848 protein-coding genes, 23 tRNA genes, 4 rRNA genes and 6 pseudogenes (1 of these 881 only partly in view) are annotated in these 905422 nt (G+C 63.9%); 339 read left to right on the forward strand and 542 right to left on the reverse strand.

Features of this window, described 5'->3' with window-relative positions:
• Together G4G71_RS19540 and G4G71_RS19545 are read left to right on the forward strand one after the other, a co-directional pair.
• On the forward strand, positions 1-733 hold the final stretch of the coding sequence (locus G4G71_RS19540; protein WP_169939613.1) for an ABC transporter permease. The gene continues 1769 nt to the left of window position 1, outside the view; 733 of the gene's 2502 nt are visible here — the last part of the coding sequence; the start codon falls outside the window, past its left edge; its stop codon occupies positions 731-733.
• 41 nt (positions 734-774) lie between these two features.
• A pseudogene (locus tag G4G71_RS19545) lies at positions 775-942 on the forward strand (transcription elongation factor GreB); the annotation flags it as partial.
• 98 nt (positions 943-1040) lie between these two features.
• Here the strand turns inward: G4G71_RS19545 and greB (G4G71_RS19550) are convergent.
• Positions 1041-1508 carry a transcription elongation factor GreB gene (greB, locus tag G4G71_RS19550; protein WP_169939614.1) on the reverse strand — a complete coding sequence of 156 codons (468 nt, stop codon included), beginning with the start codon at positions 1506-1508 and terminating at the stop codon, positions 1041-1043.
• 37 nt (positions 1509-1545) lie between these two features.
• Complete coding sequence (locus tag G4G71_RS19555) at positions 1546-2046, reverse strand: hypothetical protein (protein WP_169939615.1); 501 nt, start codon at positions 2044-2046, stop codon at positions 1546-1548.
• Positions 2047-2237: 191 nt separating this feature from the next.
• Here G4G71_RS19555 and G4G71_RS19560 point away from each other — a divergent pair, with 191 nt between their 5' ends.
• Genes G4G71_RS19560 through G4G71_RS19570 form a run of 3 tightly spaced genes read left to right on the forward strand, consistent with a single transcriptional unit; the run spans position 2238 to position 3486 of the window.
• The gene (locus tag G4G71_RS19560) at positions 2238-2732 is read left to right on the forward strand and encodes a hypothetical protein (RefSeq protein ID WP_169939616.1); all 495 of its coding nucleotides are present in this window, start codon (positions 2238-2240) and stop codon (positions 2730-2732) included.
• On the forward strand, positions 2729-3136 hold the full coding sequence (locus G4G71_RS19565; protein WP_169939617.1) for a DUF6957 family protein: 408 nt from the start codon (positions 2729-2731) through the stop codon (positions 3134-3136). The genes G4G71_RS19560 and G4G71_RS19565 overlap by 4 nt, the downstream gene beginning before the upstream one ends.
• Positions 3137-3138: 2 nt before the next feature.
• Positions 3139-3486 (forward strand): helix-turn-helix domain-containing protein, encoded by a 348-nt coding sequence (locus G4G71_RS19570; protein WP_169939618.1) that lies wholly within the window; start codon positions 3139-3141, stop codon positions 3484-3486.
• 306 nt (positions 3487-3792) lie between these two features.
• On the opposite strand, the gene G4G71_RS19575 is transcribed toward G4G71_RS19570, so the two are convergent.
• From G4G71_RS19575 to G4G71_RS19655, 17 genes are all read right to left on the reverse strand, one after another.
• The gene (locus G4G71_RS19575) at positions 3793-5949 is read right to left on the reverse strand and encodes a hypothetical protein (protein ID WP_169939619.1); all 2157 of its coding nucleotides are present in this window, start codon (positions 5947-5949) and stop codon (positions 3793-3795) included.
• On the reverse strand, positions 5946-7130 hold the full coding sequence (locus G4G71_RS19580) for a hypothetical protein (RefSeq protein ID WP_169939620.1): 1185 nt from the start codon (positions 7128-7130) through the stop codon (positions 5946-5948). The genes G4G71_RS19575 and G4G71_RS19580 overlap by 4 nt, the downstream gene beginning before the upstream one ends.
• Before the next feature lie 63 nt (positions 7131-7193).
• Positions 7194-8417 carry a hypothetical protein gene (locus G4G71_RS19585; RefSeq protein ID WP_169939621.1) on the reverse strand — a complete coding sequence of 408 codons (1224 nt, stop codon included), beginning with the start codon at positions 8415-8417 and terminating at the stop codon, positions 7194-7196.
• A 164-nt stretch (positions 8418-8581) separates the two neighbouring features.
• A complete protein-coding gene (locus tag G4G71_RS19590) occupies positions 8582-10249 on the reverse strand; it encodes a DUF6119 family protein (protein WP_169939622.1) in 1668 nt (555 codons plus the stop codon).
• Positions 10250-10411: 162 nt separating this feature from the next.
• A complete protein-coding gene (locus tag G4G71_RS19595) occupies positions 10412-11194 on the reverse strand; it encodes a cyclase family protein (RefSeq protein ID WP_169939623.1) in 783 nt (260 codons plus the stop codon).
• Positions 11181-12179, reverse strand: a complete 999-nt coding sequence (locus tag G4G71_RS19600) for an NAD-dependent epimerase/dehydratase family protein (protein WP_169939624.1) — start codon at positions 12177-12179, stop codon at positions 11181-11183. The genes G4G71_RS19595 and G4G71_RS19600 overlap by 14 nt, the downstream gene beginning before the upstream one ends.
• The gene (locus tag G4G71_RS19605; RefSeq protein WP_169939625.1) at positions 12170-13162 is read right to left on the reverse strand and encodes a fumarylacetoacetate hydrolase family protein; all 993 of its coding nucleotides are present in this window, start codon (positions 13160-13162) and stop codon (positions 12170-12172) included. The genes G4G71_RS19600 and G4G71_RS19605 overlap by 10 nt, the downstream gene beginning before the upstream one ends.
• A complete protein-coding gene (locus G4G71_RS19610) occupies positions 13159-13731 on the reverse strand; it encodes a cupin domain-containing protein (protein ID WP_169939626.1) in 573 nt (190 codons plus the stop codon). Before G4G71_RS19610 ends, G4G71_RS19605 begins: the two co-directional genes overlap by 4 nt.
• Before the next feature lie 11 nt (positions 13732-13742).
• Positions 13743-14516 carry an SDR family NAD(P)-dependent oxidoreductase gene (locus G4G71_RS19615; protein ID WP_169939627.1) on the reverse strand — a complete coding sequence of 258 codons (774 nt, stop codon included), beginning with the start codon at positions 14514-14516 and terminating at the stop codon, positions 13743-13745.
• Positions 14513-15703 (reverse strand): MFS transporter, encoded by a 1191-nt coding sequence (locus tag G4G71_RS19620; protein ID WP_169939628.1) that lies wholly within the window; start codon positions 15701-15703, stop codon positions 14513-14515. The genes G4G71_RS19615 and G4G71_RS19620 overlap by 4 nt, the downstream gene beginning before the upstream one ends.
• A gap of 150 nt (positions 15704-15853) precedes the next feature.
• On the reverse strand, positions 15854-18325 hold the full coding sequence (locus G4G71_RS19625) for an efflux RND transporter permease subunit (RefSeq protein ID WP_169939629.1): 2472 nt from the start codon (positions 18323-18325) through the stop codon (positions 15854-15856).
• Positions 18326-18328: 3 nt separating this feature from the next.
• The gene (locus tag G4G71_RS19630) at positions 18329-19387 is read right to left on the reverse strand and encodes a WD40/YVTN/BNR-like repeat-containing protein (RefSeq protein ID WP_169939630.1); all 1059 of its coding nucleotides are present in this window, start codon (positions 19385-19387) and stop codon (positions 18329-18331) included.
• Positions 19388-19449: 62 nt separating this feature from the next.
• Entirely contained in the window at positions 19450-20817 is a 1368-nt protein-coding gene (locus G4G71_RS19635; RefSeq protein ID WP_169939631.1) for a DUF1329 domain-containing protein, read from the reverse strand.
• A 14-nt stretch (positions 20818-20831) separates the two neighbouring features.
• A complete protein-coding gene (locus G4G71_RS19640; protein ID WP_169939632.1) occupies positions 20832-22514 on the reverse strand; it encodes a DUF1302 domain-containing protein in 1683 nt (560 codons plus the stop codon).
• Positions 22515-22598: 84 nt separating this feature from the next.
• Positions 22599-23720 (reverse strand): FAD-dependent oxidoreductase, encoded by a 1122-nt coding sequence (locus tag G4G71_RS19645; protein ID WP_169939633.1) that lies wholly within the window; start codon positions 23718-23720, stop codon positions 22599-22601.
• A 98-nt stretch (positions 23721-23818) separates the two neighbouring features.
• The gene (locus G4G71_RS19650) at positions 23819-24217 is read right to left on the reverse strand and encodes a Rieske (2Fe-2S) protein (protein ID WP_169939634.1); all 399 of its coding nucleotides are present in this window, start codon (positions 24215-24217) and stop codon (positions 23819-23821) included.
• Positions 24218-24220: 3 nt separating this feature from the next.
• Positions 24221-25162 (reverse strand): VOC family protein, encoded by a 942-nt coding sequence (locus G4G71_RS19655; RefSeq protein WP_169939635.1) that lies wholly within the window; start codon positions 25160-25162, stop codon positions 24221-24223.
• Between the two features lie 272 nt (positions 25163-25434).
• Here G4G71_RS19655 and G4G71_RS19660 point away from each other — a divergent pair, with 272 nt between their 5' ends.
• Together G4G71_RS19660 and G4G71_RS19665 are read left to right on the forward strand one after the other, a co-directional pair.
• Positions 25435-26379 carry a LysR family transcriptional regulator gene (locus G4G71_RS19660; protein WP_169939636.1) on the forward strand — a complete coding sequence of 315 codons (945 nt, stop codon included), beginning with the start codon at positions 25435-25437 and terminating at the stop codon, positions 26377-26379.
• A 232-nt stretch (positions 26380-26611) separates the two neighbouring features.
• Positions 26612-27769 (forward strand): alpha/beta hydrolase family protein, encoded by a 1158-nt coding sequence (locus G4G71_RS19665; RefSeq protein WP_169939637.1) that lies wholly within the window; start codon positions 26612-26614, stop codon positions 27767-27769.
• Positions 27770-27811: 42 nt separating this feature from the next.
• Here the strand turns inward: G4G71_RS19665 and G4G71_RS19670 are convergent, their stop codons facing one another.
• From G4G71_RS19670 to G4G71_RS19690, 5 genes are all read right to left on the reverse strand, one after another.
• Positions 27812-29089 carry an OprD family porin gene (locus tag G4G71_RS19670; RefSeq protein WP_169939638.1) on the reverse strand — a complete coding sequence of 426 codons (1278 nt, stop codon included), beginning with the start codon at positions 29087-29089 and terminating at the stop codon, positions 27812-27814.
• A gap of 34 nt (positions 29090-29123) precedes the next feature.
• Positions 29124-30458 carry an MFS transporter gene (locus G4G71_RS19675; protein WP_169939639.1) on the reverse strand — a complete coding sequence of 445 codons (1335 nt, stop codon included), beginning with the start codon at positions 30456-30458 and terminating at the stop codon, positions 29124-29126.
• A gap of 192 nt (positions 30459-30650) precedes the next feature.
• Complete coding sequence (fdhA, locus tag G4G71_RS19680) at positions 30651-31850, reverse strand: formaldehyde dehydrogenase, glutathione-independent (RefSeq protein ID WP_169939640.1); 1200 nt, start codon at positions 31848-31850, stop codon at positions 30651-30653.
• A gap of 79 nt (positions 31851-31929) precedes the next feature.
• Entirely contained in the window at positions 31930-33006 is a 1077-nt protein-coding gene (locus G4G71_RS19685; RefSeq protein WP_169939641.1) for an aromatic ring-hydroxylating oxygenase subunit alpha, read from the reverse strand.
• Between the two features lie 36 nt (positions 33007-33042).
• Complete coding sequence (locus tag G4G71_RS19690) at positions 33043-33996, reverse strand: PDR/VanB family oxidoreductase (RefSeq protein ID WP_169939642.1); 954 nt, start codon at positions 33994-33996, stop codon at positions 33043-33045.
• Positions 33997-34089: 93 nt separating this feature from the next.
• Here G4G71_RS19690 and G4G71_RS19695 point away from each other — a divergent pair, with 93 nt between their 5' ends.
• The 8 genes from G4G71_RS19695 to G4G71_RS19735 all read left to right on the forward strand — a co-directional run bounded on the left by G4G71_RS19695 (position 34090) and on the right by G4G71_RS19735 (position 48232).
• Positions 34090-34734 carry a MarR family winged helix-turn-helix transcriptional regulator gene (locus G4G71_RS19695; protein ID WP_338110195.1) on the forward strand — a complete coding sequence of 215 codons (645 nt, stop codon included), beginning with the start codon at positions 34090-34092 and terminating at the stop codon, positions 34732-34734.
• A gap of 79 nt (positions 34735-34813) precedes the next feature.
• Positions 34814-35970 (forward strand): IS3 family transposase gene (locus tag G4G71_RS19705; RefSeq protein ID WP_420825948.1). Its coding sequence is split into 2 segments (ribosomal slippage): positions 34814-35074 and positions 35077-35970, totalling 1155 coding nucleotides; the frame shifts between segments, so codons are not numbered across the junction.
• An 86-nt stretch (positions 35971-36056) separates the two neighbouring features.
• Positions 36057-36602 (forward strand): ankyrin repeat domain-containing protein, encoded by a 546-nt coding sequence (locus G4G71_RS19710; RefSeq protein ID WP_169939644.1) that lies wholly within the window; start codon positions 36057-36059, stop codon positions 36600-36602.
• A gap of 261 nt (positions 36603-36863) precedes the next feature.
• Positions 36864-43535 (forward strand): DUF3320 domain-containing protein, encoded by a 6672-nt coding sequence (locus G4G71_RS19715; RefSeq protein ID WP_169939645.1) that lies wholly within the window; start codon positions 36864-36866, stop codon positions 43533-43535.
• A gap of 104 nt (positions 43536-43639) precedes the next feature.
• The gene (locus tag G4G71_RS19720; protein ID WP_169939646.1) at positions 43640-44734 is read left to right on the forward strand and encodes a DUF4236 domain-containing protein; all 1095 of its coding nucleotides are present in this window, start codon (positions 43640-43642) and stop codon (positions 44732-44734) included.
• A 108-nt stretch (positions 44735-44842) separates the two neighbouring features.
• The gene (locus G4G71_RS19725) at positions 44843-46807 is read left to right on the forward strand and encodes a hypothetical protein (protein ID WP_169939647.1); all 1965 of its coding nucleotides are present in this window, start codon (positions 44843-44845) and stop codon (positions 46805-46807) included.
• A 219-nt stretch (positions 46808-47026) separates the two neighbouring features.
• Positions 47027-47695, forward strand: a complete 669-nt coding sequence (locus tag G4G71_RS19730; protein WP_169939648.1) for a competence protein CoiA — start codon at positions 47027-47029, stop codon at positions 47693-47695.
• A 117-nt stretch (positions 47696-47812) separates the two neighbouring features.
• Positions 47813-48232 carry a hypothetical protein gene (locus G4G71_RS19735; RefSeq protein ID WP_169939649.1) on the forward strand — a complete coding sequence of 140 codons (420 nt, stop codon included), beginning with the start codon at positions 47813-47815 and terminating at the stop codon, positions 48230-48232.
• Between the two features lie 160 nt (positions 48233-48392).
• On the opposite strand, the gene G4G71_RS19740 is transcribed toward G4G71_RS19735, so the two are convergent.
• The gene (locus G4G71_RS19740; RefSeq protein WP_169939650.1) at positions 48393-48626 is read right to left on the reverse strand and encodes a hypothetical protein; all 234 of its coding nucleotides are present in this window, start codon (positions 48624-48626) and stop codon (positions 48393-48395) included.
• A 173-nt stretch (positions 48627-48799) separates the two neighbouring features.
• Between G4G71_RS19740 and G4G71_RS19745 the strand changes: the two genes are divergently transcribed.
• Positions 48800-49294 carry a ProQ/FinO family protein gene (locus G4G71_RS19745; protein ID WP_169939651.1) on the forward strand — a complete coding sequence of 165 codons (495 nt, stop codon included), beginning with the start codon at positions 48800-48802 and terminating at the stop codon, positions 49292-49294.
• A gap of 441 nt (positions 49295-49735) precedes the next feature.
• The gene (locus tag G4G71_RS19750) at positions 49736-50734 is read left to right on the forward strand and encodes an ATPase (protein WP_169939652.1); all 999 of its coding nucleotides are present in this window, start codon (positions 49736-49738) and stop codon (positions 50732-50734) included.
• A 160-nt stretch (positions 50735-50894) separates the two neighbouring features.
• Here the strand turns inward: G4G71_RS19750 and G4G71_RS19755 are convergent, their stop codons facing one another.
• Both G4G71_RS19755 and G4G71_RS19760 read right to left on the reverse strand, forming a co-directional pair.
• Positions 50895-51137 carry a hypothetical protein gene (locus G4G71_RS19755; protein ID WP_169939653.1) on the reverse strand — a complete coding sequence of 81 codons (243 nt, stop codon included), beginning with the start codon at positions 51135-51137 and terminating at the stop codon, positions 50895-50897.
• Between the two features lie 584 nt (positions 51138-51721).
• Positions 51722-52441 carry a hypothetical protein gene (locus G4G71_RS19760; protein ID WP_169939654.1) on the reverse strand — a complete coding sequence of 240 codons (720 nt, stop codon included), beginning with the start codon at positions 52439-52441 and terminating at the stop codon, positions 51722-51724.
• Positions 52442-52935: 494 nt separating this feature from the next.
• Here G4G71_RS19760 and G4G71_RS19765 point away from each other — a divergent pair, with 494 nt between their 5' ends.
• Complete coding sequence (locus G4G71_RS19765; protein WP_169939655.1) at positions 52936-55758, forward strand: UvrD-helicase domain-containing protein; 2823 nt, start codon at positions 52936-52938, stop codon at positions 55756-55758.
• A gap of 48 nt (positions 55759-55806) precedes the next feature.
• Here the strand turns inward: G4G71_RS19765 and G4G71_RS19770 are convergent, their stop codons facing one another.
• Positions 55807-56595: an NYN domain-containing protein gene (locus tag G4G71_RS19770; RefSeq protein WP_169939656.1), complete on the reverse strand. Its 789-nt coding sequence runs from the start codon at positions 56593-56595 to the stop codon at positions 55807-55809.
• Between the two features lie 126 nt (positions 56596-56721).
• Here G4G71_RS19770 and G4G71_RS19775 point away from each other — a divergent pair, with 126 nt between their 5' ends.
• The gene (locus G4G71_RS19775; protein ID WP_169939657.1) at positions 56722-57114 is read left to right on the forward strand and encodes an avidin-fold protein; all 393 of its coding nucleotides are present in this window, start codon (positions 56722-56724) and stop codon (positions 57112-57114) included.
• A gap of 53 nt (positions 57115-57167) precedes the next feature.
• On the opposite strand, the gene G4G71_RS19780 is transcribed toward G4G71_RS19775, so the two are convergent.
• The 3 genes from G4G71_RS19780 to G4G71_RS19790 all read right to left on the reverse strand — a co-directional run bounded on the left by G4G71_RS19780 (position 57168) and on the right by G4G71_RS19790 (position 58888).
• Positions 57168-57533 carry a histone-like nucleoid-structuring protein, MvaT/MvaU family gene (locus G4G71_RS19780; RefSeq protein WP_169939658.1) on the reverse strand — a complete coding sequence of 122 codons (366 nt, stop codon included), beginning with the start codon at positions 57531-57533 and terminating at the stop codon, positions 57168-57170.
• 131 nt (positions 57534-57664) lie between these two features.
• Entirely contained in the window at positions 57665-58231 is a 567-nt protein-coding gene (locus tag G4G71_RS19785) for a hypothetical protein (protein ID WP_169939659.1), read from the reverse strand.
• 12 nt (positions 58232-58243) lie between these two features.
• A complete protein-coding gene (locus G4G71_RS19790; protein WP_169939660.1) occupies positions 58244-58888 on the reverse strand; it encodes a BRCT domain-containing protein in 645 nt (214 codons plus the stop codon).
• Between the two features lie 126 nt (positions 58889-59014).
• Here G4G71_RS19790 and G4G71_RS30265 point away from each other — a divergent pair, with 126 nt between their 5' ends.
• Positions 59015-59170, forward strand: coding sequence for a nucleotide-binding domain-containing protein (locus G4G71_RS30265; RefSeq protein WP_169939661.1), 156 nt, complete (start codon positions 59015-59017; stop codon positions 59168-59170).
• Between the two features lie 240 nt (positions 59171-59410).
• On the opposite strand, the gene gmtX is transcribed toward G4G71_RS30265, so the two are convergent.
• From gmtX to gmtY, 3 genes are read right to left on the reverse strand one after another with little or no spacing between them, the layout of a single operon-like run.
• The gene (gene gmtX / locus G4G71_RS19800; protein ID WP_169939662.1) at positions 59411-59995 is read right to left on the reverse strand and encodes a gamma-mobile-trio protein GmtX; all 585 of its coding nucleotides are present in this window, start codon (positions 59993-59995) and stop codon (positions 59411-59413) included.
• A 14-nt stretch (positions 59996-60009) separates the two neighbouring features.
• Positions 60010-64812 (reverse strand): gamma-mobile-trio integrase GmtZ, encoded by a 4803-nt coding sequence (gmtZ, locus tag G4G71_RS19805; protein ID WP_169939663.1) that lies wholly within the window; start codon positions 64810-64812, stop codon positions 60010-60012.
• Entirely contained in the window at positions 64809-66167 is a 1359-nt protein-coding gene (gene gmtY / locus G4G71_RS19810) for a gamma-mobile-trio recombinase GmtY (RefSeq protein WP_169939664.1), read from the reverse strand. Before gmtY ends, gmtZ begins: the two co-directional genes overlap by 4 nt.
• Positions 66168-66295: 128 nt before the next feature.
• Between gmtY and greB (G4G71_RS19815) the strand changes: the two are divergent.
• Positions 66296-66625: pseudogene (gene greB, locus G4G71_RS19815) on the forward strand (transcription elongation factor GreB); the annotation flags it as partial.
• A gap of 109 nt (positions 66626-66734) precedes the next feature.
• On the opposite strand, the gene G4G71_RS19820 reads toward greB (G4G71_RS19815), so the two are convergent.
• Complete coding sequence (locus tag G4G71_RS19820) at positions 66735-67055, reverse strand: hypothetical protein (protein WP_054909696.1); 321 nt, start codon at positions 67053-67055, stop codon at positions 66735-66737.
• Positions 67056-67236: 181 nt separating this feature from the next.
• On the opposite strand from G4G71_RS19820, the gene thpR reads away from it, so the two are divergent.
• On the forward strand, positions 67237-67755 hold the full coding sequence (thpR, locus tag G4G71_RS19825; protein ID WP_169939665.1) for an RNA 2',3'-cyclic phosphodiesterase: 519 nt from the start codon (positions 67237-67239) through the stop codon (positions 67753-67755).
• Here the strand turns inward: thpR and G4G71_RS19830 are convergent.
• Positions 67741-68658 carry a LysR family transcriptional regulator gene (locus tag G4G71_RS19830; protein ID WP_240964817.1) on the reverse strand — a complete coding sequence of 306 codons (918 nt, stop codon included), beginning with the start codon at positions 68656-68658 and terminating at the stop codon, positions 67741-67743. The two genes, thpR and G4G71_RS19830, sit on opposite strands and share 15 nt — an antisense overlap.
• Before the next feature lie 75 nt (positions 68659-68733).
• On the opposite strand from G4G71_RS19830, the gene G4G71_RS19835 reads away from it, so the two are divergent.
• Positions 68734-69762 carry a YeiH family protein gene (locus G4G71_RS19835; RefSeq protein ID WP_169939666.1) on the forward strand — a complete coding sequence of 343 codons (1029 nt, stop codon included), beginning with the start codon at positions 68734-68736 and terminating at the stop codon, positions 69760-69762.
• 67 nt (positions 69763-69829) lie between these two features.
• Here the strand turns inward: G4G71_RS19835 and G4G71_RS19840 are convergent, their stop codons facing one another.
• Both G4G71_RS19840 and G4G71_RS19845 read right to left on the reverse strand, forming a co-directional pair.
• Positions 69830-70264, reverse strand: coding sequence for a DoxX family protein (locus G4G71_RS19840; RefSeq protein ID WP_017517576.1), 435 nt, complete (start codon positions 70262-70264; stop codon positions 69830-69832).
• A 142-nt stretch (positions 70265-70406) separates the two neighbouring features.
• On the reverse strand, positions 70407-71831 hold the full coding sequence (locus G4G71_RS19845; RefSeq protein ID WP_169939667.1) for an MltF family protein: 1425 nt from the start codon (positions 71829-71831) through the stop codon (positions 70407-70409).
• Between the two features lie 224 nt (positions 71832-72055).
• Between G4G71_RS19845 and G4G71_RS19850 the strand changes: the two genes are divergently transcribed.
• The 5 genes from G4G71_RS19850 to G4G71_RS19870 all read left to right on the forward strand — a co-directional run bounded on the left by G4G71_RS19850 (position 72056) and on the right by G4G71_RS19870 (position 77116).
• Positions 72056-72856, forward strand: a complete 801-nt coding sequence (locus G4G71_RS19850) for a TatD family hydrolase (RefSeq protein ID WP_169939668.1) — start codon at positions 72056-72058, stop codon at positions 72854-72856.
• Positions 72857-72993: 137 nt separating this feature from the next.
• A complete protein-coding gene (locus tag G4G71_RS19855) occupies positions 72994-74472 on the forward strand; it encodes a methyl-accepting chemotaxis protein (RefSeq protein WP_169939669.1) in 1479 nt (492 codons plus the stop codon).
• Between the two features lie 115 nt (positions 74473-74587).
• Positions 74588-74947: an Mpo1-like protein gene (locus G4G71_RS19860; protein WP_169939670.1), complete on the forward strand. Its 360-nt coding sequence runs from the start codon at positions 74588-74590 to the stop codon at positions 74945-74947.
• A 187-nt stretch (positions 74948-75134) separates the two neighbouring features.
• Positions 75135-75539 carry a putative pterin-binding protein gene (locus tag G4G71_RS19865; protein ID WP_169939671.1) on the forward strand — a complete coding sequence of 135 codons (405 nt, stop codon included), beginning with the start codon at positions 75135-75137 and terminating at the stop codon, positions 75537-75539.
• The gene (locus G4G71_RS19870; protein ID WP_420826024.1) at positions 75539-77116 is read left to right on the forward strand and encodes a GGDEF domain-containing protein; all 1578 of its coding nucleotides are present in this window, start codon (positions 75539-75541) and stop codon (positions 77114-77116) included. The genes G4G71_RS19865 and G4G71_RS19870 overlap by 1 nt, the downstream gene beginning before the upstream one ends.
• Positions 77117-77126: 10 nt before the next feature.
• Here the strand turns inward: G4G71_RS19870 and G4G71_RS19875 are convergent, their stop codons facing one another.
• From G4G71_RS19875 to G4G71_RS19900, 6 genes are all read right to left on the reverse strand, one after another.
• Entirely contained in the window at positions 77127-77927 is an 801-nt protein-coding gene (locus G4G71_RS19875) for an acyl-CoA thioesterase (RefSeq protein ID WP_169939673.1), read from the reverse strand.
• A 112-nt stretch (positions 77928-78039) separates the two neighbouring features.
• Positions 78040-78810 (reverse strand): CHAD domain-containing protein, encoded by a 771-nt coding sequence (locus tag G4G71_RS19880; RefSeq protein WP_169939674.1) that lies wholly within the window; start codon positions 78808-78810, stop codon positions 78040-78042.
• Positions 78811-78879: 69 nt separating this feature from the next.
• Positions 78880-80895, reverse strand: a complete 2016-nt coding sequence (locus G4G71_RS19885; protein WP_169939675.1) for a transglutaminase TgpA family protein — start codon at positions 80893-80895, stop codon at positions 78880-78882.
• Complete coding sequence (locus G4G71_RS19890) at positions 80892-81845, reverse strand: DUF58 domain-containing protein (protein ID WP_169939676.1); 954 nt, start codon at positions 81843-81845, stop codon at positions 80892-80894. Before G4G71_RS19890 ends, G4G71_RS19885 begins: the two co-directional genes overlap by 4 nt.
• A 10-nt stretch (positions 81846-81855) precedes the next feature.
• Positions 81856-82773, reverse strand: a complete 918-nt coding sequence (locus G4G71_RS19895) for an AAA family ATPase (protein ID WP_169939677.1) — start codon at positions 82771-82773, stop codon at positions 81856-81858.
• Between the two features lie 99 nt (positions 82774-82872).
• Complete coding sequence (locus tag G4G71_RS19900) at positions 82873-83733, reverse strand: LysR family transcriptional regulator (RefSeq protein WP_169939678.1); 861 nt, start codon at positions 83731-83733, stop codon at positions 82873-82875.
• A 122-nt stretch (positions 83734-83855) separates the two neighbouring features.
• On the opposite strand from G4G71_RS19900, the gene G4G71_RS19905 reads away from it, so the two are divergent.
• A complete protein-coding gene (locus G4G71_RS19905; RefSeq protein WP_169939679.1) occupies positions 83856-84305 on the forward strand; it encodes a multidrug/biocide efflux PACE transporter in 450 nt (149 codons plus the stop codon).
• A gap of 150 nt (positions 84306-84455) precedes the next feature.
• Here G4G71_RS19905 and pyrF read toward each other — a convergent pair whose 3' ends face one another.
• The 3 genes from pyrF to G4G71_RS19920 form a co-directional block, all read right to left on the reverse strand.
• Positions 84456-85154 carry an orotidine-5'-phosphate decarboxylase gene (gene pyrF / locus G4G71_RS19910; RefSeq protein WP_024764511.1) on the reverse strand — a complete coding sequence of 233 codons (699 nt, stop codon included), beginning with the start codon at positions 85152-85154 and terminating at the stop codon, positions 84456-84458.
• 100 nt (positions 85155-85254) lie between these two features.
• Positions 85255-86178, reverse strand: coding sequence for a response regulator (locus tag G4G71_RS19915; RefSeq protein WP_169939680.1), 924 nt, complete (start codon positions 86176-86178; stop codon positions 85255-85257).
• A 2-nt stretch (positions 86179-86180) separates the two neighbouring features.
• Positions 86181-87482, reverse strand: a complete 1302-nt coding sequence (locus tag G4G71_RS19920; protein WP_169939681.1) for a sensor histidine kinase — start codon at positions 87480-87482, stop codon at positions 86181-86183.
• 316 nt (positions 87483-87798) lie between these two features.
• Here G4G71_RS19920 and eat point away from each other — a divergent pair, with 316 nt between their 5' ends.
• From eat to G4G71_RS19945, 5 genes are all read left to right on the forward strand, one after another.
• Entirely contained in the window at positions 87799-89163 is a 1365-nt protein-coding gene (gene eat, locus G4G71_RS19925) for an ethanolamine permease (protein ID WP_169939682.1), read from the forward strand.
• Positions 89164-89217: 54 nt separating this feature from the next.
• Entirely contained in the window at positions 89218-90591 is a 1374-nt protein-coding gene (locus G4G71_RS19930; protein ID WP_169939683.1) for an ethanolamine ammonia-lyase subunit EutB, read from the forward strand.
• A gap of 12 nt (positions 90592-90603) precedes the next feature.
• The gene (gene eutC, locus G4G71_RS19935) at positions 90604-91377 is read left to right on the forward strand and encodes an ethanolamine ammonia-lyase subunit EutC (protein WP_169939684.1); all 774 of its coding nucleotides are present in this window, start codon (positions 90604-90606) and stop codon (positions 91375-91377) included.
• Between the two features lie 47 nt (positions 91378-91424).
• The gene (locus tag G4G71_RS19940) at positions 91425-91595 is read left to right on the forward strand and encodes a DUF2897 family protein (RefSeq protein WP_064979833.1); all 171 of its coding nucleotides are present in this window, start codon (positions 91425-91427) and stop codon (positions 91593-91595) included.
• 100 nt (positions 91596-91695) lie between these two features.
• Positions 91696-92460, forward strand: coding sequence for a CPBP family intramembrane glutamic endopeptidase (locus G4G71_RS19945; RefSeq protein WP_169939685.1), 765 nt, complete (start codon positions 91696-91698; stop codon positions 92458-92460).
• Positions 92461-92549: 89 nt separating this feature from the next.
• On the opposite strand, the gene G4G71_RS19950 is transcribed toward G4G71_RS19945, so the two are convergent.
• On the reverse strand, positions 92550-93170 hold the full coding sequence (locus G4G71_RS19950; RefSeq protein WP_205896244.1) for a TetR/AcrR family transcriptional regulator: 621 nt from the start codon (positions 93168-93170) through the stop codon (positions 92550-92552).
• Positions 93171-93389: 219 nt separating this feature from the next.
• On the opposite strand from G4G71_RS19950, the gene G4G71_RS19955 reads away from it, so the two are divergent.
• The 8 genes from G4G71_RS19955 to G4G71_RS19990 all read left to right on the forward strand — a co-directional run bounded on the left by G4G71_RS19955 (position 93390) and on the right by G4G71_RS19990 (position 105336).
• Positions 93390-95180 carry an acyclic terpene utilization AtuA family protein gene (locus tag G4G71_RS19955; protein ID WP_169939686.1) on the forward strand — a complete coding sequence of 597 codons (1791 nt, stop codon included), beginning with the start codon at positions 93390-93392 and terminating at the stop codon, positions 95178-95180.
• A gap of 199 nt (positions 95181-95379) precedes the next feature.
• On the forward strand, positions 95380-96255 hold the full coding sequence (locus G4G71_RS19960; protein WP_169939687.1) for an SDR family oxidoreductase: 876 nt from the start codon (positions 95380-95382) through the stop codon (positions 96253-96255).
• Between the two features lie 3 nt (positions 96256-96258).
• Positions 96259-97875, forward strand: coding sequence for a geranyl-CoA carboxylase subunit beta (gene atuC, locus G4G71_RS19965; RefSeq protein ID WP_169939688.1), 1617 nt, complete (start codon positions 96259-96261; stop codon positions 97873-97875).
• Between the two features lie 191 nt (positions 97876-98066).
• Positions 98067-99227 carry a citronellyl-CoA dehydrogenase gene (gene atuD / locus G4G71_RS19970; RefSeq protein WP_169939689.1) on the forward strand — a complete coding sequence of 387 codons (1161 nt, stop codon included), beginning with the start codon at positions 98067-98069 and terminating at the stop codon, positions 99225-99227.
• Between the two features lie 126 nt (positions 99228-99353).
• Positions 99354-100151 carry an isohexenylglutaconyl-CoA hydratase gene (gene atuE, locus G4G71_RS19975; protein ID WP_169939690.1) on the forward strand — a complete coding sequence of 266 codons (798 nt, stop codon included), beginning with the start codon at positions 99354-99356 and terminating at the stop codon, positions 100149-100151.
• Positions 100152-100219: 68 nt separating this feature from the next.
• The gene (atuF, locus tag G4G71_RS19980; protein WP_169939691.1) at positions 100220-102208 is read left to right on the forward strand and encodes a geranyl-CoA carboxylase subunit apha; all 1989 of its coding nucleotides are present in this window, start codon (positions 100220-100222) and stop codon (positions 102206-102208) included.
• A gap of 142 nt (positions 102209-102350) precedes the next feature.
• Positions 102351-103187 carry an SDR family oxidoreductase gene (locus tag G4G71_RS19985; RefSeq protein WP_169939692.1) on the forward strand — a complete coding sequence of 279 codons (837 nt, stop codon included), beginning with the start codon at positions 102351-102353 and terminating at the stop codon, positions 103185-103187.
• 331 nt (positions 103188-103518) lie between these two features.
• Positions 103519-105336 (forward strand): long-chain-acyl-CoA synthetase, encoded by a 1818-nt coding sequence (locus G4G71_RS19990; RefSeq protein WP_169939693.1) that lies wholly within the window; start codon positions 103519-103521, stop codon positions 105334-105336.
• A 137-nt stretch (positions 105337-105473) separates the two neighbouring features.
• Here the strand turns inward: G4G71_RS19990 and G4G71_RS19995 are convergent, their stop codons facing one another.
• The 8 genes from G4G71_RS19995 to G4G71_RS20030 all read right to left on the reverse strand — a co-directional run bounded on the left by G4G71_RS19995 (position 105474) and on the right by G4G71_RS20030 (position 112081).
• Complete coding sequence (locus G4G71_RS19995; RefSeq protein WP_169939694.1) at positions 105474-106034, reverse strand: hypothetical protein; 561 nt, start codon at positions 106032-106034, stop codon at positions 105474-105476.
• Positions 106035-106160: 126 nt separating this feature from the next.
• A complete protein-coding gene (locus G4G71_RS20000; RefSeq protein ID WP_169939695.1) occupies positions 106161-106868 on the reverse strand; it encodes a hypothetical protein in 708 nt (235 codons plus the stop codon).
• Positions 106865-107458 carry an RNA polymerase sigma factor gene (locus G4G71_RS20005; protein WP_169939696.1) on the reverse strand — a complete coding sequence of 198 codons (594 nt, stop codon included), beginning with the start codon at positions 107456-107458 and terminating at the stop codon, positions 106865-106867. The genes G4G71_RS20000 and G4G71_RS20005 overlap by 4 nt, the downstream gene beginning before the upstream one ends.
• A gap of 281 nt (positions 107459-107739) precedes the next feature.
• Entirely contained in the window at positions 107740-109179 is a 1440-nt protein-coding gene (locus tag G4G71_RS20010) for an aminotransferase-like domain-containing protein (RefSeq protein WP_045212506.1), read from the reverse strand.
• Positions 109180-109282: 103 nt separating this feature from the next.
• Positions 109283-109918 carry a response regulator gene (locus tag G4G71_RS20015; RefSeq protein WP_169939697.1) on the reverse strand — a complete coding sequence of 212 codons (636 nt, stop codon included), beginning with the start codon at positions 109916-109918 and terminating at the stop codon, positions 109283-109285.
• A gap of 153 nt (positions 109919-110071) precedes the next feature.
• Positions 110072-110884: an OmpA family protein gene (locus G4G71_RS20020; RefSeq protein ID WP_169939698.1), complete on the reverse strand. Its 813-nt coding sequence runs from the start codon at positions 110882-110884 to the stop codon at positions 110072-110074.
• Entirely contained in the window at positions 110881-111225 is a 345-nt protein-coding gene (locus G4G71_RS20025; RefSeq protein WP_054909726.1) for a DUF4398 domain-containing protein, read from the reverse strand. The genes G4G71_RS20020 and G4G71_RS20025 overlap by 4 nt, the downstream gene beginning before the upstream one ends.
• Positions 111226-111253: 28 nt before the next feature.
• Positions 111254-112081, reverse strand: coding sequence for a substrate-binding periplasmic protein (locus tag G4G71_RS20030; RefSeq protein ID WP_169939699.1), 828 nt, complete (start codon positions 112079-112081; stop codon positions 111254-111256).
• Between the two features lie 97 nt (positions 112082-112178).
• On the opposite strand from G4G71_RS20030, the gene G4G71_RS20035 reads away from it, so the two are divergent.
• Positions 112179-113129 (forward strand): alpha/beta fold hydrolase, encoded by a 951-nt coding sequence (locus tag G4G71_RS20035; protein WP_169939700.1) that lies wholly within the window; start codon positions 112179-112181, stop codon positions 113127-113129.
• A gap of 55 nt (positions 113130-113184) precedes the next feature.
• Here the strand turns inward: G4G71_RS20035 and fabV are convergent, their stop codons facing one another.
• The 3 genes from fabV to G4G71_RS20050 form a co-directional block, all read right to left on the reverse strand.
• A complete protein-coding gene (fabV, locus tag G4G71_RS20040; RefSeq protein ID WP_169939701.1) occupies positions 113185-114381 on the reverse strand; it encodes an enoyl-ACP reductase FabV in 1197 nt (398 codons plus the stop codon).
• A 214-nt stretch (positions 114382-114595) separates the two neighbouring features.
• Complete coding sequence (locus tag G4G71_RS20045) at positions 114596-115525, reverse strand: electron transfer flavoprotein subunit alpha/FixB family protein (protein ID WP_169939702.1); 930 nt, start codon at positions 115523-115525, stop codon at positions 114596-114598.
• Entirely contained in the window at positions 115525-116274 is a 750-nt protein-coding gene (locus tag G4G71_RS20050) for an electron transfer flavoprotein subunit beta/FixA family protein (protein ID WP_026078867.1), read from the reverse strand. The genes G4G71_RS20045 and G4G71_RS20050 overlap by 1 nt, the downstream gene beginning before the upstream one ends.
• A 343-nt stretch (positions 116275-116617) precedes the next feature.
• On the opposite strand from G4G71_RS20050, the gene G4G71_RS20055 reads away from it, so the two are divergent.
• Positions 116618-118273, forward strand: coding sequence for an electron transfer flavoprotein-ubiquinone oxidoreductase (locus tag G4G71_RS20055; RefSeq protein WP_240964819.1), 1656 nt, complete (start codon positions 116618-116620; stop codon positions 118271-118273).
• A 107-nt stretch (positions 118274-118380) separates the two neighbouring features.
• Here the strand turns inward: G4G71_RS20055 and G4G71_RS20060 are convergent, their stop codons facing one another.
• The 5 genes from G4G71_RS20060 to G4G71_RS20080 form a co-directional block, all read right to left on the reverse strand.
• Positions 118381-118959: a DUF1285 domain-containing protein gene (locus G4G71_RS20060; RefSeq protein ID WP_169939704.1), complete on the reverse strand. Its 579-nt coding sequence runs from the start codon at positions 118957-118959 to the stop codon at positions 118381-118383.
• The gene (locus G4G71_RS20065) at positions 118956-119567 is read right to left on the reverse strand and encodes a DUF4823 domain-containing protein (RefSeq protein WP_169939705.1); all 612 of its coding nucleotides are present in this window, start codon (positions 119565-119567) and stop codon (positions 118956-118958) included. The genes G4G71_RS20060 and G4G71_RS20065 overlap by 4 nt, the downstream gene beginning before the upstream one ends.
• A 64-nt stretch (positions 119568-119631) precedes the next feature.
• Positions 119632-120525, reverse strand: a complete 894-nt coding sequence (locus tag G4G71_RS20070; protein ID WP_169939706.1) for a radical SAM protein — start codon at positions 120523-120525, stop codon at positions 119632-119634.
• Positions 120526-120551: 26 nt separating this feature from the next.
• On the reverse strand, positions 120552-121520 hold the full coding sequence (locus tag G4G71_RS20075; RefSeq protein WP_169939707.1) for a GTP 3',8-cyclase MoaA: 969 nt from the start codon (positions 121518-121520) through the stop codon (positions 120552-120554).
• Positions 121521-121614: 94 nt separating this feature from the next.
• The gene (locus G4G71_RS20080) at positions 121615-122253 is read right to left on the reverse strand and encodes a TetR/AcrR family transcriptional regulator (RefSeq protein WP_045211585.1); all 639 of its coding nucleotides are present in this window, start codon (positions 122251-122253) and stop codon (positions 121615-121617) included.
• Positions 122254-122337: 84 nt separating this feature from the next.
• On the opposite strand from G4G71_RS20080, the gene G4G71_RS20085 reads away from it, so the two are divergent.
• On the forward strand, positions 122338-123471 hold the full coding sequence (locus G4G71_RS20085) for an aminotransferase class V-fold PLP-dependent enzyme (protein WP_169939708.1): 1134 nt from the start codon (positions 122338-122340) through the stop codon (positions 123469-123471).
• 264 nt (positions 123472-123735) lie between these two features.
• Here G4G71_RS20085 and G4G71_RS20090 read toward each other — a convergent pair whose 3' ends face one another.
• The 13 genes from G4G71_RS20090 to G4G71_RS20150 all read right to left on the reverse strand — a co-directional run bounded on the left by G4G71_RS20090 (position 123736) and on the right by G4G71_RS20150 (position 133876).
• Positions 123736-124512, reverse strand: a complete 777-nt coding sequence (locus G4G71_RS20090) for a TatD family hydrolase (RefSeq protein ID WP_169939709.1) — start codon at positions 124510-124512, stop codon at positions 123736-123738.
• A gap of 88 nt (positions 124513-124600) precedes the next feature.
• Positions 124601-124957, reverse strand: coding sequence for a PilZ domain-containing protein (locus G4G71_RS20095; protein WP_024764484.1), 357 nt, complete (start codon positions 124955-124957; stop codon positions 124601-124603).
• 36 nt (positions 124958-124993) lie between these two features.
• Entirely contained in the window at positions 124994-125980 is a 987-nt protein-coding gene (locus G4G71_RS20100) for a DNA polymerase III subunit delta' (protein WP_169939710.1), read from the reverse strand.
• Positions 125973-126605 (reverse strand): dTMP kinase, encoded by a 633-nt coding sequence (tmk, locus tag G4G71_RS20105; protein WP_169939711.1) that lies wholly within the window; start codon positions 126603-126605, stop codon positions 125973-125975. The genes G4G71_RS20100 and tmk overlap by 8 nt, the downstream gene beginning before the upstream one ends.
• Positions 126606-126630: 25 nt before the next feature.
• Entirely contained in the window at positions 126631-127725 is a 1095-nt protein-coding gene (gene mltG / locus G4G71_RS20110) for an endolytic transglycosylase MltG (protein ID WP_169942733.1), read from the reverse strand.
• Between the two features lie 6 nt (positions 127726-127731).
• Positions 127732-128547, reverse strand: a complete 816-nt coding sequence (pabC, locus tag G4G71_RS20115; protein ID WP_169939712.1) for an aminodeoxychorismate lyase — start codon at positions 128545-128547, stop codon at positions 127732-127734.
• Positions 128547-129791, reverse strand: a complete 1245-nt coding sequence (gene fabF, locus G4G71_RS20120; protein WP_169939713.1) for a beta-ketoacyl-ACP synthase II — start codon at positions 129789-129791, stop codon at positions 128547-128549. The genes pabC and fabF overlap by 1 nt, the downstream gene beginning before the upstream one ends.
• A gap of 118 nt (positions 129792-129909) precedes the next feature.
• Positions 129910-130146 (reverse strand): acyl carrier protein, encoded by a 237-nt coding sequence (acpP, locus tag G4G71_RS20125; protein ID WP_015477931.1) that lies wholly within the window; start codon positions 130144-130146, stop codon positions 129910-129912.
• A gap of 191 nt (positions 130147-130337) precedes the next feature.
• Entirely contained in the window at positions 130338-131081 is a 744-nt protein-coding gene (gene fabG / locus G4G71_RS20130) for a 3-oxoacyl-ACP reductase FabG (protein ID WP_037014455.1), read from the reverse strand.
• A gap of 14 nt (positions 131082-131095) precedes the next feature.
• Positions 131096-132034: an ACP S-malonyltransferase gene (fabD, locus tag G4G71_RS20135; protein ID WP_169939714.1), complete on the reverse strand. Its 939-nt coding sequence runs from the start codon at positions 132032-132034 to the stop codon at positions 131096-131098.
• A gap of 104 nt (positions 132035-132138) precedes the next feature.
• A complete protein-coding gene (gene plsX, locus G4G71_RS20140; RefSeq protein ID WP_169939715.1) occupies positions 132139-133146 on the reverse strand; it encodes a phosphate acyltransferase PlsX in 1008 nt (335 codons plus the stop codon).
• 3 nt (positions 133147-133149) lie between these two features.
• Entirely contained in the window at positions 133150-133332 is a 183-nt protein-coding gene (gene rpmF, locus G4G71_RS20145; protein WP_009621425.1) for a 50S ribosomal protein L32, read from the reverse strand.
• Positions 133333-133345: 13 nt separating this feature from the next.
• Complete coding sequence (locus G4G71_RS20150) at positions 133346-133876, reverse strand: YceD family protein (protein WP_169939716.1); 531 nt, start codon at positions 133874-133876, stop codon at positions 133346-133348.
• A gap of 112 nt (positions 133877-133988) precedes the next feature.
• Between G4G71_RS20150 and G4G71_RS20155 the strand changes: the two genes are divergently transcribed.
• Positions 133989-134567: a Maf family protein gene (locus G4G71_RS20155; protein WP_169939717.1), complete on the forward strand. Its 579-nt coding sequence runs from the start codon at positions 133989-133991 to the stop codon at positions 134565-134567.
• An 84-nt stretch (positions 134568-134651) separates the two neighbouring features.
• Here G4G71_RS20155 and G4G71_RS20160 read toward each other — a convergent pair whose 3' ends face one another.
• From G4G71_RS20160 to rluC, 3 genes are read right to left on the reverse strand one after another with little or no spacing between them, the layout of a single operon-like run.
• Entirely contained in the window at positions 134652-135647 is a 996-nt protein-coding gene (locus tag G4G71_RS20160; protein ID WP_169939718.1) for a S49 family peptidase, read from the reverse strand.
• Positions 135647-136333 carry an HAD-IIIA family hydrolase gene (locus G4G71_RS20165; RefSeq protein ID WP_169939719.1) on the reverse strand — a complete coding sequence of 229 codons (687 nt, stop codon included), beginning with the start codon at positions 136331-136333 and terminating at the stop codon, positions 135647-135649. The genes G4G71_RS20160 and G4G71_RS20165 overlap by 1 nt, the downstream gene beginning before the upstream one ends.
• Positions 136326-137282 carry a 23S rRNA pseudouridine(955/2504/2580) synthase RluC gene (gene rluC / locus G4G71_RS20170; protein WP_169939720.1) on the reverse strand — a complete coding sequence of 319 codons (957 nt, stop codon included), beginning with the start codon at positions 137280-137282 and terminating at the stop codon, positions 136326-136328. The genes G4G71_RS20165 and rluC overlap by 8 nt, the downstream gene beginning before the upstream one ends.
• A gap of 590 nt (positions 137283-137872) precedes the next feature.
• Between rluC and rne the strand changes: the two genes are divergently transcribed.
• Positions 137873-141061: a ribonuclease E gene (gene rne / locus G4G71_RS20175; RefSeq protein ID WP_169939721.1), complete on the forward strand. Its 3189-nt coding sequence runs from the start codon at positions 137873-137875 to the stop codon at positions 141059-141061.
• A 331-nt stretch (positions 141062-141392) separates the two neighbouring features.
• On the opposite strand, the gene murB is transcribed toward rne, so the two are convergent.
• From murB to G4G71_RS20215, 8 genes are all read right to left on the reverse strand, one after another.
• Positions 141393-142412, reverse strand: coding sequence for a UDP-N-acetylmuramate dehydrogenase (murB, locus tag G4G71_RS20180; RefSeq protein WP_169939722.1), 1020 nt, complete (start codon positions 142410-142412; stop codon positions 141393-141395).
• A complete protein-coding gene (locus G4G71_RS20185; RefSeq protein WP_169939723.1) occupies positions 142409-142873 on the reverse strand; it encodes a low molecular weight protein-tyrosine-phosphatase in 465 nt (154 codons plus the stop codon). Before G4G71_RS20185 ends, murB begins: the two co-directional genes overlap by 4 nt.
• Positions 142873-143637: a 3-deoxy-manno-octulosonate cytidylyltransferase gene (gene kdsB / locus G4G71_RS20190; protein ID WP_065084902.1), complete on the reverse strand. Its 765-nt coding sequence runs from the start codon at positions 143635-143637 to the stop codon at positions 142873-142875. Before kdsB ends, G4G71_RS20185 begins: the two co-directional genes overlap by 1 nt.
• A 4-nt stretch (positions 143638-143641) precedes the next feature.
• Positions 143642-143827, reverse strand: coding sequence for a Trm112 family protein (locus G4G71_RS20195; RefSeq protein ID WP_009621404.1), 186 nt, complete (start codon positions 143825-143827; stop codon positions 143642-143644).
• Positions 143828-143885: 58 nt separating this feature from the next.
• Entirely contained in the window at positions 143886-144884 is a 999-nt protein-coding gene (gene lpxK / locus G4G71_RS20200; protein ID WP_169939724.1) for a tetraacyldisaccharide 4'-kinase, read from the reverse strand.
• Positions 144884-145333 (reverse strand): ExbD/TolR family protein, encoded by a 450-nt coding sequence (locus tag G4G71_RS20205; protein ID WP_045211644.1) that lies wholly within the window; start codon positions 145331-145333, stop codon positions 144884-144886. Before G4G71_RS20205 ends, lpxK begins: the two co-directional genes overlap by 1 nt.
• Positions 145330-145965, reverse strand: coding sequence for a MotA/TolQ/ExbB proton channel family protein (locus tag G4G71_RS20210; RefSeq protein ID WP_017519262.1), 636 nt, complete (start codon positions 145963-145965; stop codon positions 145330-145332). Before G4G71_RS20210 ends, G4G71_RS20205 begins: the two co-directional genes overlap by 4 nt.
• A 71-nt stretch (positions 145966-146036) precedes the next feature.
• Positions 146037-148247: a DNA internalization-related competence protein ComEC/Rec2 gene (locus G4G71_RS20215; protein ID WP_169942735.1), complete on the reverse strand. Its 2211-nt coding sequence runs from the start codon at positions 148245-148247 to the stop codon at positions 146037-146039.
• A 162-nt stretch (positions 148248-148409) separates the two neighbouring features.
• Between G4G71_RS20215 and G4G71_RS20220 the strand changes: the two genes are divergently transcribed.
• Complete coding sequence (locus G4G71_RS20220; RefSeq protein ID WP_169939725.1) at positions 148410-148940, forward strand: DUF2062 domain-containing protein; 531 nt, start codon at positions 148410-148412, stop codon at positions 148938-148940.
• A gap of 148 nt (positions 148941-149088) precedes the next feature.
• Here the strand turns inward: G4G71_RS20220 and G4G71_RS20225 are convergent, their stop codons facing one another.
• The 3 genes from G4G71_RS20225 to G4G71_RS20235 are packed head-to-tail and all read right to left on the reverse strand — an operon-like array spanning position 149089 to position 152283.
• Entirely contained in the window at positions 149089-150336 is a 1248-nt protein-coding gene (locus G4G71_RS20225; RefSeq protein WP_169939726.1) for a lipoprotein-releasing ABC transporter permease subunit, read from the reverse strand.
• Between the two features lie 11 nt (positions 150337-150347).
• On the reverse strand, positions 150348-151037 hold the full coding sequence (gene lolD / locus G4G71_RS20230) for a lipoprotein-releasing ABC transporter ATP-binding protein LolD (RefSeq protein ID WP_024766679.1): 690 nt from the start codon (positions 151035-151037) through the stop codon (positions 150348-150350).
• Positions 151030-152283, reverse strand: coding sequence for a lipoprotein-releasing ABC transporter permease subunit (locus G4G71_RS20235; protein ID WP_045211653.1), 1254 nt, complete (start codon positions 152281-152283; stop codon positions 151030-151032). The genes lolD and G4G71_RS20235 overlap by 8 nt, the downstream gene beginning before the upstream one ends.
• A 124-nt stretch (positions 152284-152407) precedes the next feature.
• Between G4G71_RS20235 and G4G71_RS20240 the strand changes: the two genes are divergently transcribed.
• From G4G71_RS20240 to G4G71_RS20250, 3 genes are read left to right on the forward strand one after another with little or no spacing between them, the layout of a single operon-like run.
• On the forward strand, positions 152408-152983 hold the full coding sequence (locus G4G71_RS20240; RefSeq protein ID WP_169939727.1) for a PilZ domain-containing protein: 576 nt from the start codon (positions 152408-152410) through the stop codon (positions 152981-152983).
• A 14-nt stretch (positions 152984-152997) separates the two neighbouring features.
• Entirely contained in the window at positions 152998-153312 is a 315-nt protein-coding gene (locus G4G71_RS20245) for a phosphodiesterase (RefSeq protein ID WP_169942737.1), read from the forward strand.
• Entirely contained in the window at positions 153309-154031 is a 723-nt protein-coding gene (locus tag G4G71_RS20250; protein WP_024766683.1) for a glycerophosphodiester phosphodiesterase, read from the forward strand. The genes G4G71_RS20245 and G4G71_RS20250 overlap by 4 nt, the downstream gene beginning before the upstream one ends.
• Before the next feature lie 42 nt (positions 154032-154073).
• On the opposite strand, the gene sthA is transcribed toward G4G71_RS20250, so the two are convergent.
• The 4 genes and pseudogenes from sthA to G4G71_RS20270 form a co-directional block, all read right to left on the reverse strand.
• Entirely contained in the window at positions 154074-155468 is a 1395-nt protein-coding gene (gene sthA / locus G4G71_RS20255; RefSeq protein WP_169939728.1) for a Si-specific NAD(P)(+) transhydrogenase, read from the reverse strand.
• A 210-nt stretch (positions 155469-155678) separates the two neighbouring features.
• Entirely contained in the window at positions 155679-156698 is a 1020-nt protein-coding gene (locus G4G71_RS20260; RefSeq protein ID WP_169939729.1) for an FAD:protein FMN transferase, read from the reverse strand.
• Between the two features lie 163 nt (positions 156699-156861).
• Positions 156862-158220: pseudogene (locus tag G4G71_RS20265) on the reverse strand (amino acid permease); the annotation flags it as partial.
• A 108-nt stretch (positions 158221-158328) separates the two neighbouring features.
• Positions 158329-159795, reverse strand: coding sequence for a glyceraldehyde-3-phosphate dehydrogenase (locus G4G71_RS20270; protein WP_169939730.1), 1467 nt, complete (start codon positions 159793-159795; stop codon positions 158329-158331).
• A gap of 140 nt (positions 159796-159935) precedes the next feature.
• On the opposite strand from G4G71_RS20270, the gene mfd reads away from it, so the two are divergent.
• Positions 159936-163400: a transcription-repair coupling factor gene (mfd, locus tag G4G71_RS20275; protein ID WP_169939731.1), complete on the forward strand. Its 3465-nt coding sequence runs from the start codon at positions 159936-159938 to the stop codon at positions 163398-163400.
• A 12-nt stretch (positions 163401-163412) separates the two neighbouring features.
• The gene (locus G4G71_RS20280; protein WP_169939732.1) at positions 163413-164072 is read left to right on the forward strand and encodes a CsiV family protein; all 660 of its coding nucleotides are present in this window, start codon (positions 163413-163415) and stop codon (positions 164070-164072) included.
• A 136-nt stretch (positions 164073-164208) separates the two neighbouring features.
• Here G4G71_RS20280 and G4G71_RS20285 read toward each other — a convergent pair whose 3' ends face one another.
• From G4G71_RS20285 to G4G71_RS20300, 4 genes are read right to left on the reverse strand one after another with little or no spacing between them, the layout of a single operon-like run.
• Positions 164209-164946: an S-methyl-5'-thioinosine phosphorylase gene (locus G4G71_RS20285; RefSeq protein WP_169939733.1), complete on the reverse strand. Its 738-nt coding sequence runs from the start codon at positions 164944-164946 to the stop codon at positions 164209-164211.
• A 9-nt stretch (positions 164947-164955) separates the two neighbouring features.
• Entirely contained in the window at positions 164956-165954 is a 999-nt protein-coding gene (nagZ, locus tag G4G71_RS20290) for a beta-N-acetylhexosaminidase (RefSeq protein WP_169939734.1), read from the reverse strand.
• Between the two features lie 11 nt (positions 165955-165965).
• Entirely contained in the window at positions 165966-166490 is a 525-nt protein-coding gene (locus G4G71_RS20295) for a L,D-transpeptidase (protein ID WP_169939735.1), read from the reverse strand.
• A gap of 57 nt (positions 166491-166547) precedes the next feature.
• Positions 166548-167264, reverse strand: coding sequence for a TetR/AcrR family transcriptional regulator (locus tag G4G71_RS20300; RefSeq protein WP_169939736.1), 717 nt, complete (start codon positions 167262-167264; stop codon positions 166548-166550).
• A gap of 251 nt (positions 167265-167515) precedes the next feature.
• Between G4G71_RS20300 and lexA the strand changes: the two genes are divergently transcribed.
• Together lexA and sulA are read left to right on the forward strand one after the other, a co-directional pair.
• Positions 167516-168130, forward strand: a complete 615-nt coding sequence (gene lexA / locus G4G71_RS20305; RefSeq protein ID WP_026079098.1) for a transcriptional repressor LexA — start codon at positions 167516-167518, stop codon at positions 168128-168130.
• A gap of 13 nt (positions 168131-168143) precedes the next feature.
• Positions 168144-168617: an SOS-induced cell division inhibitor SulA gene (sulA, locus tag G4G71_RS20310; RefSeq protein WP_169939737.1), complete on the forward strand. Its 474-nt coding sequence runs from the start codon at positions 168144-168146 to the stop codon at positions 168615-168617.
• A gap of 44 nt (positions 168618-168661) precedes the next feature.
• Here the strand turns inward: sulA and G4G71_RS20315 are convergent, their stop codons facing one another.
• The 6 genes from G4G71_RS20315 to fadB form a co-directional block, all read right to left on the reverse strand.
• Positions 168662-168901, reverse strand: a complete 240-nt coding sequence (locus G4G71_RS20315; RefSeq protein WP_169939738.1) for a hypothetical protein — start codon at positions 168899-168901, stop codon at positions 168662-168664.
• A gap of 107 nt (positions 168902-169008) precedes the next feature.
• Positions 169009-169530: a DUF6586 family protein gene (locus tag G4G71_RS20320; protein WP_169939739.1), complete on the reverse strand. Its 522-nt coding sequence runs from the start codon at positions 169528-169530 to the stop codon at positions 169009-169011.
• Between the two features lie 67 nt (positions 169531-169597).
• Complete coding sequence (gene topA, locus G4G71_RS20325) at positions 169598-172204, reverse strand: type I DNA topoisomerase (RefSeq protein ID WP_169939740.1); 2607 nt, start codon at positions 172202-172204, stop codon at positions 169598-169600.
• A 92-nt stretch (positions 172205-172296) separates the two neighbouring features.
• Positions 172297-172560, reverse strand: a complete 264-nt coding sequence (locus G4G71_RS20330) for a DUF1653 domain-containing protein (protein WP_054910438.1) — start codon at positions 172558-172560, stop codon at positions 172297-172299.
• A gap of 123 nt (positions 172561-172683) precedes the next feature.
• Positions 172684-173859, reverse strand: coding sequence for an acetyl-CoA C-acyltransferase FadA (gene fadA / locus G4G71_RS20335; protein WP_169939741.1), 1176 nt, complete (start codon positions 173857-173859; stop codon positions 172684-172686).
• Between the two features lie 30 nt (positions 173860-173889).
• Positions 173890-176037, reverse strand: a complete 2148-nt coding sequence (fadB, locus tag G4G71_RS20340) for a fatty acid oxidation complex subunit alpha FadB (protein ID WP_169939742.1) — start codon at positions 176035-176037, stop codon at positions 173890-173892.
• 475 nt (positions 176038-176512) lie between these two features.
• Here fadB and G4G71_RS20345 point away from each other — a divergent pair, with 475 nt between their 5' ends.
• The gene (locus G4G71_RS20345) at positions 176513-177319 is read left to right on the forward strand and encodes a hypothetical protein (protein WP_169939743.1); all 807 of its coding nucleotides are present in this window, start codon (positions 176513-176515) and stop codon (positions 177317-177319) included.
• Positions 177320-177346: 27 nt separating this feature from the next.
• Here the strand turns inward: G4G71_RS20345 and G4G71_RS20350 are convergent, their stop codons facing one another.
• Complete coding sequence (locus tag G4G71_RS20350; protein WP_169939744.1) at positions 177347-177781, reverse strand: hypothetical protein; 435 nt, start codon at positions 177779-177781, stop codon at positions 177347-177349.
• 81 nt (positions 177782-177862) lie between these two features.
• Here G4G71_RS20350 and G4G71_RS20355 point away from each other — a divergent pair, with 81 nt between their 5' ends.
• Positions 177863-178303, forward strand: coding sequence for a universal stress protein (locus G4G71_RS20355; protein WP_024766849.1), 441 nt, complete (start codon positions 177863-177865; stop codon positions 178301-178303).
• A 44-nt stretch (positions 178304-178347) separates the two neighbouring features.
• On the opposite strand, the gene G4G71_RS20360 is transcribed toward G4G71_RS20355, so the two are convergent.
• Together G4G71_RS20360 and G4G71_RS20365 are read right to left on the reverse strand one after the other, a co-directional pair.
• Complete coding sequence (locus tag G4G71_RS20360) at positions 178348-179034, reverse strand: DUF6901 family protein (protein ID WP_169939745.1); 687 nt, start codon at positions 179032-179034, stop codon at positions 178348-178350.
• A gap of 62 nt (positions 179035-179096) precedes the next feature.
• Positions 179097-181007 carry an ATP-binding cassette domain-containing protein gene (locus G4G71_RS20365; protein WP_169939746.1) on the reverse strand — a complete coding sequence of 637 codons (1911 nt, stop codon included), beginning with the start codon at positions 181005-181007 and terminating at the stop codon, positions 179097-179099.
• A 207-nt stretch (positions 181008-181214) separates the two neighbouring features.
• Here G4G71_RS20365 and G4G71_RS20370 point away from each other — a divergent pair, with 207 nt between their 5' ends.
• Together G4G71_RS20370 and G4G71_RS20375 are read left to right on the forward strand one after the other, a co-directional pair.
• The gene (locus G4G71_RS20370) at positions 181215-183140 is read left to right on the forward strand and encodes a transglycosylase SLT domain-containing protein (RefSeq protein ID WP_169939747.1); all 1926 of its coding nucleotides are present in this window, start codon (positions 181215-181217) and stop codon (positions 183138-183140) included.
• Positions 183141-183203: 63 nt separating this feature from the next.
• The gene (locus tag G4G71_RS20375) at positions 183204-183584 is read left to right on the forward strand and encodes a lysozyme inhibitor LprI family protein (RefSeq protein ID WP_169939748.1); all 381 of its coding nucleotides are present in this window, start codon (positions 183204-183206) and stop codon (positions 183582-183584) included.
• Positions 183585-183757: 173 nt separating this feature from the next.
• Here G4G71_RS20375 and G4G71_RS20380 read toward each other — a convergent pair whose 3' ends face one another.
• The 6 genes from G4G71_RS20380 to G4G71_RS20405 all read right to left on the reverse strand — a co-directional run bounded on the left by G4G71_RS20380 (position 183758) and on the right by G4G71_RS20405 (position 191560).
• Positions 183758-184567: an MOSC domain-containing protein gene (locus G4G71_RS20380; protein WP_169939749.1), complete on the reverse strand. Its 810-nt coding sequence runs from the start codon at positions 184565-184567 to the stop codon at positions 183758-183760.
• A gap of 162 nt (positions 184568-184729) precedes the next feature.
• Entirely contained in the window at positions 184730-185659 is a 930-nt protein-coding gene (locus G4G71_RS20385; RefSeq protein ID WP_169939750.1) for a chemotaxis protein CheV, read from the reverse strand.
• Between the two features lie 113 nt (positions 185660-185772).
• Complete coding sequence (gene yegS, locus G4G71_RS20390; RefSeq protein WP_169939751.1) at positions 185773-186696, reverse strand: lipid kinase YegS; 924 nt, start codon at positions 186694-186696, stop codon at positions 185773-185775.
• Between the two features lie 102 nt (positions 186697-186798).
• Positions 186799-188358, reverse strand: a complete 1560-nt coding sequence (locus G4G71_RS20395; RefSeq protein WP_169939752.1) for an FGGY-family carbohydrate kinase — start codon at positions 188356-188358, stop codon at positions 186799-186801.
• 24 nt (positions 188359-188382) lie between these two features.
• Positions 188383-189960 (reverse strand): glycerol-3-phosphate dehydrogenase/oxidase, encoded by a 1578-nt coding sequence (locus tag G4G71_RS20400; protein ID WP_169939753.1) that lies wholly within the window; start codon positions 189958-189960, stop codon positions 188383-188385.
• Positions 189961-189964: 4 nt separating this feature from the next.
• Positions 189965-191560, reverse strand: coding sequence for an FAD-binding oxidoreductase (locus G4G71_RS20405; RefSeq protein WP_169939754.1), 1596 nt, complete (start codon positions 191558-191560; stop codon positions 189965-189967).
• A 157-nt stretch (positions 191561-191717) separates the two neighbouring features.
• Between G4G71_RS20405 and gliR the strand changes: the two genes are divergently transcribed.
• Entirely contained in the window at positions 191718-192746 is a 1029-nt protein-coding gene (gene gliR, locus G4G71_RS20410) for an AraC family transcriptional regulator GliR (protein WP_169939755.1), read from the forward strand.
• A gap of 157 nt (positions 192747-192903) precedes the next feature.
• Here the strand turns inward: gliR and G4G71_RS20415 are convergent, their stop codons facing one another.
• On the reverse strand, positions 192904-194118 hold the full coding sequence (locus tag G4G71_RS20415; protein WP_169939756.1) for a molybdopterin molybdotransferase MoeA: 1215 nt from the start codon (positions 194116-194118) through the stop codon (positions 192904-192906).
• Positions 194115-194654, reverse strand: coding sequence for a molybdenum cofactor biosynthesis protein B (moaB, locus tag G4G71_RS20420; protein ID WP_169939757.1), 540 nt, complete (start codon positions 194652-194654; stop codon positions 194115-194117). Before moaB ends, G4G71_RS20415 begins: the two co-directional genes overlap by 4 nt.
• A gap of 70 nt (positions 194655-194724) precedes the next feature.
• Here moaB and mobA point away from each other — a divergent pair, with 70 nt between their 5' ends.
• The 3 genes from mobA (at position 194725) to G4G71_RS20435 (ending at position 195836) form a co-directional block, all read left to right on the forward strand.
• Positions 194725-195312, forward strand: a complete 588-nt coding sequence (gene mobA, locus G4G71_RS20425) for a molybdenum cofactor guanylyltransferase MobA (protein ID WP_169939758.1) — start codon at positions 194725-194727, stop codon at positions 195310-195312.
• Between the two features lie 91 nt (positions 195313-195403).
• Positions 195404-195625, forward strand: a complete 222-nt coding sequence (locus G4G71_RS20430) for a YgdI/YgdR family lipoprotein (protein ID WP_017519306.1) — start codon at positions 195404-195406, stop codon at positions 195623-195625.
• A gap of 134 nt (positions 195626-195759) precedes the next feature.
• A tRNA-Pro gene (locus G4G71_RS20435) sits at positions 195760-195836 on the forward strand.
• Between the two features lie 114 nt (positions 195837-195950).
• Here the strand turns inward: G4G71_RS20435 and G4G71_RS20440 are convergent.
• From G4G71_RS20440 to G4G71_RS20450, 3 genes are read right to left on the reverse strand one after another with little or no spacing between them, the layout of a single operon-like run.
• Positions 195951-196826 carry an NAD(P)-dependent oxidoreductase gene (locus tag G4G71_RS20440; protein WP_169939759.1) on the reverse strand — a complete coding sequence of 292 codons (876 nt, stop codon included), beginning with the start codon at positions 196824-196826 and terminating at the stop codon, positions 195951-195953.
• Between the two features lie 52 nt (positions 196827-196878).
• Positions 196879-197118, reverse strand: coding sequence for a glutaredoxin family protein (locus G4G71_RS20445; protein WP_054910456.1), 240 nt, complete (start codon positions 197116-197118; stop codon positions 196879-196881).
• A gap of 28 nt (positions 197119-197146) precedes the next feature.
• Positions 197147-197704, reverse strand: a complete 558-nt coding sequence (locus G4G71_RS20450) for a TetR/AcrR family transcriptional regulator (RefSeq protein WP_169939761.1) — start codon at positions 197702-197704, stop codon at positions 197147-197149.
• A gap of 177 nt (positions 197705-197881) precedes the next feature.
• Between G4G71_RS20450 and G4G71_RS20455 the strand changes: the two genes are divergently transcribed.
• From G4G71_RS20455 to G4G71_RS20465, 3 genes are all read left to right on the forward strand, one after another.
• Positions 197882-198478 (forward strand): glutathione S-transferase family protein, encoded by a 597-nt coding sequence (locus tag G4G71_RS20455; protein WP_169939762.1) that lies wholly within the window; start codon positions 197882-197884, stop codon positions 198476-198478.
• Between the two features lie 60 nt (positions 198479-198538).
• The gene (locus G4G71_RS20460; RefSeq protein ID WP_169939763.1) at positions 198539-199405 is read left to right on the forward strand and encodes an MBL fold metallo-hydrolase; all 867 of its coding nucleotides are present in this window, start codon (positions 198539-198541) and stop codon (positions 199403-199405) included.
• Positions 199406-199580: 175 nt separating this feature from the next.
• The gene (locus tag G4G71_RS20465; RefSeq protein WP_169939764.1) at positions 199581-200852 is read left to right on the forward strand and encodes an OprD family porin; all 1272 of its coding nucleotides are present in this window, start codon (positions 199581-199583) and stop codon (positions 200850-200852) included.
• A gap of 137 nt (positions 200853-200989) precedes the next feature.
• Here G4G71_RS20465 and G4G71_RS20470 read toward each other — a convergent pair whose 3' ends face one another.
• Positions 200990-202198 (reverse strand): ammonium transporter, encoded by a 1209-nt coding sequence (locus tag G4G71_RS20470; protein WP_169939765.1) that lies wholly within the window; start codon positions 202196-202198, stop codon positions 200990-200992.
• A gap of 404 nt (positions 202199-202602) precedes the next feature.
• Between G4G71_RS20470 and G4G71_RS20475 the strand changes: the two genes are divergently transcribed.
• From G4G71_RS20475 to G4G71_RS20495, 5 genes are all read left to right on the forward strand, one after another.
• Positions 202603-202920, forward strand: a complete 318-nt coding sequence (locus tag G4G71_RS20475; protein WP_045211754.1) for an ElaB/YgaM/YqjD family protein — start codon at positions 202603-202605, stop codon at positions 202918-202920.
• A 15-nt stretch (positions 202921-202935) separates the two neighbouring features.
• The gene (locus G4G71_RS20480; protein ID WP_089285716.1) at positions 202936-203316 is read left to right on the forward strand and encodes a phage holin family protein; all 381 of its coding nucleotides are present in this window, start codon (positions 202936-202938) and stop codon (positions 203314-203316) included.
• On the forward strand, positions 203313-203657 hold the full coding sequence (locus tag G4G71_RS20485; protein WP_169939766.1) for a hypothetical protein: 345 nt from the start codon (positions 203313-203315) through the stop codon (positions 203655-203657). The genes G4G71_RS20480 and G4G71_RS20485 overlap by 4 nt, the downstream gene beginning before the upstream one ends.
• Before the next feature lie 82 nt (positions 203658-203739).
• Entirely contained in the window at positions 203740-204906 is a 1167-nt protein-coding gene (locus tag G4G71_RS20490) for an EAL domain-containing protein (protein WP_169939767.1), read from the forward strand.
• A 69-nt stretch (positions 204907-204975) separates the two neighbouring features.
• The gene (locus G4G71_RS20495) at positions 204976-206307 is read left to right on the forward strand and encodes a deoxyguanosinetriphosphate triphosphohydrolase (RefSeq protein WP_169939768.1); all 1332 of its coding nucleotides are present in this window, start codon (positions 204976-204978) and stop codon (positions 206305-206307) included.
• A 14-nt stretch (positions 206308-206321) separates the two neighbouring features.
• Here G4G71_RS20495 and G4G71_RS20500 read toward each other — a convergent pair whose 3' ends face one another.
• Together G4G71_RS20500 and G4G71_RS20505 are read right to left on the reverse strand one after the other, a co-directional pair.
• Positions 206322-209882 carry a transporter substrate-binding domain-containing protein gene (locus G4G71_RS20500; RefSeq protein WP_240964820.1) on the reverse strand — a complete coding sequence of 1187 codons (3561 nt, stop codon included), beginning with the start codon at positions 209880-209882 and terminating at the stop codon, positions 206322-206324.
• 92 nt (positions 209883-209974) lie between these two features.
• A complete protein-coding gene (locus G4G71_RS20505) occupies positions 209975-210601 on the reverse strand; it encodes a response regulator transcription factor (RefSeq protein ID WP_024765082.1) in 627 nt (208 codons plus the stop codon).
• Positions 210602-211430: 829 nt separating this feature from the next.
• Here G4G71_RS20505 and G4G71_RS20510 point away from each other — a divergent pair.
• Entirely contained in the window at positions 211431-211847 is a 417-nt protein-coding gene (locus G4G71_RS20510) for a response regulator (protein WP_169939770.1), read from the forward strand.
• Here the strand turns inward: G4G71_RS20510 and G4G71_RS20515 are convergent.
• Positions 211828-212175: a YggL 50S ribosome-binding family protein gene (locus G4G71_RS20515; protein WP_169939771.1), complete on the reverse strand. Its 348-nt coding sequence runs from the start codon at positions 212173-212175 to the stop codon at positions 211828-211830. The two genes, G4G71_RS20510 and G4G71_RS20515, sit on opposite strands and share 20 nt — an antisense overlap.
• Before the next feature lie 254 nt (positions 212176-212429).
• Here G4G71_RS20515 and dacB point away from each other — a divergent pair, with 254 nt between their 5' ends.
• The gene (gene dacB / locus G4G71_RS20520; RefSeq protein ID WP_024765085.1) at positions 212430-213866 is read left to right on the forward strand and encodes a D-alanyl-D-alanine carboxypeptidase/D-alanyl-D-alanine endopeptidase; all 1437 of its coding nucleotides are present in this window, start codon (positions 212430-212432) and stop codon (positions 213864-213866) included.
• 39 nt (positions 213867-213905) lie between these two features.
• On the opposite strand, the gene G4G71_RS20525 is transcribed toward dacB, so the two are convergent.
• Together G4G71_RS20525 and rlmKL are read right to left on the reverse strand one after the other, a co-directional pair.
• On the reverse strand, positions 213906-216317 hold the full coding sequence (locus G4G71_RS20525) for a sensor domain-containing diguanylate cyclase (RefSeq protein WP_169939772.1): 2412 nt from the start codon (positions 216315-216317) through the stop codon (positions 213906-213908).
• 102 nt (positions 216318-216419) lie between these two features.
• Positions 216420-218603, reverse strand: a complete 2184-nt coding sequence (gene rlmKL / locus G4G71_RS20530) for a bifunctional 23S rRNA (guanine(2069)-N(7))-methyltransferase RlmK/23S rRNA (guanine(2445)-N(2))-methyltransferase RlmL (protein ID WP_169939773.1) — start codon at positions 218601-218603, stop codon at positions 216420-216422.
• A gap of 474 nt (positions 218604-219077) precedes the next feature.
• Between rlmKL and rmf the strand changes: the two genes are divergently transcribed.
• Positions 219078-219296 (forward strand): ribosome modulation factor, encoded by a 219-nt coding sequence (gene rmf, locus G4G71_RS20535; protein WP_081519407.1) that lies wholly within the window; start codon positions 219078-219080, stop codon positions 219294-219296.
• Between the two features lie 103 nt (positions 219297-219399).
• On the opposite strand, the gene G4G71_RS20540 is transcribed toward rmf, so the two are convergent.
• Together G4G71_RS20540 and G4G71_RS20545 are read right to left on the reverse strand one after the other, a co-directional pair.
• Entirely contained in the window at positions 219400-220425 is a 1026-nt protein-coding gene (locus G4G71_RS20540) for a quinone-dependent dihydroorotate dehydrogenase (RefSeq protein WP_169939774.1), read from the reverse strand.
• Between the two features lie 53 nt (positions 220426-220478).
• The gene (locus G4G71_RS20545) at positions 220479-220700 is read right to left on the reverse strand and encodes a DUF2835 domain-containing protein (RefSeq protein ID WP_169939775.1); all 222 of its coding nucleotides are present in this window, start codon (positions 220698-220700) and stop codon (positions 220479-220481) included.
• Between the two features lie 149 nt (positions 220701-220849).
• Here G4G71_RS20545 and G4G71_RS20550 point away from each other — a divergent pair, with 149 nt between their 5' ends.
• The gene (locus G4G71_RS20550) at positions 220850-221731 is read left to right on the forward strand and encodes a DUF6685 family protein (protein ID WP_169939776.1); all 882 of its coding nucleotides are present in this window, start codon (positions 220850-220852) and stop codon (positions 221729-221731) included.
• A gap of 9 nt (positions 221732-221740) precedes the next feature.
• Here G4G71_RS20550 and G4G71_RS20555 read toward each other — a convergent pair whose 3' ends face one another.
• Entirely contained in the window at positions 221741-222154 is a 414-nt protein-coding gene (locus G4G71_RS20555) for a helix-turn-helix domain-containing protein (RefSeq protein WP_240964821.1), read from the reverse strand.
• 121 nt (positions 222155-222275) lie between these two features.
• Between G4G71_RS20555 and G4G71_RS20560 the strand changes: the two genes are divergently transcribed.
• Positions 222276-222488 carry a MerR family transcriptional regulator gene (locus G4G71_RS20560; protein ID WP_169939777.1) on the forward strand — a complete coding sequence of 71 codons (213 nt, stop codon included), beginning with the start codon at positions 222276-222278 and terminating at the stop codon, positions 222486-222488.
• On the opposite strand, the gene G4G71_RS20565 is transcribed toward G4G71_RS20560, so the two are convergent.
• Positions 222479-223009, reverse strand: a complete 531-nt coding sequence (locus tag G4G71_RS20565; protein ID WP_169939778.1) for a hypothetical protein — start codon at positions 223007-223009, stop codon at positions 222479-222481. The two genes, G4G71_RS20560 and G4G71_RS20565, sit on opposite strands and share 10 nt — an antisense overlap.
• A 199-nt stretch (positions 223010-223208) precedes the next feature.
• Here G4G71_RS20565 and G4G71_RS20570 point away from each other — a divergent pair, with 199 nt between their 5' ends.
• Positions 223209-223424, forward strand: coding sequence for a hypothetical protein (locus tag G4G71_RS20570; protein ID WP_054909201.1), 216 nt, complete (start codon positions 223209-223211; stop codon positions 223422-223424).
• Positions 223425-223790: 366 nt separating this feature from the next.
• On the opposite strand, the gene G4G71_RS20575 is transcribed toward G4G71_RS20570, so the two are convergent.
• The gene (locus tag G4G71_RS20575) at positions 223791-228653 is read right to left on the reverse strand and encodes an NAD-glutamate dehydrogenase (RefSeq protein WP_169939779.1); all 4863 of its coding nucleotides are present in this window, start codon (positions 228651-228653) and stop codon (positions 223791-223793) included.
• 304 nt (positions 228654-228957) lie between these two features.
• Here G4G71_RS20575 and G4G71_RS20580 point away from each other — a divergent pair, with 304 nt between their 5' ends.
• The 8 genes from G4G71_RS20580 (at position 228958) to G4G71_RS20615 (ending at position 237856) form a co-directional block, all read left to right on the forward strand.
• Complete coding sequence (locus G4G71_RS20580) at positions 228958-229830, forward strand: DUF1353 domain-containing protein (RefSeq protein WP_169939780.1); 873 nt, start codon at positions 228958-228960, stop codon at positions 229828-229830.
• 61 nt (positions 229831-229891) lie between these two features.
• Positions 229892-230851 (forward strand): AAA family ATPase, encoded by a 960-nt coding sequence (locus tag G4G71_RS20585; RefSeq protein ID WP_038803712.1) that lies wholly within the window; start codon positions 229892-229894, stop codon positions 230849-230851.
• A gap of 1 nt (position 230852) precedes the next feature.
• Positions 230853-231797, forward strand: a complete 945-nt coding sequence (locus G4G71_RS20590; RefSeq protein ID WP_169939781.1) for a DUF58 domain-containing protein — start codon at positions 230853-230855, stop codon at positions 231795-231797.
• Positions 231794-232291: a DUF4381 domain-containing protein gene (locus tag G4G71_RS20595; protein WP_169939782.1), complete on the forward strand. Its 498-nt coding sequence runs from the start codon at positions 231794-231796 to the stop codon at positions 232289-232291. Before G4G71_RS20590 ends, G4G71_RS20595 begins: the two co-directional genes overlap by 4 nt.
• Entirely contained in the window at positions 232284-233318 is a 1035-nt protein-coding gene (locus G4G71_RS20600; RefSeq protein WP_169939783.1) for a vWA domain-containing protein, read from the forward strand. Before G4G71_RS20595 ends, G4G71_RS20600 begins: the two co-directional genes overlap by 8 nt.
• Complete coding sequence (locus G4G71_RS20605; RefSeq protein WP_169939784.1) at positions 233315-235075, forward strand: VWA domain-containing protein; 1761 nt, start codon at positions 233315-233317, stop codon at positions 235073-235075. The genes G4G71_RS20600 and G4G71_RS20605 overlap by 4 nt, the downstream gene beginning before the upstream one ends.
• Positions 235072-236718: a BatD family protein gene (locus tag G4G71_RS20610; protein ID WP_169939785.1), complete on the forward strand. Its 1647-nt coding sequence runs from the start codon at positions 235072-235074 to the stop codon at positions 236716-236718. Before G4G71_RS20605 ends, G4G71_RS20610 begins: the two co-directional genes overlap by 4 nt.
• A gap of 37 nt (positions 236719-236755) precedes the next feature.
• Positions 236756-237856, forward strand: a complete 1101-nt coding sequence (locus tag G4G71_RS20615; protein ID WP_169939786.1) for an alpha/beta hydrolase fold domain-containing protein — start codon at positions 236756-236758, stop codon at positions 237854-237856.
• Positions 237857-237950: 94 nt separating this feature from the next.
• Here the strand turns inward: G4G71_RS20615 and G4G71_RS20620 are convergent, their stop codons facing one another.
• On the reverse strand, positions 237951-238367 hold the full coding sequence (locus G4G71_RS20620) for a carboxymuconolactone decarboxylase family protein (RefSeq protein WP_169939787.1): 417 nt from the start codon (positions 238365-238367) through the stop codon (positions 237951-237953).
• A 113-nt stretch (positions 238368-238480) separates the two neighbouring features.
• Here G4G71_RS20620 and G4G71_RS20625 point away from each other — a divergent pair, with 113 nt between their 5' ends.
• Positions 238481-239287 carry a cyclase family protein gene (locus G4G71_RS20625; protein ID WP_169939788.1) on the forward strand — a complete coding sequence of 269 codons (807 nt, stop codon included), beginning with the start codon at positions 238481-238483 and terminating at the stop codon, positions 239285-239287.
• A 135-nt stretch (positions 239288-239422) separates the two neighbouring features.
• Here the strand turns inward: G4G71_RS20625 and G4G71_RS20630 are convergent, their stop codons facing one another.
• The 10 genes from G4G71_RS20630 to G4G71_RS20675 form a co-directional block, all read right to left on the reverse strand.
• On the reverse strand, positions 239423-241804 hold the full coding sequence (locus G4G71_RS20630; RefSeq protein WP_169939789.1) for an efflux RND transporter permease subunit: 2382 nt from the start codon (positions 241802-241804) through the stop codon (positions 239423-239425).
• A gap of 14 nt (positions 241805-241818) precedes the next feature.
• Positions 241819-242901: a YCF48-related protein gene (locus G4G71_RS20635; RefSeq protein WP_169939790.1), complete on the reverse strand. Its 1083-nt coding sequence runs from the start codon at positions 242899-242901 to the stop codon at positions 241819-241821.
• Between the two features lie 421 nt (positions 242902-243322).
• The gene (locus tag G4G71_RS20640) at positions 243323-244690 is read right to left on the reverse strand and encodes a DUF1329 domain-containing protein (RefSeq protein ID WP_169939791.1); all 1368 of its coding nucleotides are present in this window, start codon (positions 244688-244690) and stop codon (positions 243323-243325) included.
• A gap of 63 nt (positions 244691-244753) precedes the next feature.
• Entirely contained in the window at positions 244754-246721 is a 1968-nt protein-coding gene (locus G4G71_RS20645) for a DUF1302 domain-containing protein (protein ID WP_169939792.1), read from the reverse strand.
• A 480-nt stretch (positions 246722-247201) separates the two neighbouring features.
• Positions 247202-249874 (reverse strand): aminopeptidase N, encoded by a 2673-nt coding sequence (pepN, locus tag G4G71_RS20650; RefSeq protein ID WP_169939793.1) that lies wholly within the window; start codon positions 249872-249874, stop codon positions 247202-247204.
• A gap of 149 nt (positions 249875-250023) precedes the next feature.
• Positions 250024-250851, reverse strand: a complete 828-nt coding sequence (locus G4G71_RS20655; RefSeq protein WP_205896245.1) for a DUF2797 domain-containing protein — start codon at positions 250849-250851, stop codon at positions 250024-250026.
• A complete protein-coding gene (locus G4G71_RS20660) occupies positions 250851-251111 on the reverse strand; it encodes a YeaC family protein (RefSeq protein ID WP_024765109.1) in 261 nt (86 codons plus the stop codon). Before G4G71_RS20660 ends, G4G71_RS20655 begins: the two co-directional genes overlap by 1 nt.
• Before the next feature lie 292 nt (positions 251112-251403).
• On the reverse strand, positions 251404-252252 hold the full coding sequence (locus tag G4G71_RS20665; RefSeq protein ID WP_420826025.1) for a rhomboid family intramembrane serine protease: 849 nt from the start codon (positions 252250-252252) through the stop codon (positions 251404-251406).
• Positions 252253-252266: 14 nt separating this feature from the next.
• Positions 252267-253247, reverse strand: coding sequence for a metallophosphoesterase (locus tag G4G71_RS20670; RefSeq protein ID WP_169939795.1), 981 nt, complete (start codon positions 253245-253247; stop codon positions 252267-252269).
• Positions 253247-254134, reverse strand: a complete 888-nt coding sequence (locus tag G4G71_RS20675) for an NAD(+) kinase (RefSeq protein WP_017519352.1) — start codon at positions 254132-254134, stop codon at positions 253247-253249. The genes G4G71_RS20670 and G4G71_RS20675 overlap by 1 nt, the downstream gene beginning before the upstream one ends.
• A 102-nt stretch (positions 254135-254236) precedes the next feature.
• Between G4G71_RS20675 and G4G71_RS20680 the strand changes: the two genes are divergently transcribed.
• Positions 254237-255175, forward strand: coding sequence for a DUF1853 family protein (locus tag G4G71_RS20680; protein WP_169939796.1), 939 nt, complete (start codon positions 254237-254239; stop codon positions 255173-255175).
• On the opposite strand, the gene G4G71_RS20685 is transcribed toward G4G71_RS20680, so the two are convergent.
• The 3 genes from G4G71_RS20685 to G4G71_RS20695 all read right to left on the reverse strand — a co-directional run bounded on the left by G4G71_RS20685 (position 255163) and on the right by G4G71_RS20695 (position 259882).
• Positions 255163-256107, reverse strand: coding sequence for a 1-aminocyclopropane-1-carboxylate deaminase/D-cysteine desulfhydrase (locus tag G4G71_RS20685; protein ID WP_169939797.1), 945 nt, complete (start codon positions 256105-256107; stop codon positions 255163-255165). The genes G4G71_RS20680 and G4G71_RS20685 overlap by 13 nt on opposite strands.
• Positions 256108-256117: 10 nt before the next feature.
• Positions 256118-257578 (reverse strand): coiled-coil domain-containing protein, encoded by a 1461-nt coding sequence (locus G4G71_RS20690; protein WP_169939798.1) that lies wholly within the window; start codon positions 257576-257578, stop codon positions 256118-256120.
• A 270-nt stretch (positions 257579-257848) separates the two neighbouring features.
• Positions 257849-259882 carry an NADPH-dependent 2,4-dienoyl-CoA reductase gene (locus G4G71_RS20695; RefSeq protein WP_169939799.1) on the reverse strand — a complete coding sequence of 678 codons (2034 nt, stop codon included), beginning with the start codon at positions 259880-259882 and terminating at the stop codon, positions 257849-257851.
• Between the two features lie 210 nt (positions 259883-260092).
• Between G4G71_RS20695 and G4G71_RS20700 the strand changes: the two genes are divergently transcribed.
• Both G4G71_RS20700 and G4G71_RS20705 read left to right on the forward strand, forming a co-directional pair.
• On the forward strand, positions 260093-261211 hold the full coding sequence (locus G4G71_RS20700; RefSeq protein ID WP_169939800.1) for a carbon-nitrogen hydrolase family protein: 1119 nt from the start codon (positions 260093-260095) through the stop codon (positions 261209-261211).
• A complete protein-coding gene (locus G4G71_RS20705) occupies positions 261208-262245 on the forward strand; it encodes an AraC family transcriptional regulator (RefSeq protein WP_169939801.1) in 1038 nt (345 codons plus the stop codon). The genes G4G71_RS20700 and G4G71_RS20705 overlap by 4 nt, the downstream gene beginning before the upstream one ends.
• 252 nt (positions 262246-262497) lie before the next feature.
• Here G4G71_RS20705 and G4G71_RS20710 read toward each other — a convergent pair.
• From G4G71_RS20710 to leuC, 20 genes are all read right to left on the reverse strand, one after another.
• Positions 262498-262574 (reverse strand) — tRNA-Asp (locus G4G71_RS20710).
• A gap of 96 nt (positions 262575-262670) precedes the next feature.
• Positions 262671-262747 (reverse strand) — tRNA-Asp (locus G4G71_RS20715).
• A 15-nt stretch (positions 262748-262762) separates the two neighbouring features.
• Positions 262763-262838, reverse strand: a tRNA-Val gene (locus G4G71_RS20720).
• A 272-nt stretch (positions 262839-263110) separates the two neighbouring features.
• A complete protein-coding gene (locus tag G4G71_RS20725; RefSeq protein ID WP_267919113.1) occupies positions 263111-263872 on the reverse strand; it encodes an SDR family oxidoreductase in 762 nt (253 codons plus the stop codon).
• Positions 263873-263874: 2 nt separating this feature from the next.
• Positions 263875-265086 carry an O-succinylhomoserine sulfhydrylase gene (locus G4G71_RS20730; RefSeq protein ID WP_054909176.1) on the reverse strand — a complete coding sequence of 404 codons (1212 nt, stop codon included), beginning with the start codon at positions 265084-265086 and terminating at the stop codon, positions 263875-263877.
• Positions 265087-265097: 11 nt separating this feature from the next.
• Positions 265098-266603, reverse strand: a complete 1506-nt coding sequence (purF, locus tag G4G71_RS20735; protein WP_169939803.1) for an amidophosphoribosyltransferase — start codon at positions 266601-266603, stop codon at positions 265098-265100.
• Positions 266604-266709: 106 nt separating this feature from the next.
• On the reverse strand, positions 266710-267252 hold the full coding sequence (locus G4G71_RS20740; protein WP_169939805.1) for a CvpA family protein: 543 nt from the start codon (positions 267250-267252) through the stop codon (positions 266710-266712).
• Positions 267253-267356: 104 nt separating this feature from the next.
• Positions 267357-268025 (reverse strand): SPOR domain-containing protein, encoded by a 669-nt coding sequence (locus tag G4G71_RS20745; protein ID WP_169939807.1) that lies wholly within the window; start codon positions 268023-268025, stop codon positions 267357-267359.
• Between the two features lie 22 nt (positions 268026-268047).
• Positions 268048-269328 (reverse strand): bifunctional tetrahydrofolate synthase/dihydrofolate synthase, encoded by a 1281-nt coding sequence (gene folC, locus G4G71_RS20750; protein WP_169939810.1) that lies wholly within the window; start codon positions 269326-269328, stop codon positions 268048-268050.
• The gene (gene accD, locus G4G71_RS20755) at positions 269325-270200 is read right to left on the reverse strand and encodes an acetyl-CoA carboxylase, carboxyltransferase subunit beta (protein ID WP_054909172.1); all 876 of its coding nucleotides are present in this window, start codon (positions 270198-270200) and stop codon (positions 269325-269327) included. Before accD ends, folC begins: the two co-directional genes overlap by 4 nt.
• Before the next feature lie 239 nt (positions 270201-270439).
• Positions 270440-271063: a phosphoribosylanthranilate isomerase gene (locus G4G71_RS20760; protein WP_169939812.1), complete on the reverse strand. Its 624-nt coding sequence runs from the start codon at positions 271061-271063 to the stop codon at positions 270440-270442.
• Positions 271064-271120: 57 nt separating this feature from the next.
• A complete protein-coding gene (truA, locus tag G4G71_RS20765; RefSeq protein WP_169939814.1) occupies positions 271121-271978 on the reverse strand; it encodes a tRNA pseudouridine(38-40) synthase TruA in 858 nt (285 codons plus the stop codon).
• Between the two features lie 19 nt (positions 271979-271997).
• Complete coding sequence (locus G4G71_RS20770) at positions 271998-274880, reverse strand: motility hub landmark protein FimV (protein WP_169939816.1); 2883 nt, start codon at positions 274878-274880, stop codon at positions 271998-272000.
• Positions 274881-275047: 167 nt separating this feature from the next.
• Entirely contained in the window at positions 275048-276058 is a 1011-nt protein-coding gene (locus G4G71_RS20775; RefSeq protein ID WP_169939818.1) for an aspartate-semialdehyde dehydrogenase, read from the reverse strand.
• Positions 276059-276152: 94 nt separating this feature from the next.
• Complete coding sequence (locus G4G71_RS20780) at positions 276153-277322, reverse strand: type IV pilus assembly protein FimV (RefSeq protein WP_240964822.1); 1170 nt, start codon at positions 277320-277322, stop codon at positions 276153-276155.
• A gap of 275 nt (positions 277323-277597) precedes the next feature.
• Positions 277598-278710 (reverse strand): aspartate-semialdehyde dehydrogenase, encoded by a 1113-nt coding sequence (gene asd, locus G4G71_RS20785; protein WP_169939820.1) that lies wholly within the window; start codon positions 278708-278710, stop codon positions 277598-277600.
• An 80-nt stretch (positions 278711-278790) separates the two neighbouring features.
• Positions 278791-279873 carry a 3-isopropylmalate dehydrogenase gene (leuB, locus tag G4G71_RS20790; protein ID WP_024766915.1) on the reverse strand — a complete coding sequence of 361 codons (1083 nt, stop codon included), beginning with the start codon at positions 279871-279873 and terminating at the stop codon, positions 278791-278793.
• A gap of 87 nt (positions 279874-279960) precedes the next feature.
• Positions 279961-280725: a class I SAM-dependent methyltransferase gene (locus G4G71_RS20795; RefSeq protein WP_169939822.1), complete on the reverse strand. Its 765-nt coding sequence runs from the start codon at positions 280723-280725 to the stop codon at positions 279961-279963.
• A 35-nt stretch (positions 280726-280760) separates the two neighbouring features.
• Positions 280761-281405, reverse strand: coding sequence for a 3-isopropylmalate dehydratase small subunit (leuD, locus tag G4G71_RS20800; RefSeq protein ID WP_169939824.1), 645 nt, complete (start codon positions 281403-281405; stop codon positions 280761-280763).
• 11 nt (positions 281406-281416) lie between these two features.
• On the reverse strand, positions 281417-282844 hold the full coding sequence (gene leuC, locus G4G71_RS20805) for a 3-isopropylmalate dehydratase large subunit (protein WP_169939825.1): 1428 nt from the start codon (positions 282842-282844) through the stop codon (positions 281417-281419).
• A gap of 166 nt (positions 282845-283010) precedes the next feature.
• On the opposite strand from leuC, the gene G4G71_RS20810 reads away from it, so the two are divergent.
• Positions 283011-283904, forward strand: a complete 894-nt coding sequence (locus G4G71_RS20810; protein ID WP_024766911.1) for a LysR family transcriptional regulator — start codon at positions 283011-283013, stop codon at positions 283902-283904.
• Positions 283905-284016: 112 nt separating this feature from the next.
• Positions 284017-286890 carry a sensor domain-containing protein gene (locus G4G71_RS20815; RefSeq protein ID WP_169939826.1) on the forward strand — a complete coding sequence of 958 codons (2874 nt, stop codon included), beginning with the start codon at positions 284017-284019 and terminating at the stop codon, positions 286888-286890.
• 6 nt (positions 286891-286896) lie between these two features.
• Here the strand turns inward: G4G71_RS20815 and G4G71_RS20820 are convergent, their stop codons facing one another.
• Positions 286897-287520, reverse strand: a complete 624-nt coding sequence (locus tag G4G71_RS20820) for a helix-turn-helix domain-containing protein (protein WP_169939827.1) — start codon at positions 287518-287520, stop codon at positions 286897-286899.
• Between the two features lie 111 nt (positions 287521-287631).
• Here G4G71_RS20820 and G4G71_RS20825 point away from each other — a divergent pair, with 111 nt between their 5' ends.
• From G4G71_RS20825 to G4G71_RS20835, 3 genes are read left to right on the forward strand one after another with little or no spacing between them, the layout of a single operon-like run.
• Positions 287632-288744 (forward strand): NAD(P)/FAD-dependent oxidoreductase, encoded by a 1113-nt coding sequence (locus G4G71_RS20825; RefSeq protein ID WP_169939828.1) that lies wholly within the window; start codon positions 287632-287634, stop codon positions 288742-288744.
• 21 nt (positions 288745-288765) lie between these two features.
• Positions 288766-289140 (forward strand): RidA family protein, encoded by a 375-nt coding sequence (locus G4G71_RS20830; RefSeq protein WP_045211910.1) that lies wholly within the window; start codon positions 288766-288768, stop codon positions 289138-289140.
• A 59-nt stretch (positions 289141-289199) separates the two neighbouring features.
• On the forward strand, positions 289200-290261 hold the full coding sequence (locus G4G71_RS20835; RefSeq protein ID WP_169939829.1) for a YkvI family membrane protein: 1062 nt from the start codon (positions 289200-289202) through the stop codon (positions 290259-290261).
• A gap of 84 nt (positions 290262-290345) precedes the next feature.
• Here the strand turns inward: G4G71_RS20835 and G4G71_RS20840 are convergent, their stop codons facing one another.
• Complete coding sequence (locus G4G71_RS20840; RefSeq protein WP_024766905.1) at positions 290346-290792, reverse strand: Hsp20 family protein; 447 nt, start codon at positions 290790-290792, stop codon at positions 290346-290348.
• A gap of 147 nt (positions 290793-290939) precedes the next feature.
• Here G4G71_RS20840 and G4G71_RS20845 point away from each other — a divergent pair, with 147 nt between their 5' ends.
• Positions 290940-291686 carry an SDR family oxidoreductase gene (locus G4G71_RS20845; RefSeq protein ID WP_169939830.1) on the forward strand — a complete coding sequence of 249 codons (747 nt, stop codon included), beginning with the start codon at positions 290940-290942 and terminating at the stop codon, positions 291684-291686.
• A gap of 116 nt (positions 291687-291802) precedes the next feature.
• Here the strand turns inward: G4G71_RS20845 and G4G71_RS20850 are convergent, their stop codons facing one another.
• The 11 genes from G4G71_RS20850 to G4G71_RS20900 all read right to left on the reverse strand — a co-directional run bounded on the left by G4G71_RS20850 (position 291803) and on the right by G4G71_RS20900 (position 298873).
• Positions 291803-292762 (reverse strand): tRNA dihydrouridine synthase, encoded by a 960-nt coding sequence (locus tag G4G71_RS20850; RefSeq protein ID WP_169939831.1) that lies wholly within the window; start codon positions 292760-292762, stop codon positions 291803-291805.
• A gap of 76 nt (positions 292763-292838) precedes the next feature.
• Positions 292839-293294: an acyl-CoA thioesterase gene (locus G4G71_RS20855; protein WP_054909158.1), complete on the reverse strand. Its 456-nt coding sequence runs from the start codon at positions 293292-293294 to the stop codon at positions 292839-292841.
• Entirely contained in the window at positions 293291-293941 is a 651-nt protein-coding gene (locus tag G4G71_RS20860; RefSeq protein ID WP_169939832.1) for a bifunctional 4-hydroxy-2-oxoglutarate aldolase/2-dehydro-3-deoxy-phosphogluconate aldolase, read from the reverse strand. Before G4G71_RS20860 ends, G4G71_RS20855 begins: the two co-directional genes overlap by 4 nt.
• Before the next feature lie 166 nt (positions 293942-294107).
• Positions 294108-294947, reverse strand: coding sequence for an alpha/beta fold hydrolase (locus G4G71_RS20865; protein ID WP_169939834.1), 840 nt, complete (start codon positions 294945-294947; stop codon positions 294108-294110).
• Positions 294948-294961: 14 nt separating this feature from the next.
• Entirely contained in the window at positions 294962-295501 is a 540-nt protein-coding gene (locus tag G4G71_RS20870) for a TetR/AcrR family transcriptional regulator (protein ID WP_169939836.1), read from the reverse strand.
• A gap of 166 nt (positions 295502-295667) precedes the next feature.
• Positions 295668-295743 (reverse strand) — tRNA-Glu (locus tag G4G71_RS20875).
• Between the two features lie 58 nt (positions 295744-295801).
• Positions 295802-295877: transfer RNA gene (locus G4G71_RS20880), tRNA-Ala, on the reverse strand.
• Between the two features lie 44 nt (positions 295878-295921).
• Positions 295922-295997: transfer RNA gene (locus tag G4G71_RS20885), tRNA-Glu, on the reverse strand.
• Positions 295998-296049: 52 nt separating this feature from the next.
• A tRNA-Ala gene (locus G4G71_RS20890) sits at positions 296050-296125 on the reverse strand.
• 281 nt (positions 296126-296406) lie between these two features.
• Positions 296407-297891 (reverse strand): glutamate--tRNA ligase, encoded by a 1485-nt coding sequence (gene gltX / locus G4G71_RS20895; RefSeq protein ID WP_169939838.1) that lies wholly within the window; start codon positions 297889-297891, stop codon positions 296407-296409.
• Positions 297892-297952: 61 nt separating this feature from the next.
• A complete protein-coding gene (locus tag G4G71_RS20900; RefSeq protein WP_169939840.1) occupies positions 297953-298873 on the reverse strand; it encodes a LysR family transcriptional regulator in 921 nt (306 codons plus the stop codon).
• Positions 298874-298982: 109 nt separating this feature from the next.
• On the opposite strand from G4G71_RS20900, the gene G4G71_RS20905 reads away from it, so the two are divergent.
• Together G4G71_RS20905 and G4G71_RS20910 are read left to right on the forward strand one after the other, a co-directional pair.
• Entirely contained in the window at positions 298983-300017 is a 1035-nt protein-coding gene (locus G4G71_RS20905) for an HlyD family secretion protein (protein WP_054909153.1), read from the forward strand.
• Entirely contained in the window at positions 300007-301566 is a 1560-nt protein-coding gene (locus G4G71_RS20910) for an MDR family MFS transporter (protein ID WP_064979860.1), read from the forward strand. The genes G4G71_RS20905 and G4G71_RS20910 overlap by 11 nt, the downstream gene beginning before the upstream one ends.
• A gap of 111 nt (positions 301567-301677) precedes the next feature.
• Here G4G71_RS20910 and uvrB read toward each other — a convergent pair whose 3' ends face one another.
• Positions 301678-303693 (reverse strand): excinuclease ABC subunit UvrB, encoded by a 2016-nt coding sequence (gene uvrB, locus G4G71_RS20915; RefSeq protein ID WP_169939842.1) that lies wholly within the window; start codon positions 303691-303693, stop codon positions 301678-301680.
• Between the two features lie 183 nt (positions 303694-303876).
• Between uvrB and G4G71_RS20920 the strand changes: the two genes are divergently transcribed.
• Together G4G71_RS20920 and G4G71_RS20925 are read left to right on the forward strand one after the other, a co-directional pair.
• Positions 303877-305073: an amino acid aminotransferase gene (locus G4G71_RS20920; protein ID WP_169939844.1), complete on the forward strand. Its 1197-nt coding sequence runs from the start codon at positions 303877-303879 to the stop codon at positions 305071-305073.
• Positions 305074-305141: 68 nt separating this feature from the next.
• Positions 305142-305217 (forward strand) — tRNA-Asn (locus tag G4G71_RS20925).
• Between the two features lie 248 nt (positions 305218-305465).
• Here G4G71_RS20925 and G4G71_RS20930 read toward each other — a convergent pair.
• From G4G71_RS20930 to G4G71_RS20970, 9 genes are all read right to left on the reverse strand, one after another.
• Positions 305466-305813 (reverse strand): ComEA family DNA-binding protein, encoded by a 348-nt coding sequence (locus G4G71_RS20930; protein WP_169939846.1) that lies wholly within the window; start codon positions 305811-305813, stop codon positions 305466-305468.
• A 196-nt stretch (positions 305814-306009) separates the two neighbouring features.
• The gene (locus G4G71_RS20935; RefSeq protein WP_169939848.1) at positions 306010-307998 is read right to left on the reverse strand and encodes a polysaccharide biosynthesis protein; all 1989 of its coding nucleotides are present in this window, start codon (positions 307996-307998) and stop codon (positions 306010-306012) included.
• Between the two features lie 70 nt (positions 307999-308068).
• Complete coding sequence (locus G4G71_RS20940; protein WP_169939850.1) at positions 308069-309094, reverse strand: MraY family glycosyltransferase; 1026 nt, start codon at positions 309092-309094, stop codon at positions 308069-308071.
• Positions 309091-310053: a UDP-glucose 4-epimerase family protein gene (locus G4G71_RS20945; protein WP_169939852.1), complete on the reverse strand. Its 963-nt coding sequence runs from the start codon at positions 310051-310053 to the stop codon at positions 309091-309093. Before G4G71_RS20945 ends, G4G71_RS20940 begins: the two co-directional genes overlap by 4 nt.
• Before the next feature lie 55 nt (positions 310054-310108).
• Positions 310109-311260, reverse strand: a complete 1152-nt coding sequence (locus G4G71_RS20950) for a tetratricopeptide repeat protein (protein WP_169939853.1) — start codon at positions 311258-311260, stop codon at positions 310109-310111.
• Positions 311253-311558: a lipopolysaccharide assembly protein LapA domain-containing protein gene (locus G4G71_RS20955; RefSeq protein ID WP_169939854.1), complete on the reverse strand. Its 306-nt coding sequence runs from the start codon at positions 311556-311558 to the stop codon at positions 311253-311255. Before G4G71_RS20955 ends, G4G71_RS20950 begins: the two co-directional genes overlap by 8 nt.
• Before the next feature lie 33 nt (positions 311559-311591).
• On the reverse strand, positions 311592-311876 hold the full coding sequence (ihfB, locus tag G4G71_RS20960; RefSeq protein ID WP_015478091.1) for an integration host factor subunit beta: 285 nt from the start codon (positions 311874-311876) through the stop codon (positions 311592-311594).
• 197 nt (positions 311877-312073) lie between these two features.
• Positions 312074-312673 (reverse strand): FMN-dependent NADH-azoreductase, encoded by a 600-nt coding sequence (locus tag G4G71_RS20965; protein WP_169939856.1) that lies wholly within the window; start codon positions 312671-312673, stop codon positions 312074-312076.
• A 147-nt stretch (positions 312674-312820) separates the two neighbouring features.
• Positions 312821-313135 carry a hypothetical protein gene (locus G4G71_RS20970; protein ID WP_024765971.1) on the reverse strand — a complete coding sequence of 105 codons (315 nt, stop codon included), beginning with the start codon at positions 313133-313135 and terminating at the stop codon, positions 312821-312823.
• Between the two features lie 55 nt (positions 313136-313190).
• Between G4G71_RS20970 and G4G71_RS20975 the strand changes: the two genes are divergently transcribed.
• The 4 genes from G4G71_RS20975 to G4G71_RS20990 all read left to right on the forward strand — a co-directional run bounded on the left by G4G71_RS20975 (position 313191) and on the right by G4G71_RS20990 (position 317436).
• Positions 313191-314117 (forward strand): PA3225 family LysR-type transcriptional regulator, encoded by a 927-nt coding sequence (locus G4G71_RS20975; RefSeq protein ID WP_024765970.1) that lies wholly within the window; start codon positions 313191-313193, stop codon positions 314115-314117.
• Between the two features lie 30 nt (positions 314118-314147).
• Complete coding sequence (locus tag G4G71_RS20980) at positions 314148-314939, forward strand: alpha/beta fold hydrolase (RefSeq protein ID WP_169939858.1); 792 nt, start codon at positions 314148-314150, stop codon at positions 314937-314939.
• 28 nt (positions 314940-314967) lie between these two features.
• The gene (locus tag G4G71_RS20985; protein ID WP_240964967.1) at positions 314968-315528 is read left to right on the forward strand and encodes a peptidylprolyl isomerase; all 561 of its coding nucleotides are present in this window, start codon (positions 314968-314970) and stop codon (positions 315526-315528) included.
• A gap of 75 nt (positions 315529-315603) precedes the next feature.
• Complete coding sequence (locus tag G4G71_RS20990; RefSeq protein ID WP_169939862.1) at positions 315604-317436, forward strand: ABC transporter ATP-binding protein; 1833 nt, start codon at positions 315604-315606, stop codon at positions 317434-317436.
• A gap of 227 nt (positions 317437-317663) precedes the next feature.
• Here the strand turns inward: G4G71_RS20990 and G4G71_RS20995 are convergent, their stop codons facing one another.
• The 3 genes from G4G71_RS20995 to zwf are packed head-to-tail and all read right to left on the reverse strand — an operon-like array spanning position 317664 to position 320501.
• Positions 317664-318311 carry a bifunctional 4-hydroxy-2-oxoglutarate aldolase/2-dehydro-3-deoxy-phosphogluconate aldolase gene (locus G4G71_RS20995; protein ID WP_169939864.1) on the reverse strand — a complete coding sequence of 216 codons (648 nt, stop codon included), beginning with the start codon at positions 318309-318311 and terminating at the stop codon, positions 317664-317666.
• A gap of 17 nt (positions 318312-318328) precedes the next feature.
• Positions 318329-319045 (reverse strand): 6-phosphogluconolactonase, encoded by a 717-nt coding sequence (gene pgl / locus G4G71_RS21000; RefSeq protein ID WP_169939866.1) that lies wholly within the window; start codon positions 319043-319045, stop codon positions 318329-318331.
• Positions 319032-320501: a glucose-6-phosphate dehydrogenase gene (gene zwf, locus G4G71_RS21005; protein ID WP_169939868.1), complete on the reverse strand. Its 1470-nt coding sequence runs from the start codon at positions 320499-320501 to the stop codon at positions 319032-319034. The genes pgl and zwf overlap by 14 nt, the downstream gene beginning before the upstream one ends.
• 186 nt (positions 320502-320687) lie before the next feature.
• Between zwf and G4G71_RS21010 the strand changes: the two genes are divergently transcribed.
• A complete protein-coding gene (locus G4G71_RS21010) occupies positions 320688-321545 on the forward strand; it encodes a MurR/RpiR family transcriptional regulator (RefSeq protein WP_169939871.1) in 858 nt (285 codons plus the stop codon).
• A gap of 110 nt (positions 321546-321655) precedes the next feature.
• Here the strand turns inward: G4G71_RS21010 and def are convergent, their stop codons facing one another.
• A complete protein-coding gene (gene def, locus G4G71_RS21015) occupies positions 321656-322195 on the reverse strand; it encodes a peptide deformylase (protein ID WP_169942743.1) in 540 nt (179 codons plus the stop codon).
• Between the two features lie 220 nt (positions 322196-322415).
• Between def and G4G71_RS21020 the strand changes: the two genes are divergently transcribed.
• The 3 genes from G4G71_RS21020 to G4G71_RS21030 all read left to right on the forward strand — a co-directional run bounded on the left by G4G71_RS21020 (position 322416) and on the right by G4G71_RS21030 (position 325060).
• The gene (locus G4G71_RS21020) at positions 322416-322970 is read left to right on the forward strand and encodes a magnesium transporter (protein WP_169939873.1); all 555 of its coding nucleotides are present in this window, start codon (positions 322416-322418) and stop codon (positions 322968-322970) included.
• Between the two features lie 189 nt (positions 322971-323159).
• Entirely contained in the window at positions 323160-324590 is a 1431-nt protein-coding gene (gene arcD, locus G4G71_RS21025; RefSeq protein WP_169939875.1) for an arginine-ornithine antiporter, read from the forward strand.
• A 56-nt stretch (positions 324591-324646) separates the two neighbouring features.
• Positions 324647-325060: a DUF5064 family protein gene (locus G4G71_RS21030; RefSeq protein WP_169939877.1), complete on the forward strand. Its 414-nt coding sequence runs from the start codon at positions 324647-324649 to the stop codon at positions 325058-325060.
• Between the two features lie 4 nt (positions 325061-325064).
• On the opposite strand, the gene G4G71_RS21035 is transcribed toward G4G71_RS21030, so the two are convergent.
• Both G4G71_RS21035 and G4G71_RS21040 read right to left on the reverse strand, forming a co-directional pair.
• Complete coding sequence (locus G4G71_RS21035; RefSeq protein WP_024765959.1) at positions 325065-325901, reverse strand: CvfB family protein; 837 nt, start codon at positions 325899-325901, stop codon at positions 325065-325067.
• A 171-nt stretch (positions 325902-326072) separates the two neighbouring features.
• The gene (locus G4G71_RS21040) at positions 326073-327845 is read right to left on the reverse strand and encodes an ABC transporter transmembrane domain-containing protein (RefSeq protein WP_169939879.1); all 1773 of its coding nucleotides are present in this window, start codon (positions 327843-327845) and stop codon (positions 326073-326075) included.
• Positions 327846-328002: 157 nt separating this feature from the next.
• Here G4G71_RS21040 and G4G71_RS21045 point away from each other — a divergent pair, with 157 nt between their 5' ends.
• The 3 genes from G4G71_RS21045 to G4G71_RS21055 all read left to right on the forward strand — a co-directional run bounded on the left by G4G71_RS21045 (position 328003) and on the right by G4G71_RS21055 (position 330151).
• On the forward strand, positions 328003-328203 hold the full coding sequence (locus G4G71_RS21045) for a hypothetical protein (RefSeq protein ID WP_024765957.1): 201 nt from the start codon (positions 328003-328005) through the stop codon (positions 328201-328203).
• A gap of 184 nt (positions 328204-328387) precedes the next feature.
• Entirely contained in the window at positions 328388-329488 is a 1101-nt protein-coding gene (locus G4G71_RS21050; RefSeq protein WP_169939881.1) for an AI-2E family transporter, read from the forward strand.
• Positions 329489-329542: 54 nt separating this feature from the next.
• Positions 329543-330151 carry a DUF4893 domain-containing protein gene (locus G4G71_RS21055; RefSeq protein ID WP_169939883.1) on the forward strand — a complete coding sequence of 203 codons (609 nt, stop codon included), beginning with the start codon at positions 329543-329545 and terminating at the stop codon, positions 330149-330151.
• A 22-nt stretch (positions 330152-330173) separates the two neighbouring features.
• Here the strand turns inward: G4G71_RS21055 and G4G71_RS21060 are convergent, their stop codons facing one another.
• Complete coding sequence (locus G4G71_RS21060) at positions 330174-330797, reverse strand: hypothetical protein (RefSeq protein WP_169939885.1); 624 nt, start codon at positions 330795-330797, stop codon at positions 330174-330176.
• 104 nt (positions 330798-330901) lie between these two features.
• On the opposite strand from G4G71_RS21060, the gene G4G71_RS21065 reads away from it, so the two are divergent.
• On the forward strand, positions 330902-331624 hold the full coding sequence (locus G4G71_RS21065) for an RNA pseudouridine synthase (protein WP_054907310.1): 723 nt from the start codon (positions 330902-330904) through the stop codon (positions 331622-331624).
• Between the two features lie 491 nt (positions 331625-332115).
• On the forward strand, positions 332116-332382 hold the full coding sequence (locus tag G4G71_RS21070) for a hypothetical protein (protein ID WP_169939887.1): 267 nt from the start codon (positions 332116-332118) through the stop codon (positions 332380-332382).
• Positions 332383-332401: 19 nt separating this feature from the next.
• Here the strand turns inward: G4G71_RS21070 and G4G71_RS21075 are convergent, their stop codons facing one another.
• The 3 genes from G4G71_RS21075 to G4G71_RS21085 all read right to left on the reverse strand — a co-directional run bounded on the left by G4G71_RS21075 (position 332402) and on the right by G4G71_RS21085 (position 335917).
• Complete coding sequence (locus tag G4G71_RS21075; RefSeq protein ID WP_169939889.1) at positions 332402-333226, reverse strand: enoyl-CoA hydratase/isomerase family protein; 825 nt, start codon at positions 333224-333226, stop codon at positions 332402-332404.
• A gap of 83 nt (positions 333227-333309) precedes the next feature.
• A complete protein-coding gene (locus G4G71_RS21080; protein WP_169939891.1) occupies positions 333310-335124 on the reverse strand; it encodes a monovalent cation:proton antiporter-2 (CPA2) family protein in 1815 nt (604 codons plus the stop codon).
• 58 nt (positions 335125-335182) lie between these two features.
• Entirely contained in the window at positions 335183-335917 is a 735-nt protein-coding gene (locus G4G71_RS21085; RefSeq protein ID WP_240964823.1) for a lipoate--protein ligase family protein, read from the reverse strand.
• 264 nt (positions 335918-336181) lie between these two features.
• Between G4G71_RS21085 and G4G71_RS21090 the strand changes: the two genes are divergently transcribed.
• Positions 336182-337384: a GGDEF domain-containing protein gene (locus tag G4G71_RS21090; RefSeq protein ID WP_169939895.1), complete on the forward strand. Its 1203-nt coding sequence runs from the start codon at positions 336182-336184 to the stop codon at positions 337382-337384.
• A gap of 166 nt (positions 337385-337550) precedes the next feature.
• Here G4G71_RS21090 and G4G71_RS21095 read toward each other — a convergent pair whose 3' ends face one another.
• From G4G71_RS21095 to ccmA, 10 genes are all read right to left on the reverse strand, one after another.
• Entirely contained in the window at positions 337551-337955 is a 405-nt protein-coding gene (locus tag G4G71_RS21095; protein WP_169939897.1) for a hypothetical protein, read from the reverse strand.
• Between the two features lie 23 nt (positions 337956-337978).
• The gene (gene ccmI / locus G4G71_RS21100) at positions 337979-339190 is read right to left on the reverse strand and encodes a c-type cytochrome biogenesis protein CcmI (protein WP_169939899.1); all 1212 of its coding nucleotides are present in this window, start codon (positions 339188-339190) and stop codon (positions 337979-337981) included.
• Entirely contained in the window at positions 339187-339657 is a 471-nt protein-coding gene (locus G4G71_RS21105; RefSeq protein ID WP_169939901.1) for a cytochrome c-type biogenesis protein, read from the reverse strand. The genes ccmI and G4G71_RS21105 overlap by 4 nt, the downstream gene beginning before the upstream one ends.
• On the reverse strand, positions 339654-340196 hold the full coding sequence (gene dsbE, locus G4G71_RS21110) for a thiol:disulfide interchange protein DsbE (protein WP_017520316.1): 543 nt from the start codon (positions 340194-340196) through the stop codon (positions 339654-339656). The genes G4G71_RS21105 and dsbE overlap by 4 nt, the downstream gene beginning before the upstream one ends.
• Positions 340197-340198: 2 nt before the next feature.
• Positions 340199-342172: a heme lyase CcmF/NrfE family subunit gene (locus G4G71_RS21115; RefSeq protein WP_169939903.1), complete on the reverse strand. Its 1974-nt coding sequence runs from the start codon at positions 342170-342172 to the stop codon at positions 340199-340201.
• Position 342173: 1 nt separating this feature from the next.
• Positions 342174-342659 carry a cytochrome c maturation protein CcmE gene (gene ccmE / locus G4G71_RS21120; RefSeq protein WP_045212029.1) on the reverse strand — a complete coding sequence of 162 codons (486 nt, stop codon included), beginning with the start codon at positions 342657-342659 and terminating at the stop codon, positions 342174-342176.
• A complete protein-coding gene (ccmD, locus tag G4G71_RS21125) occupies positions 342656-342832 on the reverse strand; it encodes a heme exporter protein CcmD (protein WP_169939905.1) in 177 nt (58 codons plus the stop codon). Before ccmD ends, ccmE begins: the two co-directional genes overlap by 4 nt.
• Positions 342829-343575, reverse strand: coding sequence for a heme ABC transporter permease (locus G4G71_RS21130; RefSeq protein WP_169939907.1), 747 nt, complete (start codon positions 343573-343575; stop codon positions 342829-342831). Before G4G71_RS21130 ends, ccmD begins: the two co-directional genes overlap by 4 nt.
• Positions 343576-343640: 65 nt before the next feature.
• Entirely contained in the window at positions 343641-344312 is a 672-nt protein-coding gene (gene ccmB, locus G4G71_RS21135) for a heme exporter protein CcmB (RefSeq protein WP_054907301.1), read from the reverse strand.
• A complete protein-coding gene (ccmA, locus tag G4G71_RS21140) occupies positions 344309-344962 on the reverse strand; it encodes a cytochrome c biogenesis heme-transporting ATPase CcmA (protein WP_169939909.1) in 654 nt (217 codons plus the stop codon). Before ccmA ends, ccmB begins: the two co-directional genes overlap by 4 nt.
• A gap of 260 nt (positions 344963-345222) precedes the next feature.
• Between ccmA and fliK the strand changes: the two genes are divergently transcribed.
• Entirely contained in the window at positions 345223-346833 is a 1611-nt protein-coding gene (fliK, locus tag G4G71_RS21145) for a flagellar hook-length control protein FliK (RefSeq protein ID WP_169939911.1), read from the forward strand.
• On the forward strand, positions 346830-347171 hold the full coding sequence (locus G4G71_RS21150; protein WP_169939913.1) for an EscU/YscU/HrcU family type III secretion system export apparatus switch protein: 342 nt from the start codon (positions 346830-346832) through the stop codon (positions 347169-347171). The genes fliK and G4G71_RS21150 overlap by 4 nt, the downstream gene beginning before the upstream one ends.
• Before the next feature lie 6 nt (positions 347172-347177).
• Here the strand turns inward: G4G71_RS21150 and G4G71_RS21155 are convergent, their stop codons facing one another.
• The 30 genes from G4G71_RS21155 to G4G71_RS21300 form a co-directional block, all read right to left on the reverse strand.
• A complete protein-coding gene (locus G4G71_RS21155) occupies positions 347178-347675 on the reverse strand; it encodes a hypothetical protein (protein ID WP_240964824.1) in 498 nt (165 codons plus the stop codon).
• Positions 347676-347840: 165 nt separating this feature from the next.
• The gene (locus G4G71_RS21160) at positions 347841-348248 is read right to left on the reverse strand and encodes a DUF2802 domain-containing protein (RefSeq protein ID WP_169939915.1); all 408 of its coding nucleotides are present in this window, start codon (positions 348246-348248) and stop codon (positions 347841-347843) included.
• Between the two features lies 1 nt (position 348249).
• Positions 348250-348729 (reverse strand): chemotaxis protein CheW, encoded by a 480-nt coding sequence (locus tag G4G71_RS21165; protein WP_015476565.1) that lies wholly within the window; start codon positions 348727-348729, stop codon positions 348250-348252.
• Positions 348730-348800: 71 nt separating this feature from the next.
• Positions 348801-349745 carry a CheW domain-containing protein gene (locus G4G71_RS21170; RefSeq protein WP_169939917.1) on the reverse strand — a complete coding sequence of 315 codons (945 nt, stop codon included), beginning with the start codon at positions 349743-349745 and terminating at the stop codon, positions 348801-348803.
• Between the two features lie 97 nt (positions 349746-349842).
• A complete protein-coding gene (locus G4G71_RS21175) occupies positions 349843-350631 on the reverse strand; it encodes a ParA family protein (RefSeq protein WP_169939919.1) in 789 nt (262 codons plus the stop codon).
• Positions 350632-350683: 52 nt separating this feature from the next.
• Positions 350684-351568: a flagellar motor protein MotD gene (gene motD, locus G4G71_RS21180; protein ID WP_024765934.1), complete on the reverse strand. Its 885-nt coding sequence runs from the start codon at positions 351566-351568 to the stop codon at positions 350684-350686.
• 16 nt (positions 351569-351584) lie between these two features.
• Positions 351585-352325, reverse strand: coding sequence for a flagellar motor protein (locus G4G71_RS21185; RefSeq protein WP_054907293.1), 741 nt, complete (start codon positions 352323-352325; stop codon positions 351585-351587).
• Positions 352325-353440, reverse strand: coding sequence for a protein-glutamate methylesterase/protein-glutamine glutaminase (locus tag G4G71_RS21190; RefSeq protein ID WP_169939921.1), 1116 nt, complete (start codon positions 353438-353440; stop codon positions 352325-352327). Before G4G71_RS21190 ends, G4G71_RS21185 begins: the two co-directional genes overlap by 1 nt.
• A gap of 62 nt (positions 353441-353502) precedes the next feature.
• Positions 353503-355716 (reverse strand): chemotaxis protein CheA, encoded by a 2214-nt coding sequence (locus G4G71_RS21195; RefSeq protein WP_169939923.1) that lies wholly within the window; start codon positions 355714-355716, stop codon positions 353503-353505.
• Between the two features lie 31 nt (positions 355717-355747).
• Positions 355748-356530, reverse strand: a complete 783-nt coding sequence (locus G4G71_RS21200; protein ID WP_169939925.1) for a protein phosphatase CheZ — start codon at positions 356528-356530, stop codon at positions 355748-355750.
• A 19-nt stretch (positions 356531-356549) separates the two neighbouring features.
• The gene (locus tag G4G71_RS21205; RefSeq protein ID WP_085988857.1) at positions 356550-356924 is read right to left on the reverse strand and encodes a chemotaxis response regulator CheY; all 375 of its coding nucleotides are present in this window, start codon (positions 356922-356924) and stop codon (positions 356550-356552) included.
• Between the two features lie 197 nt (positions 356925-357121).
• The gene (fliA, locus tag G4G71_RS21210) at positions 357122-357871 is read right to left on the reverse strand and encodes an RNA polymerase sigma factor FliA (protein ID WP_024764971.1); all 750 of its coding nucleotides are present in this window, start codon (positions 357869-357871) and stop codon (positions 357122-357124) included.
• Positions 357868-358695 carry a flagellar synthesis regulator FleN gene (gene fleN / locus G4G71_RS21215; RefSeq protein ID WP_017520297.1) on the reverse strand — a complete coding sequence of 276 codons (828 nt, stop codon included), beginning with the start codon at positions 358693-358695 and terminating at the stop codon, positions 357868-357870. Before fleN ends, fliA begins: the two co-directional genes overlap by 4 nt.
• Positions 358696-358859: 164 nt before the next feature.
• Entirely contained in the window at positions 358860-360170 is a 1311-nt protein-coding gene (gene flhF, locus G4G71_RS21220; protein WP_169939927.1) for a flagellar biosynthesis GTPase FlhF, read from the reverse strand.
• 15 nt (positions 360171-360185) lie between these two features.
• The gene (gene flhA / locus G4G71_RS21225; RefSeq protein WP_169939929.1) at positions 360186-362309 is read right to left on the reverse strand and encodes a flagellar biosynthesis protein FlhA; all 2124 of its coding nucleotides are present in this window, start codon (positions 362307-362309) and stop codon (positions 360186-360188) included.
• Between the two features lie 141 nt (positions 362310-362450).
• Positions 362451-363725, reverse strand: a complete 1275-nt coding sequence (locus tag G4G71_RS21230; RefSeq protein WP_169939931.1) for a TPM domain-containing protein — start codon at positions 363723-363725, stop codon at positions 362451-362453.
• Positions 363725-364084 carry a hypothetical protein gene (locus G4G71_RS21235; protein ID WP_169939933.1) on the reverse strand — a complete coding sequence of 120 codons (360 nt, stop codon included), beginning with the start codon at positions 364082-364084 and terminating at the stop codon, positions 363725-363727. Before G4G71_RS21235 ends, G4G71_RS21230 begins: the two co-directional genes overlap by 1 nt.
• Before the next feature lie 81 nt (positions 364085-364165).
• Positions 364166-365377, reverse strand: coding sequence for a TPM domain-containing protein (locus G4G71_RS21240; RefSeq protein WP_169939935.1), 1212 nt, complete (start codon positions 365375-365377; stop codon positions 364166-364168).
• 104 nt (positions 365378-365481) lie between these two features.
• A complete protein-coding gene (gene flhB / locus G4G71_RS21245; protein WP_169939937.1) occupies positions 365482-366618 on the reverse strand; it encodes a flagellar biosynthesis protein FlhB in 1137 nt (378 codons plus the stop codon).
• The gene (gene fliR / locus G4G71_RS21250; RefSeq protein ID WP_024764964.1) at positions 366618-367394 is read right to left on the reverse strand and encodes a flagellar biosynthetic protein FliR; all 777 of its coding nucleotides are present in this window, start codon (positions 367392-367394) and stop codon (positions 366618-366620) included. Before fliR ends, flhB begins: the two co-directional genes overlap by 1 nt.
• On the reverse strand, positions 367394-367663 hold the full coding sequence (gene fliQ, locus G4G71_RS21255; RefSeq protein WP_054907285.1) for a flagellar biosynthesis protein FliQ: 270 nt from the start codon (positions 367661-367663) through the stop codon (positions 367394-367396). The genes fliR and fliQ overlap by 1 nt, the downstream gene beginning before the upstream one ends.
• Positions 367664-367829: 166 nt before the next feature.
• Positions 367830-368540, reverse strand: coding sequence for a flagellar type III secretion system pore protein FliP (gene fliP, locus G4G71_RS21260; protein ID WP_156160422.1), 711 nt, complete (start codon positions 368538-368540; stop codon positions 367830-367832).
• 77 nt (positions 368541-368617) lie between these two features.
• On the reverse strand, positions 368618-369097 hold the full coding sequence (gene fliO / locus G4G71_RS21265; protein ID WP_169939938.1) for a flagellar biosynthetic protein FliO: 480 nt from the start codon (positions 369095-369097) through the stop codon (positions 368618-368620).
• Between the two features lies 1 nt (position 369098).
• Positions 369099-369566, reverse strand: coding sequence for a flagellar motor switch protein FliN (gene fliN, locus G4G71_RS21270; protein WP_138215080.1), 468 nt, complete (start codon positions 369564-369566; stop codon positions 369099-369101).
• 22 nt (positions 369567-369588) lie between these two features.
• Complete coding sequence (gene fliM / locus G4G71_RS21275) at positions 369589-370560, reverse strand: flagellar motor switch protein FliM (RefSeq protein ID WP_045212074.1); 972 nt, start codon at positions 370558-370560, stop codon at positions 369589-369591.
• Positions 370561-370569: 9 nt separating this feature from the next.
• Positions 370570-371088, reverse strand: coding sequence for a flagellar basal body-associated protein FliL (gene fliL / locus G4G71_RS21280; RefSeq protein WP_169939939.1), 519 nt, complete (start codon positions 371086-371088; stop codon positions 370570-370572).
• 355 nt (positions 371089-371443) lie between these two features.
• Positions 371444-372748, reverse strand: coding sequence for a flagellar hook-length control protein FliK (locus tag G4G71_RS21285; RefSeq protein WP_169939940.1), 1305 nt, complete (start codon positions 372746-372748; stop codon positions 371444-371446).
• 66 nt (positions 372749-372814) lie between these two features.
• Entirely contained in the window at positions 372815-373156 is a 342-nt protein-coding gene (locus G4G71_RS21290; RefSeq protein WP_169939941.1) for an Hpt domain-containing protein, read from the reverse strand.
• Between the two features lie 54 nt (positions 373157-373210).
• Entirely contained in the window at positions 373211-374908 is a 1698-nt protein-coding gene (locus G4G71_RS21295; protein WP_169939942.1) for a SpoIIE family protein phosphatase, read from the reverse strand.
• Positions 374909-374936: 28 nt separating this feature from the next.
• On the reverse strand, positions 374937-375242 hold the full coding sequence (locus G4G71_RS21300) for an STAS domain-containing protein (protein ID WP_054907280.1): 306 nt from the start codon (positions 375240-375242) through the stop codon (positions 374937-374939).
• Positions 375243-375491: 249 nt separating this feature from the next.
• Between G4G71_RS21300 and G4G71_RS21305 the strand changes: the two genes are divergently transcribed.
• The 3 genes from G4G71_RS21305 (at position 375492) to G4G71_RS21315 (ending at position 377986) form a co-directional block, all read left to right on the forward strand.
• Positions 375492-376208 (forward strand): TorF family putative porin, encoded by a 717-nt coding sequence (locus tag G4G71_RS21305; protein WP_169939943.1) that lies wholly within the window; start codon positions 375492-375494, stop codon positions 376206-376208.
• 304 nt (positions 376209-376512) lie between these two features.
• The gene (locus tag G4G71_RS21310; RefSeq protein ID WP_169939944.1) at positions 376513-377316 is read left to right on the forward strand and encodes an AraC family transcriptional regulator; all 804 of its coding nucleotides are present in this window, start codon (positions 376513-376515) and stop codon (positions 377314-377316) included.
• A gap of 49 nt (positions 377317-377365) precedes the next feature.
• Positions 377366-377986, forward strand: a complete 621-nt coding sequence (locus G4G71_RS21315; RefSeq protein WP_169939946.1) for a LysE family translocator — start codon at positions 377366-377368, stop codon at positions 377984-377986.
• On the opposite strand, the gene G4G71_RS21320 is transcribed toward G4G71_RS21315, so the two are convergent.
• From G4G71_RS21320 to G4G71_RS21395, 16 genes are all read right to left on the reverse strand, one after another.
• Complete coding sequence (locus tag G4G71_RS21320) at positions 377983-378636, reverse strand: DUF1345 domain-containing protein (protein WP_169939948.1); 654 nt, start codon at positions 378634-378636, stop codon at positions 377983-377985. The two genes, G4G71_RS21315 and G4G71_RS21320, sit on opposite strands and share 4 nt — an antisense overlap.
• Positions 378624-379460 carry an aminoglycoside phosphotransferase family protein gene (locus tag G4G71_RS21325; RefSeq protein ID WP_169939950.1) on the reverse strand — a complete coding sequence of 279 codons (837 nt, stop codon included), beginning with the start codon at positions 379458-379460 and terminating at the stop codon, positions 378624-378626. The genes G4G71_RS21320 and G4G71_RS21325 overlap by 13 nt, the downstream gene beginning before the upstream one ends.
• Before the next feature lie 65 nt (positions 379461-379525).
• Complete coding sequence (gene fliJ / locus G4G71_RS21330; RefSeq protein WP_169939952.1) at positions 379526-379969, reverse strand: flagellar export protein FliJ; 444 nt, start codon at positions 379967-379969, stop codon at positions 379526-379528.
• A 136-nt stretch (positions 379970-380105) separates the two neighbouring features.
• Complete coding sequence (fliI, locus tag G4G71_RS21335; protein WP_024764939.1) at positions 380106-381461, reverse strand: flagellar protein export ATPase FliI; 1356 nt, start codon at positions 381459-381461, stop codon at positions 380106-380108.
• Complete coding sequence (gene fliH / locus G4G71_RS21340; protein WP_169939953.1) at positions 381451-382239, reverse strand: flagellar assembly protein FliH; 789 nt, start codon at positions 382237-382239, stop codon at positions 381451-381453. The genes fliI and fliH overlap by 11 nt, the downstream gene beginning before the upstream one ends.
• 1 nt (position 382240) lies before the next feature.
• Positions 382241-383257, reverse strand: coding sequence for a flagellar motor switch protein FliG (fliG, locus tag G4G71_RS21345; protein ID WP_017520274.1), 1017 nt, complete (start codon positions 383255-383257; stop codon positions 382241-382243).
• A complete protein-coding gene (fliF, locus tag G4G71_RS21350; RefSeq protein WP_169939954.1) occupies positions 383250-385040 on the reverse strand; it encodes a flagellar basal-body MS-ring/collar protein FliF in 1791 nt (596 codons plus the stop codon). Before fliF ends, fliG begins: the two co-directional genes overlap by 8 nt.
• Before the next feature lie 19 nt (positions 385041-385059).
• Positions 385060-385392 carry a flagellar hook-basal body complex protein FliE gene (gene fliE, locus G4G71_RS21355; RefSeq protein ID WP_024764936.1) on the reverse strand — a complete coding sequence of 111 codons (333 nt, stop codon included), beginning with the start codon at positions 385390-385392 and terminating at the stop codon, positions 385060-385062.
• Positions 385393-385727: 335 nt separating this feature from the next.
• Positions 385728-387143 carry a sigma-54-dependent response regulator transcription factor FleR gene (gene fleR, locus G4G71_RS21360; protein WP_169939955.1) on the reverse strand — a complete coding sequence of 472 codons (1416 nt, stop codon included), beginning with the start codon at positions 387141-387143 and terminating at the stop codon, positions 385728-385730.
• A gap of 5 nt (positions 387144-387148) precedes the next feature.
• Positions 387149-388369 (reverse strand): sensor histidine kinase, encoded by a 1221-nt coding sequence (locus tag G4G71_RS21365; RefSeq protein WP_169939956.1) that lies wholly within the window; start codon positions 388367-388369, stop codon positions 387149-387151.
• Positions 388370-388491: 122 nt separating this feature from the next.
• Positions 388492-389967 carry a sigma-54 dependent transcriptional regulator gene (locus G4G71_RS21370; RefSeq protein ID WP_054907273.1) on the reverse strand — a complete coding sequence of 492 codons (1476 nt, stop codon included), beginning with the start codon at positions 389965-389967 and terminating at the stop codon, positions 388492-388494.
• Positions 389968-390236: 269 nt separating this feature from the next.
• Complete coding sequence (gene fliT, locus G4G71_RS21375; RefSeq protein WP_169939957.1) at positions 390237-390533, reverse strand: flagellar protein FliT; 297 nt, start codon at positions 390531-390533, stop codon at positions 390237-390239.
• 26 nt (positions 390534-390559) lie between these two features.
• Positions 390560-390940 (reverse strand): flagellar export chaperone FliS, encoded by a 381-nt coding sequence (gene fliS, locus G4G71_RS21380; protein WP_169939959.1) that lies wholly within the window; start codon positions 390938-390940, stop codon positions 390560-390562.
• A gap of 137 nt (positions 390941-391077) precedes the next feature.
• Positions 391078-392484 (reverse strand): flagellar filament capping protein FliD, encoded by a 1407-nt coding sequence (gene fliD, locus G4G71_RS21385; protein WP_169939961.1) that lies wholly within the window; start codon positions 392482-392484, stop codon positions 391078-391080.
• Between the two features lie 106 nt (positions 392485-392590).
• A complete protein-coding gene (locus G4G71_RS21390) occupies positions 392591-392932 on the reverse strand; it encodes a flagellar protein FlaG (protein ID WP_169939963.1) in 342 nt (113 codons plus the stop codon).
• 79 nt (positions 392933-393011) lie between these two features.
• The gene (locus G4G71_RS21395; RefSeq protein ID WP_169939965.1) at positions 393012-394157 is read right to left on the reverse strand and encodes a flagellin N-terminal helical domain-containing protein; all 1146 of its coding nucleotides are present in this window, start codon (positions 394155-394157) and stop codon (positions 393012-393014) included.
• Positions 394158-394366: 209 nt separating this feature from the next.
• On the opposite strand from G4G71_RS21395, the gene G4G71_RS21400 reads away from it, so the two are divergent.
• Both G4G71_RS21400 and G4G71_RS21405 read left to right on the forward strand, forming a co-directional pair.
• Positions 394367-396004, forward strand: a complete 1638-nt coding sequence (locus G4G71_RS21400; protein ID WP_169939967.1) for a tetratricopeptide repeat protein — start codon at positions 394367-394369, stop codon at positions 396002-396004.
• A 91-nt stretch (positions 396005-396095) separates the two neighbouring features.
• Positions 396096-397682 carry a methyltransferase domain-containing protein gene (locus G4G71_RS21405; protein ID WP_169939969.1) on the forward strand — a complete coding sequence of 529 codons (1587 nt, stop codon included), beginning with the start codon at positions 396096-396098 and terminating at the stop codon, positions 397680-397682.
• Positions 397683-397982: 300 nt separating this feature from the next.
• Here G4G71_RS21405 and G4G71_RS21410 read toward each other — a convergent pair whose 3' ends face one another.
• The 13 genes from G4G71_RS21410 to G4G71_RS21470 all read right to left on the reverse strand — a co-directional run bounded on the left by G4G71_RS21410 (position 397983) and on the right by G4G71_RS21470 (position 411465).
• On the reverse strand, positions 397983-398633 hold the full coding sequence (locus tag G4G71_RS21410) for a class I SAM-dependent methyltransferase (protein ID WP_169939971.1): 651 nt from the start codon (positions 398631-398633) through the stop codon (positions 397983-397985).
• 50 nt (positions 398634-398683) lie between these two features.
• The gene (locus G4G71_RS21415) at positions 398684-400279 is read right to left on the reverse strand and encodes a flagellar hook-associated protein 3 (RefSeq protein WP_240964825.1); all 1596 of its coding nucleotides are present in this window, start codon (positions 400277-400279) and stop codon (positions 398684-398686) included.
• Between the two features lie 10 nt (positions 400280-400289).
• Positions 400290-402287 carry a flagellar hook-associated protein FlgK gene (gene flgK / locus G4G71_RS21420; RefSeq protein ID WP_169939973.1) on the reverse strand — a complete coding sequence of 666 codons (1998 nt, stop codon included), beginning with the start codon at positions 402285-402287 and terminating at the stop codon, positions 400290-400292.
• A 34-nt stretch (positions 402288-402321) separates the two neighbouring features.
• Positions 402322-403569 (reverse strand): flagellar assembly peptidoglycan hydrolase FlgJ, encoded by a 1248-nt coding sequence (flgJ, locus tag G4G71_RS21425; protein WP_169939975.1) that lies wholly within the window; start codon positions 403567-403569, stop codon positions 402322-402324.
• Positions 403570-403579: 10 nt separating this feature from the next.
• On the reverse strand, positions 403580-404668 hold the full coding sequence (locus G4G71_RS21430; protein ID WP_401033756.1) for a flagellar basal body P-ring protein FlgI: 1089 nt from the start codon (positions 404666-404668) through the stop codon (positions 403580-403582).
• 68 nt (positions 404669-404736) lie between these two features.
• The gene (gene flgH, locus G4G71_RS21435; protein WP_169939979.1) at positions 404737-405429 is read right to left on the reverse strand and encodes a flagellar basal body L-ring protein FlgH; all 693 of its coding nucleotides are present in this window, start codon (positions 405427-405429) and stop codon (positions 404737-404739) included.
• Between the two features lie 250 nt (positions 405430-405679).
• Positions 405680-406465: a flagellar basal-body rod protein FlgG gene (gene flgG / locus G4G71_RS21440; protein ID WP_024764918.1), complete on the reverse strand. Its 786-nt coding sequence runs from the start codon at positions 406463-406465 to the stop codon at positions 405680-405682.
• 56 nt (positions 406466-406521) lie between these two features.
• On the reverse strand, positions 406522-407265 hold the full coding sequence (gene flgF / locus G4G71_RS21445; protein WP_169939981.1) for a flagellar basal-body rod protein FlgF: 744 nt from the start codon (positions 407263-407265) through the stop codon (positions 406522-406524).
• Between the two features lie 221 nt (positions 407266-407486).
• On the reverse strand, positions 407487-408794 hold the full coding sequence (gene flgE, locus G4G71_RS21450) for a flagellar hook protein FlgE (protein ID WP_169939983.1): 1308 nt from the start codon (positions 408792-408794) through the stop codon (positions 407487-407489).
• Positions 408795-408821: 27 nt separating this feature from the next.
• The gene (flgD, locus tag G4G71_RS21455; RefSeq protein WP_169939985.1) at positions 408822-409520 is read right to left on the reverse strand and encodes a flagellar hook assembly protein FlgD; all 699 of its coding nucleotides are present in this window, start codon (positions 409518-409520) and stop codon (positions 408822-408824) included.
• 16 nt (positions 409521-409536) lie between these two features.
• On the reverse strand, positions 409537-409983 hold the full coding sequence (gene flgC, locus G4G71_RS21460) for a flagellar basal body rod protein FlgC (protein WP_024764914.1): 447 nt from the start codon (positions 409981-409983) through the stop codon (positions 409537-409539).
• A gap of 2 nt (positions 409984-409985) precedes the next feature.
• Positions 409986-410393 carry a flagellar basal body rod protein FlgB gene (gene flgB / locus G4G71_RS21465; RefSeq protein ID WP_024764913.1) on the reverse strand — a complete coding sequence of 136 codons (408 nt, stop codon included), beginning with the start codon at positions 410391-410393 and terminating at the stop codon, positions 409986-409988.
• Between the two features lie 220 nt (positions 410394-410613).
• Positions 410614-411465 carry a LysR family transcriptional regulator gene (locus G4G71_RS21470; RefSeq protein ID WP_054907260.1) on the reverse strand — a complete coding sequence of 284 codons (852 nt, stop codon included), beginning with the start codon at positions 411463-411465 and terminating at the stop codon, positions 410614-410616.
• 254 nt (positions 411466-411719) lie between these two features.
• Between G4G71_RS21470 and wecB the strand changes: the two genes are divergently transcribed.
• The 5 genes from wecB to G4G71_RS21495 all read left to right on the forward strand — a co-directional run bounded on the left by wecB (position 411720) and on the right by G4G71_RS21495 (position 420263).
• Positions 411720-412874, forward strand: coding sequence for a non-hydrolyzing UDP-N-acetylglucosamine 2-epimerase (wecB, locus tag G4G71_RS21475; protein WP_169939987.1), 1155 nt, complete (start codon positions 411720-411722; stop codon positions 412872-412874).
• A complete protein-coding gene (gene nfrB / locus G4G71_RS21480) occupies positions 412871-415045 on the forward strand; it encodes a cyclic di-3',5'-guanylate-activated glycosyltransferase NfrB (protein ID WP_169939989.1) in 2175 nt (724 codons plus the stop codon). Before wecB ends, nfrB begins: the two co-directional genes overlap by 4 nt.
• On the forward strand, positions 415042-418224 hold the full coding sequence (locus G4G71_RS21485; protein ID WP_169939991.1) for an NfrA family protein: 3183 nt from the start codon (positions 415042-415044) through the stop codon (positions 418222-418224). Before nfrB ends, G4G71_RS21485 begins: the two co-directional genes overlap by 4 nt.
• A complete protein-coding gene (locus G4G71_RS21490) occupies positions 418224-419099 on the forward strand; it encodes a DUF4434 family protein (RefSeq protein WP_169939993.1) in 876 nt (291 codons plus the stop codon). Before G4G71_RS21485 ends, G4G71_RS21490 begins: the two co-directional genes overlap by 1 nt.
• A 96-nt stretch (positions 419100-419195) precedes the next feature.
• Positions 419196-420263 (forward strand): GGDEF domain-containing protein, encoded by a 1068-nt coding sequence (locus tag G4G71_RS21495; protein WP_169939995.1) that lies wholly within the window; start codon positions 419196-419198, stop codon positions 420261-420263.
• A 40-nt stretch (positions 420264-420303) separates the two neighbouring features.
• Here the strand turns inward: G4G71_RS21495 and G4G71_RS21500 are convergent.
• A tRNA-Arg gene (locus G4G71_RS21500) sits at positions 420304-420380 on the reverse strand.
• Between the two features lie 92 nt (positions 420381-420472).
• On the opposite strand from G4G71_RS21500, the gene G4G71_RS21505 reads away from it, so the two are divergent.
• Positions 420473-420949 (forward strand): GNAT family N-acetyltransferase, encoded by a 477-nt coding sequence (locus tag G4G71_RS21505; RefSeq protein WP_169939997.1) that lies wholly within the window; start codon positions 420473-420475, stop codon positions 420947-420949.
• Between the two features lie 2 nt (positions 420950-420951).
• Here the strand turns inward: G4G71_RS21505 and phnN are convergent, their stop codons facing one another.
• The gene (gene phnN / locus G4G71_RS21510) at positions 420952-421515 is read right to left on the reverse strand and encodes a phosphonate metabolism protein/1,5-bisphosphokinase (PRPP-forming) PhnN (RefSeq protein WP_169939999.1); all 564 of its coding nucleotides are present in this window, start codon (positions 421513-421515) and stop codon (positions 420952-420954) included.
• 487 nt (positions 421516-422002) lie between these two features.
• Between phnN and amrZ the strand changes: the two genes are divergently transcribed.
• The gene (gene amrZ / locus G4G71_RS21515; protein WP_024764908.1) at positions 422003-422335 is read left to right on the forward strand and encodes a transcriptional regulator AmrZ; all 333 of its coding nucleotides are present in this window, start codon (positions 422003-422005) and stop codon (positions 422333-422335) included.
• A gap of 128 nt (positions 422336-422463) precedes the next feature.
• On the opposite strand, the gene mgtE is transcribed toward amrZ, so the two are convergent.
• Positions 422464-423906: a magnesium transporter gene (gene mgtE, locus G4G71_RS21520; RefSeq protein WP_054907250.1), complete on the reverse strand. Its 1443-nt coding sequence runs from the start codon at positions 423904-423906 to the stop codon at positions 422464-422466.
• Between the two features lie 322 nt (positions 423907-424228).
• On the opposite strand from mgtE, the gene bamE reads away from it, so the two are divergent.
• Positions 424229-424753, forward strand: coding sequence for an outer membrane protein assembly factor BamE domain-containing protein (bamE, locus tag G4G71_RS21525; RefSeq protein WP_169940001.1), 525 nt, complete (start codon positions 424229-424231; stop codon positions 424751-424753).
• Between the two features lie 66 nt (positions 424754-424819).
• Here bamE and G4G71_RS21530 read toward each other — a convergent pair.
• The 25 genes from G4G71_RS21530 to G4G71_RS21650 form a co-directional block, all read right to left on the reverse strand.
• Positions 424820-424896 (reverse strand) — tRNA-Arg (locus G4G71_RS21530).
• Positions 424897-424994: 98 nt separating this feature from the next.
• Positions 424995-425071: transfer RNA gene (locus G4G71_RS21535), tRNA-Arg, on the reverse strand.
• Positions 425072-425180: 109 nt separating this feature from the next.
• Positions 425181-425271, reverse strand: a tRNA-Ser gene (locus G4G71_RS21540).
• Between the two features lie 60 nt (positions 425272-425331).
• Positions 425332-425517 (reverse strand): carbon storage regulator CsrA, encoded by a 186-nt coding sequence (gene csrA, locus G4G71_RS21545; protein WP_003085981.1) that lies wholly within the window; start codon positions 425515-425517, stop codon positions 425332-425334.
• A gap of 186 nt (positions 425518-425703) precedes the next feature.
• The gene (locus G4G71_RS21550) at positions 425704-426939 is read right to left on the reverse strand and encodes an aspartate kinase (protein ID WP_169940003.1); all 1236 of its coding nucleotides are present in this window, start codon (positions 426937-426939) and stop codon (positions 425704-425706) included.
• 101 nt (positions 426940-427040) lie between these two features.
• Positions 427041-429665, reverse strand: coding sequence for an alanine--tRNA ligase (alaS, locus tag G4G71_RS21555; RefSeq protein ID WP_169940005.1), 2625 nt, complete (start codon positions 429663-429665; stop codon positions 427041-427043).
• Between the two features lie 121 nt (positions 429666-429786).
• Positions 429787-430791: a low-specificity L-threonine aldolase gene (gene ltaE, locus G4G71_RS21560; protein WP_169940007.1), complete on the reverse strand. Its 1005-nt coding sequence runs from the start codon at positions 430789-430791 to the stop codon at positions 429787-429789.
• Between the two features lie 300 nt (positions 430792-431091).
• Positions 431092-432084, reverse strand: coding sequence for a succinylglutamate desuccinylase (gene astE, locus G4G71_RS21565; protein WP_169940009.1), 993 nt, complete (start codon positions 432082-432084; stop codon positions 431092-431094).
• Positions 432085-432134: 50 nt separating this feature from the next.
• Complete coding sequence (locus tag G4G71_RS21570) at positions 432135-432416, reverse strand: hypothetical protein (RefSeq protein ID WP_054907334.1); 282 nt, start codon at positions 432414-432416, stop codon at positions 432135-432137.
• 9 nt (positions 432417-432425) lie between these two features.
• Complete coding sequence (gene astB, locus G4G71_RS21575) at positions 432426-433772, reverse strand: N-succinylarginine dihydrolase (protein ID WP_169940011.1); 1347 nt, start codon at positions 433770-433772, stop codon at positions 432426-432428.
• A complete protein-coding gene (gene astD / locus G4G71_RS21580; protein ID WP_169940013.1) occupies positions 433772-435238 on the reverse strand; it encodes a succinylglutamate-semialdehyde dehydrogenase in 1467 nt (488 codons plus the stop codon). Before astD ends, astB begins: the two co-directional genes overlap by 1 nt.
• A 25-nt stretch (positions 435239-435263) precedes the next feature.
• Positions 435264-436283 (reverse strand): arginine N-succinyltransferase, encoded by a 1020-nt coding sequence (gene astA / locus G4G71_RS21585; RefSeq protein WP_169940015.1) that lies wholly within the window; start codon positions 436281-436283, stop codon positions 435264-435266.
• An 11-nt stretch (positions 436284-436294) separates the two neighbouring features.
• Positions 436295-437311: an arginine/ornithine succinyltransferase subunit alpha gene (aruF, locus tag G4G71_RS21590; RefSeq protein WP_169940017.1), complete on the reverse strand. Its 1017-nt coding sequence runs from the start codon at positions 437309-437311 to the stop codon at positions 436295-436297.
• Positions 437312-437463: 152 nt separating this feature from the next.
• Positions 437464-438684: an aspartate aminotransferase family protein gene (locus G4G71_RS21595; RefSeq protein ID WP_169940019.1), complete on the reverse strand. Its 1221-nt coding sequence runs from the start codon at positions 438682-438684 to the stop codon at positions 437464-437466.
• Positions 438685-439026: 342 nt separating this feature from the next.
• The gene (argR, locus tag G4G71_RS21600) at positions 439027-440010 is read right to left on the reverse strand and encodes a transcriptional regulator ArgR (RefSeq protein ID WP_169940021.1); all 984 of its coding nucleotides are present in this window, start codon (positions 440008-440010) and stop codon (positions 439027-439029) included.
• A 37-nt stretch (positions 440011-440047) separates the two neighbouring features.
• Positions 440048-440812, reverse strand: a complete 765-nt coding sequence (aotP, locus tag G4G71_RS21605; protein WP_024766334.1) for an arginine/ornithine transport ATP-binding protein AotP — start codon at positions 440810-440812, stop codon at positions 440048-440050.
• A 17-nt stretch (positions 440813-440829) separates the two neighbouring features.
• The gene (locus tag G4G71_RS21610) at positions 440830-441942 is read right to left on the reverse strand and encodes a succinylglutamate desuccinylase/aspartoacylase family protein (RefSeq protein WP_169940023.1); all 1113 of its coding nucleotides are present in this window, start codon (positions 441940-441942) and stop codon (positions 440830-440832) included.
• 10 nt (positions 441943-441952) lie between these two features.
• A complete protein-coding gene (locus G4G71_RS21615) occupies positions 441953-442651 on the reverse strand; it encodes an ABC transporter permease (RefSeq protein ID WP_169940025.1) in 699 nt (232 codons plus the stop codon).
• Between the two features lie 16 nt (positions 442652-442667).
• Positions 442668-443357 carry an ABC transporter permease gene (locus G4G71_RS21620; RefSeq protein WP_054907238.1) on the reverse strand — a complete coding sequence of 230 codons (690 nt, stop codon included), beginning with the start codon at positions 443355-443357 and terminating at the stop codon, positions 442668-442670.
• A gap of 140 nt (positions 443358-443497) precedes the next feature.
• A complete protein-coding gene (locus tag G4G71_RS21625; protein WP_169940027.1) occupies positions 443498-444277 on the reverse strand; it encodes an ABC transporter substrate-binding protein in 780 nt (259 codons plus the stop codon).
• A 571-nt stretch (positions 444278-444848) separates the two neighbouring features.
• Complete coding sequence (gene acs / locus G4G71_RS21630; protein WP_169940029.1) at positions 444849-446804, reverse strand: acetate--CoA ligase; 1956 nt, start codon at positions 446802-446804, stop codon at positions 444849-444851.
• 150 nt (positions 446805-446954) lie between these two features.
• A complete protein-coding gene (gene dctM / locus G4G71_RS21635; RefSeq protein ID WP_037016050.1) occupies positions 446955-448235 on the reverse strand; it encodes a C4-dicarboxylate TRAP transporter large permease protein DctM in 1281 nt (426 codons plus the stop codon).
• Positions 448232-448870: a TRAP transporter small permease gene (locus tag G4G71_RS21640; protein ID WP_169940031.1), complete on the reverse strand. Its 639-nt coding sequence runs from the start codon at positions 448868-448870 to the stop codon at positions 448232-448234. Before G4G71_RS21640 ends, dctM begins: the two co-directional genes overlap by 4 nt.
• Before the next feature lie 45 nt (positions 448871-448915).
• Positions 448916-449959: a TRAP transporter substrate-binding protein gene (locus G4G71_RS21645; protein WP_169940033.1), complete on the reverse strand. Its 1044-nt coding sequence runs from the start codon at positions 449957-449959 to the stop codon at positions 448916-448918.
• Positions 449960-450176: 217 nt separating this feature from the next.
• Positions 450177-451124 (reverse strand): LysR family transcriptional regulator, encoded by a 948-nt coding sequence (locus G4G71_RS21650; protein WP_169940035.1) that lies wholly within the window; start codon positions 451122-451124, stop codon positions 450177-450179.
• A 343-nt stretch (positions 451125-451467) separates the two neighbouring features.
• Between G4G71_RS21650 and G4G71_RS21655 the strand changes: the two genes are divergently transcribed.
• Entirely contained in the window at positions 451468-453615 is a 2148-nt protein-coding gene (locus G4G71_RS21655) for an FUSC family protein (protein WP_169940037.1), read from the forward strand.
• Between the two features lie 462 nt (positions 453616-454077).
• On the forward strand, positions 454078-454341 hold the full coding sequence (locus G4G71_RS21660) for a DUF2790 domain-containing protein (protein WP_024766324.1): 264 nt from the start codon (positions 454078-454080) through the stop codon (positions 454339-454341).
• A 58-nt stretch (positions 454342-454399) separates the two neighbouring features.
• On the opposite strand, the gene G4G71_RS21665 is transcribed toward G4G71_RS21660, so the two are convergent.
• Entirely contained in the window at positions 454400-455695 is a 1296-nt protein-coding gene (locus tag G4G71_RS21665) for a phospholipase C/P1 nuclease family protein (RefSeq protein ID WP_169940039.1), read from the reverse strand.
• Between the two features lie 220 nt (positions 455696-455915).
• On the opposite strand from G4G71_RS21665, the gene G4G71_RS21670 reads away from it, so the two are divergent.
• Positions 455916-457580 carry an MFS transporter gene (locus tag G4G71_RS21670; RefSeq protein WP_169940041.1) on the forward strand — a complete coding sequence of 555 codons (1665 nt, stop codon included), beginning with the start codon at positions 455916-455918 and terminating at the stop codon, positions 457578-457580.
• 58 nt (positions 457581-457638) lie between these two features.
• Here G4G71_RS21670 and G4G71_RS21675 read toward each other — a convergent pair whose 3' ends face one another.
• Positions 457639-458976, reverse strand: coding sequence for a DEAD/DEAH box helicase (locus tag G4G71_RS21675; protein ID WP_169942748.1), 1338 nt, complete (start codon positions 458974-458976; stop codon positions 457639-457641).
• Positions 458977-459119: 143 nt separating this feature from the next.
• Between G4G71_RS21675 and G4G71_RS21680 the strand changes: the two genes are divergently transcribed.
• From G4G71_RS21680 to G4G71_RS21690, 3 genes are all read left to right on the forward strand, one after another.
• A complete protein-coding gene (locus G4G71_RS21680; protein WP_420825949.1) occupies positions 459120-459692 on the forward strand; it encodes a dihydrofolate reductase family protein in 573 nt (190 codons plus the stop codon).
• Entirely contained in the window at positions 459689-460093 is a 405-nt protein-coding gene (locus G4G71_RS21685; protein WP_169940045.1) for an NUDIX hydrolase, read from the forward strand. Before G4G71_RS21680 ends, G4G71_RS21685 begins: the two co-directional genes overlap by 4 nt.
• Positions 460094-460484: 391 nt before the next feature.
• Positions 460485-461042 (forward strand): C40 family peptidase, encoded by a 558-nt coding sequence (locus tag G4G71_RS21690; protein ID WP_420825950.1) that lies wholly within the window; start codon positions 460485-460487, stop codon positions 461040-461042.
• 55 nt (positions 461043-461097) lie between these two features.
• Here G4G71_RS21690 and rarD read toward each other — a convergent pair whose 3' ends face one another.
• The 11 genes from rarD to mtnA form a co-directional block, all read right to left on the reverse strand.
• Positions 461098-461994 carry an EamA family transporter RarD gene (rarD, locus tag G4G71_RS21695; protein WP_169940049.1) on the reverse strand — a complete coding sequence of 299 codons (897 nt, stop codon included), beginning with the start codon at positions 461992-461994 and terminating at the stop codon, positions 461098-461100.
• Positions 461991-462860, reverse strand: coding sequence for a carboxylate/amino acid/amine transporter (locus G4G71_RS21700; protein ID WP_169940051.1), 870 nt, complete (start codon positions 462858-462860; stop codon positions 461991-461993). Before G4G71_RS21700 ends, rarD begins: the two co-directional genes overlap by 4 nt.
• Before the next feature lie 140 nt (positions 462861-463000).
• On the reverse strand, positions 463001-464683 hold the full coding sequence (gene rpsA / locus G4G71_RS21705; protein WP_045210085.1) for a 30S ribosomal protein S1: 1683 nt from the start codon (positions 464681-464683) through the stop codon (positions 463001-463003).
• 386 nt (positions 464684-465069) lie between these two features.
• Positions 465070-465759: a (d)CMP kinase gene (cmk, locus tag G4G71_RS21710; RefSeq protein WP_024767051.1), complete on the reverse strand. Its 690-nt coding sequence runs from the start codon at positions 465757-465759 to the stop codon at positions 465070-465072.
• Positions 465759-467978: a bifunctional prephenate dehydrogenase/3-phosphoshikimate 1-carboxyvinyltransferase gene (locus G4G71_RS21715; RefSeq protein ID WP_169940053.1), complete on the reverse strand. Its 2220-nt coding sequence runs from the start codon at positions 467976-467978 to the stop codon at positions 465759-465761. Before G4G71_RS21715 ends, cmk begins: the two co-directional genes overlap by 1 nt.
• Complete coding sequence (gene hisC, locus G4G71_RS21720) at positions 467971-469083, reverse strand: histidinol-phosphate transaminase (protein WP_169940055.1); 1113 nt, start codon at positions 469081-469083, stop codon at positions 467971-467973. Before hisC ends, G4G71_RS21715 begins: the two co-directional genes overlap by 8 nt.
• Positions 469073-469708 carry an adenylyl-sulfate kinase gene (gene cysC / locus G4G71_RS21725; RefSeq protein WP_169940057.1) on the reverse strand — a complete coding sequence of 212 codons (636 nt, stop codon included), beginning with the start codon at positions 469706-469708 and terminating at the stop codon, positions 469073-469075. The genes hisC and cysC overlap by 11 nt, the downstream gene beginning before the upstream one ends.
• 1 nt (position 469709) lies before the next feature.
• The gene (pheA, locus tag G4G71_RS21730) at positions 469710-470807 is read right to left on the reverse strand and encodes a prephenate dehydratase (protein WP_054907219.1); all 1098 of its coding nucleotides are present in this window, start codon (positions 470805-470807) and stop codon (positions 469710-469712) included.
• Positions 470807-471892: a 3-phosphoserine/phosphohydroxythreonine transaminase gene (serC, locus tag G4G71_RS21735; RefSeq protein WP_169940059.1), complete on the reverse strand. Its 1086-nt coding sequence runs from the start codon at positions 471890-471892 to the stop codon at positions 470807-470809. Before serC ends, pheA begins: the two co-directional genes overlap by 1 nt.
• Before the next feature lie 14 nt (positions 471893-471906).
• Positions 471907-474696 (reverse strand): DNA gyrase subunit A, encoded by a 2790-nt coding sequence (gene gyrA, locus G4G71_RS21740; protein ID WP_169940061.1) that lies wholly within the window; start codon positions 474694-474696, stop codon positions 471907-471909.
• Positions 474697-474929: 233 nt separating this feature from the next.
• Complete coding sequence (gene mtnA / locus G4G71_RS21745) at positions 474930-476006, reverse strand: S-methyl-5-thioribose-1-phosphate isomerase (RefSeq protein WP_169940064.1); 1077 nt, start codon at positions 476004-476006, stop codon at positions 474930-474932.
• A gap of 154 nt (positions 476007-476160) precedes the next feature.
• Here mtnA and G4G71_RS21750 point away from each other — a divergent pair, with 154 nt between their 5' ends.
• From G4G71_RS21750 to G4G71_RS21770, 5 genes are all read left to right on the forward strand, one after another.
• Positions 476161-477489: a TRZ/ATZ family hydrolase gene (locus tag G4G71_RS21750; protein ID WP_169940066.1), complete on the forward strand. Its 1329-nt coding sequence runs from the start codon at positions 476161-476163 to the stop codon at positions 477487-477489.
• Positions 477490-477821: 332 nt separating this feature from the next.
• Positions 477822-478520 carry a bifunctional 2-polyprenyl-6-hydroxyphenol methylase/3-demethylubiquinol 3-O-methyltransferase UbiG gene (ubiG, locus tag G4G71_RS21755; protein WP_169940068.1) on the forward strand — a complete coding sequence of 233 codons (699 nt, stop codon included), beginning with the start codon at positions 477822-477824 and terminating at the stop codon, positions 478518-478520.
• Complete coding sequence (gene mupP / locus G4G71_RS21760; protein ID WP_169940070.1) at positions 478517-479194, forward strand: N-acetylmuramic acid 6-phosphate phosphatase MupP; 678 nt, start codon at positions 478517-478519, stop codon at positions 479192-479194. The genes ubiG and mupP overlap by 4 nt, the downstream gene beginning before the upstream one ends.
• Positions 479195-479247: 53 nt before the next feature.
• Positions 479248-479991, forward strand: a complete 744-nt coding sequence (locus G4G71_RS21765; protein ID WP_169940072.1) for a YciK family oxidoreductase — start codon at positions 479248-479250, stop codon at positions 479989-479991.
• A gap of 267 nt (positions 479992-480258) precedes the next feature.
• Entirely contained in the window at positions 480259-481185 is a 927-nt protein-coding gene (locus tag G4G71_RS21770; protein WP_054907333.1) for a GGDEF domain-containing protein, read from the forward strand.
• Between the two features lie 166 nt (positions 481186-481351).
• Here the strand turns inward: G4G71_RS21770 and rluB are convergent, their stop codons facing one another.
• Positions 481352-482809, reverse strand: a complete 1458-nt coding sequence (gene rluB / locus G4G71_RS21775; RefSeq protein WP_169940074.1) for a 23S rRNA pseudouridine(2605) synthase RluB — start codon at positions 482807-482809, stop codon at positions 481352-481354.
• A 120-nt stretch (positions 482810-482929) separates the two neighbouring features.
• Between rluB and G4G71_RS21780 the strand changes: the two genes are divergently transcribed.
• From G4G71_RS21780 to G4G71_RS21795, 4 genes are all read left to right on the forward strand, one after another.
• Positions 482930-483364, forward strand: coding sequence for an NUDIX hydrolase (locus G4G71_RS21780; protein WP_054907211.1), 435 nt, complete (start codon positions 482930-482932; stop codon positions 483362-483364).
• 149 nt (positions 483365-483513) lie between these two features.
• The gene (ccoN, locus tag G4G71_RS21785; RefSeq protein WP_169940076.1) at positions 483514-484941 is read left to right on the forward strand and encodes a cytochrome-c oxidase, cbb3-type subunit I; all 1428 of its coding nucleotides are present in this window, start codon (positions 483514-483516) and stop codon (positions 484939-484941) included.
• 1 nt (position 484942) lies between these two features.
• Complete coding sequence (locus G4G71_RS21790) at positions 484943-485173, forward strand: cbb3-type cytochrome c oxidase subunit 3 (RefSeq protein ID WP_169940078.1); 231 nt, start codon at positions 484943-484945, stop codon at positions 485171-485173.
• Positions 485174-485432: 259 nt separating this feature from the next.
• Positions 485433-485699 (forward strand): DUF2790 domain-containing protein, encoded by a 267-nt coding sequence (locus G4G71_RS21795; protein WP_024766463.1) that lies wholly within the window; start codon positions 485433-485435, stop codon positions 485697-485699.
• Positions 485700-485804: 105 nt separating this feature from the next.
• Here G4G71_RS21795 and G4G71_RS21800 read toward each other — a convergent pair whose 3' ends face one another.
• The 4 genes from G4G71_RS21800 to G4G71_RS21815 form a co-directional block, all read right to left on the reverse strand.
• Positions 485805-486329 carry a DUF2937 family protein gene (locus G4G71_RS21800; protein WP_169940080.1) on the reverse strand — a complete coding sequence of 175 codons (525 nt, stop codon included), beginning with the start codon at positions 486327-486329 and terminating at the stop codon, positions 485805-485807.
• 90 nt (positions 486330-486419) lie between these two features.
• Positions 486420-487193 (reverse strand): class II glutamine amidotransferase, encoded by a 774-nt coding sequence (locus tag G4G71_RS21805; protein ID WP_169940082.1) that lies wholly within the window; start codon positions 487191-487193, stop codon positions 486420-486422.
• Positions 487194-487196: 3 nt separating this feature from the next.
• Positions 487197-487643, reverse strand: a complete 447-nt coding sequence (locus G4G71_RS21810; protein ID WP_169940084.1) for an HIT family protein — start codon at positions 487641-487643, stop codon at positions 487197-487199.
• 64 nt (positions 487644-487707) lie between these two features.
• Positions 487708-488178, reverse strand: a complete 471-nt coding sequence (locus G4G71_RS21815; RefSeq protein WP_024766459.1) for a hypothetical protein — start codon at positions 488176-488178, stop codon at positions 487708-487710.
• 103 nt (positions 488179-488281) lie between these two features.
• On the opposite strand from G4G71_RS21815, the gene G4G71_RS21820 reads away from it, so the two are divergent.
• Positions 488282-490342 carry a S9 family peptidase gene (locus tag G4G71_RS21820; protein WP_169940086.1) on the forward strand — a complete coding sequence of 687 codons (2061 nt, stop codon included), beginning with the start codon at positions 488282-488284 and terminating at the stop codon, positions 490340-490342.
• On the forward strand, positions 490342-490689 hold the full coding sequence (locus G4G71_RS21825) for a CPCC family cysteine-rich protein (protein ID WP_169940088.1): 348 nt from the start codon (positions 490342-490344) through the stop codon (positions 490687-490689). The genes G4G71_RS21820 and G4G71_RS21825 overlap by 1 nt, the downstream gene beginning before the upstream one ends.
• A 1-nt stretch (position 490690) precedes the next feature.
• On the opposite strand, the gene G4G71_RS21830 is transcribed toward G4G71_RS21825, so the two are convergent.
• Positions 490691-491140, reverse strand: coding sequence for a YcgN family cysteine cluster protein (locus G4G71_RS21830; RefSeq protein ID WP_169940090.1), 450 nt, complete (start codon positions 491138-491140; stop codon positions 490691-490693).
• 258 nt (positions 491141-491398) lie between these two features.
• On the opposite strand from G4G71_RS21830, the gene G4G71_RS21835 reads away from it, so the two are divergent.
• On the forward strand, positions 491399-491992 hold the full coding sequence (locus tag G4G71_RS21835) for a nitroreductase family protein (protein WP_054907202.1): 594 nt from the start codon (positions 491399-491401) through the stop codon (positions 491990-491992).
• Positions 491993-492039: 47 nt separating this feature from the next.
• Here G4G71_RS21835 and G4G71_RS21840 read toward each other — a convergent pair whose 3' ends face one another.
• The 4 genes from G4G71_RS21840 to rnd form a co-directional block, all read right to left on the reverse strand.
• A complete protein-coding gene (locus tag G4G71_RS21840) occupies positions 492040-492981 on the reverse strand; it encodes an IS481 family transposase (protein WP_169940092.1) in 942 nt (313 codons plus the stop codon).
• 204 nt (positions 492982-493185) lie between these two features.
• The gene (locus G4G71_RS21845; RefSeq protein ID WP_169940094.1) at positions 493186-494118 is read right to left on the reverse strand and encodes a D-2-hydroxyacid dehydrogenase; all 933 of its coding nucleotides are present in this window, start codon (positions 494116-494118) and stop codon (positions 493186-493188) included.
• Positions 494119-494368: 250 nt separating this feature from the next.
• Positions 494369-494662 (reverse strand): YcgL domain-containing protein, encoded by a 294-nt coding sequence (locus G4G71_RS21850; RefSeq protein ID WP_024766453.1) that lies wholly within the window; start codon positions 494660-494662, stop codon positions 494369-494371.
• Positions 494663-494695: 33 nt separating this feature from the next.
• A complete protein-coding gene (gene rnd / locus G4G71_RS21855; protein ID WP_169940096.1) occupies positions 494696-495829 on the reverse strand; it encodes a ribonuclease D in 1134 nt (377 codons plus the stop codon).
• A gap of 139 nt (positions 495830-495968) precedes the next feature.
• Here rnd and G4G71_RS21860 point away from each other — a divergent pair, with 139 nt between their 5' ends.
• Positions 495969-497030: an SMP-30/gluconolactonase/LRE family protein gene (locus G4G71_RS21860; protein WP_169940098.1), complete on the forward strand. Its 1062-nt coding sequence runs from the start codon at positions 495969-495971 to the stop codon at positions 497028-497030.
• Between the two features lie 22 nt (positions 497031-497052).
• On the opposite strand, the gene G4G71_RS21865 is transcribed toward G4G71_RS21860, so the two are convergent.
• Positions 497053-497847 carry a lysophospholipid acyltransferase family protein gene (locus tag G4G71_RS21865; RefSeq protein WP_169940100.1) on the reverse strand — a complete coding sequence of 265 codons (795 nt, stop codon included), beginning with the start codon at positions 497845-497847 and terminating at the stop codon, positions 497053-497055.
• A gap of 80 nt (positions 497848-497927) precedes the next feature.
• On the opposite strand from G4G71_RS21865, the gene G4G71_RS21870 reads away from it, so the two are divergent.
• The 4 genes from G4G71_RS21870 (at position 497928) to G4G71_RS21885 (ending at position 501673) form a co-directional block, all read left to right on the forward strand.
• Positions 497928-498782, forward strand: coding sequence for a sulfurtransferase (locus G4G71_RS21870; RefSeq protein WP_169940102.1), 855 nt, complete (start codon positions 497928-497930; stop codon positions 498780-498782).
• A 116-nt stretch (positions 498783-498898) separates the two neighbouring features.
• Positions 498899-499552 (forward strand): tetratricopeptide repeat protein, encoded by a 654-nt coding sequence (locus tag G4G71_RS21875; protein WP_169940123.1) that lies wholly within the window; start codon positions 498899-498901, stop codon positions 499550-499552.
• 182 nt (positions 499553-499734) lie between these two features.
• Positions 499735-500214 carry a hypothetical protein gene (locus tag G4G71_RS21880; RefSeq protein WP_169940125.1) on the forward strand — a complete coding sequence of 160 codons (480 nt, stop codon included), beginning with the start codon at positions 499735-499737 and terminating at the stop codon, positions 500212-500214.
• Between the two features lie 181 nt (positions 500215-500395).
• Positions 500396-501673, forward strand: coding sequence for an outer membrane protein transport protein (locus G4G71_RS21885; protein WP_169940127.1), 1278 nt, complete (start codon positions 500396-500398; stop codon positions 501671-501673).
• Between the two features lie 165 nt (positions 501674-501838).
• On the opposite strand, the gene G4G71_RS21890 is transcribed toward G4G71_RS21885, so the two are convergent.
• The gene (locus tag G4G71_RS21890) at positions 501839-502408 is read right to left on the reverse strand and encodes a MarR family winged helix-turn-helix transcriptional regulator (RefSeq protein WP_169940129.1); all 570 of its coding nucleotides are present in this window, start codon (positions 502406-502408) and stop codon (positions 501839-501841) included.
• A 114-nt stretch (positions 502409-502522) separates the two neighbouring features.
• On the opposite strand from G4G71_RS21890, the gene G4G71_RS21895 reads away from it, so the two are divergent.
• On the forward strand, positions 502523-502747 hold the full coding sequence (locus G4G71_RS21895; RefSeq protein ID WP_169940131.1) for a glutaredoxin family protein: 225 nt from the start codon (positions 502523-502525) through the stop codon (positions 502745-502747).
• Positions 502748-502758: 11 nt separating this feature from the next.
• The gene (locus G4G71_RS21900) at positions 502759-503037 is read left to right on the forward strand and encodes a Rho-binding antiterminator (protein WP_169940133.1); all 279 of its coding nucleotides are present in this window, start codon (positions 502759-502761) and stop codon (positions 503035-503037) included.
• Between the two features lie 18 nt (positions 503038-503055).
• Here the strand turns inward: G4G71_RS21900 and G4G71_RS21905 are convergent, their stop codons facing one another.
• A complete protein-coding gene (locus G4G71_RS21905; protein WP_169940135.1) occupies positions 503056-503595 on the reverse strand; it encodes a DUF2058 domain-containing protein in 540 nt (179 codons plus the stop codon).
• 161 nt (positions 503596-503756) lie between these two features.
• Between G4G71_RS21905 and G4G71_RS21910 the strand changes: the two genes are divergently transcribed.
• Positions 503757-504689 (forward strand): aspartyl/asparaginyl beta-hydroxylase domain-containing protein, encoded by a 933-nt coding sequence (locus tag G4G71_RS21910; RefSeq protein WP_169940137.1) that lies wholly within the window; start codon positions 503757-503759, stop codon positions 504687-504689.
• 183 nt (positions 504690-504872) lie between these two features.
• Here G4G71_RS21910 and mazG read toward each other — a convergent pair whose 3' ends face one another.
• From mazG to G4G71_RS21940, 6 genes are all read right to left on the reverse strand, one after another.
• The gene (gene mazG / locus G4G71_RS21915; protein WP_169940139.1) at positions 504873-505706 is read right to left on the reverse strand and encodes a nucleoside triphosphate pyrophosphohydrolase; all 834 of its coding nucleotides are present in this window, start codon (positions 505704-505706) and stop codon (positions 504873-504875) included.
• Positions 505699-507957, reverse strand: a complete 2259-nt coding sequence (gene relA / locus G4G71_RS21920) for a GTP diphosphokinase (protein ID WP_169940141.1) — start codon at positions 507955-507957, stop codon at positions 505699-505701. The genes mazG and relA overlap by 8 nt, the downstream gene beginning before the upstream one ends.
• A 92-nt stretch (positions 507958-508049) precedes the next feature.
• The gene (gene rlmD, locus G4G71_RS21925) at positions 508050-509420 is read right to left on the reverse strand and encodes a 23S rRNA (uracil(1939)-C(5))-methyltransferase RlmD (protein WP_169940152.1); all 1371 of its coding nucleotides are present in this window, start codon (positions 509418-509420) and stop codon (positions 508050-508052) included.
• A gap of 1 nt (position 509421) precedes the next feature.
• Positions 509422-510321 (reverse strand): cysteine synthase CysM, encoded by a 900-nt coding sequence (cysM, locus tag G4G71_RS21930; RefSeq protein WP_169940154.1) that lies wholly within the window; start codon positions 510319-510321, stop codon positions 509422-509424.
• A gap of 102 nt (positions 510322-510423) precedes the next feature.
• Positions 510424-511770, reverse strand: a complete 1347-nt coding sequence (locus G4G71_RS21935) for a HAMP domain-containing sensor histidine kinase (RefSeq protein WP_169940156.1) — start codon at positions 511768-511770, stop codon at positions 510424-510426.
• A gap of 1 nt (position 511771) precedes the next feature.
• The gene (locus G4G71_RS21940) at positions 511772-512482 is read right to left on the reverse strand and encodes a response regulator transcription factor (RefSeq protein WP_169940158.1); all 711 of its coding nucleotides are present in this window, start codon (positions 512480-512482) and stop codon (positions 511772-511774) included.
• Positions 512483-512609: 127 nt separating this feature from the next.
• Here G4G71_RS21940 and G4G71_RS21945 point away from each other — a divergent pair, with 127 nt between their 5' ends.
• The 4 genes from G4G71_RS21945 to G4G71_RS21960 all read left to right on the forward strand — a co-directional run bounded on the left by G4G71_RS21945 (position 512610) and on the right by G4G71_RS21960 (position 517285).
• Positions 512610-515381 (forward strand): response regulator, encoded by a 2772-nt coding sequence (locus tag G4G71_RS21945; protein ID WP_169940160.1) that lies wholly within the window; start codon positions 512610-512612, stop codon positions 515379-515381.
• Between the two features lie 16 nt (positions 515382-515397).
• Positions 515398-516387, forward strand: a complete 990-nt coding sequence (locus tag G4G71_RS21950; protein WP_169940162.1) for a 2-hydroxyacid dehydrogenase — start codon at positions 515398-515400, stop codon at positions 516385-516387.
• A 62-nt stretch (positions 516388-516449) separates the two neighbouring features.
• Entirely contained in the window at positions 516450-516890 is a 441-nt protein-coding gene (locus G4G71_RS21955) for a hypothetical protein (protein WP_169940164.1), read from the forward strand.
• The gene (locus G4G71_RS21960) at positions 516887-517285 is read left to right on the forward strand and encodes an META domain-containing protein (protein ID WP_169940166.1); all 399 of its coding nucleotides are present in this window, start codon (positions 516887-516889) and stop codon (positions 517283-517285) included. Before G4G71_RS21955 ends, G4G71_RS21960 begins: the two co-directional genes overlap by 4 nt.
• Before the next feature lie 17 nt (positions 517286-517302).
• On the opposite strand, the gene dinB is transcribed toward G4G71_RS21960, so the two are convergent.
• Positions 517303-518301, reverse strand: coding sequence for a DNA polymerase IV (gene dinB / locus G4G71_RS21965; RefSeq protein WP_240964968.1), 999 nt, complete (start codon positions 518299-518301; stop codon positions 517303-517305).
• Positions 518302-518590: 289 nt separating this feature from the next.
• Between dinB and G4G71_RS21970 the strand changes: the two genes are divergently transcribed.
• From G4G71_RS21970 to G4G71_RS21995, 6 genes are all read left to right on the forward strand, one after another.
• Positions 518591-518667 (forward strand) — tRNA-Met (locus G4G71_RS21970).
• A gap of 115 nt (positions 518668-518782) precedes the next feature.
• Positions 518783-518859: transfer RNA gene (locus G4G71_RS21975), tRNA-Met, on the forward strand.
• A 116-nt stretch (positions 518860-518975) separates the two neighbouring features.
• Positions 518976-519052: transfer RNA gene (locus G4G71_RS21980), tRNA-Met, on the forward strand.
• A 161-nt stretch (positions 519053-519213) separates the two neighbouring features.
• The gene (mprF, locus tag G4G71_RS21985; RefSeq protein ID WP_169940179.1) at positions 519214-521847 is read left to right on the forward strand and encodes a bifunctional lysylphosphatidylglycerol flippase/synthetase MprF; all 2634 of its coding nucleotides are present in this window, start codon (positions 519214-519216) and stop codon (positions 521845-521847) included.
• A gap of 1 nt (position 521848) precedes the next feature.
• Positions 521849-523123 carry a virulence factor family protein gene (locus G4G71_RS21990; protein WP_169940181.1) on the forward strand — a complete coding sequence of 425 codons (1275 nt, stop codon included), beginning with the start codon at positions 521849-521851 and terminating at the stop codon, positions 523121-523123.
• 142 nt (positions 523124-523265) lie between these two features.
• A complete protein-coding gene (locus tag G4G71_RS21995; RefSeq protein WP_169940183.1) occupies positions 523266-523829 on the forward strand; it encodes a cytochrome b in 564 nt (187 codons plus the stop codon).
• 140 nt (positions 523830-523969) lie between these two features.
• Here G4G71_RS21995 and G4G71_RS22000 read toward each other — a convergent pair whose 3' ends face one another.
• Positions 523970-525103, reverse strand: a complete 1134-nt coding sequence (locus tag G4G71_RS22000) for a GNAT family N-acetyltransferase (RefSeq protein ID WP_169940185.1) — start codon at positions 525101-525103, stop codon at positions 523970-523972.
• A gap of 214 nt (positions 525104-525317) precedes the next feature.
• Between G4G71_RS22000 and G4G71_RS22005 the strand changes: the two genes are divergently transcribed.
• Positions 525318-525566, forward strand: a complete 249-nt coding sequence (locus tag G4G71_RS22005; RefSeq protein ID WP_024766130.1) for a hypothetical protein — start codon at positions 525318-525320, stop codon at positions 525564-525566.
• 3 nt (positions 525567-525569) lie between these two features.
• Here G4G71_RS22005 and G4G71_RS22010 read toward each other — a convergent pair whose 3' ends face one another.
• Both G4G71_RS22010 and G4G71_RS22015 read right to left on the reverse strand, forming a co-directional pair.
• Positions 525570-526613 carry a glycosyltransferase family 4 protein gene (locus G4G71_RS22010; protein ID WP_169940187.1) on the reverse strand — a complete coding sequence of 348 codons (1044 nt, stop codon included), beginning with the start codon at positions 526611-526613 and terminating at the stop codon, positions 525570-525572.
• Positions 526610-527419 carry a UDP-2,3-diacylglucosamine diphosphatase gene (locus G4G71_RS22015; protein WP_024766131.1) on the reverse strand — a complete coding sequence of 270 codons (810 nt, stop codon included), beginning with the start codon at positions 527417-527419 and terminating at the stop codon, positions 526610-526612. The genes G4G71_RS22010 and G4G71_RS22015 overlap by 4 nt, the downstream gene beginning before the upstream one ends.
• 138 nt (positions 527420-527557) lie before the next feature.
• Between G4G71_RS22015 and G4G71_RS22020 the strand changes: the two genes are divergently transcribed.
• The 3 genes from G4G71_RS22020 to G4G71_RS22030 all read left to right on the forward strand — a co-directional run bounded on the left by G4G71_RS22020 (position 527558) and on the right by G4G71_RS22030 (position 529692).
• Positions 527558-528322 carry an AraC family transcriptional regulator gene (locus tag G4G71_RS22020; protein WP_169940189.1) on the forward strand — a complete coding sequence of 255 codons (765 nt, stop codon included), beginning with the start codon at positions 527558-527560 and terminating at the stop codon, positions 528320-528322.
• Between the two features lie 74 nt (positions 528323-528396).
• Entirely contained in the window at positions 528397-528738 is a 342-nt protein-coding gene (locus G4G71_RS22025) for a tRNA-binding protein (RefSeq protein ID WP_169940191.1), read from the forward strand.
• 87 nt (positions 528739-528825) lie between these two features.
• Positions 528826-529692, forward strand: coding sequence for a DMT family transporter (locus G4G71_RS22030; protein WP_169940193.1), 867 nt, complete (start codon positions 528826-528828; stop codon positions 529690-529692).
• A gap of 380 nt (positions 529693-530072) precedes the next feature.
• On the opposite strand, the gene rfaD is transcribed toward G4G71_RS22030, so the two are convergent.
• Both rfaD and G4G71_RS22040 read right to left on the reverse strand, forming a co-directional pair.
• On the reverse strand, positions 530073-531065 hold the full coding sequence (rfaD, locus tag G4G71_RS22035) for an ADP-glyceromanno-heptose 6-epimerase (protein WP_169940195.1): 993 nt from the start codon (positions 531063-531065) through the stop codon (positions 530073-530075).
• Between the two features lie 123 nt (positions 531066-531188).
• Positions 531189-531473, reverse strand: coding sequence for an Rdx family protein (locus tag G4G71_RS22040; protein ID WP_169940197.1), 285 nt, complete (start codon positions 531471-531473; stop codon positions 531189-531191).
• 70 nt (positions 531474-531543) lie between these two features.
• Between G4G71_RS22040 and G4G71_RS22045 the strand changes: the two genes are divergently transcribed.
• Positions 531544-533730, forward strand: a complete 2187-nt coding sequence (locus G4G71_RS22045) for a patatin-like phospholipase family protein (RefSeq protein WP_169940199.1) — start codon at positions 531544-531546, stop codon at positions 533728-533730.
• Positions 533731-533934: 204 nt separating this feature from the next.
• Here the strand turns inward: G4G71_RS22045 and G4G71_RS22050 are convergent, their stop codons facing one another.
• From G4G71_RS22050 to recQ, 6 genes are all read right to left on the reverse strand, one after another.
• Positions 533935-536052: a FimV/HubP family polar landmark protein gene (locus tag G4G71_RS22050; RefSeq protein ID WP_240964827.1), complete on the reverse strand. Its 2118-nt coding sequence runs from the start codon at positions 536050-536052 to the stop codon at positions 533935-533937.
• Between the two features lie 387 nt (positions 536053-536439).
• Positions 536440-536874, reverse strand: coding sequence for a transcriptional regulator SlyA (gene slyA, locus G4G71_RS22055; RefSeq protein ID WP_169940203.1), 435 nt, complete (start codon positions 536872-536874; stop codon positions 536440-536442).
• Between the two features lie 119 nt (positions 536875-536993).
• Positions 536994-538010 carry a DUF2804 domain-containing protein gene (locus tag G4G71_RS22060; protein WP_169940205.1) on the reverse strand — a complete coding sequence of 339 codons (1017 nt, stop codon included), beginning with the start codon at positions 538008-538010 and terminating at the stop codon, positions 536994-536996.
• A gap of 97 nt (positions 538011-538107) precedes the next feature.
• Positions 538108-539304, reverse strand: coding sequence for a GGDEF domain-containing protein (locus G4G71_RS22065; protein ID WP_169940207.1), 1197 nt, complete (start codon positions 539302-539304; stop codon positions 538108-538110).
• A 67-nt stretch (positions 539305-539371) separates the two neighbouring features.
• Positions 539372-539644 carry a hypothetical protein gene (locus G4G71_RS22070; RefSeq protein WP_169940209.1) on the reverse strand — a complete coding sequence of 91 codons (273 nt, stop codon included), beginning with the start codon at positions 539642-539644 and terminating at the stop codon, positions 539372-539374.
• A 103-nt stretch (positions 539645-539747) separates the two neighbouring features.
• Positions 539748-541892: a DNA helicase RecQ gene (gene recQ / locus G4G71_RS22075; RefSeq protein WP_169940211.1), complete on the reverse strand. Its 2145-nt coding sequence runs from the start codon at positions 541890-541892 to the stop codon at positions 539748-539750.
• 196 nt (positions 541893-542088) lie between these two features.
• Here recQ and G4G71_RS22080 point away from each other — a divergent pair, with 196 nt between their 5' ends.
• Both G4G71_RS22080 and G4G71_RS22085 read left to right on the forward strand, forming a co-directional pair.
• The gene (locus tag G4G71_RS22080) at positions 542089-542676 is read left to right on the forward strand and encodes a UPF0149 family protein (RefSeq protein ID WP_169940213.1); all 588 of its coding nucleotides are present in this window, start codon (positions 542089-542091) and stop codon (positions 542674-542676) included.
• A 51-nt stretch (positions 542677-542727) separates the two neighbouring features.
• The gene (locus G4G71_RS22085) at positions 542728-543126 is read left to right on the forward strand and encodes a YbaN family protein (protein ID WP_169940215.1); all 399 of its coding nucleotides are present in this window, start codon (positions 542728-542730) and stop codon (positions 543124-543126) included.
• Positions 543127-543291: 165 nt separating this feature from the next.
• On the opposite strand, the gene G4G71_RS22090 is transcribed toward G4G71_RS22085, so the two are convergent.
• The 4 genes from G4G71_RS22090 to G4G71_RS22105 are packed head-to-tail and all read right to left on the reverse strand — an operon-like array spanning position 543292 to position 549695.
• On the reverse strand, positions 543292-544683 hold the full coding sequence (locus G4G71_RS22090; protein ID WP_240964969.1) for a heavy metal sensor histidine kinase: 1392 nt from the start codon (positions 544681-544683) through the stop codon (positions 543292-543294).
• Positions 544684-544715: 32 nt separating this feature from the next.
• A complete protein-coding gene (locus tag G4G71_RS22095; RefSeq protein ID WP_024766145.1) occupies positions 544716-545408 on the reverse strand; it encodes a heavy metal response regulator transcription factor in 693 nt (230 codons plus the stop codon).
• A gap of 49 nt (positions 545409-545457) precedes the next feature.
• Positions 545458-548553 (reverse strand): multidrug efflux RND transporter permease subunit, encoded by a 3096-nt coding sequence (locus G4G71_RS22100; RefSeq protein ID WP_169940219.1) that lies wholly within the window; start codon positions 548551-548553, stop codon positions 545458-545460.
• Positions 548550-549695 (reverse strand): efflux RND transporter periplasmic adaptor subunit, encoded by a 1146-nt coding sequence (locus G4G71_RS22105; RefSeq protein ID WP_065085952.1) that lies wholly within the window; start codon positions 549693-549695, stop codon positions 548550-548552. The genes G4G71_RS22100 and G4G71_RS22105 overlap by 4 nt, the downstream gene beginning before the upstream one ends.
• Before the next feature lie 207 nt (positions 549696-549902).
• On the opposite strand from G4G71_RS22105, the gene lapG reads away from it, so the two are divergent.
• Positions 549903-550604, forward strand: a complete 702-nt coding sequence (gene lapG, locus G4G71_RS22110; protein WP_169940221.1) for a cysteine protease LapG — start codon at positions 549903-549905, stop codon at positions 550602-550604.
• A gap of 11 nt (positions 550605-550615) precedes the next feature.
• Positions 550616-552571 (forward strand): cyclic di-GMP receptor LapD, encoded by a 1956-nt coding sequence (gene lapD, locus G4G71_RS22115; protein ID WP_169940223.1) that lies wholly within the window; start codon positions 550616-550618, stop codon positions 552569-552571.
• 447 nt (positions 552572-553018) lie between these two features.
• On the opposite strand, the gene pap is transcribed toward lapD, so the two are convergent.
• Positions 553019-554524, reverse strand: coding sequence for a polyphosphate:AMP phosphotransferase (gene pap / locus G4G71_RS22120; RefSeq protein ID WP_169940225.1), 1506 nt, complete (start codon positions 554522-554524; stop codon positions 553019-553021).
• Between the two features lie 109 nt (positions 554525-554633).
• Between pap and mnmC the strand changes: the two genes are divergently transcribed.
• Entirely contained in the window at positions 554634-556601 is a 1968-nt protein-coding gene (gene mnmC, locus G4G71_RS22125) for a bifunctional tRNA (5-methylaminomethyl-2-thiouridine)(34)-methyltransferase MnmC2/FAD-dependent 5-carboxymethylaminomethyl-2-thiouridine(34) oxidoreductase MnmC1 (RefSeq protein WP_169940227.1), read from the forward strand.
• Between the two features lie 55 nt (positions 556602-556656).
• Positions 556657-557406 (forward strand): sulfite exporter TauE/SafE family protein, encoded by a 750-nt coding sequence (locus G4G71_RS22130; protein ID WP_169940229.1) that lies wholly within the window; start codon positions 556657-556659, stop codon positions 557404-557406.
• Positions 557407-557409: 3 nt separating this feature from the next.
• Here the strand turns inward: G4G71_RS22130 and G4G71_RS22135 are convergent, their stop codons facing one another.
• The 4 genes from G4G71_RS22135 to G4G71_RS22150 form a co-directional block, all read right to left on the reverse strand.
• Positions 557410-557898, reverse strand: a complete 489-nt coding sequence (locus G4G71_RS22135; RefSeq protein ID WP_169940231.1) for a MarR family winged helix-turn-helix transcriptional regulator — start codon at positions 557896-557898, stop codon at positions 557410-557412.
• Positions 557899-558224: 326 nt separating this feature from the next.
• Positions 558225-558698: a hypothetical protein gene (locus G4G71_RS22140; protein ID WP_169940233.1), complete on the reverse strand. Its 474-nt coding sequence runs from the start codon at positions 558696-558698 to the stop codon at positions 558225-558227.
• A 329-nt stretch (positions 558699-559027) separates the two neighbouring features.
• Positions 559028-559561: a hypothetical protein gene (locus G4G71_RS22145; RefSeq protein WP_169940235.1), complete on the reverse strand. Its 534-nt coding sequence runs from the start codon at positions 559559-559561 to the stop codon at positions 559028-559030.
• On the reverse strand, positions 559561-559989 hold the full coding sequence (locus G4G71_RS22150; RefSeq protein ID WP_169940237.1) for a lysozyme: 429 nt from the start codon (positions 559987-559989) through the stop codon (positions 559561-559563). The genes G4G71_RS22145 and G4G71_RS22150 overlap by 1 nt, the downstream gene beginning before the upstream one ends.
• 45 nt (positions 559990-560034) lie before the next feature.
• On the opposite strand from G4G71_RS22150, the gene G4G71_RS22155 reads away from it, so the two are divergent.
• Positions 560035-560736, forward strand: a complete 702-nt coding sequence (locus tag G4G71_RS22155) for an SGNH/GDSL hydrolase family protein (RefSeq protein WP_169940239.1) — start codon at positions 560035-560037, stop codon at positions 560734-560736.
• On the opposite strand, the gene G4G71_RS22160 is transcribed toward G4G71_RS22155, so the two are convergent.
• From G4G71_RS22160 to G4G71_RS22335, 36 genes are all read right to left on the reverse strand, one after another.
• Positions 560737-561633: a hypothetical protein gene (locus G4G71_RS22160; RefSeq protein ID WP_205896246.1), complete on the reverse strand. Its 897-nt coding sequence runs from the start codon at positions 561631-561633 to the stop codon at positions 560737-560739.
• A 222-nt stretch (positions 561634-561855) separates the two neighbouring features.
• A complete protein-coding gene (locus G4G71_RS22165) occupies positions 561856-563997 on the reverse strand; it encodes a hypothetical protein (protein ID WP_169940241.1) in 2142 nt (713 codons plus the stop codon).
• Positions 563994-565214, reverse strand: coding sequence for a hypothetical protein (locus tag G4G71_RS22170; protein ID WP_169940243.1), 1221 nt, complete (start codon positions 565212-565214; stop codon positions 563994-563996). The genes G4G71_RS22165 and G4G71_RS22170 overlap by 4 nt, the downstream gene beginning before the upstream one ends.
• Positions 565214-565750 carry a hypothetical protein gene (locus tag G4G71_RS22175; protein ID WP_169940245.1) on the reverse strand — a complete coding sequence of 179 codons (537 nt, stop codon included), beginning with the start codon at positions 565748-565750 and terminating at the stop codon, positions 565214-565216. The genes G4G71_RS22170 and G4G71_RS22175 overlap by 1 nt, the downstream gene beginning before the upstream one ends.
• Positions 565750-566709, reverse strand: a complete 960-nt coding sequence (locus tag G4G71_RS22180; RefSeq protein ID WP_169940247.1) for a hypothetical protein — start codon at positions 566707-566709, stop codon at positions 565750-565752. The genes G4G71_RS22175 and G4G71_RS22180 overlap by 1 nt, the downstream gene beginning before the upstream one ends.
• The gene (locus tag G4G71_RS22185) at positions 566706-567113 is read right to left on the reverse strand and encodes a hypothetical protein (protein ID WP_169940249.1); all 408 of its coding nucleotides are present in this window, start codon (positions 567111-567113) and stop codon (positions 566706-566708) included. The genes G4G71_RS22180 and G4G71_RS22185 overlap by 4 nt, the downstream gene beginning before the upstream one ends.
• Entirely contained in the window at positions 567113-567406 is a 294-nt protein-coding gene (locus G4G71_RS22190; protein WP_169940251.1) for a hypothetical protein, read from the reverse strand. Before G4G71_RS22190 ends, G4G71_RS22185 begins: the two co-directional genes overlap by 1 nt.
• A gap of 5 nt (positions 567407-567411) precedes the next feature.
• Entirely contained in the window at positions 567412-569547 is a 2136-nt protein-coding gene (locus G4G71_RS22195) for a phage head spike fiber domain-containing protein (protein WP_169940253.1), read from the reverse strand.
• A complete protein-coding gene (locus G4G71_RS22200) occupies positions 569544-570149 on the reverse strand; it encodes a phage adaptor protein (protein WP_169940255.1) in 606 nt (201 codons plus the stop codon). Before G4G71_RS22200 ends, G4G71_RS22195 begins: the two co-directional genes overlap by 4 nt.
• Positions 570146-570439, reverse strand: coding sequence for a hypothetical protein (locus G4G71_RS22205; protein ID WP_169940257.1), 294 nt, complete (start codon positions 570437-570439; stop codon positions 570146-570148). The genes G4G71_RS22200 and G4G71_RS22205 overlap by 4 nt, the downstream gene beginning before the upstream one ends.
• Positions 570439-570753, reverse strand: coding sequence for a hypothetical protein (locus tag G4G71_RS22210; RefSeq protein WP_169940258.1), 315 nt, complete (start codon positions 570751-570753; stop codon positions 570439-570441). Before G4G71_RS22210 ends, G4G71_RS22205 begins: the two co-directional genes overlap by 1 nt.
• Positions 570754-570793: 40 nt before the next feature.
• On the reverse strand, positions 570794-571216 hold the full coding sequence (locus G4G71_RS22215; protein WP_169940261.1) for a hypothetical protein: 423 nt from the start codon (positions 571214-571216) through the stop codon (positions 570794-570796).
• A gap of 58 nt (positions 571217-571274) precedes the next feature.
• Positions 571275-572198 carry a DUF5309 domain-containing protein gene (locus tag G4G71_RS22220; RefSeq protein WP_169940263.1) on the reverse strand — a complete coding sequence of 308 codons (924 nt, stop codon included), beginning with the start codon at positions 572196-572198 and terminating at the stop codon, positions 571275-571277.
• Positions 572199-572213: 15 nt separating this feature from the next.
• The gene (locus G4G71_RS22225; protein ID WP_240964828.1) at positions 572214-573200 is read right to left on the reverse strand and encodes a hypothetical protein; all 987 of its coding nucleotides are present in this window, start codon (positions 573198-573200) and stop codon (positions 572214-572216) included.
• Positions 573201-573254: 54 nt separating this feature from the next.
• Positions 573255-573545 carry a hypothetical protein gene (locus tag G4G71_RS22230; RefSeq protein WP_169940264.1) on the reverse strand — a complete coding sequence of 97 codons (291 nt, stop codon included), beginning with the start codon at positions 573543-573545 and terminating at the stop codon, positions 573255-573257.
• Complete coding sequence (locus tag G4G71_RS22235) at positions 573532-575802, reverse strand: portal protein (RefSeq protein WP_169940265.1); 2271 nt, start codon at positions 575800-575802, stop codon at positions 573532-573534. Before G4G71_RS22235 ends, G4G71_RS22230 begins: the two co-directional genes overlap by 14 nt.
• Before the next feature lie 7 nt (positions 575803-575809).
• Positions 575810-577069 carry a PBSX family phage terminase large subunit gene (locus G4G71_RS22240; RefSeq protein ID WP_169940266.1) on the reverse strand — a complete coding sequence of 420 codons (1260 nt, stop codon included), beginning with the start codon at positions 577067-577069 and terminating at the stop codon, positions 575810-575812.
• Entirely contained in the window at positions 577066-577524 is a 459-nt protein-coding gene (locus tag G4G71_RS22245; RefSeq protein WP_169940267.1) for a terminase small subunit-like protein, read from the reverse strand. Before G4G71_RS22245 ends, G4G71_RS22240 begins: the two co-directional genes overlap by 4 nt.
• A 157-nt stretch (positions 577525-577681) precedes the next feature.
• A complete protein-coding gene (locus G4G71_RS22250) occupies positions 577682-577900 on the reverse strand; it encodes an HP1 family phage holin (RefSeq protein ID WP_205896247.1) in 219 nt (72 codons plus the stop codon).
• A gap of 184 nt (positions 577901-578084) precedes the next feature.
• Positions 578085-578456 carry an antiterminator Q family protein gene (locus G4G71_RS22255; RefSeq protein WP_169940268.1) on the reverse strand — a complete coding sequence of 124 codons (372 nt, stop codon included), beginning with the start codon at positions 578454-578456 and terminating at the stop codon, positions 578085-578087.
• Positions 578453-579586, reverse strand: coding sequence for an oxidoreductase (locus G4G71_RS22260; RefSeq protein ID WP_169940269.1), 1134 nt, complete (start codon positions 579584-579586; stop codon positions 578453-578455). Before G4G71_RS22260 ends, G4G71_RS22255 begins: the two co-directional genes overlap by 4 nt.
• Positions 579586-579762 carry a hypothetical protein gene (locus tag G4G71_RS22265; protein ID WP_169940270.1) on the reverse strand — a complete coding sequence of 59 codons (177 nt, stop codon included), beginning with the start codon at positions 579760-579762 and terminating at the stop codon, positions 579586-579588. Before G4G71_RS22265 ends, G4G71_RS22260 begins: the two co-directional genes overlap by 1 nt.
• A complete protein-coding gene (locus G4G71_RS22270) occupies positions 579762-580145 on the reverse strand; it encodes a putative PDDEXK endonuclease (RefSeq protein WP_169940271.1) in 384 nt (127 codons plus the stop codon). The genes G4G71_RS22265 and G4G71_RS22270 overlap by 1 nt, the downstream gene beginning before the upstream one ends.
• A 199-nt stretch (positions 580146-580344) precedes the next feature.
• Positions 580345-580560: a hypothetical protein gene (locus G4G71_RS22275; protein WP_169940273.1), complete on the reverse strand. Its 216-nt coding sequence runs from the start codon at positions 580558-580560 to the stop codon at positions 580345-580347.
• Positions 580557-580790 (reverse strand): hypothetical protein, encoded by a 234-nt coding sequence (locus tag G4G71_RS22280; protein WP_169940275.1) that lies wholly within the window; start codon positions 580788-580790, stop codon positions 580557-580559. The genes G4G71_RS22275 and G4G71_RS22280 overlap by 4 nt, the downstream gene beginning before the upstream one ends.
• Positions 580787-581026 carry a hypothetical protein gene (locus tag G4G71_RS22285; protein ID WP_169940277.1) on the reverse strand — a complete coding sequence of 80 codons (240 nt, stop codon included), beginning with the start codon at positions 581024-581026 and terminating at the stop codon, positions 580787-580789. Before G4G71_RS22285 ends, G4G71_RS22280 begins: the two co-directional genes overlap by 4 nt.
• Entirely contained in the window at positions 581023-581346 is a 324-nt protein-coding gene (locus G4G71_RS22290; RefSeq protein WP_169937587.1) for a hypothetical protein, read from the reverse strand. The genes G4G71_RS22285 and G4G71_RS22290 overlap by 4 nt, the downstream gene beginning before the upstream one ends.
• Positions 581343-581651: a hypothetical protein gene (locus G4G71_RS22295; protein WP_169937585.1), complete on the reverse strand. Its 309-nt coding sequence runs from the start codon at positions 581649-581651 to the stop codon at positions 581343-581345. Before G4G71_RS22295 ends, G4G71_RS22290 begins: the two co-directional genes overlap by 4 nt.
• Positions 581648-582046, reverse strand: coding sequence for a hypothetical protein (locus G4G71_RS22300; RefSeq protein ID WP_169937583.1), 399 nt, complete (start codon positions 582044-582046; stop codon positions 581648-581650). Before G4G71_RS22300 ends, G4G71_RS22295 begins: the two co-directional genes overlap by 4 nt.
• Positions 582043-582444, reverse strand: coding sequence for a recombination protein NinB (locus tag G4G71_RS22305; RefSeq protein WP_169937581.1), 402 nt, complete (start codon positions 582442-582444; stop codon positions 582043-582045). The genes G4G71_RS22300 and G4G71_RS22305 overlap by 4 nt, the downstream gene beginning before the upstream one ends.
• Positions 582437-582637, reverse strand: a complete 201-nt coding sequence (locus tag G4G71_RS22310) for a TraR/DksA C4-type zinc finger protein (protein WP_169937579.1) — start codon at positions 582635-582637, stop codon at positions 582437-582439. The genes G4G71_RS22305 and G4G71_RS22310 overlap by 8 nt, the downstream gene beginning before the upstream one ends.
• 113 nt (positions 582638-582750) lie before the next feature.
• Positions 582751-582978 carry a hypothetical protein gene (locus G4G71_RS22315; RefSeq protein ID WP_169940279.1) on the reverse strand — a complete coding sequence of 76 codons (228 nt, stop codon included), beginning with the start codon at positions 582976-582978 and terminating at the stop codon, positions 582751-582753.
• A complete protein-coding gene (locus G4G71_RS22320) occupies positions 582975-583781 on the reverse strand; it encodes an ATP-binding protein (protein ID WP_169940281.1) in 807 nt (268 codons plus the stop codon). The genes G4G71_RS22315 and G4G71_RS22320 overlap by 4 nt, the downstream gene beginning before the upstream one ends.
• Positions 583771-584571 carry a phage replication protein gene (locus G4G71_RS22325; protein WP_169940283.1) on the reverse strand — a complete coding sequence of 267 codons (801 nt, stop codon included), beginning with the start codon at positions 584569-584571 and terminating at the stop codon, positions 583771-583773. Before G4G71_RS22325 ends, G4G71_RS22320 begins: the two co-directional genes overlap by 11 nt.
• A gap of 290 nt (positions 584572-584861) precedes the next feature.
• A complete protein-coding gene (locus G4G71_RS22330; RefSeq protein WP_169940285.1) occupies positions 584862-585050 on the reverse strand; it encodes a hypothetical protein in 189 nt (62 codons plus the stop codon).
• 12 nt (positions 585051-585062) lie between these two features.
• Positions 585063-585260, reverse strand: coding sequence for a hypothetical protein (locus tag G4G71_RS22335; protein WP_169940287.1), 198 nt, complete (start codon positions 585258-585260; stop codon positions 585063-585065).
• A gap of 91 nt (positions 585261-585351) precedes the next feature.
• On the opposite strand from G4G71_RS22335, the gene G4G71_RS22340 reads away from it, so the two are divergent.
• The 28 genes from G4G71_RS22340 to G4G71_RS22475 all read left to right on the forward strand — a co-directional run bounded on the left by G4G71_RS22340 (position 585352) and on the right by G4G71_RS22475 (position 598990).
• Positions 585352-586026, forward strand: a complete 675-nt coding sequence (locus G4G71_RS22340; RefSeq protein ID WP_240964829.1) for a LexA family protein — start codon at positions 585352-585354, stop codon at positions 586024-586026.
• Positions 586027-586052: 26 nt separating this feature from the next.
• A complete protein-coding gene (locus G4G71_RS22345) occupies positions 586053-586559 on the forward strand; it encodes a hypothetical protein (RefSeq protein WP_169940291.1) in 507 nt (168 codons plus the stop codon).
• A gap of 396 nt (positions 586560-586955) precedes the next feature.
• Positions 586956-587432, forward strand: a complete 477-nt coding sequence (locus tag G4G71_RS30270; protein ID WP_420826026.1) for an HNH endonuclease signature motif containing protein — start codon at positions 586956-586958, stop codon at positions 587430-587432.
• Between the two features lie 31 nt (positions 587433-587463).
• Positions 587464-587634 carry a hypothetical protein gene (locus G4G71_RS22355; RefSeq protein ID WP_169937558.1) on the forward strand — a complete coding sequence of 57 codons (171 nt, stop codon included), beginning with the start codon at positions 587464-587466 and terminating at the stop codon, positions 587632-587634.
• An 11-nt stretch (positions 587635-587645) separates the two neighbouring features.
• Positions 587646-587915, forward strand: a complete 270-nt coding sequence (locus G4G71_RS22360) for a hypothetical protein (protein WP_169934896.1) — start codon at positions 587646-587648, stop codon at positions 587913-587915.
• Between the two features lie 33 nt (positions 587916-587948).
• Entirely contained in the window at positions 587949-588191 is a 243-nt protein-coding gene (locus G4G71_RS22365) for a hypothetical protein (protein ID WP_169937556.1), read from the forward strand.
• A gap of 258 nt (positions 588192-588449) precedes the next feature.
• Positions 588450-588674, forward strand: a complete 225-nt coding sequence (locus G4G71_RS22370) for a hypothetical protein (RefSeq protein ID WP_169937554.1) — start codon at positions 588450-588452, stop codon at positions 588672-588674.
• Positions 588671-589063 (forward strand): hypothetical protein, encoded by a 393-nt coding sequence (locus tag G4G71_RS22375; protein WP_169937552.1) that lies wholly within the window; start codon positions 588671-588673, stop codon positions 589061-589063. Before G4G71_RS22370 ends, G4G71_RS22375 begins: the two co-directional genes overlap by 4 nt.
• Complete coding sequence (locus tag G4G71_RS22380; RefSeq protein ID WP_169937550.1) at positions 589060-589398, forward strand: hypothetical protein; 339 nt, start codon at positions 589060-589062, stop codon at positions 589396-589398. Before G4G71_RS22375 ends, G4G71_RS22380 begins: the two co-directional genes overlap by 4 nt.
• A 324-nt stretch (positions 589399-589722) precedes the next feature.
• Positions 589723-589947, forward strand: a complete 225-nt coding sequence (locus G4G71_RS22385; protein ID WP_169937548.1) for a hypothetical protein — start codon at positions 589723-589725, stop codon at positions 589945-589947.
• A complete protein-coding gene (locus tag G4G71_RS22390; protein WP_169937546.1) occupies positions 589944-590087 on the forward strand; it encodes a hypothetical protein in 144 nt (47 codons plus the stop codon). Before G4G71_RS22385 ends, G4G71_RS22390 begins: the two co-directional genes overlap by 4 nt.
• A 165-nt stretch (positions 590088-590252) precedes the next feature.
• Positions 590253-590663: a hypothetical protein gene (locus tag G4G71_RS22395; RefSeq protein WP_169937543.1), complete on the forward strand. Its 411-nt coding sequence runs from the start codon at positions 590253-590255 to the stop codon at positions 590661-590663.
• Positions 590664-590714: 51 nt separating this feature from the next.
• Positions 590715-591635: a recombinase RecT gene (locus tag G4G71_RS22400; protein WP_169937541.1), complete on the forward strand. Its 921-nt coding sequence runs from the start codon at positions 590715-590717 to the stop codon at positions 591633-591635.
• On the forward strand, positions 591619-592245 hold the full coding sequence (locus tag G4G71_RS22405; protein ID WP_169937538.1) for a lambda exonuclease family protein: 627 nt from the start codon (positions 591619-591621) through the stop codon (positions 592243-592245). The genes G4G71_RS22400 and G4G71_RS22405 overlap by 17 nt, the downstream gene beginning before the upstream one ends.
• Entirely contained in the window at positions 592242-592592 is a 351-nt protein-coding gene (locus tag G4G71_RS22410; protein ID WP_169937536.1) for a LytTR family DNA-binding domain-containing protein, read from the forward strand. The genes G4G71_RS22405 and G4G71_RS22410 overlap by 4 nt, the downstream gene beginning before the upstream one ends.
• Before the next feature lie 61 nt (positions 592593-592653).
• Positions 592654-593139, forward strand: a complete 486-nt coding sequence (locus tag G4G71_RS22415; protein WP_169937534.1) for a hypothetical protein — start codon at positions 592654-592656, stop codon at positions 593137-593139.
• Positions 593120-593299, forward strand: coding sequence for a hypothetical protein (locus tag G4G71_RS22420; RefSeq protein ID WP_169937531.1), 180 nt, complete (start codon positions 593120-593122; stop codon positions 593297-593299). Before G4G71_RS22415 ends, G4G71_RS22420 begins: the two co-directional genes overlap by 20 nt.
• A complete protein-coding gene (locus tag G4G71_RS22425) occupies positions 593296-593523 on the forward strand; it encodes a hypothetical protein (RefSeq protein ID WP_169937529.1) in 228 nt (75 codons plus the stop codon). Before G4G71_RS22420 ends, G4G71_RS22425 begins: the two co-directional genes overlap by 4 nt.
• Entirely contained in the window at positions 593520-593816 is a 297-nt protein-coding gene (locus G4G71_RS22430) for a phage tail assembly protein (RefSeq protein ID WP_169937527.1), read from the forward strand. The genes G4G71_RS22425 and G4G71_RS22430 overlap by 4 nt, the downstream gene beginning before the upstream one ends.
• Positions 593813-595093 (forward strand): hypothetical protein, encoded by a 1281-nt coding sequence (locus tag G4G71_RS22435; RefSeq protein WP_169937525.1) that lies wholly within the window; start codon positions 593813-593815, stop codon positions 595091-595093. The genes G4G71_RS22430 and G4G71_RS22435 overlap by 4 nt, the downstream gene beginning before the upstream one ends.
• Complete coding sequence (locus G4G71_RS29905; protein ID WP_205896248.1) at positions 595086-595712, forward strand: hypothetical protein; 627 nt, start codon at positions 595086-595088, stop codon at positions 595710-595712. Before G4G71_RS22435 ends, G4G71_RS29905 begins: the two co-directional genes overlap by 8 nt.
• A gap of 129 nt (positions 595713-595841) precedes the next feature.
• Entirely contained in the window at positions 595842-596117 is a 276-nt protein-coding gene (locus tag G4G71_RS22445; RefSeq protein WP_169937523.1) for a phiTE_015 family protein, read from the forward strand.
• A gap of 2 nt (positions 596118-596119) precedes the next feature.
• Positions 596120-596323, forward strand: coding sequence for a winged helix-turn-helix domain-containing protein (locus tag G4G71_RS22450; protein ID WP_169937521.1), 204 nt, complete (start codon positions 596120-596122; stop codon positions 596321-596323).
• A complete protein-coding gene (locus G4G71_RS22455; RefSeq protein WP_169937519.1) occupies positions 596320-596793 on the forward strand; it encodes an ead/Ea22-like family protein in 474 nt (157 codons plus the stop codon). Before G4G71_RS22450 ends, G4G71_RS22455 begins: the two co-directional genes overlap by 4 nt.
• Positions 596790-597278, forward strand: coding sequence for a DNA N-6-adenine-methyltransferase (locus G4G71_RS22460; protein WP_169937517.1), 489 nt, complete (start codon positions 596790-596792; stop codon positions 597276-597278). The genes G4G71_RS22455 and G4G71_RS22460 overlap by 4 nt, the downstream gene beginning before the upstream one ends.
• 47 nt (positions 597279-597325) lie before the next feature.
• A complete protein-coding gene (locus G4G71_RS22465) occupies positions 597326-597574 on the forward strand; it encodes a hypothetical protein (protein ID WP_169940293.1) in 249 nt (82 codons plus the stop codon).
• A gap of 112 nt (positions 597575-597686) precedes the next feature.
• Positions 597687-598007, forward strand: a complete 321-nt coding sequence (locus tag G4G71_RS30275; RefSeq protein WP_169940295.1) for a helix-turn-helix domain-containing protein — start codon at positions 597687-597689, stop codon at positions 598005-598007.
• A complete protein-coding gene (locus G4G71_RS22475) occupies positions 597893-598990 on the forward strand; it encodes a tyrosine-type recombinase/integrase (RefSeq protein WP_169940297.1) in 1098 nt (365 codons plus the stop codon). The genes G4G71_RS30275 and G4G71_RS22475 overlap by 115 nt, the downstream gene beginning before the upstream one ends.
• 9 nt (positions 598991-598999) lie before the next feature.
• Here the strand turns inward: G4G71_RS22475 and G4G71_RS22480 are convergent.
• The 3 genes from G4G71_RS22480 to G4G71_RS22490 form a co-directional block, all read right to left on the reverse strand.
• Positions 599000-599084: transfer RNA gene (locus G4G71_RS22480), tRNA-Leu, on the reverse strand.
• A gap of 52 nt (positions 599085-599136) precedes the next feature.
• Positions 599137-599212, reverse strand: a tRNA-His gene (locus tag G4G71_RS22485).
• Between the two features lie 31 nt (positions 599213-599243).
• Positions 599244-599320 (reverse strand) — tRNA-Arg (locus G4G71_RS22490).
• A 263-nt stretch (positions 599321-599583) separates the two neighbouring features.
• Between G4G71_RS22490 and folD the strand changes: the two genes are divergently transcribed.
• Positions 599584-600438, forward strand: a complete 855-nt coding sequence (gene folD / locus G4G71_RS22495; protein ID WP_169940299.1) for a bifunctional methylenetetrahydrofolate dehydrogenase/methenyltetrahydrofolate cyclohydrolase FolD — start codon at positions 599584-599586, stop codon at positions 600436-600438.
• 63 nt (positions 600439-600501) lie between these two features.
• On the opposite strand, the gene cysS is transcribed toward folD, so the two are convergent.
• Positions 600502-601890 carry a cysteine--tRNA ligase gene (gene cysS / locus G4G71_RS22500; RefSeq protein WP_169940301.1) on the reverse strand — a complete coding sequence of 463 codons (1389 nt, stop codon included), beginning with the start codon at positions 601888-601890 and terminating at the stop codon, positions 600502-600504.
• Positions 601891-601893: 3 nt separating this feature from the next.
• A complete protein-coding gene (locus G4G71_RS22505; RefSeq protein ID WP_169942756.1) occupies positions 601894-603576 on the reverse strand; it encodes a glutamine--tRNA ligase/YqeY domain fusion protein in 1683 nt (560 codons plus the stop codon).
• A gap of 121 nt (positions 603577-603697) precedes the next feature.
• On the opposite strand from G4G71_RS22505, the gene G4G71_RS22510 reads away from it, so the two are divergent.
• The 3 genes from G4G71_RS22510 to G4G71_RS22520 all read left to right on the forward strand — a co-directional run bounded on the left by G4G71_RS22510 (position 603698) and on the right by G4G71_RS22520 (position 606386).
• Positions 603698-604204, forward strand: a complete 507-nt coding sequence (locus tag G4G71_RS22510; RefSeq protein WP_024765728.1) for a peptidylprolyl isomerase — start codon at positions 603698-603700, stop codon at positions 604202-604204.
• Between the two features lie 4 nt (positions 604205-604208).
• Entirely contained in the window at positions 604209-604931 is a 723-nt protein-coding gene (lpxH, locus tag G4G71_RS22515) for a UDP-2,3-diacylglucosamine diphosphatase (RefSeq protein WP_169940303.1), read from the forward strand.
• A 123-nt stretch (positions 604932-605054) separates the two neighbouring features.
• Positions 605055-606386 carry an SPFH domain-containing protein gene (locus G4G71_RS22520; protein ID WP_169940305.1) on the forward strand — a complete coding sequence of 444 codons (1332 nt, stop codon included), beginning with the start codon at positions 605055-605057 and terminating at the stop codon, positions 606384-606386.
• Positions 606387-606529: 143 nt separating this feature from the next.
• Here the strand turns inward: G4G71_RS22520 and G4G71_RS22525 are convergent, their stop codons facing one another.
• Complete coding sequence (locus G4G71_RS22525) at positions 606530-607141, reverse strand: MiaE family protein (RefSeq protein WP_065084157.1); 612 nt, start codon at positions 607139-607141, stop codon at positions 606530-606532.
• 180 nt (positions 607142-607321) lie between these two features.
• Between G4G71_RS22525 and G4G71_RS22530 the strand changes: the two genes are divergently transcribed.
• Positions 607322-608185 carry a universal stress protein gene (locus G4G71_RS22530; protein ID WP_169940307.1) on the forward strand — a complete coding sequence of 288 codons (864 nt, stop codon included), beginning with the start codon at positions 607322-607324 and terminating at the stop codon, positions 608183-608185.
• Positions 608186-608331: 146 nt separating this feature from the next.
• Here the strand turns inward: G4G71_RS22530 and G4G71_RS22535 are convergent, their stop codons facing one another.
• Positions 608332-608808 (reverse strand): DUF1289 domain-containing protein, encoded by a 477-nt coding sequence (locus tag G4G71_RS22535; RefSeq protein ID WP_169940309.1) that lies wholly within the window; start codon positions 608806-608808, stop codon positions 608332-608334.
• 382 nt (positions 608809-609190) lie between these two features.
• On the opposite strand from G4G71_RS22535, the gene acnB reads away from it, so the two are divergent.
• The 11 genes from acnB to cobA all read left to right on the forward strand — a co-directional run bounded on the left by acnB (position 609191) and on the right by cobA (position 625436).
• Positions 609191-611800 (forward strand): bifunctional aconitate hydratase 2/2-methylisocitrate dehydratase, encoded by a 2610-nt coding sequence (gene acnB / locus G4G71_RS22540; protein WP_169940311.1) that lies wholly within the window; start codon positions 609191-609193, stop codon positions 611798-611800.
• 406 nt (positions 611801-612206) lie between these two features.
• Positions 612207-613409: a CmpA/NrtA family ABC transporter substrate-binding protein gene (locus G4G71_RS22545; RefSeq protein ID WP_169940313.1), complete on the forward strand. Its 1203-nt coding sequence runs from the start codon at positions 612207-612209 to the stop codon at positions 613407-613409.
• 2 nt (positions 613410-613411) lie between these two features.
• On the forward strand, positions 613412-613990 hold the full coding sequence (locus tag G4G71_RS22550) for an ANTAR domain-containing response regulator (RefSeq protein WP_169940315.1): 579 nt from the start codon (positions 613412-613414) through the stop codon (positions 613988-613990).
• 238 nt (positions 613991-614228) lie between these two features.
• Positions 614229-614921 carry a polysaccharide lyase family 7 protein gene (locus tag G4G71_RS22555; protein ID WP_169940317.1) on the forward strand — a complete coding sequence of 231 codons (693 nt, stop codon included), beginning with the start codon at positions 614229-614231 and terminating at the stop codon, positions 614919-614921.
• 98 nt (positions 614922-615019) lie between these two features.
• Complete coding sequence (locus G4G71_RS22560; RefSeq protein WP_169940319.1) at positions 615020-615448, forward strand: thioesterase family protein; 429 nt, start codon at positions 615020-615022, stop codon at positions 615446-615448.
• Between the two features lie 319 nt (positions 615449-615767).
• Positions 615768-616979, forward strand: a complete 1212-nt coding sequence (locus G4G71_RS22565; RefSeq protein WP_169940321.1) for a nitrate/nitrite transporter — start codon at positions 615768-615770, stop codon at positions 616977-616979.
• A gap of 152 nt (positions 616980-617131) precedes the next feature.
• On the forward strand, positions 617132-618802 hold the full coding sequence (locus tag G4G71_RS22570; protein WP_169940323.1) for a bifunctional protein-serine/threonine kinase/phosphatase: 1671 nt from the start codon (positions 617132-617134) through the stop codon (positions 618800-618802).
• Between the two features lie 273 nt (positions 618803-619075).
• Complete coding sequence (gene nirB / locus G4G71_RS22575) at positions 619076-621526, forward strand: nitrite reductase large subunit NirB (protein WP_169940325.1); 2451 nt, start codon at positions 619076-619078, stop codon at positions 621524-621526.
• A gap of 56 nt (positions 621527-621582) precedes the next feature.
• The gene (nirD, locus tag G4G71_RS22580) at positions 621583-621912 is read left to right on the forward strand and encodes a nitrite reductase small subunit NirD (RefSeq protein WP_169940327.1); all 330 of its coding nucleotides are present in this window, start codon (positions 621583-621585) and stop codon (positions 621910-621912) included.
• A gap of 35 nt (positions 621913-621947) precedes the next feature.
• Positions 621948-624662 (forward strand): nitrate reductase, encoded by a 2715-nt coding sequence (locus tag G4G71_RS22585; protein ID WP_169940329.1) that lies wholly within the window; start codon positions 621948-621950, stop codon positions 624660-624662.
• 36 nt (positions 624663-624698) lie between these two features.
• Positions 624699-625436 (forward strand): uroporphyrinogen-III C-methyltransferase, encoded by a 738-nt coding sequence (gene cobA / locus G4G71_RS22590; protein WP_169940331.1) that lies wholly within the window; start codon positions 624699-624701, stop codon positions 625434-625436.
• Positions 625437-625503: 67 nt separating this feature from the next.
• Here the strand turns inward: cobA and G4G71_RS22595 are convergent, their stop codons facing one another.
• The 8 genes from G4G71_RS22595 to ppsA all read right to left on the reverse strand — a co-directional run bounded on the left by G4G71_RS22595 (position 625504) and on the right by ppsA (position 633560).
• Positions 625504-626562, reverse strand: a complete 1059-nt coding sequence (locus tag G4G71_RS22595) for an OmpA family protein (protein ID WP_045208524.1) — start codon at positions 626560-626562, stop codon at positions 625504-625506.
• A 108-nt stretch (positions 626563-626670) separates the two neighbouring features.
• On the reverse strand, positions 626671-627261 hold the full coding sequence (gene sigX / locus G4G71_RS22600) for an RNA polymerase sigma factor SigX (protein WP_169940333.1): 591 nt from the start codon (positions 627259-627261) through the stop codon (positions 626671-626673).
• Between the two features lie 73 nt (positions 627262-627334).
• The gene (locus G4G71_RS22605) at positions 627335-628159 is read right to left on the reverse strand and encodes a mechanosensitive ion channel family protein (protein ID WP_169940334.1); all 825 of its coding nucleotides are present in this window, start codon (positions 628157-628159) and stop codon (positions 627335-627337) included.
• Positions 628160-628161: 2 nt separating this feature from the next.
• A complete protein-coding gene (locus tag G4G71_RS22610) occupies positions 628162-628410 on the reverse strand; it encodes a hypothetical protein (protein WP_037010426.1) in 249 nt (82 codons plus the stop codon).
• Positions 628411-628464: 54 nt separating this feature from the next.
• On the reverse strand, positions 628465-629463 hold the full coding sequence (locus tag G4G71_RS22615; RefSeq protein ID WP_169940337.1) for a zinc transporter ZntB: 999 nt from the start codon (positions 629461-629463) through the stop codon (positions 628465-628467).
• A gap of 102 nt (positions 629464-629565) precedes the next feature.
• Entirely contained in the window at positions 629566-630054 is a 489-nt protein-coding gene (rraA, locus tag G4G71_RS22620; RefSeq protein ID WP_024765711.1) for a ribonuclease E activity regulator RraA, read from the reverse strand.
• A gap of 96 nt (positions 630055-630150) precedes the next feature.
• Positions 630151-631125, reverse strand: coding sequence for an alpha/beta fold hydrolase (locus tag G4G71_RS22625; RefSeq protein WP_169940339.1), 975 nt, complete (start codon positions 631123-631125; stop codon positions 630151-630153).
• Between the two features lie 65 nt (positions 631126-631190).
• Positions 631191-633560 carry a phosphoenolpyruvate synthase gene (ppsA, locus tag G4G71_RS22630; RefSeq protein ID WP_054907752.1) on the reverse strand — a complete coding sequence of 790 codons (2370 nt, stop codon included), beginning with the start codon at positions 633558-633560 and terminating at the stop codon, positions 631191-631193.
• A 166-nt stretch (positions 633561-633726) separates the two neighbouring features.
• Between ppsA and ppsR the strand changes: the two genes are divergently transcribed.
• From ppsR to G4G71_RS22660, 6 genes are all read left to right on the forward strand, one after another.
• A complete protein-coding gene (gene ppsR / locus G4G71_RS22635; RefSeq protein WP_017516884.1) occupies positions 633727-634545 on the forward strand; it encodes a posphoenolpyruvate synthetase regulatory kinase/phosphorylase PpsR in 819 nt (272 codons plus the stop codon).
• Between the two features lie 163 nt (positions 634546-634708).
• Positions 634709-636352: a DUF3300 domain-containing protein gene (locus G4G71_RS22640; protein ID WP_169940341.1), complete on the forward strand. Its 1644-nt coding sequence runs from the start codon at positions 634709-634711 to the stop codon at positions 636350-636352.
• A 10-nt stretch (positions 636353-636362) separates the two neighbouring features.
• On the forward strand, positions 636363-637256 hold the full coding sequence (locus G4G71_RS22645) for a DUF2950 domain-containing protein (RefSeq protein WP_169940342.1): 894 nt from the start codon (positions 636363-636365) through the stop codon (positions 637254-637256).
• 283 nt (positions 637257-637539) lie between these two features.
• Positions 637540-638082: a retropepsin-like aspartic peptidase RloA gene (rloA, locus tag G4G71_RS22650; RefSeq protein WP_024765709.1), complete on the forward strand. Its 543-nt coding sequence runs from the start codon at positions 637540-637542 to the stop codon at positions 638080-638082.
• A 4-nt stretch (positions 638083-638086) separates the two neighbouring features.
• Entirely contained in the window at positions 638087-639622 is a 1536-nt protein-coding gene (gene rloB, locus G4G71_RS22655) for an osmotic stress tolerance membrane protein RloB (RefSeq protein ID WP_169940344.1), read from the forward strand.
• A 3-nt stretch (positions 639623-639625) separates the two neighbouring features.
• Positions 639626-640612, forward strand: a complete 987-nt coding sequence (locus G4G71_RS22660) for an alpha-L-glutamate ligase-like protein (protein ID WP_024765708.1) — start codon at positions 639626-639628, stop codon at positions 640610-640612.
• Between the two features lie 210 nt (positions 640613-640822).
• Here G4G71_RS22660 and G4G71_RS22665 read toward each other — a convergent pair whose 3' ends face one another.
• The 7 genes from G4G71_RS22665 to G4G71_RS22695 form a co-directional block, all read right to left on the reverse strand.
• Complete coding sequence (locus G4G71_RS22665) at positions 640823-642004, reverse strand: MalM family protein (protein ID WP_169940345.1); 1182 nt, start codon at positions 642002-642004, stop codon at positions 640823-640825.
• A gap of 10 nt (positions 642005-642014) precedes the next feature.
• Entirely contained in the window at positions 642015-643613 is a 1599-nt protein-coding gene (locus G4G71_RS22670; RefSeq protein ID WP_024765706.1) for an outer membrane protein transport protein, read from the reverse strand.
• Between the two features lie 18 nt (positions 643614-643631).
• Positions 643632-644636, reverse strand: coding sequence for a transporter (locus G4G71_RS22675; RefSeq protein ID WP_169940347.1), 1005 nt, complete (start codon positions 644634-644636; stop codon positions 643632-643634).
• Positions 644637-644684: 48 nt separating this feature from the next.
• On the reverse strand, positions 644685-645446 hold the full coding sequence (locus G4G71_RS22680; RefSeq protein ID WP_024765704.1) for a C39 family peptidase: 762 nt from the start codon (positions 645444-645446) through the stop codon (positions 644685-644687).
• 78 nt (positions 645447-645524) lie between these two features.
• Positions 645525-645980 (reverse strand): DUF6160 family protein, encoded by a 456-nt coding sequence (locus G4G71_RS22685; protein ID WP_037010433.1) that lies wholly within the window; start codon positions 645978-645980, stop codon positions 645525-645527.
• A gap of 231 nt (positions 645981-646211) precedes the next feature.
• Positions 646212-648935: a winged helix-turn-helix domain-containing protein gene (locus G4G71_RS22690; RefSeq protein WP_169940349.1), complete on the reverse strand. Its 2724-nt coding sequence runs from the start codon at positions 648933-648935 to the stop codon at positions 646212-646214.
• 1 nt (position 648936) lies between these two features.
• Entirely contained in the window at positions 648937-651645 is a 2709-nt protein-coding gene (locus G4G71_RS22695; protein ID WP_169940351.1) for a winged helix-turn-helix domain-containing protein, read from the reverse strand.
• A gap of 163 nt (positions 651646-651808) precedes the next feature.
• Here G4G71_RS22695 and pabB point away from each other — a divergent pair, with 163 nt between their 5' ends.
• Entirely contained in the window at positions 651809-653152 is a 1344-nt protein-coding gene (gene pabB / locus G4G71_RS22700) for an aminodeoxychorismate synthase component I (RefSeq protein WP_169940353.1), read from the forward strand.
• A gap of 159 nt (positions 653153-653311) precedes the next feature.
• Here the strand turns inward: pabB and thrH are convergent, their stop codons facing one another.
• Positions 653312-653929, reverse strand: coding sequence for a bifunctional phosphoserine phosphatase/homoserine phosphotransferase ThrH (gene thrH / locus G4G71_RS22705; RefSeq protein ID WP_024765701.1), 618 nt, complete (start codon positions 653927-653929; stop codon positions 653312-653314).
• A 189-nt stretch (positions 653930-654118) separates the two neighbouring features.
• Between thrH and G4G71_RS22710 the strand changes: the two genes are divergently transcribed.
• Together G4G71_RS22710 and G4G71_RS22715 are read left to right on the forward strand one after the other, a co-directional pair.
• The gene (locus tag G4G71_RS22710) at positions 654119-654853 is read left to right on the forward strand and encodes a phosphoadenylyl-sulfate reductase (protein WP_169940355.1); all 735 of its coding nucleotides are present in this window, start codon (positions 654119-654121) and stop codon (positions 654851-654853) included.
• An 85-nt stretch (positions 654854-654938) separates the two neighbouring features.
• Positions 654939-655283, forward strand: coding sequence for a hypothetical protein (locus G4G71_RS22715; RefSeq protein ID WP_081520589.1), 345 nt, complete (start codon positions 654939-654941; stop codon positions 655281-655283).
• Between the two features lie 164 nt (positions 655284-655447).
• Here G4G71_RS22715 and cysB read toward each other — a convergent pair whose 3' ends face one another.
• The 5 genes from cysB to G4G71_RS22740 all read right to left on the reverse strand — a co-directional run bounded on the left by cysB (position 655448) and on the right by G4G71_RS22740 (position 659434).
• Positions 655448-656422 carry an HTH-type transcriptional regulator CysB gene (cysB, locus tag G4G71_RS22720; RefSeq protein WP_024765699.1) on the reverse strand — a complete coding sequence of 325 codons (975 nt, stop codon included), beginning with the start codon at positions 656420-656422 and terminating at the stop codon, positions 655448-655450.
• A 167-nt stretch (positions 656423-656589) separates the two neighbouring features.
• Positions 656590-657075: a universal stress protein gene (locus tag G4G71_RS22725; RefSeq protein WP_054908490.1), complete on the reverse strand. Its 486-nt coding sequence runs from the start codon at positions 657073-657075 to the stop codon at positions 656590-656592.
• Positions 657076-657171: 96 nt separating this feature from the next.
• Entirely contained in the window at positions 657172-658083 is a 912-nt protein-coding gene (locus G4G71_RS22730) for a 5'-nucleotidase (RefSeq protein ID WP_054908489.1), read from the reverse strand.
• Positions 658084-658100: 17 nt separating this feature from the next.
• Positions 658101-659048, reverse strand: a complete 948-nt coding sequence (locus G4G71_RS22735; protein WP_169940357.1) for a putative 2-dehydropantoate 2-reductase — start codon at positions 659046-659048, stop codon at positions 658101-658103.
• Positions 659048-659434 (reverse strand): thioredoxin family protein, encoded by a 387-nt coding sequence (locus G4G71_RS22740; RefSeq protein ID WP_169940359.1) that lies wholly within the window; start codon positions 659432-659434, stop codon positions 659048-659050. The genes G4G71_RS22735 and G4G71_RS22740 overlap by 1 nt, the downstream gene beginning before the upstream one ends.
• Between G4G71_RS22740 and G4G71_RS22745 the strand changes: the two genes are divergently transcribed.
• Positions 659433-659852, forward strand: coding sequence for a PilZ domain-containing protein (locus G4G71_RS22745; RefSeq protein ID WP_169940361.1), 420 nt, complete (start codon positions 659433-659435; stop codon positions 659850-659852). The two genes, G4G71_RS22740 and G4G71_RS22745, sit on opposite strands and share 2 nt — an antisense overlap.
• Positions 659853-660032: 180 nt before the next feature.
• The gene (locus G4G71_RS22750; RefSeq protein ID WP_169940363.1) at positions 660033-661109 is read left to right on the forward strand and encodes a 3-deoxy-7-phosphoheptulonate synthase; all 1077 of its coding nucleotides are present in this window, start codon (positions 660033-660035) and stop codon (positions 661107-661109) included.
• A 234-nt stretch (positions 661110-661343) separates the two neighbouring features.
• Here G4G71_RS22750 and G4G71_RS22755 read toward each other — a convergent pair whose 3' ends face one another.
• Complete coding sequence (locus tag G4G71_RS22755; protein WP_024765462.1) at positions 661344-661628, reverse strand: GNAT family N-acetyltransferase; 285 nt, start codon at positions 661626-661628, stop codon at positions 661344-661346.
• A gap of 22 nt (positions 661629-661650) precedes the next feature.
• Positions 661651-662925, reverse strand: a complete 1275-nt coding sequence (locus G4G71_RS22760) for a hypothetical protein (RefSeq protein WP_169940365.1) — start codon at positions 662923-662925, stop codon at positions 661651-661653.
• Positions 662926-663162: 237 nt separating this feature from the next.
• Here G4G71_RS22760 and G4G71_RS22765 point away from each other — a divergent pair, with 237 nt between their 5' ends.
• The 4 genes from G4G71_RS22765 to G4G71_RS22780 all read left to right on the forward strand — a co-directional run bounded on the left by G4G71_RS22765 (position 663163) and on the right by G4G71_RS22780 (position 665793).
• On the forward strand, positions 663163-663852 hold the full coding sequence (locus tag G4G71_RS22765; protein WP_138525139.1) for a crotonase/enoyl-CoA hydratase family protein: 690 nt from the start codon (positions 663163-663165) through the stop codon (positions 663850-663852).
• A gap of 157 nt (positions 663853-664009) precedes the next feature.
• Entirely contained in the window at positions 664010-664201 is a 192-nt protein-coding gene (locus G4G71_RS22770; protein WP_169940367.1) for a hypothetical protein, read from the forward strand.
• 306 nt (positions 664202-664507) lie between these two features.
• The gene (locus tag G4G71_RS22775) at positions 664508-664729 is read left to right on the forward strand and encodes a hypothetical protein (RefSeq protein ID WP_169940369.1); all 222 of its coding nucleotides are present in this window, start codon (positions 664508-664510) and stop codon (positions 664727-664729) included.
• A 92-nt stretch (positions 664730-664821) separates the two neighbouring features.
• Positions 664822-665793, forward strand: coding sequence for a magnesium and cobalt transport protein CorA (locus tag G4G71_RS22780; protein WP_169940370.1), 972 nt, complete (start codon positions 664822-664824; stop codon positions 665791-665793).
• A 140-nt stretch (positions 665794-665933) separates the two neighbouring features.
• Here G4G71_RS22780 and G4G71_RS22785 read toward each other — a convergent pair whose 3' ends face one another.
• The 4 genes from G4G71_RS22785 to G4G71_RS22800 form a co-directional block, all read right to left on the reverse strand.
• Positions 665934-666686, reverse strand: a complete 753-nt coding sequence (locus G4G71_RS22785) for an amidotransferase (protein ID WP_169940372.1) — start codon at positions 666684-666686, stop codon at positions 665934-665936.
• A 203-nt stretch (positions 666687-666889) separates the two neighbouring features.
• Positions 666890-667444 (reverse strand): cysteine hydrolase family protein, encoded by a 555-nt coding sequence (locus G4G71_RS22790; RefSeq protein WP_169940374.1) that lies wholly within the window; start codon positions 667442-667444, stop codon positions 666890-666892.
• A gap of 174 nt (positions 667445-667618) precedes the next feature.
• Positions 667619-669763 (reverse strand): 3-hydroxyacyl-CoA dehydrogenase NAD-binding domain-containing protein, encoded by a 2145-nt coding sequence (locus G4G71_RS22795; protein WP_169940376.1) that lies wholly within the window; start codon positions 669761-669763, stop codon positions 667619-667621.
• A gap of 161 nt (positions 669764-669924) precedes the next feature.
• On the reverse strand, positions 669925-671130 hold the full coding sequence (locus G4G71_RS22800) for an acetyl-CoA C-acetyltransferase (protein ID WP_169940378.1): 1206 nt from the start codon (positions 671128-671130) through the stop codon (positions 669925-669927).
• A gap of 690 nt (positions 671131-671820) precedes the next feature.
• Here G4G71_RS22800 and G4G71_RS22805 point away from each other — a divergent pair.
• Positions 671821-672624, forward strand: a complete 804-nt coding sequence (locus tag G4G71_RS22805) for a cytochrome c (RefSeq protein ID WP_169940380.1) — start codon at positions 671821-671823, stop codon at positions 672622-672624.
• A gap of 248 nt (positions 672625-672872) precedes the next feature.
• Here the strand turns inward: G4G71_RS22805 and G4G71_RS22810 are convergent, their stop codons facing one another.
• The 4 genes from G4G71_RS22810 to G4G71_RS22825 form a co-directional block, all read right to left on the reverse strand.
• On the reverse strand, positions 672873-673607 hold the full coding sequence (locus tag G4G71_RS22810) for a proteasome-type protease (RefSeq protein ID WP_169940382.1): 735 nt from the start codon (positions 673605-673607) through the stop codon (positions 672873-672875).
• Positions 673608-673685: 78 nt separating this feature from the next.
• The gene (locus G4G71_RS22815) at positions 673686-674495 is read right to left on the reverse strand and encodes a transglutaminase family protein (protein WP_169940384.1); all 810 of its coding nucleotides are present in this window, start codon (positions 674493-674495) and stop codon (positions 673686-673688) included.
• Positions 674492-675442, reverse strand: a complete 951-nt coding sequence (locus G4G71_RS22820) for an alpha-E domain-containing protein (protein ID WP_169940386.1) — start codon at positions 675440-675442, stop codon at positions 674492-674494. Before G4G71_RS22820 ends, G4G71_RS22815 begins: the two co-directional genes overlap by 4 nt.
• A 4-nt stretch (positions 675443-675446) precedes the next feature.
• Positions 675447-676859, reverse strand: coding sequence for a circularly permuted type 2 ATP-grasp protein (locus G4G71_RS22825; protein ID WP_169940389.1), 1413 nt, complete (start codon positions 676857-676859; stop codon positions 675447-675449).
• A 351-nt stretch (positions 676860-677210) separates the two neighbouring features.
• On the opposite strand from G4G71_RS22825, the gene ydcS reads away from it, so the two are divergent.
• The 5 genes from ydcS to G4G71_RS22850 all read left to right on the forward strand — a co-directional run bounded on the left by ydcS (position 677211) and on the right by G4G71_RS22850 (position 682972).
• Positions 677211-678383 (forward strand): putative ABC transporter substrate-binding protein YdcS, encoded by a 1173-nt coding sequence (gene ydcS / locus G4G71_RS22830; protein ID WP_169940391.1) that lies wholly within the window; start codon positions 677211-677213, stop codon positions 678381-678383.
• 281 nt (positions 678384-678664) lie between these two features.
• On the forward strand, positions 678665-679684 hold the full coding sequence (locus G4G71_RS22835) for an ABC transporter ATP-binding protein (RefSeq protein ID WP_024765450.1): 1020 nt from the start codon (positions 678665-678667) through the stop codon (positions 679682-679684).
• Entirely contained in the window at positions 679681-680583 is a 903-nt protein-coding gene (locus tag G4G71_RS22840) for an ABC transporter permease (RefSeq protein WP_169940393.1), read from the forward strand. Before G4G71_RS22835 ends, G4G71_RS22840 begins: the two co-directional genes overlap by 4 nt.
• Positions 680573-681394: an ABC transporter permease gene (locus tag G4G71_RS22845; RefSeq protein ID WP_169940395.1), complete on the forward strand. Its 822-nt coding sequence runs from the start codon at positions 680573-680575 to the stop codon at positions 681392-681394. The genes G4G71_RS22840 and G4G71_RS22845 overlap by 11 nt, the downstream gene beginning before the upstream one ends.
• Before the next feature lie 153 nt (positions 681395-681547).
• Positions 681548-682972 (forward strand): gamma-aminobutyraldehyde dehydrogenase, encoded by a 1425-nt coding sequence (locus G4G71_RS22850; RefSeq protein WP_169940397.1) that lies wholly within the window; start codon positions 681548-681550, stop codon positions 682970-682972.
• 197 nt (positions 682973-683169) lie between these two features.
• Here G4G71_RS22850 and G4G71_RS22855 read toward each other — a convergent pair whose 3' ends face one another.
• The 6 genes from G4G71_RS22855 to G4G71_RS22880 form a co-directional block, all read right to left on the reverse strand.
• The gene (locus G4G71_RS22855) at positions 683170-683874 is read right to left on the reverse strand and encodes a type 1 glutamine amidotransferase (RefSeq protein WP_169940399.1); all 705 of its coding nucleotides are present in this window, start codon (positions 683872-683874) and stop codon (positions 683170-683172) included.
• Positions 683875-684061: 187 nt separating this feature from the next.
• Entirely contained in the window at positions 684062-684400 is a 339-nt protein-coding gene (locus G4G71_RS22860) for a ribonuclease E inhibitor RraB (RefSeq protein ID WP_024765445.1), read from the reverse strand.
• Between the two features lie 277 nt (positions 684401-684677).
• Positions 684678-685361 carry a VIT1/CCC1 transporter family protein gene (locus G4G71_RS22865; protein WP_169940401.1) on the reverse strand — a complete coding sequence of 228 codons (684 nt, stop codon included), beginning with the start codon at positions 685359-685361 and terminating at the stop codon, positions 684678-684680.
• Positions 685362-685394: 33 nt separating this feature from the next.
• Positions 685395-686156: an SDR family oxidoreductase gene (locus G4G71_RS22870; RefSeq protein ID WP_169940402.1), complete on the reverse strand. Its 762-nt coding sequence runs from the start codon at positions 686154-686156 to the stop codon at positions 685395-685397.
• The gene (locus tag G4G71_RS22875) at positions 686153-687100 is read right to left on the reverse strand and encodes an alpha/beta hydrolase (RefSeq protein ID WP_169940404.1); all 948 of its coding nucleotides are present in this window, start codon (positions 687098-687100) and stop codon (positions 686153-686155) included. The genes G4G71_RS22870 and G4G71_RS22875 overlap by 4 nt, the downstream gene beginning before the upstream one ends.
• Positions 687084-688559 (reverse strand): flavin-containing monooxygenase, encoded by a 1476-nt coding sequence (locus G4G71_RS22880; protein WP_169940406.1) that lies wholly within the window; start codon positions 688557-688559, stop codon positions 687084-687086. Before G4G71_RS22880 ends, G4G71_RS22875 begins: the two co-directional genes overlap by 17 nt.
• A gap of 156 nt (positions 688560-688715) precedes the next feature.
• On the opposite strand from G4G71_RS22880, the gene G4G71_RS22885 reads away from it, so the two are divergent.
• Positions 688716-689732: an AraC family transcriptional regulator gene (locus tag G4G71_RS22885; RefSeq protein WP_169940408.1), complete on the forward strand. Its 1017-nt coding sequence runs from the start codon at positions 688716-688718 to the stop codon at positions 689730-689732.
• A 20-nt stretch (positions 689733-689752) separates the two neighbouring features.
• Here G4G71_RS22885 and G4G71_RS22890 read toward each other — a convergent pair whose 3' ends face one another.
• The 3 genes from G4G71_RS22890 to speE all read right to left on the reverse strand — a co-directional run bounded on the left by G4G71_RS22890 (position 689753) and on the right by speE (position 694038).
• A complete protein-coding gene (locus G4G71_RS22890; protein ID WP_169940410.1) occupies positions 689753-690538 on the reverse strand; it encodes a sulfite exporter TauE/SafE family protein in 786 nt (261 codons plus the stop codon).
• A gap of 268 nt (positions 690539-690806) precedes the next feature.
• A complete protein-coding gene (locus tag G4G71_RS22895; protein WP_169940412.1) occupies positions 690807-692885 on the reverse strand; it encodes an LTA synthase family protein in 2079 nt (692 codons plus the stop codon).
• Positions 692886-693177: 292 nt separating this feature from the next.
• Positions 693178-694038: a polyamine aminopropyltransferase gene (gene speE / locus G4G71_RS22900; protein ID WP_169940414.1), complete on the reverse strand. Its 861-nt coding sequence runs from the start codon at positions 694036-694038 to the stop codon at positions 693178-693180.
• Between the two features lie 178 nt (positions 694039-694216).
• Between speE and G4G71_RS22905 the strand changes: the two genes are divergently transcribed.
• Together G4G71_RS22905 and G4G71_RS22910 are read left to right on the forward strand one after the other, a co-directional pair.
• Entirely contained in the window at positions 694217-695122 is a 906-nt protein-coding gene (locus G4G71_RS22905; protein WP_169940416.1) for a DNA-3-methyladenine glycosylase family protein, read from the forward strand.
• Positions 695123-695124: 2 nt separating this feature from the next.
• On the forward strand, positions 695125-695601 hold the full coding sequence (locus G4G71_RS22910; protein WP_169940418.1) for a methylated-DNA--[protein]-cysteine S-methyltransferase: 477 nt from the start codon (positions 695125-695127) through the stop codon (positions 695599-695601).
• Positions 695602-695610: 9 nt separating this feature from the next.
• On the opposite strand, the gene G4G71_RS22915 is transcribed toward G4G71_RS22910, so the two are convergent.
• Together G4G71_RS22915 and G4G71_RS22920 are read right to left on the reverse strand one after the other, a co-directional pair.
• On the reverse strand, positions 695611-696147 hold the full coding sequence (locus tag G4G71_RS22915) for a methylated-DNA--[protein]-cysteine S-methyltransferase (protein WP_169940420.1): 537 nt from the start codon (positions 696145-696147) through the stop codon (positions 695611-695613).
• 24 nt (positions 696148-696171) lie between these two features.
• Positions 696172-696750 carry a TetR/AcrR family transcriptional regulator gene (locus G4G71_RS22920; protein ID WP_169940422.1) on the reverse strand — a complete coding sequence of 193 codons (579 nt, stop codon included), beginning with the start codon at positions 696748-696750 and terminating at the stop codon, positions 696172-696174.
• Between the two features lie 67 nt (positions 696751-696817).
• Between G4G71_RS22920 and G4G71_RS22925 the strand changes: the two genes are divergently transcribed.
• Complete coding sequence (locus tag G4G71_RS22925; RefSeq protein WP_169940424.1) at positions 696818-697345, forward strand: dihydrofolate reductase family protein; 528 nt, start codon at positions 696818-696820, stop codon at positions 697343-697345.
• Between the two features lie 75 nt (positions 697346-697420).
• Here the strand turns inward: G4G71_RS22925 and G4G71_RS22930 are convergent, their stop codons facing one another.
• The 6 genes from G4G71_RS22930 to aroC all read right to left on the reverse strand — a co-directional run bounded on the left by G4G71_RS22930 (position 697421) and on the right by aroC (position 702067).
• Positions 697421-697612 (reverse strand): PLDc N-terminal domain-containing protein, encoded by a 192-nt coding sequence (locus G4G71_RS22930; protein ID WP_024765432.1) that lies wholly within the window; start codon positions 697610-697612, stop codon positions 697421-697423.
• 86 nt (positions 697613-697698) lie between these two features.
• The gene (mtnC, locus tag G4G71_RS22935) at positions 697699-698382 is read right to left on the reverse strand and encodes an acireductone synthase (RefSeq protein WP_169940426.1); all 684 of its coding nucleotides are present in this window, start codon (positions 698380-698382) and stop codon (positions 697699-697701) included.
• A 174-nt stretch (positions 698383-698556) separates the two neighbouring features.
• On the reverse strand, positions 698557-699102 hold the full coding sequence (locus tag G4G71_RS22940) for a 1,2-dihydroxy-3-keto-5-methylthiopentene dioxygenase (protein ID WP_169940428.1): 546 nt from the start codon (positions 699100-699102) through the stop codon (positions 698557-698559).
• 47 nt (positions 699103-699149) lie between these two features.
• A complete protein-coding gene (locus G4G71_RS22945; protein ID WP_169940430.1) occupies positions 699150-699776 on the reverse strand; it encodes a methylthioribulose 1-phosphate dehydratase in 627 nt (208 codons plus the stop codon).
• Entirely contained in the window at positions 699760-700920 is a 1161-nt protein-coding gene (locus G4G71_RS22950) for an MFS transporter (protein WP_169940432.1), read from the reverse strand. The genes G4G71_RS22945 and G4G71_RS22950 overlap by 17 nt, the downstream gene beginning before the upstream one ends.
• 55 nt (positions 700921-700975) lie before the next feature.
• Entirely contained in the window at positions 700976-702067 is a 1092-nt protein-coding gene (gene aroC / locus G4G71_RS22955; RefSeq protein ID WP_169940434.1) for a chorismate synthase, read from the reverse strand.
• A gap of 122 nt (positions 702068-702189) precedes the next feature.
• Between aroC and G4G71_RS22960 the strand changes: the two genes are divergently transcribed.
• A complete protein-coding gene (locus tag G4G71_RS22960) occupies positions 702190-703221 on the forward strand; it encodes an alpha/beta hydrolase (RefSeq protein ID WP_169940436.1) in 1032 nt (343 codons plus the stop codon).
• Between the two features lie 49 nt (positions 703222-703270).
• The gene (locus G4G71_RS22965; RefSeq protein ID WP_169940438.1) at positions 703271-704053 is read left to right on the forward strand and encodes a hypothetical protein; all 783 of its coding nucleotides are present in this window, start codon (positions 703271-703273) and stop codon (positions 704051-704053) included.
• A gap of 217 nt (positions 704054-704270) precedes the next feature.
• On the opposite strand, the gene prmB is transcribed toward G4G71_RS22965, so the two are convergent.
• Positions 704271-705185 carry a 50S ribosomal protein L3 N(5)-glutamine methyltransferase gene (gene prmB, locus G4G71_RS22970; protein ID WP_169940440.1) on the reverse strand — a complete coding sequence of 305 codons (915 nt, stop codon included), beginning with the start codon at positions 705183-705185 and terminating at the stop codon, positions 704271-704273.
• A gap of 180 nt (positions 705186-705365) precedes the next feature.
• On the opposite strand from prmB, the gene G4G71_RS22975 reads away from it, so the two are divergent.
• From G4G71_RS22975 to folE, 4 genes are all read left to right on the forward strand, one after another.
• Positions 705366-705962, forward strand: coding sequence for a cysteine hydrolase family protein (locus tag G4G71_RS22975; protein WP_024765423.1), 597 nt, complete (start codon positions 705366-705368; stop codon positions 705960-705962).
• A gap of 173 nt (positions 705963-706135) precedes the next feature.
• Entirely contained in the window at positions 706136-706456 is a 321-nt protein-coding gene (locus G4G71_RS22980; protein WP_045208670.1) for a hypothetical protein, read from the forward strand.
• A 70-nt stretch (positions 706457-706526) separates the two neighbouring features.
• Entirely contained in the window at positions 706527-707084 is a 558-nt protein-coding gene (locus G4G71_RS22985) for a Smr/MutS family protein (protein ID WP_169940442.1), read from the forward strand.
• Positions 707085-707216: 132 nt separating this feature from the next.
• Positions 707217-707762: a GTP cyclohydrolase I FolE gene (gene folE, locus G4G71_RS22990; RefSeq protein WP_024765420.1), complete on the forward strand. Its 546-nt coding sequence runs from the start codon at positions 707217-707219 to the stop codon at positions 707760-707762.
• A 62-nt stretch (positions 707763-707824) separates the two neighbouring features.
• Here folE and G4G71_RS22995 read toward each other — a convergent pair whose 3' ends face one another.
• From G4G71_RS22995 to G4G71_RS23010, 4 genes are all read right to left on the reverse strand, one after another.
• Positions 707825-708673, reverse strand: coding sequence for a cache domain-containing protein (locus G4G71_RS22995; RefSeq protein WP_169940444.1), 849 nt, complete (start codon positions 708671-708673; stop codon positions 707825-707827).
• A gap of 97 nt (positions 708674-708770) precedes the next feature.
• Positions 708771-709232, reverse strand: a complete 462-nt coding sequence (locus G4G71_RS23000; RefSeq protein WP_054908446.1) for a bacteriohemerythrin — start codon at positions 709230-709232, stop codon at positions 708771-708773.
• A gap of 365 nt (positions 709233-709597) precedes the next feature.
• A complete protein-coding gene (locus tag G4G71_RS23005; protein WP_169940446.1) occupies positions 709598-710200 on the reverse strand; it encodes a glutathione S-transferase family protein in 603 nt (200 codons plus the stop codon).
• A 10-nt stretch (positions 710201-710210) separates the two neighbouring features.
• Positions 710211-711368, reverse strand: coding sequence for an aminotransferase-like domain-containing protein (locus G4G71_RS23010; protein WP_169940448.1), 1158 nt, complete (start codon positions 711366-711368; stop codon positions 710211-710213).
• An 82-nt stretch (positions 711369-711450) separates the two neighbouring features.
• On the opposite strand from G4G71_RS23010, the gene G4G71_RS23015 reads away from it, so the two are divergent.
• Complete coding sequence (locus G4G71_RS23015; protein WP_169940450.1) at positions 711451-711891, forward strand: MarR family winged helix-turn-helix transcriptional regulator; 441 nt, start codon at positions 711451-711453, stop codon at positions 711889-711891.
• Here the strand turns inward: G4G71_RS23015 and G4G71_RS23020 are convergent.
• Entirely contained in the window at positions 711888-712529 is a 642-nt protein-coding gene (locus G4G71_RS23020) for a hypothetical protein (protein WP_169940452.1), read from the reverse strand. The genes G4G71_RS23015 and G4G71_RS23020 overlap by 4 nt on opposite strands.
• 273 nt (positions 712530-712802) lie before the next feature.
• Here G4G71_RS23020 and G4G71_RS23025 point away from each other — a divergent pair, with 273 nt between their 5' ends.
• The 3 genes from G4G71_RS23025 to G4G71_RS23035 are packed head-to-tail and all read left to right on the forward strand — an operon-like array spanning position 712803 to position 715827.
• The gene (locus G4G71_RS23025; RefSeq protein ID WP_169940454.1) at positions 712803-713405 is read left to right on the forward strand and encodes a LysE family translocator; all 603 of its coding nucleotides are present in this window, start codon (positions 712803-712805) and stop codon (positions 713403-713405) included.
• An 11-nt stretch (positions 713406-713416) separates the two neighbouring features.
• On the forward strand, positions 713417-714616 hold the full coding sequence (locus G4G71_RS23030; protein WP_169940456.1) for a benzoate/H(+) symporter BenE family transporter: 1200 nt from the start codon (positions 713417-713419) through the stop codon (positions 714614-714616).
• Between the two features lie 47 nt (positions 714617-714663).
• The gene (locus tag G4G71_RS23035; protein WP_169940458.1) at positions 714664-715827 is read left to right on the forward strand and encodes an AAA family ATPase; all 1164 of its coding nucleotides are present in this window, start codon (positions 714664-714666) and stop codon (positions 715825-715827) included.
• 151 nt (positions 715828-715978) lie between these two features.
• Here G4G71_RS23035 and G4G71_RS23040 read toward each other — a convergent pair whose 3' ends face one another.
• Both G4G71_RS23040 and G4G71_RS23045 read right to left on the reverse strand, forming a co-directional pair.
• Positions 715979-716869 carry a bile acid:sodium symporter family protein gene (locus G4G71_RS23040; RefSeq protein WP_169940460.1) on the reverse strand — a complete coding sequence of 297 codons (891 nt, stop codon included), beginning with the start codon at positions 716867-716869 and terminating at the stop codon, positions 715979-715981.
• 331 nt (positions 716870-717200) lie between these two features.
• Complete coding sequence (locus G4G71_RS23045; protein WP_169940462.1) at positions 717201-717962, reverse strand: SDR family oxidoreductase; 762 nt, start codon at positions 717960-717962, stop codon at positions 717201-717203.
• A gap of 227 nt (positions 717963-718189) precedes the next feature.
• Between G4G71_RS23045 and G4G71_RS23050 the strand changes: the two genes are divergently transcribed.
• Together G4G71_RS23050 and G4G71_RS23055 are read left to right on the forward strand one after the other, a co-directional pair.
• The gene (locus G4G71_RS23050) at positions 718190-719194 is read left to right on the forward strand and encodes an NADP-dependent oxidoreductase (RefSeq protein WP_169940464.1); all 1005 of its coding nucleotides are present in this window, start codon (positions 718190-718192) and stop codon (positions 719192-719194) included.
• 462 nt (positions 719195-719656) lie between these two features.
• Positions 719657-721405 carry a SulP family inorganic anion transporter gene (locus G4G71_RS23055; RefSeq protein WP_169940466.1) on the forward strand — a complete coding sequence of 583 codons (1749 nt, stop codon included), beginning with the start codon at positions 719657-719659 and terminating at the stop codon, positions 721403-721405.
• On the opposite strand, the gene G4G71_RS30280 is transcribed toward G4G71_RS23055, so the two are convergent.
• Together G4G71_RS30280 and G4G71_RS30285 are read right to left on the reverse strand one after the other, a co-directional pair.
• Complete coding sequence (locus G4G71_RS30280; protein WP_420826027.1) at positions 721373-722254, reverse strand: methyl-accepting chemotaxis protein; 882 nt, start codon at positions 722252-722254, stop codon at positions 721373-721375. The genes G4G71_RS23055 and G4G71_RS30280 overlap by 33 nt on opposite strands.
• 24 nt (positions 722255-722278) lie before the next feature.
• Positions 722279-723349, reverse strand: a pseudogene (locus tag G4G71_RS30285) (HAMP domain-containing protein); the annotation flags it as partial.
• 259 nt (positions 723350-723608) lie between these two features.
• On the opposite strand from G4G71_RS30285, the gene G4G71_RS23065 reads away from it, so the two are divergent.
• Complete coding sequence (locus tag G4G71_RS23065; protein ID WP_169940470.1) at positions 723609-723983, forward strand: hypothetical protein; 375 nt, start codon at positions 723609-723611, stop codon at positions 723981-723983.
• Positions 723984-724007: 24 nt separating this feature from the next.
• On the opposite strand, the gene G4G71_RS23070 is transcribed toward G4G71_RS23065, so the two are convergent.
• Together G4G71_RS23070 and G4G71_RS23075 are read right to left on the reverse strand one after the other, a co-directional pair.
• The gene (locus G4G71_RS23070; RefSeq protein ID WP_169940472.1) at positions 724008-724616 is read right to left on the reverse strand and encodes a flavin reductase family protein; all 609 of its coding nucleotides are present in this window, start codon (positions 724614-724616) and stop codon (positions 724008-724010) included.
• Positions 724617-724680: 64 nt separating this feature from the next.
• A complete protein-coding gene (locus G4G71_RS23075) occupies positions 724681-724959 on the reverse strand; it encodes a hypothetical protein (RefSeq protein WP_024767322.1) in 279 nt (92 codons plus the stop codon).
• 150 nt (positions 724960-725109) lie between these two features.
• On the opposite strand from G4G71_RS23075, the gene G4G71_RS23080 reads away from it, so the two are divergent.
• Positions 725110-725457 carry a GFA family protein gene (locus G4G71_RS23080; protein ID WP_054908434.1) on the forward strand — a complete coding sequence of 116 codons (348 nt, stop codon included), beginning with the start codon at positions 725110-725112 and terminating at the stop codon, positions 725455-725457.
• A 145-nt stretch (positions 725458-725602) separates the two neighbouring features.
• Here G4G71_RS23080 and mnmH read toward each other — a convergent pair whose 3' ends face one another.
• Positions 725603-726703, reverse strand: a complete 1101-nt coding sequence (mnmH, locus tag G4G71_RS23085; RefSeq protein ID WP_169940474.1) for a tRNA 2-selenouridine(34) synthase MnmH — start codon at positions 726701-726703, stop codon at positions 725603-725605.
• Complete coding sequence (selD, locus tag G4G71_RS23090) at positions 726703-727737, reverse strand: selenide, water dikinase SelD (RefSeq protein WP_169940476.1); 1035 nt, start codon at positions 727735-727737, stop codon at positions 726703-726705. Before selD ends, mnmH begins: the two co-directional genes overlap by 1 nt.
• A 107-nt stretch (positions 727738-727844) precedes the next feature.
• On the opposite strand from selD, the gene G4G71_RS23095 reads away from it, so the two are divergent.
• Entirely contained in the window at positions 727845-728882 is a 1038-nt protein-coding gene (locus tag G4G71_RS23095) for a patatin-like phospholipase family protein (protein WP_169940478.1), read from the forward strand.
• 440 nt (positions 728883-729322) lie between these two features.
• On the opposite strand, the gene G4G71_RS23100 is transcribed toward G4G71_RS23095, so the two are convergent.
• From G4G71_RS23100 to kdpF, 6 genes are all read right to left on the reverse strand, one after another.
• Positions 729323-730015, reverse strand: coding sequence for a response regulator (locus tag G4G71_RS23100; RefSeq protein WP_169942758.1), 693 nt, complete (start codon positions 730013-730015; stop codon positions 729323-729325).
• A gap of 43 nt (positions 730016-730058) precedes the next feature.
• Positions 730059-732716: a sensor histidine kinase gene (locus tag G4G71_RS23105; RefSeq protein WP_169940480.1), complete on the reverse strand. Its 2658-nt coding sequence runs from the start codon at positions 732714-732716 to the stop codon at positions 730059-730061.
• Positions 732717-732881: 165 nt separating this feature from the next.
• A complete protein-coding gene (kdpC, locus tag G4G71_RS23110; protein WP_169940482.1) occupies positions 732882-733430 on the reverse strand; it encodes a potassium-transporting ATPase subunit KdpC in 549 nt (182 codons plus the stop codon).
• Positions 733431-733619: 189 nt separating this feature from the next.
• The gene (gene kdpB / locus G4G71_RS23115; protein WP_169940484.1) at positions 733620-735680 is read right to left on the reverse strand and encodes a potassium-transporting ATPase subunit KdpB; all 2061 of its coding nucleotides are present in this window, start codon (positions 735678-735680) and stop codon (positions 733620-733622) included.
• 12 nt (positions 735681-735692) lie between these two features.
• Positions 735693-737387, reverse strand: a complete 1695-nt coding sequence (gene kdpA, locus G4G71_RS23120; RefSeq protein WP_169940486.1) for a potassium-transporting ATPase subunit KdpA — start codon at positions 737385-737387, stop codon at positions 735693-735695.
• Between the two features lie 8 nt (positions 737388-737395).
• On the reverse strand, positions 737396-737485 hold the full coding sequence (gene kdpF, locus G4G71_RS23125; protein WP_009618573.1) for a K(+)-transporting ATPase subunit F: 90 nt from the start codon (positions 737483-737485) through the stop codon (positions 737396-737398).
• A gap of 321 nt (positions 737486-737806) precedes the next feature.
• Here kdpF and G4G71_RS23130 point away from each other — a divergent pair, with 321 nt between their 5' ends.
• The 5 genes from G4G71_RS23130 (at position 737807) to G4G71_RS23150 (ending at position 742652) form a co-directional block, all read left to right on the forward strand.
• Positions 737807-738562 carry a response regulator gene (locus tag G4G71_RS23130; protein WP_169940488.1) on the forward strand — a complete coding sequence of 252 codons (756 nt, stop codon included), beginning with the start codon at positions 737807-737809 and terminating at the stop codon, positions 738560-738562.
• Entirely contained in the window at positions 738543-739649 is a 1107-nt protein-coding gene (locus G4G71_RS23135; RefSeq protein WP_169940489.1) for a sensor histidine kinase, read from the forward strand. The genes G4G71_RS23130 and G4G71_RS23135 overlap by 20 nt, the downstream gene beginning before the upstream one ends.
• A gap of 108 nt (positions 739650-739757) precedes the next feature.
• Entirely contained in the window at positions 739758-740543 is a 786-nt protein-coding gene (gene xopAW / locus G4G71_RS23140) for an EF-hand domain-containing protein (RefSeq protein WP_169940491.1), read from the forward strand.
• Between the two features lie 127 nt (positions 740544-740670).
• Positions 740671-741318: a FadR/GntR family transcriptional regulator gene (locus G4G71_RS23145; RefSeq protein ID WP_169940493.1), complete on the forward strand. Its 648-nt coding sequence runs from the start codon at positions 740671-740673 to the stop codon at positions 741316-741318.
• A 53-nt stretch (positions 741319-741371) separates the two neighbouring features.
• On the forward strand, positions 741372-742652 hold the full coding sequence (locus G4G71_RS23150; protein ID WP_169940495.1) for a CynX/NimT family MFS transporter: 1281 nt from the start codon (positions 741372-741374) through the stop codon (positions 742650-742652).
• A gap of 192 nt (positions 742653-742844) precedes the next feature.
• Here G4G71_RS23150 and G4G71_RS23155 read toward each other — a convergent pair whose 3' ends face one another.
• The 11 genes from G4G71_RS23155 to G4G71_RS23205 all read right to left on the reverse strand — a co-directional run bounded on the left by G4G71_RS23155 (position 742845) and on the right by G4G71_RS23205 (position 752867).
• Positions 742845-743900 carry an AI-2E family transporter gene (locus G4G71_RS23155; protein ID WP_169940497.1) on the reverse strand — a complete coding sequence of 352 codons (1056 nt, stop codon included), beginning with the start codon at positions 743898-743900 and terminating at the stop codon, positions 742845-742847.
• A 62-nt stretch (positions 743901-743962) separates the two neighbouring features.
• Positions 743963-744850, reverse strand: a complete 888-nt coding sequence (locus G4G71_RS23160; RefSeq protein ID WP_169940499.1) for a DUF4892 domain-containing protein — start codon at positions 744848-744850, stop codon at positions 743963-743965.
• Between the two features lie 81 nt (positions 744851-744931).
• Positions 744932-745795, reverse strand: a complete 864-nt coding sequence (locus G4G71_RS23165) for an alpha/beta hydrolase (protein ID WP_065327588.1) — start codon at positions 745793-745795, stop codon at positions 744932-744934.
• Between the two features lie 9 nt (positions 745796-745804).
• Positions 745805-746605, reverse strand: a complete 801-nt coding sequence (locus G4G71_RS23170; RefSeq protein ID WP_054908420.1) for an alpha/beta fold hydrolase — start codon at positions 746603-746605, stop codon at positions 745805-745807.
• 238 nt (positions 746606-746843) lie between these two features.
• The gene (locus tag G4G71_RS23175) at positions 746844-747491 is read right to left on the reverse strand and encodes a LysE family translocator (protein WP_169940501.1); all 648 of its coding nucleotides are present in this window, start codon (positions 747489-747491) and stop codon (positions 746844-746846) included.
• A 43-nt stretch (positions 747492-747534) separates the two neighbouring features.
• On the reverse strand, positions 747535-748338 hold the full coding sequence (locus tag G4G71_RS23180) for an AraC family transcriptional regulator (RefSeq protein WP_169940503.1): 804 nt from the start codon (positions 748336-748338) through the stop codon (positions 747535-747537).
• A gap of 306 nt (positions 748339-748644) precedes the next feature.
• Positions 748645-749070 (reverse strand): hotdog fold thioesterase, encoded by a 426-nt coding sequence (locus tag G4G71_RS23185; protein WP_169940505.1) that lies wholly within the window; start codon positions 749068-749070, stop codon positions 748645-748647.
• Positions 749071-749090: 20 nt separating this feature from the next.
• A complete protein-coding gene (locus tag G4G71_RS23190) occupies positions 749091-750758 on the reverse strand; it encodes an AMP-binding protein (protein ID WP_169940507.1) in 1668 nt (555 codons plus the stop codon).
• 256 nt (positions 750759-751014) lie between these two features.
• A complete protein-coding gene (gene sixA / locus G4G71_RS23195) occupies positions 751015-751479 on the reverse strand; it encodes a phosphohistidine phosphatase SixA (protein ID WP_169940509.1) in 465 nt (154 codons plus the stop codon).
• On the reverse strand, positions 751476-751832 hold the full coding sequence (locus G4G71_RS23200; protein WP_169940511.1) for a DUF4389 domain-containing protein: 357 nt from the start codon (positions 751830-751832) through the stop codon (positions 751476-751478). Before G4G71_RS23200 ends, sixA begins: the two co-directional genes overlap by 4 nt.
• 12 nt (positions 751833-751844) lie before the next feature.
• Positions 751845-752867 (reverse strand): NAD(P)H-dependent glycerol-3-phosphate dehydrogenase, encoded by a 1023-nt coding sequence (locus tag G4G71_RS23205; RefSeq protein ID WP_169940513.1) that lies wholly within the window; start codon positions 752865-752867, stop codon positions 751845-751847.
• Positions 752868-753049: 182 nt separating this feature from the next.
• On the opposite strand from G4G71_RS23205, the gene G4G71_RS23210 reads away from it, so the two are divergent.
• The 6 genes from G4G71_RS23210 (at position 753050) to G4G71_RS23235 (ending at position 760663) form a co-directional block, all read left to right on the forward strand.
• Positions 753050-755158, forward strand: a complete 2109-nt coding sequence (locus G4G71_RS23210) for a TonB-dependent receptor plug domain-containing protein (protein WP_169940515.1) — start codon at positions 753050-753052, stop codon at positions 755156-755158.
• 1 nt (position 755159) lies between these two features.
• Positions 755160-756080: an ABC transporter substrate-binding protein gene (locus tag G4G71_RS23215; protein ID WP_169940517.1), complete on the forward strand. Its 921-nt coding sequence runs from the start codon at positions 755160-755162 to the stop codon at positions 756078-756080.
• Positions 756077-757993 (forward strand): ATP-binding protein, encoded by a 1917-nt coding sequence (locus G4G71_RS23220; RefSeq protein WP_169940519.1) that lies wholly within the window; start codon positions 756077-756079, stop codon positions 757991-757993. The genes G4G71_RS23215 and G4G71_RS23220 overlap by 4 nt, the downstream gene beginning before the upstream one ends.
• Positions 757994-758224: 231 nt before the next feature.
• On the forward strand, positions 758225-758740 hold the full coding sequence (gene fabA / locus G4G71_RS23225) for a 3-hydroxyacyl-[acyl-carrier-protein] dehydratase FabA (protein ID WP_017517389.1): 516 nt from the start codon (positions 758225-758227) through the stop codon (positions 758738-758740).
• Positions 758741-758750: 10 nt separating this feature from the next.
• Positions 758751-759968, forward strand: a complete 1218-nt coding sequence (gene fabB / locus G4G71_RS23230; protein ID WP_169940521.1) for a beta-ketoacyl-ACP synthase I — start codon at positions 758751-758753, stop codon at positions 759966-759968.
• A gap of 119 nt (positions 759969-760087) precedes the next feature.
• Positions 760088-760663, forward strand: coding sequence for a GNAT family N-acetyltransferase (locus G4G71_RS23235; RefSeq protein WP_338110201.1), 576 nt, complete (start codon positions 760088-760090; stop codon positions 760661-760663).
• 2 nt (positions 760664-760665) lie between these two features.
• Here G4G71_RS23235 and rrf (G4G71_RS23240) read toward each other — a convergent pair.
• From rrf (G4G71_RS23240) to G4G71_RS23265, 6 genes are all read right to left on the reverse strand, one after another.
• A 5S ribosomal RNA gene (rrf, locus tag G4G71_RS23240) occupies positions 760666-760781 on the reverse strand.
• A gap of 105 nt (positions 760782-760886) precedes the next feature.
• Positions 760887-761002: ribosomal RNA gene (gene rrf, locus G4G71_RS23245) — 5S ribosomal RNA — on the reverse strand.
• Positions 761003-761136: 134 nt separating this feature from the next.
• Positions 761137-764028, reverse strand: a 23S ribosomal RNA gene (locus G4G71_RS23250).
• 229 nt (positions 764029-764257) lie between these two features.
• Positions 764258-764333 (reverse strand) — tRNA-Ala (locus G4G71_RS23255).
• Between the two features lie 27 nt (positions 764334-764360).
• Positions 764361-764437 (reverse strand) — tRNA-Ile (locus tag G4G71_RS23260).
• 64 nt (positions 764438-764501) lie between these two features.
• Positions 764502-766038: ribosomal RNA gene (locus tag G4G71_RS23265) — 16S ribosomal RNA — on the reverse strand.
• The 16S, 23S and 5S rRNA genes sit together here with 2 tRNA genes alongside, the layout of an rRNA operon.
• A 1018-nt stretch (positions 766039-767056) precedes the next feature.
• On the opposite strand from G4G71_RS23265, the gene G4G71_RS23270 reads away from it, so the two are divergent.
• Positions 767057-767551 carry a BRO-N domain-containing protein gene (locus G4G71_RS23270; protein WP_169940523.1) on the forward strand — a complete coding sequence of 165 codons (495 nt, stop codon included), beginning with the start codon at positions 767057-767059 and terminating at the stop codon, positions 767549-767551.
• Positions 767552-767616: 65 nt separating this feature from the next.
• On the opposite strand, the gene G4G71_RS23275 is transcribed toward G4G71_RS23270, so the two are convergent.
• The 10 genes from G4G71_RS23275 to G4G71_RS23320 all read right to left on the reverse strand — a co-directional run bounded on the left by G4G71_RS23275 (position 767617) and on the right by G4G71_RS23320 (position 776130).
• Positions 767617-767693: transfer RNA gene (locus G4G71_RS23275), tRNA-Pro, on the reverse strand.
• Positions 767694-767778: 85 nt separating this feature from the next.
• Positions 767779-768135, reverse strand: a complete 357-nt coding sequence (locus tag G4G71_RS23280) for a MerR family transcriptional regulator (protein WP_169940525.1) — start codon at positions 768133-768135, stop codon at positions 767779-767781.
• On the reverse strand, positions 768116-768418 hold the full coding sequence (ihfA, locus tag G4G71_RS23285; protein ID WP_003090661.1) for an integration host factor subunit alpha: 303 nt from the start codon (positions 768416-768418) through the stop codon (positions 768116-768118). The genes G4G71_RS23280 and ihfA overlap by 20 nt, the downstream gene beginning before the upstream one ends.
• A gap of 3 nt (positions 768419-768421) precedes the next feature.
• Positions 768422-770800, reverse strand: coding sequence for a phenylalanine--tRNA ligase subunit beta (pheT, locus tag G4G71_RS23290; RefSeq protein WP_169940527.1), 2379 nt, complete (start codon positions 770798-770800; stop codon positions 768422-768424).
• Between the two features lie 34 nt (positions 770801-770834).
• On the reverse strand, positions 770835-771851 hold the full coding sequence (gene pheS / locus G4G71_RS23295) for a phenylalanine--tRNA ligase subunit alpha (RefSeq protein WP_169940529.1): 1017 nt from the start codon (positions 771849-771851) through the stop codon (positions 770835-770837).
• 97 nt (positions 771852-771948) lie between these two features.
• A complete protein-coding gene (gene rplT / locus G4G71_RS23300) occupies positions 771949-772305 on the reverse strand; it encodes a 50S ribosomal protein L20 (RefSeq protein ID WP_003099086.1) in 357 nt (118 codons plus the stop codon).
• 21 nt (positions 772306-772326) lie between these two features.
• The gene (gene rpmI, locus G4G71_RS23305; RefSeq protein ID WP_017516491.1) at positions 772327-772521 is read right to left on the reverse strand and encodes a 50S ribosomal protein L35; all 195 of its coding nucleotides are present in this window, start codon (positions 772519-772521) and stop codon (positions 772327-772329) included.
• Positions 772522-772581: 60 nt separating this feature from the next.
• Positions 772582-773133, reverse strand: coding sequence for a translation initiation factor IF-3 (gene infC, locus G4G71_RS23310; protein WP_169942760.1), 552 nt, complete (start codon positions 773131-773133; stop codon positions 772582-772584).
• On the reverse strand, positions 773133-775055 hold the full coding sequence (gene thrS / locus G4G71_RS23315; RefSeq protein ID WP_169940531.1) for a threonine--tRNA ligase: 1923 nt from the start codon (positions 775053-775055) through the stop codon (positions 773133-773135). The genes infC and thrS overlap by 1 nt, the downstream gene beginning before the upstream one ends.
• 241 nt (positions 775056-775296) lie before the next feature.
• On the reverse strand, positions 775297-776130 hold the full coding sequence (locus tag G4G71_RS23320) for an alpha/beta fold hydrolase (RefSeq protein ID WP_169940533.1): 834 nt from the start codon (positions 776128-776130) through the stop codon (positions 775297-775299).
• A 256-nt stretch (positions 776131-776386) separates the two neighbouring features.
• Between G4G71_RS23320 and G4G71_RS23325 the strand changes: the two genes are divergently transcribed.
• Together G4G71_RS23325 and G4G71_RS23330 are read left to right on the forward strand one after the other, a co-directional pair.
• The gene (locus G4G71_RS23325; RefSeq protein WP_024763161.1) at positions 776387-776740 is read left to right on the forward strand and encodes a histone-like nucleoid-structuring protein, MvaT/MvaU family; all 354 of its coding nucleotides are present in this window, start codon (positions 776387-776389) and stop codon (positions 776738-776740) included.
• A gap of 443 nt (positions 776741-777183) precedes the next feature.
• Positions 777184-777408, forward strand: coding sequence for a hypothetical protein (locus G4G71_RS23330; protein WP_017516486.1), 225 nt, complete (start codon positions 777184-777186; stop codon positions 777406-777408).
• 69 nt (positions 777409-777477) lie between these two features.
• On the opposite strand, the gene G4G71_RS23335 is transcribed toward G4G71_RS23330, so the two are convergent.
• Both G4G71_RS23335 and G4G71_RS23340 read right to left on the reverse strand, forming a co-directional pair.
• A complete protein-coding gene (locus tag G4G71_RS23335) occupies positions 777478-777999 on the reverse strand; it encodes a DUF4946 domain-containing protein (RefSeq protein ID WP_169940535.1) in 522 nt (173 codons plus the stop codon).
• A 137-nt stretch (positions 778000-778136) separates the two neighbouring features.
• Positions 778137-778213: transfer RNA gene (locus G4G71_RS23340), tRNA-Val, on the reverse strand.
• Positions 778214-778399: 186 nt separating this feature from the next.
• Between G4G71_RS23340 and G4G71_RS23345 the strand changes: the two genes are divergently transcribed.
• Entirely contained in the window at positions 778400-779683 is a 1284-nt protein-coding gene (locus tag G4G71_RS23345) for an NAD(P)/FAD-dependent oxidoreductase (RefSeq protein WP_045217794.1), read from the forward strand.
• A 34-nt stretch (positions 779684-779717) separates the two neighbouring features.
• Here the strand turns inward: G4G71_RS23345 and G4G71_RS23350 are convergent, their stop codons facing one another.
• The 5 genes from G4G71_RS23350 to moaA form a co-directional block, all read right to left on the reverse strand.
• On the reverse strand, positions 779718-780695 hold the full coding sequence (locus tag G4G71_RS23350) for a formate/nitrite transporter family protein (RefSeq protein WP_169940537.1): 978 nt from the start codon (positions 780693-780695) through the stop codon (positions 779718-779720).
• 81 nt (positions 780696-780776) lie between these two features.
• The gene (locus tag G4G71_RS23355) at positions 780777-781262 is read right to left on the reverse strand and encodes a hypothetical protein (protein WP_169940539.1); all 486 of its coding nucleotides are present in this window, start codon (positions 781260-781262) and stop codon (positions 780777-780779) included.
• The gene (locus tag G4G71_RS23360; protein WP_169940540.1) at positions 781259-781594 is read right to left on the reverse strand and encodes a low molecular weight protein tyrosine phosphatase family protein; all 336 of its coding nucleotides are present in this window, start codon (positions 781592-781594) and stop codon (positions 781259-781261) included. The genes G4G71_RS23355 and G4G71_RS23360 overlap by 4 nt, the downstream gene beginning before the upstream one ends.
• Positions 781595-781653: 59 nt before the next feature.
• A complete protein-coding gene (locus G4G71_RS23365) occupies positions 781654-782484 on the reverse strand; it encodes a substrate-binding periplasmic protein (RefSeq protein ID WP_169940542.1) in 831 nt (276 codons plus the stop codon).
• A 66-nt stretch (positions 782485-782550) separates the two neighbouring features.
• On the reverse strand, positions 782551-783546 hold the full coding sequence (gene moaA, locus G4G71_RS23370; protein WP_169940544.1) for a GTP 3',8-cyclase MoaA: 996 nt from the start codon (positions 783544-783546) through the stop codon (positions 782551-782553).
• A 193-nt stretch (positions 783547-783739) separates the two neighbouring features.
• Between moaA and G4G71_RS23375 the strand changes: the two genes are divergently transcribed.
• Positions 783740-784393 carry a TetR/AcrR family transcriptional regulator gene (locus tag G4G71_RS23375; RefSeq protein WP_054911136.1) on the forward strand — a complete coding sequence of 218 codons (654 nt, stop codon included), beginning with the start codon at positions 783740-783742 and terminating at the stop codon, positions 784391-784393.
• 197 nt (positions 784394-784590) lie between these two features.
• Here the strand turns inward: G4G71_RS23375 and G4G71_RS23380 are convergent, their stop codons facing one another.
• Positions 784591-785022, reverse strand: a complete 432-nt coding sequence (locus G4G71_RS23380) for a GlcG/HbpS family heme-binding protein (RefSeq protein WP_024763153.1) — start codon at positions 785020-785022, stop codon at positions 784591-784593.
• Between the two features lie 338 nt (positions 785023-785360).
• On the opposite strand from G4G71_RS23380, the gene gcl reads away from it, so the two are divergent.
• The 11 genes from gcl to G4G71_RS23435 all read left to right on the forward strand — a co-directional run bounded on the left by gcl (position 785361) and on the right by G4G71_RS23435 (position 799623).
• Positions 785361-787136, forward strand: coding sequence for a glyoxylate carboligase (gene gcl, locus G4G71_RS23385; protein WP_169940546.1), 1776 nt, complete (start codon positions 785361-785363; stop codon positions 787134-787136).
• A 130-nt stretch (positions 787137-787266) separates the two neighbouring features.
• Positions 787267-788049, forward strand: coding sequence for a hydroxypyruvate isomerase (gene hyi / locus G4G71_RS23390; protein WP_169940548.1), 783 nt, complete (start codon positions 787267-787269; stop codon positions 788047-788049).
• A 69-nt stretch (positions 788050-788118) separates the two neighbouring features.
• Positions 788119-789009 (forward strand): 2-hydroxy-3-oxopropionate reductase, encoded by an 891-nt coding sequence (locus G4G71_RS23395; RefSeq protein ID WP_169940550.1) that lies wholly within the window; start codon positions 788119-788121, stop codon positions 789007-789009.
• A 324-nt stretch (positions 789010-789333) separates the two neighbouring features.
• Positions 789334-790605, forward strand: coding sequence for a glycerate kinase type-2 family protein (locus G4G71_RS23400; protein WP_169940552.1), 1272 nt, complete (start codon positions 789334-789336; stop codon positions 790603-790605).
• Positions 790602-792032 (forward strand): pyruvate kinase, encoded by a 1431-nt coding sequence (gene pyk / locus G4G71_RS23405; RefSeq protein WP_054911140.1) that lies wholly within the window; start codon positions 790602-790604, stop codon positions 792030-792032. Before G4G71_RS23400 ends, pyk begins: the two co-directional genes overlap by 4 nt.
• 438 nt (positions 792033-792470) lie before the next feature.
• Positions 792471-793385: an urea transporter gene (locus G4G71_RS23410; RefSeq protein ID WP_169940554.1), complete on the forward strand. Its 915-nt coding sequence runs from the start codon at positions 792471-792473 to the stop codon at positions 793383-793385.
• Positions 793386-793418: 33 nt separating this feature from the next.
• Positions 793419-794255, forward strand: a complete 837-nt coding sequence (gene dapF, locus G4G71_RS23415) for a diaminopimelate epimerase (protein WP_169940556.1) — start codon at positions 793419-793421, stop codon at positions 794253-794255.
• Positions 794256-794460: 205 nt separating this feature from the next.
• The gene (sstT, locus tag G4G71_RS23420) at positions 794461-795705 is read left to right on the forward strand and encodes a serine/threonine transporter SstT (protein ID WP_169940558.1); all 1245 of its coding nucleotides are present in this window, start codon (positions 794461-794463) and stop codon (positions 795703-795705) included.
• 76 nt (positions 795706-795781) lie between these two features.
• The gene (locus G4G71_RS23425) at positions 795782-796633 is read left to right on the forward strand and encodes an ion transporter (RefSeq protein ID WP_169940560.1); all 852 of its coding nucleotides are present in this window, start codon (positions 795782-795784) and stop codon (positions 796631-796633) included.
• A gap of 147 nt (positions 796634-796780) precedes the next feature.
• Entirely contained in the window at positions 796781-798436 is a 1656-nt protein-coding gene (locus tag G4G71_RS23430) for a mucoidy inhibitor MuiA family protein (protein WP_277352226.1), read from the forward strand.
• 188 nt (positions 798437-798624) lie between these two features.
• Positions 798625-799623, forward strand: coding sequence for a sulfate ABC transporter substrate-binding protein (locus G4G71_RS23435; RefSeq protein ID WP_169940562.1), 999 nt, complete (start codon positions 798625-798627; stop codon positions 799621-799623).
• 269 nt (positions 799624-799892) lie between these two features.
• Here G4G71_RS23435 and G4G71_RS23440 read toward each other — a convergent pair whose 3' ends face one another.
• Positions 799893-800996, reverse strand: coding sequence for a DmpA family aminopeptidase (locus tag G4G71_RS23440; RefSeq protein WP_169940564.1), 1104 nt, complete (start codon positions 800994-800996; stop codon positions 799893-799895).
• Positions 800997-801024: 28 nt separating this feature from the next.
• Positions 801025-802389, reverse strand: coding sequence for an APC family permease (locus G4G71_RS23445; RefSeq protein ID WP_169940566.1), 1365 nt, complete (start codon positions 802387-802389; stop codon positions 801025-801027).
• A 209-nt stretch (positions 802390-802598) separates the two neighbouring features.
• Here G4G71_RS23445 and G4G71_RS23450 point away from each other — a divergent pair, with 209 nt between their 5' ends.
• The 3 genes from G4G71_RS23450 to G4G71_RS23460 all read left to right on the forward strand — a co-directional run bounded on the left by G4G71_RS23450 (position 802599) and on the right by G4G71_RS23460 (position 805685).
• A complete protein-coding gene (locus G4G71_RS23450) occupies positions 802599-803402 on the forward strand; it encodes a helix-turn-helix transcriptional regulator (protein WP_024763140.1) in 804 nt (267 codons plus the stop codon).
• Between the two features lie 167 nt (positions 803403-803569).
• Positions 803570-804154, forward strand: a complete 585-nt coding sequence (locus tag G4G71_RS23455) for an HD domain-containing protein (RefSeq protein WP_169940567.1) — start codon at positions 803570-803572, stop codon at positions 804152-804154.
• A 139-nt stretch (positions 804155-804293) separates the two neighbouring features.
• Positions 804294-805685, forward strand: coding sequence for an adenylate/guanylate cyclase domain-containing protein (locus G4G71_RS23460; protein WP_169940570.1), 1392 nt, complete (start codon positions 804294-804296; stop codon positions 805683-805685).
• A gap of 355 nt (positions 805686-806040) precedes the next feature.
• On the opposite strand, the gene G4G71_RS23465 is transcribed toward G4G71_RS23460, so the two are convergent.
• Positions 806041-807342, reverse strand: a complete 1302-nt coding sequence (locus tag G4G71_RS23465; protein WP_138526068.1) for a dicarboxylate/amino acid:cation symporter — start codon at positions 807340-807342, stop codon at positions 806041-806043.
• A gap of 363 nt (positions 807343-807705) precedes the next feature.
• Here G4G71_RS23465 and G4G71_RS23470 point away from each other — a divergent pair, with 363 nt between their 5' ends.
• The gene (locus G4G71_RS23470; RefSeq protein WP_169940572.1) at positions 807706-808707 is read left to right on the forward strand and encodes an AraC family transcriptional regulator; all 1002 of its coding nucleotides are present in this window, start codon (positions 807706-807708) and stop codon (positions 808705-808707) included.
• A gap of 123 nt (positions 808708-808830) precedes the next feature.
• Here G4G71_RS23470 and G4G71_RS23475 read toward each other — a convergent pair whose 3' ends face one another.
• The 3 genes from G4G71_RS23475 to G4G71_RS23485 are packed head-to-tail and all read right to left on the reverse strand — an operon-like array spanning position 808831 to position 811516.
• On the reverse strand, positions 808831-810174 hold the full coding sequence (locus G4G71_RS23475) for an ATP-binding protein (protein WP_169940574.1): 1344 nt from the start codon (positions 810172-810174) through the stop codon (positions 808831-808833).
• On the reverse strand, positions 810171-810848 hold the full coding sequence (locus G4G71_RS23480; protein ID WP_169940576.1) for a response regulator: 678 nt from the start codon (positions 810846-810848) through the stop codon (positions 810171-810173). The genes G4G71_RS23475 and G4G71_RS23480 overlap by 4 nt, the downstream gene beginning before the upstream one ends.
• Before the next feature lie 56 nt (positions 810849-810904).
• The gene (locus G4G71_RS23485; RefSeq protein WP_169940578.1) at positions 810905-811516 is read right to left on the reverse strand and encodes an outer membrane beta-barrel protein; all 612 of its coding nucleotides are present in this window, start codon (positions 811514-811516) and stop codon (positions 810905-810907) included.
• A 198-nt stretch (positions 811517-811714) separates the two neighbouring features.
• On the opposite strand from G4G71_RS23485, the gene napE reads away from it, so the two are divergent.
• From napE to G4G71_RS23515, 6 genes are read left to right on the forward strand one after another with little or no spacing between them, the layout of a single operon-like run.
• Positions 811715-811882 (forward strand): periplasmic nitrate reductase, NapE protein, encoded by a 168-nt coding sequence (gene napE, locus G4G71_RS23490; protein WP_169940580.1) that lies wholly within the window; start codon positions 811715-811717, stop codon positions 811880-811882.
• 10 nt (positions 811883-811892) lie between these two features.
• Complete coding sequence (gene napF, locus G4G71_RS23495; protein WP_169940581.1) at positions 811893-812375, forward strand: ferredoxin-type protein NapF; 483 nt, start codon at positions 811893-811895, stop codon at positions 812373-812375.
• Between the two features lie 7 nt (positions 812376-812382).
• Entirely contained in the window at positions 812383-812685 is a 303-nt protein-coding gene (locus G4G71_RS23500; protein ID WP_169942765.1) for a chaperone NapD, read from the forward strand.
• Positions 812682-815186: a nitrate reductase catalytic subunit NapA gene (gene napA / locus G4G71_RS23505; protein WP_169940583.1), complete on the forward strand. Its 2505-nt coding sequence runs from the start codon at positions 812682-812684 to the stop codon at positions 815184-815186. The genes G4G71_RS23500 and napA overlap by 4 nt, the downstream gene beginning before the upstream one ends.
• A gap of 10 nt (positions 815187-815196) precedes the next feature.
• The gene (locus tag G4G71_RS23510) at positions 815197-815715 is read left to right on the forward strand and encodes a nitrate reductase cytochrome c-type subunit (protein WP_169940585.1); all 519 of its coding nucleotides are present in this window, start codon (positions 815197-815199) and stop codon (positions 815713-815715) included.
• Positions 815716-815724: 9 nt separating this feature from the next.
• Entirely contained in the window at positions 815725-816324 is a 600-nt protein-coding gene (locus tag G4G71_RS23515; protein WP_169940587.1) for a cytochrome c3 family protein, read from the forward strand.
• A 439-nt stretch (positions 816325-816763) separates the two neighbouring features.
• Here the strand turns inward: G4G71_RS23515 and G4G71_RS23520 are convergent, their stop codons facing one another.
• Together G4G71_RS23520 and G4G71_RS23525 are read right to left on the reverse strand one after the other, a co-directional pair.
• Positions 816764-817972, reverse strand: a complete 1209-nt coding sequence (locus tag G4G71_RS23520; protein ID WP_169940589.1) for a lytic murein transglycosylase — start codon at positions 817970-817972, stop codon at positions 816764-816766.
• Positions 817969-818640 carry a polysaccharide lyase family 7 protein gene (locus tag G4G71_RS23525; RefSeq protein ID WP_024763127.1) on the reverse strand — a complete coding sequence of 224 codons (672 nt, stop codon included), beginning with the start codon at positions 818638-818640 and terminating at the stop codon, positions 817969-817971. The genes G4G71_RS23520 and G4G71_RS23525 overlap by 4 nt, the downstream gene beginning before the upstream one ends.
• A gap of 182 nt (positions 818641-818822) precedes the next feature.
• Here G4G71_RS23525 and G4G71_RS23530 point away from each other — a divergent pair, with 182 nt between their 5' ends.
• The 3 genes from G4G71_RS23530 (at position 818823) to G4G71_RS23540 (ending at position 822179) form a co-directional block, all read left to right on the forward strand.
• Positions 818823-819623: a dienelactone hydrolase family protein gene (locus G4G71_RS23530; protein ID WP_169940591.1), complete on the forward strand. Its 801-nt coding sequence runs from the start codon at positions 818823-818825 to the stop codon at positions 819621-819623.
• A 239-nt stretch (positions 819624-819862) separates the two neighbouring features.
• A complete protein-coding gene (locus G4G71_RS23535; RefSeq protein ID WP_169940593.1) occupies positions 819863-820585 on the forward strand; it encodes a 4'-phosphopantetheinyl transferase family protein in 723 nt (240 codons plus the stop codon).
• Between the two features lie 220 nt (positions 820586-820805).
• Complete coding sequence (locus G4G71_RS23540; RefSeq protein WP_169940594.1) at positions 820806-822179, forward strand: OprD family porin; 1374 nt, start codon at positions 820806-820808, stop codon at positions 822177-822179.
• 154 nt (positions 822180-822333) lie between these two features.
• On the opposite strand, the gene modC is transcribed toward G4G71_RS23540, so the two are convergent.
• Genes modC through modA form a run of 3 tightly spaced genes read right to left on the reverse strand, consistent with a single transcriptional unit; the run spans position 822334 to position 824900 of the window.
• Positions 822334-823437 carry a molybdenum ABC transporter ATP-binding protein gene (gene modC, locus G4G71_RS23545; protein ID WP_169940596.1) on the reverse strand — a complete coding sequence of 368 codons (1104 nt, stop codon included), beginning with the start codon at positions 823435-823437 and terminating at the stop codon, positions 822334-822336.
• Between the two features lie 7 nt (positions 823438-823444).
• Positions 823445-824125: a molybdate ABC transporter permease subunit gene (gene modB, locus G4G71_RS23550; protein WP_037017928.1), complete on the reverse strand. Its 681-nt coding sequence runs from the start codon at positions 824123-824125 to the stop codon at positions 823445-823447.
• A gap of 19 nt (positions 824126-824144) precedes the next feature.
• Positions 824145-824900, reverse strand: a complete 756-nt coding sequence (gene modA / locus G4G71_RS23555; RefSeq protein WP_064979703.1) for a molybdate ABC transporter substrate-binding protein — start codon at positions 824898-824900, stop codon at positions 824145-824147.
• A 127-nt stretch (positions 824901-825027) separates the two neighbouring features.
• On the opposite strand from modA, the gene G4G71_RS23560 reads away from it, so the two are divergent.
• On the forward strand, positions 825028-825456 hold the full coding sequence (locus G4G71_RS23560) for a TOBE domain-containing protein (protein WP_169940598.1): 429 nt from the start codon (positions 825028-825030) through the stop codon (positions 825454-825456).
• Positions 825457-825673: 217 nt separating this feature from the next.
• Here the strand turns inward: G4G71_RS23560 and G4G71_RS23565 are convergent, their stop codons facing one another.
• The 3 genes from G4G71_RS23565 to G4G71_RS23575 form a co-directional block, all read right to left on the reverse strand.
• Entirely contained in the window at positions 825674-827299 is a 1626-nt protein-coding gene (locus G4G71_RS23565; protein ID WP_205896249.1) for an ATP-binding protein, read from the reverse strand.
• A 226-nt stretch (positions 827300-827525) separates the two neighbouring features.
• Positions 827526-828080: a GNAT family N-acetyltransferase gene (locus tag G4G71_RS23570; protein WP_169940600.1), complete on the reverse strand. Its 555-nt coding sequence runs from the start codon at positions 828078-828080 to the stop codon at positions 827526-827528.
• A gap of 3 nt (positions 828081-828083) precedes the next feature.
• Positions 828084-828788: a response regulator gene (locus tag G4G71_RS23575; protein ID WP_169940602.1), complete on the reverse strand. Its 705-nt coding sequence runs from the start codon at positions 828786-828788 to the stop codon at positions 828084-828086.
• 783 nt (positions 828789-829571) lie between these two features.
• Between G4G71_RS23575 and G4G71_RS23580 the strand changes: the two genes are divergently transcribed.
• The 5 genes from G4G71_RS23580 to G4G71_RS30065 all read left to right on the forward strand — a co-directional run bounded on the left by G4G71_RS23580 (position 829572) and on the right by G4G71_RS30065 (position 837553).
• Positions 829572-832460, forward strand: a complete 2889-nt coding sequence (locus G4G71_RS23580; protein WP_054909345.1) for a ribonucleoside-diphosphate reductase subunit alpha — start codon at positions 829572-829574, stop codon at positions 832458-832460.
• Positions 832461-832755: 295 nt separating this feature from the next.
• Positions 832756-834003 (forward strand): ribonucleotide-diphosphate reductase subunit beta, encoded by a 1248-nt coding sequence (locus G4G71_RS23585; RefSeq protein ID WP_045217833.1) that lies wholly within the window; start codon positions 832756-832758, stop codon positions 834001-834003.
• Between the two features lie 128 nt (positions 834004-834131).
• Positions 834132-836108: an NACHT domain-containing protein gene (locus G4G71_RS23590; protein WP_169940603.1), complete on the forward strand. Its 1977-nt coding sequence runs from the start codon at positions 834132-834134 to the stop codon at positions 836106-836108.
• Positions 836109-836324: 216 nt separating this feature from the next.
• Positions 836325-836795 (forward strand): BRO-N domain-containing protein, encoded by a 471-nt coding sequence (locus tag G4G71_RS23595; protein WP_169940605.1) that lies wholly within the window; start codon positions 836325-836327, stop codon positions 836793-836795.
• A gap of 596 nt (positions 836796-837391) precedes the next feature.
• Complete coding sequence (locus G4G71_RS30065) at positions 837392-837553, forward strand: hypothetical protein (RefSeq protein ID WP_169934899.1); 162 nt, start codon at positions 837392-837394, stop codon at positions 837551-837553.
• A gap of 434 nt (positions 837554-837987) precedes the next feature.
• On the opposite strand, the gene ycaC is transcribed toward G4G71_RS30065, so the two are convergent.
• The gene (gene ycaC, locus G4G71_RS23605; RefSeq protein WP_045214256.1) at positions 837988-838617 is read right to left on the reverse strand and encodes an isochorismate family cysteine hydrolase YcaC; all 630 of its coding nucleotides are present in this window, start codon (positions 838615-838617) and stop codon (positions 837988-837990) included.
• Positions 838618-838976: 359 nt separating this feature from the next.
• Between ycaC and G4G71_RS23610 the strand changes: the two genes are divergently transcribed.
• Positions 838977-839198, forward strand: a complete 222-nt coding sequence (locus G4G71_RS23610; RefSeq protein ID WP_169940607.1) for a DUF1654 domain-containing protein — start codon at positions 838977-838979, stop codon at positions 839196-839198.
• A gap of 91 nt (positions 839199-839289) precedes the next feature.
• On the forward strand, positions 839290-840348 hold the full coding sequence (locus G4G71_RS23615; protein ID WP_169940609.1) for a hypothetical protein: 1059 nt from the start codon (positions 839290-839292) through the stop codon (positions 840346-840348).
• A gap of 38 nt (positions 840349-840386) precedes the next feature.
• On the opposite strand, the gene G4G71_RS23620 is transcribed toward G4G71_RS23615, so the two are convergent.
• Positions 840387-840710: a hypothetical protein gene (locus G4G71_RS23620; protein WP_037014990.1), complete on the reverse strand. Its 324-nt coding sequence runs from the start codon at positions 840708-840710 to the stop codon at positions 840387-840389.
• A gap of 292 nt (positions 840711-841002) precedes the next feature.
• Here G4G71_RS23620 and G4G71_RS23625 point away from each other — a divergent pair, with 292 nt between their 5' ends.
• From G4G71_RS23625 to G4G71_RS23635, 3 genes are all read left to right on the forward strand, one after another.
• Entirely contained in the window at positions 841003-841887 is an 885-nt protein-coding gene (locus G4G71_RS23625) for a LysR family transcriptional regulator (RefSeq protein ID WP_169940611.1), read from the forward strand.
• A gap of 187 nt (positions 841888-842074) precedes the next feature.
• Positions 842075-842911: a bifunctional allantoicase/(S)-ureidoglycine aminohydrolase gene (locus G4G71_RS23630; protein ID WP_024763113.1), complete on the forward strand. Its 837-nt coding sequence runs from the start codon at positions 842075-842077 to the stop codon at positions 842909-842911.
• Positions 842912-843094: 183 nt separating this feature from the next.
• Positions 843095-843616, forward strand: a complete 522-nt coding sequence (locus G4G71_RS23635; protein ID WP_169940613.1) for a hypothetical protein — start codon at positions 843095-843097, stop codon at positions 843614-843616.
• A 4-nt stretch (positions 843617-843620) separates the two neighbouring features.
• Here the strand turns inward: G4G71_RS23635 and G4G71_RS23640 are convergent, their stop codons facing one another.
• On the reverse strand, positions 843621-844469 hold the full coding sequence (locus G4G71_RS23640; protein WP_169940615.1) for a CAP domain-containing protein: 849 nt from the start codon (positions 844467-844469) through the stop codon (positions 843621-843623).
• A gap of 240 nt (positions 844470-844709) precedes the next feature.
• Here G4G71_RS23640 and G4G71_RS23645 point away from each other — a divergent pair, with 240 nt between their 5' ends.
• Positions 844710-846152, forward strand: a complete 1443-nt coding sequence (locus G4G71_RS23645; protein ID WP_169940617.1) for a sensor domain-containing diguanylate cyclase — start codon at positions 844710-844712, stop codon at positions 846150-846152.
• Between the two features lie 7 nt (positions 846153-846159).
• On the opposite strand, the gene G4G71_RS23650 is transcribed toward G4G71_RS23645, so the two are convergent.
• The gene (locus G4G71_RS23650; protein WP_169940619.1) at positions 846160-846453 is read right to left on the reverse strand and encodes a putative quinol monooxygenase; all 294 of its coding nucleotides are present in this window, start codon (positions 846451-846453) and stop codon (positions 846160-846162) included.
• Between the two features lie 169 nt (positions 846454-846622).
• Between G4G71_RS23650 and mdaB the strand changes: the two genes are divergently transcribed.
• Both mdaB and G4G71_RS23660 read left to right on the forward strand, forming a co-directional pair.
• Positions 846623-847207, forward strand: coding sequence for an NADPH:quinone oxidoreductase MdaB (gene mdaB / locus G4G71_RS23655; RefSeq protein WP_169940621.1), 585 nt, complete (start codon positions 846623-846625; stop codon positions 847205-847207).
• 300 nt (positions 847208-847507) lie between these two features.
• A complete protein-coding gene (locus tag G4G71_RS23660) occupies positions 847508-847789 on the forward strand; it encodes a peptidylprolyl isomerase (RefSeq protein WP_024763107.1) in 282 nt (93 codons plus the stop codon).
• Positions 847790-847847: 58 nt separating this feature from the next.
• Here G4G71_RS23660 and G4G71_RS23665 read toward each other — a convergent pair whose 3' ends face one another.
• Positions 847848-848474 (reverse strand): LysE family translocator, encoded by a 627-nt coding sequence (locus G4G71_RS23665; protein WP_054909355.1) that lies wholly within the window; start codon positions 848472-848474, stop codon positions 847848-847850.
• 203 nt (positions 848475-848677) lie between these two features.
• Positions 848678-849337 (reverse strand): response regulator, encoded by a 660-nt coding sequence (locus G4G71_RS23670; RefSeq protein ID WP_024763105.1) that lies wholly within the window; start codon positions 849335-849337, stop codon positions 848678-848680.
• 27 nt (positions 849338-849364) lie between these two features.
• Between G4G71_RS23670 and G4G71_RS23675 the strand changes: the two genes are divergently transcribed.
• The 4 genes and pseudogenes from G4G71_RS23675 (at position 849365) to G4G71_RS23685 (ending at position 853802) form a co-directional block, all read left to right on the forward strand.
• Positions 849365-851119 carry a hybrid sensor histidine kinase/response regulator gene (locus G4G71_RS23675; RefSeq protein ID WP_169940623.1) on the forward strand — a complete coding sequence of 585 codons (1755 nt, stop codon included), beginning with the start codon at positions 849365-849367 and terminating at the stop codon, positions 851117-851119.
• Between the two features lie 226 nt (positions 851120-851345).
• A pseudogene (locus G4G71_RS30290) lies at positions 851346-851984 on the forward strand (PAS domain-containing protein); the annotation flags it as partial.
• Positions 851985-852131: 147 nt separating this feature from the next.
• Positions 852132-852572: pseudogene (locus tag G4G71_RS30295) on the forward strand (methyl-accepting chemotaxis protein); the annotation flags it as partial.
• A gap of 114 nt (positions 852573-852686) precedes the next feature.
• Positions 852687-853802, forward strand: coding sequence for a PilT/PilU family type 4a pilus ATPase (locus G4G71_RS23685; RefSeq protein ID WP_169940627.1), 1116 nt, complete (start codon positions 852687-852689; stop codon positions 853800-853802).
• 135 nt (positions 853803-853937) lie between these two features.
• On the opposite strand, the gene G4G71_RS23690 is transcribed toward G4G71_RS23685, so the two are convergent.
• Positions 853938-855167, reverse strand: a complete 1230-nt coding sequence (locus G4G71_RS23690; RefSeq protein ID WP_169940629.1) for an SGNH/GDSL hydrolase family protein — start codon at positions 855165-855167, stop codon at positions 853938-853940.
• 106 nt (positions 855168-855273) lie between these two features.
• On the opposite strand from G4G71_RS23690, the gene G4G71_RS23695 reads away from it, so the two are divergent.
• Complete coding sequence (locus tag G4G71_RS23695) at positions 855274-856182, forward strand: LysR family transcriptional regulator (RefSeq protein ID WP_169940631.1); 909 nt, start codon at positions 855274-855276, stop codon at positions 856180-856182.
• Positions 856183-856293: 111 nt separating this feature from the next.
• Positions 856294-856845 carry a hypothetical protein gene (locus G4G71_RS23700; protein WP_169940632.1) on the forward strand — a complete coding sequence of 184 codons (552 nt, stop codon included), beginning with the start codon at positions 856294-856296 and terminating at the stop codon, positions 856843-856845.
• On the opposite strand, the gene G4G71_RS23705 is transcribed toward G4G71_RS23700, so the two are convergent.
• Both G4G71_RS23705 and G4G71_RS23710 read right to left on the reverse strand, forming a co-directional pair.
• Positions 856842-857747 carry a YihY/virulence factor BrkB family protein gene (locus tag G4G71_RS23705; protein WP_169940634.1) on the reverse strand — a complete coding sequence of 302 codons (906 nt, stop codon included), beginning with the start codon at positions 857745-857747 and terminating at the stop codon, positions 856842-856844. The genes G4G71_RS23700 and G4G71_RS23705 overlap by 4 nt on opposite strands.
• Positions 857748-857901: 154 nt before the next feature.
• Positions 857902-858336 (reverse strand): PGDYG domain-containing protein, encoded by a 435-nt coding sequence (locus G4G71_RS23710; RefSeq protein ID WP_169940636.1) that lies wholly within the window; start codon positions 858334-858336, stop codon positions 857902-857904.
• Positions 858337-858552: 216 nt separating this feature from the next.
• On the opposite strand from G4G71_RS23710, the gene G4G71_RS23715 reads away from it, so the two are divergent.
• From G4G71_RS23715 to G4G71_RS30070, 3 genes are all read left to right on the forward strand, one after another.
• Positions 858553-858990, forward strand: coding sequence for a hypothetical protein (locus G4G71_RS23715; protein WP_037014703.1), 438 nt, complete (start codon positions 858553-858555; stop codon positions 858988-858990).
• 21 nt (positions 858991-859011) lie between these two features.
• Positions 859012-859200, forward strand: coding sequence for a hypothetical protein (locus G4G71_RS23720; RefSeq protein ID WP_024766409.1), 189 nt, complete (start codon positions 859012-859014; stop codon positions 859198-859200).
• A gap of 73 nt (positions 859201-859273) precedes the next feature.
• On the forward strand, positions 859274-859402 hold the full coding sequence (locus G4G71_RS30070; protein WP_017516671.1) for a hypothetical protein: 129 nt from the start codon (positions 859274-859276) through the stop codon (positions 859400-859402).
• A 110-nt stretch (positions 859403-859512) separates the two neighbouring features.
• On the opposite strand, the gene G4G71_RS23725 is transcribed toward G4G71_RS30070, so the two are convergent.
• The 11 genes from G4G71_RS23725 to edd form a co-directional block, all read right to left on the reverse strand.
• Positions 859513-860349, reverse strand: coding sequence for a D-hexose-6-phosphate mutarotase (locus G4G71_RS23725; RefSeq protein ID WP_024766410.1), 837 nt, complete (start codon positions 860347-860349; stop codon positions 859513-859515).
• Positions 860350-860691: 342 nt separating this feature from the next.
• Positions 860692-862050, reverse strand: a complete 1359-nt coding sequence (locus G4G71_RS23730) for a carbohydrate porin (RefSeq protein WP_169940638.1) — start codon at positions 862048-862050, stop codon at positions 860692-860694.
• 72 nt (positions 862051-862122) lie between these two features.
• Positions 862123-863283, reverse strand: a complete 1161-nt coding sequence (locus G4G71_RS23735; protein ID WP_169940640.1) for an ABC transporter ATP-binding protein — start codon at positions 863281-863283, stop codon at positions 862123-862125.
• A gap of 12 nt (positions 863284-863295) precedes the next feature.
• On the reverse strand, positions 863296-864141 hold the full coding sequence (locus G4G71_RS23740; RefSeq protein WP_151186408.1) for a carbohydrate ABC transporter permease: 846 nt from the start codon (positions 864139-864141) through the stop codon (positions 863296-863298).
• Positions 864134-865060 (reverse strand): carbohydrate ABC transporter permease, encoded by a 927-nt coding sequence (locus G4G71_RS23745; RefSeq protein ID WP_169940642.1) that lies wholly within the window; start codon positions 865058-865060, stop codon positions 864134-864136. The genes G4G71_RS23740 and G4G71_RS23745 overlap by 8 nt, the downstream gene beginning before the upstream one ends.
• Before the next feature lie 102 nt (positions 865061-865162).
• Positions 865163-866425 carry an ABC transporter substrate-binding protein gene (locus G4G71_RS23750; RefSeq protein ID WP_169940644.1) on the reverse strand — a complete coding sequence of 421 codons (1263 nt, stop codon included), beginning with the start codon at positions 866423-866425 and terminating at the stop codon, positions 865163-865165.
• A gap of 347 nt (positions 866426-866772) precedes the next feature.
• The gene (locus tag G4G71_RS23755; RefSeq protein ID WP_169940646.1) at positions 866773-867138 is read right to left on the reverse strand and encodes an endonuclease domain-containing protein; all 366 of its coding nucleotides are present in this window, start codon (positions 867136-867138) and stop codon (positions 866773-866775) included.
• 265 nt (positions 867139-867403) lie between these two features.
• Positions 867404-868852, reverse strand: a complete 1449-nt coding sequence (locus G4G71_RS23760) for an ATP-binding protein (protein ID WP_169940648.1) — start codon at positions 868850-868852, stop codon at positions 867404-867406.
• The gene (locus G4G71_RS23765) at positions 868845-869579 is read right to left on the reverse strand and encodes a response regulator (protein ID WP_054909369.1); all 735 of its coding nucleotides are present in this window, start codon (positions 869577-869579) and stop codon (positions 868845-868847) included. The genes G4G71_RS23760 and G4G71_RS23765 overlap by 8 nt, the downstream gene beginning before the upstream one ends.
• Positions 869580-869622: 43 nt before the next feature.
• Positions 869623-870621: a glucokinase gene (locus tag G4G71_RS23770; protein WP_169940650.1), complete on the reverse strand. Its 999-nt coding sequence runs from the start codon at positions 870619-870621 to the stop codon at positions 869623-869625.
• 122 nt (positions 870622-870743) lie between these two features.
• Positions 870744-872570 carry a phosphogluconate dehydratase gene (edd, locus tag G4G71_RS23775; RefSeq protein WP_169940652.1) on the reverse strand — a complete coding sequence of 609 codons (1827 nt, stop codon included), beginning with the start codon at positions 872568-872570 and terminating at the stop codon, positions 870744-870746.
• A gap of 128 nt (positions 872571-872698) precedes the next feature.
• On the opposite strand from edd, the gene gap reads away from it, so the two are divergent.
• Positions 872699-873703, forward strand: coding sequence for a type I glyceraldehyde-3-phosphate dehydrogenase (gene gap / locus G4G71_RS23780; RefSeq protein ID WP_169940654.1), 1005 nt, complete (start codon positions 872699-872701; stop codon positions 873701-873703).
• Between the two features lie 98 nt (positions 873704-873801).
• Here gap and G4G71_RS23785 read toward each other — a convergent pair whose 3' ends face one another.
• Positions 873802-873984: a DUF1289 domain-containing protein gene (locus G4G71_RS23785; protein ID WP_024766417.1), complete on the reverse strand. Its 183-nt coding sequence runs from the start codon at positions 873982-873984 to the stop codon at positions 873802-873804.
• 166 nt (positions 873985-874150) lie between these two features.
• Here G4G71_RS23785 and G4G71_RS23790 point away from each other — a divergent pair, with 166 nt between their 5' ends.
• A complete protein-coding gene (locus tag G4G71_RS23790) occupies positions 874151-874930 on the forward strand; it encodes a hypothetical protein (protein WP_169940656.1) in 780 nt (259 codons plus the stop codon).
• Between the two features lie 61 nt (positions 874931-874991).
• Here G4G71_RS23790 and bglX read toward each other — a convergent pair whose 3' ends face one another.
• The 6 genes from bglX to G4G71_RS23820 all read right to left on the reverse strand — a co-directional run bounded on the left by bglX (position 874992) and on the right by G4G71_RS23820 (position 882600).
• Positions 874992-877289: a beta-glucosidase BglX gene (bglX, locus tag G4G71_RS23795; protein WP_240964970.1), complete on the reverse strand. Its 2298-nt coding sequence runs from the start codon at positions 877287-877289 to the stop codon at positions 874992-874994.
• Positions 877290-877494: 205 nt separating this feature from the next.
• Positions 877495-878523 carry an SMC-Scp complex subunit ScpB gene (gene scpB / locus G4G71_RS23800; protein WP_169940660.1) on the reverse strand — a complete coding sequence of 343 codons (1029 nt, stop codon included), beginning with the start codon at positions 878521-878523 and terminating at the stop codon, positions 877495-877497.
• 84 nt (positions 878524-878607) lie between these two features.
• Positions 878608-879495 carry a segregation and condensation protein A gene (locus G4G71_RS23805; RefSeq protein WP_420826028.1) on the reverse strand — a complete coding sequence of 296 codons (888 nt, stop codon included), beginning with the start codon at positions 879493-879495 and terminating at the stop codon, positions 878608-878610.
• A gap of 328 nt (positions 879496-879823) precedes the next feature.
• The gene (locus G4G71_RS23810) at positions 879824-880999 is read right to left on the reverse strand and encodes a tryptophan--tRNA ligase (protein WP_420826029.1); all 1176 of its coding nucleotides are present in this window, start codon (positions 880997-880999) and stop codon (positions 879824-879826) included.
• A gap of 99 nt (positions 881000-881098) precedes the next feature.
• Positions 881099-881728, reverse strand: coding sequence for an L-threonylcarbamoyladenylate synthase (locus tag G4G71_RS23815; protein ID WP_169940666.1), 630 nt, complete (start codon positions 881726-881728; stop codon positions 881099-881101).
• Entirely contained in the window at positions 881725-882600 is an 876-nt protein-coding gene (locus G4G71_RS23820; protein ID WP_169940668.1) for a PHP domain-containing protein, read from the reverse strand. The genes G4G71_RS23815 and G4G71_RS23820 overlap by 4 nt, the downstream gene beginning before the upstream one ends.
• A 167-nt stretch (positions 882601-882767) precedes the next feature.
• On the opposite strand from G4G71_RS23820, the gene G4G71_RS23825 reads away from it, so the two are divergent.
• The 7 genes from G4G71_RS23825 (at position 882768) to G4G71_RS23855 (ending at position 887474) form a co-directional block, all read left to right on the forward strand.
• The gene (locus tag G4G71_RS23825) at positions 882768-883361 is read left to right on the forward strand and encodes a septation protein A (protein WP_205896250.1); all 594 of its coding nucleotides are present in this window, start codon (positions 882768-882770) and stop codon (positions 883359-883361) included.
• A 1-nt stretch (position 883362) separates the two neighbouring features.
• The gene (locus tag G4G71_RS23830; protein ID WP_169940672.1) at positions 883363-883662 is read left to right on the forward strand and encodes a YciI family protein; all 300 of its coding nucleotides are present in this window, start codon (positions 883363-883365) and stop codon (positions 883660-883662) included.
• A gap of 102 nt (positions 883663-883764) precedes the next feature.
• The gene (locus G4G71_RS23835; RefSeq protein WP_169940674.1) at positions 883765-884223 is read left to right on the forward strand and encodes an SH3 domain-containing protein; all 459 of its coding nucleotides are present in this window, start codon (positions 883765-883767) and stop codon (positions 884221-884223) included.
• A 13-nt stretch (positions 884224-884236) separates the two neighbouring features.
• Positions 884237-884914 carry a response regulator transcription factor gene (locus G4G71_RS23840; RefSeq protein ID WP_169940676.1) on the forward strand — a complete coding sequence of 226 codons (678 nt, stop codon included), beginning with the start codon at positions 884237-884239 and terminating at the stop codon, positions 884912-884914.
• Positions 884915-885083: 169 nt separating this feature from the next.
• The gene (locus G4G71_RS23845; RefSeq protein WP_024766429.1) at positions 885084-885539 is read left to right on the forward strand and encodes a Spy/CpxP family protein refolding chaperone; all 456 of its coding nucleotides are present in this window, start codon (positions 885084-885086) and stop codon (positions 885537-885539) included.
• A gap of 91 nt (positions 885540-885630) precedes the next feature.
• Positions 885631-886968 (forward strand): sensor histidine kinase, encoded by a 1338-nt coding sequence (locus tag G4G71_RS23850; RefSeq protein WP_169940678.1) that lies wholly within the window; start codon positions 885631-885633, stop codon positions 886966-886968.
• Between the two features lie 26 nt (positions 886969-886994).
• Positions 886995-887474, forward strand: coding sequence for a hypothetical protein (locus G4G71_RS23855; RefSeq protein ID WP_169940680.1), 480 nt, complete (start codon positions 886995-886997; stop codon positions 887472-887474).
• Here G4G71_RS23855 and G4G71_RS23860 read toward each other — a convergent pair.
• Positions 887455-888015, reverse strand: a complete 561-nt coding sequence (locus G4G71_RS23860) for an NAD(P)H nitroreductase (protein ID WP_169940682.1) — start codon at positions 888013-888015, stop codon at positions 887455-887457. The genes G4G71_RS23855 and G4G71_RS23860 overlap by 20 nt on opposite strands.
• A gap of 179 nt (positions 888016-888194) precedes the next feature.
• Here G4G71_RS23860 and G4G71_RS23865 point away from each other — a divergent pair, with 179 nt between their 5' ends.
• Positions 888195-889649 (forward strand): TrkH family potassium uptake protein, encoded by a 1455-nt coding sequence (locus G4G71_RS23865; RefSeq protein WP_169940684.1) that lies wholly within the window; start codon positions 888195-888197, stop codon positions 889647-889649.
• A 206-nt stretch (positions 889650-889855) separates the two neighbouring features.
• On the opposite strand, the gene G4G71_RS23870 is transcribed toward G4G71_RS23865, so the two are convergent.
• Positions 889856-890854 carry an AraC family transcriptional regulator gene (locus G4G71_RS23870; RefSeq protein ID WP_054909384.1) on the reverse strand — a complete coding sequence of 333 codons (999 nt, stop codon included), beginning with the start codon at positions 890852-890854 and terminating at the stop codon, positions 889856-889858.
• 144 nt (positions 890855-890998) lie between these two features.
• Between G4G71_RS23870 and G4G71_RS23875 the strand changes: the two genes are divergently transcribed.
• On the forward strand, positions 890999-891316 hold the full coding sequence (locus G4G71_RS23875; protein WP_045210136.1) for an Mpo1-like protein: 318 nt from the start codon (positions 890999-891001) through the stop codon (positions 891314-891316).
• A gap of 22 nt (positions 891317-891338) precedes the next feature.
• Here the strand turns inward: G4G71_RS23875 and G4G71_RS23880 are convergent, their stop codons facing one another.
• Together G4G71_RS23880 and G4G71_RS23885 are read right to left on the reverse strand one after the other, a co-directional pair.
• On the reverse strand, positions 891339-892859 hold the full coding sequence (locus G4G71_RS23880; protein WP_169940686.1) for a glycosyltransferase family 39 protein: 1521 nt from the start codon (positions 892857-892859) through the stop codon (positions 891339-891341).
• Between the two features lie 57 nt (positions 892860-892916).
• The gene (locus G4G71_RS23885; protein ID WP_169940688.1) at positions 892917-897233 is read right to left on the reverse strand and encodes a DEAD/DEAH box helicase; all 4317 of its coding nucleotides are present in this window, start codon (positions 897231-897233) and stop codon (positions 892917-892919) included.
• Between the two features lie 112 nt (positions 897234-897345).
• Between G4G71_RS23885 and G4G71_RS23890 the strand changes: the two genes are divergently transcribed.
• Positions 897346-897714 carry a hypothetical protein gene (locus G4G71_RS23890; RefSeq protein ID WP_169940690.1) on the forward strand — a complete coding sequence of 123 codons (369 nt, stop codon included), beginning with the start codon at positions 897346-897348 and terminating at the stop codon, positions 897712-897714.
• A gap of 79 nt (positions 897715-897793) precedes the next feature.
• On the opposite strand, the gene cheR is transcribed toward G4G71_RS23890, so the two are convergent.
• Positions 897794-898615, reverse strand: coding sequence for a protein-glutamate O-methyltransferase CheR (gene cheR / locus G4G71_RS23895; protein WP_024764333.1), 822 nt, complete (start codon positions 898613-898615; stop codon positions 897794-897796).
• A 121-nt stretch (positions 898616-898736) separates the two neighbouring features.
• On the reverse strand, positions 898737-899675 hold the full coding sequence (locus G4G71_RS23900) for a chemotaxis protein CheV (RefSeq protein ID WP_037011045.1): 939 nt from the start codon (positions 899673-899675) through the stop codon (positions 898737-898739).
• Positions 899676-899742: 67 nt separating this feature from the next.
• Between G4G71_RS23900 and flgA the strand changes: the two genes are divergently transcribed.
• The 4 genes from flgA to G4G71_RS23920 all read left to right on the forward strand — a co-directional run bounded on the left by flgA (position 899743) and on the right by G4G71_RS23920 (position 902317).
• Positions 899743-900501, forward strand: coding sequence for a flagellar basal body P-ring formation chaperone FlgA (gene flgA, locus G4G71_RS23905; protein WP_420825952.1), 759 nt, complete (start codon positions 899743-899745; stop codon positions 900499-900501).
• Positions 900502-900642: 141 nt separating this feature from the next.
• The gene (flgM, locus tag G4G71_RS23910) at positions 900643-900957 is read left to right on the forward strand and encodes a flagellar biosynthesis anti-sigma factor FlgM (protein ID WP_024764336.1); all 315 of its coding nucleotides are present in this window, start codon (positions 900643-900645) and stop codon (positions 900955-900957) included.
• Positions 900958-901000: 43 nt separating this feature from the next.
• Positions 901001-901462, forward strand: coding sequence for a flagella synthesis protein FlgN (locus tag G4G71_RS23915; protein WP_054909388.1), 462 nt, complete (start codon positions 901001-901003; stop codon positions 901460-901462).
• Positions 901463-901567: 105 nt separating this feature from the next.
• Positions 901568-902317: a flagellar brake protein gene (locus G4G71_RS23920; protein ID WP_054909389.1), complete on the forward strand. Its 750-nt coding sequence runs from the start codon at positions 901568-901570 to the stop codon at positions 902315-902317.
• A gap of 43 nt (positions 902318-902360) precedes the next feature.
• On the opposite strand, the gene G4G71_RS23925 is transcribed toward G4G71_RS23920, so the two are convergent.
• Complete coding sequence (locus G4G71_RS23925; protein ID WP_054909390.1) at positions 902361-903701, reverse strand: MFS transporter; 1341 nt, start codon at positions 903699-903701, stop codon at positions 902361-902363.
• A gap of 274 nt (positions 903702-903975) precedes the next feature.
• Positions 903976-905214, reverse strand: coding sequence for a glutamine synthetase family protein (locus tag G4G71_RS23930; protein WP_169942771.1), 1239 nt, complete (start codon positions 905212-905214; stop codon positions 903976-903978).
• Positions 905215-905422 lie beyond the last annotated feature (208 nt).

Raw genomic sequence — 905422 nt, forward strand, 5'->3', positions numbered from 1 at the left:
GTGGGCGGCAGGCGAGAAGAGCGAACTGCCGGGCGTCTCGGTGGAAGAAAAGCTCGCCGGCAACCTCGGCCTGAAGGTCGGCGACCACCTGAGTTTCACCGTCGCCGGGCAGACCCGCGAGGCACAGATCCGCAGCCTGCGTTCGGTGAAGTGGGACAACTTCCAGCCCAACTTCTTCATGGTCTTCGAGCCGGGCATCCTGACCGACCTGCCGGTGACCTACCTGACCAGCTTCTATCTGCCGGCCAGCCAGGAGCGCCAGCTGATCGAACTGGCCCGCGCCTACCCCACCGTCACTCTGCTGCCGGTGGACGCGCTGCTTGCGCAGCTGCGCAGCATCCTCGACCAGGTGACGCTGGCCGTGGAGTACGTGCTGGTATTCGTCCTTGCCGCCGGCTTCGTGGTGCTGTTCGCCGGGCTGCAGGCGACGCTCGACGAGCGCCTGCGCCAGGGTGCGCTGCTGCGCGCCCTGGGTGCCGAACGCAGCCTGCTGATGCGCACGCGGCGCAGCGAGTTCGCCCTGCTCGGCGCGGTCAGCGGCCTGCTGGCGGCATTGGGCTGCGAGCTGATCAGCTACCTGCTCTACCGGCTGGTGTTCGACCTGCCGTGGAGCCCGCATCCCTGGTTGCTGGCACTGCCGCTACTGGGGGCGCTGCTGGTGGGGGGCGCCGGGCTGCTGGGGACGCGCCGCGCGCTCAACGTGAGCCCGTTGCGCCTGCTGCGCGAGAGCTGATCGGGTAGACTCGCCCGATCACTTTTGCCGCCCTGGATGCCATGAGCCGCTATCGCCCGCCCCGCCCTGCCGGTACCCCGCTGATCACCCCCGAAGGTGAAGCCCGCCTGCGCGCCGAACTGCACGAACTGTGGAACGTGCGCCGCCCGCAGGTGACCCAGTCGGTCAGTGAGGCCGCCGCGCAAGGTGATCGCTCGGAGAACGCCGAGCGCAGTCAAGAACCCCATACTACATACTACTTCTGGCGGCACCCGCTAATCATGCACGCCTCAAAATAGTATGCGTACTCTAGAGGCCATACTATTCCCTAGTACGTAATTTCGTTCACCCACCACAAAATCTCACCTGATGGGGTCGGCACAATAGCCTCGTCTCCTACCTCTTTCTTCAGAAGCGCGCGTGCCATCGGCGAGTCGATCGAGATGTAGTCGTTCCGACCGTAGATCTCGTCGTAGCCCACGATCCTGAATTTCTTGATCTCGCCTGCCTCGTTCTCAACCTCGACCCAGGCTCCAAAGAAGACCTTTCCCTCCTGCTCGGGGGAGTACTCAATCACCCTCACGTCCTCAAGGCGCTTGCGTAGGTATCGCACCCGGCGATCAATCTCGCGAAGCAGCTTCTTGTTGTACTGGTAGTCGGCGTTCTCCGAGCGGTCACCGAGCGATGCAGCCCAGGTGACCTTCTTGGTCGTGTCAGGGCGTTTCTCGCGCCAGAGGTAGTCGAGCTCCTTTTTGAGAGCTTCGTGCCCTTCCTTCGTAATGATGTTGGTGCTCACGAAGAGATACCCCGTGTGATTCCTATACGGCCAGTTGCTAGACAGTCCCCAGGGTACCCTTGCTGGGCTCAGCAGGAGTTGCACCCTCGACGTCAGAAGCGCCCTGCTTCTTAGAAGAAGAACGCGCGCCTGGCTTCTTGGCTGGTGCCTTGGTGGCTGAAGTCTTCTTCAGCTTGCCTCTCTTATTTAGCCACTGCACGGCGTCAGCAACATCCTCTGCGCGATTACGCGCGTCCTTACCTACCCCTTCGCTTAGCGGCAAAGATGCAAGCCTCGTCACGTCGTTCTGGAGGCCCTCAATGAGGTCGTCAAATCCAACGTCCTCCATCTCGGTGTACATAGCTGCAACCAGAGTCAGCGGATGCAGACCTAGCACAGCGGCCATGCCACCGATTGTGTCGAGTGCGGCTAGCTTCTTACCGCGCTCAACGACAGACGCATAAGACAAGCTGACGACAGGCAGAAAGACCTGCTGAGGAATCCCCTGGATCAATCGAAGCCGACGCAGGCCCAGGCCGAATGCCTCTTTCTCGTTCATCTGATCACCCTCCTCAAAAACGAGGATGAAGACAGAATCAAATCCATCGCACCAGAATCTAAAACACCTCGCGCTTTAGCACCAATTACTCAAGAACATGGTGCCTTAGAAAATTTGCCTGTATTGTTCTGCTCTAAGCCCCGTACCACGCGGGTTTGACAATTTATAGCCTATGTTTCGGAGAGGCTCATATGTTTAAAACTCACGAAAGCATGTCCGTGCCAATCCTGAGCACTTTCAGCCATGAGCACAGCTTTTGGGCGATGGTTGAGCGCGATACGAAGACTCCCTGGTTCCACGTAACGCTGCGATTTCGGTCGGATGGCCACCTTGTGAGCAGGATCTACATGCCCGACACAGTTCAACTGCTGATGCAGCTTTTGGAGGGTGACACCGACTCGCTGTATGTCGAAGAGCTCCAGATCGTCACGCCAACCAAGGTGAACCAAAAGGGTCGGTGGCGGATGGATCCGCTGGCTCAGATCGAGCTCGCATTGGGAAGCGACGACGACGAGATCTTCATCTACACGACGGAGGATGGTCAGGTGTATGTCGATCCTCCTCAGAGCAAGCGATTCGACCATGCGATTGCTCAGCGCACGATGCTGTACTCCCTTGCCGAAGCGAAGAAGCTGGCGTCAGTAGCGTCTCTCCCCTCTCCGAAAAACAAAGGTGCTGACAAATGACCATCCCTGACGGTCTGTCCAAAATCAGCTCGATCATCTATGGCGATGGCACTCCTATGACCGGATGTCAGCTCAGCGATGAGGAGGCTATGCAGTGGGTTCGAGAACGCTACTCGAACATGGAGTACTGCCTAGTGCGCGAGTGGTGTTGGCTGGATATCGACGTTTCTGATGAAGCCCGGGATGGACTGAAGAAGCGGGCCTTGCAGCCCGTGGTTGTGTACGCGAACAACGTTGTTTACGACAGCAGGCGTCGGTGGGACACCGGCTCCTGGGTTAAGACCTCGCTCCTGCATCGATACGACGAGGGCGGAGCGTTCATGACGTTTAACAGCGTTTACGTGCTCCTAGGCGAAGGGACGCGTCAGACCACAACGCCTGAAGCTCTCAGAAGCCTCATTTAGCAATGAAGAAGCTTCGTACAGTGAAGGATCGAGCAGCGTTCTACGACGATCTGATTTCGAAGCTCTCCATAGGCGCTCCGGTCGATTTCGGGGCGACTGTCAGATTGCTGCGCAAAAAAGTGACGGGGATGAACCAGGAGGAGTTCGCGCTAGCGTGCAGGATCGATGTGGTCACACTGAAGAGGCTAGAGCGCAACCTGATGTCTCCTGACCTGGAGATGCTCGGAGACATCCTATACATCTTCGGGCTTCAGCTGACCATCATTCGGCAGGATCGTAACGCCTGGAGGTGGTCAGCCGTAGATCAGGAATTTATCAGGCGCCACACGCTAAAGAAGAAGGCTGAGTGATCCTGGCAATGGGCAAACGCGCTGGAAGATAAATGCGTAGCCCGCTCTTCGAGCGCGAAGTAAGCGAGCTCTGATTTGCCCGGGCCAAACCGCCTGAAGAACAGCCGCTTCGATAAAGTTAGCCACCGATGGCTATACCACGGAATAAATCTTCCAAGACCAGAACGATTTTCATTACCGAGAGAGGAACTGGCCGATTTCTTTAATCTCCAATAGCACTCAATCCAGCTGTACCCACCAGGCTGCTGCCCAACAGTCTGGTAGGTATTTTCACATTGGATATCGATGGTGCAACACCGTAAAGTGCTATGCCAACGACGCAATTCGATTCAGCAGAAAACGTACATCTGCAGGCAGCACGACATCTCTAAATTCATTAACTATGTCGCCCAAATTGGCTTTGGTGACTTGTAGGCGCTCAGACCACAATGCCATCAAGAACTCCAACGCAGCCTCGCCTTGATCCTCTTCACAGCTACGTATTACCGAAACCAGGACATCAGTCATTTTCTGACTAAAGTCACTGTCTATCGAGTAGTTCAACTCGATCGGCGAAGCTGCCCTCAAGAGACACGCTTGAATTACACCATCGTTGTATCTATCAAAGCACGCAGGACTAATAACTGTGGAGTGATAGATACTTGAGAGGCCATCCTCATCTGTCTTTGACCTTAAGTCATGTAGAATTGACTGAATTGTCCAGTAAACATCTGCCTGGCTAGCATCCACATCTGCCAACTGCAACTCTGACCAAAATGCAAATGTACTTCTTAATCTAAGTGCAGATCCTACGCTAGTTTTTAAGAATAGATCATTCGAGCCCTCTGCTCCTGCGGCAAGAGCCTCGAGCCTTTCATTTAAAGAAGTTGGTAATATCTCAGTTTGCCCGGATAGCTGATCATCAGCGAATTGGCTAAGCAGCCTTCTCTCAACATCCCATGCAGTTTCAGTAATAGATGCAATTCGGGGCATTGGGCACTCGTGCAGAACTATCAATGTGTGCCCACCGAGCTGCAGATCCTTACGCAACTGATCCAGCACTTCACGACTCTGAAGCTTCGAGAATCCAACGAGGTAGAGGATAGAGGAAGACTTAGCAATGCAGCGTAAGCGGCGAGAAGCATCCAATAGCTTTCGACCTGACGTAATGGCTCCCGCGACCACAACGACCGAAGCTGACTCACTAAGAGACTCAGGCGATACATCGGCAATACTACACCAGTCCACCCCATCTTCGCCGACAACCCCCATCAATTCTCCCATAAGGGCCTTCGATCCGGGATCATCTAGCGAAATCACGCGCCCAACATCATGGGAGAAATGCTTATTTACTACGCGCTTGAATTCATTCTTAAACGTGTCAGGCGCAGTCCCAAGAAACCCCTCGACATCTATATAGAAGTGCTCCTTAGAGTCAACACCCACATCTGAAACCTGGCTCCACTTCAACAGCCCCTTTACGGCAAAGTCCTTGAAGAACTCAGCACGATCTTTCGAAAAGTCCTTCTTCTTTATTACCAACTGACTATGACTTGGAGTTTCAGGTAGAAACTGGTCGCCCACAATCTTGATTAACCTCGAACCACGAGCACAATGCGAGCACTCCTCAGCCTTAGAAGACGAAACATCAGGAGGAATAGCACCAGTCACATTGTAAATACCAACCTGATCAGGCCCGAGCCTACTATAAAAAAGAGTAACGACCTGCTCATTCGTGAAATTTTTTGCATCCAATATCTTGGAAGCCAGACCACCACTTGTGGTTGCGGAAATCAACACTAAACTTTCTGGACTTTCAACAAAGTCATAGTCTTGATTCACTGCAGCATACGACTCATAACTCTCCACTAACGGCAGCCAGCCAACGTAGCGCTCAGACATTAGAACCGCCACACATACAAGATAAGAGATAGACGAGGTATCTACATAAATTCTTGTCGGACGAGAAGCAAGCAAAGGGAGTAGCGCTATCGCCAGGAAAGAAACCTCCTCACTCGCCACTAGCAAATTAGAAGCTCGTATGAAAGCATTACAATGATCAGAGGATGGCTTCAAAAAGTGGAAATTCGAAGTCGCAGATATCAAACCCTGCCTTCGCTTAAATACACTGAGCACTCCAGCATCGAGAATGGCTTGCTTCAGGGAAGTCGCAAGCGGAGCATCGGTTTGACAATACAATAACTCCCCGGACGCAGTAAAGAAAATCGGCTTTAGCTTCTCCGCGGGCTCACCAACAAATGAGTTAAACTCACTCGAAAAAGAAGAATCGCCCAGCAAATCGAGCAGATCGCTCTTTTTACGTTCAGAGCCAAGTACGTAAACCATGCACGGAAGCAGGTTAGTCTCGACATCTGATTTTACGGCCTTGATAATTTGATCTGCATTTACATCTGTCAAACACGACAGCAACAGAGCCGGCCTGGAATTACCGCAAGGAAAGCGAAATGCAAAACATTGGCTCATTGTTTTGCCTCCAGCGGTATCAATAGTGTAACTGAAGCCCCAGCTACAGGTTGCATCGAGGTTATCTGCGTTTGCGCCGGTGACTCTGTCACCCAATCGAAGAACTCACAAGGATCATCAGACACGTAAGGTTGTGCAACAAAATCTCTATACAGCGACAGCCGGCCACTACGAACCCGGATAAAACCTTTCAGTTTGGTCAAACGATCCATTACAACGGGTAAGCCATGCCCTTTACTGCTGCTCTCCGTAGAAGTCTGTCGAGCAGTGAAGCACTTCTTCAATATTAGATACTCATGACCTACGTCACCATCATTGAATGACTCAGACTTATCCGTACACCAGCGCTTATAATAACCATAGCCCGAGTCAACGATACTAATCTCAATAAACCGCCCCCTGTCCGCCAACCCTTCAAAGGATTTTAAATACAGAGAAAGACCCCGTTCATCGTGAGTCCGTTTATCCATCGCAGACTTCGACAGGTTTATTCCATTGGTGTAGATAACCCTCTGACCAGGCTTAATCCACTCGGTGCGAGGCGCAGATCTTGACCCGTGCTCGTGGCTATTCATGAAAAGCTCGAAGAACATCCTTCCTAGATGCGCCGTGCTATCTTGAGATAGGCGCTTAGCCCCGCCCATCACATCAATAGACCGCTCCACCATAGAGCAAATAACTGTTTCTATCTGAGCCATTTGCCTTGGCTGAGGCTTTTCATTTTTTGGGTGTATATAAAAATTCTTATCAAATCCTTTGGTACTATGATCAACAAAAGAAAACCAACATAGCGGCCCACGCTGCTGGCCAAACTTACTCTTACCTTGCTCCGCAACGACCTTACTCGCCGCCTCGTTTATTTGGGGACGCAAATCTATCGAACCTGCCGAATCACTGATTATTTGACCCCACATAGATGCGCACAGCCTATGCGGCTTACTTACTGAATCCCTAACCTGTTCCTCAGAACTTTGGCTTTTACCACCAACAACAAGCTGCCTATTTCTCCTCAGTCGGCCCCACGTATTTACCGCCTGGATTGCAGCAGCAATACCACCAAAGTGTGAATTATTGCTTTCCATCGGCAGATACAAAGGCTCCTCTGGATTGCCCCCGTCAAGCTTAGACATGAATTCTTCACAACTATCAATTGTCAAATCCGTGGGGAAACTCAACGCCATATTTACCTCGTAAAATTTCTTGAGATAGCTCGCTTGAGCATCGTCTGACAAACCCAATAAATTTCAATCTCGTATTGAGCATTGTGGTAGCGCCCCAATGACCTCGTCGAGCGTTGAGCGGTCTTTGTCGAGATGACGCACTCCAATCCATGTCAGCGCGATCTGGTTATCTCCGATTCGGACAGTGTCGCTGACTCCCAGTAGCCTAAGGATCTCCAGCCCCCTTACCTCGTCAACCTCCATATTGTCGTCTGGCAGAGGCTCCCAGTTCTTCAATGCTTCCTCTGCCTCCTGGTGCGTCTCATAGAGGTCGAGAGTGCGAACCCACCAGTAGTCGTCGTACTCATGAATGACATCCGGGCAACCGTCCGAGAAGATCGCAAACACTCGGCGGGTAGAAAGGGCTTCGACGTCAGGATGGTTGTCTCCGCGCCTTAGAATCCAGGCACCATTTGGCCCACGAGCACTGAGATGCGGAACCAACACCAGCTGAAACGTGGTTGCATCGCCCTCGAAGCAACTCACCTCAAGGTGGGGGCGTCCGAGGCGAACTATCGCTCCCCCGCAACGCATCTCTGAATTGGAGTCTCGTGACCACTCTCCCCAAGGCTCTTTCTCCTTCATCAGTCGGCAAAGAGGCGCCATGAGCTCCTGAGATTTCTTACCGAGATTTATGAATTGACGCCTTTCCGACTCTGGCATTTCTTCATCCCGAAGAGGCTCGAGGATCTCGCCCTCGAAGGAGACAAACTCACTCTTAAGGACACCCCGCTGAATAAGCTCAGCGACCTCGACCATCTCTCCGCCGTAGCAGCGCAGTTGCTCGCCACGCAGTGGAACGCAGTCTGTCTCGCGGGCAGCCCGGCCGGCAGTTGGATCAATCTGAATGGAGTCGAGTGCTCCCTTCCAATCGCATCCCTTACCAGACCAAACCAGAACAGCATCTGGAAACGCCACCCCTGAAGAGTTCTCACCTGGTGAGCCGCGGTAATAACGCACCAAGGGAAGCGTGCCAAAGAAGCCCCTGGTGATCACCCTATCGCTCGGAACCCAGCCATCTCGGGAGCTGTAATCCATCACGAGATCGAGATCACCGCACTCCAAAGCACCGCGTGCATACGATCCGACGACCCAGATCGATGACACTGCGATAGTTGGAGACTGCTTCCCCCCTAGCGGATCGACATGCTCGACCACTCGCTCGGAAACCTCATCCAACCTGGAGCAAATTCGCTCGAGCTTTTTCCTAAACGATGCCCTTGGGTACCGCTTCTCTGTAGCGACCATGTTCATCCTTTGAACAATGCATGGGTTGAGGTAGCTGTCGCGGTGCAGCGCGATGAGTTGGCTAAGAAGCGCTTTCGTCGGTAGAACGTTTCTTGAGTTTCAGAATGAAGCTACCCGCTTCCTCCTCAATCTCAAGCACATCGCCCAGGCTCCACCCCATCTGCTTACTCGTCGACTTCTTGCGCAGCGACCTCACCAGCAGGCTTCTGAATAATCTCCAGCGCCATAGGGAGATCGAGCTGCTCGAGGCGATCCGCTGCGGCTTGTAGGCTGACTTTACTGAAAAACGGTATGCCTATGCTGCCGTCCTTATAGGGCTTGCGCATGATCCCATAGACAACGGTGTACTCTGCACGAGCGACTCTCCCATGGATAGCTGGTAGCAGGGGCAGCGAGCCTGGGCGACGTTGATTCACCTCCCTCCGCAGCTTCTTCCTGAACTCCGAATCGCTGACCAATGCCTCCGCGCTGACGATGCCTTGCGCCCAGAGGTGACTAATCGGCCCAGAAGAGTGGCCATCTTTTAGATGGATGAACTCCTTCGCCTCCGACAGGAAATCGCAAGGTTCAATGTTCGCATTCCTCACACCGCCTGGGTTGATCTTCACCTGATCCAGGCAGAGCAGATCAGGGCGAGTCTCCTCCAAGTGGGCGATCAGCTCCCGCTCGTTGTTACAGGTAGTTGGCCCGATGATCACGACCTTAGGAATCTGCTCGTACCGCGCCTCAATCTGCTCCTTGAAACTCTGCTCGATACGGTACCAATTGCCGGAGAAGAGGACGTAGCTGCTCTCCTGACCGCTATCCTCCAAGGTCGTCTCGAATGTGAAGCACTGGTAAACCTTCCAGCCCACGTTGAAGGTCTCAGAGGTTCCTGTCTTGGCTTTGATGTAGTGCTTTTCGCGAACCTCATCAATCCCACCCCTGAAGTCGCAGCGATTCAACTCCGCCACGTAGTCTTCGATGGAAAGACTGTGGAACGTAGCGCCACTGCCGCCAAAGCCGTTGTAGTGAAGGAGGCAGCCCTCTTCGTAATCCACCACTTCGGGAGGCGCCATATGCAAGTCGCTTTCACCGCCGGCGCGAAGAGTCTGCAGGGCCTCAAAAAGACGATCGTTCAGAACCTGAATCGTGTCGTTGTCCCTGACCGACTGCATATTGTCGACCCAAGCGAAGTCTTCCTTGTAGGCTTCGGAGACGTAGGCATCGAGGATCTCTTCGCACTTGTCCTGCAAGCCAACTGAGCTGACCCGGCAAGTGATAGAGAGACTGTCACGACCGGCCAGGAACTTCGCGAAGTCGCTATTGGAGGGAGTTCCTCCAGCAACGCGGGCCAGGTCGCGAAGCATGTCGACACCAAAGTCTTGGATGTCGCTGTCCTTGCTTGCCTGCACACGTTTCTGAAAAGTGACCGCATCTGGGGTGGCCAAATCGAGTGTTCGGATGCCGTCTCGCGGAACCGAATTCAGAGTCACTTTGAGACCAAAATGGCGCTCGAAGGCTTCCTCATCGAGCGCAATATGAATGTGCCCAAAACAGATCGCCATTGTGCGGCCACGTACTGGGAGAACTAAAACAGCCCCTGCCCCGCTGGAGATGATTTCATCGGGGTGTTCCACCATGTGCTCTTCAATAAAGGGAAGCCACGACGGGGGCTTTGTATAGAGCTGGCCTACAAACAGCAACGCGTCGTCAATGCTCGTCCAGCTGTACTGTCGAATCGAGCCCTTCCCACCATCAGGTGCGTAGGCGATCTTGAGAACAGAATCTGGCGCCCGCCCCTCCTTCAAAAGGCGTACGGAAAGCGTCCTTGTCGTCTCCTGGTTGGGCATCGCGTCTCTCCATGAGCAAAACACGTCCTACCAACACGCTAACCGAGTATAGCCATCCTCCAAACCGGCAGACTTTGCCTTATAGCCCGCCAACAGCAACTCGCACAGCTGGGTTGCTATACGTGGGAGGAAGGCTCGGTTCTATTAACCGAGCCGACCGACTCACTCAAACAAGGCCACGGCGCGCACGAACCCTGCGGAAGCGTGACGGATCTTGTAAGGGAAGCACGATACCCAGAACCCACTGGCAGGAAGCTGGTCGAGGTTTGCCAGTTTTTCCATCTGTCCGTAACCGATATCGCGACCGGCCTTGTGCCCTTCCCAAATGATCGACGCATCACCTGATTCAGCGAATCGCTCACGCGTGTATTTGAAGGGCGCGTCCCAGCTCCAGGCGTCGGTACCGACAACTCGTACTCCACGCTCCAGCAGATAGAGAGTCGCTTCGCGCCCCATTCCTACGCCAGCATCAAGGTAGCCGGGTTGCCCAAAGAGGCTGCCGGCTCGCGTGTTGATCATCACGATTTCCAGTGGTTTGAGCTCGTGACCGATGCGCTGCAACTCCGCTTCTACCTCAGCGGCAGTCACTACATGGCCGTCGGGGAACCCCCGGAAATCCAGCTTTACACCAGGTTGAAGGCACCACTCCAGCGGCAGCTCATCAATACCAAATGCAGGCTTACCGCCGTCAGTGGTGGAGGCGTAGTGCCAAGGCGCATCCATGTGGGTTCCACTGTGCGTGGTGATGGAAAGGCGCTCAGCCGCCCAGGACTCATCACCCGGCAGATCTTCCTTGCGAAGACCAGGGAACATCGCAGCCATCTCTGGCCAGCCTTCCTGGTGATCCATGTAATCGATCTTGGGCAACAGCGGCGGCGGATCCGTGTACGGATTGTTGTCGAGAGAAACCGACAGATCGAGCATGCGGCACTTACTGAGATTCATTGGTAGCAACTCCTGTCTTGGAGGTGGTCGAGCGACTGCGACGGGGGGCGGCTGGTAGTGAGTTCCGCAACAGGGCCGCGGCGGAGCCGTCATGACAGAAACCGATAGCCCGGGCTCGAGGCGTTCTAAGTTGCGGTTGACGACCGAACAAGCCTTCCAACTGAGCGTCAGGCTTGAATTCAATCTGCTCTCCATTGGCCTCGCCGAAGCGCACAGCCAACGCATCTAGAAGCTGAGCGATCGAAAGCTGCAGCACCGGAAGCTGCCAGACTCGTTCTTCCGTCAGATTCTTGAGCTCAGCTGCATGCAGAAGGTTGTCCACGCAGCATCGCGCAGACATCCACCACGCCGTTGCCTGAGGCGAAACAGGACAGGCGTAGGCATCTCCTGCGGCATATGCATGCATCAGGTCGCTCATGAACGCCGACTTCAATCCGTTTGGCTCTCGCGGACGGGCGACAATGCCAGGAAGCCGAAGCGCACGACCATCGACCTCTCCCCTCCTGGCCAAGTCCTCAATAGCGATTTCGATCATGCGCTTGTGAGCAGCATAAGAAAGCTGCGGGCGTGAGGGCTGACACTCATCCATACGGGCAGGGAGCTCTCCGCCATACACGGCGACACTGCTCGCATAAACCAAAACAGGCGGTCGATCGCTGCTCCGCAATTGATGCAGCAGCTCAAGGCTGGCCTGGAGGTTCACTTGATAACCTAGCTCGTAGTTAGCCTCAGCTGCCCCGCCAGGGATGCTCACCAAGTGGAACACTACATCAACGCCATCAGCGAGTGCCCGACGTAGCAAGGCAGGATCGGTGACACTGCCGTAATGGCGACGCAGTCGAGAGTCATCGGGAAAGCCGTCCAGCTTTTGGTCAAGAAGCAATAGAGCATCGATCTTGCGCCCTCGAATCACTCCTTGGCTGAGCAAGCGCGAGACGAGTTCACGACCGACAAACCCATTGGCGCCGGTGACCATCACGCGCATGGCCAGCCTCCTTGCACCACACGCTGATCAATGGCTCCAAAGAGTACTTCTCCCTGCGGGCCGCGGGCCTCCATGCGCACTCTGTCGCCAAAGCGCATGAAGCCAGTGGTGGGGGCACCATCAGCAATGGTCTCGATTGCGCGTCGTTCGGCGATGCATGCAGACCCTACGGAACGATCGGCGTTTGACACAGTTCCCGAGCCAATCATTGTTCCAGCGCTCAGTTTGCGAGTCAGGGCAGCATGAGCAATCAGCTGATGGAAGCCGAAGTGCATAGCACCACCATGCGGGTGACCAAACCACTCCCCGTTCCACTCGACGTTCAACGGGAGATGTACCCTTCCCCCTCGCCAGGCTTCCCCCAGTTCATCAGGGGTGACTGCTACTGGAGCAAAGCTGCTGGATGGCTTAGCTTGAAGGAAGCCAAAGCCAGTCCTCATCTCACGTGGCGCGAGCGCTCGCAGACTTACATCATTGAGTTGCAGCACAAGACGTACATGCCCCAGTGCTTCTTCTGCCGGGCAGCCCATGGGAACCTCATCCAAAAGGACAGCAAACTCCCCTTCGAAATCGATGCCATGGGCTTCGGTTGGAAGCGGGATGTCTGCGCGAGGGCCGATGAAATCGTCGCCAGCTCCCTGGTAGATCAGCGGCGTGCTCTCGATGCCCTCAATGGGCTCCAGGTTGAATGCTTTCTGCATTAGCTCCCCGTGGCTAAGGAAGCACGAACCGTCCAACCATTGCCAGGCACGAGGTAGTGGAGCCGCAAGTCGATCAATCGATAGAGCAAAGGCACCAGCGACCTCCCCTGCGTTCAGACGCCGGTAAAGATTCTCAAGATCGGCTTCTACAAGATCCCAGCTATCAAGCGCGGCCTGTAGAGTGGCAGCAATGCCGCTGGCATCGACTGCGTATTGGAGATTGCGGGAAACTACGAGCAGGCAACCATCGTGACTTCCATCATTCAGCGTAGCGAGCTTCATGGCAGCAACTCCTTCAGGTCAGGTGCGTAACGTCCGTCAAGCAGGATGAACACCATCCGAGCCATTTCCTCGGTACGGTTACTCCAGGCATGGTTAGTTCCGCGCTGGACAACAATGTCACCCCGTTTTAGATGCACCTCTTCCTCATCAAGCACGAGCCAGACCTCGCCTTCGGTCACGATGCCGTAATCGAGCGTTTCGGTGCGGTGCATGAGTTTGTGCTTCGAGTCCGTCTTGCCCGTACCGGCGTGCGACTCACCAATTTCTGCAAATGCTGCTGCAGCATCCTCAGCGCTGACTTGGTTCTGAACGCTGTCTGGCGGAATGTCGACCACCCGAATCACACTTCCCAAATGCCCAGGGCTCAGCTGCAGCGGCTGGGAAGTCGGATCATCTGCGTTATCCAAAGGAGCTGGCGAGGTGGGGCTATTCCAAACCTCATAAAAGATGGTTCCCGGGATGGCTTTGAGTGGGAAGTTATTTGGGGTAGCACCGCTGCTCGCGGTCACTGCCTGGCCTTTCGAGTCATGGCCAGTAACTACGCGTTTGAAGGTGGGAAGCTGCTGCATGTTGTCTCCTATCAATTGCCATCGCCGATGGTGGTACCGCCATCAACAATGATGTTCTGTCCGCTAATGAATGCGCCTCCTGGGGCCGCGAGCAGGACGGCCAAAGCAGCCACCTCCTCCGGGCAGCCGAAACGACGCAGCGGTGTAAGCGCTATTCGACGCTTTACGATTTCAGGGTTGTCTGTGAGGGGGCGTGCGAACTCGGTTTCAATGACGCCGGGACTAATTGCGTTCACGCGGATGTTGCTAGGCCCCCACTCGACAGCCAGATTGCGGGCGAGCTGGGCGAGGCCGGCTTTTGAGATTCCATATAGCCCTAGCGCTTTGTTCCCGCGCCCCCCAGCGATACTCGACATCAGAACAACGCTGCCACCGCCCTGCTCTGCCATTGCAGGCAACAGCCGATTCGTGAGCCACACTGTGCTTCGCAAATTCACAGTAAAAGTGAGTTCCCACTCTTCATCAGTAGCGGTGGTTAGCGGGCCCATGTGGGGCGCTACGCCGGCGTTACAGACCAAAATGTCGATATGCCCAAACAGCTCCAGCGATCCGTTTGCGAGGTCTGCAACTGACTGCTCATAACGTAGATCTGCTGCCAGCGAGTGAGCCTTGATGCCTTCACTCGCCAAACTCGCAGCTACCTCTCTACACGCGTCGGCGTCCTCGCTGCTGATGATGACTTCTGCTCCGGCGCGGCCCAGTTCCCGAGCAACCGCGAGGCCGATGCCACGAGTTGCGCCAGTAACCAGGGCAGTTTTCCCAGAGAGAGAAAACAGATCGCTCATGCGGCACCTGGTGCGAAAGACTTTTGGCTTCGGCGCAAAAGAACAAAACAAATGGGGGCCAGTACGAGCTGTGCAATTGCGAACTGCAGAAGTGCCATTGGCAGACCTGCGTGATCTCCGCCTGTGAGGGCTAAGACAATCAGAGGGCTTAGAAACTCACCTGCAAAAATTGCGGCGGTAAAGCCCCCTGTCGCACGACCCCGTTGGGTGAAGTCGACCTCTTGCATCACTTGGGTAATCAGCGTCGGCAACAGCAGGCCAACACCAATCCCGTTGACCAAGACGGCCACCACCATCAAAGCCTGGTCTCCTGCCTGACTCATCAGCACCCCGCCTACACCTGCTATCGCAAATCCGATTGCCAGAAGACGTGGAGTGGAAAGCCCAGAAAGGATGTGGAAGACCAAAGCACCGGCCAACACGCCAAGCTGGTTCGCCCCCATCGTGATACCAATTTGCTGCGGGGCATCCACATGGATCAGGTTGAGCAGGTAACCCGCTTGCACCGGCACAATGAAAAGACTGGCACCTGCGAGCAAACTCAGTAGGTAGAGCGGGAGCAACGATGCCCATGGGAAATTCGATGTTTCAGGAATGGAGTGCGCTGCTTTAGCTTCTGCAGGCTCCCACAACAGTTTTGCCATAAGGGGAAGGCAAATAAGCCCCACGGCGTAAACCATAAACGGAGCACGCCAACCTGCCTCCCCTAACGACCCTCCAACTGCCATGAACAAGGCCGCAGAAAGGGAGCTGGCAACCATTTGAAGCGCGAACAAACGCTCGCGTCGCTCACCCTCAAAATAATCGCCTATCAGGGTGGTGCAGCAAGTCATGATCCCTGCCTCGGCGAGCCCAAGACCCGCACGACTGGCCACTATCAGTGGCAAGGAGTCGAGCACCAATGGCAACGTTCCGCAGATCGTATAGATCAGCATGCTGATCAGAAGCAGAGCCCTGCGTCCGAATCGGTCAACTAATGCACCGGCAATAGGAGCCACGAGTGCGATCATCAAAGCCGGAATGGTCAGCGCAACGGGAACAAGCACTGTTGCACCAGGCGAGTCTAAGAAATGAGCCTGCAGGCGAGGCAGTACCGGAGCGATTAATACTGCACCGAGTACCGGCAGGCAGCTGCCAAAAAGCAGCAAAAGAGATTGAGCTGTCCCCGCCTTGCGCTCATTGCTCATGGCGCACCTCCTCCGGCAAGCAGACACAAGCACCAAAACAGGCAAGACCATTAGCTAGTTCGTTAAAAAAAGCGGGCAGCAGGCAGGTGAAGCGGGCCATTTAGATGTCCTCGTTTTTGTCGTTATGTTGCGGACGTTCTGCCCCCTGGATTACGCCAGGGGAGCAGCTGCGTGGGACTTACAGCAATTGCGGTCGTGGTGAACCTCTTCGAGGTTGTGCGGCACAGAGGCGGTAGCTGCCGTTGTTTCGACAGCACGTCTGGGAAGGAGGAAATAAGCCAATGCCGGCAGCAGAACCAAGGCGCCAACCATGTTCCAGACGAACATGAAGGCCAGCAGAACGCCCATGTCCGCCTGGAACTTAATGGGAGAGAAGATCCAGGTACCAACCCCAATTGCGAGGGTCACGCCGGTGAGCATCACTACCTTTCCGGTGAAAAGCAGAGCTCGGTAATAAGCCTCGGATAGACTCGCCCCTTGGCGCAGTTGGGCCAGAACGATGCTCATCACATAGAGGGCATAGTCGACGCCAATACCCACCCCTAGAGCGATCACCGGGAGCGTCGCAACCTTTACTCCCATCCCTAAAGCGACCATCAAGGCTTCGCAAAGAATCGAAGTGAGCACGAGCGGAAGTACAGCGCAGAGCACTGCACGCCAGGAGCGGAAGGTTACTAGGCACAGCAGAATTACCGCCCCATAGACCCACCACAGCATGTCGCGGTTGGCCTGCTTCACGACAATGTTGGTGGCTGCCTCGATACCGGCGCTACCTGCAGCTAGCAGGAATTTAGCGTGCTCGGTGTCATTAGCTGTCGCGAATCCCTCAACACTTTCGACGACCCGAGTAAGAGTGTCGGCCTTGTGATCTTTGAGATAGGCGTAGAGGGTCAACAGACTGCAGTCATCGTTATAGAGACCACGCGGCGCTCCGGCTGTAACCATGTTCAGAGTCGCCTGGTTGTTTACCAACTCGTACCACTTGGGGTTGCCTTCAGAAAGGCCGACCAGAACTCGACGATTCAGCAACGCCAAAGAGTTGGTCGAATCAACACCCTCCAAACCACGGAGCTGCCAGTCAAGATCGTCTACACGTTTCAGCGTGCTGTAGGCTGAGCATTCACCTGCCGGCGTTTTCACCATTACGGCAAACACGTCACTGCTTGCTCCGTAGTGCTGAGTGATGAAGCCGTTGTCACGGTTGTAGCGAGAGTCCGGACGAAGCTCAGGTGCGCCGGCATCCAGATCGCCAACCTTCAGTTTGAGACTGACGGCGTACCCACCAGCAGCCATGAGAGCTGCCACGATCACGCATACAGTGGCCCAGCGCTTGCGGGTGAACAGATCAAGGAAACGCCAAACTGCATGCTTCTCTTCGCCGCTAGCTTCAGCCTCTTCAGCGCGAAGGCTGCGGCGAGCAGCTCGCTGGCTCACACCGACATAGGAAAGCAGTACCGGGAGCAAGATGAGGTTGGTGAAGATGAGGACTGCAACGCCCAGACTGGCGATCACTGCCAGATCCTGAATAACCTGGATCTTGATGATCATCAGCACCGCAAAGCCAACGGCATCGCACAGCAGAGCGGTCAGGCCTGCAAGGAACAGTCGACGGAAAGTGAAACGTGCGGCAACCAGGCGATGCATGCCACGTCCGACGTCCTGCATGATGCCGTTCATCTTCTGGGCGCCATGGCTCATTCCGATCGCAAACACCAGGAACGGAACCAGGACGGAGTACGGATCAAGCTCGTATCCAAGCAACGGCAGCAGGCCGAGCTGCCAGATCACCGCGACAAGTGAGCAAGTCACTACTAGGAAGGTGCTGCGCACACAGCGGGTGTACCAGTACAGCACCGCAGCAGTGATGGCGATGGCAGCCGCGAAGAAGATCAGGATTTGCTTCAGGCCATCAATCAGATCGCCAACAACCTTCGCAAAACCGGTGATGTGGATCTCAACACCTTGCGCTTGATAGGTGGCTCGTACCTTCTCGAGCTCATGTGCGAAGACGGTGTAATCAAGCGGCTGACCGTCGGGAGTTCGCTCCAGCAACGGTACATAAACGATTGTGGAGCGCTGATCGAACGCCACCAACTGACCAATCTCGTTGGAACGTTCCACGTTTCGTTTCAGGGCCTCGAGACTAGCAGCACCGCCATCATAGCCATCGGGAATCACCGGGCCGCCTTCCAACCCTTCTTCCGTTACTCCTGTCCAGCGAGTGGAAGGAGTCCACAGGGACTTCATTGCAGCACGGTCGACACCCGGCAGCAGATAAACCTCATCGTTGATCTGCTGCAGGGTGTGCAGGTAATTCTTGTCGTAAATGCTGCCGCTCGGGTTTGCCACGGCAATTCGCACCGCATTTCCCAAGCCCGCCAGCTCCTGGCGATGCTCCAGGTAATTGACGATGAATGGATGCTCACGGGGAATCATCTTCTCGAAACTGGCATTGAGCGTAAGGCGCGTCGCTTGCCAGCCAAGGAGCAAGGTCGCCGCAAGACACAGCAGAAGAACCAGGGCGCGATGGTTGAACAGAGCACGCTCAAGCACGGAGCCTGAAGTGCTGTCGAAATTGTCGAGACTACCGGTGGACGGCGTCGGGGAGGTCTGTACTTGCATGGCTCAGTCCGCGGTCTTGGTATTGGAGGAAGGTGCCAGTCGACGGGCGCCGGCCATACCAACGGCAACTAATGCGCCGTCGGCAGCTTGGGTGGCAGCCGCCAAGGGGAGCCCATCGGATACGGGGACTGGCTGGAGGCGAATATCGGTAAGCCCGCTTCGCAGGAGCATGCCGGCCTGATTGACCAGGAACAGGTGATCGCCAACAACACGAATTGCGTTGAGAGAAGCCGGGATCGGGTTTTCGACAGGCTGGAATGTGGCGCCACTATCGACAGACGAGAAAAGCTTGCCTCGCAGCCCTCCCACCAACACACGGCGATCCGGCAAGATGGCAGCAGCAAAGTAGCTGCCCTCATAAGGCCCCTCGACTGAGTCGAATTTCAGGCCGCCGTCGGACGAATGCAGCAGTAGTCCCTGCTCCCCAGCAATGATGATCTCGTCGCCACTGCGAGCCATCGCATAGAGATGAAGACCTCTGGGATTGGGTACTTCACCCATCCACGACCGCCAGGTTTTTCCTCCGTCCTCGGTAATCATCGCCAAGCCATATGCCCCGAGAACGACACCACGTAGCGCATCGACGAAGTTCACGACCAACAGAGGCTTGTCGGCGCCGTCTGCAGTAAGTCGTTGGGCAGCAGCTATTCGACCAGAGTCCCCAGATGCCTGTGCAGCCTTCAACTCCAGAGCGGCCGCCTGCTTCCCATCAAGCTGCAAATGCCAGCTTTCGCCGCCGTCACTACTGTGAAGAACGACACCGGAATGACCGACAGCCCAGCCATCCTTTGCATCGACGAATTGCACGCTGGTCAGAGTGGCACTAACTGGGCTCGCAGCCTGGCGCCATTGCTGGCCACCATCATCAGATAGCAGCACCACCCCGCGTTCGCCGACAGCCACCAGCCGTGAACCGGCTTGACTGATATCCAAAAGCACTGCCTGCAGGGACTGAGCCCCAAGCACAGCAGGCTGGGAGAGGACATCCATCGTATCCGCCGCCCAGGCAGGCGACAGGGTGCAACTTGCTGCCAGCAGCAAGCCGGAGACTATCTTCTTCATCGCACGCAACCTTTCTTTGTTCTTATGTAAAGCAGGTGGGGCTCACGCCCCACCGAGATCGATCAACGAACGCCTTCGCCAGCCATTGCATCGGCGGTAAACACCGAATCCTTGTACGGCGGAACGATGCGGTATTGCTCGCTCTTGCCAGCAAAGACGTCGCCTACGAACCAAGCCCCAGAGAGCAGGTCGTAGAAGCCAGTGGTGAGCGACGCAGTACCCGGCAGGTCGGGCAGAACAACGGGCGAAGTCCAAAGGACTTTTGCGAGCTGACCGCGGGCGTCGTAACGGTCACCCAGGACTGCAGTCCAGGTGTCCTCGTCGAGGTAGTAGGTGCTTTTCGGCATTACGTGTCGCGCACCACTTTTCAGCGTGGCCTCAACCACCCACACACGGTGTAGTTCCCAGCGAACAGCGTCAGCCTTCATGTGGTGCGAATCGAGCAGAGCTTCCGGACTAGCAGCAGTGAACACGCGGTTGGAGTTGTAGGGGATGTACATCTCCTTCTTACCCACCAGCTTCCAGTCGAAACGATCAATACGGCCGTTGAAGACGTAGAGTTCGTCGAAGCTCATTACGCCAGCGGTCGCAGGTGTCGGCGTATCACAGCAAGCGTTGGGCAGACGACGCACCCGACGCTGCCCCGGCAGATAAGTCCAGGCAGCAGTCTTCTCAGCATTGAGGTTTTCAAGACCGGTAATGCCTTCGCCGGCGCGCAGCGGCGGGCCATCGTTGGTCATACGGATCGACCAGAACACACCCTTGTCGCTATTGAAGTTCGGGAGGTACCAGGGCATTTGCAGATCTGCGCGGGAGTCGTTGGTAAGCACATGCTTGCCATCCGCAGTGGTGAGGTACTGGGTGAAGCTCGCGTGCCAGGACGCGCCGCGCCACCGCAGAAGGTGGTTCCAGATCGCCTCTGCGCCGTTTTGCGGAATCGGGAACGGAATGCCGCCAGCAGCACCTTCCGGCATCGCGCCACCAGGGCCCTCTACCAGCTTGCCGCTGGTCGCGTTGGCGAAGGTCGCGTCGTACACCGCCTGGGGCGCAGCGGCGCTACGATGCGTCGGATACACAACGACCTTGTAGCTGCCCGGGTACTTTTTCAGCATGGCTTGCGTGCCAGCAGACAGCTTGTCAGCGTACTGAGCCATGTTCTGAGCTGTGATGGTCAGAACTGCCTGATCAGCTGCGTACGGATCACTACGCTTCCCACCATCCTTGTAGGAGGGGTCTGCCTGGGTTAGGCCACCCTTCCATTCGGGAATGCTGCCGTCCGCGTTTCCGGCTCGTTCGGCGCCAAACGGGGTAAGCGTCGATTTCAACTTGGCGGCTTCATCAGCCGATACGGCTCCCATCGCTCCGTGTGCAAAGAACAGCGAGGCGCTCAAGGCAGTGAGCAGGGAAACAAACTTCTTGTTGTGTTTCATCGAAGGTTCCTCGGTCAGAACGTACGGCTGACGGTGAAGGCGATGAAGTCGCGGTCTTTGAGCGACTGTTCGAAGGTGTAGTGGTTGTCTGCGTCCAGGAAGGTGTTCTCCGGGCCGTAGTAGTGCGTGTAGGTCAGGCCCAGGTTCCAGGTATTCAGGTAGTTACCCTTCAGGCCGATGTTGATATCGCCGCCGTGATCGGCGCCAAAACCTGTACCCAGTGCCTCGGAGGCGCCATTGGTGTAGCTGGCACCGATCGGTACGGACAGATCCAGGCCCGGCAGGAACTGGCGGTACATGGGCTCGTAAACCAAGCGCAGGCTGGTAGCGTCGCGATCTGCATTCGGGTCGAGAGCATCATGGTTCTTGCTAACGCTCATGACTCGGTTCCAAGCGATCTCACCCAGGAAATTGGCTTCCGGTGCGATGAAGCTCGGCTCAAGGCTCGACAGCCACGACAGGTTCGCGTGCAGAGTGCGACCAGTCGCGTAAACAGGGTCATCGTCGTTGTTGATCGCTTCACCCGGAGCCAAAGCGTGCTGGCTGGTAGATGCCAACGGCTGGTTCCAACGAGTGGAAAGCTCACCTGCAACGTTGAAATTACCCAGAGTGGTAGAGAAGCTCGCCCCGAGAGCCTCGATCCCCTCCGGGTAAACCCAGTAGTACTCACCCGCCTTACCAGTCATAGGATTAAGGTGCGCGAAGTCCGGGCGAACATTCAGCTGCGGGTTCTTGTCGTGGAAGCGGATGGCGTAGACGCCCCAATCCACGGTCTCAGTCCGCCAACGAACCTGCAGACCACCTTGACCGGAGTCCTTCGCCTCTTTGTCGTTGCCGTGATAGAACGCCAACGGTTGAGCACCTGGGAACAGCGGTGCACCGATGAACATGCGTTCGTTGCCATCGCCAAAGGTGTCCGAGGTGGAGAAGTAGCTACCGGCGGCCGGCAGGCGGTTAGCTTCCCACTCGAACTGGTAGTAGGCGGCGACCGAGACGTCAGGGGTGATCTGCAGCTGCCCAGAGATCTGCTGTACCGGACGAATGAGTTCTTTGAACTGGGTGTTCGGTACAGACAGGCCTTTGACCACGTCGATCGGGGCCATACCGCCGGCGATGCCGTTCATGCCATAGAAGAGACTTTCCCCCCATTGCATTGCGTACTGCCCAACGCGACCCGAAGCTTGCATGTCGCCAATGTCGGTCTTGCCGAAAATGAAGGCATCCAGCAGCTCACCTTTTCGACCATGCAAGGTACGGGTGTCATCGGTGAACTCGTCGTAGTCCACGGAGTAGCTGTTGGCGCGTGAAGGGTCGTTGTTGTCAGTGCCCTTGTTATAAACGTCGTCGTACCATGCTGCACCGCTCAGACGGGCGCCTACGTTGTTGTAGGTGATGTCCAGCTCGGAAAGCAGATCCAGACGATTGGAAATCAGGCCCTTATCGAAGTTGCGGTCACCGTCGTCCTGGTTGAGAGCAGTTTGCCCCTCAGTCAGTTTGTCGCTCTGATCTTTTGTGCGCCAAGCAGCGCTGTACTTCAGAGTGTTATCCCAGCGGGCGCGAAGATCAGGATTCCCAGTGTCGAATTCGAAAGCATGGGCGTCAGGCACCCCGGCGGTTATAGCCAGGATCGAGATAGCGAAAGCCAGAGGCTTGAGCGGCGGCAACGGCCGCGCGGGTGCACGCTTGCTAGACAGCATTTAAGTCACCTCAATTATTGTTTTTGTAAGTCAGTGTTGGCTTGCAATCAGGCGCGCCCACGCACGGCGCGCCTGATGGGTTACTCAGATGGGGCGGGCGGTGAGCTCCAGCATTTGCTTGACCAGAGCAATGCGGTCGAAATGGCGGTCTTGCTCCATTTCTTTTTCGCCGGCAAACAGAGACTTCTGACTGATGAACCGGCAGCGCTCGAAGCGTCGATCCATGAAGCGCTGCAGTTGCTCAGCCACGGTGCCGCCAGCAGTCAGCTCTTCACTCAGGACAACCGCATCCTCAATTGCCATACCAGCGCCCTGCCCCAGGTGCGGAGTAGTGGCATGCGCCGCATCGCCAATCAGGAGCACGCGCCCCTGATGCCAAGGCTCATCGACGAAAACTGCTTCAAGCGGTTTGTAGACAACTTGGGAGTTGTCCGTAATTTGCTCGCGCAACTGACCGATCAGGCCACCAAAGCCAGCAAGACGCTTGCGAAGCTCGGCAGCAAGCGAGCTTTCATCCATCCAGGGATTGCCTGGCTCGTGAGAGGTGGTGAAGAGGTACATCAGGTCATCTGCCAGAGGAACGAGACCGGCATTGCCGGACGGGCCCTGATAGTTGGCCAGGTGATCGATCTCTGCAGGACGAGGGAAGTTGTAGCGCCAAACCGATTGACCAGTGAAACGCGGCTGGTACTTGTCGCCGAAAAGCAGGCTACGTACTTTCGAGAACAGACCATCAGCCCCAACCACGAGCGAGTAACGAGCCTGACTGCCATCACTGAACACTACGTCAACGCCGTCAGCGTCCTGCTCAAAGCTCTCAATGGAGGTACCAAGTCGTACTTGGGTACCCAGCTCAATAGCCGTCTCACTGAGCACCTTATGTAGGGCACGGCGCGAGATACCGACGTTGGCAGGATAATCGGGGCCGGCAAGGCGCTGACCGGGGATGCGAACGAGCGGCACGCCGTCAGTGGTGTAGATGCCAACGTCCTCGAACGCGTAGGCAGCGTCAAGGTAGGCATCTAGCAGGCCCAGCTTGGCCATTTCGCGAACGACGTTGCTCTGCTGGATGATGCCTACGCCGTAGACAGTCCACTCAGTCTTGAGCTCGACCAGATCGACCTCAATACCTTTACGGCGCAAGGCGATGGCGGCACACAGACCACCGATGCCACCACCGACGACAAGTACTTTTTCAGTATTCATGGCGTTACTCACACGTGTTGTTCTTGTTCTCCGCATCCTGGTTAGACGCGGCCGTTATTCGTGCCTAGGTTGAGTTTCTAGAGCACAGTGGGATTTGACTAATCGAGTCCTCGGATGCGACCTATCGCGCTGCGCGATACCTCAATGGCATTGCCGGTTTCATCGAGACAAAGAACGAGCACCCCGCCCTCACACTTGAACTCCAGCGCCGTCAGCGACTCCCCAAGGCAGGGCCCGAAAACACACTTACCGGTGTCCGGCAGGAACTGAGCGCCATGTGCGTAACAGATGACTCGCTGCCCATCGGCCGATAGGAATCGATCCTTTCGATACTCGAGGCGCACATCGAGGTGGGGACAGCTATTGCGGTAGACCCGCACCTCACCTCGATGCATAAGTGCAAACAGGGTGTCTCGGCCTCTTCCGAATGGATCGAAGCCGAGCGCCTCGCCCTCCTTCAAACGATCAAGAGGACAAAGCGATACACCGCGCTTCACGACTTAGCCCTGCTTGGGCGGCGGGCCACCCGGGGCCCATTTCTCGCGAGAGGTGAAGAGGAACAACTGGGAGTTGTCTGCGGACATCGGAGCCTGACGAGCAGCCCAGGCATCGTCGTGCTTGTCCATGTCGGCGTCATACTCGATATGGCAGCCCAAGGGGCTGTTGAAATACCAGAACCAGTTGGAACCGAAGAGGTGGCGGCCAGGGCCCCAGAAGCTAGTCCAGCCCTTCTCCTGGAAGCGAGTGCCGGCAAGTAGCACTTCGGTACCGCTCCCCATATGGAAGGTGAAGTGTTCGCAGCCCTTCATGTGCGGCGGGGTCTGAATCATGAACAGGCAGTGATGATCGTCCATGCCTTTTGCACGCATGAACGGGCCGACGCCGACAAAGCTGTCGGTAGTTACGAAGCCCAGGCGATCACGGTAGAAAGCCTCCCCCTTCGCGACATCGGGAACGAAATACACGACGTGGGAAAGCGTGCGTGGCAGGGCTTTCATAGTCGGAGTAATGCCCGGCTGGTTTACGGGGCGCTGCGGTGCTGTACCAGGAGCATTGGTTAGATCAGCGGGAGCATCGAAGTGGCGACGCCACGAAACTTGGAAAGCAATCGCAAACCCAAGATCGTCGACGGTGTGAAGTGCACCATTCGAGTCACGACGCACTTCGCGATCTCTGCTCAGCTCATCTTCGATGGCGGCGAGGTCGGCAGCGCTGGCGACGCCGTAAATGGTCTCACGCAGAGACGGCGCCGGGCCGATTGCTGGCGGGAGTTCCGCATCATCAGGGCGACGAATGATGATGGCCGAACCATCTAAGGCTTCAAAATGGCCGCCGTTTTCGTCCAGCTGGACAGTCGACAGCCCGTAATCACGAAGGCAATCAGCGCAGGCTTGCAGGTCATCGACGCCAAATACCAAGGCATCAAGGCCAAGAATGTTCATGGCTACCACTCCATTGAAATTATGATCCGGCGGCGTAGCCGGTGGTGGTGTCGTTGCGGTAGGCATGCCGCTCGACTGGAGCGGAGATTGCTTTGGAGAGGTAGGGGTGACTAATCGCGAGTCAGGATGGCAGCTATCCAGAAACGCGATACATGGCTTGAAACAAGCCGAGACGGGGGTTTCCGACGATTAGGGCGGTTAATCCCTTGACGTATCGAGAATGCCGCACGAAGGTATCGCAAAAATAACTACAAGAACCGAGATGCATCGCCATGCGTTTTCATCATCTGGATCTGAACCTTCTGGTAGCCCTCGACGTGCTATTGGAAGAACAGAACATCACCCGTGCTGCCGAACGTCTTCACATGACCCAGTCCGCCACTAGCGGAGTGCTGGGCCGGCTCCGAAAGTATTTTGAGGATGACCTGCTCGTTCAAGTTGGCAGGTCAATGCAACCTACCCCTTACGCACTGGAGCTCGCTGGCCCCGTGCGAGAGGTGCTGTTGACCATACGCTCCTCCATCACTGCAAAGCCCGTGTTCGATCCTGCGTCGAGCAAGCGCCATTTCCGCCTGATCGCCTCTGACTATCTGATCAGCGTTCTTTTTTCTCAGGTGATCCAGCGCATTCACAAAGAAGCGCCAGGTATCACCTTCGAAATGCATCCACCTGGTGAACAGGCGGTGGAAATGACACTGCGGGGTGAGGTCGACCTCATGTTCGTTCCTGAGCGCTATCTCATAGAGGGACACCCTTCTCAACTGCTTTTCGAGGAGGAGCACGTCTGTGTTGTATGGAAGGGAAATACGGCTGTCGGAGACACTCTGACGCTGGAGCAGTACATGGATATGGGCCACATCTCAGTCGCGTTCGGCCGCTCTAGGCAGTTGAGCATTGAGGATTGGTTCATGAGCCAGTACGGATTCAAGCGCCGTCTTGAGGTCATCACCAACGACTTCAACACGCTACCGCAGCTATTGGTCGGCACGCATCGCATCGCAACCATGCACCGCCGTCTGGCGGAGCTGTACGCCCAATACCTGCCCCTCCGAATCCTTCCTGCACCAGTGAAAATTCCCGTTATGCGTGAGAGCATGCAATGGCATCGCAGCATGGACGGTGACCCTATGCATCGATGGTTAAGGGAGAAAGTTAGCGAGTTCATCCGCTCGCTCGACCAAGCCAGTGAGCAATCGAAGGAAGCGAAAGCCTCCTGAGTCACCCAACGATCTACTTCTCGGAAACGCGCCATCTTCAATAGATGGCGCACCCACCTATTCAACATCTCTAGCGCTGGCTCTCACACGGAGCATCGCGTTTCACGATACCTCGCATCCCTAGACGCGATTGGCCAAAACTGACTGCTCTGAATAACGTCCTGACCTGATCGTGCCCGGCGTGCCTGAAGTTTCCGGGTTCACTTTCCGACCGCATAAGGACAACAAGAACATGTTCCGTTACTTCCCTACCAACTACGTTTGGAACCTGTCGGTGGATCTCGCCATCGAGATGGGTGCTCGCATGGGCGAAATCGAAGAGATGTGCGCCCCCCTGCAAGAAGCAGCCAAACAGCCCGATGCCGCCGGTACTGCTGCTTTCCGTGAAACCTGGGCCAAAATGGCCGATAAGCTCTGTGGGCTCGCTGAAGAGGATGAGTCTGCAGGCCGCCTGCTTTCCGCGGGAGAGAAGTACAGTCGCGCCGCCACGTATTATCTAACCTGCGAGCGCCTCCAGGCTCACGGCGCTCCCGGTCGTGAGGCCCTGTACCAACGCTTCCTGGATACCTTCGCTCGAGGCATAAAGCTGTCGAAAGAGAATTGCGAGCGAGTCGAAATCCCGTACGAAGGCAAAGTGATCTCCGGTCTCTACGTCCGCGCCGAAGGCGTTGAGGGGGCTGCCCCGCTGCTGGTTCAGGTAAATGGCCTGGACTCTACTAAGGAGATGAAATACCGCGTCGGCCTGCCGGCCTGGTTGGCCAAGCGGGGCGTATCCTCTCTCATCATCGATCAGCCTGGCACAGGTGAAGCCCTACGACTGCACGGGCTGACCGCTCGTTACGACAGCGAGCACTGGGCAAGTCGTGTGGTCGATTGGCTGGAAACCCGTTCCGGGGTGGACGCAAAACGTATCGGCATGGAAGGTGTTTCGCTGGGTGGTTACTACTGCCCCCGCGCGGTCGCTTTTGAGCCTCGATTTGCCTGCGGTGTAGTGTGGGGCGCTAACCACGATTGGCGTGATGTCCAGAAGCGTCGCCTCGAGAAAGAAGGCAGCTTCCCTGTACCGCACTACTGGGCGCACGTTTGCTGGGTGTGGGGCGCGAAGAACATTGATGACTTCATGCGGATTTCGGAGAACGTGCATCTGGACGGCGTCCTCGACCGCATCAAGGTTCCGTTCCTGGTCACCCATGGCGAGAAGGACTCGCAGATTCCGCTCAAGTGGGCGCACCGTACCTTCGAACAATTGGTGAACAGCCCGAAGCGCGAACTGAAAATCTTCACAGATCGCGAAGGTGGCGTTCAGCACTCCAGCTTCGACAACAGCATCAATGCCGGCCAATTCATTGCCGACTGGGTTGCCGAAACTCTCGGCGGTCATACCGCATGAGTTCAGGCTCTGCCTGCGCCATGTGCGGGCAGAGCCTACCGCTCACCAGACCTTGATCGTGTAATCCACGTTTATCCGCGTCTCGTTGTCGCTTCGGAAGGTCGAGGCCGCTCCTTGTTGGTTTCTGTAGAAAGCCTCTCGCACCCGAAATGCTAAGCCCTTGGCGGGCCCGGATTGGATGACGTATGCCAGTTCGAAATCTTTGGTCGACTCAGTGAGATCACTGCCGCCCAGCGCTGGCAGGTCAATGCTGTCGCCGTGCAGGTAACGCATCATACCTGTAAGACCGGGAACCCCCGCCGCAGCAAAGTCATAGTCATACCGAACAGCCCACGTACGCTCTTTCGGGTTCACGAAATCCGCACTCATGGTTCCGTCACTTAGTACCACCGGTTCACCGCCTGCAATGTAGGGAAATGCTGTATCCCCAAATTGCCGCATGTAACCGACGCCCAGGCTGTGGCCACCCCAGAGATAACTGAACATTCCGCCGACATTGAGATTATCGACCTTCCCGCCTCTGGCCTGACCATCATCGCGGCTGTTGAATACGCGAATGTCTGACTTCAGCTTTCCGTCCCCAAGCGGCAGCGTGTGAAGCACCCCAAGGAAATCCTGGGTGTAGATGTCACGGAGCTCTGCATGGAAAAGTCGCAAGGTCAGATTGTCAGACCAGCGATAATCACCTCCGTAGAAATCAAACCGCTCAGATGTCGCGCCGGGCCGGAATCGACCGTTGGGAGCTGCCAATCCGATCGGCTGATAGTCTGTCGAATCGCGCAGGTTGACCCTATCCATGCGGCCGACGTGTGCCGTAAGGCCGTCAATGTCATCGGAGATCATGTAGGCCCCGCGGAAGGACTGCGGGAGTAGCCGTGCGGGGCTCGCATTAATGATGGGCAACGCGGGGAACTGAGTTCCCACTGAAAGCTTGGTCTTCGAGATCTTTCCCTTCAGTGCCAAGCCCAGTTCGGAGTACTCGTCTCTAGCTTCTCGCGTCACCGGATTGTACGAAAGCAATTGGGTGCCAGTCCGGTCGGGAGATGAGTCGAGCTTGAGGCCCAGCATTCCGATGGCGTCAAGACCAATACCGATCGTACCTTCAGTGAAGCCCGAATTTGCTCTGACGATGAATCCCTGGGCCCACTCCCTGGCGGCTGAATAGGGCGTTTCGCCCTTGTAATCCCGATCCAGGTAAAAGTTGCGGGCGGTGAGAGTTAGGCTGCTGTCCTCTACGAATCCCGCGCTAGCTCCTTGCGGAAGCAAAACAAAGAGCGCCCCCAGGCCAAAAAGCCCGAGGCTAAAAAACTGATTGCTCATAGGTGTCACCTTATTGTTTTTATGGGTGAACGAATCAAGCTGCAGGTTTGAGGGCGACGTGCGGCGTTGCTTGAGTTTTCATAAGCCAGACGATGACTGCCGCGACGACAAAGGCGGTGGCGAACAACAGGTAGAGATCCGCAGGACTCCAGCTGGCATCGATTAACCGGCCCGCAACTAACGGAGAGAGAATTGCCCCCGCGCGGCCCATGCCGATGCCCCAGCCCAACGCTGTGACGCGTTGCTCAGGGCCGTAAATGCTTGGGGTCAGCGCATACAACCCCGCTACACATCCATTCACCAGCACGCCGATCATGAGCACAAGACCAAAGGCTACGCTGAGGTTTGAAGTGAAATGAACGAACGCGGCGAGGAAGAGAGCATTAAGAATCAGATAACTCATCAGCACTCGCGACAGGCGATACCGGGCCGCGAGCAGGCCAATCAGGGAAGTCCCAACAATACCCCCCACATTGAGAAGTACACCTCCGGTGATCCCTTGCTGGTTCGACAGGCCTGCAGTGACCAGAAGCTTCGGCGTCCAGCTCATGACGAAGTAAAAGCCGAACATCACCAGGAAGAAGCCAGCCCATACCAACAGTGTTGGTCGCAGAAGCTCTTTCGAAAACAATCCGGCAAACGTCTGGCGTAGCGAGGACTGGTTGCCCTGCTCCACCCTAGGCATGTCTGAGATCTGCTCAATGCCAACTCGGCTCAAAAGTTGGTTAATGCGAGCCAAGGCATTTTTAGGCTGACGCACAACGAGGTAGGCGATGGATTCAGGGAGCAGGAAGAACATCACTGGCAGCGTGAGCAGCGTCGCCACACCTCCGTAGAGGAAGACGGAGCGCCATCCCATATGCGGAATTATCTGAGCAGCAATTACGCCACCGACGGTTGCTCCCAGCGCATATGCAGTCGACTGCAGACTGATCGCAAGGCTTCTCCATTTACTGTTGGCGTATTCACCGGCGATAACGTAGCTGCTGGCCAGCACACCGCCAATTCCCAATCCTGTCAGCAGCCTCAATGCACCGAGCATCGTCACAGAGGTCGATTGCGATGACAGAAGCATCCCGATACCTGCGATCGAAATGCAGAGCAAAATCAGCGGACGGCGTCCAAATCTGTCTGCCCAAGGTGCAATGAAAAGTGATCCGAGCGCCATGCCGATCAGACCAGCGCTGAGTAGATAGCCGAGCTCTATGCCGCTAAGCCCCCATTCACTCGATACGGATGCCGCGGTGAAAGCCATCACCAGCACATCGAAGCCATCAAGCATGTTAATGAGGAAACAGAGGGAGATGACCACCCACTGGAATTTGCCCATGTCCTTCTGATCAAGCTGAACGTTGATCGACTGGCTCATTTGATGGCCCCCAAGTCACTGCTTGAGGTTTTTCGGAGACGACCGTAGCCGCCCTGCTAAGGAGGGAGCGTGAGATTTTCATCGGAAACCTTTTTGTTTTTGTTATGCGTGCAACGCAAGGGCTTGGCCAAATGGGCCAAGCACTGACAAGCTGCCACCCCGTGGCAAAGAGGCGGCAGCCGGTGTGCTAGGTCAAGCGGCGCGGAACAGGTTGTGCGGGTCGATGACGAATTTCTTCGGTACGCCGGCATCGAATTCGCCGTAGCCTTTCGGCGCATCGTCGAGGGTGATGACTTCCACCCCGACGATGTCGGCGATCTTGATGCGATCCCACATGATCGCCTGCATCAGCTGGCGGTTGTACTTCATCACCGGGGTCTGGCCGGTGTGGAAGCTGTGCGACTTGGCCCAGCCCAGTCCGAAGCGGATGCTCAGCGAGCCCTGCTTGGCAGCCGCGTCCACCGCGCCCGGATCCTCGGTAACGTACAGGCCTGGAATGCCGATCTTGCCGGCAACCCGCACCACGCCCATCAGCGAGTTCAGCACCGTGGCCGGTGCTTCGTGCTGCGAGCCCGAGTGGCCGTGGCCGCGAGCCTCGAAGCCCACAGCGTCGACCGCGCAATCCACTTCCGGTTCGCCCAGTAGATCAGCGATCTGCTCGTGCAGCGGGGTGTCTTTGGACAGGTCGGCGATCTCAAAGCCCTGCGCCTTGGCATGGGCAAGGCGGGTCGGGTTGACGTCACCGACGATTACCACCGCGGCGCCCAACAGGCGGGCGGAGGCTGCGGCGGCGAGACCAACAGGGCCTGCTCCGGCGATGTAGACGGTGCTACCTGGGCCAACGCCGGCAGTTACCGCACCGTGGTAACCGGTGGGCAGGATGTCGGAGAGACAGGTCAGATCGCGGATCTTCTCCATAGCTGCGTCGCGGTTGGGCAGGCGCAGCAGGTTGAAGTCGGCGTAGGGAACCATAACGTACTCCGCCTGGCCGCCGACCCAGCCGCCCATGTCAACGTAGCCATAAGCACCGCCGGCGCGAGCCGGGTTGACCGTCAGGCAGACGCCGGTGTGCTGCTCCTTGCAGGTGCGGCAGTGGCCACAGGCGACGTTGAACGGCACGGAGACCAGGTCGCCGATCTTCATGGTTTCCACGCCGCGGCCGATCTCCACCACCTCGCCGGTGATCTCATGGCCCAACACCAATCCTTCCGGAGCGGTGGTACGGCCACGCACCATGTGCTGGTCAGAGCCGCAGATGTTGGTGGAGACCACGCGCAGGATCACCCCGTGATCGATCTGCTTGCCCTGCGGATCCTGCATTTTCGGATAAGGGATATTCTGCACTTCGACCTTGCCAGGGCCGAGATAAACCACACCACGATTTCCAGACATATGTCCTCCATCTATGCGCCGTTGGCGCCCTGTGAGATGTGTTGCGAGGAGGCTGTTGTGGTCGCCTCCTGGTTGACCATCAAGATTCTTGGCGCAGTTGCTCAATGATCTTGCGAGCCCGGTTGGCGCCGACGTCGACATGGATATCGATCATCGGCCCAACCCCGAACTCGACCATGTTTTGGTACTGAGCTTCGATGACGACCTTGTCTTCATCGAAGGTCATCGCGGTCTGTTCGACGACCTTCGCCTTGATCTCTTCGTGATTGCTCTTCGGGTTGGTTGCGATAGTCCAGAAGTAGTGACTGGTGTTTTCAGTCTCAGGAGTTACGCCGTGGAAGCCCCGCATGTGGAAGCCGCCACGAGCAGGATCATCAAGCGAGTCAGTGCCGGCATCGACCGCACCAGTCCAAATACGGAGGTGGGTGACGTGGAACTCAATTTCTTGCCAACGATCGACATTGCCCTTAAAGGGATAGGCCGCCGTATAGGTGGGCGGTGGTACCGAGTCCGGCATGTGGCGAACGACCCGCACCGTTTTGTCATCGCTCTCAACGCGCATCTGAGCGTTCATGTGGATGCTGGCGTTCCCGCCAATGGTGCGCAGATGCACGTATCCCAGATGGCTCAGATCAAGAAGGTTGTCGTGGATGAGCTGGTAGGGAGCGTCGTAGTGATAGACGTCCCCCTCGTAAAGATACTCGCCGCTAGTGTGGACATCGTAGGCCGGCGGTTCGCAGGTCGGTTCTTTATGATCCGCACTGCCGAACCAGATCCAGAGGATCTGATCGCGCTCGCGAACGTGGTAGGTAGGAACTTTGGCTTTCGTCGGAACCTTGGCCTGTCCTGGCACTTCCAGGCATTGCCCGGCGCCGTTAAACAGCAGGCCGTGGTAACCACAGCGAATGCCCTGCCCCTCAAGCGTGCCGTGCGACAGCGGCAGAGCTCGGTGGCAGCAACGATCTTCGAGAGCTGCGGGTTGACCATCAGCAGTACGGAACAGCACGACCGGCTTGCCGAGCAAGGTTCTGCCTACCGGCTTGTCTTTCAGCTCCCAGGCAAATCCTGCGACATACCACTGGTTCAGCGGGAATTTTGGCAGCTCTGCAGGAGCACCAACCTCATATGCGAGCGACTGAGCTTGCGATGTACTCATAGCGATCTCCAGCTATCAGGAAGTTCTTGTTAGGAATCACAGATCCAGGACTAAGCGAGGACTGCGGGAGCGGGAACAGCACGGTGTAAAACTGTCGTTCCGCGCATGCTCTGCGGCGTTCATGTACTGATCGCGATGCTCTGGTTCGCCTGCCAGAACTCGCGTAATACAAGCTCCACAGATGCCCTGTTCGCAGGAGCTCTCGATCTCAATGTCGTGCTCCAGCAACACTTCCAGAACGGTCTTTTGCGCAGGAACCTCAATCACGCGGCCAGAGCGCGAGAGCTCGATTTCGAAGGGCTGATCACCTTCAAGCACCTGCGGGGGCGCAGCGAAATCCTCGCGATGGATTTGCTCATCAGTCCATCCGGCTGCCTTCGCCGTGGATTGAATGTGCGACATGAAGCCCGACGGCCCGCAAACGTAGAGCTGATCACCCTGCCGCGGCGTTGCAAGGATCTGCGCAGCGTCCAGACGCTGTTCAACCGGGCCGTTGTCGACGTGAAGAAAAAGATGCGGCGCGAAGGGAATGTCACTAAGAAGATCGAGGAACGCCAGTCGCTCAATCGAACGACCACAGTAATGGAGTTCGAAGTTCTTCCGTGCCACGAGAAGTGTGTGAGCCATAGCCAGGATAGGCGTGATGCCGATGCCGCCGGCAAATAACACATAGCGCTCGCCACTCAGATCCAAATCGAACAGGTTGCGGGGAAGACCGATGGTCAGACTGGAGCCTTCCACGACATCAGCGTGCATGCCTTTGGAACCACCTCGGGACGCCGGTTCGTTGAGCACCGCTATCACGTACCGACCCCGCTCTTGCGGCGAATTGCACAGCGAGTACTGCCGAATGACACCTGGAGCGACATGAACATCGACATGCGAACCTGCTGAGAAAGCGGGCAGCTCCGAACCGTTGGCTGCTGTCAATTCGAAGCTGCAGACGCCTTCCGCTTCAGCGGTTTTCCGAGAGACACAAACTTTGAGCATGAGCGTAACCCCACCGCAGATTTGCAGTGTTTGAAAGCAAATGGACGTTCAGCCGGGTTCGCCAGCAGGGTGCCGGATTACCGGGAGAATGGAGTGAGCGTTGAGATCAGAGAGGGGGAGATAGGACTAGGCAAGACATGGCACGGCACCTCTATTTTTATTGTCGTGTCGCGAGCGCTTATGATGCGGTCGCGGAATCTTTGTGTGATTCTCATCCTAAGCATTTTAGTTGCGATGTCAACCAATTCGACCGCCGAGCAGGAACCGTTCGTCATGCGAGACACCCCTTTGAACCTGGATCGGTACGTACCAGCGCTACTCACGTTCCTGACCAACAAGATGTCCAGCGGCGCATCAGCGTGCTACCGCAAGCACTTCAGCATCGGGATTGTGGAATGGCGCCTGTTGGCTTTGCTTGCCGTTGAAAACCACATCAGCGCCAATCGAATGGTGCAGGTTATTGGCCTAGACAAGAGTGCTGTCAGCCGAGCGCTGCAGGTTCTCGAACGTGATGGGCATGTAGTGACCGAGGTCGATGCAAAAGACGCGCGTCGTTATACCGTCGCCCTTACGACGTCGGGACGAAAGCTACATGACCGTGTGCTGGTGACTGCGCTGGAACGCGAACGGCTTCTTCTGGCAGCACTTGACGATGATGAGGTCGATACGCTGATCGACTTCCTACATCGTATGAGCGGGCAGCTAGACGCGATGAATGCGGTGGAGCCAGAAGAGTAAAGGCTGCGGTCAGTTTGGTCTGTCCCGGGCTGAGTGGACACTGACTTAAGGTGGATAATGTCCACCGCAAGGAGTGTTCATGACCCAGACCAGACGACGTTTTCCCGAATCCTTCAAACGCGAGGCGGTAGACCAGGTACTTGCCGGCACGCCGCTTCGTCATGTGGCCGAGACGCTCGGCATCGCTGAAAGCCTGCTGGGCAAATGGAAGCGCCAGTACGAGCAGCAAGGTGACGATGCCTTTCCGGGCAACGGCAAGCAGCGTGGTGAGAGCGCGGAGTTGCGTCGTCTACGCCAGCAACTGGCTCAGGTCACCATGGAGCGCGATGTTTTAAAAAAGGCGCTCGCCATCTTCTCGCAGCCCACGAAGTGAAGTTCCGCGCCATCGAGGCGTTGGCTGGTCGCTATCCCGTAGCGCCAATGTGCCGGCTGCTGCGGGTATCCCGCAGCGGCTTCTATGCCTGGCAGCAGCGGCCACCTTCGGCGAGAGAGATGGCGAATCGGCGTCTGAGCAAGGAGATCCGCACCATTCACCACGAGGTGAATGGGATCTATGGCCATCGCCGAATCAAGGCCGAGTTGGCGGCTATGGGGCATGCTTGTGGTCGACACCGGGTTGCTCGACTGATGCGCGAAGCCGGTCTGCGCGTTCGCTCGCGCAAGCGCTGGCGGCTGGTTTCCAGCAGTCGTCATGCTCTGCCGATTGCCCCGAACCACCTGGATCGCCAGTTCGCCTCGGATCGCGCCAATCGACACTGGGTCTCGGACATGACCTACGTGCGGACGGCCCAAGGTTGGCTGTATCTGGCAGTCGTGCTCGATCTCTATTCACGAGCAGTCGTCGGTTGGGCGATGCACCACCGCATGCAGCAGGCCTTGGTACACGCCGCCCTGGAGATGGCCATTGCACGCCGACAGCCGAAAGAAGAAGTGCTGCTGCACTCGGATCGAGGCAGCCAATACTGCGCGTACGACTACCAGGCCTTACTTCGACGACATCGAATCGTGCCCAGCCATTCACGTCCCGGGAACTGCTGGGACAACGCCGCGATGGAGAGTTTCTTCCGTTCGCTGAAGGCTGAGCGGGTGTACCTGACGCGCTATGCCAGCTACCACGAGGCGAAAACTGACCTGTTCGACTACATCCGCTTTTACAATCACCGTCGCCGCCACTCGACGCTGGGCTATCTCAGCCCGATGGAGTTTGAGCGGCGCTATGCGAGCAGTAACTCTTAACTACCTGTCCACCAGCTCCGGGACAGACCAACGTCGCCCTCTGCCGACAAACCTCGTCCATCCAACCCCTCTGAAGGAGTAGCGCTGTGAGCGGATTAGCCAATCGTATTGAAGCCGCCTATCAAGAGGCCAAGAGCGGCCGCTGGAAGGACGTCATGGCCCTTTGGGCAGATGCCCCGGCAGTTGCTCGGCGCTGCAGTCGCTTTCAGAAAGAAACATCCGGCTGGACGTTCCTACATCAGGCTGCCTACTTCGGGCACGAGAAGGCGTGCCTAGAGTTGATTCGCCTTGGGGCAGCCGTGTCAGCACTTTCTGTAACCAGAGAGAGCCCTGCCGAGGTTGCAGCAAAACACGGCCATTCGAATATCGTGGCCCTACTCCGCAGAGCACATGTCGACGAAGAATCACTATGGTCAGCCCCGAGCGATCCGGACGTGCTCCCGAGTAGCCATGCGTGGAATGATGCGACTGAGCGTCGAGCTGCCGAAAATCTCTACGTTGCATATGCCGGCGGGACGCTCGAGATCCTCAGAGGATCAAGGTATTACGTTGACGCATTCGAGCGCGTACTGGTGGGCTGGCACGGCACATACGACCCACCGTATGGGATGGATGACATGCCACTTATTTGAGCAGCACCTGTTCAACCCATCACGTTTGCCCAGATGCTCGCTCAGCGCAATTCGCTTTCTCTGAGTTATTCCTCTATTTCCGATTTACCTAACTAGATCGCCTTAGCAATACAGCTCGTCAACTCGACACATTGGCCACTCGCCATCATAAGTGTCAGCCGATAGGATGACGCGATGCATGGAAGCGCGCGCCGGGGACTATCCGGCTCGAGAGTCTTCCGACACCTAGCCGTTTGGCTAGGTTTGGACAAGGAGATCGGCATGAATGACGACGTTATCGAGCAGCCGGATAGTGCGCTGCCTCAAGACTCACAGGCCACCGTCCAGGCAGTTGAGTCTGCCCCAATAAAGACAGTTCGCATTCAGGCCACGCTGGTCGGAAAGCTGAACCTGGCCGACTTCCAGAACTCGGTACCGGTGATCCGAGAGCTGCGCCTGGTCAACGATACTGATCAGAAATACAGCGGCCTTGAACTCAAGCTTCTCTCCGACCCGATCGTCTTCAAGACCAAGACTTGGCATATCGATTCGCTAGCCCCAGGTACATTTCTCCCCATACCCGGGCTCGACCTGCAAATCGACGGCGCAATGCTCGCAAAGCTGACAGAAGCTGAGAGTGCATCCGTCACCTTTCTCCTGACAGCAAAGGGCAACGGCGATGATTCCCTGCAAGAGGTTTCCCGCCTTGAGCTTGATCTAGAACTCCTACCGCGCAATCAATGGGGCGGCCTTTCGCATATCCCCGACATGACGGCGGCATTTGTGCAGCCCAATGAGATGGCGGTAGAGCGCTTGTTGAAGAAAGCCGCTGAATTGCTGCGATCGCAGGACAAGAACCCTGCACTCAATGGATACGCCGGAGGGTCAGCACACGCGTGGGAAATCGCCTCTGCAATCTGGGCTGCTGTCGCCGCTCTTAAGCTTGACTACGCACTCCCCCCCTCCAGCTTTGAGCAGTTTGGCCAGAAGGTACGTAGCCCTAGCCATATCCTGGAGAGTGGGTTGGCGACGTGCTTTGATCTGTCATTGCTGTTCTGCGCAGCGCTGGAGCAAGCAGGCCTTAACCCTCTTCTGATTTTCACACGTGGGCACGCGTTTGCAGGCTTCTGGCTCAAGGCCGAGGAGTTCTCAAACAGCACCGTCGATGACATTACCGCTCTACGCAAACGCATCAAGCTCAATGAGCTGAAACTGTTTGAGACCACGCTGATTACTCAGCCAAGCGTCCCGCCGCTTTCTTACGCAATAGAACGTGGCACCCAGCATCTGGCTGAAGGCCAGGAACGAGACTTCGAGCTTGCCCTAGACATCCGACGTGCACGCCTGCAACGGATCAAGCCCCTGGCTAGCGCGGAGGCAACTCCTGCACTCGCCAGCCAAGCACAGGAGCAGAGCCTGGTCGAGCCGGAGCTTCTCATCGACTTGCCTCCTGACCTACCTGATGAGGCTCCGGTCGAAGTCGATATCGCCTCGCTGGATCCGAAAGATCGCCTCGCACGTTGGCAGAGAAAGCTCCTCGATCTGTCGCTGCGTAACAACCTTCTCAACTTCAAAGCAGGGAAGAAAGCAGTTCGGCTAGAAGCCCCAGATGCAGCAGCTCTGGAGGACATCCTCGCCAGCGGGAAGCAGTTGAAGCTACACACGCGTCCAGACCTGATGGATGGTGCTGATCCGCGTGACCAAGCTTTGCATGAAGAGCGTGAACGCGAAGACCTCCGGCGTCAGCATGCTCTGGATGCGCTCAAGCGTAATGAAGTGTTCGTAGGACTACCTGTTACGGAGCTCGACGCACGCCTCACCGAACTCTATCGAGGAGCGCGAACAAATCTGCAGGAAGGCGGTTCCAATACTCTCTTCCTGGCACTGGGCTTCCTGACTTGGACACGAGAGGACAAGGAGAGCCAGCGCTACCGAGCTCCATTGATTCTTGTACCGGTAACGCTTGAGCGAAAGAGCGCTCGTGCGGGCTTCACGCTGGTTATCCATGACGACGAACCGCGCTTTAACCCAACTCTGCAGGAGATGCTCCGCCAAGACTTCGAGCTAAATCTTGGCATAGGTGAAGGCGAGCTCCCGAAAGACGAGTCCGGTCTCGATGTCGCACTCATATGGAAAACGGTTCGCCAAGCAGTTAAGGACATCAAGGGCTGGGAAGTCAGCGAGGACGTCGTGCTTTCGATGTTCTCGTTTGCGAAGTACCTGATGTGGAAAGATCTCTCGGAGCGCTCTGAGGCCCTCCGCCAGAGCCCAGTGGTCAAGCACCTGCTGGATACCCCCCGCGACGCATTCGAGGGCGGTAGTAGCGGCACGTTCCCGGAAGAGCGAAAGCTCGACTCTCAGTACAGCCCGCAACAAGTTTTCTGCCCGCTCCCTTCCGACTCTTCGCAGCTGTCTGCAGTACTGTCGGCGGCGCAAGGTCGAGACTTCGTGCTGATCGGGCCGCCAGGTACCGGTAAAAGCCAGACGATCGTGAACATGATTGCCCAGTTCATTGCGCAACAGAAACGCGTGCTGTTCGTCTCGGAAAAGATCGCAGCCCTGGACGTTGTGTATCGGCGCCTACGGGAAGTGGGCCTGGGTGAGTTTTGCCTTGAAGTCCACTCGAACAAGTCAAAGAAAACCGAAGTCCTTTCGCAATTGCACTCCGCGTGGGAAGCCCGCGGCACAGCGGATGCAACGACCTGGCAGGTTGAGGCCCAACGCCTGCAGGGGCATCGCGAAGTTCTGAATCGCTACGTAGAGCGGCTCCACGAGCGGTACCCCAATGGGTACACGATCTATAACGCTATCGGCGTGGTGAGCACGAATCAGGATATAGCCCCGATCAACCTTGCCTGGACATCGCATACACAGCACCAAACCGCTGATTTGCTCGAAATGCGGGAGATCGCTGACCGTTTGGAAGTGAACGCCCAGGCGGTAGGTTTTAACTCCCTAAGCCAACACCCTCTCCAACTTATTGGAAACAACGACTGGTCGCCCACCTGGCAGCACCAAGTCGTAGACGCAGCCCGCGAGCTGGGGCCTGCCATTCGCGTAGCGCAAAACGCCGCTGAACGCTATTCAACAGCGTCCGGCCTACCGACGTTGTCGGTCAATGCAAGAACGCTAAAAGGGCTTGCCGGCCTGGCAAAGATCCTTCCCTTCGCCGCAGGGCAAAACTGGAGCTTCGTCCTGCGTCCGGATGCACGGGCAATTGGTCAGCGACTGGAGGCCGGTCTCAAACTTGTTGAACAGCACCGTGCTCTCAATCAGGCACTACCTGCGTGCTGGACGGCTAGCACAATCGAAGATTGCCAACGGGGGCTCAGCCTGCTCGCACGGCATCTGGAGCTTAAATCTAGGCTTCCACAGCCTTGGCCGATAGCGACAATGATTCAGCTGAACCAAGGTCTAGAGGTGTTCAGCGAGCTCGATCGTGTCACTCAAGCTCTTTCGGTCGGCTACTCCGAAGCAATTGAGGCCCTGGATGTGCGAGCTTTGCTGAGTGAATGGGAGCAAGCCGGCAAATCATTCTGGCCGAAGTCCTGGCTCACCCAACGCAGAATTCGAGCACAAGTCGCAAGCACCCAAACATCGCCTTCTACCGCAGCTGTTACCGATGAGCTTCAGCGCTGGATAGAGATACGTGAGCTTCGGGCTCGTCTGGACGCACTTGAGCCGGGCCAGCACTCCAGCGCCATTTGGAAGGGTTCGAAGACCGATCCCGCACTTCTCGCCGTGGTCATGCGCCTGCAGGCAGCACTTGCAGGCTCAGTCGAAGGCCGCCCATGGTCTGACCAGGGTTTTGAACTCATCACCCAAGGCCATGCTGGAGTAGCCCTGAAAGAAGCTCTAGAGCAGATGCGAGAAGTGCGTACTGTTGAAGCCGACATCTCCGGCTTAGGACAGCTCAGCACTGCCACGGGAACACTTTGGGACGGCCTGGAGACACAGTCCAAGACACTAGCAGCGGCCTTGACGTTCCAGCGCGCACGACGAGCCGTCCCGCAGGAAGGAAGTCTGGAGGACGAACATGAGCTCGTCGCTAATGGATCTTGCGGAGAGTCACTTCTCGGCGAGCTGAAGACACTCCGCCAGCGCGAAGCAGTTGAGCGGGAGTTGAGCGATCTGGTGGATTTGCGCGAGCAGACTGCCGGCCTTTGGCTGGGATTACATACGAAGGAAGAGGCTGTTTCTCGTGTGCTCAAATTCCACGCCCACTTGGCTGGAGCTATTTCGGCCCTTGTCCAAACACCAGAGCATGTTGAAGGGGTTAAATCAGCACTCAGCCGCCTGCTTGGCGACGCTAATGCCCTGCTAGAACCAGAAGGACAGCTGGCTCGAGCAGGAACAGAGCTGCTGGAATCGTTAAGTAAGTACAGCACCCAGGTGCAGAAGCTCGTCGACGCTGGGCAGTTCCTCGACGCTGACGCAGCAAGTTTTGCGGAGCAAGAGCTCAACCAACAACACCTGCAGTGTGAGCAGCTGGTGCAATCCGCCAACGGCCTGCATGCTTGGTGCGCATGGAAAAAAGCATGCGATGAAGCAACTGCACTGGGCTTGCTTCCTCTAGTCGAAGCCCTGAGAGCCGGTCACGTATTGCAAGGATCGGTACGCAAGACCTTTGAGACGAACTATGCCCACTGGTGGTTGAATACGGCCGTTGATAATGAGGCGGTCATACGCACGTTCGTTAGCGTCGAGCACGAGCAGCGGATCCGTGACTTCCGCGAGCTCGACGATCGTTTCAACTCCCTCACTCGAGACCTGCTACGTGCCCGCCTTTGCGCCGAATTGCCCACTCAAGACTCGGTAAGCAAGAGCTCGGAATGGGGCGTATTGCGACATGAGATCACGAAGAAAACGCGCCACCTTCCTCTACGTGAGTTGATGTCGAAAATCCCCGACGCTCTGACCAAGCTAACCCCATGCTTGTTGATGAGCCCGCTCTCCATTGCCCAGTACTTGGCTGCAAACTCGAGCGTCTTCGACGTAGTGATCTTCGATGAGGCTTCGCAGATTCCGGTATGGGATGCGATTGGCGCAATCGCCCGCGGCAAGCAGGTGGTGATGGTTGGCGACCCCAAACAACTTCCGCCAACTTCTTTCTTCGACCGAGCGGAGTCTACTCAGGATGATGCTGATGTCGAGGCTGACCTCGAGAGCATTTTGGATGAGTGCATCAGCGCCAATTTACCGATTAGAAATTTGAACTGGCACTACCGTAGCCGGCACGAGAGCCTGATCGCGTTCTCGAACCAGAGGTACTACGACTCCAAGCTGGTGACGTTCCCCTCCCCTGTTACCAACGATCGTGCTGTCAGCCTTCACGTCGTCAATGGGGTGTACGAGAAAGGCTCCGCGCGTACTAACCCGGCAGAAGCTAAAGCGCTAGTCAACGACTTGCTGGGCCGACTGCGCAGCCCTGGATTCCGCGAGAGCAAGCTGACGATTGGCGTTGTGACTTTCAACGGCGAGCAACAGAAGCTGATCGAGGATCTGCTCGACACTGAGCGTAGAAAAGATCCCACACTCGAAAGCTACTTCTCGGAGAGCGAGCTAGAGCCCGTCTTCGTGAAGAATCTGGAAAGCGTTCAGGGTGACGAACGGGACATCATGTACTTCTCGATCACCTATGGCCCTGACGCCGCAGGAAACGTCGCAATGAACTTCGGCCCGCTCAATCGAACTGGCGGAGAGCGCAGGCTCAACGTTGCTGTCACACGGGCCCGTCATGAACTGCGAGTATTCAGTACTCTCCGTGCTGAGAAAATCGATCTCGCCCGTACTCAGGCGCTCGGCGTTCGCGACCTCAAACACTTCCTTGAATTTGCCGACCGCGGCGCCCGGGCACTCGCAGAGATCGATACTGGAAGCTTGGGTGGTCACGACAGCCCGTTCGAGGAGGCCGTTGCAAACTCCTTGCGCCTCAAAGGGTGGCAAGTTGTCACTCAGGTCGGCGTGTCCTCGTTCCGAATTGACCTGGCCGTCGTCGATCCCGACGCTCCTGGTAGATACCTCGCTGGCGTGGAGTGCGATGGAGCTACCTACCACCGCAGCGCTACAGCTCGTGATCGGGACAAGCTGCGTGAGCAGGTACTCAGAGGACTGGGGTGGGAGATTCTTCGCATCTGGTCGACAGACTGGTGGATTGACGCTCTAGGGACGGCTCAGAAAATCCACGAGCGTCTTGAGGCACTCTTAGTCGACAGCAGGCAGCAACGTGCAGCACGTGAAGTTCAAGAGCAGCTCGCTGCCATCGCCGCAGCAAGTGAGATTTCGAGCAACGACAACGTCATTGAGCTCCACAGTGGAAAGCCTGAACCTGAGGAGTTGGAGTCCTCTCCCACAGCCCACTCCGATTCTTCTCAAGAAGAAGATGAACTTCCAAGCTTGCGCTATGCACGCTCGGATAATGACTCGACTCGCTCATCGACAGCCTTCGCCTCCTATCGTGAAAGCGACCCGCTAAGCGCAGTTGAGGGTGTCGATCCTGACGCCTTCCTCGAAACAAGCTACGACGCTGTCCTGGGCATGATGATCAGGCACGTGATCGAAGAAGAGGGCCCGATCCTCGACTCCACGCTCGCGCGCCGGATAGCCCGCGTGCATGGGTGGACTCGGACGGGTTCTCGCATTCGCGATCGAATCGTGAGCGTCGCAGATCGCGAATACAGCAAGGTTGAAGAGGACGCAGGGCAATTCTATTGGCCCCGCCGCTTACCGAACCGCGAAGCCATCGCGTATCGGCAGCCGGCAGACGCAGACAACATCCGCCCAATCGATGAGATCTGTAGCCTCGAGCTCCTCGCACTGGCGCGCTCGTTCGCAGATCAAAGCCTCGTGGGTGATGACTTGGTTTACGCCATGGCCCGCGAGCTAGGAGTGAGCAAAGTATCTGCATCAACCAGAGCGCGGATCCAAAGCGAGATCGACAAGCTGTTCACCTAAGCAACCTCTCGATCGGATGAGGCACTGCGTTGCCTCCCTAATGAAGACCATGCGGTGGAGGGAGGCTTCACCGCAAGCAACCAGTCGCCAGGCCCGGAGGGAACATGGGTTTGTATGTTCGAAAGTCAGTACGAGTTGGCCCGTTCAAATTCAACCTGTCGAAATCCGGAATCGGCGTCTCTGCCGGCATCAAAGGACTTCGAGTTGGCACAGGCCCGAGGGGCAACTACATCCATATGGGCCGCGGAGGGCTTTACTACCGACAGACCCTGTCCCCCTCAGCACCCGCTGCTACGCGGACAAAACCAACGCGCCTTCCAGCACCAGAACTCATAGAGCCCAGATCAACCACACATGCGCCACTACAGGAAATTGAAAGTGGCGAAATCGGGCTAATGGTGGACTCCTCGTCTCAAGCGCTCGTCGACGAGCTCAATGCCAAGCGCAAACGCTTTCGCCTCTGGCCCCTCGCTGCCGCGCTGACGGTTGGCGTGTACATCCTCCTAGCCAATAAGCAGCTCCCGCCCTGGGCTGGCCTCACCGCTCTAATCGTTGGAGGACTGCTAACAGTAGCGACCTATTACTGGGATCTACTGCGAAAGACGACAGTGATGCTCTATGACATTGAGTCGGAATACGCCAACTTCGTCGAGCAACTACACGCTGCTTTTGACGGGGTACGAAGCTGTCGGGCCACCTGGCATCTACAGGCCAAAGGGAAGGTACTGGACAGCAAGTATCACGCCGGCGCCAGTCACTTGGTAACCAGGGGCTCCATAGCTCTGACACTTAAGAACCCACCTTTTGTGAAGACAAACGTCGCCACGCCAAGCATTCCTGTAGGTCGCCAGACGCTCTACTTCTTCCCCGATAAGGTGCTTGTTTTCGAACCCAATGGCGTGGGCGCCGTGTCCTATGAAAACCTGCGAGTGGACATCTCAACTACCAATTTCATCGAGGACGGGGCCGTTCCAAAGGACTCCGAGATCGTCAGCACTACCTGGAAATTTGTGAACAAGAAAGGTGGGCCAGACAAACGCTTCAAGAACAACCGCAAACTGCCAGTAGTCCGCTACGAGGAGGTTCAGTTCTCCAGCGATACGGGTCTGTTTGAGCGCATCCAGATCTCCTGCGTAGGACGCGCCTTGGGACTGGCACAAGCCATCCGAACCATTGGAAATGTAAAGGCAGTGCGCTAGCGGGCGCCCAGTCCTGAAAAATCCTACCGACAGAGGCTTCGGACGGCGCTACCTACAACCCAATGCCGATCGCCTCTGCCTTCCCCAACGCTTACGAAAGGATTCGCGATGCGCGCACTACTACTGGTGGTTGGACTAGCTGCGTCTCTTCCCTCGCTTGCTACAGAGTTGACTTGGTCGGTAGAGAACGGCTTTCCCCTCTTTAGAGGAACGGAGGCATTCAAAAAAATCAAAGCCGCGTGGTCGCCAGGCATGTCGGCCGCTCAATTTCTCGCATCACAGGACGCAACAAGCCTTAGGGCATTGCTGCCAAAGACCTCCGAGACCCTGTGGAACCCTGCTACCGGGTTATACGAGAAGGCAGCTCTATTCAGGCGAAAGCACACGATCATCCCCGTAGTAAGCGGGGTGCCGCTCGGTGCTAAATGCACCTGGTTCGTCGACGGAAAGCAGTACGGAAAATCTGCCCCATGTGAAGACGAATTCAAGATCGACCTGCCCGAATCAGTGAAGATCAAGCTTACGGTTGTGCCCTCTGAGGGGGACGAAGGAAAAGCCGATGTTTTCATCAGAACCCGTACCATCCTTGCGTTCGGGGACTCTTTCGCTAGTGGCGAGGGTAACCCCGATAGAGCAGCGGTCGGCACAGATGCTTCAACTCAAGGACTTGAGAAAGGCAGCGAGATCCTGAGCTCTCGCAACATGGCTGGTTGGCGTTTCTCGAGCGGAGCAGACTGGTGGGACACTACCTGTCACCGCTCACTTCTCTCCTGGCAGTCTCTGTATGCGATGAAGATCGCGGTTTCTGAGCCGCACATGGTTGTCAGATTCGCGTCCTTCAGCTGTTCGGGTGCAGAGGCCTACGACGGCTTCTTCCGCGCTCAAATCAACCCTCCTGCAGATGACATTTCCAAGCGCGTGCGGATCTGGGACAGTCGCGATGGAGGTAACTATCTGGAGCTCACCCCAAGAGTCGCGGGCCAACCGCCTGAAGAGGCCGAACTCGACAAAAAAGCCCTCAACAAGTCACAGCTGAACGCTGCCATCCACCTTTTGTGTCCCGAGACACCTCATCGTGGTGGGACAGTGAAGTACCGAAACGAGGTCACAGCGCTCGGTAGCCGCAAATACTACGGAGCTGTAAAGGTCGACGCTTGCAGCAAAGCCCTACAGCCTGTCGACGAGGTTTTGATGGCTTTCGGTGGCAATGATGTTGGTTTCGCCGGGGTAGTGACTTGGGGACTGGTACCTAAGTCGATCTACCGAAGTGATTGGTCAGATTCGAGCAACGTGCTCTTGAAGGTCGCAGGAGAATCCAACGATGCCGCCAAGCTCGGGTGGCTAACGATCTTGCGAGGAGTTCTAAACGTCATTAACCCAAAGGACGGAGCCAGAGCCTCTCAGGAAAACATGTCGAATCTCTACTCTGATATTGGCCAAACCCTAGAAAAGAACCTCGGCATCTCAAGCTCAAAAGTCAAAGTCATGCTCTATCCCAATCCCCTTCAGTCACCGCTGCCAAAGCTCTGCGGAAAACGCTTGGACATGGGGAATGTTGCCATGACAGAGCGAGTGGTGAAGCAGTCAGGCTTCTCCAGGGCGTTCCATGCTCGCGCCAAGTACTTCATGTTCCTGATTGATCCGGAGGACGCGCGATACATTGAGAATAGCTTCATAGCCCCGTTGAGAGCCGACCAACAGCGAGCGATCAATGCACTGCAATGGGGAACGATTGACTCTCAGCCTGCCTTCGCAGGGCGATCACTCTGCTCTGTTAGCCCCGAGTGCGAGACGCTAGGGAACTGCTCGGTTGACGACAGGTTTGCGTGGACAAGTAACTCCCCCCTCGCCTCCCCGTCGATGACTCCACTGGGTAGCTTTGCAGAATGGAACGCTCACTCGAGTACCCGAGTTCGCTCACTGAGAACGGGCAACGACGCATTCATGACACAGGTGCGATTCAACCCCAAAAACAGAGCAATTTTGCCGGACTGGTTTAATGGATCAGTGCATCCAACCTCCAGCGTTCATGCAGCAATCGCTGACCTGATTGAATACCCAAAACCCGAGTGATTCGAGCCGCGCACCATTTGATCGGCATTGTGCGAGCAGATCTTGGCTCCTCACATCGCTACTGCCCGTACCCTCTGCCCCCGCAGAGGGTATAGAGCCAAGTGAGCGCATCGGGGGTGAGCACTTTTGCCGATTTCAGCTATCAGGGTCACGAGCGCATCTGCTTAGCTAAGGGACGCTAAGCAATCCGCCGAGCTCCACTCTGCCTCAGAGGCCTCAATGAAGTACGCCAATGTCAATGGTGTCCGCACACCTCCCAACCCTAAGCTACGCGGTATCTGCCAACTCTGCGGCTCGGAGGTAATTGCAAAGTGTGGCAAGTATGTTTCTTGGCATTGGTCGCACCGGTCAAAGGCTAATTGCGATCCCTGGTGGGAAACAGAAACCGCTTGGCATCGCGAATGGAAAGAACGCTTTCCTGAAAGCTGGCAAGAAGTCTCCCTAAAAGACGCCCTCACCGGCGAACGACACATAGCCGATGTACGTACCAAGCACGGCGTGGTGGTGGAGTTTCAGCATTCGAGTATCCATCCAGAGGAAGTCCAATCCAGAGAGTCGTTCTATAAACGGATTGTCTGGGTGGTGGATGGAGCAAGAAGCGAGTCAGACAGAACCTTCTTCTTTATGGGACTCAACAAACCCAGTATTGACGGTTACGCATCATTCGAGTGGATCGGACGAGGAAAGCTTTTCAATCGTTGGCATACCACGAAGCCAGTCTTCATTGATTTTGGTAATGAGCATGGCTTTTGGCGGGTATTGAAGTTCAATCCGTCAACCAAGCGCGGGGTAGTGAAGATCGTTGACAGATCAGTCTTTTGTGCGGAGCTAAGCAACGGAGTCACCGACTTTAGCAATGGCGGTGGGCCTGCAAGCCATCCGTCATAGCACACTCGCTAAAAATGAGACTATGATTGACCGACAATATGGCATGGATAACACTCCTAAAGATTCGGAATAGTTACCTCGCCCTCTCTATCATTAACTTACATGAACTGATAACACATGACAGCTCCTCACTCGACGTCCAAGCGCCCAATTCCATTCGAGCTGGAGGAGGACTATCTGGATCCACCGCCTGAAGGATTCAATCAAGCGGATATCGAGCACATCTGGTGGACTGTATCGTCTCGGATGAGCAAGAAGCAGATTAGGGCTTGGCTGGTTCAAACGATGGACGCTAAGTCCAACGGCCATAGATTCAAGGGATTCCTCTATTCATCCATTGCCGATGAGAAAGGCCGAGGGCGATATCCGCGAGGCATCGTGACTGTGTTGAGGCAGGTACTGCGCCACCGTCGCTTAATGCCTGCTGATCACCGCCGAGAAGCGAGCCTCATCGAGATGGAGGTATGGCATTTCTTATCTACTGCTGCACTGGCACTCTGCCCTAATGAGGCATTGCCAGCGCATCTGCGCACCTGACTAGAAAACGCCTACACATTCTGCTGAAACGAAAAGCTCGCTGGAACGCAGTGCTTCAAGGCTTCACGACGTAGACGAGTATCAGCGAGGCAGCCAGGCTGCCGCGCATTCGGAGTAGATGAGCAGTGGCAATGGACGACACGCCGCATCGGGATGCTCTCTATTTCATGTCCTTTTCCACCTTAAAGCCGTCACGCATCCAGACAAACAGCCGGTAAAGCAACGCGGGTAGGCAGGATAGAACCGCAGAACCCACGACAAAGAAGAGCCAGCCTTGCACTGAAAGGTTTGCATATCCGTGTGAGGAAACCGCCGCAAAAATCACCCAGCCGGCGATCAATAGGACTTCCAGCACAAGGCAGACTCTCCGAACTCCCTCTGGCAATTTTTTCACTTGCTATCCTCGTCTTTGGCTTCAAGATTGGTCGCTAACGCAGCGGTCGGTGAGATCCGGAAATTTCAGCAATCTATGAAAGCAGCGAGTTTTTTAGCCAGGTTTAGATGATCTCTGGAGCTGCATGGAATACTCTCCCCCTCGCAACCAACTTCGAAGCTGTGAATTGAACGATGAGTTTTGAGCAACTAGCTGGGCTACGCGACCGCCTTCGGGCTGAAAAAGAGCAAGCAAAGACTGAAAGCACAATGCCTCTCAAACGGAGGCCATTCCCACAGGCAAAGTCTCGAGGCAAGGATCCCGCAGTTGAGGCAATATGGCGATTGCAGAAGCAGTTTCCATTAGCCTTCCCTGCCAACCCCAACCCGAAGGTTCCACTTAAAGAAGGCATTCTTAAAGATGCTGAGCAACACCTGAAGGAGCTCAGAATCACTGCCGACCAACTCAAGCTGGGCATTGCTGCCTGGTGCCGGGGGACGAGGTATTGGGCCAGCATGGTGGAAAATGCCCCGCGGCTCGACTTGAATGGTCAACCCGCCGGCACAGTGACCGCGGCTCAAGCACAGTACGCAAAGCAGCAGGCTTTGCGGCAACGCAGCGAAGAACGTCGAAAACGTGCGCAGTCGAAAGCCCAGGCGTCCGCTCCCTCCGTCGAAACCACAGCATGATGCGATGGAACCTAGTTATCGCCCCTCTTCAGCAGAGGCGATAACGTTCCCCTAATCTCCGCTAGACCGCGGTCAGCATCGAAGTCACTGGCACTGCGTCCCGGGGGAATGGGTGATACTGCAATTCCCCTTCAAATTGGACTTCGAAATGGGCGTCAACGCTCACCTGGCAGCAGAGCAGAACAGCCAGAACCCGGAAGCAAAGGTGCTTTTTCATGCAGAACTCCTGATGGTTGGTGTACATCCAGTACACCCGATCGCGAATCTACTGTGCCCCCCAATCCGCCCCTCTGAAGGGTACAGATAGACGCTAGTTTGCCGCGCACAGGCAGCCAAAGGATCTTCGGTTGCCTCATGTGACGCCCGAGAAAAGCCATCAGAACCTTGTTGCCTGAGGTACCGAGCACGGCATAATCCAAGCTCGTTTGGATCAGGAAATCCGTGCTGATGTCGATTAAAACGCCTATCACACGTGCCTACTGTGTACAGCTGGACGAGGTGCTTTCCATCTCCGAAGCTCGAAGGGCCTTTTTCTCAACTCCAGAACCTCGGCGGCGCTTCGACTTCCTTTGCTCGAGTGAGGCCTGCAGGCGACCTGGTATCGAGGCGAAGATCACAGCTGTCAATTACGACAGAAAGCCAAGCGACACCTACAAGGCGGCTCACTTTCGGGAGAACCCTAGCTACAGGCACGCGGCTGAATGCGATTGGATCTTCGATGATGAGGACGAAGGGCCAGATGGCAGGTTGCCCGGTGAATCAGAAATCGAAGCCGATCGACGTCATGCGAAGCGAAAGTTGCATGATTACATCGACACCTTTGATCCGACTGTAGAGCAGACAGCTTCTCGCAAATCACCAGCCGAACTTGGTGGAGAAGCCAGAGACGGTACCGAAAAGAACCTTCGCACAAGCGCCGGTCAGGCGACGAAGCAATCTAGGAACCATCGCACCAGCAGCCTAGAACGCCTAGTGGAATGCTACAGACATGCCCGGCAAGAGCTCTCAGAGGACGAGTTCAAGGCCATGAGACTGTGCGTGGTCGGTGAGGGTGAAATGCCGCTTTCGCAGTTCTTCAGGAAAGTCTCTTTCGCGAAGCTCGGCGCCCACAATCGAGTTCTCCACGGCGGAGCTCGCTTTGATCGCTGGTTCGGAGCTGGCTTCCGACTACGGTTCATCGACTGGTTGGATAAGAAGCCGGTTTTTCTCTACGTATCCAAAGAGCAAATGAACGAGTACCGCTTCAGAAACTACCTGGACGGGATTTTGCGAGATGAGGAAGCTGACTACTTCCGTGTTTTCGCCATTGGGGAGCTTGCTCTGTCGACTAGCGGGAAAAGCATTGACCTGAAGGTCACCGACCTCCGGCGGTTGGTTGTGATTCCAGGCCAAAAGGCTTCCGCCCCCGAGAAACAGACTCAATCAGATCAAAGGGAATAAGCTGCCAGTCCAAAAGCTCGCACTGTTCCGGCGTAGCCGGGCTAACCGCAACGCTAAAGCTCACAGATCAGAGAAACTATCGGGGCCTATCAGGGGTAAATTTATAGGGACTAACTTCCGTTTCTATCCGGATAAGGTGTACGACCTGTTCGGAGTCTAGTCACCAACGATCAGGCATTTTTCCTTCTCTCACGAGCACATCCCAAACCTCTTCCAATGTGGCATCGATCCGCTCATCGAGTAACCAACCACCATCTGCTGTGTGCCTTACCCAAGTTGTGCCCACCCCCCAAAGGATGCCGTGCTCCTCGTCGCCACTCAGAATGATGTCTGCAACGATCGCGGCCCAAGCGGAGGCTGCAGGCGAAAACGGGTTGAAGCGAGGCTGATCTAGTGAGTCCACGCAGCTACTCCTATCGGTTCCAAATCAACGTAGAGAACGCCGGAGCTTGCGCTGCGAAATGGGCTGCCATCCTCGACACGCCGGATGCTTCTCGCAAGCCATGAAGGGGCGTCGAGGCTTGCCAGTAAGTGTCTTGTCATGGACTTTCATCGGCCCGCCGCAAGTCAGACAAACATCCGCAGCATAACGCGCAACTTGACGAGATTGCTGCTGGGGCAGGCGAGGGGGTAGCGCCTTGGAAGATGCCGTTGGAGCGACGGGTTTCCGGCGAAGCTTTCCTACGAGCCAGAAGAGCCCAATGGCGCCAAGAACGAACAAAATAACAAAGCCGCCGCTCCCGGAGCGCCCCCTGCCCCCCCGGCGTGAACGCCAGCCTCGACCTCCCCTGCCGCCCCTTGCGAGTGCAGTGTCTGTGACAACACATGCGCAGGCGATGAATAGCGCGCGGCGAGTGAACTTTCTTTTTTCCATATCCCTTCCTTGGAGCCGCAAGCCAACGGAGCAATCAAATGCTAAACCACGTGAATGCTATTCACCGATTGCTCTCGCCGCAGGGCCTTTGAGAGCAGAAGCAAACATCGAAACTAGGACTCAATCGCCCGTGAGGGCCAGTGCCAGAAATCCGTGCTGCGATGGCTAATAACAGAGCCATGGGGGTGCTTCCTAACCTCATAGGTCTTCGGAATCTCCGCCCCGTTCCCTCCGTTCTTGAAGTAGTCGCGAACAGAGAAAAGGGCCGATCTCCTAAGGAAATTCCATTCACTCTGCAGAGCCACTTGGCGCTCGCGCTTTGCCCTGGCCATGCCCTTTTTCTGCCCGGCAGCTAGTGCCTCAGCACTTGGCACCCTATCGCACTCGTAGATGAAGTCGATGCTTCCAATCATCCACTTCGCTTCCCTTTCGGCACGCCAGCTGTAGCTCACACGTACGGTCAGCTTTTGGCTGAAGAAAGTGGGTTTGTCGACCATATCGTCCACAGTGAAGAGCATTGAGTCGTGCTCTTCCTCTTCCACAACTCTCCTCCTCTCCTCAACGGCATGGATGAGGTTCCTTCCCGCGCGAAGGAGGGAATCCATAGTCCGGTCACGCTTCGTGGGTGACTTCGCCTGTCTGTGCTCAAGCAGAGCTCGTTCGAATGCATGAAGATTTGTACCGACAAACTGGCCGCACTCAGTTAGCCCCAAACCATGCAGCTGGCCTGACTGCCCTGAGTGAACGAGATTGTCGACTTGCTTGCGAAGCTCCGTCATATTCAGCGCTTTAAGCGCCTCTCGCTCGAAGCGAGAAGTATTGATCTCTCCCATCCACTGTCTTCCTTGCGTTCCCTGGTAATGGTTGCAAGACCGCGCACGTGACGCCTCAAGCGAGAGCACTCCACAGGCTGTATCCAACCTTAGGATTATGCGGCGCTGGCGAGACGCTGTCGCTTCCACCCGATCACCTTACCGATCGCTCCCATACTTCTCCTTCTAAAGCGGAAAGCAACTTTCGCCTCCCTCCACTTCCTGGCTGTTATGCGCTTTGAGTCGGCGATGAGTTCGAACGTGAGCAGCTCTAACTCGCCAATGACGGGGAACAGGGCCTTGCGACCTCAGAGTCAGAGATGCTGAGCATGCATGCAGGTCGCCATTCGTAAATCCCCCCGTTCGGCCATAGCACTAACTCGCGCCATACCGCAAAAGGCTGACGCGACTGATGCCATCACCGTTAGAATTCGAAAGTGCATTGGGTTACAAAGGCTCTGGGGCGGACTTTTTACCTGCTCCAAATCGACCAGGCGTAAGGTCGATGACGACCCATGGAGACCGGTTTGGAAACGGAATGCAGCTGGACACCCACGAGATTTGGCAGGCTTTTTACAAACTCTCCCAAGTGGGAAATTCGCCTGATCGGCGAGCGTTTGGAGCTTCTGATCTCAGGAAGGACTATCTCCCTTCAGATCGATGGCGCCGCTCCTGTCAAGATCAAACGAGGGTGGCTCTGGGCCTCCATAAGCTACGCAGACGGCCGAGTCAGTGGGCTGCCAAAATCAGCAGTGAAGCAGTTAAACCAAGTCATTTCAGGCGTGGTTGATGCTCAGAAAGAGCGGGCACAGCAGGACAGAGCCGCAATCTTCACCAATACCTTCACGTTGATTCGAGGTTGGCTTGTCTCGGTCTCGAAGCAGATTGTGCAGGCCAAAGCAGAGAAGCGCTGGATCACGTCCGAGCAGCAGGATCAACTGACGCAACTGCGCCCCCTTGTCCCAATGACGAGTCCGCAACTGGACAAGCTGCTGCTGGATGTTGACCTGCAGCAGCGCACGAACACCAAGCCAGAAGAGGTTCAGCAGGCACTGCAGTATTGGCGTGCCAACTGGCAAAAGACTTGGGCAACGATCAACGAGAAGCACACTGTCCAGGAGCTGGCTGACAATCAGTTCTTGCTTGGAAACGTTGAGCGGAAACCGCTAACCGAAGAGCAGGCTCGCGCAGTCATATGCTTCGACAACCGCGTTCAGGTCGTCGCCTCCGCCGGCTCAGGAAAAACATCCGTGATGGTGGCCAAAGCTGCATACGCCATTCAACGAGGCTTCGCGCGCCCTGAAGAGATTGTGATGCTGGCCTTCAACAAGGATGCAGCAGAAGAACTTGCCGAACGAGCAAAGCGATCATTCGAGCGAGTTGGGATGGCAGGCGCTGCAGTGAGTGCGCAGACCTTCCACAAGCTCGGCCTGGACATTATCGGTGCGGTCACTAAGAAGAAGCCCAGCGTTCCCGATTGGGCCATCGAACAGAAGCAATCAATCGAAGTGCTATCCGACATCGTCGATAGGTTGAAGGACTCCTCGCCGGAATTTCGAATCCGCTGGGACTTGTTCCGATTAGTCTTCGGCCGTGACCTGCCATCGTTCCGGAATCGAAAAGACCAATCCTCTCCAGGCTCAGACACCAGCGATCGCACCTATACACTCCGTGGCGAATATGTCCGTAGCGTCGAGGAATGCATGATCGCCAATTGGCTCTTCTACAACGGGGTCAACTACGTCTATGAACCTCGCTACGAGCACGATACTGCGACCGAAACGCACCGTCAGTACCACCCAGATTTCTACTACCCCGAATTAGCCCTATACCACGAGCACTTTGCCCTGGACGGGAACGGGCAACCGCCTTCGGATTTCAAAAACTACCTTGAAGGCGTTAGGTGGAAGAGAGAGCAGCATGCAGTGCGCGGCACCAGCATGATCGAGACAACGTCCTTCCAGCTGCAGCAAAACACCTGGATCGAGCACCTGACGACGGAGTTAACGAAACGCGGAGTAGTTCTGGATCCAAACCCCGACCGCCCGATTCCTGCCAACGGCCAAGCGCCGATTGCCCATCAAACCCTTCTTCAACTGCTCCGCACCTTCATCACTCACACGAAGAGCAATTGCCTGACGGCAACAGACCTCTCAAAACGAATTGATCTTCTAGATAGAGACGCCTTCAAGCACCGCTATAGGATGTTCCTCGACATCCTCCTCCCGGTACTCGCAGCGTGGAACAAGAAGCTCTCTGACGACAAAGGTATCGACTTTGAGGACATGCTGAATCTGGCAGCCCAATACATTGAAGAGGGACGCTATCGCCCGCCCTATCGCCTAGTAATGGCAGATGAGTTTCAGGACGCTTCACGGGCTCGCGCCCGCCTCTGTCAGGCCCTAGTCAAAGCACCTGGCCGCTTCTTCTTTGCGGTGGGAGACGATTGGCAATCGATCAACCGCTTCGCCGGCGCCGATGTTTCGGTTATGACGAGCTTCAAGGAGCGATTTGGCTCTGGGCAGATACTGAGGCTCGAAAAGACGTTCCGCTGCCCTCAAGGTATTTGCGATGTCTCGAGTCAGTTCGTGAGCAAGAACCCGGCACAGCTGAAAAAACAGGTTCAGTCAGTCACTCCAGCTGTAGGCCCTACGCTGCAGGCTTATCAGGTTAAGACGCGCGACGAGACGAAAGAAGCAATCGCTACCTATCTCGCGTCGCTAGTTAAAGGGCTTCAGGATGGGTCGGTTCCTTCCAAGCCAGACGAGAAGATCAAGGTCTACGTACTGGGTCGATACAACCAAGACAGAAGGTATATTCCAGACAACTGGGCAACAGAATTTGGCCGGTACATAGATCTGTCCTTCCTCAGCATCCACCGATCAAAGGGGGCAGAGGCTGACTATGTAATTCTGCCGGCCATGGTTAGCACCAAGCGAAGCTATAGCTTCCCTAGCACCATTGCGGACGATCCAATTATGTCCTTAGCCATGCCAGGCGGAGAGACCTACCCCTTTGGAGAAGAACGGCGGCTGTTCTACGTCGCCCTTACCCGAGCGAAGCGATCAGTCGCCATGTTCACAGTGAAGAACCAGGTCTCTGTCTTCTTGAAGGAGCTTGTGAAAGACGGCGCAGTGAAGGTGATAGACCCTGAGGAGGGGCAGCCACAGCGACAGGCCTGTCCCGCTTGCAAGGTCGGCGAGATCGTAAAAAAGACCAGCAAATACGGGGACTTCTTAGCTTGCTCGAACTATCCAGCCTGCGAGTACAAGCCACCCAAGCGCGCCTCCGCGCCGAGGAAGACGACCTATAGGCGGTATCCGAAGCGAACCTTCTAGCCCAATTCGACCGCTTGCCGTGGGCTCCCTGCAGACATCCCCAAAAGGCTAGCTAGTTGTCGCCTCGGGCTCTTCGCTTAAGGGCTCGGACTTGGGTGCAAGCATCACCGAGTAGTGACCGCCTGGTTCCTGGATCGAGACCAACAGATCGTAGGTCTTGATCATGTCCAAGAGACCAGAGTGGCCATATGTTTTGGGCGAGAAAGCGGAGTCAGTTCGCTTCAAGTAATTGCCCAGAGAGCCCATCGACACCTTCCCATCGCTCGTATTGCTGGCCATCAGAGACACAGCTTCGACGACGAAGCGAGGCCTGAGCTTCACAGGAGATTTTGGCGGTTCGGCCTTCTTCGGCGCAGAGACGGCCACAGCATCGTTTGACGCATCCTGAGCTAGCTCCGGGCGGCTCCACTCGGAAAAGTGATCACTCGCGTTCCGGAGCGCAGCCGGAGTCTTTGACTCGCCAACAATGCAGACGACAGCCCCACGCTCTCTCAGCTTGCGGCACAGATAGGCAAAGTCCGAATCACTCGTAACTAAGCAGAACGTATCAGCACGCTCATCAAAGAGCGCTTCCATTGCATCAAGAGCAAGCGCGATGTCCGCGGTGTTCTTCCCCGCAGCATACTGATACTGCAGACACGGCGTGAACGCTTGTCGAACGAGAGCATCTTGCCAGCGATTGCCAAGCGTTGCGTGATTGCCATATCCACGGCGGAGCACCACACGCCCATACTGAGCTGCTACACGCAAAGCGTGTTCGAGTATGTCCGGAGAAACGTTATCGCAATCCACTAGCACCGCAACGCGCGAGTCAGCCTCTGAGTGGCCAGAATTCATCCCTGTCTCCTGAGTTAAATAACGCGAAGAACACCTGTCCTCATCCTGGAACTGAACCATACAGATGAGCCCATATCAACTCATCAAGAGCCCCCTCGATCATCATAAGCCCCTAGGTTAGGATCAGTGACCAATCGCTCCGGAGCCATTCCTATGGAGTGCCAGTTTCCTCAAGTTCGCGAACGCTTGAATGGTCGACGATTCGTACTAGCCCACCTCAGCCCTCAGTCTACTGAAGAGCAAGCTGTGTTCAGTTTCTCTGTTGAGGGCGACGAGATTTGGGGGTCGTTCCGCGGCGGGAAAATTGGAAATGGTAACGTGTATGGCAAGGCCAGAGGCCCAGACTCCCTGGAGCTTCTTTACCATTGCACAACCATTGATGGCGAAGAGCTTGCCGGCTGGTCTAGAGGTAAGGTGAAAGCTACCCCCTCAGGAGAAACCATTCTTTACATGGCATGGGGCTGGCTTTCGGCAGTAACGGGAGGTGAGGAACCAACCTACATCGAGCTCAACCATTAGCAGTTTGTTGAGCTCGTAGGGCAATAAAAAAGGCCGCTTTCGCGGCCTTTCGGTTACTTCTGAAGCCACGACTCGACTTTATCTGCGCCGTACTTCTCTTTCCAGGCTTTGAGAATTTTGTGGTTCCCACCTTTCGTCTCAACCACCTCACCAGTCTCAGCGTTCTTGTAGACCTTCAGAGCACGGGTTTTACGGGGGGCAGCTGCGCGGGCGCCACGACGACCATTCGATGCGGCAGACGGATCAAGGATCGCGACCACATCGTTGAGGCTCTTATCATAATCTTTCATGAGTTTCGTGAGCTTCTCTTCGAACTCAAGCTCTTTCTTCAGAGCACCATCGTGCTTCAGCGATTCAAGGTAGGCAATTTGGTCAGCCAGAGCCTTCTCTGCTGCACGGAACTCGGCGATTTTCGACATTTCTGGACACCAATATTGAATGTGTTATGAGTTTTTTAATTTAAGCACAAATTGTCAATTTACCTCAAATGTATTTCATTTAAAGTCATGTCAATCGACGGGCTCACTTCACGCACAAAATTGATGCCCATCTACGTTGATAGAGACTTAACGGCCTGTCTGAAAGGCTCAGGCGCTCTAACAGAAAATCGAGCATTGCCAGGCGCGGCCCTATTGAGATGAATGGTGATACCGGTGCTACGAAGCTGCTGTAACAAGGCTTCCGTGTCACCCACATCCTGCAGCAAAAGCTCAATGCACTCATCTTTACCGCTTGAGAGAACATGAGACCCTTCGTCAGATTTTCGCTCAGGAAACTCAAAGAGCAGAGCCATACACCCTGCCCCACCTGCCAAGTACATCACCGCATTGAAGCAGTTCAGTACAAGGTTGAATATCTCACCACGGCTAATCGGGCCAGTTCGCGATAAGAACTCTAGAATGGCAAAGCCTGAGCTGATGACGATCGCCCCAGCTGCGACAGTTAAGGCTCCAAAAATGATGCCCCAGGTTAGTCTTCGTGCCGCTGGTGCAAACGCGCTCATCCTCCCGGCAGCCCATGAACGGAAATTCGATCGCTTCTCTTCTCCGCCAGAGCCGTACGCCCAAAGGGCCGCCACCACGGCGGTCAGTGTTGCAAAGCTACCCCAGTCCGACATGCGGTCACTCCCTTAGCCGAATAGCGCCCTCTGCCAATGCTGTTCACTAATGATCGCTAAGAGCGCTCCACGCTCTCTCAGCTCGACAGCTTTTTTAATTTTTGTACCGTAGGTACTGTGCAGCCATTGTTCATTGCCGATCTCACCGACCACTAGGTAGTGGATCTTCTTGCTAACCCCTGGAGCGATCTCCCCACCTCTCTCCAGCACCATGGCTTCACAATTTTTCCTGGGCCCATAAGCCATCACACCGGTGAAAAGGAAAACCTTCCCTGCCCAGACCAGCTCCGGTGGCGGATCGTTAAGTGGCAAACCGTTAGGGCGGACGAAACTGTTGTCGCTCGCCATAGGCTTAGCCACCGTCAAGCCGGCGAATGAGCGAAGCATCTCTAGGAGCTCTTGCGACTCCTCAGCATCAAGCACGCCGTCAGCTAGCATGTCGTTGAGGCGGCGATAAAGCAGATTGATCACGGGATCGTCGAGATGCGCCAGGTTCGTGACAATCCAGTTCTGCAGGAACTCAGCCTCGCCCTGATTGATATGGCCATCAGCTGTCAGCCCAGCAGCCAAGCCAACCAACGCATCTGCAGATCTCCGATCGATGCGGGTCTCGTGATAGAAACGGCTCCCCTCAAACTCTCTGTGCAAATCAACCATTGGTTCCCTCCTTTTAAAATGCCCAAACGGAGCATTCATGCGGCGCCGTTAGAAAACAATCTATCAACCAATTCTTAAATTGGAACAACAATCCTTCCACGCGCAACGGCTGCAGCTGCCAAGAAATTGCGAGGCAACTTTGAAGGAGTCGAGTCCTCCAAAAGCAATCTGCAGTGGAGCGAGAATGCCTTATATCCAGGCTCTCACACGATGCAGTGCTTCATCGTCAAGCATGGCGAGTGTGTAGCGAAGAGCGAGCCCTTTGTTGTCAACATCGCATAGCTTTAACGCGCCCCGCCGCGGCCTGAGGCTCACCAGGCTGCGGAAGGGGCTGGTGTCTCGCTGAAGCCATTGCGTTGGGCTCGATGCGGCGCCCTAAGAGCAACCATCGATAGCTTTGCCGACGGTTGCGTGGGCATAGGGTTCCTTGAGGGTTCACACCGTCGGCGGCTAGCTCTCCAGGAGATGGAAGGGCAATCTGCGGTAGTCCGCGCTGCCTTCCCCCAAACGCCGCGCGACGCTTTAGAGGTGCTTGAGAGCCTTCTCAAGGGCTGCAATCGTTCCAGGCTTGAACACCCGCGTACCGCCTGCATCGAGAACGTCGCCTCTATCACCCTTTTTAAAATTCCACTTTCTCATGAAGTCCTCCGAAAGAAGGTATTCCAAGGCACGCCGCTCGACGTCATCCAACTTAAAAGCTGCCCGCGCGCTCTTGCGAGCATCGACGTAGATCTCCAAATTTGGCGGCACTACCTCCTTGATCACTCGACGCGCTTCTGCCAGCTCAGCAACCAGCATATTCACCAGAAGCTTGTGCCGAGCGCTTGGCAACTCATCAATCCATGCATCAGCCTTCGTTGACCTACGCACCTTCTTCTTCGGCGGATGCGCAGTTGCAAAAGACTCGATCAATGCTCGATAGGGCGCGCCAGTTGCGTTTCGAATACTCTGCGCCTTCGGAACTCCTCTACCCGCCCCCAAGCGAGCCACGGTCGCGAAGCTGAAATCTGAACTATCTCGAGCGACCTGTTCCTCGCACACCACGTAAATAGCATCCAGGGTCGCATGGGTTCGGGCAGTCCCAGTGGACTTAAGGTGCTCAAGCATGGCCTTAGGATCCATTAGAGGAGTTCCCCTTCAAGCGCCCGCTGAGCATCGCCCGCAATCAAACGATGACCGCGTCCAAGAATCTCTGCGATATCCTTAGGCTCAATCCGTTCGTGTTCTGCCAAGTCCGCCAACATCAACTTACCCTCAATCAACGCATCGACCTTTGACCACGATTTAACACGCGACAGAAAGAGTTTCGTCAACTGGTTTCCCAAAACCAGCTGCTGCTCCTTATCAAGTGTAAACATCTTTGGCGTCATGTGATTGAGTTCAATCATTTTATCAAGCATTTGTGAGCGCGTAGGAAGGGCAAGCGCCGCTGATGCAGACTCGTATATTTCCGCATTTTCGCAAACCTCACTAAGCAAATGAAATCTCGATGACTCCTCAAATGCAACTTCCAACTCATGCCCGCTTTGAATAATTAACTGAGGAAGGTTGTTGTTCTCCTCTGTCGAAACCTGTTCATTCATCACAGCTTGGCTCTGATTAATCAACCGAGTCACTGCCTGGAGATCACAGAGATAAAGGTCTGCTTTTTTAGAAGCACTCTCAATTTCGGACTTCAGCTTACGACACTTCATTTCGAGAGTTGCACGCTCAGAAGCATCAAACTTATTTCCAGACTTTTCAGCATCATATTGAGCATCGTCCAGATCATCGATAGCTTGAGAAATACCATCAATCTTCTCATTCAGCCCTTCAATATGCTCAAACTGAATTGACGTCTGAAGAGAAATCTCATTCGCTAGCGACAACAAACCGCCAATAAACACAGGCCCCGTAACGAAATGGCGACAGCGGATACAGTTCTGCATACCAAGATGCCCGCCATTGATAGGCTCGCGCACCCGGGTTGATTTGATCTCAGGGCCGCCATCTTCGCAGCGTGTACCTGCGAACGGGCAAAATCCGTAATCGCGAAAGAGGAGGCTTCCAGGCAAAGCAGTCCCAGTAAACCTCTGGATAGCCTGCTCATTATTGTGGATCAGCTCACTCCTAAGCTCTTCGATCCTGTTCTGCTCCAGCATCTGAATTGCAGCATAAACCTTATTCGAAAGGGCCCTCTTCTCGCCCTCAGCAAACCTCACCCTTAACCCTTCTGCATTAAGCTTTACATAGTAAATCGACATGACGATATTGCTATGCCCCGCAATCTTCATCACGATTTCAATCGGAAGACCAAACTCCATTATGTATGCAGTGATAAGACTCACCCGCATACTGTGCGGAGTATATTTCGTATCGTAAGATGTAACAGCTCTTGGATTACCCCGACACTCGGCAAGTGCAATCCCCGTCGGCTGACTATGATATAGAGCAATGGCCAAGCGACACTTCAGCCGAAGACTGTAAACGCCGCACTCCTCTCCACCAAAATCACGAAACAAAAAGCAATTAGCTCCCTTCCTCTTCAACTGAGCCTTATTCAGCTCAGTATTAACACACTCAATCCACGGCATAACCCTCTTAATAGGGTTGTACTTGGCTTGCCAGTCCCGAAAGCGAATCATCCAGATCGCTAGCTTCTCTGGCATCCAAGCAACGTCATACCCCTCACCGCGCGATGCCGTCTTGTTTGAGGTAAATTGCATTCCAATACCATCGGGGAACTTCTTAACGAATCCTTGGCTTTTCGTCATACCTGCAAGCGGAGAGTCATTACGCACCCACACGATCTTACCATCAACCACCTTCGGAATTTCATCATCCGCCTCCCCCGAATCATTGTAAGCGAGCTGGCGCCCACGAGCGGGAACGGAAGCAAGCGCAAGCGTATGCATCCAAAATCCCGGATACCACATCTTGGTTCTTCCAGCCTCTTCCTTGTATACGCAATCAGGATCACTTTTATCAATAAGTGAAGGGTGCACCTCGAACCAGTCCGCATCATATTCATGCAAATGCGCTAAATCCGCGAAGCTGCGTGCATCATCGGGAACCATCCAGTTATTTAGTGCTTGAACATACTGGTAGGCCAGCGCAGGCTTATTGGTTTCTCCTGCCTTACTACTAGAATCTTCACCATCATAAGAAAAGCTAATAAAAGGATTAACAGCACCTGGCACAAGAACAACTTCGCCAGTCTCCTCATCCTCAAGCGTAAGTTTTTCTCGCAAGATGAATTCCGAAAACTCCTTAACCGACGAGAGAATGTTTTGTGCGTTTCCGCCGGGCACACTATAGAGAAACTCCGAAAACAGACTCAAATCAATTCTCTGCGCCGTGTAAAACACAAGCGGACTATATCCAAAATCGTATTTCTGAATAAAGTCTCGAACAAACCTACACAGATTTGTCTCTTTAGTAGGCCGAGATCGCGTTACTTCAAGAAATTCGCTGAGATAATTAGCCCAAGACAAATACGGCGCACGGATGAATCCAACTCGGAACGGCTCTGCCTTACCGGTAAACTCATACCAACTCTTCCACTGTTCCTTGTAAACGGTAGCCGGGTCACGAGGGATCCTAGGATCCTTTCTGTCTATGGCAAACTGCTTATACATGAGCTCGCCCGTTACACCGCCATCTATGACAAGAAAGCGCAATTCATCATAACTATAGGGACGGGGAATATCGCAAAGATCGTACCAATCAACCCATTCTCCGCTGAAAACTCTGTCAGGGTTTGCAGGCAGGCAAGGATAATCTTTATACCTTTCGCGATAGTCTTTGCTATTTTTGATTTTAAGAACTTTTACTGCATATTTGACATCTGCCAAATTCTCGACTTTAGACGGCAAGAGAAAGTCTTCCCACCCCAGCCATTCCTTCCCGTAATAAACGGGAGCAAGACTAGGCAGGCGAGAATCTTGGCACTGCAAGATCCTGTAATCACTATAAGAGAAAACGCCCAATCGGCGCGCGACAGCACCAGCTTCTCGGTAGCTGTATTTTCCCACAAGTCCAAAAAAAACACCCCAAGTTCTCCATTCGCTCTTATAAGTGAACTCTGGTCTCGCAGGCAACTTTGGATCAGCTTTGTAGCCCGCCTTATATGCAGCCGCAGATGTAAAACCTAGCTTCTGCGCGGCTTCGCTTGCCTCTGCTAGAGTGGAATACTTTTCTTCCGCGCCAATGAAGTGCGAAAAACCCTTCCATTCACTGGGATATATCTTTGCTGGATATGCAGGTAATCGCCCATCTTCGCGAAAGCGAGTCCTGTACTCAGTATACGTCTTAATCCCCAGTTGCTTCGCTGCAGCACTAGCCGAAGAAAGAGATTCGTAAAACCTGGGAGGCAGCTCGAGAAAACTACTCCAACCAGCCCATTGACTCTTAAACGCAACCGCAGGATTCAAGGGAAGCATATTATCTAGCTTACAAGCTTTCAAATACTCTGCACTTGAACGAGCACCTAGCTCAATAGCCCGAAGAGAGGCCTCCTTTAAACTATAAGGATTTATCCGCCTAGACCCTTTAAGATAATCCGACCAACTCCTCCAATCATTGAAATAACACTCCTTAGGATTGTCCGGCAATCGCGGATCAAACCTTTTGCAATTCTTCGCGTATTCGTAATGGTTCTTGAAATTAAACTTCTGAGCAGCTTCACGCGCCACAGCATAGGTCGCATATTCTCCCTCAAGCAATTCAGCACCGAGAAAGTCATCCCACCCACGCCAAAATTCTTTATAGTACTTTTCAGGAGATAACGGAAATCTGCTATCCATCGCGACCGTTACTAAGTAAGCATCACGAGTTGATACTGAAACCCTGCGAATAACTGCCCTAGCATCTTCGTAGCTAGGAAAATAGCCCGCTTTCGCTACTGATTCGCTTATTCCAAGAAATTCTTCCCAACCGCCCCAGGAATCTTTGTATTCGACCGCAGGCTCTAAGGGAAGTCTTAAATCTAACCGGCAGTGCGCTACATAATCAGCCCTCGACTTTATACCTATCTTCTTGGCCGCTTTAGAAGCGGAGCTGATGTCTTCATATGTAACTGGCACTTCCACGAAAAGAAATACGCGCCAGCTCTCCCACTCATTCGAATATACATAATCCGGATGAGATGGCAACCTCGGATCCTGTTTATATTTATTATCATATTCAAGTACCGATGAGATACCTAAGGCCTTAGCTGCACTGGACGCCTCGGTCAATGAGGCGTAGAAGCGGCTTTCCCCTGTACCTAAGAAGTCACGAAAGTCTTTCCACTCTTTTTTGTAAAGACTCCAAGGTTTATAAGGAAGGCGCGAATCCTCTTTGTATCGAGACTCGTATTCCTCCCTGGTCTTTATTTTCAGGCGTCTAGCAGACTCTGATGCCTCAGCTAGGGTTTCATAGGGCTGCGGCTTCTTAACACCACTTAGAAAGTCCCCGTAACCATTCCATTCACTTTTGTACAAGCGCTCCGGATGGCACGGCAAGTACGGATCTTCAGAGTACCGCTTTTTGTACTCGGCCTTAGTACGCACACCAAGACTTCTTGCAGATTTTGCTGCCTCTTCGAAAGTCTTGTAATCCACTTTACGAGGTACTCCAAAAAATTCTGGATACCCTATCCAATCTGCTCGATAGAATTGATCGGGAGCAGCAGGCAAGAGCGGATCCTCTCGATAACGAGACTGATACTCACTGATCGTTTTGATATTGAGGAGCCTAACCGCTACCGCAGCCTCTTTAAGCGACGGATAAAATGATTTCCCCAGGAAATCCAATTCACCTCTCCACTCTGTATAATAACTGTAAGGACGAGGCGGGAGCATCGGATCTTCGTGGCGGCGGCGGGTATACTCTTTCAACGTACGAATTGACAGCTTCCTAACCACTCGGGAAGCTTCACTAAAAGTGTAGTAGCGTCCTTTCACAAACCGTACTCCTTTACTTTCTTGTCCATCTTCTCTCGAACATCCTTATGAGTTGGCTGCGTATATGCCAAATGTGCCTCAAGAGTTCTATGACGCATCATCTTTTGAATCTCAACACCCGAGAACCCGTGGGCACTCAATCGATAGCCGTACGCATGACGATGCCCATGTTCGGTTGTCCCCAAATTCTTGGCATGCTCCAAACCAATACGATTCACAGCGTCTTTGTGAATACGCTGGAAATTCTTAATTGTTTCCGGCTGCCCCAAGGAATTGGTGAACGCATAGGGGTGGTCTAGGTATTCAGGTTCAACACGCTGATGTATCAGATACTTCTGGTACGCATGCAGAAACTCAGTTGCCTTAGCAGGAGGAAAGAATTCAACTTTAAAGAATTTCTCACTACTACTAAGGACTGGAGCTTTCCAGCCAGCATGTAGCCGCTCGCTTTTCAAGTACTCAGTTCGAGGAACTCGATGGAAACGTTGCGCAAGGTATTCCTTACGCGACGAATAGCCCTCCTCCGGAGATGCACCCTCAGATGGGTGGTAGATCCGCACGATCGCCTCAAGGCGTTCCGGGTCGATATCAATATCGGTCAGGTAGAGCTGAAAGGCTTCGCTCTTGCGGATACCGCCATAGTGCATTAGCAGTGTCAGAGCCCTGCCTTTCCAGTCAGTCCGCTTGTCGCGGTCAGGATCCCACTTGTTATTCGCCCGAATGAAGCCTTCGTCCAACAGCTTGAGGATATTGTCCTCCGGAAACCTCTTCACCTCCTCCACATCTAAGGGAGCCGCACCAACTCGAGCGATCGTGCGAGCGTAGCGAGTACGTTTCCGCGCCTCTTTGGCCCCTGGCAGGTGATTGAGAAAAACTCGCTCGTGCTTGTGGAGATATGCACACCAGTTCAAGCGTTGCTCGGCGTTCGTTGCGAGACGAAATGGGTTCACAGGTTGTGCGTTGTACTCAACCTTCTGTGAGCGCCAGTCGGTGTACTCGGTGATTAGATAGACAAGATTGTCAGCGTCCTCCGCGGTTCGAGAACGCCAATAGAGGCCAGAAGGATCCTCAAGAGTTGCAGGATTGATGGTGCCTGCACGTAAAGCAGCATCGAAGCTCCGGAGCAGCTCCGTGGTCGTACCAAACACGCCTTCGTTTGCATTGATGTACTTGAGCAGAAGCATGACTGCGAACGCCGACCGCTCCCTCCACGACTGCCCTTTGCTGGCCTTCTCCGCCAAGTAGCGAAGATGCGACATCAGCAAACCATTCTCGGTCAAAAGCGCAGGAAGCCGTAGCTCGCGCCCCGTGTTGTCCTCTCTGTACCTTGCCTTGACCTTCAGAACGTAAGCCATCAACGCCTCTAGAAATAGTACGCTCCTAGAGATACTACGCAGATAGCCTAAGCCCTGTGAAGCCCTATTTTAACGGTATACGGATGGCATACTCTATTAAATAGTATGTTTTATGTATGGGGTGATAATACACCTACGGCAAGAAGATGCTGCGGGAGATCGACAGCCGCGTGCGTTTCCTGCGCAAGCGCCTGGAAAACTGCAAGGTGGTCAGCGAGCGCCCGGCAAATCCGAACAAGGTCTACTTCGGCGCCTGGGTCACACTGGAAGACGAGGACGGCGAACAGGCCCGCTACCGCATCGTCGGCCCGGACGAACTGGACCTGCGCAACAACCACATCAGCATCGACTCGCCGCTGGCCCGCGCCCTGGTGGGCAAGGAGCTGGACGCCGAGGTGATGGTGCACAGCCCCTCCGGCGAGAAGCTCTGGTTCGTGGTGGAAATCGAGTACCCCTGAACGCACAAGACTCCCGTAGGAGCGAGCTTGCTCGCGAACCCGCCCAGCACTGGAGCTGCCGGGAAATCCGTTCGCGAGCAAGCTCGCTCCTGCAGGCTTAACCTGGAGCTCAGAGCGACGGCGGGCGCCGAGTGATCAGACCCTGGCGGGCGACGCGGGTCAGCTCGTGGATGGCCGACTCCAGCTGCTCGGCCACCGGCGACTGGACCACCGCGAAGTCAAAGCTGTCGGACGGGAAGCGCGCGAGATCGGCAAAGGTTTCAGCGAATTGGATCAGGAAGGTACGCGAGCCGTTCCAGCGCTTGGGCCAGCCATCGAGGTAACGGACGAGAGTGGGCTGGTGATTGCCGCCCAGGAGAATCTTCGGATTGCGGCGTACCAGGCCCGTGGTGATCGGGGCCAGGCGTACATGCGGGTTGGGACAGGTCATGGTGTCACGTCTCCGCCTCAGGGGTCCTGCTGGACGCGGCGAGAGGCACACCGAACCAGCGCTTTAGCGGTATTTCGATGTCAGCCATCGCTGCATCCGCGCCCCGCAAGTTGCTACTTAAATCGGCGCTGTGCGGCATCCTAGAGAAGCCCCGGCAAAGCTGTCAAGGAGACTTCAGTCGATGACCACGCCACCCCTGCGGCTGTTCTTCGCCCTGCCCTGCCTGGCGCCGCTGGCAGCGCAAATCTGCGCCTGGCGCGATGGCCTGCACCTGGACGGCCAACCCGTTGCCCAGGCCAATCTGCACCTGACCCTGGCTTTTCTCGGCTCCGTCCCGCGCGGCCGCAAGGCGGAATTGCGTGCCATCGGCGAACGTCTGCCGAGCCAGGGCTTCAACCTGAAACTGGACCACATCGCCCGCTGGAGCAATGGCATCCTGCACCTGGCGCCGAGCACCGTGCCGCCCGCCCTGCATGAGCTGGTGCATGCATTGCGCGAAGAGTTGCGAACAGGCGGATTCGAAGTCGAGCACCGCCCCTTCCATCCCCACATCACCCTCGCGCGCCACGCCCACCAGACACCGGCTGCCACAGCGTCGTTTCTGCTACCGGCCCAGGCCGTGGCGCTGTTCAGCTCGGAGAACAGCCCCACCGGCGTGCGCTACCGCGCCATCGGCGAGTGGCCGCTAGATAGCGTCTGATCGAGCTGCCCAGTCCTGGGCGTAATCGAGGAAGCGTCGCAGGCCAGCCGTGGGGTACTTGTCGATGTGCAGCGCACGGAAGAAGGTGCGCCGCAGCGGCCCCAGCGGATTATCCAACTGCACCAGCTCGCCGCGCGCGAGCTCCGCCTGTACGACACGCTGCGACAGGCAACCGATGCCGAAACCGCTCGCTACCAACTGCTTGATCGCCTCGGCGTTGCTTACCTCCAGGGGCGCATTGACGCTGCCCAGGCGCGGCAACACCTGCTGTTCGAATGTCACCCGCGTGCCCGAACCGGATTCCCGCAGCACCCAGCGCGCCGCCGCCAGATCCGGCAGGGTGACGCACTCGGCCGCCGCCAGGGGGTGATCCGGCGCCACCACCAAAAGCAGCTCGTCCGCCATCCAGGGCGTCAGCTGTATCTGCGGATGCTGGATCGGCGCCTCGATAAAGGCCACGTCCAACCTGAACTCGGCCAGCGCCTCGATCACCCCTCCGCTGTTGGCGACCTGCAGCTCCAGGCGACTCTCGGGCAATTCGCCGAGAAAGCCGGCCATCACCTGCGGCAGCAGGTAGCCGCCAATGCTGCGGCTGGCACCGAGGCTAAGTTGCACCGGCGCCGATTCGAACAGGCTCTCCAGCTCGGCACTCTGCGCCAACAGCGCACTGGCCTTGGGATAGAAGGCGCGGCCGTTGTCGTTCAACGCCAGGCGCTTGCCGCTGCGGTCGAACAGGCGCGTGCCGAGTGCACGCTCCAGCTCCTGCAACGCCTGGCTGGCGGCGGACTGCGACAGAGCGATGCGTGCCGCGGCCTGGGTGACATTGCCCAGTTCGGCAATCGCGGTGAAGGTCGCCAACTGGCGAAGGGTGATGCGCGGGCCCATATCGATAAAACCGGTCATCCCAATAAGAACAATCCTTTTTTACACTAAGCAGTGCGGCGGCACCATGGCTTCACCTTACACAAGGAGTCATCCATGAACGCCCTTCGCCGCACGCCGTACCTCCTCCCTGGCGCCCTGCTCTGCCTGGCCATCGCCTTTGGCTCCCGCCAGCTGATGGAGATTCCCGCGCTGCAGCACCTGGGGCTGGGCAGCCTGACCCTGGCCATCCTGATTGGCCTGCTGGCCGGCAACCTGGGCCTGGCCCGTTTCGGCAGCATCCGCCCCGGCATCGACCTCTCTCGCCAGCAACTGCTGCGCCTGGGCGTGGTGCTCTATGGCCTGCGCCTGACCTTCCAGGACATCGCCGCCCTCGGCCCGGCAGCATTGATCATCGACGTGCTGATGGTCGCCAGCACCCTGACTGTCGCCTGGTGGATCGGCGAACGCTGGCTCAAGCTGCCGCGCGAGAGCGCCCTGCTGATCGGCGCCGGCAGCGCCATCTGTGGAGCCGCTGCGGTCATGGCGAGCAGCCCGGTACTCAAGGCGCGTGCCGAGCACACCGCCGTCGCAGTAGCCACCGTGGTGCTCTTCGGCACCCTGGCGATGCTGCTGCATCCGCTGATCTACGCCGCACTGCCCAATCTGTTCGGCAGCGAGCAGGCCTTCGGCGTGTTCACCGGCTCGACCATCCATGAAGTCGCCCAGGTGGTTGCCGCCGGCCGCGCCATGGACCCGGCCGCCGCCGACGCCGCGCTGATCAGCAAGATGTTGCGAGTCCTGCTGCTGGCCCCGGCCCTGCTGATCCTCGGCCGCGTCGGTTGCGCCGAAGCCGCCGAGCCGGGCGCGCGCCGCAAACTGCACATTCCCGGTTTCGCCGTGTTCTTCCTGCTGGTGACCGGCCTGCGTTCGCTGGGCTGGGTGCCGGAAAGCTGGCTGGCGCCGCTGCAGCAACTGGATGACGTGATGCTCGGCATGGCAATGGCCGCCCTGGGCCTGGCCACCCGCCTGGGCGACCTGCGCAAGGAAGGCCCCAAGCCGCTGCTGCTGGGCGCCGGGCTGTTCGCCTTCCTGCTGGTGGGCGGCGGCCTGATCAACGGCGGCGTACAGTACCTGTTCCACTGATTCACGCAGGCAAACAAAAAGGGCGGGCACCTTGGGTGCCCGCCCTTTTTCGTTATCGCGTCGGCGATCAGCTGGACAGCTTGCGGTCCAGCGAGAACGGGCCGGCGCCGCTGATCAGCAGCGCGACGCTGATCATGATCAGGGTGAAGGCGTATTCGAAGCCGTTCGCGGTGATGAAGAAGCCGTTGGCCAGGTGCACGCTGAACACCGCGACCAGCATGGCGACGATCAGCGGGATGCTCGCCAGGCGCACCAGCAGGCCGAGGACCAGGGCCAGGCCGCCGAAGAATTCGGCGCTGCCGGCCAGGGCAGCCATCAGGTAGCCAGGAGTCACGCCGAGGGATTCCAGCCAGCCCGCCATGCCTTGCAGACCCGGGCCACCGAAGGCGCCGAAGAGCTTCTGCGAGCCGTGAGCCATGAAGGTCAGGCCGGTGGTGATGCGCAGGACAGCGATGCCGGCGCCAGCGTTGGTGGTCAGAATGGATTTGATCAGCGAGTTCATGGTGCGTCCTTGTGCGAGCTCTAGTGGGAGCGAAGGGTTGCGTAGGAAGTAGGTGACAACCGTGGTTGCTTGGCGACCAATATAACCAGTTTTTACGATATCAAAAGCGCAAAATCGCGCTTATAACTATCGAACAAACTGATTACTTCTTGATTGCCGCCACGCTCTCACGTGGCTCGAGGCCATCACGTTCCCGCTGATATGCAAGATAGTACTTGTTGACGCTACTGACGTAGTTCACCACGCCCATGCCCAACTGCTCGGCCGCCACGCGCTCGACCTGGAAGAACCACTGGTTGGGGTTCAGGCCCTGGCGCTTGGCCTCCGCACGCAGGCTTTGCACCCGCTCGGGACCGGCGTTGTAGGCAGCCAGAACGAAGGCCATGCGGTCCCGTTCATTGATGCGCGGGCTGGAGAAGAACCGCTTGCGCAGCATGGCCATGTAACGGCTGGCTGCCTGCACGTTGTTCTCCTTCTGGTGCACGGTATCCACGCCCACAGCGCGGGCCGCCGCCGGGGTGATCTGCATCAGCCCGGTAGCGCCGCCAGCGCCGCGCGCACTGGCATTGAGATTGGATTCCTTGAAGCCCACGGCGGCCAGGGCCAGCCAGTCGACCTTGCTCTGCTCGCCGTAGCGTTGCAGGGTCGGGCGCACGGCTTCCAGGCGCTTGCGGTCGGGAACCAGCAACGGGTTGCGCACCTGGTAGGCGCGGCGGTACAGGCGCTGGAAGGCCGCGTCCTGGTCCGCCGGGGCGCGATAGTCCTTGAGGAAGCGGTTGACGCTGGCACGCAGCATCGGCGCGTCGCGGCGAACGTACCAGGCCATCGGCTCGCTGTTGTCCAGCACCAGGTGGCGGTCGACACGCAGCTTGGTGAAGACCTTGCTCCAGCGTTCGGCGATGGGCTGCTCGACCACGGTGTAATTGAAGATGCCGGCCTGGACCATCTCCAGCACGTCTTCCACCGCCAGGGAGGAATCGGTCCACTCCAGCACCAGCGGCGCCATGCGCTTCTGCGCCAGGCGCTCGTTGACCTTGCGAACGGCCTCGCCGGCGGCGCTGCCGGCTGGCAGGGTGATGGTGCGGCCGGCCAGTTGCTCCAGGCGCACGAACTTGCGATTGCCCTGCTTGGTCACCAGCACCAGCGGCACATCGGCCTTCCACGGCAGGCTGGGGCTGACGTTCTGGCCATCGCGGGCCAGCAGGACTTCCCCGGGCGCGACCAGATCGCCTTCACCGCGCTGCAGCGCGCCGAGCAATTGATCCTTGGCCTTGGGAATGAACTTGATGGTGAGCGGCTTGCGCCCCGGGGCGCTGTCGTTGAGGTATTGCTCGAAGGCGCGCAGGCGACGGTATTCGACGCCAATGGGTTCGCCCTTGATCTCGCCGGAGCTGTTGCGGCTCTGGTTGACCAGAACCCGTAGGGTGCCGCCGGAGCGAATCGTGGCGAGGTCGCGGGCGTCGGTGCTTTCCTGCTCCCAGTTTTCCGGCTGGGCCGTCAGGCGCGCGGCCGCCGGCAGTGGCGTCAGGGCCACGAGGCACAGCAGTAGCAACAACAGTCGGGTCATCCAGCTCTCCAGGGGCTCGCACTCGGCGGCGGGCCGATTAGAGTGCGGTTTCGGTCGGGGGTTCCCGACCGCCAAGGGCGCGCAAGATTCTCACAGGAGGGGCTCATTACCAACCCGAAACTTCCGATATATCTTCGGAATAATCCGCAACCTGTTGTTTTTGAAGAATTTTCGTCTGGAAAGAGCGTTTTGCTATGCTCCGCATCCGGACAAAGGGAACAAAAATGCAACTGATCGACATCGGCGTCAACCTCACCCATCCAAGCTTCGAGCCGGAACGTGAAGCGGTCCTCGCTCGCGCGATCGAGGCCGGCGTCGCCCAGATGGTGCTCACGGGGACCAGCCTGTCCGACAGCGAACAGGCCCTGGACCTGTGCCGGCAACTGGACGAAGAACAGCGTCTTTACTGCACCGCCGGTGTCCATCCCCATGAAGCCAGCCACTGGGACAGCGGCAGCGCCAGGGTGCTGCGCGGCCTGCTGGCGGAGGACCGGGTAAAGGCCGTCGGCGAATGCGGCCTGGACTTCAACCGCGACTTTTCGCCGCGCCCGCAGCAGGAAAAGGCTTTCGAAGAACAGCTGGGCCTCGCCGTGGAACTGCAACTGCCGGTATTCATCCACGAGCGCGATGCCGGAGAGCGCCTGCTGGCGATCCTCAAGGACTTCCGCGACCGGCTCCCTGCGGCCGTAGTGCATTGCTTCACCGGCGAGCGCCGCACGCTTTATTCCTACCTCGACCTCGACCTGCACATCGGCATCACCGGCTGGATCTGCGACGAGCGCCGCGGCACCCATCTGCAGGAACTGGTGCGGGAAATTCCCGAAGGCCGGCTGATGCTGGAAAGCGACGCACCTTATCTGTTGCCGCGCACGCTGCGGCCCAAGCCGAAGAACGGCCGGAACCAGCCGGCCTACCTGCCCGAAGTGCTGACCTGCGTGGCCCAGCACCGTGGCGAGAGCGCAGAGCGCGTCGCTGCCCATACCACCGAGTGCGCACGACGCTTCTTTGACCTCCCGGAAATTTGAACCGGCTCTCAAGAATGCCCTTCCTCGGCCGATAAGTCGGGAGCGGAAGGTGGCTTGATTCCCATCAATGGCCACCTTCATCCCTTTTCACGACAATAATGGCGCCCTGCCACTATTCGACCGACAAGAAGACATCTATGGCCGCCTGGATCCGCGATATTTCCCTCAAGTACAAATTCTGGGCCGTCAACGCGGTCGCCTTCGTCACCACCCTGCTGCTGGTGCTGTTCGCCATGCACCAGGAACTCGATGGGCGCATCCAGCAGGCACGCCAGGGTGCCGAAGCCCAGGCCCAGATGCTCAAGGGCTGGCCGGCGGGCTCGGCGCTGCCGACTTCGCCGAACCTCGTCAGCTTCGCCAGCGGCAGCGCACCGCAGATCGCCGGTGTTGACGGCTCGGCCCTCGCCCGCGCCAGCGGCTGGGTGGACCTGCAGGGTGCGCAGAACCGTAACGGCGCGCTGGCCGGAGCCTACGTGCAGGACATTGGCAATGGCCAGCGCGTCGCCGTGCTCGCCCCCGGCGCCGACTTCTGGAGCGTCTTCGAGGATCGCGCCCTGCCCTTCGCCGGCGCCGTGCTGGTGCTGATGCTGGCCCTGCTGGCCGCCTCGCAATTGCTGATCCGCTTCATCCTCACGCACCTGCTGACCCTGCGCGACGTGATGCTGCACGTGGAAAAGAGCGGCGACCTGTCTGCCCGCGTGCCGCTGGAAAGCCGCGACGAAGTCGGTCAGATGGCCACTGCCTTCAACGCCATGCAGGCCGGCTACCAGCGCGTGGTCGGCACCGTTGCCCAGGCCGCCGGGCGCCTCGACGAGGGCGCACGCACCCTCGCCAACAGCATGGGCCAGGTGCGCCAGGGCATGCTCGGCCAACAGAGCGAGACCGACCAGGCCGCCACCGCCATCAACGAGATGTCCACCACCGTCCACCACATCGCCCAGCACGCCGCCGATACCCGCGACCAGTCGCAGGAGGCCGATCGCCTCGCCGGCAATGGCCAGCAGGTCGTCGGCCGCGTTGGCCAGTCCATTGCCGGGCTGTCCCAGGGCGTGCAGCAGACCGCCGAGATGATCCAGCAACTGGCCCAGGACAGTCACAAGATCAGCAGCGTGGTCAGCGTGATTCATGGCATCGCCGAACAGACCAACCTGCTCGCCCTCAACGCGGCCATCGAGGCCGCCCGCGCCGGCGAGATGGGCCGCGGTTTCGCCGTGGTGGCCGATGAAGTGCGCAACCTCGCCAAGCGCGTGCAGGACTCCACCGATGAGATCACCCAGATGATCAATGCGCTGCAGTCCGGCACCCGTGACGCCGTGGAATTCATGCAGGAAAGCTCGATCAAGGCCGATGGCTGCGTCGAGGAAGCCCGTGAAGCCGGCGAAGCCCTGGCGGCGATCGCTTCGGCGGTGGCGCTGATGCGCGAGAGCAATACCCAGATCGCCGTGGCCGCCGAGCAGCAGAGCCAGGTCGCCGAGGAAATGACCCGCTCGGTCGTCGGCATCCGCGACGTTACCGAGCACACCGTGCAGCAGACCGTGGACTCGGCCGGCACCAGCCACCAGTTGGCGAATCTCGCCGGCGAACTCAGCCGCGCCATCGGCCAATTGCGCCTGTAATTCCTATCGCCCGCATAGCCTGCGTCCATTGGCGCGGGCTTCGGGGCAGCACCTAGACTGCTGATATTCCGCCCGCCTGCGCTCAGCCGGGCTTTTCAGTCTCGGGAGCACCCATATGGGCAAACGTCATCCCAACCTCCTGGCCTGGCAGTGGCAGGGCTACGCCGCCAACCACCGCAACCCGACCAACCTCGCGCTGCACATCATCGCCGTGCCGCTGTTCATCCTCGGCGCCCTGACCCTGCTCAGCGGGCTGTTCGGCCTGAGCCTGTCGTCGATCCTGCTGGGGGTGATCGGCATGGTCGCCTCGCTGGCCATTCAGGGCCGCGGGCACAAGCTTGAAGAGCAGGCGCCCGAACCCTTTACGGACCGCAAGGACGCCATCAGCCGCCTGCTGGTCGAGCAGTTCGTCACCTTCCCGCGCTTCGTCCTGAGCGGCGCCTGGTGGCGCGCCTGGCGCAATCGCCGGCGCTGAACCTGCCATAACAACAGGGCGCGGCATTCCGGCCATTCAAGTACCGGGTAGGTTCGCCGATATAATCGTCGAGATTTCGTCACGAGCTGTTGAGATGTCAGCTTTTCGCCATTTTATTGGCATTTTTACCTGCCTGTTTATTGTCACGACCGTGCACTCAGCCCCGCAGCCGGCGGCCGAGCGCACTGTGCTGACCATTGCAGTGAAAGGCCAGCCGCAACTCCAGCGCCACTACAGCCTGCGCGAGCTTGAAGCGCTGCCGCAGAGCGAGCGGCGCTCGATGCTCCCGGACGAAACCCAGGTCCATGACTGGCAAGGCGTGCGCCTGAGCACCCTGCTCGCCGGCTTCGAACGCGGCGACGCCCAGCGCCTGCGGGTCGAGGCACTCAACGACTATTCGGCGCTGATTCCATTGAGCGACCTCGACGCCTTCGACCCGATCCTCGCCTACCGCCGCGACGGCCAATCCATCGGTATCGCCGAGCGCGGCCCGCTGTTCGTCATCTACCCGATGCTCGATCACCCGGAGTTGCGGACCCAGGTCTATTTCAACCGCACCGTCTGGCAGGTAAGCCGCATTACCCTGGAGTGATCGCCGTGCCCCCGCAACTTCCCAGGCGGCGCTATCGCCGCCTGACCGTCATCATCCTCAGCGGCCTGATCGCGGCGCTGACCGCCGGCGCCGGCGCCGCACTGCTGATGGTGCACCAGCACGTACGCCAGTTGGCACACCCCGATGCCCACAGCGAGCTGTGGCAGGCCTACCAGCTGCGCGCCGAGCTGGAGCGCTCGTTGAACAGCGCCCGGCAGGTACTCGCCGGGGAGAGCGACAGCGATGCCCTGGCAACACGCGTCGAAGTGCTCGCCAGCCTCCTGCCGCCGCTGCGCCATACGCCCGTCTATGGCTACCTGGTCGTACCTCGTCCGGAAGTGCAGGCGACCCTGGAGAAGATCCAGCGCCTGAGTGACGCCTGGCTCAAGCGCGCGCCCTGGGGTCAGCCGCAGGCCGCGAAGCTGCTGGCCGGCGAGATGCTGCGCGAGCTGCCGCCCCTGCTCGAACCCACGCACGAACTGGTAGTAGTCACCAATATCGCCCTGACCAATTACATGGACGCCGAGCGCCTGGACCTGCAGCGCGCCTTCAACCTGCTGGCCTGGGTGCTTTTCGGCCTCGGCCTGTGCAGTGTGCTGCTGGCCTTGCGGGTGATCGCCAATTCGCGGCGCAAGCTCCTGCTCACCCAGCGCCTGCATGACCTCAACCAGTCGCTGGAGCAGCGCGTCGAGCAGCGCACCCTGGAATTGAGCGAACGCAAGTCGCTGCTGCGCTACATCCTCGACACCAGCCCCAGCGACGTGGCGCTGCTCAGCGACGAAGACTCCCGCGCCCACTACGTCAGCCCGCGCCTGTTGCAGCGCACCGGCATCCGCCCGCACGAGCCCTTCACCCTGCATCGGCTGTTCGACGATCCCGACGAGGAAGCACGCTTCCGCCAGTCCCTGGCCGACAACGGCCAGCTCGACAGCTGGGAAACCCGCCTGGCGGGCAACCCGGCCTACTGGGCCATCGTCTGGGCACGGAAGATGGAAATAGACGGCCGGCCCGCCTCGCTGGTGTGGAGCTTCGACATCAACCAGCGCAAGACCATGGAGCAGGAACTGCGCCTGCTGGCCACCACCGATCCGCTGACCGGCCTGCAGAACCGCCATGCCTTCGTCAAACGTGGCGTTGCCCTGCTCAAGAGCGCACAGCGCTACGACCGCCAGTGCTCGGCGCTGATGCTCGACATCGACTTCTTCAAGCCGATCAACGATACCCACGGCCACGCCTTCGGAGATGCAGTGCTTCAAGCCGTGGCGAAGGAGCTGACGCACGGGTTGCGCGAAGTGGACCTGCTCGGCCGCCTGGGTGGCGAGGAGTTCGCCGCGATCCTTCCCGAAACCGACCTGCCGCAGGCGCTGCAGGTCGCCGAGCGGGTGCGCAACAGCGTGCAGGCGCTGTCCTTCACCAGCGAAGACGGCAGCCGCGTGCGCCTCACCCTGAGTATCGGCGTGGCGGCGCGTCGCGAAGGCGAACTGCGCCTGGAAGACCTGCTCGCTCGCGCCGACCGGGCGCTCTACCGGGCCAAGGCCGGCGGCCGCAACCGCACGGAGACCGCACCCGGCGCTTAGCGGGGCAGCCCTAGCCGAAGATGGTCACCGTCTGCCGGCCGATCGCCAGGAGCTGGCCATCGGCCGACCAGGTCTGGGCCGCGATGTGCCCGTAACCGTCGCGGGCATGCTCGATGGTCGCCAGGTACTGGCACCAGCCATTGGCCGGCATCGAGGGCAGCGGCTGGACGAACTCCACGGTCCAGGTCAGCGAGCTGGAAGGCGCTGGCGATTTCAGATGCGGCAGGTTGGCTGGCGGCCAGGCGTCGATCAGCGCCAGCAGGTGGCTGATCTCCATCGGCTCCTCGCCCACGTCGTCGCCGCGGAAGCGCATCCAGCCTCCCATCTCGCGCTCGCGACTGGCCGAGAACGGCATGTGCCCGACCGCCCAGCGCATGGCGATGTTCTGGGTGAAGGCCGGCATCAGCTTGCGAATGTACGGCAGCTCCTGGCAGTCCTCGACGGCGTTGAAGACCGGTGGCGGCAGGCCATCCATCTGCACGGTGGATTCGCGTCCCACACCGAAGCTGCCTTGCGCCAGCAGTACCACCTGCCCGTTCTGCACCGCGCGGCAGAACACCTGGCTGACCGACTTGCCCTCGCGCAGGACCTCCGCCTCGAAGCTCACCGGCACCTCCACCTCGATGGGACCGACGAAAGTGATCGCCAGCGAGCGCACCGGGCGCCCGGCCTCGGCCACCGACGCCATGGCCTCATAGGCCAGCGCCGCCACCAGGCCTCCGAAACTCGCACGGCCCTGCGCCCAGTTGGCGGGGATGACAATGGACAGCGGTGCGGCACGCACCGCCCGGAGCATTTCGCTGAAGGACATGATCGGACTTCCCTGAGGCTTCTGGAGAATGGCAGCTGGTGGCGATCTTAGGGGCACCGGCGGTCCCGGCAAACCATCCAAAGCCTTGTCCCTTGCAGGAAATGCCCTGTCATCAATGAGCCCTATGCAGCGCTTTCTGCAGGGCCTCCAGGCTCTCATCGGCGAGGCGTTCGGCGAGGTCGTGGCGGGCGTTCCAGTGCGGCTGCAAGGGCATCAGGTCGAGTTCGCGCTCGCTGCGGATCAGCCACTGCTCGTAGTCATGCCAGTCGCCCAGCGCCGATTGCGCGTCCTTCAGCGGCGCCAGCAGGCGTTGCGGCACGGCGGACTCCTTCGGATAGGCCTCCAGCGAATAGCGCACCCGCTTGATCAGCAGGCGCAGGCGATGACGGTCATGGGCCGGGTCTTTCAGCGCCTCGCGAAGCTTCTGCCACTCCTTCGCCAGGCGCTTCTCCACCTTGCCCTGCAGCCCCTTGAGCACGCCGTGGCGCTCGGAGGTGCGCCACAACTGTGGCCAGCCATCCAGGCGCATCATCAGGCGCTCCCACTGCGGGCTGGCAAGCAGCGTGGCGTAGCCGGAGATCAGCGCCGGGCGTCGCAGAGCCGCGGCACGGTCGTAGCCTTCGGCCTCAAGAACCGGCAGCAGCACTTCGAGATCGCGCAGCGGGCCACTGAGCCGGCCCATGTCGCCCAGGGCCTGCTCCAGTTCATCGATACCCGGCATGCCGCGCACCGGGTGCAGCAGGCTGCGCAGCCGGCGCACGGCGATGCGCAGGTCATGCAGCGCTTCGGGATCGGACTCGGCCTTCAGGCGGGAGGACGCGGAGAACAACGCGACCTCCTGCTCGATCAGATGGCTTACCAGGTAATCGCAGAAGGAGGTCACGGCAGGCTCCACTCCAGAGGGTGAAATATCAGGTTAGCCCCCACCGGCACAGCGGCAAGGGCCGCGATGTCACGTTCCGTTCCTGCGCGCAGACCACAAGCGCCAGGGCAGTTCGCGTCGCAGGCGCGCCAGGTGCGCGCGCAATTCGGCCGGTGCCGTGGCAGCTCCGCCATAGCGCTGCGCTTCGAAGGCTTCCAGGTAGCTGCGGATCGCCTGGGCATGGGCCGGGAGGACTTTGCTCGCGCGCCGGCAGAAATCCCGCGCGCCCTCCCCCGGCTCGCGATGCACCCCCAGGGGAGCGAGCATCCTTTCGAAGCGCTGGAAGCTCTGCAACTGGAGATCGGTGGAACGCCGCCAGGGCTTGAACAGCACCAGAGCCAGCACAGCCAGCAACAGCGCGCCGCCGCCCACCAGCAGGGCGCCGATCCATTGCCGGTCCAGCCCGCCGAACCAGTTCTTCAACATGTCGCCCTGCTGTTCGGCCTGGTAACCCAGCACCCAGCGCTGCCAGCCGTAGTTGACGTCGTCCCAGGCCATGCGCAGTTGGTTGAGGAGCGCGAAGTTCCGGTAGCGCAGGGGCGAAAACGGATCAGCCTCGAGGAAGCTGCCTTCCTGGCTCATGGCCGCCTCCAACCCTTGCTCGATCCGCTCGGGCGATACGGCGCCCGTGGGATCAACGCGCGTCCATCCGCGGCCCTGCTGCCAGTACTCCACCCAGGCGTGGGCATCGAACTGGCGGATCGCCAGGTAATTGCCCGACGCGCTGGCCTCGCCCCCCTGGTAGCCGGTGACCACACGAGCCGGAATCCCCGCCGCGCGCAGGACGAAGGTCATGGCACCGGCATAGTGCTCGCAGAAGCCGGCCCGGGTGTCGAACAGGAAACCGTCGATGCGCTCCGCGCCAACATCCGGCGGGCGGAGCGTGTAGCGGAACGGCTGTTCGCGGAAGTGCCGGAGCATCGCCTGCACCAGCTCGGCCGGCTGTGGGTAGCGTTCGCGCAGTTGTCGCGCCCAGGAGCGGGCCCGGGGATTGCCACCCTGCGGCAAGGCAAGGTTGATCCGCTGTGCGCGGGCGGCGTCGTCCGGCTCCAGCAGAGCGTCCGGCCAGGAGGTGGCGCGGTAGAGCAGCCCCTGGCGTACCGGCAGGCGCCGTTCCAGGTGGAAGTCGCTCATCATCCGCGCATCGCCCAGACTGGTCTGCGCCACATCCAGGGTGAACAGCCACGACCGACCGTTGGGCTCCATGATCACCTGGTACTGCAAGGGCTGCCCCTGCCGCTGCCATTGCGGCGCATGATCTCCACGCTGGAGCGCCGCGCTCCAACGCGCGCCGTCGAAGCGCTCCAGGGTCAAGGCGCGCCAGTACAGTTGCGAGCGGGGCGGCGGGCTGCCGTCGAAGCTCACCCGAAAGGCCAGCGCAGGAGACTGGCTCAGGTCCACCATGTCGCCGGGCGCCATGCTGTCACTCAGCCCGGTCATGGATTTGTCGCCCGGCACTGGCAGCGACCACAGCGGCCCCATGCGCGGGAACAGCAGGAACAGCAGCAGCATCAACGGCAAGGCTTGCAGCAGCAGGCCGCCGGCCAGGCGCAAGGTGACCATCGGGCGCACGGCGAAACTGCTCTGCTGCAGGCCGATGGCCGCCGCCAGCAGCGCCAGCACCGGCAGCAGGCTGAAGGCAGCGGCGAGGATGTCGTCCTGGAACAGGTAACTGGTGGTGACTGCGAAGAACCCCAGCAGGATCAGCACCCAGGCATCGCGGCGGGTCTTGAGCTCCACCAGCTTGACCACGAAGGCCGAGATCAGCAGCACCACGCCGGCATCCAGGCCGATCAGCGAGCCGCGGGAAAACCACACGCCCAACCCGGCCACCGCCACCAGCGCCAGCTTGGCGATGCCACTGGGGTAGTTGGCGCGCATGCGGAACACCTGGATGCGCCAGGCCGCGCACCCCAGCCAGAGGGCGACGATCCACAGCGGCAGGTGTTCCAGGTGCGGAATGATCACCACCGCCTGAGCCACCAGCAGCCAGGTCAGGGCCACCCGTGGAATGGGCTGGGCGGAAGTGGCGGTCGCACTGCTCATCGCTTCGTCCCGTACAACGCCAGAGCGCGCAGGCAGGCATCGCGATGGGCATCATCCAGGCCGACCGCCAGTTGCGCATCCGGCAGGCGCAGGCCGAAAGGCTGCTGACGCAGCGTGAGCTGCAGGACCCAGAAGCACAGCCGGGACAGACGCCCCTCGGTGTCGCCGCCCAGGCTGTCGAACTCCAGCCAGACATTGCGCCCGGCCAGCGCAGAGAAATCCTTCACCAGCAGACCCTGGCCACGGGAGTAGGCCTTCCAGTGCAAGCGCCGGCGCGAGTCGCCCGGCTGGTAGGGGCGCAGCCCCTGGTAATCATCGACGCCGCGCCCGCTGGGCCGCACGCCCTCCTCGTCGTTCTCCGCCGCCCCGCTTTCCAGCGGCAGGTCGCCGGGCTGCGGATGCGGGTAGACCAGCACCGACTGGTCCAGGTCGACCCAGCTCCAGGCGACCAGCAAGCCCAGCGGGAAGCGACTCTCCACCCGCAAGCGACCAGGGCGCAACCAGCCACGGCGCTCGGCTGGCACGCTCAGCAGCAGCTCTTCGGCGCGGTCCGCCGTAACATCGGCGAACTGCATGCGCTCGGCCTCCCAACCCAGGCCGATGGCCTGCCGGTTGCGCCCTTCGCCTTCCAGGCGCACTCGGAAAGCTGCCTGCTCGCCGACGAACACTGGCTGCGCGCCCAGCGCCGTCAGGCGCAGGCCGCCCAGGTTGCGGTAGGTGTGGAGGATGGCGACGATGAACAGCGACAACAGCAGGAAGGTCAGGCCATAGGCCAGGCTGTTCTGGTAGTTGATCGCGGTCAGCAGCATCAGCAACAGCGCGACGCCGAACGCCAGACCCTGCCGGGTAGGGATGATGAAGATGCGCCGCTGATTGAGTTGCAGCGAAGGTGCCGGCGGAATTCGCCGGGCTATCCAGCTCTGCCACAACGGCCTGACCCTGACGAGCATGGCGTGCCCCTCAGAGAGCCGGGACTTCGCGCAACAGCCACTGCACCAACGCACCGCCACCGTGCCCGGCCGGGTCGGCCTGGTCGCGCAGGCGGTGGCCGGCCACCGAGGGCAGCACGGCCTGTACGTCCTCCGGGATCACGTAGTCGCGCCCGGCCAGCAACGCCCAGGCGCGAGCCGCCGCCAGCAGTGCCAGACTGCCGCGCGGTGACAGGCCCAGGGCAAAGGCCGGCTGGGTGCGCGTGGCTTCCACCAGACGCAGCACGTAGTCCACCAGCGCATCGCTGGCGCGCACCGCCAGCACTTCGCCCTGCAGCGCCTGCAGTTCCTGCGGGTCGAGCATCGGCTCCAGGCGCGGCAGCAGGTCGCGGCGAGCTTCGCCCAGCAACAAAGCCTTCTCGGCGGCGCGGCCGGGGTAGCCCAGGGACAGGCGCATGAGGAAGCGGTCGAGCTGGGATTCGGGCAAAGCAAAGGTGCCGCCCTGGGTTACCGGGTTCTGCGTGGCGATGACGAAGAAGGGTTCGGGTAGCGGGCGGGTCGCGCCTTCGATGGTCACCTGCCCTTCCTCCATGGCCTCGAGCAGCGCGCTCTGGCTCTTGGGGGTGGCGCGGTTTATCTCGTCGGCCAGCACCAGTTCGGAGAAGATCGGCCCGGGGTGGAAGACGAACTGCCCGCTGTCCTTGTCGAACACCGAAGTGCCCAGCACATCGCCGGGCAGCAGGTCGGAAGTGAACTGGATACGCTGGAACCCCAGGCCCAGCACGCGCGCCAGGGCATGGCTGAGGGTGGTCTTGCCCATGCCGGGCAAGTCTTCGATGAGGAGGTGACCGCGCGCCAGCAGGCAGGTCAGGGCCAACCGCACTTGCACCTCCTTGCCGAGCAGGACCTGGTCGACTGCCTTCAGACAATTCTCCAGCTTGGCGTGCATCCTGACCTCTCTTCCCCGGAAAACTCCGATCCTACTGGTCCCGGCCGGAGCATCAAAGGCCTCGACACATTTAGTCCGCAATCTGTGACCCAGAGCGCCTCAGCGCCCCAGCAGGCGCTCTGCCAGCCAACTCGCGGCTGGCCCCAAGCGACGCTGTCGCGACCAGATCACGTCCACCGCCACCCGACGCGGCCAGCCGGCGACCTTCAGCTCCTGCATACGCCCGCCGGCGAAGCGTCCTACCATCCAGCTGGGCAATTCGATCCAGCCAAAGCCCAGCACTGCCATGTCCAGCAGCAGCAGGTAGTTCGGTGCGCTCCAGCAGCGCCCGCCCAGCATCGGCGCGGCGTCGTCCAGGTAGGTATTCAGGCGCAACGCGCGGTAGGCCAGCAGGTCCTCGCGCTCCACGTGTTCGCGGCCAGCCAGCGGGTGGTCGCGGCTGACGAACAGGCCGAACTCGGCCTGTTCGCTCAAGGTCGCCGAGCTGATATCCGGCGCGTAATCCTTTTGGGCGGCAAGCAGCCCCAGGCTGGCGCGCCCCTGCACGACCAGATCGAGCACATCACTGTCCTCGGCGATCAGCCACTCGAACTCCAGGTCCGGGTAGCGCGCATCGATCTCCGCCAGCCGCGCCTCGAATTCGGCGGACTGATAGGTGTCCGACATCGCCAGGGTCACCCGCGATTCCAGCCCCCCAACGAGTTGATGGGCGAGCTGGCCGAGGCGGTCGTTGGCCATCAGCACTTCCTCCACCCGCCCAAGCAGCGCGTGGCCGGCTTCGGTCAGTTGCGGCTGACGGCTGCTGCGGTCGAACAGGGTCAGCCCGAGGTCGATCTCCAACCGCGCGATGGCCTCGCTGACAGTGGACTGGCTCTTGCCCAGCTTGCGCGCGGCGGCGCTGAACGAGCCCAGGCATGCGGCCTCGGCGAAGGCCTGCAGGGATTCGGGAGAATATTGCATCGAGCGATACCTCTACCATCGGTTAAGCCGATGGTATCCAACTTATATCCAGCCGGTCGACCGATGATAATGGCGCCAGACCGACGGAGTCGGCCTGCCACTGCCTTATCTGGAGAAACCCCATGAGCCCGACTAAAACCCTGAAGGAACGGATGTTCCACGCCGGCCTTTTCGAACTGCTGGCGGTCGTCATCTGCGCGCCGACCCTGGCCTGGCTGATGGACAAACCCCTGGGCCACATGGGCGCCATGACCCTGATGTTCTCGGCCATTGCCACCGTGTGGAACATGCTGTTCAACGCCGCCTTCGACCGTGCGCAGAATCGCATGGGCTTCAGCCGTACCCTGTCGGTGCGCGTGCTGCACGCCTCGCTGTTCGAGCTCGGCCTGATCGTCCTGCTGGTGCCGCTGGCCGCCTGGTGGCTGTCGGTGAGCCTGCTGGAAGCCTTCATCCTCGACATCGGCCTGGTGCTGTTCTTCCTGCCCTACGCGCTGGTGTTCAACTGGGTGTACGACGTTGTGCGCGAGCGGCTGATCAATCGCGCGCAAACCACCGCTCAAGCGCACAGCTGAAACCTGTAGGAGCGAGCTTGCTCGCGAACCGCCCAGCTCATGTGCTGCCGGCAGATTTGTTCGCGAGCAAGGACTGGGCGTACCACTCGCTCCTACGAAAAGCAAAAAAGCCCGCAGCGATGCGGGCTTTTTCATGCCTGGAGAAAGGCGTCAGGCCAGGCTGGCAGCGATCTCGGCGAGTGCCTTGGCCGGGTCGGCGGCCTGGCTGATCGGGCGGCCGATCACCAGGTAGTCGGAGCCGTTGTCCAGCGCCTGGCGCGGGGTGAGGATGCGGCGTTGGTCGTCCTGGGCGCTGCCGGCCGGGCGGATGCCGGGGGTGACCAGTTGCAGTGCCGGGTGCGCGGCCTTCAGCGCCGGCGCTTCCTGGGCGGAGCAGACCAGGCCGTCCATGCCGGCCTTCTGCGCCAGCGCAGCCAGGCGAAGTACCTGCTCCTGCGGCTCGACGTCCAGGCCGATGCCTGCCAGGTCCTCGCGCTCCATGCTGGTCAGCACGGTCACGCCGATCAGCAGCGGCGACGGGCCATTGAAGGCGTCCAGGGTCTCGCGACAGGCACTCATCATGCGCAGGCCGCCGGAGCAGTGCACGTTGACCATCCACACGCCCATTTCCGCGGCGGCGCGCACGGCCATCGCGGTGGTGTTGGGGATGTCGTGGAACTTCAGGTCGAGGAAGACTTCGAAGCCGCGGCTGTTCAGAGTCTCGACGATACCGGCGGCACAACTGGTGAACAGCTCCTTGCCCACCTTCACCCGGCACAGCTTCGGATCGAGCTGGTCAGCCAGCGCCAGCGCGGCTTCGCGGGTGGGGAAATCCAGGGCGACGATGATCGGGGTCTGGCAGGCGGACATGGGCTCTCTCGCGGGTATCGAAAAAATCGGCGCGCATTGTCGCAGAAACGCGCCGACTTCCGTAGCCCGCCCGGCAGGAATGCTCCGTCGCCGACGGCGATCAGGCACTCAGCCGCTCGCGCAGGCGGCCGAGCATGCCCAGCAGGCTGCCCACTTTTTCCCGCTCACGATCCTCGCGAGGCACCTCGGCGATGCGCGCGACTTTCTGCTCCGGCTGGGCGCGCCAGAGCAGCGCCTGCTCGGCGGCGGCCTTCAGGCCCTTCTCGAACAGGCCGCGGCGGATCGGCTTGGGCAGGTAGCGGAAGATCTGCGCCTGATTGATCAGCGCCAGGAGGTCCTGGGTGTCGCGGAACGGCGTGACGACGATGCTCAGCAGGCGCGGATGAGCCTGGGCCAGGGACTTGAGCAGCGGCGCGATGTCCTCGCCGGCCAGCTTGAGGTCACTGACCAGAATATCGATGGGTTCGCTGTTCAGTCGCACGATGGCCTCGGCGAGGTTACGCGCGCGGTGCAGTTGGTGGGTACCGGCGCTGCAGAACTCGCCGACACAGGCCAGGGTCTCGGCATCTTCGTCCAGCAGCAGCACGTTGAGCGGCGCAACGACGCGGCTGATCGCCTTGGTATCGATGGGCTCGGCCGGCGCCTGGCGCTGGGCGATCTCGGCCGCCTGGCGCAGGGTGAAGGCCATTTCCTGCGGGTCCCAGGGCTTGGTCAGGTAGCGGAAGATACCGCCGCTGTTGAGCGCATCCACCGCGGCGTCGAGGTCCGAGTAACCGGTGAGCAGGATGCGCAGGGTGTCCGGGGCGAATTCCTGGGCCTGGGCGAGCAACTCCGCGCCGGTCATCTGCGGCATGCGCTGGTCGCTGACGAGAATATCGATGCGCTCCTCGCGCAGGCGCTGCAGGGCCTTGTGCGGATCGGTTTCCACCAGCACGTCGTAGTGACGGCGGAACTGCATCGCAAGGCTGCGCAGGATGCGTTCCTCGTCGTCGACGAAGAGGATGCGGACAGGCTGCTGACTCATGTTCAGGCGCTCCGTTTCAGTTCGCTGGCCTGCTGGATCGGCAGGCTGATGAGGAATCGCGTGCCGCGTCCGGGTTCGGACGCCACGCGGATGCGGCCGCCGTGGTCCTGGACGATCTTGTAGCTGATCGACAGGCCCAGGCCCGTGCCCTGCCCCACCGGCTTGGTGGTGAAGAAGGGGTCGAAGATGCGCGCGCGCACCTCCTCGTCCATGCCCTTGCCGTTGTCCTGCACCGAGAGGTGCACATGGGTTTCGTCCGCCCAGGATTTCACCTGGATCAGGCCGAACTTCTCCATGGCCTGGGCGGCGTTGGTCAGCAGGTTGAGCAGCACCTGGTTGATCTGGCTGGCGGCGCAGGCAACCTTGGGCAGCGCGCCCAGTTGGGTGGCAACCTCGGCCTTTTCCTTGATGCTGTTGCGGGCGATCAGCAGCGCGCTGCGCACGCAGTCGTTGAGATCGACCTCTTCGCTGCGAGCGCGGTCCAGGCGGGCGAAGTCCTTCAGGCCGCCGACCAGCTCGCCGATCTGCGCCAGGCCGAAATCGGTGTCGCCGAACAGCTGGTCGAGATCGCCCACCAGTTGTTCCAGCGCCGCTTCATCGCGGGCCTGTTCGAAGGCTGAGCGGGCGCGAGCCAGTTGCTCGGGGTCGCAGGCCGGGTCGTCCAGGCATTCGTTGAACAGGGTCTGGGCTTCGGTAAGGCCGAGCAGTGGAACCAGTAACTCGCGCAGCAGCGCGACGTTGTTCTTCACATAGCCCAGCGGCGTGTTCAGCTCGTGGGCGACGCCGGCGACCATCTGGCCGAGAGAGGCCATCTTCTCCGACTGCACCAGCTGCGCCTGGGATTCGCGCAGGTCCTGCAGCGTCTTGTTGAGCACGCGGTTGCGCTGGGCGACGCGCTGCTCCATGGCTTTCAGCAGATCGAGCACCGTGCCCAGGCCGAGGTAGCGTCCCTGCTCGTCCACCAGGACGAAGTCCTCGGTGATCGGGTAACTCAGTTGGGCGGTGACCTGTTGCGAGGCTTCTTCGAGGCTCAGGTCGGCGCGCACCTTCAATGGCTGCGCATTCATCACATCGCTGGCCGGGCGGCGGCCCCAGAGGTCGCGGCCGAAGCGCTGCATGAAGATGTCCTGCAGGCTGTTGCGGCTGACCAGTCCCAGCGGCAGCCCGGCCTCGTCCACCACGGGCAGCGAGAGGAAGGCGCGGTGCTCGGCATCGAGGAAGCGATCGGCGACATCGCTGATGCTCAACTCCGGGGCCAAGGGCACTACCTGGCGCAACAGCTCGTGCAGGGCGCGGGTGGTCATCGGCGAATCTCCGGTCGCTGGAATGGGCGCCAGTAGACCAGCGGCAGATTGCCATCCTGTGACAGCCGTCGCGGCTCCGCGAAGCGTCACGCCGCGGTCATCGCCGTGCAACAAGCGCCGCCCAGCGCACCTGAACGAATCGCCACGCACCTGATCGATGCACGCAATGTGCCGCGAATGTTCACGAAACGACGCGAAACCACGCTTTGCGACCTGATCTCCGGGCATGGCACGGCCACTGCACGAATCAGCGGGTCGTGTTTTTCATCCTCGTTCGGACTTTCTCTTCTCTGGCTTTCTCTTCAGGAGACGTCGCATGAGCACGCAACTCAAACCCACCCTCGGCACCCTGCACCTGTGGGGCATCGCCGTGGGCCTGGTGATTTCCGGTGAGTACTTCGGCTGGAGCTATGGCTGGGGCGTGGCCGGCACTCTCGGCTTCCTCGTCACCACGCTGTTGGTCGCAACCATGTACACCTGCTTCATCTTCAGCTTCACCGAGCTGACCACGGCGATTCCTCACGCCGGCGGGCCCTTCGCCTACAGCCGCCGCGCCTTTGGCGAAAAAGGCGGACTGGTGGCGGGCCTCGCCACGCTGATCGAGTTCGTCTTCGCCCCGCCGGCCATCGCCATGGCCATCGGCGCCTACCTCAACGTGCAGTTCCCGTCCCTCGATCCGAAGCACGCGGCGGTTGGCGCGTACCTGATCTTCATGACCCTGAATATCCTCGGCGTCAGCATCGCGGCGACCTTCGAGCTGATCGTCACCATTCTCGCAGTGGGCGAGTTGCTGGTGTTCATGGGCGTGGTCGCGCCAGGCTTCAGCTTCAGCAACTTCGTGCTCAATGGCTGGGCCGGCTCCGACAGCTTCGGCGGCGCGGCGATCAGCGGCATCTTCGCGGCGATTCCCTTCGCCATCTGGTTCTTCCTCGCCATCGAGGGCGCAGCCATGGCCGCCGAGGAAGCCAAGGACCCGAAACGCACCATTCCCAAGGCCTACGTCAGCGGCATCCTGACCCTGGTGGTACTGGCCATCGGCGTGATGCTGTTCGCCGGCGGCGCGGGCGACTGGAAGGCCCTGTCGGGCATCAACGACCCACTGCCACAGGCGATGAAGATGGTGGTCGGCGAGAACTCCGGCTGGCTGCACATGCTGGTGTGGATCGGCCTGTTCGGCCTGGTCGCCAGCTTCCACGGCATCATCCTCGGTTACTCGCGGCAGTTCTTCGCCCTGGCGCGCGCCGGCTACCTGCCTCGCGGGCTGGCCAAGCTGTCGCGCTTCCAGACCCCGCACCGGGCAATCATCGCCGGTGGCCTGGTAGGCATCGCGGCGATCTACAGCGACGGCCTGATCGCCCTGCAGGGCATGAGCCTGACCGCAGCGATGATCACCATGAGCGTGTTCGGCGCCATCGTCATGTACATCATGAGCATGCTCAGCCTGTTCAAGCTGCGCCGCAGCGAGCCGCACCTGGAACGCAGCTTCCGCGCGCCGGGCTTCCCCGTGGTGCCGGGCATCGCCCTGGCGCTGGCCGTGCTGTGCCTGGCGGCGATGATCTGGTTCAACCTGCAGATCGCCGGGATCTTCCTGGCCTTCATGGCAGCGGGCTTCGTCTACTTCCAGCTCACCGCCGCCCATCGCGCCAGCGCCCCGGCGGACGCTATGCTGACGGGAGCCTGATCGCCATCCGCGCCCTGCCTTCGCGGCGGTGCGCGGGATAACCGGGACGCTCGCATGATCTACCAGACCACCGTTGGCAACCTGACCTACCGCTTTGCCGACCTGAAGACGCTGCTCGCCAAGGCCAGCCCGGCGCGCTCCGGTGACTCGCTGGCGGGCCTTGCCGCGGACAGCTACGAAGAACGCATGGCGGCGAAGATCGCCCTCGCCGACGTGCCGCTCAAGCGCTTCCTCGACGAAGCGCTGATCCCCTACGAAGCGGACGAAGTCACCCGGCTGATCATCGACAGCCACGATGCCGCCGCCTTCGCGCCCATCAGCCACCTCACCGTCGGCGACTTCCGCGACTGGCTGCTGCTGGACAGCACCGACAGCGCCACGCTGGCCGCCACGGCCCGCGGCATCACGCCGGAGATGGCCGCCGCGGTGAGCAAGCTGATGCGCAACCAGGACCTGATCCTGGCGGCGAAGAAGTGCCACGTGATCACCCGCTTCCGCAACACCATCGGCCTGCCCGGCCACCTTTCGGTGCGCCTGCAGCCCAACCACCCCACGGACGACGTGCGCGGCATCGCCGCGAGCATGCTCGACGGCCTGCTCTACGGCTCCGGCGATGCGGTGGTGGGCATCAACCCGGCGAGCGACTCGCAAGCTACCCTGATGCAGCTGTGGCGGATGATGGACGAGCTGCGCCAGCGCTTCGAGATTCCCCTGCAGAGCTGCGTGCTCACCCACGTCACCTCGCAGATCCAAGCCATCGAGGCCGGCGCGCCGATCGACCTGGTGTTCCAGTCCATCGCCGGCACGCAAAAGACCAACGAGAGCTTCGGCATCGACCTCGCCCTGCTGCGCGAGGCCCACGAGGCGGCGCTGTCGCTGGGGCGCGGCACCCTGGGCGACAACGCCATGTACTTCGAGACCGGCCAGGGCAGCGCGCTGTCGGCTGGCGGCCACCATGGCGTCGACCAGCAGACCTGCGAGGCCCGCGCCTATGCCGTGGCCCGCGAGTTCCGCCCGCTGCTGACCAACACCGTGGTCGGCTTCATCGGCCCGGAATACCTCTACGACGGCAAGCAGATCATCCGCGCGGGGCTGGAGGATCACTTCTGCGCCAAGCTTCTGGGAGTGCCGATGGGTTGCGATGTCTGCTACACCAACCACGCCGAGGCCGACCAGGACGACATGGACAACCTGCTGACCCTGCTGGGTGCGGCGGGCGTCACTTTCATCATGGGCATCCCCGGCGCCGACGACATCATGCTCAATTACCAGAGCACCTCTTTCCACGATGCCCTCTACCTGCGCAGCACCCTGGGCCTGAAGCGCGCGCCGGAGTTCGACGCCTGGCTAGCGAAGATGGCGATCACCGAAGCCTCGGGGCAGCTGCGACCGATCGGGCGTGGCCACGATCTGCTGCGGGCATTCTGAGGAGAAACCAGCATGGACCTGATCCAGAACGACCCCTGGGACGAACTGCGCGCGCACACCTCCGCGCGCATCGCACTGGGCCGCGTCGGCTCCAGCCTGCCAACCCGCGAAGTGCTCAAGTTCGGCCTGGCCCACGCCCAGGCGCGCGATGCGGTGCATCACCCGCTGGATTTCGAGGCGCTGCAGCAGTCACTGGCGCAGGAGGGCTTTCGCGTGCTCCGCGCTCGCAGCGAAGCACCGGATCGCCAGACCTACCTGCTGCGCCCGGACCTAGGCCGCGCGCTGCACCCGGACAGCCAATGGCAGCTCAAGGGCGAACACGCGGCGGAACTGGTGATCGTGATCGCCGATGGCCTCTCCTCTTTCGCCGTTCAACAGCACGCGCTGCCGCTGCTGAGCGCCCTGCGCGAGCGCTTCGCCACTGATTGGCAGCACACGCCCGTGGTGCTCGCCGAACAGGGCCGCGTTGCCATCGGCGACGGCATCGGCGAGGCGCTGGGGGCGAAGCTCGCCCTGGTGCTGATCGGCGAACGTCCGGGCTTGAGTTCGCCAGACAGCCTGGGCCTCTACCTCACCTGGCAGCCGCGTGTGGGCCGCATGGACAGCGAACGCAACTGCATCTCCAACGTGCGCCCACAGGGTTTGCCCTACGCCCAGGCCGCCCACAAGCTCGCCCACCTGCTGCAACAGTCGCTGCGCCTGCGCGTCAGCGGCGTAAAACTCAAGGACGACAGCGATCTTCCCGAAGCGATCGGTCTGAACCCGCGCACGCCTGACAAGGTCTGAATCACAGCGTATCGTGATATTCCACTGCCACTGTCGGAGACGGGACCATGCCCTGGTATGCCTGGTTGATCATTGCCCTAGCCCTGGGCTCCATCGTCGGCGCGCTGATGATGCTGCGCGATACGGCGAAAAAGCTCCCGCTCACTCAGGAGCAGCTCAAGCGCATCCACGAGCGAAACGCCGAAATGGATGCCAAGGAAGCCGAAGACAAACGGTGAGAATCGCCTAACTGACTGACGTCTCAGTCAAAAACTGGCCATAACGATGGTCAGCAGCAGTCGAAATTGCCTAGACTCGCCTCCTTCGATGGAGGAAAGAATGCCCAGGAAACTCCTGCCGCTGCTGCCAGTCGTGTTGTTGCTCTGCGGTTTTGCGCTCGGATTCGTCCAGCCAGTGGGGTTGCTGATCGGCGCGTTCTACGTCGCCTGGACTCTCTGCGGCGAGACCCGCCTGCCCCGCTTGCTGTGGTGGCTGGTCTGTCTCGTACTCAGTATCGCCCTCGCCGCACACCTGTTGCCGGGCACTACCTCGTGGACGCTCTGGCCAGTGCGCCAGCTCAGCCCCGACGCTCCCGTCTACGCCCTGCACCTGTCCTGGGACAAGGCCCTGGTCGGTGCGACCCTGCTCGCCTGGTGGCTGCGCCGCGAGCCGGTGCCCGAGGAAAAGCGCTCGCCGGACTTCGCCGCCATCGTCATCGTCACAACACTGTTCGCCGTGCCCCTGGTGGCAGTTGCCGGCGGCCTGGTGGTGTGGAACCCGAAATGGCCGCCGGGCTTCTGGCTGTGGATGGTGGTCAACATCTGCGTGATCTCGCTGACCGAGGAAGCTTTCTTCCGCGGCCTGCTGCAGAGCGAACTGGTGCGTCGGTTCGGCGCCTTTGCCGGGGTGACTGTCGCCAGCGTGCTGTTCGGCATGGTGCACTGGCCGATCAACCCGTTGTTTGCCGTGGTGGCCGGTGTCGCCGGCCTGGGCTATGGCCTGGCCTTCCACTTCAGCGGCCGGCTGGCGGTGCCCGTGCTGCTGCACGCGGCGGTGAACTGCCTGCACCTGCTGCTGTTCAGTTATCCGTTGCGGATTATCTAAGCCAGTAGCAGTCATGTAGGAGCGAGCTTGCTCGCGAACCCACCCCGCTGCGGAGTCAGTTCGCGAGCAAGCTCGCTCCTACAAGAGCATCAGTCGCGCATCACCAGCAGCAACGCCTGCTCGGCCAACTCGTCCAGCGTCAGGCTGCCCTCGGGGCGGAACCAGGTGATGGACCAGGACAACGCCCCGGTGAGGAAGCGCCGCAGGATGAACGGGTCGGCCTGAGTGAACCCGGCCACGCGCGCCTCTTCCAGTACTTCCAGCCACATCTGCTCGTAGATGTCGCGCAGGCTGAGGATGTAGGCCTGGCCTTCTTCCGACAGCGAGCGCCATTCGTAGACCAGCACCGCCATCGCCTCGCCGGTGCCGCCGGTGATCGACTGCAGCTCGCAGCGGATCAGCGCCAGCAGGCGCTCGCGCAGGGTCGTGGCATCGGCCAGGGCGGCCCGCATCAGGGCGGTGTTGTAGAGGATGGTTTCCTCCATCACCGAGCGCAGGATTTCGTCCTTGCTCTTGAAGTGATGGAAGATGCTGCCGGACTGGATGCCGACCGCGCCGGCCAGATCGCGCACCGTGGTGCGCTCGTAGCCCTTGCTGCGGAACAGGTGCGCGGCGGTCTGCAGCAACTTGCCACGGGCGCTCTCCGGGTCGGTGATCTGCCCGGTCCCGACCAGCTCCAGCATGACTTCGCGGGCTTTGCGGTCATCCACGCTTTCTCTCCCCATTGGTCCCATCTGGCCACCTTGCTCAGGGCAATTCATCGAATCACACCGCAAGTGCTTGTGTTGTCTGACGAAATGTAAGCCCGCGAGTGCCAACCAAGCAAGCGCTTGGCCATCCAATGGTTGGGGTTGCCATCGACCCGGGGCTTTTCAACCAAGCGCTTGCTTGGTAATGTCGACCCATCACTCAGCGTCACGGGCAGAACAATGACTAGAACCGTACGTATCGGCTGCGCCTCCGCCTTCTGGGGCGACACCTCCACCGCCGCCGCCCAACTGGTACGCGGCGCGCAGCTGGATTACCTGGTGTTCGACTACCTCGCCGAGATCACCATGTCGATCATGGCCGGCGCGCGCCTGAAGAACCCCGAGGCAGGCTACGCCACCGATTTCATCGAAGTGATGACACCGCTGCTGGCCGACATCGCTTCGAAGAAGGTGCGCGTGATCAGCAACGCCGGCGGAGTCAACCCACAGGCCTGCGCCAGCGCCCTGTCCGCCGCCTGCGAGAAGGCCGGCGTGGCGCTGAAGATCGCCGTGGTGCACGGCGACAACCTGCAGCCGCGCCTGGGCGAACTGGCCAAGGCCGGCATCCGCGAGATGTTCAGCGATGCACCGATGCCGCCGATGTGCGTGTCGGTCAACGCCTACCTCGGCGCTCCCGGCATCGTCCAGGCGCTGGAGGCCGGCGCCGATATCGTCATCACCGGCCGCGTGGTGGACAGCGCGGTGGTCAGCGCCGCCCTGGTGCACGAATTCGGCTGGGCCTGGAACGACTACGACAAGCTGGCCCAGGCCGCGCTGGCCGGGCACATCATCGAATGCGGCGCGCAGTGCACCGGCGGCAACTTCACCGATTGGGAAAGCGTGCCGGACTACGAGCACATCGGCTTCCCCATCGTCGAAGTCCAGGCCGGCGGCGAATTCGTCGTCACCAAGCCGCAGGGCACCGGCGGGCTGGTCACGCCACTGTCGGTGGGCGAGCAGATGCTCTACGAGATCGGCGACCCGCGCGCCTACCTGCTGCCCGACGTGATCTGCGATTTCACCCAGGTCCAGTTGGCCCAGGTTAGCGAGAACCGCGTGACTGTCAGCGGCGCACGCGGCCTGCCGCCGACCGGCCAGTACAAGGTCAGCGCCACCTACCCGGACGGCTTCCGCTGCACCGCCAGTTGCCTGATCGCCGGCATCGACGCGGTGAAGAAGGCCGAGCGGGTCAGCCAGGCGATCATCGCCAAGACCGAGGAAATCCTCATGGAACGCGGCTGGGGCCCGTACCGCGAGGTCAGCGTCGAATTGCTCGGCAGCGAGGCCACCTACGGCCCCCACGGGCGCCGCGGCGACAGCCGCGAAATCGTGTTGAAGCTCGCCGTACGCCATAGCCGCAAGGAAGCCCTGGTGCTGTTCTCCCGCGAGATCGCCCAGGCCGCCACCGGCATGGCGCCGGGCCTGACCGGCATCGTCGGCGGCCGCCCGACCGTGTACCCGGTGATCCGCCTGTTCTCCTTCCTGATCGACAAGAGCGCCTGCGAGTTGGCCGTGGAGATCGACGGCGAGCGCCAGCCAGTCGCCCTGCCCGCCATCGACCACTTTGACCCGGCCGCGCTGGCCGACGACATTCCCGTGCCGGCCGCCAAAGGCCCGGCGCAGGCCAGCGTGCCCCTGGTGAAGCTGGCCGTGGCGCGCTCCGGCGACAAGGGCAACCACAGCAACATCGGCGTGATGGCGCGCCGGCCCGAATACCTGCCGTGGATCGCCGAGGCGCTGAGCGAAGGCGCCGTGGCCGAATGGATGCAGCACGTGCTCGACCCGCAGGTCGGCCGCGTCAGCCGCTGGCACCTACCGGGCAGCCACAGCCTGAACTTCCTGCTGGAGAACGCCCTGGGCGGCGGCGGTGTCGCCAGCCTGCGCATCGACCCGCAGGGCAAGGCCTTCGCCCAGCAGTTGCTGGAATTCCCGGTGGCTGTGCCGCAAGCCATCGCCGATCAATTCCTGTAGGAGCGAGCTTGCTCGCGAACCCAGCCCCGCAGCGGAGCCTGTTCGCGAGCAAGCTCGCTCCTACGAAGAGCACGCACGACGAACGATTGAGCAGAAACGTAGGGCGCATAACGCCAGCAGCGTTATCCGCCAATCGCAAACGGCGGATGAAGCGTTCCGCGTCATTCGCCCTACGGAATACCTCGGAGTCAGAACAACAATGAGCTACGACTCGATCTTCAAACCCGGCCTGTTCACCGGCCAGACCATCATCGTCACCGGCGGCGGCAGCGGCATCGGTCGCTGCACCGCCCATGAGCTGGCGGCCCTCGGCGCCCACGTGGTGCTAGTCGGGCGCAAGGCCGAGAAGCTGGAGAAGACCGCCGGCGAGATCATCGAGGACGGCGGCAGCGCCAGCTGGCACAGCTGCGACATCCGCGACGAGGAAGCGGTCAAGGCGCTGGTGGCGCAGGTCATCGCCGAGCGCGGGCCGATCCATCACCTGGTCAACAACGCCGGCGGCCAGTACCCCGCGTCGCTGGCCTCGATCAACCTGAAGGGCTTCGAGGCCGTGGTGCGCACCAACCTCGTCGGCGGTTTCCTGATGGCCCGCGAAGTCTTCAACCAGAGCCTGAGCAAGACCGGCGGCAGCATCGTCAACATGCTCGCCGACATGTGGGGCGGCATGCCCGGCATGGGCCACTCCGGCGCCGCCCGCGCAGGCATGGAGAACTTCACCAAGACCGCCGCCATCGAGTGGGGCCACGCCGGCGTGCGGGTCAACGCCGTGGCACCGGGCTGGGTCGCTTCCAGCGGCATGGACACCTACGAAGGCGCATTCAAGGCGGTAATCCCGACCCTGCGCGAGCACGTACCGCTCAAGCGCATCGGCACCGAGTCGGAAGTCGCCGCCGCCATCGTCTTCCTGCTCTCCCCCGGCGCGGCCTTCATCAGCGGCAATACCATCCGCATCGATGGCGCCGCCAGCCAGGGCAGCCGCGCCTTCCCGCTGTCCAAGGTGAAGCCGGGGCAAAGCCGTTCCTACAACGGTTTCCACCGTGCCTATCTTCCCGATGTGCTGAAGGATCAGGAGTAAGCCATGCCGGTGATCCAGTCGGAAATCGACGCCCAGGGCGAAGACTTCGCCCGCAACCGCGAGGCCATGCTGGCCGCCGTGACGAGCTTCCGCGAGGTCGAACAGAAGGTGCTCGACAAGGCCGCCGAGGCCAAACCCAAGTTCGACAAGCGCGGCCAGTTGCTGCCGCGCGAACGCCTGAACCTGCTGCTGGATGCCGGTGCGCCGTTCCTCGAGATCGGTTCGCTGGCCGGCTACAAGCTGCATGACGACAAGGACGGCACCCAGGCCGGCGGCGGCATCATCTCCGGCATCGGCTATATCGCCGGGGTGCGCTGCCTGGTCACCGCCAGCAACAGCGCGATCAAGGGCGGCACCATCTCCCCCACCGGGCTGAAGAAGACCCTGCGCCTGCAGCAGATCGCCTTCGAGAACAAGCTGCCGGTGGTGGCGCTGACCGAGAGCGGCGGCGCCAACCTGAACTACGCGGCGGACATCTTCGTCGAGGGCGCGCGCGGCTTCGCCAACCAGGCACGCATGTCGGCGGCGGGCATTCCGCAGGTCACCGTGGTGCACGGCTCGTCCACCGCTGGCGGTGCCTACCAGCCAGGCCTGTCGGACTACGTGGTGGTAGTGCGCGGCAAGGCCAAGATGTTCCTCGCCGGCCCGCCGCTGCTGAAAGCCGCCACCGGCGAGATCGCCACCGATGAAGAATTGGGTGGCGCCGAACTGCACGCCCAGGTCGCCGGCACCGCCGAATACCTGGCGGAGAACGACGCCGACGGCGTGCGCCTCGCCCGCGAGATTCTCGCCTCCTTGCCGTGGAATGCGCAGCTGCCGGCTCGCCCGAAACAGGTGTGGGAGGAGCCGCTGTACCCGGCGCAGGAACTGCTCGGCGTGGTCCCGGCGGATGCGAAGAAGCCCTACGACGTGCGCGAAATCATCGCGCGCATCGCCGACGGCTCGCGCTTCCTCGACTTCAAGAACGAGTTCGACAGCCAGACCGTCTGCGGCCACCTGCACATCGAGGGCCACGCCTGCGGCCTGATCGGCAATAACGGCCCGATCACCCCGCAGGGTGCGGCCAAGGCGGCGCAGTTCATCCAGCTGTGCGAGCAGAGCAACACGCCGATCCTGTTCCTGCACAACACCACCGGTTTCATGGTCGGCACTGAGTCCGAGCGCCTGGGCGTGATCAAGCACGGCTCGAAGATGATCCAGGCGGTGGCCAACGCCACGGTGCCCAAACTCACGCTGGTCGTCGGCGGCTCCTACGGGGCCGGCAACTACGCCATGTGCGGCCGCGGGCTGGACCCGCGCTTCATCTTCGCCTGGCCCAACAGCCGCACCGCCGTGATGGGCGGCGCCCAAGCCGGCAAGGTGCTGCGCATCGTCACCGAGGAAAAGCACGCCAAGGAGGGCAAGGAAGCCGACCCGAAGATGCTCGACATGCTCGAACAGATGACCGCGCAGAAACTCGACGCCCAGTCCACCGCGCTCTACGGCACGGCGAGCCTTTGGGACGACGGGCTGATCGACCCGCGCGATACCCGCGCGCTGCTCGGCTATCTGCTGGATATCTGTGCGGAGGCGGCCGTGCGGCCGCTGAAGGGTAATAGTTTTGGGGTAGCGAGGTTCTGATCGGGAATTGGGAGAGTGGGCAAAAGCCCCTCTCCCCCCGCCCTCTCCCGCAAGCGGGAGAGGGAGCCAAAGCGACCCGGCGTAATGCGAACCGTCCAGCCACTCCGGACAGCCCCCTCTCCCTTCAGGGAGAGGGTTGGGGAGAGGGCCAGAGGCGGGAAACCAGACCAGGCATCAGGAGAACAACAACAATGATCTTCACCCAGGAACACGAAGAACTCCGCCGCACCGTGCGCAACTTCGTCGAACGCGAGATCAACCCTTACGTCGACGAGTGGGAAAAAGCCGGTCGCTTCCCGATCCACGAGGTCTTCAAGAAAGCCGGCGACCTGGGCCTGCTGGGCATCTCCAAGCCGGAGAAATTCGGCGGCATGGGCCTGGACTACAGCTACTCGGTAGTCGCCGCCGAGGAGTTCGGCACCATCCACTGCGGCGGCGTGCCGATGGCCCTGGGCGTACAGACCGACATGTGCACCCCGGCCCTGGCGCGCTTCGGCTCCGATGAGCTGCGCGAGGAATTCCTCCGTCCGGCCATCGCCGGCGAGATGGTCGGCTGCATCGGCGTGTCCGAAGTGGGCGCCGGTTCCGACGTTGCCGGGCTGAAGACCACCGCGCGCAAGGATGGCGATGACTACGTCATCAACGGCAGCAAGATGTGGATCACCAACTCGCCGTCCGCCGACTTCATCTGCCTGCTGGCCAACACCTCCGACGACAAGCCCCACGTCAACAAGTCGCTGATCATGGTGCCGATGAAGTCCAAGGGCATCAGCATCAGCCCGCACCTGGACAAGCTCGGCATGCGCAGCTCGGAGACCGCCCAGGTGTTCTTCGACGACGTGCGCGTGCCGCAGCGCAACCGCATCGGCGCCGAGGGTTCGGGCTTCATGATGCAGATGCTGCAATTCCAGGAGGAGCGCCTGTTCGGCGCCGCCAGCGGAATCAAGGGCATGGAGTACTGCGTCAACGCCACCATCGACTACTGCAAGGAACGCAAGACCTTCGGCCAGGCACTGATCGACAACCAGGTCATCCACTTCCGCATGGCCGAGCTGATGACCGAGATCGAATGCCTGCGCGCCCTCACCTACCAGGCCACCGAGCAGTACATCCGCGGCAAGGACGTCACCCGCCTGGCCTCCATGGCCAAGCTCAAGGTCGGCCGGCTGTCCCGCGAGGTCACCGACGCCTGCCTGCAGTACTGGGGCGGCCAGGGCTTCATGTGGGAGAACCCGATCGCCCGCGCTTACCGCGACACCCGCCTGGTCTCCATCGGCGGCGGCGCGGACGAAATCATGCTGGGCATCATCTGCAAGCTGATGGGCACCCTGCCGGGCAAGAAGAAGGGCTAAGGGCCTGGGCCCTTTGTAGGAGCGAGCTTGCTCGCGAACGCTGTTTCGCTTGGCACCCCGGTGCCATGCGGTTCGCGAGCAAGCTCGCTCCTACGAAAAGACGACGAATCGACGAGGAATTGCGGCATGAGTGAACTGCCGAACTGCGAAACCCTGCTGCTGGAACGTGAAGGCGGCGTACTGCACGTCACCCTCAATCGCCCGGACAGCCGCAACGCCATGAGCCTGGCGATGGTCAGCGAACTGCGTGCCGTGCTCGCCGCGGTGCGCGACGACCGCGCGGTGCGCGCCATTGTCCTGCGCGGCGCCGGCGGGCACTTCTGCGCTGGCGGCGACATCAAGGACATGGCCGGCGCCCGCGCCGCCGGTCCCGATGCCTATGCCGCGCTGAACCGCGCCTTCGGCGGCCTGCTGGAAGAAGCCCAGGCACAACCGCAGGTGCTGGTCGCTGCGCTGGAAGGTGCGGTGCTCGGCGGTGGCTTCGGCCTGGCCTGCGTCTCGGACATCGCCATCGCGGCGGCCGACGCGCAGTTCGGCCTGCCGGAAACCAGCCTCGGCATCCTGCCGGCACAGATTGCACCCTTCGTGGTGAAACGCATCGGCCTGACCCAGGCCCGCCGCCTGGCCCTGACCGCCGCGCGCTTCGATGGCCGTGAGGCGCTGCGCCTCGGGCTCGTGCATCACTGCCCCGAAAACGCTGAAAACCTCGGCGAGCAACTGGCGGAAACCCTTGACCAGGTCCGTCGCTGCGCGCCGGGCGCCAATGCCGCCACCAAGGCACTGCTGCTGGCCACCGAGACCGAAGCCCTCGGCCCGTTGCTGGACGGCGCCGCCCGCCAGTTTGCCGACGCGGTGACCGGCGCGGAAGGCGCCGAAGGCACCATGGCCTTCGTGCAGAAACGCAAACCGAACTGGGCGCAGTGACCCAACGCGCACACCGAACAACCCCCTCTCCCTTCTGGGTGAGGGCTGGGGAGAGGGAAACAGCCAGCATGCCCAGCTTCGACAAGATCCTGATTGCCAACCGCGGCGAGATCGCCTGCCGGGTGATCCGCACCGCCCAAGACCTGGGCTACCGGACCGTGGCCGTGTACAGCGAGGCCGACGCCAACGCCCGCCACGTGCAGTTGGCCGACGAAGCCGTATGCATCGGCCCGGCGCCGGTCGGCCAGTCCTACCTGAAACCCGAGGCGATCCTCGACGCCGCGAAACGCACCGGCGCCGGCGCCGTCCACCCCGGCTACGGCTTCCTCTCGGAGAACGCCGACTTCGCCCGCGCCTGCGAGGCTGCCGGCATCGTCTTCATCGGTCCGGGCGTGGAAGCCATCCACCTGATGGGCAGCAAGCGCCTGTCGAAGATCGCCATGCTCGAAGCCGGTGTGCCCTGCATTCCCGGCTACGAAGGCGCCGAGCAGGATGACGCCACGCTGACCCGTGAAGCGCAGCGCATCGGCTACCCGCTGATGATCAAGGCCAGCGCCGGCGGTGGCGGGCGCGGCATGCGCCTGGTGACGCGCAGCGAGGACCTCGCCGAGCAACTGCGCACGGCGCGCTCGGAAGCGCAGAACGCCTTCGGCAGCGGCGAGCTGATTCTGGAGAAAGCCGTGGTGCAGCCGCGCCACGTGGAAATCCAGGTATTCGGCGACAGCCACGGCCATATCGTCTATCTCGGCGAGCGCGACTGTTCGGTGCAGCGCCGCCACCAGAAGGTCATCGAGGAAGCGCCTTGCCCGGTGCTGACCGAGGACCTGCGCGCCGCCATGGGCAGCGCTGCGGTGAAGGCCGCCGCGTCGGTGAACTACCTGGGCGCCGGCACCGTGGAGTTCCTGCTGGATGCAAGCGGTGCCTTCTACTTCCTGGAAATGAACACCCGCCTGCAGGTCGAGCACCCGGTCACCGAACTGGTCACCGGCCAGGACCTAGTGGCCTGGCAGATTCGCGTCGCCGAGGGCCATCCGCTGCCGCTGACCCAGGAGCAGATCCAGCTCAAGGGCCATGCCATCGAGGTGCGCCTGTACGCTGAGGATGCTGGCAACGGTTTCCTCCCGCAGACCGGCCAGGTGCTGCGCTGGACGCCGCCGCAGCTGGACGGCATCCGTATCGACCACGGCCTGCGCGAAGGCCAGCCGGTAACGCCGTTCTACGATCCGATGCTGGCCAAGGTCATTGCCTACGGCGCCACCCGCGACGAGGCCCGGCGCAAGCTGGTGCGCGCCGTCGAGGATTGCGTGCTACTGGGCGTGACCGGCAACCAGCGCTTCCTCGCCAACCTGCTCAGGCACCCGGAATTCGCCGCCGGCAAAGCCACCACGGCGTTCATCGGCGAGCAATTCGCCGGCGACCCGAGCCTGGCCCCGCGCCAGCCGCAGCCGCTGGAACTGGCCTGCGCCGCCGCCCTGCTCTATCAGGCTTCGGCCAGCGACCGCGCGCACCAGCCGGGGCTGTCCGGCTGGCGTAGCGCGGGCAGCGCGCCCTGGCGTTTTGCGCTCAAGCATGGCGAGGAGAGATTCGTCGTCGAGCTGGAAGTCCGCGAACACGGCACCCAGCCGACGCTGCTGGCCCGCATCGGTGAATCCGACATCAAGTTGCGCCTGCTCGGCGAGGAGAACGGTGACGCAATCCTGGAAGCCGACGGTGTTCGCCGCCGCCTGCCCTTCCACCGCGACGGCGCGCGCCTCTGGCTGTATGGCGCGGACGGCAACCTGGAATTGCTGGACATCACTCACGAGCCCGTCAGCGCGGCTGGCGGCGCAGGCTCCGGTACGGTGAAGGCACCGATGGATGGCGCCATCGTCGACGTACTGGTGAGCGAAGGTACGCGAGTCAGCAAGGGCCAGCTGCTGCTGGTGCTGGAAGCGATGAAGATGGAACACCCGCTCAAGGCCGGCGTCGATGGCGTGATCCGTCGCGTGCAGGTGAGCAAGGGCGAGCAGGTGAAATCACGGCAGTTGCTGGTGGAAGTGGAGGCCGAAGACGCCTGAAGCGCTTTTCGCTTTTCGTAGGAGCGAGCTTGCTCGCGAACAAACCCCGCTGCGGGGCTCAGGTTCGCGAGCAAGCTCGCTCCTACAGGTTCCAACTAGCAATTCCGTCAGAACAAGACCACAAGAACACGGAGCCCCAACCATGTCCCTTTCTACTAACAGCCTGGCCGGCAAAACCCTCTTCATCACCGGCGCCAGCCGTGGCATCGGCCGCGAAATCGCCCTGCGCGCCGCCCGCGATGGCGCCAACATCATCATCGCCGCCAAGAGCGCCGAGCCCCACCCGAAACTCGAAGGCACCATCTTCAGCGTCGCCGCGGAAGTCGAAGCCGCTGGCGGCAAGGCACTGGCCCTACAACTGGACGTGCGCGACGAGAACGCCGCGCGCGAGGCCATGGCCAAGGCCGCCGAGCATTTCGGCGGGATCGACGCCGTGGTGAACAACGCCGGCGCCATCAAACTGGTGGGCGTGGAGCGCCTGGAGCCCAAGCGCTTCGACCTGATGTATCAGATCAACACTCGCGCCGTGATGGTCTGCAGCCAGGCCGCGCTGCCCTACCTGAAGCAGAGCAAGGGCCACATCCTCAGCCTGTCGCCGCCGATCAACCTGGCCGGCAAGTGGTTCGCTCAGCACGGCCCCTACACCGTCACCAAGTACGGCATGAGCATGCTTACCCTCGGCATGCACGAGGAGTTCAAGAAGTACGGCATCAGCGTCAACGCGCTGTGGCCGAAAACCATGATCGCCACCGCCGCCATCGAGTTCGAGCTGGGCAGCCGCGACGCCTTCAAGCGTGCGCGCACTCCCGCGATCATGGCGGACGCCGCCTACGCCATCCTCTCCAGCAGCGAGCGCAGCATCAGCGGTCGGCTGCTGATCGACGAGGACATCCTGCGCGAACAGGGCCAGAGCGACTTCGAGCAGTACCGCTTCGACCCGAACGGCGGCAGCCTGGTACCCGACCTGTTCCTCGACTGAGCCCAGTCACGGACCTCTTCGTAGGGCGCATGACGCGGAAAGCGTTATGCGCCGTTCACTCCCCACGGACTGACGGCGAATAACCGCAAGCGGTTATTCGCCCTGCGGCGCTCTCTCCTGGCATCGTTCGCGGCGTTTACCAATCGACACAATCCCGCCCTGGCCGTCCGGCCATCGCTCTCTAGACTGCGATGAACGCCTAGCCGATGCGTTTGCCGATCTGCCCTGCGCCACGCGCGCAACAGCCATAGGCGCACGTCGGACGACGACCTAGAGTCGCTCGCTAGCGTCTGCACGCCACAGACAACAATGACAATAAGGGCACGCGTCAATGAGCCACGCCGATATCATCACCCCGACCCGCTTCCTCGCCCACCTGCCGGCCACCCTCGGCCGCGTGCCGCGCATGCTCCGCGGGCTCTACTACACCGGCATCCGCAACCGCGAGAAGAACCTGTCCCTGGGCTGGGCCCTGGAGCGCGCCGCGCGCCTCTATCCGGACAGCCCGGCGCTGATCGACGAACGCCGGCGCCTGTCCTACGCCTTGTTCAACGGCTGGGCCAACCGCCTGGCGCGGGCCTTCCAGGCCGAAGGCGTGCAACACGGCAGCGTGGTGGCGGTGATGCTGGAGAATCGCGCCGAATTGATGGTGGTACTCGCTGCCCTGGCCAAGCTCGGCGCCATCGGCGCGCTAGTCAACACCACCCAGCGCGGCCAGGTGCTCAGTCACAGCCTCAACCTGGTCAAGCCCAGCCATTTCGTGGTCGGCGAAGAGTTGCGCGAAGCCTTCGAGGACGTCCGCCCGGCCCTGGAGAACAGCGGCGGTCGCTGCTACTGGATCGCCGATGGCGATGAAGCGGCACAAGCGCCCGCGGGCTGGCAAAGCCTCATGCGCCTCGCGCAGGAACAGGACTCGAACAACCTCACCGAAACCGCCAAGGTGCGCCTGAAGGACGCCTGCTTCTACATCTACACCTCCGGCACCACCGGCCTGCCCAAAGCCTCGATCATGAGCCACGGCAAGTGGATCAAGGCCTACGGCGGCTTCGGCCATTCGGGCCTGGCGCTGACCAACAGCGACGTGCTTTACCTGACGCTGCCCTGCTACCACAACAATGCCGTGACCGTGTGCTGGAGCGCCGTACTGGCCGGCGGCGCGGCCATCGCCCTGCGCCGCAAGTTTTCCGCCAGTTCGTTCTGGAAAGACGTCCAGACCTACCAGGCCACCTGCTTCGGCTATATCGGCGAACTCTGTCGCTACCTGCTCAACCAGCCCGAGTGCGCGGAAGAGCGCGGCAATACCCTGACCTGCATGATCGGCAATGGCCTGCGCCCCTCGATCTGGAACGAGTTCAAGGAACGCTTCGGCATCGAGCGGATCACCGAGTTCTATGCCTCCAGCGAAGGCAATATCGGCTTCACCAATGTGTTCAACTTCGACAATACGGTGGGCTTCTCCCCGGCAACCTACGCCATCGTCCGCTACGACCTGGAAAACGACCAGCCGGTGCGGGGCGCCAAGGGGTTCATGGAAAAGGTCGACAAGGGCGAAGCCGGCCTGCTGATCAGCGAGATCAGCGACAAGTGGCCGTTCGACGGCTACACCGACCCGGCCAAGAGCGAGGCGGTGATCTACCGCAACGTGTTCAAGGAAGGCGACACCTGGTTCAACACCGGCGACCTGATGCGCGACATCGGCTTCAAGCACACCCAGTTCGTCGATCGCCTGGGCGACACCTTCCGCTGGAAAGGCGAGAACGTCTCCACCACCGAGGTGGAAAACGCCCTGGGCGCCTTCCCCGGCGTAGAGGACGCAGTGGTTTACGGCGTGGAGATCCCCGGCACCAACGGCCGCTGCGGCATGGCGGCACTGCGCCTGGCCGACGGCGTCAGCCTGGATGCGACAGAGCTGGCGGCCCACCTGGACCGCGAGCTACCGGCTTACGCCGTGCCACTGTTCCTGCGCTTGCTGGCCCAGGTGGAGACCACCGGGACCTTCAAGTACAAGAAGACCGACCTCAAGCGCAACGCCTACGACCCCTCAGCCGTGACCGAGGCACTGTTCGTGCGGCTGCCGGGGGAGACTGACTATCGGACGCTGGATGGCGCGCTGTTCGAAGCGATTCGCGGCGGCGCTCACCGTTTCTAAGGGCTGCCATAACGAACTGCTTCGCGAGCTCTCCCCTCTCTCCCGTCCTGGCTGCGCACTCCGTTCGGACGGGAGAGGGGAAAACGCAGGCACGGCATCGCACAAGAAAAGGTCGTTCCCGGAGGGAAATCGACCGATCAGTTGCGGAACTTGAACTGCAACTCGGCGCCACGGATGTCCGAGTGCCAACTGTCGTCGTTGGGTTCGCGCTCGTTGGGCTCGCGCTGGATCAGCCGGCCACCGACCTCGAAGGGGCTCTGTCCGGCTTTTTCGCCGAACATCGGCGGCAGAATCGGCTTCTCGTCAATCACGGTGATCGAATCGTCCGGCTCCAACTGATGGACCAGGTCCCTGGGCAGACGCAGGTCCAGCTTCACCGTCGGCAGCGGCTGCTTGACCACCGGATCAACCGGCTTCTTCACCTGCGCCGGCGTCTTCGAGGGCGCCTTGGCCTCAGGCTTGATGGCGGCCTCGACCGCGGCAGACTTGGGCGACGCCACGGCCTTGGCGGCGGCAGGCTTGGCCTCTTCCTCGCGCGGCTGCTCGGCGGCAGGTTCCGGCGCAGGCGTGCTGGCAGGCGCAGTCACAGCTGGGGCAACAGCCGGGGCCGGGGCCACAGCCTTATCCTTGTGCTCATCGCCGCAGGCAGCGAGCAGCAGGGACAGACTGGCGACAACGAGGATTCGAGACTTCTTCATGGAGCGGACCGTCAGAAAAACCGCGCAATGCTGGCGCGAGTTGCCTTGCGGAGCAAGAGTCTTGCCATGACAAACCGTTACGTCATGCAGTCTGACAGACGCAGGCTGAACCCGGCCTGTCATTGATCAAGGGTTGTCAGGTAATTCCTTCAGAGCCTTGTCGATGTCCAGGCCGGGGAAACGCTGCCGGAGGCTCTCACGCACTTGTTCAGCCTCTTCCTTCCGCCCCTCGCCTTGCAAGTCGCGCAGATGCAGCAGACTGGTACGCGGCTCGTCGGCGCCCTCGGCGAATGCCTGGAGCTTCCCTTCGGCCGATACGCCTGACTGCGCCTGTGCGTCGACAGATTCGCGGACTTCATCCCTTGCTGCTGCAGCCGCCATTTTCTTGCTTATCGGCGCAGGCTTGGCGAGCTCCTGGATCGTTGCCCCGGCAGCGGCACTATCCATCTGCGGCGCGGCCATCCTCGGATCCACCACAGAGGGCGCAGCGGCTGGAGCCGCCGGCGGCGCCATGGCCGGTGCAGGCGCTGGCGCACGCATCATTGCCGGGGATACCGGCGCGTCAAAGCGCTCTGGCGCCTCTTCAAAGGTCCGCAAGGTCAGGCTCAGGCCGATGCCCAGGGTCGCCAGACCAGCCACGGCAACGCCCCAGCGCTGGCGGCTGCCGGCGCCCAGCAACCACTGTTGCAGGCGCTGGGCGAAACTCGCGGGCTTCTCCTGCACGGCGGCGCGAGCGGCGGCCAGGATGCGCGCGTCCAACTGCGCCGACGGCTGCGCTTCGCTATGCCGACGGTAGTGTTCGAGCAGCTCCTGCTCGTGCGGATCGCGGTTCATGGGTTCACCTCCTCGGCCACCGACGGATCGGACAACAACCGACGCAGTTTCTGCATCGCATAGCGAAGTCGGCTCTTCACGGTTTCCGCCGGAGTCTTCGTGAGCTCGGCAATTTCATTCAATTCCAGATCGCCATGGGTACGCAGCAGGAACACTTCGCGCTGCTCCACCGGCAAAGACTCCAGTGCGCCCTGCAGGCGCTGCTGGTCGCGGGCAAGGCTCAGCTCACGTTCGGGGTCGGTGCTTTCGCCGCTCAATGCATCGCCATGCAATTGTTCGTCGAAGCTTTCCTGGCGCCCCAGGTGCCGACTCAGCTTGCGCCAATGGTCGATCAGGCGGTTGCGGCCGATCTGGTACAGCCAGGTCTTGAAGCTGGCCGCGCCCAGAGGCTGGCTATCGCTGCGGATCAGGCTCAGCCAGGTTTCCTGGAACACTTCCTCGGCCTGGGCATTGTCGCCGCACAGGCCGCAGAGGAAGCGGAACAGGCCTAGGCGATGACGAGCGTAAAGCTCGCCGAACGCTTCGGCGTCGCCTTGTCGGTAACGCCGCAGCAGTGCGACGTCGTTTTCATCCGTGAGGGGTCTCTTCAACTCTCTCGATCCGTAGCGTTGCGGGTGGTGGCTGGCTTCTCGCCAGCGACCGAGTATCGCCGATGGCGCAGGCACGGGTGTAATGCAGTGGTCATCCGGCAGCGTGGCGATCGGCACGGCGGCGGTCTCGTCGAGGGTTTCAACTTGCTTGGACGAGACAATGCGGGAAAACGGGTTAACCGTAGATAAGCATTTACGTAGGAGCGGACTCTGTCCGCGATGGTATCCGGCGCGCGGCGGACCTATCGCGGACAGAGTCCGCTCCTACGCATGCCGGGCAATTACGCAGCGATCAGTTCTTCCTGGCACAGCTGGCAGGCCAGCATGCCGAGGGTCATGATCGCCCGCTCCGCCTCGCGGTCCCACGGGATACCGCAGGTCAGGCGCAGGCAGTTGTTGAACTGCTCGGTGTTACTGAAGATCAGCCCCGGGGCAATGCTGATGCCCTGCTCCAGCGCGCGCACGTGCAGCTCTTTGGTGTTGACCTTGGCCGGCAGGCTGACCCAGAGGATGAAGCCGCCCTTGGGCCGGGTCATCTGCGTGCCTTCGGGGAAGTACTGCTGCACCGCCAGCTGATAGGCGGTCATGTTCTTGCGGTACTCCTGGCGGATGTAGCGCAGGTGCCGGTCGTAGCCGCCGTTCTCCAGGTACGCCGCCACGCCCATCTGGGTGACGGTGCAAGCCGAATGCGTGGTGAAGGTCTGCAGGCGACGGATTTCCTCTTGGTAGCGCTCGGTGATGATCCAGCCGATACGAACGCCGGGAGAAATCGTCTTGGAGAAGCTCGAGCAGTACACCACGCGGCCGTCACGATCGTGGGCCTTGAGTGCCTTGGTCTGGCCCTGGTCGAACATCAGCTCGCCGTAGATATCGTCCTCGATCACCCCGATGTTGTGCTCGGCGGTGAGCTTGAGCAGTGCCTTCTGGCGATCCTCGGGGATGGTGCCTCCCAGCGGGTTGCTCAGGCGCGCGGTCAGCACCAGCGCCTTGATCGGCCACTGGTTGGCCGCCAGCTGCAAGGCTTCCAGGCTGATGCCGGTCAGCGGGTCGCTGGGGATCTCGATGACCTTGAGCCCGAGGATATCGGCCAATTGCAGCAAGCCGTAGTAGCTCGGCGACTCGGTGGCGATCAGGTCGCCCGGCCGGGTCATCACGCGCAAGGCCATGTGGATGGCGTCCACGCAACCATGGGTGATGGTCACCTGGGTCGGGTCGACCACCACGCCGGCGTCACGCATGCGGATCGCCACCTGACGGCGCAACGGCTCGTAGCCGGGGCTGAACATGTAGCTGAAGGCACGCGGGCTGGAGAAGCGGGTGACCTTGGCCAATTGCTGGTGCAGCGCACGCACCGGGAGGTAATCCACGTGCGGCACGGCGGCGCCCAGAGGGAACACGCCTTCGCGGCGCGCCTCGGCGAGCACCTGGTTGATGATGCTGCTGCGGGTGACCAGCCCCGGCCGCTCCACACGGGCGATGTCCGGCGTCGAGGCAGTCAGCGCCGGCGTGCGGTGCACGTAGAAGCCGGATTGCGGGCGCGCGCGGATCAGCCCCTGATCTTCGAGGGTGGCATAGGCCTGAAGCACCGTGGCGTGGCTGACGTTGAGCTGGGTGCTCAACTTGCGCACGGACGGCACGCGCTCGCCCGGCTGGTAGACACCACGACGGATGTCTTCCGCCAGTTGCTGGGCGATGCGCTGGTAGAGCAGCAGATTGGACATGACGGCCATCCCTCGGTCATTGAACCGAAACAGTAGCCAAAAAGTGAAAACTGTTCCAGAACAGTCGTCAGCATTCCGTCCGATACAGTTGCGCCCTCTGCGCTCAGATCTCCCCGAGCCAGTCCAGCAACCCTGCCACCACCAGTTGCGCATCGGTGGTCAGGCCGAGCTTCTGCATGGCGTTGCGCTTGTGGGTACTGATGGTGGAGACGCTGCGATTGGTCCGTTCGGCGATCTCGCCCACCGTGGCGCCATGGGCCAGCCGGCGGATGATGTCGACTTCCGTAGGGCTCAGCGGTTTGCCGGTGTGGCGCGGCGGCCGCAGCATCGGGTCGATGTAGGTCTCGCCCTTGCGGATACGCGCGAAGGCTTCATCCAGCAAGTGCAGCGGATTGCGCTTGCAGACGTAACCCACGGCGCCGCATTTAACTGCCGCGGTGGCCAACAGCGGCGCACCCATCACCGAATAGACCAGTACAGGTACATCCGGATGATGGCGCTGCAGCCATTCGATCAGGTGCACGCCGTCACGCCCGCGGGCGCCGGGCAGCGCCAGCTCGACGATGGCGAGGTCGACCTCGGGATGGGCAGTGAGGACATCCAGCAGGCTGTCGGTGTCGCTGACGAAGGCTTTCACCTGCGCCAGTTCGCGCTCCAGCAGATAGCGCTCAAGGCCCCAACCGATCATCGGTTGCGGGTCCGCCACGATTACATTGAAAAGCTTCTTTTCCGATGACATCACATTCTCTCGTTTACAGCTCCCCTGAGGGGATTAGTCGCACCCGGCTATTTTCGCCAAGCTGCCACTCGAAAGATTTCGAGATGCCCCTGATGAAAAACCCCGGAGCCGAGGCTTCCGGGGTTTTCCTGTGACGGGATATTGCGAGTCGGATCAGCGCTCGGCGCCGAGCTGGCCCTTCTCGTCGGAGAAGACGATCTCCACCCGGCGGTTCTGCGCGCGCCCCAGCGACGAGGCGTTGTCCGAGATCGGATAGGCCTCGCCATAGCCTTGTACCTGGACTCGCTTCTGGTCCACGCCCAGGTCGGTCAGCGCATCCGCCACGGCCTGCGCACGATCCTTCGACAGCTGCAGATTCTGCTCGCGGTCGCCTTCGGCGTCGGTATAGCCCTCGATGCGGATGATCCGCCGCGGGTTGAGCTGGAGGAACTGCACCACCTTGAGCACAGTGCGGTTGGCCGCGGGCTTCAGGTCGGCTTCGCCGCTGTCGAACAGCACGTCCCCCAGGGTCAGCACCAGGCCGCGCTCGGTTTCGTTGGTCGCCAGGCTGACCATCTGCTGCTCCAGCCACTTGCTCTGCTCCTGCACGTTGAGCAGGCGCGCTTCGCGCATCGCCAGTTGCAGGCGTTCGCGTTCCATCTGCTGCTTGGCCAGGCGCTCCTGGTTCAACGCCAGGTTGCTGTGCTCGCGGGCGATCTCGCTGTAGCGCTGGCTGAGGTAGGAGTACTGCAGCACGTCGTCGCTGCTGCCCCAGTAGTTGGACAGGCGCTCGGCACGGGCCAGCGACTCGCCGGCACGGATCACGTCCTTGGGCGCACTGCGCAGCACGGCGGAGTCTTCCTTCACCGCCTGGAACTGCAGGCGCGCCTGTTCCAGGGACTTCTCGCTGAGCTGGCTGTTGGCGCAGCCGGCCAGCAGAACGGCACTCGACAGTGCGGCAAGACGCAACAGTTGCAGGGAAGTCATTGCACTTCTCCCAACTGTTTGCGCAGGCGGTTGATGCTCTTGCCCTGTTCGGCCAACTGCTCGGCGCTCTTGCGCGTCAGCTCCTTGGCCTCGGACAGGCGGGCATCGAGCTCGGCCTGTTCGGCCAGTTGCCGGGCCTTCTTGTTCGAGCCGACCGCCAGGGCACCCTTGGCGGCCTGGTACTTGTCCTCGGCGAGCTTGAGTTCGGCCACGTCATCGGTCGCACCCACGGCCTTGGCCTGTTCCAGCGCCTGTTCGGTCAGGCGCATCTGCTCGTTGGGTGCCGGGTCGTTCGTCGCACAGCCGGCCACTGCAAACAAAGCCAGGCCGGCGACCATCATCCGTCGATTGATCACGAAATCTATTGTCCTACTCGGTGGGAGTGCTGGCAGGCTGCAGTTGCTGGGCCTTCCAGCGGGCCAGATTGTCCTGCAGCAGGCGCTGCGGGACTCCGGCGGCCGTCAATTCTGTCATTTTTTTCGCCAGTTGTCCGCGCAGCCACGGGTCGTTGCAAGCCGAGTTGTGCGCGACGGTCAGGTACAGACCTTCGCTGGAGATCGGCGGTTCCAGCGGCTGCAGGTCATCGGCCATGCCGAGGGTATCGGCGACCGCGAGGCCGGGATAGTGCTCGTAGATCACATAATCCGAGCGTTTGAGCAGCAGCTTCTGGAACGCCTGGGTCAGGCTGGGTACTTCCTCCAGCGTCAATTGCTCCTTGGCGAAAGTGTCGAAATCCGGGCCGAAGCTGTTGTTCACCAGGGTTCCGCCCTTCAGCCCCTTCAGATCGTCACGGCCGCTGTAGGCCGCGACGGCATCCTTGCGCATCCAGACGACGTTGTCGGTGGTGAGAAAAGCCGGATGGATATAATCCATGGTCTCCAGGCGCTCCGGCGTGAGGAATGCGCCGGCGATCAGGTCGACGCGACCCAGTCGCGCCTCCTCCTGTGCACGAGCCCAGGAACCGGTATAGATCACCCGGATATTCACCCCGACCGCCTTGCCGATCTGCTCCAGAAGGTCGGCGTTGGCGCCGATCAGGCGTTCCGGTTGCGCCGGGTCGCGCCACAGATAAGGCGGGTACTCCGGGTTACCCGTGGCCACCAGGCGCTCGCACTTGCCAGCCGCGGCACCGGCCAGGGGCATGGAGAAAGTCACCAGCAACAGCACCGCACGGATCATCGTGAAGCAATCGGGCATCGGTAGTCTCGCTCGCCAGAAGAAAGAACGGCCCTGCTTAGAGCCGCAAAATGCTAGCGTAAAGCACACCGACCTGATTTGGTAATAAGGACTTCTCATGAAGAAAGCCCTTCTGGCCCTGCTCCTGGCGATAGCCGTTGCCGCCGGCGTGCTCTACGCCTTCCCCTCCACCCTGCTGGCAACCGCGCAGTACGTCGAAAGCGCTCGCGCACGGCTGTCAGCCAACAGCCTGCAGGTCGACAACCTGGACATCGCCTATTACGAGGGCGGCCCAGAGAAGGCCCAGACCATCCTGCTGATCCACGGCTTCGGCGCCGACAAGAGCAACTGGCCGCGCTTCGCCCGCTTCCTCACCCAGGATTACCACGTCATCGCCGTCGACCTGCCAGGCTTCGGCGACAGCAGCAAACCGCAGAACATCAGCTACGACGTCGGCACCCAGGCGGAGCGCCTGGCCGACTTCATGCGCGAGCAGGGCATCGGCCGATTCCACGTGGTGGGAAACTCCATGGGCGGGCACATCGCCGCGCTGCTGGCCGCGCGACATCCGCAGGAGGTGTTGTCGGTCGGCCTGTTCGACAACGCAGGAATCATGGCGCCGCACCAGAGCGAACTGTTCGAGCGCCTGCTCAAGGGCGGCGACAATCCGCTGGTGTTGCGCAGGGTGGAAGATTTCCCCGCCCTGCTCGACTTCGTCTTCGTGCAGAAGCCACCGCTGCCGTCGCGCCTGCGGGACTACCTGGCAGAACGCTCGCTGGAGCGCAGCGAGTTCAACGGCATGGTCTTCCAGCAGTTGCGTGAACGCTATATCCCACTGGAACCGGAGCTGCCGAAGATCACCGCGCCAACCCTGCTGCTGTGGGGCGATCGCGACCGCGTACTGGACGTTTCCAGCATCGAGGTGATGAAACTGCTGCTGAAGAAACCCAGTGTCGCCATCCTGCGCGATTGTGGCCACGTGCCGATGATCGAGCGCCCCGAGGAAACCGCTCGCCTTTACCTGGACTTCCTCAAGCAGAGCCACGGGCCGGTCACCGCGGCGAACTGATCGCCGGCGACAAACAAAAACGGCGCCCTCGGGCGCCGTTTCTGCTGGTGCGAACTCAGAGCTGGATCAGATTCGGAATCTGCACGTCCGGATTGACGTCCTGCTCGTAGTCCACGCCGGCGATCTCGAAGCCGAAGAGACGCAGGAACTCGGACTTGTAGCCGGTGAAGTCGGTCAGTTGGTACAGGTTCTCGTTGGTCACCTTGTTCCACAGATCCTTCACGGTGTCCTGCACGTCCGGCTGCAGTTCCTTGTAGTCGGCGCGCAGGCGGCCGTCGGCGTCCAGGTGCGGCTCGGCGCCGTACAGGCTCTCGCGGAACAGGCCGTCGACCTGCTCGATGCAGCCTTCGTGGGTGCCCTTCTCCTTCATCACCTTGAACAGCAGCGACAGGTACAGCGGCATCATCGGGATGGCCGAGCTGGCCTGGGTGACCACGGCTTTCAGCACGGAAACACGGGCGTCGCCGCCGGTGACGGCCAGCTTCTCGCGAATGCCCAGGACTTTCTGGTCCAGATCCTTCTTGGCGGCGCCGATGGAGCCGTTCCAGTACAGATCATGGGTGATCTCTTCGCCCAGGTAGGTGAAGGCGGTGGTCTTGGCGCCGTCGGCCAGCACACCGGCTTCCTGCAGCGCGTCGATCCACATCTGCCAGTCTTCACCACCCATCACGGCCACGGTGTTGGCGATCTCGGCCTCGGTGGCCGGCTCCATCACGCTTTCCTTGATCACTTCCTTGTCGGTGTCCAGACCACGGAAGTTGACGCTCTTGCCGACCGGCTTGAGCACGGAGTTGAAGACCTCGCCGGTCTTGGGATGGGTACGGCGCGGCGCGGCCAGGCTGTAGACCACCAGGTCGACCTTGCCCAGGTCCTGCTTGATGGTTTCGATGGTGACTTTCTTCACTTCATCGGAGAAGGCGTCGCCGTTGATACTGCGCGCATACAGGCCCTTGGCCTTGGCGAACTTCTCGAAGGCAGCCGAGTTGTACCAGCCGGCGGTGCCCGCCTTGGTCTCGCTGCCGGGGCGCTCGAAGAACACGCCCAGGGTGTCGGCGCCGGCGCCAAAGGCGGCGCTGATGCGCGCGGCCAGGCCGTAGCCGGTGGAGGAACCGATGACCAGGACCTTCTTCGGACCGTTGGCGATGGCACCGTGCGCCTCGACGTACTCGATCTGTTCCTTGACGTTGGCTTCACAGCCGGTCGGGTGGGTAGTGACGCAGATGAAGCCACGCACGCGCGGTTTGATGATCATGAAAACCTCGGTAGCCAGGTGTCGATTGAACACATTCAGGAACTGGAGACGTCGCGCATTGTAGATGAGACACCTTCGCCCGTGGACTTCTGCGCAAAGATTCGTGACCAATGGGTCATCAGTGCAGCGAAACGACCATTTCCCGAGGAAAATCAGGGACCTGAAATGAAAGAACCCGCCACGGGGGCGGGTTCCTTCACTGAGCGAAAAAGGCTTAGACGGCCTTTTCCAGCTCCGGTACGGCTTCGAACAGGTCGGCGACCAGGCCGTAGTCGGCGACCTGGAAGATCGGCGCCTCTTCGTCCTTGTTGATCGCAACGATCACTTTCGAATCCTTCATGCCCGCCAGGTGCTGGATGGCGCCGGAGATACCAACGGCCACGTACAGCTGCGGAGCAACGATCTTGCCGGTCTGGCCGACCTGCATGTCGTTCGGCACGAAGCCGGCGTCGACCGCGGCGCGGGAAGCACCGACGGCAGCGCCCAGCTTGTCGGCCAGGGAGTAAAGGATGCTGAAGTTGTCGCCATTGCCCATGCCGCGGCCGCCGGATACGACGATCTTGGCAGCGGTCAGTTCCGGACGGTCGGACTTGGCCAGCTCTTCGCCAACGAAGGCGGACTTGCCGGCATCGGCCGGGCCGGAAACAGCTTCAACAGCGGCGGAACCACCTTCGGCAGCAACGGCGTCGAAGCCGGTGCCGCGCACGGTGATCACTTTCACTGCAGCCGAGGACTGCACGGTAGCGATGGCGTTACCGGCATAGATCGGGCGCTTGAAGGTGTCGGCGCTGACGACTTCGATGATCTCGGAGATCTGGTCGACGTCCAGCAGGGCGGCAACGCGCGGCAGGAAGTTCTTGCCGTTGGTGGTGGCCGGAGCCAGCACGTGGCTGTAACCCTTGCCAAGCTCAGCGATCAGCGGAGCAACGTTCTCCGGCAGCTGGTGAGCGTAGGCGGCATTGTCGGCGACCAGCACCTTGGAAACGCCTGCGATCTTGGCAGCGGCTTCAGCCACGCCACCGACGTTCTGGCCAGCGACCAGGACAGCGATGTCACCACCGATCTTCTGCGCGGCAGCGACAGTATTCAGAGTGGCAGCGCCCAGTGCGCCGTTGTTGTGCTCAGCGATTACCAGGATAGCCATCAGATTACTTTCGCCTCGTTCTTCAGTTTCTCGACCAGTTCAGCAACGGACTTGACCTTGATGCCAGCGCTACGGGCAGCCGGAGCTTCGACTTTCACGGTCTTCACGGTGGAAGCGGTGGAAACGCCCAGGGCGTCCGGGGTCACCACGTCCAGCGGCTTCTTCTTCGCTTTCATGATGTTGGGCAGCGACGCGTAGCGCGGCTCGTTCAGGCGCAGGTCGGTGGTGACGATTGCCGGCAGGTTCAGGGCAACGGTCTGCAGGCCGCCGTCGATTTCACGGGTGACGTTGACCTTGTCACCAGCGACTTCGACCTTGGAGGCGAAGGTGCCTTGCGCGTAGCCGGTCAGCGCGGCCAGCATCTGGCCGGTCTGGTTGTTGTCGCTGTCGATGGCCTGCTTGCCGAGGATGACCAGCTGCGGCTGCTCTTTGTCGACCAGGGCTTTCAGCGACTTGGCGATGGCCAGGGAGCTCAGTTCTTCGTTGGTTTCAACGAGGATGGCGCGATCAGCACCCAGAGCCAGCGCGGTACGCAGTTGCTCCTGGGCAGCGGTCGGGCCGACGGAGACCGCAACGATCTCGGTGACGACGCCTTTCTCTTTAAGGCGTACGGCCTCTTCCACGGCGATTTCGCAGAAGGGGTTCATGGACATCTTGACGTTGGCGAGATCGACGCCGGAGTTGTCCGCCTTGACGCGGACCTTGACGTTATAGTCAACCACTCGTTTGACAGCTACAAGAACCTTCATGGATTCCTCGTTTTTCTCCGGTGAATAGGAATGTCGCCAGACAGGCCTGGCCGGTAGTGCACGCCATCTGCGACTACATCCAGCGCAACGCGACCGCAAAACCGCAGGTATCTTGACCGCATCGACCGGGCGGGTCAATACACGAAAATACCCCTTTATAAGCCGCGGACCCCGATTCTATCAGGGTTACGCGCGATTCAAACAAACGTTTGTATTGCCCTCGATAAAGGGTTTAGATATAGCAACAGGTCTAGCTATAATGCGCCCCGCTCTTACTGGGTGGGGGCACGCCCATCCCAATACCTACAAAATGCCCAGAGCCTTGATTCAGGAGAGATCGATAGTGGAACGCGAATTTATGGAATTCGACGTCGTCATCGTCGGCGCCGGCCCTGCCGGTCTGTCCGCCGCTTGCCGACTGAAACAGAAGGCCGCCGACGCCGGTCAGGAAATCAGCGTCTGTGTGGTCGAGAAGGGTTCCGAAGTGGGCGCCCACATCCTCTCGGGCGCCGTGTTCGAGCCCCGCGCGCTGAACGAGCTGTTCCCCAACTGGAAGGAACTCGAAGCGCCGCTGAACACCCCCGTCAAGCGCGACGACATCTATGTGCTGAAGAGCCCGGAAGCGGCGGCCAAGGTGCCGAACTTCTTCGTGCCCAAGACCATGCACAACGAAGGCAACTACATCATCTCCCTGGGCAACCTGTGCCGCTGGCTGGCCCAGCAGGCCGAAGGCCTGGGCGTCGAGATCTACCCGGGCTTCGCCGCCCAGGAAGCGCTGATCGACGAGAATGGCGTGGTGCGCGGCATTGTCACCGGTGACCTGGGCGTCGACCGCGAAGGCAATCCGAAAGAGGGTTACTACACCCCGGGCATGGAACTGCGCGCCAAGTACACCCTGTTCGCCGAAGGCTGCCGTGGCCACATCGGCAAACAGCTGATCAAGAAGTACAAGCTCGACAGCGAAGCCGACGCCCAGCACTACGGTATCGGCATCAAGGAAATCTGGGACATCGACCCGGCCAAGCACGAGCAGGGCCTGGTGGTGCACACCGCTGGCTGGCCGCTGAACGACGACAACCCGGGCGGCTCCTTCCTCTATCACCTGGAGAACAACCAGGTAGTAGTGGGCCTGATCATCGACCTGTCCTACACCAACCCGCACCTGTCGCCGTTCGACGAGTTCCAGCGCTACAAGCACCACCCGGTGATCAAGCAGTACCTGGAAGGCGGCAAGCGCGTGGCCTACGGCGCTCGCGCCATCTGCAAGGGCGGCCTGAACTCGCTGCCGAAGATGGTCTTCCCGGGCGGCGCACTGATCGGCTGCGACCTGGGCACCCTGAACTTCGCCAAGATCAAGGGCAGCCACACCGCAATGAAGTCCGGCATGCTGGCCGCCGACTCGGTTGCCGAAGCCCTGTTCGCCGGCCGCGAAGGCGGTGACGAGCTGACCAACTACGTCGATGCCTTCAAGGGCAGCTGGCTGTACGACGAGCTGTTCAGCAGCCGCAACTTCGGCCCGGCGATGCACAAGTTCGGCGCCATCGGTGGCGGTGCGTTCAACTTCATCGACCAGAACATCTTCGGCGGCAAGCTTCCGTTCACCCTGCACGATACGACCCCGGACTACGCGACCCTGAAGAAGGCCAGCGAAGCGCCGAAGATCGATTATCCGAAGCCGGACGGCAAACTCAGCTTCGACAAGCTGTCCTCGGTGTTCCTGTCCAACACCAACCACGAGGAAGACCAGCCGATCCACCTGAAGCTGACCGACCCGAGCATCCCGGTTGGCAAGAACCTGCCGCTCTACGACGAGCCTGCGCAGCGTTACTGCCCGGCGGGCGTGTACGAAGTGGTGAGCAACGACGACGGCAGCAAGCGCTTCCAGATCAACGCGCAGAACTGCGTACACTGCAAGACCTGCGACATCAAGGACCCGGCCCAGAACATCACCTGGGTGGCCCCGGAAGGCACCGGCGGTCCGAACTACCCCAACATGTAAGGCGTTGGCGGTATCGAAAAAGGCTCCCTCGGGAGCCTTTTTCTTTGCAAGCTAAGTACTTGTAGCGATGAAGAACGGGGACTACTGGCCGCATTCAGACCCACCGGTCACGGCTGCGGTGCAATAGGGAAGAACTCCCCGGAACTCCACACTCCCAGCCACTCGATACCGTCGATCTCGCGGGGAACCGCCAGCTCGACCAACTGGTAGAAGACGTTGCGGTGGATCAGCGCCTCCAGGTTCACCCGCACCAGTACATAGGGTGACGGCTCCTGGGTCTGCGGATCGAGCTCCACGCGGATCGGATGCGCGGCGTCGGCCACCACCTCATCCTCGACATTGGTGGTGAAGCGCAACACCTGCTGTTCGCCCTCCCCTTCGACGGCCAGGGTAATGGCGACGAATGGCGCGTCATCGACAGTGATCCCGCACTTCTCCACCGGAGTGATCAGGAAATAGTCGTCGCCATCGCGGCGGATGATGGTGGAGAACAGCCGCACCATCGGCTTGCGGCCGATCGGCGTGCCCAGGTAATACCAGGTGCCGTCGCGAGCGATGCGCATGTCGATATCGCCGCAGCAATCCGGGTTCCACAGATGCACCGGCGGCAGCCCCTTGTCCTTGCTGGCGGGAATCTGCGCCAGCAGGTTGCCGGCCCGGTCCGATTGAGTCTGTGGATCAGTCATTGGTACTCCTCTCGCGTCTTCACCCCCAGCAGGCTGCGGGCATAGTCTTCCAGCGGCCGCCCGATCAGGTCCTCGGGGCTGGTATCATAGAATGTCAGAAAACCGCCGCGACTGCGGATAGTCGCACTGTCTACCAGATAGCGGTTGTCGGTCTCGATCAGCATCACCTGGATCACGCTACGGTCGCGGCCCACCGCGTTGTCGGTGTCCTCATATTCCTCGTAGGTGCCGACATTGTCCTCCCCACGGGCAAAGCGGGTATACAACAGATAATTGGCACCCGCCGCGCGCGCTTCCTGCATCGCACCCTCCAGCCCCAGCGGGCTCTTCGCCCGACGCACCAGCGGGAAGTACTGCACGAAGCCTTTGAACGCCTCCTCCGCCACCACGTTGGGCCGTGCATAAGGATGGCCGGGCGGCACGAACGGGCCCTGGGCGATATAGATGAAGGAGTCCTGCTGCAGGCGCCAGTTCGAGGTGCGGCGGGTCTGGCTGTGATCGAGGAAGCCCGAATCACGCAGGTAGTAGTCGGTGCCATCGGCCAGGTCACTGGGATTCATGCAGCCGCCCAGGCTGGCGAAGGCAAGGATCAACATCAGGTAGCGCATGGGAAATCTCCGGAGCCGGCGACGAAAAACCGGCATTCGGACAAGCAATGCAGCTTCCGCGCCATCACAGGCCGCGCTGCCATTCCTGGCGCAGATGCGCACGCTGAGGCTGCTCGATGGCCTGGCGAACCTGGGCGAGCAGCTTCGCCTTGTCCGCCCCCAGCGTGCCCTTGAGTACCAGATAGTTGGAGGCGTGATCGCTGCGGAACACCGTGTCGCGCAGCTCCAGCACGCTTAGCAGGCGCTCGACTTCGACGAACAGCTCGGCCTGGGACAACGGCCGGAAATCGGGGAAGCCTGCGCGGTAGCGCTCCTCGCCGGTCGGGAAGCTCACCACCAGGGTGGAGAGAAACTCCGGCTGCGCTTCGTTCATCAGGCGCGCCGAGTTGTCGGCGTGCTGGGCGCTCAGGGTGCTGCCGCCCAGGCCGTTGAGGACCATTACCGAGCGCTTGATCCCCGCCTCGCCCAGCTTCTGCAATGCATCCAGCGTCGAGGCGTAGGTCTCGCCCTTGTTCACCCGCGCAAGCACCTCGTCGTCGCCGGACTCGGCACCTACGTATGCCATACGCAGGCCGGCGTCCGCCAATTCCTTCAGCTCCTCCACCGACTTTTTGCGCAGGTTGCGCGGCAGGCAGTAGCTGGAGACACGGTCCACCTCGGGCAGGTACTCGCGGATCGCTCGGAGGATATTGAGCAGGCGCCGCGTCGGCAACACCAGCGCATCGCCATCGGCGAGGAACACCCGCTGGACGATCAGGCGCTCGCCACAGCGGCGAATCTCCTCCAGCACCTCGGCCTCGTCGCGGGCGCGGAATTTCTTCTGCGGCTGGGTATACATCTCGCAGAAGCCGCACTGGTTCCAGGAACAGCCGTTGGTGACGGGAAGAATGAGCGAGTGTGCTTCGCTCGGCGGCCGGAACACCGGCTCGATGTAGGAAATGGGGAATTCGTTGGGCATGGGCTAATCAGGTCTTGAGGGCGATCTCAGCCGCCGATGATCTTCATGATGGTGGCGCCGCCGGAGAAGGCGACTTCCTGCTTGTCCGCCAGGGCACTCACCAGCAACCGCTGCAAGGCGGGAAGCGCCTGGTGGCGCGGTTTGTCCAGCAGGTCGCCGACGTAATGGCGGTTGCTCGACGACAGGCAGCCGTGCAGCCAGCCGGTGGAGGACAGTCGCAGACGCGAGCAGGTCCGACAGAACGGCACGCTTTCATTGGCGATCACACCGAAATAGCCCTGCCCCGGCACTTCATAACGAATGGCCGTGGCATCCACCGGCGCATCGGCCTGGATATAGGGATGACGCTCGCCGATCAGTTCCAGCAGCTCCTGCAAGCTGACGAACTGCTGGCGGAAGCCGTTCGGGTCGTGGGCCAGGTGGCCCATACGCATCAGCTCGATGAAGCGCAGCTCGAAGCCGTGCTCCAGGCAGTAGTCCAGCAGCGGCAGGACCTGGTCGAGGTTCTGTCCACGCAGCGGGACCATGTTGAGCTTGATCTTCAGGCCCGCAGCGCGGGCCTCGTCGAGCCCCTTGAGCACCGTGGCCAGGTCGCCGCCACGGGCAATGCGCCGGAAGGCATCGGCATCCAGAGTATCGAGGGAAACGTTGAGGCGGCGGATGCCGCAATCCAGCAGCAGCGGCAGTTTCTTCGACAGCAGTTGGCCGTTGGTGGTGATGGCGATGTCCTGCAGCCCGAGACGGCTGACGCCATGCAGGAAGGTATCAAGCTTCGGGCTGACCAACGGTTCGCCACCGGTGACGCGCAGACGCTCGATGCCAGCGGACTCGATCAGGTAGGCGACCCCGCGCACCAGGGATTCCGCCGACAGCTCGTCCTGCGCCGCGACCAGACGCTTGCCGTCCGGCACGCAATAAGTGCAGGCGTAGTTGCAGGCGGCGGTCAGGCTCACGCGAAGATTGCGGAAGCGCCTGCCCTGGCGGTCGACGATCATGCTCGGCTCCGGTGGCGATCACTCATGCAAGTATATCCCCACCGGCGCCGGGAGCCCTGTCGCAACCACGACGATGAATCGCGCGAATGGCGACTCAGGCGGCCGGCGTATCGCCGTCGCGCTTGCGCTTGTTGCCCATGCGCACGCCGATGTCCATGAGGAACTGGAAGAAGCCTTCCTGATCCTCCAGTACTTCGCGCCAGAACGGCGAGTGGTACAGCGCCACAGCGCCATGCACCAGCGCCCAGGCCGCGCAGTAGTGGAAATAGGCCGGCACGTCTTCCAGCTTGCCCGCCGCGATGCGTTCCTTGATCAGCTGACTCAGGCGCTCAAAGTTGGATTCGCGGATCTTGTGCAGCTCCTCGACCATCTCCGGGACCTGGCTGGTCTTCACCACCTTTTCTTCCAGGCGGTCGAACAGGCGATAGCGCTGCGGGTCGCGCATGCGGAACTCGAAGTAGGCGCGCGACAGGCGCTCCTTGTCGCGGGCGACGTCTTCGGAGTGGAACAGGTCGGCCAGATCGCGCTCGTAGTCCAGCATCAGGCGCAGGTAGATCTCCGCCTTGGACTTGAAGTGCTTGTAGATGGTGCCTTTGCCGATACCCACGGCATCGGCGATCATTTCGACCGTGACACTGTCTTCGCCCTGTTCGAGGAACAGCTTGAGGGCGGTGTCGAGGATTTCCTGTTCGCGACGACGGAATTCGCGAACCTTGCGCGGCTCTTTCTGCATAAAAAGACTGTTCGGTCAAAAATAGTCAAAATTCGAAGCCGCGTATTATGCCTATTCAGCGCCAAATTGCACGGATCATCCGACATGATTAGCTTTTCTTCCGAGTTTCCCCAACAACCCGGCCTGCGCTACCTGAACCACGCCGCAGTCGCGCCCTGGCCCAAGCGCGCCGCAGACGCCGTCGCGGCGTTTGCCCAGGAGAACATCCTGCTGGGTGCCCGCGACTATCCGCGCTGGCTGACCATCGAGAAGCGCCTGCGCGAGCGCCTGATGCGCCTGGTGAATGCGCGGACCACCGGTGATATCGCCCTGGTGAAGAACACTTCCGAGGCGTTGTCCTTCGTCGCCTTCGGCCTGGACTGGCGCGCTGGCGACCAGGTGGTGATCAGCGATCAGGAATTCCCCTCCAACCGGGTCGTCTGGGAAGCACTCAAACCGCGCGGGGTGGAAGTCATCCAGGTGAGCCTGGACGGCGATGATCCCGAAGGCGACCTGCTGGCCGCCTGCACACCGCGCACGCGCCTGCTGTCGATCAGCGCTGTGCAGTACGCCAGCGGCCTGCGCATGGACCTGGAGCGCCTCGGGGCCGGCTGCCGCCAGCGCGGCGTGCTGTATTGCATCGACGCCATCCAGCAACTGGGCGCCCTGCCCTTCGACGTGCAGGCCTACGACTGCGCCTTCGCCATGGCCGATGGGCACAAATGGATGCTCGGCCCGGAGGGCCTGGGCGTGTTCTATTGCCGCGCTGCCGAACGCGAGCAACTGGCGCTGCAGGAATACGGCTGGCACATGCTGGAAAACGCCGGCAACTACGACCTGGCCGACTGGCAGCCGGCGCGCAGTGCTCGCCGCTTCGAGTGCGGCAGCCCGAACATGCTCGGCGCCGTGGCACTGGACGCCAGCCTTGGCCTGCTGGAAGAGGTCGGCATGGCGGCGGTGGGTGAACTGGTGCAGGCGCGCGTCCAGCAACTGCACGACGGCCTGGGCCGCCTCTCCGGTGCCTCGCTGCACAGCCCGGCAGAGCCGACTCGCCGCGCTGGCATCCTGACTTTCAGCCTGGCCGGTTGGGACAATACCGGTCTGCTGGAGCGTTTGCGCGCGGAGCAGGTGGTGTGCATCCAGCGCGGCGCCGGCATCCGCTTCTCGCCGCACTTCTACACCAGCGAAGCGGTCATCGAGGAGACCCTGGCGCTGATCGGGGCTTTGGCGGGGCAGTAACGCAGGCGCGGCCGAGAAAGCTGCTCAGCCCGGTGTGATGTATTCCAAATCCGTTTAAAAAACACCGGCACCCCTGTGGCAAGCGCGGCATCTTGACCAATACTTGTAGATACCGGCGCGCGGCATCTCCCCCCAAGTGCTCCGCCGGTGAAGGTACCGAGGATCGCGTACCTTATTGTTAAACTCCTAATGGTCTTGACCCGGATTCATCCCCCAGAACCCGGGTTTTTTTTGCGCGCGGGAAAGCTGTCCGCGCACAGACCATCAGCAGGCGAGCGGGAACAGCCGGCGGAAATTGGCCGTGGTCTGCTCGGCCAGCATTTCGAAACTTACCCCACGCAAGACGGCCAGGTACTCGGCCACCTCGCGCACATATTCGGGGAGGTTCGGCTTGCCGCGATGGGGCACCGGCGCGAGATAGGGTGAATCGGTTTCCACTAGCAGGCGATCCACGGGCACCTGGCGCGCCACTTCGCGCAGTTGCTCGGCATTGCGGAAGGTGACGATGCCCGACAGCGAGATGTAGAAGCCGATATCCAGCGCCGCCTTGGCCATCTCCCAGTCTTCGGTGAAGCAGTGCAGCACACCGGCCTGCGGCAGCGCCGCCTCGCGCAGCAACGCCAGGGTATCGGCGCGCGCCTCGCGGGTATGCACGATGACCGGTTTGCCGGTCACCTTGGCGGCCTCAAGGTGCAGGCGGAAGGCTTCCTGCTGCAGTTCGGCGGCCTCCGGCTCGTAGTGATAGTCCAGGCCGGTCTCGCCGATGGCTACCACGCGCGGATGGTTCAACTCGCCCAGCAGCCAGTCCAGCGCCGGTGCGGCGCCCGGCTCCAGGTCAAGCGGGTGGACGCCCACCGAGCAATGCACGTCGGCGTAGCGATCCGCCAGATCCTTCACCGCCCTGGCATTGTCCGCGCTCACACCGATGCACAGGAACTGGCTGACACCGCGCGCACGGGCAGCGTCCAGCGCGGCATCCAGCGATCCGTCGTGGGCGGCGAGATCGAGACGATCGAGGTGGCAGTGGGAATCGACCAGCATGAAAACCTTCTCCGAAAAATGACGAAGCGCCCCTCGGGGCGCTTCGTGTTTGCAGCCTGTACAAGCTGCCATTCTCGCATGGTATGAGCTACATGGTATGGGTCGGGCGATCCGACTTCAGCGCGCCAGCGAGATAGGTTTCGATCTTGTTGCGCGCGGTGTTGTCGCCGTCGTTGAACTGCACGCCAATGCCGGCAGCACGGTTACCCTGCGCGCCACGAGGGGTAATCCAGACCACCTTGCCGGCGACCGGGATCTTCTCCGGCTCGTCCATCAGGTTGAGCAGCATGAAGACCTCATCACCCAGCTTGTAGGTCTTGTTGGTCGGAATGAACAGCCCACCGTTGCGGATGAACGGCATGTAGGCGGCATACAGCACGGATTTGTCCTTGATGGTCAGGGACAGGATTCCGTTACGCGGACCCAGATTTGGTGGCAAGCTCATTCAGCTGTCCTGGCAGATTTTTCCGATGGCCGGATTCTAGCCCGGCCCGGGCAGACTTGCCCACTGTACGAGCAAGGCTTCGAGAAGCAAGGCACGGTTGAGGTTGGCTTTATTGAGGACTTTCTGCCGTTGCAGCAGCAACCAGTCCTGCATTGCCAGCACCTTGGGTTGTGTCGACTTCTCGGCGAGATACTGCACGACCTTGCGCATGTCGGTCAGGCCCAGGCCCTCTTCGTCCCGAGCCAGCTGGTAACGCAGGATCAGCAGCGACCAGTCGCAGAACCAGTCGAACAATAGTGGCAAAGGTACAGCATTCCAGCTTTCGGCCAGCTGACCTGGGGCAACCTGCTGCTTGAGCAGCTTCTTCACCCCTTCGACCACTTGTGCGCGCTGCTCGCGCACGCCTTGGCCCTGCAGTCGCAGCGCGGTCAGCGGTGAACCGCCAGCGAGCACCAGCAACTCGTCCAACGCCTCCACCGGCTCGGCCGGGAGGGCGCCCTCCAGCCAGGCACGGGCCTGCTCGGCAGAAGGCTGCGGGCAGGCCTGCTGTACACAGCGGCTCTTGATGGTCGGCAACAGCCGGCTGGGCTGGTGGCTGATAAGCAGCAGCACGGTATCGCCGGAAGGCTCTTCCAGGCTTTTCAGCAGGGCGTTGGCGGCATTCAGGTTCATTGCCTCGGCCGGCTCCAGCAGCACCACCTTGCGCCCGCCCAACTGCGCGGTCTGCACCACGAAGCCCACCAGTTCGCGAACCTGATCGACCCGAATGGGCTTCTCCGGCTCCTCCGGTTCCAGCAGGAAGAAATCCGGGTGCGTGCCGGCGGCAAGCAACTGGCAGGCCTTGCACTGGCCGCACGCCTTGCCGGCCGCGGGCCGCTGGCACAGCAGGAAGTGCACCAGATTCTCCGCCAGCACACGCTTGCCGATACCGGCCGGCCCGTGCAGCAGATAGGCATGGGCATGGCGCGGGCGGCTGCTGAGCTGCTGCCAGAGGCCCTGCTGCCAGGGATAGATGTCAGCCATTGAGGCGCTCCAGCAGGATCGGCAGCAGGCCATCCAGGTCGCGCTGCACCTCGGGCAGCGTCTGCGCCGCATCGAGGATGTGATAGCGCGCAGGCTCGGCGCGGGCGCGATCCAGATAGGTATTGCGCACTGCCTCGAAGAAGGCGCGCCCCTCCTGCTCGAAGCGGTCCAGGCGGCCACGGGCAGCCGCGCGGGACAGGCCGATTTCCACCGGCAGGTCGAACACCAGGGTCAGGTCCGGGCGCAGGCTGCCCTGGACGAAGCTTTCCAACTGGGCGATGCGCTCCACCGGCAGACCACGACCGCCGCCCTGATAGGCATAGGTGGCGTCCGTGAAGCGATCGCAGAGCACTACAGCGCCACGCTCCAGGGCCGGACGGATGACCTCGGCGATGTGCTGGGCGCGGGCGGCAAAGACCAGCAGCAGCTCGGTATCCACTGCCATCATTTCATCGCTCGGGTCCAGCAGCAGCTCGCGGATGCGCTCGGCCAGCGGCGTACCGCCGGGCTCGCGGGTCAGCTGGACCTCGATGCCGCATTCGCGCAGGCGCTCGGCCAGGTACTCGCGATTGGTGCTCTTGCCCGCGCCTTCGGGGCCTTCCAGGGTGATGAACAGGCCGGTCACTCGGCTCACTCCTTGTGTTGTCGGGCTACTGCGCTGCAGGGGTATCTGCGGCGGGAGCGTCTTCGTCCGGCGTCTGCGCCGGCGACGGAACGGGCGCCGGGCTGGAACGGTAGTCGGCGCGGCGCTTGATCTGGAATTCCTGGACGGCCTTGTTGTGATCGTCGAGGTTGTCGGAGAAGGTGTGACTACCATCGCCACGGGCGACGAAGTACAGGCTCTGTCCCGGCACCGGGTTCAGCGCAGCGTGGATCGCCTCGCGTCCGGGCAGCGCGATGGGCGTCGGCGGCAGGCCGGCGACCACATAGGTGTTGTAGGGCGTTGGCGTGCGCAGGTCGGCCCGAGTGATCTTGCCGGCGTAGCGCTCGCCCATGCCGTAGATGACGGTCGGGTCGGTCTGCAACAGCATGTTCTTCTGCAGGCGGCGCACGAAAACGCCGGCGATCTGGCCGCGCTCCTGAGGTACGCCGGTTTCCTTCTCCACCAGCGAGGCCATGATCAGCGCCTGGTACGAGTCCTTGTAGGGCAGGTCCTCGCCGCGCTTGTCCCACTCCTCGGCGAGAATGGTCTCCATGCGCTGGTAGGCGTGCTTGAGGATATCGACGTCCTTGGTGCCACGGACAAAGCGGTAGGTGTCGGGGAAGAAGCGGCCTTCCGGGAACACGCCGGGCTTACCGAGCTTCGCCATGACTTCGGCATCACTCACGCCATTGAGAGTCTGGTCCAGCTTGGGCTGGCGGGTGAGCAATTCGCGGACCTGATGGAAGTTCCAGCCCTCGACCAGGGTCAGGCCGTACTGCACGACGTCGCCCTCACGCCACAGATCGAGCAACTGAGCGGCAGTCATGCCGGGCGTCAGGCGGTATTCACCGCTGTGCAGCGCCTCGCCCGCCAGGTTGAAGCGCCAGTACAGACGTAGCCAGAAGCCGCCGTGCAGGACGTCCTCGTCCTCCAGGCGGGTCAGCAGACGACCGGGGGTGGCGCCGCTGGGAGCATCCAGCAGGCGCTCTTCGGTGAGCTGGAGCGGCTGCTGCAGCGCACGCTGCTGCTCCCAGGCCGCCAGGCCCAGCATGAGCCCGGCCAGCAGCAGGCCGCCTTCCAGCAGCACCAGCAATTTGCGCATCACGTATCAGGAATCCAGAAGTTCGCGGAGTTGGCCCTGCAGTTTACGGGTCAGGGGCCCGACCGGCCAAGTGAACTCGGCCACGCCGAGCACCGGCCAGATACCGTAGAGACTGTTGCAGAGAAAGACCTCGTCGGCGCCCGCCAGTTCGCCGTGCTCGATGTCGCGCACGATGACCGACAGGCCCAGGCTACGGGCGCGCTCGATGATCTCGGCACGCATGACCCCAGCAACGCCGCAGCGGCCCAGCTCGGCGGTGATCAGCTCGCCCCGCTTCACCAGGAACAGGTTGCTGAACACGCCTTCGACGACGCGCCCGGAAACATCGCGCATCAATCCTTCGGCGAAAGCCGGATCGCTCCATTCGGCGCGAGCCAGGACCTGCTCCAGGCGATTGAGGTGCTTGAGACCGGCCAGCAGTGGCTGCTCGGCCAGGCGGGTGGCGCAGGAGAAGAGCCTTACGCCCTCCTCTCGGTTCTTCGCCGGGTAAGCCGGCGCGGGCGAGGCCAGCAACAGTCGGCGCACCTGGGCGTCGGCCTGCGGCCCGTAGCCGCGCGCACCTTCGCCGCGGGTCAGCATCAGCTTGGCGACACCATCACCGAGCAGGGCGGAGAAACGCAGGATTTCATCTTCGACGAGATCGATCGAAACCGGCAGGGACAGGCGCCTGACGCCCTCCTCCAGCCTCGCCCGATGACGCGCCAGCAGGCGCGGGCGGCCTGCGGACACGCGGATGGTCTCGAACAGCCCGTCGCCGTAGGCCAGTCCGCGATCACGCGCGGACAGTACCTCGGCGTTCTGGCCGTCGATCCAGCTCAGCATCAGCCGTGGAACCGGCGGAACACCAGGGAACCGTTGGTGCCACCGAAGCCGAAGGAGTTGGACAGGGCAACGTCGATCGGACGCTCCTTGGCCTGGTGGGCGACCAGGTCGAGGTCGCAGCCTTCGCTCGGGTTGTCCAGGTTGATGGTCGGCGGAGCCACCTGATCACGCAGCGCGAGCACGCAGAAGATCGCCTCGACCGCCCCGGCAGCACCCAGCAGGTGGCCGGTCATGGACTTGGTGGAACTCATCGACAGCTTGTAGGCGTGGTCGCCGAAGATCGATTTCACCGCGGAGATCTCCGCGATATCACCGGCCGGCGTCGAGGTGCCGTGGGCGTTGATGTAGTCGACCTGCTCGGGGTTCAGGCCAGCATCGCGCAGTGCGGCTTTCATGCAGCGCGCAGCGCCCGCGCCATCTTCCGGCGGAGCGGTCATGTGGAAGGCGTCGCCGCTCATGCCGAAACCGACGATTTCCGCGTAGATGCGAGCGCCACGAGCCTTGGCGTGTTCCAGCTCTTCCAGCACCAGGGAGCCTGCGCCGTCGGAGAGCACGAAGCCGTCGCGATCCTGGTCCCACGGACGGCTGGCCTTGGTCGGCTCGTCGTTGCGGGTGGACAGCGCACGGGCGGCACCGAAGCCGCCCAGGCCAAGACCACAAGCGGCCATTTCGGACCCGCCGGCGACCATCACGTCAGCGTCGCCGTAAGCGATGTTGCGCGCGGCCATACCGATATTGTGGGTGCCGGTAGTGCAGGCGGTGGTGATGGCGTAGTTGGGGCCCTGCAGACCGAGGTTGATCGACAGGAACCCGGAAACCATGTTGATGACCGAACCGGGCACGAAGAACGGCGAGATGCGCCGCGGGCCCTGCTCGAACAGCGAGCGACAGGTGTTTTCGATGTTGGTCAGACCGCCGATGCCCGAACCGATGGCAACGCCGATGCGCTCCCGGTTGGCGTCGGTGACTTCCAGGCCGGAATCGCGCACCGCCTGGTAGCTGGCGGCCAGGCCATACTGGATGAACAGGTCGAGTTTGCGAGCTTCCTTGGCGGACATGTATTGCTCGACGTCGAACCCTTTCACCGAGCCGCCAAAACGGGTGGCAAAGGCGGACAGGTCCATGTGTTCGATCGGGGCGATACCGCTGCGCCCGGCGAGAATGCCTTCCCAACTGCTCGGCACATCCACACCCAGGGGCGACAACATACCCATGCCAGTGATGACTACGCGTCTACGCGACACTGTGACTTCCTCTCATGTGTTTCACGGCAATAACGCCGGCAGAAGCCGGCGTTAAAGAAAAGCCGCACGCCTTTGCAGGCCGTGCGGCTTCTTTCGTCGGGGAACCGACGACTACGTCTTATGCCTGGTGGGCAACGATGTAGTCGATGGCTTCCTGAACGGTGGTGATCTTTTCGGCTTGCTCGTCGGGGATTTCGGTCTCGAATTCCTCTTCCAGAGCCATCACCAGCTCAACGGTGTCAAGGGAGTCGGCGCCCAGGTCTTCGACGAAGGAAGCGCTGTTGGTGACTTCTTCTTCCTTAACGCCGAGTTGCTCAGCAACGATCTTCTTGACGCGTTCTTCGATGGTGCTCATACCTTGTTTTCACTCCTATGGACAATCCGTACAGCTGGGCTGCGGGTAAGTGTATAGAAAGGGATTTCTGCATTTCAAGCTGAACGCTGACGCCCCTTCCGGCAATCCAGATGCTCTGTCTATTCCAGCGTCACGACGCTTGGAGAATTTTAGACAGCGCATATGACATCGCCACGAAGGAACTCGTCACATCAGCTCATGTACATTCCGCCATTCACCGGTACCGTGGCACCCGTTACATAAGCTGCGCCCTCGGAAGCGAGGAATGCTACCACTTTGGCGATCTCTTCGGCTTGTCCCAGTCGACCCAGCGGAATCTGACCGAGCAGCGCTTCACGTTGGGCTTCCGGCAACTCGCGGGTCATGTCGGTGTCGATGAAGCCCGGAGCGACCGCGTTGACAGTGATAGCACGGGAACCGACTTCACGCGCCAGAGCACGGGTGAAGCCTTCCAGGCCGGCCTTGGCCGCCGCGTAGTTGGTCTGCCCGGCATTACCCATGGCACCGACGACCGAGCCGATATTGATGATGCGACCCCAGCGCGCCTTGGTCATGCCGCGCAGCACGGCTTTCGACAGACGGTAGAGGCTGTTGAGGTTGGTATTGACCACATCGAACCACTCATCGTCTTTCATCCGCATCAACAGATTATCGCGGGTGATGCCTGCGTTATTGACGACGATAGCCGGTGCGCCGGACTCTTTCTGGATAGCCTCGACCACGGCGGTGACGGACTCGTCATTGGACACATCGAGCACCATGCCGGAGCCCTGGATACCGTTCTCCTTGAGGTACTCGGAAATCTTCTGCGCGCCGGACTCGCTGGTGGCAGTGCCGACCACGGTGGCGCCCATGCGGCCCAGTTCCAGAGCGATGGCCTGGCCGATACCACGGCTCGCGCCGGTAACCAGGGCAACCTTACCTTGCAGACTCATGCCTTATCTCCTGTTCAAGCCAGAGCCGCGCGGGCCGCGCCAAAGGCGTCCGCGGAATCCAGGTTGTGGGTGGTCACGCCCTTGGCGCAACGCTTGTTCAAACCAGCCAGCACCTTGCCCGGACCGCACTCGACAAGGTCAGTGACGCCCTTCTCGGCCAGCAACTGGACGCTCTCGACCCAGCGTACCGGGCTGTACAACTGCGCCAGCAGGTCGCGCTTGAGCGAAGCCAGGTCAGCTGGAACCTGGGCGGTGACGTTCTGCACCAGGGCAATCTGCGGCATCTGCCACTGAACGGCCTCGACAGCCTCGGCGAAACGCTCGGCGGCCGGACGCATCAGCTCGCAGTGCGACGGCACGCTGACCGGCAGCGCCACGGCGCGCTTGGCACCACGAGCCTTGCAAGCTTCGATGGCACGCTCGACGGCCTTGGCCGCACCGGCGATCACCACCTGACCCGGCGCGTTGAAATTCACGGCACTGACCACTTCGCCCTGAGCAGCTTCGGCGCAGGCAGCGAGCACATCAGCGTCTTCCAGGCCGAGAATGGCAGCCATGCCGCCGGTACCGGCGGGAACAGCTTCCTGCATCAATTGGCCACGGCGCTCGACCAGCTTCACTGCGTCGGCGAAGGCCAGGCTGCCAGCAGCGACCAGAGCGGAATATTCGCCCAGGCTATGGCCGGCAACATAAGCCGGCTGCACGCCGCCTTCGGCCAGCCACAGACGCCAGAGGGCGATGGAGGCCGTAAGGATCGCGGGCTGGGTCTTGTCGGTCTGGTTCAGGCGCTCTTCAGGGCCCTCCTGGACCAGGGCCCAGAGGTCATAACCCAGCGCAGCGGAGGCTTCGGCGAAGGTTTCGCGCACGATGGCGTGCTGGGCGCCCAGTTCGGCAAGCATGCCGAGCGACTGCGAACCTTGACCGGGGAATACGAAGGCGAGGGATGCGGACATTGCAACAGGTCCCTTTTGTCTATGTCGTCAAATGGATAGCGCCGGCGAGAGCCTGGCGCATTGAACTGACAGTTGGATGACGGCCTGACGACCGCGGTCACACATTAGAGCAGATGTTCCAATCGGCCATGCAGCCGCTGGGGCAGATTCTCGCGAACTTCCAGCAGCGCGCGACGCAAGGCGCTCTGGATGCCCTCTTCTTTCGCACTGCCGTGACTCTTCACCACGATACCCTGCAAACCCAGGAAACTCGCACCATTGTGCTGGGACGGCGTCAGGTCGCCCCGCAGGCGGCGCAGGAAAGGCATCGCCATCAAACCGACCGCCTTGGCCGGCAGACTGGAGTTGAACAGCTCTTCCAGGCGGGCCGCGACCATCGCCGCCAGGCCTTCGCTGGACTTGAGCAGGATATTGCCGACGAAGCCGTCGCAGACCACCACATCAGCCAACCCGCGATACAGGCCATCGCCTTCGATGTAGCCGATGTAGTTCACGCCGCGCGCCTGCTGCAGAAGGCTGGCCGCCAGCTTCACCTGCTGGTTGCCCTTGATGTCTTCGGTGCCGACATTCAGCAGCGCGACCCTGGGGTTGCTCTTGCCCAACGCTTCCGCCGCCACGGCGCCCATGACGGCGAACTGGTAGAGGTGCTCGGCGCTGCAGTCGACGTTGGCGCCCAAATCGAGCAGATGGCAGTGACCGGTCTGCGTCGGCACTGCAGTCACCATCGCCGGGCGGTCGATGCCGGGCAAGGTCTTGAGCAGATAGCGGGACAGCGCCATCAGCGCACCGGTATTGCCGGCACTGACGCAGGCATGGGCCTTGCCATCCCGAACCAGTTCAAGGGCAACACGCATGGAGGAGTCGGGCTTGCCACGCAACGCCTGTGACGGACGCTCGTCCATCGTGACGATTTCGCTGGCGTGATGGATGTGAAGACGCTGGCGCTCGGCCGAGGGCAGGCCGCGCAGATGTTCTTCTATCAGATGAGCTTGGCCGACAAGGACCAGCTGGAGGGAAGCATACTCGGCCAGAAAGGAAATGCAGGCCGGAACAATGCAGTGGGGACCGTAGTCCCCACCCATTGCATCAATCGCGATGATTGGTGCGGACAAAGATTACTCGTCAGAGCCTTTGTCTACGACCTTGCGGCCGCGATAGAAACCGTCCGGGGAGACGTGGTGGCGCAGGTGGACTTCACCGGTGCTCTTTTCCACGGACAGAGCGTTCGCGTCCAGGGCATCGTGCGAACGACGCATGTCACGAGCGGAACGGGATTTTTTGTTCTGCTGAACAGCCATGATTGATTAACTCCTAAACGTTTGGGTCACGCTTCAACTGCGCCAGTACGCTGAACGGATTTGGCCGTTCTTCGACGTTCTCGCTCGGTTCGGGCGCTGTAGCGTATCCCACCGGCTGCTGGCAATCCTCAGGGTCATGGACCGGCACGATGGGCAAGGCGAGCAGCAACTCGTCCTCGGCCAGCGAGGTCAGGTCGATGGGGTCATCCCCCACCTCCAATGCATCGTAGCCACTGGGCAGATCATCGATCGACTTGCCTTCCGGAATGATGACGTAATCATACGCACCACCCACATGGAAGTTGGCCGGTTCGAGACAGCGCTGGCATACCATGCTCACCTCGCCATTGAGCTCGACGTGCATGACCGCCAGTTTCTGCTGATCACGGAAGAAGGAAAACTTCGCATGAACATCGCCATCACTGCTGGTCAGTTGCTCGCTGAGACGTGCCATCTTGGCAATCGGCAGCACACCCTCGAGGGTGGCGGCGCGCTCTACCAATTTGCGCGGATCAACGTGAGGTGGTATCGGTCCATTCAACATAAGCGCGCCATTATAGGGATGCACCCGAAGCTGTCAAAGGAAATTAGCCATAAACCGCTGTATGGACAGACCTTTTCGCTAGAATCGCGGCGACGCACCGAAGGAGTTATCCATGCTACCCCTTATCCTGGCTTCCAGCTCGCCCTATCGCCGCGAACTGCTGCAGCGCCTGCGCCTGCCGTTCGAATGCGCCAGCCCCGACATCGACGAAACACCGCTGCCAGGCGAAAGCGCCGAGCAACTGGTGCGCCGACTGGCGGAAAGCAAGGCGCGCACTCTCGCCCAGCGATACCCCAACCACCTGATCATCGGCTCGGACCAGGCCGCCGTAAATGGCAGCAGGATACTCGGCAAGCCCCACACCATCGAACGCGCCACCGAACAACTGAAAGACGCCAGCGGCAAGAGCGTGAGCTTCCTCACCGGCCTCTGCCTGCTGAACAGCCAGAGCGGCGAGGCGCAAGTCGACTGCGTGCCATTCACCGTGCACTTCCGCGACCTCGACGAAGCACGCATCCGCCGCTACCTCGAGGCCGAGCAACCTTTCGACTGCGCCGGCAGCTTCAAGGCCGAAGGCCTGGGCGTCAGCCTGTTCCGCACCACCGAAGGCGAGGACGCCACCAGCCTGATCGGCCTGCCGCTGATCCGCCTGGTGGACATGCTGCTCGCCGAACAGGTACCCGTGCCCTGAAAAAGAAAGCCTGACCCGCAATGTCTGAAACGAAAAGGCCCGGCAAACGCCAGGCCTTTTCCTTCCTTATATAAGGAAGAACACTCAGCGCAGCGCTGGCCCCTGGAAGCCCATCCACATGGCCATCCGCTCGGCGACACTGGCACCAAGCTTCTTGGTGAAGCGATCGAAGGCGGTTTCCTGGACGGTATAGTCCACGATTTCCTTCTCCTTGATGACTTCGCGCGCCACGTAGCTTGAGCTGCCCAGGCCATCGATCAGCCCCAACTGCAGCGCCTGCTCACCGGACCAGATGAGGCCGGAGAACAGCTCCGGGTGCTCCTTGTCCTTCAGGCGGTCGCCACGACCTTTCTTCACGCTATCAATGAACTGCTTGTGCGTGACGTCCAGCACCTGTTGCCAGAAGGCGGTTTCATCCGCTTTCGGCGGCTGGAACGGATCGAGGAAGGCCTTGTGCTCACCGGAGGTATAGATTCGACGATCCACACCCAGCTTCTCCATGGCGCCAACAAAGCCGAAAGTGGCTGCCGTCACGCCAATGGAACCGACCAGGCTGGCCTTGTCCGCATAGATCTGATCGGCAGCACTGGCAATGTAGTAAGCACCGGACGCCCCCAGATCACTGATGACGGCGTAGACCTTGATATCCGGATGCTCACCACGCAGGCGCTTGATTTCATCGTAGATATAGCCGGACTGTACCGGGCTGCCGCCCGGGCTATTGATGCGCAGGACGATGCCCTTGGTGCCGGCATCCTCGAACGCCGAGCGCAGCGCGCCAACGATGTTGTCGGCACTGGCCGCCTCGTTGTCGGCGATCATGCCTTTCACTTCGATCAGCGCGGTATGGCTGGCGCTGCGCGAGGCGGACTTGGACAGGCCACTGAAGGGACTGAACAATGCCAGCGCGCCAAACAGGTAAACAAAAGTCAGCAACTTGAAAAAGATGCCCCAGCGGCGCGACCGGCGCTGCTCCTGGACACCGGCCAGCACGGCCTTCTCCAGCAGCTTCCAGCTCTTGTCGTCGCTCGCCGTGGTTTGTGCAGCCTTGCTATCGTCCGCCTTCCATTCATCCGACATCAGTTGCCTACCTCGAACACTGGTTTGACCGAACGCCCGGCGAGCCAGGCGCGCAATTCATTGAAATGATTCACTTCCAGCGCCGGAGCATACTCCCGAAGGACCTCCAGCGACTGAGCACCATAGCCCACCGCCACCGAATCCATGCCGGCTCGGCGCGCCATTTCCAGATCGAAGGGCGAATCGCCCACCATCAGCGCGTCACGGGCATCGACCCGGCAATGCTCGAGAATTTCATGCAGCATGCGCGGATCCGGCTTGCTCGCCGACTCGTCGGCGGCGCGGGTGATATCGAAGAAGTCCGTCCACCCCTGCCCCGCCAGCACACGATCCAGCCCACGGCGGTTCTTGCCGGTGGCGACCGCCAACTGGTAGCCCGCGCTCCGAAACTCAGCCATCGCCTCGGCCACACCGGGGAACAACGGCGAAGGCTGCACTTCCAGACTCAAATAGTGATCACCGTAGTCCCGGCGGAAACGATCCAGCGGCTCGCCTTCTTCGACCTCGGGATACAGCGTCTGAATAGCCTCCGGCAGCCCAAGACCGATGATGCCCTTGATCGCCGCCTCGCTACGCACCGGAAGACCGGAACCTACCGCCGCCACCCGCATCGCCTCGACGATACGGCCGATGGAGTCCACCAGCGTGCCATCCCAATCGAAGATCAGCAGGGAATACTCACGCATCCAGACGCTCCACGGTACGCAGCCAGATATCGTCCACCGGCGCCTCCAACTCCAGCACCGAGCCGTCAGGCATCGGCACTCGCAGGAACGCGGAATGCAGGAACAGGCGCTTGCCACCCAGCTCGCGGATCTCGCGGGAGAAATCCTCATCGCCGTACTTGGGGTCGCCGGCAATGGAATGGCCGGCATGCTTGGCATGCACACGGATCTGGTGGGTACGACCGGTAATCGGGCGCGCCTCCACCAACGTGGCAAAGTCACCGAAGCGGCGCAGCACCTTGAACTCGGTCAGCGCCTCCTTGCCTTCCGGGTTCACTTCCACCACGCGCTCGCCGGAGCGCAGGTTGTTCTTCAGCAGCGGCACGGCGATCTGCTTCTTCGCCACCGGCCAGTTGCCGCGCACCAGGGCGTGGTAGCGCTTGTCCACAATGCGCTCGCCGCGCAGGGCGTCGTGCAGGTGACGCAGCATGCTGCGCTTCTTGGCGATCATCAGCAGGCCGGACGTATCGCGATCCAGGCGATGCACCAGCTCCAGGTCCTTGCACTCCGGACGCAGCTGACGGAACGCCTCGATGACCCCGTAATTCAGCCCACTGCCGCCGTGCACGGCGATACCGGTGGGCTTGTTCACCACGATCAGCGCCTTGTCTTCGAAGACAATGGCAGCCTCCAGACGCTCCAGCAGCCCCTGCGCCAGCGGCACCGGCTCGTCGCGCTCGGCCAGGCGCAGCGGCGGGACGCGTATCACATCACCGGCCTGCAGCTTGTACTCAGGCTTGATGCGGCCCTTGTTGACCCGCACCTCACCCTTGCGAAGGATGCGGTAGATCAGGGTCTTGGGCACGCCCTTGAGCTGGGTGCGGAGGAAATTGTCGATTCGTTGGCCGGCATACTCCGGCGCGACTTCAAGCAGCTGGACGCCGGAAGTCGGAGGGGCGGGATTAGTCATCCGAATATAATAACAATTTTTCATTCAATTGAAGCACTTAATCATTGCTGCTATATTCGGGAGGCCGCCAAAAGTGGCCAGGCCTGCGGATGATCGCGTAATCGCCATCCCCAACCGCCTGCAAACACATTGAAAGGACACCAGGCAGTCCCCGGAAGCGTTGCAACGGCCCGAGCGATTCTCGCGCCGACAGCGCCTCGAAACCCAGGCCTTGAGACATGACCACGGCAACCAAGGTCGCCGTGATAAAAGCCAACCCCGCTCCCGGATTCAGCGAGTGGCACCCGGCTCTTAGGGAAATGTGCAGGGCGGAGATGCTCAACTGTCGGATTGCGTTGCGTTCATGCCTTGAACGCATGCCTTGAACGTAGACGCACTTATCGTCCGCATCTGACAGTCAATTCCTCCTCCTGATGAGTGCTTGTTCTTACACAACAAGCAGGAAACGTAGTCGCGGCACAGCAGATCTATCCTGCTGCCGCTGGACACTGGAATGGTCCGCCATTCCTGAGTACGTGCCTTAGCACCGACCGTGAGAGTCGTGTGTGCCGATCGCCGTTTCCGGTGGCCCCGGAAACCATTGGTACTACATGAAAAGAATGCTGATCAACGCGACTCAACCCGAAGAGTTGCGTGTAGCGCTGGTAGACGGCCAACGCCTGTTCGACCTGGACATCGAGTCCGGCGCGCGCGAACAGAAGAAGGCCAACATCTACAAAGGCCGCATTACCCGCATCGAGCCGAGCCTCGAGGCTGCATTCGTCGACTTCGGCGCCGAACGCCACGGCTTCCTCCCCCTCAAAGAAATCTCCCGCGAATACTTCAAGAAGAACCCCGAAGGCCGCATCAACATCAAGGACGTCCTGAGCGAAGGCCAGGAAGTCATCGTCCAGGTCGAGAAAGAAGAACGTGGCAACAAGGGCGCTGCCCTGACCACCTTCATCAGCCTCGCCGGCCGCTACCTGGTGCTCATGCCCAACAACCCGCGCGCTGGCGGCATCTCCCGCCGCATCGAGGGTGAAGAGCGCAACGAACTGCGCGAAGCCCTGAACGGCCTGACCGTTCCCGGCGACATGGGCCTGATCGTCCGCACCGCGGGCCTGGGCCGCAGCTCCGAAGAGCTGCAATGGGACCTGGACTACCTGCTGCAACTGTGGGGCGCCATCAAGGAAGCCTCCGGTGAGCGCAGCGGCCCGTTCCTGATCTATCAGGAAAGCAACGTCATCATCCGCGCCATCCGCGACTACCTGCGCCAGGACATCGGCGAAGTGCTGATCGACAGCATCGAAGCCCAGGAAGAAGCCCTGAACTTCATCCAGCAGGTCATGCCGCAGTATGCGAGCAAGGTGAAGCTGTACCAGGACAGCGTTCCGCTGTTCAATCGCTTCCAGATCGAGAGCCAGATCGAAACCGCCTTCCAGCGCGAAGTGAAGCTGCCGTCGGGTGGCTCCATCGTCATCGATCCGACCGAAGCCCTGGTGTCCATCGACATCAACTCGGCGCGCGCCACCAAAGGCGGCGACATCGAGGAAACCGCCCTGCAGACCAACCTGGAAGCGGCCGAGGAAATCGCCCGCCAGCTGCGTCTGCGTGACATCGGCGGCCTGATCGTCATCGACTTCATCGACATGACCCCGGCGAAGAACCAGCGCGCCGTGGAAGAACGCGTCCGCGAAGCCCTGGAAGCCGACCGTGCCCGCGTCCAGGTCGGCCGCATCTCGCGCTTCGGCCTGCTGGAAATGTCCCGCCAGCGCCTGCGTCCGTCCCTGGGCGAGACCAGCGGCATCGTCTGCCCGCGTTGCAACGGCCAGGGCATCATCCGCGACGTCGAGTCCCTGTCGCTGGCCATCCTGCGCCTGATCGAGGAAGAAGCCCTGAAGGACCGCACCGCCGAAGTTCGTGCGCGCGTGCCGTTCCAGGTTGCCGCCTTCCTGCTCAACGAGAAGCGCAACGCCATCACCAAGATCGAGCTGCGTACCCGTGCGCGCATCTTCATCCTGCCGGACGACCACCTGGAAACTCCGCACTTCGAAGTCCAGCGCCTGCGCGACGACAACCCCGAACTGCTGTCCGGCCACGCCAGCTACGAGATGGCCCCGGAAGAGCACGAGGAAGTCCAGCCGGTCAGCGCCACCCGCACCCTGGTTCGCCAGGAAGCCGCGGTGAAGACCGTTTCCCCGCAGACCCCTGCCCCGCAGCAGACCGCTGCCGAAGCACCAGTTGCCGAAGCGACCAAACCCATGCCTGAGCCGAGCCTGTTCCAGGGCCTGGTGAAGTCGCTGGTGGGACTGTTCGCCGGCAGCAAGCCGGAGCCGACCCCGGTTGTCGCCGAGAAGCCCGCCACCGAGCGTAGCGAAGGCCAGGGCGAACGCCGCAACGGCCGCCAGCAGAACCGTCGCCGTGACGGTCGTGACGGCGGTCGCCGTGATGACGAGCGCAAAGAGCGTGGTCGTCGCGAAGAGCGTGGCGAGCGCGCCGAACGCCCGGCCCGCGAGGAGCGTCAGCCGCGCGAAGAACGTGCAGATCGCCAACCCCGCGAGGAGCGTCAGCCGCGCGAGGAGCGTGCCGAGCGTCAACCGCGCGAGGAACGCCAGCCGCGTGAAGAGCGCGCCGAACGTCAACCGCGCGAAGAGCGTCAGCCGCGCGAAGACCGCGCCGAACGCCAGCCGCGCGAGGAGCGTCAACCCCGCGAGGAGCGTGGTGAGCGCACCGAGCGTCAACCGCGTGAAGAGCGCCAGCCGCGCGAAGAGCGTCAGCCCCGCGGCGAGCGTGGCGAGCGCGCCGAGCGTCAGCCCCGTGAAGAGCGTCAGCCGCGCGAAGACCGTCAGGCTCGCGATGCCGCCGCCCTGGAAGCTGAAGAGCTGCCGAACGAGGAGCTGCTGGATCAACAGGACGACGAAGGCTCGGACGACGAGCGTCCGCGTCGCCGTTCCCGTGGCCAGCGCCGCCGCAGCAACCGCCGCGAGCGCCAGCGTGAAGCCGGAGTGGATGGTGCTGAAGGTGAAGTGAGTGGCGTCGAAGGCACTGCCGAGCAGGCTGCTTCTGACACGCCGTCGCCCGCCGCCATGGTCGCTGCCGCCGCTACCGCCGTCGCCGTAGCCGAAGCTGCTGGCGAGCAGGAGCAACCGGCTGCCGAAGCCCAGGTCGAGACCGTTGCGGTCGAGTCCGGCGTCGTCGAGGCCGTTCGCACCGAGAGCGCTCTGGAGCAGACCATCGAGTTCCTGGCCAAGCCGGCCGATCAGGCAGCCGAGTCGGTCGAAACCACCCACGAAACCATTGAAGTGCTTGCTACCGAGCCGACCATTGCAGAAGAAGCGCCGACCCCGGCAGCTGAAGCTGTGATCGAAGCTGTCGCCCAACCGGTCGAAGAGCCCAAGGCAGAAGCTCCGGCCGCTGCCGAAGAAGCCCCGGCTGCTGCTCCGGCGCCTGTCGAAGAGGCCGTTCCGGCCAACGCTACCGGCCGTGCTTCCAACGACCCGCGCGAGCGCCGTCGTCAGGAGCGCCTGGCCCGCGAAGCCGCCGCTGCTGCAGCTGCTGCCCCGCAGGTCGAGCAGGTTCCGGCTGTCGAAGCGGTGATCGAGGAAGCTGCCGTCGTCGAAGCTGAAGTCGTGGCCGAACCGGCTGCCGACGTCACTGCCGAGACCGTTGTGGCCGAGGCGGTGAATGAAGCCGAAGCGCAATCCGTGGAGCAGGCCGAGCCGGCTGCCGAACAGGTTGAAGGCGACAAGGCCGAGAAGACCGAGGAAGAAGGCACCGTGGTTGAGAAACACCACAGCTGATAGCTTCCGAGCATGAAAAAGGGGATGCCTAGGCATCCCCTTTTTTTGTGCCGGAGGCAGGTTCGCGAGCAAGCTCGCTCCTACAGTGGTGCCTCACACTCATCCTCGAACGAAACTGCTCTTCGTAGGAGCGAGCTTGCTCGCGACCCCCTTGATGCGGTGTTCGCCGGAAATCGATCGCGGACGGAGTCCGCTCCTACGCTCAGACCGAATCCGCAGCTCGGGGCAAATTGCGAGCAAGCTCGCTCCTGCAAAGCGCCACCCTCATTTGCGCTGGGGAACAGGCACAAAAAAGGGATGCCGAAGCATCCCTTTTCCATCTGAAGCAATCTCAGTAGAGATTCGGCTCCATCTCCAGGGCCACGCCGAAACGCTGCTGGATGTCATCCCGGATACGCAGCGCCAGGTCATGCAGCTGCGAACCGGTAGCGCCGCCGTAGTTGACCAGCACCAGTGCCTGCTGGGCGTGCACGCCGGCAGCACCGTCGCGGAAGCCCTTCCAGCCGGCCTTGTCGATCAACCAGCCAGCCGCCAGCTTCACCTGGCCGTCTCCCTGCGGGTAGGCCACCAGGTCACTGAAGCGCTGGTGCAGCTCGTCCGCCCGGTCAGCCGAGACCACGGGGTTCTTGAAGAAGCTGCCGGCATTGCCCAGCACGGCCGGGTCCGGGAGCTTTTCGCGACGAATCGCGCATATCACCCGCGAGACATCGACCGCCGTCGGCGCGGTCACGCCCTCTTCCGCCAAGCGCTGGCGCACAGGACCGTAATCCAGGTGCAGTTTTGCCACACGGCTCAAGGCGAAGCGCACGCGCAGGATCAGCCAGCGACCGGGCTCGCGCTTGAAGCGACTTTCGCGGTAGGCGAAGGCACAGTCCTCCAGGTCGAACTCGCGCAGCTCGCCCGTCTGGCGGTCCAGCGCGGTCAGGCCGGCGAACACATCCTTGATCTCCACACCATAGGCGCCGATGTTCTGCATGGGCGCGGCGCCCACGGTACCCGGAATCAGGCTGAGGTTTTCCAGCCCAGCGAAGCCCTGGGACAAGCTCCAGCGCACGAAGTCGTCCCACACCTCGCCGGCTTCCGCCTCGACCACCACACGCTCGTCATCATCACTGAGGACGCGAACGCCGCGGGAAGCCATGCGTAGCGCCAGTGCCTCGACGTCGCGGGTCAGCAGCAGGTTGCTGCCGCCACCTATCACCAACAGCGGCAGCCCCTTCTGCGCAGCAGCGGCAATACCTTCGCGCACTTCGGTGTCGTCGTGGGCCTGGGCAAACCAGCGTGCCGCGACCTCGACACCGAAGGTGTTGTAGGGCTTGAGGGAAATGCGTTCTTGCAGTTGCAGCGTCACAGGCGTCCCTTCACTTCCGTCAGCAGGCCGTCGCAGGCCCTTTCCACCAGGTCCAGCACCTGCTCGAAACCATCCTCACCGCCGTAGTACGGATCGGGGACTTCGTCGATTTCCAGCTCGTAGCGGGCCAGGAACAGGTCCAATTCGGCCTTGCCGCTGCTGCCGCGCAGTCGCTTCAGGTCACGCAGGTTTGCGTTGTCCATGGCCAGGACCAGGTCGTAGCGGGAGAAATCCGCCGCACTGACCTGCCGCGCCCGCAGGCCCGACAGGTCATAGCCACGGCGCAGCGCCGCGACACGGGTGCGCGCATCCGGCGCCTTGCCGACATGCCAGTCGCCGGTGCCGGCCGAATCGATCTCCACCCGATCCACAAGGCCCGCTTCGCGGACCTTGTGGCGGAACACGCCTTCGGCAGTGGGAGAGCGGCAGATATTGCCCAGGCAGACGAACAGGACCTTCATCAGGCCCCCAGGATGCGCCGCACGCGCTCCAGGTCTTCCGGGGTATCGACGCCGGCCTGCGGCGCTTCCAGGGCGTCCGCCACATGAATGCGTACGCCATGCCAGAGCGCCCGCAGCTGTTCCAGGCATTCGGTGTCTTCGAGCCAGCACGGACCCCAGGCCACGAAATCACGCAGGAAGCGCGCGCGGTAGGCGTAGATGCCGATGTGGCGGCGGTACGGCACATTGGCCGGCAGCGACTCGCGATCCACGGCGAAGGCATCGCGCGCCCAGGGCAGCGTGGCGCGGCTGAAGGTCAGTGCGAGGCCGTTCTTGTCGCTGACCACCTTGACGATGTTCGGGTTGAACAGCGCGGCCGGATCATGGATTTCCTCGCACAGGGTGGCGATGCCCGCCTCCGGATGCGCCGCAAGATTGGCCGCCACTTGATCGATGATCGACGGCGGCACGAGCGGCTCGTCGCCCTGCACATTGACTACGATGGCGTCGTCGGCCAGGCCCAGCGCGTCCGCCACTTCCGCCAGGCGGTCGGTGCCGGAGTTGTGGTCGGCGCGGGTCAGCACCACCTGGGCGCCGAAGCCCTGGCAGGCATCGAAGATGCGCTGGTCATCGGTGGCGACCACCACCTGGGTGGCCGAGCTTTTGCCGGCCTGCGCCCAGACGTGCTGGATCATCGGCTTGCCGGCGATGTCCTGCAGCGGCTTGCCGGGCAGGCGGGTGGAGGCGTAGCGCGCGGGGATGACGACGGTATAGGCCTGGCTCATGGGATTACTTGTCCAGACGCTCGTCGACGTTCAGGGTACGCGCCTCGCCTTCGAGCATCACCGGGATGCCGTCGCGCACCGGGTAGGCCAGGCCGTCGGCCTTGCAAATCAGCTCGGACTTGTCGTCGGTGAGCTTGAGCGGGCCCTTGCACAGCGGACAGGCGAGGATATCGAGGAGTTTCGGGTCCATGGTGCGTTCCTTGAGCTTGAAAGGATTGAAAGCTGGCGGCGCAGGTTACGACGGCGAATCAGCGGGCGACCAGGCGCTCGAGCTGGGCGTCGAACCAGGCGACGAAGGCCGGCGAGGGCTGCGCTTCGACGGCGAGGTACCACCAGTCGGGCGCGGCGAAGGACCGGCATTTCACCGCATCCTTCTCGGTCATGACCAGCGGCAGTTCCGGCGTGAAGCGCAGCTGCTCGGCGGTAAAGGCCGCATGGTCGGGGAAGGGATGCGGAATCGGCCGCCAGTTTAGCGCCTCGAGCGTCGTGAAGAAACGCTGCGGGTTGCCGATGCCGGCCAGGGCATGGAGTGCCTGACCGGCGGGGAAATGCTCGACGCCACGGCGTTCGCCGCTGGCCAGGTTGATCAGGGCAGATGGTCGCAGGGCGAAGGAGAAGGCGCCCGGCGGGTCGCTGGGCGCGCCGTTGTACAGCACGGCGTCAGCCTCACCCAGGCGCTCGGCCGGCTCGCGCAGCGGTCCGGCGGGCAGGCAACGACCGTTACCCAGGCCGCGCGCAGCGTCGATCAGCACCAATTCCAGGTCACGGGCCAGGCGGTAATGCTGCAGGCCGTCGTCGCAGAGGATCAGGTCCAGCGGTTCTTCGGCCAGCAGCGCGCGCACGGCACTGGAGCGGTCAGGGTCGATCATCAGAGGCACGCCGCAACGGCGCACTATCATCAGCGGCTCGTCGCCCGCCTCCGCTGCCGACTGCTCGGCGCGCACGCGCCAGGGTGTCTGCGGCGGTTTGGCGCCGTAGCCGCGGCTGACCACGCCGACCTTCAGCCCGCGGGCGCGGCAGTGCTCGATCAGCCAGAGGATCATCGGCGTCTTGCCGGTGCCGCCGACGGTGATGTTGCCGACCACGATGATCGGCACCGGCGCGCGGTAGGCCGGCTTGGCGCCGGAGAGGAAGTCCTGCCGGCGGCCGCGGGCGACGCGCCGGTAGAGCAGTTCGAGCGGCCTGAGCAGGGCAAGGGCCGGGTGGCCCTTGTACCAGGCGTCGAGCAGGCGATCGGAGAACGCCATCAGGGGGTCTTCTTGTCCGCCCGGGACTCGATGGTGGTGATGCGCAGGTGGGTGAAGCCCAGCTTGCCGGCGGCATCCATCGCGGTGACCACGGACTGGTAATCCACCTTGCCGTCGGCGGTGATCACCACCGGCAGGCTGTTGTCGCCGGCGGATTCACGCTGCATGGCGTTCATCAGGTTTTCCAGGTCGTCGCGCGCCAGGCTCTGGCCGTTGAGCGCGTAGTGACCTTCGAGGCTGATGGAGATTTCCAGCTGCTTGATCTCGGTGGCTTCGGGCGGCGTGCCGCTGACCGCCTCAGGCAGTTCGACCTTGAGCTGCGACGGCTTGGTGAACGAGGTGGCGACCACGAAGAACAGCAGCAGCACGAAGATCACGTCGATCAGCGACGCCAGGTTGATGAAGACGTCCTCGCGGGCCGCTCCGCCCGCTCTGCGGCGGAATTTCACGCTTTGCCTTCCTCGACGAAGTCGACTTCGCGGTCGCCCTGGGTCACTTCCACCAGCTTGATGGCTTCCTGCTCCATGGCGATGACCAACTCATCGACGCGGCGCAGCAGGTAACGGTGGAAGAACACTGCCGGGATCGCCACGATCAGGCCGGCCGCAGTGGTGATCAGGGCCTTGGAGATACCGCCGGCAAGCATAGGCGCGTTGGCCATGCCGTCGCCCATGAAGGCGCTGAAGATCTGGATCATGCCGAACACGGTACCCAGCAGGCCGAGCAGCGGCGCCATGGCGGCGATGGTGCCCAGGGCGTTGAGGTAGCGTTCCAGTTCGTGGATCACCCGGGACGCGGCCTCCTCGATGCACTCCTTCATGATTTCGCGGCCGTGCTTGGAATTGGCCAGGCCGGCGGCGAGGATTTCACCCAGCGGGGAAGACGCGCGCAGGTCCTTCAGGGCCTGGCTGTTCATCTTCTTGTCCTTGATCTGCTTCCACACCTGGCCGAGCAACTGCGGCGGGGCCACGCGGCTCAAGCGCAGGGTCCAGAGACGTTCGGCGACGATCGCCATGGCAGCGACGGAGCTCAGCAAGATCGGCAGCATCATCCAGCCGCCAGCTTTGACCAGTTCCCACACAGTGGTGAATCCCCTGAAAAAAAGTGGCGCCACTCTAGCACAGGGGCCGTGGCGAGCCGACCGCCCGAGGGTCAATTTTCCTGCCAGAAATGTGCGCCTTCCCGCACTCCCCCAAGCTCGCCATGGGCACCGAGGGTCAGGACCAGCGCGCCCCGCTCCGCCGTATCCTGAATCCGGATACCCAGCGCGCGAAAGCGCTCGACGACCGACGGATGCGGGTGCCCGTAGGGGTTGTTGGCGCCGCGGGACATGATCGCCGTGGACGGTCGGATCGCTCGCAGGAAGGCCGGCCCGGAGGAGCTGCGGCTGCCGTGGTGCCCGGCCAGCAACCAATCGACGTGTTCATCCGGATGCGCCGCCAGCCAAGCCAGTTCGGCGGATTGCGGCAGGTCGCCAGTGAGCAGGATGCGCTCACCATTGGCTTCGATTTCCAGCGCGCAGGAGCGGTCGTTGCTTTCCCTGGCGCCTGCCCACGCCCAACTGGAGAGGTGAACGTCATCGACCGTCCATTCCTCGATTCGGCAGGGTTGCGCCTGCAGCTCTGGCGCCAGCCTTTCCGGCTCGCCACTGATGACCTGCGCAGGCCGGAGCGAACGCTTCACCGCGACCGCGCCGCCGGCATGGTCATTGTCCGCATGGCTGAGCATCAGCAGATCGAGCCTGCCAACGCCGAGACTGCGCAAGGTCGGCACCACCACTCGCTCGCCGATATCGAAATCACCGTTGCGCGCCCCGGTGTCGTAGAGCCAGGCCTGGCTGCGCGTACGGATCAACACCGAGAGCCCCTGCCCAACGTCCAGCACACGGACTTCAGCCATGCCCGGCGCGGGTAGCGGAATGGTCGGCCAGAACACCGGCAGGAACATCGCGAGCCCCAACGCGCGCAATGGCAAGCCGGCCGGCGCCAGTAGCAGAAGCGCGCCAAGCATCGCCATCACCAGCGTCCAGGCCGGCGCCGCCACCGGCTGCCAGGCGGGTGCCAGTTCGGCCATCCAGCCCAACAGGCGGAACAGCCACTCCAGCAGGCCGCCGGACACCCACAGCAGCGCCTCCCCCAGGACGGGAACTCCCAGCACCAGACTGCCCAACAGGGCGAGTGGAACCACGACCAGCTCCACCCAGGGCACGGCAATCAGGTTCGCGGCGACTCCGGAAATGCTCAGCGGCAGGCCCAGCGCGATGGACGCCGGCAACAGCCCGATCGCCATCAGCCACTGCGCGCGCAGCCAGGTGCGCCAGGCCGTCCAGCGCCCCAGGCGGCCGGAGAAGCCGAAGATCAGCAAGGCCACCGCCGCATAGGACAACCAGAACCCCGGCAGCAACACCACCAGCGGCTCGGCCAGCAGTACTGCCAGCAAGGCGCCGAGCAATGGCGTCCACAGGCCGCGATGGCGATAACGCAGGCGCCACAGCAGGACGATGGAGACCATCACGCACGCGCGCTGCAACGGCACTTCGAAGCCCGCCATCAGGCTATACGCCCAGGCGCCGCCGGCAGCCAACAGGCAGGCGCAGGACAACCAGGGCAGACGGGATGGCCAGCAGCCCAGGCGCGCCAGCCCCGCCACGACGGCGTAGAGCAGGCCCGCCAGCAGGGAAATGTGCGAACCGGAAATCACCATCAGGTGCAGGGTTCCGGTGTCCTGCAGGACCTGCCAGTCCGCCGTGGTCAACCCGGAAGCGTCGCCCAGCACCAGCGCAGCAAGCGCACCGGAGCGACCCTGGGCGTCCACCGCCAGCAAACGTTGTCGCCAGGCCTCACGCCAGGCGCGCGGGCCACTGGAGACTTCCAGGCGCTGGCCATCCTTTACGCTGCCGGTGGCGCCGATACGCTGGGCAGTGAGCCAGGCCTCGTAGTCGAAGCCCGCCCCATTGGCCATGCCATGGGGACGCTTGAGCTTCACCGCCAGCCGCCAGCGTTCGCCGCCCTCCACCGGCGGGCCGCCGAACCAGGACAGGCGCAGTGTTGCCGGAACCTGCGCGCGAGGGCTCGAAGCCTCGGAGAGCACGAAGCGCAGTGAAGGCCCCGAACGATCCGGCAAGCCCTCTACCCTGCCCTCCAGCCACAGCGTGCGACCGTCCAGCTCTGGCGTCAGCCGGTCATCCAGCGCCCACTGCGCCGATTGGCAGGCCCAGGCGAAGCCGAGCAGGAACAGCCCGATGAAATAACCGCGGGTGAACAACAGAGGTAACGCGGACAGCGCGAGAAGCAGCAGCACCCAACCGGATGGAAGCGCCGGCAGCCAGCGCAGCGCCAGCAGCCCCAGGGCCAGAGCGAACATCCCTGCAAGAGGCAACGACTTTATCCCCCAGCGCCACCGAGGCCACGCACGACCACCGATCCGACAGGCCGGCGGCGGTTACACACGGACATAGTTGGCAACGAATGACTGTCACCTAGCTAGGCATAATGTGGCGTCGTCCGTCTGCCAGAGATTTCCCTCATGCCGCGCCGAATCTTCAAGCGCTACATGCCGGATCCGGAGAGCATCAGGAACCACAAGGGCCTGCGCTTTCTCGGACCGCTGATCCAGTCGCCCAACCTCTGGCACCTGAATCGCCGCTCCGTGTCCCGCGCCATGGGCATGGGGCTGTTCGCCGCGTTCATCCCGATACCGCTGCAGATGCTGCTGGCCGCCTCGCTGGCCGTCTGGGTGCGGGCCAACCTGCCGATCTCGGTCGGGCTCGTCTGGCTGACGAACCCGATCACCATGCCGCCGGTGTTCTACTGCACCTACAAGATGGGCGCCTGGGTCATGGGCATCCCGGCACGCGCCCTGCCCGAGCATCTGACCTGGGAATGGATCAGCGGCGAGTTGTCGCTGCTCTGGCAGCCCTTCCTGCTGGGCTCGGTGATCTGCGGCATCCTGGTCGGCCTCCTCGGTTACCTGCTCACCGAGGGTTACTGGCGCTGGTGGATCGGCCGCAGTTGGCGGCGGCGTCGGGCGTTGCGCAATGTGCAGCGCGGGCTTTAGGCATTTTCTTGCAGGAGCGAGCTTGCTCGCGAACCGCCCAAGCTCCGCAGCCGCCGACAGGTTTGTTCGCGAGCAAGCTCGCTCCTACTGGGTGATCCCTGAAACGAAGAAGCCGCCTCGAGAGGCGGCTTTTTCGTGGGCCGGTGAATCACTCGTAGCGCAGTGATTCCGCCGGCTGGGTCGAGGCCGCGCGCCAGGCCGGGTAAAGCGTGGCGAGGAAGCTCATCGACAGCGCCGCGACGCAGATCAGCACGATGTCGCTGATCTGCGGGTCGGACGGCAGGTAGTTGATGAAGTAGATGTCCGAATTGAACACATGGGTGCCGGCGATACGCTCCAGGGTCGAGACGATGGCGGTGACGTTGTACGCCGCCAGCACGCCCAGCACGCAGCCAATGACAGTGCCGATCAGGCCGATCACCGTGCCCTGCACCATGAAGATAGCCATGATCTGCTTCGGCGTGGCGCCCAGGGTGCGCAGGATGGCGATATCCGCGCGCTTGTCGGCCACGACCATGATCAGCGTAGCGATGATGTTGAAGGCAGCGACCGCGACGATCAGCAACAGCAGCAGGCCGATCATGGTCTTTTCCATCTTCATCGCGCTGAACAGGCTGCCCTGGGTGTGGGTCCAGTCCACCGAGCGGTAGCCCTCGCCCAATTGCTTGGCGATGGCCGCGCCGACTTCCGGCGCCTGGAACAGGTCCTTCAGGGCGATGCGCACGCTCTGTACCTGGCCCGGTTGCCAGCGCATCAGGCTCGCCGCGTCATCCACGTGGATCAGCGCCAGAGTGCTGTCCAGCTCGGCGCCGACCTTGAAGATGCCGACCACGTTCAGGCGTTGCATGCGCGGGGTGATGCCGCCGGGCGCCGTGCTCGGCTCCGGCACGATCAGCAGCAGGCTGTCGCCGACATTGACGTGGAAGCGCCGCGCGGTGATCTCGCCGATGACAACGCCGAACTCGGTGGCCTTGAGGTCGTCCAGGCTGCCCCGGACCATGTGCTGGCCGATGATCGACACCTGGGTTTCCAGCGCCGGGTCGACGCCGTCCACCTCGATGGGCTGCATCATCCCCTTATAGGAGAGCATGCCGTCGACCTCGGTGTAGGGCACCGCGCCGACGATCTTCGGGTTCTGCTTCGCCACCTCGGCCACACGCTGCCAGTCGTCCAGCGGGCCGCTGGTCTTCTGCAGCACGGCGTGGGGGACCATGCCGAGGATCCGCGAGCGCATTTCCTTCTGGAAGCCGTTCATCACAGAGAGCACCACGATCATCGCCAACACGCCCAGGGCGAGGCCGATCATCGAGGTCAAGGAAATGAACGAGATGTAGTGGTTGCGCCGCTTGGCCCGGGTGTAGCGGGTGCCGATGAAGACGGACAGGGGTCTGAACATTCCGGTATCCCTCAGGCGGCGACCAGCCGACCCTCCTCCAGGCGCAGCACACGGTCCATCTGCTGGGCGAGGTGAGTGTCGTGGGTCACCACCAGGAAGGCGGTGCGCAGGGACTGCGACAGCTCCAGCATCAGCTCCTGGATACCGTGGGCGGTGTGCTGGTCGAGGTTGCCGGTGGGCTCGTCGAGCAGCACCAGTTTCGGCGTGTTGACCAGGGCGCGGGCGATGGCCACGCGCTGGCGTTCACCACCGGAAAGCTCCGACGGCTTGTGGCTCAGGCGATGCCCCAGGCCCACGCGCTCCAGCAATGCCGTGGCGCGCTGACGTGCCTCGGGGATCGGCGTCTTGCCGATCAGCAGCGGCATGCAGACGTTCTCCAGCGCGGTGAACTCCGGCAGCAGGTGGTGGAACTGGTAGACGAAGCCCAGCGCGCGATTGCGCAGCAGGCCGCGCTGCTTCTCGTTCAGCGCCGACAGCTGCTCGCCAGCCAGCCAGACGCTGCCGGTGCTGGGCGTATCGAGGCCGCCGAGCATATTCAGCAGGGTGCTCTTGCCCGAGCCGGAGCTACCGACGATGGCCACACGCTCGCCGGGCAGCAGTTCCAGTTGCACGTTGGACAGCACTTCGACCGACTGCGGGCCTTCCTCGTAACGCTTGCCGAGGTCGCGGCAGCTCAGGACGGCCTGATCGTTGTTACTCATAACGCAATGCCTCCGCGGGCTGGGTGCGCGCCGCACGCCAGGCCGGATACAGGGTGGCGAAGAAACTCAGGATCAGCGCGGCGCTGCACACCAGGATCACGTCCTCGCTCATCAGCTGCGAGGGCAGGTAATCGATGAAATAGACGTCCGCGTTGAGGAATTTGTGGCCCAGCAGGCGCTCCAGCAGGGCGATGGCCGAGCTGACGTTGAGCGCCGCGAGGATGCCCAGCACGCCGCCGATGAAGGTGCCGATGACGCCGATCACCGTGCCCTGGACCATGAAGGTCGCCATGATCTGCCCCGGCGTGGCGCCCAGGGTGCGCAGGATGGCGATGTCGGCCTTCTTGTCGGTGACAACCATGACCAGGGTGGAAATGATGTTGAACGCGGCGACCGCGACGATCAGCAGCAACAGCAGGCCGATCATGGATTTCTCCATGCGGATCGCCTGGTACAGGTTGCCGTGGCTGCGGGTCCAGTCGCGGGCGAAGTAGTCGTTGCCCTTCAGGGTGCGGGCGATTTCCCAGGCGGTGCGCGGTGCCTGGAACAGGTCGTCGAGCTTCAGGCGCAGGCCTTCGACCTGGCCTTCCTTGAGGCGGCGCATGCGCGCGGCGTCGTCGATGTGGACCATGGCGACGTAGCCGTCCAGCTCGCCGGCGCCGACGTGGAAGGTGCCGACCACGGTGAAGCGCTTCATGCGCGGGAACATGCCCGCCGGCGTGACCGAGACTTCCGGAGCGATGAAGGTGACTTTGTCGCCCAGCTTCACCCCGAGGTTCTTCGCCGCCTTGTCGCCGATCAGGATGCCGAACTCGCCGGGCTTGAGGCTCTGCAGCGAACCTTCCTGGAAGAACTGGTCGATGATCGAGACCTTGCTCTCCTCGTTCGGGTCGACGGCGTTGATCAGCACCTTCTGTACTGTGCCGCCGGCGCTGAGCAGGCCCTGCATCTGGATGAAGGGCGCGACTTCCAGCACGTTGGGGTGCTGCGTCTTGATCTGCCCGGCGATGCCTTGCCAGTCGGAAATCGGCTGGTAGGACTCGACCGTGGCGTGGGGCACCATGCCCAGCACGCGGGTACGCATCTCATGGTCGAAACCGTTCATCACGGACAGAACCACGATCATCACCACCACGCCCAGCGCGAGTCCGATCATCGAGGTGAGCGAAATGAAGGAAACGAAGTGGCTGCGGCGTTTGGCGCGTGTGTAGCGCGTTCCGATGTAGACGGAAAGTGGTCTGAACATGAGGGGCCGATTGAGAAGATGAAGAGTGCGTCGAGCGTCAGATCCTTCTGGCGTGCGACTTCCGTGTGGCGAGGCCGGGCAGGCGGCTTTACACTCAGACCATCACTGCCGCCGTGGGTTCGCCATGTCCACTCCAGACGCGGATAACCGCCGCGAATACTATCGTATTGAAGATACGCTCGCATTGGAATTTCGCCCGCTGCGCGAGGACGAAATCCAGTCGCAAGAAGTGCTTCAGGATGATTCCGCGCTGTTCAATCTGCTCAGCGACCTGCACCTGGCCGACTTCGAGTCACAGCACCTGCTGCGGCATATTCACGAACGCGACCGCCCCCTGGCCAGCTACCTCAAGGTGATGAACAAGCGCATCGACCTGATCGCCCAGGCGCTCACCCAGAGCCTGCTCAGCGAGATCGGCCCGGCGCGCAAGGTGACACTGTCCGAAGGCGGAATCAATTTCCGCGACGCCCAGCCGCTCCCGGTCGGCCAGGACCTGGCGCTGAAGATCGTCCTGCTGCCCCACGGCCTGGGCCTGCTATTGCGCGCCAAGGTCACTCATTGCCAACAGCAGGCCGAGGGCGACTACGAAATCGGCACCGAATTCGAGATGCTCGGCGACGCCCCGCGCCAGTTGCTGGCCCGTCACATCCTCCAGCGCCAGGCACTGGAGCGCCGGCAGGCCAAGGCCCGCGAAGAATGAACAAACGCATCTGCTTGCGCCACCTGCTGCTCCTGTTGAGCCTTGTCACCCCGCTGCCACTGCTGGCCGATACTATCGAGATACCCGTGGGCGACCAGGGCGATCCGCATATCGTGCTGCCGACCCGCGGCGAGAGCCAGAAGGCCGTGCTGGAGCGCTTCGGCCTGCCGGACGAGGAACACCCGGCGGTAGGTAAGCCACCGATCACCCGCTGGGACTACCGCGAATTCAGCGTCTATTTCGAGAGCGGGGTGGTGGTCGATGCCGTCCGCCAGCACCGCTCCCAGTACCTCAAGGACCTTTCACCGACTCCCAAGGAGCCCCAGTGACTCTGATCTATGGCCATCGCGGCGCCAAAGGCGAAGCACCGGAAAACACCCTGAACAGCTTCCTGCACTGCCTGGAACATGGCGTGAAGCGTTGCGAGCTGGACCTGCACCTGTCCCGCGACGGCGAGCTGATGGTCATCCACGACCCGACGCTCAAGCGCACTACCGGTCGCCGCGGCAAGGTCTCCGAGCAACTGGCGGATGACCTGGTGACCATGGACGCTCGCGAAGGTGGCCCCGGCTGGTTGCGCCCCTGCCCTATCCCGCGCCTGGCGGAGTTGTTCGAGCGTTGCGAGTTCGAACACTGGCAGCTGGAAGTCAAAAGCGCGTCGAAGGATCGTGCCAGCCGCACGGTACAAGCGATCCACCAGTTGGTGGGCCGTTTCGGTCTGCGCGACCGGATTACCGTGACATCGAGCTCGCGCACGGTGCTGCGCGCGCTGGAGGAACTGGCGCCGGACCTGTCACGCGGACTGGTGGCCGAATACGCCTGGCTCGACCCACTGAAGGTCGCCGCGCACTACGGCTGCGATCTGCTGGCGCTGAACTGGATGCTGTGCACCCCGGAGCGCCTGCTGAAAGCGCAGAAGCAGGGGCTGCATGTGTCGGTCTGGACGGTCAACGAGCCGGCCCTGATGCGCCGGCTCGCCGATTTTGGCGTGGATAGCCTGATCACAGACTTTCCCGGTTTGGCCACTGCCACGATCGGGAATCGCTGAGCAGGTTCCCCCCGACCGGCTCAGGCCGCCGGCCGGGGTATTTCAAAAAATCCGGTTCAGGCCGTCGAACGCCGCTACGCGATAGGCTTCGGCCATGGTCGGATAGTTGAAGGTGGTGTTGACGAAGTACTTCAGGGTGTTCAGCTCGCCCGGCTGGTTCATGATCGCCTGGCCGATGTGGACGATCTCCGAGGCTTGGTCGCCGAAGCAATGCACGCCGAGGATTTCCAGCGTCTCGCGGTGGAACAGGATCTTCAGCATGCCCACCGGCTCGTTGGAGATCTGCGCGCGGGCCATGCCCTTGAAGAAGGCCTTGCCTACCTCGTAGGGAATCTTCGCAACCGTCAGCTCCTGCTCGTTCTTGCCGATGGAGCTGATCTCCGGAATGGTGTAGATGCCGGTCGGCACGTCGTTCACGAAGCGCCAGCCATCGTGCTCGACGATGTTGCCGGCGGCCGAGCGGCCCTGGTCGTAGGCGGCGCTGGCCAGGCTCGGCCAGCCGATCACGTCGCCCGCGGCATAGATGTTCGACACCGAGGTACGGTAGTTCTCGTCCGTCTCGATCTGGCCGCGGCTGTTGACCTTGATGCCGATGTTCTCCAGACCCAGGCGATCGGTGTTGCCGGTACGGCCGTTGCACCACAGCAGGGCGTCGGCCTTGATCTTCTTGCCGGACTTCAGGTGCAGGATCACCCCGTTGTCCAGGCCTTCCACGCGTTCGTAATCCTCGTTGTGACGGATCAGCACGTTGTTGTTGCGCAGATGATAGCTCAGCGCATCGGAGATTTCGTCGTCGAGGAAGCTCAGCAACTGGTCGCGGGTGTCGATCAGATCCACCAGCACGCCCAGGCCGCTGAAGATCGAGGCGTACTCGCAGCCGATCACGCCGGCTCCGTAGATGATCAGGCGGCGCGGGGTATGGCTCAGGGACAGGATGGTGTCACTGTCGTAGACGCGCGGGTGGTTGAAGTTGATGTCCGACGGGCGATACGGGCGCGAGCCGGTGGCGATGACGAACTGGTCGGCCACCAGGCGCTCCACGGCGCCGCTGGGGGTGACGACTTCGACGGTGCGTTCATCGACGAAGCTGGCGGTGCCATTGAACATGTCGATGCGGTTGCGCGCGTAGTAGCCGGTGCGCGAGGACACCTGCTTGGATATCACCCGCTCGGCGCTTTTCAGCACGTCCGGGAAGGAGAACCAGCGCGGCTCGCCGATCTGGCGGAACATCGGGTTGGTGTTGAACTCGATGATCTGCTTCACCGAGTGACGCAGTGCCTTGGACGGGATGGTGCCCAGGTGCGTGCAGTTGCCGCCGACCACGCGACGGCTGTCCACCACCGCCAGCTTGCGCCCGTACTTGGAGGCGTTCATTGCCGCCCCCTCGCCTGCCGGGCCCGTGCCGAGAATCACCACGTCGTAGTTGTAGACAGCCATGCGTACTCCTTCAGAACAGGCCGGGACGCCCGCTTGGCGCTCCCGGCGAAGCCCCGGCACCACATGCGCCGAGGCGGATCGAAATCATTGGCGCAGCTTAGCCCTGCGGCAAAAGGCTGCACATTAGCGGTTGGTCGGCAGGTAGGCGAATTTTGCCGTCACTACATGCCTTGACCAGACTGCGGGCCGCCATCATGCCCGCCGAAGCTTTCATTCAGGCGACGGGAACAGCGCTTCGAAGCGCGTCGTCGCTCGGGTCACGAAGCCCTTGCCCTGGCGCACGATGAAGAACGCGGCGAGCCCATTGCGCTCGGCAAAGGTATAGCCCTCCTCCGGCCCCAGTACCATCAGCAGGGTCGACAGGCCATCGGCGCGCAGGGCCTGCGCTTCCGCCACCGTCACCGCCGCCAGGGCATGCCTGACCGGCGCGCCGGTGCGCGGGTCGAAGGTGTGCGAATAGCGCTGTCCGCCCTCTTCGAAATAATTGCGGTAGTCGCCGGAGGTGGAAAGGCCGATGCCATCCAGCGCCACCGAGCGCTCCACCTGCCGTTCGCGGTCGCCGCTGGGCACTTCCAGGGCAATGCGCCAGGGCGTGCCATCGGGCTTGTGGCCCACTGCCTTGAGCTCCCCGGTGATCTCCACCAGGTAATCCGTCAGGCCCATCTCGGCCAGACGAGCGCTGACCTGATCCACCGCATAACCGGCGACGATGCTGTCGAAGTCCAACTGCGCATCGACGTCCTTGCACAGCTGATCGCCATTCAGCCGCAGATGCTGGTGGCCGACACGGGCGCGTTCACGCTCCAGCGCGGCGGCATCGGGCACCTTCTCACTGCGCGACTGCGGGCCGAAGCCCCAGAGGTTCATCAGCGGTTCGACGGTGAGGTCGAAGGCGCCGCCACTCTGCCGGGAAAGCTGCTCGCCGTAGTGCCAGAGCTTGAGCATGTCCGCCGGCAAGGCCATGCAGGCGCCGGCCGGCAAGGCATTGAAGCGAGAGATCACGGAATCGTCGCGGTAGGTGGAGAACTGCTCGTCCAGGCCCGCCAGGATGGCATCGACCTCGGTCTTGAGCTTCGTCGCGTCCGGAGACTTGCCGGTGGGCACGAATTGCACCGTGTAGCTGCTGCCCATGGTCGGGCCGCCGAAGCGCTCGACGGATTTCCCGCAGCCGCTCAGGGCCGACAGAACCAGCACGATCAACAGGCTTGCACGGAACACGGGTCTCTCCATCAGCCGCCAGGCGCGCGGCGCCGGGCATTCTACCGCAAGCGCCCGGCGCCACTGTTTCCGCTCTGGCAAAGGTGCATTACCAAAAGAAAACGGGAGCCGAAGCTCCCGTTTCTCAACCGGTTCAGGCGTCAGCCTTGGCCGGGGATTTGCGCTTGAACAGGAAGTAGCAGGCGCCCATCAGCACGATCCACACCGGGATCGCGTACACCGACACGTCGATGCCCGGGATCTGCAACATGATGCCCAGGATGAACACCACGAAGGCCAGGCACAGCCAGTTGCCGAAGGGATACCACAGCGCGCGGAAGAACGGCTGCACGCCCTTGGCGACCATGGCCTTGCGGAACTTCATGTGGGCCAGGCTGATCATCGCCCAGTTGATCACCAGCGCAGCGACTACCAGGGACATCAGCAGCTCCAGCGCCTGGTGCGGGATCACGTAGTTGACCACCACGCAAGCCAGGGTGATGAAAGCCGAGACGCCAATCGCCAGCAGCGGCACACCACGGTCGTCGACCTTGGCGAAGGCGCGCGGGGCGTCGCCCTGCTCGGCCAGGCCGTAGAGCATGCGGCTGTTGCAGTACACGCAGCTGTTGTAGACCGACAGCGCGGCAGTGAGCACCACGAAGTTCAGGATATTGGCAGCGTACTCGCTACCCAGCAGCGAGAAGACCTTCACGAACGGACTGCCGCTGTAGGGATCGCCGGCACTGTTGATGCTCTGCAGCAGAGCATCCCAGGGGTACAGCGAGAGCAGCACGGCCAGGGCGCCGATGTAGAAGATCAGGATGCGGTAGATGACCTGGTTGATCGCCTTGGGGATTACCTTCTTCGGCTCGGAGGCCTCGGCGGCAGTAATGCCGACCAGCTCCAGCCCCCCGAAGGAGAACATGATGATCGCCAGGACCATGATCAGGCCCTTCCAGCCGTTGGGGAAGAAGCCGCCGTGAGCCCACAGGTTGCTCACCGAGGCCTGCGGGCCGCCGGTGCCGCTGACCAGCAGCCAGACGCCGAGCAGGATCATGCCGATGATGGCGACGACCTTGATGATCGCGAACCAGAACTCGGTCTCGCCGAAGGCCTTCACGTTGAACAGGTTGATGGCGTTGATCAGCACGAAGAACACCGCCGCCGTCGCCCAGGTCGGGAAGTCCGGCCACCAGAACTGGATGTACTTGCCGACTGCGGTCAGCTCCGACATGCCCACCAGGATGTACAGCACCCAGTAGTTCCAGCCCGACATGAAGCCGGCAAAACCGCCCCAGTACTTGTGCGCGAAGTGGCTGAAGGAACCGGCGACAGGCTCCTCGACGATCATCTCGCCGAGCTGGCGCATGATCAGGAAGGCGATGAAGCCGCCGATGGCGTAGCCGAGGATCATCGACGGGCCGGCGGATTGCAGGACGCCGGCCGAGCCCAGGAACAGGCCGGTACCGATGGCGCCGCCGAGGGCGATCAGCTGGATGTGGCGGTTCTTCAGACCGCGCTTCAGCTCGCCTTCGTGCAGATGTTGTCCATCCATTTGAAGTCTTTCCGGTTGCAGGAGTTGGCAGATTTTATCGTTGGAATGGTGGAGCCAGTAACGAAAAACGGGAGCCCGAGAGCTCCCGTTTCCCTTATACCGCCTGGATCAGCGCGGGAAAGCCGGCGGGTTCACGCCAGCCATGTCTTCCATCACGCGGACGACCTGGCAGCTGTAGCCGAACTCGTTGTCGTACCACACGTAGAGGACGACGCGGTTGTCGTTGGCGATGGTCGCTTCGGCATCGACGACGCCCGCGTGGCGGGAGCCGACGAAGTCGGTGGAAACCACTTCCTGGGAAGCGACGAAATCGATCTGCTTCTGCAGGTCCGAGTGCATGGCCATCTGGCGCAGGTACTCGTTGATCTCTTCGCGGTTGGTGGCCTTTTCCAGGTTCAGGTTCAGGATCGCCATGGAGACGTTCGGCGTCGGAACGCGGATGGCGTTGCCGGTCAGCTTGCCTTTCAGAACCGGCAGAGCCTTGGCGGCAGCGGTCGCAGCGCCAGTCTCGGTGATCACCATGTTCAGCGGCGCGGCGCGGCCACGACGGCTGCCCTTGTGGAAGTTGTCGATCAGGTTCTGGTCGTTGGTGAACGAGTGAACGGTTTCGACGTGGCCGTTGACGATGCCGTACTGGTCGTTGACGGCTTTGAGCACCGGCACGATGGCGTTGGTGGTGCAGGAAGCGGCGGAAACGATCTTGTCGTCAGCGGTGATATCGCCATGGTTGATGCCATGCACGACGTTCTTCAGCGCGCCCTTGCCCGGAGCGGTGAGGATCACGCGATCGATACCCGGGCACTTCAGGTGCTGGCCCAGGCCTTCCGCGTCACGCCATTTGCCGGTGTTGTCGACCAGCAGGGCTTTCTTGATGCCGTACTGGGTGTAGTCGATCGACGCCGGGTCGTTGGAGTAGATCACCTGGATCAGGTTGCCGTTGGCAGTGATGGTGTTGTGCTCTTCGTCGATGGTGATGGTGCCATCGAACGGGCCATGCACGGAGTCGCGACGCAGCAGGCTGGCGCGCTTGACCAGGTCGTTCTCGGCGCCCTTGCGGACGACGATGGCGCGCAGGCGCAGGCCGTCGCCACCACCGGTCTTCTCGATGAGGATGCGTGCGAGCAGGCGGCCGATACGACCGAAGCCGTACAGGACGACGTCGGTGCCTTCGCGAGCGCCGCCGTTCTGCTTGCCGACCACGTCAGCCAGCTCGTCCTTGGTGAACTGTTCGATGCTGCGACCGTTACCTTCGGCCTTGAACTTGGCAACCATCTTGCCCAGGTCTACCGAAGCGGCGCCCAGCTTGAGCTCGCTCATCGCCTTGAGGATCGGGAAAGTGTCGTGAACCGACAGCCCGCCTTCTTCGGCCAGGCGGTGACGGGCGAAACGGTGCGCTTTGAGAATCGCGATCACCGAACGGTTGATCAGGCCACGGCCGTAGATCGAGGTCACCACGTTGTTGTTACGGTAGAGTTGGCCGATCAGCGGAATCATGGCTTCCGCGAGGGCTTCACGATCGATCCACTCACCGAGACACTGGTCGGGCTTCTGGGTCACGGGCAATACCTTCCACATGTAGGAGAAGAAAAAAGGGGCTACATTATGACGGTGTGAACCTTCTCCGGCAATCCGCGACCGTCGCATGACTGACATCCGTCAATCGGGATAGTTACAATCCGGCCGGTCAAATTCCTCGACCGGAGCCACGAACGCCCGTGTCCGTATTGCGCATTCCTACATTGCCGACCGCAGCCGGCAAACAATCCTGGGGCAACCTCCCCGGGGCCGCCCTGAGCCTGGCCATCGCTGAAGCGGCCGGCCCAGCCAAACGTTTCACCCTGTTGCTGACCGCCGACAGCCAGAGCGCCGAGCGCCTGGAGCAGGAGTTGCGCTTCTTCGCGCCAGACCTGCCGGTACTGCAGCTGCCCGACTGGGAAACCCTGCCGTACGACGTGTTCTCGCCGCACCAGGACATCATTTCCCAGCGCGTCGCCGCCCTTTATCAGTTGCCCGAACTGCGCCGCGGCGTGCTGGTGGTGCCCATCACCACCGCCCTGCACCGCCTGGCGCCGGCCAAGTTCCTGCTGGGCAGCAGCCTGGTGCTGGACGTCGGCCAGAAGCTCGACGTCGAGCAGATGCGCAGCCGCTTCGAGGCTGCCGGCTATCGCTGCGTGGATACCGTCTACGAACACGGCGAGTTCGCCGTGCGCGGTGCGCTGATCGACCTGTTCCCCATGGGCAGCGAACTGCCTTACCGAATCGACCTGTTCGACGACGAAATCGAGACGCTTCGTACCTTCGATCCGGAAACCCAGCGCTCCATCGACAAGGTGGAGAGCATTCGCCTGCTGCCGGCGCGCGAGTTCCCGCTGCGCAAGGAAGCGGTGACCGGCTTCCGCGGCCGCTTCCGCGAGCGCTTCGATGTCGACTACCGCCGCTGCCCGATCTACCAGGACCTGGCCAGCGGCCTGACACCTGCCGGCATCGAGTACTACATCCCGCTGTTCTTCGAAGATGGCGAGACATCGACGCTGTTCGACTACCTGCCGCAGGACACCCAGGTGTTCTCCCTGCCGGGCATCGAGACCGCCGCCGAGCAGTTCTGGACCGACGTGCGCAACCGCTACGAAGACCGTCGCTACGACCCGGAGCGCCCGCTGCTGCCGCCCGCTGAAGTCTTCCTGCCGGTGGAAGACTGCTTTGCCCGCCTGAAGAACTGGCCACGCGTAGTGGTCAGCCCCGAGCCGATCGAGACCGGCGTCGGCCGCGAGCGCTTCCCCGCCGAGGCGCTGCCGGAACTGGCCATCGAGGCCAAAGCCACCGAGCCACTGGCGCGACTGCGCCAGTTCATCGAGCAGTTCGACGGGCGCATCCTCTTCACCGCCGAATCAGCCGGCCGTCGTGAAGTGATGCTGGAATTGCTGGCGCGACTGAAGCTGCGCCCAGTGGAAGTAGAAGGCTGGCCGGGCTTCCTGGCGCACAAGGATCGCCTGGCGATCACCATCGCGCCGATGGACGAAGGCCTCCTGCTGGACGCCGACCAGGGCCAGCCTGGCATAGCCCTGGTGGCCGAGAGCCCGCTGTTCGGCCAGCGCGTCATGCAGCGCCGGCGCCGCGAGAAGGCTCGCGACGGTGGCGAGAACGTCATCAAGAACCTGACCGAGCTGCGCGAAGGCGCACCGGTGGTGCACATCGACCACGGGGTCGGCCGCTACATAGGGCTGATCACCCTGGAGATCGACGGCCAGAACGCCGAATTCCTCGCCCTGCAATACGCCGACGAAGCCAAGCTCTACGTGCCGGTGGCCAACCTGCACCTGATCGCCCGCTACACCGGCAGCGACGACGCCCTGGCGCCGCTGCACAAGCTGGGTTCGGAAACCTGGCAGAAGGCCAAGCGCAAGGCCGCCGAACAGGTCCGCGACGTCGCCGCCGAACTGCTGGACATCTATGCCCGCCGCGCCGCGCGCAAAGGCTACGCATTCAAGGACCCGCAGGTCGACTACGCCACCTTCTCCGCCGGCTTCCCCTTCGAGGAAACCCCGGACCAGCAGACCGCCATCGAAGCCGTGGTCGCCGACATGCTCTCGGAGAAGCCGATGGACCGCCTGGTCTGCGGCGACGTGGGCTTCGGCAAGACCGAAGTGGCGATGCGCGCGGCCTTCGTCGCAGTGCACAGCGGCAAGCAGGTCGCCGTGCTGGTGCCCACCACCCTCCTCGCTCAGCAGCACTACAACAGCTTCCGTGACCGCTTCGCCGACTGGCCGGTGACGGTCGAGGTAATGAGCCGCTTCAAGTCCGCCAAGGAAGTCGAGGGCGCGATAGCGCAGTTGGCAGAAGGCAAGGTCGACATCGTCATCGGCACCCACAAGCTGCTGCAGGACGATGTGAAGTTCAAGAACCTCGGCCTGGTCATCATCGACGAGGAACACCGCTTCGGTGTGCGCCAGAAGGAGCAGCTCAAGGCGCTGCGCAGCGAGGTGGACATCCTCACCCTCACCGCCACGCCGATCCCGCGCACGCTCAACATGGCGGTCGCCGGCATGCGCGACCTGTCGATCATCGCCACGCCGCCGGCGCGCCGTCTCTCCGTGCGCACCTTCGTCATGGAAGAACAGAAGTCGGTGATCAAGGAAGCCCTGCTGCGCGAACTGCTGCGCGGCGGCCAGGTGTACTTCCTGCACAACGAAGTGAAGACCATCGAGAAGTGCGCCCGCGACCTGGCGGAGCTGGTTCCTGAGGCACGCATCGGCATCGGCCACGGGCAGATGAACGAACGCGATCTGGAAAGGGTGATGAGCGACTTCTACCACAAGCGCTTCAACGTGCTGGTGGCCTCGACCATCATCGAGACCGGCATCGACGTGCCGAGCGCCAACACCATCCTCATCGAGCGCGCCGACAAGTTCGGCCTGGCCCAGTTGCACCAGCTGCGCGGACGCGTCGGCCGCAGCCACCACCAGGCCTACGCCTACCTGCTCACTCCGCCGCGAAAGCAGATGACCCCGGACGCCGAGAAGCGCCTGGAAGCCATCGCCAACGCCCAGGACCTGGGCGCCGGCTTCGTGCTGGCCACCCATGACCTGGAAATCCGCGGCGCCGGCGAGCTGCTCGGCGACGGCCAGAGCGGGCAGATCCAGGCAGTGGGCTTCACCCTCTACATGGAAATGCTCGAACGCGCGGTGAAGGCCATCCGCAAAGGTGAGCAGCCGAATCTCGAGCAGCCGCTGGGCGGCGGCCCGGACATCAACCTGCGCGTACCGGCGCTGATTCCGGAAGACTACCTGCCGGACGTCCACGCCCGCCTGATCCTCTACAAGCGCATCGCCAACGCCGCCGACGAAGACGGCCTGCGCGAACTGCAGGTGGAAATGATCGACCGATTCGGCCTGCTGCCGGAGCCGGCGAAGAACCTGATCCGTCTGACTTTGCTGAAACTGCAGGCGGAAAAGCTCGGGATCGTGAAGGTAGATGCCGGCCCCCAGGGAGGCCGGGTAGAATTCGCCACCGATACCTGCGTCGACCCGCTGGTGCTGATCAAGATGATCCAGAGCCAGCCCAATCGGTACAAATTCGAAGGGGCCACCCTCTTCAAATTCCAGGTGCCCATGGAGCGCCCGGAAGAACGATTCAATACGCTGGAAGCGCTGCTCGAGCGCCTCACGCCACAGACTCACTAAGGAACCCTGTGCATGCGCCTGTTCCAACCCTTGCTGCTGTCGCTGGCGCTTCTCTCGCCAGCCGCTTTCGCCGAGCCTTACCAGGTGGAGCTGATCCTCTTCCAGCAGTCCGGCGACGCCGTGTTCGCCAGCCGCCCTGCGCCCGACGACTGGGCCAAGGGCGCGCAACCGCCGGGCCCGGACAGCTCGCGCCCCACCGCGATGGACGCTCAGGTCGCCAAGCTCAAGCAGAACGAAGGCTTCCAGGTGCTGATGCACAAGGCCTGGCGCCAGGAGATCGATGCCAACCCGGTGAAGGTTTCCCTGACCGAAGGCGCCCAACATGACGGCCACTTCCCGGTGGAAGGTACTGTCACGCTCAGCCAGCAACGCTTCGTGAATACCCAGACCGACTTCTGGATCAACCAGTTCGGCCAGGACGGCCTGCTCGCCGCCAGCCAGCACATGGTCCAGGAAGCCAGCCTGAAGAACAGCGTACTGACCTACCTCGACCACCCGAGCCTGGGCATGCTGATCAAGGTCACCCCGCTCAACGCCAAGCCGGCCTCCGCTCCGCCGCCGGGCATGGAAGACGAGGCACCGACCGGCCCGGACGCGCCGCAGCAGCCGGCGCCGGCCGCTCCGGCAGACGGTGGCTTCGACGCCCCGCCACCGGCCCAGCCCGCGCAATAACGAAAAAGCCCGGCAATCTGCCGGGCTTTTTATTTTGCTCTTCGTAGGAGCGAGCTTGCTCGCGAACCCGCAAGGCGCGGTGCCAAGCGGTTCGCGAGCAAGAACTAGGCGCCCCCCTCGCTCCTACAGTATTGGCTCAGCTCACCAGCACGCGCCCCAGCACCTCGCGCACCTTGCCGATGCCTTCGTGCAGCGCCTGCTCGATCTCAGCCATCGTGATGATGCCGCTGGACTTGCCCGCCGCCGGGTTCACCACCAGCGACAGGCAGGCATACGGCAGATCCAGCTCACGTGCCAGCGCGGCTTCGGGCATACCGGTCATGCCGACGATGTCGCAGCCGTCGCGCTCCAGCTTGGCGATCTCCGCCACGGTTTCCAGGCGCGGTCCCTGAGTAGCCGCGTAGACACCATGGCTGCTGTACGCATGACCCAATGCCTGCAGTGCAGCGATCAGCTTCTGGCGCAGCGGCTCGTCGTAGGGATGGCTGAAGTCGATGTGGGTGACATGGTCGATGTCACCGGCAAAATAGGTGTGCTCACGGCCCCAGGTGTAATCGACGATCTGGTGCGGCACACACAGGTGACCACTCCCCATCGCAGCATGGATGCCGCCCACGGCGTTTACCGCGAGGATGGCCTCGGCGCCGGCCTGCTGCAGGGCCCAAAGGTTGGCGCGGTAGTTCACCTGGTGCGGCGGGAAACGATGCGGGTGTCCGTGGCGAGCCAGGAACAATACTTCGCGACCGGCGAACTCACCACGCTGGATGGCCGCCGAGGGCGCGCCGTAGGGCGTATCCAGCTCGATGGCGTCCTTCAGGGTCAACCCTTCCAGCTGGGTCAGGCCAGTGCCGCCGATGATGGCGTAAACAGTCATGGCAAATCCTTAATCGATCAGTTGTGCGGCGCGCAGCTCGCCGACGGCTTGTTGCCAACGCGGCAGCTGCTTGTATTCGATGCCCGGCCAGGCTTTGGCACGCATACGCCCAAGGCGCTGCGGTGCAGTGACCTTCATGCGCTGCAGGGCACTGAGGGCCAGCTCCGCGGAGGCGCGGTCATTGCACACCAGCCCCATGTCGCAGCCGGCAGTCAGCGCGGCCTCGATGCGGTTGGCGGCATCGCCGACCACATGGGCGCCGGCCATGGACAGGTCGTCACTGAAGATCACCCCGTCGAAGCCCAGCTCGCCGCGCAGGATGTCCTGCAGCCAGCGGCGGGAGAAGCCGGCCGGATTCGGATCGACCTGCGGGTAGATCACGTGGGCCGGCATCAGCGCATCCAGCTCGCCGGAAAGACGCTGGAACGGCACCAGGTCCACGGCGCGGATCTGCTCCAGCGTGCGCTCGTCCTCGGGAATCCCCACATGGGAATCGACTTCCGCCCAACCGTGGCCGGGGAAGTGCTTACCGGTAGAGGCCATGCCGGCGGCGCGCATACCACGGATGAACGCACCAGCCAGCGCAACGGCACGCTCCGGATTGCCTTCGAAGGCGCGGCTGCCGACGACGGCGCTGCGCTGATGGTCCAGATCCAGTACCGGAGCGAAGCTCAGGTCGAGCCCCACCGCCAGCACCTCGGTCGCCATCAGCCAGCCGCACTGCTCGGCCAGCCGTTCGGCATTGGCGTTATCGGCGATGGCACGCATTGCCGGCAGGCGCAGGAAGCCCTGGCGCAGGCGCTGCACGCGGCCACCTTCCTGGTCCACGGCGAGCAGCAAATCGGGGCGCACCGCGCGGATGGCGGCCATCAACTCGCGCACCTGGCGCGGCGACTCGATGTTGCGGGCGAAGATGATCAGGCCGCCGACTTCCGGCTGGCGCAGGATCTGGCGGTCCTCGGCGGTGAGCCAGGTGCCGCCGATGTCGAGCATCAGTGAGCCTTGCATGTACATTCCTTTCAATTCAATTGCGCCACACGCCACTCGGGGCAGGCGGCTTCTTCGATTCGGGCCGAGCAATGGAGGGGAACCCTGGGGAAGAGTTCCAGCAGGTCGTCGTTACGCAGGCGGACACAGCCATGGGACAGCGGCGTGCCCATGGGCTCGCAGTCCGGCGTACCGTGCAGGTAGATGTAGCGGCGGAAGGTATCGACCTTGCCCAACCGGTTGCGCCCCGGCTCGCAGCCGCTGAGCCAGAGGATGCGCGAGAGTATCCAGTCGCGGCCGGGAAACGCCTCGTGAAGCTCGGCCGTCCAGGTCTCGCCAGTCCAGCGGCGCCCTTTCAGCACAGCACCTTTGGGCAGCCCGTCGCCAATGCGAGCGCGAATCTGGTGCAAGCCGCGCGGCGTACAGCCGGAACCGTTGCGCTCCCCCGCGCCATGGGCCGCGGTGGAGACTGGCATGCGCAAGACCAGGCGCCCCGCGGCAAAGCCGTAGAGCATCTGGTCAGCAAGGGAGATATGGAGAAGATCGAGATCAGCCATGGCCGGCTACTGTAGCCGATCAGGCCGATACAGCCCAGCGCAAGGCCGGGCCCTGGATCAAACCTTGGCGGGTGCCGGTGCGGTGCTGGATTTGGTGCGCGGCTTGAGCTGGGCGCCAGCCAGCGAAGGATCGCTGACACCGCTGTCGGCGCGCATCCCGGCGGCCAGGAACGGCACCATCAGGCGCATCACCTGCTCGATCGAAGTGTTCACGCCGAAATCGTTCTCGGCCATGGCGCGCAACGCCTTGATGCCGGACATGCTGAACACCGCCGTACCCAGCATGAAGTGCACGCGCCAGAAGAGCTCCAGCGGCGGCAGACGCGGCGCGGACTCGTTCACCAGCAGCATATAGCGACGGAAAACCTTGCCGTAGACCTCTTCGAGGTACTTGCGCAGGTGCCCCTGGCTCTGGCTGAACGCCAGGCCCAGCAGGCGCATGAATATGGACAGGTCATTGCCGCTGCGCGGCTTGACGGCCATGGCCTGGATCACGAGCAGTTCGAGCAGCTCTTCCAGCGTGGCACGCGGCGCATCGGGCTTGGCCTGGCGGCGATCCAGTTCCTTCTCGAGGCTGGCGCAGAACGGGCCGAGGAAGCGCGAGAAGACCGCCTGGATCAGCGCCTTCTTCGAGCCGAAGTGATAGTTCACCGCCGCGAGGTTCACCCCCGCCTTGCTGGTGATCAGACGCAAGGAGGTTTCGGCGAAGCCTTTCTCCGCGAACAGCTGTTCCGCAGCATCCAGGATGCGTTCGACGGTTTCCGACTGGGCCATGGCTACTCCGCCTGACAAACACTTGTTTGAAACATACGTTTCAGCGTCTTCTATTGTCAAGCAAAGTGCGATGGATTGTTACCAATATCATGGCAATGCGACGAGAGACCTTATGTACAGCAAGACGCTTGCCAGCGTCCAAAGGTTACATGCACGAACGTTCCACCGACAGCCGCGCCCAATAAAAGCATTGCCAGCCGGCCATCACTGTATATAATTCCAGCAACTGTATAAAAAGCCAGAGTATGGACATGCTGAAGCTCACGCCGCGCCAAGCCGAGATCCTCGCCTTCATCAAACGCTGCCTGGAAGCCAACGGCTACCCGCCCACCCGCGCAGAGATCGCCCAGGAACTCGGCTTCAAATCGCCCAACGCCGCCGAGGAGCACCTGAAAGCCCTCGCCCGCAAAGGCGCCATCGAGATGACCCCGGGCGCCTCCCGCGGCATCCGCATCCCCGGCTTTGAGCCCAAGGCCGCCGCCAATGACGACGAATTGCCGATCATCGGCCGCGTCGCTGCCGGCGCGCCGATCCTCGCCGAGCAGAACGTCGACGACACCTGCCGGATCAACCCCACCTTCTTCAATCCTCCAGCGGACTACCTGCTGCGTGTACGCGGCCAGAGCATGAAGGACGTCGGCATCATGGATGGCGACCTGCTCGCCGTGCATGTCACCCGCGAGGCGCGCAACGGCCAGATCGTGGTCGCCCGCCTGGGTGAAGAGGTCACGGTGAAGCGCTTCAAGCGCGAGGGAAGCAAGGTCTGGCTGCTCGCCGAGAACCCGGAGTTCGCCCCCATCGAGGTGGACCTCAAGGAACAGGAACTGGTCATCGAAGGCTTGAGCGTCGGCGTGATCCGTCGCTGAACAGGAGACAACCATGCAGTACCCGCAGCCACAAAACCTGCCGCAACTCCCGCTGTTCCAGGAAGCACTCTGGGCGAGCGGTACTGCTCCCCTGCTCCCTGAACTACTGGAAGACGAGCCGGTTGCCGACGATAGCGCCTTCAGCGAGATTGCCCTGCGCGGGCTGCCCGGCCAGTGCCTGACGCTGCTGGCGCCGATGCTTCGTGGACTCAGCGAGGAAAGCGATTCCCGCTGGCTGACACTGATCGCCGCGCCGTCCAGCCTGACACCGGACTGGCTGCGCAAGGCCGGCCTGAACCGCGAACGCATCCTCCTGCTGCCTGCCCGCGATCAGGCCGCAGCACAGGCACTGGCCTGCGAAGCGCTGCGCCTGGGCAACAGCCATACGGTGGTGAGCTGGCTGAATCTCAGCGAAAACGCGCGCAGGCAGCTTTCCCGCGCCGCCGTTGCCGGCCAGGCGCAGAGCCTGAATATTCGCCTGGGATGATCTGAACAAGAAGCCTCGCCGCGAGCGCGGTGAGGCGGCAGAACTCAGTGCAGGACGCGCGGACCTTCGTCTTCCATGCCCATGTCGCCACCTTCGGCAAGACGACCAGCCATCTGCACACCAACATTGAACATCGCCTTGGCGATCTCGATGTGCTGGCCCTGCAGGAAGCCCTTGGCATCGGCGGAGAACTCCAAGGTCACCAGCGCCTCCTCATCATCCGCACGACGTAGCACAATGCGCCCGTCAGGCAGCTCGACAATTTCCAGAAATGAGGTTGGCATAGCGAAGTTCTCCACAGCAGAACGCGTAGTGTAACAGCCACATCCGCTACGCCCTAGCCAAAGCGCGCATGGGCCGACCAGAAGGCCAGCACAGTGTGAAGCGGGAATCAGAGCTCGGTGAGCGAAGCGCGGAAACGCAGCACCAGGTCCTTCAGGGCTTTGCGCCAGGCTTCCAGCTCTTCATTACCCAGTTCGTCCGGCGTCTCGTCGTCGACATTCACCGCCTGGATCAGCGGCTGGGTCGGATCGACCTTGGCTTTCTTCGGCTCGCTCGGGGGCTGGAACAGCGCAGCATAGGCGGCCAGCAGGCGACCCAGCCAGGCTTCGGGCGATTGCGCCAGCTCGACCATTTCGGCCAGCTCCGGGCTTGGAGCGGCGGCCAGCACCTCGGCATTCAGCAGCATATCGACGCGCGGCGCACCGGCCTGGGGCAGGCGGTAGTAGCCGGCGATCTCATGGGCCACGCCCAGCACGGCACCATAGAGATGGAACAGCGCCGATTCGCGCTCGGCCTGAATGCGCGCCTGGGCATTCATCGCACGCGCCGTTTCGGCGCTGCGCCAGGCTTCCAGGGCAAGGCCGGCGAAGAACAGCTTCTGGTTGGTGCGGGTATAGAGTTCGTTCGCCATGACCGGGCCCTCTGCAGTCGACTTCGGCAGTATAAGCACGCCCCACCTCAGCGGGGCGCGCCTTCCATCAGCGCTTGTCCTCGACCTTCCACTTGCCGCCGTCGAAGAACGCGCGCCAGCCGGTGGGCTTGCCATCGACCTCGGACTGCACGTACTGCTCCTTGGTCTTGCGGCTGAAGCGGATCACCGCCGGGCGTCCATCCGGGTCTTTTGCCGGCGCGGCGAGCAGGAAGTGGTACTTCGGATCCAGCTCTTCCTTGTGTGGAATCAGCTCGGCCACCAGCGGAGCACGGGTCTCGCGGTTCTTCGGGAACTGGCTGGCGGCCAGGAACAGGCCGGAAGCGCCGTCACGCAGTACGTAGATGTCGTCCACCTTCTCGCACTTGAGTTCCGGCATGCGGATGGCGTCCATCTTCGGCGGTGCGGGCTCGCCGCTCTTCAGCAGCTTGCGGGTGTTCTTGCAGGTCGGATTGGTGCAACCGAAGAACTTGCCGAAGCGGCCGGTCTTGAGTTGCATCTCGCTGCCGCACTTGTCGCATTCGAGGCTCGGACCTTCGTAGCCCTTGATGCGGTACTGGCCCTCTTCGATCTCGTAGCCGGCGCAATCGGGGTTGTTACCACAGATGTGCAGCTTGCGCTTCTCGTCGACCAGGTAGGCATCCATCGCGGTGCTGCAGATAGGGCAACGGTGTTTGCCACGCAGCACGCGGGACTCGGATTCGCCCTCGTCATCCGCGGCGATCTCGTCGCCCGGAATCAGGTTGACGGTCGCCTTGCAGCGCTCTTTCGGCGGCAGGCTGTAACCCGAGCAGCCGAGGAACACGCCGGTGGAGGCGGTACGGATCATCATCGGCCGGCCGCACTCGCGGCAGGGGATGTCGGTCAGCGTCGGCTGGTTGGCGCGCATGCCGTCGTTGGAGGCTTCGGCCAGGTCGAGCTTCTTGCGGAAGTCGCCGTAGAACTCGTCCAGCACATTTTTCCAGTCACGCTCGCCCTGGGCCACGTCATCGAGGTTCTCTTCCATGCCGGCGGTGAAGCCGTAGTCCATCAGGTTGGAGAAGCTCTCGTTGAGGCGGTCGGTGACGATGTCGCCCATCTTTTCCGCGTAGAAGCGGCGGTTGTGGGTGGTGACGTAGCCCCGCTCCTGGATGGTGGAGATGATCGCCGCGTAGGTGGACGGGCGGCCGATGCCGCGCTTTTCCAGCTCCTTGACCAGGCTGGCTTCGGAGAAGCGCGCCGGCGGCTTGGTGAAGTGCTGGCTCGGATCGAGCTTGAGCAGCTTCATCGCGTCACCTTGGGTCATGACCGGCAGAACATCGTCCTCGCCCGGCTTGCTCTGCTGCGGCAGAACCTTGGTGTAGCCATCGAACTTGAGGATGCGGCCCTTGGCACGCAGCTCGAAGTCACCGGCTGCCACGCTGACAGTGGTGGACAGGTACTCGGCCGGCGGCATCTGGCAGGCCACGAACTGGCGCCAGATCAGGTCGTAAAGGCGCTCGGCGTCCCGCTCCATGCCCGACAACTGGGTCGGACGCAGGTTGACGTCGGAAGGACGAATCGCTTCGTGCGCTTCCTGGGCACCTTCCTTGCTGGAATAGAAATTCGGCTTTGCCGGCAGGTATTTCTTGCCGAACTCGCTGTCGATGAAGCCGCGCACCATGTCGATGGCGTCGGCCGACAGGTTGGTCGAGTCGGTACGCATATAGGTGATGTAGCCGGCTTCGTAGAGACGCTGGGCCATCATCATGGTCTTCTTCACACCAAAGCCCAGGCGATTGCTCGCGGCCTGCTGCAGGGTGGAAGTGATGAACGGGGCCGAGGGCTTGCTGGAGGTCGGCTTGTCCTCGCGCTTGGCGATGCTGTAGCTGGAAGCCTTGAGCTTCTCCAGGGCGGCCATGGCCTGCGCTTCATTGAGCGGCTTGAAGGCTTCGCCCTTCTCGCGCACCACTTCGAAGCGGACCTTGTCGTTCTTCGGCGTGCCGAGGTCGGCATGGACTTCCCAGTACTCTTCCGGGACGAAGGCGCGGATCTCGCGCTCACGCTCGACTACCAGCTTCACCGCCACCGACTGCACGCGGCCGGCCGACAGGCCGCGGGCGATCTTGGCCCACAGCAGCGGCGAGACCATGTAGCCCACCACCCGATCTAGGAAGCGGCGCGCCTGCTGGGCATTCACGCGATTGATATCCAGCTCGCCGGGCTGGGAGAAGGCCTCTTGAATGGCTTTCTTGGTGATTTCGTTGAAGACCACGCGCTTGTAGCGCGAGTCGTCGCCGCCGATAGCCTCGCGCAGGTGCCAGGCAATGGCCTCCCCTTCGCGGTCCAAGTCAGTTGCGAGATAGATGGTGTCGGCGTCCTTGGCCAGGCGGCGCAGTTCCTCGATCACCTTTTCCTTGCCGGGCAGGATCTCGTACTTGGCCTTCCAGCCGTGCTCCGGGTCGACACCCATGCGGGTGACGAGCTGGCGCTTGGCCTTCTCCTTCGGCGACAGGGCCGGCGCTTCGGAAGCGGTCTTGCGCGCTTTCGCCGCAGGCTCCTTCGACGCGGACGAGCCGCTGGTGGGCAGGTCGCGGATGTGGCCGATGCTCGACTTCACCACGTACTGGTTGCCCAGGTACTTGTTGATGGTCTTGGCCTTGGCCGGTGATTCCACGATGACCAGCGATTTACCCATGGATCGGAAGATTCCTGCGTCGAAAAGATGAATTTACAAGGAGGGAGGCGCTTGGAGCGGCACCGCTATATATAGTGGCGGTCGCGCCAAGGTCAAGCTTGGGTTTCGCCGGACGGGCCGGTCTGAAGACCCAACGGATCGTCTTCGGCGCTGATCAGAGCGAATCGCGGAACCTTCTCGCCATTCACTTCCACCGCCTCGGTGAACATGCTCAGCGGGCGCACCCAGAGGCCGAATTCGCCATAAAGCGCCTGGTAGATCACCAGGTCTTCCTCGGTCTCCGAATGCCGGGCGACGCCGAGCACGCGGTACTGCTGTCCCTTGTAGTGTCGATACAATCCGGGCTGCAAGTGCATGTCGGTTCTCCCTCCGCCGGCCAAAAGGCGGCGATTGTGCTGATTGCGCGGCTGCCGGGCAATCCCCACCCGACAAAAACGAAAGCCGGGGCACAAGGCCCCGGCTCGTCCATCCGCGAAAGCTTAGACGCGTTCGAAGACGGTGGTGATGCCCTGACCGAGGCCCACACACATGGTGGACACGCCCAGAGTACCGCCGTTCTGCTTCATCACGTTCAGCAGGGTGCCGGAGATACGCGCACCGGAGCAGCCGAACGGGTGACCCAGGGCGATGGCGCCGCCGTGCAGGTTGACCTTCTCGTCCATCTTGTCGAGCACCTTGAGGTCCTTCAGCACCGGCAGGGCCTGTGCGGCGAAGGCTTCGTTGAGCTCGAAGAAGTCGATATCGTTGATGGTCAGGCCGGCGCGCTTGAGCGCCTTGTTGGTCGACGGAACCGGACCGTAGCCCATGATCGCCGGATCAACGCCCGCCACGGCCATGGCACGAACCACGGCCATCGGCTGCACACCCAGGTCCTGGGCGCGCTGGGCGCTCATGACGATCATGCAGGAAGCGCCGTCGGTGATCTGCGAGGAAGTACCCGCAGTCACGGTACCGCCTTTGGGGTTGAACGCCGGTTTCAGGGCGGCCAGGCTTTCCAGGGTGGTTTCCGGACGGATGGTTTCGTCGAAGTCGAAGATCTTCAGGAAGCCGTTCTCGTCGTAGCCTTCCATCGGGATGATTTCGTCTTTGAACTTGCCTTCCTGGGTCGCTTTCCAGGCCAGTTGGTGCGAACGCACGCCGAACTTGTCCTGCGCCTCGCGGGTGATGCCGTGCATCTTGCCCAGCATCTCGGCGGTCAGGCCCATCATGCCCGACGCCTTGGCGGCGTACAGGGACATGTGCGGGTTCGGATCGACGCCGTGCATCATGCCGACGTGGCCCATGTGCTCCACGCCGCCGATGACGAAGACGTCACCGTTGCCGGTCTGGATCGCCTGCACGGCAGTGTGCAGGGCGCTCATGGACGAGCCGCACAGGCGGCTGACGGTCTGGCCGGCGCTGGTGTGCGGGATCTGGGTCATCAGCGACGCCATGCGCGCGATGTTCCAGCCCTGCTCCAGGGTCTGGTTCACGCAGCCCCAGATCACGTCCTCGACTTCCGCCGGGTCGATCTTCGGGTTGCGCTCCAGGAGCTTGCTGATCAGGTGCGCGGACATGTTCTCCGCGCGGGTATTGCGGTGCATGCCACCCTTCGAACGGCCCATCGGGGTGCGGCCGAAGTCGACAATGACGGCGTCTCTCGGATTCAGGCTCATAAATTCACTCTCGCTCTATTCGTTGCGCACTCAACCGAAGAACTTCTGGCCGTTCTTGGCCATTTCACGCAGCTTCGCGGTCGGGTGGTACAGCGCACCCAGGTCGGCGTACTTGTCGGCCAGTGCGACGAATTCGGCCACACCGATGGAGTCGATGTAACGCAGGGCACCGCCCCGGAAGGGAGGGAAGCCGATGCCGTAGATCAGGCCCATGTCGGCCTCGGCAGCGGTCTCGACGATGCCGTCTTCCAGGCAGCGCACGGTTTCCAGGCACAGCGGGATCATCATGTAGTTGATGATGTCCTCGTCGCTCAGCTCACGCTGTTCGGTGACGATGGACTTCAGCAGCTCATAAGCCTGCGGGTCGGTGACTTTCTTCGGCTTGCCGCGCTTGTCGGTCTCGTAGGCGTAGAAGCCCTTGCCGTTCTTCTGGCCCAGGCGGTTGGCGTCGTACATCACGTCGACGGCAGTCTTGCCTTCCACGGCCATGCGGTCCGGGAAGCCTTCAGCCATCACGTCACGGCCGTGGTGGCCGGTGTCGATGCCGACCACGTCGGACAGGTAAGCCGGGCCCATGGGCCAGCCGAACTTCTCCATGATCTTGTCGATACGTACGAAGTCCACACCGAAGCCCAGCAGCTTGGAGAAGCCGCCGAAGTACGGGAACAGCACGCGGTTGACCAGGAAGCCGGGGCAGTCATTCACCACGATGGGGTTCTTGCCCATCTTCTTGGCGTAGGCCACGGTGGTGGCGACAGCGACGTCGCTGGACTTCTCGCCACGGATGACTTCGACCAGGGGCATCATGTGCACCGGGTTGAAGAAGTGCATGCCGACGAAGTTTTCCGGACGCTTGAGCGCCTTGGCCAGCAGGTTGATGGAGATGGTGGAGGTGTTCGACGCGAGGATCGCATCATCCTTCACCACGCCTTCAACTTCAGCCAGAACGATCTGCTTGACCTTCGGATTCTCGACCACAGCTTCGACGACGATGTCGACGTTGCCGAAGTCGCCGTAGGACATGGTCGGGCGAATGGCGTTCAGGGCCTCGGCCATCTTGGCCGGGGTCATACGGCCTTTTTCGACGCGCTTGCCGAGCAGCTTCGAGGCCTCGTTCAGACCCATCTGGATACCCTCTTCGCGGATATCCTTCATCAGGATCGGAGTGCCCTTGGAAGCGGACTGGTAGGCGATGCCGCCACCCATGATGCCGGCGCCGAGTACGGCGGCCAGTTTCACGTCCTTGGCGATCTCGTCGTACTGCTTGGCCTTCTTCTTCAGGTCCTGGTCGTTCAGGAACAGGCCGATCAGGCTCTGCGCAACCGAAGTCTTGGCCAGCTTCACGAAGCCCTGGGCTTCGATTTCGAGCGCTTTGTCACGACCGAAGTTGGCGGCTTTCTGGATCGACTTGATCGCTTCGACCGGAGCCGGGTAGTTCGGGCCGGCCTGGCCAGCAACGAAGCCCTTGGCGGTCTCGAAGGCCATCATCTGCTCGATGGCGTTCAGCTTGAGCTTTTCCAGCTTCGGCTGACGGCGGGCCTTGTGGTCCAGCTCGCCGGCGATGGCGCGCTTGACCAGGTCCAGAGCGGCGGCTTGCAGCTGCTCGGGAGCCACGACGGCATCGACGGCGCCGACTTTCAGCGCGTCTTCAGCCTTGTTTTCCTTGCCCGAGGCAATCCACTCGACCGCGTTGTCGCAGCCGATGATGCGCGGCAGGCGAACGGTACCGCCGAAGCCCGGGTAGATACCCAGCTTCACTTCCGGCAGGCCGACCTTGGCGGTGGCGCTCATGACACGGAAGTCGGCAGCCAGGCACATTTCCAGACCGCCGCCCAGGGCGATGCCGTTGATCGCGGCTACGGTCGGAACATTCAGGTCTTCGAAGTCACTGAAGATCTTGTTGGCTTCGAGGTTGCCGGCCAGCAGCTCTTCGTCAGGCAGCTTGAAGTTGTCGACGAACTCGGTGATGTCGGCGCCGACGATGAACACGCCTTTGCCGCTGGTCACGATCACGCCCTTGACGGACGCATCGGCCTTGATGGTATCGACTGCTTGGCGCAGTTCATTCAGGGTGAGTCGGTTGAACTTGTTGACGGACTCGCCCTTGAGGTCGAAATTCAGTTCGACGATGCCGCTCTCAAGAGCCTTAACCGTGATGGCTTTACCTTGGTAAATCATCAACTGATCTCCACGCTAGGGAAGCTTGAAATCACACGTCGGACACCGTGTATCGGGACGGCCCGGCAGTCGCCGAGGATAGTCCCAAAGCTTGCGGCACACCCGCCAACGCGATAGCCGGGGCGTTCTGATCAAGTCACTGCACGGGGCAAACGCTCGATTCATACGCCCGTTTGATTTGGGTGCGCCCACCTTCTAGGAAAAGCCAAGGCTTGTCAATCAGCGAGACGCAACAGTCGCAAAGCGGCCGGGGCGTCTGGGCCGGAGCATTCAGCGCAGTCCTGACACCCCATTCATCACGCCTATCATGACAATTGCTACCTGGCACCACCGTCCCGACAGCCACTGTTCAAACCCCATGGCCCGCGCTAGAGTCGGGCGCAATGGCGATCTGCCTCCTGCCAACGCTGGCGGACGCCTGGAACCTGTGCAAAACAAAACAACAAGAAGCCCATGGCTCCAAGGAGTTGGAACGATGTCCAGCCGTCCGCTCGTGCGTCTGCTGTCCGCGCTCGCGCTCACCGCCCTGCCCCTCATCGCTGCCGCCGACACCGCCAGCGACCTGCTCAACGTCCACCAGACGCGCCTGGCCGCCCAGCGCAGCCTCGGTGATTTTTTCATGTTCAACGCGATGGAAGGCGACCAGAAGTACGCCAAGATGGTCGAGGCCTCGGCGCAGACCGCGACCGACGCCCTGGGCAAGCTGGGAGAAATGCCCGGCAACGAATCGAAGAAGCTCAGTAGCGAGTTGCAGGATGAATGGAAAGCCTACGCGACTCAGTTGCACACCCTCACCGGTGCACTGGACAAGAGCGGCTACACCGACCTGCAACCGGTGGCCGACCTCGCCGCACAGAACCGCAAGCTGCTGGACACCGCCGAGCAGCTCTACGCGAAGATCCAGGAAGAAAGCGGCAGCAAGGTCCCGCCGCTGACCCAGCAGACCCGCGAGCAGAGCCTGCTGATGCAGGACATCGCGGTGGACTACGCCTCGCGCAATGCTTCGGTAGGCGCCAGCTTCTTCGGCGGCGGCGAAGAGCGTCCGCTGGACGACCTGGCCAACCGCTTCGCGATCAACCTGGTGAAACTGCAACAGGCGCCGCAGACCACGCCTGAGATCGGCCAGGAGCTGCGCGGCGTGGCGATCAAGTGGCGCTACATCGAGAAATCGCTGCAGAACTACAACCAGAACAGCGTGCCTTTCCTGATCAACAAGTACTCCGACCGCATCATCGAAGACCTGGAGAAAGTCTCAGGCCTCTATGCCGCGCAGCAGAGCTGATCGCTTCAGGGATGCTGCTCGAGGGCTTCAGGCTTGCTGCTTAAGGAAGGCAGCGACTCGCTCGAGGTCGCTGCTGTCGCCCCGCTCGCCCCAGTACAGCGCGAGGAACTGGGGCGTCGCCTCGACCATGTAGACGTCCTTCGGCAGGCTGGCGAGCGCCTGGGCCAGCTCGGCGGGGGCGCTCGCCTCGCGCCAGCGGTCCAGCCAGACGCCCGGCTCGCTCTGCCAGTAGCACCAGACATCGCGGTTCCTGCCGCGCGCGCGGTGGTACTGAGCGCACTGGCGCGGTGGCTGCCGTTCCAGCCAGTGCGGCCACTCCTGCTGCGCCATCTGCATGGCCAGGCCCAGGCGCCGCGCCTGCAGGCGAAGGTCCATCTGCCCGCGCTGGCCGCGCGAGGGAATCAGCCAGGTCAGGGGGCTGAGCACCAATGCGATAAGAAGAATTACCATCCATGTGGTCATATCGGTTATACCGGTCAAACAGGTCAAGCACGGCCTTTAGGGCCATACTGATAATTATCGAGTCCCCCGGAGGAGACGCTCATGCCCTACCAACACATTCTGGTCGCCGTCGACCTTACCGAAGAATGCGATCCGGTGATGAAGCGGGCGGTCGCGCTGGCCAAGGCAAACGATGCCCGGCTCTCGGCGGTGCATGTGGTCGAGCCCATGGCCATGGCCTTCGGTGGTGACGTGCCGATGGACCTGTCGATGCTGCAACAGCAGCAGTTCGACCAGGCCAAGGAACGCCTGCACCAGTTCACCCTTACCTACGCCGAAATCACCAGCTCCCAGTGCCACCTGGTCTACGGCCAGCCGCGCCAGGAAATCCACCGCCTCGCCGATGAGCAGGACTGTGACCTGATCGTCGTCGGTAGCCATGGCCGCCACGGCCTCGCCCTGCTGCTGGGTTCCACCGCCAACGATGTGCTGCACGGCGCACCTTGCGACGTTCTCGCCGTACGCCTGCAGAAAACCAGCTGAGCCAACTCGAGTGAAACAGTGGGCCCTGCGGGGCCCGCTTCGTTTCAGGCGCCGAGCATATCCCCGCTCATCAGCAGCGGGCGCACCTTCTGCAACTGCGCCTCCAGCGAATAACTCATGCTCGACGCCATGGAGAAGAAGCTGAGGAAAGCTTTCAGGTTCGAGTCGCCCTCGCAGGTCTCGTGAATCCGCTGCCAGAACGCCTGGTTCACCAGCTGCAGCTGCTGGAACTGTTTCACCAACCCCTTCAGTTCCCAGTCCGCATGCCGCCCTTCACGGAAGTTGAAGTACTGCCGCATCAGGTACAGCGACACCGCGCGCAGGATGAACTCCTGGTTACTGGCGAACGGCAAGTGCTGCTGCGCCATCGGCTTGAGCCGGCCCAGCAGCGGGCAGGCGCTGGTGGCCATGATCACGCCAAGCAGTGCGCGCAGCCCCTCTTCCAACCCCGCGTGCTTGATGTACTCGCGCTCCGGTGTGCGGACCTGCACCGAAACCTTCTTGAAGGCCGGCAAACCACGGAAGTCCTCGATCACTCGGTGCAGGTCCACCGCCGCCGGGCAATGGCTGTGCTGCGCCGGGTTCAGCGGGCAGTTGCTGCAGCGGTTGTTCTCCAGGCGCGTCCAGCGTGGCGTCTGGGCGGCTATCTGCGGCTCGTACTGGCGCTCCAGCTCTATGCGGTAACTGAACTCGTGCTCATCATCCAGGGTGATGCGGTACTCGATTGCCATTCGGCCATCCCTAACAGTCTTTGATCAGCGATACGCACGGGCACATCGCCAGACCGAACGGATCACTCTTCCAGTTCAGCCCAGCGCTCGATCAGCCGGTCCAGATCTTCCTGCAGGGTACCGAGGCGCGCGAGAGCGGCCTGGGCTTCGTCCTGCGGGCGCTGGTAGAAGTCCGGTGACGCGGTTTCTTCCTGCAGCGCGGCCATTTCCGCCTCCAGGGCCTCGATCTGCCCGGGAATGGCTTCCAGTTCGCGCTGCAGCTTGTAGCTCAGTTTCTTCTTTGGCGCGGCTTCCACCGACGCACTGGCAACCACCGGCTGCTCGGCAACGGGGGCAGCAGCGGGCTTGTCACCCTTCTCTTCACCTACGCCGAGCAACTTGGGCGAGCCGCCCTGGCGCAGCCAGTCCTGGTAGCCGCCGACGAATTCGCGCACGCGACCTTCGCCTTCGAACACCAGGGTGCTGGTGACCACGTTGTCGAGGAAGGCCCGGTCGTGGCTGACCATCAGCACGGTGCCGTCGAAGGTCAGCAGTACTTCTTCGAGCAGCTCCAGGGTTTCCACGTCCAGGTCGTTGGTCGGTTCGTCCAGCACCAGCAGGTTGGCCGGCTTGCTGAACAGCTTCGCCAGCAACAGGCGTGCCCGCTCGCCACCCGAGAGCGCCTTCACCGGGGTACGGGCGCGCTGCGGGGAGAACAGGAAGTCGCCCAGGTAGCTGAGGACGTGGCGATTCTGCCCGTTGATCGTGATGAATTCGCGACCTTCGGCAATGTTGTCGATGACGGTCTTTTCCGGCTCCAGCTGGTGACGCAACTGGTCGAAATAAGCCACTTCCAGTCGGGTGCCTTCCTTGACGCTGCCGGAAGTCGGCTGCAGGTCGCCCAGCAGCAGCTTGAGCAGGGTGGTCTTGCCGGTGCCGTTGGCGCCCAGCAGGCCGATGCGGTCGCCGCGCTGCAGCACCAGGGAGAAATCACGAATCAGCGCCGGGCCGCCCGGGTGAGCGAAGCCGGCGTTCTCGACAACGATGACCTGCTTGCCGGACTTCTCCGCAGTCTCCAGCTGGAAACTGGCCTTGCCCTGGCGCTCACGGCGATCGGCACGCTCGTTGCGCATCGCCTTCAGCGCTCGCACACGGCCTTCGTTACGGGTACGACGGGCCTTGATGCCCTGGCGAATCCACACTTCCTCCTGGGCCAGGCGCTTGTCGAACAGCGCATTGGCGGCCTCTTCCGCGGCCAACTCCTGCTCTTTATGCACGAGGAAGCTGGCGTAGTCGCCGTTCCAGTCGATCAGGTGGCCGCGATCCAGTTCGAGGATGCGGGTGGCCACGGCCTGCAGGAAGGCACGGTCGTGGGTGATGAACAGCACGGCGCCGGGGAAGTCGGCCAGGGCATTTTCCAGCCAGGCGATGGCACCGATGTCCAGGTGGTTGGTCGGCTCGTCCAGCAGCAGCAGATCGGGCTCGGCCACCAGCGCCTGGGCCAGCAGCACGCGACGGCGCCAGCCACCGGAGAGCTCGGCGAGGGTCTTGTCGGCCGGCAGTTGCAGGCGCGTCAGGGTGGTGTCCACCAGTTGCCCCAGGCGCCAGCCGTCGCGAGCCTCCAGCTCCTGCTGGACGCGCGCCAGCTTGTTCAGGTCGTCCTCGTTCTCGATGTGCATGCTCAGGTGGTGATAGCGCGCCAGCAGCTCGCCCACTTCAGCCAGTCCTTCAGCGACCACGTCGTAGACGGTACGGTCATCGGCTCGCGGCAGCTCCTGCGGCAGCTCACCGATCTTCAGCGCCGGGGCGCGCCAGATGTCGCCGTCGTCGGGCTTCTGCTCGCCCTTGACCAGCTTGAGCATGCTCGACTTGCCGGTACCGTTGCGGCCAATGACGCACACCCGCTCACCCCGGGCGATCTGCCAGGACACCTTATCCAGCAGCGGAGTGGTGCCAAAGGCGAGGGACACGTCGGTGAACTTGAGCAGGGTCATTGGGTATCTCCACAAACAGGGCGCGCAGTTTAAGGGAAAGCGCGGAAAAGTCAGAGGGTCGCGCACAAACTCGCGCGGCGAGACAGGCGTCTGCCTTTGCGCGATGCATCCGTGGTGGCGCTTTCGCCGCCCTCGCGCAACAGGCTAAGCTACGGGGCAGCGGGCGCGCGCCATCCAGCGCCCACCGATCATCTTCCCGGAAGAGCCATGCGCGGTCGCCTTTTCTCACTGTTCTCCTGCCTGATCCTCAGCCTGTCCGCTTCGACAGCCAACGCAGCGTCCCTGCCCCAGCAGCGCCAGATGTACGACGAGGCGCAGAAGGCACTGGCGCGCAATGACAGCGGCCCGTATTTCCGCTACCAGTCGGCACTGGCCGATTATCCGCTGCAGCCGTACCTGGCCTATGACGAGCTGACCAACCGTCTGAAAAGCGCCAGCAACGCCGAGATCGAGCGCTTCATCGAGCAGCACGGCGACCTGCCGCAGATCAACTGGCTGAAGCTGCGCTGGATGCGCCAACTGGCCGATCGGGGCGACTGGAGCACCTTCGTCCGCTACTACGATCCGAAGATGAACTTCACCGAGCTGGACTGCCTCTACGGCCAGTACCAGCTCGGCCACGGCAACAAGGCCGAGGGTTATGCCACCGCCGAGAAGCTCTGGCTGGTCGGCAAGCCGCAGCCCGACGCTTGCGACACTACCTTCGCCATGTGGCAGGCTGATGGCCAGCTCACCGAAGAGAAGGTCTGGAAGCGCCTGAAGCTGGCAGCCGAGAAAGGCAACTACAGCCTCGCCACCGTGCTCTCCAAGCGCCTGCCGACCCTCGGCAGCCAGGGCGCGCTGATGGTTAATGTCGCGCAGAACCCTGCGCAGCTGAGCCAGACCACCCGCTTCGGTGCCCGCGACCATGCCACCGCCGACGTCGTCGGCCTCGGCCTGCGCCGCCTGGCCAAACAGGACCCGGAAAAAGCCATCACCCTGCTGGACTACTACAGCTCGGTACTACCCTTCTCCAGCGACGAGAAGGTCTCCATCGCCCGCGAGATAGGCCTGAGCCTGGCGCGGCGCTACGACCCGCGCGCCCTGCCGATGATGGTCAAGTACGACCCGCAGCTGCGCGACGACACCGTCACCGAATGGCGCCTGCGCCTGCTGCTGCGCCTGGGCCGCTGGGAAGAAGCCTACGAGCTGACGCGCGCGCTGCCGCCGTCGCTGGCCGAAACCAACCGCTGGAAGTACTGGCAGGCGCGCTCGCTGCAACTGGCGCAACCACAGAACAAGCAGGCCATCAGCCTGTACCAGCCGGTGGCCGGCGAGCGTGATTTCTACGGTTTCCTCGCCGCCGACCGGATCAACGCCCCGTATCAACTGAACAACCGCCCCGTGGCGCCGGATGCCGGCACAATGCAGCGCGTGCGCAACGCGCCGAGCACCCGCCGCGCTCTGGAGTTCTACGCCCGCGGCGAGATCATCAACGCCCGCCGTGAGTGGTATCACGCTGCCCGCCACCTGAGTCACGACGAGCTGCTGGCCCAGGCCAAGATCGCCTATGACATGCAGTGGTACTTCCCGGCGATCCGCGCGATCAGCCAGGCCAAGTACTGGGACGACCTGGATATCCGCTTCCCCATGGCCTACCGCAACACCCTGGTACGCGAGGCGCGCAACCGCGGCCTGCATTCGAGCTGGGTGTTCGCCATCACCCGCCAGGAAAGCGCCTTCATGTCCGATGCGCGCTCCGGCGTCGGCGCCACCGGCCTTATGCAGCTGATGCCGGCCACCGCCAAGGAAACCTCGCGCAAGTTCGGCATCCCGCTGGCCTCGCCGCAGCAACTGATAGTGCCGGATGTGAACATCCAGCTCGGCGCCGCCTACCTGAGCCAGGTTCACGGCCAGTTCAACGGCAACCGCGTGCTCGCCACCGCCGCCTACAACGCCGGCCCCGGCCGCGTGCGGCAATGGCTGAAGGATGCGCGCCACCTGGCCTTCGATGTCTGGGTGGAGACCATTCCGTTCGACGAGACCCGTTCCTACGTGCAAAACGTACTGTCCTACGCGGTGATCTACGGACAGAAACTCAACGCGCCACAGCCCATCGTCGACTGGCACGAACGCTTCTTCGACGAGCTCTGATCCATCCACCGCCCGGCACTCGCCGGGCGGCTTTCATCCCCTCAAGGAAAAAAGGAAATTTCCATGCGCAAGACCGTTCTCTCCCTCTCCATGCTTGCCGCAGGCCTGCTCAGCGCCGACCTGGCCCTCGCCGCCTGCGAGAAGCCGCGCAACGCCTTCGACAGCGTGTACTGCCTGAGCACCGAATACGCCCAGGTCGACCGCGAGCTGAACAATGAATTCGGCACCCTGCGCAAGATGCTCAACGACGGCCAGAAGGCTGCTCTGAAGAAGAGCCAGATCGCCTGGATCAAGGATCGCGATGCCCAGTGCAGCTACGAGCGCGACGGCGGTTACTTCGTCAACCTGCAGTGCGCCGTGAACAAGACCAACGAGCGCCTGGCCGTGCTGCGCGAGCGTGAGCGCGAGTGCCAGAGCACCGGTTGCGTCGACAGCAAGCTGTAAGGCGCTGATGGCGAACAACCGTGAAGGTTGTTCGCCCTGCGGTTACCTGAGGGATCGAGCTTGCTCGCGAACAGATTTTCCGGCGGCACAGGCGTCAGGCGGGTTCGCTAGCAAGCTCGCTCCAACAAGTTGGCGCCTGGCGCACAACCCCACGCGTGATTTGCCTATGCGCCCTACTCCAGAACTTCCACTTCCATACCCTCGCGCAGCGTTCCGCTGTTCAGGGCGATCAGGTTCTGGCCGAACAGCGCCTCGCCATTGACGTTGCGATAGTCCAGCAGGGTCGCCAGCGGCTCACGGGCGGCATCGCGCTCGCCGGTATGCGGGTCGATGGTGGTGAGGATGCAGCGCGAGCAGGGCTTGGCCACCTTGAAGGTGACGTCGCCGATGCGGACGCGCTTCCAGCCGTCTTCCGCGAACGGCTCGGCGCCGGTCACCACCAGATTCGGGCGGAAGCGCAGCATCTCCAGCGGGCGACCAACCTTCGCCGACAGGTCGTCCAGCGAACCCTGGCCGATCAGCAGCAGCGGGAAGCCATCGGCAAAGTGCACGTGCTCGCCAGGCTCGGCGTAGGCGGTGTCCACCTGCCGCGCGCGCTGCTCGGGCATCTGCACCAGGCGCACATCACGCTCGAGGAATGCGCTCAGCCACTGCGCGGCGGCGTCGCCGGCATCCGGCACCTGCAGCATGTCGCGCCAGATCAGCACGCCACGCAGGTTGTCATCGCGTCCCGGCACTTGCACCAGCAGGTCGTCCATGCCCGGTGCACGCAGGCGCAACGCCTGGAAATCGTCCTGCCAGCGCGCCTCGATACGGCCCATCTGGGGCAGCAGGCGCTGGGTGAGGAAGCGCCCGTTGGCGGAGTCGACCACCATCCAGCGTCGATCCCCTTCCAGGCCCAGGGCGTCCAGGCGAACGGACTCCAGGGGCTCGTAGGCAGTGGATTTGACCGGGTAGCGGTAGAGCTCGCTGAGCGTGTACATCGGAGGCTTCCTTTCGTGCAGGCGAAAGCGACCTTATACGGTGTGGAACGGGCGTCTAGCAATGGCAACGAACTTGTAGGAGCGAGCTTGCTCGCGAACGCTTTTTTCCGGAGGCAACGGCATCAGGCGGTTCGCGAGCAAGCTCGCTCCTACGAAAAGCAGCTACGCGGGTACTTTCTGCAGGCGGCGGCGTACCACTTCCACCAACTGGTCCGGCTGGAACTTGGAGAGGAAGTCGTCGCAGCCGACCTTCTTGACCATGGCGTCGTTGAAGCTGCCCGACAGCGAGGTGTGCAGCACCACGTAGAGGTCACGCAGGCGCGGGTCGTTGCGGATCTCGGTGGTCAGCCGGTAGCCGTCCATTTCCGGCATCTCGGCGTCGGTGAAGATCATCAGCAGCTTCTCTTCCATATCCAGGCCTTCATCGGCCCAGCGCTTGAGTTGCTGCAGCGCGCGCAGGCCGTCGGTCGCCACATGCAGGCGCAGGCCGAGCTGGCCAAGGGTATCGCGCAGCTGGGAGATGGCGACACTGGAGTCATCCACTACCAGCACTTCGCGGCCACGGGTCTGGCTGAGCAGCAAGTCGTCCAAGCGGTCGCTGGAGACGCGGGTATTCATCGGCACGATCTCGGCCAGCACCTTCTCCACGTCGATGATCTCCACCAGGCGGTCTTCCACCTTGGTGATCGCGGTCAGGTAATGCTGGCGGCCGGCGCCACCGGGCGGCGGCTGGATCGACTCCCAGTTGAGGTTGAGGATGCGCTCCACCCCGCCCACCAGGAACGCCTGCACCGAACGGTTGTACTCGGTGACGATGATGGTGCTGTTGGCATCCGGGGTCAGCGCGCGCATGCCGATGGCGCGTGATAGGTCGATCACCGGCAGGGTCTGGCCGCGCAGGTTGATCACCCCGCAGATCATCGGGTGGCGCTGCGGGATCAGCGTCAGGCGCGGCAGCTGCAGGACTTCCTGCACCTTGAACACGTTGATCGCGAACTGCTGCCGCCCGGCGAGGCGGAAGACCAGGATTTCCAGGCGGTTCTCGCCTACCAGTTGGGTGCGTTGATCGACAGTGTCGAGAATACCGGCCATGCCTGCTCCAGATTCGGAATGAGTCGTGCGGGAGAGCTATCGGCCGTATCGGCGCCAACAAGATACTGGCCGTGCGCCATCATGCACGACTTGTCCGGTCCGGACCAGCGCGATCAGCCTTGTTCGGCAGCGAGCCGCCCAGTGGGCGAGAGCAGCGGCGAGTCTGCCGGCAGGTGCATGGCGAGCGCTGCCGGGCGCACCTCGAAACGCAGCTTGCGACCTTCCAGCGGCTCGCCGTCGAGATTGACATCCAGGCCCTCGCGGGCTTCCACCTCGACCCAGGGCAGGCGCGCCCGGACGAAGACGTCCTGGGTGCCGAACCCGCTGCTGCCCAGCAGCGCGCCCAGCGTACCGACCATGTCCTGCGGGGTAGGCAGGATGCTCACGTCCAGCAACCCGTCATCCGCCGTGGCCTGCGGGCAGAGCACATGTCCGCCGCCGGCCTGTCGGCCATTGCCGATGCCCAGGGCGAGGAATTCGCCCTCCCACTCGAAATCCGGCCCGGTAAAGCGCCCCTGGGCCGCATGGACTTCAGAAAAGCGCGTCAGACCGGTCAGCAGGTAGGCTGCGCCGCCGAGCAGCTTCTTCAAGTCTTCCGGGGTGTTGGCGGTGACCTTCGAACCGAAGCCACCCGTGGCCATGTTCAGGAAGAACTGCCCGTCGACCTCCCCCAGGTCGATGGGACGCGGCGGCACGTCCAGCAAGGCCAGCGCGGCCGCGGGCTCGAGCGGCACGCCGGCCGCGCGGGCGAAGTCGTTGGCGGTGCCCAGCGGCAGGATGGCCAGGCTGGCCTTGCCGCCGGCCTGGACCAGCGCCTCGGCGACGTCGCGCACGGTGCCGTCGCCACCGCCGGCGATCAGCGTGGTGTATCCCGCCGCCAAGCCCTCCTCCACCAGGCGCCTGGCGTCACCACTCTCCCAGGTCACCCGCACGTCCAAGGCACGCCCCGCTTCGCGCGTGGCCAGCACGGCGGCGCGCACTTCGTCGTTGGCGGCTTGCTTGCCGTGCAGGATCAGCAGGGCCCTGGGCTGGGTCATGGTCGGCTTCCTCGCGAGTAGTCCATTGAGCGTCAACTAATGGACCCAGAGTAGCGCGGGAAAATTTCCTCGCTTTTTATCACTGAATCAGGAATGGGCAGCTCAGGCCGGGTAGCCGGTGATCTCCCGAATGCTCTGGTACAGCGGCTTGAGCTGCTTGTACATGCGCTGGTAGACCTCGTTGTAGAGCCGCTCGTAGGTCCGCTGCGCCTCGGGGCGCGGGTGGAAGACGTCACCCACGCGGGTCATGGCGGCGATGGCGCTGGCGAAGTCCGGATAAAGCTTCAGCCCCACCGCGCAATCGATGGCCGCACCCAGGCCGGAAGCTTCGTAGACGTGCGGGCGCTCCGCCGGCAGGCCGAAGATGTCAGCGGTGAGCTGCATCGCTGCGTCGCTCTGCGAACCACCGCCAGCCACGCGCAGGCGCTGGATGCGGGTGCCGGAGCGCTTCTCGATGCGCTCCTTGCCCTGGCGCAGCGCGTAGGCAAGGCCTTCGAGGATGGCGCGGTAGATGTGCGCGCGGGTGTGCACGTCGCCGAAGCCAATGATCGAGCCCTTGGCCTCCAGGCCCGGCTCGCGGATGCCCGGCGTCCAGTAGGGTTGCAGCATCAGGCCCATGGAGCCGGCGGGCACGCTGTTGACCAGTTCGTCGAAGAGTTTCTCCGGTTCGATGCCCAGCTCCTCGGCACGCTGCATCTCGCGCAGGCCGAACTCGCGCTTGAACCAGCTGACCATCCAGAAGCCGCGGTAGATCATCACCTCGGTGTTGTAGTGATCGGGAATCGCCGCCGGGTACGGCGGGATCAGCGGGATGGTTTCCAGGTAGCGCGAACGAGTGGTGTTGATGGTCGCGGTGGTGCCGTAGGACAGGCACGCCACGGTCGGGTCGATGGCGCCCGCGCCGAGTACTTCGCAGGCCTTGTCGGCGCCAGCGGCGATCAGCGGCAGGCCTTCGGGAATACCCGTCAGGCGACTGGCCTCGGCGGTGATCTCGCCCAGTTTCTCACCGGGCTTGTACAGCTCCGGCAATTGCTCGGGGCGCACGTCGATCGCCTGCCACTTCCAGTCCCGCGGCGCGGCCCAGGCGAGCTTCTTGTAGTCGAACGGCAGGTAGGCAACGCTGCAGGCCACCGAGTCCACGTAGCGCCCGCACAGGCGCTGGGTGAGAAAGCCCGAGAGCAGCAGCAGCTTGTGGGTGCGCTGGTGGATGTCCGGCTGCTGCTGGGCCACCCAGTTCGCTTCGGCCTGGGTGCGGAAGTAGTCCACGGCGCCCTGCGCGCCCACCAGCTTGAACAGCCAACCCCAGGGCCCCTTGATCGGGTCGCCCAGCTCCGCGCGGCGCTGGTCCAGCCAGATGATCGCCGGGCGCAGGGCCTGGCCGGCTTCGTCGACATGGATCACCGTGCCGCGCTGGGTAGTCAGCGACACGCCACGGATGCGGCTGCGGTCGATGTCGACGCTGGCCCATAGGCGCTTGCACGCCTCTCCCAGCTGCTCCCAGTAATAGTCCGGGTGCTGCTCGGCCCAACCGGGCTGCGAGGAGAAATACGCTTCCAGCTCGACCTTGCCCTTACCCACCAGGTTGCCCTGGAGGTCGAAGAGCAGCGCGCGCACGCTCTGAGTGCCGTTGTCGATGGCCAGCAGATAGTTGTTGTTATTCATTGGGCTCTTGTCATGGAGACTCAGTCAGTGCGGAAGGCTGTAGCAGCGACGCCACAACGCCAGGTAGTCCTGTTCTTCGCGTTTCCAGCGCGCGTCGTCCCAGCCCAGGCGTGGCTGGCACAGCGCGCGAATTCTTGGCAGCTCGTGGGCGCCACCGTCGGCCAGGAGCAGGCCGATACGGGTGCGGCGCAGCAGCAGGTCATCCAGGTGCAGCACCAGTTCGCCTTCCGCCGCCCAGGCCAGCTCGGCCCAGAGTGAATCGGTGTGGCCGATGCATTCGCTGCCCACGGTTTTCAGTACCCGCGCCAGCTCCGGCAGCGCACGGCCATGGCGACCGCGCAGGCGGATTTGCTGGGGCGGGGTCAGACCCGGCAAGGCGATCAGTTCAACCGACTCGAAGACTTGCTCGCCAGCCGCTTCCAGCGGGCGCTCCAGCATTGGCGCACAGGCGGCGAGCACCTCCAGCGCCAACAGGCGGAAGGTGGTGAGCTTGCCGCCGGCCAGTGTCACGCAGCCGGGCTCGACCCACAGCGCATGCTCGCGCTTCTCGTCCGACGGCTTGAGCGACGGAGCACCATCACTGACCACCGGGCGCACGCCGGCCCAGGTGGAACGCACGTCACCGGCAGTGATCTGCGCGGACGGGAATTGCTGTGCGCAAGCCGCCAGCAGGTAATCCACTTCTTCGCGGCTGATGGCAGCGTCGTCGTCCAGCGTTTCGCGGTGATCGAGGTCGGTGGTGCCGACCACGGTCGCGCCTTCCCAGGGGAAGACAAAGACCGGACGCTTGTCCTGCCCGTGCATGAAGCTGAAGGCATGGGCGACAGGCAGGCGCCACGCCGGCAGCAGCAGGTGGCTGCCACGCAGCGGGCGGATGTGCTCGCTGCCATGCTTCTGCCGCAGCGCATCGGCCCAGGCGCCGGTGGCCAGCGCGACGGCGCGGCTGCGGAAGATGAAGCGTTCACCACTCTCGCTGTCCTCGGCGATCAGTCCCTGAACTCGACCGTCGCGGCGATCCAGTTCAATCACCTTCAAACCATTCAACGCTTCGCCGCCCTCGGCCCGTGCTTCGCCGAGTACGCGCATGACCAGGCGCGCGTCATCGGTCACTGCATCCTGGAAGCGGGTGCCGCCCAGCAGGCGATCTTCCTTCAGGCCCGGCGCCAGGTAGCGCAATTCCTCCAGGCGATGGAACAGATGGTTACGTCGCCCCGCCAGCGCGTCGTACAGCGACAGCAGGGTGCCGAACACCCGCGGGCCGGGGAAGCCGCCCTGGTAGTGCGGCATGATGAAGCTCAGCGGATCGACCAGCCCCGGTGCCTCACCCAGCAGGCGCTGGCGCTCGCGCACCGAGTCGCGGGTCAGGCCGAACTGGCCCTTGGCGATGTAGCGCAGGCCGCCGTGGACCATCTTCGAGGAGCGGCTGGAAGTGCCCCAGGCGAAATCGCGCTGCTCGACCAGCAGGCAGCGCCAACCGCGCCGTGCCGCTTCGCGCAGGATGCCGGCGCCGGTGATGCCGCCGCCGACCACGATCAGGTCCCAGTCGCGCGCCGCCAGCTCCGGCAGCGCCTGCGCGCGCCAGGCTGCGTTCCAGGCAGGCATGGGCTCAGTCCTGCAACAGGGTGCCGGGGTTCAGCCGGCCGGACGGATCGAAATGCCTGGCCAGCGACTTGATCGCCGCCATGCCCAGCGGGCCCTTCTCCACCGGCAGGTAGGGCGCGTGATCCTTGCCCACGCCGTGCTGGTGGCTGATGGTGCCGCGGTTCTGGGCGATGGTCTGGCTGGCGGCATGCTTGAGCTTGCGCCAGCGCTCGTGTGTCTCCGCATAGCTGCCAGCCGGGCGGAACACGTAGGTGGTGTAGATGCTCGAACCCTCACCGTAGACGTGCGACAGGTGGGTGAACACATGCACACGCTCGCCCTCGGCGGCCAGGCCTTCGCGCAGGCTGGCTTCGATGCGGTTCAGCAGGTTGTCGACGTTGGACCAGTCGGTAGCGGTTTCCAGGGTGTCGACTACGTAGCCGTTCTCCCACAGCGCCTCGCGCAGGTAGGGGAAGCGGAAACGGTTCTGCGCCCACTTCTTGCCCAGCAGGGTGCCGGTGAATACGCCACCGAAGCCCTTCAGAAGCCGCCGCGCGGCGCGCAGCGAAGTCGCGTTCTGCGCGCGATCACCGGTGACGCCGAAGGTCAGCATGCACTTGCCCTCGGCCGCGCCGCGCAGCTTCAGGTAGCGCTCCAGCCAGGCGATCTGCCCCGGATGGCCGGCCAGGGCCAATTGAGTCGTGGTCTCGATGGCATTGGACAGGCGCAGCATGGACAGCGGCACGCGCGCCTGCACCAGGGTGCGGATACCTTCCAGCGCCTGCTCCCATGAAGGCAGGAACACCGCGTAGAAGCGCTCATCGTCGGCGATGCGCGTGACCCGTACCCTCACCGACGAGAGAATGCCGAAGCGGCCTTCGGAACCCATCACCACCTCGCGCAGGTCAGGGCCTGCGGAGGATGCCGGGAAGGTCGGGATCTCAAGACTTCCCGCGAAGGTTTCCAGGGTGCCGCCAGCGAACAACTGCTCGATGCGACCGTAGCGCAGCGATTGCTGGCCACTGGAGCGGCTGGCAACCCAGCCACCGAGGGTGGAAAGCTCCCAGGACTGAGGGAAGTGACCCAGGGTATAGCCACGGGCGCGCAGCTGGCTTTCCACCTGCGGGCCGTTGGCGCCGGGGCCGAAGGTGGCGATCAGGCTCTGCTCGTCCAGCTCCAGCAGGCGGTTCATGTGCTCCAGGGAAACGGTGAGCACCGCCTTGTCGGACGCCGGCGGGTTGATGTGGCCGGCCACCGAGGTGCCGCCGCCGTACGGGATCACCAGGCAGTCCCAGATCTCGGCGAACTTCAGCAGCTCGCGGATCTGCTCGGCAGTCTGCGGGTAGGCCACGCCATCGGGGAACACGCCGAACTCGCCTTCGCGCATCGCCAGCCAGTCCGGCAGGCTCTGGCCTCGGGCGTGCAGCAGGCGGTCGCGGGCTTCGCGCACCACCAGCGGATGCTCGGGCAGGCGCGAGGCCGGCACCTTGGCCAGTACCTGCTCCAGCGAGGCGTCCGGGAGCGTCAGGCCAGGGCCAACCAGCTCGGCGAGAAAACCGCGTCCGTTGTCGGGCAGTTCCACTACCGTCGTTTCTTCACCCCAGCCGTTCCAGCGTCGCATGCCCGCTCCTTTTCAATAGGGTCTTTGTCTGCAATTTCGATTGCTATTTCGGTGCCGCTTGATGGCTGCCTATACTAGCCAGCCGCCCTGCCCTGTCACTGTCGGATCAAGACAGGCGCAGTTGCCGATCGAGACACCCAGAACAAGAACTCACGCCATGCATTCCCTCGGCTACACATCCGTCCCTGCACTGCTGAAGTACCTGCGCCACGCCGAGTCTCTCGGTATGGACCTGGACGTCGCCCTCAAGGCCGCGGGCCTGGAGCGTTCGCAACTGAGCGACAACAGCCAGCGCCTGCCCAGCGAGGCCCACGAGCGCCTGCTGCAGCACCTGTGCGCGCATTCCGGCGACCCGCTGTTCGGTCTGCACTCCGCACGCTTCGTGCAGCCAGGCTCGTGGAGCGTGCTGGGCTACATCACCATGAACTGCGCCAACCTGGGCGAAGCCATGGGCCGCATCATTCCCTACGAGAAGCTGGTCGGCGACATGGGCGTCAGCCGCCTGGAACCGGGTGCGGATCACATCAAGCTGATCTGGAACTGCCGCCACGAGGCCGTGCAGATCCGTCGGCACATGGTGGAGAACGTGCTGGCGTCCTGGCTGCTCTACGCGCGCTGGATCGCCGACACCAATGGTTCACCGCAGGAAGTCTGGTTCGAACACGCGCAGCCCGAGGGCGCCGACGTCGCCGAATACGGGCAGTTGTTCGGCTGCCCGGTGCGTTTCGAGCAACCCTTCAGCGCCCTGCTGGTGCCCCTGCAGTTGCTCAGCTACCCGTTGCGCCAGGCCGACGCCAATCTGCTGCGCACCCTGGAAGAGCACGCCCTGGCGCTGATGGCCGAGCTGGACGACGACGAGCCGCTGCCGCTGCGGGTGAAGAACGCCCTGCGCCTGCTGCTCAAGGATGGCCTGCCGCGCAAGGAGCGCGTCGCCGAGCGCTTTGAGATGACCGTGCGAACCCTGCAACGCCACCTGCAGCAAGCCGGTACCAGCTACCAGCAGATCCTCGACGAACTGCGCCAGGAACTGGCCGAGCACTACCTGGTGCACAGCGACCTGCCGATCCAGGACATCGCCCAGTACCTGGGCTTCACCGAGTCACGCTCGTTCCACCGCAGCTTCAAGGGCTGGACGGACCAGACGCCGGGCGAGTATCGCCAGCAGCATAAAAAAACGCCGGTCTGAGACCGGCGTTTTTCATGGAGCGGGCGTCACCCCTTGCGCGTACTGGGCGGGCCTGTTTTGCGTAGGAGCGGACTCCGTCCGCGATCGACTGATCCACACGCCGGGCTCATCCACAGAGCGGTCGACAGGACATCTCGGACGGAGTCCGCTCCCACGTTCAGTCGAGGAGTTCACTGAACGGAATGAAGGTCAGCCAATCACCCTCGGCCACCGTCGCCCCTTCGCGTACCTCCGCCAACCCTTCCGCCCAGGCCGCACTGCGCAGCACGCCGGAACTCTGGTTGGCATAGGGCACCGCCCGGCCACCCTCCAGACGCGCGCGCAGGTATTCGCGGCGATTGCCCGGCTTGGTCCAGCTGAACCCGGCGGGCACCTGCAGGCGCAGCGGCTCGACCTTCTGCATGCCGAGGCGGCGCATCAGGTAAGGCCGCGCGAGCAGGGCGAAAGTCACCAGGGTAGATGCAGGGTTACCCGGCAGTCCGATCACCGGCACGCCTTGGTAGTGGCCGACGGTCAGCGGCTTGCCCGGCTTGATGGCCAGCTTCCACAGCGCCAGTTCGCCCGCTTCGCGCAGGGCCGCACCGAGGAAGTCCGCCTCGCCGACGGACACGCCACCAGTGGAGAGAATCAAGTCCACCTTCGACAGCCCGGCCAGTGCGGCGCGGGTGCATTCGAGGTCATCGGGCAGGATGCCGGCGTCCACCACGTCGCAACCGAAGCGCAGCAACCAGGTGCGCAACAGATGGCGGTTGCTGTTGTAGATCTGCCCCAGCGCCAGCGGCTGGCCCGGTTCGACCAGTTCATCGCCGGTGGACAGCAGCGCAACGCGCGGACGGCGGCGCACCTTCAGTTCGGCATGACCCAACGAGGCGGCGAGGCCGATTTCGATCGGCCCAAGGCGCGTGCCGGCTGGGAGCACACAGTCGCCCTTGCGGGTTTCCTGGCCCTGCGGGCGCACGTGCTGGCCGACCTTGAGCGCTTCGAGGAAGCGTACGCGACCGTCCGCAAGCACTTCGACGTTTTCCTGCATCTCGACGCAATCGGCGCCTTCAGGCACCGGCGCGCCGGTGAAGATGCGCACGCAGGTGCCCGGTTGCAGCGGTTCACCGGCCTGACCGGCGAATATCTTCTGGCTTACCGGCAGTGCTTCGCCCCGCCAGTCGGCCAGGCGCAGCGCGTAGCCGTCCATGGCACTGTTCGGCCAGGGCGGCAGGTCCAGGCCGGCCAGCAGCGGCTCGGCCAGCACGCGGCCGTCGGCGTCGGCCAACGGCAGGGTTTCGTACTCGGAGATCGGAGACTGTTCGGCCAGCGCCAACAGGCGCGCCAGTGCGTCCTCGACCGGCAGCAGGCCGGGCTTGTCGCAGCAGCTCATCCGCGGCTCTCGCAGGGCGCCGCCTTCTTCAGGTGCGGCACGAAGTTGCAGGGACGATGACTGGCGTCCAGTTGCTCGCCGAGGATGCCATCCCAGGCAGTGCGGCAGGCGTTGGTGGAGCCCGGCAGGCAGCAGACCAGGGTGCCGTTGGACAGACCCGCCAGCGCGCGGGACTGCACGGTGGAGGTGCCGATGTCGGCCACGGAAATCTGCCGGAACAGCTCGCCGAAACCGTCCACCACCTTGTCCAGCAGGCAGGTCACGGCTTCCGGGGTGCTGTCGCGGCCGGTGAAGCCGGTACCGCCAGTGATCAGCACGACCTGCACCTCGTCCTCGGCGATCCAGGTCGCGACCTGGGCGCGGATGCGATAGAGGTCATCCTTGAGCAGTACGCGAGCGGCGAGGTTGTGGCCGGCGGCCTTCAGGCGGTCGACAAAGAGCTGGCCGGAGGTGTCGCTTTCCAGGGTGCGGGTGTCGCTGACGGTAAGGACGGCGATGTTCAGCGGGACGAATGGCTGCTCGGCCTTGTGGCTCATGATGAGGGCCCTTGCTTGTGAGGTTGGAATGCGCGGTGTTATATCACAGGCCCGCCCTGGAGACCCTGACATGCCACAAGCCCCGCTACCCCGCTGTTCCGTCCTGATTCTCGCCGGAGGACGCGGCCAGCGCATGGGTGGCCAGGACAAAGGCCTGCTGGACTGGCAGGGCAAGCCGCTGGTGAGCTACGCCGCTGCCCTCGCCCGACCGTACAGCGACGACCTGATCATTTCCTGCAACCGCAACGCGGACGTTTACACGGGCTACGCCGACCGCCTGGTGCAGGACGACAGTCCGGACTTCCCCGGCCCGCTGGCCGGCATTCGCGCAGGCCTCGTTGCGGCGCGGCACTCGCACCTGCTGGTGCTGCCCTGCGATGCGCCGCTGCTGGACGCCGAGCTGCTGGAGCGCCTGCTGCGCGCATCGACTGAAGCACCGGACGTCGTGCACATGCTGCGCTGCGGCACGCAGTGGGAGCCGCTGTTCAGCATCATTCCGGTGGCGATGCGCGAACTGATAGAACAGGCTTGGCACCAGGGCGACCGCAGCCCGCGCCATGTGTTCTCGAACCTGGGGTTGCAGGCAGTGGATTGCCCGGCGAACGACCCGCGGCTGGCCAATCTCAACACGCCAGAGCTGCTCTATCACGCACGATAGCGACGTATTCGAAAATTTTCCGGGAACTATGCCAAGAAGCACCCTGTCAGACTTTTCGTACCTTTATGTTCGCTCATCAGGAGATTCACTAATGAACAAACGGATGCTTCCCGCCTTCCTGCTCGCCCTGGGCTTCGGAGTGCTCGCTGGTTGCTCCACTCCGTCGGTCATCACCCTGAACGATGGTCGCGAGATTCAGTCGGTCGACAAACCCAAGTACGACGAAGAATCCGGCTTCTATGAGTTCGAACAGCTGGATGGCAAAACCGCCCGCGTGAACAAGGATCAGGTACGGACCGTCAAGGACCTCTGATTCTCCCGGCGGTGAAAACGCCCCGCAGCCCCTGACCGGTCTGCGGGGCGTTCGCGTTTTACCGGGGGGCGAAAAATATTTTTCGCTAACCCCTTGTGCGTCAAAAGTTTTTCGGTAGAATGCGCGCCATCAAACGGAGCGTAGCGCAGCTTGGTAGCGCGTCTCGTTCGGGACGAGAAGGTCGCTGGTTCGAATCCAGTCGCTCCGACCAAATCCCGAAAAACCCGCCTGACGGCGGGTTTTTTATTGCCTGCGATTTTTCATGCAGATCAATCTTCAGGCACAAAAAAGCCCGTCCAGCCGGACGGGCTTTTTCATGGGCGAATCAGAGCTGCCCGGACTTGCGCAGCGCCACCTGCGATAGCGCGCTCCAGTCCAGATCGCCATCGCCGTGGGCAATGGCTTCCAGCAGGTTGTCACGCAGGACGCTGGCGAACGGCAGCGGCACGCGCTGCTCCTGCCCGGCCGACAGCGCCAGCCCCACATCCTTGAGGCCCAGCACCAGGCGGAACGCCGCCGGATCGAAGCGCTGCTCGGCGATCAGGGCGCCGTAGTTGCGGTACACCGGCGCGTTGAACAGCGTGTTGCCCATGATCTCCATGAACTCACCCGGCGCCACCCCGTAGGTCTTCACCAGCGCAGTACTCTCCCCCATCGCCTCGATGGCGCTGGCAATCATGAAATTGCCGGCGATTTTCACCGCAACGGCGCGCAAAGGGTCGTCGCCCAGCGGCCAGGTCTTCTGTCCCAGCACATCGAGGACCGGCTGCGCCTTGGCGATAGCCGCCTCGGGGCCGGCGACCAGGATGTTCAGCTTGCCGGCGGCGGCGACGTCGGTGCGACCAAACACCGGCGCAGCAACGAACTCGACGCCCTGTTCACGGTGCAGCTCCACCAACTCGGTGACAAGGGCGGTGGACAGCGTAGCCATGCTCAGGTGCACCAGCCCGGCCTTGGCCGAGGCCAGGGCGCCGCTGTCCAGCAGCACGGCACGGGTGGAGGTGTCGTCGGCCAGCATGGAAATCACCAGCTCGACGTCGAAAGCCTGCACAGGCGTGGTCGCGGCAACGGCACCCAGCGCCACCAGGGGCTCGGCAGCAGCTGGCGAACGGTTCCAGACGACGACCTGGTGGCCGGCCTTGATGAGGTTTGCAGCCATGGCAGCACCCATGCCGCCCAATCCGAGAAATCCGATCTTCATTGCAATGCGCCTCGCATCAGTTGATTGAGGAGAGGAAAAGCCGCCAAAGGCATCAGCGGCGGAGGAAAGTGGCGACCTGTTCGGCGTCGAAGGGCCAGTTCAGCTCGGCGCCGGAATCGCAGCGGCGCAGCACGGGAATGCTCAAGCCATATTGCTCGACCCATTCCTCGCGATCGGCGATGTCCACCAGCTCGACCAGCAGGCCGTGTTCGACAAAGGGCATCAGCACGGCTTCGGCCACTTCGCAGAGATGGCAGCCGAGGGTGCCGAAGAGTTGGCATTCCGGGGGCATGTGAGACTTCAGGGTTGGCGGCATGGGTTCAGACTCCGGCGTGCTTGAGCAAGGTATCGGCCATGGCGCGGGCTTCTCGCCCTTGCTGCGCCGGGCCCTGCATATGCGCCATCACCAGCACGCCCTCGAGCAGGTATTGCAGTTGGCGGGCCAGAGCCTCCGGCTCCGCAGCACCAAGGCGCATCAATTGGGCTGCGAAGAAGCGGCCGAGGAAAGCCTTGTGCTCAGCGGCCTGCTGGTGGATGGGGTGTTCGCGGTTGTGGAATTCGCCCGCGGCGTGGATGAAGGCGCAGCCGCAGAAGTCCGGGCTGTCGAGCACCTCCTGCAGGCCGTCGAAGATCGCCAGGATCGACTCGCGCGGCGCGAGGATGCGTACGGCCACCTCCATACGCTCGACCATGCGGGCGTGGCGCTCCTCCAGCGCCGCCATGATCAGGTCGTCCTTGGACTTGAAATGCTTGTAAAGCGTCATCTTCGCCACGCCCGACTCGGCAAGGATGCGGTCGATCCCGGTGGCGTGGTAGCCCTCGCGGTAAAACAGGTCCTGGGCGGTGGTGAGCAGCAGCTCGCGTTTGCTGGATGCCATGGCATTACCTCCTGACCGGACATTATGCGCGAGGCGCGGCGCCCATGGGGAGCCGGAGCGTTGCAGGGAGCGGCCGCGCAGGTGCCGATGGGTGACGGTCATTTCGCTTGAACTATACAGACCTGTCTGTCTAATATCTATGCCGTCGTCCCCACAACAATGCACAGGGCTCTCGCCATGAAACTCCACGACGTCGCGCTTTCCGGTAACTGCTACAAGGTTCGTCTGTTCCTCGGGCTCATCGGCCACAAGGCTGAGCTGGTGCCGGTGGACCTGCAGGGCGGCGCGCACAAGCGCCCGGCCTTCCTGGCGATCAATCCGCGTGGCCAGGTGCCAGCGCTGGAAGACGGCGAACTCCGCCTGGGCGACTCCCACGCCATCCTGGCCTACCTCGCACGGCAGTACGGCGAGCCGCACTGGTCCCCCCAGGACGCCATGACTCAGGGGCGAATCGCCAACTGGCTGAGCTTCTCGGCCAACGAGGTGCAGCACGGCCTGGCCCTGGCACGGGTGATCCAGCTGTTCAAGCGCCCCGGCGACCTGGCCACGGCGCAGGCCAAGGGCCGCCATGCGCTGGAACTGCTGGACGCGACGCTGGCCGACCACCGCTGGCTGGCGCAGACGGAGAAGCCGAGCATCGCCGACATTGCCGTCTACCCCTACGTCGCCCTGGCGCCGGAAGGCGGGCTCGAGCCATCCGGCTATCCCTATGTGCAGGACTGGCTGGCCCGCGTGCGCGCCCTGGCCGGCTACGTCGCACAGCCCGCCCTCTGAATCTGCGCGCCGCCCCGAACCTGGCGGCGCCCTTCTCCGCTCCACGAAAAGGAAAGTTCGATGCGTCTGCCATCCCTGCTGCTGGCCGGGCTGTTCGCCCTCGCCTGCCTGAACAGCCAGGCCGCCGACCTGCGCTTCTCGCTGATCCGCACGTCCGGCGTAACCACCCTGGATGCATTCACCGTGGCCGGCGGCGACTGGACACAGAAGGTCCCGCTCAACCACACCGCAGTATTGATCCAGCACCACGCCGCGACCCTGCTGTTCGATACCGGGCTGGGCAGCCAGGCGGACGCGCAGTTCAAGCAGGACATGCCCTGGTGGGACAAGCCGCTGTTCCAGTACGAAGGCCTGAAACCGGCGCGCGAGCAGTTGCAGGGCAGCGGCATCCGCATCGACCGGATCATTCTCTCCCATGCCCACTGGGATCACGCCTCCGGCCTGTCCGACTTCCCGGATGTGCCGGTCTGGGCGACCTACGAGGAAATCAACTACGCCCACATCGCCCAGCCTCCGGCGGTATTCCCGAGCCAGTTCCGCCATCCGGTGAAATGGGTACCGTTCCAGTTCGAATCCGGCCCCTTCCTGGCCTACGACCGCAGCCTCGACCTGTTCGGCGACGGCAGCCTGGTGCTGGTACCGATGCACGGCCATACCCCCGGCGCGGTCGGCCTGTTCATCACCCTCGACGACGGTCGGCGCTTCTTCTTCAGCGGCGATACTACCTGGCGCCTGTCCGGCTTCACCGGCCCCCGCGAGAAATTCTGGGTCAGCCGCAGACTGGTAGACAGCAACCGCGAGCAGACCCTGGCCGAAGTGGCCCGCGTCCACGAATTGATGCTTGCCTATCCAATGCTGACCGTGGTGCCCGCCCACGACGCTCAGGTGCAGGACAAACTCGGCTACTACCCCCACTGGATTCAGTGAAAGCCACGCCAGCCGCCGCTCAGCGCTTCAATAGCCAGCTCACTAATCAGCGACTAAGGTCTAAGAGTCGTCAACATTCGGTAATGATTTAGTAGGTAGGCTGTAACAGATCGACATGCCGGCCCGATCCACCGGTATCACCGAACTGCCCCAAGCGCTCGAGGAGACAATAACAATGAGCAAGACCCCGATCGCCCGTGCCGTGGCTTTGTCCACGCTGGGTACCAGCTTTATCCTTCCGACACTCGCCCACGCTGACTTCATCAAGGACAGCAAAGCCACCGTCGAACTGCGCAACTTCTACTTCAACCGCGACTTCCGCCAGGACAGCCCGGCCCCTGCCCAGAACAAGGCCGAGGAATGGGCCCAGGGCTTCATCCTCAAATACGAATCCGGCTACACCGACGGCACCATCGGCGTCGGCGTCGATGCCCTGGGCACCCTGGGCCTGAAACTCGATTCCTCGCCTGACCGCAGCGGTACCGGCCTGCTGCAGCGCTCGCGCAGCGATGGCCGCGCCGAAGACAGCTACGGCGACCTGGGCATCACCGCCAAGCTGCGCGCGTCCAAGAGCACCCTGAAGGCCGGCACCCTGCTGCCGAAGATGCCGGTGGTGCAGTACAACGACACCCGCCTGCTGCCGCAGACCTTCAGCGGCTTCGCCCTGAACTCCGCGGAACTCGACGGCCTGACCGTCGATGGCGGCCGCCTCTACCAGGTGAACCAGCGCGACTCCTCCGACTACGAGGACATGACCATCACCGGTGGCGGCAAGCGCAACATCAAGCTGGGCGATGCCACCACGAGCAACAAGTTCCTGTTCGGCGGCCTCACCTACAAGTGGACCGACAGCCTCAGCACCAGCTACCACTACGGCGGCCTGGAAGACATCTACAAGCAGCACTACCTGGGCCTGATCCACGTATTGCCGATCGCCGACAAGCAGTCGCTGAAGTCCGACATCCGCTGGGCCAAGTCCGATGACGACGGCGGCAGCAACGTCGACAACAAGGCGCTCAACGCCATGTTCACCTATGCCCTGGGCTACCACGCCTTCGGCCTCGGTTACCAGAAGATGAGCGGCGACACCGGCTTCGCCTACATCAACGGTACCGACCCCTACCTGGTGAACTACATCCAGATCGGCGACTTCGCCAACAAGGACGAGAAATCCTGGCAGGCGCGCTACGACTACAACTTCGCCGGCCTCGGCATCCCCGGCCTGACCTTCATGACTCGCTACGTGAAGGGCGACAACATCGACCTGATCACCACCGACGGCGAAGGCAAGGAATGGGAACGCGACACCGACATCGCCTACGTCTTCCAGGACGGCCCGCTGAAGAACCTGGGCGTGAAGTGGCGTAACGCGACCATGCGCACCAACTACACCAACGATTACGACGAAAACCGTCTGATCGTCAGCTACACCATGCCGCTCTGGTAACCCTAGCGGCATGACGAAAAGCCCGGCAGATGCCGGGCTTTTTCTTGCTCTTTTGTAGGAGCTAGCTTGCTCGCGAACCTCTCTACCGCCACTCCGGCGCGAAGCGTTCGCGAGCAAGCTAGCTCCTACAATCTCCTTCAGTCCTGGCTGAGCGCCCCGATCTTGTGGATCGACAGGTCGGCACCGTAGTACTCCTCCTCCTTCGTCAGGCGAATCCCCACTGCCGACTTCACCAGGCCGTACACCAGCAGACCACCGGCGAAGGCCACGACGACTCCCAGCAATGTGCCGATCGCCTGGCTGGCAAGACTCACACCGCCCAAGCCGCCGAGCGCCTGCTGCCCGAAGATCCCGCAGGCGATGCCGCCCCAGGCGCCGCACAAACCGTGCAGCGGCCAGACACCGAGCACGTCGTCGATCTTCCAGCGCACCTGGGTCGCGGTAAATGCCCAGACGAACAGCGCGCCCGCCACCATCCCAGTGGCCAGGGCGCCTATGGGGTGCATCAGGTCGGAACCGGCACAGACTGCGACCAGCCCGGCCAGCGGGCCGTTGTGCAGGAAGCCCGGATCGTTGCGGCCAACCAGCAGCGACGCCACCGTGCCGCCGACCATCGCCAGCAGTGAGTTCACCGCCACCAGGCCGCTGGCGCCGGCCAGCGACTGAGCGCTCATCACGTTGAAGCCGAACCAGCCAACGATGAGAATCCAGGAGCCCGCCGCCAGGAATGGAATGTTCGACGGCGCGAAGGCCACCAGGCGCCCTTCGCGATAACGGCCGTTGCGCTGCCCCAGCAGGACCACCGCCGCCAGCGCCAGCCAGCCGCCAAAGGCGTGCACCACCACGGAACCGGCAAAATCATGGAAGGCCGCACCGAACTCGGCCTTGAGCCAGTCCTGGAAGCCGAAGTTGCCGTTCCAGATCAACCCTTCGAAGAAGGGATAGACGAAGGCGACGATCAGCGCGGTCGCCATCAGCTGCGGGCCGAACTTTGCCCGCTCGGCGATGCCGCCCGAGATGATCGCGGGAATCGCTGCAGCGAAGGTCAGCAGGAAAAAGAACTTCACCAGCGCGTAGCCGTTTTCGTGCGTCAGCTGCGCCGCCGGCTGTAGAAAGGTCACGCCATAGGCGATCCAGTAGCCGACGAAGAAGTAGGCCAGGGCAGAAATAGCGAAGTCCGAGAGAATTTTCGACAACGCATTGACCTGGTTCTTCAGGCGCACCGTGCCAACTTCCAGGAAGGCGAAGCCCGCATGCATGGCCAGCACCATGACCGCGCCCATCAGGAGGAACAGTGTGTTGGAGCCGTGGACCAGCGTGTCTACGGCACTATTGAGGTTTTCCATCGCTACAGGCAGCCCCGGAGGTCAAGGGGAAAGCACCAAAACAGCTCGCGGCGACCCCGCGCCGCACCACACTGAAGCAGTGATGCACCGCAGAAGAGCCGAGCGCTGAACCAGATTGGCCCACAGGCCATCCGACCAGCTTCGCAATTTCCTGTACTTCCTTATGTTTTTCAGTGATTTGAGCTCAGTTTCCGCGCCGTTCAAGGCACCGGAAACGCCCCGCCGTGGGGCGCTCGGCTCTCCATGCGCACCAGAGAAATGCAAGCGTCATACCACCCGCCAGACCATCAACAGCTAGGCTTCATCTCGCACGCAAGAGCGGCCCCGTGGTGAATTTATGAGAAACTTTCCTCCGCCCCCGGGGCTCGAAAACTAGGAACCTCAACCCGCACAAGGAGCATCACATGCCTCGCAAGACCGCAGTGAACGCCGCCAAGGATGAACTCCTGGCCGAATTCCAAGCCCTCGTCAGCGACACCGAGAAACTCCTGCAGAGCTCTGCCGACCTGGCCGGCGCCGAAGCCGACCAGATGCGCGCGCAGATCCACGAGAGCCTCAAGCGTGCCCGCGATGCCATCTACTCCACCAAGGACTCCGTGCGCGACCAGGGCAAGGCCGCCGTGGACGCCACCGAAGACTACGTCGGTGATCACCCCTGGCAGGCCGTGGGTATCGCCGCCGGTGTCGGCTTCCTCCTCGGCTTGCTGGTCAGCCGGCGCTGACCGATGAGCGACGGAATGGACGCCGGGCCGAAGTCCTCGGCCAACTCTCCTTCCCTGCGGCGCTTCGGCGCCGCAGCCCTCGGGCTGCTGCACGGCCACGTCGAACTGTTGGGCATCGAGCTGCAGGAGCAGAAGACCCGTACCGTGCAGATGCTCCTGATGGCCGGCCTCGCACTGGTCTTCGCCTTGCTCCTGCTGGTTGCGCTGTCGGTGCTGGTGTTGATTGTCTTCTGGGACAGCTATCGCCTGCAGGCCGCCATCGGCCTGTGCCTCTTCTATGTCGGCGGCAGCCTGCTCTGCGCTTGGCGCCTGCACCTGTTGGTCACCGACGAAGGCTCGCCCTTCAGTGCCACCCTCGATGAACTGGCCCGCGACCGGGAGCGCCTGTTGCCATGAGCGAAATGCCGGACGCCCGCAACCTGACCCGGGCCGAACTGCGCAAGGCCATCGTCCGTCTGCGCCTGGAAATGCAACGCCAGCAGCTTCGTCAGGAAGGTGAATTGCTGCTGCAACCCCTGAAACAGGCTCGCCATGTCGGCCAGAGCTTACGCGGTGGCCTGGGCAGCAATATCCCGCTGTGGGGCGCCGGCGGCGCCGCAGCCCTGGCACTGCTGTTCGGCCGCAAGCGCCGCTGGATACGGCTGCTGCGCCTGGGGATCGCCCTGGCGCCAGTCATCCTGCAGATGCGCAGGAAGCCCGACCATCAGGACCCTCCCGCGCCGTCGACGCACCTCTGACGTCCATACTGGCCACATTCTTGCAAAGTGACATGGAGCAGCGCTCCAGCGCTTTCCTGTCACGCCACTAAGGATGTGTCCCTTGATCGACGGGCAACCCATCGCCTGCTTCCAGCCCTTCATCGACACCGCGACCGGCCTGATCGCCGGTGTCGAGGCGCTGGGGCGGTTGCGCCAGGACAACGGTGACCTGCAATCGGTCGGCCCGCTGTTCTTCAACCCGCGAGTCGGCCTCGCCGAACTGCGCCGCCTCGACCGGCAGATCCGCGATGCCGCCCTCGCCCGCATCCATGAGGCGCCCAAGGACTGGTTCCTCAGCCTGAACATCTCGCCGCGCTGGATCAGCCGCCTGCGCCCGAACCAGCCACTGCCCAGCCTCAAGCAACTGCAACAGCAGGGCGTACCGCCCGAACGCGTGGTCTTCGAGATCACCGAGCTGGGCGGTGCCCACCAGCGTCTGCCCGAAGTGGTGGCGCGCTATCGCGACGCCGGTGCGCGCATTGCCATCGACGACTTCGGTGCCGGTTACTCGCAGTTGGATCGCGTGCTGGCGCTGCAACCGGACATTCTCAAGCTGGACATGCGCCTGTTCCAGGAGGCAGCACGCGGCGGCCCCAGCGGCGAGGTAGTCAAAGCCCTGGCGCAGATGGCCGAGAAGACCGGCTGCTGGATCATCGCCGAAGGCGTGGAAACCGAAGAGGAAATGGACTTCGCCCTGGAGTGCGGTGCGCGCTATGTGCAGGGCTACCTGTTCGCCAAGCCTGCGTTGGAGTTTCCCGCCAGCGACGCCTTCCGCGATGCCTTTGCCCAGCGCCGCGACCACTACGTGATTCGCAAGCTGCAGGAGCGCGCCAACCTCATCCAGCTGCGGCAACAACTCTCCGAGCTGATGAACATGCTGCGCCCCTGGGCCGAAGGCGGCGCCATGCTCAGCAGCCTGCCACCGGCGCCGGAGTCCTTCAGCCGCCTGCTGCGCATCTACCAGTGCGACCGCCACGGCACCCAGACCTCGCCAAACCTTGAGTGGAACGGCCTGTTCTGGAAGGAAAACCGCCGCTACCTGGGACACAACTGGTCCTGGCGCCCGTACTTCTACCAACTGCTCGCAGAGGGCTGGGAAGAACGCCGCCTGACACTGTCCAACACCTACCGCGACGCCACCACCAACCAATACTGCATGACTGCCGGGCAATTCATCGACCAGGGCCGACGGCTTCTACTCATCGACATCGACGCCGAAGGTCTCTAGCGCCACGATTGAGATTGCCGGCACGAACGGCTAGCGTTGCCGGTAACTCTCTCGATTGCGGAATGACGAATGGACTGGCACACCCTGCTCCCCCGAGAACGCCTCGGCAAACCGGTGCACAGCAGCGCCGAACTCGGCCGCAGCGCCTTCCACAAGGACCACGACCGCATCATCTTCTCCGGCGCCTTCCGCCGCCTGGGGCGCAAGACCCAGGTGCACCCGGTATCGAGCAACGACCATATCCATACCCGTCTGACCCACTCTCTGGAAGTGGCCTGCGTCGGCCGCTCACTGGGCATGCGGGTCGGTGAAATCCTCCGCGACCGTCTGCCGGAATGGTGCGACCCGGGTGACATGGGCGTCATAGTGCAGTCCGCATGCCTGGCCCACGACATCGGCAACCCGCCCTTCGGCCATTCCGGCGAGGATGCCATCCGCCACTGGTTCCAGCAGGCCGCCGGGCGCGGCTGGCTGGATGGCATGAGCGAAGAGGAAAGCTCCGACTTCCTGAACTTCGAAGGCAACGCCCAGGGCTTCCGCGTCCTCACGCAGCTCGAATACCACCAGTTCGACGGTGGAACTCGCCTGACTTACGCCACCCTCGGTACCTACCTGAAGTACCCCTGGACGGCACGCCACGCCGACTCCCTCGGCTACAAGAAGCACAAGTTCGGCTGCTACCGCAGCGAACTGCCGCTGCTGGAGCAGATCACCCAAAAGCTCGGCATGCCGCAATTGGAGGACGAACGCTGGGCGCGCCACCCGCTGGTCTATCTGATGGAGGCGGCCGACGACATCTGCTATGGCCTGATCGACCTGGAAGACGGCCTGGAAATGGAGTTGCTCGACTACGCGGAAGTCGAATCGCTGCTGCTCGACCTGGTGGGAGATGACCTGCCGGAAACCTACCGCCAGCTTGGCCCGAAGGACTCACGCCGGCGCAAGCTCGCCATCCTGCGCGGCAAGGCTATCGAGCACCTGACCAACGCTGCCGCACGAGCCTTCGTCGAACAGGAACCGGCTCTGCTCGCCGGCACCCTGCAAGGCGATCTGGTGGAGCACATGCATGGCCCCGCCAAGCGCTGTGTGCAGCGGGCCAAGGGCATGGCGCGGGAAAAGATCTTCCAGGACAAGCGCAAGACGCTGCACGAGATCGGCGCCTACACCACCCTCGAAATCCTGCTGAACTCCTTCTGCGGTGCAGCGCTTGAGCAGTACGGCCGGAGTACGCCGTCATTCAAGAACCAGCGCATCCTTGATCTGCTCGGCCACAACGCGCCGGACCCGGATTGGACACTCTATCGCGCGTTCCTTCGGGTCATCGACTTCATCGCCGGGATGACCGACAGCTACGCCACAGAGATGGCTCGCGAGATGACCGGCCGCTCCAGCCCCAGCTGAAGCGGCGGCACTGACTAGGCGGCCAGCGTACGCAGCTGCGCCAGCAAATCGTCCTGCAAGGCCGCCATCGCTTGTTCCACCGCCAATGCCCGGTTGCGCAACTCGTTGCTGCCCAGACCATCCTTGCAGCCGCCTTCAAGCTGGCCGCACAACTCCTGAAGCGCGTTCGCGTTGACCAGGCGTGCCGCGCCCTTCATGCGGTGGGCAAGGTCCGCCAGTTGCTTCCAGTCACCCGCTTCCCAGAGTGGCCGGACCTGGTCGATATCCAGCCGGTTACTGCTGTGCAACTCCTCCAGCAAACGGCGAATCAGGCCGGGGTCACCGCCGGTCATCTCCCGCAGGGACTTCAGGTCAACTCCATCGGCTCGCTTGCCCTGCGCGACCCTTGGCCGCTCATCGGCAGCGGTGATCTTCGGTACCGCTTCCAACCGCACCCGCAAATTGTCCAGGCCAATGGGCTTGAACAGGCAATCGTCCATCCCGGCGCGTCGACAGTTCTCGACCTCGTCCGGCTGGGCATTGGCGGTGAAACCGAAGATCACGCAGGGCTCGGCCTCCATCTCCGCTTCCAGTTCGCGAATTCTGCGCGCCAGGCCATAGCCGTTAAGAACGGGCATATTGCAGTCGGTGATGACCAGATCGAAATCACCCGGGTGCCATGCCTGAAGCGCCAGCGAACCATCGGAGGCCACCTCGACCCGATGCCCCAGGTGCTCCAGCTGCTGGGTCAACAACATCCGGTTGGCAGCGTGGTCGTCGACCACCAGCACCTTCAGCGAATGCACAGACCTCAGCACATCCGAAGCCGGACGCACCTCGCCTTCGGGAAGGCTCTCGAGAGTCTGTAGCAACAGCCGTACGGTGACCGTCGTCCCTTCGCCGGGGCGGCTCTCCATACGTACCGTCCCGCCCATCATTTCCGCCAACTTGCGACAGATTGTCAGGCCCAGCCCGGTACCGCCACGACTTGAATGGCTGCTGCGGGCAACCTGGCTGAAGGGCTCGAACAACTGCCGCTGATCCTCTTCGGAAATCCCGATACCGCTGTCCTTCACGCTGACTTCGAGGGACAGGCGCTCACCAGCGACCCGCTCCCCGGAAACGTGGATTCGCACGTGGCCAACATCGGTGAACTTGATGGCATTGCTGACCAGGTTGGAAAGGATCTGCTTGAACCGCAGCGGATCGATGAGCACGTCACAGGCGGCGTCCGCCTCGATTTCCAGCCGCAGCTCCAGCGCCTTCTGCCGGGCCAGCCCGTCGAACACCCGGGCCACGGACTCCACCAGCTCGCGCAGGTGCGCACGCTCGGGCAGGAGGGTCAGGCGACCGGACTCGATCTTGGCCACGTCGAGAATGTCGCCGATCAACGTCAGCAGCGAGTGTGCTGAGTCATAGGCCACTTCCACCGGTTCGCGTTCCCAGTGGCCCTGGTCGGCGCGAGTCAGCGCCAGCTCCAGCATTCCGATCACCGCGTTCATAGGAGTACGGATCTCATGGCTCATGGTCGCCAGGAAGGTACTTTTCGCCCGGTTGGCTTCCTCGGCCTGCTCCTTGGCTGCTTCCAACTGGTGGTGCAGGCGCTCGCGCTCGGTGACATCGATCCAGCCGGTCACCACGCCGGAAAGCTCACCCCCAGGCCCATGGTATGGCGTGGCCCAGTAATGGATTTCACGGACATTGCCGCAAATCTGCAGCATCAGATCGGAGGCCACCTTGCCATCCTGCTCCATGGCCTGCTGATGAATCAGCTGGAGCGTGGCTGCGTCCTGTGCATCCAGCCACGAGCAATCGAAAACTCGGGTGCCGCCAACCGTTTCGTGGGACATACCGGTCTCCGTCAGGAATCCGATATTGCAGGTGACCAGACGCCCTTCACGGTCCCGCACGGCCACCGGCTGGGGAATACCATCGATCAGGGCACGCTTGAATGCGAGCCGGTAATTGAGCTCGCGCTCGGAGTCCTGTCGGTGCCGGACCTTCAACCACAAGCGCCAGTTCCACAGCAACAGCAGGAGCAGCAACAGTGTTGCGGCCCACGCGAGCTGGATGAATTGCGTGCGATAGCCTTGCCAGACGCTGTCCGGCTTTTCCGTGCTGGCGGACCAGCGGGTAACGATGTTGCTCATGTCCTCGGGGGAAATGGCGAGGATCGCCTTGTTCAGAATACCGAGGAGTTCGGGGTCGGTCTGGGAGACAGCCAGGGAGAACTGCCCCGGCTCCCGGTCGAGGGCAAGTGCCACCCGCAGCTCCGGGTAATAGCGAGCGATCAGGTAATTGGCGGAAGACAGCAGATGAATTCCTGCATCGACCTTGCCTTCGCTGATCATCGACAGATCATCGACGTTGTTCTCGACCTCAATCAGTTTGGCCTGCGGATGATGCATACGCAGAAAATCGGCGATGACCGAGCCCTTTGGAACCGCGATTCGACGCCCGTCCAGATCACTCAGCGAGTGCAGCCAGTCGCTCTTTCCGGACACCACGACCACGAAGGAGGCGGCCATATAGGGTCGAGTGAAGCCGAGCCACTCCTCACGCTGAGCCGTCGGTGTCAACGCTGCGATGATGTCTGCCTTGCCCGTTTTCACCTGTTCCAGCATCGCCGTGACGCTGGGCTGGGGGCGCACCTCGAAATCCAGGCCAGTGCGGCTCTGGACGAGGTCCAGTACATCCGCGGCAATGCCGCGGAACTGCGCCTGGGCATCGAAGAATGAGACGGGAGCCAGAGCCTGATCCACAACCACCACCGGGCGAGGATGACGATCAAGCCAGCGCTGCTCCCGGGGAGTGAGGATGAGTCGCTGATTGACGATCGAGAACGCCCCGCCCGGACTCCAGCGCCGCTGGATTGCGCTCTTCGTCTGGCGTGGAATGGCGGCCAGGGTGTGGTTGATAATGTCCAATAGCTCATGCGCCGAGGCGGTGACGGCGAAGCTGAATCCCAGGCCGTCGAAGCCAGCGAAATTCAGCGGCTTGAGGTTCGCCATGTACCCCTGGCTGATCAGATACTGGGCGCTGAAGGCATCCCCGACGTAAAAGTCCGCCTGACCGAAGGCGACCGCCTCCAGGGCCCGACGCACCGACTGGTAGCTCTGGATGGTGGTCCCGGAAAGGTATTTGTCGCGCTCATCCGCGGAGAAGTAGTCGCTGACTACGGCAATGCGCTTTCCCACCAGCTGCGCGGCACTCTCCAGGCGTACGCCCTCCGGGCCGATAACCACAGGCTGATTGGAAAAATAGGGTTGCGTCAGGGTGACTTCGGGGCGCATTGCCTCGTAACGGGTGGAACGACTGAGCATGTCGATATCGCCCCGGTCCAGCGCCTTCAGGGCTGTGGCGCGATCCGCATAACGGCGTACCTCAATGTGGACATTGAGCGCGTCCGCAATGACTCCGGTGAAGTCTGCGGTGATGCCTTCGAGATCCGTGCCACTGGCCATGATGTCGAAGGGTGCGTAGTCCGGCGAGGTCACGCCGAGACGCAGCGTGCGCTTGTCCCTGAGCCATTGCCAGTCGGAATCGTTCAACTTCACCTTGACCGGCTCGTCCGTCGAACGAGCCAGCAGGTTCATTGCGGTCCAATCGTGCTGCTCCGCGACTACCCATCCGCAACAGATGAATAACAACACACTGACGAGCAAGCGGAAGCGGTACATCAAACACCTCAGACCAGCGCGTTCCGCTTGGCAAACTCGATCAGATCGACCAAGGAATGAGCATTGAGCTTCAACAGCAGTCGGGTCTTGTAGGTGCTGACCGTCTTGTTGCTGATGAACATCTGCTCGGAGATTTCCTTGTTCGAATATCCGTTGGCCAGGTACTGGAGAACAGCCATCTCACGGTCGGAAAGGCGCTGGATGAGCTCCTGGTCATCCATCTGCCCGCTGTTGCGGCGGGTCTGGCGAACGGCGGTGCTGGGGAAGTAGTTGTAGCCGGCAACCACGGCGTTGACCGCGCTGATCAGCTCCGCCAGGCCACCCTGCTTGCAGACGAAACCCGAAGCACCGGCCTGCATGCAGCGCATGGCGAACAACGAAGCGCTCTGCCCCGTCAGCACTAGGACCTTGAGCGGAAGCTCGAAGGCGGAGATCCGGCTGATCACCTCCAGGCCATCGAGTCGGGGAATGCCGATATCCAGAACGACGAGATCGGGGATCAGATCCTTGACAAGCGAAAGCGCATCCACGCCGTTGTCGGTCTCCCCGACGATGACGTGGCCTTCCTTTTCCAGCAGCACGCGCATTGCCATACGAATGACCGGGTGATCATCGACAATAAGAACTTTGCTCATCAAGCTTCCTCCCACGGACCCATCGAAATTAATATTTGTCCGTAAGATATATGCCAAGCCTGTTCTGTCGAGATTAACCACCCTCATTATTCATCATTAGAGGACTTTCCTACGTAACATCTAAATAATTCCTACAAGAATCCCTCACCCCTCCCTTATCCGCTCCCCTTCCGCAAGAATATTCTGACACCACACAGGAGATAATCTGACTTCGAGTCCTGATAAACCTCGGCACTATCTCCGCATACTCCATCTAGCTGGTTGCTGGTATGCATTCTTCCTTGTTTGCGGGTAACAATGGACAGCCTTCTCCACCATGCTGGCGTGCAGGGCGCGAAAAATTGATCGAAGATCTCTGCATCGGCCTTTCCGGACCCAGAGGGACAGTCGATTCCACGACCTGTGCGGCAGTAAGTGCCAGGCCTCAACCCAATCCATCATGGAGGTCTCCACGGCAAAGCCTGTTGGCTATCGTTTTCACCCGCCAAGCGCCGGACACTGAATAAAACCTGGCACTTCCTACAAGAATTGGAACCCATCCAGAACAGTGCAACAGATAATATCTTGACTAATCGAAGACCAGCCTAACTGGGCAACAAGCGCGCCTCAATCAGCACAACTTCAGATATAAATTCATAAAAAATCAATCTGAACTTTCGACCAGGGCACATACCATCAATCATATCAAGAAAAACCTTAAAACCTTCACACACACATCCAGACACATACTAAAAGTTCAACAAGAACATTACTCAGGCTTCAACGTCTTCCCCTGGAGAACCTTCAGCAAAGTTCATCAACTGCATCCAGAGTGTTCAAGGAGCGCATCGTGCAGGACAACAAACTCAGCATCCTCGTAGTCGAAGATCATCCCTTCCAGTTAATCGCCACCCAGATGCAATTGAACCGCCTGGGCTTCTTCAGATTGACTCCTGCACTGGACGCCACGGAAGCGCGCGAAGCGTGCGCACGTCGCAGCGCGCCATTCGACCTGCTGCTCTGCGACATCAACCTGCCGGACGTCAATGGAATCGACCTGGCCTGCGAACTAGCCAACGCAGGCACGATTCTCCACGCAGTCCTGTTCAGTGGCCGCGACGAAGAGGAGTTGCAGGCGCAGCTAAAGAGGCTCAGGGCACGCGGACTCCCCATCCTGGCCTGCCTGCCGAAACCTCTCGACCAATGGAAGCTGATGCAAGTCCTGGAAGCGGACGAGAGCCTCAAGCTCAACGAGCGGGCGGATTGACCGGTTGGTCCGGGTACCAGGCATCGATCAACGGGCTGACGGTGAACTCCGCCAACTCAGGCTGCTGCTTCAACCAGCCCTCGACCAGCTCGCGCTGCTCGTTGCTCACCGAGCCACGCCGAGCCAGACAGATGAAGCCGTACTCATCGCACCCACTGTAGACAAGGTCATTGGGCTCCACAGCGCCAGCGGCGAAGCGCTTCATGAAATCGCCGATTGAGCCCTCGCCTTTCCCCTCGCGGTACTTGAAGCTCAATTCGAAACCGAGCTCCTGGAACTCATCGACACACAACTTCTTGCGTAAACGACGGGAACGATGGGTGGCCATCTGAATCTCTCCTCATGAGGGCTTCGTCACTCGATGAACAAGTGTGCCTGAACCAAATACACAACTTGCGCCAGGACAGTCACGCGGTATCTCGTCGAGACGACCGGCGCTCGAAGGCCTGCGCATACTGGAACGGCTTGCGGCATAATGTGCCGCATCTCCCAGTCCAACAGGGAGTACTTCAACTGTAGTGTTGCGCTTCATCTTTTCATTTTATCAAGTCAATGCCCGACCACTGGGATGTCATCTTTTCTATGTTCAAGTCTCTGCGCGTCCTCGCTCTCGCTACATTGCTGCCCTTCGCCTTACCGGCCGTTGCCCAGATCAACACCACCCTGCCCGAGCGCGTACAGAAGGCGCTGAGAGCCAGCAAGCTCACCGATGATGCTCTCTCGCTGGTGATGATTCCGCTCGAAGGCCCCGGTAACGCCACTTATTTCAACTCCGACGTCTCGGTGAACCCGGCGTCAACCATGAAGCTGTTCACCACCTATGCAGCACTGGAGATGCTCGGCCCGACCTATCAATGGCAGACCGAGTTCTATACCGACGGCCAGCTCAAGGATGGTGTGCTGAACGGCAATCTGTATCTCAAGGGCGGCGGCGATCCGAAGCTGAACCTGGAGAAACTCTGGTTGATGATGCGCGACCTTCGCGCCAACGGCGTGCTCAAGGTCACCGGCGACCTGGTGCTGGACCGCAGCTATTTCAACATTCCGCAGTTGCCGGTGTTCAATGACGACGGCGGCGACGACAACAAGCCGTTCCTGGTCGGCCCCGACTCGCTGATGGTCAACCTGAAAAGCGTGCGTCTGGTAATCCGCACCGAGGGCAGCAAAGCCACCGTGCTGATGGACCCGCCGCTGGCGAATGTGCGCATCGACAACCAGATTCAGGTGAGCAAGGCTGCCGCCTGCCCGGCCTGGCCGAAGCTGCGTTTCAACCCGGTGACCCAGTTCGACGGCACCTCGCTGGTCGCCACCGGGCAGATTCCGCAAGGCTGCAGCGCACAGACCTACATGTCCCTTCTCGAACACCCCGCCTACACCGCCGGTGCCGTGCGCGGCATCTGGCAGGAACTGGGCGGCAGCATCCTCGGCAAGGACCGTGAAGGCGCGGTACCGAAGAACGCCACCCTGGTGGCCCGCGCCATGTCGCCGGACGTCGTGGAAATCATCCGCGACATCAACAAGTTCAGTAACAACACCATGGCCCGCCAGCTGTTCCTCTCGGTCGGTCGCCAGTACCGCAACGGCGCCGACGCAGACGACGCCCAGGCCGCGCAGCGGGTGATCCGCCAGTGGCTGGCGCGCAAGGGCATTACCGCGAGCCACCTGGTGATGGAGAACGGTTCCGGCCTGTCCCGCGACGAGCGCGTCAGCGCTCGCGAGATGGCTGCCATGCTGCAAGCCGCGTGGCACAGCCCCTACGCTGCCGAGTACATCTCCTCGCTGCCGATCGTGGCGAAGGACGGCACCATGCGCAAACGCCTGCGCGGCACGCCCATGGCCGGCGAGGCCCACGTGAAGACCGGCACCCTGAACACCGTACGCGCACTTGCCGGCTTCAGCCGCGATGCCAACGGCCGTACCTGGGTGGTGGTGGCAATCCTAAACAGCAACCGCCCCTGGGGCGCCTCGTCGATCCTAGACCAGGTGCTGCTGGACCTCTACAGCAGCACCAAGCACTGATCCAACGCAAACCCCGGCCAACAGGCCGGGGTTTTCGCATCAGGCTTCGACCTTCTCCAGACGGTCGCGCCCCAGGCGCTTGGCGCGATAGACCGCACGGTCCACCTTGCGCATCAGATCATCGGCGCTTTCCCCAGGGCACCAGGAGGCAACGCCGAAACTCGCGGTGACCACGCCCACTCCCTCCATCGGCTGACCACGCAGTGCCTGCCACAGCGCCTCGGCCAGTTGCCAGGCCTGCTCCGTGGTGCTGCCCGGACAGAGCACCACCAACTCCTCGCCTCCCAGGCGACAGAACACATCCACCTTGCGCAGGCGCTGGGAAATGCGCTGGCACAAGGTCACCAGCACGATATCCCCCGCCTCGTGGCCAAAGCGGTCGTTGATATTCTTGAAGTGGTCGATGTCGAACATCACCAGCGACAGCGGCTCGCTGCTGCGCGAGCAGCGCGCCATGGCCTGGTCCAGTTGCTCCTTGAAATAACGGCGATTGTGGATGCCGGTGAGCGCATCGGTGACCGAAAGGCGCCGCAGCTCCAGCTCCGCTTCCTTGCGCCGGGTGATGTCGGTGGCGATGCCCAGGTAACCGGTGGTGCTGCCAGACGAATCGCGGACCCCGGTGATGATCAGATTGATCTTCAGTTGCCGGCCATCTCGACGCACGCAGGTCCATTCGTGCTCCTCGTGCCCCTCGCCGACCAATGCTCCGACCACTTCGAAGCCGCGAATCTCACGGCCGAGGATGCTCGACAGATCCTGCGCGCGACGGCGGATTTCGTCCTTGACGAAGACGTTCTCCGGCACCGGCCTCCCGATCACCTCCTGGGCGCTGTAGCCGAACATGCGTTCGGCCCCCACGTTGAAGCTGCGCACGAACCCGCGCAGGTCGGTCGACACGATGGCAACCTGGGTCGCCGCATCGAGCAGGCCGTGCAGACGGCTGTTCACCTCGCCCAGCTCCAGCTCGGCGGCCTTGCGCGAACTGATGTCGGTCTGGGTGCCGATCATGCGTCGCGGCGCGCCGTCGTTGTCGCGCTCCACCACCTGCCCGCGATCGAGCACCCAGAGCCAGCGCCCACTCTTGCAACGCAACCGATGTTCGCTCTGGTAGAGCGAAGTCTCGCCGCGAAGATGCCGGCGCAACGCCTCGCAACGTGCGACCTTGTCATCCGGATGGACGCGACTCAGGCTTTCGTCGGTCGTGGTGCCCACCTCGCTGTCGCGGTAGCCAAGCATCGCTTTCCAGGCGTGGGAGTAGAAGACGCTGCCGCTATCCAGGCTCCAGTCCCATACGCCATGACCGGCACTGTCCATGGCGAAATGCAGGCGCGCCTGGTTCTCCTGCAGCTCCAGCTGGTTGGCGCGCAGTTCGGCCGTGCGCTCTCCCACCAGTTGCAGCGCCCGCTGACGCTGGCCCAGCAGGATCAGGACATAACCGGCGAGCAACAGTGAGGTCAGCCCGCCCGCGAAGATCACCCACAGCTGAGGATGCCCCTGGTTGCGGCGCAGAAAGTCGCTGGATGGCTCGACGCGCACCAGATAGTCGCGACCAGCGAATGCCAGGTGGCGCTCGGCCACCAACCCTGCCGTCTGGTCGGGGGACACCGGGCTTCGATACAGGGGGACATCCGGGCGCAGGTCGCCGGCATCGCGCAATGTCAGGGCCAGTTGCTCCTCGCGCCCTTCCGCGCCTTGCTCGATGAGCAGCCGGTAACTGATGGCCGCCAGCAGGATGCCCTGGATTCCGACCCGGGTTTCCGCCGTTGGGCTGGGCGTCACGCTGGTCCGGTAGAAGGGGGCTGCCAACAGCACCCCGGTGGAATCGGCCGGCGGCGCGCCGGGCAGGACCACCGGGATAGAGGCCGCAACGGCGCGCGTCTTCACTACGCGCCGGGCCAGCTCGCGCCCTGGCAATGTCGAGTTGAGATCCAGGCCCAGCGGCATTTCCTCCAGATACTCGGAGGCGCCATAAAGGACGGGGAAGTAATAGTCCCGAACCTGCGCGGGAATAGGCTGCCCCTGCAGGTCGAGCTCGAACAGCATGTAATCGAGCATCCCGGCAGCATGAGCGCGGGCCTCGAAAGCCTCCCGGTCGTGCTGCGCCACATGGGGCAGCCAGGCATAGCCGAGGGTGTCGCCCAGCAGGGGACTGACGAAATGCTCGAACTCCTCCCTGGAGACCGACCTGGAATTTTCGAAGAAGCGCTGGATCGACTCCAGCTCACTCTGCTGCAGCGTGAACCGCTCGCGGACCCGATCGATCCGCTCATTGGCGGCCAGGGAGAACTGCTGCTCGAGGGCTACACGGGCGTTACGCCAGACATTCCAGCCCAGCAGGGCGGTCAGCAGCAGACCTGCCGCCAGCACCAGGCCGGCGGCGCGCAGAGCCTTCTTCTGGCTGACGACTCCCTGAGCAACGGGCAACTGCTCGTAGGCCGGCAACTGAGTCATGTGGAATCCCGGTCTCAGGGTTTACTCAGTTTTTATAGCAGCCGATGGCCATTTGCCCAGGGCCCGCGCGACGCACGGCCCCTGCCGCGCGCCGTTGGGACTTCAACGGACGATGATGCGCCAGGCGCGGTGGATCTTGCTGTTGCGGGCAAAATCCTGGTCCAGCGTCTGGGCGCTGATATCCTCGACCTGGTAACGCGCCGACAACCCTTCGTCCAACTCGAACTTGCGGAAGTTGTTGGAGAAGTACAGCACCCCACCCTTGGCCAGCCGCGCCATGGCCAGGTCGATCAGTTCGACATGGTCACGCTGCACGTCGAACACCCCTTCCATGCGCTTGGAGTTGGAGAAGGTCGGCGGGTCGATGAAGACCAGGTCGTACTCGCCGCGGTCTTCGCGCAGCCATTCCATCACGTCGCTCTGCACCAGGCGCTGCTTGTCGGAGAAGCCGTTGAGCGACAGGTTGCGCCGTGCCCAGTCCAGGTAAGTCTTGGACAGGTCGACGCTGGTGGTACTGCGTGCATCGCCCTTGGCCGCATGCACGGTGGCCGTGGCGGTGTAGCAGAACAGGTTGAGGAAGCGCTTGCCCGCGGCCTCGCGCTGGATGCGCAGACGGATCGGGCGGTGGTCGAGGAACAGACCGGTGTCGAGGTAGTCGGTCAGGTTGACCAGCAGCTTCACGCCGCCCTCTTCCACTTCCATGAAACGGCCTTCGGCATTCTGCCGCTCGTACTGCTTCTTGCCGGCCTGGCGCTCGCGACGCTTGATCACGATGCGCTCGGTGGGAATGCCCAGGGCTTGTGGCAGCGCCGCCAGTGCATCGAGCAGGCGGGTCTGGGCCTTCTCCGGGTCGATGGACTTGGGTGCCGCGTACTCCTGCACGTGCGCCCAGTCACGGTAGAGGTCCACTGCCAGGGCGTACTCAGGCATGTCGGCGTCATACACCCGGTAGCACTCGATCTTTTCCTTGCGCGCCCACTTGCCCAGCGCCTTGACGTTCTTCTGCAGGCGGTTGGCGAACATCTGCCCGCCCTCGCTCAGGCGAGCCTGCTCGATCACCGCGGCGCCCTGAACCGGTGACGCTTCGCTGCGCTCGCCCCGCTCGCCGGTCACGAACTGGCGCGGCTCCACGTCGAGCATGATCAGCTTGCACGGCAGCGCCCCGTTGAAGAACGCGTACTGCTTGTGGCTGCGGATACCCATGCGCTTACCCAGCTCCGGCGCACCGGTGAACACCCCGGCACTCCAGCCCAGGCAGCTCTGGCGAAGCCGTTCGCCCAGATGCTGGTAGAGATACAGCAGGCTGGCCTCATCCCCCAGGCGCTCGCCGTAGGGCGGGTTGCAGATGATCAGGCCCTTCTGGCCCTTGTCCGGACGCGGCTCGAAGGTCGCCAGCTCGCCCTGATAGATCTTTATCCACTCGGCCAGTCCCGAGCGCTCGATGTTGTTGCGCGCCGGCTGGATCAGGCGGGGATCGGCTTCATAGCCACGAATCCACAGCGGGGTCTTCGCCAGGCCGACTTCGGCGCGCTGCTGGGCCTCGTCGATCAGCATCTTCCAGATCGCCGGCACATGGCCCAGCCAATTGCTGAAACCCCAGCGCTCGCGCTTAAGGTTCGGCGCCACATCAGCGGCAATCAGGCCGGCCTCGATGAGGAAGGTACCGACGCCGCACATAGGGTCGGACAGTGCGCCGCCTTCAGCGGCGATCTTCGGCCAACCGGCGCGGATCAGCACCGCTGCGGCGAGGTTTTCCTTCAGCGGCGCGGCGCCTTGCTGCAGGCGGTAGCCGCGCTGGTGCAGGCTGTGGCCGGAGAGGTCCAGCGACAGTACCGCCTGGCCACGATCCAGGTGCAGGTGCACGCGGATATCCGGATTGACCTTGTCCACCGTCGGGCGCTTGCCGAACTCGGCGCGCAGGTTATCGACGATGGCGTCCTTGACCTTCAGCGCACCGAAGTGGGTGTTGTCGATGCCCGAGCCCTTGCCGCTGAACTCCACCGCCAGGCTGCCATCGGCCTCCAGGTGGTCACTCCAGGACACGGCGTTGACGCCCAGGTAGAGGTCTTCGGCATTGCTCACCGGGAAGCGCGACAGCACCAGCAGCACACGGTTGGCCAGGCGCGACCAGAGACACAGACGGTAGGCCGTCTCCAGGTCGCCCTTGCCGCGAATGGCCGAAACCTGGGCGCGCGCCTCGGTCAGCCCGAGAGCCTGGGCTTCCTCCAGCAACAGGCCATCGAGCCCTTTCGGGCAGGTGAGGAAGAGATCGTGCAAATCCGCCATGCAAATAGTTCCTGGGCCGCAGCCCTTTCAGCAAAGCCGCTTACGGCCTTGTCGGCCACCTTTTTATTCGACCAAGGTGACCCGTGTATTCATTTTCAGGGATGGACCGGCGAACCGGCCTGCGGCCTCGCGTCGCAGAAAGTCATCCCACTCGTCGGAACGAGAGATGGTCTCAATTAGACACACATTCCTCTTGATCCTCGGCAAGCTCCCGCCCCTGGGGGGTTATGCCGTACTGGCATTTTGCAAACCGGGCGAACCTTATGGCTTGAACCCATAAGAGTTACGTCCTTATGACAAATTGGTCATTCACAGCCCCGGAACCTTTCGATAGAACTCGGGGTAATCCTTCACCGCAATGGTGTCGGGCGGGGCGCGTCACGCCGGCAATGCGCCCCATTTGGCGGAACATTCCGCCCGGCCTCCCTGGGGGGCCAACGGGACATAACAGTCAACAAGTGAGGGCTACACCCTATGAGAAGACTTAAGCGTGATCCGTTGGAAAGAGCCTTTTTGCGCGGTTATCAGCACGGCATTACTGGAAAATCTCGCGACCTCTGTCCGTTTACCCATCCCACCACCCGGCAATCCTGGCTCAACGGCTGGCGTGAGGGCCGCGGCGACAACTGGGATGGTTTGACCGGCGCCGCCGGTATTCAACGAGTGAACCAATTGCAGCACGCAACAGGCTGAATCCAGGGTCACCCACGACTTCCCCAAGCCGCCCCATCCGGGCGGAAAAGGGCGCAAGCCCAAGGGCTCCGAAAGGAGCCCTACTTATTTCTGCTACCTGTCCTTACGCCCGCCTGGCCGCCGCAATGGCGTCCACCGCTTCGCGAATCAGCGCCGGGCCCTTGTAGATGAAGCCGGAATAGATCTGCACCAGGCTCGCCCCCGCGGCGATCTTCTCCGCAGCATGTGCGCCTTCGGTAATACCGCCGGCAGCAATGATCGGCAGGCGACCACCCAGTTCACCAGCCAGCACCTTGACGATGTGCGTGCTCTTCTCGCGCACCGGAGCGCCCGACAGGCCACCCGCCTCGTTGCCGAACGGCAGGTGCTCGACGCCTTCGCGGCCCAGGGTGGTGTTGGTAGCGATTACCGCGTCCATACCCGACTCGATCAGCGCGGCGGCGACCATCGCAGTCTCCTCGTCACTCATGTCAGGAGCGATCTTGATTGCCAGGGGCACGCGGCGGCCATGCTGCACGGCCAGGTCCTCCTGGCGCAGGCGCAGCGCCTCGAGGAGCTGCTTGAGCGAATCGCCGAACTGCAGGCTGCGCAGGCCGGGGGTGTTCGGCGAGCTGACGTTGACCGTGACGTAGCTGGCGTGGGCGTAGACCTTGTCCAGGCAGATCAGGTAGTCGTCCACCGCGCGCTCGACTGGAGTGTCGAAGTTCTTGCCAATGTTGATGCCCAGCACGCCCTTGTACTTCGCCGCCTTGACCCGCTCGATCAGGTGATCGACGCCATGGTTGTTGAAGCCCATGCGGTTGATGATCGCGGTGGCTTGCGGCAGGCGGAAGATGCGCGGCTTGGGGTTGCCCGGCTGCGGACGCGGGGTAACGGTGCCGATCTCGACGAAACCGAAGCCCAGCTGGGCGAAGCCATCGATGGCATCGCCGTTCTTGTCCAGGCCGGCCGCCAGCCCCACGGGGTTGGCAAACTCCAGGCCCATCACCTTCACCGGCAGGCTCCTGGGCGCCTGCGTCAGCAGGCCATTGAGGCCCAGGCGGCCACCGGCACCGATCAGGTCGATGGACAATTCATGGGAGGTTTCCGGGGAGAGCTTGAACAGGAGCTCGCGGGCCAGGCTGTACATGGTCGGGCATCGGTCGGCAAAATGGGGCGCTATTATAGCCAGCCTGCCCTCGCTCAGGCGAGGCGACGCAGCGCCAGCAGCCGCCCGGAATCATCGAATTCCAGCTCGAAGCTACCGTGCACTCCGGAGTGAGTGACGAATGGACGCAGGTGATGAGCAGGCAGGTTGACCTGCCGGCCATCGCGGCTACGTACCTGCACCCGGTTGGCATACCCGCGATAGAGCGCCTGCAGCCGGTCCGCCGACAGAGAAATATCCAGCACAACGCAAGCCATGGAGGCCTCCCGGAAGTGAAGGAAAGAATTTTGCCACAACGCATGCGCCCAACGGCGCCAGGGTTTTCTATGCTTAGGGCAACACGCCGCGCATCCGGCCCGGCGCTTCCTGCACTGACCAGTCGGCCATCGGGAGTCTTGCGTCGTCCATGAGTCAACCACCTCGCCCCCGCAGCGTGACCAGTCGGCTGGCTGCCCTTGCCCAACGCCTGGGCATCGGCAACGCCGATGGACGGAACATCGTCGAACGCAGCCGGAGCCTGTCCCTGCCCTTCGAACCGCTACCCGACTGGCCCGCCGGCCTCGGCTGGCAGTCCGGGCCGCCACTGTACCGGCTGATCGACCTGCCGCGCGGAGCGCTCTCCGGTCCCGTGCAGGAAGACAAGGCGCGCATCCATGCCGTACTCAAGCGCCTGGTGAGCAGCCACCACGAGGAACATCCCGCAGTCGACATGCGCAGCATCGACGGCCTGTGCTGCCGCGGCCTCATCGACAGCCCGCTTGCAGGGCTGGAGGAGCTTTCCAACTGCGAGCAGTGCCGCAAGGTGCGCATCATCAGCTACAACGATTTCACCAAGGTGCTGGGCGTGGCCCTGCCCGGTTTCGAGCGCAAGGCGCAACTGCAGTTACGCAGTGCAGGCTGGCACGGCGAGCGTCTGTTCTGGGACGACGACAATCACCCCTGCGAACTGGCCAACGCGGTGGTCTATGCCCGCCGCCGCGGGCTGGAGATCGTCCTGCCCGCGCGAATCCAGCGCTTCGCGTTGCAGGCTGCTGTCCTGGATGAACTACAGCGCGACTTCCACATGCTGGCCATGCCGTCCAGGGCCTGGAGCGACGCGGCCTTCATGGAGTTGCTGCTGGAAACCGGCATGCCCTACGCGCGCTTCGGCCTGTTCAACTCGGAAACCCCGGAGAGCCTCCTGTTGCCCAGGGACAATCCGGCGTCGGATGCCTTCGGCCAAGGACTGCAGGAGGCCGGAGCACAGGACGTGATCACGTACCTGCGCAACGTCGGCAGCAAAGGCTGACCCTCGGCGTCACACCTCGGGTGCATCCTCGCGGAGCTGGCGCTCCTCCTCGTCCAGGCTTTCCAGCATCGCGTGATGCCTGGCCTGCCATTCTTCGAGACTGAGACCCGCCGTCGCCAACAGTTGCGGATTGCGCTTCACCAGGTAGACCGCTGCCCGCTGCGCGGAGTCTTCCACCTTCCAGCTCACCTCGGCCGGATCGATCGGCCCTTCATAGGTGATCCAGCGACTGAAATCCGGGTACACGCTGCAGACCTTCTGGAAGTCCAGGTCCCGCATGCGCTGGTTGCCGTACTCGATGTTCTCCACATCCTTGGCCTTCATTCCGACCGTTTCGGCGAAGGCGCGGCGCGACTGCCCTGTCAGCGAGCGCAGTGCCCGTAGTCTCTCTCCTGCGGTGAACAGGAAACGTTTCTTTATCATGTGTCGTCCATCTCCGAGACTGCGAAGGCCTCGAAAAACACCCCAACTACTAGGATAAATTGGCTATCCAGACCGAGGCGCAAGCCCGTGGATCAAGGGGCATGATGGTGCGGGACACGAGATGAAGCAGGGAAGAGGATTCACCCCGGACTTGCTCGCGGGTGGCTATTACGTGACGCCGCAGCGCTTTGCACAGCTGATCGGCCTGGGCGATCGCCAAGCCATTGTGCAACGCTGGATCGAGCAGGGAGACCTGCCCTCGCGCTGCATCGGCGGCCAGACCCTGGTGGACCTGGCCGCCCTGCTCCTGATGACCCAGCCGGATCAGTCCTGATCCGCTTCCTGGGCGGCCTGCAACGCTGGCATGGCGGGAATGCCGATTTCCACGCAGAGTGCCATGACGCGCTCAAGGTCGTTTCGATACACCAGCACGCACTGCAGTTCGGTATCCAGCGGCTCGCTGAAGTCCACCAGCACGTACCCGCCCTTTTCCGGGTACAGCGCGCCGAGCTGGGTCTGGATGCGATTCAGCGCGGCAAGCGGCTCGGCCTTGCGCAATTGCTTGGCCTGCAGCACGAAATTGACGCTGGGGTCGAAGGAGGCGCGGATCTCACCGAACAGCTCCTCGTAGCTGTCGCCCATGAACAGCACGATTTCCGGCAGGCTGCCGACCACGACCCATTCGCCCAGGGGAATGGGGAAGCTGTCGTCGTAGTTGATGTCTGCATTGGCCGCGAGGAAGGCGGCCGGATCGGCATAGGCCTGCGAGGCCTCGTCGGCGATCTGCTGGATCTCTTCCTCCGCCAGGCAGCCGGAGCTGATCAGCGTAAGGAGTTCGACGAGTTGCGCTTTCATGAGGGAGTCCTGAAGAGAGATGAACAGCCGGAAAGCATATCTGCATTCGCCGTAAAACACCGCAGGTAGGGAACTTTCCGTCAGACAAAAGCGTCCGAAGTTGCCAGAAACGATACCCACTATCGAACGGGATGATTTCTGCTCACCTCGAGCGGTTGATAGCCTGACAACCATCCCGAACCAGCCTGCGTGTGAATCCATGAACCGTGCCCTCGCCCTTCTCTCCCTGACCCTGCCCCTGTGGCTGGTGGGTTGCGCCAGTCAGCCCGCGCCGCAGCAGGAGCCCTACAGCAACGAACAGGTGAAGTCCTTCGCGCTGAAGATGCTGGGGACCAGCAACATGTCCGATGAGCTGTACGCCAAGTACCGCCGGGCTCTGACCGAGCCGCACGAGGATGGGCGGAGCGGAAGCTGATTTTGCATTGATCCTGTTTCTGACTGCCCCTAGAGGCGCTCCTGCAGGCCAGCGCTGTCGGCCTTGCTTTCTGCTCTTCTGATTGGGCGTGTCTGCGCTGCCTTGGCGTGCGCGCAGACTCCGTCTTTCTTCCCTTCGGCCGGCCTGCTTTGCCAAGCCCCGCAACGTAGGCCAAGGCCTCGCCACTCCGTCTGAACTGTTCGCGAGCAAGCTCGCTCCTACAATCCAGCTGAGCAGCGCTCCTGGCAGGAGCGAGCTTGCTCGCGAACATGCCCCGTCTCTGTGCTGGCTGGCCTGTCGATCACGGTAAAAAAAGCCCCGCACTTGGCGGGGCTGGAGCATCAAAAGGTCAATCAGGCTTGAGCATCACACAGGGCACACGCCCTGCTGGTTGCTCTGCGCCAGGTCGAGCAGCTCGCGGTTGGCCACGGCGTACATGGCGTAGTCAGTGCTGGTGGAAGCACGCAGCTCGACGAGCATGGCGCGCCATCTGGCGACCATCGGGGCGTGCTGTTCCAGCCAGAGCGCCACGCGCGCATCGATTTCCGCCGGGCCGTCTTGCATCTGCAGCACCGAGACGGTGATTGCCCGCTGCTGCCAGTCCAGGTCGTCGCGGAAGGCCTCGCGGGCCAGCGCCTGCCAGTTGTTCTCCACCGGCAGGGAGCTGAGCTGCTGCAGGTACCAGGTCAGTTCCAGCTCGCTGCCCAGGGCGAAGTAGGCGCGCGCCACGTCGGCCGGGTCGCGGCCGGTGACGTCGGCTGCCTCGACAATCGGCAGCAGGGTGTAGAGGTGGCTGGTGCCGGCGACCATGCGTGCCAGCAGCTCCGGCACACCGGCGTCGACATAAGCCTGGTAACGCGCCTGCCACAGCTCGCGCGTCGGGCCTTCGAGCAGCTCGTTGAGCTTCAGGCCAAGCGCGGCGATGCGCGGACCGAAATGCGCCACGTCACGGGCAGCATCCTGTTCGTTGCGGCGGCTGCGCAGGAACCAGCGCGTTGCGCGGCGGCCCAGGCGCATCAGTTCGTCCATCAGGGTGAGTTGCACTTCCGCCGGCACCTGGTAGTCCAGCGCCTCGATCTGGCGGAACCAGTGCGGCAGGTGGAACACATCGCGCACGATCACATAGGCACCCGCCACATTCGCCGGCGTCATGCCGGTGGACTCCTTCAGGCGCTGCACGAAGGTAATGCCCATGTGGTTGATCAGGTCGTTGGCGATCTGCGTGCTGACGATCTCGCGCTTCAGGCGGTGCCGGCGCATGGCCGGACCGAAGGTGTCGACCAGGGTCTGCGGGAAGGCCGTCTCCATGTCGCGGGTCAGGTAGTCGTCGTCCGGCACCAGCGAGCCCAGCAACTGCTCCTTCAGATCGATCTTGCTGTAGGAGATCAGCACGGACAGTTCTGCGCGAGTCAGGCCCTGTCCTGCGGCGATACGCTCAGCCAGCGTGTCGTCGGTTGGCAGGAATTCCAGCGCGCGGTCCAGCTTGCCACGGCTTTCCAGGTCGCTCATCAGGCGCTTGTACTCGGCGATGCGCTCGCGGGCACGGCGCTCAGCCAGGGACAGCGCCTGGGTCTGCTTGTAGTTGTTGCCCAGCACCAGATCGGACACCTGGTCGGTCATTTCCGCCAGCAGCTTGTTGCGCTGCTTGCTGGTCATGTCCCCGGCGGTCACCACTTCGTTGAGCAGGATCTTGATGTTCACCTCGTGGTCGGAGCAATCCACGCCACCGGCGTTGTCGATGAAGTCGGTGTTGCACGCGCCGCCATTGAGGCCGAATTCGACCCGCGCCAGTTGCGTCATGCCGAGGTTGCCGCCCTCGCCCACCACTTTCACCCGCAGGTCGCAGCCGTCCACGCGCAGGCCATCGTTGGCCTTGTCGCCGACGTCGGCATGGGTTTCATCGCTGGATTTCACGTAGGTGCCGATGCCGCCGTTCCACAGCAGGTCCACCGGCGCCTTGAGCAGCGCGTGGATCAGCTCGGTGGGGGTCAGGCGCTCGGCGTCGATGTCGAAGCGCGCGCGCACTTCCGGCGTCAGGGTGATGCTCTTGGCGCTGCGCAGGAAGATGCCGCCGCCGGCGGAGATCAGCGAGGCATCGTAGTCGGCCCAGCTGGAGCGCGGCAGGTTGAACAGCCGCTGGCGCTCGGCGAAGCTCGCCGCCGGGTCCGGATTGGGGTCGAGGAAGATGTGCATATGGTTGAAGGCCGCGACCATCTGCAGCTTGTCCGACATCAGCAAACCGTTGCCGAACACGTCGCCGGCCATGTCGCCGATGCCGATGACGGTGACGCTGTCCTTCTGCACATCGATGCCGCGTTCGCGGAAGTGGCGCTGCACCGAAACCCAGCCGCCACGGGCGGTGATGCCCATGCCCTTGTGGTCGTAGCCGGCAGAGCCGCCGGAGGCAAAGGCGTCGCCGAGCCAGAAGTTGTAGTCGGCGGAGATGCCGTTGGCGATATCGGAGAAGGTCGCGGTGCCCTTGTCCGCCGCCACCACCAGGTAGGGGTCGTCCGGGTCGTGGCGCACCACGTTGGCCGGCGGCACGACGTTGCCTTCCTTCAGGTTGTCGGTGATGTCCAGCAGGCCGGAGATGAAGATGCGGTAGCAGGCGATGGCCTCGGCCTGGATCTCATCGCGCGAACCGCCCAGCGGCAGGCGGCGCGGGATGAAGCCGCCCTTGGCGCCGGTGGGCACGATGACCGCGTTCTTCACCTGCTGCGCCTTCACCAGGCCCAGCACTTCGGTGCGGTAGTCCTCCTCGCGGTCGGACCAGCGCAGGCCGCCACGGGCCACGTCGCCGAAGCGCAGGTGCACGCCTTCCACCCGCGGGCAGTAGACGAAGATTTCAAACTTCGGCGTGGGGCGCGGGATTTCCGGAATGGCCTTGGGATTGAACTTGAAGCTGAAGTAGCTCTTGTTCTGCCCGGCAGCGTCGGGCTGGTAGAAGTTGGTGCGCAGGGTCGCCTTGATCAGGTCGAGGTAGCGCCGCAGGATGCGGTCCTCGTTGAGCACCTGGACGTTGTCCAGGGCCGCGAGAATCGCCTGCTCCAGCTTCTGCTGCTTGTCTTCCAGGTCCTCGGCGGTGAGCTTGCGGGCCAGGTAGAAACGGGTCTTGAACAGGCGCACCAGTTCGCGGGCGATGTCCACGTGGGCGTTCAGTGCGCTGGCGATGTAGCCCAGGTCGAAGCCCAGGCGAATCTGCTTGAGATAGCGCGCGTAAGCGCGCAGCAGGGCCACGTCGCGCCACGGCAGGCCGGCGGTCAGCACCAGGCGGTTGAAGGCATCGTTCTCGGCATCGCCGTTGACGATGTGGACGAAGGCGTCCTGCAGGGTCTCGTTGAGCTCCTGGATGTTGACGTCCAGGCCCTCGGCGTAGGTGAAGGCGAAGTCGTGGATCCAGTACTCGCGGCCGTTGATGTGGCGCAGGCGGTAGGGGAACTCACCGAGCACGCGCAGGCCGAGGTTCTCCAGGATCGGCAGGACGTCCGACAGGGCCAATGGCGTGTCGGCGTGGTAGAGCTTGCAGTGCAGCTGTTGCTCGCCCTGGGCCAGCGGCTGGTAGAAGCTCATTACCAGCGGGCGGCTGTCGCCCAGGCTGGACAGGTGCTGCAGGTCCACCACGGCGAAGTGCGGGGCGAAGCGCTCGCGGTAGCCGGCCGGGAAGCCTTTGGGGAAGTCCTCCAGCAGGTTGTTGCCCTGCCCTTCGCCGAAGTTCTCCAGCACCAGCGTGGCGTAGTCGTCCTGCCAGGAGCGGCAGGCCTGGATGGCTTCCTGCTCCAGCTGGGCGGCGTCGACGTCGATGCGGTTCTTCGGGTCGACGCGCAGGATGAACTGCACGCGGGCCAGGGTGGATTCGGAGAAGAAGGTCCAGAACTCGCAGTCGCTGGCCTTCAGGCGCTCCATCAGCACCTGCTGGATCTTCATCCGCGTTTCGGTGGAGTAGATGTCGCGCGGCACGTAGGCCAGGCAGTAAGCGAAGCGGCCGTACGGGTCCTTGCGCAGGAACAGGCGGATCTTGTTGCGTTCCTGAATCTGCACGATGGACATGGCAGTGGCGTAGAGCTCGTCCACCGGGGTCTGGAACAGGTCGTCGCGGGGCAGCACTTCGAGAATCTGCGCCAGTTCCTTGCCCAGGTGCGCCTTGCTGTCGAAGCCGGAGTTCTTCAGGACGGCGGCGACCTTGCCGCGGATGAACGGGATGTCGAACACGCTCTCGGCGTAGACCGCCGAGGTGTACAGGCCGAGGAAGCGGAACTCGCGGACGACCTTGCCCTTGGCGTCGATCTCGCGGATCGATACGTAGTCCGGGTAGGCCGGGCGGTGCACGCGGCTGGGCTGGGAGGCCTTGGCGAAGGACAGCAGCACCGGCTCGCGCAGGTAGGCCACCGCGTAGTCCTCGATGTGCAGGTCTTCCTTGTTAAGGCCGGCGCGCAGCAGTTTGGTCAGGCCGAGGAAAGCCTTGTCGTCGTACACCAGGTGGCCGCCATCGGCCTCCTCCTGCACGGTGAATTCTTCATAGCCGAGGAAGGTGAAGTGGTTGTCCAGCAGCCATTCGAGGAAGGCACGCACTTCGGCGGTCTCTTCCGCACGGGCCTTGACCTTGGACTTGCCCAGCCAGGCCAGCAATTCCTCGGCCTTGCTGCGCATGGCCGGGAAGTCGGCGACCGCCAGGCGGACTTCGCCGAGCACTTCCAGCAGGGCCTTCTCCAGGGTGCGCAATTCGCCGGTCTGGGAGACGCGGTCGATCTCCAGGTACATCAGCGATTCCTGGTGCACGTCCTTGCCGGTGCTGTTCTTGGGCAGAATCTCCAGCAACTCGCCCTTGGCATTGCGGCGCACGCTGAGCACGTTGGTCTGCAGGGTGTGGATGCTGTAGCCGCGGCGGTTCAGCTCCATGCGCACCGAGTCGACCAGGAACGGCTGGTCCGGGTGCAGCACCTGCACGGCGGTGTGGGTCGACTGCCAGCCGTGCTTTTCATAGTCGGGGTTGTACACCGCCACTTCCGGCTGGGCGGGGTCGAAGCGTTCCAACAGGCGCCAGGAAGACAAGGTGCAGCCGACCAGATCGGACAGCCTGCGCTGGGTCAATTCGTCGAGGGAGATGAAGCCGAAGAACTGCTCGGCGAACAGGGCTACTTGTGGCAGACCCTTGTCGTCGACGTGCTGCGCCAGGGCCGCTTTCAGTTGTTGCTGGAAGTCGGCTTTGCTGGCTGCGGTGAAGAACGCCATGTTGTTACTCCGCTGGGCTCGAATTATTGGATTGAGCGTAGAACGCATATCGTCTTGTGTCGGGCCACAGGTATAGCCGGGCAGTGTGACCCTCGATTGACAGCCCCGACCGGGCGGTCACCGATCCCACCGAGCTTATCGGGACTGGGCCGCCGCTGGCTTACGGGGCTGCGACATATTCGTTCAACGGCATGCAGCCGCCATGCTCTGGGGAAACGACAGAATTTGCGGCACGATCGTTCCGCAACTGCCCGAGGAAATATCAAAGCGCTATCATGGCGGTCCCTCGCCTGGAACGGACGCCATGCAACGCCACCCTCCCCTGCGCCGCCCGCTGCTGCGCCACCTGGACAACCTGCTGGTCACCCTGCTGGGCGCGGCGCTGCTCGTGGCGGCCTGGCTATTCCTCGACGAAGCCGTGCGGCCGCTGCTGATCGGCGCGGTCCCGGTCTATCTCGGCGTGCTGCTGCCGCGCATCGTCGGCCGGGGCGAACGCCTGCGCCGGGTGCAGGCTGCGCGGGAACGCTCGGTGGACGAGTGGGGTTTCTGCAGCCGCGACCGCAACGGCCCATGGATCAACTACATCGATTTCCCGCTGGTCCGCGAAGATCCGCTGTTCAGGGGCCGCTACTTCTATAGCGAATGGCTGGTGGTGCACGACGGGCGCATCGTCATCAACCCCGGCCCTGCCCATGTCGACCTGAGCACCGGCACCGTGAGCTACGACTTCGGCTGCACCCGCACCTATGCCTGGGACGGCTGCTCGCCGAAAGTGCCGTTCTTCTGGATGGCGACGCTTGGCACGCCGGACTGGTGGGAGCACCTGGAAAGCGTGCAGTGCCTGCGCCACGGCCAGCAGCAGGAGCGCGTGATGTTCTGGCCGGTGGCGCACCACGCCAGCCTGGTACATGACGCGCTCTATCAGTTCCTCAACGTCGCCCCGGTGACCAAGGCCGAGGCAGACGAACTGTTCCACCGCATGTTGCTGGACGCCGGCATGCCGCGCCTGGTGGCCTGGGTCTACCGTTTCGCAGTGGTCCACGGCGGCGCGCGCGACATGCGCCGCCAGCTCAACCCCAATACTTCCCTGCGCCTGCTGACCCCGCTGCCCGGCGGCCGGGCAACTCAGGAACCACTAGCGCCGCACAAGGCTCGAAGCGCAGCGCTGCAAGAGTGACGGCCGATGCAGTAAAGTAGGCGGCCCGACAGCCCCACCCTTCGTCCAGGAAATCCACGCGATGGAACATCGTGAGTCGCTCCTTGCACTGCGCCAGTATCTCTCCAGCCAGATCCTCGGCCAGGAAAAGCTCATCGAGCGGCTGCTCATCGCCCTGATCGCCGACGGCCACCTGCTGGTGGAGGGCGCGCCGGGCCTGGCCAAGACCAAGGCGATCAAGGACCTGGCCGAAGGCCTGGAGGCCGAATTCCACCGCATCCAGTTCACCCCCGACCTGCTCCCGGCGGACATCACCGGCACCGAGATCTATCGGCCGGAGAACGGCAGCTTCGTGTTCCAGCAGGGGCCGATCTTCCACCACCTGGTGCTGGCCGACGAAATCAACCGGGCGCCGGCCAAGGTGCAGTCCGCCCTGCTCGAAGCCATGGCCGAGCGCCAGGTCAGCGTGGGCCGCAGCACTTACGACCTGCCACCGCTGTTCCTGGTGATGGCCACGCAGAACCCCATCGAGCAGGAAGGCACCTACCCGCTGCCCGAGGCCCAGCTCGACCGTTTCCTGATGCACGTGAAGATCGGTTATCCGGAAGCTTCCGTTGAGCGCCGCATCCTCCAGCAGGCCCGCGGCGAAGCGCTGAATGGCGAGACCAAGCCCGAGCGCCGGGTCACCCAGGAAGCCATCTTCGCCGCGCGCCACGAAATCCTCGGCCTGTACATGGCCGACGCCGTGGAGGAATACCTGGTGCAACTGATCATGGCCACGCGCACCCCGGCCAAGTACGACGCCGAACTGGCCGAATGGCTGTCCTACGGCGCCAGCCCGCGGGGCTCCATTGCGCTGGACCGTTGCGCGCGTGCCCACGCCTGGCTGGCTGGCCGCGACTTCGTCAGCCCTGAAGACATCCAGGCGATGCTTTTCGATGTGCTGCGCCACCGCCTGATCCTCACCTTCGAGGCGGAAGCCGCCGGGATCGACCAGGACCGCGTGGTCCAGCGCATCCTCGACGTGGTCGCCGTCGCCTGACATGCACAATGTCCTGGCGCCCGGCGTCGCGGTTTCCCTCGGCGAGCTGATCGAGATTCGTCACCGCCTGCACGAAGTCCAGCTGTTCTCCACGCCCTCGCGACGCAGCCCGCTGATCGGCCTGCACCATTCGCGCCTGCGCGGCCGTGGCGTGGACTTCGACCAGGTGCGCGTTTACCAGGCCGGCGACGACGTCCGGACCATCGACTGGCGCGTCACCGCGCGCAGCCAGGAGCCGCACACCAAACTGTTCCATGAGGAGCGCGAGCGCCCGGTGTACGTCCTGGTGGAACAGAGCGCGCGGATGTTCTTCGGCTCCGGGCAATCGTTCAAATCCGTGCTCGCCGCCCGCGCCGCGGCCTTCGTCGGCTGGGCCGCGCTGGCGCACAACGACCGTATCGGCGGGCTGGTCTTCACCGACAGCGAATGCCACGAGATCAAGCCGCGGCGCAGTAAACAGAGCCTGCTGCAGTTGTTCAACCTGATCGTGCGCGCCAACAACGCCCTGCTCGCCGGCTCCAACCTCAGCCACAATGGCGACGGCTTCGGCATGGCCCTGCGCCGCGCCCGCGAGGTGCTGCGCCCTGGCAGTCTGGTCATGGTGATGTGCGACGAGCGCGCGCTCAGCGACGTGGCCGAGCAGCAATTGTCCCTGCTGGCGCGGCACACCGACCTGGTGATGCTGCCGGTATCCGACCCGCTCGACCATGCTCTGCCCGCCGCCGGGTTGTTGAGATTCGCAGAAGGACAGGCACAGCTGGAACTGGACACCCACATCGACGAGCAACGCCTGGCTTACCGCGCCCTTGGCGAGGCCCGCCGCGAGCGCTGGCAGCGCCTTGCACTGCGCCTTGGCGTGCCGCTGCTGCCGCTGACCACCCAGGAAGAACTGGTGGAGCAGCTGCGCAACCTGCTGGAACAGCATCAGCCGGGTTATGCCAAATGAATCCCCTCGACCAACTGCAACCGCTGATCGAACCGGCGACAGTGCCCTGGTGGCCCCCGGCGCCAGGCTGGTGGCTGCTCGCCGCTCTCCTGCCCCTGCTGCTCTGGCTGCTGTGGCGCAATCGCCAGCGCTGGCTGCCCAGGCGCAAGGCCAAGGTGGTCACAGAAGCCCCGCTGGACCCGCTGCGCGAAGCCGCCCTGGAAGAACTCAAGCGCCTGCCGCGCCCCTATGACCGCGCGCCGGCCGGGCCCTGGCTGCAATCGCTCAATGGCCTGCTCAAACGCCTGTCGCGCGCCCGCTGGCCGGACAGCCACAGCCATACCCTGAGCGGCCGTGCCTGGCTGGCCTTCCTCGACACCCGTTGCCCGGCCGCCGGCCTGACCCGCTGGATGATCCTGGTGGAAGGCGGCTACCGCGCCGAGTGCAAGCTGGACGACAAGGCCATCGACGGCCTTGCCGCCGCCGTGGAAACCTGGGTGCGCAAGCATGTTTGAGTTCGCCTGGCCGTGGGTATTCCTGCTCGCCCCGCTGCCCTGGGTGATGCGCTTCATCCTGCCGCCGGCTGACAATGGCGAGGCGGCGCTCAAGGTCAGCTTCCTCAAGGAACTCGAAGGACTCGCCGGCCGCCGTGCCCGTGCGCGCCTGCCGGCCTGGCGCCAGCAGGCGCCCTTCGCCCTGCTCTGGCTCTGCCTGCTGCTGGCCGCGGCGCGCCCGCAGTGGGTCGGCGAGCCACTGCCGATCCCCGCCACCGGTCGCGACCTGCTGGTGGCGGTGGATGTCTCCGGTTCTATGGATTACGCCGACATGACCTGGGACGGCGCGGAAGTCAGCCGCCTGCATGCTGTGCAGAAACTGTTCGGTGATTTCATCGAAGGTCGCCGGGGTGACCGCGTCGGGCTGATCCTGTTCGGCACTCGCGCCTACCTGCAGGCGCCACTGACCTTCGACCGCCACACCGTGCGCATCTGGCTGGACGAAGCGCTGATCGGCATCGCCGGCAAGGACACTGCCCTGGGCGATGCCATCGGCCTGGCGGTCAAGCGCCTGCGCCAGCGCCCGGCCGAGAGCCGCGTGCTGGTGCTGATCACCGATGGCGCCAACACCGCCGGCGAGATATCCCCGCAGACCGCCGCGCGCCTGGCCGCCGAGGAACACGTGAAGGTCTACACCATCGGCATCGGCGCCGATCCCAAGCAGGGCGGCGTCGCCGGACTGTTCGGTCTCAACCCGGGGCTGGACCTGGACGAGCCGGCGCTCAAGGCCATTGCCGAAAGCACCGGCGGCGAGTACTTCCGCGCACGCAACGGCGAAGAGCTGCAACGTATCTCCGACAGCCTCGACCAGCTCGAGCCGGTGGAACAGAAGCCGACCCAGGCACGCCCGGCCATCGCGCTGTACCGCTGGCCGCTGCTGCTGGCCCTGCTGATCAGCGCAGCGCTGGTGGTGGGCACGCTGTGGCCGCCCGAGGACTGGCGCTGGCCGGCCTGGATGGCGCGCCTGCAGAAGGAGCGCCAGCCATGAGCAACCTTTGGCCGCACCTGCTGCACCCGCTGTGGCTGATCCTGCTGCCGCCGCTCGGCTGGCTGCTGTGGAAGCTCTGGCACCGTGAGCGCCGCGCCGGCCGCTGGCAGTTGCTGCTGCCCCAGGCCTTCCACCCCTGGCTGCTGGCCGGCGGCAACGGCCGTCACGAACGCCGCCCGTGGATCTACCTGGGCGTCGCCTGGCTGCTGGCGGTGCTTGCCCTGCTCGGCCCGAGCTGGCAGCAGGTGGAGCAACCGACAATGGAGCGCAGCGACCCGCTGGTGGTGGTGCTGGAGCTCACCCCACAGATGCTCGCCACCGACCTCAAGCCGACGCGCCTGGAACAGGCCCGGCGCAAGCTGCTCGACCTCCTGCAGGCGCGCAGCGACGCGCAGACCGCCATCGTCGTCTACGCCGGCAGCGCCCACACGCTCGTGCCGCTGTCCAATGACCTGGCTACCGCACGCAATCTCATCGATGCTCTCAAGCCCTCGATCATGCCCGAACCGGGCGAGCGCGCCGATCTTGCCGTGGCCCAGGCTCGCCGCCTGCTGGACAACGGCGCCGAGGGCAACGGCCGTATCCTGCTGATCACCAGCGCGCTGGACGCCCGTGAACGCCAAGGCATCCGCCAGGCACTCAAGGGCAAGGGCAAGGACCTGCTGCTGCTCGCCGTCGGCACACCCGGCGGCGCACCCATCGCCCAGGAAGACGGCACCTTCCTCAAGGACGACCAGGGCAACATCCTGGTGCCGCGCCTGGACGAAGGTTCCCTGCGCGTCTTCGCCACCGACATGGGCGGCCGCTTCCAGCGCCTGCGCGCCAGCAGCGGCGACCTGCGCTCCCTTGGTCTGCTGGACAGTACCCAGGGCCTGCAGGTGAGCGAAGAAGATGCCCTGCTACGCCTGCAGCGCTGGGCCGACCAGGGCTACTGGCTGCTGTTGCCCCTGCTCCTGCTCGCCGCCTGCGCCGGGCGGCGCGGCTGGCTGTTCAGCCTGCCGCTGTTGCTGCCGCTGCTCTGGGCGCCGCCGCAGGACGCCAATGCCTTCGAGCTGAACGATCTCTGGCTGCGCCCCGACCAGCAGGGCCAGCGCCTGCTCGACGCCGGCAAGCCGGCCGAGGCAGCCGAGCACTTCGCTGACTTCCGCTGGAAGGGTCTGGCCCTGTATCGCGCCGGCGATTATGTCGACGCCGCACAGGCCTTCGCCCAGGGCGACGAGGCCGCCGACCACTACAACCGCGGCAACGCCCTGGCGAAACAGAACGAGCTGGAAGCCGCGATCGACGCCTACGACCAGGCACTTGAGCGCAACCCCGACCTGGAGGCCGCCAAGCGCAACAAAGCCCTTCTCGAAGACCTGTTGCGCCAACGCAAGGACAATCCGCCCGGCGACGGCACCGACCAGCCCCCCGAAGAGAACCACGACGCCGGGCAGAGCAGCGACCCCCAGGCCGCCCAGCCGCAGGACCAGCAGCACGAGGAAGACAACGCCAGCGAGCGTGACTCGCAACCGGCGCCGGCGGCGAAGAACCCATCGCAGGAAGCCGACAAACCCACCGCCAGCCAGGCCGACAAGCCCGACGGCGACGTTCGCGAAGATCAGGAAACCAACCCGGAAGATGCCGGTCCACTGGGAGACGAGCGCCGTCAGGCCCTGGAACAGTGGCTGCGGCAGATTCCCGACGATCCGTCCGAACTGTTGCGCCGCAAGTTCTGGTACCAGCAACAGCAGCAGCGCCAGGAACCCAACCCATGAAAAGGCTGATCTGCCTGACCCTGCTGTGCCTCGCCGCCTTCCGCGCCGAGGCCAGCTTCACCGCCAGCGTCGACCGTGCGCGCCTGAACCAGGGCGAGAGCGTCGAGCTGACGCTAGAGTCCGATGACCCGACGCTGTTCGGCAAACCCGACCTGAAACCGCTGGACGAGCACTTCGTGGTCCTGGGCACCCGCCAGGTCAACCGCCTCACCACGCTCAACGGCAAGGCCCAGGCCACCACGCGCTGGATCATCACCCTGCAGCCACGCAGCGAAGGCAAGGTGGAAATCCCGCCGATCCACCTGGGCGGCAACGCCAGCGAGCCGATCAGCCTCGATGTGCTCAAGGCCGAAGACAGCGCCGAGGGACAGAAGCTCGCGCCGGTGTTCATCGACGCCAGTGTCGATCGCGAGGAAAGCTGGGTGCAGGCCCAGGTCATCCTCACCCTGCGCATCTACCACTCGGTGTCGCTGTACGACGACAGCAGCCTCAGCCCGCTGCGCATGAACGACGCCCGCGTCGAACAACTGGGCGAGCCGCGCACCTACGAGAAGGACATCAACGGCGTTCGCCATGGTGTGATCGAAGTGCGCTACGCGATCTTCCCGCAGAAGAGCGGCACCCTGGATATCCCCGGCCAGACCTTCAAGGCCACGCAGGTGGCCCAGCGCCGCAACGACGATGACTACAACCCGTTCGGCCCGCAGCCGGGCAAGCAGGTGCTGGTTACCTCGCCGAGCATTCCGCTGCAGATCGACCCCAAGCCCGCCGACTACCCGAAGGACGCACCCTGGCTGCCGGCACGCTCGCTCAGCCTGAGCGAGACCTGGAGCCCGCAGCCCGAGGAAGCCAAGGCCGGCGAATCGCTGACCCGTAACATCATGCTGCGCGTGGATGGCCTGTCCGGCGCCCAGTTGCCGCCGCTGCCGGTCACCCTGCCCGAAGGCCTGCGCCATTACCCGGACCAGCCGCAGCTGGCCAACGAAAGCAGTGACCAGGGCATGATCGGCAGCCGCGAGGAACGCGAAGCGCTGATCGCCGACAAGGCCGGCCCGGTCGAGCTGCCGCCGGTGGAAGTGGTCTGGTGGAATACCCAGGAGCGCCGGGTCGAGCGCACCAGCCTGCCGGCGCGCACGCTGCAAGTCGCCGCCAATGCGCAACTGGAAGAACACACCGAGGCCCCCGCTGCCCCCAGCGAAGCAGCAGTCAGCGACATGCTGCTCTGGCCCTGGCAGCTCGCGTGCGCACTGCTCAGCCTGACCACCCTGCTCGGCTTTGGCCTGTGGTGGCGCGCCCGCAGCCAGCCGGCGGTCATTCGCGTGGCGCAGGCCGGCCCGAGTACCCGCACGCTGCTCGATGAACTGCGCCGCGCCTGCCAGGCCAACGACTCCCATGCCACCCGCCAGGCGCTGGACGCCTGGGCCCGGCAACAACCGGAAACCCTGGCCGACATGGCAGCGCGCTTCGTGCCGTTGTCCGATGCGCTGGATGGCCTCAACGGTGCGCTCTACAGCGACAGCGAAGGCGGACGCAACTGGCAGGGCGAAGACCTCTGGCGCGCCATCCGCACCCTTCCCGGTGCCGACCCGGACGCACCGCCGGCGCCGGAGGCCAGCAGCCTGCCGCCGCTCTATCCACGCTGACGGCTATGCTGGTGGCATCCCCGCCAGAGGTGCGTCCATGCCCGCCCACCGGCTGATTCCGGCGCTGGCCGCCGGCCTGCTGCTGATCTGCAACCTCCTCGCGGCCGGCCCGTTGAAGGCAGCCGAGGCCCTGCCACCGACCCAGCCGTTGCAGGGCCCCGGCGGCTCGCACTATGCCCATGCCGACGTGCGCCAGTGGCACTTCTCGGCCGATGACAACGAATACTGGGTGTTCACTCCGGAGCGCCCAGCCCCCGCCAGCGCGCCGGTGGTGGTCTTCACCCACGGCTGGAGCGTCATGCAGCCGGACCTCTACCGCGCCTGGATCGAGCACATCGTCCGGCGTGGCGCCATTCTCATCTACCCGCGCTACCAGGCGACGCTGAAGACGCCAGCGGCGGAGTTCCTGCCCAACGCAGCCGACTCCGTGCGCCGCGCCATCGCCGATCTGCAGGCGGGCAAGCTGGGAGTGAAGCCGGAGCTGGAGCACGTCGCCTACGTCGGCCATTCGGCAGGCGGCCTGATCGCCAGCGGGCTCGCCGCCTCCTGGCAACGGCTGGGCATTCCGCAGCCGCGAGCGCTCATGGCGGTTGAGCCGGGCAAGAGCAGTGGTCCGCGCTGGCGGCAGGTCCCGCTGGAGCCGCTGGCGAACATTCTCGCCGGTACCTTGCTGTTGGCAGTGTGCGGCGACGAGGACGAGCGTGTCGCCTGCGATGACGCGCAGCGCATCTATGCGGAAAGCACCCAGATCGAGCCCCGCAACAAGGACCTGCTCCTGCTGCGCAGCGACCGCCACGGCAGCCCGCCGCTGCTGGCCAACCACGCAGCGCCGACCGCACCGCGCTTCGATCCGCGCTACCCGCCCAGCGACTCTTCCAGCTGGTTGCTCAACCGCGTGCAGGAGCGTGTGAAGCAGCGTCTGAAACAAGGGCAACCCTCGGCGCACAATGCCCTGGCGACCGATGCGATGGACTGGTTCGGGCCGTGGAAGCTGTTCGATGCACTGTGCGATGCAGCCTTCTACGGCCAGGACCGCGATTACGCGCTGGGTGGTGGGCCGGCGCAGCTGTCCATGGGGCGCTGGAGCGACGGGACGCCAGTGAAGGCGATGCAGCGGTTGTCGGCACCAGCCCCCTGAGCATCCGGCGCCGGCCCGGGTTCGCGAGCAAGCTCGCTCCTACAGGGACGCGCCGGTGCGTTTTTTGTAGGAGCGAGCTTGCTCGCGAACAGTCTCAACCGCCGCTGTGCTCCATCACCGCCCCCTTGAACACATCGTCCAGCGGCACCTGGTAGCCGATTGCAAGACGGTTGGTCTCGTTGGCCATGGCCACCACAGCCATCAGCTCGCCGAGCATGGCATCGTCCATCCCCGCCTTGCGCGCCGCCGCGCCGTGGGAGCCGATGCAGTAGTTGCAGTTGTTGGTGACGCTCACGGCGACGTAGATCAGCTCCTTTACCAGCGGGTCCAACTGCCCCGGCCCCATGACTTGCTTGAGGCTTTCCCAGGTGCGCTTGAGGGTCTGCGGGTGGTTGGCCAGGGCCTTCCAGAAGTTGTTCACCCAGTCGATCCTGCGGGTCGCCATGATGTCGTCGTAGACAGCGCGGACTTCAGGGCTGGCGTCGGCGTACTCGATCAGTTGGAAGGACATGATTACCCCTACAAGTTTTGGAATAAGAAAAGCAGAATTCAGAATTGGATGATTGGACAAGCGATGGAGAAAGATAAGGCGTTCCCTCCCATCCCCGTCAAGGAATCAGACCCATGCAACGCCGCCCCGCCCTGCTCTTCGCCGTCGCCCTGCTACCGTTTCTCGTCCAGTCGGCTCAGGCCGCCCAGCCGGGCCTGTGGGATACCTACGCCAGCCTCAAGCAGCACGACTGGGTCGACCTGACCCACGCGTTCGACAGCAATACACCGCACTGGAAAGGCTTCGAGCCCATGGGTCGCAAGACGCTCTACACCGTGGACAAGGACGGTTTCCAGGTGGAGCTGTACAGCCACGTTGGCCAGTGGGGCACCCACGTCGACCCGCCGGTGCACTTCCACAAGGGCCTGCGCAGCGTCGATCAACTCGACGTGAAGGAGCAGTTCCTGCCGCTGGTGGTGTTCGATATCCACGAGCAGGTGGCGAAGAATCCCGACTACGTACTGACCCTGGCCGATGTGAAGGCCTGGGAAGCCAGGCATGGTGCGGTACCGGAAGGCTCCTTCGCGGCGTTGCGTACCGACTGGTCCCGGCGCTGGCCGGACCAGGCGAAGATGCAGAACCAGGACGCCAAGGGTGTCGCGCACTATCCGGGCTGGAGCAAGGAGGCGCTGGTGTACCTCTACGAGACGCGCAAGATCACCGCGTCCGGCCACGAGACCACCGACACCGATCCGGGTATCGCCACCAGCAAGGACGACTACTCGCTGGAGTCGTACATCCTGGGCACCAACCACTACCAGATCGAACTGCTCTCCAACCTCGACAAGGTGCCTGAGGCCGGCGCGCTGGCGGTGGTGAGTTTCCCGAAGATTGCCGAGGGCACGGGCTTCCCGGCGCGGGTGTTTGCCATCCTGCCGTAATCCGTCCTGCCTGTAGGAGCGAGCTTGCTCGCGAACAGCCTCGTCGCGGGAGTTGATTCGCGAGCAAGCTCGCTCCTACGAAGAGCATAAAAAAAAGCGGCCCGAGGGCCGCGTTTTTTATTGCTCGAGCGTCGATCAGTGAACCAGGATCGAAGCCTTCTTCTGACGCACCTTCTCCGGATTGATCAGGAAGCGTGCCAGCGCCGGCAGCAGCCAGAGGGCGCCGAACATGTTCCAGAGGAGCATGAAGGTCAGCATCAGGCCCATGTCAGCCTGGAACTTGATCGCCGAGAAGATCCAGGTGGCGACGCCGATGGCCAGGCAAAGGCCGGTGAACAGCACCGCTTTACCGGTGGACTTCAGGGTCTCGTAGTAGGCTTCCTGCAGGGACAGGCCCTGGCGCAGGAAAGACTCCAGGCGGGTGTAGATGTAGATGCCGTAGTCCACGCCGATACCCACGCCCAGTGCAATCACCGGCAGGGTCGCTACCTTCACGCCGATGCCCAGGGTGGCCATCAGCGCGTTGCCCAGCACCGAGGTGAGGATCAGCGGCAGCACGATGCACAGGGTCGCGGCGAAGGAACGGAAGGTGATCAGGCACATCAGCGCAACGCAGATGTACACCAGGATCAGGATGGTCAGTTCCGAGTGTTTGATCACGTCGTTGGTGGCGGCCTCGATACCGGCGTTACCGGCGGCGAGCTTGAACTTCAGGTCATCCTTCTCGTTGGCCTTGGCGAATTCCTGAACGACAGCCACGGCGCGATCGAGGGTCTCGGCCTTGTGGTCGTTGAGGAACACCAGCAGGGGCGCCAGCGAGCAGTTGCTGTTGAACAGGCCTTCGGCGCGGCTGATGGAGTTGTTCAGCACGTCCTGGTTGCGCGACAGCGACTCCCACTTCAGGTTGCCTTCGTTCATGCCCTTGATCATCTGCTTGGAGACGGTGACCAGGGAAATGGCCGACTGCACGCCCTGGGTGTTCTCCAGGCGCCAGGCCAGCTCGTCGATGGCGGACAGGGTCTTGTGGGTGGAACAGCCTTCGGCCTCGGACGCCACCATCACCACCAGCACGTCGGAGCTGGTCGAGTAGTTGCGGATGATGAAGTCGTTGTCCAGGTTGTAGCGCGAGTCCGGACGCAGCTCCGGTGCGCCCTGGTCGAGGTCGCCGATCTTCAGGTGATGCCCCTGCCACATGCCGCCGGCGAACATCGCCAGGGCGATGACCACGGAGATCGGCGCCACGGACGGGCTGGCGAAGTTGGACAGCGCGCGCCAGAAGGGATGGTCGCGCACGGCGTCTTCCTTGCTGCGCTGCACCGCCTTCTTGCTGATGCCGATGTAGGAGATGGCGACCGGCAGCAGGATCAGGTTGGTGAACACGATCACCGCCACGCCGATGGACGCGCCGATGGCCAGCTCGCGGATCACGCCGATGTCGATCACCAGCAGGGTGATGAAGCCGACGGCGTCCGCGAGGATGGCGATCATGCCCGGCAGGAACAGCTGGCGGAAGGTGCGGCGGGCGGCCAGCAGCGGGGTTTCCGCGTCACTGGACTGCAGGGCGATACCGTTGATCTTCTGCACGCCGTGGGAAATACCGATGGCGAAGATCAGGAACGGCACCAGCATCGAGTACGGGTCCAGCCCGAAGCCGATGATGTGCAGCAGGCCCAGTTGCCAGATCACCGCCACCAGGGTGGTGGACAGCACGGCGATGGTGGAGCGCACGCACTTGGTGAACCACAGCAGCAGCACCAGGGTGATGACGAAGCAGATGCCGAAGAAGCCGACCACCATCAGCAGGCCGTCGATCAGGTCACCGACCTTCTTGGCGAAGCCGGTGATGTGGATCTTCACGTTGGGGTTCTGCAGCTGGTACTTGTCGCGGATCTTCTCTTCCAGCTCATGGGAGAACTGGCGGTAGTCTAGCTTCATCAGCTTGCCCTGGTCCTTCGGGTCCGGGTAGACCTCCAGCAGCGGCACGTCGACGATGCTCGACTTGAAGTTGTTGGCCACCAGGCGGCCGATCTGGCCGGACTTGAGCACGTTGTTGCGCAGCAGGTCCAGGGCCTTGGCGGAACCGTCGTAGGTCTGCGGGATCACTTCGCCGCCGGCGAAGCCTTCCTCGGTCACTTCGGTCCAGCGTACGCTCGGGCTCCACAGCGACTTCATGCCGGAGCGGTCGACGCCCGGGATGTAGAACACCTCGTCATGGATCTGCCGCAGCGTCTCCATGTACTCCTTGGTGAAGATGTCGCCGTTCACCGCTTCCACCGAGATGCGCACGGTGTTGCCGAGGTTGGCCAGGTCGTTGCGGTGCTCCAGCATGTTCTGGATGAACGGATGCTGCAGCGGGATCATCTTCTCGAAGCTGGTGGACGGGCGAACTTGCGTGGCCGACCAGCCGAGGAAGATGGTCACCAGCAGGCACGTGATGATCACGAACGGCCGGTGGGTGAAGATGATGCGTTCCAGGAAAGTCGCCTTGTCCTGTTGATGCTTGTTCAGAGCGTTCATTGCGGCTCCCCGGCTTATTGTTGTTCTGTCAGCTCGGCGCCGGTCGCCGAAGCCAGGTGGATACCGCCCTGGCCGACCAGCACCAGGTTGCCATTGCCGGCCGCGCTCACGCCCGCGAGGGACAGGCGATCCGGACGGTTGACGACGCTGAAGCTGACGCCGTCGTCCTTGCTCTCCAGCACGCTGCCGCCGTGGCCGACGACGACGATGGTGCCGTCATCGAGCAGGCTGCCTTCGGAGAGGCCGAACTCCAGCTCGCCGCCGTTGGCGGTGGGCAGGCTGACCTGTTGCCAGGTGCTGCCGAAATCGGTGGAGCGGAACAGGTGGCCACGCAGGCCATAGGCGAGGACGGTGCCTGCCTGGGTGGTGCCGGTGGCGCCGAACAACGAACCCTCGTAGGGGCCCTGGAGTTTTTCCCAGGTCTCGCCCCAGTCCTTGGAGCGGAACATGCTGCCCGCCTCGCCGACCACGAACAGGCCGGAATCCTTCACCGCCGTGATGGCGTTGAGGTGGTACTGGTCTTCGTTGTCCAGGCGATCGCTGACGTCTTCCCAGCTCTTGCCGCCATCGGTGGTTTCCAGCAGCGCGCCATAGGCGCCCACGGCCACACCGTGGTTCTCGTCCTGGAACCAGATATCCAGCAGCGGCGCTTCGCGCTTGAGGTCCTCGAACTGGCGCACCCAGGTGGTGCCGCCATCGGTGGTGGCCAGGACCTGGGCGTCATGGCCGACGGCCCAGCCCTTCTTGTCGTTGACGAAGAACACCGAGGTCAGCAGCTGGCGGGTCGGCACGGTGGCCTGGGTCCAGCTCTTGCCGGCGTCGTCGGAATAGAGGATGTGCCCGTGGTCCCCCACCGCGACTAGCCGCTTGCCGGCATGGGCGATGCTCAGCAGCAGGCTGCTGGAGGCCTTGGCGGACATGATCGAGTTGGCATCGCTGGCGGCATCCGTTGCGGCAACGGCATGCAGCGGAGCCAGGGACATCATCAGGAAGGAAAACGCGCCGAGCAGGGAAATCGACTTGCGCGACATCGGGAAGGAGCTTCGCACTCCCGATACGGGCTGCTCGCTCGAAGTGCGCCACAGGGGCTCACGCATATGCCTTTACCTCTTTTTCTTATGCAGGCGGTATGTAGTTTGGAGCTATATAGCCAGCCTTTTCCGAGGCTGACAATTAACGGCACGTTATCTTTTGTTAAGCCCGGAGCGCCTCACTCGAAAGGATGAGTGCATTTGGCCACCTCATCCGAAAGGCGCGCTGCTGGGGGCTTCCAGCGGGTGGAGCGGTAACACTTTTACTCCCTCACGCTTTCACGCAGGCATAAAAAAGCCCCGCCAAGGCGGGGCTCTTCCTGTAGGAGCGAGCTTGCTCGCGAACCCGCCCAGCCCCAGCGCTGCCGGTTGATGCGTTCGCGAGCAAGGACTGGGCGTCCCCCTCGGTCCTACAGGTCCTGGCGTTTTTTCTGTCACCAATGAAAAAACCCGCCGAAGGGCGGGCTCTTTCAGGCATGACACGAACTCAACGAGTGCCGCGGCGACGCAGTGCGGACGGGCTGAAGTAAGAGTCGTCCGGTACGGCCTGACTGAAGTCGATGGTGGTCGGCTCTTCGTTGTCCAGGTTCTGTACGTGGTAGCGACGGGCCTGCAGGTCGTGGAAGGTATCCAGAGCGGTCCAGGTGGTGGGCAGCTCGTAGTAGTTCTTCAGGTAGGCCAGCGACACGCGCCACAGCTCACCACGGCCGTCGTACTGATCCACTTCGGCGGCGCCCCAGCTGTCTTCGTCCAGGAACAGCACGCGCTTGGAGTAGATGTGGCGCGAGCCCGGCTTCAGGGTGCCCTCGACGACCCACACGCGGTGCAGTTCATAGCGGGTGTATTTCGGGTTCAGGTGGCTGGGGGTCAGCAGATCCTTGTACTTAACCTCAGGGCTGGAAACCTTGTAGTTGTTGTACGGGATGTACATTTCCTTCTTGCCGATCAGCTTCCAGTCGTAGCGATCCGGCGAGCCGTTGAACATGTCGGTGTCGTCGGCGGTACGCAGGCCGTCGGCAGCAGCGATCGGCGTGTCGTAGGCCAGGTTCGGCGCACGACGCACGCGGCGCTGGCCGGCGTTGTAGCCCCAGGCCTGACGCGGCTCCTTGACCTGATCGAGGGTCTCGTGGACCAGTGCGGCACCGCCGGCCAGGCGAGCCGGGCTCTTGGTGAACGACAGGTAGTAGAACAGCAGGTTGTTCAGGTTCGAGAAGCTGTTGCCCTGGATGTAGTACTTGAACAGCGCTTCCTGCTGCGAGGTCACCAGCGAGTAGTCGCCGTTGCGCTGCACCGCCACTTCGGAGGCGCGACGCACGATGTAGGTACCACGGTAGCGGGCGATGTGGTTCCACACCGCTTCCACACCGCTCTGCGGGATCGGGAACGGCACGCCGCCAAAGGCATCGACGAAACCGTTGCCGCCCTCGGCCAGCTTGGCGCTGGTGGCGTTCTTCAGGGTGTTGCCATAGACCCACTGCGGCGCCGAACCACTGCGGCGGCTCGGGTACACCGGCATCTGGAAGGTGTCTGGGTAGGTGGCGAACAGAGCCAGGGTGCCGGGGGTCAGGTTGGCCTTGTACTGGTCCAGGTTCGCCTTGGTGATGGTGTACAGCGGCTTGTCGGCAGCGAACGGGTCGATATGGTGCTGGCCCGGTTTGTAGCCGGCCGGGGCCTGGGTGATGCCGCCGGTCCAGGCGGGAATGGTGCCGGCGGCGTTGCCGGCCTTCTCCGCGCCCATCGGGGTCAGGGTCGATTGCAGCTTGGCCGCATCCTGCGGGGAAACCGCCGCCAGGGCGCTGCCGGCGGACAGGGCCAGGGCCACTGCGGCGCCGACCAGGGTACGCATGTTGCGCATGTTGCTTCTCCGTGAGGCGCGTGCGGCGGGTACTACTGAATCCCGCCGCACGCTTGTCGTTATTTAGAAGGAGTACTTGACGTTGAAGCCGACGTTGTCGCGGTCGCGGCCGGCGTTGTTCTGCCCGGCGCCGTAGAACTCGGTGTACTGCAGTTCCGCTTCCAGGGCGTTCAGGTAGGTCGCCTTGACGCCCAGGGTGTAGGCCTTGCGGCCTTCGATGAAGTTGCCGGTCTGGTAGGAGTTGCCTTCGAAGTCGTCCTTGTAGACGGCATAGGGCGAGACGTTCACGCCGGCAAACACGTCGTTCCAGGTACCCGAGAGCAGCAGGGTGTAGCCGTAGGCGTTCTTGTTCACCTGATCATCACGGTCGTAGCCGGAGATGTAGGCGCCGTTGCCACGGCCGGAGTAGTAGCGGGTGCTGCCGTCATACGCGGTGTACTGCAGATCGCTGCCGCGCAGGTGTTCGGAAGCCAGTTCCGCCACGCCCATCAGCGAGTCGAAGGACAGCGACGGGCCGAAGTTGTAGATGGTGCCCAGCGAGGTGTTGAAGGCCTCGACGCGCTCGTAGTTGTGGATCTGGTCGCGAATCGAGACGTCACCACCACCGATGTTCACAGTCTTGCCGCTGGCCAGCGCCGGGGCCTGGACCAGCAGGTCGCCGAGCAGGTCGTTGGTGGTGGCGATGCCGATCGGCAGGTTCGGGCGGTAGGCCAGCTCACCGAACACCGAGGCGTCGCCTACGGTGGTGTTGAAGCTGAAGCCGTACATGCGGATGTTTTCCACATATTCACGGCGGGCGTTGACCTGGTTGGCGACGTCCACGGAGGTCGCGCCGTTCACCAGGCTCAGCACCTGGCCGGCCAGGGCGTTGCCGCTGCCTGCGGCGCTCACCAGCTGGTCGTAGGAGGTGAAGCCACCGACGCCGGCGAGCTGGTCGAGATCCACGCCAGCGTAGTCGCTGTTCAGGTCGGCGTAGATGGTCGGCTCTTTGGAGTGGTAGTTGACGAAGTAGAAGCCGAACTCGGTGGAGTTCAGTTCTTCAGCCACGTAGTGGAAGGCCACACCGAACTGACCATCGTTCTTGGCGTTGATGTCCTTGCCGACGTTGGCGACTTTGAACACACCGTTGGAATCCAGGTACTGGGTACCCTGCAGACCGCCTACGTGGGCAGCGGACAGTTGCGGGTAGAGGCTCTGGAACAGCGGATTGGAAAGCGCGCCGACCGTGGTGTAGGCAGTGTTGCCGCCATCGGCGAACAGGTCGGTCTCGGAGAAGAAGGTGCCGACCGGGTCGATGCGGGTCTCTTTCCAGTTCCACTGGTAGAAGGTGTCCATCGACAGGTTGTCGGTCAGGCCGATGTTGAAGCTCACGGCTTCGACAGGCATCAGCACTTCCTTCAGCTCGGAGCCCGGCAGGCGGAATTTGGCGGCGTCCACCGGGTTGGTGGTGTTCACACCACCACGGTAAAAGATGCCCTCGCCCCAGTTGAATACCTGGCGGCCCAAACGCGCGGTCAGCGGGTGATCGGCCACGTCCCAGTTGCCGTAGACGTAGGCATCGAGGATCTCGGCGCGGTTGCCGGAAGCATCGCGGGTCTCGCTGGTGAAGCGGTCGCTGTTCGGATAGGTCTGGCTCGGCTGCGCCGGATGGTTGTTGTCGTAGTAGTCGTTGCGCTTGTCCATGATCTGGGTGTCATAGAAAGCCGAGCCGCGTACGAACAGGCCGTAGTTCTTGTAAGTCGCTTCCAGGTCGGAAGTGATCTTGTACACCTCGGAAACCAGGCCAGTGTTGAAGTTGCGGTTGCCGTCGTTACCGTTGATGTCGTTGTTGGTCTTGTCCTGGCCCTGCACGCGCCACAGCGCGCCGTAGGACACGGTGCTGTCCAGCGAGCCGGTGACTTCGTTGTCGAGGAAGCTGAACTCGACCGCCGCTGCCTGGGCAGACATCAGCAGGGGCAGGATGCCGGCCAGGGCGAAACCGGCACGAGCAGGCGCATAACGCAAGACGGGCTTGCGAACTGGGATTTCCATTAGGACTCACTCCATGGACTGATCATTCTTTAGCGGCGCCGCCAGTGCGCGGTACGCCTTGTCAGCCGTTATTCCACGGCCTTGTTGTCGTCGATCTGAAGGAAACTCCCCCAAGGTGCTCGACACGCCCCCCGACCCAATGGCCAGGCAAAGGCTAAGCGGGGTCCGCAGTGCAACCCCGGTGCCAAGAGCACCAATAACCGGATTCTGCTTACAAAAAATAAAGATTCAGCGCGCTACTTTTTGTGACTGGTCATTCACTGATCAAATCCGGTGGCCGATTGCGCCATTCGCCGCCCCTGATGGCGCAATCCGCCCCTGAAGGCGCGACGCAGACACTTCGAGCTTTTTGCCTCAATACCGCAAAGCGATAAGAGCGATATCGATTAATTTCGATAGGTAACAAAAAGGTGTTACCAACAAATGTTGGTAACACCTTTTCGACCAGTGCCGGTGCCCGGATCGGGCTCGGCGGAGGGATCAGGCGAGGCTTTTGCTCACCACTTCGTACACATCGCTGGACAGCTCGCCGGACGCCAGAATGCGCTCCAGTTCTGCCTTCATCAGCGCCTGGCGCTCAGGCGCGTATTTGCGCCAGCGGGTCAGCGGCGTCAGCAGGCGCGAGGCGATCTGCGGATTGAGCGCGTTGAGGGTGATGATCTGGTCCGCGAGGAAGCGGTAGCCGGCGCCATCTGCACGGTGGAAGTTGATCGCGTTCTGGTTGGCGAAGGCGCCGATCAGGGCGCGGATCTTGTTCGGGTTCTTCAGTGTGAAGGCCGGATGGCTCATCAGAGCCTGTACGCGCTCCAGCCCGCCCGGCAGGGTGCAGCCGGCCTGGACGCTGAACCACTGATCCATCACCAGCGGGTCATCCTTGAAGTAGTCGGCGAACATCGCCAGCGCCTCGGCCTTCTCCTTGTCGAAGGAAGAGTTGACCAGCACCGCGAGCGCGGTCAGGCGCTCGGTCATGTTGTCGCAATCCTTGTACTGCTCCTGGCAGGCGGCGAGCACTTCGGCCTTGCCGCTCTGGATCAGGTAGGACAGCGCAATGTTCTGCAGGCTGCGGCGGGCAATGTGCGAAGCCTCGGCTACGTAGGCGGTCTCGCGGGACTGCTTGCGGTTGACCTGGTAACGCTCCCACAGCTGTTCGTGCAGCGCCGTGCCGATCTCCTGGCGGGCGAACTCACGGGCCGCGTGGATCGCCTCGACATCAGCCACTTCGCTGATCTCGGTGAGGTAGGCCTCGCTGGGCAGCGAGAGCATCTCGGCGACCATGGCCTGGTCCAGGCCGGTGTCCAGCAGCAGGGTGCGGAAGGCGGTGATCAGACGTTGGTCGAGCACCAGCTTCTCGCCACGCTGATGCTGGCCGATCAATTCCTGCAGAACCTGCACGGACAACTGCTGGCCGGCTTCCCAGCGATTGAAGCCGTCCTCATCAAACTGCATGAGGAACATCAGCTGGTCGCGGTCGTAGGGGAAGCTCAGCTTCACCGGCGCGGAGAAACCACGCAGCAGCGACGGCAACGGCTTCTCGGCGAGGCCGACGAAGGTGAAGGACTGTTCGGCCTCGGTGACCTGCAGCACACGGTCGCTGCCATGGGCGTGTTCTTCGCCCTTGAGGCGCAGCGACAAGGCGTTGCCCAGCTTGTCGATCAGGCCCATCTGCACCGGGATGACGAAGGGCAGCTTCTCGCTCTGCCCCGGCGTCGCCGGGCAGCTCTGGCGGAAGGTCAGGGTGTAGCTCTGCGCGGCAGCGTCATAGCTCTCCTCCACCGCCAGGCGCGGAGTACCGGACTGGCTGTACCAGCGCTTGAACTGGGTCAGGTCGACGCCGTTGGCGTCTTCCATGGCCTTGACGAAATCGTCGCAGGTCACGGCCTGGCCGTCGTGGCGCTCGAAGTACAGGTCGGTGCCCTTGCGGAAGCCATCGGCGCCCAGCAGGGTGTGGATCATGCGGACGACTTCCGAACCCTTCTCGTAGACGGTCAGGGTGTAGAAGTTGGAAATCTCGATGAAGGAATCCGGGCGCACCGGGTGCGCCATCGGGCCGGCGTCCTCGGCGAACTGGTTGGTGCGCAGGAAGGCCACGTCCTCGACGCGCTTGACGGTGCGCGAGTTCATGTCGGCGGAGAACTCGCTGTCGCGGAACACGGTGAAGCCTTCCTTGAGCGACAGCTGGAACCAGTCGCGGCAGGTCACGCGGTTGCCCGACCAGTTGTGGAAGTACTCGTGGGCAACCACGCCTTCGACGCGCTGGTGCGCGGCGTCGGTGGCTGTCTCGGCCTTGGCCAGCACGCAGCTGGAGTTGAAGATGTTGAGGCCCTTGTTCTCCATGGCGCCCATGTTGAAGTCGTTCACCGCGACGATCATGAAGATGTCCAGGTCGTACTCGCGACCGTAGACCTTCTCGTCCCAGCGCATGGAGTTCTTCAGGCTGTCCATGGCGTGCTGGCACTTGTCGATGTTCTCCGGCTCGACATAGATGCGCAGGGTGACTTCGCGCTCGCTCAGGGTGGTGAACTGGTCTTCCACGCACCAGAGGTCACCGGCGACCAGGGCGAACAGGTAGGCCGGCTTCTTGAACGGGTCCTGCCAGGTCGCCCAGTGACGGCCGCCCTCTTCCGAGCCGCTGGCCACCGGATTGCCGTTGGAGAGGAGCACCGGGTACTGGTGTTGCTCGGCCGACAGGGTGGTGGTGAAGCTGCTCATCACGTCCGGGCGGTCGAGGTAGTAGGTGATCTTGCGGAAGCCCTCGGCCTCGCACTGGGTGCAGAACATCTTGCCGGACTTGTACAGGCCTTCCAGCGCGGTGTTGCTTTCCGGGTGGATGCGCACGGTGCTGTCGACGGTGAAGGTCGTCGCCGTCGGCTGCAGGGTCAGGTGGTTCTCATCGAGCTGGTACTGGCCGGCTTCAAGGGCCTGGTCATCCAGCGCCACCGACAGCAGCTCCAGCTGCTGGCCGTCGAGCACCAGGGGCGGCAGGCCGTCGCCCGGAGCGCCGGCCGCACGATCCGGGTTGCGGCGCATCACCAGCTGGGCGTGGACCAGGGTGTGGTCCTCGTACAGCTCGAAGGTCAGGTTGGTCTCGTCGATCAGGTACTCGGGCGCCTGATAATCCTTGAGGTAGATGACTTTCGGTTGCTCGGTACGCATGGCTTTTGGCCCCTTGGCAGGCGGCCGGCGCGGTGGGCCGGCCGGAGGAATCTGGTACTGACTCTAGCGAGCTAGAGCGAAGCGGGCGAGTCGCGCACGCATCTATCCGTAGATGCTTGCCAACAGCCGGAAATTCAATGCAGGTGCGATCAGGCGCTGATGGCCAGCTGGTACGCGGTGAACTTGCGCACGTTGATCACGCCGGTATCGAAGATCAGGTACTGGCCCTTGATACCCTGCAGGGTACCCTCGACCACCGGCGTCTTGTCCAGATCGAAGCTGGTGATCTTGGCCAGGTAGGCTTCCACCGGGTAACTGATCTCGATGGGTTCCATGTCGATCACCGGCTGGATCGCCTGCAGGCCGAAGCGCTGTTGCAGGGCAACGATGCCCTCGGCGCAGGCGTCGAATATCTGTTCGCGAATCGCCACCAGGTCCAGTGGCTCGGCCTCGCCCTTGAGCAGCGCGCGCCAGTTGGTGCGGTCGGTGACCTGGCTGCGCAGCAGGTCTTCGACGAAACCGGACTGCTGGCGGGTCGCCACGCGCATGATCGGCAGCGCCTGGCGCGCGCCCTGGTCGATCCAGCGCGTCGGCACCTGGGTGGCGCGGGTGATACCCACCTTCGCTCCCGAGGAGTTGGCCAGGTAGACCACGTGGTCGGTCATGCAGAAACGCTCGCCCCATTCCGGGTCCCGGCAGGAGCCGTCCTCGAAGTGGCACTTCTCCGGGCTCATGATGCAGCTGTCGCATTGCGCCAACTTGGTGAAGCACGGGTAGCAGTAGCCCTGGGCGAAGCTTTTCTTGGTCTTGCGGCCGCAGTGGCTGCAGAAGATTTCGCCCAGGTATTCCAGGCGCACCGTCCTGCCGATCAGCGGGTTGACCGGGACCTGCGTCTCGCCCAAGCGGAAGGCGTACTGCACAGGGTTTTCCAGGCGCGCCGACATCTTGTCCAGGGCGCCACGTCCAATCTCTTGCATCAGTGCAGGGAGTTGGAGGAGAAGATCATGTTCGGGATCGGCTCAGCGTGGGAGGCGCATTCCTGCGGGCCCATGTAGCCGGTGCGCTGGTCCTCGGGCAGGTTGTCCATCTCCCAGGCGATCATGGCCTGCAGCGACAGCTCCTTCTGCTCCTGGGACAGCTTGCGGCCGTCCGGCCACTTGCCGATTTCCACGGCCAGCTTGAGGCTCTCGTAGATTTCGGGGGTGATGTTCTGGATCATTTCGGCGAAGGACGACATGGGCCGGCTCCTGCAGGGGAAAAACGAAGCGGGCATTCTACCGGGCGAAAGCCTCGCGCGCACGAACGCCGGTCAATCGGTTGCGGCAATGCCTCATGCGCTATTGCCTGGCTGCCTCGACGCGAAGCCTGCCCCTCTCCCCCCGCCCTCTCCCTGAAGGGAGAGGGAGCTATCCGTGCCGGCTGACGCAATGGTTTAAACCTGCATCGAACCAGTCCCCTCTCCCTTCAGGGAGAGGGTTAGGGAGAGGGCGTTCGCCGGTACGAGTTTCCAGATGCAGGCAGCGGCACAGTCAGGCCACGCGACGACGCGCCAGCATTCCACCGATCAAGCCGCTCAGGCAACCTGCCACCAACCCGCCCACATGCGCCCCATTGGCGATGGAGCCGAAGCCGAGCAGGTCGATCACGCCCGAGAGGCACACCAGCAGCCAGATCAGCATCATCGCCACCACGCCCTTGGGCAGGTTGTAGGCCGGCGTCGGCGCCATGCGCTGGAATATCCAGCAGTGTCCGAGCAACCCGTAGAGCACGCCGGACAGCCCGCCGAACAGGCTCGGGCCACTGACGCCGTACTGCACGACGTTGGAGATCAGGCCAAAGCCCAGGCTCAGCCCCAGCAACAGCCACGGCCCCTGGCGGTATTCGATGCGCCGCCCCAGCTCCCAGTACCACATGGCGTTCATCGCCAGGTGCAGCCAGCCGAAGTGGATCAGCATGGGAGTGAACAGGCGCCACCATTGCCCCTGCGCCAGCGAGTCGGACAGCGGATAGAACAGCGCGCGATCCTCGCCGACCAGCTGGAAGTTCTGGAAGGTGAACCAGCGCAGCGTCTCCGGCGAGGTACCCAGCAGGGTGACAGCCGCAACCACGAAGGTCACCAGCAACACCGCCGCCGTCATCCGGCTCATCTTCAGCTGCTGCACGAACCCCGGCCCGCGGCGCTGGGGCTCGGCCTGCACGGTGAATTCCGGGTCACCCTGCGGGTAGCGCTGGTAGAGGCTGCGGACCTGCTCGGCCAACTGCGAATTGGGCACCCAGAGCACCTGTTCGCCGGCCTCCTCACTGACCCGGAACGGCACGTTCAGTCGGCGCAGCAGGCCAACGAACTCCCCCAGATCGACTGCCGCCGGCAACCGCATCGCTTCAATGGCACTCACTCATCGCCCTCCGGACGCTTGACGTCCACCCACACGAACTTGTTGCGGTCCAGCCGCGTTTCCTCGTCCAGCCGGTAGGCCGCGAGCTTGCCGTACATCACCGCGCTGTAGTCCAGGCAGGCGAGGTTCGGGCGGATCGGTGCCGGCGTACCACGCCGCCAGTAGTGGCCGACGAACAGCAGCGGCTCGTCGGCGCCGTAGGTCAGCAGGCGCGACTTCTGCTCCTCGCTCAGGCGTTCGCTGGCCACTTCGTCGGGCAGCGCGTCGGGCTGGAACACGATGTCGCCGTAGGTCTCCGGCGCACGGTCCTCTTCCCAGAACTTGGTGCGGAAAGCCGAGCGGGTGAAGCCGTCGCTGCCAGTCAGGGTCATGCCGTTGGGCAGGCGCATGTCGGTGCCGCGCAGCAGGCGGTCACAGGCCTGCTGGGCAAAGCTGCCGGGCTCGGCACTGGCCTGGAGGAAGGCTTCGTCGATGCGCCCGCTGGAGAACTGCTGGCGCAGCGTGTCAATCACGTCGTGATCCCAGCAGGCGTGGACCATGCGGAAGCGCCCGGCATCGAGGAACAGCGGCATCTCCTGGAACCAGCCGAGGAAGTCGCGCCAGTCCGCCGGGTGGCCCTCGAACTGTTCCAGCGTCTCCTTGATCAGCCGGGCGTGGCGCGGCGTATGCTCGCGCACGTACTGCCGACCGCTGCCTGGCGCGGCGGGTGTGGACCAGCCGAGGGCGTTGAACTCGTGGTTGCCCATGATGCACAGCGCCTCGCCGGCGGCGACCATGTCGTGCACCCGGTGCAGCGCCTCGCGGATGCGCGGGCCGCGGTCGATGATGTCACCGAGGAACAGCGCCTGCCGCCGCGCATGTCGCCAGACGCCACCCTGGGCGCGATAGCCGAGGCGCTCCAGCAGGTGATCGAGGGTGTGCGCGCAGCCGTGGATATCGCCGATCAGGTCATAGCCGCGTGCCGGGTCGAGTTCCATCACTCGCTGCTCCCCAGGCGGCTGCCCCAGCCCAGCTTGGTCCGGCAGACCTCGTAGTAGTTGTGGTCGATGGGATGGATCAGGCGCAGCTTCTGCGGCTTCTTGCTCACCGTGACGGTGTCGCCCGGTGCGCAGGTGAAGTGGTTCTGCCCATCACAGGAAACCTGCGGGTAGATCTGCATGTTCGGCGAGACGACGATCTTCAGCTCGCTGTTGCCGTCCACCACGATGGGCCGGCTCGACAGCATGTGCGGGTACATCGGCACGACCACGATGGCATCCAGCTTGGGATGCATGATCGGCCCGCCGGCGGACAGCGCGTAGGCGGTGGAGCCGGTCGGGGTGGCGACGATCAGGCCGTCGGCCTTCTGGCTGCAGACGAACTGGCCGTCGATGTACAGCTCGAACTCGATCATCCGCGTGGATTTGCCGGGGTGCAGCACCACGTCGTTCAGCGCGTCGCCCTGGCCGATGGACTCGCCATGTCGGCGCACCAGCGCATCGAGCAGGAAGCGGCTCTCGACTATGTACTGGCCGCCAAGCACTTCGGCGACCTTGGTCTCCAGTTCGTCGGGGCGGATATCCGTGAGGAAGCCCAGGCTGCCGCGGTTGATTCCCAGCACCGGCACCTTGTGCCGGGCCAGGGCGCGCGCAGCGCCGAGCATGCTGCCGTCGCCGCCGACCACTATCACCAGGTCGCAGATCTCGCCCATGATCTTCCGCGAGCAGGTCTGCAGGCCGTGGCCCGGCAGGACCTCGGCGATGGTGTCCTCGAGGATCACATGCAGGTGGCGCTCGGTGAGGAACTTCTTCAGCCGACGGATGGTTTCCAGGACCTGGGTGCTGCCCAGGCGGCCGATGATGCCGATATTGCGAAAGGGTTCCATGGGACTCCGGACGGCGTTGCGGGTACTCGAATGCCGGAATTATGGGCGAAAGGCTCAGGCAGCGGCAAACCGCAGCGCGGGCATAACGGCTAGGCTTGGGGCATGACCGACTTCACCGCCCTGCTCGACGAGCTGCTGATCGACCTGCGCCAGCCGCAGGTCCGCGACCTCGCCTGGACGCTGCTGTCCCCGCCCCTGCTGCAACCCGGCAGCCCTGCCCTGCGCCATCCGATCAGCGCCAGTCGCTGGCACGCGCAGCCCTGGCTGCTGGCCGACTGGCTGCGCAGCCAGGAACGCTTGCCGGGCGAACTGCTGGCCCAGCTCGAAGCCGCGCCGCACCAGCGCCTGGGACGCTACTACGAACGCCTCTGGCAGTTCGCCCTGGAACGCGCACCGGATCTGCGCCTGCTCGCCGCCAACCTGCCGGTGCGCGACAACGGCCAGACCCTGGGCGAGCTCGACCTGCTGGTGGAAGACGACGCCGGGCTGCATCACCTGGAACTGGCCATCAAGCTCTACCTCGGCCCCAGCGACGACGGCCCCGACTCCTGGCTCGGGCCGGGGGCCGAGGACCACCTGCTGCGCAAGATCGAGCACTTCTACCAGCACCAATTGCCACTCTCGGCCACCGCGCAAGGGCTGGCCGTGGTCCGCGAGCACAGCGACGCCATACCATCTCCCGGCCTCTGGCTGGGCGGCTACCTGTTCTACTCCTGGCCCACGCCCTGCCCGCCGCCCGCCGGCGCCAGTGACAACCACCAGCGTGGTCGCTGGCTGCACCGACGCGCCTGGCCGGCCTACCAGGCCCAGGACCCGCAGGGTTGGCAGGCGTTGTCGCGCAAGGGCTGGCTCTCCCCGGCCGCCGAGGACGAATGCTGGAGCGCCGAGCGCTTCGCCGCCTGGCTGGAGGAGTTGCCGGAAGACGGCTTCCCGCAAATGCTGGTGCGCATGGAGTTCCGCGAAGGGCGCTGGCGGGAGCAGGAGCGCCTGTTCCTGGTGGGTGACCGCTGGCCGCGGGTGCACAGCGGTTATTCGCGCTGAGTGGCCAGCGCCGTCAGCTTATCGTCCAGCGCTCGACGCCCCTGCAAACCACCGCTGTGGACAGCGACGATACGAGCACCACGATCAATGCGCCCCGCTGCAATCTCATCGTGCAGCGCCAGCAGCAGCTTGCCGGTGTACAGCGGTTCCAGCGGTACGCCGCACTCGGCCTCGGTCGCGAGAATGAAGCGCGCCAGCGTCGCGTCGATCCGTGCAAAACCACCACGGCTGGCGTCGACCAGACGGTAACCGGCATCGGGTACACCGCACGCTCTCAACAGCTCAGGCACCTGCGTTTCGACGCCATGCCCCGGCGGCACCGCCAGGGCACCAACCACGCAATGCTCGCCCTGCTCGCCGAGCACAAGGCCGGCCAGGGTCGTGCCAGTACCACAGGCAACCCAGAGCTGCTGATAGTCCTTCCAGCCCAGGTCGCCGAGCTGCTGGCGAATCACCCCGACCAGGGGTGAGCAACCCTGTGCGCCGGGGAGACCGCCGCCGCCCTCGCCTACCGCGAGCAACTGGGGATAGCGCTCGCGCCAGGGCGTCCAGAAATCGGCTGCGTGGCGCCGGCGATAACCGCCGTAGCCGAGCCAGTGGAGCTGCATGCCGAGCTGGCGCAGGTCTGCCACCGTCGGGTTGTCCTGCTCTTCGCCGCGCAGCAATCCCACGGTTTGGAAACCGAATCGTGCACCCGCCGCCGCGACCGCGTGGAGGTGATTGGAATGGGCGCCGCCCAGGGTGATCACACCGTTCAGGCCGAGATCGGCGGCCTGCTGGAGGTAAGGCGCGAGCTTGAACCACTTGTTGCCGGAGACCAGCGAATCCACCAGATCCAGGCGCAACAACGCCAGCTCGACGCCAGCGCGATCCAGCCATTCCAGGCGAATGCGTTGCAGCGGTGCTTTCGGGCGCCAGTCGGGAAACAGCAAGGCGCCCCGGTCAGCCGTTGGTGACGCTGCGCAGACGGCCGGCGGTCTTGTGCCGGGAGCAGCAGTTGCTGTCGCCTTCGACGAAGCGGCCGGGGGTTTCCACGCGGTCGATGGGCATGGCGCAGCGCTCGCCGTTGGACAGCCGTCCTTCACAGGCGGGTTGCTGGTAATGGGCGAGCCAGCTGCGGTACTGGTCTTCGGCGACGAAGCACTTGGCAGCGGCATAGGCCATGGGGTTTTCCTGGTAACGGGCGACATCCTGCAGCGACAGGGTCAGATGACCGGCGCCCGGATGGTACACCACGAAGATCACCCCCAAGCCGGCCAGGCGCTCCAGCACCGAGCCGTCTACCGCCTTGGCCGACAGTGCGTCGAGCTCCAGGCGCAGGCCTTCGGCGCCCTGCTGCAGCTGCGTGGCAACCTGGCGCAGCTGGGCGGTTTCCTCGCGCAGTTGCTCGGCTTCCTGGCGCAGTTGCTGATTCTCCTGCTGCAGCTGCTGGTCAAGCTCGTTGCGGTAGCCCAACTCGACATCGCGGACGGAAATCTGCTCCTTGTAGCGAGCCTCCAGGCTGGCCATGCGGGCGCGGGACTCTTCCTCGATCTGCAGGCGCAGTTGCTCCAGCTCGTCGCGGCCGCTCTGTTCGATATGGCGAAGCTGCGCAGTCAGCTCCTCGCGGCCACGCTGGAAACCGTTGGCCTGGCCATCCAGTTCGCGGCGCAGGCCGGCATTGATCTCTTCCTCGCGCTTGAGGCCTTCGCGCAGGGCGGCGAGTTCGGCTTGCAACACCTTGACCTGCTCCTGCGCACCGAGCTTCAGGCGGCTGAGCTCCTGCTCGTGCTGCTGGCTGACCTGCGACAGGCGGGCCTCATGCTGGCCAAGCAGCTCAGCGGTCTTCTGCTGGTGTTCCTCGAGCATCGCACGGGCCAGCTTCTCGGCCTCTTCGCGGGACTCTTCGGCGGGCGCATACCACTGGTGCTCGTCGGCCATCTGCAGGCGCGCCAGCTCCACGGCGGCCGGTTCTTCCTCAACCAGCACGCCAAGGTTGTTGCGCTTGATCGATTCCCGCAGTTGCACCAGATGATTCTGGCTCGCGTCCAGGTTCGGGTCCCACAGATGCATCTGATGCCAGGACACCGGGCACTGGCTGCGGCAGGCCAGGCGAATGGGACCAGCGCCCATGTCGGGGCCACGGCCTGCGCGGTCGGCGAGATTGCGCAGCGGCAGGTTCCAGCCGCGGTCGGCCTCGCCCTTCTCGTCGAAGTCCAGATAGAAGAACACCACTGCCTTGACCAGCAGGCGCGGGTTGATCAGCACATAGGCGAGCTGCATCTGCTGATCGGCGTACTCCGGCATCTGCACGACGTTGTCGAGCAGCGCCTCGAATTCGGGATAGAGCATCTCCTTGCAGACGCCACGGTCATTGAAGAAGACCACGGCTTCCACCATTTGAGGCTTCTTCTGCATGCTCATCGATTGACCTCTGGGCCGGTGCGGGAGGAAATCTGGAAAGGAGCTGTCAGAAATACAGCCCACAAACAGCGGGAAAATCCCGACATTCGGGCAAGTCTAGGGGAATTAATGTCGCAGGCAATGTGACTGGGTTGGCACCCGACCCGGCGGTCAGGCCGGGCGGTTAACTGGCTGGATAATTCTGTGACGCGGTTGGATTTCCGGAGCGATATCCGGGCCCGGAAGGGAACTTTTCCGGGCCCGGCTTTGCGACGTGGAACTCAGATCGAATCAGATCTCGGCGGCGAGGCGCGAGCCCTGGTTGATCGCGCGCTTGGCATCCAGCTCGGCGGCCACATCGGCACCGCCGATCAGGTGCACGCTCTGGCCGGCAGCAACCAGGCCGTCATGCAGCTCGCGCAGCGGGTCCTGGCCGGCGCAGACAACCACGGTGTCCACCGGCAGCACCTGCGGCTCGCCGCCGGCGATGCTGATGTGCAGGCCGTCGTTGTCGACCTTGAGGTACTCGACGCTATTGAGCATCTGCACCTGCTTGTTCTTCAGCCCGGTACGGTGGATCCAGCCGGTAGTCTTGCCCAGGCCGTCGCCGACCTTGGACTTCTTGCGCTGCAGCAGGAACACCTGGCGCGCTGCTGCGTGCGGGTGCGCCTGGATGCCGGCGATGCCGCCACGGGCTTCCAGGTTCTCGTCGATGCCCCACTCCTGCCAGAAGGCATGACGGTCCAGGCTGGTGGATTCGCCGGCATGGGTGATGTATTCGGAGACGTCGAAGCCGATGCCGCCGGCGCCGATCACCGCGGCTGTCCTGCCGACCGGCTTGCGCTCGAGGATGGCATCCAGGTAGCTGATCACCTTGGCATTCTCGATGCCCGGAATCGCCGGGGTGCGAGGCACGATGCCGGTGGCCAGGATGATCTCGTCGAAGCCGCCCTTGACCAGATCATCGACACTGACGCGGGTATTCAGGCGCAGATCGACGCCGGTGGTTTCCACCTTGCGCTTGAAGTAGCGCAGGGTCTCGTAGAACTCCTCCTTGCCCGGCACGCGCTTGGCGACGTTGAACTGGCCACCGATCTCGCCGGCGCCGTCGAACAGGGTCACTTCATGGCCACGCTCGGCCGCCACGGTAGCGGCAGACAGGCCAGCGGGGCCGGCGCCCACCACGGCGATCTTCTTCACGTGGGTAGTCGGGATGTAGTTCAGCTCGGTCTCGTGGCAGGCACGCGGGTTCACCAGGCAGCTGGTCAGCTTGCCGCCGAAGGTGTGGTCCAGGCACGCCTGGTTGCAGCCGATGCAGGTATTGATCTCGTCGGCGCGGCCTTCGGCAGCCTTGTTGACGAAGTCCGGGTCGGCGAGGAACGGACGGGCCATGGAGACCATGTCGGCATCGCCTTCGGCCAGTACCTGCTCAGCCACTTCCGGGGTGTTGATGCGGTTGGTGGTGACCAGCGGGATGCCGATCTCGCCGCGCAGCTTGGCGGTGACCTTGGTGAAGGCCGCGCGCGGCACCTTGGTGGCGATGGTCGGGATACGTGCTTCGTGCCAGCCGATGCCGGTGTTGATGATGGTCGCGCCAGCCTTCTCGATGGCCTTGGCCAGCAGGACGATCTCGTCCCAGGTGCTGCCGCCTTCCACCAGGTCGAGCATTGACAGGCGATAGATGATGATGAAGTTCGGGCCGACGGCCTCGCGCACGCGGCGGACGATTTCCACCGGCAGGCGCATGCGGTTCTCGTAGCTGCCACCCCAACGGTCGGTGCGGTGGTTGGTGTGGGCGGCGAGGAACTGGTTGATGAAGTAACCTTCCGAACCCATGATCTCGACGCCGTCATAGCCGGCCACCTGGGCCAGGCTCGAGCAATTGACGAAGTCGGCGATCTGCTTCTCGATGCCCTCTTCATCCAGCTCGCGCGGCTTGAACGGGTTGATCGGCGCCTGAATGGCGCTGGGCGCGACGGACTTGGGGCTGTAGGCGTAGCGGCCGGCGTGGAGGATCTGCATGCAGATCTTGCCGCCCGCCTCGTGCACGGCCTGGGTCACGATCTTGTGCTTCTCGGCTTCTTCCGGCGTGCTCAGCTTGGCTGCACCGGAATAGACGCCACCTTCCTCGTTCGGGCCGATGCCGCCGGTGACCATCAGGCCGACGCCCCCGCGGGCGCGCTCGGCGAAGTAGGCCGCCATGCGCTCGAAGCCCTGGGGCTTTTCTTCCAGGCCGGTGTGCATGGAACCCATCAGGGTGCGGTTGCGCAGGGTGGTAAAGCCCAGGTCCAGCGGCGCGAGCAGGTGCGGATAAGTGGCGGTCATGGTTCCTCCGGCATTCACGATGATGCCGCGCCCTCAGCCTGCGGAACGGCGAGGCATGGGGCGCGGTCGGTATGGGGCAGACTTTAGGCAGCGCACACCCGCTGCTCAATGATCGAAAATGACAAGTTACTGACCAAAGATGACACGCCGTCTTGGCAACGCCCGGCGCAGCCCCTACCCTGTGGTGCACCCCATGAGTACCCGTCCTTTATGCGCAAGCTGATCTTCCTCGTTCTGGTCGTCCTCTTCGCCGGTTATGCCGGCTGGGCGGAGCGTCGCCCGGTGGGCCATTACCTGTCCGACCTGCGCAGTCAGGTGGTACTCAATCAGGGCCAGCCGTCCGAGCGCGGCAACCTGCTGGGCGTGCAACCGGAACTGTTCACCCAGGACTACCAGAGTGCCGAACGCCTGCGTCTGAAATTCCACGCCTACCTGGCCAAGGCCCGCGACGAGGGGCTGATCAACCCGCGTACCGTCGTGGTGTTCCCCGAGCACATCGGCACCTGGCTGGTAGCCGCTGGCGAGAAGCCCGAGGTCTACCAGACCGAGCACCTGACCGAGGCCATGGAATGGATGGCCGCCAGCAACCCGCTGAAACTGGCGCGCGGCTGGCTCGGCGCCAAGGGCGATGACCGCACGGCCGACGCCCTGTTCCGCATGAAGGCGGTGGACATGGCGCATGACTACCAGACACTGTTTGGCGGGCTGGCCAAGGAGTTCGGCGTGACCATCGTCGCCGGGTCCATCGTGCTGCCCAACCCGCGCATCGTCGAAGGGCAGATCCGTACCGGCAACGGCCGCCTCTACAACGTCAGCCAGGTCTTCGGCAGCGACGGCCTGCCGCTGGGCAAGCCGCAGCGTAAACTCTTCCCCATCGACGACGAGAAAGGCTTCACCCGCGGCGGTGATCCCGACGACCTGCAGGTCCTGCAGACCCCGGCCGGGCGCCTGGGCGTGCTGGTCTGCGCCGACAGCTGGTTCCCGGCGAGCTACGAGGCGCTAGCGACGAACAAGCCCGATATCGTTGCCGTGCCGGCTTTCCTCACTGGCAATGGCAACTGGAGCAAGCCCTGGAAGGGCTACAACGGCGCGCCGACACCGAGCGATGTGACGCTCAAGCCTGGCGAACTGACCGAAGGCCAAGCCTGGGAACGCCTGGCCCTGGCCGGCCGCCTCGGCGAAAGCGGCGCCCATGCCGGCATCACCGTGTTCATGCGCGGCCACTTGTGGGACCTGGGCAGCGACGGCCGCAGCCTGGTGGTCAGCGGCGACAGCCACACCCTGGCGCCCGACGGGCCCGGCGCGCGCCTGATCAACCTCTGGCTATGAGCCGCCCGACGATGCGGCTGGGCGACCTGTCGGTGGGCTTTGTCCACAGCCTCGCCGACGCCCTCGCGGAAAGCGGTATAGCGCCGCAGCCACTGCTTCAACAATACGGGCTGGACGCCGCACGCCTGGGCGAACCGGGAGCACGCCTGTCGATCCCGCGCTACATGCGCCTGGGCCATGCGGCCATCCAGCAGAGCGGCAACCCCGCCCTCGGCCTGCGCATGGGTCAACTGAGCCGACCGAGCCAGAGCGGCCTTGCCGGTGTCACCGCCGCGCAAGCGCCCAATCTGCGTGCGGCGGCCCGCGCGCTGATCTGCTTCGAGCCGCTGTACGCACAGAACTACCGCGGCCAGAGCAGCTTCATCGAGGACGCCAGCGGCGCCTGGCTGCGCTTCTACTCCATCAGCCCGTACAACGCCTACAACCGCTTCGTGGTGGATTCGGTGCTGGCCGGCTGGGTGAGCATGCTCGGCAGCATCGGCGCGCAGCCGCTGCGCCCGGAGAAGATCGAGATCGAGTATCCGGCGCCCGCCTGGGCCCCGCGCTTCGAGGAGATGCTGGGTTGCCCGGTGGAGTTCGGTGCGGCGCACAACCAGTTGCGCCTGGACCTGTCGACCCTGGCACGCGGCAACCCGGACCACTGCCCGAGCACCTGGCGGCAGCTGCTGGAAATCTGCGAGAAGGAGCTTGAACAACAGACTCGAACACGCAGCCTGCGCGAGCGCGTCGCCCAGTTGCTGGGGCCGATGCTCAACGGACGCGAGCCGGACCTGGAGGAAGTCGCCGCCCGCCTGAAGCTGCCGACCTGGACGCTACGCCGCAAGCTGGCGGAGGAAGGCACGCAGTTCCGCAGCATCCTCAACGACACCCGTCGCGACCTCGCGATGATCTACATCCGCGACACCGACCTGGCTTTCGGCGAAATCGCCTACCTGCTCGGCTTCGCCTCCGCGGAGGCCTTCCAGCGCGCCTTCAAGCGCTGGAGCGGGCAAACGCCGGGAGAGTTCCGCCGCGCCCAGCGCCACAGCGCCTGATCACATCTCCGTGGCGTCGTCGGCCGGCTCCGGCAGATCCTGTTCCACGGCATGCAGCTCCAGCAGTTCTTCCTGATAGTCGTCCATTGGCTTTTCTCCTGACCGTTCGATCCGGTTTTAGCAAAGACCACGGGAAAAAAGCTAGACGCCAAAGGTGAACGACCTGTGACAGCGTCTTACAGGACAACGTCAGGACTTTTCGGACAGAAACGAAAAAGCCCTCAGGTATCGCTACCTGAGGGCTTTCGAATATGGCGCAGCGGACGGGACTCGAACCCGCGACCCCCGGCGTGACAGGCCGGTATTCTAACCGACTGAACTACCGCTGCGTGTCGGTTGGACTTTCGTCCGGTACAGCAACCTCCTTGCGCCTGGAGTGAATCACTCGACAAGCCGATTCGGGGTAGGAACCAAGGAGGGGGAAATGGCGCAGCGGACGGGACTCGAACCCGCGACCCCCGGCGTGACAGGCCGGTATTCTAACCGACTGAACTACCGCTGCGCGTAACTGCGAGAGTGGTGGGTGATGACGGGATCGAACCGCCGACCCTCTGCTTGTAAGGCAGATGCTCTCCCGGCTGAGCTAATCACCCTTCGTCTCGAAGTGGGGCGCATTCTACAGCCGACGAATCCTAAGTCAATGCCCTGATTGAACTTTTTTTCATTTTCCGGAAAAAAAGTTCGGCGTGCGGTTCGCGACCTCGGTGCGACTCCAGGTTCGTGCGCAAGCTCGCTCCTACAAGAGCGCTCGCGAGGTTGACCCTGTAGGAGCGGGCTTGCTCGCGAACAGCCCTCGCTCGGAGTCGGAGAGCCACAAAAGAAAAAGGGCGACCCGCGGGCCGCCCTCCTCTTCCACACCCGACACTCAGTCGAGGTAGATCATCTTGCGCGTCATGCCGCCGTCGATCACCAGCTCCTGGCCGGTAACGAAACCGGCATCGCCATTGACCAGCCAGGACACTGCCGCAGCGATGTCTTCCACCGTACCGACGCGGCCGACCAGATGCTGATCATGGTCCAGCTCGGTCAGAGGCTCGGCTTCGCGCTCGCGCAGGTCGCGAGCGTCGATCCAGCCGGGGGAAATCGCGTTGACGCGAATCTCCGGACCCAGGCTGCTGGCCAGGGCGTGGGTCAGCGACAGCAACCCGCCCTTGCTCGCCGCATAGGCCTCGGAATTCGGCTCGGACTGGTGCGCGCGGGTGGAAGCGATGTTAACGATGACACCGCTGTGCCCACGCAGATAGGGCGCACAGTGCTTGGCCAGCAGCATCGGCCCCGTGAGATTCACCGCCAGCGTGCGGTTCCACTCGTTCAGGCCCAGGCTTTCGAGCGCCGTATTATGTGGCCGCGCGATAGCGGCATTGCTCACCAGCGCGTCGAGACGACCGAACTGGCCGATCAACTCGGCCACCGCTGCTGCAACCTGCCCTTCATTGGCCACGTCCAGGGCGATGAAGCTGGCGCGCTCGCCGAGCGCTGCGGCCACTTTCGGCCCGCGCTCACGATCGATATCCGCCAGCACCACCTGCCAGCCCTCGGCGACCAGCCAGGCGGCGATGCCCAGGCCGATGCCGTGCGCCGCCCCGGTGACCAGGACGACACGCCCGTTGCCGAGGATGTCAGCCATGCTCACAGTGCCGCCAGGCCTCGCGCCAGATCGGCCTTGATGTCGTCGACATCCTCCAGGCCAACGGCAACGCGGATCAGGTTGTCGCGGATGCCGGCGTTCTCGCGCTCGGCCGGCGAAAGGCGACCGTGGGAGGTGGTAGCCGGGTGGGCGATGGTGGTCTTGGTGTCGCCCAGGTTGGTGGTGATGGAGATCATTCGGGTAGCGTCGATGCAGCGCCACGCCGCGTCCTTGCCACCTTTCACCTCGAAGCTCACCACCGCGCCGAAGCCCTTCTGCTGACGCTTGGCCAGCTCATGCTGCGGATGACTGGGCAGGCCGGAGTAGTAGACGCGCTCGACGCCCGGCTGTTGCTCCAGCCATTCGGCGACTTGCTGGGCCGAGGCACTGTGGGCCTGCATGCGCACACGCAGTGTTTCCAGGCCCTTGATGAAGATCCAGGCGTTGAACGGGCTGAGGGTCGGGCCGGCGGTGCGCAGGAAACCGACGACGGGCTCCATCTGCGCGCGGCGACCAGCCACCACGCCGCCCATGGTGCGGCCCTGGCCGTCGATGTACTTGGTCGCCGAATGGATCACCACATCCGCGCCCAGCTTCAGCGGCTGCTGCAGCGCCGGGGTGCAGAAGCAGTTGTCCACCGCCAGCAGCGCGCCCTTGGCATGGGCGATCTCGGCCAGCGCCGCGATGTCCACCAGCTCGGCCAGCGGATTGGACGGAGATTCGACGAAGAACAGCTTGGTGTTCGGCTTGCAGGCCGCTTCCCAGGCTTTCAGATCGCTCAGCGGCGGGTAGTCGACCTCGATGCCGAAGCGCTTGAAGTACTTCTCGAACAGGCTGATGGTCGAACCGAACACGCTGCGCGAGACCAGCACGTGGTCGCCGGCGCTGCACAGGCTCATCACCAGGGAAAGGATGGCCGACATCCCAGTTGACGTGGCCACCGCCTGCTCGGCGCCTTCCAGCGCGGCAATGCGCTCCTCGAAGGTACGCACCGTCGGGTTGGTGTAGCGCGAATAGACGTTGCCGGGTACTTCGCCGGCAAAACGCGCCGCCGCATCGGCGGCGCTGCGAAACACGTAGCTGGAGGTGGTGAACAGGCCTTCGCCATGCTCGCCTTCCGGGGTGCGACGTTGGCCAGCACGTACCGCCAGAGTGTCGAAACCGACGCCCTCGAGATCGCTGTCCAGCCGGCCGGCTTCCCAATCCTGAGCCATGCCTGCTCTCCTTAGTCGTTATAGAGATCGATGATGGCGCTGACGGCCGCGACCTTGGTCTTGGTCACGTCGTTGCGCGCCTGCTCGATCTTGTTCAGATAGGCTTCGTCGACGTCGCCAGTGACGTATTCACCGTTGAACACGGCGCAGTCGAAGTGCTCGATCTTGATCTTGCCGCCCTCGGTCGACTCGATCAGGTCCGGCAGGTCCTGATACACCAGCCAATCGGCGCCGATCAGCTCGCCGACTTCCTCGGTGCTGCGGTTGTGCGCGATCAGTTCGTGAGCGCTCGGCATGTCGATGCCGTAGACGTTGGGGTAGCGTACGGCGGGAGCGGCGGAGCAGAAGTAGACGTTCTTCGCGCCGGCCTCGCGGGCCATCTGGATGATCTGCTTGCAGGTGGTGCCGCGCACGATGGAGTCGTCCACCAGCATCACGTTCTTGCCGCGGAATTCCAGCTCGATGGCGTTGAGCTTCTGGCGTACCGATTTCTTGCGCGCGGCCTGGCCGGGCATGATGAAGGTACGGCCGATGTAGCGGTTCTTCACGAAGCCTTCGCGGAACTTCACGCCCAGGCGGTTGGCCAACTCCAGCGCGGCGGTGCGGCTGGTGTCCGGGATCGGGATGACCACGTCGATATCGTGGTCCGGACGCTCGCGGAGGATCTTGTCGGCCAGCTTCTCGCCCATGCGCAGGCGCGCCTTGTAGACCGAGATGCCGTCGATGATGGAGTCCGGACGCGCCAGGTAGACGTGCTCGAAGATGCACGGCGAGTACTGCGGGTTGGCCGCGCACTGGCGGGTATAGAGCTTGCCTTCCTCGGTGATGTACACCGCTTCGCCCGGCGCGAGATCGCGGATCAGGGTGAAGCCGAGGACATCCAGCGCCACGCTTTCCGACGCAATCATGTATTCCACGCCGTTTTCGGTGTGGCGCTGGCCGAAGACGATCGGGCGGATGGCATGGGGATCGCGGAAACCGACGATGCCGTGGCCGGTAATCATCGCCACTACGGCATAGCCGCCGACACAACGGGCATGCACGCCGGCAACGGCAGCGAAGACGTCTTCCTCGGTTGGCTGCAGCTTGTTGCGTACCGCCAGCTCATGGGCGAACACGTTGAGCAGCACTTCCGAGTCGGAGTTGGTGTTCACGTGGCGCAGGTCGGATTCGTAGATTTCCTTGGCCAACTGCTCGACGTTGGTCAGGTTGCCGTTGTGCGCCAGGGTGATGCCGTACGGCGAGTTGACGTAGAACGGCTGGGCCTCGGCGGAACTGGAGCTCCCCGCGGTGGGGTAGCGCACGTGGCCGATGCCGATCTTGCCGACCAGGCGCTGCATGTGGCGCTGCTGGAAGACGTCACGGACCAGGCCGTTGTCCTTGCGCAGGTACAGACGGTCGTCCTGACAGGTGACGATCCCCGCAGCGTCCTGGCCACGATGCTGGAGAACGGTGAGGGCGTCATACAGCGCCTGATTGACGTTCGACTTGCCCACGATACCGACGATGCCACACATGCGACGCAACCCCTAGTTGGTGTTCAGGCTAAAACAATTCCGTATTCGGCAGTATCCACCGGACCTGCCATGGCGGCGACGGCTACCCGTCGCCTCTGCCCGCCCGTCATTGGGCCGGCAGCAAAGACCCCACTCCGGACGGCGGAGTGATGGTCACGCCGGACATCCACTGCCCGGCGAAAGTCAGGATGAAGTTCTTCGACCAGTCGGCGACCATCAGGAAATGCGGCATCAGCACCGATTGCTGCCACCACGGGTCCTGTTGCACCGGCGCAAGACTCAGCAGGCCGACGACCAGAACAACCAGCAGGACGCCACGGGCGCCACCGAAGACCATGCCCAGCACACGGTCGGTGCCGGACATGCCGGTCACCCGCACCAGCTCGCTGATGAGAAAATTGACGAGTGCGCCCAGCAACAGCGTGACGACGAAAAGAAGAGCGCAAGCAGCGATGACGCGCCCCGAGGGCAGCTGAATATAGGGTGCGAGATGCTCGGCCAGCGCGCCGCCGAACATCCAGGCGACCGCACCGGCTACGATCCAGGTGACCAGCGACAGGGCTTCCTTGACGAAACCACGGCTCAAGCTGATCAGGCTGGAAATGACGATGATGCCGATCATCGTCCAATCGACCCAGGTAAATGCCACGTTGCGGCCCAGAAACGGAAAGGCCCCGCATTTTAGCAGAGGCCTTCGATTTAGAAGAGCCCCAGTTTGCCATGGGGCTGATTGAGAGAAGCTAACGAACCAACTCAGCCACGCTCAGGCTGGAAACGCACCACGAAGCCATTGAGCTTCTGCTGCTTGCCGAGCTGATCGCGCAGGCGGTCCGCCTCGGCACGCTCGACCACGGGACCGACGAACACCCGGTTCATACCATCGAAGCTGCGCACGTAGGCGTTATAGCCCTGGCTGCGCAGGGACTTCTGCAGTTCGTCGGCGCGGGCGCGGTTAGACAGGCTGGCCAGCTGTACCGACCAGCTCACCGGCAGGTTGTTGCTGTCCAGGCGCTGGGCCGGCTGTTGCGCCGGCGCGGCCGGAGTGGCACTGGCCTGGGCAGGCTGCTGAGCGGGCGCAGCAGGTTTGGGCGCAACTGGCTGCGGAGCCGGAGCCTTCGGCTGAGCGGGCTGGGACTGCTGGACTGGCAAGCTGGCTATTGGTGCGGAAGGCGCCGGCGCAGCAGCCGTCTCGGCAGGCGGAACACCATTGTCGGCGTCTTCGGCCTGCGGCTCGGGAACCTCGGTGGGCTGCACCTCGACCGTCGGCATGGCCGGCGGCTTGGGCATTACCGGCGCCTCGACCACGACCTGGCGTACTTCATCCTCGCGGGAGAACAGCATCGGCAGGAAGATCACCGCCAGCGCCAGCAGCACCAGCGCTCCGACTACCCGCTGCTTGAGCCCCTTATCGAGCAACGCCATGCAACAACTCCCCTTTGGTCTCTTATTGAGCAGCCTTGGCGAGCCACTCCAGGGCATCCGCCACGCTGTAGAACGAACCAAACACCAGAATCTCGTCATCGGTGCTTGCTGCATCGCACTGCGCTACCAGCGCCGCGGCGATATCGCCATGGCAACTGACCTGCGCCCCGCGCCCCTGCAGTGCTGCCTCCAGCTCCTGCGCCGGACGGCTGCGACCGGTGGGCAACGGTGCGACGGCCCAATCCTGCACCAAGCCGAGCACGGGTTCCAGTACGCCGTCGAGATCCTTGTCCGCCAGCAGGCCGAATACCGCGTGGCGCACGCCCTTGGGCGGCGCCGCACGCAGGCGGCTGGCCAGGTATTGCGAGGCGTGCGGATTATGCCCGACGTCGAGCAACAAGTGGCGCTCTTCGCCATGCCATTGCACGGTGCGCCGATCCAGGCGCCCGGTGACCCGGGTACGCAGCAGCGCGGCGGCCAGGGAGTCGGGCTGCCACGGCAGGTCCAGCAAGGCATAGACCTGCAGGGCCAGCGCCGCGTTCTCCATCGGCAGGTCGAGCTGCGGCAGGTTGTGCAGGCTCAGCGCTTCACCCGAAGCGGAGCGGCCACGCCAGTGCCAATCGCCCTCACCCATCGCCAGGTCGAAATCGCGACCACGAAGGACCAGCGGCGAGCCCAGCTGGCGAGCCTGCTCCAGGATCGGTGCCGGTGGCTCCAGGTCGCCACACACGGCGGGCTTGCCGGCGCGGAAGATGCCGGCCTTCTCGAAGGCCACGCTTTCGCGGGTGTCGCCCAGCCAGTCGGCATGGTCGATGCCGATGCTGGTGACCACGGCGACGTCGGAATCGATCAGGTTGACCGCATCCAGGCGGCCGCCCAGGCCAACTTCCAGGACCACGGCATCGAGGTTGGCGCGCTCGAACAGCCAGAAGGCCGCGAGAGTGCCCATCTCGAAGTAGGTCAGGGAGATTTCACCGCGCGCCGCCTCGACGGCGGCGAAGGCTTCGCACAGCGCTTCATCGCTGGCTTCGGCACCATCGATGAGCACGCGTTCGTTGTAACGCAGCAGGTGTGGCGAGCTGTACACACCGACCCGCTGGCCCTGCTCGCCGAGCATGGCGGCGAGAAAGGCGCAGGTGGAACCCTTGCCGTTGGTGCCGGTGACGGTCACCACGCGGGGCGCAGGGCGCCCCAGGCCAAGCCGGCCGGCTACTTCACGGGAGCGATCCAGCCCCATGTCGATCGCCGTGGGGTGGAGTTGTTCGAGGTAGCTGAGCCAGTCGGCAAGGGTACGTTGGGTCATCCTGCGAGTGCGGTACTTGGAGTGTGGGTGAACTTGGCGAGCACCTTGGCCAGGCGCGGACGCAGCTCGGCACGGTGAACGATCATGTCGATGGCGCCGTGCTCCAGCAGGAACTCGCTGCGCTGGAAGCCTTCGGGCAGCTTCTCGCGTACGGTCTGCTCGATCACGCGCGGGCCGGCAAAGCCGATCAGGGCACGCGGCTCGCCGACGATCACGTCGCCGAGCATCGCCAGGCTGGCGGAAACACCGCCGTAAACCGGGTCGGTCAGCACGGAGATGAACGGGATGCCCTCTTCGCGCAGGCGGGCCAGCGCAGCGGAGGTCTTGGCCATCTGCATCAGGGAGATCAGCGCTTCCTGCATGCGCGCGCCACCCGACGCGGAGAAGCAGATCATCGGGCAGCGGTTTTCCAGTGCGTAGTTGGCAGCGCGCACGAAGCGCTCCCCGACGACGGAACCCATGGAGCCACCCATGAAGGAGAACTCGAAGGCACTGACCACCACCGGCATGCCCATCAGCTTGCCGCTCATGGAGATCAGCGCGTCCTTCTCGCCGGTATCCTTCTGCGCGGCGGTCAGGCGGTCCTTGTACTTTTTGCTGTCGCGGAATTTCAGGCGGTCCACCGGCTCCAGCTCGGCGCCCAGCTCCTCGCGACCTTCCTCATCGAGGAAGATGTCGATGCGCGCACGCGCGCCGATACGCATGTGGTGATCGCATTTGGGGCAGACATCGAGGGTCTTTTCCAGCTCCGGACGGTACAGCACCGCTTCGCAGGACGGGCACTTGTGCCACAGGCCTTCCGGCACCGAGCTCTTCTTAGCCTCGGAACGCATGATGGAAGGGATCAGCTTGTCTACCAGCCAGTTGCTCATGCTTACATCTCCAGTGCAGGGGCGCGGTGCGATGGACTACGCCTGCCCCTGAGCAAATTCATCGTCGCGGTACCGACCTGAAGGCCGGAACCCCTCGCAAACAAAGGCGCCGCCCGGGGCGTCGCCATGAATACACCACTGGGTCGCCGACGGCAGCCGCCAGCGAGTCCCAACGCTGCCGTGCAGCGATTGGGTAGTGGACGGCGGCGGGCCGCTCGTCGTCACATGAAGATTCCGCGTCAAGCCACCGACCGACACTGGGCGATGAAATCGCGGATCTTCTGCGCATCCTTGATGCCCTTGCTCGCCTCCACCCCGCCGCTCACATCCACGGCGTATGGCCGTACCTGGGCGATGGCCTCGGCCACGTTGGCTACCGTCAGGCCACCTGCCAGGATCAGTGGGCGCTGAACATCCTTCGGCACCAGGGACCAGTCGAAAGCCTGCCCGGTTCCACCAGGGATGCCCTCCACGTAGGTATCGAGGAGGAAACCACTGGCCTGTGGATAGGTCGCGATCTGCGCCGCCACGTCATCACCCGGCTTCACGCGCAGGGCCTTGAGGTAACGCTTGTGCCAGCCGGAGCAGGCTTCGGGCGTTTCGTCGCCGTGGAACTGCAGGACATCCAACGGCACCGCATCGAGGATTTCCCCCAGCTCACAACGAGTGGCGTCGACGAACAGGCCGACGGTGCTGACAAAGGGCGGCAACGCGGCAACGATTGCCCTGGCCTGCTGGATGCTTACCGCGCGCGGGCTCCTGGCGTAGAACACCAGGCCGATGGCGTCGGCACCCGCCTCGGCGGCTGCCAGGGCATCCTCGACTCGGGTAATACCGCAGATTTTGATGCGAACGGCAGACAAGATGCAGCAACCTTCAGGCAAGTGATCGATCGATGGTAGCAAATGACCCAGGCAACGTCAGCCAACGACATCCGGCAAACTTGAAAGGAAATGTGGCCCCAGGTAGCGCTCGGGCAACACGAACTCTTCCGGGTATTCCACACTCACCAGGTACAGTCCGTAAGGATGCGCGGTGATGCCGCTAGCGCGCCGGTCGCGCGCAGCCAGTGCCTCGGCTGCCCACTCCACCGGGCGCTCGCCGGCGCCAATGGTCATCAGCATGCCGGCAAAATTACGCACCATGTGATGCAGGAAGGCGTTGGCGCGGACATCCAGCACGATGAGGCGCCCGTGCTCGATCACCTCCAGGTGATGCACGGTCTTGATCGCCGACTTGGCCTGACACTGCACCGCGCGGAACGAGGTGAAGTCATGGGTGCCGACCAGCGCCTTGGCCGCTTCGCGCATGAGCGAGACATCCAGCGGACGGTGGTTCCAGGTGACCTCCTCGGCCATGTGCGCCGGGCGGATCTGGTCGTTGTAGATCACATAGCGGTAGCGCCGCGCCATGGCGGTGAAGCGCGCATGGAAATGTGCCGGCATCACCTTGGCCCAGGTCACGCTGATATCGTTGGGCAGGTTGGCATTGGTGCCCATGACCCAGGCGATGAGCGAGCGCTCGGCGGTGGTATCGAAATGCACCACCTGCCCGCTCGCGTGCACCAGCGCATCGGTACGGCCTGCGCACATCAGGGAAACCGGGTGATCAGCCACCCGGGACAGAGCTTTTTCCAGCGCGCCCTGCACGGTCGGCACACCGTTTTCCTGGCGCTGCCAACCGCGATATCGCGAGCCTTTGAATTCGACGCCCAGGGCAATCCTGGAAACGCCAACGGCGGCCGATTCGGCCGCCGCTGAGGGTACTGCTTCAATCATCTATCTGGAGCCTTCCGGCTCAGGCGATACGCCCGAGCAGTTCGCGAGCTTCCTGCTGCTGGTTGTCGTTACCCTCGGTGATGACTTCATCGAGGATGTCGCGGGCGCCTTCGGTGTCGCCCATGTCGATGTAGGCACGTGCCAGGTCGAGCTTGGTGGCCGCTTCGTCGGCACCGGAGAGGAAGTCGAAATCGTCTTCGTCATCGGCATCCTCGCCCGGCAGGTCGAGGTCGCTGGCGGCGAAGCTGTCTTCGACCAGCGGCGCGGCAACGGGAGCTTGCGGCTCGTCGTTGTGCGACGACAGGCGATCCAGCTCGGCGCTGACCTCGTCCAGTTGTGCGGCGAAACTGTCGTCGGCCTTGGCCGGTGCCGGCTCGTCGTCCGCCAGGGACAGGTCGAAATCGTCCGGCAGGTCGTCGGCCTGCGGCGCCTTGCTGTCGATATCCAGGCTGAACTCCTCGGGGCTCACGCCGGACAGCGAAGCGGTGTCGTCGTCCAGGCCCAGCAGGAAGTCGTCTTCCGCCGATGCCAGGGTAGCGTGGGTGTCTTTCTCCAGATCCTTGTCCAGGTCCAGGGAGAAGTCGCCCAGATCGTCCGCCAGCGACGGAGCCTCGACCTTGGCAGCCGACTCTTCCGGCAGGTCCAGGTCGAAGGCGAAGTCGTCCTCGGCCTTGGCGCTCGGCGCCTCGGCCGGCGAACCGCCCAGGCTCAGGTCGTCATCCAGGTCGAAACTGCCGAAGGACAGATCGTCGTTCTGCTGGGCGGCCGGAGCGGCAGGCTTGTCTTCGCCCAGGTCAAGGTCGTCCAGCGCCAGGTCGAAGGCATCGTCCAGGTCGCCATGGGGCTGCGCAGCAGGCTCCGCGGCGGCAGCCGGGGAATCGATGCTGAAGTCGTCCAGGCTGAATCCGTCGAGTTCATCGTCGGAAGCCGCTGCCGCTGCGGCCAGGCCGCCACCCACTGCTGCCAGGGTTACCATGCCCGGGTAGCGGGATTTCAGTTGTTCGACCTGCGGTTCGGCGCCACCGATCTCGCGCAGCTCGTTTTCCTGACGGGCGAAGCCTTCGCGGTCACCGATCTCGGCATAGACCTCCATCAGCTTCAGGCGCAGGTCGGCACGCTGCGGCTCGTCGTAGATGGCGCCCTGCAGCAGTTCGGCAGCCTGGTTGAAGCGGCCGTAGGCGATGTAGATATCCGCCTCGCCCAGCGCATCGCTGGTCTGCGCGGCAACGCGCTCGGGCGCAGCTTGCGCCGGGGCAGCAACTTCGGCGGCCTGCGGCACGTCGAGGGTATCCAGCTCGCTGCCGGCGAGGGCCAGGTCATCGTCCAGGTGCGGCTCGTCGTCACCGGCGTAGGCAGCGAGGCTTTCCTGCTCCTTGGCCGCGCGGCGACGGGAAATGATCATCAGCAGGACCAGCAGGGCCAGCAGTGCGCTGCCGGCAATGGCACCCAACCAAATCGGATTGGCGAGGATCTCGTCGACGATGCTGGCCTGAGCCTGCTCGACCGGCGCAGCCACTGGAGCAGGCGCCGGCTTGGGCTTCTGCGCCTCCGGCGCAGGTGCAGGGGCGACCGGAGCGGGCGTCGGTGCGGGTTGCGGCTGCACTTCGGCGGCCGGGGCCGGCGGGGTGCCCGCATCGCCAGCGGGAGCCGGGGCGACCGGTTGTTCAGCGACCGCCGGAGCCGGCGGAGTGGCGGGCTGAGCAGCCGGTTCGGCGCCCGGCACCGGAGCCGGCACGACAGCGGCGCCGTTGGCGGCAGCCTTGTCGTTGCCCAATTCGTTCTGCAGCTTCGCCAGTTGCGCATCCTTCAGCGCAATCAGCTTCTGCAGCTTGTCCATCTGGCTCTGCAGGTCGGTCATGCGACTGCTCAGCTCGTCATTCTCGCGACGGGTGCTGTCCAGGCTTTCCTTGGTGACGGCCAGCTTGTCGGCGACGGCCTGACCATCCTTGCTGCCCTTGTCGCCACCCTTGGCCTTGCCGTTCTCACCGGAGAGCAGGCGCAGGCTGTCCTTGGTCTCGGCCTGGGCCGGAGCGTTACCGGCGTTGGCGCGGGGAGTGGCGTCCAGCTGGCGAGCGCCGCCGGTGGGCAGGCTGCGGCCTTCACGCCAGGCGGTGTATTGCTGTTTTACTTCAGTTTCGGCAGTCGGCTGGGTGCGCGACTTGATCTGCTCGGCGTCAGGCAGACGCAGCACCTGGCCACTCTTCAGGCGGTTGATGTTGCCGCCCAGGAAGGCGTCGGGGTTGAGGTCCTGGATCGCCAGCATGGTCTGCTGGACGGAGACACTGCCATCCGGGCGCGCACGGGCGGCGATTTCCCAGAGGGTGTCATTCTTTCCGGTGCGGTATTCGTTGCCTTCCAGGCGGCGCGACGGCGCGGGTGCCGCAGCGGGGCGCGGAGCTGCTGCAGCAGCCGGACGCGGTGCCGCAGTGGCGGACGGGCGCACCACCGGTGCGGGGACGGCCATCGGCGCGCGCGGCACGGCGGCGGCGGTCTGCGGAGAATACAGCGGCGGGTCCAGCAGCACGGTGTATTCGCGCAGCAGTCGACCATTGGGCCAGAGCACTTCCACGAGGAAGTTCAGGTAGGGTTCCTGCACCGGCCGGTCGGAGGTCACGCGAATGACACTCTTGCCGTTGGGCTTGACGATGGGGGTGAACTTCAGTCCGGTCAGGAAGTACTGACGGTCGACGCCGGCCTTGTTGAAGTCTTCCGGCGAAGCCAGCTTCGGGATCACCTCGGCCGCGGACAGGTCACGAACTTCGACCAGCTCGATTTCGGCATCCAGCGGCTGGTTCAGCGCCGAACGCAGGTGGATGTCTCCCAACCCCAGCGCATGCGCCATGCCCGAGGTCAGTGCCGAAGCAGCTGCGATTGCCTGCACCAGTTTGCGAAGCCGGACCATATAGTAATCCCTTGTTTTAATAGCTTTTTTCTGGATTAGAACAACGTCTATCGGGCGCCGCTGCCCACTACACCGGCCGTTTTCACGGCAGTGCTTCCCCTGTCAGCGACGTTCCCGGCCAGTATTGCCAAGCTAGAATACTTCTTCAAATATTCGGTAAGTATCTTTTACAGATAGTGTTTTATCAACAATTCGCCCAAGTTCACAGCATTTAGGGCTGCGCCTTTTCTCACATTATCTGACGCAATCCACAAATTCAGTTCGCACGAATCTGTCAGACCGGTCCGTAGGCGACCGACGTAAACCGTATCCTGCCCCTGCGCATCGCCGATGACAGTCGGGTAATCGTCTTCCACCAGCTCAATGCCGTCAGCCGCCTCGAGAGCTGCGCTGACGTCGGGCAGGGAAACCGGTGCCGCAGTCTTGATGGTCAGCATCAGGGCATCACCGAAGAAAACCGGGGCCACGCTGCAGGTCACGCTCAGGCCATGCTCCAGCTCGGGGAACAGCCTTGCGAGCTCCGCTGCGATGCGACGCTCCACCGCGGAATGGCCCTGCTCGTCGACACCACCCAACTGCGCGAGCATGTTGAAGGCGAACTGGCGATCCACCAGGCGCGGCTCCAGCGGGCGCGCATTGAGCAGCTCGGCAGTCTGCCGCGCCAGCTCCTGTACCCCCTCGCGCCCCAGCGCAGAGGCGGACAGGCAGGCAGCCACATTGACCTGGCGAAGCTCCAGCACGCCGCGCAGCGCGGCGAGCACCTCGGCCACCTCGGCGGCGGGCGCTGCCGGTGCCGCAATCAGGGCGGGGAGCTGCAGGGTTTCGATGGCATCGCCATTCACACAGGCCTGGGCCAGCAGTGCGGCGGCATTGTTCAGCGCGGCACCACTGAGGTCGATCACGCTGCAGCCAGCCTCGCTGGCGCGGGCGGCGCAGTCGGCGGCAGCTTCGGCGCCCACGGAGAGGAAGGCCAGGCGCACCTTGGCGAAGTCGAAGTCATCGAGCTTGCCGACCCGGATGTTGCGCCCACGGAAGCCTATCGACTTGCCGGCGGATTCACCGCTGGCCAGCAGATACAGGTTGGCGACGGGGAAGTCGCGCTCTTCCAGCAGTTCGACCAAAGCCTCGCCAACGAGTCCTGTGGCGCCAACTACGGCGATGTCGAGTGTTTCAGGCATCGGGGTCTCACAATCGGTGGGAAAAGTAGCGCAGCACTTTACTGCCCCCACCGGCGGCGAAGCAATCGAGCGCCCCGCCGCCTATCGCCGCAGCTCAGGGGCGCGGCTCGCCCCCGGCGGCCTGAGCGGTCAACCCTGCGGATGCCTGGGCGACCTCGCCTGCCGCTGCCTGGGGATTGCCCGCTGGCGAGGCGGCCTGGGCCTTGGCGCGATCCTGCTCGGCCAGTCGCGCGATCAGGCCGGCGATCTGCGAGTCCTTCAGCTCGATCAACTTGTTCAACTTCTGGGTCTGGCTTTCCAGGTCGGAAATCCGACTGCGCAGCTCCTCACCCTCGCGGCGTGCGCTGTCCAGGCCTTCCTGGGCAACGGCCAACTGCTCGGCCTCTACCTTGCCTTTATCTTTACCCGGCTGACCGGAGACCAGGCGCAGGTTGTCGCGCTCTTCGGCTTTCGCCGGCGCGCTGCCAGCTTCCGCCTTGTGGGTCGCGTCCAGCTGGCGCTCCTGCTGCACCAGTTGCGGATTGCGCTTGGCCTTCCACTGCGAATTCTGGGTTTCCACGTGGGCCACTGCCTGGGCATGGCTCTGCTCGCGAACCTGCTGTTCGCTGGGCAGACGCAGCACCTGGCCGACCTTCAGGCGATTGATGTTGCCGTCGACGAAGGCAGCGGGGTTCATCCGCTGCATCGCCGCCATGGTCTGCATGACCGAAACGCTGCCGGACGGGCGATTGCGCGAGGCGATGTCCCACAGCGCGTCGTTGCGCTGGATGCGATAGCGGTCAGCCGGCGCATTGGCCACAGAAGGCGCCAGCGGTTGCGCTTGCGGCGCGCGGACGGCAGCAACCGGCGCAATGGCCGGCGGCGTCACAGGGCTGGCTACATAGGACGGCGGGTCCAGCAGCAGCGTGAATTCGCGCACCAGGCGCCCCTGCGGCCACACGACCTGCAGGACAAAGTTCACGTACGGCTCGCGAATCGGCCTGTTCGAGCTGACATGAATGACGCCACGGCCGTTCCTGCCGATATCAGGGGTGAATTTCAGCCCGCTGGTAACCACGTTGCGGTCCACCCCGAGGCGCTCGAAGTCCTCGGCCGAGGCCAGGCTCACCACGACGTCTTCGGAGCTCATGTCAGCCGCGCCGCGCAGATCGATATTGGCCGAGAGGTTCTGCCCCAGCGCCGCCCGCGAGGAAATGTCGCCCAGCTCAAGGGCGCCCGCCATGCCCGGCAGGAAAGCCGCCGCCACCGCCGTTGCCAACCACAATCTGTGTAACCGAGCCATCCTCTCCCCCGCTGCTTGCTTGCCGTCGGCCGGCGCGAAAAGGCGCACCAGAACCTGTCCCCATGGACGGGCTGCGAGGATAGCGACTGGTTCCCGGTGGCTTTTGCGGGTGCGTCACAGAAACTGGCGCCAAAGAGCCGGCAGTGACACGGGCTGGCGTTTTTGTGCGGCGGTTCACCTACACAAGGGGAACTTCTCGTGCTCCGGAAAGCACAACGCCGGCACAGGGCCGGCGTCGTGAGGTCACGCAGAGCGGATCAACGCTCGAGCAGGATACGCAGCATGCGGCGCAGCGGCTCGGCGGCGCCCCACAGCAGCTGGTCGCCGACGGTGAAGGCACCGATGTACTGCGAGCCCATGTTGAGCTTGCGCAGACGCCCCACCGGAACGCTCAGGGTGCCGGTAACGGCCGCCGGAGTCAGTTCGCGCATGCTGATCTCGCGCTGGTTGGGGATCAGTTTCACCCAGGGATTGTGCTGGCTGATCATGCCTTCGATGTCCGCGATGGGCACATCCTTGTTCAGCTTGATGGTCAGCGCCTGGCTGTGGCAGCGCATGGCGCCGATGCGCACGCAGATGCCGTCGACCGGGATCGGGTTCTTGAAGCGACCGAGGATCTTGTTGGTTTCCGCCTGGCCTTTCCACTCTTCGCGGCTCTGGCCGTTGGGCAGTTCCTTGTCGATCCACGGGATCAGGCTGCCGGCCAGCGGAGCGCCGAAGTTCTCGGTCGGCATGGAGTCGCTGCGGATGGCCTCGGCGACCTTGCGGTCGATGTCGAGGATGGCGCTGGACGGGTTGGCCAGGTCATCGGCGACGGAGGCGTTGATGGCGCCCATCTGCTTGATCAGCTCGCGCATGTTCTGCGCGCCGGCGCCGGAGGCCGCCTGGTAGGTCATGGCGCTCATCCACTCGACCAGACCGGCTTCGAACAGGCCGCCCAGGGCCATCAGCATCAGGCTGACGGTGCAGTTGCCGCCGATGTAGTTCTTGGTGCCGGCGTCCAGCGAGTTGTCGATGACCTTGCGGTTAACCGGGTCGAGGACGATGACCGCGTCATCCTGCATGCGCAGGCTGGAAGCGGCGTCGATCCAGTAGCCCTGCCAGCCGGCTTCGCGCAGCTTGGGGAAGACTTCGCTGGTGTAGTCGCCGCCCTGGCAGGTCAGGATGACGTCGAGGGTTTTCAGTTCCTCGATGCTGTAGGCGTCCTTGAGGGGGGCAATGTCCTTGCCAATGGACGGGCCTTCGCCACCCACGTTGGAGGTGGTGAAGAACACCGGCTCGATCAGGTCGAAGTCCCGCTCTTCCAGCATCCGCTGCATGAGCACCGAACCCACCATGCCACGCCAACCGATCAGACCTACACGCTTCATCGCTACTACACCTTCAAATATTTAGAGGGCCGTCGTTCCCGCTTTCCTACGAGCGCGCGGGAACGAGCGAGCCGGACAGATTACAGATTCCGCAGAGCCGCGACTACCGCATCGCCCATTTCGCGGGTACCGACCTTGGTGCAGCCTTCGGACCAGATGTCACCGGTACGCAGGCCCTGGTCCAGGACCAGGCTCACGGCCTTCTCGATAGCGTCGGCGGCGGCGCCTTCGTTGAAGGTGTAACGCAGCATCATCGAGACCGAGAGGATGGTCGCCAGCGGGTTGGCGATGCCCTTGCCGGCGATGTCCGGCGCGGAACCGTGGCAAGGCTCGTACATGCCCTTGTTGTTCGAATCCAGCGAGGCAGAAGGCAGCATGCCGATGGAGCCGGTGAGCATGGAAGCCTCATCCGACAGGATGTCGCCGAACATGTTGTCGGTCACCATCACGTCGAACTGCTTGGGCGCACGGACCAGTTGCATCGCAGCGTTGTCGACGTACATGTGCGACAGCTCGATGTCCGGGTAGTCCTTGGCGACTTCCTCGACCACTTCGCGCCACAGCTGGCTGGAAGCCAGGACGTTGGCCTTGTCCACCGAGCACAGCTTCTTGTTGCGCACGCGGGCCATGTCGAAGCCGACGCGGGCGATACGGCGGATCTCGCTTTCGCTGTACGGCAGGGTGTCGTACGCCTGGCGCTCGCCGTTCTCCAACACGCGCTGCTCGCGCGGTTGGCCGAAGTAGATGCCGCCGGTCAGCTCGCGGACGATAAGGATGTCCAGGCCGGCGACCACTTCGGGCTTCAGGCTGGAAGCATCGGCCAGTTGCGGGTAGAGGATGGCCGGGCGCAGGTTGCCGAACAGGCCCAGTTGCGAACGGATCTTCAGCAGGCCGCGCTCGGGGCGGATGTCACGCTCGATCTTGTCCCATTTCGGGCCGCCCACGGCGCCCAGCAGGACGGCGTCAGAGTTGCGCGCACGCTCCAGGGTCTCGTCGGCCAACGGTACGCCGTGCTTGTCGATGGCGGCGCCGCCGATCACGTCTTCGGTCAGCTCGAAGCCCAGGGCGAACTTGTCGTTGGCCAGCTCCAGCACCTTGACCGCTTCGGCCATGATTTCCGGGCCGATACCGTCGCCGGGGAGAACCAGAATCTGTTTGCTCATCTCTCTGCTCACTTTATAAAAGTCGCTTGGCAAAAAACGTAACGCTCCGGGCGGCTCGCGCCACCCGGAGCGGTCAAAAAGCTGAAATCAGCGCTCGGCCCAGAGCACCAGCACGTCGGTGCTGAAAGAGCCCTCGGCGTCAATCTCGAAATACTCGCGCACCTCGTCGCCCATCGAAAGCTGCAGGGCACGAATGGCCTGGCGCATCACTTCGGGCGTACGCATGCGCTCGACCCAGGAAGTGAACTCCAGGCGCAGGCGCTGCCGCTTCTGCGCAGTCACGGCGAGCCCCGCCTCTCCCACTAAGCGCGCCCACTCCGACGGCGAGTAGTCACGCACGTGGCTGGTGTCGCGCAGGACCTCGACAGTCTGCAGATAGGTATCCAGCAGAGGCAAGCCCGGCGCCGCGACGTCGATGAAGCAGGCCACGCCGCCCGGCTTGAGCACCCGGCGCACTTCGCGCAGCGCCTGGCCGACATCCCGCCAGTGGTGCGCGGAATAGCGGCTGAAAACGAAGTCGAACTCGCCCTCTTCGAACGGCAGCTGCTCGGCGGCGCCACAGCGCGTGGAGATGTTGCCCAGGCCGCGCTCGGCGGCGGCCGAAGCCACCACGTCGAGCATCTGCTGGGACAGGTCGTAAGCCACCACCTCGCCAGCCAGCGGCGCGACGTTGAAGCTGACGTGCCCTGCCCCGCAGCCCAGGTCCAGCACACGCGCACCGGTGGTCGCCGACAGTCGCTCACGCAGCTGGGCGAATTCCTCGCCCTGTGCGTGGACGGCACTGGTCAGGTAAGCGTTGGCCTGGGCGCCGAACTGGCGCTGGACCACTTGCTCATGGCGACTCTGGGTCATGACTGTCTCCTTGGCTTGCGGTTGCTGCGGCGCCATCAGGCGTCGCGGAACAACCAGGGTTGCTGCTGTTTATAGCCACCTTCGAAACTGCGGATGGCGTCGGCGTCCTGCAGGGTCAGGCCGATGTCGTCCAGGCCGTTGAGCAGGCAATGCTTGCGGAACGCGTCCACTTCGAAGCTGTACTGCTTGCCATCCGGACGGGTCACGGTCTGCGCGGCGAGGTCGACGGTCAGCTGGTAACCCTCGGTGGATTCGCACTGGGCGAAGAGCTCGTCCACTTCTTCATCCTTCAGAATGATCGGCAGCAGGCCGTTCTTGAAGCTGTTGTTGAAGAAGATGTCGGCGAAGCTCGGCGCGATCACGGTGCGGAAGCCGTACTCATCCAGCGCCCACGGGGCGTGCTCACGGGAAGAGCCACAACCGAAGTTCTCACGGGCCAGCAGCACGCTGGCGCCCTGGAAGCGCGGGAAGTTGAGGACGAAGTCCTTGTTGATCGGACGCTTGGAGTTGTCCTGGTTCGGCTGGCCGACGTCCAGGTAGCGCCACTCGTCGAACAGGTTCGGGCCGAAGCCGGTGCGCTTGATCGACTTGAGGAATTGCTTGGGAATGATCTGGTCGGTGTCGACGTTGGCGCGGTCGAGCGGCGCAACGAGACCGGTGTGCTGGGTAAAGGCTTTCATGTTCGGTCTCCTCAGGCCTGCATCAATTCACGTACGTCGATGAAACGGCCGGTCACCGCGGCGGCGGCAGCCATTGCCGGGCTCACCAGGTGGGTACGACCACCGGCGCCCTGGCGGCCTTCGAAGTTACGGTTCGAAGTGGAAGCGCAATGCTCGCCACTTTCCAGGCGGTCCGGGTTCATCGCCAGGCACATGGAGCAGCCCGGTTCACGCCATTCGAAGCCGGCTTCGATGAAGATCTTGTCCAGGCCTTCCTGTTCGGCCTGGGCTTTCACCAGACCCGAGCCCGGTACGACCAGCGCCTGCTTCACGGTCGAAGCGACCTTGCGGCCCTTGGCCACGGCGGCGGCGGCGCGCAGGTCTTCGATGCGCGAGTTGGTGCAGGAGCCGATGAACACGCGGTCCAGCTGGATATCGGTGATCGCCTGGTTGGCGTTCAGGCCCATGTACTTGAGGGCGCGGGTGATGGAGTCGCGCTTGACCGCATCCGCCTCAGCAGCCGGGTCCGGCACGTTCTGGTCGACGGCCAGGACCATCTCGGGCGAGGTACCCCAGCTGACCTGCGGCTTGATGTCCTCGGCACGCAGCTCGACGATGGTGTCGAAGTGCGCATCGGCGTCGGAAACCAGGTCGCCCCAGGCTTCCACGGCCTTGTTCCAGTCACCACCCTGCGGCGAGAACGGACGGCCCTTCACGTACTCGATGGTCTTCTCGTCGCACGCCACCATGCCGACGCGAGCGCCCGCCTCGATGGACATGTTGCAGATGGTCATGCGGCCTTCCATGGACAGGTCGCGGATGGCGCTGCCGGCGAATTCCAGCGCGTGGCCGTTGCCGCCGGCGGTGCCAATCTTGCCGATCACTGCGAGGACGATGTCCTTGGCGGTCACGCCGAAGGGCAATTTGCCTTCCACGCGAACCTGCATGTTCTTCATCTTCTTGGCGACCAGGCACTGGGTGGCGAGCACGTGCTCCACCTCGGAGGTGCCGATGCCGTGGGCCAGCGCGCCAAAGGCGCCGTGGGTCGAGGTATGCGAGTCGCCGCAGACCACGGTCATGCCCGGCAGGGTCGCGCCCTGCTCCGGGCCGACCACGTGGACGATGCCCTGGCGGACGTCGTTCATCTTGAATTCGAGGATGCCGAAGTCATCGCAGTTCTCGTCCAGGGTCTGGACCTGGATGCGCGACACCTCGTCGGCGATGGCCTGGAGGCCGCCCTTGCGCTCGGCCTGGGTGGTCGGCACGTTGTGGTCCGGAGTCGCGATGTTCGCGTCGATACGCCACGGCTTGCGGCCGGCCAGGCGCAGGCCTTCGAAGGCCTGCGGGGAAGTCACTTCGTGAAGGATGTGGCGGTCGATGTAGATGAGCGACGAACCATCGTCACGGCGCTTCACCTCGTGCATTTCCCAGAGTTTGTCGTAGAGCGTCTTGCCGGCCATCAGAGAGTCCTCATCAGCGTCTTTCTATGCCCCTAGGGCTTGTGGGGATGATGCTATGGCTTGTAATCAAATAACTCAAATTCATATTTTTTATCCAAAGGATTCCCACGAGGAATACGGTGCGTTATAAAAGTCGGGCGCCGCATCCAGAGCGCAGGGAGTCGACATGGACCTGACCAGCCTCAACACCTTCCTCGCCATCGCCGAGTCGGGCAGCTTCTCCGAAGCCGGCGAGCGCCTTCACCTGACGCAGCCAGCCATCAGCAAGCGCATCGCGGCCCTGGAGAACCAGTTGGGGGTGCGCCTGTTCGACCGCGTCGGCCGTGAAGTTACGCTCACCGAGTCCGGCCGCGCCCTGCTGCCACGCGCCTACCAGATCCTCAATGTGCTCGACGATACCCGCCGCGCCCTGACCAATCTCAACGGCGAAGTAAGCGGCCGACTGGTCCTGGCCACCAGCCACCACATCGGCCTACATCGCCTGCCGCCGCTGCTGCGCGCCTTCACCAAGGCCCATCCGCAGGTGGCGCTGGATATCCAGTTCTGCGACTCGGAAGTGGCCTACGAGGAGATTCTCCATGGCCGCGCCGAACTGGCCGTGATCACCCTGGCGCCGGAAACCGCCGAGCCGGTGCGCGCCGTGCCGGTCTGGGACGACCCGCTGGACTTCGTCGCCGCCCCCGAGCACCCGCTGTCGGTGCAGGGCCCGGTATTCCTCGCCGACGTGGCGCGGCACCCGGCGGTATTCCCCGGCGGCAACACCTTCACCCACCACATCGTGCGGCGCATGTTCGAAGCCGAGGGCCTGACGCCGAACATCGGCATGAGCACCAACTACATGGAGACCATCAAGATGATGGTCTCCATCGGCCTGGCCTGGAGCGTACTGCCACGTACGATGCTGGATGACAGCGTCGTACGACTGCCGCTGCAGGACATCCAGCTCAGCCGCCAGCTCGGCTATATCCTGCATACCGAGCGCACCCTGTCCAACGCCGCGCGGGCCTTCATGCGCCTGCTCGACGCCCAGGCGGCGGGGCTTGCACCTGTCGCGGCCTAACCTCTATTGTTCTGACAGAATTAGAAGAAGGGGCCCGAATGCCCGTCCGCACGCCACCATGCGTTAGCCGGCCCCACTTGGCCGGTACCGCCAGTTGCCGGGGAAGCGCCGCATGAGCCGCGCTCCGCGCACGCCCCCGTTCGCTACCAATGGCCAGGACCAGTTCGCCAAAGCCTTTCACACCGCGCCCGACGCCATGGTCATCACCGACCGGGACAGCGGAAAACTCCTCGAACTCAACGCCAGTTTCGTCGACCACTTCGGCTGGAGCCGTGAAGAAGCGCTCGGCCGCACCTCGGTGCAGCTCGGCCTGTGGCGCAGCCTCGACGAGCGCCAGCGGATGCTCGACAGGATCGCCGCCGAGCAACAGCTCGACGGCTTCGAAGTCACCCTGCTGACCCGTACCGGCGAAGTCCGCAGTGCCCGCGTCTATGGCTGCCAGATCGAGCTGGACGAGCATCCCTGCCTGGTCCTGACCGTACGCGACATCACCCGCGTGCGTGCCCAGGAGCAGGCCCTGCGCGACAGCCAGGAGCGCCTCGACCTGGCGCTGGACTCCGCACAACTGGGGATCTGGGACTGGCATATCCCCAGCGGCCTGCTCTACGGCTCCGCCCGCGCCGCTGTTCTGCACGAATTGCCTGACCGGGATTTCCACGGGCCCTTCGGCGAATTCTTCGCCTGCGTCGACAAGACCGACCGCGCGCGCATGCGCCAGGCCTACGCCCGCCTCGCGCGCGGCCCGGAGAACGACTACCAGTTCACGTACCGCGCCCAGCTCGACTCCGGCGAAGTTCGCTACCTGGAGAGCCGCGCCCGCCTCTACCGCAATGCCAGCGGCAAGCCGCTACGCATGGCCGGCACCCTGCTCGACATCACCGAGCGGGTGCTCCGCGAGCGCAGCCTGCAAGCCTCGGAAGAGAAGTTCGCCAGTCTGTTCCAGGGCAGCCCGGACCCGATCTGCGTGTCCAGGGTGCGCGACGGCGAATTCGTGGAAGTGAACCCCAGCTTCTGCAGCACTTTCGGCTGGCTCGCCGAGGACATCATCGGCCGCTCGTCCCACCAGGTTGCCTTCTGGGCCGATCATCACCAGCGCTCGCGCCTGTTCGAGCAACTGATGCGCGACCACGCGCTGCAGAACGTCGAAGTGCAGTTCCTCACCCGCGAAGGCCAGACCATCACCTGCATGGTCGCCAGCCGGCTGATCTGGGTCGACCGCCAGCTGTGCATCCTCTCCAGCTTCCGCGACGTCACCCGGCGGCTGCAGGCCGAGGCCGCGCTCAAGGCCAGCCAGGAGAAGTTCGCCAAGGCGTTCCACTCCAGCCCCGACGCCATTACCATCACCGAACGCGAGACAGGCCGCTACATCGAGGTCAATGAAGGCTTCCACCGCCTCACCGGCTACCGCACCGACGAGGTGATCGGGCAGACCGCCCTGGGTATCAATATCTGGGCCGACCCGGACGAGCGCCTGAACATGATCGCCGCGCTCAACCGCGACGGCTTCGTCCACCACCTGGAAATGCGTGGCCGCCACCGTGACGGCACGATCAAGACGGTCGACGTGTCGGTGGAGCCGATCGAACTGGGCGGCGTGAACTGCCTGCTGCTCACCGCCCGCGACACCAGCGAGCTTCGCGAGGCCGAGGCGCGCATCCAGCACCTCGCCTACCACGACGCCCTGACCGACCTGCCCAACCGCGCCCTGCTGATGGATCGCCTCAAGCAGCAGATCGCCCTGCTGCAGCGCCACAGCCTGCGCGGCGCGCTGCTGTTCCTCGACCTCGACCACTTCAAGCACATCAACGATTCCCTCGGCCACTCCGTCGGCGACTCCATCCTGCAGATGGTCACTGCGCGCCTGGAAGCCAGCGTGCGCCAGGAGGACACCGTGGCCCGCCTGGGCGGCGACGAGTTCGTGGTGCTGATCACCGGTATCGAAGGCAGTCGCCTGGAAACGTCCCAGCAGGTGCGCCAACTGGCGGAAAAACTGCGCGACCTGCTGGCCGAACCGATGCTGCTCGACGGCCACCGCCTGCAGATCACCCCGAGCATCGGCATCGCGTTGATCCCCGACGACGGCGCGACCCCGGACGACCTGCTCAAGCGCGCCGACATCGCCATGTACCGAGCCAAGGACGCCGGCCGCAATACCGTGCAGCTGTTCCACGAGTCCATGCAGCAGGCGGCCAGCGAGCGCCTGCGCCTGGAAAACGGCCTGCGCATGGCCCTCGCCCGGCGTGAATTCAACCTGCACTACCAGCCGCAGGTGGACACCCGCGATTCACGCATCGTCGGCGCCGAAGCGTTGCTGCGCTGGCGTCACCCGACTCTCGGCCCACAATCGCCGGCCAGTTTCATCCGCGTACTGGAGGACAGCGGGCTGATCGTCGAGGTCGGCCAGTGGGTCATCGAGGAAGCCTGCCGTACCGGCGCACAGCTGCTCGCCGAGGGTCGCATCGACATCGAGAATTTCAGCCTGAGCGTGAACATCAGCCCGCGGCAGTTCCGCCAGAGCGATTTCGTCGAGCGCCTGCTGGCGCTGCTGCACAAGACCAGGCTGCCGCCCAGCCTGCTCAAGCTGGAGATCACCGAGAGCATCGTGATCCAGCAACTGGACGACACCATCGCGCGCATGGAGCGCCTGCGCGAGGCCGGCGTGCGATTTGCCATGGATGACTTCGGCACCGGCTACTCATCGCTCACCTACCTCAAGCGCCTGCCGGTGGACAGCCTGAAGATCGACCAGAGCTTCGTGCGCGACGCGCCCAACGACAGCAACGATGCGGAAATCGTCCGCGCCATCATCGCCATGGGCCACAGCCTCGGCCTGGAACTGGTGGCCGAAGGGGTGGAAACCCCGGAGCAGCTGGCGCTGCTGGCCGAGCAGGGTTGCCACCTGTACCAGGGCTACCTGTTCAGCCGCCCGGTACCGCTGGAGGAGTTCATCGCGCTGCTGCCCGGTCGCGAGCAACAGGCGACCTGAAGCCCGCTACTCGGCGGGCCGCGACTCCGACATCACCACCATCACCTGCGCCTCGTCGGCCTCACCATCGTTGAGATAGAGATGGCCGATGCTGCTGTCGAAATAGGCCGTCTCGCGCAGGCCGATGCTCACCGACTCGCCCGTCTCGAACTGGATCCGCACGCGGCCGGCCACCACCATGGCGAACTCCTGACCGGGATGGCGAACGTAGTCGTCGAACTCGCCGACCTCGCGGGCAAAGATGCGCGCGTACAGCGGCGTCATATTGCGCTGTGGGAAATCGCCGGCAATCGGGTAGTACTCGTAGCCCCCAGTGTCGTAGCCGGCAGCATCGTCGACGCGAGTCTTCACGAAAGTCTTAAGACCTGCCAGGACGCCGACGGGCGGCAGCGGGCGGAACAACTGAGCGATATCCACCTGCAGCGCGCGGGCGGCGGCGGCCAGCTTGTCGTAGCTCACCGCGACCTGCGCCAGCTCCATCTTCGACAAGGTGGAAACCGCTACGCCAGACAGGTCGGAGAGCTGTTTCAGGGTCAGCTTCTGCTGCTTGCGAACCGCCCGCAGGCGCGCTCCGACTTCATCTCGATCCAGCTGCTGGGGTTTGGGTAGTGCTTGGGCGGTTTCGCTCATGGGACTTCTCGTGAGGGGGCCGACGAAAGTTTACCGGGCCTTGCCTTTGTCGCAAAAATTCTCATATCTTAGATTTCTCACATACGAGAAAATCTGCAGAAGGCCCTGGCAGTGAGCCATTTCGATTTCGTCATCATCGGCGCCGGCATTGCCGGAGCCTCCCTCGCCTACCACCTGAGCGAGACGCACAAGGTGCTGGTACTGGAACGCGAAGAGCAGCCCGGCTACCACTCCACCGGGCGTTCGGCCGCCATGTTCATGGAGGCCTACGGCACGCCGCAGATCCAGGCGCTTACCCGTGCCAGCCGCGCCTTCTACGAGAATCCGCCGGCAGGTTTCAGCGAGCACCCGATCCTCACCCCGCGCGGCTGCCTGTACGTCGGCGGCCCCGAGCACATCGAGCTGCTGAACCAGGCCGAAGCCACGCCCGGCGTGCAGCGCATCAGCACCGAAGAGGCGCTGGAGTTCCTTCCCTGCCTTCGCGCGGACGCCATCATCGGCGCGCTCTACGAGCCCGACGCCCGCGATCTCGACGTCCACGCCCTGCACCAGGGCTATCTGCGCGCGCTGCGCCAGCGTGGCGGCGAATTGCGCTGCAACCGCGAGTTACTCTCAGCTCGATACGCCAATGGCCGCTGGGCGCTGGAACTCAGCCATGGCGAAGTCATACAGGCCGCGCAACTGGTCAACGCCGCTGGCGCCTGGGCCGATCACCTGGCCAAGCGCTGCGGCATCCGCCCGATCGGCCTGCAACCCTGCCGCCGTACCGCCTTTACCTTCCCGGCGCCCGACGGCGTGGATATCAGCCAGTGGCCGACGGTGATCGGCATCGACGAGAGCTTCTACTTCAAGCCCGATGCCGGCCAACTGCTCGGCTCCCCCGCCAACGCCGACCCGGTGGAAGCGCAGGACGTGCAGCCCGAAGAATTGGACATCGCCATCGGTGTGCACCACATCGAGGAGCACACAACCCTGGCGATCCGTCGGCCGAACCACAGCTGGGCCGGCCTGCGCTCCTTCGTCGCCGACGGCGACCTGGTGATTGGCGCGGATGCGCAGAACCCGGCGTTCTTCTGGCTGGCCGCCCAGGGTGGTTACGGCATCCAGTCCGCCGACGGCGTTTCGCGCCTGGCCCAGTCACTCCTGCTCGGCCAGCCGCTCCCCGAATCCCTGCGCCAGGAAGGCGTCGATCCCCAGCGCCTGACCCCGGCGCGCCTGCGTTGAATTCCCCCCGGAGACTTACCCATGAGCGATATCCAGCGTTACCCCAGCACCCTGCCCTTCCCCTTCTCCCGCGCGGTGAAAGCCGGCGGCTTCCTGTTCCTCTCCGGCCAGGTGCCGATGACTGCCGACGGCCAGGTGGTGAAAGGCGATATCCAGACCCAGACCGAAGCGGTGATGACCCGCATCGCCGAGAGCCTGGAAGCCTGCGGCGCGAACTTCTCCCAGGTGGTGAAAGCCACCGTGTGGCTGTCGGACATGTCCCACTTCGCCGGTTTCAACGAAGTCTACAAGCGCTACTTCGACCAGGGCCTGCCGGTGCGCTCCTGCGTGGCATCCGCCCTGGCGCTGGGCGTGGACGTCGAGGTTGAAATCCAGGCCTACGTCGGCCAGGCGTAAGCCCTTTTGCGGTCCGGCGCTGAGCCGGGCCGCCCCATAACAACAACAGAGTCTCGATCATGAAAACCAGTCTCAAGCTCGGCGGTGCGTACATCGGCCTGGTGGTGGGCGTCGGCTTCGCCTCGGGCCAGGAGATCCTCCAGTTCTTCGGCGGCTTCGGCATCATGGGCCTGGCCGGCGCAGTGGTAGCGCTGGCGCTGTTCGCCTTCCTGCTGATGAACCTCTACCAGATCGGCAGCCGCCTGCAGACCCAGTCGCACAAGGAAGCCATGGAGTTCATCTGTGGCAAGCCGCTGGGCCGTGTCGTCGACCTGATGCTGACCTTCTTCCTGTTCGGCACCATGGTGGTGATGTTCGCCGGGGCGAACTCGTCCTTCGAGCAGCAACTGGGAATCGGTCACTCCATCGGCGGGATCGTCCTCGGCGTGCTGACCATCATCACCGTGTGCATGGGCCTGAAGCGGGTGATCACCCTGATGAGCCTGATCACCCCGGTACTGATGATCATCGTCGCAATCATCGCCATCTACGCGCTGACGCACATCCAGAAGCCGCTGGCGGAGCTGGAGCAGATCGCCCTGGCGGTGCCGCACCCGGCGCCCAACTGGCTGCTCGGCGCGCTGCTCTACGTCTCCTACAACGTCGCCGCCACCGCGGCCGCCGTGGTGGTGATGGGGGGCAGCGTGGCGAACCTGCGCACTGCCGCGCTGGGCGGCGTGTTCGGTGGTATCGGCGTCGGCGTGCTGATCCTCGCCATGGCGCTGGTCATGCTGGTGCAGATCGACGTGATCGGCGGCAGCGCCATTCCCACCCTGCTGCTGAGCAACAACATCGCGCCCTGGTTCGGCGACGTGATGCTCGCCCTGCTGCTGGTGAAGCTGTACTGCACCACCAGCGGTTTCGCCTACACCCTGGCCGCCCGCTGCGCCGCCTACGGCGTGCCATTCCGCGTGGCAACCGTGGTCGCGGTGGTGCTCGCCTTCATCGCCAGCCAGGTCGGCTTCGTCAGGCTGGTGGGGCTGGTCTACCCGGCCATGGGCTACCTGGGCTTCGTGTTGATGGCGGCCATCGTCATCGCCTGGTGGCGCAATCGCTCGGCGCCGCTGGGGCAGAACGCCTGATCGAGGCACCAACGAAAACGCCCGTCTCTTGCGAGACGGGCGTTTTGCTTTGCGGCTACGACCCGACTAGCGCCGGGGCGTTGCTCAGCCTTCGATGGCCGGGCGCTGGCCGTTGATGGCGATCCGCTTGGGCTTGGCTTCTTCCGGAACGATACGCACCAGCTCAACGCTGAGCAGGCCGTTCTTCAGCGACGCACCCTGAACCTCGATATGGTCGGCGAGGCGGAACGACAGCTTGAAGGCGCGCTGGGCGATGCCCTGGTGCAGGTAGGTGACGCTCTCGGAAGCCTTTTCGCGCTTGCCGCCGTTGACGGTCAGCACACCGCGCTCCACTTGCAGCTCCAGGTCTTCCTCCTGCAGGCCGGCAGCGGCGATGACGATGCGGTACTGGTCGTCACCATGCTTCTCGACGTTGTAGGGCGGGTAGGAACTGCCGCTTTCACTGCGCAGGGCGGATTCGAACAGATCGTTGAAGCGATCGAAGCCGACGGACTGGCGGAACAGCGGGGCGAGGGAAAGGACGTTACTCATTGCGAATCTCCTGAAAATTTCAGCAAGGTATGATCGGGAGCCTGACTTCAGAACTCCGGTGCGGGACCCGTCTTCGGCCTCCCGCAGGAACATAGATTGGGCTGCTCGAATCCATTTCAAGCCCCCTTCGCCACAGGAAGATTTTCCATGGACAAGGTCATGCTGATCACCGGCGCCAGTCGCGGTATCGGCGCCGCCACCGCGCTGCTCGCCGCCGAGCGCGGCTACGTCGTAGCGATCAACTATCGTCGCGAGCGCGAGGCCGCCGAGGCGCTGGTGGCACAAATCACAGGGGCCGGTGGCAAGGCACTCGCCTTCGCCGCTGACGTGGCGGACGAGAGCGATGTGCTGCACCTGTTCCGGGAAGTGGACGAAGCCTTCGGCCGCCTCGACGTGCTGGTGAACAACGCCGGCATCCTGGAGCGCCAGATGCGCCTGGAGGACATGGACGTAGTGCGCCTGCAGCGGGTATTCGCGGTGAATGTCACCGGCACCTTCCTCTGCTGCCGCGAGGCGATCAAACGCATGGCGCGCAAGCACGGCGGCAACGGCGGCAGCATCGTCAACGTCTCATCCATGGCCTCGCGCCTGGGTTCGCCCAACGAGTACATCGACTACGCCGCCGCCAAGGGCGCCGTGGACAGCCTGACCATCGGCCTGGCCAAGGAAGTGGCGGCTGAAGGCATCCGCGTGAATGCCGTGCGACCTGGGCTTATCAAGACCGAAATCCATGCCAGTGGCGGCGAACCCGGGCGCGTGGAGCGCCTGCAAGCGGCGATTCCGCTGGGGCGTGGCGGTGAGGCTGAGGAAGTGGCGCGGGCGATCCTGTTCCTCGCCTCGGACGAATCCAGTTATTCCACCGGCAGTTTCGTCGACGTCAGCGGCGGGCGCTGATTCGGTGTAATCGTGGCGCACGCTTTTGCAGTAGCGAGCTTGCTCGCGAACCGCCCAACACCGATGTGTTGGGAGGAACCGCGTTCGCGAGCAAGCTCGCTCCTACGAAGAGCAGATCAGGCGGCTGCTTCGATCTCGACCTGCAGCATCCGGTCCAGCACTTCGCAATCATGCTCGCGGCGCACCTGGGCAAACAGCTCAACGGCCTCGGGATAACTGCGGGTAAGCATCCCCAGCCACTGCTTCAGGCGCCCCGGCGCATAGCGCGGTGCCAGCTTGCGCCGGGCCTGGCGCCAGAAGTCGTCGAGCAGTACGCGCACTTCCGACCAGGGCATCGGCACCACCTCGCGGCCGTCGCGCCAAGCGGCGATCTGCCGAGCGAGATCGGGGCGTGAAACCAGCCCTCGGCCGAGCATGATGTCCGCCACACCGCTGATGGAGCGGCAGCGATGGTAATCCTCCAGGGTCCAAACTTCGCCATTGGCGAACACCGGCACCTTCACCGCGTCCGCTACTTTCGCCACCCACTCCCAATGCGCGGGCGGCTTATAGCCGTCGGCCTTGGTCCGCGCGTGCACCACCACATGAGCGGAACCGGCGTCGGCCAGGGCGCGCGCGCAGTCGATCGCACCGTCCGGGCTGTCGTAGCCCAGGCGCATCTTCGAGGTCACGGGGATGTGCGCCGGCACCGCGCGGCGCACGGCTTCGATGATGCTGAACATCAGCTCGGGTTCTTTCAGCAATACTGCACCGCCACGAGAGCGATTCACCGTCTTGGCCGGGCAGCCGAAGTTCAGGTCGATCACCGGCGCACCCAGTTCGCAGGCCTGCACGGCGTTCTCCGCCAGCAGCTGCGGGTCGGAGCCGAGCAGTTGCACGCGCATCGGCACGCCGGCGCGCGTCTTGCTGCCGTGCGCCAGTTCCGGGGCGAGCGCCAGGAAGGACGACGGCGGCAGCAGTCGGTCATTGATGCGGATGAATTCGGTGACGCACCAGTCGATGCCGCCGACGCGGGTCAGCACATCGCGGAGGATGTCATCTACCAGCCCCTCCATCGGGGCCAGGGCGATCTGCACGGGGGAATCTCGGGCTATGGCGAAGGCCGCGGATTGTAGGGAATGCGCCGCGCCGGGAAAAGCGCGGCGCGACGGATCACGCGCCGGCGGCCACGGTGTCCGGGGAGAGCAGAGCGCGGCCGTAACCTTCGATGAACTCCGCCGGCATGCGCTTGGGTTTGCCGGTGGACAACTCGATACAGACGAAGGTGGTTTGCGCGCGCAGCAGGGTCAGGGCATCCGCCGGGCGCACCAACTGGAAATAGCGGGTCATCTTCAGACGCTGGTCCGACTCGACGATCCAGGTCGCCAACTGCAACTGATCACCTTCGTAGGCGGCAGCCAGGTAGTCCACTTCGTGGCGGACCACGGCCATGGCACGGTCCAGCCGGCGATACTCGGCCAGGTCCAGCCCGAGCTTCTGCGAATGCCGCCAGGCGCAGCGCTCCAGCCAGCTGACATACACCGCGTTATTGGCGTGGCCGAGGCCGTCAATGTCCTCGGACTTGACCTCGATATCGATGACGAACGGATCGGGTAACCGCCAACTCATGAAGCATGCTCCAGGCTTGCAGCCAGCGCGCGCGCCTCGCTGGCCAATTGGGTGATCTGATCCCAGGCGCGGGCGCGTACCAGGCTGGGCGGTGCGATCCAGGTGCCACCGACGCAGGCGACGTTGGGCAGGCGCAACACGTTGAGCAGGTTTTCCTGGGTGATGCCGCCGGTCGGGCAGAAGCGGATGCCGGCGAACGGTGCCTTGAGGCTCTTGAGCATTTTGATCGCGGCATTGCCGTCGGCGGGGAAGAGCTTCAGCGAGCGATAGCCGTACTCCAGCGCTACCAGCACTTCCGAAGGCGTCATCACACCCGGCAGGAATGGCAGCTTCGCATCGTCGGCGGCGGCTACCAGGCGCGGCGTGCAGCCGGGGCTGACGGCGAACTGGGCGCCGGCATCGCGGGCTTCCTGGAACTGCTCGGTGTGGATCAGGGTGCCGGCACCGATGATCATCTCCGGCAGCTCGCGGCGGATCTCCGCGACCGCATCCAGCGCCTGCGGCGTGCGCAGGGTCACTTCCAGCACCCGCACACCACCGTCATACAGTGCACGGGCCAGATCGGCGGCCAGCGCCACATCGTCGATCACCAGCACCGGCATGACAGGGCGAGCCTTCTGCAGTACCCAATCCAGCGACAGATTCATGCATTCCCCCATCGACCACCCGCGTGCGCAAGACCTCGCGCCCAGGCCGGGGCGGCCGGAAATGCCCGAAAGTCTACGCCAGCGCGCCGGGCCTGACGACCCGCAAGGGGCCATCAAGAAACGAAAACGGCGGCCTGTAGCCGCCGTCATCACCTGGGTGAATGACTCAGGAAACCAGGGCCAGGGGCAGTGGCTCCTCGACCGCTTCCAGCAACTCGAGGATCGCGTCGATGACGGCTGCGTCCGCCATCACACGGTGATGTCCACCAGCGGGCAGGCGCAGCAGCCGGCTTTGCGGCCAGGCTTCATGGATGGCCGCCGCCTCGCTCACGCGCACGTAGCGATCATCCTCGGCGTGAACTACCAGGCCAGGAAAGTCCAGCTGATAGCGCGCCACATCCAGCTGTCTGGCGGCGATCCCCGCGCGGCTTTCGATCATCCGGATGAAGCGCGAGCGCGCTACCGGCGGCAAGCCGACGACTTTGGAGAAACCCCGCAGGACGCCGAGCACATTGCTGGGCGCACCGATGGTGACCAGCGTTTCGGTACGCAAGCCCATCTGGGTGGCCAGCAAGGCGCTGGCGCCGCCCATGGAATGGCCGATCACCGCGCGCAGCGGAGGCAGCTCGCCAGCCGCCTCAAGGAGCGCACGGGCGAACAGCACGATATCCGCTTCCTGGCCGGGCGAGCGCCCATGCCCCGGCCCATCCAGGGCGATCACGCCGTAACCGGCGCCCACCAGATTCTCGATCAGGGTGGCGAACTGGGTGGGTCGCCCTTCCCAACCGTGCATCAGCAACACGGCCGGCCCTTCTCCCCAGCGCAACGCGGACAAACCAAAGCGCAGGGTCACGCGCTCCGAGCTGGCCAGCAGCGGCAGCTCCCAGTCACGCGGCGCATGTTCATTAGGCGTCACGAACAGCTGACGCATGCGCCCCGCCGCCCATTGCGGCGCCACGCGCCCCAGGGTGGCATTGATGCCTCGAACCCAGCTCAGACTGCTCATTTTCCCGTACCTCCTCAGATCACCGCTTTCTTCGCGGCACGCAGGACGCGATCGGACAGGTCGCCGTCACCCAGGGCCCGGGCCAGCGCCAATCCACCAATCATCAGGGCCATGTCGCTGAGCACCGTGTCGATCTCTTCAGGACGCCCGGCCAACGCCGCGACCATCAATTCCACGTGCTCTTCCAGGGTCTGACGGAAGGCATCCGGCAGGTTGGCCACCTCGTTGAGCGAACTGGGAATCGGGCACCCCTCCTCCTCGGTGTCGCGATGCTTGCGCGATAGGTAGAACTGCGCCGTCAGCGCACGGCGCTCGGCGAAGCTCAGTTTCGGATCGAAGCGCTTGAGCCCTTCACGACGCTTGGCGAGCAGCTCGCGGAAGGCTTCCAGCATGAGCGCATCCTTGCTCTCGAAGTGCGAATAAAAGCCGCCCACCGTCAGCCCCGCCGCCGACATCACCTCGCCCACGCTCGGGCCGACCGGGCCGCGCTGCAGCAGCGCGCTGGTGGCAGCAGACAGGATGCGTTCGCGGGTCTGGGCTTTCTTGTCGCTCATGGCGGGCCTCCGGCTAAAATATTATGGATAGAATATTATTCTCATAATAAAAATCGGCAAGCAGAAGTTGCGACCGCCGGTCGGGAGAATTTTTTTGGAGAGGGATAAAAACAAAAGGGCCACTGAAAGTCTCAGTGGCCCTATAGGCATCGCAGAGCGATAAAAATGGCGTCCCCTAGGGGACTCGAACCCCTGTTACCGCCGTGAAAGGGCGGTGTCCTAGGCCACTAGACGAAGGGGACATATCCTTCGAAGAAACCCACCAGGCGGTGGATTCTGGCTTCATCCCGTATGGGAATTTGGTGGAGCTAGACGGGATCGAACCGTCGACCTCTTGCATGCCATGCAAGCGCTCTCCCAGCTGAGCTATAGCCCCAGATGACTCTGGCTGACGACGCGGACGCATCGTCGCTGGAATAGTGGCGTCCCCTAGGGGACTCGAACCCCTGTTACCGCCGTGAAAGGGCGGTGTCCTAGGCCACTAGACGAAGGGGACGCAAAACCTTCGATTTCAGCTCCGTTCGGACAAACGAAGCTTACTGGTAATTTGGTGGAGCTAGACGGGATCGAACCGTCGACCTCTTGCATGCCATGCAAGCGCTCTCCCAGCTGAGCTATAGCCCCAAAGTACCGCTGGATCTACCGTTCCGCTTCGCCCTGTCAGTTCAGTTCGTCGCTGGAACGGGGCGCATCTTAGGGGCGAGGCGAACCCCTGTCAACAACATTTTTTCAGATTTCTTATTTTTTTCTCCCACAGAACAATCACTTAAGTGACCATCGCGGTTTCCGGCCGGCGAAATCCGCGGCTCGCCTGCCCTCCTCCGGCGCGTCCGCAGCCACCGCCGCCAGCATGAAAAAGGCCAGACGCTTCGCAGCGCCCGGCCTTTTTCAGTGTAGGAAAGAACTCAGGAGCCGATGGCGTCGCGAATCTTTTCCCACTCCTTGGCTTCTTTCTTCGACGCACCGCCCAGCAGTTCCAGCGCCTGGCGCAGGCGATAGCGCGACAGGTCGGCACCGAGGATTTCCATGGCGTCGAGCACCGACACCGAACTGGCGTGACCGGTGATCGCCGGGAACATCAGCGGCATCACATCACGTAGCTTGAGGCCCAGGTGCTCGGCCACGGCCTGGATGGTCGCGGTGATGCGGTCCTTCTCCCACTGGCGCAGCGCTTCGAGCTTCCACAGGACCAGTTGCAGCACCTGGCGAACCTGAGTGGCATCGAGTTTCTTGTGCTCGAACAGCTTGGCGTCCAGCTGCACGCCGCCGCTGAAGAAGAAACCGGCCAGCGGAGCGATCTGGCTGAAATTCTCCACGCGGCCTTGCACGTGCGGGGCGATCTTCATCAGGTACTCGGGGTTGAGTGCCCACTTCTGCACTTCCTTCGCGAAGTCCTCGACGGACAGCTCGCGGATCCACTGGCCGTTCAGCCAGGAGAGCTTCTCGATGTCGAAGATCGGCCCGCCCAGCGACACGCGGGACAGGTCGAAGTGCTCGATCATCTCCGCCAGGCTGAACTTCTCGCGCTCGTCGGGCATGGACCAGCCCATGCGGCCAAGGTAGTTCAGCAGCGCCTGGGGCAGCAGGCCCATGCGCTCGTAGAAGGTGATGGAAGTGGGGTTCTTGCGCTTGGACAGCTTGCTCTTGTCCGGGTTGCGCAGCAGCGGCATGTAGCACAGCACCGGCTGCTCCCAGCCGAAGTACTCGTACAGCTTGATCAGCTTGGGCGCCGAGGGCAGCCACTCTTCGCCGCGCAGGACGTGGGTGATGCCCATCAGGTGGTCGTCGACCACGTTGGCGAGGAAGTAGGTGGGCAGGCCGTCGGCCTTCATCAGCACCTGCATGTCCATGCGGTCCCACGGGATTTCCACGTCGCCACGGAGCATGTCCGGCACCACGCAGACGCCCTCGGTCGGCACCTTCATGCGCACCACATGGGATTCGCCAGCGGCGATGCGCTTGGCCGACTCCTCCTTCGGGATGTGCATGCAATGGCCGTCGTAGCGCGGGGTTTCCTTACGCGCCTGCTGCTCGGCACGCAGCGCGTCGAGACGCTCGGAAGAGCAGAAGCAGGGGAAGGCATGGCCCTTCTCGACCAGCTCGTCGCTGTACTGCTTATAGATGGCACCACGTTCGCTCTGCCGATACGGGCCGTGCGGGCCGCCGACGTCCGGGCCCTCGTCCCACTCGATACCCAGCCAGCGCAGTGCGTCGAAGATCTGCTGTTCCGACTCGCGGGTCGAGCGCACCTGGTCGGTGTCCTCGATACGCAGGATGAACTGACCGCCGTGCTGGCGGGCGAAGCAGAGGTTGAACAGCGCGATATACGCGGTGCCGACGTGCGGGTCACCGGTGGGAGACGGCGCGATACGGGTGCGGACTGTGGTCATGAAGGCTCTCGTGTGAAGCAATTCTTCGTGTGAAGCGGCGACAGCGCGCGACGGCGCGCGCTCATGGGTGCGATGGTATCAGGCGGGCCGCCTTCGGCTCCAGCCAGCGACCGGGATCGATAGGCAGGTTATTGATCAGGAAGTCGAGGAAGGCCTTCACCTTCATCGCCTGGAAACGCCGCGACGGGTAGACCGCGTAGAGCTCACCCACCGGCAGCTGAATGTGTGGCAGCACCCGGACCAGGCGGCCGCTGGCCAGTTCTTCGTCAACGATGAGTTCCGGCAGCGAGGCGATTCCGGCCCCCGCCAGCACTGTCTCGCGGGCAAAGGTGATGTTGTTGCACGAAAGCACCCGGTGGCACGGCACGGTCTCCCCGCGCAGCGGCCAGTAGCGCTGGGAATCGGCCTGCAACAATACCGCGCGGTGGCCGGCCAGCTCCTCGACGGTCTCGGGCCGGCCGTGCAGTTCCAGGTAGTCCGGGCTGGCGCACAGGCAGCGGTTGGTGGTGAGCATGCGCCGGGCGATCAGGGTCGAATCTTCCGGCTGGCCGACCATGATGACGATATCCACACCCTCCTCCAGTGGATCCACGTTGCGCGAGGTCAGCTCGACCTCGGCGGTGATCTGCGGATACAGGTTCATGAAATCACCCAGCACCTTGGCCAGGTACATCTGGCCGAACTCGATGGGCGCGCTGATCCGCAACAATCCCGAGGGCGCCTGCTGCAACTGCATCACCGCCTGCTCGGCCTCGGCGAAGTCATGCATGATCTGTCGGCAACGGTCGTAGTAGGCCTGGCCCACTTCGGTCAGGCGCAGCTTTCGGGTGGTGCGGTTGATCAGCCGCACGCCCAGGCGCTCTTCCAGCAGCGCGATACGCCGGCTCACCGTCGATTTCTGCATGCCCAGGCTTTGCGCGGCCTGGGTGAAACTGTGCAGCTCCACGACGCGGGTGAAGATCAGCGCATCATCCAGCCCCATGATTGTTCCCTATAAGCAACAAAGTTTCCGAAGTGTAGCGGCTACGTGCCGCCACGGAACACTGTTACATTGGCAAACATTTTTTGGCCAACCAAACGCTCGTTTACCTATGCCCGCACAATTACAACGCCGCCTGACCGTGTTCTTCGTCATCCTCGCCGTGGTCGCCCTCGCCTTCCTGGCGCGCTGGTACTTCATCGGCCGCTTCGTCGAGACCACCGACAACGCTTACGTGCAGGGCGAGATCACCCGCATTGCCAGCCAGCTCGGCGCCCGCGTCGACGAGGTGCTGGTGCAGGACAACCAGCACGTGGAGAAAGGCCAGTTGCTGGTGAAACTGGAAGCCGCTGACTTCCAGCTCGCGCTGGACCGCGCCAAGGCCACCCTGGCCACCCGCGAAGCGGAACTGGAGCAGGCGCGCAGCAAGCTCAAGGGCCAGACCAGCATGATCGCGGCCAGCGCGGCCGACGTGAACGCCAGCCAGGCCACCCTCGGCCGCACCGAAGTCGATCTCGGCCGCGCCCAGGCGCTGCGCAAGCCCGGCTATGTGTCGGAAGAGCGCGTCACTACCCTGGCCGCCGACTCCAACGTCGCGCGCTCCCAGGTGGCCAAGGCCCAGGCTGATCTGCAGGCCCAGCGCGTACAGCGCGAAACCCTGGGTACCGACATCCAGCGGCTGCAGGCGCAGATCGAGAGCGCCCGCGCCGACATCACCCAGGCCGAGATCAACCTCGCCCGCACCGAGATCCACGCGCCGGTCAGCGGCCTGGTCGGCCAGCGCGGCGCCCGCGTCGGCCAATACGTACAGGTCGGCAGCCAGTTGCTGTCGCTGGTGCCGGACGACGGCATCTGGGTCCAGGCCAACTTCAAGGAAACCCAGATCGGCAAGATGCGCCCCGGCCAGACCACCCGACTGGTGTTCGACTCCTTCCCCGACACTCCCATCGAAGGCCAGGTGCAGAGCCTGTTCGCCGCCTCCGGCGCACAGTTCAGCCTGCTGCCACCGGACAACGCCACCGGCAACTTCACCAAGGTGGTGCAGCGCATTCCGGTCAAGATCACCTTCGCCGACGACAACCCGCTCAAGGGCCTGATCCGCCCGGGCATGTCCGTCGAGGCCGAGGTCGAGCTGCGTGTCCGCTGATGCCCTGGTGCGGCCGGTCGGGGAACCGACCCGCCGCGACTGGATCGCCGTGTTCAGCGCCATGCTCGGCGCGTTCATGGCGGTCCTCGACATCCAGATCACCAACTCCTCGCTGAAGGATATCCAGGGCGCGCTGGCCGCCACCCTGGAGGAAGGCTCGTGGATTTCCACCTCCTATCTGGTGGCGGAAATCATCATGATCCCGCTCACCGCCTGGCTGGTTCAGCTGCTCTCGGCGCGCCGGCTGGCCTGGATGATCTCCGTCGGCTTCCTGTTCTCCTCGCTGCTCTGCTCGTTCGCCTGGAACCTGGAGAGCATGATCGTGTTCCGTGCCATGCAGGGCTTCACTGGCGGCGCACTGATTCCCCTGGCGTTCACTCTGGCGCTGATCAAGCTGCCGGAGCACCACCGCCCCAAGGGCATGGCCCTGTTCGCCATCACCGCCACCTTCGCGCCCTCCATCGGGCCGACCCTGGGCGGCTGGCTGACCGAGAACTTCGGCTGGGAGTACATCTTCTACATCAACATTCCGCCGGGCCTGCTGATGATCGCCGGGCTGCTCTACGGCCTGGAGAAGAAGCCGCCGCACTGGGAACTGCTGAAAAGCACCGACTACGCCGGCATCGTCACCATGGCCATCGGCCTGGGCTGCCTGCAGGTGTTCCTGGAAGAAGGCCACCGAAAGGATTGGCTGGAATCGAACCTGATCGTCAGCCTGGGCAGCATCGCCCTGGTCAGCCTGATCCTCTTCGTGATCCTGCAGACCTCGCGGCCCAACCCGCTGATCAACCTGGGCATCCTGCGCAACCGTAACTTCGGCCTGTCGAGCATTTCCAGCATCGGCCTGGGGATGGGGCTGTACGGCTCGATCTACGTGCTGCCGCTGTATCTCGCACAGATCCAGGGCTACAACGCCATGCAGATCGGCGAGGTGATCATGTGGATGGGTGTGCCCCAGCTGTTCCTCATCCCGCTGATACCCAAGCTGATGAAGATCATCGAGCCGCGCCTGCTGTGCGCCGTGGGTTTTGGCCTGTTCGGCATGGCGAGCTTCTTCTCCGGCGTGCTCAACCCGGACTTCGCCGGCCCGCAGTTCAACCAGATCCAGCTGTTGCGCGCCCTCGGCCAACCGATGGTGATGGTCACCATCTCGCTGATCGCCACCGTCTACCTGCAACCGCAGGACGCAGGTTCGGCCTCCAGCCTGTTCAACATCCTGCGCAACCTGGGCGGCGCCATCGGCATCGCGCTGCTGGCGACGCTGCTGGATAGCCGCGCCAAGGTCTATTACGACTACCTGCGCGAAGCGGTGGTGCCGGTGAACGGCGCTGTGGATGAGCGCCTGGCGCAGCTGACTTCGCAGCTGGGGACACAGCAGGCGGCGCTGGGCAAGATCAGCGAGATTGTCCACCAGCAGGCGGCGATCATGGCCTACAACGACGCCTTCCATGCCATAGGCATCGTGCTGGCAGTCAGCATGGTGGCGGTGTTGCTGACGCGCCCGCTGCCGGCGGGCGTGGGTTCTGGAGCTGCGGCCGGGGCGCATTGAGCCCACTATCCTTCCAGACACTGTAGGAGCGAGCTTGCTCGCGAACGCTCAATCAGCCGGCCACACCGGCATCAGGCAGTTCGTGAGCAAGCTCGCTCCTACATAAACCGCTCAGCCCATCGATACGATGCGGTCGCGCAACTTGCCTATCTCGTCGCGCACACCGGCCGCGGCCTCGAACTCCAGGTCGCGGGCCAACTGGTACATGCGCTCTTCCAGCTGCTTGATACGCTTGCCGATCTCCTCCGGCGTACGCGGCTCGTTGTCGTAGCGGCCGCTCTCCTCCGCCACTTTCGCCAAGCTGCGGCGCTTGCCCTTGGCGCCCGGCACCACGGCCCCTTCGAGGATGTCCTTGATATCCTTGGTGACGCCCTTGGGCACGATGCCGTTCGCTTCGTTGAAGGCCACCTGCTTGGTGCGCCGGCGCTCGGTCTCGTTGATCGCCCGCTGCATCGAGCCGGTGATGTTGTCGGCGTAGAGGATCGCCTTGCCGTGCAGGTTCCGCGCGGCGCGGCCGATGGTCTGGATCAGCGAGCGCTCGGAACGCAGGAAGCCCTCCTTGTCCGCATCGAGGATGGCCACCAGCGCCACTTCGGGCATGTCCAGGCCCTCACGCAGCAGGTTGATGCCCACCAGTACGTCGAACTTGCCCAGGCGCAGGTCGCGGATGATTTCCACCCGCTCCACGGTGTCGATGTCCGAGTGCAGGTAACGCACGCGCACGTCGTGGTCGCCCAGGTAGTCGGTCAGGTCCTCGGCCATGCGCTTGGTCAGGGTGGTGACCAGTACGCGCTGATCCAGCGCCACGCGCTTGCCGATCTCCGAGAGCAGGTCGTCCACCTGGGTGGTCGCCGGGCGGATTTCCACTTCCGGGTCGACCAGGCCGGTGGGGCGCACCACCTGCTCGATCACGCGACCGGCGTGCTGTTCTTCATACGGGCCGGGCGTCGCCGAGACGAAGATGGTCTGCGGGCTGATCGCCTCCCACTCCTCGAAGCGCAGCGGCCGGTTGTCCAGCGCCGAGGGCAGGCGGAAGCCGTACTCCACCAGGGTTTCCTTGCGCGAGCGGTCGCCCTTGTACATCGCGCCGACCTGGGGAACGCTGACGTGGGATTCGTCGATCACCAGCAGCGAGTTGGCCGGCAGGTAGTCGTAGAGGGTCGGCGGCGGCTCGCCGGGACCACGGCCGGAGAGATAGCGCGAGTAGTTCTCGATGCCGTTGCAATAGCCCAGCTCGAGGATCATCTCCAGGTCAAAGCGGGTGCGCTGCTCCAGGCGCTGGGCCTCCACCAGCTTGTTGTTGGTGCGCAGGTAATCCAGGCGCTGCTTGAGTTCGGCCTTGATGTGCTCCACCGCCTCGAGCAGCGTCTCCCGCGGGGTGACGTAGTGGCTCTTGGGGTAGAAGGTGAAGCGCGGCAGCTTGGTGAGCACCTCGCCAGTGAGCGGATCGAAGGCGGCGATGTTCTCCACTTCATCGTCGAACAGCTCGACACGGATCGCCTCCAGGTCCGATTCCGCCGGGAAGATGTCGATCACATCGCCACGCACGCGGAAGGTGGCGCGGGCGAAGTCCATGTCATTGCGCGTGTATTGCAGGCTGGTCAGGCGACGCAGCAGCTCGCGCTGGTCCATCTTGTCGCCGCGATCCAGGTGAAGGACCATTTTCAGGTAGGACGCCGGATCGCCCAGACCATAGATCGACGACACGGTACAGACGATGATCGCGTCCTCGCGCTCCAGCAGCGCCTTGGTCGCTGACAACCGCATCTGCTCGATGTGGTCGTTGATCGAGGAATCCTTCTCGATGTAGGTGTCCGAGGACGGCACGTAGGCCTCGGGCTGGTAATAGTCGTAGTAGGAGACGAAGTACTCCACCGCATTGTTCGGGAAGAAGGTCTTGAACTCGCCGTACAACTGCGCGGCCAGGGTCTTGTTCGGCGCCAGGACCATGGTCGGGCGCTGTACCTGGGCAATGACGTTGGCGATGCTGAAGGTCTTGCCGGAACCGGTCACCCCCAACAGCGTCTGGTGCGACAGGCCCGCTTCCAACCCTTCAACCATCTGTCGGATGGCTTCTGGCTGATCGCCAGCGGGCTTGAAGCGCGAATCCAGCTGGAATAACGACATGGGAACCTCGCTTTGACGTGTGACGCTTCGGTCGCCAAAGCGTCATACCAGTCGAAAAGCATGCGCGACAACTCGCCGCCTGCCATAGAGGCCTATATACTACCGGCCCGTCGACGCATCCCCCAGCGCCGTGTGTGGGGGAATGCAATTGCATTTCACTCCCGCCTTAGAGCTGCTGCCAAAATGAGTCTGTTCTCCGCTGTCGAAATGGCCCCCCGTGACCCGATCCTGGGCCTGAACGAAGCTTTCAACGCCGATACCCGTCCGGGCAAGATCAACCTGGGCGTGGGCGTGTATTACAACGAGGAAGGCCGTCTCCCGTTGCTGCGCGCCGTCCAGGCCGCGGAGAAGGCCCGCATCGAGGCTCACGCCCCGCGCGGCTACCTGCCGATCGAAGGCATCGCTGCCTACGATTCGGGCGTACAGAAGCTGCTGTTCGGCGCTGATTCCGAGCTGCTGACCGAAGGCCGCGTGGTCACCACCCAGGCCGTCGGCGGTACCGGCGCGCTGAAAACCGGTGCCGACTTCCTCAAGCGCCTGCTGCCCAACGCCACCGTTGCCATCAGCGACCCGAGCTGGGAAAACCACCGCGCGCTGTTCGAAGCCGCTGGTTTCCCGGTGCAGAACTACCGTTACTACGACGCCGCCACCCATGGTGTGAACCGCGCCGGCCTGCTGGAAGACCTCAACGCCCTGCCCTCGCAGTCCATCGTTGTCCTGCACGCCTGCTGCCACAACCCGACTGGCGTCGACCTGACCATGGACGACTGGAAACAGGTTCTGGACGTTCTGAAAGCCAAGGGCCACGTGCCGTTCCTGGACATCGCCTACCAGGGCTTCGGCGACGGCATCGACGAAGACGCCTCCGCTGTGCGCCTGTTCGCCCAGTCCGGCCTGAACTTCTTCGTCTCCAGCTCCTTCTCCAAATCGTTCTCGCTGTACGGCGAGCGCGTTGGCGCCCTGTCGGTCGTGACTGATAGCCGCGAGGAATCCGCTCGTGTCCTGTCCCAGGTCAAGCGCGTGATCCGCACCAACTACTCCAACCCGCCGACCCACGGCGCCAGCGTCGTCGCTTCCGTGCTGAACAGCCCGGAGCTGCGTGCAGTATGGGAAGAAGAACTGGGCGAGATGCGCACCCGCATTCGCGCCATGCGTGAAGCCATGGTTGCCCAACTGGCTGCCCAGGGTGCCAAGCGCGACTTCGGCTTCGTTGCCCAGCAGCGCGGCATGTTCTCCTACTCCGGCCTGACCGCCGAGCAGGTGGAGCGCCTGAAGAATGAGTTCGGCATCTACGCCGTCGGTACCGGCCGTATCTGCGTTGCCGCATTGAACAACGGCAACCTGGACACCGTCACCCGCGCCATCGTCCAGGTGCTGTAAAAAATCAGGGGAAGTCGTCGGCATGATGTTGACTTCCCCTTCTTAATCAGTAAGATACGCACCGTTGTTCCGCGATAGCTCAGTCGGTAGAGCAAATGACTGTTAATCATTGGGTCCCTGGTTCGAGTCCAGGTCGCGGAGCCAAATTCAAAGCCCTCGGCACAAGCCGGGGGCTTTTTTATTGGGCGCTGGACTCTCTCCAGGGACAGCGTCCCAGGTGATGCCCCCTTCGGGGCCGCGCTGAAGCGCGTTCGGCTGACGCCGTCGAGTCCAGGTCGCGGAGCCAAATTCGAAGCCCTCGGCACACGCCGGGGGCTTTTTCTTTGGATTCGAAAAAGTCCCCAATGAAAAAGCCGGTCGACGACCGGCCTTTTCATTCCAACGGGCAAAGCTCAGAGCGAAATCTTGTCGCGATTCTTGTCCAGCGTCCCCTTGCCGATGCCCTTCACTTCGAGCAATTGATCGACCGTGGTGAACGGCCCGTTGGTTGTGCGGTAGTCCACGATGGCCTGGGCTTTCACCTTGCCGATACCTTTCAGGGAATGCTGCAACTCTTCAGCCGATGCGGTGTTGATATTCACCGCCGCCACCTGGGCAACAGGTGCCTTTTCGGTTGAAGCCGTGGTTTCGGCTGCGGGTTTTACGGCTGGAGCCCCATTGGTGGCCGCCAGAGCGGCGCCACCGAACGAGAGGCCCGCCAACAGAATCAGACTTGCAACGGAAAGCAGACTCTTCTTCATGGATCGTTCCTTGATGCAACAGGTTTCGAGGCAGGCGCGATTGCGCCGCCTGGAAAACATATCGCCAGGAACACCGGTGAAAACGCCGGTTTAGAGAGTCGGCGGCAGATTCCGGCGCCGCCGACAGCTCACCAAGAAAGGACTGACATGACTCGCAGACGCAGCAGCGGCGCTGTCTGCTAGGTAGCACCCCGACTCATGGCTCCATCCGCCGCTGCTGATGGATCAGGTCGACGATCTCGCCTTCGGGGCAATAGCCGCTGACGGTCTCCCGCAGCAATTGCCGCACACGTGCGTAATTGCCCTGGTCTACCGCCTTGAGCAGATCAGCCAGGACGAGCTTGAATCCCTCCCAGTGCATCAACTCCTCGTTGGCCTTCATGATCATCGGATGTTCGGTGGCGCTGACGTTGTCGCCGATCAGCAGCTCCTCGTAGAGCTTTTCGCCGGGCCGAAGGCCGCTGAACTCGATGGAAATGTCACCGTGGGGATTGCGCTCGGAGCGGACGCTCAGGCCGGACAGGTGGATCATCCGCTCGGCCAGCTCGAGAATCTTCACCGGCTGCCCCATGTCCAGCACGAAGACGTCACCGCCACGGCCCATGGAGCCCGCCTGGATCACCAGCTGGGCCGCCTCCGGGATCGTCATGAAGTAGCGGGTGATGCCCGGATGGGTCACGGTGACCGGCCCGCCGCGCTTGATCTGCTCGCGGAACAGCGGAATGACCGAACCGGAGGACCCCAGCACGTTGCCGAAGCGAACCATGGTGAACCGGGTCTTGTTGACCTGATGCACGCCGGACTTGTCGCCGAACAGCACCGGTGCGGATTCCTGACTCAAGGCCTGCAGAATCATCTCCGCCAGGCGCTTGGTGCTGCCCATCACGTTGGTCGGGCGCACTGCCTTGTCGGTGGAAATCAGCACGAAGTGCTCGACGCCGGCCTGCACCGCCACCTGGGCGGTGTGCAAGGTGCCCATCACATTATTCAGTACGCCTTCGGAGATATTGTGCTCGACGATGGGCACATGCTTGTACGCCGCGGCGTGATAGACCGTCGCGACCTTCCAGGTGCGCATGACATCGAGCAGGCGCTCAGCGCTGCGCACGGAGCCGAGGATCGGAACCAGTTGCACCGCGAGGGACTCACGCTTGACGCGGTTCTCCAGCTCCTGGTGCACCCGGTAAAGGTTGTATTCGCTGTGCTCGAACAGCACCAGCACGGTAGGCGACGAACCCAGGATCTGCCGGCAAAGCTCCGAGCCGATGGAGCCGCCCGCGCCGGTGACCATCACCACTTCGCCGCGGATACAGTGCTCGAACAATTCCTTGCGCGGCTCGACCGGGTCACGCCCGAGCAGGTCGGCGATGTCCACTTCCTGAATGTCGTCCACTCGCACCCGGCCGTTGGCCAGTTCGATGAATCCCGGCACGCTTCGCACGTGGACCGGGTAGGGCTCGAGCAAGCCGAGAATTTCGCGGCGGCGGGCGCGCGTCGCAGAGGGAACCGCCAACAGCACTTCCTGCACACCGGTTTCGTCGATCATCTGCTGGATATGCTTGGGCTTGTAGACGCGCAGGCCGGCAATGACACGGTTGGCGATCTCGTCATCGTCATCGATGAAAGCTACCGGGCGCATCGCGCGACCGAGGCGCAAGGCGGCCACCAGCTGGTTGCCGGCAGAGCCCGCACCATAGACGGCAACCTTCGGCAGGCCGTCCTGTTGCTTGAGGAACGGAACGGCCTGCACGGTGCTGTACCAGTCCCCCATGAAATACTGGCGCATGACCAAGCGTAGTCCGCCAATCATCAGCAGGCTCAACCACCAGTAGTTCAGGACCAACGAACGCGGAACCGCCTCGATGACCGAGCGGTTCCAGTAAACCACCAGAGACAACAGCAACGCCGAGATGGTCACCGCCTTCCAGATCGCGATCAGCGCGTCGTTGCCGAGATAGCGCATGACCGCGCGGTACATGCCGAAGCGGATGAACAGCGGAATCGCCACTGCGGGGGCGGCGAAGAACAACCAGCCATGCACGCGGAAGGGGTACTCCAGATCGTCCGTACCCAGTCGCACGATGAACGCCAGCCACAGCGCAAACCACACCAGGCAAATATCGGTGGTGACCTGCAGTAACCGTTTGTTTCGTCTCGGAAGCCTCAGCAGGCGTTCTCGAAGCATCAGCGCTTGTCCTTATCCCGAGCAGAGGAAATTTTCCACCCGCTACATTGACCACCCAATCCGGCGGAGTTCAGCTCACATCCTGTTCATCCGGACGACCTGCACCCAGATGAGCTACGACAAGCACCAATGGAGCATAGGCCACAATCAGCGCCAGCAAGCCTGGAACATGCCCGAGCGCGACCAGCAATGCCAGCGGCAGGAGCCAGAATACGTTGATCGCGGTTACCGCCAGCGATACCTGCAGATGACTGCCGTAGCGCCGCGAAGCGCGCTGGTAGGCATGGCTGCGATGAGCTTCGTAGACGCGCTCGCCGCGCATCAGCCGATGAATCAGCGTGAAGCTGGCGTCGACGATGAAAACGCCCAGGAGAATCAACCAGCTCCAGATCAGCAGTGGGGCCACCGAAGAGGCCTGCAGTGCCAGTCCGCCGAGGATCAACCCGAGGAAACCACTGCCCGCATCGCCCATGAAAATTCGCGCGGGAGGGAAGTTCCAGACCAGGAAGCCCGCCGCCGCCAGGCCCAGCAGCAACGGCAGCCAGACCAGCTCCGCAGCCCCGAAGGCCCAGCCGCAGAGGGCTCCGCCCAAACAGACGCTGATGGCCTCCAGGCCGGCAATCCCGTCGATACCGTCCATGAAGTTGTACAGGTTGAGCAGCCATACCAGGAACACCAGCCCCAGGAAGTCGCCTGCCAGCCCCAGGTCCAGCACGCCCCAGGGCAGCGGCAACACGGGCACGCCACCCAGCCAGCAGATCAGCCAGAGCGCCGCGACAAAATGCCCCAGCAGCCGCCAGCGTGCCGGAATATGGCGGTGATCGTCGAGGAAGCCAATGGCCGCAACCAGGGCGCCGGCCGGCAGCAGGGCCACCAGACTGGCCCCGTCGATCATTCCGAGCACGGCAGCCAGGGGCAGGCAGCCGAGAAAGCCCAGCACGATCGCAACCCCTCCGCCACGCGGGGTGGGAATCCGGTGCGAACTGCGGGCGTTCGGGATATCCATGATGCTGCGCGCCAGCGCGTAGCGACGAACACCCGCCGTCATGGCCCAGGACGCAATGAACACCGCCAGAAGCAGCAATGCCGCACTCATAGCCCTTGCTCCCGACCATACCCCTGCACCGTCTCCAACAGGGCCTGCTCGACACTGACGGGGGGAGACCAGCCCAGCCGGCTGCGAGTTGCGGAAATATCCACCTGCAAGGAACCCAGCAGACGCTGGATCTGCTGACCTCGCCCAGTCAGCAGGCCCAGCAGGCGCAACAACCCCGCCGGAACCGACAGAAGTCGGGGTTGCACGCCCATGGCCCTGCTCAGGCCGCGACACAACTGAGCCGTGGACAGGTCTTCTCCATCACTGACCAGGAACACCTGCCCTGCCGCTGCGGGGTGGCGCGCGCACAGCAGCAACAGGTCGACCAGATTATCCCGGGCCACCAGACTGCGGCGATTGTCGATAGAGCCGAAGGGCAGCGGCAGACGGCGCTGCAAGGCGCGCATCAGACTGGCAAAGTTGGCCTTGACCCCAGGGCCGTAGACCAGTGGCGGGCGCACCACCACGACCTCCAGTCCCGTCTGCCGGGCAACCTCGAACAAGGCTCGCTCGGCCTCGAGCTTGGATTGACCGTAAGGGTCGTGCGGTTGCGGCTCGGCATCGGCCGTGAACGGCCGACCTGGCGTGGTTTCCTCGCCATTGACCTTGATCGAACTGACAAAGACAAAACGCCTCACGCCTGCCGCCGCGGCCTGCTGCGCCAGATGCCGGGTCGCTTCGACGTTCACCGCGCGAAACTCGGCGAGCGGATCGGCAGCCCGCTCGTCCATGACATGAACCCGGGCAGCGCAATGAATCACCGCATCGACCCCTAGCAGAGCCTGCGTCCAGGATTGCGCCACGCTCAACCCGTCGATGAGCGCCACCTCGACACCTTCCGGGAACTGCACGCTGGCGCCACGCTGGGCGACGCGAGCCTGCAAATCATCTTCCTGGCACAAGCGAGCCAGCACGCCTCGGCCGACAAAACCGGTCGCACCCGTGAGTAGAACCTTCAATCCAGCACCTGCAGAACCTGACGCCGGCGGCGTCTTCCATGTTTGAGCGAACGCGTCAGAGCGGCGAGATGACCGGTCGCAGCGCATTCCAAGCGTGACAGCTGGGACATTGCCAGTGCAGTTCGCGGCCGGCGAAACCACACTTGCCGCATCGATAGCGCGGCATTGTCTTATACAAGCCGATGATTATTGGAGCGATTTTTCCAGCTGCCGAGTTTTTTTCGCCGTCGTTTCCGACTACGTCAAGGTACTCGCCAACGCCTTGCCAGGAAGGATGGCGTTCCACTCGCTCCAGCAAGCTCTCGCGCCAGCCGGACGCCCCCGCTGGCTGCTCGCTTTGCGCCAGTAGTGCGAGGATTGCCGGCGGCACTTCCTCGCCAGTGGCCAACTCCCGCAGGCAGGCAAGCAACTCAGGCCGGGCAAGGCCATCATGACGACGCAGCAGCGGCACGATCTCGCCCAGAAAGGCTTTGGCATGGCTCGCCAACTCGCCGACGGTAGCCACGGCAGCGACCTGATCCTTGCGCCACAACTCGCAGTCCAGCCGCATCAGCAGAGCGCGCACGCAGCGCTTGTCCACACGGCGAGCCTCACGCAGCAGTTCCTGCATGGCACTGCGATCGCCGGTCCTGCCCTTCTCCTGGGCAAGTTCGCAGTAGTAGTTGGCCAACGCCGCGCTCAGCTCGGGTCGACTTGCGACCAGACGCGCAGCCAACTCGATGGCCCGCGACCAGTTCTTCTCGCGCTCGCAGATCAGCCGTTGTTCATCCAGCGCTTCGAGAGAGATGGGTTCATCGCGCTGCTGCGTCAGCTCGTCCAGCAACTCCTCGGCGCTGCCCAACAGGCCGCCGGCGATGTAATCGCGCGCCAGCTCCAGGCGCACCTGTGCCACCAGCGAACCATCCTCGCCGGCACGACCCAGCAGTTCCTGGTGAATGTGGATGGCTTTCTCGATATCGCCGCGACGGCGGAACAGGTTACCGACGTGCAGGTGGCTTTCGAGAGTCTCCGGGCTGACGACCAAGCCCTGGGACAGGCTTTCCAGTGCATCGTCGGAGTGTCGCTCCAGCAGGTTGTGCATGCTGTGGACACGGCTGCGCAGGTGGGTTTCGGAGGCATCCCGGGGCCGGGAAAGAGAACGACGCCCCATCCACCAGCCGATGGCCAGGGCGCAGAAGAAGAACAGCGTGGCGATGACGCTAGGCATGGTCCGTCAGCGACTTTTCACGCAGCGCGTCATTCTCCTTGCGGAAACGAGTGACTTCGGAGCGCAGGCCGCTCATGCGGGCATGCGCCTTCGCCCGGAAGGGGATGCTCAGCAGCAGGCCGATCACGCCGCCGACGATGAAGGCAAGGGAGATGAAAACCACCAGCGGCCATTGCGGCGACTGCCAGCCAAGGAAGGTCAGCTGCGTGGACTGCAGGTTCTCCAGGACGAAAACCACAACGACGGCGGCCAGGACGACCAACGCCAGAATCAGCAGGAAACGCTTTGCCCGAAGCATGGACACTCCTTCTTGAAGACGGATACCCCGGGATCACTCGGGTTCGTTGACGCGGTCGCGCAGCTCCTTGCCGGGCTTGAAGTGCGGGACGAACTTGCCGTCCAGGCGCACGGACTCGCCGGTTTTCGGATTGCGGCCGGTACGCGGCGCACGGTAATGCAGCGAGAAGCTACCGAAACCCCGGATTTCGATGCGATCCCCAGTGGCCAGAGCCTGGGACATTTGCTCAAGCATGGTCTTGATCGCCAGCTCCACATCCTTTGCGGAAAGCTGCCCCTGATGGGTGACGATTCTCTCGATCAACTCCGACTTGGTCATGGTTTTCCCTTCTTTTTCAAGCGGCTAGATCAGCTCTAGGTTCTTTTAGCATGCTGATCATGCTTTGAACAGCCCGAACGGAAAGGATGTGTTTTCTGCCGGTCAAGTAGCCGGCGAATAAAAAATGGCCGACTCCCAGGCAGGGAATCGACCACGGTCGCGTCCAGGAGCGGGAGGACGCGCAAGCAAGAAGCGGATCAGGCGATAGCGGCGAGCTGCGCCTTGGCCTTGGCCAGACCTTTCTCGGCGAATTCACCGCCCATGTTCAGGCCTTCGGCGTGGATGAAGGTCACATCATGGATACCGACGAAGCCCAGGGCCTGGCGCAGGTAGGGTTCCTGGTGATCCAGCGCACCGCCGGCGTACACGCCGCCACGGCTGGTCAGGACGAAGGCGCGCTTGCCAGTGAGCAGACCCTGCGGGCCGGTCTCGGTGTATTTGAAGGTGACGCCGGCGCGCAGCACATGGTCGAGCCAGGACTTCAGCGTGCTGGGGATGGCGAAGTTGTACATCGGCGCGGCCAGCACCAGCACATCGGCGGCTTGCAGTTCGGCCGTCAGCTGGTTGGAGCGATCCAGCGCGACGCGCTCGATCTCGCTGTGCTCCTGGGCCGGCTTCATCCAGCCACCCAGCAGGTTGGCATCCAGGTGCGGCACCTGCTCGATGGCCAGGTCGCGAACCCGGATCTCGTCCGACGGGTGCGCCGCCTGCCACTGCGCGATGAAATCGCGGGTCAGCTGGCGGGAAACGGAACCTTCCTGACGGGCACTGCTTTCGATGACGAGAACGCGGGACATGGACTGGACCTCCATCGGTCATTGAATGTGTCGATGGAGGTCATCCTAAAGATCAACAAATCGATAAAAAAGCGCAAATAATCGCTTCTAATTATCGAATAAATTGATTTCTCGCAAAACTGCTTCTAGTCTTGTCCGGCAGACTACTCAACCCGGCACGCAGGTGAGCTTGATGCGCAGCTTGATCACCGCACGACTGAAGCTGGAAGTCAGGTTGGCTTCCTTGCCCGGCGCGATGGAAGCCTTGCGAACATGCGGAGTTTCCGGACCATTGACAAAGACTGCGGTGCAGGTCGCCTGTTCCTGACCATTGTTGCGCAGGATGATGGCACCCATCTGGTCGCCTATGTCCTGCGTGTCATAGTCCACCTGGGTGCCCTTGAGGGATTTCTCCACTTCGATGGGATAGGCCAGGGCAGTCAGCGGCAACAGTGCCAGAACGGCACAACAGAATTTTTTCATGGCGGTCTCTTGTTGGTCTTCTGCGGACCGCCAGATTAGACAAGAGGAAGCGAGGATGAAAGCGCCCCGCGTTACCCTGGATCAGTGGAGAACCCTGCAGGCCGTGGTCGATCACGGCGGCTTCGCCCAAGCGGCGGAAGCCCTGCATCGTTCACAGTCGTCGATCAGCTATACCGTGGCGCGCATGCAGGAGCAGCTCGGCGTACCGTTGTTGCGCATCGACGGGCGCAAGGCGGTGCTCACCGAGGCCGGTGAAGTGCTGCTGCGTCGCTCGCGGCAGCTGGTGAAATCCGCCGGCCAGCTGGAGGAACTTGCCCATCACATGGAGCAGGGCTGGGAGCCGGAAGTACGCCTGGTGGTCGACGCCGCCTATCCCACCGTGCGCCTGGTGCGCGCCCTCTCCGCCTTCATGCCGCAGAGCCGTGGCTGCCGCGTGCTGTTGCGCGAGGAAGTGTTGTCCGGCGTGGAAGAAGCGCTGGTGCAGGGCCATGCCGACCTGGCTATCAGCGGCCTGAACATCCCCGGCCACCTGGGCGCCGACCTCTCCATCGTCGACTTCGTCGCCGTCGCCCATCCCGACCACCCGCTGCACCGCCTGCAACGCGAAGTCACCCACCAGGACCTGGAAACCCAGATGCAGGTGGTGATCCGCGATTCCGGTCGCCTGCAGCCGCGAGACGTCGGCTGGCTCGGCGCCGAGCAGCGCTGGACGGTGGGCAGCCTGGCCACCGCCGCCACCTTCGTCAGCAACGGCCTGGGCTTCGCCTGGCTGCCGCGGCACATGATCGAGCGCGAGCTGCGCGACGGCCAGGTCAAGCCACTGCCGATGAAACAGGGCGGCGTGCGCGAGAGCCGCTTCTATCTTTACCCGAACAAGGAAAAGCCCCTGGGCCCCGCCACGCAGATCCTCGTGGAACTGCTGACCACCTTCGCCAACGTGCCACTCGACGCCCATTTCGCCGCCCCGGAAAGCCCGGTCTGAGCCACAGTCCGCCCGAACAAGGAGCCCGTCATGCCGTTCTTCGATCACGCCGGTCACCGCCTGCACTATGAGGAAAGCGGATTCGGCACGCCAGTTCTGCTGGTGCACGGGCTCGGCTCCAGCACCCGCGACTGGGAATACCAGGTGCCGGAACTGGAGAAACGCCACCGGGTGATCGCCCTCGACGTGCGCGGCCACGGCCAGTCCGACAAGCCGCGCCAGCGCTACAGCATCGGCGCCTTCGCCGAGGACGTGATCGCTCTGCTCGACCACTTGAGCCTTGGCCGCGTGCACCTGGTGGGCATCAGCATGGGCGGCATGATCGGCTTCGAACTGGCCACCCGCTGGCCGGAGCGACTGAACAGCCTGACCATCGTCAACAGCGCGCCGGAAGTGAAGCCACGCAGCCCACGCGAGTACCTGGAAGTGGCGCGCCGGCTGTTCCTCGCCCATGTGCTGGGCCTGGATACCGTGGGCAAGGCGCTGGGCAAGATGCTCTTTCCCAAGCCCGAACAGAGCGACCTGCGCCGCAAGATCCAGCAGCGCTGGCCGCAGAACGACAAGCGCGCCTACCTGTCCAGCCTGCACGCCATCATCGGCTGGGGTGTGCAGGAACGCCTGGCGCGCATAACCTGTCCAACCCTGGTGATCAGTGCCGACCGCGACTACACCCCGGTTTCGCTCAAGCAGGCCTATGTCGGGCAGATGCCCAACGCCCGCCTGGTGGTGATCGAGGATTCGCGCCACGCGACGCCGCTGGACCAGCCCGAACGCTTCAATACCACCCTGCTCGACTTCCTCGATCAGGTCGACCATCCCTAGAACCTCAGGAAACTTCCACCAAATGACCCTGTTCAAACGCTTCCTGCTCGCTGCCTGCTCCCTGGTCCTGGCCGGCTCGGTATTCGCCGCCGACAGCAAGAACCCGCATGTGCTGCTGTCCACCACCTCGGGTGAAATCGAAATCGAGCTGTACGCCGACAAAGCGCCGATTTCCGTGAAGAACTACCTGTCCTACGTCGACAGCGGCTTCTACAACGGAACCGTCTTCCACCGCGTCATCCCCAACTTCATGATTCAGGGCGGCGGCTTCACCGAAGCCATGAAGGAGAAGGACACCCAGGCGCCGATCAAGAACGAGGCCGACAACGGCCTGCTCAACGAGCGCGGCACCCTGGCCATGGCACGCACCAGCGACGTGAACTCCGCCACCAGCCAGTTCTTCATCAACCTGACCGGTAACGACTTCCTCAACCACGGCGCCCGCGACTTCGGCTACGCCGTGTTCGGCAAGGTCGTTCGCGGCATGGGCGTGGTCGACCAGATCGCCGGGGTGAAGACCGGCAACCGCGGCATGTTCCAGGACGTACCGACCACCCCGGTGGTCATCCTCTCCGCCAAGCGTCTGTGATTCTGCGCAATCACGGCTGACGGAGGCCATTCAAGGCGGGGCCAGGACGGCCCCGCCGACAACCCGAGACCTATCATGCTTTACCGTCGTTTCGAGCGTCTGATCGATCCCTTCCGCGACGTCCCCGAGCGCATGCCGCCGTCCGACGTCATCCGCTTTTATGTCTATTATCTGCGCCAGGTCTGGCCGGTCTTCCTCGCCCTGCTCTTCGTCGGCCTGATCGTCGCGCTGATCGAAGTCGCGCTGTTCAGCTACCTGGGGCGCATCGTCGACCTCGCGCAAGGCACCGCGCCCGCGGACTTTTTCACCCTGCACGGCCGCGAGCTGATCTGGATGGCCGTCGTCGCGCTCATCCTGCGCCCGGTGTTCAACGGCCTGCACGACATGCTGGTGCACCAGAGCATCAACCCCAGCATGACCAACCTGATCCGCTGGCAGAACCATCGCTACGTGCTCAAGCAGAGCCTGGGCTTCTTCCAGAACGACTTCGCCGGGCGCATCGCCCAGCGCATCATGCAGACCGGCAACTCCCTGCGCGATTCCGCCGTGCAGGTGGTGGATGCCATCTGGCACGTGGTGATCTACACCGTCAGCGCCCTGGTGCTGTTCGCCGAGGCCGATTGGCGCCTGATGATCCCGCTGCTGCTGTGGGTCGTCGGCTACGTCGGCGCGCTGGGCTACTTCATTCCCCAGGTGAAGCATCGCTCGGTGGTCGCCTCGGACTCGCGCTCCAAGCTGATGGGCCGGATCGTCGACGGCTACACCAACATCACTACCCTCAAGCTGTTCGCCCACACGCGCCAGGAAGAGGACTACGCCCACGAAGCCATCGACGACCAGACCCGCAAGGCCCAGCAGGCCGGACGCGTGGTGACCTCCATGGACGTCACCATCACCGTCTTCAACGGCCTGCTGATCGCCGGTACCACCGGCCTTGCCCTGTGGCTGTGGACCCAGTCGCTGATCTCGGTCGGCGCCATCGCCCTGGCCACCGGATTGGTCATCCGCATCAACAACATGTCCGGCTGGATCATGTGGGTGGTCGGCGGCATCTTCGAGAACGTCGGCCAGGTGCAGGACGGCATGCAGACCATCGCCCTGCCCCGCCAAGTGAACGACCAGCCCGGCGCCAAGCCGCTGGTGGTGAGCCATGGAGAAGTGCGCTTCGACCAGGTGGACTTCAGCTACGGCAAGGGCGGGGGCCTGATCAGCGGGCTGGACCTGACCGTGCGCCCCGGCGAGAAGATCGGCCTGGTCGGGCCGTCCGGCGCCGGTAAGTCGACCCTGGTGAACCTGCTGCTGCGTCTGTACGACCTCGAGGGCGGGCGCATCCTGATCGACGGCCAGGACATCGCCCACGTGACCCAGGAAAGCCTGCGCGCGCAGATCGGCATGGTCACCCAGGACACCTCACTGCTGCACCGTTCGATCCGCGACAACCTGCTCTATGGTCGCCCGGACGCCAGCGAGGCGGATTTGCAGGACGCCATCCAGAAAGCGCGCGCCTCGGAGTTCATTCCGCAACTGAGCGACGCCGAGGGTCGCTTCGGCCTCGACGCCCACGTCGGCGAACGCGGCGTGAAGCTCTCCGGCGGCCAACGCCAGCGCATCGCGATCACCCGCGTGCTACTCAAGGACGCGCCGATCCTGATCCTCGATGAAGCCACTTCGGCGCTGGACTCGGAAGTGGAAGCGGCGATCCAGGAAAGCCTGGAGACCCTGATGCAGGGCAAGACGGTGATCGCCATTGCCCACCGCCTTTCCACCATCGCCCGTATGGACCGCCTGGTGGTGCTGGAGCATGGCCGCGTGGTCGAGAGCGGCAGCCATGCCGAGTTGCTTGCCCATGGCGGGCTCTACGCGCGGCTGTGGCGGCACCAGACGGGTGGGTTCGTCGGGGTGGATTGAAGCCGCCCCCGGCAGGACAAGGGAAACGCCCAGTTCTTGCTCGCGAACAGCCCCGCGCAGGGGTTTGTTCGCGAGCAAGCTCGCTCCTACAGGGAGCAGTCCCGCGCCAGGCTCGCTTTTTTGTAGGAGCGAGCTTGCTCGCGAACCCGCACGGCACTGTGCTCACCCGAAGGAACGCCCATAAAAAAGCCCGGCAAAAGGCCGGGCACGTCCAAATCCAGGACAGCTCAGTGTGTGTCCAGTAACGCCAGCGCCTCGCGGCTCAGGCGTTCGACCGTGGCCCAGTCACCGCCGTCGATGGCGGCCTTGGGCAGCATCCAGCTGCCGCCCACGCACATCACATTGGCAAGGCGGTAATAGTCATTCAGGTTGTCCGGGCCGACGCCGCCGGTAGGGCAGAAACGGATGTCCGGGAACGGTCCGCCGAAAGCCTTGAGCGCTTCCACGCCGCCGGCGACCTTCGCCGGGAACAGCTTGAAACGACGCAGGCCATGACGGTACGCCGCCATGATTTCCGAAGCGGTGGCCACGCCGGGCAGCAGCGGCACCGGGCGAGTCACCGCGTACTGCAGCAGTTCGTCGGTACAGCCGGGGGTGACGATGAACTTCGCCCCCGCCTCTTCCGCCTGGGCGAACGTTTCCGGGTCGAGCACGGTGCCGGCGCCGACGATCAGCTCAGGGCGCTGCTCGCTCAACTGGCGGATCGCGGTCAGGCCCAGCGACGTCCGCAAGGTCACTTCCAGAACGGTGATGCCGCCGGCTGCCAGAGCATCCGCCATGGGCAGGATGTCCGCCTCGCGGTCGATGGTGATCACCGGCAGGATGCGCGCACGCTGCGCCAGGGCATCGATCTGCTGGATGTGTTGTTCAGGCATAGCGGTAACTCCGTGCTTCAGGGGCACCAGTGGATCGAAAGAGGTGAACGCAGGAACGCATTGACCGGCATGCGCTGGTCGTCGTTATCGCTGAGCGCCTGGCTCAGCGTGGCCAGCTTGGACTCGCCCTGGATGGCCAGGATCTGCACCCGCGCACCCTGCAACACGGCTCGGGTGAGGGTCAGGCGCTGGTGCGGCACGGTCGGCGCCCACATCGGCAGGCAACGGCGTGTGCCGGCCGGATCGAGCGCCTCGACCAGGTTGATGCTGCCGGGGAACAGCGAAGCCGTGTGGCCGTCGTCGCCCATGCCCAGCACCAGCACATCGATGGGCAGCGTCAGCTGGTGGAGGAAGCGATCGGTCTTGTCGGCCGCCTCCTCGAGGCTGCTCGCCGGCTGATACAGGCCGATGAACTGCGCCTTGCCCGCCATCCCCTTGAGCAGATGACGACGCAGCAGGCCTGCGTTGCTGTCCGGGTGCGACTCGGGTACCCAGCGCTCGTCGGCAAGGCTGACGGCCACTTTCGACCAGTCCAGTACCGCTCCGCTCAGGGCCTCGAGAAAAGCCACCGGACTGCGCCCGCCGGACACCACCAGCAATGCGCTGCCACGTTCGACCAGCGCCTCGCGCAGCGCGTCGGCTACCGCTTCGGCGAGGCCGCGGGCCTGCTCGGCGGCGTTGTTCCAGGTCTTCCAGGCCATGCCTTCTTTCAGTGTCGGTTCAAAGATCGCCATACCAGTCCCTCCCGTCGCGAGCGATCAGGGCAACCGAGGCCTGTGGTCCCCAGCTTCCGGCCGGGTAGGGCTTGGGCTCCTCGCCCAGTCGGCCCCAGCCGTCGATCAGGCCATCGCACCATGTCCAGGCGGCCTCGATCTCGTCCTTGCGGACAAACAGGTTCTGATTGCCCTGGGTGACTTCCAGCAACAGTCGCTCATAGGCATCCGGCGTACGGGCGGTCTGGAAGGTTTCGGAGAAATTCAGCTGCAGCGGGCCGGTGCGCAGTTGCATGCCCTTGCCCAGGCCCTGGTCCTTGGTCATCACCTGCAGGGAAATGCCCTCGTCCGGTTGCAGGCGAATGATCAGCCGGTTGCTGATCAACGAACGCTGCTCCGGGGCGAAGATGTAGTGCGGCGGTTCCTTGAAGTGGATGACGATCTGCGAATGCTTCTGCGGCATGCGCTTGCCGGTGCGCAGGTAGAACGGCACGCCGGACCAGCGCCAGTTGCGGATATCCACCCGCAGGGCGACGAAGGTCTCGGCGTCGCTGTTGGGGTTGGCATTTTCCTCGGCGAGGTAGCCCGGCACGGGCTTGCCGTCGATGTAGCCGGCGGTGTACTGGCCACGCACCACGCGGGTCGCCAGTTGCTCGGGAGCGATGGGCTCCAGCGCGCGCAGCACCTTCACCTTCTCGTCACGGATACTGTCGGCGGTGAGGTTGGCCGGCGGATCCATGGCGATCAGGCAGAGCAGTTGCAGCAGGTGGTTCTGCACCATGTCACGCAGCTGGCCGGCCTTGTCGAAGTAGCCCCAGCGGCCCTCGATGCCGACCTTCTCGGCCACGGTAATCTCCACGTGGGAGATGTGGTTCTGGTTCCACTGAGTCTCGAACAGGCTGTTGGCGAAGCGCAGCGCAATGAGATTCTGCACCGTCTCCTTGCCCAGGTAGTGGTCGATCCGGTAGATGCGGTTTTCCGGGAAGAAACGCGCCACGGCGTCATTCACCGCGCGGGAGGATTCCAGGTCGTGGCCGATGGGCTTTTCCAGGACCACCCGGGTGCGTTCGGCGAGGCCGGCGGCGGCAAGGTTCTCGCAGATGCCGCCGAACACCGAGGCGGCGGTGGCGAAGTAGGCGACCAGGGTCTTCTCGTCGCCCACCAGCTCGGCCAGCGCCTGGTAGGAACCGGCGTAGAGGAAGTCCATGCTCAGGTGATGCAGGCGCGCCTGGAAGCGGGCCCAGACCTGTTCGTCCCACTCTTTCGCCGGGACATACTGGCGCAGACGGCGCTCGATGGTTGCCAGCGGTGCTTCCGTGGCGCCGTCATCGCGGGCCAGGGCGAGAATGCGGGTATCGCGGTGCAGCAGGTCTTCGCGGTCGAGCTGGTAGAGCGCCGGCAGCAGTTTGCGCAGGGCGAGATCACCCAGGGCGCCGAACAGCGCAAGGGTGCAGGGCAGAACGCGGACTTCAGGCATTTGTTGTTACCAACCAAATTTTGAACGATAGTTAGCCTTCTACGCCGGCATTAAGACAAATATGTAGTAATTAAACAACATATTTCTGCCATCTCGCGCCGTTGTTGGTCGCTTGCCAGCCTGACGTTAGGATAGCGCCGCTGGCCGCACCTACCCGGTCAACCGTCGATTGCCCAAGGAGCACGGATGAAAAACCTGCTGGAGCAGATCCAGAGCCGTCTGGAAGAGCTGAACAAGGCCGAGCGCAAGGTCGCCCAGGTGATCCTGCACGACCCGCAGCAGGCCACGCGCTTCAGCATCGCCGCGCTGGCCCAGGCATCGAGTGTCAGCGAGCCGACGGTGAATCGCTTCTGCCGCTCCTTCGGCATGAGTGGCTACCCGGAGCTGAAGATCCAGCTGGCGCAGAGCCTCGCCAGCGGCGCAGCCTTCGTGACCCAGGCCGTGGCGGCCGACGACGGCCCCGAGGCCTACACGCGCAAGATCTTCAGCAGCACCATCGCCTCGCTGGACAGTGCCCACAAGCTGCTCGACCCGAAGGTGATCGACCGCGCCGTGGATCTGTTGATCCAGGCCCGGCAGATCCACTTCTTCGGCCTTGGCGCGTCCAGCTCGGTGGCCCTCGACGCGCAGCACAAGTTCTTTCGCTTCAACCTGGCGGTGTCAGCGCAGAGCGATGTGCTGATGCAGCGGATGATCGCCTCGGTAGCGCACACCGGCGACCTGTTCGTGGTGATTTCCTACACCGGGCGCACCCGCGAGCTGGTAGACGTGGCACACCTGGCGCGGCAGAACGGCGCCTCGGTACTCGGCCTGACCGCCGCGAACTCGCCACTGGCCCGCGCCAGCACATTGAGCCTGGACATTCCGCTGCCCGAGGACACCGACATCTATATGCCGATGACCTCAAGGATCATCCAGCTCACCGTGCTCGACGTGCTCGCCACCGGCGTGACCCTGCGCCGCGGCGTGGATTTCCAGCCGCACCTGCGCAAGATCAAGGAGAGCCTGGTGCCGACCCGTTACCAGCTCGACGAGGAAAGTTGAGGACGGCGCGGCCCTCTGCTCAGGAAAAAGCCCGCTCCGGCAAACGCGCGCAGAACCAACACCTGCTGTAGGAGCAAGTTCGCTCCTACGGAGAACAGCTCGAGCTGCTGTCAGTCATCCGCGTTCGGATCGAGCCCCGGGAACAGCACCTCGGTAAAGCCGAACTTGCTGAAATCGGTGATGCGCGATGGGTACAGCCGGCCAATCAGGTGGTCGCATTCGTGCTGCACCACCCGCGCATGGAAACCCTCCACCGTACGGTCGATGGGCTGGCCATGGGGGTCGACGCCCTGGTAGCGGATGGCCCGGTAACGGTCCACCGCACCACGCAGGCCGGGGACCGAGAGGCAGCCCTCCCAGCCCTCCTCCAGCTCGTCGCCGATAGGCGTGATCAGCGGGTTGAGCAGGATGGTCGGTGGCACCGCCGGTGCATCCGGGTAGCGCTCGCTGCGCTCGAAACCGAAGATCACCAACTGCAGGTCCACGCCGATCTGCGGCGCGGCCAGGCCAACGCCGCCAACGTGGTGCATGGTCTCGAACATGTCGTCGATCAACTGCTGCAGCTCGGCGCTACCGATCATCGACTCGGGCACTGGCGGGGCGATGCGCAGCAGGCGCTCGTCGCCCATCCTGAGAATCTCGCGGATCATCTTGGCCTCGTCGTCATGGGGTGAGACCGGCATCCTCTGCCCTCCCACGCCGCCTGGCAAGCCCGCGACCGCCCGGCAGTGCCCCGCGAGCCACGCCACCCCGGTGTTAGACTGATCCACGACGACATTCATCGAACACCGGAGATTCGCCGGGAATCGCGGCAGATCACGGTTGAAACCCTGGGGGGATCTTTTATTTCCGAGGGGCGCGAGGTTCGTCATGAACAGGCATTACTACATCAGCGACAACCTGGACGATCTGGAACAGGCCGAGCAGGAACTCTCCGAAAGCGGCATCGGCATCGAGCAGATGCATGTACTCAGCGACAGCGACGCGGAACTGGAAGAACACCGCCTGCATGAAGTGCCCTCGATGATGAAGAAGGACGTGGTGCACTGGGGCAAGATCGGCCTGATGATCGGTGCCGCACTGGCCGTGCTGGTACTGGTGGTCGGCTATCTGAGTGGCTGGACGCAGTCAGCGGCCGGCTGGATCCCCGTGATCTTCCTCGCCGCCGTGCTGTTGGGCTTCAGCCTGTGGGAAAGCAGCTTCTTCGGCCTGCAGCGCCCCAGCGGCGACGTGCGTCGCTTCCAGGACAACCTGCAGGAAGGCCGCCACGTGTTCTTCGTCGACGTGAAGCCTGAGCAGGAACCGGTGCTGGACATGGTGGTGCGCCACCACCCGCGCCTGGAGATCGCCGGCTTCGGCAGCGCCATGCCGGCCTGGTGGCTTTCCGTCGAGCAGGCCTGGAACCGTTTCCGCCACATGATGTAGCGGCAAGCGCCAGCCTCTTCTCCGTGGTTCTGGTGACCCGCGGCCCCCGGTGTGCGCGCCATTGAAGGTTGACACGAGCCGTTCAGGTCGCGTTCAGAAACCGTTAGCTTGCTATTGATATATATCAGCCGAGTGCCTCCGGGCGGATTCGAAAATATGCGAATCCATTCACATCCAGGAGGCTGGGAAATGCCCACATCGCCCAACCAGAAACTCGGCCTGGCCGCACTCACCGCCCTGGTGGTCGGCTCCATGATCGGCGGCGGCATCTTCTCGCTGCCGCAGAACGTCGCTAAAAGCGCCAGCCCCGGCGCCGTCCTCATCGGCTGGGCGATCAGCGGTATCGGCATGCTGATGCTCGCCTTCGTCTTCCAGAGCCTGTCCAACCGCAAGCCGGAACTCGATGCCGGCGTCTACGCCTACGCCAAGGCCGGCTTCGGCGACTACATCGGCTTCAACTCGGCATGGGGTTACTGGCTCAGCTCCATGCTCGGCAATGTCAGTTACTTCGTGCTGATCTTCAGCGCGCTGGGCTACTTCTTCCCGGTGTTCGGCGAAGGCAACACCGTCATCGCCTTCGCCTGCTCGTCGCTGCTGCTGTGGGGTCTGCACTTCCTGATCCTGCGCGGGATCAAGCAAGCGGCCTTCATCAACCAGATCACCACCGTCGCCAAGGTCGTGCCCATCGTCCTGTTCATCCTGATCGGCCTGGCGGCGTTCGACATGGACCTGTTCACTGCCGATTTCTGGGGCCACGGTCATGTCGATTTCGACAGCGTGATGAGCCAGGTGCGCAACATGATGCTGATCACCGTCTGGGTGTTCATCGGCATCGAGGGCGCCAACCTGTACTCAGGCCACGCGAAGAAGCGCTCGGATGTCGGCACCGCCACGGTGATCGGCTTCGTCTCGGTGATGGCGCTGCTGGTGCTGGTGAACGTGCTGTCCATGGGCATGATGAACCAGGCGCAACTGGCCGGCCTGCCCAACCCGTCCATGGCCTACGTGCTGGAGCACGTGGTCGGTCACTGGGGCGCCGTGCTGATCATTGCCGGGCTGGTCGTCTCGCTGTTCGGCGCACTGCTGGCGTGGATTCTGCTGAGCGCGGAAATCATGTTCGCCGCCGCCCAGGACCACACCATGCCCAGGTTCCTCGCCCGGGAGAGCAAAGCGGACGTGCCGGTCAACGCGCTGTGGCTGAGCAACGCCACGGTGCAGGTATTCCTGATCGTCACCCTGTTCGCCGCCAGCACCTACACCAGCCTGGTGTACCTGGCCGCATCCATGGCGCTGCTGCCTTACCTGTTCTCCGCCGGCTACGCCGTGCTGCTGTGCCTGCGCGGGGAAAGCTATGAAGGGCTGCTGCGCGAGCGCCGCAAGGACCTGGTAATCGGCGCCATCGCACTCATCTACAGTCTGTGGCTGGTGTATGCCGGCGGCATGGATCACCTGCTGCTCTCGGCGCTGCTCTACACCCCGGGCGTGGTGCTGTTCATCATGGCCAAGCGCGAGCGTGGCGAGCGCGTGTTCAGCAAGGCGGAAGGGCTGATATTCGCCGTCCTGCTGGCCGCGACGCTGGGCGCCGGCTACGGTCTCTATTCCGGACAGCTGAGCCTCTGAGCCCAATATCGAACGCCCGCGGCTTTGGTCGCGGGCTTGCGTTACCAGGAGAAAAAATGACCGTTCCCGCTCAGGTCACCATCCACTCCACCGCCGGCCTCGACCGGCAGCAGTACCGTATTCGCATGAGCTACGTCGTGGAAAATGCCGCCAGCCGTGATGCGACAGTGAAATTCGAGCTGGATGGCGAGATCGACGGCCAGCCCTTCAAGGACGGTTTCGAATTGCCCGGCGATATCGCCTTCAACTTCGCCGGCAGCGCCACGCGCATCCTGCGCCGCCATGGCCTGCGGGTCTGCAGCGGGCCGGTGCTGCGCTTTCGCAGGGAGCATGACCGGGTGTTCGACGACCTGCGTCGCCAGTTGAAGGCCGAGCCGGGCACGCCGGTCGACCTGCAACGCATGGGCTCGCTGGCCCCGGCCGAGCCGCGTTGCGCGGTGGCCGAATCCATCGTCCGCGGGCGCGGCTGAGCCGTCAGGCCAGTTCGATGCGATCGTCGTGGATGACGATCAGGCCCTGTTTGAACAGGCCGCCGATGGCCTTCTTGAAGTTGCCCTTGCTGACGCCGAACTGCTGCGCGATCAGTTCCGGCGGGCTCTTGTCGCTGATCGCCAGCTTGCCGCCGGCATCGCGCAGAGCCTGGAGGATCTTCTCGCTCAGGGCATCCGAGAGCCCCGCGCCGGCCGGTTGCAGGCTCAGGCTGATCTTGCCGTCGGCGCGCATTTCCTTGATGTAGCCCTTCTCACGCAGGCCGCCACGCAGGAACTTGAACGCTTCGTTCTTGTGGATCAGCCCCCAGTGCTTGCCTTCGATGATCGCCTTGTAGCCCAGGTCGGTGCGCTCGACGACCAGCAGGTCGACTTCCTGGCCGGCCTTGTAGTTCGCCGGGGTGTTGTCCAGGTAGCGGTCCAGGCGCGCGGTGGCGGTGATGCGGCGGCTGCGCTCGTCGAGATAGACGTAGACCACGCAGTAATCGCCAACCTGCAGCGGGCGTTTCTCTTCCGAGTGCGGCAGCAACAGGTCCTTGGGCAGCCCCCAGTCGAGGAACAGGCCGATGCGATTGACCTCCACCACCTTGAGGCTGGCAAAACCGCCGACCTGCACCTTGGGCTTCTGGGTGGTGGCGATCAGGCGGTCTTCGCTGTCCAGGTAGATGAACACGTTCAGCCAGTCGCCCACCTCGGTGGGTTCGTTCTTGGGCACGTAGCGCTTGGGCAGCAGGATTTCGCCGTGGCTTTCGCCATCCAGGTAGAGACCGAAATCGGTGTGCTTGGCCACCTGCAACGAATTGAACCGACCTATGACTGCCATGACGCTTACCTCGTGAACGGGGCGGGCATTCTACGCGCATTGGCGCAAGGATGCGCCTCAAGCCGCCGAACGCCCGGCTTTTTGTAGGACCGAGGGGGGCGCCCAGCCCTTGCTCGCGAACCCTGCTTTGCGGCAGCTCCGGAGTTAAGCAGTTCGCGAGCAAGCTCGCTCCTACAGGTTCTGCTCGGCCTGGCCGAACTGAAGCTCCGCCAGGCGCGCGTACAGCGGGCTCGTGGTCACCAGTTCGGTATGCCGCCCCAACGCCACCAGGCGACCGTGCTCGATCACCGCTATACGGTCGGCATTGAGTACCGTGGCCAGGCGGTGGGCGATCACCAGCGTGGTGCGATCACGCATCAGCCCCGGCAGCGCCTGCTGGATCAGGTGTTCGCTCTCGGCGTCCAGCGCGCTGGTGGCTTCGTCGAGCAACAGGATAGGCGCGTCCACCAGCAGCGCGCGGGCAATCGCCAGGCGCTGGCGCTGGCCGCCGGAAAGCCCCTGGCCGCTCTCCCCCAGATGAGTCCGATAACCCTCGGGCAGGCGCAGGATGAACTCGTGGGCGTGAGCTGCACGGGCGGCAGCCTCCACTTCGGCATCGCTGGCGCCGGGGCGGCCGTAGCGGATGTTCTCCTCCACCGTGCCAAAGAACAGCGCCGGGTTCTGCGAAACCAGTGCGAAGCTGCGGCGCAGGTCCGCCGGATCGAGCCGGGCGATGGGCTGCCCGTCGATCAGGATGCGCCCCTGCTGCGGGTCGTAGAAGCGCAGCAGCAGGTCGAACAGGGTGGACTTGCCCGCGCCCGACGGCCCCACCAGCGCCAGGGTTTCGCCCGGTTCCACACGCAAGTCGATGCCATCGATGGCCCATTGATCCGGGCGCGACGGATAGGCGAAATGCACGCCCTGCAGATCGATGCTGCCGACAATGCGCTCGGGCAAACGCAGCAGGTCGCTGGACGGTGCATGGATTTCACTGCGCGCCCGCAATAGCTCGGCGATACGTTCGGCCGCGCCGGCGGCGCGCTGCAGCTCCCCTATTACCTCGCTCAGCGTGCCGAAGGCCATGCCGACGATCAGGCTGTAGAACACGAAAGCCGCCAGGTCGCCGGGGCTGATGCGCCCGGCGATCACGTCCATGCCGCCGACCCAGAGCATCACACCGACGGCGCCCAGCACCAGCAGGATCACCACGCTGACCAGCCAGGAGCGCTGCATGATGCGCTTGCGCGCGGTGTCGAAGGCGTCTTCCACCGTGCGCCCGAAGCGCGCGCGGTCCTGCGCCTGGTGGTTGTAGGCCTGTACCGTCTTGATCTGGCCGAGGGATTCGCCGACGTAGCTGCCGACGTCCGCCACACGATCCTGGCTGAGCCGCGACAGACTGCGCACGCGACGGCCGAACAGCAGGATCGGCGCGATCACCAGCGGCAGCGAAGCGACCACGATGCTGGTCAGCTTGGCGTTGGTGAAGAACATCAGGATCACCCCGCCCAGCAGCATCAGCACATTGCGCAGCGCCATGGACAGCGAGGAGCCGATCACCGACTGCAGCAGCGTGGTGTCGGCGGTCAGGCGCGACTGGATTTCCGAAGCGCGGTTGTTCTCGTAGAAGCCGGGGTGCAGTTCGATCAGGTGGTCGAACACGCGCTGGCGGATATCGGCGACGAAGCGTTCGCCAATCCACGACACCAGGTAGAAGCGCACGAAGGTCCCCACCGCCAGGCACAACACCAGGGCGAAGAAGATGCCGATGGCGCGGGTGAGCAACTGTTCGGACTGGGTGATGAAGCCCTGGTCCACCAGCAGGCGGATGCCCTGCCCCAGGGACAGGGTGATGGCCGCGGTGAACAGCAGCGCCAGCAACGCGCCAAGGGCACGCCAGCGGTAGGGTGCGAGGAACGAGCGAGCCAGGCGCAAGGCATTGCGCTGGCGGGACGACAGCAGGGACATGGCAGGCTCTGAAAGGCCGGAGTGCGCAGAGGGTAGCACTGCCGCCACACCGCGCGCGAAGGACGATTCAGGCAGCCGAATGGGGCCGTTCGTTCCATGACCGCCCCGAAAGCTGCTCGTTTGATGTACAATGGGCGGCCAATTTGCGCAGACAGGTATGGCAGATATGACTACCAAGCCCTCCACCCGCCAGAAAGCCGCCCCCAAGGCTCCCGCCGCTACCGCGACCAGCGAAGCTCTGGAAGCCCAGATCGCCGCCTTCCTGAACTCCGGCGGTGAGATCCAGCAGATCGCCAAGGGCGTGACCGGTCAGAACTACGGCGCACCGAGCCGCCATATCAGCCTCGGCAAGAAGTAATACCCCGCCGGCAGGCCTGCCGAACTTCGGCAGGCTGCCCGCCTCCCCCGCTGTTTCCCCTCCCGCTTTTCTCGATCGCCGCGCAATACCGAACTTCCTTTATTGCCTGAACACCTTGCACTCGGGCAGAGTCCGCCGATAGTTAAGGACTGGGCCACGTCGCGCCCGCTGCAAGGAGCACCCCATGCTGCCCTCCCCGGAAAAGCTGCTGTCGCGCAACCTGCTCGATGTGCTGATCCGCGCCGGCCTGATCCTGTTGCTGGCCCTGTTCTGCTTCCGCATCTTCCACCCCTTCCTCGACCTCATGCTCTGGTCGGTGATCCTCGCCATCACCCTCTACCCACTGCATCAGTTGCTCAGTGGCTGGCTGGGCGGACGGACCAACAGCGCGGCGACGCTGATCGTGATCCTCGGCCTGGTGATCCTGCTGGTGCCGGTGGTGGTGATCGGCATGTCGATGGCCGATTCGGTGCGCGACCTGGTACACGCCATCCAGAACCGCACCCTGCAGATTCCGCTGCCGCCCGACTCGGTACAGGCCTGGCCAGTGATCGGGCAGTACGTCTATCCCTTCTGGACACGTGTGGCCACCGACTTCATGGGTGTGGTCCACCAGATGGCCCCGCACCTGCAGGGCGTCGCCAAGACCCTGGCGGGTCAGGCGGCGGGTGCGGGCATGGGCCTGATGCAGTTCCTCGCGGCATTCGTCATCGCCGGCATCATCATGGCCTACGGCGAACTGGGCAGCCGAACCTCCTGCGACATCGCCATCCGTATCTCCGGCCCGGACCGCGGACCGGGGCTGGCCGAGTTGTGCACCGGCACCATCCGAGCGGTAGCCCAGGGTGTGGTCGGCGTGGCCTTCATCCAGACCATGATCCTCGGCCTGGGCTTCGTCGTCATGGGCATCCCCGGCGCCGGCCTGCTGGCCCTGGGCGTCCTGTTGCTGGGCATCACCCAGTTGCCGGTGGTGCTGATCACCATCCCGGCGATCATCTATGTGTTCATGACCAACGATTCGCTGCTGGTCGCCATCCTGTTCACGATCTGGACCATGGCCGGCGGCCTCTCCGACAACGTCCTCAAGCCGCTGATGTTCGGCCGCGGCGGCAAGGTGCCGATGCCGGTGATCCTGATCGGCGCGCTGGGCGGCATGCTCAGCAATGGCATCATCGGCCTGTTCGTCGGCCCGGTGGTACTGGCGCTGGGCTACGAGCTGTTCATGTCGTGGGTCCACGAGCGCGAGGCGCCCGTCGCTCCGCCCATCGAGCCACCAGCCCCCTGACCCCCTCGCCCGCGGCTTACACCACGGGATTTCCCCTGCAATGGAATGCACAAGATGTCGAAACGCTGCTCCCTCACCGCCGCCCTGCTCGCCGCCGGCCTGCTGCTCTCCCCGTTGGCCTTCGCCGACGACACCACGATCGTCTGGCCCGCCGTGGTCAACGCTGCCGACCAGCAGCGCCTGACGACCCTCGATGGCGAGGTCAAGCATCTGCTCGACCAGCTCCAGCAGAGTGAAGACGAGACCACCCGCAACGAAGCGCTGAATCTGTACCGCATCGTGCTGGAAGATCCCGAACCACTGGCCGACACGGCCCTGACCGGGAACTGGAAATGCCGCTCGGTACAGATCGAAACGGAAGCGCTGTACGGCTACCCGAACTTCAAGTGCTCGGTGCGGCAAACGCCCAAGGGCCTGTACCTGGAGAAGACCAGCGGTTCGCAGCGCATCAGCGGCTATCTGCAACGCCTGGACGACAAGCAGCTGGTATTCGTCGGCGGCGCTTCGGTGAACGACGACCCGCAGGTGGGCTACAGCGGCCTGGAGCAGACGGCGGCGCGCGAGAGCGACGTGGTCGGCGTGGTGCGCAACTCGCACGACGGTTTCGTGCTGCTGGTGCCCGAGCAACTGGGTGGCTACAACCTGTTCCGCTTCACTCGCTGAGCCCTGCCACACCAGCAAAGGCCTAGAGCAGCGCCACCATTTCCTTGAGCGTCACCGCCCAGGTACCTTTCGCGTTGAGGTAGCGATAACCGAAGCGCGAGCCATTGGCCTGGGTGGTGAGCACCGCGTTCCAGGCCAGCCCGCGCTGCAGGTCGTGCGCCGGGTCGAGAAGGAAGAAGGCGTCGTCGCTCATCCCCACCGCCAGGCACCAGTGGCGGATATCGCTGTCCTTGCGGCCGTGGAAGCCCAGCACCACCGGGATATTCTCGTCCAGATGGCGCCGGGTCAGCTCGACCATCCGCGTACCGTTGCCACGCTCGACGCGGTATTCCTTGTCACTGATGACCTTGAGCAGCTCCAGCAGGTCAGCGCCGGTGGTGCCAACGCGCACCAGCGTCTCGTGCGCGTTCAACGCCTCCATCAGCCGCCCGTAGCGGGTGCGCGAATCCACCGGCGCCAGGCCCTTGGCCGCGCGCCGGCCGAGCTGGTTGCGCGCCAGCATCGCCATCACCAGGCAGTACGGGCCGCACGCGCCGTCCATGTCGCCCTGGCGCAGGTGCACCTTCTCGCCACGCCTGTTGATCAGGCCGCCGCTGCCGTGTTCGTCCAGGTCCCAGCCCAGGCCGTCAATCAGGGTGATCCGCATCGCGCTTCCTCTTTGATTGCTCTGGAGTTGTGACCGGAAGCCGCGCGGATCATTCCGCCGGCTTGCGGTTACAATGGATGCTTTCCCCTGCCTGGTTACCCGAAATGTCCGAAGCCATCCGCCTGTCCAAGCGCCTCGCCGAGCTGCTGCCCTGTTCGCGCCGCGAAGCCGAGCTGTACATCGAGGGCGGCTGGGTCACGGTGGACGGCCAGCGCGTGGAAGAGCCGCAATTCAAGGTCGACGCCCAGCGCATCGAACTGCTGCCGGGCGCCTCCGCCGACCCGATTCCGCCGGTGACCATCCTGGTGCACAAGCCGGTCGGCCTGGGCAGCGGCAACGGCGCCAACTCCGCCCAGCAACTGCTGACGCCGGACAAGCGCTGGGCCGAGGACAACCTGCAGCAACGCCTGCTGCGCAAGCACTTCGGCCACCAGTTCAACACCACGGTGCTGGAGACCGACGCCAGCGGCCTGCTCGTCTACACCCAGAGCCGCGGCGTGCAGCGCCGGCTGGTGGACGAGGCGGACAACATCGAGCACGAGTACGTGGTCGAGGTCAGCGGGCAGATCGCCGACAATGGCCTGAAGCGCCTGTGCCGTGGCCTGGTCATCGACGGCCGCGAGCTGCCGCCGCTGAAGGTCAGCTGGCAGAGCGAGAACCGCCTGCGCTTCGCCGGCAAGCAGTTCCGCCCCGGGCAGATCGGCGCCATGTGCCGCGCCGTCGGTCTGCATGCCCTGTCGATCCGCCGCCTGCGCCTGGGCGGCGTGGCCATGGGCAAGCTGCCCGCCGGCCAGTGGCGCTTCCTGCAGCCGGGCGAGAAGTTCTGAGCCGGCTTCTGCAAAAGGAGCAAGTACCGCCGTCCTCCGATCGTCCCTGCCTGGGCTCCCTCTCCCCCGCCCTGGCTCCGCGCCCCGCTCCGAAGGGAGAGGGAGCAGATCGTACCGACTGACATCATAGTTTCGTCCTGTTCCGAACGGTCCCCTCTCTCTTCAGGGAGAGGGTTAGGGAGAGGGCCAGCCTCAGAGCAGGACTTTCCCTAAAGGGGCAGACCGCTTTTTTAGAAAAGCGTTGTGGGCGCGCTCCTGCACGAACCACCGCCCCACATCCAGCAAAGAGCCTCTCTGCCACGCGGCTTCCAGCCGTTATCGATAACGTCGATAGTCACCAGTCGACGCATTCAGTTCTCTTGATAGTCCGCGCGCGGCATCTTTGCCCCATCAACTCGCTGGCAGGAGATTCGCCGGCCCCGCAGTCGGGCCGCAGGGGCGAACGAGCTACTCGCGAGACACCCCCAACGGATCGTCAAGAGGACACCACCATGCAAGTCATTCTCGATTTCCTGCTGCTCGTTGGCTCCCTGGTGGAGCTGCTGCTTTACGTCGCCCTGGCCAGCATCGTGCTCGCCGCCGTAGTGCTGCTCAGCGTCATTGCCGTGCTGACCCTGCGCTCGCCGGGCTCGGCCGTGGTCATCCCCGACCGTCGCCCCTCGGTCAGCCGCCAGCCGCGTCCGGCAGTCAGGCATCAGCTGGCCCGGCCGGTACTGGTCGCCGTGGCGAACGAGTCGATCCTGGCGAAGACCGCGTGACGCCGTCCTCGCCAGCGATTCAGCCCGGGTAGCGCCCGAGCGCAGCCCCCAGGTCGCGTTCGAGCTCCCCGTCCCGCTGGCCACCGTTGTCCATCATCCAGCGCACCCGCTCCACCGTTCCGGGTGCAGACATGTCACCGACGAAGCGCTGCGATTCCTCCGCCAGCGCCGCCTGATCCGCCACCGTTACCTGATCCACCACCGCCTTCACATGGGCGATGCCCGCCGCCGGGAAGGCCGCAATGCGTCGTGCCAGAGCCTCGCAGAATCCTTCCAGTTCCGAGTCCGCCAGTGCCCGGTTGATCCAGCCATAGCGCTCTGCGGTATCTGCATCGAAATCCTCGCCGCCCAGGCAGACCTCCAGCGCCCTGCCCCGGCCGAGCATCTGCGCCAGGCGCACCGTACCGCCCGCGCCAGGCAACAAGCCAACCGCGACCTCCGGCTGACCGAGCAGCGCGCGTTCCCGGGAGGCGAAGCGCATATCCAGCGCCAGCAGGAATTCGCTGCCGGCACCGCGAGCACGGCCGCGCAGCTCACCAATGGTCACCTGCGGCAACCGGCTGAAACGGCTGAACAGCGCGCTGAGCGGGCTGGCCATGCCGGCGGGCAGCTTCATCGGCGGCGCGTCCAGCTGGCTGCCGAGGTCGTAGTGGGCAAGGAAGAAGTCCGGGTTGCTGCTGCGGAACAACACCACGCGGATATCGGCATCGCGCTCGAGCTCATCGGCCAGGTGCAGCAGGTCGATGACCATGGCGCGGTCGATCAGGTTGATCGGCGGGTGACGGAAGCTCACCACGGCTACGCCGTTGCGGTCTTCACGGGTGAAAGTGCGGTAGTCGCTCATCGATGGGGCCTCCGTTGCGAAGGCCTGAGGATGCGCCGGGGCGAGCGGCCCGCCCCAGCACTATCGATGCGCGGAATGGCCCATCAGTGGTGGCCGATACCCTGGTCTTCCAGGTGGTCCGCCTCGAACAGGGTTTCCAGTTCCTTGCGTGCCTCGCGGGCCGTCTGAACGACGGCTTTCTCGTCGTCGTAGACGCGGTACTGGGCCATCAGCACCGCCTCGTCGTGACGCTTGAAGCGGCGGATGCGCGCGCCGACCTGCTCCTCGTTCAGGCCCAGGCCGGTGAGCAGCAGTCGGCTCATTTCCAGGCTCGAGTGGAAGGTTTCGCGCACCGGCGTCGCGTCGACGTCCAGCAGGTGATAGACGTGCTGGCGGTTACGCGCCCGGCCGATGACCTTGATGTGCGGGTAGAGCTTGCGCACCAGCCGCGCGGTCTCGATGTTGGTCTGCGGGTCGTCGGTAGCGACGACGAAGAACTCGGCTTTCTCCACCTGGGCGGCACGGAGGATTTCCGGGCGCAGCGGGTCGCCGTAGAAGATCGGGATATTGCCGTAGCTGCGGGTCAGCTCGATGGTGTCCACCGAGGTGTCCAGCGCGACGAAGGGCACGCCCTGGGCGCGCATGATACGGGCGACCACCTGGCCCATCCGGCCCATGCCGGCGATCACCACGCGCGGCGCGTCGTCCGGCAGCTGGCTGTACTCCGGCGGCGGCTCGCGCAGTACCGCGGGCTTGGGTTTGATGCTGCGTGCCAGGGCCAGCACCATCAGCGGCGTCATCGCCATGGACAGGGTGATGCCCAGCACCAGCAGCGAATGCATGTCGGCGTCCATCAGTCCCTGCGCCGCCGCCAGCTTGAACACCACGAAGGCGAATTCGCCACCCGCGCCGAGCAGCACGCCCAGGCGCAGCGCCGATACCTTGTCCAGACCACCGGCCAGACGGCCGATGACGAACAGCAGCGGCAGCTTGATCGCCACCAGCAGCAGGGTCAGGCCGATGACCCGGAACGGCTCGTTCTTGAGCAGGCCGAGGTCGGCACTCATGCCCACGCTGATGAAGAACAGCCCCAGCAACAGGCCCTTGAAGGGTTCGATCTGCGCTTCCAGTTCATGGCGGTACTCGGAATCCGCCAGCAGCAGGCCGGCGAGGAAGGCGCCCAGCCCCATGGATACGCCGGCCTCCTCCATCAACCACGCCGTACCGACCACCACCAGCAAGGCGGTGGCGGTGGACAGGTCCGCCTGACCGGTACGCGCCACCGAGCGGAATACCGGGCGCAGCAGGAAGCGCCCGCCGATCACGACCACGGCAATGCTGCCCACCACCTCGATCACATGGGCGACATCGCCACCGGGAGCCAGGCTGTCGGCGCGCGCGCCCAGCAGCGGGATCATGGCGATCAGCGGGATTGCGGCGATGTCCTGGAACAACAGGATGGCGAACGCCAGGCGTCCATAGGGACTATTGAGCTCCTTGCGCTCCGCGAGGATCTGCAGACCGAAGGCGGTGGACGACAGCGCCAGGCCGCCCCCGATCACCACGGCGGTATTCACCGGCAACTCGAACACCAGCACGGCGAGGCTACCCAGTGCCAGGGCGGTCAGCAGCACCTGCGCCAGGCCCACGCCGAATACCTGCTTGCGCATCACCCAGAGGCGCTTGGGCGACAGCTCCAGGCCGATGATGAAGAGCAGCAGCACCACGCCCAGCTCGGAAAGGCTGGCGACGCTTTCCGGGTTGTCGATCAGGCCCAGCAGGTACGGCCCGATGATCACCCCGGCGAGCAGGTAGCCCAGCACAGCACCGAGCTGCAGGCGCTTGGCCAACGGCACCATGAACACCGCGGCGATCAGGAAGACCACCGTGGATTGCAGGTAATTCGTCCCATGTTCCATGTATCAAGACTCCTTGGAAGGGTTGGGGCGAAGCGAAGATCCACCCACGTCGTTCGTATCACACATCCAGCGCCACGCCCTCGGCCAGCAAGTGCCGCTGGAACTGCCCGGCCAGGGCGTCCACCTGGTCCCAGGGCTGTTCGTACCGCTCATCCAGCGCCACGTGGCTAGTGGCGCGCACGCGGGCGTCGAGCCCACAATTCTCGTAGAAGGCGTTCACCGCATCGACCATCGGCTCGCGCTGGTTTTCCATCAGGATGGCGCCATGGGCCAGTACCACATAGCGCCCGTCGCTCGGCCGGCGACGCCAGCGCTGGGCGGTGCCCACCAGCTTGCGACCACCCAGGTTGACGTTGTAGCGGCCATCGCAGAAGGCGCCCTCCACTTCCCCCAGGCCCGGATCGAGGCCGAGGGCGGCCAGCCAGTCGCAGAGCGGCTGGCACAGGCGCAGGTAGGCGGTTTCGATGCGAGTCTGCTCGTTGTCGCTCGGCGGGATCGCATAGACCAGCGCGACGTTGAGCACCCCGGCAGACTGCGGCACCGGCTCGCCGCCGGTATCACGCAGGGCGATCGGCCAGCCGAGCTCTTCGCAGGCGGCTTCGGCGGCGGCGAAGCCCTCCAGGCGGCTTAGTCGGCGGGGCATCACCAGCGACTGCTCCAGCGGGCTCCAGAACAGCAGACCGCTGTCACGCTCACCGACGAAGGTAGCGTCGAGCAGCGTACGCTCGGCGTCCAGACCTTGCTGCGCCGACAGTCGTTGCACTCTTTTCACGACGGCGTCCTTGGGATTCATGACAGCATCCTTGGGGTTGATGATGCGGCTGCATCGGTTTCGCGACAGCTTCCCTGGCGCGGTCCGGGTTGCGGACTATGCCCGCAGAGGGATTATCCGACAATGTTTCAGACCAATTTGCTGCCGAACCCGGAAGTTTCTCGATAGAAGATTGTGACTGTCAGTCCGTCGCATCGGATGACCTCGGGCGCGATCGGCACCGCAGCCCAACGGCTGCGCGTCTATTCTGTTGCTGGCCGGCACTTACGCAGGAGGCCAGAGCCCGTGTCCAGGACGTTGCTTCAGCGGCTGCACCATGCCATTGCCGTCAACGACGCACTGGCGCTGCCGATCGCCCGGGAAAACCTGCGGCGCCTGTACCTATCCGCCCCGCTGGCCGTGCTGTTCGATCTGATCCACATCATCGTGTTCAGGCTCAACCTGCAAGGGGCAAGCCCGGAACACGACGGCTGGAGGATGGATATCATCCGGGTCCACGCCACGGTCGCCGTGCTGTTTTTCCTGCTCGGCCTGCTGGCCTGGCTCGCCTCGCGGCCACGACGCAGCGTCGCACTCTGGTACATGCAACTGCTGACCATCCTGGGCAGCGCCCTGCTGCTGGGGTTTGGCGTCGCCATCACCGGCGCCGATCAGCAAGTAACCAGCAGCATCACCCCTTTCCTCATGGCCTCAGTGGCCACCGCGCTGATTCTGCTGCTGCGGCCACGACTGGCCATCACGCTCTACATTCTCGCCTTCGCCGCCTTTGAGCTGACGATGGCGCTGACCCAGGCCAACCCGCAACTGCGCCTGTCCAACCAGATGGGCGGGCTGACCATCTGCGGCATCGGCGTGGTGTTGTCTTTCATCCTCTGGCATGGCCATGTGCGCAACCTGCGCCAGCGCGAGTTCCTCCGCCAGCAACGGCTCGAGCTGGAGGAAAAGAACCGCCAGCTGGAATACCTCGCCGGCCACGACCCGCTGACGGGACTGTTCAACCGCCGCCAGTTCGACCAACTGGTGAGCATGGAGCTGTCCCGCGTCGCGCGCCAGCCTGCGCCCATCAGCCTGCTCATGGTGGACCTGGATCATTTCAAGTTCATCAACGACCGCTATGGCCATCCACTGGGCGATGAAGTGATCCGCCATACCGCCACGCTCCTGCGCAACTACACACGCACCGGCGACAGCGTGGCGCGCCTGGGTGGCGAAGAGTTCCTGCTGCTGTTGCCCGACACTACCCAGCCCCAGGCTCGGGTCATCGCCGAAAAGGTGCGCCGCCTGCTGGAGGAAACCCCGTTGCCGATGAAGGACGGCCTGCTCTACCTCACCGCCAGCTTCGGCATCGCCTGCCTGGAAGCGGGCGTTCCCGGCACCTACGAGGGACTTTACGCAGCAGCGGACAAGGCGATGTACAAGGCCAAGGCGAGCGGACGGAATCGGGTGGAAGTGATCGAACTGGGGACGGAGATGGGGACGTTCGATTGATGCATCCTGCAGGCGCTCGCGGATGGCGTAGGAGCGGACTCCGTCCGCGATAGATTCACCACCGCTCCGGCCCACCAGAGAGCGCGGCCAGCCGATCGCGGACGGAGTCCGCTCCTACGCACCCGACGAGACCGCAGATGAAGGCAGTTGTTCGTGCGAGGGAGCGTTACTGCGCGTACTTGCGCGTCAGCCCCGGCGGCACGCCGCTGCTGTCGGTCTCGGTCCAGGGGCCTTGCGGGCCGACACCCCAGTACCAGCCGCTGTCCCAGTGGTAGTAGGTGCGCTGGCGATAGTAGAGGTCCTTCTGGCCCTGGATCACATAGACGCCCAGGCTGGCATCCCAGCGCCCCTTGCCACCGGGCGGCGGGGCGAACTGGGTCGGGCGCTTGGCGGCCGGTGCAGCGCTGGGCTGCGGGGTGATAGGCGAGCTGGATGTCTTGGCCGGCGGGATCGGCTTGCTCGGCTGCGAGGGCGGCGGTATCGGCGAAGACGGTTGCTCCGGCTGTTGTGGCTGCACCACGCAACCACCCAGTACCAGCATGGCGCCCAGCGCCAGCACTCTGCCCTTCATCGCTCAACCCTCTCTTGTTCGTCTTACTTCTGATCCGGGCTGTCGATGGTGACGCTCTGCTCGCCCGCGTTGGCAGTAGACAACGCTTCGCTGCGTCCGATCCATTCGCCGGTGATGGCATTGCCGGCACGGGAGATCCGCGCGACGAGCTGCACCTGCGGGTGCTGCGAGAGCTTGAGCTGCGGCATCATCGCGTCGGCATCGCTGAGGGAAACCTCGCTGGGCAGGTCGGACACCTTCAGGCGCTTCACCGCCAGCGGCATCGGCGGGCCGCTCACCGCGCGGGCGAAGACGAACACGCTGTCGTCCGGCTTGACCTGGCCCTTCACGGCGGCGGTCAGGTCGACCTTCACCTTCAGGGTCACACCGGCGGTTTCCACAGCGGCAGGAGCCTCCGGCGGGGTCTCGCCCTTCTCGACCATGCGCTGGCGGGCGCGCTCGATGCCACCGGCAATGGCGCTGCGGGACGGATCGTCCTGCGGCAGCACGGCAACCAGGCGGCCCCAGTAGTCGATGGCGTCGGCGTACTTCTCGTCCTCGAAGGCGGCGATGCCGAGCAGGCCGAGGGTGGTGACTTCCTGCGGGTCCTTCTTCAGCGCTTCGTCGGCCAGCTCGCGGACCTGCTGGGTCAGCGCCTTGTCACCGGCGAAGTACAGCGCCTGGGCCCACTGGCCGAGCACTTCCGGCTGGCGCCCGGAGAGGCGCGCGGCCTGCTCGAAGGCCTTGGCAGCATCGCCGGCGCGGTTCTGGGTCATGTAGGTGCGGCCGAGGAAGTACCAGCCCTCGGCGGAATCCGGCTGGGCCTGGACCGCGCGCTCCAGGCGAGTGGTCATTTCTTCCATGGAATGCGGAGCGGTGGCGAATTCGCGGGCCAGGGCGACCTTGTCGCTGGCGCCCCAGTGCAGATACAGCCCCAGGGCGAGGAATGGCAGGACCAGTGCGACGACCATCGGCGCCGCACGGCCCAGGCGCGAGCGACGGTCCTCGCTGGCACCTTCGGTATCGGAGAGCAGCTCGCGGGCCGCTTCGGCGCGGCCGGCTTCGAGCTGGGTGTCGTCGAGGGTCCCGGCGTCACGCTGGGCAGTCAGCTCTGCCAGGCGTTCCTGGTACAGGGCGACGTTGAGGGCGGTGCGGTCTTCCTCGGCCTGGGCCTTGCGGCCACGCAGCAGAGGGACGAGGAGAAATGCCAGGGCTACCAGCAACAGCAGGCCGGCGGCGAGCCAGAAATCGATCATTTGTCTTGGTTATCCAGCAATTGGTCGAGACGCGCCTGCTCCTCGGCGGACAGCGTGGTGGAAGTGGCAGCGGCCGGGCGACGGCGGCGCACGACGATGGCGCCGATGACGATCACGCCCAGGCCCAGCAGTGCGGCGGGGCCGAACCAGAGCAGCCAGGTGCGCTCGCTGACTTCGGGCTTGTAGCGCACGAACTCGCCGTAGCGGTCGACCATGTAGTCGACGATCTGCTGGTTGCTCTTGCCAGCCGCCATCTGTGTGTAGATCTGCTTGCGCAGGTCGGCGGCGATCGGCGCGTTGGAGTCGGCGATGTCCTGGTTCTGGCACTTGGGGCAGCGCAGCTCGGTGGTCAGGTCACGGAAGCGTGCGCGCTCGGCGTCATTGGCGAATTCGTAGGTATCGATGGCGGCGTGGGCGATGCCGGTAAGGGCCAGGCCCAAGGCTGCAACAGCGAGAAGGCGCTTCATTTGCCCTCCGCTTCGTCGACCAGGCCCTGATAGATCGGCGCCAGCTGTTCACGCCAGACCTTCTCGTCGACGGCGCCTACCAGCTTGTGGCGGATGATGCCGTCCTTGTCGATGATATAGGTCTCGGGCGCGCCATAGACGCCCAGGTCAAGGCCCAGGGTGCCCTGTGCGTCGGCGATGTTCAGCAGGTAGGGGTTGTGCAGCTCCTTGAGCCACTTCTGCGCGGCGGCGCCGTCATCCTTGTAGTTGATGCCGTAGATCACCACGCCCTTGGCGGCAAGGTCGGTCAGCACCGGATGCTCGAAGCGGCAGGTCGGGCACCAGGTGCCCCAGACGTTGACCAGCGCCGGCTTGCCCTTGATATCGGCCTCGGTGTAGGTCTTGCCCGGCTCGGTGACGCTGGGCAGGGAGAACGCCGGGAACGGCTTGCCGATCAGCGCCGAGGGCAACTCGCTGGGGTCCAGCCACAGGCCACGGAAGAGGAATACCGCGACGACCAGGAAGATCGCCAGGGGCAACAGCAGAATCGCACGCTTCACACTCAAGCTCCCTGTCCGGCGAGGCCCAGGGCCTCGCGTACACGCGTTTTCACTTTCAGCCGGTAGCGACGGTCGAGCGCCGCCAGCACGCCCCCCAGGGCCATCAGCAGGCCGCCGAGCCAGATGAAGCGCACGAAGGGCTTGATGTGCACGCGCACCGCCCAGGCACCGTCGTCCAGCGGCTCGCCCAGGGCGACGTAGAGGTCGCGGGTCAGGCTGCCGTGGATCCCGGCCTCGGTCATCATCGAGTTCTGCACGCTGTACAGACGCTTCTCCGGGTGCAGCACGGCCACTTCCGAGCCCTTGCGGGTGACGCGGATGGTGCCCTTGTCGGAGGTGAAGTTCGGCCCTTCGAAGTGATGGGTGCCTTCGAAGCGGAACTGGTAACCCGCCAGCTCGACCGACTCGCCCGGCGCCATGCGCAGGTCGCGCTGGGCGCTGAACTGGCTGGTGAGCACCACGCCGATGGCGCAGATGGCGATACCGAAGTGCGCCAGCTGCATGCCCCAGTAGCTGCGGTTCAGGCCCGCGGCACCGGCGATCACGCCCTTGTGGCGGACCTTGTCGAAGAAGTCACGCACGCCGGCCAGCACCACCCAGGCCGCCAGCATGAACACGGTCAGCACTTCCCAGTGCAGCTCGCCATACAGGAAGCTGCCGAGGCCGCCCAGCACCACGGTGCCGATCAGCACCGGGGTGAGCATGTTGCGCAGCCAGCGGGTCGGAGTGTCCTTCCAGCGCACCAGCACACCGACCGCCAGGGCCAGCATGAGGATGGCGATCAGCGGCACGAACAGCGCGTTGAAGTACGGCGGGCCGACCGACAGCTTGGCGCCGCTGATGGCGTCGAGTACCAGCGGGTAGAGGGTGCCCAGCAGGATCATCGAGGCGGTGACCACCAGGATCAGATTGTTCAGCAGCAGCAGGGTCTCGCGGGACCACAGGGCGAAGCCGACCTGGCTCTTGACCACCGGCGCGCGCAGGGCGAACAGCGTCAGCGAGCCACCGACCACCACCAGCAGGAAGGCCAGGATGAATACGCCACGCTCAGGGTCCGAGGCGAAGGCGTGTACCGAGGTCAGCACGCCGGAGCGAACCAGGAAGGTGCCCAGCAGGCTCAGCGAGAAGGCGGCGATGGCCAGCAGCACGGTCCAGCTCTTGAACACGCCGCGCTTCTCGGTCACCGCCAGCGAGTGGATCAGTGCGGTGCCCACCAGCCACGGCATGAACGAGGCGTTTTCCACCGGGTCCCAGAACCACCAGCCGCCCCAGCCCAGTTCGTAGTAGGCCCACCAGGAGCCCAGCACGATACCAACGCCGAGGAAGGTCCAGGCCACCAGCGTCCAGGGCCGCGACCAGCGCGCCCAGGCGGCGTCGAGGCGGCCGCCGAGCAGCGCGGCGATGGCGAAGGCGAAGGCCACCGAGAAGCCCACGTAGCCCATGTAGAGCATCGGCGGGTGGAAGATCAGGCCGGGGTCCTGCAGCAACGGGTTGAGGTCGTTGCCGTCGGCCGGCACTTGCGGCAGCAGGCGGCTGAAGGGGTTGGAGGTGATGATCAGGAACAGCAGGAAGCCAGTGCTGATCATGCCCATCACGGCCAGCACGCGGGCCAGCATCACTTCCGGCAACTGGCGGGAGAACACCGACACGGCGAAGGTCCAGCCGCCGAGGATCAGTGCCCAGAGCAGCAGCGAACCTTCGTGGGCGCCCCACACGGCGCTGAACTTGTAGAACCACGGCAGCGCGCTGTTGGAGTTGCTGGCGACGTAGGCCACCGAGAAATCATCGTGGAGGAAGGCCCAGGTCAGGCAGCCGAAGGAGAACAGCAGGAAGGCGAACTGTCCCCAGGCTGCCGGGCGCGCCAGGCTCATCCACTGGCGATCGCCGCGCCAGGCGCCGACCAGCGGGAAGAACGACATCACCAGCGCCATGCACAGCGCGAGGATCAGCGAGAGGTGGCCGAGTTCGGGAACCATGTCAGTTGCTCCCCTGTTGCGGCGCTGCGTTGCCGCTCTGGCTGGCTTCGTAATGCTCCAGCTTGCCGCTGTCCTTGAGCGCCTTGGTGACTTCCGGCGGCATGTATTTCTCGTCGTGCTTGGCCAGCACTTCATCGGCGGTCAGCACGCCAGCCTCGTTGATCTTGCCCAAGGCGACGATGCCCTGCCCTTCGCGGAACAGGTCCGGGAGGATGCCGCGGTACTTCACCGTCACCTCCTTGGCGAAGTCGGTGACCACGAACTCCACGTCCAGCGAATCCGCCGAGCGCTTGAGCGACCCCTTCTCCACCATGCCACCGGCGCGGATACGCGTGTCGTGCGGGGCTTCGCCGTTGGCGATCTGGGTCGGGGTGTAGAACAGGTTGATGTTTTCCTGCAGGGCCGACAGCGCCAGGCTGACGGCGACGCCAACGCCGGCGACGATGGCGAGGACGATGTACAGACGCTTCTTGCGGACCGGATTCACTTGCTGGCCTCCCGGCGCAGACGACGCGCCTCTTCTTGCAGGTAACGCCGGCGCGCCACGATCGGCGAGACGACGTTGATCGCCAGGACCACCAGGCAGATCGCGTAGGCGGACCACACGTAAGGGCCATGGTGTCCCATGGCGACGAAATCGGAGAAAGACTGGAAACTCATAGCGCGCGCTCCACCTCGGCCTTGACCCAGCTCGTGCGCGCTTCGCGCTTGAGCACTTCCAGGCGCATGCGCATCAGCAGCACCACGGTGAAGAAGCAGTAGAAGCCGGCGACCATCATCAGCAGCGGAATCCACATCTCCGGCGGCATCGGCGGCTTTTCGGTCAGGGTGAAGGTGGCCGGCTGGTGCAGGGTGTTCCACCAGTCCACCGAGTACTTGATGATCGGGATGTTCACCACGCCGACGATGGCCAGCACGGCGCAGGCCTTGGCGGCGCTGTCACGGTTGGTGATGGCCTGGCCCAGGGCGATGATGCCGAAATACAGGAACAGCAGGATCAGCATCGAGGTCAGGCGCGCGTCCCAGACCCACCAGGCGCCCCAGGTTGGCTTGCCCCAGATAGCCCCGGTGACCAGCGCGACGAAGGTCATCCAGGCGCCGATGGGCGCGGCGCACTGCACGGCGACATCGGCGATCTTCATCTTCCAGATCAGGCCGATGGCGCCGGCCACGGCGAGCATGACGTAGCAGGACTGGGCGAGGAACGCTGCCGGCACGTGGATATAGATGATCCGGAAGCTGTTGCCCTGCTGGTAGTCCGGCGGCGCGAAGGCCAGGCCCCAGACGGTGCCGGCGACCATCAGCAGGATCGCGGCGACGGCGAACCACGGCAGCCAGCGTCCGCTGATCTCGTAGAACCACTTGGGCGAGCCAAGTTTGTGAAACCAAGTCCAGTTCATCATCAGGCTCTGTATTTCAAAGCTCTAGTCTGCCGCCGGTGCCGCTTCCCAGCCCGGCGATCGTTCGTTCACTCGCCGACGCTGATCTTCAGCCCGGCGGCGATGGCAAAGGGCGTCAGCGTCAATGCTAACGCCGTCAGGCTGGCCAGCCACAACAGGTGCCCGGCGGTGGGCAGCCCCTGCAGCGACGCCTGAAGCGCTCCGCTGCCCAGGATCAGCACCGGAATGTAGAGCGGCAGGATCAGCAAGGCCAGCAGCAGGCCGCCACGCTTGAGCCCGACGGTGAGTGCGGCGCCCACGGCGCCCAGCAGGCTCAGCACCGGCGTACCCAGCAGCAGCGACAGCAGCAGGTCCGGCAGGCAGCGCGCCGGCAGGCCCAGCATCAGGGCGAACAGCGGCGAAAGCAGCACCAGGGCCAGCCCTGAAACCAGCCAGTGTGCCAGTACTTTGGCCAGGACCAGTAGTGGCAGGGGGTGCGGCGAAAGGACCCACTGCTCCAGGGAACCATCCTCGAAATCGCTGCGGAACAGGCCGTCCAGCGACAGCAGTACCGCCAGCAATGCCGCGACCCAGACGAGGCCGGGCGAGAGGTTCTTGAGCATTTCCGATTCGGGGCCGACCGCCAGCGGGAACAGCGCAATGACGATGGCGAAGAACACCAAAGGATTGGCCAGCTCCGCCGGACGGCGGAACAGCAGGCGCGCTTCGCGGGCGAGCAACAGGGTGAAGACGTTGCTCATCGCGCCGCCTCCCGTGCGTGCTGGCCCAGGTCGAGGGCGCGATAGCCTGAAGGCATACGCTCCAGGGTGTGGTGGGTGGTCAGCACCACCAGGCCTCCGCGCTCGCAATGGCCGGCGAGGTGCTCTTCGAGCTGCGCCACGCCCTGCTTGTCCAGGGCGGTGAAGGGTTCGTCGAGGATCCACAGCGGCGGCGCCTCGAGGTACAGGCGCGCCAGGGCCACGCGGCGCTGCTGGCCGGCGGACAGGGTATGGCAGGGAACGTCCTCGAAACCGCGCAGGCCGACAGCTTCCAGCGCTTGCCAGATGGCATCGCGGTTGGCCGGCTGGTGCAGCGCGCAAAGCCAGGCGAGATTCTCTTCGGCGGTGAGCAGGCCCTTGATGCCGGCGGCGTGGCCGATCCACAACAGCAGCCGGGCCAGTTCGTGGCGCTGCTCGGTAAGCGGCTTGCCGTTGAGCAGCACATCACCGGCGGTGGGCTGCATCAATCCGCTGAGCAGGCGCAGCAGGCTGGTCTTGCCGCTGCCGTTGGGGCCGGCGATCTGTAGCATCTCGCCCGCGCCCAGTCGCAAATCGAGACGCTCGAACAGCATGCGCCAGTCCCGCTCGCAGGCGAGCGCCACGGTTTCGAGGAGGGGATGGTTCAAGGGCATCGGCAACCGTCGGGCAGAAAACAGTCAGTGGTGCAAAAAAGCGGCCATACCGTCCGGACCGCCAAGCGCAGCCTCGGGCGGCGCATTATACACAGCCGTTCCTACGCCCGACGTCAGGTTTTTCGACAGGGTGTAACGTCAAATCAGCGCACCCTGCCAGCCTCAAGCGCCCTGCCCCGCGGCCGCCGGACGGTCTAAAGTCCCTGCAATCGCCGCCGATACACTGGGCGCAATCCCGTCACGCCGCCTACAGGTTCCCGATGCCGAGCGAAATTGGCGCTTCCCGTCCGCTACCGCCTACGCCGTCGCTGCGCAGCACGCAGAACGCCGCCGAGCTGACGCTCAAGCTCGCGCAAAGCCTGGGCGACCTGCTGCCGCCGGGGGACAAGGCCCATGCGGAAGTGCTGGCGGTACGCGACGGGCAGGTGAATTTCCAGTTGCTGCTGCGCCTGACCATGGCCAGCGGCCAGCAGGCCCTGGTGGTAGCGGAAAGCTCCCAGGCGCTGCCCAAGGGCAGCACTCTTCAGTTGTCGACACTGAACCAGACCAGCCTCGCCGCCACCCTGCTGACCCAGCCAAGCCTGGGCTCGCTGGGCCTGGGCGGCGCCAGCCAGACGCCGCTGGGCAGCCTCGACCTCGACGTATTGCCGGTCGGCACGCTGATCCAGGGCAAGGTCGATGCCAGCCAGTTGGTCGCCCTCGGCAAGGCCGAACAGGTGGTTTACAAAGTCCTGGTGACGCTGCTCAACACTCCGCTGGCCGGGCGCCAGCTGAGCATCGAATCGCCCAACCCGCTACCGCTCAACAGCCTGCTCAGCGCCCGCGTGCAGGACCAGCAGGCCTTGCAGTTCCTGCCGATGAATGCGCGCCTGGAGCAGCTCGACCTGAGCCTGCAGCTCAGCGCCCAGCAGAGCCGCCAGGGCCCGCTGGACGGACTGCTCAAGGCGCTGCAGGGCGCTGGCAGCAACCCGGACGTGAGCCCCGAACTGCGTCAGTCGGTGGACAAGTTGCTCGGCGCACTGCCGGACATTCGCCAGCTCAGTGACGCCAAAGGCGTGGCCCAGGCCTTCCAGCAGAGCGGCGCGTTCCTCGAAGGGCAGATGCTGCGCGGTGTCGAAAGCCTTCCCCTGGACCTCAAGGCCAACCTGCTGCGGCTGATCGCCCAGCTGCTGCCTGCCGTACAGGGCGGCACGGCAGCGGCCGTGCTGAACAATCTGCCGGGCAACGCCATGGCCGGAGCCAGCAATCTGGCGCAGGCCATGCCGGCCTTTGTGCGCAACGCCCTGGGTGTCATCGGCCAGACCAGCGGGCGCACGCCGTCAGCGATCAGCTTTCCGCTCCCCAGCCGGTTGGCCAGAGAACTGGAACAGGAAGGTGATCTCGAATCGCTGCTCAAACTCGCCGCGGCCGCGGTTTCGCGTCTGCAGACACACCAGTTGGGCAGCCTGGCGCAAAGCGACGTTCTCCCCGACGGCACCGTGGTGAATACCTGGCAGCTGGAAATCCCCCTGCGCCACCAACAGCAGATGGTGCCGATTCAGGTGCGTATCCAGCAGGAAGAAAAGGACAGCCCGGCCGGCGAGCGCGAGCAGCAGACCCGCGACATGCTCTGGCGCGTCGACCTGGCATTCGACCTGGACAGCCTCGGCCCGCTGCAGGTCCAGGCCACCCTGGCCCACGGCAGCATCGGCACCCAGCTGTGGGCCGAGCGCAGCACCACCGCCAGCCTTATCGATGGCGAACTGGGCACCCTGCGCCAACGCCTGAGCGACGCCGGCCTGACCGTGGGCGAGCTGAGCTGCCGCCAGGGCAAGCCGCCGCAGGGTGCGCGGACGGCAGTGGAACAGCGCTGGGTGGATGAGACCGCATGAAGAAGGCCAGGAAAGCCCCACGCCAGGTCATCGCGCTCAACTATGACGGGCAGAGCGCGCCGACCCTCACCGCCAAGGGTGACGACGAACTGGCGGAAACCATCCTCGCCATCGCCCGCCACCACGAAGTGCCGATCTACGAGAATGGCGAACTGGTGCGCCTGTTGGCGCGCCTGGAGTTGGGCGACGCGATTCCCGAGGCGCTCTACCGCACCATCGCCGAAATCATCGCCTTCGCCTGGTATCTCAAGGGCAAGAGCCCGCTGAACGACAAGCCAGGGGCGCCGCCGGACGCGATGCCCCTGTTGCTGGAAGGGCCGGACTCCCGGCGTCAGTGACCCGCCTCAGCTGCGACACTCGCAGCCGAGCTGGGCCGGCGGAAGATCGCCTGCCGGGGCGAAGTCGCAGAACTCGCGCACCGATTGACGGATCGGCTGCCGGTCCTCGCTGTGATAGAGCACCATGCCGCTGGTTACTTCGCGCAACTGCGCCAGCGACAACGGCTTGTCCAGCACGTCCAGCAGCGGCACGCGGTTGGCCCAGGCCCATTGCATCAGCCCGCGCTTTTCCTCGGCACTGTAGTGCCCGACCAGCAGGAACTGGCGGAAGGTATTGCTCTGGCTCAACGCCTTGAGGCTCAGCAGCTCGCTGGGGCCCGGGCGGAAGTCGTCATGGATGAACAGGCTGTAGCGTTGCCGGTTGGCGAGCGCCTTGCGTACTTCGTCCAGGTTCAGGCACAGGCTCAGGTGATAGAACTCCAGACGATTGAGCAGCACGCTGTAGTTCAGCAGCCTACCGGGATGCGAGCACAGCACCATGGCACGTCGGGAAATGGTCGCCATATCGATGGCCTCGGAAGAAATTTTGACGAGGCCAATTTAGCGACGATTTGCCGCCTTTCTTATCAGACGAGTCCTAATCGCACGTAGTGAAACTCCTACAAATCAGGAATCCCGACAAACGGCTGAGATCGCGGAAAAATCAGTGCGAACGAGGGTCGGCGCGCCTCAGTCGCGCGCCTTGCCCTGATGCAGGCGGGCGACCAGCTCGGCCTCGGCCTGGGACAGGCCACAGCTCTGGGTCAGGTCTTCGGGGCTGGCGCCCATGCCGACCAGGCGCGCAGCCTGACTGAAGGACAGACTGGTGGGATCGCGCTGCTCGATGCGCACCAGGCGTTCGGGCAGCGGCGCGACCTGTTTGGTCAGCTCGCGCAGCTCTTCGCCCATGCGGATATTGATCTGCTGGTAAGACTCGATGCGCTTGCCCTGCTCTTTCAGGCGCTGCTCGAACACCGCCAGCTGCTTGGCCAGTTCGGTGGCCTGCGCCTCCTGGGCGCGCTGCCGGCCGGACAGCCAGACACAGGCCAGCGCCAGGCCGGCGCAGACGATACCGAGTACCACCAGGGCGATCAGCACCTCAGATGCTCTCCAGCTCCGACCACTCTTCCTCGGTCATCATCTTGTCCAGCTCGACCAGGATCAGCAGCTCGCCGTTCTTGTTGCAGACGCCCTGGATGAACTTGGCCGATTCCTCGTTACCGACGTTCGGCGCAGTCTCGATCTCGGACTGGCGCAGGTAGACGACCTCGGCGACGCTGTCGACCAGGATGCCCACGACCTGCTTGTCCGCCTCGATGATGACGATGCGAGTGTTGTCCGAGACCGGCGCCGGGTCCAGGCCGAAGCGCTGGCGGGTGTCGATCACGGTGACCACGTTGCCGCGCAGGTTGATGATGCCCAGCACGTAGCTCGGGGCACCGGGGACCGGCGCGATTTCGGTGTAGCGCAGCACTTCCTGGACCTGCATCACGTTGATGCCGTAGGTCTCGTTGTCCAGGCGGAAGGTGACCCACTGCAGAATCGGATCTTCGGCACCTTGCGCTGACGTTTTCTTCATATCCCCTCGCCTCTTCTGGTACCGCGCCGCCTGCGGCGCGGTGGTTGTCTTTCAATAAGGTAGCGCCAGCCTCAGGGCTTCAGGCGCTTCGCCGCGCCACTGGCAATCAGCTCGGCCAGCGCCGAGACATCCAGCAGCGCGCACATCTGGTCGATCACCGTGCCAGCCAGCCACGGGCGCTGCTGGCGCTGGCTGCGCCACTTCACCTCGGACGGGTCCAGGCGCACCGAGCGGCTGACCTGGTGCACGGCCAGCCCCCACTCGTAGCCCTGCACGGAAATCACGTATTGCAGCCCCTCGCGGTAGTCGTCGCGGTAGCGCTCGGGCATCACCCAGCGCGCGGTATCGAGCACCTTGAGGTTGCCGTTCTGCCCCGGCAGGATGCCGAGGAACCAGTCCGGCTGGCCGAACAGCGGGGTCAGGTCGTGCCCCGCCAGCGGGTAGATTGAGCCCAGGCAGACCAGCGGCACCGCCAGGGTCAGGCCGGCGACGTCGAACAGCAGGCACTCGAAGGGCTCGGCAGCCCATACCGGACGACCATCGTCGAGCAGCTTCAGCGGCGCGGCGGGCATCTCGGCGCTGCCGGGCTGGTGCAGGTCGATGATCTGGCCGATCTGCGCAGGCGGCTCGTCGGCAATCGGCGCCTCGATGACCGGGGCGACCGGTTCGGGCAACAGGGCCTCGATGACCTTGGGTTCGGCAAATGGCACGCGGGCGACACCGCTCAGGCGCGCATCACGAACCTGCTCTTCAAGCACGGCCGCTTCGAATTCGTCGAGGCTGACGCTGGTTTCCGGCGCCTGCATCACCGCTGCCTGAGGCTCGGCGGTGAGTGGCGCGACCGGCTCGCTGACCACCAGTGCCACCGCGGCGATCGGAACCGGCACAACGGGTGCGGCAACGGGCTGCGCCAGCGGTTCCGCGGCGAAGTCTTCGAAAGTGGCCTCCTGCAGCAGCGCGTCCAGGTAGGACTGCAGCGCGAGCTGGGGGCGAGTGGCGGTAGCGGAACGACTCATGATGGATAACCGCGCAAGATGACTGTCCAGCCTATCGGCAGCGGATGCGCAGGACTTGAACGCATCCGTCGGATTCTTCTGTGGGTGCCGGCCATGCTCAGGCTACCTGGCTCGCCGGCACATGGGCCAGCAGATGCTTGAGCAACGCACGGTAGGCGATCACGCCGCGGCTGTTGCCGTCGTTGCGCGACGGCACCATGCCCAGGCGGCTGGCGTCGCGCAGCTTGGTGTCCACCGGAATGAAGGCTTGCCACAGCGTGTCCGGGTAGGTATCGCGCAATACCCGCAGGGTGCCCAGGGAAGCCTGGGTACGGCGGTCGAACAGGGTCGGCACGATGGTGAACGGCAGCGCCTGCTTGCGCGAGCGGTTGACCATCTTCAGGGTATTGACCATGCGCTCCAGGCCCTTGAGAGCGAGGAACTCGGTCTGCACCGGGATCACCAGGTGCTGGCTGGCCGCCATGGCATTGACCATCAGCACACCCAGCAGCGGCGGGCTGTCGATGATCGCGTAGTCGAATTCGTTCCACAGCTGCGCCAGGCTCTTGGCGATCACCAGGCCCAGGCCGTTCTGCCCCGGCGACTGGCGCTCCAGGGTGGCCAGCGCGGTGCTCGATGGCAGCAGGCGGATGTTCTCGTGGCTGGTGGGCAGCAGCAGCGACTCTGGCAGTCCCTCAGGCACGTTGCCCTGGTGCAGGAACAGGTCGAACACGCTGTGTTCCAGGCTGTCCGGGTCGTGGCCGAAATAGCTGGTCATCGAGCCGTGGGGGTCCAGGTCGACGATCAGCACGCGCTTGCCGGCATCCGCCAGCAGGCCCGCCAAGGCTATGGAGGAAGTGGTCTTGCCGACGCCACCTTTCTGGTTGGCTACCGCCCAGACTTTCATAGTGCGCGCTCCCCGGTGACACAGCATCGGCTCAGGATCGTAGTCATGGTTCTCATTGCCCTGTGGCCGATGACGAAGAATTGACGGCGCCACTGGCGGGCGCCTCACTGGCAAGCACTGGTGCAGGTTGCGTGCCAGCATGCCGCAATGCCGGATCCGGCTGCGCCTTGCCGCTACCGACACCGCTGATGCTGCGGCGCACCTCCAGGTTGCGGGAGATCACCAGCACCACCCGGCGGTTGCGTGCGCGACCATCCGCCGTGGCATTGTCCGCCACTGGCTGGAATTCGCCATAGCCCACCGCTGCCAGCCGACCGGCGTCGAGGCCGTCCTGGGCAAGCATGCGCACGATGCTGGCGGCGCGGGCCGCGGACAGTTCCCAGTTGGTCGGGTACTGCGAATTATGGATCGGCACGTTGTCGGTGAAGCCTTCGACGTGCACCGGGTTGCGGTACGGCGCCAGAATCCTGGCGACCTTCTCGATGATGGCGAAGGCGGCGTCATTGGGAATCGCGTCGCCGCTGGGGAACAGCAGGCTGGAATTGAGGGTGATCTCGATCCAGAACTCGTTGCCGCGCACCGACAGCTGTTCGCTGGAGATCAGGTCGCCGAACGCCTGGCGCACGCTGTCGCTGATCTGCTGCAGGGTATCGGGGCTGCCCTGGGCCTGCCCTTCGTCCTGCGGCTCGGTGATCGACTGGTCCGGCTGCTGGGTGCGCGGGCGCTCCTCGCCGACGGGAATCGGGCGAATCGACCGGTCCGGCTGGTTGAACACGCCGGTCAGGGTTTCCGAGAGGATCTTGTACTTGCCCTCGTTGATCGAGGAGATCGAGTACATCACCACGAAGAAGGCGAACAGCAGGGTGATGAAGTCCGCGTAGGACACCAGCCAGCGTTCGTGATTCTCGTGTTCCTCATGGCGTCTGCGGCGAGGCATGCGCATCCCCTCCCCCTCAGCCGACGAAGCCTTGCAGCTTCAGCTCGATGGAGCGCGGGTTCTCGCCTTCGGCGATGGACAGCAGGCCCTCCATCAACATTTCGCGGTAACACGACTGGCGCAGCACGATGCTCTTGAGCTTGTTGCCGATGGGCAGCAGCAGGAGGTTGGCCAGGCCGACGCCATAGATGGTGGCGACGAAGGCCACGGCAATGCCGTTGCCCAACTGGCTGGGGTCGGCGAGGTTGCCCATCACATGGATCAGGCCCATCACCGCGCCGATGATGCCGATGGTCGGCGAGTAGCCACCCATGGCTTCGAACACCTTGGCCGCCGCGAGGTCGCGGCTTTCCTGGTTGTACAGGTCGACTTCGAGGATGCTGCGGATGGCCTCGGGCTCGGTGCCGTCCACCAGCAGTTGCAGGCCCTTGCGCGCATAGGGGTCGCGCTCGGCGTCGGCGACGGTTTCCAGGCCCAGCAGGCCTTCCTTGCGCGCCGTCATGCTCCAGCCGACCACATGGTTGATACCGCCAACCAGGTCGACCTTGGGCGGCAGGACCATCCAGCGCAGCATGGTCAGCGCGCGCTTGAGCACTGCCACGGGCGTCTGCAGCAAGGCGGCGGCGAGAGTGCCGCCTACCACGATCAGCGCTGCCGGGCCGTTGGCCAGGGCACCGACGTGCCCGCCCTCGAGGAAGTTGCCACCGATGATGGCAACCAGCGCGAGGATCAGGCCGACCAGGCTGAGGACATCCATCAGCCGCAGGCCTCGGTCAGGTGACGGCCGATGTCGTCCAGGCTGTACACCGCATCGGCCAGGCCGGCCTTGGCGATCGCCATGGGCATGCCGTAGATCACGCAGCTGGCCTCATCCTGCGCCCAGACCTGGGCGCCGCCCTGCTTGAGCATGCGCGCACCTTCGCGGCCGTCGGCGCCCATGCCGGTGAGAACCACCGCCAGCACCTTGTCGCCATAGGCCTTGGACGCGGAACCGAAGGTCACGTCGACACAGGGCTTGTAGTTCAGGCGCTCGTCGCCGGGGAGAATGCGGATCGCGCCCCGTGCGTCGACCATCATCTGCTTGCCGCCGGGAGCCAGCAACGCCACGCCGGGACGCAGGATGTCGCCATCCTCGGCTTCCTTGACGGTGATCTTGCACAGCTTGTCCAGGCGCTCGGCGAAGGCCTTGGTGAAGGCCGCCGGCATGTGCTGGATCAGCACCAGCGGCGCAGGGAAGTTGGCAGGCAGCTGGGTCAGAACCCGCTGCAGCGCCACCGGCCCACCGGTCGAAGTGCCGATGGCCACCAGCCGGTAGGGCTTACGCTTTGGGGCGGCGGAAGGCGCCGGAGCCGGAGTCGCTGGCGCATGGCTGCTGCCCGAGGAAGCGGGAGCGGCATGGCGCGCGGTGCTACTGGCCGCAGGTGCGGCTGAAGTCGGCGTACTGGAATAGGAAGAGTACGCAGCAAAGCGGCGGTTGCTCTTGGCGATGGTGTGGACCTTCTCGCACAGCAACTGGCGGACCTTGTCCGGGTTGCGCGAGATGTCCTCGAAGTTCTTCGGCAGGTAATCGACGGCGCCGGCGTCGAGCGCGTCCAGAGTCACCCGCGCACCCTCGTGGGTCAGCGAGGAGAACATCAGGACCGGCGTCGGACAGCGCTGCATGATGGTCCGTACGGCGGTGATGCCATCCATCAGCGGCATCTCGTAGTCCATGGTGATCACGTCGGGCTTGAGCGCCAGCGCCTGATCGATCGCCTCGCGGCCGTTGGTCGCCGTGCCGACCACCTGGATCTGCGGATCAGCCGAAAGAATCTCCGAGACGCGGCGGCGGAAGAACCCCGAATCGTCCACCACCAGGACTTTGACAGCCATAGACACTCCTGAAAAAAACTTCTTCCATCACGGGCGCGGACCTCGCGGCCCGCGCACGGCGGTCAGATACGACGGGCGTAGCGCTTGAGCATGCTCGGCACGTCGAGGATCAGCGCGATGCGCCCGTCCCCGGTAATCGTTGCCCCGGCCATGCCCGGCGTGCCCTGCAGCATCTTGCCCAGCGGCTTGATCACCACCTCTTCCTGGCCCACCAGCTGGTCGACCACGAAGCCGATGCGCTGGGTGCCCACGGAGAGGATCACCACGTGGCCCTCGCCCGGCTCGTCATGCTGCGCGCCCGGTACCAGCCAGCGCTTGAGGTAGAACAACGGCAGGGCCTTGTCGCGGACGATCACCACTTCCTGGCCGTCCACCACGTTGGTATTGGACAGGTCGAGGTGGAAGATCTCGTTGACGTTGACCAGCGGGAAGGCGAAGGCCTGGTTGCCCAGCATCACCATCAGGGTCGGCATGATCGCCAGGGTCAGCGGGACCTTGATGACGATCTTCGAGCCCTGGCCCTTGGTCGAGTAGATGTTGATGATCCCGTTGAGCTGGGAAATCTTGGTCTTCACCACGTCCATGCCGACGCCACGGCCGGAGACGTCGGAAATCTCGGTCTTGGTCGAGAAGCCCGGGGCGAAGATCAGGTTGTAGCAGTCGGACTCGGACAGGCGATCGGCCGCGTCCTTGTCCAGCAGGCCCTTCTCCACGGCCTTGGCGCGCAGCACGTCCGGGTCCATGCCTTTGCCGTCGTCAGAGATCGACAGCAGGATGTGGTCGCCTTCCTGCTCGGCGGACAGCACAACCTTGCCCGAGCGGGACTTGCCGGCGGCTTCACGCTCGTCCGGGCCTTCGATGCCGTGGTCGACCGCGTTGCGCACCAGGTGCACCAGCGGGTCGGCCAGCGCTTCGACCAGGTTCTTGTCCAGGTCGGTTTCTTCGCCGATCAGCTCGAGGTTGATCTCTTTCTTCAAGTTGCGCGCCAGGTCGCGGACCTGCCGCGGGAAGCGGCCGAAGACTTTCTTGATCGGCTGCATGCGGGTCTTCATGACCGACGACTGCAGGTCGGCGGTGACCACGTCGAGGTTGGAGACAGCCTTGGCCATCGCCTCGTCGCCGCTGTTCAGGCCCAGGCGTACCAGGCGGTTACGCACCAGCACCAGTTCGCCGACCATGTTCATGATCTCGTCCAGGCGGGCGGTGTCCACGCGCACGGTGGTTTCCGCTTCGTTGGCCGGCTTTTCTGCGGCGGCGGCCGCGCTGGGCTTGGCCGCGGCGGGCTTGGCAGCAGCGGCCGGCGCCGGAGCGGCGGCAGGCTTGGGCGCAAGCGCTGCGGCAGCAGGCTTGGCAGCCACGACCGGCTCTTCCTTCGTACCGGTGAACTGGCCCTTGCCGTGCAACTCGTCGAGCAGCTTCTCGAATTCGTCGTCGGTGATGTTCTCGTCGCCGGCGGCCGCCGGAGCTTCCTCAGGCTTAGTCTCGGCAACAGCCTCGACGGGAGCAGGGGCTTCTTCCTTCGCGCCGGTGAACTGGCCCTTGCCGTGCAACTGGTCGAGCAGCGCTTCGAACTCGTCGTCGCTGATCTCGTCACCGCCACTGGCGGCCAGAGCTTCGGCCTGCGGAGCCGGAGCGGCCTTGGCGGGTTCCTTGGCGCCAGCGCTGAACTGGCCCTTGCCGTGCAACTGATCGAGGAGCGCTTCGAATTCGTCGTCGGAGATGTCGTCGCCGCCCGCGCCAACCGGCGCGGCAGGCGCGTCAGCGGTGGGCTCGAGGGCATCCATCAGTTGCTCGAACTCGGCGTCGGTGATGTCGCCGTAGGCCGCCGAAGCTTCTTCCGCAACAGGCTCGGCCAAGGCCGGAGCGGGAGCTTCGGCCGGGGCGGCGTTCGGGTCGGCCAGGCGCGACAGGGCAGCCAGCAGCTCGGGCGTCGCCGGAGTCGGCTCCTGCGCGTCACGCACCTGCTGGAACATGACGTTGACGGTATCCAGCGCCTGCAGCATCACGTCCATCAGCTCGGCATCCACGCGGCGTTCGCCCTTGCGCAGCATGTCGAACACGTTTTCGGCGATGTGGCAGCACTCCACCAGCGCGTTCAGCTGGAGGAAGCCGGCACCACCCTTGACGGTGTGGAACCCACGGAAGATGGCATTGAGCAGGTCCATGTCTTCCGGGCGGCTTTCCAGCTCGACCAGTTGCTCGGACAGTAGCTCGAGAATCTCGCCGGCCTCCACCAGGAAGTCCTGGAGGATTTCGTCATCGGCGTCGAAGCTCATTCGGTGCTCCCTCTACAGCGTCAGGCGACGCTTAAAAACCAAGGCTGGACAACAGGTCGTCGACATCGTCCTGACCGGACACGACGTCCTTTCTTGTATCGGCAGCAATCTGCGGACCTTCACCCTTGGACGATCTTTCTTTTTCCACCGCGTCGCGCATGCTCTCGTGGTCATGCTCGATACCGGCGTAGCGATCGACCTGCCCCGCCATCCAGACCAGCTTGACCAGGTTCGACTCGACCTCGGTCACCAGCTTGGTGACGCGCTTGATCACCTGCCCGGTAAGGTCCTGGAAGTCCTGCGCCAGCAGGATGTCGTTCAGGTGCGCGGAAAGCTTGCGGCTGTCCTGGGCGCTGATATAGAGGAACTGCTCGACACGCTTGGCCAGGTCGCGGAAGGCCTCGGGGCCCAGCTCGCGGCGCATGAAGCGCGACCAGTCTTCCTGCAGTTCCTTGGCCTGGGTCTCGATGTGCATGACCACCGGGGTGCACTCTTCCACCAGGTCCATGGTGCGATTGGCCGCTTTCTCGGTCATCGTTACCACATAGGAGAGGCGGTCGGTCGCGTCGGCGATCTGCGAAACTTCCTGGGCGCGTGGGGAGCTGGGATCGATCTGGAAGTTGACGATGGCGTTGTGCAGCTCGCGGGTGAGCTTGCCGACCTCCTGGTAGAGGCCTCGGTCGCGCGCCTGGTTGAGCTCGGAGATCAGTTGCACGGCAGTCTGAACGTCGCCGCGTTCGAGGCAGTCGACCAATTCGCGCGCATGTTTTTTCAGGGTCGACTCGAAGTCACCCGCGGATTCGTTGAAATCCATGACGCCCTCTATGCCGGCCTTAGCTGCCGACCCGCTCGAAAATCTTCTCGATCTTTTCTTTCAGCACCTGAGCGGTGAAAGGCTTGACCACATAGCCGTTGACCCCGGCCTGGGCCGCTTCGATGATCTGGTCGCGCTTGGCTTCGGCAGTGACCATCAGCACCGGCAGGTGCTTGAGGCGCTCGTCGGCGCGGACCGCACGAAGCAGGTCGATGCCGGTCATGCCGGGCATGTTCCAGTCGGTCACGAGGAAGTCGAAGTTACCGCTGTGCAGCATCGGCAGCGCAGTGGTGCCGTCGTCGGCTTCTGCGGTGTTGGTGAACCCCAGGTCTCGCAGGAGGTTCTTGATGATGCGCCTCATCGTGGAAAAGTCGTCCACGATGAGAATTTTCATGTTCTTGTCCAAACCTGCCTCCATCGATACCAAACGCGCCCTGGCGGGCGTGCCGTCAATTCATTGAGCGCCGTGCGCTCTTTGGGGTGGATGCGTCAAAGGAACGTCACCCAAAAATTCGTAAGCCTATAACTTGCCTAAGGAAATTCCTTTCAGGCTCTCCGCTCAGAACAAGCAGCCGCGAAACTACCCGATGCTCAGCGCGCGCGCCACTCCGCCAGTCGCGAGCGCAGGCGCGCGGCGCACTGGCTGTGCAGCTGGCTGACGCGGGACTCGCTGACGCCCAGTACTTCGCCGATCTCCTTGAGGTTGAGCTCCTCGTCGTAGTACAGCGCCAGCACCAGCCGCTCGCGCTCGGGCAGCTTGGTGATGGCGTCGGCCAGCGCCGCCTGGAAGCGTTCGTCTTCCAGGCCGTGGGACGGCTCGTTGTCGTGGTGGGATGCGTCTTCGGCAAGGCCACCGCCCTGTTCGCCGTCCTGCAACATGTCATCGAAGCTGTACAGCCGGCTGCCCTGGGTGTCGCTGAGGATGCCGTAATAATCTTCGAGGCTCATATTGAGTTCGGCAGCAACCTCCTGATCTTTAGCGTCGCGTCCGGTGCGCGCCTCGACGGCGCGGATGGCGTCGCTGACCATACGGGTGTTGCGATGCACCGAACGGGGCGCCCAATCGCCCTTGCGCACCTCGTCGAGCATGGCGCCACGGATACGGATGCCGGCGTAGGTCTCGAAGCTCGCGCCCTTGCCCGCGTCGTACTTCTTCGCCGCCTCCAGCAGGCCGATCATCCCGGCCTGCATCAGGTCTTCCACCTGCACGCTGGCCGGCAGGCGGCCCAGCAGGTGGTAGGCGATGCGCTTCACCAGTGGCGCGTGTTTCTGGATCAGCAGTTCCTGGGAGTTATGCGCCTGTGCCTTGCTGTACATACGCGCTCCGGAGGCCGCGGTCATACGGCCGAACCCGTGGGATGTTGCACCAGGCGCTCGACGAAGAACTCCAGGTGCCCTCGTGGGTTGGCCGGCAGCGGCCAGCTGTCGACCTTCTGCGCCACCGCACGGAAGGCCAGGGAAGCCTTGCTGCGCGGGAACGCCTCATACACCGAACGCTGCTTCTGCACGGCCTTGCGCACCGACTCGTCATAGGGAATGGCGCCGACATACTGCAGCGCCACGTCCAGGAAGCGGTCGGTGACCTTGGTCAGCTTGGCGAACAGGTTGCGGCCTTCCTGGGGGCTGTGCGCCATGTTCGCCAGCACGCGGAAACGGGTCATGCCGTAGTCGCGGTTGAGCAGCTTGATCAAAGCATAGGCATCGGTGATGGACGTGGGTTCATCACAGACGACCAGCAGTACTTCCTGGGCCGCGCGGACGAAGCTCACCACCGAGTCGCCGATGCCGGCAGCGGTGTCCACCACCAGCACGTCGATGTTGTCGCTGATGTCGCTGAAAGCCTGGATCAGGCCGGCATGCTGCATCGGCGTGAGGTGCACCATGCTCTGGGTGCCCGAGGCCGCCGGGACGATGCGGATGCCGCCGGGCCCCTGGAGGATCACGTCGCGCAGGTCGCATTCGCCTTCGATCACGTCGGCCAGCGTGCGCTTGGGCGACAGGCCCAGCAGCACGTCGACGTTGGCCAGGCCAAGGTCGGCGTCCAGCAGCATGACGCGGCGACCAAGATCGGCCAGCGCCAGCGACAGATTCACCGACACGTTGGTCTTGCCCACGCCACCCTTGCCACCGGTGACTGCGATTACCTGAACGGGATGCATGCCCATATCAATACCTTGTCTCGTCGTTCGACCGTCACGCTTCTGGCGTTTCGGCTAATCCGGCTGCGGTGCTCTACCGCTTCCGGTGCTCGCGGATCGTCTTGCAGAGCATCCGCATCGCTTGGGCGGCTCAACCGGCCGCCCCACGCCCCACCCGGGGCTCACAATCCTCAGCTGGCGCGACGCACCGGCTGCTGGTAAAGGCCGGCGAACATGTCGGCCATGGCGTCCTCGCTGGGCTCTTCCGGCGACTGCAGGCTCACCGCACGGCTGACCAGTTGGTGCGCGCGTGCCACATGCAGGTCATCCGGGATCTTCGGCCCGTCAGCCAGATAGGCTACCGGGAGATGCTGGCTGATAGCCAGAGCCAGAGCTTCGCCGAGGCTTCCCGCTTCGTCCAGCTTGGTCAGGATGCACCCGGCCAGCCCACAGGAACGATAGTTCTGCCAGGCGGACTTGAGCACCTGGCTCTGGCTGGTCGCGGCCAGCACGAGGTAATTCTTCACGTTCAGGCTCAGCGACGACAGCGCTTCGAGCTGCATGCGCAGCGCCGGATCGTTGGCCGGCAGGCCGGCGGTGTCGATCAGCACCAGACGCTTGCGCGCCAGCGGCGCCATGGCCTGGATCAGCGACTGGCCAGGATCGACCAGGGTCACCGGCACATTGAGGATACGGCCCAGGGTCTTGATCTGCTCCTGGGCGCCGATGCGGAAGCTGTCCATGGACACCAGGGCGATGCTCTGCGCGCCGTATTTGAGTACGTAGCGGGCAGCCAGCTTGGCCAGGGTGGTGGTCTTGCCCATGCCGGCCGGGCCGACCAGGGCGATCACGCCGCCCTGCTCCAGCAGGTCGGTTTCCGGGGTGTTGATCGAGCGAGCCAGGTGCGCCAGCAGCATACGCCAGGCCTGCTTCGGATCGGCGATGGTGGCTACGCGCTCCAGCAGGCTGCGCGACAGGTCAGCCGGCAGGCCCATGCGCTGCAGGCGACGCCACAGGTTGGCCTGCTTCGGGCGCTGGTTCTGCAGCTGGTTCCAGGCGATGGAGCCCAGCTGCACTTCAATCAGTTCACGCAGGCCGTTGAGCTCGAAGCGCATGGCTTCCAGCGCCTGCTGGCCGGCGGCAGCCGGCGTCGGGGCAGCCGGTGCGGCCATGGCTTCGGCCAGGGTCTCGGCGGCGCTGCGGCGCGGCGCTTCGGTGCCGTACATTTGACGGTCCTTGCGCACGCCATCGGTTGCGCGAGCCGGGGCCGACAGGTCCGCCTTGGCCTGGGCGATCTTCGCCTGGGTCTTGCGCAGCTCGGCTTCCAGTGCCGGGTTCGGCTTGCTGGCGGCCACCGGCGCCTGGTAATCCAGCGCGGCGGTCAGCTCCACGCCGCCGGCGACACGGCGGTTGCCGATGATCGAGGCGTCCGGGCCCAGCTCGTCACGGACCAGTTTCATGGCCTGACGCATATCGGCGGCGAAGAAGCGTTTTACCTGCATGGCCTTGGACCTCAATCAGTTCTGCCCAACAGTGGCGACAATCGTGACTTGTTTGTTGTCCGGGATTTCCTGGTAAGCCAGCACATTCATGGTGGGAACCGCCATCCGGGCGAATCGCGACATCATCGCGCGGATGGGACCTGCCACCAGCAGAATCGCCGGCTTGCCGAGCATCTCCTGACGCTGCGCCGCTTCAACCATCGAGCGTTGCAGCTTTTCGGCCATTCCGGGTTCCAGCAACATGCCGTCTTCGGAGCCCTGTCCGGCCTTCTGAAGACTATTGAGCAATATCTGTTCCAACCTGGGTTCCAGAGTGATCACAGGCAGCTCCGGCTCTAGTCCCACAATGGTTTGCACGATTGCGCGGGCCAGCGCGACGCGAACCGCCGCCACCATCGCGGCGGGATCTTGACTCTTCGCCGCCACGTTGGCGATGGCCTCGGCGATGGTGCGGATATCGCGTACCGGCACCTGCTCCTGCAGCAGCGCCTGAAGCACCTTGAGCAGGGTCGACAGGGAAATCAGCCCCGGCACCAGCTCCTCGGCGAGCTTGGGCGAGGTCTTGGCCAGCAGTTGCATCAGCTGCTGGACTTCCTCGTGGCCGAGCAGCTCGTGGGCATGCTTGTGCAGCACCTGGTTCAGGTGGGTAGCAACCACGGTGCTGGCATCCACCACGGTGTAGCCCAGGGACTGCGCCTGGTCGCGCTGCGAGGCTTCGATCCAGACGGCTTCCAGGCCGAAGGCCGGGTCCTTGCCAGCGATGCCGTTGAGGGTGCCGAACACCTGGCCGGGGTTGATCGCCAGGTCGCGGTCCGGGTAGATCTCGGCCTCGGCCACGCTGACGCCCATCAGCGTCAGGCGATAGGCATTGGGCAGCAGGTCGAGGTTGTCGCGGATATGCACCGACGGCATCAGGAAGCCCAGGTCCTGGGACAGCTTCTTGCGCACGCCCTTGATCCGCGCCAGCAGCTGGCCGCCCTGGTTGCGGTCCACCAGCGGAATCAGGCGGTAGCCCACTTCCAGGCCGACCATGTCGACAGGAGTCACGTCATCCCAGCCCAGTTCCTTGGTCTGCTCGGCGCGCTGGGCGGGCAGCAGTTCCTGCTGGGTCTGGGCTTCCTGCTCGGCCTTCTGGCTGGCCTTGCGCTGTCGGTTCCAGATCATCCAGGCGCCACCGGCAGCCAGAGCGCCCAGGCCGACGAAGGAAACGTGCGGCATGCCGGGCACCAGGCCCATGGCGATGAGGATGGCGGCAGAGATGGCCAGCGCCTTGGGCGAGGCGAACATCTGGCGGTTGACCTGGGCCCCCATGTCCTCGGAGCTGGACACACGGGTCACCATGATCGCGGCGGCGGTGGACAGCAGCAGCGAGGGCAACTGCGCCACCAGACCGTCACCGATGGTCAGCAGGGCGTAGACCTTGCCGGCATCGCCGAAGCTCATCGAGTGCTGGATCACGCCGATGGCCACGCCACCGATGAGGTTGATGAAAAGAATCAGCAGGCCGGCAACGGCGTCACCGCGGACGAACTTGCTGGCACCGTCCATGGAGCCGTAGAAGTCGGCTTCCTGGGCCACTTCGGCGCGGCGCTTCTTGGCTTCCGCCTGCTCGATCAGGCCGGCGTTGAGGTCGGCGTCGATGGCCATCTGCTTGCCGGGCATGGCATCGAGGGTGAAACGCGCGCTCACCTCGGAGATACGCCCGGCACCCTTGGTGACCACCACGAAGTTGATGATCATGAGGATCGCGAAGACCACGATGCCGACGACGTAGTTGCCGCCGATCACCACCTCGCCGAAGGCCTGGATCACCTTGCCCGCGGCCGCGTGACCGTCGTGGCCGTGCAGCAGCACGACGCGGGTGGACGCGACGTTCAGCGCCAGGCGCAGCAGGGTGGCGACCAGCAGGATGGTCGGGAACACGGCGAAGTCCAGCGGGCGCAGGGCGTACACGCTGACCAGCAGGACCACGATGGACAGGGCGATATTGAAGGTGAACAGCACATCCAGCAGGAACGGCGGAATGGGCAGGGTCATCATCGCCAGCATCGCCAGCAGCAGCAGCGGCACGCCGAGGTTGCCTCGGCTGAGCCCTACCAGGTTGCTGCGAACAGTGCCGATCAGTTGCGTACGATCCACCCGAATTTCCCCTGCGCGTGGGTGGCCGAGGCAGCCACCGGATCAAACTTTTGACGCCGAGACCGGCATCCGCACAGGGTTTTGCAGGAAGCGTTCCAACTTCTTCGAACCGCGATAAATGCCCGACTCAGAGCGGCCGGATCACCAGCTTCCGGAAGCGCCGCCACCACCGCTGGAACCGCCACCGCCGGAGTAACTGCTGCCGCCGCCGGAGGACGAACTGCTGCCGCCGGAGCTCGAATCCGAGCCGGACCCGGAACCGGAGCTGCCGCCGGCCAGGAAGGCGACCAGCATCGGCACGTACAGCATCGGAATCAGCGCCAGCGAATCGGGAAGCGCCCAGGGCCACAGCGGGATTCCTGTCGCATAGACAACGAACCCGGCGATGCCGCCGGCCAGCGCCAGGCGAATGCAGAATTCCAGCCCGCTGCGCTTCCAGGTGCCGTAGGCGAGGAAGAACGGCAGACACAGGAAGATCAGTGCGACGGTTCCGCCAATGGGCGCCGCCAGGCCATAGAGCGCGACGTCTCCCCCGTCGAAATGCGAGGCGAGCAGCATCAGCGCCACCAGGTAACCGATGATCCCGCACACCACCCAGGCCGCCTTGCGCGAAGAGGCAGCCAGGGCGCCGATGCCGCCACCGGTGAACAGGCAGAACGGCAGGACGAAGAGCAGCGTCGGCGCGGCTTTCAATCCGGAACTGAAGGCCAGCAATAGCGCCAGGGCCACCGATGCGAGCAGCACGGCGCGAACGCTGAACCAGCGCCTGCGCAAGGCAATGCCTGCCACGGCACCAGCGCTCAGGCCGATCAGCAGCAGCCAGCCCTCGAGCGTCAGGCCGCCCTGCTGGTGTTCCTCCGGCAGTGTCTCGCCATCGATCAGACGCTCCAGGACCTCGACCGCCTGCTGGATGCCGCCAGCGAAGTCACCGTCGCGGAAGGACGGAACCATGTATTCCCGGATGATCCGCGCGGCACTGACATCCGGAATCGCGCCTTCCAGCCCATAGCCGACTTCGATGCGCATGGTCCGGTCGTCCCTGGCTACCAGCACCAGCACGCCATCGTCCACGCCCTTGCGCCCCAGGCGCCATTGTTCGAAGACGCGGGTGGCGTACTGCTCGATGCTGTCCTCGCCGGTGCTGGGCAGCATCAGAATGGCAATCTGCGATCCCTTGCGCTGCTGCAGCGCCAGCAGGCGCTGGCGCATAGAGGCGACCCAGTCGCTATCCAGGGTGCCGGTGAGGTCAGTGACCGGGCTCTCCAGCCGGGGCACGGCCACCGCGGCAGGCGCTTGCTCCTGCAGCGCGTCGGCGACATCTACGCTGGCCGCAGCCCTATCAGCCTGGACGGCCTGCGTGAGCGGCGCGCCCGACAGGAGGAACAGGCACAGGAAGCCGAGAATCCAGGCTCTCATCAGGCAGCCGCCCTCGGCCGTCCGCGCAGGGCCTGCAGAATCCCCATGGACAGCTTCGGATCGTGCAACTGGCCGCGCCAGGCGCGAACGACGCTGAAGGCAGAGCTGACGAGGACGTATCCCGTGATCAGCAGACTGAACACCACCACCAGCACGGACTTGATCTGAGGCCAGAGCTTGATCTCGCCATCGCTGGCAACCACGCCCAGCGAGCCGCGGACCAGCGGCGGAGCCCTGCGCCCCAGCAGCAGATACCCCAGCACCAGCAAGGGGATGAACCACAGCGAGACGTAGATCACCGGTAGCGTGACTAGGGGAATGACGGCAGCAATGCGGCGGTCGCGAACGGTGCTGTCCATGGCGTGCTCAGTGCCTCCTGGCAAATGGGTGTCGAGATGCTAGTTGAATGCGCTCAACGCGCAAAGCCGCGGGGCGCTGCACTACCAGCTGCCGGAGGCCCCACCGCCGCCGCTCGACCCGCCACCGCCGGAGAAACCGCCACCGCTGGAGCCGCCACGGGAAGAGCCGCTGCCCGAGCCGGACCCGCCAGCCCCCTTGCCCGAACCGAATATCAGCAGCCCGGGGAGCGCCATGAAAGGCAGCACCGCCAGCCAGCTCAGCGGCATGGCCGGTGCGCCCGCGAAGAACGCCACCACCAGGTAGAGCCCCGCCAGGATCAGCAAGCGCAGGTAGAAGCCCTGGTGCCCCTTGCGCCAGGTATCGCGCATCATCGAGATAACCAGCCACCAGAGGCCAAGCACGAACAGCAGGCCCACCGGCGCGGCCAGCGCATAAATCCACAGCACGCCGCCAAAACGCGGCGTCAGGAAGCCGAGCAGGATGCAGTAGGCGATCAGCCCGAGCACCCCGTAGAACATCGCGCGAACCGTCCACAGTGCGCCAAAGGTAGCGCCACCAATCAGCAAGCAGAGCGGCGAAATCGCCACGGTCACCAGGGCATCCGTGCCGCTGGCGAATACCGCCACCAGCGCAACGATTGCGATGCCGATCATCAGGGCACCACGCCAACGCAGGCGATGGGCGGCCAGCAACACACCGCCAATCCCACCCGCCACGAACGCCACCAGCAGCAGCCAGGCTTCCAACGGCACCCGCAACGGGGCGGGCGCGGCCAGCGGTTCGCCGTCGACCAGCCCGATCAGCGCATCCACCGCCGCGTCGATACCGCCGGCGTAGTCACCTTCGCGGAAAGCCGGCGCCATGCGCTCGCGGATGATGCGCCCGGCCAGCACATCGGGAATCGCCCCTTCCAGGCCGTAACCCACCTCAATGCGCATCAGGTGGTCGTCCTTGGCCACCACCACCAGCACGCCATCGTCGATGCCCTTGCGCCCGAGCTTCCACAGACTGAACAGTTTGTTGGAAAACGCCTCGATGCCCATCTTGCCGACCGTGGGCAGCATCACCACGGCGATCTGCGCACCGCGCCGCTCCTCCAGGGCCGTGAGCTTGTCGATCAGGCGGGCCTTGGCGGTGGGGTCGAGCGTGCCGGTGACGTCGACCACGCGTTCGCCCAGCGGCAGCGGGACTCCGCCGTCGGCATCCGAAGCCGCCCAGGCAAACTGGGAACAGAACAGGCAGAGCAGAAACCAGAACGTCGCGCGCCAGCCGACGGAGAATCCATGAAGCATCGAAGTGTCCCTTCGCGATCCTTGCAGCCGGAGCATGCGGCCCGGCCATGAACCGCCCATGCTACTGCGGTCTGACGGACGAGATATGTCGGACGCGTCCTATATCACTCGTCCCGCCGCAAATCCGGCGGAATCGGCAGGTCCGGCATCGGGCCGGGGCGTTTGCCCTTGCCGGCGCGGTACTGCTTGAGCTGGTAGACATAGGCCAGCACCTGAGCAACCGCCAGGTATAGGCCGGCGGGAATCTCATGGTCCAGTTCGGTGGAGTAGTACACCGCCCGCGCCAGGGCCGGGGATTCGAGCACCGTGACCTTGTGCTCCTGGGCGATCTCGCGAATCTTCAGCGCCATGAAGTCGTTGCCCTTGGCCAGCAACTTGGGCGCACCGCCCTTCTCCGCGTCGTACTGCAGGGCCACGGCGAAGTGGGTCGGGTTGGTGATCACCACGTCGGCCTGGGGCACCGCCTGCATCATGCGCCGGTTGGCCATCTCGCGCTGCATCTGGCGGACCTTGGCCTTGACCTCCGGCTTGCCCTCGGAGTCCTTGTACTCGTCCTTGACCTCCTGCTTGGTCATCATCAGCTTCTTGCGGTTGTCCCAGAGCTGGAACGGAACGTCCGCGGCGGCGATGAAGATGATGCTGCAGGCCAGCCAGAAGGCGCTCCAGCCCACGACCTTGGCGCTGTGCACCATGGCCTGCTCCAGCGGCTCGTGGGACATCGCCAGCAGGTCGTCCTGGTCGGACTTGAGCACCAGTATCGCCACGATCAGCACCAGCACGAACTTGGCCAGCGCCTTGAGCAACTCGGTCAGCGAGCGCAGCGAGAACATACGCTTGAGCCCCGCCAGCGGGTTCATCCGGCTGAACTTGGGCGCCAGCGCCTCGGCGGAAAACAGCCAGCCGCCCAGGGCCACCGGCCCGATCAGCGCAGCCAGCAGCAACACGGCAAGGATCGGCCAGACGCCATCGGCGCCGATCTTCGCACCGGCGATCAGCAGGTTGAGCATGCTCTCGCTGTTCATCGCCGTGGCGCGGTCGAACTCGAAGCTGCCGCGCATCAGGCGCAGCAGCGCGTCGGCGAGGCTGGCGCCGAACATCAGCAGACCACCGGCGCCGGCGAGCAGCACGGCCAGGGTGTTCAGCTCCTTGGACCTGGGTAGCTGCCCTTTCTCGCGCGCGTCGCGGCGCCGTTTCTCGGTAGGTTCCTCTGTCTTGTCTTCGCTACTGTCGTTCTCGGCCATCAGCGGGCCCCCACGAGTTCGCGAAGCAGGCGCAGGCCTTCACTGGCCAGTGCCTGGTACTGAGTCAGAATGTCGGCACTGCCAATCCAGACAATGACGAACCCCATGACCAGGGTCAGGGGGAAACCGATGGAGAAGATATTCAGCTGCGGCGCGGCGCGCGTCATGGCGCCGAATGCGAGGTTGACCACCAGCAGCGCGGTGATCGCCGGCAAGGCGATCATCAGGCCGGCACCCAGGACCCAGCCGAGCTTCCCGGCCACGGTGATGAAATGGTTGCTCGACAGCCCCTCGCCCACCGGCAGCGTGTTGAAGCTTTCGGCCAGCACCTCGAACACCACCAGGTGGCCGTTCATGGAGAGGAACAGCAGCGTCACCAGCATGGTGAAGAACTGCCCCAGCACTGGCACGGAAATACCGTTGGTGGGGTCGACCATGGAGGCGAAACCCAGGCCCATCTGCATGGAGATGATCTGCCCGGAGATGACGAAGGCATGGAACATCAGCTGCAGGACGAAGCCGAGCATGGCGCCGACGAGGATTTCCTGGGCGATGTAGACCATCGCCTTTAGGCTCAGCGCGTCCACCTGCGGCATCGGCGGCAGGTTCGGCACCAGGGCCACGGCGATCGCCACGGACAGGTAGAGGCGCACACGGGTGGGCACCAGCTGGGTGCCGATGATCGGCATCACCATCAACATCGCGGCAATGCGGAACAGCGGGAACAGGAAGGCCCCGATCCAGCCGCCGATCTGCGCGTTGCTGAGCTCGAGCATCAGCCGATCAGCGTCGGGATGCTGGTGATCAGCGACTGGGTGTACTCCATCAGCTGCCGCAGCAGCCAGGGCCCCAGCACGATCAGGGTCATCAATACCACCAGCAGGCGCGGCAGGAAACTCAGGGTCTGCTCGTTGATCTGCGTGGCGGCCTGGAACATCGCCACGATCAGGCCCACCAGCAGGCTGGGCAGCACCAGGATGCCGACCATCACGGCGGTCAGCCAGAGCGCTTCACGGAACAGGTCGACAGCGACTTCGGGGGTCATGGTTGCTCCTCTTGCGCGGCGGCCTCAATGGAAAGCTCATTCGCAGGATGGGTGGAGCTTGCGATACCCATCAGCGGGTTCGCCCCGGATATCGATGGGTATCGCTTCGCTCCACACCATCCTACGGTGCCATCGGATAGCGTTGCGCCGACAGGAATGGACATCGCTAGACCGTCCCGAAACTGCCGGCGAGCGTACCGATGATCAGCGCCCAGCCGTCCACCAGGACGAACAGCATGATCTTGAACGGCAACGAGATGATCAGTGGCGAGAGCATCATCATGCCCATCGCCATCAGCACGCTGGACACCACCAGGTCGATGATCAGGAACGGAATGAAGATCATGAAACCGATCTGGAACGCCGTCTTCAACTCCGAAGTGACGAACGCCGGCACCAGGATGGTCAGGGGCGTGGCGTCGGCGCTGGCGATGTCGGTGCGCTTGGACAGCCGCACGAACAGCTCCAGGTCCGATTGCCGGGTCTGCGCCAGCATGAAGGCCTTGAGCGGCACCTCGGCGCGGGTGATCGCTTCCTGTGCCGGGATCTGTTCGCTCAGGTAAGGCTGCAGCGCGGTCGTGTTGATCTTGTCGAACACCGGTGCCATGACGAACAGGGTGAGGAACATGGCCAGGCCGATCAGCACCTGGTTCGACGGCGTGCTCTGCAGGCCCAGCGCCTGGCGCAGGATGGAGAAGACGATGATGATCCGGGTGAAGCTGGTCATCAGCATGACGAACGCCGGGATGAAGCTCAGCGCGGTCATGATCAGCAGGATCTGCAGGCTGACCGAGTATTCCTGCTGCCCCTGCGGGTTGGTGGTCACGGTGATCGCCGTCAGTTGCGTCGGATCGGCGGCGAAGGCCTGCGGTGCCATCAGCGCCAGCAGGCCCAGTAGCAACGGTGCGATGGCCTTGAGTGCGGCGATCAGAACGGAAGAAGTCGGCGAACGGGTCACTGTGGGCGGCCCTTGTCCTTGTTCAGCAATTCCAGCAGGCGCTGGGCGAATTCCGGCTGCGCTGGTTCCGATTCGGCGGCATGCACCGGCTGGCGCATGACGTGCAGCGGGGTGATGCGGCCGGGCGTAAGGCCCAGCAGCACCTGCTCCTCGCCCACCTGCACCAGCACCAGCCGATCACGCGGGCCGAGGGACTGGCTGGAAATCAGGCGGATCGCCTGGTTGCCGCGCGGCACCACCTGCTGCACACGGCGCACCAGCCAGGCGAGCAGGAAGATCAGGCCGACCACCAGCACCAGGCCCAGCAGTAACTGCATCAGCTGCGCGCCGGCACTGCCGGTGATCAGGCTTGGCGTGGAGCTGGCATGGACGATGGCCGGGTTGGATGCCGGAACCTTGGCGGTCTCGTCGGCCATCGCCAGGAGGGACAGCCCCGCCAGCGGCAGGACGGACAGTTTCGCGAGCAGGCGGGCCATGTCAGCGCAGCTTCTTGATGCGTTCGCTGGGGCTGATCACGTCGGTGAGGCGGATGCCGAATTTCTCGTTCACCACCACCACTTCGCCGTGAGCGATCAGGGTGCCGTTGACCAGCACGTCCAGCGGCTCGCCGGCCAGGCGATCGAGCTCGATCACCGAGCCCTGGTTGAGCTGCAGCAGGTTGCGGATGTTGATGTCGGTATGCCCGACCTCCATGGAAATGGTCACCGGAATATCCAGGATCACATCCAGGTTGGGGCCTTCCAGCCCGGCGATCATCGGCGTCTTGGGCGCCATGCCGAACTCTTCCATCGGTGCGCGCGGTGCGGCGGGCACGGCCGGAGCCGCAGCGCCGGCCATCATCGCGTCGATGTCGTCCTGGTTGGCGTCACCGGATTCGGAGAGCGCCGCGGCCCACTCGTCGGCCAGCGCCTGTTCTTCGGGAGTCACGTTTTCTTCATCAGACATGGTGGGTCCTCGTGGGATCCGCTCAGCGCAAGCGCTCGAGGGGATCGAGAATCTGCAAGGCCAGGTTGCCCTTGTGCGAACCCAGCTTGACCTTGAAGGAAGGCACGCCGTTGGCGCGCATGATCATGTATTCGGGCAGCTCCACCGGGATGACGTCGCCCGGCTGCATGTGCAGGATGTCGCGCAGCTTGAGCTGGCGGCGCACGACAGTGGCACCCACCGGCACGCTGACGTCGAGGATGTCTTCGCGCAGGGCGTTGATCCAGCGCTCGTCCTGGTCGTCCACGTCGGACTGGAAGCCGGCGTCGAGCATCTCGCGGATCGGCTCGATCATCGCGTAAGGCAGGGTGATGTGCAGGTCGCCGCCACCACCGTCCAGCTCGATGTGGAAGGTGGAGACCACCACCACTTCGCTAGGGCTGACGATGTTGGCCATCGCCGGGTTCACCTCGGAGTTCACGTACTCGAAGTTGATCGGCATCACCGCGTGCCAGGCTTCGGCGAGATCGACGAAGGCCTGCTCGATGACCATCCGTACCACGCGCAGCTCGGTGGGGGTGAACTCGCGGCCCTCGATCTTGGCGTGACGCCCGTCGCCGCCAAAGAAGTTGTCCACCAGCTTGAACACCAGCTTGGCATCGAGGATGAACAGCGCGGTGCCGCGCAGCGGTTTCATCTTCACCAGGTTGAGGCTGGTGGGCACGTACAGCGAATGCACGTACTCGCCGAACTTCATTACCTGCACGCCGCCCACGGCGACATCCGCCGAGCGGCGCAGCAGGTTGAACATGCTGATGCGGGTATAGCGGGCGAACCGCTCGTTGATCATCTCTAGGGTCGGCATGCGGCCCCGGACGATGCGGTCCTGACTGGTCAGGTCGTAGGACTTGATCGCCCCCGGCTCGACGTCGGACTCGGTTTCCACCAGGCCATCGTCCACGCCGTGCAACAGCGCGTCGATCTCGTCCTGGGAAAGTAGATCCTGCATGGCCATGGCGGGTACCTACTGCAATACGAAGTTGGTGAAAAGCACTTGCTCCACGGTCAACTGACCGGTCGCCTTCTTCGCCAGTTCCTGAAGACTGGAAGTCGCCTGCTGACGCAGCATTTCCTTGCCCACCGGCGTCACCAGCGTGTCGAAATTCTGACTGGAGAACAGCATCACCAGCTGGTTGCGCACCAGCGGCATCTGCTCGCGCAGCGCGTCCATCTGCGCCTGGTCGCGGCCCATGAGGGCGACGGCCACCTGCAGATAGCGCTGGCGACCGTTCTGATTGAAGTTGACCACGAAGGCCGGCGCGAGGATCTCGTAGACCGCCTGCTTCCTGGTCGGCTCCGCCTGCTCGGCGCTCTTGGCTTCGGCTTCCTCGGGCTTGGCGCTCTTGTGCAGGAAGAACCAGGTGCCGCCCACCGAAGCACCGACTGCCAGCAGGAAGGCCAGCACGATGATGATGATGAGTTTCAGCTTGCCCTTGGCGGGCGCTTGTCCATCGGGAAGCGGAGGCTGTTCTTTCTTGGCCATGCCAAATATCCGTCACTATTCCGGCGCAATGCGCTGATACAGGGGGTATCAGCAAGGGCTGTGCCAGTTCGACTGGCGCCGCCGCGGATATTACAGGCTAGACGGAGGATGTCACGGGGAGCGTAAGAATTTTCCTGTGCATCCACAGGTTGGGCGTTTGCCGAACAGGGCAGGTTCAGCACCCGGGCGTTTTCCCTCTCCCTAACCCTCTCCCTGAAGGGAGAGGGGACTGAGCGGCATCATGCGAATACTGAGCTGACCGGCAACTCCGGGCTGCTCCCTCTCCCTTCAGGGAGAGGGCTGGGGAGAGGGAGCTTTCAAACAACGCACCATTTCCCGTAGTGCAACCAGCAAGTCACGCGTAGTAATCCACCAATCCCCTGCCCTGCGCCGTCGATGCCGGGCGGATCTCCGACACGCCGCTGATCATCGGCTCGTCGTCGCCCTCTGAACCGGCCACGCGCCGCGAACTGCCGCGCTCATCGCCCTGCTGCTGTTGCTGCCAGCCGCGGGCCGACTGGTCCGAGACGTTGACGTCCAACTGGCCCATGCCCTGCTGGCTGAACATTTCGCGCAAGCGGTGCTGCTGGCTGTCCAGCGCTTCACGCACGCCGGCGTTGGCGCTGACGAAGTTCACCTGGGTCTGGTCGGCGGTCATGTGGATGCGCACCTCCAGGCGACCGAGGTCGGCCGGGTCCATCTGGATCTCGGCGGACTTGAGGTTCTGCGAGGACATCCACATCACCCGGTCCACCACCTGGTCGGTCCAGCCATTCTGCTGCATCGACACCGCCTGGCCGGGCACCAGCGGGTTCACCGGGCGACTGGTCATGGCCTGTGGCGTGTTCAGCGCCTGGGTCAGGGACTCCAGGCGCGCAGCGAAGCTCTCGTTGCGCGGCATCTCCGGCTTGGCGTCGGTCTGCACATCCGCCAATTGCTGGGTCAGGTCGGCACCATCCTTCAGCGCGCCTTCGCCGAGCTTCGCTTCACCGCCCTTGGCGGCCGAATCCGGGTTCAGCGCGGCCAGGGCAGCGGACAAGTCGTTCTTCGCGTCGGCGTTCGCCTTGCCGTCGGCCTTGGCTGCCAGGTGGCCGGCCAGTTGCGTCTGCTGAACCTGCGGTGCCTGATCCTCGCCACCCAGCCCCAGGGCCAGGCTCACGCCAGGGATCTCGTTGAGCTTCTGCAAGTCGCCATCGCTGCTGGCATCCGTCAGCTGGCTGGCCCCGCTGCTGACCACCAGCGGTGGCGCCTCGGGCTCCGGCAGTTGCCCGGTCATGCCCAGCATCAGCAGCGGGTCGAGGGTCGCGTCGGTCTTGGCTTCGGTGTCGGCTGCCGTGCTGTCCTGCGCCTTGTTGGCGCCATCGGCCGGCAAGGCCTTGCCGTCCTCGGCAACCTTTGGCTGGTCGGCGGCAGCCGGCGCAGCAGAATCCTTGCTCGCGGCGCCCTTGTCGGCAGTGTCCCGAGGCTTGTCGGTCTTCGCCTTGACGGGCTTGTCGGGGCGCTCGCTGGCGGCCGGACGCTGCTCCTTGGCATAGACGTCGGCGAAGCTGGAACCCTTGTCGTTGCTGCTGTTCGACGAATTCTGGGCAGACCTGGAGAGCGCCGCCTTGGGCCTGGTGTCAGGCGTCGACGTCAATAACATATCCGGGGCGACAGCCATCGGAGTTCTCCGTTGATGTGAATATCCAACACGGAGATAGCAAGGCGCGGGCCAACTCGAAAAACGTCAGGAGCGACCGGGCAGCAGCAGGGTACGGACGATGGAGAATTCGTGCTCGACCTTGCCGATCAGGCTCTGAGCGCTGGCCAGGTCATTCTGCCGTGCGGCCTCTTCCAGGCGCTTGCATAGGCTGCTCAGTACGGAGGCTCCCATGTTGCCGCAGCTGCCCTTGAAGCTGTGCGCAGCATGGCGCAAGGCCGGCGCATCGCTGACGGCGGATGCCTCGCGGATGCTGCGCAGGCGCTCTTCGGAGTCGCTGAGGAAGGTCTCCACCAGGAGCGGGTACTCGTCTTCCATGATCGACAGCAAATTGCTCAGCACGGCGCCATCGAGATGCGGCTCGGACATGGGGCACTCCCTGGAGGACGGCTCGCCACCCTGCGGGGGACAAGAAGGCCCCGATTATGCCTGAGCCGACCAGAAGAACTCCACGGCCACGGTCTTGCCGTCGCTCGACCATTGGCAGCGATCGGCCAGTTGCCGGACCAGCGTGAGGCCGCGCCCGCAGAGACTGCCGGCAACCTGCTGCGAAGCGAGCACCGCGCCGACGTCGAAACCGTCGCCGCTGTCCTCCACCCGCATCAGCAACCGCCCGCCATCGCCGTGGGGCGCGAGGTCGAGGTGGAAACGCACGAAGCCGTCGTGCAGCTCGTGGAGACGCTGGCTGCGCTCCTGGTAATAGCGGGCGAAGCCGGCGGCATCGCACTTGAGCGTTGAGTCCAGGCCCATCACGCCATGCTCCAGGGCGTTGGAGTAAAGCTCGGCAAGTACGGTGTAGAGCGCTCCGCCGCGCGGGCGCAGGTCGTGTACTTCCATCAGCAGCTGCAGCAGAAAAGGCAGGGGATTGAAATTGCGCAGGGTCGGCGCGCGGAACTCGAAACTGGCGGACCAGTCCAGCGGGCTGCTCAGGCCATTGTCGGAGAACGCCAGCGGCGGGCGCTGCAGCGAGTCCTCGGGGACCAGCGCGACCTCCAGCATGCTGACGTCATCCTGGGCCTCGCCACGGAAGCGCGCCAGGGCGGCCTGGATTCCATCGAACAGGCGCGCGGAGTTCGGCTCGCTGTCATAGGCCTCGCGCAGGCGTTGTTCCCCGAACACTTCGCCGGCGGCATTGCGCGCTTCAAGCACCCCATCGGAGAAGAGAAACACACGGTCGCCCTCCTCCATGGCATAGACCTCGCAGTGGTCGCTGAAGGCAGACGCCTCCAGAATCCCCAGCGGCAAGTGCCGCGAAACCAGCGGCACGATCTCGCGCGGCTGCTGACGCAGCAGGTAGCCATTGGGCAGGCCGCCGTTCCACACCTCCACCAGGCCGCGCTGGAAACTCAGGTTGAGCACCGCGGCGCAGCAGAACACCCCCACCGGGAGGATGCGCTTGAGCTTGGCATTCATCTCCCGAAGGATGTCCGCCATCGGGTAGCCCTTGGCGGTCATGCCGTAGAACACCTCGGCCAGCGGCATGGCACCGATGGCCGCCGGCAAGCCATGGCCGGTGAAATCGCCGAGCAGCACGTGCATGCCGCCGGAAGGCTTGAACGCCGCCAGCAGCAGGTCGCCGTTGAACAAGGCAAAGGGTGATTGCAGATAGCGGATATTCGCCGCATTCAGGCATCCCGAATGCGCCACCTTGTCGAACACCGCCTTGGCCACCCGCTGCTCGTTGAGCAGGTGTTCGTTGTGCCGGGCAATCAGGTCGCGCTGCTCCAGCACCATCCGCTGCAGGTGATGCAGGCGCCCCATGGCGCGGATCTTGGCTTCGAGGATGATGCGGTTGTAGGGCTTGGAGAGGAAGTCGTCGCCGCCCGCCTCCAGGCTCTGCACCAGCGCCTCGGGCTCGCTCAGCGAGGTGAGGAAGATGATCGGCACCAGCTCTTCGCCGGCCTGCCGGCGAATCCGCCGCGCCGCTTCGAAGCCGTCCATCACCGGCATCAGCGCATCCATCAGCACCAGCTGCGGGCGCTCCTGGGCGAACAGCGCCAGGGCTTCCAGCCCATTGGCGGCGGTGAGCACACGATGGCCCTGGCGGCTGACGATGGTCGACAGCAGCAGGCGGTCGGCGGCGTTGTCGTCGGCGATCAGTACCGTGAGGAGTTCGGACATGGCTGTTGCCACTGCGGACCGGGCCGCGTCAGCTGATCTTGAACAGCTGCTCGAAGTTGGAAATGGCCAGCACCTTGCGCACATCGGGGTTGCAGTGCACCAGGCTGATCTGCGCGCTCTCGCCACCGGCATGGTCGCGCAGCAGCAGGAGCATCCCCAGCGCCGAGCTGTCCAGATAGGTAGCGCCCTTCAGGTCCACCACGTAGCGCTTGGGAGTAGTCTCGACGCGCTCGTAGGCGTTGCGGAACTCCTGATGTGCGCCGAAATCGAAACGCCCCTGGACCACGATGGTGAGCTCCTGCCCGTCAGCGGAGGGAACGGAAGTGATGGCCATGGGATTCTCCTTATCGATCGATGGTCGCGCACGAGCTTGAAGATGTAGCAGTTAGCGATGACAGCGGCAACCTCGGCGAGCGATGGGAAACCGCCGGGCCAGGCCCGTCTGGCCTTCGCCGCGGGAGTCGATTAATGGACCACCGGTCGACACAGGCATGGCGAATGCCTTTACCCTTTTACGCGTGCGACGCGGGGTGAAGGCTCGCAAGAAGCCTTGTAAGGGTCGCAGCCGCAAGAAGGGGGGAGCATGACCAAGTCCATTCTCATCGCGGCCTGCATTTTGTGTGCAGCGCCGTATGCAGCCGCCCAGGTGATGCAGCGCGAGCTGGGTGACTTCGAACTCAAGTTCGCCAACTCGCCGACGCGCAGCATGGCCCAGGGGTTGGTCCAGCCGGGCCAGGCCAGCAGCACCCAGGGTGGCCTGGACATTACCCACGACAGTGGTTGGTATGTGGGCAGCTGGACATCGAACCTGGAGCAGGAAAAGCCTCTGGAGATCGACAGCTACGCCGGTTTCAAGCACCCGCTGGGCGACGGCAAGCTGGGCTACGAAGTAGGCACCCTGCGCTACAGCCGCCCGGAGCAGCCCGACTACGACAGCCAGGCGCTGTACGGTGGCCTCTCGGTGTTCGGCAGCCGCCTCGGCGCGGCCTACAGCGCCCAGGCCGGGCGCAGCACCGCGACGCTGTTCACCGACCTGGGCGTACAGTCCGACCTCGGTTTCGACGTGACCTTCAAGTACTCCGCCTACAGCTTCGCCTCCCCCGTGAGCCTGAGCAGCGGCGGCAGCGTCAGCGAATACGGCGACTGGTCGCTGAACTTCAGCCGACCATGGAAAGGCATCGACCTGAACTTCTCCTACAGCGGCAGCAGCCTCACCGGCGGCGACTGCAGCGCCTACTCCGGGCACAACGCCTATTGCGACTCGGCGTTCATGTTCAAGGCATCGCGGCCGTTCTTCTGAGCCTGGACATTCTCAGTCCCCGGAGCACGCTCACCCCAGCCCTGGCTGCGCGCCCCGCTCCTGAGGGAGAGGGGGTAGTCCGTGCCAGGGCTGAATCCACCGTTTTTCCTGCACCATTGTTTCCCACTGAGACCGGCCCGCCCGCCTACACCGAACGGCCCCTCTCCCTCGGGAGAGGGCCGGGGTGAGGGGCAAACCGAGCACCAATGGTCGGCGGAGGCGAAAGAGTCAATTTCATTCAAGAGCGCCGCTGCACAAGGGGCTACTCTGCCAGTCACCACACCACGCCCGCAGGCTCTGACCCATGCTGCACCGAGTGAACTGCACTGCCACTGCCCTGCCCGGCCTGCGCACCGTCGAGATCCTCACCCAGCGCAGCTTTCCGCGTCATGCCCACGACGAGTACGGCATCGGTGTGATGCTCGAGGGCGGCCATCGTTCGTGGAGCGGCCGCGGCCAGGTCGAGGCCGGGCCGAGCGACATCATCACCGTGAGCCCCAACGAACTGCACGACGGCATTCCCCTGCGCAGCGCGCCCCGTCGCTGGTGGATGCTGTACGTCGAGCCGGCGCTGATCGCACGACTGGCCGGCAGCGAGATGGCAGGCCGGGAATTTCCGCTGCCGACGCTGGCCGACCCGCGACTCGCCCGACGCATCGCCAGCCTGTTGCAGCGCCTGCCGGACGCTTGCGCCGATGAAGCCAGCGAAGGCCTGCTCGACCTGTTCGGCGATCTGCTCGACCGGCGTACCGCCACGACAGCGGCCGCCCTGCCCTCCCCGAGCGTGGCACGCATGCTCGAACGGATTCACGATGACCCGCGCAACGCTCCCACACTGGCCGAGCTCGCCAGCCTTGCCGGGCTGACACCCTTTGCGGCCCTGCGCCGCTTCCGCCGCGAACTGGGCACCACGCCCCACGCGTACCTGCTGCAGTACCGCGTGCGGGTGGCCCACAAGGCCATCGGCGAGGGCCGCGCGCTGGCCGAAGCGAGCCTGCTGGCCGGGTTTGCCGACCAGTCCCACATGACCCGCGCCTTCGCCCGCCAGCTCGGGCCGACGCCAGGACAATGGCGCTCCTCGCTCAGGGCACCGCTACCAGCACCTTGAGTTCGCCGGCCCCACGGCCTCACTTCTTGCAGACAGGAAACCCACGGGAATGAATGCAGAATTCCTGCTGACGGCGTTCGTCGTCGTTTTGCTGCCCGGCACCGGTGTGCTCTACACGCTGGCCGTCGGCCTCGGCCTCGGTGCCCGCGCAGCCACCCTCGCGGCACTGGGCTGCACACTGGGCATGGTCCCGCAATTGCTGCTTGCGACCTTCGGACTGTCGCTGATCCTGCAGGCCAGCGCGGCCAGCTTCCAGATCATCAGATGGCTGGGCACCGCCTACCTGTTGTTCATCGCCTGGCAGGTATTGCGCGGCAACGGCGCCCTGGCGCTGGACTCGGCCGGCAGCCCGCGCAGCACTACCCAACTGGTGGGCACCGGGCTCTGGCTCAACCTGCTCAACCCCAAGCTCGGGCTGTTCTTCCTGGCCTTCCTGCCGCAGTTCGTGCCGGCCGGCAGCGCGGACGCCAAGGCCCTGTTCCTGGTGCTCGGCCTGGCATTCGCACTGATGACCTTCCTCGTGTTCATCGGCTATGGGCTGCTGGCAGCCCGGGTGCGCGACCACGTGATCGGCCGACCCGCCGTGATGAAAGGGATTCGCTGGGGCTTCTCGCTGGCCTTCGTCGTGCTTGCGCTGCGCCTGGCCGCCGAGACGCTGCCGCCAGCCTAGCCGACCAAGCCGGCGCCCATGTTGATCACCAACCCCAGGATCGCGGTATTGAACAGGAAGCCGATCACCGAGTGCGCCAGCACCACCTTGCGCATCGAGCGCGAGGCGACTTCCACATCGGAGGTCTGCACCGCCACGCTGAGGGTGAAGGAGAAGTAGAGGAAGTCCCACAGGTCCGGATGCTTTTCGCCTTCGGGAAAGCGCAGCACCGGCTTGCTCTCGTGGGCGGCATAGAACATCCGCGCGTAATGCATGCTGAACATGGTGCCGATGAGGAACCAGGAACCGAGCACGGTGCTGGCCGTGAAGGCGTAACGCACCAGCTTCTCGCTGTCACCGGCGTGGGATGCGGTGGCCAGTTCGACGATGATTGCCCCCAGGCTCGCCAGCGCCGCCACGATGATCAACACCAGCACTGCTTCGGCGTTCTCGTCCTCAATGCTCGCCACGCGCTTCACCTGCGCGGCATCGGCGCGCCAGGCCAGCCAACCGATCAGCAGCACGTACAGCCAGGCCATGCCGTTCCACCCCACCAGCACCCGCGTCATGGGGGACAGCCAGTAGCAGGCCAGCCCCGCCAGCACGCCGAACAACCCGGCCCCCAGCAGGCGTGGATGCGCCCGCAGCAACGTGCGATTCACGCGCAGCATGCAGTGCGGTCCAGTTCGGCGGCCGCCAGTTGCGCGACGGTGAGATCGCTCTCTGCGGCCATGCCATCGTCGAGGAACCAGGCGGCGGAAAGACCGGCGAAAGCCAGCACCCACTCCAGCAGGCGCCGCCGATCGACACGGGCATGCTCGACGATCACATCCAGCTGGCGGAGAAAGCGCGCACGCTCGCGAGAGGTGGACAGGTCCGGGTTGCACAGCAGGTTGGCGTAGTCGAACAGGCGCTCGCCATACAGGCGCTTGGGATCGATGGCGCGCCAGCCGCGCTCGCCGAAATCCAGGATGTTGTCGTGGTGCACGTCGCCATGCAGCACGCGTTGATCGTGCTCGCTGGCCAACAGCGCCTCGGCGGTTTCCAGGCAGCGGGGGAACAGGCCGCCGTAACGTACGGCGGCAGGCGCGAGATCGCGGAACCAATCGCGCAGGCAGAGCAGATCCGGCGGCGAATCGTCCCGCGGCCAATGCAGGCGCCGCACCACATCGCAGATGATGCGGCTGGCCTGGTCATCCTCACCGTGCAGCGCCATCCGCATCAGCGAGCGGCTGCCCTCGGCGCGCTCCATCAGGATGGTGTGGCCGTCATAGGCGTACACCAGCGCAGCACCCTCGCCGCTCCACCAGCTCATCACCCGACAGCCGCCCTGCTCTTCGATCTCCAGTGCGCGCTTGATCATCGCTGGACGATCTCGCCAGCGCACCGGCAGAAGGTGGCTGCTGGGCGTGATGATGGGCTCGCCTTCGGGAGTGAGTTGCCACAGGTCCAGGACGCGCTGGAAATCCACAGGAACAGGCGTGGGGAGAGGCATGAAAGGCTTCCGCTGGGAGGACTCCGTGGAGCCTAGCACGCCGCCGCGACGCGCCGCTGGCGCAGTCAGTCTGCGGAGGGTCTCAGACGCTGGGCGAATTCATCGAGCTGCTTCTGCTCGTACTTGTCGGCGGCCAGGCGCGCTTCCTCGCGGTAGCGCTCCACCAGTTTGCGCAAGCCTTCCAGGCGCGCGTACTTCTCCTGCCAGACGGCCCGCGCCTTGTCGACGGTGTCCTGGTGCCAGTTGACGGAGCGGTTCTGCTGCTCCACCGCGCCTTCGAGCTGGGAGAGGAAGCGCTGGTAGTTGATCAGCCACTGGCCGCTGACGCCCTGCTGGCCATTGCGGATCCACTGCTGCTGGTAGTCGAAGCGGTAGCGTTCCAGCTCGGCGAGCTTGCGCTGCGCCTGCTGCAACTGGCCCTGCACCAAGCCGAGCTGGCGCGCGGCTTCGCGCTCGGCCTTGAGCGCCATTTCGACCACCGGGGCCAGGCGTTCGGCACGGCGGTTCACAAGCGCTTCTCCCGCTGCGTCTTCCGTAGGATGGGTGGAGCGCAGCGATACCCATGCTGCGATTCGCCGCAAGCTGAAAGACGATGGGTATCGCAAGCTCCACCCATCCTACGAACAGCTTCGTGGAGACCGGACATCAGCCGGCCTTGCCGCTGACCACCGCGTCCAGCAGGAGGCGGCTGTCGTCAAGGTTCTGGCTTTCGTCCAGCCCCTGGCGGAGGAACTGGCGCATGATCGGGAAACGCTGGATGGCCAGGTCGGTTTCCGGATCGCCACCAGCCACATAGGCGCCAACGCTGATCAGGTCGCGGCTCTGCTGGTAGCGCGACCACAGTTGCTTGAAGCGCTGGGCGTCGCGCAGGTGTTCCGGCGAGGTGACTTGCGGCATCACCCGGCTGATGGAGGCTTCGATGTCGATGGCCGGGTAATGGCCTTCCTCGGCCAGCCGGCGCGACAGTACGAAGTGGCCGTCGAGCACACCCCGCGCGGCGTCGGCGATCGGGTCCTGCTGGTCGTCGCCTTCGCTGAGCACGGTGTAGAAAGCGGTGATCGAACCGCCGCCCTTTTCACCATTGCCGGCGCGCTCAACGAGACGCGGCAGCTTGGCGAACACCGACGGCGGGTAGCCCTTGGTCGCCGGCGGTTCGCCGATGGCCAGCGCAATTTCCCGCTGGGCCTGGGCGTAACGGGTCAGGGAGTCCATCAGCAGCAGGACGTTCTTGCCCTTGTCGCGGAAGTACTCGGCGATACGGGTGCAATACTGCGCGGCGCGCAGGCGCATCAGCGGCGCGTCGTCCGCCGGGGATGCGACGACCACGGAACGCTTGAGGCCTTCCTCGCCGAGGATGTGCTCGATGAACTCCTTCACCTCGCGGCCCCGTTCACCGATCAGCCCGACTACGATGATGTCGGCCTTGGTGAACTTGGTCATCATGCCCAGCAGCACGGATTTACCCACGCCGGTACCGGCGAACAGGCCCAGGCGCTGACCGCGGCCGACGGTCAGCAGCGAGTTGATCGAACGGATGCCGACGTCCATCGGTTCATGGATCGGGTCGCGCGCCAGCGGGTTGATGATCGGGCCATCCATCGGCACCCAGTCCTCGGCACGCATGCCGCCCTTGCCGTCCAGTGCGCGGCCGACGCCATCGAGCACGCGGCCGAGCATGGACATGCCCATGGGCAGACGGCCGGAATCCGGCAGCGGAACCACGCGGGCGCCGGGGGCGATGCCGACGAGGCTGCCCACCGGCATCAGGTAGATCTTGCTGCCGGCGAAGCCCATGACTTCGGCTTCCACCTGCACGGGGTGATAGCCGCCGTCGTTGATCACCTGGCAACGGCTGCCGACGGCGGCCTGCAGGCCTTCGGCCTCCAGCGTCAGGCCGACCATGCGCAGCAGGCGGCCTTCCACCACCGGCTGCGTCGGCAGGCTCACGGCGTCGCTGTAGCCCTGCAGGCGGCGGGCAAAGCTGACGCGATCAAGACGCATCGGGGTCGCCCTGGCCAGCGTCGAGGTCCACATGCAGGTCAGGCTCCAGCGCATGGGTCGCCTGGTCGCGCTGCTGCTCGAAGAGTTGCTTCACGGCCTGGGCCAGGCGCGTCTCGACAGTGGCGTCGATGCGCGAATGTTCGGTCTCGATACGGCAACCGCCGGGCAGCAGGCCATCGTCCTCGATGATCTTCCAGCTTTCCTCGTGGCGGTCGCGCAGCGCCTTCACCAGCTCGAAGTCCTGCGGGTTGACCTGGATACGGATGTTGCTGGCGCCCATGGGCAGCAGCTTGAGTGCCTCGCGCAGCACCAGGCGGATCTGGCTGGAATCGGTGGCCAGTTCGCGCTGCACTACCTGGCGCACCACGTGGGTCACCAGGTTGAGCATGCCTTGTTCGAGCATCTGGTCCTGCTCGGCGATGGGCTCGAGCAGGTGCGACATCAGGGTTTCGAGATTCTGCAGGCGCGGTTGCAGCGCCGCGTCGGCTTCCTGGCGCGCCTTCAGCTGGCCGGCGTGGAAGCCGTCCTTCTCGCCGGTGGAAAAGCCCTCGTTGTAAGCCTCCTGGCGAATCGCCTCGAGCTCGTCCAGCGTCAGTGGCTTGACCTCTTCCTCCGGCACCTCTTCGATCTGCGGCGGTTCGTCGAGCACCGGCTCGGGTTCGGGCTCGGGTTCCGGGGCCGGCCGGGCCGGGTCGAAACTGGGCAGCGACCAACGATCGAACCCCACGGTATCGCGGGCTCGGATCAGCTCGCTGAGCTTGTCCTCGTCCTTGACCAACTTAGATCATCTCCTCGCCGCCCTTGCCGCCAAGCACGATCTCGCCGGACTCGGCCATACGCCGGGCAATGGTGAGGATTTCCTTCTGCGCGCCTTCCACTTCGCTGACGCGCACCGGGCCCTTGGCCTCCAGGTCGTCGCGCAGCAGCTCGGCGGCACGCTTGGACATGTTGCGGAAGATCTTCTCGCGGATCGCCTCGTCCGAGCCCTTGAGAGCCAGCACCAGCACGTCCGAGGAGACCTCGCGCAGCAGCGCCTGGATGCCGCGGTCGTCGACGTCGGCGAGGTTGTCGAAGACGAACATCAGGTCTTCGATCTGGCCCGACAGGTCCTCGTCAACTTCGCGGATGGCGTCCATCAGCGCGCCTTCGACCGAGCTGTCGAGGTAGTTCATGATGTCTGCCGCGCGCTTCACGCCGCCCATGGTGGTGCGGGTGGAGTTGGCGTTGCCGGCGAACTGTTTTTCCAGGATCAGGTTCAGTTCCTTGAGCGCGGACGGCTGCACGGTGTTCAGCGAGGACACGCGCAGGATGATGTCCAGGCGCACCTTGTGGTCGAAGTGGCTGAGCACTTCGCCGGCCTGGTCCGGGTCGAGGTAGGCGACCACGATGGCCTGGATCTGCGGGTGCTCGTAGCGGATCACGTCGGCCACGGCGCGCGGCTCCATCCACTTCAGGCTGTCCAGGCCGCTGGTGTTGCCGCCCAGCAGGATGCGGTCGATGAGGTTGTTCGCCTTGTCCTCGCCCAGCGCCTGGGTAAGCATCTTGCGGATGTAGCTGTCGGCGCCCACGCCCAGGCTGGTCTGGTCGCCGACGATCTCGACGAACTCGCCCATCACCTGCTCGACCTGCTCGCGGTGCACATTGCGCATCTGCGCCATGGCCACGCCGACCTTCTGCACTTCCTTCGGGCCCATGTGGCGCAGCACCTGCGCGGCATCGGTCTCACCCAGGGAGAGCAGGAGAATGGCAGCCTTGTCGACCTTGTTCAGTTTGGCGCTCATGCGGGCTTCACTCATCGGAATTGATCCAGTCCTTCACTACCTGGGCTACGCGCCCCGGGTCCTGGGCGACCAGACTCTTGATCGCATTCAATTGTGCATCGTACCCCTCGGAGGGGCTGGGCAGCAGGATGCTGGCCGGGCCGCCGAGGCTCACGCGGTCTTCGGACAACTCGCCCTCCAGCCCACCCAGCTCGCCCAGGCCGCCTTCGCCGGCGCCGCCGGCCACCAGAGCCTTGCTCTTGTTGCCCGACAGGTTGTTCAGCACCGGGCGCAGCACGCCCAGCACCAGCACCAGGATGAAGACGATACCCAGCACCTGCTTGACCACATCCCAGAACCAGGGCTGCGAGTAGAACGGCGGCGAGGCAATTTCATCACCCAGTTCCGGGGCGAACGGCGCGTTGATTACGCTGACGCTGTCGCCACGGCTAGCGTCGTAGCCTACCGCGTCCTGCACCAGGCGGGTGAAGCGTCCCAGTTCGTCGGCGGTCCAGGGCTGGTGGCTGACTTCGCCGGTCTTCGGATCGGCGATCATGCGGTCATCCAGCACCACCGCGACGGAAAGCCGGCGTAGGCGACCCTGCTGCTGCTTGGTGTAGCTCACCGAGCGATCCAGCTCGTAGTTGCGGGTGTTCTGCTGGCGCTTGTCGGTCGGGTATGGGGCCAGCTCCGGCTTGCCGGTCTTCGGATCGATGATCGTCTGGCCGTTGGCGTCCTTGAGCGGTTGACCCGGAGCGACGAAATCCGCACCGGCGTTCTGACCGGTGGTCTGCGGCGCGCTGGCCGGGTTCGGCGGCTGGTTCGACAGCGCACCCGGCACACCCTGCGGGCCGTTGCTGTTCTGCCGTTCCTCGTTGTTCACCTGCTCGCTGCGCAGGGCCGGCTGGTCCGGGTTGAACGACTCGGAGGTGGATTCCACCGCGCTGAAGTCGACGTCGGCGGACACCTCGGCCTTGTAGCGGCCATTGCCCAGGACCGGAGCAAGGATGCTGTGCACGCGCTGGGTGAAGTTGCTTTCCATGCGGCGGGTGAAGTCGAACTGCTTGCCGGCCATGGTCAGCTCGGAGAGCTCCTGCTGGTCGGAAAGTAGATTGCCCTTCTGGTCGACCACGGTGACCTGGGACTTGTCCAGTTCCGGCACGCTGGTGGCGACCAGGTTAACGATGGCCAGCACCTGGCTCGGCTCCAGGCTGCGGCCCGGGTACAGCTCGACCAGCACCGAGGCGCTGGGCTTGCGGTCGTCACGGACGAACACCGAGCTCTTCGGGATCGCCAGGTGCACGCGGGCGCCCTTGACGTTGTTCAGGCTGGCGACGGTGCGCGCCAGTTCGCCTTCCAGGCCGCGACGGTAGTTGGTCGCTTCCATGAACTGGCTGGTGCCCAACGCCTGCTCCTTGTCGAGGATCTCGAAGCCGACGTTGCTGTCGGTCGGCGCCAGGCCCGCGCCGGCCACTTTCATGCGCGCACGGCCGAGGTCGTCGGCCTTGACCAGCAGCGCGCCGGAGTTGGGCTCGATCTTGTAGCCGATATCGGCGGCGGACAGCGCCTCGACCACCTTGTTCGCGTCGACGCCATTGAGGCTGCCGTAGAGCGGCTTGTAGTCCGGCTGCTGCGACCACAGCACCATGCCGAAGCCGATGGCGATGCTCGCGGCGAGGCCGACCAGCAGGCCGACCTGGCGCAGCACCGGCATGTCCGCGAGGTTCTCGAGGAAGGCCAGGCCCAGCAGCGGCTTTTTCGGCGCGTCGGCGCCGACCTTGGCCGGAATCTGGCTATCAACAACGGAGGCTTGGGACATTACCTACGATCCTCGCCGATCAAACCGGCATCTGCATGATGTCCTGGTACGCCTGCACGAGCTTGTTGCGTACCTGGGTCATCGCCTGGAAAGAAACACTGGCCTTCTGCGAGGCGATCATCACGTCGGTGAGATCGACCCCTTTCTGCCCCATCTCGAAGGCGGAGGCCATGTCGGAGGCGGCCTGCTGGGTACCGTTCACCTTGTCCACGGCCTGGCCGAGCATTTGCGAGAAGCTCGGCGCCCCCGCTTCGACCGGCGCTGCCTGCGTCGTCTTCGCCTTGGCCATGGCCTCCATTTGCATGGAGCGCATTTCCAGCAGCAGACGATTGAACTCGATACCCTGACTCATCACTCACCCCTCCGACTGGCCGCGGTTTTTTGACACTGCGCGGCGCTTTGCAGAGGTGATTGCAACTTGGGTGCCAGGTTTTCAAGACGCAGAAAAATCGAAGAAGGAGGCTCTGGGCAGGGCCTTTCAGGGGAAAGGCAAATACGCGGATGGCAGCTGTTTCGACGCAGGGACAGGACTTACCTGTAGGAGCGAGCTTGCTCGCGAACAACCCCGCTGCAGTATCGGTTCGCGAGCAAGCTCGCTCCTACGAAAAGCCCGCCCTACCTGGCCTGCAGAGCGCCAAGAAAAGACCCGCACAAAGGCGGGCCAAGAGGGGGTTCTTTGTTTGCCGGTCAGCTGGCGTAGAGATAAGCCTCCACATCCATGCCGGCATCACGCATCTGCGCGAGCTTGTAGCGCAGGGTGCGCGGGCTGATGCCCAGGCGCTCGGCGGCTTCCTTGCGGCGGCCGCGCTCGCTGCGCAGGGTTTCGATGATCATCTGGAACTCGCGGCGCTTGAGGTCTTCGCCCAGTTGTCCGGCCTCGGTGGAGGCGCCTGACGGAATGTCGACGCTGGCCGAAGTCGGCGGCGGCGCCGGTGCCGGCACTGCCGACAACACCGGGCGCGGTGCCAGGCCGATGGGAGAGGTCAGGCACAGGTCAGCGGCCAGCACCTGGCCGCCCTGCTGCAGGATCAGCGAGCGCTGGATGGCGTTGTCCAGCTCGCGCACGTTGCCCGGCCAGGGGTGCGTCAGCAAAGCGGCGCGGGCGCAATCGGCCAGGGTGACGGGCGCGTGATTCATCTTGCGCGCGTACTTGGCCAGCAAGCGTTCGGCCAGCGGCAGGATGTCGGCAGGACGTTCGCGCAGCGGACGCCAGGCCAGCGGGAACACCGACAGACGATAGTAGAGGTCTTCGCGGAACCGGCCGGCAGCCACTTCACCCAGCAGGTCGCGGTTGGTGGTGGCGAGCACGCGGATATCCAGGCTGATCGGCTTGCGCGCGCCGACTCGCTCCACCTCGCGCTCCTGCAGCACGCGCAGCAGCTTGGCCTGCAGGGCCAACGGCATCTCGGAAATTTCGTCGAGCAGGATGGTGCCCCCGTCAGCCAGTTCGAACTTGCCCGGCTGGGCAGCGATGGCACCGGTGAAGGCACCTTTCTCGTGGCCGAACAGGGTGGCCTCGAGCATGTTGTCGGGAATCGCCGCGCAGTTGATCGCAACGAAAGGCTTGCCGACGCGGGGCGACTGCTGGTGGATGTACTGCGCCAGCACCTCCTTGCCGGTACCGGATTCGCCGGAGATCAGCACGGTGGAATCGCTGCGCGCGACACGGGCAGCCAGCTCCAGCAACTGCTGGCTGGCCGGTTCCAGGGCCACCGGGCCTTCGCCGGCACTGGCCGACACAGCCCCCAGCGCGTGACGGGCCACCAGCTCCAGCAGCGCACGCGGCTCGAACGGTTTGACCAGGTAGTCGGCAGCGCCTTGGCGCATGGCATCCACGGCGCGGTCGACGGCGCCATAGGCGGTCATCAGCAGCACCGGCAATTGCGGGTAACGCTTGCGGATCAGGCCGAGCAACTGGTGCCCGTCCATGCCCGGCATGTTGACGTCGCTGATCACCAGGCTGAAGGCATCCTTCTCCAGCGCCGGCAGCGCGGCCTCGGCGCAATCGACGGCAATGAAGTCGTGCCCGCCGAGCGACAGGGTGTCGCAGAGGGCTTCACGAAGGGCGCGGTCGTCTTCGACCAGCAGGACTTTGGCGGCCATGGAAATCACTCCTCGTGGACGGCGGATTGAGCCAGGATCAGCGGCAGGACCAGGGTGGCGCAGGTACCGACACCCGGCCGCGAGCGCAGAAGCAGTTCACCCTGGTGAGCCTTGGCGACAGCTTTCACCACCGCGAGGCCGAGGCCGGTGCCGGTGGTCTTGGTGGTGAAGAAGGGTTCGCCGAGACGCGCCAGGGTTTCGGCGCTCATGCCCGGACCGTTGTCGCTGACGCTCAGGCGCAGGCTGTTGCCGCGCTGGTAAAGGTGCACCTTCAGGCGCACTTCGCGGCCGGCGGCCTGGATGGCGTTCTCCACCAGGTTGAGCACGGTGCCGACCAGCGTGTCGCGGTTGCACAGCAGCTCGCCGACGCGAGCGTCGCACTGCCACCGCAGGTTCAGGCCGGCGACATGAGATTCGGCCGCCGCGCGAAGACTGGTGAACAGCTGGTTGGGGGCCAGGCGGTCCGGCAACGGCAGTTCGCCGCGAGCGAATACCAGCATGTCGCGCACCTGGCTTTCCAGCTCGTGCAGGCGCTCCTTGATGCGGCCGGCAAAGCGTTGCTGCTGCTCGACCGGCAGCTCGCCTTCGCTCAGGTGGCCGGCGTAAAGCATGGCGGCAGACAGCGGGGTACGGATCTGGTGAGCCAGGGAAGCGACCATGCGGCCGAGGGCGGACAGGCGCTCGTGACGGGCGAGCTGGTCCTGCAGACGACGGGTTTCCGTCAGGTCGTTGAGCAGGATGAGCTGGCCGGGCTCGCCGTTCAGCGGGCGAATGGCGATGGACACACGGCGACCATCGCGCAGGGAGACTTCGTGGCCGTCGTCGGCACGCGGGGCGAAGCTGCGGGAGATGACTTCGCGCCAGAGCATGCCCACCAGGGGCTTGCCGAGCAAGGCGACCGCCACCGGATTGGCGTCGCGCACCACGCCCTGGCCGTCGATCATGATGACGCCGCCGGGCAATACGTCGAGCAGGCTCTGCAGGCGGTTGGCCTGGCGCTCCTTCTCCGCCAGCTCCTGCATGCGCTGCGCGCTGACCAGGGCCAGTTCGCCCTTGAGCTCGGTGACGCGGGCTTCCAGCAGGCTGTAGGACTGGTTGAGCTGGCTGGACATCTGGCTGAACAGCTCGAAGGTCTGCTCCAGATGGGCGCGGCTCTGCTGCTCCACCGGCACCTGCTCGGAGGGCCGGGAAGCGAGTTCAGTCTGGCGATTGGTGGCGGGCATCATGCGGTTCTTCCTCATCCGTCCGACGGCGTGAATCTGTCGGTCGGATGAGTCTTAGCAAACCGCGTGCCTAAAAATTACTCGTTATATTTCAATGACTTGAAAAAACGAGTATGACGAAGGCGTCAATCCTCCGCCATTTCCTCTTCGCGGCGGCTCATGCCGTACTTGCGCATTTTCTCCACCAGGGTGGTCCGGCGGATGCGCAGGCGTTCGGCGGCACGGGCGACTACACCGCTGGCGTCGTCCAGCGCCTGCTGGATCAGCCCCTGCTCCAGGTTGGCCAGGTAGTCCTTCAGGTCGATGCCCTCGGCCGGCAGCATGGCCGGCGAGTCCAGGCCCGGCAGGCCGGCGGTGATCGCCGCGCGCTCTTCCAGTTCCTCGCGCAGGCTGGTCGCCAGCTGCTCGTCCTCGTCGTCGACGTGACGGAACTTCTTCGGCAGCTCACCCACTCCGATCACGCCGTAGGGATGCATGATCGCCAGACGCTCGACGAGGTTGGCCAGCTCGCGCACGTTGCCCGGCCAGTCGTGACGGCAGAGCGACATGATGGCGGCCGAGTTGAAGCGGATCGAACCGCGCTTCTCGTGCTCCATGCGCGAGATGAGTTCGTTCATCAGCAACGGGATGTCCTCGACGCGCTCGCGCAGCGGGGCCATCTCGATGGGGAAGACGTTGAGGCGGTAGTACAGGTCCTCGCGGAAGCTGCCGTCCTCGATCATCTTCTCGAGGTTCTTGTGGGTCGCGGCGATGATGCGCACGTCGACGTTCTGCGTCTTGTTGCTGCCCACGCGCTCGAAGGTGCGCTCCTGCAGCACACGCAGCAGCTTGACCTGCATCGGCAGCGGCATGTCACCGATCTCGTCGAGGAACAGCGTGCCGCCGTTGGCCAGCTCGAAGCGGCCCGCACGAGTGGTGATGGCGCCAGTGAACGCGCCCTTCTCGTGGCCGAACAGTTCGCTTTCCAGCAACTCCGCCGGGATCGCGCCGCAGTTGACCGGCACGAATGGCGCATCGCGACGCTTGGAGTGGTAGTGCAGGTTGCGCGCCACCACCTCCTTGCCGGTGCCGGATTCGCCGAGAATCAGCACGCTGGCATCGGTATCGGCGACCTGCTGCATCATCTGCCGCACCTGCTGGATGGCACGGCTGGTGCCCACCAGGCTGCGGAACAGGTTGGGCTCGCGCTGGCGGCCACGCTCACGGGCCTGGTCGTACATCTCGCGATAGACCTGGGCGCGGTGCAGGGAGTCGAGCAACTTGTTGTAGCTGGGCGGCATCTCGAGGCTGGCCAGCACGCGGCGGCGCAGTTCCTCGGGCCATTCGTTGGGCACCGGCTCGCCCATCAGCAGCACGGGCAGGTATTCGTCCCAGGCGGCGAGCTGCTTGAGCAGCTCCAGCGCCCCGCCCTTGCTTTCCACGGCGCCAACCAGCACGCAGAGCACGTCGCGGCTGCCGTTGGGCAGCGGGTCAACGGTCTGCCGCCAGTCACGGCTGCTGCAGGAGAGTTGGTCTTCACCCAGGAAGCTGATGATCACCGAGAGGTCCCGGCAGCGGTCCTGGTTGTCATCGATCACGAGGATTTTCGTTTCGCGCCACATCTTAGCTTGTCATCCCGGGCTTGAAGGCCGTCGTACGGCGGCTGACACGACCTGGCCACAGCACAAATTCCTCGTGCTAGCCAGCATTTGGCCACTAGTTAAGTCAAAATTGTGGCTCGAGTCAAATTTATGGCGTGTTTTTTTTGATGCAGCCCGACGAAGGGTGTTGATCCTTGTCATGGCAATCGAACTGGAGGGTAGTTCGAAGCGCAGAAGGCGGCCACCGGTACCTGACCGATCACCGCCCGAAGAAAGCCGATCCGAATGGATCAGCCGAACATCTGGTAGACCTTGGCGCCCTGGTGGGAGCGATTGACGCGGACGATCTCGCTGGCCACGTCTTCGCGCTGCCGGGTGACAGCGTGGACCAGCTCGCGGTAAAGCGCCAGCAATCCTTCCAGGCTGCGCTTGAGTTCGCTGTCATCGTCCATCGGCTCGACCATCGCGGCATCGACGTGCTCGCGACACTGAAGGTCGAGCTGGGCGACCGTTTCCCAGTCTTCCTGGGCCAGTGCGACGCCGAGAGCGAGGCGGGTCTGTTCGATCTGCTGGACGGCGAGAGTCATGTTCGGTATCTCCTGGCAGGCCGCAATCACGGAGCGATGGCGTCCCAGCCTTCCTTGATGGTGCGCAGCAGACCCGAGACTTCGTCGAGCACTTGCACTTCATTGCTGCGGTTGGCGTCGCCCAGGCGACGGCTCATGTAGTCGTACAGGTTGGCATAGTTTTCCGCCACCTCACCACCCGCCTCGAAGTTCAGCGCTTCGCGCAGGCCGGCGATGATCGCGGAGGCCTTGGCGATCAGCATGCCCTTCTGGGCGAACTGCTCGCGCTCCATCGAGCCGCGAGCCTGGGCGATGCGGCTCAGGCCACCTTCCATCAGCATCTGGATCAGACGATGGGGAGAGGCGTCGTGCACCTGCGACTGGTTGTTCACATTCTGGTACTGGCGCAGCGCTGCCGAAGCGTTCATCTGATTTCCCCTTGATTCGCTGAACGATCAAATCGTCGATATTCAAAGTATCGGCGCTGGCGGGAAAACCTTTAGGCAAAAATCTGCACGAGCGTACGGCCCCGCAACCCGCCGCAGAGCGGCGGGCCGCTCAGGAATCAGTTGTCCGAGCTGCTGGTCTTGTTCAGCGCGTTGAGCGTGGTCAGCACGCTGGACTTGGTCGCGTTGAGCTGGGCAACCAGGGTGTCCATGGCGGTGTACTTGGCCATGAGCGTTTCGGTCAGCTTGGCCATGCGGGTGGTCAGCTTGGTGGACTGGTCCGCCAGGTCGCTCAGGGTATCGTTCAGCGCAGACTGGCGCTGGTCGATCAGCCCGTTGGTCTTGGTGTACAGGTCCATGCTTTTGCTCATGCGCGAGAGCAGGCCGCCGTCACCGGTGAAGAAACCCTGCACCGAGGAGAAGTTCTTCTCCAGGGCCTTGTCGAGCTTCTCGCTGTCGACCTCCAGCGTACCGTCGTTCTTGGTGGTGACGCCCAGCTGGGAGAGCAGCTTGATGCTGCCTCCGTCAGTGGAGGAACCAACCAGTTGGGTACGCAGGGTGTTGAGCAGGTTGCGGGTCATCGAGTCACTGGCCAGCGAGGCGGCCGACGTGGTCGGGTTGCCGCTGGAATCCGTGGTGGTGGTGACCTTGGTCAGCGAATTGATGCTGGTCATCAGCGCGTTGTAGGCATCGACGAACGACTGCACGGAACTCTTCAGGCCGTCGGTGTTGGTATTGACGCTGAGGGTGGATTTGCCCTCGGCCACCAGGCTGAATTCCACGCCGCTGATGGCGCTGGAAATCTTGTTCACCGAGCTGCTCATTTCCAGCCCGTCGATGGTGTAGCTGGCATTCATCGCCGGCTTGTCGACGTAGCCACCCGCGGTGGCGGAGGCCTTGGTGCCGGCGCCATCGATCGCGAGGACCTGCAGGCTGCTGTCGCCGGAGGTCGTGACGCTGATATCGCTGCCGGCACCGGTGACGCTGGAGCCCAGCACCAGGCGCGGACCGTTCGAGTCGGTGATGATGTTGGCGGTGAAACCGCTGTCCTTGAGCTGGCTGTTGATGCTGTCACGGATGTCCGTGAGGCTGGCACCTGCCTTGACGTTTACCTTGTAGGTGCTGCTGCCCTGGCTGATGGTCAGGCTGCCGGCACCGAAGGAGGCGGACTTGTCGACGTACTGGGTGGCCACCTTGGAGCTGGTCGCCAGGTTCTTCACTTCGATGTTGTAGGTGCCGGCAGAAGCGCCGGTGCCCAGGGTCGCGGTCAGCGCGTCGGCGTTGGAGCTTTTGACGGCGAGACCGGCGAAGGCATTGGAGTCGGGGTCGTTGAGTTTGCCCAGAGCGGTCTGGAAGGTCGACAGGGCGCTCTTGAGCGAACCGACACCGGAGAGCGTGGTGTTGGTGGCGGTCTTCTGATTGGCGATCTGATTCGACTTTGGCGCTTTCTGCGCGTTGACCAAAGCGGTCACGATGGAGTCGATGTCGTATCCCGACCCTACACCGTTGATCGAAGTCCCGGCCATTTGCCTACCCTCCTGTCCAATTTTCTGGCGGTTCTCAGAGTGCCGCCTGCGTCTGGTAACGCTTCATTCAAGAATCGCGCCAAGGATCTCTAATTAAGGAGATCGATCAGGCGCGTTCGCTGAACAACAGATTACCCGCTTCCTTCAGGCTTTCTGCCAACTTGAGTGCAACTTCCGAAGGAATCTGGCGTATGACCTCGCCAGTATCGGAGGCCACGACCTTCACGACGGTTTCGCCGCTGGCGTCGTCCACCGAGAACTCCAGGTTGCGTTGCACCGACTGGGCCTGCTCACGCAGCCGGCTGACGGCTTCGTTCAGGCTGCGAGCCTTGTTGCTCGCCGGCGATTCCTTGGCGCTCTGCGGCAAGCTGTTGCCGCTGACCGGCTTGCTGCCCGCGGCGGCGCTGTCGACCGGGCGCGGGTTGTTGATTCCGAGGCTGGTATCCATCAGGTGTTACCCTCCGAATGCAAAACAAGGAAGGGCGCCGGGCGCCCTTCCTTTCCTTTTTTTGCCTTTCGGCAACCCCTTACTGGAGCAGCTTCAGGACAGCGGAAGGCAGCTGGTTGGCCTGGGCCAGAACCGCGGTAGCGGCCTGTTGCAGGGTCTGCTGCTTGGTCATCTCCGCGGTTTCTGCGGCGAAGTCCACGTCCTGGATGGTGCTGCGTGCAGCGGTGGCGTTCTCGGACACGTTCTGCAGGTTCGAGATGGTGCTGTCCAGGCGGTTCTGGATGGCACCCAGCGAGGAACGCTGGCTGTCGATCTGCTTCAGGGCGGCGTCGATCACCTGGGTAGCCGATTGGGCACCTTTGGCGGTCGCGATGTCCAGCGCCTGAATGGTGGAGTTCGAGGTGACCACAGCGTGCGCGCTGCCGGCGCCAGTGCCCACACCTGCGGTGAAGTCCTTGCCGGAAGTCAGCGAGATGGAGGTGGTGGTGCCGCTGCTGCCAGCCGCGCCAGCAACTGCTGCCACGCCGCTGATGTTGGTGTTGATCGCCGAGACGATGTCGTTGGCGCTGGCGCCCTTGGCGTAGCTGACCTGGGTACCGTTGACAGTGACCGAGCCGGCGGTGGCTGCAACGCCGCCCGTGCCGGAAAGCACGGTGGACAGGTCCAGGGTGCCGGAAGCCAGTTGCGAGGTGCCTTTCAGCGCGGTGGCGCTCATGTCGCTCAGGGTGAAGCTGACGGTTTCGTTGGCGTTGGCGCCGACCTGGAAGGTCAGGGTGCCGTTGGTGCCGGCGGTGCCGTCGAGCAGCTTGATACCGGAAGTGCCGCCACCGAAGGTGGTGGTCTTGGAGATACGGGTCAGTTCAGCGGTCAGCGACTTGAACTCCTGGTTCAGCGAGGTCTGGTCTTCGCTGCTGTTGGAGCCGTTGGCGGACTGCAGGGACAGTTCACGCATACGCTGCAGGATGTTGGTGGACTCCTGCAGGGCGCCTTCGGCGGCCTGGGCGATGGAGTTGGCGTCCTGGGCGTTCTTCACGGCTACGTTCAGGCCGTTGACCTGGCTGGTCAGACGGTTGGAGATCTGCGAGCCGGCGGCGTCGTCCTTGGCGCTGTTGATACGCAGGCCGGTGGACAGACGGGTCATCGAAGTGTTCAGGTTGTTGGCGGCCTTGGTCAGGTTCTTTTGAACCGACAGCGAGGCGATGTTGGTGTTGACGGTAAGAGCCATGACGAATTCCTCGTATTAGGGCTAAGTGGCCTCCCTGCCCGATTGATTCGAAATGGCGTGGAGAACCTTCGTTAGGGTTATCGTCCCAAGTCGGGTGGGCTTTAACTTTTTTTTCGAATTTTCTTCAGACCGGCCTGTAGGGCACGGCTGGCCTCGTTCTTGCAATACCCCCTCGCACGCGCCAAAGCTCCGTCACACGCAGGCCCTACATGTCCCCACACAAGCTCCAATCCGAGATTCAGCGCCTCAGCCAGGCGCTGCAGGTTGCCGAAGACCGCGAAGATCGCGGCGAGCAGATCCGTCTATATGAAGCTCTGGCGAAGCTGGCTCCAGACACGGCGATGGTTCACGCCAAGATCGCCCGCCTGCACCTGGAGCTGCAGGACCCGCAATCGGCGGAGCCCTGGGCCGAGCGTGCGCTGGACATGAGCACCGACCCCAAGGTCGATGAAGAGCTGCTCGACACGATGCGAACCCATCGGCTGTTCATCAAGAACCTTGAGCGTGCCGAACGCTGGTACCAGGCCTCGCCGAGCCTGCCGCGCATGGCGCTGTATGGCGCAGCACTGAGCCTGCGCAAACGCTTCGACGAAGCCGAAGCTCTTTATACGAAGGCGCTGGAGAAACCGCTGGAGCCATGGCAGCAGAGCATCCTGCTTGGCCTGCTGGGCACGCTGTACTTCGAATGCGGCCGCTTCCACGACAGCGTCGCCTGCCATCGTCTGACGATGGAACTGGCTCCCAACTACTACTACGGCCCGTTCAACCTCGCGCTGTCCCTGGAGCAGGTAGGCCGTTATCAGGAGGCCTACCGTCTCTATGAACAGATGCTACAGAAAGCGCAGGAGCACTCAGGCACGCATAACAACCTGTCACTGCTGCAGCTGCGCTTCAAGCAATTCGATATCGCCTGGCCCAGCTACGAAGCGCGCTGGAAGACCTCGCTGAAGGAGCATCACCAGGAGTTCAATACGCCGCGCTGGCGTGGCGAGCCGCTGGAGGGCAAGACGCTCCTGGTCTGGGCCGAACAGGGCATCGGCGACCACATCATGTTCGCCAGCATGCTGCCTGACCTGCTCAAGCTGGGCGGCCAGGTGCATGTCGAGACCTACGACCGCCTCTACCCGCTGCTGCACCGCAGCCTGCCGGGGCTTTCCATCATCCAGCGCGAAAGCACCGGCCAGGTCCACAATGGCCAGCGCATGATGCATCGCCAGACCTGGCCGCGCAGCGACTACCAGATTCCCATGGGCAGCCTGGGCGAGTTCCTGCGCCCTACCCTCGCCTCCTTCGCCGGCCCGCGTGCCTTCCTCCAGGCTGACCCGCAACAGGTGAAAACCAAGCGCGCCGAGTACCAGCAGCTGTTCCCCGGCAAGCGTCTGGTGGGGATTTCCTGGCGCGGTGGCACCGACACTGCCAACGACATGCAGAGCCGTCGCATCGAAATGCAAGAACTGGCGCAACTGGCCAGGCTGGACAACGTGCAGCTCATCAACCTGCAGTACGGCAATACCGCGCCTGAACGTGCCGAGGCCGAAAGCCTGGGGCTGCACATTCACCACGATGCGAATGTCGATCCGCTCAAGGACATGGACGCCCAGGCCGCGCAGCTCTGCGCACTGGACGCCGTGCTGAGCATCGACAACACCACCGTTCACCTGGCCGGCGCGCTCGGCGTGCCGACTTTCGTGCTGCTCCAGCTCAATCCCAACTGGCGCTGGGGCGTCGACGACACGACCAGCTACTGGTATCCATCCGTACAACTGATCCGCAACCGCGAGCTGGGCCGCTGGAGCGAAGCCCTTGAGCAGGCCGTACAACGCATGCGCGGGAGCGGCGTGCTATGAGCGCCACCCAGGCAAACACCTTTCAACCGGCCCGCCCGCGCGGCGCCCGTCAACCCTGATCGCCAGCGACTCCGCTTGGAGGAGAACCACAGTGTCCCAATCTTTTGAAGCCCGCATTGCCCAGGCTCAGCAACTGCAACAGAGCGGTCAGCGGGAACAGGCCGTCAGCGCCTTCCGCGAATTGCATGGCGAACGCCCTGACGATCTGCCGGTGCGCCTGAGCCTGGCCATCACCCTGGGCGAACTCGGCCAGCACAACGACGAAGCCCTCGAACACCTGCTGCATATCCAGCGCGCCGTGCCGGACAACGCGGCGGTGAACAGCCTGCTCGGCCGCCTGCTGGTGCGCCTGCGCCGTTACGACGAAGCCCATCCGTACCTGCACCTGGCCGTGCAGATCGACGCGGAAGACTTCGAAGCGCGCAATACCCTGGCCACGCTCGCACTGTTCCAGGGCCACCTGGAAGAGGCCTATCACTGGCTGGCCAGCCTCTCCACCTACGAGAAGCGCGCCGACACCGCCGACCTGCTGGCCCAGCTGGAAATGCTCCAGGACCTGCGCCAGGCCGAGGCCAGCAGCTTCTTCGGCAAGGCGCGAGTCTTCGCCCGTTCCAGCAACGCCGCCACCGCCGGCGGCCCGCCGGGTGCCAAGGCGATCATGGAACGCAATCCGAGCCAGCTTGAAGATCTGCTGGCGGTCACCGGGTGGCAGCGTGTCGAGGCTGGCACCTTGAACCTGCAGGCGCTGTTCGATCCGAAGGACCTGGTGCAGAAGATCGCCCCGCTGTTCTTCGAGTCCGGCAACGGCATCGTTTACCCCGCACCGTACGAGCAGGTGCCCTATCTGCGCATGGGCTACTTCTACTACCAGGGTTTCCTGCAGTTCGAGGGCCGCCATGCGCCGGTGCTGATCCGCCGCGCCGCCGTGCCTTCCTCGCCGGATGTGCTGGAAGTCTGGGCCGAGCACAACCTGCGCGAGCAGCTCAACCTGGTGGATGGCAACGACGTGCTCTGCTACCTGCGCAGCCCCGAGGCCGCGCCGGAAGACAGCCAATGGCGCGACTGCAAGCTGGACGTGCATGAGAACTTCTTCTCGCAGTCCCAGGTATTCGGCGCCAACAAGGAGCTGTACCAGGGCCACGAAGGCTGGGACCTGCCCGGCGCCCGCCCGACGCTGTTCCGCATGGAGCGCTATGCGCTGGAAAAATGGCTCTCGCCCACCGACCGTGTGCTGGACATCGGCTGCAACATCGGCTGCTTCGGTATCGAAGTGGCACAGAAAGTCGGCAGCTACCTGGGCTTCGACAACAACGACTCGCTGATCCGCATCGCCGAGCGCCTGGCGCAATACCATAAGGTGAAGAACTGCGAATTCCGCACCTGCACCTATGAAGACCTGCGCGCAAGCGAACCGGACCTGTTCGACGTGATCTTCTCCTTCGCCGTGCACGTGTGGATCGGCAAGCCGATGCCCGACTATGTTGCCGACCTGAAAAGCCTGCTCAAGCCCGGCGGCATCGTGGTCATCGAGAGCAACGACCTGAAGATGAACGACACCAAGTTCTTCGCCAACGTGCGGCACTTCTACGAGCAGGGCTTCTTCCTGCTGTACCAGGGCCAACTGCTGGACGACAAGGTCCACCACCGTGGCTTCTGCGTATTCAAGCGGCTGGACTGACCCACCGCTGCGATAAAAAAGGCCCGGCGTTTGCCGGGCTTTTTCTTTGGCCTTTGGGGTTGTTTGCAGGAGCGAGCTTGCTCGCGAACCGCCCAGCTCCTTTGCCGCCAAAATCTGTTCGCGAGCAAGCTCGCTCCCACAGGGGATGCGGCGAGCTCGGGTATCTGCCGGAGGATCAGCAATCTTCCGCGAAGGATTTCGCGGATAAGGGCCAGGCGTTCCCTCTCTCCGGCAGGAGCCGCTCGTACTGACAAAAAAAGCCTCCGCAAGGGGGGCTTTCTCTTGTCGATCAGGAGCCGATCAGTTGGCGATGACAAACGTCTCGCTGGCCTGCCAGCCGTTGCCGCTCCATTGCGGGAAACCGGTGGCCTGGCGCCAGGCGGTGGAGCAGATCAGGCAGGTGGTCACGTTGGGGAATTCAGGCGTGATGCAATCGACCATGCCCTTCCACCACAGCGGCTGGCGCACGGTGATGTGGGCGTTCTCGCCGTTGGGCAGCAGCGCCTGCGCCGGATAACAGGCGACGTTGAGGATTACCAGCCGGTCTGCGCAGGAGTAAATGTCGCGCAGCACCTTGGGCACATCGGCGACGAAGATGTGTTCGAGCACGTCGAAGGACACCACGCAGTCGACTTTCCGACGCTCGTCGATACCTCGCGCCGGCTCGTAGCGATAAGCCGCCTGGAGGTTGAAGTACTGCACCGCCGACTGGCCGTTGTCGTCGAAGCCGGGCATGTTCCAGTCCGAACCGCCGCAGCCATAGTCGAGGACATTGCGGATGCCGTGCCCCTGCAGGATTTCGCGGACCTGCGGGCGGAACGGGCGCAACTCGAAGTCGCTGAAAGCCACCTCGACGTGCTGCTCATCGCTGCGGTCGTAGCCTTCGCGGGCCATCTGCCCGTACATCTCGATCAACTGGCGGCCCTTGGAACTGAAGTCGATATCGCCCATGTGCGTGTCTTCCGAAGTGAGTGCCCGCCTTTGCCGGCGGGCCGGATGAATCAGAGTTTGTTGAACAGGCTCAGCTGGCTGATCCGCGCAAATGCGGCCTGGGCCGCTTCGAGCATGGTCTGCTGCAGCACCAGCTGCGACGTCGCCGCGGCCATGTCGGTGTCACGGATCGACGACTGGGTCGTGGTGTTGGTCAGCGCCAGGCTCTGGTTTTCCTGGGTCAGCACGTCGATGGTGTTGAGCCGTGCGCCGATCGACGACTGGGTCGCGAGCACCTGGTCGCTCGCCTTGTCCAGGTTGGTGAGTGCAGTGGCCACCATGTTGCGGATGTTCAGCTGCGCCTGCGGATCGCCGGCCGTCGAGGTATCCAGCGCCTTGCGCAGGTCGCCGATGGTGTTGAGGATGTTCTGCCGCTCCGGCGAGCTGGCGGTGACACTGAACTGGTCTCCGGCTGCGGGTGCCGCGCTGATGCTCATGTCCACGCCGGCCACGGTCACGGTCTGCGGGAAGGTCGCGCCCAGCGTGCCAGTGGACAGCGGTGTGGCGCCCTGGCTGGTGGGCAGCGCATAGACCTCGTAGGCGGTGGCGCTGGTGAACTTGAGCTGCACGCCGCTGTTGGGGAACTGCGTGGTATAAGCGGTGTTGTTGCTCACCGTGGCCGAGGTGATCTGCGCGGTCGAAGTGTTGGTGGCATTGCGCTTGATCGACAGGCTGTCCGGCGCAGTGCCGAAGCTGAAGCTGTAGCCGCCGACCAGGCTGTCCATGTTGCTGGCGTCGTCGCTGGAAGGCAGCGAAACGTCGAGCTGGAACTGCGAGCCACGGAAGTTGATGGCGTTGCTGTCGGTGGACGTGGCGTCGTAGGTACCGTTGGTGGTGGCCTCGCTGGTGACGTCGTTGCCGTCCTTGTCGAGGATCTGGTACTGCGTGCCGCTGAGCACTTTCAGGGTATACGGCGCGCCATCGCGGAAGCTGGCGTTGTACTGGCTGTCGCTGGTGACGGTCCCCTGGGAAAGGAACACGCGCTGGGTGCCGTCAGTGCTCGGGTTGCTGGTCACCGAGCTGATGGTGCGACTGGCGTTGGCGGCCATCTCGAAGATGCTCCAGCCATTGTCGTTGGTCGACATCTGCAGGCTGTCGGAGATCTGCAGCTTGAGCGTGCTCTGGTCGCCCTGGTAGCTGAAGCTGCCGTCGGCGTTCTGCACGAACGGCTGCACGGTGCTCTTGCTGCCGGAGAACAGGTAGTTGCCGCTGGCGTCCTTGCTGTTCATCAGGGTCAGCAGCTGGTTCTGGATCGCGCCCAGTTCATCGCTGATGGCACCGCGGTCTTCGTCGGTCATCGAACCGTCGCCGGCGCGCAGCGTCAATTCGCGGGCGCGCTGCAAGGCAGTGGTGATGGAGTCGAGGACGCTCTGTTCCTGGTTCAGGCTGTTGGTCGCGCTGGTCATGTTGCCACTGTACTGGGTCAGCAGCGCCTGCTGCTGTTCCAGTTGCAGCAGGCGCGCGGCGCCGACGGGGTCGTCGGCGGGCGTCTGGATGCGCGTGCCGCTGGAGATCTGCTCCTGCAGCTTGGACAGGGTCGCATAGCCGCGGTTGTAGTTGTCGATGTTGGAGTTGAAGATCTGCGGGGTGGAAATTCGCACTACCATTTCGGCCTCCTCAGATGTTGTTGATCAAAGTGTCGAAGAGCGTCTGCGCGGTCTTGATGACCTGCGCGGAGGCCGTGTAGTACTGCTGGAACTTCACCAGGTTGGCCGCTTCCTCATCGAGGTTCACCGCCGACAGCGAATCGCGCGTGCCCTGCGCCTGGGTCAGCACCGCCTCGGTAGCGGTGGCGTCGAGCTTGGCCTGGTTGGCTGTGGCGCCGACGGTCTCCGTCAGGCTGCTGTATGCGCCGGTCAGGCTCATGCCGCTACCACTGCCAGTGCCGCTGCCAACGGTCTTGGCACTCTGCAGGTCGATCAGCTTCTGCGCGTTGGTGTTGTCGGCGTCGCCGTCGCTGTTGAAGGCCACGGAGAAGCTGTCGCCCTGCCCCGGATAGCCGGCGATGGTGGTCTCGAAGGTGAACGAGGGCGTGCCCGGCACGGTGATGCTGAGGTCGTTGCTCTGCCCCGGCACGATGTTGCCGGTGCCCAGCGGATTGCCGGCCGAGTCGTAGATGGTATAGCCCTGGGTGCCGCCACTGGCGGCATCGAACACCAGCTTGACCGGCAGGCCAGCCTTGATTGCCGCCGACATGGCCGCGCTGTTGGTCGCGTCCAGCTGCGAGGTCAGGCTGGTGCCGCTGATGGTGCCGCTGCCTTTGTTGCCGGTGGTGGTGCTGGCGGTCACCGCCGAGGCGAAGGCCAGGCGGTTGGAGTCGGTCATGGTGACCGAGATGTCCGCCGCGGCGGTGCGGGTCGGGATCACGGTGAAGCGGTCGCCAGCCTGCACCGTGCCGACGCTCTGCTGGCTGATGCTGAAGCCGTCGAACTCCTTCGGCGGGTTGTCGGTCAGGTCACCGCTGCCCAGTACCGTGCCATCGGAGGAGCGCTTGATGGTATAGCCGGTGGCGGAAGTGAAGGTCACCTCGTAGTCACTGGTGGTCAGCGCGCCGCTGTCGGTGATGTTGACGTTGAGGTTGCCGGTGCCGGTGTTGTGGGTGTTGGCCAGGCTGCGGTTGCCGATCACGCTGGCGTCGTTGATGTCCTTGAACAGCTGCGCGCCGAAGTTGCCATTGAGGTCCAGGCCCTGGGCCAGTTGGCTGTTGAAGGTATCGGCGAGAACGATCGCCATGCGCCCCAGTTCGTTCTGGGTGCTGTCCAGCACATCGCTGCGGTAGCGCAGCAGGCCGCCCATCTGGCCGCCGGTAACCACCGAGGTGACGTCCATGGTCGAGCTGCCGGAGCTCAGGCTCAGGCTGAACTGCGACGGGTTGTTGGCGCTCGGGCCGGCAGTCAGGGTGGAGGCGTTGGCGCCCACCACCAGCGGCTGGCCGGAACCCAGGTAGAGGTTGAGGCTGCTGCCCTGCTTGACCACGCTGACGCCGATCATGCCCGAGAGCTGCAGCACCGCCTGGTCGCGCTTGTCCTGCAGGTCGTTGGCGCTGGCGCCGCCGGCCTCGGCCGCGATGATCGCCTGGTTGTACTGGGCGATGGTCTTGGCCAGGTCGCTGACCTGCCCGGCCAGGCTGTCCATCTGCGTGTTGACGTAGCTGTTCTGGGTGCCCAGCTGGGTGGAGATCGAGTTGAAACGCTGCGCCAGGTTACTGGCCTGGGTCAGCACCAGCTGGCGCGACGCGGCGTCGGTCGGCGTGGCCGAGGCGGTCTGCAGCGAGGCGAAGAAATTCTGCATGACCTTGGACAGGCCGGTGGTGCTGTCCGACAGCAGCGAGTCGATCTGGTTGACCTGGGACAGGTAGGTCTGCGCATCGCTGTCCACCGAGGTCGCGCCGCGCAACTGGTTGGCCAGGAACTCGCTGTACATCCGGCGCACGTCCTGCACCGTGGTGCCGGTGCCGACGTAGTACTGCCCGGCGAACTGCTCGGCAGAGGTCACCTGCGACGTCGACTGGCGGGTGTAGCCGGCCGTGTTGACGTTGGTGATGTTGTTGCCGGTGGTGCTCAGTGCCGCTTGCGAGGCATTGAGTCCGGACAGTCCGATGGATAGTAGGCTCATGGGCTTTCCTTAGAGCGTTCCCTTGAGGTGGGCATCAAAGGGCGCGGGTCGGGGCGTCGGCCATCGCCACGGTCTGGTAGACCTGCATCTGCTTGGCGATCTGGTTCACCTTCCGTGCGTACTGCGGGTCGGTGGCGTAGCCGGCGCGTTGCAACTCCTTCATGAATTGGTCCGGGCGCGCGGCGGAATCCAGCGCGCCCTGGTAGCGGTCGTTGTTCTGCAGGAAGCTCACGTAATCCTGGAAGCTCTGCTCGAAGGAGTTGTAGGCGCGGAACGACGCCACCTCCCGGACCTGCTTGCCGTTCTCGAATTCGGTCGTGGTGGCGCGGGCGGAATCGCCCTTCCAGCTGGAGCCGCTCTTGATGCCGAACAGGTTGTGGCTGCTGCTGCCGTCGCGCTGGGCGATCATCTTCTTGCCCCAGCCGGTTTCCAGCGCGGCCTGGGCCACCAGGTAGCGAGGGTCGACGCCGATGCGCTTGGCGGCGCGCTCGGCCATGGGCAGCATGGTGCTGATGAAGTCGTCGGCGGAGGCGAACATCGACTTGCCCGGCTTGGTGGAGATGGCCGAGGTGTCGACGTCTGCGACCGGCACGCGGGTGTCGATCTGCTGCGTGTAGGCGCGGTTGCTACGCCAGTCGTTGCTGGCCAGCTGCGCCGGCTGGCCGGCGCTGGAAGCCACGGCGTTGCCGCTGTCGGCGCCCGGCACGATACCGGCGGCGATGCGCTGGGCGAGCTTGCCCGGCAGTGCCAGGCGACGCGAGTTCAGGGCCTGGCGATCATCGCGGCCGGCTTCGGGCTGGGGCAGGTCCTTGCCGTTGGACGACCACAGGCTGCGGGCTCTCTGGCGGTCGGAGGCGGCTGCGGTGGCAGTCGCGCTCGGCGTTGTGTCGGCAGTGGCCTGGACGCCTGTCTGGGCGAACGGGTTGTTGCCGGTGTGGCGCACGCCCTGCATCTTTTCCATCTGCTTGACCAGCACGTCGGCCAGGCCGATGCCATGGCCCTGGGTGGCCAGCGACACCGACAGCTGGTGGTCGTACATGTCCTGGTACTGCTTGGAGGCCTCGCTGTTCATCGGGTTGTCCTTGGCGAACACCTCGTTGGCCGAGCGCATGGACTTGAGCATCTCGTTCATGAACAGCGATTCGAATTCCTGGGCGACCTTGCGGATGTTGCCGGCGCTGTCGCGGGCCGAACCGGTCTTCATCGCCGACAGGCGATTGAGGTCGGTGTAGGACCCGTTGTCGGTGCTGGAAGTGCTGGAGGAAAGCAGTCTGGCGTCCACGTCGGCGTCCTCAGATCACGATCAGGTCGGCTTGCAGTGCGCCGGCCTGTTTCAGGGCTTCGAGGATCGCCATCAGGTCGCTGGGCGCGGCGCCCACCTGGTTAACGGCGCGGACGATTTCATCCAGCGTGGTGCCCGGGCCGAACTTGAACATCGGCTTGGCTTCCTGGTCGGCGTTCACCCGCGAACGCGGGACCACGGCGGTCTGGCCGTTGGAGAACGGGCCGGGCTGGCTGACGATGGGGTCTTCGGTGATGGTCACGGTCAGGCTGCCGTGGGTCACGGCGGCCGGCGACACACGCACGTTCTGGCCGATCACGATGGTGCCGGTACGCGAGTTGATGATGACCTTCGCTACGGCTTCGCCGGCCTGCACGTCGAGATTCTCCAGCACCGACATGTAGTCCACGCGCTGGTTCGGATCCAGCGGCGCACTCACGCGCACCGAGCCGCCGTCCACCGCCTGGGCGACGCCCGGGCCGAGCAGTTCGTTGATGCGGTCGACGATGTGCTTGGCGGTGGTGAAGTCCGGGCGGTTGAGGTTCAGGGTCAGGCTGTTGCCCTGGTCGAAGCCGCTCGGCACGGCACGTTCAACGGTGGCGCCCGCCGGGATGCGGCCGGCCGACGGAACGTTGACGGTGATCTTGGAGCCGTCGCGGCCTTCGGCATCGAAGCCGCCGACCACGAGGTTGCCCTGGGCGATGGCGTAGGTCTGGCCGTCGATACCCTTGAGCTGGGTCATCAGCAGGCTGCCGCCGCGCAGGCTCTTGGCGTTGCCGATGGAGGAGACGGTGACGTCGATGGCCTGGCCCGGCTTGGCGAACGGCGGCAGGTCGGCATGGATGGAAACCGCCGCGACGTTCTTCAGTTGCACGTTGCCCGAACCGGCCGGGACCTTGATGCCGAACTGCGCCAGCATGTTGTTGAAGGTCTGCAGGGTGAAGGGCGTCTGGGTGGTCTGGTCGCCCGAGCCATTGAGGCCGACGACCAGGCCGTAGCCGATCAACTGGTTGTTGCGCACGCCCTGGATACTGGCGATGTCTTTCAGCCGCTCGGCGTGAGCAACCGGCACCATGACCACTACACAGAACACCACCATGACGTAGGAGCGGACTTTGTCCGCGATCGCTACCAACGTTTTTCCAGAGGCCATCATCGTCATCACCCTCAGAACGGGAACAGCGGGCTGAGGAAGAAGCGATCGAACCAGCCCGGCTGGCTCGCATCGGCGAACGCACCGGTGCCCGAGTAGGTGATGCGCGCGTCGGCCACGCGGGTGGACGGCACGGTGTTGTCGGTGGCGATGTCGTCGGCGCGGACCAGGCCGGCGATGCGCACCAGTTCGTTGCCGGTGTTCAGGGTCATCCACTTTTCACCGCGCACGGCGATGATGCCGTTGGGCATGACGTCGGCGACGGTGACGGTGATCGAACCGGTCAGGCTGTTGCTCTGCCCGGCCTGGCTGTCGCCCTTGCTCTCGCGGTTGCCCGAATACTCGGCGGAGAGGCTCAGGTCACCGCTGCCCACCGGGTTGTTGGTGGTCAGGCTGCTGCCGAACATCGAGGTCAGGCCGAGCTTGTTCTTGCTGTCCTTGGAGATGTCCGAACTGGCCTTCTTGCTCGCCTGGGTCTTCTCGTTGAGGGTGATGGTGATGATGTCACCCACGCGGAAGGCCTTGCGGTCGCCGTAGAGGTTGTTCTCGAACCCGGCCTGGTAGATCGACCCGTTGTTCTGCGCAGCCGGCGAGGGCGTGCGCGGCAGCACCGGCGCGTAATAGGGGTCGTCCGGCTTGGGCGGCGGGCTCACGCACCCTGCCAACGCGGCGATGGCCAGCAGCGGAAGGAGGTGGGAACGGTTCATCTACAGCTACCTCTCGGGGAGAGCGACTACGGGTTTCGAATGACTTGCGTAAGTTCTGTTACTGCTTTGGAAACTTCGGTGCTCGGGCACTTCCCTCTCCCCTGCCCTCTCCCTGAAGGGAGAGGGAGCTGTCCGTGCCGGCTGACACAGAGGCATCCTCCTGCACCGAACGGTCCCCTCTCCCTTCAGGGAGAGGGTTAGGGAGAGGGAATCTTCAGAGCCATCCGACTACCCATCCTCAAACAGACGCTTAAAGGTTCTGCGTCACAAACGACAGCATCTGGTCGGCGGTGGAGATCACCTTGGAGTTCATCTCGTAGGCGCGCTGGGTGGTGATCATGTTCACCATCTCCTCCACCACGCTGACGTTGGAGTTCTCCAGGGTGTTCTGCAGCACGGTGCCCAGGCCGTTCAGGCCGGGGGTGCCAACCTGCGGCGCGCCGCTGGCGGCGGTCTCCAGGAACAGGTTGTTGCCGGTGGCCTGCAGGCCCGCCGGGTTGATGAAGTCGGCGGTCTGGATGTTGCCGATGATCTGCGGCGTGGCGTTGCCGGCGACAGTGACCGAGACGGTGCCGTCGTTGCCGACGGTGAAGGTCTGGGTTTCCGCCGGGACGACGATGGCCGGCTCCAGGGCGTTGCCGTTGGAGGTGACGATCTGGCCGTCGGAGTTCAGGTGGAAGCTGCCGTCACGGGTGTAGGCGACGGTGCCGTCCGGGGTCAGCACCTGCAGGAAGCCACGGCCGTTGATGGCCATGTCCAGCGGGTTGTCGGTGGTCTGCAGGCTGCCGGCGGTGAAGTTCTTCTGGGTGCCGACGATGCGCACACCGGTACCCAGCTGCAGGCCCGAGGGCAGCTGGTTGTCCTGGGTAGTGTTGGCGCCGGGCTGCCGCTTGATCTGGTAGAGCAGGTCCTGGAACTCCGCGCGGTCACGCTTGAAGCCCGTGGTGGACACGTTCGCCAGGTTGTTCGAGATGGTCGTCAGGTTCATGTCCTGGGCGGACAGACCGGTCTTGCTGACCCAAAGTGCCGGAAGCATGTTTTCTCTCCTCGGGCGCCGGATTCATGGCGCCTCGAACGGGTAATCAGGTGTTATCAGCTGAATTGCAAAACACGCGCCATGGCCTGGGAGTTATCCTCGGCGGTGCGCATCATCTTTACGTGCAGTTCGAACTGGCGGGACAGCGCCAGGATCGAGGTCATCTCTTCGACGGCGTTGACGTTGCTGGCTTCCAGCACGCCGGACTGCAGGCTGGCGTTGGCATCGGCCTGCGGCGCGGGCTGCCCGGCCTTCAGGCGGATCAGGCCATCGGCGCCCTTCTCCAGTTGCTTGGGATCGGGAGTGACCAGCTTGATACGGTCGACGGTGGCCAGCGCATTGGGCTGGTTGCCCAGGCCCCGGACGGTGATGGTGCCGTCGTCGCCGATCTCGATCTTCTCTTCCGGCGGCACGGCAATCGGCCCGCCATTGCCGATCACCGGCATGCCGTTGCCGGTGCGCAGCTGGCCGAGGGCGTCGATTTCCAGGCTGCCGGTGCGCACGTAGGCTTCGCCGCCGTCGGGCGCCTGCACGGCGATCCAGGCATCGCCCTTGGCGGCGACATCGAGGTCACGGCCGGTTTCCTGCAGGGCGCCGGCGGTGAAGTCGGTGGCCGGGCGCTCGCTCATGGCGTAGACGCGCGCCGGAAAGCTGTCACCGAAGACCGGCATCGCGCGCGCCTGTTCGAAGTCGCGACGAAAACCGCTCGTGGAAATGTTCGCCAGGTTGTTGGCGTGAGCCTGCATGGCCAGGGTGTTCTGGCTCGCTCCGCTCATGGCGACATACAGCATTCTGTCCAAGGCATTCCTCCAGTGCCGGGTCGGATTCCCGGCGGTGCTGGAGGGACTTCAGCAAGGGTTGTGCCAGAACGCTGAAAATAAGCGCAAGACGCTGATAGGGAAGGACTTATCAAAAAACAAAGGCTCCCGAAGGAGCCTCGATGGCCGTCAGGCGGCGAAGGACTGCCGCCTGCGGCAAAGGACGATTTGCCGACGGAGAGCACCGTTGCCGGCAGACCTCATCAACGCAGGTTGATGATGGTGTCGGAGATGGTGCTCTCGGTCTGTACGGTCTTGGCGTTGGCCTGGTAGTTGCGCTGCGCGACGATCAGGTTCACCAGCTGCGCCGTGAGGTCGACGTTGGATTCCTCCAGCGTGCCCGAGCCCACCGCGCCGAGGGTGCCGGAGGTCGGCGTGCCGATCACCGCCTCGCCCGAGGCCAGCGACTGCTTCCAGCCGGTGTTGCCTACCGGGGTCAGGCCCTGGGTGTTGGCGAAGTTGGCCAGGACCACCTGGCCGATCACCTTGGACTGGCCGTTGGTGTAGGTGGCGTACATCTGGCCGTCCTGGGCGAAAGACAGGCCGGACATCTGCCCGGTGGCGTAGCCGTCCTGGGTCACCGCGGTCACGGCGAAGGCGCCGTTGGTCTGGGTGGTCTTGGTCAGGTCGATACTGATGCCGCCGGTAGCACCCGCCGCACCGTTGTCTCCCCAGGTCACCGGGGTAGTGGTGGAGTCGGTGATGGCCGCCGGCTTCCAGCCCGTCAGGGTCATGGTCTTGTCGGCGTTGACGGTCATGCCGGTGGAGGCGATGCCCGTCAGTTGACCAGCACTGTTGAAGGTCAGGTCGCTGCTCAGCGGCGTGGTGCTGGTCGGAGTCTGCGGGTTACGGCCGTCGACCAGGGTGTACATGCTCCAGTTGTTGCTGGCGTCCTTGACGAAGTAGTTCGTCATGGTGTGCGAGTTGCCCTGGGAGTCGTAGATGTCCACGGAGGTCGACCAGTTGTAGCTGTCCGAGTCGGTGGCATCGAACGGCGTGGTCTTGGGCGTGGTGGCGTTGGAGTTCAGGCTCAGGGTCGAGGTGATCGACGAAGTCGGGCTCGGCGGCTGGTTGGCGGTGTCGACCTTCAGGTCGGTGATCACGCCATTGACGATACTGCCGTTGCCGTTGACGCCATAACCCTGCAGGCGGTTGCCCGAGCCATCGACGATGTAACCGCTGGCGTCGGTATTGAAGGTGCCGTTGCGGGTATAGACGCGGCTGCCGTTGTCGCTGGTCATGAAGAAGCCGTTGCCGCTCACCGCCAGGTCCAGGCTGCGCCCGGTAGTGCTCAGGTTGCCCTGGGTGAACTGCTGCGAGACGGACTGGGTGACCACGCCGTTACCCACGGCGATGCGGCCGGTGCCGAGCATCGAGGAGGCATAGAGGTCGGCGAACTCGGTGCGCGACGACTTGAAGCCGGTGGTGCCGACGTTGGCGATGTTGTTGCCGGTGACGTTCAGGTCCATCGACGCGGCGTTGAGTCCACTCAGGGCGGTGTTGAAAGACATGTGTTGCTCCTGTGCCGAAACGCGGCGTTATTTTCCGATGGTCTGAATGCTGGAGGCGGAAACGGCGCCGATGCCCGCCAGGTTCAGGGTCATTTCCCCGCCGTTCTGGCCCAGCGTGACGCTGTTGACCGTGGCCGGCAGGTAAGTGGTCAGGGCGGTGCTGGTGCCGTCCAGGGTCGCGGTGGCCTTGACGGTGTAGGAACCGGCATCCACCAGCTCGCCGCTGTCGTCCTTGCCATCCCAGGTGAAGTCGATGTTGCCGGCCTTCTGGCTGCCCATGTCGACGGTACGCACCAGGTCGCCGGAGTCGTCGTAGATCTTCAGCGTCACGCCATCGCCTTTGGACGGCATCACCAGCGAACCCTTGACGCCAGCGGACGGGTCGTCGACCTGCACCTTGCTGGAGTTGACGATCACCGAGCGGCCGACCAGCGACGAGGCCTGCAGGGCCTGCGAGGACTGGAACGAGGAGTAGAAGGTGCCCAGGGTAGTGTCGAGGTTCTGCATGCTCTCCAGGCTGCTGAACTGCGCCAGCTGGGAGACGAACTCGGTGTTGTCCTGCGGGTCCAGCGGGTTCTGGTTGTTCAGCTGGGTGACCAGCAGTTGCAGGAACGAATCCTTGCCCAGCGCACTGGTGCCGGTCTCGGTGGTGGACGACGAGTTCTTGGACCCTGCGTTCAGCGAAGACAGGATCGAGCTCGTGCTGTTGTCGGTATTGATGCTCATGGGGCGTCCTCTGCGCTTACTGACCCAGGGTCAGGACCTTCTGCATCATCTGCTTGGCGGTGTTCATCATTTCCGCGTTGCTCTGGAAGGAACGGCTGGCGGAGATCATGTCGGCCATCTCCTGCACCACGTTCACGTTCGGGTAGTAGACGTAGCCGTCCTTGTCGGCAGCCGGGTGGTTCGGCTCGTAGCGCGGCACCAGCGGGCTCTGGTCCTCGACTACGCCCAGCACCTGCACGCCGGAGCCCGCCTGGTCGGTCTCGCCGAACAGCGAACCCTGGTCGCTGCCGCCCTGCGCCTGGTTGAGCATCGCCGAGAACACCGGATGGCGGGCACGGTAGGTCTGGTCGATGCTCGAGGACACGCTCTCGGCGTTGGCAAGGTTCGAAGCGGTGGTGTTCAGGCGGGTGGTCTGGGCACTCATGCCGGTACCGGCGATGTTGAAGACACTGGCGAGGGACATGATTACTCTCCGCGCAGGGCGTTCATCAGCCCTTTGAACTTGCTGTTGAGGAAGGTGAAGGAGGCCTGGAACTGCACGGAGTTCTCCGCATAGTTGGCCTGCTCGATCTGCGCATCCACGGTGTTCTGGTCGATCGAGGGCTGGTTCGGAATGCGGTACTTCAACGATTCGTCACCCATGGCCAGGCCATCCGCCTCGATGTGGCGAGCGTTGGTCAGGGCGGTGCTGAAGGTGCCGTTCTTCAGCTTGTCGGACTGCGCCGCGAGCACCGAGGCGAAGTCCAGGTCACGCGCCTTGTAGTTGGGCGTGTCGGCGTTAGCCAGGTTGTTGGCCAGCACTTCAGCGCGCTGGGAGCGGAAGCTCAGTGCTTGCTGGTGGATGCCGAGGGCTTTGTCGAAGCTGATGCTCATGGTCGCGAACCTGTTTGCCGGTGTGGGCTTGCCAACACTTAAGCAAGGTGCGTGCCAAACATCTATTTCCTTGATATTCAATGGCTTGAGCAGCCATCAAGGGCGGCAAGGAGCGGCAAAAGGCGGCAAAGCGGCAACCGATTTCCTTGCCGCCCGCCTCCCGCCGTTGCCGCTCGACGCATCACGCGGCAACAAGCCGGCTCACTCCAGCGAAAGGTTCCTACGCTTGCGCCAACGCCAGGAACGCACTCGGCAACCGCGCCTGCCGCCGATCCTTCAGGCAATACAGGTACTCGTCGATCAGGCTCGCGCCCTTGATCTCCAGTACGCACAACTGGGGGTTATCCGGCACTTCCTGGCGGGCGATGATGCTCACGCCCAGGTTGCGGATCACCGCCTCGCGAATCGATTCACGGCTGCCAATTTCCAGCACCGAGGCGGGTACCACTCCGGCCTGCTGCAACATCGCCTCGGTCAGTTGGCGGGTGGTCGAACCCGCCTCGCGCATCAGCAGGCAGTGCTGGCGCAGGTCCCCCAGGTTCACCGACTGCATCGCCGCCAGCGGATGGCTGCGGTGCACTGCCAGCACCAGCGGATCGCTGCCCAGCACCACGCGGGTCAGGCGCGCGTCATCCACCTGTTGCGAAGAGGCGGCCAGGTCGACCCGGCATTCGATGAGCGATTCGAGCACCTGCTGGGAATTGCCGATCTCCACCGACACCTCGATCTGCGGGAAGCGCTCGCGGAAGTCCTTGATCAGCCCGAGCACATAATAAGGAGAGGTGGCGCCGATCCGCAGGGCGCCCTGCATCTGCCCGCAGTTGCGCAGATAGAACTCGATGTCGGCTTCCTGCTGCAGCAGCGCCTCGACCATCGGCAACAGGCGCGCGCCCTCGTCGCTCAGGGTCAGGCGCCGGCCGCCGCGATAGAACAGCTCCACCGCGTACTGGCTTTCCAGGTTGCGGATCTGGGTGGTCACGGTCGGCTGGCTGAGGCCGAGCTTCTTCGCCGCCTGGGTGATGCTGCCCAGCCTGGCAACCCGGTAGAACGCTTTTAGCTCTGCACTGAGCATGGGTGTGACCCGCTCCTCGAAAAATCTGCCAATAATTTTCCTGCACGCTGTCAGAAAATAGGCGCCAGCCCAGTGACGACGCGGCCTGCAGCCAGGCGACAAAACAACCAAAAAGGTCAATGTACCTGACCTGTATCACTGGCAACACCTGTTGGCGCTGGACAGCCCGGAGTTGAGCGACTTTCATTGCCCTTGGAAAAATCCCACCTGGAAACCGAAGGCGGCCTCACAAGGGTGCGCCCAAGGAGCAATTGATGAAGTACAAAGTCACCATGGTTTTCGGCACCCGTCCGGAAGCCATCAAGATGGCCCCCCTCGCCCGCGTCCTTCGCCGTACCCCGGAAATCGAACTGCGCATCTGCTCCACCGGCCAGCATCGCGAGATGCTACAGCAAGTGCTGAACTCCTTCGAACTGGAGGTCGACGAAGACCTCGACGTCATGACCCAGGGCCAGACCCTGAACAGCCTGTCCCTGCAGATGATGGGCAAGCTGGATGACAGCTACGACCGCCACCGCCCGGACATCGTGCTGGTGCACGGCGATACCACCACCAGCTTCATCGCCGCCCTCACCGCCTTCAACCGGCAGATTCCGGTAGGCCACGTCGAGGCCGGCCTGCGCACCGGCAACATCCACCAGCCGTGGCCGGAAGAGGCCAACCGCCGCCTCACCGCGGTGATCGCCGACCTGCACTTCCCGCCGACCAAGGCCTCGCGCGACAACCTCCTGCGCGAAGGGGTGAACATCGACCAGATCGAGGTCACCGGCAACACCGTGATCGACGCCCTGCTGTGGATGCGTGAACACCTGCACGAGACCGACTGGAAACCCGCCGCCGACTCGCCGCTGGCCAGGTTCACCGGCGACCGCCGCGTGGTGCTGATCACCGGCCACCGCCGGGAGAACTTCGGCAAGGGTTTCGAGCGCATCTGCCAGGCCCTGGCGGAGCTGGCCCAGCGCTTCCCCGACGTCGACTTCGTCTACCCGGTACACCTCAACCCGCAGGTGCAGAACGCCGTCTACGGCCTGCTCTCGGACAAGCCGAACATCCACCTGATCGCCCCGCAGGACTACCAGAACTTCGTCTGGCTGATGGACCGCGCCTACATCATCCTCACCGACTCGGGCGGCATCCAGGAAGAAGCCCCGGCGCTGGGCAAACCGCTGCTGGTGCTGCGCCGCGTCACCGAGCGCCCCGCCGTACTCGAAGGCGGCACCGTAGTGCTGGTGGGTACCAACACCGGCCGCATCGTCAGCGAAGCCAGCCACCTGCTGCGCGACGAGGAAGTCTACGAACAGATGAGCCGGGTCTTCAGCCCCTATGGGGATGGCCACGCCAGCGAGAAGATCGTCGCCCGGCTGCTGTCCTGGTTCGGTGAATCACGCACGCCAAGCGAGTTCGAATGAGCCTCGAACTGGTCGATATCCTCACCTACGTTCTGTATGCCCTGAAGTACCTGGCGATCATCCTGGCCGCGCTGATGTTCCTGCTCGGCCTGGATGACCTGTTCATCGACCTGGTGTACTGGGGCCGTGTGCTGGTGCGGCGCTTCCGCATCTACAACCGCTTCGACCGGGCCGACGAGGAACGCCTCTTCGCCGCCGCGGAGAAACCCCTGGCGATCATGGTGCCCGCCTGGAACGAGGTCGGCGTGGTCGGCGAAATGGCGCGCCTGGCGGCCTCGACGCTGGACTACGAGAACTACCAGATCTTCGTCGGCACCTACCCCAACGATCCGCAGACCCAGGCAGACGTGGATGCCGTCTGCCTGCACTACCCCAACGTGCACAAGGTGGTCTGCGCGCGCCCCGGCCCCACCAGCAAGGCCGACTGCCTGAACAACATCATCGACGCCATCCTGCGCTTCGAGGCCGATGCGAAGATCGAGTTCGCCGGCTTCATCCTGCACGACGCCGAAGACGTGATCTCGCCGCTGGAACTGCGCCTGTTCAACTACCTGCTGCCGGCCAAGGACCTGATCCAGATCCCGGTCTACCCCTACGCCCCGGAATGGACCGGCTTCACCGCCGGCCACTATGTCGACGAGTTCGCCGAGAACCACGGCAAGGATGTGCCGGTGCGCGAGGCGCTGACCGGCCAGGTGCCCAGCGCCGGCGTCGGTACCTGCTTCAGCCGCCGCGCCATTGCCGCACTGCTGGAAGACGGCGATGGCATTGCCTTCGATGTGCAGAGTCTCACCGAGGACTACGACATCGGCTTCCGCCTCAAGCAGAAGGGCATGAAGTGCATCTTCGCCCGCTACTCCATCACCGACCCGCAGCTGGCGCTGAAAAGCACCTGGGTGCCAGGCATGGACCGGCGCTTCTCCCAGGTCATCTGCGTGCGCGAGCACTTCCCGCGCACCTGGCAGCACGCCATCCGCCAGAAGTCCCGGTGGATCACCGGGATCGTCTTCCAGGGCACGCGCAACCTGGGCTGGAGCAGCAAGGGCATGCTCAACTACTTCCTCTGGCGCGACCGCCGGGGGCTGATCGCCTACCTGCTGAGCTTCCTGGTCAACCTGCTGTTCCTGGTGCTGATCACCATGTGGCTGATCACCACCCTGTCGCCCAACGCCTGGCGCTTCCCCTCGATCCTCGAAGGCAGCCAGTTGCTGGTGGTGCTGCTGTTCCTCAACGGCCTGATGCTGCTCAACCGGCTGTTCCAGCGCTTCTGGTTCGTCACCCGTTTCTACGGCATCTTCGAAGGCCTGCTGTCAGCGCCGCGGATGATGTGGAGCAACTTCGTCAACTTCTTCGCCAACCTGCGCGCACTCAAGCAGGTGATGGAAATGGGCGACTCGCGCCGCGTGGCGTGGGACAAGACCACCCACGAGTTCCCCGCCCTCGCCGGCCCGCAGCGCACACCGCTGGGCCAGCGCCTGAAGGAAAAGGGCCTGATCACCGAGGAGCAGCTGCAATCGGCGCTCACCAGCCCGGTGCGCCGGCGCCTGGGCCGCGAGCTGCTGCTGCGCGAGCTGATCACCAGCACGCAACTGGTGGAAACCCTGGCCGAGGAACTGGGCGAGGAATGGGCACCGCTCAACCCCTTCGCCCTCGATGCGAAGTTGATCGAAGCATTGCCGCGCAAGCTGGCGCTGCGCTATGCCGTGCTGCCGGTAGCCCTGGAGGGCGACACTCTGGTGCTGGCCAGCGAACAGCAGATCAGCCAGGTATCCCTCGGCGCCATCAGCCGCCAGCTCAAACGTCCGGTGCGCGGGCGTCTGGCTCCCCAGGGGCGCGTCACTCTCGGCCTGCGCCACTGGTATGGCGGGCGCCACCAGAGCGACGAAACCCGCGCCATCGTCGACGCGCTCCGTCAGCGCAACGGCGATGAAACCCTGATGGAGCGCCTCTGTGGACATGTGGTGATGTTCGGCACCCTGCTGCAGGTCCGCGGGATGGTCCCGCCGAGCCTGTTCAACCAGGCCCTGATCGATTTCGACCCCGAGCAGGACTCCCTCGGCGAACATCTGATCAAGCGCGGCATCATCACCCAGCAGGTGCTCGAAGAAGCACTCGAGGAACAGGCCAGCGAACATCACGAGGCCTATCGCATTGCCCGGGAGGCCGTGTGAAACCGCAACAAACCCTGCTTTACGGCCTGATCCTGGCGAGCATCGCCGCTCCGCTGGCGCAGGCCGCCGACGACCAGCTCAGCGAATTCCAGCGCTTCCGCAGCTTCCCCTACCTGGACAAGGGCTACAAGGAAGCGAAGAAGAACAACTGGGCGGAAGTCGAACGCCTGATGCGCCACCTGCTCGACCGCGTACCCAACAACACCGAAGCGCGTTCCCTGCTGATCCAGTCCCTGGCCAAGCAGCAGCGCTATGCCGATGCGGAAAAGGAAGCCCAGGCCCTGGCCGGCACCGATGCCGGCGCCGAGGCACTGACCAACCTGCGCCTGGACCTGATCGAGAACGGCCCGCCGCCCGAAGTGCAGGTCAATCAGTGGCTGGCCCATGCCGATGCCAACGAGCGTGTGCGCCTGTGGCAGGCCTACAGCCTCAAGCTCGGCCAGACCCAGGGCGCGGCCAAGGCGCTGGAATGGCTCGGCACCTTGCCGCCGGGCAGTGACGGCCGTGTACTGCGCGAAGCGCGGGCGAACTGGGCCGAACAGCTGCGTGACTGGGATACCACCATCGCCCAGCTGGCGCCGCTGGCCGCCGCCCACCAGCTCTCCGCCGTGGACTGGAACCGGCTGGCCAACGCCTATGCCCAGCGCCTGGACGAAAAGCCGCTGGAGCAACTGATCCAGCAGGCCCCGGATGCGGAGTCGGCACGCAAGGCCCGGCTGGCGATCATCGACCGCGCCATCGCCGTCAAGCAGACCGAAGTGGCCAAGCGCTGGCTGCTTACCCTGCCCGAGCAGGACCGCCGCGACCCGACGCGCCAGGCACAGTTGCTGGAAGTCGCGCGCGACAGCAGCGACGCAGCGCTGGTTACGCAGCTCAGCGACGCGCAGAACCGCCCGTGCCTGGAAACCACCGAATGGTTGTCACGCCACGACCAGGCAGCGGCACTGGCGAAGCTGCAGCAGTGCAAGCCCACTGACGATCCGAAGACCTGGCTGGTCCTGGCCCAACACCTGGAGGCCACCGACCTGCTGGAAAACACCCGGCTGCCCGAACCCTGGGACACCGCCCGCCGCGACCAGCTGGTGGACTCCTGGCGACGCCAGGGCCGCACCGACCTGGCCCTGGCCTGGCTATCCCGCCAGCCGCAGACACCCGATACCGTGCGCCAGCGCGCCGAGCTGCTGCAGGCCCGTGGCCGCACCGGCGAAGCGGCCGCGCTGTGGGAGCAGCGCTATCGCCAGACCGGCGACCTCAAGGCGCTCGACCAAGCGAGCTATCTTGCGCTCAACGCCGGGCGCACCGAGCGCGCCAAGCAACTGCTGGAAAGCGCCTACGACCGACGCGGCGGCAACTTGCCGCCCACGCTGCTGCAGCGCCTGGCCGGCATCCATGCACGCAATGACACGCCGCTGGACGTCGCCCGCATCGAAGCCCTGCTGCCCAAGGCCGACCCGGTCTCGCGCGGCTACCTGCTCGGTCGCCTGGCCGAAGCCGGGCGCTGTGATGCCCTGCAGCGCTACCTGAGCCCGGATTCCAACACCCCCGGCGAACTGCGCGCCCTGGGCCGCTGCGCCATGCCCGCGCGCCCCGGCGAAGCGGTGGTCTACTACCAGGCCGCCATCGCCCACGGCGACAAGGACAGCCAGCTGCCGCTGGCCTATGCGCTGGAAGCCGCCGGCGACCCGGCCGGCGCCCTGCGCATCTTCAATGCCCTGCCCGCCAGCGAACTCAACGACAACGCCCGCCTCACCGCCAGCCGCGCCGCGCTGCTCACCAACGACAATGCCGGCGCCGAGCGCTACTGGCAGCAGGCGAGGAAAAGCAGCGCGGACGATTGGGCACTGGGCGCCAACATCGCCGATGCCCGTGGCGACTATCCCCTGGCCCTTACCCGGCACCGCGAGGCCCTGCAACACGAGCCCAACGGCCAGCACTACTACAATGCCGCCGGCAGCGCCCAGAAGGCCGGCGACAAGCAGCAGAGCAAACTCTGGCTGGCCGAGGCGGTACGCCGCGAGCCGAACAACCCGCGCTTCCGCGCCGACTACGGCATGCGCCTGGCCGGCACCGATACGCCGCAAGAGCGGCGTACTGCGATTCCCTACCTGGAACGCGCCACCCGCGACTACCCGGAAGACTTCCGCCTGGGCGAAACCCTGGCCTGGCGCTACGACGAGGCCGAAGACAGCTTCGCCGCCCGCCGCGAGTTGCGCCGGGTCATCGACCTGGAGCAGGACCCGGTGGCCGCCGACGACGAATACGGCAGCCTCGAAGCTCGTCGCTTCCGTCAGCGCCGTGCGCATCAGACGTTGTCCCAGCGCGACAACCTGACCATCGCCAGTACCTGGTCGCCGGCAGGCATCACCACCGTGGCCGTCCCCATCGGTGAAAACAAGGTCGGCAACAAGCGCCGCGCCCAATCGCAGAACCTGCAGACCTTCATCTGGGACCACGCACTGGGCGATGAACCGACCCGCAACGGCAGCACCCTCTCGGTGTATGGCCGGGCGATCGCCGGCAACGAAGGGCGCAAGGAATACACCCAGACCCTCGCCGCCGGTTTCGGCCTGCGCTACAAGCCCTTCGGCGACTACAACCTCAACCTCTACAGCGAGCTGTACAAGCAGAACACGGTGAACGGCGACGTCGATCCTGAAGACGCCTTCGAGGGGCTGCGCTGGCACGAGATCGGTACGCCGGAGAAATTCGAGCGCTACATCCGCCAGCGCGACAAGTACGGCCAGACCAGCACCGACTTCCTGTTGCGCGCCACGGCCTCCTTCCTCGACCAGGGCGAGTACCGCGACGACTGGCGCGTGGACGAGAGCGACTGGGACGAACGCTTCCTCTACACCGACTTCGCCTGGTGGACCCACGCCGGCGACCACCAGTGGGTCTCGCGCTACCAGCAGGGCCACACCTGGAAACTGCCGGTGGATTCGCCGCAAACGATCATGCCCTACGGCTTTGCCGAGTTCTCCACGCAGGACCCGAGCAACGACTGGCGCCAGGACCTGCGCAGCGGTGTCGGCCTGCGCTGGCAATACTGGTACGGCGAGGATCGCTACAACGCCTACCGCGCCCACGTCACCGTGCGCACCGAATACCAGTTGGGCATGGCCGGCAATCTCTACGAAAAGGCCAACGGTTGGCTGGTGGGACTCGAGGTGAATTTCTGATGCGCCGCCTGATTCTCTCCCTCGCCCTGCTCCTCTCCGCCTTCGCTGCCCAGGCCGACGATCGCCTGTTCTATCAGCCGCTGAACGTCGATGCGTCACTCAGCGAGGCGCAGTGGCAACAGATCTGGCGCGCCAGCGCGGCCCAGGGTGCGAAGACGCTGATCGTGCAATGGACCGCCTATGGCGACTCCGACTTTGGCGGCGCCGGCGGCTGGCTCGCACATGCCCTGAAAAGCGCCCACGACAACGGCCTGCAACTGGTACTCGGCCTGTACATAGACCCGGCCTACTACCAGCGCCAGAGCGAACTGGACACACCCGGCCTGGAGGCCTACTGGCAGCACCAGCTCGGCCGTTCCCTGGCGCAGCAACGGCAAGTGAGCGAGCAATGGAAACTCCCTGTCGCCGCCTGGTACCTGCCGATGGAGCTGGATGACTGGCACTTCCAGGCCGCCGAACGCCGACAAGCCCTGCAACGCCAGCTCAAGGACTTCGCCGGCCAGATGAAGGCGCCGCTGCAATTGAGCGCATTCTCCGGCGGCAAGCTCGCGCCGCAGGTATACGGCAACTGGCTGGGCGAGATCGCCGGTCTCGGTGTACAGGTCTGGTGGCAGGACGGCGCCGGCACCGGCGCGCTGCCCGAGCGGGTACGCCAGGCTTACGCTGCCGCTCTCCCCTGCTCGGTTGGCATCGTCCGCGAAGCCTTCCGCCAGACCAGTGCCGCCGGCCAGACCTTCCGCGCCGAGCCTGCCGCACCGTCCAGCGTCTCCACGGGCTGTCACGCCAGTGCCGTCTTCGAAGTGCGTTATCGGCCCTGGGGCAAACTCCTGCTGGACAACCAGCGGGCGCAAGCCGGCACCGCCCTGCACCCTTGAGACCAACCCCCGCGCGCGACCTGCCGGACACCGCGCGGAGGCCACCGAGTTCGTCTATTCTCGCGCGAGCGATCCCGCCCCCGTACAGGACCGTTCATGTTCAAGACCATCGAATCGGAAGTCGTGAAGCAACACGTTTCACCTGAACTGCGCGCCGAGTTTCTCCAGCATGACTTCGAGCGGCTCAAAGGCTTCAGCCTGCTGGTATTCGGCGTCAGCATCGGCATCTGGCTTCTCTTCGACCTGATCGTCAGCTTCCAGACCGGCCAGGGCTTCAGCTACATCTCACTGCTGTTCCTCGCAGCCTTCGTCATCCTTTTTGCCCTGACCGCAGTGGCCCGCCGCGCAGTGCATTTCTACCTGATCAACTTCGCCTTCGTCGTGACCTTCGCCTGGGGCGCGCGCCTGCTGATCGAAGGCATTCCCAGTGACGTGCGCCAGGCCTGGCTGGTGATCTGCGCCTCCACCGTGCTCTACAGCGCGACGGTGCTGCCGCTGAACCGCCCGGCCTTCTTCGCGGTACTGGCCATCACCTGGTTGCTGCTCAACCCGTTCCTGGGCAACGTGCCCGAGTTCAACGTGCGACACAGCATGCTGATCTGCTATCCGGTCTTCATCAGCGCCCTCACGGTGTACATCTTCCACCACCTCAGCCAGGCCAAGCTGCACAACTACGCCATGGCCCGCCTGCTGCTGGATCAGGCCTACATCGACACCCTGACCGGCATTCCCAATCGCCGCTCCTTCATGGCGCGGGTGGGCAAGCGCCTGGAAGAAGACGGCGAGCAACGCTACCTGGCGATGATCGATATCGACCATTTCAAACGGGTCAACGACACCTACGGGCACGACATCGGCGACGAAGTGCTGACCCGCGTCGCACTGGCGATCAAGCAACAGATGGGCGACTTCGAATTCGCCCGGCTGGGCGGTGAGGAGTTCGGCCTCTACCTCTGGGGCCTTGATGCCGACCAGGCGCAGGCACGGCTCGAGCAACTGCGCGAGGCCACCGCCGACCTTCCCGGCCATCCCAGCGTCACCATTAGCCTCGGCCTCGCGCACCTGAGCCTGGAGGGAAACCTCAGCGAAGCACTGATCAAGGCGGACAAGGCGCTCTACAGCTCCAAGCACAATGGCCGCAATCGAACGACCTATTCGCCCTGAGTGAAACGAAAAAGGCCCGCGCAAGCGGGCCTTTTCATACTGGTGTCCCGGAGAGGGGTCGAACCTCCAACCTTCCCCTTAGGAGGGGGACGCTCTATCCAATTGAGCTACCGGGACAATCGGGTCGGCATGTTAACCAGCGACAAGCGATTTGTCATGCCACCGCCACCGGCCCGGTCCATAATTTTGCCGTCAGCCGGAGAATCACCATGACCTCAGAAGACGGCGCCCTGCCCGACTCCCCCTTCGCCACCTTCGATGTACGCGTCGCCACGGTCGAGGACGCCGCAGCCCTCGCGCCGCTACTGCAGCAACTGGGAACCCGCGACCCGCTGCCCGACACAGCGCTGCTCGCGCTGGCCCTGGGCAACCAGTTGCCATCACGAGTGACGCTCATCGCCGAGCGCGATGGAACCTTGCTGGGCACCTGCACCCTGCACCTGATCGAGCACATCGCCCACGGCTTCGCCCGCTCGGCGATCCTCGAAGACATGGTGGTGGACAGCCGTGCGCGCGGCCAGGGCATCGGCCAGGCGCTGATCGGCCGCGCCGTGGAATGGGCACGGGACTGGAAGTGCTACAAGCTGGCGCTCTCCAGCCACCAGGACCGGGAAATGGCGCACCGCTTCTACGCCGCGATGGGCTTCGCGCCCCACGGCGTCAGCCTGTCGCTGAGTCTGGACTGACCTCAGCTGGCCTGTGCGTCCGAAGGGGCAAGCAGGTCCAGCAGATGGCCGACCGTCACCTCCAGGGACACCGAGTTGTCCAACTCCACCAGCGGGCCCGGCAGGCCATCGGCGAAGTGCGCATTGCGCGCCAGACGCTCCTCGATTTCCATCGGCGTCTCCCGCCCACGCTTGAGCAGGCGCTGGCGCAGCACATCAGCCTCGACCTTCAGCAGCACCGCGATCAACTGCGGATAGCGACGGCGGGCTTCGGGCAGGTATTTGCGCGAACCATTGACCAGCACGTCGTGACCGGCGGCGAGCCAGTCATCGATCTCGCGGGGGATTCCGTAGTGCAGGCCATTGGCACGCCAGCTCATGGCGAAAGCACCGGAACGCTCCAGGCGGGTGAACTCCTCGACGCTCACCGACAGCGCCTCCTCTCCACGCGCCTCGGCGGAACGCGTGATGACGCGCCGGACGATCCGGCAATCCATCGCGGCCAGGGGAGCGCTGGCTGCCTGCAATACGCTGTCCTTGCCGGATCCCGAAGGGCCCATCAGGAAAATCAGTCTGCCTGGGGTCATAAGACTCTCGGTGCACCGGCGGCTCGGCGCTACTTCAATTCTGATCCGCGGGCCGGATAATACGCCGAGCCTTGTGCGATATCAGTGAAAACTCATAACGAAAGACCGCTGAAGCGGGCATCCACTGACTCGCCGCCGGGCGCTGTGCCATCATGAAAGCCAACGTCGAAGCGACCGCATCGGGCCGCCCAACGGCAGGCAGCCACGGACGACATATCAACTACGCTGACAGCTATGGGCACATCGCCAGCTTTCCCCTTAACTCCCATCTAAAGAAAGGTCTGCCTAGGCGGTCTCATTTCGGACGATTGGTGCTGGCATTTAGCCTTCACCCAAGACACAATATGCCGAAGGTTTGACGTCAAGTTATTGGATATTTTCACAAAAGCTTTGACGACGCGCTGAACGGCCATTGGAAATCGCTGTCAAAGGGCCTGAACGAACGCTGACCCATGGCATCGGCCTCCCTGACTTACAGGTTTAAAGTATGCGCCCATTGAAACAGGCAACCCCCACCTACTCCAGCCGTACTGCTGACAAATTCGTCGTACGTCTGCCCGAAGGCATGCGTGAGCGTATCGCCGACGTCGCCCGCAGCCACCACCGCAGCATGAACTCCGAGATCATCGCGCGTCTCGAACAGAGCCTGCTGCAGGAAGGTGCCCTGCAGGACAACCTGGGCATCCGCCTGGACAGCCCGGAACTCAGCCTGCACGAACGCGAACTGCTTCAGCGTTTCCGCCAGCTGACCCATCGTCAGCAGAACGCTCTGATTGCCCTCATCGCGCACGATGCCGAGATGGCACAGAACGAAGCCTGATTCGCTCGCGACACCCGAAACAGCCGGCCTTGAGCCGGCTTTTTCATGCCCCGTTTTCATGCCGACCCTACCCGCATGACGGGCACAAAAAAGCCGCCTCGCGGGCGGCCTTTTCGGCGGGTCGGGCGCTACATCAGGAACAGCGTGGCCAGCCCGAGGAAGATGAAGAAGCCGCCACTGTCGGTCATGGCGGTGATCATCACGCTGGAGCCCATGGCCGGGTCGCGGCCCAGGCGCAGCAAGGTCATCGGGATCAATACGCCCATCAGCGCGGCAAGCAGCAGGTTCAGCGTCATGGCACCGGTCATCACCGCGCCCAGCTCCCAGTTGCCGTACAGGTAGAAGGCGACCAGGCCGATCACTCCGCCCCACACCAGGCCGTTCACCAGAGCCACGCCCAGCTCCTTGCGCAGCAGGCGGTTGGCGCTGCTGGTCTGGATCTGATCCAGGGCCATGGCGCGGACGATCATGGTGATGGTCTGGTTACCGGAGTTGCCACCGATACCGGCCACGATGGGCATCAGCGCCGCCAGTGCCACCAGCTTCTCGATGGAGCCTTCGAACAGGCCGATCACCCGCGAGGCGATGAAGGCGGTGACCAGGTTGGTAGCCAGCCAGGCCCAGCGGTTGCCGACCGACTTCCAGACCGAGGCGAAGATGTCTTCCTCTTCACGCAGACCGGCCATGTTCAGGACTTCGCTTTCGCTTTCCTCACGGATCAGGTCGACCATCTCGTCGATAGTCAGACGGCCGATGAGCTTGCCGTTCTTGTCCACCACGGGGGCGGAAATCAGGTCGTAACGCTCGAACGCCTGGGCGGCGTCGTAACCGTCCTCGTCAGGGCTGAAAGTCACAGGATCGGTGGCCATGACTTCCGCCACGTCCTTGTCCGGATCGTTCACCAGCAGGCGCTTGATCGGCAGCACGCCCTTGAGCACGCCGTCATAGTCGACGACGAAGAGCTTGTCGGTATGGCCCGGCAGCTCCTTCAGGCGGCGCAGGTAGCGCAATACCACTTCCAGGCTGACATCGTCGCGGATGGTGACCATCTCGAAGTCCATCAGCGCGCCGACCTGGTCTTCCTCGTAGGACAGCGCCGAGCGCACACGCTCGCGCTGCTGCTGGTCGAGGGTTTCCATCAGCTCATGGACGACATCGCGCGGCAGTTCCGGCGCCAGGTCCGCGAGTTCGTCCGCGTCCATGTCGCGGGCGGCGGCGAGAATCTCGTGATCGTCCATGTCGGCGATCAGGGTTTCCCGCACCGAGTCGGAAACTTCGAGGAGGATGTCGCCGTCGCGCTCGGCCTTGACCAGTTGCCAGACCGTCAGGCGGTCGTCCAACGGCAGCGATTCGAGGATGTGGGCGATGTCGGCCGGGTGCAACTCGTCCATCTTGCGCTGCAATTCGGCAAGGTTCTGGCGGTGCACGAGGTTTTCGACGAGGTCTTGATGCTGGCCTTCCTGACGGTGCGTCAGGTCTTCCACCAGCTTGTGCTTGTGCAGCAGGTCGACCACCTGGTTGAGGCGGTCCTGCAGGCTTTCCTGCGGCTTTTTGGCTTCTACTTCGGTCATAGCACGCTCCACCCCCAGTGGCAGAACGGGCCAGAGGGGATCAATACATCAGGTCGTGTGTACGCAATCGGGGTTCTGAGTAACTACTGGGTAAGTCCATGGTGGTGTCCCATGCGCCCATCGAGGGCAGATGCGGGAAATGATAACACTCCAAGGTGCATTAGGCGTTACAAAATGGCGGCCAGAACAATCGCTTGCGGGCGAAAGTTCACTGGCGAATCACTGCCCGGTTCGACGCCCGAAAGCTCCCACAGGACACCCGGCTCCGACTGACAATTTCCACTCCTAGGCTGCAGGCAGGCCCGCCATCACGGAGAAATCCATGCGCCTGCCCGCCCTGCTCTGTTCACTCCTGATTCCACTAGTACCGACCTGCGAGGCGGCCTCGGTGTTCCGCTGCACCGCGGCCGACGGCAGCGTGCTGTTCAGTCAGTATGGCTGCCCCGTGGAACGACAGCAGGAAATCCAGGAAGCGAGTAACCCAACGCCCGGCAGCGGCGAGCCAGTGCCAATGGCCATACCGCAGGAAACCGTCGTGCAGAAGCCTGCGGCGCGAAGCAGGGGCCAGGGCAAGGAAGCCGAGCGAGAGTCCGTCATGGTCGTTGGCGAACAGCAGAACGGCTGCGGCAACCGCGTCACGGGCAGCGCGCGGCGCAAGGCGATCATCGAGGGGCGTGTAAGGACGGGAATGACGCGCAGCGACGTGGAGAGCGCCCTGGGGAGGCCAGACAGGACCAGCCAGCACAACGAGACGCTGCGCTATCACTACGAGGCGGACAAGAAGCACGGTGCGCGAACCGTGACCTTCGACGAGGACGGCTGCGTAATGGGCAAGGCGAAGCGCTGAAAGCACTGCCGCTATTTTTCGAGGGCAAAGAAAAAGGGCCTGCATTTCTGCAGGCCCTTTCGTATATGGCGCACTCAGGAGGATTCGAACCTCCGACCGCTCGGTTCGTAGCCGAGTACTCTATCCAGCTGAGCTATGAGTGCGTCGTCGGTAAAGTTTAACCAGATTCACCAACTGGTTGTAGCTAACGGCTTTTCAGCCCTTTCGCCACTGAAGCCCCGCTTTCGCGTTGCCTCGTATATGGCGCACTCAGGAGGATTCGAACCTCCGACCGCTCGGTTCGTAGCCGAGTACTCTATCCAGCTGAGCTATGAGTGCGCTGATGAGGGCGCAAATTCTAGAGCGATTTTTCTGATTCGTCAACAGGATTTTTCAATCTTTTCAGTAACTTACGCTACCGGACAAATCATCGCACCAGAGGATGCAATGGCGGAGAGGGGGGGATTCGAACCCCCGACACCCTTTTGAGGTGTACTCCCTTAGCAGGGGAGCGCCTTCGGCCACTCGGCCACCTCTCCGCAACACGGGGCGCATGATATCCATGTTTTCCCCGTTTGCAAAGAAAAATTTTAGAAAAATTAATGGTTTGGTTCTTGGTCTTTCTCTTTCTGGATGCGCTGGTAGATTTCCTCACGGTGCACAGCAACTTCCTTCGGCGCATTCACACCGATACGCACCTGATTTCCTTTAACGCCCAACACAGTCACGGTGACATCGTCACCGACCATCAGGGTCTCTCCGACCCGGCGAGTCAGAATCAGCATTCCTTTCTCCTTACGTGTTACGGGATAAGCAGTCTGCAAAAAAAGAAATGGTGGCAGATTCGCATAGATCAAGTGCACGAATCCTTCACCCAAGTATTGACCAGTCCTGCCGGAAAGAAAGTTCCTGTCAGACAGTCAAAAACGACAAAAGGCGCGGGGTAGCCGCGCCTTTCGGTAGTTCTCGCCTTACTCGCCCTGTCGGGCCGGGGCGTCGAGTTCGAAAGCGGTGTGCAGGGCACGGACCGCCAACTCGAGGTACTTCTCTTCAATAACCACGGAAACCTTGATTTCCGAGGTGGAGATCATCTGGATGTTGATGGTCTCCTTGGCCAGGGCCTCGAACATGCGACTGGCGACACCGGCGTGGGAGCGCATGCCGACGCCGACGATGGAAACCTTGGCGATGTTGGTGTCGCCGGTGGCTTCGCGCGCACCGATGCTGGTGGCGGTCTGCTTGAGGATTTCCAGGGCGGCCTGGTAGTCGTTGCGGTGCACGGTGAAGGTGAAGTCGGTGGTGTTATCGTGCGAAACGTTCTGCACGATCATGTCGACTTCTACATTGGCGGCACTGATCGGGCCGAGAATCTTGAAAGCAACGCCGGGGGTATCCGGTACGCCACGGATGGTCAGCTTGGCTTCGTCGCGGTTGAAGGCGATGCCGGAGATGATCGGCTGTTCCATGGATTCCTCTTCATCAAGGGTAATGAGGGTGCCCGGACCCTCCTGGAAGCTGTGCAGCACGCGCAGCGGGACGTTGTACTTGCCGGCGAATTCCACCGAACGGATCTGCAGCACCTTGGAACCGAGGCTGGCCATTTCCAGCATCTCTTCGAAGGTGATCTTGTCCAGGCGGCGCGCCTGCGGCACGACGCGCGGGTCGGTGGTGTAGACGCCATCGACGTCGGTGTAGATCTGGCACTCATCTGCCTTCAGCGCCGCCGCCAGGGCCACGCCCGTGGTGTCGGAGCCGCCACGGCCGAGGGTAGTGATATTGCCGTGCTCGTCCACACCCTGGAAGCCGGCGACCACGACCACGCGGCCAGCCTTCAGATCTGCGCGAATGTTCGCATCGTCGATGCTCAGGATACGCGCCTTGGTGTGGGAACTATCGGTCAGGATACGAACCTGGTTACCGGTGTAGGACACCGCCGGCACACCGCGCTTCATCAGCGCCATGCTCAGCAGGGCGATGGTCACCTGCTCGCCGGTGGAGACCATGACGTCCAGCTCGCGCGGGATCGGCTGGTCCATGATCTGTTTGGCCAGACCAATCAGGCGGTTGGTCTCACCGCTCATGGCGGACACCACCACGACGATGTCGTCACCCGCTTCACGGAATTTCTTCACCTTCTCGGCTACCTGTTCGATTCTCTCGACGGTGCCGACGGAGGTCCCTCCAAACTTCTGTACGATCAAAGCCATTTCAAAAGCCGCCTGATTCCTGAAGGGCGCCCATTAAACATGCATCACCGCATGCTGCCAAGGCCCGCCGGACGCGCTGCGGGCCCCGTATTTCAAGGCCTTTAGAGGCCCTGTTCGACAAATGTCACTGCCAGCGCCAGAGCTTCGTCCAGCTTGCCGGCATCCACGCCACCGCCCTGGGCCATGTCCGGGCGACCACCGCCCTTCCCGCCCACGGCCGCAGCGGCCTGCTTCATCAGATCGCCGGCCTTGAGCTTGGCGGTCAGATCCTGGGTCACGCCGGCGACCAGCACGACCTTCTCTTCGAACACGCCGCCCAGCAGGATCACACCGCTGCCCAGCTTGTTCTTCAGTTGGTCGACCAGCGCCAGCAGCGCCTTGCCATCGAGGCCGTCGAGACGCGAGGACAGCACCTTCACGGCGCCAACTTCCACGGCGGAGCCCGCCAGGTCGTCGCCGGCTGCGCTGGCGGCCTTGGCCTTGAGCTGCTCCAGTTCCTTCTCCAGCTGACGGTTGCGCTCGATCAGGCCGGACAGCTTGTCCAGCAGGTTGTCGCGGCTGCCCTTGATCAGACCGGCCGCTTCCTTGAGTTGCTCTTCGGCACCATTGAGGTAAGCCAGCGCAGCAGCGCCGGTGACCGCTTCGATACGGCGCACGCCGGAGGCCACACCGCCTTCGCTGGTGATCTTGAACAGGCCGATGTCGCCGGTGCGGGAGACGTGTGTGCCGCCGCACAGTTCGACGGAGAAGCTGCCGCCCATGCTCAGCACGCGCACCTGATCACCGTACTTCTCGCCGAACAGCGCCATGGCGCCTTTGTTCTTGGCGGATTCGATGTCGGTCTCTTCGGTCTCGACCTCGGAGTTCTTGCGGATCTCGGTGTTGACGATGTCTTCCAGCTGCTTCAGTTGCTCGGGCTTGATCGCCTCGAAGTGGCTGAAGTCGAAGCGCAGGCGCTGGCTGTCGACCAGCGAGCCTTTCTGCTGGACGTGATCGCCCAGCACCTGGCGCAGCGCGGCGTGCAGCAGGTGGGTAGCGGAGTGGTTCAGCGCAGTGGCCTGGCGCACGGAGGCGTCGACTTCGGCTTTGACAGCCGCGCCAACGCTCAGGCTGCCCTGGGCAACTACACCGAGGTGCAGGTGCGCGCCGCCGGCCTTGGTGGTGTCGCGTACGTCGAAGCGCACGCCGGCACCCTGCAGGTAGCCGCTGTCACCGACCTGGCCGCCGGACTCGGCGTAGAACGGAGTCTGGTCGAGGACGACGACGCCCTCTTCCCCTTCGTTCAGTTGCTCGACGGCCTTGCCATCCTTGAACAGGGCGACGATCTGGCCAGCGCCGGAAACGCCCTGGTAGCCGAGGAAGCGGGTGTCGCCATCCACTTTCACCAGGCTGTTGTAGTCCATGCCGAAGGCGCTGGCGGAGCGGGCACGCTCGCGCTGGGCCTCCATCTCGCGCTCGAAGCCTTCCTCGTCGAGGGTCAGGCTGCGCTCGCGGGCGATGTCGTTGGTCAGGTCCACCGGGAAGCCGTAGGTGTCGTACAGCTTGAACACCACGTTGCCGGGGATGACGCTGCCCTTGAGCTCGGAGAGGTCCTGCTCGAGGATCTTCAGGCCCTGCTCCAGGGTCTTGGCGAACTGCTCTTCCTCGGTCTTCAGCACGCGCTCGATGTGCGCCTGCTGCTGCTTGAGCTCGGGGAAGGCCTCGCCCATCTCACCGACCAGCGCGGCCACGATCTTGTGGAAGAAGGTGCCCTTGGCGCCCAGCTTGTTACCGTGACGGCAGGCGCGACGGATGATGCGGCGCAGCACGTAGCCGCGACCTTCGTTGGACGGCAGCACACCGTCGGCGATCAGGAAGCCGCAGGAACGGATGTGGTCGGCGACCACTTTGAGCGACGGAGCATCGTCGTTGGCGCAACCGATGGCGTCGGCCGACGCCTTCAGCAGGCTCTGGAACAGGTCGATCTCGTAGTTCGAGTGGACATGCTGCAGCACGGCGCTGATGCGCTCAAGGCCCATGCCGGTGTCCACGCTCGGCGCCGGCAGCGCGTGCATCACGCCGTCTGCGGTGCGGTTGAACTGCATGAAGACGTTGTTCCAGATCTCGATGTAGCGGTCGCCGTCTTCTTCCGGCGAGCCGGGCGGGCCGCCCCAGATGTCGGCGCCGTGGTCGAAGAAGATCTCGGTGCACGGGCCGCACGGACCGGTGTCGCCCATCGCCCAGAAGTTATCGGAGGCGTACGGCGCGCCCTTGTTGTCGCCGATACGGACCATGCGCTCGGCCGGAATGCCGACTTCCTTGGTCCAGATGTCGTAGGCCTCGTCATCGGTGGCGTAGACGGTGACCCAGAGTTTGTCCTTGGGCAGGTTCAGCCACTTGTCCGAGGTGAGGAATTCCCAGGCATAGGTAATGGCATCGCGCTTGAAATAGTCGCCGAAGCTGAAGTTGCCCAGCATTTCGAAGAAGGTGTGGTGGCGCGCGGTGTAGCCGACGTTTTCCAGGTCGTTGTGCTTGCCGCCGGCACGCACGCACTTCTGGCTGGTGGTGGCGCGGGTGTAGGCGCGCTTTTCCAGGCCCAGGAAGCAGTCCTTGAACTGGTTCATGCCTGCGTTGGTGAACAGCAGGGTCGGGTCGTTCGCGGGGATCAGCGAACTGGACGCTACGCGGGTGTGCCCCTTCTCTTCGAAGAAGCGGAGGAAGGCTTCACGGATTTCAGCGCTTTTCATAGGTTCTTCCACGGAAAAATGCGGCCACGAATCGCCGGCAAAGGGCCGCATTATATCGGCCCCGCATCAAGGTTGTAGTGTCTTTGCGCGATAGTTAACCCCTATCGCGCAATAATTTCTGTCAGGAACGACGAAAGGCGGCGAATGCTTCGACGATACGAGGAATATCCGCGCTTTTCACGTCAAGGTGGGTGACCAGGCGCAGGCGCGCCGCCGGGCTGACGCGGATGCCGCGCTCGGCCAGGTGCTCGCCCAGCGCACCGGCCTGCTCGCCAATGCCGACGTAGACCATGTTGGTCTGTACCGGCTCGATGCGGTAGCCCAGTTCAGCAAGGCCACGGCCCAGCGCTTCGGCGTTGGCATGGTCATCGGCCAGGCGCTCGACCTGATGGTCCAGCGCATAGAGCGCTGCCGCTGCCAAGCCGCCGGCCTGGCGCATGCCACCGCCGACCATCTTGCGCAGGCGGCGTGCGCGGCCGATCAGCTCGGCATCGCCGCAGAGCACCGAGCCCACCGGCGCACCAAGGCCCTTGGACAGGCAGACCGAAACGGAATCGAAGTGGCGGGTGATCTCGCGGGCGTCCACGCCCAGTTTCACCGCCGCGTTGTACAGGCGCGCGCCGTCCAGGTGCAGCGCCAGGCCGCGACGGCGGGTCATTTCCCGCGCAGCCGCCAGGTAGGTCAGCGGCAGGACCTTGCCCTGCATGGTGTTTTCCAGCGCCAGCAGGCGGGTGCGAGCGAAGTGGAAATCGTCCTGCTTGATCGCTGCCTCGACCTTGGCCAGATCCAGCGAACCATCGGCTTCGCCCTCGATGGGCTGCGGCTGAATGGAGCCCAGTACCGCGGCGCCGCCGCCTTCATATTTATAGGTGTGCGCCTGCTGGCCGACGATGTACTCGTCGCCGCGGCCGCAATGGGCCATCAGGCCGAGCAGGTTGCTCATGGTGCCGGTGGGGACGAACAGCGCGGCAGCGAATCCCAGGCGCTCGGCCAGGGTCGCTTCCAGGCGGTTCACCGTCGGGTCTTCGCCGTAGACGTCATCGCCCAGCTCGGCCCGCGCCATCGCCTCGCGCATGCCGGCGGTAGGCAGGGTCACGGTGTCGCTGCGAAGGTCGATGATAGACATGGCAAGGCTCCTCGGGCATCAGGCAGAAAGGGCCGATGCTAAGGGCTTGGAGGCAGAGGAACAAGGCGTGGATTATTAATAGAGCCTCGCCGGCGAGCAGCATCACCTGCAGCCACGCCGGATGGTCCCCTCTCCCTTCAGGGGGAGGGTTAGGGAGGGGGAATGGTGCCAAGTCTACGCCGAAGTATCCCCGTAGCCCGCTCCCCTCTCCCCAGCCCTGGCTACGCGCCCCGCTCCGAAGGGAGAGGGAGCCGTTCGGCGTGAAGGGAAACCGCGAAGCCAGCCGGGAAGAATGGCAAATCAGAGCTCGGTGGGGACCACCAGAATGCCGGCGCGCAGGCCGTTCTTCACCCGTGGGTTGGGGAAGATGATCCGTGCGCCCTGCTCCTCCACGATCCAGCGGGTGCCACCGATGTCCTCGGCCAACAGGAAGCCGTGGTCCAGCTCGGTGAAGTTGTCCACCGCGTCGTCCAGGTGCAGGCGGAAGTGGTCGCTGTGCTTGATCACTTCGCGGGAAACGGCGAACAGCTGCAGACCGTCGAGCTGCGCACCGTCTGCCTCCTGGCCGCTGATTACGCCTTCGAGCATGGCTTCCAGGCGATCCAGGTTCACCGCCTGGTTCTGCCCGAACGGCCGCGCCTTGCCCAGCTCCAGGGTAAAGGCCTCGGCGCCCAGGTGGCTGTAGGTGTAGGCGCTGAAGGTGATGCCCGGCTTGCTCTGCAGCAGCACAGCGTCGATGCCGGCGCTGCGCAGGCGCGCCAGCTCCTCGCGGGAATGTTCGCGGCCGCTGGCCCAGGGATAGAGCGCGAACTGCTCGATCTTCGAGCCGCGGATCGCGGTGTGCAGGTCGTAGTGCAGGCGCGGGCGGCCTTCGCGGGCGAAGAACGCGGCGGCCAGGCGCTCGAGCTCGGCTGCGCGCAGGGCCTCGTTGCCGCTGCCCTCTTCATGGCGACCGCAGAACAGGCGGTTGATGTCCTGCTCCAGGTAACGCTCGCCACGGCGCATGGCCTCGGGGTTGCCGAGCAGGAACAGCACCCGCGCCGCCGGCTTCAGCTCGCCGCGGGCGATGCGGTGCACCAGGCGGTCGAGCAGCTCGATGGGCGCGGTCTCGTTGCCATGGATACCGGCCGAGAGCAGCAGGTCGCGGCCATTGTCCCGCGCTATCGGCGGAGTGATTTCAAGAGCGCCTTCGGCCAGCCAGTGCAAACGGGTGCCGTCTGCGGTGAGCTGAATCTTTTCCGTCGGCTCACGGCCGGCGAGGGTCAGTTCGAGCAGTTTGCCCAGGGCTAGCATGCGGACGCCTCCATCATGTCCTGCGGCCTGGCCGGCCGTGGACTCCGCGGTCAGTGGTGGTGGTCACATCCACAGTCTGGACCATGTTCGTGGACTTCGGCGGCTTCCAGCTCCAGGCTCAGGCCCAACTGGTTCACCGCCTGCGGGCGCACCACCAGCAGCGGGATCTCGGCGTCGTCCTCATGGGAGTCGGCGTAGATCACCAGGCCGCCCTTGCCGTCGGCCTCCAGCCACAGCTCGCGCCCTTCCAGGCGAATGGCCAGGCGCGCGGTGTGGGTCTCGCGGCGTTCGCCCTTGTTGTCTTCAAGAATCAGCGGGAGGCTTTCGGTCATGTCATTCACTCAGTTCAGCTGGAAGGGATAAACCGAGCCCAGTTTAAGGATCTGAGTCAATTCATCCAACGCCGTCCGGCACTCGACCAACAGTTGCGGGTCGGCCAGGTCGGACTCGGCCAGGCGATCGCGGTAGTGCTTGTCGCCCCAGGTAACCAGGGTGTCGTGCAGGGTCGGGGTCATGATCACGCCGGGATTGACCGCCGCCAGTTCGGTGTCGTTCAGCGCCACGCGCAGGCGCAGGCAGGCGGGGCCGCCGCCGTTCTGCATGCTCTGCTTGAGGTCGAACACCTTCACCTCGCGGATCGGGCCGTCCTCGGCGGTCAGGCGCGACAGGTAATTCCACACGCGCTCGTTCTTGCGGCACTCCTCCGGGACGATCAGCAGCATATTGCCGTCGGCGCGGGTGAGCAGCTGGCTGTTGAACAGGTAGGACTTCACCGCGTCCTCGACCGTGACCTGGTCGCGCGGCACGCACACGGCGCGGAAGCGGCCGCCACGGCGACCCAGCTTGTCGTGCAGTTCGGCGAGGACGCGCTCGGTATCGAGGAAGGCGTCTTCGTGGTGGAACAGTACTTCGCCGTTGCCCACGGCAATCACATCGTTATGGAACACGCCCTGGTCGATCACTGCCGGGTTCTGCTGGGCGTAGACCACGCCGTCATCGCTCAGGCCGTGCAGGCGGGCGACCGCCTGGCAGGCTTCCAGTGTCTGCCGCGCCGGGTAGCGCTGCGGCGCCGGGAAGCGGCTGTCGAAGGCACTGCGGCCGAACACGAAGAACTCCACGCCGGCTTCGCCGTAGGACTTGCAGAAGCGCGTGTGGTTGGCCGCGCCCTCGTCACCGAACTGGGCAACCGCCGGCAAGGCGGCGTGGTGGGCGAAGCGCTGCTCGTCGTTGAACATCGCCGCGAGGATGCGGCTGGTCTGCGGATGCTCGATGGAGCGGTGGAACTTGCAGTTCAGGTTGGCCGCGGTGAAGTGCACGCGGCCATCGGCGGTGTCGGCACTGGGGCTGACGGTGGCGGCGTTTGCGGTCCACATGCAGGACGCCGAGCTGACTGCGGCCAGCAGCGGCATGGCCTCCTTGGCAGCCTTGGCGATGACTTCGGCATCAGTGCCAGAGAAGCCCAGGGCGCGCAGCGAGGCGACGGCCGGGCGCTCTTGCGGGGCGAATACACCCTGTTTGAAGCCCAGCTCCATCAGCGCCTTCATCTTCGACAGGCCCTGCTTCGCCGCTTCACGCGGGTTGGATGCGGCCTGGCTGTTGCTCTGCGACGCCACGTTGCCGTAGGACAGGCCGCCGTAGTTGTGCGTCGGTCCGACCAGGCCGTCAAAGTTCATTTCATAGGCGGTCATCACAGGCTCACTCCCGGAGTCAGGGTTGCAGGCAGGCTCAGGCTGTCGCTCTCCAGCGAGGCGACCGGATACGCGCAGTAGTCGGCTGCGTAGTAGGCGCTCGGGCGATGGTTACCGGAGGCACCGATCCCGCCGAACGGCGCGCTGCTGGCGGCGCCGGTCAGCTGCTTGTTCCAGTTGACGATGCCGGCGCGGCTCTCGATGAGGAAGTCCTCATAGCGTTCGCGCGAGTCCGACAGCAAGCCGGCAGCCAGACCGTACTGGGTGGCGTTAGCTTCGCGCACGGCGGCGTCGAAGTCGGCGTAGCGGATCACCTGCAGCAGCGGGCCGAAGAACTCTTCGTCCGGGCGCTCGGCCACGGCAGTCACATCGAGAATGCCGGGGGTCAGCAACGCAGCAGTAGCCAACGGCTGGGTCATCGCCAGCAACGGCTTGGCGCCCTTGGCCAGCAGATTGTCCTGGGCCTTGATCAGATGCTCGGCGGCGGCGAGGGAAATCACCGAACCCATGAAGGGCGCCGGCTGCTCGTCGAAGCGGCCCACCTTGATGGTCGAGGCCACGGCCACCAGGCGCTCCAACAGCGCGTCGCCCCAGGCACCCTGCGGTACCAGCAGGCGGCGGGCGCAGGTGCAGCGCTGGCCGGCGGAAATGAAGACGGACTGGATGATGGTGTAGACGGCGGCGTCGACGTCTTTCACTTCGTCGACCACCAGCGGGTTGTTGCCGCCCATTTCCAGCGCGAGGATCTTCTGCGGGCGGCCGCCGAACTGGCTGTGCAGCAGGTTGCCGGTACGGCTGGAGCCGGTGAAAAACAGGCCGTCGATGTCGTCGTTGCTTGCCAGCGCCACGCCGGTATCGCGGGCGCCCTGGACCAGGTTGATCACACCGGCGGGAATGCCCGCCTCGATCCAGGCCTGCAGGGTCAGCTCGGCGACCTTCGGAGTCAGCTCGCTGGGCTTGAACACCACGGCGTTGCCCGCCAGCAGCGCCGGCACGATGTGGCCGTTGGGCAGGTGGCCGGGGAAGTTGTACGGGCCGAACACGGCCACCACGCCGTGGGGCTTGTGGCGCAGCACGGCGGTGGCGTCGGCCAGCGGGCCGCTCTTCTCACCGGTGCGTTCACGGAAGGCCTGGACCGAGATGGCGACCTTGTTGACCATGCTGGTCACTTCGGTGGCGGCTTCCCACAGCGGCTTGCCGGTTTCCTCGCCGATGGCGCGGGCCAGTTCCTCGGAACGGCCTTTCAGCGCAGCAGCGAAGCGCTCCAGCACGGCGATGCGCTCTTCCACCGGGCGGCGCGCCCAGGCAGGGAAGGCATCTCGCGCGGCGGCAACGGCGGCGGCGACCTGCTGCTCGGAGGCAGCACGGCCGGACCAGACCACGGCCTGGCTGACCGGGCAGAGCGATTCCAGCGGCTCGCCTTCGCCTGCCAGCCACTGGCCGGCAATGTAGTGGGTATTCATCATCAGGCTCCCCTGACGCCGGGCGGCGTCAGTTGCGTTTTCCGGAGAGGGGCACCGCGCGGACCGAAGCCCCGGCGGACAGGCGCAGGCGCTTGGCGGTCTGCGCATCGACCACCAGCGAACCAGCGGCCAGGCGCGCGGGTGCGGCGGTGATGCGGCACTCCTCGCGCTTGCGGTTGTGGATCAGGAAGGGCTCGGCGTCATCGCCCGGCGTGCCGATGGCCAGCACCAGGTTCTGGCTGTCGGCGATGGCGCGGATCTTCTCGGTCGGCGCCTCGATGGCCGGGCCGGCGTCGAAGATGTCGACGTAGCCCTGGTAGCTGAAACCCTCCGCCTTGAGCATGGCCAGCGCCGGCTCGGTGTCCGGGTGGACGCGGCCGATCACCTCGCGCGCATCCTCGGAGAGGAAGCAGCTGTAGAGCGGGAACTTGGGCATCAGCTCGGCGATGAAGGCCTTGTTGCCCACGCCGGTCAGGTAGTCGGCCTGGCTGAACTCCATCTTGAAGAAGTGCCGGCCCAGGCTTTCCCAGAACGGCGAACGGCCAGCCGCGTCGGACATGCCGCGCATCTCGGCGATCACCTTGTCGCCGAACAACTCGCGGAACTCAGCGATGAACAGGAAGCGTGCCTTGGACAGCAGACGACCGTTCAGGCCGGAGCGGTGGTCGGCCTGCAGGAACAGCGAGCACAACTCGGACTGCCCGGTGAGGTCGTTGGCCAGGAACAGCGTCGGAATCTCGCGGTGGATACCCAGCTCTTGCGAAGCGCTGACGGTCAGACCGACGCGGTAGTTGTACCAGGGCTCGCGCAGGCCGACTGCGCCGGCCACGGCAGAGATGCCGACGACCTTGCCTTCGTCGTTCTCCAGCACGAACAGGTAATCGGCGTCGGCGCGCTCGGCTTCGCCGCGGAAGGCCTTCTCGGCCCAGTTCACGCGATGCTGCAGTCGCTGCTCGTTGGCCGGCAGTGTGGTCAGGCCGGTGCCGGTGCTGCGCGCCAGATCGAAAAGAGCCGGCAGGTCGGCGCTGGTTACGGGACGGACGATCATGCTCTCTCCCCTCAGATCGCAACCAGGCGCACGCTGGCGCCCTCGCCGATGCCCAGGGCTTCGGCGGCTTGCTGGTTCAGAGTCACGGGCTTGCCCGGTACCCAATCGAGTTCGACGACGATGGCGCGGAAATCCTGCAACTGGCCGTTGGTCACCAGGTAACCGCGATTGCCCTTGCCGCCCTCGCCGATGCGCACCGGCACCTGACGGCTCTGGGCGATGGAGCGGATGCCCGAGGTGCGCGCGTGCAGCGCCGGGCCGCCATCGAAGATGTCGACGTAGTTGTCGGACTCGAAGCCGTCGCGCATCAGGATGTCGAAGGTGATCTGCGCACGCGGGTGCACCTGGCCCATGGCCTCCTGCGCATCATCCGGCAGCAGCGGCACGTAGATCGGGTAGTGCGGCATCAGTTCGGCGAGGAAGGTGCGGCTCTTCAGCCCCGAGAGCTTCTCGGCCTCGGTGTAGTCGAGATCGAAGAAGTTGCGCCCGATGGCGTTCCAGAACGGCGACTGGCCCTGCTCGTCGCTGTAGCCGACGATCTCCACCACCACCGCGTCGGCGAAGCGCTCCGGGTGGCTGGCCATGAACAGCAGGCGGCCACGGGAGTTGAGCTCGGCGATCGGCGTATTCACCAGATCACGCTCGACGTAGAAGCTGGTCAGCAGGCTGTTGCCGGTGAGGTCGTGGCACAGCGACAGGACGTGGATCTTGTTGTGGATCTTCAGCTCGCGGGAAGCGTGCACGAAGGTCTCGTTGCGGAAGCTGTAGAACGGTTCGGAGAAACCGGCCGAGGCGACGATGGCCGAGCAGCCGACCAGGCGGCCGGTGTCGGTGTCCTCGAGCACGAAGAAATAGCTCTCTTCACCGTTGAAGCTCACTTCGGCGGCGAACGAGGCCTCCGAGGCAAGAATCTTCTCGCGCAGGCGTTCCGCGTCGTCCGGCAGCGACGTGACGCCGACCGGGCTGTCCGCGGCGAGACGCTGCACTTGCTGCAGGTCGGCCACTTGGGCGGGGCGCATCACCAGCATGGCGTCACTCCTCTAACCAGACAAAATTCGTGATTGGCAGGCGCGACACGACCTGTGCCGCACTCATCAGGGCATTCGAAAGCACCGGCCGGGACAATCCGGCCGGCTAAACGGCGAGGCGCTGGCCCCGCCGATTCAGCGTAGCCGGGGTATCAGCCGCGGGTCAGCTTGGCGATGGCGCGCTCGAGGCGATCCAGGCCTTCGTCGATGTCGGCGTCCGGAATCACCAGGCTGGGCGCGAAGCGCACCACGTCCGGGCCGGCCTGCAGGACCATCACGCCTTCCTTCTCGGCGGCATTGAGTACGTCCTTGGCCTTGCCCTTGAAGGCGTCGTTGAGCACAGCACCGATCAGCATGCCCATGCCGCGCACCTGGGTGAAGATGCCGTACTCGGCGGCGATCTTCTCCAGGCGGACCTTGAAGCGCTCGTGCTTGGCCTTCACGCCTTCGAGCACTTCCGGGGTGTTGATCACGTCGAAGGCGGCGCCAGCGACCGCGCACGCCAGCGGGTTGCCGCCGTAGGTGGTGCCGTGGGTGCCGACGACCAGATGCTCGGCGATCTTCGCGGTGGTCAGCATGGCGCCGATCGGGAAGCCGCCGCCCAGGCCCTTGGCGCTGGAGAGGATGTCCGGGTTCACGCCGTAGTACTGGTGGGCGTAGAGGTAGCCGATACGACCGAAGCCGCTCTGCACTTCATCGAAGATCAGCAGCGCGTTGTTCTCGTCGCACAGCTTGCGCACGCCTTCCAGGTAGGCCTGGTCGGCCGGCAGCACGCCGCTCTCGCCCTGCACCGGTTCGATGATCACGGCGCAGGTCTTGTCGGAGATGGCTGCCTTGAGGGCTTCCAGGTCGTTGAACGGAATGTGGGTAATGCCTTCGACCTTCGGGCCGAAACCATCGGAATACTTGGCCTGGCCGCCGACGTTGACGGTGAACAGGGTGCGGCCGTGGAAGCTGTTGACCATCGAGATGATCTCGTACTTCTCGGGGCCATGGACGTCATGGGCGTAGCGGCGCGCCAGCTTCAGCGCGGCCTCGTTGGCCTCGGCGCCGGAGTTGGCGAAGAACACGCGCTCGGCGAAGGTGGCGTCGATCAGCTTCTTGGCCAGGCGCAGGGCCGGCTCGTTGGTGAAGACGTTGGAGACGTGCCAGATCTTGCCGGCCTGCTCGGTCAGCGCCTGCATCAGCGCCGGGTGGGTGTGGCCCAGCGAGCTCACCGCGATGCCGCCCGCGAAGTCCACCAGCTCTCGGCCGCTCTGATCCCAGACTCGCGAGCCTTCGCCACGCACCGGAATGAAGGCAGCCGGCGAATAGTTGGGAACCATGACCTGGTCGAAGTCGGAGCGTTGGACCTGAGCTTGCGGAGCGGACATCGGTGTTCTCCTGCCTGGTGAGGCGGCTATCGATGAATGGATTGTAGGGACGATCAGCGGGCCGTCATTGCCGCCATGCGACAACTTGTTATAGCGCCAACCCGCGAATTGCCGAGGCTTACGGAAATGCGACAGAAAGCGTCGGGAAGGCGCAGTGTAAGGCCTGCGAACTGCTGCGGGTACCAAGGTGCGTGGAATTTGTTCGCTCGGCAAACGAGCGAAACGGGAATAAGACGGGAGCGGCTTTTCATGTAGGAGCGAGCTTGCTCGCGAACGCTCTTACCGGCCACATCGGCGTCAGGCGGTTCGCGAGCAAGCTCGCTCCTACAAAGAGCAGGAAGATCAGCCGCGCTCGGCGGCGACCGGGGCGGCTTCGGCGACGCCCTGGCCACGGCGCTGGTTGCGGTCTTCGCGCGGGGTCACGCCGAAGAAGTTGCGGTAGGCGCTGGAGAAGTGCGGGCCGCTGGAGAAGCCGCAGGACAGACCGATCTGGATGATCGACTTGCTGGTCTGCATGAGCATCTGCCGCGCGCGGTTCAGGCGCAGTTCCAGGTAGTACTGGCTCGGCACGCGGGTCAGGTATTGCTTGAAGATGCGCTCCAGCTGGCGGCGCGAGACGCACACGTGCTGGGCGATCTCGTCGGTGGTCAGCGGCTCCTCGATGTTCGCCTCCATCAGCAGCACCGCCTGGGTGAGCTTCGGGTGGCTGGAGCCGAGGCGGTTCTTCAGCGGGATGCGCTGGCGTTCGGAGCCTTCGCGGATGCGCTCCACCACCAGCTCTTCCGATACCGCGCCAGCCAGTTCCGCGCCATGGTCTCGAGACAGCACGGCCAGCAGCAGGTCGAGCACCGCCATGCCGCCGCAGGCGCTGAGGCGGTCGCGATCCCACTCGAACAGGTGGTTGGTGGCGATGACCTTGGGATAACGCTCGGTGAAGTCGTCGTGCCAGCGCCAGTGCACAGCGGCACGGTAACCATCGAGCAGGCCGAGCTGCGCCAGCGGGTAGATGCCGGCGGACAGCGCGCCAATGCTCACGCCACTGCGCGACAGCTGCTTGAGCACGGCGCCCAGCGGCGCGGAGACCGTCTGGGGAATCTCGTCGGCGACCAGGAAGATACGCTGGCACTGTTCCAGCACACCGTTCCAGGACTGCCCCGGCAGCCGCCAGCCGCCCGCTTCGGCCACCGGCTCGGCGCTCATGAACACCGGTTCGTAGAGCGCTTCAGGGTGCAGCCGGCGGGCGACCCGCAGGGCCTCCTCGGCCAGCGCGAGGGTCAGCGCCCGCGTGTGCGGCCAGAGCAGGAATCCGATGCGTTGTGCGGTCATGCGGCAGGTTCACCCAACGGTGCGAATGACAGACAGCTTACTTCAAGCTGCCGGAAAGGAACTGCTTGAGGCGTTCCGATTGCGGATTGGCTAGGACTTCCCTCGGGCAGCCCGTCTCTTCCACCAGCCCTTTGTGCAGGAACACCAGCTGGTTGGAGACCTCGCGGGCGAAGCCCATCTCGTGGGTCACCACCACCATGGTGCGGCCTTCCTGCGCCAGGTCCTGCATGACCTTCAGCACTTCGCCGACCAGCTCAGGGTCGAGCGCCGAGGTCGGCTCGTCGAACAGCATCACTTCCGGCTCGACCGCCAGCGCACGGGCAATCGCCACGCGCTGCTGCTCGCCGCCGGACATGTGCGCGGGATAGGCGTCCTTGCGGTGCGCCACGCCGACTTTCGCCAGGTAGTGCTCGGCCTTCTCCAGCGCCTCTTTCTTCGACACGCCGAGCACATGGACCGGCGCTTCGATGACGTTCTCCAGGGCGCTCATGTGCGACCACAGGTTGAAGTGCTGGAACACCATCGACAGGCGCGAGCGCATGCGCTGCAGCTGCTTGGCATCGGCGGCCTTGAGCGCACCGTCCTTGTTCGGGGTGAGTTTGAGCTCTTCGCCGTTGAGCAGGATCTTGCCGGCGTGGGGCTGCTCCAGCAGGTTGATGCAGCGCAGGAAGGTGCTCTTGCCCGAGCCGGACGAGCCGATGATGCTGATCACGTCGCCTGCCTTGGCCGCCATGGAGACGCCCTTGAGCACCTCGTGGGTTCCGTAGCGCTTGTGCAGGTCCTGGATTTCAAGTTTGTACATGGTGTCGGTTCTCGAATTCAGTCGTTGATCAGCCGGCCCTTGCGGAACGGCTCACGCCCGGCCACCTTGGCCAGCCAAAGCCCTGGCTGGGCATAGCGCCCACGCTCGATGGCAAACAGCACGCCGGAGGTCCCGGCGCGTACGGTGCTGACCTTGTCGTTCAGCGGGTCGACCACTTCGAACAGCGGATCGCCCTTCTCTACCCACTCCCCCGCCTTGCGCAGGTAGCTCACGACACCGACGTGGGGCGCGTAGAGGTATTCGGTGCCTTCGAACGGCATGCCTTCGCAGCACTCGGCCGGCGCCGCCGGCCAGTCGCCAGCGATCAGACCCTGCTCGGCCAGGAAGCCGAGGATGGCTTCGCAATTGTCCTGCGCCTGGTCGACACGGGTATCACCCACGCCGCCCAGCTCGACGGTAGTCGCCAGGCACGCCAGCGGAATCGCTGCCTGCGGGAATGCTTGCGCCAGGCGCAGCCAGGGCAGCGAGCAGGATTCATCAAAGGAACTACCGCCGGAGTCTTCGGCGAGCAGCGCCACGCCCGCCTTCAGGCGAGCGGCCAGGGACTTCCAGCGCGGCCAGTGCTGCGGGATCGCATAGACATGGATGGCGGCGTCGAAGTCGCAGTGCAGGTCGAGTACGACCTCCGCATCGCAGGCGTGGCGCAGCAGGATGCGCTGCATGCCCTGCAGCTCGGACAAGGCCGGCGGCAGAGCATCGAGGCCGTCGCGCATGGCCTGGCGGATCAGCTCGACGTTGGCGGCTTCGTCAGCACCCAGGTTTTCGCCGACACGCTCGGCAACCAGAGCGCTCAGCTCGACGAAATCGCGGTTGAAGTTCTTCCCGCTACCGAACTCGAAACGGCCCAGGTGGCTGGCCTGCAGGGTCTGGCCCAGGCCGATGGGGTTGGCCACCGGCACCAGTTCGACGACGCAGTTCAGTTGCCCGCGCGACTCGAGGTCGGCCAGGCGCTGTTTGAGCTCCCAGGCGGTGCGCATGCCCGGCAGCTCGTCGGCGTGCAGGCTGGACTGGATATAGACCTTGCGCGGGCCCTTGCCGTAGCGGAATACGCTCAGGCGACGTTCGCTGCCCAGGCTGCTCCACGGCAGCAGATGATCGATACGTTCCACAGTCGTTTCCTCAGTGCTTGCGCGGCGCGAGATAGGCCAGCCAGCGGCGCTCGGCCAGCTTGAACAGGCGCACCAGGATGAAGGTCATGATCAGGTAGAAGATGCCGGCGGTAATGAACGCCTCGAACGGCAGGTAGTACTGCGAGTACACGGTGCGCGCGGCGCCGGTGATATCCACCAGGGTGACGATGGACGCCAGGCTGGTGGTCTGCAGCATCATGATCACTTCGTTGCTGTACTGCGGCAGCGCGCGGCGCAGAGCCGAGGGCAGCAGGATGCGGCGGTACATCTTCAGGCGCGACATGCCCATGGCCTTGGCCGCTTCGATCTCGCCATGGGGCGTGGCGCGGATGCTGCCAGCGAGGATCTCGGCGGTGTAGGCGCTGGTGTTGATGGCGAACGCGGCGCAGGCGCAGAAGGTGGCGTTGGACAGCCACGGCCAGAGGAAGCTTTCGCGCACCACGGCGAACTGCGCCAAGCCGTAGTAGATGAGGAACAGCTGCACCAGCATCGGAGTGCCGCGGATCACGTAGGTGTAGAGCCAGGCGGGCAGGTTCACCGCCGGGTTCTTCGAACAGCGCATCAGCGCCAGCGGCACCGCCGCGAGCAGGCCGAAGAACAGGGAGATGGCCAGCAGCTTGAGGGTCACCAGCAGGCCGCTGAAGTAGAGCGGCAGGCTGTCCCAGATGACGGAAAAGTCGAAGATCATATGCAGGCTCCCTGACTCAAAGCTCGGCGACTTTCACGCCGACCGAATAGCGGCGTTCGAGCATGCGCAGCAGCACCAGGGAAACGCTGGTGACCACCAGGTACAGCGCTGCCACGGCAAGGAAATAGGTGAAGGGTTCGCGGGTGGCGTCCGAGGCCTGCTTGGCCTTGAACATCATGTCCTGCAGGCCGACCACGGAGATCAGCGCGGTGGCCTTGACCAGCACCAGCCAGTTGTTGGTGAAGCCCGGAATGGCCAGGCGGATCATCTGCGGCACCTGGATGCGGAAGAACACCTGCAGCGGGCTCATGCCATAGGCGAAGCCGGCCTCGCCCTGCCCTTTCGGGATGGCCATGAAGGCGCCACGGAAGGTTTCGGACAGGTAGGCACCGAAGATGAAGCCCAGGGTGCCGACGCCCGAGGCGAACGGGTTGAGATCGATGTAGTCGTCATATCCGACCATCGGCGCGACCCAGTTCACCGCCGCCTGGCCGCCGTAGAAGATCAGCAGGATCAGCACCAGGTCCGGCACGCCGCGGATCACGGTGGAATAGAGGTCGCCGCACCAGGCCAGCCACTTCACCGGCGACAGGCGGATGGCCGCGCCGAGCAGGCCCAACGCGATTGCCAGGGCCATCGACAGCAGGGACAGCTGAAGCGTCAGCCAGGCACCATCGACGATGGTGGCTCCGTAGCCATTGAACATAGTTTCGCACCTCTAGACCGGAAGCCGCCCGCAACCACACGGACGCTGCAGGGCACCCGCCACCTGACGGATCGCCCCCAATAAAAAAGTGGCACAAACTTCAGGACCGGGCCTGGGTTTGCGCCACTTCTGGACGTGGATCAGTTCTCGCCGTAGACGTCGAACTTGAAGTACTTGTCCTGTACTTCCTTGTACTTGCCGTTGGCACGGATGCCGGCGATGGCCGCGTTGAATTTCTCGGTCAGGGCGGTATCGCCCTTGCGCACGGCGATGCCGGCGCCACCACCGAAGTACTTCGGATCGTTGTATTCCGGACCTACGAAGGCGTAGCCCTTGCCGGCGTCGGTTTTCAGGAAACCGTCGTCGAGGTTGACCGAATCGGCCATGGTCGCGTCGATGCGGCCGGAGACCAGGTCCATGTTGGCTTCGTTCTGGGAGTTGTAGCGCACGACTTCGATGCCGGCCGGCGCCAGGACGTCGGTGGCGTAACGGTCATGGGTCGAAGCGCGCAGCACGCCGACCTTCTTGCCCTTCAGGTCGACCAGCGGGTCGTTCAGGGTCACGCCTTCCTTCATCACGAAGCGCGCGGGGGTGTGGTAGTACTTGTTGGTGAAGTCGACGGACTTCTTGCGCTCGTCGGTGATGGTCATGGACGAGAGAATGGCGTCGATCTTGCGAACCTTCAGCGCCGGGATCAGGCCATCGAATTCCTGCTCGACCCAGGTGCACTTGACCTTCATCTCTTCGCACAGGGCGTTGCCGATATCCACGTCGAAACCGGCGAGCTTGCCGTCGGGAGTCTTGAAGGAGAAAGGCGGATAACCGGCTTCGATGCCGATGCGGACCGGCTTGTCGTCAGCGTGGGCAACCAGGGAAAGCGCGGACAGGGCCAGCGCACCGAGAAGTGCAAACTTCTTCATCAGTAACTCCTTCGAGGGTAGGACTTCGATTGGCAGGAGAAAGGGGTTGGCCCAGGCTGCCCGTGCAGAAGTGAAGGTTATTGTTCGTCTGCGCATTGCCGGCGCGATTCTTGTGAAAAGCGCGCCTACCGGGGTGAGCGGCATTCTAGCGACAGCCCCGGAGCGGTTATTTCTTCAATGCGACAAGTAATTATAGAAGCGCCGGAGACAGAGCCCCGGCGGCTTGACGGCGCGAATTTTACGTGATCTGAAAGCGAGTAGTAAAACCCAATTTACCTGCAGAAATTGGGCCACAAATATCCAACCCCAGGTTCTGCGCAGGGTGCGCGATATTGACTCATTCCACACAGACAGAAAAGTCGCACCGAAGCTGTGCGAATTGTTTCCTGGCGCCTCATTTTGTCGCAGGAAAATGTTACCGGTGGGCAGGAAGCACACTGTAGGAGCGAGCTTGCTCGCGAACCGGATTGGCTCGGCGTCATGCTTTCGCGAGCAAGCTCGCTCCTACGAAAAGCCAAAACGCAGAAATGAAAACGCCCCGGCAAGCGGGGCGTTTTCATCGGCTGGCAGATCAGGCCGCGCGCATGGCCTGGTGCGTGTCGATCAGGTGCTGTACCACACCCGGGTCGGCCAGGGTGGAGATGTCACCCAGGGTGTCGTACTCGGCCGTGGCGATCTTGCGCAGGATGCGGCGCATGATCTTGCCCGAGCGGGTCTTCGGCAGACCAGGCGCCCACTGGATCACGTCCGGAGTGGCGATCGGGCCGATTTCCTTGCGCACCCAGGCACGCAGCTCCTGACGCAGTTGCTCGTTGGTTTCCTCACCGGCATTCAGGGTGACGTAGACATAGATGCCCTGCCCCTTGATGTCGTGCGGCACGCCAACCACCGCGGCCTCGGCCACTTTCGGGTGGGCCACCAGGGCGCTCTCGATCTCGGCGGTACCCATGCGGTGGCCGGAGACGTTGAGCACGTCATCCACGCGACCGGTGATCCAGTAGTAGCCGTCCTCGTCGCGACGGGCGCCGTCGCCGGTGAAGTACATGCCCTTGAAGGTCTTGAAGTAGGTGTCCACGTAGCGATCGTGGTCGCCGTACAGGGTACGCGCCTGGCCCGGCCAGGAATCCAGGATCACCAGGTTGCCCTCGGTGGCCCCTTCCAGGATGTTGCCCAGGTTATCCACCAGCGCCGGTACCACGCCGAAGAACGGTTTGGCGGCGGAGCCCGGCTTCAGGCCGTGGGCGCCCGGCAGCGGGGTCATCAGGCAGGCGCCGGTCTCGGTCTGCCACCAGGTGTCGACGATCGGGCAGCGCGACTGGCCGACAGTCTCGTAGTACCACTGCCAGGCTTCCGGGTTGATCGGCTCGCCCACCGAACCCAGCAGGCGCAGGCTGGAACCGTCGGCGCCTTCGACCGCGGCCTTGCCTTCGGCCATCATGGCGCGGATGGCGGTAGGCGCGGTGTATAGGATGTTGACCTTGTGCTTGTCGACGATCTTGGCGACGCGGGAGATATCCGGGTAGTTCGGCACGCCCTCGAACAGCACAGTGGTCGCACCATTGGCCAGCGGGCCGTAGACGACGTAGGTGTGGCCGGTGACCCAGCCGATGTCGGCGGTGCACCAGAAGACTTCGCCCGGGCGGTAGTCGAACACGCGCTCGTGGGTCAGCGAGGCGTAGACCAGGTAGCCGCCGGTGGTGTGCAGCACGCCCTTGGGTTTGCCGGTGGAGCCGGAGGTGTAGAGGATGAACAGCGGGTCCTCGGCGCCCATTTCCTTCGGTGCGCAGGTGGAACCTGCGACCTTCATCAGGTCCTCGAACCACACGTCGCGGTGCTGGTTCCACTTGATGTTCGAGCCGGTGCGCTTGCAGACGATGATCTTCTGCACGCTGTTGGTTTCCGGGTTGGTCAGCGCGTCGTCGACGTTGGCCTTGAGCGGGGTCTTCTTGCCACCACGCAGGCCTTCGTCAGCCGTGATCACGACTTTGGAGCGGCAGTCGATGATGCGGCCGGCCAGGGCTTCGGGGGAGAAGCCGCCGAACACCACGGAGTGGATCGCGCCGATGCGGGCGCAGGCCAGCATGGCGACCACGGCTTCCGGGATCATCGGCATGTAGATGGTCACCACGTCGCCACGGTGCACGTCCTGGCCACGCAGGGCGTTGGCGAACTTGCAAACCTGCTCGTGCAGTTCGCGGTAGGTGATTTCCTTGTGCTCGGAAGGATCGTCGCCTTCCCAGATGATGGCGAGCTGCTCGCCGCGCTCGGCCAGGTGGCGGTCGAGGCAATTGTAGGAGAGGTTCAGGGTGCCGTCGGCAAACCACTTGATGTCCACGTGGTGGTCATCGAAAGAGGTCTGCTTGACCTTGGTGAACGGCTTGATCCAGTCGATGCGCTGGGCCTGTTCGCGCCAGAAGCCGTCGGGGTTGACCACCGACTGCTGGTACAGCTTCTTGTAGGTGGCCTCGTCGGTCAGAGTGGTCGCGGCCACTTCGGGACGCACGGGGTACACGGATGCCGCTGTCATGGCGTTTTACCTCGGTGAAGAGTGTTGTTTTTGTTGCCCTAAGTTGTAACGGCGACACCCTTCCCCGGGCCATTCGACCATGGTCTTACCAATCCTTAGTCGTAGTGATGGGCCCCATCAGCCTTACTGCCATGGGGCCGCGACAACCTGTCACATGCCAAGCGCGTGGGGCAGCGCCAACGAGATGTAGGGCACGTAGGTCACCAGGATCAGGAACAGCAGCAGGATCATCAGCCACGGCAGCGCCGCGCGGATGGTCGAGCCCAGCGGCAGGCCGGTGACCGCGGAGGTGACGAACAGGTTGAGCCCCACCGGCGGGTGCACCAGGCCGATCTCCATGTTCACCACCATGACGATCCCCAGGTGGATCGGGTCGATCCCCAGCCGCATGGCGATGGGGAAGAAGATCGGCGCCAGGATCAGCACGATGGCCGAAGGCTCCATGAAGCTGCCGGCCACCAGCAGCACGATATTGACCATCAGCAGGAAGCCGATCGGCGTCAGCCCTTCCTGCATCACCCACTCGGTGATCTGCTGGGGAATCTGCTCGGTGGTCAGCACGTGGGCGAAGAGCATGGCGTTGGCGATGATGAACATCAGCATGATGCTCAGCCGCCCCGACTCCACCAGCACCTTGGGGCAATCGCGCAGGCGCATGTCCTTGTAGACGAACAGCGCGACGAAGGCCGAGTAGACCGCCGCCACCGCCGCCGCCTCGGTGGGCGTGAACAGCCCGGAGTAGATGCCGCCGAGGATAATCACCAGCAGCAGCAATCCCCAGCCGGCACGGCGTGCAGCGGACAGCCATTCGCGCAGGCTTGCGCGCGGCTGTGCCGGGAGATTCTTCACCCGCGCGACGATGTAGATCACCACCATCAGGATCACGCCCAGCAGCAGGCCCGGCACCACGCCAGCGACGAACAGCTTGCCCACCGAAGTCTCGGTAGCGGCGGAGTACACCACCATGACAATCGACGGAGGGATCAGGATGCCCAGGGTCCCGGCGTTACAGATGATCCCGGCACCGAACTCGCGCGGGTAGCCCGAACGCACCATCCCAGCCACCGCAATCGAGCCCACCGCCGCCACCGTTGCCGGCGACGAACCAGACAACGCAGCGAACAGCATGCACGCCAGCACCGCGGCAATCGCCAGGCCGCCACGGATGTGGCCGACGCAGGCGTTGGCGAAATCGATCAGCCGGCGCGCCACGCCACCGGTGGTCATGAACGCGCCGGAGAGCAGGAAGAACGGGATCGCCAGCAGCGTGTAGGCCTCGGAGGTCTCGAACAGCTTGATCGCCAGCGAGCGCACCGAGTCCGGGCTGAACAGCAGGATCGTCAGTGCGCCGGAAAGCCCCAGGGAAATGGCGATGGGCACGCCGATGAACATGAAGACGAACAGCAGGAGGAACAGCATCATCACGGTCATGGACGGTTCTCCGCGGCTTCTTCGCCTGCCAGTTTCGAGGCCTCCGCGGCCTCATCGGCGAGGCCCAGGCCGAGCTGGCGGCCGCGCAACAGGTTGACGAGGATTTCCAGGTAACGCAGGAGCACCAGGCCGAAGCCGATGGGCACGATCACCGCGATGTAGGCCTGGAGGATGCCGAAGTGGTCGAGGTCTTCGGCGCCGATGCCGGCGATGAACAAAGTCTTCACCCAGTCGAAGCTGGCGACCATGAACAGCCCGGCGTAGCCCAGGCAGCAGAGGCAGGCGAGCACACCGATGAAGCGTTGCACCGGGCGCGGCGCCAGCTTCACCAGCGCGTCCACGCCCAGGTGGCCGGCGGTACGCACGCCGTAAGCGATGCCGAAGAAGATCAGCCAGCCGAACAGCGCCTTGGTCAGCGCGTTGCTCCAGGACATGTCCTGGGCGACGCCGAGGATCGCGTCACCGATGGCGTAGAACGGTGCCTGCACGGCGGGCAGGCGATCACCCAGGTCATAGAACAGGGTGAAGACGTTGGTCATCACCACGTAGACGAAGGTCACCAGCGTCATGGCCGCCAGCAGGAAGGCGATGGCGCCCTCCTCGAAGTGGTTCCAGACGCGCACGAGTCGATTCATACAAGGCACTCCACAAAGCCCCACCAACCGGCGGGGCCGGACGGATCAATGGGGGCGGTTGGAGGCTTCGGCGGCCTGGAGGAATTCGGCGCCGACGTTGTCGCGGAATTTCTGCCACACCGGCTGCATCGCCTCGCGCCAGTCGGCGCGCTGCTGCGCGGTGAGCGGATGGATCTCGCTGCCGCCGCTGGCGAGGATGCGCTGGCGGGCGTCACGGTTCAGGCGCTCGGCTTCGAGGTTCACCTGCACGGTGACCTCGGCCATGATCTTCTGCAGCTCCGAGCGGATGTCCGGCGGCAGGCCGTTCCAGAACTTCGCATTGGTGATCACCATGTAGTCCACCAGCCCGTGGTTGGACTCGGTGAAGTACTTCTGCACCTCGTTGACCTTCTGGCTCTCGTAGTTCGACCAGGTGTTCTCGGTGCCATTCACCACGCCGGTCTGCAGGCCCTGGTAGACCTCGGCGAAGGACATCTTGCGAGAGATGGCGCGCAGCGTGCGGAACTGCTCGTTGAGCACATCCGATGCCTGCACGCGGAACTTCAGCCCACGGGCATCGCCCGGCTCCAGCAACAGGCGGTTCGCCGACAGCTGCTTCATCCCGTTGTGCCAGTAGGCCAGGCCGAGGATGCCCTTGCCCTGCATGCTGGTCAGCAGGCTCTGGCCCTGCGGGCTGCGCTGGAAGTTGTCGACGGCCTGGATGTCGTCGAAGAGGAACGGCAGGTCGAAGATCTGCACCTTCTTGGTGTACTGCTCGAACTTGGCCAGGGACGGCGCAAGCATCTGCACGTCCCCCAGCAGCAGCGCTTCCATCTCCTTGCCGTCGCCGAACAGCGAGGAGTTCGGGTAGACCTCCACGCGCACCCGGCCGGGCAGGCGCTCTTCGGCCAGGCGCTTGAACATCAGCGCGCCCTGCCCCTTGGGCGTGTTCTCCGCGACCACGTGGGCGAACTTGATCACTATCGGTTCATGAACGGTCGGATCATTGGCAGCCTGCAGTTCATCGGCAGCCTGTGTGGCAGTAGCGCAGGCCAACGCCAGGACGGCGAGCAACGCCCGCCCTGTCGATCCGAGCCTCGATCCAAACATCGATCCAAACATCGCCTCACCCTCAATTTGTTCTTGTGCTTGCGAGGTGAGCCTGGCGGCAGGCTCGCAGGGAGACTGACGCAAATGTTGGCGTTCGGAGAATTCACCTTTTCCCAAAGCCGCGTTCGAAAAAACGGAACGCCAGATACAAAAAATAAACGCCCGGCAGGGGCCGGGCGCGGAAAGGATCAGCGGCTCAAGGCTGTGGGATGGCGCGTCAGCCGGGGGCCTGCGTGCGGTACCCGAGCATCATCCGCTCGTGTTCTTCGAGCATGCCGGGCACGCAGTCACGGAGGAACTCCACCCAGGTGCGAATTTTCGCGTCGAGGTACTGGCGCGACGGGTACAGCGCATAGACATTGAGGTGGAACAGGCTGTAGTCGGGCAGCACGCGGACCAGGCTGCCGTCCTTGAGTCCCTGCACGGCGGAGTACACCGGCAGCGCGCCGATGCCCATGCCGGCGCGCACCGCCTCGGTCATCGCGTCGGCGGTGTTGACCTGGAAGTGGCTGTGGTTGATGCCGACCATTTCCTGGCCGTCGGGGCCGTCGAACAGCCACTTGTCCAGGGACATGACCGAGTTCACCAGGCGCAGGCAGCGATGATCGGTCAGCTCCGCGAGCTTCTTCGGCATTCCGTGGCGCGCCACGTACTCGGGCGAAGCACAGAGCACGCTGTAGGTCTTGCCGATGCGCTTGGAGACGAAGCCCGAGTCCGGCAGCTCCTGGGCGATGACCACGGAGATGTCGTAGCCCTCGTCGAGGATATCGGTGATGCGGTTGGCCAGGGTCAGGTCGAAGGTGACCTCCGGGTAGATCTCGCAGTACTGCGAGATCGCGCGGATCAGGTAGTGCTGGCCGATGCCGGTCATGGCATGCACCTTCACCTTGCCGTGGGGGCGGGCGTGGGCGTCACCGGCCTCGGCCTCGGCTTCCTCGATATAGCCAAGTATCTGCTGGCAGCGCTGCAGGTAGCGCTGGCCAGCTTCGGTGAGGGCGATTCTGCGGGTAGTACGGTGCAGCAGGCGGGTACGCAGGTGCGCTTCGAGTTTGGCCACCGTCCGCGAGACGTACGCGGTGGTGAGGTCCATGCGCTGGGCGGCGGCGGTAAAGCTGCCGGTCTCGGCGACACAGACAAAAGCACGCATGTTGTGCAGCAGGTCCATCATTTCTCCTGAGAGCCTGTCCACGCCACGGCGGGCGCCTCTGCAACGGCGCTCGAACGAGCAACGCCTTGTTACAGATTCATGACAGGCGGCGAATTGTCGCATACCTGTCGCGACGGGATTATTGTCCTTTCAGGCAACAATAATTCATCCAACCGTCAGCTTATCCTGCCCCCCGGCGCACTTCTAGAATCGCCGTCCCCAACGCGGTCTACCGCGACACCCCAGGATTCGCACCCGTGCTCCGCCTTTCGTGCAACGTGCCTCCCATTCCTCTGCACCTCGAACTACAGGGTCATCAAGGCCCGATCCAGCCCGACCACCGCCTGCCGAGATAAGCCTGATGAGCAGTCTGTCCGTGCGCCTGCCCAAGGCCGCCGCGGTGCGTTTCGCCCTGTCCGACTGGGCACACACCGATGGCGTCACCTGGATGTTCATCCTCAAGACGCTGATCACCGCCTTCACGGCGTTGTGGCTGGCCTACCGCCTGGAACTGCCGCAGCCCAACACCGTGCTGGTGAGCGCCTTCATCGTGCTGCAGCCGCAGAGCGGCCAGGTACTGGCGAAGAGTTTCTACCGCATCCTCGGCACGCTGGCCGGGCTCACGGTGATGGTCACCCTCATCGCCCTGTTCGCCCAGGAGCGCGTGCTGTTCCTCCTCTGCGTGGCGATCTGGGTCGGCCTGTGCACAGCCGGCGCCGCGCGTTATCGGGATTTTCGCGCCTACGCCTGTCTGCTGGCCGGCTATACGGCGGTGATGATCGGCATCCCCGCCACGCTGCATCCCGAAGGCGCCTTCATGCAGGCGCTGTGGCGGGTGATCGAGATCACCCTGGGGATTCTTTGCACCGGCGTGGTCAGCGCCGTCGTGCTACCGCAGACCAGCACCGCCGCCCTGCGCAATGCACTGAACACCCGCTTCGGCGACTTCGCCGGCCTCGCCAGCGCCGGCCTCAACGGAACGCTGGAACGTGAGCGCTTCGAGCAGGCTAGTGCGCGCATCGCCGCCGAGGTCGTGGGCCTGGAAAGCCTGCGCAACGTCACCGCCTTCGAAGACCCGCACATGCGCCTGCGCAGCGGCCGTCTGGCGCGGCTGAACAGCGAGTTCATGCAACTGACGACGCGCTTCCACGCCTTGCAGCGCCTGCTCGACCGCCTGCGCGAGCGGCAGGCCAGCAATGTACTGGAGGTGCTGATGCCCTGCCTGATCGATGTCAGCGAATTGCTCGCCAGCTGGCACGGCCGGCCACTCGCCGAAGCGGACGCCGAGCGCCTGAGCGTGCAACTGGAACTGTGCAAGCACCACCTGATGCCGCGCATTCGTGAAGCCCGCGCCAGCCTCGGCCACACCTGCCCGCGCGAAGCCGACCAGCTGGATTTCGAGACCGCCGCCGAGCTGCTGTTTCGCTTCGTCGACGACATGCACAACTACGCGCAGACCCACGCCTCGCTCGCCGCGCACAAGCACGAGCGCGAGCAGTGGAAAGAGCGCTTCACGCCCAAGGCGAATGCACTTGCCGCAGCCGTCGCGGGCTTCCGCTGCGCGCTGCTGGTGATAGTCGGCGGTGTGTTCTGGATCGAGACGTCCTGGCTGAGCGGCGCCACCTTCGCGCTGACCTCGGTACTGATCGCCGCGCTCTCCTCCGCCTCCCCCAATCCCAAGCGGCTGTCGCTGCAACTGACCCTCGGCACGCTGCTCGGCGCCACGCTCGGCTTCATCCTCACCTTCCGCGTGCTGCCGCACATCGACGGCTTTCCGCTGCTGTGCTTCGTGCTCGCACCGGTGTTCGCCCTTGGCGCCTTCCTGATCACCCGGCCGAAGTGGAGCGGTTACGGCGTCGGCCTGCTGGTGTGGTTCTGCATCGCCTCGCTGCCGGCGAACCTGGCGCGCTACGACGCCTACACCTTCATCAACGAATACCTGGCGATGCTGCTGTCCATGGGCATGGCCGTGGTCGCGGCGATCGTCATCCTGCCGCCCAACCGGCCGTGGTTGTGGGAGCGCCTGGAAGCCGAGTTGCGTCTGCGCGTGGTACGAGTGATCAGCGACCCGCTGAAGGGCCTGTCGTCCAACTTCGAGAGCGGCACTCGCGATCTGCTCAACCAGGCCTATGGGTTATCCACAGGCCGCCCGGATGTGCAGCGCCGGCTGCTGCGCTGGACCTTCCAGGTGCAGGAGATCGGCCTGTCGATCATCGAGTTGCGCCGCGAGCAGGAGGCCCTGCCGAAGGAGCCCTGGTACGCCGAGCGCATGCCCTGGCGCCGGGCGATCCGCGCCCTGGGCCGCGCGCTGATCCGCCTGTTCATCCAGCCCAGCGAGAGCAACCGCCAGCGCGCGCTGGCCGCCGTTGAGCACGCGATCCACGCAACCCGCAACACCGATGACCGCCGCCCGCCGCACTTCGACTCCTCACCGTTGCGCCGCGTGTGCAGCTACCTGCACTTCATCCGCACCTCGTTACTCGATCCGCAGTCGCCGCTGCGCGATTGAGCGGGGCGGGTTCGCGAGCAAGCTCGCTCCTACAAAAAAGCCGACGCCCACCTGTAGGAGCGAGCTTGCTCGCGAACGTCACGGCACAGAACTTCAGAGCATTTCGTAGGAGCGGACTCCGTCCGCGATGACCTCCGGCGCGCCGCGAATCGATCGCGGACGAAGTCCGCTCCTACGCCCCCTGCAACTGCGTCCCGAGATTGCCAGAACCTGCGACCACCCGCCGCGGAACCACCCCTGCAAGCCGCGTCAATCCTGGATTGTTGCCTCTGAGTACGAAGTCTTGTTGGCGCCTGGATATATGACTCAGGTCAGGCAAATCCTATTATTTCCGTGCTGTTACAGCGCGCGCCGCAACACCACCCAAGACCCGTAATCAACCCCAACGATTCCCGACGCAGCCATCCGCTGAACGTCACGGACCCGTCACGTCCGGACACCGGGAACAAGGCAGGTAAATTCATGAAAGCTGTAGTCATCCTGGCCATGCTGGGCTTCTCTTCGCTCGCCCTGGCCGAGCAGGTGAACGCCGCCGACCAGGCGCCAAGCGCGGCCGTGGAGCAGTACACCTACGACATGAAACTGGACGTCGCCCACGTGATCTCGACCACCGACGTGTCCAACGAGTGCGGCATCGTGCCGGCGCGCATGACCTACGAAGATACCCAGGGTCAACGCCACACCGTCGAATACCAGGTGTGGGGCAACGGCTGCTCCGGCGGCTAAGCGACTTGTGCAGTTGCGCCGGGGCCCACGCAGCCCCGGCGCAACTGCCAGCCCTCTTTTACGGCTGCAGGGCCGCCTTCGCGATATTGCGACTGTGCGCGCCGAAGTGCCGGATCAATTGCAGAATCTGCTCATCCAAAGCCTCATCGTGCCGGAACGGCTCTGGTGAGTTCCCCGCGCTGAAATCCCCCGCCGGCGCCTTCTCGTTTTCCAGCCAATGGCCGATCGCCGCATCGAACGCCGCCGCATGGGCATGGGATTCGCTCGCTACCACCTCGCGCAGGTACTCCGTCGAGTACGGTGGATAAGTGCCGTCGGTACTCACATCCGCATAGGCCGTCAGCAACGGCGACTGCCCGCCCAGGCGCAGCGTCTCGCGCAGCCAGTCCACCTGATAACGCTCCACGCCCGTATGCCGGTCCGCCACGCGCTGGATCGCGGCCTGCTTGTCGGCATCGAAGCCGGCCATGGATTTGCCCGCCGTCCACAGCATGCTGGCGGTGGTCTCGCCCGGCAGCGGCGTCGAGTGATAGGGCTGGGTCATGTCCTGGATGTAGTGCATCGCCCAGCCGAGGAAGCGGTAGCCCCAGTAGGGATGGCCGTTCTCGAAGGCGAAGCGCGCCAGGCCGAAGAACTGATAAGCGCGCCATTCCGGCCAATTGCGCTCCAGGTACGGTGCGCCGGTGAAGATAATCGCGTCCTCATGGTAGAAGCCCATGTGGAACGGCGCCTGGGAGCTGAACTCGTAGCGCGGGTCGCCGAACGGCTGGGTGCCGAAGCCGTAGCGCTGGCCGGCTTCGCCGGGGTTGTCGCTGAACAGGTTGATGTCGTGACCGAAGTCCGGCTCGTCGGCGGCGCTGGCCAGCACGTCGATGGCCGGAATCTTCTCGCCCGCCTGCAACTGCACGAAGCGCCACTGGTTCCAGCCGGACAGGTTGCGGAACACCAGCACCTCGGCCGGCTGCAACGCCACATGATTCGGCAACTCACCGCCAGGCGGAGGCTGCACGGCGGTGGCCAGCTTGATCTCGGGATTCAGGCGCAGCGCCATGAGGAAGGCCTGGCGCAGGTCGTCGCGGCCGTCTTCGGTCAGGCGCAGGTCGTCCGGGCGCGGCGGGTACTGGCGGAAGTGCTCGCGGGCATAGGCTTCCTGCTCGTCCAGCAGCTTCACCAGGCCGGCGCGCTGCTGGCTGATGAAGCTATCCAGCGGCTCCACCTCGACCTCCGGCGCCTGGGCGACGGCAGGCAATTTCTGCAGGGCGATGTAGCTGCCCAGGGTGTGATTGGACCAGGCCCAGAGGCTTTGCGGCAGGGCCAGCAGGCCTATCAAGAGGCAGGTGGAAAGTCGCTTCATCGGCTCTTCGCTCTTATTGGCAGTGCAAATCGGAAAATTCCGACGTAGCCTAACAACCCGAAGCCCCGCCGGCACTGTCGAACCTTGCCAGCGCGTGTCACCGATAACGCCACGGCTGACGATCATCAATGGCACTAACCGCCTCAGCCACTACACTTGCCCGGCATGGATAGGCACCGGTTCCGCGCGCGTGCCAGCCACTCGAAATAAGGGCGTCCCCATGCTGCAGTCCGTGTCACCCAAGCAAGACCTCCCCCTCAAGCCCGATCCAGCCGAACCCCGTAGTGGCGTCCTCGCCCCCTTCAGCATCGCCGCGTTCCGCATCATCTGGATCTGCAACCTGTTCGCCAACCTGGGCACCTGGGCGCAATCGGTCGCCGCCGCCTGGGTCGTCACCGAGGCTCACGCCAGCCCGTTGATGGTAGCGATGATCCAGGTCGCCTCGGCATTGCCGCTGGTGCTGCTGTCGATCATGTCCGGCGTGCTGGCCGACAACCACGACCGTCGCAAGATCATGCTGGTCGGCCTGACGGTGGAGCTCTCCGGCGCCGCGCTGGTGACGGTGCTGGCGTTCATGGGCTACCTCGACCCGCTGATGCTGATCGTGTCGATCCTCTGGCTGTCGCTGGGCAGCTCGATCACCATCCCCGCCTGGCAGGCGGCGGTGAACGAGCAGGTGCCGCCGCGCATGCTCGGCGATGCCGTGCTGCTCAACAGCGTCAACTACAACGTCGCCCGCGCCGTCGGCCCGGCCATCGGCGGCCTGCTGCTGTCGGCCACCGGCGCGTCCTGGGTGTTCCTGTTCAACTGCATCTGTTACGCCGCGCTGATCTGGGCGATCTGGCAATGGCGCCGCGACGTGCCCAAGCGCACCCTGCCGCCGGAACACATCCTCGAAGGTGTGATCGCCGCGCTGCGTTTCACCCAGTACTCCAGCGTCACCCGCCTGGTGATGCTGCGTTCGGCGGTGTTCGGCCTCTCCGCCAGCGCCATCTGGGCACTGCTGCCGCTGCTGGCGCACCGCAACCCGGACGGCAGCGCCTCGGTCTACGGCTACATGCTGGGGGCACTCGGGCTTGGCGCCATTGTCGCCAGCACCATCGTCAGCAAGGCTCGCCAGTGGCTGGGCAGCAGCCGGCTGATCAGCTTCGCCGCCGCCACCCTGGCGCTGGTCATGCTGACCCTGGGCTGGGTCGACAACCTCTGGGTGATATTCCCCGCGCTAGTGCTGGGCGGCGCCTGCTGGATCGCCGCTGTCGCCACCTACAACTCGGCCGTGCAGATCCTCGTGCCCGACTGGGTCAAGGCGCGCGCCCTGGCGCTCTACCAGACCGCGATCTACGGCGGGCTGGCAGCGGGCTCCTTCCTCTGGGGCCACTTCGCCGAAACCATGGGCGTGCAAGGCGCATTGATCGCCGCCGGCTGCCTGCTGCTGATCTCCGTGGCGCTGCTCTACAACTCGCGGCTGCCGGAGCTGAACTCCGCCAGCATCGCCCGCGCACCGGGCGGCGTACCGGGGCAGCCGACCTTCGTATTCAACCCCGAGCGCGGCTCGGTGATGGTTTCCATCGAATACCGGATTCCCGCCGAGCGCACCCGCGACTTCGTCCGCGCCGCCAAGCCGCTGCGCCGCCTGCGCCTGCGCAACGGCGCGGAACGCTGGGCACTGTACCGCGACGTGAGCAATCCCGAGGTCTGGCAGGAGCTGTTCCTGGTGGACAACTGGATCGGCCACCTGCGCATGCTCGACCGGCTCACCATCGAGGACAAGACCATCATCGACAACGTCACCAGCCTGCACGCCGGTGATGCCCCGCCGGTGATCCGCCACGGGGTGAGCTACGAGTCCGGCAGCTACGAGGCGCCACCGGAAACGCTGGGCTAGCGGCGCACAAACAAAAACGCCTCCCGGTCAGGGGAGGCGTTCAGGTGACACGGAAGACTTACTCCGCCGCCGGCTTCTTGCGCTTGAGCGGCGCCAGGCCATCCTGGCTCACGACCTTGGATGGGCCGGACTTGGGCTTGGCAGCGGGCTTCTTCTTCGCCGGCGACTTGCTGCCGGTCTTCTTCGTATCGTCCTTTTTCTTCTTGGTGCCAGCCGCCTTGCCGGACGCCTTGACCTTCTTCGGCCCCTTGTAGGTGGCCTTCAGCTCATTGATGACACGCAGCTCGAAGCGCAGCTTGAGGTAGCGCTCAATGCTCGACATCAGGTTCCAGTCGCCATGGCCGACCAGTGAGATGGCGGCACCGCCAGCTCCTGCGCGGCCAGTGCGGCCGATGCGGTGCACGTATTCGTCACCACGGCGCGGGATGTCAAAGTTGATCACCAGGTCCAGGCCGTCGACGTCCAGGCCACGGGCGGCCACGTCGGTGGCGACGAGGATCTTCACGGCTCCCTGCTTCAGGCGCTCGATGGCCAGCTTGCGATCCTTCTGGTCCTTCTCGCCGTGCAGCACGAAGACCTTGTGGCCGGCGGCGATCAGACGGCCGGTCAGGCGGTCGGCAGCAACCCGGGTGTTGGTGAAGACGATGGCCTTCTCGTAGGTTTCGTTGCTCAGCAGCCACTGCAGCAGTTGCTCCTTGTGGCCAACGTGGTCGGTCAGGATCACCTGCTGGCTGACGTCCTCGTTCAGCTCGCTGACGCGGTTGAGCTGCAGGACCTCGGGCTCGCGCAGGACCTTCTCGACCATCTCGTGCAGGCCGCTGCCGCTGGTGGCAGAGAACAACAGGGTCTGGCGCTCGGCCGGGCACTGCGCGGCAAGCTTGAGCACGTCCTCGGAGAAGCCCATGTCGAGCATGCGGTCGGCTTCGTCGAGGATCAGCACCTCCACATCGCCCAGCGGCAGGTTGCCGGCGTTGAACTGCTCGTTCAGGCGGCCGGGCGTGCCGATGATGATTTCCGGATTCTTGCGCAGGCGCGCGCCCTGCACCTTGAAGTCTTCGCCGCCGGTGATCAGGCAGCCCTTGATATAGGTGAACTGGGCGAAGCGCTCCACTTCCTTGAGGGTCTGCTGGGCCAGCTCACGGGTCGGCAGCAGGATCAGCGCGCGGGCGCCGCTCTTGGGCTTTTCCTCGGTGAGCAGGCGATGCAGCAGCGGCAGCAGGAAGGCGGCGGTCTTGCCGCTGCCGGTCTGCGCCGTCACCCGCAGGTCGCGTCCCTCCAGGGCCTTCGGAATGGCCGCAGCCTGGACCGGAGTCGGCTCGGTGAAGGACAACGAATCGAGCGCCTTGAGCAGGCGTTCGTGGAGGGCGAATTGGGAGAACAAGGCAGACCTCGATATCACGTAAAGACCAAATAGCTGCATAGCTTAATGTTTGCCGAGCTTGCGCGCTGGAAATATTGCCGGCGGCCGCTTGCGGCGCACCGCGCGTCAATAATCCGACAAACGTACCGTCGCTTGGCGAAGGGCGATGCCATGCTCTGATGGGCCTGACAAAAAGGAGAACGCAGGTGCCATCGACACTCATTTATTACGTGTCCGCCAGCCTCGACGGCTACATCGCCCGCCCTGACGGCAGCGTGGACTGGCTCGAAGGTCATGGCAGCCCGGCCGATGATCACGGCTACAGCGCCTTCTACGCCAGCATCGACGGCCTGCTCATGGGCCGCGCCACCTATCTGTTCTGCCTGAACCAGCGTGAATGGCCGTACCCCGACAAACCCGCGCTGGTCATGACCCGCTCCAATCACCTGTCCAAAGCCGCGCCGCAGGTAGAACTTGAGCATTACGCACCGGTAGACGCCCTCGCCTCGCTGGAGGCACGCGGCTGCCAGCGCATCTGGCTGGTGGGCGGCGGCAGCCTGGCGGGCAATTTCCTCGCCGCAGGCTTGCTCGACGAAGTGATCGTCAGCATCATCCCGCACCTGCTCGGCGCCGGCATTCCCCTGTTCAGCATCGGGCTCGAGCAACGCCTGCAGCTGCTGGAGCAGCGCAGCTTTCCCAGCGGCATCGTGCAGATGCGCTACCAGGTTCTGAAGGAAACGCCCTCGTCATGACCTCCACCATTCGTATCGCTGCCGCCTGCCTGCTCGATGACGCTGGACGCCTGCTGCTGGTACGAAAGCGTGGCACCCAGGCCTTCATGCTGCCCGGCGGCAAGCACGAACCCGGCGAGACGTCGGTCCAGGCCCTGCTGCGCGAGCTGGGCGAAGAACTCGACCTGCACCTTGTGACTTCCGCCCTGACCCCGCTCGGTCACTTCCAGGCCAAGGCCGCCAACGAGGCAAACATGCGCGTGGACGCCGAGGTCTTCGTCGCCGCCCTGCCCCATGCCGTCCAGCCTGCCGCGGAGCTGGAAGAGCTCGCCTGGCTGGATCCGACCGGCGATTACCCGCAGAACCTTGCCCCGCTGCTGAGCGAACAGGTGCTTCCTGCCCTGCTGGCCCATCTGGGCTGATTCGTTCAGAACAATTACCTGCATTTCGTCGGGTTTTTCCTTAAGAAACCTTAAGCGCCTGGCTTTTGGCCATTAAGCCGCCGGCTTTCCGTCGCGTGGCCGAAAGCCCCGTTTTATAGGGCTTCCGGCTATAAGGTCAGGCCGTGACTGATGCGTCTGAGCACATGTCGCGCAGCGTCCTACAAGTCACAAGGGAATTGTCAGAATCGACAGACGGTACGAACTGTCATGAAAAGTCGTTCAGAATGCGTGGAATTTTTGAGCGGACCAAAGGAAACCACGCCGACAACAATGGCGATCCAGCGGAGTCTGGGCGATATCAATCAGCAAGAAGACATGCCGAATGCGAAGTACCCTTTTGACATGCCTTTCCATAGGCTTGGCGACCCTCTTGGCCGCCACCGAGGCAACCGCCTCCTCCAAGATCACGCGCACCTATCAGCCCGCACCGGTTGATCTGCGAGTCCCGGTCCAGGGCAGTGCCCTGCTGACCTTCAATGCCAAGCCGGTCAAGCCGACCAAGAGCGAGGCGCATCAGGTCACCCAGCGTGCCTACAGCATGATCGGCACGCCATACCGCTGGGGCGGCACTTCGCCCAAGCGCGGCTTCGATTGCAGCGGCCTGGTGAACTACGTATTCCAGAACGTCGACGAAGTCGACCTGCCGCGTACCGCGCAGCAGATGTACAGCATGCGCGGCAACTCGAAAGTGGCGCGTGGTGACCTGCAGCCTGGCGACCTGGTGTTCTTCCGCATCCACAACCGTCGCAATGTCGACCACGTCGGCATCTACGTCGGTGACAACCAGTTCGTCCATGCGCCACGCCGCGGCCAGAAGGTCCGCGTCTCCGACCTCACTGGCGACTACTGGAATAAGCACTACACCGCTGCCCGCCGCATCCTGCCGGAAACCCTGGCGAAAGCCGACGTCGGCGGTCGTTACGACTGATAGGGGCGCTCTCCCCTTGCGGGAGAGCGCTTAGCTTTCGCCTCTCTCCCGTCGCTTACAGGCCTCGACGCGCCTGCCGGCGCAGCAGTCGTGCGCTATCCCAACCGGTCAGCAGTACGGCAATCCAGATCGGCCCATAGGTCCAGATCTGCGCCGGGTTGAATGCCTCGCCCAGGAACAGCACGGCGATGGCGAACAGCAGCACCGGCTCGACATAGCTCAGAATCCCGAACAGCCCCATGGGCAACAGCCGGCTGGCCGCCATCATGGCGCCGAACGCCAGCGCGCTGATCAGGCCCAGCAGTGGCAGCAGCGCCCACAGGCGCGGCACCTCTTCCAGCACCTTGGCGCTATCAGTTATCCACAAGGCGGCCAGGGCGAACGGCAGCAGCACGATCATCTCGAAGACGAAGCCGGACAGCGAATCCACCGCCATCTTGCGGCGCAGCATGAAATACGGCGGATAGCCCAGCGCGGTGATCAGGGTGAACCAGGAGAAAGCGCGGGTCAGCCACAACTCGTGCAGCACACCCGCCAGCGCGAAGGCGACGGCAATGCCCTGCAACGTGGTCAGACGCTCGCCGTAGAACACCCGGCCGCACAGCACCATGGTCAGCGGCAGCAGGAAGTAGCCCAGCGACAGCTCCAGCGTGCGCCCAACCATGGGCGCCCAGATGAAGACGCCCCACTGCACCAGCATCATCGCTGCCGTCAGCGGGAAGCACGCCAGCAACCATGGCTCGCGCAGCAGGCGCCGGCCAGCGTCACGCAGTACACCGCCCTGGCGCGTGAACAGCACCAGCAACAGGACCATGGGAATCGACCAGACCACCCGGTGGGCGATCACCTGGATGCTGGTCAGTGGCTCCAGCGAATGGATGTAACCCGGCAGGGTCACGAACAGCACGGAAGACGCCAGGGACAGCGCTACGCCACGTCCGGAGATATTCATGCGAAGCGCTCCTTGCGACGGCGCAGGCCAAAGCGGTTGACGCCCAGCGAGGCAACGATCACCGCACCACCCAGCGCCAGGCGCGGCAGGTCGGCGGCCTCATTCCAGATCAGCAGGTTGATCAGCAGGCCCACCGGCACGTGCAGGTTGTTCATCACCGCCAGGGTGCCGGCATCCACCATCGTGCCGCCCTTGTTCCACCAGAACTGCCCCAGCGCGGTGGCCAGCAGGCCCATCCACACCAGCACGCCCCATTGCAGGTCGGTGGTCGGCAGCTTCTGCGGATTGCCGAACAGCAACCAGCCCGGCAGCGCGACCAGCAGCGCACCAACGAAGAAGTAGCCGAAGCGGCGGTATTGCGGGATGTCCGAGGGATAGCGTCGTACCAGGTGCTTGTAGAACACCTGCCCCGCCGCGAAGGTCGCGTTGGCCACCTGCAGCAGAAGGAAGCCCTGGATGTAGTCGCCGCTGACGCCGTCGTAGCGGATGATCCCGGCGCCCAGCACCGCCACGGCGGCTGCCAGCAGCGCCCAGACGTTGAAGCGACGGTTCAACGCGTCATCGATCAGCGCCACGTGCAATGGCGTCAGCACAGTGAACAGCAGCACCTCCGGGACCGTCAGCACCCGGAAGCTCTGGTACAGGCAAACGTAGGTAATGCCGAACTGCAGCGCGCCTGCCAGCATCACCCCGCCGATGAAGCGTGGTTCGACGCCGCGCCAGCGGGTCAGTGGCAGGAACACCAGGCCGGCGAGCACCACGCGGGTCAGCACGGCGAAATAGCTGTCGACCTGCCCGGCGAGGTATTCGCCGATCAGGCTGAAGGAGAACGCCCAGAGGACGGTGACGAAAAGCAGGTAAGGCATGGAAAGGAAGACCGGAACGGGGCAGGCAACATAGCGTCAGTCTCAGCGTAGGAAAAGCGCTGTACGCCCGCGCCCTGCGAAAGGCAGAAACGAAAAAGGGCGACCGAAGTCGCCCTTTTCCTTGGATGGTGAATCAGGGATTAGCCCTGGTTCTCCATCTGAGCACGGATCAGATCACCGATGGTGGTCGGACCAGTGGCTTCTACGTCTTGCTTGTGACGCAGTTCTTTCATCGCATCTTTCTCGTCATCAACGTCTTTCGACTTGATGGAGAGGGAGATGACGCGGCTCTTACGGTCGATACTGATGATCTTGGCTTCGACTTCTTCGCCTTCTTTCAGAACGTTGCGAGCGTCTTCAACGCGGTCACGGCTGATTTCGGAGGCTTTCAGGACGCCTTCGATTTCGCCGCCCAGGCTGATGACAGCGCCTTTGGCGTCAACTTCTTTCACGGTGCCGCGAACGATGGTGCCTTTCTCGTTGAGCGATGCGTAGTTGGAGAACGGATCGTCTTCCAGCTGCTTGATGCCCAGGGAGATGCGCTCACGCTCCGGATCAACGGAGAGAATGACGGTTTCCAGCTCGTCGCCCTTCTTGAAGCGGCGAACGGCTTCTTCGCCAACTTCGTTCCAGGAGATGTCGGACAGGTGAACCAGACCGTCGATGCCGCCTTCCAGGCCGATGAAGATACCGAAATCGGTGATCGACTTGATGGTGCCGGAGATCTTGTCGCCCTTGTTGAAGCGGCCAGAGAAGTCTTCCCACGGGTTGGACTTGCACTGCTTGATGCCCAGGGAGATACGACGACGCTCTTCGTCGATGTCCAGAACCTGAACTTCCACTTCGTCGCCAACCTGAACGACTTTCGACGGGTGGATGTTCTTGTTGGTCCAGTCCATTTCGGAGACGTGTACCAGGCCTTCCACGCCCTCTTCCAGCTCGGCGAAGCAGCCGTAGTCGGTGAGGTTGGTGACGCGCGCGGTAACACGGGTGCCTTCCGGGTAACGGGCTTTGATGGCAACCCATGGGTCTTCGCCCAGTTGCTTCAGGCCCAGGGATACGCGGTTGCGCTCGCGGTCGAACTTCAGAACCTTGACATCGATCTCGTCGCCAACGTTGACGATTTCCGACGGATGCTTGATACGCTTCCAGGCCATGTCGGTGATGTGCAGCAGACCATCGACGCCGCCCAGGTCAACGAACGCACCGTAGTCGGTGAGGTTCTTGACGATACCTTTGACCTGCTGGCCTTCCTGCAGGGATTCCAGCAGAGCTTCGCGCTCGGCGCTGTTCTCGGCTTCCAGCACGCTGCGGCGGGAAACGACAACGTTGTTGCGCTTCTGGTCCAGCTTGATGACCTTGAACTCGAGCTCTTTGCCTTCCAGGTGAGTGGTGTCGCGCACCGGACGCACGTCGACCAGCGAACCCGGCAGGAACGCGCGGATGCCGTTGACGTCGACGGTGAAGCCACCCTTGACCTTGCCGTTGATGACGCCTTTGACCACTTCGTCGGCAGAGAAAGCAGCTTCCAGAACGATCCAGCTCTCGGCACGCTTGGCTTTTTCGCGGGACAGCTTGGTTTCACCAAAGCCGTCTTCTACCGCGTCCAGCGCAACGTGGACTTCGTCACCCACATTGATGGTCAGCTCGCCCTGTTCGTTGTAGAACTGCTCGACCGGGATGACGCCCTCGGATTTCAGACCGGCATGGACGGTGACCCAGTCACCATCGATGTCGACCACGATGCCGGTGATGATTGCACCCGGCTGCATGTCGAGGGATTTAAGACTTTCTTCAAAGAGTTCTGCGAAGCTTTCGCTCATGTCTATACCTGTAGTCAAAGGCTTGTAAGCCCGATTCCGCGCCACCAGCGAACACGGTCAAGTGATGAAAAAGAAGCCAGCAGGATCAAGACTGGTATCCTGCCGGCCCCCTGTTGCACCCGCCGAAACGGATGCTCCACATTCAGATTTTAAGGGAACGCTTCGCTCAATATGGGCGAAACCCTCCCGATACAAGGTCTGGAATGGTAGCAACGGATGCCGGCTGCGTCAATCGGCGCCCCTGGCTTCCAATGCTCTTCCTCATTCATTGATTCTCGCCCAGCCTCGGAGGACGGGGGGACCGCCCGTCACATCCGTCCTGCGGAACAATTGCCATCGGAAAGAAAAATCCCCGGCATGGCCGGGGATTTTCGTGAGCCGCTCGACTAGTCCGCCAGGCCCCGACGAGAAACCTCGGCGAGGATACTGTCCACGACCTCTTCGATGCTCATCGAGGTGGAGTCCACCAGGATGGCACCTTCAGCGGGCTTGAGCGGAGCCACGGCGCGCTGACTGTCACGCTCGTCGCGGGCGCTGATTTCTTCCGCCAGTTGCGCCTGATCGCTGTCGATACCCTTGCCCTTGAGCTGCAGGTAACGGCGACGTGCGCGCTCCTCGGCCGACGCTGTCAGGAATATCTTCAGCGGCGCGCTGGGGAAGACCACGGTGCCCATATCGCGGCCGTCGGCGACAAGGCCGGGCGCTTCGAGGAAGGCGCGCTGGCGTTGCAGCAGCGCATCGCGCACCGCCGGCAGGGCGGCGACTTGCGAGGCGCCAGCGCCGACCTGTTCGGTGCGGATGGTATCGGTGACATCTTCGCCTTCGAGGATGATGTGCTGGCCCTGTCCGCCCTTGGCATGGGTGAACTGCACGTCCAGGTGCGCGGCCAGGACCTTGAGGGCTTCCTCGTTGGTCAGGTCGATGCCGTGGTTACCGGCAGCGAACGCCAGCAGGCGATACAACGCGCCGGAGTCCAGCAGGTTCCAGCCCAGGCGCTTGGCCAGCAGACCGGCGACTGTGCCCTTGCCCGAGCCGCTGGGGCCATCGATGGCGAGGACCGGCCATTCGCCGTTCATCAGTTTTTCTCCTCGGCGACGCGGATTCCCGCACCGGACGCCAGCCCGAGGAAGTTCGGGAAGGAGGTCGCGACGTTGGCGCAGTCGTGGATGCGGATCGGCGCACCGGCACGCAGGGAGGCCACGCTGAAGGACATGGCGATGCGGTGGTCGCCGTGGCTCCAGACTTCGCCGCCGCCGTAGCTGCCGCCGTCGATGATGATGCCGTCCGGGGTCGGCTCGCACTTCACGCCGAGCGCCAGCAGGCCGTCGGCCATGACCTGGATGCGGTCGGATTCTTTCACCCGCAGCTCTTCCGCGCCGCGCAGCACAGTGCGGCCTTCGGCGTTGGCGGCGGCAACGAAGAGCACGGGGAACTCGTCGATGGCCAGCGGGACCAGGTCTTCGGGGATGTCGATGCCTTTCAGCTGCGCCGAGCGCACGCGAATGTCGGCAACCGGCTCGCCACCCACTTCACGCTGGTTTTCCAGGGTGATGTCGGCGCCCATGAGCTTGAGGATGTCGATGACGCCGGTACGGGTCGGGTTGATGCCGACGTGTTCCAGGGTCAGGTCGGAACCTTCGGCGATGCTCGCGGCAACCAGGAAGAAGGCGGCGGAGGAAATGTCGGCCGGGACTTCGATCGAGGTGGCGGTGAGCTTGTGGCCGGACTCGACACGAGCGGTGGCGCCTTCGACATCAACCGGGTAGCCGAAGCCGCGCAGCATGCGCTCGGTATGGTCGCGGGTCGGGGCCGGCTCGGTGGTGGAGGTTTCACCGGCGGCGTAGAGGCCGGCGAGCAGCAGGCAGGATTTCACCTGGGCGCTGGCCATGGGCATGTCGTAGTGCATGCCGGTGAGCTTCTGGCCACCACGGATGGTCAGCGGCGGGCGGCCTTCGGGGCCGGTTTCGATTACTGCGCCCATCTCGCGCAGCGGCTTGGCGACGCGGTTCATCGGGCGCTTGGACAGCGACGCGTCGCCGGTCAGGGTGGTGTCGAACGGCTGGGCGGCGAGCAGGCCACTGAGCAGGCGCATGGAGGTGCCGGAGTTGCCCAGGTAGATCGGGCCGGGCGGCGTTTTCAGGCCATGCAGGCCCACACCGTGCACGGTCACGCGGCCGTGGTGCGGGCCTTCGATGACCACGCCCATGTCGCGGAAGGCCTGGATGGTGGCGAGGGCGTCCTCACCCTCGAGGAAACCTTGTACCTCGGTCGTGCCTTCGGCCAGCGAGCCGAGCATGATCGAGCGGTGGGAAATGGACTTGTCGCCCGGTACGCGAACACGTCCGGAGAGGCGGCCACCCGGCTGGGCCAGGAAAATCAGGTCATCGTTGTGCATGGCGTCCACATAGGCCCGGCGGGCCAGGATTTTGCTGAAATGCTCGCGGGCAACCCGGGCGCGGGTGAAAACGCCCATCAGTTGTTGCCCGTCCCCATGGTCGACGGCCTCGCGCAGGTCATCGAGGTCGTCACGGAATACGTCGAGGATGCGCAGCACCGCCTCGCGATTGGCGAGGAAGATGTCGTGCCACATCACCGGGTCGCTGCCGGCAATCCGTGTGAAATCACGGAAGCCGCCAGCGGCATAACGGAAGATTTCCAGATTCTCACTGCGTTTGGCCAGCGAGTCGACCAGCGTGAAGGCCAGCAGGTGCGGCAGGTGGCTGGTGGCGGCGAGGACTTCGTCGTGATGCTCGACGGCCATCTGCTCGACATCAGCGCCCAATTCGCGCCAGAGACTCTCGACGCACTGGATCGCGTCCGCGTCGGCATTATCCAGCGGGGTGAGGATGACTTTATGACGGCGGAACAATTTCGCGTTGGCCGCTTCCACCCCGCTCTGCTCGGAACCGGCGATGGGATGGCCGGGAACGAAGCGTGCCGGCATGCCACCGAACACGGCTTTCGCAGCGCGCACGACATTGCCCTTGGCACTGCCCACGTCGGTGAGGATGGCGTTGCCGATATCGAGGGTGGCGAGTTCGCCGAGGACTTTCTCCATGGCCAGGATCGGCACCGCGAGCTGGATCACGTCAGCCTCGCGGCAACCGGCGGCAAGGCTTTCCTCGCAGCGGTCGACCACGCCCAACTCAACCGCCAGACGGCGGGTTTGCGGGTCACGGTCGACGCCGACCACTTCCTCGAACAGGCCCTTTTCACGGATGCCCTTGGCGAAGGAGCCGCCGATCAGGCCGAGCCCCACCACCACCAGGCGCTTGCGCTGAACAACATCAGGCACGGGCGAGCACCTTGGCCAGCGCTTCGAGGAAGCGGGCGTTCTCGGCCGGCAGGCCGATGGAGATGCGCAGGTGCTGCGGCATGCCGTAGCCACCCACCGGACGGACGATCACGCCTTCGGCGAGCAGCGCCTGGTAGACCGGGGCGGCGTCGCGCTTGAGGTCCACGGCGATGAAGTTGCCCTTGGAGGGAATCCATTGCAGGTCCAGGGCGCGCAGGCCGCTTTCCAGCTGCGCCATGCCTTCGTCGTTGATGCGCTTGCCTTGGGCCAGGTAGTCGGCATCGTCCAGCGCCGCACAGGCGGCGGCCAGGGCCAGGCTGTTGACGTTGAACGGCTGGCGAACGCGGTTGAGCACGTCGGCGACCTGCGCCGAGGAGATCGCGTAACCGACGCGCAGCGAGGCCAGGCCGTAGGCCTTGGAGAAGGTGCGGGAGACCAGCAGGTTCGGGTAGCGGGCCAGGTACTTCAGGCCGTCCGGCAGTTCCTCGCCTTCGGCGTACTCGATGTAGGCCTCGTCGAGCACCACCAGGACGCTCTCCGGCACCTGCGAGAGGAAGCGCTCCAGCGCGTCCGGGCCGAACCAGGTACCGGTGGGGTTGTTCGGGTTGGCGATGAAGACCACGCGGGTGTTGCCGTCGATGGCCGCCAGCATGGCTTCCAGGTCGTGACCCCAGTCTTTCGCCGGCACGACCTTGCCCTGGGCGCCGACTGCCTGGGTGGAGATCGGGTAGACGGCGAACGCGTACTGGCTGAACACGGCGTTCAAGCCGGGCGCCAGGTAAGCGCGGGCAACCAGGTCGAGGATGTCGTTGGAGCCGTTGCCCAGGGTGACCTGCGCGGTTTCGACGCCGCAACGGGCAGCCAGGCGGGACTTCAGCTCGAAGCCGTTGCCGTCGGGGTAGCGGGTCAGTTCGGCCAGTTCGGCGCGGATCGCGTCGAGGACCTTGGGGCTCGGGCCCAGCGGATTCTCGTTGCTGGCCAGTTTGACGATGCCGGCGGGGTCGAGCTTCAGCTCGCGGGCCAGTTCATCGACCGGCTTGCCGGGAACGTAGGGAGAAAGTTTCTGCACGCCCGGCTGGGCCAGGGCAAGGAAATCACAGCTCATGGACATCTCTCTCGACTGGGGCCGCACAGACTGACTCGATATAGCCGGCGGCAGCCATGTAATCGCAGATACGGTCAACAGATTCCTCTACCGACAGCACGGACGTATCGATGCTCACGTGGGCGGCCAGCGGCGCCTCGAACGGAGAGTCGATGCCGGTGAACTCCTTGAGTTCGCCGGCTCGCGCTTTGCGGTAGAGCCCTTTGGGATCGCGCTCCTCGCACACTTTCAGCGGCGTGGAGACATGCACTTCCACGAAACGCTCGGGTAACAGCTTGCGAACTCTGTCGCGATCCGCACGAAACGGCGAGATGAACGCAGCGATGGTGATCAGGCCGGCATCCACCATCAGCGCACCCACCTCACCAACACGGCGAATATTTTCACCGCGGTCTTCAGCGCTGAAGCCGAGGTCCCGATTCAAGCCCTGACGAAGATGGTCGCCATCGAGCAGGTAGGTATGCCGCCCGGACGCATGCAGTCGCTGCTCGAGGGCATCGGCCAGCGTCGACTTGCCGGAACCGCTCAGCCCAGTCAGCCAGACCAGGCAGGGGCGCTGGGCCTTGAGGCCGGCGCGCCCTGCGCAATCGACCGTCTGCGACGGCCAACGGGCATTTCGCCCCATGTCAAAGCACGGCCTTGGGGTACGAACCCAGCACCTTCAGGGCAACGGCTTCGCTGTTGATCTTTTCCAGCACGTCCTTGATCAGCGGGTCCTTGTGGTGGCCGACGAAGTCGATGAAGAACACGTAGGTCCACTTGCCGCTGCGCGACGGGCGGGTCTCGATGCGGGTCAGGTCGACACCGTTGCTGTGGAACGGCACCAACAGCTCGTGCAGCGCGCCCGGCTTGTTGCGCATGGAGACGATGATGGAAGTCTTGTCATCGCCCGTGGGCGGCACTTCCTGGTTGCCGATCATGAGGAAGCGCGTGGAGTTGTCCGGGCGGTCCTCAATCTTCTCGTGCAGCTTGTCCAGGCCGTACAGGCTGGCCGCCATGTCGCCGGCAATCGCCGCGCTGTTCCACTCGCTCTTCACCCGCTTGGCGGCGTCGGCATTGCTGGAAACCGCCACGCGCTCGACGTTCGGGTAGTGCGCGTCCAGCCACTTGCGGCACTGGGCCAGGGACTGGGCGTGGGAATAGATGCGGGTGATGTTGTTGGTCTTGGTGTTCTCGCCGACCAGCAGGTGGTGGTGGATACGCAGTTCCACCTCGCCGCAGATCACCAGGTCGTGCTCGAGGAAGCTGTCGAGGGTGTGGTTGACCGCGCCCTCGGTGGAGTTTTCCACAGGCACCACACCGAAGTTCACCGCACCGGCGGCAACTTCGCGGAACACTTCGTCGATGGCGGCCATCGGCGTGCTGATCACCGCGTGGCCGAAGTGCTTGAGCGCCGCGGCCTGGGTGAAGGTGCCTTCCGGGCCGAGGTAGGCCACTTTCAGTGGCTGCTCCAGGGCCAGGCAGGAGGACATGATCTCGCGGAACAGACGAGCGACTTCCTCGTTGTCCAGCGGGCCCTTGTTCAGCTCCATGATGTGCTTGAGCACCCACGCCTCGCGCTCGGGCCGGTAGAACACCGGCTTCTCGCCTTCGGGCAGGGAGGCCAATTTCACGCGCGCCACGTCGGTGGCGCAGCGTGCACGTTCGCTGATCAGCTCGAGGATCTTCTCGTCGAGGCTGTCGATGCGTACGCGCAAAGCCTTGAGCTGGTCAGCGTCGCTCATCAGCCGTGCTCCTTCTCGAACTCGGCCATGTAGCCGACCAGCGCTTCGATGGCGTCCAGGCCCAGGGCGTTATAGATGGAGGCACGCATGCCGCCCACCGAACGGTGGCCCTTCAGGTTGAGCAGGCCGCGCGCGTCGGCGCCTTCGAGGAAGGCCTTGTCGAGCTTCTCGTCGGCCAGGCGGAACGGCACGTTCATCCAGGAACGGGCGCTGGGCTGGATCGGGTTGGTGTAGAAGTCGCTGCGGTCGATGAAGCCGTACAGCATGTCCTTCTTGGCGCGGTTGCGCTGTTCCATGGCGTCGACGCCGCCCTGCTCCTTCAGCCACTGGAAGACCAGGCCGGAAAGGTACCAGGAGTAGGTCGCCGGGGTGTTGTACATGGAGCCGTTATCGGCAGCGACCTTGTAGTTGAGCATGGTCGGGCAGATGCTGCGGGCGCGGCCCAGCAGGTCTTCGCGCACGATCACGACCACCAGGCCGGACGGCCCGATGTTCTTCTGCGCGCCGGCGTAGATCAGGCCGAACTTCGACACGTCGATCGGGCGGGAGAGGATGTCCGAGGACATGTCCACCACCAGCGGGACGTCGCCGACTTCCGGAATCCAGTCGAATTCCAGGCCGCCGATGGTCTCGTTGGACGCGTAGTGCAGGTAGGCCGCGTCCTTGGACAGGTTCCACTCGTTCTGGCCGGGGATGGCGAAGTAGTCGTACTTGGATGCGCTGGCGGCGACGTTGACGTTGCCGTAGCGACGAGCCTCTTCGATGGCCTTCTTCGACCAGATGCCGGTTTCCACGTAGTCCGCCACGCCGTCTTCGGGCAGCAGGTTCAGCGGAATCTCGGCGAACTGCTGGCTGGCGCCGCCCTGCAGGAACAGCACCTTGTAGTTCGACGGGATCGCCATCAGGTCGCGCAGGTCCTGCTCGGCCTTCTCGGCGATGGCCACGTAGTCGTCGCTACGGTGGCTCATCTCCATGACCGACAGGCCCTTACCCTGCCAATCCAGCAGCTCGGCGCGGGCGCGCTCCAGCACCTCGGTGGGAAGCGCCGCGGGACCGGCGCAGAAGTTAAAGGCTCGCTTGCTCACATCCACTCTCGCTATCAGTCTTCGCTGGCTTGCGGGGCTTCTTCAGCCGCGACTTCGCCTGCTTCTTGGTTCTCGTCCGCTACTTCACCTTCGACGATCTCGCCGTCGACGATCTCGCCTTCGATCTCTTCGCCTTCGACGACGGTCGGCTCCTGCACCCGCTCCAGGCCTACGACGGTTTCGTCGGCGGCCAGCTTGATGAGGATCACGCCCTGGGTGTTACGCCCAGCACCGCGAACTTCGTCGACGCGGGTACGCACCAGGGTGCCCTGGTCGGAGATCAGCATGATCTCCTCGCCGTCCAGCACCTGCACGGCGCCTACCAGGTTGCCGTTACGCTCGTTGATCACCATGGCGATCACGCCCTGGCCACCACGACCGCGACGCGGGTAGTCGGCCAGCGGGGTGCGCTTGCCGTAGCCGCGCTCGGAGGCGCTGAGGATCTGCGCTTCGCGGCACTCGGGGATCAGCATGGAAATGATGCGCTGGCCTTCGCCCAGGCGCATGCCGCGCACGCCACGGGCGTTACGGCCCATGATGCGCACCTTGCTTTCCTTGAAGCGGATCACCTTGCCGGCGTCGGAGAACATCATCACGTCCTTCGATCCGTCGGTGATGGCGGCGGCGATCAGCGAGTCGCCCTCTTCCAGTTTCAGGGCAATCAGGCCGTTGGAACGCGGCTTGGTGAACTGGATCAGCGGGGTCTTCTTCACGGTGCCTTTCATGGTGGCCATGAAGATGTACGCGCCGGTCGGCTCGTCCTGGCTGAAGTCGGCGTCATCGCCCTCTTCGCCTTCTTCGGCTTCCACCACTTCGGCGACCTGCTCGGCGACCACGTCGTCATCGTCGTTCTCGTCACCGGCGAACTGGGCGCGCACGGCTTCCAGGTCGATCTGCAGCATCGCGGTGATGCGCTCGCCTTCGTCCAGCGGCAGCAGGTTCACCAGCGGACGGCCACGGGCGGTACGCGAGGCTTCCGGGATCTCGAAGGTGCGCAGCCAGTAGACCTTGCCCTTGCTGGAAAAGAGCAGCAGGGTAGCGTGGCTGTTGGCGACCAGCAGGTGTTCGATGTAGTCCTCGTCCTTCACGCCACTGGCCGACTTGCCCTTGCCACCACGACGCTGGGCCTCGTAGGCGGCCAGCGGCTGGGACTTGGCGTAGCCGCCGTGGGAGATGGTGACCACGCGCTCTTCTTCGGTGATCAGGTCGGCGATGGTCAGGTCCATCTGCGACGCGACGATCTCGGTGCGGCGGGCATCGCCGAACTCGGCCTTGACCTTCTCCAGCTCCTCGCGGATGACTTCCATCAGGCGCTCGGGGTTGGTCAGGATGCGGATCAGCTCGCCGATCAGGGTGAGGATTTCCTGGTACTCGGACAGGAGCTTCTCGTGCTCCAGGCCGGTCAGGCGGTGCAGGCGCAGTTCCAGGATGGCCTGGGCCTGCTCCGGGGACAGGTAGTACTTGCCTTCGCGCAGGCCGTACTGCTCGTCCAGGTCTTCCGGGCGGCACGAATCAGCACCGGCGCGCTCGACCATGGCTTCCACGGCGCTGGATTCCCAGGCGGTGGCGATCAGGCGCTCCTTGGCTTCGGCCGGGGTCGGCGACGACTTGATCAGCTCGATCACCGGGTCGATGTTCGACAGGGCGACGGCCTGGCCTTCGAGGATGTGGCCGCGCTCGCGTGCCTTGCGCAGCTCGTAGACGGTCCGGCGGGTCACCACTTCACGGCGGTGGCGGACGAAGACCTCGAGCATGTCCTTGAGGTTCATCGTGCGTGGCTGGCCGTCGACCAGAGCCACCACGTTGATGCCGAAGACGCTCTGCAGCTGGGTCTGGGCGTAAAGGTTGTTCAGCACGACCTCGCCCACTTCGCCACGGCGCAGCTCGATGACCACGCGCATGCCGTCCTTGTCGGACTCGTCGCGCAGCTCGGTGATGCCTTCGATCTTCTTCTCTTTCACCAGCTCGGCGATCTTCTCGATCAGGCGAGCCTTGTTCAGCTGGTAAGGCAGTTCGGTGATGATGATCTGCTGGCGGTTGCCGCCCTTCTCCATGTCCTCGATGGTGGCGCGGGCACGGATATAGATGCGGCCACGACCGGTGCGATAGGCCTCGATGATGCCCGCACGGCCGTTGATGATGCCGGCGGTCGGGAAGTCCGGGCCGGGGATGTACTGCATCAGGTCGTCGATGGACAGCTCGGGGTTGTCCATCAGCGCCAGGCAGCCGTCGATCACCTCGGTGAGGTTGTGCGGCGGAATGTTGGTCGCCATGCCCACGGCAATACCGCTGGAACCGTTGACCAGCAGGTTCGGGATCTTGGTCGGCATGACCGCCGGGATCTGCTCGGTGCCGTCGTAGTTGGGCACCCAGTCGACGGTTTCCTTGTCCAGGTCGGCCAGCAGCTCGTGGGCCAGCTTGGACATGCGCACTTCGGTGTATCGCATGGCTGCGGCGTTGTCGCCGTCCACCGAACCGAAGTTGCCCTGGCCGTCGACCAGCATGTAGCGCAGCGAGAAGGGCTGGGCCATGCGGACGATGGTGTCGTACACCGCGGTGTCGCCGTGCGGGTGGTACTTACCGATCACGTCACCGACCACACGGGCGGATTTCTTGTAGGGCTTGTTCCAGTCGTTGCCCAGTTCGCTCATGGCGTACAGGACGCGGCGGTGCACGGGCTTCAAGCCATCGCGTGCATCGGGCAGGGCACGACCGACGATCACGCTCATGGCGTAATCGAGGTAGGACTGTCGGAGTTCGTCTTCGATGTTGACCGGGAGGATTTCTTTGGCCAGTTCGCCCATGAGAAGCCTGGTTCCTTTTTCAAATGGGTCTCCGTCATGCCCGTCCTGGGCCTGGCGGAGCGCGGTGCGCCATCAAAGCGCCACCGACTCTCTACAAATCAACGACTTGGCCGTTGATCCGCGATGCTGTGGGGGCCGTAAAAATGCCCCATCAAGAACCGTCGGAGCTTACCACAAGCCAGGGTCAAACCCTACCCTCGCCCAAGCCCCACGATGAATTGCTGCAAGCCCCGTCAATGCAGGCGCTTGCGGCTCATCAGCTGGGCCATCCGCTCGGTGTCCGGACGCTCGACGACGCCGCGCTCGGTCACGATGGCGTCGATCAGGTCCGCCGGGGTCACATCGAACACCGGGTTGTAGGCATCCACGTCGGCGGCGACACGTTTGCCGCCGATTTCCAGGAGTTCGCGACCGTCGCGCTCCTCGATCGGGATGTCCTCGCCACTTTCCAGGCCCATGTCGATGGTCGAACTGGGCGCCACCACCATGAAGCGCACACCGTGGTGCATGGCGGTGACTGCCAGTTGGTAGGTGCCGATCTTGTTGGCGACGTCGCCATTGGCGGTGATGCGGTCGGCGCCAACGATGACCCAGGTGATGCTTTCGGTCTTCATCAGGTGTGCGGCGGCCGCATCTGCGTTCAGGGTGACCGGCACGCCTTCGTTGGCCAGCTCCCAAGCGGTCAGGCGGGCGCCCTGCAGCCAGGGACGAGTCTCGTCGGCGTAGACACGCTCGATCAGCCCCTCCAGGTGTGCCGCGCGCAGCACGCCCAGCGCGGTGCCGAAGCCGCCGGTAGCGAGGGCGCCGGTATTGCAGTGGGTGAGGATCTTCTGCGGACCGCCGTGGTGCTTGCGGATCAGCTCCACGCCCAGCTGGGCCATGGTCAGGTTCGCCTCGCGGTCGCTTTCGTGGATCGCCACCGCCTCGGCTTCGAGCACCGTCAGCGGATCTTCACCCGGTTTCAGTCGCTCCAGGCGATCGCGCATGCGGTTCAGCGCCCAGAACAGGTTGACCGCGGTGGGACGCGACTCGGCCAGCACAGTGAAGTCTTCCTCCAGCGCCGTACGCCAGTCGCCGCCGGCGGCCAGGCGGGCGCGCAAGCCCAGCGCCAGGCCATAGGCGGCGGCGATACCGATGGCCGGCGCACCGCGCACGACCATCTGGCGAATGGCGTCGGCCACGCCTTCGGCAGTCTCGAAGGACAGCCAGGTTTCCTCCAGCGGCAGCAGGCGCTGGTCCAGCAGACGGAGTGTGCCCTTGCGCCAATCAATGGCCGTGACCCGTTCGGCCGCCAACAGTCGCTCACGCATGGAACACCTCTTCATTCGAATGAAATCACGGACCTATCCCGGCCCCCAGCACATCACCCCGCCAAAGCGGGGAAAACGGCCGAGTATACCGAGCCTGCGGCAGTGGTGCTCGGCTATACTCCGGCCCTTTATCAACGCGCCCAGGATGCGCTTCATGCCCACCGCCAAAGTCCCGCTCGACCTGCTGCTCTTCCCCACCTGGATCGTCCCCGTGGAACCCGCCGGCATCGTCCTGCGTGACCATGGCCTGGGCATCCGCGACGGTCGCATCGCCCTGCTCGCCCCGCGCGCCGAAGCGCTGCGCCATCCGGCGGCGGAAACCCGCGAACTGCCGGGCATGCTGCTCTCCCCCGGCCTGATCAACGCCCACGGCCATGCGGCGATGAGCCTGTTCCGCGGCCTGGCGGACGACCTGGCGCTGATGACCTGGCTGCAGGAACACATCTGGCCGGCGGAAGCCAAGTGGGTCAGCGAGGACTTCGTCCGTGATGGCACGGAACTGGCCATCGCCGAGCAGCTCAAGGGCGGCATCACCTGCTTCTCCGACATGTATTTCCTGCCGCAGGTGGCCTGCGAGGTGGTGCACAAGGCCGGGGTTCGCGCGCAGATAAGCGTGCCGGTACTGGACTTCCCGGTCCCCGGCGCCCGCGACGCCGACGACGCCATCCGCCAGGGCCTGGCGCTGCGCGACGATCTCAAGCATCACCCGCGCATCAAGGTCGCCTTCGGCCCGCACGCGCCCTACACGGTCAGCGACGACAAGCTGGAAAACATCCTGATGCTCGCCGAGGAACTGGACGCCGGCATTCATATGCACGTCCATGAGACTGCCTTCGAAGTCCAGCAGGCGCTGGAGAAGCACGGCGAGCGCCCGCTGGCCCGCCTGCATCGCCTGGGGCTGCTCGGCCCGCGCTTCCAGGCCGTGCACATGACCCAGGTGAACGACGAAGACCTGGCCATGCTGGTGGAGACCAACAGCTCGGTGGTGCACTGCCCCGAATCCAACCTCAAGCTCGCCAGCGGCTTCTGCCCGGTGGAGCGACTGTGGCAGGCCGGCGTCAACGTCGCCATCGGCACCGACGGCGCGGCCAGTAACAATGACCTGGACCTGCTCGGCGAAACCCGCACCGCCGCCTTGCTGGCCAAGGCCGTGGCCGGCCAGGCCACCGCACTGGACGCCCACCGCGCCCTGCGCATGGCCACCCTGAACGGCGCCCGCGCGCTGGGCATGGAGCAGGAGACCGGCAGCCTGGAGTTGGGCAAGGCTGCCGATATCACGGCCTTCGACCTTTCCGGGCTGGCCCAGCAGCCGGTGTACGAACCGGTTTCCCAGCTGATCTACGCCAGCGGCCGCGACTGCGTGCGCCACGTCTGGGTCGGCGGCAAGCAACTGCTCGAAGACGGCAAGCTCACCCGCCTGGACGAAGAGCGGCTGATCGCCGTAGCAGGCGAGTGGGGACGCAAGATCGCTGGCGTCCGATAGCTGACGAGAAGGCCCCCTCTCCCCAGCCCTGGCTGCGCCCCCGCCCCGAAGGGAGAGGGAGCTTTTCGAGCAGGGAGAGGTTTCTGCGCTCCCGGCCACCATGGCATCAAGCAGGCTGCAGCATCAAAGCACGCGCCGATCCAGCCCCCTGCCAGGGAGAGGGAACAGCCTGAACGCTGATATCTCCGGGTCCCGGCAAGCCGAGCGCCCGGCGCAAGACTCTGCCCAGCAAGGCGCCACTGCGACAATCTGTCATGCCGCGCCCCATCCATTCCGCGAAGCTGGCATCATAGTCAGTCTTCGTTTCCAGCTTTTTGATCAATAGGGACCCCATGAGCAACGTCGACCACGCCGAGATCGCCAAATTCGAGGCCCTCGCCCACCGCTGGTGGGACCGCGAAAGCGAGTTCAAGCCCCTGCACGACATCAACCCGCTGCGGGTCAACTGGATCGACGAGCGCGTCAGCCTCGCCGGCAAGAAAGTGCTCGACGTCGGCTGCGGCGGCGGCATCCTCAGCGAAGCCATGGCCCAGCGCGGCGCTACCGTCACCGGCATCGACATGGGCGAAGCGCCCCTGGCAGTCGCCCAGCTGCACCAGCTGGAGTCCGGCGTGCCGGTGGAATACCGCCGCATCACCGCCGAAGAACTGGCCGAGGAAATGCCGGAGAAGTTCGACGTGGTGACCTGCCTGGAAATGCTCGAACACGTGCCCGACCCGGCCTCGGTGATCCGCGCCTGCCACAAGATGGTCAAGCCCGGCGGCCAGGTGTTCTTCTCCACCATCAACCGCAACCCGAAGGCCTACCTGTTCGCCATCGTCGGCGCGGAATACGTGATGCGCCTGCTGCCACGCGGCACCCACGACTTCAAGAAGTTCATCCGCCCCTCCGAGCTGGGCGCCTGGTCGCGCGACGCTGGCCTTGCAGTCAAGGACATCATCGGCCTGACCTACAACCCGCTGACCAAGCACTACAAGCTGGCCAACGATGTCGACGTCAACTACATGATCCAGACCCTGCGGGAGGAGTGAATCGCATGCTCAGAGCGGTTCTCTTCGACATGGACGGCACCCTGCTGGACACCGCGCCGGACTTCGTCGCCGTGTGCCAGGCGATGCTCGTCGCCCATGGCCGCGCGCCGATCGACGACCAGCGCATCCAGGACGTGGTGTCCGGTGGCGCCCGCGCCATGGTCGCCGCGACCTTCGACATGGACCCGGAAGCGCCTGGCTTCGAGACCCTGCGCCAGGAATTCCTCGACCGCTACCAGGAGCATTGCGCCGTGTTCACCCGTCCGTACGAGGGCATGGCGGAACTGCTGGAGAGCATCGAGCGCTCGCGCCTGATCTGGGGTGTGGTGACCAACAAGCCGGTGCGCTTCGCCGCGCCGATCATGGAACAGCTGGGCCTGGCCGAGCGCTCTGCGGTGCTGGTCTGCCCGGACCATGTGAAGAACAGCAAGCCGGACCCGGAAATGCTCCTGCTGGCCTGCAGCCAGCTGAAGATCGATCCCTCCGAAGTGCTGTTCATCGGCGACGACCTGCGCGATATCGAGTCCGGCCGCGCCGCCGGGACCAAGACCGCAGCCGTGCGCTACGGCTACATCCACCCGGACGACAACCCCGCGCACTGGGGCGCCGACGTCATCGTCGACCATCCCCGCGACCTGCTGGCGGTTCTCGACCGCGCCCTCTGCTCCTGCTGAACCGAACCTCGCGAGCCCGTCAGTGCGCTGACGGGCTCCGCCAAGGAGAAACCATGTTCGACTATTCCGCCCGCCCCGACCTGCTCAAGGGCCGCGTGATCCTCGTGACCGGCGCTGGCCGCGGCATCGGCCGGGCCGCCTCGCTCGCCTTCGCCGCCCACGGTGCCACCGTGCTGCTGCTGGGCAAGACCGAGGACTACCTCAACGAGGTCTATGACCTGATCGTTGCCGCCGGCCACCCGGAACCGGTGGTGATCCCGCTGAACCTGGAAACCACCCTGCCGCACCAGTACGACGAGTTGGCGGCCATGATCGAGAAGGAGTTCGGCAAGCTCGACGGCCTGCTGCACAACGCCTCGATCCTCGGCCTGCGCTCGCCCATCGAGCAGATTTCCACCGACAACTTCACCCGCGTCATGCAGGTGAACGTCAACGCCATGTTCAGCCTCACCCACACCCTGCTGCCGCTGCTCAAGCTCTCCGAGGATGCCTCGGTGGTCTTCACCTCCAGCAGCGTCGGCCGCAAGGGCCGCGCCTACTGGGGCGCCTACGCGGTGTCGAAGTTCGCCACCGAGGGCCTGATGCAGGTGCTGGCGGACGAGTGCGAGGACATCACCAGCGTGCGCGCCAACAGCGTCAACCCGGGCGCCACCCGCACCGCGATGCGCGCTCACGCCTACCCAGGCGAGAACGCTTACAACAACCCGGCGCCGGAAGAGATCATGCCGGTCTACCTGTACCTGATGGGTCCGGACAGCAAGGGCGTGAACGGCCAGGCCTTCAACGCCCAGGACTGAGGTCCGGCCCTGAGAAATCGGTACTGGCGTACCAGCGGCGTCGGCCTGCAGCCCAGCAACCACGCCGCCTCCCGCCATTTTTCTGGCTCCGCTCCGCTCTCCCCTCCGGCAAAGTGCCACTATTTCGCCAGACTTCTGGCGAAACCTTTCCCCAGCGGGGAACCCTGACCACCACCGGTCGGTCAATACGGCGTCTTTTCAGGCCTTTCCGCGCCCTGGCACGGAAATCGCTCTGTCCCTGCAAACGCCGTAAAAATGGTCGCCGCCATGGTTCCTCCCAAGCACTCCAATACCATCGATTTCGATGCTGCCAAGCTCCAGCGCGCGGCCAGCCAGGACATCCGCACACCCTCGCGGCGTCCGCTGGAGCTGCTGGAACTGCGCCAGCAGCTGAACCTGCAATTGCAGGTGAGCCTGGAGGCTGACCGCATCCTCGCGGTGTTCTTCCGCGAGATCCAGCAGATGCTGCCCGTGGCCTACCTGGCGTACTACCACGCCGGCGCCGACCTGCGCCTGGAGTTCGGCGAAGCAGCCCGGCACAGCGCCGACTACCGCCTGACCCACGCCAGCGAGTACCTCGGCGAGATCAGCTTCCGTCGTGCCCGGCGCTTCTCCGAGGCCGAGCTGGCACAGTTGGAATCGCTGATGGCCTGCCTGCTCTATCCCCTGCGCAACGCCCTGCTCTACCGCGCCGCTGTGCAATCGGCGCTCCGCGACGCGCTGACCGGCACCGGCAACCGCATTGCCATGGACCAGACCCTGGGGCGCGAGGTCGAGGTAGCCCGGCGCCACCTGCTGCCACTGTCGATCCTCATGCTCGACCTGGACCACTTCAAGCAGATCAATGACGAGCACGGCCACAGCGTCGGCGACGACGCCTTGCGCGCCGTGGCAACGGCGCTGAAGAACAGCCTGCGCAATGTCGACATGGTGTTCCGCTTCGGCGGCGAGGAATTCCTCGTGCTGCTGTCCAACACCCCCGGCGTCGCCGCCGCGCAGGTGGGCGAACGGCTGCGCGCTGCCGTGGAGGAGCTGAACCTGGCCGCCGGCGGCAAGCGCTTGCCGCTGTCCATCAGCCTGGGCTGCGCCACCCTCAATGGCGGCGAGTCGGTGGATGATCTGTTGCGCCGCGCCGACAGCGCGCTTTACGAAGCCAAGCGCGACGGCCGCAACCGCCTGGCCTGCGCCAGCTGACCCAGCGAGAGCCCCCCTGTCGGAGCGAGCTTGCTCGCGAACGGATTTCCCGGCAGTTCTGGCGTCAAGCGGGTTCGCGAGCAAGCTCGCTCCTACAGAAGACTTCCGGTAAATCGCAGGCAAGAAAAAGGGCTCCGAGGAGCCCTTTTCCATTTACCGCTGACGCTTAGCGCTTGAAGCCCGGACGCATGCCGTCACCGGCAGCCTGCGGACGGCGCTTGGCGATCGGCTTGCGCACCGGCTTGCCGGGACGCTCGGCCAGCGGGGCGCCTTTTTCACGCGCCGGACGGTCGCTGGGAGCCTTGCGCGGCGCACGGTTCTCACCGGCATCGCTACGCGGGCCACGGGCCGGACGATCAGCACCGTCGCGCGGTGCGCGAGCAGGACGATCACCACCGGCATCACGCGGCTTGCGCGGGGCACGGCTGTCGGCCGAATCGCTACGCGGGCCACGGGCCGGGCGGTCACCGGCATCACGCGGAGCGCGAGCGGGACGATCACCACCGGCGTCACGCGGCTTGCGCGGGGCACGGCTGTCAGCGGAATCGCTGCGCGGGCCACGGGCCGGACGATCACCGGCATCACGCGGAGCGCGGGCCGGGCGGTCAGCGATGTCGCGCGGTGCGCGCGCCGGACGCTCGTCGCCATCACGCGAAGCACGAGCCGGGCGCTCGCCAGCCGCCGGGCGCGGAGCACGCTGCGGACGCTCGCCTTCGGCGCGCTCGGTGCGAGTGCGCGAGCCACGGCCCGGACGCTCGCTAGGGGCGAGCTTCTTGCCGAGCTTGCGCTCCTGGCGCTCGACCTTTTCCTTGGTCTTGGTGGAAACGGCCGGCAGGGCGACCGGGGTCAGGCCGACTTCCTCGCTGAGGATGTCCAGCTCGCGCTGGCCCATTTCGCGGTAGCGGCCCATGGTCAGTTCGGAGGTCAGGAACACCGGTCCGAAGCGTACGCGCTTCAGGCGGCTGACGATCACGCCCTGGGATTCCCACAGGCGGCGAACTTCGCGGTTACGGCCTTCCATCACCACCACGTGGTACCAGTGGTTGAAGCCTTCGCCGCCCGGCGCTTCCTGGATGTCGCTGAACTTGGCGGGGCCGTCTTCGAGCATCACGCCGGCTTTCAGGCGTTCGATCATCTCTTCGTCGACTTCGCCACGCACGCGTACGGCGTACTCGCGGTCCATCTCGTAGGACGGGTGCATCAGGCGGTTGGCTAGTTCGCCGTCGGTGGTGAACATCAGCAGGCCGGTAGTGTTGATGTCCAGGCGGCCGACGTTGATCCAGCGGCCGCTGCGCAGGCGCGGCAGGCGGTCGAACACGGTCGGACGGCCTTCCGGATCGTCGCGGGTGCAGACTTCGCCCTCGGGCTTGTTGTAGATCAGGACGCGGCGCACATGCTCTTCGATCTTCTCGCGCTTGAGCAGGCGGTCATCGACGGCGATGGCATCGCGGTCGCCCACGCGCTGGCCAAGGGTGGCGACGGCGCCATTGACCTTGACCCGGCCTTCCTCGATCCAGGCCTCGACGTCGCGGCGCGAGCCCACGCCCATGCGGGCCAGGACCTTCTGCAGCTTCTCGCCTTCCGGAGCGGGGGTCAGTTCGGTGTTTTCGTGCTGGTCGTTCATCTCGGCACCTCCCGGTGTGTCGTGCAACGAAGAAAAAGGTCGCGCATCATACGCGCTTGTGCGCGGCAAAGCACCGCCCGCAGTCGGGAAAGACTAGTCGACTTACAGGGGAATGAAGCCATGCAGCACGAAGACGACTTCACCGGGGCCAAGCTGGCACTGTTCCATGCGGGCCAACTGGTGGTCTACAAGCGCGACGACAAGCCGGGAATTCCCTACCCCGGCTGCTGGGACTTTCCCGGCGGCGGCCGCGAAGGCGACGAGAACCCGGCGCAATGCGCGCTGCGCGAGTTGGAGGAAGAGTTTGGCCTACGCCTGGGCGAGCAACGCATCGAATGGCAGCGCCGCTACCCTGCTACGCACGGCCCCGCGCCCTGGGCCTGGTTCCTGGTGGCGCGGCTGCAACAGAACGAGTTCGAGGCCATCCGTTTCGGCGATGAAGGCCAGTACTGGCGGCTGATGCGCGTCAGCGAATACCTCGCCGAGGAACAGGCGGTGGGTTACCTGCAGGAACGCCTGCGGCATTTCCTCGCAGGGCGCATGGACATCGCCTGAATCCGCGCGCCGGGCCGCTGATACGCATTTGAGCGGCTCATCTGAATCTGTTTCCCCCGCCCGCATTTTCCTAGATTGCCCGCTCACCGGAGCGCCCTGGTTTTCCTCCAGGGGTGGCCCGGACGTTCTGTCACAAGCGGGAATCCAGCATGAACACGAGAAGCACGGAGCAGGCGTACAACTACAAGGTGGTTCGCCAATTCGCCATCATGACGGTGGTCTGGGGCGTCGTCGGCATGGCCATGGGGGTACTGATCGCCTCCCAACTGGTCTGGCCGCAACTGAACCTGGACCTGCCGTGGACCAGTTTCGGGCGCCTGCGCCCGCTGCACACCAGCCTGGTGATCTTCGCCTTCGGCGGTTGCGCGCTATTCGCCACCAGCTACTACACGGTGCAACGCACCTGCCAGACGCGGCTGTTTTCCGACAGCCTCGCGGCCTTCACCTTCTGGGGTTGGCAGGCGCTGATCGTGGTGATGATGATCAGCCTGCCGCTGGGCTACACCACCACCAAGGAATACGCCGAGATCGAATTCACCGGCGCCGTGTGGATGGCCATCGTCTGGGTCGCCTACGCAGTGGTGTTCTTCGGCACGCTGATGAAGCGCAAGACGCCGCACATCTATGTGGGCAACTGGTTCTTCGCCGCCTTCATCCTGGTCACGGCGATGCTGCACATCGTCAACCACCTGGCCATTCCGGTGGACTGGTTCAAGTCCTACCCGGTCTACTCCGGCGCCACCGACGCCATGGTGCAGTGGTGGTACGGGCACAACGCGGTGGGCTTTTTCCTCACCACCGGCTTCCTCGGGATGATGTACTACTTCGTGCCCAAGCAGGCCGGGCGCCCGGTGTATTCCTACCGGCTGTCCATCGTCCACTTCTGGGCGCTGATCACGCTCTATATCTGGGCCGGCCCGCACCACCTGCACTACACCGCCCTGCCCGACTGGGCGCAGAGCCTGGGCATGGTGATGTCGCTGATCCTCCTGGCGCCCAGCTGGGGCGGGATGATCAACGGCATGATGACCCTCTCCGGCGCCTGGCATAAGTTGCGCACCGACCCGATCCTGCGCTTCCTCGTGGTCTCGCTGGCGTTCTACGGCATGTCGACCTTCGAGGGCCCCATGATGGCGATCAAGACCGTCAATGCCCTGTCTCACTACACTGACTGGACCATCGGCCACGTCCATGCCGGAGCGCTGGGCTGGGTGGCGATGATTTCCATCGGCTCGCTCTATCACCTGATCCCCAAGGTCTTCGGTCGTGAACAGATGCACAGCATTGGCTTGATCAACGCGCACTTCTGGCTGGCCACCATCGGCACCGTGCTCTACATCGCCTCGATGTGGGTCAACGGCATCACTCAGGGGCTGATGTGGCGGGCGGTCAACGCCGACGGCACACTCACCTACTCCTTCGTCGAAGCGTTGCAGGCCAGCCACCCCGGTTTCGTGGTGCGCATGACCGGCGGGCTGATGTTCCTCAGCGGCATGCTGCTGATGGCCTGGAATACCTGGGTCACCGTGCGCCAGGCGCGCCCCGAGGCGATGCGCGTCGCCGAGCGGATGGTCTGAGATGACACTATGGCTGGGGCTGGTCGGCCTGCTGGCGCTGTATTTCGGCGTCGGCTGGAGCCTGCGGGCACACCGCGAACGCGGCATCGAGGAGGCCAGCATGCTGCCCTTCGCCGATGACGAGGAAGTGGCCCGGCGCATGGAAAAAGCCACCGGGCGCAGCCGCACCGGCTGCGCCTGCCCCGGCCAGTGCCGGGGCGACTGCGAGCACTGGCGCGACTGGCAGCCCTAGCGTGCCAGTCGACGGGCAGACCTGCGACAGAGCGCCACATCACCTCCATCAATTTTCATTAGCAAGCACATCAATTTCCCGGCGGGCGTGCGGAGGCGGAATATCACTTCCGTGCCCCGCCACCTGATGGACGCCTGCAGCATCGTCCCCTGTCCTGTCTGGACCCCAGGACAGACATCATCGATGCCAGCGCTCCCCGGTGGGGCTTTCCATCCCACTCAAGGATCCCTGACCGGGTCCTTCACCGAGGAAATAAAGAATGAAGCTTGCCTCTGTCGTGTCGGCTGTCATCTCCAGCCTCGCCCCGATGGCTTTTGCCCAGGACGCAATCAAGAACCCCGGCGCCGACCTGCCGGTCACCGAATACCACTACGGCATGTCCCTGGACGTCGACAAGGTCCTGCACCGCACCGACAACTCCGGCAAGGTCGGCATCGTGCCGGCGTACATGGTCTACCAGGATCACGAAGGCCAGACCCACAAGGTCCGCTTCCTCGAATGGGGCGGCAGCACCAGCCAGGGCTGAGCCTTACCTAGCATCGCCCTCCGGCCGTCTTGGCCAAACCCCGCGAGCCAGTGGTGGCGGTCGGGGGGCGATCCTGATGATTGGCCCGCCGCCAGGTGATGTCGATCAGTTCCAGTGCCGCCGCGAGGCGCGACGGTTGTCCCCCAGGCCGACCAGCGCCGCCACCGAGGCCATCAGTACCTCGGCAACCCATGCCAGCAACAGACCTCCGGCCAGTGCCCAGCCAATTGCCTCGGGTTCCAGCATCACCTGGTAGCGGTAGTTCTCGTAGGTTTCCTGCAGCAGTTCATGATTCGGCGCGGTGAGCATGTGCAGTGCGCGCTGGTACCAGGTGCCCTGCAACGCCTGCCACTCGTTGTCGAACAACTGGGCGCGACGCATCAACCGCTCGATGTTGTCGGCGTCGCGCTGGAATACCGGGTCGGCGCTGCCGCGGTAATGCGCCACCAGGGCGCTCAGGTCGCCCTTGAAGAACTGCCCCGAGGTGTCCTTGAAGCCTTGCAGCGCCTGCGTTGCCTCGATGCGGTGGGCATCGACGCGTTGCGCGTAGTCCTTGATGAAACCCGGAATCTGGACCGCGACCATCAGCCCCAGTGCGAACAGCACCATACGTACGTAGCTGCGCAGCATTCTTTCCCCCTTTCGTTCTTATGATGTGCAAGGCGACGCGGGATTCTCCCGCTTGCCGCGTCTACGTTCCGGGAATGCTTCACGTCCCGCTCAGATGCGCCCCTGGGTGACGATCTCGCCACGCCACCAGAGCATCCACTCGCCACCCTGCATCAGGGTCCAGTTTTCATTGTCGGTCAGCGGCTCGGTGGCGATCACCGTGACCACGTCGTTGGGCGTGGTTTCCGACTGGAAGTCCACGGTGACATCGGCGTCCTTCAGGCGCGCCGGCCCGAAGGGCGCACGGCGAGTGATCCACGCCAGCTTGGTGGAGCAGAAGGTGAACAGCCAGTCGCCGTCGCTGAGCAGGCAGTTGAACACCCCCTTCTCGCGATAGGACGCGCAGGCAGTCACCAGCGTGGGCAGCAGCACTTCCACCGGTACGGGCTCGGGAAAGGCACGCCGCACCCGGTTGAGCAGGTCGCAGAAGGCCGCTTCGCTGTCGGTGTCGCCCACCGCGCGGTAGAGACCGGGTTCGGGATGGAAGTCGGCTAGCTGGCCGTTGTGGGCGAAGCTCCAGTAGCGGCCGCCCATCTCGCGCACGAACGGATGGGTGTTGGCCAGGCAGACTTTGCCGACGTTGGCCTGGCGGATGTGGCCGATCACCGCTTCGCTCTTGATCGGGTAGCGCTGCACCAGCCGCGCGACTTCCGAGTCGACGCTGGCGGACGGGTCCTGGAACAGCCGTACACCGCGCCCTTCATAAAAGGCGATGCCCCAGCCGTCACGGTGCGGGCCGGTGCCGCCGCCGCGCTGCATCAGCCCGGTGAAGCTGAAGACGATGTCCGTCGGGACGTTGGCGCTCATGCCGAGCAACTCGCACATGAATCAGTTCTCCTCCATCAGTGCCTCGCGCAGCTGATGCAGCTCGCGTTCCAGGCGATTCTGCATCCTTTTCCGCCCCAGTGGCAGGAATCGCGTCAGCGCGCGCAGCAGGAGAGCTGGCAGGTCGTTCAACTCACGCGGGATAAGGTGCAGATGAAAATGTGCCACGTGCTGGTTGGCCGCGGGGCCGTCGTTGACCAGCAGGTTGATGCCGACCCGCCCGTAGCCGGCGCGACGCAGCACCCGCTCCATGCGTTCAGCCAACGGGATCAGGTCCTGCTGCGCAGCCTCGGAGAGCTGGTGCAGGAAGGTCGCGTGCTCACGGGCCACCAGCAGCAGGTGCGCGGGGCGCAGCGGATAGATGTCCAGCAGCACAATGAAATGGTCGTCTTCGTAGAGGGTACGGGCCGGCACGCGACCGGCCGCGATGGCGCAGAACACGCAGTCCATGGGAACTCCTCGAAAGGCCGTTCAGTTCATGCTGGACGCGTGCGGGGCAGTACGCAAGGCCGGACTACAGGCGCGGTTCGATCCGCATGCGGCGCTCGCCGTGATCGTCGGTGCGGCTGTCAACGTCGGGCATCAGCTGCGGTTGCATCAGCTGGCGCAGGGTCGGCTCGTCTTCGTCGACCTTCTCCTGGCGACGCTTCTTCAGCGAGCGCTCCAGCGGCCAGCGGATGAGCACGAACAACAGGTACACGCCGAATGCCGCCAGCAGCACCAGGGCAAGGTCGGAGACGGCGCGCCAGGCGTTGTTGCCAACCTTGAACACCACGTCCAGCGCGGTGATCGCGATAGCCGGGGCGTACAGGTTGTTCGCCGGGTCCACCGGTGTCGGGGTGAACAGCAGGACGATGACGATCACCCGCAGCGGCTCGCGCAGCCAGCGCCACATCCAGCCGGTCATCAGGAACCAGACCAGGGTCAGGCCAAGGCCGGCGGCGATATAGGCGCCCCAGGCAAGCGTGTAATCGTGTTCGTTCATGCGCGTGCGTACGTGCGGTGTCGACAGAGGGGTGCGTATGATAGCTCCTTTTCCCCGTGGGTGCGCAGCCAGGCGTCATCCATGCCGCCGCCGAGGATTCGCCATGACCGACCGCCAGCCCCCCATCGCCCGCCGCGAAGCCGCCGCCGATCCGTATGCCTGGCTGGAAAACCGTGACGCCGAGGACGTCCTCGACTACCTGAAAGCAGAAAATGCCTACCTGGAAGATCAGCTTCTTCCTCAGAAGAAGCTGCGCGAAACCCTGTTCCAGGAGATCAAGGGGCGCATCCGCGAAACCGACCTGTCGCTGCCCACGCCCTGGGGCCCCTGGCTCTACTACCAGCGCACCACCGCCGGCGACGAGTACCCCCGCCACTACCGCAGCCCCCGTCCCGCCGGCGGCTCGCTCACCGTCGACGAGAGCGCCGAGGAGCTGCTGCTGGACCCGAACGCCCTGGCCGGCGATGGCTTCCTGTCCGTGGGCGCCTTCAGCATCAGCCCCGATCATTCGAAGCTGGCCTACAGCCTGGATACCAGCGGCGACGAAATCTACACCCTGTACGTGAAGGAACTGGCTGACGGCAGCGTCACCACCCTGCCCTTCGAAGACTGCGACGGCAGCCTGACCTGGGCCAACGACAACCGCACCCTGTTCTTCGGTGAGCTGGACGACACCCACCGCCCGCACAAGCTCTACCGCCACAGCCTGGGCGAGAGCGGCGCGCAGCTGATCTTCGAGGAGCCCGACGGGCGCTTCTTCCTCAACTGCTACCGCGCCAGTTCCGAACGCCAGCTGATCCTGCTGCTCAACAGCAAGACCACCAGTGAAGCCTGGATACTGGATGCCAATACGCCCGAGGGCGAGTTCGTCTGCCTGGCACCACGGGAGGAAGACCACGAGTACTACCCGGACCACGGTCGCCTGAACGGCGACTGGGCCTGGATGATCCGCAGCAACCAGACCGGCATCAACTTCGCCCTCTACCACGCCAGCGAGACGCAACCCACCCGCGCCGACTGGCAGGAGCTGGTGGCGCACCGTGACGACGTGATGCTGGAAGGCCTCACCCTGAACGCCAGCGCCCTCACCCTGAGCCTGCGCGAAGGCGGCCTGCCGATCGTCGAAGTCCATCCCCATGGACAACCGCCGCACCGGGTAGACCTGCCGGACGCCGCCTATAACCTGTACGTGCAGGACAGCCTGGAGTTCGACAGCGCCGCGATCCGCCTGCGCTACGAGGCCCTCAACCGCCCGGCGCAGATCCGCCAGCTGGAGCTTTCGAGCGGGGAACAGAAAGTACTCAAGCAAACCCCGGTGGAAGGCCCGTTCGATGCCGACGCGTACGAAAGTCGCCGCCTCTGGGCCGATGCCGCTCACGGCGTGCAGGTTCCGATCAGCCTGGTCGGCCGTCGCGACGTGCTGGAAGATGTCGCCCGCGGCAAGCCCGCCCCGCTCTATCTCTATGGCTACGGCGCCTATGGCGAGAGCCTCGACCCCTGGTTCTCCCACGCCCGCCTGAGCCTGCTGGAGCGTGGCTTCGTCTTCGCCATCGCCCACGTACGCGGCGGCGGCGAGCTGGGCGAAGCCTGGTACCGCGCCGGCAAGCTGGCGCACAAGCAGAACACCTTCAGCGACTTCATCGCCTGCGCCGAACATCTGCTGAGCCACGGCTACAGCACCCCGGCGCAACTGGCCATCAGCGGCGGCAGCGCCGGCGGCCTGCTGATCGGCGCGGTACTCAACCAGCGCCCGCAGCTGTTCGCCGCGGCCATCGCCGAAGTGCCCTTCGTCGATGTGCTCAACAGCATGCTCAACCCCGACCTGCCGCTGACCGTCACCGAGTACGACGAGTGGGGCAACCCGCAGGAGCCGGAGGTCTACGCACGGATCAAGGCCTACGCGCCCTACGAGAACGTCAGCGCCCAGGACTACCCCGCCCTGCTGGTGGTAGCCGGCTACAACGACAGCCGCGTGCAGTACTGGGAAGCCGCCAAGTGGGTGGCCAAGCTGCGCGTCAGCAAGACCGATGACCGCCTGCTGCTGCTCAAGACCGACCTGGGTGCCGGCCACGGCGGCATGAGCGGCCGTTACCAGGGCCTGAAGGACGTAGCGCTGGAATACGCCTTCCTGTTCAAGGTGCTCGGCATCGAAGGCAACGCCTGATGCTCTACACCTGCCCCTGCTGCGGCTATTTCAGTTTCGGCGACCCTCCGGGGTCGTACGAAATCTGCGAGATCTGCTTCTGGGAAGACGATCACCTGCAACTCTGCTTCCCCGACGCCCGCGGCGGGGCCAACGCCGTGAGCCTGATCGAAGCACAGGTCAACTTCGTGCAATGGGGCGCGTGCGAGCGGCGCTTCCGCACGCAGGTGCGCCCGGCGACCATCGACGACGAGAAGGACGAGCGCTGGTTTCCGCTCTGGGAAAAGCGCGTGGAGCTGCCGGATGGCGAGGCCCCACTGGCCGGTGAGGAAGCCTGCTACTGGTTGCGCACGCCGGCACCGGGCTGACTCAGCCGGCGCGGAAGATCAGGTGCTCTTCCCAGTCGTCCTCGGGCACCGAACCCTCGGCGAGCATGCGGCCGGACTGCGAGATGCGCTCATGGTGCACCGCCTCCGGATCACCGCAGACGAGGTGGTGCCACAGCGGCAGGTCCTTGCCCTCGGCCACCAGGCGGTAGCCACAGGTCGGCGGCAGCCACTGGAACTCGTCGGCCCGGGCCGGGGTGAGCTGGATGCAGTCGGGCACACTGGCGCGGCGATTGGCGTAGTCGGTGCAGCGGCAGGTCTTCAGGTCCAGCAGTTTGCAGGCGATGCGCGTGTAGTAGACGGTGCCGTCGTCCTCGTCTTCCAGCTTCTGCAGGCAGCACAGGCCGCAGCCGTCGCACAGCGACTCCCACTCTTCCTGGTCGAGCTGGTCAAGGGTCTTGCGTTTCCAGAAGGGCTCTACTTTGGCGGCCATTTTTTGTACAGGGGCAATTTCACGGGGCGCAAAGTCTAAGCCCGCCGCGCTCGCAGGCCAAGCGCAGGCGACCATTGACCGCGCGACGCTTGCCAGAGCGGGCCGTGCTGGTTAGTTTGATCGCCCCACGGGCCCGGTCCGCCGACACGTCAGGCTGGACTCGCCAGCCGCTTCCCGCAGCCGCGCCGCCCGATCCCACCGCGATGCCCGGCCGACCACGGCACCATCGGCAGATTCCACGCCCTTCAAGGAGCCACCATGAGCGCCAACCCTCGCGTTTCCGAGCACCCCATCGACCCGCAGTTCATCAATCGCTGGTCGCCCCGCGCCTTCAACGGCGAAGCCATTCCCCAGGAGACCCTGCTGAGCTTCATCGAGGCCGCGCGCTGGGCACCGTCCTCCTTCAACTCGCAGCCCTGGCGCTTCCTCTTCGCCCTGCGCGACACGCCGAACTGGCAGCGCTACCTGAACCTGCTGGGCGAGTTTAATCGCGGCTGGGCGCAGCACGCCTCGGCGCTGGTCGTCGTGCTGTCCAAGACCACCTTCGCCCCGCCCGGCTCCAGCGAAGAAAAACCAGCCCTGTGGCACAGCTTCGACACCGGCTCCGCCTGGGGCTTCCTCGCCCTGCAGGCGAGCCTGGCCGGCTGGCACACCCACGGCATGGCCGGCTTCGACCGCGAGCTGGCGCGCACCGAACTGAAAGTCCCGGCGGACCACGAAATCCACGCGGTGATCGCCATCGGCAAACTGGGCGACAAGTCGATCCTCTCCGAGAGCCTGCAGGCCCGCGAAGTACCCAATGCCCGCCGCCCGCTGGCGGAGATCGTGGCCGAGGGCGATTTCTCGCTCTGATTGCCCTGCGCCGGACTTTCCGCCCTTTGTAGGACCGAGGGGGACGCCTAGTTGTGTAAACCCAGTAGGTTGTTCAGTGGAATGCGGCTGATGGGTGGGCAGTAATGCAGACTGGAGTGAGGCCTGTGCCAGTTGTATTGGTGTAGCCAGAGGGCCAGATGCTGGGCGCGCTGCTCAGAGCTCTCGTAGCTACGGGCGTAGGCCCACTCCCGCAAGCTGGTTTGAATGAAGCGCTCAGCTTTGCCATTGGTACGTGGGGTGTAGGGTCTGGTGCGGATATGTCGTAAGCCCAGACGCCGGCATAGGCGGCGGAATAGACCTGATCGGTAGCAGGCACCGTTGTCAGTCATGACCCGAGTAAATCGAATCTTCAGCGAGCGGTAGTAGCGCAAAGCCTGGAGCAGAGCGCGACAGGCACTTCCACCTCGTTCATCAGCATGCAGGCTGGAGAAGGCGATGCGCGAGGCATCGTCGATGGCGACATGGACAAACTCCCAGCCCGCTCCGTCAGAGCCCATCAGCCGGGTTCCCGTAACTCGATGTCCCGGTCTCCAAAAGCGTGCGAGCTTCTTGATATCCAGATGCAGTAGATCACCTGGTTGAGCGTACTGATAACGCCTGATCGGCGGAGCGGGCTCCAACTCGGGGAGCCGATTGAGTCCGAGTCGTTTGAGGTGGCGAGCGATGGTACTGACTGCCAGCCCTAACTCGTTGGCAATTTGCCGATAGGTTTGACGGGCGCTGCGCCGCTCAATCAGCCTTTCGAGCCGAGACTCGGGTGTGGCATGGGGGCAGGCGTGAGGGCGCGAAGTGCGATCCATCATGCCGGCCTCTCCCTCTTCGCGGTAACGCCGAAGCCATTTGTAGGCCGTACGTACGCTGACACCGGCCGCCTGCGCTGCCTCTTCAGCACGTAATCCCTGAAGCATGCGCTGGACTAAAAGGGCTCGACCGCGCGGTGTAAGACGGGCATATTTATGCAGGTTCATTCGGGGCTCCTGGAAGGATTGGTTGGTCGCACTTCCAGTTTTCCGGGTAAGCCCCGGATGAACAACCTACCGAGAGATCACACCTAGTCCTTGCTCGCGAACCGCATAGTTCCGTGCCGTGCAGGTTCGCGAGCAAGCTCGCTCCTACGAAAAGCCAAAAGAAAAAGGCCCCGATCGGGGCCTTTTTCATGGGTGCGACGGCGATCAGTAACCGCGGGAGAAATCCACCTCGCCACGCATGGCCTGCCCCGCCCAGAAGCGGGTCAGGTTGTCGCGGAACAGCTCGATCAGCAGGCCTGGCAAGGTCGGCGCGGCCGTGTGGCCGGTCAACAGCAGGCGTGGCGTATGCCAGAACGGGTGCGACGTCGGCAGCGGCTCCTGGCGGCAGACATCGATCACCGCGCCGGCCAGCTGGTTGGCTTCCAGCGCCGCGACCAGGTCCTCGTCCACCACCGAAGTGCCGCGCCCAGCGTTGAGGAACAGCGCGGTGGGCTTCATCCGCTGGAACAGCGCCAGGTTGTAGATATCGGCGGTTTCCGGCGTATCGGGCAACAGGTTGATCACGTAGTCCGCGGTCTCGGCCAGGCGCGGCAGGTCATCCAGACCGCCCATGCGGCCAAACGGCACCAGCGCGCGCGGGTTCTTCGCCACGCCGACCAGTTCGACGCCGAACGGCGCGAGCATGTGCGCTACGGCCTGGCCGATCTCGCCCGTGCCGACGATGAGGATCTGCCGGCCGCTCAGGCTGCCCGGCGAGCGGTCGTCCCACTGCACGCCGACCTGGCTGGCCAGGCGACCAAGGAACTGGCGCTCGTGGGCAAGCATGTAGGTGAGCAGGTACTCGGTCATGACCTGGCCGAAGATGCCGACAGCGCGGGTCAGCGCGTAGTCCTTGGGCAAGTCTTCGGCCAGCAGCGGGGTGATGCCCGCCCAGCTGGACTGGATCCACACCGGGTGCACGCCCTTGCGCAACAGCTGCGCGGCCAGGGTCGGCTCGCCGAGCCAAACCGGGCACTCCGCCGCCGCTTCCACCAGGGCATCGGGGTTGTTGCCGGAGATCACCGTCAACCGGGGTTCGGCCGCCATCAGCAGGGCGGCGTAGAGGGAGTGTTCGCGATCGAGTACGAGCAGGCGCATGGTCAGGCCTTTCGCTTCGAGCGGTGGTGCATTTCCGGCTGGCGCATCTGGACTCGCTTCTAGGGAGCTTCCCTGGGATAAAACGTGGTCAGTTCTAGGGAAGTCAGGCGGCTATAGACACAGCCAGAGACCAAGCGTTCCGCTCCGTTGAACCCTATTTCTGAGCGCATAATGCGCTCAAGCCGCGAACTTGCACAGTGCCAGCACTGAGCAAATCCGCGGCCTGAGCGCAGTGACGAGCCAGTCGGGATCAGACTGGATCGTTTCGCCGTAGCAGCTCTTCAGGCAGGTGCTCGATGTACTCGTCTTCGGCCGGTGGCATCTGCAGGTGGAAACCTTGTTTCTCGATGTTTTCCAGCACCACGTTGATGTCTTCGCGAGCCAGCTGGCGCTCGGGACTCAGGACCAGGTCGAAGGTGTGCTTCGGCGCGCCAAAGGCCGCGAGCAGAGCCTCGGGTACGCGGCTGAGGGCTTCGCGCTTGTCGACGTACAGGTACATCTCGTTCTTGCGCGGACTCTTGTAGATGGAGCAGATGCGTTTCATGTCGGTTCTTTCTGCGTGATGGGGTAGGCCGCGTTATTCGGCAGTCGGGGCAGCCAGGCTGTCCAGCAGGGCCTGCCCCATCAGCTCGCGGCGCCAGCCTTGCAGCGAATCGGGCAGTTGATAGGGGCCATTGGGCCAGCCGGTCTTGAGCAGGGCTTCGAGAATCTTCTTGCGCAGCATCAGCTCGGGCGCCATGTCCAGGCGCTCGGCCTCCTTCTGGCCGACTTCGCGCAGCTTCTTCAGCACCGGGGTGATCTCGCGCGGCAGCGGCTCGGGCAGGGTCTGCGGGCGATCGGCCTCGGGCAGCTTCGCCGCATGGGCGATCAAGGCGATCAGGGTGTCGCCGTCCTGGCGCACGGTACGCGGGTGCATGTCGTCGATGCGCGCCAGTGCAACCTTGTCGCCAGGCTGGAAGCGCGACAGCGGCCACAGGGTGTGCTCGCGCAGCACATGGTTGCGCGGCTTGTTGCGCAACCGCGCCTGCTCCTCGCGCCAGACACACAGTTCGCGCAGCACGGCCAGTTGCTGGGGATTGAGCTTCCAGGCCAGCTTGACGTCGAGGTAAGCCTGCTGCGGATCGCTGACGCGGCTCTGGTTCTGAGTGAGGTCGGCGCCATCGGCCAGCAGCCACTGCAACTTCTCGTCGCTCAGGCGCGGCGCCAGTTTCACGTAGACCTCGGCCAGGTGCTGCACGTCCTCGGCGGCATAGCGCACCTGCATGTCGGTCAGCGGGCGCTGCAACCAGTCGGAGCGGGTTTCATCCTTGGGCAGGTCGAGGCCGAGGATTTCCAGCACCAGCTTGGAGTAGCCCATGGAGTGCGGCATGCCCAGGTAGGCGGCAGCCAACTGGGTATCGAACAGCGGTTGCGGCAGGCTGCCGGTCAGGCGCTGGAACACTTCCAGGTCTTCGCCGCAGGCATGGAACACCTTGACCACCAGCGGCGACTCAAGCAACGCGGCGAACGGCGACCAGTCGCGGATCAGCAGCGGGTCGATCAGCCACACGCCGCTGCCGTCGCCCACCTGTACCAGCCCGGCGGCCGGGTAGAAGGTATCGACACGCATGAACTCGGTATCGAGCGCGAGGTACGGCAGTTCTTTCCACTCCTGGCACTTGCGCTCCAGGGTGGCATCGTCGCGAATCCACTGTATATCGAGGGCGGTCACGAACATCTCCTTCGTTTCGGTGCGCGCAGTATATAGAGATGCATGATGTGCGAGCATTCCACTCGGCCATCGGTCTGTGACGATCGGCCAGCGGTCTCTACGCTTTGCCCCGCCCACAACAACAATAAGGCAGCTTTACATGAAGAAGCTTCTCGGGTTGGTCGTCCTGCTGGTCGCCGCCCTCGCCGTTTACCTGGCCTTCACGCCCAGCCCCATCGATCCGCTGGCCTGGACGCCTCCCAAGGCGCCGCCGATGACCGGCGTGATGGAACCCAACGACACGCTGATGAAGGCCGAACTGCTTGCCCAGGGGCAGATCGTCGGTCCCGAAGATACGGCCGTGGACAGCCAGGGCCAGGTATTTGCCGGGCTGGACGACGGGCGCATCGTGCGCATCGGCGCCGACGGCAAGGCGCAAACCTTCGTCGAAACCGGCGGACGCCCGCTCGGGCTGGCATTCGACAAGGCCGGAAACCTGATCGTCGCCGATGCCTGGAAAGGCCTGCTGCAGGTCGACCCGCAAGGCAGGATCCGCGTGCTGACCGATTCGGCCGATGGCGTTCCCTTCGCCTTCACCGACGACCTGGACATCGCCAGCGACGGGCGTATCTATTTCAGCGACGCTTCCAGCCGCTTCCACCAGCCCGACTACATCCTCGACTTGCTCGAAGCCCGCCCCCACGGCCGCCTGCTGCGCTACGACCCAGCCACCGGCAAGACCGAGACGCTGCTCAAGGACCTGTATTTCGCCAACGGCGTGGCGCTCTCGCAGCACGAGGACTTCGTGTTGGTCAACGAGACCTACCGCTACCGCATCACGCGTTACTGGCTCAAGGGCGAGAAGGCCGGGCAGCACGACGTGTTCATCGACAACCTGCCGGGCCTGCCGGACAACCTCGCCAGCGATCGCAGCGGCACCTTCTGGGTCGCCCTGCCCTCGCCGCGCAAGGCAGACGCCGATGCGATCCAGCAGATGCCCTGGCTGAAACGCCAGCTCACCAAACTGCCGCGCACGGTCCTGCCCAAGCCGGTGCCCTATGGCCTGGTGATCCAGGTGAACGAGAAAGGCGAGATCGTGCGCAGCCTGCATGACACCAGCGGCCAGCACCTGCGCATGGTGACGTCGGTGAAACCGGTGAACGGCGTGCTCTACCTGGGCAGCCTGGAGAACGATCGCATCGGCCGGCTGCCTATACGCTGAAGGCTCCAGCTCCCCTGACGCCTCAGGCCGGCGTCTGCTCCTTCAGGGCAGGCGCCGGTGCCGGCATAGTGGCGGGTTCCAGCAACTCCAGCATGCGCTCGCGCACGGTGGCCATCAGCGCATCGACACCCTGCTCGGAGAACTCGGTCGAGTCGATCGTCGCACCGACATGCACTTCTACCGGCATACCGAGGTTCATCTTCAGGCTGTCCGCCGGCAAAAGTTGCTGGATGCCACGAATCGCCACTGGGACGATGATCGCGTCGGTCTGCTGGGCCAGGCGGAAGCACCCCTTCTTGAACGGCTGCAGCCTGCCATCCCTTGAACGCGTGCCCTCGGGCGCAGCCCAGAGCACGATGCCGCTCTCCATCATTTCCCGCGCCTTCGCCAGGTCCGCCATGGCCTGGTGACGGTTGTGCCGGTCGATGGAGGGGAACTCCGCGGCGCGCATGGCCGCGCCCCACACCGGCACGGCAAACAGTTCACGCTTGGCCAGCATGCGGATCGACCCGGGCATGGTCACGAAGATCGCCGGGATGTCATAGAAGCTGGAATGGGTGCAGAGGATCATGTAGCGGCGGCCATCGCCGAAATCCGGTACCTCGCCGTGGCGGCTAAGGCGCGCGCCGGTCAGGCGCAACAGGCTGCCGGACCAGTCGCGGGTGAAGCCGTCAACCTTGCTGCGGCGAAGTCGGCCAATGGCGCCAAGCACCAGAACCCGGACGCTGTAGCCCAGGGTGATCAGAACGGTCGCCAGGCCCACCAAGGCGACTCGCAGCGGGCCGGCCTTGCGCGGCGCCGATTGCAGGTTGAGCATGTTCGCCAACTCCCCACCAACTTTTCTTCATACAAGCCTTATGATGCGTTTCGGCCCCGTCACGACACAGGAACGCGCCCATGACCCAAGCCCGCCTGCTCACCCCGGAGCAACTGGCCGCCCGCCTCGATGACCCGAATCTCGTCCTGCTCGACTGCCGCTTCGCCCTGGAAGACCCGGCCTACGGCGCACGCAGCTATCAGGAGAATCATATTCCCGGCGCGCATTTCGCCGATCTCAACCGCGACCTCTCTGCCCCGGTGCGGCCAGGTGTCACGGGCCGCCATCCGTTGCCCGATCCGCAGCACCTGCTGGAGAAGCTGCGTGGCTGGGGCCTGAATGCCGACAGCGAAGTGGTGCTCTATGACGACGGTCCCGGCGCTTTCGCCGCCCGCGCCTGGTGGCTGCTACTGTGGCTGGGCAAAAGCGAGGGCGTCTATCTGCTCGATGGCGGCCTGACCGCCTGGCGCAACGCCGGCCTGCGCCTGACCACCGCCGAAACGCCGCTGCGCCCCGGCGACTTCAAGGGCGAGCCGGACAACAGCCTGCTGATCAGTGCCAGCGAACTGGCCGCGAAACTCGGCGATGGCGAGCTGCCGTTGATCGACGCCCGCGGCCTGCCGCGCTTCCGTGGCGAGGTGGAGCCCATAGACCCGGTTGCCGGGCATATCCCCGGCGCCCAGTGCGCGGCCTTCACCGACAACCTTGGCAACGACGGCCGCTTCCTGCGCCCGGAACACCTGCATCAGCGCTTTGCCGGCCTGCTGCGCGGCCGTCCTGCCGAGGATCTGGTGGCCTACTGCGGATCCGGCGTCACCGCCTGCCACAACCTGTTCGCCCTGAGCCTGGCTGGCTACCCGCTGGGCCGCTTGTATGCAGGCTCCTGGAGCGAGTGGATCACCGATGCCCGACGCCCGGTGGCCAGAGGCGACTGATTGCCTCCTTCCGGCAATAAAAGCGGAAGGCGCGTCACACCGGCGTCTTCCGTTCCCATGGATAGGTGTAAGGGCATCCGTCAGACTCGTGCCCAATCTTCAAAGGAGTGATCCCCATGCCCTCGCGCATCCACCAGATCCTGCTCGCCAGCCTGCTGCTGGGCCTGTGCTGCACCGCCCCGACCTACGCCACCGAGCTCGAAGCCACTCCCTGTGAAATCCAGGACCAGTGGTCCGACCTCTATGGCGAGGACCTGGTGAAAGCCGCCAAGGCTGGCCATGCCAGCGCGCAGTACACGCTCGGCCTGGAGTACGACTCCGGCAGCGACGAGTACGACCAGGACTACGAGAAGGCCGCCTACTGGTACGAAAAGGCCGCCAGGCAGGGCCATGCCTGTGCCCAGTACAACCTGGGCAACGCCTACGACAACGGCGACGGCGTCGAGCAGGACTCGGCCAAGGCGGTGTACTGGTATCAGAAAGCCGTTGACCAGGGCGACAAGGACGCCCAGTTCAATCTGGCGATCATGTACGAGAACGGTACCGGCGTGACCCGCAGCTACAAGAAGGCCTTCGCCCTCTACCTGCAGTCTGCCGAGCAGGGGGATGTGGACGCCGAGTTCCAGGTGGCGGAGAGCTACGCCAAGGGCCGCGGCGTGGCGAAGAACCCGGCGCAGGCGCGTTCCTGGTACCAGAAGGCAGCGGAACAGGGCCACGAAGAGGCAGCAGAAAAGCTCGCTGCGATGCCGGAGTTACCGCCGAGCATCTAATCGCCAGAAGGAATATGCAGGAAAGCAGCGCCGACTAAACAATTTAAAAACAGTCCTTTACATCACATTCATCGCACTACACTTCAATTCGAGCGGCTAAGTCCGCTTCCGGCGGGGCCGAGGATAATCATCAGAAGCTGCCAAGACGCCCAGCCCCGCCGGTCATTGATGACGAGGATGTCATGGGAATCGCCGCGAACGATCTCTGCCAGTATGTGATCCGCCCTACCCTGCACTACCTGGGGCGCCACAGTATCGCGGCCGAATCGCTGCTGCTGGGGGCAGCGGCCTGTCAGTCGGCGCTGGGGAGCGCTCTGGATGACAGCCATGGCCACGGGCTGTATCGCATTGGTGAACAAAGGCACCAGATGCTGTGGGATGGATTCCTGGCGCTGGACCCCGAGCTGGCCAGCCGCGTCCGAGGGCTGGCCAGCCAGCACGCCTTCCTCGATGCACCGCACCTCGAACTCACGGTCAACCTGCGCTACAGCACCGCCATCGCCTGGATGCTGGTGGAGGCGGAACACCTGCCCTTGCCGCTGACCGACGACCCCATGGAGCTGGCCCGTATCTGGCGCCAGGTTTTCCACCCCCACGGACGCCTCCACGACTTCGTCGACGCCTGGCACAGCTACGTCGGCAATTTCAGTCGGGTCGCCTAGAACCAGCGCCAAGCGTGACCGATCGGTCAGAAATAATTTACATACAGCGACGAACGGGCAGCATTCAGTTGGAACGCTTGTTTGAGCCCCGAAGCCCAAGGTAGAGCGCCTGCCGACCACTACCCAAGACCCGGGAATCTTGGTAGCTTGCGCGCCGATAAACACAGGAGTTGCTCTTACAATGAAAACAACATGGCTCAAGACCACACTAGCCCTGACCATTAGCGCCGCCTCTGCCCAAGTCCTCGCCAATGGCATCGCGATCAACGAACAAAGCGCCAGTGGCGCCGGCACCGCCTACGCGGGCCGTGCCTCCTCCGCACTGGACGCCAGCACCATCTACGGCAACCCGGCCGGCATGTCCAAGCTCAAGCGCACCGAAATCAGCGGCGGCCTGGCCGTGGTCTCGGCCAAGGACGACATCAGCGACGCGCACAGCTCCGCTACCGGCTCCAACAAGGGCGACTCCGTGCCGCTGGCTGCCGTGCCGTTCGGCTACATTGCCACCCCGCTGGACGACAAGGTCAGCGTCGGCCTGGGCATCTACGTGCCCTACGGCATCATCAACGACTACGAAAGCAGCTTCCAGGGCCGTTCCCACGGTTCCTACAGCAAGGTCCAGGTGATCACCGTCCAGCCGACCATCAGCTACAAGTTCAACGACGTGGTGTCCGTCGGCTTCGGCCCGACCATCAACCGCATCGACGGCAAGCTGGAGAACGAGCTGGCCACCAAGGGCCTGTTCGGCGCGCCGAACGACACCGAGATCAGCATCAAGGGTGACGACACCGCCGCTGGCTTCAACGTCGGTATCCTGGTGACCCCGACCGAAAGCACCTCCCTCGGCGCGACTTACCACTCCAAGGTCAAGTACGAGCTCAAGGGCCACACCACCGTTTCCAACTCGCCGCTGGGCCTGTTCGACTCGCGCATGGATGCCAGCCTGGACATCACCCTGCCCGAGTCCCTGGACCTGTCCATCACCCAGAAGCTGGATGACCGCTGGACCGTCTACGGTGGCACCACCTGGACGCGCTGGAGCCGTCTGAAGTCCATCGAGGTGCAGAACACCGGCGCCCCGCTGGCCGCATTCGACACCATCGGTGAAGACCTGAGCTGGCACGACACCTGGTCCGCCGCGATCGGTACCTCCTACCAGGTCAACGACCAGTGGGTCCTGCGTACCGGCTTCGCCTACGATCCGTCGCCGACCACCAACGAGCACCGCACCGTGCGTATCCCGGTGGGCGATCGCAAGATCTTCACCCTGGGCGCCGGCTACTCGCCCAACGCCGACATGACCTTCGACGTCGCTTACGCCTACCTGTGGGAATCCACTGCCGGCGTGAACCAGCCGGACGGCCAGGAACTGGCAGGCCTGCAACTGCAGCCGGCCTACAGCGCCAAGTACGACAACAGCGCCCACGGCCTGACCGCGCAGATGACCTATCGCTTCTGATAGCGCCGCTGTGTAACGAAAAAGCCGGGCTCATGCCCGGCTTTTTCATTTCCGACGCGCGAAACCCTGTAGGAGCGAGCTTGCTCGCGAACAGGTTTTCCCGCGCGACTTCGGAGTCAATCGGTTCGCGAGCAAGCTCGCTCCTACAAAGACCGCCGTTTCGGCTCAGGCCACTTCGCCAGGTGCGGCATGCTCGCGGCAGATCAGTTCGCCTTCGTGCGCGCCCAGCTGTTCCCCCGTCAGCCCGCAGAGTGCGCCGTCATCCCGTTTCTGGTGGAAACGACAGGTGCGGCACAGGCCGAACCCCGGCACGTTCTCCTGGCGTTGCACGGTCGCCAGCAACTCCCGCAGCAACTCGACCAGCAGCTCGCTGCGCTCCCCCAGCGTCTCCTCGGCGCGACGCAAGAAAGCCGGCGGCACCAGGGCATCGATCAGCCCCCTGCCCTCCCGAGTCAGCTCCAGGTGCACGCTACGGCGATCCTGGGCATCCGGGCGTTTCTCGATCAAACCCTTGGCCTCCAGCGCCTTGAGCGACTGGGACACCGTGCCCTTGGTCAGCCCGAGGAAATCCGTCACCCCCAGCGGAGTATTCGAATAGCGGTTGCAGCGCGCCAGGTAATTGAGCGCGCTCAACTGGATCGGCTGCAGATCCGCCATCAGCGGCTGCTCGCGGGCCCAGGCGCGCATCAGGCTGGCGATGCGTTCGAGGTAGTCGTACAGGGTCGTATCGGTCATGGGCTAATCCTCCCGATAGATAGTATCGATCAAAAACCAGTTTGACAGAAGGTCAATTTCGCTTGCAGACTGAAATGGTATCGAATCGATACATAACTGATCAGGAGAAGGATCATGAACAAAGCCGTTTACTACCATGCCGGTTGCCCTGTCTGCGTCGAAGCCGAGCGGGCACTGTTGCCGTTGCTGAACCGCGAAGTCGAAGTCGTGCACCTGGGCGAGCAGTCGCCGCGCGTGGCCGAAGCCGAGGCAGCTGGAGTGAAATCGGTGCCTGCGCTGGTCATCGATGGGCAGGTGCTGCACCTGAACTTCGGCGCAGCCTTGGCCGACCTGCAGTAAGGCCCGGCGAGATGAGCGACTACCAGCCGTTGCATTGCGATCTCCATGACTACCTGGAAATCGCCTGCCTCTACCGCTACTGGCTGCGTATCGAGTTGCGTGATGGCCTGGCGTTCGACGCCCAGGCCTTCACCACGCACACGCGGCGAACAGCGGACGGATCGCTGGAGGAGTATCTGGAAGTGCGAGTGGACGATGCCAGCCGGGAGTTCCGGCTGGACCGTCTGCACGCCATCACGCCGATGTCGGCGCAGGCGCTGTTCGGCAGGGTGATGTTGGGTCCGGCCTGAAACCGGGCCACCGGGACATCACCACATGAGGTCGTCGGGCACCACGTAATCCTTGTACGGATCGTCCTCGTCCGGCTCGCCACTGGGCTCGCTGAGGACGATGATGCGGCGCTCGTCGCGTTCCTGGATGCGCAGCGCGGCATCGCGCGGAACGATCTCATAGCGACCGTCGTAGCTGACGATGGCCAGGCTGCCACGGCTGAGCTTGTCGCGGATCAGGTCGTTGACCGCGATGCGCTTGACCTTCTTGTTGTCGACGAAGTTGTAGTAGTCGTCCGACTCCAGCTTCGGCAGGCGCGTGCCCTCGATCAACTGCTTGATCTGCGCAGCCTTGGCCTTCTTCTCGGATTTCTCCTGCTGCTGGCGGTTCAGCTCGGCATCACGGGCCTGCTTCTCGGCCTGGGCCTGCAGGGCCGCCTGGCGCTGGCTGTCGTCCTTGGCTACCTGGTTCTTGTGCTCCAGGCGCTGCTGCTTCTGTTTCTGCTTGCCGGCCTGCTTGGCCTGCTTCTCGTTGACCAGCCCGGCTTTCAGCAACTGATCACGCAATGACATGCTCATGAATCAAGGCTCTCCAACAGCCCAATTGATGCCGGACAAATCCCAGACCAACGCATAGGTGCTGCGGGACTGTCCTCAGGGGGTATAATCCTCGGGCCTGTGCCAGCGCAGCGCAAGTGCCTGGCTCGAATTCACTCATCTGGAGCGGACTCGTTACCTCCATGCTGAAGCTCATCGTTCTCGCGATACTGGCCATTTTCCTCATCGCCATTCTCTACGTACACCTGCGCGGCAAGGTGCGTCTGCCCTTCCTCCGCCAGGTGGTGAACCACTCGGCCTGGTTCGCTCCCTACAACTCGCTGATGTACCTGAACTCCAGCGTACCGTCCAAGCCCTACCTGGACCGCGAGCGCTTCCCCGAGCTCGACAAGCTGCGCGACAACTGGCAGATGATCCGCGAGGAAGCCGAGAAGCTGTTCGACGAGGGCTACATCCGCGATGCCCTGAACAACAACGAAGCCGGCTTCGGCTCGTTCTTCAAGAAGGGCTGGACCCGTTTCTACCTGACCTGGTACGACGGCCCGCTGCCCTCGGCGCAGCAGCTGTGTCCCAAGACCGTGGAGCTGGTGAGCAGCATTCCCAACGTCAAGGGCGCGATGTTCACCCGCCTGCCGCCGCGCAGCCACCTGAACAAGCACCGCGACCCCTACGGCGGCTCGCTGCGCTACCACCTGGGCCTGGCCACGCCGAACTCCGACGAGTGCCGCATCTTCGTCGACGGCCAGCCCTACGCCTGGCGCGACGGCCAGGACGTGATGTTCGACGAGACCTTCGTCCACTGGGTGAAGAACGAGACGGACGAATCGCGCCTGATCCTCTTCTGCGACATCGAGCGCCCGCTCAAGTCACCACTGCTGACCCGCATCAACCGTCGCGTCAGTGCCTTCCTCGGCCGCGCCACAGCGCCGCAGAACGTCGAGGGCGAGCGCGTCGGCGGGATCAACCAGGCCTACTCGGTACTGATTCGCCTCGGCGATGCAGTGGGCAGCAAGGTGAAGGTGTTCAAGCGCGCCTATCCCAAGGCCTACCGCATCGGCCGGCCGGTGCTGGCAGTGGTGCTGCTGGTGCTGATCCTGCGTTGGCTGTTCGGCTGACGGACCACGCCCGGTGCGTTGAGAGTTCCTTGTAGGAGCGAGCTTGCTCGCGAACAGATTTTCCGGCCTCGGGCCGTCAAGCGGTTCGCGAGCAAGAACTAGGCGTCCCCCTCGCTCCTACCAATAGCAAAAGCCCCGCAAATGCGGGGCTTTTCGTGGGCGCCAATTCAACGGTGGCAATACTTATCCACAGCTGAGCGGGTTCTTCTCGTCGCGCTTGGCGGCGCCCCACAGCTCGTCCATCTCTTCCAGGTTGCTGTCTTCCAGCGTACGTCCCTGATCGCGCAGGGCGGTCTCGATATAGCGGAAGCGGCGTTCGAACTTGGCATTGGCAGCGCGCAGGGCGGTTTCCGGGTCGACCTTGAGCTTGCGCGCCAGGTTGACTACCACGAACAGCAGGTCGCCCACCTCCTCCGCCTGGCCCTCGGTGTCGCCGCCGGCCATGGCTTCGAGTACCTCGTCCAGCTCCTCACGAACCTTGTCCACCACCGGCAGCGCGTCGGCCCAGTCGAAGCCGACCTGGGAGGCGCGCTTCTGCAGCTTGGCAGCGCGGCTCAACGCTGGCAGCGCGTTGGGTACGTCGTCCAGCAGCGACAACTGCACCGGTTCGGCGGCCTTGGCGGCACGCTCCTCGGCCTTGAGCTCTTCCCAACGCTGCTTGACGGCCGCTTCCTCCAGCTTCGCCGGGTCCGGCTCGCCGTAGAGGTCGCCATCAGGGAAGACGTGGGGATGGCGGCGAATCAGCTTGGTGGTAATGCCGTCGACCACCGCGTCGAACTCGAAGCGGCCCTCTTCCCGAGCCAGCTGCGCGTAGTAAACGACCTGGAACAGCAGGTCGCCGAGCTCCTCGCGCAGGTGATCGAAGTCGCCGCGCTCGATGGCATCGGCGACCTCGTAGGCTTCCTCGAGGGTGTAGGGGACGATGGTCGCGTAGCTCTGCTTGAGGTCCCAGGGGCAACCGTGCTGCGGGTCGCGCAGCCGGGCCATCAGGTACAGCAGGTCTTCGAGCTTATGCATCCTTGGCACCCGCGCGGTCGCGCCGCGCCTCGATGATGTTGGGCAACTGGGAGATGCGCGCCAGCAGGCGGCCCAGCGAATCGAGACCGGGGATCTCGATGGTCAGGCGCATGATCGCGGTGTTGTCTTCCTTGTCCGAACGGGTGTTCACCGCCAGCACGTTGATGCGCTCGTTGAGCAACATCTGCGAGACGTCGCGCAGCAGGCCGGAACGGTCGTAGGCGCGGATGACGATATCCACCGGATAGGTGCTGACCGGCACCGGCCCCCAGCTGACCTGGATGATCCGCTCCGGCTCGCGCCCGGCCAGTTGCAGCGCGGTGGCGCAGTCCTGGCGGTGGATGGTCACGCCGCGGCCGAGGGTGATGTAGCCGACGATCGGGTCGCCCGGCAGCGGCTGGCAGCAGCCGGCCATCTGCGTGAGCAGGTTGCCGACGCCCTGGATCTGGATGTCGCCGCGCTTGCCGTGACCGATCTTGCTCGGTTTGCGCGGGATAAGCTCGAGCTGCTCGGTACCGCGCTCGGGCTCGACCAGCTGCTGCGCATAGTTGACCACGTGGGCCAGGCGCAGATCGCCGGCGCCCAGCGCGGCGAACAGGTCTTCGCCGGTCTTGTAGTTGGCCTTCTCGGCGAGCTTCTCGAAGTCCACCGGCGGCAGCGCCAGGCGGCCGAGTTCGCGTTCGAGCATGGCCTTGCCGGCGGCGACGTTCTGGTCGCGCGCCTGCAACTTGAACCAGTGGACGATCTTCGCCCGCGCTCGCGAGGTAGTGACGTAGCCCAGGTTCTGGTTCAGCCAGTCACGGCTCGGCCCGCTCTGCTTGCCGGTGATGATTTCCACCTGCTCGCCGGTCTGCAGGCTGTAGTTCAGCGGCACGATGCGGCCGTTGATCTTGGCGCCGCGGCAGTTGTGGCCGACCTCGGTATGCACGCGGTAGGCGAAGTCCAGCGGCGTCGAGCCCTTGGGCAGGTCGATGGCGTGGCCATCGGGAGTGAAGACGTAGACCCGGTCGGGCTCGATATCCACCCGCAGCTGTTCGGCCAGGCCGCCGATGTCGCCCAGTTCCTCGTGCCACTCGAGCACCTGGCGCAGCCAGGAAATCTTCTCTTCGTAGTGATTGGAACTGGCCTTGACGTCGGTGCCCTTGTAGCGCCAGTGCGCACAGACGCCCAGTTCGGCTTCCTCGTGCATGGCGTGGGTGCGAATCTGCACTTCCAGCACCTTGCCCTCGGGGCCGATCACCGCGGTATGCAGTGAGCGATAGCCGTTTTCCTTGGGGTTGGCGATGTAGTCGTCGAATTCCTTGGGGATGTGCCGCCACAGGGTGTGCACGATGCCCAGCGCGGTGTAGCAGTCGCGCATTTCCGGCACCAGCACGCGCACGGCGCGCACGTCGTAGATCTGGCTGAAGTCCAGGCCTTTGCGCTGCATCTTCCGCCAGATGGAGTAGATATGCTTGGCGCGGCCGGACAGGTCGGCCTTGATGCCGGTGGCCGCCAGAGCTTCCTTGAGCTGGCCCATGACGGTAGCGATGTACTGCTCGCGGTCCAGCCGGCGCTCGTGCAGCAGCTTGGCGATCTGCTTGTACTGGTCGGGTTCCAGGTAGCGGAAGGACAGGTCCTCCAGCTCCCACTTGATGTGGCCGATGCCGAGGCGGTGGGCCAGCGGGGCGTAGATGTCGAACACCTCGCGGGCGACGCGCATGCGCTTCTCTTCGTCGCCGTTCTTCACCGCACGGATCGCGCAGGTGCGCTCGGCCAGCTTGATCAGCGCGACGCGCACGTCGTCGACCATGGCCACCAGCATCTTGCGCAGGTTCTCGATCTGCGCCTGGGTGCCGAGCACCAGCGACTGCCGAGGGCTGAGGCTGGTACTGATCGCGGCCATGCGCAGCACGCCTTCGATCAGCTTGGCGACGACAGGGCCGAAGCGCTGCGCCACGTCTTCGAGCTTGACCTTGCCCTCGCGCACGCCACGGTAGATCACCGCGGCGACCAGGGACTCCTGGTCGAGCTTCAGGTCCGCCAGGATCTCGGCGATCTCCAGTCCCGTCTGGAAACTGGAAGTGCCATCCGCCCAGGAGTTGTCAGCCGTGCTGACAGCCCTGTCTTCCACCTCGCGAGCGAACTCGCAGGCTTCCAGCAGGACCTGGCGATCCAGGCCCGGGACCAGGGTCTGGACATGGTCCAGCCAGGCCTCGAGATTGATGCTGCCGTCCGTGTTGACCGGCTGATGCGCTCTCACCTGTACCATCGTGTCTACCCTTCCCCACGGTGCGCCACAACACACCGCTCACTGCGCCGGCCTTTCTTCTTGCTTGAGCCGGTCGGATTGCGCAGGCCTTCCTAGCCTGCCTCGAACAAAGCCATGGCCTCGACATGGGCCGTCTGCGGGAACATGTCGAGGATGCCGGCGCGCTTCAGGCGATAGCCCTGTCGGGCCAGTTCGCCAGCGTCGCGCGCCAGGGTCGCCGGGTTGCAGGACACATAGAGTACCCGCTCCGCGCCCAGTGAACGCATCTGCCGCGCCGGCTCGAAGGCTCCGTCACGCGGAGGGTCGAGCAGCACGGCGGTGAAATCCTCCGCCGCCCAGGGGGCGTCGGCAAGCGGTTTCGTCAGGTCCGCCTGATGGAACCGGGTGTTGGCCAGTCCGTTGGCATGGGCATTGGCAGCAGCGCGCTCGACCATGGTCTGCACACCTTCCACGCCCACTACTTCGCGCACCTGGCGCGCCAGCGGCAGGGCGAAGTTGCCCAGGCCGCAGAACAGGTCCAGCACGCGCTCGTCGCTGCCGGGCTTCAGCCAGTCCAGCGCCTGGGCGACCATCGCCTCGTTCACCGGCTCGTTCACCTGAACGAAGTCGCCGGGCCGGTAGGCCAGGGTCAGATTCCAGGCTTCGAGCCGGAAGCCGAGCTCGCGGTTCCCGCTGTTTTCTGCGCCGCTGGAACAAAGCGTCGGCTCGCCGTCGCCCTGCAACCACAGTTGCACATCCCGTGCCGAACAGAATTCCAGCAGTCGCGCGCGATCGCTATCGGACAAAGGTTCGATATGCCGTAGCAGCAGCGCGCTGGAAGTGCCATGGAACAGCTCGACATGGCCCAGCGACTGCGGCTTGGCAAAGCCGCGCAGCAGCTCCGGCAGCTCGCGGGCGAGGACCTGCAGCTCGGGCACCAGCACCAGGCAATCGTCGAAGGCGACGATGGCCTGGCTGGCGGCGGCGCGGAAGCCGACGTCCAGGCGCTTCGCCTTGACGTCCCAGCGCACGGCAAGGCGAGCGCGGCGACGGTAGCCGAATTCCGGCCCGACCAGCGGCGCGGCCCACTCTTGCGGAACCAGGCCGGAGAAGCGCTCCAGCTGCTCGGCCAGGGTGCGCTGCTTGAGCGCCAGCTGATCGGCGTGGGACAGGTGCTGCAGGCTGCAGCCGCCACAGGTGCCAGCCACCGGGCAAGGCTCGGCGCGGCGGTTGGCGGCGGCGGTGAGGATACGTTCGCTGCGCGCGTCGACGATTTGCGCACGGGCGGACAGCACGCGGGCCTCCACCGACTCGCCCGGCAGGGCGTTGTCGACGAACCAGGTGCGCCCATCGATGTGGGCAATGCCACGGCCGTCATGGGCCAGGCGCTCGATACTCAGGCGCTGCTTCTTGCCCACGGGTACCGCAGGGCTGCGGGCGCCGCCGCTGGGCTGGAAGCGCAGGCCGGATCTCTGTTTGGCCATGTCAGTTGGCGTCGAACACGCCCGAGGACAGGTAACGGTCGCCACGGTCGCAGATGATCGCCACCAGGGTCGCGTTTTCCAGTTCACTCGAGAGGCGCAACATGGCCGCCACCGCACCGCCGGAAGACACGCCGCAGAAGATGCCCTCTTCGCGAGCCAGGCGACGCATCACGTCCTCGGCTTCGGTTTGCTGCATGTCGACGACGCGGTCGACGCGGGTGGCGTCGAAGATCTTCGGCAGGTATTCCTGCGGCCAGCGGCGGATGCCGGGGATGGCCGAGCCTTCCATTGGCTGCAGGCCGACGATCTGCACGTTGGGGTTCTGCTCCTTGAGGTAGCGCGACACGCCCATGATGGTGCCGGTGGTGCCCATGGAGCTGACGAAATGGGTGATCTCACCGCCGGTCTGCTGCCAGATTTCCGGGCCGGTGGAGTGGTAGTGGGCGATCGGGTTGTCGCCGTTGGCGAACTGGTCGAGCACCTTCCCCTGCCCTTCGCGCGCCATCTGGTCGGCGAGGTCGCGGGCGCCTTCCATGCCCTGCTCCTTGGTCACCAGGATCAGCTCGGCGCCATAGGCGGTCATCGCGGCCTTGCGCTCGGCGGTGGAGTTGTCGGGCATGATCAGGATCATGCGGTAACCCTTGATCGCCGCGGCCATCGCCAGGGCGATGCCGGTGTTGCCGGAAGTGGCCTCGATCAGCGTGTCGCCGGGCTTGATGTCGCCGCGCAGCTCGGCACGGGTGATCATCGACAGCGCCGGGCGATCCTTCACCGAACCTGCGGGGTTGTTGCCCTCGAGTTTCACCAGCAGGGTGTTGGAGGTTTCCCCGGCCAGGCGCTGCAGGCGCACCAGCGGGGTATTGCCGACGCAATCGGCGATAGTCGGGTACTGCACGGTCATGGAGGCACTCGGATCTGGAACAGGGCGCCCTATGATACCGGCAAAAGACGCCCTGCCATACGAAACTTCCTAACAAGCCGTGTTCGGGGTCCGAGGCGCGCCTCAGGCCGCCGCCGCATCCGGCAGGCACAGGTGAACGCGCAGACCAGCGTCGGCGCAATCCGCCCAGAGCTCGCCACCCTGCATGCGCAGCGAGCTGCGGGCGATGCTCAGGCCCAGGCCGAAACCTTCGCCGGTGCGAGCGTCGGAGAGCCGGGTGAAGGGCAGGAAGATACGCTCCAGGTCGCTTTCCGCCACGCCCGGGCCATCGTCCTCCAGCCACAGGTGCCAGCCGCTCGGTTCGCGCCGGCCACTCAAGCGAATACGACCCTCCGCCGGGGAGTGGCGGATGGCATTGCGCAACAGATTTTCCAGCGCCTGGGCCAGCCCGTTCAGATGGCCGCGCACGCGACAGTCCGCCGGCACCTGATAAAGGAAGCGCTCCGAACTCCAGCCCGCCTCGAAACGCGCGTCGTCCACCAGCAGGTCCCACAGCGAACGCAGGTCGATCTCTTCCAGTTCCACGCGCGGGCGCTCGGTATCCAGCCAGGCCAGCTCCAGGGTGTCGGCGACCAGTCGCTGCATCACTTCCACCTCACGCTCCACGCGCTGACGCAGCGCGGTTTCGCTGATCGGACTGTCCCCTGCCACGCGCAGGCGGCTCAGCGGCGTGCGCAGTTCGTGAGACAGGTCGCGCAACAGTTGGCGCTGCAGGCTGACATGGCCGCGCAGGCGCTCAGCCATGTGGTCCAGCGCGCGGCCCAGCTCGCCCAGCTCATCGCGGCGGGTGACGAGTTCGGGGCCGGCGACCGAGCCCAGGTTATCCGCCTGCAAGGAATTGGCGTGCTCGCGCAGACGCCCCAGCGGGCGTACCAGGCGCCGGTAGATCAGCCCACAGAGCAGCAGCGCGAGGATCGCCGGCACCAGCGCATGGGTGATGGACTGGCGCAGGAAACTCAGGCCGCCGGGGAGGAAGCGCTGCGGCAGTTGCAGCACCAGGCGGCCGGCAGCCGGGTCGTCGGGAAACGGGATGCCGATGTAGGGCAGGTTGACCGAGCGCGAGCTTACCGGCCAGTCCAGCCCGCGCTGGAAGGTCAGGTGCGCCACATCGGCCATGGGCAGCGGCTGCGTGCCCAGCGACTGCAGGCGACCGTCCACCACCACCATCCACACCGGCTCGCGCTGCCTCATCCCCTCCAGCCAGCTGTCGACGCCCGCCGCCCCGCCGGTACGCCAGGCCTGCTGTGCCTCTTCGGCATAGCCACCCAGGACATGCCGCGCATCCTCGGAGAGGTTGTAACTGTCGCGCTCCATCTGCTTGCCCCAGTTCCAGGACAGCCAGATCACCGACAGGCACAGCACTACCAGGGCAAAGGCAAGCTTCCAGAACAGCGAGTGGCGGCCGGGCATGTCAGTCCTCGGTCTCGGCGAAGACGTAGCCTTTGCCCCACACGGTGTGCAACTGGTGGCGGACGTAGCCTATGGCCTGAAGCTTGCGGCGCAGGTGGCTGACGTGCATGTCCAGGCTGCGGTCGTGGGCGGTGAAGGCGCGGTGCAGCACGTGCTGATAAAGGAAGGGTTTGCTGAGAGTCTCGCCCTGGCTGCCCAGGAAGGTCTCCAGCAGGCGGTACTCGGTGCCGGTCAGACCGGCCCACTGGCCATCCAGCCCGACATCATCCTTCTGCGGGTCCATCTGCAGGCCGGTGACCGTACTGCCGAGGGACTGGCTGCCGCGCTCCAGCGCGACGCGGCGCAGCACTGCATCCACGCGCACGCTCAGCTCGGCGAGGCTGAAGGGCTTGGGCAGGTAATCGTCGGCGCCCTGGGAGAAGCCGGCGATGCGGTCCTGCTCGGCACCCAGGGCGGACATCAGGATCACCGGCACCGCGCGCTCGCGACGCAGCGTACGAAGGATATCCAGGCCACTGGTGCCGGGCAGCATGATGTCCATCAGCACCAGGTCGTAGTCGCCGCCGCGCGCCTGGGCCAGGCCCTCGTCACCATCCAGGCACCAGGTGACCTCGAAGCCGCGCTCGCTCAAGTGGGAGGACAGGTGGGCGCCCAGGGTCGGGTCGTCCTCGATGGTCAACAGGCGCAGGCCGGACGAAGCAATGGCATTCATATAAAATAAGAGTGATTAGCAATTGCGTGAAGTATTCACGATTCCGCGTCGTCTCGGCAAGGCAAAGGGCTTCCGAGCAGGGTCCGAACCGCTACACTGCCGGGGATAAACGCATCGGAGGAAGCGCGTGTTCAAGGATCTCGGCATCAAGGGACGGGTACTGCTGCTCACCCTGCTGCCCACCAGCCTGCTGGCGCTGGTGCTGGGCGGCTATTTCACCTGGGTGCAGCTGGCGGACATGCACGCCCAGTTGATCGAGCGCGGGCAGCTGATCGCCGAGCAACTGGCGCCGCTGTCGGCCCCGGCCATGGCCCACCACAACAACGAGCTGCTCGAACGCATCGCCAACGAAGCGCTGGATCAGCCCGACGTACGCGCCGTGACCTTCCTCAACCCGGACCGGGAAAGACTGGTCCACGCCGGGCCCAGCATCCTAACCCCCATTCCCTCGGGCGACGGCTCGCACCTGAGCATGTCCAGCAACCTGGACACCACCCACTTCCTCCTGCCGGTGCTGGGCAAGCACCGCAGCCTCTCCGGCGACCCCGACGATGACGCCGAGAAGCTGCTGGGCTGGGTGGAACTGGAGCTGTCGCACCATGGCACCCTGCTGCGCGGCTACCGCAGCCTGTTCACCAGCCTGCTGCTGATCGGCGCCGGGCTTGCCGTCACTGCCCTGCTCGCCCTGCGCATGAGCCGCGCGATCAATGCGCCGCTGGGGCAGATCGCCCAGGGCGTCGCCCAGCTCAAGGAAGGCCGCCTGGAAACCCGCCTGCCCGCCCTGGGCAGCCACGAACTGGATGAGCTGGCCGGCGGCATCAACCGCATGGCCGAGGCGCTGCAGAGCGCCCAGGAAGAGATGCAGCACAACATCGACCAGGCCACCGAGGACGTCCGGCAGAACCTGGAGACCATTGAGATCCAGAACATCGAACTGGACCTGGCGCGCAAGGAAGCCCTGGAGGCGAGCCGGATCAAGTCCGAGTTCCTCGCCAACATGAGCCACGAGATCCGCACCCCGCTCAACGGCATCCTCGGCTTCACCAACCTGCTGCAGAAAAGCGAGATGACCACGCGCCAGCAGGACTACCTGGGCACCATCCACAAGTCTGCCGAAAGCCTGCTGGGGATCATCAACGAGATCCTCGACTTCTCGAAGATCGAGGCCGGCAAGCTGGTGCTGGAGAACATCCCGTTCAACCTGCGCGAGCTGATCCAGGACACCCTGACCATCCTCGCCCCCGCCGCCCACGAGAAGCACCTGGAGCTGGTCAGCCTGATCTACCGCGACACCCCACTGCAGCTGGTGGGCGACCCGCAGCGCCTGAAGCAGGTGCTGACCAACCTGGTGAGCAACGCCATCAAGTTCACCCACGACGGCAGCATCGCCGTGCGCGCCATGCTCGAGGACGAAAGCGACGACCGCGTGCAACTGCGCATCAGCGTGCAGGACACCGGCGTGGGGCTGACCGACGCCGACCTGCGCGCGTTGTTCCAGGCCTTCAGCCAGGCCGACAACTCGCTCTCGCGCCAGGCCGGCGGCACCGGCCTGGGGCTGGTGATCTCCAGGCGCCTGATCGAGCAGATGGGCGGCGAGATCGGCGTGGAAAGCAGCGCCGGCGACGGTTCGGAATTCTGGATCAGCCTCAACCTGCCCAAGGCCCGCGACGACGGCGACGACCTGCCGCCCGCCATGGCCGGTGGCCTACGCGTGGCGCTGTACGAGCCCCATGAACTGACCCGCACCGCGCTGCACCACCAGTTGGAGGACTGCGGCCTGGAAGTGACCGAGTTTCCCGACCTCGCCACGCTGGAAAAGGCGCTGCTGGCCGAGCCGTCGGACAAGGCGCCGATCACCCTGGCGCTGCTGGGCGTAACCGCCGCCGAACACCCGCCCGAGGCGCTGCGCCAGTCCATCCGCGAGCTGGAACAGCATGGCTGCAAGAGCCTGGTGCTATGCCCGACCATCGAGCAGGCGCACTACAACGACGTGCTGCCCGACGCCCAGGTGCAGAGCAAACCCGCCTGCACGCGCAAGCTGCAACAGGCGATGAACGAACTGCTGCACCTCCGCCCCCTGCGCAAGGACAAATCGGCCAACGGCCGGCTCGAGCGCACCCCGCACCTGCTCTGCGTCGATGACAACCCGGCCAACCTGTTGCTGGTGAAGACCCTGCTGACCGACATGGGCGCAGAAGTGACTGCCGTGGACAGCGGCCTCGCCGCCGTCGAGGCCGTGCAGCGCGAGCGCTTCGACCTGGTCTTCATGGACGTGCAGATGCCGATCATGGACGGCCGCCAGGCCACCGAGGCGATCCGCCAGTGGGAAGGCGACCGCGAGGTCAGCCCGGTACCGATCATCGCCCTCACCGCCCATGCCCTCGCGAACGAGAAACGCGCCCTGCTGCAGGGCGGCATGGACGACTACCTGACCAAGCCGATCGACGAGCGCCAACTGGTCCAGGTGATCCTCAAGTGGACCGGCCTGGCGCTGGGCGAGCCACGTGACGAACGCCCGCGCCACGCCGAATCCAAGCTCGACGGGCTCAGCGTCCTGGACCCGGAGGAAGGCCTGCGCCTGGCCGCCGGCAAACCGGAACTGGCCGCCGACATGCTCGGCATGCTGCTCGCCTCGCTGTCCACCGACCGCCAGGTGATTCGCCAGGCCCGCGAGCGCAACGACCGCAACACCCTGCTCGAGCGCATCCACCGCCTGCACGGCGCCACCCGCTACTGCGGCGTGCCGATGCTGCGCGCCGCCTGCCAGCGCGCCGAAACCCTGCTCAAGCAGAACGAACCGGACGCCCCCGCCGCGCTGGATGAGCTCGACATGGCCATGGCCGAACTGGCACAAGCGACCGAGGGCCACCTGGAAGCAGAGGCCGGCCAGCCGCACTGAGGACGGAGTCCAAGCGATGCGCATCATCCTGTTCAGCAACCAGACCTACGACCGCGACAGCTTCCTCGCCGCCAACCACGGCCACGGCTTCGAGCTGCACTTCCAGCAGACCCAGCTGCGCCTGGACACCGTCGCCCTGGCCATGGGCTTCGAGGTGGTCTGCCCCTTCGTCAACGACGACCTGTCGCGCCCAGTGCTCGAACACCTGGCCGCCGGCGGCACGAAACTGATCGCCCTGCGCTCGGCCGGCTACAACCATGTCGACCTGGCCGCCGCCCACGCGCTGGGGCTGGCCGTAGTGCGCGTACCGGCCTATTCGCCCCACGCCGTGGCTGAACATGGCGTGGGATTGGTCCTAGCGCTATGTCGGCACCTGCACCGCGCGTACAACCGTACCCGCGAAGGCGACTTCTCCCTGCATGGCCTGACCGGCTTCGACCTGCATGGGCGCACTGTGGGCGTGATCGGCAGCGGGCAGATCGGCGAGGTCTTCGCCCGCATCATGAGCGGCTTCGGCTGCCACATCCTGGCCTACGACCCCTATCCCAACCGCGCCATCGAGGCCCTGGGCGGGCGTTTCGTCGAGCTGGACGAACTGCTCGCGCAGTCCGACATCATCAGCCTGCACTGCCCGCTCAACGACGCCACCAAACACCTGATCAATGCCCAGAGCCTCGCGCGCATGAAGCGCGGCTCCATGCTGATCAACACCGGCCGCGGCGCGCTGGTGGACACCCCAGCGCTGATCGAGGCACTGAAAAGCGGCCAGCTCGGCTACCTCGGCCTGGACGTCTATGAAGAGGAAGCCGACATCTTCTTCGCCGACCGCTCCGACCAGCCGCTGCAGGACGATGTGTTGGCGCGCCTGCTGACCTTCCCCAACGTGATCATCACCGCGCACCAGGCCTTCCTGACCCGTGAAGCCCTGGCCGGGATCGCCCAGACCACCCTGTCCAACATCGCCGCCTGGCAGGCGGGCCGGCCGGTCAATCTGGTCGAAGGTTGATCAGTTGCCCCTCGCATCCCGGCGCTGCGCCGCCTAGAATGCCGCGCTTTCCCGGAGGACCCATGGCTCAGCACGATTTCCGCTACACCCTGCTCAACCCGCAATTCACCCTCAACGAGTGCCGCGCGCTGACCCCGGGCCGCTACCAGGCCACCGGCATCGGCGGCTCGATCAAGGCCGGCGATACCCTGCTGGTCAGCCTCAAGGGCAGCAAAAGCCTGAGCATGACCCTGGAAGTGGAAAAGGTCCGCCACCTGATCAACCCGCCGGGGCAATGGATGGCCGTGGCCAGGGGGCCGGTATTCCGTGAACTGGGTATCCACGAGTGGACGGTCAATTGCGACGGTTGCGCGGCTACACTGGACTTCGAATTCGCCGTCGATGCCACCCTCGGCAAGGCCGCCCAACAGCCGGCCGCCGAAGCGCGCATCGCCGAACTCGGATGGGCCAAGGCCGGCAAGCGCCACCTTTGCCCGGATTGCCAGAGCAAGGAGACCGCATGAAAACCCTGATCGCCAGCGCTTGCACCGCGCTGGCCCTGGCCGGCTGCGCCAGCAAGCCGGTGCCCGAAGCCGAGCAGAACTACCGCGTGGAATGGATCGGCGAACGCCCGCTGATCGACTACACCCACATCAGCCTGACCCTGGACGGCAACGGCCGCGCCTATGGCAGCGCCGGCTGCAATCACTGGTTCGCCAGCTACACCCTGGAAGGTGACAAGTTGACCTTCGGCCAGCCGGGCGCCACCCGCAAGCTCTGCGCCGACCTGGTGATGGAGCAGGAACAACAGTTCCTCAAGATGCTCGGCCAGGTGCAGCGCTGGGACATCACCGACGAAGGCGAGCTGCGCCTGTGGCCAGCCAGCGGCCGTGCCATGCGCATGTGGCCGGAAGGCTGAGGCTCTTCCGGGCAGAGCTAGAAGAGCGTCAATTGCTCGTGGGCGCCGCGCAGATCAACCAGGCGCACGCCTACACCGATCAGCCGTACCGCCTTGTTGCCGCGCTGGAAGGCTTGCCCCAGCAGCAGCCGATAGCTTTCCAGATCCCGGGCGGCGCCGGCCTGCTCCAGAGTGGTCTGGGTGAAGTCGTGGAACTTCAGCTTGATGAACGGCTTGCCCGGCCGATAGCTGGCGTCCAGGCGCGTCATGCGCCGCTCCAGCTCACCCAGCAGTGACGGCAGCTCTTCCTGGCAGGCTGCCAGGTCCGGCAGGTCCCGGTCGAAGGTGTTCTCCACGCTGATCGATTGCCGTCGGCTGTCCACTTGCACCGGGCGCTCGTCAATGCCGCGCGACAGTCCCCAGAGCCGCTCGCCGAAACTGCCGAACTCCTTGGCCAACTGGATCCGCGACCAATCGCGCAGGTCCGCGCAGGTGCGAATGCCCAGGCGTGCCAGTTTCTCGGCGGTGACCTTGCCCACCCCGTGCAGCTTCTTCACCGGCAATTCGGCGACGAATCCGTCCACTTCGTCCGGTGTGACCACGAACAGGCCGTTGGGCTTGCGCCAATCGCTGGCGATCTTGGCAATGAACTTGTTCGGCGCCACCCCGGCGGACACCGTGATGTGCAGAGTTTCCCAGACACGCTGGCGAATCTCCCGGGCGATGCGCGTGGCACTGCCGCCGCAGCGTTCGCTATCACTGACGTCAAGGTAAGCCTCGTCCAGCGACAGTGGCTCGATCTGCTCGGTGTAGTCGCGGAAGATCGCGTGGATATCTCGCGAAGCCTCGCGGTACACATCCATGCGCGGGCGGACGATGGTCAGGTCCGGGCAGAGTTTCACGGCGGTACGCATGGCCATGGCCGAATGCAGGCCGTAGGCACGCGCCTCATAATTGCAGGTCGCGACCACGCCACGCTTGTCCGGCGACCCGCCCACGGCCAGCGGCTTGCCCGCGAGGCTGGGGTCGTCGCGCATCTCGATGGCGGCATAGAAGCAGTCGCAATCAATGTGGATGATCTTTCGTTGCCGTGTCACTGGGAACGCGCCTGCCTGTACATCGGATGCCGCCCGGACAGGCAGCTGAAACCTGCCCATATTAATGCAAAAGTCTGTCGCCCCGGTTATCCACAGGCCTGAAACGCTCTGCCACGAGCCCTGGCCATGCAGGCTCCCCGGTCGTTTTCGCCGCAGCTAAATAATTGATAGAGAATCACTTTTTCCATTTTCCCATTGACACCCAGGCGTTCCGGCGTAGAATGGCCGGCGCGGGATGGAGCAGTCTGGTAGCTCGTCGGGCTCATAACCCGAAGGTCGTAGGTTCAAATCCTGCTCCCGCAACCAGATACAGAAAAAGGCCACTCTTCGGAGTGGCCTTTTTCGTTTGCGCGTCATTTAAATTTTTGATCGCAGAACAAATATCGATTGACAGAGACTTTCATTTACGTAGAATGGCCGGCGCGGGATGGAGCAGTCTGGTAGCTCGTCGGGCTCATAACCCGAAGGTCGTAGGTTCAAATCCTGCTCCCGCAACCAGACACAAGAAAAAGGCCACTCTTCGGAGTGGCCTTTTTCGTTTGCGCGCGATTTAAATTATTGATCGAAAACGAAATATCGTTTGACACGAGGCTTCATATCCGTAGAATTGCCGCCGCGGGATGGAGCAGTCTGGTAGCTCGTCGGGCTCATAACCCGAAGGTCGTAGGTTCAAATCCTGCTCCCGCAACCAGACATCAAGAAGAAAGCCACTCTTAGGAGTGGCTTTTTTCGTTGTGCGCAGAAAAAACCACGTACGGGTGGCGCCAGCCTAATGACGAAAATACTCTCCAAGGACTTGGGAATTCGCGACAGTGCCCCTACTCTGTCGCGCAGGATCGTTAGAGGTGCCCGATGAGCGCCAACCCTGCCACACCCGATACACCTGCCCCCGACGAAGCCACGCCACGAGCGGCATGGCTCGACTGGATCAACGCCAACCGCCAGGCACTCGGCCTGGGCGTAACCCTGGTGCTGTTCAGCCTGGCGTTGATCGCCTGCTACCACCTGCTGCGCGACATCGACGCCTATTCCCTGCACGACGCCCTGCTCGATGTGCCCACCACCGCACTGACTGGCGCCTTCGCGGCCACTGTCGTGGGCTTCATCTTCCTGCTCGGCTATGAATGGTCGGCCAGCCGCTTCGCCGGTGTGAAACTACCCACCCCCGCGCTGCTGACCGGCGGCTTCTCCGCCTTTGCCATCGGCAATGCCGTCGGGCTGTCGATGCTGTCCGGCGGCTCGGTGCGCTATCGCCTCTATGCCCGGCTGGGACTGGGCGCCGGCGATGTCGCGCTGATGACCCTGTTTGCCAGCCTCTCGCTGGGCTGCGCCTTGCCAGTGCTGGCAGCCGTGGCCGCGCTGAGCGACCTCTCGGACGCATCGCTGGCCCTGCACCTGCCACAGTGGCTGGTGGCGGTCCTCGCGCTGGGCATCATCGCCTTCTGCCTGCTGCTGGTGGTCGGTATCGAACGTCGCCGCCTGCCGGAGCAACCCTCGCCGGACAGCCACCTGGTTCGCGTCGGCCGCCGCACGCTGCGCCTGCCCGGCCTGCGGCTGTCGCTGCTGCAACTGCTGATCACCGCGCTGGACGTTGCCGCTGCCGCCACCGTGCTCTATCTGCTGCTACCCGAGGCCCCGCCCTTCGGCGCCTTCCTGCTGGTCTACCTGATCGCCCTGGCGGCTGGCGTGCTCAGCCACGTCCCCGGTGGCGTCGGCGTCTTCGAAGCCGTGCTGCTGGCTGCCTTCGCCGGGCAACTGGGTGCCGCACCGCTCGCCGCGGCGCTGCTGCTCTACCGCCTGATCTATGTCGTGCTGCCGCTGATCGTCGCCTGCCTGCTGCTGCTGTTCCTCGAGGCACGCCGCATCCTGGTGGCCAAGCAGGCGGTGCGGATCACCTCCGGCTTTGCCGCGCAGATCCTCTCGCTGCTGGTGTTCATCTCCGGCATCGTGCTGCTGTTTTCCGGCGCGACACCGTCCATCGATACCCGCCTCGACGAAGTCGGCTTCCTCGTACCGCATCGCCTGATCGACGCCTCGCACCTGGCCGCCAGCCTGATTGGCGTGCTCTGCCTGCTGCTCGCCTACGGTCTGCGTCGTCGCCTCTCCGCTGCCTGGGCGCTGACCCTTGGCCTCCTGATCGCCGGCGCCGCCTTGTCGCTCCTCAAGGGCTTCGACTGGGAAGAAGCACTGATCCTCAGCTTCACCGCCGCCCTGCTGGTGATCTTCCGCAGCGCCTTCTATCGTCGCAGCCGCCTGATGGATCTGCCCTTCTCGCCGCTGTACCTGGGCGCAGCCGCGTGCGTCATCGCCGCTTCCATCTGGCTGCTGCTGTTCGCCTACCAGGACGTGCCCTACAGCCATGAGCTCTGGTGGCAGTTCGCCCTGGACGCCGATGCTCCGCGCGGCCTGCGCGCCGCCCTGGGCAGTTGCCTGTTGCTGGCCGCCCTGGCGCTGTACTGGCTGCTGCGCACCGCACCGCCGGCGATCCACGCCCCGACCCGAGAGGAGCTGGACAGCGCCGCCGGCATCCTCGCCAACTCCTCACAGCCAGATGGCGGCCTTGCCCTGTCCGGCGACAAGGCTCTGCTGTTCCATGAGGGCAACGACGCCTTCCTGATGTATGCCCGCCGGGGCCGCAGCCTGGTGGCGCTGTTCGATCCGATCGGCCCGGCACAGGCCCGCGCCGAGCTGATCTGGCAGTTCCGCGACCTTTGCGACCTGCACCACGCGCGCCCGGTGTTCTACCAGGTGCGCGCGGAGAACCTGCCGCTGTACATGGATATCGGCCTGACCGCGCTCAAGCTCGGCGAAGAAGCGCGGGTCGACCTGCGCCGCTTCGACCTGGAGAGCAAGGGCAAGGAGATGAAGGACCTGCGCTACACCTGGAACCGCGGCCAGCGCGATGGCCTGAGCCTGGAGTTCCATGATGCCGGCCAGGCGCCGATGGACGAGCTGCGCGCCATCTCCGATGCCTGGTTGGGTGGCAAGAACGTCCGTGAGAAGGGCTTCTCCCTCGGCCGCTTCACCCCTGAATACCTGCACTATTTCCGCGTCGTCGTGGTCCGTTTCCAGGGCCGTGCCGTGGCTTTCGCCAACCTGCTGGAAACGTCCGGCAAGGAACTGGCGAGCATCGACCTGATGCGCGTCGTCCCCGATGCGCCCAAGCTGACCATGGAGTTCCTCATGCTCGGCCTGATCCTGCATTACAAGGAGAGCGGGCACACCCGCTTCAGCCTCGGCATGGTGCCCCTGGCCGGCTTGCAGCCGCGCCGTGGCGCCCCGCTGACCCAACGTCTCGGCGCGCTGGTCTTTCGCCGGGGTGAGCAGTTCTACAACTTCCAGGGGCTGCGTCGCTTCAAGGACAAGTTCCAGCCCGACTGGGAACCCCGTTACCTGGCCGTGCCCGCCGGACTGGATCCGCTGGTGGCCCTGGCCGACACAGCCGCCCTCATCGCGGGCGGCCTGAGTGGATTGGTAAAACGCTGATATGTTGAAACGACGCTGGCGACACCTGCTCGCCCTTCTCCTGCTGATCGTCATTGCCATCGGCCTGCTGCTGTGGAGCCGCCCGGCCCCGCAGGCCTCCCTGGACCACCGCCAGTTGCCCGATGGCAGCGACGCCGGCCTGGCCAACCCCGGCAAGCAGCCCAATGCGCGCGTGCTGCTGGCCGTGCAGGCCGACCAGAAGCTGGACGACGCCCAGTTGCTGGCCCTGGCCCACGACAGCGGCGCCCGCGTGGTGCAGTTCGTCTTCCCGGAGAATGACTGCAAGGCCCAGCAGGCTCGCATCCAGGCCGCTGGTGAGCTGCTCGACGGCCAGCCGACCCTGGTCGCCGGTATCGGTCCGGGCAGCGCCTGGGCCTTCCGCTGGCTCGCCGGGCAGACCGACGACAAGGCCAAGGCGCTGTCCGTGGGCTTCTCCCTGGAAAAACCCGACTGCGCCGCCACCCCTCTGCCGCAGACCGCTCCCCACGGCCACTGGCTGGCTGCCTGGAACGACAACCCGGACGATGCCAGCGCGCGCTTCGCCCGTGGCCTGAAGAACGCCGAAACGGTGATCACCGACTACGACACGCCGCTGCCCAAGGTCCTTGCCGATCAACTGCGCCAGCAGCTGCAAGGCGGCGGCGATAACGTGCCGGTGGTGGAAGTTCCGGCCGCCAAGCCCTCGGAAACCGTCACCCTGTTCTATTCCGGCGACGGCGGCTGGCGCGACCTCGACCGCGACGTTGCCGCGCAGATGGCCGAGCTGGGCTATCCGGTGGTGGGTGTCGATGCCCTGCGCTACTTCTGGGAGCACAAGACCCCGGAGCAGAGCGCCGCCGACCTCGCCCTGCTGATGCAGCACTACCGCGAGAAGTGGGGAGCCAAGCACTTCGTGCTGGCCGGCTACTCCTTCGGCGCCGACGTGCTGCCGGCGATCTACAATCGTCTGCCGGCGGACGCCAAGAAGGACGTCAGCTCGGTGATCCTGCTGGCCTTCGCCCGCAGCGGCAGCTTCGAGATCGAGGTGCAGGGCTGGCTCGGCAAGGCCGGCCAGGAAGCTTCCACCGGCCCGGAAATGGCCCGCCTGCCCGGACCGAAGGTGCTCTGCGTGTACGGCGTGGAAGAGAAGGACGAGAGCGGCTGCACCCAGCCCCAGGCCGTGGGCGAGAACCTGCAGTTGCCCGGCGGGCACCACTTCGACGAGGACTACCCGGCCCTGGCCAAGCGGCTGGTGAACGCCATCCGCTCCCGCCAGTCAGCCGACGACGAAGGCTGACCGACATCAAAAGGGCCGCACATTGCGGCCCTTTCACTTTGCCTTCACGGTGTTTCAGACACGCTTAAGGCTCTATGCTCAGACTGACAAGCCCGTCGCCAGAACGGGGCGTCACGATAACCGAGCCAAACAAGGAACCGTCATGAGCCTGTCCAAGACCCCGTCCCGCTACGGCAGCCTGTCCATTGCCATGCACTGGATCATGCTGGTGCTGATCGCCGCCGTGTACTTCTGCATGGAATATCGCACCAATTTCCCCAAAGGCAGCGACACCCGCGCGCTGTTCTCCCAATGGCACTTCATGCTCGGCCTGAGTGTGTTCGTGCTGGTCTGGCTGCGCCTGATCGGCCGCTTCATCTACCCCACCCCGCCCATCGTTCCGGCACCGCCGGCCTGGCAGATGGTCCTGGCCAAGCTCGCGCACCTGGCGCTGTACGGCCTGATGATCGGCCTGCCGCTGGCCGGCTGGATCATCCTCAGCGCCGCCGACAAGCCGGTGCCGTTCTGGGGCATGGAACTGCCGCATCTGGTGGACAAGAACCCGGACCTGGCCAAGCAGGTGAAGTACTGGCATGAAACCATCGCCGTGCTCGGCTACTGGCTGATCGGTATTCACGCACTGGCCGCGCTGTTCCACCACTACATCAGCCGCGACAACACCCTGGTGCGCATGCTGCCGGGCAAGGGCGAGGCGAAGCCGGAGTAATCTCCCCGCCGCGCAGCGCCGACCAGCCGTAGACAAGCTCTGCTCCTACAGGAAAAGCCACCCTCTGTAGGAGCGAGCTTGCTCGCGAACCGCACAACTCCGACGCCTGCCGGGACCTCTATTCGCGAGCAAGCTCGCTCCTACGAAGAGCAGTCCTGACGATAGGGCAGCGCAGCACGCGCCTCCTCGGCATAGGCCAGGATGCCCGCCCTCTCCCCTATCAGGAATTCCTGCACCGCCTCGCGCAGTCCGGGATGTCCCAGGCGGTGCCAGGAGCGGGTGATCACCGGCTCGAAACCACGGATCAGCTTGTGCTCACCCTGCGCTCCAGCGTCGAAGCGCTGGAGGCCGTGGCCGATCGCGAAGTCCAGGCCCTGGTAGAAACAGGTCTCGAAGTGCAGGCGGTCGAACTCCGCCAGGCAGCCCCAGTAGCGGCCGTACAACGTATCGCCGCCGAGCAGACTGAAAGCCATAGCCACGGGCCGGCCATTCTGGTGAGCGAAGACCACGCGGATGGCCTCCGGCATACGCTCGCCGATCAGGCTGAAGAACGCCCGGCTCAGGTAGGGCGCCTGCCCGCGGACCTCATAGGTGCTGCTGTAGCAGGCATAGACGAAGTCCCAGTGCGCTTCGGCCAGCTCGCTCCCTTCCATACAGACGAAATCCAGCCCCAGCCCGGCGACCTGCTCGCGCTCCTTGCGGATCTGCTTGCGCTTGCGCGAGCTGAGAGCGTCGAGAAAGTCCTGGAAATCGCGGTAGCCGCGGTTGCTCCAGTGGTACTGGCAACCCAGGCGCTCCAGCCAACCATCTGCAGCGCCCAGCAGGGCATCGGCGGCAGCATCGGTGAAATTCACGTGCACGCCGGAGCAATGCCCCTCGTCCACCTCGCCCGCCAGCGCGCCGACCAGGCTCAGCGCCGCGTCCGGCGCGCCGAGCAGGCGAGCGCCGCCGACCGGGGTGAAGGGAACGCCCACCAGCAGCTTTGGATAGTAGGGTATGCCGGCGCGCAGGCAGGCATCCGCCCAGCTCCAGTCGAACACGTACTCGCCGTAGGAGTGGCTTTTCAGATAGGCCGGCGCCGCGGCGAGCAGGCGGCCATCGTCGGCCAGGAGCACCCGGTGGGAAGGTTTCCAGCCGCTGCGGCCGCCGACGCTGCCGCTTTCCTCCAGGGCGGAGAGAAAGCCATGGCGCAGAAACGGCTGGTCGTCCGGCAGCAGGGCGTCCCACTGGCGGGCGTCGACTTCGGCAAGGCGGGAAAGGGTCTGGATAGGCATGGCCGACAGTCTGGCGCGAGGCGCGAACGAAGGGAAGATTCAAGCGGGAAAACTCGCACGCCGGTGACGTTCACGTTCGTCGGTATCCGCCGGAAAGGCCGGCAGAGTGGTCTATGTTGGGGGTCAGCAAGGCTTGCCGGCGCACGACGCCAGCACCGTTCCGCTCGCCACCCGCCCTTCGCGGGCCGTTGGCGACCTGCCAGGAGGACGCCCCATGAGCCTGATGCAATGCGAGTACCGCAAGTACACCATCACCGCAGACGTCGTCGAACATCCCGGCCTGCCCACTCCCTGGGCCGGCGGTTGCCACATCACCGCCCCGGACGGGCAGACCACCAAACGCAAGACGCTACCGGTGGAATTTGCCTTCATGTCGGATCTGCAGAAGGCCCAGCACGCTTCCATCGCCCACGGCAAATGGCTGGTGGACCAGAACCTGGACCACGACCGTCGGCTGTTCTGATCTCTAGCTGTTCACGTAGCCCGGTTCTTCACTGACCGGCGCACTGACTGGCAATGGCGTCAGGCTTACCTGAAGCGCCAGGAACTCCTGTGCGGATGCCCGCCAGGTCTGCCCGCGCGCCCATTGCGCGCAGGCCTGGCGATCCAGCTCCAGCGCCCGCAGGCATGCGCTGCGCAAATCCGCGTCCATCACCCCGGTGACGCCGTCCTCCAGGACATCCAGCGGCCCCGCCACCGGGAACGCCGCCACTGGCGTACCGCAAGCCAGCGCCTCGACCATTACCAGGCCGAGGGTGTCGGTCAGCGACGGGAAGGCCAGCACACTGGCGCTGCGATAGGCCTCCGCCAGTTCGTCGCCGTGGCGGTAGCCGAGGAACTCCGCCTGTGGATAAGCCGCTTGCAGCTCCGCGCGCTGCGGGCCGTCGCCCACCACGCGCTTGCGTCCCGGCAGGTCGAGCGCAAGGAAGGCTTCGAGATTCTTCTCCCGCGCCAGCCGGCCGACATAGAGGAACACCGGCTCCTCCGGCGGTGCGCCCTCCCCCGGCTGGAAGCGCAGGATATCCACCCCCTTGCGCCACAGCGCCAGGTTGTCGATGGCGTGATCGGCGAAAGCTCCGCGCATGCGCTCGCTGCTCACCAGCACGGCCTGGCTCGGTGCATGGAAGCGGCGCAGGAAGGCGTAACCCCAGGCCAGCGGCAGCCAGGGCCAGCGAGTGTTCACGTATTCGGGAAAGCGCGTATGGATGGCGCTGGTGAACTTCATCCCGCGGCGCACCAGCCAACGCCGTGCGGCCCAGCCCAGCGGGCCTTCCGTGGCGAGGTGGACGCAGTCCGGGGCGAAGTCGGCGATCTTCTCGCCGACTGTCCACAGGTTCCACGCCAGGGGGATTTCCGGATAGCTCGGGCAAGGCCGGTGACGAAAATCCTGCGGGGTGATCAGGCCGACCGTATGCCCCATTTCCTCCAGCTCGGCCACCAGCGCCCTGAGGCTGGTGACCACGCCGTTGACCTGAGGCAGCCAGGCATCGGTGACGATCAGCAGCCTCATGCCGCCGACTCGACCACCGCAGGCGCCTCGGCGCGCACCGGTTCCTCGGCCAGGCGGTAAAGCTCGATGCTGCCATCCCAGTGCTCGATCAGCGCCGAGCAGGACTCCACCCAGTCACCGCAATTGAGGTATTCCACCTCGCCGATCTGGCGGATTTCCGCGTGGTGGATGTGCCCGCAGACCACGCCGTTGAGGCCGCGCTTGTGCACCTCGTGGGCGATGGCTTCCTCGAAGTCGCTGATGAAGTTCACCGCCGTCTTCACCTTGTGCTTGAGGTACGCCGACAGCGACCAGTAGCCATAGCCGTAACGGCTGCGCCAGTGATTCAGCCAGCGGTTCAGCGTCAGGGTGAACTCGTAGGCGGAGTCGCCGAGGAAGGCCAGCCACTTGTGGTAGCGCGTGATGACGTCGAACTGGTCACCGTGGATCACCAGCAACTGGCGGCCGTCGGCGGTGGTGTGGACGATCTCGTCGACCAGGCGGATGTTGCCCAGCAGCAGCGAGGAATAGCGGCGCAGGAACTCGTCGTGGTTGCCGGTGACGTAGATCACCTCGGTGCCGCGCTTGCTCATGGTCAGCAGGCGGCGGATCACGTTGGTGTGCGCCTGCGGCCAGTAGATGCCGCCGCGCAGCTTCCAGCCGTCGATGATGTCGCCCACCAGGTAGATGCGGTCGGCGTGGTAGCGCTTGAGGAAGCCGGCCAGATGCTCGGCCTGGCAATCGCGGGTGCCGAGGTGGACATCGGATATCCACAGGGTCCGCACCCGTTGTTTCTTCGTCGGCGTCATGCGTTGCGCGCTGCTCATCGTCGGCGACCTCCAGAGGGGTTTCTCCGAGTGTCGGCCGCCGCGGTGAAGCGAACATGACCGACTGGCGACAGTCCCGTGACAGGCCGCGGCGCGCTAGACTGTCAACCTGCCCGCCAGCTTCGGAAAGCAGTTCGCATGAACCCGATCCTCTCCCTGCGCCACTACAGCCACGACCATCTCGCCCACAGCCACAGCCATGCGCAGCTGGTGCTGGGGCTGTCCGGCAGCCTGGATTTCGAAGTGGGCGGACGCGGCAGCCTGGTGACCCGGCAGACCTTCGCCGTGGTACCGCGCGAGGCCCACCACGCCTGTGCCAGCCCGGACGGCAGCCGCTGCCTGGTGGTGGACCTGGAAGACGAGGAAGACCTGCTCGGTGGCCTGGGCCTGCACAGCGACGCCGGCCGCCGCCTGCTGGAAACCCCCGGCCAGCGCCTGCTCAACAACGACCAGGCGCAACTGGTGCACTGGCTGGCCGGCAGCCCCCTGCATGACCCGGTTCTGGCGCGCCAGGGTGCGATCCTCCTGCTCGCCAGCCTCGCCGCCGGCCAGCAGCGCGTGGAGGAGCCTACGCAATTGCCGTTGGCCAGCCTCGACAGCTACATCGATCGCCACGCTGCGCACCCCTTGCAGGTGGCCGATCTGGCGCGGCTCGCCGGGCTTTCCGCCGCGCGCTTCCATGCCCGCTTCCTCGCCGAAACCGGGCAGACGCCCATGGACTACGTGCGCCAGCGCCGCCTGCAATTGGGCCGCGACCTGCTGCGCGGTTCGCACCAATCGGTCGGCGAGATCGCCGCGCAAGTCGGCTACGCCTCGCAGAGCGCCTTCACCGCCGCCCTGGTGCGCCAGTTCGGCACCACCGCGCGCCAGCTTCGCCAGGAGGCGCGCGACAATTCCCGCTAGCCGCGCGACAGACAGCCGTGCACCCAGGGCCTAGACTGCCGGCCATCGAACTGAACAACCCAACGGGAGCAGCGATGTCGGCAGACACCATCGAGTGGCAGGATTTCGAGCGCGTCGAACTGCGCGTGGGCACCATCGTCCAGGCCGAACCCAACGTGAAGGCGCGCAAGCCCGCCTACATCCTCCAGGTCGACCTCGGCCCGCTGGGGATCAAGACCTCCAGCGCACAGATCACCGCGCACTATGACGCTGACGAGCTGATCGGCCGCCAGGTGCTGTGCGTGTGCAACTTCGAACCCAAGTCCATCGCCGGCGTGCGCTCGGAAGTACTGGTCACCGGCGCCTACGACAGCGACGACAAGGTGGTGCTCGCCGGTTTCGACAAGCCGCTGCCCAATGGCGCGCGGCTGGCCTGACCTTCGACTTACCGCGCGCCAGCCAGCCCGGCGCGCTTGCCTCTTTCCCGACAAGGTCCCGCCACAGCAATCGGCGGGAGCTCAGGCATGAATCGCATTACCCAACTCACGCCCCGCGGCGCCCTGATCGGCCTGCACATCGGCGCCCTGATGTTCGGGCTGTCCGGCATCTTCGGCAAACTCATCCTCGCCGGCCCCCTGGTCATCGTCTTCGGCCGCGCGCTGTTCGGCTCGCTGTCGCTGGCGGCGGTTTTCGCCGGGCATCTGCGGCAACAGAAGCGCCCCACACTCAAGCAGGCGGCCATGTTGCTGGGTGGCGGCGTGCTGCTGTGCACCCACTGGCTGACGTTCTTCCTCGCCGTGAAAGTCGGCAACGTGGCAGTCGCGACACTCGGCTTTGCCAGCTTCCCCGCCTTCACCGTGCTGCTGGAAGGCCTGCTGTTCCGCGAACGCATCCGCAAGGGTGAATACCTGGTGGTGGCGCTGGTGTGCATCGGCCTGGTAATGGTCACGCCGACCCTGGACCTGCGCGACGGCGCCACCGCCGGGCTGCTCTGGGGCACCCTCTCCGGGCTGCTGTTCGCCCTGCTGTCGCTGGCCAACCGGGTCAGCGTGCGCGGGATCGACCCGATCCAGGCGGCGCTGTGCCAGAACCTGACGATCATCGCCTGCCTGCTGCCGCTGGTGCTCTTCGAGTTGCCCGCGATTCGCGGCATGGACTGGTTGTGGCTGGTGGCGCTGGGCGTGCTCTGCACCGGTGTCGCCCACAGCCTGTTCGTCGCCAGCCTGCGGCTGATCAAGGCACGCACGGCGGCGGTGATCTTCGCCCTGGAGCCGGTCTACGGCATCGCCTTCGCCGCCGCGCTGTTCGGCGAGGAGCCGAGTGTGCGGATGCTGGCGGGCGGCGCGCTGATCATCTTCGCGACCTTCCTCAGCGCACGTGGATCGCACTGATCCCCCGGTCTTTTCTGTAGGAACGAGGGGAGCACCCAGCCTTTGCCCGCGAACAGGCCTTGCTCCGCTGCCAAGCGATTCGCGAGCGAGCTCGCTCCTACAAAGAACCAAAGCGGTGCATGAGGCAAAAAAGAAGGCCGCCCCGCAGCGTGCGTATCTCGAACCTTGCCCCGGGGAGGGAGTACCAAGGATTCATCGCACGACAGCCTGCGAAGCGGCCTGTTCGGTGTGGCGGATATGGATAACGCGACGAGCAGCCTATTGATGCCGTGCCCAGCGCTTCACGCCCCGCCGTTGCTGGTGAGCATTGTCTCGCGCCGCCCCTGCGCCGAGTGTCAGCATTGGGTAAAGACTGGGTAAAAAGCCCGATACACGGGGTATCAAGCCTGTTGCAGCAACCACCGGCAGTAACGCTGCACCCCCTCCTCCACGCCCATCATCGGCACGCGGTAGCCCGCCTCGCGCAGGAAGGCGATATCAGCACAGGTGTAGCACTGGTACTTGCCGCGCAACTCGTCCGGGAACTCGGTGTACTCCAGCAGTCCGGCGCGGATCGCCGCGTCCAGGGTCAGCGGCTGCAGGTCCTGCTGTTCGCGCAGGGTGTTGATCACCGCCAGCGCCACGTCGTTGAACGGCTGGGCGCGGCCGCTGCCGAGGTTGAAGATTCCGCTGCGTTCGGGATTATCGAGGAAATGCAGGTTGACCCTGGCCACATCCTCCACCGAGACGAAATCGCGCAGGTGGCCGCCGGCCGGGTAGTCGCCGTACTCGCCGAACAGCTTCACCTTGCCGGTCTCGCGGAACTGGTTGAAGCAGTGGAAGGCCACCGACGCCATGCGCCCCTTGTGCTGCTCACGCGGGCCGTAGACGTTGAAGTAGCGGAAGCCGGCCACCTGCGTACGAGCGGTGGGCAGCACCTTGCGCACGCGCTGGTCGAAGAGGAACTTCGAGTAGCCGTAGACGTTCAGCGGCCGCTCGCAGGAGCGTATCTCGCGGAACTCCTGGCCGCCGCCATAGACCGCCGCCGAGGAGGCATAGAGGAACGGCACGCCCAGGGACAGGCTGGCGTCCAGCAACTCGCAGCTGTAGCGGTAGTTGTTGTCCATCATGTAGCGCCCGTCGCGCTCCATGGTGCTGGAGCAGGCGCCCTGGTGCAGCAGCGCTCGAACCACGCCGAAGTCGCCGCGGGCGTAGCGCTCGATGAAGTCGCGCTTGTCGAGGTAGTCGCTGATGTCGCAGTCGGCTAGGTTGGCGAACTTGTCGCCCTCGGTCAGATCATCGACCGCGATGATGTCGGTCTCGCCGCGCTGGTTCAGCGCCTTGACGAGATTGCTGCCGATAAAGCCGGCGGCGCCAGTGACAATGATGCTCATGAGGGCACCTCCTGTGGAGAATGGGTGCCCTCAGACTAAGAGTGGTACGCGCGTACCCCGTTGATATGAAGCAAGGAAGTTAGCCAGCTATCGAATGGTTCCGCCGACCGGTACCGCGACGCTTCAGGAACGATCGTTATGGCCCAGGTCGCGCTGCGGATCGATGCGGTCGCGCACGCGCTGCTTGAGCACCTTGGCCTCGGGGAAACCGCCGTCGGCCTTGCGCTCCCAGATCTGCTCGGCGTCGCAGGTGATGTGGAAGACCCCACCAGTGCCCGGCACCAGGCTGACCTTGCCCAGGTCGTCGCCAAAGGTGCTCAGCAGTTCCTGGGCCAGCCAGGCGGCGCGCAGCAGCCACTGGCACTGGGTGCAATAGGTGATGACGATTTCGGCTTTGGCTTCGGACATGAATCAGACTCTGCAGTAGGACGCGAACCTATAATACCGCTCTGAAATGCCCTACCGGACTCTTCTCTTCATGCGCCGACTGCTGTTCGCCCTCCTCCTGCTCCTTCCCCTCGGCGCCCTGGCGGCGAACACTCCACCGAAGATCGGCCTGGTCCTCTCCGGCGGCGCAGCGCGCGGCCTGGCGCACATCGGCGTGCTGAAGGCGCTGGACGAACAGGGCATCCATGTCGACGCCATCGCCGGCACCAGCATGGGCGCAGTGATCGGCGGCCTCTATGCAGCGGGCTATACGCCAAAGGAGCTGGAACAACTCGCCCTGGGGCTGGACTGGAAGGAAGCGCTGTCCGACTCGCCGCCGCGGGTCGACGTGCCCTTCCGCCGCAAGCAGGACGACCGCGATTTCCTGGTGAAGCAGAAGCTCAGCTTCCGCGACGACGGCACCCTCGGCCTGCCGCTGGGTGCCATCCAGGGGCAGAACCTGTCGATGCTGCTGGAAAGCCTGCTGGTGCACACCAGCGATACCCGCGACTTCGATCAGCTGGCGATTCCCTTCCGCGCAGTGGCCACCGATATCTCCACCGGCGAGAAAGTGGTGTTCAGCAAGGGCCACCTGCCCCAGGCGATCCGCGCCAGCATGTCGATCCCGGCGGTGTTCGCGCCGGTGGAGGTCAACGGCAAGCTGCTGGTGGACGGCGGCATGGTCGACAACATTCCGGTGGACGTGGCCCGGCAGATGGGCGTCGACGTGGTCATCGTGGTCGACATCGGCAACCCGCTGCTGGACCGCAAGCAGCTGGCCACCGTGGTGGACATGCTCAACCAGTCCATCACCCTGATGACCCGCAAGAACTCCGAAGCACAGCTGGCCACCCTGAAATCCAGCGATATCCTGGTGCAGCCGCCGCTCAGTGGCTACAGCTCCACCGACTTCGGCCGCGTGCCGCAGTTGATCGACGCCGGCTACCGCGCCACCAGCATCCTCGCCCCGCGCCTGGCAGCGCTGCGCAAACCCGCCGACGCCCAGGCGGTGGCGCTGAACGAGGCGCGCACACCGGGCGAGCGCCAACCGGTGATCGACCGCATCGAGGTGGAGAACAACTCCAAGGTCAGCGACGACGTCATCCTCCATTACATCCGCCAGCCGCTGGGCGAGCACCTGGACCTGGAACGCCTGCAGCGCGACATGAGCACCCTCTACGGCCTGGATTATTTCGACCAGGTTCAGTACCGGGTCGTGCACCGCAAGGATGGCAATGCGCTGGTGATCCACGCCTATGGCAAGCGCGGCGGCACCGACTACCTGCGCCTGGGCCTGAACCTCTCCGACGACCTGCGCGGCGACAGCACCTTCAACGTGGGCGGCAGCTACCGCATGAACGGTATCAACCGCCTCGGCGCGGAATGGCTGACTCGCCTGCAGATCGGCGACCAGCAGGAACTCTACAGCGAGTTCTACCAACCGCTGGACGTGGGCTCGCGCTACTTCGTCGCTCCCTACGTATTCAACGAGGCGCAGAACGTCGAGGCCACCGACAACGACGACCCCATCGCCGAGTACCGCCTGGAGCGCTATGGCTACGGGTTGAACCTTGGCCGGCAGATCGCCAACAACGGCGAGATCCGCCTCGGCGTCGCCCAGGCCTTCGGCAAGGCCGACGTACGCGTGGGCGAACAGGACCTGCCGGACTTCCACTTCACCGAAGGCTACGCCGAGCTCAAGTATTCCTTCGACACCATGGACAACGTCGACTTCCCACGCGAAGGCGAGAACATCCAGACCTCCTTCCGCGAGCACACGCCGTCCCTGGGCGACGACGACCGCTACCGGCAATGGGATTTGCGCCTGGACAAGGCGTTGAGCAGCGGCCCCAACACCTGGCTGCTGGGCGGCGGCTACGGCCGCACCATCGATGACGCCGAGGTGGTGGTGTCGAGCTTTCTGCTCGGCGGCGCGCGGCAACTCTCCGGCTATCGCCAGGATGCCCTCGCGGGGCAGAACTACAGCCTCGGCCGGGTCATCTACTACCGGCGCATGACCGAGCGATCGTTCCTGCCGCTGGACTTCCCCTTCTACCTGGGCGGCAGCCTGGAGCGCGGGCGGGTGTGGAACAACGACAACAGCTACGACACCGGCTACATCAACGCCGGCAGCATCCTGATGGGCTTCGAGACGCCGCTCGGGCCGCTGTCCTTCAGCTACGGCCTGAACGATGCCAGCGAGCACGCGGTGTACATCAACCTGGGCCGCAATTTCTAAGGCCTCACGCAGAAGGTGCGGGAAACCTGTAGGAGCGAGCTTGCTCGCGAACGATCCCTCCGACAGCTCCGGCGCCAGGCGGTTGGCGAGCAAGCTCGCTCCTGCAACAGCCTTCGCGGCCCGATCCTCGCGAGGTGCGCAGTATCGGCCCCTCGCAAATGAAAAAGCCCGGCATGTGCCGGGCTTTTTCATTCAGACAGCGGATCAGGCAATCAGCGCCAGCAGCTCGCGCGCTTCAGCCTTGGCCTTGGAGTCGCCACTGGCGATCACCTGTTTGAGGATGCCGTAGGCTTCTTCCAGGTTGCCCTGGTCGATGCATTTGCGTGCACGGTCGAGGCTGGCCAGCAACTCATCATGCTCGTGACCGATGTCGTCGGGCAGGTCGAAGGTCAGGTCATCCTCCACCTGGGCCTTGTTGCCATGGCCAAACATCTCGCCGTGCTCGCCCAGGTCCAGCTCGGTGATTTCCGGCAGTTCATGCAGGTTGCTGCGGAAGTCCGATGGCACTTCCTGGGCAGCCTTGGAAGCAGCCTTGCCCTGCTTGGGCGACTCGAAGGGGTTGTCGAGCTTGTCCCAGTCCAGGTCCAGCGACAGGTCGCTGAGGTTCATGGCGAAGTCCGGCTGGTCCTGGGCCGCCTTGGGCTGCTCCGCGGGGGCGGCCACCGGCTCGCCCAGCTCGAGATCGTCCCAATCGGTCAGCGTCTCCCCGGTGGGCGCCTGGAGGGTGTCTTCCGGGCGAATCAGCATCGCCGGATAACGCGACTTGAGCTGGTCGATCTGCTTCTGGTCGCCGCCGACAGCCACCAGGGCGTGCTCTTCCTCATGGAAGCCTGCCACGTCACCCAGCTCGGCCAGCACCAGCAGCAGCTTCATGCGCAGCTCGCGGCGGTTCGGCTCGGCATTGACGGCCTTGCGCAGCATGTCGCGGGCCTGGTTGAAGCGGCCGTAAGCGATGTAGATATCCGCACCTTCCAGACTGTCTGCGCTGGCGGCCGGCAGCCGGGCGACGCCCGGTTCCGGAGTGGCGATCACTACCGGATGCGGAATCGGTACCGGAGCCACAACGGCAGCGGCCAGCGGCTTGGCCGGCGGGAGCGGTCTGACCGGCTCGGGGGCCGCCTGCAGGGGCGGCATCTCGACCGGTTTTTCCTCGCGCTTGCGGCGGGCGAACAGCAGGCCGACCAACAGTGCGCCGAGAGCACCAGCACCCAGCCATGGCCAGTAGTTGAAACCGCTGTCCTGCGCGTCCTGCACCGGGGTCGCCGGCTGGGCAACGCTCGCAGCCGGGGCATCCTGCTGCGCCGGCGCCACCGCATTGGGGGCAGCGGGAATGGCATTGGTTGGCGCATTGGCCGTAGGCGCATCGGCTGCCGGGGCATTGCCGGAGGCGGCTTCGCCCTGGCGGCGATCCAGCTCGGCCTGCAGCGTCTGCACCTGCTGGTCGCGGCTCTGCAGCGCCTGCTGCAGGGACTCCAGCTGCTTCTGCATGGCGTCCATGCGCTGGTTCAACTGGTCGCGCTGGGCGTTGGCCAGGAGCAGGTCGGCCTCGACCTTGGCGGCATCGGCTCCACCGGCCGGCGCGGTCGACGCGGCGGTGCTGCCCTGGGCCTGAGTCGGGGCTGCGACTGCGGCTGCGGCTGCGGGCGCGGCAGGCGTGGATGCCTCGGTCGAAGCTGCCTGTGGAGCGGGCGCGGCAGTATTGCCGGCGAGCTGCTGGCCCTGAGGCAGGATCAGCGTCTGGCCGACCTTCAGTCGATGCGGATCGCCATTGACGAAGGCCTGCGGATTCAGCGCGACGATGCTGTCCATCAGTTGCGAGCGCGAAACGCCAGTGCCGCTCAGGCGCGAACTGATCTTCCACAAAGTGTCATTGCGCACCGTGGTGTAGCGGCCATCGCCAGCCGGCAACGACGGTTGCGCCGGAGCCCTGCGCACAGGTTCCGCGCGATAGCCGGAAGCCCGCGAAGGCGCCGGCACGCTGCTCGCCAGATTGGCGGCCAGGCTGCGGTTGGCGCTGTACTCCGGCGGATCGATGAGCACGGTGTACTCGCGCAGCAGGCGGCCGTTGGGGCGCTCCACGGCAATCAGGAAATTCAGGTAAGGCTCGTGTACCGGCTGCGTGGACACCACCTTGATGTAGCCACGGCCGTTGCGAATCACCGGAGTGAAGCGCAGGTTCTGCAGGAACACGAAGCGGTCGACCCCGGCATTCTCGTAGTCCGCGGGGCTGGCGAGCTTGGCCACCAGTTCGTCGGACGTCATGTCGCCGGTCTGCAGCAGGGCGATCTCGGCATCCAGCGGCTGGTTCAGCCCGGAGTGCAACGTGATTTCCCCGAGACCGAGGGCATTCGCGTGAGCGGAGACAAAAACCGAAAGTGCGGCAAGCGTCAGCGGAATTCTATTTATTCGAGCCATAACCCCATCCCATTGTCCGGGTCTGCACGCCATTCCCTGACCACTCGAAAGCAGCAGGCTGAACCTGTCCACACACTTGAAGCCATGCCGGACTACAGACCGTCACGCACTACCCACTGTACCTTGCAGAGTACAGGCCGTCTGATATCACGGATTAGGTGGTGCACTGGGTTTGGTCAAGATAAATCGTCGAAAAACCGGCGAATGGTTAGGGAGTGGATAGCGAATGGCCAGCGGCCCTGCATAGGACCGCCAGAAAAATGGCTACTTTACCCGAATAACGTGATGAATTGCTCAGTTTCGCTCAAGGTTGCCGAGAATCCGACTGAGCGTTTTCTGGCACAGCGCGATTTCTTCCTCGGTAATCCCCGCCAGTACTTCGTTGCGAACCGCGGCGGCGATGTTCTCGATGTCGGTGATCAGCACGTCTGCCTTGGGGGTCAGGGCGATGCGCTTGGCGCGACGGTCTTCGGCCACGGCTTGCCGCCGGACCAGGCCTTGGGCTTCGAGGCCGTCCAGCAGACGGGCCAGCGTCGGACCTTCGACCCCGACCGATTGCGCGAGCTCGCGCTGGGTGGGAGCGGCGGAGTGACGCGCCAGGTGCAGCAGCACCAGCCAGCGCGCCTGGGAAAGTCCGAGATGACTGAGACGGCGGTCGAGTTCAGCCCGCCATGCACGTGAAGCCTGGGCCAATTGGGTACCGAAGTAGTGCTTATCGTTATCTGACATTGCGTCGGGCTTTCTACTGAGAGAATCGAGGATGAGTCGGCTAAGTTGATTTGACTAATTATTAGCCAGCTAATCAAGCCCGTACAATGACAGATTGTCGCAGGGTGTGACCTGGGGCCTCACCATTTCGCATATTGGTCTTCGACGAAGCCCCACAGATTGTCGATGCGCACCTCGGCCTGCCCTGCCGGTTTCAGCACGCCGCTGAAGCGCCCGAAGATCTGCTTGAAGTTGCTCGCCAGCACGCCGAGGTTCAGGCGTTCCTGATGCAGGCCGTGGGCTTCGAAGCGCAGTTCGACCTGGCCGTCGTAGGAGCGGATGGTCCAGGGCTGCAGCGGATGATCGCGGTCGAACTCGAAACGCACCGTGTCGACCTTCACCAATTGGCCGTCGAGCCAGTAGCAGTTCTCGGTGAAGCTGGTCTCGTTGACCCCGCAGGACAGATTCAGGCCGACACGCCGCCCCTGCGCTTCGCCGGACAGGCACGCCCAGTTCCAGAACGTCTCGCGGCGCATGTAGCCGGCGGACCAGTCGTGGTGCGCATAAGCATCCAGCTGGCGCAGATCGTAGTCGCCCAGTGCGCTTCGCACCTCGCCATGGCAATGAACGCCGGCCACCTTGCGTGCGTAGACCCAACCGTTCACTGCCGCCGGGGTGCAGATGCTCATGGGATCGAAGGCCGGTTCTTCCTCGCTGAAGCGCGCGTCGATGCGGGTGCCGTCGTCCAGCTCCACCAGCAGGCGCTTCTCCAGGGGGGAGGTGCCGTTCTCCAGGCGCAACAAGTTGCGACCCTGGCGCAGTTCGCAGACGCCATCGTTGGGCGATTGCGAGAAGTTCGAGCCCATGCCCAGCGGGCACTTGAACTGGCGCTCGATCATCCGCCCGCTCTCGGGGTGGTAGAGGTAGACGAAACCGATGGACAGCAGGCTGAGGTCCGCCAGCGCGCAGCCGCCGATCAGCGTCGGGCTGATCAGGCCGAAGTACTGGAACTGGTGGAAGCTGCGCCACTTGCTCAACGCGCCAAGGCGGCGCCCCATGGGCGAGCGGAAGTCGAAGTCGCGGTGATTGATGGTCGCCGGGGTGCCGGGAAAGATGCCGTAGTGCGGTTGGCCGTTGGGCTGGATCAGCTGCTGCATGGGCGCGGGCTCGGTGGCAGGGTGCGGCGAATCCTAGCACCGGCTCCCCGCCCGCCGCAGTCACGCACGGCGCCAGCTCGGGGGACGGAATGGGCCATCAGGCGACGACCTGGTTGCGCCCGAACGCCTTGGCCTCGTAGAGCGCACGGTCGGCGTGCTCGTAGATGCTGCGCAGCGGATGCCCGGTCTCCGGCCAAAGGCAGGAAACGCCGATGGAGAGCGTCACCTCATCCGCCGTCAGCGAGCCTTCGTGGACGATGCCCAGACCCTGCACCGCTCCGCGCAACACCTCGGCACGCTCCCTCGCCTCACGCTCGCTGGCGCCGTAAAGCAGCACGGCGAATTCCTCACCGCCCAGGCGCACAGCCATATCCAGCGGGCGCCGGGCACTGGCCATCAGCACCTCGCCGATACGCTGCAACACACCATCTCCGGCCTGGTGGCCGTAGCGGTCGTTGTAGGCCTTGAAATGGTCGACATCGCAGAGCAGCAGCGCTAATCCCACACTCTCGCGCTGTGCCTGGCGCCACAGGCGTTCCAGCTGACGGTTGAAGCTGCGTCGATTGTGCAGGCCGGTCAGCGCGTCATGCTCGGCCATTACCTTGAGCAGGCGGCTGATCAGGAAATGCTGGCGGGACTTGTAGTCCAGCAGGTAGCAGCCCACCGCGCCGACCAGGTTGCCGAACAGCAGGAAGACCACGTTGCTGACCAGCTTGGGCAGCGGCAGCCCGGCATACAGCTCGAAGCCCACGTAGGCCAGCAGGATCACGGAAGCACTGCCCACCGCCTCGGCGAAGCGCAGGCCGATCAGGAAGTAGGCAGCCATGCTGACCAGCAACAGCCCTTCGTAGGGATAGCTCTGGTCGACGGTGTGGGCGATGCCGGCGACTGCCGCCGCGCCGATGCCGACGCTGAGGATGCAGGCCAGGCTGAGCGGCACCAGCAGGTGGATATGGCGACGCTGCAGGATCAACCCGCCGCAGACGGTCAGCAGCACCAGCACGCCGATACGCACGGCAAGCATCTGCCAGTGTTCGGGACCACGGATGAGGAGGAAATCGATGGCCGCCAGCGCCAGCCAGATCAGCACGCCGATGGTCAGCGCGGTGCGCTTGAGATCGAAGCTGTCTTCGAGCAGGTAATGGCGGTACTGGGTCTCGAGGTCGGGTTCGAAACGCAGGCGGCGAAAGCCCCGGGAGAGCTGTTCGGCATAGGCATTGGAGCGGACGTCGTCCAGCCAGCTTTGTTGTTGTGGCACGCTCACCTCTTCTCGTGGAGGTCTAAGTGCCACCATAGCCGTTCGGGACGTGCGTCACAAGTTTGTCGTTTTGCCCCGTCACGAAACTGACAGGGCAAAGCACTCACCAGCGATCATCACGGGAGTTCCGGTAGCGGTCGTGGTCGTAGTACGAGTCATTGCAATAGCGGCGCTCGGAGCGATTGTGATGCTTGCGGCAGTCTCGACCGTCGTCGTCATCGTCCTTGGACATGATGACCAGCCCTGCGACCAGCGCGACCGCCGCAACGCCGATCAAGGCGTTCTTGCCACCTTCGGTCAGCCCGCCACCACTGGCACATCCGCTGAGTTGCCCGACGACCAGCAGCCCCGCCACTACCCGCACCCAGCTCGCCATCTGTCACTCCGAAAGTGATCCGTACTGACAGCTATGACTGGTGGGAAAAGGCGCCGTTGCTGGCACATTGATATTTCATCTGTAACGCCGTATTTCGGCGCGATCAGACTTCCAGCTCGGCCTGCAGGGCGGCGCGCACGCAATGCAGAACGCCCAGCGGGACGCGGCCTTCGAACAGCTCGGCGATAGCCGTCACCGGCGGCAGCTCACCGTCCTCGTCGAGGAAGGCATCCTGGATTTCGCCGAGAAGTTCCTCGGGCAGGTCCAACGCCTGTTCCAGGCCCAGCTGCTGCTTGCCGATGGCTTCGGCCAGCAGGCTGTAGACGTTCTTCTCGCTGCAATCGAGCTGTCGGGCGATCTGCGCCGGGGTCATGCCGGCGCGGGCCAGGGTGACCAGTTCGTGGCTGAGGTCGGCCACCGGTGCCGGAGTGGCGGGCGCCGCCTCGGATTCGGTGAGTACATCGAGGAAGGCCTGGCCGTAGCGCTCCAGCTTGCGTGCGCCGACGCCGCTGACCTGGGCCATTTCCGACAGCGAGCGCGGCTGGCTGCGCAGCATCTCCAGCAGAGTCGCATCGGGGAAGATGACGTAGGGCGGCACCGAGTGCTCCTGCGCCAGCTTGCGCCGCAGGGTGCGCAGGACTTCCCACATCTCGCGCTCTTCCTGGCGCACCAGCTGGCTCGCCGAACTGGCCCCGCCGGAAGAGGACGACTTGTTGCGCTGCGGCTTCGGATCACGGCGCAGGGCCAGCGTCTCTTCGCCGCGCAGCAACGGACGGCAGGCCTCGGTCAGGCGCAGGCCGTTGAAGCCGTCGACGTCCACATCGGCGAAGCCACGGGCGACCAGTTGGCGGAACAGCGTGCGCCATTCGTCCTCGGCGCGGGATTTGCCGATGCCGAACACCGCCAGGTGCTGGTGACCGACGCTGCGCACCTTCTCGGTGTCCTTGCCCAGCAGTACGTCTACCAGGTGGCCGACGCCGTAGCGCTGGCCGCTGCGGTAGATGGCCGACAACGCCTGGCGCGCGGGCTCGGTGGCGTCCCAGGTCTCCACGCCATCGACGCAGATGTCGCAATGGCCGCAGGGGTTGGGCATCACCTCGTCGAAGTAGGCCAGCAGCGCCTGGCGGCGGCAGCGGGTTTCCTCGCACAGCGCCAGCATGGCTTCGAGCTTGTGCCGCTCGACACGCTTGTGGCGTTCGTCGCCTTCGGAGTTCTGCATCATCTGCCGCAGCAGCAACACGTCCTGCAGGCCGTAGGCCATCCAGGCGTCGGCGGGCAGGCTGTCACGGCCGGCGCGGCCGGTTTCCTGGTAGTACGCCTCGAGGCTTTTCGGCAGGTCCAGGTGCGCGACGAAGCGCACGTTGGGTTTGTCGATGCCCATGCCGAAGGCGACGGTGGCGACCATGATCAGCCCTTCCTCGTTGAGGAAGCGCTTCTGGTGATAGGCGCGCAGGTCGTTGGACAGCCCGGCGTGATACGGCAGCGCCGGAAAGCCCTGGGCGGAGAGGAAGTCGGCAACCTCCTCGACCTTCTTGCGCGACATGCAGTAGACGATACCGGCATCGCCCCGGCGCTCGGCCAGGAAGCCCAGCAACTGCTTGCGTGGCTGCTCCTTGGGCACGATGCGGTAGAAGATGTTCGGACGGTCGAAGCTGGAGAGGAACTGCTCGGCATCCTGCAGGTGCAGGCGCTGGATCATCTCTTCGCGGGTGCGCATGTCCGCCGTGGCGGTCAGGGCGATGCGCGGCACATGCGGGAACAATTCGGCGAGCTGGCCCAACTGCAGGTATTCGGGGCGGAAGTCATGGCCCCACTGCGACACGCAGTGCGCCTCGTCGATGGCGAACAGGCCGATCTCCAGACGCTGCAGGAAGTCCAGCATGCGCGGCTGTACCAGACGCTCGGGCGCAAGATAGAGCAGCTTGATTTCGCCACGCTGAAGGCGTGCGGCGATCTCGCGCTGGGCCTCGGGGCTCAGCGAAGAGTTCAGCGCCGCCACCGGCACGCCCAGCTCATCGAGTGTGGCGACCTGGTCTTCCATCAGCGCGATCAGCGGCGAGACCACCACCGTCAGGCCGTCGCGCAGCAGCGCCGGGACCTGGAAGCACAGCGACTTGCCGCCCCCGGTGGGCATCAGTACCAGCGCATCGCCGCCGTTGGCCACGCGCTCGATGATCCGCGCCTGATTGCCGCGGAAGGCGTCGTAACCGAAAACGTCTTTGAGGATGCGCAGGGCCTGATCGAGCATGAGGGACTCCGAATGAAGCCGCGCATTATACGCAAGCCATCCGCCCACAGCCGGCACCTTGTCCGGGAAACTGCGGAAAAATCCGTCACATGCGTCCGAACCCCGCGTCGGCTCAGGCTGCACGGGCATTTGGCTTTTGCCGCGGGCCCCCGGAAGGACTACAATTCGGGACCGATCACCTCCGAGGTAGTACCCGATGTCCTTCGCCGACCAATTGTCCCGCCTGCAAGCCTTTCTCGATGCCGATGACCTGCACGAGGAAGCCTTGGACTACGTGGCGGCACACGGCTACCTGACCGCCCTGGCGATCTGCCCGGAGGAAGTGCCGGAGCGCGAGTGGATCGACGCCCTGTTCGCCGAGTCGCCGCACTACCGCAGCGAGGAAGAGCGCAGCGAGATCGAGTCCACCCTGGTCCAGCTCAAGGCGCATATCATCCGCCAGATGGCCGGTGACGAAGAGCTGGAACTGCCCTGCGAACCCTACCTGGGCGACGAGCCGGACGATTCCGACATCCGCGGCTGGTGCATCGGCTTCATGGAAGGCGTGTTCCTGCGTGAAGCGGTGTGGTTCGAACAGGCCGAGGAAGAAGTCAGCGAGCTGCTGCTGCCGATCATGGTCGGTTCCGGCCTGTTCGACGAACAGCCCGAGTTCGACGAGATCGCCAGCGACCGCGGGCTGGTGGACGACATGGTCGCGCAGATTCCCGAATTGCTGACCAACCTGTTCCTGCTGTGCCAGGCCCCGGAAGAAAAACCGGCCCTGCTCAAGCCCCGCACCCACTGATCCACTGCCGGAGCCGCGCAACGCGGCTCCGGATTCGCTACGCGTACGTCGATGCCACGAGAAATCCGCCAAAGCCGCCACGCCTGGGTTCGCTACTGCCTGCTGGGTGTAGGTTGGCTGAGCGTCGCGCTGGGCGTGATCGGCATCTTCCTGCCGGTGCTGCCCACCACGCCCTTCCTGCTGCTCGCCGCCGCCTGCTTCATGCGCAGCTCCCAGCGTTTCTACGACTGGCTGGTGAACCATCCGAAACTCGGCCCGTGGATTCGCGACTACCTCGACGGCGAAGGTATTCCGCTCAAGGGCAAGGTCTACGCCATCGGCCTGATGTGGTGCAGCATCCTGATTTCAGGATTCATCGTGCAGCGGCCCTGGGCCTGGGCGTTCATGCTGACCAGTGCGACGCTGGTGAGCATCTACCTGATTCGGACGAAGACGCGGCACCTGGATTAAGTCCGCTGCGGGGTCGAATACCCTCTCCCCCAGCCCTCTCCCTAAAGGGAGAACGGGCCGTTGACGGCGCCCGGCCAACTCGGTGAGTCGCCTGATGCCGATCCAGTCCCCTCTCCCTTCAGGGAGAGGGTTAGGGAGAGGGCTATTGCCCAAGCACTGAAGCCCTCAGACTGGCACCACTTCGCCCTTAACATCCTGCTGATCATCCTGCGCCGGCCCAACTGGCCCCACCGCATCCACGGTAAAGCCGAAGGTATTCACCCCGCCCTCGCTGCGCACGAACACCGAGCCGCCGTGCATGCTCGCCACCGCCTTGACGATGGACAACCCCAGCCCATGGTTGCTCTGGCTGTTGGCGCGGGCCATGTCGGCGCGATAGAAGCGCTCGAACAGCCGCGCGCGTTGCTCGGCCGTGATCGGCTCGCCGGGGTTGCTGACTTCCACCAGCGCGGCGCCGCGCTCGCCGCTCAGGCGTACGTCGATGCGCCCGCCCGGAGCGGTGTGCTGGGCGGCGTTGTAGAGCAGGTTGGTCACCGCGCGCTGGAATAGCGCGCGCTCGACGCAGGCCCGCGCATCGCCGCGCAGATTCACCTGCACGCCCTGTTCGTCGAAGATCACCTCGAGGAAGTCCAACGTCGTCGCCACCTCGGCCGCCAGAGAGGTTTCCACCCTTTCGGCAGCCAGCCCGCCCTGGTCGACGCGGGCGAGGAACAGCATGTCGTTGACGATGGCGCGCAGGCGCTCCAGTTCCTCCAGGTTGGACTGCAGCACCTCCTCGTAATCCTGTGCGCTGCGCTCGCGGGACAGTGCGACCTGGCTCTGGCCGATCAGGTTGGCCAAGGGCGTGCGCAGCTCGTGGGCGACGTCGGCGTTGAACGATTCCAGACGCAGATAAGCCTGCTCCAGCCGGTCCAGTGCTTCGTTGAAGGCGCCGGCCAGCGCCGACAGCTCCGCCGGCAACCCGGCCAGGCGCAACCGCTGGGACAGCTGGCGGGGGCTGATCTGCCTCGCTTCGGCAGACAGTTCGTGCAGCGGCCGCAAACCAACGCGGGCAATCCAGTGGCCGCACAAGGTCGCCAGCGCGATCCCCAGCGCGGAGAGCACGAACAGCGTCATCAGCGTCGCCTCGCGGGCGTTCTTGAATGCCACGCTGTCGATCGCCGCCAGCAGCACCAGCGCCGGTCGTCCATCGCTGGCCGGCAGGCGGCCGACACGGGCGGAGAGCGGTGCGTCGTGTTCGGGCAGCTCAAGCTCGGCATAGCCGTTCCCGGTGCCGAGCATCCGGTTGACCGTCTCGTTGGGTTTGCCGTAGCGGAAGCGCGCGTCGTCGCTGTCGATCCAGAAGCGGATCAGTTGGTACTCCTGGCTCAGGGTGTTGAGCTTGAGCTGCATGTGCGGCCAGCGCTCGGCGAGGTCGGGCTTGTCGAGCATGCGCGCGACCATGTTGAAGCGGGTGTCCAGCTCCGAGCGTTGCAGCCGCTCGATCTGCGCATCGAGCACGCAATAGATGGCCGAACCGATGAGCAGGAAGATGCCCAGTGCGGCGACGGCGAACATGCCGGCCAGGCGCGTCGACAGCGACAGGCCTTTCACGCTTCGCGCTCCTGCACGGTGCGGCTCTCCAGCACGTAGCCCATGCCCCGGATGGTGTGCAGCAGCTTGGTGTCGAACGGCCCGTCAAGCTTGGCCCGCAGGCGCTTGATGGCGACCTCGACGACATTGGTATCGGTGTCGAAATTGATGTCCCAGACCAGCTCGGCGATGGCCGTCTTGGAGAGGATTTCGCCGCTGCGCTGGGCCAGCACGCAGAGCAGCGAGTATTCCTTGGCGGTCAGTTCCAGGCGCGTGCCGCCGCGCTGCACGCGGCGGCTGACCAGGTCGATGGCCAGGTCGGCGATGCGCATCTGCGTAGCGCTTTCCAGGTGCGCGCCACGGCGGGTCAGGGCCTGCAGGCGTGCCACCAGCTCAAGGAAAGAGAATGGCTTGATCAGGTAGTCGTCGGCGCCTTCGCGCAGGCCGCGCACGCGGTCTTCCACCCGCTCGCGGGCGGTGAGCATGATCACTGGCGTCTGCCGCTGCTCGCGCAACGCGCGCAGTACGCCGTAGCCGTCGATACCGGGAAGCATCACGTCGAGCACGATGACGTCGTATTCACCGTTGAGCGCCAGGTGCCGACCATCGATGCCGTTGGCCGCCACATCCACGGTGAAGCCCTGCTCGCTCAGGCCACGCTGCAAGTAGTCGGCGGTCTTGCTCTCGTCTTCGACAATCAGTACGCGCATGCCTGCCCTCCGTTCGTGGCGCCTGCCAGCCATGCTACCCAGCCGCGCTTCATGCCGCACCTCCGGCAATCACCGGCGCAGGCTGCGGGCGGTGGAAGACCCGGTCCAGCGCCAGATACACAACCGGCGTACTGAACAGGGTCAGCGCCTGGCTGACGAGCAACCCGCCGACAACCGCCACGCCCAGCGGCTGGCGCAGCTCCGAGCCGGTGCCGAAGCCGATCATCAGCGGAATAGCGCCCAGCAGCGCGGCCAGCGTGGTCATCATGATCGGCCGGAAGCGCGCCAGGCACGCCTCGCGAATCGCGTCGTAGGGTGACAGCCCTCGCTGGCGTTGTGCGGCCAGGGCGAAGTCGACCATCAGGATGCCGTTCTTCTTGACGATGCCGATCAGCAGCACCAGGCCGATCAGCGCCATCACCGAGAACTCCAGGCCCCAGCCCCAGAGCAGGAACACCGCGCCGATGCCCGCCGAGGGCAGCGTCGAGAGGATCGTCAGCGGGTGCACGAAACTCTCATAGAGCACACCGAGAATCACGTAGACCGCGAACAGCGCAGCCAGGATCAGCAACGGCTGGCTGGCCAGCGAGCTCTGGAAGGCCGCCGCCGCACCCTGGAATTCGCCGCTGATGCTCGACGGCATGCCGATCTCCGCCTGCGCGCGCTGCACCAATCCCACGGCATCGCCCAGGGCCACGCCCGGCGACAGGTTGAAGGACAGGGTCACCGCCGGGAACATGCCGTTGTGGTTGATCTGCAGCGGCCCGGACTTGTCCGGCACGACCCGCGCCAGCGCCGCCAGCGGGACCATCTCGCCGGTCAGCGGCGAGCGCAGGTGGAACCATGCCAGGCTGTCGGCGCGGCCACGCTGTCGGGAATCCAGCTCGAGAATGACCTTGTACTGGTTGACCTCGGTCTGGAACTCACCCACCTGACGCTGGCCGAAGGCATCGTAGAGCGTCTGGCTGACATCTTCGGCGGACAGTCCGAAGCGCGCCGCCGCCACTCGGTCGATCTGCAGCGAGGTGACGCTGGCACCCATCTGCAGGTCGTTGGACACGTCCTGCAGGCCGCCCTCCTCCTTCAGCCGCTGGGTCAGCCGATCCGCCCAGAGTGCCAGCGCCGCGCTGTCGTTGCTGCGCAGGGCGTACTGGTACTGGGTGCGCACCGGGCCGGTGGCAAGGTTGATGTCCTGGGCCGAACGCAGGTAGAGAACGATGCCCGGCACCTTCGCCAGCTTGGGCCGTATGCGGTTGATGAACTCGTCCACCGACACGTCGCGGTCGCCGCGATCCTTGAGCACGATCCAGAAGCGCCCGTTGGACAGGCTCTGGCTGCCGCCGGTGATGCCGATGGCGTGGTTGTAGCTTTGCACCGCAGGGTCGGCGGCGATGATGTCCGCCAGTTGCTTGTGCTTCTCGGCCATGTCGGCATAGGAGATGTCCTCGGCGGCCTGGGTGGTACCGAAGATGAAGGCGGTGTCCTGGGACGGGAAGAAGCCCTTGGGAATCCCGACATAGCCGGCCACCGCGATGGCCACGCAGACCACGAATCCGGCGAGCACCGTACGCTGGTGCTTGAGCGACCAGTCCAGTCCCCTGGCGTAGCGCGCCAGCAGCCAGCCGGCGATGCCGCCGTCATCATGTCCATGCTTCGGCTTGCCCATGAAGCGCGAGGCGAGCATCGGCGCCACCGTCAGCGAGGCCAGCACCGAGATCAGGATGGCCGCCGTGACGCTCACTGCGAACTCGCGGAACAGCCGGCCGACGATGCCGCCCATGAACAGCAAGGGAATAAAGGCGGCGATCAGCGAGAAACTGATGGAGACCACCGTGAAGCTGATCTCCGAGGCGCCGGCCAGCGCCGCCTCGACCCGGTCCTTGCCCTGCTCCAGGTGGCGGTGGATGTTTTCCACCACGACGATGGCGTCATCGACGATGAAGCCCACCGCGATGATCAGCGCCACCAGGGTCAGGTTGTTCAGCGTGAAGCCCAGCAGGTACATCGCCGCAAAGCTGGCGCTGAGCGACACCGCCAGCACCGTGGCAACGATCAGGGTCGCCGACAGCTGGCGCAGGAACAGCCCCATCACCAGCACCACCAGGCCCATGGTCAACAGCAGGGTCAGTTCGACTTCGTGCAGCGAGGCACGAATGGTGCGGGTGCGGTCGTTGAGCACTTCCACCTCGACGCCCGCCGGCAGCATTTCGCGCAGGCGTGGCAACTCGGCCTGGATGGCATCGGAGGTCTCGACGATGTTCGCGCCGGGCTGGCGCAGGATCACCAGTGCAACGCCCGGCCGGCCATCCGGCCAGGCCTGCACGTAGTCGTCTTCCGGCGCCTTCACCACCTTCGCCAGGTCGCGCAGGAACACCGGCGCGCCCGCTCGGTAAGCGACGACGAGATCGCCGTACTCCTCGGGGCTGAACAACTGGTCGTTGGCCGCCAGGGTGGACACGCGGCCGTCGCCGAACAGCGCGCCCTTGGCCAGGTTGATGCTCGCCGATTGCAGCGACTGGCGCAGGTCGGCCAGGGTCAGGCGGTACGCCGCGAGCTTCTCCGGCTGAGCCTGGATGCGGATCGCCGGGCGCTGCTGGCCAACCACGAATATCTGCCCCACCCCGGCGATCTGGCTGAGCTGGCGCGACAGCAGCACTTCGGCCAGATCGCTCAGCTCGATCAGCGGCATCAGCTCGGAGTTCACCCGCACGATCATGATCGGGCTGTCTGCCGGGTTGATCTTGCGCCAGGTCGGCAGGTTCGGCATGTCCGCCGGCAGGCGGCCGGCGGCGGCGTTGATCGCGGCGGTGACCTCCTGGGCGGCAACGTCGATGTTCTTGTCCAGGTCGAACTGCAGGGTCAGGGTGGTCGAGCCCAGGGCGCTGGTGGAAAGCATCTGGGTGATGCCGGGAATGGCGCTGAACTGCACTTCCAGCGGGGTCGCCACCGACGACGCCATGGTCTCCGGGCTGCCGCCGGGCAGCAGGGCCTGGACCTGGATGGTCGGGAAATCCACCTGCGGCAACGGCGCGACGCCGAGCCGGAAGAACGCCAGCAGCCCGAGCAGCAGCGAGGCGATGGTCAGCAGGCAGGTGGCGATGGGATGGCGCACGCACCAGCCGGACATGCCGGCGCGCACACTCACGGCTCGCTCCGGCGGGCCAGGGCCTGCACATCGCCCTGCACCTCCACGCGTGCGCCGGGCGTCAGGCGTGAATGGCCGTCGAGCACCACTTCATCGTCCACCGCCAGGCCCTCGACAATGGTGCGCCCGTCCACTTCCGCGACGATGCGCACCGGCACCTTCTGCGCCTTGCCGTCCTCGATGCGGAACACGAAGGCACCGTCCAGGCCACGGCGCACGGCGCGGCTGTCCAGCACCAGGCCGTTGTGCAGCACGCCGGACTGCAGGTCGATGGCAACGAACTGCCCCGGCCAGAGCTGGCCGTCCTTGTTGTCGAAAACCGCACGGACACGAATGGTGCCGGTGCTGGCGGCCACCTGGTTGTCGATGCTGCGCAGGTGGCCCTCGCCGAGCAACTGGCCGCCGTCGCGGCTGCGCGCCACGACCGGGGAATCGCTGCTCATCAGCGGTTGCAACTTTGGCAGGCTTTCCTGCGGCAGGGCGAAGACCACCGAGATCGGCGACATCTGCGTGACGGTGAACAGGCCGCTGCTGTCATTGGTGCGCAGCAGGTTGCCGACATCCACATTGCGAATGCCGACGCGGCCGGCAACCGGCGAGGTGATCCGGGTGTAGGACAGGCGCACGCGCTCCGCGTCGATGGTGGCGTCGTTACCGCGCAGGGTGGCACGCAGGCGGGCGGCTTCGGCCTCGCTCTGCTCCACCGTCTGCCGGGAAATCGAGCCGCGCTGGATCAGCGTCTGGTAGCGCGCCAGGTCCTGCTCGACGATGCGCAGCTGCGCCTGGTTGCTCTGCTTGGTCGCCTCGGCCTGCTCCAGCGCAGCCTTGATCGCGCGATCGTCGATGGTCGCCAGCAGCTCGCCCTGCTTGACCATCTGCCCCTCTTCGACGAGCAACGCGGTGAGCTGGCCTTCCACTTGCGGGCGGACCAGCACGCTGGCCAGCGAGGTGACGGTGCCGACGCCGTCGAGGTTCTGCGCCAGGTCCTCGCGGGCCACTCGCGCCAGGGTTACCGGTATGCCGGCTGGCTGGGCTGCGGCCTGCGGCGCCTCGTGCCGGCCGGCAAAGCCCCATATGCCTGCTCCCAGCGCCGTCACCCCCAGCAACCCTGCCGCCAGCCAAACCCGCCGTTGCCCCTGCATCCCGCTCTCCTGCGTCGGATCGGCCACAGCGGCCGCATCCTGGGGTTATAAGCCAGCAGCCGGGACCGGAGGCTGACCCTTAAATGACAATCCTGTCAGTTTCGTCTTCGAGGCCCGTACAACAAGGCTTTGCGCCTGATGGCGATGGGCCGGCGCAAGTTCTCGAAGACCGCCTAGACTCCACACATCCCACATGGAGCGCTGGCGATGCAGCCACCCCGAGGAGCCCTCTGGCTGTTCGCCAGCCCGCTGCGTCTGCGGGCCGGCGTGCTGCTGCTCGCGCTCCTCGCGTTGAGCGCCGGCGCCGCCTGGAACTTCGACACCATCCTGAAGAACGCCGAGCAGCAATACGGCGACCTGGGCACCGGCAAGGGCCGGATCCAGTCCTGGGGCCGCCTGATCGACGACAGCGAAAACCTCGACGAGATGGCCAAGCTCAAGGCCGTCAACGCCTTCTTCAATGGCGCGCTGGTGTTCACCGACGACCGCACCGTCTGGCACCAGGAGGACTACTGGGCCACCCCGGTGGAGTCGCTCTACAAGGGCGCCGGCGACTGCGAGGACTACTCCATCGCCAAGTTCGTCACCCTGCGCCGCCTCGGGGTCGCCAGCGACAAGCTGCGCATCACCTACGTCAAGGCGCTGCAGCAGAACCAGGCTCACATGGTGCTCACCTACTACGCCTCCCCCACTGCCGAACCGCTGGTGCTGGACAACCTGATCCCGCAGATCAAGCCCGCCTCCCAGCGCAAGGACCTCCTGCCCGTCTACGCCTTCAACGCCGAGGGGCTGTGGCTGCCCGGCCCCGGCGGCGGCAAGCGCACCGGCGACAGCAAGAAGCTGTCGCGCTGGCAGGACCTGTTGACCAAGATGCGCGCCGAGGGCCTGGACCTCGACGAGACGCGATAGGAGAACCCGGCATGTCATTGCTCAAGCAACTGTTCCTGGCGATCTGCCTGTTCCTCGTGGTGGCCTTCGCCGGCAGCTTCGCCGCCAGCCTGGAAAGCTCCCGCGAGCAGCTGATCGGCCAGTTGCGCTCCCATGCCCAGGACGCGGCCACCGCGCTGGGCCTGTCGCTCACCCCGCACGTGGACGACCCGGCGATGATCGAGCTGATGGTCAGCTCGATCTTCGACTCCGGCTACTTCGCCACCATCCGCGTGGTGAGCATTCCCGAGGGCAAGGTCATCGTCGAGCGCGACAGCGACACGCAGAACCAGCAGGTGCCGGCCTGGTTCGCCAAGCTGGTCAACCTCAAGGCCCAGGGCGGCGACGCGCTGATCATGCGCGGCTGGGAACAGGCCGCGCGGGTCGAGGTGGTCAGCCATCCGCAGTTCGCCCTGGCCAAGCTGTGGGACGGCGCGCTGGGCAGCCTCGCCTGGCTGCTGGCCTGCGGGCTGGTCAGCGCCATCCTTGGCGGCTGGCTGCTGCGCACCCAGTTGAAGCCGCTGGACCAGATGGTGCAGCAAGCCCACGCCATTACCCGCCGCGAATTCCTCACCCTGCCCAAGGAGCCGCGCACCCCAGAGCTGCGGCGCGTGGTTCAGGCGATGAACCAGATGGTCGACAAGCTCAAGGCCCTGTTCGCCGAGGAAGCCAGCCGCAGCGAGAAACTGCGCGAGGAAGCCTACCAGGACAGCCTTTCCGGCCTGGCCAACCGTCGCCTGTTCGACGCGCGGCTGGACGCGCAACTCTCGCCCAGCGAACAGAACGCCGCCGGCTACCTGCTGCTGCTGCGCCTGAACGACCTGGCCGGGCTCAACCAGCGCCTCGGCGGACAGCGCACCGACGCGCTGATCCGCGACGTCGCCGAGCTGCTGGAACGTGAGCGCGAGCAGCACGGCACTCCGGACTGGCTGGCCGCGCGCAGCCGTGGCGGCGAATTCACCCTGCTCGCCCCCGGCGTCGACAGCGCCAGCGCCGAACTGCTGGCCGACCAGCTCAGCGCCGCCCTGGAAAACCTACGTGGCACCGGCGCCAGCGACTGCACGCCGGTGGCACACCTGGGCCTGGCGGCCTTCCGACCGGGCGAGCCCTCCGCTGGCGTGCTGTCGCGCGCCGACCAGGCACTGGCCCAGGCGCAGGCCACCCCGGACCGCACCTGGCAACGCCTGGACAGCTCCGGCAGCCAGCCCGCGCAGGACTCCCGCGCCTGGCGCGACTGGCTCGACGACGCCCTGCAGAAGGGCAAGCTGCAACTGTGGTTCCAGCCCGTGCGCGCCTGCGTCGAGAACGGCGAGCTGTTGCACCAGAAAGTCCTCGCGCGGCTGCTCGATCCCAAGGGCGAGGCCGTGGCCGCCGGGCAATTCCTGCCCTGGATCGAGCGTTTCGGCTGGTCGGCGCGCTTCGACCTGGCGATGCTCGAACACGCCCTCGCCCACCTCGCCCAGCAACCGGCACCGCTGGCCCTGTCGCTCTCGGCGGAAACCGTGCGCAGCGCCGAGCCCCTGCGCCAGCTCTTCGAAATCCTCCGCGCCCACCCGCAGGAAGCGCAGCTCATGACGCTGGAAGTGGACGAACGCTACCTGCCGCCGCCGGCCGAGCTCGAGAAGCTCGCCCAGTCGGTTCAGGAAGTCGGCGCCAAGCTCGGCCTGCAGCACTTCGGCGGGCGCTTCAGCCTGATCGGCAACCTGACCCGCCTCGGCCTTGCGTACCTGAAGATCGACGGCAGCTACATCCGCGCCATCGACCAGGACAACGACAAGCGCCTGTTCATCGAGGCCATGTACCGGGCGTCCAACAGCATCGACCTGCCGCTGATCGCGGAGATGGTCGAGACCGAAGGCGAGTTGCAGGTGCTGCGGGAAATGGGGATTGCCGGGGCCATGGGGCGGCTGATTGGTGCGCCGAAGCCTTCGCAGAAGAACACCTTGTAGGAGCGAGCTTGCTCGCGAACACGGCCCGCTGCGGAGTCAGTTCGCGAGCAAGCTCGCTCCTACGAAGAGCTCGCAATCCCTGTCTCAGGCTCTGGCACTTCAAAGACTTCCAGAAGAACACCCGAGCACTCCGAACCGCCCCGTTCAGGAGGCCTCGTTGAAGCGGAGTTTCAGGGGTTGAGCGACATGGATGTCGCGAGAGCCACGATGGGCCAGGGATGGCCCGTCGTGGCGTGCCCCTGAAACTTCGCTTCAGCGAGGGAATTTTTCGCCTAAGCGAAAAACCGGATGTCCGGGGCAAGACTTTTTGGTTCCTTTTGTGGCGTTTGACAAAAGGGACTCGCCCGAGGGGGCGAAACAAAGTCTCGCCGCGCACGCCGAAGCGGCGCGAGAAACCTCGAAGCGAAGCAGACACATCGCGGACGGAGTCCGCTCCTACACGAAACGTCAGTCCTTCTTGCCCTTCTTCGCGCTTCCGTAAGCCGCCTCCAGCGCATCGTTGATGGTCTTGAGCACCTTCACCCGCGCATAACGCTTGTCGTTGGCCTCGATCAGCGTCCAGGGCGCGATCTCTGTACTGGTGCGATCGACCATGTCCCCGACCGCGTCCACGTACTGGTCCCACTTGTCGCGGTTGCGCCAGTCCTCCTCGGTGATCTTGAAGCGCTTGAAGGGAATCGACTCGCGCTCCTTGAAGCGCTCCAGCTGGGTGTCCTGGTCGATGGACAGCCAGAACTTCACCAGCACGATGCCGTAGTCCGCCAACTGCTCCTCGAAGTCGTTGATTTCCGCGTAGGCACGCAGCCAGTCGGCATCGGTGGCAAAGCCCTCGATCCGCTCCACCAGCACGCGGCCGTACCAGGAGCGGTCGAAGATGGTGAACTGCCGGCGCGCCGGGATGTGCCGCCAGAAGCGCCACAGGTAGGGTTGCGCACGCTCCTCTTCGGTGGGCGCGGCAATCGGCACGATGCGGTACTGGCGCGGGTCCAGCGCGTCGGTGACACGGCGAATAGCGCCGCCCTTGCCGGCCGCGTCGTTGCCCTCGAACACGGCAATCAGCGAGTGGCTGCGGAAACGCTTGTCGCGCATCAGCGTGGCCAGGCGCGCCTGCTCCTTGGCCAGTTGTTCCTTGTACTGGTCCTTGTCCAGCTTCAGGCTCAGGTCGAGCGCGTCCAGCAGGCCCTTGTTGTCGAGGCTGGAGACCAACGGCGCGGCATGCGGTTGCGGCGTCGGCCGGTCCTTGCGCTTGAGTGCGGCCTGCAAGCTTTCGAGGATGGTGCGGCCCACCGTCAGACTGCGGTAGCGCTCGTCGGAACCTTCCACCACGTACCAGGGCGCGTAGTCGCGGCTGGTGCGGCGCAACACGCGCTCGCCGTAGCGCACGAACTTGTCGTAGACCTCGCTCTGCTTCCAGTCCACGTCGCTGAGCTGCCAACTGCGCGTCGGGTCGTTCTCCAGCGCCTTGAGGCGCTCCTTGAGCTGCTTCTTGGAGAGGTGGAACCAGAACTTGAAGATCAGCGCCCCCTCGTCGGAGTACATGCGCTCGAAGCGCTCGGCGTCGTTGATCAGGCCGTCGAGCTGGCTGTCCTTGATCTCGCCGGTGACCCGCGCGTAAAGCATCTGGCTGTACCAGTTGCCGAAGAAGATGCCGGTCGTGCCCTTGGGCGGCAGGCGGCGCCAGAAGCGCCACTGTGGTGGACGGGAAAGCTCCTCGTCGGTGGGCAGGAGGAAGCTTTCCACGCGGATCAGACGCGGGTCCATCCACTCGTTGAGCAGCTTCACCGTCTCGCCCTTGCCGGCCCCCTCGATACCGTTGATCAGGACGATCACCGGAAAACGCGCCTGCTGCTTGAGCTCGTACTGTGCCTCGAGCAAGGCCTCGCGCAGCACAGCGACTTCCTTCTCGTAGGTTTCCTTGTCGATGGAATGACCGATCTCGGCGGATTCGAACATGCAGCTCTCCTTGTTTCGAAGTGAATAGAAGGTAGCGGAAGTGACGCAGCCTGTCCTCGCAATGGATCGGCTAAACTGCCGCCTTCGCTTCCCTGCCCTGCATCCCTTCATGCCAGACATCAGCAGCGCCCAGATCGACTGGGACGAGAACGGCCAGCCGACTTCCCGCGTCTACGGCGATGTGTATTTCTCCCCCGTCTCCGGTATCGCCGAGACGCACCACGTGTTCATCAACGGCAACCGCCTGCCCGAACGCTTCGCCGCACTGCCTGCTGGCGGGCGTCTGTGCATCGGCGAAACCGGCTTCGGCACCGGGCTGAACTTCCTCTGCGCCTGGCAGCTGTTCGAAGAACAGGCGCCGAGCGATGCGCGGCTGCACTTCATCAGCACCGAGAAGTACCCGGTGGCGCCAGATGACCTGCGCCGCGCCTTCACCCTCTGGCCGGAGCTGGCGCATCTGTCGGGGCAAGTGCTGGAGCAGTACGTGGCGATCAACCCCGGCTTCCAGCGCTTGGTCTTCGCCGGGGGGCGCGTGGTGCTGACCCTGCTGGTGGGCGACGTGCTGGAAACCCTGCCCGAGCTGGACGCGCACATCGATGCCTGGTTCCTCGATGGTTTCTCCCCGGCGAAGAACCCGCAGATGTGGAACGACGCGCTTTACGCGCAGCTGGCCCGTCTTTCGGCGCCGGGCACGACCCTCGCCACCTTCACCAGCGCCGGTTTCGTACGCCGCGGGCTGGGCGCGGCCGGCTTCAAGATTCGCCGGACCCTGGGCTTCGGCAAGAAATGGGAGATGTCCCAGGGCGAATTCATCGGCCTAGAACAGCCCACCGGCAAGCCCTGGTACGCCCGACCAGCTCGCTCGAAAGGAGCGCGCGAAGCCCTGGTGATAGGCGGCGGCATGGCCGGTTGCGCCAGTGCCGCGAGTCTCGCCGCACGCGGCTGGCAGGTGACCCTGATCGAGCGTCATACCGGCCTTGCCGAGGAAGCCTCGGGCAATCCCCAGGGCGTGCTCTACCTCAAGCTATCCGCCCACGGCACGGCGCTGTCGCGGCTGATCGTCAGCGGCTTTGGCCACACGCGGCGGCTGATCCAGCGTCTGCAGAAGGGCGAGGAATGGTCCGACTGCGGCGTACTGCAACTGGGCTTCGATGAAGCCGAGGCCGGCCGCCAGACGAAGCTCGCCGAAGCCTTCCCCGACTCGCTGCTGCGCCTGCTGGACAAGGCAGAGGCGGAAAAGCTCGCCGGCGTCGGCCTGCCCGCCGGCGGGCTGTTCTATCCCGAAGGTGGCTGGGTACATCCGCCGGCCCTGTGCCGGCACCTGGCGCAGCATCCGAACATCCGCGTGCTGGCCGGCGAGGAAGTCCGCCTGCAACGCGAAGCCGATGGCTGGAGCGCCTGGAGCGGCGACGCAAAACTTGCCAGCGCGCCCGTCGCCATCCTTGCCACCGCCGCCGAGGTGCGCCGCTTCGAAGGCGCATCGAGCCTGCCGATGAAGCGCATTCGCGGGCAGATCACGCGCATCCCCGCGACCGTCGACAGCTCCGCGCTGAGCACCGTGGTCTGCGCCGAAGGCTACGTCGCCCCGCCGCGTCACGGCGAGCACACCCTGGGCGCCAGTTTCGAATTCAAGCGAGACGACACTGAGCCATCATTGGAAGAACACCTGGGTAATCTCGACCTGCTGGCAGAGATATCCACAGACCTGAGCGAACGCATGCACATCGCCCAACTGGACCCGGCAACTCTGCAGGGCCGCGCCGCCTTCCGCTGCACCACGCCGGACTATCTGCCACTGGTGGGCCCGCTGGCCGACCGCGAAGCCTTCGCCAGCACCTACGCTGTACTGGGCAAGGATGCGCGCCAGGTGCCGGAAACTCCGTGCCCCTGGCTCGACGGCCTGTACCTGAACAGCGCCCACGGCTCCCGCGGGCTGGTCACCGCGCCGCTGGCTGGCGAGTTGCTCGCCGCCTGGATCGACGACGAAACGCTACCCTTGCCTCGCGCCGTGGCCGAGGCCTGCCACCCGAACCGTTTCTTCCTGCGCGACATCGTGCGCGGCCAGAAGAACGCCTGATCATCTCGCGGTCCAGCGACAGGACCGCGACCAGCTTCCAGAGCGGACCACCGACATGGATGCACTGCTGCTTGAATCCTCCGCCATCGGCCTGATCCTCGGGCTGCTGCTGGGCCTGACCGGCGCCGGCGGCTCACTGGTGGCGCTGCCGCTGCTGCTCAGCCTGCACCTGCCGTTGCACGATGCCATTGGCGTCAGCCTGGGCGCGGTGGCGCTTTCGGCCGCCATCGGCGCGGTGCCGCGCGCGCGGCAGGGCCAGGTGGCGTGGAAGCCGCTGTTCTGGCTGGTGATCACCGGCTGGCCGGGCAACGCCATCGGCCAGTGGCTGGGCAAGTTCGTGCCCGATGGCTGGCTGATCATCGGCTTCTGCGTGCTGGTGCTGTGGTCGGCCTGGCGCATGTGGCAGGGCTCCGGCCAGCCGCGTGTGTCCGACCAGCCGACGCGCAACGGGCCGCTGCTGGGCGTGGGATTGGCGGTGGGCATGCTGTCCGGTCTGATGGGCGTGGGCGGCGGCTTCCTGATCGTACCGGGGCTGCTGTGGTTCACGCCGCTGTCGATGATGGCGGCAACCGCGACGTCCATGGCGGTGATCGCGCTGGTGTCCGGCGGCGGGTTCCTGCTCTACCTGACCCACGCACAGCCACCGCTGCCCTTGCTGGCGTGCCTGGCGGCGGGCGGTGCACTGGGCGTGCTGTTCGGCAATCGCCTGGCGGTGCGCCTGGGCGGCGCGACATTGCAGCGCCTGTTCGCGCTGATGCTGGTGGCGGTCAGTCTGTCCCTGGCGGCACAGAAACTGATGAGCTGACGCTCAGAACTCTTCTTCCTCTTCTTCCTCGACGCCGCTACCCGGCGTCTCGAACAATTCGGCCGCGCGCAACAGCCCGGCGAGAATCGCGTGCTGCTCCCATTCGGGCAAACCGGCGAAGCGTTCCAGGGCGTGCTCGGGCAGTAGCGCCGGGCTGTGTTTCAGCGCTTTGCGGCCATCGGCTTCAAGGCTCATCCACTGCTTGCGGCGATCATCATCGTCGCGCCGCCGCGTCAGCAGCCCCTTGCTTTCCAACCGGGCCAGCGCACCGGAAAGCGATGACTGGGACAGCGCCACGTGCCGCGCCAACTGACCAGCGGTTATCTCCCCCTCCAACTCCACCACCTGCAGGATCAGCAGCTGCAGCGGCGTCAATTCGCCATCGCGGCCCAGGCTCTTGGAGTGCACTTCCGCCGCCTGCTGCAGGCGCCTCAGGGCCTGCAGCATGGAGAGTGCGTGGGCGTTGCTCATCGAAGCCTTGCTGTCGGTCATCTCAGTCCACCTGCTGCTCCGTCATTTTTCCTCAATGAAATCAAATAGAACTCTCGCCAGATCGACGGGTCATCCCCTATGGGCCGCGTAAGAAGGCATCGGACATCGACGCTGTCGCGCCCCACAGGCGTCCATGAGACGCCACCCACTTCATCCCCAACGGAGTACCGGTAAGGACATGTGCGGAATAGCAGGAGTACTAAACATGCGCCTCAATGGGGATTCTAGGGCCATCAAAAGCCCCTAAAACCCCCTTCAGGTCATGGAAGTGGTACAAAAAGTGGTACGAGCAAAACTCCGCCTCGCCCGTTCTGGGAGGTCAATCTTTAAAGCAGCGTCTCCTGCCCAAGCCGATAGCTGAAGGAAGGACTTCCGGTGTTGCTGACGGTGCGCAGGCGCACATAGTAGCCCGGCGGAACGGTGCCCATGACGCACCCTGACTGCGGCTGCACACCTTGAATGGCCACCGCAAGGGTATAAGTCTGACCTAGGCCCGCCACCGCGATCTGCTGAACATTGGCCGTGAAACCGATATCGCTGGCGATCTCCAGGAACACATCACCATTCTGGCCGCCAGCAATGCTCGCCGTTACCGTCAGCTGCACGCTATAGCTGACCAATGCCCAGCGGGTAGCGCTGACCTGGAACGCGGTATTGAGCGAGCGACTAACGCCGCTCTGACTCATTGACGTACCGCTGACCACCCTGCCCTTACTGTCGACTGTAACCGTGTGATAGGTGCCAGCAGAGACGACGTTCGGCAGGTTCAGCGGATCAGCTGTCTCAACCGGCCCGATCATGGAATGTACTCCTGCACGCAGATTCGACCGGTTGTCCAAGTCGAGCCTGACGGCTCCCAGCAGTAGACCCAGAGGCCGGCAATCCCTGAACTAGTCTTGGCCGGCCCTTGCAGCCTGCACAGTTCATAGCCATGCACGCTGTCAGTTGGGGAGCCTACCGGAGCGGACGCGCCTTCCCAGAAGTAGGCCGATCCACCACGCTTATTCTGCAGGAGCAGCCGAGTTCCTACCGGGAAGCCTGATGCTGCATACACGTCAACCCACGTATTCACCGCTGGGGTAATGTCGTTGATCATTGCTTGTCTCCATGGGCTGACGCATCAAGGGAATTACTCCTTCCCCTTAATCGGCGGAGATCCCGCCAAGAGTTCAGTTTTGCGGGTGCTGTCTCGCGTCGTGCCAAGCCAGAACGCCAAAGCGCTGGTGAACCCGCCGCTGAGCTGACCGATCATGTAAACGACGATATCCCGGTTGGTCGCCGGCACGTCGAACCTGAGCAGCAGGATCAGGGTTGCAGTGAACGCCCCAACGACGAAGCACGTCAGCAGAGCCGGAACCATCGAGTGATTGGCCATCTGCATCCTGCGCGCACTTTCACGGTCGCCCGCGGCGATTGCCTCAAGGTCAGAGGTCTGCTTGAACCCGAGCGCCTGCATCTGCGAAGCAAATGCCTGATCGGCCTGCTTCAGGGCCAGCATCTGCTCAGGCGTGGCGCCGGCTATGGCCTGGCGAACTGCATCAGTGGTCTTGTCGGATAGGCCCAATGCGGACGCTGCGGCATCGACTGCCATGCCACCAAGTGGGCCACCGAGCGCTGTGCCGATCCAGGGGGAAACGGTTTTTACTACGGTTTTCCAGTCCATCATTCCCCCTTGAACATTGCTTGTTCGGCGGCGCGTCGTTTCACCAGCCCTGGCAAGACCTTCCCGCCAGCCTTATTCCACCGCGGGAATTGCTCGGCCGCTCCGGCATAGTCCTTGGCATTCAGCAGCTTCAGCAGCGTCGAAGACTCAAGGTTTGCGGCGCCCAGGTTGTAGGTGAAGCTGGTCAGCGCATCCCACTGCCCTTGGGTAAGCGGGACCTTCACGAGCCTTGCGATCTCTGGCTCAAAGCGGCCAATATCCTCAGTCAACAGGCGTTCTGCCTCGGCTTTGGAGATCGTCATCCCGCGCTTCACGCCTCGGGTTGTTCCATAGCCAATCGTCCAGACACCCACGGAATCCTGATACGCGTCCAGCCGCAGTCCTTCGAAGGCTTTGATGAGGCTGACGCCTCGCTCCGATGTCCTCATTTTTCACCCTTACCGTTGGTACACTAAGCCCGACAAGGAGGGCCTATGCTCGTTAGAAAACTGGTCGTTGCTGCGTGCTTCACTCTCGCCATTTCCACCGCACAGGCGACAGACGTCCTCATCGAGGCCTATGGCGACTCGACAACCGAGGGATGGCAGGTAATCAATGGGGCTAGCGTCATTTCGCCGAACAGCGAAACGAAAGTTCTAGAGCGAATGCTTCAGCAGAAATACGGGACTGGCGTCCGCATCTCCAACCAGGGAGTTGGGGGAACCCAGGCGTCTCAGCTTCTCTATGGATCGGACGGGAAACATCCAATCTGGGAAGACCAGATGCGTGACTCAGTTGCGAAGATCATCACGTTGAACATGAGCCTCAACGACGCGTATTTCCAATCGGTCCCTACCGCTGGAATCTTGGCTGAGTCACCGCAGGCTTACGCCGAAATCCTCAAGCAATTGATCTTCACGGCACGGAAGTACGGAAAGGAAGTCGTTCTATACGAGCCAAATCCAGTGTGCAAAGAGCCACGTCAGAGCAAGCTGCAATACTACGTGGCGCACATGAACATCGTTGCCGCAGCGACCTCAACACCAATCGTTGCGCACTACTACGGGCTCCAGAACATCACGGGATGGCAGAACATGCTTTCCGATTGCGTCCATCCGCTGGACTCCATGTATCAGCTCAAGGCTGAGCGCGAATTCCCTGCTATCACGGCGATCATCGACCGAATCGCGCCATAGTCAGATTGTATAGCCGCTAATCCCGACTACCAAAGTTAGCGTCCCGGCTGACACTGAGGCACGGTAATAGAGGGTTTGCGCCGTGTTAACAGTGATATACGGGAAACTCACCACGGAGACTGCACCGCCCGTTGGGCTGGTCGTGCCGGCAGCGACACGGCCAAGCTCAACAGCGGAACCAGCGAGAACAACCGTCGCTCCTGCTCCTGCTGCAGACGAACCAATCGTGAAGTCTCCACGGCAGGTGACAGCGTTGCGCGGCATGCCAGCCGATGCAGAAAACGAAGTCAAAGATGCTTGCACGGTTGACGTATTCAACACAGTGGTCGTAGTAATGCCAATTTCCCGATCCAGTTGAACCCCGGTGACAAACTGGCCACTCCCATTGGTCGGCCATACGCTGATCAGCGCAGATGCTGTATAGCCGGCAGGCATGTTGGCTCCGCCATAGATCAGCGGGAGGACGGAGGCTGTCGCGTTAACCCCAAGCAGCGCACTGGTAGTGGTGGTTGGGTTGTAGATCAGATAAATACCGACAAAGCCAGACAATGGCGCCGAACCTGTGTCCATACCACCGAGACCAATTGTCGAAATATTGATCGTCTTGCTCTGATTTGCCAGGCAATACCGAACCCCGCCCAGTGATGCTTCGACGATAACTTCATCTGCTGTCATTGAAGTCGAAGCACTCGCCGATCCAATGGCGATTCGAAGGTTCCTAGAAGAACCGACAATGCCAGAAGTCTGCGAGAACGTCGGCCGCCCGTCCCTCAGTTGCGCAATAAACGCCGCTTGGGTGCGAAGATAGTCGTCGATCAGCCCAGGAGATTCGGACCCTGCCGGACTATTCGAGCCAGGCGTGATGGAAAGATCGGTGATTGATCCGGGTACGGGCATAGTGCTTGTCCCATAAAAAAGGCCGCACTAGGCGGCCTGGAGGCTAGATGGAACTGAAAGGCGCGCTCCTGAAGGCGATTCAGGTAACTGGGCCGTTCGTTGGTTTATGGCTGATCGTTTCGTTCGAACATTTCTTAATCAGGATCGCAAAGCGATACCTGCCGCGCGGCAGTAAGATCAGGAAGTTCGTTCTATGGTCTAGAGCTGATGAGCCAGATGACGTTATTCCGAAACGCCGAGCAGGCCAGGGGTAGTAAGCAGAGGGAGCCTGCTAGCGGCTTTCTGAACTGGCATAGGCGTCAGCAGGCCGCTCCCGGAGTTCAAAGCTGCACCAACATCTGACATTTGCTTGAATTTACCTAGGCCGGTAATAGCAATGTTGATTGCTTTAGGAACTCCAGGCAGCGGGATTTGTTGCAGCATGCGCATCATATTCGCTGCCGTTGCAGAGCCTGCCGGCTTGATCGGTGCATTATTGATATTCCCTGCTGCGCGCAAAATCCTTTGGTAGTCATTCCAGCCATTCTTGCCGAATAAAACCTCACCTTTTTCTTGGCCTATCCTATCAAGCGCGGTACGCAATCCTCGTGTCGTGAAGGTGCCTCCGGTTTCGCCTTGCAGGGTAGATGAATCGCGAATGTAGGCTTTTGCTGCATCACGTAATGAGCTGAGCATAGGAACTCCCCGCTCAGCCTCCACTTTCGCCAGGCTATTAAGGTCATCTACGCGCATGGAACTGATTAGGTCAGGAAGTCTTTCTGGCGTATAGCGACCCTTCAAGACCTTTTCTACCAAAGGATTTGATTCCTGAAAGCGGAATCTATCAGCAGCCGCGGCGCGAGCAGCGCGGAAAGCTTCTGCGATCCCCGTATATCCAGAATCTTGACCACCAGCTGGAACAAGCTCACCGTTGAATGGAATGAGATCGGTGGACTTTGGACCAGAAAGCCCATTGCTAGGGCCAGAAATCCTATCGCTACCGAAGCCTGGCTGCGTAAACACCCTATCACCTTGTGGCTGAACACCAGGAGTTGGGCGCATTGTAGCCGCAGCCGCCTCGCCATTATCGATAACATCAATTAAGTGATTTTTGACTATACCTAAGGCCTTTGCCTCTGCAGGGTCAGTAGTCGAATAGATACGTCCGTTGATTGCCTGCAGACGTTGCAGGGCAGTACCCATATCGAAAGGTTCTTTTCCTCCGGTAACGCGCTTAAACCAAAGAAGCGTGTCCTTTGGCAGCTTTGCGCCGAGCATTTGCTGATCAAGATCGATAGATGCACGGTTTACAAACTGGTACGGGTCTAACGGAATGTCTCTACCAGCGGTAGCTCTTGCTTGGTTATAGAGCGTATCGGCTTTGCTTTTAAGTGCAGAATCATAGCCCGTGATGGTCTCTTCTAGTTTTTTACCCATCTGATAATCAGTAGCTGACCCTGCATCCTTCGTAACGCCTTGAACCAGTTTCTGGTTGGCATCTTTGAAGCGCGCGGCGATCTGGTCATCAACTGTGTTGAGATTATTCTCCAGCCACCAGTCCTTAGCATCACGGGTAACCCAGCCACGTGTTGGCGTGATGTTAAGAGAGTTGAAATCAGCAAGCCTTGCCAATTGCTGCTCATCTAGAACATCGAGATCCTCCATTGAGCGCTTGCCGATTTTTGTGATCTGCTTCTGTGCCTCTCTCGGCAATGCATTGAAGTCGATGCCGCTAGATGCGAGGCGAGCCGTAATTTCAGCCTGCACATCTCCAGTGGGCGTCAGTGCCGACTTAATTGATCCGGCAATCTTCCCTAGCCCTCTACCCAATGCGAGGCCGGCACTCCCGCCAATTGCGCCAACTCCTGCATTTTGAATACGATCACCAATATCTCCAGGCTGAGACATTCCGCCCCACGCACCGCCAACTGCAGCGGCCTGCTTATAGCTCGATGGGGCTACAACAGCATTACCTGCCGCCTCAATGCCACGGCCTGCAGCCTGCCCGAGGCTTCCAACACTGCGGGCCGCCCCGAGCACCTTGCCAGCGCCTTGCAATGCCTTCCCGCCGACATACATCAAGCCAGCTTGACCACCAATGTTCCCAATGAGACCGGCAGGATCGCTCATAAGCTGCTTGTCTGCCTCTGGCAGAGGCTCGGTAACGATGTGTTTGCCGATGGCACCTTCCGGAGAAAAACCTACGCCGAGCAGAAGGTCATTGGTGGCCTTCCCCGCGCCAATCAGGCCGCGCTGTAGCCAGTTCTCGTCTTCCAGGTAGTTAGGCGCAGCCTCGGGGGTAGACGTAGGAGCAACCATTTTTGGAGCGGCTGATTGTTCCTGCTCAAGGCGATGGCGGAATTCAAACTCTTCCTGCTCAGTCATTGGCTCATCCCCTGCTGACGTTTCCAGGCCTGATAGCGAGCTTCTTTCTCAGGATCAGAATAAGCTCCAGACGGCAACGGCTGCTGTTGCGGCTGTACTTGAGTTTGTTGTTGGCTCTGCCCGCTATATTTGTCGACCAGGATCTGCATTGCATCTAATGCAGCCATGCGCTCCTCTACCGGGATTGTTGGATCGCTAACCTTGCCAGCCATCGCTTTGTAGTTCTCAACGTCTCGGTCAGACTGCGGGCCTTCCATGCGAGGCATGAACATCAACATGTTCCCACCTATGACCCCGAGCTTTGCTGCTGCCTGCGCCTCCGGACTGCTTTTACCAAAAAAGCGCTTTCCGGTATCACGAATTGCACCCAAACCGCTAGAAGTAGCATATGGAAGGATCTTTCTTGCCTCTTGGATCATGCCTCCAAGCTTCTGCATGTTTTGCTGATTCTTGGCGGTCGCCTCAGCCAGAGGGCCGGACATAACTTGGGCGCCAAGCTCACTGACAGCCGGCGTGGCAGAGCCAGTCCCCTTGTCGATTAGATAGTTCCTTCCGTCTGCCCCAACAATAATCTGAGTCCGCTGGGCCTGCCGATTGATGTTGTTGGCATCCTGCATGATCGAGTTCTGCTGACGCTGATTCTCAATCCCAGCCCAGCCACGAGCGTTAGCAGCCAATTCACCGGGCGACATACTCACGGCATAGCCCTGCCCAGCAGCAGGAAGCACGAACTGCTTGGATCCGCCCAAGTCGACCATCTCTGGCTTCACATAGCTGTCTATGCCATCGCCAACACGATTGCCGAACTCATCAAGCTGAATGGTCTGTTTGGTGCCGTTAATGCCAGGGATTTCCAAGGTGCGCGCAACCTTGGCCTTCGAGGCATTAGGGAGCTGCGAAAGGGTCAGCATGTCTTGGGCATCAAGGCCAAGGGCAGCACCACGCTTGAAGTCAAACGAGGTATTCCCCGCATCGTCCGTGGCATACAGACTGGGCAATTGCTCCATCTGCCGCTGTTTCATCTGGAGCGCCTGATTTTTCAGTGCGTTTGCACCCGCAGCGTTGTAGCCCGCCACACCAGCAAGACCCGCGGCGCCCAAGCTATTGAGGGGAGCCCCGCGCCGCGCACCTGCAAGGCCACCAAATGCCGCAGAGAGCAGACCCATTCCCATCGGAGATTGGGCGAAGTCGAGCAGACCACCAGAATTGTCGGCCATCAGTAACCTCCCATCATCCGGCGCTGCTGCATGGCTTGCTGACGACGCTGGATAAGATTGTTCGGCTGACCTTGCGCGATCTGAGCCAGGGCCTCAGGGCCGCCAGTCACTTGCGGCTGGGGCTGTGCTGCAAGAGGCTCTTGCGATTGCGGAGAGAGCAAGCCGGCTGCCTGTTGGCCAATGCTTGCGGCCTGTGCATAGGGCTGAACGGCCGTATTGAAGGCCTGGAGCTTGCCGCCGAGAGAACTCAGCAAACCGCCGCCTGCAGCTTGCTCGCCACCAAAGCCCATGGAGGCAGCGCTAGGAAGCGCTCCGGGAGAAGCTCCCATACCTGCGGCGACATTGGTGGCCCCCTGCTGTGCAGCGGCTCCAAGACCACCGCTAGCAGCCTCAGTAGCGCCACCGCCGAGCAGTCCACCCATGGCACCGCCTGCAGCGCCCATTCCTGCACCCAGGGCAGCACCTTTCAGTGGGTTCTTATTGGTAGCGGCACCAACCGTGGCGCCAATCGCCATAGGGATAAGGATCGGCCACATTATTTGCCACCCCCCGAGGATTTAGTGGTGGTCTGCTGACCAAGACCAGAACCAAAGACGCCAGCCATCGCGGCGAGCTTCTTGTATGGGTCGTTCTGCGCATCCAGGTAGTTCTGATATCCGGCATCCAAGCGCTGTTGAGAGTTTTCCTGGTACTGCTGGCCGATATTGTTCAGCTGCGCAGCATCGGTGTAAGCCTGGTTCCCGTAGGTCGGCGCCAGGCCCAGGTACTGGGACCGCAGGCTGTCATTGCGGGAAGCCCAGTCATTGCCCATGTTCGCATTGAACTGCTGTGTCTGCAGATCGCGGTTCAGCTGGTTCTCGGCGAGACTCTGCTGCGCGGTGTAGTCCTGCATGCGCATACCGGACGAGGTATTGGCAAGATTCTTGGTCAGGTCATTGAGCGCATTAGTCGTGGCAGCCTGGGCGCCGGTATTACCGAACGAGCCAGAGTTGACCATCTGCGTGGTCAGGCCTGGAGCTACAGCATCGTTGTAGTTCCTGGTGATGTCGCCGAGGGCTGCATCGATGTTCTGCTGCAGATAGGGATTGCTGCCGGCGTACTTGTTCTGGCCACCGTTGTTGATGTTCCCGTTCGGGTTAACCGTTGCCGCGTTCCCGCTATACAGGGCATCCCGGATGGTCTGGCTACCCAGGTTCATGGTCGGATCGCCATTGAAAGCCCTGCCGCCAACGGCCTGAGCAGCCTGATTCTGCCACCAGTTCATATCGGCAACTTGCTGGCCGCCGTAGCCCTGATATGGGGTGTTCGACAAGTCCATAGCCTTGTTGGCATATGCACTCGCGAGCGGCTTCAGTTCCTTTGGAATCTCAGTCGTGGTGGTGCTTTTGCCGCCACCACCCCCACCGCCGCCATAGATCAGGCGACCAGCTTCCACACGGGTGCAGCTATCACCGAATGGCTCGCCCATGGCATATAGATCGCGCCGACTGATCATACTTTGACCTCCAGAATCTGGTAGACCGGCTCGAAGCCGCATTTCATTTGATAGAGGCGAGCCTGGGCAGGCTTCGCGGCGCAGCGGATTGCAGAGCAGCCAATCGAGCGTGACATGGCGCGCAGAGGCTCAAGGCAGCGATGGAAGTAGCCTCCTGGCGCAACGAGGTCGGTCACCATCATCACGCGCATGTTTGGGAGCTGGTCGATACGCACGACGGCCCATCCAACCTTCTGCCCTTCATCGTCCAGGCGTAGAAGAGTCCGCTCGCCGCGGGAAAGAATCAGCTTCAGTTGATCGCCCGTAATCTCGCCGCCAGAGGTATCGCATGCCTCTTTCAGCACATGAGCGCCGTCCTGCCAGGCAAAGTCTATTTGCGCAGCATCGATAGGGATCAGGTTCATCAATTACCCGTCAGGAAGCGTTTCTGGACGAAGGTTCCGGGAGAGCCAGAGGCCACGCAGACCCAACCCTCAATGACGTATTTAGAGCCAGCCGTTCCAAGCTCAGTCGGCGCACTGTTCGCCACGAAATCACCTTGAAAATACACGCCAGCAGTCGGTGCTGATGGAACAGCGCTGTATTGAGCAGAAATACGTCCCTCAGCAAGGCGATTCACCATATCGGCATGCTCCCGCAACTCACGCTGAAGCAGCGGATCAGCAACACCAACACGGGGAGTCGTATTCAGGCGCATCAACGTCACCTCATCCCTGCCTTAGCGAGGCTCGCATCCATATGCGTAATCCTCACGGGGCCTGCAAAGGTAAAGGTCGCCTTGTGCCAGCGAGCCGTCTGCCGAACATCGAATTTCCCATCCAGAACCGCGCCGGTATCTGTCGCCATGAAGCCTGTGCCGGAGTTCTGCTGAGCGAATACCTGTGCAGAAGCACTCGACGGAGCCTGTGCATAGCGCAGGCGGATGGAGTTCATGGTGCTGACGGTGTAATCGTCACCCACCTCTCCGCTAGTCATGGAGCTGGCAACGGACGTCCCGGTCATGCTCTGCAGCTGGTGACTCGTATCGAAAATCGCCATTGAGCGGCCGCCCGACAGCCAGAACTGCGAGTCGAATGAATACGACGCCAGCCCATCGATGGTTGCCGAGAAGGCTGGAAGACCGTCAATCGTTACCCCCGGCTGCACATAGTTCAGCGCAGCCTCAATGGAGCGATTCGCGATGCCCCACTTCTTGGCAATGATGTGGTAGACGATTGCCGAATCTGGAGTGCTCGAGCTGTTCGATGGGAAGAAGACCCACACAAGGTTTTTCTGCCTATCAAACGAACAGATGGTGCGATAGCGATACTGTGGACTGCAGCTGTCGAAGAACCACTGCCGCACGGTTCCATCAGCAATAGGAATCGGCCGCGTGCCGTCGAAGATCCAGAAATTGTCATCGCCAACGAAGAAGTGCGCGCCGCCGATATCGCAGATAGCCTCTTTGCCGACACAGCCAGCCTCGCCACCTGGAACCTGCAGCCAGTTCCATACGGTAGGCGCTCCGACATACTGGCCGAGATAGATCGAGCGAGCCTTGTAGGCGATGGCGTACTCACCAAGCCTCATGCCCGCAGTCAGCCTTCCAGACGTTGCTACAAGACGGCCTGCCGTGGCCTGGGTGGCAAGATTTGGCGTCCAGCTGGTGTCATCAAAGGCAGCGCTGCACGCCCATCCATCCGGCTTTTCAGTCCCGTCATTGACGTTCAGCGCCATGACAAAGGCGCCTACGGTGAAGATGACTTCGGCCTTCGGTGCGGTTGCTATATCGGTGAAAGCGCCACCAGTAGAACGCTGAATGTTATTCGTGCGGTTGGTCGCCAGAGTGGCGTCACCGAACTGAGCAAATACCCATCTGGTATCCGTCCCGCTGGAATACACAGCCACGTCAGCTGCGCGCGTGACGGTAGTAGCATCGGTAGGGATATAACTAGTAGCAACGCCACCACTTTCTAGTTGAGCACCCCAGATATAGGCGCCCGATGTTCCATTGCCCAGGTAGCTATTGGTGGTTCCATTATTCAGGTTGATGCACGCCCTGATCTGCGTACCCTGCCCAGCCGTAGCGGTAAGACTAATACGATACCAGCCATTATTAATGGGCTGGATAGATGCGCTTACCCCGGTCCAAGGGGCAGCAGGAGTCAGGGTTACTAGAGTTCCAGCCGAAAGATCGAAAACTGCAAAAATAGCCGCCGAAACCACATCACTCAGTTGAAGTTCAACCCTGGTTCGTTCAGCAGCCTTTACAAATGCGGTAAGGGTTCGCTGCCCAGTGCTAGTAGAAATCATGTTCACTTGGTGCAAGCCAGTGACAACAGTTTCTATGAGCTTTGAACCGGTCAGCGTGTTATCAGGTGCGGTTGTAGCCGCAGCAGTAATGCTCGCATTGACCTTGTTCCATGCAGCATTACTGAACTGAGAACTGAAAGTCAGAAGATTGGTTGCGGCAGCTTCACGCAGGAACCCCAGCGCCTGCAGCGTAAACGGATCATAGTTATTGCGCGGGACGTTGATCCCTGCGGTCTGGAGGATGCCGGCAGAGTCGAAATAGGTGGCAGTGCTTGCGCGACTCCATTGCCCTTGAGCCGTCCATGCGCCGCCAGCCAGCTCATAGATCATATCTGCCGTGCCGGCGAGTATTCGGCGAGTGTCATCCAGCTTCGCAACTACAGCAGCGCCAAGGCATGCACTCGGGAGTGGCGGCGTGCTGGCTGGAATAGACGGCGATGGTGCGCCCTCCATGCCATTGAGATACGGCACTAGGTTGTCACATGCGCTGATCAGGCCCGGCGTCGTAACATCAGCATCAGGCGCGAATCCGGTAACAGGGATCATCGAGCGCGCACCCGCAGCGTGCTGGCTACGGCCCAGTCAGACCCATTGATGGAATCGACAATCTTCTGATACATCGCCTGCCATGTCGGGATTCGGTCATCGTTCTTCAGGAACGGCTCGGCGGCGAGCAGAGACGCATAGAGGTAGGCTGACGGAAAATCGGTGATGAGCCAGTTGACCGGTGCCAGATCGCTCAGAGGCGGCAGTTGTTGCTGGTAGGTCAGGAGCAGCTGGTACGCAGCGTCAGGGATCGGTGCCAGCTCTGCATTGAAGCCAATGATGGTGTAGACGATTGGCTGGCCTGAGGCGGAGCTTGAATAGTCTGCGCTGATCTCGTCAGGAGTGCGGTACGCCAGCGGCTGGCTATACGGGACATTCACCCGGAAGCGGCGAAGCTCATGCATATCCGTCGGCAACGCTACATTCGCCACCCCGGCAGTGGTGTTCAGGATCACCTGGGATTCCATCTGCCTGGCTTTCAGGTCCAGGCTGAGCTGATCCTCGCCCATGCGGATGAAGTCAGTGACGCGCGCAGTCAGATCGTTCCGGTTCAGCCAATCAGCAACGGCGGCCTGAAGTTCCGCGTAGTTGGAAATGCTCATACAGCCCCCGGCCAGACGCGGAACGCCTTCAGGTCAGGATCATTGAGCATGCGCTTGATGTGCTCTTTGTTGGCACACCACTCGTGGAAGGTGATGTCGTGCTTATTGCAGTAGTGCTCAATCATCACATAAGGAATGCGAGCCGCATGCTTCATCTCGGAATCGCCGTAGATTCCGGCGTTGTGCTTAGCCTTGGTGAATTCCGCGATGGGCGTGCAGTCCTGGGTGCGCTCGACGGTCATTTTGCCGTCGTGGAAGTGGAACTTGGTGTCCAGATCCAGCGCATCCATTACATGTTCTCCATCGGCGAAATCTGCACGACGCCAGCGGCCGCAACCTGGATGGCTGCGACGGTATCCAGACCGCTAGCCACAGCCAGAACCACGGCATCACCTGGCTGAACAAGAAGGTCCGTTGCAATGGCGGTCTGTGCGCCCTTGCCAATGCGGACATAGGCCGCGGCAGTGGCAGCGATACGGATATAGCGCGGGAACTCGCCGCTCTGCGCCTTGGGAATGGCTGCGCTGGCAGAGGCAGCGCCAGTGGCGATGGTCGAACCAGTCACGGTCACAGTGATCGCGCTGGCGATGAAAACTTTGCTCATGGCTGGCTCCAAAGAGAGCCGCCCCCGAAGGGGCGGAGGATCAGGCCGGGTTCAGCAGGACGCTGATTGCCCCGACAGCAGAGGTCGGAGTACCGGTGAGGTCGAAGACGATGGAGTCGCCAGCCGCGAGGCGAAGGTCGCTCGGGGTGGTGGACAGGACGAGGGTTTGCTGGGTGTTCACGGTTCCGACGAGGTTGAAGCTGCCGGTGTGAAGCACGGTTCCCGATGCGAGCGCGGTGCCGCTGGCTGCTTTGCGGATTACTGCAGTGCAGGCGCCGCCAGTGCCAGCCACGTCGACGCGGCCACGAATAGCCTTGACGATGCAGGCGCGGTCAGCGGTGAACATGGTGCAGTCCACTGCGCTTGCGGTGTAGTTGAGGGTGATCGGAATGAAGCCGCCGTCGCCGCTATCGACGCCCTCGATACCGAGGGAGCCGTCAGCGACTTGCTTGATCTGGGGCATGTTGCTGTCTCCTAAAAGAAAAAGGGGAGCCGAAGCTCCCCTCTAGATGCCGTTACGATCAGGCGACGTCGTATACAGCGCCGTTGGCCTTCGGAGCGCGCGCTTCCACGGTCCACTCAGCGAGAAGCTCGCGCTTCTCGGAGTCGCCAGTCTTGGCAAGCTCCATGGTCTGGAACGGACGCAGGTAGCAGATGGCCCACTTGGCCGACTCCAGCACGAACACATCGTTCGCATCCTGGAAGCGGCTCGGCACGGCCTTCAGCTCGCCGAAGTCGCTCACATACACATCCACGGAGGCGAACACCTTGGCGTCCTCGGACTTGTCGAAGCGGGTGGCGTTACCGGTGAAGGTGGAGAAGGTCTGCTTGGCCTTCGGCGGGAGCAGGATGGTGTCCGGATCGCCGCCAGCGGTGAAGCACTGTTGCAGAACGTTCTTCATGCGGGATTCAGTGAAGGCGACTGCGGTGCCCTTGGTACGGCCGGTGTTGCCGGTGTACGAAGCCAGGGTGCCGCCGTTGCGGTCCACGTTGTCCACGACCCAGCCAACCAGACCACGTGCTTGACGCGGCGCGGTTGCAGTCACATCCAGCTGGGTTGCCGAGCTTTCCATGTCGCGGCGCAGCTCAAGGGAAGCCAGGGAGAGCTGATAGGCCAGCTCGTCCTTGCGGCCTGCCGGATTCATCGCCTGCTGGGTGCCCGAGACGATCACGGTCTTGGTCGAGATCTGGGTGCGGTTGTTGAGGCGCACAGTCGGGGTGACGGTCTTGGCGGTAGCATCATCGCCTTCAGCCTGGGCGTTGGTGGTGACCGCAGCAGCCAGATCCTGGGTCTGCCATTCATGCAGGGTGTTGGACGCCTTGGATTTGGCGGCCATGGAGATGAACGGCGTGGCGGTCGGGCTGATGCGGTAGATGATGTCGGTCAGGTCCTCACGGTTACCGATAGCGGCAGTGGTGAGGAAGGTATTCGCGGGTGCGGCCATGATGGCGACTCCTGATTAGAGAATTTCTGCGAATGCGCGGGCGCCCGCATCGATGGAGCCGGACTTGCTCAGCTGCTTCATGGCAGCAGTCCGCTTATCGATGTTTTTGGATTCGCTCACGCCGGGCTTGACCACTCGCTGCGGTGCTTCCTGGACCTTCTTGGCTTGCGCTTTGGCATTGGCCATGAGGTCGCGGTAACGCATCGCGTCACGTGCGATGAGCACATGTCGGTGATCGATCACTGCTTGAATTTCGGCGCTGTCAAAGCCCTGCTCTTGCAGGAACTTCGAGATGGCGCCTTGTTCGGCTGAGGCCTTCGCGTCGTCCTTCCAATCCGGGAGCTTGGCGAGAAGTGCTTCCCGCTGCTCGGACAGGTAACTAGCCTGGGCTTGCGCCTGTTCGGCCTGGTATTGCTGTGCGACTAGTTGTTGCTCGGCCATGACTTGCTGATAGCGAGCTTGTCTCTCTTGCAAGAGATGCTGCTGCCGCAATGCCTCAACCGGGTTCTCGTCGATCAGCTTTTGCCAGTCGATTTGGCTCTGGTGTTCCAGAACCGATTCCAACTGCACCTGCATGCGCTGCAGGTTGTTGAAGTAGTGTTCCCTCTCCTGGTTGGCCTGGCTGCGCTCGGAATCAGCCTGCTTGCGCAGCTCTGCGGCTTCCTGGGTCTTGCGGGTGTAGTCGGATTGGCGCTGGTAGCCGTTCTTCAGCTCATCCAGCGTGACTTCAACCTCTTTTCCGTCCACCTTCACGGTGAACTTTGGAGGCTCGTTTTCATCACCATCTTGGCCGTCATTTGCGCCATCAGCGTCGGCATCTTGGTCAAGACTTGCATCGGCGCCATCGGCATCGGCGTCAGATGCATTCGCGTTGGCGTCATGCGCACTGGCATCTTGATCGCCGTTAACATCTGTGCCGTTTTGATCAATAGGCTCTGCGAAAAGTTGGGCGAACGCGTCCGCCCCGCCATCTACGTTGAGTGGCGCGGATTTCATCGACATGGATTGCCCTCGGCTATCTACGGATTAGGACGGAACGTCCGGTGAGCATTGCGTTTATTGCGGCCAGATCCCGCGGGCGCGGTCTGCGAGGGTTTTCTTGTGCTGCAGTTCCTTCTCCGCCAGCTTCCCGCTGTCCAGAGTCGACTGGATCGCTTTGTGCAGCTTCCGCAGCATCTGGAGCGTCAGGAATATCTTTTCGCGGCCCTCCACGTCTCTTGCCGGGGATTCCTGCCACGCCTTCGTCAGTTCCTGCTCTACGTCTGCCCATACTTGGATGAACACCTCGTTCTCAAGGACCTCGCGGGCCCGGTTCGCGTCGTATAGCTGCTTCTCAAGCGTTGCCATTCGGCGCCTCTTTGCTGGCTGCGGAGGTTCTTGCGTTGCTCATGCTGGTATGGGCCTGGATCTGGGCGACCAAGACCTTGGTTTCGTTGTCCTGGATTGTCTTCCAGCGGTCGAATTCGAGCTCCATGGCTTTCCGCTCGGTTTCCTGCTGCTCTTTCAGGGCATCCAGTTCAGCCTGTTGCTGCGCCTTCAGGGCTTGCTGTTGCGCTTCGGCTTGCTGGCGGTTGATATCCACCTCGGCTTGCAGCTGCATGCGTGCCTGCTCAGTCTTCAGCTCGTACTCGCGCTTGACCTGCTCAAGCTGAGCCTCATGTTGAAGCTCCATCTGCTTCAGCTGGCCCTGAGCCTGAATCTTGGCCTGCTCGATCTGCATCTGGCCCTGCGCCTTGATCTGCTCGGGGTCAGGCTTGTTCTGCGGCGGCTGCTTGGAGGGATCGGTGAAGAATTTCTCTGTATTCTTGAACCCGAGCTGCTTCGCCATTTCGGTTGCGGCGTTGAAGATGTTCTCGGGGTTGGCGATACCGATGGCCATGCCCTGAGCTTGAGCCTGACCAAGCATCATCAGGTGCTGAACCTTCTGGTCCTTGTTGCCCATGCCAATGCCGACGTTGATGGTTACGTCGAATTGGTTGCGCCACTCTCGAGGATCGATATCGACCCAGCCGCCAGTGAGCTTCACGACCTGCTTCTTCTCTTGGTACTGGCAAACCAGCTTCAGGATTTGCTTGAACAGCTCGACATAGCCCTCAGCGAAGTTGCGCGCGATGAGGTCAAGGCGCATGTCCGCCCGATTGGTGATGATGTTCACCCCGGTCGCGGTTTCGTTGAGGTTCTTGTTGTCGTTGCCCTGCGAGTACCGAGTCCATCCGGTCTTGTTCTCCAGGTCTTCCTGCATGTACTCCATGAGCTGCATGGATGTGGCAATGTCAGGAGCGCCTTGATCAAGACGACCCACAGCGCCTGGAGTCTTGATGCGCACCACGCCGCCTGGGCGCGAGGTCAGCAGGTCATCCAGATTCACCTGATCCTGAACAGCGAAGTACCGGCCATTGACGGTCAGGTACATGTTGTCCAGCTGGGCGCGAAGGATGCTGGTCTTGATCTTCTGGCTTTCCATCGACAGATCAGCGATGGACAGGCCGAAGAACTGGTGCGGCAGCGGGATCGGCGTAATCGATACGAACGGGATCAGGTCAACCGTCTCGTTGTCGAGAAGCGTATTGCCAGCCATGGTGACCTTGCGAAGCTCGGCAATGCCGTCCTCGTCGTAGTCAACCCGCAGATAGGCCTCTAGAACCCATATGCGCTCCTGACTCTCGTCGGGCGTCGGATCCTGATCCATGTAGGCGTTCTCGTCGTTCCAGCTGAGGCGCTGGATACGCTCGGAGTTCATAGCCTGACCGGAATCCTCAGTTCCAAGCTGGTCCACGTTCTTGTAGCCCATGGACTTCAGCTCGGAACGAGTGCGCTGCACGCGGTGAGCCACGAAGCCTGCCGTCTCGATGTCCTTCGCGTTGCGTGCGATTAGGAACTCTTCAGGCGGCACGTTCTCGATGCAGACGCAGCCATCGGTGCGCACGCGCTTGCATACGACGTCGTAGACCAGCTTTGGAGGCTCAGCCTCGATCTGAGCGATCTGCTGCTGAATCTGTGGAGCAGCCTGTGGATTCTGCTGGAGCTGAAGCATCAACATTGTGATGGCTTCTTGACGCTGTGCAGCATCGTCCTGATCTTCGTAGGTATTCTGCGCGACGATCTCTATTTCATCGTCGTTGGCGAGCTGCACAAGCTCGATATCGCTCAGCCCGCGGTATTCCTCTCGCTTCTCTTCGTTGCGAGTGTCCCACCAGACTTTGAGGATGCCGTTCTTCTGGAGCAGCGCATCCTTCATCCAGGTGTAAGCAATGCGGTGACCGTTGTTCTTCTTGGTGAACAGGTAGTTCACGTATTCGGTCGCCTGCTTGGCCTTCCCTTCATCCTCAGGCTTGGTCGGCTCGAACTCAGCCACGCAGTCAGTGCCGACGAAGGTCACCATCAGCTGCGGCAGCATGGACTCGATGGTATCGCGCACGTCAGTGGAGACGACGCTCGAGCGCCCATCTACCTCAGGTGGCGATAGATCACCCACCGGCAGGCCGTAGTAGTAGTAGTCCGCCTTCTGGCGCGCCATGGACAGCTTCGATGACGAATACCCAAGCGACTGGCGCATCTCTTCTGAGACGATGGCCTTCAGCTCGTCTTCGGTCATTTTTGCCATGCTGGCCTCAAGCGTTGTTGTAGCGTGGGTAGTTCAGCGATCCGCCCCATTGCTCGTTGCTGAGCTGGTCGGAAACGATTGCGAGGTAGCGGAATGCGTCAGCGCCGTGGCTGAACTCGTCGTGCAGTGGCGCGCCAGGCTCATTGGTCTGCTGATTGATGTGCCGGCGATAGCGCTTGAGGCACTCGACAAGGCGCCCTGTGCGGTCCTTGTTGAAGTACACGCGGGGGAATACCTCGCGGGCCCGGTTGATGCCCTGCTCTACCGGCTGGTTGGGCACTTCCTGCACGCTCCAGCCAAGCTGGCCCATGACTTCGGCGTCCGACTTACCGCTCTGATGTCGCTTGTGATAGCCATCGTGCGGCAGATAGACGCTGCCCCAGTTGATGGGCTGACCATCCAGTTCAAGGCCACGCAGCTCAGCGCTGTATTCGGCGAGCGTGCGCTGATGCCCTTCGATGTAGTGAACGATGCGAATCTCGCCGGCCATCTTCTGGACGAGGATGATCGTCATGGCATCGTTGAAGCCCAGGTCAAAGACAACGTGCGTCTTCAGCAGCCCATCGTGCGGGACGTGCATGATGCGCAACTCGGCCTGGCTCATCTGCTCGAAGTAGATGGCGCCTTCCACTGCCGGCATGCATTTGCCTTCCCAGATATGGGCGTATTGCTCTGGCTTCATGGTTGCCTGCGCGTGCTGGCGTTCTTGCTCCAGCACTGCGGGGAACCATGGGTTGTCGCTGTAGTTCATCAGCAGCGAAACGCAGTCAGGCGGCGGGTTGATCACAAAGCGCTGATGCGTCTCGTCTGACTCAAGTTGAGGGTTGTATGAAACCCAAACCTCGGAGCCTTCCTTACGAATCGTGGGAAGCAGCACGTCCCAGGACTTCTTGCCTACCGCGTGGGCCTCTTCGACCCAGACGATATCGACGCCCTCATAGGACTTGATCGAGTCGATCGTGTGCTGCTGGAGGCCGGCAAAGCTGAACTCGCTACCGTTGCGGCCCTTTATGTACATCTGCTGGACTTCGTAGAACGTTCCCAACCCAAGCGCGGCAATCTGGTCAGCCAGCAGCTTGTGTACTGAGTCAGCGATGCTCTTCTGCACCTCGCGAGTGCAGAGAACACGCTTAGGCGTCATCGCAGCGTGGAGCAGCAGCGCCCGGGCAAAGCTCCATGACTTCGAGCTACCACGGCCACCGTAGGCGACCTTGTACCGGTGCGGCTCAAACAGAAAGCTGAGCTTGTCCGGGAACTCGATGTTCATTCAGGCTTGCGGAAGGTGATCGTGATGTTCTGATCTATTGGGCCGCCTTCACCGCCTGTGTGCTGAAGCTGCTGTTTGTCGCCGTACTTCTTCGGCATGATCTTGGACAGATACCACTTGCGGACATCGATGCGGAGCTGCGAACGGCGGACGTGATCGCCATTGATCTGCCATCCTATTCCCTGCCCTTCAGCATCCAGGCGCTCCATCCAATCGTTGGAAGCATCGTCCGCGATGTCGAACATCTCTTCCGCTAGAGCCTCGGCGCCTTCGTGCTTAGCCCTCACGTATTGGTCGCGGAACTGCTCATTGCGAGCAACCCAGCGCAGCACAGTGGCCTTATCAGGCATCTCGTCATCACGACAGATGGTGCGCAGCGAATCGCCTTCTGCGAGGCGCAAGCAGATGACCTCAGCAAGATCTTCGCTGTAGTCAGTAGGTCTTCCGCCAGCCATGTGAGTCTCTAAGAGACCATCCACCCAATCGCCCCAATGGCGATGAGGACGATCCCTGCAATGAACCGGCACCAGGCAACGACGATGTCGTCAGTGCGGTGCGAGTAGATGTATTAGGTGATGCCGAGGATGAGGAAGGCGGCGATGATGAGCTTGTTCACTCCCCCAGCCTCTCTTGCAGTGCGCGTTTCTGCAGCTCGTGCAGCTCACGGTCCATACGGTATTTGCGCCGCTGATAGACCATGTTCGCGATGAATGTGAGGACCGCTGTCGCTATACCAACGATGATGCCCACATCGGTCAGGGTGAGACCGGAAAGGACGGAGATTCCCGCGCCTGCATAGCTGGCTGCGGACATAGCGCGGTCGTCGGTCATACTGCGGCACCGGGTTAGGCCATAGGGCCGCGTGAATAAAACGCCGGCTGTTCCACCGGCAGCGCTGGGAAAGCGCAGAAACGAAAAAGCCCCGGCGCATGGCCGAGGCTTCGAAGCGGTAAAACCGCAATTTGACTGAAATCCTACACCTGGCAGTTAACACGCGCAAGTGTGTTTTCAGCTTTTATGCTGCTTTCTGTGTGATTTGATCACGCATGTCGAGTACCGCCTCAACATAGCATTTACCGGCCATGAGTAGCTCTCTGACCTTAAGCCGCTGCAGCTTCATGACCAAACCAACGCCGTGCATGGTCCTGCTGGTTGCGTAGTAGAGCATCACGCACTGAGCCATCTGAGGATCTCTTCTACCCATCCTGGCGATAATTGAGTCGATCAGCATGGCGTCATCATCAGTTATAGCTGCAGAGGAACAGCTGAGCTGCTCCACGTTGTCACGCATCAGAGCATAGGAAGGCGAGACGCACCGTGGAACTCCAGCACTCTGCCATACCCAACGCCCCCATTGCGTCAGAAGCTCTTCTGCGTCGTAAGTCATGCTGCCTCTCCCTTGAGCATGTCCGGGTTCACCGTATGTCGTGCCACTTCACCATGCTCCTTGTGCAGCACGATGCATTTCATGTTCTGCCTTGAACGCCATCCGCCTGAGTGCGCATAGCTGTCACCCGGAGCGAGCGTGTTGAAGGACTCAACCACGCAGCCTGGATATTCCTTCTTGCTTTCGTGGTGGATGTGGCCGGTGTACCAGTAGCGGTGGCGGGTTTCTCCCCACTCCTGCGCGCGGTCGGTGGCCATGATTCCGGGAAGCTTGTCCGCCTTGCTCGTATGACCGTGGTGCATGCCGATCAGCGTCTTACCCCAGCGGTAATAACTGAAGACGCTGGGCGAGGTTTCCACAGTGACGCGCGGCTCTTTGCTGTAGAGGTGGGCGAATAGACGGCTGAGCCATACAGCGCCGGTCTCATCGTGGTTGCCGATGACGTGGACGAGGTGGACGCTCTCGTGCTTCTCCAGAGCCGACTCGACAACCTGGCGCATGGCGAGGATCAGCACGTCCACCATCTTGGCGTAGCGGCTGTCGGCATCCAGGTGATGGCCAGAACGCGGAGTGACGGCAATCATCGAGTCGTAATGGGCTGCATCCCCAAGGTTGATGATCAGCGCCTGACGGGTGGCCGGCGCCGACTCAACCAGTGCAGCCATGGCGCCGCAGTGGACACGCTCAGCAATGTCCAGATCCCAGTCCTTGCCGCACTCCTCGCCCCAGATGTACTCACCAAAATGGGGATCACCGATTGGGTATGCGGTCAGCAGGTGATCGACGTATTCGCCCTTTGCCTTGCGCGGAACGACTACCGGAAGTTCCTTCACCGCAGCATGGCATGAGGCCTCGAACAGCTCGCGCTGGCGATCCTCGTCGATGCTGGATTTCACCCATTGAAGGACAGGCTGGCCATCCCTGTAGAGCGTGGATGCGCCTTTGAGGTGGAAGCCATCCGGAACCTGATGGTGAAGATCGTGCTCAGGAGACCATCCCTGACGAGCAAGCCGCGCCTTGTGTGTGAACAGCGTGCGCGGGTGCATCTCCAGCAGCTGAGCAGCCTCCTCCACCGTCCGCCCGGAGAGGGCTTCCTTCATCGCTTCATCGTCGTGCTTGCGCGCGGCCATTAGGCTTGCTCCTCGGTGATTTCCTTCACTTCAAACAGTTCGCCGTAGACTGCCCGACCGTGGCCCTGCGCAGCGCGCTGATCACGGAATAGTGCGATTGGCTCGGGCTTCTTGTCGCAGAGATCAAGCAAGTCGCTACGCGGCGTCAGAGTCCAGCGGTAGTCACTGATCTGCATCACATCCCCTCCCTAACCAGCTGAAAGAAGTCTTCCGGTTCGATGGCTGCCCATGATTTGCAGCGCTGCCAGGAATCGTTGAGGTCGGCCAGATCGACGTAGATGGTCCAGCCGCGGCGGTTGACCTTGAGCGCGAGGACCGGCTTAGCGTCAATGCGCGTAGCTTGCTCGAGCGTTTGCACCCACATATTGAGCAGGTCTTTGCGGCATGGGATATCTGCTCGAGCCTTGATCTCCGGCGCCCAGCCGACGAGCCCCGTCAGGTCATGCCCACCCGCCCTGCTCTGCTCAAGGTTGCGCTCTACCTTGATGCCCAGGTTGTCGAAGCACAGGCCGGCGAATTCCAACTCTGCGCGGGCGCCCTTGGCGCGGGAGTTGGTCATTGCCCGACTCGCACGAAGGATCCAACTGGGAAATCGCGGCGACCACCCATGTGCGTCCAAATGCCAACATGTGCCCCTTCCGCTAGGTTGCACCACACCTCGCCTGAGCTGTCGCGCTTGTACCAGCAAGCCATTTGCTCTCGCGCTGCGGGACGGAAAGCTTCTGCACCGGCAGGGGATTTCTTCCAGTCGATACAGTTCATGCCGGCTCCTCCGGTTCGAACCCGATAGCGTTGAAGTCCAGGTCGATGATCACGCTAGCCAGAATCCCCTTCATCATGGATTCAGGCAGCTGGTGGTCTTTGCCGAACTTGATCGAGGCGAGGATCATCCCTTCGAACTCGGATTCGTCCCGAATAAGGGCCTCATACCGGTCGCCGCGCTTCTTCATGGGGACTACGTTGTCGTCGCTCATGCCTCGCCTTCCTTCCGCGCGTCGCGGAGCGTCTGGATGAACCCAAGGTTTCGCCCGCAGTTGCAGCAGATTGCATTGCAGGCGCGATCCTCCCGATATTTCTCGTGCTTGCATCGCAGCAAGCGGATGAAGAGGGGAATGTTGCAAACGAAGAGAATGACGACGAACACAAGCCAGATCGCCAAACCAATCAGATGCTGCGCAAGCCAGAACTGAAGGTATTCGCTCATTCCTGCGTCCTCGTTTTCCGAGATGCCATGTCTTCGAGCCAGGTGAGTTCGTGGGGCTGGATTAGCCAGGCCCATTTCAGGCAGCGGTCCATTAAATGGTCGCGATAGGCCTCGTCCATGAAGTCACCAATCAAGAAGATCAGTTCCTCGTCAAATACCATCGTGGCCATGACCATGCCCTGTCGCAGCCTCTCAGGACGTCCCGGAACCCACTGGACTTGGCGGATGTTGCTCATGCGTGCTTCTCCTTGGCCTTCTGGCTAAACACCTGAAGCAGAATCAAAAGCGAGGCTATGCATGAAGCTGCTGCGACCACCTGATGGCCAGTGGAAACCAGTGCATAGAGTTGGTAAGCAGTGCATGGGATGCTGATCCACACGTTCTTACCCGTATCGCCCGTGACCGCCTTGTCGATACCGAGGGCTAGCACAGCAACCCAGCACAGAACCGTCAGCGTGGACACCACATAGAACGCGAATAGATGCCATGGGCCCTGGCCGAAGAGAACTAGCGAGCTCAAAGCCACGCTAAAGATGGTCGTCATAACTGTTTTCATACCCCCTCCTTCGCATCGATCAGGCCCATGCGCGCGAGCTGGGCGATGGTGTCCAAAGAAGCCTTGCGCAGAACCTCGCGGCGCTCTTCACGGGTGTACTTGGTGCCGTTATCCAACTCGTAGTGACATTCCGGGCACAGTGCTGCGCAGAGACAGTCATCCGTCTTCTGACTCATGCCTTTTCCTTCGTTGAGGTGTGCTGCTTGCACGCCGTACTTACCGCACAGCATGCAGCATTCGATCTGGTGGACAGCTGCGAGCCATTTGCGGGAGCGGTAGGGTTGGGAGCGCTGGGAGAGGATCATGCGATTTCGCTCCAATCTGCCCACTTGCCAGTACGCCTCTTGATTTCCTCACGCTTCAGGAAAAGAAGATGGCGGCACTCTTCACAGCAGTCTTCGTCGTTACTCGGGTTCTTGATTGAGCGCGAGGTACGCAGCGACCAATTCCCACAATCGCAGCGAACAACCCAGCGGGCGGCCTTCTTAGCCGACATACCGAGGACAGTAAACCTGCCGAACTTCACGCCGCGCAGGTCAATGAACCCAGAGGTAGCCATCTCGCCCTCGGTCGGCGCCCGCACCTGCAGGGGAAGATCGATGCAGACCGCCCCGTACTTCTTGCGTGAGTCGAAGTGCTCGCCCTTCTTGATGACTTTGGCTGCGGTGCCATTTACTGGAGCCTCATGACCGACTCTCATGCGGCCTCCCAGTAATCGCGAGTGGTAAACTTCACGCCGTGCTCGGCTGCGAAGGACTCCATGACGAGGAAGATGTCGTTAAACCACTTCTTCGACTGCTTGCTGGTCGAGACGCCGAGGACGACGAACCCTCCGTTGATTCCGGGAACTGCGTCCTGCTGCTGAACTGCGGCGCTGAAAATGTGCTTCCACGATTCGCTGTCCAGCTTCCGGCCGTACCATTCGACCTGCTGGGAGATGTCGCGGAGCATGGCCCAGAGACGTCGGTTCTGAGCGTCACTGCGGGCAGCATCCTTCAGACTCCAGGACTTGCCTTCGCCCAGGTCGAGGCGCTGCAAGATGGCGATAGCGCGGGCACGGTCCTGCTCGGTGCGGATGGGGAACGAGGGATTAGCCATGACGCTTCTCCTCCAGCTCCGCACAATCGATGCAGCGCGTCACACCCGGCACAGCCTCACGTCGCAGAAGCGGAATCTCACAGTCGCAGTCCTCGCAGTGAGTAGCGCTGTTGCCGATGTACTGCACGCGGCCAAACAAGCGGTCTGCTAGCTCCTGCTCGGCGTAGTCGTTGGCAAGATCGACGATGTCCATATCAGGCAACTCCTATGACTGCAGCCAGAGCGATGCAGATGCATGCGCCGATGAGATCCCCACGCTCAAGCGAGAGGAAACCGAAGACGGCGGGGATGACGAGAAGGGAGAGGTCAGACATGAGCCACTTCCATTGGGACGAGCCACGACTTGCTGCTGGATGGCGAGTACAGGGTTCCGCCATCCTTGCGAACGAAGCGGCGGACCTCGCTGCCGAACTTCACGTGCAGCAGGCCGGGTGATGATTTGACGATCTTGGCTGGGACGAGGCCGCGCGAACCCATATCGATGTTCACGCGGTCGCCAACGGTCAGGCTGTCGAGGAATTCGCGGCGAGTCATTTCGATACCCTCGCGCTATCCCAGTCGAACACCAGAGCGATACCACCGTTCTCACGCAGGCGGTCAACACAACGCTCACCCAGCGCAGTGCCAAGCTCGTTCGGCATCAGGTTGGAGACGATGATGGTTGGCAGCAGGTCCTGGTAGCGTCCGTCGATGACATTGAACAGGGTTGCCAGTTCGAACTCGGTCGGCTTGGTAGCGCCTACCTCATCGATGATCAGCAGAGAGGGCGAGCAAAGCGCCTCAAGGGCGTCCATCTCGTTGTACTTGGAGTCCTTGTCGAAGCTGGTCTTGATCAACTGCAGAATGGTGCTGACTGTTCGGTATGCCGCGGTAACGCTGCGGCTGTGGCAGACAACATGGCCGGCGATGGCATTGGCCAGATGGGTCTTCCCAGTCCCAGGCTTGCCTAGCAGTAGCAGGCAGCGCCCGTCCTGTGCATTGGCCTCGAAGTTCTCGGCATACTCGCGGCAGACCTTCAGGGCCTTCTTCTGGCCAGCATTCGCAGCCTCGTAGGTTTCGAAGCTGCGGCCCTGGAAGCGCGGCGGGATCAGCACACCGGCAAGTCGCTTCTCCAGCTGGGCTCGCTCTTGTTTGCGCCACATCTCGGCCTGTGCTTCGCGGTCCTTCTCGGCGCGCGCTTCAGCAGAACATTCAGGGCAGCCGCCAGGAACATCGGAACCCTTGCGGATGATCGCCGCGTACTCACCGTGCTTGTCACACTTCGCCGGGGACTTCGACACGATGCCGAAGCGGCGCTCAAGGTCGCAGACCTCAAGGTTCAGGGCGTTAGAAGCCATAGGTGCCATCCTCCCGTTCGATCAGGCCTGCGGTGTAGTCACGCTTGTCGAAGCCGTGATGACGGCTAGGGAGGTGGTGGACGTTGCTGCGAACCTCATCGTTCCAGCGTTCACCGTTGAGCCAAGTGGTCGGGTGCGGGACGAACTGACCGTTTTCCTTGGTCCATGCAAGGCTTGAACACTGGCGGCGCAGCCCGGACATGATCTGGTCGAACAGGGCCGGAGTTACCTTGAGCTTTTCCCACTTCGCCTTGGCTTTGGCCTTGCAGGTCTTGTTCGGGTACTCGGTCCAGAACTGGTCGAACAGACCGTCACGCTCCCCCTCGGGGGGAAGGGGGGTATTGGAATCAGGGATCAGAGAATCAGGGATCAGAGAATCAGATGGGCTAGGCATCGCCTTGGCACTGCCTAGGTTGTGCTCTGCAACTACCTCAACCGGGCAAGGCTCTATCTCGGCAGTTTCAGACACATACTCAGGGAGTGAGCTGCCCTGCTCACGCATGTGAGGAGCTTGGTGCTTGGTGAAGTTGATCACCTGGATGATGCTCTGACCTTCGACCTGATAGCGAAGGATGAATCCTGCCTTGGCAAGACTATTCAGGGCCTCATTAGTGTCCACGTCATCGTAGGGAAGCGCTTCCGCCTTGATACGCTTCGGACGATCTTCAAGACGACCCTCACGGTCAGCCAGCATCCACAGGTAGATGAATAACAGGCGATCTACTGGGGCGAGTTCCGCAAGGTTCTCGTTTGCCATGATGCCGGGCTTGATGTTTCTAGCTCTGGCCATTAGTATTTCCTCGTCTGTTACAGCAATAAGCCGGGCCGCAATCCCGGCTTTTTTGTGTCTTGCTTCTGGACTTTTCAGTCCCTCTTGCCGCCCTTCTTAGGGCGCCCTAGCGGCGTCACTACACTTCTCGTTCGTGGCCGCGTTCTTGATTCCACTTCTCTATCCAGCAGCTCGGCGGCAACCTGCTCCAGGGTTTGTCCCCGTCGTCTTGCTTCCCGCTCAAGCTGCTCGATCTGCGCTTCACTGAAGAGCGCTCTGAGTTCGGCAGCCATAAGCCCTCGCTAGGGCCTTCAGGCCACGTTGGTTTCGCCGTTATCCTCGGTTGCAAGTTGATCCAGCTGTGCTTGGACGAACTCACGGACCAGAACCGCCTTCTGCGTGCGGTGGAAGCGAGCAAGCGCCTCAATTACGTCGTAGGTGGCTTCGTCAACGCGGAGCTTGATCTCGCGGTCACGAAGGTGTTTGGGGTCTGCATACATGCGGGATTTCTCCTATGCGGCGAGTTTTTTAGGTACGTCTTCGTTCAAGGCCTGCAGCTTTCCGCTGGATGCCTTTTCGAGAACGCACTGGGCTTGATACGAGAAGCCACCTGCGGACCTCAGCTGCGAGACGCGGCTGATGCTGACGCCAAGGGCGTCGCCGATGGCCCGGCAGGAGCCGAAGTGATCTAGTGCTTGGTCAAAGGTCATTGATGTGGCCTCCATTTCTACGGAGCCAGTTTAGAAAAATAAACGGACACATGCAAGTTATCTAAACCACCGGATGTTTAGACTCCTAAACATGGAACTCAAAGACCGCATCAAGGGGCGCCTGCGCGACATGAAGCTCACTCAGTCTGAGCTGGCTACGCGCGTGGGCGTTTCGAAAGGAACCGTCACCTTCTGGCTGAACGGCACGAACATGATCAAGGGCGAAAATCTCATGGCTGTCGCTCGTGAGTTGCAGTGCTCGCCAGAATGGTTGCTATCAGGGAAGGGTCAGCCTGGCGAGCCTGGCTCGCACTCCAACGTCAGGCCTGCGCGCACTCCATACAGGGAAGCTAAGGGGTATCCGTTGATCAGCTGGATCATTGCGGGTGAATGGGCTGAAAGCTGCGACAACTTCCAGCCAGGAGATGCAGAGGAATGGTTTACCTCGGAAGCCAATGCAGGGCCAAAGGGGTACTGGCTTGAGGTTGAGGGTGACTCAATGATTGCCCCACCAGGAAGCGGATACAGCTTCACGCCTGGCACGCTCATTCTCGTGCGCCCCGAGGGATTCGATTTGGTCAGCGGAAAGCTTTACGTCGCCAAAATGCTGGATACCGACGAAACGACGTTTAAGGTCTACATCAGGGATTTTGGTGCTAGCTATCTTAAGCCGCTGAACCCCGCTTTCCGCACCCTTGAGATCAATGACAACGTGCAGATCATTGGTCGAGTTGTCGATGCGAGGCCGCCGCGCTCGGTATTTTAAGGTACACGGCAGGAAACGGAGAGCCTATGAACTGGTTGATTCAGCTTGGTCACATTGTTGGGGTTGCCGCAGCATGGATGGCACTAGGAGCCATGGCTCTAATCTTTAGGACAAAGATTGCCAAAAGGATGGATGAAGCCGAAGCACAAGACATAGTTATCTCCCTCGGTCTTAGCTATGAAGAACTCGACAATCCTGAAAATAAGGGTCTGCTCCTACGCACGGTGCAGGCACGCAATAGCACGGACTTACTTGCCAATCGGCTGTCAGATGCAGCTGGAACCATCTCTACATTTGTCGGATATGCCATGATGGCCGTATATCTTGCGATAGCTATTTGGGTCGTCTGGCTCTGCTGGGAGGAGCGGAAAGTCGATCTTGTTCTGCTCTGGTGCATCCCTGCCCTGATGGTACTGGAGGTCCTTGCGATGGCGATTTTCTCTCTGACTGTTCGCCTCCTTACAGGGAAGCTTCCTGGACAAGCTAAGGCGGTGAGAAAAGAGCTTTCTAAGCAGATGCTCCAGCCCTCATAGGATTTTTACCCACGAAGAGGCCCGCCTAGCGCGGGCTTTTTTGTGTCTGCTCGCCAGCGTTGTTTAGATTTCTAAAAATAGTGCTTGACGCCTTTTGTTTAGTTTTCTAAATTCTGTTCACACCACCCGAAACGGTGGAGGCCCTGAAAAGGGAACACGGCTGGTGAAGCCACCAGATAGCACGGAGTCAGCGAAGTGACTCCCCGGCCCCGAAGAGGGATCGACCGGCTCTGGAAGACAGAGAGTTCTTTGACATGCAGTAGACGCCGCGCAAGACGCCAGATTGCTGAGCGCGGCTGAGGCGCCGCAGTACGCGGCGCTTTCCAGGACCTCTAGAAACGGAGGTCGTGGAAAGCGGAGGCCTACATGCAAGAACAGTTGACGCAGGAACGGCTCATGAAGCTGCTGCAGTACGACAAAGCCACTGGCGAATTTACGTGGCTGGTTCGCAAAGGATCACGCGCTGAAAAGGGTGCAGTTGCTGGAAGCGACGACGGACAAGGGTACATACACATCGCAATCGACGGCACATACCACCGGGCTCACAGACTTGCGTGGCTGTACTGCCACGGGAGATGGCCAGATGGGCAGGTCGATCACCTTAACCACAGGCGCGATGACAACAGGCTTTCAAACCTGCGCGAGGTAAGTCATTCCGAGAACCAACGGAATGCTAGTCGTTGCCGGAACAACACATCCGGTGAGCATGGCATCAGTTACGAATCAGGTCGGCAGAGATGGCGCGTACAAGTGTCAGCACTAGGAACTGGTCGCCGAAAGCACGTTGGTTACTTTTCCACGATGCACGAGGCCATTGCTGCGCGTGACGCCGCATACGCCCTGAACGGCTATCACGCCAACCACGGCAAGTAGCCCCCATGGCTCCGCCAATCAGGAGAAAGAGATGGACGAAACCGAAGTAATCCGCAGCGAGTTCGAAAGCGTTGAGAAAAAAGTCTTCCCGCTGGCCAGATTGTCGACCGGCAAGTACCTCGACGAAGACACTCAGAAGCGGTGGGAACTCTTCCAGTTCGCATGGCATCGCGCGCTTCAGTTCGCAGCAATCCCCGACTAACAGGTGGCCACATGAGTAAGCACACTCCCGGACCTTGGATGGTCGACGATAGCGAATACCTCGCAGAGGGCGGTGGTCTTTGCGTAATGCAGGGCAATGACTGCATAGCAGTGGTTGGCGATTTCAATCCGTCTCACCCAATAGACGCCAACGCCCGCCTGATAGCGGCGGCGCCGGAGCTGCTGGAGGCTCTTCAAGCAGTCATCGACCACGGCGTCATGACTGGAGATGAATGGGTCGCAGAGAAAGCCATGGCGGCAATCGCCAGGGCCTCCGCCTAACGCGCCCTTGCGCATACACACCCTGGAGGCGAGATGAGCGAACGACTTGAAGCTCTGAAGTCTGGCAAGAACTACGAATTTGCGTACAACGCAAACCCGCGCTGCCCTCACTGTGGTGCTTTCCTGAACAGGGAAAAGACCGAAGAACTCGGCCTGTTCCATGGCGGAACGCACGAGGCAATGTGTGGCTCATGTAGCCGAGGATTCATTGTCGAGACGTTTGTAGAAACGACCGTCAAATACAGCTTCAGCACCGATGATCAATACGAGAACTGACTTCCCCGGCAAGGACGCCACCCTTCAATGGGGATGATGCGCAGGCCTGCCAAGGCGGCCACGGTCAGATTCGGCGAGTGCTGTCATCTCCTACGGCATGACGCTGCTCTGCTACGGAGTATCCACTGCGCGCCGGTCTAGCGAGCCGGCCATCCCCACCCTACCCCTCTTAGCCCGGCAAGTCCGGGCATTTTTTCGCCTGTATGACGACAGCGAGACAGGACGCTGCCGCATGCACGCGACCACGAGGTCATAGACATGAACGAAATGTACCTAAACGACGGAGACGCAACCTTGGTCGGAAGCTTCACCAAGGTTTGCTGGGATCGCGATAACGGGCAGCGCTACCAGTTCGGATTCAAGCCTAACCGTGGAAAGAAGTTTGTCGTGATGCTGCTTGGCGAGGCTGACAAGACCGCCGAAGACTTCGACCTTGAGGCCGCGCTAAATCGCCTTGGATTTTACCGGAGGGAGCAGCCATGACCGCCATCCGCAAGCTGCAGGAAGCGTATGACGCTTTGGTGCCTGACGACTCGCCTACCTGGGCCGAGAGTTCGGAGTGGGCGAACATCCACTACGCCGCAGTCGACGACCTGATCAAGCGCGGCTTCGTGCGCTTCAACGGCAGGAAGCTGATCGAAGCTGACGTGCTTTGCATCAAGGTGCAGGACGCCGCTGAGAAGGCCATCAAGCAGGACCACGAGTGCAACCTGGGCCAGTTGTTGGTCGCGCTCAAGGCGTGCAACTACGACGAAGCCAGACGCCTCGCTGACCTCTTCCTCAGCAAGGACAAAATCCGCGATCTGGCCGGCGATCTGGTCAACGCGAAGGAAGACGAAATCTACCGGCTGTATGTGCAGGAGGCGGCATGAGCTACTTCATCGAAACCGATCTGCCAATACCCGATGCAAACGGTGACGGGCAAGGAACTGATTGCCTGCGTCTCGACCCTATTGCGCGGGCAAATCGTCCACCAGCAGTGGGAGTTGTGGATGCCAGCAACCTCGCACAGCTGGCAGGAACTGACCTTTTTCAGTGGTATGGGCGCCGTAGAAGCGGCTACTGGACTCCGTTCGGCAAGGTGTTGCAGATCACCGACGAGGGAATTCAAGCACTCCGCGATGAACTGAACACCTGCGCCGATTACAAGCGTCGGTACATCGAGTCACTTGTTTCAAGGCTTCTAAAAGCTAGGGAGTCAACATGAGCATCATCCGAGAGAACCTGATGACTCGCCCCGGTTACACGCCCTACTGCGGGAACATGGATAAGTGCACCGTCATGCCTCGCACGAATTGGACTGGTGAACAGTTCAAATGTGGCTGCTGCGGTTGGGAGTCGAAGTTTCCAGCCGACTTCATCGCTGAGTACAAGGCCAAGTGGCATCCGGAGGTGAAGACTTGAACATCATCGCGCCCAACTTCCCCGCCATAATCCAAGCCCTGAGAAATCAGGGCTTTTCATATCTGGAGTTCAGGAGATCGCCGTTTAAGTGCAAGGGACGGTGGGTCTGTGAAATGGAGGTGCAGAAATGAGCCGAGAGTACTTCACCGCCGTGTTCAAGATCAGCGATCAGGCCAAGTTCATGGAGCTGGCGAAGCAGATCACCACGAGCATGGCTGAGCAATCAGACCTGAGCGGCGCGGTAGTCACTGGCGCCGGCTGGTGCGACGAGATGACAGCCGCAGACAACATGCGCGCTTGGCTCGACAACCGAGGCGAGGACACAGAATCCATCGAGCGAGGTGAAGCATGAAGCTCAAGACCATCGACCCAAGCTGGGTATGGGCACTTGCCCTGATGATTCTGTTCTTCAAGGCCCTCGACGTTGCGAACGGCTGGACTGCTGAGTCACCTGCCTACCCCATCACGCACGCCAGCACGGGGCGCCGGTAAGCCGGATAGCCGTGAGCCGGTTGGCGGTTAGTCCGGCGCCATCAACGCCGCCAGATGTGGTCTGGAGCGCACCTTTCGCCGGCTAGTACAGCGGTTTTCTCACGCCTGGATGACAAATCCGAGTGGCGCACGTTACGCGCCTTTCCCTTCTATCTGGAGAACGATATGACCGATTGCATGATCGAGATGCCCCGCTACCAAAGCCACAAGCAGGTTTGGGCACTGAAGCTTGAGCGAATAGACGTCGATGCGAATTTGCTTCACCCCGTCGACAAGGCTTACGCCCCAATAGCCATGCCGGCAGCGTGGATGGCAAAGCATCAACCGCAAGCTGGTGGCTACTTCGTCAGCTACAAGGACGGATACCAGTCGTACTCGCCAGCCGAGGCATTCGAAGAAGGAAACACACCGCTGGGCGATCGCAATGCCGATATTCACAGTCTGCTCACCTTCTACAACGTGGAAACCATGAGCCAGCTTGTGGCTGAGATGGATGGACACGTGAAGCAGCTGCAAGAGCGCCTTCGCCCATTCCTGAAAGAACCGCACCAGATCAACCGAGTGCGAGAAGGCTAAGAATCAACCCCTCCCTTCACTGGCTGCGCATGCGCGGCGAGGTATTACCACATGAGCAATCTTGCGGTCATCGAGCAAGATGTCTACGGGGCTCGCAGCTCCTTCGCGTCCGTGCTGACCGACTCGGCACTCAACTTCGAACGTGAAGCAGAGTTCGCCATCCAGACCTTCCAGAACAACGACTACGCCGCGAAGATCGCTTCCAGCAACCGTCAGTCGGTCGTCAACGCAGTGACCAACATCGCGGCAATCGGGATCAGCCTGAATCCGGCGAAGCGCCAGGCCTATCTAGTTCCGCGTGACGGGCGTATCTGCCTGGACATCAGCTACATGGGCCTGATGGATCTTGCTATGGCTACCGGCTCGATCCTGTGGGCGCAGGCAGAACTGGTCTACGCGCACGACTCCTTCTCCCTCAACGGCTTCGATAAGCCGCCCACCCACTCCTACAACCCATTCGCCAAGGAGCGCGGGGAGATCGTAGGTGTGTACGTGGTAGTGAAGACGGCAGACGGCGACTACCTGACCACCTGCATGAGCCGCGATGACATCGATGGGATCATGAACCGCTCCCAGTCGGTGAAGTCAGGCAAGTCTTCCCCCTGGAAGACCGACTACGGCGAGATGGCGAAGAAGACGGTCGTGAAGCGGGCCTACAAGTACTGGCCGAAGACAGACCGCCTGGACAAGGCAATCCATCACCTGAACACCGATTCAGGCGAAGGGCTGGCAAGTCTTGCGGCAAACGCGCAGGGCGGCGAGCTCGCCGAGAAGTGGATAGCCCAGGTAGTTAACGCCGAATCGCTCGATGCACTGCAAAGCGTGTGGCTCGCCGGTAAGGCCGAAATGCAGTCAGCCCGCGATGTGCAGTCATTCGCCAAGTTCAAAGAGGCCGTGAAGCAGCGTCAAAGCGCGCTTGCCGTGCAGCCTGAGCCTATTGAGGCGGAGGTGGAACATGATCCAGCAGACTGATGATTGGTTCGCCCAGAGGCTCGGCAAGGTAACGGCGAGCAAGGTGAAGGATGTAATGGCAAAGGGGCGCGGAGGCGCCCCTTCTGCTGTCCGCACCAACTACATGATGCAGCTTCTGTGTGAACGCCTGACCGGAGCGCGAGAGGAAGGCTACACAAACGCAGCCATGCAGCGCGGCAACGACTTGGAGCCTATCGCGCGCTCGGCATACGAGATGTACGAAGACTGCGAGGTACTGGAGGTAGGACTGATCCTGCATCCTAGCATCGAAGGCTTCGGTGCAAGTCCCGATGGGGTGATCTTGCTGGACGACGGCCGCCGCGGTCTGGAGATCAAATGCCCGAACACAGCCCAGCACATCGCTGTGATTCAGTCTGGCAAGCACGACACGCAGTACGAGTGGCAAATGCTCGCCCAGATGGCCTGCGCTGAACTGGAATCTGTCGACTTCGTGTCCTTCGACGACCGCCTGCCCGATGAACTGCAGTACGTCTGCTTCCGCTACCACAGGGACGATGCGCGCATCCGCGAGATGGAGGCTGAGGTTAAGGCGTTCCTGGACGAACTGGCAGCGCTTGAGGCTGACATGCGCGGGAGGATGGCCGCATGAGAACCATCATCACCGCCCAGCTATTCGGCAAGAAGCTGTCGATCCCCTTCTCCGAGATCACGCACTTCACCAGCGGCGACAAGTACGTCAGTGCGCATTATCCGGGCGGTGAACTGCTGCTGGATGAGGCCCTGAAGCGCATCGAAGACGAGTTCGGTGACTACCTGACGCGAACACATCGCAGCGCTCTCGTGAAGACTCACCTGATCGTCCACTTGGTGCGCCACATAGCATCGAAACGCGGCGAGGTTCAGTTGGAAGGCGTAGACGAGCTGATACCAGTCAGCGAGACATGCCTGCGCCGCATCACTGGCGTCATCGAATCACGTCGGCGTCTAGCCGCATGAATCCCTTGCACCACGTCACCTAGGGGCCGCAATGGCCCCTCTTTTTCGCCTGAGGTGTGCCATGGAAACAGACTTCCCCGAGATTGAAGAACCCTGCGAGGCGGACGCTTGGCAGGAGATCGTGCACTGCGAGCACAAGCTGAATCACGACGACATTGACCGGCTGATGGCTGAGTTTCTGGCCAGTGGCGGCGCAGTGCAGGAGATCGGATTCGGCCAGCGCACTGACCTGATCCCGGTCTTCAACGGCCAGTTCATCCACAAGAGTTCACCGCTCGAACGCATGCACGAAGTTGCACGTCGCCGCAGCGCTGAGTCCCGCATCGCGCTGGGTGACGCCGATCTGATCAAGCGGATGGACGCAGAGATCGAAACCTTCCCCACCCGCAAGCACATGATGCGCGCCCTGCACATCAGCAACGACCGAATCCTGCGGCTGATCTACACGCACTTCCGCGATGACACGCGGTTTGCGCTGATGCTGACCCGCAAGGACATCAATGCGCAGCGCCTCTGGGAGGAACGCCATGAACAGGCAGCAGCTTGAGTACCCAGAGAACACCGCCGAGTACCAGGACGGCATAGAGGCCAAGCAGCTTGGCCTGACCGAGCGCGCTTGCCCTTGGGGACTCCACGAACTCGACCGCCGCTGCCGTTGGCTGGCCGGCTACCACGACACCGTCCTTGATCGGAGGGAAGCAGCATGAAAGGCCTCGACAAGTCAGACAAGCAACGCAAGATCGAGTCGATCACCAACCAGTCTTTCGACGACATCTTCGAATCCGCACGACGCCAAGCCGAGGCAGACGCCCTGCTCCGCAGCTGCAAACACATGACCGGCCAGCTCAGCACCATCGGCGGCCAGCAACTCAGCGAAGACATCTGCGAGTACTTCAGGAAGTACGGCGCGCAGCAGGAGAAGGCAGCATGACCGAGAAGAAGATTCCTGAGTGGCTGAGCCTGTCTGCCGATGTGGCTGTGGTGAAGCTTTCGAAGCCAGTGACCTGCAACGGCGTCGAGGTCGACGATCTCAGTCTGCGCGCTCCAACCGTGCGCGACATTCGCATGGCCAGCAAGTTGGCTTACGACGACGAAGAGCGCGAGCTGAATCTGTTCGCCGCACTGATCCGCATCGGTCGTGACGAACTTGAAGACCTGAAGCTCAGCGATTACCAGCGACTCCAGCACGCCTACTTCATGCTGGTTCGGGAGGATTCGGAATGAATCGAGAACACGAACTGAGCGCCGAACTCGACAACTACATCGCAGGGCTTCGGATCGAGAACATCAACCTGAAGCTGGCGGCGAAGAAGGCACAGGAGCTAATTTCTGATGCCGTTGATTGGATTCCCGTTGGCACTGTCATGCGCTCAAACGTAGAGGCCTTCCTCGCCTCGCAGCAGGGGGAGCAGTGCCAGCAATGCAGCGGCTCCGGAACGGTTTCTGACAGCGACGGCTGCGGAGTCTGGTACATCGGCTGCCCAAGCTGCCCACCGGAGCACCCCGAGCAGGCAGAGGGCGCGCAGGGGGAGCTGGCAGTCCTGGCATGGCTTGAGTCGAAGCTGAACGACATGCCGGCATGGTTCGGCGGCGAGGATCACACCAGAACCAGCGGCTGGATGCGCGACCAGTTCATCCTGCTGATTCAGGAAGCCCGCGCCGCCCTGGCGCAACCCTCCCCGGCTTGCTCCACCTGCAACGATACCGGCATGGTCGATGATGGCGAGATAACCCATTCCGAAGGCGGCATTCCCTACGAAAACGGGCCGGTGAAGTGCGTGAAGGATTGCCCGACCTGCAAAGCGCAACCCTCCCCGGCGCCGGAGCTGGTCAACGCCCTGCGGCAGTATCAGCACAACGACTGTTCCGGCGTTGTGTTCGGCTACGACAAAGCCGAGACCGAGCGTATCGTCGCGGCGCTGCGCGTGGAAAATTCCAATTTGCAGGTTCGGCTTACTGGAATGACATTCGACCGTAACTGCCGGCGTGAAGAACGCGACGCCGCCCAGGCCAGGGTCGCGGAGCTGGAGAAGCTGAGCCGCGCGCACGATCCGCTGCGAATCGGGCTTTCCGCAATGCTCGGTTCGTTCAAGGTAGCGGCCAACGCTGAGCAGGAAGGAACGCTGCGCATGGCTCAACAGTTGTTCGACGCCACCGCTGACGCTCGCTACGGCGACTTCAAGAACAAGGCCGTCGTTGACCGGCTGATTGCTGGGCTCGCCTCCCCGGTCTCCCAGGCTGGGCAGGTGCCGGAGGGCTGGAAGCTGGTTCCGACTAAACCAACCATTGAAATGGTAGAGGCTGGTTATGAAGAATCGTTCGGTAAGCCGGACCGCAGCGAGCACGCCCGCGTCATAGAGCAGTACGATGCCATGCTCGCCGCCGCGCCGGCGCAGGGAGGGGCTGATCCCGAAGAGGATTGGCACCGCGATATGCAACTGAACGACGATCGAGATCGCGCGGATTACTTGGACAGTTTGGAGGACGGCGGTGATGAGTGACGTAAAGCGCTGGGAGCCTGAGAACACCATCGTCGGCTACAACATGCGGCCAGACCCTGAAGGTTCGTTCGTGCTGCATGAGCACTACGCCAAGCTCGAAGCCGAGGCCCAGGCGCTCAGGGAGGAAGTCGCAGCTGCGCACGGCCGCGCTGACACACTTGAGCATCGCATGATGGGGATGATGACCCGGCACTTTGCTGAGGCTTGGCGGAAGCGTGACACGACGAAGGAACTCGACGGCTACCTTTCTGCTGGAATCGCAGAGCTTGAGCGCGACCGTGATGCGGCGCTGGAGGAAGTCGCAACCCTGCGCGCAAGGGTGGTGGTTGATGAGCATGCCGAGTTCGAACGCTTGTTCAGCATCTACAAGATGAAGCGCCATCACCACGGCGTAGGCGGTTATACAGACTTCATGACTCACTGCGTATTCGAAGCGTTCCAGGCTGGAGTGCGCATCAACGGCAAGGCGGTGAGCGAGGGGCTGTTGCGCAGTGCGGTCGAGTCAATCCTGCGCCTAGCGGAGAAATCGGAACCCGTGCTCAGCCTGAAAGGGATGCGAGAGACAGGTAACGTCGACGTGAAGCTAGCAGACGAGCTGAGCACCCTCCTCCACCCCTAACCAGCCACCCCAGCACCAACCTCTAACCCGCTTAGCTGCTGGGTTTCTCTTCATAAAAGTGGCGATTCAGCATCAGCATACCCGCCACCTATTTCCCCTTAACCGCACACCCGTATGGGAGGCATTCGCATGTCTGGAATTCGAGAAGCGTTTGAAGCGTGGGCTTCCAGTCATTTCGTTGACGTAGGAAGCGGCAATCCGCTCAAGAAAGGACCTAATGGTCACTATGGCTTCTATGTCGTAGCAACGGCATGGAAAGCCTGGCAAGCCAGCCGCGCGGCTCTGAAGGTGGAGCTGCCGGCAGAGGTATATCCGCATGAGGTTGATCACAAGACCGACCTTCCACTCTACCAAGCCGGAGCGGTAGCAGACGTCCTCCAGCAAGCCGGAATAGAGGTGAAGTAGCCATGACCGACAATCCTATCGACGCCAAGGTGCTTAAGCACCTGCGCAAGATTCAAGGATCTACCGCCTGGGCAATGCGTCACGCCATTGGTGAGGACAGGCCGACGATCAGCAAAGCCCTTAATCGGCTCAAGCGCAAAGGGCTGGTTGAGTGCAACGGAACTCCCTACTGGGTCGCAACAGGACTGCGAGGTACGCACGCATGACCGACCTAACCAAGCTGAAGGAGCTGGCGGAGCGGGCTACGCCGGGGCCGTGGACGACTGACGCAGCCCAAAGTGTCATTGCGGACAGCGATCAACTCAACAGCGGCTGGGTGATCTGCGAATGCTTCGGCTCTGACGAGAAGGCGAATCGTAACTTCATCAAGGCAGCCAACCCCGCAGCAGTTCTGGAGCTGATTGCCGAGGTGGAGCTGCTGCGCGGTCATGTCACCGATCTTGAGGAGGCGCGGGATACCAGAGTGTCTGAACGGCTTGCTCTGATCGACGGATTGAGCAAGGACGCCGAGCGGTACCAAGCGATTCGGTGCACAGCCTACGTCTCCGGCAAAGGCTGGCAGTTCATGTGCTATTTCAAGCCAATAAACCCATACGCCTATAACCTTCGCGGCGATAGGAAGTATCCAGATATCGACGCTGCAATCGACGCAGCCCTGGAAGGAGGCGGGAGATGAGCGAGCACGAACCCTGCATTGGCCACTCAGATGACTGGTATACGCCGCCGGACATGCTGCAGGCGATTGGCGAGCGCTTTGATCTCGACCCCTGCAGTCCAGGCGCATCGCACTGGGTTCCGGCTGACCGCGTGTTCACCATCAGCGATGACGGCCTGGCACAGCCTTGGGATGGGTTCGTATTCATGAACCCACCATTCGGCGGAAGGAATGGGCACGTGCCGTGGCTGGAGAAGTTCCTGGACCACGGCAACGGCATTGCCATCGTCCGCGCCTACACCAGCGCCGCCTGGTTCCATGAACATGCCGTAAAGGCTGACGCGATGCTCTTCCCGCGCGGCAAGACGAAGTTCATCAGGCCTGATGGAAGTATCGGCGGGTCGCCTGGGCACGGCGTCGTGCTTCTGGCCCGCGGTGAACGCGCGAAAGCTGCACTACAGCGATCTGGACTTGGCCTGTACGTCGACCTTAGTCACGCAGCCTAACCCTACCCCACTCACACCTCCGCACTGCGGATAGATGAGGTATTGCCATGAAGACAGCCATCTACATCGAGGACGGTGTGGTCCAGCTGGTGATCACGCCTGAAGGTGAGTTCGAGAAGAACGCGCTGGAGTCGTTCGAAGACAAGCCTATGGAAGCCAAGATATTCGCTGGGTCGTTCTACGACTGCCGGGGTGGATGGACACGGCAGGCTCGGCACAACCCTCATGCCTTCGGCTTCGCCGACAAAGAAGACCGCAGCCTGATCATCCGCCTGGCGCAGCAGAACCCGGCCTGACAGGCCACCCCCCATCCTTGCCCGACGCGGGCGCCCTCTCAGGCCAGGTCCTGGCCGGAAGCATACACCCACCCTCACCTATCAGCCCCGGCTCACCGGGATTGAGGCATTCATGCAGCTTATTTCCGTGACTGACGCGGCCAAGATCCTTGGACTGGGGCGCTCGACCACCTATCGACTTGCCCAGGAAGGCGACCTCCCCGTCGTGCGCATCTCGAAGAACACCATCCGCATCCACAAGGAGCGGCTGATCGCGATGATTGAATCCAGCCTCCCGGCTGCTACCCTACCGCCCGCGGGCGGCGTGGAGGAAACCCCATGCCCTACAGAAGGAAAGGCTCGCCGTACTGGTGGGTCAGCTACAAAGCGTCAGATGGAACGTACGTTAGACGATCTTCTGGCACCGACGACCACAACGCCGCAAAGGCCATAGAGCAGGCCGAGCGGGCTAAGGCGTGGAAGGAGAAGGAGCTGGGAGTCGACCCGGATCGGTCGTTTGAAGAAGTGATGGTCGAGTATCTGCGCCACGCCGGACAGCATCAGCGCAGCTACACGACCACACAGCACAGAGTTAAAGCCTTGCGGGTCCATTTTGCCGGAGTGGTGATGAACGATCTAGCCGGCAAGGACATCAGGGAGTACGCCAGCCGGCGCACGGATGAAGGGAAGTCGACCGCGACGGTCAACCGGGAGCTTGCAGCGCTGTCTGCTGCGATTAACTGGTGCAACGTTGAGCTGGAGTGGCACCTGCCAAATCCGGTCAAGGGGCGCACGCTGAAGGAGGCGGAAGGCAGGGTCAGATGGTTGACCAGGGCGGAAGCCGAATCACTGTGCCGAGCGGCGCGTCAGCAGAAGTTCGGTCAGATGCTCGAGGATTTCATCCGCCTGGCTGTGAATACCGGCTGTCGGAAAGAGGAAATGCTCGGCTTGGAATGGCGACGAGTGGATATGGCAAACCGCCTGATCTACCTGGAAGGCCACCACACGAAAGCGGGGAAACGGCGAAGCATTCCGATCAACCAGGGCGCAATGGACGCCCTGACGCGACGGATGGCATACCGCGCTTCGCACTGCCCGGATTCGGAATGGGTGTTCTGCAGGGGTGATGGGGATCGGGTGATCTGCCTGCGTACCGGCTTCGAGAAGGCCTGTACGACGGCGAAGATCAATAACTTCACCATCCACGACCTGCGCCATACCTGTGCCGCGTGGCTGGTCTCTGCGGGCGTATCGTTGACTGAGGTGCGGGATCTGCTGGGGCATTCGACGGTGCAGATGACCGAGCGGTATGCGCACTTGGCGCCGGCAAGAGTCAGGGATGCGGTCGGGCTGCTTGATTTGCCCGTGTCACAATCTCGCTACAGCGAAAATCCAGTGCGTCTAAACGAGGGAGGCTTGAAGCTTGTAAGTACTTGATTTGAAAGATGGTGCGGACGGAGAGACTCGAACTCTCACAGCTTGCGCCACTGGAACCTAAATCCAGCGTGTCTACCAATTTCACCACGTCCGCAGGGTACCGCAGAAACGAAAACGCCAGGCTCAAGGCCTGGCGCTTCGGAATATGGGGTGGACGATGGGAATCGAACCCACGACACCAGGAGCCACAATCCTGTGCTCTACCAACTGAGCTACGCCCACCATATTACACTTGCTTGTACCGAACGCCACATGGCGCACCCGGCAGGACTCGAACCTGCGACCATCCGCTTAGAAGGCGGATGCTCTATCCAGCTGAGCTACGGGCGCTTTAAGTGGCGGCAACCCTTGCTAAGCAGACTCAGTGAAAACCACCGAATCGGTTGGCACCGCCTCTTTCGTGTTTCAGGCTGTGCTCGGCAAGCGGGGCGCATGTTATCGATGAGGCCATACCCCGTCAACAACTTTTTTAAAAAAAATTCAAAGAGATAAAGGAGTTACGCCAAATCAGGGGCTCCCGCCTTTGCCTTATGGAGGCAGCGTGCGAAAATGCGCGCCTTCTTTTCACCCGCCTTAATGGTTATCCCCCCGACATGACTGCAAAACTGATCGACGGCAAAGCGATCGCCGCCAGCCTCCGCCAGCAGATTGCCCAACGCGTCAACGAACGCCGCCAGCAAGGACTGCGCATCCCCGGCCTGGCAGTGATCCTGGTCGGCAGCGACCCCGCCTCTCAGGTCTATGTCGCGCACAAGCGCAAGGACTGTGAAGAGGTCGGCTTCCTCTCCCAGGCGTACGACCTTCCCGCCAGCACCACCCAGGAAGAACTGCTGTCGCTGATCGACCGCCTGAACGCCGACCCGGCGATCGACGGCATTCTGGTGCAGCTCCCCCTCCCCGCCCACCTCGATGCCTCCCAGCTGCTGGAGCGCATCAACCCGGACAAGGACGTGGACGGCTTCCATCCTTTCAACGTCGGCCGCCTGGCTCAGCGCATCCCGCTGCTGCGCCCCTGCACGCCGAAGGGCATCATGGCCCTGCTGCAGAGCACCGGTGTCGACTTGTACGGCCTGGACGCCGTCGTCGTAGGCGCCTCCAACATCGTCGGCCGGCCCATGGCACTGGAACTGCTGCTGGCCGGCTGCACCGTCACCGTCACCCACCGCTTCACCCGCGACCTGGCCGACCACGTTGGCCGTGCCGATCTGGTCGTGGTTGCCGCCGGCAAACCCGGCCTGGTGAAGGGCGAATGGATCAAGGAAGGCGCTATCGTCATCGACGTAGGCATCAACCGCCAGGAAGACGGCAAGCTGGTGGGCGACGTGGAATATGACGTGGCTGCCGAGCGCGCCAGCTGGATCACCCCGGTTCCGGGCGGCGTCGGCCCGATGACCCGCGCCTGTCTGCTGGAAAACACCCTGTACGCCGCCGAACACCTGCACACCTGACAGGTGTTCGACGAGCAAGAAAAAGGCCGCTGATCAGCGGCCTTTTTCATTTCGGGACTGCGATTACTCGGCGAGACGCCAGGTAGTACCGCCCTTGCCGTCTTCCAGCACCACGCCCAGAGCGGTCAGCTCGTCGCGGATGCGGTCGGATTCGGCCCAGTTCTTCGCCGCGCGGGCATCCAGGCGCGCCTGGATCAGCGCATCGACCTGCGCCGCATCGACCTTGCCGGCCGCGCCCGCCTGGAGGAACTCGTCAGCGTCCATCTGCAGCACGCCTAGCAAAGCCCCCAGTTCACGCACGCGTGCAGCCAGCGCGGCAGCCGTTGCCGGATCGCTGTCACGCAGGCGGTTGACCTCGCGTACCATCTCGAACAGCACGGCGACCGCTTCCGGCGTACCGAAATCGTCATCCATCGCTGCACCGAAACGCTCGACGAACTCCTCGCCACCCTGGGCAGCCACCTTCGGAAGGCCGCGCAGCGCGGTGTAGAAGCGCTCCAGCGCGCCCTTGGCTTCCTTCAGGTTGTCTTCGGAGTAGTTGATCGGGCTGCGGTAGTGACTGGAGACCAGCAGGAAGCGCACGACTTCCGGGTGGTACTTTTCCAGCACTTCGCGAATGGTGAAGAAGTTGCCCAGGGACTTGGACATCTTCTCGCCGTCCACGCGCACCGCGCCGGCATGCATCCAGCTAGCGGCATAGAGCTTGCCGGTGGCTGCCTCGCTCTGGGCGATTTCGTTCTCGTGGTGCGGGAACACCAGGTCCGGGCCACCGCCATGGATGTCGAAGGTCTCACCCAGGCAGCAGGTGGACATCACCGAGCACTCGATGTGCCAGCCCGGGCGACCGGCACCCCAGGGCGACTCCCAGCTCGGCTCGCCCGGCTTGGCGCCTTTCCAGAGCACGAAGTCCAGCGGGTCTTCCTTGGATTCGTCGACCTCGATGCGCGCACCGATGCGCAGGTCTTCGATCTTCTTGCGCGACAGCTTGCCGTAGCCGGCGAACTTGCCGACCCGGTAGTAGACGTCGCCGTTACCGGGCGCGTAGGCGTAGCCCTTGTCGATCAGGGTCTGGATCATCTCGTGCATGCCGGCGATGTGACCGGTGGCGCGCGGCTCGATGTCCGGACGCAGGACCGACAGGCGTGCCTCGTCCTCGTGCATCGCGGCGATCATGCGAGCGGTCAGGTCTTCGAACGATTCGCCGTTCTCCTGGGCGCGACGGATGATCTTGTCGTCGATGTCGGTGATGTTGCGCACGTAGGTCAGGTCATAGCCGCGATGGCGCAGCCAGCGGGCGATGACATCGAACGCCACCATTACGCGGGCGTGGCCGATGTGGCAGAAGTCGTAGACGGTCATGCCGCACACGTACATGCGTACCTGGTTGCCGACCAGTGGCTTGAAGGTGTCCTTGGTCTTGGACAGCGTGCTGTATATCTGCAAATCAGCCATCCCTTACTGCCCCCAGGAATCGCGCAGGGTCACGGTTCGGTTGAACACCAGGGCGCCAGCCTTGGAATCCTTGGCGTCGGCGCAGAAGTAGCCTTCGCGCTCGAACTGGAAGCGATCCTCGGCGCTGGCGCTGGCCAGCGACGGCTCGGCGCGGCAGCCCTTGAGCACCACCAGGGATTCGGGGTTGATGTTGTCGAGGAAGCTGCCGCCCTCTTCCGACTTCTCCGGGTTGGCGGAGCGGAACAGACGATCGTACAGGCGCACTTCGCACTCGACGCTCTCGGCGGCCGGCACCCAGTGGATCACGCCCTTGACCTTGCGGCCCTCGGGGTTCTTGCCCAGGGTGTTCTCGTCGTAGCTGCAGCGCAGCTCGACGATGTTGCCGGCGGCGTCCTTGATGGCTTCATCGGCGCGGATCACGTAGCTGCCGCGCAGGCGCACTTCACCGCCCGGGATCAGGCGCTTGTAGCCGGCCGGCGGGACTTCTTCGAAGTCGCTTGCGTCGATGTAGATTTCGCGGCTGAACGGCAGCACGCGCACGCCCATGTCCTGCTTCGGATGGCGCGGCAGTTCGAGGTTCTCGACCTGGCCTTCCGGGTAGTTGGTGATGACCACCTTCAGCGGCTTGAGCACGCACATGGCGCGGCCGGCGTTGGCGTCGAGGTCGTCACGGATGGCGAACTCCAGCATGCCGATGTCTACCAGGCCGCCGGCGCGGTTCACGCCGATCATGTCGCAGAAGGCACGGATCGACGCCGGGGTATAGCCGCGGCGGCGGTAGCCGGAGAGGGTCGACATACGTGGGTCGTCCCAGCCATTCACGTGGTTCTCATCCACCAGTTGCTTGAGCTTGCGCTTGCTGGTGATGGTGTAGTTCAGGTTCAGGCGCGCAAATTCGTACTGGCGCGGCTGGGCCGGGACCGGCAGGTTGGCCAGGAACCACTCGTACAGCGGGCGGTGATCCTCGAACTCCAGGGTGCAGATGGAGTGGGTGATGCCCTCGATGGCGTCCGACTGACCATGGGTGAAGTCGTAGCTGGGATAGATGCACCACTTGTCGCCCGTCTGGTGGTGATGCGCATGACGGATGCGATAGAGGATCGGGTCGCGCAGGTTGATGTTCGGCGAGGCCATGTCGATCTTCGCGCGCAGCGAACGGGCGCCGTCCGGGAACTCGCCGGCCTTCATGCGAGCGAACAGGTCCAGGTTCTCTTCTACCGAGCGATCACGGAACGGGCTGTTCTTGCCCGGCTCGGTCAGCGAGCCACGGTAGGCGCGCATCTCCTCGGCGTTGAGGTCGCAGACGAAGGCCTTGCCGGCCTTGATCAGGTCTACCGCCCAATCGTGCAACTGGTCGAAATAGTTGGACGCGTAGCGCACCTTGCCGGCCCACTCGAAGCCCAGCCACTTCACATCGGCCTCGATGGCGTCGATGTATTCCTGGTCTTCCTTCGCCGGGTTGGTGTCGTCGAAGCGCAGGTGGCAGTCACCGCCGAACTCCTTGGCCAGGCCGAAGTTCAGACAGATGGACTTGGCATGACCGATATGCAGGTAGCCGTTGGGCTCCGGCGGGAAGCGGGTGACGATCTTCTGGTGCTTGCCACTGTCCAGGTCGGCCTGGACGATGGGACGCAGGAAGTTGGCGGCAACAGTGGCTTCTTTCGTATCGGCGGTAGGCTTGCTCATGGTGTCCTTGATCATTCCGTCGTTCAGCCAGGGTAGGCCGGCCAAACCAAAGCGCTTATCATAGCCGAAGCTGTCAACCCCCTGACAGGCCTTCGATTTTTCCAAAGAGCGGAATTCCCTGATGACTACCACCGTCAAACTGCAGACCAACTTCGGCGATATCACCCTTGAACTGTTCGACGACAAGGCGCCGGAAACCGTGGCCAACTTCAAGGAGTACGTTAAGGCCGGCCACTACGACAACACCGTGTTCCACCGCGTGATCAACAACTTCATGATCCAGGGCGGCGGTTTCGAGCCGGGCATGAAGCAGAAGAGCACCCGCAAGTCGATCAAGAACGAGGCCAACAACGGCGTCGGCAACAAGATCGGCACCGTTGCCATGGCCCGCACCATGGAGCCGCATTCGGCCAGCGCGCAGTTCTTCATCAACGTCGCCGACAACGACTTCCTCAACCACAGCGCGCCGACCGTGCAGGGCTGGGGCTACTGCGTGTTCGGTGAAGTGAAGGACGGCATGGACGTGGTCAACAAGATCAAGACCGTCGCCACCACCATGCGCTCCGGCCACCAGGACGTACCGGCCGACGACGTGATCATCGAGAAAGCCGAAATCATCGGCGAGTGAGTCGATGAGCGTCCTGTTCATCTCGGACCTGCATCTCGAAGCGGAACGCCCGGACATTACCCGGGCGTTCTTGCATTTTCTCTCCACCCGCGCCCGCAGCGCGCAAGCGCTGTACATCCTCGGCGACTTCTTCGAAGCCTGGATCGGTGACGATGGCATGGACGAGTTCCAGCACTCCATCGCCCGCGCCCTGCGCGAACTGTCCGACCGCGGCACGCGCATCTACCTGATGCACGGCAACCGCGACTTCCTGATCGGCAAGGCATTCTGCCGCGAAGCCGGGTGCACCCTGCTGCGCGACCCGAGCCTGATCGACCTGGGCGGCGAGAAGATACTGCTGATGCACGGCGACAGCCTGTGCACCCTCGACGTGGCCTACATGAAGCTGCGCCGCTGGCTGCGCAACCCGCTGACGCTATTCATCCTGCGCAACCTGCCGCTGGCCACCCGCCACAAGCTGGCTCGCAAGCTGCGCAAGGAAAGTCGCGCGCAGACACGCATGAAGGCCAGCGAGATCGTCGACGTCACCCCGGCGGAAGTGGAGAAGATCATGCGCGACAAGGGCGTGCGCATCCTCATCCACGGCCACACCCACCGCCCTGCCGTCCACGAACTGGAGATCGACGGCCGCCCCGCGCGGCGCATCGTCCTCGGCGACTGGGATCGCCAGGGCTGGGCGCTGGAGGCCGACGAACAGGGCATGCGGCAGGCGCCCTTCTCTCTCTGATCGGCATGGCCACTCCTGTAGTGGCCTTCTGATGCCGACCGACCCGCACTATCAGACGTTTCCACTTGACCGACACCCGCGACCTTACGCAGCATCGCCGGTTTGCTCACTCAAGGAAGAAACATGCTGATCTCCAAGGGAAATCTCATCAAATTCGGCGCCGCTCCCCTGGCGCTGGTCGCTGCCGGCTTCATTCTGTTCAACGGAGTCTTCTTCTATAACGAAGCGGGCTTCATGACCCATGTGCGGACCATCTTCGGCGACGAGAAGATCGTCGACGACGTGGGCTACGCCACCAAGTGGTTCGGCCGCGCCACCACCTGGAAGAAGGCCATCAGCGTGCAGTCCGTCCTGATCATGGACGACAACGACAACAACCCGGACAACGACGGGTTGGGCGCGACTATCGAAGCCTTCCCCATCGTCTTCCTCGGTAACGTCGACGCCAAGGTGGAGTCCTCCGCGCGCTTCCGTCTGCCTGGCGGCGATCAGTTCCTGAAGATGGCCCAGGAGTACCGCAACCCGGACAACTTCATCCGTACCGCGCTGATCCCGGCGATCAAGGAAACCCTGCAGGCCACCGCCTCGTTGATGACCGCCGACGATTACTACGCCGGCGCCCGTAGCGAATTCGCCGCGGAGTTCGAGAACCAGCTCAACGACGGCCTTTACCTGATCAAGCGCAAGGAAGTCCGCGGCCCGCGCGGCGCCGTCCCGCACCAGACCGCGATCCTCCAGGCCGGCACCGAACAGGGCAGCTTCGGCGATAACAATGCCAGCCAGTTCATCACCGAGAAGGTCACCGACGGCAAGGGCATCCCGGTGCGCAAGCAGCAGCAGTTCCGCAAGTTCGGCGTGGAAGTGGTCGAAGCGCGCATCACCAACGTCGACCCCAACCCGCAGTACAAGCAGCGTATGGTCAAGGTGCAGCAGGCCCTGGCTGAGCTGGCCGTGGCCCGTCAGAACCGCCTGAAGGAAGAGGAAGAGAAACTGTTGGTCACCGCACGCGGTGAAAAGGAGGTGGAAGCCAAGCGCCAGGAAACCCTGCGCGACCAGATCGAGCGCACCACCCAGGCGGAAACCGAGAAGCAACTGGCCGTCATCAACGCCGAACGCGAGAAGCAGCGCGCCGAGATCGAAAAACAGACCGCCGAACTGCTGCGCGACAAGGCGGCAGTCACCGCGCAAGCCACCAAGATCACCGCCGACGCCGATGCCTACGCCCGTGAAGCGGTGATCAAGGCGGACGGCGCGCTGCAACCCAAGCTGGATGCGCTTATCGCCATCAACAAGGTCTGGGCTGAAGCCGCCGCTCAGGCACCTGTCCCCAGCGTGATGATGGCCGGCAGCCCAACTGGCGCCAGCAGCCGCCAGGACGAGATCGGCCAGCTGATGGGCGTTCTAGCGACCAAGGCCGCGCGCGACCTGGCACTGGACCTGAAGGTAAAAGACTGACGCCGCATCTGTAGGCGTGAGCTTGCTCGCGAACCAGCCCAGCGCCGGAGCTGCCGGAAAATCCGTTCGCGAGCAAGCTCGCTCCTACGAAGAACCAAGAAAAAAGCGCCCTGGTGGGCGCTTTTTTTGTTGCGAGGCGCGAGTCAGGCCGCCAGCTCCGCCGGCACGCCGCTGTGAAAACGGAATTCGCTGTCCGGCGACTGGATCAGGCCAGCCTCTACCTCTCGAATCTCCGCCACGCGGCGGTCGATATCGGCGTCATCGCCATAACGGCGCGCCAGGCTCAGATAGCCCTGGAAATGCCGCGCCTCGGATTTCAGCAGCGAGCCGTAGAACTTCGCCAGGTCGGCATCCAGGTGATCCACCAGCGCAGCGAAACGCTCACAGCTGCGGCATTCGATAAAGGCGCCGACGATCAGGGTGTCCACCAGCTTCTGCGGCTCGTGGTTGCGCACTACCGCACGCAGGCCGGAGGCGTAGCGGCCGGCGGAGATCGGCCGCAGCGGGATGCCGCGTTTCTTCAGGATCGCCAGCACCTGCTCGTGGTGGCGCAGCTCCTCGCGGGCCAGGCGCGACATGAAGTTCACCAGCTCCTCGTGGGCGCTGTACTTGGCGATCAGGGCCAGGGCCGTGCTGGCGGCCTTGAACTCGTTGTTCTTGTGGTCGATCAGCATGACCGCCTGATCCCGCAGCGCGGCTTCCACCCACGCATCCGGCGTGGCACAACCGAGGAATTCCCTGATTTCGGACAGCATCTTCTTGCTCCAGACGACTCAGCGCACCGGCGCCTGGCTGGCCGGTGCAATAAAGGCGGAGCATTATACGGGGGCCGCCGCGCGGAACCAGCTTCCGGCGTTGATATGCCTCAACGTCATGAACGGGATATCCCGACTACAGTGGTTCCACATAAACAACGCGCACGAAGGGAGACGATCATGCAAGCCATCCGTAGCATCCTCGTAGTCGTGGACCCGGACCAGCCGGAAGGTCTCGCGCTGAAACGGGCCCGCCTGATCGCCAGCGTGACCCAGTCGCACCTGCATCTGCTGGCCTGCGAGCGGCGCGCCGACTACAGCGCCAAGCTCGAGGAAGTCGCCGAGGTGCTGCGCCAGGAAGGTTTCAGCGCTTCCAGCCGCCAGGCCTGGAAGGACAACCTGCACCAGACCATCATCGCCGAGCAGCTAGCCGAAGGCTGCGGGCTGGTGATCAAGCAGCACAGCCCGGACAACCCGCTGAAAAAAGCCCTGCTCACCCCGGACGACTGGAAGCTGCTGCGCTTCTGCCCCGCCCCCGTACTCCTGGTGAAGACCAGCCTGCCCTGGGCCGGCCGCAACATCCTCGCCGCAGTGGACGTAGGCAACAACGATATCGAGCACCGCACGCTGCATGCCGGGATCGTCAGCCACGCCTACGACATCGCCGGCCTCGCTCACGGGCAATTGCACGTGATCAGCGCACACCCTTCGCCGATGCTTTCGGCCGCTGACCCGACCTTCCAGCTCAGCGAGACCATCGAGGCCAAGTACCGTGAGGCGTGCAAGGCGTTCCAGGCTGAATACGGCGTCGACGACCAGCACCTGCACATCGAGGAGGGCCCGGCGGACGTACTGATTCCCCGCGCGTCCCACAACCTCGATGCGGCGGTGACGGTGATCGGCAGCGTGGCGCGCACCGGGCTGTCCGGCGCGCTGATCGGCAACACCGCCGAAGTGGTGCTCGATTCCCTGGAGAGCGACATCCTGGTGCTCAAGCCGGACGACATCATTGCGCATCTGGAAGAGGTCGCTGCCAAGCCCTGACGGTCACGTTGAAACCCAACCTGTAGGAGCGAGCTTGCTCGCGAACCGCCCAGCATCGCAGCAGGCGGGAAATGGTTCGCGAGCAAGCTCGCTCCTACAGAAAGCAAAAGCGCCCATCCGGGCGCTTTTTGATTAGCAGGCGACGATCAGACCCGCGGCTCCAGCCCCTCGGCCAGGAAGCTCGGCGCGATATAGCGCTCGTAATGCGCCTCGGAAAGGATGAAGAACTCCTTGTCGATGGCGTCGCGCAGGTCCGGCAGTGTCCAGCCGCGGAATTCCGGCAGCAGTGCCAGGCCATAGGCTTCCACCTGGTTGATCATCCGCGAGCCGCGGGCGATCAGCTGGTAAGCCCAGCAATAGGGCGACTGCTCGGGCACGAAGCGTATCTGCCGCTGCTCCAGCTGGCTGCGCAGCAGCGGCGCATCGAAGACTTCCAGCTTGGCCATCATCACCTGCGCCAGCAGGACTTCCAGACGGCTCAGGACCGCCCGCTTCTCCTCGTCGCCGTAGCGGTTCCAGTTCACCACTTCGTGGTGGAAACGCTTGCAGCCACGGCAGACCAGGTCGCCATAGACCGTCGAGCAGAGCCCGACACAGGGGGTTTTGATGCGTTGCGAAGACATGGTTGAACAGGTTGCCGGCAAAGCAGGCATGTTAGCCCTTTGTCTAGGCAAGATCACCCTCGGGCGCCACGCAAATCGGCTTACCAAGGCCCATTAATTCCATTAGAATGGCTGCGCCTTTTTGGCGTCATTGTCCGAAAGAAGCTGTTTTCAAAGCGTCACGAAGCACAGATTCCGGCAGCCGCGCGGTCTGGGCGCCTCCCTCAAGCGCCCAGTCCCTCACGTCCCAGGCCCCACCGGCGTAAAACTTTGAAAACAGCTTCTGCCCGGAGATCGCCGGTGCCGTCGTAGGTCAGTGGATTACCGTCCACCATGCCTGACGAATGGATCGGAGGGGTCTCCTGGATACGCGTCCTCCGGGACCACTGATGAGGGAAATACTGTGCTTGAAGCCTATCGCAAACACGTAGAAGAGCGTGCCGCCCAGGGCGTCGTGCCCCAGCCGCTGAACGCCGAACAGACCGCAGGTCTGGTCGAACTCCTGAAGAACCCGCCGGCCGGCGAAGAAGAATTTCTCCTCGACCTGATCACCAACCGCGTACCGCCGGGCGTGGACGAAGCCGCCTACGTCAAGGCCGGTTTCCTGTCCGCCGTCGCCAAGGGTGAAGCCACTTCCCCGCTGCTGGACAAAGCCCGCGCCCTCGAGCTGCTGGGCACCATGCAGGGCGGCTACAACATCGCCACCATGGTCGAGCTGCTGGACAACGCCGAGCTGGCCGAAGTCGCCGCCGCGCAACTGAAGCACACCCTGCTGATGTTCGACGCCTTCCACGACGTCGCCGAGCGCGCCAAGAAAGGCAACGCTGCCGCCAAGGCCGTGCTGCAGTCCTGGGCTGATGGCGAGTGGTTCAAGGCCCGTCCGGCTGTCGCCGAGAAGCTGACCCTGACCGTGTTCAAGGTCCCCGGCGAAACCAACACCGACGACCTGTCCCCCGCTCCGGACGCCTGGTCGCGCCCCGACATCCCGCTGCACGCCCTGGCCATGCTGAAAATGGCCCGCGACGGCATCGAGCCGGTCCAGCCGGGCTCCGTCGGTCCGCTGAAGCAAATCGAAGCCGTGAAGGCCAAGGGCTTCCCGGTTGCCTACGTCGGTGACGTGGTCGGCACCGGTTCGTCCCGCAAGTCCGCCACCAACTCGGTGCTGTGGTTCTTCGGCGACGACATCCCCTACGTTCCGAACAAGCGCGCTGGCGGCTTCTGCTTCGGCACCAAGATCGCCCCGATCTTCTACAACACCATGGAAGACGCCGGCGCCCTGCCGATCGAGTTCGACTGCACCAACCTGGCCATGGGCGACGTCATCGACGTATACCCTTACGAAGGCAAGGTCGTGCGTCATGACAGCGGCGAAGTGGTCACCACCTTCGAGCTGAAGACCCCGGTTCTGCTGGACGAAGTCCGCGCCGGCGGCCGTATCCCGCTGATCGTTGGCCGTGGCCTGACCGAGAAGGCCCGTGCCGAGCTGGGCCTGGCCCCGTCCGACCTGTTCAAGAAGCCGGAAGCGCCGGCCGACAGCGGCAAGGGCTTCACCCTCGCCCAGAAGATGGTTGGCCGCGCCTGCGGTCTGGCCGAAGGCCAGGGCGTACGTCCGGGCACCTACTGCGAACCGAAGATGACCACCGTCGGTTCCCAGGACACCACCGGCCCGATGACCCGCGACGAGCTGAAAGACCTGGCTTGCCTGGGCTTCTCCGCCGACCTGGTGATGCAGTCCTTCTGCCACACCGCTGCCTATCCGAAGCCGATCGACGTCAAGACCCACCACACCCTGCCGGACTTCATCATGACCCGCGGCGGTGTCTCCCTGCGTCCGGGCGACGGCATCATCCACAGCTGGCTGAACCGCATGCTGCTGCCTGACACCGTCGGCACCGGCGGCGACTCGCACACCCGCTTCCCGATCGGCATCAGCTTCCCGGCCGGTTCCGGCCTGGTGGCCTTCGCCGCTGCCACCGGCGTCATGCCGCTGGACATGCCGGAATCGGTTCTGGTGCGTTTCAAGGGCCAGCTGCAACCGGGCATCACCCTGCGTGACCTGGTCCATGCGATCCCCTACTACGCGATCCAGGCCGGCCTGCTGACCGTCGAGAAGAAGGGCAAGAAGAACATCTTCTCCGGCCGCATCCTCGAGATCGAAGGTCTGAACGACCTGACCGTCGAGCAAGCCTTCGAGCTGTCCGACGCCTCCGCCGAGCGTTCGGCTGCCGGTTGCACCATCAAGCTGCCGGAAGAGGCCATCGCCGAGTACCTGAAGTCCAACATCACCCTGCTGCGCTGGATGATCGGCGAAGGCTACGGCGACGCCCGCACCCTGGAGCGCCGCGCGCAAGCGATGGAAGCCTGGCTGGCCAACCCGCAACTGCTGGAAGCCGACAAGGACGCCGAGTACGCCGCGGTCATCGAGATCGACCTGGCCGACGTCAAGGAGCCGGTACTCTGCGCTCCGAACGACCCGGACGACGCTCGCCTGCTGTCCAGCGTCGAAGGCCGCAAGATCGATGAAGTCTTCATCGGTTCCTGCATGACCAACATCGGTCACTTCCGCGCTGCCGGCAAACTGCTGGACAAGGTCAAGGGTGGCATTCCGACCCGTCTGTGGCTGGCTCCGCCGACCAAGATGGACGCCCACCAGCTGACCGAGGAAGGCTACTACGGCATCTACGGCAAGGCTGGCGCGCGCATGGAAATGCCGGGCTGCTCGCTGTGCATGGGTAACCAGGCTCGCGTACAGACCGGTTCGACCGTGGTCTCCACTTCGACCCGTAACTTCCCGAACCGTCTGGGCGATGCCACCGACGTGTTCCTGGCATCCGCCGAGCTGGCCGCTGTCGCTTCGATCATCGGCAAGCTGCCGACCGTCGAGGAGTACATGGCCTACGCGAAGGACATCGACAGCATGTCTGCCGATATCTACCGCTACCTGAGCTTCGACCAGATCGCCGAGTTCCGCGAAGCTGCAGCCAACGCGAAGATCCCGGCCGTTCAGGTCTGAGTGATCCCAGCGTGACGAAAAGCCCCGCCTAGTGCGGGGCTTTTCTTTTGCAGGACGCGAAATAGACGCCTGCAGCCCTACCCTAACGATGGGCCTAATACTTATTGACCGGTTGCGCCCCGGGCCTCGAGGTCTAAGGTGGACAACAGGCTCCTGCCGATTTCCGTGCCCAGGTGCCCTTGTGGAACCCTCCAGAGGTGCGCTCCCTTCCTCTGCGCCCCGCTCTCCATGGCGGGGCTTCTTTTTTCTGCCAATCCCCTGGCACAGCCCTTGCTCCGCTTTCGCAAACGGTGATCCAACGGCGGGTCGCCCTCCGACAATGGCGTCGCTGCCACCGCCCCTCGAAGGCCGGTGGAGCGGCGCCTTTTCGTATTAAGAGTGCATGAGCGCGCGTTCAGAGGTGGAGATGATCGACAGTACCAGCGCACTGCCGGGCAACCTGGCCTGGGTGGCCGGCTCCGATGCCCCGGAGAAGGCCGCGCTCAACCTGGGCTTCATGGCCCTCACCGATTCCGCCTCCCTGGTGGTGGCCGCGACCCAGGGCTTCGGCCAGCCCTACGGCCTGACCTTGAACCTGCAACGCCAAAGCTCCTGGGCCGGCCTGCGCGACCGCCTGCTGAGCGGCGCGCTCGATGCGGCGCAAAGCCTCTACGGCCTGATCTACGACCTGCAACTGGGCCTGGGCGGCGCCCCGGCCACGGACATGGCCGTGCTCATGGGCCTGTGCCAGAACGGCCAGTCGATCAACCTTTCCGCCCCCTTGATGCGCGACGGCGTGACCTCTGCTGAAGCACTGCAAAGCCATGTGCGCCAGAACGGTGCGCAACTCACCCTCGCCCACACCTTCCCCACGGGCACGCACGCGATGTGGCTCTACTACTGGCTGGCCGCCCACGGCATTCATCCGCTGCAGGACGTGCGCAGCCTGGTGGTGCCGCCAGCGCAGATGGTCGAGCACCTCAGGGCCGGGCGCATCGACGGCTTCTGCGCCGGCGGCCCCTGGGGCGCACTGGCGGTGGACGAAGGCATGGGTTTCACCCTCGCCACCAGCCAACAGATCTGGCCCGACCACCCGGAAAAAGTCCTGGGCACCACCCGCGCCTTCGTCGAGCAATACCCCAACACGGTCCGCGCCCTGGTGATGAGCCTTCTTGATGCCAGCCGCTTCATCGAAGCCAGCCAGGACAACCTGCGCAGCGCCGCCCGGCTGATCAGCAGCGAGGACTATGTCGACGCCCCGCTCGCCAGCATCGAACCGCGCCTGCTCGGCCGCTACCAGGACGGCCTCGGCCACGCCTGGCAGGACGCGCACCCGCTGCGCTTCTTCAACGACGGGCAGGCGAACGTCCCCTGGCTCTCCGACGGATTGTGGTTCATGACCCAGTTCCGCCGCTGGGGCCTGTTGCGCGAGGACGTCGACTACCTCGGCATCGCTCGTCAGGTCCAACAGTTCGCGCTGTACCGCGAAGCCGCCAGCGCCTTGGGCGTCAGCGTGCCGGACGGCGAAATGCGCACCTCTACGCTGATCGACGGTCGCCTCTGGGATGGCAGCGATCCGGCCGGCTATGCCCGCAGCTTCGAGCTGAATGCCCTGGCGGAACGAGGTTGAGCATGCTGCGCGTCCTGCTGATCAACGACACCCCGAAGAAGGTCGGGCGCCTCAAGGCTGCGCTGGTGGAGTGCGGCTTCGAGGTGATCGACGAATCCGGCCTCACCGTCGACCTCGCGCAGCGAGTGGAAGCCCTGCGCCCCGATGTGATCCTCATCGACACCGAATCCCCCGGTCGCGACGTGATGGAGCAGGTGGTGCTGGTCAGCCGCGACCAGCCACGCCCCATCGTCATGTTCACCGACGAGCACGACCCGCAGGTGATGCGCCAGGCCATTCGCTCCGGGGTCAGCGCCTACATAGTCGAGGGCATCCAGGCCCAGCGCCTGCAACCGATCCTCGATGTCGCCATGGCCCGCTTCGAGAGCGACCAGGCCCTGCGCGCCCAACTGCAGGCCCGCGAGCAGCAACTGGCGGAGCGAAAGCGCATCGAACTGGCCAAGGGCCTGCTGATGAAAATGAAAGGCTGCGCCGAGGAGGAGGCCTACACCCTGATGCGCCGCCAGGCCATGGGCCGCCAGCAGAAGCTTTCGCAGGTGGCGGAACAGATCATCGCGATGCACGAGATGCTCGGACACTGACATCAAAGAGATAGGACCGGCCAACTGCCAGCGGCGGCAAGGCGCGATCATTTCGCCAGCCGCCAAGCTGGCCCCTGCCCTCCCGGCAACGTCCTATGCTGCGCCCGCCCGGCGTCAAGGCCGGGCCCCCGGAGCGTCATCGGCAGGGTTCGATGACGCATCGCAGTGGCCGCCGCCGGCTAGGCACCTCGGCGCCCACCCGACCTCGCCGCAAGCGCGGCTCAGCAAGGGCAAGCCCATGATCGACCTCAGCACCTGGAACCTCAGCGTTCCCACCGACCCACGCCCCACCGAAGTCACCACCGAGCAGATCGCCAGAGGCTACCAGAGCCGCTATTTCAAGAGAGACGGCAGCCAGCTGGTGTTCTGGGTGCCCGTCACTGGCTCGCACACCTCCGACAGCGTCTATCCCCGCAGTGAACTGCGCGAGACAACCACCGCCGGCGAAGTCGCCAACTGGTTCTACAACCAGGGCGACAACGAGCTGCGCGTGACCATGAGCGTCCAGCAGGTACCATCGAAGAACAAGATCATCATCGGCCAGATCCACAGCCGTTCGCCCTATACCGGTGATGGCGAGCCACTGGTCAAGCTGCAGTATCACTATCTGCCAACCCTGGAGAGCGGGCGACTCGAAGCCCTGGTACGCAACCACCCCGACGACAAGGCCAGCATCAATGTCCCGCTGATCGACAACATCGCGCTGGATCAGACCTTCAACTACAGCCTGCGCGTCACCTCGGTGGGCAACCTGGCCATTCGCGTGGAAACCTCCGACGGCCGCGCCAACTACTACCGCAAGATCCTCAGCACCACCTGGTCCAAGCAGCTGCTCTACTTCAAGGCCGGCGCCTATATCAACGACAACTACGGCAACAGCAGCGAGGGTGCGCGGGTGACCGTCTTCCACCTGAACATGGCGCATCGCTGACCGGCCATTCAGTGGCCTGATGAGGCGCGGGAGCGGCGGACTGCGCGTAGAATGCGCGGCACATCCGCACTACCCGCCGCCTTGTCACCGAGATCGCCATGGCCCGCCTGAAACTGGAATTCCCCGAAGCACTGTTCATCTACAGCACCAAACTCACCGTCCGCGTCACCGACATCAACGGCGCCAACCACCTGGGCAACGACTCGATGATCTCGATGATCTCCGAGGCCCGCGCGCGCTTCCTGTTCGACTACGGCATCCGCGAGACCGGCATCATCGTCACCGACCTCGCCACCACCTACCGCGCCGAAGCCCACGCCCGCGACCAGCTGCTGTTCGAGGTCGGCGTCATGGACTTCAACAAGTACGGCGGCGACATCATCTTCCGCATCACCCGCCCGGCCGACGGCACCCTGGTGGCGATGGCCAAGTCCGGCTTCGTGTTCTTCGACTACAAGATCGGCAAGGTCGTGGAGATACCGACGGCATTCCGCGACACCTTCCCCAACGTCAACTGGATCGCCTGACGCTCCAGCATGGCGCGCGCCATCCATCGGAACGCCCCACGATGGATCATTGCTGATCCCACCTCATCCGGCATCGCCCTGATCCGCCGAGGCTCTTTCACCTTGGCCCGCACCTTGCTCAGTCAAGGGCGGCGGTAGTCAACGGCGATTACCCAACCTACGACAAAGGCGTCGCATCCACACCCGCAGCTTGCGGTGGGTGGAGCGACGCCTTTTTCGTTTGCCCCGGCGCAGGGGCTCAGCAGGACTTTTCCCGAGCCCGGCGGCTGCCATGTGAGCGCCTGACCGGAGCCCTCAACCGTTGCTGATGAGGTGTTCGATGAACACGAGTTTCTGGAAAGCCGGCCATGCGCCGACCCTCTTCGCCGCCTTCCTGTATTTCGACCTGAGCTTCATGGTCTGGTACGTCCTCGGCCCGCTGGCCGTGCAGATCGCCACCGACCTGCAACTGACCACCCAACAGCGCGCGCTGATGGTCGCCACGCCGATCCTCTCCGGCGCCGTCCTGCGCTTCCTGATGGGCCTGCTGGCCGATCGCTGGTCACCCAAGGCCGCGGGCATCCTCGGCCAGGTGATCGTCATCTGCGCGCTGTTCGGCGCCTGGCGGCTGGGCATCCACAGCCTGGAGCAGGCGATGATCCTCGGCGTGCTGCTGGGCATGGCCGGCGCCTCCTTCGCCGTGGCGCTGCCACTGGCCTCGCAGTGGTATCCGCCGCAGCACCAGGGCAAGGCCATGGGCATCGCCGGCGCGGGAAACTCCGGCACGGTGCTGACGGCCCTGTTCGCCCCGGCCATCGCTGCCGCCTTCGGCTGGCAGAACGTCTTCGGCTTCGCGCTGATCCCGCTGCTGGCCACTCTGGCGGTGTTCGCCCTGCTCGCCCGCAACGCTCCCGAGCGGCCGCCGGCCAAGTCTCTGGCGGATTACCTGAAGGCCCTGGGCGATCGCGACAGCTGGTGGTTCATGTTCTTCTACAGCGTGACCTTCGGCGGCTTCCTCGGCCTGGCCAGCACCCTGCCCGGCTACTTCCACGACCAGTACGGCCTGGACCCGGTGACGGCCGGCTACTACACCGCCGCCTGCGTCTTCGCCGGCAGCCTGATGCGCCCGTTGGGCGGTGCCCTGGCCGACCGCATCGGCGGCATCCGCAGCCTGCTGGTGATGTACACCGTCGCCGCGATCTGCATCGCCGCCGTGGGCTTCCACCTGCCCAGCGCGATGGCCGCGCTCAGCCTCTTCGTGGTCGCCATGCTCAGCCTCGGCGCGGGCAACGGAGCGGTGTTCCAGCTCGTACCGCAGCGCTTCCGCCAGACCATCGGCGTGATGACCGGCCTGATCGGCATGGCCGGCGGCATCGGCGGCTTCTGCCTGACCGCAGGCCTGGGAGCGATCAAGCAGGCCACCGGTGACTACCAGATCGGCCTCTGGCTGTTCGCCAGCCTCGGCGTACTGGCCTGGTTCGGCCTGCACGCGGTGAAGGCCCGCTGGCGCACCACCTGGGGCAGCGCCGCCGTTACCGCGGCGCGGGTTTAAGCCATGCGCTTTTGTAGGAGCGAGCTTGCTCGCGAACCGCTTAACGCCGGAGTCGCCGGGAAATCCGTTCGCGAGGCCGATTTTGTTCCCGACAACATTCGGCATTCCCCACATCCCTGTGGGTCACAAGCTCGCTCCTACAGGTGTCGGCGATGACTTTGCGGATTTCCTTCGCCCAGGCCAGCGCCACCGGCCCGCGCGACGAGAACCAGGACGCCCTGCGGGTAGTCACCCCGCCCGCCGGGCTGGCCGCCAGCAAGGGGCACCTGTTCGCCATCGCTGACGGCGTCAGCCACTGCGCCGACGGCGGCCTGGCCGCTCGCCTGAGCCTGCAGGCGCTGGCCGCCGACTACTACGCCACCCCCGAGACCTGGGCCGTCGCCCAGGCCCTCGACCGCCTGCTGATCTCGCAGAACCGCTGGCTGCAGGCCAACGGTGGCGGCCAGCCGCTGCTCACCACCCTCACTGCGCTGGTCTTGCGTGGCCGGCGCTATACCCTCGCCCATGTCGGCGACTGCCGCCTGTACCGCTGGCACGCAGGTGTCCTGGATTGCCTGACCCAGGACCACGTCTGGGAACAGCCCGGTATGCAGCACGTACTCAAGCGCGCGCTGGGCCTCGACCAGCATCTGGTGGTGGACTACTGCGACGGCGAACTGACAGCCGGACAGAGCTTCCTGCTGGTCAGCGACGGCATCTGGGCCACCCTGGGCGACAGCGCCATCCAGCGCCTGCTGGAGGACGCACAGAGCCTGCAGGCCTGCGCCGACGCACTGGTCAGCGCCGCCCACCTGGCGGGCAGCCAGGACAACGCCAGCGCCCTGCTCCTGCAGGTGGACGAACTGCCACCCGCGAGCCTCGGCGACGCCCTTGCCCAACTCGACCACTGGCCCGCAGCGCCAGCATTGAGGGACGAACAGGAGTTCGAGGGCTGGCAGATCGACGGCAAGCTGGCCCAGTCCCGCCAGTCGCTGATCTACCGCGTGCGCGACAGGCAGAATCGTCCCTGGCTGCTCAAAACTTTGCCGCCAGCGCTACGCGATTCTCCGGAAGCCGCCCAGTCGCTGCTGCTGGAGGAATGGTTCCTGCGCCGGGTGCAGGGCCGCTACTTCCCCGAACTGCACAGCCTGCCGCAGCGCCAGCACCTCTATTACGTAATGCGTGAGTACCCGGGGCAGACGCTGGACGAGCAGCTGAAACTCAACGGCCCGCTGAACCTGCCCGACTGGCTCGACCTCGCCCAGCGCCTGCTGCGAGGTCTGGGCCAGTTGCACAGGCGCAACATCCTGCACCGCGACATCAAGCCGGAAAACCTGCATTGGGCCGACGACGGCGAACTGCGCCTGCTGGACTTCGGCCTCGCCTACTGCCCCGGATTGTCGCAGGAAGACCCGCACGACCTGCCTGGCACCCCGAGCTACCTTGCGCCGGAATCCTTCCAGGGCGCGCCGCCGGATACGCGCCAGGACCTCTACGCCGCCGGTGTCACGCTGTATCGACTGCTCTGCGGCCAATACCCCTATGGCGAGATCGAAGCCTTCCAACATCCGCGTTTCGGCACGCCCGCACCGGCCAGCCGCTATCGCCCGGATATACCGGCCTGGCTCGACGACTGGCTGGCAAAGCTGACCGCCGCCCAGCCGCAGCAGCGCTTTGAAACCGCCGAGGAATGCCTGCTGGCTCTGGAACAAGGCGAGCGGCAGGCCCCGGCGCGCCCGCGCCCACTCCTGGAGCGCGAACCGCTGCGGGTCTGGCGCGGCGTCGCACTGGCCTCCCTGGCAATCAACCTGGGGCTGCTGCTCTGGCTGTTGCACCACGGCTGAGGCGCGCACCAGATCGGCTCAAAGCGCTTCACCGCAGTGCAGCAAAAACGACGATTCGCCGGGCGATCTACGTGAAAGCCCCGGAAACCGGGGCCCGAGCAAGTTGGCACAGCCCCTGCAATAACCGTTTCAACAATCTACAAAAGCGCGTCCCTCAACGAAGAGGCTCGCACTTCCCGATCGAACGGGACTTGGACAAAGGCGTCCTCGCTGGGTAACCGGCGGGACGCCTTTTTTGTTTTCCGTGATTTTTCCGTGACGCGGAGCCCTGACATGAAAAAGCTCAAGCTCGTACTGATCGGCAACGGCATGGCCGGTGTGCGCACCCTCGAAGAACTGCTGAAGATCGCGCCCGACCTCTACGACATCACCGTGTTCGGCGCCGAGCCCCATCCCAACTACAACCGCATCCTGCTCTCCCCCGTGCTGGCCGGCGAACAGGCATTCGAGGACATCGTCCTCAACGACCTCAACTGGTACAGCGAGAACGGCATCCGCCTGCTGCTCAACCGTAAGGTCACCCGCATCGACCGCCATCGTCGCAAGGTCTACGCCGAAGATGGCACCGAGGCCGAGTACGACCGCCTGCTGATCGCCACCGGCTCCAACCCCTTCATCCTGCCGGTGCCGGGCAGCCGCCTGCAGGGCGTGATCGGCTATCGCGACATCGCCGACACTCAGACCATGATCGACACCGCCGGCACCCACAGCCACGCAGTGGTCATCGGCGGCGGCCTGCTCGGCCTGGAAGCGGCCAACGGCCTCAAGCAGCGCGGCATGGACGTCACCGTGGTGCATCTCTCCGATTGGCTGCTGGAACGCCAACTGGACCGCACCGCCGGCAAGCTGCTGCAAGAAGCGCTGGAATCGCGCGGCATCCACTTCCGCCTGAACACCCATACCGAAGAGCTGATCGATGACGGCAGCGGCCGCGTCTGCGCTATCCGCTTCAAGGACGGCGAAGTGATCGCCGCCGACCTGGTGGTCATGGCCGCTGGCATCCGCCCCAACACCGAGCTGGCAGAAAAAACCGGCCTGCCCTGCAATCGCGGCATCCTGGTCAACGACACCCTGCAGACCTATGACCCGCGCATCTACGCCCTGGGCGAGTGCGCCAGCCACCGCGGCATCGCCTACGGCCTGGTGGCGCCGCTGTTCGAGCAGGCCAAGGTCTGCGCCAACCACCTGGCCATGCTCGGCTTCGCCCGCTACCAGGGCTCGGTGACCTCCACCAAGCTTAAGGTCACCGGCATCGACCTGTTCTCCGCCGGCGAATTCATGGGCGGCGAAGGCACCGAGACCATCACCCTCTCCGACCCCATCGGCGGCGTGTACAAGAAGCTGGTGATCAAGGACGACGTACTGGTCGGAGCCTGCCTCTACGGCGACACCACCGACGGTGGCTGGTACTTCCGGCAGATCCGCGAGAACCACAACGTCGCCGAAATCCGCGACCACCTGATGTTCGGCGAGAGCAACATTGGCGATGTCGGCCACCAGGGCCAGAACAGCGCAGCGACCATGCCAGACAACGCAGAAGTCTGCGGCTGCAACGGCGTGTGCAAGGGCACCATCGTCAAGGCGATCCAGGAGAACGGCCTGTTCAGCGTCGACGAGGTCAAGAAGCACACCAAGGCCGCCAGTTCCTGCGGCTCCTGTGCGGGGTTGGTGGAGCAGATCCTGATCAGCACCGTGGGCGGCGCAGCGGATGTGAAGCCCAAGAGCGAGAAAGCCATCTGCGGCTGCAGCGATCTGAACCACGGTCAGGTGCGCCAGGCGATCCGCGACCATCACCTGATCAGCCTGAGCGCCGCCATGCGCTTCATGGACTGGCGCACTCCGGATGGCTGCGCCACCTGCCGTCCGGCACTCAACTACTACCTGATCTCCACCTGGCCGGGAGAAGCGAAGGACGATCCGCAGTCGCGCCTGATCAACGAGCGCGCCCACGCCAACATCCAGAAAGACGGCACTTACTCAGTCGTTCCGCGCATGTGGGGCGGCGTCACCAACGCCGCCGAGCTGCGGCGCATCGCCGACGTCGCTGACAAGTACCAGGTGCCCATGGTCAAGGTCACCGGCGGCCAGCGCATCGACCTGCTGGGCGTGAAGAAGGACGATCTCCCGGCCATCTGGAAGGAACTGGACATGCCCTCCGGCCATGCCTACGGCAAGTCCATCCGCACCGTGAAGACCTGTGTGGGCAGCGAGTTCTGCCGCTTCGGCACGCAGAACTCGACCCAACTGGGCATCGACCTGGAGCACGACCTGTTCAACATGTGGTCGCCGCACAAGGTCAAGCTGGCGGTCTCCGGCTGCCCGCGCAACTGCGCCGAGGCCGGTATCAAGGACATCGGCATCATCGGCGTGGATTCGGGCTGGGAGCTGTATATCGGCGGCAACGGCGGGATCAAGACCGAGGTGGCGGAGTTCTTCGTCAAGCTCAAGAGCGCCGACGAAGTCCGCGAGTACAGCGGCGCCTTCCTGCAGCTCTACCGCGAGGAAGCCTTCTATCTGGAGCGCACCGTGCACTACCTGCAACGGGTCGGCATGGAGCGCATCAGGAAGGCCGTGCTGGAAGACGCGGAGAACCGCCAGGCGCTCAATGCGCGGCTGCAATTCTCCCTGTCACTGGAGCAGGACCCATGGCAGGAGCGTATCGCCCAGCAGCCGCTGAAGAAGGAATTCGAACGGATTCCGCTCAAACAACTGGAACCCGCCTGAGTGCCCGCCGGGCCCCGCCATCGGGGCCCTTACTACCCGATTGCCGGAGACACCCCATGAACTGGTTCGACATCTGCGCCCTGGACGACATCAACCCGCTGGGATCGCGCGTCATCGCCGGCCCCAAGGGCGACATCGCGATCTTCCGCACCGCCGCCGACGAAGTCTTCGCCCTCGATGACCGCTGCCCGCACAAAGGAGGCCCGTTGTCCCAGGGCCTGATCTACGGCAAGCGCGTGGCCTGCCCGCTGCACAACTGGCAGATCGAGCTGGAAAGCGGGGAAGCCGTGGCTCCCGACCAGGGCTGCGCCCATCGCCACGAGGCGAAAGTCGAGGATGGCCGCGTGCTGCTGGCCCTGCGCGGCGACCTCGCCCACTGCGCGTGATTTCCCGTGCTTCTGATTCTGAGCGAGGCTGCGCCATGACCAACAACCGTCGCACCACCGCATCTACCTGCTGTTACTGCGGCGTAGGTTGCGGCGTACTGATCGAACACGACGACGAGCGCATCCTGGGCGTACAGGGCGACCCACAGCATCCGGCCAACTTCGGCCGCCTGTGCAGCAAGGGATCGACACTGCACCTCACCGGCGATGCGGATGCTCGCGCACAGTTCCCGGAGCTTCGCCTGGGCAAGGGCCTGTCGCGCACTCGCACCGACTGGGACACCGCCCTGGAGCATGCCGCTGGCATCTTCGCCGAAACCATCCGCGAGCACGGGCCGGACAGCGTGGCCTTCTATGTCTCCGGCCAGTTGCTGACCGAGGACTACTACGCCTTCAACAAGCTGGCCCGCGCGCTGGTCGGCACCAACAACATCGACAGCAACTCACGCCTGTGCATGTCCTCGTCGGTGGTCGGCTACAAGCGCAGCCTGGGCGCCGACGCCCCGCCCTGCAGCTACGAGGACATCGAACTGGCCGACTGCGTGATGATCGCCGGCAGCAACATGGCCTACGCCCACCCCGTGCTGTTCCGCCGCCTGGAAGAGGCCCGCGCGCGACGCCCGGAGATGAAGCTGATCGTCATCGACCCGCGCGTCACCGACACCGCCGAGCAGGCCGACCTGCACCTGGCCATCCTGCCCGGAACCGATGTCGCGCTGTTCCACGGCATCCTGCACATCCTGCTCTGGGAGGGCTGGATCGACCGCGATTTCATCGACGCCCACACCGAAGGCCTGGAGGAGCTGAAAGCCCTGGTGCGCGACTACGGCCCGCTGGCCGTGGCGGAAATCTGCGGTATCCGCGTGGATGACCTGCAACGCGCCACTCAGTGGATCGGCCAGGCACCGTCCTTCCTCTCGCTCTGGTGCATGGGCCTCAACCAGTCCACCGCCGGCAGCGCGAAGAACAGTGCCTTGATCAATCTGCACCTGGCCACCGGGCAGATCGGCCGGCCCGGCGCAGGCCCCTTCTCGCTCACCGGCCAGCCCAACGCCATGGGCGGCCGCGAAACCGGCAGCCTGTCCAACCTGTTGCCCGGACACCGCGAAGCCTCGAACGCCGAACACCGCGCGGAAGTCGCCGCTTACTGGGGAGTCGAAAAGCTCCCGGAAAATCCCGGCCTGAGCGCCATCGAACTCTTCGATGCGGTCCGCGGCGGCCGCATCAAGGCCCTGTGGATCGCCTGCACCAACCCGGCCCAATCACTGCCGGACCAGACCCGCGTGCGCGAAGCCCTGGCTGCCTGCCCTTTCGTCATCGTCCAGGAAGCCTTCAGCACCAGCGAAACCTGCCAGTACGCCGACCTGCTGCTCCCGGCCGCCAGCTGGGGAGAGAAGGAAGGCACGGTGACCAACTCCGAACGCCGCATCAGCCATGTGCGCCCGGCCATTCACGCCATCGGTGAAGCCCGGGCAGACTGGAGCATCGCCTGCGACTTCGCCCGCCGCCTGGAGCAACACCTCCGCCCCGCCAAGCCCAGCCTGTTCGATTTCGAATCGCCGTCCGCGCTGTTCGACGAATACAAGCTGCTCACGCGGGAGCGCGACCTCGATCTCTCCGGCATCGACTACGCACTGCTGGACACCCATGGTCCGCAGCAGTGGCCCCTCCGCCCCGGCGCGCTGCGCGGTACCGAGCGCCTGTATGGCGACGGACAGTTCCCCACCATCAATGGACGCGCCCGATTGATCGCCGAACCCTATCGCGCACCGAAGGAAAAACGCGATGCGCGCTATCCGCTGATCCTCAACACTGGCCGCTTGCGCGATCAGTGGCACGGCATGACCCGCACCGGCACAGCGCCGCAACTGTTCGGCCACGTCGAAGAAGCCGTGCTCGGCCTGCACCCAGCCGAATTGCGCCGCCGGCGCATTAGCGACGGCCAACTGGTGCGCCTGCACAGCCGGCGTGGCGAACTGGTGCTGCCGGTGCAGGCTGACGAGCGTTTGCGCCCCGGCCAGGCCTTCCTGCCGATGCACTGGGGCGCCCGCTATCTCAAGGGGCTGGGCATCAACGTCCTGACCCTGCCTGCCGTGGACCCGCTATCACGCCAACCCGAACTGAAGCACGCCACGGTCGAGGTCAGTCGCGTTGAATTGCCCTGGCAGTTCTTCGCCCTGGTGGAAGGCGAGGTGCAGAAGCGCTTCGATGCCTTGCGCCCGCTGTTCGAAGACCTGCGCTACGCCAGCTTCAGCCCCACCGGCCGCGAGCGACCGGCACTGGTGATCCGCGCTGCGCACGTCGAGGCGCCCAGCGCGGAGTGGCTGGCCCGCATCGATGCTCTGCTCGGCCTGTCCGATGGCCCGGTCATGGCCTATGACGACCCACGCCGCACCGTCGGCAAACGCGTGCGTATCGAACAATCACGAATTGTCTCGCTGCGCCTGGCCGGCGAAACCGCCGCTCGCGCCTGGCTGCGCGAACTGTGGAAGGAAGGCCGCGCCGACCAGGAACTGCGCCGCTGGCTGCTCGCCCCGCTCAGCGCCGCCCCTGGCAAGTCCGGCGGCGCGATGGACAAGACCCTGTGCAACTGCCTGAACGTCAGCCAGAGCCGTATACAAGCCGGCATCGATAAGGGCCTGGACCTGGAAGGCCTCAAATGCGAACTCAAGTGCGGGACTGCCTGCGGTTCCTGCGTACCGGAAATCAAGCGCCTGCTGGCCCGCAAGCCGCTGGCGGCGACCGCCTGAACCAAGCCGCGAAGACGGCAGCCTGAGGAGAACGACATGAGTGGAAAAGTCTGGCTGATCGGCGCCGGTCCGGGAGACCCCGAGCTGCTCACCCTGAAAGCCGTGCGCGCCATGGCTCAAGCCGAAATAGTACTGATCGACGATCTGGTGAATCCGGCGGTATTGGAACACTGCCCGTCGGCTCGGGTGATTGCCGTCGGCAAGCGCGGCGGCTGCCGCTCTACACCGCAGGACTTCATCCACCGCCTGATGCTGCGCTACGCAAGCCAGGGGCGCCGCGTGGCGCGCCTGAAAGGCGGCGACCCGTGCATCTTCGGCCGTGGTGGCGAAGAGGTCGACTGGCTCAAGGCGCGGGGAATCGAATGCGAGCTGGTCAACGGCATCACCGCCGGGCTGGCAGCCGCCACCCAATGCGGCATTTCCGTGACCCTGCGCGGCGTCAGCCGTGGAGTGACCCTGGTGACCGCCCACACTCAGGACGATAGCCCGCTGAATTGGCGAGCCCTCGCGGAAGGCGGGACAACCCTGGTGGTGTACATGGGCGTGGCGAAACTGGCTGAAATCCGCGACGGGCTGCTCGAAGGCGGCATGGCTGCCTGCACGCCAGTGGCGATGATCGAGAACGCCTCTCTGCCCACCCAACGCGAATACCGCAGCCAGTTGGGCGACATGCTGGAAGACGCCCAGCACTTCGCCATGAAGAGCCCGGCGATCCTGGTGATCGGCGAAGTTGCTGCCGCCGCGCAACAGGCGATCCTGGCCCGTACTGCCTGAACCTTGCTTTTCTGCAGGCAAAGAAAAACCCGGCCTAGGCCGGGTTTTTCTCGTCAGCTCAGACCAATTACTTGGCTTGGGCTTCCACTTCGGCTTCTACGCGGCGGTTAACAGCGCGGCCTTCGGCGGTTGCGTTGTCAGCAACCGGACGGGACTCACCGTAACCAACAGCGTTTACGCGGCCGCCTTCAACACCGTACTCGTTGACCAGTACGTCACGAACGGCGTTGGCACGACGCTCGGACAGTTTCTGGTTGTAGGCGTCGGTGCCGACGGAGTCGGTGTGGCCTTCAACGGTGGTGGAGGTGGACGGGTACTGCTTCATGAAGTCAGCCAGGTTTTTGATGTCAGCGTAGCTGTTCTCTTTAACCTTGGACTTGTCGAAGTCGAACTTCACGTCCAGCTGAACGCGAACGACTTCAGCCACAGCCGGGCAGCCGTTGGCGTCAACGGTGACGTTGGCCGGGGTGTTCGGGCACTTGTCGACGTTGTCGCAGACGCCGTCGTTGTCGGAGTCGGAGCAGACTTCAGCAACCGGCTCGGGAGCCGGGGCCGGCTTGGCGCCGCCACCGAAGTTCATACCAACGCCCAGGCCTGCCATCCACTCGCCCTGGTGACCGTTGTCACGCTTCTCCAGGCCGTACTGACCGTCGAGGCTGGCTTTGGCGTAGAAGTTCTCGGTGAAGTAGTACTTCAGACCGGTACCGACCATGGCCATGGTCAGGTTCTGACGGCCACCGTTGTCGGAGTTGATGTTGGTCAGGCTCTGGTGGCCAACGCCGGCGGAAACGTACGGACGCAGGTTGCCAGCACCCGGGGTGCCGAAGTGGTAGATGGCGTCCAGAGTGCTCAGGTTGCCATGGACCTTCTTGTTGCCGGTCTCGTAGGTGCCACGTACGTCGTGGTACTCACCGTAGGACAGAGCCAGCTCGACGTCGTCGGTCAGGAAGTAGCCGACCGAGCCGCCGTACAGATCGGCGTTCTTCATGTTGCGGGTGCTGTCGGTGAAGTAGCGCTTGCCGAAGGCTTCGACTTCGACGGCGCCCTGGCCTTGAGCGAACGCGTTGACAGCGGCGGTGGCGATCAGCGAGCCAACTACGACGCCTAAGGTGTTCTTCAGTTTCATCCGTTAAATCCCCATCTTGGTGGTCAATAAGTTGTCCAACCATAGGCCGTACAACTTGGGTGGCAAGTTTATCAGAACTTCCCAAACAGAGAGACAATATTTCCCCGACTAAGATTCCGTCACATTGGAAAACTTTTCTCTCATTCGATCGAGTGCACGCTTGTAGCGCATTTTCGTGGCGCTAAGCCCCATGTGCATGATATCGGCGATCTCCTGGAACTCCAGTTCAGCTACAAATCGAAGGACTAGGATTTCCCGATCAATGGGATTGACATGAACTAGCCAGCGGTCTAGCCCACCCCGTTCCTCGACTTTCGGAGACTTCTCTTCAGATGCCTCCTCGATTGGATCCAGACTCAGCGCATCGAGCAATCTGCGTTTGCGCCGTTCCTTCCGATACTGGGTAATGCACTCGTTGTAAGTGATGCTGTACAGCCAGGTCTTGAACTTCGATTTCCCCTCGAAGTTCTTCAGACCATACAACACCTTGAGCATGACCTCTTGACACACATCATCGGCGTCCCGGTCGTTGCCCAGGTAGCGCGCACAGACGTTGAACAGCGTGCGCTGGTAGCGGCGCATCAGCTCTTCATAGGCCCGCGTCACGTGGTATAGCTCCTCGTGAGAACGCTCCACCAGCTCCTCATCGGTGAGCTGGCGCGGGTCATAGCGCAAGGACAATGATTGCGGCTTGTTCAAGTCGGGTCGGGCCAGGTCAAGTCAGCGTCCGGCGCGGCTTTCAGGAAGCCGGACCGGCAATCGGTCATCATCTTCAGCGACTGGTCACACGCTGATCGAGCAGGATGCGGTTGGCGATCGACACCAGCTCACCCTCGTCTGTCAGCAGGATAGTCTTGATGGTGCCAATTTCCTCGATGATGCCTTCGATATCCGCCACTTTCACCTGTTGTCCGACCTGATACAGCTCCCGCACGTAGATCCCCGCGATAATCTGCCCCGCCACTTCGCGACTGCCCAGGCCCAGCGCCAGCGCGGCGGCCAGACCGATGGTGATCAGCACGATGGCGATGATGTAGTTCAGCAGGTCGGTCTTCACCTCGAGCTGGCCGATGGCGACCGAGATGCTGATGATGATGACCAGCCACTGCGCGACACGGCCCAGGCCGTTGGAGTATTCAAGGCCGACGCCATCGGCGGCGCCACGCACCAGGCTGTTGGCCAGTTGGGCGAGCAGGATGCCGACGATCAGCACCAGCGCCGCGCCGAACACCTTGGGCAGGTACAGCGCGAGCATGTCCAGGGTCGCCGAGACACGCTGCAGGCCCAGAGACTCCGCGGCAGAGACGAGGAACACCAGCAGCACGAACCAGTAGATGATCTTGCCGATCAGGGTCGAGACCGGCACCTGGATGCCGGCACGGGCCAGCAGCTTGGTCAGGCCGGTACCCGCCATCAGGCGATCAAGGCCGAGCTTGGCGAGCAGCTTGGAGAGCAGCGCATCGAGCAGTTTGGCGACGACGAAGCCGAGCAGCACGATCACCAGTGCGGCCAGCAGGTTCGGGATGAACCCGGCCAGCTTGCTCCACAGGGTGTTCATCGCGGTGAGCAGGCTTTGCGTCCAGATGTCGAATTGCATGTTCAGTCGGCCTTGTCAGCGGAAGGGGCGGAATTCTGCGCGTGGCGCGAGACGGGTGCAAGGTGTGCGGCGCCACGGCTCACACCGATGGACAGGGCCTGGAACCAGTGCCCAATCAGGCTGAACAGATCGCCCGCGCCCACCTGACGGTTGGCAGTCTTGAGCACACGGTCCAGGCGCGAGTCGTCGCCCGGCTGTTCCGGGGGCATTCGCAGCAGATCGCGCAAGGATTCTTCAAATGGGTCGTGCATACGCACCTCGCCTGTGTGAGGTGCTTGACGCCCTCACTACCTCGAAAGTCACACCTAGAGCCAACGCAGGCGGCGGAATATCCACCATTGGAATGTCGCCAGACCACCGATCAACAGGCAGGCAGCGACGAACCCATAAGGCGCATCCGCACCCGGAATGCCACCAACGTTGATGCCCAGGAGCCCGGTCACGAAGCTCATGGGCAGGAAAAAGCCGGTGATGATACCAAGCAGGTACATGGTGCGGTTCATTCGCTCGGTAATTCGACGATGTTCGGCTTCCTGGATCAGGCTGATGCGCTCTCGGACAAGCTCCAGTTCTTCCAGGTTGCGGGTCAGGCGGTTGTACAGCTCGTTCCAGTAGTCGGCGTCGTCGGCGACCGTCCAGGACAGCTTCAACTTGATCATCTGCGAGTAGATCTCCCGCTGGGGCGCGAGATATCGCCGCAGGCCTGCGGCACGTCGACGCAGGGTGCGCAATTGATGCTGGTCGGGGATGCTGCGCTCGTCCTCCTCGATGGCTTCTTCCATGGCGTCAAGTTGGTCGGCCAGACCACCGATCAGGGTGTCCACGCGATCGGTGAGGTAATGGGCCAGGTAGAGGACGACTTCCGACGCGGTCTTGGGGCCGCGCCCCGCATCCAGGTCGGCGCGCAGGTCAGCCACGGCCTTGAGCGGACGCAGGCGCAGGGAAATAACCCGTTGCGACTCGGCGTAGACACGCAAGGAGACCATGTCCTCCGGAACCGCACCGGGATTCAGGTTCACCCCGCGCAGGAACAGCAGCAGGCGCTCGCCACCCAGGTCCACCAGGCGCGGGCGTGTCGCTTCTTCCAGCAGCAGGTCGCAGGCGAACTCGTTCAGCCCGCTGGACTCGCGTAACCAGGTCTGGGCTTCGGGCACGCCACGATCCCAGTGTACCCAAAGGCTTTCCTCGGGCTTGAGGTCCAGCAGCGGCAACTCGCTGCGGGTGATCCGCCGACCGCCACCATGGCCATCCAGCACGAAGCCGTCGATCAACCCGCGTTCCGTGCCGCTTTCGTACTGCTGCATGCCCTTTCCCCTTCGCTCCAGATCGCGTGAACGCAGCTCCATGAAAAATGCCGGAAGCTTGCGCTCCCGGCATTGACTCGAAACCTTGTGGGAAGGTTCGAATTATTCCGGCATTTTCAACGCTTTAGGCGAAACGATGATGCCGTTGTTGTCGGCGTAGACGAACTCGCCCGGGCGGAAGGTGATGCCGCCGAAGGTCACGGCGACGTTCAGGTCGCCGATGCCGCGCTTGTCGGTCTTCATCGGGTGGCTGGCCAGTGCCTGCACGCCCAGGTCGGTCTGCGCGATCACGTCGACGTCACGGATGCAGCCGTACACCACGATGCCTTCCCAGCCGCTCTTGGCGGCTTTCTCGGCGAGCATGTCGCCCAGCAGCGCGCGACGCAGCGAGCCGCCGCCATCCACCACCAGCACCTTGCCCTTGCCGTCCTTCTCGACCTGCTCCTTGACCAGCGAGTTGTCCTCGAAGCACTTGATGGTGACGATCTCGCCACCGAAGGAGTCCCGCCCGCCGAAGTTGCTGAACATCGGCTCGACGACCTGGACCAGCTCCGGGTAGGCATCGCACAGATCGGGGGTGACGTAATGCATGGAGACGCTCCTCTTGATGAAATCCGGCAGGGTTTCAGGCCTGGATGTGACCGAAAGCCGCAATGGCGTCACAGTCTACTCCCTGCCGCGCCAAGCTCAAGCCTGCGCCAGAGCGCCCTGTTCCGCCGGCAGGCAACCGTGCTCCAGCCAATGCTGCAGCTGTGGCCAGACTTCGCGCTGGGCGCCCTTGCTGATCAGCATTTCGACATGGCCGAAATCCTCGGAGAAGCCTTGACGACGCCCCAGGTGCAGATATTCGCGCACCTCGGAACCAAACTGCTCCAGGAGCTTGCGGCAGGCCCAGGCAGGATCCTGGATATCGCCGTCGGAGCCGATCGCCAGGACGGGCACGGAAACCTTCTGCAATCCACCCCACCAGTCGTTGCCCTTCTCGCCGAAACGGCCGAACAGGCTGTACCAGTGCAGGGCCTCCAGCGCCAGGCCCAGCGGCTCGTCCTCCGGTCCGCGCTTGAGTCGGGCCCCGGACAGGCCGCCCATGCGCCTGAGCAGGAATCGCCCGCCCCATGCCACAGGCGGCAACTTCAACGGCCAGTAGGTACGGCTGACCTGGCTGCCGCATAGCGCCGCACTCGCCGCTTGCCGATCATCCAGGTAACCGCCACCCAGGGCGGCGGCGAGGGTCACACCGCCCAGGGAATGGCCAAGCCAATGCGGCACCTGGCCACTCTGCTCGACCACGAAGTTGGCGATGGCCGGCAGGTCGAAGCGCGCGTAGTCGGCGACCCGGTTACGGTCGTAGTCCCCGTTGCGCGGCGACAGGCCGTGGCCACGCATTTCCGCAATCCACACGTCGAAGCCAGCTCGCGCCAGGTGGGCGCCCAAGCCAATGCCCTTGGGTGAGTACCAGAAGCGGCGGTTGGAAAAGCTGCCGTGCAGCAGGATCACCGGCACGCCCCGGCGCCCGTTGGGGCGCCCCAGGCGAGTAACGGCCAGCTCGACGCTGGAGTCCGGGCTGTTGTTGGGCTTGAGGCGGTAGACGTCCTCGGTGAGGTCGCCCCGCAATTCGGCGCTCACGAGCGCGACGGGAAATAGTTGACTGCTGCTTTGCATGGAATCGCTTGCACAAAAAAGGGCGGGTGAATTCACCCGCCCTTCTCAGGATGGTAAGGGAAACGTCAGGACTGGCCTTCGGCGAGGAAGAACCAGGTATCGAGGACCGAGTCGGGGTTCAGCGACACGCTCTCGATGCCCTGTTCCATCAGCCACTTGGCGAGGTCCGGGTGGTCCGACGGGCCCTGGCCGCAGATGCCGATGTACTTGCCGGCACGGTTGCACGCCTGGATGGCGTTGGACAGCAGCTTCTTAACGGCCGGGTTACGCTCGTCGAACAGGTGCGCAACGATGCCCGAGTCACGGTCCAGGCCCAGGGTCAGCTGGGTCAGGTCGTTGGAGCCGATGGAGAAGCCGTCGAAGAACTCGAGGAACTCGTCGGCCAGCAGGGCGTTGGACGGCAGCTCGCACATCATGATGACGCGCAGGCCGTTCTCGCCACGCTTGAGACCATTGGTGGCCAGCAGATCGACGACCTGGGAGGCTTCGCCAAGGGTACGCACGAAAGGCACCATCAGCTCGACGTTGGTCAGGCCCATCTCGTTGCGGACCTTCTTCATCGCGCGGCATTCGAGCTCGAAGCAGTCGCGGAAGGATTCGCTGATGTAGCGCGAGGCGCCACGGAAGCCGAGCATCGGGTTCTCTTCTTCCGGCTCGTAGAGCTTGCCGCCGATCAGGTTGGCGTACTCGTTGGACTTGAAGTCCGACAGGCGCACGATGACCTTCTTCGGCCAGAAGGCCGCGGCCAGGGTGCTGACGCCCTCGACCAGCTTCTCGACGTAGAAGCCGACCGGATCGTCGTAGCCGGCGATGCGCTTCTCGACGCTTTCCTTGATGTCCGCCGGCAGGCTGGCGAAGTTCAGCAGCGCCTTGGGGTGCACGCCGATCATGCGGTTGATGATGAATTCGAGACGGGCCAGGCCCACACCTTCGTTCGGCAGTTGGGCGAAGTCGAAGGCACGGTCAGGGTTACCGACGTTCATCATGATCTTGAACGGCAGGTCGGGCATGGCATCGACCGAGTTCTGACGGACGTCGAAGCCCAGCTCGCCCTCGTAGATCAGGCCGGTATCGCCTTCCGCGCAGGACACGGTCACACGCTGGCCATCCTTCAGCGCCTGGGTGGCATTGCCGCAGCCGACGACAGCCGGGATACCCAGTTCACGGGCAATGATCGCAGCGTGGCAGGTACGGCCGCCACGGTTGGTGACGATGGCGCTGGCGCGCTTCATCACGGGTTCCCAGTCCGGGTCGGTCATGTCGGAGACCAGTACGTCGCCCGGCTGGACCTTGTCCATCTCCGAAACGTCGTGGATCACCTTCACCGGACCGGCGCCGATGCGCTGACCGATGGCGCGGCCTTCGACCAGGACCTTGCCTTTTTCCTTGAGCAGGTAGCGCTCCATCACGTTGGCGCTGGAACGGCTCTTCACGGTTTCCGGACGGGCCTGCACGATGTACAGCTTGCCGTCGTCACCGTCCTTGGCCCACTCGATGTCCATCGGACGCTCGTAGTGCTTCTCGATGATCAGGGCCTGCTTGGCCAGTTCGGTCACTTCGGCGTCGGACAGGGCGAAGCGGGCGCGGTCGGCCTTCTCCACATCGACCACCTTGACCGATTTACCGGCCTTGGCTTCGTCGCCGTAGATCATCTTGATGGCCTTGCTGCCCAGGTTGCGACGCAGGATGGCCGGACGGCCAGCTTCCAGGGTCGGCTTGTGGACGTAGAACTCGTCGGGGTTCACCGCGCCTTGCACCACGGTCTCGCCGAGGCCATAGGCACCAGTGATGAACACCACGTCACGGAAACCGGATTCGGTGTCCAGGGTGAACATTACCCCGGCAGTGCCGGTTTCCGAACGGACCATGCGCTGCACGCCGGCGGACAGGGCGACCAGCTTGTGGTCGAAGCCCTGGTGCACGCGGTAGGCGATGGCACGGTCGTTGAAGAGGGAGGCGAAGACTTCCTTGGCCGCGCGGATCACGTTGTCCACGCCGCGGATGTTCAGGAAGGTTTCCTGCTGGCCGGCGAAGGACGCGTCCGGCAGGTCTTCGGCGGTGGCGGAGGAACGCACGGCCACGGCCATGTTGTCGTTACTGCCGGCCATTTCGGCAAAGGCCTTGCGGATCTCGGCATCGAGGCGCTCGGGGAACTCGGCGTCCATCACCCACTGGCGGATCTGCGCGCCGGTCTTGGCCAGGGCGTTGACATCGTCCACGTCCAGGGCGTCGAGCGCCGCGTGGATGCGATCGTTCAGGCCGCTCTGGTCGAGGAAGTCACGGTAGGCCTGGGCGGTAGTGGCAAAGCCACCCGGTACGGAAACGCCGGCACCGGCGAGGTTGCTGATCATTTCGCCCAGGGATGCGTTCTTGCCCCCCACATGTTCGACATCGTGGACGCCGAGCTTATCGAGGGAAACTACGTACTCTACCAAGGTGATCTCTCCACTAAGTGTTGGAAAAGGTCATACGAGTCGGAGCGACCCCACCCTTCTGGCCGGAGCCGGAAAAATGGGTGAGAATGCCCCGGCAAAGGGCCTTGCAAACGTGGGGCCTATCATAACCAGGATTCGATCCTACCTAATAAGGCCCGCAGCGCACATGAAACGAACTGCATTCTTCATTTCCGACGGCACCGGCATCACTGCCGAAACCCTCGGCCAGAGCCTTCTGGCGCAGTTCGAGAACATCAACTTCACCAAACTGACGCGACCTTACATCGATACCGAAGAAAAAGCGCGCGTCATGGTACAGCAAATCAACCGGGCTGCGGAGGCGGACGGGGCAAGACCGATCATCTTCGATACCATCGTCAATCGTGAGATCCGTTCGGTCCTTGCGCAATCCAACGGTTTCATGATTGACATCTTCTCGACCTTTTTGTCCCCGCTCGAGCAAGAATTATCCTCAGACTCGTCGTATTCCGTCGGAAAATCCCACAGCATCGGCCATAACCCGCACTACATGGAGCGGATCGATGCGGTGAACTTCGCCCTCGACAACGACGACGGCGCCCGCACCCACTACTACGACAAGGCCGACCTGATCCTGGTCGGTGTCTCGCGCTGCGGCAAGACGCCCACCTGCCTCTATATGGCCCTGCAATACGGCATCCGTGCGGCCAACTACCCGCTGACCGAAGAGGACATGGAGCGCCTGCAGTTGCCCAATGCACTCAAGCCCTACAAGCACAAGCTGTTCGGCCTGACCATCGACCCGGACCGGCTCACCGCCATCCGCCACGAACGCAAGCCCAACAGCCGCTACGCCAGCTTCGCCCAATGCGAGTTCGAAGTTCGCGAGGTGGAGAACCTGTTCCGCCGCGAGAACATCGCCTACATCAATTCCACGCACTTCTCGGTGGAGGAAATCTCCGCGAAGATCCTGGTGGAAAAAGGCGTCGAGCGCCGCCTGAAGTAATCCCCCAGAGACTCATCGCCTCTGAGCTCGACGGCCGGTCATACCGGCCGTTGATCTTTCGGCAGCTTCTCGCCGCTGCGCCTATCATTCTCCAGACCCACGAATTACCCGTGACCTATGTCATGGGGGCGGGCATTCCACTGCAACGGCACAGGAGAGCGCCATGCGAGAATGTCAGTACCTGGTTCTGGTCGTCTTGCTGGCACTGTCGGGTTGCGATTCGGATGAACCACCCAAAGCCAAGGCGGCCAACCCGAGCCCCCCAGCCAACACTCAGCCCGCCGCCGTGCCAGCGCCGCCCCCGGCCCAGGCTGCTGCGCCCGCGCAACCAGCCACCGCACCTGCACCTGCCCCAGCCCCTGCAGAGCAACAGTCCCAGGCCGTATTCACCCCTGAGCAACTGGACCAGATGCTTGCGCCCCTGGCGCTGTATCCCGACTCTCTGCTGGCGCAGGTGCTGATGGCGACTACCTACCCCGGCAATGTGGCCGACGCGGCAGCATGGTCGAAGGCGCACCCCAAAGTCAGTGGCGACGACGCCGTGAAGCAGGTGGCAGATCAGCCATGGGACCCCAGCGTCCAATCGCTGGTTGCCTTCCCACTGGTGCTGGCAACGCTGGGGCAGGACCCGGTCTGGGTGCAACGGGTCGGCGATGCCTTCCTGGCCCAGCCTGATGCGGTGATGGACGCCATCCAGCGCCTGCGTCGCCAGGCCCAGGCCGCCGGCAACCTGCAGTCGAACGAGCAGCAGACCGTCACCGTGAAACCGGCGCCGCCGGCCCCCGCCCAGCCCGCGCCCAGCGGCGGTACCGCGGTTGTGCAGCAATCGGCGCCGGCGCAGACGATCATCATCGAGCCGGCCGATCCGCAGGTGGTCTACGTCCCCAGCTACAACCCGACACAGGTCTATGGCACCTGGGCCTATCCGTCGAGCCCACCGGTCTACTACCCGCCTCCGCCCGAATACCCGGTGGCCACGGCACTGGCGACCGGCCTGGCATTTGGCGCGGGCGTCGCCATCGTCGGCTCGCTCTGGGGCGACTGCGACTGGGACGACCATGAGATCGACGTGGACGTGGAGCACTACAACAACTTCAACAGCAACCGGAACGTCAACGTCAACCGCGACTTCAACAGCAACCGCACCGTCAACGGCAATCGCACCGCCTGGCGCCATGACCCGACCTACCGCAACGGCGTGCCCTATCGCGATACCCGCAGCCGCGAGCAGTACAACCGCCGGCTTGCCGGTGGCGAGCAGCGCGAGGCCATGCGCGGCTTCGACTCGGCCAAGGCGCAGGAGCGCTCGCGCGCTCGGGAAAGCCTGGCCCAGCGCGGAGTCGCACCGCCTGCGAACAATCAGCAGGCACGTGAGCGTGCCCAGGCTGCGACCCGCGACCTGCGCGACAACCCGCAGGCCCTCCAGCGTGCCCAGCAGGCCAACCGCGAACCGCGCGACGTCAACCAGGCCCGCGAACGCGCGCAGAACGCCACCCGCGAACTGAAGAACAACCCCGAGGCCCGTCAGCGCGCGCAGAACGTGGCGCAGAACCGCAACGCACAATCCCAGCAGCGACCGAGGGCGCAGAACAACCAGAAAATTCGTGAACAGGCCCGTCAGCAGCACGCCCGGACCCAGGCTCCACGCAACAACGCCTTCGCCGGCGCCAACAATCCACGGCAGACCCGCGAGCTCGCTAACCGCGGCCAAGTCAGCCGCGCCGCTGCCAGCCGCCCGCAGGCGGCACGCGCCGGCCACACCGTGCAACGCCCTGCCCGCGCGCCTCGTGGCGGCGGACGCCGATAGGAGACGAGTCATGCATATCGCATCGCGCCTGCTGGCGCTCGCCCTCCTGGGTACGTTGCCCGGCGTCCTGCTGGCACAGGAGTCCTTCCCCACCCCGGAAGCCGCCGCCGACGCCTTCATCGCTGCGCTCGGCACCGAGAAAGCCGATCCGGAGCGCCTCGCCGCCTTGCTCGGCAACGACTGGCACAACTACATCCCCACCGAAGGCATCGACCGCGACGAGGTGGACGCCTTCCTCGCGCACTATCGGGACAAGCACGAAATCCACAAGGACAACGCCACGCGCGCGCATCTGGTGGTGGGTAACGATCCCTGGACGCTGCCCCTGCCCATCGAGCAGGAGAAAAAAGGCTGGGCATTCAACGCCAAGGCCGGCGGCGAGGAAATCCGCATCCGCCGCATCGGCCGCAACGAGGAATCGACCCTGGAAGCCGTGCAGGCCTACCACGATGCGCAGATGGACTTCGCCGAGGTCGACCGCAACGGCGACGGCATCCTGGAATACGCACAGAAATTCGTCAGCAGCGACGGGCAACACGATGGCCTGTACTGGCCCGAGGAAGAGGGCGGCGAGGAAAGCCCGCTCGGACCGCTGTTCGGCGACGAACTGCCCGGTGACGGCTGGCACGGCTACCACTACCACATCCTCACGGCCCAAGGGCCATCGGCACCGGGAGGCGCCTACGACTATAAGATCGGCGGCAGGATGACCCGCGGCTTTGCCCTGATCGCCTGGCCGGTGAAGTACGGCGACAGCGGTGTCATGAGCTTCATGATCAGCCATGACGGCGAGATATTCTCGAAGAACCTCGGCCCGGAGAGCGGCAAGATCGCCATGAAGATGAGCCGATTCGACCCGGACAGCAGCTGGACCGAAGTCACGGCGGAGGAAGAAAAACCCTGACGCCCTGAACCCGTCCGGCCTTCCGGCGGTCGGACGGGGCGGGGAAAGTCTGCCTCTCGCCTCGCTGCCCGGCAGGCACGCGCCGGCCTGTCATGAGCCTGAAACAAATACCCTGCCAAGGCGCCAACCGACTGTCGCCAGCGAAAAACCACATGATAGAATTCGCCGCGCTATTGCCTGGCGTCACCAGGCCCCGCCGGCCGGCATGCCGGCTACAGCCATAAGGGGTGACGACCGGGGCGTTTCTTTTCAAGGCTTTGCGGCCACTCACTCATCAAGGCCCATGAGACTCAAGCCCACTGCCCTGCTCCTCTTCCTGAGCATATTCCTGCTTCCCGGCATCAGCGCCGCTGCCGGCAAGACCGTCTATGGCCTGAACGAATACGCGCGGATCAACGACCTGGACATCGAGCTGGCCGCCAAGCTCGATACCGGCGCCAAGACCGCCTCCCTCAGCGCCCGCGATATCAAGCGCTTCAAGCGCGACGGCGAGACCTGGGTGCGCTTCTACCTGGCCACCGACACCGCCGACAGCCAGCCCATCGAGAAACCCCTGGCGCGCATCAGCAAGATCAAGCGCCGCCACGGCGATTACGACCCCGACGAAGGCAAGGCCTATACCGCGCGCCCGGTGATCGAACTGGAGCTGTGCATGGGCAAGGCCCTGCGCACCATCGAAGTGAACCTTACCGACCGCAGCGCCTTCCAATACCCGCTTCTGATCGGCTCCGACGCGCTCAAGCGCTTCGGCGCCCTGGTCGACCCGAGCCTGAAATACGCTGCCGGCAAGCCCGGCTGCCAACCCGTAGCGAAACCTGCCGAGTAATCCCATGCGCTCTCTTACCCTGCATCTGAAGGTCCTGATCGCCATCCTGCTGACGCTGGGCGTCGCGATCACTGCCTACCAGATCTTCGTCCTCGGCATTCCCATGACCGAGGCCGAGACCGACGACCTGTGGAACATCGACGCCAAAGTCGAGTTCGTCGCCACGCCGAAGACCCCGGTGAAGGTGCAGATGTTCGTGCCGCCGCTGACCCAGGATTACGTCAGCCTCAACGAGAGCTTTGTCTCCAACAACTACGGTGTGGGCATCAACCGCTCGGACGGCAACCGCAAGGTAACCTGGTCCTCGCGTCGCGCCAGCGGCCAGCAGACTCTCTACTACCGCCTGGTGCTGACCAAGCGCTATGCCGGCGCCAGCGGCGAGAAAGCCAAGGAGAAAGGCCCGATCTTCCGCGACAGCCTGCCGCTGGAAGGCCCGGACAAGATCGCCGCCGAAGCGCTGATCGCGCCCATCCGCCAGCACTCGGCGGACGTCGAGACCTTCGTCAGCGAAGCCATCAAGCGCGCCAACAACCTCAATGACGACAACGTGAAGCTGCTGCTGGCCGGCGATACCAGCCTGGACAAGCGCTCCCACGTGGTCGAGACCCTGCTCGCCGTGGCCCACGTGCCGCTGGAGCGCGTGCACACCATCCGCCTGGTCGCCAACCAGCCGCAACAGCCCGAGCTCTGGCTGCGCAGCTACAACGGCAAGGAGTGGCTGTACTTCAACCCGGAAACCGGCGAACGTGGCCTGCCCAACGACCGCCTGATCTGGTGGCTGGGTGACGAGAGCCTGCTGTCCATCGAAGGCGGCAAGAAAGCGACGGTCAACTTCAGCCTGAACAGCAGCGAGATGAACGCCATCCGCCTGGCCAAGCTGTCGGACGAGAACACCGATGCAGCCTTCCTCGAGTACTCGCTGTACGGCCTGCCGCTGTCCACCCAGCAGACCTTCCAGATCATGATCATGATCCCGTTCGGCGTGCTGGTGATCCTGATCCTGCGCAACCTGATCGGCCTGCAGACCCTGGGCACCTTCACCCCGGTGCTGATCGCCCTGGCCTTCCGCGAGACCGGCCTGCAGTGGGGTATTGGCCTGTTCACGGTGATCACCGCGCTGGGCCTGTCGCTGCGCTCCTACCTGGAACACCTGAAGTTGCAGATGCTGCCGCGCCTATCGGTGGTGCTGACCTTCGTGGTGGTGATGATCGCCGCCATCAGCCTGCTCAGCCACAAGCTCGGCTTCGAGAGCGGCCTGTCGGTCGCCCTGTTCCCGATGGTGATCCTGACCATGAGCATCGAACGCCTGTCGATCACCTGGGAAGAGCGCGGCGCCGCCCACGCCATGAAGGCTGCCATCGGCACCCTGTTCGCTGCCGCCCTGGCGCACATCCTGATGCGCGTACCGGAACTGGTGTACTTCGTGTTCACCTTCCCGGCCGTGCTGCTGATTCTGGTGTCGTTCATGCTGGCGATGGGCCGCTACCGCGGTTACCGCCTGACCGAACTGTTCCGCTTCAAAGCCTTCCTCAAGGACTAAGCCATGTTCGGCCTGATCAAGCGATGGAAAGCCCTGGAAGCCAAAGGCATCATGGGCATCAACCGACGCAACGCGGACTACGTGCTCAAGTACAACCAGCGGCACTTGTACCCGATCGTCGATGACAAGATCATCACCAAGCAGCGCGCCATCGAAGCGGGCATCCACGTACCGGAAATGTACGGGATCATCTCCACCGAGAAGGAGATCGAACGCCTGCCGGAAATCATCGGCGAGCGCAGCGACTTCGTGATCAAGCCGGCGCAGGGCGCCGGCGGCGACGGCATCCTGGTGATCGCCGACCGCTTCGAGGAACGCTACAAGACGGTCTCCGGGCGAATCATCAGCCATGAGGAAATCGAGCATCAGCTCTCCAGCATCCTCACCGGCTTGTACTCCCTGGGCGGCCACCGCGACCGCGCGCTGATCGAGTACCGGGTGACCCCGGACCAGATCTTCAAGAGCATCAGCTACGAAGGCGTGCCGGACATCCGCATCATCGTCCTGATGGGCTACCCGGTGATGGCGATGCTGCGCCTGCCGACCCGCCAGTCCAACGGCAAGGCCAACCTGCACCAGGGCGCCATCGGCGTGGGTGTAGACCTGGCCACCGGCCTGACCCTGCGCGGCACCTGGCTGAACAACAAGATCAGCAAGCACCCGGACACCACCAATGCGGTGGACGGCGTGCAGTTGCCGAACTGGGACGGCTTCATGAAGCTCGCCGCCGGCTGCTACGAGCTGTGCGGCCTGGGCTACATCGGCGTGGACATGGTGCTGGACCAGGACAAGGGCCCGCTGATCCTCGAGCTCAACGCCCGCCCCGGCCTGAACATCCAGATCGCCAACGACTGCGGCCTGACCCTGCGCACCCATGCCGTCGAGGCGCATATCGCCGAGCTGGAAGCCAAGGGCGTGAAGGAGACCGTGGAGGAGCGCGTGCGCTTCTCCCAGCAGCTGTTCGGCCATGTTCATCCGAAGGAAGTCTGAGTCGCGCTGCCCATGAAAAAGCCCGGCAATTGCCGGGCTTTTTCATTGCCCGCTGGTGCCCGCGATCTCGACTATGGAGCGCTTCGGCAATGAGCGTTAGCGTAGAACTGTAGGAGCGAGCTTGCTCGCGAACGGACTCCCCGGCGGCTCCGCAGTTGAGCGGTTCGCGAGCAAGCTCGCTCCTACGAAGAGCTGCTCTGCTCAATGGGCTCAGCGCACCACCGCCAGCTCGAATCCACCCTGGTCGCCGTGCTCACGCACCTTCATCCCCGCCTCGTTCACCGCCAGGTTCTCCAGCGGGCGCTTGTACGGTTTGTTATCCAGAGTCTGCAGGCTGCGGTCCTCGTCGGTAGTCAGCAACAGCACGTAGCGCTCGCCCTGGTTCGCACGCACCGGGATGGTTCCCTCGATGAACGCGTAGCGGTACCAGGTTTCCGGATTGAGCTTGTACACCGCATCGCTCACCAGTCGAGTCGGGCGTTTCTGCTCGTCGAGGAACAGCAGCGACGGGTAGACCACCTGGTGATTGGCGAAGCTGCGCACGCGCAGACCGTAGACGCGCTGGGAGCTGGGCAGCTTCATCGCCACGTAGTAGCTCTTGCCCATGGGAAAGTCGAAGCTCGGCGAGAACTTGTTCAGCTCCTCGTAGCGCGGTTCCTCGGCCGACAGCTCGGTGAAATCCCCTTCGCCCATCTGGTCGCAGCAGCGCCGCTGCAGGTCGACGTAGAGATCGTCCAGGGTCTTGCCGCTGCCCTTGAGCAGTGCCTTCATGGCGTCGGTCTGCTCGCCTGCGCCATCGAGCCCCGGCAAGTTGCTCGGGCGTGTTTTCAGGTCGATCTGGCGGCCTTCGGTGAAAGCGATCTGGCTGCCGCCCTGCTCGCCACGACGGAAGGTTTCGCCGCGTTGCTCCGCAGTGATCGGCGAGTTGCGCACCTGGCCCTTGTCGTCGACCCAGGTGAAGTACGGGCTGCCGTTCTCGCTGCGGACGAAGCCGCGGTCCTCATAGGACTCGGCATCGATGTACTCGGAGGAATGGTCGCCGTTGGGCAGCACATAGTCGGCACGGCCGGGCGCGACCTGGCCGGCGGCGTAGAAGCTGTTCTGCAGGTTGCCCTGGGCATCGACCCAGGTGAAATAGCGCCTTTTGCTCTCCCCCGCTGGCCGGCTTCCCGGCCACTGGGTAGCGCTGACGTCGATCAACCGCGCTCGGTCGCTCTGGTCGATGCGCCTGTCCGCCTGGCGTTGCTGTTTGGCATAGCTGTCATCGACGAAGGTGTTGTGCACCTGGCCGCTGTCGTCGATCCACGACAGGTAGCGGCCACTGGCGGCCTGCACCGACGCGCTGAGGCCAGCGGCGGCGATGCAGGAGATCAGGAGGGTCAGCCTGCCCATGTTCATGCCCTCAGAAGGTGGTGCGGTAAGTCATGGCAAAGACGTAGGCCTTCACCGTGGTGCTGACATCGAGCCCGGCATAAGGGTTGTAGACCAGGTTGTCGATGCCGGTGCAGTTCAGGTTGCAGCTGGTGCCCGCCTTGATGCTCTGCTTGGAGACGAAGTAGTTGAAGCCCAGGTCGATCACCGTGTCCTTGTCCCACTGGTAGCCCAGGCCCAGGCCGTAGAGGTTGGCATCGCCGATGGGCACCAGCGCGTCGGCCTTGTCCTTGGGAATCGCCGAGGGGCGATATTCATAGCCGGCGCGCAGTTGCAGGCGGTCATTAACGTCGTACTGCATCCCCATGGCGTAGCTCCAGGTGTCCTGGTAGCCGCGGTCGAGGATGATGCTGTGGTCGGTGGCACCGTTGGGTGCGAAGTTCTTGGCGATACGCAGCAGGTCAAGCTCCTTGTCGAACTCGATTTCCAGCTTGTTCCAGTCGCTGTAGTCGGTCCACTTCAGGTCGAAGTTGAACTGCCACTTGTCGAACGGACGCACCTTGATGCCGGTGGAGAAGCTGTCCGGGTTGACCATGTTCAGCGTCGCCACGCCGTGCTCTTCCTCGGCATTGCCATAGGGGAACAGCGGGCTGAGGAAGGCGCCGAACACCGAGCTCTGCATGCCGGACCAGAAGCCCTGCCAGTCCTTGGTGTAGTCAACGCGGTATTTGCCCTTGAGGTGCATGCGTGACTCGCTCTGGTAGGTCGCGCCCCAGGCGAACCAGTCGTAGGGCTCCCAGAGCACCCCCAGGTTGAAGCTGGGTGACAGGGTCTGCTGCATGTCCAGCTTGAGGTTGGCCAGCGAATCGTAGGGGCCAATGCGGCCACCGCAGACGTTGAATACCAGCTCGACGATCTCCTGCGCGCCCGGCACGCAGGTGGTGTCGTGCAGGGTCTGCAGCAGGCCGGTGAGCAGGCCGGGGTTGCGGAAGTCGGTATCCAGGGCCATGGCCTGGTGCGAGAAGCCGATCGACAGGCCCGCCGACAGCGTGTCGTTGACCTCATAGCCCACCGAGGGCGAGAAGTAGGTGATGCGTTGCAGCGAGACGCGACGGCCTTCGTAGCGCGCCGGGTCGCTGTCGGAGTCGCGCGAATAGCCCAGCGCCTGGGGCGCGTAGACGTTGGTGGCGAAGGTGAACTTGGAGCCCGGCGGGTTGATTGAAAGCCCCGCGAGCGGCGCCACCAGCAGGGGCATGTCGGTCATGCCGCCGAGGCCCGGCAGGTACATGGTCGGGGTCAGGGTACGGCTGTTCTGCCCGGCGACCGGATCGTCGTCCAGGCCGAATGCGGCGGAGCCATAGTCCGGCGGCGCCTTGAAACCGGCGCGGATATCCATGACCCCGGTGATCAGCTTGATCTGGGTCTGGCGGCCCTTGAGCTTGGTCAGGGCGGCGGGGTTGTAGTGCACCGCATCGATGCCGGTGGAGTCGGCCGTGACCGCGTTGGCCATGGCCATGGCCTTGGGGTTGCCGATGGTCAGGTCGTTGGCCAACTGGGCGTTGGCGAGCGTCGCCCAGCCAAACCCTACCCCTGCCATCGCCACCGCGAGGGGCGAAATGCGCATAGTCATGTGGTAGTCGCTCGTCGGTTACTGGGCTTTGAGGCCTTGGATATCCAGGGGAAGGGAAACCCCCAGCAGTACATCCGGCGAGTCTTCGGTCAGACCGAAACCGGCGTTCACGTTGACGATGTAGTCCGGCGATGTTCGCAGGCCGAGCGAGAAGTTCATGATCGCGCTGGTCTGCTCGGGCGCCTCGACCGTGCGGTCGTTGAAGTAGTACTTGTTCTTGAACGAGTAGGCCATCTGGTAAGAGGTGGCCAAGGAAACGTCGTAGGACAGCGCGTACGCCATGCCCATGGCGAAGTTAAGCGTATCGCCCGGCACCACCTTCTCCAGCTCTTCGCCGAACTGGTTCTGGTGGATGTCGTCGACCTTCATGTTGTAGGTGTAACCCAGCGAGCCGTAGAGCACGACCGGGTCGATCACGTAGGACATGTTGGCCCCGGCACCGAGGCTGTAGTAACCAGCGCCGGTGGAAACGTCGTCCTGCACGTTGCCCTTGTAGGGGCTATCACCGGTGGGCAGGCCGAGGGTTGCGTAGAGCGTGGTGACCGGCCGGCCACGGCGCGCGGCCCAGGGCTGCCAACGCATCGTCGCGGAAATGTCACCCAGGCTGTAGGCATGGATGTCGCGCTCGGTGTCGTACTTGGCCACGAACGGCAGGCGCATGCTGAAGGTCAGGTTGTCCCAGATGCCGTAGTCGAAGGTGAAGGAGTTGGTGAAGGTGTGCTGCGCCTCGCTCTGGGCCAGCACGCTGTAGACGTTCTCGCCACTGCGCACGGCCTGCAGGCGCGTGTCGCGCATCAGGGTGTAGTCGAAGCCGTAGGTCAGCTGGCGCTCACCCTTCTTGAGCAGGGTGTAGCTCTTCTCGGCGGCCTGGAACACCTGTTCCAGCGCCTTGGCGCTGTCGGCGTCGGTGTCCTTCTTGGCCAGCGCGTCACGCGCGTCCTCGGTTGTCGCTTCTTCGGCGATGGCGCTGGTACTCGCCAGCAAGGCCAGAGCGGCAACGCACGCAAACCCCTTGAAATCCATGTTGCTATCCCCTGGTCTTGTTCTTATTCGTATGGGCCGATCGGGCGATCACTTGCGCCGGATGTACTGGACATCCCCCTTCGTGGCGGCTTCGCCAATCTGGTTCTGGGTGAGCTTGCTCATCTCCGGGAACTCGCGGAATGCCAGCAGGCTGACGGTCCGGTCGTCCACCAGGCGCAGGTCGGCCTCGCGCAGCTCCAGGGCGTTTTTCGGCTCCTGGCCGCTGGGGTAGATGACGAAGAGTACGTTCTGGTCCCAGATTTCCTCGAAGCGGGCGCGGGTGAAACTGATGTTGCCCAAGGCAGGATCGGCAACGAAAACGTGGTCGTTGTAGACGTCGCGGACCACGACGAAATGCTTGAAGCCGGCATAGTGGATCGGCACCAACGCCGGGTGTTCGAGCGAGTCCAGGTCGGAGAACTCGGCACGGAAGCCGCCACTCTTGTAGCCGAGTGCGGCGGCATAACGCTTCATGTCCAGAAGCGAGAACCCACGGCGCTGGACGATCTTGTCGGCCTCGCCGTACTTGATCAGGCCTTCCATGACCTGACGCTCTTCCAGGTTGCGACCCAGGTAGTAGTCCAGCAGCGTGGTCAGCGCCGCCGAGCCGCAGCTGTAGTCATAGGCCTGGCGGATAACGTTGCGGAACTGCACCTGGCTCATCGGTTCGAGTTGCACCGACTCGCGGAACGGTCCGTTGGGCGTGAGCGGCTGCGAGATATTCACTGTGCCCTGCTGCTGCGGCTTGGTATCCACCGCCTGGGTAAAACCGAACAGACCCAGCAGGCTTCCCAGCAGAATCTCGAACATCCAGCCCCCTTCTCGTCAATCCTGGAAGAACCTTGCCGGCAGGCGCCGGCAAGGGTTACCGCGCGTACAACCTCGGGATCAGTGACCCCAGACCTTCACGGTCGAACCGGCCAGGTTCAGGTTGGAAACGGTCAGCGAGCCAATGCTGGCTCCAGTGGTGCCAACCTTGACGGCGTCGATGGTAACGTCGCCGGTCACGGTGGGCAGACCGATGGCGAGCTGCTGGGTTGCAACAGCGGTGCCGCCACCGGACGGGGTGATGTTGGTGGTCACCACGTCGACAGTCATCGGGGCGTTGTCGGCGATGGTCACGCTCGGCAGGTGGATACCCTGCAGGACCAGGGAACCGCCGCCGGCATCGGCGTCCTTGTAGGTGACGGCGCCGATGGAGGCGTTGAAGGTACCGGAAATGCTGATGCCATCCTGGCCGGTGATACCGGACAGTGCAGCGTCATCCATGGATTTCATGTCGGCATGTGCCAGGAACGGAGCGGCCAGAACTGCGCTTGCAAGAACCAGTTGCTTGATTTTCATTGTTATAACTCTCCAGTGTTCAGGTGGGGTTGCCCCAGGCACTGCAAGGGGCGTCCTACCCCGCTGCAGGTTGACCGGCTGTTGCCGATCTTCCAGACCCACGACTTCTTCCTTAGGCGCCGCGGGCATGGATTCGTGAAGCACGAAGCTTCGCGTCCTGATCTCCAAGCTACTGACCCGCCGTGAACCTGCCAGCCCATCCAAGGGATGGCGCAAAACCAACCGTCTGACTCAAGCTTCGCTCAGCAATCCCAGACTCTTCCCCTTGAGAACCGCCTGGGTCCGACTGCGCACGCCGAGCTTGGCGAACAGGTTGTGCAGATGCCACTTGATGGTGGCCTCCGAAAGGTGCACCGCCTGGGCGATATCCCGGTTCGACAAGCCCGCCGCGACGAGTCGCAGGATCTCCCGCTCGCGATGGCTAACATCTTGATTTTCATCGAAACTTTCTGGATCGACAGACAGTCTGCGGCACTGCTCTCGGAGCATTTCCGCTACCCCCTGCCAGGCCGAGGCACGCTTGGGTTCCGCCACCTTCCAGGCCTCCCAGAGCGGCAGCAGCCACAGCGCATCGTCCTGGAACAGGCGCCGGTAGCCCAAGTTCCAGGCTTCTTCCAGGGTGGGAGCGAACAAAGCGAAGGCTTTTTCGCTGTTACCTTTCTGCCAATACGCCACAGAAAGTAACAGCGAAAGACGCAGCCGCCGGTCGCGCTGGTAAGGCGAGGTAAAGCCCGCCAGGCACGATTCCAGACGCTGCTGGGCACGCTCGGCGTGGCGCTCGGACAGTGCCAGGCGCGCCTCCGCCATCACCAGTGCGGAGTGGGCGTCGGCATAGCGCTCGGCGTTGAGCCCGGAGAGATGCCGCGCCAACTGCAGGCACACCCGCTCGGCCTCGTTCGGCCGGCGCATCCACAGCAGCAGTTGCACCTTGCAGCTCATGGCCAACGCATGCACCCGCTCGTAGCCCGGCGACTGCAGGCCAACCAGCCATTCGTCGAGCTGGGCCAGCCCCTGTTCGGCTTCACCGGCGAAGAAACGCGCCCGGGCCATCACCAGCTGACCACGGCTGATCAGCTCCACCGGCGTGGCGACATCGCGCCAGGTGGTGGCAAGCGGCAATTCGGCGAGGATCGCGGCGTGGCGATCCTGCTCGTACAGCAGATCGGCATAGGCCAGGGACAGCGGTCCGCCGACCCGGCTGCGCCGGCCGAAGACCCGTTCCACGCGGCTGCGCGCGCTTTCCGCAATGGTCCGGCCGCGCTCCAGTTCGCCGCGCTCCTTGCAGATCAGCGCTTCGATCATGCTGACCACCACCTGCAGGTATTCGCTATCGGCCATGCGCAGACAGTCGCGGGCAACACCGATGGCGTTGGCCGCCTCGGCATAGTCACCCAGCAGGGCATAGGCCGCCGCCTGAATGCACGACAGGCTGGCGCGAAACACCGGCTGATTGCCCGGCACCAGCGCCAGCCACTGGCGCGCCACCTTCAGGCAGGCTTCGAGTTTGTCCTGGTAGAGCAGCACAAGCGCCTTCAGCACCTGGGCCACGGCGAGCAACTCGGCCATGCCGAAGTGGCGCACCTTGCCCTGACCCTGCAGCAGCCGGACGCTGAGCTCCTCGATCAACGCCTCGGCCTCGGCGAACTTCTGCTCGAAGGCCAGCTGCCAGGCGTAGAAGATCTGGAACACCGGGTGCTCACGAATCACCTCGGCGGGAATGCTGCCGAGCATGCCGAGGATGCCGTAGACGCGATTGCCGGCGATCAGCTTGGCGCCCTGGCGCTCCAGCAGGTCGGCGGCAAACGCATAGTCACGGGCGCGCAGGGCGTACTTGATCGCGCGGTCGGCCATGTCGCGACTCTCGCACCAGCGCGCCGCGGCGTGCAGCAGCGGCGTCGGGTCGGAGTTGCGCGCCAGGCGGCCCTGGAGGAATTCGGCGAACAGATGGTGATAACGGAACCACTCACGCTGGTCGTCCAGCGGAATGATGAACAACTGCTCGTTCTGCAGCCGCATCAGCATGTCCAGGCCATCGCGGCGCCCGGTGAGGGCATTGCACAGTTCGGCGCAGAACTCGTCGAGCACCGAGGTCTGGTCGAGGAACTGCTGCAGCGGTTCGGGCAGGCTGCGCAGCACGTCCTCGGCAAGGTAATCGGCAAGGTCGCGCTCGGTGCCGGAAAGCCCCTTGAGCAGCGCAACTCGATCCGGATTGCGCGCCAGCGCCAGCGCCGCGAGGTGCAGCGCGGTGATCCAGCCTTCGGTGCGCTTGTGCAGCAGCTTGAGCTCGCTGTCGCTCAGCGCCAGGCCCTTGAGTTCGGTGAGGAAGGTGTCGGTTTCCTCGCGGGTCAGGCGCAGGTCGTCACCGCTCAGGCAGAAGGCCCAGGGCGCCAGGCCCGGCTCGTCCACCAGGAAGCGCGGACGATAACGGGTGCTGGTGACCAGGCGGATGTTGTCCGGCAGGTGCTCGATCAGGTAGCGCGCGCCGTGGGCCAGGGCCGGGTGGCGAATCTGGTGGAAGTCGTCGAGGAACAGGTACAGCGGCCCGTCGAGGCGGCTGAGATCCGAGAGGAAGGCGTCGATGATGCCTTCCAGCGGCAGGGTCATGTCCGACTGCAGCAGGTTCGAGGTGTTGGTGCCGAAGTCCGCCTCGACGCTGCGAATGCTCGCCACCAGGTACTGCACCAGTCGCTGCGGCTCGCTGTCACCCTCGTCACAGGACATCCAGGCGACCCGTGCCCCGCTCTGCATCAGGCGCTGGCGGAACAGGCTGAGAATGGTGCTCTTGCCGAAGCCGGCCGGTGCACTGAGGATCAGCACGCGCTGCTGGCGATTGGCATACAGGCGATCGATCAGCGCGCGACGCGGCAGCAGTGAATCGCTGTCGGTGCGCGGCGGGAACAGCTTGGTGCGCAGCAGCGGCATGGGCTGCTGCGGCAGTGTGGTCAGGGTCGTCATGTCAGAGCAGACTCAGCTCGCGGGCACGGCGTATCGCTTGGGTCCGATTGCGCACCTTGAGCTTCTCGTAGATGTTGTGCAGGTGCCATTTGACGGTGCCCAGGGCCAGCGACAGCTGCTGGCCGATCTCCTCGTTGGAGAGTCCCTGGGCCGCCAGGCATACCACCTCGCGCTCGCGGTCGGTCAGACCTTCCTCGAGCACCTCGGGTGACCTGCGTGCTTCCTGCCCCGGCCAGACGGTCAACATTCCGCGAATGAAGACCTGCAGCGCCGGTTGTCGCTCGGTGGATTCCAGCTGCTGCAGCAACTGGCGAATCCCCTCGCCTTCCTCGATGAAAATGCTCCGCACCCCTTCCCGCTCGGCGCCGACCAGGCATTGGCCGAGCAGGCTGTGGGAGCGCTCCTGATAGCCCAGGCGCTGGTAGCTCAAGGCTGCCAGCAGGTCCAGGCGCAGCCGTTGCAGGCCGTGCCAGCCCGGCTGCAGCATGCCGCGCAGCTGGGTGATTTCGTGCAGCGCCTCGCTGAAGTGCCCGCGCGCCTGAAGCAGGCGAACCCGGCTGATGCCCTGTACCCAGAGCACCGGGTTGAACGGCATCTGCTTGTAGTGGCTGGCGAGCTTGGCCCAGTCGATGGCCTTGAGGCGCTGCTCGGCGCGCTTGCAGCGATCGGTGGCGGTTTCCTGGAGGATCAGGTTGATCTCCTCGCCCACTGCCATGGCAAAAAAGCGCCAGGACTGGTTGCGCGAGGCCAGGGTCTGCATCAGGCCCAGCGTGGCCAGCGCCTCCTTGCCGCGCCCCTGCAGGCGCTGGATGCGCGCCAGGCACTGCATGCCCTGGGCATAGAGATCGATGGGATTGACCACATCGACCCGGCCCAGCGCCCAGCGCAGGCGCTCTTCCAGGCCGTCCAGCTCGGTACGGTAGTAGGCGGTCAGCGCTTCGGCGATGGCCGGCAGCGCCAGAGCCTGGGAGCGCTTGTCGAACAGCGGCATGGCCTGCTCGCGCACGCGCTCGATGAGCATCTGCGCCTGCTTGACCTGGCCCTGCTCGAGCGCCAGCACCACTTCGATGGTGCACTGCTGCATGTGCAGGTAACGGCCGTCGAGGAAGTGATTGCGCTGTTGCGCCAACCCCATCAGCCGACGCGCCTGCTCCGCCTGGCCACGCACGACCTGGGCGAAGGCGGCGATCAGCAGAATAGCGCCTTCGAGGAACGCCGAGTTCTGCCCCAGCTGGCTCTCCACCTTACGTGCCAGGGTGATGCACTGCTCCAGGTCATCCTTCTGCAGCGCCAGCACGGCTTTTACCGCCAGCGCCGAGAGGTACTGGTTGCCCATCGGGCCACTGCCGCGCGAGTCCCCCCAACGCGCCAGCAGCTCGTCGATCATGCGGTTGGCTTCGGGCAGGCTGAGCTCGGTGGCACGGGTCCAGACGTCGCTGAGCACAAGGATCGGGTAGCGCTCGGCGATCTCGTTGGGCACATGTTTGCGCCAGCGCGAAATCAGGTACAGCTGGCCACGGTTGATCAGCTCCAGGCCGCATCCGTCCACCAGCGCGGCGAGCATCTCCGGGTCCTCGGCGAGGCAGGCGTGCTCGATGGCCAGGGTCGGCATGTGGTGGTTGGTGAACCACAGGCTGGCGTTGAAGTGCAGTTGCTTGAAGCGTTCCGGATCGCGCTCGCGCAGGCGGGCCCGGAGAAAGTCGGCGAACAACTGGTGGAAGCGGTACCACTGGCGGTCACGATCCAGCGGCAGGAGGAACAGCTGCATGCTGTCCAGGTGCTCCAGCAGCGCCTGGCCATCCTGGCGGCCGGTCAGGGTGTTGGCCAGGTCGCCGTTCAGGCGATTGGCAATCCCCAGCGAGAGCAGCGCGCCCTGCACATCGGCAGGCAGGCGCTCGAACACCGCACGCAGCAGGTAATCGCCCACGGCCGCCTTGTCGCTGCTGAGCAGCTTGAGGTCCTCCGGCGCGCCAGACTGATGGCGCAACCACAGGCTGACCAGGTGAACCCCTGCCATCCAACCTTCGGTCTGGTTGTGCAGCGACTGCAGGCAGCTATCTTCGAGTTGCAGGCCATCGCGGGCCAGGTATTCGCGGGTTTCGTCGCGGGACAGGCGCAGCTCGTCCTGGCCGACTTCCAGCAGCAGGCCCTTGGCGCGCCAGGTGGCGAGGTTCAGCGGCGGCTGCGAGCGGCTGCCAATGGCCAGGGTGAGGCCGGGGGGGGCGTATTGCACCAGGCGATTGAGGCCGGCGAAGACGTCGGAATGGGTGATCTCATGCAGGTCGTCGAGTACCAGCAGGACCTTGCGCTCGTCGCGGGAGAGGTCCATCAGCAGGCTTTCCATGACCGCGACCACGGGCACGCGCATGGTGTTGCGCACGTAGCCCAGCGCATCCTCGCCGATGCCCGGCACGGCAGTGGCCAGCGCCTGGATGAGCTTCAGGCAGAAACGGCCAGGGTCGTCGTCGTCACTCTCCAGGGAGAGCCAGGCGACCCGGTGGCCTTCGCTCGCACGCTTGCCAGCCAACGCCGCCAGCGCGGTGGTCTTGCCGAAACCGGCCGGCGCGCAGAACTGCAGTATCGAGGCATAAGGATGACGGTCCAGGGCATTCTGGACCGCGGGACGAATCAAATAATCAGCAGGCACCCGAGGGGGTGTTAATCTGGAGCGCAGAAGGCTGCCGGCTGCGGGTTCGAGCACTACATCCACGGCCTGTATCCCTATGTCATTATCGTTGTTGGTACGGAGCTTGGTCCGCGTGGGATGCATCAATTCTTATCAGATTGCCTTTCCTACGTAAACGACTGAAGACAGCTCTAGGATCAACAATCCAGCCCTTCCTGAACACCTTACAGACCGCACACTTCTGCTCATGTCCTACTGTTCCATACACCCTCTTCCCTACCAGGAAGATCCGGGCGAACGCTTTAACCTGATCCACCACGCACCCGGCGCCGTCCTCCTGGACGCCGGTCGACCCATTGCCACACGTGGACGCTATGACCTTCTGAGCGCCTGGCCATTGGCAGAGTTGGCACCTTTGGCCGGAGAATCGGCCAACCGCTTTTTCGCTCGCGTCAGAAGTGCCCTGCAGAGCCTGGGCGAAGCTCGAGTACCCGATACTGTCGATGTGCCATTCGTCGGCGGAATGATCGGGTATCTCGGATATGACTTCGGCCGGCGCGTCGAGCACCTGCCCGAACCGAACCTGGATGACCTCGCCCTGCCCGATGCGCGCCTGGGCCTGTATGCCTGGGCGCTGGTCACCGACCACGAGGAACGCAGCAGCCGGTTGGTATTCCATCCTGCGCTGGCTGCGGACGGGCGGGAGCGCCTGATCAGGCTGTTCGAAGCCGCTCACGATGGCAACGCCCTGCCACCCTTCCGGCTGGCAGCGCCGTTCCGGCCGGACCTGACCCGTGAGCAGTACCGCGAGGCGCTGGAACGCGTACACGGCTACATCCTGGCCGGCGACTGCTACCAGGTGAACTACACCCAGCGCTTCCGCGCCCCCTGCAGCGGCTCACCCTGGCTGGCCTACCGCGCCCTGCGCGAGGCTTGCCCTACGCCTTTTGCCGGCTATCTGGCATTGCCTGAAGGCGCCGTCCTCAGCCTGTCACCGGAGCGCTTCATCCAGCTTCACGGCGGCCAAGTGGAAACCCGCCCGATCAAGGGTACCCGCCCGCGCGGCGATACCCCCGAGGCCGACCGGCTCAACGCCGAAGCCCTGCTTGCCAGCGAGAAGGACCGCGCCGAGAACCTGATGATCGTCGACCTGCTGCGCAACGATCTGGGCCGCAGTTGCCGGCCGGGCAGCGTGCGTGTACCCGAGCTGTTCGCGGTGGAGACCTACCCCAACGTCCACCACCTGGTCAGCAGCGTGCGCGGCGAACTGGCGGCCGGCAAGGACGCGCTGGACCTGCTCGAAGGCAGCTTCCCCGGTGGTTCCATCACCGGCGCGCCGAAGGTTCGCGCCATGCAGATCATCGACGAGCTGGAGCCGACCCAGCGCAGCATCTACTGCGGCAGCCTGCTCTACCTCGACGTGCGCGGCGAGATGGACAGCTCCATCGCCATCCGTACCGTACTGGTGAAGGACGGCCAGGCAAGCTGCTGGGCCGGCGGCGGCATCGTGGCCGACTCCAACTGGGAGGAAGAATACGAAGAGTCGCTGACCAAGGTGGGCGTGCTGCTGCGCACTCTGGAGAGTCTGTAACCCTGATATCGCCGGCTGAACAACTGTAGGAGCGAGCTTGCTCGCGAACAGATCCACCGGCCACATCGATGTTGGGTGATTCGCGAGCAAGCTCGCTCCTACAAAGAAGCCGACAAGAAAAAGCCCCGCTAATGCGGGGCTTTTTCGTCACAGCCGGTCTTACAGGCTGAGCGGGCGATTGGACGCCTTGAGGAATTCCTTCTTCAGGTCCTCATAGGTGTGCACCGCCGGGAACTGCGGGAACTCGCGAATCACGTTTTCCGGCGCGTGGAACAGGATGCCGGCGTGGGCCTCGGAGAGCATGGTGGTGTCGTTGTAGGAATCGCCAGCGGCGATGACACGGTAGTACAGGCTCTTGAAGGCGATGACCGACTGACGCTTCGGATCCTTCTGACGCAGTTGGTAATCCACCACGCGATCGGTCTCGTCGGTGATCAGCTTGTGGCACAGCAGGGTCGGGAAACCGAGCTGGCGCATCAGCGGCTGGGAGAACTCGTAGAAGGTGTCGGAGAGGATCACCACCTGGAAGCGCTCACGCAGCCAGTCGACGAACTCCACAGCGCCTTCCAGCGGCTTCAGGGTGGCGATCACTTCCTGGATGTCGGAAAGCTTCAGGCCGTGCTCGTCGAGGATGCGCAGACGCTGCTTCATCAGCACGTCGTAGTCCGGAATATCGCGAGTCGTCGCCTTGAGCGCTTCGATACCGGTTTTTTCAGCGAAGGCGATCCAGATTTCCGGAACCAGAACCCCTTCCAGGTCGAGACAGGCGATTTCCACGAACGATTTCCCCGCAGGATTGACTTGAGAGGCGGCACTCTAGCCGCTCGCTCCAAGCGGCGCAACGCGGCACTTATACCCAAACACCACAGTCGACCTTTCTGATGGTTATTTAGGGGCATATCCGCCTCTTTGCTACCATCGCGCCCACAGAGCGCACTGCGCCATTAAAACTAGGAATACCACCTGATGAGCCTCCCGTTCGATATCGCGGAAATCGCCGCGAGCTACGCCAGCAAATCCCCACAGGACATCCTGAAGTTTGCCTTCGAGCACTTCGGCGACGACCTGTGGATTTCCTTCAGCGGCGCCGAGGACGTGGTGCTGGTGGACATGGCCTGGAAGCTCAACAAGAACGTCAAGGTATTCAGCCTGGACACCGGCCGCCTGCATCCGGAGACCTACCGCTTCATCGAACAGGTCCGCGAGCACTATGGCATCGCCATCGAAGTGATGACCCCGGACCCCCGCCTGCTGGAGCCGTTCGTCAAGGAAAAGGGCTTGTTCAGCTTCTTCAAGGAAGGCCACGGCGAGTGCTGCGGCATCCGCAAGATCGAGCCGCTCAAGCGCAAGCTGTCCACCGTCACCGCCTGGGCCACGGGCCAGCGCAAGGACCAGAGCCCCGGCACCCGCAGCCAGGTCGCCGTGGTCGAGCTGGACGGCGCCTTCTCCACTCCGGAAAAGCCGCTGGTCAAGTTCAACCCGCTGGCCAACATGAGCAGCGAAGACGTCTGGGCCTACATCCGCATGCTGGAAATCCCCTACAACAGCCTGCATGAGCGCGGCTTCATCAGCATCGGCTGCGAGCCCTGCACCCGCCCCGTGCTACCGAACCAGCACGAGCGCGAAGGCCGCTGGTGGTGGGAAGAAGCCACGCAGAAAGAGTGCGGCCTGCACGCTGGCAATTTGATCAGCAAGGCCTGAAGCCTTACCCTCGGCTGACGGAAAATTCCTTGTCAGCCCGCAGCCCAGGATCGGACTCCTGCACGCCTGCGGCGGAGTCGATCCCATGCGTATCACCCTGGTGAAAAAGGTCCTGGCCGATGGCCAGGACTGCCGCAAGTGCCGCGAAGTACACGAACGCCTGGTCAAGGGCGGCTACCTGAGCCGCATCGACCGCACCCTCGTCGCCGACGAGCGCAACCCCGCCAGCACCGGCTGGCTGGTCGCCGCGCAGTACGGCGTGGACACCGCACCGTTCTTCGTCGTTCGTCACGATGACGGCCGCGAGGTCGTCTACACGGTGTTCATGAGCTTCCTCCACGAGGTGCTCGAAGGCCGCGGAGAGCTACCGCTGGACTCACGCGAGGCCCTGGCCGAACTCGCCCAGCGCGACGACCTGGATCGCCTGTAAACCTCGGCCTTGGCGCTTTCTTGATGGCCCAATTCTGCCCGCCCTGAGACACAAGGCCGACGGTTCGGATCGCATGCGCCCGAGCATTCCCAGTACTGCGCTCACGCATCCGCTGACATGAAAAAGCCCGGCAGATGCCGGGCTTTTTTCTGCTACGAGCGCGATCAGTAGACCGGCAGCTCGATACCGTCGAACAGTTCGTCCAGCTCGGTCTTGTTGTGGCACTGCACCGCCTTGGCCAGCAGGTCGCGGGTCAGGTGCGGGGCGAACTTCTCGATGAAGTCGCACATGAAACCGCGCAGGAAGGTGCCGCGGCGGAAGCCGATCTTGGTCACGCTGGATTCGAACAGGTGGCTGGCGTCGAGCATCACCAGATCGCTGTCGAGCTTCGGATCGACCGCCATGTGGGCGACGATACCGACGCCCAGGCCCAGGCGCACGTAGGTCTTGATCACGTCGGCGTCGGCCGCGGTGAACACCACCTTGGGCACCAGGCCGCGCTGGTTGAAGGCCTCGTCCAGCTTGGAGCGGCCGGTGAAGCCGAACACGTAGGTAACGATGGGCTGCTCGGCCAGCAGCTCCAGGGTCAGCTTCGGCACCTTGGTCAGCGGGTGGCCCTGGGGCACGATCACGCAACGGTTCCAGCGGTAGCAGGGCATCATGATCAGGTCACCGAACAGCTCCAGCGCCTCGGTGGCAATGGCGAAGTCGACGGTGCCGTCGGCGGCCATCTCGGCGATCTGCATCGGCGTGCCCTGATGCATGTGCAGGGAGACGTCCGGATACTGCTTGATGAAACCACTGATCACGCCAGGCAGCGCATAACGCGCCTGGGTGTGGGTGGTGGCGATGGACAGGGTGCCCTTCTTCTCGTTGGAGAACTCCTGGGCAATCTGCTTGATGCTCTCGACCTTGCGCAGGATCTCGCCGGCCGTGGTGATGATGCGCTCGCCGGCTGGGGTGACGCGGGTCAGGTGCTTGCCGCTGCGGGCGAAGACTTCGACACCCAGCTCGTCTTCCAGCAGGCGGATCTGCTTGCTGATGCCGGGCTGGGAGGTATAGAGGCTTTGGGCGGTGGCCGAGACGTTCAGATCGTGGTGCGCGACTTCCCAGATATAGCGCAGTTGCTGAAGCTTCATGGACTTTCCTCGAAATGAATGTCGCGACCCGCGATCAGGGGCTTGTCGTTTTATAACCATATTAATGGTTTAAGGAATAAAACTAGACGTTTTTTTTTGCCCTGCATGCCATTCGTCTAAAGCCCCACGCAAATTCCGGGCTTGCCCGACGTATCGTCACAAAGCGCTCAGCGATGCTGCAGCATCGGTACCAGGTAGACCGGCACCTCGGCCAGTTGCACGAGCCGCCCGGCGGTGCGCCCCAGTGGCGTGTTCAGCCCCTCCCCGTGGCTGTGGCTGCCGGCGACTATGATGTCGACGCCCAGGCGCTTGGCTTCATCGAGAATCACCATCGGCGCATCCCCCTGCACCACGCGCACCGAGCGGATCAGTTCGGCGTCCTGGCGCGCTTCCCCCAGTTCGTCGCGGAACCCCTCCATCACCCGCTGCTCGATGCTGCCCATGACGTTGGTCAGGCCATTGGTGCGCATCTCGTTCAGCGTGCCTTCGTCCAGATAGGTCTGCAGGACGGACTCGGCGAACAGCCCCAGCGGCTCCACCGCGTGCACGACATACACCTCGGCTCCGTAGGCGCGGGCCAGCGAAAGTGCGTGCTGAAGGACGTAGGGGGCGTAGAGACCGAGGTCAGTGGCGTAAAGAATCGATCGGATCATGCGGCCTCCTCGACAGCCTGCGCGGCGGGGCCTATCCAGCAGCGTAGCAGGAGAACGCGAATCGCTCCGAGAAGGCCGGATGTCGCGGCCGAGCGGCTATCCGGCGACCTTCTTCTCGTTGCTCACACCATGGGGGACATGGCCGGTAGCCACCACCTCCCGGGCCTTCTCGCAGTGCATCGGCTGGTCGTCGAAAAACACGTCCGCGGCGAAGGCTTCGAGGAAAGCGGCCTTGTCCAGACCACCGAGGAACAGCGATTCGTCCAGGCGGATGTCCCACTCGCGCAGGGTGCGGATCACCCGCTCGTGGGCCGGGGCGGACCGCGCAGTGACGAGAGCAGTGCGGATCGGGCAGGACTCCTGCGGGAAAGCCTGCTGCACCCGGTTCAGCGCCGCCAGGAAGGGCTTGAACGGCCCGCCGCCCAGCGGCTCGCGGGCGGACTCGCGCTCGTGGGTCTGGAAAGCTTCAAGCCCGCCCTGCTGGTAGACGCGTTCGGAGTCGTCGGAGAACAGCACGGCATCGCCGTCGAAGGCAAACCGCAGCTCGCCATTGGCCTCCCGGCGGGTGCCGCCGGAGAGGATGGTTGCCGCGGCGAAGCCGGCATCCAGCGCGTTGCGCACATCCTCGATGTGGGTCGAGAGAAACAGGTGGCAGTTGAACGCCTTGAGGTACGGATAGGGGCTGCGACCGCCGACGAAGGCGGCGCGCGAGATGCCCAGGCCGTAATGCTGGATGGAGTTGAACACGCGCAGGCCGGTGTCGGCACTGTTGCGCGAGACCAGGATGACCTCCACCGGCGCGCTGTCGGTCCCGCCATTGAGGGCCAGCAGCTTCTGCACCAGGGCGAATGCATCACCTGGCGGCAGGACTTCGTCCTCGCGGGCGATCTGATATTGGCGATAGGCCTCGACACCCTCGCTTTCATAGACCTGATGGCTTTCCCGCAGATCGAACAGCGCCCGCGAGGAAATCGCCACCACCAGCTTGTCGCCCAACCCTTTTGCCATGCTTCCCCCGGCGTTCGTCAGCGAGCCTGGTTGCGCGCGTCGATGAAGCGCAGCGCGCGATACAGCGCCTCGATCTTCGGCAATTCGCACCCGGCCCGGCGTGCAGCTTCCAGCGGTGCCGCGTAGATAGCGCCCAGCTCCAGCGGTCGGCGCTGGGCGAAGTCATGGTACATGCTCGGCAGGTAGTCGGGCATGGCATCCGTGGAGCTGAGCATGGCACCAACAATGCCTGAAGGCAGCGAATGCCCGCACGCGGCGGCGCCGGCAATCACTTCTTCCATCAGTTCGGCGACCAGGGCGCGGCTGTCGGGGTTGTCCATGATCGCCCGCGTGCCGCTGTCGAGCAGTACGGAGAGGCCGTTGTAGGGGATGTTCCAGACCAGCTTCTGCCAGCGCGCCTGCTCCAGGTTCGGCATGGCATTGGAGTCCAGGCCGGCGCTGCGAAACAGTGCGGCGCCCTCCTCCACGATCGCCTGGCGCGATTCGGCCTCGTCGGCAGGGCCGGAGTGATAGCCGATGTTGACGCCGCCAAAGGCCTGGTGCTCGATCACACCCGGCTCGGCGCGATGCACGCAGATGAAGCACAGGCCGCCCAGCAGATGGATGTGCTCGGGCAATAGAGCACGCAATTCGTCTTCCACGGCGAGGCCGTTCTGCAGCAGCAGGACCTTCGCCCCCTGTGCAGCGGCCTGAATGATCAGCGGTGCGAGGTCGGCGTTGCTGGTGGTCTTGGCGCCCACCAGCAGCCAATCGCAGGGCGGCATCTTCGCCGCGTCGGCGTAGGCATTCACTGGCGCCAGGCTCAGTGCGCCATGCACCTGGCTGTTCAGGCGCAGGCCGTTCTGCGCAACGGCGGGGTATTCGCTACGCAGCAGGAAATGCACGTCGTGGCCGGCGCGGGCCAGCATCAGGCCGTAGAAACCGCCAATGGCGCCGGTTCCGATGATGCCGATTCGCAGATTCATCAAGGCAACTCCTCAGCAGGGCGCGACAGGGCAGCGCGCAGGGCTTGGATCAGGGGTTCAGGGCGCAGTGGCGCATGCACAGGGCCCAGGAAGTGGCCGTCGCGCACCAGGAACAGGGATGGCAGGTGGAAGACCTCATAGCGCTCGACCAGGCCGCCACTGTGCCCGGCATCGATCCAGCACAGGCGATCCACCGGCAATTGAAGCTGTGGCAGAGCCTGCCGCGCCCAGCGACAGGTGGCGCAGCCTTCACCAGTGAAAATCAGCAGCGACACGCCCGGCAGCTCAAGCAGCCGGCGGTCGGCATCCAGGTCGGTCAGCTCCAGGGCCGGCACTATACTCAAGGTGCCAACACTATAAAGATTGCAGTCGGAGCGTTCCGTCATGCGTCAGTTCCTGCGTCACCCTTGCGATTTTCCGGTTGAGCTGGTCATCCGCAAACAGACTTTCCTGCCGCGCCAGCGGTTGCACAATATCAGCCTGGGCGGCGTCGCGTGCAATTCGCCACGGGGCTTTCGCCGCGGCACCTCCATCGAACTGCGCATTCCCCTGCTGGGCGACTCCGCCCGCTATCCCGGCATCATTGCCTGGAGCCGCAAGCAGGCCAGCGACTATCGCGTGGGCATCGCCTTCATCGACGAAGACACGCTGTTCCGGGCACGCATGGTGGAGCAGGTCTGCCAGATCGAGCAGTACCGGCGGCAACTGGAGCGGGCCAGCGGCAACAGCCTGCCTTTCGAGGACCTGGCGCTGGAGTGGATCGCGCAGAACGCCGCGGACTTCCCATTGTTTTGCGCGGTCTGATCGACCCAACGCAGAAAGTTGCGCAAATGCCCGTGTTGCGGGCACTTTCCTGCATCGAGCCATTGTCGGGGCCACGCCTGAACGGTTAAGGTTCGGGTTCCCCTTAGCGACACATTTGCCTGCGCCCCATCGCACGGGGATTTCTGGCGGCCGGCACCCGTGACCTGATTGAGTACCACGATGGCTGATTTACAGATCGACGACCTTAACGTTGCCTCCAACGAGACACTGATCACGCCGGAGCAGCTCAAGCGCGAAATCCCCCTGACCGATGCCGCCCTGCGCACCGTCGCCAATGGCCGCCAGGTCGTCCGCGACATCCTCGACGGCAAGGACCACCGCCTGTTCGTGGTGATCGGCCCCTGCTCGATCCACGACATCAAGGCCGCCCACGAATACGCCGAGCGCCTGAAGGTGCTGGCCGCGGAAGTCTCCGACACCCTGTTCCTGGTGATGCGCGTCTACTTCGAGAAGCCGCGCACCACCGTCGGCTGGAAAGGCCTGATCAACGACCCGTACCTGGACGACTCCTTCAAGATTCAGGACGGCCTGCACATCGGCCGCCAGCTGCTGCGCGACCTCGCCGAGATGGGCCTGCCCACCGCCACCGAAGCGCTCGACCCGATCTCCCCGCAGTACCTGCAGGACCTGATCAGCTGGTCGGCCATCGGCGCGCGTACCACCGAATCCCAGACCCACCGCGAGATGGCTTCCGGCCTGTCCTCGGCGGTCGGCTTCAAGAATGGCACCGACGGCAGCCTGACCGTGGCGATCAACGCCCTGCAGTCGGTTTCCAGCCCGCACCGTTTCCTGGGTATCAACCAGGAAGGCGGCGTCTCCATCGTCACCACCAAGGGCAACGCCTACGGCCACGTTGTGCTGCGCGGCGGCAACGGCAAGCCGAACTACGACTCGGTCAGCGTCGCCCTGTGCGAGCAGGAACTGACCAAGGCGAAGATCCCGCTCAACGTGATGGTCGACTGCAGCCACGCCAACTCCAACAAGGACCCGGCCCTGCAGCCGCTGGTGATGGACAACGTCGCCAACCAGATCGCCGAAGGCAACAATTCCATCGTCGGCCTGATGGTGGAAAGCCACCTGGGCTGGGGCGCTCAGCCGATCCCGAAAGACCTGTGCCAGCTGAAGTACGGCGTGTCGATCACCGACGCCTGCATCGACTGGGACACCACCGAGAAGGCCGTGCGCAGCATGCATGCCAAGCTCAAGGAAGTCCTGCCCAAGCGCCAGCGCGGCTGACGCACCAGGCGCAAACGAAAAAGCCGGGCAAATGCCCGGCTTTTTCTTTGGCAAATTCCGCACCGGTGCTTTTTGTAGGGGCGAGCTTGCTCGCGAGTCGCTTGATGCTGGGCAGAAACACCGTTCGCGAGCAAGCTCGCTCCTACAGAACTGCCGACGCTGCCGGAAATGGAATTCCATCAGGTATGAAAAAGCCCGGCATCGGCCGGGCTTTTCGTTTCTGCGCCCTGATGATCAGAGCGCGGTATCGGTGTGGCGCTGGCGGCGCTCCAGGTAGCGCTCCACGTAGGAGCACGACGGGATGACGCTGTAACCCTTGCGCTCGGCGAACTGCAGCGCGTGCTCGGTGAGAGCGGCAGCGATGCCGCGGCCGCGGAGGCTGTCCGGAACGAAAGTGCGATAGATGTCGAGCGTCTGCTTGCCCAGATCCATGTAGGCCAGATAGGCGCGATGACCATCAACAGTCGTTACGAACTGGTGGCTGGTTTCATCATGCTGGATGGACAACGACTCACTCACTTGCTCTCTCCTTCCGGGGTCCTCACAACATGACCCGCACCTGATTGATCTTGTTCAGGCGGAGGAACATTTCTGCCGAGCCAGTCCCCATCAGGACCGTGATATAGACTCGACCGTTCTCCACCTTGTGCAGCACACCCTGGTAATAGGCACCATCGAACGTGATGAACTGCAGGCGCTTGCCGGTGTACTGGGCAAGGCTTTCAACGCTAACGAACTCATATTGCTGCGTTCTGGCCTGCGACTCAACCGTTTCTTGGGCCGAAACCATTTGATATTGGCTTTCCGGCGTGATTTTTTTCTTCAGCGGATCGACCCAGGCGAATCCCAGCGGTGTTACCGACTGCTGGTTCACTAAGACGACCGGATGCAGCATCTGAATCACATCCTTGGGCTCGAAAAATTGCAGGCCGTCCCAGGCCATTCCCTCGCTGGGGGTCAGCTCGACGCGCAGCGAGCGCGGGTCTTCCAGGTAACGGCCGTAAGCCTCGAGCACCGGCTTGTCCAAGGCGATACGCTGCTGGCGCAGCGCCTTGTCGAACTGCTCCAGCGAGAGCGCGGTATAAGCCTTCTGGTCCACACCGAGCTTGCCCCGGCAGAACTCGCTGACGCGGCGCTGGTACTGGTTGTCGTTCATCTCGACGACGACCTGAGACACCCGCGGTGGGTTCACACGCATGTCGCCAGGATGCTCGGAGACGTTCATCAGCGTCATGCTGGTGTGCATGTCCAGCATGTCGCGGGTATCGCTGCGCAGATCGAAGGTCAGGGTTTGCGCGCCCGGCTGCATGCGATAGGAAAATTCGATGTCCGATTCGAGGGTGCGGTAGCCCATCTGTAGCAGTTCATCGACACCGATGTTGCGCACGTTGCCGCAGGCCACTTCGCTCATGGCGGTAAAGGCGCTCTTCTCCGCCGGTTCGGCATACAGCGACTGCATGAACGGGCCGTGGATCTGCAGTTCCACACCCTTGAGGTCCACTGCCATCTGCTCCGGCAGCTTGCCCTCGCCCAGACGCTCCTTGAAGCTGAGCAGCTCACGCAGGCCATTGAACTTCAGCTGGGCGTGGGACACCTTCAGGCTGTCACCGGCCATCGGCACCCTGATCACCACGTTCTGCAGCCCGACGCGGCCGTCGAAGGACGAGGAAATGCCGCCATAGGTGATCTCCATGAGCGGCGAGATACGGGCAATGGCGTCGTTCACCACGCTACGCACGGAGAGCCAGAGCGACGCCTTGATGATCAGGGCGATCGCCACGACGGCGAACAGGGACCACTTGAGAATCTTCGACATGGCAAGCACATCCTGGATTGTGCGAGAGCGGGACGCAGCGATACTGGCAGCTTAACAGTACGCCTAGGACCGCTCCACGAACGCTGTCCGAATTTGCGTGCACAGCGCACAGAAACTGCCCGAATTTAGTGGCATTCAGCTGACTCACCGGTCAGTCAAAACGCTTTACGCATCAGGCTCGCGTCAGTATGTTCTGGCCACTTCCAATCCAAGGACTGCAACCCAGGACCCTCTGCCATGAGTGAGCTGATCAGCTACCAATTCGAAGACGGCATCGCCACCCTGACCCTGAACAACGGCAAGGTGAACGCCATCTCCCCGGCGGTCATCGAAGCCTTCAACCAGGCCCTGGACCAGGCGGAGAAGGACCGCGCGATCGTCATTGTCACTGGCCAGCCGGGCATTCTTTCCGGCGGCTACGACCTCAAGGTGATGACCTCCGGCCCGGAAAACGCCGTGAACCTGGTGGCCGCCGGCTCGACGCTGGCGCGCCGCATGCTGTCGCACCCGTTCCCAGTCATCGTCGCCTGCACCGGCCACGCGGTAGCCAAGGGCGCCTTCATCCTGCTTTCGGCGGACTACCGCATCGGCGTCGACGGTCCGTTCCAGATCGGCCTGAACGAAGTGGCCATCGGCATGACCATGCACCACGTCGGCATCGAGCTGGCCCGTGACCGCCTGCGCCGCTCCGCCTTCACCCGCTCGGTGGTGAATGCCGAGATGTTCAACCCACGCGACGCCGTGGACGCCGGCTTCCTCGACAAGGTGGTACCGGCCGAGCAACTCCAGGCCGCGGCTCTGGAAGCAGCCCAGCACCTGAAGAAGCTGAACATGACTGCCCACCGCAACACCAAGCTGAAGGTGCGCAAGCAGCTGCTGGAAACCCTCGACAAATCCATCGAACTGGACAAGAACCACCTGGCCTGATCGCGCGATAACGAAAAGCCCGGCCTGTGCCGGGCTTTTTCATGCCTACACTGTTACCTAAAGAGCAACACTGATTAATCCTGTTTGCTATTTTTCAAAAATTATTACGCATTAACCTATAGATGAACCCAAGCAAAACCAACCGGAGGTGTTCATCATGAAACTCAACATCATCGCCGCCAGCATCCTGGCCGCCGCTACCGCTTTTGCCGCTCAAGCCAGCTTCGCCGAAGAGTCCCCGCTGATGCAGGACCGCATGGTTCACATGACCCAGGCCGCCATCCAGCAGCAACAGTCCGAGCAGTCTGCCAGCAAGGTGAATGTCGAAGCCGCTGCCAAGCAGGGCTGAGACCTTCACGCCCCTCCAGCCGCCTGCAGCAGGTGACGTCATGCAGTCGAGCCCGAAGCGAAAAGCCCGGTGTGATGCCGGGCCTTTCAGGGACGATGACGCAACCTCGGCAAGGGTCAGAGAACCATGAAAGCCGCCAGAGTTCAGGAAACCACCGACAGCGCACCGGCATTCACCACCTTGCGTTTGGTCGCTGCGCCACTGTCTATCAATTTGCCTGATACCGGGAACCAACCGGCATCGTTATTCAATCGAAATCACCAAAGCGACACTGGGCCATCCCAGCCCGGAACCCGAGTCGCCAGCATGAACCGCCAAGCCCACCGCTACGCCCGTAACGGCGCCCTTGCCGCCCTGGGGCTCTACACCATCGTGATCCTGGTAGTCACGGCCCTCACTGCCGGCTTCGATGGCGCGCGCCGTGCGCCGGTGGACAACGTCGACCGCACCGGGCTCTTCGAGCGTTTCAACCAGGCGGTGCCAGTCGCGCTGCAAGGCCTCCAGGACGCCCTCACGCCCCACTCCTGATTCCACTTCACTGGCGCGTCGCGCCAGGCTGGCCGACACTCAATCCCTGCAGAACGACTCCCGACCGATCCAATAGCAGGGTGGGTTTCAGCATGGGCCGAGTCATCGCTTCCGCCGTCTACAGCAGGGGCCGCAAGGTTTCCGACATCCCGCTCGAGGACGGCTATCGCTGGGCCTGCCAGCCCGACCATTTCGTCTGGACCGGCCTGCAGGAGCCGACGCCGGAAGAAATGTTCAACCTGCAACGGCAGTTCAACCTCCACGAACTGGCTGTCTCCGACGCCCTGGAAAAGCACAGCCGGCCGAAGCTGGAAACCTTTGGCGATGCACTGTTCATCGTCATCTATTCGCCGCTCCGCGCCGATAGTCGACTGATGTTCGTCGAAACCCACCTGTTTGCCGGCATCGGCTACATCATCAGCGCGCGACATGGTTTCTCCCAGTCCTACTCCCAGGTCCGACAGCGCTGCGAAGCCCGGCCGCTGCTGCTGGCCCATGGCACCGACTTCGTGCTCTATGCCCTGCTGGATTTCGTGATGAGCAACTACGAACCGGTGGTGGAAGCGATCCGCGAGGAGATCGAGGAAGTGGAGCAGCAGGTGCTGCGCAAGTCGCTGACCCAGGAGCAGATCGAGAAAATCTACGGCCTGCGCCGCGAGGTGCTCAAGCTCAAGCACTACGCCGCACCCATGGTGGAAATCTGCCAGGAGCTGCAGCGCCTGGACTTTCCCTTCATCGACAAGCAGATGCGGCCCTACTTCCGTGACGTGGCAATCCATGTGAACCGCCTGCTGGAAGACCTCACCACGCTGCGCGACGTCGCCAGCCAGACCATCGAGGTCGGGCTGGCGCTGGAGTCCTCACGGCAGAGCGTGGTGCAGCGCAAATTCGCCGCCTGGGCGGCCATCCTCGCCTTCCCCACCGCCGTGGCCGGTATCTACGGGATGAACTTCGAATACATCCCGGAACTGCATTGGCACTATGGCTACTTCCTGATCATGGGGCTGTTGGCGCTGGGCTGCGTCGGGCTGTACATCAGCTTCAAGCAGGCGGATTGGTTGTGAGTCGTGCCGGCTGAGGGCAATCGCGGACGGAGTCCGCTCCTACGCCAGCCGACGAATGTAGGAGCGGACTCTGTCCGCGATCGGTTCAGACTCGCACCAACCTCCCCCGGCAACACCACCTTCAGTCAGCACGGCAGAAATCAGGCAGCGCTTTTCTTCTCGGCTCTCTTCTTCTCGTCGCTGCCCTGCTGGACGAAGCGCATCATCCACTCGCCCACCGCCGTGCCCTGGTGCGGGCGCGCGAGGCTGTCGATGCCGGACTGGAACACCGGTTCGCTGAAGATGTGCTTGCGCAGCTCCAGGATCGCCTGGGAATAGTCGCTCTGGAACTCCGGGTGGCCCTGGAAGCACAGCACCTGGTCACCAATGGCGTAGGCCGCATTCGGGCAGAAATCGCTGGAAGCGATGCGACGCGCGCCGTGGGGCAGTTCGGTGACCTGGTCCTGATGGCTGACCAGTAGGGTCAGGCCATCACCCAGCGACGGGCTCATCCACTCGGGCTGCTCCTCGATGCGGTAGTCATGGATGCCCACGCCCCAGCCCTGGCTGGCACGCTCGGTCTTGCCGCCCAGCACAAGCGCCAGCAACTGGTGGCCAAAGCACACGCCCAACAGCTTGTCGCCGCGCTGGTAGAGCTTGAGCACGTAGTCCTTGAGGGTCTGGATCCAGGGATCAGTGCCGAAGGAGTCCGCCTTGCTGCCAGTCACCAGGTACGCATCGAACTTCTCATCATCGGGCGGGTAATGCCCTTCCACCACGTTGTAGACCGTGAACTCGGCCGGAACGGGTTGCTTGGCGAACAGTTGCTGGAACATCCAGCCATAGCCCTTGTACTGATCGATGAGTTCGGGGCGGAGGATGTCGGTTTCCAGAATGCAGATGTGCAACGACATGCAGTGGTGATTCCTGGGGGGTTGGCGGCTGATAAGAGTGGTTATCCTGACACTGATGAAACGCGCGTGAAAATTACGCCCTATTTTTTCACCGCACAAGATACCGAGCGGATTCTTGTGCAGGAATTTCAGGGGAAATACCGGAAAAACCGACTTCCTTCAATTGCACCGGCGCACAAGGGTGACGGCCGGTTGGCAAGGATTCAGTCCAATGACAGCTCGCGCAGAATCGAGTTCGCGCCCACTACCTGCGCGTATTCGCCTTGCAGATTGGCCAGGGACATGGCGTGGACCTCCTCTGCGCTGCGCAGCACACCGTTGAAATCACGCTTGTCGAAGGCGAAACAGGCATCCGCCGCCACCTGCGTAGAGAAGCCCAGGTTGCCCGCGGTGCGGGCCGTGGCTTCCACCGAGTTGTTGGTGCTGACGCCGCAGATCACTACCGATTCGATGCCACGCACGCGCAACCAGCGCTCCAGGGCGCTGTTGATGAAGGCGTCGGGGACATTCTTCTCCACCACGTGCTCATGCTCCAGCGGCGCCAGCGCCTCCTGGAACTCGGCGCCCGGCTGTCCGGGCCAGAACGGCGAACCCGGCGTGCGCGAAACGTGGCGGATATGCACCAGCGGCCAGCCTCCCTGGCGCCATGCGGCCAGCAGTTCGCCGATGCGCTGCTCGGCCTGCGGGTTGTTGCGCGGCTCCAGGCTGTCACGCATGCCTTTCTGCTGGTCGATGATCAACAGGGCGGGAGCGGTCATCGGTGCGGTCCTTGCGATTCGGAAGGCGCCATCCTACGGCTTGTATAGGCAAGAAAAAACCGGCCACCAAGGCCGGTTTTTCTGTAGGAGCGAGGGGGACGCCTAGTCCTTGCTCGCGAACCGAATCCCGCTGCGAGCCCGTTCGCGAGCAAGCTCGCTCCTACCAAGAGCCCATCAGAAGGGCTCGTTGCGCGCGGCCTTCTCCAACAACAGCGCCGGCGGCAGGAAGCGCTCGCCATACTGCTCGGCGAGGTACTGGGCGCGGGCGACGAAGTCCTTCAGGCCGTACTGGTTGATGAACTGCAGCGCGCCACCGCTCCAGGCCGCGAAGCCGATGCCGAAGATCGAGCCGATGTTGGCGTCGGCGGTGGAGGTCAGCACGCCCTCCTCCACGCAGCGCACGGTCTCGACGGCCTGGATGAAGAGGATGCGGTCACGCACGTCTTCCGGTGAAATCTGCGCGTCAGCCTTTTCGAAGCGCTGTTTCAGCTCAGGCCACAGATGCTTCTTGCCGTTGGCCGGATAGTCGTAGAAGCCGGCGCCAGCGGCTTTGCCGGGGCGCTTGTACTCGTTGACCATCAGGTCCACCACGGCGAAGGCCGGATGCTTCGGCAATTGCTTGCCTTCAGCTTCCAGGTCCTTGCGGGTCTGCTCGCGGATGTGGGTCATCAGGCTCATCGACACTTCGTCGCTGATCGCCAGCGGGCCCACCGGCATGCCGGCCTGGCGCGCCTGGTTCTCGATCATCGCCGCGGACACGCCTTCGCCGAGCATGGCCAGGCCTTCGTTGGTGAAGGTGCCGAACACGCGGGAGGTGAAGAAGCCACGGCTGTCGTGGACGACGATCGGAGTCTTCTTGATCTGCAGGACGTAGTCGAAGGCGCGAGCCAGGGTGGCGTCGTCGGTCTTCTCGCCACGGATGATCTCCACCAGCGGCATCTTGTCCACCGGGCTGAAGAAGTGCAGGCCGATGAACTTCTGCGGCTGCGCCACCGCCTCGGCCAGGCCGGTGATCGGCAGCGTCGAGGTATTGGAGGCGATCACCGCGTCCGGCAGCGCGGAGGACTCGGCGGCGGCGCTGACCTTGGCCTTCAGACCACGGTCCTCGAACACCGCTTCGATGATCAGGTCGCAGCCTTCGAAATCGGCGTCACTGGCCGTCGGCTTGATCCGTGCGAGGAAGGCGTCGCGTTTCTCGGCAGTCATCTGGCCCCTGCCGACTTTCTTGTCCAGCAGGCCGGCGGAGTACGCCTTGCCCTTTTCCGCCGCTTCGATCGAAACATCCTTGAGCACCACCTCGATGCCGGCAGCGGCCGAGACGTAGGCGATGCCCGCGCCCATCATGCCGGCGCCGATGACGCCGACCTTCTTCGTCTGCTGCGGCGGGATGCCTCGCGGGCGGGACTTGCCGGCGTTGATCTCGTTGAGCTGGAACCAGAAGGTGCCGATCATGTTCTTCGCCACCTGGCCGGTGGTCAGCTCGGTGAAGTAGCGCGCCTCGATCAGTTGGGCGGTGTCGAAGTCCACCTGGGCGCCTTCAACGGCGGCGCACATGATCTTCTCCGGTGCCGGGAAGCAGCCCTTGGTCTTGTCGCGCAGCACGGACGGGGCGATGGCCAGCATCTGCGCCACGGCCGGGCTGGACGGCGTGCCGCCGGGGATCTTGTAGCCGGCACTGTCCCACGGCTGCTTGGCGGCCGGGTTGGCGGCGATCCACTCGCGGGCCTTGCTCAGCATCTCTTCGCGGCTGGAGGCCAACTGATGGATCAGGCCGGCCTTGAGCGCCTGGTCCGGGCGCACCTTCTTGCCTTCGGCCAGGTACGGCAGGGCTTTCTCCAGGCCGAGCAGGCGCACCATACGCACTACCCCGCCGCCGCCGGGCAGCAGGCCCAGGGTGACTTCCGGCAGGCCGAGCTGGACGTGGCTTTCGTCCAGGGCGATGCGGTGGTGGCAGGCCAGGCAGATTTCCCAGCCGCCGCCCAGGGCCGCGCCGTTGATGGCGGCGACCACGGGCTTGCCGAGAGTTTCCAGGCGGCGCAGCTGGCCCTTGAGAACCAGGATGCCTTCGTAGAAGGCCTGGGCGTCGGCCTTGGTGACCTTGATCAGCTCGTTCAGGTCGCCGCCGGCGAAGAAGGTCTTCTTCGCCGAGGTGATCACCACGCCGGCGATCGAATCCTTCTCGGCTTCCAGGCGCGCGACGGTGGCGGCCATGGCCTCGCGGTACACACCGTTCATGGTGTTGGCGCTCTGGCCAGGCATGTCCATGGTCAGGACGACGATATTGTCCTGGCCTTTTTCAAAGCGGATGGCGTCAGTCATTCTTGTTTTCTTCCCATGCAGGGGGATCGCTTCAGGGGCGTCACGAGCGAAGGTCAGGCAAGGCGGAAACTCTTCGGGAAGCGGAGTTGGCTGTAGCCAATGAGCATTCCCGGAGAGTTTCCAACGCCGCATGGCCGAGCGCAGTAGCCCATGATCGATCCTTAAGTACGTTCGATGATGGTGGCGATACCCATGCCGCCGCCCACGCAGAGGGTGGCCAGGCCGTAGCGCAGGTTGCGCCGCTCCAGCTCATCCAGCAGGGTGCCGAGGATCATGCAGCCAGTGGCGCCCAGCGGGTGGCCCATGGCGATGGAGCCGCCGTTGACGTTGACCTTGCTCTCCGGCACGCCCATGTCCTTCATGAACTTCATCACCACCGAGGCGAAGGCTTCGTTCACCTCATAGAGGTCGATGTCCTCGGCCTTAAGTCCTGCCTTGGCCAGCGCCTTGCGGGTGGCCGGCGCAGGGCCGGTGAGCATGATGGTCGGGTCGGTGCTGGTCACTGCAGTGGCGACGATGCGGCCGCGGGCCTTCAGGCCCAGCTCGCGGCCCTTGGCTTCGGAGCCGATGAGCATGGCGGTGGCGCCGTCGACGATGCCGGAGCTGTTGCCCGGCGTATGCACGTGTTCGATGCGCTCGACGAAGCTGTACTTGCGCAGCGCGCTGGCGTCGAAGCCCATCTGCCCCATCATCTCGAAGCTGGGCTTGAGCGCGCCGAGGCCTTCGAGGGTGGAGTCGGCGCGAATGAACTCGTCATGGTCGAGCAGGACGATGCCGTTCTGGTCGGTGACCGGCACCAGGGATTTGCTGAACAGCCCTTCGGCGCGGGCCTTGGCGGCTTTCTGCTGGGAGCGCAGGGCGAAGGCGTCCACGTCGGCGCGGCTGAAGCCTTCGAGGGTGGCAATCAGGTCGGCGCCGATGCCCTGGGGGACGAAACTGGTGTGCAGGTTGGTTTCCGGGTCCAGCGCCCAGGCGCCGCCGTCGGAGCCCATGGGCACGCGGGACATGGACTCCACGCCGCCAACCACCACCAGGTCCTCGAAGCCCGAACGCACTTTCATGGCGCCCAGGTTGACCGCTTCCAGGCCCGAGGCGCAGAAGCGGTTGATCTGCACACCGGCGACCTGCTCGTCCCAGTCGGCCACCAGCGCGGCGGTCTTGGCGATGTCCGAGCCCTGGTCGCCCACCGGGGTCACGCAGCCCAGGACGATGTCGTCGACCTGGGCGGTATCCAACTGGTTGCGCTGCTGCAGCGCGCGCAGCACGCCGGCCATCAGGTTGACCGGCTTGACGCTGTGCAGCGCGCCGTCCTTCTTGCCTTTGCCGCGGGGAGTACGCACCGCGTCGTAAATGAATGCTTCGGTCATGGCGTTCTCTCTTAGAGTTGTCGTCACGCAGGCGTGGCGTGTCGGCCTACCTTAGCGGCGTATCGGCACGGAGCAATGACCGCAGCGCTCAGCGAAATTGACCGCCACGCTCAGCGACCGACCGGAGGCGATCAGGCCGAAGGCTCTGGAAAGGGGTTGTCGGCGAGAGCGGACGAGCGGTCGAAAAGCTGAACCGCGTTGTCACGCCCCAGTCATATAGAGGGAATATGCCTGAAGCTGCATCACTTGCTGCAAGATGGTCTAAGCCCGCGCGGCACTAGGCTTAGACTCCGTTGTGCAGTGAATAAAAAGCGTGCAGATGATGCGAAAAGTGCCGTTGCCGGGTTTTGCCGGCTCGGCTCGAGAAACCAGAAGCCAAGGCATGCGCGCCACTACCAACAGGCCGTGGGTGGCCGTGCCAAGAACAAGAAAGGCGGAAGGACATCATGGACAAACAATCGAGAAAATGGCGTCAGGCAAGCCTGATCGTCTTCGCAACCACCGTTGTTCTGATCATTCCCAATCTGAGTCGTCTGGTCGGCTAGGGCCAACACCCGGCTTCCCCGCCGCTGCGTACCGCGTGCCGCCATCCGCGAGCCACGGTCAACGCAGCGCGGGAGCCACCCACCCTCCTTCATCGCCTGCGCGTCTGCTATGGTTCCGCGGCTCACTCGCCCATCGGAACCCGCCATGCGCCCACTGCTGCTGACGCTGCTCCTGCTCTGCCCCACCGCTTTCGCCGCGACGCTCACCCTGGAACTGCCCGATGGCAAGCACAGCCTGACCAGTGAGCAATTGCTGGCCGAACCCCAGGCGCAGGACATCGAGATTCCCGCCGACGTTTCCTACAACCGCACCATGCATTACCGCGCGGTGCCACTGGCCGCGCTGCTCAAAGGCGTGAAGCCCGGCGATCACCTGCAGGCGGTGGCGCTCGATGGATTCGCCGCCGAGCTGCCAGCCGCGCCGCTGCTGGAGAGCAAAGGCTCACGTGCCTGGCTGGCGATCGAGGAAGCCGATAAGCCCTGGCCGAGGCTGGGCGACGGCAAGCCATCCGCCGGGCCGTTCTACCTGGTGTGGAGCGACCCCAAGGCCGCCGGCATCGGCCCGGAGCAGTGGCCGTTCCAGGTTGCCAGCTTCCGCCTCTTGAAGCCCCTGGCGGAGCGTTTTCCGGCATTTGTGCCAGCCAGGAACGCACCGAAGAGCGTGCAGGACGGCTTTGCCCAGTTTCAGAAGAACTGCCTGGCCTGCCATCGCCTCAATGGCGCCGGGGATTCGCAGTTCGGTCCGGACCTGAACCTCCCGCACAACCCTACCGAATACTTCGCCGCGGGCTATCTCAAGCAGTACATCCGCGACCCGCAGAGCCTGCGGCACTGGCCGGAGGCACGGATGAAAGGGTTTGCGGCGGAGGTGATCAGCGACAAGGAGCTGGATGAGATCGTTGCCTACCTGAAGCACATGGCGGGGCGGAAGGTGAAGGTTGGCGGCTAGAAGCCGGGGCTCTTTGTAGGGCGCATAACGCGCCAGCGTTATCCGCCTTATCGATATCGGCGCATAACCTGTTCCAGGTTATGCGCCCTACCGTACTGAATCGTCTGGCGGGACGGAACGTTAACGCCTGGGGCTGATCGGCAAGGCCTGCGTAGCGGCTGTTCGCGAGCAAGCTCGCTCCTACACCCCTGCACCGATGCATCCCTGTAGGAGCGAGCTTGCTCGCGAACCCGCCCGTCAGCGAAACGTCAGTGCCAGTAATCCCCCGGCGGCGCCGGCAGCTCGCCGAGCAACTGGCGCAACCCCGCGCCCCACTGCCCGCGAATCCCCTCGAAATACGCATCGCCTTCCTGGATGCGGTATCCCGCCGGGACCTCCAGGCTGCCCTCGCGATACACCAGCAGGTCCAGCGGCATGCCCACTGACAGGTTGCTGCGGATGGTCGAGTCGAAGCTGATCAGCGCGCAGCGCAGCGCCTGCTCCAGCGGCGTCGCGTAGCTCATGGCGCGGTCGATGATTGGCTTGCCGTACTTGCTTTCGCCGATCTGGAAGTAAGGCGTGTCGCGGCAGGACTCGATGAAGTTGCCCTGCGGGTAAACATTGAACAGGCGCGGCACCTCGGTGCCGATCTGCCCGCCAACGAGAAACGAACTGCCCAGGTCGACGCCCTGGTTCTGCCCGATGTTCTCGTCGTGGTCGACCACCTCGCGAAGCGTCGACCCCACCAGCCGCGCTGCTTCGAACAGGTTCTCGACGTTCCCCAGGTTCGGCTCTTCGCTGCCCATGCGCTGCCGCAGCACGCTGATCACCGACTGCGAGGTAGCCAGGTTGCCAGCGCTCTGCACCACGATCAGGCGCTCGCCGGGCGTGCCGAAGATGTGCAGCTTGCGGAACACGGCGATGTTGTCGACGCCGGCGTTGGTGCGCGAATCGGAAACGAAGACCAGGCCCTGGGCGAGGTTCATGGCGACGCAATAGGTCATGACGTTCTCATGGCAGGTTCAGGGAGCGGGAGGCTGGCACCGATCTTAAGCCGGTGCCCGGCCTTTAGCCACGCCTGCTCATTGCTGCATCTGCTGGGCCTGCTGCAGGTGCCCCGGCGCCACCGTGACGCGGGCATGCATCTGCTCGCCGCCGCCGCCCCGGCGCATGCCGCGCACCGGGCAGGCGTCGAGGTAGTCCAGGCCCACCGCCAGTTTCAGGTGGCGTTCGGGGCGGTCCAGCACGTTGGTCACGTCGAAGCTGTACCAGGCGTCGTCCAGCCAGGCTTCGGCCCAGGCGTGGCTGGCAAGGTGCTCTTCGCTGTCGGTGTAGAGGTAGCCGGAAACGTAGCGCGCCGGCACGCTCAGGTAGCGCAGGCAGGCGAGAAAGGCGTGGGCGTGGTCCTGGCAGACGCCCTGCCCGGCCGCAAAGGCTTCGGCGGCGGTGCTGTCCACCTGGGTCGAGCCGGGCACATAGGCGATGCGCTCGTTCAGCGCCTGCATCAGGCGGATCATCGACTTGCGGTCGCGGCGCTCGGCGCACTGGGCGCGGGCAAACTCCTGCAGCGCACCGTCGGCCAGGGTCAGGCGAGTGCTGCGCAGAAACGGCAGCGGCGACAGGTGATCGTGCTCGCACTCGTTCTCCACGTCGATTTCGACGTTGCCGTGGGCGGCGATGGCAATGGCCTCGTGGGGCTCGTCGAGGGTCAGCACATGGAGGATGTTGCCGTAGGCATCGCGCTGCGGGTGCGCCGGGCGCGGCAGGTGCAGTTGCCAGTCCAGGACGTGCTGGCGTTCGCTCTCCTGCGGGGTCAGGCGCAGGTACTGGATGCTCGCGCGCACCTGGTCTTCGTAGCGGTAGGTGGTGTCGTGGCGGATGGAGAGTTTCATGCGGCCTCCAGGTACGAACTGTGAATGGCGATGGCGAGCTGGCGCACCAGCCCGATGTGGTCGGTGATCCAGGTGTGCAGGCCGGCGCCCAGCACCTCGTCGATGCCGGTGTAGCGCACCCGCGCTTCCAGTTCGGCGGCCATGCGCTGGGCCGGGCGGCCGTTGGCGCCGGGCAGGCTGGCTAGGATCTGGCGCAGCTCCTCGGCACAGGCCAGCAGCGAGCGCGGGACGTCCTCGCGCAGCAGCAGGAGTTCGGCGATGTTCCGTGCGTTCAGCGCATCGCGATAAAGCTCGGTGTAGCCCTCGAAGGCCGAGAGCGCGCGTAGCAATGCCGTCCACTGGTAGTAACCACGGGCGGAACCTTCGGCAGGCCCGGCGCTGTGTTCGCCCAGCACCTGATGCCGCGCATCGAGCAGGCGCAAGGTGTTGTCGGCGCGTTCGATGTAGGTGCCCAGGCGGATGAAGTGGAAGGCGTCGTTGCGCATGCTGGTGCCGAAGGTCGCGCCGCGGAACAGGTGCGAGCGGTCCTTCACCCATTCGCAGAAATGGCTGATGCCGTAGCGCAGCAGGCCCTGGTGGGCGATATCGCGCATCTCCAGCCAGGTGGCGTTGATGTTTTCCCACATGTCGGTGGTGATACGCCCGCGCACCGCATGCGCTCCGGCACGGGCGGCGCCGAAGCAGGAATAGATGCTGGTGGGGTTCTGGGCATCCAGGGCGAAGAAGTTCAGCAGGCGCTCGGCGTGCAGTTCGCCATGGCGGGCGAGATAGGCGTCGAGATTGCCGGTGATCAGCAGCGGCATGGCCAGTTCTTCCAGGCCATCGCCGCGACCATCCTGGGGCATCAGCGACAACGAGTAGGACACGTCGAGCATGCGCGCGAGGTTCTCGGCGCGCTCCAGGTAGCGCGACATCCAGTACAGATCGGAAGCGGTTCTGCTGAGCATGGTGTCAGTCCTCCACCACCCAGGTGTCCTTGGTACCGCCACCTTGTGACGAATTCACCACCAGCGAGCCTTCGCGCAGCGCCACGCGGGTCAATCCGCCAGGCACCAGGCGCACGTTGTCCGGCGCCGACAGAACGAAGGGCCGCAGGTCGATGTGGCGCGGGGCGATGCCGTTTTCGACGAAGGTCGGGCAGGTCGACAGGCTCAGCGTCGGCTGCGCGATGTAGGCCTCGGGTCGCGCCATCAGCCGCGCGCGGAAGGCTTCGATTTCCGCCGTGGTAGCCGCCGGCCCGACCAGCATGCCGTAACCGCCGGAGCCCTGGGCTTCCTTCACCACCAGTTCGGGGAGGTGCGCCAGCACGTGGGACAAGTCCTGCGGGCGGCGGCACTGCCAGGTCGGCACGTTGTGCAGGATCGGTTCCTGGTCGAGGTAGAAGCGGATCATCTCCGGCACGTAGGGGTAGACGGACTTGTCGTCGGCCACGCCGGTGCCGATGGCGTTGGCCAGGACCACGTTGCCGGCGCGATAGGCGGCCAGCAGGCCGGGCACGCCGAGCATGGAATCGGGATTGAAGGCCAGCGGGTCGATGAAATCGTCGTCGATACGCCGGTAGATCACGTCTACCTGCTGTGGCCCGGCGGTGGTGCGCATATAGACGCGCTCGTCGCGGACGAACAGGTCGGCGCCCTCCACCAGCTCCACACCCATCTCGCGGGCAAGGAAGGCGTGCTCGAAATAAGCGCTGTTGAAGCGTCCCGGCGTCAGCACCACCACGCTGGGGTTATCCAGCGGGCTGGAGTTGCGCAGGGTGTCCAGCAGCAGGTTCGGGTAGTGGTCGATGGGAGCGATGCGCTGGGCGGAGAACAGCTCGGGGAACAGCCGCATCATCATCTTGCGGTTTTCCAGCATGTAGGAGACGCCGCTGGGAGTGCGCAGGTTGTCCTCGAGCACGTAGTAGGCGCCGTTGCCGTCGCGCACCAAGTCGATGCCGGCGATGTGCGCATAGACATTGCCGGGCACGTCCAGGCCCTGCATAGCCAGCTGGTACTGATCGTTGGCCAGCACCTGTTCGGGCGGGATCAGGCCTTCCTTGAGGATTCGCTGGTCGTGGTAGAGGTCAGCGAGGAACAGGTTGAGCGCCTGCACGCGCTGGATGCAGCCGGCCTCGATGATCTTCCACTCGCTGGCGGGAATGCTCCGCGGGATGGTGTCGAAGGGGATCAGGCGCTCAGTGCCCTGGTCGTCGCCATAGAGCGTGAAGGTGATGCCCGCGCGATAGAACAGCAGGTCGGCTTCGCGGCGGCGCTGTTGCAGATGCTCGCCGGGCATGTCCGCCAGCCAGCGGGCGAACTCAGTGTAGTGCGGTCGGCAGGCGCCAGCGGCGTCATGCATTTCGTCATAGAACACCCGAGCCATCTTCTACTCCTTGTTGCCGCTCGTCCTCGGCTACGAAGGCCATCGCAAGGCCCGTGCCAGAGGTCGATTTCCTGTTGGTTCAATGACTTGCAAAGGCTGCCCGGACGCCACGCACCAGCACGGTGCGCTTTTCCCGGCTGGCCATCGCGGCCCGCCCCGTTTGGAGCCGCAAGCGCCATGCGGCGGGCCTTTGCGGGGTGCCGGAGGCTTTCTTGTCAGCCTCTGGGGCCGGAACTACGCTGCAAGAGCGTGCCCATTCGCTATGGACATGCAGCGGTCAACGGAGGTGCCATTTTTCTGCGCGCTGGTTCCGCAGTGGCTCCCACAACGAAGAACAACAGGAGTCCGTCCATGTCATCCGTGCAATTGTCCTTAGTGAAAGCCGCGGCACTGGCCTTTGCCGGCGTCAGCCTGCTTTCCAACGCCTCGTTGCAGGCGGCTGAAGCACTCAAGCAGCTCGGCAACCCCGAAGGGGCGCTGGATATCATTGCCTGGCCCGGCTACATCGAGCGTGGCGAGAGCGACAAGAACTACGACTGGGTCAGCCAGTTCGAGAAGGACAGCGGCTGCAAGGTCAACGTGAAGACCGCCGCCACTTCCGACGAAATGGTCAGCCTGATGGCCAAGGGTGGCTACGACCTCGTCACCGCGTCCGGCGATGCCTCGCTGCGGCTGGTCTACGGCAAGCGCGTGCAGCCGATCAACATCGCCCTGGTGCCCAACTGGAAGAACGTCGACAAGCGCCTGCAGGACGCGCCCTGGCACACGGTGGATGGCAAGCACTACGGCACGCCGTACCAGTGGGGCCCGAACGTCCTGATGTACAACACCAAGGTCTTCCCCAAGGCACCCGACAGCTGGAGCGTGGTGTTCACCGAGCAGAAGCTGCCCGACGGCAAGAGCAACAAGGGTCGCGTGCAGGCCTATGACGGGCCGATCTACATCGCCGATGCGGCGCTCTACCTGAAGACCACCCAGCCCGCGCTGGGCATCCAGGACCCCTACGAACTCAACGAGGAACAGTACGCCGCCGCCCTCAAGCTGCTGCGCGAACAGCAGAAGCTGATCCACCGCTACTGGCACGACGCGACAGTGCAGATGAGCGACTTCAAGAACGAAGGCGTGGCCGCTTCCGGATCCTGGCCCTACCAGGTGAACGCGCTGCAGGGCGAGAAGCAGCCGATCTCCTCGACCATTCCCACCGAGGGTGTCACCGGCTGGGCCGACACCACCATGATGCACGTGGACGCCAAGCACCCGGTGTGCGCCTACAAGTGGCTGAACTGGTCGCTGGAACCCAAGGTGCAGGGTGACGTCGCCGCCTGGTTCGGCTCGGTGCCCGCCTCGCCCGACGGCTGCACCGGCAGCCAGTTGCTGGGCGCCCAGGGCTGCGCCACCAACGGCTACGACCAGTTCGATCGCATCGCCTTCTGGAAAACCCCGCAGGCCAAGTGCGCCCAGGGGCAGTGCGTGCCGTATAGCCGCTGGACGCAGGACTACATTGCGATCATGGGGGGAAGGTGATGCTGTACTCCGCGCCGGAAAGCCCCTCTCCCCAGCCCTCTCCCTGAAGGGAGAGGGAGCCATCCGAGCGGGAGCTGAAAACAGAGTCAGCCGGATACTTCGGTGTCCCAGTGAGCGATGAGTTGGCCGCGCTCGCCGAACAGTCCCCTCTCCCTTCAGGGAGAGGGTTAGGGAGAGGGAACAAGGAGTCAGCCACGCCATCGCATCAGGCTGATCAAGCGCCCTTCCCCCCATGCGCTACCTTTTCTGATGCAGCCCCCGCCACGCAGGTAGCCCGCAGCATGACCACAGCCGTCCAGTTCACCGACGTGAGCCGTCACTATGGCGAGGTGCGCGCCGTCGACCGCGTGTCCATCGAGATCCGCGACGGCGAGTTTTTCTCCATGCTCGGCCCGTCCGGCTCGGGCAAGACCACCTGCCTGCGGCTGATCGCCGGCTTCGAGCAGCCCACCTCCGGGTCCATCCGCATCCACGGCAACGAAGCCGCGGGTCTGCCGCCTTATGAGCGCGACGTGAACACGGTGTTCCAGGACTACGCACTGTTCCCGCACATGAACGTGCTGGATAACGTCGCCTACGGCCTGAAGGTAAAGGGCGTGGCGAAGGCCGAACGCTACCACCGCGCCGAGGAAGCCCTGGGGATGGTCGCCCTCGCCGGCTACGGCAAGCGCAAGCCGGCGCAGCTGTCCGGCGGCCAGCGCCAGCGCGTGGCGCTCGCCCGCGCCCTGGTGAATCGCCCGCGTGTTCTCCTTCTGGACGAACCCCTCGGCGCACTGGACCTGAAGTTACGCGAACAGATGCAGGTGGAACTGAAGAAACTGCAGCGCCAGCTGGGCATCACCTTCATCTTCGTCACCCACGACCAGAGCGAAGCGCTGTCCATGTCCGACCGAGTGGCCGTGTTCAACAAGGGCCGCATCGAGCAGGTCGATACTCCGGGCAACCTCTACCGTCGCCCCGCCACGCGCTTCGTCGCCGAGTTCGTCGGTACCGCCAACGTGCTGCGCGGCGACCTCGCCCAACGCCTGCTCGGCGAGTCCCGCCCACATTCATTGCGCCCGGAACACGTGCGCTTCGGCCGCGCCGGCGAGGGCGAGCTGGAAGTCAGCGGTACCTTGTTCGACGTGCAGTACATGGGCGCCAGCAGCCGCTACGAGATCGAACTGGAAAACGGCGTGCGCCTGGTCGCCGCGCTGCCCAACGGCGAGCGCGAAGAACAGCGCCCGAAACCCGGCGACGCAGTGACCGCCTCCTGGGCACGCAGCGCGCTGGTGCCGCTGCTGGAAGAGCCGCCGTCATGAGGGCGATCTCCACTTTCCTCTACCGGCGCAGCACGCTTTACCTGCTGATGCTGCTGATCCCGCCGCTGCTGTGGTTCGGCGTGATCTACATCGGCTCGCTGTTCGCCCTGCTCTGGCAAAGCTTCTACACCTTCGACGACTTCACCATGGCGGTGACGCCGGACCTGACCCTGGCTAACTACGGCGCCCTGTTCAACCCGGCGAATTACGACATCGTCCTGCGCACGCTCGGCATGGCCATCGCCGTGTCCATCGCCAGCGCCATCCTCGCCTTCCCCATCGCCTACTACATGGCGCGCTACGCCGGGCCGAAGGAAAAAGCCTTCTTCTACATCGCCGTGATGCTGCCGATGTGGGCCAGCTACATCGTCAAGGCCTATGCCTGGACGGTGATCCTGGCCAAGGGCGGCATCCTCTACTGGGTGATCGAGCACCTGCACCTGCTCGGCCTGCTGGACCTGCTGCTGGAGGTTCCCGGCGTGGGCGGCAACACCCTGTCCACGTCACACATCGGGCGCTTCTGGGTGTTCACCTACATCTGGCTGCCGTTCATGATCCTGCCGATCCAGGCCGCCCTGGAGCGCCTGCCGCCCACGCTGCTGCAAGCCTCGGCGGACCTCGGCGCGCACCCGCGGCAGACGTTCTTCCAGGTCGTCCTGCCGCTGGCCTTCCCCGGCGTGGTGGCCGGCTCGATCTTCACCTTCAGCCTGACCCTGGGCGACTTCATCATCCCGCAATTGGTGGGCCCCAGTGGGCTGTTCATCGGCACCATGGTCTACGTGCAGCAGGGCGCGGTGGGCAACATGCCGCTGGCGGCAGCCTTCACCCTGGTGCCCATCGTGCTGATCGCCGTGTATCTCTCCATCGCCAAGCGGCTGGGGGCCTTCGATGCGCTCTGATGCACATTCCACCGACCGCCCCTCCTGGTTCCTGCGCCTGGCCGCCTGGGGCGGACTGGTGTTCCTGCACTTCCCGATCCTGGTGATCCTGCTCTACGCCTTCAACACCGAGGAGTCGGCCTACAGCTTCCCGCTGCAGGGCTTCACCCTGAAGTGGTTCAGCATCGCGTTTCAGCGCGGGGACGTACTCGACGCCATCTGGCTGTCGGTGAAGATCGCCTGCGTCGCCACGCTGATCGCCATGGTCCTCGGCACGCTGGCAGCCGGCGCGCTGTATCGCCGCGATTTCTTCGGCAAGGAAGGCATCTCGCTGATGCTGATCCTGCCCATCGCGCTGCCCGGCATCATCACCGGTATCGCCCTGCTGTCGGCGTTCAAGACCCTGGGAATCGATCCCGGCTTCCTGACCATCGTCATCGGCCACGCCACCTTCTGCGTGGTGATCGTCTACAACAACGTGATCGCGCGCTTCCGCCGCACCTCGTTCAGCCTGATCGAAGCGAGCATGGACCTGGGCGCCGACGGCTGGCAGACCTTCCGCTACATCATCCTGCCGAATATCGCCACGGCGCTGCTGGCGGGCGGCATGCTGGCCTTCGCGCTGTCGTTCGACGAGATCATCGTCACCACCTTCACCGCCGGCCACGAGCGCACCCTGCCGCTGTGGCTGCTCAACCAGCTCACGCGCCCGCGCGACGTGCCGATCACCAACGTGGTGGCCATGCTGGTGATGCTCGCCACCATGCTGCCGATCCTCGGCGCGTACTACCTGACGCGCGGGACCAGTGATGTGGCGGGGAGCGGGAAATGACTCTGGCGTTTTACGAAACGCCCTCTCCCCAGCCCTCTCCCTGAAGGGAGAGGGAGCATCCGTGCAGCGGGATACCACTGTGCAGAGGACAGCCCCCTCTCCCTCCGGGAGAGGGCTGGGGTGAGGGGAAACCCATTGAAGGAGGAGCCCCCCATGCAAACCAAACTCCTGATCAACGGCCAGTTCGTTGCTGGCGAAGGCGCGAAGCTGGACGTCCTCAACCCCTCCACCGGCGAGGTGATCGGCCAGATCGCCGAAGCCAGCGAAGCCCAGGTGGATACCGCCGTGCGCGCCGCCAACGCCGCCTTCGACGGCTGGTCGCAGACCGCGCCGAAGGACCGCGCCATGCTCCTGCTGCGCCTGGCCGACCGCATCGAGGAACACGCCGAGGAACTGGCCCGCCTGGAATCGGACAACTGCGGCAAGCCCTACGCCGCCGCGCTGAACGACGAAATCCCGGCGATTGCCGACGTGTTCCGCTTCTTCGCCGGTGCCTGCCGCGTGCTGCCCGGCTCCGCCGCCGGCGAGTACCTGCCCGGTTTCACCTCGATGATCCGCCGCGACCCGGTGGGCGTGGTCGCCTCCATCGCGCCCTGGAATTACCCACTGATGATGGCCGCGTGGAAGCTCGGCCCGGCGCTGGCTGCGGGCAACTGCGTGGTGCTCAAGCCTTCGGAGCAGACACCGCTGACCGCCCTGCGCGTGGCCGAATTTATCGCCGAGCTGTTCCCCGCCGGCGTGGTCAACCTGGTGTTCGGCCGCGGCCCGAGCGTGGGCGCGCCGCTGGTCAGCCACGACCTGGTGCGCATGGTCTCGCTGACCGGCTCGGTGGGCACCGGCAAGGCGATCATCAAGAGTGCCGCCGACAGCGTGAAACGCCTGCACATGGAGCTGGGCGGCAAGGCCCCGGTGATCGTCTTCGACGACGCCGACCTGGAAGATGTGATCGCCGGCATCCGCACCTTCGGCTTCTACAACGCCGGGCAGGATTGCACCGCCGCCTGCCGCATCTATGCCGGCAAGAAGGTCTACGACAACTTCGTCGCCGATCTGGCCAGCGCAGTATCGAGCTTGAAGACCGGCCTGCAGAACGACCCGAATACCGAACTCGGCCCGCTGATCACCGCGGCCCAGCGCGACCGCGTCTCCGGCTTCGTCGAGCGCGCCAAGGCCAGCCCGCACATCCAGATCGCCACCGGCGGCAAGATGGTCAGCGGCAAGGGTTTCTTCTACGAACCCACGGTAGTGGCCAACGCCCAGCAGGACGACGAGATTGTCCGCCGCGAGGTGTTCGGCCCGGTGGTGTCGGTGACGCCGTTCAACGATGCGGACGAGGCCGTGCGCTGGGCGAATGACTCCGACTACGGCCTCGCTTCGTCGGTATGGACCAAGGATGTCGGACGCGCGTCACGAGTCGCAGCGCGCCTGCAGTACGGCTGCACCTGGGTGAACACCCACTTCATGCTCTGCAGCGAAATGCCCCACGGCGGCTTCAAGCAGTCCGGCTATGGCAAGGATTTGTCGATGTACGGCCTGGAGGACTACACCGTGGCGCGGCACATCATGTTCAAGCATTGAGCCGCGGCACCGGCGTACAACCGCAAACGGTTGTACACCCCACGGCGTGAACCTGACCTGTAGGAGCGAGCTTGCTCGCGAACCCCAGCCCCGCAGCGGAGGTTGTTCGCGAGCAAGCTCGCTCCTACGAAAAGCCTGCCCCTGCGTGGGAGCGGACTCCGTCCGCGATGTCCCACCGCCGCACCAAGATCGCCGGATCAGATCAACCCGGCCAGCTTCAACCAATGACGGTAGAACCCTTCCGCCACCTGGTTCATCGCCGCCACTCGCTGCGGCAGACCGTCGAGCATGACCGCCGCGCTTTCCTGGCTTGGCTGACTGGGATCGAGGTATTCCGGGAAACCGTTGACCCAATCGCTGACCAGTTCCTCGGTCATTTCCGGGTGGCCCTGCAGGCCGAGGATGCGATCGCCATAGCTGAAGCCCTGGTTCTCGCACCAGGGGCTGGACAGCAGGCGCATGGCGCCTTCGGGGATGTCGAAGGTATCGCCGTGCCACTGGTAGATCGGGAATTCGTCGGGCAGGTGCGCCAGCCATGGGCTCTGGCCTTCCTGGCGGCGCATCGGCTGCCAGCCCAGTTCGGTGTACGGCTGACGATGGATGTCCGCGCCCAGTGCCTTGGCCAGCAACTGACCGCCCAGGCAGTGGCCGATCATCGGTACGTCGCGTTCAATAAAGCGGCGGATTGCCGCGATTTCGTCGCGCAGCCATGGCAGGTCGTCGTTCACGCTCATCGGCCCGCCCATGATGGCGACAGCCCTGGGCCGCTCCAGGTCGTAGCCTTGCAGCTCGCCCAGGTCGGCACGGCGGACGTCGAACGGCAATTGCAGACGGTCGAGCAGCACGCCCATATGGCCGGGCGGGCAGAAATCGACGTGGGTCAGGATCAGGATATCGGTCATGGTCACCTCCGCGCGGCAGTCTGCCGCATCAGTGGCGCCGGGGGAACCGGGCGTGTCCGCAAGGTCCTTCTTGCATCGCCGCCTTTACCGACGTGAAGAAGCGCGCCGTCACTGCTGGCGACGGCGCGCTGTCTGGTTTCGCGGGTAGAAGATCGGCCGCCATGAAAGGCGGCTCAACGACGTGCTGCTAGCGCAGGGAAGTGACCTCCTGGGTCACGCCCCATCCATCGAGAATACCGCCCAGTGGCACCACGACCTCCTCAAGATCGTGTTCGAAATCACCGATGGCGGCGTGGGTGGCGAACATCACCTTGCTGATCTGCAGGCTCCAGCCGCCGTCATCGCGGGCTTCGACCTGGGTTCTCAGCGATTCGCCGCGAAACTGCCGGGCAGCTTTGCGGGCGTTCTGTTCATCGGAAAAGATGGCGAAAAAGTCGATGGGATGAATGCGTGCGAAATCAAAGCCACCTTCCTTCATCCGGCGCAACACGTTGACGCTGATATCCTCCGAGAGGGGCTTTTCCATGGTACGCACCTCCTGTCGAGACGTTCAGAGTGTACTCCCCGCCAACGAACGCGGCCCTGGCGGTCGCGTTCCGGGCACTTCAGTGTGCCGCCAGGAAACGTCAAATGCCGCAACGTCCCCCGAAATGGTGGCCAACTCCGCCGAACGCGCCGAGCGGCGCAACGGAAATATACCGGCCACATTCCTCAGCGTAGCGTCTCGGCGCCCGACCTGCCGCTACTTTGACGCTTTGCTCCGCTCGGCGGCGACAGGCGGCGGAAAGCGCAATCCCGCGGCACTAGCCGCCCAGCGCGATGCACAGGCCCGTCATGACAACGCCAAGGGCCGTGAAGCCCAGCGCACCCGGCCAGGGGGAATCGCCGGACCAGCGGCTGAGCAGCCAGCCCAGGCCAAACAGCATGACCACACCGATGCCCTGGGCGATGCGCAGTGCCATCAGCTCGTCCGGCACCAGCCACAGCGGCAGGATCAGCGGCAGAGTGATACCGCTCACCAGCAGCACGATCAGCAACGCCGCCAGCCAGACAGCGGCACCGCCACCGCGCGGCTGACCGGTCCCCAGTTCCGAGGCCATCAGCCGCTGGCGCAGGTTCCAGAGCTCATCCGGATGGAGCACTGCCACCAGCCTGGGCGGCAGGAACTCGTCGAGCCCATCGCGGAAGTCGGTGTCACTCGAAACGCCCCGCAAAGCGCGCAACCGCCCGTGCTGGTGCACCTGCTCCACCCGCAGGCGCACCAGCAGCATCAGGGCATCCACCACGCCCCAGGCTACGTTGCAGCCCAACGCGGCGACGATCAGGTCCTGTCGGCTCGCACCGCCACTGGCGGCGGAGATCACCGAGATGATGGTCAGGGTCATGATCACCCCGTAGGTCATCTCGCTGATCCGGTCGAACGGTGTGGTGATGTCCTGCAGCACTCGCTGCCAGACCGAGGGCTGGGGTTCGGGGATTCGCTGCATGGGACGGCCTCCTTCGCCGCCCCTGCAGTCTACTCAGGCACGGCTGAGCCAGGCCATCACCCAGCGGTTGATTGCCGGCGGCGACAGCTGGCCGGACCAGTACATGGCGCGGAACATCGCGCCAATGGGTCGGTGCACACCGCCACTCTGGGCCTGGCGCCAGGCGGCCTTGGCGATGTCCTCGGCCACCAGCGTCACCCCAAGGCGGCGCAGTACCGGCGGCTCGAAGGTCTGGCTGGCGACCATCGGCGTGCGTACGAAAGGCGGCATCAGATCGGCGACACGGACGCCCAGTTCGCGCCACTCCAGCTCCAGCGCCTCGGTCAGCCCGCGGATGGCAAACTTCGAGGCCGAATAACTGGCCATCTGCGGCACGCCATACAGCCCGGAAGCCGAGCCCATGTTCAGCACCTGCGCACCGGGCGTGCGCTTGAGGTACGGCAGCGCGGCATAACAACAGTTGAGTACGCCCTGCACGTTAATGGCGATGATGCGGTTGTGCTCGGCGAGACTGATGTCTTCGAAACGCCCAAAGCGCAGGATGCCCGCGCAGTTGAACAGCAGGCGCAGGTGGCCGCCGTTGGCTTCGGCGAACTCGTTCACCGCCGCCGTTACGGCCTCGGCATCGGTAACGTCCAGCGCTCTTTGCCATGCACCGCCCAGTTCGGCGGCGAGGTTCTCCAGCGGCTCGGGATTGAGGTCGATCAGACCGACGCGCCAGCCGTTGCGGCGGAAGAGCTTCGCGGTGGCAGCGCCGATGCCCGAAGCGGCACCGCTGATCAGGATGGAGTTCATCGGCGTGCTCCCTGCAGATGGCCGGCGAGATAGTTGGCAACGTCCTGCAGCGCCCGGTCTGCGACGTCCAGCAGGCCGGCGTGGGCCTGGAACACATGCCAGCAGCCGGGGAAACGTTGCAGGCTGACGCTCACGCCATGCCGCCGCGCAGCGTCGGCGAAGCGCAGGCTGTCGTTGCGCAGCACTTCATCCTCGCCGACCTGGATCAGCAACGGCGGCAAGCCGGTGAGATCGGCATGCAGCGGCGACAGTTGTGCGTCCGCGCGCGGCACGCCCGGCGGGCAGAACATTTCCATGGCGCTGTCCATCCAGGCGCGGGTGATCAGCGGGTCGCCGGCCGCTGGCGCGTGCAGATGCTCGGCGGAGAGATCGGTCACCGGCGAGAAGGTCACCAGCGCGCCCGGCACCGGCAACCCCTGGGCCTTCACCTCCAGCGCCAGTTGCAGGGTCAGGTGGCCCCCCGCGGAATCCCCGGCGACGGCGATGGCGGATGCCGGGATGCCTTTGTCCAGCAAGGCGCGGTAGGCCGCCACCGCGTCCTCGCGCTGGGCCGGGAAGCGGTGCTCCGGCGCCAGACGGTAATCGATCACCCACACCTCGGCCTGGCAGCGCCGCGCCAGGTTGGCGGTGATCGCCCGGTGGGTCGCCGGCGAGCCAATCAGATAGGCACCGCCATGCAGGTAGAGGATCACCCTGCCCTCGCCGCCCCCATCGGGACGCCAGACCTCGGCCGGAACGCCGCCCAGCGTCGTCTGCTCACGATGTACGCCGCGAGGCGTCAGGGTGGCGGCCGTCAGCCCGCGCAGCAATGCACGCTGAGCCTTCACCGGCAGCTGCGGGCCCATCAACCCGCGGAACAGCAGGTTGAGTGTGCCACGCAGGGTGGCGGTCAGGAGTTTCTGGCGGGTCGACAGCGGTACCACGGGTTCAACGGATGCAGTCATAGTCGGCGAACTCCGGTTGGCGGGTCTGTTGGCGGTAACGGAAGGTGAAGCCCGGCCAGTTGACGGTGTTGCGGCCGCTTTCGGTCTTGTACCAGCTGCTGCAACCGCGCTCCCAGATGGTGTGCTGCAAGTCGTGCTGCAACTGGCGATTGAAGCCCTGCTGTACCTGCGGCTTGAGGTCCAGGTACTTCAGGCCCTCGCGCTGGATGCGTTGCAGGCAGCCGAGCACATAGGGGAACTGGCTCTCCAGCATGTAGATGATGGAGTTGTGCCCCAGGTTGGTGTTAGGTCCGTAGAGGATGAAGAAGTTGGGGAAACCGCTGACGCTGATGCCCTTGTAAGCCTCGGCGCCGTCGCTCCAGGCCTGGTTCAGCTCGCGCCCGGCCAGGCCGGTGATGCGCATCGGCGCGAGGAACTCGGTGGCGGCGAAGCCGGTGCCGTAGATGATGGTGTCCACCGGATGGCGCTGGCCATCACGGGTGACGATGGCGTCCTCGGTGACCTCACGGATGCCGGTATCGACCAGCTTCACGTTGCTGCGCGCCAGCGCCGGGTAGTAGTCGTTGCTGATCAGGATGCGCTTGCAGCCCATGGGGTAATCCGGCTGCAGCCGCGCGCGCAGTTGCGGGTCGGCGATGCTCTTGCGCATGTGCAGGTGGAAGCTGATCCGCATGAATTTCATCATCGGCGGGAACACCGTGAAGGCCAGCGCCCGCGCCTCGTGTTGCACGTACTTCAGCCCACGATCCAGACGCTGCAGCCAGGGCTGGCGCGACTTGATGCGGCGCTCCCAGTCGGCGTAGGGGCGATCCGGCTTGGGAATCACGTAGGCGGCGCTGCGCTGGAACAGCAGCAACTCGGCGACTTTCGGCGCGATCTGCGGGACGAACTGGATGGCGCTGGCGCCGGTCCCGACCACGGCTACGCGCTTCCCCTCCAGCGGCGCGCCGTGATCCCACTGCGCGGAATGGAAGGCCTTGCCCTGGAAGCGTTCGATGCCGGATAGCTTCGGGATCAACGGGCGGCTCAGTTGGCCCAGGGCGCAGACCAGCGATTGCGCGCGCAGTTCTTCGCCATCGGCGCAGGTAACGCGCCACTCGCCGGCAGCCTCGTCGAAGTTTGCCTCGCGCACCTCGCAGTTGAAGTGGATGCGTTCGCGCAGGCGGTATTTATCGGCGCAGTGCCGCGCGTACTCGAGGATTTCCGCCTGGGGCGCGAACTTGCGCGACCAGTCGGCCTTGGGTTCGAAGGAGAAGGAATACAGGTGCGAAGGCACGTCGCAGGCAGCGCCCGGATAGACGTTCTCGCGCCAGCAGCCGCCGACGTCGGCGGCCTTTTCGAGGATCAGGAAGTCGTCGATCCCGGCCTTTTGCAGGCGGATCGCCAACCCCAGGCCGGCGAAGCCGGCACCGATGATCAGCACGCGCGGGGCGGCCGATCGACGGGATGATGTTGTCATTGTTGTGCTCCCGGTTCTGATGTCCGCACAGCGGCGGATGACAACATCCTAGTGCGACTTCCCGCCACGGGTTATGGCATAGTCGGACAGAAAATTGTGACTTTCGGTCAGAGAAATTTCTTTCCGCTCAACGATCCTTCACTGGAAGAGAACGTGATGCCAGCCACCCCGCCCTGGTCGCCCCGACGCAGCGCCATCAGCGTGCAGCTCATGACTCAGTTCGCCCTCGACCACGGCATGACCCTGGAGCAATGCCTGGACGGCACCGGCCTGGACATCGGCGTGCTCGCCGACCCCGGCGCGGAGGTCGAAGCGACGCAGGAGCTGGAGCTGGTGCGCAACATCAACCGGCACATCGGCCAGCGCCCCGGCATCGGGCTCAAGGCCGGCCTGCGCTATCACCTCAACACCTACGGCATCTGGGGCTTCGCAATGCTCAGCAGCTCGACCTTCCTCAGTGCCGCACACCTGGGCCTGCGCTACCTCGACCTGACCTATGCCTTCCACCGCATGACGCTGGAGGAACACGACGGCGAAGCGCACCTGCTGCTGGACGACACGTCAGTGCCGGAAGACCTGCGCGACTTCCTCATCGACCGCGACGGCGGCGGCGTACTGCGCATCCAGCGCGACCTCACCAACCAGCCGCCGCCGATCCGCCAGGCGCTGTTCCGCCGCGAGGCGCCAGCCGACCTGCAGCCTTATATCGATGAACTGGGTGTGAAACCGCTGTTCGGCCAGACGGAAAACCGCATCGTCTTCGATAGCCGCATCCTCGAAATGCCGCTGCCGGGCGCCAACCCGGAAGTGGCGCGGCGCTGCGAGGAACAATGCCGCGCCCTGCTCGCCCGGCGCCAGGTACGCACCGGGCTTTCCGGGCAGATTCGCGACCGCCTGCTGGGCACACCGGGGCGGCTGCCGGACATGGAGCAACTGGCGGGTGAGTTGCACATGACCTCGCGCACATTGCGGCGTCGGCTGGAAGGCGAAGGCAGCAGCTATCGCACGCTGCTCGACGAGGTGCGCCAGGCGCTGGCCGAGGAATTGCTGGCCACAGGGGCGATTCGTCTGGAGGAAATTGCCGAGCGGCTGGGGTACGGCGAGGTGTCGAACTTCATTCACGCCTTCCGCCGCTGGAAAGGCGTGACACCGGGGCGTTTCCGCCGCGGCTGAGCTGTCTCGAGAAGTGGAGCTTAGAAGACCAGCTTGTAGCCGATCATCGCCAGCATCACGGCCAGGCACGGTCGCAGGACTCCGTCCGGAATGCGCCCGGCCAGGTGGCTGCCGACGTAAATGCCCGGCAACGAGCCGATCAGCAGGTAGCCCAGCAGGCCCCAGTCCATGTTGCCCATGCTGGCGTGGCCGAGACCGGCGACCAGAGTCAGGGGCACGGCGTGGGCGATCTCGGTGCCCACCAGACGGCGGGTAGCGAGGAAGGGATAGAGGATGAACAACGCCACCGTACCCAGGGCACCGGCGCCAATGGACGTCAGCGCAACCATGCCGCCGAGGATGGCGCCGGTGATCACGGTCAGGGTATTCAGCCGGGGGCCACTGAAGTGGAAGCTGTCACCGGCATGGCGCTGGGCGAAAGCCAGCACCTGCTTCTTGAACAGCACGGCCAGCGCAGTGAGCAGCAGCACGACGCCCAGGGCGTTCTTGATCACGGCGTTCATGGCCGCGGTATCGGTGTGCAGGCTGTGCAGGAACAGCAACGTCAACGCGGCAGCCGGGACGCTGCCCAGGGCCAGCCAGCCGGTGATGCGCCAGTCGATGTTGTCGTTCTTGCGATGAACCAGGACGCCGCCGGACTTGGTGATGGCGGCATAGAGCAGGTCGGTGCCTACCGCGGCGGCAGGGTTGATACCGAACCAGAGCAGGATGGGCGTCATCAGCGAACCGCCGCCGACACCGGTCATCCCAACGATAAAGCCTACGACAAGACCCGCGACTACAAACCCGATATTGCCGAAATCCATCTACGCGTCCTGACTGGCGAAACTGATCACCTCGTGGTGTGGCCGGGAGGATACTGATTTTTCTTATAATCCATTAGACCGATGTGGTCTTACTTTATAACTTCCTCTTGCTGCAGCGTAGCACTCTCCCTGTAGGAGCGAGCTTGCTCGCGAACAATTCCCAAACCACCAGGCCAGAGCGGTTCGCGAGCAAGCTCGCTCCTATGAAAGGCAAAACCCTCGCCCATGAAAAAGGGGCCCGAAGGCCCCTTTTCACTGAACTACCTCATCACTTCGCGTCGGGCTTGCCGTCCACCACGCCAGCGGTGTTGTCCAGCAGGCTCTTGGTCGCGGTCTGAATGAAGGACTCCAGGCGCACCCGCAGGCTCTCCTGGTCGCTCGCGCCATCCACGCGCTTCACGCCAAAGTCGCTGCCCAGCTTGTAGTCATAGACGCGGATATCGCCTTCCTTCGGACGGATCAGGATGCGGTTGCCGGAAATCACGGCGACCACCTGCTCGCTGCCCGACGGCTTGATCACGCCGATGCCCTTGTCGCCGGCCGGCAGGTTCAGCAGGTCGCGCCCCCAGCACTGGTGGCGCACTTCACCGCCCAGGCGACCCATGATGGTCGGCACGATGTCGATCTGGGTGCCAACGGTGTCGCGGGTGGCGCCGAACTTCTCCTGGATACCCGGGGCGACCAGCAGCAGCGGCACGTTGAAGCGGAACAGGTCCATCTCGGTCAGCTGCTCGGGGCTGCCGAAACCATGGTCGCCGACGACCACGAACAGGGTGTCCTTGTAGTACGGCGATTTCTTCGCCTTCTCGAAGAACTGGCCCAGCGCCCAGTCGGAGTAACGCATCGCCGTCAGGTGCTCGTCGAGGCTGCCGTTACCGGTCACGCGCTCGACCGGCAGGTCCTTGGGCAGTGCATAGGGCACGTGGTTGGACAGGGTCTGCAGCAGGGCATAGAACGGCTTGCCGGTGGCTTCGAGCTTGTCCAGCTCCTCGTTGCCGCGGGCGAACATGTCCTGGTCGGACACACCCCAGGTCGGGTCGGAGAACACCGGGTTGACGAAGTCGTTACGGCCGATGAACGAGGTCATGCCCTGGTTGGCGAAGAAGCCGGACTGGTTGTCCCAGGCGAAGTCGCCGTTGTAGACGTAGACGTCCTCGAACTTGCGCGCCGACAGCAGCTGCGGCAGGCCGGAGAACTTGTGGCCACCCTCGGGCGTCTGCATCAGGTATTCGAAGCCCGGCAGGTTGGGGAAGCACGCCATGGTGGCGAACATGCCCTGGTGGGTGTGGGTGCCGTTGGAGAAGTACTGGGTGAACAGCAGCCCTTCCTTGCTCAGCTTGTCGAAGTACGGCGTGATGTTGCCCTTGCCGCCCAGCGCACCGACATAGTGGCCGGCGAAGCTTTCCATCAGGATCACCACGACGTTCTTGATCGGCAGGGTGCCATCGGCGGGCGGGGTGTAGTCCCGGCGCACGGCGGCCTCATCGGCGTCGACCAGCTTGTCGTCCGGCATCACCAGCATCTGGCGCACCACGTCGCGTGCCTGGTCTACCGGCAGGGTGGCCTTCCAGATGTTGTCGCGGTCTTCGGACAGGAATCGGCTCTCGGCAGCCTTGATCAGGCTCAGGGTGCCGTTCAGGCCCAGCTGGTTGGCGAACATCGAGTCGGTGGTGAAGGCGTCGCCCCAGCGCAGCGGCGGGCCCTGGCGCAGGGTGCCGCGGGCGGCGACCACGCAGAGCACGATCACCACCAGCATCACGGCCACGCGGATGTACCAGGCGGCTGCGGACGGGCCGGAGGCATCCGGACGGGTTGCGCGGTCAATGCCGCGGAACACCAGGTACAGCAGCCAGGTGGCGAAGGCCCAGGCCAGCAGGTAGCGGACCACCGGGTAGCCGTACCAGATCATGCTCATGACCGTCTTCGGGTCTTCGGACATGTACTGGAATACCAGGCTGTTAAGGCGCTGGTGGAATTCGCGGTAGAAGTCCATCTCCAGCACGCCGAGGAACAGCGTGATGCTCGCGGCGATGGTCAGCCAGGTCTTCCACAGCCAGCGCCAGCCCATGGCGCGCACACTGGCGATGGCAAACACCAGCGGGGCGACGATGTAGACCACCGCGCGGATGTCGAAGCGCATGCCGGTGATGAAGGCCTCGACGAAGGTGGACGCCGGCGTGCTGCCGATCAGCTCGCGGTTGTAGATGAGCAGCGCAACACGCAGCAGGGTGAACATCACCATCAGCGCTACGACGCTGAGCGCGGTGAACGCCAGGTGGCCGGACAGGGTGGGCCGCGTGAGGCTCGCACCGGTCTGGCGGTTGGACAGGACTTCTGATTGGCCCATTTCTTGGTTCCGTTGTGAACGTTCGGGGTCGAAGGTGCATCGCCATTGCCGGACAGAACGGCTGCCCGCGCGAGCGCGAAAGGCTGCGGCATTACACCGCAAAAGCTGCGGCGGCGCATTCTAATGTGCGCCGCTTAAGCGGACATTAAGCCTGGCATGCCAATCGTTTCGGGATGATGCAAGCGTGAATCGGCGCAGGTGGGACCGCCCAAGGGCGGGCAGAGTGCCGTACGGCGTGTGAAGAAAGTGTCGTGGCGCAGAGATTGCCCCCGCGCCCACGATGGAACCGGAATCAGTCGTTGACCGATTTGCCGATGGCCTGCAACACGTACTGCGGCAGGGCGAAGGCGCCCTGGTGGATCGCCGGGTTGTAGTAGCGGGTCTGGATACCGCTGGCGGCGAAACGCTGGGCCAGGGTCGCCGTGTCGACATGGCGCAGGGCCGGGTTGGTCGAACCCCAGGCGAAGGTCATCGAGCCGCCGATGTAGGTCGGTACCGCCGCCTGGTAGAAGTGCCAGTCGGCGAACAGGCCGTTCATGCGGCCGGCGGTATTGCGCACGGTGTCCAGTTGCATGAAGGGCGTGCCGTTCTGGGTCACCAGCACGCCGCCGTCGTTCAGGCAGCGGTGGCAGGCCTGGTAGAAGTTCTCCGAGAACAGCACTTCGCCCGGACCGATCGGGTCGGTGGAGTCGGAGATGATCACGTCGAACTTCTCCGTGGTGGTGGCGACGAAGCGCATGCCGTCGTCGATCACCAGGTTCAGGCGCGCATCGTCGAAGGCACCCTGGGAGTGGTTGGGCAGGAATTCCTTGCACATGTCGACCACGGTGCCGTCGATCTCGACCATGGTGATGTGCTCGACGCTGGCGTGCTTGGACACCTCGCGCAGCATGCCGCCGTCGCCGCCGCCGATGATCAGCACACGCTTGGCCGCACCATGGGCGAGGATTGGCACGTGAGTGAGCATCTCGTGGTAGATGAACTCGTCGGCCTCGGTGGTCTGGATCACGCCGTCCAGCGCCATCACCCGGCCCATGCGGGCATTCTCGAAGATCACCAGGTGCTGGTGCTCGGTGCGCACCTCGTGGAGCATCCTGTCGACGCTGAAACGCTGGCCATAGCCGTCGTAGAGGGTTTCCTGGTAATCGTGCATGAGTGCGCTCCCGTCGGGACAAGACAATAGGAGGGGACGGCGGGCCGCCCCGAAAGAGGCGCGCATTCTACGTGCCCATCGATGACAGGTCGAACCCTGCCGTCGGCGCCAGCCTTCCGGGGAATTTGAAAGTCAGGCGCGGGAGGACAGCATCGCCGGCAACGGGTAATGTCGCCCCATGACCAACACGCCCCCCACTCCCCAACTCATTCGCCTGCCCTACCGTGCGCCCTGGGACTGGCAGCAGTTCCACGAGCATTTCGCCCTGCGCAGCCTGGCTGGCGTCGAATGCCTGTCGCCGCGCCGCTATGCCCGCAGTGTGCGCGTGGGCGGCGATATCGGCTGGTTCAGCGTGCGCCCGCTGGAAGACAGCGCCGAACTGGAACTGGACATTCACCTGGCGCCGCAGCATGCGCAACCGCTGGCGGCGCGGGTGAGCAAGATGTTCGACCTGGACAGCGACCCACTGCAGATCGCCAAGCACCTCCAGGCCGACCCGCTGCTCACCCCGCTGCTACTGCAGGCGCCCGGCCTGCGCCTGCCCACGGCCTTCGACCCGTTCGAGCAGGCCGTGCGCGCTATCGTCGGCCAGCAGGTCACGGTGAAGGCCGCCGTCACCATCGTCGGACGGCTAGTGCAGCGCTTGGGTGAAGCGTTGCCCGGCGACTGTGAAGGTCAGCCAGCGCGGCTGTTTCCGACACCCGAGGCCCTGGCTGATGCGGACCTTGCCGGCATCGGCATGCCCGGCAAGCGCGTGGAGACTCTGCAGCGCTTTTCCGCCGCCTGCGCCAGCGGCGCGCTGGAATTGCATGTGACCGACGGCGCCGACGACCTGGTGCGGCGCCTCTGCGCCCTGCCCGGCATCGGCCCGTGGACGGCGGAGTACGTCGCCCTGCGCGCCTTCGGCGATCCGGACGCCTTCCCCGCCGCCGACCTGGGCTTGCTCAAGTCGCCGGTCTGGGGCGCCGAAGGCATCACCGCCCGCGAACTGCAACGCCGCGCCGAAGCCTGGCGGCCGTGGCGCGCCTACGCTGCCGTCTATCTGTGGCACGCCTACTCCCAGGCCGGCCGCACCGGAGGATGACCATGCACTACCGCTACCACGACAGCCCCACCGGCCGCCTGCTGCTGGCCGGCGACGAAGGCGGCCTGCGCATGCTCTACATGGACCTGGAGACCCGCCATTACCCGCAGCCGGATTGGCACGAAGGCAGCCCGCTGCTGGACGACGTGGCGCGCCAGCTGGACGAGTATTTCGCCGGCAAGCGCCAGCGCTTCGAGGTGAAGCTGAACACCGGCGGCACCGAGTTCCAGCGCCAGGTCTGGCAGGCGCTGCTGGAGATTCCCTACGGCTACACCACTGTCTATGCGGAACTGGCACGGCGCATCGGCCGGCCCAGGGCGATCCGCGCAGTGGGCACGGCCAACGGTGCCAACCCGATCAGCATCATCGTGCCCTGCCATCGGGTGATCGGCAGCAACGGTAGCCTCACTGGCTACGCCGGCGGCCTGCCGCGCAAGGAGTTGCTGCTGCGCCTGGAGGGCGCGCTGGAAAAGGCCTAGCCGTCCGCTCTAGGAGAAGTCGAAGGAAGTCTGTGCAGCCTGCGGGTCCTGAAAACCCTCCAGCGCCAGCATGCGCATCTTCGAGGTACTGCCGCCCGGCGCGGAGAAACCGCCGGTCTTGCCGCCGCTGGCGAGTACTCGGTGGCAAGGAATGATCAGCGGGATCGGGTTGCTGCCCATCGCCTGCCCCACCGCGCGGGACAAGCCGACATCGCCCAGGCGCCGGGCGATCTCGCCATAGGTCGTGGTCTCCCCGCGGCCCAGCTGGAGAATGTCGTCGTAGACACGACGGTGGAAATCGCTCTGCCCGGACAGGTCCAGCGGCAAAGTCTCGAACGACACCGCTTCGCCCTGCGCGTAGCCGAGGATCAACCGGCGCGCTTCATCGATGAATGCAGGCCATTGGGCAGTCTCGGTGCCGAGCTTGTCGAAGCGCTCGCGCACGCTGTGCACGGAGTCCCCCGGCAGATAGGCGCGCGTGATCCCCTGCGGGCTCCAGGCAAGCCCGAACCAGCCGAGGTCTGTTTCGATCAGGCAGTAATGCATCGAACGAGTCTCTATCGCGGCGCCTTATCCCGCAACCCTTTCCGCCTTCAGCACGACATCGCACCAACGGCGCAGCTCGCCGCCGATGGCACTCGCCGGATTGCCCTGGCGTTCGAAAGCCCACCACAGCTGCGCGCCCTGCCACTGGCTGGCCATCAGCCGGCCGAGTATCGGCTGCCTTTGCGGATCATCGCTCAGTCGCCGCCCCAATGCCGCGGCCAACGTCGCGCCCCATCGTGCACCACGTTCACGAAGCAATGGATCGCGCATGTCCTCGCGCAGGATCAGCAACCCCTCCGCGTAATCGGTCTCACCCTCGCCCACCGGGAACATCGCCACCAGCATCCGAATCGCGCCTTCCGGGCTCAACTCGGCACTCTCGTCGAGTCGGGCGGTCTGCTCATCCAGTTGGTCCCAGGCGCGCAGCAGCACGGCGCGGAGGAAATCCGCCTTGGTCGCATAGCGCTGCACCAGCGTCGCAGCGGAAAGCCCGACCTCGCGGCCCACGGCGGCGAAGGTCACCGCCTCCGGTCCTGCGCGCACCATCAGCTGCATGGCGGCGTCGAGTATTGCTTCGTCGCTTACTGTCTTGGTTCGAGCCATGCCAATCTCTTTTATAAATGAACATTCATTTATATATTGGCACAAAGCTTATCCAGGGAGACGCAACATGGCCAGAATTCTCGGCTACATCGCCACCAGCCTCGACGGCTTTATCGCAACGCCGGAACACGGGCTGGACTGGCTGTTCAGGCATGACCAGCTGCAGTTGGGCGAACATGACTACACCCTGTTCCTCCAGCGCATCCGCACCGTGGTCATGGGCCGCGCGACCTACGACTTCCTCGCGGCCGACCCCGGCCCCTGGCCCTATGGCGCACAGCGCGTGCTGGTAGTGACCTCGCGCCCCATCGACGACCCGAAGGGCCCGCTGGAAACCCGCAGCGATGTCGACGCGCTGATCGGGGAACTGCGCGCGCTGCAGGACGGTGATGTCTGGATGCTTGGCGGTGGCCAGCTGCAGATGGCCTTCCTGGAACGCGGGGCGCTGGATGAGCTGGAGATCTACGTGATGCCGGAGATCATCGGCGGCGGTTTTGCGCTATTCCCCGCGACCGGGCTGCAGGTGTCGCCGACGCTGCTGTCGGCCAAGGTCATCGAGCCGGGCTGCGTGCGGATGCATTACCGGTTCGACTGAGGCTGTCGACCTGCAGGAGCGTTCCATGGGCGCTATCGCGAACATGGCCCGCCCCTGCGGAAGTCGGGATGGCGTTCAGACCCGCACGTTGCCGCGCGGCCCTGCCACCGCCCAGATGATCAGGCCCAGCACCGGCAGGATGACGATCACCAGGATCCAGATGATCTTCATCGGCATCTCGGCGTTGCTTTTCACCACGTTGATGATCGCCCAGATATCCAGGGCGAAGATGATCAGGCTGATCAGGCCGCTGAGGGTCGAGCCCATTTGGAAGATCCTTCTATGAGAATGTCGGCCTGATCAGCATAGCTGCTCGCGCCGCGGCGGCACGGGCGTGCACTCAAGGTAAGGGTTCAAACCCTTGCCGGGTCGATCACCGCAAAGCTTGCCACCGTGTCGTGGCCTTCCAGCACCCCACCCTCGCGGGCCAGGCCGATGGTCTGCAGGCCGGCCTGCTGCGCGGCATCCAGCTCCTGGACGATGTCGGAGAGGAACAGGATGTCTTCGCCCGGCAGACCGATGGCGGCAGCGATGCGGCGGTAGGATTCCACCTCACGCTTGGGTCCGCTGGTGGTGTCGAAGAAGCCGGAGAACAGCGGCGACAGGTCGCCCGCCTCCGAGCAGCCGAAGATCAGCTTCTGCGCCTGGATCGAGCCGGAGGAATAGACGTACAGCCGGTAGCCCTCGGCGTGCCAGTGGCGCAGCGCGTCGACGGCGTCCGGGTAGACATGGCCCTTGAGCTGGCCGGCGCGGTAGCCCTGCTCCCAGACCATGCCTTGCAGTGCCTTGAGCGGCGTGGCCTTGCGGTCTTCGGCGATCCAGCCGAGAAGGATTTCGATGCAGCGTTCGGTGTCGGCGTTCGCCTCACCGCTGTCGGCGCGCACGGCGGCGAGTTGCTCGGCCACGGCCGGCTCGTCGGCATGCTCACTCACGAAGTCCGGCAGGTGCGCGGCGGCATAGGGAAAGAGCACGTCGAAGACGAAGCTGACCGCGCTGGTGGTGCCCTCGATGTCGGTGAGGATGGCTTTGATTGGCATGGGGACTCCAAAGGCCCGCCTTTAACCCAGGCGGGATGACATGTAGGACCGAGGGGGACGCCCAGTCCTTGCTCGCGAACCGCATGGAACCGAGTGGGCCGGCAACACTGTTCGCGAGCACGCTCGCTCCTGCGAAGAGCAGGAAACAGCCTACCCTCCCCGGCTAAGGAGAGATCAGTCTTCCAGCAACGGAAAACGCTTGGCGATCTCATCACCCGTGAATTTCGCGACCCAGCCTTCGGCATTGTTGAACAGGCGGATGGCCACGAAGTGCGGGCGCTCGCCCATGTCGAACCAGTGGCGGGTGCCGGCGGGTACCGAGATCAGGTCATTCTTCTCGCACTGCACGGCGTAGACGTGGTCCTCGATGTGCAGGGTGAACAGCCCGCGGCCGGCGACGAAGAAGCGTACCTCGTCCTCGCCATGGCGATGTTCATCGAGGAACTTGGCGCGCAGTTCATCCTTTTGCGGATGGTCGGCGGTGAGGCTGACCACATCGACGGTGACGTAGCCCTCCTCTTCCTGCAGGCGACGGATCTCGTGCTGGTAGGCGGCGATCACTTCTTCCTGGCTGGCACCGGGAACGATGGGGGCATTGGCCGCCCAGCGCTGGAAGCACACGCCCAGCTCGCCCAGGGTGGAAGCGATGTCCTCGGCGTGGGTCAGCAGCTTCAGCGGCTGCTCGGGGTTGGATTCGTGGTAGACGGTCAGGCTGCTCATGGTCGTTGTCCTTCTGGGCTTTTTTCTCAAAAGCGGGCCGGGTTCGCTCAGCGCGTGCCGCCGCGAAGGCTCAGTACTTTCAGTTCGCATTCGAAGAGGAATTCGAAGGCTTCGATCTGGCGCAGGGCATCGGCCATGCGTGGGCCCCAAGTGTACAGGCCGTGGCCGCGGATCAGGTAACCGGGGCAGTCCGGATGCGCATCGAGCCAGGGTTGTACCTTGGCGGCGAGGCGGGCGATGTCCTGGTCATTGTCGAAGATCGGCACGGTGACGCGGCCCTCGTGGGTACTGACGCCGGCGAAGGCCTTCTGCAGTTCGTAGTCTTCCAGCTCCAGGCGGTCGCCCACAGTCAGGCGCGACAGCACGGTGGCATTGACCGAATGGGTGTGCAGCACCGCACCGATCTCCGGGCGCCAGGCGTAGAGCTGGGTGTGCAGCAGGGTTTCCGCCGAGGGTTTCTTGCCCGTTTCCAGGCTGTTGCCGGCGAGGTCGGTTTCCAGCACGTCGTCGACGCCGAGTTGGCCCTTGTGCTTGCCGGACACGGTGAGCAACGCACGGTCAGCGGCCAGACGCGCGGAATAGTTGCTACTGGTCGCCGGCGACCAGCCACGGCCATAGAGGAAACGGCCGGCCTCGATGATCTGTTGGGTCAGCTGTTCACGGGTGTCGTTCATGCGGGTCCTCGTTCAGACGGGTCCAGATGATGAAGGCGGCGGCCAGCGCAGCCACGCTGGCGATGGCGAAAGTCCAGGCGGGGCCAAGGCTACCCCAGCTGTAGCCGGAGTAAAGCGCGCCGAGCGCGCCACCGGTGCCGGCCAGCGCGGCGTAAAGCGCCTGGCCCTGCCCTTGCTGGCGCGCCTGGAAACTGCGCTGGACGAAATGAATGGCGGCGGCGTGAAAACTGCCAAAGGTCGCCGCGTGCAGCAACTGGGCAAACAGCAGCACCGGCAGGTACCCGGCCAAAGTGCCCAGCAGCAGCCAGCGCAAGGCCGCGAGCAGGAAGCTCGCCGCCAGCACCTGGCGCAGGGAAAAGCGCTTGAGCAGTCGCGGCATGACCAGGAACAGCAGCACCTCGGCGACCACGCCCAGCGCCCAGAGCTGGCCGATCAGCCCGCGGGCGTAGCCGAGCGCTTCCAGGTGCAGGGTCAGGAAGGTGTAGTACGGGCCGTGGGACAGCTGCATCAGGCACACGCACAGGTAGAAGGCCAGCACGCCGGGCTTGAGCAGTTGCTGGAGGAAACCGCCCGCGCTGGCCTCATCCTGCCGCGCCGGTGGCTGGGCGTTCGGCACCCACCAACTGGCGCCGACGATGCCGAGCATGATCGCCAGCAGCGCCAGCGGATAGGCGTCCAGGCTGGCGAACTCGAACAGCCAGCCCAGGCCGACCACGGTGCAGATGAAACCGATGGAGCCCCACAGGCGGATGCGGCTGTAGCTTTCGGTGCGCCCGCTCAGGTGCGCCAGGGTGATGACTTCGAACTGCGGCAGCACCGCGTGCCAGAAGAACGCGTGCCCGGCCATGATCAGCGCCAGCCACGCATAGCTGTGGTCGAGAAAGATGCCGGCGAAGCATAACGCTGTGCAAACCGCGCCAAAGCGCACGATGGCCAGCCGTTGGCCGCTGCGGTCGCCCAACCAGCCCCACAGGTTGGGTGCGATGCAGCGCATCAGCATGGGGATCGCCACCAGTTCACCGATGCGCGGCGCGGAGAACCCCAGGTGATGGAAATACAGCGCGAGGAACGGCGCCGTCCCGCCCAGCAGGCAGAAATAGAAGAAGTAGAAACTGGACAGCCGCCAGTAGGGAACCTGAGTCATCGGCGGCGCGACGAACCTTCCGCGAACCGGCTGGCTCGCGGAAGGCTCAGGTCGGTCAAAGCTGGCCGAGAACCGGGGTACCGACCTTCACGTCGGCGTTCTGCGCGCGATTGCGCAGCAGGTGGTCGAGCAGCACGATGGCCATCATCGCCTCGGCGATAGGGGTTGCACGGATGCCCACGCACGGGTCGTGGCGGCCTTTGGTGATGACGTCCACCGGGTTGCCGTCCACATCGATGGAACGGCCGGGGGTGGTGATGCTGGAAGTCGGCTTGAGCGCCAGGTGGGCGACGATCGGCTGGCCGCTGGAAATACCGCCAAGGATGCCGCCGGCATTGTTCGACAGGAAGCCTTCCGGGGTCAGCTCATCGCGGTGCTCGGTGCCGCGCTGGGCGACGCTGGCGAAGCCGGCGCCGATTTCCACGCCCTTCACCGCGTTGATGCTCATCAGCGCGTGGGCCAGTTCGGCGTCCAGGCGGTCGAAGATCGGCTCGCCCAGGCCCGGCGGCACGCCTTCGGCGACCACGGTGATCTTCGCGCCAACCGAATCCTGGTCACGGCGCAGCTGGTCCATGTAGGCCTCCAGCTCCGGCACCTTGTCCGGGTCGGGGCTGAAGAAGGCGTTGCCTTCGACGCTGTCCCAGGTCTTGAAGGGGATTTCGATCGGGCCGAGCTGGCTCATGTAGCCGCGCACGCTGATGCCCATGCCCGCCAGGACCTTCTTGGCGATGGCGCCGGCGGCCACGCGCATGGCGGTCTCGCGCGCCGAGGAACGGCCGCCACCACGGTAGTCGCGAATACCGTACTTGTGGTGGTAGGTGTAATCGGCGTGGGCCGGGCGGAACAGGTCCTTGATCGCCGAGTAGTCCTTGGACTTCTGGTCGGTGTTGCGGATCAACAGGCCGATCGGGGTGCCGGTGGTCTTGCCCTCGAACACGCCGGAGAGGATTTCCACCTCGTCGTCTTCCTGGCGCTGCGTGGTGTGGCGGCTGGTGCCGGGCTTGCGGCGGTCCAGGTCGCGCTGCAGGTCTTCCAGGGAAATCTCCAGGCCGGGCGGGCAGCCGTCGACGATGGCGACCAGCGCCGGGCCGTGGCTTTCGCCAGCGGTGGTGACGGTGAACAGCTTGCCGTAAGTGTTGCCGGACATGCGAGGCTCCGCGAAAAGACTGGTATCGAAAAGGCCGAGCAGTATACCTGCGTCAATCCGCCCTGCGAACCTTCGCCGCCCGCGAGGATCAAAGCGCCATCAGCCCCATCGCGAAGTCTTCGATGCGCCGTCTCGCCCTGCTCTTCTTCTGTTTCATCACCAGCATCGCCCAGGCCGCCCCCACCAGCATCCTGCAGCGTCCCTATGACCTGGACACCGGCCACGGCGTGCTGCGCGGGACGATGCTGCTGCCCCAGGGCGATACTCCTCCGCCAGTAGCGCTGCTGATCGCCGGCTCCGGCCCCACCGACCGCGACGGCAATAACCCCGAGGGTGGGCAGAACGCCTACCTGCGCAAACTGGCCGAGGCCTTGGCAGAAAACGGCATTGCCAGCGTACGCTACGACAAGCGCGGCGTGGCCCGCAGCCTGCCGGCCGCGCCGCGTGAGGAAGAACTCAGCGTTGAAGCCTACGTCAGCGACGTGGTGGCCTGGAGCGACAAGCTGGCCCACGACCCGCGCTTCGGCCGGCAGATTCTCATCGGCCACAGCGAGGGCGCGCTGATCGCCAGCCTCGCCGCGCCGCAATCCCACGCCGAAGCGCTGGTTTCCCTGGCCGGCAGCGCCCGCCCCATCGGCGACGTATTGCGCGAGCAGTTGCAAGCCCGCCTGCCGCCGCCCCTGCTCGCCCAGGCTGACCAACTGATCGACGGCCTGCAAGCCGGACAGTTGCAGCCCAAGGTGCCGGAGCCCTTGAAAGTGCTTTTCCGCCCCAGCGTGCAGCCCTACCTGATCTCGCTGTTCCGCCAGGACCCGGCCCGCGCCTTCGCCAAGTTGAAATTGCCGACGCTGATCCTGCAGGGAACCAACGATATCCAGGTCGGCGTCGAGGATGCGCAGGCGCTCAAGCGCGCCAAGCCCGACAGCGAATTCCACCTGATCTCGGGGATGAACCACATCCTGCGCATCGTTCCGACCAGCGGTCCGCAGCAGCTCGCCTCCTACAACAACCCCAACCTGCCGCTGGCCCGCGAGCTGGTGCAGCGCATCACGACTTTCATCCGGCACGCGCCGAGCCTGCCCGGCAGTACGCTTGCCGAAAATGCGGCGGAATCTGGAGCGAACGTCTCAAGAAATCCGCCGGTGCGTCGATAAACCACGGGAGAGCCCTGGCCACGCCCGCCAGGCCCCGAGGTAGACCTCCATGACCGAAGCCGAACAGACCGCCGTCGCCGCCGACGAGAGCGCCGCCGCCCGCCCGCACCCCTGGGCGGACCTGGCGCCGGAACACTATCGCCTGCTGCGCCTGGCGCCGCTGCCCACCGACCGCACCACTGGCGCGCGGCCGCTGCGCTTCGTGCAACTGGGCCGGGTGGAACGCCACAACGGCGAGCAAAGCCTGCTGCGGCTGACCGTGCAGGTGCCCGGCCAGGTGCTGCGCAAGGAAGTGAACCTGCTGGAGGTCTGGGCGGACCACCGCAACAAGGAAGTGCGCTTCGGCGCTGACTCGGGCTTCACCACCGAACCGCTGAACCGCGGCCTGGGGCGATTCCTGCTGGCCCAGGGAGTGGCCTGGGCGAAAAAGAAGTGGTCGCACTACCGTGTCGAGGGCGGCGCGCTGGCGATGAAGGACGCGCCCAATGAAGAGGCCCGGCAGCGCCGCGACCACTTCCTGCGCGCCCAGGGCTTCGACGTGATCTACGAGGATTCGCGGCTACTGAAGGCGCGCTACAGCGTCGGCCGGGTCAGCGAGCTGTACGACGACTGGCACAAGGACAAGGTGCAGATACTCCCGCTGCTGGAAGCCGGCTCGATGCTGGAGCAGGCTGACCAGAACCTCGCCACCCAGTCCAACGAGATCCGCCGGCTGGAGCAGCGCATCGAGACTTTCCGCCGCGACGACACCAGCCTGCGCTTCACCATCGCCTGCCTGACGGTGTTCGCCGTGTTCCAGGCGGGATTGCTGATCTGGATTGCCACGCACTAGCGTGCACGCGCCTCCGATCGATCGGCGCGGCCGGTGGGCAATCGCGGACGAAGTCCGCTCCTACCCAAAGCCGACCTCCGCGATGGGCTGAGCCCCACGCCGAAGCATTCCTTTGTAGGAGCGAGCTTGCTCGCGAACCGACCAAGCGCCGGACCAACCGGTAAATCCGTTCGCGAGCAAGCTCGCTCCTACAGATTCAGCCCACCCTTGGAGCGGATCAGGCCTTCACCCGCGCCCTGAACAGCTCCTGATGCTCGCGGCACTGCTGCGCCGAGAGCAGGAATACCCCGTGGCCGCCGTACTCGAAGTCGAGCCAGGTGAAGTCCACTTCCGGGTAGAGCGCTGCCACATGTACCTGGCTGTTGCCCACCTCCACCACCAACGTGCCGCGCTCGGTCAGGTGGTCCGCTGCCTCGGCCAGCATGCGCCGGACCAGGTCCAGGCCGTCGTTGCCGCAGGCCAGGCCCAGCTCCGGCTCGTGGTGGTATTCGGCGGGCATGTCGGCGAAATCTTCGGCGTCGACATAGGGAGGGTTCGACACGATCAAGTCGAAACGCTGGCCCGGCAGGCCTTCGAAGCCGTCGCCCTGCACGGTGTAGACGCGCTCGCCCAGCTCGTGGCGCTCGATGTTGATATTGGCCACTTCCAGGGCATCGAACGACAGGTCGCCCAGCACCACTTCGGATTCCGGGAAGGCGCTGGCGCAGGCGATGCCGATGCAGCCCGAGCCGGTGCACAGGTCGAGGATTCGTGCAGGGTCGGCCGCCAGCCAGGGCTCGAAGCGACGTTCGATGAGTTCGGCGATAGGCGAGCGCGGCACCAGCACGCGCTCGTCCACCACGAATGGCATGCCGCAGAACCAGGCTTCGCCCAACAGGTAGGCGGTGGGCACGCGCTCCTCTATGCGCCGGCGCAGCAGGTGCATCAGGTAGTCGCGCTCCTCGTCCTCGAGGCGGCAGTCCAGGTAGGCATCAGCCATTTCCCAGGGCAGGTGCAACGCGCCCAGCACCAGCTGGCGGGCTTCGTCCCAGGCGTTGTCGGTACCGTGGCCAAAGAACAGCTCCTCGGCGTGGAAGCGGCTGACGGCCCAGCGAATGTGGTCACGCAGGGTCAGCAAACGAGATTCGGTCACGGCAGCAGTCCTCGCAGCTCGCAAAAAGGGGCGCATTCTAGCGGAACGCGGACACTCCGGGGGCTTTCCAGCCCGTTCCGCCAAAGAATGCCATTACCACTTTGGCGCGAGTTCGCAAAGATTCACAGCGGACGCGTTACGGCCCACAATGAGTGAACATGCATTTACAGGAGTCGTGACATGTCCCTTCCGCTCAGCATGCTGCAGATCAGTGGGCGCGGATATCCGCCGGCCACCCTGCGCCAGAGCACTCTGTTGATCATCGATGCCCAGGAGGAGTACCGCAGTGGCGTACTGGCCCTGCCTGACCTGGATGCCGCGGTGGCACAGATTCGCCTGCTGCTGGAGACGGCCCGGGCCATGGGCACTCCCATCGTCCACGTGCACCACCTGGGCGTGGTCGGCGGCCTCCTCGACCCGCAGGGCCCGCGCGGTCGCTTCCTGCCCGAACTGGCTCCGCTGCCGGGCGAGGTGGTGGTGGACAAGCGCCTGCCCAACGCCTTCGCCGGCACCGACCTGCATGACCGCCTGCAGGCCGGCGGCCGCCTGGACCTGATCGTCTGCGGGTTCATGACCCACTCCAGCATCAGCACCACCGTCCGCGCCGCCAAGGACTACGGCTACCGTTGCACCCTGGTGGATGCCGCCTGCGCCACCCGCGACATTCCCACCCCCGAAGGCGGCGTGCTCGCCGCGCGCGACCTGCACCGCGCCGAAATCGCCGCCCTGGGCGACAACTTCGCCGCCGTGGTCGCACAGGCCCAGGCGCTGGTCTGAAGCCATTCGTCCCGACGGGCGGCAACGACAAGCGCCCGGGGTTAGGCTCAGCTTAGGCGCGATAGCCCGCGAACCCGCTCATCCAGCGGGTTCGCCGCGCTTCCCGACCCTGGGGTTGGAACCCCACCCCTCCCCACCGGTCATAGCCTCGTTCAATAGATGAGGAAGTCGGGATGAAGATGACCGATAAATTCGATCCACCCAGCCTGCGCCCGAAGCGTCCGGGCCGCTGGCGCTGGCGCTTCGCCGCTGCGATCGCCGCGGTAATCGCTACCTTCGGCATCCTGTCCGCCATGGCCGGCGTCGCCGCCCTGCTCCGTCGCCAGCCCGCGGTGGGCGTGCTGCACATCGAACCGGGCGCCGGTGCTGTGCTGCTGGTAATCGGGCTGTTCTGCCTGTGGCTGGGCGTCACTTTCTGGCGCGCCGCGCGCCGCCGCGCCCGTGGCCGCGAAGGCCTGAGCCTGTCGCCCCGGCTGATGAAGCGCCGCGACTGATCCCCGTACGGCGCATTTCCGCAGGACCGGCGCGATCCGTTAGACTGCGCGGCTGTTTGAGGAGGTGCGCATGCAAGACGACGATTTTTCCCAATTCGCCAGCGAGATGCGCGGCGTCAGGCGGATCACCGTGGACCAAGCCGACACCGGCAAACCCAAGGCCGACCGCAAGCAGCTCAAGGAGCTGCGACAGAACGCGACCGTACGCACCGAGAACATCCGGGTCGACGGTCTCTCCGACCAGTTCGTCATCGACGTCGGCCCCGAGGACGAGCTCTACTGGGCCCGCGACGGTGTCCAGGAAGGCCAGATACGCAAGCTCAAGGCCGGCCAGATCAGCTTCGAAGGCAGCCTCGACCTGCACGGCATGAAGATCGAAACGGCCCGTGAAACCCTCTGGGACTTCATCGCCGAAGCCACGCGCTTCGAGATCCGCTGCGTCCGCGTTACCCACGGCAAGGCGGCGCGCATCGACGGCCGCAGCCCGATGGTGAAGAGCCATGTGAACACCTGGCTGCGCCAGCACCCGCAGGTACTCGGCTTCACCTCCTGCCTGCCGCGCCACGGCGGTACCGGCGCCATTTACGTGATGCTACGGCGCAACATGCTCGAAGGCCGCGACGAGTAAAAGCCCTGCGCCCGCACCCGGCGACAATCCGCCTGCCATAACGCGCCAACCGGCGCTCGGGCCTTGCCAGCCAAGGCTGAGCGCCCTACCCTGCGCCACGGTTTTTATTTTTGTCATTGCCACAGGTAGATCATGTCCCTGGAACAAAACTACTCCGCGATCCTCAGCCAGCTCGGTGAGGACGTCACCCGCGAAGGCCTGGTGGACACGCCCAAGCGCGCCGCCAAAGCCATGCAGTACCTTTGCCGCGGCTACCAGCAGACGCTGGAGGAGATCGTCAACGGCGCCCTGTTCAGCTCCGACAACAGCGAGATGGTGCTGGTCAAGGACATCGAGCTCTACTCGCTGTGCGAACACCACCTGCTGCCGTTCATTGGCAAGGCCCACGTCGCCTACATCCCCAACGGCAAGGTACTGGGCCTGTCCAAGGTCGCGCGCATTGTCGACATGTACGCCCGCCGCCTGCAGATCCAGGAAAACATGTCGCGGCAGATCGCCGAGGCGGTCCAGCAGGTCACCGGCGCGCTGGGCGTGGCCGTGGTCATCGAGGCCAAGCACATGTGCATGATGATGCGCGGTGTGGAGAAGCAGAACTCCTCCATGGTCACCTCGGTGATGCTCGGCGAGTTCCGCGAGAACGCCGCCACCCGCAGCGAGTTCCTCAGCCTGATCCGCTGACAGCCGCTGCCATGAAAAAACCGGCCCTCGGGCCGGTTTTTTGTGCCTGTGAATCGCTGCAATCAGCGCGTGTAGTAACCCACAGCAACGAGGTAGTGGCCGGCCTTGCGCAGGAAGGCGTGCTTGTTCTCCACCTTGCTGGTCACCGGGTTGCGCCACTGGTACTCGAATTCCGCCTCGCCCTTGGACCTGGCCAGTTCCAGCATGGCATGACCGATCGGGTTGCCGCCTGTGTCCTTGAGCGAATCGAAGTCCGTGCCGACCATGCGCGTGTTGAAGCCATGGGCGACGAATTTCGAGGTATCCAGGTCGACGACGAAGACGTAGAGGTCATCCTGGATAAACGCGGGATCGCGCGCGGTGATCTTCTTGAAGGTGCCCTGCGGATCGGCCTCGACGGCCTTCACCGCCTTGTCCAGCATGGCCGCCGCCTGCTGCGCCGACGCGCGCGGGATGTAGTAGCCCACCGCGAGGAAGCGCTCGCCCACGCGCTGGTAATAGACGTGCTTGCGCTCGACCTTGCCGTCCGCCCAGTTCTTCCAGCGGTAGTCGGCCTGTTGCACCTTGCCGGTCTCCGGCGATTTCAGCGCCTGCGCAAACTGCTTCTGCAACGACGGATCGAGTGTGGTCGACACATCCCGATCAATCAGCACCACCGACGGCCCGCCGCTGGCAAGCATGGTGCCCTTGCTGTCCACGACAAACACATACAGGTCCCCGTCGACGAATTCGCCCTGGCGGCTGAACGCGGCGAAGGCCTTGTCGCCGTCCTGCTTGTAGGCAGCCACCGCCTTGGACAGCAACGCCTTGGCGCGCTGGTCGTCGGTCGACGAGGTCGTCGGCTGGGCGGCGAACAATGGGAAGGACGACAGGAAAGAAAGCAGCAGCAGTGACTTCAACAGCGTCTTCATGCGCGAATACCCCCGTGGCATTGCTTTTAGTTGTGCACAGAGCATAGTCAGCCGAAGGGGTTTCGCGTCGGCATTCACCGCCGAAGTGACTGAAAATTCAGCCGAAGAATCGCTTCATCGAGCGCGACAGCCAGCCACCGTGGCTCTGGTCGCGGGTCAGCTCGTGCATGCTGGCCATCACCGACTCCACGTAGTTGGCGTCGTCATTGCGGATATGGTTGAACAGCCAGCGTCCGAGCAGGCCCTTGAGTTCCTCGGCGACGTCCTCGCCGGCGTCGAAGCGCTGGCGGTAGTCGGAAACGCGCTTGATGAAGAGTTCGTGGACCTTCTTGTGCGCACGGGTGAACTGGTAGCCGGAATCCTCCAGCAGCGTCTCCTCGAAGGCGAAGTGCGAGATGGTGTAGTCGACCAGTTCCTCGATCACGCCGCCGAGCATGGCTCGGTCGTGATGGGCCTGGGCCTCGTGCAGCTGGTTGATCATTTCGACGATGCGTTTGTGCTGCGCGTCGATCACTCCGATCCCGGTGTCGAGATCCGCCTGCCAGACCAGATAGGCCATCTTTCCCCTCCCCACGCCGGGCGACGACACTGCCTGCCGCTCGCGCCCGGCCACATCGGTACGTCCCGCATGGCAGCCCGTCCAGATTAGGGAGGGCGACAAAACGCCGCCATGATGCTGGTCAACCCCAAAGCGCCGGAATCCGCGGTTTAGAGCGGTTTTTCGGATTCATCTGATGGCAAATTGCCGGCTTTCAGTGCCAAGGCGCGGTTCGACCTGTAGGAGCGAGCTTGCTCGCGAACCGTCCAACGCCAGCGTGGCCGGGTAATTTGTTCGCGAGCAAGCTCGCTCCTACAAAAAGCTCGGCGCACAACGAAAAACGCCGCTTCCAGGGAAGCGGCGTTTTCAATGGCCGGGCGTGATGCTCAGTCCTGCATCCCCACGTGCCGCGGATGGTCCGCCACCCGCGCCAGCCAGGCATTGATCGCCGGGAAGTTCGACAGGTCGAAGCCGCCCTGGTGCGCCACATGGGTGTAGGCATACAGGGTGATGTCGGCGATGGAGTACTGGTCCCCCACCAGGTAAGGCGTCTGCTGCAGCTGCTTTTCCATCACCTTCAGCGCCTTGTAACCGCCCTTCTGGCAGCGCGCGTATTCCTCGCGGCGCTCTTCGGGCAGGCCCAGGTAGAACTCGATGAAACGCGCCACCGCCACGTAGGGCTCATGGCTGTATTGCTCGAAGAACTGCCATTGCAGCACCTGGGTGCGCAGGCGCGGCTCACGCGGCAGGAGATCGCTGCCATCGGCGAGGAAGTTGAGGATGGCGTTGGACTCCCACAGGCAGGTGCCATCTTCCAGCTGCAGCACAGGCACCTTGCCGTTGGGGTTCATCGCCAGGAACTCGGCGGTCTGCGTCTCGCCCTTGAGGATATCGATCTCGCGCCACTGGTAAGGCAGGCCGAGCAGGTGCAGGGCCAGCTTAACCTTGTAGCAGTTGCCGGACAGTCGATCGCCGTAGACGGTGTACATGCTCATCTCCTCATTGGGCCTGGGCTTCGCGGATGACCGTCGCCAGGCGGCGCAAACCTTCGCCGGCACGTTCCGGCGCCACGTGGCTGAAGTTAAGCCGCAAATAGCCGGGATTGGCATCCGGTTGCGTGAAGAAAGGCTCGCCCGGCATGAAGGCCACGTTCTGCGCCAACGCCGCGTCCAGCAGTGTACGGGTATCCAGCGGCTGCTTGAGCTTGAGCCAGAAGAACAAGCCGCCCTGGGGCACATTCCACTCCGCCAGCTCGGCGAAATGCTCCTCCAGTTGCTGCTGCATGGCGTCGCGGCGAATGCGATAGAAATCGCGCAGCTCGGCCAGGTGGCCGCGATAGGCCTCGGTGCCGAACCATTGCAGTGCCTGCCACTGGCCGACGCGGTTGGTATGCAGGTCGGCGGACTGCTTCAGGCGCAGCAGGTGCGGGAACAGGTCCGGCGTGGCGATCAGGAAGCCCACGCGCAGCCCCGGCAACAGCGTCTTGGAGACGGTGCCGGTGTAGATCCAGCTGGATTTCTTCAGGCGGCTGACCAGCGGGGTCGCGGCGCCCGCATCGAACACCAGCTCGCGGTAAGGCTCGTCCTCGATCAGGGTCACGCCGAACTCGTCGAGCACGGCGGCCACCTCGTCGCGGCGCTGCTCGCTGTAGCGCACGCCGGACGGGTTCTGGAAAGTCGGGATCAGGTAGGCGAAGGCCGGCTTGCTGGTCTGCAGGCGCTGGCGCAGCGCGGCGACATCCGGGCCCTCGGCGCCCAGCGGTACGGTCAGGCAGTTCGCGCCGAACAGCTGGAAGGCCTGCAGCGCGGCGAGATAGGTCGGTGCTTCAAGCAATACCTCGGTACCCGGATCGATGAACAGCTTGCTGGCCAGGTCCAGCGTCTGCTGCGAACCGCTGACGATCAATACCTGGCTCGCTTCGCAGGGCACGCCCAACGCTCGCGCCTCGGCGGCGATGGCCTCGCGCAGCGCCGGCTCCCCTTCGCTCATGCCGTACTGGCCCATGCTCGCCGGCATGTCGTCCCAGTTCACCTTCGGCAACATCGGCTCGGCGGGCAGGCCGCCGGCAAAGGACATCACCTCCGGGCGCTGCGCCGCGGCGAGGATTTCACGGATCAGAGAGCTTTTCAGTCGGGCGATGCGTTCGGAGAAGGCCATGGGGGTCACCGGTAGCGGGAGCACGGAAGAATGAGTCAAACTGCTTGACCGAAGCTACGACGCCCGGGACGGATACGTCAATATGCCTGACCTAACAAAAAACAGCCTGCAACTCGAAGCGATCCAGGCCTTCTTCTACAGCTACCGGGCCTTCACCGCGAAACCCGACGAGATGCTCGCCCGTCGCGGGCTGAGCCGGGTGCACCACCGCATCCTGTTCTTCATCGCGCGCAATCCGGGACTGAGCGTCAGCCAGCTGCTGGCCGCCCTGGGCGTGACCAAGCAGGCGCTGAACGTGCCGCTGCGCCAGTTGCTCGAGCGCGAACTGATCCGCAGCGAAGCCTGCGACAACGACAAGCGCCGGCGCCTGCTGGAGCTGACGGGCGAAGGCGGCAAGCTGGAAAAGGCCCTGCGCCGCGAGCAGGAACGCTTGCTGCAGCGCGCCTTCGGCGAGGCCGGAGAAGAAGCGGTGAAAGGCTGGCTGGCAGTGAACCAGGCTATCGCCCACACGCAGGACGACTAGCGGGCAGTCCCCTCCAGCTCGCGAGCGGCACGCAGGAACATCAGCGCCAGCGGCAGCAGGCTGGCCATCGCCAGCGCGGTGCCGGGCAGGAACAGCAGGACACTGAGCAGGCACACGCCTGACGTGACCTCCAACCAGCCCATGACCTTCACCGATGGGTACGGCAGTTCGATCTTCAACAGACGGATGCCATACCAGAGGGTGACGATGCCGGTGGGCACGAACAGGCCCATGAAGCCCATCAGCGCACCATTGAATTCGCCGCTGAGCTGCTCATCGAAGATCAGGCTGTAGACCTGCATCACCAGCGCTATGGCGATCGACAGCCGCACGGGCCAACCCAGCCCGCGGGCGTTGAAGCGATCCTCGAGAAAATTGCGGGTGCGCCACAGCAGGAAGCAGCCGAGCACCGTGCTGAGCACACCGATCCAGAGTTCGTAGCGTTGCCAGGTGGTCGATTCATGCACCGCGGCCGCGAAGGACAGGACGAACAGCACCACATTGCACAGCAGCAGCGCCAGGCTCAGGCCACCGAGCAGGCGCAGGTGGCCTGGGTTCCAGCGCCCGGCGAGGAATGCCCCCGGAGCGCTCTGATCCACCAGCTCGACCTTGGGGGCGGCGTAGGGATTCTGTTCCATGGTGGCGAACTTCCATCAGTTGTACGGCTCTCCCGCACCATACCGGCGCACTTCCGCGCATGCCACTGCCGCTCGTACTGTACGGGCCACTCGGCGGCTGGCTGTTATGGGACAGCCCCGCGTTGGCAGGATTAGTCTGGTTCCAATTGAGATCCTGCGTGGGGCGAGCCCTCTCCCTAACCCTCTCCCTTCAGGGAGAGGGTTAGGGAGAGGGATACCCCCGGCGCAAAGCTCCAGAAAAAGTAGCTCCCAGAACAAGACCGGTACCCCACCATGCCCCTCGAACTCCTCGGCGCCTTCGTGCTGTTCGCCTTCGTCACCTCCATCACCCCCGGCCCCAACAACATGATGCTGCTGGCCTCGGGCGTGAACTTCGGCGTGCGCCGCACCATTCCGCACATGCTCGGCATCAGCATCGGCTTCCTGCTGCTGGTGGTCGCCGTGGGCCTGGGCCTGCACCAGCTGTTCGAGCGCTTCCCGGCGACCTACACGGCGCTGCGCTACGCCGGAGGCGCCTACCTGTTGTACCTGGCATGGAAGATTGCCCGCTCCGGCGCGCCCGAAGCGAAAGGCGAGAACGCCGCCAAACCCATGACCTTCCTCCAGGCCGCCGCCTTCCAGTGGGTCAACCCCAAGGCCTGGGTGATGGCCGTGGGCGCCATCGCCACCTACCTGCCGGCCAACAGCTGGATCGGCAACGTGGTGCTGATCGCCACCCTGTTCGCCGTGGTCAACCTGCCCAGCGTGGGCGTCTGGACCATACTGGGCAGCCTGCTGCGGCGCTGGCTGGAAGACCCGCTGCGGCTGCGCCTGTTCAATGTCGGCATGGCAATCCTGCTGGTCGCTTCGCTCTACCCGCTGTTCACCCGTGCCTGATGGAACCTCGCATGACTGAAACCACTCCCGCCTCCACGCGCCTGCGCCCGCTGGCCGACTCCTCCCCCGCCGCCATCGTCGCCGGGTTCGTCGCCATGCTCACCGGCTACACCAGCTCGCTGGTGCTGATGTTCCAGGCCGGCCAGGCCGCGGGGCTGAGCACCGCGCAGATTTCCTCGTGGATCTGGGCGCTGTCCATCGGCATGGCCCTGACCACCATCGGGCTGACCCTGCGCTACCGCACGCCCATCGTCATCGCCTGGTCCACCCCCGGCGCGGCGCTGCTGATCAGCAGCCTGCCCGGCGTGCCGTATGGCGAGGCCATCGGCGCGTTCATCGTCTGCGCCGCACTGATCACGATCTGCGGCGTCACCGGCAGCTTCGACCGCCTGATGCGCCAGGTGCCCGGCTCGCTGGCCTCGGCGCTGCTGGCCGGCGTGCTGTTCCGCATCTGTATCGAGATCTGCAACGCCGCGCAGCAGCAGACGGCGCTGGTGGTGGCGATGTTCGTCAGCTACCTGATCGCCAAGCGCCTGTCGCCGCGCTATGCGGTGTTCGCTGCGCTGCTGGTTGGCGTCGCCCTGGCCGGTTTCCTCGGCCTGCTCAACTTCAGCCACTTCCAGCTGGAGATCGCCCGCCCGGTATGGACCACGCCGAGCTTCTCGCTGGCCGCCACCATCAGCATCGGCATCCCGCTGTTCATCGTCGCCATGGCCTCGCAGAACATGCCGGGGCTCGCCGTACTGCGCGCCGACGGCTACCAGGTGCCCGCCTCGCCGCTGATCTCCACTACCGGCATCGCCTCGCTGCTGCTGGCGCCCTTCGGCTCCCACGGCATCAACCTGGCGGCCATCAGCGCGGCGATCTGCACCGGCCCGGAAGCCCACGAGAACCCGCACAAGCGCTACACCGCCGCGCTCTGGTGCGGACTGTTCTACGGCATCGCCGGCATCTTCGGCGCCACCCTGGCGGCGCTGTTCGCTGCGCTGCCCAAGGCGCTGGTGCTGTCGATCGCTGCGCTGGCGCTGCTCGGCTCGATCACCAATGGTCTGACCAACGCCATGGCCGATGCGCGCCAGCGCGAAGCGGCGATGGTCACCTTCCTGGTCACCGCCTCGGGGTTCACCCTGTTCTCCGTGGGTTCCGCCTTCTGGGGCCTGGTCGCGGGCCTGCTGACACAGCTGGTACTGAACTGGCGCCGCGCGCTGTAAGACCCTTCTGCTAGCATGCGGGCGTTTGCCCGAACCGGATCGCCCGCATGCTGCACACCCTGGCCGTCGCCAATTACCGCTCGATCAACTCGCTGGTGCTGCCGCTGGGCCGGCTGAACCTGATCACCGGCGCCAACGGCAGCGGCAAGTCCAACCTCTACCGTGCCCTGCGCCTGCTCGCCGAGACCGCGCAGGGCGGCGTAGTGAACGCCCTGGCGCGCGAAGGCGGGCTGGAGTCCACCTTCTGGGCCGGCCCGGAAAGCCACTCGCGGCGCATGCGCTCGGGCGAAGTGGAAGTCCAGGGTGGCCCGCGCAACGAGGTGAAGCGCCTGCGCCTGGGCTTCGCCGGCGAGGACTTCGGTTACGCCATCGCCCTCGGCCTGCCGCCACCACCGGTGGTCAGCGCCTTCGGCCTGGACCCGGAGATCAAGCACGAGAGCATCTGGGCGGGTCCCTGGTATCGCCCCGCTTCGCAGCTGGTGGAACGCAACGGCCCCATGCTGCGCGCCCGCGAAGGCCGCAGCTGGCAGGTGCTGGAACAGCACATCCCGACCTTCGACAGCCTGTTCACCCAGATCGGCAGCGGTTCGGACTGCCCCGAAGCACTGCTGCTACGCGACCAGATTCGCGGCTGGCGCTTCTACGACCACTTCCGTACCGACGCCGACGCCCCGGCGCGCCAACCGCAACTGGGCACCCGCACGCCGGTGCTGCACCACGACGGCCGCGACCTGGCCGCCGCGCTGCAGACGATTCGGGAAATCGGCGATGCCAATGCCCTGGAAGCCGCCATCAGCGACGCCTTCCCGGGCGCCGAACTACAGATCGATTGCCAGCTTGGCGGGCGCTTCGCCGTGGCGCTGAAGCAACACGGCTTGCTGCGCCCATTGAGCGCCGCCGAACTCTCCGACGGCACCCTGCGCTACCTGCTGCTGGTCGCCGCCCTGCTCACCCCGCGCCCGCCGTCGCTGATGGTGCTCAACGAGCCGGAAACCAGCCTGCACCCGGACCTGCTGCCGGCGCTGGGGCGGTTGATCATCGAGGCGTCGAAACACACCCAGGTCTGGGTCGTATCCCACGCCAGCCGGCTGATCGCCACGCTGGAGGAACACCCCGAGTGCAACTGCCTGCACCTGGACAAGGAACTGGGCCAGACGCGCATCCGCGACCAGGGCATGTTCGATGCCCCGGCGTGGCATTGGGCGGATTGAGCTCGGAGTCAGGCAACAGTATGGCGTAGGAGCGGACTTTGTCCGCGATGGACAACCGGGCAGCTCGGAGCGAAGGGAAAACCATCGCGGACGGAGTCCGCTCCTACGCTCACGAGAACCATGGACACCCGATGGCGGGTGCAGTAGCGAATCAGGCGGGCGCCTGCTCCGGTGCGCTCTTGGCCACGCCACGGCTGACCCACCAGCCGAAGATGCCGGCGGTGAAGAACATCAGCACGCCGTAGATCGCCGCCGGAATCGCCATGGTGCTGTTGTTCAGCAGCATCGGGCTGAGCGCCAGGGCAATGGCCAGGGTGCCGTTGTGGATGCCGATCTCCATGCCAATGGCGATGGACTGCGGCTTGGACAGCTTGAGCAGGCGTGGCACCCAGTAGCCCACGGCGAGGCTCAGCAGGTTGAAGCTCAGGGCGGCGGCGCCGACGATGGGGGCGTAGGCCAGGAAAGTCTGCCAATCCTTGGTCACGGCCACGCCGATGATCACCGCCAGCAGCAGCGCCGAGAGGATCTTTACCGGTTTCTGCAGCGCCGCCGCCACGCTCGGCAGCAGGCGCCGCACGATCATGCCGATGGCTACCGGCCCCAGGACGATGACAAACACCTGAAGCACCTTGCCGAATTGCAGCGGGATGGTCTGGCCGTCGTTCATGAAGTACAGCAGGGACATGTTGACGATCAGCGGCATGGTGAGGATGGCGATCACCGAGTTCACCGCGGTCAGCGTGATGTTCAGCGCCACGTCACCGTGGGCCAGGTGGCTGTAGAGGTTCGCGGTGGTGCCGCCGGGGGATGCGGCGAGCAGCATCATGCCCACGGCCAGCGCGGCTTCGAGGGCAAAGCCGACGGTAATGAGGAAGCACGCAAGAGGCAGCAGGATGATCTGGCAGACCAGGCCGATGAGCACCGGCTTGGGATAGCGCACCACGCGGGCGAAGTCGGCGACGGTCAGGGACAGGCCGAGGCCCAGCATGATGATGCCCAGGGCGATGGGCATGAAAAGCGTCAGCAAGGGATCGTTGGTCATTGTCATTATTCTCCAACTGGGGTGGGCCGATTGTTTCGGCCTCTTGGGCGCTTGTAACTGGCCTTGCAGGCCAAAACCACTTCATCCTGTAACAGAATGCAAAGACTTGTAGCGAACGGGATGGGATCTTGCGGATGGGACGGTTTAGGAGCGGGCCATACTCGCGATCACGGGCATCGCCCGCTCCTGCACGTTGATGCCGCGATCAACGGCTGCGTATGAGCGGATTTATCCGCGATCGATTCCCCGCCGCTCCGAGCTAGCCGGCACCCCATCGCGGACGGAGTCCGCTCCTACGAGATGATCTGCGCTCGGGGTTGCACCGCGAGGATCAGATCGCCGTCGCCCCGCCATCCACCGGCAGCGCGACGCCCGTGGTGAAGCCTGAGTGGTCGCTGCACAGGTACAGCACCGCGCTGGCGATTTCCTCGACGCGGCCGACGCGGCCCACCGGGTGCATGGCGGCGGCGAATTCGGCTTTCTTCGGGTCAGCCTCATAGGCGCGGCGGAACATGTCGGTGTCGATCACCGCCGGGCAGACGGCGTTGACGCGGATTTTCTTCTTCGCGTACTCGATGGCGGCGGACTTGGTCAGGCCGATCACCGCATGCTTGGAAGCCGCGTAGATGCTCATCTTCGGTGCGGCGCCCAGGCCGGCGACCGAGGCGGTGTTGACGATGGCGCCACCGCCCTGCTCCAGCATCACCGGGATCTGGTGTTTCATGCACAGCCAGACGCCCTTGACGTTGACGCCCATGATGGCGTCGAACTCGCTCTCCTCGCCGTCGGCGAGCTTGCCCTTCTCGATCTCGATACCGGCATTGTTGAAGGCGTAGTCCAGGCGGCCGTAGGCGGCTACGGTGCCTTCCACCAGCGCCTTGACCTCGGCGTCGCGGGTCACGTCGCAACGGATGAAGGTGGCCTCGCCACCGGCGGCGCGGATCAGCTCGACGGTAGCTTCGCCGCCCTTGGCGTCAACGTCGGAAACCACGACCTTCACGCCCTGCTGGGCAAAGGCCTGGGCGGTGGCACGGCCGATACCGTTACCGGCGCCAGTGACCAGGGCAACCTGGCCGGAAAGCAGCTGACTCATGAGCGAACCTCGAAGCGGTTTGGGAAATAACCGTCGCAGTCTAGCCAGCGCTCCAGCGGCGCGAAGCACTATCAGGCGGGGCGACGTTCCTGCATCCATGGCGATGATGATTCCTGCAAATCCGGATCACTGGAACCGATGGGCGAACATTCCTCCGGCGGACGGAACTTGCCCCGGCGCGGCAGGCGGACTATCACCTAGGCTTTCCCCTGACTGAGTCCACTGCCATGTCTGCCCAGATCAACCGCCAGTTCCAGCTTGCCCAGCGCCCGGTCGGCGCCGCCACCCGCGACACCTTCGCCTATGTGGAAACCCCGGTCGGCGAACCTGGTCCGGGGCAGATCCTGGTGAAGAACCAGTACCTGTCGCTGGACCCGGCCATGCGCGGCTGGATGAACGACGCCAAGTCCTACATCGCCCCGGTAGCCATCGGCGACGTGATGCGCGCCCTCGGCGTGGGCAAGGTGGTCGCCTCGCAGCACCCGGACTTCAAGGTCGGCGACGAAGTGAACGGCGCCCTCGGCGTGCAGGATTATTTCCTCGGCGAGCCGAAGGGCTTCTACAAGGTCGACAGCCAGCGCGCGCCGCTGCCGCTGTACCTCTCGGCGCTGGGCATGACCGGCATGACCGCCTACTTCGGCTTCCTCGACGTCGGCCTGCCCCAGGCTGGGGATACCGTGGTCGTCTCCGGCGCCGCCGGCGCGGTGGGCAGCGTGGTCGGGCAGATCGCCAAGATCAAGGGCTGCCGCGTGGTCGGCATCGCCGGTGGCGCCGACAAGTGCCGCTACCTGATCGATGAACTGGGCTTCGACGGCGCCATCGACTACAAGGCCGAGGACGTCAATGCCGGCCTCAAGCGCGAGTGCCCCAAGGGCGTGAACGTGTTCTTCGACAACGTCGGCGGCGACATCCTCGACGCCGTGCTGGCCCGCCTGGCGCCCAAGGCGCGGGTGGTGATCTGCGGCGCGATCAGCCAGTACAACAACAAGGAAGCCGTGCGCGGCCCGGCCAACTACCTGTCGCTGCTGGTCAACCGCGCGCGCATGGAGGGCATGGTGGTGATGGATTACGCCCACCGTTTCCAGGAAGGCTTCAAGGACATGGCGACCTGGATCGGCGAAGGCAAGCTGAAATCGAAGGAAGACATCGTCGAGGGCCTGGAAACCTTCCCCGAGACCCTGGCCAAGCTGTTCAGCGGCGAGAACTTCGGCAAGCTGGTGCTCAAGGTCTGAGGCGCCGTAGGAGCGGACTTCGTCCGCGATGGTCTCCGGCGCGACGCGCGCCAATCGCGGACAGAGTCCGCTCCTACCCGAAGCCGAGCATCGGCGGGCAGCCGGCAACCTTGTAGGAGCGAGCTTGCTCGCGAACGCTCTTGCCGGCGACACCGGTGCCGGGCGGGTTCGCGAGCAAGGATTAGGCGTCCCCCTCGGTCCTGCAAGATCAACAGCCCATGCCCCCTGGCCCTGGCTGCGCGCCCCGCTCCTGAAGGAGAGGGAACTGAAACCGCCGCATCAGCCGGCACACTCGACCCCCTCTCCCTCTGGGAGAGGGTTGGGGTGAGGGGTAAACCTTGCACTGAAGTTGCCTGCAGAGGCTGGCATGGCTTTCCGCCCTCTATCTCGATGATTTCCGACAAGCTCTGAAGCGCCTTTCCAGCTAGGATTTCCCTTGGCCGATTCCAAGGAAGATCCCCGATGTCCCTCGCCCGCTGGCTGCCCGGTCTGGACAGCCTGCTGCACTACCGTTCCGACTGGCTGCCGCGCGATATTCAGGCTGGCCTATCGGTGGCTGCGGTGCAGATTCCCACTGCCATCGCTTACTCGCAGATCATCGGCTTCCCGCCGCAGGTCGGGCTTTACGCGTGCATCCTGCCGATGCTGATCTACGCCATTGTCGGCAGCTCGCGGCAACTGATGGTCGGCCCGGACGCCGCCACCGCCGCCATGGTCGCGGCGGCCATCACTCCCCTGGCGGCGGGCAATCCGGAGCGGCTGCTGCAACTTTCGATGATCGTCGCGGTGCTGGTGGGCGCGCTGTCCATCGCCGCCGGTTTCGCGCGTGCCGGCTTCGTCGCCAGCTTCCTGTCGCGCCCCACCCTGGTGGGCTATCTCAACGGCATCGGCCTGAGCCTGATCGCCGGCCAGCTCGGCAAGATACTCGGCTACCACAGCGAGACCAGCGGCTTCGTCCGCGGTCTGATCGCCCTGGTGCGCAACCTCGCCGATACGCACCTGCCGACGCTGGCGCTGGGCGTCGGCACCCTGGCGCTGATGATTCTGCTGCCACGTCGCTACCCGAAGATTCCCGGCGCGCTGATCGGCGTGTTGTTCGCCTCGGTCATCGCCGCCCTGTTCGGCCTGGATCAGTACGGCATCAAGCTGCTGGGCGAGGTGCCGCAAGGCCTGCCCCACCTGACCTGGCCGAAGACCAGCGTCGAGGAGGCCGGCAGCCTGTTCCGCGATGCCATGGGCATCACCATCGTCAGCTTCTGCAGCGCGATGCTCACCGCCCGCAGCTTTGCCGCTCGCCACGGCTATGCCATCGACGCCAACCACGAGTTCATGGCGCTGGGCATGGCCAACATCGGTGCGGGGATTTCCCAGGGCTTCGTCATCAGCGGTGCCGACTCGCGTACCGCGGTGAACGACATGGTCGGCGGCAAGAGCCAGATGGTCGGCGTGGTCGCCGCCCTGGTGATCGGCGTGGTCCTGCTGCTGTTCAGCAAGCCGCTGGGCTGGGTGCCGATGCCAGCGCTGGGCGCGGTGCTGCTGATGGCCGGCTGGGGCCTGATCGACTTCCGCGCACTGCGCGGTTTCTGGGCGCTGAGCCGGTTCGAGTTCGGCCTGTGCGTGCTGACCACGGTCGGCGTGCTCAGCGTCGGCGTACTGCCCGGCATCTTCGTCGCCATCATGCTGGCCCTGCTGCGCCTGCTCTATCTCACCTACCGCCCGCACGACGCGGTGATGGGCTGGGTGCACGGCATCGACGGCCAGGTGGAAATCGAGCAATACCCCAACGCGCGCACCTTGCCGGGGCTGGTGATCTACCGCTTCGACGCACCGATCCTGTTCTTCAATGCCGACTACTTCAAGCAACGCATTCTCGAGGTGGTGGCCCAGACGCCGAACGCCCGTGCCGTTCTGCTCAACGCCGAAGGCATCCTCAACCTGGACATCAGCGGCCTGACCACGCTACGCGAAGTGCAGCAGACCTTGGAGGCCCAGGGCGTTTACCTGTCGCTGGCGCGGGTCACCGGCGAAACGCTGGCCCTGCTCAAACGCTCGCAACTGCTGGGCGAAGTGAAGCCGCCGCTGGTCTTCAGCTCGGTACGGGCAGGGGTCAATGCCTACCGGCGCTGGCACCAGCAACGCAAGCGTGAACAGGAAGCGGGCGAGCGCGCCGCAGCGGCGTCACAGCCGGAACTGCCCCACCAGCCCCTGTAGCTCGCGGCTGAGCTGCGCCAGCTCGACGCTGGACGATGCGGTGGACTCCATGGCCTGCGCCGATTCGTCGGCGATGCCACGGATGCTGGTGACGCTGCGGCTGATTTCCTCGGCGACCGCGCTCTGCTGTTCGGAGGCGGCGGCGATCTGCTGGTTCATCTGGTGGATCACCGCCACCGCCGAGGCGATGTTGCCCAGCGCGGCCTCGGTCTGTACCGCGTCACCCACGGTCATCTCCACCAACGCGTGACTGCGCTGCATGCGCTGGACCGACGTGGTCGCGCCGCTCTGCAGGGCGGCGATCAGCGTCTCGATTTCGGCGGTGGACTGCTGGGTGCGCCGCGCCAGCGCCCGCACCTCGTCGGCCACCACGGCAAAGCCCCGGCCCTGCTCGCCGGCCCGCGCCGCCTCGATGGCGGCGTTGAGCGCCAGCAGGTTGGTCTGCTCGGCGACATTCTTGATCACCACCAGCACGCTGCCGATGCTCTGGCTCTCGCGGCCGAGCTGCTCGATGCTTTCGGTAGCCGCGCGCACGGCGTCGGCCAGTTGCTCGATGCGGCCAAGGGTCTGGCGCACCACATCCTGCCCGCTGGCGACCTTGCCATCGGCCTGTTCGGCGGAACTGGCGGCTTCCTCGGCGTTGCGCGCGACATCATGCACGGTGGCCGCCATCTGGTTCATCGCCGTGGCAACCTGGTCGGTCTCGGCCTTCTGCGAGTTCACCCCGTGCTGGGTGCGCTCGGTGACGCTGGACAGCGCCTGCGCCGACGCGGTGATCTGCCCCACGCCATTGCTGAGCCGGCTGACAATGCCGCGCAGGCTGTCGGCCATGCTGCCCACCGCGCCCATCAGTTGGCCGACCTCATCCTTGCGCCGCACCTCGATGCTCACGCTCAAGTCGCCCTCGGCGATGCGGCTGGCCATGCCGATCACCTGGCGCAGCGGCCGCACGATCATCCAGGTGATCAACAGCGAGGCCAGTGCGCCCACCAGCAGCGCCAGCGCCGCAGAAGCGACGATCAGCAGCGTATTGGTGCGCAGCTGGGTCTGCATGGCCGCCCGCTGCACCGCATAGGCGTCGTCGACCTGCTGCATGACCTGGGCCGCGCGGTCATTCATCTGCGCGTGGACCTGTTTTTCCTGCTCGAGGCTGGCGGTGTATTCGTCGAGCTTCTCGACGAAGGCGTTGATGTTGGTGATGACGTCCTTGAGCACCGAGACGTAGGTCGGGTCGGTGATGGCCTCCTGCAGCTTGGCGGACAGTTCCAGCGCCTCGGCGGCGGACTTGATACGCCCACCCTCGGCCTTCTCGCCGCTTTCGCCGCCGGCCTCCATGCGCGAGCGCGCCTCGTTCAGGCCCTGCAGCACCAGGCGATAGAGCTGGCTGACCTGGGCGGCCTGCTGCAGCAACTCCTCACCCTTCTGGCCCTGGGATTCCTTGAGTTCATAGGCGCCGTCATCGGCCAGGCTGGATTGCAGAATGTCCAGGCTGTTGGACGCACCGTTCACCGACCAGGTGGCGGCGTCCAGCGACAGCCGCCGGCTCTTGCTGGACTTCTCGAACTTCTCGAATGCCGCCAGATAATCGGCGATGCCCTGCTCCACCCGGGCCATGGCTGCCGCCTGGTCCGGCCGGGCCTTGAGCCGCGCCACCGCCTCGCCGAGATTGTCGGCGTGCTCGCGCAGGCGCTTGGCGGAAGCATCGCTGGCGTCGATGACGAAATCCTTCTCGCTCTGGCGCATCTCCAGCAGTTCGCGGTTGATGGTCGACATGTCGCCGAGCAGGTCGAAGCGCTGGGAAATGACGCGCAACGACGTCACGCCGATGACTGCCACCAGCGCAGTGAGCAACAGCACCAGGCCGAAGCCGATGGCCAGTTTCTTCGCCGTGCCCATGTCGGCCAGACGACGCTGCACGAAGGCAACCATGGCTACTCCCCCCATCCGCAATGGCGTTGCAGGAAATCCTCGTAGGTCTCCTGCTCGTTATCGGTGCTTGTGGGCGGAACATTAGGAGCGCTGCCCATCGACTGGATAGAGGGCGCGACGGTGATGGCACGGTGATGCTGCGCAGGGATACGTGGAGGTCGTATCCAGAACACTGAACAGGACTTTCCTGGCACGGATACGGAAATCGCCGACAGCGACCTGCCTGCCCGACCGTTCAGATTCCGACACCTGCCTTTCCACTCCAGGTGCGCGGATGAACGCCTTCTACCAACTGGTCCTGCAGCGCCCGCTGACGGGATTCGCCCACGAGCTCTTCCTGCCGGAGTTGTACCGCGAGCAACGCCGCCTCGACCCCCTGCTGCTGACGCGCGGGCATCTGCCGATTCGGCATTTCGTCTGCCCGCAGACCTACGACGAGGACAAGGGCGAATGGCTGGACTGCTGGTTCGAGGCCCAGGCCGGCTGGCGCCTGGTACAGGTCGTCGTCAGCCTGGTTCACGGCAGTACGCTGGAATTCACCCGCCGCGACGAATTGCTCTCGGAACTCTTCGCCCTCGGCGAGCGGCTGGACGAGGCGCGCCTCGGCGACATCCGCTGGCAACTCGGCCTGGAACTGGAATTTGCCTGACGTCGCAGCGCCAGGCGCGCAGCCCTACTTCGGGCGAATCATGCTGAAGGTGTCACGGGTGTAACTGTACTGGGTGCCGCCTAGACGGCCCACCAGGTCCAGCCGCGCCGGGTCGATGTGGCGTTCGTCCTGCATCACCGCATCGTCGATATGCGCCAGCAGCACTCGGGCGAAGATCAGCATGCTCGAGGGGTTTTCCGCCGGGTACGGCATGATTTCCGCCAACTGGCATTCGAAGGCCACCGGCGCGCCAACCACGCGGGGCGGCGCCACGCGTTCGCTGGGCACGGTAGCGATGCCGGCGTGCTCGATCTCGCTGACGCCGTGGGGCAGCCAGGCGGCGGTGGTGTTCATGGCGTCGGCCTGCGCGGCGCTGACCAGGTGGATCACAAGCTCGCCGGTCTCACGCACGTTGCGCAAGGTGTCCTTGACGCTGCCGTCGTCGCGCACGCTGGTGTTGACCAGCAGGGTCGGCGGCGAATCGCTGATGACCTGGAAGAAACTGAACGGCGCGAGGTTGCTTTGCCCCTCTTGCGACAGCGTGGAGACCCAGGCGATGGGCCGCGGCGTGACGGTGGAAGCCAGCCAGCGATAGGCCTCGGCCTTGGACAGTTGGGTGAAGTCGAGTTGCATGGGCATTTCCGGACAAATCGGTGGGAAGACGCGGACCGCGCCTGGCGGCCCGGCGGTGCGCGGCTCAGCGGCCGGCGCGGGATTCCTTGATGTAGAAACGCGCGCGGCTGGCCTTGTCGGAGCAACCGGTGTACGCCTCGACCTGCTGCTGGGTTTTGGCGGCGGTCAGCAGGCCCAGAGCCTTGGAGTAGCTGACGGTGCCGGCGAAGCCTTCGGCCTTGGCCAGGTCCAGTTCATGCCAGGCGGCGTCCAGTTGCGAGGCGCAGCTGTCGCGGTTGACGGTCTTGCCAGAGCAGCCAGCGACGGCCAGCGCCAGGGCGATGATCAGGGGAATGCGCGGCATGGCGGAACTCCTGGGAATATTCGCGGTGAATCCAGCTTAGAACGCGGCGCAGGGGCCTGCCGGATGGCGCCGCAGTATGCCATCGGACGGATGGCGTTCAAGCGACTACTACACTGTTTGACCACGGGCTATCCCGACAGGAGAAGGATCATGGTGCATCAGGGCAGTTGCCATTGCGGGCAGATCGCGTTCGAAGTGGAAGGGGATGTCGGTGAGGTCGTGTCATGCAACTGCTCGATCTGCCGGCGCAAGGGCTCGCTGCTCTGGTTCGTGCCGCGCGGCAAGCTGAAGCTGACGACTCCTGAGAGCGCGATGAGCACCTATACGTTCAACACCCATCGCATCGAGCATCGCTTCTGTCCTACCTGCGGCTGCGCCCCACTGGCCTACGCCAGTGCGCCGGATGGCACGCCGATGGCGGCAATCAATGTGCGCTGCCTGCCGGGCGTGGAACTCGCCGGGCTGACGGTGAAGGAGTACGACGGCAAGAGCCGGTGATTCCGCAGCAAGGTTGAAGATATCGCGGACAGAGTCCGCTCCTACGCACATGCGCGACCTTGTGTAGGAGCGGACTCTGTCCGCGATTGTCCAGCCGCCGTACCGGTTCACACAGATTCGCGAGCAAGCTCGCTCCTACAAAGAGCTAGCGCTCCGCGCGGAAGCGCAGGTACTCCACCACCTCGTCCTGCGTCCCACGAAACTCCACGCGCTCGCCCTTGCTCTCGCGCTGGAAGGCATACATCGGGTCGTAGTATTCGCCCAGCAGGCCCTCGATCCAGCCACGGTGCAGGTCCACCGCACCGCTGGCCTTCTGCTCCTCCAGGGCTGCATCCATGATCGCCGCCAGCCGCTGATAGCGCTCGCCGCCCAGCCGCTTGACGATGCCCGACAGGCTCTTGCGCAGGTAAGCCGCGAAGGAGTCGAAGCCGCCCTCCTCGCCCACTACCTGCACATGATCGGCGCACAGGTTCACCACGTAGTCCTTGAGGATGCGCTCCACGCGCTGCTCGAAACTGTCCTCCAGCCACACCAACGGGTAGTGCTGCATGCCCTGGTACAGCTCCAGCGGCACCGAGCAGCTGCCGACGATGCGGCCCTCATCCTCCAGCACGAACTGCTCCATGCCGGCGTGGCGCTTCTTCAGGATGTCGATGGCCAGGCGGTTCTCGAAGTCGATCTGCGCCGGCTGCGGCGTGGCGCGGCGGCCGAAGGCTGAGCCGCGGTGGTTGGCGTGGCCCTCCAGGTCCAGGCTGTTGGCCAGTTGCGCGATGACCTCGGTCTTGCCGGTGCCGGTCAGGCCGCCCACCAGCACGAACTGGCATTCCTCGGTGGCGGCGCGGGTGGTATCGAATAGGAAGCCGCGCATCGCCTTGTAGCCACCCACCACACGCGGGTAGTCGATGCCGGCCTCGGTCTTCAGCCACTGCTGGGTGATCTGCGAGCGCAGGCCGCCGCGGAAGCAGTACAGGTAGCCCTCGGGGTTGGCCTTGGCGAAGTTCGCCCAGGCTTCGATCCGCTCGGCCTTGATCTGGCCGCAGACCAGTTCATGGCCCAGGGCAATGGCCGCCTGTTGGCCATGTTGCTTGTAGCTGGTACCGACCTTCTGCCGCTCGATGTCGTTCATCAGCGGCAGGTTGATCACGTTGGGGAAGGCGCCCTTGCCGAATTCGACCGGGGCGCGCACGTCCATCATCTTCACATCGCCGAGGAACAGCTCGCGGTAGTGGCGGGTGTTGTCGCGCATCACTCCACCTCGACCGCGTGGCTCTGTCGGCCAACCAGCTCGCCGATGGGCGCCAGGTCCATGCCCAGCTCCCTGGCAGTGGCGAGGAACTGCGCCTCGCCTGCAGGCTCCACTGCCACCAGCAGGCCGCCGCTGGTCTGCGGGTCGCACAGCAGCAGCTTGTGCAGCTCGGGCAACGGCGCGATGCGCTCGCCGTAGCTGTCGAAGTTGCGCAGGGTGCCGCCGGGCACGCAGCCGGCTTCCAGGTAATGCTCGACGCTGGCCAGGCGCGGCACGGCGTCGTAGCGCACGCGAGCGGTCAGGCCGCTACCGTCGGCCATTTCCACCAGGTGGCCGAGCAGGCCGAAGCCGGTGACGTCAGTCATCGCCTTCACGCCGTCGAGCTTGCCGAAGCGCGCGCCGGGCTTGTTCAGGGTGCACATCCAGTCGCGGGCGACGCCCACATCCTCGGTGCGCAGCTTGGCCTTCTTCTCGGCGGTGGTGAGGATGCCGATGCCCAGCGGCTTGGTCAGGTACAACTTGCAGCCGGCGGTGGCGGTGTCGTTGCGCTTCATGAAGCGCTTCTCCACCAGCCCGGTGACGGCCAGGCCGAAGATCGGCTCAGGCGCGTCGATGGAATGCCCGCCGGCCAGCGGGATACCGGCTTCGTCGCAGACCTTGCGGCCACCGGCGATGACTTCGCGGGCGATTTCCGGCGCCAGCACGTTCACCGGCCAGCCGAGGATGGCGATCGCCATCAGCGGGTCACCGCCCATGGCGTAGATGTCGCTGATCGCGTTGGTGGCGGCGATGCGGCCGAAATCGAAGGGATCGTCGACGATCGGCATGAAGAAGTCGGTGGTGGACACCACGCCGCGCTCGGCGTCGATAGCGTAAACCGCAGCGTCATCGCGCGAGGCATTGCCAACCCACAGCTTCGGGTCGAGGTTCTGCGCGCCGCTGCCGGCGAGGATCACCTCCAGCACCTTGGGGGAAATCTTGCAGCCGCAACCGGCACCATGGCTGTACTGGGTCAGGCGGATCGGTTCGCTCATCGGGAGGCTCCGGCAGGGAAATCAAACGCCGATTCTAGCAAAGCCCGGCTTGGCTCGACCGGTGTGCCCGGCGTATCGTCGGGCAGTTCGTAACGCGGAGTTGCCCTATGTCAAAACAGATTGCGCTGGTGCTTGGCTCCGGCGGAGCCCGAGGTTATGCGCACATTGGCGTAATCGAGGAGATCGAACGGCGCGGCTATGAAGTGGTGTGCATCGCCGGCTGCTCCATGGGCGCAGTGATCGGCGGCATCTACGCCGCCGGCAAGCTGGGCGAATACCGCGACTGGGTGGAAAGCCTGGACTACCTCGACGTGCTGCGACTGCTGGACGTCAGCTTCCGCCTGGGCGCCATCCGCGGCGAACGGGTGTTCGGCAAGATTCACGAACTGCTCGGCGAGATCAATATCGAGGACTTGCCGATTCCCTACACGGCGGTCGCCACCGACCTGACCAACCAGCAGGAAATCTGGTTCCAGGAAGGCTGCCTGCATCAGGCCATGCGCGCTTCGGCGGCGATTCCCAGCCTGTTCACCCCGGTCATGCAGGGCACCCGCATGCTGGTGGACGGTGGCCTGCTCAACCCGCTGCCCATCGTCCCGGTGGTCTCGACCCACGCCGACCTGATCGTTGCGGTCAACCTCAACGCCACCAACCAGCGCCAGTACTCACTGCCGGTGATCGAGCGCCCCGCTGCCCTGAAAGGCCGCTTCGATTCGGTAATCTCCGGGCTGTCCAACAAGCTGAGCTTCTTCCGTAAAGGGGAGTCCGAGCCGCCACCCGAGCTGATCGCCGACGCCCTTCTTCACCCGGTCCCGGCCGCCTCCGAGGAGCCCGCCGAGCCGGAAATGCAGCAACCCGCCGCCGCCCCACAGGCCAAGGGCTCGCCGCGCTCGGCCACCGGCAGCCACGTGATCGACAGCAGCAGCCCGGCATCCTTGCTGGAACTGGTGAACCAGAGCTTCGAGGTGATGCAGACGTCGCTGGCGCAGTACAAGATCGCCGGCTACCCGCCGGACATCCTGATCAACGTGCCCAAGCGCGTGTGCCGCTTCTTCGAGTTCTACAAGGCCCCCGAACTCATCGCCCTCGGCCGGCAGATCGCCAGCGACACGCTGGATCGGTATGAGGCGGAGAATCCCTACTGACCGGTTGATCCGGTGCCGTGCGGGTTCGCGAGCAAGCTCGCTCCTACGAAGAGCGCCACCCCGTCAAGCTTTTGCTTTGGCTCTAAAGGACTTCCAGAGAAGTACCCGAACGCACCGAACTGCCCCTTTCAGGAGGCCTCGTTGAATTGGAGTTTCAGGGGTTGAGCGACATGGATGTCGCGAGAGCGGCGATGGGCCAGGGATGGCCCTTCGCCGCGTGCCCCTGAAACTTCGATTCAACGAGGGAATTTTTCGCCTAAGCGAAAAACCGGATGGAGGGGCAAGCCCTTTGGTTACTTTCTGGCGTTTGAGAAAGTAACTCGCCCGAGGGGGCGAAACCTGCTACCTCCGCGCACTCCGGCGCGACGCGGGAAACAAAGGCGCGAGGCAGACACATCGCGGACGGAGTCCGCTCCTACGCGGGAACGTACGTCGAGCGATCAGGCCTCGCGCAAGCGGTAGCCGACCCCCGCCTCGGTCACGATGAATCGCGGCGTCGCCGGATCATCGGCGAGCTTCTGCCGCAGGTGGCCAACCACCACCCGCAGATAATGCGTGTCCTCGGTATGCGTCGGCCCCCAGATATCCTTGAGCAGTTGCTGCTGGGTAACCACCCGCCCGACGTGCCGAGCGAGGGTCGAAAGCACCGCGTACTCCTTGCGCGTCAGCGAGACTTCGTCACCGTCGAGCAGCACCCGGCGGTAGGAGAAATCCACGCTCAGCGGCCCGACCTCCACCACCGCTTCCTGCGTCTCGCCACTGCCGCCCTGGCGCAGCAACACCCGGATGCGCGCAAGAAACTCCTGGATGCCGAAAGGCTTGGTCACGTAGTCGTTGGCGCCGCTATCCAGCGCCAGCACCTTCTCGCTTTCGCTGGCGCGCACCGACAGCACCAGCACCGGCACCTGCGACCATTCGCGCAGTTCACGCAGCACGTCCTGGCCGTCCTTGTCCGGCAGGCCGAGGTCGAGCACCACCAGATCCGGGCGCCCCAGCGCGGCCTGGGCCAGACCCTCCTCGCCGGTACCGGCTTCCAGCACCTTGTAGCCGCCAGCGCTGAGGCTGATGCGGAGAAACTTGCGGATCTGCGGTTCGTCGTCGACGACCAGAATCGTGGCGGCGCTGGCGTTCATCGGGGTGTTGGGCTGGCTGGCGGAGGCGTCCAGCTTGAGCCTTTCAGACAGCAGCATCAAGTTCCTCCATATCCGGCTGCTGCTGCAGTGGCAGGTGCAGCACGAGGGTCGTGCCGCGGCCGTCGATACCGTCTTCCACCGTGATGCGCCCACCATGGGCGCCGACCATGCCCTGGCATATCGCCAGGCCCAGTCCGGTGCCCTGCCCGCCACGGTCGCCGCGCGCGGCGGTATAGAACATGTCGAAGATCTTCTCCCGCTCGGCCGGCGGAATGCCCGGCCCTTCGTCGCTGACCAGGAAGCGCAATTCCTCTTCGCCCTGCTCCACCGCCACCCGCAGGCGGCCTTGCGGCGGTGAGAAGCGCGCGGCGTTTTCCAGCACATTGACCAGCGCCTGTTCGATCAGTGCTGCATGTACGTAGAGCAACGGCAACTCCGGCGGAACGCGGGTTTCCACGCGATACGGCGCGACCACGGCGCGCAGGCGATTGAGCGCGCTGCCGACGATGTCGCCGGGCGATACCCAGTCCCGCGACAGCTTCAGGCCGCCGTGGCCGAGACGGGTCATGTCCAGCAGGTTCTGGATGTAGCGGTCCAGGCGTTCGGCCTCGTCGCGGGTGCTTTCCAGCAGTTCGCGGCGGTCCGGCGGCGGGATCGCGTCGCCCAATGCCAGCAGGCTGTCGATGGCGCCGCGCATGGAGGTCAGTGGCGTGCGCAGGTCATGGCTGACCGAGGCCAGCAGCGCGCTGCGCAGTTGTTCGGTTTCGCCGTGCAGGCGCGCGGCTTCCAGATCTTCGGCCAGACGCGCACGGGCCAGGGCCTGCCCCAGCGGCTGGCCGAGGGCAGCGAGCAGGCGGCGGCGCGAGCCTGGCAGCGGCTGGCCGTCGCGCGGGCTGACACCCAGCAGGGCCAAAGGGCCGTCCTCGCCGAACAGCGGCCACCACCACCAGCGCCCACCCGGCAGCGTGCCGGTACCCAGCCCGGCGGGCTGGTCGTGTTGCCAGGCCCAGTCGGCGGCGGCGCGCTCCTGGTCGTCGAAGGGCCGGTTCAATCCTCCTTCAACTTTCCACTCGCGGTTGACCTGCCCGAGCAGGCAGATGTCCAGCCCGTCCCAGCCACCCAGTTGTTGCGCGGCGGCGGCCATCACCGCCTGGCGGTCGGTGGCAGCGGTGAGCTTGCGCGACAGGTCGAGCAGTTGGCTGGTCTCTTCCTGCGTCTCGCGCAAGGCCTGCAATTGCCGGCGCTGGCGGGCGGCAAGGTTGCCGGTGAGGCCAGCCATGAGCAGGAAGAACAGCAGCGTCAGGACGTCTTCTTCGCGCTGGATGGAGAAGGAGAAATGCGGCGGGATGAACAGGAAGTCGTAAGCCAGGAACGACAGCACCGCGCAGGCCAGCGACGGGCCGAGGCTGCTGCGCACTGCCACCAGCAGCACGGCGGCAAGGAACACCAGGGAGATGTTCGGCAGTTCCAGCACGCTGGCCACGCCCCAGGCCAGCGCGCTGGCGCAGGCAGCGGCCAGCGCGGCGAGCAGGTAATTGCCCCAGGGCCAGGGCGTTTGCGCGCGAACCTTGGGCGGAGTGAGATCAGCCTCGCTGTCGAGCACACTGATTTCCAGTCCGTCGCCCAGGCGCAGCAGGCGCGCCGCAAGGCCGCCGCCGAACAGCTGGCGATACCAGCGTTGTCGTGAACGGCCGACCAGCAACAGCGTGGCGCGACGCTCCTTGGCGTGTTCGACCAGAGTTCGCGCGACTTCGCCACCGCGCAGTTCGACGACATCGCCGCCCAGGCGCTCCGCCAGTTGCTGGGCACTCTGCAATTGCATGCGCGACTCTTCGCTGCGCGCCTCGCCGGTATCCACATGCACCAGCGACCAGGGCAGATGCCGGCGCTCGGCTACGCGACTGGCGTGGCGCACCAAACGTTCGGCGTTGTGTTCGCCATCCACGCCGACCAGCAGGCGCCCACGCACGGCAGGCGCCTCTCCGCCCTGCTGGCGATAGCGATGGGCAAGGTCGGCATCGACCCGCGCGGCGGCTGTCTGCATGGCCAGCTCGCGCAGCGCGGTGAGGTTGGTCTGGCTGAAGAAAGCGTCGATGGCGGCGCGGGCCTGTTCGGGCACGTAGACCTTGCCCTCGCGCAGGCGCTCCAGCAGTTCGCGCGGCGGCAGGTCCACCAGCAACAGTTCGTAGGCCTCCTGCAGCACCCAGTCGGGCACGGTTTCGCGCACCTGCACGCCGGTGATGTCGCGGACGTGGTCGTTGAGACTTTCCAGGTGCTGGACGTTGACCGTGGTGTAGACGTCGATGCCGGCGGAGAGCAGCTCCTGGATGTCTTGCCAGCGCTTGGCGTGGCGGCTGCCGGGAGCGTTGCTGTGGGCCAGTTCGTCCACCAGCGCCAGCGTGGGCGGGTCGGCGAGCAGGCCGTCGAGGTCCATTTCCTCCAGGGTGATGCCGCGGTAGACGGAGCGCTTGAGCGCCTGCTGCGGCAGGCCGGCGAGCAGTGCTTCGGTTTCGGCGCGGCCGTGGGTTTCGACGACCCCAACGCGCAGCTTGACGCCCTGGCGCAGCTGGCTCTGGGCGGCCAGGAGCATGGCGTAGGTCTTGCCGACGCCCGGCGCGGCGCCGAGGAAAACCTTGAGGCGGCCACGGCCCATGGCAGGCAGGTCGGCCAGCAGGGCGTCGGCGCGGTTGGGGTCGGTCATGTCGCTATCCTCGGGGCGCTCATGGCACCCACTGCTGAAAGGATGGGAGCTGGAAAGCCCCTCACCCCAGCCCTTTCCCAGAGGGAGAGGGAGCCGTCCTCTGCCGCTGGACGGTACTGCGTTTCTCTACATGCCGTGGCAGAGCTCGGCACTTGGCGCTGGAGTCTAGCGAGGCAGGCTGGCCAGGGCCATGTTCAGCGCCAGCACATTGACCACGGCGGGGCCGATCAGCGGGCGCTCAGTGTTCGCCTCCACCAGCTTCTCCAGGCTCGCCGCCGGTACGCCGCGTTCCAGGGCAATGCGCGGCACCTGGTACAGCGCGGCGGCGGGCGGCAACTGCGGGTCGAGACCGCTGCCGGAGGTGGTGACCAGCGCCAGCGGCACGGGTTGGGCGCCGATCTGCTGGGCCGCAGCATCCTTGGCGATGCGTTCGGCCAGTGCCGGGTTGCCGGGCGCAAGGTTGCTGGCGCTGCTGGAGACAGTGGCGAAGTCGCCGGCCGAGGGGCGCGAATGGAACCACTGGGCGCCGTCGAATTTCTGCGCGATCAGCGCCGAGCCGCGGACATTGCCCTGGTCGTCGCGTACCAGGCTGCCATTGGCCTGGTCGTGGAAGGCCACCTGGGCGATGCCGGTAACGGCCAGCGGGTAGACAACACCGGTGATCGCGCTGAGCAGGACCAGCGAGGCGATGGCGGGGCGGAGTTGGTTGAGCATGTTGGTGTTCCTCTGTTGGGTCGGGAGCGAGAGGCTTCCCCTCACCCCAGCCCTCTCCCTAGGGAGAGGGGGTAATTCGGCGCCGGACCTTAACTGTAGGAGCGAGCTTGCTCGCGAACAGTCATCCGGCTGCTCCCGCGCTCGGGCGGTTCGCGAGCAAGCTCGCTCCTACGAAAAGCCGCTCAGCAGTCAGGCGAGGCCGATGGCGACGAGCAGCATGTCAATCACCTTGATCCCCACGAACGGCGCGACCAGCCCGCCCACGCCGTAGATCAGCAGGTTGCGTCGCAGCAGCTGCGAGGCGTCGCTGGCCTGCACACGCACGCCGCGCAGGGCCAGGGGGATCAGCGCGACGATGATCAGCGCGTTGAACACGATGGCCGAGAGGATGGCGCTCTGCGGGCTGGCCAGCTTCATCACGTTGAGCACGCCCAACTGCGGGTAGATGCCGGCGAACAGCGCGGGAAGGATGGCGAAGTACTTGGCCACATCGTTGGCCACCGAGAAGGTGGTCAGCGCGCCACGGGTCACCAGCAGTTCCTTGCCGACCTGCACCACGTCCAGCAGCTTGGTCGGGTCGCTGTCCAGGTCCACCAGGTTGGCAGCCTCGCGGGCGGCCTGGGTGCCGTCGTTCATGGCCATGCCGACATCCGCCTGGGCTAACGCGGGGGCGTCGTTGGCGCCGTCGCCGCACATGGCGACCATGCGGCCCTCGCCCTGCTCCTGGCGGATGCGCGCCAATTTCTTCTCCGGGGTGGCTTCGGCGATCACGTCGTCCACACCGGCTTCGGCAGCGATGGCGGCGGCGGTCAGCGGGTTGTCGCCGGTCACCATCACGGTTCGGATGCCCATGCGGCGCAGTTCGGCGAAGCGCTCGCGGATGCCCGGCTTGACCACGTCCTTGAGGTGAATGGCGCCCAGCAGTTTGCCGTCGGCCACCACCAGCAACGGAGTACCACCGCTCTGGGCGATCCGCTCGATTTCCTTGGACAGGCTTTCCGGCATCTGTGCGCGGTCCAGGCCAACGAAGGCCAGCGCGGCGTCAACGGCGCCCTTGCGGTAGACGTGGCCGTCCATGTCGATGCCCGACAGGCGCGTCTCGGCGCTGAAGGCGATCGGCGTCACGCGGCTGCGCTCCGGCTCCGGAAGGACGATCTGCGCGCGCAGGAATTCGACGATGGACTTGCCCTCGGGCGTGTCATCGGCCAGCGAGGCGAGGAATGCGCCCTCGGCCAGTTCCAGCGGCTGCACGCCGGGTGCGGTATGCAGCGCGCTGCAGCGGCGGTTGCCGAAGGTGATGGTGCCGGTCTTGTCGAGCATCAGCACGTGCACGTCCCCCGCCGCTTCCACGGCGCGGCCGGACTTGGCGATGACGTTCAGGCGCACCAGGCGGTCCATGCCGGCGATGCCGATGGCCGACAGCAGGCCGCCGATGGTGGTGGGGATCAGGGTCACCAGCAGCGCCACCAGGAACACCAGCGGCAGGTTGCCGCCGGCGAACAGGGCGAAAGGCTTCAGGGTCACGACCACCAGCAGGAAGATCAGGGTCAGGCCGATCAGCAGGATGTCCAGCGCGACTTCGTTGGGGGTCTTCTGGCGCTTGGCGCCCTCCACCAGCGCGATCATGCGGTCGAGGGTGGATTCGCCGGGGTTGGCGGTGATCTTCACCAGCAGCCAGTCGGAGACCAGCCGGGTGTTGCCGGTGACAGCCGAACGGTCGCCGCCGGATTCGCGGATCACCGGCGCGGATTCGCCGGTGATGGCGGCCTCGTTGACCGCGGCCACGCCCTCGATCACCTCGCCGTCGCCGGGGATCAGCTCGCCGGCTTCGACGCGCACCACGTCACCTTTGCGCAGGCTACTGGCGGCGACTTTCTCGAACTTGCCGGTCACCGCCATGCGCATAGCTTGCAGGCCTTGGGTACCGGCCTTGAGGCTGTCCGCACGGGCCTTGCCGCGGCCCTCGGCAAGGGCTTCGGCGAAGTTGGCGAAGAGCACCGTGAACCACAGCCACACGGCGATCTGCACAGCGACGAAAGTGGGCACCGCCTCGCCACCGACCACACAGAGTACGGTAGTCAGCACGGCGGTCAGGGCGACCACCAGCATGACCGGCGAGCGTTGCAGCTGGCGTGGGTCGAGCTTGATGAAGGCCTGCAGCAGCGCCGGCTTCCAGAGGGCGGACAGCGCGGTGGTCGGGCGTTTTTCAACGGCCTTTTTCAGCGCGAGTTCCTGGGTATGTGCGTTCATTCAAGGAGCTCCTCAGAAACCAAGCGTCAGGTGATCGGCCACCGGGCCCAGCACCAGCGTTGGCAGGAAGTTCAGGCCACCGACCAGCAGGATGGTCGCGGTCAGCAGGCTGACGAACAGCAGGCCGTGGGTCGGGAAGCTGTTGGGGCCAACGGGCGTGGCCTTCTTCGCCGCCAGGCTGCCGGCAATCGCCAGCACCGGCAGGATGTAGCCGAAGCGGCCGATCAGCATGGCCAGGGCGATCATCAGGTTGTGGAACGGCGTGTTGGCGCCGAAGCCACCGAAGGCCGAGCCGTTGTTCGCGGTGCCCGAGGTGTAGGCGTAGAGCAGTTGGCTGAAGCCATGCGGGCCGGGGTTGCTCACTGCCGAGGCCGGGCCCGGCAGGCTGGCGGCGATGGCGCCGAGCACCAGCACGCCGACCGGCATTACCAGCAGGGTTGCCACCAGCAGGCGGACTTCGCGGGCTTCGAGCTTCTTGCCGAGGTATTCCGGGGTGCGACCGACCATCAATCCGGCGAGGAACACCGCCACCAGGACGAACAGCAGCATGCCGTAGAGCCCCGCGCCGACGCCGCCGAAGATCACCTCGCCGACCATCATGTTGAGCATCGCCACCATGCCCGACAGCGGGTTGAGGCTGTCATGCATGGCATTCACCGAGCCGTTGGACGCGGCGGTGGTGGTCACGGCCCAGAGCACGCTGGCGGTGGTGCCGAAGCGGCTTTCCTTGCCTTCCAGCGGAGCGACCTGCTCCACCGGCAGCGCGCTGAGCGCAGGATTGGGCTGGTACTCGGCCCACAGCGAAGCGCCCAGGCCGAGGGCGAACAGCACCAGCATGCAGCCGAGGATGGCGCGGCTCTGGCGCAGGTCCTTCACGTAGTGGCCGAAGGTAAACACCAGCGCGGCCGGAATCAGGATGATCGAGACGACCTCGAAGAGGTTGCTCCAGATAGTCGGGTTCTCGAACGGGTGCGCCGAGTTCACACCGAAGAAGCCGCCGCCGTTGGTGCCCAGTTGCTTGATGGCGATCTGGCTGGCCGCCGGGCCCAGCGGGATGGACTGGTCGGCGCCCTGCACGGTCAGCGCGTGGGCGTAGTCGAGGAAGGTCTGCGGCACGCCCTGCCAGACCAGCAGCAGCGCCAGCAGCAGGCACAACGGGATCAGCCCGTAGAGGGTGGCGCGGGTCAGGTCGACCCAGAAGTTACCGAGGTTGGTCGTCGACTTGCGCGAAATACCACGGGCCAACGCCACCAGCACAGCCAGGCCGACGGCGGCGCTGACGAAGTTCTGCACGGTCAGGCCGAGCATCTGGCTCAGGTAGCTGAGCGAGGCTTCACCGCTGTAGGCCTGCCAGTTGGTGTTGGTGACGAAACTTACCGCGGTGTTGAACGCCAGCGTCCACTCCAGGCCCGGCAGGTGCTGCGGGTTGAGCGGCAGGCCGCCCTGCAGCATGAGGATGGCGAACAGCAGCACCAGCCCTACCAGGTTGAAGGCCAGCAGGGCCAGGGTGTAGCTCTTCCAGTCCTGTTCGTCGTCAGGGTGGATGCCGCACACGCGGTAAATGGCCCGCTCCACCGGCAGGAAGACCGGGCTGAGGAAGGTCCGCTGGCCCTCCATCACCTTGTAGTAAAAGCGCCCGAGGAAAGGTGCCGGCACCAGCACCAGCGCCAGGAAGGCAACGATCAGCAATACGTCATGGCTGTTCATGGCCACTCCTAGGAACGGTCGGCGCGCAGCAGCGCCACCAGCAGATAGATGAACAGTCCCGTGGCCAGGACCAGGGACACACCGTCGAGCACGCTCATGATTGCTTTCTCCTCACGCGGGCGATTCCATCGCTTGATGCGGCTGTTGCCGCTTGACGGAAATTTTCCGCAAGGAACGCGTAAAGGAGCGATTCCCGGGCTCGCCGGGCGGCGTAAAGAAGGCGTAAAAAACCGCATGGACGCGGCGCCCGGCGGCCATGTATCGAAAGCGATACACAGCGGACACGCTGGCGACACCCGTCGGCTGCAGCCTCGCCGACCATGGCCCGCGCACGCGATGACGGGTTAGCATGCGTGCGTCGCATGCCCCTGGCGGCCCCTGGCCATCCTGCCCCACGTTCTCCCGCGACAGGTTTCTTCATGTACCCGACCACTTCCGACGACCCACGCCGCTGGACCACCCGCGCCCTGCTGGTGGATGACGACGAGCCGATCCGCGAGCTGCTCTGCGGTTACCTGGCGCGCTTCAACATCGAGACCCATGGCGTCGCCGATGGCGTGGAGATGCGCCGCGCGCTGGAGAACGACAGCTACGACGTGGTGGTGCTCGACCTGATGCTGCCTGGCGAAGACGGCCTGTCGCTGTGCCGCTACCTGCGCGCCGAATCGGACATCCCGATCCTCATGCTCACCGCCCGCTGCGAGCCGGCGGACCGCATCATCGGCCTGGAACTGGGCGCCGACGACTACATGGCCAAGCCCTTCGAGCCGCGCGAGCTGGTGGCACGCATCCAGACCATCCTGCGGCGCGTGCGCGGCACCAGTCTCCCCAGCGAGGAAGGCACCCGCGGCGAACCGCGTGCCCAGGTGCGCTTCGACCAGTGGCGGCTGGACAGCGTACTGCGCCAGCTGCATGCGCCGGATGGCCTGGTGGTGCCGCTGTCCAACGCCGAATTCCGCCTGCTCTGGGTGTTCCTCGAACGCCCGCGACGGGTGCTCAACCGCGAACTGCTGCTGGATGCCGCCCGTGGCCGCGCCATCGAGGCCTTCGACCGCAGCATCGACCTGCTGGTCTCGCGCCTGCGGCAGAAGCTCGGCGACGATCCGCGCTCGCCTCGGCTGATCAAGACCGTACGCGGCGAAGGGTACCTGTTCGATGTCCGCGACATCGCCTGAGTCCGCGCCCGGGCGCGCAAAGGAAAAACCCCTGGAGCGCGCCGACAGCCTGTTCGCCCGGCTGTTCGGCGTGTTCCTGCTGGCCATCGTGGTCGCGCACCTGCTGGCCTTCGCCTGGTTCCATCACTACGGGCCGCATCACGAGCCACCGCCTCCGCCGCCAGCGGAGCACGGCTTCGAGCGCGGCCCGCCGCCCCCCGGCATGATGCCGCCGCCACCGCCCGGCCCGCGCCTGCCGTTCTGGAGCGTGCCGTTCGCCTTCCAGCTGCTGACCCTGATCCTCGCCGCCTACATCGGCGCGCGCCTGCTGGCCCGCCCGGTGCAGCATCTGGGCGACGCCGCGCTGCGCCTCTCCGAAGACCTGGACAGCCCGCCCCTGCCGGAAACCGGCACGCGTGAAGCCCGCCAGGCCGCGCGCGCCTTCAACCGCATGCGCGAGCGCATTCGCGAACAGGTGCAGCAACGCAGCCGCATGCTGGTGGCGGTGTCCCATGACCTGCGCACGCCGCTCTCGCGCCTGCGCCTGCGCGTCGAGGAAGTCGACAACCCGCAGCTGCGCACCCGCATCAGCCAGGACCTGGCCGAAATGATCGGCATGCTCGACTCCACCCTGCACTACCTGCAGCAGGAGCGCGCCAGCGAACCCCTGCAGTGGTTCGACGTGAAGGCGCTGGCCGATTCCCTCGCCGAGGACGCCTGCGAGCGCGGCGCCGATGTCGGCGTGGAAGGCTACTGCGCGCCGCTCAAGGTGCAGCCAATGGCACTGCGCTCCTGCCTGAACAACCTGCTGGACAATGCGCTGCGCTATGCCGGCGATGTCAGCATCGAACTGCGTGACGGCACCCGCGAGCTGGAAATCCGCGTGCGCGACCACGGCCCGGGCATCCCCGCCGAGCTGCGCGAACAGGTGTTCGAGCCGTTCTTCCGCCTGGAAGGCTCGCGCAACCGCAACTCCGGCGGCGTCGGCCTGGGCCTGGCCATCGCCCGCGATGCCGCGCGGCGCCAGGGCGGCGACCTGTTCTTCGAGGAAACCCCCGGCGGCGGCGCCACCGCCGTGCTGCGCCTGCCCAGAAGCACGACTGCGTAACGCCGTTGTAGCCGCCAGCAAACAAAGCGCACAAACCCGCGACACAGGCGCGCCCGAGGCTGTCATCACCGGAGAACCCTCCGGTTTGGCAACCATGGAGACTCTCCTATGATCAGCGGCGTGAGCAGCAGCTATGCGAGCTACTACACCAGCTCGCTCGCCTGGACCCAGACCGCCAGCGGCACCACCGCCACGCAGAGCGGTAGCACTGGCGCGTCCCAGGGCGCGGCGAAATTCCAGGAAGACCTGTTCAAGTCCATCGACAGCGATGGCGACGGCAGCATCAGCAAGGACGAACTGACCAGCGCGCTGTCGTCCGGCGACGATTCGGACAGCAGCGATATCGACATCGACGCCCTGCTCAGCGAGTTGGACAGCGATACCAGCGGCGGCATCTCCCAGGACGAACTCTCCGCCGCCCTGCCCCCGCCTCCCCCACCGCCGGGCGGCATGGGGGGAATGGCCGATGCGGGGGAATCGGCCGACGACCTGATCAGCGCCCTGGACAGCGACGGCGACGGCAGCCTCAGCAGCGACGAACTTTCCGCCCTGGGCAGCAGCGACGACAGCGAGCGCCTGAGCGAACTGTTCAGCCAGCTCGACGCCGACGGCAGCGGCTCCATCAGCAGCGACGAACTCGCCAGCGCACTGCAGGCGCAGCGCAGCGACGGCCCGCCACCACCGCCGCCTTCGGCCTCCAGTGGCTCGTCCAGCGACTCTTCCAGCGGTTCCTCGGACAGCTCGACGACCACCGCCTCCAGCACCTCCTCAGGCAACGCCAACACCGGCGCTGCCTACCAGAAGCTGGTGGCCAACCTGCTCAAGCAATACCAGAGCAGCGAGGTCACCGCCCTCCAGGCTACCAGCGGCAGCCTGGTGAACATCGCCGCCTGATCCGCCTCAGCCCCACCGCCGGAGCACCCCGCTCCGGCGGTATCACCCGTCAGTCCCGCATTGCCAGCGACCCCGTCCCTGGCCTAGTCTTGGCCTCTTCAAATTCATCCGATGATTGGATGTTTCCATGCCAAGCCCTCTTCAAAAGCGCTCCCTGGTCGACATCGCCCTGGAGCAGATCCACCAGCGCATCGGCGACGGCACCTGGCCGCTGGGCCAGCGCCTGCCCCCCGAATCCGAATTGGCCGAAACCCTCGGCATGAGCCGCAACACGGTGCGAGAGGCCGTGCGCGTGCTGACCTTCTCCGGTGTGCTGGAAGTGCGTCAGGGCGATGGCACCTATGTGCGCGCCTGCGCCAACCCGCTGGACGCCATGCTGGTGCTCGCCCGCAGCTCGGTGGAGCAGGCGCTGGAGGCACGCGGCATCATCGAGGTGGAAGCCAGCCGGCTGGCTGCCGAGCGCCGCAGTGAAGCCGACCTCGCCGCGCTGCATGAGGCCCTCGAAGCTTCCGCCGTGCACCACGGCGGATCGCTGGACGAATACATCGCCCACGACCTGGCCTTCCACCAACGCGTGGTGGACAGCGCCCACAACCCGGTGCTCAGCGAGTTGTACCGCTACTTCTCCCAGGTCATCCGCGCCGGGCTGGAGCGCACCATCGGCGACCCCAGCCGGCCGCAGCCGAGCTTCGAGCTGCACCGCGAGCTGGTGGACGCCATTGCCCGTGGCGATGCCGAAGCCGCCGCGAAAGCGAACCGCGCGCTGCTGATCTGACTTCCATTTCCTACACCGAACGCTTTCTGCCTTGCTGCCCTGGAATGCCCACCATGTCCCTGCCCAATGACCCGAAAGACACCGAACACAAGGTGTCCTGCCCGCCCGAAGAACTGCTGATCGACGCCGAAGACGACAGCGCACCGAAGATCGAACCGCGCCCGCAGCGTACCTGGCTGTTGCTGCTGGGCCTGGTGCTGGTGGCGATCAACCTGCGCCCGGCGCTTTCCAGCCTGTCGCCGCTGCTCAACACCGTGCGCGACGGCACCGGCCTTTCCGCTGCCGCCGCCGGCCTGCTGACCACCCTGCCGGTGCTCTGCCTGGGCCTGTTCGCGCCGCTGGCGCCGATGCTCGCGCGGCGCCTGGGCGCCGAGCGCACCGTGCTGCTGATCCTCTTCACCCTGGCCGGCGGCATCGTCCTGCGCAGCCTGTTCCCAGTGGCCGGTCTGTTCCTCGGCAGCCTGGTGGCCGGCGCCAGCATCGGCATCATCGGCGTGCTGCTGCCGGGCATCGTCAAGCGCGACTTCCCGCATATCGCCGGGACCATGACCGGCGTCTACACCATGGCCCTGTGCCTGGGCGCCGCCACCGCCGCGGGCTCCACCGTGCCGCTGGCCGGGCTGATGGGCAATAGCTGGCAACTGGCCCTGGCGTTCTGGGCGATTCCCGCCGTGGTCGCGGCGGCGATCTGGCTGCCGCAGACGCGCCAGAACCACCACGCCCACCGTGCGGTGTACAAGGTGAAGGGCCTGTGGCGCGACCCGCTGGCCTGGCAGGTGACGCTCTACATGGGCCTGCAATCGTCGCTGGCCTACATCGTCTTCGGCTGGGTGCCGTCGATCCTCATCGACCGTGGACTCAGTGCGGTGGAAGCCGGGCTGGTGCTTTCCGGTTCGGTGATGGTGCAGCTGTTCAGCGCCCTGGCCGCCCCCTGGCTGGCCACCCGTGGCAAGGACCAGCGCCTCGCCGTGGTGATCGTCATGAGCCTGACCCTGGCCGGCCTGCTCGGCCTGCTGCTCGCCCCGCTCTCGGGTATCTGGGGCTGGGCGGTGGTGCTCGGCCTCGGCCAGGGCGGCACCTTCAGCATCGCCCTGGCGCTGATCGTGCTGCGCTCGCCGGACTCCCACGTCGCCTCCAACCTCTCCGGCATGGCCCAGGGCGTGGGCTACACACTGGCGGCCTGCGGACCTTTCCTGGTCGGCGTGGTGCACGACGTCACCGGCGGCTGGGCGGCAACCGGGGTGATCTTCGTGGTGGTGACGGTGGCGGCGATCATCTTCGGCCTGGGCGCCGGGCGGGATCGGTTGGTGCAGGTGAAAAGCGAGCACGTCTGACACCTGAAACCGCAGGGCGCATAACCCGTTCGGGATTGCGCCTTACCTGTAGGAGCGAGCTTGCTCGCGAACCCGCCCAGCACCTGAGCCGCCGGGCAACCCGTTCGCGAGCAAGCTCGCTCCTACAATGTGCGACGGCTAACGTGGCGCGGTCATCCTCACCACAGGGCAGTAGGGCGCATTCTGCATGCCTCAGACCACCGGCGGCGATGGCGGTCGTTGCGAGCTATCCACCCAGGCGCTGATCAGGTTGTAGACCACCGCCAGCAATACCGGCCCGAGGAACAAGCCGATGAAGCCGAAGCTGAGCAACCCGCCGAGCACGCCCAGCAGCACCACTACCAACGGCAGGTTGCCACCACGGCTGATCAGATAGGGCTTGAGGATGTTGTCGACGCCGCTGATCACGAAGAAGCCCCAGATGGCCATGAACACACCGTAGCCATAGCTCTCCTGGTAGAACAGCCAGAGCACGGCCGGCCCCCAGATCAGCGGTGGCACCATCAGCAGGCTGCAGACGAAGGTCAGCAGCCCCAGCACCAGCGGACCCGGCACGCCGGCGATGAGGAAGCCGACGGTCGCCAGCACCCCTTGTGCGGCGGCGGTGCCGATCACCCCGTTGACCACCCGTTGCACGGTACCGGCAATGATGTCCATGTACTGCTGTGCGGTGTCGCCGATCAGGCGCTGCAGCATGCCGTGGGCAAAGGCCTGGAGGCGCAGGCCGTCGCGGTAGAAGAAGAAGATCAGCACCAGGCTGAGTACCAGCTCGAAGATACCAACCCCCAGCTTGGCGCTGCGCGCCAGCACCCAGTTGCCCACTTCGCCCATGTACGGCTTGAGCGCGGAAAACATCGCTACGCCCTGCTGGTCGGCCTGGTACCACCAGCCGATCAGGCGATCACCGATCAGCGGCACGCGGGCCATCCACTCCGGCGGCGGCGGCAGGCCGGAGACCTGCAGGTTCTTCACCAGCTCCACGCCTTCGCGCACCCGGTCCACCAGCCCGAAGCCCAGCCATACCAATGGCAGCGCCACCAGCACGATCCAGCAGACGGTGAGCACGCCAGCCGCCGCTGCCTGGCGGCCGCCCAGCAGTTGGGTGAGCAGGCGCATCAGCGGCCAACTGGCGAATGCCAGCACTGCGGCCCAGACCAATGCCGACCAGAAGGGCAGCAACACCCAGATGCTGGCCGCAAGCAGGCCCAGCAACAGCAGGCGCAGCAACAGGCGATCATTGTCGAACATTGGAAACCCCGGTTGGCTCGAAAGCCCCAGTGTAGGGCGTTTCGCCCTTCAGCGTAGGGGAATCAGCGCAGCCAGGTCAGGTGCAGGCCGTCACTGTCGTCCTTGCCCTGCTCCAGGCGGGCGTCGCGCACACCCTGGGCGGTGAGTGCTGCGCGCCAGTCACTGGCGTGCTTGCCGGCCAGCTCGACGCGCACCCCGGTATCCAGGCGCAGGGTACGCACCAGCAGGTCGAGCCAGGCACCGCCCGGCTCCTGCGGCACATGGCTGAGGGTCAGCTCGCCGTTGGCCTTGAGCAGGCGCATCAGGGTCGCCGGGCTGGGCAGCAACTCGCCGAGGGCGGCGCCGCTGTCCAGTTGTTCGGCATGCAGGTAGGCGCGGCGGTTGCCGCGGGTGATGGTGTAGACCGCTACCAGACTGTTCTCGTGGGGCGCGGCAAGGCGCACCAGCAGGTAGGCCTGCTGGTCGTCCGGGCCGAACAGCTTGGAGTTGCCGAACACCGAATTGGCCAGCAGGTTGCTGGAACCGCAATCGCGGCTCTCGCACCAGAACAGCGGCGTGGCGTCGGCCTTGAGCAGGTCCTTGCGCGCGGCGGCGAAGGCGCTCTGGCTGGAGTCCTCGTCGGGCAGGCGATAGGTCACGGCGGTCAGGTCGCCGATGGCGCGTACCTCGCCTTCCATGCGCAGGCGCCCACTGATGCGGCTGATCGAGCCTTGCGGGTAGATGCGTTCCTGGCTGGCAGCCTGGTTGAAGTCGACGATTTCCGAACGCGGGAAGCGCGGGAGGATGTCCAGGTCGTGGCTGTCGGGCAGGTCGGCGGCGCCGGCAACGGCGCTGACACCGAGCAGGCCAGTGAAGATCAGGGAGTGAAGGAGCCGTGAAATCCGGGCCTTCTGCGCGTCCGCCGGAAGGTTTTTGCCGTCTTGGCGCGCGGTGGTCTGGACGTCGAGCATGCACAATCTCCCTGAAACGATCCGTGCAGACTCGCGGCAGGCCCCGCTTTAGTCAAGCTGCGCGCCGCTACAGGGTATTGCTCAGTCCGCCAGCAGGAACGGCCGGAAGATCGCGGCAACCGCTTCGGCGCCCGCCTCGTCATCCAGGTGCAGGTGGTGCTGGCCCGGCAGTTCATGGACCTCGAAGGGCCTGTCCTTGAGCAGTTCGCGGGTGGCCGGCTCGACCAGCATCAACCCCTGCTGCGCCAGCACCAGGCTGGTCGGGCACTGCACGGACTGGACGAATTGTCGCGCATGGGCGCGGGTCAGGCGCAGCGGCGACGGCAGTGTCAGGCGCGCGTCGGTCCGCCAGGTGTAGCCGCCGGGCACCGGTACCAGACCACGGGATGCCAGCAGCTCAGCGGCTTCCCGGCTCACCGCGCCGACGCCCTTCATGCGCGCCTCCACGGCGCGGTCGATAGCCTCGTACACCGGCTTGCGCTTGTTCGGCAGGGCCAGTTGCGCGCGCAAGGCTTCGCCCAGTTTCTGCGGCGAGGTGTCCGGTTCACCGGTGTAGGGCACCAGCCCGTCGATCAACGCCAGGCGCTCGATGCGCTCGGGCATGGCGCCGGCCAGCAGTACCGAGACAATCGCGCCCATGGAGTGCCCGAGCAGGGAGAAACGCTCCCAACCCATCTGGTCGGCGACCATCAGCACGTCCAGCGCGTAATCCCAGAGCAGGTAGCTGGCCCCCGGTGCGCGATGGCCCGAGTGGCCGTGGCCGGCGAAATCGAGGGCGAGGATGCGCACGCCTTCGAGCTTCGGTGCCAGGCGGGCGAAGCTCATGGCGTTGTCCAGCCAACCGTGCAGGGCAATCACCGGCCGGCCGTCTTCCGGGCCGAACAGGTGCGCGGCCAGCTCGATGTGCGGCAGGTTCAGGCGGATTTCCTGGACTTTGGCGGTCATGGCGATTCCTCAGGCGTTGGTGCGCTGTTGCCAGCGGGCGAAGACGGTCTTGAGCAGAGCGGCGGTGTCCTGCGGGCGCTCCAGCGGGAACATGTGCCCGCCGGGCAGCGACAGGCTTTCCCCCATGGGGATGCGGCCGATCATACGGGCGTGGTGCGGCAGCACCACCCGACTATGGCGGCCGCGCACCATGGTCAACGGCACGGCGAGCTGCTTCGCGCGGCCGGGGCTGGTGTGCGGCACATTGCGGTAGATGGAGATTTCCGTGGCCGGGTCGAACTTCAACCGCAGGCCCCTTGCGTCGGCCGGCGCCAGCCCGTGGCGCACATAGGCTTCCAGGCAATCGCGGTCGAAACGCTTGAACAGCGGCTTGCCGGCGAAATATTCCAGCGCCTCGGCAAAATCGTCGAAATCCTCGCGGCGACCGAGGGTACGGCCGGCGGGCGTCAGCCGGTCGATGAAGCCGAAGCGCTTGGCAACACGGATCACCAGTTGATCGGCCAAGGTCAGCAGGGGCGAATCGAGCATGACCACCCCGCGATACAGCTCGGGCCTGCGCAGCGCCGCGTGGTAATGCAGCACACCGCCCAGGGAATGGCCGACGCCCCACACCGGTTCATCCAGCGCCTCCAGGTGGTGCAGCAGCTCTTCCACCAGGTTTTCCCAGTTGGCGTTCACCGGGAAGCGCGGGTCATGGCCGTGCATGTCCAGCCGATGGACCCGGTAATCCGGTTCCAGGGCGTCGAACAACTTGCCGTAGGTACCCGAGGGGAAACCGTTGGCGTGGGCGAAGAAGACCGCTTGCGACATGCTGCGTGAACTCGGGGGAATGACAGCCTGGATTTTCCGACAGCAACCCGAGTGCGGCAATGACCCGCACTCCCGCGAATGACGGCACTACGGCCAAAGTCCATGGCGCTCCGGCGGATTTGCCCTGATCCACCCTTCTTTCGGCACAACTTCGGCGGACAACCGCGAACTGTTATGCGCCCCACAGGAGGCTCATCGTAGGGCGCATAACGCGGAACGCGTTATCCGCCGCCAACCATCACACCCAATGCACCGCGTGGTTCACCACGCTGAACAGAATGCCGCCAGCCACCAGCAGGAACACCAGCCCGCAGGCGCCATCGATGACCGGCACCGCCCGCAGCAGGCGCTTCTGCCAGACCGGTCGGGTGAGGATCACGCTGAGCAGGCTGAACCAGAGAAAGCCAGTGCCGAACAGCATCACCGCCACCGACACCTTGCCTGGCGCCGACATGTCGGCCGGAATCAGGCTGGTCAGCAGGGCGAGGAAGAACACCAGCGCCTTGGGATTGAACAGGTTGGTCGCCAATCCACGCAGCCAGGGGCCGAGCCTGGATTCAGCCAGCTCGCCGTCGATCCGCCCTGCCCCGCCCGGCTTGCGCAGGGCACGCAGTGCACCGATGCCCAGCCAGCCGAGGTAGACCGCGCCCACCAGCTGCAACGCACTGAACAGCAGCGGCGAGCGGCTGAGCAGCAGCGACACGCCGGTCAGCACCAACGTGCCGTGGACCAGGATGCCGCAGGCCAGCCCAAGGGCGCTGAGCACGCCGGCGCGGCGGCCCTGGTGCAGAGAAGTGCGCACCACCAGCGCGACGTCCGGGCCGGGGCTGACCAGGGCGACGGCGAACACGGCGGTGAGCATGAGCAAGACGTGAACCTCCTGCATGGCGGGATTCTCCAGTGGAAAAGGGATACGAAGAGTGTCTGGGTCAGCGCTGGCGCAGTCGCGCAGGCGGCAATCCGTAGGTGCGGCGGAACAGGCGGCTGAAGTGCGCCTGGTCATAGAAGCCCAGGCTCAGGGCGATCTCCGATAGCGGCTGGCCCTTGAGCACCCGCGGCAAGGCGCGCTCCAGGCGCAGGTGCGTTAGCCACTGGTGCGGCGGCAATCCGCACTGGTGGCGGAAGCGGCGCAGTACCTGCCAGGGGCTGAGGTCACAGAACTCGGCGATTTCCTCCAGCGTCGGCGGCGTTTCCAGGCGCGACTCCAGCCATTCGCGGATACGCGCCCAGGTCGGCGCGTCGAAGCCCTGCCCCGGCTCACGGATGCGCAGGCTGGAGGCACGCTCCAGCAAGGCGGCCAGCGCCTGCCACAGCTGGCCTTCCTGCTCCAGCCGCTCACCACCCAGCATCAGGGCATGGGCTTGCTGCAGTTCGGCCTGCAGCCGTGGATCGCGCAGTTGCGCGGCCGTCAGCCGCGGCGCGCCCTGGCGGCCATCGCTGAAGGCGCGGCAGGCGTCGTCCAGCCAGTGCGGGTCGATGGACAGCACGCGGATGCGATAGCCGTCGTCACCATCGCTGGAACCGTCATGGATGCTCTCGGGGCTCATCAGCAGGATGTCGCCATTCCCGGCCAGCGAGCGCTCACCGCGATGGGTGTAGCGCTGGCGACCGTCGAGCATCAACCCGACGTGATAGTCGAGGTGAAAATGCCGCGGAAAGGCGAAATGGCGGTACTCGGCGTCGATGAAACGGACGCCGGGCAAGCCGCTGCTGTGGTGTTCGATGCGTTCCATGGGCCTACTTTACCGGCGCGAGAACGGCGGGTCTTGGACAAAATTGCGAGTACTGCCGGGCGGAGCAAACCCTGCAGGAGCGAGCTTGCTCGCGAACCACCTGATGCCACGGCTCTCGGCGGGTTCGCGAGCAAGCTCGCTCCTACGAAAAGCACTCAGCTCTATTGGGTCGATTGCATCGCGTCAGGGCGTTGGGCGAAGAGATCGCGGACGAAGTCCGCTCCTACGGGGATGCGATATTTCGTAGGAGAGGACTCCGTCCGCGATCGGCGAAGCCCCCGTGCAATACGTCGGCGTGCCGCAAGCTCAACGCTCCAGCGGCACCACCGCCATGGTCAGCCGCGAAATGCAGCTCGGCTTGCCATCATCCCCGTGCAGGCGGATTTCCCAGACATGAGTCGAGCGGCCGATGTGCACCGCCTTCGCCACCGCCGTCACCCGCCCGCTGCGCAGGCCGCGCAGGTGGTTGGCGTTCACTTCCAGGCCAACGCAGTAGTATTTGGACGTATCCAGGCACAGGTAGCTGGCGGTGGAGCCGACGGTTTCCGCCAGCACCACCGAGGCGCCGCCGTGCAGCAGGCCGTAGGGCTGGTGGGTACGCGAATCCACCACCATGCTGGCGGTCAGCGTGTCGTCGTCGAACGCCTCGAAGCGGATGTCGAGCACTTCACCGATGGTGTTCTTCAGGTTCGCGTTGAGCTTTTCCAGATCGGGCGTGGTGCGCCAGGTCATGCCATTCCCCTCATGTCGTCTCATTCATGCCATTGCACCGCCTCGCGGCGCTCCGCCCATTCATTGAAGCGCTGACCGTAGGTACCTTCCACCACATTGCGCTTGATCTTCAGGGTGGGCGTGAGGAAGCCGTTATCCACCGTCCAGACGTCCTTGACCAGCACCAGTCCGGCCAGGCGTTCGTGCTTGTCCAGCGCTTCGTTCACCTCCGTCAGCAGCGCCTGCAGGCTCTGCTCGAGCTCGATGCGCGAGCCGTTGGCGGCCTCCTGGCGACCGACTTCGGAAAGCACGCACAGGCCCAGCGGAGCAATCAGGCCGTCGCCGACCACGCAGATCTGCTCGATCCGCGAATGCACGGCCAGGCGGTTCTCGATGGGCGCCGGCGCCACATACTTGCCCTTGGCAGTCTTGAAGATTTCCTTGATGCGCCCGGTCAGGCGCAGGTGGCCTTCGGCATCCTGCTCGCCCTTGTCGCCGGTACGCAGGAAGCCGTCCTCGGTGATGGTCTCGGCAGTGCGCTCCGGGTCCTTGAAGTAGCCGACCATGGTCGCACCGCTGCGTACCTGCACTTCGCCTTCGTCACTGATGCGCACTTCCACGCCGGGGCTGTTGCGGCCGATCCAGCCGGTTTTCTGTTCACCGGGGCGGCAGACGTGGGAGTAGCCGCAGTTCTCGGTCATGCCGTAGACCTCGAGCACATTCAGGCCCAGGCGCTGGTACCAGTTCAGCAGCGCCTCGGGGACCGGCGCGGCACCGCACAGGGCGTAGCGCACGGCGTCCAGGCCAAGGCCGGCAAGTACCTTGCGGCCGACCAGGCGGCCGACAATAGGCAGGCGCAGCAGGCGGTCGAGCTTTTTCGCCGGCATCTGCGCGTAGACGCCCATCTGGAACTTGGTCCAGATGCGCGGCACGCCGAAGAACACCGTGGGCCGCGCCCGGCGCATGTCGGCAACGAAGGTGTCCAGGCTCTCGGCGAAGAAGATCGTCTGCCCGGCATAGATCGACGCCATCTGCACGAACATCCGCTCGGCCACATGGCACAGCGGCAGGTAGGACAGCAGCCGGTCCTCCTCGCCGACCCCGAACAGGTCGATGGCATGGCTCGCGGCGAAGGCGAAGTTGCCGAAGGTGTGCATCACGCCCTTGGGCGTACCAGTGGTGCCGGAGGTGTAGATCAGGGTCGCCAGGGTGGCGGCGTCCGGGCGCGGATCATCGCTGATCGGTGCCTGCTGCTGCAGATCGCCCCACTGGTGGTCGAATCGCCCTTCCGGATGCACCGGCAAAGCCACCGTGGGCACGCCCTCGGGAATGCCATCAACCATCGCCGGCCAGTCGTCCAGCTTGCCGATGAAGGCCACCCTCGCTTCGGAGTGGGTCATCACCTGGCGCACGGAGTCGGCAGTGAGGTTGGGATACAGCGGCACCGAGACGTAGCCGGCCATCCAGATGGCGATGTCGGCGACTATCCAGTGGGCGCAGTTCTTCGAAATGATCGCCACCCGGCTGCCTTCGGGAAGGTTCAGGCTGCGCAGCCAGCCGGCGGCGCGGCGGGCCTGGTCGCCCACTTCGCCCCAGGTCAGGGTCTGCACTTCGCCGCCAGTGAGCGGCTGCACCAGGTAGCGCTTGTTCGGGTGGCTCTTCTCGCGCTGATAGAACAGGTCGAGTGGTAATCGGACTGCTTTAACCACGTGCCCCTCCTTTGTTTTTTTTGTCAGAGGTGTAGCTCAGGGATATAGCGATGGATCAACCAAGCACTTGCTTGGTTGAATATTCCACGCAGCGCAGCGGCAGACAAGGCTGGTCGTGTGAACTTTTGTAGGATTTAGCCGAAGGATTGGCCACCAGCCGCTCTGCAACGGGGCTCGCGAAGAAACATCCAGGCACGATTTGCCGGCAATGGAAATGCAAAAGGCCCCTTTCGGGGCCTTTGCGGAAACGGTCGACTCAGGAATGCCGAGGATGGTAGAGCGACACCAGCTCCATCAATCCCGCTACCGGCACCTCGCCTTCCAGCTCCGCCAGCGTAGCGGTGCTGAACGGCACGGCATCGCTGCGGCTGCCATGCACCAGCAGGCCGGCCAGCGCACCGACCAGCGGCTGATGCGTCACCAGCAGCAGGTTCTGCTCGTTGCGGCCATCGAGGAAACGCAGCACGTCTTTCGGATCGTCATCCGGAGTCAGCCAGGGCGCGGTGCCGACCGAACCCTCGAAACCCAGCGCCTCGCGAACCAGCTCGGCGGTTTCCTGGGCGCGCACGTAGGGGCTGGCGAGGATCCCGTCCAGCGGGCGACCAGCCAGCTGGGCGGCGCTTTTCAGCGCCTCCTTGATGCCATGGGCCGTCAGCCGGCGCTCGGCATCACGGCGAGCCTGGGGCTCGGCCTCGCCATGGCGCAGCAGCCAGAGCTTCAAAGCTTGGGCTCCTCGTCACGCACCGGGTGTGGCGCCGGCGGCACGTCGTGCGCGGCCTCGCCTTCCGGGGCATGGGCATTCGGCCAGTCGGCGAATGGCCAGGGCTTCTCTTCGGTCTGGAAGGTTCCGAAGCGGCCGATCTGCGCAAAGTACTGGCTCAGACTGTCGCCGAAACCCATCAGGCTGCCGCTGGGCGCACCGTAGATGACGCGGTAGATCAGCTGGATGATCACCACGGCGCCGAGGATCATCTCGGCGACGAACCAGACCAGCGCGAAGACCAGCATCCAGACGACGCGCAGGACCAGGGATTCCTTCTCTAGACGGTCAGCGGGCTGACGTTCAGCGGACATGGCGAAACCTCCTCAGAAACCGGTGGTGGGAATGAAGTCGACGTCGGTCTTCGGCTCGCCGCTCATCAGCGCTCCGATGACCTGCTCCAGTGTGCGGCCGCCGAACAGGATGGCGTTGAGGCCGGCCACCAGCGGCATGTAGACCTGCAACTCGTCGGCCTTGGCCTTGAGCACCTTGAGGGTATTCACGCCCTCGGCAGTCTCGCCCATGCGCGCCACGGCGTCTTCCAGGCTCAGGCCTTCGCCCAGGGCGAAGCCCACCTGATAGTTACGACTCTTGGGTGACGAACAGGTGACGATCAGGTCGCCCACACCCGCCAGGCCGAGGAAGGTCATGGGGTTGGCGCCGAGCTTGACGGCGAAGCGGGTCATCTCCGCCAGGGCGCGGGTGATCAGCATGCCCTTGGTGTTCTCGCCCATGCCCAGCGCGGCAGCCATGCCGGCAATAATGGCGTAGACGTTCTTCAGCGCGCCGCCCAGTTCGACACCGAAGCGGTCGCCACTGGCATAGACGCGGAAAGTGCGGCCGTGCAGGGCCTCCTGCACCTGGGCGCAGAGATCTTCGTCCTCGCTGGCGACCACGGTGGCGGTCAGCTCGTGCTCGGCGATCTCGCGCGCCAAGTTCGGGCCGGAAATCACCGCGATGCGCGACTTGGGCGCGATCTCTTCGAGTACCTGGCTCATCAGCTTGAAGCTCTGCGCCTCGATGCCCTTGGTCAGGCTGACCAGCATCTTGCCCGCCAACTCTTCGCTGCGGCCGTCGAGCACCTTGCGCAGGGCACTGGAAGGCACCGCGACGAAAATCATCTCGCACTCGGCCAAGGTCGCCGCCAGGTCCGTGGTCGGCTCCACGCCGTCATGGATACGCACGCCCTTGAGGTAGTTGGGATTCTCGCGGCGGGTGCGGATCGCCTCGGCCTGCTCCTCGTCGCGCATCCATTGACGAACGCGCTGCCCGTTTTCTGCCAGCAGATTGGCAAAGGCGGTGCCGAAACTGCCACCACCGAGGACGGCGATCGGTTGCTGCTGTGTCATGTCTGTTCCATTGATGGCCGCCCAGAGGCAGCGATTGGGGCATTATAAGGCCGCATCGGCGAGCGACCAGTGCGGATCGCCGGACTGGCAATCAGCGCTGCCTCGTTTAACATCCGTCTGACAGAAAACGTATAACTCCAGACGTCGACACATCTGATAAAAACCGAGAACAAGGTCGTTCCGTGCATCATCCCGCCCGCGTCCCTTTGCCGCTTACCCTGCTTGCCGCGCTGCTGGCCGGCAAGGCCATGGCGGGCGACCTGTTCGTGGACAGCCTCGACGTTCCCCAGGTTCTGACCGCGACGCGACTCAAACAGTCCCCCGCGGAAGTACCCGGCAGCATGACCGTACTCGACCGCGACCTGATCAAGGCCTCCGGCGCTCGCGACATTCCGGAGCTGATGCGCCTGGTACCGGGCATGATGGTCGGCTACCTGTCGGGCAACCAGGCGACGGTGAACTACCACGGCACCAACGTCACCGAGGCGCGGCGCCTGCAGGTGCTGGTGGACGGCCGTTCGGTGTACCGCCCGGGCCTGGCGACGGTGGACTGGAGCGACATCCCGGTGGCCATCGAGGACATCGACCGCATCGAGGTCTTCCGCGGCCCCAACGCGGTGAGCTACGGCGCCAATGCGCTGATGGGCGTCATCAACATCCTCACCCGCCACCCGGCCGACAGCCAGGGCACGCGGTTGAAATACACCGCCGGGCAGAACGGCGTCCGCGACTGGTATGCGAGCCAGGGCATCCACGACCGCTCAGGCGATTACCGGTTGTCGTTGTCCGGCCAGGAAGACGACGGCTTCGACCATGACCAGTTCGATCGCGACTACCGCGATGGCCGGCGCCTGAACCGCTTCAACCTGGTGGCCAGCCACAACCTCGACCTGCGCAACAGCCTGGACTGGCAGTTGGCAGCCAAGGAAGGCACGAACCAGCGGCCCTACAGCTACGAGCCGATCTTCGGCGACATCGCCCCCGGCGACGACAACTCCGACCTGACCGCGCGCGACTACGCGGGCTCGATGCGCTGGACCTTCGACGTGAACCCCGAGCACAGCTTCTATGTGCAGGGCTACGCCGAGCACTGGGAGCGCCTGCAGGACTTCGGCGCCTGCGAGGCCCAGGTCGCCTTCAGCCCCCAGCTGGCGCAGCTCTGGTCGCTGAACCCGAAGTACGTCGACGACCTGGCCGAAACGCTGCCCAGGATTCCCCGCGGGACCGCTCAGGAACAGGCACTCGCCGGGCAGGTGCTGCAGCAACTGGCCAATGGCGCCTACCTGCCGGTGTGCGGGCAGGTGAATCAGAACATTCGCGAGACCCGCTACGACCTGGAAATCCAGGACACCCTGAGCCTCGCCGAAGGCGTGCGGCTGGTCAGTGGCATGAGTTATCGGCACGACCAGGCCACCTCCGAGACCTATTTCGACGGCACGGTGAACAACGACATCTGGCGCCTGTTCGGCCAGCTGGAATGGCACCTGACGCCGCACTGGCTGCTGCAGGGCGGCGCGATGGCGGAGGACGACCAGCTTTCCGGCAGCTCGGTCAGCCCGCGCCTCGCGCTGAATTACCTGATCAACCCGCGCCACAGCCTGCGAGCGGTGTATTCCGAAGCGGTGCGCTCGCCGGACATGTACGAGAACGACGTGAACTGGAGCTACCGGGTGCGCAACCTCTCGCCGCTCGCGTATGGCCAGTCCAGCGCCTACTACTTCGCCCGCGCCCACGGCCCCGGCGACCTGGACCAGGAGCGCATGCGCTCGCGGGAAATCGGCTACAACGGCCAGTTCGACGAACTCGGGCTGGCGGTGGACATCAAAGCCTACTACGACGAAATCCACGGGCTGATCAGCGATCCCTTGCAGGTATCCGACTTCGAACCGACCAACGACAACGACATCCGCTTCAGCGGCGCCGAAACCCAGCTGGACTGGCGCCTGACGCGGCAGGACCGCGTGCGGCTGACCTATGCCTATGTCGACTACGATGCCAGCAGCCGCTACGACCGCCGCCTCACCGCGCGCAACAGCGGCTCGGCCGGGTGGATGCGCGACTGGGGGCGCGGTTGGTCCAGTTCGGTCTTCTACTATGGCGACGATGCGTTGAACGAACACCGCTTCGAGCGTGTAGACCTGCGCGTGGCCAAGCGCATTCCCCTGGGCCGCGCCGCGCTGGAGCTGGCCGGTGTCCTGCAGCAGCGCCTGGACGACGAACCGCTGACCTGGCCGGAAAACCGCTACGACAACCGCCACCTGCTCTACTTCAGTGCCGAGGTGGCCTTCTAGCATGTCTGCCCGCCGCTCATGGACGAGCCCCGGAACCCTCCTCGCCGCCCTGCTCCTCGGGTTGGCCTGCCTCTTCGCGCTGCCGGCCCAGGCCCGCGACATCCTGCTGGTCAGCACCGAGCAGAGCCCAGCCCTGCAGGACTTCGCCGAAGCGCTGGCGCAACATCGGCCCAATGACCAGATACGGCTGGAGACCCCGGAAAACCTGCCCCCCGCCGCCAACCTCGATGGCCAGACGCGCCTGCTGCTGCTCGGCAGCGGCGCGCTGAACTGGCGCCTGGCCAGCCACGATGCACCGCCGGCGCTGACGCTGCTGGTCAGCCGCGTCGAAGCCCGGCAGGTCCTGGGCGAGCGCGAGCCACCGCACCTCAGCCTGCTATGGAGCGACCCGCCGCCGGCCCGGCAACTGCAACTGGCGCTGCAACTCAGCCCGCGTCCGCAGCGCATTGGCGTGCTGCTCGGCCCCACCAGCGAGTTCCTCCTGCCGGAGCTCGACCAGGCTGCGCGGGAGCTCGGCGTCGAGCTCATCAACGAACGGCAAACCCGTCCTGACGACAGCCGCCCGTTGCGAGAATTGCTCGGTCGCAGTGACCTGCTGCTCGGGCTGGACGACAAACAGCTTTATAACGCGCAGACCATCAAGGGCATCCTCCTCAGCGCCTACGCCGAGAACCGGGCGCTGATCGGCCCTACCGCCGCCTTCGTCAAGGCCGGCAGCCTGGCCAGCAGCTACAGCGACCAGAGCGACTGGCTGGAGACCCTGGACACCCTGCTCGACCAGCCAGCGGAGCAATGGCCGCGCAGCCTCTACCCCGAACGCTTCAAGGTGCAGAGCAACCGCCAGGTGGCGCGTTCGCTGGGCATCGACCTGCCGGACGACGCGCAGCTTGCGCAGCGCCTGGCCGAAGGAGAGAAACCATGAGTTCCCGCAAGAGCTGGAACATCCAGACGCGCATGCTGGCCATCAGCCTGGGGCCTGCGCTGCTGTTGACCGTGCTGCTGACCGGCTACTTCACCTACTCGCGTCTGCAGGACCTGCGCCTGGAGTCCAACCATACCGGCCAGCTGATCGCCAACCAGCTCGCCCCGGCGGCGGAATACGGGGTGATCTCCGGCAACCTGCCCGTGCTGCAGAGCCTCCTGCGGGCGACCCTGAGCACCGCCCACGTGCGTTTCATCGAGGTGCGCGACCGGGGCGACAACATCCTCGTCTACGTCGAGCACGCAGCCGATCCCGCGCAGGCGAGTACCAAGGTGGAAATCTTCCACGCCTCGATCCAGCGCGAGAACATCGTCCTCAATGGCAGCGAGCTGGGCGGCTCCAACGACATGCTGCCGGCCGCCGCGCCGCCCAGCGGCGACTACCTGGGCCGCGTGGTGGTCGGCATGGCCAGCGACGCCTTCAGCGAGCGGCAGCAGGAGATCCTCCTCAAGGCCAGCCTGCTCGCCCTGTTCGCCCTGATCCTCACCTACCTGCTGGCGCGCCGTCTCGCCCGCCGGCTGGCGGCGCCGATCCGCACCATGGGCCGCGCCGTACAGGCGATCCAGACCGGCGACTACCACACCACCCTGCCGGTGCCGGATGACGGCGAAGTCGGCGATCTCGCCCGACACATCAACAACCTCGCCCGCGGCCTGCAACAGGCCAGCCTGGAGCAGGAGCGCAGCATCGCCCAACTGGTGGCCGCGCGCGAGGAGGCCGAAGAGGCCAACCGCGCCAAATCCGACTTCCTGGCAATGATGAGCCACGAGCTGCGCACTCCGATGAACGGCGTGCTGGGCATGCTGCAGCTGCTGGAAACCACCGAACTGAACCAGGAGCAGGCCGAATACAGCGCGCTGGCCACCGAATCCACCGAACACCTGCTCAAGGTGATCAACGACATCCTCGACTTCTCCCGCGTCGAGCGCGGCGCGCTGGAGCTGGAACGCATTCCGTTCAACCTGCTGGAGCTGATCCAGAGCTCGATCCAGGTCTTCCAGCACAGCGCCCAGCAGCGCGGCCTGGCACTGGAAATGAACGTGCAGGACGGGCTGGACAATCTCGAGGTGCAGGGTGACCCGACACGCATCCGGCAGATCCTCGTCAACCTGCTGGGCAATGCGCTGAAATTCACCGAAGAAGGCGGCGTGCGCCTGGAAGCCACCTGGCAGGCACTGGATGCAGAGGTGCTGTGGCTCAGCTGCTCGGTGCAGGACAGCGGCATCGGCATCTCTCACGAACGCCTGGAACACATGTTCGAGGCCTTCCAGCAGGCCGACTCATCCACCTCGCGTCGCTATGGCGGCACCGGGCTGGGCCTGTCCATCGCGCGCACCCTCGCCGAACGGATGGGCGGCACCCTGGGTGCGGTCAGCGAAGAAGACTGCGGTTCGACCTTCACCCTGGAAATCCCCCTGCCCTTCCGCGAGCGTCAAAGCGCCGCAGAAGACGGGGCGAACGGCGGCGCCGCGCTTGCCACTGGTCAGTCCGTGCTGCTGGTGGAAGACAACCCGGTGAATCAAACGGTCATAGAAGCTATGTTGCGCAGCCTGGGCTATCGCGTCACGCTGGTGGGTGACGGCGCCCAGGCAGTGCGCACCTCGGAGCGCGGCGAGTTCGCAGTGATCCTGATGGACTGCCGCCTGCCGGTGCTCAACGGCTACGAAGCTACCCGGCAGATCCGCGCAAAACCGGGCGGCGAACAGGTGCCGATCATCGCCCTGACCGCCAATGCGCTACAGGGTGACCGCGAGGCGTGCCTTGAGGCGGGAATGAACGACTATCTCGCAAAGCCGTTCAAACGTGCGGAGTTGCAGCGGATTCTGCAGCGCTGGGTTGCTCCAGGTCGTTGATCCAGGGAGCACTTGCCCGCAAACTGCGGACCGGCCCACGGCCTGCGTCCCGACAGGGAAACCTGGCGTCGGCGAAAAGTGAACAAGCGTTCGCCGATTGCTGTGACTTTCACTTAAAGGCAATAGTCTATGACTAGGCTGCCGCATGACACCGTTACAAGTACGACGGTACGCGGCACCGCAGGCACAAGCCAAACAACGCCTGCTATCCAGGATTTTTGAGGAGCTCGCATGACCAAACAAAACGCCTTCACCCGAGAAGACCTGCTGCGCTGCAGCCGCGGCGAGCTCTTCGGCCCGGGTAATGCGCAACTGCCCGCCCCGAACATGCTGATGATCGACCGCATCACCCACATCAGTGATGTCGGCGGCAAGTACGGCAAGGGCGAACTGGTCGCCGAGCTGGATATCAACCCGGACCTGTGGTTCTTCGCCTGCCACTTCGAAGGCGACCCCGTCATGCCGGGCTGCCTGGGCCTCGATGCCATGTGGCAGCTGGTAGGCTTCCACCTCGGCTGGCAGGGCAATCCCGGCCGCGGCCGCGCCCTGGGTTCGGGCGAAGTGAAGTTCTTCGGCCAGGTCCTGCCGACCGCCAAGAAAGTCACCTACAACATTCACATCAAGCGTACGATCAATCGTTCGCTGATCCTGGCCATCGCCGACGGCACCGTCAGCGTCGACGGCCGCGAAATCTACAGCGCCGAAGGCCTCCGCGTCGGCCTGTTCACTTCCACTGACAGCTTCTAAGGGTATCCGCATGCGTCGCGTCGTGATCACCGGTCTGGGCATCGTTTCCTGCCTGGGCAATGACAAAGACACCGTCTCCGCCAACCTTCGCGCAGGCCGTGCTGGCATCCGCCACAACCCGAGCTATGCCGAGATGGGCCTGCGTAGCCATGTGTCCGGTTCGGTCAACCTGAACCTGGAAGAGCTGATCGACCGCAAGGTCTTCCGCTTCATGGGCGACGCCGCCGCTTATGCCTACCTGGCAATGGAACAGGCAATCAAGGACTCCGGCCTCACCCCCGAGCAGATCTCCAACCCGCGCACCGGCCTGATCGCCGGCTCCGGCGGTGCTTCCACCCTGAACCAGATGGAAGCCATCGATACCCTGCGCGAGAAGGGCGTCAAGCGCATCGGCCCATACCGCGTGACCCGCACCATGGGCAGCACCGTATCCGCGTGCCTGGCCACTCCCTTCCAGATCAAGGGCGTGAACTATTCCATCTCCTCGGCCTGCGCCACCAGCGCGCATTGCATCGGCCAGGCCATGGAGCAGATCCAGCTGGGCAAGCAGGACGTCGTCTTCGCTGGCGGCGGTGAGGAAGAACACTGGAGCCAGAGCTGCCTGTTCGACGCCATGGGCGCCCTCTCCACCCAGTACAACGACACTCCGGAAAAAGCTTCCCGCGCCTACGACGCCAAGCGTGACGGCTTCGTCATCGCCGGCGGCGGCGGTATGGTCGTGGTCGAAGAGCTGGAGCACGCCCTCAAGCGTGGCGCCAAGATCTACGCCGAAATCGTCGGCTACGGTGCCACCTCCGATGGCTACGACATGGTCGCCCCGAGCGGCGAAGGCGCCATCCGCTGCATGCAGCAGGCCCTGGCCACCGTCGACACCCCGATCGACTACCTGAACACCCACGGCACCTCCACCCCGGTCGGCGACGTCGCTGAAATCCGTGGTGTGCGCGAAGTGTTCGGCACCAACGCGCCGGCCATCAGCTCCACCAAGAGCCTGTCCGGCCACTCGCTGGGCGCTGCCGGCGTTCACGAGGCGATCTACTGCCTGCTGATGATGGAAGGCAACTTCATTGCCGGTTCCGCGAACATCGACGAACTGGACCCGGAAGTCGCTGACATGCCGATCCTGCGCGAGACCCGCGAAAACGCGAAGATCGACACCGTCATGAGCAACAGCTTTGGCTTCGGCGGCACCAACGCCACCCTGGTCCTGAAACGCCACAACGGCTGATCAAAGACCAACACAAAAAAGGCGCCCTAGGGCGCCTTTTTTGTTATCTGCGATTTCGCTCTACCCTCTCACTGCCAATCCCGTCAGGATGTGCAGGCTTGATTACAGGGAGCGTGCAGATGGAACTGATGATCAGACAGGCCCACAGCGACGACGCCAAAGCCATCAGCCAAGTGATCGTAGCGGCCGTCAGAGAGAGCAACGGCCAGGACTACCCGGCAAGTGTCATCGAGTCGGTGGTGGCGCATTTCACGCCTGAGCGGCTAATCGAGCTGCTGAAAGAACGCCTGATATTCGTCGCCTTACTGAACGACCAGATCGTCGGCACAGGCGCCCTGGATGGCAATGCCGTCCGCAGCCTCTTCATTGCGCCTCAGCAGCAGCGCAAGGGCATCGGGCAGGCCCTGATGAGAAGAATCGAGAAAGCCGCCCTGGAGCGCGGCATAGAGGCCCTGCTGACCCCTCTTCTCTCACCGCTGAAAGCTTCTACGCTCGCCTGGGCTATCGCGTGCTGCGCGAACAGCTCCACGGAGAAGAGCGCACCATCAACTGTTCAGCGTGCCAATCGGCCCCCACTCCCTTCAGGGAGAGGGCAGCGCGCCACGCAGAAGCATCCAATGGCACAGCGAGCATTTTTCCTTCTCCAAAAACAAAACCCCCGACCAGCTCTCGCTGATCAGGGGCTTTGGAATTAGAAGCTTGACGATGACCTACTCTCACATGGAGAAACTCCACACTACCATCGGCGATGCGTCGTTTCACTACTGAGTTCGGGATGGGATCAGGTGGTTCCAACGCTCTATGGTCGTCAAGCAATTCGGCTGGATGCTCGCCTTGGCGCTCATCCGAATTCGGGTTGCTTACACTAATAAGCAAAACCCCCGGCCAGCGATGCTGACCAGGGGTCTTGGGATAAGAGCTTGACGATGACCTACTCTCACATGGAGAAACTCCACACTACCATCGGCGATGCGTCGTTTCACTACTGAGTTCGGGATGGGATCAGGTGGTTCCAACGCTCTATGGTCGTCAAGCAATTCTTTATGGACGCTCGTGGCAGATGCACACGCTCATCCAGATTCAGGTATGTGACAGGTATTTGCGGTTCACACGAACTTTCGGTTCGTTACGTCTTCACCGTACAACACACAAATTGTTTGGGTGTTATATGGTCAAGCCTCACGGGCAATTAGTATCGGTTAGCTCAACGCCTCACAGCGCTTACACACCCGACCTATCAACGTCGTAGTCTTCGACGGCCCTTCAGGGGAATCAAGTTCCCAGTGAGATCTCATCTTGAGGCTAGTTTCCCGCTTAGATGCTTTCAGCGGTTATCTATTCCGAACATAGCTACCCGGCAATGCCACTGGCGTGACAACCGGAACACCAGAGGTTCGTCCACTCCGGTCCTCTCGTACTAGGAGCAGCCCCTCTCAAATCTCAAACGTCCACGGCAGATAGGGACCGAACTGTCTCACGACGTTCTAAACCCAGCTCGCGTACCACTTTAAATGGCGAACAGCCATACCCTTGGGACCGGCTTCAGCCCCAGGATGTGATGAGCCGACATCGAGGTGCCAAACACCGCCGTCGATATGAACTCTTGGGCGGTATCAGCCTGTTATCCCCGGAGTACCTTTTATCCGTTGAGCGATGGCCCTTCCATACAGAACCACCGGATCACTAAGACCTACTTTCGTACCTGCTCGACGTGTCTGTCTCGCAGTCAAGCGCGCTTTTGCCTTTATACTCTACGACCGATTTCCGACCGGTCTGAGCGCACCTTCGTACTCCTCCGTTACTCTTTAGGAGGAGACCGCCCCAGTCAAACTGCCCACCATACACTGTCCTCGATCCGGATAACGGACCAGAGTTAGAACCTCAAGCATGCCAGGGTGGTATTTCAAGGATGGCTCCACGCAGACTGGCGTCCACGCTTCAAAGCCTCCCACCTATCCTACACAAGCAGGCTCAAAGTCCAGTGCAAAGCTACAGTAAAGGTTCACGGGGTCTTTCCGTCTAGCCGCGGATACACTGCATCTTCACAGCGATTTCAATTTCACTGAGTCTCGGGTGGAGACAGCGCCGCCATCGTTACGCCATTCGTGCAGGTCGGAACTTACCCGACAAGGAATTTCGCTACCTTAGGACCGTTATAGTTACGGCCGCCGTTTACCGGGGCTTCGATCAAGAGCTTCGCTTTCGCTAACCCCATCAATTAACCTTCCGGCACCGGGCAGGCGTCACACCCTATACGTCCACTTTCGTGTTTGCAGAGTGCTGTGTTTTTAATAAACAGTCGCAGCGGCCTGGTATCTTCGACCGGCATGGGCTTACGCAGTAAATGCTTCACCCTCGCCGGCGCACCTTCTCCCGAAGTTACGGTGCCATTTTGCCTAGTTCCTTCACCCGAGTTCTCTCAAGCGCCTTGGTATTCTCTACCCAACCACCTGTGTCGGTTTGGGGTACGGTTCCTAGTTACCTGAAGCTTAGAAGCTTTTCCTGGAAGCATGGCATCAACCACTTCATCATCTGAAAGATGACTCGTCATCAGCTCTCGGCATTAAGACCCCGGATTTACCTAAGATCTCTGCCTACCACCTTAAACTTGGACAACCAACGCCAAGCTGGCCTAGCCTTCTCCGTCCCTCCATCGCAGTAACTAGAAGTACAGGAATATTAACCTGTTTCCCATCGACTACGCTCTTCAGCCTCGCCTTAGGGACCGACTAACCCTGCGTCGATTAACGTTGCGCAGGAACCCTTGGTCTTTCGGCGTGGGAGTTTTTCACTCCCATTGTCGTTACTCATGTCAGCATTCGCACTTCTGATACCTCCAGCAAGCTTCTCAACTCACCTTCACAGGCTTACAGAACGCTCCTCTACCGCGCATCTTGCGATGCACCCGTAGCTTCGGTGTATGGTTTGAGCCCCGTTACATCTTCCGCGCAGGCCGACTCGACTAGTGAGCTATTACGCTTTCTTTAAAGGGTGGCTGCTTCTAAGCCAACCTCCTAGCTGTCTAAGCCTTCCCACATCGTTTACCACTTAACCATAACTTTGGGACCTTAGCTGACGGTCTGGGTTGTTTCCCTTTTCACGACGGACGTTAGCACCCGCCGTGTGTCTCCCACGCTGACACTTCCAGGTATTCGGAGTTTGCATCGGTTTGGTAAGTCGGGATGACCCCCTAGCCGAAACAGTGCTCTACCCCCTGGAGTGATACGTGAGGCGCTACCTAAATAGCTTTCGAGGAGAACCAGCTATCTCCGAGCTTGATTAGCCTTTCACTCCGATCCACAAGTCATCCCCTACCTTTTCAACGGGAGTGGGTTCGGTCCTCCAGTCAGTGTTACCTAACCTTCAACCTGCTCATGGATAGATCGCCCGGTTTCGGGTCTATACCCAGCGACTAAAACGCCCTATTAAGACTCGCTTTCGCTACGCCTTCCCTATACGGTTAAGCTCGCCACTGAATATAAGTCGCTGACCCATTATACAAAAGGTACGCAGTCACCTAACAAAGTAGGCTCCCACTGCTTGTACGCATACGGTTTCAGGTTCTATTTCACTCCCCTCTCCGGGGTTCTTTTCGCCTTTCCCTCACGGTACTGGTTCACTATCGGTCAGTCAGTAGTATTTAGCCTTGGAGGATGGTCCCCCCATATTCAGACAAAGTTTCTCGTGCTCCGTCCTACTCGATTTCACTTCAAAGAACCTTTCACATACGGGGCTATCACCCACTATGGCCGCACTTTCCAGAGCGTTCTGTTAGATTCAAAGAAGCTTAAGGGCTAATCCCCGTTCGCTCGCCACTACTAAGGGAATCTCGGTTGATTTCTTTTCCTCAGGGTACTTAGATGTTTCAGTTCCCCTGGTTCGCCTCTTGCACCTATGTATTCAGTACAAGATACCTAGCTTATGCCAGGTGGGTTTCCCCATTCAGAGATCTCCGGATCAAAGTCTGTTTGCCGACTCCCCGAAGCTTATCGCAGGCTACCACGTCTTTCATCGCCTCTGACTGCCAAGGCATCCACCGTATGCGCTTCTTCACTTGACCATATAACCCCAAGCAATCTGGTTATTGTCTCGAACGTGAAGACGACATTCGCCGAAAATTCGCGCTTGAACTCGCAAATTTTACCTTGACTTGAATAATCACCAGTGAAAGAGATTATTCAGTCTACTTCTATCACATACCCAAATTTTTAAAGAACAGTTCTGGCACAAAGACCAGACATCAATGTTCGTTCAACCTGAACATTCATGTCTGAGCTTTCGACGATTAATGGTGGAGCCAAGGAGGATCGAACTCCTGACCTCCTGCGTGCAAAGCAGGCGCTCTCCCAGCTGAGCTATGGCCCCATCGGATCAGCAGCACACCACAACAATTGGTGGGTCTGGGCAGATTCGAACTGCCGACCTCACCCTTATCAGGGGTGCGCTCTAACCAACTGAGCTACAGACCCAATCGTCTAACCAGTGAATCAAGCAATTCGTGTGGGAGCTTATGAAGAAGCTGAGATCTTCGATTAAGGAGGTGATCCAGCCGCAGGTTCCCCTACGGCTACCTTGTTACGACTTCACCCCAGTCATGAATCACTCCGTGGTAACCGTCCCCCTTGCGGTTAGACTAGCTACTTCTGGAGCAACCCACTCCCATGGTGTGACGGGCGGTGTGTACAAGGCCCGGGAACGTATTCACCGTGACATTCTGATTCACGATTACTAGCGATTCCGACTTCACGCAGTCGAGTTGCAGACTGCGATCCGGACTACGATCGGTTTTATGGGATTAGCTCCACCTCGCGGCTTGGCAACCCTCTGTACCGACCATTGTAGCACGTGTGTAGCCCTGGCCGTAAGGGCCATGATGACTTGACGTCATCCCCACCTTCCTCCGGTTTGTCACCGGCAGTCTCCTTAGAGTGCCCACCATAACGTGCTGGTAACTAAGGACAAGGGTTGCGCTCGTTACGGGACTTAACCCAACATCTCACGACACGAGCTGACGACAGCCATGCAGCACCTGTGTTCCGATTCCCGAAGGCACTCCCGCATCTCTGCAGGATTCCGGACATGTCAAGGCCAGGTAAGGTTCTTCGCGTTGCTTCGAATTAAACCACATGCTCCACCGCTTGTGCGGGCCCCCGTCAATTCATTTGAGTTTTAACCTTGCGGCCGTACTCCCCAGGCGGTCGACTTATCGCGTTAGCTGCGCCACTAAGATCTCAAGGATCCCAACGGCTAGTCGACATCGTTTACGGCGTGGACTACCAGGGTATCTAATCCTGTTTGCTCCCCACGCTTTCGCACCTCAGTGTCAGTATCAGTCCAGGTGGTCGCCTTCGCCACTGGTGTTCCTTCCTATATCTACGCATTTCACCGCTACACAGGAAATTCCACCACCCTCTACCGTACTCTAGTCAGGCAGTTATGGATGCAGTTCCCAGGTTGAGCCCGGGGATTTCACATCCATCTTACCAAACCACCTACGCGCGCTTTACGCCCAGTAATTCCGATTAACGCTTGCACCCTTCGTATTACCGCGGCTGCTGGCACGAAGTTAGCCGGTGCTTATTCTGTTGGTAACGTCAAAACAGCAAGGTATTAACTTACTGCCCTTCCTCCCAACTTAAAGTGCTTTACAATCCGAAGACCTTCTTCACACACGCGGCATGGCTGGATCAGGCTTTCGCCCATTGTCCAATATTCCCCACTGCTGCCTCCCGTAGGAGTCTGGACCGTGTCTCAGTTCCAGTGTGACTGATCATCCTCTCAGACCAGTTACGGATCGTCGCCTTGGTAGGCCTTTACCCCACCAACTAGCTAATCCGACCTAGGCTCATCTGATAGCGCAAGGCCCGAAGGTCCCCTGCTTTCTCCCGTAGGACGTATGCGGTATTAGCGTTCCTTTCGAAACGTTGTCCCCCACTACCAGGCAGATTCCTAGGCATTACTCACCCGTCCGCCGCTGAATCCAGGAGCAAGCTCCCATCATCCGCTCGACTTGCATGTGTTAGGCCTGCCGCCAGCGTTCAATCTGAGCCATGATCAAACTCTTCAGTTCAATACTGCTTGGGTTTTGAGAAAACCCTAAACTTGGCTCAGCAATCGCATGCTCTATTTAAAGAGCTAAAACTCTCGAATTCACGAGTGTTACTTGCGCTGCTGATAATCAGTCGATCATCAGTCTTACATCACAAGCACCCACACGAATTGCTTGATTCAACTTGTTAAAGAGCAGTTGGTTGATTCTTTCGTCTCAACCGAGGCGCGCATTCTACGCTAACCTCATCTTTCGTCAAGCTTTATTTTTCGAAAATTTCTTTTCTACTCAATCGCTTGGGCTTCCGAGAAGTCAAACCTCTCATCAGCGGGAGGCGCATTCTACAGCGATCAAACTCACTGTCAAGCACCTCGGCGATCTTCTTTTCAGCTCGCTGCCGGAGCAGCTAATGAAGAGCGGCAAGTGAATCACCTGCCTGATCACCACTCTCAACTCAGATCTCTGTAAGTACTTGATTTTCAAGTGCTTTCAGCGCTTCGTCGCCGGGAGTGGTGCGCATTATAGGGAGTTTAAATCGAGCGTCAACGACTTTTTGCAGAAAGATGACAAAGGGGCCTCTCCCCTCCTTATATATAGAAGCGATACCTTCCTGTAGCTGCACCCCACCAGGCGCATCGGCAGCAGCCAAACAGCTGCGTCGTGCCGCTTATATAAAGCAGGCGCCGCCAAACCTCCGCATTTGCGCACTTCCCGGATTCCTACGCGCTTTGCAGGTTGCCGCCTCGGAAAGCCCAAAGCCCTCCTCCATCCTCCGACCGTCACGGTCAGTCCCGTGGCCAGGTTTAGCGACTTGAGGAGATGGCGCGATTGCGCTGAAGGCACATGCGGGAAACAGCGACTATTTCCTGTAGGCCCTTTCACGCCTGTAGTATTCACTACTGGCTCTATGGCGGATCGCGCAGGGAGACCCTCGGGTCTGCCGGTTCCATCTCCCGGTTCGCTAACCCTGCGCGGTCCGCCACCCTTCGAATAGCGACGACGTGTGGCGGCTCCTCAACCTCGTAGATGGAGCCTCACCATGCAAGACGCCTACAAGCCTGTCGTTTTTCAACGCCACACCTATCAACTGCGCGCCGTCCTGATCGACCGCCAACCCTGGTTCGTCGCCCACGACTTCGCCCTCCTGATCAACGCCCGTCGCCCCTACCGCCTCCCCCAGCGCATGGACCCGGAACAGAAACGCGCCGTCATCCTGGAATACCTCAGCGGCTTCCGCGAAGAAGTAGAAGTCATCAGCGAGTCCGGCGCCTACAAAGCCCTCTACCGCTTCTGGCACCTCGAACACCGCCACATCGCCAAATGGCTCAGCGACGAAGTCCTCCCAACCCTTCACGACTCCCAGCACATCCCCGACAGCAATCCCCACCGCACCTTCATGACCTGGGCCGACCAACGAATCGGCGTCATCAAGTGGCAAGGGGAAATCTGGATAGCTCGCCGCGACCTACCGGATTTCCTGGCGGCGCAGGATGATTGGGCACTGAGAGACGCGCCGAGTTGGCGGTCGATATAGGAAATTTTTGAGGGAAGAGAAATGCAAAAAAGGCCGGCTCATTGCTGAACCGGCCTTTTCAAATTTGGTCGGGACGGAGTGATTCGAACACTCGACCCCTTGCACCCCATGCAAGTGCGCTACCAGGCTGCGCTACGCCCCGACGTTGCTTTTGAGTTCCCTCAGAAGCGGATCGCACTATACCCCAAGCATCTGCTTTGGAGAAGTGCTTTTTTCATTTTTTTCAGTTACTTGCGCAGCACATGCAGCACATCTTCCAATTCGACGATCATCTGCCGGATCAGTTGCTTGTACTGGGTGGCGTCCTCGCGGGCTTCGTCGCCGGTGAGGCGCTGACGGGCGCCGCCGATGGTGAAACCCTGATCGTAGAGCAGCGCACGAATCTGGCGAATCATGAGCACGTCCTGGCGCTGGTAGTAGCGCCGGTTGCCCCTTCGCTTGACCGGGTTGAGTTGCGGGAACTCCTGTTCCCAGTACCGCAGCACGTGCGGCTTCACCGCGCAAAGATCGCTCACTTCACCGATGGTGAAATAGCGCTTGCCCGGGATAGGGGGCAACTCATCGTTATGACTTGGTTCCAGCATAAGCTTCAACCCTGGCCTTCAGTTTCTGCCCTGGACGAAAGGTGACGACGCGCCGGGCTGTGATCGGGATTTCCTCTCCCGTCTTGGGGTTGCGTCCGGGGCGCTGGCGCTTGTCGCGCAGATCGAAGTTGCCGAAACCCGACAACTTCACCTGTTCGTTATGCTCCAGCGCCTGGCGGATCTCTTCGAAGAAGAGCTCCACCAGTTCCTTGGCTTCCCGCTTATTCAGGCCCAGCTCTTCGTACAGACGTTCAGCAATTTCAGCTTTCGTCAGAGCCCCCATACGCTACTTCCTTAACGTGGCGTTGAACCTTTGTTCCAGCGAGGCGACGATATTCTGCGTAGTCGCGTTCACCTCGTCATCGTTAAGAGTGCGTGATGGATGCTGCCAGGTCAAGCCAACGGCCAAGCTTTTTCTAAGCGGATCAATGCCTTTACCGTGGTAGACGTCAAACAACCTGAGATCCGTCAGCCATTCGCCCGCCGTTTCACGGATATTTGCCAGCACGAACTCGGCCGGAGTCTCCAGATCGACGATCAGGGCCAGGTCACGGCGCACTTCGGGGAAGCGCGACAGTTCGCTGAATTTCGGCAGTCGGCCCTTGGCCACTTCGGCCAGTACCAGCTCGAAGAGGTAGACCGGGCGATCCAGGTCCAACGCCTTGGCCAGCTCCGGGTGCAGCGCGCCCAGGTAGCCAACCAGCACGCCGTCACGCTCGATCTTGGCGGTCTGGCCTGGATGCAGTGCCGGGTGTTCCGCCGGGGAGAAGGTGAAGGTCTCGATGGCGCCGGCGTTACCCAACAGCGCTTCGACGTCGGCTTTCACGTCGAAGAAGTCGACGTTCTCGCGACCATTCGCCCATCCTTCTGGCTGACGGGCACCGCAGACAACGCCGGCGAGCATGTTTTCCTGCACCAGCCCTTCCAGTTGACCAACGAAGCGCAGGCCACTTTCGAACAGGCGCACGCGGGTCTGCTGACGGTTCAGGTTGTGCTGCAAGGACTTCACCAGACCTGGCCAGAGCGAGGTGCGCATGGCGGCCATGTCGGCGGAGATCGGGTTGGCCAGCATCAGCGGCTCGACACCAGGGTGGAACAGCTGGAACAGCTTGGGATCGATGAAGCTGTAGGTGATGGCCTCCTGGTAGTCACGGGCGACCAGCAGGCGGCGCAGCGCGGGCAGCTCGGCCTGGGACTCGGACTTGGTGTTCGGCGCCAAGCGCGCCTGCGGGTAGCGAACCGGCAGACGGTTGTAGCCGTATAGGCGACCCAGCTCTTCGATCAGATCGACCTCAATGGAGACGTCGAAGCGATGGCTTGGCACACCAACGGTCCAGGCATCGGCACCGGCTTTCTGGACATCGAACTCCAGGGCGGTGAGCAGACGCTCGATTTCGGCGTTTTCCAGGGTCATGCCCAGCATCTGGGTAACGCGCTCGGCACGCAGGGTGACCGGAGCGACCTTGGGCAGATCGGCCTCGCTGACGGCTTCCACGATCGGGCCAGCTTCGCCGCCGACGATCTGCAACAGCAACTCGGTAGCACGCTCCATGGCGCGACGAGCCAGCTGCGAGTCCACGCCACGCTCGAAGCGGTGGGAGGCATCGGTGTGCAGGCCGTAGGAACGAGCCTTGCCAGCAACGGCAATGTTGTCGAAGAAGGCGCTTTCGAGGAACAGGTCGCGTGTCTTGGCGCTGACGCCGCTGTGCTCGCCACCCATCACGCCGGCGATGGCCAGGGCGCGTTCGTGATCGGCAATCACCAGGGTGTCAGCACGCAGGGTGACTTCCTGGCCGTCGAGCAGGACGAGCTTCTCGCCCTCCTCCGCCATGCGTACGCGTACGCCGCCCTTGATCTCGTCGAGATCGAAGGCATGCATTGGCTGGCCCAGTTCGATCATCACGTAGTTGGTGATGTCTACGGCGGCGTCGATGCTGCGGATGTCGGAACGGCGCAGGCGCTCGACCATCCACAGTGGGGTCGGCTTGCTCAGGTCGACGTTGCGGACGACGCGACCGAGGTAGCGCGGGCAGGCCTTGGGAGCCAGCAGCTCAACGCTGCGCACTTCATCGATCTGCGGAGAAACGGCGCTGACCACTACCGGCTTGACCTCGGCGCCATAAAGCGCGCCGACTTCGCGAGCCAGGCCGGTCAGGGACAGGCAGTCGCCGCGGTTCGGGGTCAGACCAATCTCGATGGAGGCGTCGTCCAGTTCGAGGTAGTCGCGGACGTTGGCGCCCACCGGCGCATCCGCGGCGAGCTCCATCAGGCCGGCGTTTTCTTCGCTGATTTCCAGCTCCTTGGCCGAGCAGAGCATGCCGTTGGATTCAACGCCGCGCAGCTTGGCCTTCTTGATCTTGAAGTCGCCCGGCAGCTCGGCGCCGATCATGGCGAAGGGGATCTTCAGGCCTGGGCGCACGTTGGGCGCGCCGCAGACGACCTGGAAGGTCTCCGAACCGTTGCTGACCTGGCAGACGCGCAACTTGTCGGCGTCCGGGTGTTGTTCGGTCGACAGCACTTCGCCCACGACCACACCACTGAACTGACCGGCGACCGGGATCACGGCGTCGACCTCGAGGCCGGCCATGGACAGACGAGCTACCAGCTCGTCACGGGATACCTGCGGGTTTACCCAGCTCCGCAGCCACTGTTCACTGAATTTCATCCTGTTCTCCTAAATGCGTTGACGGTCGTGCGGGCTAGCGGAACTGGCCGAGGAACCGCAGATCGTTGTCGAAGAACAGGCGCAAGTCGTTCACGCCATAGCGCAGCATGGCCAGGCGCTCGATACCCATGCCGAAGGCGAAGCCCTGGTACTTCTCGGGATCGATGCCAGACATGCGCAGCACGTCGGGGTGGACCATGCCGCAACCCATGACTTCCAGCCAGCCAGTCTGTTTGCAGACACGGCAGCCTTTGCCGCTGCAAAGCACGCACTGGATGTCGACTTCCGCCGAAGGCTCGGTGAAGGGGAAGAAGGACGGACGGAAGCGGACGGAGAATTCTTTCTCGAAGAAGGCGCGGAGGAATTCTTCGATGGTGCCCTTGAGGTCGGCGAAGCTGACATCTTCATCGACCAGTAGACCTTCGACCTGGTGGAACATGGGCGAATGGGTCAGGTCGGAGTCGCAGCGGTAGACGCGGCCCGGGCAGACAATGCGAATCGGCGGCTTCTGGTTTTCCATGGTGCGGACCTGTACCGGCGAGGTATGGGTGCGCAGCAGCATGTTCGCATTGAAGTAGAAGGTGTCGTGCATGGCACGAGCCGGGTGGTGGCCCGGAATATTGAGCGCTTCGAAGTTGTGGTAGTCGTCTTCGACTTCCGGACCCTCGGCCACTTCATAGCCGATGCGGGTGAAGCACTGCTCGATGCGTTCCTTGGTGCGGGTGACCGGATGCAGGCCACCGGAGGACTGGCCACGGCCCGGCAGGGTCACGTCGATACGCTCGGCTGCCAGCTTGGCGGCGAGGGCGGCGCCCTCCAGCTCGGCCTTGCGGGCGTTCAGCACATCCTGAATCTTTTCCTTGGCAACGTTGATCAGCGCGCCGACCTTGGGGCGCTCTTCGGCCGGCAGGTCGCCCAGAGTCTTCATGACCTGGGTCAGCTCGCCTTTCTTGCCGAGGTAGTGAACCCGGATCTGCTCCAGGGCGTTGACGTCTTCGGTGTTTCGCACGGCGTCCAGGGCCTGCGAAACCAGCGCGTCCAGGTTTTCCATGTACCAACTCCAGATACAAAATAGGGGAAGAGCGGTAAGGCTCTTCCCCTATCGGTGACGTTACGTCCGGACCGAGATCCGGTAACTGTCGTGGGGCTTAAGCCAGGCTGGCCTTCGCTTTCTCGACAATCGCGGTAAACGCCGCTTTTTCGTTCACAGCCAGATCGGCCAATACCTTACGGTCGATCTCAATGGCCGCCTTTTTCAGGCCAGCGATCAGACGGCTGTAGGACAGACCGTTCTGACGAGCACCAGCGTTGATACGGGCGATCCACAGGGCGCGGAACTGACGCTTGCGCTGACGACGGTCGCGGTAGGCGTATTGGCCTGCTTTGATTACCGCCTGCTTGGCAACACGGAACACGCGCGAGCGCGCGCCGTAGTAGCCTTTTGCGAGCTTCAGAATCTTTTTGTGACGACGACGGGCAATTACGCCACGCTTAACACGAGCCATTTATTTATCCTCTACCAGAAATCAACGCAGACGCAGGGAGCGCGCTACACGGCGAACGTCGGAAGCAGCGAGCATCGAAGTGCCGCGCAGCTGACGCTTACGCTTGGTGGTCATTTTGGTCAGGATGTGGCTCTTGAAAGCGTGCTTGTGCTTGATGCCACCAGCAGTCACTTTGAAGCGCTTTTTGGCGCCACTCTTGGTTTTCATCTTAGGCATGTTTAGTACTCCGCATTCGTTAACAACTGATAACCATCAGGCCTGCCAGTGCCCGGGAGGTTATTTACGCTTCTTGGGAGCGATGACCATCATCAGCTGGCGTCCTTCCAGCTTAGGATGCTGTTCCACGGTGCCAATCTCGGCGAGGTCGTTTTCGACTCGCTTCAGCAGCTCCATGCCCAGCTCCTGGTGGGCCATCTCACGACCACGGAATCGAAGCGATACCTTGGCCTTGTCCCCTTCATTAAGGAAACGTACCAGGTTGCGTAGTTTTACCTGGTAATCCCCTTCTTCCGTCCCTGGACGAAACTTGATTTCTTTGATCTGTTGCTGGTGCTGGTTTTTCTTCGCAGCAGCGGCTTGCTTCTTCTTCTCGAAGAGGTGCTTGCCGTAGTCCATGATGCGGCAGACAGGAGGCACCGCATCAGCAGAAATTTCCACCAGGTCCAGCTTGGCCTCGTCGGCTAGACGGAGGGCCTCATCGAGGGAGACCACGCCAATCTGTTGACCGTCGGCACCAATCAGACGCACCTCACGGGCGGTGATGTTTTCGTTGATCGGTGGTTTCGGGAGAGCCCGCTTATCCTGTCTCATTTCACGCTTAATAATGATTACTCCGAGTCTTGGCGACCACGCCGGGAAACCGCCTGAGCGAGAAGCTCCGCGAACTGGGCGACCGGCATCGAGCCGAGGTCTGCCCCTTCGCGCGTACGTACGGCGACGGCCTGCGATTCAACTTCCCTATCACCGATAACCAGCAGATAGGGAACCTTGAGCAAAGTATGCTCGCGGATTTTAAAGCCAATTTTCTCGTTTCTCAAGTCAGACTTGGCACGGAATCCGCTTTGCTCGAGCTGACGCACCACTTCTTCGGCCCATTCGCCCTGCTTGTCAGTGATATTCATCACCACCGCCTGGGTCGGTGCGAGCCAGGCCGGGAACAGGCCGGCGTAGTGCTCGATGAGCATGCCGATGAAGCGCTCGAACGAGCCGAGGATCGCACGGTGCAGCATGACCGGACGGGTACGGCTGTTATCTTCGGCGATATAGCTGGCATCCAGACGCTCCGGCAGGTTCGGATCGTACTGAAGGGTGCCGCACTGCCAGTTACGGCCAAGGCAGTCCTTCAGGGTGAACTCGATCTTCGGACCGTAGAAGGCACCTTCGCCCGGCTGGTATTCCCACTCCAGGCCGGATTCGTTCAGAGCATCGGCCAGAGCACTTTCGGCCCGATCCCACAGCTCTTCGGAACCGACTCGCTTGGCCGGACGGGTGGACAGCTTCATGGAGACATCGCTGAAACCGAAGTCCGAATAGACCTGCAGGGTCAGCTTGATGAAATCGGCCGCTTCCTTCTTTACCTGCTCTTCGGTGCAGAAGATGTGTGCATCGTCCTGGGTGAAGCCACGTACACGCATGATGCCGTGCAGCGCGCCGGACGGCTCGTTGCGGTGGCACGCACCAAACTCGGCGAGACGCAGCGGCAGGTCGCGGTAGGACTTCAGGCCCTGGTTGAAGATCTGCACATGGCATGGGCAGTTCATCGGCTTGACGGCGAAGTCGCGGCTTTCCGACGAAGTGGTGAACATGTTCTCGGCGTAGTTGGTCCAGTGGCCGGAGCGCTCCCAGAGGATGCGGTCGACGACCTGCGGGGTACGGACTTCCACGTAACCGTGGTCGCGCTGCACTTTGCGCATGTACTGCTCGAGCACCTGATAGACGGTCCAGCCGTTCGGGTGCCAGAAGACCATGCCCGGCGCTTCTTCCTGGAGATGGAAGAGGTCGAGCTGCTTGCCGATACGGCGGTGATCGCGCTTTTCGGCTTCTTCGATGCGCTGGATGTAGGCAGCCAGCTGCTTCTTGTCCGCCCAGGCGGTGCCATAGACGCGCTGCAGCTGCTCGTTCTTCGAGTCGCCACGCCAGTAGGCGCCGGAAATCTTGGTCAGCTTGAAGGCCTTCAGGAAACGGGTGTTCGGCACGTGCGGGCCGCGGCACATATCCACGTATTCCTCGTGGAAGTACAGGCCCATGGCCTTCTCATCCGGCATGTCGTCGATGAGGCGCAGCTTGTACTCCTCACCACGAGCCTTGAAGGTCTCGATGACTTCGGCACGCGGCGTCATCTTCTTGATGACGTCGTAGTCCTTCTCGATCAGCTCGGCCATGCGCTTTTCGATGGCGGCCATGTCTTCCGGCGTAAAGGGACGCTCGAAGGCGATGTCGTAATAGAAGCCTTCGTCGATCACCGGGCCGATGACCATCCTGGCGGTCGGATACAGCTGCTTGACCGCATGGCCCACCAGGTGAGCGCAGGAGTGGCGGATGATTTCCAGCCCGTCCTCGTCCTTCGGGGTAATGATCTGCAGGGTCGCGTCGCTGTCGATGATGTCGCAGGCATCGACCAGACGGCCGTTGACCTTGCCGGCCAGGGTGGCTTTCGCCAGGCCCGCGCCAATGGATTGCGCCACCTCGGTCACGCTGACCGGATGATCGAAGGAACGCTGACTACCGTCGGGAAGAGTAATGATGGGCATGGCGCCTCCTCTCCTAGTGGTGACCCCTACGAAAGGCCACATGGGTTGGGATGTGCCAGTAAGCGTCGCCCGCCGGGCAAGCCTGCCCCACAGTGGCAGGCGCCTTGTCGGCACCCTGCGCTTTCGCGCGCGGACGTAGATCACTGGAAGAAATCGAAAACCTGATCGCAAACAATAGCGGACAGGGCGCTGGATGTTACTGCAAGTTGCGCAAGCTGACGAGCGCAGAGCCTGACTTCGCTCAGTACTGATCGACAAATTCCAGCACAGCGCGATTGAAGGACGCCGGACGGATCACATTCATGCCATGGGAAGCGCCGGGAATCGTCACCAAGCGCGCATCCGCAAGGACCATTTGCAGCGCCTGGAGGATTCGCGGAAACGGCTCCGGACTTCTGGCTCCGCCGATCAGCAATACTGGCAACTGCAACTGCGATATCGACTCTCGATTGATAGGCGCAGGATGATCGGTAACCTGCCCAACCAAGGTCATGGCATTGGCCGTCGCCATCTCACGAAACTGCCGAGATGACCTCGACCAGACTCCCGCCCCACTGACAGTATCGACAAAGAGTTGCAACCCTCCTTCAACATCTCCCTCGCGAATCATGCCAAGCGCCTGCTGGCGAAACTGATTGCGTTCAACGGGAGATACTGGCGCCTCAATATTTGCTCCAGTGAAGACATTGTCGGCGAAGTCTCCGCCTGGATCAGCAAGCGCCAAAGTGAGCAATTTATGCGGGGCCATCAGCGCCACTCGCAAACAGATGTTGCCGCCCCGCGAATGCCCCAGCAGATGGACCGGCTCAGGTAACTGATCGATCAACGCGAGAAGATCATCAACATGCTGTTCCGTCGTAAAACCACTCCCCTGGCCGTCCCATTGTTCCGGGAAGTAATGGCGCAGGCTGGGCACGATCACGCGGCAGCGGGCAGACAACGCTTCGACCTGCGCCTGCCAGTAGCGGTAGTCGCAAAGCGACCCGTGCACCAGCAGCAGGGGCACGCCCTGCCCGGCAACCTGGCACGTCAGTTCATAGTCATTGACCCGATATTTCACAATCTCGAAATTCATCCAGCACTCACAGGCAACGCACCACAATAAAGCACACAGAGTCTGCAGGGATTATCGAGCGGTAACGAAACCCAACCACGCCCTTTAGCCCGCGCATTATCCCCGATCACTCAATTAATCCACCAACCCTTCATCAGCCCATTACATTTAAAGTGTGTTTTCCCAATCGCAACAATTCATATATTCAGTTGACGCGAACAATCACCAGAACACAGAATCGCGCCGTACTAATCACCCAGCACACGGGAGCACCCAGATGTCCAAACTTGCGGAATTCCGCGAAGCCGAGCGCAAACTCCAGGAGCAACTCGCCCTGCTCGAGAAACTCAAGAGCGATGGCGGCCTGAAAAAGGAACTGGAGTTCAAGGATCAACTGCAAGCCTTGATGGACCAGTACGGCATGAACCTGCGCAATGTCATCGAGATTCTTGACCCGCAGACTTCCACCGAGCCCGCAGCTGCACAGCCGGCGCGCCGCACTCGCCAACTGAAGATCTACAAGAACCCGCACAATGGCGAGACCATCGAGACCAAGGGCGGCAACCACAAGACCCTGAAGGCCTGGAAACAACAGTACGGTGGCGACACCGTGGAATCCTGGCTGCAGTAAGCCCGACGTTCCGCGGAGCGCTCCCGCTCCGCGGAATTTCTCACCCACTCACAAGGAACTGACCGGCGGCTGTATAAAAACTAGCCATCGTTAGCAGAAATCCTTATAATCCCCCCCAGCGAAAACCAAACCCAAGGTCGCCCCTCCCAGCACTCCCTACCTGATCCAGGGCAGAAGCTGGGGTTCACAGGGCCACGGCCAGCGCATCCTCCGCATCGATTCCAGAGCACGCCAACCGTGCCAGGAAAGCTTGCCCGAGCGACCAGCGCCCCACGTCAAATCACCTGCAATCACCCAACACCGCAGACTGACGCGAACCGACCCCCAAGTTTCCAATCGCTGCCATATTCCGGTCATACGTTTTCTGCATTCTCAGATCGCAACCGGAGCTTTTGACGATTTCGACGGTCATAGGACCGTTACCTATTTGGAAAGACAAGACAATGAAAACCTCCCCGCAAATCCTGGAGGCGATTGGCACCCTCTCGGCGGCCTTCGCCCCTCTGAACTGCGTCATCCAGGCCAAGCGCAAGCATGGCTTCAGCTTCACCCTGGTCAACGAGCATGGCATCGCCAAGCACACCGAACGCCTCTACCCCCAGCAATACCAGGGCGAGGCGCCGCTGAACGCGGTGATCCAGCGAGTGCAAGCCACCATCGCAGCCTGAGCCCGGAATCGAAAAAAGCCCCGCATGAGCGGGGCTTTTGCTTTTCTGCCATCCATATAAAGGAAGAAGTCAGCGCAGACTGATGCCCGCCTTCACCGTCTCGATCTCCTGCAGCAACTCCGCATAGCGCTGCGCCGGCGCCGCATAGGTCAATGAATAGGCCGCACCATCACCCAGCGCCACCTGCACGGTCTGCTTGAGTACCTCAGTGCCGTTCTGACTGATCCCGCAATGCACCTCCAGACCTTCCAAGCCACCAAGCCTGGTATCCAGTGGCTTGCTGCACGCCGCCTGGAAGCCCTGCCGCATGAAGTCTTTCTGCAGCGCCTTGCGCATCTCGACGATGACATTCTCGGCACTGACCGTGACGCCGGAGCCGAGCCGACTGCGCGTGACCTCCATGACCAGATCCTGAGAACCGTCTTCCGCCAAGCGCACGCCGCGCTGACGAACCACCGGCGCGTCCACCGCCGCATCGGCCGGCGAGCGCGAGACTTCCCAGCCTTGCGGCCAGATCACCTGCATTTCCGCCAGAGCCGGCAACGGCACCAGCAGCGCACCGAACAACAACCAGGATCGCAGACCGACCATCACCACCTCCGACCACCACCAGGGGAAAACATAGCAGGCGCGTCATCGCCTCTGCAGAGAAGCTACTTTCCTGAAGGCAAACAAAAAGGGCGATCCTTTCGGATCGCCCTTTCTGAAATCGCCGAAGCGATTATGTTTGGTAGGCACAATTGGACTCGAACCAACGACCCCCACCATGTCAAGGTGGTGCTCTAACCAACTGAGCTATGTGCCTGTCGTGTGGGGCGCATTCTACGCGATCGTTTTCACCGGTCAAGCACTTTTTTCAGCTAAGCCACTGAAAAAGTGAATTTTTTTATGTTCGACCGTCCGTAAATTATTTTGCACGGGCACTAGCCGGCCAGATTCGACTCAGGTAGCATCCGCACATCTCGTAAAAAATAACAAACACAGGTGCATTATGCCGCACACTTCCTACCCCTCTTCCTATTACGCAGCTTCGGCCAACCCGGTCCCGGCCCGTCCTGAACTGCAGGGCGAGGTGGAAACCGATGTCTGCGTGATCGGCGCTGGCTACACCGGCCTGTCGACCGCCCTGTTCCTGCTGGAAAACGGCTTCAAGGTCACCGTACTGGAAGCCGCCAAGGTCGGCTTCGGCGCGTCGGGCCGTAACGGCGGCCAGATCGTCAACAGTTATAGCCGCGACATCGACGTCATCGAGCGCACCGTTGGCGCCAAGCAGGCCAAGCTGCTGGGCGACATGGCCTTCGAAGGCGGTCGCATCATTCGCGAGCGTATCGCCAAGTACAACATCCAGTGCGACCTGAAGGACGGCGGCGTGTTCGCGGCCCTCAGCGCCAAGCAGATGGGCCACCTGGAGTCGCAGAAAAAGCTGTGGGAGCGCTTCGGCCACACCCAGCTGGAACTGATGGACGCCAAACGCATCCGCGAAGTCGTGGGCACCGACAGCTATGTCGGCGGCATGCTCGACATGAGCGGCGGCCACATCCACCCGCTGAACCTCGCCCTGGGCGAAGCCGCGGCCGTGGAATCCCTGGGCGGCGTGATCCACGAGCAGTCACCAGCCGTGAAGATCGACCGTGGCGCCAACCCGGTCGTGCACACCCCGAAGGGTCGTGTGAAAGCCAAGTTCATCGTGGTAGCCGGTAACGCCTACCTCGGCGGCCTGGTACCGGAGCTGGCTTCCAAGTCCATGCCATGCGGCACCCAGGTGATCACTACCGAGCCGCTGAGCGCCGACCTGGCCAAGTCCCTGCTGCCGACCGACTATTGCGTCGAGGACTGCAACTACCTGCTCGACTACTACCGCCTGACCGGCGACAACCGCCTGATCTTCGGTGGCGGCGTGGTCTACGGTGCGCGCGATCCATCGAACATCGAGGCGATCATTCGTCCGAAGATGCTGAAGGTCTTCCCGCAGCTGAAGGACGTGAAGATCGACTTCGCCTGGACCGGCAACTTCCTGCTGACTCTCTCGCGTCTGCCGCAGGTTGGCCGCATCGGCGACAACATCTATTACTCCCAGGGCTGCTCGGGTCACGGCGTAACCTACACCCACCTGGCAGGCAAGCTGCTGGCCGAAGTCCTGCGTGGCCAGGCCGAGCGTTTCGACGCCTTCGCCACCCTGCCGCACTACCCCTTCCCGGGCGGCCGCATGTTCCAGGTGCCGTTCTCCGCGATCGGTGCCTGGTACTACACCATGCGCGACAAGCTGGGCATCTGACGACTCGCTTTACACCGCACGAAAAAACGGCGCCTCAGGGCGCCGTTTTCTTTTTCGGGAGCTTTTCCGGTGTCGATGTCGTATCGCTGCGTACCTGGGCGTGGCTCATCAGGGCGAAGATCAGACTACCGCCCACGATGTTGCCCACCAGCGTGGGCAAAGCGAAATCGATGACGAACGCCGCCAGCCCCACTTCCCCGGCGAACATCAGGTAGCCCACCTCGCAGGTGCCGACCACGATGTGACTGAAGCTGCCCAGCGCCATCAGGTAGGTGACCAGGAAGATGATCCACACCTTGGCGTTCTCCGCCGCCGGCACCAGCCAGACCATGGTGGCGATCATCCAGCCGGAAACGATGCCCTTGGAAAACATCTGCCAATGGTCGTTCTCCATGACCTCGCGGCCAATCTCCAGGAAAGCCTGATCCGCCTTGGTGTCGAAAATCGGCAGGTGCAGCATGCCGTAGGCGAACAGCAGCGCGCCGACGATGTTGCCCAGCAGCACCACCGACCACAGGCGCAGCAACTGGCCGAACTTCTCCAGGGTCGGCTCGCTCATCACCGGCAGTACCGCCGTCAAGGTGTTCTCGGTAAACAGTTGCTGGCGCGCGAGGATGATTGCCAGGAAGCCGACCGGATACCCAAGGCTGGTGGTGATCACCGCCATGTCGTGGTCCGGCAGACGCGCGCGAAACAGACCCATCGCCATCAGCGACAGGCCGATCGTCAACCCGGCCGCCAGCGCCGACCACCAGAGCGCCGCCAGGGTGCGCTCCAGTTCGTGATTGCCCTGCAAGCGGATGACTTCGTGCAGTACCAGTGCGCGGGGCGGCTGGCTCTTCTCGACTTTGCGACGCTCTTCGGCAGAAAGATCGTCCGCGGTATCACCGCCCGCCTTCGACTCCCCGGCCTGGGTGCGTGGTGCGGTCTTGCGCTTTGCGGCAGAGTCGCTGCCTTTGCTACGCGGCCGCGACTGGGCTGCGCCGCGAGCGGGCGGTTTTTCGATGGCCATGCGGAGCACCTCGCTGGGACAGTGCAGATTTAGGCTGCGACCGCTGCGCTTCGGTTCCGGAAATCTTGGGGTGCGCCGAACTCAGGAAGTCGGCTCGATCCGCAGCTGACGCCAGTCCGTGTCCAGATGGCCGAGGTAGACGCAGCCGTGCCCACGGGGAAAGAGAATGTGCTCGCGGCCGATCCCCGGCCCCTCAAGACGCAGCAGGCGCCCCCAGGGATGATGACTGACGCGCCCGCGCACGTCCTCGACCGCCCCGCCGCGCCACCAATGGATAGCGGCCTCGGCATCCTCGACACCTTCGGGCTGCACGATGCGCACAGGCTCATCACGCCAGCCGATCACCCGCTGCGGATCGAACCCCGCCTGCTGCGCAAGCGGCACCGGCACAATCCACAACGCGCCGTCGCGCTCTTCCAGCGACACGGCCAGCTCGCACCATTGCGGCTGCTCCAGCGCCCAGAGCAGGTCGCCATCGATCTCCAGCGAAGGCTCGGGCTGGGCCTGGATGCGGAACCCCGGGCAGACCAGCACTGCATCCCGGAGCGCAATGCGGACTTCGCTCACGCCTGAGCCTGCCGCAGGAATGGCCCGACCTTGTGCTCGAGAATCCGCACCAGCTCCGGTTGCAGGTAGTCGTAGTCATCGGGGATATCCAGGCATACCAGGTGCTTGCCGCGCATCGCCATGGGGAATCGGCGCAGCAGCGCCTGTCGCTGCCTGCGCTCCATCACGAACACCAGATCGGCCCACTCCAGTTGCTCGACGCCCAGCAGAACCTCCGCGTCCGGCGCCAGCCCGGCGGAGTCGGTCTCGACCTCCGGCCAGTTGGCGAAGACAGCTTCGGCAGTGGGACTGCGCAAGCGGTTGCGGCTACAGATGAACAAAGCGCGGCGCACTTCATCCTCCCTACGGCTGGCGCGCAAACGACAGCGGCGATTCTAGGGAAGATGGCGGATCAGGGCGACTTCTGTTTCGCTTTCTGCCGCTCGAGGAAATCCACCTTCCACTGCTCAACGCCCAGGTGCTCGGAGTCCAGGCTCGCCTCGACGCCATACTTGGCCTTGAGCGCGGCGACTTCCTTGGCATGGTCGACGAGGAAGCGGTCGAAGCGCTGGATCAGTTCGCCCTGCTTCACGGTAGACAGGTGGAACGCGCTGCGGGTGTGCGGTAGCGAAGGATCGAACACCAGCGCGCCGGGCTTGGCGCGGATGTTGTCCAGGTAGTAAGTGGCGACCACCACGTTGAAGTAGGCGCCGTCGGCCTGCTTCTTCAGCGCGGTATGAACCATCTGCCGCAGGTCGGCGCTGGGCGCCAGGCTGATCTGCCCGGCCTGGATCGGCGCCTCGTAGCCCCGCGGCGTCCAACCCTCCACCAGCGCCAGCCGCTTCAGGGCGCCGATGCCCTGCCCCAGTCGCTCAGGCGCCACCAGCACGCCATCGACGTACTGCGTCACCGGCTGGCTATAGCGCAGGGTCTTGCCGGCCTTCTGCTCCGGAGCCCAGTCGGGGTTATCGGGATACTTGAGATCGACCTCGCCGGAAAGCAGCGCCGGCAGCAGCGCATCCACCGGCAGCGAACGGTACTCCAGGGTGATACCACTGGTGCTGGCGAACAGATCCAGCACATCGCGAGCGAAGCCCTGGTAATTGCCCTGGGCATCGGTGCTGTAGTGCGGAGCGAACGGGAGATTCTCGACGCCGACCACGTAGGTCTGCGCCACGACAGGAGCGGAAATGACGGGGAACAGGATGCTGGCGAGCGCCCAGCAGAAGGCCTTGAGCTTCAAACGACTCTCCTTGTGACGTGTTGTTGTTGTTCTATCGGGCAGGTCAGGCAACCCGCCGTGGCGGACTCAGCCGCCGGTCATGCTCATGAAGCGCAGCACCTGTACTTGCTGATCCGCTTCGAAGTGGTGACGTTCGGGCTTGAGCTGCAGCGCCTGCATCAGCGCTTCGCGCAGACGCACGCTGTCGCCGGGGTGTTCGCGCAACAGTTGGCGCAGGTCCAGCGCGCCTTCGTGGCCGAGGCAGAGCACCAGCTTGCCTTCGGCGGTCACCCGCACCCGATTGCAGTCGCCACAGAAGTTGTGGCTGTGCGGGGAGATGAAGCCGATGCGGCTGGCGTAACCGTCGATGCGGTAGTAACGCGAAGGCCCGCCGCTGCGTTCGGGCGTGGGCAGCAACTGCCAGCGCTCGGCGAGCTGCGCGCGGACTTCGTCGCTGCTGCACAGGGTCTGCTTGCGTTCGTGGCTGCTGACGCTGCCCAGGGGCATTTCTTCGATGAAGCTGATGTCGATGCCCTTGGCCAGGGCAAACTCCACCAGGTCACACACCTCATCGTCGTTGCGGTCCTTCTGCACCACGGCATTGAGCTTGATGCGATCGAAGCCGGCCTCCCTCGCAGCGTCGATGCCGTCGAGCACCTGCTCCAGCTTGTCGGAACGGGTGAAGGCGGCGAAGCGCTCGCGGCGCAGGGAGTCGAGGCTGATGTTCAGGCGGCGCACACCCGCCGCTCGCAGCTCGGCGGCGCGCTCGCGCAGTTGCGAGCCATTGGTGGTGATGGAAAGGTCTTCCAGTTCCGGCCGCGCGCCCAGCCTGGCCAGCAGCCCGGTCAGCCCCTTGCGCACCAGCGGCTCGCCGCCGGTGATGCGAATGCGCTTCACACCCAGGCCGATGAAGGCGTCGGCGACGGCTTCGAGCTCTTCCAGGCTCAATACCTGGTCGCGCGGCAAAAACTGCATGTCTTCGCTCATGCAGTAGGTGCAGCGGAAGTCGCAGCGGTCGGTGACCGACAGGCGCAGGTAGGTGATACGTCGACCGAAGGGGTCGACCAACTGGGAATCGGACATTGGGGTTCCGGATGGCAGGTGCCGAACGAAAGTGCGCTAGAAATACCGCAGAACCTTGCCGCTGTACACAGAAAACCGACCCGTGAGTCAGGAAAATGCGTACAGGCGCCTGAGTTGAGGGCTTCCAGAGCCCGGTGCTACCATGCCCGGCTTATATTTGGTGACCACGCAATACAAGAAAGAAGACCAGCCAATGACCAGCATTCGCGAGCGTAACCGGCGCCTGATCCTGCGCGCAGCCAGCGAGGAGTTCGCCGAGAAGGGGTTCGCGGCGACCAAGACCAGCGACATCGCCGCTCGCGCCGGGCTGCCCAAGCCCAACGTCTACTACTACTTCCAGTCCAAGGAAAACCTCTACCGCAGCGTGCTGGAAAGCGTGGTGGAGCCGTTGCTGCAGGCCTCTGCGCCGTTCCGCGAGGACGACGAGCCGAGCGAGGCGCTGCGCGCCTACATCCGCTCCAAGGTGAAGATTTCCCAGGAGCTGCCGCACGCGTCCAAGGTGTTCGCCAGCGAGCTGATGCACGGTGCGCCGCACCTGCCCAAGGAATACCTGGATGAACTGAACGCGCAGGCCCAACGCAACATCGCCTGTCTGCAGAGCTGGATCGACCGCGGCCTGCTGGCGCCGGTGGACCCGCACCACCTGCTGTTCACCATCTGGGCGGCAACGCAGACCTATGCCGATTTCGACTGGCAGATCTCCATGGTCACCGGCAAGACCAGCCTGAGCGATGCGGATTTCGAAGCGGCCACCGAGACCATCACCCGCCTGGTGCTGCGCGGCACCGCGCCGGACAACGGCAGCGAGCCGAAGGCTCAGGGGCGTTTGCGGCCGCTCTCGATCTAAGCGTTTTCAACCGTTGCAGCATGGGTATCGCTTCGCTCCACCCATCCTACTGGCACCCCGGAAACGCGTAGGAGCGAGCTTGCTCGCGAACCCGCTTTACACCTGATACATCCGGCGCATTTGGCGGTTCGCGAGCAAGCTCGCTCCTACAAATTCGGCCTGGCGCGCGACGAACGCGCGCCCTTCCCTATCTTCGATCAGCCCGCGTCCGCGACCAGACCCAGCGCCTGCACGCCACGGATCGCGCACTGCTCATCGATATCCGACACATCGCCGCTGATGCCGATGGCACCGATCACTTCATTGGCCGAATTGCGGATCAGCACGCCACCCGGCGCCGGCACGACGTTGCCCTGCGCCAGCGTATTCACCGCCGCAATGAATGACGGCCGCTGCTGAGCGTCCGCCGCCAGCACGCGCGACGACTTGCCCAGCGCCACCGCGCCCCACGCCTTGCCGATGGCGATCTGCGGGCGAAGCATGCTTGCGCCGTCCTCGCGCTGCAGGCTCAACAGATGCCCGCCAGCGTCCAGCACAGCGATGGTCAGCGGCGCAGTGGACAGCTCGCGGCTGGCCACCAGGGCGTGACGGGTGATGTCCAGTGCGGTTTCCAGGCTCAGGGTGGTCATGAGGTTTTCCTCTTCAAGGGTGATAAGCCGGGTCACGCTGTGCGCACCGATGAATGCTGCACACACGCGTATCAGAAATCTGTACGCAATCTAGTAGCCGAAGGTCTCACCCAAAGCAACTGAAAAGGACAATCTGCATCTATTTTTGTATACATTTTTTCAAACGATAGTTTGACCCTGCGTTCAGGTTTTCTACGAAACCAGCGCAGTAGAAGGCTTTCAGCGAAAAATGACCGCTCAGTCCCTCGTATACAACCCGTCTTGACCTCCGTTGAATTGCCTGCCTAGAATCGCCTCAACTTTTGTACACAATCAGTATAAGAACCGAGGAACAAAATATGGCCAGAATGAGAGCAATCGAGGCTGCCGTACTCGTCATGCGTCGCGAAGGTGTCGATACCGCCTTCGGCGTACCGGGCGCCGCCATCAACCCCATGTACGCGGCCATGAAGAAACTCGGTGGCATCGATCACGTCCTGGCCCGCCACGTGGAAGGCGCCTCGCACATGGCCGAGGGCTACACCCGCACCAACGCCGGCAACATCGGCGTGTGCATCGGCACCTCCGGCCCCGCCGGCACCGACATGGTCACCGGCCTGTACTCGGCTTCCGCCGACTCCATCCCGATCCTCTGCATCACCGGCCAGGCTCCCCGTGCGCGCATGCACAAGGAAGACTTCCAGGCCGTGGACATCACCAGCATCGTCAAGCCGGTCACCAAGTGGGCGACCACCGTGCTGGAGCCGGGCCAGGTGCCCTACGCCTTCCAGAAGGCCTTCTTCGAAATGCGCAGCGGCCGTCCCGGCCCGGTGCTGATCGACCTGCCGTTCGACGTGCAGATGGCCGAGATCGAATTCGACATCGACGCCTACGAGCCACTGGCGGTCAACAAGCCCAAGGCAACCCGCGCCCAGGCCGAAAAAGCCCTGGCCCTGCTCAATGACGCCGAGCGTCCGCTGATCTGCGCCGGCGGCGGCATCATCAACGCCGACGCATCCGACAAGCTGGTGGAATTCGCCGAGCTGACCGGCGTCCCGGTGGTCCCGACCCTGATGGGCTGGGGCACCATCCCCGACGATCACCCGCTGATGGCCGGCATGTGCGGCCTGCAGACCTCGCACCGCTACGGCAACGCCACCGTCCTGGAATCGGACATGGTGTTCGGCATCGGCAACCGCTGGGCCAACCGCCACACCGGTTCGGTCGACGTCTACACCGCTGGCCGCAAATTCGTCCACGTGGATATCGAACCGACGCAGATCGGCCGCGTATTCACCCCGGACCTGGGCATCGTCTCCGACGCCGGCTCCGCCCTGGACGTGTTCCTCGAAGTGGCCCGCGAATGGAAAGCCGCCGGCAAGCTGAAGGACCGCAGCGCCTGGGTCGAATCCTGCCGCGAGCGCAAGCGCACCATGCAGCGCAAGACCCACTTCGACAACGTGCCGGTCAAGCCGCAGCGCGTCTACGAAGAGATGAACGAGTTCTTCGGCAAGGACACCTGCTACGTCAGCACCATCGGTCTGTCGCAGATCGCCGGCGCGCAATTCCTGCACGTGTACAAGCCGCGCCACTGGATCAACTGCGGCCAGGCCGGCCCGCTGGGCTGGACCATTCCGGCAGCGCTGGGCGTGGTCAAGGCCGACCCGAGCCGCCAGGTCGTCGCACTGTCGGGCGACTATGACTTCCAGTTCATGATCGAAGAGCTGGCCGCCGGCGCGCAGTTCAACCTGCCGTACATCCACGTGCTGGTGAACAACTCCTACCTGGGCCTGATCCGCCAGGCACAGCGCGGCTTCGAGATCGACTACTGCGTGCAGCTGGCGTTCGAGAACGTCAACGCGCCGGAGCTCAACGGTTATGGCGTCGACCACGTCGCCGTGGTGGAAGGTCTGGGTTGCAAGGCGATCCGCGTATCCGACCCGAACCAGATCGGCGCGGCCTTTGCCCAGGCTCGCGAACTGATGCAGCAACACCGTGTACCGGTGGTGGTCGAGGTCATCCTGGAGCGTGTCACCAACATCTCCATGGGCACCGAGATCAACGCGGTCAACGAGTTCGAAGAGCTGGCGCTCAAGGGTATCGACGCCCCTACCGCCATCTCGCTGCTGGACTGATAGAACCGAACGACTCCTCCCTGCGGGGAGGAGCTGGGGGTGGACATTTCCTGGCGGGGAGTCCCCCACCCCCTGCTCTCTTTAGAAGAAGCCGAGCACCACGCACCACCCGTTCAACAGGAGTGACCCCATGCCCCGTTTCTGCGCCAACCTGTCCATGCTGTTCACCGAGGTGGACTTCCTCGACCGCTTCGACGCCGCCGCACGCGCCGGTTTCAGCGGTGTCGAGTACCTTTTCCCGTATGACGTCGAGGCCGAGGTGATCAAGGCCCGCCTGGACGCCAACAAGCTCGAGCAAGTGCTGTTCAACCTTCCAGCGGGCGATTGGTCGAAAGGCGAGCGCGGCATCGCCTGCCACCCGGACCGCGTCGAGGAATTCCGCGCCGGTGTCGACAAGGCCATAGCCTACGCCAAGGTACTGGGCAACACCCAGGTCAACTGCCTGGCCGGTATTCGTCCGCAGGGCTACGACTGCGCGACCATCGAGAACACCTTCCTGAACAACCTGGAGTACGCGGCCGGCAAGCTCGAAGCCGCGGGCATCAAGCTGGTCATGGAAATGATCAACACGATCGACATTCCCGGCTTCTACCTGCAAACCACCCAACAGGCCCAGGACATCCGCGAGAAGGTCGGCAGCGCCAACCTGTTCCTGCAGTACGACATCTACCACATGCAGATCATGGAAGGTGACCTGGCGCGGACCATCGAGAAGAACCTCGCCTCGATCAACCACGTGCAGTTGGCCGACAACCCCGGCCGCCACGAGCCGGGTACCGGCGAGATCAACTACCGCTTCCTGTTCGACCACCTGGACCGCATCGGTTACCGCGGCTGGGTCGGCTGCGAATACAAGCCCAAGACCACCACCGAAGCCGGCCTTGGCTGGCTGAAGAGCCACAACGTCATCTGATTCGCCGGCCGGCGCGGTGGGTACGCACCGCGCCAGCCAGCCTAACAAGAACAACCAGGAGAATTCCTCATGGCCAAAATCGGATTCATCGGCACCGGCATCATGGGCCTGCCCATGGCGCAGAACCTGCAGAAAGCCGGTCACCAGATCTTCGTTTCTACCCACCACGATGCAGCCCCGGCTGCCCTGGTCGAAGGCGGTGCCATCGGCCTGGCCAATCCCAAGGAAGTGGCCCAGGAAGCCGAGTTCATCATCGTGATGGTCCCGGATACCCCACAGGTCGAAGACGTGCTGTTCCGCAAGGACGGCATCGCCGAAGGCGTAGGCCCGAACAAGGTGGTGATCGACATGAGCTCGATCTCCCCCACCGCCACCAAGACCTTCGCCGAGAAGATCAAGGCCACTGGCGCGCAATACCTGGACGCCCCGGTTTCCGGCGGTGAAGTCGGCGCCAAGGCCGCTTCCCTGAGCATCATGGTCGGCGGCTGCCCGAACACCTTCGAACGCGCCCTGCCGCTGTTCCAGGCCATGGGCAAGAACATCACCCGCGTCGGCGGCAATGGCGATGGCCAGACCGCCAAGGTGGCCAACCAGATCATCGTCGCCCTGAACATCCAGGCCGTCGCCGAAGCCCTGCTGTTCGCCGCCAAGAATGGCGCGGACCCGGCCAAGGTGCGTGAAGCGCTGATGGGCGGCTTCGCCTCCTCGCGCATCCTCGAAGTGCACGGCGACCGCATGGTCAAGGGCACCTTCGATCCGGGCTTCCGCATCAGCCTGCACCAGAAGGACCTCAACCTGGCCCTGGCCGGCGCGCGCGAACTGGGCCTGAACCTGCCCAACACCGCCAACGCCCAGCAAGTGTTCAGCACCTGCGCGGCCATCGGCGGCAGCAACTGGGACCACTCCGGCCTGATCAAGGGCCTGGAGCACATGGCCAACTTCTCCATCCGCAAGGACTGAAGAAGCATGTTCGTAGGATGGCGTGGAGCGCAGCGATACCCATCGATCCCGGCACCGCTGGGTGATGGGTATCGCAAGCTCCACCCATCCTACGAAAGCAAGTTGTAGGGCGCATAACGCCAACGGCGTTATCCGCCAGCCAGAGCAAGGTGACGGGCGAGGTTATGGGAGTGGCGTCGCCCGCCATGCTGCAAAGCGACTCGAACACCCGGCCGGTGGGAATCACGGCCTTGCCGGCCGGGGCGTTCGAATCCATCGCTGAGTCTCCTTTGCCAAGGAGATTGAGCCATGGATACACCACAACAAGAATCACGGGAGCCTGTCATGAGCCTGGACCCACGCGCCTTCCTGCGCGAGCTGTTCGACACCGCCATCGCCGCCGCGCATCCGGCCCAGGTACTGGCGCAGCACCTGCCCACCGATAAAGGTGGCCGCACCATCGTCATCGGCGCCGGCAAGGCCGCCGGGGCCATGGCCGAAGTCGCCGAGCAACACTGGAACGGCCAGGTCGAAGGCCTGGTCGTCGCGCCCTACGGCTACGGCGCGCAGTGCCGCAGCATCGAAGTGGTGGAAGCCTCGCACCCGGTGCCGGACGATGCCGGTGAACGCGTCGCGCGCCGCGTGCTGGAGCTGATCAGCGGCCTGTCCGAAAACGACCGGGTGATCTTCCTGCTCTCCGGTGGCGGCTCTGCCCTGCTCGCCCTGCCGGCCGAAGGCATCAGCCTCGACGACAAGCGCAGCGTGAACAAGGCCCTGCTGAAATCCGGCGCCGCCATCAGCGAAATGAACTGCGTGCGCAAGCACCTCTCGGCCATCAAGGGCGGCCGCCTGGCACGCGCCTGCTGGCCGGCCAGCGTGTACACCTACGCGATTTCCGACGTGCCCGGCGACGAGGCCACGGTGATCGCCTCCGGCCCCACCGTGGGCGACCCGACCACCTCGGCCGACGCCCTGGCGATCCTCAAGCGCTACGCCATCGAAGTCCCGGCGAACGTGCGCGCGTGGCTGGAAGACCCACGCTCGGAAACGGTAAAGCCTGGTGACGAATGCCTGTCGCGCAGCCACTTCAAGCTGATCGCCACACCCCAGCATGCCATCGACGCCGTGGCGGCCAAGGCCGAAGCCGCTGGTATTCCGACGCTGATCCTGGGCGACCTGGAAGGCGAGTCCCGCGAAGTGGCCAAGGTCCACGCCGGCATCGCCCGGCAGGTTCGCAAGTACGGCCAGCCGCTGAAGGCGCCGTGCCTGATCCTCTCCGGTGGCGAGACCACCGTGACCGTGCGCGGCAATGGCCGCGGCGGACGCAATGCCGAGTTTCTCCTCAGCCTCACCGCCGACCTGAAAGGTGAACCGAACATCTGGGCCCTGGCGGGGGACACCGACGGCATCGACGGCATGGAAAGCAACGCCGGTGCCCTGATGAGTCCGTGCAGCTACAGCCGCGCCACCAAGGCCGGCCTGAATCCGCTGCACGAGCTCGACAACAACAACGGCTACGGCTTCTTCGCCGAACTGGGCGACCTGGTGATCACCAAACCGACCCGCACCAACGTCAACGACTTCCGCGCCATCCTGGTCCTCGAGAACGACAAATGACTCCTGACAAGAAAGTAAAAATCCTCGCGACCCTGGGCCCGGCGATCAAAAGCCGCGACGACATCCGCGCATTGGTGGAAGCCGGCGCCAACCTGTTCCGCCTGAACTTCAGCCACGGCGAGTACAGCGACCACGCCCAGCGTTTCGCCTGGGTTCGTGAAGTGGAAAGTGAGCTGAACTACCCCATCGGCATTCTCATGGACCTGCAAGGACCGAAGCTGCGCGTGGGCCGTTTCGCCGAGGGCGCAGTCCAGCTGGAGAAGGGCCAGACCTTCACCCTCGACCTCAACGACGCACCGGGCGATGCCCAGCGCGTCATGCTGCCCCATCCGGAAATCATCCAGGCGCTGGAACCGGGCATGAGCCTGCTGCTCGACGACGGCAAGATTCGCCTGCAGGTGCTCAACGCCCACAGCGATGCCATCGAGACCCGCGTGATGAACAGCGGCGAGCTGTCCGACCGCAAGGGGGTCAACGTCCCGGAAGCGGTGCTCAAGCTCAGCCCGCTGACCGCCAAGGACCGCCGAGATCTTACGTTCGGCCTGGAGCTGGGCGTGGACTGGGTGGCGCTGTCCTTCGTGCAGCGTCCCGAAGACATCGAGGAAGCCCGTGCGCTGATCGGCGACAAGGCGTTCCTCATGGCCAAGATCGAGAAGCCTTCGGCGGTGCAGTCCATCGAAGCCATCGCACGCCTGTCCGACGCGATCATGGTCGCCCGTGGCGATCTCGGCGTGGAGATGCCGGCCGAAAGCGTGCCGGGCATCCAGAAGCGCATCATCCAGGTCTGCCGCCAGCTCGGCCGCCCGGTGGTGGTGGCGACGCAGATGCTCGAATCCATGCGCTTCTCCCCGGCGCCGACCCGCGCCGAGGTGACCGACGTCGCCAACGCCGTCAGCGAAGGCGCCGACTGCGTGATGCTCAGCGCCGAGAGCGCCTCGGGCCAGTACCCGCGTGAAGCGGTGGAGATGATGGCGAAGATCATCCGCCAGGTCGAAGCCGAACCGGATTACCAGGCAACACTGGAGATCAACCGCCCGGAGCCGGACGCCACCGTGTCCGACGCCATCAGCTGCGCGATCCGCCGGATCAGCCGCATCCTGCCGGTGGCCGTGCTGGTGAACTACACCGAGTCCGGTGCCTCGACCCTGCGCGCCTCCCGCGAGCGGCCCAAGGCACCGATCCTCAGCCTGACGCCGCAACTCAAATCCGCCCGTCGCCTGACCGTGGCCTGGGGCGTCCATTCGGTGGTCAACGCGCAGCTCGCCCATGTCGACGAGATCTGCTCCACCGCCCTGGACATCGCCCTGGCCCAGCGCATGGCGCGCCGTGGCGACACCGTGGTGATCACCGCCGGCGTGCCCTTCGGCCAGCCGGGCAGTACCAACATGCTGCGGATCGAGACGGTGGCGCCGGCGCTGGAAGTTTGATGCAAGCCTGATAGCCCCTCTCCCCAACCCTGGTTGGGGAGAGGGAAGCGAGCTGACAGGAGAAACACCGAGTTCAGGAGCCACGCTCAACAGCGTGCCTCCGCACCGAGTCACTCCCGGACGGACGGGGCCGGGAATACGGGGCCGCGTCCCCGTCCGTCCGGGTTTGACCTTGCTACTGAATACTCAAGCACCCAAGCCTGAGTCCCGAATGCTTGTCGGTCCATGGCCCCCACGCAGCAACTCCCAATGCTGGCCATGGAACTTTGAGGCTGTTGGCGGCGATCCCGCCGGCAGCCTCTTTTCTTTTTCCAACCCCGTGGCGCGGCCCCGTATGGCGGCGTCACAGAATGCTCACGCACTGCTCGTCGATGGGGCCACGATGCCCCGCACCTACCGAAGCGCTGCGGAGCCCCATTTAACCTGCCCTGTACCCACATGCACCTGAATCCCCTTTCCTGGAAACATCAGCTCCGCACCCGGCTGATCGGCTTCGGCCAGATCTACCTGCAGGCTGACGCCCGCTTCGGCCTGATCCTGCTGCTGACCATCGCCTGGTCCGCACCGCAGCTGCTGCCCGGCGCCTTGCTGGGCGCCCTGCTCGGCCCGCTCACCGCGCGCTTCGTGCGCGAACCCCAGGCGGACATCGACGCCGGCCTGCACGACTACAACCCGATCCTCATCGGCCTGCTGCTGCCCTTCGTGTTCCAGTGGTCGCTGGGGCTGGTGATGCTGACCATCGCCGCGATCCTCACCGGCGTGGCGGTGCAGGCCGTGCTGTTGCGGCAGTCACGCCAGCGCTTCGGCCTGCCGGCCTATACCTCGGCCTTCGTGCTGCTGGGCTGGGTGTCGGTGGCCCTGGGCAAGGCCCTTGGCTTCGCGCCGGCTGCCGCGACAGCCTGCCTGTCCTGCGGCACGGTGAACCCATTGCTGGACTCGACGACGCTGGGCTTCGGCGAGGTGATCTTCCTCGGCGAACCGCTCGCCGGCCTGACCATCGCCCTCGGCCTGCTGCTGGCGGATCGTCGCGCCGCGTTCTGGGCGCTGCTCGGCGCCGCGGGTGCCTTGGCCATCGCACCGCTGTTCGGCCTGCCTGCCGCCTCCGCTCAAGCCGGACTGCTCGGGCTGAACGGCGCGCTGGCCGGCATCGCCCTGTCGCTGCGCTTTCGCAGCCCCCTGGCGCCGCTGTGCGGCATCCTCCTGGCGGTGCTGCTGCAACCCTGCTTTGCCCTGGTCGGCCTGCCCGCCTTCACCGCGCCCTTCATCCTCGCCTGCTGGCTGGTGATCCTCGGCCAGCGCGTGCTGGATGTGCTGCTGAGCCAGGGAACGGAACGCACCCGGCCGCGTGTATAGTCGGGGCCTCTCCACTGGCGACGGACCGCGACCATGCACTTCGTGAAATACCAGGCACTGGGCAATGACTATCTGGTGTACGCCGGCACCACGCCTTTTGCCCTGACGCCGGCGCAGATCGGCCGGGTCTGCGACCGCCACCATGGCATTGGCTCCGACGGCATCCTGCTGGCGAATCACAGCGACAGCGCCTTCGGCCTGCGCATCCTTAACCCGGACGGCTCGGAAGCGGAGAAGAGCGGCAACGGCCTGCGCATCTTCTCCCGCTACCTGTGGGATTGCGGATTGGTCGCAGACCAGCCGTTCGAGATCGTCACCGCCGGCGGCACGGTCACCAGCCAGGTATCCGATGAAGGCCGCACCGTGGAAGTGTCCATGGGCCGCGCCGAGTTCGCCTGTGCAAGGATTCCGGTGCGGGTCGATGCCCCCGAGGCGCTGGGCTATCCACTGGAAATCGACGGCGTAGCGCTGGAGATCAACGCCGTTTCCATGGGTAATCCGCACTGCGTGGTCTTCGTCGAACAGACCAGCCCCGAACTGGCCCGCCGCTTCGGTCCGCTGCTGGAAAATCATCCGCTGTTCCCCCGGCGCACCAACGTGCAGTTCGTCCAGTGGCTCGCCCGCGATGCGCTGCGCGTGGAAATCTGGGAGCGCGGCGCCGGCTATACGCTGTCCTCCGGCACCAGCAGTTGCGCGGCGGCTTCGGTGGCACGCCGGCTCGGCCTGTGCGACGAACAGATCGAGCTGCACCTGGCCGGCGGTCGGCTGCACATCCGCGTCGACGACGACTTCCAGGTGACCATGCGCGGCGCCGTGCAGCGGGTCGCCGGCATCGACCTGGACCCGGAAGCCTTCGCCGACCTCGGCTGATTCCTCGGTTATTCCCGACGCGACCGGCATGGATCAATGCCGGTCCGCGCGCGGACATCCAGACTGCGACCTGACACCTGCCGAAGCAAAACCTGACCGATCAATCGACGGGTAACCGCGCATTTCCCGGCATCAGACGGCATAATCCGCGCCCTTTCGCACCCGGCCCGCCGGGGCGATCCCACTTCCAGCAGCGAAAGACGTCATGACGCTTCCCACTCCCACCCTGCTGCAGCGACTCAAGGGCACCAGCCTGGTCCTGCGGATCTTCATCGGCATGCTCTGCGGCATCGCACTTGCCGTGCTCTGGCCACAAGGCGCAGTTGCGGTCGGCCTGCTCGGCAAACTGTTCATCTCCGCCCTGAAGGCCGTGGCGCCGGTGCTCGTCCTGGTACTGGTGATGGCCTCCATCGCCAACCACAAGCAGGGCCAGCGCACCCACATCCGGCCGATCCTGATGCTCTACCTGATCGGCACCTTCTCCGCCGCGGTGGTTGCGGTGATCGCCAGCTTCGCCTTCCCGTCGAACCTGGTGCTGCATGCGCCCAGCAGCGAACTCGCCCCGCCCGGCGGCATCGGTGAAGTGCTGCGTTCGCTGCTGTTCAGCGTGACCACCAACCCGGTGAAGGCGCTGCTGGAGGCGGATTTCATCGCTATTCTGGCCTGGGCCATCGGCCTGGGTATTGCACTGCGCCACGCCCGCCAGACCACCCGCGACCTGCTGGATGACATGGCCAACGGCGTCACCCTGATCGTCCGCGTCGTCATCGCCTTCGCTCCGCTGGGCATCTTCGGCCTGGTGGCCGGCACCATCGCCGAATCCGGCTTCGACGCCCTGCTCGGCTACCTGCACCTGCTGGCCGTGCTGCTGGGCTGCATGCTGTTCGTGGCGCTGGTGGTCAACCCGCTGATCGTCTTCGCCAAGATCCGTCGCAACCCTTACCCGCTGGTGCTGATGTGCCTGCGCGAGAGCGGCATCACCGCCTTCTTCACGCGCAGCTCGGCGGCCAACATCCCGGTCAACCTGCAGCTGTGCCAGCGCCTGGGCCTGCACGAGGACACCTACTCGGTGTCGATCCCGCTGGGCGCGACCATCAACATGGCCGGCGCCGCCATCACCATCAGCGTGCTGACCCTGGCGGCGGTGCACACCTTAGGGATAACCGTGGACCTGCCCACCGCCATCCTGCTCAGCGTGGTCGCCTCGATCTGCGCCTGCGGCGCTTCCGGCGTGGCCGGCGGCTCGCTGCTGCTGATCCCGCTGGCCTGTGGCCTGTTCGGTATCTCCAGCGAAGTAGCGATGCAGGTGGTGGCGGTCGGCTTCATCATCGGCATTCTCCAGGACTCGGCCGAGACCGCGCTGAACTCCTCCACCGACGTGCTGTTCACCGCCGCGGCCTGCATGGCCGAAGGCGACGTGGACGAGCAGCAGGCGACCGAGCGCGCCTGATCCTCCCGGCGGGGCGGCACCAGCCGCCCCGCCGCATCTCGGCTAAGGTGACTGAACCCGTTCCGCGGATTCATCCATGGCCGACACCCAAAGCTGGCGCCAGCGCCTCTACGTCATCATCTTCCAGTCCGACACGGTCGCCGGCCGGCGCTTCGACAGCGCGCTGCTGATCGTCATCCTCGCCAGCCTGCTGGTGGTGATCCTCGACAGCGTTGACGAGATCAGCAACGCCTACGGCGGCCTGCTCAGCGACATCGAGTGGGTGATCAACGGCCTGTTCCTGATCGAGTACCTGCTGCGCCTGTACTGCTCGCCCAAGCCCCTGCGCTACGCCCTGAGCTTCTACGGGCTGGTGGACCTGCTGGCGGTGCTGCCGGGGGTGATCGCCATCTTCTACCCCAACGCCCAGTACCTGCTGGTGATCCGCATCGTGCGGGTGCTGCGCGTCTTCCGCATCCTCAAGCTGCGCCAGTACCTGCGCCAGGCCGACTTCCTGCTCACCGCCCTGCGCGGCAGCCGGCAGAAGATCACGGTGTTCTTCGTCTCGGTGATGAGCCTGGTGACGGTGTTCGGCTCGCTGATGTACGTGGTCGAAGGCCCCGAGCACGGCTTCACCAGCATCCCCCGCGGTATCTACTGGGCCATCGTCACCCTGACCACCGTAGGCTTTGGCGATATCACCCCGAAAACGCCGCTGGGCCAGGCCATCGCCAGCCTGGTAATGCTCACCGGCTACTCGATCATCGCCGTGCCCACCGGCATCTTCAGCGCCGAGCTGCACAACGCCATGCGCCAGGAACGCCCGCCAGGGCAACTGGACAAGCCCTGCCCGGCCTGCGCCAAGGCCAGCCACGAGGCCGAAGCGGCGTTCTGCTCGCGCTGCGGCAACGCGCTGTTCCCAAGGGCGGATGACACTGCCAGGGGCTGATCCCAGGTAACCGTTCGTCGCCCATCGCGGCATGAAATCACCCAGGCTCAACCCGTTGCCTGCGCCCCCTTCGTCACAAGCGCCATGGACGGACGCCATGGTGGCGTTCCGCAGTGTCGGTCGCCTTCCAGGCCCCGAGGTGAGCACATGCCCTTTCGACTCCACCCACTGATCCTCGCCATGACCGGTGCGCTGGCCAGCACCTCGCTGCTGGCCGCGCCGCAGGTGGCCGACAGCCGCATCAGCGCGGTGACCGTCTACACCGACCGCGCCATCGTCACCCGCACCGCCACCCTGCAGCTGCCCGCCGGCCAGCACGAGATCGCCCTGGAGCAGTTGCCCCTGCGCATCGATGACAACAGCCTGCAGGCCTCGCTCAGTGCCAGCGCCGCCGCGACCCTGCTCGACGTCAGCAGCGCGCCGCAGGTATCGCCGCCTTCGCAGGACAATCGCCTGCAGCAGCTGGACGCGCAGTTGCGCGACATCGAGCGGCAGGAGCGTGAAATCAGCGACCGTGGCAGCGTGCTGGAAAACCAGAAGCAGTTCCTCGCCGACATCCAGGCCAGCAGCACCAAGCCGGGCAAGAACCAGGCACTGCCGAGCATCGACGAACTGAAGAACCTGCTGCAGATGAGCGAGGGCAACCTGGGCCGCATCCTCGACGAGCAGCGCAAGCTCGACCAGCAGGGCGAGCAACTGCAGCAACACAAGCAGGAGCTGGAGAACCAGCGCAGCCACCTGGCAGGCGATGGCACCCACTACAAGCGTGCGATCCTGCGCGTGGCGCTGGAGAAGCCGGCACAAGTCCAGCTGCAGCTCAGCTATACGCTCTACGATGCCTCCTGGCGCCCTGCCTACGACGCCCGCCTGCGCGACGGTGAGGACAAGATCGAGATGACCTACCAGGGCATAGTCCGGCAGAGCAGCGGCGAGGACTGGACCGATGTCGACCTCACCCTGTCCACCGCTCGCCCCAACCTGGGCAGCAGCGTGCCGGCGCTGTCGCCATGGTTCGTCGACACCTTCGATCCACGCACGGTAATGGCCGCCCGCCCCGCTCCAGCACCAGCCGCGCCCATGATGGCGATGGAAGCGAAGAAGGCCCAGCGCTTCGCCGCCGACGAGATGGCCGTGGCCGGCTCGCTGGAAGAGATGCCCGTCGCGGTCGCCGAAGTCAGCGGTGCCACCACCAGCGCTTCCTTCCATATCCCGACCCGCGCCACGCTCAACAGCGATGGCAGCTCGCAGAAGGTTTCCATCGCCCAGTTCAAACTGCCGGCAACCTTCCGCTACCTGGCCACGCCGTCGCTGCGCGAAGCCGCGTACCTGCAGGCCGATACCCGCAATGCCAGCGACTACCCACTGTTGCCCGGGACCCTCAATACCTACCTGGGCAATACCTTCGTCGCCAGCGGCCAGTTGCGCGCGGTGATGCCGGGCGAGACCTTCGAGCTGGCCCTGGGCGGCGACGAGGCGATATCGATCAAGCGCAAGCTGGTCAACCGCTATACCGACTACACCGGCCTCACCGGCGGCCGCAAGCGCGTCACCTACGAGTTCCGCATCGACGCGCAGAACAACCACAAGACCGAGCAGCGCCTGCAGTTCAAGGACCAATTGCCGGTCTCGCGCAACGAGCAGATCAAGGTCGTCCTGCTGGAGCCCGAAGGCCAGGAGGCCAAGCGCGAAGACGATGGCAAGCTGCTGTGGGACTGGCAGCTGAAACCGGGCGAGAAACGCAGCACCACCTTCAAGTTCAGCGTCGAGTATCCCAAGGAGCTGGAAGTCAGCGGGCTGGAATGACGACTGCCGGAGCAGCCCTTGCCCGGCCGGCCTGCTAGGCTGCCGGGCAACTGTCCGCTTCGTGGCATGCGCAGTGGCGCGGTGCGGAAAACGGCTCGCCGCATAAGCAAATAGCCTTTAAGTATTTAATTGCCATATAACCTGTCGGCATAATCGACTCCCAACAACACTGCCAAAAGGAACTGCTCGTGAAACGTCTGTTCAGCGCCTCGCTGCTGGCCGCCGGCCTCGCCCTGGCCACCGCCGCCCAGGCCGCCCAGCCCCTGCTCAACGTCTCCTACGACGTGATGCGTGACTTCTACAAGGACTACAACGCCGCCTTCCAGAAACACTGGCAGGCAGAGAAAGGCGAGAAGATCACTATCCAGATGTCCCACGGTGGTTCCAGCAAACAGGCCCGCGCCGTGATCGACGGCCTGCCGGCCGACGTCATCACCATGAACCAGGCCACCGACATCGACGCCCTGGCCGACAATGGCGGCCTGGTGCCCAAGGACTGGGCGACCCGCCTGCCGAACAACAGCGCTCCTTTCACCTCCGCCACCGTGTTCATCGTGCGCAAGGGCAACCCGAAAGGCCTGAAGGACTGGGACGACCTGGTGAAGCCGGGTATCCAGGTCGTGGTGCCGAACCCGAAGACCTCGGGTAACGGCCGCTACACCTACCTCTCCGCCTGGGGCTATGCGCAGAAGCACGGCGCGGATGAAGCCAAGGCCAAGGAATTCGTCGCCCAGCTGTTCAAGAACGTCCCGGTGCTGGACACCGGCGGTCGCGCTGCGACCACCACCTTCATGCAGAACCAGATCGGCGACGTGCTGGTGACCTTCGAGAACGAAGCCGAGATGATCGCCCGCGAGTTCGGCCGTGGCGGCTTCGAAGTGGTCTACCCGAGCGTCTCCGCCGAAGCCGAGCCGCCGGTGGCCGTGGTCGACAAGGTGGTCGACAAGAAAGGCACCCGCGCCGAGGCCGAGGCCTACCTGAAGTACCTGTGGTCCGACGAGGGTCAGACCATCGCGGCGAACAACTACCTGCGCCCGCGCAACCCGGAAGTGCTGGCCAAGTTCTCCGACCGCTTCCCGAAAGTGGACTTCTTCTCCATGGTGAAGACCTTCGGTGACTGGCGCACCGTGCAGAAAACCCACTTCGCCGACGGTGGCGTGTTCGACCAGATCTATACCCCGAACTGATCGGGGAGCCTTGCCGCCAGAGATGGGCGCGCGTAGGAGCGGACTCTGTCCGCGATGGCTCCCGCGCGATGCGGACCTATCGCGGACGCAGTCCGCTCCTACCCAAACGAAGAAGCCGGAGCTGCCCAGCAGCTCCGGCTTTTTTCATGGCACGGCATCAACTTGTAGGAGCGAGCTTGCTCGCGAACCCGCCCAACGCCAGAGCGGCCGGAAAGTCCGTTCGCGAGCAACCCCGCCCCCACTGGGGACACCCAGCCAAGCACCGCTGGTTAGCGCTCCCCCTTCCAACCGACCTCGCGCAACGCCGCCAGCAGACGCTCGCCGCTCAAGGCCGGCACCAGTATGCCGTCATCGGTGCGCATGTCCTTGCCGGCCAGCAGCACATTGACGATAGCCTCCTCCACCGCCTCCGCCGCGGCGGCGAACAGTGGCGAGATATAGTCGTTGTTGACCATCTCCAGCGCCGTGGCGAACGGCAGGTTCTTGCGCCCGTAGTCCGCCGGCGGCAGGTCGCGGTTGCCGGTGGCGAAGGCAAGGAAGATGTCGCCGCTGGAATCGTCGGTCCCGCCACCAGTCCGGGCGATCCCCAGCGAGGCGCGTTGTGCCAGACGCTGGCACTGGTGCGGCAGCAACGGCGCATCGGTGGCAAGGATCACCACGATGGAGCCCATGCCCGGCGTGCCCTGTTCGGCGAAGGGCGACGGCAGATCGCCCAGCTGGCGCCCCACCGGGTAGCCATCCACCCGCAGTTCGCGGCGCTGGCCATGGTTGGCCTGCACCAGTGCGCCCACGGTCCAGCCACCCTGCTCTGCCGGCAGCTTGCGCGAGGCCGTGCCGATACCACCCTTGAACTCGTGGCAGATCATCCCCGTGCCGCCGCCCACCGGGCCTTCCCGCACCGGGCCGGACTCGGCCGCGGCCAGCGCCTCGCGCACCTGCTCGGCACCGACGTGCTGGCCCCAGATGTCGTTGAGCAGCCCGTCGTAGGTCTCCATCACCACCGGCATGCACCAGTAGATGGACGGATCGGCCAACTCGGCATGCTCGGCGGCGATCAGCGCATCGCGCACCACGCCCACACTGTGAGTATTGGTGATGGCGATGGGCGTGGTCAGCAGGCCCGCCTCGCGAATCCACTCCAGCCCCGTGGCGTCGCCATTGCCGTTGAGCACATGGCAGCCGGCAAAACAGGGTTGCTGGCGTGCCGCACCCTCGCGCGGCTGGACCACCGTGACCCCGGTGCGTACGGCGCGACCATCGCGCTCGCCGATCAGGGTGCTGTGGCCGACGCGGATGCCGGGAACGTCGGTGATGGCGTTGAACTCGCCGGGCGTGCCCAGGCCGAGGGTGATGCCGAGTTGACGAGCGCGCATGCTGTCTCCTTGGTTGTCGAGCAGGGTTTCAGAGCTTCTGAAAGGCCGGGCTGAGCTTGCCGTAGGTGCTGTAGAGAATCACCGACACGGCCAGTATCCCGACAATGATCATGATGTCCCGCGAGGAAGCGTCCATCAGCAGATTGAGCAACAGATAGCCGGCGCCGACCACGGCCAGCATCGCCGGCAACGGCCACAGCGGCATGCGGTACGGGTGCTCGCGATCGCGGCGCAGCACGCGGCTGAACAGCGCGCAGAGCGCCACCACCAGGTAGACCATCACCAGCAGCAGCACGGTGAAGGAGGTCAGCTCCTCCAGGTTCGAGCTGAAGCTCAGCGCCGCCGAGGGCACGCCAAGGAACAGCGTGGCGATCCACGGCGACTCCCAGCGCGGATGGATGCGAGTGAAGGCGCGGTTCATCAGCGGCGTCCACAACTCGTCGCGGCCGCTGCTGAAGATCACCCGGCCGACCTGGATGACGATGGCGACGATGGCGTTGAACACCGAGAGGAAAATGCCGGCGCTGACCAGCCGCGACAGCGTTTCATTGCCGTGGGCGGTGAGCAGATAGCCGACCGGATCGGGGCTGGCGATCATGTCTTTCAGCGAAGGCGCGCCCAGCAGCAGCGCGGTCAACGGGACGATCTCGATCACCACCACCAGCACCAGCGACCAGATCACTGCGCGGTGCACATTGCGCCCGCCGCACTTCATGTCCTCGGCCAGCAGCACCGCGCCGCCGAAGCCGTTGTAGGAGAACAGCGCGGTACCCACGGCGCCGATCACCAGCGCCCAGGGCGCGGCGGCCAGTATCCCGCCGTCGATGTGCTGCGGCTGCACCAGTACGCTCACCGGCTGGCTGACATGGCCGAAGCCGAGTACCACGATCACCAGCAGCGCCGCCACTTCGCAGAGCAGGAACACGCCGGTGATCCAGGCGTTCACGCGGATATTCAGGATGCCCAGCACGTAGCTGGCGGCGACTATCACCAGGGCCACGGTCTGGGTGTCGAAGTTCGTCCCCAGAGCGTTGTTGAGGTAGGTCGCCGCGCCCGTCGCCAGTACCGGCGGGATGAACAGCAGCGAGACCAGCACGGTGAGGAAGGTGGCGTAGCCGGCAAGGCCGCCGAACACGCGCTTGGCATAGACATACTCGCCGCCGGCAGAGCTGTGGGCCCGGCCCAGCTCGGCATAACACCAGGCGAACATCAGGGCCAGGAACCCGGCGAAGACGAACGCCAGGAAGGCCCCGCTGCCGGCCTGCTGGATGGCGAAGGGAGCGATGACGAAAACGGAGCTGGCGGGGGTGACCGCCGAGACGGTGATGGCGACTACGTCGAGCACGCCCAGGCTGGGCTTGAGCGCGCTCGCTGGCGCAGGGGAAGCGCTCATATCGTTGTTTCCTCGTGTTGTTATTGGTGGCTGAGGCAGGAACGAAGACCTTGTCGCGCCCTCTGAGCGGGGCGCTGCGTGGGATGCAGTCTGGGCATGGCGAGTGGGGCGGCCAATCACCATTTGGGGTTACGCCCCCTTGACGGCGACGGGTTAAAAGGAGGAAACCGTGGGCCGACTCCTCCGCCCCTCTCAGAGAATCCCCTCGGATGCACAACCTGTTCCGCGAAGTCGGCATGCACGCCAACCTCGGCCGCGCCATCGAGCAGATCGGCCAGCCGCGCTTCTGGAAGCAACTGGTCCTGCTGCTGCACCAGTGGTTGCCGTTCGATAACGCCCTGGCGATGTTCTACCCGGCCAGCGGCACTCCGGTGGCGCTGGAGGAATACGATGCCGAGCCCACCGCCGGGCCAGCGGCCATGGCCATCTACCTGGACGGTCTCTACCAGCTCGACCCGTTCTACCAGGCCTGCCGCGAGGGCGTGCCCAGCGGGTTGTACCGGCTGGAGGAAATCTCCCCGGACCAGTTCCGCCAGAGCGAGTACTTCCTCAGCTACTTCCACGACAACGTGCTGGAGGACGAGGTGCAGTTCATCCTGCAGCTGCCCGGCCAGGGCGCGCTGTCGCTTTCACTGGGTATGCGCCGGCTGTTCGATGGCGAGCAGACCGGCCTGCTGGCGATGCTCTGCCCCTGGGTGCTGGCCTTGATGCAGCAGCACTGGCAGCAACGCAGCCAGCGCCTGTTGCCGGGCGCCAGCGACGGCGTGGCGGTGCAGGTACGTGACGCCCTTAGCCACTTCGGCGCGGGTGTGCTCTCCGAACGCGAACTGGAGATCGCCCGGCTGATCCTGCGGGGTTACTCCTCCAAGGCCATGGCCGAGCGCCTGGCGATCTCCCCGGAGACCATCAAGGTCCACCGTCGCCACCTCTACAACAAGCTCGACATCTCCTCGCAGCCGGAGCTGTTTTCGCTGTTCCTGCAGTCGCTGGGCCACGACCCGCAGAACCCCTGAGCGTGCCTTGAACACCAGCCGCCATCCGCGCTGCTGATGCCGGACCATTCGCGCGCGCCGGGACACCCCGCTGGCGCTGCACGGACACTACCGCGTGCCCGTCAGGCTTCTAGACTGGATCGGTGCCATCCAGACACGCCACGACAATCACAAGAGAGCACAGCCTGATGAACGCACGCGCCAACTTCACCCATATGGAAGACAGCACCGCCGAGGACTGGGCGATCATCGCCAAGGACTTCGGCCAGTACGCCGCGCTTCTGCCCGACCGGATCATGACCCACCTGCGCCTGCTCGACGGCGACTTCGGCGGCTTTCCGGTGGACCGCCTGACCCACTCGCTGCAGACCGCCACCCTGGCCCACCGCGACGGTCGCGACGAGGAATACGTGGTCTGCGCCCTGCTCCACGACATCGGCGACACCCTCGGCTCGTTCAACCACGCTGACATCGCCGCGGCCATCCTCAAGCCCTTCGTCAGCGAAGAGAACCTGTGGATGATCGAGAAGCACGCGATCTTCCAGGGCTATTACTTCTTCCATCACCTGGGCCTGGACAGGCACCTGCGCGAGCAGTTCAAGGACCATCCGCAGTTCGAGCGGACCATCGAATTCTGCGCGCGCTACGACGCCGCCGCCTTCGATCCGGACGGTGAGGTGCTGCCGCTGGAGTACTTCGAACCCATGCTGCGCCGGGTCTTCGCCCAGCCGCGCCGCTCGATCTACCAGAAGCCCGACGGCAGCATGGCCTGAGGGTCCCGAAGCGACCGGCGGTCCGCGACGAGCAGTCGCTAGCCGCCGCTGGCTCCGGGGTAGCGCATGGAATAAGATTCCCAAAATTCAGACGCGTAATTGGCCACAAGCCCACACGCATTAGGGAAGTTTCCTGCGCATGAAGCCTAACGTTCTCGAGCGATCCAGTAGTCCGCTCTCCCCCACTCCTCTGCGCGAATACCATTCCCGCGTGCTGGCCTATATCGCCATCGCCGCGACCATCACCGCCGGCACCTTCGCCAAGTACTTCGGCTACGACATCCTCTGGATGATCCCGTACGCCCTGCTCTACCCGCACCTGGCCCAGCAGGTCAGCCGCCGCTTCAAGCGCGACAATCCGCAACGTACCCGCCTGGTGCTGCTGTTCATCGACGCCCTGCACGCCGGCATCGCCACTACGCTGCTGGGGTTCTCCGAGGTACCCAGCCTGATGCTGGTGCTGATCCTCGCCTTCTCCGCGCTGATCATCGGCGGCCTGCGTTCGCTGGGCCTGGCATTGCTGGTGGCGCTGAGCGCCGCAGTACTCAGCGCCGCGCTGATCGCCCCGGCCTACAAGGGCCAGACGCCGAGCATCGTCGCGCTGGTCAGCGTGCTGTTCTCGACCCTGTACATCTGCATCACCGCCTTCTTTGTGCACCAGCAGGGCCTGCGCCTGGCCCAGGCCCGCTCGGACATCACCCTGGAGCAGGAAAAGGCCGCGCGCCTGGCCAGCAACCTGGCCAAGTACCTGTCGCCGCAGGTGTGGGAATCGATCTTCAGCGGCAAGCGCACGGTGCGCCTGGAAACCCAGCGCAAGAAGCTCACGGTGTTCTTCTCCGACATCAAGGGCTTCACCGAGCTGTCCGAGGAACTGGAAGCCGAAGCCCTCACCGACATGCTCAACAACTACCTCAACGAGATGTCGAAGATCGCCCTGAAGTACGGCGGCACCATCGACAAGTTCGTCGGCGACTGCGTGATGGTGTTCTTCGGCGACCCGGCCACTCAGGGCGCGAAGAAAGACGCCGTGGCCGCCGTGTCCATGGCCGTGGCCATGCGCAAGCACATGAAGGTCATGCGCCAGCAATGGCGCGCCCAGGGCATCACCAAGCCGCTGGAAGTGCGCATGGGCCTGAACACCGGCTACTGCACCGTGGGCAACTTCGGCGCCGACACGCGCATGGACTACACCATCATCGGCCGCGAAGTGAACCTCGCCAGCCGCCTGGAAAGCGCGGCCGAAGCCGGCGAGATCCTCATCAGCCACGAGACCTACTCGCTGGTGAAGGACGTGCTGATGTGCCGCGACAAGGGGCAGATCGCCGTGAAGGGCTTCAGCAAGCCGGTGCAGATCTACCAGGTGGTCGACTTCCGCCGCGACCTGGGCTCCAACCCCAGCTTTGTCGAGCACGAGGTGCCGGGCTTCTCCATGTACCTGGACACCAACAACGTGCAGAACTACGACAAGGAACGGGTCATCCAGGCGCTGCAGCAGGCGGCGGAGAAGCTCAAGGACAAGATCATTCTCTGATTCCTTTCCGCTTCTTCAGCGCATGCTTCTGCGTGCGCCTTTCTCGTTGATGCACACCCTCCCCGCTGGCGGCCGGCCAATCGCGGGCAGAGTCCGCTCCTACGCGCGCCGGCGGTTCCCGTGCAAAGCCCAGCATCCCCTGCACACGGCCAAGGCACAGCTGTAGGAGCGAGCTTGCTCGCGAACCCGCCCAGCTCCGGAGCGGCCGGGAAACCGTTCGCGAGCAAGCTCGCTCCTACAAAAACGCGCAGCCCACGCTAACCACTCGCCCATAAAAAAGCCCGCTCAATCGAGCGGGCTGGAAAGGCTCCGGTGCTTCACGTTCACCGGGCCGAATTGCTCTTTGAAAAGCGCGTCAGGACGGCTGCAGCTCCGCGGAGTTGCCCGGGCCGGCGGCCAGTTCTGCGGACAGGGTCTTCTCGTCCAGCTGCTTGCACCACTTGGCGACCACGATGGTGGCGACACCGTTGCCGACCAGGTTGGTCAGCGCGCGGGCTTCGGACATGAAGCGGTCGATACCCAGGATCAGCGCCAGGCCCGCGACCGGCAGGTGGCCGACAGCGGACAGGGTGGCAGCCAGCACGATGAAGCCCGAACCGGTGACACCGGCGGCGCCCTTGGAGGCGATCAGCAGCACGACCAGCAGGGTGAGCTGGTGGGTGATGTCCATCGGGGTGTCAGTGGCCTGGGCGATGAACACGGCGGCCATGGTCAGGTAGATCGAGGTGCCATCGAGGTTGAACGAGTAGCCGGTCGGGATCACCAGGCCGACGACGCTCTTGTCGGCGCCCAGCTTCTCCATCTTGGCGATCATGCGCGGCAGGGCCGATTCGGAGGACGAGGTGCCCAGCACGATCAGCAATTCTTCGCGGATGTAGGAGATGAAGCGCAGGATGCTGAAACCGTGGGCGCGGGCAATGCCACCCAGCACGATCAGCACGAACAGCAGGCAGGTGATGTAGAAGCACAGCATCAGCTGGCCCAGCTGTACCAGCGAGCCGAGGCCGTAGGCACCGATGGTGAAGGCCATGGCACCGAAGGCACCGATGGGAGCGACCTTCATGATCACGTTGATGATGTTGAACATCACGTGGGTGATGCGATCGATGAACTCGAACACCGGCTTGCCGTAGTCACCCAGGCGGTGCAGCGCGTAACCGAACAGCACGGAGAAGAACAGTACCTGCAGGATGTCACCGTTGGCGAAGGCGCCGACCACGGTGCTCGGGATGACGTTCATGAAGAAGTCGATGGTGCTCTGCTTCTCGCCCGAAGCGATGAAGCCGGTCAGCGCCGCGTTCTTGTTCATTTCGGCGGTCAGCGTGGCGACGTCGGCGTGCATGCCGGCGCCCGGCTGGACGACGTTGACCACGACCAGGCCGATGATCAGCGCAACGGTGGAAACGATTTCGAAGTACAGCAGCGCCATGCCGCCCGTCTTCCCCACGGCCTTCATGCTCTGCATGCCGGCGATGCCGGTGACCACGGTGCAGAAGATGATCGGCGCGATGGCCATCTTGATCAGTTTGACGAAGCCATCGCCCAGCGGCTTCATCAGTTTGGCGGTGTCGGGGTAGAAGTGGCCGAGTGCGATACCGATGGCGATGGCGATCAGTACCTGCACATACAGGCTTTTGTAGAAGGGTTGCTTGGTCATGGCAGCTCTGTCCTCTGGGCCTGCGCTCCCGGGGAGGCGCAAGACCGAACGCGTTATCTCCCTGCAATGGGAGAATTTGTTTTCAGGGCATGCCAGACGGCAGGCCTTGCTCGCCTATCGCAAGTGCTGTGCCAGACCTTTAAAAAATATGTAACCCCTTTAAATTCAACGGCTTCCGTAAAAAGGCAGGGCACGGAAGGCGCCGAATATGGCGGAAACCCGCCTCCTCGCTGGCGGGTTTCCCGCCCTCTGGCGGGTATCCGCCACGGCCTTCGTACCGTAGATTGTAGAACTCCGATCAGGTTCGATCGGGTTTGCCGCACTGTTCTTTCGGACATGCGGACAGAACAACAAGGACCGCTCATGCGTGAACGCACCATTGCCAGCCATTTCGTCCGCGCCGCCGTCCAAGGCGCCCAGCGCAAGGGGCTCGACGTCCAGGCGCTGCTGCGCGACGCCGGCATCGTCCCGGCCATCCTCGAGGAACCTCGCGCACGGATCGATCCCGAGCAGTTCAGCCGCCTGATGCAGACCCTCTGGGAAGCGCTGGACGACGAATACATGGGCTTCGGCAGCCTGCCGAGCAAGCGCGGCACCTTCGCCATGATGTGCAACGCGATCATCCACTGCCGCACGCTGGAGAAGGCGCTGGGCCGCGGCTCGCTGTTCTACGGGTTGTTTCCCGAGGCGCCGCGGATCGAGCTAGTGCGCGACGGCGACCGCGCCCGGCTGACCCTGGACGAGACCCACCTGCGCGACCCGGACCACTTCCTCACCGAGAGCCTGCTGCTGATCTGGCACCGCCTGGCCAGTTGGTTGATCGGCCAGCGCATCCGCCTGGAGGAAGCCACCTTCAGCTACCCGCCGCCCGAGCACCAGGCCGAGTACGACCTGCTGTTCCCCTGCCCTCGCCGCTTCGCCGCCGCCAGCACCAGCCTGCTGTTGCAGGCACGCTACCTGGACATGCCGCTGCTGCAGGACGAGCGCACGCTCAAGCACTTCCTCAAAGATTCACCCGCCGACCTGCTGGCCCGCCCTGACGGCGGCGACAGCCTTACCAGCCAGATCCGCCGCCTGCTCGGCCGCGACTGCCGCCGCTGGCCGGACCTGGAGCAGGTCGCCGCGCAACTGCACATGAGCCCGCAGACCCTGCGCCGGCATCTGCGGGAAGAAGGGCCGAACTTCCAGGAATTGAAGGACCAGCTGCGCCGCGACCTGGCGATCTACTACCTGGGCCGCGACGAGCACTCCATCCAGGACATCGCCGACCAGCTCGGTTTCTCCGAGCCATCGGCGTTCCACCGGGCGTTCAAGAAATGGACGGGGCTGACGCCCGGTGCGTATCGGGCGCAGCAGGGGGAGTAGTAGTGCCGTTGCCTGTGGGATCTCGCGGCTGTGGCCCTTGTAGGAGCGGACTCCGTCCGCGATGGCATCCGGTATGCAGCGAACTCATCGCGGACAAAGTCCGCTCCTACGCAAATGCAGGATTCAAGCCGGCAGGCGAATCCGGAAGCAAGCGCCGCCCAGCGCGGAATCCTCCAGCGCCAGCTCGCCGTCGTAGCTGTCGATGATGTCCTTGACCACCGCCGTGCCGATGCCCTGGCCGGGGTGCTGGGTATCCAGGCGCTCGCCGCGCTTGAGGATGCGCTCGCGCTGGCTGGCGGGAACTCCGGGGCCGTCGTCCTCGATGATCAGTTCGAACATCCGGCCCTCCTTGCGCGCGCTGACCTTCACCGTGGTCAGGCACAGGCGATAGGCGTTCTCCAGCAGGTTGCCGAGCATCTCCAGCAGCGCGCCCTTTTCCAGCGGCAGGGAAAAGCCCGGCGGGATATCCCGCGCAAGCTTCACCCGCTTGTCGCGGTAGACCTTGTCCAGCGCGCCGCCGATGGTGTCCAGCAGCGGATCGAGGGCCGCGCGGTGGCGGATCAGGCCGCTCTTGCGCAGGGTCGCGCGCTGCAACTGGTAGCCGATCTGCTGGCTCATGCGCTCGATCTGGGTCTGCAGCACCTGCACCTGCTCGCGGTTCTGCGGCTGGTCGGCGAGGGTTTCGCTGACGCCCTGCAGTACCGCCAGCGGCGTCTTCAGGCTGTGGGCGAGGTCGCCCAGGGAATTGCGGTAGCGCTCGCGCTGGGCACGTTCGCTTTCCAGCAGGCGGTTGACCGAGTCGGTCAGGCGCAGCATCTCGGCAGGATGATCATCGCTCAGGCTCTCGCGATCACCGGCCTCGATCTGGTCCAGCTCCGAGCGCAGCCCGCGCATGGAGCGAAAGCCCCAGCCCAGGCCGAGCCAGAGCAGGCCCAGCAGCAACAGAAGCGCGCCGCCGAGCCAGAGGTAGAGCTGGTCGCGGAAGCCACTGACCAGTTCGCGGAATTCGCTCTCCGGCTGCATGGTGACGATGCTGTAGGCAGCACGCTTGCCGCCGAGCAGGTCGATCTCCACGTCGTAGACGAAGAACTCCTGGCCAGAGGCATCGCGGATGCGGGTGAACTCGTCGATCATGCCGTCGTACTTGGGCGAGTAGTCAACGCTCTCGTCCTGGGCCGAGGTGGAGCGCCACACCAGCTTGCCGGACTGGTCATAGATGAAGCCCAGCAACTTGGATTCGGGAAGGTTGAAGTCTTCCACCGGCAGGTGCTCGGGCATGCTCAGGACATTGCCTTCGATACGCGCCGAAGACACCAGGGTCGCCACGTCCGCCGCCAGGCGTTGCTGGATGGCATTCTCCAGGGCGATGCTGAACGCACGCTGGAGAGCCGGCAGCAACGCGGCCATGAACAGCACGGCGAGAATCGCCGCACCGATCATCAGCCGCAGGCGCAGCGAGCGGATCATTTACACAGCTCGTTGAAGATGTAGCCCTGGCCGCGCACGGTATCGATCGGCTTGAAGCCCGCTGCGCTCTCCAGCTTGCGGCGCAGGCGCCCGACCAGTACCTCGATGACGTTCGGGTCGCGCTCGTCGTCGTCCGGGTAGAGCTGCTCGATCAGGCGCTCCTTGGCGACCACCTGCTGATGATGGCGCATGAGGTATTCGAGGATGCGGTACTCGAAGGCGGTCAGCTGCAGCGATTCGCCGTTGACCAGTGCCTGCTTGCGGTTGATGTCCAGCAGCAGCGGGCCGGCCTCGATGCTCGACTGGGCGAAGCCGCTGGAGCGGCGCAGCAGTGCGTTCAGGCGGGCCTCCAGTTCTTCGAACTGGAAGGGCTTGACCACGTAGTCGTCGGCGCCGGCGGCCAGGCCTTCGACCTTGTCCTGCCAGTTGCCGCGAGCGGTGAGGATGAGTATGGGGAAGGTCTTGCCCTGGCTGCGGAATTCGCGGATCAGGTCCAGGCCGCTCATGCCGGGCAGCCCAAGGTCGATCATCGCCAGGTCGTGATGGTATTCGCTGGCGCGGTACAGCGCCTCTTCGGCGTTGGCGACGGCATCGACCACGTGGCCTTGCTCGCCAAGCCGGGTGTACAGGTGATGGCGCAACAGCGCCTCGTCTTCCACCACCAGCAGTTTCATGCGCTTGCTCCCTGTGTCAGGCAACCGGGCCTCGCGGGGCCCGGTTGCGGTACCGGTCAGAACTTGTAGTTGGCGCCCAGGTAGAACTGGGAGCTGCTGTGCAGGTCAAGGGATCCCACCTTGCCGCCGCCGTGCGGGCTCATCTCGGTACTCGCGTTGGTACGCAGGTAACGGTAGCCACCTTCGAGCGATGCGTTCTTGCCGACCTCCTGGAGAATACCGGCTTGCGCACCGATGGCGTAACCCACGTCGCTGTCGCGGCTGTAGCCCTTGGAGTCCTGCTCCAGCTTGACCAGGCCGGCGGTGCCGCCGCCGAACAGCTTGGTGCCCTGGTCGCCCAGCGGCAGGAAGGCGTCGTAGCTGCCGAGCAGGTTCTGCTGACGCAGCTTCAGGCCGTTCTCGGTGTCGGAGACGTTTTCATAGGTGACGTAGTAGCGGCCCTGCTCCATCTGCTGGCCGGCGCGCACGCCCCAGGTGCCGCTGTTGTTGATCACGCTGTCGAACTTCGGGTTGCCGAGGTTGCGGTTCAGCGCATCGGATTTCTGGATGTTGTTGCTGGTTTCGCCCCAGGTCATGCCGACGAAGGTGTCGGCGGCGCTGGCGGCTGTAGCGGCGACACTGGCACCGAGGATGGCGCTGGCGAGGGCGATTTTCTTCAGAGTTTTCATGGGGATTCTCCCGTCAGAGGTCAGTAGTGTGTTGACGGGGAGAAGGTTACGAGGAGGGCTCTGAACGAAACCTGTCAGGGCGCTGAACCATCGCTGAACGAATGCGCTGTATGAAAAAAGAATAACGCTCGTAGGCTTTTGCCCACACACAGCGCAGGGACTAGGCTCATTCCCAGTCGTTGGCGGGAGGCTGACCAAATGACTGAAGAGACCGGACCCGGCACGGACAAAGGCAAGGAAACCCGGCTGTTCCTGTTCCTCGTGATCTGCCTGTTCCCTCTGCTCTCCGTAGCCATCGTCGGTGGCTATGGCTTTATCGTGTGGATGTACCAACTGGTGGTGGGGCCCCCCGGCCCGCCGTCCTAGGGGCGCCATGATGCTCGCCCGACGCGCCTTGCTGCGGCGCCTGGGCGGTGCGCCTGAAGTACGTCGCCCGCCATGGACTGCCACCGCCAGCGAATTTCTCGAAGGCTGCACACGCTGCAATGCCTGCATCGACGCTTGCCCCGAGCAAGTGTTGCGCATCGGCGACGGCGGCTATCCGCAGCTGGACTTCACCAACGCCGGCTGCAGCCTGTGCGGCGCCTGCGCGCGCACCTGCGAAGCCGAGGTGTTCGACCTGAGCCGCGAGGCGTTTCCCTGGCGCGCGCAGATCGACGACCACTGCCTGGCCCGCGCCGGCATCCACTGCCGCAGCTGCGACGACGCCTGCGAACCGCGCGCCATCCGCTTCCGCCCGCAACTCGGCGGGCCATCCCTGCCCACCCTCGACCCGACCCTGTGCACAGGCTGCGGCGCCTGCGTCTCGCCCTGCCCCGGCAACGCCATCCACCTGAACCGTGAGGCCCACCATGCCTGAGACCCAGATGCCCGAGAGCATCCAGATCGCCAGCCTGATCGTGCACACGCGCCCCGAGCTGCTCGAGGCGGTGAAGGCCAACCTGCTGCGCCTGCCGAACCTGGAAGTCCATCAGCAAAGCGCCCAGGGAAAGCTGGTCGTGCTGCTCGAAGCCGAGCATGAGGCGAGCATCCTCGACAACCTCAATGCCATCCAGAACCTGCCCGGCGTTCTCAACGCGGTGCTGATCTACCACGAGGTCGTCGAGTCGCCGGAAGCCCCGCAGATCGAGCCCCAACCCGAACTGGCCCAGGCCGGAGGTGCAAGATGAACCTGACCCGCCGCCAGTTCGCCAAGGCCAATGCCGCCGCCATTGCCGCGGCCGCCGCCGGCCTGCCGATCCTGAGCTCCGCCAGCAACCTGGTCACCGAGGCGGACATGACCCGCCTGGACTGGAACAAGGCGCCGTGCCGCTTCTGCGGCACCGGCTGCAGCGTGATGGTCGCCACCCGCGACAACAAGGTGGTCGCCACCCACGGCGACATCAAGGCCGAGGTCAACCGCGGGATCAACTGCGTGAAGGGCTACTTCCTGTCCAAGATCATGTACGGCAGCGATCGCCTGACGCGGCCGTTGCTGCGCATGAAGGACGGCAAGTTCGACAAGCAGGGCGAATTCCAGCCGATCAGCTGGGACGCCGCCTTCGACATCATGGCCGAGAAGTTCAAGGCCGCACTCAAGGCCAAGGGCCCCACCTCGGTGGGCATGTTCGGCTCCGGGCAATGGACAGTCTGGGAAGGCTACGCCGCCAACAAGCTGTTCAAGGCCGGCCTGCGCAGCAACAACATCGACCCCAACGCGCGGCACTGCATGGCCTCGGCGGTGATGGGCTTCATGCGCAGCTTCGGCATGGACGAGCCGATGGGCTGCTACGACGACATCGAGGCCACCGATACCTTCGTGCTCTGGGGCTCGAACATGGCCGAGATGCACCCGGTGCTCTGGTCGCGGGTCACCGACCGCCGCCTGAGCGCAGGGCAGGTCAAGGTGGCCGTGCTGTCGACCTTCGAGCACCGCAGCTTCGACCTGGCCGATATTCCCATGGTGTTCAAGCCGCAGACCGACCTGTACATCCTCAACTACATCGCCAACCACATCATCGAAAGCGGTGCGGTCAACCGCGATTTCGTCGACAAGCACACCCGCTTCGCCCACGGCGCCGAGGACATCGGCTACGGCCTGCGCCCGGACAACCCGCTGGAGAAGAAGGCGAAGAACGCAGACAAGGCCAACACCTGGACCGACATCGGCTTCGACGAATTCGCTGCCTTCGTCAAACCCTACACGCTGGAGCGCACCGCCAAGGAAACCGGCGTGCCGGCCGAACGCCTGAAGGCCCTCGCCGAGCTGTATGCCGACCCGAAACGCAAGGTGGTGTCGTTCTGGACCATGGGCTTCAACCAGCACACCCGCGGGGTCTGGGCGAACAACCTGATCTACAACATCCACCTGCTCACCGGGAAGATCAGCGAGCCGGGCAACAGCCCCTTCTCGCTCACCGGCCAACCCTCGGCCTGCGGCACCGCGCGCGAGGTCGGCACCTTCTCTCACCGCTTGCCGGCGGACCTGGTGGTGACCAATCCGAAGCACCGTGAAACCGCCGAGAAGATCTGGAAAGTGCCCGCCGGCACCATCCAGGAAAAAATCGGCTTCCACGCCGTGCAGCAGAGCCGGATGCTCAAGGACGGCGTGCTCAACGTCTACTGGACCCAGGTCTGCAACAACATGCACGCCGGGCCGAACATCATGCAGGAAGTGCTGCCGGGCTGGCGCAACCCGGAAAACTTCGTGATCGTCTCCGACGTCTACCCGACCGTCTCGGCACAGGCAGCGGACCTGATCCTGCCCAGCGCCATGTGGGTGGAGAAGGAAGGCGCTTTCGGCAATGCCGAGCGCCGCACGCAGTTCTGGCACCAGTTGGTGAAGGCGCCGGGCGAGGCGAAATCCGATCTCTGGCAGTTGGTCGAGTTCTCCAAGCGCTTCACCACCGACGAAGTCTGGCCCGCCGAACTGCTGGCGAAGGCGCCGCAACTCAAGGGCAAGACGCTCTACGAGGTGCTGTACAAGAACGGCCAGGTGGACGCGTACGAGAACGACGAGATCACCAAGGGCTTCGAGAATGACGAGGCCAAGGCCTTCGGCTTCTACATCCAGAAGGGGCTGTTCGAGGAGTACGCCAGCTTCGGCCGTGGGCACGGCCACGACCTCGCACCCTTCGACGCCTATCACGAGGCGCGCGGCCTGCGCTGGCCGGTGGTCAACGGCAAGGAGACCCGCTGGCGCTACCGCGAGGGCTACGACCCCTACGTCACCGCTGGCAGCGGCGTGCAGTTCTACGGCTACCCGGACAAGAAGGCGATCATCTTCGCCCTGCCCTACGAGCCGCCGGCCGAGGCCCCGGACAAGGAATATCCCTTCTGGCTCTCCACCGGCCGCGTGCTCGAACACTGGCACACCGGCTCGATGACCCAGCGCGTGCCGGAGCTCTACAAGGCGGTGCCCGACGCCGTGGTGTACATGCACCCCGACGATGCGCGCGAGCTGAAGATGCGCCGGGGCAGCGAGGTGAAGGTGATCAGCCGGCGTGGCGAGATTCGCGCGCGCATAGAGACCCGCGGGCGCAACAAGCCGCCGCAGGGACTGGTGTTCGTGCCTTTCTTCGATGCCAACAAGCTGATCAACAAGGTCACGCTGGACGCCACCGACCCGATCTCCAAGCAGACCGACTACAAGAAGTGCGCGGTGCGCATCGAACTGGTCAGCCTGGCCTGAGGAACGCGCGATGAAACCGATACTGCCCGCCCTGCTCCTGCTGCTCTTCGCCCTTCCGGCGCTGGCTGCCGACGTCAACTACCCGCTGGACGCCCCGGCCCCGGATGGCCGCCGCCCCGGCGGCACCATCGCCGAAGACCGCCCGGCGCCACCGCTCGCCGCTGACGAGAACAAGGACATCCGCCGCGAACGCGCCTACCCCGAACAGCCGCCGACCATCCCACACACCATCGCCGGCTACCGCATCGACACCAACTCCAACAAGTGCCTGTCGTGCCACAGCCGCGCCAACAGCGCGCGGGTGCAGGCGCCGATGATCAGCATCACCCACTACATGGATCGCGACGGCCAGGCGCTGGCGGCCGTGGCACCCCGGAGATACTTCTGCGTGCAGTGCCACGTGCCGCAGAAGGATGTGCAACCGCTGGTGGGCAACACCTTCGAGGACATCGACAAGATCCTCCAGCGCGACGCGGCCGCCGGGAAGTCCGCCAGCAACGACGACGGCACATCCACCGGCAACCCCTGAGGAGGCGCCATGAAAGCACTATTCGCCTGGCTCAAGGGTTACTGGGTCGTCCTGCGCCGGCCCAGCGTGCATTACAGCCTGGGCTTCCTGACACTGGCCGGGTTCATCGCCGGAATCATCTTCTGGGGCGGCTTCAACACCGCGCTGGAGGCCACCAACTCCGAGCAGTTCTGCACCTCCTGCCACGAGATGCGCGACAACGTCTTCGCCGAACTCAAGGACACCATCCACTACAGCAACCGTTCCGGTGTGCGCGCTACCTGCCCGGACTGCCACGTGCCGCACAAGTGGACCGACAAGATCGCCCGCAAGATGCAGGCCTCCAAGGAGGTCTGGGGCAAGATATTCGGCACCATCAACACGCGGGAGAAATTCCTCGATCACCGCCGCGAACTGGCCGAACACGAATGGGCACGCCTGAAGGCCAACGACTCACTGGAATGCCGCAACTGCCACAACTTCCAGTTCATGGACTTCACCCGCCAGAGCCAGCGCGCCCGACAGATGCACTCCACCGCCCTGGCCTCGGGCGAGGCCACCTGCATCGATTGCCACAAGGGCATCGCCCACCACCTGCCGGACATGACGGGGGTGAAGGGTTGGGATTGAGTGTTGCCTGAAAACCAATCGCGGACGGATTCCGCTGCTACGAGATAGTTCTGTGCCCAGGTCGGCCCTCACCCTAGCCCTCTCCCAGAGGGAGAGGGGACCGTTCGGAGCAGGATAGAACCATAGCTTCAGCCGGCACAGACGGCTCCCTCTCCCCTGGGGAGAGGGTTGGGGTGAGGGGAATGCGCTGGCACGGGCTGGCCTGAAAAAGACAGCTGCTTCTACGAAACCTGATACCCGCGTAGGAGCGGACTCCGTCCGCGATTGACCTTCAGGCGGCGCCAGGCCCACCGGTTCGCGAGCAAGCTCGCTCCTACAGCCGGGTCCCGGAATCGCACTCGGGCTCTTCGTAGGAGCGAGCTTGCTCGCGAACCTGCCTCCGGAACAAAAGAAAAGCCCCGGCCAATACCGGGGCTTCACTTGACTCAGAAGGGATCAATCAACCGCCCTTCAGCGCCTTCAGAATCTTCTGCCCCGCACGCCCATCTGCCGGCGTCAGGCCCAGCTTGTTCTGCTCCTGCTGGATCGCCTTGCGCGTCACGTCGCCGATCATGCCGTCCGCCTGGCCGATGTCGTAGCCGCGCTGGATCAGCAGCTCCTGCAGCTCCTTGCGCTGCGCCCGGCTCAGCCCAGGATCGTCGGTCGGCCAGGGCGTGCGCAGGCCCTGCTCACCGCGCAGTCGATCAGACAGCAGGGCGATGGCCAGCGCATAGCTTTCCGCCGCATTGTAGGAATAGATCGCGTCATAGTTGCGCAGCACCAGGAAAGCCGGCCCGTTGGCACCGGCCGGCAGCAGGATCGCCGCCTTGGAGTCGACGCTGGGGATCGGCTGGCCGTCGATGCGCTTCACGCCACGGCTGGTCCAGTCGGACAGCGCCCGGCGCTTGGTGCGCCCGGCCAGGGAGGCATCGAACCCCGCAGGCAACTTCACCTCGTAGCCCCAGGGCTGGCCCTCGCGCCAACCGGCCTTGCGCAAGTAGTTGGCGGTGGACGCCAGGGCGTCGGCGGTGCTGCCCACCAGGTCGCGGTGTCCGTCGCCGTCGAAGTCCTCGGCGATGCGCGCGTAGGTTGACGGCATGAACTGCGTCTGGCCAAAGGCGCCAGCCCAGGAACCGGTGATGCCGCTGTCGCGGATATCGCCCTGTTGCAGCAGCTTGAGCGTGGCAATGAACTCGCCCTGGAAGAACGCCTGGCGCCGCCCATAGCAGGACAGCGTCGACAGCGAGACCAGCAGCGGCCGCTTGCCGGTGATGCGGCCGTAGTCGCTCTCCACGCCCCACACGGCCACCACCGTGGCCGGGTCGACCTGGTAGCGTGCGGCGACCTTGCGCAGCAGGTCGGCGTGCTCGGCCATGCGCGCCTTGCCGTCGGCGACACGCTGGTCGTCCACCAGCCCGGCCAGGTAATCCCAGATCGGCGTGGTGAACTCTGGTTGTGCATCGAGCAATGGCAGCACGGTCATGTCCGGCTGCAGGCCCTGGGTGAACTGCGCAAAACTGGCGGCACTGACGCCCTTGGCCTGGGCAGCGCCCTGCAGGCGGTTCAGGCAGGAGCCGAAATCGTCGCCCGGCGCGGCCTGCGCCAGTGCCGCCGGCAGCAGCAGGGACAAGGCCAGGGAGGCGCGACGCGCGATGGAGGAAGTCTTCATTGGTGTCGAATGCTCAGATCGGTGAAGGTGGCGCGCCCGCCCTCGCTGGCGGGCCCGCGATTGTCCTGCAGGTAAAGGCCTGCCTTGAAGTACAGACCCTGATAGGCCCATTTCGTATCCAGTTGCTGACTGACCTGGCCATCCTGGACCTGCACGCTCAGCACCCCGCTGCTGGACACGCCCAGCCGGTAGGTAAAGGTATCGCCCAGGGGAATGCCGTCATAGACGGTATAGGTGCGCGTGGTGATGTCATCCGGCCGATCGCGAACCAGCGCCTGTACCCGCGCCTTGTCCAGGCGCTGCTGGTAGACCAGCTTGACCAGCGGCAGGGCCTCGGCGCTGCCGCTGCCATTGCTGTGGATCTGCCCGATCACCATGCGCCGGCTGGAAGGCACGGCCTCCACGCGCAGGGTGGCGACCATCTGGTTCTCCGCCAACGGGTAGCGCCAAGTCACCAGGCGGCCATCCGGCCTGGTCTCGCGCAGTTCGGTACGGGGATATTCGCTGCCGCTGGTATGGGCGCCGTTCACCGGCACCCAGAACTCCACGCCATCGGCGCTGCGGCGAAAATACGGGCTCTCGTAATCACGGCCGAGTTTCGCCGTGGAAATGGTCGCGGCCGGGCCGCGTTGGGGAATGGTCAGATTCCAGGTGCTCAGGTCCAACATCGGCCTATCGCTTCGCGGGTCAGGACATGGGCGCAAGGGTAGACGAGGCTGTCGGGTTTTTCACTTGTCCAGGCTTCTATCTTCCGGCCTGCAACCGCGCCCTTGAGCGGCTGCGCGCATAGCACACGGGCGTTTTCCGCGTCAGCGGCTATCTTCAATGTTCCCCGCTCAGGAGTCTCGCCATGCGCCTGCTCACCGCCCTGCTGCTGTTCGCCTTCGCGGCCAGCGCTTCCGCCGCGATCAAGACCCAGGAAATTCCCTACGAATCCACTGACGGCACGAAGATGATCGGCTACTTCGCCTACGACGATGCCAAATCCGGCATCCGCCCCGGCGTCATCGTCGTCCATGAGTTCTGGGGCCTGAACGACTACGCGAAAAGCCGCGCCCGGCAGCTCGCCGAATTGGGCTACAGCGCGCTGGCCATCGACATGTACGGCAACGGCAAGCACACCGACCACCCCAATGATGCCAAGGCCTTCATGGCCGAGGCGCTGAAGAACGCCGACGCGGCCAAGGCACGCTTCCAGGCCGGGCTGGAACTGCTGAAGAAGCAGCCTCAGACCGACCCGAGCAAGATCGCCGCAATCGGCTATTGCTTCGGCGGCAAGGTGGTGCTGGACATGGCTCGCGCCGGCCTGCCACTGGCCGGCGTGGCCAGCTTCCACGGCGTGCTGGCGACCCAGGCGCCAGCACAGCCGGGGGCGATCAAGGCGAAGATACTGGTCGAGCATGGCGGTGCCGATACGCTGGTGCCCGCCGAGAGCGTGGCCGCGTTCAAGACCGAGATGGACAACGCCAAGGCCGATTACAAGCTGGTGGTCCAGCCCGGCGCCAAGCACAGCTTCACCAGCCCGGACGCCGACAAGCACAAGGGCCATGGCCTGGACGTGGGCTACGACAAGACTGCCGACCAGAAGTCCTGGGCGGACCTGCAGGCCTTCTTCAAGGAAATCTTCGACGTGAAGCCCGAGGGCGCGTAAAAACGCCGGGCAATAAAAAACGGGAGCCCATTCGGGCTCCCGCACTCAATCAAGTGTCTAAGGTCAGAGCCCACCGTGGCGGCACTCCAACAACAACCTCACCTGCGTCCCCTTGGGAACGCGGGGCGCAGTGTGTCAAAGCTTGTCGGATGAATCCGTACGCCTTTGGTGAAGGTTTGCAAACGAATGTAAGTGCCGCGTGACTGGTGGGCCACGTTCTGGCGCGGCAGAATGTTCCCATGACCGCCCTTCCCGACTTCTGCACCCCACTCGACGCCGACTGGCCGCTGCCCACCCCCCTGGCCGGCTGCCAGTTGCGCAGCACCCGCTTCGACCGCCAGCGCCTGCAAAGCGGTGACTTCGCCCTCAGCCGCGTCGAGGCGCCGGCCAATATCCAGCGTTCCGTGGCCAAGCGTCAGGCCGAGTACCTGGCCGGCCGCCTCTGCGCCCGTGAAGCGTTGCTGGCCGCAGGCAGCGAGGCCTGGGTACCCGGTACGGATGAAGAGCGAGCGCCGGTCTGGCCGGCAGGCTTCTGTGGCTCGATCACCCACGGCGATGGTTGGGCCGCGGCAATAGTCGCCCGTGACAGCCACTGGCGCGGGCTCGGACTGGACGTGGAAAACCGCCTGGAAACCACGCGAGCGGAGCGACTGGCCGCGGAAATCCTGACGCCCGACGAACTGGCGCGCCTCGACCCGCAGCAGGCGGCACTGCAGGTCACCCTCACCTTTTCCCTCAAGGAAAGCCTGTTCAAGGCGCTCTTCCCGCTGGTGCGCAAGCGTTTCTACTTCGAGCACGCCGAGCTGCTGAGCTGGTCCGCCGGCGGCCACGCACGCCTGCGGCTGCTCACCGACCTCTCGGCGGAATGGCACCACGGCAAGGAGATCGATGGCCAGTTCAGCCTGTTCGATGGGCGCCTGCTGAGCCTGGTGGCCATTCCTTCGATCGAGGGCAGCGTGTGATCGCTGCGACTGACAGACACACCTGAAAGTCTTGACTTAAAAGTCAGAATTTGGCGTCATGCACGCCGCCCAGGCGTTCCCGTACCTCATTTTCTCCTCAGATTTTGCCTTCAGAGGAATCGTCAGCAGGTCAAGCGGTATATAGAATCGTATACAGCCAAACGGCAACGTCTGGTTCTTGGGGTCCCCACAAAAAGAAATGACCATCGGAGCAAACGTAATGACCAGAAACACCCTGGCGCTCGCCATTGCGGCCAGCTCGCTCGGCCTCATCGCGCAATCGGCACACGCCGGCGGCTTCATCGAAGACAGCAAGGCCAGCCTGACCCTGCGCAACTTCTACATCAACACCGACAACCGCAACGGCACGGCCTCGCCCAGCAAGCAGGAAGAATGGGGCCAGGGCTTCATGCTCAACTATTCCTCGGGCTTCACCCAGGGCACCGTCGGCTTCGGCGTCGACGCCCTCGGCCTGCTCGGCGTGCGCCTGGACGGTGGCGGCAAGGCCGGCAAGGCCGGCATCGATCGCCAGCCCGGCACCATCTTCCCGCTGGAAAGCGATGGCAGCGCCGTCGACGAATTCAGCAGTCTGGGCATGACCGCCAAGGCGAAGATCTCCAAGACCGAATTCCGCTACGGCACCCTGCAGCCCAAGCTGCCGGTGGTGGTCTACAACGACGCCCGCCTGCTGCCGATGACCTACGAAGGTGGCCAGGTCACCTCCACCGACATCGACAACCTGACCCTGACCGGCGGCCAGCTGACCCACACCAAGGGCCGCAACTCCACCGACTGGCGCAGCATGTCCATCGCCGGCGCCAACGGCAGCTCTGCCAGCTCCCGCGACAGCAACAAGTTCTACTTCGCCGGTGGCGACTACAAGGCGACCAAGAACCTGACGCTGTCTTACTACTACGGCGAGCTGGACAACTTCTACAAGCAGAACTACCTCGGCCTCGTCCACAACTGGGGCATCGGCCCGGGCACCCTGAAATCGGACATCCGCGTGTTCATCAGCGACTCCGATGGCAAGAACGGCAGCGCCTCCGGCCGTGCCGACGGTTATGTCAGCAGCGGCTACTACGGCGGCAACAGCCTCAAGGGCGAAGTGGACAACAACGTCTACAGCGGCATGTTCACCTACGCCCTGGGCGGCCACAGCATCGGCGCCGGCTACCAGGTGCTGACCGGCGACAGCGACTTCCCCTACCTGAACCGCGGCGATGGCGAAGGCACCAGCACCTACCTGATCTCCGACGCCCAGCTGCTGAAGTTCAACCGCGCCGGCGAGCGCACCTGGATCGGTCGCTATGCCTACGACTTCGCCGACCTCGGCGTACCGGGCCTGACCTTCAGCGTGCTCTACCTGAACGCCGACAACATCGACACCAAGCAAGGCGACAAGGGCGAGTGGGAACGCGATATCGCCCTGGGCTACGTGGTCCCGGAAGGCACCTTCAAGGGCCTGGGCCTGGCCTGGAAAAACGCCGCCATGCGCAGTGGCCTGCCGGCAGCCTCCACCCCGGGCGTGCCCAGCCAGCGTGACCAGGACGAGAACCGCCTGATCGTCAGCTACACCATCCCGCTGCTGTAAGGCGCGGAATGAAACAAGAAGGGCGGCCAGTGGCCGCCCTTTTTCTTTCTGTAGGAGCGAGCTTGCTCGCGAACCTTCGTCGCACCAGAGCCTTCCTCTGCCGCGGCTGTTCGCGAGCAAGCTCGCTCCTACGAAGAGCAGTACCGCATGCAGGTCAGGCCAGCAGGGCCACCGACTTGATCTGTGCCCAAACCGCCTGCCCGGCATGCAGGCCGAGTTGATCTTGGGAATAGCGGGTGATCCGCGCCAGCAGCGGCGTGCCGGCCACGTCCAGCTTCACCAGCCGATGCGCCGGATTGTCCGTCGGCACGATCTCGACCACGGTCGCCGGCAACACGTTGAGGATGCTGCTGTGAGCCGCCGGCTCCAGGCTCAGGCTGACGTCCCGCGCCTGTACCTTGATGCGCAACGCCCGGCCCTTTTCCATCGGTGAATGGGCCAGCCGAATGCGCTGCTCGCACCGCGGCAGGGAAACCGAGAGCAAGCCGTAATCGGCATCGTGGGAAACCACGTGGCCATCGATCACCACCCCGGCATCTTCCAGATGGGAAATCGGCAGATCAGTACGCGCCAGGGTTTCCATCACCGGGCCGCTGGCAATCGCCTTGCCCTGGTCCAGCAACACCAGGTGATCGGCCAGCCGCGCCACTTCATCCGGCGAGTGGCTGACGTAGAGGATCGGGATATCCAGTTCGTCGTGCAGGCGTTCCAGGTACGGCAGGATTTCCGCCTTGCGCTTGAGGTCCAGCGCCGCCAATGGCTCATCCATCAGCAGCAGGCGCGGGCTGGTAAGCAGCGCGCGCGCCATGCCGACGCGCTGACGTTCGCCACCGGACAAGTGTCCCGGCATGCGCTCCAGCAGATGGCTGATGCCCAGCAGCTCGGTGGCCTGTTTCAGCTCCACGCGATGCTGGTCGCGCGGCACGCGCTTCATCCCGTAGGTGAGGTTGCGCTTCACCGACAGATGCTCGAACAGGTTGGCATCCTGGAACACGTAACCCAGCGCGCGCTTGTGCGGCGGCAGGAACACGCCGCTTGCGCTGTCCTGCCAGATCTCGCCATTCACCACCAGCCGGCCGAGCGGCGCGCGCTCCAGGCCCGCCACGCAGCGCAGGCAGGTAGTCTTGCCGGAACCGGAATGGCCGAACAGTGCAGTCACGCCCTTGCCCGGCAACTGCAGGTCGACGTCCAGGCTGAAGCCCGAATAGGCGATCTGGAACCGGGCTTCGATGGCGCGCACGGGAATATCCTGCTGCATGCCCACCTCAGGCCCAGGCCGACCGGCCGCGGCGGCTCGCGTAGAGCGCCAGCAGGACGAAGAAGGAGAAGATCACCATGCCGCCGGCCAGCCAGTGCGCCTGGGCGTACTCCATGGCCTCGACGTGATCGAAAATCTGTACCGACACCACGCGGGTCTTGCCCGGAATGTTGCCGCCGATCATCAGCACCACGCCGAACTCGCCCACCGTGTGGGCGAAGCCGAGGATGCTGGCGGTGATGAAGCCCGGCCGCGCCAGCGGCAGGACCACCGAGAAGAAGGTATCCAGGGGGCTCGCACGCAGTGTGGCGGCGGCCTCCAGCGGTTTGTCGCCGATCGCCTCGAAGGCGTTCTGCAACGGCTGCACCACGAAGGGCAGCGAATAGAACACCGAGCCCACCACGAGCCCGGCGAAGGTGAACGGCAGCCGCCCCAGGCCCAGGCTCTCGGTCGCCTGACCGATGAAGCCGTTGGGGCCCATGGTGATCAGCAGGTAGAAGCCGATCACCGTCGGCGGCAGCACCAGCGGCAGCGCCACCACCGCTCCCAGCGGGCCTTTCAGCCAAGAGCGGGTGCGCGACAGCCACCAGGCGATCGGCGTGCCGATCAGCAGGAGGATCAGGGTGCTCAGGGCGGCCAGCTCGATGGTGAGCCGGATGGCCAGGAAATCCTCCTGCGTGAGGGGCATTGCCTATTCCTTCAGAGAATCAGAGTTCGTAGCCGTAGGACTTGATCACCGCAGCGGCTTTCGGGCCCTTGAGGTACTCGACCAGGGCCTTGGCGGCGGCGCTGTCCTTGCCCTTGTTGAGGATCACGGCGTCCTGGCGGATCGGGTCGTGCAGGTCGGCCGGGACGATCCAGGCGGAACCGCTGGTCACCTTGCCATCCTTGTAGATCTGCGACAACGCCACGAAGCCCAGCTCCGCGTTGCCGGTGGAGACGAACTGGAAGGCCTGGGTGATGTTCTGGCCTTCGACGATCTTGCCGGCGACCTTGTCCTTCAGGCCGAGCTTGTCGATCACCTGGGTAGCGGCCAGGCCGTAAGGCGCGGCTTTCGGGTTGGCAATGGACAGGTGCTTGTACTCGTTCTTCTTCAGCACCTCGCCCTTGGCATCGACGTAGCCGTCTTTTGCCGACCACAGCGCCAGGGTGCCGATGGCATAAGTGAAGCGCGAACCGGGGACGATTTCCTTCTCGGCTTCGAGTTTCTTCGGCGTGCTGTCGTCGGCGGCGAGGAAGACTTCGAACGGCGCGCCGTTCTTGATCTGGGTGTAGAACTGGCCGGTGGCGCCGTAGGCGGCGACCAGCTTGTGGCCGGTGTCCTTCTCGAAGTCCTTGGCGATCGCCTGGATCGGCGCGGTGAAGTTGGCGGCCACGGCGACCTGCACTTCATCGGCCAGCGCCGAGTGCAGGGTGAAGCAGGAAGCGACCAGCAGGGACAGGCTTGCGAAGCGGTGTTTCATCGTGATGCTCCAGTGGGTTGTTGTTTTCAAGCGTGGAATCGTCAGGACTCGTCTATAAACTCGGTTCAGCCCCGTGTTACGTCCGGCCAGTGGCCGGCCATGCAAAACGCTCGAGGAGAATCAGTTCATGAAGGTCAGTGCACGCAACGTCTTCAAGGGCAGCGTCAAGCAACTGCGCAACGGTGCGGTGAACGCGGAAGTCGTGGTCGCCCTGCCCGGCGGCAGCGAACTGGTGGCGATCGTCACCGAGGAAAGCGTCAAGAGCCTGGGCCTGGCCCAGGGCAAGGACGTCATCGCGCTGGTCAAGGCTCCTTGGGTGATGCTGATGACCGAGGCCGAGGACATCCGCCTGTCCGCCCGCAACTGCCTGAGCGGCACCGTGAAAACCGTCACCGACGGCGCCGTGAATGCCGAGGTGGTGCTGGGCCTGCCGGGCGGCACCGAAGTGGTCGCCGTGGTCACCCGCGATGCGGTCAGCGAGCTCGGCCTGGCGGCTGGCGTGAAGGCGACTGCAGTGATCAAAGCGTCCCATGTAATCCTCGGTGTTCCTGCCTGAAACCCTGCACGGGCCTGTCGTCGACAGGTCCGCCTGCCGTGCCTGCAAGCGCTCGTTATAGCAAAAATTACATAACGATACCGGTGACTCTGCAATACCCCCTAAGAGAGACTGATCTCAAAGGGCTATTTACCGTAGGGATAGGATGCAGAGTGACGCGGCGGGCGCCATCAGCGGGTGATGGCACCGCAGCATTCTGCATTTTTTGACTTCAAGGTCAAATACTGTCTTCGACCTTCGGTGCCTGGCGGCGAGGCCACAGCAGTGTGAAGCATGCCCCGCCGAGCACTTCGCTTTTGGCGATCTGCGCGCGACCGCCGTGCCAGTGGATGATCCGCCGTACGATGGAAAGCCCCAACCCATGCCCGCCGGTGACCCGCGCGCGACTGTCGTCGGCGCGGAAGAACGGCTGGAACAAACGGTGCCACTGCGCTTCGGGAACGCCAGGGCCGTCGTCTTCCACGTCGACCTGGCAGCGATCCACGCTCACCCGGTAACTCACCCGCACCCGCCCTTCGGCGTAGCGCAGCGCATTGGTCATCAGGTTCTGCAGGGCGCGATGCAGGTAGCGCGGCTCGGCCTCGATCCAGCTGCCCTGGTCGAACGGCACCAACGCACCCGGCTCGCAGGTGACGGTGATTTCCCGGCGCAGCGGCGCGATCTCCGACACCACCTGCTCCACCAGCGCGCCCAGTTCGATGCGCTGATAGGCCAGGGCCGGCGAACCTTGCTCCAGCCGCGCATAGGTGAGCATCTCGTCCACCAACTGGTCGAGGTCCTGGATGTCGCCATCCATGCCTTCCATGTACTTGCGCCGCGCCGTCTCAGTCTCGGCGGACTCGATCATCTCCAGCCCGAAGCGCAGCCGCGCCACCGGTGTGCGCAGCTCGTGGGACACCGCGCGCACCAGCTCGCGCTGCACCGTCAGCAACAGGTGCAACTGCTCGGCCATGTGGTTGAAGGCCCCGGCGAGGCGCCCCACCGAGTCCGCCCCGCGCACTTCCACGCGGGTATCCAGGCTGCCGCGGGCGATGCGCGTGGCGGCGGATTCGAGGCCGCGCAGGCGCTGCTCCAGCCCGCTGATCAACAGGTACAAGGTCAGACCGATGAGCGTCAGCGCGACGACCACGATGATCGTCAGCAACTGCGGCGGGTACGGGTTCATCTGGTAGATCGGCCCCAGCTCCAGCACCCAGGGCGTGTCGAGGATGCCCGAGAGCACGCGGATCGAATCACCGCCCTTGCCCAGCGCCATCACCGTATCGCCCTCTTCCACCCGGCGACTCTGGTCGTCGTCGAGGTCGACCTCCTTCAGGCGCAGCAGGTGCACCTCGAAGCCGAAGCGCTTGTCGCGGACGATGCGCGCCAGGTGATAAGGCTGCTCGCTGGCCGGGTAGCGCTTGAGTTCGTCCATCAGCAGGTAGATGGTCGCACGCGCCAACTGCTCGCTGACCTGCTCCACCTCGCCGGTGAGGATCAGCCCTTCAGCCGCGCTCACCTGGGTCATCACCTTCACTTCATGGGGCGCGCCAGCCTGCACCAGCACCTGGTCGTTCATCAGCCGCGCGCGGCTGCGCCCTTCCATGCCCAGCGCGTCCAGGCTGGTGAGCTTCAGCGGAATGCCCAGCAGGCGGCTCCACTGGCTCAGTGCGCGCTTGCGGTCCACCTCGCTCATGGGCAGCAGCTCGTCCGCCATCAGGCGGAAGGTGCCGCGCGCCAGGTCTTCGCGGTAGCGCTCGCCGCGCACGTCGTTGACCAGGTGCAGGGTCAGCACGGCCAGCGCGGCGACCGCCACCAGGGTCAGCAGCATGCCACCGTAGATGCGCAGGAAGATGGATTTCATGGGTGGTTAATCCCGGCGGGCATGGCGCAGGTGAGGAGCGCCCTCACCCTAGCCCTCTCCCAGGGGGAGAGGGGACGGTTCGGCGTGCGCGCGAAGATTGGCGTTCTACTTGGATGACCCGGCAGGCCTCGATCATGAGAGGACAACGCCGAATCGGTTGCCGGCACGGACGGCCCCCTCTCCCCTTGGGAGAGGGCTGGGGTGAGGGCCAGCACGAGCGCGAGATTCACCCGGCCTCCCCAGCATTAAGCAACCCGTAGTAGTCGAGGCTGAGGAACGCCCCGTCCTTCACCTCGCACTCACGCCGCCGACCTTCCAGCGTGAAGCCCTGGCGCAGCAGCAAGCGGCCGCTGGCGAGGTTCTCGGACTCCACCTCGGCTTCGATGCGATGCACGTGCATGTCGCGGAAGGCGTGGCGGCAGATCAGCGGCAGGCATTCGCTCATCACGCCCTGCCCCCAATGTTCGGGCAACAGCCAGTAGCCCAGTTCAAGACGACGGTGCTCCTGCTGCCAATTGTTGAAGCCGCAGCCGCCGAGGATGTCCTCCGGCGCCTCCGGCCAGCAGATTGCCCACCAGATACCGCTGCCTTCCTTATGCAGGCGCTCGAACCACTCCATCTGCTCGCGGGTGGCCTCCAGCGTCGCGTAGGAGACGCCGTAGTAACGGATCACCTCGGGGTGCGACAGCGCGCGGAATACCGTCGGCTGGTCGGCATCGGTGAAGGCGCGCAGGCGGAAGCGCTCGCCGTGCAGCTCGGGGAACGGTGGCACGGCGCTCACGGCTCAGAGCTCCCCGACGAACAGGTAGCCCTTGCTGCGCACCGTCTTGATCAGGCGCGGGTGCATCGGGTCGTCGCCGATCTTCGGGCGGATGCGCGAGATGCGCACGTCGATGGAGCGGTCCTGGCCGTCGTACTCGATGCCGCGCAGGGAGTTGAAGATTTCCTCGCGGGAGAGGATGCGCCCGGCGTTGGCCGCCAGCAGCCAGAGCAGGTCGAACTCGGCGCTGGTCAGCTCGATGGTCTGCTCGTCCAGCCAGGCCTCGCGCATGGCATTGTCGATCACCAGCTTGCCGAAGGTCAGGCGCTTGCCGGCAACGGCCGGTACGGTCTCGGCCGGCTCGCTGCGCCGCAGCAGGGCGCGAATGCGCGCCAGCAGCACGCGCGGGCGCACCGGCTTGCACACGTAATCGTCGGCGCCCATCTCCAGGCCCTGCACCTGATCCATGTCGTCGGTGCGCGCGGTGAGCATCAGGATCGGGCCGTCATAGTCCGGGCGCAGGCGCTTGCAGATGGACAGCCCATCCTCACCCGGCAGCATCAGGTCGAGCACCACCAGGTCCGGCCGCTCGGCCAGCACCCGCTCCACTGCCTTGCCGCCGTGGGACTCGATGGACACCGCCAGGCCGTTGCTCTCCAGGTAGTCCTGGGTCAACTCGGCCAGTCGCTGGTCGTCCTCGACGATGAGAATGCGCGCTTCTTGTTCCACCTTGCCTCCTGATGCGCCATGAGCGAGCGCGGGCACTCTTACTAACAGAGAGTAACTATAGAGAGCCCGCAAAAGCGGCCGGCATTGTAGCCAGATTGCCAGCCCCGCGGCACGCCACCGGCGTAAGCAGGCATTGCGCGAAAAGGTCAAGGGCTGCGCGGTGAGAAACACTACATATTGTGGTAGTGTTCCTTCCCGCACAGCCCCTCCGATGCGTGTGAAAAATCTCTCACCAACCACGACGAACGGTGAAAGGCAGACAGCATCAGGGATAGCGCGAGTTACCCCGCTTCACCCACATTCCATGCACATTTTATCCACAGCTTTTCCCCGTCGCCCCGCCTTGCAAACACCCCCATAGCGCATTATCTTGTATCCCCGTTGCGGTATACCCCTACATCTTGGGGTTACCACCACGAACCGGACACAAGAAGAAAGTCGAAATCCCGAGCCTGTTCCACGGCTCCTCCGGTTCCACCACAACGTATTCCAGACGTACTGAGGTGCCAGGCGGCCCAGCCCGCAAGGAGCGATTCATGTCGATGGAAATGCGGTACGGGTGTTGCAACGTAACGTTCAACACCACTAGGTATTGTGGTCCCGGCCCGTAAAGCCGGCACCCGAGTTGGGCCAGGGAGGCGCTTCGGGTCATTCCCCCTGTTCCAGACGAATTCCAGCTCGCGGCTGCAACCGCGGGCGACTGCTCTTTTTGCTCTTTATTTCGGGACGGCGCTTCCAGCGTCAGCAACACACCAAATTACGAGAACGTGGAGACAACCACCCATGCAAATCGACACCACTCGCGAGAACCCGCAGGCCAACGCGCCGCAGGCCGCCGAATCCGCACAGGATCTGGCCGCCACTGCGCCCGGCCAGCTGCGCGTGATCAAGCGCAACGGCACCGTAGTTCCCTACACCGATGACAAGATCACCGTAGCCATCACCAAGGCGTTCCTCGCCGTGGAAGGCGGCACCGCCGCCGCCTCGTCGCGCATCCATGAGACCGTGCGCCGCCTGACCGAACAGGTCACCGCGACCTTCAAGCGCCGCATGCCCTCCGGTGGCACCATCCACATCGAAGAGATCCAGGACCAGGTTGAACTGTCCCTGATGCGTGCCGGCGAGCAGAAGGTTGCCCGCGACTACGTGATCTACCGCGAAGCCCGCGCCAACGAGCGCAAGACCGCCGGTAACGCCAGCGACATCGCCCAGCCGCACCCGAGCATCCGCATCACCAAGGCCGACGGCAGCACCCAGCCGCTGGACATGGGCCGCCTGCAGACCATCATCCGCGAAGCCTGCGAAGGCCTGGCCGAAGTCGATGGCAGCCTGATCGAACGCGAAACCCTGAAGAACCTGTACGACGGCGTCGCCGAGAAGGACGTCAACACCGCCCTGGTGATGACCGCCCGTACCCTGGTCGAGCGCGAGCCGAACTACTCCTACGTCACCGCCCGCCTGCTGATGGACACCCTGCGCGCCGAAGCCCTGGGCTTCCTGGGCGTCGCCGAGAGCGCCACTCACCACGAGATGGCCGACCTCTACGCCAAGGCCCTGGCCGCCTACGTCGAGAAAGGCTCCGAGTTCGAGCTGATCGACAGCAAGCTCAAAGGCTACGACCTGGCCAAACTGGGCGCCGCGATCAACCACGAGCGCGACCAGCAGTTCACCTACCTCGGCCTGCAGACCCTGTACGACCGCTACTTCATCCACAAGGACGGCATCCGTTTCGAACTGCCGCAGGTCTTCTTCATGCGCGTGGCCATGGGCCTGGCCATCGAAGAGAAGGACCGTGAAGCTCGCGCCATCGAGTTCTACAACCTGCTCTCCTCGTTCGACTACATGTCGTCGACCCCGACCCTGTTCAACGCCGGCACCCTGCGTCCGCAGCTGTCCTCCTGCTACCTGACCACCGTGCCGGACGACCTGTCGGGCATCTACAACGCGATCCACGACAACGCCATGCTGTCGAAATTCGCCGGTGGCCTGGGCAACGACTGGACTCCGGTGCGCGCGCTGGGCTCCTACATCAAGGGCACCAACGGCAAATCCCAGGGCGTCGTCCCCTTCCTGAAAGTGGTGAACGACACCGCCGTCGCTGTGAACCAGGGCGGCAAGCGCAAGGGCGCCGTCTGTGCCTACCTGGAAACCTGGCACCTGGACATCGAGGAATTCCTCGAGCTGCGCAAGAACACCGGTGACGACCGTCGCCGTACCCACGACATGAACACCGCGAACTGGATTCCGGACCTGTTCATGAAGCGCGTCTTCGACGACGGCAAGTGGACCCTGTTCTCCCCGTCCGAAGTACCGGACCTGCACGATCTGACCGGCAAGGCCTTCGAAGAGCGCTACGAGTATTACGAAGCCCTGACCGAGTACAACAAGATCAAGGTGTTCAAGGTCGTCCAGGCCAAGGACCTGTGGCGCAAGATGCTCTCCATGCTCTTCGAGACCGGCCACCCGTGGCTGACCTTCAAGGACCCGTGCAACCTGCGCAGCCCGCAGCAGCACGTGGGCGTGGTCCACAGCTCGAACCTGTGCACCGAGATCACCCTGAACACCAACAAGGACGAGATCGCGGTCTGCAACCTGGGCTCGATCAACCTGGTCAACCACATCGTCGACGGCAAGCTGGACACCGCCAAGCTCGAGAAGACCGTGAAGACCGCCGTGCGCATGCTCGATAACGTTATCGACATCAACTACTACTCGGTCCCGCAGGCTCGCAACTCGAACCTCAAGCACCGCCCGGTTGGCCTGGGCATCATGGGCTTCCAGGACGCGCTGTACCTGCAACACATCGCCTACGGTTCCGACGCTGCCATCGAGTTCGCCGACAAGTCCATGGAAGCGGTGAGCTACTTCGCCATCCAGGCTTCCTGTGACCTGGCCGACGAGCGTGGCGCCTACGAGACCTTCGACGGCTCCCTGTGGTCCAAGGGCATCCTGCCGCTGGACTCCCAGCAGATCCTCATCGAAGCCCGTGGCCAGAAGTACATCGACGTCGACCTGACCGAATCCCTCGACTGGGCTCCGGTCCGTGCCCGCGTACAGAAAGGCATTCGTAACTCGAACATCATGGCCATCGCGCCGACCGCGACCATCGCCAACATCACCGGTGTATCGCAGTCCATCGAGCCGACCTACCAGAACCTGTACGTGAAATCGAACCTCTCCGGCGAGTTCACCGTGATCAACCCCTACCTGGTTCGCGACCTGAAAGCGCGCGGCCTGTGGGACCCGGTCATGGTCAACGACCTGAAGTACTACGACGGCTCCGTGCAGCAGATCGAGCGCATCCCGCAAGACCTGAAAGACCTGTACGCCACCGCCTTCGAAGTCGAGACCAAGTGGATCGTCGACGCCGCCAGCCGCCGCCAGAAGTGGATCGATCAGGCCCAGTCCCTGAACCTCTACATCGCCGGCGCCTCGGGCAAGAAACTGGACGTGACCTACCGCATGGCGTGGTTCCGTGGCCTGAAAACCACCTACTACCTCCGTGCCCTGGCCGCCACCAGCACCGAGAAGTCCACCATCAACACCGGCAAGCTCAACGCCGTGTCCGCCGGTGGCAACGATGGCCTGCAAGCCGCAGCCGCCGAGCCGCAACCGGCTCCGGTACCGCAAGCCTGCTCCATCGACAACCCCGACTGCGAAGCCTGCCAGTAATGGAGTAAGCGGTCCTCGGAACGGTCCGCGCGTCGTTGCCCGGCAGGTCGGCCCCCATCACGTACAGTCGTACGCTCAGGGGCTCCGACCTACCAGGCGCCTAGCGCGGCCTCGCTCCGAGGCACCGCCAGAACTCCGCAGCTTCACAGTCCCCTCTCCCTTCGGAGCGGGGCGCGCAGTCAGGGTTAGGGAGAGGGGCTCTTGATCCCTCCCCGCAAATTCGAGCTTTAGCGTGCACCCATCACGCAACCAGACACCAGGCCGCCACAGAGCGGCCCACCAGGAGAGGACCCCCATGCTGAGCTGGGACGAATTCGACAAAGAAGACGCCACCGAAGCCAAGGCCGCCCCGGCCGTCGCCCAGGCCGCCGCGCAGAACGCTGACAAACTCGACGCCGACGCCGCAGGCTCCGTCGAAGAAGCGCGCGCCGTATCCGCCAACGACTCCGACGCCGTCGCCCGTGCCAAGCAGGCCCTCGACGCCCTGGACATCCAGGAAGGCCTGGACGATCTCGAAGGCTCCGCCGCCCGCGTACAAGTCGGCGACAAGCAGATGATCAACGCCCGCGCCGACCTCAACCAGCTCGTACCCTTCAAGTACGACTGGGCCTGGCAGAAGTATCTGGATGGTTGCGCCAACCACTGGATGCCCCAGGAAGTGAACATGAACGCCGACATTGCCCTGTGGAAGAGCAAGGACGGCCTCAGCGAAGACGAACGCCGCATCGTCATGCGCAACCTCGGCTTCTTCTCCACCGCCGACTCCCTGGTTGCCAACAACCTGGTGCTGGCCGTGTACCGCCTGATCACCAACCCCGAGTGCCGCCAGTACATCCTGCGCCAGGCCTTCGAGGAAGCGATCCACACCCACGCCTACCAGTACTGCATCGAGTCGCTGGGCATGGATGAAGGCGAAATCTTCAACATGTACCACGAGATTCCTTCGGTCGCGAAGAAAGCCTCCTGGGGCCTGAAGTACACCCGCTCGATCTCCGATCCGAAGTTCGAAACCGGCACCCCGGAAACCGACCGCCAGTTCCTGCGCAACCTGATCGCCTACTACTGCGTCCTGGAAGGCATCTTCTTCTACTGCGGCTTCACCCAGATCCTCTCCATGGGCCGCCGCAACAAGATGACCGGCACCGCCGAGCAGTTCCAGTACATCCTGCGCGACGAATCCATGCACCTGAACTTCGGCATCGACGTGATCAACCAGATCAAGATCGAAAACCCGCACCTGTGGGATGCCCAGATGAAGGACGAGGCCACCCAGATGATCCTCCAGGGCACCCAGCTGGAGATCGAATACGCACGCGACACCATGCCGCGCGGCGTACTGGGCATGAACGCGGCGATGATGGAGGACTACCTCAAGTTCATCGCCAACCGCCGCCTGACCCAGATCGGCCTCAAAGAGGAATACCCGGGCACCAGCAACCCGTTCCCGTGGATGAGCGAAATCATGGACCTGAAGAAGGAAAAGAACTTCTTCGAGACCCGCGTGATCGAGTACCAGACCGGCGGCGCGCTGAGCTGGGACTGACGGAAGTAGTAGCAACACCGCAAGTCAAGACCATTAGAAACGCTGTAGACCGAAATGGATTTTTGGGGCAGTGATAGAAAGACAAAAGCCCCGCCATTGTGCGGGGCTTTTTTATTGAGATATATAAAATGACTGGAATCTTGGAAACCATATCCCTCGAAAGCGCAATCAAGCTTTCACTACCGACAGCAAAGAAAATATTCTCATCTAAAATTCAACCACTAATTGAAACAACACTCACCTCTTACTTTAAAAATAAATCAGCCATAAAAAGCTTTGAAGAGAACTCTATAGACTATCTCTCAAACCTCGGCGGCCAGTGCTCAATAATAAACACTATCGCCTTTCAGAACACCCCTAAAAGACTAGATGACCTCTACATCCCGCTAACACTCACAACCCCAGAAAAGACAATCTCAATAAAAATAACCGAAAATTCAGATCTCTTCAAAATTGGAAACAGGATACTAATAAACGACTCAGCCGGGATGGGAAAATCCACACTATCCAAGCGGGTGGTGCTTAACACTCTAAGCACCAACACCGAGATACCTGTATACCTTGAACTTAGAAAAGTAAACAAAACAACAATTTTAGAAAGCATAAAGAAAAGACTTGGCATAAAAAACGAAACCAGTTCAGAAATCCTCAAAGAACTCCCTCTTCAGTTTATCTTTGATGGACTCGACGAAGTACCGAGCGACTTAAAGCAGTCAACAACAGAGGATCTACGGAGCTTCATAAATTTCATTGGAGACTCCGCCAATATTTTAATCACATCCAGAAATGAGGCTTACCTTTCTGAGTTCTATGACTTCATACACCTCTCAATTAAACCATTAAAAAGAGAGGAGGCTTATGACCTAATAAAAAAATACGACCCTAGCGATGAGATATCAAGACCTCTCATCGAAGGGATACAGCAGGCAGGAGCAAGCATAAGAGAGTTCCTCTCCACCCCTCTTTATGTTTCTTTGCTATTTTGCTCATATCGGTTCAAGTCAGCCATACCACAGAAAAAGAACCTATTTTACTCTCAAGTGTATGATGCCCTATTTGAGTCACACGACCTAAGTAAAGAGGCATCATTTGTACGTACAAAAAACTGCACTCTCGACTCAACAGACTTTCATTCGGTACTCAGAAGGCTCGGCTTTTGGTGTCTAAGCAGCAATGGCAAGATCGAATTTCAAAAAGATGAGCTAGAAATAATAGTATCCAAGATAATCGGGAGCATGAATGGGATCAACTGCAACCCCTCTAGCTTCACACTAGACCTTGTAACTACAGTCCCCCTTTTTGTAAGAGAGGGACCAATTCTTCGTTGGTCGCACAAATCCTTAATGGAGTACTTTGCTGCAATGTTTATTTGCAGCGATACAAAGTCAAAGCAGGAAGAAATCCTTCTAAAACTATACAATAGCGACCTATCCGAGAGCTATAAGAACGTCTTTGAACTATGTTCCGATATCGATTACACCACTTTTAGATCAAGCATCGTAAAACAGCTGCTGACAGAAACCTTAGATCACTACAAAATTCTCCTAGAAGAATTCACCCCACAAGACATCCCTCTTGATGAAATTAAGAAAAGGGCAGGAATCACTGCATATCAAAATATAGGGTTCGCACTACTGAGAGAATTTAATCCCGAAAACTCAAAAAAAGTATGGTCAAACAAAAAATACACAACCCCATATCTTGAGGCATTTCCAAAATCTCAGAAATACACCGAAATGGTAGCTCACCTGACAGCAAAGACCCCGTCAGCAGGAGTATATTTCATATACAACACCACCAAACATATAACCACCCTAAGAATACTTTCAGAGAAGTCCCCTAACACTGTGACATCTGAAGATAAAAAAACATCTCAGATCGCAAAAGAAATAAGAAAGTCCCCAACACTAAAGAATGGTACTTTCTATGTCATTAACAACCAGAAAGACTCCCCCTGCAACTCCAAGGAAAACTTCTCGATAGTCAATAAAATAATTCGCCTTGGCAGCATATATATGATAAGCATAGATGCTGCCAAGGAAGAGCTTGATTCAATAAGCTCTGACTCAAGCAATGGAATTGAAGATCTGCTGAACAATCTATAGTTGTATGTAACGCGCGTTTGTGTGGGTTGCAAACGCGCTAAAACAACACTTATGCTCGCCTATAGCGCCTAAGAAACGCTTCACGTAGCGGCAATACTGCTCCCGAAAGCAGCGGTGTACCCATTGAGGAAATGGATATGCCTTTCCCTCTTCGCCTTCACCCCAAAGGCGCCTCGCTGTACCCACCCTCTTCACCCTCCTTCCCGGAGGTGCGCCATGTCTGAAGAGTTCCTGATCCCCACCGAATTCACCCGCCACAAGCGCCTGCTGCGCGCCGTGCTGCTGGAAGACCAGTGCTGGTTCTGTGCCCACGACCTGGGCCGGCTGATCGGCTCGCCTTATCTGGCCGAGCGCGTGGAGCGCAACCTGGACGACGACCAGTTCCGGCGCGCCTGGGTGCGCGATGGCAATGGCGAATACGTCGATGAGTTGCTGATCAGCGAGTCGGGCGCCTATGCCGCGTTGATCCACTACTTCCATCCGGAGAATCGCAGCGTGCGGCAGTGGTTGTCGCAGCAGGTGATTCCGACGTTGCGCGACCAGCACCGCACCAGCCTGGGCGAGCCACGCCGGGAAATGCTGCGCGGGCCGACGGAGTCGTTGTCGGTGTTGAGGTGGCAAGGGGTGTTGTGGGTGCCGTATCGGCAGTGGCCGGAGTTGAGTGCCCGGCTGGAGGGTGGTGCGTAGGATGGCGTGGAGCGGAGCGATACCCATCGCTGCGCTGATCTGCCGTAGGAGCGGACTTTGTCCGCGATGTGTTTGCCTCGCGCCGTGGTTTCCCGCGTCGCGCCGGCGTGCGCGCGGGCTTTTTTGTTTCGCCCCCTCGGGCGACCCACTTTGGCAAACGCCCAAAAGTGGGCAAAGGTCTCGCCCCTCCATCCGGCTTTTCGCTTCGCGAAAAGTACCCTCGGTTCTTCGGAGTTTCAGGGGCCCGCGGCGAAGGGCCGTCCCTGGCCCATCGCCGCTCTCGCGACATCCATGTCGCTCAACCCCTGAAACTCCGATCACCTTCGGCCTCCTGAAAGGGGCATTCGGAGTGTGCGGATATTTTTCTGGAAGACTCACAAAAGCCAAAGCGAGAGCCGGGGCCGAAGCCGGCAACTTTGTAGGAGCGAGCTTGCTCGCGAACCGCACTCTGCCGCCGCCCGGCAATGGCTTTTGTACGGTCAGTCGGAGGTGTTCCGCGAGTTTGCGATGCCGATGCTTTCGGCGCGCGGGTATTGATGGGTATCACTGCGCTCCACGCCATCCTACGTTCTTGCTACGCCGTGACTTCGAGGTGGATGGAAATTCTGGAGACAAAGGAAATCCGCTTCTACGGAGAACGTATCCGCACAGCTTTGGCTTTGGCTTTGGCTTTGGCTTTGGCTTTGGCTTTGGCTTTGGCTTTGGCTTTGGCTTTGGCTTTGGCTTTGGCTTTGGCTTTGGCTTTGGCTTTGGCTTGATAAGTCTTCCAGAGAAACATCCGCACGCGCCGAGTGCCCCGTTCAGGAGGCCTCGTTGAATTGGAGTTTCAGGGGTTGAGCGGCATGGATGCCGCGAGAGCCGCGATGGGCCAGGGATGGCCCTTCGCGGCGTGCCCCTGAAACTTCGATTCAACGAGGGAATTTTTCGCCTAGGCGAAAAACCGGATGTCCGGGGCAAGACCTTTGCCCACTTTGGGGCGTTTGCCAAAGTGGGTCGCCCGAGGGGGCGAAACAAGAAGCCGACGCGCACGCCGGTGCGACGCGGGAAACCAAGGCACGAGGCAAACACATCGCGGACAAAGTCCGCTCCTACGAACAGGCACCGCGCCGCGGCGGTTCGCGAGCAAGCTCGCTCCTACAAAAGAAAAAGCGGAGCCCCATGCGAGGCTCCGCTTTTCGTTGTGCCGGGAGAATTACTTGCCCGCAGTCAGCGCGTTATAGCTGGTCATCAGATTCCGATAATCCGGAATGTGATTCGAGCACAGCGCCGCCAGCCCTTCGATATCGTTGCGCCAGTCGCGGTGCAGTTCACAGGCCACGCCGAACCAGGTCATCAGCTGCGCGCCGGCCGCTTCCATCCGGCGCCAGGCCGCGTCGCGGGTCATCTCGTTGAAGGTGCCGGACGCATCCGCCACCACGAACACATCAAAGCCTTCAGCAAGGGCCGACAGCGCCGGGAACGCCACGCACACCTCGGTCACCACGCCGGCGATGATCAGTTGCTTCTTGCCGGTGGCCTTCACTGCCTTGACGAAGTCCTCGTTGTCCCAGGCGTTGATCTGGCCAGGGCGGGCGATGTACGGCGCGTCCGGGAACTGCGCTTTCAGCTCGGGAACCAGCGGGCCGTTGGGGCCGGTTTCGAAGCTGGTGGTGAGGATGGTCGGCAGGTTGAAGAACTTGGCCAGGTCACCCAGAGCGAGGACGTTGTTCTTGAACTTGTCCGGATCGATGTCGCGGACCAGTGAGAGCAGACCGGCCTGGTGATCGACCAGCAGTACGGCGGCGTTGTCTTTGTCCAGGCGGTTGTAGGTAGCGTTGGTCATGGTGAAATCCTCGATTTGCTTTCAGTGGGTGCCGGCGTTGCCGGAAAGGGTTTGGACTCGTTTTGCAGTGCGTCACTGCATGGAGCAAAGATTAATTTCGACACCCTTGATCCACCAGACGGCAAAAACTATCTCTAGCGTTCCATTTTCAGAACGATAACGACAGACCAACCCTCAACCCCACGGCTCCCAAGACCTGAACTCCCAGGCAAGCACCGACCATCACTCCAAGCACCGTCCCAGAGCCTTCCGCTTTCACACCCTTCGGAAACCCACCTACCGATGGTCACGCAGGCCTTTACAAGAAATACTGTATTTACATACAGTACTTTCCGTCCACCCCGACCTGGAGGCCTCCCATGCACGCCGCAACCTACAACCAGCTGTCCGCCCGCGTGAACGCCCTGCTGGCAGACCCGACCACCCTCAAAAGCCTGGGCATCACCCTGCGCCGCGAACCCAGCGACGACTCCGCCGCCTGGAGCCAACTGGTCACCGACCTGCGCCAGGCACCGAACCTCACATTGCTGCCCCTGCAGGACGGTGCGATTCGCCTGGCGTGGCATAGCTGGCTGGATTGAGTTCTGTCTCCACTACGCACTAGCTGATGACAGTGTTGGCATCGCTCCCTACCATGCAGGCATTCAGCCAGCAGTCGTGCAAGGAAGCGATATGGAAAGATGGAGTGACCGACCTGCGCCCGAGCAGGACCCAATTGATCGATTCGCGGCGATCAGTTCGGTTTTCTTCAAGCGCTACTCCGCGCAGATTGCCAAGTTCGCCCCGCCAGCAGCGGGGTTCGCGCTTTTCCTGCTCTACTTCCATACCAACCACTTCTACCCAAGCTTCGACCTACTACAGTTTTCATCGCTGCTGCTGGGGGCCGGAATGGTCGGTTTTCTCATCATCGGGCTGCTGATGGTTGGGTTGCTGGTGCCAGGACTGGTGATCTTCCATGGCTTCATCGAGCGCCCGGAGATTCGTGCCGCCATCCTCCGCTGGTTCGGTCCGCACGAAGTGCGAGAGCTTCGCAAAGCATTTGGTCTACTGTCGCTGATGTATGCAGGCCCATACAGCCTCACCTCCATCATCCTGTCCTCGATACTTCTGCACTTTCCTGCTCACTACATCGAGGCACTCATTCTTGCGCCCATTGCCGTGTGCCTGCTGTTCGGCATCGCCATCCAACTGACCCTCAAACTCCCGAGGAGCACATTTCTGCGCTTCGCCTACTGCGCCTGGGTGCCAGTAATGATGGTGGGTATCGTGGCTTTCTCGGTCATCGCCAATACCGCTCAATTTATCGATGGAATCGAGAATGGCGATCTGAAAACACTGGCCGTCTACTTGATACCCCTAGGGGCCTGCCTAGCCGCTGCCATGTGCGCCGCTGGAAGCTTTGGCGGTTTCACTTACGCTGTTCACTTCGCCCTATTCTTCGCCTTGGCTATCGCCTTCTACAGCGGAGTTTTGGCCGGAATGCCGGACCGCGTAGTGCGGAATCTAGGACTGGGCAACTATGAGGCGCAGAGTGTCGTGCTGGAAAAAGGCTACTGCGACGGCGCACCACCGAAAGACTTGCCGCTCACATCAGAGTGCGAGTTGAGGAATGTACAGGTGGTCTGGTCGATGGGAGACGTATTCACCTTCCGAGTTGGCAACGCCAAAGACCCTCACCAGATTCAGCTACCCAGCCGATTCGTGAAGGCCATCGTACGTAGCACAAACTAAATCCAGGACGGACCACAAACTCCCCATCCCGGCAGAGATTACGGCGCCCCCATCCGCGCCGTATCGGCGATGGCGTTGCAGGTTTCCGGATTCAGGCAGTAGGTGATGTAGGTCACCTGCTTGTTACAGCCGCGCACGCCGATGGTGTACTCGGTGCGCTCCATGGCGCGGCGCACACTGGTGACCTTGCTCGACAGCACGCTGCTGGTCACCGCCTCGCAGTTCATCTCGAACTTAGCCCGCGACTCGGTGGCCTTGATCGCGGCCTGCTGGTTCGAGGCGAGGAACTCTTCATTGCTCATGCAACCGGACAACGCGGCAACCGCAGCCAGCACCGGCAGGGATATCGGTAAACGGTTCATGGTGACGCTCTCCGTGTGGTTCCCCCGGATATGGTCAGCCTCTGGAGTCTAGATCGCGGCAGGAGAATTGGTGGAGAGCCGGGAACCCTGCTCCCGCAAACCTGCCCTCAGCTCTGCCTGCTTTTTGTAGGAGCGAGGGGGACGCCTAGTTCTTGCTCGCGAACCGCGCCACGCCGGAGCCGCCGGAAGCTCCGTTCGCGAGCAAGCTCGCTCCTACAGGTGACGGATACATTGCCCGTCCCGCGCCCGAACGGTTAAATGCACTGTCAGCATTCCAAAAGCCAATACCACCATGAGCGACAGTGACAAACCAAATACCCGTCTCTTCGACCTCGACCTGCTGCGCGCCATCGTCACGGTGGCCGATTGCGGCAGTTTCACCACGGCGGCGACGCGGCTGCATTCGACCCAGTCGACGGTGAGCCAGAAGATCCGCCGGCTGGAAGAGATGGCCGGGCATCGGCTGCTGGAGCGTGGCAACCGCGATGTGCTGCCCACCGATGCCGGGGATACCCTGCTGGGCTATGCGCGGCGGCTGCTGGCATTGAATGACGAGATGGTCGAGGCGCTGTCCGGGGCGACGGTGGCGCTGACGGTACGCATCGGCGTGCCGGATGACTTCGCCACCGGGCGCACCACCGAGCAGTTGGCGGCCTTCAACCGGGCCTATCCGCAGGTGAAGCTGGAAGTCACCAGCGGGCTGAGCCGCGACATTTCAGCCAGCTACGACCGCGGCGAGCTGGACCTGGTGCTGCTCAAGCAGCGGCAGAACGCCCGCGAAGCGGTGGCCTGCTGGCCGGAGAAGACGCGTTGGGTGGATAGCGCGAAGAACGCCTGCATCGAGCTGGACCCGCTGCCCATCGTGACCTTCCCGCCGCGCGGGGTGTACCGCGACGAGATGATCGCCGCGCTGGAGTCCATCGGACGCCGCTGGCACATCAGCTTCACCAGTTCGAGCCTTTCCGGCATCCAGTCGGCCATCGCCGACGGTATGGGCATCGGCCTGCTGCCGCAGCGCGCAGTAACGGCGGAGCACGCGGTGCTGCCGAAGAATATCGGGCTACCCTCGGTGGACGTATTCGAGGTGGCGATGCTGCACCGGCCGGCGGTCGACCCGATGGTGAAGGAGCTGGCGCGGGTTCTGTCGCGGGTTCTGGCCCAGGACACGCGCGCGTGAGTTCGCCACACCCGCATTCAAAAATCGAATACAGCGAATTCCAACATTTAATTTGTGCATGAACACACCACTGGATATCGTGGTCTCCAGCGACGGCCAGCGCACCGACAAGCGCGCCGCTCTGCACCCATTGCTCACCACGGCGCCGCACGCGCCGGGCAGCAAGACAACAATGAGGAATCACCCCATGGCCAAATCCACTTATTACGCGCCGCACGGCGGGCACCCGGCACAGACCGAGCTGCTCACCGACCGCGCCATGTTCACCGAAGCCTACGCCGTGATCCCCAAGGGCGTGATGCGTGACATCGTCACCAGCCACCTGCCCTTCTGGGACAACATGCGCATGTGGGTCATCGCCCGCCCGCTGTCGGGCTTCGCCGAGACCTTCTCGCAGTACATCGTCGAGCTGGCGCCCCAGGGCGGCAGCGACAAGCCCGAGCAGGACGTCAACGCCGAGGCGGTGCTGTTCATCGTCGAAGGCGAGCTGAGCCTGACCCTGCAGGGCGAAGTGCACACCATGAAGCCGGGCGGCTATGCGTTCATTCCGCCGGGCGCCGACTACAAGGTGCGCAACACCAGCGGCCAGCACACCCGCTTCCACTGGATCCGCAAGCACTACCAGAAAGTCGACGGCGTACCGCTGCCTGAAGCCTTCGTCACCAACGAGCAGGACATCGAGCCGAAGGTGATGCCGGATACCGAAGGCCGCTGGAGCACCACCCGCTTCGTCGACATGGCCGACATGCGCCATGACATGCACGTGAACATCGTGAACTTCGAGCCGGGCGGCGTGATTCCGTTCGCCGAGACCCACGTGATGGAACACGGCCTGTACGTACTGGAAGGCAAAGCGGTCTATCGCCTGAACCAGGATTGGGTCGAAGTGGAAGCCGGCGACTTCATGTGGCTGCGCGCCTTCTGCCCGCAGGCCTGCTACTCCGGTGGCCCCGGCCGCTTCCGCTACCTGCTGTACAAGGATGTGAACCGCCAGATGCGCCTGACCCTGAACCAGGCTCACTGACAGGCAGGTTCAGCGGGAGAGTCTTTGCGACTCCCGCGCATCACACGAGAAACCGGCGCTCAGGCGCCGGTTTTTCTTTGGGCGATTCGGTCGGTGTCGTGACCGGGCTCGCATGGCAGGCGCCGCCCAGTCTGCTAAAACGTCTGGCTGAAGGACGTTTCGCAGTCGCCCAGGAGAAAACACATGGATGTCCGGTTCTTGCCGCAGCCCGAATTCGACAACGTCCATTTCTATCGCGCCATGACCCTGCTGATTCTGCTGGCGATGGCCGCCTTCACGCTGATCAAGATGTTCGGCGGCGGCGTCAGCCTGTTCTCCTTCGTGCCCCTCTGCCTGTCACTGTTCGGTTGGCGCTTCACTATCGAGTGGCTGCGAGTCTCGCGCGCCGAACCGGCCTTCATCGACAAGGGCGAGCTGGTGCTGTGCGGCAAGGAAAGCCACCGGCAGATCGCGCTGGAAAGAATCAGCTCGGTACGCAGCCGCCACAGCCTGTTCATGGTGCGGCGCTATCGCTCCTGGTCGGAGCACCTGGGGTTCGTGGAATTCACCCTGAACGACGGCGAGCGCGTGTCCACGCTCGCCGAAAGCAAGGTATTCGAACACCCGGCGGCATCAGGCACGCTGGCAGCGATCGAGGCGGCCATCCTGGAGGCCAAGGTGAAGCGCCAGGCCAGCGAGCCCGGCGCTGTCAGCGGCGGTCGATAAGGGCTCAGGGCGAACCGAACATCGCCGTCCAGTAGATGCCCGCGTCGCTCTTCGGGTCCGCCGCGTAGGCCGCGCCCAGTTCGCTGTATTGCGGGTTCATCAGGTTGGCGCAATGGCCGGGGCTTGCCAGCCAGCTGTCCACTACCTTCTGCGCGTTGCCCTGCCCGGCGGCGATGTTCTCGCCGATGCGCTGGCCGGCGTAGCCATCGAGTTCCGCGCGGTCGCCCGGCGTGCTGCCGTCGCGGCCCTTGTGGTCGAAGTAGTTGTTGTTGGCCATGTCGCGGCTGTGGGCTTCGGCGGTGCCGCCCAAAGTGGCGTTCCAGCTCAGGGCGCCCGCCGGGCCGAAGGCCTGCCCGCCGCACTGGCGGCCTTTGCCGCGCGCGGCGTTGATCGCCTGCAGCAGCTGTTGCCCTTCCGCCTCCCAGGTGCCCAGCTTGGCCTGCACCAGCTGCCGGCCGAGCAGCACGCGCCAGTCATCGCCCTCGCGGACGATGCCGACATCGACGAACTGCGGGTCCAGCAGCACTTGGCAGAAGCTTTCCTGCAGCGCCTTCATGGCGGCCGTCACATCGCGCGGGCCGGTGAGGCTGAGCATGCGCACGCTGCTCATCGGATAGCCGGCCTGGTTCAGCGCGGACTTCCACTCACCCGCCGAGGCCGGCAGCGCCAGGCGCGAATCCGGCGACAGCGGCGGCAGCACCTGTGACGCCTGGCCGCCGCAGGACTGCACATCTCCCCGGTAGGCGTTGATGGCTTCGAGCAGCTGATCCTGATCGCTTGCGCTGGCGGAAGCGGCGGCGCACAGGCCGAGCGACAACAGCAGGCTGCGCAGAAGGAACGACTGGCTGGGCATGGACGGCTCCGATGATCGAAAGGGCTCAATGATGCGTGATTTCTCGGCATTTGGCTGCGGCTGCCGCATCCGAGTTCCGTTGGCGGAAAAACCCGGAAAAGGTTGCGGTTCGCCGCGCACGGAAAATTGCCAGGCGGCCTGACATGGGGCAAGGGGGCTTCGAACTGCCGTTGTATGCCGCCCGACATATCGCACAATTCAGGAACCTGAACATCGACCGAGCCATGCAGGAGGTACGCCGTGCTCAAACCGATTCGCGTCTTCTGCCTTACCTTTCTGCTGGCGGTGCTCGCCTCGCTGCTGGCCGGCTGGCACATGCTGCAGATGAAGCAGGATGCCCTGGCCTACGCCCACGCCAGCGGCAAGAACACCCTGCTGCTGGTGGAGCGCGAGTTCCACCGCGACCTGGACGTGCATGCGCAGACGCTACTGACGCTCTCCAACGTCATCACCGGCCCGGCGACACCGGACCTTTCCCAGCAAGTTCTACAAGAACTGGTCGAAGGCCACGCTGCCGGCTCGATCCACGCGGGCACCCTGGTGGTGACCGACGCCCAAGGCCAGTTGCTGGTGGACTTGAACCACGCCGGCGAGTCGAACCGCGACCTGTCCATGCGCGACTACTTCACGATGGCGCGTGACAACCCCGGCCGGTTGTTCCTCAGCCATCCCTTCATGCCGTCCTATCCGCGCTCCTCCAGCAGTACTGCCCTGAGCCGCGCGGTGATCAGCAAGGACGGCCAGTTTGTCGGCGTGGTCGCCGCGATCAAGGAGCTGCAACACCTGGAATCCTTCGTGCGCGGCCTCGACCTGGGCAAGCACGGGGTGGTCTCAATCCGCCTGCTCGACGGCACGGTGCTCGCCCAATGGCCGCCGGAACTGCCGCGTTCGAGCGAGGAAGAGTTCGGCACCTTCCGCGAGTTCGTCGACAGCGGCCGCAACGACTACTTCCGCCAGCAGGGCGGTACCTCGGACGCCTACTGGCGCGGCTACCGGCGCATCGGCGACTACCCGGCGGTGGTCTCGGTGGAGCTGTGCCGTGAAGTGATCCTGAATACCTGGACCGCACGCACCTGGATCACCAGCGGATTGCTGGTGGCGATCAACGCCGCGACGCTGTTCTTCGCCTATCGCCTGACCCGGCACCTGCGGCGACGCGACGCCAAGGAGAGCCGTCTGCGCACCGAGGCCGGCACCGACCCGCTGACTGGCCTGCACAACCGTCGCTGGTTCGACGAGAAGGCCGAGCGCGAATGGCAGCGCCGGCGCGCCGGCGACGGCCACCTTGCGGTACTGATGATGGATGTCGACCAGTTCAAGGCCTACAACGACCACTACGGCCACCCGCGCGGCGACCTGGCGCTGATCAACGTGGCGCACCTGGTCGGCCAGGGCTGCCAGCGCGAGGACGATGGAGCGGCCCGCTACGGCGGCGAGGAGTTCGTGATGATCCTCCCCGGTTGCGACAGTGCCGCTGCCGCACGCGTGGCCGAGTCGATCCGCCGTTCGGTGGAGGAAACCGCGCTACCCCACGAGAAGAGCACGCGCGGCATCGTGACCATCAGCGTCGGTGTGGCCAGCACCTCGGATACCGCGGCAGACAGCATCCAGGCGCTGATCGATGCGGCGGATGCCAACCTCTACAAGGCCAAGGAAGGTGGGCGCAACCGGGTGGTGGCCTGAGCGGCGGTCAGCGTGGCGCCATCACCTCGACTTCCTGGATGTGGAAATCGCAGCGCAGGTATTCCATGCGCCGCTCGTGGAACTCGCGCATGTGCGGCAGCGCGGTGTGAATGGCCAGGTGTTCGCGGCTCTGCCAGACCTCGAAGAAGGTGAACAGGGTCGGGTCGTTCACGTCGCGCAGCATGTGGTACTGCACGCAGCCGTCTTCGGCGCGGCTGGGCGTGAGGTAGGTACGGAACAGGTCCTCGAAATCCTGGGATCTTTCGGGGCGGGTGTGGGCCTGGAGGATGAAGGCGTACATCGGATCGGCGTTCCTGGTGGATGGATGGATTGCCTAATCCTGACGCAAATCAATCAACTCCATTTTTGAATCTCACGCACGGATCATTTGTCCGGAAGCGGGTTTTTCCGTCCTGCCGCGCTCGATATTCTGCCGTCATCGACTTTCCATCCCCTTGCGGAGCCCACTCATGAAAAAGATTCTGCTGATCAATGGCGGCAAACAGTTCGCCCACTCTGACGGCCGCTACAACGCCACCCTGCACGAAGCCGCCATCGCACACCTGGACCACGCCGGTTTCGACGTGAAGGAAACCTTCATCGACGGCGGCTACGACATCCAGGAAGAAGTGCAGAAAATGCTCTGGGCCGACGTCATCGTCTACCAGATGCCCGGCTGGTGGATGGGCGCGCCCTGGACCGTGAAACAGTACATCGACGAAGTCTTCACCGCCGGCCACGGCAGCCTCTACGCCAACGACGGCCGCACCCGCTCCGACGCCTCGCAGAAGTACGGCAGCGGCGGCCTGCTGCAGGGCAAGCAGTACATGATCTCCGCTACCTGGAACGCGCCGCAGCAAGCCTTCGACGACCCGACCGACTTCTTCGAGGGCAAGGGCGTGGATGCGGTGTATTTCCCCTTCCACAAGGCCAACCAGTTCCTGGGCATGACCGCACTGCCGACCTTCCTCTGCGTGGACGTGATGAAGCGCCCGAACATCGAAGGCGACGTGGAGCGCTACCAGCAGCACTTGAGCGAAGTGTTCGGCGCCTGAGGCGGGGATTTGCGCAGGAGCGGACTCCGTCCGCGATGTCTTCCCGGCTGCTCCGGCGATGGGCGGTTCGCGAGCAAGCTCGCTCCTACAAGGAACACTGGCAAAGTGTTCGGCGCCTGAGGCAGACACTTGCGTAGGAGCGGACTTCGTCCGCGATGACTCCCCGGCTGCTCCGGCGTCGGGCGGTTCGCGAGCAAGCTCGCTCCTACGAAGGGCAAGCCACCCGCCGCCTGGCATTGGGTTCATCCGCGGAATCGGCTAGGCTTCGCTTTTTCCTACTGCCTGTTCAGGAGTTATCCCATGGCCCGTGCATCCGCCCGTCACATCCTGGTTTCCAGCGAAGACAAGTGCAACGAACTCAAGACCCAGATCGAGAACGGCGCGGACTTCGCTGCCGTCGCCCGCGACAACTCCACCTGCCCGTCCGGCCGCAGCGGCGGTGACCTGGGCAGCTTCCGCCCGGGCCAGATGGTTCGCGAATTCGACCAGGTCGTGTTCAGCGCCCCGCTGAACGTCGTCCAGGGTCCGGTGAAGACCCAGTTCGGCTACCACCTGGTGGAAGTGACCAGCCGCGAGGACTGATCCGCTTCGCCCGCGCCGCACCCGACTCAGGGAGCGGCGCGCCCCTTCTCCCCCCGCTTCACACCGGCCCGCCGCGGGCCACCAGCATCACCCCCAGCCCCACCAGAATCGAACCGCACACCCGCGGCATCACCCGCTGCCCGCGCCCCTGCCCCAGCGCGCCCAGCAGCAGCGAGGCGAACAGCACGGCGAGCACGTCGGCGGTGGAGAACACCAGGTTGACGATCATCCCCAGGATGAAGAACTGCAGGCCCACCGGCAGGCTGGCGGCCGGGTCGACGAACTGCGGCAGGAAGGTGAGGAAGAACAGCGCCGTCTTGGGGTTGAGTATCTCCACCACCATGCTGTCGCGCAGCACCTTCGGCCGGGTTTCGATGCCCTCGCCATGCTCGGACCGGCGACGGCCGAAGATCATCGAGCCGCCGAGCCAGATCAGGTAAGCGGCCCCCGCCAGTTTCAGCGCAAGGTAGAGATTGGGCGCGTGGTGCAGCAGCGCGGCGAGCCCGGCGCTGGCGGCGAAGATGTGTACATAGCAGCCCAGGTGGATACCCAGCGCGGCGTGCAGTCCGGCACGGCGGCCGTGGGCGAGGGTCTGCGAGGTCATGTAGAGGATGGCCGGGCCGGGCATGCAGGCGAAGGCCAGCGTCGCCACGGCGAACGAGGCCCAATAGGCAGGCAGTGTCATGGTGTGATCCTTCCCTTGATCGGGTATCGGCCGACGCGCATCGATGTGGCGCCTGGTCCGTTTCGCAAGGTTAGGGAGTGAGGCGGGGCCGGCACATACGGCAGTTGCCGTATTTTTCCCCGGCCTGCGGGACGCTAGTCTCTGCCGAACCCTCCACCGACAGGACGCGCAGCATGCGCATGCAGGCAAGGCACTGCTTCGACTCAGGCGCTGGGAATGCCCAGGCGCACCGCATAGGCCGCGAGCTCGGCAGTGCTGTGCAGGTCGAGCTTGCGCATCAGGTTCTCGCGGTGCTTGCGCACGGTCAGCGGGCTGATGCTGAAGTGTTCGGCGATCTCCCGCGCGCTGCGGCCCTGGGCGGCCAGGGAGAGAATCTGCCGCTCGCGCCGGGTCAGCTCCACGGCCGAGAGCAGATCGGCATCGCCCTGCGGGCGCGCGGTCGGACTTTCCAGCTGGAAGCGCAGGGCGCGCGCCAGGTAGTGCTGGCCGCTGCGCAGGGCGACTATGGCTTCGAGCAGCTCGGCAGTGTCCTCGCCCTTGCTCAGGTAGCCGTGGACGCCGGCATCGAGCACCGAGCGCACGGTCGCCAGTTCGGTGTTGGCGGTGAGCACCAGGATTCTCAGCCGGGGATGGCGCTGGCGCAGTTCATGGATGAACTGCAGCCGGTTGAGGCCGGGCATGTTCAGGTCGAGCAGGAGGAGGTCCGCACGCTGCTCCTCCAGCAGAGCCTGCAGGCGCAGGCCGTCCGCCGCCTCGCCGACGATGCGGATGTCGTCCAGGGTCGACAGCAGCAGGCGCAGGCCGTCTCGTACGATGCCGTGGTCATCGGCGATGAGCACCCGCAGTTCGCGCTTCCCTTCCATCACTCGTCTCCCTGAGGCACTACGGACATGCATAACAGCCTGCAACAGCGCGACCTGGTCGATCTCTTGTTCCGCCAGTCGTATGCCGTGCTCTTCGCCAACCTGGTGATCCCTCTGCCGGTGCTGTACATCTTCCGTAATGCCATGGCGCCGACGGCGATGGTCTTCTGGCTGGCCGTGCTCTACTCGCTCACGCTGGCGCGGATTGTCCTGGCACGTGCGTACTTCCGGCAAGCCCCTGCGCGCACGCTGGGCAAAAGTTGGCTGTGGACCAATACGCTGCTGTCCTGGGCGAGCAGCCTGCTGTGGGGCTGGCTGGGCTGGGTCGGCTTCGTCCACGGCGATCCGCAGCTGTTCGCCTTCACCTGCATCGTGCTCACCGGTCTGGTGTGCGGCGCGGTGCCGTCGCTGTCGGCCCATCCGCCGGCCTATGTCGGCTCGCTGGTCGCGATGCTGCTGCCCGTGCTGGTGCTGTGCCTGAGCGTAGCCGACGAGCAGCACACCACTTACAGCTTCTTCATCCTGTGCCTGGCCGGCGTCAACCTGTACTACAGCCGGGTGACCTACCGCAGCCTGTGCGAAACCATCCGCCTGCGCCAGGAAAACTCCGACCTCGTGCAGGACCTGCGCGAACAGCGCGACCGCGCCCGCGCCGCCGACCAGGCCAAGTCGCGCTTCCTCGCCGCCGCCAGCCACGACCTGCGCCAACCGATCCATGCCCTCGGGCTGTTCGTCGGCGCCCTCGCCGCCCTCGCCGAACGCGGCCCGGTCGACGCCCGCCAGGCCCGTGAAATCGCCGGGCGCCTGCGCGCCATGCTCGGCAACCTCGGCGGCCTGCTCAATGGCTTGCTGGACATCTCGCGCCTCGACGCCGGGGTGGTGCCGGTGGCACGCGAACCGATCTCGCTGCAAAAGCTGTTCGGCGACCTGCAGGGCGAGTTCGCTGGCACTGCGAGCGAGCGCAATCTTCGCTGGCGCGTGCGCGAGAGCCGATTGTGGGTGGACAGCGATCCCCTGCTGCTCAAGCGCGTGCTCGACAACCTGCTCAGCAACGCCTTCCGCTACACCCGCAGCGGCAGTGTGCTGCTGGGCTGCCGCCGGCGCGGCCGGGAGCTGGAGATCCAGGTGATCGACACCGGCGTGGGTATCCATTCCAGCCAGCAGGAGGTCATCTTCGACGAGTTCGTCCAACTGCATAACGCCGAGCGCGATCGCAAGCAGGGGCTCGGCCTGGGCCTGGCCATCGTGCGCCACACGGCGCGCCTGCTCGGTCATCGCCTGACACTGCACTCCCTGCCCGGCCGCGGCTCGGTGTTCAGCCTGCGCGTACCGCTGGCCGAGGCGCCTCTGCAGATCGCCCCGCCGCCGGAGCCAAGCGAACGCGGCCCCGGCCTGGGCATCATGGTGGTGGAGGATCAGTACGACGTGTTGCACGCACTGTGCAACCTGCTGGAGGTCTGGGGGCATCGCGTCTACCCCGGCACCAGTGCCCTGCTCGCCTGCCAGCGGCACATCGAGGCCAGCCATCTTGGCCATGCGCCGGTAGACCTGATCCTCACCGACTACCGCCTGGGCGAAGGCCAGACCGGGGCCGATGCCATCCGGCGCATCCGCAGCTACCTGTCGTGCCGGGTACCGGCGTTGATCGTCACCGGCGACACCTCGCCCGAGCGCCTACGCGAAGCCGCCACCAGCGGCAGCCAGTTGCTGCACAAGCCATTGGATACCGACCAGTTGCGCGCCGCGATCGACGTCAGCCAGGAGCTTTCGATGACCGTCTGAAAACTGGCGCCAGCCCTTGCTGCATGCGGGATGCGCCAAGTGATTCGGGGCTAAAGTCGCGGCGCGATCAGCCGATGCAATGGGTGAAACGAATCGGCAGCAGCCTTCGTGCCTCACCACTAGAGAAAGCCCACGAATGTTCAACTCGCGTCTGAAGCAGGAACTGGCCGCCCTGCGTGAAGAACTCGCCTCCGTCGAAGAGATCCGCGCCAGCCTCGACGAGGAAATGCTCGTGCTGTTCCTCGACCCGCGGGGCCGCATCGAGTCGGTGAACGCCAACTTCGAGAAGGAAATGCTCCACCGCGGCGACCAGCTCAAGGGCCGCCCGCTGCTGGACCTGATCCCCGACCACGTGCGCGGGCTGGACTTCCACCTCAAGGTGAAGCACGCCATCGAGCGCGGCGAGCACCTGGCCGGGGTGATCCGCCTGCTGCGCGGCAACGGCGAGGAGGCCTGGCTGCGTTCGATCCTGCAGCCGGTGCACAACGCCTCCGGGGTGATCCAGCGCTTCTCGATCTACGCCAGCGACCTCACCCGCACCATCGAGAATTCCCGCGAGCACGAGAACCTGATCGAGGCGCTGCAACGCTCCACCGCGGTGATCGAATTCAACCTGCAGGGCGAAGTGATTACCGCCAACGACCGCTTCCTCAACGCCATGGGCTACAGCCTGGCGCAGATCCAGGGCAAGCATCACCGGATGTTCTGCGAACCCGCCGAATACAACTCCTCGCAGTACGAAGCCTTCTGGGCCAAGCTGCGCCGCGGCGAGTTCGTCGCCGACCGCTTCAAGCGCGTCGACAGCCGTGGCCATGAAGTGTGGCTGGAGGCCTCCTACAACCCGATCATCGACGCCCACGATCGCCTCTACAAGGTGGTCAAGTTCGCCACCGTGATTACCGAGCAGGTGCACCGCGAGCGGGCCGTGGCCGAGGCCGCGACCATCGCCTTCGACACCTCGCAGACCACCGACGACAGCGCCACCAAGGGCGCCTCCGTGGTGCAGCAGACCGTGGATGTGATGCGCGAACTGGCCGGACGCATGCAGGAAGCCGCCGAGGGGATCGAGGCGCTGGATCGCCAGTCCCAGGCCATCGGCGCGCTGGTGCAGAGCATCCGCAGCATCGCCGACCAGACCAACCTGCTGGCGCTCAACGCCGCCATCGAAGCCGCCCGCGCGGGCGACCAGGGGCGCGGCTTCGCGGTGGTCGCCGACGAAGTGCGCCAGCTCGCCTCGCGCACCAGCGCCGCCACCGAGGAAATCACCCGCGTGGTGGAGCAGAACCAGCAACTGGCCGGCCAGGCCGTGGCCATGATCGACCGCGGCAAGCAGCAGGCCGAACTGGGCCTGGAGCTGTCCGGCCAGGCCGGCACGGTGATCATCGAGATCCAGGACAGCGCCCAGCGCGTGGTCAACGCCGTGGGCCAGTTCGCCAACCAGCTGTCGACCTGATGCGCTTGCCTGCGGCACGTCAACACGGCGTGCCGCAGCCTCCCCTAGTCTCCCGTCCGGCATTGCAGCTAGGCTCAATGCAGATGCGCATTCTCGCCATCCAAGGACGAACCCATGAGCGACACTCCCCTCCCCGACGTCATCCAGTATCTGCGCCTGCTGCCCGAGCGCGGTGGCTCCGACATGTTCTTCAGCGTCGGCGCGCCGCCGCACCTGAAGGCCGAAGGCCACAGCCAGCCGGCGGACGATCGCGTGCTGCAACCCGGTGAAGTGAAGACCCTGGCCTGGCAGCTGATGTCACCGGCCCAGGCACAGGACTTCGAACGCGACCTGGAGATGAACCTGGCACTGAGCGTGCCGGACGTCGGGCGTTTCCGCGCGAACATCTACTACCAGCGCGGCGAAGTGGCGATGGTGGTGCGCCTGATCAAGCAGGTGATTCCCGACGTCACCTCCCTGGGCCTGCCGTCGATCCTCGACAAGCTGGCGATGCAGGATCGCGGATTGCTGCTGGTGATCGGTGCGGCGGGCGCGGGCAAGTCGACGACCCTGGCGAGCATGCTGGACTTCCGCAATCGCCATCGCTCCGGCCATATCGTCTGCATCGAGGACCCCATCGAGTTCCTCCACACGCACAAGAAGTCGATCATCGACCAGCGCGAGGTCGGCCTGGACACCCACAGTTACGAGGACGCCCTGCGCAACGTGCTGCGCGAGGCGCCGGACGTGATCATGCTCGGCGAGATCCGCGATGCCGCCACCATGCAGCACGCACTGCACTACGCCGAAACCGGCCACCTGTGCGTCGCCACCCTGCACGGCACCAGTTGCCGCCACGCCATCGAGCGCATCACCCGCTTCTTCCCCGACGAGGCCCGCCCGCAGGTGCTGGCCGACCTGTCGCAGAACATCCTGGCCCTCGTCGGCCAGCGCCTGGTGCCCGGCACACACCAGCGCCGCGCGGTAGCGGTGGAGCTGGTGCTCGGTACGCCGCACATCCGCGGCATCATCCAGCGCGACGAACTGCCCGAGCTCAAGGGCGCGGTGGAACGCGCGCTGGAGAGCGGCATGCAGAGCTTCGACCAGAGCCTCTACAAGCTCCTGGAGGAAGGCCGCGTGAGCGTGGCCGATGCGCTGAAGTTTGCCGATTCGCGCACCGACCTGGCGCTGAAGATCAAGCTGGAGCGCGGGATGGATGCCGACAGCGTGGGGACGGTGTTCGGTAGCTGAACGCGCCGATTCCGGATGTGTACAAGCGTGGCCAATCGCGGACAGAGTCCGCTCCTACGTAACCGGTCAGGACGTGCGTAGGAGCGGACTCCGTCCGCGATCGCTTCCCGGCCACTCCCATCCTCGCAGAAGACCTCACATCCCCTTCAGCAACACATCGATATCCACGCTCTCCGCCATCGCCCGGTTTCCCGCATCGCCGGGGTGCAGGTGGTCGCCGCTGTCGTAAGCCGGCAGCAGGCGCTGCGGGTGGGCGGGGTCGCGCAGGTGCGCGTCCAGGTCCACCACCGCATCGAATTCCCCGCTCTGGCGAATCCACTGGTTCACCCGCTGGCGCAGCGTTTCCTTGTTGGCCGCGTGGTAATTCTCTATCGGCGAGCCGCTGAGGGCGCGCTCGAACGGCAGGATGGTCGCGCCGACGATACGCACACCGCGCACATGGGCCTGTGCAATGAGCTGCCGGTATCCGGCGACCAGGTCCTCGTACTGCACCAGCGGGTTGTTCGGCGCGAAGGTACTGCCGGGCCAGGAGATATCGTTGATGCCCAGCAACACGATGGCCGCCTGCACGCCCGGCTTGCCCAGTGCGTCGCGCTGGAAGCGCGCCAGGGCGCTCTGCCCCATGCCGTCGGAGAGCAGCCGCCCGCCGGAAATGCCGGCATTGATCACCCCCACGCCGCGCGCTGCCAGCCGCTGCGCCAGCAGGTCCGGCCAGCGCTGGTTGCCGTCCAGGCTGGCGCCACGGCCGTCGGTGATCGAGTCTCCCAGCACCGCCACCACCGGCCGTGGCTCGGGGTTTTCCACCAGCACATCGGTGAGGAACAGCCGCCCTTCCATCTTGCCGTCCACCGGCAGGAGCGTTGCGTCGAGTCGTTCGCCAGGCCCGCCATGGACGCGCTGCTTGCCGTCCCAGTGGAAGGTTTCGATGGCGGTCGGCTGCGGCAGGTAGATCGACACCGCCAGTTCACCCAGCGCCGGGACGACAAGGTCCAGCGGATCGCTCAGCAGTTCGGCACCCGGTGCGATATACGCCGTGGGCTGGCCCGCGAAAGTCAGCCGATGGCTGGGGCCGCCAAGCCGCCCGGCCGGTGCAGCCAATGCCACGGCCGCCCCGCCGATCGCCACCGGCTGGCTGCCATAGGCGTTGGATAGCGCGATACGCACACGCTGGCCGCCGAGGCTGACCTTCACGGTCTGCCGCAGTGTCTGGTTGCCGATCTGCGTCGGTACGCCCAGCGGCAGCGGCACCTCCTTGCCCCAGGTGCGTTGCGGGCTGGCGCTCCAGGTGGCCTGCCAATGTCCTTCATCCGCCTGCGCCAGCGGCAGGACAAGGGCGATCAGGGCGGCGAGCAACAATCTGTTCATGGCATTCCTCGAAATCGGTGAAGGGGTTGGCCACAGGCTCTGCCATTCCCATTCACGGCGGTAGACGGCATATTTGCAGACCCGTCATTCGATAAACGAATAGGACATGGATACTCTCAAGGCGTTGCACTGTTTCGTTCGCGCCGTGGAGCTGGGCAGCCTTTCCGCCGTCGCCCGCGAGTCCGGCAGCAGCCAGCCGACGGTGAGCAAGACCATGGTGGCGCTGGAGCGCCAGGTCGGAGCGCAATTGCTGATCCGCAGCACCACGCGCGTACAGCCCACCGAGCAGGGCCGGCGCTTCTACGAGCACGCGCGGCAGACACTGGAAAGCTATACCGAGGGCGTCAGCCAGGCCCGTGGCGAGACCGAACAGGTGCGCGGCCGCCTGCGGGTCAGCGCGCCGGTGAGCCTGGGCGTGCTGCGGCTGAACGCGCTGTTGCTGGAGTTCATGCAGCTGCACCCGGACGTAGAGGTGGAATTGCTGCTCAACGACCGCTTCGTCGACCTCACCGAAGAAGGCATCGACCTCGCCCTGCGCCTGGGCGGCGAACTGCCGGAACAGCTGATCGCTCGTCCGCTGGCCCGCTCGCCACGCTATCTGGTCGCGGCGCCGGCCTGGATTTCACGCAGGCCAGCACTGAACAGCCCCGAAGATCTGCCGCCAGCCGATTACCTGCGCTTCGCCTGGCTGGATGCCGGACAGAACCTGCTGCTGCGCCATGCCGATGGCCGAGAGCTGAGCCTCGCCACGCGCAGCCGCTACACGGCGAACAGCTCCCTGGCGATCCGCGAGAGCTACTGCCTGGGCGCCGGCTTCGGCCTGACGCCGGCCTGGCTGGTGGCCGACCTGCTGGCCGACGGCAGCCTGCAGCGCCTCCTTGCGGATTGGCGCGGGCCTGCCCAGGAGGCCAGCCTGCTGTATCCTTCGCGCCGTTTTCTGCCGGCCCGGACCCGCGCGCTGATCGACTTCCTCATCGAGCGCCTGCCGCACCTGCCCGGCTTCGAAGCCCTGTGAGCGCCCTGCGCGGTTCCCCGTGTAGCGCAGCGACTATGCTTTTCGCCATTGAACCGAACCGGCACGCCCGCCGGCCGGTCGAACCCTGACACTCGCCCCCGAGGGACTTGAATGGGCAAGCCACACACACCTTATCTGCTGGCCGCCCTGGCCCTGCCTGTGCTGCTGGCCGGCTGCTCCACGCCCGCCAGCAACCCTTGCGACGAGCCGCTGAGCGGCGAGGCCTGCCGCCAGGAACGCCTGCTCTACCAGAACGACATGCTGCAGGCGAAGCTGCTGATCGCCACCGGCGACCTGGCCAACTACGAGCTGGCCGAGGCCCTGCTGACGCGCTCCCTGGAGAAGGACGAGCGCGGCGAGGCGAGCTTCTACATGGCGCTGCTGAAGATCAAGGAAGGCCCGCAGGTCGACGAAGTGCTGTCGCTGCTCGGCAAGGCCGCCGACGCCGGCCAACCGTACGCGGTGGCGCTGCTGTACAAGATCTGGTCCGAGCCCTTCCTGGTCGAGCAGGCCGACCCGCAGAAGGCCCAGCAGTACCTGGAGGACTACGCCAACCTCGACGTCGCCAAGAGCGGCTACCCGTCCTTCGAGAAGGCCAGCGCGCTGGTCGATGCCCTGCTCAGCGAACCGCCTGCCGTCGCCGGCCAGCCCGCCCAGCCCTAGCCCTCGTCCGGTGTCGGCTCGGCCTGGGCGAAGGTGCGCTCGCCGTCACCCTTGCCGTGAGGCAGGTGGTGCTCGATCACCGCGTTCAGCTCTGCTCCCAGCAGCAGCACCGCCGACGAGATATAGAAATACAGCAGCAGCACGATGATCGCGCCGACGCTGCCGTACATGGCGTTGTAGTCGGCGAAGTTCTTCACGTAGTAGCCGAATCCCAGTGACGCAGATATCCACAGCACCACGGCGAGCACCGACCCGGGCGTGATGAAGCGGAACTTCTGCTGCACGTTGGGCGTGACGTAGTAGATGATCGCCACCGCCATCATCATCAGCAGCACGATCACCGGCCAGCGCAGGATATTCCAGAGGATCACCACGAAGTCCTCCAGGCCCACCTGGGCGGCGATCCAGCCCATCACCTGGGGCCCGAGGATCATCAGCGCGGCGATCAGCATCAGCATGGCCACCAGGCCGAAGGTGTAGAACAGCGACAGCGGGATGCGCTTCCAGGCCGGCCGCGCTTCACGCACGTCGTAGGCTGCATTGAGCGCGATCATCAGCGAGCGCACCGCCGCCGAGGACGACCACAGCGCCACCACGATACCGATGGACAGCAGGCCGCCCTGGCGCTGTTGCAGTTGGTCGATGACCGGGTTGACCTGGTCCAGCGCCTGGGCGGGCAGCACGTAGTTGGCCTGTTGGCGGAGGAAGTCGAAGAACTCGGGCAGGTGCAGGAAGCCCAGCAGCGCAATGAGGAACAGCAGGAAGGGAAACAGCGAGAACAGCCCCTGGTAAGCCAGCGCAGCGGCGTAGGTGGGCATCTCGTCTTCGAGGAATTCCTTCAGCGTCAGACTGACCAGCTTCCAGGGCCCCAGACTGAGCCCGCGCATATCCATGAATCGCATCCCGCACCGTCCTCCCGATGAGCGCTCCACCTGCCGGCAACTGCAGGGTGGACCTGCGCAACGCCGGCAAAGTTGCAAGAAATGCGCGACGCAGAGCGCCCGCCAGCACAGACCATAGCCGCTGGCAGGGCCGCGATGCCAGAGCGGAAGGGTTTCAGTCGGCCAGCCGATAGACCTTGGCGAAGCGCTCTGCCTTCACCACGCCGTAGTCGCCGGGGGCGTATTGCATGACCCAGTCACCCGCGGCGCCGGTGAGGCGGTCGCCACCTGCCGAGCGCAGCAGGGTGAAGGGCTGGTCCATGCGCCGGGCCAGCACCACGCTGGGACGGTTGCGGTAGGCACCGGGGTGCCCGTGCGTGAGTGTCGCGTCGGCGGGCAGGTATTTCGGGTCGAAACGCACGCGGGAAACGACCCAACTCTCCCCGGTCGCGCTGCTGATGATCGCGTCACCGATAGCGTAGCGGTTGGGGCCCTCGAGGCTCATCAACTCGCCCGGCGCGACGGCGAATTCGACGGTGACGGTTTCATCCTTCACCACGCGTTGCGCGGCGGGATCGGTACGGAGGTCGAGTTGGGTGAGTTCGATCATGGCGGGACTGCAGACCTGCGGAAATGGTGGGGAACGACCGGTCGCAAGCCTACCTGCAAAAGAATCGTCCCGCGAGCGGCCAGCGGCTGGCGGTGCTCTACACTCACAGGCCATGAGCGTGCAGCCACTGCACACTCGATCGAACCCGGCCATACCCTGGCTGTCGCACCTACTGAGCCTGCACCTCCGCCCCCATCAGCCGTACAGGAATCTCCCATGCCGTTTGCCCGTCTCGCCCTGCCCTTGCTGTTGCTCACCAGCCTTGCCGTCCACGCCGATGACTCTGCCGACGAGGCGAAATTCCTCAAGGAATCGGCGGACTATTTCGATCAGGTGACCAAGGCCAACCTGCCGCGCCAGGTGGACAAGGTGACTACCCTCAACAGCGTGCAGCTCGACCCGGCGAAGAAGATGCTGTATTACCGCTACGCCATCTCCAACCTGCGCCTGGACGCCATGGACCTGGGCGCCCGCGCCAAGTTCGAGAACGGCCTGAAGAAGCAGCTCGAAGGCACTACCTGCGAACAGCCGGACCTGCTGCAGCGCTTCCGCGAACATCACCTGAGCGTCACCCACGAATACGCCGGCAGCGACGCCAAGCCGCTGGCCAGCATCACCATCGACCCGCAGACCCTGAGCTGCGCGAAGACCTGACGCTGCACCCAAGAGCCACCGATGAGCCGTGCCGACTACCACCAGCAACACGCCCAGCGCGCCGAGGCCGAAGCCCGGCGCCTGCTGGCAGAGCGCGACAACCTCGGCGCCCGCTGGCTGCCCTGGGTGGCCGGCGAGCTGTACCGCCTGAGCCCGGCGCCTTACGCCAACATGGTACGCCGCGAACTGGAACGCCTGACCGCCGGCTGAGCGACCGCCTGCCACGGGACTATGCTGAAGCTGTCAGCTCTCGGCCCGAGGGCGTCCCCTGGAGGACAGGCTCGTGAAAGGTCTCGACGCGAAGAAACAAGCGAAGAAGAAGCCGCTGAAAACCGCGCATGAAAAGCGCATGGCCAAGCGGCAGAAGAAAACCGGCAAGTCGCTGCTGGGTACTCCGCAACAACCGTCCTGAGGGTAATCCCCTCGTCTTGCGGATGGCCTCGGTGAGGGGCCGTCCGCTCACCTCGCCTGACCGTTGCTTTTCGTAGGAGCGAGGCTTGGCCAACCGTTGAAATCAGTCGGTCAGACCAGCCCGGCGCGCAGGTTCAGCAGCATGCGCTCGCCCTGGGCGAGGATCAGCCCGCCCGCGCGATAACCGGCAGCGCCAATGCACAGGAAGCGCTCCGCTTCGCCCGGTTCCACCTGCTCCACCGCGCGGCTTCCCGGATGCCAGATGACACTGCCGGCGCTGGTGTTCTTGTCGATGCGCAGGCGACGCTGCCAGCCGGCATCTTCCAGCACCAGGGAACCGGTGTTGTAGAGGACCTGCTTGACCGCGCCACGGGGTGCCCAGGTGTTGGGCAGGCCGCTGGCCTTGCCGTCCAGCTCCATGCCGTGGACCACCGAGCGACGCAGCGAACCCACGCGCCAGTAAGGCTGCAGGGCGAAGCTGAAGAGGCAGTCGCTGTCATCCTCGTGGTAGCTGGAAAGTTCGATGTCCAGGTCCTGGCCCAGGCGGGCTTCCAGGCGCACGTGCCAGTCCTCGATATCCAGCTGCCAGCTGACGACCGCCTTCTGGTCATCGGCCCAGGCATCGAGCATGCGCCACTCGCGCTGGCGCGCCCAGCCATGCTGGGGCCAGTCGGCCTCGGTGGGATGGCTGCCGAACCACGGCCAGCAGACCGGGATACCGCCACGGATCGGTGCCGTGCTCAGGCTCGGCCACTGGCTGGAGCACCACAGCAGCGGGCGTGCGCCGCGCGGTTGGAAGTGCAGCAGTTGCGCGCCCTGGCGGCTGAATACCGCCTGGCACTGCGGGTGATCGATGAGCAGCAGGTCGCGACGCTGGAAGCGCACCCAGTCGAAGGGCCGCTTGGCCCGCATGGAATGAAAAAAGCGCTGCAGCGGATGCTCGAGCATTGTCCGGATGTCCTGATCCAATCCCTGCCCGGACATTCCGGGGCGTGAAATTCTCTGTAGTTTCACTACATCTTACAGAAAAGGCCGCGATTCTAACCGCAAAGCCTAGTCACGCGCAGCGCTTGCGCCAATGAAAAACGGTTGCTCAGCCGCTCCGGGTCCGCCCGCTTCTGGCCCCTGTAGGAGCGAGCTTGCTCGCGAATTGCCTGGCGCCGGTGTTCCGGGCGGTTCGCGAGCAAGCTCGCTCCTACAAAAAGCGGTTGGCTCATGCACCCCATTCACCCTGAGAGCAGACAAAAAAGGCCCGTCACAAGGACGGGCCAGGTTCGCACCAGGGAGCAATCAGAAGCTGGACTGGATCTTCAGGCCGGCCACCACGGCGTTGTTGACCTCGTCCACACCGCCCGGATGGCGGATGTACTGCAGGTTCGGGCGCACGGTGAGCCAATTGGTCACATGCACGCCGTAGTACAGCTCGGCGTTGTACTCGGTGTCCTGGATGGGCTGGTACAGCGGGTTGTCGTAGTCGTCGATGCCGTTGACCTGGTTCACCAGGCGCTGGCGATCCTGCACGTCGTCGTTGACGTGGATGCGCGCCACGCCGAAGCCGATGTCGTCCTTGGGCCGCGCGTCGAACGGGCCTTTGTAGACGACACCGAGCTGCTGGTAGTTGTCGACGGTGTTGGTGGCCTTGTCGTGCACGGTGAAGTTGGCGAACAGGCTCAGGCCGCGGGAAGCGTCGCCGTTGTGCGCGGTGACCTGCTGCTGCGCCACCACCCACCAGCCGTGCTTGCCGCTGTGGGTCTTGGCCGGCTCGCCGGTGAGCGCCTGCGGGTTGCCGTTGACGTCGTCGTACACGTCGTCGGCTTCGGCGGTGCTGTAGTAGTAGCCCAGGCGGTACTCACCCGGCAGTTGCGCGGCGCCGACTTTCGGCATCCACACCAGCTCCACCGGCAGGATGGTGCCCTGGGTGCCGCTGCCGTTGAGCTTGAAGCCGTTGCCAGTTTCCAGGTTCGACGGGTTCTGGTTGTAGGCGCCGACCTGCGCGTACCACTCATCGTTGAAGTTCCACTTCACGCGGGCGGCCCACTGGCTGACCGGCCAGTTGTACCAGATGCCGCCCACCCAGTTGCCCACCTGCGAGCCGCAGAAGGCCAGGTTCTGGAAGTCGCAGGGGAAGCTGTTGAAGTCCTCGCCCTCGCCGAAGCGGCCGACCTTCACGTCCAGCGCGCCGTCGAAGTACTGCTGCTTGATCCACATCTGCGTCAGGCGCCAGGTCTGGCCCCGGCCCCAGACTTCCTGCACGGAGCTGAACTGCCCGGCGCGCGGGTCGCTGATGCGGTCGTTGGAGAGGTTGCGGCCGCTACGCTCGGTGACGGTCAGCTGGAACTCGGTGGCGTCCCAGCCGAGGATCTTCTGCAGGTCCAGATGGGTGCCGAGGGCGAACTGGTCGGAGTAGCGTGCGGTGGTGTGCTGGTCGTAGCCCCCGCCAAGGTTGCTGGCAACCTCGCCGACGTAGTCGAGCTTGAAGTCGTAGCCTTTCTCCAGCAGTTCGGTGCGCTTGCCGCCCCAGTCACCCAGGCCCCACTTGGACTCCGATGAGAAGGCGTCGGCGGCATGGGCGACGTTGCCCACACAGCCCAGTGCGAGCAGGCAGCCCAGGGTCCTTGCTGCCGGCAGGTTCTTGTTGTTCTTGTGCATCTCCAGCGTCCTCGTTGTCTTGGTTTGAAGCGTAGTTTCAGGCAGTAAATTTCAGGGCAGTGGTCGTATTAATCAGGAATGTTTCTGGCGTGCCAGCGGTGTGACCTTGTTGGCGCCGTCGCCGCGCGGCTCTGCGCGCAGGCGCTCGCCGCTCTGCGCGTCGAACAGCAGCGCACGGGAAGGATCGAAGCGCAGCTGCAGGGACGAGCCCGCTTGCGGCGACTGGTCCGGCGCGAGGCGGCAGCAGACCTTGGCACCGTTGAGCGTGACGAAGACCAGGGTGTCCGGCCCGGTGGGCTCGACCACTTCGACCTCGGCACGCAGGTCGCTCGGCCCGTTGGCGCCATCGGTGGCCAACTGCACCTGTTCCGGGCGCACGCCGAGGATCAGCTCGCGCCCCTCGGCCAGCCCGGCGTCCAGTTGCAGCGGCAGCTCGCAGCGGTCCTGGCCGCTGTCCAGCAGGCCGACCAGGCGGCCGCCCTGCTGCTGCACCTTGAGCGGAATGAAATTCATCGGCGGCGAGCCGATGAAGCTGGCGACGAACAGGTTCGCCGGATCGTTGTAGATCTGCTGCGGCGTGCCGAACTGCTGGACGATGCCGTCCTTCATCACCGCCACCTTGTCGCCCAGGGTCATGGCCTCGATCTGGTCGTGGGTCACGTAGACCGTGGTGGTCTTCAGGCGCTGGTGCATCAGCTTGATCTCGGTACGCATCTCCACGCGCAGCTTGGCGTCGAGGTTCGACAGCGGTTCGTCGAACAGATATATCTTCGGCCGCCGCGCCAGCGCCCGGCCCATGGCCACGCGCTGCTGCTGGCCGCCGGAGAGCTGCGAGGGCTTGCGTTCGAGCAGGTGTTCGATCTGCAGCAGCTTGGCCACGCGCGCTACTTCGGCGTCGATCTCGGCCCTGGGCAGCTTGCGGATCTTCAGGCCGAAGGCGATGTTCTCGCGCACGCTCATGGTCGGGTACAGCGCATAGGACTGGAACACCATGGCGATGTCGCGATCCTTCGGGCTCATCCCGCTGATGTCCTGGCCATCGACCAGGATGGCGCCGCCGGTGAGGTTTTCCAGGCCGGCGATGCAGTTCATCAGGGTGGATTTGCCGCAGCCGGAGGGGCCGACCAGGATCAGGAATTCGCCCGAGTCGATCGACAGGTTGATCGATTTCAGCGTGTCGGCCAGGCCGCTGCCGTAGGACTTGTGCAGGTTGCGCAGTTCGAGTGTGGACATCTTGGGCTTACCTCAACCTTTGACCGCGCCGGCAGTCAGCCCGCGCACGAAGTACTTGCCGGCCAGTACGTAGACCACCAGCGTGGGCAGCGCCGCGATCATCGCGGCGGCCATGTCGACGTTGTATTCCTTGACCCCGGTGCTGATGTTCACCAGGTTGTTCAGCGCCACGGTGATGGGCTGCGCGTCGCCGCTGGCGAACACCACGCCGAACAGGAAGTCGTTCCAGATCTGGGTGAACTGCCAGATCAGGCAGACCATCACGATGGGCGTGGACATGGGCATCAGAATGCGCAGGAAGATGGTGAAGAACCCCGCGCCGTCCAGGCGTGCGGCCTTCACCAGGGCATCGGGAATCGCCACGAAGTAATTGCGGAAGAACAGCGTGGTGAAGGCCAGCCCGTAGATGCAGTGGACCATCACCAGCCCGGTGGTGGTGTTGGCCAGGCCGAGCTTGCCGAGGGTGAAGGACATCGGCAGGAGGATCACCTGGAACGGCAGGAAGCAGCCGAACAGCAGCGCGCCGAAGAACAGCTGCGAGCCGCGGAAGCGCCACATCGACAGCACGTAGCCGTTCATGGCGCCGATGAAGGTGGAGATCAGCACGCCCGGCACGGTGATCTTCACCGAGTTCCAGAAGTAATCGCCCACCGCGCCCCAGGCTTTTACCCAACCGATTGCGGTGAATACGTCCGGCAGCGCCAGCAGGTTGCTGTTACGGATATCTTCAGGCGATTTGAAGCTGGTCAGCAGCATCACCAGCAGCGGGATCACGTACAGCGCCACAGCGCCCCAGAGGGTCGCATGCACCGCCAGGCGGCTCAGGCTGAACGACGGTTTCAGGGTCGAGTCATGCATGGCGCTTGCCCCGCAGTTCGGAATACAAGTACGGCACGACAATGGCCAGCACGGCGCCCAGCATCAGCATCGCGCTGGCCGCGCCCAGGCCCATCTGGCCGCGGGTGAAGGTGTGGGCATACATGAACATCGCCGGCAGGTCGGAGGAGTAGCCGGGGCCGCCGGCGGTCATCGCGGCGACCAGGTCGAAGCTCTTGATGGCGATGTGCGCGAGGATCATCAGCGCGCTGAAGAACACTGGCCGCAGGCTCGGCAGGACGATGCGCAGGTAGATGGTCGGAAGGCTCGCGCCGTCCACCTGGGCCGCGCGCACAATGGCCGGGTCGACCCCGCGCAGGCCGGCGAGGAACAGCGCCATGACGAAGCCCGAGGCCTGCCACACGGCGGCGATCACCAGGCAGTAGACGACCCGCTCCGGGTCCACCAGCCAGTCGAAGCGAAAGCCGGTCCAGCCCCAGTCGCGCAGCAGCTTGTCCAGGCCCAGGCCGGGGTTGAGCAGCCACTTCCAGGCGGTGCCGGTGACGATCATCGACAGCGCCATGGGGTACAGGTACACGGTGCGGATGAAGCCTTCGCGGCGGATACGCTGGTCCAGCAGCACGGCGAGGAAGACGCCAAGTACCAGGCAGATACCGATGAACAGGCCACCGAACAGCAGCAGGTTCTTGCTCGCCACCCACCAGCGGTCGTTGTCCCACAGGCGCAGGTACTGGCTCAGGCCCGCCCAGCTGTACGCCGGCATGAAGCGCGAATTGGTGAAGGACAGCAGCAGCGTCCAGCCGATGTAGCCGTACACGCAGACCAGCACCACGAGCATGCTCGGGGCCAGCACCAGCTTCGGCAGCCAGGCCTGCAGGCCGTCGAGCAGCGAAGCCCGAGGCGCGGCGGCGGGAGTGAAAGTCGGGGATCGGGTCGCCATCTGCTTTCTCGAGGATGAGTGAGCCCACCCAGGCTGCCGTGGCGGCCCGGAGTCGTTCTGGGGAATCAGAAAACCGGCTCCGTCACGGAGCCGGCGAGCGCGTTACTGCGCGGCAGCCTGGATGGCGGCACCCAGTTGTTGCGCGGCCTTCTGCGGATCGGCGGCGGGGTCGTTGAAGAAGTTGGTGACCACGTCGAAGATCGCGCCCTGCACGTAGCTGGAGGCGGCCATGCTGTGAGCCATGCTCGGCACCAGGTTGCCGTCGGCGGAGGCGGCCTTGAAGTCCTTCATGGACTGCTGGGCGCAGGCGTCGAAGGGCGTCATGTCGACGTCCAGGCGCACCGGGATCGAGCCCTTGTTCAGGCTGAAGTCCTTCTGGAACGCCGGGTCGAGCACCGCGCGGGCCAGGTCTTCCTGGGCCTTGCGGTTCTCGGCGTTGCTCAGCTTGAACATCACCAGGGAGTCGATGTTGTAGTCGAACGCCTTCTGCGTGCCGGGGAACGGCAGGCACTGGTAGTCCTTGCCCGCCACCTTGCCGGCGGCGGTGAACTCGCTCTTGGCCCAGTCGCCCATGATCTGCATGCCGGCCTTGCCGTTGATCACCATGCCGGTGGCGACGTTCCACTCGCGGCCGGCGGCGTCGGCATCGACGTAGCTGTGCAGCTTCTTCAGCGCGGCGAAGACGTCGGCCATCTGCGCGCCGGTCAGCGTCGCCTTGTCCTGCTCGACGAAGGCCTTGCGGTAACCTTCGGGGCCCATCTTGCTCAGGACCAGGTTCTCGAACAGCGTGCCGTCCTGCCAGGGCTGGCTACCATGGGCGAGCGGCGTGAAGCCGGCGGCCTTGAGCTTGTCAGCGGCGGCGAAGAGCTCGTCCAGGGTGGTCGGCGGCGTGGCGCCGGCCTTCTTGAAGACTTCCGGGTTGATGTACAGCCAGTTGACCCGGTGCACGTTGACCGGCACGGCCACGTAGTCGCCCTTGTACTTCATGATCTGCGCCACCTGCGGCGGCAGCAGCTGGTCCCACTTGCCTTCGGCAGCGACATCGTTGAGGTCGGCGAGCAGGCCGAGTTCGCCCCATTCCTGGATGTCCGGCCCCTTGATCTGCGCGGCAGCCGGCGGGTTGCCGGAGACGGCGCGGGTCTTCAGCACGGTCATGGCGGCTTCACCACCACCACCGGCGACGGCGAAGTCCTTCCAGGTGTGGCCCTTGGCCTCGACAAGCTTCTTCAGGGTTTCGGCGGCGCGCTTCTCGCCAGGGGAAGTCCACCAGTGCAGCACTTCGACTTCACCGGCGTGGGCCAGCATCGGGGAGAGACAGAAAGAGGAAAGACAGATGGCGGCCGACAGGCGACGGATCGCATTCATGGAGAGCACCTTGTTCTTGTTATTGGAGGCAAGTCTGCGCTTGCGATGGTCCGAGTCTATCCAAGGCATTCCGCTCTCCGGGTAACGAAGCGATCTTTGATTGTCACCGCTCGGTGACATTTGGGCTTGCTGTGAAGCGCTGTACTGGGTGAGCGTTTTCGAATGTGTCCTGGAGCACTGAATTCCGGCCCACTACCCTCTCCCCCGCCCTCTCCCTGAAGGGAGAGGGAGCTGTCCTCTGCCGTGCCAGGTATGCAGTTCGCCTGATGCCGTCGCAGCTTTCAACTATCAATGGGGAGCCGGCTGACGCCGAGGCCTCGCCTCGCTCCGAGCGGCCCCCTCTCCCTTCAGGGAGAGGGTTGGGGAGAGGGCAAAGCGTCCGCATCAAGCATCAGGCGTACCGTCTCCAGCACCGAATCCATCTTCAACAGCACATCATGATTCCAGAAGCGCAGCACTTTGAAACCCCTGGTTTTGAGCCACGCGTCGCGCTCCCGGTCCCGACCAGAGTCCAGATGCTGCCCACCATCCAGTTCGATGATCAGCATGCGCTCGTGACAAATGAAATCGATGATGTACGGGCCGATGACTTTCTGTCGGCGGAATTTGAGACCGAGGAAACGGTGGGCGCGCAAATGGTGCCAGAGGGCGAGTTCGGCTTCGGTCTGGTCATGGCGTAGCTGCTTGGAGAACTGGGTCAGTCGGGAGGTCATTCTTTGGCGTCCAGGGAGGGCGGTTCTCCGGAGCCTAGTGCCACCGCCCATCCCCCTCTCCCCAGCCCTCTCCCTGAAGGGAGAGAGAGCTTTCCGAGCTGCCTGTAGGTTCCTGCACTTACTCATATCGCGGTACCAGGCGAGCTCTGGTGTCGCCGCTCGCGCCGAACGGTCCCCTCTCCCTTCGGAGCGGGGCGCGTAGCCAGGGTTAGGGAGAGGGCAGCGATAACCAAGCGTTCCGAAACAACCGGCAGGAACGAATTCCCTACTCCACCTCCAACCGCGGCAACCTCAACGTCACCCGCAGTCCACCCTCACGGCGATTCTGCAAGGTCACTTCCCCGCCATGGGTATGCGCAATGTTGCGCGCGATGCCCAACCCGAGGCCGTAACCCTGCCCCCGTTCGGACAGTCGGAAGCGCGGCTCGAAGACCTTCTCCAGGCGCTGTTCCGGCACTCCAGGGCCCTGGTCGTCGACGTGCAGGACCACGGCATCGGCGTCGTCCTCGATGCTCAGTTGCGCGCGCTCGCCGTACTTCAACGCGTTGTCCAGCAGGTTGCCGATGCAGCGCTTGAGCGCCAGCGGCTTGCCGGGATAGGGCTCGCGCGCCGCGCCGATGACCTGGACCCGGCCATCGGCGAGGTAGGGGCCGGCGATGTACTGCAGCAGTTGGTTGAGGTCCACCGGCTCGATGTTCTCGTGGATGTCGGTGTCCTTCACGCATTGCAGCGCGCCCTTCACCAGCAGTTCCAGTTCGTCGAGGTCGTGGCTGAACTTGTCCCGCGCCTGCTCGTCGTCCAGCAATTCGGCACGCAGGCGCAGGCGGGTGATCGGTGTGCGCAGGTCGTGGGAGATACCGCTGAACAACTGGCCCCGCTCGTTGACGTAGCGGTCGATGCGCTCGCGCATGGTGTTGAAGGCCCGTGAGACTTCCACCAGTTCGCTCGCCCCGTTCTCCTCCAGCGGCTGGTCCTGGCCGCCCAGGGCAATGTCGCGGGCGGCGCGGGCGAGGCGCTTGAGCGGGCGGCTCTGCCAGTGCACCAGCAAGCCGGTGAACAGCAGCAACAGGAGGCTGGTGAAGGCGATGGAAATGATCTGCTGCGGCGGCAGGCCTTCGGGCTCCAGGGTGACGTAGGGCGCCGGCATCAGGCTGGCGATGTATAGCCATTCGCTCTCGCCGATGCGGATCTGCGTGACCAGCACCGGCGGGTTCACCGGTTCCAGGGTCAATGCGTAGTGCGCCCAGGAGCGCGGCAGCTCCTCCAGCTTCAGCTCGCCATTGAACAGCCGCAGATCGTCGGGGCTGACGAACTCCACCTGCAGCTCCACGTCCTTGCCCAGCTTCTGGTGCAGCACGTCCTGCACGATATCGATCACCGCCTGCTTGTTCGTCGTATCGGGCAGCGCGCGCAGGTTCAGCGGGCGTTCGTTGAGCGAGACGAAGAAGCGCGTGCCGCCCATGCTGCGCAACTGGTCCAGCACCAGCGGGCGATAACCAATGGGTAACGAGCGGAAGTAGCTGACGCTGGCGGCCATGGAATAGGCCAGGCTGCGCGAGCTGGTGAGCAGGCCGTCGCGCTGGCTGGAACGCAGGTGGGATATCCAGAACAGGCTCGACAACCCCTGTGCGAGCAGTACCGCCAGCAGGGTGAGCAACAGCATGCGGCCGAGCAGCGAGCGCGGTACCAGGGTCCAGCGACGGCGTTCACTCATGGCCGGCGAGGTGCGGGCGAACCTGGGCAGCCAGCAGGTAACCGCTGCCGCGCACGGTCTGGATCAGCCGCGCCGGTTTCTCGGTATCACGCAGACGCTGGCGCAGGCGCGACACGGCCATGTCGACGATGCGCTCCAGCGGCATCACCTCGCGGCCACGGGTGGCGCTGGCGATGGTGTCGCGATCGAGAATCTGCCGGGGATTATCGAGGAACAGCTTGAGCAGGGCGAAGTCGGCACCACTGAGGAAATGCTCCTCGCCGTCCTCGTGGAACAACCGGTGGCTGATGGTATCCAGCCGCCAATCGTCGAAAGCGATGACCTCGCCGCCGCGCACCTGGGTGAACTGCGCACGACGCAGCAGCGCCTTGATCCGCGCCAGCAACTCGCGGGGGCTGAAGGGTTTGCCGAGGTAATCGTCGGCACCCAGCTCCAGGCCCACCACGCGGTCGGCCTCGTCGGAACTGGCGGTGAGCATGATCACCGGCATGCAGGCGTGGCGCTGGTGCGAGCGAATCCAGCGGCACAGGCTGAAGCCGTCTTCATCGGGCAGCATCACGTCGAGGATCGCCAGGGCGGACTCCTCGTCGCACAGCGCGCGGCGGAAATCCTCACCGTTGGCGACGGCGCGCACCTGGAAACCGGCGCGGCTCAGGTAGGTGTCCAGCAGCTCGCGGATTTCCTGGTCGTCGTCCACCAGCAGGATGGATTTGGCAGGCTGGTTCACTTCGGGCGTCCTTTCTTGTTGTTTTCAACGGTGGCGCGGTGAATCAGCCTTCGTTGCGCAGTGCCTGTTCCAGGGCCACGCCGGCGCCGAACAGCCCCGGATGATCCGCGGTCATGACCCACACCGGCACCGGATCGAGATACGGCCCACTGGTCTTGCCGCGGGCGCGGAACGCCTCGGCGAAGCCGCTACGCTGGAAGCGTTCGAGGAAGCGCGGGACGATGCCGCCGGTGATGTACACGCCGCCCAGCGCGCCAACCGTCAGCACGGCGTTGCCGGCAACCCGCGCCAGCCAGACGAAGAAGTGCTCCAGCACCGCGTCGGCGTAGGCGTCGCCGGCCATGGCGCGCTCGCCGATCTCGGCGGCAGTGGCGCATTTGGGTTCCACGCCATCGAGCTGGCAGCTCATGCGATAGAGGTTTTCCAGGCCGCTGCCGGAGAGCACGCGCTCGGCCGAGACGTGGCCATATTTCTCGCGCAGCAGTTGCCAGAGGGCGAAGTCGCGCTCGGAGGTCACCGGCAGGTCGACGTGGCCGCCTTCGCAGGGCAGCACTTCCCAGCCACCGTTCGGCAGCGGCATCAGGCTGCCCACGCCCAGGCCGGTGCCGGGGCCGATGATCAGCCTGGCGCGGCCCTCCAGCGCCCTGCCGGGCCGTACCTGCACCAGGTGTTCTTCCGACAGCCGCGAGGCCGCCCAGGCCATGGTGCTGAAGTCGTTCACCAGCAGCAGGTGGCTCAGGCCCAATTCGGTGCGGAAGGCATCGCGCTGGATGACCCAGTGGTTGTTGGTGAACTTGAAGTCGCCGGCGCCAACCGGACCGGCACAGGCCAGGCAGACATTCTCGACGACGGAGAGCGGCTGGCCGACACGCTGCAGGTAATCGCGCACGGCGTCTTCCGGGCGCGGATAGTCCGCGCAGGCCAGGACTTCGATGGATTCGAGGACTTCACCGCGCCACAGGGCGAAGCGGGCATTGGTGCCACCGATGTCGCCGACCAGGGCGAAACCGTTCGAGGCGGAGTGAGCTTTGTTGGAGTTCATTGCGGGCTCGGGCCTGGAAGTTGGGTGAAAGGGTGCGGCGCGGAATCATGCCAGCATAGGTCAGCGCCGAAAACGCCCCGCGCGATGGACAGGCAGTCCCTTCGCGCGGGGCGCTGCGACAGTCAGCTCGGACCGTTCAGTTCAGCCGTGAAGCTGCAGGCGCCCTGCTCCGCCGGGCTGAAGGCATTACGCATGAAGGCGAACAGCTCGCGGCCCATGCCCAGGTTATCAATGGCCGGAGTCTCGACGAGCGGACGCGCCTCCCATTCCGCCGCATCCACCAGCACGCGCAGTTCGCCGGTGGTGCCGTCGACGCGTACCACATCGCCGTCGCGCAGCTTCGCCAGCGGGCCGCCATTGAGTGCTTCGGGGGATACATGGATGGCCGCCGGCACCTTGCCGGACGCGCCGGACATGCGCCCATCGGTGACCAGCGCGACCTTGAAGCCGCGGTCCTGCAGCACGCCGAGGAACGGTGTGAGCTTGTGCAGCTCTGGCATACCGTTGGCGCGCGGGCCCTGGAAACGCACCACGGCCACCAGGTCGCGCTCCAGCTCGCCGGCCTTGAAGGCGGCGGCCAGGCTCGACTGGTCATGGAAGATGCGCACCGGCGCCTCGACGATCTGGTGTTCCACCGCTACGGCAGAGACCTTCATCACGCCGCGGCCCAGGTTGCCCTCCATCAGGCGCAGGCCGCCTTCCGGGGAGAAGGGTTTGTCGATGGGGCGCAGGATGTTCTCGTCCAGGCTCGCCGCCGGGCCTTCGCGCCAGACCAGCTTGCCCTCGTCGAAGAAGGGCTCCTGGATATAACGACGCAGGCCCTTGCCGACCACGGTCTGCACGTCTTCGTGCAGCAGGCCGCCGTCGAGCAGCTGGCGGATCAGGAAGGACATGCCGCCCGCCGCCTGGAAGTGGTTGATGTCGGCCTGACCGTTGGGATAGATGCGCGCCAGGGTCGGCACGATCTCGGAGAGGTCGGCCATGTCCTGCCAGGTCAGCTGGATGCCGGCGGCCTGGGCGATGGCAAGCAGGTGCAGGGTGTGGTTGGTCGAGCCGCCGGTGGCCAGCAGCGCTACCACCGAGTTGACCATGGCCTTCTCGTCGACGATCTCCGCCATGGGCACGAACTGGCCGTTCTCCGGGGTCAGGCGCGCGGCCTGGCGAGCGGCTTCGCGGGTCAGCTCGTCGCGCAGCGGGGTATTCGGGTTGACGAAGGAAGCGCCCGGCAGGTGCAGGCCCATCACTTCCACCAGCAACTGGTTGGTGTTGGCGGTGCCATAGAAGGTGCAGGTGCCCGGCGCGTGGTAGGAGGCCATTTCCGAAGCCAGCAGCTCCTCGCGGGTGGCCTTGCCTTCGGCGAACAGCTGGCGCACCGCAGCCTTCTCCTTGTTGGAGATACCGGTAGGCATGGGGCCGGCGGGCACGAACACCACCGGCAGGTGGCCGAAGCGCAGCGAGCCGATCAGCAGGCCGGGAACGATCTTGTCGCACACGCCCAGGCACAGCGCGGCATCGAACATGTTGTGCGACAGCGCGATGGCGGTGCCCATGGCGATCACGTCGCGGCTGGCCAGGGACAGTTCCATGCCCGGTTCGCCCTGGGTGACGCCATCGCACATGGCCGGCACGCCGCCGGCGAACTGGCCGACCGAACCGATCTGCCGCAGGGCGTCCTTGATCAGCTCGGGGAAGCGCTCCAGCGGCTGGTGCGCGGAGAGCATGTCGTTGTAGGCGGAGACGATGGCGACGTTGGCCTGGTTCATCAGCCGCAGCGCCTGTTTGTCGGAATCACCACAGGCCGCAACGCCGTGGGCGAGGTTGCCGCAGGGCAGCGTGCCGCGGTGTGGGCCCTTGGTGGCAGCAGCCTTGACCAGGTCGAGGTAGCGCTGTCGCGTGGCCGCGCTGCGGGCCTGGATACGCTGGGTGACTTCAAGCACACGGGGGTGCATGGCAGCATTCTCCTACAGACTATCAGTTGTTGTTTTTACAACATAATTGTTTATTCCAAGGCGTTTACTTTTCAACGGCGTGGAAATTTAATGGTTTTTACCACAACAAAAGAAAAGAGACGACCTCAATGACTATACGCCTGGCAATCAACGGATTTGGCCGCATCGGTCGGAACGTACTCCGCGCGCTCTACTCGGGCGGCTATCGCCAGCACCTGCAAGTGGTGGCGATAAACGACCTCGGCGACGCCGCGATCAACGCCCATCTGCTGCAGTTCGACAGCGTGCATGGACGTTTTCCCGGCCAGGTCGAGCATGACGCCGAAAGTCTCAGGGTAGAGGGCGACGTGATTGCCGTCACGGCCATCCGCGATCCGGCGCAGCTGCCGTGGAAGGCGCTGGCGGTGGATATCGTGCTGGAATGCACCGGCCACTTCACCTCCCGCGACAAGGCTGCCGCGCACCTGCAGGCCGGCGCGCGCCAGGTGCTGATTTCGGCTCCGGGCCAGGGCGTCGACGCCACGGTGGTCTTCGGCGTCAACGAAGGCATCCTGCGCGCCGAACACCAGATAGTCTCCAACGCCTCCTGCACCACCAACTGCCTGGCGCCGGTGGCCCAGGTACTGCACCGCGAACTGGGCATCGAGCACGGGCTGATGACCACCATCCACGCCTATACCAACGACCAGAGCCTCTCCGACGTCTACCACAGCGACCCCTACCGGGCACGCTCGGCGACCCAATCGATGATCCCGACCAAAACCGGCGCCGCCGAAGCGGTGGGCCTGGTGCTGCCGGGGCTGGCCGGCAAGCTGACGGGGCTGGCGGTGCGGGTTCCAGTTATTAACGTCTCGCTGGTGGACCTCACGGTGCAGGTCGGCCGCGATACCAGCGCGCAGGAAATCAACGAGCTGATGGAGCGTGCCAGCGAGCTTTCGCCGATCCTCGGCTTCAACCACCTGCCGCTGGTCTCGGTGGATTTCAACCACGACCCTCGCTCGGCCATCTTCGATGCCAGCCATACACGGGTGAATGGGCGACTGGTGAAGGCGATGGCGTGGTATGACAACGAGTGGGGGTTTTCCAATCGGATGCTGGATACGGCGCGGGTGATGTATCTGGCGCGGGGGTGAGGCGAAGTTCGCGAGCAATCTCGCTCCTACAGGTTTGGAACGCATGCTCTTCGTAGGAGCGAGCTTGCTCGCGAACGGCGGACATGCCGAACTCTCGCTCAGCGATACAGCCGCTTCCCCTGCGCCTCCAGCACCAGCAGGCGCATGTCGGCCTCGGCCCGGATCGCCTCCTGGCCGAGATGATCGACGCGCTTCCACGCCTTGATTTCCTCGCGGCTGCGGCCACAGCCCAGGCAGATACCTTCTTCGAACTCGCAGACCTTGATGCACGGACTCTTCACGGACTTCCTCGTGGTTTCGGCTGGATGAATGTCAGTGGGTCTCTACTAATGGACACCCGTGCAGCGCCAAGGTCCAACTCGATTTCCCCATCGGCGCCATCGACCCTGGCAATCGAAGGGTGCGCGCCTTGCTAGAATCCGCCGTCCACGCTGCCCAACCTCGCCCATGCTCACCCTCAAGCTCACCCTCGTTCCGCTGTTCCTGTTGCTGATCTCGCTCTCCGGGCGCTGGTGGGGCCCGGCCGTGGCCGGCTGCCTGGCCGCCCTGCCCGCCATCGCCGGGCCAATCCTCTATCTGATCACCGTGGAACATGGCCGCGACTTCGGCGCTCACGCCGCGCTGCTCGCGCTGGCCGCGATCTTCGCCGCTGAGGCGTTCAACTTCGCCTATGCCTGGATCTGTCGGCGCCACGGATGGCCGCTGGCATTGACCGGCGCCATGCTCGCCTGGCTGGTGGCCGGCTGGGCACTGACCCAACTGCCCGCCTCGCCCGTCTGGGCGTTGCTCGCTGCGGCCGTGGGCGCGTTGACCAGTCAGCTGTTCATGCCCCGTGCCGAGCTGAGCGCCGCCATCGCTCCACTGGGCCGCTTCGAACTGGGCCTGCGCATGCTCGCCGGCGCGCTGCTGACGCTGGCCGTCACCGCCCTCGCCGGCTGGGCCGGCCCCAGCTGGAGTGGCTTGCTGGCGGTGTTTCCGCTGCTCTCCATCGTGCTTTGCGTATCGTCCCAGCGGCTGCACGGACCGGGTTTCGTCATCGCCCTGCTGCGCGGCATGGTCACGGGGCGGCCGGCTTTCGCGGCTTTCTGCCTGTGTCTGGCGCTGCGTTTGCCTGGCAATGACATCCTGCCCAGCTTTGCCGAAGCGGCACTGCTGGCCGTTCTGGTACAGGGCGCAACGCGCTGGCTGATCGGCGTGCGATCGCGATGGCTCGCCAAAGCCGCCTGACAAGGAAAAACGCCACGGCTGAACCAGCCGTGGCGTCTTCGTCTGCAGCAGCGGGTAACGCTTAGAGCAGCGTGAAGCTCTGCTCCTTCACGTTGTCCGAATCCAGGCCGACGTAGACCTTGAACTCGCCCGGCTCCGAGGCGTAGCGCAGCTGGCTGTCGTAGAAGCGCAGGTCCTCCTCGCGGATCGGGAACTGCACCACCTTCGACTCACCAGGCTGCAGCAGGATCTTCTCGAAGCCCTTGAGCTCCTTGACCGGACGGCTGATGGACGCGGCAACGTCGCGCAGGTAGAGCTGCACGGTGGTTTCGCCGGCGACCTTGCCGATGTTCTTCACGGTGACGCTGGCGGTCAGCTGGTCGCCCTTCTTCAGCTTGCTGCCCGACAGCTTCACGTCGGAGACGCTGAAGTCGGTGTAGCTCAGGCCATAGCCGAACGGGTACAGCGGGCCGTTCTCCGAGTCGAAGTAGCGCGAGGTGTACTTGTTCGGGTGCTCGTGGTCGAACGGGCGGCCGGTGTTCAGGTGGTTGTAGTAGATCGGCACCTGGCCCACGGAGCGCGGGAAGGTCATGGTCAGCTTGCCCGACGGGTTGTAGTCGCCGAACAGCACGTCGGCGATGGCGTTGCCACCTTCGGTGCCGCTGAACCAGGTTTCCAGCACAGCGTCGGCGTTGGCACTTTCCCAGCGCAGGTCCATCGGCCGGCCGTTCATCAGCACCAGCACCAGCGGCTTGCCGGTGGCCTTGAGGGCCTTGAGCAGCTCGATCTGGCTTTGCGCGATGTGCAGGTTGGTCTTGCTCGACGCCTCGTGGGCCATGCCCTGGGATTCGCCGACCACGGCCACCACCACGTCAGCCTGCTTGGCCTTCTCGACGGCTTCGTCGATCATGGCTTTCGGGCTGCGCGAGTCGACCTTCACGTCTTCGCTGTACTCGTTGAGGTATTTGACGATCTCCGGATCGTCGGTGACGTTGGCGCCCTTGGCGTAGAGCAGCGCGGCGTGGCCACGGGTGGCGGTGCCCATGCCTTCGAGCACGGTCACGGCCTGGAAGGCCTTGCCGGCGGCGGACCAGCTACCCATCACGTCGCGCTTGCTGTCAGCCAGCGGGCCGATCAGGGCAATCACGCCGTCACGCTTGAGCGGCAGCACGCCGCCTTCGTTCTTCAGCAGGACCATGCCCTTGCGCGCGATCTCGCGGGCGTCGGCGCGGTGCAGACGCTCTTCGGCGTCGGTATCCACCGGGTCCTTGCCCTGCAGGTAGCGGTACGGGTCCTGGAACAGGCCCATGTCCCACTTGGCGGCGAGCACGTCGCGGCAGGCACGGTCGATCTCGTCCTGGCTGATCAGCCCGGCCTTGAGCAGCTCGGGCATGTGCTTGCCGTAGAGGTCGTCGTTCATGTTCATTTCGACGCCGGCGTTGATCGCTGCCTGGGTGGCGTCGCGCTCAGTGGCGGCCACGCCGTGCTTGATCAGCTCCAGCACCGCACCGTGGTCGCTCAGGGTCAGGCCCTTGTAGCCCCACTGCTTGCGCAGCAGGTCCTGCAGCAGCCACTTGTTGGCGGTGGCGGGCACGCCGTTGATGCTGTTGAGCGAGACCATCACCGCACCAGCGCCGGCATCGATGGCCGCGCGGTACGGCGGCAGGTAGTCCTGGAACATGCGCTGCGGGCTCATGTCCACAGTGTTGTAGTCGCGGCCGCCTTCACCGGCGCCGTACAGGGCGAAGTGCTTGACCCCGGCCATGATGGTTTCCGGCTGGTTCAGGCCCTTGCCCTGGTAGCCCTTGACCACGGCGGCGGCAACCTTGCTGGTCAGCCAGGCGTCTTCGCCGAAGCCTTCGGAGACACGGCCCCAGCGCGGATCGCGGGCGATGTCGACGGTGGGCGAATAGGTCAGGTTGAGGCCGTCGGCGCTGGCCTCGATGGCCGCGACACGGGCACTGCGCTCGATGGATTCCATGTCCCAGCTCGCCGCCAGGCCCAGGCCGATGGGGAATACGGTGCGATGGCCGTGGACCACATCGTAGGCGAAGAACAGCGGAATCTTCAGCCGGCTCTTCATCGCCGCGTCCTGCAGGTCACGGATGCCCGGACGAACCACGGTATTGAACACCGCGCCAGTGGTGCCCTCGGCGATTTCCTTCAGCAGTACCGGCTTGGGATGGTCCGGCCCGACGCTGACCAGGCGCAGTTGGCCGATCTTCTCTTCCAGCGTCATGCGCTGCATCAGGCTGTCGATGAAGGCGTCCTTGGACTGGCCGGCCAACGGCACGGCGGGAGCTACGACAGCAGATTCGGCGGCGGATAGCGAAGCGCTGCTCAGGCCCAGCAGGAGGCCGAGCCAGCAGATACGGCTGATTGGAGTTCTTTTCATATGGGTACTCAGCAGCCTGCGCGATGCGCCGGGCCACTGTGGAATGTTGTTAGAGGGGCATCGAACAGGTGGGATTCCGGCGACTCCCCCGGGTGTAGTCGCCAGCGCCTTTCGAACGCGGCACATAAGGTCGTCGCGCCGAAGGCGGAAGTCAATCACCGAACGGCTGGAAAACGCCGGTGAATGGGTCTCAATGGTCGCGATTGAGCCGGTTGAATTCCATTTCCTCGCGCATGGCTTCACGCAGTGCGCGTTCCTCGTCCCACTCTTCTTCCGGCGCGGGGGCCGGCGGCCGGGGCGCCGGTTCGGGCTGCGCTGATGCATCGGTTTCGCTCGTGCCAGCATCCTCGGTGTCGGACGAGACTTCGGGCAAGCCATGGACGCCGCTGAAATCCGCATCCACACCGGTGTCTTCATCGTCGCTTGGCGGGCGGTCGATCAGGTCGTCGAAGTCGGTCTTCAGGCCCTGCTCCATCTCGTCCAGCTCGACGAGCAGGCTGCGGAAGCTGGTCTCTTCCTTCGGTTCTTCCGGCGGCGCGGGCTCCGGCTCTTCGCCGGCATCGCGCACGGCCTGGTCGGCCAGCGCCTGCAGGGACGGTGGAACGTAGTCCTCGTCGTACTCCTCGGGGCCGGGCAGGCTGGCAGTGGGCGCCATGTCCTCGAAGATCGGCTGCGGTTCGGGCTCCATCAGCTTCAGCGCGGCCAGCGGCGGCAACTCTTCCAGGCTCTTCAGGTTGAAATAGTCGAGGAAGGTCCGGGTGGTGGCGAGCATGGCCGGGCGGCCGGGAACTTCGCGGTAACCGACGATGCGGATCCACTCGCGCTCCATCAGCGTTTTGACGATCTGCGTGTTCACCGCGACGCCACGGATTTCCTCGATCTCGCCACGGGTGATGGGCTGGCGGTAGGCGATCAGCGCCAGGGTCTCCAGCAGCGCGCGGGAATAGCGCTGCGGGCGCTCCTCCCACAAACGGCCCACCCAGGAAGCGAACTTCTCGCGCACCTGCAGGCGGTAACCGGTGGCGACCTCCTTCAGCTCGAAGGCGCGCCCGGAGCAGGACAGGCTCAGTATCGCCAGCGCATCACGGAACTGCTGCGGCTCTGGGCGCTCGGCCTCCTCGAACAGCTCGCCGAGGCGCTCCAGCGACATGGGCTTGCCGGCAGCCAGGAGGATGCCTTCGAGCAGGGTCGCCAGTTCTTGCGGGTCGGAGAGATTCATCGGGAAGCTCGGGTCAGGGTAGATAGATTGGCCGTTCAGGCGGGAAAGCTACTCAAAGCGCGCCGTCAGGGCAACGCCAGTGGATCAGAGCGGCTCTTCTTCCGGCTCGCCATCCAGCGCCTGGTCGAGCGCTGCCTCGCCTTCCGGGCCGTCGAAATGGCCATCCTCGAAGGTCAGCTCGGCCAGCGGTTCTTCGCGCGGCTCGAAGACGTCTTCGTCGCCCTCTTCCAGCACTTCTTCCGGCGCTTCGCCGAAGCGTGCGGCGCCTTCCTGTACTTCGCTGCGGGCGCGGACGTGGATCGGCGCGAAGGCCTCGTTCTGCACCAGCTCCACCAGTTGCTCCTTCACCAACTCCAGCACCGCCATGAAGGTCACCACCACGCCCAGCTTGCCTTCCTCGACACGGAACAGCGTAATGAAGGGCACGAAACCCTCGCCCTTCAGGCGCTCGAGGATCTCGCTCATGCGCTCGCGGGTGGAAAGCATCTCGCGGGTGACCTGGTGGCTTTCGAACAGGTCGGCGCGGCGCAGCACCTCGGCCATGCACAGCATCAGCTCCTGCATGTCCACATCCGGCAGCAGCCGGCGCGCCCGCGCATCCGGCGCGGCGATGGTCGGCACCACGTAGTCACGGCCCAGGCGCGGCAGTTCGTCGAGGTCCTCGGCGGCCTTCTTGAAGCGCTCATACTCCTGCAGGCGGCGGATCAGTTCGGCGCGCGGGTCGTCCTCTTCTTCCTCGGCCTCGGCCGAGCGCGGCAGCAGCATGCGCGACTTGATCTCGGCGAGCATGGCGGCCATTACCAGGTACTCGGCGGCCAGTTCCAGGCGCACCGACTTCATCAGCTCGACGTAGCCCATGTACTGGCGGGTGATCTCCGCCACGGGGATGTCGAGGATGTTGATGTTCTGCTTGCGGATCAGATAGAGCAGCAGGTCGAGCGGGCCCTCGAAGGCTTCGAGGAAGACCTCCAGGGCGTCCGGCGGGATGTACAGGTCCTGCGGCATCTCCGTCAGGGCCTCGCCGTAGACGAGCGCCAGCTGCACTGGCACCTGGTATTCAGGGGCGGCGGCAGGGGTTTGCGGCTCGGTCAGGTCACTCATCGGCCACTCGTCAGGCTCAGGGTTCGAAGGCGGCATTATCCCTGCTTTTGCCAGCGGCGCGAGGGGCTTTTGGCGGATTCACATGGTGCGGCGGCAAGCTTGTGGGGTGGGAGCGGACTTTGTCCGCGATAGGTCCGCATCGCGCCGGTGGCCGATCGCGGACAGAGTCCGCTCCCACACAGCCGGCAAGGCCGCGTGCTCAGCGGTACGACAACCCCATCGCATGCCGCACCTCCACCAGCGTCTCTCGTGCCACCTCGCGGGCACGCTCGGCGCCTTCGGCGAGGATACTGCGCACCAGCTCGGGGTTGTCTTCGTAGTCCAGTGCGCGCGCCTGGATTGGCGCCAGTTCGTGGAGGATCGACTCGATCAGCGGTCGCTTGCAGTCCAGGCAACCAATCCCGGCGCTGCGGCAGCCTTCCTGCACCCACTGGCGACAGCCGTCGTCGGAGTAGATCAGATGCCACTGCCACACCGGGCAACGCTCCGGGTCGCCCGGATCACCGCGGTGCACGCGCGCAGGATCGGTGGGCATGCGCGCGACCTTCTCTTCTATCACCTCCGGGCTGTCGCGCAGGGCGATGGTGTTGTGGTGCGACTTGGACATTTTCTGCCCATCCAGCCCCGGCATTCTCGGCGCATGGCTGGTGAGGGTCTGCGGCTCGGGCAGCAGCATGCGGCTGGTGCCTTCGAGGTAGCCGAACAGCCGATCGCGGTCGCCCAGGGTCAGGCTCTGCTGCTCCATGAGCAGCGCGCGAGCGGTTTCCAGGGCCTCGGCGTCGCCCTGCTCCTGCCAGGCCTTGCGCAGGCTGCTGTAGAGCTTGCCGGTCTTCTTGCCCAGGCGGGCGATAGCGGTCTGGGCACGGTCTTCGAAATCCACCTCGCCGCCGTACAGGTGATTGAAGCGGCGGGCGATCTCGCGGGTGAATTCGACGTGGGCGAACTGGTCCGAGCCCACCGGCACCAGGCCTGCACGGTAGATCAGGATGTCCGCGGCCTGCAGCAGCGGGTAGCCGAGGAAGCCGAAGGTGGAGAGGTCCTTGTGGACCAGTTTTTCCTGCAGTTCCTTGTAGGTCGGTACACGCTCCAGCCACGACAGCGGGCAGATCATCGACAGCAGCAGGTGCAACTCGGCGTGCTCGGGGACCTGGGATTGCACGAACAGCGTCGCGGCGCTGGGGCTGACGCCCACCGCCAGCCAGTCGATGGCCATGTCGCGCACGTGCTGGCGGATGCTGGCGGTCTCGTCGTACTCGGTGGTCAGGGCGTGCCAGTCGACGATGGAGAAGTAGCATTCGTACTCGTGCTGCAGTTTCACCCAGTTCTGCAGCACACCGTGGTAGTGCCCCAGGTGCAGGCGCCCGGTGGGGCGCATGCCGGACAGCACACGGCGCAGGGATTCGACGCTGGTCAAGCGGTCAACCTCGCGGGTTCAGCGATGGAACGGGGAGTATAGTCAGCGCGCCGGGCGTGTTCAGGCGTTGACCATGAAAGGTTCCGGGTCGCCGCAGCCGACTCGCACTACCACCGGGTCTTCGTCGGTGAGGGCGATCACGGTGGAAGCTTCGCCGCCGCCGAAGCCGCCGTCGATGATCAGGTCGACCAGGTGTTCCAGTTGGTCGCGCATCTCGTAGGGGTCGTTCAGTGGCTCTGCCTCCCCCGGCAGGATCAGGCTGACGCTCATCAGCGGCTCACCCAGTTCCTCCAGCAGCGCCAGGGCGATCGGGCAGGCCGGCACGCGCAGGCCGATGGTGCGGCGCTTGGGGTGCAGCAACATGCGCGGCACTTCGCGAGTGGCATTGAGGATGAAGGTATAGGGGCCGGGTGTATGCGCCTTGAGCAACCGGAACAGGCGCGTGTCGACCTTGGCGTAGAGGCCGAGCTCGGACAGGTCACGGCAGACCAGGGTGAAGTTGTGCTTGTCGTCCAGCCGGCGGATGTGGCGGATGCGCTCCACCGCAGATTTTTCGCCAATGCGACAACCCAGCGCATAGGACGAGTCGGTGGGATAGGCGATCACTCCCCCCTGGCGGACGATCTCCACGGCCTGCTTGATCAGGCGCGCCTGGGGATTTTCCGGGTGGATCTGAAAGAACTGGCTCATGGAGTCTCCTTGATCCCGATGGCGTTCTCGGCGCTGGCGAAGCGCGGCCAGAGCGGCGGAAGGTCTTCCGGCACGCTGCGGTAAAGCCCCAGCTCGGACCAGTCGCTGGGACCGTGGAAGTCGCTGCCGGCAGTGACCATCAGCCCGAACTCGCGGACCAGGATGCTCAGCACGCCAACCTGCTCGGCCGGCTGCGGGCCGTTGCAGACTTCCAGCGCATGGCCGCCGGCGGCGATGAAGTCGGCCACCAGCTTGCGCCGCTTGGTGCGGGTGAAATCGTACTGGTAGGGGTGCGCGAGGCTGATCCAGGCGCCGGCCTCGCGCAGGGTGCCGACGGCGTCGGCGAGGCTCGGCCAGTGCTGCTTGACGTCGCCCAGCTTGCCGGCGCCCAGCCATTTGCGGAAGGCTTCGGCGCGATCCTTGACATGGCCCTGGCGCAACAGGAACTCGGCGAAGTGCGGACGCGCCGGGGCATTCTCGCTGTCGCCCAGTTCCGCCTGGATCGCCCGCGCGCCCTCGAAGGCACCGGGCATGCCCTTGGCCTCCAGGCGCCGGCCGATCTCCTCGGCGCGGGTCCAGCGGGCGCGGTGCAGGTCGCCCAGCGCCTTTACCAGGGGTTCGGCCATCACGTCGAAACCGTAGCCCAGCACATGAATGGTCGCCCCGCCCCAGGTGCATGACACTTCGACGCCGTCCACCAGTTCCATGCCCAGCGCCTGCGCGGCACGGCGCGCCTCGGGCAGACCGTCGAGGGTGTCGTGGTCGGTCAGCGCCAGCACGCGCACGCCGCGCCCGTGGGCACGCTCGACCAGGGCGGTCGGGCTGAGCTGTCCGTCGGACGCGGTGCTGTGGCAGTGCAGGTCGACTCGCATGCGGTTTCCTGGGGACGAGGGGATAACTTTCTGTATAGACGCTTTGCTGCCAACACGATCACGGCAATCGCTTGAAACCATGATCTGGCACAGCGTTGGGCGGATGGCCCTTTCAGTTCACCCGCAGCTTGGTATTATGCCGGCTCTACTGGGCTCTGGCTGCCGTAATGAAGCAATTCATCGATTTCATTCCCCTCATTCTCTTCTTCATCGTCTACAAGCTCGACCCGCGCAACGTCGAACTCGCCGGCCAGAGCTTCTCTGTCGGGGGGATCTACAGCGCCACGGCCGTGCTGATCGCCACTTCCGTGGTGGTCTACGGCGCCCTGCTGATCAAGCAGCGCAAGCTGGACAAGGGCCAGTGGGTGACGCTCGCCGCCTGCCTGGTTTTCGGCGGCATGACCCTGGCCTTCCACAGCGAAACCTTCCTCAAGTGGAAGGCGCCAGTGGTGAACTGGCTCTTCGCCCTGGCTTTCGCCGGCAGCCACTTCATCGGCGGCCAGCCGCTGATCCAGCGCATCATGGGCCACGCGGTGCACCTGAGCGATTCCCTCTGGGCGAAGCTGAACATCGCCTGGGTGCTGTTCTTCCTGATCTGCGGCTGTGTCCAGCTGTTCGTCGCCTTTACCTTCCAGGACTACTGGGTGGACTTCAAGGTGTTCGGCAGCCTGGGCATGACCCTGCTGTTCCTGATCGGCCAGGGCGTGTTCCTGGCCCGCCACATGCACGATGAACCTACCGGCGAAAAACCCAAGGACTGACATGCTCTACGCGATCATTGCCCGTGACATCACCGCCTCCCAAGAACGTCGCCTGGCCACCCGCCCCGCGCACATCGCCCGCCTGGAGCAACTGAAGGAAGAGGGCCGCCTGGTCCTGGCCGGCCCGCACCCGGCCATCGACAGCAACGACCCGGGCGCCGCCGGCTTCACCGGCAGCCTGATCGTCGCCGAATTCGACTCCCTGGCCGCCGCGCAAGCCTGGGCCGACGCCGACCCTTACCGTGCCGCGGGTGTCTACGCTGAAGTCGTGGTCAAGCCGTTCAAGAAAGTCCTGCCGTAACGACCCCCATCGTTGCAGCCCCAGGGCAGGGACGCCGGGGATGCGCAGTCGTATCCGCCGGCCCGTCCGGGCTGGCGCCGTATCATCGAACAAGGAGTCCCGATGTATCGTCTGCCCTTGCTGCTGTGCCTCGCCCTGCCCGCCGCCGCCCTGGCCGAAGAGCCCGCCACGGAACCCCTGACGCCGGCGCTGTCCAATACCCGCCCCATCCCCCTGCCCGACAATGCCTCGAGCAATGCAACGGACAGCGGACAGGAAAACGCCGACCGCATCGCCACGCTGGAAAGCCGCCTCGCCGAAAGCGAACAGCAGCGCCAGTCCTTGAGCGAGCAGTTGGCCAACCCCGACAACAGCCAGGACGAAGCCCAGATCACCGGTCTGCGCCAGGAAAACCAGCGCCTCAAGCTGCAACTGCGCGAAGCCCAGGCCAACCAGCCGCCGCGCCTGCTCAGCGAGCAACAGACCTGGTACGTGACCGGCGCCGGCACGGCCCTGCTGGCCTTCATCTTCGGCGCACTGGCCCGCGGCAGGCGCCGCCAGCGCCGCGAATGGATCAATTGAAAGAAGCCTCTTCATGAGTGAACTGCTGCTGATCGACGACGATGTCGAACTCTGCGAGCTGCTGAGCACCTGGCTGACCCAGGAAGGCTTCAGCATCCGCGCCGCCCATGATGGCGCGCAGGCCCGTGCTGCCCTCGGCAGCCGAGCGCCGGACGCGGTCGTGCTCGATGTCATGCTGCCCGACGGCAGCGGCCTGGAACTGCTCAAGTCGCTGCGCAGCGACCACCCGGACCTGCCGGTGCTGATGCTCTCCGCCCGAGGCGAGCCGCTGGACCGTATCCTCGGCCTGGAACTGGGCGCCGACGACTACCTGGCCAAGCCCTGCGACCCGCGCGAGCTGACTGCCCGCCTGCGCGCCGTGCTGCGCCGCAGCCACCCGGCGCAACCCGCCGCGCAACTGGAACTGGGCGACCTGGCGCTGAACCTGTCGCGCGGCGTGGTCAGCATCGGCACCGAAGAGATCAGCCTGACCCTCTCCGAGAGCCGCATCCTCGAAGCCCTGCTGCGCCAACCGGGCGAGCCACTGGACAAGCAGGCCCTGGCCCAGCTCGCGCTGGGCCGCAAGCTGACGCTGTACGACCGCAGCCTGGACATGCACGTCAGCAACCTGCGCAAGAAGCTCGGCGGCCACCCCGACGGCCGCCCGCGCATCCTCGCCCTGCGCGGGCGCGGCTACTTCTACGCGCCCTGAACCCTCCGCACTCCCGGCCCGGGCCGCTCTGGCCCGGGCTTTCGTAAAGATTCCAGCAGGGCCTCACCTAATCTTTACCGAAGCTTTACGTGGGCCTGACCGCCCTTGACCTTGCCGACCCTAGACTGGGCTCATCCGGTAACGACCGGCCCCTGAAAGGAGAAACACCATGCGCAAGACCCTGACCGCCCTGCTGATCGCCGCCGCCCTGCCGACCGTCGCGCTGGCGGCCACTCCCGCGCCGACCGACGCCCCGCCGCCGGCCCCGTTCATGAAAGACCATGGCCCCGGCAAGCACGGTGGCGAACGCGGCGGTGCGTTCCGCGAACTGAACCTGACCCAGGACCAGCGCCAGCAAGTCGGCAAGGTGATGGGCGACTCGATGAAGGATCGCCGCGCGATCACCGAGAAATACTGGAACAAGCTGCCCGAAGCCGATCGCAAGGCCATGCAGGAAGAGCTCAAGGCCAACCACGACAAGGCCGACGCCAGCATTCGCGGCATCCTCACTCCCGAGCAGCAGAAGAAGTTCGACGAGCTGAAGAAGCAGCGTGAACAGCGCAAGGCCGAATGGGCGGAATTCCAGACCTGGAAGGCCCAGAAGGACGGCGCCAAGACCAACTGATCGCTCCACGATGTGCAGGCGCCGGGTTCATTCCCGGCGTCTTGCCGTGAGCCCTGACAACGGATAGACCATGCGGCTGAACAGGAAGACCATGCGTTCACTCTTCTGGCGGATCCTCGCCGCCTTCTGGCTCGCCCTGTTGCTGGTGGCCGGACTGTCGATCCTGCTGGGCCGCGCGCTGAACCAGGACACCTGGGTCATTGCCCGCTATCCGGGGCTGCACGACATCGCCAAGCAATGGACCCTGCTCTACGAGACGAAAGGCCCCGACGCCGCACAGCAATTGCTGGAAAGCCGCCGGCAGCAGTACGAGCTTTCAGTGCAGGTGCTTGACGAAACCGGCCAGCGCCTGGTCAACGGCACCTACCTGCCGCGCCCGCCACGTCCGCGCGACAACAATTTCGACCGCGGGAACCTGCCGCGCTTCCCCTGGCGTCAGCTGAGCCAGGAATACACCAGCAGCCGCACCGACCAGACTTACCTGTTCATCTACCGCATTCCGCATCCGACACTGCAGGCCTGGCACCGCAGCAGCCTGCTCTGGCCGCTGAGCGCCCTGGGCATCGCCCTGGTAGTGCTGACCGTGTTCAGCCTGCTGCTGACCCTGTCGATCACCCGCCCGCTGAACCGCCTGCGCCGCGCCGTACACGACCTCGGCCAGACCAGTTATCAACAGGACAGCCTCGCCCGCCTCTCCCGTCGCGGCGACGAACTGGGCGTGCTGGCCCGCGACTTCAACCGCATGGGCGCCCGCCTGCAGGGGCTGATCGGCAGCCAGCGCCAGCTGCTGCGCGATGTGTCCCATGAACTGCGTTCGCCGCTGGCGCGCCTGCGCATTGCCCTGGCCCTGGCCGAACGCGCCGGCCCCGAGCAGCGCGCTGCCATGTGGCCACGACTGGAACAGGAATGCGATCGCCTGGAAGCGCTGATCGGCGAAATCCTCGCCCTCGCCCGACTCGACGCCGAACCCGGCCCGACCAGCCGCATCGAACTGCTTCCGCTGTTCGAACGCCTGAGCAACGATGCGCAACTGCTCTACCCGGAACAGGACATCCAGCTCGACGTCGCTGCGCAACTGGCCCTGGATGGCTGGCCGGACATGCTCGAACGCGCCCTCGACAACCTGCTGCGCAATGCCCTGCGCTTCAACCCGCCCCAGCAGCCGCTCGAAGTTCAGGCACGGATCGACGGCGAGCGCCTGCACATCAGCATTCGAGACCACGGCCCTGGCGCCAGCGAGGAACACCTGGCGCAACTGGGCGAACCCTTCTTCCGCGCTCCCAACCAGAGCAGCCCCGGCCATGGGCTGGGCCTGGCCATCGCCCGCCGCGCCATCGAGCGCCACCACGGTCGGTTGCGCCTGAGCAACCATCCCGACGGCGGTTTCCTGGCCAGCATCGACCTGCCGTTGCGTCGGCAGGCCGCCTGAATCGAGCGCACTTTCGGAGAGCCACCATGAGCCTTGCCGCCTTCGCTACCCCGACTCCCGCGCTGCATCAGGCGCTGCCGCCGGCAGCCCTGCTGCGCAGCGAGCCCTGCGACGACCCGCAGTACCTGGTGCTGGCTGTAGAGCTGGCACGTCACGCCGCGCAGTGGCGCGCACGCTGGCCCGGCCTGCGCCTGAGCCTGCCGCAGAGCGGCACCTGGCCGCTGGAGAGCTGGCCGGACGCGCTGGGCGAGGCCCTGGATTCGTTGCTGGAAGCGGCGCTGACGCGCCAACCGCTCGCAGCGCTGAAACTCTCGCTCAGCTCAGCCCACGGTGAACTGCGCCTGGACCTGCACGGTCACGACCCGCAAGCGCGGGCCTGGCTGCCGGAGGCCCTGCCCCCGGCGCGGCGCCTGGCCGCCTGGCAGGGTGGCCACCTGTTCTGGCGCGCGCGCGACGGCGGCTGGAAGGTTCGCCTGGAACTGCCGCTCAGCCCCGCCAGGCGCTGACAAAGCCGGCCGGGTCCAGCGGCGCCGGGCGGCGCAGCTCACCAACCGGCGTGCCGAGGTAGATGAAGCCGACGATGCGCTCATTCTCGGTCAGGCCAAGGCCCTCGCGCACCAGCGGGTCGAATGCCATGGCACCAGTGCGCCACATCGCCCCCAGTCCCTCGACATAGGCTGCCTGAACGATACCGTGAGCAGCACAGCCTGCGGCCAGCCACTGCTCGATTTCCGGCACCTTGGGATGATCCTGCAAGCGTGCCACGGCCACCACCAGCAAGGGCGCGCGCAGCGGCATTGCACGGGCCTTGTCCAGCGCCTCTGGCTTGCCGTCCGGCTCATTGGCCGCCACAGCGCGGGCGAACAGCTCGCCCAGTTCCTTGCGCGCCTCGCCTTCCACGGTGATGAAACGCCAGGGGCGTAGTTGCCCGTGGTCCGGCGCGCGCAACGCCGAGCGGAACAGGCGATCCAGTTGCTCGGCGGACGGTGCCGGCTCGCTCAGGCGGGCGTGGGACACACGGTTGAGCAACGCGTCGAGAGCCTCCATGGGCTGCCTCCAGTCAAACTCGAAAGCCGCCATTGTAGACGCAAAGGGTTCGCATTTGCCCGCGAAAGACAGCGCCTTCATTCTCTGCACAACTTGTAAAGGAGACCGGCGTCACGCGGTTTACTCTCGGCAGACGGCAGGTAAAATGGCCGATTCCCATTGGATTCAGACCTCAGCGCATGGCCCTGCCGACACTACGCACCCTCGGATTCATCATCGGCATCTTCGTGATCACGCTGGCGGTCGCCATGCTGGTCCCCATGGCCACGCTGCTCTACTACGGCCGCGCGAACGAACTGCACCCGTTCATCTGGTCGGCGATCATCACCTTCACCTGCGGGCTCGGCCTGGTCATCCCCGGCCGCCCGGAGCAGGTGCACCTGCGCCCGCGGGACATGTACATGCTCACCGTGTCGAGCTGGGTGATCGTCTGCTTCTTCTCCTCCCTGCCCTTCATGTTCGCCCGGCACATCAGCTTCACCGACGCGATCTTCGAGAGCATGTCCGGCATCACCGCCACCGGTTCGACCGTGCTGTCGGGGCTGGACAAGATGTCGCCCGGCATCCTCATCTGGCGCTCGCTGCTGCACTGGCTGGGCGGTATCGGCTTCATCGCCATGGCGGTGGCGATCCTGCCGATGCTGCGCATCGGTGGCATGCGCCTGTTCCAGACCGAATCCTCCGACCGCTCCGACAAGGTCATGCCGCGCTCGCACATGGTGGCCAAGTACATAGTCGGGGTTTACGTGGCGATCACCATCGCCGGCACGCTGGCGTTCTGGTGGGCCGGGATGGGCCTGTTCGACTCGCTCAACCACGCCATGTCGGCGATCTCCACCGGCGGTTTCTCCACCTCCGACCAATCGCTGGCCAAGTGGCACCAGCCAGCGGTGCACTGGGTCGCGGTGGCGGTGATGATCCTGGGCAGCATCCCCTTCGTGCTCTACGTCGCTACCCTGCGCGGCAACCGCAAGGCGCTGATCCGCGACCACCAGGTCCATGGCTTCCTCGGCCTGCTGGTATTCACCTGGCTGGTGATGGGCACCTGGTACTCGGTGAACTCCGACCTGCCCTGGCTCGACGCCTTCCGCATCGTCGCGGTGAACGTGACCTCGGTGGTCACCACCACCGGCTTCGCCCTGGGCGACTACAGCCTGTGGGGCCACTTCTCGATCATGCTGTTCTTCTACCTGGGCTTCATCGGCGGCTGCTCCGGCTCCACTGCCGGCGGCATCAAGATCTTCCGCTTCCAGGTGGCCTTCACCCTGCTGCGCGCCAGCCTGTACCAGCTGATCCACCCGCGCGCGGTGATCAAGCAGAGCTATAACGGCCACCGCCTGGACGAGGAGATCGTGCGGTCGATCCTGACCTTCTCGTTCTTCTTCGGCGCCACCGTCGGCGCCCTGGCGCTGGGCCTGTCGTTCCTCGGCCTGGACTGGATGACCTCGCTGACCGGCGCGGCCAGTACCGTGGCCGGCGTCGGCCCGGGCATGGGCCCGATCATCGGCCCTTCGGGCAACTTCGCCTCACTGCCGGACGCCGCCAAGTGGCTGCTCTGCGGCGGCATGCTGGCGGGTCGCCTGGAGATCATCACCGTGCTGGTGCTGTTCACCCCGGCGTTCTGGCGGCACTGATCGTCCCTGCCACCAAATTTGCAGGATGAACACGCCGTAGGATGGTGTGGAGCGCAGCGATACCCATCAATCCCAGGCGCCGTCTACGCTAGCCGGCTGCAGCAGGCTTCTGTAGGAGCGAGCTTGCTCGCGAACGGCTGGGCACCGCCATCAAGCGGTTCGCGAGCAAGCTCGCTCCTACAACCAGACGCTTGGCGCCGGAGGCATCACAACTCCTCGCGGTACTCCCCCGGTGTCTTGCCGAACCAGCGGCGGAAGGCTCGGAAGAAGTTGCTCGGCTCCGAGAACCCCAGCAGGTAGGCAATCTCCAGCAGCGTCATGCGCGGCGTGGCGAGGTACTGCTGGGCCAGCTCGCGGCGGGTGTCGTCGAGCAGTTGCTGGTAGCTGGTGCCCTCTTCCTGCAGGCGACGCTGCAGGGTGCGCTCGGACAGGTGCAGCGCCTGCGCCACGCTCTCGCGCTTCGGCTCGCCCTGGGGCAGCAGGCGGCACAGTACCTGCCGCGTCTGGTGGCTGAAGCGGCTGCTGACGAAGCGCGCCAGGTATTCCCCGGCAAAGCGGTCGTGCAGGCGCGCCAGTTCCTCGTTGGCAGTGGGTAGCGGCGCGGCCATGTCCTCGTGGGAAAACAGCATCGCGCAGTCGGCGTGGCCAAAGCTCAGCGGCGCCTGGAAGAGTTCCCGGTAGGGCTCGATGTCCTGCGGCGGCTCCCCCGCCAGGCGCACTTCCAGCGGTTTGATCGCTCGCCCGGTAATCCAGCGCAGCATGGCGGTCAGGCTGGCCAGCGAGCACTCCGCGCTCTGCCGCGGCACCGGCAGGCGGTCGCCATGGACCACGATGCGGTAGAGGCAGCCTTCGGGGAGACGGCGGAAGGTCAGGTCGGCGCCCTCGGCAATGATCCGCTGGTAGCGTTCGAGCCGCTCGAAGCCCTCGCCCAGGTTGCGGCTGGACATCAGCGCGTAGCCCACCACCGGGAACGCCGGAGTGTGCACGCGGGCAATGTTCAGGCCGATGGCCGGATTGCCGGACAGCTCCACGGCGCGGTTCCACAGACGGCTCATGGCGTCCTGCGGGAAGCGCGCATCGGGGTCGTCGAGGGCAGCGAAATCCAATCCCAGTTCGGCGAACAGCGCTCGGCTGTCCAGGCCTTCCAGTTCCAGGGACTGGACGATTCCCCGCACCCAACTGGACAGGGTCGTACGCTCAGGCATGCGTTTTCTTCTGGTTATGATGGTCAACGGCGCCACCGCCAGACAGCTGGCGGCGCAGGGGGATACTAAACTGGTCCCCTATGCCATCCGCAAGTCCGACAGCTCCAGCCTACACTGGGCCACCACAACAACAGGAGGTGCGCCATGAGCACCCAGACCGCCGATCGGTTCCAGAGCTTCGCCGAGTTCTACCCGTATTACCTGCAGGAACACAGCAACGCCGTGTGCCGCCGCCTGCATTACGTGGGCAGCCTGCTGGTGCTGTCGATCCTCGCCTACGCCATCGTCAGCGGGCACTGGTTGTGGCTTCTGGCCATGCCATTGGCCGGCTACGGCTTCGCCTGGGTCGGCCATTTCGTGTTCGAGAAGAACCGCCCCGCCACCTTCAAGTACCCGCTGTGGTCGCTGATGGGCGACTGGGTGATGCTCAAGGACGCCTTTACCGGGCGCATCCGCTTCTAAGCCTTCAACGCAACCCTTGCCCTCAGCGCGCAGCGTTACGCTGCGCCGTGCGCTCGAAGAGAATCGCCTGCACCTCCCCGCCGGCATGCTGCGCCACCCGTTTCCAGGTGGCCGGCACGTCGGGAATCTCCTGGTCGTTGTAGCGGCTCATCACCAGCCAGATGCGCCCCTGGTCCTGCGGCAGGTCCGCCAGGCGGTCGACGAAGGCATGCTGGCGGTCGTCGATCAGCGAACCGAAGCCATATCGCCCCGGCCGCCCCGAACTGCCGTCCGCCGCTGGCGCGGTGTAGAGCAATGGTTCGTGGCCGGTCTGGTTGTAGTAGCGGAAGGTCAGGTACCAGAGGATGTCATCGACCACCACCCGGTCGCCGGCGCGGTAGTGGGCGTTGACGTAGGCCGCCATGCCGTCGAACTGCTCGTCCGGGTCGATGGCGATCGCGCGCCCCACCCCGATGCCCTGCACCCCTAGCAGGGTCACCAGCAGCATCGCTCCCAGCGCACGGCGCTTATCCAGCAGGCGATCCAGTGCCAGCGCCAGCAGCAGCGGCAAGCCCATGGCGAAAGCCGTGAGGTAGCGCTCAACGAACACCGGGGAAATGAACGAAATGCCATACAGCAGGAGCAAGGGCACGCCGCAATAGAGTGCCACCAGCACCCCGCCACGCTGGGGACTGCGGTCGGCGCGCAGCACCAGTGCAGCCGCCGCGACCAGCAGCAGCGGCACGCCGAGCAGCACGGGCCAGGGCAACTCGTTGCCATCGGATTGCGCCAGCCACTGCCAGAGCATCGAGGGTAGCGAGCGTGCATCCACCGGCGGCTGCCAGCCCACGTCGCCACCCGCTTCCAGCACCGCCATGTGGCGGATCAGGTCGAACAGCCCCGGCAACCAGGGCAGGAACAGCGCAGCGATGGCCAGGTTGGCCAGCCACCAGTCACGTCGGCGCAGCGGGCTGTTCGGCAGCATCGCCAGCCAGAGCCACTGCACCAGTGCGCCGAACAGGCTGAAGTAATGGGTGTAGAAGGCCGCGGTCATCAGCGCGACATACACCAGCAGATAGCGCCGCCGCTGCGCCTGCCGCCAATACAGCAACGCCAGGGTCGCTGCCAGCAACCAGCAGCCGAGCAGCGAATACATGCGCACTTCCTGGCTGTAACGCACCGCCGTGGGCAACAGCGCCAGCAACAGCACGGCGATGAAAGTGGCCCGCGGCGAAGCCAGGCGCCAGACCAGCCAGCCGCCGAGAAACACCGCAAGCGTGCCGAACACGGAGCTGAACGATCGCAGCGAAAGAACGCCCTCGCCCGCCACTCCAACCCAGGCATGCAGAAGGAAGAAGTACAGCGGCGGATGCACGTCGTGGGCCGCGTGCTGCCAGAGCTGGACCGGCGAATAGCGGGCGAGGAACAGGCTGGAGGTCTCGTCCCCCCACAGTGCCGAATCCGACAGACCATAAAGGCGCAGGCACAGGGCGAGCACCAGCAGCGGCAGGAGCCACCACTGGCGCAGCAGGACAGGCAGAGTCGGCGGCTCGCGGGACAGCATTACACCCTCGCAGGAAAGACTTGCGTGCCGCTGAGTGTAAGCCAGGCGAGGCCGGGATCAGCGACGAATCAGCAGTTCCCGGGCACGGGTCTGATCCTCGGGGGCCAGTTCCGCCAGCAGTTCCACCTCGCCCGCGATCAGCGCGCCCACCGGCACGCCGTCGCGGTAGAGCAGCCGGTTGCCGCTGACCGCCGGTATCTTGCGCCCCGGCAGCAGCGTGCCGGCAAGGTTCAGCGGATCCACCGCTGAGACCACCACCCATTCCCCGTTCGCCTCCCGGCGACGGACTTCGCGCAACAGGCCGACCGCTTCAGGGAGGGCGAACTGCTCGCCGGTCAGCCCCGCGACGAAGCGCCCGCCGCGGATTTCCCCGCGCGCCTCCAGGCGGTGATAGACCCGCAACAGGTCGCGCCACGGCGGCAGCCAGTCGGCCTCGCGGTCGAGCAGGCGCCAGCAGACCACGCCGTAGCGGCGCAGCAGGGTCATGGCGACGTGTTCGAGGGCTTCCGCCGGCAACCGTGCTCTTGGCTCCAGCGTGGAGCGCCGCAGCAACGCCCAGCGCCCGGCATCGGCCATGCCGAACAGTGGCGTGCGCGAACGGCGCTGAGGATGGCGCCGCGCCGCCGGCATCAGCAGGGCGCGCAGGCCGGCGAAGCTGTCGGCATTCACCCGCCCAGCCGCCACCAGCTCGCCCAGCACGGTTTCCAGCTCGGTGCGCAGCAGGTGGCTGTCGCTGGCCAGTTCCTCGAAGAATGACGCGCCGTGCTCCTTGAGCACGGCGAGCACCTTGCCGGCCTTGGCCGACAGCTCGGTGTCCGCCTGCCCCACAGCCAGCACGCTCCACTGCGCCATCTGCGCGCGCGGCAACAACACGATGGGCGTGCTCTTCAGCGGGCCACCACGGCCCTTTGCGGCGCTGCGGCCCGGCAAGCGCGCCCAGACGATGCGGCCGGCACGGCAGAGGTCGTCCAGCCAATTGATCCCGTAGTCAGCCACGCGGCTGGGAAGAATGTCGCTCTCCCAGGCGCTCGCAGCGGCCTGGAACCCTTCCAGCTGACTGAGCACGCCGGCCAGGGACTCGGCCCCGCGCACCCGCGTGCCACTGGCGACGCGCTGCCAGTCGAAGAGGAAGCGCATGAAATCGGCACGTTGCACCGGTTCGATTTCCCGGCGCAGGCGCTTCACCGTGTAACGATGGATACGCGCCAGCAAGTGACGCTCGCACCACTCCTCTTCCTGCGCGCCCGGCGTGAAGCGGCCGCGCAGTACATAGCCCTCGCGCTCCAGGCTGGCCAGGGCGAAACCGGCATCGCCGGTGGATATCCCCAGGTCGTCGGCCAGCTCGCGCAACAGCCGCGGGCCGAAACCGGTCAGGCGCGCCCGTATCAGTTCGACCTGCGCCTCATCGGTCGTGCAGGGTTGAAGCAGTGACGGCGGCAAGTCCAGCAGCGGCTTCCGCGTGACCTGCGGATGCAGTGCCAGCCACTGGCTGAGCCGCTCCGCCGCCACCCAGACATCGCCCACCGGCAGTTCCAGGCGCGTCGCCCGGCCCGCCCTGGCCAGCGACTTGAGCAGGAAGGGCCAGCCCTCGTTGGCCTGTGCCTCGCTCTCGCGAATACCGCCCAGGCCCGTCAGCGCCTCATGCATCTCGTCGGCGTCGCGGGCTTCCGGCCAGGCCTCGGCGCGCACCGCGTCGATGGCGTCGGCATCCAGCGCGCCGAGGTCGTCGGCGCTTTCCGGATCGGTCCAGCGACGGCTCTGCACGGCCTGGGTACGGCGCTCTTCCAGTGGCGCATCGTCGAGGAAGGCATAGGGGCTGGCCGACAATACTTCCGCCGCCAATGGCGAAGGTGCTGGCAGGTCGCGCGCCAGCAAGGTCACCTCGCCGCGCTCCATGCGCCGCAGCAATGCCAGCCAGCCTTCGCAGTCCATGGCCTCGTGCAGGCAGTCGTCGAGGGTCTGCGCTACCAGCGGGTGATCGGGAATCTCGCGCTCGCCGACGATATTCTCCAGGCACGCCACCTGGTCGGGGAACACCGAGGCCAACAGGTCTTCGCTGCGCATGCGCTGCAACTGCGGGGCGACCTTGCGGCCGCCGCTGTAGCGCGGCAGCGCCAGCGCCGTGGTGGCGTTCCAGCGCCAGCGCACGCCGAACAGCGGCGCGTCGAGCAGCGCCTGGATCAGCACGTGCTCGGCGCTGTTGGAGTGCAGGTAGCGCCAGACCTCGTCCAGCGGGAAGCTGTGGCTGGTAGACAGCGACAGGATGATCGCGTCCTCGGTGGCGGCTGCCTGCAGCTCGAAGTTGAAGGTGCGACAGAAGCGCTTGCGCAGCGCCAGGCCCCAGGCGCGGTTGAGACGGCTGCCGTAGGGCGAATGGATGACCAGTTGCATGCCGCCGGATTCATCGAAGAAACGTTCCAGTATCAGGGTCTTCTGCGTCGGCAGTGCACCGAGGGCGTGGCGCGCACGGGCCAGGTATTCCACCAGTTGCCGCGCTGCCGCATCGTTCAGGCCGAGCTGTTCCTGCAGCCAGTCGATGGCCCGCGCCAGCGGTTCGGGATCGTTCTCGCCCTGGGCCAGCAACTCGTCCAGCAGGCCGCGCAGACGAGCGACACTGGTGGACAGCTCGTCACTGCGCCCCGGTGCCTCGCCGAGCCAGAACGGAATGTTCGGCGGTTGGCCCTGGGCATCCTCGACGCGCACGCGGCCCGGTTCGACGCGCAGGATGCGGTAGGAAATGTTGCCCAGCTGGAAGACATCGCCGGCCAGGCTTTCCACCGCGAAGTCCTCATTCACCGTGCCCACGGTCAGGCCTTGCGGCTCCAGCAGTACGGCGTAGTCGCCGGTGTCGGGGATGGTGCCGCCGGAGGTCACGGCGGTCAGCTTGGCGCCGCGTCGGCCACGCAGGCGCTGGTGCACGGCATCACGGTGAAGGTAGGCGCCGCGCTGGCCGTTGCGGCTGGTGTAGCCCTCGGCGAGGGTGCGCAACATGCCGTCGAAGTGCTCGCGGCTCAGTTCGGCGTAGGGCTGCGCGCCGGTGAACAGGTCGAACAGCGCGTCCTCGCGCCATTCCTGGCAAGCCACTTCAGCGACGATCTGCTGGGCCAGGACGTCCAGCGGTGCGCGGGGAATTTCCAGCGCGTCCAGCTCTCCCAGGCGCACGCTGTCGAGCAGCGCTACGCATTCGATCAGGTCGTCCCGCGAGGTCGGGAACAGCCGCCCCTTGGGCGTGCCGCCAACGCGGTGACCGGAGCGCCCCACGCGCTGCAGGAAGGCGGCGATGGAGCGCGGCGAGCCGAGCTGGCAGACCAGCTCCACGTCGCCGATATCGATCCCCAGCTCCAGCGAGGCCGTGGCTACCAGCACCTTCAGCTGCCCGGCCTTGAGCCGCTGTTCGGCGCCCAGCCGCAGTTCCTTGGACAGGCTGCCATGGTGCGCCGCCACCCAGCCGGCGCCGATGCGCTCGGCGAGATGCCGGGTCACGCGCTCAGCCAACCGCCGGGTGTTGACGAACACCAGCGTGGTGCAGTGTTCGCCGGCCAGCTCAGCGAGGCGGTCGTAGACCTTGTCCCAGACGTCGTGGGACATCACCGCTTCCAGGGGCGCGGACGGCACCTCCAGGTTCAGGTCGCGCTGGCGGCTGTAGCCGATGTCGACGATACGACAGGCCGGGTGGCGGCCGACCAGGAAACGCGCCACCGCTTCGATGGGTTTCTGCGTGGCGGACAGGCCGATGCGCACCAGCGGCGCCTCGCACAACGCCTGCAAACGCTCCAGCGACAGCGCCAGGTGGCTGCCGCGCTTGCTCGCCGCCAGAGCATGGATTTCATCGACGATCACGCTGCGCGCCCCGGCCAGCATCGCGCGGCCGGAGTCCGAGCCAAGCAGCACGTAGAGCGATTCGGGCGTGGTCACCAGGATATGCGGCACCTGCTTGCGCATCGCCTCACGTTCCTTGGTTGTGGTATCGCCGGTGCGCACGGCGGTGCGGATGTCCACTTCCGGCAGGCCCATCTCGCCCAGCGCGGCGCGGATACCGGCCAGCGGCTCCTCGAGGTTGATACGGATGTCGTTGGACAGCGCCTTGAGCGGCGAGACGTAGACCACTGTGGTGCGGTCCGGCAGCACGCCGCCGTTATCCAGCCCCTCGCGGACCAATGCATCGATGGCCGAGAGGAAAGCCGTGAGCGTCTTGCCCGAACCGGTGGGTGCGGCCACCAGCGTCGATTCCCCTGCCTGGATCGCAGGCCAGGCCTGTACCTGCGCCTGGGTCGGCGCCTTGAAATGCGCACGGAACCAGCCGGCCACCGCCGGGTGGAAGGCCGACAGCACATCGGCGCGCTTGCCGCGGGTGGAGGTTCGAGGGGCAGTCATGCAGACCAATATGGTGGTGCGCGAAGCCCGTCACAAGGACCGCTGATCGCGCCTCGCCGCAAGCTGCGCCAGCCGTTACGCTGCACCCCTCCAGCCGGCGGAATGACACTCGATGAGCGACCGTGATCGCGACTACTACTGGGAACAGGTCAGGCAACAGAACCGGCAGAAGCCGCCCGATGCGCCAAAGCGCAAGTGGCGAATGCTGGTGAAGGGGTTGCTGTGGTTCCTCATTCCCTTGCTGATCGTGGCGGCAGGCGCAGCCCTGTGGCGCAACCCCGCCAGCCAGCTCTGGCTCCAGGAACGCTGGGTGCTGCTGCAGACACGCCTGGGCATTTCCCCGAGCGGCCTGCAGGCCACTCCGCCAGCTTCGCCCTACAGCGACAGTCCGCGCAGGCTGTCGGACTGCATCAAGCCGGGCAACGTGATCGACGACGAAGTGCGAGCCTGCGTCAAAGGGTACCGGCCGAAGACCTGGTGACGGGCAACCTGCGGATCATGGCCATGGCCCGCGCACGGCGCGACGAGAACCCCGCCCGCTCGGGCGGGGTATCGGCCGATCACTTGGCCTTGTAGATGATGCCCGGGCTGCACTGGACCATCTGGTAGTGATCCGGCAGTGCGTTGAGCGCCTCGGAAGCGCCGAGGAACAGGTAGCCGCCGGGCTTGAGGGTGGCATGGATGCGCAGCAGGATGTCGCGCTTCACCTCGGCCGAGAAATAGATCAGTACGTTGCGGCAGAACACCATGTCGAACTTGCCCAGCGTCGCGTAGCTGTCCAGCAGGTTCAGCGCGCGGAACTCCACGCGGCTCTTGATCGCCGGCTTCACCGTCCAGCGCCCCGGGGTCTTCTGGTCGAAGTAGCGCGCCAGGCGCTCCTGCGACAGGCCGCGGCCGATCGCCAGGCTGTCGTACTCGCCGGCCTTGCAGGCACTGAGCATCGAGCCGGAGAGATCCGTGGCGACGATCTGCACGCCCGCCTTCAACTGGCCGAGGTTGGTGCGCTCGAACTCGTCGATGGCCATCGACAGCGAATAAGGCTCCTGCCCCGAGGAACAGGCCGCCGACCAGATGCGCAGGCGCTGGCCGGGCGCCGCCTTGATCATCTCCGGCAGCACGCGGTTCTTCAGTACTTCGAAGGGGTAGGTATCGCGAAACCACAGGGTCTCGTTGGTGGTCATCGCGTCGACCACCTGCTCGCGCAGCTGGCTGCGCATCTGGATCTTCTGCACCAGCTCGCCCAGGGACTTGATGCCCTGCTGTTCCATCAACTTGTTCAAGCGGCTGGAGACCAGGTACTGCTTGTTGGCGCCCAGGAGGATGCCGCAGGTCTTCTCCAGGAAATCCCGGAACAGCTCGAATTCAGAATTGGTGGATGTCACAGATAAACCTCTTTGCTCGTGGACGGCTGCCGACGGTGCGGCGGCAACTGCCTGACCGGTGCTCAAAAAAACATAGACGATGCGGGCGGCACCGGCGCCACCCGCATCTCGTCACTGCCCTTCAGGCCGACGCGCCATCCACCGCCTTGATCCGGTCCGACACGCGGGCCGCCAGGTCATCGGGACGGAACTTGGCGAGGAAGTCGTCAGCGCCGACCTTCTTCACCATGGCCTGGTTGAACACCCCGGACAACGAAGTATGCAGGAGAATGTGCAGATCCTGCATGCGCGGGTCGTGACGGATTTCCGCCGTGAGCGTGTAGCCGTCCATCTCCGGCATCTCGATATCCGAGATCACCATCAACAGATCGCTGCCCGGATGCCCGCCGGCCTCCACCATCTGGTGCAGGTAATCCAGCGCCTGGCGACCATCGTTGAGCGCCAGTACCTCGACGCCGACGGTTTCCAGGCAACGCACCAGCTGCTTGCGCGCCACCGAGGAGTCGTCCACCACCAGCACGCGCTTGCTCACCGCGCGGGCCTGGGTGTCGGCATCCAGCACGCCTTCGGAGATGTCCTCCGAGGTCGGCGCCACTTCGGCGAGGATCTTCTCCACGTCGATGATTTCCACCAGCTGGTTGTCCACCCGCGTCACCGCCGTCAGGTAGTGATCGCGACCGGTCCCCTTGGGTGGCGGATGGATCGACTCCCAGTTCATGTTGACGATGCGCTCCACCGAGTGCACCAGGAAGCCCTGCACCTTGGTGTTGTATTCGGTGATGATCACGAAACTGTTGGCGACATCCCGCAGGGCGTGACGCCCCGTGGCCAGCGCCAGATCGAGGATCGGGATGGTACCGCCGCGGATGTTCGCCACCCCGCGCACCACCTGGCTGGACTTGGGCATCACGGTCAGGCGGGGGCACTGCAGCACCTCCTTCACCTTGAACACGTTGATCCCGTACAGCTGGCTGCCGTTCAAGCGGAACAGCAGCAGTTCGAGACGATTCTGGCCAACCAGCTGCGTACGCTGGTTGACCGAATCCATGACTCCGGCCATTGAGCCTCCTGTGCACGCAACGCCGCCCTGCTGGCAGAGACGGCATGACCATTGCTTAAACCGTTGCATGAAACAGGCAACGACATTTTTCCGACATCCGAGACCCGCGCGCGCCCTGGTGGCTGCGCTACTCGGCATGGCGGGTGCGCTGACCCTCTCCCCGGCTGGGGCGGAAGGCCTCACCGCGCCTGAGATCCTTATCGGCTCCACCCAGGGCTTTCTTGAGTTCAAGGTGGAAGATTATCTGCAGACTTCCGGCATAGACGCCCGCTACGAGATCGAAGTCGCCCGCATCGACCCCCGGCTGCGCCTGGCGCAGTGCGACAAGGACCTGACGCAGAAGCTGGAAAGCCCGGCGCAACCCGTTGGTCGGGTCACCGTGCGGGTCATCTGCGAAGGCAGCTCTCCCTGGACGGTATTCGTTCCGGCGACGGTCAGGCTGTACCGTCAAGTTGTCGTCACCACCCTGCCCCTGCAGCGCAACCGGGTCATCGAGCCAGGTGATATCAGCGTCGTCGAGCGCGACGTCGGCCAACTGAACCAGGGCTACCTGACCGATCCGCAGCAGGTGGTCGGCATGAAGCTCAAGCGCCCGACGGTCAACGACCAGGTACTGGCGCCGGTGTTCCTCGAACAGGCAGCGGCCGTGCGCAAGGGCGACCAGGTGGTGATTCGCGCCAAGACCAATGCGATCAACGTGTTCATGCCCGGCGAAGCGCTCTCGGACGGGGTGCCCGGCGAGCAGATCCGCGTGCGCAACCTGCGCTCCCAGCGTATCGTCAGGGCTCGCGTGGTCGAGCCGGGGACCGTGGAAGTCAGCCTGTAGCGCTCGGCCCCGGCGATTTTCTGGCATGATGAACGCAGCCCTCTGCAAAATGTGCTCGGGCGCACGAAAATTCGGCCTAAAGTTTCTCTCAGGACGGCCGAAAAGCTTGGCAAGCGTCCAATACCTCCAGAGGTTTCCACCATGGTCATCGACTTCAACCGGCTGAACCCAGCCTCTACGACAGCCAGCACTGGCCGTAGCAGTGCTGCCCAGAGCGGTCGCAGCGAAGCCGCCGCAGAGAATGCCTCCGTCAACGCCCCGGTCAAGAGCGGCGAGTCGGTACAGCTGAGCGATACCGCGCAGCAACTACAGAAAGTAAGCGATCAACTGAAGGACCAGCCCGTGGTCGACAACGAGAAAGTGGCTCGCATCAAAGCGGCCATCGCTGACGGCAGCTACCAGGTCGACAGCCAGAAAGTCGCCAGCAAGCTGCTCGATTTCGAATCCCAGCGCTGAGATTACTCAGCGCCTGGTCAACCGCTAGAACGCCGAGCCCAAGATGTCCGACGCCCTGCTTTCCCTGATCAACGGCGACATCGAAGCAGCCAGCACCCTGCTGCAACTGATCGACGACGAGTACCAGGCGCTGCAAGCGCGGGATCTCGATCAGCTGCAGAAACTGCTCGACGGCAAGCTGCCGCTTCTGCAGCAGCTTGAGCAGAATGGCCGCATCCGCGCCCAGGCGCTGCTGCAGGCCGGGGTCAGCGTGGATCGCGAAGGGCTCGCGCAGATCGCCCAGGCCACCGGCAATCCCCTGCTCCCCGCACGCGCGGAGGAACTGGGTGCGCTGCTGGAACGCTGCCAGGAAGCCAACCAGCGCAACGGCCGAATCATCCGCTCCGGCCAGGCCAGCACCGAGCGCACGCTCGACATCCTGCGCGGCCAGGACACCCCACGCCTCTATGACCGCTACGGCGGTTCGACCCAGGGCAACCGCCAGCGTCCGCTGAGCCAGGCCTGAGCGTTCGTCGGAAAGCTGGCCTGGCAGCCAGCCTTTGGGCAAAATGCCACTATCGATCCTGCCCCGTGCCCTACTCATAACAAACACAATGGAGATTCGCGGACCGTGTCCAATCCGTTCGTCGAGGAAAATGGCCCTCAACCACCGAAGGTCCTGAAAGCTCCGGTGGAGATCCACGCCAGCCTGAAATTACTGATGGACAGTCACGATCCCCTGGTCATCACCTTCGAAGGGCGCGGCCAGCGCTTCCAGAGCTTTGTCGTCGAGGTCAACCGCGAACGCAACATCGTCGCCCTGGACGAACTGATCCCCAACGATGGCGAGCGCTTCCTGCAGAACGGCGAGCAGTTCCGTATCGAAGCCTTCCATGAAGGCGTGCGCATCGCCTGGGAGAACACCCAGAACGCCTTCTTCTCCGAGATCGACGGTGCCCGCTGCTACTGGCTGCCGGTGCCGACCGAGATGCTCTATCACCAGCGCCGCAACGCCTTCCGCGCCCCCGTGGGCCAGGGCCAGCCGGTGGCTGTGGAAATTGCCGGCAGCAAGCTCAAGGCGCCGCTCAAGGGCAACCTGATCGATATCTCCGCCACCGGCTGCAAGATCCGCCTGGAAGGCAACGCCGCCGAGCGCCTGCAGCCCGGCCAGATCTACGAGGAATTCACCGCGCGCCTGCCCTTTGGCGCCCTGACCATGGAAGTCGAACTGCGCCACGTGCATTTCGAGGAAAAGGTCGGCTACAGCTTCGCTGGCGTACGCTTCCACCAGATGAGCGGCCTGGCCCAGCGCAACATCGAGCGCTTCGTCTACCAGCTGCAGCGCGAAGCCCGGCGCTTCGAGAAGGACGAACTGTTCTAGTCCCTGCGGGGCGGCAAGCACCTGCCGCCCTTCCCTCTCGGCCTCACGCGGGCCGGCTTTCTTCCTCTGCTTCCGTGCCCTTCTCGGGTACCGGCGCGCTGTTGTCGTTGCCCTTCATCTGCTCTTCCACGGCGGCCTCGTCGACCCGCGGGTCGAGCGCGGCGGACAATGGCGAGGACGCCAGGCTGTCCGGCGTGGCGACGTGCTTGACCGGCGCCTCGTCGACCCGGTGTACGCCGCTGACTTTTTCCGGGTGCACGCGCCAGATCAGGATCAACGAACAGGCGCAGACGAACGCGTAGAGCATGTTGGCGCCAAAAGCTTTCATCAGCGCGCCGGCCGCCAGCGGGCCGATACAGGCGCCGACACCGAAGGTCACCAGCAACATGGCGGTGAGGGAGACGCGATGCTCACCTTCGACGTGGTCATTGGAGAACGCCACCGCCAGCGGATAGAGAGTGAACTGCACCAGGCAGACCACGAAGCCCAGCGGCAACAGCCAGGCCAGCGTCATCGGCGGCAGCGGCAGCACCGGCAGCAGGGCCAGCGGCAGGGCGACCACCAGCAGGAGTATCGCGGCATTGCGGATCAACGCCGCGCGGTCGTAACGATCCGACAGCCAGCCCAGCGGCCACTGCACAACCAAACCGGCGAAGATGCAGCCGCCCATGAACAGGCCGATTTCCTCGGTGCTCAAGCCCTGGCGCACCGCGTAGAGCGGCGCCAGGCCGTAGAACGAACCGATCACCAGCCCCGACACCAGCACCGTGGTCAGCGACTGCGGCACCCGCTGGATGAAGAAGCGCGGCTCCAATGGCGCCGGACGCAGCGGCGCGGGGTGGACCTTGTGGGTGATCGCCACCGGAATCAGTGACAGCGCAAAGCACAGCGCAATCAGCATCGGCAGCTCCGGGCCCAGGCCCGGATGCACCACCAGCACCAGTTGGCCAAGTACCAGCCCCAGGTACGACGCGACCATGTAGCCGGCGAACACCAGCCCGCGCTGGCGCGCCTCGGCCTGCTCGTTGAGCCAGCTCTCGATGACCATGTACTGGCACATCATCCCCAGGCCGATGGCGACCCGCAGCACCAGCCAGAAGCCGATCCACGGCAGCAGGCCGATGCCCAGCACCGCGGCGGTAACCAGCCCGCCACAGGCGACGTAGGCGCGGATATGGCCGACGCGGGCGATCAGCCGGTGGCCGATCTTGCCGCCGAGGACGAGGCCGAGGTAGTAGGCGGCCATCATGGCGCCGATCCATAGCCCGTCGACCTTCTCGGCGCCCAGGCGCAGGGCGAGATAGGTACTGAGCAGACCGGAACCGGTCAGGAGCATGACGGCGGCGAAGTACAGAGCGCGGAAGGCAGTGACGATCCGAAGCATTGGACCTCCTGGTCCAGAACAACCCCGGCACAGTGTCCGGGCAGCGGAAAGCGGGACTTGCCGTGACACATTAGAGGCTGCCAATCGGCTCGTCGAGAGCCCTGCCGGGCCCGGAATAGCGAGTGTCGCGCCCGGTGATGCGGGCCAGTTCGAAGGATACCGGCGGGATGAACGAGGATGGCTTGAAGATCGCCTGGAGATAGGCGCCGATCACAGCTGCATCAGACTTTCGCCGCAGCTGTGTCGGCGGGCACGCGCGTCAGCGCTTTTTACATCAGGCCTGGGCAGCGAGTACGCGGCGCTCCCACGGGCTGATCTCGTCGAAGAAGCTGGTCAGCTCCATGGACTTGGTCGCGCAGTAGCCGTCGATGAACTCGTTGCCGAACACCTCGCGGGCCAGTTCGCTGCGTTTGAGACGCTGCATCGCGTCGTACATCGTGCACGGCAGCAGCAGTTCATCCGGCACCTCGAACTCACCCTGGATCGGCGCGGTGGGCTCCAGCGCCTGCTCGATGCCATGCAGGCCGGCGGCCAGGCTGGCGGCAATAGCCAGATAGGGGTTGGCGTCGGCGCCGGCCAGGCGGTTTTCCACCCGCCGGGCCACCGGTGCGCTGGCCGGAATGCGCAGGCCGGCCGCACGGTTGTCATGGGACCAGCAGGCGTTGTTCGGCGACGCGTAGGGATGGCACAGGCGCTGGAAGGAGTTCACGTTCGGCGCGAACAGCAGGGTGAAGTCCGCCAGGCACGCCTGTTGGCCACCGATGAAATGCCGGAAGGCCGGCGTGGCCTCGCCATTGGCATCGGTGAAGATGTTGCGGCCTTCGCCATCGACGACGCTCTGGTGGATGTGCATCGAACTGCCCGGCGTGTGCGCCAGCGGCTTGGCCATGCACACCACGATCAGCCCGTGCTTGAGTGCGACTTCCTTGAGCAGGTGCTTGAACAGGAAGGTCTGGTCGGCCAGCAGCACCGGGTCGCCATGCAGGAAGTTGATCTCGAACTGGGTGGTGCCCATCTCGTGCATGAAGGTGTCGCGTTCCAGCCCCACCGCTTCCATGCAGCGGTAGACGTCCTGGAAGAACGGCCGCAGGCCGTTGTTGGAGGACACGCTGAAAGCCGAGTGGCCGATCTCGCGGCGGCCGTCGAGGCCGAGCGGCGCCTGGAAGGGCTCGTTGGCGTCGGGATTGGGCGCGAACACGAAGAACTCCAGCTCGGTCGCCACCACCGGGCTCCAGCCGCGCTCGGCGTAGCGCGCCACGACCTGCTTGAGCAGGCCACGGGTGGACAGGCCGGAAGGCTGGCCGTCGAGCTCCACCGCATCGCAGATGGCGAAGGCGCGGGGTTCGTCGCTCCAGGGCAGGCGGTGGATCTGGGTGGGCTCGGCGATCAGGGCGAGGTCGCCGTCGTCGCTGCCGTAATACTTGGCCGGCGGGTAACCGCCCATGATGCATTGCAGCAGGACGCCGCGCGCCAGTTGCAGCCGGCGCCCGGTGAGGAAGCCCTCGCCGGTCATCACCTTGCCACGCGGCACCCCGTTGAGGTCGGGGGTGACGCACTCGATCTCTTCCACTCCAGCCAGGCGTTCGGCGAGCGGGATTCCTAGATCGTTACTCATGACTTCTTATCCTTGTTCTTCTTGTCCGTGTCACAGGACGCCGCGCGAGGTACGCGAGCCCGTACAAAATACGCACCACGCGTTCGATATTTCAAGCGGGCCGAAG

The organism is Pseudomonas multiresinivorans (genome assembly GCF_012971725.1).
GTDB classification, from domain to species: domain Bacteria; phylum Pseudomonadota; class Gammaproteobacteria; order Pseudomonadales; family Pseudomonadaceae; genus Pseudomonas; species Pseudomonas multiresinivorans.

Bases quoted from the DNA above. Each gene is read 5' to 3' on its own strand.
- G4G71_RS19555 (WP_169939615.1), bottom strand. From the start codon at position 2,046: ATGAACGAGAAAGAGGCATTCGGCCTGGGCCTGCGTCGGCTTCGATTG.
- G4G71_RS19560 (WP_169939616.1), top strand. From the start codon at position 2,238: ATGTTTAAAACTCACGAAAGCATGTCCGTGCCAATCCTGAGCACTTTC.
- G4G71_RS19565 (WP_169939617.1), top strand. From the start codon at position 2,729: ATGACCATCCCTGACGGTCTGTCCAAAATCAGCTCGATCATCTATGGC.
- G4G71_RS19570 (WP_169939618.1), top strand. From the start codon at position 3,139: ATGAAGAAGCTTCGTACAGTGAAGGATCGAGCAGCGTTCTACGACGAT.
- G4G71_RS19575 (WP_169939619.1), bottom strand. From the start codon at position 5,949: ATGAGCCAATGTTTTGCATTTCGCTTTCCTTGCGGTAATTCCAGGCCG.
- G4G71_RS19580 (WP_169939620.1), bottom strand. From the start codon at position 7,130: ATGGCGTTGAGTTTCCCCACGGATTTGACAATTGATAGTTGTGAAGAA.
- G4G71_RS19585 (WP_169939621.1), bottom strand. From the start codon at position 8,417: ATGGTCGCTACAGAGAAGCGGTACCCAAGGGCATCGTTTAGGAAAAAG.
- G4G71_RS19590 (WP_169939622.1), bottom strand. From the start codon at position 10,249: ATGCCCAACCAGGAGACGACAAGGACGCTTTCCGTACGCCTTTTGAAG.
- G4G71_RS19595 (WP_169939623.1), bottom strand. From the start codon at position 11,194: ATGAATCTCAGTAAGTGCCGCATGCTCGATCTGTCGGTTTCTCTCGAC.
- G4G71_RS19600 (WP_169939624.1), bottom strand. From the start codon at position 12,179: ATGCGCGTGATGGTCACCGGCGCCAATGGGTTTGTCGGTCGTGAACTC.
- G4G71_RS19605 (WP_169939625.1), bottom strand. From the start codon at position 13,162: ATGAAGCTCGCTACGCTGAATGATGGAAGTCACGATGGTTGCCTGCTC.
- G4G71_RS19610 (WP_169939626.1), bottom strand. From the start codon at position 13,731: ATGCAGCAGCTTCCCACCTTCAAACGCGTAGTTACTGGCCATGACTCG.
- G4G71_RS19615 (WP_169939627.1), bottom strand. From the start codon at position 14,516: ATGAGCGATCTGTTTTCTCTCTCTGGGAAAACTGCCCTGGTTACTGGC.
- G4G71_RS19620 (WP_169939628.1), bottom strand. From the start codon at position 15,703: ATGAGCAATGAGCGCAAGGCGGGGACAGCTCAATCTCTTTTGCTGCTT.
- G4G71_RS19625 (WP_169939629.1), bottom strand. From the start codon at position 18,325: ATGCAAGTACAGACCTCCCCGACGCCGTCCACCGGTAGTCTCGACAAT.
- G4G71_RS19630 (WP_169939630.1), bottom strand. From the start codon at position 19,387: ATGAAGAAGATAGTCTCCGGCTTGCTGCTGGCAGCAAGTTGCACCCTG.
- G4G71_RS19635 (WP_169939631.1), bottom strand. From the start codon at position 20,817: ATGAAACACAACAAGAAGTTTGTTTCCCTGCTCACTGCCTTGAGCGCC.
- G4G71_RS19640 (WP_169939632.1), bottom strand. From the start codon at position 22,514: ATGCTGTCTAGCAAGCGTGCACCCGCGCGGCCGTTGCCGCCGCTCAAG.
- G4G71_RS19645 (WP_169939633.1), bottom strand. From the start codon at position 23,720: ATGAATACTGAAAAAGTACTTGTCGTCGGTGGTGGCATCGGTGGTCTG.
- G4G71_RS19655 (WP_169939635.1), bottom strand. From the start codon at position 25,162: ATGAACATTCTTGGCCTTGATGCCTTGGTATTTGGCGTCGATGACCTG.
- G4G71_RS19660 (WP_169939636.1), top strand. From the start codon at position 25,435: ATGCGTTTTCATCATCTGGATCTGAACCTTCTGGTAGCCCTCGACGTG.
- G4G71_RS19665 (WP_169939637.1), top strand. From the start codon at position 26,612: ATGTTCCGTTACTTCCCTACCAACTACGTTTGGAACCTGTCGGTGGAT.
- G4G71_RS19670 (WP_169939638.1), bottom strand. From the start codon at position 29,089: ATGAGCAATCAGTTTTTTAGCCTCGGGCTTTTTGGCCTGGGGGCGCTC.
- G4G71_RS19675 (WP_169939639.1), bottom strand. From the start codon at position 30,458: ATGAGCCAGTCGATCAACGTTCAGCTTGATCAGAAGGACATGGGCAAA.
- fdhA (WP_169939640.1), bottom strand. From the start codon at position 31,850: ATGTCTGGAAATCGTGGTGTGGTTTATCTCGGCCCTGGCAAGGTCGAA.
- G4G71_RS19685 (WP_169939641.1), bottom strand. From the start codon at position 33,006: ATGAGTACATCGCAAGCTCAGTCGCTCGCATATGAGGTTGGTGCTCCT.
- G4G71_RS19690 (WP_169939642.1), bottom strand. From the start codon at position 33,996: ATGCTCAAAGTTTGTGTCTCTCGGAAAACCGCTGAAGCGGAAGGCGTC.
- G4G71_RS19715 (WP_169939645.1), top strand. From the start codon at position 36,864: ATGAATGACGACGTTATCGAGCAGCCGGATAGTGCGCTGCCTCAAGAC.
- G4G71_RS19720 (WP_169939646.1), top strand. From the start codon at position 43,640: ATGGGTTTGTATGTTCGAAAGTCAGTACGAGTTGGCCCGTTCAAATTC.
- G4G71_RS19725 (WP_169939647.1), top strand. From the start codon at position 44,843: ATGCGCGCACTACTACTGGTGGTTGGACTAGCTGCGTCTCTTCCCTCG.
- G4G71_RS19730 (WP_169939648.1), top strand. From the start codon at position 47,027: ATGAAGTACGCCAATGTCAATGGTGTCCGCACACCTCCCAACCCTAAG.
- G4G71_RS19735 (WP_169939649.1), top strand. From the start codon at position 47,813: ATGACAGCTCCTCACTCGACGTCCAAGCGCCCAATTCCATTCGAGCTG.
- G4G71_RS19745 (WP_169939651.1), top strand. From the start codon at position 48,800: ATGAGTTTTGAGCAACTAGCTGGGCTACGCGACCGCCTTCGGGCTGAA.
- G4G71_RS19760 (WP_169939654.1), bottom strand. From the start codon at position 52,441: ATGGGAGAGATCAATACTTCTCGCTTCGAGCGAGAGGCGCTTAAAGCG.
- G4G71_RS19765 (WP_169939655.1), top strand. From the start codon at position 52,936: ATGGAGACCGGTTTGGAAACGGAATGCAGCTGGACACCCACGAGATTT.
- G4G71_RS19770 (WP_169939656.1), bottom strand. From the start codon at position 56,595: ATGAATTCTGGCCACTCAGAGGCTGACTCGCGCGTTGCGGTGCTAGTG.
- G4G71_RS19780 (WP_169939658.1), bottom strand. From the start codon at position 57,533: ATGTCGAAAATCGCCGAGTTCCGTGCAGCAGAGAAGGCTCTGGCTGAC.
- G4G71_RS19785 (WP_169939659.1), bottom strand. From the start codon at position 58,231: ATGTCGGACTGGGGTAGCTTTGCAACACTGACCGCCGTGGTGGCGGCC.
- G4G71_RS19790 (WP_169939660.1), bottom strand. From the start codon at position 58,888: ATGGTTGATTTGCACAGAGAGTTTGAGGGGAGCCGTTTCTATCACGAG.
- gmtX (WP_169939662.1), bottom strand. From the start codon at position 59,995: ATGCTTGAGCACCTTAAGTCCACTGGGACTGCCCGAACCCATGCGACC.
- gmtY (WP_169939664.1), bottom strand. From the start codon at position 66,167: ATGGCTTACGTTCTGAAGGTCAAGGCAAGGTACAGAGAGGACAACACG.
- G4G71_RS19820 (WP_054909696.1), bottom strand. From the start codon at position 67,055: ATGACCTGTCCCAACCCGCATGTACGCCTGGCCCCGATCACCACGGGC.
- thpR (WP_169939665.1), top strand. From the start codon at position 67,237: ATGACCACGCCACCCCTGCGGCTGTTCTTCGCCCTGCCCTGCCTGGCG.
- G4G71_RS19830 (WP_240964817.1), bottom strand. From the start codon at position 68,658: ATGACCGGTTTTATCGATATGGGCCCGCGCATCACCCTTCGCCAGTTG.
- G4G71_RS19835 (WP_169939666.1), top strand. From the start codon at position 68,734: ATGAACGCCCTTCGCCGCACGCCGTACCTCCTCCCTGGCGCCCTGCTC.
- G4G71_RS19840 (WP_017517576.1), bottom strand. From the start codon at position 70,264: ATGAACTCGCTGATCAAATCCATTCTGACCACCAACGCTGGCGCCGGC.
- G4G71_RS19845 (WP_169939667.1), bottom strand. From the start codon at position 71,831: ATGACCCGACTGTTGTTGCTACTGCTGTGCCTCGTGGCCCTGACGCCA.
- G4G71_RS19850 (WP_169939668.1), top strand. From the start codon at position 72,056: ATGCAACTGATCGACATCGGCGTCAACCTCACCCATCCAAGCTTCGAG.
- G4G71_RS19855 (WP_169939669.1), top strand. From the start codon at position 72,994: ATGGCCGCCTGGATCCGCGATATTTCCCTCAAGTACAAATTCTGGGCC.
- G4G71_RS19860 (WP_169939670.1), top strand. From the start codon at position 74,588: ATGGGCAAACGTCATCCCAACCTCCTGGCCTGGCAGTGGCAGGGCTAC.
- G4G71_RS19875 (WP_169939673.1), bottom strand. From the start codon at position 77,927: ATGTCCTTCAGCGAAATGCTCCGGGCGGTGCGTGCCGCACCGCTGTCC.
- G4G71_RS19885 (WP_169939675.1), bottom strand. From the start codon at position 80,895: ATGAGCAGTGCGACCGCCACTTCCGCCCAGCCCATTCCACGGGTGGCC.
- G4G71_RS19890 (WP_169939676.1), bottom strand. From the start codon at position 81,845: ATGCTCGTCAGGGTCAGGCCGTTGTGGCAGAGCTGGATAGCCCGGCGA.
- G4G71_RS19895 (WP_169939677.1), bottom strand. From the start codon at position 82,773: ATGCACGCCAAGCTGGAGAATTGTCTGAAGGCAGTCGACCAGGTCCTG.
- G4G71_RS19900 (WP_169939678.1), bottom strand. From the start codon at position 83,733: ATGCAATATTCTCCCGAATCCCTGCAGGCCTTCGCCGAGGCCGCATGC.
- G4G71_RS19905 (WP_169939679.1), top strand. From the start codon at position 83,856: ATGAGCCCGACTAAAACCCTGAAGGAACGGATGTTCCACGCCGGCCTT.
- pyrF (WP_024764511.1), bottom strand. From the start codon at position 85,154: ATGTCCGCCTGCCAGACCCCGATCATCGTCGCCCTGGATTTCCCCACC.
- G4G71_RS19915 (WP_169939680.1), bottom strand. From the start codon at position 86,178: ATGAGTCAGCAGCCTGTCCGCATCCTCTTCGTCGACGACGAGGAACGC.
- G4G71_RS19920 (WP_169939681.1), bottom strand. From the start codon at position 87,482: ATGACCACCCGCGCCCTGCACGAGCTGTTGCGCCAGGTAGTGCCCTTG.
- eat (WP_169939682.1), top strand. From the start codon at position 87,799: ATGAGCACGCAACTCAAACCCACCCTCGGCACCCTGCACCTGTGGGGC.
- G4G71_RS19930 (WP_169939683.1), top strand. From the start codon at position 89,218: ATGATCTACCAGACCACCGTTGGCAACCTGACCTACCGCTTTGCCGAC.
- eutC (WP_169939684.1), top strand. From the start codon at position 90,604: ATGGACCTGATCCAGAACGACCCCTGGGACGAACTGCGCGCGCACACC.
- G4G71_RS19940 (WP_064979833.1), top strand. From the start codon at position 91,425: ATGCCCTGGTATGCCTGGTTGATCATTGCCCTAGCCCTGGGCTCCATC.
- G4G71_RS19945 (WP_169939685.1), top strand. From the start codon at position 91,696: ATGCCCAGGAAACTCCTGCCGCTGCTGCCAGTCGTGTTGTTGCTCTGC.
- G4G71_RS19955 (WP_169939686.1), top strand. From the start codon at position 93,390: ATGACTAGAACCGTACGTATCGGCTGCGCCTCCGCCTTCTGGGGCGAC.
- G4G71_RS19960 (WP_169939687.1), top strand. From the start codon at position 95,380: ATGAGCTACGACTCGATCTTCAAACCCGGCCTGTTCACCGGCCAGACC.
- atuC (WP_169939688.1), top strand. From the start codon at position 96,259: ATGCCGGTGATCCAGTCGGAAATCGACGCCCAGGGCGAAGACTTCGCC.
- atuD (WP_169939689.1), top strand. From the start codon at position 98,067: ATGATCTTCACCCAGGAACACGAAGAACTCCGCCGCACCGTGCGCAAC.
- atuE (WP_169939690.1), top strand. From the start codon at position 99,354: ATGAGTGAACTGCCGAACTGCGAAACCCTGCTGCTGGAACGTGAAGGC.
- atuF (WP_169939691.1), top strand. From the start codon at position 100,220: ATGCCCAGCTTCGACAAGATCCTGATTGCCAACCGCGGCGAGATCGCC.
- G4G71_RS19985 (WP_169939692.1), top strand. From the start codon at position 102,351: ATGTCCCTTTCTACTAACAGCCTGGCCGGCAAAACCCTCTTCATCACC.
- G4G71_RS19990 (WP_169939693.1), top strand. From the start codon at position 103,519: ATGAGCCACGCCGATATCATCACCCCGACCCGCTTCCTCGCCCACCTG.
- G4G71_RS19995 (WP_169939694.1), bottom strand. From the start codon at position 106,034: ATGAAGAAGTCTCGAATCCTCGTTGTCGCCAGTCTGTCCCTGCTGCTC.
- G4G71_RS20000 (WP_169939695.1), bottom strand. From the start codon at position 106,868: ATGAACCGCGATCCGCACGAGCAGGAGCTGCTCGAACACTACCGTCGG.
- G4G71_RS20010 (WP_045212506.1), bottom strand. From the start codon at position 109,179: ATGTCCAATCTGCTGCTCTACCAGCGCATCGCCCAGCAACTGGCGGAA.
- G4G71_RS20015 (WP_169939697.1), bottom strand. From the start codon at position 109,918: ATGTCATCGGAAAAGAAGCTTTTCAATGTAATCGTGGCGGACCCGCAA.
- G4G71_RS20020 (WP_169939698.1), bottom strand. From the start codon at position 110,884: ATGACTTCCCTGCAACTGTTGCGTCTTGCCGCACTGTCGAGTGCCGTT.
- G4G71_RS20025 (WP_054909726.1), bottom strand. From the start codon at position 111,225: ATGATGGTCGCCGGCCTGGCTTTGTTTGCAGTGGCCGGCTGTGCGACG.
- G4G71_RS20030 (WP_169939699.1), bottom strand. From the start codon at position 112,081: ATGCCCGATTGCTTCACGATGATCCGTGCGGTGCTGTTGCTGGTGACT.
- G4G71_RS20035 (WP_169939700.1), top strand. From the start codon at position 112,179: ATGAAGAAAGCCCTTCTGGCCCTGCTCCTGGCGATAGCCGTTGCCGCC.
- fabV (WP_169939701.1), bottom strand. From the start codon at position 114,381: ATGATCATCAAACCGCGCGTGCGTGGCTTCATCTGCGTCACTACCCAC.
- G4G71_RS20045 (WP_169939702.1), bottom strand. From the start codon at position 115,525: ATGGCTATCCTGGTAATCGCTGAGCACAACAACGGCGCACTGGGCGCT.
- G4G71_RS20050 (WP_026078867.1), bottom strand. From the start codon at position 116,274: ATGAAGGTTCTTGTAGCTGTCAAACGAGTGGTTGACTATAACGTCAAG.
- G4G71_RS20060 (WP_169939704.1), bottom strand. From the start codon at position 118,959: ATGACTGATCCACAGACTCAATCGGACCGGGCCGGCAACCTGCTGGCG.
- G4G71_RS20065 (WP_169939705.1), bottom strand. From the start codon at position 119,567: ATGCGCTACCTGATGTTGATCCTTGCCTTCGCCAGCCTGGGCGGCTGC.
- G4G71_RS20070 (WP_169939706.1), bottom strand. From the start codon at position 120,525: ATGCCCAACGAATTCCCCATTTCCTACATCGAGCCGGTGTTCCGGCCG.
- G4G71_RS20075 (WP_169939707.1), bottom strand. From the start codon at position 121,520: ATGATCGTCGACCGCCAGGGCAGGCGCTTCCGCAATCTTCGCGTGAGC.
- G4G71_RS20080 (WP_045211585.1), bottom strand. From the start codon at position 122,253: ATGCAGAAAGAGCCGCGCAAGGTTCGCGAATTCCGTCGTCGCGAACAG.
- G4G71_RS20085 (WP_169939708.1), top strand. From the start codon at position 122,338: ATGATTAGCTTTTCTTCCGAGTTTCCCCAACAACCCGGCCTGCGCTAC.
- G4G71_RS20090 (WP_169939709.1), bottom strand. From the start codon at position 124,512: ATGCTGGTCGATTCCCACTGCCACCTCGATCGTCTCGATCTCGCCGCC.
- G4G71_RS20095 (WP_024764484.1), bottom strand. From the start codon at position 124,957: ATGAGCTTGCCACCAAATCTGGGTCCGCGTAACGGAATCCTGTCCCTG.
- G4G71_RS20100 (WP_169939710.1), bottom strand. From the start codon at position 125,980: ATGGCTGACATCTATCCCTGGCAGCAGGGCCTCTGGCAGCAGCTCAGC.
- mltG (WP_169942733.1), bottom strand. From the start codon at position 127,725: ATGCGCAAATTGCTGGTGCTGCTGGAAGGCGGCCTGCTGCTGGCCGGG.
- pabC (WP_169939712.1), bottom strand. From the start codon at position 128,547: ATGCTGAGCTGGATCGACGGCCAGAACGCCGAGGTACTGTCCGCGCGT.
- acpP (WP_015477931.1), bottom strand. From the start codon at position 130,146: ATGAGCACCATCGAAGAACGCGTCAAGAAGATCGTTGCTGAGCAACTC.
- fabG (WP_037014455.1), bottom strand. From the start codon at position 131,081: ATGAGTCTGCAAGGTAAGGTTGCCCTGGTTACCGGCGCGAGCCGTGGT.
- fabD (WP_169939714.1), bottom strand. From the start codon at position 132,034: ATGTCCGCATCCCTCGCCTTCGTATTCCCCGGTCAAGGTTCGCAGTCG.
- rpmF (WP_009621425.1), bottom strand. From the start codon at position 133,332: ATGGCTGTTCAGCAGAACAAAAAATCCCGTTCCGCTCGTGACATGCGT.
- G4G71_RS20150 (WP_169939716.1), bottom strand. From the start codon at position 133,876: ATGTTGAATGGACCGATACCACCTCACGTTGATCCGCGCAAATTGGTA.
- G4G71_RS20155 (WP_169939717.1), top strand. From the start codon at position 133,989: ATGCTACCCCTTATCCTGGCTTCCAGCTCGCCCTATCGCCGCGAACTG.
- G4G71_RS20160 (WP_169939718.1), bottom strand. From the start codon at position 135,647: ATGTCGGATGAATGGAAGGCGGACGATAGCAAGGCTGCACAAACCACG.
- G4G71_RS20165 (WP_169939719.1), bottom strand. From the start codon at position 136,333: ATGCGTGAGTATTCCCTGCTGATCTTCGATTGGGATGGCACGCTGGTG.
- rluC (WP_169939720.1), bottom strand. From the start codon at position 137,282: ATGACTAATCCCGCCCCTCCGACTTCCGGCGTCCAGCTGCTTGAAGTC.
- rne (WP_169939721.1), top strand. From the start codon at position 137,873: ATGAAAAGAATGCTGATCAACGCGACTCAACCCGAAGAGTTGCGTGTA.
- G4G71_RS20185 (WP_169939723.1), bottom strand. From the start codon at position 142,873: ATGAAGGTCCTGTTCGTCTGCCTGGGCAATATCTGCCGCTCTCCCACT.
- kdsB (WP_065084902.1), bottom strand. From the start codon at position 143,637: ATGAGCCAGGCCTATACCGTCGTCATCCCCGCGCGCTACGCCTCCACC.
- G4G71_RS20195 (WP_009621404.1), bottom strand. From the start codon at position 143,827: ATGGACCCGAAACTCCTCGATATCCTCGCCTGTCCGCTGTGCAAGGGC.
- lpxK (WP_169939724.1), bottom strand. From the start codon at position 144,884: ATGGCGTTCTCCGATCGCCTGCTCGACGCCTGGTACAAGGGCCACCCG.
- G4G71_RS20215 (WP_169942735.1), bottom strand. From the start codon at position 148,247: ATGTTCGCTCTGGCCCTGGGGCTGCTGGCGCTGCGCTGGCTGCCGGCG.
- G4G71_RS20220 (WP_169939725.1), top strand. From the start codon at position 148,410: ATGCCGCGCCGAATCTTCAAGCGCTACATGCCGGATCCGGAGAGCATC.
- G4G71_RS20225 (WP_169939726.1), bottom strand. From the start codon at position 150,336: ATGTTCAGACCCCTGTCCGTCTTCATCGGCACCCGCTACACCCGGGCC.
- lolD (WP_024766679.1), bottom strand. From the start codon at position 151,037: ATGAGTAACAACGATCAGGCCGTCCTGAGCTGCCGCGACCTCGGCAAG.
- G4G71_RS20235 (WP_045211653.1), bottom strand. From the start codon at position 152,283: ATGTTCAGACCACTTTCCGTCTACATCGGAACGCGCTACACACGCGCC.
- G4G71_RS20240 (WP_169939727.1), top strand. From the start codon at position 152,408: ATGTCCACTCCAGACGCGGATAACCGCCGCGAATACTATCGTATTGAA.
- sthA (WP_169939728.1), bottom strand. From the start codon at position 155,468: ATGGCTGTCTACAACTACGACGTGGTGATTCTCGGCACGGGCCCGGCA.
- G4G71_RS20260 (WP_169939729.1), bottom strand. From the start codon at position 156,698: ATGGAGAGACCCGTGTTCCGTGCAAGCCTGTTGATCGTGCTGGTTCTG.
- G4G71_RS20270 (WP_169939730.1), bottom strand. From the start codon at position 159,795: ATGTGGAAGGTATTGCCCGTGACCCAGAAGCCCGACCAGTGTCTCGGT.
- G4G71_RS20280 (WP_169939732.1), top strand. From the start codon at position 163,413: ATGCGCCTGTTCCAACCCTTGCTGCTGTCGCTGGCGCTTCTCTCGCCA.
- G4G71_RS20285 (WP_169939733.1), bottom strand. From the start codon at position 164,946: ATGACTGTTTACGCCATCATCGGCGGCACTGGCCTGACCCAGCTGGAA.
- nagZ (WP_169939734.1), bottom strand. From the start codon at position 165,954: ATGCAAGGCTCACTGATGCTCGACATCGGCGGCACCTGGCTCACCGCC.
- G4G71_RS20295 (WP_169939735.1), bottom strand. From the start codon at position 166,490: ATGGCTGATCTCGATCTTCTCCATATCTCCCTTGCTGACCAGATGCTC.
- G4G71_RS20300 (WP_169939736.1), bottom strand. From the start codon at position 167,264: ATGGCCCAGTCGGAAACCGTCGAACGCATCCTGGATGCTGCGGAACAG.
- lexA (WP_026079098.1), top strand. From the start codon at position 167,516: ATGCTGAAGCTCACGCCGCGCCAAGCCGAGATCCTCGCCTTCATCAAA.
- sulA (WP_169939737.1), top strand. From the start codon at position 168,144: ATGCAGTACCCGCAGCCACAAAACCTGCCGCAACTCCCGCTGTTCCAG.
- G4G71_RS20315 (WP_169939738.1), bottom strand. From the start codon at position 168,901: ATGCCAACCTCATTTCTGGAAATTGTCGAGCTGCCTGACGGGCGCATT.
- G4G71_RS20320 (WP_169939739.1), bottom strand. From the start codon at position 169,530: ATGGCGAACGAACTCTATACCCGCACCAACCAGAAGCTGTTCTTCGCC.
- topA (WP_169939740.1), bottom strand. From the start codon at position 172,204: ATGGGTAAATCGCTGGTCATCGTGGAATCACCGGCCAAGGCCAAGACC.
- G4G71_RS20330 (WP_054910438.1), bottom strand. From the start codon at position 172,560: ATGCACTTGCAGCCCGGATTGTATCGACACTACAAGGGACAGCAGTAC.
- fadA (WP_169939741.1), bottom strand. From the start codon at position 173,859: ATGAGCCTGAATCCGAGAGACGCCGTCATTGTCGACTTCGGCCGCACC.
- fadB (WP_169939742.1), bottom strand. From the start codon at position 176,037: ATGATTTACCAAGGTAAAGCCATCACGGTTAAGGCTCTTGAGAGCGGC.
- G4G71_RS20345 (WP_169939743.1), top strand. From the start codon at position 176,513: ATGTCCAGCCGTCCGCTCGTGCGTCTGCTGTCCGCGCTCGCGCTCACC.
- G4G71_RS20350 (WP_169939744.1), bottom strand. From the start codon at position 177,781: ATGACCACATGGATGGTAATTCTTCTTATCGCATTGGTGCTCAGCCCC.
- G4G71_RS20355 (WP_024766849.1), top strand. From the start codon at position 177,863: ATGCCCTACCAACACATTCTGGTCGCCGTCGACCTTACCGAAGAATGC.
- G4G71_RS20360 (WP_169939745.1), bottom strand. From the start codon at position 179,034: ATGGCAATCGAGTACCGCATCACCCTGGATGATGAGCACGAGTTCAGT.
- G4G71_RS20365 (WP_169939746.1), bottom strand. From the start codon at position 181,007: ATGACCCTGCTCAAGTTCACCGACGTGTCCCTCGCCTTTGGCACCACT.
- G4G71_RS20370 (WP_169939747.1), top strand. From the start codon at position 181,215: ATGCGCGGTCGCCTTTTCTCACTGTTCTCCTGCCTGATCCTCAGCCTG.
- G4G71_RS20375 (WP_169939748.1), top strand. From the start codon at position 183,204: ATGCGCAAGACCGTTCTCTCCCTCTCCATGCTTGCCGCAGGCCTGCTC.
- G4G71_RS20380 (WP_169939749.1), bottom strand. From the start codon at position 184,567: ATGTACACGCTCAGCGAGCTCTACCGCTACCCGGTCAAATCCACTGCC.
- G4G71_RS20385 (WP_169939750.1), bottom strand. From the start codon at position 185,659: ATGGCCGGTATTCTCGACACTGTCGATCAACGCACCCAACTGGTAGGC.
- yegS (WP_169939751.1), bottom strand. From the start codon at position 186,696: ATGACCCAGCCCAGGGCCCTGCTGATCCTGCACGGCAAGCAAGCCGCC.
- G4G71_RS20395 (WP_169939752.1), bottom strand. From the start codon at position 188,358: ATGAATAACAACAACTATCTGCTGGCCATCGACAACGGCACTCAGAGC.
- G4G71_RS20400 (WP_169939753.1), bottom strand. From the start codon at position 189,960: ATGCCTGCCTGGAACGCAGCCTGGCGCGCGCAGGCGCTGCCGGAGCTG.
- G4G71_RS20405 (WP_169939754.1), bottom strand. From the start codon at position 191,560: ATGCGACGCTGGAACGGCTGGGGTGAAGAAACGACGGTAGTGGAACTG.
- gliR (WP_169939755.1), top strand. From the start codon at position 191,718: ATGCATTCCCTCGGCTACACATCCGTCCCTGCACTGCTGAAGTACCTG.
- G4G71_RS20415 (WP_169939756.1), bottom strand. From the start codon at position 194,118: ATGAGCTGCTGCGACAAGCCCGGCCTGCTGCCGGTCGAGGACGCACTG.
- moaB (WP_169939757.1), bottom strand. From the start codon at position 194,654: ATGAGCCACAAGGCCGAGCAGCCATTCGTCCCGCTGAACATCGCCGTC.
- mobA (WP_169939758.1), top strand. From the start codon at position 194,725: ATGCCACAAGCCCCGCTACCCCGCTGTTCCGTCCTGATTCTCGCCGGA.
- G4G71_RS20430 (WP_017519306.1), top strand. From the start codon at position 195,404: ATGAACAAACGGATGCTTCCCGCCTTCCTGCTCGCCCTGGGCTTCGGA.
- G4G71_RS20440 (WP_169939759.1), bottom strand. From the start codon at position 196,826: ATGAAGATCGGATTTCTCGGATTGGGCGGCATGGGTGCTGCCATGGCT.
- G4G71_RS20445 (WP_054910456.1), bottom strand. From the start codon at position 197,118: ATGCCCCCGGAATGCCAACTCTTCGGCACCCTCGGCTGCCATCTCTGC.
- G4G71_RS20450 (WP_169939761.1), bottom strand. From the start codon at position 197,704: ATGGCATCCAGCAAACGCGAGCTGCTGCTCACCACCGCCCAGGACCTG.
- G4G71_RS20455 (WP_169939762.1), top strand. From the start codon at position 197,882: ATGAAACTCCACGACGTCGCGCTTTCCGGTAACTGCTACAAGGTTCGT.
- G4G71_RS20460 (WP_169939763.1), top strand. From the start codon at position 198,539: ATGCGTCTGCCATCCCTGCTGCTGGCCGGGCTGTTCGCCCTCGCCTGC.
- G4G71_RS20465 (WP_169939764.1), top strand. From the start codon at position 199,581: ATGAGCAAGACCCCGATCGCCCGTGCCGTGGCTTTGTCCACGCTGGGT.
- G4G71_RS20470 (WP_169939765.1), bottom strand. From the start codon at position 202,198: ATGGAAAACCTCAATAGTGCCGTAGACACGCTGGTCCACGGCTCCAAC.
- G4G71_RS20475 (WP_045211754.1), top strand. From the start codon at position 202,603: ATGCCTCGCAAGACCGCAGTGAACGCCGCCAAGGATGAACTCCTGGCC.
- G4G71_RS20480 (WP_089285716.1), top strand. From the start codon at position 202,936: ATGGACGCCGGGCCGAAGTCCTCGGCCAACTCTCCTTCCCTGCGGCGC.
- G4G71_RS20485 (WP_169939766.1), top strand. From the start codon at position 203,313: ATGAGCGAAATGCCGGACGCCCGCAACCTGACCCGGGCCGAACTGCGC.
- G4G71_RS20495 (WP_169939768.1), top strand. From the start codon at position 204,976: ATGGACTGGCACACCCTGCTCCCCCGAGAACGCCTCGGCAAACCGGTG.
- G4G71_RS20500 (WP_240964820.1), bottom strand. From the start codon at position 209,882: ATGAACCTGCTGGCTCGTTCGACGGACGAGCCGGTCAAGGTGAAGTTG.
- G4G71_RS20505 (WP_024765082.1), bottom strand. From the start codon at position 210,601: ATGAGCAAAGTTCTTATTGTCGATGATCACCCGGTCATTCGTATGGCA.
- G4G71_RS20515 (WP_169939771.1), bottom strand. From the start codon at position 212,175: ATGGCCACCCATCGTTCCCGTCGTTTACGCAAGAAGTTGTGTGTCGAT.
- dacB (WP_024765085.1), top strand. From the start codon at position 212,430: ATGTTCAAGTCTCTGCGCGTCCTCGCTCTCGCTACATTGCTGCCCTTC.
- G4G71_RS20525 (WP_169939772.1), bottom strand. From the start codon at position 216,317: ATGACTCAGTTGCCGGCCTACGAGCAGTTGCCCGTTGCTCAGGGAGTC.
- rlmKL (WP_169939773.1), bottom strand. From the start codon at position 218,603: ATGGCGGATTTGCACGATCTCTTCCTCACCTGCCCGAAAGGGCTCGAT.
- rmf (WP_081519407.1), top strand. From the start codon at position 219,078: ATGAGAAGACTTAAGCGTGATCCGTTGGAAAGAGCCTTTTTGCGCGGT.
- G4G71_RS20540 (WP_169939774.1), bottom strand. From the start codon at position 220,425: ATGTACAGCCTGGCCCGCGAGCTCCTGTTCAAGCTCTCCCCGGAAACC.
- G4G71_RS20545 (WP_169939775.1), bottom strand. From the start codon at position 220,700: ATGGCTTGCGTTGTGCTGGATATTTCTCTGTCGGCGGACCGGCTGCAG.
- G4G71_RS20550 (WP_169939776.1), top strand. From the start codon at position 220,850: ATGAGTCAACCACCTCGCCCCCGCAGCGTGACCAGTCGGCTGGCTGCC.
- G4G71_RS20555 (WP_240964821.1), bottom strand. From the start codon at position 222,154: ATGATAAAGAAACGTTTCCTGTTCACCGCAGGAGAGAGACTACGGGCA.
- G4G71_RS20560 (WP_169939777.1), top strand. From the start codon at position 222,276: ATGAAGCAGGGAAGAGGATTCACCCCGGACTTGCTCGCGGGTGGCTAT.
- G4G71_RS20565 (WP_169939778.1), bottom strand. From the start codon at position 223,009: ATGAAAGCGCAACTCGTCGAACTCCTTACGCTGATCAGCTCCGGCTGC.
- G4G71_RS20570 (WP_054909201.1), top strand. From the start codon at position 223,209: ATGAACCGTGCCCTCGCCCTTCTCTCCCTGACCCTGCCCCTGTGGCTG.
- G4G71_RS20575 (WP_169939779.1), bottom strand. From the start codon at position 228,653: ATGGCGTTCTTCACCGCAGCCAGCAAAGCCGACTTCCAGCAACAACTG.
- G4G71_RS20580 (WP_169939780.1), top strand. From the start codon at position 228,958: ATGCAACGCCACCCTCCCCTGCGCCGCCCGCTGCTGCGCCACCTGGAC.
- G4G71_RS20585 (WP_038803712.1), top strand. From the start codon at position 229,892: ATGGAACATCGTGAGTCGCTCCTTGCACTGCGCCAGTATCTCTCCAGC.
- G4G71_RS20590 (WP_169939781.1), top strand. From the start codon at position 230,853: ATGCACAATGTCCTGGCGCCCGGCGTCGCGGTTTCCCTCGGCGAGCTG.
- G4G71_RS20595 (WP_169939782.1), top strand. From the start codon at position 231,794: ATGAATCCCCTCGACCAACTGCAACCGCTGATCGAACCGGCGACAGTG.
- G4G71_RS20600 (WP_169939783.1), top strand. From the start codon at position 232,284: ATGTTTGAGTTCGCCTGGCCGTGGGTATTCCTGCTCGCCCCGCTGCCC.
- G4G71_RS20605 (WP_169939784.1), top strand. From the start codon at position 233,315: ATGAGCAACCTTTGGCCGCACCTGCTGCACCCGCTGTGGCTGATCCTG.
- G4G71_RS20610 (WP_169939785.1), top strand. From the start codon at position 235,072: ATGAAAAGGCTGATCTGCCTGACCCTGCTGTGCCTCGCCGCCTTCCGC.
- G4G71_RS20615 (WP_169939786.1), top strand. From the start codon at position 236,756: ATGCCCGCCCACCGGCTGATTCCGGCGCTGGCCGCCGGCCTGCTGCTG.
- G4G71_RS20620 (WP_169939787.1), bottom strand. From the start codon at position 238,367: ATGTCCTTCCAACTGATCGAGTACGCCGACGCCAGCCCTGAAGTCCGC.
- G4G71_RS20625 (WP_169939788.1), top strand. From the start codon at position 238,481: ATGCAACGCCGCCCCGCCCTGCTCTTCGCCGTCGCCCTGCTACCGTTT.
- G4G71_RS20630 (WP_169939789.1), bottom strand. From the start codon at position 241,804: ATGAACGCTCTGAACAAGCATCAACAGGACAAGGCGACTTTCCTGGAA.
- G4G71_RS20635 (WP_169939790.1), bottom strand. From the start codon at position 242,901: ATGCGTGAGCCCCTGTGGCGCACTTCGAGCGAGCAGCCCGTATCGGGA.
- G4G71_RS20640 (WP_169939791.1), bottom strand. From the start codon at position 244,690: ATGCGCAACATGCGTACCCTGGTCGGCGCCGCAGTGGCCCTGGCCCTG.
- G4G71_RS20645 (WP_169939792.1), bottom strand. From the start codon at position 246,721: ATGGAAATCCCAGTTCGCAAGCCCGTCTTGCGTTATGCGCCTGCTCGT.
- pepN (WP_169939793.1), bottom strand. From the start codon at position 249,874: ATGCGTACCGAGCAACCGAAAGTCATCTACCTCAAGGATTATCAGGCG.
- G4G71_RS20655 (WP_205896245.1), bottom strand. From the start codon at position 250,851: ATGCAAGAGATTGGACGTGGCGCCCTGGACAAGATGTCGGCGCGCCTG.
- G4G71_RS20660 (WP_024765109.1), bottom strand. From the start codon at position 251,111: ATGTCGTCCTTCGCCGAAATGATCCAGAACATCACCCCCGAAATCTAC.
- G4G71_RS20665 (WP_420826025.1), bottom strand. From the start codon at position 252,252: ATGCGGTTGCCGGCGGCAGTCGATCTGGGGGAGTTCGTTGGCCTGCTG.
- G4G71_RS20670 (WP_169939795.1), bottom strand. From the start codon at position 253,247: ATGGAACTCGACCCGGCACGCGGCTATGACCTGATCGGCGATATCCAC.
- G4G71_RS20675 (WP_017519352.1), bottom strand. From the start codon at position 254,134: ATGGAACCCTTTCGCAATATCGGCATCATCGGCCGCCTGGGCAGCACC.
- G4G71_RS20680 (WP_169939796.1), top strand. From the start codon at position 254,237: ATGACCGACTTCACCGCCCTGCTCGACGAGCTGCTGATCGACCTGCGC.
- G4G71_RS20690 (WP_169939798.1), bottom strand. From the start codon at position 257,578: ATGAGCATGCAGAAGAAGCCTCAAATGGTGGAAGCCGTGGTCTTCTTC.
- G4G71_RS20695 (WP_169939799.1), bottom strand. From the start codon at position 259,882: ATGACCGCCACTTATCCGCACCTGCTCGCGCCGCTGGACCTGGGCTTT.
- G4G71_RS20700 (WP_169939800.1), top strand. From the start codon at position 260,093: ATGCGCAAGCTGATCTTCCTCGTTCTGGTCGTCCTCTTCGCCGGTTAT.
- G4G71_RS20705 (WP_169939801.1), top strand. From the start codon at position 261,208: ATGAGCCGCCCGACGATGCGGCTGGGCGACCTGTCGGTGGGCTTTGTC.
- G4G71_RS20725 (WP_267919113.1), bottom strand. From the start codon at position 263,872: ATGGCTGACATCCTCGGCAACGGGCGTGTCGTCCTGGTCACCGGGGCG.
- G4G71_RS20730 (WP_054909176.1), bottom strand. From the start codon at position 265,086: ATGGCTCAGGATTGGGAAGCCGGCCGGCTGGACAGCGATCTCGAGGGC.
- purF (WP_169939803.1), bottom strand. From the start codon at position 266,603: ATGTGTGGCATCGTCGGTATCGTGGGCAAGTCGAACGTCAATCAGGCG.
- G4G71_RS20745 (WP_169939807.1), bottom strand. From the start codon at position 268,025: ATGGCGTTGCTCGATAAGGGGCTCAAGCAGCGGGTAGTCGGAGCGCTG.
- folC (WP_169939810.1), bottom strand. From the start codon at position 269,328: ATGACCCAACGTACCCTTGCCGACTGGCTCAGCTACCTCGAACAACTC.
- accD (WP_054909172.1), bottom strand. From the start codon at position 270,200: ATGAGCAACTGGCTGGTAGACAAGCTGATCCCTTCCATCATGCGTTCC.
- truA (WP_169939814.1), bottom strand. From the start codon at position 271,978: ATGATTGAAGCAGTACCCTCAGCGGCGGCCGAATCGGCCGCCGTTGGC.
- G4G71_RS20770 (WP_169939816.1), bottom strand. From the start codon at position 274,880: ATGGTCCGGCTTCGCAAACTGGTGCAGGCAATCGCAGCTGCTTCGGCA.
- G4G71_RS20775 (WP_169939818.1), bottom strand. From the start codon at position 276,058: ATGCCTGAAACACTCGACATCGCCGTAGTTGGCGCCACAGGACTCGTT.
- asd (WP_169939820.1), bottom strand. From the start codon at position 278,710: ATGAAGCGTGTAGGTCTGATCGGTTGGCGTGGCATGGTGGGTTCGGTG.
- leuB (WP_024766915.1), bottom strand. From the start codon at position 279,873: ATGAGCAAACAGATTCTGGTTCTCCCCGGCGACGGTATCGGCCCGGAA.
- G4G71_RS20795 (WP_169939822.1), bottom strand. From the start codon at position 280,725: ATGACCCAGAGTCGCCATGAGCAAGTGGTCCAGCGCCAGTTCGGCGCC.
- leuD (WP_169939824.1), bottom strand. From the start codon at position 281,405: ATGAAAGCCTTTACCCAGCACACCGGTCTCGTTGCGCCGCTCGACCGC.
- leuC (WP_169939825.1), bottom strand. From the start codon at position 282,844: ATGGCCGGCAAGACGCTCTACGACAAACTCTGGGAAATGCACGAGGTG.
- G4G71_RS20810 (WP_024766911.1), top strand. From the start codon at position 283,011: ATGGACCTGACCAGCCTCAACACCTTCCTCGCCATCGCCGAGTCGGGC.
- G4G71_RS20815 (WP_169939826.1), top strand. From the start codon at position 284,017: ATGAGCCGCGCTCCGCGCACGCCCCCGTTCGCTACCAATGGCCAGGAC.
- G4G71_RS20820 (WP_169939827.1), bottom strand. From the start codon at position 287,520: ATGAGCGAAACCGCCCAAGCACTACCCAAACCCCAGCAGCTGGATCGA.
- G4G71_RS20830 (WP_045211910.1), top strand. From the start codon at position 288,766: ATGAGCGATATCCAGCGTTACCCCAGCACCCTGCCCTTCCCCTTCTCC.
- G4G71_RS20835 (WP_169939829.1), top strand. From the start codon at position 289,200: ATGAAAACCAGTCTCAAGCTCGGCGGTGCGTACATCGGCCTGGTGGTG.
- G4G71_RS20840 (WP_024766905.1), bottom strand. From the start codon at position 290,792: ATGAGTAACGTCCTTTCCCTCGCCCCGCTGTTCCGCCAGTCCGTCGGC.
- G4G71_RS20845 (WP_169939830.1), top strand. From the start codon at position 290,940: ATGGACAAGGTCATGCTGATCACCGGCGCCAGTCGCGGTATCGGCGCC.
- G4G71_RS20855 (WP_054909158.1), bottom strand. From the start codon at position 293,294: ATGAGTTGGCGGTTACCCGATCCGTTCGTCATCGATATCGAGGTCAAG.
- G4G71_RS20860 (WP_169939832.1), bottom strand. From the start codon at position 293,941: ATGAATCTGTCGCTGGATTGGGTACTGCAGAAGGCTCGCCCTGTCATG.
- G4G71_RS20865 (WP_169939834.1), bottom strand. From the start codon at position 294,947: ATGAGCAGTCTGAGCTGGGTTCGAGGCATCAATGCCACCCTGGGGCGC.
- G4G71_RS20870 (WP_169939836.1), bottom strand. From the start codon at position 295,501: ATGAGCGACAAGAAAGCCCAGACCCGCGAACGCATCCTGTCTGCTGCC.
- gltX (WP_169939838.1), bottom strand. From the start codon at position 297,891: ATGACCACAGTCCGCACCCGTATCGCGCCGTCTCCCACCGGTGACCCG.
- G4G71_RS20900 (WP_169939840.1), bottom strand. From the start codon at position 298,873: ATGGGGCTGGATGATGCGCTGATCTTCACCCGCGTCGTGGAGCTGCAC.
- G4G71_RS20905 (WP_054909153.1), top strand. From the start codon at position 298,983: ATGCCCGCACAATTACAACGCCGCCTGACCGTGTTCTTCGTCATCCTC.
- uvrB (WP_169939842.1), bottom strand. From the start codon at position 303,693: ATGTCGTTATTCCAGCTGGATTCGCGCTTCAAGCCCGCTGGCGATCAG.
- G4G71_RS20920 (WP_169939844.1), top strand. From the start codon at position 303,877: ATGAGTCTGTTCTCCGCTGTCGAAATGGCCCCCCGTGACCCGATCCTG.
- G4G71_RS20930 (WP_169939846.1), bottom strand. From the start codon at position 305,813: ATGAAGAAGAGTCTGCTTTCCGTTGCAAGTCTGATTCTGTTGGCGGGC.
- G4G71_RS20935 (WP_169939848.1), bottom strand. From the start codon at position 307,998: ATGCTTCGAGAACGCCTGCTGAGGCTTCCGAGACGAAACAAACGGTTA.
- G4G71_RS20940 (WP_169939850.1), bottom strand. From the start codon at position 309,094: ATGAGTGCGGCATTGCTGCTTCTGGCGGTGTTCATTGCGTCCTGGGCC.
- G4G71_RS20950 (WP_169939853.1), bottom strand. From the start codon at position 311,260: ATGCCTAGCGTCATCGCCACGCTGTTCTTCTTCTGCGCCCTGGCCATC.
- G4G71_RS20955 (WP_169939854.1), bottom strand. From the start codon at position 311,558: ATGCTTCGGGCAAAGCGTTTCCTGCTGATTCTGGCGTTGGTCGTCCTG.
- ihfB (WP_015478091.1), bottom strand. From the start codon at position 311,876: ATGACCAAGTCGGAGTTGATCGAGAGAATCGTCACCCATCAGGGGCAG.
- G4G71_RS20965 (WP_169939856.1), bottom strand. From the start codon at position 312,673: ATGTCCCGCGTTCTCGTCATCGAAAGCAGTGCCCGTCAGGAAGGTTCC.
- G4G71_RS20970 (WP_024765971.1), bottom strand. From the start codon at position 313,135: ATGAAAAAATTCTGTTGTGCCGTTCTGGCACTGTTGCCGCTGACTGCC.
- G4G71_RS20975 (WP_024765970.1), top strand. From the start codon at position 313,191: ATGAAAGCGCCCCGCGTTACCCTGGATCAGTGGAGAACCCTGCAGGCC.
- G4G71_RS20980 (WP_169939858.1), top strand. From the start codon at position 314,148: ATGCCGTTCTTCGATCACGCCGGTCACCGCCTGCACTATGAGGAAAGC.
- G4G71_RS20990 (WP_169939862.1), top strand. From the start codon at position 315,604: ATGCTTTACCGTCGTTTCGAGCGTCTGATCGATCCCTTCCGCGACGTC.
- G4G71_RS20995 (WP_169939864.1), bottom strand. From the start codon at position 318,311: ATGCCTGAACAACACATCCAGCAGATCGATGCCCTGGCGCAGCGTGCG.
- pgl (WP_169939866.1), bottom strand. From the start codon at position 319,045: ATGGCGATCTTTGAACCGACACTGAAAGAAGGCATGGCCTGGAAGACC.
- zwf (WP_169939868.1), bottom strand. From the start codon at position 320,501: ATGCCTGAAGTCCGCGTTCTGCCCTGCACCCTTGCGCTGTTCGGCGCC.
- G4G71_RS21010 (WP_169939871.1), top strand. From the start codon at position 320,688: ATGAAAAACCTGCTGGAGCAGATCCAGAGCCGTCTGGAAGAGCTGAAC.
- def (WP_169942743.1), bottom strand. From the start codon at position 322,195: ATGATCCGCGAGATTCTCAGGATGGGCGACGAGCGCCTGCTGCGCATC.
- G4G71_RS21020 (WP_169939873.1), top strand. From the start codon at position 322,416: ATGAACAGGCATTACTACATCAGCGACAACCTGGACGATCTGGAACAG.
- arcD (WP_169939875.1), top strand. From the start codon at position 323,160: ATGCCCACATCGCCCAACCAGAAACTCGGCCTGGCCGCACTCACCGCC.
- G4G71_RS21030 (WP_169939877.1), top strand. From the start codon at position 324,647: ATGACCGTTCCCGCTCAGGTCACCATCCACTCCACCGCCGGCCTCGAC.
- G4G71_RS21035 (WP_024765959.1), bottom strand. From the start codon at position 325,901: ATGGCAGTCATAGGTCGGTTCAATTCGTTGCAGGTGGCCAAGCACACC.
- G4G71_RS21040 (WP_169939879.1), bottom strand. From the start codon at position 327,845: ATGTCCCTGCTGTCGTCCCGCCAGCGCAATGCCTTGCGCCTGGCTCGC.
- G4G71_RS21045 (WP_024765957.1), top strand. From the start codon at position 328,003: ATGGCAGATATGACTACCAAGCCCTCCACCCGCCAGAAAGCCGCCCCC.
- G4G71_RS21050 (WP_169939881.1), top strand. From the start codon at position 328,388: ATGCTGCCCTCCCCGGAAAAGCTGCTGTCGCGCAACCTGCTCGATGTG.
- G4G71_RS21055 (WP_169939883.1), top strand. From the start codon at position 329,543: ATGTCGAAACGCTGCTCCCTCACCGCCGCCCTGCTCGCCGCCGGCCTG.
- G4G71_RS21060 (WP_169939885.1), bottom strand. From the start codon at position 330,797: ATGCGGATCACCCTGATTGACGGCCTGGGCTGGGACCTGGACGAACAC.
- G4G71_RS21065 (WP_054907310.1), top strand. From the start codon at position 330,902: ATGTCCGAAGCCATCCGCCTGTCCAAGCGCCTCGCCGAGCTGCTGCCC.
- G4G71_RS21070 (WP_169939887.1), top strand. From the start codon at position 332,116: ATGCAAGTCATTCTCGATTTCCTGCTGCTCGTTGGCTCCCTGGTGGAG.
- G4G71_RS21075 (WP_169939889.1), bottom strand. From the start codon at position 333,226: ATGAGCGACTACCGCACTTTCACCCGTGAAGACCGCAACGGCGTAGCC.
- G4G71_RS21080 (WP_169939891.1), bottom strand. From the start codon at position 335,124: ATGGAACATGGGACGAATTACCTGCAATCCACGGTGGTCTTCCTGATC.
- G4G71_RS21085 (WP_240964823.1), bottom strand. From the start codon at position 335,917: ATGAATCCCAAGGACGCCGTCGTGAAAAGAGTGCAACGACTGTCGGCG.
- G4G71_RS21095 (WP_169939897.1), bottom strand. From the start codon at position 337,955: ATGAAGGGCAGAGTGCTGGCGCTGGGCGCCATGCTGGTACTGGGTGGT.
- ccmI (WP_169939899.1), bottom strand. From the start codon at position 339,190: ATGATCGATTTCTGGCTCGCCGCCGGCCTGCTGTTGCTGGTAGCCCTG.
- G4G71_RS21105 (WP_169939901.1), bottom strand. From the start codon at position 339,657: ATGAAGCGCCTTCTCGCTGTTGCAGCCTTGGGCCTGGCCCTTACCGGC.
- G4G71_RS21115 (WP_169939903.1), bottom strand. From the start codon at position 342,172: ATGGTTCCCGAACTCGGCCACCTCTCGCTGATCCTCGCGCTGTGCATG.
- ccmD (WP_169939905.1), bottom strand. From the start codon at position 342,832: ATGAGTTTCCAGTCTTTCTCCGATTTCGTCGCCATGGGACACCATGGC.
- G4G71_RS21130 (WP_169939907.1), bottom strand. From the start codon at position 343,575: ATGATGAACTGGACTTGGTTTCACAAACTTGGCTCGCCCAAGTGGTTC.
- ccmB (WP_054907301.1), bottom strand. From the start codon at position 344,312: ATGAGCAACGTCTTCACCCTGTTGCTCGCCCGCGAAGCGCGCCTGCTG.
- ccmA (WP_169939909.1), bottom strand. From the start codon at position 344,962: ATGCCCTTGAACCATCCCCTCCTCGAAACCGTGGCGCTCGCCTGCGAG.
- fliK (WP_169939911.1), top strand. From the start codon at position 345,223: ATGCCGAGCGAAATTGGCGCTTCCCGTCCGCTACCGCCTACGCCGTCG.
- G4G71_RS21150 (WP_169939913.1), top strand. From the start codon at position 346,830: ATGAAGAAGGCCAGGAAAGCCCCACGCCAGGTCATCGCGCTCAACTAT.
- G4G71_RS21155 (WP_240964824.1), bottom strand. From the start codon at position 347,675: ATGGCGACCATTTCCCGACGTGCCATGGTGCTGTGCTCGCATCCCGGT.
- G4G71_RS21165 (WP_015476565.1), bottom strand. From the start codon at position 348,729: ATGAAGAAAACGTCAGCGCAAGGTGCCGAAGATCCGATTCTGCAGTGG.
- G4G71_RS21170 (WP_169939917.1), bottom strand. From the start codon at position 349,745: ATGAGTCGTTCCGCTACCGCCACTCGCCCCCAGCTCGCGCTGCAGTCC.
- G4G71_RS21175 (WP_169939919.1), bottom strand. From the start codon at position 350,631: ATGAAAGTCTGGGCGGTAGCCAACCAGAAAGGTGGCGTCGGCAAGACC.
- motD (WP_024765934.1), bottom strand. From the start codon at position 351,568: ATGCCTCGCCGCAGACGCCATGAGGAACACGAGAATCACGAACGCTGG.
- G4G71_RS21185 (WP_054907293.1), bottom strand. From the start codon at position 352,325: ATGGATGTCCTCAGCCTGGTCGGCCTGATCCTCGCGCTGGTTGCCATC.
- G4G71_RS21190 (WP_169939921.1), bottom strand. From the start codon at position 353,440: ATGGCTGTCAAAGTCCTGGTGGTGGACGATTCGGGGTTCTTCCGCCGC.
- G4G71_RS21195 (WP_169939923.1), bottom strand. From the start codon at position 355,716: ATGAGCTTCGACGCCGATGACGAAATCCTCCAGGACTTCCTGGTGGAG.
- G4G71_RS21200 (WP_169939925.1), bottom strand. From the start codon at position 356,530: ATGGATTTCAACGAATCCGCGGGTGACTTCGAGTCGACCCTGAAAAAA.
- G4G71_RS21205 (WP_085988857.1), bottom strand. From the start codon at position 356,924: ATGAAAATTCTCATCGTGGACGACTTTTCCACGATGAGGCGCATCATC.
- fliA (WP_024764971.1), bottom strand. From the start codon at position 357,871: ATGACCGCGGCCTCCGGAGCGCGTATGTACAGCAAGGCACAGGCGCAT.
- fleN (WP_017520297.1), bottom strand. From the start codon at position 358,695: ATGGGCATGCATCCCGTTCAGGTAATCGCAGTCACCGGTGGCAAGGGT.
- flhF (WP_169939927.1), bottom strand. From the start codon at position 360,170: ATGCAGGTAAAACGCTTCTTCGCCGCCGATATGCGTCAGGCCATGAAA.
- G4G71_RS21230 (WP_169939931.1), bottom strand. From the start codon at position 363,725: ATGAGAGCCTGGATTCTCGGCTTCCTGTGCCTGTTCCTCCTGTCGGGC.
- G4G71_RS21235 (WP_169939933.1), bottom strand. From the start codon at position 364,084: ATGGACAGCACCGTTCGCGACCGCCGCATTGCTGCCGTCATTCCCCTA.
- G4G71_RS21240 (WP_169939935.1), bottom strand. From the start codon at position 365,377: ATGCTTCATGGATTCTCCGTCGGCTGGCGCGCGACGTTCTGGTTTCTG.
- flhB (WP_169939937.1), bottom strand. From the start codon at position 366,618: ATGGCCGAGAACGACAGTAGCGAAGACAAGACAGAGGAACCTACCGAG.
- fliR (WP_024764964.1), bottom strand. From the start codon at position 367,394: ATGCTCGAGCTCAGCAACGCGCAGATCGGCGGCTGGATCGGGGCCTTC.
- fliQ (WP_054907285.1), bottom strand. From the start codon at position 367,663: ATGACCCCCGAAGTCGCTGTCGACCTGTTCCGTGAAGCGCTCTGGCTG.
- fliP (WP_156160422.1), bottom strand. From the start codon at position 368,540: ATGGCACCGCAGGCCTTCGCCGCCGATCCGACGCAACTGACGGCGATC.
- fliO (WP_169939938.1), bottom strand. From the start codon at position 369,097: ATGGCCCGCCTGCTCGCGAAACTGTCCGTCCTGCCGCTGGCGGGGCTG.
- fliN (WP_138215080.1), bottom strand. From the start codon at position 369,566: ATGTCTGATGAAGAAAACGTGACTCCCGAAGAACAGGCGCTGGCCGAC.
- fliM (WP_045212074.1), bottom strand. From the start codon at position 370,560: ATGGCCATGCAGGATCTACTTTCCCAGGACGAGATCGACGCGCTGTTG.
- fliL (WP_169939939.1), bottom strand. From the start codon at position 371,088: ATGGCCAAGAAAGAACAGCCTCCGCTTCCCGATGGACAAGCGCCCGCC.
- G4G71_RS21285 (WP_169939940.1), bottom strand. From the start codon at position 372,748: ATGGCTGTCGCCCCGGATATGTTATTGACGTCGACGCCTGACACCAGG.
- G4G71_RS21290 (WP_169939941.1), bottom strand. From the start codon at position 373,156: ATGTCCGAGCCGCATCTCGATGGCGCCGTGCTGAGCAATTTGCTGTCG.
- G4G71_RS21295 (WP_169939942.1), bottom strand. From the start codon at position 374,908: ATGTCCGAACTCCTCACGGTACTGATCGCCGACGACAACGCCGCCGAC.
- G4G71_RS21300 (WP_054907280.1), bottom strand. From the start codon at position 375,242: ATGGCCATCACTTCCGTTCCCTCCGCTGACGGGCAGGAGCTCACCATC.
- G4G71_RS21305 (WP_169939943.1), top strand. From the start codon at position 375,492: ATGACCAAGTCCATTCTCATCGCGGCCTGCATTTTGTGTGCAGCGCCG.
- G4G71_RS21310 (WP_169939944.1), top strand. From the start codon at position 376,513: ATGCTGCACCGAGTGAACTGCACTGCCACTGCCCTGCCCGGCCTGCGC.
- G4G71_RS21315 (WP_169939946.1), top strand. From the start codon at position 377,366: ATGAATGCAGAATTCCTGCTGACGGCGTTCGTCGTCGTTTTGCTGCCC.
- G4G71_RS21320 (WP_169939948.1), bottom strand. From the start codon at position 378,636: ATGCTGCGCGTGAATCGCACGTTGCTGCGGGCGCATCCACGCCTGCTG.
- G4G71_RS21325 (WP_169939950.1), bottom strand. From the start codon at position 379,460: ATGCCTCTCCCCACGCCTGTTCCTGTGGATTTCCAGCGCGTCCTGGAC.
- fliI (WP_024764939.1), bottom strand. From the start codon at position 381,461: ATGCGTCTTGATCGCGTCAGCTTTGCCCGCCGCCTGCAGGGCTACAGC.
- fliG (WP_017520274.1), bottom strand. From the start codon at position 383,257: ATGAGTGAAGCCCGCATGAGCGCCAAACTGAACAAGGTCGACAAGGCT.
- fliF (WP_169939954.1), bottom strand. From the start codon at position 385,040: ATGTCCCAAGCCTCCGTTGTTGATAGCCAGATTCCGGCCAAGGTCGGC.
- fliE (WP_024764936.1), bottom strand. From the start codon at position 385,392: ATGAGTCAGGGTATCGAGTTCAATCGTCTGCTGCTGGAAATGCGCTCC.
- fleR (WP_169939955.1), bottom strand. From the start codon at position 387,143: ATGGCCGCCAAAGTCCTGCTGGTCGAAGACGACCGCGCCCTTCGTGAA.
- G4G71_RS21365 (WP_169939956.1), bottom strand. From the start codon at position 388,369: ATGATGCCCGCCACCAATCGCCAGACTGAACTCGCTTCCCGGCCCTCC.
- G4G71_RS21370 (WP_054907273.1), bottom strand. From the start codon at position 389,967: ATGTGGCGCGAAACGAAAATCCTCGTGATCGATGACAACCAGGACCGC.
- fliT (WP_169939957.1), bottom strand. From the start codon at position 390,533: ATGACTCTCGCCGTCCAGCAGATCGAACAGACCCGCCTCGCTCTCGGC.
- fliS (WP_169939959.1), bottom strand. From the start codon at position 390,940: ATGAACGCTTCGGCAGCGCTGCGCCAGTACCAGAATGTGAACAACCAG.
- fliD (WP_169939961.1), bottom strand. From the start codon at position 392,484: ATGGCCGGGACTTCGATCAACGGTGTAGGGTCGGGATACGACATCGAC.
- G4G71_RS21390 (WP_169939963.1), bottom strand. From the start codon at position 392,932: ATGGATACCAGCCTCGGAATCAACAACCCGCGCCCGGTCGACAGCGCC.
- G4G71_RS21395 (WP_169939965.1), bottom strand. From the start codon at position 394,157: ATGGCTCTTACCGTCAACACCAACATCGCCTCGCTGTCGGTTCAAAAG.
- G4G71_RS21400 (WP_169939967.1), top strand. From the start codon at position 394,367: ATGTCCCCACACAAGCTCCAATCCGAGATTCAGCGCCTCAGCCAGGCG.
- G4G71_RS21410 (WP_169939971.1), bottom strand. From the start codon at position 398,633: ATGGGCGATATCGACTTCAGTTCCAAGGGCCGCCAGTTGATCGAGATG.
- G4G71_RS21415 (WP_240964825.1), bottom strand. From the start codon at position 400,279: ATGGTAGTGCGAATTTCCACCCCGCAGATCTTCAACTCCAACATCGAC.
- flgK (WP_169939973.1), bottom strand. From the start codon at position 402,287: ATGAGCCTACTATCCATCGGACTGTCCGGACTCAATGCCTCGCAAGCG.
- G4G71_RS21430 (WP_401033756.1), bottom strand. From the start codon at position 404,668: ATGGTGGTGTTCTGTGTAGTGGTCATGGTGCCGGTTGCTCACGCCGAG.
- flgH (WP_169939979.1), bottom strand. From the start codon at position 405,429: ATGAACCGTTCCCACCTCCTTCCGCTGCTGGCCATCGCCGCGTTGGCA.
- flgG (WP_024764918.1), bottom strand. From the start codon at position 406,465: ATGCTTCCGGCACTTTGGGTCAGCAAGACCGGTCTGTCCGCCCAGGAC.
- flgE (WP_169939983.1), bottom strand. From the start codon at position 408,794: ATGTCTTTCAACACCGCCCTGAGTGGACTCAACGCCGCGTCGATGGAC.
- flgD (WP_169939985.1), bottom strand. From the start codon at position 409,520: ATGAGCATCAATACCGACAACAGCACGAGCTCGATCCTGTCTTCGCTG.
- flgC (WP_024764914.1), bottom strand. From the start codon at position 409,983: ATGTCCCTCGCCAGTGTCTTCAACATCGCCGGTACCGGCATGAGTGCC.
- flgB (WP_024764913.1), bottom strand. From the start codon at position 410,393: ATGAGCATCAGCTTCGACAAAGCCCTCGGCATCCACCAGCAAGCACTG.
- G4G71_RS21470 (WP_054907260.1), bottom strand. From the start codon at position 411,465: ATGCTCAGTGCAGAGCTAAAAGCGTTCTACCGGGTTGCCAGGCTGGGC.
- wecB (WP_169939987.1), top strand. From the start codon at position 411,720: ATGAAGTACAAAGTCACCATGGTTTTCGGCACCCGTCCGGAAGCCATC.
- nfrB (WP_169939989.1), top strand. From the start codon at position 412,871: ATGAGCCTCGAACTGGTCGATATCCTCACCTACGTTCTGTATGCCCTG.
- G4G71_RS21490 (WP_169939993.1), top strand. From the start codon at position 418,224: ATGCGCCGCCTGATTCTCTCCCTCGCCCTGCTCCTCTCCGCCTTCGCT.
- G4G71_RS21495 (WP_169939995.1), top strand. From the start codon at position 419,196: ATGTTCAAGACCATCGAATCGGAAGTCGTGAAGCAACACGTTTCACCT.
- G4G71_RS21505 (WP_169939997.1), top strand. From the start codon at position 420,473: ATGACCTCAGAAGACGGCGCCCTGCCCGACTCCCCCTTCGCCACCTTC.
- phnN (WP_169939999.1), bottom strand. From the start codon at position 421,515: ATGACCCCAGGCAGACTGATTTTCCTGATGGGCCCTTCGGGATCCGGC.
- amrZ (WP_024764908.1), top strand. From the start codon at position 422,003: ATGCGCCCATTGAAACAGGCAACCCCCACCTACTCCAGCCGTACTGCT.
- mgtE (WP_054907250.1), bottom strand. From the start codon at position 423,906: ATGACCGAAGTAGAAGCCAAAAAGCCGCAGGAAAGCCTGCAGGACCGC.
- bamE (WP_169940001.1), top strand. From the start codon at position 424,229: ATGCGCCTGCCCGCCCTGCTCTGTTCACTCCTGATTCCACTAGTACCG.
- csrA (WP_003085981.1), bottom strand. From the start codon at position 425,517: ATGCTGATTCTGACTCGCCGGGTCGGAGAGACCCTGATGGTCGGTGAC.
- G4G71_RS21550 (WP_169940003.1), bottom strand. From the start codon at position 426,939: ATGGCTTTGATCGTACAGAAGTTTGGAGGGACCTCCGTCGGCACCGTC.
- alaS (WP_169940005.1), bottom strand. From the start codon at position 429,665: ATGAAAAGCGCTGAAATCCGTGAAGCCTTCCTCCGCTTCTTCGAAGAG.
- ltaE (WP_169940007.1), bottom strand. From the start codon at position 430,791: ATGTCTATCATCGACCTTCGCAGCGACACCGTGACCCTGCCTACCGCC.
- astE (WP_169940009.1), bottom strand. From the start codon at position 432,084: ATGCTAGCCCTGGGCAAACTGCTCGAACTGACCCTCGCCGGCCGTGAG.
- G4G71_RS21570 (WP_054907334.1), bottom strand. From the start codon at position 432,416: ATGACCGAAAGCCTCCCGCTGATTCTTGAAGACAACAAGGGCGAACGC.
- astB (WP_169940011.1), bottom strand. From the start codon at position 433,772: ATGACCGCCTATGAAATGAACTTTGACGGCCTGGTCGGACCGACGCAC.
- astD (WP_169940013.1), bottom strand. From the start codon at position 435,238: ATGATGAATACCCACTACATTGCCGGCCAGTGGCTGGCAGGCGAAGGC.
- astA (WP_169940015.1), bottom strand. From the start codon at position 436,283: ATGATCGTCCGTCCCGTAACCAGCGCCGACCTGCCGGCTCTTTTCGAT.
- aruF (WP_169940017.1), bottom strand. From the start codon at position 437,311: ATGCTGGTGATGCGCCCCGCCCAAGTGGCCGACCTGCAGCAAGTGCAG.
- G4G71_RS21595 (WP_169940019.1), bottom strand. From the start codon at position 438,684: ATGTCCGCTCCGCAAGCTCAGGTCCAACGCTCCGACTTCGACCAGGTC.
- argR (WP_169940021.1), bottom strand. From the start codon at position 440,010: ATGACCGCACAACGCATCGGATTCCTGCTCTGGCCGCACACGCGGGCG.
- aotP (WP_024766334.1), bottom strand. From the start codon at position 440,812: ATGTACAAACTTGAAATCCAGGACCTGCACAAGCGCTACGGAACCCAC.
- G4G71_RS21615 (WP_169940025.1), bottom strand. From the start codon at position 442,651: ATGATCTTCGACTTTTCCGTCATCTGGGACAGCCTGCCGCTCTACTTC.
- G4G71_RS21620 (WP_054907238.1), bottom strand. From the start codon at position 443,357: ATGTTCAATGGCTACGGAGCCACCATCGTCGATGGTGCCTGGCTGACG.
- G4G71_RS21625 (WP_169940027.1), bottom strand. From the start codon at position 444,277: ATGAAGAAGTTTGCACTTCTCGGTGCGCTGGCCCTGTCCGCGCTTTCC.
- acs (WP_169940029.1), bottom strand. From the start codon at position 446,804: ATGACAGCGGCATCCGTGTACCCCGTGCGTCCCGAAGTGGCCGCGACC.
- dctM (WP_037016050.1), bottom strand. From the start codon at position 448,235: ATGACCGTGATGATGCTGTTCCTCCTGCTGTTCGTCTTCATGTTCATC.
- G4G71_RS21640 (WP_169940031.1), bottom strand. From the start codon at position 448,870: ATGAATCGACTCGTGCGCGTCTGGAACCACTTCGAGGAGGGCGCCATC.
- G4G71_RS21645 (WP_169940033.1), bottom strand. From the start codon at position 449,959: ATGTTTGGATCGAGGCTCGGATCGACAGGGCGGGCGTTGCTCGCCGTC.
- G4G71_RS21650 (WP_169940035.1), bottom strand. From the start codon at position 451,124: ATGGACCTGCTGCACAACATGCGTGCTTTTGTCTGTGTCGCCGAGACC.
- G4G71_RS21655 (WP_169940037.1), top strand. From the start codon at position 451,468: ATGAGCAGTCTGTCCGTGCGCCTGCCCAAGGCCGCCGCGGTGCGTTTC.
- G4G71_RS21660 (WP_024766324.1), top strand. From the start codon at position 454,078: ATGAAAGCTGTAGTCATCCTGGCCATGCTGGGCTTCTCTTCGCTCGCC.
- G4G71_RS21665 (WP_169940039.1), bottom strand. From the start codon at position 455,695: ATGAAGCGACTTTCCACCTGCCTCTTGATAGGCCTGCTGGCCCTGCCG.
- G4G71_RS21670 (WP_169940041.1), top strand. From the start codon at position 455,916: ATGCTGCAGTCCGTGTCACCCAAGCAAGACCTCCCCCTCAAGCCCGAT.
- G4G71_RS21680 (WP_420825949.1), top strand. From the start codon at position 459,120: ATGGGCCTGACAAAAAGGAGAACGCAGGTGCCATCGACACTCATTTAT.
- G4G71_RS21685 (WP_169940045.1), top strand. From the start codon at position 459,689: ATGACCTCCACCATTCGTATCGCTGCCGCCTGCCTGCTCGATGACGCT.
- rarD (WP_169940049.1), bottom strand. From the start codon at position 461,994: ATGAATATCTCCGGACGTGGCGTAGCGCTGTCCCTGGCGTCTTCCGTG.
- G4G71_RS21700 (WP_169940051.1), bottom strand. From the start codon at position 462,860: ATGCCTTACCTGCTTTTCGTCACCGTCCTCTGGGCGTTCTCCTTCAGC.
- rpsA (WP_045210085.1), bottom strand. From the start codon at position 464,683: ATGAGCGAAAGCTTCGCAGAACTCTTTGAAGAAAGTCTTAAATCCCTC.
- cmk (WP_024767051.1), bottom strand. From the start codon at position 465,759: ATGAACGGCGAATGGCCGGTCCTCGCCATCGATGGCCCCAGCGGCTCG.
- hisC (WP_169940055.1), bottom strand. From the start codon at position 469,083: ATGAGCTGTGATTTCCTTGCCCTGGCCCAGCCGGGCGTGCAGAAACTT.
- cysC (WP_169940057.1), bottom strand. From the start codon at position 469,708: ATGGGGCGAAATGCCCGTTGGCCGTCGCAGACGGTCGATTGCGCAGGG.
- pheA (WP_054907219.1), bottom strand. From the start codon at position 470,807: ATGAGCGACGCTGACCAGCTCAAGGCTTTGCGCGTACGCATCGACAGC.
- gyrA (WP_169940061.1), bottom strand. From the start codon at position 474,696: ATGGGCGAACTGGCCAAAGAAATCCTCCCGGTCAACATCGAAGACGAA.
- mtnA (WP_169940064.1), bottom strand. From the start codon at position 476,006: ATGCGTGAGCGACTGTTGGCGGCCGAACGGGTCACGGCCATTGATTGG.
- G4G71_RS21750 (WP_169940066.1), top strand. From the start codon at position 476,161: ATGCCCACCGCCAAAGTCCCGCTCGACCTGCTGCTCTTCCCCACCTGG.
- ubiG (WP_169940068.1), top strand. From the start codon at position 477,822: ATGAGCAACGTCGACCACGCCGAGATCGCCAAATTCGAGGCCCTCGCC.
- G4G71_RS21765 (WP_169940072.1), top strand. From the start codon at position 479,248: ATGTTCGACTATTCCGCCCGCCCCGACCTGCTCAAGGGCCGCGTGATC.
- G4G71_RS21770 (WP_054907333.1), top strand. From the start codon at position 480,259: ATGGTTCCTCCCAAGCACTCCAATACCATCGATTTCGATGCTGCCAAG.
- rluB (WP_169940074.1), bottom strand. From the start codon at position 482,809: ATGAACGACCAGCACGAAAACACCGAACTGACCCCCGCTCCGGAAGGC.
- G4G71_RS21780 (WP_054907211.1), top strand. From the start codon at position 482,930: ATGCAGCACGAAGACGACTTCACCGGGGCCAAGCTGGCACTGTTCCAT.
- ccoN (WP_169940076.1), top strand. From the start codon at position 483,514: ATGAACACGAGAAGCACGGAGCAGGCGTACAACTACAAGGTGGTTCGC.
- G4G71_RS21790 (WP_169940078.1), top strand. From the start codon at position 484,943: ATGACACTATGGCTGGGGCTGGTCGGCCTGCTGGCGCTGTATTTCGGC.
- G4G71_RS21795 (WP_024766463.1), top strand. From the start codon at position 485,433: ATGAAGCTTGCCTCTGTCGTGTCGGCTGTCATCTCCAGCCTCGCCCCG.
- G4G71_RS21800 (WP_169940080.1), bottom strand. From the start codon at position 486,329: ATGCTGCGCAGCTACGTACGTATGGTGCTGTTCGCACTGGGGCTGATG.
- G4G71_RS21805 (WP_169940082.1), bottom strand. From the start codon at position 487,193: ATGTGCGAGTTGCTCGGCATGAGCGCCAACGTCCCGACGGACATCGTC.
- G4G71_RS21810 (WP_169940084.1), bottom strand. From the start codon at position 487,643: ATGGACTGCGTGTTCTGCGCCATCGCGGCCGGTCGCGTGCCGGCCCGT.
- G4G71_RS21815 (WP_024766459.1), bottom strand. From the start codon at position 488,178: ATGAACGAACACGATTACACGCTTGCCTGGGGCGCCTATATCGCCGCC.
- G4G71_RS21820 (WP_169940086.1), top strand. From the start codon at position 488,282: ATGACCGACCGCCAGCCCCCCATCGCCCGCCGCGAAGCCGCCGCCGAT.
- G4G71_RS21825 (WP_169940088.1), top strand. From the start codon at position 490,342: ATGCTCTACACCTGCCCCTGCTGCGGCTATTTCAGTTTCGGCGACCCT.
- G4G71_RS21830 (WP_169940090.1), bottom strand. From the start codon at position 491,140: ATGGCCGCCAAAGTAGAGCCCTTCTGGAAACGCAAGACCCTTGACCAG.
- G4G71_RS21835 (WP_054907202.1), top strand. From the start codon at position 491,399: ATGAGCGCCAACCCTCGCGTTTCCGAGCACCCCATCGACCCGCAGTTC.
- G4G71_RS21840 (WP_169940092.1), bottom strand. From the start codon at position 492,981: ATGAACCTGCATAAATATGCCCGTCTTACACCGCGCGGTCGAGCCCTT.
- G4G71_RS21845 (WP_169940094.1), bottom strand. From the start codon at position 494,118: ATGCGCCTGCTCGTACTCGATCGCGAACACTCCCTCTACGCCGCCCTG.
- G4G71_RS21850 (WP_024766453.1), bottom strand. From the start codon at position 494,662: ATGAAACGCATCTGCTCCATCTACAAGAGTCCGCGCAAGAACGAGATG.
- G4G71_RS21860 (WP_169940098.1), top strand. From the start codon at position 495,969: ATGAAGAAGCTTCTCGGGTTGGTCGTCCTGCTGGTCGCCGCCCTCGCC.
- G4G71_RS21865 (WP_169940100.1), bottom strand. From the start codon at position 497,847: ATGCTCAACCTGCAATCGGCGCCGCGCAAGGCCGGCCCGCTGCGAGTC.
- G4G71_RS21870 (WP_169940102.1), top strand. From the start codon at position 497,928: ATGACCCAAGCCCGCCTGCTCACCCCGGAGCAACTGGCCGCCCGCCTC.
- G4G71_RS21875 (WP_169940123.1), top strand. From the start codon at position 498,899: ATGCCCTCGCGCATCCACCAGATCCTGCTCGCCAGCCTGCTGCTGGGC.
- G4G71_RS21880 (WP_169940125.1), top strand. From the start codon at position 499,735: ATGGGAATCGCCGCGAACGATCTCTGCCAGTATGTGATCCGCCCTACC.
- G4G71_RS21885 (WP_169940127.1), top strand. From the start codon at position 500,396: ATGAAAACAACATGGCTCAAGACCACACTAGCCCTGACCATTAGCGCC.
- G4G71_RS21890 (WP_169940129.1), bottom strand. From the start codon at position 502,408: ATGACCGATACGACCCTGTACGACTACCTCGAACGCATCGCCAGCCTG.
- G4G71_RS21895 (WP_169940131.1), top strand. From the start codon at position 502,523: ATGAACAAAGCCGTTTACTACCATGCCGGTTGCCCTGTCTGCGTCGAA.
- G4G71_RS21900 (WP_169940133.1), top strand. From the start codon at position 502,759: ATGAGCGACTACCAGCCGTTGCATTGCGATCTCCATGACTACCTGGAA.
- G4G71_RS21905 (WP_169940135.1), bottom strand. From the start codon at position 503,595: ATGAGCATGTCATTGCGTGATCAGTTGCTGAAAGCCGGGCTGGTCAAC.
- G4G71_RS21910 (WP_169940137.1), top strand. From the start codon at position 503,757: ATGCTGAAGCTCATCGTTCTCGCGATACTGGCCATTTTCCTCATCGCC.
- mazG (WP_169940139.1), bottom strand. From the start codon at position 505,706: ATGCATAAGCTCGAAGACCTGCTGTACCTGATGGCCCGGCTGCGCGAC.
- relA (WP_169940141.1), bottom strand. From the start codon at position 507,957: ATGGTACAGGTGAGAGCGCATCAGCCGGTCAACACGGACGGCAGCATC.
- rlmD (WP_169940152.1), bottom strand. From the start codon at position 509,420: ATGGCCAAACAGAGATCCGGCCTGCGCTTCCAGCCCAGCGGCGGCGCC.
- cysM (WP_169940154.1), bottom strand. From the start codon at position 510,321: ATGACCGTGCAGTACCCGACTATCGCCGATTGCGTCGGCAATACCCCG.
- G4G71_RS21935 (WP_169940156.1), bottom strand. From the start codon at position 511,770: ATGCCCGGCCGCCACTCGCTGTTCTGGAAGCTTGCCTTTGCCCTGGTA.
- G4G71_RS21940 (WP_169940158.1), bottom strand. From the start codon at position 512,482: ATGAATGCCATTGCTTCGTCCGGCCTGCGCCTGTTGACCATCGAGGAC.
- G4G71_RS21950 (WP_169940162.1), top strand. From the start codon at position 515,398: ATGCGCATCATCCTGTTCAGCAACCAGACCTACGACCGCGACAGCTTC.
- G4G71_RS21955 (WP_169940164.1), top strand. From the start codon at position 516,450: ATGGCTCAGCACGATTTCCGCTACACCCTGCTCAACCCGCAATTCACC.
- G4G71_RS21960 (WP_169940166.1), top strand. From the start codon at position 516,887: ATGAAAACCCTGATCGCCAGCGCTTGCACCGCGCTGGCCCTGGCCGGC.
- dinB (WP_240964968.1), bottom strand. From the start codon at position 518,301: ATGCGCGACGACCCCAGCCTCGCGGGCAAGCCGCTGGCCGTGGGCGGG.
- mprF (WP_169940179.1), top strand. From the start codon at position 519,214: ATGAGCGCCAACCCTGCCACACCCGATACACCTGCCCCCGACGAAGCC.
- G4G71_RS21990 (WP_169940181.1), top strand. From the start codon at position 521,849: ATGTTGAAACGACGCTGGCGACACCTGCTCGCCCTTCTCCTGCTGATC.
- G4G71_RS21995 (WP_169940183.1), top strand. From the start codon at position 523,266: ATGAGCCTGTCCAAGACCCCGTCCCGCTACGGCAGCCTGTCCATTGCC.
- G4G71_RS22000 (WP_169940185.1), bottom strand. From the start codon at position 525,103: ATGCCTATCCAGACCCTTTCCCGCCTTGCCGAAGTCGACGCCCGCCAG.
- G4G71_RS22005 (WP_024766130.1), top strand. From the start codon at position 525,318: ATGAGCCTGATGCAATGCGAGTACCGCAAGTACACCATCACCGCAGAC.
- G4G71_RS22010 (WP_169940187.1), bottom strand. From the start codon at position 526,613: ATGAGGCTGCTGATCGTCACCGATGCCTGGCTGCCTCAGGTCAACGGC.
- G4G71_RS22015 (WP_024766131.1), bottom strand. From the start codon at position 527,419: ATGAGCAGCGCGCAACGCATGACGCCGACGAAGAAACAACGGGTGCGG.
- G4G71_RS22020 (WP_169940189.1), top strand. From the start codon at position 527,558: ATGAACCCGATCCTCTCCCTGCGCCACTACAGCCACGACCATCTCGCC.
- G4G71_RS22025 (WP_169940191.1), top strand. From the start codon at position 528,397: ATGTCGGCAGACACCATCGAGTGGCAGGATTTCGAGCGCGTCGAACTG.
- G4G71_RS22030 (WP_169940193.1), top strand. From the start codon at position 528,826: ATGAATCGCATTACCCAACTCACGCCCCGCGGCGCCCTGATCGGCCTG.
- rfaD (WP_169940195.1), bottom strand. From the start codon at position 531,065: ATGAGCATCATTGTCACTGGCGCCGCCGGCTTTATCGGCAGCAATCTC.
- G4G71_RS22040 (WP_169940197.1), bottom strand. From the start codon at position 531,473: ATGTCCGAAGCCAAAGCCGAAATCGTCATCACCTATTGCACCCAGTGC.
- G4G71_RS22045 (WP_169940199.1), top strand. From the start codon at position 531,544: ATGCGCCGACTGCTGTTCGCCCTCCTCCTGCTCCTTCCCCTCGGCGCC.
- slyA (WP_169940203.1), bottom strand. From the start codon at position 536,874: ATGTCAGATAACGATAAGCACTACTTCGGTACCCAATTGGCCCAGGCT.
- G4G71_RS22060 (WP_169940205.1), bottom strand. From the start codon at position 538,010: ATGCAGCAGCTGATCCAGCCCAACGGCCAACCGCACTACGGCATCTTT.
- G4G71_RS22065 (WP_169940207.1), bottom strand. From the start codon at position 539,304: ATGGTGGCACTTAGACCTCCACGAGAAGAGGTGAGCGTGCCACAACAA.
- G4G71_RS22070 (WP_169940209.1), bottom strand. From the start codon at position 539,644: ATGGCGAGCTGGGTGCGGGTAGTGGCGGGGCTGCTGGTCGTCGGGCAA.
- recQ (WP_169940211.1), bottom strand. From the start codon at position 541,892: ATGCTCGATCAGGCCCTGCGCATCCTCAAAGACGTTTTCGGTTACGAC.
- G4G71_RS22080 (WP_169940213.1), top strand. From the start codon at position 542,089: ATGTCCTTCGCCGACCAATTGTCCCGCCTGCAAGCCTTTCTCGATGCC.
- G4G71_RS22085 (WP_169940215.1), top strand. From the start codon at position 542,728: ATGCCACGAGAAATCCGCCAAAGCCGCCACGCCTGGGTTCGCTACTGC.
- G4G71_RS22090 (WP_240964969.1), bottom strand. From the start codon at position 544,683: ATGTTCGCCGTCGCCGCACTGGGCATCTTCCTGCTCATCGGTTCGGCC.
- G4G71_RS22095 (WP_024766145.1), bottom strand. From the start codon at position 545,408: ATGCGCGTACTGATTGTCGAAGACGAGAGCAAGACCGCCGACTACTTG.
- G4G71_RS22105 (WP_065085952.1), bottom strand. From the start codon at position 549,695: ATGCAGGGGCAACGGCGGGTTTGGCTGGCGGCAGGGTTGCTGGGGGTG.
- lapG (WP_169940221.1), top strand. From the start codon at position 549,903: ATGCAGCCACCCCGAGGAGCCCTCTGGCTGTTCGCCAGCCCGCTGCGT.
- lapD (WP_169940223.1), top strand. From the start codon at position 550,616: ATGTCATTGCTCAAGCAACTGTTCCTGGCGATCTGCCTGTTCCTCGTG.
- pap (WP_169940225.1), bottom strand. From the start codon at position 554,524: ATGTTCGAATCCGCCGAGATCGGTCATTCCATCGACAAGGAAACCTAC.
- mnmC (WP_169940227.1), top strand. From the start codon at position 554,634: ATGCCAGACATCAGCAGCGCCCAGATCGACTGGGACGAGAACGGCCAG.
- G4G71_RS22130 (WP_169940229.1), top strand. From the start codon at position 556,657: ATGGATGCACTGCTGCTTGAATCCTCCGCCATCGGCCTGATCCTCGGG.
- G4G71_RS22135 (WP_169940231.1), bottom strand. From the start codon at position 557,898: ATGACCGACAGCAAGGCTTCGATGAGCAACGCCCACGCACTCTCCATG.
- G4G71_RS22140 (WP_169940233.1), bottom strand. From the start codon at position 558,698: ATGATCGGGCCGGTTGAGACAGCTGATCCGCTGAACCTGCCGAACGTC.
- G4G71_RS22145 (WP_169940235.1), bottom strand. From the start codon at position 559,561: ATGGACTGGAAAACCGTAGTAAAAACCGTTTCCCCCTGGATCGGCACA.
- G4G71_RS22150 (WP_169940237.1), bottom strand. From the start codon at position 559,989: ATGAGGACATCGGAGCGAGGCGTCAGCCTCATCAAAGCCTTCGAAGGA.
- G4G71_RS22155 (WP_169940239.1), top strand. From the start codon at position 560,035: ATGCTCGTTAGAAAACTGGTCGTTGCTGCGTGCTTCACTCTCGCCATT.
- G4G71_RS22160 (WP_205896246.1), bottom strand. From the start codon at position 561,633: ATGCCCGTACCCGGATCAATCACCGATCTTTCCATCACGCCTGGCTCG.
- G4G71_RS22165 (WP_169940241.1), bottom strand. From the start codon at position 563,997: ATGACTGAGCAGGAAGAGTTTGAATTCCGCCATCGCCTTGAGCAGGAA.
- G4G71_RS22170 (WP_169940243.1), bottom strand. From the start codon at position 565,214: ATGGCCGACAATTCTGGTGGTCTGCTCGACTTCGCCCAATCTCCGATG.
- G4G71_RS22175 (WP_169940245.1), bottom strand. From the start codon at position 565,750: ATGTGGCCGATCCTTATCCCTATGGCGATTGGCGCCACGGTTGGTGCC.
- G4G71_RS22180 (WP_169940247.1), bottom strand. From the start codon at position 566,709: ATGATCAGTCGGCGCGATCTATATGCCATGGGCGAGCCATTCGGTGAT.
- G4G71_RS22185 (WP_169940249.1), bottom strand. From the start codon at position 567,113: ATGAACCTGATCCCTATCGATGCTGCGCAAATAGACTTTGCCTGGCAG.
- G4G71_RS22190 (WP_169940251.1), bottom strand. From the start codon at position 567,406: ATGCGCCTGAATACGACTCCCCGTGTTGGTGTTGCTGATCCGCTGCTT.
- G4G71_RS22195 (WP_169940253.1), bottom strand. From the start codon at position 569,547: ATGATCCCTGTTACCGGATTCGCGCCTGATGCTGATGTTACGACGCCG.
- G4G71_RS22200 (WP_169940255.1), bottom strand. From the start codon at position 570,149: ATGAGCATTTCCAACTACGCGGAACTTCAGGCCGCCGTTGCTGATTGG.
- G4G71_RS22205 (WP_169940257.1), bottom strand. From the start codon at position 570,439: ATGGATGCGCTGGATCTGGACACCAAGTTCCACTTCCACGACGGCAAA.
- G4G71_RS22210 (WP_169940258.1), bottom strand. From the start codon at position 570,753: ATGAGCAAAGTTTTCATCGCCAGCGCGATCACTGTGACCGTGACTGGT.
- G4G71_RS22215 (WP_169940261.1), bottom strand. From the start codon at position 571,216: ATGCCCCAGATCAAGCAAGTCGCTGACGGCTCCCTCGGTATCGAGGGC.
- G4G71_RS22220 (WP_169940263.1), bottom strand. From the start codon at position 572,198: ATGGCCGCACCCGCGAATACCTTCCTCACCACTGCCGCTATCGGTAAC.
- G4G71_RS22225 (WP_240964828.1), bottom strand. From the start codon at position 573,200: ATGTCGATGAAATCCGCGCCACTCAACGTAGATGGCGGGGCGGACGCG.
- G4G71_RS22230 (WP_169940264.1), bottom strand. From the start codon at position 573,545: ATGGCAACGCTTGAGAAGCAGCTATACGACGCGAACCGGGCCCGCGAG.
- G4G71_RS22235 (WP_169940265.1), bottom strand. From the start codon at position 575,802: ATGGCAAAAATGACCGAAGACGAGCTGAAGGCCATCGTCTCAGAAGAG.
- G4G71_RS22240 (WP_169940266.1), bottom strand. From the start codon at position 577,069: ATGAACATCGAGTTCCCGGACAAGCTCAGCTTTCTGTTTGAGCCGCAC.
- G4G71_RS22245 (WP_169940267.1), bottom strand. From the start codon at position 577,524: ATGGCTGGCGGAAGACCTACTGACTACAGCGAAGATCTTGCTGAGGTC.
- G4G71_RS22250 (WP_205896247.1), bottom strand. From the start codon at position 577,900: ATGACCGACGACCGCGCTATGTCCGCAGCCAGCTATGCAGGCGCGGGA.
- G4G71_RS22255 (WP_169940268.1), bottom strand. From the start codon at position 578,456: ATGACTTACGACGCAGAAGAGCTTCTGACGCAATGGGGGCGTTGGGTA.
- G4G71_RS22260 (WP_169940269.1), bottom strand. From the start codon at position 579,586: ATGGCCGCGCGCAAGCACGACGATGAAGCGATGAAGGAAGCCCTCTCC.
- G4G71_RS22265 (WP_169940270.1), bottom strand. From the start codon at position 579,762: ATGCAGATCAGTGACTACCGCTGGACTCTGACGCCGCGTAGCGACTTG.
- G4G71_RS22270 (WP_169940271.1), bottom strand. From the start codon at position 580,145: ATGACCAACTCCCGCGCCAAGGGCGCCCGCGCAGAGTTGGAATTCGCC.
- G4G71_RS22275 (WP_169940273.1), bottom strand. From the start codon at position 580,560: ATGAGCGACGACAACGTAGTCCCCATGAAGAAGCGCGGCGACCGGTAT.
- G4G71_RS22280 (WP_169940275.1), bottom strand. From the start codon at position 580,790: ATGAGCGAATACCTTCAGTTCTGGCTTGCGCAGCATCTGATTGGTTTG.
- G4G71_RS22285 (WP_169940277.1), bottom strand. From the start codon at position 581,026: ATGAGCAACATCCGCCAAGTCCAGTGGGTTCCGGGACGTCCTGAGAGG.
- G4G71_RS22290 (WP_169937587.1), bottom strand. From the start codon at position 581,346: ATGAAAACAGTTATGACGACCATCTTTAGCGTGGCTTTGAGCTCGCTA.
- G4G71_RS22295 (WP_169937585.1), bottom strand. From the start codon at position 581,651: ATGATCCTCTCCCAGCGCTCCCAACCCTACCGCTCCCGCAAATGGCTC.
- G4G71_RS22300 (WP_169937583.1), bottom strand. From the start codon at position 582,046: ATGAGAGTCGGTCATGAGGCTCCAGTAAATGGCACCGCAGCCAAAGTC.
- G4G71_RS22305 (WP_169937581.1), bottom strand. From the start codon at position 582,444: ATGGCTAATCCCTCGTTCCCCATCCGCACCGAGCAGGACCGTGCCCGC.
- G4G71_RS22310 (WP_169937579.1), bottom strand. From the start codon at position 582,637: ATGGACATCGTCGATCTTGCCAACGACTACGCCGAGCAGGAGCTAGCA.
- G4G71_RS22315 (WP_169940279.1), bottom strand. From the start codon at position 582,978: ATGACTCGCCGCGAATTCCTCGACAGCCTGACCGTTGGCGACCGCGTG.
- G4G71_RS22320 (WP_169940281.1), bottom strand. From the start codon at position 583,781: ATGGCTTCTAACGCCCTGAACCTTGAGGTCTGCGACCTTGAGCGCCGC.
- G4G71_RS22325 (WP_169940283.1), bottom strand. From the start codon at position 584,571: ATGGCCAGAGCTAGAAACATCAAGCCCGGCATCATGGCAAACGAGAAC.
- G4G71_RS22330 (WP_169940285.1), bottom strand. From the start codon at position 585,050: ATGTATGCAGACCCCAAACACCTTCGTGACCGCGAGATCAAGCTCCGC.
- G4G71_RS22335 (WP_169940287.1), bottom strand. From the start codon at position 585,260: ATGACCTTTGACCAAGCACTAGATCACTTCGGCTCCTGCCGGGCCATC.
- G4G71_RS22340 (WP_240964829.1), top strand. From the start codon at position 585,352: ATGGAACTCAAAGACCGCATCAAGGGGCGCCTGCGCGACATGAAGCTC.
- G4G71_RS22345 (WP_169940291.1), top strand. From the start codon at position 586,053: ATGAACTGGTTGATTCAGCTTGGTCACATTGTTGGGGTTGCCGCAGCA.
- G4G71_RS30270 (WP_420826026.1), top strand. From the start codon at position 586,956: ATGAAGCTGCTGCAGTACGACAAAGCCACTGGCGAATTTACGTGGCTG.
- G4G71_RS22355 (WP_169937558.1), top strand. From the start codon at position 587,464: ATGGACGAAACCGAAGTAATCCGCAGCGAGTTCGAAAGCGTTGAGAAA.
- G4G71_RS22360 (WP_169934896.1), top strand. From the start codon at position 587,646: ATGAGTAAGCACACTCCCGGACCTTGGATGGTCGACGATAGCGAATAC.
- G4G71_RS22365 (WP_169937556.1), top strand. From the start codon at position 587,949: ATGAGCGAACGACTTGAAGCTCTGAAGTCTGGCAAGAACTACGAATTT.
- G4G71_RS22370 (WP_169937554.1), top strand. From the start codon at position 588,450: ATGAACGAAATGTACCTAAACGACGGAGACGCAACCTTGGTCGGAAGC.
- G4G71_RS22375 (WP_169937552.1), top strand. From the start codon at position 588,671: ATGACCGCCATCCGCAAGCTGCAGGAAGCGTATGACGCTTTGGTGCCT.
- G4G71_RS22380 (WP_169937550.1), top strand. From the start codon at position 589,060: ATGAGCTACTTCATCGAAACCGATCTGCCAATACCCGATGCAAACGGT.
- G4G71_RS22385 (WP_169937548.1), top strand. From the start codon at position 589,723: ATGAGCCGAGAGTACTTCACCGCCGTGTTCAAGATCAGCGATCAGGCC.
- G4G71_RS22390 (WP_169937546.1), top strand. From the start codon at position 589,944: ATGAAGCTCAAGACCATCGACCCAAGCTGGGTATGGGCACTTGCCCTG.
- G4G71_RS22395 (WP_169937543.1), top strand. From the start codon at position 590,253: ATGACCGATTGCATGATCGAGATGCCCCGCTACCAAAGCCACAAGCAG.
- G4G71_RS22400 (WP_169937541.1), top strand. From the start codon at position 590,715: ATGAGCAATCTTGCGGTCATCGAGCAAGATGTCTACGGGGCTCGCAGC.
- G4G71_RS22405 (WP_169937538.1), top strand. From the start codon at position 591,619: ATGATCCAGCAGACTGATGATTGGTTCGCCCAGAGGCTCGGCAAGGTA.
- G4G71_RS22410 (WP_169937536.1), top strand. From the start codon at position 592,242: ATGAGAACCATCATCACCGCCCAGCTATTCGGCAAGAAGCTGTCGATC.
- G4G71_RS22415 (WP_169937534.1), top strand. From the start codon at position 592,654: ATGGAAACAGACTTCCCCGAGATTGAAGAACCCTGCGAGGCGGACGCT.
- G4G71_RS22420 (WP_169937531.1), top strand. From the start codon at position 593,120: ATGAACAGGCAGCAGCTTGAGTACCCAGAGAACACCGCCGAGTACCAG.
- G4G71_RS22425 (WP_169937529.1), top strand. From the start codon at position 593,296: ATGAAAGGCCTCGACAAGTCAGACAAGCAACGCAAGATCGAGTCGATC.
- G4G71_RS22430 (WP_169937527.1), top strand. From the start codon at position 593,520: ATGACCGAGAAGAAGATTCCTGAGTGGCTGAGCCTGTCTGCCGATGTG.
- G4G71_RS22435 (WP_169937525.1), top strand. From the start codon at position 593,813: ATGAATCGAGAACACGAACTGAGCGCCGAACTCGACAACTACATCGCA.
- G4G71_RS29905 (WP_205896248.1), top strand. From the start codon at position 595,086: ATGAGTGACGTAAAGCGCTGGGAGCCTGAGAACACCATCGTCGGCTAC.
- G4G71_RS22445 (WP_169937523.1), top strand. From the start codon at position 595,842: ATGTCTGGAATTCGAGAAGCGTTTGAAGCGTGGGCTTCCAGTCATTTC.
- G4G71_RS22450 (WP_169937521.1), top strand. From the start codon at position 596,120: ATGACCGACAATCCTATCGACGCCAAGGTGCTTAAGCACCTGCGCAAG.
- G4G71_RS22455 (WP_169937519.1), top strand. From the start codon at position 596,320: ATGACCGACCTAACCAAGCTGAAGGAGCTGGCGGAGCGGGCTACGCCG.
- G4G71_RS22460 (WP_169937517.1), top strand. From the start codon at position 596,790: ATGAGCGAGCACGAACCCTGCATTGGCCACTCAGATGACTGGTATACG.
- G4G71_RS22465 (WP_169940293.1), top strand. From the start codon at position 597,326: ATGAAGACAGCCATCTACATCGAGGACGGTGTGGTCCAGCTGGTGATC.
- G4G71_RS30275 (WP_169940295.1), top strand. From the start codon at position 597,687: ATGCAGCTTATTTCCGTGACTGACGCGGCCAAGATCCTTGGACTGGGG.
- G4G71_RS22475 (WP_169940297.1), top strand. From the start codon at position 597,893: ATGCCCTACAGAAGGAAAGGCTCGCCGTACTGGTGGGTCAGCTACAAA.
- folD (WP_169940299.1), top strand. From the start codon at position 599,584: ATGACTGCAAAACTGATCGACGGCAAAGCGATCGCCGCCAGCCTCCGC.
- cysS (WP_169940301.1), bottom strand. From the start codon at position 601,890: ATGGCTGATTTGCAGATATACAGCACGCTGTCCAAGACCAAGGACACC.
- G4G71_RS22505 (WP_169942756.1), bottom strand. From the start codon at position 603,576: ATGAGCAAGCCTACCGCCGATACGAAAGAAGCCACTGTTGCCGCCAAC.
- G4G71_RS22510 (WP_024765728.1), top strand. From the start codon at position 603,698: ATGACTACCACCGTCAAACTGCAGACCAACTTCGGCGATATCACCCTT.
- lpxH (WP_169940303.1), top strand. From the start codon at position 604,209: ATGAGCGTCCTGTTCATCTCGGACCTGCATCTCGAAGCGGAACGCCCG.
- G4G71_RS22520 (WP_169940305.1), top strand. From the start codon at position 605,055: ATGCTGATCTCCAAGGGAAATCTCATCAAATTCGGCGCCGCTCCCCTG.
- G4G71_RS22525 (WP_065084157.1), bottom strand. From the start codon at position 607,141: ATGCTGTCCGAAATCAGGGAATTCCTCGGTTGTGCCACGCCGGATGCG.
- G4G71_RS22530 (WP_169940307.1), top strand. From the start codon at position 607,322: ATGCAAGCCATCCGTAGCATCCTCGTAGTCGTGGACCCGGACCAGCCG.
- G4G71_RS22535 (WP_169940309.1), bottom strand. From the start codon at position 608,808: ATGTCTTCGCAACGCATCAAAACCCCCTGTGTCGGGCTCTGCTCGACG.
- G4G71_RS22545 (WP_169940313.1), top strand. From the start codon at position 612,207: ATGATCGACAGTACCAGCGCACTGCCGGGCAACCTGGCCTGGGTGGCC.
- G4G71_RS22550 (WP_169940315.1), top strand. From the start codon at position 613,412: ATGCTGCGCGTCCTGCTGATCAACGACACCCCGAAGAAGGTCGGGCGC.
- G4G71_RS22555 (WP_169940317.1), top strand. From the start codon at position 614,229: ATGATCGACCTCAGCACCTGGAACCTCAGCGTTCCCACCGACCCACGC.
- G4G71_RS22560 (WP_169940319.1), top strand. From the start codon at position 615,020: ATGGCCCGCCTGAAACTGGAATTCCCCGAAGCACTGTTCATCTACAGC.
- G4G71_RS22565 (WP_169940321.1), top strand. From the start codon at position 615,768: ATGAACACGAGTTTCTGGAAAGCCGGCCATGCGCCGACCCTCTTCGCC.
- G4G71_RS22570 (WP_169940323.1), top strand. From the start codon at position 617,132: ATGACTTTGCGGATTTCCTTCGCCCAGGCCAGCGCCACCGGCCCGCGC.
- nirB (WP_169940325.1), top strand. From the start codon at position 619,076: ATGAAAAAGCTCAAGCTCGTACTGATCGGCAACGGCATGGCCGGTGTG.
- nirD (WP_169940327.1), top strand. From the start codon at position 621,583: ATGAACTGGTTCGACATCTGCGCCCTGGACGACATCAACCCGCTGGGA.
- G4G71_RS22585 (WP_169940329.1), top strand. From the start codon at position 621,948: ATGACCAACAACCGTCGCACCACCGCATCTACCTGCTGTTACTGCGGC.
- cobA (WP_169940331.1), top strand. From the start codon at position 624,699: ATGAGTGGAAAAGTCTGGCTGATCGGCGCCGGTCCGGGAGACCCCGAG.
- G4G71_RS22595 (WP_045208524.1), bottom strand. From the start codon at position 626,562: ATGAAACTGAAGAACACCTTAGGCGTCGTAGTTGGCTCGCTGATCGCC.
- G4G71_RS22605 (WP_169940334.1), bottom strand. From the start codon at position 628,159: ATGCAATTCGACATCTGGACGCAAAGCCTGCTCACCGCGATGAACACC.
- G4G71_RS22610 (WP_037010426.1), bottom strand. From the start codon at position 628,410: ATGCACGACCCATTTGAAGAATCCTTGCGCGATCTGCTGCGAATGCCC.
- G4G71_RS22615 (WP_169940337.1), bottom strand. From the start codon at position 629,463: ATGCAGCAGTACGAAAGCGGCACGGAACGCGGGTTGATCGACGGCTTC.
- rraA (WP_024765711.1), bottom strand. From the start codon at position 630,054: ATGCATTACGTCACCCCCGATCTGTGCGATGCCTACCCGGAGCTGGTC.
- G4G71_RS22625 (WP_169940339.1), bottom strand. From the start codon at position 631,125: ATGCAAAGCAGCAGTCAACTATTTCCCGTCGCGCTCGTGAGCGCCGAA.
- ppsR (WP_017516884.1), top strand. From the start codon at position 633,727: ATGAAACGAACTGCATTCTTCATTTCCGACGGCACCGGCATCACTGCC.
- G4G71_RS22640 (WP_169940341.1), top strand. From the start codon at position 634,709: ATGCGAGAATGTCAGTACCTGGTTCTGGTCGTCTTGCTGGCACTGTCG.
- G4G71_RS22645 (WP_169940342.1), top strand. From the start codon at position 636,363: ATGCATATCGCATCGCGCCTGCTGGCGCTCGCCCTCCTGGGTACGTTG.
- rloA (WP_024765709.1), top strand. From the start codon at position 637,540: ATGAGACTCAAGCCCACTGCCCTGCTCCTCTTCCTGAGCATATTCCTG.
- rloB (WP_169940344.1), top strand. From the start codon at position 638,087: ATGCGCTCTCTTACCCTGCATCTGAAGGTCCTGATCGCCATCCTGCTG.
- G4G71_RS22660 (WP_024765708.1), top strand. From the start codon at position 639,626: ATGTTCGGCCTGATCAAGCGATGGAAAGCCCTGGAAGCCAAAGGCATC.
- G4G71_RS22665 (WP_169940345.1), bottom strand. From the start codon at position 642,004: ATGGGCAGGCTGACCCTCCTGATCTCCTGCATCGCCGCCGCTGGCCTC.
- G4G71_RS22670 (WP_024765706.1), bottom strand. From the start codon at position 643,613: ATGACTATGCGCATTTCGCCCCTCGCGGTGGCGATGGCAGGGGTAGGG.
- G4G71_RS22675 (WP_169940347.1), bottom strand. From the start codon at position 644,636: ATGGATTTCAAGGGGTTTGCGTGCGTTGCCGCTCTGGCCTTGCTGGCG.
- G4G71_RS22680 (WP_024765704.1), bottom strand. From the start codon at position 645,446: ATGTTCGAGATTCTGCTGGGAAGCCTGCTGGGTCTGTTCGGTTTTACC.
- G4G71_RS22685 (WP_037010433.1), bottom strand. From the start codon at position 645,980: ATGAAAATCAAGCAACTGGTTCTTGCAAGCGCAGTTCTGGCCGCTCCG.
- G4G71_RS22690 (WP_169940349.1), bottom strand. From the start codon at position 648,935: ATGACGACCCTGACCACACTGCCGCAGCAGCCCATGCCGCTGCTGCGC.
- pabB (WP_169940353.1), top strand. From the start codon at position 651,809: ATGTCCTACTGTTCCATACACCCTCTTCCCTACCAGGAAGATCCGGGC.
- G4G71_RS22710 (WP_169940355.1), top strand. From the start codon at position 654,119: ATGAGCCTCCCGTTCGATATCGCGGAAATCGCCGCGAGCTACGCCAGC.
- G4G71_RS22715 (WP_081520589.1), top strand. From the start codon at position 654,939: ATGCGTATCACCCTGGTGAAAAAGGTCCTGGCCGATGGCCAGGACTGC.
- cysB (WP_024765699.1), bottom strand. From the start codon at position 656,422: ATGAAGCTTCAGCAACTGCGCTATATCTGGGAAGTCGCGCACCACGAT.
- G4G71_RS22725 (WP_054908490.1), bottom strand. From the start codon at position 657,075: ATGATCCGATCGATTCTTTACGCCACTGACCTCGGTCTCTACGCCCCC.
- G4G71_RS22730 (WP_054908489.1), bottom strand. From the start codon at position 658,083: ATGGCAAAAGGGTTGGGCGACAAGCTGGTGGTGGCGATTTCCTCGCGG.
- G4G71_RS22735 (WP_169940357.1), bottom strand. From the start codon at position 659,048: ATGAATCTGCGAATCGGCATCATCGGAACCGGCGCCATTGGCGGTTTC.
- G4G71_RS22745 (WP_169940361.1), top strand. From the start codon at position 659,433: ATGCGTCAGTTCCTGCGTCACCCTTGCGATTTTCCGGTTGAGCTGGTC.
- G4G71_RS22740 (WP_169940359.1), bottom strand. From the start codon at position 659,434: ATGACGGAACGCTCCGACTGCAATCTTTATAGTGTTGGCACCTTGAGT.
- G4G71_RS22750 (WP_169940363.1), top strand. From the start codon at position 660,033: ATGGCTGATTTACAGATCGACGACCTTAACGTTGCCTCCAACGAGACA.
- G4G71_RS22760 (WP_169940365.1), bottom strand. From the start codon at position 662,925: ATGTCGAAGATTCTCAAGTGGTCCCTGTTCGCCGTCGTGGCGATCGCC.
- G4G71_RS22765 (WP_138525139.1), top strand. From the start codon at position 663,163: ATGAGTGAGCTGATCAGCTACCAATTCGAAGACGGCATCGCCACCCTG.
- G4G71_RS22770 (WP_169940367.1), top strand. From the start codon at position 664,010: ATGAAACTCAACATCATCGCCGCCAGCATCCTGGCCGCCGCTACCGCT.
- G4G71_RS22775 (WP_169940369.1), top strand. From the start codon at position 664,508: ATGAACCGCCAAGCCCACCGCTACGCCCGTAACGGCGCCCTTGCCGCC.
- G4G71_RS22780 (WP_169940370.1), top strand. From the start codon at position 664,822: ATGGGCCGAGTCATCGCTTCCGCCGTCTACAGCAGGGGCCGCAAGGTT.
- G4G71_RS22785 (WP_169940372.1), bottom strand. From the start codon at position 666,686: ATGTCGTTGCACATCTGCATTCTGGAAACCGACATCCTCCGCCCCGAA.
- G4G71_RS22790 (WP_169940374.1), bottom strand. From the start codon at position 667,444: ATGACCGCTCCCGCCCTGTTGATCATCGACCAGCAGAAAGGCATGCGT.
- G4G71_RS22795 (WP_169940376.1), bottom strand. From the start codon at position 669,763: ATGACTGACGCCATCCGCTTTGAAAAAGGCCAGGACAATATCGTCGTC.
- G4G71_RS22800 (WP_169940378.1), bottom strand. From the start codon at position 671,130: ATGACCGAAGCATTCATTTACGACGCGGTGCGTACTCCCCGCGGCAAA.
- G4G71_RS22805 (WP_169940380.1), top strand. From the start codon at position 671,821: ATGCGCCCACTGCTGCTGACGCTGCTCCTGCTCTGCCCCACCGCTTTC.
- G4G71_RS22810 (WP_169940382.1), bottom strand. From the start codon at position 673,607: ATGACCTATTGCGTCGCCATGAACCTCGCCCAGGGCCTGGTCTTCGTT.
- G4G71_RS22815 (WP_169940384.1), bottom strand. From the start codon at position 674,495: ATGAAACTCTCCATCCGCCACGACACCACCTACCGCTACGAAGACCAG.
- G4G71_RS22820 (WP_169940386.1), bottom strand. From the start codon at position 675,442: ATGCTCAGCAGAACCGCTTCCGATCTGTACTGGATGTCGCGCTACCTG.
- G4G71_RS22825 (WP_169940389.1), bottom strand. From the start codon at position 676,859: ATGGCTCGGGTGTTCTATGACGAAATGCATGACGCCGCTGGCGCCTGC.
- ydcS (WP_169940391.1), top strand. From the start codon at position 677,211: ATGTCATCCGTGCAATTGTCCTTAGTGAAAGCCGCGGCACTGGCCTTT.
- G4G71_RS22835 (WP_024765450.1), top strand. From the start codon at position 678,665: ATGACCACAGCCGTCCAGTTCACCGACGTGAGCCGTCACTATGGCGAG.
- G4G71_RS22840 (WP_169940393.1), top strand. From the start codon at position 679,681: ATGAGGGCGATCTCCACTTTCCTCTACCGGCGCAGCACGCTTTACCTG.
- G4G71_RS22845 (WP_169940395.1), top strand. From the start codon at position 680,573: ATGCGCTCTGATGCACATTCCACCGACCGCCCCTCCTGGTTCCTGCGC.
- G4G71_RS22850 (WP_169940397.1), top strand. From the start codon at position 681,548: ATGCAAACCAAACTCCTGATCAACGGCCAGTTCGTTGCTGGCGAAGGC.
- G4G71_RS22855 (WP_169940399.1), bottom strand. From the start codon at position 683,874: ATGACCGATATCCTGATCCTGACCCACGTCGATTTCTGCCCGCCCGGC.
- G4G71_RS22860 (WP_024765445.1), bottom strand. From the start codon at position 684,400: ATGGAAAAGCCCCTCTCGGAGGATATCAGCGTCAACGTGTTGCGCCGG.
- G4G71_RS22865 (WP_169940401.1), bottom strand. From the start codon at position 685,361: ATGCAGCGAATCCCCGAACCCCAGCCCTCGGTCTGGCAGCGAGTGCTG.
- G4G71_RS22870 (WP_169940402.1), bottom strand. From the start codon at position 686,156: ATGAACTCCATCCTGATCAGCGGTGCCGCTTCGGGCATCGGCGCTGCC.
- G4G71_RS22875 (WP_169940404.1), bottom strand. From the start codon at position 687,100: ATGACTGCATCCGTTGAACCCGTGGTACCGCTGTCGACCCGCCAGAAA.
- G4G71_RS22880 (WP_169940406.1), bottom strand. From the start codon at position 688,559: ATGACAACATCATCCCGTCGATCGGCCGCCCCGCGCGTGCTGATCATC.
- G4G71_RS22885 (WP_169940408.1), top strand. From the start codon at position 688,716: ATGCCAGCCACCCCGCCCTGGTCGCCCCGACGCAGCGCCATCAGCGTG.
- G4G71_RS22890 (WP_169940410.1), bottom strand. From the start codon at position 690,538: ATGGATTTCGGCAATATCGGGTTTGTAGTCGCGGGTCTTGTCGTAGGC.
- G4G71_RS22895 (WP_169940412.1), bottom strand. From the start codon at position 692,885: ATGGGCCAATCAGAAGTCCTGTCCAACCGCCAGACCGGTGCGAGCCTC.
- speE (WP_169940414.1), bottom strand. From the start codon at position 694,038: ATGCACGATTACCAGGAAACCCTCTACGACGGCTATGGCCAGCGTTTC.
- G4G71_RS22905 (WP_169940416.1), top strand. From the start codon at position 694,217: ATGACCAACACGCCCCCCACTCCCCAACTCATTCGCCTGCCCTACCGT.
- G4G71_RS22910 (WP_169940418.1), top strand. From the start codon at position 695,125: ATGCACTACCGCTACCACGACAGCCCCACCGGCCGCCTGCTGCTGGCC.
- G4G71_RS22915 (WP_169940420.1), bottom strand. From the start codon at position 696,147: ATGCATTACTGCCTGATCGAAACAGACCTCGGCTGGTTCGGGCTTGCC.
- G4G71_RS22920 (WP_169940422.1), bottom strand. From the start codon at position 696,750: ATGGCTCGAACCAAGACAGTAAGCGACGAAGCAATACTCGACGCCGCC.
- G4G71_RS22925 (WP_169940424.1), top strand. From the start codon at position 696,818: ATGGCCAGAATTCTCGGCTACATCGCCACCAGCCTCGACGGCTTTATC.
- G4G71_RS22930 (WP_024765432.1), bottom strand. From the start codon at position 697,612: ATGGGCTCGACCCTCAGCGGCCTGATCAGCCTGATCATCTTCGCCCTG.
- mtnC (WP_169940426.1), bottom strand. From the start codon at position 698,382: ATGCCAATCAAAGCCATCCTCACCGACATCGAGGGCACCACCAGCGCG.
- G4G71_RS22940 (WP_169940428.1), bottom strand. From the start codon at position 699,102: ATGAGCAGCCTGACCGTCTACCACGAATCCAACCCCGAGCAGCCGCTG.
- G4G71_RS22945 (WP_169940430.1), bottom strand. From the start codon at position 699,776: ATGAACGACACCCGTGAACAGCTGACCCAACAGATCATCGAGGCCGGC.
- G4G71_RS22950 (WP_169940432.1), bottom strand. From the start codon at position 700,920: ATGACTCAGGTTCCCTACTGGCGGCTGTCCAGTTTCTACTTCTTCTAT.
- aroC (WP_169940434.1), bottom strand. From the start codon at position 702,067: ATGTCCGGCAACACTTACGGCAAGCTGTTCACCGTCACCACCGCTGGC.
- G4G71_RS22960 (WP_169940436.1), top strand. From the start codon at position 702,190: ATGCGCCGTCTCGCCCTGCTCTTCTTCTGTTTCATCACCAGCATCGCC.
- G4G71_RS22965 (WP_169940438.1), top strand. From the start codon at position 703,271: ATGACCGAAGCCGAACAGACCGCCGTCGCCGCCGACGAGAGCGCCGCC.
- G4G71_RS22975 (WP_024765423.1), top strand. From the start codon at position 705,366: ATGTCCCTTCCGCTCAGCATGCTGCAGATCAGTGGGCGCGGATATCCG.
- G4G71_RS22980 (WP_045208670.1), top strand. From the start codon at position 706,136: ATGAAGATGACCGATAAATTCGATCCACCCAGCCTGCGCCCGAAGCGT.
- G4G71_RS22985 (WP_169940442.1), top strand. From the start codon at position 706,527: ATGCAAGACGACGATTTTTCCCAATTCGCCAGCGAGATGCGCGGCGTC.
- folE (WP_024765420.1), top strand. From the start codon at position 707,217: ATGTCCCTGGAACAAAACTACTCCGCGATCCTCAGCCAGCTCGGTGAG.
- G4G71_RS22995 (WP_169940444.1), bottom strand. From the start codon at position 708,673: ATGAAGACGCTGTTGAAGTCACTGCTGCTGCTTTCTTTCCTGTCGTCC.
- G4G71_RS23000 (WP_054908446.1), bottom strand. From the start codon at position 709,232: ATGGCCTATCTGGTCTGGCAGGCGGATCTCGACACCGGGATCGGAGTG.
- G4G71_RS23005 (WP_169940446.1), bottom strand. From the start codon at position 710,200: ATGTACACCGTCTACGGCGATCGACTGTCCGGCAACTGCTACAAGGTT.
- G4G71_RS23010 (WP_169940448.1), bottom strand. From the start codon at position 711,368: ATGGCCTTCTCCGAACGCATCGCCCGACTGAAAAGCTCTCTGATCCGT.
- G4G71_RS23015 (WP_169940450.1), top strand. From the start codon at position 711,451: ATGCCTGACCTAACAAAAAACAGCCTGCAACTCGAAGCGATCCAGGCC.
- G4G71_RS23020 (WP_169940452.1), bottom strand. From the start codon at position 712,529: ATGGAACAGAATCCCTACGCCGCCCCCAAGGTCGAGCTGGTGGATCAG.
- G4G71_RS23025 (WP_169940454.1), top strand. From the start codon at position 712,803: ATGCCCCTCGAACTCCTCGGCGCCTTCGTGCTGTTCGCCTTCGTCACC.
- G4G71_RS23030 (WP_169940456.1), top strand. From the start codon at position 713,417: ATGACTGAAACCACTCCCGCCTCCACGCGCCTGCGCCCGCTGGCCGAC.
- G4G71_RS23035 (WP_169940458.1), top strand. From the start codon at position 714,664: ATGCTGCACACCCTGGCCGTCGCCAATTACCGCTCGATCAACTCGCTG.
- G4G71_RS23040 (WP_169940460.1), bottom strand. From the start codon at position 716,869: ATGACCAACGATCCCTTGCTGACGCTTTTCATGCCCATCGCCCTGGGC.
- G4G71_RS23045 (WP_169940462.1), bottom strand. From the start codon at position 717,962: ATGAGTCAGCTGCTTTCCGGCCAGGTTGCCCTGGTCACTGGCGCCGGT.
- G4G71_RS23050 (WP_169940464.1), top strand. From the start codon at position 718,190: ATGTCTGCCCAGATCAACCGCCAGTTCCAGCTTGCCCAGCGCCCGGTC.
- G4G71_RS23055 (WP_169940466.1), top strand. From the start codon at position 719,657: ATGTCCCTCGCCCGCTGGCTGCCCGGTCTGGACAGCCTGCTGCACTAC.
- G4G71_RS30280 (WP_420826027.1), bottom strand. From the start codon at position 722,254: ATGGGCGCGGTGGGCAGCATGGCCGACAGCCTGCGCGGCATTGTCAGC.
- G4G71_RS23065 (WP_169940470.1), top strand. From the start codon at position 723,609: ATGAACGCCTTCTACCAACTGGTCCTGCAGCGCCCGCTGACGGGATTC.
- G4G71_RS23070 (WP_169940472.1), bottom strand. From the start codon at position 724,616: ATGCAACTCGACTTCACCCAACTGTCCAAGGCCGAGGCCTATCGCTGG.
- G4G71_RS23075 (WP_024767322.1), bottom strand. From the start codon at position 724,959: ATGCCGCGCATTCCCCTGATCATCGCCCTGGCGCTGGCCGTCGCTGGC.
- G4G71_RS23080 (WP_054908434.1), top strand. From the start codon at position 725,110: ATGGTGCATCAGGGCAGTTGCCATTGCGGGCAGATCGCGTTCGAAGTG.
- mnmH (WP_169940474.1), bottom strand. From the start codon at position 726,703: ATGCGCGACAACACCCGCCACTACCGCGAGCTGTTCCTCGGCGATGTG.
- selD (WP_169940476.1), bottom strand. From the start codon at position 727,737: ATGAGCGAACCGATCCGCCTGACCCAGTACAGCCATGGTGCCGGTTGC.
- G4G71_RS23095 (WP_169940478.1), top strand. From the start codon at position 727,845: ATGTCAAAACAGATTGCGCTGGTGCTTGGCTCCGGCGGAGCCCGAGGT.
- G4G71_RS23100 (WP_169942758.1), bottom strand. From the start codon at position 730,015: ATGAACGCCAGCGCCGCCACGATTCTGGTCGTCGACGACGAACCGCAG.
- G4G71_RS23105 (WP_169940480.1), bottom strand. From the start codon at position 732,716: ATGACCGACCCCAACCGCGCCGACGCCCTGCTGGCCGACCTGCCTGCC.
- kdpC (WP_169940482.1), bottom strand. From the start codon at position 733,430: ATGCTCAACCAACTCCGCCCCGCCATCGCCTCGCTGGTCCTGCTCAGC.
- kdpB (WP_169940484.1), bottom strand. From the start codon at position 735,680: ATGAACGCACATACCCAGGAACTCGCGCTGAAAAAGGCCGTTGAAAAA.
- kdpA (WP_169940486.1), bottom strand. From the start codon at position 737,387: ATGAACAGCCATGACGTATTGCTGATCGTTGCCTTCCTGGCGCTGGTG.
- kdpF (WP_009618573.1), bottom strand. From the start codon at position 737,485: ATGAGCGTGCTCGACGGTGTGTCCCTGGTCCTGGCCACGGGACTGTTC.
- G4G71_RS23130 (WP_169940488.1), top strand. From the start codon at position 737,807: ATGTACCCGACCACTTCCGACGACCCACGCCGCTGGACCACCCGCGCC.
- G4G71_RS23135 (WP_169940489.1), top strand. From the start codon at position 738,543: ATGTCCGCGACATCGCCTGAGTCCGCGCCCGGGCGCGCAAAGGAAAAA.
- xopAW (WP_169940491.1), top strand. From the start codon at position 739,758: ATGATCAGCGGCGTGAGCAGCAGCTATGCGAGCTACTACACCAGCTCG.
- G4G71_RS23145 (WP_169940493.1), top strand. From the start codon at position 740,671: ATGCCAAGCCCTCTTCAAAAGCGCTCCCTGGTCGACATCGCCCTGGAG.
- G4G71_RS23150 (WP_169940495.1), top strand. From the start codon at position 741,372: ATGTCCCTGCCCAATGACCCGAAAGACACCGAACACAAGGTGTCCTGC.
- G4G71_RS23155 (WP_169940497.1), bottom strand. From the start codon at position 743,900: ATGTTCGACAATGATCGCCTGTTGCTGCGCCTGCTGTTGCTGGGCCTG.
- G4G71_RS23160 (WP_169940499.1), bottom strand. From the start codon at position 744,850: ATGCTCGACGTCCAGACCACCGCGCGCCAAGACGGCAAAAACCTTCCG.
- G4G71_RS23165 (WP_065327588.1), bottom strand. From the start codon at position 745,795: ATGACCGCCAAAGTCCAGGAAATCCGCCTGAACCTGCCGCACATCGAG.
- G4G71_RS23170 (WP_054908420.1), bottom strand. From the start codon at position 746,605: ATGTCGCAAGCGGTCTTCTTCGCCCACGCCAACGGTTTCCCCTCGGGT.
- G4G71_RS23175 (WP_169940501.1), bottom strand. From the start codon at position 747,491: ATGCAGGAGGTTCACGTCTTGCTCATGCTCACCGCCGTGTTCGCCGTC.
- G4G71_RS23180 (WP_169940503.1), bottom strand. From the start codon at position 748,338: ATGGAACGCATCGAACACCACAGCAGCGGCTTGCCCGGCGTCCGTTTC.
- G4G71_RS23185 (WP_169940505.1), bottom strand. From the start codon at position 749,070: ATGACCTGGCGCACCACGCCCGATCTGGAAAAGCTCAACGCGAACCTG.
- G4G71_RS23200 (WP_169940511.1), bottom strand. From the start codon at position 751,832: ATGTCCGCTGAACGTCAGCCCGCTGACCGTCTAGAGAAGGAATCCCTG.
- G4G71_RS23205 (WP_169940513.1), bottom strand. From the start codon at position 752,867: ATGACACAGCAGCAACCGATCGCCGTCCTCGGTGGTGGCAGTTTCGGC.
- G4G71_RS23215 (WP_169940517.1), top strand. From the start codon at position 755,160: ATGTCTGCCCGCCGCTCATGGACGAGCCCCGGAACCCTCCTCGCCGCC.
- G4G71_RS23220 (WP_169940519.1), top strand. From the start codon at position 756,077: ATGAGTTCCCGCAAGAGCTGGAACATCCAGACGCGCATGCTGGCCATC.
- fabA (WP_017517389.1), top strand. From the start codon at position 758,225: ATGACCAAACAAAACGCCTTCACCCGAGAAGACCTGCTGCGCTGCAGC.
- fabB (WP_169940521.1), top strand. From the start codon at position 758,751: ATGCGTCGCGTCGTGATCACCGGTCTGGGCATCGTTTCCTGCCTGGGC.
- G4G71_RS23235 (WP_338110201.1), top strand. From the start codon at position 760,088: ATGGAACTGATGATCAGACAGGCCCACAGCGACGACGCCAAAGCCATC.
- G4G71_RS23270 (WP_169940523.1), top strand. From the start codon at position 767,057: ATGCAAGACGCCTACAAGCCTGTCGTTTTTCAACGCCACACCTATCAA.
- G4G71_RS23280 (WP_169940525.1), bottom strand. From the start codon at position 768,135: ATGCTGGAACCAAGTCATAACGATGAGTTGCCCCCTATCCCGGGCAAG.
- ihfA (WP_003090661.1), bottom strand. From the start codon at position 768,418: ATGGGGGCTCTGACGAAAGCTGAAATTGCTGAACGTCTGTACGAAGAG.
- pheT (WP_169940527.1), bottom strand. From the start codon at position 770,800: ATGAAATTCAGTGAACAGTGGCTGCGGAGCTGGGTAAACCCGCAGGTA.
- pheS (WP_169940529.1), bottom strand. From the start codon at position 771,851: ATGGAAAACCTGGACGCGCTGGTTTCGCAGGCCCTGGACGCCGTGCGA.
- rplT (WP_003099086.1), bottom strand. From the start codon at position 772,305: ATGGCTCGTGTTAAGCGTGGCGTAATTGCCCGTCGTCGTCACAAAAAG.
- rpmI (WP_017516491.1), bottom strand. From the start codon at position 772,521: ATGCCTAAGATGAAAACCAAGAGTGGCGCCAAAAAGCGCTTCAAAGTG.
- thrS (WP_169940531.1), bottom strand. From the start codon at position 775,055: ATGCCCATCATTACTCTTCCCGACGGTAGTCAGCGTTCCTTCGATCAT.
- G4G71_RS23320 (WP_169940533.1), bottom strand. From the start codon at position 776,130: ATGAATTTCGAGATTGTGAAATATCGGGTCAATGACTATGAACTGACG.
- G4G71_RS23325 (WP_024763161.1), top strand. From the start codon at position 776,387: ATGTCCAAACTTGCGGAATTCCGCGAAGCCGAGCGCAAACTCCAGGAG.
- G4G71_RS23330 (WP_017516486.1), top strand. From the start codon at position 777,184: ATGAAAACCTCCCCGCAAATCCTGGAGGCGATTGGCACCCTCTCGGCG.
- G4G71_RS23335 (WP_169940535.1), bottom strand. From the start codon at position 777,999: ATGGTCGGTCTGCGATCCTGGTTGTTGTTCGGTGCGCTGCTGGTGCCG.
- G4G71_RS23345 (WP_045217794.1), top strand. From the start codon at position 778,400: ATGCCGCACACTTCCTACCCCTCTTCCTATTACGCAGCTTCGGCCAAC.
- G4G71_RS23350 (WP_169940537.1), bottom strand. From the start codon at position 780,695: ATGGCCATCGAAAAACCGCCCGCTCGCGGCGCAGCCCAGTCGCGGCCG.
- moaA (WP_169940544.1), bottom strand. From the start codon at position 783,546: ATGTCCGATTCCCAGTTGGTCGACCCCTTCGGTCGACGTATCACCTAC.
- G4G71_RS23375 (WP_054911136.1), top strand. From the start codon at position 783,740: ATGACCAGCATTCGCGAGCGTAACCGGCGCCTGATCCTGCGCGCAGCC.
- G4G71_RS23380 (WP_024763153.1), bottom strand. From the start codon at position 785,022: ATGACCACCCTGAGCCTGGAAACCGCACTGGACATCACCCGTCACGCC.
- gcl (WP_169940546.1), top strand. From the start codon at position 785,361: ATGGCCAGAATGAGAGCAATCGAGGCTGCCGTACTCGTCATGCGTCGC.
- hyi (WP_169940548.1), top strand. From the start codon at position 787,267: ATGCCCCGTTTCTGCGCCAACCTGTCCATGCTGTTCACCGAGGTGGAC.
- G4G71_RS23395 (WP_169940550.1), top strand. From the start codon at position 788,119: ATGGCCAAAATCGGATTCATCGGCACCGGCATCATGGGCCTGCCCATG.
- G4G71_RS23400 (WP_169940552.1), top strand. From the start codon at position 789,334: ATGAGCCTGGACCCACGCGCCTTCCTGCGCGAGCTGTTCGACACCGCC.
- pyk (WP_054911140.1), top strand. From the start codon at position 790,602: ATGACTCCTGACAAGAAAGTAAAAATCCTCGCGACCCTGGGCCCGGCG.
- G4G71_RS23410 (WP_169940554.1), top strand. From the start codon at position 792,471: ATGCACCTGAATCCCCTTTCCTGGAAACATCAGCTCCGCACCCGGCTG.
- dapF (WP_169940556.1), top strand. From the start codon at position 793,419: ATGCACTTCGTGAAATACCAGGCACTGGGCAATGACTATCTGGTGTAC.
- sstT (WP_169940558.1), top strand. From the start codon at position 794,461: ATGACGCTTCCCACTCCCACCCTGCTGCAGCGACTCAAGGGCACCAGC.
- G4G71_RS23425 (WP_169940560.1), top strand. From the start codon at position 795,782: ATGGCCGACACCCAAAGCTGGCGCCAGCGCCTCTACGTCATCATCTTC.
- G4G71_RS23430 (WP_277352226.1), top strand. From the start codon at position 796,781: ATGCCCTTTCGACTCCACCCACTGATCCTCGCCATGACCGGTGCGCTG.
- G4G71_RS23440 (WP_169940564.1), bottom strand. From the start codon at position 800,996: ATGCGCGCTCGTCAACTCGGCATCACCCTCGGCCTGGGCACGCCCGGC.
- G4G71_RS23445 (WP_169940566.1), bottom strand. From the start codon at position 802,389: ATGAGCGCTTCCCCTGCGCCAGCGAGCGCGCTCAAGCCCAGCCTGGGC.
- G4G71_RS23450 (WP_024763140.1), top strand. From the start codon at position 802,599: ATGCACAACCTGTTCCGCGAAGTCGGCATGCACGCCAACCTCGGCCGC.
- G4G71_RS23455 (WP_169940567.1), top strand. From the start codon at position 803,570: ATGAACGCACGCGCCAACTTCACCCATATGGAAGACAGCACCGCCGAG.
- G4G71_RS23460 (WP_169940570.1), top strand. From the start codon at position 804,294: ATGAAGCCTAACGTTCTCGAGCGATCCAGTAGTCCGCTCTCCCCCACT.
- G4G71_RS23465 (WP_138526068.1), bottom strand. From the start codon at position 807,342: ATGACCAAGCAACCCTTCTACAAAAGCCTGTATGTGCAGGTACTGATC.
- G4G71_RS23470 (WP_169940572.1), top strand. From the start codon at position 807,706: ATGCGTGAACGCACCATTGCCAGCCATTTCGTCCGCGCCGCCGTCCAA.
- G4G71_RS23475 (WP_169940574.1), bottom strand. From the start codon at position 810,174: ATGATCCGCTCGCTGCGCCTGCGGCTGATGATCGGTGCGGCGATTCTC.
- G4G71_RS23480 (WP_169940576.1), bottom strand. From the start codon at position 810,848: ATGAAACTGCTGGTGGTGGAAGACGAGGCGCTGTTGCGCCATCACCTG.
- G4G71_RS23485 (WP_169940578.1), bottom strand. From the start codon at position 811,516: ATGAAAACTCTGAAGAAAATCGCCCTCGCCAGCGCCATCCTCGGTGCC.
- napE (WP_169940580.1), top strand. From the start codon at position 811,715: ATGACTGAAGAGACCGGACCCGGCACGGACAAAGGCAAGGAAACCCGG.
- napF (WP_169940581.1), top strand. From the start codon at position 811,893: ATGCTCGCCCGACGCGCCTTGCTGCGGCGCCTGGGCGGTGCGCCTGAA.
- G4G71_RS23500 (WP_169942765.1), top strand. From the start codon at position 812,383: ATGCCCGAGAGCATCCAGATCGCCAGCCTGATCGTGCACACGCGCCCC.
- napA (WP_169940583.1), top strand. From the start codon at position 812,682: ATGAACCTGACCCGCCGCCAGTTCGCCAAGGCCAATGCCGCCGCCATT.
- G4G71_RS23510 (WP_169940585.1), top strand. From the start codon at position 815,197: ATGAAACCGATACTGCCCGCCCTGCTCCTGCTGCTCTTCGCCCTTCCG.
- G4G71_RS23515 (WP_169940587.1), top strand. From the start codon at position 815,725: ATGAAAGCACTATTCGCCTGGCTCAAGGGTTACTGGGTCGTCCTGCGC.
- G4G71_RS23520 (WP_169940589.1), bottom strand. From the start codon at position 817,972: ATGAAGACTTCCTCCATCGCGCGTCGCGCCTCCCTGGCCTTGTCCCTG.
- G4G71_RS23525 (WP_024763127.1), bottom strand. From the start codon at position 818,640: ATGTTGGACCTGAGCACCTGGAATCTGACCATTCCCCAACGCGGCCCG.
- G4G71_RS23530 (WP_169940591.1), top strand. From the start codon at position 818,823: ATGCGCCTGCTCACCGCCCTGCTGCTGTTCGCCTTCGCGGCCAGCGCT.
- G4G71_RS23535 (WP_169940593.1), top strand. From the start codon at position 819,863: ATGACCGCCCTTCCCGACTTCTGCACCCCACTCGACGCCGACTGGCCG.
- G4G71_RS23540 (WP_169940594.1), top strand. From the start codon at position 820,806: ATGACCAGAAACACCCTGGCGCTCGCCATTGCGGCCAGCTCGCTCGGC.
- modC (WP_169940596.1), bottom strand. From the start codon at position 823,437: ATGCAGCAGGATATTCCCGTGCGCGCCATCGAAGCCCGGTTCCAGATC.
- modB (WP_037017928.1), bottom strand. From the start codon at position 824,125: ATGCCCCTCACGCAGGAGGATTTCCTGGCCATCCGGCTCACCATCGAG.
- modA (WP_064979703.1), bottom strand. From the start codon at position 824,900: ATGAAACACCGCTTCGCAAGCCTGTCCCTGCTGGTCGCTTCCTGCTTC.
- G4G71_RS23560 (WP_169940598.1), top strand. From the start codon at position 825,028: ATGAAGGTCAGTGCACGCAACGTCTTCAAGGGCAGCGTCAAGCAACTG.
- G4G71_RS23565 (WP_205896249.1), bottom strand. From the start codon at position 827,299: ATGAAATCCATCTTCCTGCGCATCTACGGTGGCATGCTGCTGACCCTG.
- G4G71_RS23580 (WP_054909345.1), top strand. From the start codon at position 829,572: ATGCAAATCGACACCACTCGCGAGAACCCGCAGGCCAACGCGCCGCAG.
- G4G71_RS23585 (WP_045217833.1), top strand. From the start codon at position 832,756: ATGCTGAGCTGGGACGAATTCGACAAAGAAGACGCCACCGAAGCCAAG.
- G4G71_RS23590 (WP_169940603.1), top strand. From the start codon at position 834,132: ATGACTGGAATCTTGGAAACCATATCCCTCGAAAGCGCAATCAAGCTT.
- G4G71_RS23595 (WP_169940605.1), top strand. From the start codon at position 836,325: ATGTCTGAAGAGTTCCTGATCCCCACCGAATTCACCCGCCACAAGCGC.
- G4G71_RS30065 (WP_169934899.1), top strand. From the start codon at position 837,392: ATGGAAATTCTGGAGACAAAGGAAATCCGCTTCTACGGAGAACGTATC.
- ycaC (WP_045214256.1), bottom strand. From the start codon at position 838,617: ATGACCAACGCTACCTACAACCGCCTGGACAAAGACAACGCCGCCGTA.
- G4G71_RS23610 (WP_169940607.1), top strand. From the start codon at position 838,977: ATGCACGCCGCAACCTACAACCAGCTGTCCGCCCGCGTGAACGCCCTG.
- G4G71_RS23615 (WP_169940609.1), top strand. From the start codon at position 839,290: ATGGAAAGATGGAGTGACCGACCTGCGCCCGAGCAGGACCCAATTGAT.
- G4G71_RS23620 (WP_037014990.1), bottom strand. From the start codon at position 840,710: ATGAACCGTTTACCGATATCCCTGCCGGTGCTGGCTGCGGTTGCCGCG.
- G4G71_RS23625 (WP_169940611.1), top strand. From the start codon at position 841,003: ATGAGCGACAGTGACAAACCAAATACCCGTCTCTTCGACCTCGACCTG.
- G4G71_RS23630 (WP_024763113.1), top strand. From the start codon at position 842,075: ATGGCCAAATCCACTTATTACGCGCCGCACGGCGGGCACCCGGCACAG.
- G4G71_RS23635 (WP_169940613.1), top strand. From the start codon at position 843,095: ATGGATGTCCGGTTCTTGCCGCAGCCCGAATTCGACAACGTCCATTTC.
- G4G71_RS23640 (WP_169940615.1), bottom strand. From the start codon at position 844,469: ATGCCCAGCCAGTCGTTCCTTCTGCGCAGCCTGCTGTTGTCGCTCGGC.
- G4G71_RS23650 (WP_169940619.1), bottom strand. From the start codon at position 846,453: ATGTACGCCTTCATCCTCCAGGCCCACACCCGCCCCGAAAGATCCCAG.
- mdaB (WP_169940621.1), top strand. From the start codon at position 846,623: ATGAAAAAGATTCTGCTGATCAATGGCGGCAAACAGTTCGCCCACTCT.
- G4G71_RS23660 (WP_024763107.1), top strand. From the start codon at position 847,508: ATGGCCCGTGCATCCGCCCGTCACATCCTGGTTTCCAGCGAAGACAAG.
- G4G71_RS23665 (WP_054909355.1), bottom strand. From the start codon at position 848,474: ATGACACTGCCTGCCTATTGGGCCTCGTTCGCCGTGGCGACGCTGGCC.
- G4G71_RS23670 (WP_024763105.1), bottom strand. From the start codon at position 849,337: ATGGAAGGGAAGCGCGAACTGCGGGTGCTCATCGCCGATGACCACGGC.
- G4G71_RS23675 (WP_169940623.1), top strand. From the start codon at position 849,365: ATGCATAACAGCCTGCAACAGCGCGACCTGGTCGATCTCTTGTTCCGC.
- G4G71_RS23685 (WP_169940627.1), top strand. From the start codon at position 852,687: ATGAGCGACACTCCCCTCCCCGACGTCATCCAGTATCTGCGCCTGCTG.
- G4G71_RS23690 (WP_169940629.1), bottom strand. From the start codon at position 855,167: ATGAACAGATTGTTGCTCGCCGCCCTGATCGCCCTTGTCCTGCCGCTG.
- G4G71_RS23695 (WP_169940631.1), top strand. From the start codon at position 855,274: ATGGATACTCTCAAGGCGTTGCACTGTTTCGTTCGCGCCGTGGAGCTG.
- G4G71_RS23700 (WP_169940632.1), top strand. From the start codon at position 856,294: ATGGGCAAGCCACACACACCTTATCTGCTGGCCGCCCTGGCCCTGCCT.
- G4G71_RS23705 (WP_169940634.1), bottom strand. From the start codon at position 857,747: ATGCGATTCATGGATATGCGCGGGCTCAGTCTGGGGCCCTGGAAGCTG.
- G4G71_RS23710 (WP_169940636.1), bottom strand. From the start codon at position 858,336: ATGATCGAACTCACCCAACTCGACCTCCGTACCGATCCCGCCGCGCAA.
- G4G71_RS23715 (WP_037014703.1), top strand. From the start codon at position 858,553: ATGCCGTTTGCCCGTCTCGCCCTGCCCTTGCTGTTGCTCACCAGCCTT.
- G4G71_RS23720 (WP_024766409.1), top strand. From the start codon at position 859,012: ATGAGCCGTGCCGACTACCACCAGCAACACGCCCAGCGCGCCGAGGCC.
- G4G71_RS23725 (WP_024766410.1), bottom strand. From the start codon at position 860,349: ATGCTCGAGCATCCGCTGCAGCGCTTTTTTCATTCCATGCGGGCCAAG.
- G4G71_RS23730 (WP_169940638.1), bottom strand. From the start codon at position 862,050: ATGCACAAGAACAACAAGAACCTGCCGGCAGCAAGGACCCTGGGCTGC.
- G4G71_RS23735 (WP_169940640.1), bottom strand. From the start codon at position 863,283: ATGTCCACACTCGAACTGCGCAACCTGCACAAGTCCTACGGCAGCGGC.
- G4G71_RS23740 (WP_151186408.1), bottom strand. From the start codon at position 864,141: ATGCATGACTCGACCCTGAAACCGTCGTTCAGCCTGAGCCGCCTGGCG.
- G4G71_RS23745 (WP_169940642.1), bottom strand. From the start codon at position 865,060: ATGGCGACCCGATCCCCGACTTTCACTCCCGCCGCCGCGCCTCGGGCT.
- G4G71_RS23750 (WP_169940644.1), bottom strand. From the start codon at position 866,425: ATGAATGCGATCCGTCGCCTGTCGGCCGCCATCTGTCTTTCCTCTTTC.
- G4G71_RS23755 (WP_169940646.1), bottom strand. From the start codon at position 867,138: ATGACCTCCCGACTGACCCAGTTCTCCAAGCAGCTACGCCATGACCAG.
- G4G71_RS23760 (WP_169940648.1), bottom strand. From the start codon at position 868,852: ATGAGTGAACGCCGTCGCTGGACCCTGGTACCGCGCTCGCTGCTCGGC.
- G4G71_RS23770 (WP_169940650.1), bottom strand. From the start codon at position 870,621: ATGAACTCCAACAAAGCTCACTCCGCCTCGAACGGTTTCGCCCTGGTC.
- edd (WP_169940652.1), bottom strand. From the start codon at position 872,570: ATGCACCCCCGTGTGCTTGAAGTCACCCAGCGTATCCAGGCCCGCAGC.
- gap (WP_169940654.1), top strand. From the start codon at position 872,699: ATGACTATACGCCTGGCAATCAACGGATTTGGCCGCATCGGTCGGAAC.
- G4G71_RS23790 (WP_169940656.1), top strand. From the start codon at position 874,151: ATGCTCACCCTCAAGCTCACCCTCGTTCCGCTGTTCCTGTTGCTGATC.
- scpB (WP_169940660.1), bottom strand. From the start codon at position 878,523: ATGAATCTCTCCGACCCGCAAGAACTGGCGACCCTGCTCGAAGGCATC.
- G4G71_RS23810 (WP_420826029.1), bottom strand. From the start codon at position 880,999: ATGCGCCCCACCGGGCGCCTGCACCTGGGGCACTACCACGGTGTGCTG.
- G4G71_RS23815 (WP_169940666.1), bottom strand. From the start codon at position 881,728: ATGAGCCAGTTCTTTCAGATCCACCCGGAAAATCCCCAGGCGCGCCTG.
- G4G71_RS23820 (WP_169940668.1), bottom strand. From the start codon at position 882,600: ATGCGAGTCGACCTGCACTGCCACAGCACCGCGTCCGACGGACAGCTC.
- G4G71_RS23825 (WP_205896250.1), top strand. From the start codon at position 882,768: ATGAAGCAATTCATCGATTTCATTCCCCTCATTCTCTTCTTCATCGTC.
- G4G71_RS23830 (WP_169940672.1), top strand. From the start codon at position 883,363: ATGCTCTACGCGATCATTGCCCGTGACATCACCGCCTCCCAAGAACGT.
- G4G71_RS23835 (WP_169940674.1), top strand. From the start codon at position 883,765: ATGTATCGTCTGCCCTTGCTGCTGTGCCTCGCCCTGCCCGCCGCCGCC.
- G4G71_RS23840 (WP_169940676.1), top strand. From the start codon at position 884,237: ATGAGTGAACTGCTGCTGATCGACGACGATGTCGAACTCTGCGAGCTG.
- G4G71_RS23845 (WP_024766429.1), top strand. From the start codon at position 885,084: ATGCGCAAGACCCTGACCGCCCTGCTGATCGCCGCCGCCCTGCCGACC.
- G4G71_RS23850 (WP_169940678.1), top strand. From the start codon at position 885,631: ATGCGTTCACTCTTCTGGCGGATCCTCGCCGCCTTCTGGCTCGCCCTG.
- G4G71_RS23855 (WP_169940680.1), top strand. From the start codon at position 886,995: ATGAGCCTTGCCGCCTTCGCTACCCCGACTCCCGCGCTGCATCAGGCG.
- G4G71_RS23860 (WP_169940682.1), bottom strand. From the start codon at position 888,015: ATGGAGGCTCTCGACGCGTTGCTCAACCGTGTGTCCCACGCCCGCCTG.
- G4G71_RS23865 (WP_169940684.1), top strand. From the start codon at position 888,195: ATGGCCCTGCCGACACTACGCACCCTCGGATTCATCATCGGCATCTTC.
- G4G71_RS23870 (WP_054909384.1), bottom strand. From the start codon at position 890,854: ATGCCTGAGCGTACGACCCTGTCCAGTTGGGTGCGGGGAATCGTCCAG.
- G4G71_RS23875 (WP_045210136.1), top strand. From the start codon at position 890,999: ATGAGCACCCAGACCGCCGATCGGTTCCAGAGCTTCGCCGAGTTCTAC.
- G4G71_RS23880 (WP_169940686.1), bottom strand. From the start codon at position 892,859: ATGCTGTCCCGCGAGCCGCCGACTCTGCCTGTCCTGCTGCGCCAGTGG.
- G4G71_RS23885 (WP_169940688.1), bottom strand. From the start codon at position 897,233: ATGACTGCCCCTCGAACCTCCACCCGCGGCAAGCGCGCCGATGTGCTG.
- G4G71_RS23890 (WP_169940690.1), top strand. From the start codon at position 897,346: ATGAGCGACCGTGATCGCGACTACTACTGGGAACAGGTCAGGCAACAG.
- G4G71_RS23900 (WP_037011045.1), bottom strand. From the start codon at position 899,675: ATGGCCGGAGTCATGGATTCGGTCAACCAGCGTACGCAGCTGGTTGGC.
- flgA (WP_420825952.1), top strand. From the start codon at position 899,743: ATGAAACAGGCAACGACATTTTTCCGACATCCGAGACCCGCGCGCGCC.
- flgM (WP_024764336.1), top strand. From the start codon at position 900,643: ATGGTCATCGACTTCAACCGGCTGAACCCAGCCTCTACGACAGCCAGC.
- G4G71_RS23915 (WP_054909388.1), top strand. From the start codon at position 901,001: ATGTCCGACGCCCTGCTTTCCCTGATCAACGGCGACATCGAAGCAGCC.
- G4G71_RS23925 (WP_054909390.1), bottom strand. From the start codon at position 903,701: ATGCTTCGGATCGTCACTGCCTTCCGCGCTCTGTACTTCGCCGCCGTC.
- G4G71_RS23930 (WP_169942771.1), bottom strand. From the start codon at position 905,214: ATGACCGGCGAGGGCTTCCTCACCGGGCGCCGGCTGCAACTGGCGCGC.